The organism is Reichenbachiella sp. (assembly GCF_033344935.1).
GTDB lineage: Bacteria > Bacteroidota > Bacteroidia > Cytophagales > Cyclobacteriaceae > Reichenbachiella.
The window spans coordinates 2,979,189-3,742,500 of sequence record NZ_JAWPMM010000001.1 but is presented as its reverse complement, the minus strand read 5'-3'; the positions used below and the strand labels follow the sequence as shown (position 1 = coordinate 3,742,500).

General features: G+C 39.9%; 634 protein-coding genes, 5 tRNA genes, 2 rRNA genes, 1 other RNA gene, 1 pseudogene and 1 riboswitch (2 of these 644 only partly in view). Of the genes and pseudogenes, 385 read left to right on the top strand and 258 right to left on the bottom strand.

The features are described from left to right. Together R8N23_RS16070 and rrf are read left to right on the top strand one after the other, a co-directional pair. Positions 1-1,504 (top strand): 23S ribosomal RNA (locus R8N23_RS16070) (it extends 1,382 nt beyond the left edge of the window). Between the two features lie 160 nt (positions 1,505-1,664). Then, positions 1,665-1,776, top strand: a 5S ribosomal RNA gene (gene rrf / locus R8N23_RS16065). A gap of 425 nt (positions 1,777-2,201) precedes the next feature. Here the strand turns inward: rrf and R8N23_RS16060 are convergent. The 7 genes from R8N23_RS16060 to ffs all read right to left on the bottom strand — a co-directional run bounded on the left by R8N23_RS16060 (position 2,202) and on the right by ffs (position 7,304). Then, positions 2,202-3,194: a hypothetical protein gene (locus R8N23_RS16060; RefSeq protein ID WP_318172634.1), complete on the bottom strand. Its 993-nt coding sequence runs from the start codon at positions 3,192-3,194 to the stop codon at positions 2,202-2,204. Between the two features lie 208 nt (positions 3,195-3,402). Beyond that, positions 3,403-4,649 (bottom strand): IS3 family transposase gene (locus R8N23_RS16055; protein WP_318171684.1). Its coding sequence is split into 2 segments (ribosomal slippage): positions 3,403-4,286 and positions 4,286-4,649, totalling 1,248 coding nucleotides; the frame shifts between segments, so codons are not numbered across the junction. Between the two features lie 28 nt (positions 4,650-4,677). After that, positions 4,678-5,418, bottom strand: coding sequence for a rhomboid family intramembrane serine protease (locus tag R8N23_RS16050; RefSeq protein ID WP_318172633.1), 741 nt, complete (start codon positions 5,416-5,418; stop codon positions 4,678-4,680). A gap of 16 nt (positions 5,419-5,434) precedes the next feature. Then, positions 5,435-6,145 (bottom strand): cell division ATP-binding protein FtsE, encoded by a 711-nt coding sequence (locus R8N23_RS16045; RefSeq protein WP_318172632.1) that lies wholly within the window; start codon positions 6,143-6,145, stop codon positions 5,435-5,437. Between the two features lie 5 nt (positions 6,146-6,150). After that, positions 6,151-6,354: a fructose-6-phosphate aldolase gene (locus R8N23_RS16040; RefSeq protein WP_318172631.1), complete on the bottom strand. Its 204-nt coding sequence runs from the start codon at positions 6,352-6,354 to the stop codon at positions 6,151-6,153. A 26-nt stretch (positions 6,355-6,380) separates the two neighbouring features. Continuing rightward, positions 6,381-7,037 carry a fructose-6-phosphate aldolase gene (gene fsa / locus R8N23_RS16035; protein ID WP_318172630.1) on the bottom strand — a complete coding sequence of 219 codons (657 nt, stop codon included), beginning with the start codon at positions 7,035-7,037 and terminating at the stop codon, positions 6,381-6,383. Positions 7,038-7,204: 167 nt separating this feature from the next. Further along, positions 7,205-7,304, bottom strand: an RNA gene (gene ffs / locus R8N23_RS16030) — signal recognition particle sRNA small type. 121 nt (positions 7,305-7,425) lie between these two features. Here ffs and R8N23_RS16025 point away from each other — a divergent pair. Then, positions 7,426-8,259: a hypothetical protein gene (locus R8N23_RS16025; protein ID WP_318172629.1), complete on the top strand. Its 834-nt coding sequence runs from the start codon at positions 7,426-7,428 to the stop codon at positions 8,257-8,259. 8 nt (positions 8,260-8,267) lie between these two features. Here R8N23_RS16025 and R8N23_RS16020 read toward each other — a convergent pair whose 3' ends face one another. Genes R8N23_RS16020 through R8N23_RS16010 form a run of 3 tightly spaced genes read right to left on the bottom strand, consistent with a single transcriptional unit; the run spans position 8,268 to position 10,807 of the window. Next, entirely contained in the window at positions 8,268-8,732 is a 465-nt protein-coding gene (locus R8N23_RS16020) for a peroxiredoxin (protein WP_318172628.1), read from the bottom strand. A 49-nt stretch (positions 8,733-8,781) separates the two neighbouring features. Beyond that, positions 8,782-9,666 (bottom strand): nucleotidyltransferase family protein, encoded by an 885-nt coding sequence (locus R8N23_RS16015; RefSeq protein WP_318172627.1) that lies wholly within the window; start codon positions 9,664-9,666, stop codon positions 8,782-8,784. 46 nt (positions 9,667-9,712) lie between these two features. Next, positions 9,713-10,807 (bottom strand): amidohydrolase family protein, encoded by a 1,095-nt coding sequence (locus R8N23_RS16010; protein WP_318172626.1) that lies wholly within the window; start codon positions 10,805-10,807, stop codon positions 9,713-9,715. Between the two features lie 106 nt (positions 10,808-10,913). Between R8N23_RS16010 and R8N23_RS16005 the strand changes: the two genes are divergently transcribed. The 3 genes from R8N23_RS16005 to R8N23_RS15995 are packed head-to-tail and all read left to right on the top strand — an operon-like array spanning position 10,914 to position 12,216. Next, positions 10,914-11,264, top strand: a complete 351-nt coding sequence (locus R8N23_RS16005; protein ID WP_318172625.1) for a hypothetical protein — start codon at positions 10,914-10,916, stop codon at positions 11,262-11,264. Between the two features lie 18 nt (positions 11,265-11,282). Further along, on the top strand, positions 11,283-11,945 hold the full coding sequence (gene deoC / locus R8N23_RS16000) for a deoxyribose-phosphate aldolase (RefSeq protein WP_318172624.1): 663 nt from the start codon (positions 11,283-11,285) through the stop codon (positions 11,943-11,945). Next, complete coding sequence (locus tag R8N23_RS15995; protein ID WP_318172623.1) at positions 11,938-12,216, top strand: acylphosphatase; 279 nt, start codon at positions 11,938-11,940, stop codon at positions 12,214-12,216. The genes deoC and R8N23_RS15995 overlap by 8 nt, the downstream gene beginning before the upstream one ends. A 4-nt stretch (positions 12,217-12,220) precedes the next feature. On the opposite strand, the gene R8N23_RS15990 is transcribed toward R8N23_RS15995, so the two are convergent. Beyond that, positions 12,221-12,772 (bottom strand): hypothetical protein, encoded by a 552-nt coding sequence (locus tag R8N23_RS15990; protein ID WP_318172622.1) that lies wholly within the window; start codon positions 12,770-12,772, stop codon positions 12,221-12,223. Positions 12,773-13,026: 254 nt separating this feature from the next. Between R8N23_RS15990 and R8N23_RS15985 the strand changes: the two genes are divergently transcribed. Together R8N23_RS15985 and R8N23_RS15980 are read left to right on the top strand one after the other, a co-directional pair. After that, entirely contained in the window at positions 13,027-16,251 is a 3,225-nt protein-coding gene (locus tag R8N23_RS15985) for a TonB-dependent receptor (RefSeq protein ID WP_318172621.1), read from the top strand. 128 nt (positions 16,252-16,379) lie between these two features. After that, entirely contained in the window at positions 16,380-17,969 is a 1,590-nt protein-coding gene (locus R8N23_RS15980; RefSeq protein WP_318172620.1) for an amidase, read from the top strand. Positions 17,970-17,971: 2 nt separating this feature from the next. On the opposite strand, the gene R8N23_RS15975 is transcribed toward R8N23_RS15980, so the two are convergent. Then, positions 17,972-18,544 carry a DUF1572 family protein gene (locus R8N23_RS15975; protein ID WP_318172619.1) on the bottom strand — a complete coding sequence of 191 codons (573 nt, stop codon included), beginning with the start codon at positions 18,542-18,544 and terminating at the stop codon, positions 17,972-17,974. A gap of 295 nt (positions 18,545-18,839) precedes the next feature. Between R8N23_RS15975 and R8N23_RS15970 the strand changes: the two genes are divergently transcribed. The 3 genes from R8N23_RS15970 (at position 18,840) to R8N23_RS15960 (ending at position 20,383) form a co-directional block, all read left to right on the top strand. After that, positions 18,840-19,451: a hypothetical protein gene (locus R8N23_RS15970; RefSeq protein WP_318172618.1), complete on the top strand. Its 612-nt coding sequence runs from the start codon at positions 18,840-18,842 to the stop codon at positions 19,449-19,451. A 19-nt stretch (positions 19,452-19,470) separates the two neighbouring features. After that, on the top strand, positions 19,471-19,833 hold the full coding sequence (locus R8N23_RS15965; protein WP_318172617.1) for a response regulator: 363 nt from the start codon (positions 19,471-19,473) through the stop codon (positions 19,831-19,833). Positions 19,834-20,017: 184 nt separating this feature from the next. After that, positions 20,018-20,383, top strand: a complete 366-nt coding sequence (locus R8N23_RS15960) for a hypothetical protein (RefSeq protein ID WP_318172616.1) — start codon at positions 20,018-20,020, stop codon at positions 20,381-20,383. 1 nt (position 20,384) lies between these two features. Here R8N23_RS15960 and R8N23_RS15955 read toward each other — a convergent pair whose 3' ends face one another. From R8N23_RS15955 to R8N23_RS15930, 6 genes are all read right to left on the bottom strand, one after another. Continuing rightward, entirely contained in the window at positions 20,385-21,095 is a 711-nt protein-coding gene (locus R8N23_RS15955) for a hypothetical protein (protein ID WP_318172615.1), read from the bottom strand. A 71-nt stretch (positions 21,096-21,166) separates the two neighbouring features. Beyond that, entirely contained in the window at positions 21,167-22,846 is a 1,680-nt protein-coding gene (locus R8N23_RS15950; protein WP_318172614.1) for a glutamine--tRNA ligase/YqeY domain fusion protein, read from the bottom strand. A 101-nt stretch (positions 22,847-22,947) separates the two neighbouring features. Continuing rightward, positions 22,948-23,607, bottom strand: coding sequence for a ribulose-phosphate 3-epimerase (gene rpe / locus R8N23_RS15945; protein WP_318172613.1), 660 nt, complete (start codon positions 23,605-23,607; stop codon positions 22,948-22,950). A 114-nt stretch (positions 23,608-23,721) separates the two neighbouring features. After that, on the bottom strand, positions 23,722-24,960 hold the full coding sequence (locus tag R8N23_RS15940; RefSeq protein WP_318172612.1) for a hypothetical protein: 1,239 nt from the start codon (positions 24,958-24,960) through the stop codon (positions 23,722-23,724). A gap of 133 nt (positions 24,961-25,093) precedes the next feature. After that, positions 25,094-27,496, bottom strand: coding sequence for an ABC transporter permease (locus R8N23_RS15935; RefSeq protein ID WP_318172611.1), 2,403 nt, complete (start codon positions 27,494-27,496; stop codon positions 25,094-25,096). Between the two features lie 124 nt (positions 27,497-27,620). Next, positions 27,621-28,334, bottom strand: coding sequence for a DNA alkylation repair protein (locus tag R8N23_RS15930; RefSeq protein ID WP_318172610.1), 714 nt, complete (start codon positions 28,332-28,334; stop codon positions 27,621-27,623). Positions 28,335-28,394: 60 nt separating this feature from the next. Between R8N23_RS15930 and R8N23_RS15925 the strand changes: the two genes are divergently transcribed. The 6 genes from R8N23_RS15925 (at position 28,395) to R8N23_RS15900 (ending at position 36,512) form a co-directional block, all read left to right on the top strand. Further along, positions 28,395-28,880, top strand: a complete 486-nt coding sequence (locus R8N23_RS15925) for a YchJ family protein (RefSeq protein ID WP_318172609.1) — start codon at positions 28,395-28,397, stop codon at positions 28,878-28,880. Between the two features lie 78 nt (positions 28,881-28,958). Continuing rightward, positions 28,959-31,280, top strand: a complete 2,322-nt coding sequence (locus R8N23_RS15920; protein ID WP_318172608.1) for a DNA topoisomerase 3 — start codon at positions 28,959-28,961, stop codon at positions 31,278-31,280. 555 nt (positions 31,281-31,835) lie between these two features. After that, positions 31,836-32,717, top strand: a complete 882-nt coding sequence (locus R8N23_RS15915) for a UDP-2,3-diacylglucosamine diphosphatase (RefSeq protein WP_318172607.1) — start codon at positions 31,836-31,838, stop codon at positions 32,715-32,717. A gap of 12 nt (positions 32,718-32,729) precedes the next feature. Then, positions 32,730-33,782, top strand: coding sequence for a glycosyltransferase family protein (locus R8N23_RS15910; protein ID WP_318172606.1), 1,053 nt, complete (start codon positions 32,730-32,732; stop codon positions 33,780-33,782). A 3-nt stretch (positions 33,783-33,785) separates the two neighbouring features. Beyond that, positions 33,786-35,147, top strand: coding sequence for a GH1 family beta-glucosidase (locus R8N23_RS15905; RefSeq protein WP_318172605.1), 1,362 nt, complete (start codon positions 33,786-33,788; stop codon positions 35,145-35,147). 249 nt (positions 35,148-35,396) lie between these two features. After that, a complete protein-coding gene (locus R8N23_RS15900) occupies positions 35,397-36,512 on the top strand; it encodes a PAS domain S-box protein (RefSeq protein ID WP_318172604.1) in 1,116 nt (371 codons plus the stop codon). Between the two features lie 57 nt (positions 36,513-36,569). Here the strand turns inward: R8N23_RS15900 and R8N23_RS15895 are convergent, their stop codons facing one another. From R8N23_RS15895 to R8N23_RS15885, 3 genes are read right to left on the bottom strand one after another with little or no spacing between them, the layout of a single operon-like run. After that, the gene (locus R8N23_RS15895) at positions 36,570-37,100 is read right to left on the bottom strand and encodes a hypothetical protein (RefSeq protein ID WP_318172603.1); all 531 of its coding nucleotides are present in this window, start codon (positions 37,098-37,100) and stop codon (positions 36,570-36,572) included. Between the two features lie 17 nt (positions 37,101-37,117). Beyond that, on the bottom strand, positions 37,118-37,405 hold the full coding sequence (locus tag R8N23_RS15890; RefSeq protein ID WP_318172602.1) for a transcriptional regulator: 288 nt from the start codon (positions 37,403-37,405) through the stop codon (positions 37,118-37,120). Further along, on the bottom strand, positions 37,402-37,971 hold the full coding sequence (locus tag R8N23_RS15885) for a hypothetical protein (protein ID WP_318172601.1): 570 nt from the start codon (positions 37,969-37,971) through the stop codon (positions 37,402-37,404). Before R8N23_RS15885 ends, R8N23_RS15890 begins: the two co-directional genes overlap by 4 nt. A 115-nt stretch (positions 37,972-38,086) precedes the next feature. Here R8N23_RS15885 and R8N23_RS15880 point away from each other — a divergent pair, with 115 nt between their 5' ends. Further along, the gene (locus R8N23_RS15880) at positions 38,087-38,746 is read left to right on the top strand and encodes a hypothetical protein (RefSeq protein ID WP_318172600.1); all 660 of its coding nucleotides are present in this window, start codon (positions 38,087-38,089) and stop codon (positions 38,744-38,746) included. Here R8N23_RS15880 and R8N23_RS15875 read toward each other — a convergent pair whose 3' ends face one another. Then, on the bottom strand, positions 38,747-40,531 hold the full coding sequence (locus R8N23_RS15875; RefSeq protein WP_318172599.1) for an acyl-CoA dehydrogenase: 1,785 nt from the start codon (positions 40,529-40,531) through the stop codon (positions 38,747-38,749). 165 nt (positions 40,532-40,696) lie between these two features. Between R8N23_RS15875 and R8N23_RS15870 the strand changes: the two genes are divergently transcribed. Together R8N23_RS15870 and R8N23_RS15865 are read left to right on the top strand one after the other, a co-directional pair. Beyond that, entirely contained in the window at positions 40,697-41,812 is a 1,116-nt protein-coding gene (locus R8N23_RS15870; protein ID WP_318172598.1) for a DUF2914 domain-containing protein, read from the top strand. Between the two features lie 472 nt (positions 41,813-42,284). Continuing rightward, entirely contained in the window at positions 42,285-42,752 is a 468-nt protein-coding gene (locus R8N23_RS15865) for a hypothetical protein (protein ID WP_318172597.1), read from the top strand. 80 nt (positions 42,753-42,832) lie between these two features. Here R8N23_RS15865 and R8N23_RS15860 read toward each other — a convergent pair whose 3' ends face one another. The 4 genes from R8N23_RS15860 to R8N23_RS15845 form a co-directional block, all read right to left on the bottom strand. Next, positions 42,833-43,795, bottom strand: coding sequence for a mechanosensitive ion channel family protein (locus R8N23_RS15860; RefSeq protein ID WP_318172596.1), 963 nt, complete (start codon positions 43,793-43,795; stop codon positions 42,833-42,835). Continuing rightward, positions 43,795-46,692, bottom strand: coding sequence for a hypothetical protein (locus R8N23_RS15855; RefSeq protein ID WP_318172595.1), 2,898 nt, complete (start codon positions 46,690-46,692; stop codon positions 43,795-43,797). Before R8N23_RS15855 ends, R8N23_RS15860 begins: the two co-directional genes overlap by 1 nt. Positions 46,693-46,840: 148 nt before the next feature. Further along, positions 46,841-46,990, bottom strand: a complete 150-nt coding sequence (locus R8N23_RS15850) for a hypothetical protein (RefSeq protein ID WP_318172594.1) — start codon at positions 46,988-46,990, stop codon at positions 46,841-46,843. Between the two features lie 78 nt (positions 46,991-47,068). Next, a complete protein-coding gene (locus R8N23_RS15845; RefSeq protein ID WP_318172593.1) occupies positions 47,069-47,911 on the bottom strand; it encodes a BamA/TamA family outer membrane protein in 843 nt (280 codons plus the stop codon). A gap of 488 nt (positions 47,912-48,399) precedes the next feature. On the opposite strand from R8N23_RS15845, the gene R8N23_RS15840 reads away from it, so the two are divergent. Further along, positions 48,400-48,960 carry a HEAT repeat domain-containing protein gene (locus R8N23_RS15840; protein ID WP_318172592.1) on the top strand — a complete coding sequence of 187 codons (561 nt, stop codon included), beginning with the start codon at positions 48,400-48,402 and terminating at the stop codon, positions 48,958-48,960. A 90-nt stretch (positions 48,961-49,050) separates the two neighbouring features. Here the strand turns inward: R8N23_RS15840 and R8N23_RS15835 are convergent, their stop codons facing one another. The 8 genes from R8N23_RS15835 to R8N23_RS15800 form a co-directional block, all read right to left on the bottom strand. After that, on the bottom strand, positions 49,051-49,833 hold the full coding sequence (locus R8N23_RS15835; RefSeq protein WP_318172591.1) for an ABC transporter permease subunit: 783 nt from the start codon (positions 49,831-49,833) through the stop codon (positions 49,051-49,053). Further along, positions 49,830-50,525, bottom strand: coding sequence for an ABC transporter ATP-binding protein (locus R8N23_RS15830; RefSeq protein ID WP_318172590.1), 696 nt, complete (start codon positions 50,523-50,525; stop codon positions 49,830-49,832). The genes R8N23_RS15835 and R8N23_RS15830 overlap by 4 nt, the downstream gene beginning before the upstream one ends. Beyond that, positions 50,522-51,751, bottom strand: a complete 1,230-nt coding sequence (locus R8N23_RS15825; RefSeq protein WP_318172589.1) for a nitrous oxide reductase family maturation protein NosD — start codon at positions 51,749-51,751, stop codon at positions 50,522-50,524. Before R8N23_RS15825 ends, R8N23_RS15830 begins: the two co-directional genes overlap by 4 nt. 12 nt (positions 51,752-51,763) lie before the next feature. Continuing rightward, positions 51,764-52,198, bottom strand: a complete 435-nt coding sequence (locus tag R8N23_RS15820; RefSeq protein WP_318172588.1) for a nitrous oxide reductase accessory protein NosL — start codon at positions 52,196-52,198, stop codon at positions 51,764-51,766. Between the two features lie 9 nt (positions 52,199-52,207). Beyond that, positions 52,208-52,807, bottom strand: a complete 600-nt coding sequence (locus R8N23_RS15815) for a hypothetical protein (protein ID WP_318172587.1) — start codon at positions 52,805-52,807, stop codon at positions 52,208-52,210. 83 nt (positions 52,808-52,890) lie between these two features. Continuing rightward, complete coding sequence (gene nosZ, locus R8N23_RS15810) at positions 52,891-54,849, bottom strand: Sec-dependent nitrous-oxide reductase (protein ID WP_318172586.1); 1,959 nt, start codon at positions 54,847-54,849, stop codon at positions 52,891-52,893. Positions 54,850-54,872: 23 nt separating this feature from the next. Continuing rightward, positions 54,873-55,445 carry a fasciclin domain-containing protein gene (locus R8N23_RS15805; RefSeq protein WP_318172585.1) on the bottom strand — a complete coding sequence of 191 codons (573 nt, stop codon included), beginning with the start codon at positions 55,443-55,445 and terminating at the stop codon, positions 54,873-54,875. A gap of 27 nt (positions 55,446-55,472) precedes the next feature. Further along, on the bottom strand, positions 55,473-55,946 hold the full coding sequence (locus R8N23_RS15800) for a cytochrome c (protein WP_318172584.1): 474 nt from the start codon (positions 55,944-55,946) through the stop codon (positions 55,473-55,475). Between the two features lie 310 nt (positions 55,947-56,256). Here R8N23_RS15800 and R8N23_RS15795 point away from each other — a divergent pair, with 310 nt between their 5' ends. The 6 genes from R8N23_RS15795 to R8N23_RS15770 all read left to right on the top strand — a co-directional run bounded on the left by R8N23_RS15795 (position 56,257) and on the right by R8N23_RS15770 (position 64,141). Next, complete coding sequence (locus R8N23_RS15795; protein WP_318172583.1) at positions 56,257-57,357, top strand: NAD(P) transhydrogenase subunit alpha; 1,101 nt, start codon at positions 56,257-56,259, stop codon at positions 57,355-57,357. Positions 57,358-57,381: 24 nt separating this feature from the next. Beyond that, positions 57,382-57,687: an NAD(P) transhydrogenase subunit alpha gene (locus R8N23_RS15790; protein ID WP_318172582.1), complete on the top strand. Its 306-nt coding sequence runs from the start codon at positions 57,382-57,384 to the stop codon at positions 57,685-57,687. 1 nt (position 57,688) lies between these two features. Further along, positions 57,689-59,062, top strand: coding sequence for an NAD(P)(+) transhydrogenase (Re/Si-specific) subunit beta (locus R8N23_RS15785; RefSeq protein ID WP_318172581.1), 1,374 nt, complete (start codon positions 57,689-57,691; stop codon positions 59,060-59,062). Between the two features lie 86 nt (positions 59,063-59,148). Then, positions 59,149-60,138: an SMP-30/gluconolactonase/LRE family protein gene (locus tag R8N23_RS15780; RefSeq protein WP_318172580.1), complete on the top strand. Its 990-nt coding sequence runs from the start codon at positions 59,149-59,151 to the stop codon at positions 60,136-60,138. A 76-nt stretch (positions 60,139-60,214) separates the two neighbouring features. Then, positions 60,215-63,070 carry a pitrilysin family protein gene (locus R8N23_RS15775; RefSeq protein ID WP_318172579.1) on the top strand — a complete coding sequence of 952 codons (2,856 nt, stop codon included), beginning with the start codon at positions 60,215-60,217 and terminating at the stop codon, positions 63,068-63,070. A 105-nt stretch (positions 63,071-63,175) separates the two neighbouring features. Continuing rightward, a complete protein-coding gene (locus R8N23_RS15770; RefSeq protein WP_318172578.1) occupies positions 63,176-64,141 on the top strand; it encodes a YafY family protein in 966 nt (321 codons plus the stop codon). A gap of 50 nt (positions 64,142-64,191) precedes the next feature. Here R8N23_RS15770 and R8N23_RS15765 read toward each other — a convergent pair whose 3' ends face one another. Next, a complete protein-coding gene (locus R8N23_RS15765) occupies positions 64,192-65,778 on the bottom strand; it encodes an Ig-like domain-containing protein (protein WP_318172577.1) in 1,587 nt (528 codons plus the stop codon). Positions 65,779-65,864: 86 nt separating this feature from the next. Next, the gene (locus tag R8N23_RS15760; RefSeq protein WP_318172576.1) at positions 65,865-66,341 is read right to left on the bottom strand and encodes a DUF1987 domain-containing protein; all 477 of its coding nucleotides are present in this window, start codon (positions 66,339-66,341) and stop codon (positions 65,865-65,867) included. A gap of 182 nt (positions 66,342-66,523) precedes the next feature. Here R8N23_RS15760 and R8N23_RS15755 point away from each other — a divergent pair, with 182 nt between their 5' ends. Beyond that, positions 66,524-67,120, top strand: coding sequence for a GNAT family N-acetyltransferase (locus R8N23_RS15755; protein ID WP_318172575.1), 597 nt, complete (start codon positions 66,524-66,526; stop codon positions 67,118-67,120). A 2-nt stretch (positions 67,121-67,122) separates the two neighbouring features. Beyond that, on the top strand, positions 67,123-67,896 hold the full coding sequence (locus R8N23_RS15750; RefSeq protein WP_318172574.1) for an AraC family transcriptional regulator: 774 nt from the start codon (positions 67,123-67,125) through the stop codon (positions 67,894-67,896). Position 67,897: 1 nt separating this feature from the next. On the opposite strand, the gene R8N23_RS15745 is transcribed toward R8N23_RS15750, so the two are convergent. Continuing rightward, positions 67,898-68,410, bottom strand: coding sequence for a hypothetical protein (locus R8N23_RS15745; protein WP_318172573.1), 513 nt, complete (start codon positions 68,408-68,410; stop codon positions 67,898-67,900). A gap of 74 nt (positions 68,411-68,484) precedes the next feature. Further along, complete coding sequence (locus tag R8N23_RS15740; protein WP_318172572.1) at positions 68,485-68,901, bottom strand: hypothetical protein; 417 nt, start codon at positions 68,899-68,901, stop codon at positions 68,485-68,487. Between the two features lie 85 nt (positions 68,902-68,986). Here R8N23_RS15740 and R8N23_RS15735 point away from each other — a divergent pair, with 85 nt between their 5' ends. From R8N23_RS15735 to R8N23_RS15725, 3 genes are read left to right on the top strand one after another with little or no spacing between them, the layout of a single operon-like run. Continuing rightward, the gene (locus R8N23_RS15735) at positions 68,987-69,775 is read left to right on the top strand and encodes an SDR family oxidoreductase (RefSeq protein ID WP_318172571.1); all 789 of its coding nucleotides are present in this window, start codon (positions 68,987-68,989) and stop codon (positions 69,773-69,775) included. A gap of 27 nt (positions 69,776-69,802) precedes the next feature. After that, positions 69,803-71,245 (top strand): aldehyde dehydrogenase, encoded by a 1,443-nt coding sequence (locus tag R8N23_RS15730; RefSeq protein WP_318172570.1) that lies wholly within the window; start codon positions 69,803-69,805, stop codon positions 71,243-71,245. A 5-nt stretch (positions 71,246-71,250) separates the two neighbouring features. Next, positions 71,251-72,087 (top strand): FkbM family methyltransferase, encoded by an 837-nt coding sequence (locus R8N23_RS15725; protein WP_318172569.1) that lies wholly within the window; start codon positions 71,251-71,253, stop codon positions 72,085-72,087. Here the strand turns inward: R8N23_RS15725 and R8N23_RS15720 are convergent. Beyond that, the gene (locus tag R8N23_RS15720; protein ID WP_318172568.1) at positions 72,084-73,295 is read right to left on the bottom strand and encodes an MFS transporter; all 1,212 of its coding nucleotides are present in this window, start codon (positions 73,293-73,295) and stop codon (positions 72,084-72,086) included. The two genes, R8N23_RS15725 and R8N23_RS15720, sit on opposite strands and share 4 nt — an antisense overlap. Positions 73,296-73,519: 224 nt before the next feature. On the opposite strand from R8N23_RS15720, the gene R8N23_RS15715 reads away from it, so the two are divergent. The 3 genes from R8N23_RS15715 (at position 73,520) to R8N23_RS15705 (ending at position 79,362) form a co-directional block, all read left to right on the top strand. Continuing rightward, positions 73,520-74,650 carry an efflux RND transporter periplasmic adaptor subunit gene (locus R8N23_RS15715; RefSeq protein ID WP_318172567.1) on the top strand — a complete coding sequence of 377 codons (1,131 nt, stop codon included), beginning with the start codon at positions 73,520-73,522 and terminating at the stop codon, positions 74,648-74,650. Positions 74,651-74,653: 3 nt separating this feature from the next. After that, positions 74,654-77,869: an efflux RND transporter permease subunit gene (locus R8N23_RS15710; RefSeq protein ID WP_318172566.1), complete on the top strand. Its 3,216-nt coding sequence runs from the start codon at positions 74,654-74,656 to the stop codon at positions 77,867-77,869. Between the two features lie 143 nt (positions 77,870-78,012). Further along, positions 78,013-79,362: a TolC family protein gene (locus R8N23_RS15705; protein ID WP_318172565.1), complete on the top strand. Its 1,350-nt coding sequence runs from the start codon at positions 78,013-78,015 to the stop codon at positions 79,360-79,362. Here the strand turns inward: R8N23_RS15705 and R8N23_RS15700 are convergent. Both R8N23_RS15700 and R8N23_RS15695 read right to left on the bottom strand, forming a co-directional pair. After that, a complete protein-coding gene (locus R8N23_RS15700) occupies positions 79,359-79,787 on the bottom strand; it encodes a DUF3995 domain-containing protein (RefSeq protein ID WP_318172564.1) in 429 nt (142 codons plus the stop codon). The genes R8N23_RS15705 and R8N23_RS15700 overlap by 4 nt on opposite strands. 2 nt (positions 79,788-79,789) lie before the next feature. Next, complete coding sequence (locus R8N23_RS15695) at positions 79,790-81,112, bottom strand: D-alanyl-D-alanine carboxypeptidase (RefSeq protein ID WP_318172563.1); 1,323 nt, start codon at positions 81,110-81,112, stop codon at positions 79,790-79,792. A gap of 102 nt (positions 81,113-81,214) precedes the next feature. On the opposite strand from R8N23_RS15695, the gene R8N23_RS15690 reads away from it, so the two are divergent. Further along, a complete protein-coding gene (locus R8N23_RS15690) occupies positions 81,215-82,183 on the top strand; it encodes a zinc dependent phospholipase C family protein (RefSeq protein WP_318172562.1) in 969 nt (322 codons plus the stop codon). A gap of 42 nt (positions 82,184-82,225) precedes the next feature. Here R8N23_RS15690 and R8N23_RS15685 read toward each other — a convergent pair whose 3' ends face one another. The 5 genes from R8N23_RS15685 to R8N23_RS15665 form a co-directional block, all read right to left on the bottom strand. Further along, a complete protein-coding gene (locus tag R8N23_RS15685; RefSeq protein ID WP_318172561.1) occupies positions 82,226-83,929 on the bottom strand; it encodes a hypothetical protein in 1,704 nt (567 codons plus the stop codon). Between the two features lie 154 nt (positions 83,930-84,083). After that, positions 84,084-84,956, bottom strand: coding sequence for an alpha/beta fold hydrolase (locus R8N23_RS15680; protein ID WP_318172560.1), 873 nt, complete (start codon positions 84,954-84,956; stop codon positions 84,084-84,086). 52 nt (positions 84,957-85,008) lie between these two features. Beyond that, entirely contained in the window at positions 85,009-85,605 is a 597-nt protein-coding gene (locus R8N23_RS15675; protein WP_318172559.1) for a TetR/AcrR family transcriptional regulator, read from the bottom strand. Positions 85,606-85,659: 54 nt separating this feature from the next. Beyond that, complete coding sequence (locus R8N23_RS15670; RefSeq protein ID WP_318172558.1) at positions 85,660-88,602, bottom strand: DUF2723 domain-containing protein; 2,943 nt, start codon at positions 88,600-88,602, stop codon at positions 85,660-85,662. A 20-nt stretch (positions 88,603-88,622) separates the two neighbouring features. After that, the gene (locus R8N23_RS15665) at positions 88,623-89,138 is read right to left on the bottom strand and encodes a DinB family protein (protein ID WP_318172557.1); all 516 of its coding nucleotides are present in this window, start codon (positions 89,136-89,138) and stop codon (positions 88,623-88,625) included. Positions 89,139-89,372: 234 nt separating this feature from the next. Here R8N23_RS15665 and R8N23_RS15660 point away from each other — a divergent pair, with 234 nt between their 5' ends. The 6 genes from R8N23_RS15660 (at position 89,373) to R8N23_RS15635 (ending at position 94,934) form a co-directional block, all read left to right on the top strand. Further along, a complete protein-coding gene (locus tag R8N23_RS15660; protein WP_318172556.1) occupies positions 89,373-90,230 on the top strand; it encodes an AraC family transcriptional regulator in 858 nt (285 codons plus the stop codon). 88 nt (positions 90,231-90,318) lie between these two features. Continuing rightward, positions 90,319-90,708, top strand: coding sequence for a DUF5367 family protein (locus tag R8N23_RS15655; protein WP_318172555.1), 390 nt, complete (start codon positions 90,319-90,321; stop codon positions 90,706-90,708). Continuing rightward, on the top strand, positions 90,705-91,028 hold the full coding sequence (locus R8N23_RS15650) for a hypothetical protein (protein WP_318172554.1): 324 nt from the start codon (positions 90,705-90,707) through the stop codon (positions 91,026-91,028). The genes R8N23_RS15655 and R8N23_RS15650 overlap by 4 nt, the downstream gene beginning before the upstream one ends. Positions 91,029-91,031: 3 nt before the next feature. Next, the gene (locus R8N23_RS15645) at positions 91,032-91,532 is read left to right on the top strand and encodes a DUF1772 domain-containing protein (protein WP_318172553.1); all 501 of its coding nucleotides are present in this window, start codon (positions 91,032-91,034) and stop codon (positions 91,530-91,532) included. Between the two features lie 21 nt (positions 91,533-91,553). Next, positions 91,554-92,393: an NAD(P)H-binding protein gene (locus R8N23_RS15640; protein WP_318172552.1), complete on the top strand. Its 840-nt coding sequence runs from the start codon at positions 91,554-91,556 to the stop codon at positions 92,391-92,393. Between the two features lie 1,389 nt (positions 92,394-93,782). Beyond that, positions 93,783-94,934: a hypothetical protein gene (locus R8N23_RS15635; protein ID WP_318172551.1), complete on the top strand. Its 1,152-nt coding sequence runs from the start codon at positions 93,783-93,785 to the stop codon at positions 94,932-94,934. A gap of 183 nt (positions 94,935-95,117) precedes the next feature. Here R8N23_RS15635 and R8N23_RS15630 read toward each other — a convergent pair whose 3' ends face one another. From R8N23_RS15630 to R8N23_RS15605, 6 genes are all read right to left on the bottom strand, one after another. Next, the gene (locus tag R8N23_RS15630) at positions 95,118-95,321 is read right to left on the bottom strand and encodes a hypothetical protein (RefSeq protein WP_318172550.1); all 204 of its coding nucleotides are present in this window, start codon (positions 95,319-95,321) and stop codon (positions 95,118-95,120) included. A gap of 149 nt (positions 95,322-95,470) precedes the next feature. Next, entirely contained in the window at positions 95,471-96,790 is a 1,320-nt protein-coding gene (locus tag R8N23_RS15625) for an MFS transporter (RefSeq protein ID WP_318172549.1), read from the bottom strand. A gap of 3 nt (positions 96,791-96,793) precedes the next feature. Continuing rightward, positions 96,794-98,152, bottom strand: coding sequence for an alpha-amylase family glycosyl hydrolase (locus tag R8N23_RS15620; RefSeq protein WP_318172548.1), 1,359 nt, complete (start codon positions 98,150-98,152; stop codon positions 96,794-96,796). After that, complete coding sequence (locus tag R8N23_RS15615) at positions 98,152-100,155, bottom strand: glycoside hydrolase family 97 protein (RefSeq protein WP_318172547.1); 2,004 nt, start codon at positions 100,153-100,155, stop codon at positions 98,152-98,154. The genes R8N23_RS15620 and R8N23_RS15615 overlap by 1 nt, the downstream gene beginning before the upstream one ends. 16 nt (positions 100,156-100,171) lie before the next feature. After that, positions 100,172-102,589 carry a glycoside hydrolase family 31 protein gene (locus tag R8N23_RS15610; protein ID WP_318172546.1) on the bottom strand — a complete coding sequence of 806 codons (2,418 nt, stop codon included), beginning with the start codon at positions 102,587-102,589 and terminating at the stop codon, positions 100,172-100,174. 200 nt (positions 102,590-102,789) lie between these two features. Continuing rightward, positions 102,790-103,812, bottom strand: coding sequence for a LacI family DNA-binding transcriptional regulator (locus tag R8N23_RS15605; protein ID WP_318172545.1), 1,023 nt, complete (start codon positions 103,810-103,812; stop codon positions 102,790-102,792). A gap of 629 nt (positions 103,813-104,441) precedes the next feature. Here R8N23_RS15605 and R8N23_RS15600 point away from each other — a divergent pair. The 5 genes from R8N23_RS15600 to R8N23_RS15580 all read left to right on the top strand — a co-directional run bounded on the left by R8N23_RS15600 (position 104,442) and on the right by R8N23_RS15580 (position 114,682). Then, positions 104,442-107,450 (top strand): TonB-dependent receptor, encoded by a 3,009-nt coding sequence (locus R8N23_RS15600; RefSeq protein WP_318172544.1) that lies wholly within the window; start codon positions 104,442-104,444, stop codon positions 107,448-107,450. An 11-nt stretch (positions 107,451-107,461) separates the two neighbouring features. Further along, positions 107,462-109,063, top strand: coding sequence for a RagB/SusD family nutrient uptake outer membrane protein (locus R8N23_RS15595; protein WP_318172543.1), 1,602 nt, complete (start codon positions 107,462-107,464; stop codon positions 109,061-109,063). A gap of 67 nt (positions 109,064-109,130) precedes the next feature. Beyond that, positions 109,131-110,180 (top strand): SusE domain-containing protein, encoded by a 1,050-nt coding sequence (locus tag R8N23_RS15590; RefSeq protein ID WP_318172542.1) that lies wholly within the window; start codon positions 109,131-109,133, stop codon positions 110,178-110,180. A 101-nt stretch (positions 110,181-110,281) separates the two neighbouring features. Further along, positions 110,282-113,044, top strand: coding sequence for an alpha-amylase family glycosyl hydrolase (locus R8N23_RS15585; protein WP_318172541.1), 2,763 nt, complete (start codon positions 110,282-110,284; stop codon positions 113,042-113,044). A 24-nt stretch (positions 113,045-113,068) separates the two neighbouring features. Then, positions 113,069-114,682, top strand: a complete 1,614-nt coding sequence (locus tag R8N23_RS15580) for an alpha-amylase family glycosyl hydrolase (protein ID WP_318172540.1) — start codon at positions 113,069-113,071, stop codon at positions 114,680-114,682. 47 nt (positions 114,683-114,729) lie between these two features. On the opposite strand, the gene R8N23_RS15575 is transcribed toward R8N23_RS15580, so the two are convergent. After that, complete coding sequence (locus R8N23_RS15575; protein ID WP_318172539.1) at positions 114,730-116,466, bottom strand: ATP-binding protein; 1,737 nt, start codon at positions 116,464-116,466, stop codon at positions 114,730-114,732. Between the two features lie 234 nt (positions 116,467-116,700). Between R8N23_RS15575 and R8N23_RS15570 the strand changes: the two genes are divergently transcribed. Further along, positions 116,701-117,378 (top strand): SiaB family protein kinase, encoded by a 678-nt coding sequence (locus R8N23_RS15570; RefSeq protein ID WP_318172538.1) that lies wholly within the window; start codon positions 116,701-116,703, stop codon positions 117,376-117,378. Positions 117,379-117,429: 51 nt separating this feature from the next. Here the strand turns inward: R8N23_RS15570 and R8N23_RS15565 are convergent, their stop codons facing one another. Together R8N23_RS15565 and R8N23_RS15560 are read right to left on the bottom strand one after the other, a co-directional pair. Then, a complete protein-coding gene (locus R8N23_RS15565; RefSeq protein ID WP_318172537.1) occupies positions 117,430-117,855 on the bottom strand; it encodes an OsmC family protein in 426 nt (141 codons plus the stop codon). 53 nt (positions 117,856-117,908) lie between these two features. Continuing rightward, on the bottom strand, positions 117,909-118,790 hold the full coding sequence (locus tag R8N23_RS15560) for a MerR family transcriptional regulator (protein ID WP_318172536.1): 882 nt from the start codon (positions 118,788-118,790) through the stop codon (positions 117,909-117,911). 165 nt (positions 118,791-118,955) lie between these two features. Here R8N23_RS15560 and R8N23_RS15555 point away from each other — a divergent pair, with 165 nt between their 5' ends. From R8N23_RS15555 to R8N23_RS15535, 5 genes are all read left to right on the top strand, one after another. Then, positions 118,956-120,734, top strand: coding sequence for a fasciclin domain-containing protein (locus R8N23_RS15555; protein ID WP_318172535.1), 1,779 nt, complete (start codon positions 118,956-118,958; stop codon positions 120,732-120,734). A gap of 77 nt (positions 120,735-120,811) precedes the next feature. Further along, a complete protein-coding gene (locus R8N23_RS15550; RefSeq protein ID WP_318172534.1) occupies positions 120,812-120,970 on the top strand; it encodes a Lacal_2735 family protein in 159 nt (52 codons plus the stop codon). A 192-nt stretch (positions 120,971-121,162) separates the two neighbouring features. Beyond that, positions 121,163-121,651, top strand: a complete 489-nt coding sequence (locus R8N23_RS15545) for an SRPBCC family protein (protein ID WP_318172533.1) — start codon at positions 121,163-121,165, stop codon at positions 121,649-121,651. 18 nt (positions 121,652-121,669) lie between these two features. After that, positions 121,670-123,085 carry an SDR family oxidoreductase gene (locus R8N23_RS15540; protein WP_318172532.1) on the top strand — a complete coding sequence of 472 codons (1,416 nt, stop codon included), beginning with the start codon at positions 121,670-121,672 and terminating at the stop codon, positions 123,083-123,085. A gap of 1 nt (position 123,086) precedes the next feature. Then, positions 123,087-124,361, top strand: coding sequence for a deoxyribodipyrimidine photo-lyase (locus R8N23_RS15535; RefSeq protein ID WP_318172531.1), 1,275 nt, complete (start codon positions 123,087-123,089; stop codon positions 124,359-124,361). Here the strand turns inward: R8N23_RS15535 and R8N23_RS15530 are convergent. Continuing rightward, positions 124,358-125,842 (bottom strand): NAD(P)/FAD-dependent oxidoreductase, encoded by a 1,485-nt coding sequence (locus R8N23_RS15530; protein WP_318172530.1) that lies wholly within the window; start codon positions 125,840-125,842, stop codon positions 124,358-124,360. The genes R8N23_RS15535 and R8N23_RS15530 overlap by 4 nt on opposite strands. Before the next feature lie 213 nt (positions 125,843-126,055). Between R8N23_RS15530 and R8N23_RS15525 the strand changes: the two genes are divergently transcribed. The 11 genes from R8N23_RS15525 to R8N23_RS15475 all read left to right on the top strand — a co-directional run bounded on the left by R8N23_RS15525 (position 126,056) and on the right by R8N23_RS15475 (position 142,347). Further along, a complete protein-coding gene (locus tag R8N23_RS15525) occupies positions 126,056-126,556 on the top strand; it encodes a paraquat-inducible protein A (protein WP_318172529.1) in 501 nt (166 codons plus the stop codon). Between the two features lie 79 nt (positions 126,557-126,635). Then, positions 126,636-127,322, top strand: coding sequence for a hypothetical protein (locus R8N23_RS15520; protein ID WP_318172528.1), 687 nt, complete (start codon positions 126,636-126,638; stop codon positions 127,320-127,322). Between the two features lie 122 nt (positions 127,323-127,444). Next, positions 127,445-128,482 carry a sensor histidine kinase gene (locus R8N23_RS15515; protein ID WP_318172527.1) on the top strand — a complete coding sequence of 346 codons (1,038 nt, stop codon included), beginning with the start codon at positions 127,445-127,447 and terminating at the stop codon, positions 128,480-128,482. Beyond that, positions 128,469-129,191 (top strand): response regulator transcription factor, encoded by a 723-nt coding sequence (locus R8N23_RS15510; RefSeq protein ID WP_318172526.1) that lies wholly within the window; start codon positions 128,469-128,471, stop codon positions 129,189-129,191. Before R8N23_RS15515 ends, R8N23_RS15510 begins: the two co-directional genes overlap by 14 nt. Positions 129,192-129,226: 35 nt before the next feature. Beyond that, a complete protein-coding gene (locus R8N23_RS15505; protein ID WP_318172525.1) occupies positions 129,227-130,294 on the top strand; it encodes a DUF4421 family protein in 1,068 nt (355 codons plus the stop codon). A 71-nt stretch (positions 130,295-130,365) separates the two neighbouring features. Next, positions 130,366-130,794 (top strand): IPExxxVDY family protein, encoded by a 429-nt coding sequence (locus tag R8N23_RS15500; RefSeq protein WP_318172524.1) that lies wholly within the window; start codon positions 130,366-130,368, stop codon positions 130,792-130,794. A gap of 16 nt (positions 130,795-130,810) precedes the next feature. Beyond that, on the top strand, positions 130,811-132,232 hold the full coding sequence (gene pyk / locus R8N23_RS15495) for a pyruvate kinase (RefSeq protein ID WP_318172523.1): 1,422 nt from the start codon (positions 130,811-130,813) through the stop codon (positions 132,230-132,232). Between the two features lie 83 nt (positions 132,233-132,315). Next, entirely contained in the window at positions 132,316-134,145 is a 1,830-nt protein-coding gene (locus R8N23_RS15490; protein ID WP_318172522.1) for a hypothetical protein, read from the top strand. Further along, the gene (gene hemL / locus R8N23_RS15485) at positions 134,129-135,424 is read left to right on the top strand and encodes a glutamate-1-semialdehyde 2,1-aminomutase (RefSeq protein ID WP_318172521.1); all 1,296 of its coding nucleotides are present in this window, start codon (positions 134,129-134,131) and stop codon (positions 135,422-135,424) included. The genes R8N23_RS15490 and hemL overlap by 17 nt, the downstream gene beginning before the upstream one ends. Further along, positions 135,425-137,950, top strand: a complete 2,526-nt coding sequence (priA, locus tag R8N23_RS15480; protein WP_318172520.1) for a primosomal protein N' — start codon at positions 135,425-135,427, stop codon at positions 137,948-137,950. A 191-nt stretch (positions 137,951-138,141) separates the two neighbouring features. Next, positions 138,142-142,347, top strand: coding sequence for a CHAT domain-containing tetratricopeptide repeat protein (locus R8N23_RS15475; RefSeq protein WP_318172519.1), 4,206 nt, complete (start codon positions 138,142-138,144; stop codon positions 142,345-142,347). Between the two features lie 55 nt (positions 142,348-142,402). Here R8N23_RS15475 and R8N23_RS15470 read toward each other — a convergent pair whose 3' ends face one another. Both R8N23_RS15470 and katG read right to left on the bottom strand, forming a co-directional pair. Next, positions 142,403-142,939, bottom strand: coding sequence for a hypothetical protein (locus R8N23_RS15470; protein ID WP_318172518.1), 537 nt, complete (start codon positions 142,937-142,939; stop codon positions 142,403-142,405). 75 nt (positions 142,940-143,014) lie between these two features. Next, entirely contained in the window at positions 143,015-145,210 is a 2,196-nt protein-coding gene (gene katG / locus R8N23_RS15465; RefSeq protein WP_318172517.1) for a catalase/peroxidase HPI, read from the bottom strand. A gap of 103 nt (positions 145,211-145,313) precedes the next feature. On the opposite strand from katG, the gene R8N23_RS15460 reads away from it, so the two are divergent. Next, positions 145,314-146,243, top strand: a complete 930-nt coding sequence (locus R8N23_RS15460; protein WP_318172516.1) for a LysR substrate-binding domain-containing protein — start codon at positions 145,314-145,316, stop codon at positions 146,241-146,243. A 43-nt stretch (positions 146,244-146,286) separates the two neighbouring features. Continuing rightward, positions 146,287-146,610 (top strand): hypothetical protein, encoded by a 324-nt coding sequence (locus R8N23_RS15455; protein WP_318172515.1) that lies wholly within the window; start codon positions 146,287-146,289, stop codon positions 146,608-146,610. Between the two features lie 65 nt (positions 146,611-146,675). Here the strand turns inward: R8N23_RS15455 and R8N23_RS15450 are convergent, their stop codons facing one another. The 13 genes from R8N23_RS15450 to queD form a co-directional block, all read right to left on the bottom strand. Next, entirely contained in the window at positions 146,676-147,620 is a 945-nt protein-coding gene (locus R8N23_RS15450) for a type IV pili methyl-accepting chemotaxis transducer N-terminal domain-containing protein (RefSeq protein WP_318172514.1), read from the bottom strand. A 1-nt stretch (position 147,621) separates the two neighbouring features. Next, positions 147,622-148,452, bottom strand: a complete 831-nt coding sequence (locus R8N23_RS15445) for an ABC transporter ATP-binding protein (RefSeq protein ID WP_318172513.1) — start codon at positions 148,450-148,452, stop codon at positions 147,622-147,624. A gap of 11 nt (positions 148,453-148,463) precedes the next feature. Beyond that, entirely contained in the window at positions 148,464-149,348 is an 885-nt protein-coding gene (locus R8N23_RS15440) for an ABC transporter ATP-binding protein (protein ID WP_318172512.1), read from the bottom strand. 11 nt (positions 149,349-149,359) lie between these two features. Then, a complete protein-coding gene (locus R8N23_RS15435) occupies positions 149,360-150,460 on the bottom strand; it encodes an ABC transporter permease (RefSeq protein WP_318172511.1) in 1,101 nt (366 codons plus the stop codon). A 152-nt stretch (positions 150,461-150,612) separates the two neighbouring features. After that, the gene (locus tag R8N23_RS15430) at positions 150,613-152,019 is read right to left on the bottom strand and encodes a CmpA/NrtA family ABC transporter substrate-binding protein (RefSeq protein WP_318172510.1); all 1,407 of its coding nucleotides are present in this window, start codon (positions 152,017-152,019) and stop codon (positions 150,613-150,615) included. Positions 152,020-152,051: 32 nt separating this feature from the next. After that, positions 152,052-153,332 (bottom strand): alginate export family protein, encoded by a 1,281-nt coding sequence (locus R8N23_RS15425; RefSeq protein WP_318172509.1) that lies wholly within the window; start codon positions 153,330-153,332, stop codon positions 152,052-152,054. A 492-nt stretch (positions 153,333-153,824) separates the two neighbouring features. Beyond that, positions 153,825-155,102, bottom strand: coding sequence for an alginate export family protein (locus R8N23_RS15420; RefSeq protein ID WP_318172508.1), 1,278 nt, complete (start codon positions 155,100-155,102; stop codon positions 153,825-153,827). Positions 155,103-155,385: 283 nt separating this feature from the next. Beyond that, positions 155,386-155,787 carry an MFS transporter gene (locus tag R8N23_RS15415; protein ID WP_318172507.1) on the bottom strand — a complete coding sequence of 134 codons (402 nt, stop codon included), beginning with the start codon at positions 155,785-155,787 and terminating at the stop codon, positions 155,386-155,388. A 6-nt stretch (positions 155,788-155,793) separates the two neighbouring features. After that, the gene (locus R8N23_RS15410) at positions 155,794-156,879 is read right to left on the bottom strand and encodes an MFS transporter (RefSeq protein WP_318172506.1); all 1,086 of its coding nucleotides are present in this window, start codon (positions 156,877-156,879) and stop codon (positions 155,794-155,796) included. 102 nt (positions 156,880-156,981) lie between these two features. After that, positions 156,982-157,689, bottom strand: coding sequence for a Crp/Fnr family transcriptional regulator (locus R8N23_RS15405; protein ID WP_318172505.1), 708 nt, complete (start codon positions 157,687-157,689; stop codon positions 156,982-156,984). Positions 157,690-157,807: 118 nt separating this feature from the next. Beyond that, positions 157,808-158,035: a ferredoxin gene (locus R8N23_RS15400; protein WP_318172504.1), complete on the bottom strand. Its 228-nt coding sequence runs from the start codon at positions 158,033-158,035 to the stop codon at positions 157,808-157,810. 1 nt (position 158,036) lies between these two features. Continuing rightward, positions 158,037-159,278 (bottom strand): peptidase U32 family protein, encoded by a 1,242-nt coding sequence (locus R8N23_RS15395; RefSeq protein ID WP_318172503.1) that lies wholly within the window; start codon positions 159,276-159,278, stop codon positions 158,037-158,039. A gap of 7 nt (positions 159,279-159,285) precedes the next feature. Beyond that, the gene (queD, locus tag R8N23_RS15390) at positions 159,286-159,642 is read right to left on the bottom strand and encodes a 6-carboxytetrahydropterin synthase QueD (RefSeq protein WP_318172502.1); all 357 of its coding nucleotides are present in this window, start codon (positions 159,640-159,642) and stop codon (positions 159,286-159,288) included. A gap of 227 nt (positions 159,643-159,869) precedes the next feature. On the opposite strand from queD, the gene R8N23_RS15385 reads away from it, so the two are divergent. Together R8N23_RS15385 and R8N23_RS15380 are read left to right on the top strand one after the other, a co-directional pair. Next, positions 159,870-160,346 (top strand): hypothetical protein, encoded by a 477-nt coding sequence (locus R8N23_RS15385; RefSeq protein WP_318172501.1) that lies wholly within the window; start codon positions 159,870-159,872, stop codon positions 160,344-160,346. Between the two features lie 66 nt (positions 160,347-160,412). Next, on the top strand, positions 160,413-161,132 hold the full coding sequence (locus R8N23_RS15380; RefSeq protein ID WP_318172500.1) for a porin family protein: 720 nt from the start codon (positions 160,413-160,415) through the stop codon (positions 161,130-161,132). On the opposite strand, the gene R8N23_RS15375 is transcribed toward R8N23_RS15380, so the two are convergent. Next, positions 161,110-162,015, bottom strand: a complete 906-nt coding sequence (locus R8N23_RS15375; RefSeq protein ID WP_318172499.1) for a LysR family transcriptional regulator — start codon at positions 162,013-162,015, stop codon at positions 161,110-161,112. The two genes, R8N23_RS15380 and R8N23_RS15375, sit on opposite strands and share 23 nt — an antisense overlap. 113 nt (positions 162,016-162,128) lie before the next feature. Between R8N23_RS15375 and R8N23_RS15370 the strand changes: the two genes are divergently transcribed. Next, the gene (locus R8N23_RS15370) at positions 162,129-162,878 is read left to right on the top strand and encodes an SDR family oxidoreductase (protein WP_318172498.1); all 750 of its coding nucleotides are present in this window, start codon (positions 162,129-162,131) and stop codon (positions 162,876-162,878) included. A gap of 60 nt (positions 162,879-162,938) precedes the next feature. Here R8N23_RS15370 and R8N23_RS15365 read toward each other — a convergent pair whose 3' ends face one another. The 3 genes from R8N23_RS15365 to R8N23_RS15355 all read right to left on the bottom strand — a co-directional run bounded on the left by R8N23_RS15365 (position 162,939) and on the right by R8N23_RS15355 (position 167,467). Further along, the gene (locus R8N23_RS15365) at positions 162,939-164,189 is read right to left on the bottom strand and encodes a hypothetical protein (RefSeq protein ID WP_318172497.1); all 1,251 of its coding nucleotides are present in this window, start codon (positions 164,187-164,189) and stop codon (positions 162,939-162,941) included. A gap of 172 nt (positions 164,190-164,361) precedes the next feature. Next, positions 164,362-164,658, bottom strand: a complete 297-nt coding sequence (locus R8N23_RS15360) for a DUF1801 domain-containing protein (protein WP_318172496.1) — start codon at positions 164,656-164,658, stop codon at positions 164,362-164,364. A 49-nt stretch (positions 164,659-164,707) separates the two neighbouring features. Beyond that, entirely contained in the window at positions 164,708-167,467 is a 2,760-nt protein-coding gene (locus R8N23_RS15355) for a PAS domain S-box protein (RefSeq protein ID WP_318172495.1), read from the bottom strand. A 166-nt stretch (positions 167,468-167,633) separates the two neighbouring features. On the opposite strand from R8N23_RS15355, the gene R8N23_RS15350 reads away from it, so the two are divergent. Further along, positions 167,634-168,524 carry a DMT family transporter gene (locus tag R8N23_RS15350; protein WP_318172494.1) on the top strand — a complete coding sequence of 297 codons (891 nt, stop codon included), beginning with the start codon at positions 167,634-167,636 and terminating at the stop codon, positions 168,522-168,524. A gap of 192 nt (positions 168,525-168,716) precedes the next feature. Then, the gene (locus R8N23_RS15345; RefSeq protein ID WP_318172493.1) at positions 168,717-169,895 is read left to right on the top strand and encodes an ATP-binding protein; all 1,179 of its coding nucleotides are present in this window, start codon (positions 168,717-168,719) and stop codon (positions 169,893-169,895) included. Here R8N23_RS15345 and R8N23_RS15340 read toward each other — a convergent pair. Both R8N23_RS15340 and R8N23_RS15335 read right to left on the bottom strand, forming a co-directional pair. Then, positions 169,888-170,664 (bottom strand): hypothetical protein, encoded by a 777-nt coding sequence (locus R8N23_RS15340; RefSeq protein ID WP_318172492.1) that lies wholly within the window; start codon positions 170,662-170,664, stop codon positions 169,888-169,890. The two genes, R8N23_RS15345 and R8N23_RS15340, sit on opposite strands and share 8 nt — an antisense overlap. 67 nt (positions 170,665-170,731) lie before the next feature. Continuing rightward, positions 170,732-172,219 carry an oligosaccharide flippase family protein gene (locus R8N23_RS15335; protein WP_318172491.1) on the bottom strand — a complete coding sequence of 496 codons (1,488 nt, stop codon included), beginning with the start codon at positions 172,217-172,219 and terminating at the stop codon, positions 170,732-170,734. A 108-nt stretch (positions 172,220-172,327) separates the two neighbouring features. Between R8N23_RS15335 and polX the strand changes: the two genes are divergently transcribed. From polX to R8N23_RS15310, 5 genes are all read left to right on the top strand, one after another. Then, positions 172,328-174,022, top strand: coding sequence for a DNA polymerase/3'-5' exonuclease PolX (gene polX / locus R8N23_RS15330; RefSeq protein WP_318172490.1), 1,695 nt, complete (start codon positions 172,328-172,330; stop codon positions 174,020-174,022). 60 nt (positions 174,023-174,082) lie between these two features. After that, a complete protein-coding gene (locus R8N23_RS15325; protein WP_318172489.1) occupies positions 174,083-174,589 on the top strand; it encodes a SixA phosphatase family protein in 507 nt (168 codons plus the stop codon). A 108-nt stretch (positions 174,590-174,697) separates the two neighbouring features. After that, positions 174,698-175,693, top strand: a complete 996-nt coding sequence (gene mgrA, locus R8N23_RS15320) for an L-glyceraldehyde 3-phosphate reductase (RefSeq protein WP_318172488.1) — start codon at positions 174,698-174,700, stop codon at positions 175,691-175,693. A gap of 94 nt (positions 175,694-175,787) precedes the next feature. Further along, a complete protein-coding gene (locus R8N23_RS15315; RefSeq protein WP_318172487.1) occupies positions 175,788-176,618 on the top strand; it encodes an alpha/beta hydrolase in 831 nt (276 codons plus the stop codon). Position 176,619: 1 nt separating this feature from the next. After that, a complete protein-coding gene (locus R8N23_RS15310) occupies positions 176,620-177,516 on the top strand; it encodes a 3-hydroxyacyl-CoA dehydrogenase (protein ID WP_318172486.1) in 897 nt (298 codons plus the stop codon). Positions 177,517-177,595: 79 nt separating this feature from the next. Here R8N23_RS15310 and R8N23_RS15305 read toward each other — a convergent pair whose 3' ends face one another. Both R8N23_RS15305 and R8N23_RS15300 read right to left on the bottom strand, forming a co-directional pair. Next, positions 177,596-178,249, bottom strand: a complete 654-nt coding sequence (locus R8N23_RS15305; RefSeq protein ID WP_318172485.1) for a hypothetical protein — start codon at positions 178,247-178,249, stop codon at positions 177,596-177,598. An 85-nt stretch (positions 178,250-178,334) separates the two neighbouring features. Next, the gene (locus tag R8N23_RS15300; protein WP_318172484.1) at positions 178,335-179,216 is read right to left on the bottom strand and encodes a TPM domain-containing protein; all 882 of its coding nucleotides are present in this window, start codon (positions 179,214-179,216) and stop codon (positions 178,335-178,337) included. 210 nt (positions 179,217-179,426) lie between these two features. Between R8N23_RS15300 and R8N23_RS15295 the strand changes: the two genes are divergently transcribed. From R8N23_RS15295 to R8N23_RS15280, 4 genes are all read left to right on the top strand, one after another. Then, on the top strand, positions 179,427-180,020 hold the full coding sequence (locus tag R8N23_RS15295) for a LemA family protein (protein ID WP_318172483.1): 594 nt from the start codon (positions 179,427-179,429) through the stop codon (positions 180,018-180,020). 189 nt (positions 180,021-180,209) lie between these two features. Continuing rightward, entirely contained in the window at positions 180,210-180,506 is a 297-nt protein-coding gene (trxA, locus tag R8N23_RS15290; RefSeq protein ID WP_318172482.1) for a thioredoxin, read from the top strand. Further along, positions 180,503-180,994 (top strand): rhodanese-like domain-containing protein, encoded by a 492-nt coding sequence (locus R8N23_RS15285; RefSeq protein ID WP_318172481.1) that lies wholly within the window; start codon positions 180,503-180,505, stop codon positions 180,992-180,994. Before trxA ends, R8N23_RS15285 begins: the two co-directional genes overlap by 4 nt. 134 nt (positions 180,995-181,128) lie before the next feature. Then, positions 181,129-181,200, top strand: a tRNA-Arg gene (locus R8N23_RS15280). A gap of 103 nt (positions 181,201-181,303) precedes the next feature. On the opposite strand, the gene R8N23_RS15275 is transcribed toward R8N23_RS15280, so the two are convergent. Next, a complete protein-coding gene (locus R8N23_RS15275; RefSeq protein ID WP_318172480.1) occupies positions 181,304-182,161 on the bottom strand; it encodes an AraC family transcriptional regulator in 858 nt (285 codons plus the stop codon). Positions 182,162-182,420: 259 nt separating this feature from the next. Between R8N23_RS15275 and R8N23_RS15270 the strand changes: the two genes are divergently transcribed. From R8N23_RS15270 to manA, 7 genes are all read left to right on the top strand, one after another. Then, entirely contained in the window at positions 182,421-185,516 is a 3,096-nt protein-coding gene (locus R8N23_RS15270; RefSeq protein WP_318172479.1) for a TonB-dependent receptor, read from the top strand. Positions 185,517-185,528: 12 nt separating this feature from the next. Next, positions 185,529-187,031 carry a RagB/SusD family nutrient uptake outer membrane protein gene (locus R8N23_RS15265; RefSeq protein WP_318172478.1) on the top strand — a complete coding sequence of 501 codons (1,503 nt, stop codon included), beginning with the start codon at positions 185,529-185,531 and terminating at the stop codon, positions 187,029-187,031. 90 nt (positions 187,032-187,121) lie between these two features. Continuing rightward, a complete protein-coding gene (locus R8N23_RS15260; RefSeq protein ID WP_318172477.1) occupies positions 187,122-188,132 on the top strand; it encodes a hypothetical protein in 1,011 nt (336 codons plus the stop codon). Positions 188,133-188,203: 71 nt separating this feature from the next. Further along, complete coding sequence (locus R8N23_RS15255; RefSeq protein ID WP_318172476.1) at positions 188,204-189,451, top strand: MFS transporter; 1,248 nt, start codon at positions 188,204-188,206, stop codon at positions 189,449-189,451. After that, entirely contained in the window at positions 189,448-192,021 is a 2,574-nt protein-coding gene (locus tag R8N23_RS15250; RefSeq protein ID WP_318172475.1) for a T9SS type A sorting domain-containing protein, read from the top strand. Before R8N23_RS15255 ends, R8N23_RS15250 begins: the two co-directional genes overlap by 4 nt. Positions 192,022-192,262: 241 nt before the next feature. Beyond that, positions 192,263-193,465 (top strand): hypothetical protein, encoded by a 1,203-nt coding sequence (locus R8N23_RS15245; RefSeq protein ID WP_318172474.1) that lies wholly within the window; start codon positions 192,263-192,265, stop codon positions 193,463-193,465. Between the two features lie 95 nt (positions 193,466-193,560). Then, on the top strand, positions 193,561-194,757 hold the full coding sequence (gene manA / locus R8N23_RS15240) for a mannose-6-phosphate isomerase, class I (RefSeq protein WP_318172473.1): 1,197 nt from the start codon (positions 193,561-193,563) through the stop codon (positions 194,755-194,757). Positions 194,758-194,907: 150 nt separating this feature from the next. On the opposite strand, the gene R8N23_RS15235 is transcribed toward manA, so the two are convergent. The 4 genes from R8N23_RS15235 to R8N23_RS15220 all read right to left on the bottom strand — a co-directional run bounded on the left by R8N23_RS15235 (position 194,908) and on the right by R8N23_RS15220 (position 202,055). Then, positions 194,908-198,135 (bottom strand): M43 family zinc metalloprotease, encoded by a 3,228-nt coding sequence (locus R8N23_RS15235; protein ID WP_318172472.1) that lies wholly within the window; start codon positions 198,133-198,135, stop codon positions 194,908-194,910. Positions 198,136-198,326: 191 nt separating this feature from the next. After that, positions 198,327-199,586, bottom strand: a complete 1,260-nt coding sequence (locus tag R8N23_RS15230) for a sodium:proton antiporter (RefSeq protein ID WP_318172471.1) — start codon at positions 199,584-199,586, stop codon at positions 198,327-198,329. 121 nt (positions 199,587-199,707) lie between these two features. Then, positions 199,708-200,337, bottom strand: coding sequence for a response regulator transcription factor (locus R8N23_RS15225; RefSeq protein WP_318172470.1), 630 nt, complete (start codon positions 200,335-200,337; stop codon positions 199,708-199,710). Beyond that, positions 200,334-202,055: an ATP-binding protein gene (locus R8N23_RS15220; RefSeq protein ID WP_318172469.1), complete on the bottom strand. Its 1,722-nt coding sequence runs from the start codon at positions 202,053-202,055 to the stop codon at positions 200,334-200,336. The genes R8N23_RS15225 and R8N23_RS15220 overlap by 4 nt, the downstream gene beginning before the upstream one ends. A gap of 127 nt (positions 202,056-202,182) precedes the next feature. Between R8N23_RS15220 and R8N23_RS15215 the strand changes: the two genes are divergently transcribed. Continuing rightward, positions 202,183-202,710, top strand: coding sequence for a PH domain-containing protein (locus R8N23_RS15215; protein WP_318172468.1), 528 nt, complete (start codon positions 202,183-202,185; stop codon positions 202,708-202,710). Positions 202,711-202,791: 81 nt separating this feature from the next. On the opposite strand, the gene R8N23_RS15210 is transcribed toward R8N23_RS15215, so the two are convergent. After that, positions 202,792-204,957, bottom strand: coding sequence for a transglycosylase domain-containing protein (locus R8N23_RS15210; RefSeq protein WP_318172467.1), 2,166 nt, complete (start codon positions 204,955-204,957; stop codon positions 202,792-202,794). Positions 204,958-205,142: 185 nt separating this feature from the next. Between R8N23_RS15210 and R8N23_RS15205 the strand changes: the two genes are divergently transcribed. Continuing rightward, complete coding sequence (locus tag R8N23_RS15205; RefSeq protein WP_318172466.1) at positions 205,143-206,024, top strand: arsenite methyltransferase; 882 nt, start codon at positions 205,143-205,145, stop codon at positions 206,022-206,024. Between the two features lie 314 nt (positions 206,025-206,338). Here the strand turns inward: R8N23_RS15205 and R8N23_RS15200 are convergent, their stop codons facing one another. Beyond that, the gene (locus R8N23_RS15200) at positions 206,339-208,627 is read right to left on the bottom strand and encodes an FdhF/YdeP family oxidoreductase (RefSeq protein WP_318172465.1); all 2,289 of its coding nucleotides are present in this window, start codon (positions 208,625-208,627) and stop codon (positions 206,339-206,341) included. A 193-nt stretch (positions 208,628-208,820) separates the two neighbouring features. On the opposite strand from R8N23_RS15200, the gene R8N23_RS15195 reads away from it, so the two are divergent. The 10 genes from R8N23_RS15195 to R8N23_RS15150 all read left to right on the top strand — a co-directional run bounded on the left by R8N23_RS15195 (position 208,821) and on the right by R8N23_RS15150 (position 214,467). Further along, the gene (locus tag R8N23_RS15195) at positions 208,821-209,477 is read left to right on the top strand and encodes a LysE family translocator (protein WP_318172464.1); all 657 of its coding nucleotides are present in this window, start codon (positions 208,821-208,823) and stop codon (positions 209,475-209,477) included. 75 nt (positions 209,478-209,552) lie between these two features. Continuing rightward, positions 209,553-210,209 (top strand): hypothetical protein, encoded by a 657-nt coding sequence (locus tag R8N23_RS15190; protein ID WP_318172463.1) that lies wholly within the window; start codon positions 209,553-209,555, stop codon positions 210,207-210,209. After that, positions 210,206-211,051, top strand: coding sequence for a DUF5050 domain-containing protein (locus R8N23_RS15185; protein WP_318172462.1), 846 nt, complete (start codon positions 210,206-210,208; stop codon positions 211,049-211,051). The genes R8N23_RS15190 and R8N23_RS15185 overlap by 4 nt, the downstream gene beginning before the upstream one ends. A gap of 101 nt (positions 211,052-211,152) precedes the next feature. Continuing rightward, complete coding sequence (locus R8N23_RS15180) at positions 211,153-211,386, top strand: thioredoxin family protein (protein WP_318172461.1); 234 nt, start codon at positions 211,153-211,155, stop codon at positions 211,384-211,386. 46 nt (positions 211,387-211,432) lie between these two features. Beyond that, the gene (locus R8N23_RS15175) at positions 211,433-212,161 is read left to right on the top strand and encodes a hypothetical protein (RefSeq protein WP_318172460.1); all 729 of its coding nucleotides are present in this window, start codon (positions 211,433-211,435) and stop codon (positions 212,159-212,161) included. Next, positions 212,161-212,424: a DUF2024 family protein gene (locus tag R8N23_RS15170; protein ID WP_318172459.1), complete on the top strand. Its 264-nt coding sequence runs from the start codon at positions 212,161-212,163 to the stop codon at positions 212,422-212,424. Before R8N23_RS15175 ends, R8N23_RS15170 begins: the two co-directional genes overlap by 1 nt. A gap of 235 nt (positions 212,425-212,659) precedes the next feature. Then, positions 212,660-213,268 carry a helix-turn-helix domain-containing protein gene (locus R8N23_RS15165; RefSeq protein ID WP_318172458.1) on the top strand — a complete coding sequence of 203 codons (609 nt, stop codon included), beginning with the start codon at positions 212,660-212,662 and terminating at the stop codon, positions 213,266-213,268. Positions 213,269-213,271: 3 nt separating this feature from the next. Continuing rightward, positions 213,272-213,838 (top strand): pentapeptide repeat-containing protein, encoded by a 567-nt coding sequence (locus tag R8N23_RS15160; RefSeq protein WP_318172457.1) that lies wholly within the window; start codon positions 213,272-213,274, stop codon positions 213,836-213,838. 57 nt (positions 213,839-213,895) lie between these two features. Then, on the top strand, positions 213,896-214,177 hold the full coding sequence (locus R8N23_RS15155; protein WP_318172456.1) for a type II toxin-antitoxin system RelE/ParE family toxin: 282 nt from the start codon (positions 213,896-213,898) through the stop codon (positions 214,175-214,177). Further along, entirely contained in the window at positions 214,177-214,467 is a 291-nt protein-coding gene (locus R8N23_RS15150; RefSeq protein ID WP_318172455.1) for a HigA family addiction module antitoxin, read from the top strand. Before R8N23_RS15155 ends, R8N23_RS15150 begins: the two co-directional genes overlap by 1 nt. A gap of 86 nt (positions 214,468-214,553) precedes the next feature. Here R8N23_RS15150 and R8N23_RS15145 read toward each other — a convergent pair whose 3' ends face one another. The 3 genes from R8N23_RS15145 to R8N23_RS15135 form a co-directional block, all read right to left on the bottom strand. Then, complete coding sequence (locus R8N23_RS15145; protein WP_318172454.1) at positions 214,554-215,207, bottom strand: DUF4159 domain-containing protein; 654 nt, start codon at positions 215,205-215,207, stop codon at positions 214,554-214,556. Between the two features lie 11 nt (positions 215,208-215,218). Continuing rightward, positions 215,219-216,121, bottom strand: coding sequence for a DUF6089 family protein (locus R8N23_RS15140; RefSeq protein WP_318172453.1), 903 nt, complete (start codon positions 216,119-216,121; stop codon positions 215,219-215,221). 86 nt (positions 216,122-216,207) lie between these two features. Further along, positions 216,208-216,825, bottom strand: a complete 618-nt coding sequence (locus tag R8N23_RS15135; protein ID WP_318172452.1) for a class I SAM-dependent methyltransferase — start codon at positions 216,823-216,825, stop codon at positions 216,208-216,210. 128 nt (positions 216,826-216,953) lie between these two features. Between R8N23_RS15135 and R8N23_RS15130 the strand changes: the two genes are divergently transcribed. After that, a complete protein-coding gene (locus tag R8N23_RS15130) occupies positions 216,954-219,575 on the top strand; it encodes a hypothetical protein (RefSeq protein ID WP_318172451.1) in 2,622 nt (873 codons plus the stop codon). On the opposite strand, the gene R8N23_RS15125 is transcribed toward R8N23_RS15130, so the two are convergent. Continuing rightward, on the bottom strand, positions 219,572-220,915 hold the full coding sequence (locus tag R8N23_RS15125) for a serine hydrolase (protein WP_318172450.1): 1,344 nt from the start codon (positions 220,913-220,915) through the stop codon (positions 219,572-219,574). The two genes, R8N23_RS15130 and R8N23_RS15125, sit on opposite strands and share 4 nt — an antisense overlap. 154 nt (positions 220,916-221,069) lie before the next feature. Here R8N23_RS15125 and R8N23_RS15120 point away from each other — a divergent pair, with 154 nt between their 5' ends. Both R8N23_RS15120 and R8N23_RS15115 read left to right on the top strand, forming a co-directional pair. Continuing rightward, positions 221,070-221,699 carry a sulfotransferase domain-containing protein gene (locus R8N23_RS15120; protein WP_318172449.1) on the top strand — a complete coding sequence of 210 codons (630 nt, stop codon included), beginning with the start codon at positions 221,070-221,072 and terminating at the stop codon, positions 221,697-221,699. 85 nt (positions 221,700-221,784) lie between these two features. Then, on the top strand, positions 221,785-222,669 hold the full coding sequence (locus tag R8N23_RS15115; protein ID WP_318172448.1) for an MBL fold metallo-hydrolase: 885 nt from the start codon (positions 221,785-221,787) through the stop codon (positions 222,667-222,669). On the opposite strand, the gene R8N23_RS15110 is transcribed toward R8N23_RS15115, so the two are convergent. Continuing rightward, positions 222,670-222,906: a hypothetical protein gene (locus tag R8N23_RS15110; protein ID WP_318172447.1), complete on the bottom strand. Its 237-nt coding sequence runs from the start codon at positions 222,904-222,906 to the stop codon at positions 222,670-222,672. 93 nt (positions 222,907-222,999) lie between these two features. On the opposite strand from R8N23_RS15110, the gene R8N23_RS15105 reads away from it, so the two are divergent. After that, positions 223,000-223,593 (top strand): HAD-IA family hydrolase, encoded by a 594-nt coding sequence (locus tag R8N23_RS15105; protein WP_318172446.1) that lies wholly within the window; start codon positions 223,000-223,002, stop codon positions 223,591-223,593. Positions 223,594-223,600: 7 nt separating this feature from the next. On the opposite strand, the gene R8N23_RS15100 is transcribed toward R8N23_RS15105, so the two are convergent. After that, positions 223,601-223,846, bottom strand: coding sequence for a hypothetical protein (locus R8N23_RS15100; protein WP_318172445.1), 246 nt, complete (start codon positions 223,844-223,846; stop codon positions 223,601-223,603). A gap of 260 nt (positions 223,847-224,106) precedes the next feature. On the opposite strand from R8N23_RS15100, the gene R8N23_RS15095 reads away from it, so the two are divergent. From R8N23_RS15095 to R8N23_RS15085, 3 genes are all read left to right on the top strand, one after another. After that, positions 224,107-225,753, top strand: coding sequence for a dipeptidyl-peptidase 3 family protein (locus R8N23_RS15095; protein ID WP_318172444.1), 1,647 nt, complete (start codon positions 224,107-224,109; stop codon positions 225,751-225,753). 85 nt (positions 225,754-225,838) lie between these two features. Next, entirely contained in the window at positions 225,839-226,720 is an 882-nt protein-coding gene (locus R8N23_RS15090; RefSeq protein ID WP_318172443.1) for an alpha/beta hydrolase, read from the top strand. A gap of 134 nt (positions 226,721-226,854) precedes the next feature. After that, a complete protein-coding gene (locus tag R8N23_RS15085; RefSeq protein WP_318172442.1) occupies positions 226,855-227,943 on the top strand; it encodes an acyl-CoA desaturase in 1,089 nt (362 codons plus the stop codon). Here the strand turns inward: R8N23_RS15085 and R8N23_RS15080 are convergent. After that, positions 227,940-229,211 carry an MFS transporter gene (locus R8N23_RS15080; protein ID WP_318172441.1) on the bottom strand — a complete coding sequence of 424 codons (1,272 nt, stop codon included), beginning with the start codon at positions 229,209-229,211 and terminating at the stop codon, positions 227,940-227,942. The two genes, R8N23_RS15085 and R8N23_RS15080, sit on opposite strands and share 4 nt — an antisense overlap. Before the next feature lie 99 nt (positions 229,212-229,310). Here R8N23_RS15080 and R8N23_RS15075 point away from each other — a divergent pair, with 99 nt between their 5' ends. Beyond that, positions 229,311-231,770, top strand: coding sequence for a methyl-accepting chemotaxis protein (locus R8N23_RS15075; protein WP_318172440.1), 2,460 nt, complete (start codon positions 229,311-229,313; stop codon positions 231,768-231,770). Between the two features lie 76 nt (positions 231,771-231,846). Here R8N23_RS15075 and R8N23_RS15070 read toward each other — a convergent pair whose 3' ends face one another. From R8N23_RS15070 to R8N23_RS15060, 3 genes are all read right to left on the bottom strand, one after another. After that, positions 231,847-232,239 carry a hypothetical protein gene (locus R8N23_RS15070; protein WP_318172439.1) on the bottom strand — a complete coding sequence of 131 codons (393 nt, stop codon included), beginning with the start codon at positions 232,237-232,239 and terminating at the stop codon, positions 231,847-231,849. Between the two features lie 33 nt (positions 232,240-232,272). Further along, on the bottom strand, positions 232,273-233,766 hold the full coding sequence (locus R8N23_RS15065; RefSeq protein ID WP_318172438.1) for an XRE family transcriptional regulator: 1,494 nt from the start codon (positions 233,764-233,766) through the stop codon (positions 232,273-232,275). Between the two features lie 74 nt (positions 233,767-233,840). Beyond that, on the bottom strand, positions 233,841-234,554 hold the full coding sequence (locus R8N23_RS15060) for a hypothetical protein (RefSeq protein WP_318172437.1): 714 nt from the start codon (positions 234,552-234,554) through the stop codon (positions 233,841-233,843). A 92-nt stretch (positions 234,555-234,646) separates the two neighbouring features. Here R8N23_RS15060 and R8N23_RS15055 point away from each other — a divergent pair, with 92 nt between their 5' ends. From R8N23_RS15055 to R8N23_RS15035, 5 genes are all read left to right on the top strand, one after another. Continuing rightward, entirely contained in the window at positions 234,647-235,303 is a 657-nt protein-coding gene (locus tag R8N23_RS15055; protein ID WP_318172436.1) for a CoA pyrophosphatase, read from the top strand. After that, positions 235,300-236,550, top strand: a complete 1,251-nt coding sequence (locus R8N23_RS15050; RefSeq protein WP_318172435.1) for a DUF819 domain-containing protein — start codon at positions 235,300-235,302, stop codon at positions 236,548-236,550. Before R8N23_RS15055 ends, R8N23_RS15050 begins: the two co-directional genes overlap by 4 nt. Positions 236,551-236,623: 73 nt before the next feature. Next, positions 236,624-237,397 (top strand): SprB repeat-containing protein, encoded by a 774-nt coding sequence (locus R8N23_RS15045; protein WP_318172434.1) that lies wholly within the window; start codon positions 236,624-236,626, stop codon positions 237,395-237,397. Positions 237,398-237,400: 3 nt separating this feature from the next. Further along, the gene (locus R8N23_RS15040; RefSeq protein WP_318172433.1) at positions 237,401-237,940 is read left to right on the top strand and encodes a YceI family protein; all 540 of its coding nucleotides are present in this window, start codon (positions 237,401-237,403) and stop codon (positions 237,938-237,940) included. Positions 237,941-238,007: 67 nt separating this feature from the next. Then, positions 238,008-238,817 carry a DUF5777 family beta-barrel protein gene (locus tag R8N23_RS15035; protein WP_318172432.1) on the top strand — a complete coding sequence of 270 codons (810 nt, stop codon included), beginning with the start codon at positions 238,008-238,010 and terminating at the stop codon, positions 238,815-238,817. On the opposite strand, the gene R8N23_RS15030 is transcribed toward R8N23_RS15035, so the two are convergent. Beyond that, positions 238,807-239,307: a GNAT family N-acetyltransferase gene (locus R8N23_RS15030; protein WP_318172431.1), complete on the bottom strand. Its 501-nt coding sequence runs from the start codon at positions 239,305-239,307 to the stop codon at positions 238,807-238,809. The genes R8N23_RS15035 and R8N23_RS15030 overlap by 11 nt on opposite strands. A gap of 96 nt (positions 239,308-239,403) precedes the next feature. On the opposite strand from R8N23_RS15030, the gene R8N23_RS15025 reads away from it, so the two are divergent. After that, positions 239,404-240,426 carry an alcohol dehydrogenase catalytic domain-containing protein gene (locus R8N23_RS15025; RefSeq protein WP_318172430.1) on the top strand — a complete coding sequence of 341 codons (1,023 nt, stop codon included), beginning with the start codon at positions 239,404-239,406 and terminating at the stop codon, positions 240,424-240,426. After that, complete coding sequence (locus tag R8N23_RS15020) at positions 240,423-241,184, top strand: type III pantothenate kinase (RefSeq protein WP_318172429.1); 762 nt, start codon at positions 240,423-240,425, stop codon at positions 241,182-241,184. Before R8N23_RS15025 ends, R8N23_RS15020 begins: the two co-directional genes overlap by 4 nt. Here the strand turns inward: R8N23_RS15020 and R8N23_RS15015 are convergent. Continuing rightward, positions 241,176-242,234 carry an AMP-binding protein gene (locus tag R8N23_RS15015; protein WP_318172428.1) on the bottom strand — a complete coding sequence of 353 codons (1,059 nt, stop codon included), beginning with the start codon at positions 242,232-242,234 and terminating at the stop codon, positions 241,176-241,178. The two genes, R8N23_RS15020 and R8N23_RS15015, sit on opposite strands and share 9 nt — an antisense overlap. Positions 242,235-242,383: 149 nt before the next feature. Here R8N23_RS15015 and R8N23_RS15010 point away from each other — a divergent pair, with 149 nt between their 5' ends. The 4 genes from R8N23_RS15010 to R8N23_RS14995 all read left to right on the top strand — a co-directional run bounded on the left by R8N23_RS15010 (position 242,384) and on the right by R8N23_RS14995 (position 247,023). Further along, positions 242,384-242,932 (top strand): RNA polymerase sigma-70 factor, encoded by a 549-nt coding sequence (locus tag R8N23_RS15010; RefSeq protein ID WP_318172427.1) that lies wholly within the window; start codon positions 242,384-242,386, stop codon positions 242,930-242,932. Between the two features lie 16 nt (positions 242,933-242,948). Further along, positions 242,949-244,382: a carboxypeptidase-like regulatory domain-containing protein gene (locus R8N23_RS15005; protein ID WP_318172426.1), complete on the top strand. Its 1,434-nt coding sequence runs from the start codon at positions 242,949-242,951 to the stop codon at positions 244,380-244,382. Between the two features lie 75 nt (positions 244,383-244,457). Then, complete coding sequence (locus R8N23_RS15000; protein WP_318172425.1) at positions 244,458-245,444, top strand: FecR family protein; 987 nt, start codon at positions 244,458-244,460, stop codon at positions 245,442-245,444. A gap of 76 nt (positions 245,445-245,520) precedes the next feature. Next, positions 245,521-247,023: a NupC/NupG family nucleoside CNT transporter gene (locus tag R8N23_RS14995; RefSeq protein WP_318172424.1), complete on the top strand. Its 1,503-nt coding sequence runs from the start codon at positions 245,521-245,523 to the stop codon at positions 247,021-247,023. 65 nt (positions 247,024-247,088) lie between these two features. Here the strand turns inward: R8N23_RS14995 and pckA are convergent, their stop codons facing one another. Continuing rightward, positions 247,089-248,708: a phosphoenolpyruvate carboxykinase (ATP) gene (gene pckA / locus R8N23_RS14990; protein WP_318172423.1), complete on the bottom strand. Its 1,620-nt coding sequence runs from the start codon at positions 248,706-248,708 to the stop codon at positions 247,089-247,091. Between the two features lie 419 nt (positions 248,709-249,127). Between pckA and R8N23_RS14985 the strand changes: the two genes are divergently transcribed. From R8N23_RS14985 to R8N23_RS14950, 8 genes are all read left to right on the top strand, one after another. After that, the gene (locus R8N23_RS14985; RefSeq protein WP_318172422.1) at positions 249,128-252,382 is read left to right on the top strand and encodes a HEAT repeat domain-containing protein; all 3,255 of its coding nucleotides are present in this window, start codon (positions 249,128-249,130) and stop codon (positions 252,380-252,382) included. Between the two features lie 25 nt (positions 252,383-252,407). Further along, complete coding sequence (locus R8N23_RS14980; protein ID WP_318172421.1) at positions 252,408-253,904, top strand: hypothetical protein; 1,497 nt, start codon at positions 252,408-252,410, stop codon at positions 253,902-253,904. Continuing rightward, the gene (locus R8N23_RS14975; RefSeq protein WP_318172420.1) at positions 253,904-257,086 is read left to right on the top strand and encodes a High-affnity carbon uptake protein Hat/HatR; all 3,183 of its coding nucleotides are present in this window, start codon (positions 253,904-253,906) and stop codon (positions 257,084-257,086) included. The genes R8N23_RS14980 and R8N23_RS14975 overlap by 1 nt, the downstream gene beginning before the upstream one ends. A gap of 5 nt (positions 257,087-257,091) precedes the next feature. Then, complete coding sequence (locus R8N23_RS14970; protein ID WP_318172419.1) at positions 257,092-258,225, top strand: porin family protein; 1,134 nt, start codon at positions 257,092-257,094, stop codon at positions 258,223-258,225. Positions 258,226-258,280: 55 nt separating this feature from the next. Next, positions 258,281-259,546, top strand: coding sequence for a hypothetical protein (locus tag R8N23_RS14965; RefSeq protein WP_318172418.1), 1,266 nt, complete (start codon positions 258,281-258,283; stop codon positions 259,544-259,546). 234 nt (positions 259,547-259,780) lie between these two features. Then, complete coding sequence (locus R8N23_RS14960; protein ID WP_318172417.1) at positions 259,781-285,496, top strand: LamG-like jellyroll fold domain-containing protein; 25,716 nt, start codon at positions 259,781-259,783, stop codon at positions 285,494-285,496. A gap of 104 nt (positions 285,497-285,600) precedes the next feature. Next, positions 285,601-286,035, top strand: a complete 435-nt coding sequence (locus R8N23_RS14955; protein ID WP_318169924.1) for a helix-turn-helix domain-containing protein — start codon at positions 285,601-285,603, stop codon at positions 286,033-286,035. Between the two features lie 23 nt (positions 286,036-286,058). Then, complete coding sequence (locus R8N23_RS14950) at positions 286,059-286,901, top strand: IS3 family transposase (RefSeq protein WP_318169925.1); 843 nt, start codon at positions 286,059-286,061, stop codon at positions 286,899-286,901. Positions 286,902-286,958: 57 nt separating this feature from the next. Here the strand turns inward: R8N23_RS14950 and R8N23_RS14945 are convergent, their stop codons facing one another. Both R8N23_RS14945 and R8N23_RS14940 read right to left on the bottom strand, forming a co-directional pair. Further along, a complete protein-coding gene (locus R8N23_RS14945) occupies positions 286,959-287,660 on the bottom strand; it encodes a LytTR family DNA-binding domain-containing protein (RefSeq protein ID WP_318172416.1) in 702 nt (233 codons plus the stop codon). 35 nt (positions 287,661-287,695) lie between these two features. Then, complete coding sequence (locus tag R8N23_RS14940; protein WP_318172415.1) at positions 287,696-288,283, bottom strand: riboflavin synthase; 588 nt, start codon at positions 288,281-288,283, stop codon at positions 287,696-287,698. A gap of 131 nt (positions 288,284-288,414) precedes the next feature. Between R8N23_RS14940 and R8N23_RS14935 the strand changes: the two genes are divergently transcribed. The 3 genes from R8N23_RS14935 to R8N23_RS14925 are packed head-to-tail and all read left to right on the top strand — an operon-like array spanning position 288,415 to position 290,085. Continuing rightward, positions 288,415-289,038 (top strand): protein-L-isoaspartate(D-aspartate) O-methyltransferase, encoded by a 624-nt coding sequence (locus R8N23_RS14935; protein WP_318172414.1) that lies wholly within the window; start codon positions 288,415-288,417, stop codon positions 289,036-289,038. Positions 289,039-289,043: 5 nt separating this feature from the next. Beyond that, positions 289,044-289,568 (top strand): acyl-CoA thioesterase, encoded by a 525-nt coding sequence (locus R8N23_RS14930; protein ID WP_318172413.1) that lies wholly within the window; start codon positions 289,044-289,046, stop codon positions 289,566-289,568. Next, positions 289,561-290,085: a hypothetical protein gene (locus tag R8N23_RS14925; protein ID WP_318172412.1), complete on the top strand. Its 525-nt coding sequence runs from the start codon at positions 289,561-289,563 to the stop codon at positions 290,083-290,085. Before R8N23_RS14930 ends, R8N23_RS14925 begins: the two co-directional genes overlap by 8 nt. Before the next feature lie 3 nt (positions 290,086-290,088). Here R8N23_RS14925 and R8N23_RS14920 read toward each other — a convergent pair whose 3' ends face one another. From R8N23_RS14920 to alaS, 3 genes are read right to left on the bottom strand one after another with little or no spacing between them, the layout of a single operon-like run. Beyond that, positions 290,089-291,189 (bottom strand): TlpA disulfide reductase family protein, encoded by a 1,101-nt coding sequence (locus tag R8N23_RS14920; RefSeq protein WP_318172411.1) that lies wholly within the window; start codon positions 291,187-291,189, stop codon positions 290,089-290,091. A gap of 56 nt (positions 291,190-291,245) precedes the next feature. Next, on the bottom strand, positions 291,246-292,697 hold the full coding sequence (gatB, locus tag R8N23_RS14915) for an Asp-tRNA(Asn)/Glu-tRNA(Gln) amidotransferase subunit GatB (RefSeq protein ID WP_318172410.1): 1,452 nt from the start codon (positions 292,695-292,697) through the stop codon (positions 291,246-291,248). Positions 292,698-292,704: 7 nt separating this feature from the next. Continuing rightward, on the bottom strand, positions 292,705-295,341 hold the full coding sequence (gene alaS, locus R8N23_RS14910; RefSeq protein ID WP_318172409.1) for an alanine--tRNA ligase: 2,637 nt from the start codon (positions 295,339-295,341) through the stop codon (positions 292,705-292,707). A 160-nt stretch (positions 295,342-295,501) separates the two neighbouring features. Here alaS and R8N23_RS14905 point away from each other — a divergent pair, with 160 nt between their 5' ends. The 4 genes from R8N23_RS14905 to dprA all read left to right on the top strand — a co-directional run bounded on the left by R8N23_RS14905 (position 295,502) and on the right by dprA (position 299,297). Beyond that, positions 295,502-296,485 (top strand): M23 family metallopeptidase, encoded by a 984-nt coding sequence (locus R8N23_RS14905; RefSeq protein WP_318172408.1) that lies wholly within the window; start codon positions 295,502-295,504, stop codon positions 296,483-296,485. A 128-nt stretch (positions 296,486-296,613) separates the two neighbouring features. After that, complete coding sequence (locus R8N23_RS14900) at positions 296,614-297,801, top strand: CapA family protein (protein WP_318172407.1); 1,188 nt, start codon at positions 296,614-296,616, stop codon at positions 297,799-297,801. Between the two features lie 4 nt (positions 297,802-297,805). Then, positions 297,806-298,150 carry a MerR family transcriptional regulator gene (locus R8N23_RS14895; RefSeq protein WP_318172406.1) on the top strand — a complete coding sequence of 115 codons (345 nt, stop codon included), beginning with the start codon at positions 297,806-297,808 and terminating at the stop codon, positions 298,148-298,150. Between the two features lie 40 nt (positions 298,151-298,190). Then, the gene (gene dprA / locus R8N23_RS14890; protein ID WP_318172405.1) at positions 298,191-299,297 is read left to right on the top strand and encodes a DNA-processing protein DprA; all 1,107 of its coding nucleotides are present in this window, start codon (positions 298,191-298,193) and stop codon (positions 299,295-299,297) included. 13 nt (positions 299,298-299,310) lie between these two features. Here the strand turns inward: dprA and R8N23_RS14885 are convergent, their stop codons facing one another. Beyond that, positions 299,311-300,162 carry a hydroxymethylglutaryl-CoA lyase gene (locus R8N23_RS14885; protein ID WP_318172404.1) on the bottom strand — a complete coding sequence of 284 codons (852 nt, stop codon included), beginning with the start codon at positions 300,160-300,162 and terminating at the stop codon, positions 299,311-299,313. A gap of 230 nt (positions 300,163-300,392) precedes the next feature. Here R8N23_RS14885 and rpsA point away from each other — a divergent pair, with 230 nt between their 5' ends. From rpsA to R8N23_RS14780, 21 genes are all read left to right on the top strand, one after another. Then, positions 300,393-302,414 (top strand): 30S ribosomal protein S1, encoded by a 2,022-nt coding sequence (rpsA, locus tag R8N23_RS14880; RefSeq protein WP_318172403.1) that lies wholly within the window; start codon positions 300,393-300,395, stop codon positions 302,412-302,414. A 146-nt stretch (positions 302,415-302,560) separates the two neighbouring features. Further along, a tRNA-Cys gene (locus R8N23_RS14875) sits at positions 302,561-302,631 on the top strand. A gap of 415 nt (positions 302,632-303,046) precedes the next feature. After that, positions 303,047-303,619 carry a DUF4255 domain-containing protein gene (locus R8N23_RS14870; protein ID WP_318172402.1) on the top strand — a complete coding sequence of 191 codons (573 nt, stop codon included), beginning with the start codon at positions 303,047-303,049 and terminating at the stop codon, positions 303,617-303,619. Beyond that, positions 303,616-304,431, top strand: coding sequence for a hypothetical protein (locus tag R8N23_RS14865; RefSeq protein ID WP_318172401.1), 816 nt, complete (start codon positions 303,616-303,618; stop codon positions 304,429-304,431). The genes R8N23_RS14870 and R8N23_RS14865 overlap by 4 nt, the downstream gene beginning before the upstream one ends. 24 nt (positions 304,432-304,455) lie before the next feature. Then, positions 304,456-306,036: a phage tail sheath family protein gene (locus tag R8N23_RS14860; protein ID WP_318172400.1), complete on the top strand. Its 1,581-nt coding sequence runs from the start codon at positions 304,456-304,458 to the stop codon at positions 306,034-306,036. 44 nt (positions 306,037-306,080) lie between these two features. Then, positions 306,081-306,545: a phage tail protein gene (locus tag R8N23_RS14855; protein ID WP_318172399.1), complete on the top strand. Its 465-nt coding sequence runs from the start codon at positions 306,081-306,083 to the stop codon at positions 306,543-306,545. Beyond that, complete coding sequence (locus R8N23_RS14850) at positions 306,545-307,003, top strand: phage tail protein (RefSeq protein ID WP_318172398.1); 459 nt, start codon at positions 306,545-306,547, stop codon at positions 307,001-307,003. The genes R8N23_RS14855 and R8N23_RS14850 overlap by 1 nt, the downstream gene beginning before the upstream one ends. 18 nt (positions 307,004-307,021) lie before the next feature. Beyond that, complete coding sequence (locus R8N23_RS14845; protein ID WP_318172397.1) at positions 307,022-307,189, top strand: DUF5908 family protein; 168 nt, start codon at positions 307,022-307,024, stop codon at positions 307,187-307,189. Beyond that, positions 307,189-307,848: a LysM peptidoglycan-binding domain-containing protein gene (locus R8N23_RS14840; RefSeq protein WP_318172396.1), complete on the top strand. Its 660-nt coding sequence runs from the start codon at positions 307,189-307,191 to the stop codon at positions 307,846-307,848. The genes R8N23_RS14845 and R8N23_RS14840 overlap by 1 nt, the downstream gene beginning before the upstream one ends. 1 nt (position 307,849) lies before the next feature. After that, positions 307,850-309,640 carry a type VI secretion system tip protein VgrG gene (vgrG, locus tag R8N23_RS14835; RefSeq protein WP_318172395.1) on the top strand — a complete coding sequence of 597 codons (1,791 nt, stop codon included), beginning with the start codon at positions 307,850-307,852 and terminating at the stop codon, positions 309,638-309,640. A gap of 12 nt (positions 309,641-309,652) precedes the next feature. Then, complete coding sequence (locus R8N23_RS14830; protein WP_318172394.1) at positions 309,653-309,952, top strand: PAAR domain-containing protein; 300 nt, start codon at positions 309,653-309,655, stop codon at positions 309,950-309,952. Positions 309,953-309,954: 2 nt separating this feature from the next. Then, on the top strand, positions 309,955-310,374 hold the full coding sequence (locus R8N23_RS14825; protein ID WP_318172393.1) for a GPW/gp25 family protein: 420 nt from the start codon (positions 309,955-309,957) through the stop codon (positions 310,372-310,374). Further along, positions 310,374-314,120: a hypothetical protein gene (locus R8N23_RS14820; protein WP_318172392.1), complete on the top strand. Its 3,747-nt coding sequence runs from the start codon at positions 310,374-310,376 to the stop codon at positions 314,118-314,120. Before R8N23_RS14825 ends, R8N23_RS14820 begins: the two co-directional genes overlap by 1 nt. Next, entirely contained in the window at positions 314,117-316,732 is a 2,616-nt protein-coding gene (locus R8N23_RS14815) for a hypothetical protein (protein ID WP_318172391.1), read from the top strand. Before R8N23_RS14820 ends, R8N23_RS14815 begins: the two co-directional genes overlap by 4 nt. Continuing rightward, positions 316,729-319,977, top strand: coding sequence for a contractile injection system tape measure protein (locus R8N23_RS14810; protein ID WP_318172390.1), 3,249 nt, complete (start codon positions 316,729-316,731; stop codon positions 319,975-319,977). Before R8N23_RS14815 ends, R8N23_RS14810 begins: the two co-directional genes overlap by 4 nt. Next, a complete protein-coding gene (locus R8N23_RS14805) occupies positions 319,974-321,305 on the top strand; it encodes an ATP-binding protein (RefSeq protein ID WP_318172389.1) in 1,332 nt (443 codons plus the stop codon). The genes R8N23_RS14810 and R8N23_RS14805 overlap by 4 nt, the downstream gene beginning before the upstream one ends. Before the next feature lie 100 nt (positions 321,306-321,405). Continuing rightward, positions 321,406-324,135: a hypothetical protein gene (locus tag R8N23_RS14800; RefSeq protein ID WP_318172388.1), complete on the top strand. Its 2,730-nt coding sequence runs from the start codon at positions 321,406-321,408 to the stop codon at positions 324,133-324,135. A gap of 36 nt (positions 324,136-324,171) precedes the next feature. Next, positions 324,172-325,011 (top strand): hypothetical protein, encoded by an 840-nt coding sequence (locus R8N23_RS14795; protein WP_318172387.1) that lies wholly within the window; start codon positions 324,172-324,174, stop codon positions 325,009-325,011. A 60-nt stretch (positions 325,012-325,071) separates the two neighbouring features. Continuing rightward, complete coding sequence (locus R8N23_RS14790; RefSeq protein ID WP_318172386.1) at positions 325,072-326,016, top strand: hypothetical protein; 945 nt, start codon at positions 325,072-325,074, stop codon at positions 326,014-326,016. 30 nt (positions 326,017-326,046) lie between these two features. Further along, the gene (locus R8N23_RS14785; protein WP_318172385.1) at positions 326,047-327,441 is read left to right on the top strand and encodes a hypothetical protein; all 1,395 of its coding nucleotides are present in this window, start codon (positions 326,047-326,049) and stop codon (positions 327,439-327,441) included. A gap of 91 nt (positions 327,442-327,532) precedes the next feature. Further along, on the top strand, positions 327,533-329,569 hold the full coding sequence (locus tag R8N23_RS14780; protein WP_318172384.1) for an aldo/keto reductase: 2,037 nt from the start codon (positions 327,533-327,535) through the stop codon (positions 329,567-329,569). A gap of 51 nt (positions 329,570-329,620) precedes the next feature. Here R8N23_RS14780 and R8N23_RS14775 read toward each other — a convergent pair whose 3' ends face one another. Beyond that, entirely contained in the window at positions 329,621-330,346 is a 726-nt protein-coding gene (locus tag R8N23_RS14775; RefSeq protein WP_318172383.1) for a hypothetical protein, read from the bottom strand. Then, the gene (locus R8N23_RS14770; protein ID WP_318172382.1) at positions 330,343-330,930 is read right to left on the bottom strand and encodes a sigma-70 family RNA polymerase sigma factor; all 588 of its coding nucleotides are present in this window, start codon (positions 330,928-330,930) and stop codon (positions 330,343-330,345) included. Before R8N23_RS14770 ends, R8N23_RS14775 begins: the two co-directional genes overlap by 4 nt. A 327-nt stretch (positions 330,931-331,257) precedes the next feature. Between R8N23_RS14770 and R8N23_RS14765 the strand changes: the two genes are divergently transcribed. The 15 genes from R8N23_RS14765 (at position 331,258) to R8N23_RS14695 (ending at position 352,320) form a co-directional block, all read left to right on the top strand. Beyond that, positions 331,258-333,033: a CHAT domain-containing protein gene (locus R8N23_RS14765; RefSeq protein WP_318172381.1), complete on the top strand. Its 1,776-nt coding sequence runs from the start codon at positions 331,258-331,260 to the stop codon at positions 333,031-333,033. 215 nt (positions 333,034-333,248) lie between these two features. Continuing rightward, the gene (locus R8N23_RS14760; RefSeq protein ID WP_318172380.1) at positions 333,249-335,087 is read left to right on the top strand and encodes a DUF885 domain-containing protein; all 1,839 of its coding nucleotides are present in this window, start codon (positions 333,249-333,251) and stop codon (positions 335,085-335,087) included. A gap of 268 nt (positions 335,088-335,355) precedes the next feature. Continuing rightward, positions 335,356-336,099: a 3-oxoacyl-ACP reductase FabG gene (fabG, locus tag R8N23_RS14755; protein WP_318172379.1), complete on the top strand. Its 744-nt coding sequence runs from the start codon at positions 335,356-335,358 to the stop codon at positions 336,097-336,099. A gap of 10 nt (positions 336,100-336,109) precedes the next feature. Further along, on the top strand, positions 336,110-337,096 hold the full coding sequence (locus tag R8N23_RS14750; protein WP_318172378.1) for a ketoacyl-ACP synthase III: 987 nt from the start codon (positions 336,110-336,112) through the stop codon (positions 337,094-337,096). A 22-nt stretch (positions 337,097-337,118) separates the two neighbouring features. Further along, positions 337,119-338,636, top strand: coding sequence for a sodium:solute symporter family transporter (locus tag R8N23_RS14745; protein ID WP_318172377.1), 1,518 nt, complete (start codon positions 337,119-337,121; stop codon positions 338,634-338,636). Further along, on the top strand, positions 338,629-340,101 hold the full coding sequence (locus R8N23_RS14740; protein WP_318172376.1) for a class I adenylate-forming enzyme family protein: 1,473 nt from the start codon (positions 338,629-338,631) through the stop codon (positions 340,099-340,101). The genes R8N23_RS14745 and R8N23_RS14740 overlap by 8 nt, the downstream gene beginning before the upstream one ends. Before the next feature lie 3 nt (positions 340,102-340,104). Beyond that, a complete protein-coding gene (locus tag R8N23_RS14735) occupies positions 340,105-341,055 on the top strand; it encodes an alpha/beta hydrolase (protein ID WP_318172375.1) in 951 nt (316 codons plus the stop codon). A 9-nt stretch (positions 341,056-341,064) separates the two neighbouring features. Then, on the top strand, positions 341,065-342,495 hold the full coding sequence (locus tag R8N23_RS14730) for a hypothetical protein (RefSeq protein ID WP_318172374.1): 1,431 nt from the start codon (positions 341,065-341,067) through the stop codon (positions 342,493-342,495). 292 nt (positions 342,496-342,787) lie between these two features. After that, the gene (locus R8N23_RS14725) at positions 342,788-345,220 is read left to right on the top strand and encodes a TonB-dependent receptor (protein WP_318172373.1); all 2,433 of its coding nucleotides are present in this window, start codon (positions 342,788-342,790) and stop codon (positions 345,218-345,220) included. Positions 345,221-345,344: 124 nt separating this feature from the next. Next, positions 345,345-345,950: a hypothetical protein gene (locus R8N23_RS14720; RefSeq protein ID WP_318172372.1), complete on the top strand. Its 606-nt coding sequence runs from the start codon at positions 345,345-345,347 to the stop codon at positions 345,948-345,950. Then, the gene (locus tag R8N23_RS14715) at positions 345,947-347,038 is read left to right on the top strand and encodes a serine hydrolase (RefSeq protein ID WP_318172371.1); all 1,092 of its coding nucleotides are present in this window, start codon (positions 345,947-345,949) and stop codon (positions 347,036-347,038) included. The genes R8N23_RS14720 and R8N23_RS14715 overlap by 4 nt, the downstream gene beginning before the upstream one ends. 63 nt (positions 347,039-347,101) lie before the next feature. After that, complete coding sequence (locus R8N23_RS14710) at positions 347,102-347,683, top strand: RNA polymerase sigma-70 factor (protein ID WP_318172370.1); 582 nt, start codon at positions 347,102-347,104, stop codon at positions 347,681-347,683. Positions 347,684-347,747: 64 nt separating this feature from the next. Then, positions 347,748-348,692, top strand: coding sequence for a FecR family protein (locus R8N23_RS14705; protein ID WP_318172369.1), 945 nt, complete (start codon positions 347,748-347,750; stop codon positions 348,690-348,692). Positions 348,693-348,790: 98 nt separating this feature from the next. Beyond that, positions 348,791-351,475, top strand: coding sequence for a TonB-dependent receptor (locus R8N23_RS14700; protein WP_318172368.1), 2,685 nt, complete (start codon positions 348,791-348,793; stop codon positions 351,473-351,475). Further along, positions 351,472-352,320, top strand: a complete 849-nt coding sequence (locus tag R8N23_RS14695) for a DUF4249 domain-containing protein (protein WP_318172367.1) — start codon at positions 351,472-351,474, stop codon at positions 352,318-352,320. Before R8N23_RS14700 ends, R8N23_RS14695 begins: the two co-directional genes overlap by 4 nt. A gap of 1 nt (position 352,321) precedes the next feature. Here the strand turns inward: R8N23_RS14695 and R8N23_RS14690 are convergent, their stop codons facing one another. Beyond that, positions 352,322-352,762, bottom strand: a complete 441-nt coding sequence (locus R8N23_RS14690; RefSeq protein ID WP_318172366.1) for a hypothetical protein — start codon at positions 352,760-352,762, stop codon at positions 352,322-352,324. A 157-nt stretch (positions 352,763-352,919) separates the two neighbouring features. Between R8N23_RS14690 and R8N23_RS14685 the strand changes: the two genes are divergently transcribed. From R8N23_RS14685 to trmB, 6 genes are all read left to right on the top strand, one after another. After that, positions 352,920-354,245 carry an SPOR domain-containing protein gene (locus tag R8N23_RS14685; protein WP_318172365.1) on the top strand — a complete coding sequence of 442 codons (1,326 nt, stop codon included), beginning with the start codon at positions 352,920-352,922 and terminating at the stop codon, positions 354,243-354,245. A gap of 95 nt (positions 354,246-354,340) precedes the next feature. Then, entirely contained in the window at positions 354,341-355,012 is a 672-nt protein-coding gene (locus R8N23_RS14680; RefSeq protein ID WP_318173579.1) for a MotA/TolQ/ExbB proton channel family protein, read from the top strand. After that, a complete protein-coding gene (locus tag R8N23_RS14675; RefSeq protein WP_318172364.1) occupies positions 355,012-355,401 on the top strand; it encodes a biopolymer transporter ExbD in 390 nt (129 codons plus the stop codon). Before R8N23_RS14680 ends, R8N23_RS14675 begins: the two co-directional genes overlap by 1 nt. A 2-nt stretch (positions 355,402-355,403) precedes the next feature. After that, on the top strand, positions 355,404-356,243 hold the full coding sequence (locus R8N23_RS14670) for a hypothetical protein (protein WP_318172363.1): 840 nt from the start codon (positions 355,404-355,406) through the stop codon (positions 356,241-356,243). Position 356,244: 1 nt separating this feature from the next. After that, a complete protein-coding gene (locus tag R8N23_RS14665) occupies positions 356,245-357,474 on the top strand; it encodes a folylpolyglutamate synthase/dihydrofolate synthase family protein (protein WP_318172362.1) in 1,230 nt (409 codons plus the stop codon). Beyond that, on the top strand, positions 357,475-358,137 hold the full coding sequence (trmB, locus tag R8N23_RS14660) for a tRNA (guanosine(46)-N7)-methyltransferase TrmB (protein ID WP_318172361.1): 663 nt from the start codon (positions 357,475-357,477) through the stop codon (positions 358,135-358,137). On the opposite strand, the gene R8N23_RS14655 is transcribed toward trmB, so the two are convergent. From R8N23_RS14655 to trpS, 5 genes are all read right to left on the bottom strand, one after another. Beyond that, positions 358,138-359,043 (bottom strand): hypothetical protein, encoded by a 906-nt coding sequence (locus R8N23_RS14655; RefSeq protein WP_318172360.1) that lies wholly within the window; start codon positions 359,041-359,043, stop codon positions 358,138-358,140. Further along, a complete protein-coding gene (locus R8N23_RS14650; RefSeq protein WP_318172359.1) occupies positions 359,040-359,612 on the bottom strand; it encodes a sigma-70 family RNA polymerase sigma factor in 573 nt (190 codons plus the stop codon). The genes R8N23_RS14655 and R8N23_RS14650 overlap by 4 nt, the downstream gene beginning before the upstream one ends. A 139-nt stretch (positions 359,613-359,751) precedes the next feature. Beyond that, complete coding sequence (locus R8N23_RS14645) at positions 359,752-360,726, bottom strand: calcium/sodium antiporter (protein WP_318172358.1); 975 nt, start codon at positions 360,724-360,726, stop codon at positions 359,752-359,754. A 244-nt stretch (positions 360,727-360,970) separates the two neighbouring features. Further along, entirely contained in the window at positions 360,971-362,698 is a 1,728-nt protein-coding gene (locus tag R8N23_RS14640; RefSeq protein WP_318172357.1) for a phospho-sugar mutase, read from the bottom strand. A 6-nt stretch (positions 362,699-362,704) separates the two neighbouring features. Beyond that, positions 362,705-363,673, bottom strand: coding sequence for a tryptophan--tRNA ligase (gene trpS, locus R8N23_RS14635; protein ID WP_318172356.1), 969 nt, complete (start codon positions 363,671-363,673; stop codon positions 362,705-362,707). Between the two features lie 90 nt (positions 363,674-363,763). Between trpS and R8N23_RS14630 the strand changes: the two genes are divergently transcribed. Next, the gene (locus tag R8N23_RS14630) at positions 363,764-364,858 is read left to right on the top strand and encodes a DUF1573 domain-containing protein (RefSeq protein WP_318172355.1); all 1,095 of its coding nucleotides are present in this window, start codon (positions 363,764-363,766) and stop codon (positions 364,856-364,858) included. A 55-nt stretch (positions 364,859-364,913) separates the two neighbouring features. Beyond that, positions 364,914-365,504, top strand: coding sequence for a tetratricopeptide repeat protein (locus tag R8N23_RS14625; RefSeq protein ID WP_318172354.1), 591 nt, complete (start codon positions 364,914-364,916; stop codon positions 365,502-365,504). A 10-nt stretch (positions 365,505-365,514) separates the two neighbouring features. On the opposite strand, the gene R8N23_RS14620 is transcribed toward R8N23_RS14625, so the two are convergent. The 4 genes from R8N23_RS14620 to R8N23_RS14605 form a co-directional block, all read right to left on the bottom strand. Next, entirely contained in the window at positions 365,515-366,600 is a 1,086-nt protein-coding gene (locus R8N23_RS14620) for a DNA/RNA non-specific endonuclease (RefSeq protein WP_318172353.1), read from the bottom strand. A 4-nt stretch (positions 366,601-366,604) separates the two neighbouring features. After that, the gene (locus R8N23_RS14615) at positions 366,605-367,495 is read right to left on the bottom strand and encodes a 3-hydroxybutyryl-CoA dehydrogenase (RefSeq protein WP_318172352.1); all 891 of its coding nucleotides are present in this window, start codon (positions 367,493-367,495) and stop codon (positions 366,605-366,607) included. Between the two features lie 166 nt (positions 367,496-367,661). After that, positions 367,662-368,726, bottom strand: coding sequence for a class II fructose-bisphosphate aldolase (gene fbaA / locus R8N23_RS14610; RefSeq protein ID WP_318172351.1), 1,065 nt, complete (start codon positions 368,724-368,726; stop codon positions 367,662-367,664). A gap of 222 nt (positions 368,727-368,948) precedes the next feature. Beyond that, entirely contained in the window at positions 368,949-371,495 is a 2,547-nt protein-coding gene (locus R8N23_RS14605) for a M14 family metallopeptidase (protein ID WP_318172350.1), read from the bottom strand. 147 nt (positions 371,496-371,642) lie between these two features. Between R8N23_RS14605 and R8N23_RS14600 the strand changes: the two genes are divergently transcribed. The 4 genes from R8N23_RS14600 (at position 371,643) to R8N23_RS14585 (ending at position 378,329) form a co-directional block, all read left to right on the top strand. Then, the gene (locus R8N23_RS14600) at positions 371,643-372,536 is read left to right on the top strand and encodes a hypothetical protein (RefSeq protein WP_318172349.1); all 894 of its coding nucleotides are present in this window, start codon (positions 371,643-371,645) and stop codon (positions 372,534-372,536) included. A 163-nt stretch (positions 372,537-372,699) separates the two neighbouring features. Then, a complete protein-coding gene (locus R8N23_RS14595) occupies positions 372,700-375,180 on the top strand; it encodes a PIG-L family deacetylase (protein ID WP_318172348.1) in 2,481 nt (826 codons plus the stop codon). A 135-nt stretch (positions 375,181-375,315) separates the two neighbouring features. Beyond that, a complete protein-coding gene (locus R8N23_RS14590) occupies positions 375,316-377,001 on the top strand; it encodes a sodium:solute symporter (RefSeq protein WP_318172347.1) in 1,686 nt (561 codons plus the stop codon). Between the two features lie 82 nt (positions 377,002-377,083). After that, positions 377,084-378,329, top strand: a protein-coding gene (locus tag R8N23_RS14585; RefSeq protein ID WP_318172346.1) for an IS3 family transposase whose coding sequence is annotated in 2 segments (ribosomal slippage) — positions 377,084-377,448 and positions 377,447-378,329 — 1,248 coding nt in all. Because the reading frame shifts where the segments join, the coding sequence is not laid out codon by codon here. Between the two features lie 237 nt (positions 378,330-378,566). Here the strand turns inward: R8N23_RS14585 and R8N23_RS14580 are convergent. Next, a tRNA-Met gene (locus R8N23_RS14580) sits at positions 378,567-378,639 on the bottom strand. A gap of 123 nt (positions 378,640-378,762) precedes the next feature. Between R8N23_RS14580 and era the strand changes: the two genes are divergently transcribed. From era to R8N23_RS14565, 3 genes are all read left to right on the top strand, one after another. Beyond that, positions 378,763-379,650, top strand: a complete 888-nt coding sequence (gene era, locus R8N23_RS14575; protein WP_318172345.1) for a GTPase Era — start codon at positions 378,763-378,765, stop codon at positions 379,648-379,650. 57 nt (positions 379,651-379,707) lie between these two features. Beyond that, positions 379,708-380,466, top strand: coding sequence for a lysophospholipid acyltransferase family protein (locus R8N23_RS14570; protein ID WP_318172344.1), 759 nt, complete (start codon positions 379,708-379,710; stop codon positions 380,464-380,466). A gap of 85 nt (positions 380,467-380,551) precedes the next feature. After that, complete coding sequence (locus tag R8N23_RS14565) at positions 380,552-381,562, top strand: GntG family PLP-dependent aldolase (RefSeq protein ID WP_318172343.1); 1,011 nt, start codon at positions 380,552-380,554, stop codon at positions 381,560-381,562. Here R8N23_RS14565 and R8N23_RS14560 read toward each other — a convergent pair. After that, positions 381,559-381,999, bottom strand: a complete 441-nt coding sequence (locus R8N23_RS14560) for an SRPBCC family protein (protein ID WP_318172342.1) — start codon at positions 381,997-381,999, stop codon at positions 381,559-381,561. The two genes, R8N23_RS14565 and R8N23_RS14560, sit on opposite strands and share 4 nt — an antisense overlap. A 109-nt stretch (positions 382,000-382,108) precedes the next feature. Beyond that, complete coding sequence (leuS, locus tag R8N23_RS14555) at positions 382,109-384,892, bottom strand: leucine--tRNA ligase (RefSeq protein WP_318172341.1); 2,784 nt, start codon at positions 384,890-384,892, stop codon at positions 382,109-382,111. A gap of 236 nt (positions 384,893-385,128) precedes the next feature. Between leuS and R8N23_RS14550 the strand changes: the two genes are divergently transcribed. Next, positions 385,129-386,622, top strand: a complete 1,494-nt coding sequence (locus R8N23_RS14550; protein WP_318172340.1) for a HAMP domain-containing sensor histidine kinase — start codon at positions 385,129-385,131, stop codon at positions 386,620-386,622. 96 nt (positions 386,623-386,718) lie between these two features. On the opposite strand, the gene R8N23_RS14545 is transcribed toward R8N23_RS14550, so the two are convergent. Further along, a tRNA-Met gene (locus R8N23_RS14545) sits at positions 386,719-386,792 on the bottom strand. Positions 386,793-386,914: 122 nt separating this feature from the next. On the opposite strand from R8N23_RS14545, the gene R8N23_RS14540 reads away from it, so the two are divergent. After that, positions 386,915-387,298: an START-like domain-containing protein gene (locus R8N23_RS14540; RefSeq protein ID WP_318172339.1), complete on the top strand. Its 384-nt coding sequence runs from the start codon at positions 386,915-386,917 to the stop codon at positions 387,296-387,298. Here R8N23_RS14540 and R8N23_RS14535 read toward each other — a convergent pair. Next, complete coding sequence (locus R8N23_RS14535) at positions 387,295-387,462, bottom strand: B-box zinc finger protein (RefSeq protein WP_412071650.1); 168 nt, start codon at positions 387,460-387,462, stop codon at positions 387,295-387,297. The two genes, R8N23_RS14540 and R8N23_RS14535, sit on opposite strands and share 4 nt — an antisense overlap. 190 nt (positions 387,463-387,652) lie before the next feature. Between R8N23_RS14535 and R8N23_RS14530 the strand changes: the two genes are divergently transcribed. Continuing rightward, complete coding sequence (locus R8N23_RS14530) at positions 387,653-388,177, top strand: thioredoxin family protein (RefSeq protein WP_318172337.1); 525 nt, start codon at positions 387,653-387,655, stop codon at positions 388,175-388,177. Here R8N23_RS14530 and R8N23_RS14525 read toward each other — a convergent pair whose 3' ends face one another. Both R8N23_RS14525 and R8N23_RS14520 read right to left on the bottom strand, forming a co-directional pair. Then, positions 388,178-388,984: a 3'-5' exonuclease gene (locus R8N23_RS14525; RefSeq protein ID WP_318172336.1), complete on the bottom strand. Its 807-nt coding sequence runs from the start codon at positions 388,982-388,984 to the stop codon at positions 388,178-388,180. 37 nt (positions 388,985-389,021) lie between these two features. Continuing rightward, a complete protein-coding gene (locus R8N23_RS14520) occupies positions 389,022-390,380 on the bottom strand; it encodes a UDP-N-acetylmuramate--L-alanine ligase (protein WP_318172335.1) in 1,359 nt (452 codons plus the stop codon). Positions 390,381-390,628: 248 nt separating this feature from the next. Here R8N23_RS14520 and dnaB point away from each other — a divergent pair, with 248 nt between their 5' ends. Both dnaB and R8N23_RS14510 read left to right on the top strand, forming a co-directional pair. Further along, positions 390,629-392,206, top strand: coding sequence for a replicative DNA helicase (gene dnaB / locus R8N23_RS14515; RefSeq protein ID WP_318172334.1), 1,578 nt, complete (start codon positions 390,629-390,631; stop codon positions 392,204-392,206). Positions 392,207-392,229: 23 nt separating this feature from the next. Beyond that, positions 392,230-393,228: a quinone oxidoreductase family protein gene (locus tag R8N23_RS14510; protein ID WP_318172333.1), complete on the top strand. Its 999-nt coding sequence runs from the start codon at positions 392,230-392,232 to the stop codon at positions 393,226-393,228. On the opposite strand, the gene R8N23_RS14505 is transcribed toward R8N23_RS14510, so the two are convergent. Next, positions 393,225-394,361, bottom strand: coding sequence for an OmpA family protein (locus R8N23_RS14505; RefSeq protein WP_318172332.1), 1,137 nt, complete (start codon positions 394,359-394,361; stop codon positions 393,225-393,227). The two genes, R8N23_RS14510 and R8N23_RS14505, sit on opposite strands and share 4 nt — an antisense overlap. Before the next feature lie 104 nt (positions 394,362-394,465). Continuing rightward, a complete protein-coding gene (locus tag R8N23_RS14500; RefSeq protein ID WP_318172331.1) occupies positions 394,466-396,217 on the bottom strand; it encodes a hypothetical protein in 1,752 nt (583 codons plus the stop codon). Between the two features lie 152 nt (positions 396,218-396,369). Here R8N23_RS14500 and R8N23_RS14495 point away from each other — a divergent pair, with 152 nt between their 5' ends. From R8N23_RS14495 to guaA, 3 genes are all read left to right on the top strand, one after another. Continuing rightward, positions 396,370-397,107, top strand: a complete 738-nt coding sequence (locus tag R8N23_RS14495) for a hypothetical protein (protein WP_318172330.1) — start codon at positions 396,370-396,372, stop codon at positions 397,105-397,107. Then, positions 397,094-397,774 carry a DUF6048 family protein gene (locus tag R8N23_RS14490; RefSeq protein ID WP_318172329.1) on the top strand — a complete coding sequence of 227 codons (681 nt, stop codon included), beginning with the start codon at positions 397,094-397,096 and terminating at the stop codon, positions 397,772-397,774. The genes R8N23_RS14495 and R8N23_RS14490 overlap by 14 nt, the downstream gene beginning before the upstream one ends. 97 nt (positions 397,775-397,871) lie before the next feature. Continuing rightward, entirely contained in the window at positions 397,872-399,401 is a 1,530-nt protein-coding gene (gene guaA, locus R8N23_RS14485; RefSeq protein ID WP_318172328.1) for a glutamine-hydrolyzing GMP synthase, read from the top strand. A 3-nt stretch (positions 399,402-399,404) separates the two neighbouring features. Here the strand turns inward: guaA and R8N23_RS14480 are convergent, their stop codons facing one another. Both R8N23_RS14480 and ggt read right to left on the bottom strand, forming a co-directional pair. Next, positions 399,405-399,773 carry an Hpt domain-containing protein gene (locus R8N23_RS14480; RefSeq protein WP_318172327.1) on the bottom strand — a complete coding sequence of 123 codons (369 nt, stop codon included), beginning with the start codon at positions 399,771-399,773 and terminating at the stop codon, positions 399,405-399,407. A 260-nt stretch (positions 399,774-400,033) separates the two neighbouring features. Then, on the bottom strand, positions 400,034-401,728 hold the full coding sequence (gene ggt, locus R8N23_RS14475) for a gamma-glutamyltransferase (RefSeq protein WP_318172326.1): 1,695 nt from the start codon (positions 401,726-401,728) through the stop codon (positions 400,034-400,036). 121 nt (positions 401,729-401,849) lie between these two features. On the opposite strand from ggt, the gene R8N23_RS14470 reads away from it, so the two are divergent. The 4 genes from R8N23_RS14470 (at position 401,850) to R8N23_RS14455 (ending at position 406,234) form a co-directional block, all read left to right on the top strand. Further along, the gene (locus tag R8N23_RS14470) at positions 401,850-402,332 is read left to right on the top strand and encodes a dCMP deaminase family protein (RefSeq protein WP_318172325.1); all 483 of its coding nucleotides are present in this window, start codon (positions 401,850-401,852) and stop codon (positions 402,330-402,332) included. 348 nt (positions 402,333-402,680) lie between these two features. After that, positions 402,681-404,021: an NAD(P)/FAD-dependent oxidoreductase gene (locus R8N23_RS14465; protein ID WP_318172324.1), complete on the top strand. Its 1,341-nt coding sequence runs from the start codon at positions 402,681-402,683 to the stop codon at positions 404,019-404,021. Then, the gene (locus R8N23_RS14460) at positions 404,018-405,817 is read left to right on the top strand and encodes a 4Fe-4S binding protein (RefSeq protein WP_318172323.1); all 1,800 of its coding nucleotides are present in this window, start codon (positions 404,018-404,020) and stop codon (positions 405,815-405,817) included. The genes R8N23_RS14465 and R8N23_RS14460 overlap by 4 nt, the downstream gene beginning before the upstream one ends. Positions 405,818-405,856: 39 nt before the next feature. Further along, entirely contained in the window at positions 405,857-406,234 is a 378-nt protein-coding gene (locus R8N23_RS14455; RefSeq protein ID WP_318172322.1) for a hypothetical protein, read from the top strand. Positions 406,235-406,834: 600 nt separating this feature from the next. On the opposite strand, the gene R8N23_RS14450 is transcribed toward R8N23_RS14455, so the two are convergent. Continuing rightward, entirely contained in the window at positions 406,835-407,164 is a 330-nt protein-coding gene (locus R8N23_RS14450) for an iron-sulfur cluster assembly accessory protein (RefSeq protein WP_318172321.1), read from the bottom strand. Between the two features lie 146 nt (positions 407,165-407,310). Here R8N23_RS14450 and mce point away from each other — a divergent pair, with 146 nt between their 5' ends. The 4 genes from mce (at position 407,311) to R8N23_RS14430 (ending at position 410,791) form a co-directional block, all read left to right on the top strand. Further along, positions 407,311-407,712: a methylmalonyl-CoA epimerase gene (mce, locus tag R8N23_RS14445; RefSeq protein WP_318172320.1), complete on the top strand. Its 402-nt coding sequence runs from the start codon at positions 407,311-407,313 to the stop codon at positions 407,710-407,712. Then, positions 407,712-408,746 carry a thiamine-phosphate kinase gene (gene thiL / locus R8N23_RS14440; protein WP_318172319.1) on the top strand — a complete coding sequence of 345 codons (1,035 nt, stop codon included), beginning with the start codon at positions 407,712-407,714 and terminating at the stop codon, positions 408,744-408,746. The genes mce and thiL overlap by 1 nt, the downstream gene beginning before the upstream one ends. Before the next feature lie 87 nt (positions 408,747-408,833). Further along, complete coding sequence (locus R8N23_RS14435) at positions 408,834-409,262, top strand: hypothetical protein (RefSeq protein WP_318172318.1); 429 nt, start codon at positions 408,834-408,836, stop codon at positions 409,260-409,262. An 80-nt stretch (positions 409,263-409,342) separates the two neighbouring features. After that, positions 409,343-410,791 (top strand): S1C family serine protease, encoded by a 1,449-nt coding sequence (locus R8N23_RS14430; RefSeq protein ID WP_318172317.1) that lies wholly within the window; start codon positions 409,343-409,345, stop codon positions 410,789-410,791. A 34-nt stretch (positions 410,792-410,825) separates the two neighbouring features. Here the strand turns inward: R8N23_RS14430 and dnaA are convergent, their stop codons facing one another. Further along, complete coding sequence (gene dnaA, locus R8N23_RS14425; protein ID WP_318172316.1) at positions 410,826-412,241, bottom strand: chromosomal replication initiator protein DnaA; 1,416 nt, start codon at positions 412,239-412,241, stop codon at positions 410,826-410,828. Positions 412,242-412,538: 297 nt separating this feature from the next. Here dnaA and R8N23_RS14420 point away from each other — a divergent pair, with 297 nt between their 5' ends. Both R8N23_RS14420 and scpA read left to right on the top strand, forming a co-directional pair. Next, positions 412,539-414,239: a methylmalonyl-CoA mutase family protein gene (locus R8N23_RS14420; RefSeq protein WP_318172315.1), complete on the top strand. Its 1,701-nt coding sequence runs from the start codon at positions 412,539-412,541 to the stop codon at positions 414,237-414,239. Continuing rightward, a complete protein-coding gene (gene scpA / locus R8N23_RS14415; protein WP_318172314.1) occupies positions 414,236-416,377 on the top strand; it encodes a methylmalonyl-CoA mutase in 2,142 nt (713 codons plus the stop codon). Before R8N23_RS14420 ends, scpA begins: the two co-directional genes overlap by 4 nt. Here scpA and R8N23_RS14410 read toward each other — a convergent pair whose 3' ends face one another. Both R8N23_RS14410 and R8N23_RS14405 read right to left on the bottom strand, forming a co-directional pair. Continuing rightward, complete coding sequence (locus tag R8N23_RS14410; RefSeq protein ID WP_318172313.1) at positions 416,378-417,361, bottom strand: pyruvate dehydrogenase complex E1 component subunit beta; 984 nt, start codon at positions 417,359-417,361, stop codon at positions 416,378-416,380. A 201-nt stretch (positions 417,362-417,562) separates the two neighbouring features. Further along, complete coding sequence (locus R8N23_RS14405; protein ID WP_318172312.1) at positions 417,563-419,341, bottom strand: OmpA family protein; 1,779 nt, start codon at positions 419,339-419,341, stop codon at positions 417,563-417,565. Positions 419,342-419,481: 140 nt separating this feature from the next. Here R8N23_RS14405 and R8N23_RS14400 point away from each other — a divergent pair, with 140 nt between their 5' ends. The 9 genes from R8N23_RS14400 (at position 419,482) to R8N23_RS14360 (ending at position 425,089) form a co-directional block, all read left to right on the top strand. After that, positions 419,482-419,697: a PspC domain-containing protein gene (locus tag R8N23_RS14400; protein WP_318172311.1), complete on the top strand. Its 216-nt coding sequence runs from the start codon at positions 419,482-419,484 to the stop codon at positions 419,695-419,697. A gap of 109 nt (positions 419,698-419,806) precedes the next feature. Next, complete coding sequence (locus tag R8N23_RS14395) at positions 419,807-420,754, top strand: acetyl-CoA carboxylase carboxyltransferase subunit alpha (protein WP_318172310.1); 948 nt, start codon at positions 419,807-419,809, stop codon at positions 420,752-420,754. Positions 420,755-420,763: 9 nt separating this feature from the next. Then, a complete protein-coding gene (locus R8N23_RS14390; protein WP_318172309.1) occupies positions 420,764-421,318 on the top strand; it encodes a 1-acyl-sn-glycerol-3-phosphate acyltransferase in 555 nt (184 codons plus the stop codon). Positions 421,319-421,344: 26 nt separating this feature from the next. Further along, complete coding sequence (locus R8N23_RS14385; protein WP_318172308.1) at positions 421,345-421,563, top strand: hypothetical protein; 219 nt, start codon at positions 421,345-421,347, stop codon at positions 421,561-421,563. Position 421,564: 1 nt separating this feature from the next. Next, on the top strand, positions 421,565-421,786 hold the full coding sequence (gene yidD / locus R8N23_RS14380) for a membrane protein insertion efficiency factor YidD (protein WP_348439364.1): 222 nt from the start codon (positions 421,565-421,567) through the stop codon (positions 421,784-421,786). 82 nt (positions 421,787-421,868) lie between these two features. Next, positions 421,869-422,810, top strand: a complete 942-nt coding sequence (locus R8N23_RS14375) for a fatty acid desaturase (protein WP_318172306.1) — start codon at positions 421,869-421,871, stop codon at positions 422,808-422,810. Between the two features lie 65 nt (positions 422,811-422,875). Further along, positions 422,876-423,787 (top strand): methionyl-tRNA formyltransferase, encoded by a 912-nt coding sequence (gene fmt, locus R8N23_RS14370; protein WP_318172305.1) that lies wholly within the window; start codon positions 422,876-422,878, stop codon positions 423,785-423,787. Between the two features lies 1 nt (position 423,788). Then, entirely contained in the window at positions 423,789-424,295 is a 507-nt protein-coding gene (locus tag R8N23_RS14365; RefSeq protein ID WP_318172304.1) for a dihydrofolate reductase, read from the top strand. Further along, positions 424,292-425,089 (top strand): SDR family NAD(P)-dependent oxidoreductase, encoded by a 798-nt coding sequence (locus R8N23_RS14360; protein ID WP_318172303.1) that lies wholly within the window; start codon positions 424,292-424,294, stop codon positions 425,087-425,089. Before R8N23_RS14365 ends, R8N23_RS14360 begins: the two co-directional genes overlap by 4 nt. On the opposite strand, the gene R8N23_RS14355 is transcribed toward R8N23_RS14360, so the two are convergent. The 3 genes from R8N23_RS14355 to R8N23_RS14345 all read right to left on the bottom strand — a co-directional run bounded on the left by R8N23_RS14355 (position 425,086) and on the right by R8N23_RS14345 (position 429,914). Further along, positions 425,086-425,847 (bottom strand): YdcF family protein, encoded by a 762-nt coding sequence (locus R8N23_RS14355; RefSeq protein WP_318172302.1) that lies wholly within the window; start codon positions 425,845-425,847, stop codon positions 425,086-425,088. The genes R8N23_RS14360 and R8N23_RS14355 overlap by 4 nt on opposite strands. Positions 425,848-425,855: 8 nt before the next feature. After that, positions 425,856-428,891 carry an ATP-binding cassette domain-containing protein gene (locus tag R8N23_RS14350; protein ID WP_318172301.1) on the bottom strand — a complete coding sequence of 1,012 codons (3,036 nt, stop codon included), beginning with the start codon at positions 428,889-428,891 and terminating at the stop codon, positions 425,856-425,858. A 117-nt stretch (positions 428,892-429,008) separates the two neighbouring features. Beyond that, a complete protein-coding gene (locus R8N23_RS14345; protein WP_318172300.1) occupies positions 429,009-429,914 on the bottom strand; it encodes a hypothetical protein in 906 nt (301 codons plus the stop codon). Between the two features lie 152 nt (positions 429,915-430,066). On the opposite strand from R8N23_RS14345, the gene R8N23_RS14340 reads away from it, so the two are divergent. The 6 genes from R8N23_RS14340 (at position 430,067) to R8N23_RS14315 (ending at position 435,484) form a co-directional block, all read left to right on the top strand. Continuing rightward, entirely contained in the window at positions 430,067-430,705 is a 639-nt protein-coding gene (locus R8N23_RS14340; protein ID WP_318172299.1) for a toxin-antitoxin system YwqK family antitoxin, read from the top strand. Positions 430,706-430,806: 101 nt separating this feature from the next. Continuing rightward, positions 430,807-431,289, top strand: coding sequence for a hypothetical protein (locus R8N23_RS14335; protein WP_318172298.1), 483 nt, complete (start codon positions 430,807-430,809; stop codon positions 431,287-431,289). 38 nt (positions 431,290-431,327) lie between these two features. Continuing rightward, positions 431,328-431,789 carry a hypothetical protein gene (locus R8N23_RS14330; protein ID WP_318172297.1) on the top strand — a complete coding sequence of 154 codons (462 nt, stop codon included), beginning with the start codon at positions 431,328-431,330 and terminating at the stop codon, positions 431,787-431,789. 64 nt (positions 431,790-431,853) lie between these two features. Continuing rightward, the gene (locus R8N23_RS14325; RefSeq protein WP_318172296.1) at positions 431,854-432,336 is read left to right on the top strand and encodes a hypothetical protein; all 483 of its coding nucleotides are present in this window, start codon (positions 431,854-431,856) and stop codon (positions 432,334-432,336) included. 316 nt (positions 432,337-432,652) lie between these two features. Further along, positions 432,653-432,829, top strand: a complete 177-nt coding sequence (locus R8N23_RS14320) for a PLDc N-terminal domain-containing protein (RefSeq protein WP_318172295.1) — start codon at positions 432,653-432,655, stop codon at positions 432,827-432,829. 285 nt (positions 432,830-433,114) lie between these two features. Next, positions 433,115-435,484 (top strand): YDG domain-containing protein, encoded by a 2,370-nt coding sequence (locus R8N23_RS14315; RefSeq protein ID WP_318172294.1) that lies wholly within the window; start codon positions 433,115-433,117, stop codon positions 435,482-435,484. Positions 435,485-435,582: 98 nt separating this feature from the next. Here the strand turns inward: R8N23_RS14315 and dnaE are convergent, their stop codons facing one another. The 7 genes from dnaE to R8N23_RS14280 all read right to left on the bottom strand — a co-directional run bounded on the left by dnaE (position 435,583) and on the right by R8N23_RS14280 (position 445,573). Beyond that, a complete protein-coding gene (dnaE, locus tag R8N23_RS14310; protein WP_318172293.1) occupies positions 435,583-439,797 on the bottom strand; it encodes a DNA polymerase III subunit alpha in 4,215 nt (1,404 codons plus the stop codon). 240 nt (positions 439,798-440,037) lie between these two features. After that, the gene (locus R8N23_RS14305; RefSeq protein WP_318172292.1) at positions 440,038-441,030 is read right to left on the bottom strand and encodes a glycosyltransferase family 2 protein; all 993 of its coding nucleotides are present in this window, start codon (positions 441,028-441,030) and stop codon (positions 440,038-440,040) included. Positions 441,031-441,107: 77 nt separating this feature from the next. Further along, on the bottom strand, positions 441,108-441,395 hold the full coding sequence (locus tag R8N23_RS14300; protein ID WP_318172291.1) for a hypothetical protein: 288 nt from the start codon (positions 441,393-441,395) through the stop codon (positions 441,108-441,110). 392 nt (positions 441,396-441,787) lie between these two features. Next, positions 441,788-442,090: a hypothetical protein gene (locus tag R8N23_RS14295; protein ID WP_318172290.1), complete on the bottom strand. Its 303-nt coding sequence runs from the start codon at positions 442,088-442,090 to the stop codon at positions 441,788-441,790. A gap of 81 nt (positions 442,091-442,171) precedes the next feature. Beyond that, positions 442,172-442,924, bottom strand: coding sequence for a succinate dehydrogenase/fumarate reductase iron-sulfur subunit (locus R8N23_RS14290; protein ID WP_318172289.1), 753 nt, complete (start codon positions 442,922-442,924; stop codon positions 442,172-442,174). An 8-nt stretch (positions 442,925-442,932) separates the two neighbouring features. After that, positions 442,933-444,855 carry a fumarate reductase/succinate dehydrogenase flavoprotein subunit gene (locus R8N23_RS14285; RefSeq protein WP_318172288.1) on the bottom strand — a complete coding sequence of 641 codons (1,923 nt, stop codon included), beginning with the start codon at positions 444,853-444,855 and terminating at the stop codon, positions 442,933-442,935. A gap of 31 nt (positions 444,856-444,886) precedes the next feature. Continuing rightward, entirely contained in the window at positions 444,887-445,573 is a 687-nt protein-coding gene (locus tag R8N23_RS14280) for a succinate dehydrogenase cytochrome b subunit (protein ID WP_318172287.1), read from the bottom strand. 317 nt (positions 445,574-445,890) lie between these two features. Here R8N23_RS14280 and R8N23_RS14275 point away from each other — a divergent pair, with 317 nt between their 5' ends. The 3 genes from R8N23_RS14275 to fabD all read left to right on the top strand — a co-directional run bounded on the left by R8N23_RS14275 (position 445,891) and on the right by fabD (position 450,181). After that, positions 445,891-448,806 (top strand): gliding motility-associated C-terminal domain-containing protein, encoded by a 2,916-nt coding sequence (locus R8N23_RS14275; RefSeq protein WP_318172286.1) that lies wholly within the window; start codon positions 445,891-445,893, stop codon positions 448,804-448,806. Beyond that, positions 448,785-449,198, top strand: a complete 414-nt coding sequence (locus R8N23_RS14270; protein WP_318172285.1) for a thiol-disulfide oxidoreductase DCC family protein — start codon at positions 448,785-448,787, stop codon at positions 449,196-449,198. The genes R8N23_RS14275 and R8N23_RS14270 overlap by 22 nt, the downstream gene beginning before the upstream one ends. Positions 449,199-449,308: 110 nt before the next feature. Beyond that, complete coding sequence (gene fabD / locus R8N23_RS14265) at positions 449,309-450,181, top strand: ACP S-malonyltransferase (protein ID WP_318172284.1); 873 nt, start codon at positions 449,309-449,311, stop codon at positions 450,179-450,181. On the opposite strand, the gene R8N23_RS14260 is transcribed toward fabD, so the two are convergent. From R8N23_RS14260 to R8N23_RS14240, 5 genes are all read right to left on the bottom strand, one after another. Continuing rightward, a complete protein-coding gene (locus tag R8N23_RS14260) occupies positions 450,178-450,969 on the bottom strand; it encodes a M48 family metallopeptidase (protein WP_318172283.1) in 792 nt (263 codons plus the stop codon). The genes fabD and R8N23_RS14260 overlap by 4 nt on opposite strands. After that, positions 450,966-451,457, bottom strand: a complete 492-nt coding sequence (locus R8N23_RS14255; RefSeq protein ID WP_318172282.1) for a DUF4870 domain-containing protein — start codon at positions 451,455-451,457, stop codon at positions 450,966-450,968. Before R8N23_RS14255 ends, R8N23_RS14260 begins: the two co-directional genes overlap by 4 nt. A gap of 74 nt (positions 451,458-451,531) precedes the next feature. Further along, complete coding sequence (locus R8N23_RS14250) at positions 451,532-452,113, bottom strand: DUF4389 domain-containing protein (protein ID WP_318172281.1); 582 nt, start codon at positions 452,111-452,113, stop codon at positions 451,532-451,534. A gap of 74 nt (positions 452,114-452,187) precedes the next feature. Further along, the gene (locus tag R8N23_RS14245; RefSeq protein WP_318172280.1) at positions 452,188-452,610 is read right to left on the bottom strand and encodes a RidA family protein; all 423 of its coding nucleotides are present in this window, start codon (positions 452,608-452,610) and stop codon (positions 452,188-452,190) included. Positions 452,611-452,623: 13 nt separating this feature from the next. Next, positions 452,624-453,913 carry an aminopeptidase P family protein gene (locus R8N23_RS14240; protein WP_318172279.1) on the bottom strand — a complete coding sequence of 430 codons (1,290 nt, stop codon included), beginning with the start codon at positions 453,911-453,913 and terminating at the stop codon, positions 452,624-452,626. Between the two features lie 151 nt (positions 453,914-454,064). Between R8N23_RS14240 and R8N23_RS14235 the strand changes: the two genes are divergently transcribed. From R8N23_RS14235 to R8N23_RS14195, 9 genes are all read left to right on the top strand, one after another. After that, positions 454,065-454,451, top strand: coding sequence for an SRPBCC domain-containing protein (locus R8N23_RS14235; protein ID WP_318172278.1), 387 nt, complete (start codon positions 454,065-454,067; stop codon positions 454,449-454,451). Between the two features lie 17 nt (positions 454,452-454,468). After that, positions 454,469-454,813, top strand: a complete 345-nt coding sequence (locus R8N23_RS14230; protein WP_318172277.1) for a YciI family protein — start codon at positions 454,469-454,471, stop codon at positions 454,811-454,813. Positions 454,814-454,940: 127 nt separating this feature from the next. Continuing rightward, complete coding sequence (locus R8N23_RS14225) at positions 454,941-455,384, top strand: hypothetical protein (protein ID WP_318172276.1); 444 nt, start codon at positions 454,941-454,943, stop codon at positions 455,382-455,384. Between the two features lie 36 nt (positions 455,385-455,420). Continuing rightward, complete coding sequence (locus R8N23_RS14220; protein WP_318172275.1) at positions 455,421-456,689, top strand: RNA polymerase sigma factor; 1,269 nt, start codon at positions 455,421-455,423, stop codon at positions 456,687-456,689. 71 nt (positions 456,690-456,760) lie between these two features. Further along, a complete protein-coding gene (locus tag R8N23_RS14215; RefSeq protein WP_318172274.1) occupies positions 456,761-458,002 on the top strand; it encodes a pitrilysin family protein in 1,242 nt (413 codons plus the stop codon). 58 nt (positions 458,003-458,060) lie between these two features. Continuing rightward, on the top strand, positions 458,061-458,468 hold the full coding sequence (locus R8N23_RS14210; protein ID WP_318172273.1) for an EVE domain-containing protein: 408 nt from the start codon (positions 458,061-458,063) through the stop codon (positions 458,466-458,468). Positions 458,469-458,526: 58 nt separating this feature from the next. Further along, a complete protein-coding gene (locus R8N23_RS14205) occupies positions 458,527-460,095 on the top strand; it encodes a hypothetical protein (protein WP_318172272.1) in 1,569 nt (522 codons plus the stop codon). 71 nt (positions 460,096-460,166) lie between these two features. Continuing rightward, the gene (pyrR, locus tag R8N23_RS14200; protein WP_318172271.1) at positions 460,167-460,715 is read left to right on the top strand and encodes a bifunctional pyr operon transcriptional regulator/uracil phosphoribosyltransferase PyrR; all 549 of its coding nucleotides are present in this window, start codon (positions 460,167-460,169) and stop codon (positions 460,713-460,715) included. Next, the gene (locus R8N23_RS14195) at positions 460,712-461,638 is read left to right on the top strand and encodes an aspartate carbamoyltransferase catalytic subunit (RefSeq protein WP_318172270.1); all 927 of its coding nucleotides are present in this window, start codon (positions 460,712-460,714) and stop codon (positions 461,636-461,638) included. The genes pyrR and R8N23_RS14195 overlap by 4 nt, the downstream gene beginning before the upstream one ends. Positions 461,639-461,708: 70 nt before the next feature. Here R8N23_RS14195 and R8N23_RS14190 read toward each other — a convergent pair whose 3' ends face one another. Further along, the gene (locus tag R8N23_RS14190; protein ID WP_318172269.1) at positions 461,709-462,632 is read right to left on the bottom strand and encodes a hypothetical protein; all 924 of its coding nucleotides are present in this window, start codon (positions 462,630-462,632) and stop codon (positions 461,709-461,711) included. A 28-nt stretch (positions 462,633-462,660) separates the two neighbouring features. Beyond that, on the bottom strand, positions 462,661-463,905 hold the full coding sequence (locus R8N23_RS14185) for a CHASE2 domain-containing protein (RefSeq protein WP_318172268.1): 1,245 nt from the start codon (positions 463,903-463,905) through the stop codon (positions 462,661-462,663). A gap of 249 nt (positions 463,906-464,154) precedes the next feature. Here R8N23_RS14185 and meaB point away from each other — a divergent pair, with 249 nt between their 5' ends. Then, on the top strand, positions 464,155-465,144 hold the full coding sequence (gene meaB, locus R8N23_RS14180; protein WP_318172267.1) for a methylmalonyl Co-A mutase-associated GTPase MeaB: 990 nt from the start codon (positions 464,155-464,157) through the stop codon (positions 465,142-465,144). Here the strand turns inward: meaB and R8N23_RS14175 are convergent. From R8N23_RS14175 to R8N23_RS14145, 7 genes are all read right to left on the bottom strand, one after another. Further along, positions 465,125-465,847, bottom strand: coding sequence for a diphthine--ammonia ligase (locus R8N23_RS14175; RefSeq protein ID WP_318172266.1), 723 nt, complete (start codon positions 465,845-465,847; stop codon positions 465,125-465,127). The genes meaB and R8N23_RS14175 overlap by 20 nt on opposite strands. Further along, positions 465,844-466,404 (bottom strand): alpha-ribazole phosphatase, encoded by a 561-nt coding sequence (gene cobC, locus R8N23_RS14170; RefSeq protein WP_318172265.1) that lies wholly within the window; start codon positions 466,402-466,404, stop codon positions 465,844-465,846. The genes R8N23_RS14175 and cobC overlap by 4 nt, the downstream gene beginning before the upstream one ends. After that, positions 466,389-467,162: an adenosylcobinamide-GDP ribazoletransferase gene (locus R8N23_RS14165; protein ID WP_318172264.1), complete on the bottom strand. Its 774-nt coding sequence runs from the start codon at positions 467,160-467,162 to the stop codon at positions 466,389-466,391. Before R8N23_RS14165 ends, cobC begins: the two co-directional genes overlap by 16 nt. A gap of 3 nt (positions 467,163-467,165) precedes the next feature. Continuing rightward, a complete protein-coding gene (gene cobT / locus R8N23_RS14160) occupies positions 467,166-468,203 on the bottom strand; it encodes a nicotinate-nucleotide--dimethylbenzimidazole phosphoribosyltransferase (protein ID WP_318172263.1) in 1,038 nt (345 codons plus the stop codon). Continuing rightward, entirely contained in the window at positions 468,203-468,706 is a 504-nt protein-coding gene (locus R8N23_RS14155; protein ID WP_318172262.1) for a bifunctional adenosylcobinamide kinase/adenosylcobinamide-phosphate guanylyltransferase, read from the bottom strand. Before R8N23_RS14155 ends, cobT begins: the two co-directional genes overlap by 1 nt. After that, positions 468,703-469,353: a diphthine--ammonia ligase gene (locus tag R8N23_RS14150; protein WP_318172261.1), complete on the bottom strand. Its 651-nt coding sequence runs from the start codon at positions 469,351-469,353 to the stop codon at positions 468,703-468,705. Before R8N23_RS14150 ends, R8N23_RS14155 begins: the two co-directional genes overlap by 4 nt. A 66-nt stretch (positions 469,354-469,419) precedes the next feature. Then, entirely contained in the window at positions 469,420-471,330 is a 1,911-nt protein-coding gene (locus tag R8N23_RS14145) for a TonB-dependent receptor plug domain-containing protein (protein WP_318172260.1), read from the bottom strand. A 103-nt stretch (positions 471,331-471,433) separates the two neighbouring features. Further along, a riboswitch (cobalamin riboswitch) is annotated at positions 471,434-471,665 on the bottom strand. A 291-nt stretch (positions 471,666-471,956) separates the two neighbouring features. On the opposite strand from R8N23_RS14145, the gene R8N23_RS14140 reads away from it, so the two are divergent. The 10 genes from R8N23_RS14140 (at position 471,957) to R8N23_RS14095 (ending at position 479,185) form a co-directional block, all read left to right on the top strand. Then, positions 471,957-472,421, top strand: a complete 465-nt coding sequence (locus R8N23_RS14140) for a hypothetical protein (RefSeq protein WP_318172259.1) — start codon at positions 471,957-471,959, stop codon at positions 472,419-472,421. 45 nt (positions 472,422-472,466) lie between these two features. Next, positions 472,467-473,600: an ABC transporter substrate-binding protein gene (locus tag R8N23_RS14135; protein WP_318172258.1), complete on the top strand. Its 1,134-nt coding sequence runs from the start codon at positions 472,467-472,469 to the stop codon at positions 473,598-473,600. A 44-nt stretch (positions 473,601-473,644) separates the two neighbouring features. Next, entirely contained in the window at positions 473,645-474,661 is a 1,017-nt protein-coding gene (locus R8N23_RS14130; protein WP_318172257.1) for an iron ABC transporter permease, read from the top strand. Next, positions 474,661-475,629, top strand: a complete 969-nt coding sequence (locus R8N23_RS14125) for an ABC transporter ATP-binding protein (RefSeq protein WP_318172256.1) — start codon at positions 474,661-474,663, stop codon at positions 475,627-475,629. The genes R8N23_RS14130 and R8N23_RS14125 overlap by 1 nt, the downstream gene beginning before the upstream one ends. Further along, positions 475,626-475,970 carry a DUF6984 family protein gene (locus tag R8N23_RS14120; RefSeq protein ID WP_318172255.1) on the top strand — a complete coding sequence of 115 codons (345 nt, stop codon included), beginning with the start codon at positions 475,626-475,628 and terminating at the stop codon, positions 475,968-475,970. Before R8N23_RS14125 ends, R8N23_RS14120 begins: the two co-directional genes overlap by 4 nt. Before the next feature lie 87 nt (positions 475,971-476,057). Further along, the gene (locus R8N23_RS14115; RefSeq protein ID WP_318172254.1) at positions 476,058-476,732 is read left to right on the top strand and encodes an ABC transporter ATP-binding protein; all 675 of its coding nucleotides are present in this window, start codon (positions 476,058-476,060) and stop codon (positions 476,730-476,732) included. A 133-nt stretch (positions 476,733-476,865) separates the two neighbouring features. Beyond that, entirely contained in the window at positions 476,866-477,783 is a 918-nt protein-coding gene (locus tag R8N23_RS14110) for a hypothetical protein (RefSeq protein ID WP_318172253.1), read from the top strand. A 2-nt stretch (positions 477,784-477,785) separates the two neighbouring features. After that, entirely contained in the window at positions 477,786-478,202 is a 417-nt protein-coding gene (locus R8N23_RS14105; protein ID WP_318172252.1) for a response regulator transcription factor, read from the top strand. A 76-nt stretch (positions 478,203-478,278) separates the two neighbouring features. Further along, positions 478,279-478,791, top strand: a complete 513-nt coding sequence (locus tag R8N23_RS14100) for a DUF4199 domain-containing protein (protein WP_318172251.1) — start codon at positions 478,279-478,281, stop codon at positions 478,789-478,791. A 22-nt stretch (positions 478,792-478,813) separates the two neighbouring features. Beyond that, positions 478,814-479,185, top strand: coding sequence for a VOC family protein (locus R8N23_RS14095; protein ID WP_318172250.1), 372 nt, complete (start codon positions 478,814-478,816; stop codon positions 479,183-479,185). A 59-nt stretch (positions 479,186-479,244) separates the two neighbouring features. Here R8N23_RS14095 and R8N23_RS14090 read toward each other — a convergent pair whose 3' ends face one another. Together R8N23_RS14090 and R8N23_RS14085 are read right to left on the bottom strand one after the other, a co-directional pair. Further along, complete coding sequence (locus R8N23_RS14090; protein WP_318172249.1) at positions 479,245-479,658, bottom strand: DUF1573 domain-containing protein; 414 nt, start codon at positions 479,656-479,658, stop codon at positions 479,245-479,247. A gap of 36 nt (positions 479,659-479,694) precedes the next feature. Further along, complete coding sequence (locus tag R8N23_RS14085) at positions 479,695-481,092, bottom strand: ATP-dependent DNA helicase (RefSeq protein WP_318172248.1); 1,398 nt, start codon at positions 481,090-481,092, stop codon at positions 479,695-479,697. 42 nt (positions 481,093-481,134) lie between these two features. Here R8N23_RS14085 and R8N23_RS14080 point away from each other — a divergent pair, with 42 nt between their 5' ends. The 4 genes from R8N23_RS14080 (at position 481,135) to coaD (ending at position 483,653) form a co-directional block, all read left to right on the top strand. Beyond that, on the top strand, positions 481,135-481,626 hold the full coding sequence (locus tag R8N23_RS14080; protein WP_318172247.1) for an NUDIX hydrolase: 492 nt from the start codon (positions 481,135-481,137) through the stop codon (positions 481,624-481,626). Positions 481,627-481,694: 68 nt separating this feature from the next. Beyond that, on the top strand, positions 481,695-482,285 hold the full coding sequence (locus R8N23_RS14075; protein WP_318172246.1) for a hypothetical protein: 591 nt from the start codon (positions 481,695-481,697) through the stop codon (positions 482,283-482,285). Between the two features lie 8 nt (positions 482,286-482,293). Further along, positions 482,294-483,184 carry a DUF3822 family protein gene (locus tag R8N23_RS14070; protein WP_318172245.1) on the top strand — a complete coding sequence of 297 codons (891 nt, stop codon included), beginning with the start codon at positions 482,294-482,296 and terminating at the stop codon, positions 483,182-483,184. Positions 483,185-483,194: 10 nt separating this feature from the next. Continuing rightward, on the top strand, positions 483,195-483,653 hold the full coding sequence (gene coaD / locus R8N23_RS14065; protein ID WP_318172244.1) for a pantetheine-phosphate adenylyltransferase: 459 nt from the start codon (positions 483,195-483,197) through the stop codon (positions 483,651-483,653). Here coaD and R8N23_RS14060 read toward each other — a convergent pair. Then, entirely contained in the window at positions 483,650-484,330 is a 681-nt protein-coding gene (locus R8N23_RS14060; protein WP_318172243.1) for an NUDIX hydrolase, read from the bottom strand. The two genes, coaD and R8N23_RS14060, sit on opposite strands and share 4 nt — an antisense overlap. Before the next feature lie 132 nt (positions 484,331-484,462). Here R8N23_RS14060 and pyrE point away from each other — a divergent pair, with 132 nt between their 5' ends. Next, positions 484,463-485,113 (top strand): orotate phosphoribosyltransferase, encoded by a 651-nt coding sequence (gene pyrE, locus R8N23_RS14055; protein WP_318172242.1) that lies wholly within the window; start codon positions 484,463-484,465, stop codon positions 485,111-485,113. Between the two features lie 78 nt (positions 485,114-485,191). On the opposite strand, the gene R8N23_RS14050 is transcribed toward pyrE, so the two are convergent. From R8N23_RS14050 to R8N23_RS14040, 3 genes are read right to left on the bottom strand one after another with little or no spacing between them, the layout of a single operon-like run. Further along, complete coding sequence (locus tag R8N23_RS14050; protein WP_318173578.1) at positions 485,192-485,953, bottom strand: TIGR02757 family protein; 762 nt, start codon at positions 485,951-485,953, stop codon at positions 485,192-485,194. Continuing rightward, the gene (locus R8N23_RS14045) at positions 485,943-487,004 is read right to left on the bottom strand and encodes a LysM peptidoglycan-binding domain-containing protein (protein WP_318172241.1); all 1,062 of its coding nucleotides are present in this window, start codon (positions 487,002-487,004) and stop codon (positions 485,943-485,945) included. Before R8N23_RS14045 ends, R8N23_RS14050 begins: the two co-directional genes overlap by 11 nt. Further along, positions 486,994-487,800, bottom strand: coding sequence for a hypothetical protein (locus R8N23_RS14040; RefSeq protein WP_318172240.1), 807 nt, complete (start codon positions 487,798-487,800; stop codon positions 486,994-486,996). The genes R8N23_RS14045 and R8N23_RS14040 overlap by 11 nt, the downstream gene beginning before the upstream one ends. Positions 487,801-487,840: 40 nt before the next feature. On the opposite strand from R8N23_RS14040, the gene R8N23_RS14035 reads away from it, so the two are divergent. From R8N23_RS14035 to R8N23_RS13990, 10 genes are all read left to right on the top strand, one after another. Continuing rightward, on the top strand, positions 487,841-489,190 hold the full coding sequence (locus tag R8N23_RS14035) for an NfeD family protein (RefSeq protein WP_318172239.1): 1,350 nt from the start codon (positions 487,841-487,843) through the stop codon (positions 489,188-489,190). A 2-nt stretch (positions 489,191-489,192) separates the two neighbouring features. Then, positions 489,193-489,375, top strand: a complete 183-nt coding sequence (locus R8N23_RS14030; protein ID WP_318172238.1) for a hypothetical protein — start codon at positions 489,193-489,195, stop codon at positions 489,373-489,375. After that, the gene (locus R8N23_RS14025) at positions 489,376-490,413 is read left to right on the top strand and encodes a DUF3667 domain-containing protein (protein WP_318172237.1); all 1,038 of its coding nucleotides are present in this window, start codon (positions 489,376-489,378) and stop codon (positions 490,411-490,413) included. A 71-nt stretch (positions 490,414-490,484) separates the two neighbouring features. Further along, complete coding sequence (locus tag R8N23_RS14020; protein ID WP_318172236.1) at positions 490,485-491,159, top strand: HAD family phosphatase; 675 nt, start codon at positions 490,485-490,487, stop codon at positions 491,157-491,159. 94 nt (positions 491,160-491,253) lie between these two features. After that, entirely contained in the window at positions 491,254-492,906 is a 1,653-nt protein-coding gene (gene pgi, locus R8N23_RS14015) for a glucose-6-phosphate isomerase (protein WP_318172235.1), read from the top strand. Between the two features lie 54 nt (positions 492,907-492,960). Further along, a complete protein-coding gene (locus R8N23_RS14010) occupies positions 492,961-493,326 on the top strand; it encodes a methylglyoxal synthase (RefSeq protein WP_318172234.1) in 366 nt (121 codons plus the stop codon). 119 nt (positions 493,327-493,445) lie between these two features. Continuing rightward, a complete protein-coding gene (locus tag R8N23_RS14005; protein WP_318172233.1) occupies positions 493,446-494,108 on the top strand; it encodes a TIGR02594 family protein in 663 nt (220 codons plus the stop codon). A 25-nt stretch (positions 494,109-494,133) separates the two neighbouring features. Next, positions 494,134-495,387 carry a hypothetical protein gene (locus tag R8N23_RS14000; protein ID WP_318172232.1) on the top strand — a complete coding sequence of 418 codons (1,254 nt, stop codon included), beginning with the start codon at positions 494,134-494,136 and terminating at the stop codon, positions 495,385-495,387. Between the two features lie 20 nt (positions 495,388-495,407). Further along, entirely contained in the window at positions 495,408-495,755 is a 348-nt protein-coding gene (locus R8N23_RS13995) for a hypothetical protein (protein WP_318172231.1), read from the top strand. A 10-nt stretch (positions 495,756-495,765) separates the two neighbouring features. Continuing rightward, positions 495,766-496,992 carry a hypothetical protein gene (locus R8N23_RS13990; protein ID WP_318172230.1) on the top strand — a complete coding sequence of 409 codons (1,227 nt, stop codon included), beginning with the start codon at positions 495,766-495,768 and terminating at the stop codon, positions 496,990-496,992. Positions 496,993-497,003: 11 nt separating this feature from the next. Here the strand turns inward: R8N23_RS13990 and R8N23_RS13985 are convergent, their stop codons facing one another. Beyond that, positions 497,004-497,681: a YggS family pyridoxal phosphate-dependent enzyme gene (locus R8N23_RS13985; RefSeq protein WP_318172229.1), complete on the bottom strand. Its 678-nt coding sequence runs from the start codon at positions 497,679-497,681 to the stop codon at positions 497,004-497,006. Between the two features lie 118 nt (positions 497,682-497,799). Here R8N23_RS13985 and R8N23_RS13980 point away from each other — a divergent pair, with 118 nt between their 5' ends. From R8N23_RS13980 to R8N23_RS13950, 7 genes are all read left to right on the top strand, one after another. After that, positions 497,800-499,356 (top strand): GH3 auxin-responsive promoter family protein, encoded by a 1,557-nt coding sequence (locus R8N23_RS13980; RefSeq protein ID WP_318172228.1) that lies wholly within the window; start codon positions 497,800-497,802, stop codon positions 499,354-499,356. A 134-nt stretch (positions 499,357-499,490) separates the two neighbouring features. Next, the gene (locus R8N23_RS13975) at positions 499,491-501,248 is read left to right on the top strand and encodes a DUF1800 domain-containing protein (RefSeq protein WP_318172227.1); all 1,758 of its coding nucleotides are present in this window, start codon (positions 499,491-499,493) and stop codon (positions 501,246-501,248) included. 10 nt (positions 501,249-501,258) lie between these two features. Further along, a complete protein-coding gene (locus R8N23_RS13970; RefSeq protein WP_318172226.1) occupies positions 501,259-502,980 on the top strand; it encodes a DUF1501 domain-containing protein in 1,722 nt (573 codons plus the stop codon). 4 nt (positions 502,981-502,984) lie between these two features. Then, positions 502,985-503,854 carry an outer membrane beta-barrel protein gene (locus R8N23_RS13965; protein ID WP_318172225.1) on the top strand — a complete coding sequence of 290 codons (870 nt, stop codon included), beginning with the start codon at positions 502,985-502,987 and terminating at the stop codon, positions 503,852-503,854. A gap of 6 nt (positions 503,855-503,860) precedes the next feature. After that, positions 503,861-505,063 (top strand): hypothetical protein, encoded by a 1,203-nt coding sequence (locus tag R8N23_RS13960; RefSeq protein ID WP_318172224.1) that lies wholly within the window; start codon positions 503,861-503,863, stop codon positions 505,061-505,063. 38 nt (positions 505,064-505,101) lie between these two features. Next, positions 505,102-505,716, top strand: coding sequence for a LysE family translocator (locus R8N23_RS13955; protein ID WP_318172223.1), 615 nt, complete (start codon positions 505,102-505,104; stop codon positions 505,714-505,716). A gap of 87 nt (positions 505,717-505,803) precedes the next feature. Further along, a complete protein-coding gene (locus tag R8N23_RS13950; protein WP_318172222.1) occupies positions 505,804-506,361 on the top strand; it encodes a NirD/YgiW/YdeI family stress tolerance protein in 558 nt (185 codons plus the stop codon). A gap of 48 nt (positions 506,362-506,409) precedes the next feature. Here R8N23_RS13950 and uvrB read toward each other — a convergent pair whose 3' ends face one another. Beyond that, positions 506,410-508,434 carry an excinuclease ABC subunit UvrB gene (uvrB, locus tag R8N23_RS13945; protein WP_318172221.1) on the bottom strand — a complete coding sequence of 675 codons (2,025 nt, stop codon included), beginning with the start codon at positions 508,432-508,434 and terminating at the stop codon, positions 506,410-506,412. Between the two features lie 136 nt (positions 508,435-508,570). On the opposite strand from uvrB, the gene R8N23_RS13940 reads away from it, so the two are divergent. After that, entirely contained in the window at positions 508,571-509,524 is a 954-nt protein-coding gene (locus R8N23_RS13940) for a carbon-nitrogen hydrolase family protein (protein WP_318172220.1), read from the top strand. On the opposite strand, the gene R8N23_RS13935 is transcribed toward R8N23_RS13940, so the two are convergent. The 5 genes from R8N23_RS13935 to R8N23_RS13915 all read right to left on the bottom strand — a co-directional run bounded on the left by R8N23_RS13935 (position 509,525) and on the right by R8N23_RS13915 (position 514,724). Next, positions 509,525-510,679 carry an MFS transporter gene (locus R8N23_RS13935; RefSeq protein WP_318172219.1) on the bottom strand — a complete coding sequence of 385 codons (1,155 nt, stop codon included), beginning with the start codon at positions 510,677-510,679 and terminating at the stop codon, positions 509,525-509,527. Positions 510,680-510,731: 52 nt separating this feature from the next. Then, positions 510,732-511,472 carry a shikimate dehydrogenase gene (aroE, locus tag R8N23_RS13930; protein ID WP_318172218.1) on the bottom strand — a complete coding sequence of 247 codons (741 nt, stop codon included), beginning with the start codon at positions 511,470-511,472 and terminating at the stop codon, positions 510,732-510,734. Continuing rightward, positions 511,469-512,422 (bottom strand): DUF368 domain-containing protein, encoded by a 954-nt coding sequence (locus R8N23_RS13925; protein WP_318172217.1) that lies wholly within the window; start codon positions 512,420-512,422, stop codon positions 511,469-511,471. The genes aroE and R8N23_RS13925 overlap by 4 nt, the downstream gene beginning before the upstream one ends. 17 nt (positions 512,423-512,439) lie before the next feature. After that, on the bottom strand, positions 512,440-513,213 hold the full coding sequence (locus tag R8N23_RS13920) for a phosphosulfolactate synthase (RefSeq protein WP_318172216.1): 774 nt from the start codon (positions 513,211-513,213) through the stop codon (positions 512,440-512,442). A gap of 116 nt (positions 513,214-513,329) precedes the next feature. Continuing rightward, entirely contained in the window at positions 513,330-514,724 is a 1,395-nt protein-coding gene (locus tag R8N23_RS13915; protein ID WP_318172215.1) for a tetratricopeptide repeat protein, read from the bottom strand. A 341-nt stretch (positions 514,725-515,065) separates the two neighbouring features. Between R8N23_RS13915 and R8N23_RS13910 the strand changes: the two genes are divergently transcribed. Beyond that, positions 515,066-516,193, top strand: a complete 1,128-nt coding sequence (locus R8N23_RS13910; RefSeq protein ID WP_318172214.1) for a helix-turn-helix domain-containing protein — start codon at positions 515,066-515,068, stop codon at positions 516,191-516,193. A 68-nt stretch (positions 516,194-516,261) separates the two neighbouring features. Then, on the top strand, positions 516,262-518,607 hold the full coding sequence (locus R8N23_RS13905) for an ABC transporter permease (protein WP_318172213.1): 2,346 nt from the start codon (positions 516,262-516,264) through the stop codon (positions 518,605-518,607). Between the two features lie 61 nt (positions 518,608-518,668). On the opposite strand, the gene R8N23_RS13900 is transcribed toward R8N23_RS13905, so the two are convergent. The 9 genes from R8N23_RS13900 to miaB form a co-directional block, all read right to left on the bottom strand. Beyond that, a complete protein-coding gene (locus tag R8N23_RS13900) occupies positions 518,669-519,064 on the bottom strand; it encodes a DUF3127 domain-containing protein (RefSeq protein WP_318172212.1) in 396 nt (131 codons plus the stop codon). Positions 519,065-519,193: 129 nt separating this feature from the next. After that, on the bottom strand, positions 519,194-520,528 hold the full coding sequence (locus tag R8N23_RS13895) for a hypothetical protein (protein ID WP_318172211.1): 1,335 nt from the start codon (positions 520,526-520,528) through the stop codon (positions 519,194-519,196). A 97-nt stretch (positions 520,529-520,625) separates the two neighbouring features. Next, the gene (gene groL / locus R8N23_RS13890) at positions 520,626-522,257 is read right to left on the bottom strand and encodes a chaperonin GroEL (RefSeq protein ID WP_318172210.1); all 1,632 of its coding nucleotides are present in this window, start codon (positions 522,255-522,257) and stop codon (positions 520,626-520,628) included. 42 nt (positions 522,258-522,299) lie between these two features. Then, on the bottom strand, positions 522,300-522,578 hold the full coding sequence (gene groES / locus R8N23_RS13885; protein WP_318172209.1) for a co-chaperone GroES: 279 nt from the start codon (positions 522,576-522,578) through the stop codon (positions 522,300-522,302). Between the two features lie 228 nt (positions 522,579-522,806). Continuing rightward, positions 522,807-523,184 carry a preprotein translocase subunit SecG gene (gene secG / locus R8N23_RS13880; RefSeq protein ID WP_318172208.1) on the bottom strand — a complete coding sequence of 126 codons (378 nt, stop codon included), beginning with the start codon at positions 523,182-523,184 and terminating at the stop codon, positions 522,807-522,809. Further along, positions 523,185-525,260 carry a hypothetical protein gene (locus tag R8N23_RS13875; protein WP_318172207.1) on the bottom strand — a complete coding sequence of 692 codons (2,076 nt, stop codon included), beginning with the start codon at positions 525,258-525,260 and terminating at the stop codon, positions 523,185-523,187. Positions 525,261-525,302: 42 nt separating this feature from the next. After that, entirely contained in the window at positions 525,303-525,830 is a 528-nt protein-coding gene (locus R8N23_RS13870; protein ID WP_318172206.1) for an LptE family protein, read from the bottom strand. Continuing rightward, positions 525,814-527,091: a sigma-54 dependent transcriptional regulator gene (locus R8N23_RS13865; protein ID WP_318172205.1), complete on the bottom strand. Its 1,278-nt coding sequence runs from the start codon at positions 527,089-527,091 to the stop codon at positions 525,814-525,816. Before R8N23_RS13865 ends, R8N23_RS13870 begins: the two co-directional genes overlap by 17 nt. A 12-nt stretch (positions 527,092-527,103) precedes the next feature. After that, positions 527,104-528,561, bottom strand: a complete 1,458-nt coding sequence (gene miaB / locus R8N23_RS13860; RefSeq protein WP_318172204.1) for a tRNA (N6-isopentenyl adenosine(37)-C2)-methylthiotransferase MiaB — start codon at positions 528,559-528,561, stop codon at positions 527,104-527,106. A 180-nt stretch (positions 528,562-528,741) separates the two neighbouring features. Here miaB and R8N23_RS13855 point away from each other — a divergent pair, with 180 nt between their 5' ends. Both R8N23_RS13855 and R8N23_RS13850 read left to right on the top strand, forming a co-directional pair. Next, positions 528,742-529,227 carry a hypothetical protein gene (locus tag R8N23_RS13855; protein WP_318172203.1) on the top strand — a complete coding sequence of 162 codons (486 nt, stop codon included), beginning with the start codon at positions 528,742-528,744 and terminating at the stop codon, positions 529,225-529,227. Positions 529,228-529,345: 118 nt separating this feature from the next. Next, positions 529,346-531,781, top strand: coding sequence for an ABC transporter permease (locus R8N23_RS13850; protein ID WP_318172202.1), 2,436 nt, complete (start codon positions 529,346-529,348; stop codon positions 531,779-531,781). A 50-nt stretch (positions 531,782-531,831) separates the two neighbouring features. Here R8N23_RS13850 and R8N23_RS13845 read toward each other — a convergent pair whose 3' ends face one another. From R8N23_RS13845 to R8N23_RS13835, 3 genes are read right to left on the bottom strand one after another with little or no spacing between them, the layout of a single operon-like run. After that, positions 531,832-532,785, bottom strand: a complete 954-nt coding sequence (locus R8N23_RS13845; protein ID WP_318172201.1) for a succinylglutamate desuccinylase/aspartoacylase family protein — start codon at positions 532,783-532,785, stop codon at positions 531,832-531,834. Positions 532,786-532,788: 3 nt separating this feature from the next. Continuing rightward, positions 532,789-533,688 (bottom strand): 30S ribosomal protein S6--L-glutamate ligase, encoded by a 900-nt coding sequence (gene rimK, locus R8N23_RS13840; protein WP_318172200.1) that lies wholly within the window; start codon positions 533,686-533,688, stop codon positions 532,789-532,791. After that, entirely contained in the window at positions 533,685-534,122 is a 438-nt protein-coding gene (locus R8N23_RS13835) for an ATP-dependent zinc protease (RefSeq protein ID WP_318172199.1), read from the bottom strand. The genes rimK and R8N23_RS13835 overlap by 4 nt, the downstream gene beginning before the upstream one ends. 137 nt (positions 534,123-534,259) lie before the next feature. Between R8N23_RS13835 and R8N23_RS13830 the strand changes: the two genes are divergently transcribed. From R8N23_RS13830 to R8N23_RS13805, 6 genes are all read left to right on the top strand, one after another. Beyond that, positions 534,260-534,727, top strand: coding sequence for a GNAT family N-acetyltransferase (locus tag R8N23_RS13830; protein ID WP_318172198.1), 468 nt, complete (start codon positions 534,260-534,262; stop codon positions 534,725-534,727). Between the two features lie 2 nt (positions 534,728-534,729). After that, positions 534,730-535,944: a cation:proton antiporter gene (locus R8N23_RS13825; RefSeq protein ID WP_318172197.1), complete on the top strand. Its 1,215-nt coding sequence runs from the start codon at positions 534,730-534,732 to the stop codon at positions 535,942-535,944. A 31-nt stretch (positions 535,945-535,975) separates the two neighbouring features. Beyond that, a complete protein-coding gene (locus R8N23_RS13820) occupies positions 535,976-537,028 on the top strand; it encodes a formylglycine-generating enzyme family protein (RefSeq protein WP_318172196.1) in 1,053 nt (350 codons plus the stop codon). A gap of 200 nt (positions 537,029-537,228) precedes the next feature. After that, positions 537,229-538,776, top strand: a complete 1,548-nt coding sequence (locus tag R8N23_RS13815) for an arylsulfatase (RefSeq protein ID WP_318172195.1) — start codon at positions 537,229-537,231, stop codon at positions 538,774-538,776. Between the two features lie 63 nt (positions 538,777-538,839). After that, the gene (locus R8N23_RS13810; RefSeq protein WP_318172194.1) at positions 538,840-539,838 is read left to right on the top strand and encodes an HAD family hydrolase; all 999 of its coding nucleotides are present in this window, start codon (positions 538,840-538,842) and stop codon (positions 539,836-539,838) included. A gap of 156 nt (positions 539,839-539,994) precedes the next feature. Beyond that, positions 539,995-540,540, top strand: a complete 546-nt coding sequence (locus R8N23_RS13805; RefSeq protein WP_318172193.1) for a DUF4136 domain-containing protein — start codon at positions 539,995-539,997, stop codon at positions 540,538-540,540. Positions 540,541-540,575: 35 nt separating this feature from the next. Here R8N23_RS13805 and R8N23_RS13800 read toward each other — a convergent pair whose 3' ends face one another. Both R8N23_RS13800 and R8N23_RS13795 read right to left on the bottom strand, forming a co-directional pair. Beyond that, the gene (locus R8N23_RS13800) at positions 540,576-541,418 is read right to left on the bottom strand and encodes an IS3 family transposase (protein ID WP_318169925.1); all 843 of its coding nucleotides are present in this window, start codon (positions 541,416-541,418) and stop codon (positions 540,576-540,578) included. A 23-nt stretch (positions 541,419-541,441) separates the two neighbouring features. Further along, a complete protein-coding gene (locus tag R8N23_RS13795) occupies positions 541,442-541,876 on the bottom strand; it encodes a helix-turn-helix domain-containing protein (RefSeq protein WP_318169924.1) in 435 nt (144 codons plus the stop codon). Positions 541,877-542,028: 152 nt separating this feature from the next. Here R8N23_RS13795 and R8N23_RS13790 point away from each other — a divergent pair, with 152 nt between their 5' ends. The 3 genes from R8N23_RS13790 to R8N23_RS13780 all read left to right on the top strand — a co-directional run bounded on the left by R8N23_RS13790 (position 542,029) and on the right by R8N23_RS13780 (position 545,869). After that, a complete protein-coding gene (locus R8N23_RS13790) occupies positions 542,029-542,637 on the top strand; it encodes a fumarylacetoacetate hydrolase family protein (protein ID WP_318172192.1) in 609 nt (202 codons plus the stop codon). Further along, positions 542,624-544,504, top strand: a complete 1,881-nt coding sequence (locus R8N23_RS13785) for a M23 family metallopeptidase (protein WP_318172191.1) — start codon at positions 542,624-542,626, stop codon at positions 544,502-544,504. Before R8N23_RS13790 ends, R8N23_RS13785 begins: the two co-directional genes overlap by 14 nt. Positions 544,505-544,699: 195 nt before the next feature. After that, positions 544,700-545,869, top strand: coding sequence for an aspartyl protease family protein (locus R8N23_RS13780; RefSeq protein WP_318172190.1), 1,170 nt, complete (start codon positions 544,700-544,702; stop codon positions 545,867-545,869). Positions 545,870-545,877: 8 nt separating this feature from the next. Here the strand turns inward: R8N23_RS13780 and R8N23_RS13775 are convergent, their stop codons facing one another. The 3 genes from R8N23_RS13775 to R8N23_RS13765 form a co-directional block, all read right to left on the bottom strand. Further along, complete coding sequence (locus R8N23_RS13775; protein ID WP_318172189.1) at positions 545,878-547,062, bottom strand: aspartate aminotransferase family protein; 1,185 nt, start codon at positions 547,060-547,062, stop codon at positions 545,878-545,880. Between the two features lie 64 nt (positions 547,063-547,126). Then, positions 547,127-548,086, bottom strand: coding sequence for a transketolase family protein (locus R8N23_RS13770; RefSeq protein ID WP_318172188.1), 960 nt, complete (start codon positions 548,084-548,086; stop codon positions 547,127-547,129). Between the two features lie 13 nt (positions 548,087-548,099). After that, entirely contained in the window at positions 548,100-548,951 is an 852-nt protein-coding gene (locus R8N23_RS13765) for a transketolase (protein ID WP_318172187.1), read from the bottom strand. A gap of 198 nt (positions 548,952-549,149) precedes the next feature. On the opposite strand from R8N23_RS13765, the gene R8N23_RS13760 reads away from it, so the two are divergent. The 8 genes from R8N23_RS13760 to R8N23_RS13725 all read left to right on the top strand — a co-directional run bounded on the left by R8N23_RS13760 (position 549,150) and on the right by R8N23_RS13725 (position 562,304). Then, on the top strand, positions 549,150-551,192 hold the full coding sequence (locus R8N23_RS13760) for a carboxy terminal-processing peptidase (RefSeq protein ID WP_318172186.1): 2,043 nt from the start codon (positions 549,150-549,152) through the stop codon (positions 551,190-551,192). Positions 551,193-551,197: 5 nt separating this feature from the next. Then, positions 551,198-552,004 carry an alpha/beta hydrolase gene (locus R8N23_RS13755; RefSeq protein ID WP_318172185.1) on the top strand — a complete coding sequence of 269 codons (807 nt, stop codon included), beginning with the start codon at positions 551,198-551,200 and terminating at the stop codon, positions 552,002-552,004. Between the two features lie 31 nt (positions 552,005-552,035). After that, entirely contained in the window at positions 552,036-552,485 is a 450-nt protein-coding gene (locus tag R8N23_RS13750; RefSeq protein WP_318172184.1) for a hypothetical protein, read from the top strand. 110 nt (positions 552,486-552,595) lie between these two features. Next, positions 552,596-553,618: a DNA polymerase III subunit delta gene (holA, locus tag R8N23_RS13745; RefSeq protein WP_318172183.1), complete on the top strand. Its 1,023-nt coding sequence runs from the start codon at positions 552,596-552,598 to the stop codon at positions 553,616-553,618. A gap of 81 nt (positions 553,619-553,699) precedes the next feature. Next, positions 553,700-556,666, top strand: coding sequence for a tetratricopeptide repeat protein (locus R8N23_RS13740; protein WP_318172182.1), 2,967 nt, complete (start codon positions 553,700-553,702; stop codon positions 556,664-556,666). Further along, positions 556,659-558,329 carry a TonB-dependent receptor gene (locus tag R8N23_RS13735; RefSeq protein ID WP_318172181.1) on the top strand — a complete coding sequence of 557 codons (1,671 nt, stop codon included), beginning with the start codon at positions 556,659-556,661 and terminating at the stop codon, positions 558,327-558,329. Before R8N23_RS13740 ends, R8N23_RS13735 begins: the two co-directional genes overlap by 8 nt. 83 nt (positions 558,330-558,412) lie before the next feature. After that, complete coding sequence (locus R8N23_RS13730) at positions 558,413-558,952, top strand: hypothetical protein (RefSeq protein ID WP_318172180.1); 540 nt, start codon at positions 558,413-558,415, stop codon at positions 558,950-558,952. 217 nt (positions 558,953-559,169) lie between these two features. Continuing rightward, positions 559,170-562,304, top strand: a complete 3,135-nt coding sequence (locus tag R8N23_RS13725; RefSeq protein ID WP_318172179.1) for a CHAT domain-containing tetratricopeptide repeat protein — start codon at positions 559,170-559,172, stop codon at positions 562,302-562,304. On the opposite strand, the gene R8N23_RS13720 is transcribed toward R8N23_RS13725, so the two are convergent. Both R8N23_RS13720 and R8N23_RS13715 read right to left on the bottom strand, forming a co-directional pair. Beyond that, positions 562,297-563,052 (bottom strand): hypothetical protein, encoded by a 756-nt coding sequence (locus R8N23_RS13720; RefSeq protein WP_318172178.1) that lies wholly within the window; start codon positions 563,050-563,052, stop codon positions 562,297-562,299. The genes R8N23_RS13725 and R8N23_RS13720 overlap by 8 nt on opposite strands. Beyond that, a complete protein-coding gene (locus tag R8N23_RS13715; RefSeq protein ID WP_318172177.1) occupies positions 563,052-563,621 on the bottom strand; it encodes a sigma-70 family RNA polymerase sigma factor in 570 nt (189 codons plus the stop codon). Before R8N23_RS13715 ends, R8N23_RS13720 begins: the two co-directional genes overlap by 1 nt. Positions 563,622-563,839: 218 nt before the next feature. On the opposite strand from R8N23_RS13715, the gene R8N23_RS13710 reads away from it, so the two are divergent. The 8 genes and pseudogenes from R8N23_RS13710 (at position 563,840) to R8N23_RS13675 (ending at position 579,682) form a co-directional block, all read left to right on the top strand. Then, entirely contained in the window at positions 563,840-566,956 is a 3,117-nt protein-coding gene (locus R8N23_RS13710) for a hypothetical protein (protein WP_318172176.1), read from the top strand. A 15-nt stretch (positions 566,957-566,971) separates the two neighbouring features. After that, complete coding sequence (locus R8N23_RS13705) at positions 566,972-569,635, top strand: DUF6443 domain-containing protein (RefSeq protein WP_318172175.1); 2,664 nt, start codon at positions 566,972-566,974, stop codon at positions 569,633-569,635. Between the two features lie 70 nt (positions 569,636-569,705). Further along, positions 569,706-575,597 carry an RHS repeat-associated core domain-containing protein gene (locus R8N23_RS13700; protein WP_318172174.1) on the top strand — a complete coding sequence of 1,964 codons (5,892 nt, stop codon included), beginning with the start codon at positions 569,706-569,708 and terminating at the stop codon, positions 575,595-575,597. 39 nt (positions 575,598-575,636) lie between these two features. Continuing rightward, entirely contained in the window at positions 575,637-576,074 is a 438-nt protein-coding gene (locus tag R8N23_RS13695) for a hypothetical protein (RefSeq protein WP_318172173.1), read from the top strand. A gap of 196 nt (positions 576,075-576,270) precedes the next feature. Beyond that, on the top strand, positions 576,271-577,395 hold the full coding sequence (locus tag R8N23_RS13690) for an RHS repeat-associated core domain-containing protein (RefSeq protein WP_318172172.1): 1,125 nt from the start codon (positions 576,271-576,273) through the stop codon (positions 577,393-577,395). Beyond that, a complete protein-coding gene (locus tag R8N23_RS13685) occupies positions 577,395-578,012 on the top strand; it encodes a hypothetical protein (RefSeq protein ID WP_318172171.1) in 618 nt (205 codons plus the stop codon). The genes R8N23_RS13690 and R8N23_RS13685 overlap by 1 nt, the downstream gene beginning before the upstream one ends. A gap of 43 nt (positions 578,013-578,055) precedes the next feature. Beyond that, positions 578,056-579,093: pseudogene (locus R8N23_RS13680) on the top strand (RHS repeat-associated core domain-containing protein); the annotation flags it as partial. 25 nt (positions 579,094-579,118) lie between these two features. Continuing rightward, positions 579,119-579,682 (top strand): hypothetical protein, encoded by a 564-nt coding sequence (locus tag R8N23_RS13675; RefSeq protein ID WP_318172170.1) that lies wholly within the window; start codon positions 579,119-579,121, stop codon positions 579,680-579,682. Between the two features lie 513 nt (positions 579,683-580,195). Here R8N23_RS13675 and R8N23_RS13670 read toward each other — a convergent pair. Continuing rightward, entirely contained in the window at positions 580,196-580,375 is a 180-nt protein-coding gene (locus tag R8N23_RS13670; protein ID WP_318172169.1) for an SH3 domain-containing protein, read from the bottom strand. A gap of 92 nt (positions 580,376-580,467) precedes the next feature. Here R8N23_RS13670 and R8N23_RS13665 point away from each other — a divergent pair, with 92 nt between their 5' ends. The 4 genes from R8N23_RS13665 to R8N23_RS13650 all read left to right on the top strand — a co-directional run bounded on the left by R8N23_RS13665 (position 580,468) and on the right by R8N23_RS13650 (position 582,711). Further along, on the top strand, positions 580,468-580,614 hold the full coding sequence (locus tag R8N23_RS13665; protein ID WP_318172168.1) for a hypothetical protein: 147 nt from the start codon (positions 580,468-580,470) through the stop codon (positions 580,612-580,614). A gap of 141 nt (positions 580,615-580,755) precedes the next feature. Next, on the top strand, positions 580,756-580,980 hold the full coding sequence (locus tag R8N23_RS13660; protein WP_318172167.1) for a type II toxin-antitoxin system HicB family antitoxin: 225 nt from the start codon (positions 580,756-580,758) through the stop codon (positions 580,978-580,980). A 30-nt stretch (positions 580,981-581,010) separates the two neighbouring features. Continuing rightward, the gene (locus R8N23_RS13655; protein WP_318172166.1) at positions 581,011-581,208 is read left to right on the top strand and encodes a type II toxin-antitoxin system HicA family toxin; all 198 of its coding nucleotides are present in this window, start codon (positions 581,011-581,013) and stop codon (positions 581,206-581,208) included. Between the two features lie 186 nt (positions 581,209-581,394). Continuing rightward, positions 581,395-582,711, top strand: coding sequence for a hypothetical protein (locus R8N23_RS13650; RefSeq protein ID WP_318172165.1), 1,317 nt, complete (start codon positions 581,395-581,397; stop codon positions 582,709-582,711). Between the two features lie 2 nt (positions 582,712-582,713). Here R8N23_RS13650 and R8N23_RS13645 read toward each other — a convergent pair whose 3' ends face one another. The 7 genes from R8N23_RS13645 to R8N23_RS13615 all read right to left on the bottom strand — a co-directional run bounded on the left by R8N23_RS13645 (position 582,714) and on the right by R8N23_RS13615 (position 589,377). Further along, entirely contained in the window at positions 582,714-584,450 is a 1,737-nt protein-coding gene (locus tag R8N23_RS13645) for an ABC transporter ATP-binding protein (RefSeq protein WP_318172164.1), read from the bottom strand. 85 nt (positions 584,451-584,535) lie between these two features. Further along, positions 584,536-585,132 (bottom strand): outer membrane beta-barrel protein, encoded by a 597-nt coding sequence (locus R8N23_RS13640; RefSeq protein WP_318172163.1) that lies wholly within the window; start codon positions 585,130-585,132, stop codon positions 584,536-584,538. Positions 585,133-585,146: 14 nt separating this feature from the next. Then, the gene (locus R8N23_RS13635; RefSeq protein ID WP_318172162.1) at positions 585,147-585,767 is read right to left on the bottom strand and encodes a DUF4136 domain-containing protein; all 621 of its coding nucleotides are present in this window, start codon (positions 585,765-585,767) and stop codon (positions 585,147-585,149) included. Positions 585,768-585,991: 224 nt separating this feature from the next. Next, on the bottom strand, positions 585,992-586,867 hold the full coding sequence (locus tag R8N23_RS13630) for a hypothetical protein (RefSeq protein WP_318172161.1): 876 nt from the start codon (positions 586,865-586,867) through the stop codon (positions 585,992-585,994). A gap of 36 nt (positions 586,868-586,903) precedes the next feature. Then, positions 586,904-587,812 carry a DMT family transporter gene (locus tag R8N23_RS13625; protein WP_318172160.1) on the bottom strand — a complete coding sequence of 303 codons (909 nt, stop codon included), beginning with the start codon at positions 587,810-587,812 and terminating at the stop codon, positions 586,904-586,906. 27 nt (positions 587,813-587,839) lie between these two features. After that, complete coding sequence (locus tag R8N23_RS13620) at positions 587,840-588,790, bottom strand: bifunctional helix-turn-helix transcriptional regulator/GNAT family N-acetyltransferase (RefSeq protein ID WP_318172159.1); 951 nt, start codon at positions 588,788-588,790, stop codon at positions 587,840-587,842. Between the two features lie 74 nt (positions 588,791-588,864). Next, positions 588,865-589,377: a GNAT family N-acetyltransferase gene (locus R8N23_RS13615; protein WP_318172158.1), complete on the bottom strand. Its 513-nt coding sequence runs from the start codon at positions 589,375-589,377 to the stop codon at positions 588,865-588,867. A gap of 45 nt (positions 589,378-589,422) precedes the next feature. Between R8N23_RS13615 and R8N23_RS13610 the strand changes: the two genes are divergently transcribed. Next, a complete protein-coding gene (locus tag R8N23_RS13610; protein ID WP_318172157.1) occupies positions 589,423-589,803 on the top strand; it encodes a rhodanese-like domain-containing protein in 381 nt (126 codons plus the stop codon). A gap of 5 nt (positions 589,804-589,808) precedes the next feature. On the opposite strand, the gene R8N23_RS13605 is transcribed toward R8N23_RS13610, so the two are convergent. Further along, on the bottom strand, positions 589,809-590,984 hold the full coding sequence (locus tag R8N23_RS13605) for a DUF1343 domain-containing protein (RefSeq protein WP_318172156.1): 1,176 nt from the start codon (positions 590,982-590,984) through the stop codon (positions 589,809-589,811). 67 nt (positions 590,985-591,051) lie between these two features. On the opposite strand from R8N23_RS13605, the gene R8N23_RS13600 reads away from it, so the two are divergent. The 7 genes from R8N23_RS13600 (at position 591,052) to R8N23_RS13570 (ending at position 600,808) form a co-directional block, all read left to right on the top strand. Next, the gene (locus R8N23_RS13600; protein ID WP_318172155.1) at positions 591,052-592,269 is read left to right on the top strand and encodes an ABC transporter permease; all 1,218 of its coding nucleotides are present in this window, start codon (positions 591,052-591,054) and stop codon (positions 592,267-592,269) included. A 101-nt stretch (positions 592,270-592,370) separates the two neighbouring features. Beyond that, the gene (locus tag R8N23_RS13595; protein WP_318172154.1) at positions 592,371-592,892 is read left to right on the top strand and encodes a flavodoxin family protein; all 522 of its coding nucleotides are present in this window, start codon (positions 592,371-592,373) and stop codon (positions 592,890-592,892) included. 80 nt (positions 592,893-592,972) lie between these two features. Further along, positions 592,973-595,507, top strand: coding sequence for a hypothetical protein (locus R8N23_RS13590; RefSeq protein ID WP_318172153.1), 2,535 nt, complete (start codon positions 592,973-592,975; stop codon positions 595,505-595,507). Between the two features lie 10 nt (positions 595,508-595,517). Continuing rightward, positions 595,518-598,325: a CHAT domain-containing tetratricopeptide repeat protein gene (locus R8N23_RS13585; protein ID WP_318172152.1), complete on the top strand. Its 2,808-nt coding sequence runs from the start codon at positions 595,518-595,520 to the stop codon at positions 598,323-598,325. Positions 598,326-598,397: 72 nt separating this feature from the next. Then, positions 598,398-599,312: a glutaminase gene (locus tag R8N23_RS13580; protein WP_318172151.1), complete on the top strand. Its 915-nt coding sequence runs from the start codon at positions 598,398-598,400 to the stop codon at positions 599,310-599,312. Positions 599,313-599,959: 647 nt separating this feature from the next. Beyond that, on the top strand, positions 599,960-600,157 hold the full coding sequence (locus R8N23_RS13575) for a hypothetical protein (protein WP_318172150.1): 198 nt from the start codon (positions 599,960-599,962) through the stop codon (positions 600,155-600,157). A gap of 45 nt (positions 600,158-600,202) precedes the next feature. Then, on the top strand, positions 600,203-600,808 hold the full coding sequence (locus tag R8N23_RS13570) for a hypothetical protein (RefSeq protein WP_318172149.1): 606 nt from the start codon (positions 600,203-600,205) through the stop codon (positions 600,806-600,808). 13 nt (positions 600,809-600,821) lie between these two features. On the opposite strand, the gene R8N23_RS13565 is transcribed toward R8N23_RS13570, so the two are convergent. The 6 genes from R8N23_RS13565 to R8N23_RS13540 all read right to left on the bottom strand — a co-directional run bounded on the left by R8N23_RS13565 (position 600,822) and on the right by R8N23_RS13540 (position 605,980). After that, positions 600,822-602,009 carry an aminopeptidase C gene (locus tag R8N23_RS13565; protein ID WP_412071649.1) on the bottom strand — a complete coding sequence of 396 codons (1,188 nt, stop codon included), beginning with the start codon at positions 602,007-602,009 and terminating at the stop codon, positions 600,822-600,824. Between the two features lie 36 nt (positions 602,010-602,045). Next, entirely contained in the window at positions 602,046-602,711 is a 666-nt protein-coding gene (locus tag R8N23_RS13560) for a uracil-DNA glycosylase family protein (protein WP_318172147.1), read from the bottom strand. Between the two features lie 38 nt (positions 602,712-602,749). Next, complete coding sequence (locus tag R8N23_RS13555; protein WP_318172146.1) at positions 602,750-603,349, bottom strand: bifunctional nuclease family protein; 600 nt, start codon at positions 603,347-603,349, stop codon at positions 602,750-602,752. Positions 603,350-603,356: 7 nt separating this feature from the next. Then, positions 603,357-604,313, bottom strand: coding sequence for an electron transfer flavoprotein subunit alpha/FixB family protein (locus R8N23_RS13550; RefSeq protein WP_318172145.1), 957 nt, complete (start codon positions 604,311-604,313; stop codon positions 603,357-603,359). Positions 604,314-604,338: 25 nt separating this feature from the next. Next, complete coding sequence (locus tag R8N23_RS13545; RefSeq protein ID WP_318172144.1) at positions 604,339-605,076, bottom strand: electron transfer flavoprotein subunit beta/FixA family protein; 738 nt, start codon at positions 605,074-605,076, stop codon at positions 604,339-604,341. Between the two features lie 358 nt (positions 605,077-605,434). After that, positions 605,435-605,980 carry a DUF3347 domain-containing protein gene (locus tag R8N23_RS13540; RefSeq protein ID WP_318172143.1) on the bottom strand — a complete coding sequence of 182 codons (546 nt, stop codon included), beginning with the start codon at positions 605,978-605,980 and terminating at the stop codon, positions 605,435-605,437. 186 nt (positions 605,981-606,166) lie between these two features. Here R8N23_RS13540 and R8N23_RS13535 point away from each other — a divergent pair, with 186 nt between their 5' ends. Beyond that, positions 606,167-606,502: a hypothetical protein gene (locus R8N23_RS13535; protein ID WP_318172142.1), complete on the top strand. Its 336-nt coding sequence runs from the start codon at positions 606,167-606,169 to the stop codon at positions 606,500-606,502. Positions 606,503-606,611: 109 nt separating this feature from the next. On the opposite strand, the gene R8N23_RS13530 is transcribed toward R8N23_RS13535, so the two are convergent. The 3 genes from R8N23_RS13530 to R8N23_RS13520 are packed head-to-tail and all read right to left on the bottom strand — an operon-like array spanning position 606,612 to position 608,347. Beyond that, complete coding sequence (locus R8N23_RS13530) at positions 606,612-607,103, bottom strand: glycine zipper domain-containing protein (protein WP_318172141.1); 492 nt, start codon at positions 607,101-607,103, stop codon at positions 606,612-606,614. A 4-nt stretch (positions 607,104-607,107) separates the two neighbouring features. Then, entirely contained in the window at positions 607,108-607,608 is a 501-nt protein-coding gene (locus R8N23_RS13525; protein ID WP_318172140.1) for a hypothetical protein, read from the bottom strand. 55 nt (positions 607,609-607,663) lie between these two features. Further along, positions 607,664-608,347 (bottom strand): hypothetical protein, encoded by a 684-nt coding sequence (locus R8N23_RS13520; protein WP_318172139.1) that lies wholly within the window; start codon positions 608,345-608,347, stop codon positions 607,664-607,666. 140 nt (positions 608,348-608,487) lie between these two features. Between R8N23_RS13520 and R8N23_RS13515 the strand changes: the two genes are divergently transcribed. The 5 genes from R8N23_RS13515 to R8N23_RS13495 are packed head-to-tail and all read left to right on the top strand — an operon-like array spanning position 608,488 to position 615,915. Further along, the gene (locus R8N23_RS13515; protein ID WP_318172138.1) at positions 608,488-609,639 is read left to right on the top strand and encodes an efflux RND transporter periplasmic adaptor subunit; all 1,152 of its coding nucleotides are present in this window, start codon (positions 608,488-608,490) and stop codon (positions 609,637-609,639) included. Between the two features lie 9 nt (positions 609,640-609,648). Next, complete coding sequence (locus R8N23_RS13510) at positions 609,649-612,801, top strand: efflux RND transporter permease subunit (protein ID WP_318172137.1); 3,153 nt, start codon at positions 609,649-609,651, stop codon at positions 612,799-612,801. 11 nt (positions 612,802-612,812) lie between these two features. Beyond that, positions 612,813-614,210 (top strand): efflux transporter outer membrane subunit, encoded by a 1,398-nt coding sequence (locus R8N23_RS13505; protein WP_318172136.1) that lies wholly within the window; start codon positions 612,813-612,815, stop codon positions 614,208-614,210. After that, entirely contained in the window at positions 614,211-614,870 is a 660-nt protein-coding gene (locus R8N23_RS13500; RefSeq protein ID WP_318172135.1) for a potassium channel family protein, read from the top strand. A 19-nt stretch (positions 614,871-614,889) separates the two neighbouring features. After that, the gene (locus R8N23_RS13495) at positions 614,890-615,915 is read left to right on the top strand and encodes a S1C family serine protease (protein WP_318172134.1); all 1,026 of its coding nucleotides are present in this window, start codon (positions 614,890-614,892) and stop codon (positions 615,913-615,915) included. Here the strand turns inward: R8N23_RS13495 and R8N23_RS13490 are convergent. From R8N23_RS13490 to R8N23_RS13460, 7 genes are all read right to left on the bottom strand, one after another. Beyond that, on the bottom strand, positions 615,912-616,640 hold the full coding sequence (locus R8N23_RS13490; protein WP_318172133.1) for a DUF3307 domain-containing protein: 729 nt from the start codon (positions 616,638-616,640) through the stop codon (positions 615,912-615,914). The genes R8N23_RS13495 and R8N23_RS13490 overlap by 4 nt on opposite strands. Then, entirely contained in the window at positions 616,637-617,239 is a 603-nt protein-coding gene (locus R8N23_RS13485; RefSeq protein WP_318172132.1) for a transcriptional regulator, read from the bottom strand. The genes R8N23_RS13490 and R8N23_RS13485 overlap by 4 nt, the downstream gene beginning before the upstream one ends. A gap of 134 nt (positions 617,240-617,373) precedes the next feature. Next, positions 617,374-619,515, bottom strand: a complete 2,142-nt coding sequence (gene recQ / locus R8N23_RS13480) for a DNA helicase RecQ (RefSeq protein ID WP_318172131.1) — start codon at positions 619,513-619,515, stop codon at positions 617,374-617,376. Between the two features lie 65 nt (positions 619,516-619,580). Then, positions 619,581-619,654: transfer RNA gene (locus R8N23_RS13475), tRNA-Thr, on the bottom strand. Positions 619,655-619,865: 211 nt separating this feature from the next. Next, the gene (locus R8N23_RS13470) at positions 619,866-621,980 is read right to left on the bottom strand and encodes a DUF349 domain-containing protein (protein ID WP_318172130.1); all 2,115 of its coding nucleotides are present in this window, start codon (positions 621,978-621,980) and stop codon (positions 619,866-619,868) included. A 45-nt stretch (positions 621,981-622,025) separates the two neighbouring features. Continuing rightward, the gene (locus R8N23_RS13465; RefSeq protein WP_318172129.1) at positions 622,026-622,604 is read right to left on the bottom strand and encodes a YqgE/AlgH family protein; all 579 of its coding nucleotides are present in this window, start codon (positions 622,602-622,604) and stop codon (positions 622,026-622,028) included. A gap of 11 nt (positions 622,605-622,615) precedes the next feature. Continuing rightward, a complete protein-coding gene (locus R8N23_RS13460) occupies positions 622,616-623,200 on the bottom strand; it encodes a tRNA-(ms[2]io[6]A)-hydroxylase (RefSeq protein WP_318172128.1) in 585 nt (194 codons plus the stop codon). 130 nt (positions 623,201-623,330) lie between these two features. Here R8N23_RS13460 and pdxH point away from each other — a divergent pair, with 130 nt between their 5' ends. The 3 genes from pdxH (at position 623,331) to R8N23_RS13445 (ending at position 625,728) form a co-directional block, all read left to right on the top strand. Next, positions 623,331-623,978 (top strand): pyridoxamine 5'-phosphate oxidase, encoded by a 648-nt coding sequence (gene pdxH, locus R8N23_RS13455; RefSeq protein WP_318172127.1) that lies wholly within the window; start codon positions 623,331-623,333, stop codon positions 623,976-623,978. Positions 623,979-623,981: 3 nt separating this feature from the next. Next, the gene (locus R8N23_RS13450) at positions 623,982-625,223 is read left to right on the top strand and encodes a glycosyltransferase (RefSeq protein ID WP_318172126.1); all 1,242 of its coding nucleotides are present in this window, start codon (positions 623,982-623,984) and stop codon (positions 625,221-625,223) included. Between the two features lie 106 nt (positions 625,224-625,329). Next, entirely contained in the window at positions 625,330-625,728 is a 399-nt protein-coding gene (locus R8N23_RS13445) for a hypothetical protein (RefSeq protein ID WP_318172125.1), read from the top strand. Positions 625,729-625,750: 22 nt separating this feature from the next. Here R8N23_RS13445 and R8N23_RS13440 read toward each other — a convergent pair whose 3' ends face one another. The 3 genes from R8N23_RS13440 to R8N23_RS13430 form a co-directional block, all read right to left on the bottom strand. Next, positions 625,751-626,296: a hypothetical protein gene (locus R8N23_RS13440; protein WP_318172124.1), complete on the bottom strand. Its 546-nt coding sequence runs from the start codon at positions 626,294-626,296 to the stop codon at positions 625,751-625,753. 237 nt (positions 626,297-626,533) lie between these two features. Next, positions 626,534-628,219 carry an ATP-dependent helicase gene (locus R8N23_RS13435; protein WP_318172123.1) on the bottom strand — a complete coding sequence of 562 codons (1,686 nt, stop codon included), beginning with the start codon at positions 628,217-628,219 and terminating at the stop codon, positions 626,534-626,536. Further along, positions 628,219-629,991 carry an ATP-dependent nuclease gene (locus R8N23_RS13430; RefSeq protein WP_318172122.1) on the bottom strand — a complete coding sequence of 591 codons (1,773 nt, stop codon included), beginning with the start codon at positions 629,989-629,991 and terminating at the stop codon, positions 628,219-628,221. The genes R8N23_RS13435 and R8N23_RS13430 overlap by 1 nt, the downstream gene beginning before the upstream one ends. Positions 629,992-630,354: 363 nt before the next feature. Between R8N23_RS13430 and R8N23_RS13425 the strand changes: the two genes are divergently transcribed. Beyond that, positions 630,355-631,356, top strand: a complete 1,002-nt coding sequence (locus R8N23_RS13425) for a DHH family phosphoesterase (protein ID WP_318172121.1) — start codon at positions 630,355-630,357, stop codon at positions 631,354-631,356. Positions 631,357-631,632: 276 nt separating this feature from the next. Here the strand turns inward: R8N23_RS13425 and R8N23_RS13420 are convergent, their stop codons facing one another. Together R8N23_RS13420 and R8N23_RS13415 are read right to left on the bottom strand one after the other, a co-directional pair. Next, positions 631,633-632,091 carry an RNA methyltransferase gene (locus tag R8N23_RS13420; RefSeq protein ID WP_318172120.1) on the bottom strand — a complete coding sequence of 153 codons (459 nt, stop codon included), beginning with the start codon at positions 632,089-632,091 and terminating at the stop codon, positions 631,633-631,635. A gap of 47 nt (positions 632,092-632,138) precedes the next feature. After that, positions 632,139-632,552, bottom strand: a complete 414-nt coding sequence (locus R8N23_RS13415; protein WP_318172119.1) for a GNAT family N-acetyltransferase — start codon at positions 632,550-632,552, stop codon at positions 632,139-632,141. A 202-nt stretch (positions 632,553-632,754) separates the two neighbouring features. Here R8N23_RS13415 and R8N23_RS13410 point away from each other — a divergent pair, with 202 nt between their 5' ends. Next, on the top strand, positions 632,755-633,561 hold the full coding sequence (locus R8N23_RS13410; protein WP_318172118.1) for a DUF2490 domain-containing protein: 807 nt from the start codon (positions 632,755-632,757) through the stop codon (positions 633,559-633,561). A gap of 4 nt (positions 633,562-633,565) precedes the next feature. Here the strand turns inward: R8N23_RS13410 and R8N23_RS13405 are convergent, their stop codons facing one another. Then, a complete protein-coding gene (locus R8N23_RS13405) occupies positions 633,566-634,153 on the bottom strand; it encodes a hypothetical protein (RefSeq protein ID WP_318172117.1) in 588 nt (195 codons plus the stop codon). Between the two features lie 390 nt (positions 634,154-634,543). Between R8N23_RS13405 and R8N23_RS13400 the strand changes: the two genes are divergently transcribed. From R8N23_RS13400 to R8N23_RS13355, 10 genes are all read left to right on the top strand, one after another. Beyond that, the gene (locus R8N23_RS13400; RefSeq protein ID WP_318172116.1) at positions 634,544-635,374 is read left to right on the top strand and encodes a prephenate dehydratase; all 831 of its coding nucleotides are present in this window, start codon (positions 634,544-634,546) and stop codon (positions 635,372-635,374) included. Further along, on the top strand, positions 635,371-636,528 hold the full coding sequence (locus R8N23_RS13395; RefSeq protein ID WP_318172115.1) for a pyridoxal phosphate-dependent aminotransferase: 1,158 nt from the start codon (positions 635,371-635,373) through the stop codon (positions 636,526-636,528). The genes R8N23_RS13400 and R8N23_RS13395 overlap by 4 nt, the downstream gene beginning before the upstream one ends. Next, complete coding sequence (locus tag R8N23_RS13390; protein WP_318172114.1) at positions 636,525-637,415, top strand: prephenate dehydrogenase; 891 nt, start codon at positions 636,525-636,527, stop codon at positions 637,413-637,415. The genes R8N23_RS13395 and R8N23_RS13390 overlap by 4 nt, the downstream gene beginning before the upstream one ends. A 13-nt stretch (positions 637,416-637,428) precedes the next feature. Beyond that, positions 637,429-638,541, top strand: a complete 1,113-nt coding sequence (locus R8N23_RS13385; protein WP_318172113.1) for a chorismate mutase — start codon at positions 637,429-637,431, stop codon at positions 638,539-638,541. A 161-nt stretch (positions 638,542-638,702) separates the two neighbouring features. Further along, on the top strand, positions 638,703-639,080 hold the full coding sequence (locus R8N23_RS13380) for a hypothetical protein (RefSeq protein ID WP_318172112.1): 378 nt from the start codon (positions 638,703-638,705) through the stop codon (positions 639,078-639,080). Positions 639,081-639,214: 134 nt separating this feature from the next. Next, a complete protein-coding gene (locus tag R8N23_RS13375) occupies positions 639,215-639,961 on the top strand; it encodes an acyl-[acyl-carrier-protein] thioesterase (RefSeq protein ID WP_318172111.1) in 747 nt (248 codons plus the stop codon). A 214-nt stretch (positions 639,962-640,175) separates the two neighbouring features. Beyond that, positions 640,176-641,099, top strand: coding sequence for an ATP-binding cassette domain-containing protein (locus R8N23_RS13370; protein ID WP_318172110.1), 924 nt, complete (start codon positions 640,176-640,178; stop codon positions 641,097-641,099). Positions 641,100-641,110: 11 nt separating this feature from the next. Continuing rightward, positions 641,111-641,836 carry an ABC transporter permease gene (locus R8N23_RS13365; protein ID WP_318172109.1) on the top strand — a complete coding sequence of 242 codons (726 nt, stop codon included), beginning with the start codon at positions 641,111-641,113 and terminating at the stop codon, positions 641,834-641,836. 44 nt (positions 641,837-641,880) lie between these two features. Beyond that, positions 641,881-643,392 (top strand): GldG family protein, encoded by a 1,512-nt coding sequence (locus tag R8N23_RS13360; protein ID WP_318172108.1) that lies wholly within the window; start codon positions 641,881-641,883, stop codon positions 643,390-643,392. Between the two features lie 11 nt (positions 643,393-643,403). Beyond that, the gene (locus R8N23_RS13355) at positions 643,404-644,312 is read left to right on the top strand and encodes a DUF4340 domain-containing protein (protein ID WP_318172107.1); all 909 of its coding nucleotides are present in this window, start codon (positions 643,404-643,406) and stop codon (positions 644,310-644,312) included. Positions 644,313-644,677: 365 nt separating this feature from the next. On the opposite strand, the gene R8N23_RS13350 is transcribed toward R8N23_RS13355, so the two are convergent. Beyond that, positions 644,678-645,145, bottom strand: a complete 468-nt coding sequence (locus tag R8N23_RS13350) for a CBS domain-containing protein (protein WP_318172106.1) — start codon at positions 645,143-645,145, stop codon at positions 644,678-644,680. A 201-nt stretch (positions 645,146-645,346) separates the two neighbouring features. Continuing rightward, positions 645,347-647,752 carry an ABC transporter permease gene (locus R8N23_RS13345; protein WP_318172105.1) on the bottom strand — a complete coding sequence of 802 codons (2,406 nt, stop codon included), beginning with the start codon at positions 647,750-647,752 and terminating at the stop codon, positions 645,347-645,349. A gap of 109 nt (positions 647,753-647,861) precedes the next feature. On the opposite strand from R8N23_RS13345, the gene R8N23_RS13340 reads away from it, so the two are divergent. Then, positions 647,862-648,308: a nuclear transport factor 2 family protein gene (locus R8N23_RS13340; protein WP_318172104.1), complete on the top strand. Its 447-nt coding sequence runs from the start codon at positions 647,862-647,864 to the stop codon at positions 648,306-648,308. A 148-nt stretch (positions 648,309-648,456) separates the two neighbouring features. Here the strand turns inward: R8N23_RS13340 and R8N23_RS13335 are convergent, their stop codons facing one another. Beyond that, positions 648,457-650,112, bottom strand: coding sequence for a M1 family metallopeptidase (locus tag R8N23_RS13335; protein WP_412071647.1), 1,656 nt, complete (start codon positions 650,110-650,112; stop codon positions 648,457-648,459). Between the two features lie 218 nt (positions 650,113-650,330). Between R8N23_RS13335 and R8N23_RS13330 the strand changes: the two genes are divergently transcribed. Next, complete coding sequence (locus R8N23_RS13330) at positions 650,331-651,125, top strand: alpha/beta hydrolase (RefSeq protein ID WP_318172103.1); 795 nt, start codon at positions 650,331-650,333, stop codon at positions 651,123-651,125. A gap of 135 nt (positions 651,126-651,260) precedes the next feature. Here R8N23_RS13330 and R8N23_RS13325 read toward each other — a convergent pair whose 3' ends face one another. Then, on the bottom strand, positions 651,261-651,845 hold the full coding sequence (locus R8N23_RS13325; RefSeq protein WP_318172102.1) for a hypothetical protein: 585 nt from the start codon (positions 651,843-651,845) through the stop codon (positions 651,261-651,263). A gap of 112 nt (positions 651,846-651,957) precedes the next feature. On the opposite strand from R8N23_RS13325, the gene R8N23_RS13320 reads away from it, so the two are divergent. Beyond that, positions 651,958-652,149 (top strand): cold shock domain-containing protein, encoded by a 192-nt coding sequence (locus tag R8N23_RS13320; protein ID WP_318172101.1) that lies wholly within the window; start codon positions 651,958-651,960, stop codon positions 652,147-652,149. 66 nt (positions 652,150-652,215) lie between these two features. Here the strand turns inward: R8N23_RS13320 and R8N23_RS13315 are convergent, their stop codons facing one another. Continuing rightward, positions 652,216-652,644, bottom strand: a complete 429-nt coding sequence (locus tag R8N23_RS13315) for a hypothetical protein (RefSeq protein WP_318172100.1) — start codon at positions 652,642-652,644, stop codon at positions 652,216-652,218. A 706-nt stretch (positions 652,645-653,350) separates the two neighbouring features. On the opposite strand from R8N23_RS13315, the gene R8N23_RS13310 reads away from it, so the two are divergent. The 5 genes from R8N23_RS13310 (at position 653,351) to R8N23_RS13290 (ending at position 660,986) form a co-directional block, all read left to right on the top strand. Then, positions 653,351-654,490: a saccharopine dehydrogenase family protein gene (locus tag R8N23_RS13310; protein ID WP_318172099.1), complete on the top strand. Its 1,140-nt coding sequence runs from the start codon at positions 653,351-653,353 to the stop codon at positions 654,488-654,490. A 234-nt stretch (positions 654,491-654,724) separates the two neighbouring features. Beyond that, the gene (locus tag R8N23_RS13305) at positions 654,725-656,458 is read left to right on the top strand and encodes a DEAD/DEAH box helicase (protein WP_318172098.1); all 1,734 of its coding nucleotides are present in this window, start codon (positions 654,725-654,727) and stop codon (positions 656,456-656,458) included. 208 nt (positions 656,459-656,666) lie between these two features. Further along, the gene (locus tag R8N23_RS13300; protein ID WP_318172097.1) at positions 656,667-658,475 is read left to right on the top strand and encodes a tetratricopeptide repeat protein; all 1,809 of its coding nucleotides are present in this window, start codon (positions 656,667-656,669) and stop codon (positions 658,473-658,475) included. A gap of 44 nt (positions 658,476-658,519) precedes the next feature. After that, positions 658,520-658,693, top strand: coding sequence for a hypothetical protein (locus tag R8N23_RS13295; protein WP_318172096.1), 174 nt, complete (start codon positions 658,520-658,522; stop codon positions 658,691-658,693). Positions 658,694-658,736: 43 nt separating this feature from the next. Then, entirely contained in the window at positions 658,737-660,986 is a 2,250-nt protein-coding gene (locus tag R8N23_RS13290) for a tetratricopeptide repeat protein (protein WP_318172095.1), read from the top strand. A gap of 1 nt (position 660,987) precedes the next feature. On the opposite strand, the gene R8N23_RS13285 is transcribed toward R8N23_RS13290, so the two are convergent. Beyond that, positions 660,988-661,821, bottom strand: a complete 834-nt coding sequence (locus R8N23_RS13285; RefSeq protein ID WP_318172094.1) for a hypothetical protein — start codon at positions 661,819-661,821, stop codon at positions 660,988-660,990. Positions 661,822-661,880: 59 nt separating this feature from the next. Further along, positions 661,881-662,738, bottom strand: a complete 858-nt coding sequence (locus R8N23_RS13280; protein ID WP_318172093.1) for a hypothetical protein — start codon at positions 662,736-662,738, stop codon at positions 661,881-661,883. A 258-nt stretch (positions 662,739-662,996) separates the two neighbouring features. Between R8N23_RS13280 and R8N23_RS13275 the strand changes: the two genes are divergently transcribed. Beyond that, positions 662,997-663,716 (top strand): hypothetical protein, encoded by a 720-nt coding sequence (locus R8N23_RS13275; RefSeq protein ID WP_318172092.1) that lies wholly within the window; start codon positions 662,997-662,999, stop codon positions 663,714-663,716. Between the two features lie 28 nt (positions 663,717-663,744). Here R8N23_RS13275 and R8N23_RS13270 read toward each other — a convergent pair whose 3' ends face one another. From R8N23_RS13270 to R8N23_RS13255, 4 genes are all read right to left on the bottom strand, one after another. After that, positions 663,745-664,767 carry a DUF481 domain-containing protein gene (locus tag R8N23_RS13270; RefSeq protein ID WP_318172091.1) on the bottom strand — a complete coding sequence of 341 codons (1,023 nt, stop codon included), beginning with the start codon at positions 664,765-664,767 and terminating at the stop codon, positions 663,745-663,747. A 58-nt stretch (positions 664,768-664,825) separates the two neighbouring features. After that, entirely contained in the window at positions 664,826-666,823 is a 1,998-nt protein-coding gene (locus R8N23_RS13265; protein ID WP_318172090.1) for an OmpA family protein, read from the bottom strand. Between the two features lie 226 nt (positions 666,824-667,049). After that, positions 667,050-669,299 carry a DUF5916 domain-containing protein gene (locus R8N23_RS13260; protein WP_318172089.1) on the bottom strand — a complete coding sequence of 750 codons (2,250 nt, stop codon included), beginning with the start codon at positions 669,297-669,299 and terminating at the stop codon, positions 667,050-667,052. 115 nt (positions 669,300-669,414) lie between these two features. Beyond that, entirely contained in the window at positions 669,415-671,010 is a 1,596-nt protein-coding gene (locus R8N23_RS13255) for an ABC-F family ATP-binding cassette domain-containing protein (RefSeq protein ID WP_318172088.1), read from the bottom strand. Positions 671,011-671,107: 97 nt separating this feature from the next. Between R8N23_RS13255 and R8N23_RS13250 the strand changes: the two genes are divergently transcribed. Further along, positions 671,108-672,325 (top strand): NAD(P)/FAD-dependent oxidoreductase, encoded by a 1,218-nt coding sequence (locus tag R8N23_RS13250; RefSeq protein ID WP_318172087.1) that lies wholly within the window; start codon positions 671,108-671,110, stop codon positions 672,323-672,325. Here R8N23_RS13250 and R8N23_RS13245 read toward each other — a convergent pair. Then, positions 672,314-673,009, bottom strand: a complete 696-nt coding sequence (locus tag R8N23_RS13245) for a pseudouridine synthase (RefSeq protein ID WP_318172086.1) — start codon at positions 673,007-673,009, stop codon at positions 672,314-672,316. The genes R8N23_RS13250 and R8N23_RS13245 overlap by 12 nt on opposite strands. A gap of 194 nt (positions 673,010-673,203) precedes the next feature. Between R8N23_RS13245 and R8N23_RS13240 the strand changes: the two genes are divergently transcribed. Further along, positions 673,204-673,893 (top strand): head GIN domain-containing protein, encoded by a 690-nt coding sequence (locus R8N23_RS13240; protein WP_318172085.1) that lies wholly within the window; start codon positions 673,204-673,206, stop codon positions 673,891-673,893. 121 nt (positions 673,894-674,014) lie between these two features. Then, positions 674,015-676,267, top strand: coding sequence for a beta-glucosidase BglX (gene bglX, locus R8N23_RS13235; RefSeq protein ID WP_318172084.1), 2,253 nt, complete (start codon positions 674,015-674,017; stop codon positions 676,265-676,267). Between the two features lie 17 nt (positions 676,268-676,284). On the opposite strand, the gene R8N23_RS13230 is transcribed toward bglX, so the two are convergent. Next, positions 676,285-676,644: a LytR/AlgR family response regulator transcription factor gene (locus R8N23_RS13230; RefSeq protein WP_318172083.1), complete on the bottom strand. Its 360-nt coding sequence runs from the start codon at positions 676,642-676,644 to the stop codon at positions 676,285-676,287. A gap of 244 nt (positions 676,645-676,888) precedes the next feature. Between R8N23_RS13230 and R8N23_RS13225 the strand changes: the two genes are divergently transcribed. Continuing rightward, a complete protein-coding gene (locus R8N23_RS13225) occupies positions 676,889-679,654 on the top strand; it encodes a phosphoenolpyruvate carboxylase (protein WP_318172082.1) in 2,766 nt (921 codons plus the stop codon). 161 nt (positions 679,655-679,815) lie between these two features. Here the strand turns inward: R8N23_RS13225 and R8N23_RS13220 are convergent, their stop codons facing one another. Then, entirely contained in the window at positions 679,816-679,974 is a 159-nt protein-coding gene (locus R8N23_RS13220; protein ID WP_318172081.1) for a hypothetical protein, read from the bottom strand. 301 nt (positions 679,975-680,275) lie between these two features. Here R8N23_RS13220 and R8N23_RS13215 point away from each other — a divergent pair, with 301 nt between their 5' ends. The 4 genes from R8N23_RS13215 (at position 680,276) to R8N23_RS13200 (ending at position 685,339) form a co-directional block, all read left to right on the top strand. Continuing rightward, positions 680,276-680,737, top strand: a complete 462-nt coding sequence (locus R8N23_RS13215) for a MarR family winged helix-turn-helix transcriptional regulator (protein WP_318172080.1) — start codon at positions 680,276-680,278, stop codon at positions 680,735-680,737. A gap of 133 nt (positions 680,738-680,870) precedes the next feature. Next, entirely contained in the window at positions 680,871-683,267 is a 2,397-nt protein-coding gene (locus tag R8N23_RS13210; protein WP_318172079.1) for an efflux RND transporter permease subunit, read from the top strand. 57 nt (positions 683,268-683,324) lie between these two features. Next, positions 683,325-684,110, top strand: a complete 786-nt coding sequence (locus R8N23_RS13205; protein WP_318172078.1) for an outer membrane lipoprotein-sorting protein — start codon at positions 683,325-683,327, stop codon at positions 684,108-684,110. A gap of 2 nt (positions 684,111-684,112) precedes the next feature. Beyond that, entirely contained in the window at positions 684,113-685,339 is a 1,227-nt protein-coding gene (locus tag R8N23_RS13200) for a hypothetical protein (RefSeq protein ID WP_318172077.1), read from the top strand. Positions 685,340-685,387: 48 nt separating this feature from the next. On the opposite strand, the gene R8N23_RS13195 is transcribed toward R8N23_RS13200, so the two are convergent. From R8N23_RS13195 to R8N23_RS13185, 3 genes are all read right to left on the bottom strand, one after another. Continuing rightward, the gene (locus R8N23_RS13195; protein ID WP_318172076.1) at positions 685,388-687,772 is read right to left on the bottom strand and encodes an ABC transporter permease; all 2,385 of its coding nucleotides are present in this window, start codon (positions 687,770-687,772) and stop codon (positions 685,388-685,390) included. 228 nt (positions 687,773-688,000) lie between these two features. Next, complete coding sequence (locus tag R8N23_RS13190) at positions 688,001-688,705, bottom strand: hypothetical protein (RefSeq protein ID WP_318172075.1); 705 nt, start codon at positions 688,703-688,705, stop codon at positions 688,001-688,003. Between the two features lie 38 nt (positions 688,706-688,743). Beyond that, on the bottom strand, positions 688,744-690,153 hold the full coding sequence (locus tag R8N23_RS13185) for a CCA tRNA nucleotidyltransferase (protein WP_318172074.1): 1,410 nt from the start codon (positions 690,151-690,153) through the stop codon (positions 688,744-688,746). 115 nt (positions 690,154-690,268) lie between these two features. Here R8N23_RS13185 and pafA point away from each other — a divergent pair, with 115 nt between their 5' ends. Next, the gene (pafA, locus tag R8N23_RS13180; protein ID WP_318172073.1) at positions 690,269-691,903 is read left to right on the top strand and encodes an alkaline phosphatase PafA; all 1,635 of its coding nucleotides are present in this window, start codon (positions 690,269-690,271) and stop codon (positions 691,901-691,903) included. Here pafA and R8N23_RS13175 read toward each other — a convergent pair. Genes R8N23_RS13175 through R8N23_RS13150 form a run of 6 tightly spaced genes read right to left on the bottom strand, consistent with a single transcriptional unit; the run spans position 691,876 to position 696,314 of the window. Beyond that, on the bottom strand, positions 691,876-692,583 hold the full coding sequence (locus R8N23_RS13175) for a lycopene cyclase domain-containing protein (RefSeq protein WP_318172072.1): 708 nt from the start codon (positions 692,581-692,583) through the stop codon (positions 691,876-691,878). The two genes, pafA and R8N23_RS13175, sit on opposite strands and share 28 nt — an antisense overlap. A 7-nt stretch (positions 692,584-692,590) precedes the next feature. Then, positions 692,591-693,049 carry a sterol desaturase family protein gene (locus tag R8N23_RS13170; protein WP_318172071.1) on the bottom strand — a complete coding sequence of 153 codons (459 nt, stop codon included), beginning with the start codon at positions 693,047-693,049 and terminating at the stop codon, positions 692,591-692,593. Beyond that, positions 693,039-693,560 carry an isopentenyl-diphosphate Delta-isomerase gene (gene idi, locus R8N23_RS13165; RefSeq protein ID WP_318172070.1) on the bottom strand — a complete coding sequence of 174 codons (522 nt, stop codon included), beginning with the start codon at positions 693,558-693,560 and terminating at the stop codon, positions 693,039-693,041. Before idi ends, R8N23_RS13170 begins: the two co-directional genes overlap by 11 nt. A 3-nt stretch (positions 693,561-693,563) precedes the next feature. Beyond that, a complete protein-coding gene (locus R8N23_RS13160; RefSeq protein WP_318172069.1) occupies positions 693,564-693,992 on the bottom strand; it encodes a hypothetical protein in 429 nt (142 codons plus the stop codon). Between the two features lie 20 nt (positions 693,993-694,012). Beyond that, positions 694,013-694,849: a phytoene/squalene synthase family protein gene (locus R8N23_RS13155; protein WP_318172068.1), complete on the bottom strand. Its 837-nt coding sequence runs from the start codon at positions 694,847-694,849 to the stop codon at positions 694,013-694,015. Further along, positions 694,833-696,314, bottom strand: a complete 1,482-nt coding sequence (locus R8N23_RS13150; RefSeq protein WP_318172067.1) for a phytoene desaturase family protein — start codon at positions 696,312-696,314, stop codon at positions 694,833-694,835. The genes R8N23_RS13155 and R8N23_RS13150 overlap by 17 nt, the downstream gene beginning before the upstream one ends. A 177-nt stretch (positions 696,315-696,491) precedes the next feature. Here R8N23_RS13150 and R8N23_RS13145 point away from each other — a divergent pair, with 177 nt between their 5' ends. Both R8N23_RS13145 and R8N23_RS13140 read left to right on the top strand, forming a co-directional pair. Further along, on the top strand, positions 696,492-698,915 hold the full coding sequence (locus R8N23_RS13145) for a penicillin acylase family protein (RefSeq protein ID WP_318172066.1): 2,424 nt from the start codon (positions 696,492-696,494) through the stop codon (positions 698,913-698,915). Next, positions 698,915-699,286 carry a hypothetical protein gene (locus R8N23_RS13140; RefSeq protein ID WP_318172065.1) on the top strand — a complete coding sequence of 124 codons (372 nt, stop codon included), beginning with the start codon at positions 698,915-698,917 and terminating at the stop codon, positions 699,284-699,286. Before R8N23_RS13145 ends, R8N23_RS13140 begins: the two co-directional genes overlap by 1 nt. A gap of 2 nt (positions 699,287-699,288) precedes the next feature. Here R8N23_RS13140 and R8N23_RS13135 read toward each other — a convergent pair whose 3' ends face one another. Beyond that, positions 699,289-699,816 carry a hypothetical protein gene (locus tag R8N23_RS13135; RefSeq protein WP_318172064.1) on the bottom strand — a complete coding sequence of 176 codons (528 nt, stop codon included), beginning with the start codon at positions 699,814-699,816 and terminating at the stop codon, positions 699,289-699,291. A gap of 394 nt (positions 699,817-700,210) precedes the next feature. Here R8N23_RS13135 and R8N23_RS13130 point away from each other — a divergent pair, with 394 nt between their 5' ends. The 11 genes from R8N23_RS13130 (at position 700,211) to moeB (ending at position 711,353) form a co-directional block, all read left to right on the top strand. Beyond that, a complete protein-coding gene (locus tag R8N23_RS13130) occupies positions 700,211-702,913 on the top strand; it encodes an ATP-binding protein (RefSeq protein WP_318172063.1) in 2,703 nt (900 codons plus the stop codon). Between the two features lies 1 nt (position 702,914). Beyond that, on the top strand, positions 702,915-704,051 hold the full coding sequence (locus tag R8N23_RS13125) for a response regulator (protein ID WP_318172062.1): 1,137 nt from the start codon (positions 702,915-702,917) through the stop codon (positions 704,049-704,051). 147 nt (positions 704,052-704,198) lie between these two features. Next, positions 704,199-704,993 carry a hypothetical protein gene (locus R8N23_RS13120; protein ID WP_318172061.1) on the top strand — a complete coding sequence of 265 codons (795 nt, stop codon included), beginning with the start codon at positions 704,199-704,201 and terminating at the stop codon, positions 704,991-704,993. 46 nt (positions 704,994-705,039) lie between these two features. Next, the gene (locus tag R8N23_RS13115) at positions 705,040-705,720 is read left to right on the top strand and encodes a hypothetical protein (protein ID WP_318172060.1); all 681 of its coding nucleotides are present in this window, start codon (positions 705,040-705,042) and stop codon (positions 705,718-705,720) included. Between the two features lie 9 nt (positions 705,721-705,729). Then, entirely contained in the window at positions 705,730-706,605 is an 876-nt protein-coding gene (locus R8N23_RS13110) for a hypothetical protein (protein ID WP_318172059.1), read from the top strand. A 2-nt stretch (positions 706,606-706,607) separates the two neighbouring features. After that, positions 706,608-706,991: a peptide-methionine (R)-S-oxide reductase MsrB gene (gene msrB / locus R8N23_RS13105; protein WP_318172058.1), complete on the top strand. Its 384-nt coding sequence runs from the start codon at positions 706,608-706,610 to the stop codon at positions 706,989-706,991. Between the two features lie 58 nt (positions 706,992-707,049). After that, a complete protein-coding gene (lhgO, locus tag R8N23_RS13100) occupies positions 707,050-708,243 on the top strand; it encodes an L-2-hydroxyglutarate oxidase (RefSeq protein WP_318172057.1) in 1,194 nt (397 codons plus the stop codon). A gap of 317 nt (positions 708,244-708,560) precedes the next feature. Then, positions 708,561-709,490 carry a cysteine synthase family protein gene (locus R8N23_RS13095; RefSeq protein ID WP_318172056.1) on the top strand — a complete coding sequence of 310 codons (930 nt, stop codon included), beginning with the start codon at positions 708,561-708,563 and terminating at the stop codon, positions 709,488-709,490. Between the two features lies 1 nt (position 709,491). After that, the gene (locus R8N23_RS13090) at positions 709,492-709,917 is read left to right on the top strand and encodes a M67 family metallopeptidase (RefSeq protein ID WP_318172055.1); all 426 of its coding nucleotides are present in this window, start codon (positions 709,492-709,494) and stop codon (positions 709,915-709,917) included. A 7-nt stretch (positions 709,918-709,924) separates the two neighbouring features. After that, the gene (locus R8N23_RS13085; protein ID WP_318172054.1) at positions 709,925-710,203 is read left to right on the top strand and encodes a MoaD/ThiS family protein; all 279 of its coding nucleotides are present in this window, start codon (positions 709,925-709,927) and stop codon (positions 710,201-710,203) included. A gap of 10 nt (positions 710,204-710,213) precedes the next feature. Then, positions 710,214-711,353 (top strand): molybdopterin-synthase adenylyltransferase MoeB, encoded by a 1,140-nt coding sequence (gene moeB, locus R8N23_RS13080; RefSeq protein WP_318172053.1) that lies wholly within the window; start codon positions 710,214-710,216, stop codon positions 711,351-711,353. Positions 711,354-711,395: 42 nt separating this feature from the next. Here the strand turns inward: moeB and hrpB are convergent, their stop codons facing one another. Then, positions 711,396-713,894 (bottom strand): ATP-dependent helicase HrpB, encoded by a 2,499-nt coding sequence (gene hrpB / locus R8N23_RS13075; RefSeq protein WP_318172052.1) that lies wholly within the window; start codon positions 713,892-713,894, stop codon positions 711,396-711,398. 261 nt (positions 713,895-714,155) lie between these two features. Here hrpB and R8N23_RS13070 point away from each other — a divergent pair, with 261 nt between their 5' ends. From R8N23_RS13070 to R8N23_RS13050, 5 genes are all read left to right on the top strand, one after another. Next, positions 714,156-715,589 carry a histidine kinase gene (locus R8N23_RS13070; protein ID WP_318172051.1) on the top strand — a complete coding sequence of 478 codons (1,434 nt, stop codon included), beginning with the start codon at positions 714,156-714,158 and terminating at the stop codon, positions 715,587-715,589. Positions 715,590-715,591: 2 nt separating this feature from the next. After that, positions 715,592-716,242 carry a response regulator transcription factor gene (locus R8N23_RS13065; protein ID WP_318172050.1) on the top strand — a complete coding sequence of 217 codons (651 nt, stop codon included), beginning with the start codon at positions 715,592-715,594 and terminating at the stop codon, positions 716,240-716,242. 164 nt (positions 716,243-716,406) lie between these two features. Then, positions 716,407-716,859, top strand: a complete 453-nt coding sequence (locus R8N23_RS13060) for a DUF1987 domain-containing protein (protein ID WP_318172049.1) — start codon at positions 716,407-716,409, stop codon at positions 716,857-716,859. 187 nt (positions 716,860-717,046) lie between these two features. Next, on the top strand, positions 717,047-717,208 hold the full coding sequence (locus R8N23_RS13055; RefSeq protein WP_318172048.1) for a hypothetical protein: 162 nt from the start codon (positions 717,047-717,049) through the stop codon (positions 717,206-717,208). A 71-nt stretch (positions 717,209-717,279) separates the two neighbouring features. Beyond that, on the top strand, positions 717,280-718,590 hold the full coding sequence (locus R8N23_RS13050) for a tetratricopeptide repeat protein (RefSeq protein WP_318172047.1): 1,311 nt from the start codon (positions 717,280-717,282) through the stop codon (positions 718,588-718,590). A 9-nt stretch (positions 718,591-718,599) separates the two neighbouring features. Here R8N23_RS13050 and R8N23_RS13045 read toward each other — a convergent pair whose 3' ends face one another. Then, the gene (locus R8N23_RS13045; RefSeq protein WP_318172046.1) at positions 718,600-718,986 is read right to left on the bottom strand and encodes a hypothetical protein; all 387 of its coding nucleotides are present in this window, start codon (positions 718,984-718,986) and stop codon (positions 718,600-718,602) included. 209 nt (positions 718,987-719,195) lie between these two features. On the opposite strand from R8N23_RS13045, the gene R8N23_RS13040 reads away from it, so the two are divergent. Beyond that, positions 719,196-719,429 carry a hypothetical protein gene (locus tag R8N23_RS13040; RefSeq protein ID WP_318172045.1) on the top strand — a complete coding sequence of 78 codons (234 nt, stop codon included), beginning with the start codon at positions 719,196-719,198 and terminating at the stop codon, positions 719,427-719,429. Between the two features lie 50 nt (positions 719,430-719,479). Here R8N23_RS13040 and R8N23_RS13035 read toward each other — a convergent pair whose 3' ends face one another. Together R8N23_RS13035 and R8N23_RS13030 are read right to left on the bottom strand one after the other, a co-directional pair. After that, positions 719,480-721,552 (bottom strand): helix-hairpin-helix domain-containing protein, encoded by a 2,073-nt coding sequence (locus R8N23_RS13035; protein ID WP_318172044.1) that lies wholly within the window; start codon positions 721,550-721,552, stop codon positions 719,480-719,482. Continuing rightward, positions 721,549-722,394, bottom strand: coding sequence for a hypothetical protein (locus tag R8N23_RS13030; RefSeq protein WP_318172043.1), 846 nt, complete (start codon positions 722,392-722,394; stop codon positions 721,549-721,551). The genes R8N23_RS13035 and R8N23_RS13030 overlap by 4 nt, the downstream gene beginning before the upstream one ends. A 47-nt stretch (positions 722,395-722,441) precedes the next feature. Between R8N23_RS13030 and R8N23_RS13025 the strand changes: the two genes are divergently transcribed. The 17 genes from R8N23_RS13025 to R8N23_RS12945 all read left to right on the top strand — a co-directional run bounded on the left by R8N23_RS13025 (position 722,442) and on the right by R8N23_RS12945 (position 742,681). Continuing rightward, a complete protein-coding gene (locus R8N23_RS13025) occupies positions 722,442-722,642 on the top strand; it encodes a hypothetical protein (RefSeq protein ID WP_318172042.1) in 201 nt (66 codons plus the stop codon). An 88-nt stretch (positions 722,643-722,730) separates the two neighbouring features. After that, a complete protein-coding gene (locus tag R8N23_RS13020; protein WP_318172041.1) occupies positions 722,731-723,723 on the top strand; it encodes an SMP-30/gluconolactonase/LRE family protein in 993 nt (330 codons plus the stop codon). A gap of 142 nt (positions 723,724-723,865) precedes the next feature. Next, the gene (locus R8N23_RS13015; protein WP_318172040.1) at positions 723,866-724,660 is read left to right on the top strand and encodes a thymidylate synthase; all 795 of its coding nucleotides are present in this window, start codon (positions 723,866-723,868) and stop codon (positions 724,658-724,660) included. Between the two features lie 167 nt (positions 724,661-724,827). Beyond that, positions 724,828-725,502: an L-serine ammonia-lyase, iron-sulfur-dependent subunit beta gene (gene sdaAB, locus R8N23_RS13010; protein WP_318172039.1), complete on the top strand. Its 675-nt coding sequence runs from the start codon at positions 724,828-724,830 to the stop codon at positions 725,500-725,502. A 7-nt stretch (positions 725,503-725,509) separates the two neighbouring features. Beyond that, the gene (locus R8N23_RS13005; protein ID WP_318172038.1) at positions 725,510-726,958 is read left to right on the top strand and encodes a TolC family protein; all 1,449 of its coding nucleotides are present in this window, start codon (positions 725,510-725,512) and stop codon (positions 726,956-726,958) included. Positions 726,959-726,962: 4 nt separating this feature from the next. Next, positions 726,963-728,300, top strand: a complete 1,338-nt coding sequence (locus tag R8N23_RS13000) for an efflux RND transporter periplasmic adaptor subunit (protein WP_318172037.1) — start codon at positions 726,963-726,965, stop codon at positions 728,298-728,300. Positions 728,301-729,152: 852 nt separating this feature from the next. Next, the gene (locus tag R8N23_RS12995) at positions 729,153-730,808 is read left to right on the top strand and encodes a tetratricopeptide repeat protein (protein WP_318172036.1); all 1,656 of its coding nucleotides are present in this window, start codon (positions 729,153-729,155) and stop codon (positions 730,806-730,808) included. Between the two features lie 330 nt (positions 730,809-731,138). Beyond that, a complete protein-coding gene (locus tag R8N23_RS12990) occupies positions 731,139-731,573 on the top strand; it encodes a globin domain-containing protein (protein WP_318172035.1) in 435 nt (144 codons plus the stop codon). Positions 731,574-731,612: 39 nt separating this feature from the next. Then, positions 731,613-732,059, top strand: coding sequence for a hypothetical protein (locus R8N23_RS12985; RefSeq protein WP_318172034.1), 447 nt, complete (start codon positions 731,613-731,615; stop codon positions 732,057-732,059). Next, a complete protein-coding gene (locus R8N23_RS12980) occupies positions 732,056-732,436 on the top strand; it encodes a hypothetical protein (RefSeq protein WP_318172033.1) in 381 nt (126 codons plus the stop codon). The genes R8N23_RS12985 and R8N23_RS12980 overlap by 4 nt, the downstream gene beginning before the upstream one ends. 53 nt (positions 732,437-732,489) lie before the next feature. Further along, on the top strand, positions 732,490-732,720 hold the full coding sequence (locus R8N23_RS12975; protein WP_318172032.1) for a hypothetical protein: 231 nt from the start codon (positions 732,490-732,492) through the stop codon (positions 732,718-732,720). A 55-nt stretch (positions 732,721-732,775) separates the two neighbouring features. Further along, a complete protein-coding gene (locus R8N23_RS12970) occupies positions 732,776-733,198 on the top strand; it encodes a hypothetical protein (RefSeq protein ID WP_318172031.1) in 423 nt (140 codons plus the stop codon). Positions 733,199-733,212: 14 nt separating this feature from the next. Further along, positions 733,213-735,000 carry an ATP-binding protein gene (locus R8N23_RS12965; protein ID WP_318172030.1) on the top strand — a complete coding sequence of 596 codons (1,788 nt, stop codon included), beginning with the start codon at positions 733,213-733,215 and terminating at the stop codon, positions 734,998-735,000. A 102-nt stretch (positions 735,001-735,102) separates the two neighbouring features. Continuing rightward, entirely contained in the window at positions 735,103-738,222 is a 3,120-nt protein-coding gene (locus R8N23_RS12960) for a UvrD-helicase domain-containing protein (protein WP_318173576.1), read from the top strand. A gap of 11 nt (positions 738,223-738,233) precedes the next feature. Continuing rightward, positions 738,234-739,208, top strand: coding sequence for an NADPH:quinone oxidoreductase family protein (locus R8N23_RS12955; RefSeq protein ID WP_318172029.1), 975 nt, complete (start codon positions 738,234-738,236; stop codon positions 739,206-739,208). 414 nt (positions 739,209-739,622) lie between these two features. Beyond that, positions 739,623-741,221 (top strand): hypothetical protein, encoded by a 1,599-nt coding sequence (locus R8N23_RS12950; protein WP_318172028.1) that lies wholly within the window; start codon positions 739,623-739,625, stop codon positions 741,219-741,221. Between the two features lie 23 nt (positions 741,222-741,244). Continuing rightward, entirely contained in the window at positions 741,245-742,681 is a 1,437-nt protein-coding gene (locus tag R8N23_RS12945) for a DUF5723 family protein (protein ID WP_318172027.1), read from the top strand. On the opposite strand, the gene R8N23_RS12940 is transcribed toward R8N23_RS12945, so the two are convergent. From R8N23_RS12940 to hisS, 5 genes are read right to left on the bottom strand one after another with little or no spacing between them, the layout of a single operon-like run. After that, on the bottom strand, positions 742,678-743,691 hold the full coding sequence (locus tag R8N23_RS12940) for a DNA repair exonuclease (RefSeq protein WP_318172026.1): 1,014 nt from the start codon (positions 743,689-743,691) through the stop codon (positions 742,678-742,680). The genes R8N23_RS12945 and R8N23_RS12940 overlap by 4 nt on opposite strands. A 2-nt stretch (positions 743,692-743,693) precedes the next feature. Then, complete coding sequence (locus R8N23_RS12935) at positions 743,694-744,710, bottom strand: glycosyltransferase family 2 protein (protein ID WP_318172025.1); 1,017 nt, start codon at positions 744,708-744,710, stop codon at positions 743,694-743,696. After that, entirely contained in the window at positions 744,703-745,041 is a 339-nt protein-coding gene (locus R8N23_RS12930; RefSeq protein ID WP_318172024.1) for a YbaB/EbfC family nucleoid-associated protein, read from the bottom strand. Before R8N23_RS12930 ends, R8N23_RS12935 begins: the two co-directional genes overlap by 8 nt. A 4-nt stretch (positions 745,042-745,045) precedes the next feature. Next, positions 745,046-746,971, bottom strand: a complete 1,926-nt coding sequence (locus tag R8N23_RS12925; protein ID WP_318172023.1) for a gliding motility-associated C-terminal domain-containing protein — start codon at positions 746,969-746,971, stop codon at positions 745,046-745,048. 45 nt (positions 746,972-747,016) lie between these two features. Further along, positions 747,017-748,387: a histidine--tRNA ligase gene (hisS, locus tag R8N23_RS12920; RefSeq protein WP_318172022.1), complete on the bottom strand. Its 1,371-nt coding sequence runs from the start codon at positions 748,385-748,387 to the stop codon at positions 747,017-747,019. Between the two features lie 134 nt (positions 748,388-748,521). Here hisS and R8N23_RS12915 point away from each other — a divergent pair, with 134 nt between their 5' ends. After that, a complete protein-coding gene (locus tag R8N23_RS12915) occupies positions 748,522-749,709 on the top strand; it encodes a C40 family peptidase (protein WP_318172021.1) in 1,188 nt (395 codons plus the stop codon). On the opposite strand, the gene R8N23_RS12910 is transcribed toward R8N23_RS12915, so the two are convergent. The 4 genes from R8N23_RS12910 to R8N23_RS12895 are packed head-to-tail and all read right to left on the bottom strand — an operon-like array spanning position 749,696 to position 753,529. After that, complete coding sequence (locus tag R8N23_RS12910) at positions 749,696-750,232, bottom strand: DUF4136 domain-containing protein (protein WP_318172020.1); 537 nt, start codon at positions 750,230-750,232, stop codon at positions 749,696-749,698. The genes R8N23_RS12915 and R8N23_RS12910 overlap by 14 nt on opposite strands. 40 nt (positions 750,233-750,272) lie before the next feature. After that, positions 750,273-751,943 carry a 2-succinyl-5-enolpyruvyl-6-hydroxy-3-cyclohexene-1-carboxylic-acid synthase gene (menD, locus tag R8N23_RS12905; RefSeq protein WP_318172019.1) on the bottom strand — a complete coding sequence of 557 codons (1,671 nt, stop codon included), beginning with the start codon at positions 751,941-751,943 and terminating at the stop codon, positions 750,273-750,275. A gap of 3 nt (positions 751,944-751,946) precedes the next feature. Beyond that, complete coding sequence (locus R8N23_RS12900) at positions 751,947-753,164, bottom strand: chorismate-binding protein (protein ID WP_318172018.1); 1,218 nt, start codon at positions 753,162-753,164, stop codon at positions 751,947-751,949. Further along, positions 753,164-753,529 (bottom strand): hotdog fold thioesterase, encoded by a 366-nt coding sequence (locus R8N23_RS12895; protein WP_318172017.1) that lies wholly within the window; start codon positions 753,527-753,529, stop codon positions 753,164-753,166. The genes R8N23_RS12900 and R8N23_RS12895 overlap by 1 nt, the downstream gene beginning before the upstream one ends. Before the next feature lie 110 nt (positions 753,530-753,639). Between R8N23_RS12895 and R8N23_RS12890 the strand changes: the two genes are divergently transcribed. Next, the gene (locus R8N23_RS12890; RefSeq protein ID WP_318172016.1) at positions 753,640-754,257 is read left to right on the top strand and encodes a histidine phosphatase family protein; all 618 of its coding nucleotides are present in this window, start codon (positions 753,640-753,642) and stop codon (positions 754,255-754,257) included. Between the two features lie 340 nt (positions 754,258-754,597). Continuing rightward, positions 754,598-756,910, top strand: a complete 2,313-nt coding sequence (locus R8N23_RS12885; RefSeq protein WP_318172015.1) for an ATP-binding protein — start codon at positions 754,598-754,600, stop codon at positions 756,908-756,910. Here the strand turns inward: R8N23_RS12885 and R8N23_RS12880 are convergent. Further along, positions 756,907-759,111, bottom strand: a complete 2,205-nt coding sequence (locus R8N23_RS12880) for a B12-binding domain-containing radical SAM protein (RefSeq protein WP_318172014.1) — start codon at positions 759,109-759,111, stop codon at positions 756,907-756,909. The genes R8N23_RS12885 and R8N23_RS12880 overlap by 4 nt on opposite strands. A 106-nt stretch (positions 759,112-759,217) precedes the next feature. Continuing rightward, the gene (locus tag R8N23_RS12875; protein WP_318172013.1) at positions 759,218-759,667 is read right to left on the bottom strand and encodes a hypothetical protein; all 450 of its coding nucleotides are present in this window, start codon (positions 759,665-759,667) and stop codon (positions 759,218-759,220) included. 321 nt (positions 759,668-759,988) lie between these two features. On the opposite strand from R8N23_RS12875, the gene R8N23_RS12870 reads away from it, so the two are divergent. The 3 genes from R8N23_RS12870 to R8N23_RS12860 all read left to right on the top strand — a co-directional run. Continuing rightward, positions 759,989-760,969: an SDR family oxidoreductase gene (locus R8N23_RS12870; RefSeq protein WP_318172012.1), complete on the top strand. Its 981-nt coding sequence runs from the start codon at positions 759,989-759,991 to the stop codon at positions 760,967-760,969. Positions 760,970-761,006: 37 nt separating this feature from the next. Then, on the top strand, positions 761,007-761,903 hold the full coding sequence (locus tag R8N23_RS12865) for an RNA-binding domain-containing protein (RefSeq protein WP_318172011.1): 897 nt from the start codon (positions 761,007-761,009) through the stop codon (positions 761,901-761,903). Positions 761,904-762,004: 101 nt separating this feature from the next. Then, a protein-coding gene (locus R8N23_RS12860; RefSeq protein WP_318172010.1) for a M2 family metallopeptidase crosses the window boundary here: on the top strand, positions 762,005-763,312 show its 5' portion. 489 nt of this gene lie beyond the right edge of the window; the window shows 1,308 of its 1,797 coding nt (coding positions 1-1,308); the start codon lies at positions 762,005-762,007; its stop codon lies beyond the right edge, outside the window.

Below are 763,312 nucleotides of genomic sequence, written 5' to 3'. Positions count from 1 at the left end.
GCGAACCCGAAAGGGGTAGTCGATGGACAATGGGTTAATATTCCCATACTACCATACTCAGTGATGGGGTGACGGAGTAGTGAAAGCGCTGCGTGCTGACGGAATAGCACGTTGAAGGGTGTAGGTATTGGACCGGTAGGTAAATCCGCCGGACTAGCTGAACCTGATAGTACAACAATCCTTCGGGAGCGTTGATATGCGCCTAATCAGACTTCCAAGAAAAACCTCTAAACTTATGAATATGGTACCTGTACCGTAAACCGACACAGGTAGTCAAGGAGAGAATCCTGAGGTGCTCGAGTGATTCATGGCTAAGGAACTAGGCAAAATGGCCCTGTAACTTCGGGAGAAGGGGCGCCAGCTTCGGCTGGCCGCAGTGAAAAGGCCCAGGCGACTGTTTAACAAAAACACATGGCTTTGCGAAATCGAAAGATGATGTATAAGGCCTGACACCTGCCCGGTGCCGGAAGGTTAAGGGGGGGCGTTATCGACTTTTAGTTGAGAAGCGCTGAACTGAAGCCCCGGTAAACGGCGGCCGTAACTATAACGGTCCTAAGGTAGCGAAATTCCTTGTCGGGTAAGTTCCGACCTGCACGAATGGTGCAACGATCTGGGCACTGTCTCAGCCATGAGCTCGGTGAAATTGTAGTCGCGGTGAAGATGCCGCGTACCCGCAACGGGACGGAAAGACCCCATGAACCTTTACTATAGCTTCACATTGGTATTGGGTAAATGATGTGTAGGATAGCTGGGAGGCTTTGAAGCTGCGTCGCTAGGCGTGGTGGAGCCGTTGGTGAAATACCAGCCTTTATTTATCTGATGCCTAATCCGGCTTTGTCGGAGACATTGTGTGGTGGGTAGTTTGACTGGGGTGGTCGCCTCCAAAAGAGTAACGGAGGCTTTCAAAGGTACCCTCAGCACGTTTGGTAACCGTGCGTAGAGCGCAATAGCATAAGGGTGCTTGACTGTGAGGCCAACAAGCCGATCAGGTAGGAAACTAGGATATAGTGATCCGGTGGTTCCGTATGGAAGGGCCATCGCTCAAAGGATAAAAGGTACTCTGGGGATAACAGGCTGATCTCCCCCAAGAGCTCATATCGACGGGGAGGTTTGGCACCTCGATGTCGGCTCGTCACATCCTGGGGCTGGAGAAGGTCCCAAGGGTTGGGCTGTTCGCCCATTAAAGTGGCACGCGAGCTGGGTTCAGAACGTCGTGAGACAGTTCGGTCCCTATCTGTTGTGGGCGTAAGAAATTTGAGAGGCTCTGACTTTAGTACGAGAGGACCGAGTTGGACGAACCTCTGGTCTACCGGTTGTGGTGCCAACTGCACCGCCGGGTAGCTACGTTCGGTGAGGATAAGCGCTGAAAGCATCTAAGTGCGAAACCCTCCTCAAGATGAGATTTCTTTTAAAGGTCGTTAAAGACGATGACGTTGATAGGCTACAGGTGTAAAGGCAGTAATGTCAAAGCTGAGTAGTACTAATTACCTGTAAACTTTCTATAACAGTGCTTTGCACGTTCTTTCTTTCACAATATTCATGTCAAAAACAGTACTAAGTACCAGGTATTTAGTACAAAGTAATAATCAAATGAGATTACTACTTAAAGAAATTAAATGATGTCTTGGTACTATATACTTAGTACTAGACACTCATCAAGACTTTATGGTGATTATTGCGAGTGTGTCCACCTCTTCCCATTCCGAACAGAGCAGTTAAGCCACTCAGCGCCGATGGTACTACGGTAATACGCGGGAGAGTAGGTCGTCGCCAGATTTTATCAAATAGGGATGTTGTTTTTACAGCATCCCTTTTTTTATGTCCAAAAAATGAAATGCTACTACGGTAATACGGGTGAGAGTAGCCGGCGGGGAACGAGCTGTCTATCGATACAACGCTCCGGGATTGTCAAATATCCTGTATTTCTTTGGTTCGGGTTTTTATACCTTATTTCATTCTAATTGGATCTATTTAAAGCCCATTGATTCTTCCTTATAGATTGGTATTATAACACTAGTACCGGACTACAGCGCTGTCAAAGGCTATGGTCTCATTGAAAGATATGGCTGGAGTTTGAAATCAACTCGAAATAGTTGAATGCAACAATGTCCTTGTAGCAAAGTGCTCATTCAAATTTCTTATAGCAGCAATCACATGTATACCGAAAGGCGTCTGCTTTAGTAATAAGGGGAAGTCAATTATTAAAACATTACCCGAACAATTGCACTTCTTTCTACTATTTCAAAACCGTGAATCTTGGCTGGTTGCCAACTTGGACCATTGATAAGTAGATGTTCTGCGTGTTTGTCTAATGTCGGGTGTATGCTTTTGGTAACAACTATCTCATGAATACTTCCATTTTTCCTTACTCTAAACTTTAATTCGACATAATCATCAAAGTCATCGGATTTCATTTGATTGTTGGCTTCAAAGTATGCCACTAATTTTTCATAGCCACCAGTTGGGTATGGCCAGATAGTATGTTCCTCATAGCGATATACATTGCCTAAAGAGTCATATGAAATGCCATAATCCAAAAAGCCTTTCTTATGATATTCTATGAAATAAGGGTCTCCATTTTCATAATACCCTTCATATACTCCATGGTTCAATCCTCCTTCAATTGTTCTTTTAACCGCAATGGCTCCATTTGGGTGATAATCTATATCAATGCCTTTACCATCTTTGACCAATTGTTGCCCTAAAGAATCATATATATTTTCAATATAAGAGAAATTATTAATGTATCTAATTTCTGAGCTCAGCATATTATTGGAATAATAGTATTCCCATTTGCCTATGCGTTGGTCATTTTCATAGCACCCAGCAGAAGAGACGGTACCGTCTTCGTTGTAGTATATGAATATTCCTTGTTTGAGATCTCTATGATAAGTGCCCCTCATTTGAGGTGTATCGTCAGCATAGTAATCAATAATTTTTCCGTGCCAGTTGCCGAGACTATCTTTAGTGCCTATTCTATAATATTCGGCCTTGTATACATATGGGGTAGTGTCCCAGTTTTTATCATAATATTCTCTTTCTTGCTTCAATCCTTGGTTATTGATGTTAACGGAATTTTCATTGGATTTGTAATTAAAATCCAAAGCATAATGGGGTCTTGCCGATTGCGCTAATTGATCTCGGATGAATAGAATGCTGTCTTCATACAAGAAGGAATCATTCTCTAATAGCATTAGAAAATAAAAAATCTGTTTTTTCCTAAGTCTGAAAAAGTCCAGGATGATGGCAGTGTCAAGTTGAAGTGCTTTGGGTAAGTTTTTAATAGTTGCAAATTGTATGGCGATAGAGTCTGGTAAATCTTTTATTACTTTGATTTTAGCTGCGTGCTCATCATTATCTAAGTGACCCGTCCTAAAATAGGTTGACGGTTTTTAAAAAGATTTAAGTAAAACCTGTGGATTGATATTCACAGGTTTTTTCATGTATAAAGTTAGGTGTTTTATAGTTGAGACTTAGATGAGGTCTTTGATTGTTGTAGGTATCTATTGACTCTTTGATCAGTATTTTCAATTCTTGGCCAGTATTGCATTTATGAATGAGGAACTCCCCCTTTAGGATACCATTAACTCTTTCTGCTAGTGCATTTTGATAGCAGTCATACCCATCGGTCATAGATGGGGTGATTTGATGATTACTAAGCTCAGACTGATAAAGAGTGGAGCAATATTGTAATCCTCTATCGGAATGATGAATAAGCGTTTGGGTTGTTTTTCTGTTTTTGACAGCAACTTTCAGTGCTTTGACCACGTGTTCAGCACTCATGTCATCACTGAGGTGATAGCCCATAATCTTTCTACTATATGCATCTGTGACCAAAGAGAGGTAATGGGTTCGCTCCCTACTTTTGATGTAAGTAATATCACTGACAAAAACTTCTTCAGGGCGAATAGCTTTCCGATCCTTCAATAGGTTGGGGTATTTTCTCAACCAATGCTTACTGTTGGTAGTTTTTGTATAATTCTTCTTTGGCTTGATGAGCAGGTGTTCGGCTCTTAAATAGTTGAACAAAGCATCTCTACCCACTTTTATGTTTTGCCGGTCAAATTCACCTTTCAATGAATGGTACAGCTTCCGCGTGCCCAGTCGGGGCATTTGCATCCTTACCTTTTGGACAAGGGGTTTGATCCTGGAGAGTTCTTCTGCTCTTTGCTTAGATCTCTGTATTGATTGATAAACCGCCTGTCTACTAATCCCAAACAGTCGACAGCTACGTGAGAGACTCACGTGCTTTTCTTCTCGGATGCGCCAGATTGTTTGGGTAATCCCTTTTTTCTGATTGAAGTTCCGTGTTCTTTGTCTGAGATGTCAATCATCATATTAAGAATCTCATTCTTCAATCGCTCATCAGATAATTCACGTTCTAATCGCTTGATCTTCTGTGCTGGTGTCTCTTTTGATTTAGGTGAGGCCATAAAGTGTTGCTTCGGGTGACTCCAGTCTAATTTACCATATCTGCGTAACCAAACCAAAACTGTACTCCTTCCTTGTATACCATAAGTTTTTTGGGCTTGCTTGTAGGTCATTTCGCCTTTTTCCACTTCAGATACAACCGCCAGTTTAAAGCCCATGTTGTAGTCGCGCTGGGTGCGCTTTTTCCCTCCTAAAGAACTGCGCTTCTCGTCTTTCATAAATAAGTCGTTTTTGTGTCAACTTATTTCAGGACGAGACAAAGTAATAAGAATTTAAAGCTGATCTAATGTGGTCGTCTTTTTGAATTGTGTAATTGTAGGCACTATAATACTGAGGTTGTGTGTTGGGTATAAAAAAATACAAACCAATTGGTAGTACCCAAAGTAAGAGGCTTGTTGTTGATTTTTGGAAAACCTGTAGTAAAATGAAAGAGCAGGCTCCTGCTAAAGTGCCTCCTAAGTGGGCATACACATCTATATTAAGGTGACGAATGAAAATGGTATTTATAAAGGCAAAAATGATAAAGTTTATCAGGAGTGATTTTCTTTGAGTATTGCTTTCGTTCCACTCTTTGAGAAATAGAAATGCATACGAGCCAAAGATGGCTCCACTAGCGCCAACACTTATCGTAAAAAGATTGAATTGACAACTCGCTATGGATGCCGTAATTCCATAAAAAAAATAGAGGTGTAAGAATTGAATAACACCTACCTTTTCTTCAACTGTTTTCCCTACAAAGTAGAGATTATAGAGGTTGATAATTAGATGGATAAAACCTCCATGTAAGAATACTGAAGAGATTAATCTATAGGGTTGATTGGTTAAAGAATATGGAGCAAAATTGGCACCTTCGGATAACAGACTTCTTACATTAAATGAATGATCTTGAAAACCAAAGGAGATCACATTTAAAATAATAATTAGGTAGGTGCCAATGTGATTTTTGAAGTTTGCAAGAAATTGGTAGGGTAAAGTTGATAGGTGCATAAAGTCGGGTTAGTTTTTAATAATGCCCGCTCAACTCAAACTCTTCTTTTTCAGAGTCTAAGAGCTTGCCTCCTTCGCATTTGAGTGTGCGGTGAGGGTATTCAGTGATAAAGGTGTGATTGTGGGTAGCCATCAGTACAGCTGTGCCACTTCTATTGATTTCTAAGAATAGATTGAAAATGCCATCAGATACTTCAGGGTCGAGGTTTCCAGTAGGTTCGTCAGCAATAAGGATGGCAGGTTCATTGATGAGCGCTCTAGCGATAACCACGCGCTGTTGTTCACCCCCAGATAATTGGTGAGGTTGTTTGTCTGCAGCTGCGCCCAACCCTACACGCATGAGTACTTCTGCTAATCTGGTTTTGATTTTTGACTTATCCTTCCAGCCTGTAGCCTTCATGACGAATATAAGGTTCTCTGTTACCGTTCGATCTGGAAATAGCTGAAAGTCCTGAAAAATGATGCCTATTTTTCTTCTTAGAAAAGGCACGTCTTTAGACTTTATGTTTTTGATGTTAAATCCAGCGACATCAGCGGTTCCCTCTCTTAGATCTAGGTCAGCATATAAAGTTTTGAGTAGAGAGGATTTTCCACTCCCAGTTCGTCCTACCAAAAAGACAAATTCACCCTTTTCAATTTTGAAACTAATAGAACTGAGCACGGCCTGATTTTCTTGATAGATCGTTGCGTCGTTGACTTCTACCACAGGGTTCGAACTAAATTCCATTGTGTCTATATGTTTAAAGGTTGAATTTTCCCGAAAGGAAGTTGCTCTATAATTGCTTTGAGTGCTTCCTCTTTGCCCTCCAGACCATATTTGTCTAGTTTTTTTAACGGGCGATCCGCTCGAAAATAGGCAATTAAAACGAAATCATCATCCCGTAGTTGGATGTAGTCCGGTATTTTGGCCTTTCCTTTTACCTTAATGATGTGCATGAACTACGAGATGATAAAATCAGAAATTAGTTTCCTTTTTGGTGATCAGCTAAGAACTGAGCTAACCCACTATCTGTTAATGGGTGCTTGAGTAGACCCGTGATTACCTTTAACGGACAAGTGGCTACGTCTGCACCAATTTCTGCGCAATGGATCAAATGCATATTGTGTCTTACAGAAGCAGCTAACACCTCTGTATCTAATTCTGGGTAGTTGCCATAAATGTGAACGATCTGCTCGATCAGTTGTAAACCGTCTGTTGAGACATCATCCAAACGGCCAATAAAAGGAGATACGTAAGACGCACCTGCTTTGGCTGCTAATAGGGCTTGTCCAGCATTGAAGATTAGCGTACAGTTAGTACGAATCCCTTCGCTGCTCAATGTCTTAATTGTTTTGATGCCGTCTTTGATCATTGGCACTTTCACCACGATTTTATCATCGATTTTGGCGAGTTCATGCGCTTCCTTCATCATATTATCATAGTCAGTGGCAATAACTTCTGCACTTACATTGTTGTCTACGATATCACAGATTTTTTTGTAATGTGCTAAAATGTTTGCCTGACCCGTGATGCCTTCTTTAGCCATCAATGAGGGGTTTGTAGTCACGCCGTCCAAAACGCCTAAGTCATAAGCTTCTTGAATTTCGTCCAAGTTGGCCGTGTCGATGAAAAATTTCATATTTTCTTTTTTTTAGTGTGAATGAAATTGCTAGTCCGACAAAATTATAAAGAAAAGAATCAAGGAATTAATGATTCATTGATTTAATAAAATAAGGAGCTTGTTGCGTAGCTTCGACACGTTGGAATTGATAAAAAACAGATGACTGAAGAAGAAAAGAGGGAAATAAAAATGGCAAACCCATATCGCACCGCTACGACTATTTACCCTTGCTGCCTTCCGGCCCTGGGGGAGTTCAATAGGAGCTGGTCGTATTGATTTGCCACTGCAAAATTAGAACGATTTTTTCCTAAAGCCAGACATCCTTCAATTATTTTTCAAAGAATTGGAAACCTATTATTTTCAAGGCTGTCTTTTGCTTAATTATATATGGAATTTTAATCAAATAATGAAAAAGACTCAAATATTACTCGGACTTCTGCTGCTTTCTGTTTCGACTTTTGGTCAGACCATTATTTCTCAAAAATCGGATACGATCAATGAGAAGCCAAAGCTTCAGTATTTTGGAGATGACAAAGAGGAAGTGAAAACTCCGATAGTTGAGGATAACCCTAACGAGGAATTACCTATAAGAGTAGACACAGTAACAACTCAGCCTGTGGTCATTAAATACTATCAAGCCACTGAGCCCTATCAAAGAGAAGAAGAACCTAAGAAAAACAAAAATCAAATCAAAACCCTTACTGGTAAGATGCATCACAGTGGTGGTTATGGTGCAGTGAGTTTTAAGACTTCAAATTTTAAAGATAAAACACTTGTGATGGCTGGAATTCGAGGTGCCTGGATAGTCAATAGAACTCTGGCTATTGGGATTGATGGCTACGGAATTATTCCAACTACTAAGTATCAAAATATTGACCCAGATGACGCTACAAATGAAGTTCGTTTACAAGGGGGGTATGGAGGCTTGATGCTTGAGCCAATTTTCTTTTCGAATGAAGTCGTACATATCACATTTCCGGTATCAGCCGGAGCGGGTTGGCTTGGGTATGAAGATCCCGATAATGAAGACTTCTGGGACAATAGAGATAACCTGGTAGATGAAGATGTCTTTTGGTATATCGAGCCAGGAGCTAACCTTGAAATAAATATTGCTCACAACTTCAGACTGGACTTAGGAGTCTCTAAAAGATTTACTCAAGATCTACAACTGGTGAATACCTTGTCAGATGAGTTTGACGAGATTAATTATTACTTAACGCTTAAAATTGGTGGATTTTAAGGTCTGATTTATTTTAGTTGAGTCTCTATGTTGAGTACAGATAGGGTTTCATCTACATGTCGTCGACCATTAAGCTGAGATTTGATGGTATGCATGAGCTTGCCATCTTTGTCAAAAACAAAAGTTATTCGGTCCTGAAGAAGGCCGAATAATTTTCTTCCTACACCAAAGAGCTTTTCGGCTTCTCCATTCACATCACTGAGTAATCTATATTCCAGATGAAATCGAGTGGCGAATTTCTTGTGGGAGGATACGCTGTCTTTACTTATTCCAAATACTTTAACACCGGCACTTTTCAATTCCCCGTAATGAGCTTCGAATTCACAAGCTTCAATGTTACACACCGGAGTGTTGTCTTTAGGGTAAAAAAATACTACTACAGGTTGACCCACATAATCCCTTAGCTTTAACCAGGCGCCATCTTGATCTGCAAGCGTTACCTCTGGTAAATCGTCTCCAATATTTAGTCCCATTGTCAAATGTATTTTAAAGCTAAAATCTAATGAATTTTATTCAATTATATTACCAAAGTGGGCTAGGATATTTTCCGTCAGCAACGTAGCCTTGAATGGTTTCAGCAGCATATTTTGCATCTTCCTTGTAAGTAACTCCAAACCATTTGGCACCTGAGTGAAGCACTGATACTTCGATCATTCCTTTTTTTATCATTTGGTCAATCACTGTTGGGATTTGATATTCATCCTTAGTGAGGTCGCTAGCGGAATTTAGAAAGTCTTTAAACTGAAACTTCAACTCTTCAAAAAGATTGTTTTGAAATCCCCAAAAATTCATTGATGCCAATCCTTCTGTAATCTCAACTCCTCCTTCTGAGATGATTTTATCTCCATCAGCTTGGATTTCATGCGTTTCCTTTATGGAAGCAAGGAAACCATTTTTGTCGCTAATAGATATGCCTCTGGAAACTGTGCCATTGGCTGATAATGTATTTTTTAGATCGTAGCCTACCATGCTGTAATTGTTTGGAGCTGTGTGAGACTGAAGGTAGGTCGCCATTGTTTGGAAGGCGTCTTTTCCGTAGTAATCGTCCGCATTAATCATAGCAAAGCTCCCATCAATTAAATCACAGGCGCTCATTATAGCATGAGCAGTGCCCCAAGGTTTAAGTCTTTGCTTCTGAATCTCAGGATGGATCATTTCTGTATATAAATCCTGATAGGCGTAAGAAATTTTATCTTTGGCTCCTGTCATTTTATTGACAAGGTCGAAAGTATCTTGTTCCACATCTTTATTGATCACAAGGACTACCTTTTCGAATCCATTGTTCAATGCATCGTAGATACTATATTCCATAATAGTTTCTCCGTGAGGGCCCATTGGGGCTACTTGTTTGGCTCCGCCAAATCGACTGCCACGGCCGGCAGCAAGAATGAGTAAAGTGGGTTTCATTTATAAAATTAGTGTATTGGATTAGCTAATAGGTGGCAAGTTAATATTACTCTGGAAATAGAGAAGCATCTATATTAGGAATAACCTTCAATGCATTTTTATAGTAGAGCTTTTTCAATACCTCATCGCTCAAATCCAAGCCATACATTTTCCAAAAGGCATGGTATTTTTTATAGTATGGGAAATACTCGTCGGCAGTTTCAAGTACACGGAAGTAAGTGTAGTATTGCTCTTTGTTGTATGAATCTTTGCCAAACATAACTTTGTCTTGGTATTTGGTTAAAAAAGCTTTTGCCGCCCTGGGTTGTCTACCAAGTTCTGCAATTACTGCTCCGATCTCTGAATACATATTAGGATATTTGTCCATCAACTCACCGAACGTTTTTAGGTCATTGGCGTACCAGCCCAAGTGAGCATTAATGAATTTGGTATTTGGATGCTTTTCGAAAACATGATGTTGTTCTGATATGATTTGTTCCCACGGGGCGGGATCATTTGCGTTGCGCTTTCTATTAGGTCTTACTTTAAGTTCTAGCCAGCGTTCGTTGTTTTCGTCATGCTCGTCCCAAAAAGGTTTAGGATCGGCGGAATGAATCAATACCGGAATTCCTAATTCGCCACATTTTGCCCAAATCGGATCTAGCCTTATATCATCCACGGTAATGCGATTGCCATTTTTATCCGTATGTCTAAGTCCAAGACTTTTATAAATTTTCAATCCATTGGCTCCAGCTTTTACATCAGATTCAAGCTGCTTCACTGTGTTTTCTGACCAATTAGGTTCATCTATGTTATCAAATGATATGTTGGTAAATATGATGAAACGATTCGGGGCGTTTTCCTTTACATTTTTCATTACTCCATTAAAGTGTTCATCGCTTCCCCTTCCTCGACCACTAAGGTTAACCATTACAGCCATATTGAGGTCATCCATATCCTGAACCAGTGGGGAGAGATCCTGATTGTTCATTCCAAATTGATGATTGTGTACATCAACGAAAGGGTATTTGGCTTTGGTAATTTGGTGCTCAGGAACTACCAGGGTAGAAGGAGGATCGTATGTCTCAAAATCCATCGTTTGGGCAATAGTATATAGACACGGCAAGTAAAGAAGAGTAAAGAGTAGTACAGATAATCTCATAAGAATTGTTATTTGAAGTATACTGGATTTGTAAACCAAAAAACGGATACAGAGTTGCGCAATAATAGAGTTAATTTTCGTTATTTTGTAAACTTACAAAGTGTCTATGCGATTTCTTATTTTATCCTTTTTAGGAATATTCTTCATACTCATTTCAAATGAATCAATAGCTCAGTCTTCGAGAGAGTCTGAGGTTAAGGAGGCTGCTGCGTCTTCTTCACAGATATTTTCCACTAAAAAGAAGGCTTCAAAAAAATCTTATAATCAACAGTATGATCAGAGTATTAAGGATTATGAAAAGTTGATGAAGGCGAACAAGAAAAAGTACCGTAAGATGGCCAAGGGTATGGAGAAACCTCAGTATTCAGACCCTACCTATTTTGGTCATAAAAAGAAGCCAAAGAAACGTCCAAAGGGTAAACGAAAGTTTTGTGACGAATGTGGAATCGTCCACTAGCTTCATTATATTTCCTTTGTGATTGCGTCCCCCAATACTTACATAGAGCATACAAATCTTAAGGTAGATCTTATTGATCGTGATATTGATCAATTGATTGCAGAGGCGAAATTGTATGATTTCAAAGGCTTGTGTATACCTCCTTTTTGGGTAAAGAAGGCCAGTCGGGAATTAGCTCAGAGCAATGTGCAATTGGTTACGGTTGTGGGTTTTCCCTTTGGCTACCAGCGTACAGAAACCAAAATCAAAGAAATCGAACTTGCCATTCAGGATGGTGTAGATGAGTTGGATTTAGTGATGAATATTTCAGCCTTTAAGTCAGGAATGAATTGGCCGAAGATTGAAATGGCTAAAGCAGCACAGCTTGCTCATGAAAACAATAAACTGTTGAAGGTAATTGTTGAGACAGCATTGCTATCAGTAGAGGAATTGGTTATCGTTTGTAAAACTGTATCAGATGCTGGGGTGGATTTTATTAAGACATCAACTGGCTATGCGTCACGAGGAGCAAGTATTCAGGATATAGAAATCATGAAGGAAAATATTTCTCCCAATGTAGGAATCAAGGCTTCTGGAGGAATCCAGTCATTGGAGCAATTGAAGCGACTAATAGAAGCTGGTGCAGAACGCATTGGTACTTCGTCAGGTGTTGCTATAATGAAAGAATATAGGGATGAGTAGTTTGATTGGACGATCAATATTGGTATCAGGCAAAGTACAGGGAGTTTTTTACCGAGCTTCTACATTGGAAGAGGCAAATAAATTGGGATTGAAAGGGTGGGTTAAAAACCTCCCAGCAGGAGAAGTATTTATAGAAGTTTTTGGGGAATCTGAAGCAGTAGAGAAGTTAATTGCTTGGTGTAAGCATGGCCCGCCAATGTCTAAGGTTAGTAATGTCAGTATCAAGGAAATCGCGTTTCGAGAAGAGCGAATTTTTGAAATTACCTATTAGCTTGTTAGGAAGCCTTTTTGAGTGACCTTTCTTTCAGTACCACTCTTTTTACTCCATTTCTTTTCAAGATCTTAATTTCAAAGTAATCATTGATAAGACCTTTTACGGCATTTCTTACGAACGTAAGGTTTTTCTTATTCTCATTAAAGACGGTCAAATGTAGGATTCCTTTGATCACACTTGGGTTTTCTGTCAAGTCATTGACCCATCTTTCAAAAGTCTCACCCCACTCTTCTTCGTACTTTTCTTCATGAGACTTTCCGTCCCAGATGATTTCGAGTTGGTTGTCACCGTATTTGTATCGATAAGCGACGCAAAGGTTTTCATAAATCCCTTCGAGCTCATTAGTATTATCATATTGATAATCTAATATCTGTTGAAAAGTATCATCGATAAGTCCTAATGGGTTGAAGTGAATACTGTATTTGTGAATCGTCATTTCAACCAAACGACGAGCGAGATCAGAGAAAATTCGATCTTGAGCAGTTTTAAGAAGTACGTTTTTGTCCTTTTCAAAACTCTGTAGAAATGTTACCTGGTTGATTTCGTGATTCAAAGTATGCGCTTTATTAACAAGTTATACACAAAAGTAGATAGGAAACGCCGTAATTGAAAGGTAATGATTTGATAATAAAATAAGATTTATTCAGGTGTTCAGGATTCGCTAAACTTGCAAAGTAAAAATGATGTAATGTGTTTTGTGTTTAAATTAATGAGGCATAAAGTCACATTGCTTAACTAAATAAACTATTTTTAATTGAGTAACTCAATACTCAAGAAACCCATTATTAACTAATTCTATTCTCAATTATGAAGCAGAAAAACTTTCTTTCTCGCGTACTTCTGGCTTTTAGCTTATTGCTAAGTAGCCAACTACTATTAGCTCAGGGGGTAACCACCTCTGGTATGAACGGTAAAGTGGTAGATGACAAAGGAGCCGAACTTCCTGGAGCTACCGTGATAGCTATTCATGCGCCAACTGGCTCAAAATATGGAGCAGTAACAGATGCCACTGGTTTCTACAGAATCCCAAATATGAAAGCAGGAGGGCCTTATAACCTTACTGTATCTTTCATAGGATTTGAAAACTATACTCAAGAAGGTGTCTATTTGACTCTTGGACAGACCTATAAAATGGATGCTTCTCTTTCTTCTGGGGCGACCGAACTTCAAGAAGTGGTGGTGACTGCCACTGAGGGTGAGGTTTTTGATGGAAACAGAACTGGTGCAGAGACCACTGTTTCTACTAGGGAGCTGATGTCTATGCCAAATGCATCAAGATCTTTGAACGATTTTACGAGACTGACTCCACAAGCTTCATTCACTGGTAATGGAGGGATATCTATAGCTGGTACCAACAACAGATACAACTCTATATTTATAGATGGTGCCATGAGCAATGATGTTTTTGGTTTGGCCGGCAACGGACAAAACGGAGGACAATTGAATGGATTGTCTCTTATTAGTATTGACGCGATGGAGCAGATTCAAGTAGCAGTTTCTCCATACGATGTTACTCAAAGTGGATTTACTGGAGGTAGTATTAGTGCGGTAACAAGAAGTGGAACCAATGAATTCGAAGGGTCTGCCTATTATTTTATTCGTAATCAGAGTCTCGCAGGTAAGACTCCTGGGTTTTTGGAAGTAGACGGTGAAGACAGAGAAAAGTTAGATGATTTTACAGCAAAGACATATGGTGCAAGATTGGGAGGCCCAATTATTAAGGACAAGCTTTTCTTTTTTGTAAATGCTGAGATTCAAAGGGATGAAACACCACAACCATTCAATTTTTCAAACTATACAGGAAGCGCAACTCAAGCCGACATAGATGCACTTGTTAGTCAATTGAATGCATACGGTTACGATCCGGGTAGTTATGAAAATGTTGTTCAGAAACTTGAGGCTGAGAAGTTTTTGGTGAAACTGGATTGGAATATTAATGAAAAGCATAAGTTGACTGTTAGACACAGTTATAACAATGGAGAGAGTTTCTCTCCGAGCAATTCAAATTCTTCTAGGATTAGATTTGCCAACAGTGGTGTATTTTTTCCTTCAAAAACCAATTCTTCTGCTTTGGAACTGAACAGTAACTTTGGTGACAAATCAAATAAGTTAGTGATTGGCAGAACAAGTGTAAAAGATAATAGAGACCCACTGGGCGATAGATTCCCTTATGTCGATATTAGCACTGGCGATGTAGAGGCAGGTAGTGAGCAGTTTTCTACTGCCAACTTGTTAGAACAGGAAATTTGGACACTTACTGATAATTTTAATATTTACAAAGGCAAGCATACCCTTACTATTGGAACACACAACGAATTCTATGACATCAATAACGTCTTTATCAGACAGAATTTTGGAGCTTATAGATTCGATGACATAGCTGGGTTTTTAGCGAATAGTCCTACGCAATTTGACAGAAGTTATTCTTTGGTGGATAATGTTACAGGAGACGGGACATCAGCCGCGGCAGCCTTCAAGGCCATGCAAGTTGGATTTTATGTTCAAGATGAGATCCAGGTAAATGATCAACTTCGTGTGACTGGAGGTATTAGAGTTGATATTCCATTTTTCCTTGATGATCCTGCAGAAACAGTTGATTGGGCGACTACTAAGGCAGCCATTGAAAGCTTTGGCAATGACTTGAGAGGAGCTGAATCAGGAAAAGCACCGGGAGCTCAGCTTTTGGTTGCCCCAAGGATTGGATTTAACTATGATGTAAAAGGAGATCAAACTACTCAAGTAAGAGGTGGAATTGGTGTTTTCACCAGTAGAATCCCATTCGTATGGCCAGGAGGCATGTACAACAACAATGGAGTTTCGGTTGGTGGAACCAGACAGTTTGCTGGATTGACTTTTGAGCCAGATCCTGACAATCAGCCAACGCTTGGTGATTTTGGCGGGACTGATGCCACACCTCAAGGTCAGTTGGATTTATTTGCAGATGATTTCAAATACCCACAAGTATTTAGAACAAGTCTTGCCGTTGACCAGAAATTGCCGTGGGGTATGATTGGAACCGTTGAAGTAATTTATACGAAAACGATCAACAATATTTTCTATCAAAATGTTAACCTTAAGCCTTCGGTTGAAAGCTTTGGAGGCGCAGATAAACGTCCTATCTTCGATCGAGGAGATGAAATTGATGATAGATATACAAGAATCATAGTGGGTTCAAATACAAGCGAAGGCTATACGGCTAACTTCACTGTTTCCTTAACCAAACCATGGGAAAATGGATTGACTGCAGGTCTATCATACAACTATGGTACTGCGCAAGCCATCTTTGAAGGAACGTCTTCTCAAAACTCATCACAATGGAGAGGGGTTTATTCAGTAGAAGGAAGAAACAATGCGAGTATTGGACGATCTGATTTCGATGCAGGCCACAGAATCAACTTGAACGTATCTTATAGAAAAGAATATGCAGGATTCATGGCTTCTACTGTTTCATTATTCTATAATGGACAGTCAGGCAGTGCGTTCTCTTACACTTATGATAGTGATATTTCAAACGAAGATTCAAGAGAAAGAGCTTTGATTTTTGTTCCTGCCAATGAGAATCAAATCGCATTGGTTGACAACGGTAGCATGACAGCAGCTGAGCAGTGGACTGCCTTGGATGCTTACATTGCCAATGATGACTACTTGAAAAATAGAAGAGGTAGATATGCTGAAAAAAATGAAGCAAGAACTCCGTTTGAGAGCATTGTGGATTTGAAATTTATGCAAGATTTCTACCTAGAAATGGCTAACGGGAAGAGAAACACACTTCAAGTTACATTTGATATTTTCAACTTTGGCAATTTGATTAACAAGGATTGGGGTAAAAGATATAACGCTCCTAACGGAGATGGCACATCTTTACAATTGCTTAACTATGAAGGAAATATTACTCAGGGTGGTGAAACCATTCCAACCTTCACATTTGATGGAGCATCTGAAAAAGAAGATATGCTAACTAAAGATGATTCTGGTCTTGTAAGCTCAAGATGGCAAATGCAGCTTGGCGTGAGATACATCTTTGGAAACTAAGATATAATAAGTTTACAAAAACCTTCCTGGGCAATCAGGAAGGTTTTTTTGTGCCCGTTTATAAAGTTTCATTTTCTTAATTGATGTTTTCGGATTAATATAGCTGTTGAGCTTAAACATTCAACCCTATGAAATTACGTTTACATCCCATTTACTTATTATTTGTCCTGTTAGTTTGGAGCGCCTGCCAGCCTCAGCCTCAACAAACCAAAGGTTTTGAACTTGAAGAAAAGACGGTGGCCGAGCTTCAAGCCATGATGGAGAATGGTACGCATACCGCGGTGTCAATCTGTCAACTTTACATAGATCGAATAAATGCGATTGATCAAGGAGAGAATGGCCTTCACGCGGTGATCGAATTGAATCCTGATGCGCTGATGATTGCCGCGGAACTAGATAAAGAAAGAGCTGAAGGAAAGATAAGAGGCCCACTTCATGGAATTCCTATCATGATAAAAGATAATATCAATACCGGCGATAATATGGAAACTACAGCCGGATCGCTGGCACTAGTGGATAGTGAGATAGAGAAGGATGCATTTATTGTATCTAAGTTGAGAGCATCTGGAGCTATACTTTTAGGAAAAACAAATCTCAGCGAGTGGGCCAACTTTCGATCCGAAAGATCATCTAGCGGTTGGAGCGGCCGGGGAAGACAAACTCGTAATCCCTATGCCATGGATAGGAGCCCGTGTGGGTCTAGTTCAGGATCTGGTGTTGCGGTTTCGGCCAATTTATGTGCCATTACCATTGGTACCGAAACCAATGGTTCTATCGTATGCCCGTCATCGTTAAATGGTGTGGTAGGTATCAAACCTACTGTGGGCCTATGGAGTAGGTCAGGAATTATACCTATTTCAAAAACTCAGGATACTGCCGGGCCAATGGGTAGAACCTTAACCGATGCTACAATTCTATTAGGTGCTTTGGTAGGTTCGGACTCGGATGATGAGATGACGAATGATAGTGCCGCAGTAACCTATCAAGACTACACGCAATTTTTGGATATCAATGGGCTCGAGGGAAAACGAATTGGAATTTTTAGAGGGCCAATGGGACTTCATGAAGGGGTGGACGCTATCATGGAGCAGTCATTTGCTGCTATGAAGGAAGCTGGAGCCATTCTGGTGGATTCTGTTGAGCTGGGAGAGATGCACTACTTGGGGAATGCCGAGTACGAACTTCTGCTTTATGAGTTTAAAGATGGCCTCAATGCTTATTTGGCTGGGCTGAGAGAAGATTTTCCTTTTAAGACTATTGAGGATTTGATAGCATACAATAATGAAAACAAGGAACTGGAGATGCCTTACTTCCAACAAGAGATATTTGAACTAGCACAAACGAAAGGAGAGTTAACCGACGAAGCCTATCAAGAAGCTCTGGCGCTTTGCCAGAAAATATCTAGAACTGATGGAATTGATCTTGCCATAGAAAAACACAATCTGGATGCCATAGTCGCCCCCACGGGAGACCCTGCTTGGGTGATAGACCAGATTAATGGAGATAATTATAGAATATCAAGTTCGTCTATGCCTGCTATGGCGGGGTATCCGAATATTACCGTTCCAGCCGGGAATGTTCAAGGTTTGCCTATTGGCATTTCATTTTTTTCTACAGCTTACACAGAAGCAGAGTTACTATCGATTGCTTATGGATTTGAACAGAAAACCAAAGCTAGAATTGTCCCGAAATTATTACCAACATTGGAGTTGCCTTAAGTCTACTCCTCTTTTTTTGGCAAAAAATCTTTAGTGAAATGGGCTCTTTCTTTTTCTTTAGAGAACATCTCCTTATTGTAGGAAACTGACTGACCTCTAGGAATCGAAAGAGATTGCCATTGGTCATTCTGAATCATTTTCCCAATAAACACAATTTGCCCCACATGATAAGAGTAGTGGGAGAGTTGTCTGTTGATGGCTTCTACAACCGTATGCCCTTGATTTCTAATGTAAACTATTTTTTCAAGATCTTCGGAATGCAGGCTGTCGATAGTATCCAGCAAGCAGTTCCACCCTTTATCCCATGTATCTTTGATTTGTGCCTGAGTCAAGTATTCGGATTCGAATTCCGAATCTCGTACTCTCCAGTCTTTTTCTCCATCAGAGTTTAAAAAATCGGTCCATCTAGACAGCATATTAGCAGAGAGGTGCTTGACTACTTGTGTAATGCTGTTGCTTTCCTGGTTGTATTGCCAATTGAGCTTTTCTTCAGGAAGTTGCGCTATGGTCTTCCAGCCAAGTTCTCGATTATACAGCAATTGTTTTTTTATACTTGATAGGTAATTGTCCCTCATGATTGTTGAATAGCGTTTGTTTCTTGGTTAACTAAGAGAAAAAGAAAAGGTTTAGGAAAAAGCATTAAAAGATTTGATATTGAAAATTAAGTAAAATCACCAATTGTAGGGCCTATTTTGATTGGGTAAATTTGGCGTTCGATTTGGATGATATGAGCATTATTTAGGTAGGTATCTTTTGATGTGTGCTACAGACCTCTTATTTTTAATAGTGCAACCATGACGACAGCTAATTGGCTAGGCGGATACCAAACAACTTTAATGCAAAACCAGAGCAACCAAAATGAGTAATCAAATGATTGAAAAATTTACAGATCAGGAAATGGCTGTGGCTGTCGAAATGATCAACAGAGGACTTGATCGAGCAGCAGTTTCACTAAAAATGATCCTTAATAGTCAAATTGAGGTGACCAATGTGGACTTTGATATCACGGTACTTGACAACGAGCCTCAATACTCAACTAAGAAGGATGATCGAATTCATATTCTAAGAACTGAGTTGGCTGGTGAACTCAGAGGTATTTGTCATTTGATCTTTACCAGTGAAGAGGTTGATAAAATCCATAAGAAATGTTTACCTGAAAGTGTAATCAATAGCGACAATGAAGATGCACAGATTATGCGGTTGGAGTTGCTAAAGGAAATAGATAATATCATGGCTGCTTCTGTAATTACTGAATTTGCAAACAGTTTAGATGTGGGGATTTACGGAAATGTACCATCTTTGCACATCATGGAGGCAGGAGAAGTAAATAAATACATCCATGCCGAATCGGTGACCTTGAGTCCATTGATTCAATTTAGCTCTGTTTTTCACACGGATGACATTGATATTAAATCGGATTTCATTTGGTTGTTGGAAGAGGAGTTTATTCAAAAAATAAAGAACTTAGCGTTAAGTAAATAATTATAAAAATACCACGATAATGGGCAAAAAAGTATTAGTCGTAGATGATTCAGCTTATATGCGTACCTTGATTAAGGATACGCTGACAGAAGCAGGCTATGAAATAATAGGTGAAGCACCAAATGGTGAAACAGCGATAGATCTTGCACTGGAACTGAACCCTGATTTGATTACTTTGGATAATATATTACCAGATATGATCGGAACAGATATTTTGAAAGTGTTCAAAAGTCAAAACCTGGAGGCTAAGGTCGTAATGGTCAGTGCAGTGGGACAGCAATCTGTAATCAATGAGGGAATTGAACTTGGGGCTGCAGATTACATTGTAAAGCCGTTTACTGGTGAAGATCTGATTGATGTAGTCAATCGAGTAGTGAGCTGACACCTTTGAAAAGAATGCAAAAGCCATCTCGGTAGTTAACGGGATGGCTTTTTTTATGCACATTATCAAATGTGTTATGCATGCATAAGAAAATCTCTTAAAGTTGTTTTTCAGTTTTTTTACGGTTGATTTTCCTTGTGAAAACGACGTTAATTGCATTCTGTTAGGAAGAGATATGTGGAGCATGGAGAATGAAATTTTAATTGGGAGTAATAGCGACTTAATTGTGCGCAGGTTGGAGCGGGAACTTGCCGATTTGCGAAGGGATTTACAAGTCAGAGTGGTGGATGATTTATCGTCCATTCATTCGTTAATGGATCGTCAATTGGTGATTATTGATTTGTCGGTGTATACGCCGGGTATCATTGATCGTATTGAACAGTTTAAGGCTAGGTTTCCAAAGATTGAATTAGTGGCAGTTACCTATACCAATGATGAATTCATAGACCAAATGCTGATCAGGCGAGGTGTTGATCAAGTTTCAAGCAGAGAGGAACTTCCCTCGATAGTATCGCGTCACTTAAAGCCTGATTTACAAACTACCGGATAGGTTAGAGAGACCAGAAGTAGTTCGCAAACTTTTTAAGGTCTTCTTCATTTTTGAATTTGAGTTTTTCAGTTTTGATATACGTTTTAAGGGCGCTCTGTTGATCAAACTTCAGTAATGTTTTGGACTTGAAGTTTTCTAATACAAAAAGCTCTTGATCTTTACTTATCAGAATTTCTTCTTTTGAAGAGAACTCTGGTTCTTCTTCCTGAGGCGCATAAACATCGGTAGAGGAGACACTCGAATTTGGCATTGCTTCCCTTTGTTCAAAGGATTCGTACTTAAGCAAATAACTATCTGAGCTCTTCAATAAGACAGAGTAGAAACCTCGTCTACCGTAACTTCTTCCAAGTTCTTGAACATTAATGAGTTCAAGCGTTTCAGAATTCTGAAATTGAATCCTTCGAACTACATTTGGCGCACCAACGACCACATGATTATCCATTCGGATTAGGAGCACTATCTCATTGAAATCATATTTAATGAGGACGTTTTCAATTGTATCATTGTTGCTAAGGATGAGGTTGGCATAAGTAAAGTCAGTAGGGATGCATTGATCAGTTCGCTGAGCGGCTTCCTCTAGAGATATTTTTTTTTCATCCGATTGATTCCCAGCTCCATAGCTCAATATTTTGATCCAATCTTGTGAAGGACTTTCCTGGCCAAATGCGGAAAGATTCAGGTAGATAAAAAAGAGAAAGTAGTATGTTTTCATAGGCCTTCTATTGAATTGTTCATAGATAATTTAACTAAAAACAATTCAATAGAAGAATTACACTACGGCTGTTACTTATTCTGCTTCGCCCAGTTGTCTCGTAAGGTTACTGTTCTGTTGATTCTAGGCTTATTTGAAGATGAGTCTTTATCTATTATGAAGTAGCCCAATCTTTCAAACTGAAACTGCGTACTCGGAGCCATATCACCAACAGACGGCTCTACTTTTGCATTTGACTTAATAGTAAGCGAATTTGGATTCAAATGATTTTTAAAATCATCGTCAATATCATTCAAATTCTCAGTAGCAAACAAACGATCATACAATCTCACTTCAGCTTCGATAGCATGTCCAGCTGATACCCAACCTAGGGTGCCTTTTACCTTTTTACCGGTGGTGTCATGACCACTTTTTGTCTCAGGATCGTATTCTGCATGTACTTCTATTACTTCTCCAGCACCATTTTTCTTAAAGCCAGTACATTTAATGATGTAAGCATATTTTAAACGAACTTCTCGGTCCGGCCCCAATCTGAAAAACTTCTTAGGCGGCTCTTCCATGAAATCGTCTTTCTCAATGTACAATTCTCTACCAAAAGGTATCTCTCTCTTTCCTGCAGATTCATCTTCAGGATTGTTGACTGCAGGCAACATTTCAGTTTCGCCTTCTGGATAGTTGGTAATGATCAACTTGATTGGATCCAATACACCCAATACCCGATTGGCTTTTTTATTTAAGTCTTCACGCACACTATGCTCCAGCAATGCTACGTCACTCACACCATCTCTTTTCGCTACGCCAATTTTCGATGCAAAGTTACGGATCGAAGCGGCGGTATATCCTCTTCTACGAATGGCAGCCAGTGTAGGCATACGGGGATCATCCCAACCTTCCACATGACCATTCTCTACGAGTTCTTTGAGTTTTCTTTTGCTTACTACCGTATAGCTCAAGTTTAGTCTCGCAAACTCTGTTTGTTTAGATGGATAGAGGTCTAGTTCTTTGATAAACCAATCGTAAAGCGGTCTGTGAGAAGCAAACTCTAGAGTACAAAGCGAATGTGTAATCTTTTCAAATGCATCGGACTGTCCATGAGCAAAGTCATAGGTAGGATAGATACACCATTTGTCTCCTGTGCGATGATGAACGGCTTTTTTCACTCGATAGATCACAGGATCTCTCATTTGCATGATCGGAGAGGTCATATCAATCTTGGCCCGTAGTACTCGTTTACCTTCTTCTATTTCTCCATTTTTCATGGCTTCGAATAGCGCCAAGTTTTCGTCGACAGGTCGATCTCTATATTCACTAAGGATGCCTGGTTTGTTCGGTGTCCCTCTTTCTTCGCTTATTTTTTCTGCTGAGTTATCATCGATATAGGCCTTTCCATCTTTGATCAATTGGATGGCATAGTCATACAATTGATCAAAGTAGTCTGATGCATAAAACTCATTGTCCCAATTGAATCCAAGCCATTTGATATCCTCCTTGATCGAATTAATGTATTCGATATCCTCTTTTTCAGGATTGGTATCATCAAATCTCAAATTGCATTGACCATTATATTTCTGAGCGAGTCCAAAATTCAAGCAAATAGATTTGGCATGGCCAATATGCAAGTATCCATTTGGATGAGGAGGGAATCTTGTTAATACTCTCCCGTCGTGTTTTCCTTCTGCCAAATCCTTCTCTATCATCTGTTCGATGAAATTCAAAACTGGACGTTCTATATTTTCTTTCTCGCTACTCATACTTATAAAAATTGAACTGCAATTTTAGTGAATTATTAAATGGGAGGAATTGCGTTTTGTCAGAATAAATTATCCTTTATCACCAATTCCCAAAGGGGACACTAAACTTGCTTCATTTGTTGGATAGTGGCTATAGGATCTTTGGTGTTGAAAATGCCCGAGCCTGATACGACTACCTCAGTGCCGGCATCTATCACAGTTTTTAAATTGTCCAGTTTTACCCCGCCATCGATTTCGATGAAGATATGCTCAAGGTTTCTTTCTTTCAAAATGGATTTGAGTTTGGCAATCTTATCAATGCAAGAAGGAATCAACTTTTGTCCACCGAAACCAGGATTTACAGACATGATCAGAACAAAGTCGACTTCGGGTAGGATTTCGTCGATGCTGCTCAATGGCGTATGAGGATTCAATACTACACCTGCTTTTTTGCCCAATTCTTTAATCAATTGGATGGTTCGGTGAAGATGTGGACAGGTTTCTACGTGCACGCTTATCCAGTCTGCACCAGCTTTCGCGAAATCCGGAATGTATTGATCTGGATTCTCTATCATGAGATGCACATCGATCGGTAGCTTAGTACATTTTCTAATGTCTTTGAGTACCAATGGGCCTATGGTAAGATTGGGTACAAAATGACCGTCCATTACATCATAATGAATCACTTCCGCTCCACCTTTTTCCACCATTTCAATATCGGCACCGAGGCGTGAAAAATCTGCTGAAAGTAGGGAAGGGGCAATTTTGACTGAATTGGGCATGAGGCTTATATTTTTTGTGGCAAATATAAGATGCTCAAATATGAGATGCTTTCCTAGGCAGATTTATTTGTATTTCCCCTCAGTTTTTCTTCAGCATTTGCAGTCAATTCAATTTCAAAAGTTGTCATCAAATTGCCAACTAGCTTCGGTATTGGTCAAAGTGAGGTAGTCTATCTCTCCTTGACCATCAAATTGGTAACTAATACCTACTAAATATCCAGGTTCTTTTTTGAATGGGACCGATAGCAGTTGATGACCAATTGAGATGGTTAACACCTCGTTATGACTGGATATGTTAATCTGCTGCCATTCGGATAATGAAACGCCAAGAGCGGATAGGTCGTTTTCTTTTCCAGATACGAAATTATCCATGGCCATCAGGCTTATTTCACCGACACAACCTGGTATGACCAAAGGAACTAAAAACGCACCTTCAGAAAAATGAAGAACCACCTTGGCATATTTACAAGCTGAAGATTGATTTTCGTTGGCATACTGGATACGAGTTTCAAAATCAAAGTTATTGCCTGAAATGTTTTTTTGAGCCGTGTAATAATGAAAACTGACCGGTTTGTTCGCCTTATCACGTTTTACAGCACCACTCGGTGATAGGGCCAACTTTTCAGTTCTGGCTAAATCGTTTGAATTGAGATAGATCGGTACGGGCTGGGTATTGATTGTGCCTATCCAGCCTTCAGTTTGAATATATACGTCGGATTCCTTGAGTACCACTTCGTCAGCAACAAACTTGGACCTGAAATATCCGGGGTAGTAATAAACGGAAGTTGCGGTGGCCTGATTTCGATCGACTTCAATTCGCCTTCTCTGATCCCAGTTTTGTTGAATGACCAATTGATCAGCTTCAATTTTACTAGCATCAAATGAAAAAACAACTGTATTGGGTAATCCTTTAGAGGTATAAGAAGCTTCAAAGTTCAAATTGGCCGATAATTCTGAAGGGTCGTCAAGATTGTTGGTAATTATAAACCAACTACTGAAGCTTAGCAGAATAATCATTGCTATAATTGAAACTGGCTTTTTGGATTTCTGAAAAGACCACTGAGATTTCTTTGTGGATCGATTTGTTTCTTGCGCTCTTTTGAAAGCAGACCAGCTAGAATAGTCCAAAAATTTAGCCAAAGTATCCAGCGTACTGATGCTAGGTTGATTGTCATACTTTACCTTGCCCCATACGCGTTTGAGTGTGGTATGACTGAGGTTGACGCCGGTTTTATTAAAAATAATCTGACTTAGCTCTTCGAACTCCTGATTTTGCCATTGGTCATGTGGCCCCCAGTTCAGCTTTTCTTCTATTTGTGATTTGCAATTGTTGAGTGTTGATTGAAGGTCCAAGGTTATTGATTTGGTTACATGCCTAACTTAAACTTGAAAAGCGGGTTTTGGGTTTTCTGAATTGTTTGAGCGGTAAAAAGCACCCCGACTCCTCGGGGCGCTTCACTCATTATACCAAACTATGCTATTTTCTTTATTCGTATTTCAATACGGTCGATGGGTTGGCTGAGGCTGCTTTGTAGGACTGCAGACTGATGGTGATGAGAGCAATACCTAAGGTGCAAACTCCCGCTAAGACAAAAATCAATGGATTCATCGAGATGCGAAAAGCAAAATTGTCCAGCCAGCTATCAATAGACAGGTAGGCCAATGGACATGCGATCACAAAGGCTATCGTAATTAGTTTGGTGAAGTCTTTGGAAAGCAGTAAAACCACTTGCGGAACCGTACTGCCCAAAACCTTCCGTACAGCAATTTCTTTCTTGCGTTGTTCGGCGGTAAATGAAGCTAAGGCAAACAAGCCAAGACAAGCTACTACAATGGCCAATCCAGAGAAGAGACTGGCGACTTTGCTCAACTTGTCTTCATCCTTGTAAAGGGTGTTCAATTCGTCTTCCAAGAAGAAATAGTCGAATGGCCAGCCAGGAGCAAACTCGTTCCATTTGCCCTCTACGAAAGCGAGCGTTTCTTTTATATTCTTTGTATTCATTTTGACCGCTACGTACTTCACCAGAAAGTTGAAGTTTCTCGGGTCATTCCGAGGTTGTATGACCAATGGTTCTATATTTCGGTGCTTCGATGCAAAATTGAAATCTTCTACTACCCCAATTACCTTTCCCTGTCGGTTGTTGTATTCACAGCTTTTTCCGATCGCTTCGTCTTCACGCCAATTCATTCTGCGACACATCGCTTGGTTGATCACCACTGCTGCGGTATCATCGGATAGAATATTCTTTTTAAACGCCCTGCCTTGCACAACATTCAGCCCGAATGTCTCAAAGAAATCGTGCATAGGCCAAAAAACTGAGAACAAGGTGGATCGCTCCATGCCTTCAAATCTGAAGTTGTCTCCTTGATGCCTGGCTCCAAGCGCATCTACTACGCCTGTTACATTTTGGATGTCTGTATGTCTGGTAATTTCTTTTTTAAAGGCTTCGTATCGTTGTACCATCGGAGTACGTTGAGCAGAGATATATAGAATTTGTTCTTTATCAAACCCAGTATCACTCTGCCTCAAAAAATCTAGCTGATTTACTGCCACTGAAGTACCAATGATCATGATAATCGATATACTAAATTGTATGATCACTAAGGTCTGACGTAGTCGGCTGCTGCTGCCTTTTTGCGTGCCTTTGAGTCCTTTGGTAATGGAAAATGAACTTAGTATGAATGCCGGATAGATACCTGCACCAATGCCTATAAACATTACCACCCCCAGCAAGCCAAGCAAAATTTTTGGTTGTAGCAGCATGACAAACCCAATTGACTTTTCTGTGAAGGCATTGAAAGAGGGAAGGATCAGCCAGAATAATATCAAGGATACCAATACAGCAATTCCCGTAATTACGATTGACTCGAGTAAGAACTGTGAAATCAGATATCTTTTTTTACTTCCTAAGGTTTTTCGAATGCCTACTTCCTTGGATCGCTTGGCTGATTTTGCAGTCGAAAGATTCATATAATTGAAGCATGCAATAAATAGAATCAAGACCCCGATGATAGAAAATACATATACATTGTTTTCGCTGCTGTTGGGTTGGATTTCAAATTCGAGGTCGGAGGTCAAATGAATATCAGTGAGTGCCTGAAGTTTCAACACCACGTCACCTTGCATAAAATCAGGAAAGAACTTGACAATAAAATCTGGGAAAAGGGATTCCAAGTTACTGGCTGTAGCTCCCTCTTTTAGCACCAGATAGGTCCAGCAGGGGTTCCAGTACCAGGTACGTGGTAGTCTTCCGCCAAATCCCTGACGTACTGAGCCCATGGACCCAATAAAGTCAAATTGGAAATGTGTATTGTGTGGTGTATCGGCCAAAATACCTTTCACGATGAGATCTCTTTCATTTTGAAAGCGAAGAATTTTCCCAATAGGATCTTCATTGCCAAAGTATTTCTTGGCCATCGTTTCCGTAATTAGTAAATCGTTGGGGCCATCCAGTGCTGTGTTTTTGTCTCCTTTGATCAATTCAAAATCGAATACATCAAAAAATGTAGAGTCGGCAAAGAACATCCGCCTTTCGTTGAAAGCCTTATTGGTTTTTTTGTTTTCGACCATTAATGTAGGCGATTGATAGTCGAAAAGTCGAACTTGAGTTTCTACAATCGATGGATATTCTGTCGCTAGAGTGGGTCCAACAGGAAAAGGAAGACTGGATGACCTTTCACCACCACTTTCGTCTTCCATAAATTCATTGATACGATAAATGCGATCAGCTTTACTATGCATGCGATCATAACTCAGTTCATCACTGATGTAAATCATAATCAATAAACTGCAGGTAATTCCCAGAGCCAGTCCTAAAATATTTATGGAACTGTAAAATTTGTCTCTAAGTAGGCTGCGGATGGCAACCAAAAGGTAGTTCTTTAGCATGAGTAGTAATCTTGAGTTTGGTTATAAAGTGAACGAATCAAGAATAAAACTTATGTCTGTTTTACACGAATGGTTGATTGTGAGGGTCGAAAAACAGAAATTAAACCCACAAATACACGGACGGTTATTTAGGTCGGTAAATGGAGCGTGGATAATCCTGAATATTCACTTTTGGTGATTCTAATTCTTTGATGGCGTCTTTAGCGATCCATTGTGCGGATTTAGAATCTAGCGTAAGAATTTCATGGGCAGTAGTCAAAGCCAATTTATTCAAATCTTTATTTCTTTTACCAATAGTCCTAAGCGCCCAGTTCACTGCCTTTTTTACAAAATTTCGTTCGTCTGTTGCCTGGCTTTTGATTATTGGAAGAAATGCTTCGAAGTCTGTGTTAGGTGCATTCTTATGACCAAAGTGATGACCTACCATGAGTACGAAGCCAGCACGTTTTTGAAATTCATTTTTGTGATTAACGTATTCAAAAATTTTGTCGTAAGCATACTGACTTTGCCCCATAAAACTCATGCAATAGGTGTCGCATATTTCCCAAGTATTAAAGCTGGCAATCCATTGTTCAATTAGTTCAGGGGTGATGGACTTAGGGTTGAAAAAAAAAGGGATTAATACCTTGGCTTCATATACATCAGACTCAAAAAGCTCAAAAGCCAGTTCATCACTTTTCTTAACCTGTTTAGCTAAGGCCTTTAGGTCTTTAATGTAAATGCCTAGACTATTCGATGTAGTAATTCCGAATTTTTTCTCTTTGGAAATGACCTTTTCTGGGTCAGCCATTTTTTTCAATTCCGATAGTACATCTTCAGCTGTGATGAGTTTTTTCATTTATTTAAGATACCAAACCTATAAGGTTTCTAAAACCATATCGGTTTAATTTTGCCAAATATGAAACAAGTACCATGCCCTTGCGGATCAGGAAAACCACTCGAAGACTGCTGCATTCCAATCATAAAAAATCAATCAGCTCATACGGCTTTGGCATTGATGAAATCCAGATATACAGCGTACAGTATTGGAGAGGCTCAATACCTCTATGATTCTACGCATCAAAAGCATCGCTCGGAATACAAGATTGAGGGAATCGAACAATGGTCTAAAGAAAACACCTGGACGAAACTGGAAATCATCAGTGAGGAACACGGCAGTGTTTCTGATACTATTGGTGTAGTTGAGTTTAAGGCTTATTTCACTGATGCAAAAGGTAAAAATCACGTCCATCACGAGCGTTCGAATTTTCAAAAAGAAGAGGGTAAATGGTTTTACCTTGATGGAAAAATCAATCCTAAAGAAGTGGACCTTATGAAGAAAGTTCATCGCAACGACCCCTGTCCTTGTGGTAGTGGAAAGAAATATAAAAAGTGTTGCGGATAGACTGGTTCTTAATCTCAATCTGACTTAATTTGAAATTCAATTAGAAAATTTCATTAGCATAACAGCTTAAACCCATCCATGAAAGTCTGTATCGCCGAGAAGCCCAGTGTTGCCAAGGAAATCGCTCAGGTGATAGGCGCCAAGGATCGAAAAGATGGCTACTTCGAAGGCAATGGCTACCAAGTCACCTGGACTTTCGGACACTTCTGCACACTCTATCCCCCAGAAGATTATAAACCACATTGGAAGCGTTGGGATTTGAATACCCTGCCCATGCTGCCCGAAAGATTCGAAACCAAGGTCATGGACGATGGTGGGGTGAAGAAACAGTTCAAGGTGATCAAGGGGCTGCTCGACAAAGCCGATGTAGTGATCAACTGTGGGGATGCCGGGCAAGAAGGGGAGCTCATCCAGCGCTGGGTGATCAAGCAGGCAAAGTACAAAGGCGAAGTACAAAGACTCTGGATTTCTTCACTGACCACAGAGGCAATCAAAACAGGTTTCGATCAGCTCAAACCTGCCGAGGAATTTGACAATCTGTATTACGCGGGTAGTTCAAGAGCCATCGGTGATTGGCTGTTAGGGATGAATGCAACTCGCTTGTACACACTGAAGTATGGCGGATTCAAACAGGTACTGTCCATCGGTCGCGTACAAACTCCGACCTTGGCTATGCTGGTTAATCGCCATTATGAAATTGAGAATTTCAAACCTACACCTTATTGGGAATTACAAACCCTTTATAGAGATTCGAAATTCAGTTCCCCGGAAGGCAAGTTTCAGCAAAAAGAGGAAGGAGAAAAACTGTTGGTTCAGATCTCCGGAAAAGACCTAGTGATCACAGACATTGAAAAGAAAGAAGGCAAGGAATACGCCCCAAAACTTTTTGATTTGACCGCACTGCAGGTGTATTGCAATAATAAGTTCGGGTTCACGGCTGAGGCAACTTTGAAACTGGTACAGACGCTTTATGAGATGAAGGTGGTGACTTATCCACGGGTGGATACCACTTTTCTGCCGAACGACATGTACCCGAAAATTCCTGGCATATTGAAGGGGTTGACACAGTATGCGTCATTTACCGTGTCGATCCTTGGCGGAAAAATCAGGAAGTCGACCAAAGTATTCAATGACAAAAAAGTTACTGATCACCACGCCATTATCCCTACTGGAGAAGAAAAGCCACTTAATGCTGATCAGCGAAAGGTTTATGATATTATAGTAAGAAGATTTCTGGCTGTTTTTTATCCGGATTGTCAGGTGGCCAAAACACAAGTAAGTGCGGAAGTAGAGGAGGTGAAGTTCGTGGCCAAGGGGAAAGAAATCCTAGAAGAAGGCTGGCGAGTATTATTCCCAAAAGAAAAGAAGAAAAAGGACGACGACGATTCAGACGAAGAAAACAAAGAAGACGACGACAACATTCTGCCATCGTTCGAAAAAGGCGAGCGCGGCCCGCACGAACCGTCATTTATAGAGAAGACTACTAAACCACCTAAGTTTTATACCGAAGCGTCGCTGCTACGGGCGATGGAAACGGCCGGCAAACAAGTAGAAGACGATGAACTTAGGGATCTGATGAAAGCCAACGGCATTGGCCGTCCGTCTACTCGTGCCAATATCATCGAAACACTTTTCAAAAGAAAATATACCCAACGACGAAAAAAACAAGTGATACCCACACCCATGGGTATTCAATTGATAGATACCATTCAAAATGAATTGCTCAAGTCCGCCGAACTCACTGGGCAATGGGAGAAGCAGCTCAAAGAGATAGAAGACGGCGCATTCAGTGCGCGTGACTTTATTATCAATATGAAAAAGATGGTAGACGAGCTGGTGTATGAAGTACGCATGGAAACGGGTAAACCCAGACTCGAACCCGTGTCGTTGAGCAAGTCTAAAAAACCAGCAGCCAAGAACAAGGCCGGGCTGGTAGGTATGCCTTGCCCGAAGTGCAACAAAGGTAATATCCTGAAAGGGCAATCGGCCTACGGCTGTAGTGGCTGGAAGGAAGGCTGTGACTTGCGACTGCCTCTAGTCTACATGGAGAAGAAGCTCACCGAAAAACAAGTCCAACGGCTCTTGGAGAAAAAGGCAACCACTAAGATCAAAGGATTCGTTTTGGATGGACAGAAAGTAGAAGGTGTTTTGAAATTGACTGATACTTTCGGTATTGAATTCGAAAACAAATCACCCAAGCCTAAGAAGGCGGAAGCTGATATGCCGCCCTGTCCTAAGTGTGGCAAAGGCACGATCATCCGTGGCCAGACTGCCTATGGCTGCGATCAGTGGAAAGCTGGCTGCGACTTCCGATTTGCTTTCGAAGACATCAAAGCCAGAGCCAATGGACGGCCTTTGTCTAAGGAGTTGGTTTTGGAGATCATCCGCGGAAACCTATAAGGTTTTGAAAACCTTATAGGTTTGTTAATAATTGACGTGGCAATCCCCATCGGCCTTCTACTGCCTACAACCTCACGAATACAATAAATTCACGAGATTGCCACGTTGTGCATTCGATTACCATCGAATCGCCCGCCTCGCAATGACGTCAATTAAATTTCGATCGCTCTTGCCGCCTTATACTGCATTTTATTACACTAGTCCAATAAAATGATGAGATTGCTTCGCTTCGCTCGCAATGACGTTTCAAAGAATGTTGTCTTAACACAAACCCTGTACCTCATAAAATTACCATAATAAAACCCTTCAATACTTAATAAAAGGATAGTCCTCTGACAATCAGGAGTTAATAGTCGTAGGCTTTTTTTGTAAAAAGCAGATGATGATTACGACACAACTAAAACCGGGCCTGTCCTTGTCTAGTCCTAAGTTGTCTTTCAATTGGAAAAGACCAAAGACAAGAGTTTTTAACGCGATGCAGCATTTCGTAGAAGTGCTGACCCTAAACCTCCTTTTAAACTTAATTAGGCCATTGCACTCTCCATTCAAAACCAAATGAAGAGCAGCAAGCCTCGAAAAAGGAAAGTAGATATTCTGGTCTTATCGGATATCCACTTAGGCACCTATGGCTGTCGCGCCAAGGAGCTTCTCAACTACCTGCGCAGCGTCTCCCCCAAGCAGGTCATTCTCAACGGAGACATTATTGATATTTGGCAGTTTAGCAAACGCTATTGGCCCAAGAGCCACATGAAGGTGGTGAGCCACCTATTCAAATGGATGTCGAAAGGAGTGAAAATGCACTACATCACGGGCAATCACGACGAAATGCTTCGAAAGTTCGAAGGGTTCAAAGTCGGATCTTTTCGATTGCAAAACAAGCTGGTGCTAGAGCTAGAAGGCGAGAAGGTATGGGTTTTTCATGGTGATGTGTTCGACGTGACCATGCAGCACTCCCGCTGGCTAACTAAGCTTGGCGCGATAGGCTATGATACTTTGATTTTGATCAATCAGGTGGTCAATGCCATCAGCGAATTTTTTGGAAAAGGAAGAATCTCATTATCCAAAAAAGTAAAAAACAGTGTGAAAGGCGCTGTAAAGTTCATCAACAAGTTTGAAGAAACGGCCACGACTATAGCTGCCGAAAACGGCTACAAATATGTGATGTGTGGGCACATTCATCATCCCGAAATCAAGGACTACGAAACAGAGCACGGCCATGTGACTTATTTGAATTCCGGCGATTGGATCGAGAATCTTTCCTCACTCGAATACAAAAAAGGCGAGTGGTCGATCTATAAATACTCTGATGAAGAATTTGTTTGCCAGACCGATGGGTCAGAAGAGCTACATGAAGTGGACTATCATTCAGATTTTTCACCGAAAGAGCTGTACAGTAAGATGCTTCAAGAAATGCTGATCGTAGCACCAAAAAACTAAACGATTCAGAAAATGAAAATACTATATGCGATACAAGGCACTGGCAATGGCCACTTGAGCCGTGCTAAAGACGTGATACCAGCGCTCATGAAACGGGCGCATGTCGATATCTTGATCAGTGGCGTACAGGCCGATATCGATTTGCCTTTTCCGGTGAAGTATGCCTACAAGGGCATGAGTTTCATCTTTGGCAAAGGCGGAGGCGTAGATATGTTGGCGACTTACAAGGCCAATCGTATAAGACGCGTTTGGAATGAAATCAAAAGTTGTCCGGTCAAAGACTACGATCTGGTGATCAACGATTTCGAACCGATCTCTGCTTGGGCCTGTAGGCTGAAAGGTGTGAAATGTATTGGCGTAAGCCACCAAAGTGCGCTACGCTCAAAAAAGGTCCCTGTACCGAAGCATAGTGACCCGATGGGGTGGGCGGTGCTCAAATTTTACGCACCCTGCGATAGCTACTATAGTTTTCATTTTAGAAAATACGACGACAATATTTTCACGCCGATCATCCGCACCGAAATCCGAGAACAGGAGATGTCTGACGAAGGGCACTATACGGTTTATCTGCCAGCCTATGGCGACAAGAAATTGATCAAAGTGTTGTCTGAGGTAAAACGTGCAGAGTGGCAAGTATTCTCCAAACACACCAAAGAGGCTTACGAAGTTGGCAACGTAAAAATAGAACCCATCCATGCCGAGCGATTTAGCAAAAGCATGGCCTCTGCTACAGGGGTGCTATGTGGAGCAGGTTTTGAAACTCCTGCAGAGGCGTTGTACTTGAATAAAAAATTGTTGGTGATACCAATGAAGCGCCAATACGAGCAGCACTTCAATGCCGAAGGGTTGAAAGACTTGGGCGTGCCGGTGATCAAAAAGCTCAATAAGAAAAATGTAAAGAACATTCGGAAGTGGGTGAAATCTGATCAGCATGTGCCGGTTCACTTTCCGGATGAAACGCAATTTATCGTGGACAAAGTATTGGAAGAGCACATCCAATCGCAACTGGCCCCTGTGATCACAAAACCTGGCCTTTTCTCTTTTTTGAAATTGAAATTATCTTAACGAGTGGGATATTCTAAGTTTGATTTTGGTGAAGACTTTCATTGGGGAGTCTCCACTGCCGCGTACCAAATCGAAGGAGCGCACAATTTACACGGCAAGGGCATGTCTATCTGGGACAAGTTCGTGCAAAACAGTTCTAAAATAAAAGATGGCAGTCATGCCAATGTAGGCTGCAATTTCTATGAGCATTTCGAAAATGACCTGGATTTGATTCAGGAAATGCAAATCCCCAATTATCGATTTTCAATCTCCTGGTCGCGCGTTTTGCCCAATGGCATAGGCGAAGTAAATCAAGCAGGAATTGATTTTTACAATCGACTTATCGATGCTTGTTTGGAGCGGAATATAATCCCTTGGGTCACGCTTTATCATTGGGATTTACCGCAAGTACTAGAAGACCAGGGCGGCTGGACGAATCGTGAGATTTTGAATTGGTTTGAAGAATTTGCTACACTTTGTGCGAGGAGTTTTGGAGACCGAGTCACCCATTGGATGGTGCTCAATGAGCCTATGGTTTTTACCGGAGCAGGCTACTTCTTGGGCTATCATGCGCCCGGGAGAAAGGGGATGAGTAATTTCCTGTCGGCCATGCACCATGCTACGCTTTGTCAAAGTTTGGGCGCACGTATTCTTAGAAATGAACTAGAGGATGCGAAAATAGGTACCACCTTTTCGTGCTCACACATCGACCCGCTGACCGGCGACGAAAAAGATGTGGCGGCAGCGAATCGCTTCGATGCGCTGCTCAATCGCCTGTTTATTGAACCTGCACTTGGGTTGGGGTATCCGCTGGATGACCTACCGATTGCCAAGCGAGTAGAGAAGTACATGCTGCCACATGACGAAAGTTTGATGCATTTCGATTTTGATTTTATAGGTGTGCAGAATTACACCCGTGAGGTGGTAAAGGCCAATTGGATGATCCCATATATGAAAGGTCAGATCGTGAATGCAGACGAGCGAAAAGTACCGTTGACCACGATGAATTGGGAAGTATATCCCCAGTCGATCTACCAAGTGCTAAAGAAATTTGATGCCTATGAGGGCGTGAAGGAATTGGTGATTACAGAAAATGGTGTGGCGTTTCCTGAAAAAGTAATAGAGGGTAGAATCAAAGACCTGGATCGAATCCAATTTGTGCAGTCCTATCTTAACCAAGTACTCAAAGCGCAACGAGAAGGCGTGAATGTAACGGGTTACTTCATCTGGACACTGCTCGACAACTTCGAGTGGGCGGAAGGCTTCACCCAACGCTTTGGCCTCATTCATACTGATTTCGAAACTCAGGAGCGAATTATAAAGGACTCGGGTCGCTGGTACAAGCGATTTCTGCAATCGGCGAAGGTTAGGAATTTGGTTGTTTAAAAATCAAGTTGATTATCTAAAGATTAGTCGAGATACTCAGATCTATGGATTGTAGCTAACCGTTGTATTTATTGTAGCGAGTCATCTTAGCAATTAACGTTATTTACGGAGTAGGAGACCATTTTTTTGTGACTTTCAATCTGTTGATGATTCATTACTTATTGAGAAAAATGCTTTTCATGGGGTGACAATTTCTGAACCTCTTTGATTATATTAGAGTTGAATACCTAACCTTTTGAGCATTGCAGTGTGGAACTTCAACTAGATCAATATCAAAGTCTTTTAGGATTGTCTCGATCAGAGAATTTAATAAATGGTTCGTTTGAATTATTTATTGATCAGGCTATTCATGTATTATCAAATGAGCTAAAGGTTTCGAGGGCTAGTTTTTGGTCTTATGATGCTGAGAATGAGTTGATTTTTAACGAATTGTTGTTTGATCGAAATGCTAACAATCAAACGTCTGGGGAAATTTTATTGAGGAAAGACTTTCCAAATTATTTTGAGGCATTCAAGAATGAATTGGCCATCCTGGCTGAGGATGCCGCAGAGGATCCACGAACAAGAGAGTTTAAGGAAAATTATCTAGATGCATTTGACATAAAATCTATGTTGGATGTGCAAGTGTCTATTCAAGGCAAACTGTTTGGTATTATATGTTTGGAGCAGATAGCTGAAAAAAGAGAATGGAAAAAAAGCGAGGAATTATATGTTTCCTCTGTCGCTTCGTACATCGCCCAAGCCTATATAATTAAGCTAAAGAACAAAGAAGAACAAAGAAGAAAACAAAGTGAAATCAACTATCAGCAGTTGTTTTTGGATAGCCCGATTCCAATGTGGGTCTATGATATGGATTCATATTATTTTTTGGATGTGAACACCGCAGCCATTAGCAACTATGGGTATTCAAAGGAGGAGTTTTTAAAATTAACGATTTTTGATATTCGCCCTGAAGAAGAGGTTCAAAGGCTTGAACATTTTTTTAAAACAAATAAGCGAAAAAAATGGAGTAGTAGAGAATGGAAACATCAACTCAAAAATGGCGAAATAATAGATGTTGAAATATCGTCTGACTGGACAACTTATCGAGGCAAAGATGCTCGGATTGTTATTGCATTAAACATTACAAATGAAAAGAGACTAATTCAGGATAATGAAATCAGCTTAAACAAATTTAAGGACTTTGCCTTTTATACATCTCATAACCTCAGAGGGCCAGTTTCAAGACTTCTTGGATTAAATAAATTACTGAAATTCGAAAGAGAAAAAAATGAATCGAGTGATTCAACCTTAGATCATATTCAGAATACCATTGTTGAAATTGATGAAATGATTATAGAGTTAAATAAAATGCTTGAAAAGTAGCACCCTTCAAGCATTTTATGCTGTGAAGCATCTCTGAATTATGAGATCATCTATTATTTACCCCACCTTCTTCAAACTCATCTCAAAAAACTGTTGCCAGTTTTCGCCGTCCATGGATCGCTCGCCTATTTCAGTCCAGGTGCCATCCTTGATGGTCAATGAGTAGCGAATGGTGGAGGGGCCGGCTTCGATCCACCAGACCATATTGTTCGCATCTTTGATCTCAAACTTGGCCTGTGTACTCATGCCTTTCGATATGAAAGAATTCATTTGGTATTGCTTGGTGAAAGGGTTGAAAGAGATCACACCTAAGGCGTTATGTACTACCTGTTCGGTACCATCTTCGAGTGTAATTACACCTTTTCCTTCGGCCACCACTACAGTTTTATCTAGTTTGTATTGAATTTTTTCAGTGACCTTGGAAGCCTCTTTGCCTGTAGGTGTGATCAAATATCCGGTGCCTTCCCAGTTTCCAACCATGAGGTCGAGTGCTGCTAGTTTTTGTTTGGCCTGTTGCGAAAAATCAGGTTGAGCAATTGTCAACATTGGCATTAAGCCAAGAATGGTTATTATGATTTTAGTTTTCATGATTATGGTGTTTATGGTTATTCTATATAATTCTTTAATGCCTGTACATAATTCTCAAAAGCGGAAATCCCGTCCTTGGTAATCTTGCAGGTGGTTAATGGCTTTTTGCCTTTGAAGCTTTTGGTTACTTCGATATATCCTGCCGTAGATAGCTTGTCGATCTGCACGCTGAGATTTCCAGCTGTGGCGCCAGTTTTTTCTTTGATAAAAGTAAAATCTGCCGACTCCAAACTGATAAGTAAACTCATCACCGCCAGTCGGAGTTGGGAATGTAACAGTGGATCGAGTGGACTGAATCCTTTCATTTTTCAGCTGATTTCAATAGATAACCAGGAATCAGATAACCCAATAAAATGCCAATGGCACCCACCAGGTATTGATCTGTCATGGGTAGATTGAAACAAACAATAGCAGATGCCCAAAGGGCAATGGCACCAAATACCAAAGGCCTGAATTTGAGCATGCGACCAGATAGATAAGTTCCAACTCCGGCCAACATCAGTATCACGGCCGAATGATTGTAGTTGATTTTAGACATAAAAAACAGAGATAAAATCAGACAAACGCCGAGCGCTGCCCATACCTCGCCATATAATCTGGCTAAGTGTGTGGTTGTTTGGGCTTCCTTCTTTTGTTTTGAACTATACCATGCCGCTGCGATACCCGCAGGAATGGTTAAAGCCCAGAAGATAAACGGATACTCGAATGAAGTGTATTTGTCTAGTATGAAATGTCCAAGGTTGGCGATCATGACCACCCATCCCCACAACAAGAAATAAAAGCTGCCGCTTTGTTCATAGTTGTTTTTGGCCTCTGTAATCATCTCATTGATGATCTTTAAGCTTTCTGTATGTGATAGTTCTTCTTTCATGACGTAATTATAAAGTAGTTTATATTATAAACAAAATAACGCAGAGAAATTGAAAAGGTTGTGATTGGTGTTAATAACATCGATTGCTTAGTTTAGAGATTAGTAATCATCAACTATGAGAAACTTCAGTATATTCTTGCTTCTTGCAATCTTGAGTTGTCAACCCCTTCAAAAAGAAGACCTCATAGGCCTATGGGAATTAGAGTCTGCGCTTCGAGACAAAATAATGGTAGCTGGCGAGGCCACTTACTTGCAGATAGATCCCCATGGTAGCTATGCCGTCTCCAGAACCACCGGCGACATGAGCGGTGTGTATCAACTCGGAGAGAGCAAAATCCACTTTCAAGGTACAGATGCCAAAGGGTGGTTTAATTCGGATTGGAAAGCCAAACGAGTCAAGGATCATTTGCTTTTAGCTGGTAGAGACGAAATCAACAGAAGGATCGAGTTGAAGTTTGTTCTCGTAGATCAAATCCCAACTTTTGATGAATTTGAAAAGCGTGTGATTGGTAAGTGGGAAATGTTTTTGATGATGAAAGAAGGAGTACCAGAAAAAATGCCCGAAACTTTCATGACTATCGACGAAGCTGGAAACTACATCATTTCAGATGAAAAAGGCATTATGGATCAGGGAAAGTCGGCAATCAACACGCGTCATCACAAAGTGATTTTCGAAAGAGATGATACACTTTGGGATGTCTGGTTTTGGGGTAGGGAACTTCGTCTACAAAACAAAGAGATGGATGTCCAATATCATTTAAAAAGAGTAGGATGATCAAAACATTTCCTCATTCATCTTTATAGTCACTTCTGAGTCATCACAGATCGTCTTATGCAGGCCTTTGCAGCGTGACATTTCGTACTTGTAGAAATAATCCAGCGTGTGGAGTTTGCTTGCTTTAAAGTTGGCGTCATTTTGCTTTAAAGCTGCCAGTCCCATCTTCAGCCATTGCCAGCCGATTACCACCGTACTGAATAAATCCATAAAAATCGTAGCGTCGGCCAGATATCTCTCATGGTTGCCTTTCATGGCAAATGGAACCAAATGACCTAAGGTAGTTTGAATGAGTTGGGCGTTTGCTCCGAGCGTCGTGGCATAGCTTTTCAATTCTTCTTTGCTTATAGCCAATTTAATGGTCTCTTCTATTTCATTAGCTAAAAGCTTTAAGGCTGCACCATCATGCATCGTTACTTTTCGTCCCATTAGATCGAGGGATTGTATGCCTGTAGTGCCTTCATAAATCGATATAATTCGAATGTCCCTGAGGTATTGCTGTGAGATGAAATCCATCATGTAGCCATAGCCACCAAGGACTTGTAGTCCTATATCCACGGCATCCTTGCCAGCTTCAGAAGGGTAGGTCTTGGCAACAGGGTTAAGAATTTCTGTCAACAGGTGGTATTTCTTTTTTTCCTCACCTTCGGAAATGACATGCTGATCCAGGTAATAAGAACATTGCAAAATCAAACTCAAACAGCCTTCTACGATAGCCTTTTGATGCAATAACATGCGTTTCACATCCGGATGATTAATGATAAGGGTTTGCTCCACGGAAGGATCTTTCTTGCCAGTGCTTTGTAGCTTACGTCCCTGTGGGCGTTCCTTGGCATACTGCAAAGAAGCATAGTAGGCCGCCGAAGCAATACCAGTGCCCATGCGCCCTGTGGCTACTCTGGCCTCATTCATCAATTGAAACATATAGCTGAGCCCTTGATTGGCTTCGCCGATGAGATACCCGACACTTTCACCACTATCCCCAAAGGCCAAATGATTGGTGCAGTATCCGCGTTGACCAAGCTTCACGAATTCGCCGACTACATCCACATGGTTGTAATCATCCGTAGATCCATCGTCATTCACATGATATTGTGGAACTACAAACAAAGAAATGCCTTTGGTGCCTGCTGGAGCGCCGTCAATTCGAGCCAACACCAGATGAATGAAATTATCAGAAAACTGATGATCACTCGCGGAAATGAATATTTTTTGACCTTTGATGGAATAGGAGCCATCGTCCAATGGCTTAGCCGAAGAAGTAATGTCTGACAAAGAGCTGCCTGCTTGGGGTTCGGTGAGGCACATTGTGCCGCCCCATTCCATAGTGAGCATCTTGGGGACATACTTTTGTTTCAATTTTTCAGATCCGAAAGTCAGAATGACGTTGGCCGCGCCGGCGGTAAGGCCTAGATATCCTGTGACGTGATTATTTGCAGCTTCCATAATGAAATACAAAGCATTGACGACGAGCATCGGCATTTGCAAGCCATTGTCTTCCTCATTCATGGCCGCACTGACCAATCCCATTTCTCCCGCTTTTTTCAGAATAGGGCCAAATTGCTCATGAACCGTCACCTTTCCATCTTTGAACACGCAAGGCTTCTCATCCATCTCCTGAATGTATGGGAAGAGCGCCGTATCACTAAAGTCTTTCACTGCATCGAGCAATAAATCAATAGAGGCCTTGTCATAAGCAGCAAATCGGTCAGCTTGTAGCAATTCATCCAAGTGATGAACTTCTGACAAAAGGAAAGAGAGCGTTTGGGGATCGTAGTATTTCATTTTTGAAAAAGTTAATGTCTTAAATTAATGGGGATTGACTACAATTCCTTTGGAATGGTTGGATTTTTGTTAGTCGAATAGACTTTGATATACTTGTGTTTGCGGCTATTAATTGATCGGTATCGCCAACAGTATTCACTTATATTTACGCCTCTTCACAACTGAATGAATAAAGTAGTAACCAGAATTCGAAATAGTACTTCCGGACAATATCTCATCAGGAACAAAAAGTATGCGCCTATTGTTTTCTTTATAGGCGGTTTTGTTTTCGATTCATTAACCTTAGGTCGCATCGATCGAGCGTATGACTTGACTATGCTGTGCCTGCATATGTCATCCCTTTCATTTATGATTTATGCTTTCAATCTGGCAGAAGATGGCAGATGGAAGAACACCTTTCTAGAGCGATTTGAAGAATACTTCCCCTTGGCTATTCAGTTTTTCTTTGGCGCTTTATCGAGTGCCTATGTGATCTATTTTTCACGAAGTGTGTCGCTGTCCAAGACGGTTTCTTTTTTCAGCATTATAGTCATTCTATTCATTACCAATGAATTTCTGAAAAGGAAATTGTCCAATAAATATCTGCAGTTTAGCGTCTACAGCTTTATCAGCTTCACCTTTTTTACTTTTATGATTCCTGTATTTATCAAGCAGATGAATACAGTGGTGTTTGTGGTTTCTGGTCTGATCAGCATGGCGTGTACTTTGGCGCTTGTTCGAAAAGTCTATCTACGAAGTGCTAGTACCAGAAGGCAGGTGCACTTGGGTAAACTGCTGAGTTTGGTTGTGGGCATTTATTCGCTCATTTATGTTTTCTATTTTTTCAAGTTAATTCCACCCGTTCCTTTGGCACTTAAGAGTGGATTAGTAGGTCATCAGGTGAAATATGAAGACGGTAAGTATTCAGTGCTTTACGAAAAAGACGAATGGCATGTCTTCTGGCGGGCACACCGTCTGAAATTACTTTGGCGACCGAACGAGAAGGTTTACGTCTTCACTTCCATTTTTGCCCCGACTAATTTGGAGAAAGAGGTCTATCATCGGTGGAAATGGTACAATGTCAGCTTAGAAGAATGGGAAGTAGTAGAGGACATTGGCATCAATGTACGAGGAGGACGCACGGACGGCTATCGCGGTTATACCTACAAACATTGGGTCAAGCCGGGACGATGGGAAGTGGAGGTTATCACGGAAGAGGGCTTGGTTCTTGGTATGGTAGACTTCGAAATAGTGAAGACCCGAGAAGGCGCAACAAGGAATACGGCTGTTAAGGTTTTTTAGTCTCATAGAGTCCTTGCCCCAATTATTGCGTTATTCTCCCTTTAAATTGATTAAACCTGTAAGGTTTTTAAAACCTTGCAGGTTTCGTTTCAGAAGTATTCGCTGCTGATATTGCTGTAACTGTATGTGGCGGCTGCTGAACTTAGCCAAATAGATCGTACAACTGGTGGGAGAAAGGAAGTGCCAAAAGTTTCTAAGATTGCCGCGTTGTCCATTTGATTGGCATCAAATAGCATGCCTCGCCATGACGTTAAATAAGATTGATTATTTACTTTTAACATCCGAGGCCTATTTCACCACGTCATGGCGAGGAGTTTTGCAGTATCTTCCTATTATAAAGAATTAGTCCAACGACGTGGCCATCTCCTTCGGATTCTACTGTCTCTATCTTTGATCTCATTCCAAAACTTCCTATCCTTGAGGAGCAGCCCTTCTGAGAATTAAGAATAGTACAAATGTTAGCATACAATTCATGCATAAAGCTAGAATTCTAATACTTCTGATAATTTTAAGTTCTTGTAATACACAGAATAAGACTTCACAACAGAAAACACCTAAGAAAGAGCAAACTAACATTTCTAATAATGCATTTAGATTTGAGCCGAACGATGAATTTCAAATTGTAAGGTTTGAGCATTCGAATGAATATGAACTTACTGATTCCGCATGTAATGAATGGAAACTTTCGGAGTCTGATATCGAACAAATATTGAAACTTCTTATTCCAATCAACGGAAGTCAATGGCACTACGAATTTGGTCAATATCCATGCTACGTGAACGGAATACTTAACCAGAACGAGAACAACTTTAAATTCAGCATTAACTCTGGTTCATGGTTGACCATATCTTCGGACACAACAATATTTTACGGCGATATTGATGGTAAACTAACCAATCTATTTTTAGATGACAGATGGACTGAAGAAGACTATCAATAACAATTGCTAACAATCGCGAGCAATGTACCAAACTGCTTATCTGCTGCCCCCGCTCGATCGCATTTGCAATGCGTTCATATCTACCCCTTCAAAACCCCTTCTTCCAACAACTTCTTGATCACGATCTCGGTCATTTCACTTTTGAATTTGAACTCATCGCGGATGTCTAAGACGTAGGCTTTGATCTTCATTTTGATGATCGACTGTCTTTCCTTGTATTCATTGGAGAAGACCACCACGATGGGTTTGTTGAGGAAGATGTATTTGGATACCTGAGCCGCTTGTGTGGCCAGTGCACGCACATGCACGGTGTCCGCATCTATGGGCAAGTATATTTCTGCCACCACCTGACAGTTGGCTTCTCCGGCATTGGCATTGGAGACGGAGCTGTTCATGATTTCGCCATTGGGTATCGTGACTAGGTTGTCATCAGGCGTGACGATACGCGTCGAGCGCAGACCGATTTCTACCACTTCGCCATAAGTATCACCTACTTGTATTTTATCTCCCGAGTTGAATGGTCTATCGAAAAGGATCACAATTCCGCCAAATATGTTTTTGAGTATGTCCTGAGAGGCAAAGCCCACCGCTACACCGATAGAAGCAGAGAATGCCAATACAGTAGCCGCCGGTGGTTGATAGATACCTACCACAATCAGAAAGATGACCATTACCCAGCCCATAATCTTCACCACCGGAATGATACTCTTGATCGTAATTCGATACTTGGTGCTTCGCTCCGCAAAGATTTCTAAAATGCGTGAGGTAAACTTGATCACAAAGTAGCCCACGAGGATAAAGATCAAGCTCCAAAATAAATTAGGAAGGGAGATCAATTCAGAAACTTGCGGAGGCGTCTTGAGGTCCACTTTTTTCTTTTCGGCCGTTTGCGGTGCGTACTGCGCCGAGTCCAAGGAATGCACTGAATCTACCTTGGCCACCACGATCGAATCGATCAGTGCCAGGTCCAGACTGTCTGTTGCTTGACCAAAAGTGGTAAAGCTTGTAATCAGCCAAAGGAATATGAAAACTAACTTTTTCATTAGTGAATTAAATTTCTTGATTTAAGTAAGCTGATCGTATTTCTATAGACCACAGGGTTGACCATGTAACTTTCCTTGGTTTTTACCAATATACCATCTTCCAGTAGGGCCAATAAGGTCAGTTCACAATTCTTTACCGTTACATTGAGTATCTGAGACAGCTGATCGATGGTCAATCCGTCATGCAAGACCAGGGCATGCAGCGCATAGATCTTGTCCATAGCCAGCACGGTCAGGAAGTTTAGGTTTGGTCGTTTGAACGTACCTACTGTGATGGTGCTATCGTCCACTTCTTTGGTAGACAGCAGCCAGTAGATCAGCGCCAGACTGATATTGCTTTGGGCAAAGCTGTTGAGCTCGGAGAAAAATTTCTTCTTCAGCCATTCCTGCTGCTCGGTTTCCTTCAGCTTGAGAAACTTCTTATCGCTTGCTGAACTCGCATCTACCTCAAATTGGATTTTGAAACCACTGATTCGATTGCGCTTCCAGATGATATTGATGATCTGCTCGCTAGACAATGTTTTCAATTCAATGATATAACTGAAGTACTCATTGATGTTGATGGTTTTCTGTAGATAGGACCAGGTATAAACCGTAGTAGTCGTTACCCAAAAGACATTTTTATAAGTCTTGTTCACCAATTGGAATAGCAGTTGAAGGGCTTCGAAACCATGCACTTTTCGCTGAAACAAGTTTTGAATGTCTTCCAATATGATCACCCGCTTCGGAGAATTGTTAAGGAAACTGATGACATCATCCAGGCTTTCGAACGTGTCTTCCTTGAGCGCGGCTCGCATCATTTGGATAAAATGATCTTCGTTGCAGCCATTGTCCGTCATCTTCATTCTGGTGATGGTGAACGGAAAACTGCCTTGATGTAAGCTATACGTCAAGAAGGAAGTCAGCCCACTCCACTTTTCGCCTAAAACTACAGTAGCTGCATAGTGGCCTTTTTGCCAACTATCGAAAGCTTTTTTTAAAGTGGTCAACTCATCCTTTCGTCCTTCGAAAAGCTCCAAATCCTCCAGCGGTTCGATTTGATACAGTCGCTTATAGATCAAAGGCAACTTGTCAATGGCCTGTTGTGATTCCAACAAGAAATCAGAGACTTGCTTAGAGATCTCCGGTTTTTTTGCCGTGAGCACAAAGTTTTCACTCAGCGCGCTGAGTTGATGACGAGCGTCGTTGTACACGCTGAGCAAAGTGAGCGTGATACGCTTCTTACGCGTAGTCATTTTTTCTTCCAGCCTTTGACGAACCTCTTTGGCCTGCTGGGTGGCTTTGGCCTTAGTGATACGCAGGCGAAGCTCCCTGACATTCTCATTGAATGTCAATTCCATGAGGCCATCACAAAAGGTGTTTATAGCGGTCTCCAACTCATTGCCGTTGATCACCATGGCTTCGGTGAGCTGACTGCGCTCTTCGATCAATCGGGTGGTAGCGCGTTTCAAACCTTCTTCAGCAATAGAAATAGCTTCTTGCGGATCACGCTGCTGGTCCATGGAGGCTATACCTGACGACAAACTAAAAGTGATGATGTGATCCAAATCTTTCACATTCTCCACCATTTTCTCCAATGAAGAAAAAGAGGATTGTTTGATGAGCTCCACTTGCTTTTTGAATGCTGGCAAAGTTTCAAAGGCAATCAATTCATACGGAGAGATCACATTCAACTCTGCGGATTTTATGGGTCCATCGTAGCTGCCGCTTTTCACGATCACACGTTCATCTGATAGCTCGGCTACCTGATCGGCAATGTTTACCTCCAGTTTATTAATCAGATTGATAATCGTCTGATTGGATAGCTTGTCGCACAGGCGAGGCACGACCTCTTTATCTAGTTTCTTTACGGCTAGATAGTTGAGCCGCTTGAGTTCTTTGGCGATAGACTCATGCTCCTTATTCAAAGAGCCCATGCATTCATCAATGAATGCATTGATTTCATCCATCTCTGGACCAATGTATTCGTCTATTTTCTTGAACTGAGTGGATTGAAACTCCAATAAACTGGCGAGCGTTTTGTGCTTGAGCAAATTGATGTTAAGATCCATGCGCCATTCTTCGAATAGGGCGTAGTTGGTATTGCGCCATTCAAGGTCATTAAGACTCCACTGACTCTTGGCGGATTCTATTTTTTTGATCGTAATCTCATTACTCAAGCGAGCTTCGGGTAATTCAAAGGTGCCCGCTTTTTCGTATTCCAATTCAAAGTTCCTGGCATTGGGTCCGGTGATCTCTTTGATTTTGGCTTTTACCGATTGAACTAATTCGCTTTTAAAATTGAGTATTTCATCCGCTGAGTATTTGGGACTCTCTTGATCTCCATGACTGAGCTTTTCCTCCCATGTCTTGAGCTCAATATACTGTTGGACTAGAGAGAGGTAAAGTAATTCCGATACCGACTGAAGGTCATTCAATACCTGAGCGAAAAAGTGCTTTTTAGCTAGGTTTCTCAGTGGAATTTCATGTTTCCAATAGGGCTTCTGTTTTTTCTCTTTTCTGAAAATATTGGCGATCGTATTGGGCAAACAAGTAAGTTGATAACCAAACCTTTTTCCAACTTTGAAAGCTTTGATCCAAGCCTGATCGGTGTCCACAGCAAAAAACCGGTCATGACTTTGTTCTATCGTTTGGTAGATCGATACTTCTTCCAAAATCTCTTGCAGCTCATGCAAGAAGGATTCATGAAGCACCGCCAGGTCATTCGATTCGGGTTTAGGCCACAGGGATTCAATTCGACCCAGTAGTTCAGACTTGAACGTGGCCAATTGTGCATCGGAAGATCGTTTTTTTGCTGGTAGGGCATAGTAGGTATTCACTTGCTCTACGATCAGTAGCATGTGATCAATTTCCTGATCCAGGAGTTCTGTAATCTTAGCCTGAAAGTGTTTTTTCAAGCATTTATCAATTTTACTAACTATATCCTCTGTGATAGAAGTCATTACTTTTGAATTATAAGTAAAGATTAGTCAATAAAAGTGATTTTACCCCTAATTAACGGGCGGCATTTTGAAAATATTCTTGAATATATAGGTTAGTAAAAGGCTAGAAGGTTTCGCCAATCTGAAAGCTAACGCTCCAATCGTCTACGCCCACACCTGCATCAAGACCCACATTCATGTGATTTTGAGGGAATACATTGATTCGGAAGCCACCGCCTACAGTAGGAAGCAACTTACCATTATCGGCAGTCATATTTTTGTTGTGCACCATGGCCATGCCTGCAAACCCTACCAGGCCAAATCGCTCTGTGGGATTCCACCGATACTCACCTTACAGGGCATAGAGTTGTTCGCCCCGATACTCACCCTGCGAATAGCCTCTCAAATCTTTTCCACCTAAAATAAACTGCTGATTGAAATCCAATTCGCCAATGCCGATACCCAGAAATAACCTGGCTGCAAAAATATCCTTGTTTTGTCGGGCACTGAAATACTGATTATGGTCGATGGTGATTTTATTCGAAGACACTTCGTTGCCGAAAAAATCTGGATAGAAGTTGTAATTGAAGTTAGTGAGATAGCCACCTCTAGGGTAGTATACATCACCTCGCTTGTCGTATGACCAGATCAGTTTCCCTCCATGTAGGGACGTAAATTCGGTAGGGGAGTTATCAACATCATAGGAGGTAGCAAAGTGAGTATAAACATAGCCCAAACCTACATACATAGAGGGCGCCACTTTTCGCTGTACATCTATGCTCAAGTAGTCGAGTCCCGTACTATAATCGATAATTTCCGGGGCTCCGGGCAGATCCGGGTAAAATTGAAAATTTACGTTACCAGTGACAGCCGCAGCAGTGATTCTGTAGGTATCTTCTTTTAAGTAGAATTTTCCGAAAACTCCACCCATCCAGGTTTCATTGGACGTGCGCATGATGATGCCTCCGGTCAATGATTGAGGGGAAATCGTGTCTTTTTTATTGATCGTGTACATCGCCATAGGAATCAAGCCATACGAAAATCCCAGACTTCGATCATAGTTGACATAAGGAATGGGTAGGAAACTGAAGTTTTTAGTGCTGTCCGATCGTGGAGCAGCAGCACCCATAAATTGGCTGAAACTTAAGTGGTAAGAAACGAGCAGGACTGCAAGGAGGGAGATGTACTTCTTCAAATCTTTTAGTTAATCATGTTTTGATTAGATAAATATATACTGATCTGCTGAACCTGCTGAAGATTCATGTATGGTTTTATTCGATTGTAGGATTGATTTCTTTAAAGAGAGTAATGGTGAGGATTCGAGATTGCTGTTTTTTGCTTTAAATTTTGTTTTGGGTAGATGGCTTGAGATTGCCGCGTCGTCTGATTTGCCTACCATCAAATCATTCTCCTCGCAATGACGTTTTTAAGTTCGGGACGAGAATTCTACAGCTGAAGCCAGCTAAAACCCGTCATTGCGAGCCTGCCGGTCGGCAGACAGGCGGAGCGCGGCAATCCCTTTCGGTCTTCCACTGCCGCTTGTCTTTGATCTTACCCCAAAAAACCTTAATCTTGAGTAGCAGCCCTTCTGAGAATTACTAATTATTCAATTTTATAGATTATGATGCAGTGCGGATATCTTGCATTGCTTTTATGTAAATGTTATGATCAACTAATTTATAAATGAAAAGCAACGCTGATTATTTGAAGTCTCAATTGCTTTCAGCTGATTGGGAAGATCAGAAGTCCATTACCAATCAACTTTTTGAAGATGGCGAGAACAGTTATCTTTTGGAACTCCTTCAACATGAAGACAGTTCAATAAGAAATTCGGTGGCACTTACATTCAAAGAACACAAATATCAGGACGCACTTGATCCCTTATTTAAAGCAGTCCAAACAGAGGCATTTAGAAACTCCAGAGGAACTTTGATTTTTGCACTTCAATCATTGAATTGTAGCAACAAACTAAAGGAATTATTCAACATTCTCTTTTCAGCTACTCACAATTGGGAAGTGCAGAACGGTGTTCTGTCAATACTAGATGAACAGGAATTTGAATTTACTACCGAAGAACTACGTTCAATAGAGTCTACATGGATGGAGGTCAGAGGTGATTGGAATCGTAACAACGGGATTCAAGAAGAGAAGCACACAAACTTTCAAATTGATGAGAAAATTATAACAGAAGTTTTAAATGGGTTCTTGTCTCACTTGAATACAGAAGACAAAAAAAGATCATAAGATTACCTATATCACCCATGGTGATTGCTGCTAGAGTTTGGTGCGATGGTTTCCTTCAGCCTTCCACTGCCGCTCGTCTTTGATCTTATCTCAAAAATCCTTCTTATCCGCCAATCTCAACAGATTCAAAGCAGGCACCAATGTCCAAATAAACAAGGCCAAAAAGGAAAGGACAGCACCCAGGCCAGAACCAAAGAACTTTTGAAAAATGGCTCCGGTATACCCGAGTAAAGCGGCGATATCCAGCTTAAGCAAAATCAAAATTCTGGATAAGTCTATAGGGTTGGCAATGCTGGCGATAAGTGCAAACTGATCTAATGGGTAATCCTTGAATACCATCAGGAGAATCATGAATATCCCATCGTACATCACCGCCAAAAAGAGCCACAGCAAAATGGCATAACTGAAACCCTTGATTCGGTTTTCATTCGCCAAAGCAATATTGATAGCCAGTCCTACAAATATGAATGTGAGGAAAGTACCCGTGATGATCAGTAGTGCAAAATTCCAAAACTCAGAAGACTGACTCACTCCATAGATCAAAAAAGGAATACCCAAACCCAGAATCAAACTCAGTGATAAGGAAGTAGCAATGCCCAAATACTGTCCTAGAAATATCGTGCGACGTCTGATCGGCTGCGCCAAAAGCAGCTCAGTGAATTCTCGCGCACTATAATGATACATGATACCGAATATGGTACCGATCATAGGGGAGAGCACGACGATGATATTCATCAGCGTGATCACTGCTTTGGAAATGCTGCTATTCAAAAACAAAAGCACAAATCCCAGTAATAAATAAAAGGCGAAATAGACATAGCTCCAGCGACTTCTGGCCAGATCATAAAAGCTATATTTTAGAATCTTAATCATTGTAGTATTTGTGCTATGGCGTGTTCTAAATCTGTTTGTTTGGTCTCGGTTTTCAGCTGATCGAGTGTGCCTTTGAAGTAGATCTTTCCGTCGAGGAGGAAAACGACTTCATCCGACAATTCTTCCACCAGATTCATAATGTGGGTAGTGATGAGAAAGGTTTTGCCTTTGGCCTTTTCTTCCATGATCAACTCTTTTAGCTGAATCAAGGCCACCGGATCCAATCCAGCCGTGGGTTCATCCAAAATGTAGAGTTGGCAATCAAACATGAAAGTCAAAACGATGTTCACTTTTTGTCTGGTTCCACCAGATAGCTTGCCCAGTTTTTTGTTCATAAATGGCATCAAACCAAATCGATTAATCAATGGTTGTTCGTTTGCTTCTTGCTCACGAATAGACTTGATCATTTCGATGACTTCGCTCACGGTAAGGTTGTCGGGAAATCGGGCGATCTGTGGCAAGTAGCCTATCTGATCTCTATAATCCCATGCCCTGAGTGTAGACTGACCATTGAGTTTGATGTCTCCATCTTGTGGAAGCACCATACCCAGAATGCTTTTCAGTAAGGTGGTCTTCCCAGAACCATTGGGTCCAAGCACGGCAAAGATGCCGGGCTGGTCTATCTGTAGACTGACCCCATCCAAGACCTGGAGCTGGTCGAATCTTTTCTTTATGTTTTCTATATGTATCATAGCAATTGCTGCATGGCAGGCGTTGGGTCCAACAAATTATCTGGCGTGAATACCGGAGAGACTTTTTCTGAAAAGTTGATAATATCTACAAACAGGCTTCTGAGTAGCACAATAGATTCCGGACATTGACCGATGATGTACGAAAATAGCTTCACAGGGCGGTAAGGCACATCCCCAATACCATCGCGATCAAGATCGTAGCCAGTGTAGCTGCTCCAGTAGTTGTGTGTGAATTCATTGTCATTCATCTTGCTGTTGTAGGCAATATCTAGTGCATTGTTGATGAAGTTGTTGTCGAAGAATCGATTGGTGTAGCAGCCCCCGGAGACTTTGATGCCCCAGCCATTGTTGAGGAATTGATTTTTTTGATAATTGATTCGGCCTGTGCCTTCCAGGAATATGGCGATGGTGTTTTCGTCGAATATATTCCCCTCGACTTCCGCATCATAAATCTCTTTGAGCAGTAAGCCATAAGAAGCCGTTCCCCAGTTTTTGGCAAACGTATTTTTCTTCATGATGATAAACTTGGAAAACATGACGGCGACTCCGGCGCCATTGTGATGGAAATTGTTGCTCGTGTATTCGTCGTTGTTTGAAAACATGAAGTGTAGTCCATAGCGTACATTGTGGTGGCTGTTATTGTTTTTCACCAGGCTATTGGTTACAAATTCGAAGTAGATACCATCTCGTAAGCCGTAGGTGTTATTATCACTGATTACCACTTCTGAACAGTGCCATAAGTGAATGCCATTGCCGGAGTCTGTTTCTGTTTTTGTTTCTCCGGAAATGATATTGTTGCTAATGATGCCGTAGTGTGATTTTTCAATCAAAAAACCAAAATAGGGTTCAATGACTCTGTTGTTCTTTAAGACAAAGTAGTTCACTTTGTGTGCATAGATAGCTGCATAATCTTTGGTGAAGCTTCTGCCTGCGTTGATAAAAGTCAGTCCTACTACATTCACACTATCGGATTGTAGATTCAGGATATGGCGTTGTGTTTGCCCATCCAAAACGGCGTCCTTTTCTCCCAGTAGTGTGAGCGGTTTGTCGATAATGATTTCGATCGCCGCATAGGTGCCCGCTTGGACCTTGATAGTGTCATGAGGTGCAGCTTGCGCTACCGCTTGCTTCAGGTCATTGATTGGGCAGGTTTTGCATACAGTCAATTGACCAGCTTTAGCCATAGCGGTCGAAAGAAAAAGCCAAAGAAAAAGATATCTGAACATGATGTGGTCAGATTAATTGATAGAAAATTTCAGTTCGCTCCAGGCTAGTTTTTGGTCGGTAGGATTGCTGGCCAATTCATCTCTGTTTTCCTTTTTAGAGAAGGCAGACAGATGAGCCCCCATAGGGCTGGGAATGGCCTTGCTGATGAGATAGTGCGCACTTTGTGCCTCTATCAATTGCTTCGGCGTAGTGTAGTCCGTGACGAGTAGGATTTGCAGTTCTTCAGGCTGCCATTGATCCAGGCTTCTCACCATACATTCGATGGCATCGAAGGAGTAGGTGCGTCCTTTTTTAGTCATGACCTGTGCGGCGTGTTGCTGATCCACAATCGTCATTTTGCAGGAATGGCAACTGGTTTTGCCATAGTCAATAGCTGCTGGTTCGCGATCGCAACTGGTTAGAATGAAAAGTAAAAAAAGTGTATAAAGTGTTGGTCTGATCATCATTGATAACTGTTAAGTTTCGACAGATTTTTCTTCTTCTTTTTTTGCTACAAAGAAGGCGGCTAAGGTGATAAACATGCCTCCAAAGAGGCAATAGGCTCCGCTCATGGGCAGAGAAATGGCATTGAAATTCAGAATCATTTTAGAACCAATTAATGGCGGTTGGTACGCCATCGGCTCTCCTTTTTCATCCAAAAATTTAATGGCCGCGTTTTCTTTCAAGTTATGGCCATAGTCATATTCCCATCGGTAGAAATCATACATACCAGCCGTACCCAACAAACTCATCACAATGAACCAGGTCAAATACAATTTCTTATTGCCAACAAAGCCAAATAGAATCCCGAGTACTGCCATGCCAATGATGACAGGAGGGAAGATGTCGAATTCGGCCATTTCTGTAGGAATATCTTTCATACCCACATAATGGTTCATCAAGTTGATGTTTTTGATGTCGTTAGGATTGTGATCTACGATCTTGTTGATCCAGATATCCATGCCTATGGCTTCCGGATATTGAGGGGCTTCCAGGGTGATGTTCCAGAGCGGTAGGACGAAGAGGAGGAGGATCATCGCAGAACCTACGACCATCATTATTTTAGATAATTTCATTTTTTTTGTTGTTTGTGATTGGATAGGTGTGGTAAAGTAGGGGGACGAACCTTAGCAAAACGCCCCCCTCAAACCAACACTTTTTATTCTCCGTCGAGTGTCCAGCTTAGTTCTATGTTAGAACTAGCAGAAGAAACTCTCACATATCCTTGCATTTCCTGGTGAAGCGCAGAACAGAAGTCTGTACAGTAGAATGGCCATACACCTTGTCCTTTTGGTTCCCATACAAATGTTTCCGTTTGCCCGGGCATGATCAGTAGTTCAGAAGTATTTGCTCCAATCATACTGATACCGTGAGGCACATCATAGTCTTGCTCCAAATTGGTGACGTGGAAATATACTCTGTCCCCTTCTTTGATTCCTTCGATGTTGTCAGGTGCAAAGTGGCTTCGAATCATCGTCATGTAAATGTGCACGTCTTTGCCATCTCTAACCACTTTGGCATCTTTTTCAGATTTGGTCACATAAGGGTGCTCGTTTTCTTCCAAAGGATAAATCTTCTTAGAATTTGGCTTGATCAAATCTGCTGGGATACCAGCTGCATAGTGAGGCTCACCTAGCGTAGGGAAGTCAAGCAGCAATTCCATTTTTTCGCCAGAGATGTCATACAATTGGGCAGACTGAGTCACTTCAGGGCCAGTAGGTAAGTACCTGTCTTTAGTGATTTTGTTCATGGCAATCAGATATTTGCCGAAAGGTGCCTGAGAGTTACCCCCTGGGATCATCAAGTGACCCACAGAGTAGTACGTAGGCTTTCTGTCGATGACTTCCCAAGTGCCCAGTTTCCATTTTACCACCTCAGAAGAGATGAAGAAAGTGGTATAAGCGTTGCCTTTGGCGTCAAATTCTGTGTGCAGTGGACCTAAGCCCGGCTGTACAACCACTCCAGCCAATACGTCTTCGAAGTTCAGGATTGGAATACCATAAGCTTCTCCATCGAATTTTTCGTTTTCGATCGCGTCAATCATTTTGGTGAATGAGTGAACCGTTACGTTAGCAGATAGTTTGCCACTACCTACAATGTATTCACCTGTAGGGTCAACATCACATCCGTGAGGAGATTTTGGCATTGGCATGAAATACACTAAACCAGGGCACTTAGCAGGATCAAGTATTTTCACTTCTTTTTCCCAGGTAGTCGTAGCCATGTGTGTTTTTTCATCATACACATTGTGTGCATAGTTGGTCTCCATAGTAGTGAAGTTGCCTTGAGCGATATACTCTTCCGCTTTTTTCCAGTTGATAGCCGCTACAAAATCCTTGTCGTTTTGTGAAGCGTTTACTTCCATCAAAGTGTTGGCCTCTTCAGTATTGTAAGTAGTAAAGAAGAACCAGCCATGAGACTTGCCTCTACCTGGGTGCGCTTTGTCATAATCGAATCCAGGCATCATGATCTGGAATTCGATGTTCATTTCACCTGATTCCTGATCTACTTTCAAGAAAGACATCGCGCCTTTGAAATTGCCTTTGTAATCTGCAATAGGCATGTCTCTTTGAGGAACTGGTACAGCGAATCTGGTACCGGCCACCACATATTCCGTATTGTCAGTGACATAAGATGAACTGTGATTACCTGCAGAGTTTGGAATCTCAATGGTCTCCACTGTTTCGAACGTAGTCAAATCGATACGCGCGATTCTTGGCGTATTGTTTTCATTGATAAATACCCATCGACCGTCTAGTTTTCCATTAGTTTGAGAAATGTCCGGATGGTGGGCATCACCCCAAGGAATGAATCCATAAGAAGTGTTTAGCAAAGCTTTAGTTTCTTCATTGAAACCGTAAGCTTTCTCTGCATCCACAGAAAATACAGGGATGTTTTTGAATACTCTACCAGAAGGCATACCGATGACAGACAATTGGCCATTGAATCCTCCAGATATGAACCCGTAGAATTCGTCGTGCTCTCCTGGTGCTACGAATGAGCGTGAGGCTAAATCGCCGCTCAAAGCACCGCTATTTTCATTGCCTCCTGGCTGGCAGCCTACTGCAAAAAGTAAGGCTAGACTGGCCAAAATGCTTGTTATGTTTTTGATACTCATTTTATGATCGTTTAATTGATGATTTATAATATGATTTTGTCTACTACATTGATGACTCCGTTGGTAGTCTGGATGGTGGCTAGCACTTTAGCGCCAGCAACAAAGACATCGTCGCCTTCCACCGTTACTTCCAGGTATTGTCCGGTAGCCGTGTAGATCTTGCGCCCTTTACGAGCCTCTTTTTTTAGCGCTTCTAAATCGTATGACCCCGGTGCTGCATGTCCAGTAAGAATATTGGCCAATTTGGCTTTGTTCTCCGGCTTCAGTAGGTCATCTACCGTGCCCTCAGGCAATGCTCCAAAAGCGTCGTTAGTAGGAGCAAACACCGTCAATGGGCCGGCATTGACCAATACGTGTTCTATTTCGGCAGCCTGTACAGCGGCAACCAGCGTGGTATGAGCTTCTGAGCCAATAGCCACTTGTAAGATGTTCGCCTCAGATACATTGTCTTCTACAGAAGCCTGTCCTTTAGGGTGGGAAACTGCTGCTTCTGGTTCCGAGACTGGTGCTGTATATCGCTCTACGTTCTTATTGCATCCGATGACAGCAAAGACCATCAGCGCAAGGAGTAGTTTGGTGAATGGATGAGTTTTCATAGTTTAACTTTTAGTTGAAAAATCGTTTTATAGTGTTCTGAAATATTCCAGAACCGCTCTTGCTTCATCTTCGGTTAGATTTTGGTTAGCCATTGGAGAGCCGTTGAATTCAATGAGTAATTGCTTGGCCAATGGGTCTTTCTGTACCATTTCATCTGGGTTCAAAATCATATTCATCACCCAAGCTGGATTTCTTCTTGTCAGAATGTCTTTTGGAGATGGGCCAATGAATTTCTTATTCACTTTGTGACAAGCCGTGCATTTAGCTTCAAAAATGGTTTTGCCTTCTTCAGCTTTGGTCTGATCAATATCCGCAGGAAGCTCGAAAGAGGAAATAGGTCCTATGCCGTTATACTTTTGGTATTCTTTTTCTAGCTCTGCTAATGATTTTGGTGCCTTTTTGGCGTACTTCTCTTTGACACTTTCGCTGCTACTTTTTTCGCCACCGCAGGCTCCTAATAATATGAGAAGGCAGATCAGTGGATATGTTAACTTTTTCATAGATACTCGAATTGTTTTGCGAGTAAAAGTATTGTCGTATCGCAGTTCAAACTATGACAACGGTCAGGTTTGGATAAGAGAGATGTCATCGGAAACAGGCGTTTTGCCTTCTGTTTTTTTTGGAAATAGAGAATAGCTGAATTTTGATAGACGGTCATGATTTTATCACATTGACAATAAAACACCAGTATTATTGAATAATATACCAGAGATATTCCCTATTACTTAGTAGGTTTGCAACAGCTAGTGCCAAGAATGCAACTAACCCAAAATTGAGTTTAATAGTAGGAGAATTAAAATCAAGCATGATATGGTAATTGGTGTAGTAAAATGCCCAGAAGAAAATCTGGTCGCCCTGGTACCGCAGGTGGCTACTAAACTGATCAAAGACGAATATCAAGTCGTCGTAGAATCAGGAGCGGGAAAATCATCCGGCTATAGTGATGAATTGTATGAATCTGCTGGTGCGGTCATATCCTCGAGAAAAGAGGTGCTATCCAAAGCAGACGTGATACTCACAGGTACTAGCATTCCCAAATCAGATTTAGATCAAATTAAAACCGACGCAATTTTAGTTGGGAAATTCAACGGTAGAGTCGAATCCGAATTAATTACTAATCTCAAAACATCTAAAACACAAGCATTTAGCTTGGATTTATTACCTAGGTCGACTATTGCACAATCCATGGATGTGCTTTCCTCTTTAGCTTCGTTGTCAGGATACAAAGCAGTAGTGACGGCAGCGGATGAGTTTGCCGGTTATTTCCCTATGATGACTACTTCAGCGGGTACTATTCCGCCGGCCAGAGTATTGGTGTTAGGCGCAGGAGTGGCTGGGTTGCAAGCCATTGCTACAGCTAGGAGACTGGGTGCTATTGTGGAGGCTTTCGACGTGCGTACCGCAGTGCGAGAAGAAGTACAAAGTTTGGGTGCCAAATTCATAGAAGTAGAAGGTGCGCAGGAAGACAGCGCCGCTGGAGGTTATGCTGTAGAGCAGTCTGCGGAATACATTGCCAAACAAAAGGAATTGATTCATGACACAGCTGTAAAGGCTGACATTGTTATCACCACCGCAAACATCCCTGGTAGAAAAGCGCCAGTATTGATAGAGAATCGTACGGTCAATGCCATGAAGCAAGGTAGTGTCATTGTAGATATGGCTTCGGCAAGTGGAGGAAACTGTGAATTGTCGAAAGACGATCAGACCGTGGACATCGATGGTGTGAAAATCATTGGCGACGCGAAATTGTACAATCAAATGGGCAAACAAGCCAGTTTGCTGTACAGCAACAATATTTACAATTTCTTGAAATACATTCTAAAAGAAGGCAAAGATAAATTGCCGTACGACAGCGAAATCGTAAGTCAATCACTCCTTAAGGTAGAGGAGGAATCTGCAGTTACCGCCTAATTATTACCATTAAATTCAGAAAAAATGTTAGAGATATTAGATTATCTGAAGGATCATGTGCTCATGATCAACCTATTAATTATTACGATTTATTTAGGGTTTGAAGTCATTTCTAAAGTACCAACCGTATTGCATACTCCATTGATGTCAGGATCGAATGCGATTAGCGGTATTGTAATTATTGGTGCTATTATTTTGGTGAGGCAGGCAGATGCAACGGACTATCTGACACTAGGATTAGGAGCGTTGGGAGTGGTACTTGGTACTATCAATGTGGTAGGTGGTCATGCCGTGACCAACCGTATGTTGGAAATGTTTAAGAAGAAATAAGATGCAGTACATAGAATTATTATACATCGTCTCAACTGTATTGTTGATTATTGGATTAAGAAAATTAAGTAGCCCATCGACGGCTAGAAATGGCAACGTGATTGCAGCATTAGGTATGGGGTCTGCCATTTTTGTGGCCATCTTTAGCCCGATGGCTAATGACCAAGGAAATTTGCTTTATATCTTCGGAGCTATTGCCATAGGGTCCATCATAGGTCTGGTTTATTCCAAAAAAGTAGAAATGACAGGTATCCCGGAATTGGTATCCGTTTTTAATGGCTTCGGCGGTGCTTGTGCAGTGAGTATCTCTATTCTGGAGGCCTACAAGTTTGATGCTGCTTCATCCTATGGATTGATGGCTACTACTTACATGGCCTTGTTTATTGGTGGGGTTGCCTTTACTGGCAGTTTGATCGCTTATGGGAAACTCGCTGGAAAAGTGAAAGACTGGAGAAGTGGAATTTCTTCCTATTTCAATTTGGCATGGTTGGCGTTGTGCCTGGGATTGATCGTCTTTCAAGTAGCTAACCCTACCGCATATGCATACCTTCCTTTAGTGATATTGGTGGTTTCATTGATCTATGGTTTGACGTTCGTTTGGCCGATCGGTGGGGCTGATATGCCAGTAGTTATTTCCCTATTGAATGCCTTGACGGGTATCGCAGCCGCTTTGGCCGGCATGGTCTATGGCAATATGGTGATGCTATTGGGTGGCGTATTGGTAGGTTCTTCGGGTGCAATTCTTACGGTACTGATGTGTCAGGCTATGAACCGATCGTTGATTAATGTAGTCGTAGGAGGTTTCGGTGCGTCAGCCTCAGCAGCAGCAACCGACCAGGGCGATATCAAAGAAACCACAGCCAACGACACGGCGATCATGATGCGCTATGCACAAAATGTAATGGTGATACCAGGCTATGGAATGGCTGTCGCTCAAGCACAAAAGGCTTGTAAAGAATTGGATAAAAGTTTGACCTCTAGAGGGGTAAATGTGAATTACGCCATTCACCCTGTAGCAGGTCGTATGCCGGGCCATATGAATGTGCTCTTGGCTGAAGCTGACGTACCATACAACAAGTTAATCGACCTTGACGATGCCAACAGCATGTTGACAGACACGGATGTTTGTTTGGTTGTAGGCGCTAATGACGTGGTGAACCCATCGGCATTGGATGATCCAGGAAGCCCAATCTATGGTATGCCAGTGTTGGAGATTTTGAATTCTAAAAATGTAGTAGTACTGAAAAGAGGAATGAGCAAAGGCTACTCTGGGATAGAAAATCCATTGTTTTTCCACGATAAAACCAAAATGCTTTTCGGCGATGCCAAAGACACCATTGAGACTTTGAATAACGAAGTGAAAGTGATGGATTAATTCTAGGATAGCAAAGGGTCAAAAGATGAAAGATGGCTCGTGAAGACACGAGCCATAGCAGTTGCAACTTTTCCAAAATTTTAACTTTGGAAAAGTTCGCTGAGGATGAAAAATCAACCATCCAGCGAAAAAGAATCCCATCTATTCTTTCATCCTTTATTTTTATGGAAATATTTAATCATATGCGAATTGTATTTTCATTTGTCTTTTTTGCCTTGCTATTTCAAAGCTGCACTAAAAAACCAGTTTTATATAGTGCTTCCGATTTTGCATTCGTTGGTGACTTCACTCTAGGCCTTGAGGGTCCCGCTGTGGATGCAGATGGTAATCTCTTCTTTGTCAATCCTGAAAGAAATGGCACTATTGGCAAGGTAGGTCCAAATGGGGATTTTGAAATCTATATTGATAGTTTGCCTAATGGCAGTGTAGCGAATGGCATTCGCTTTGATCAAAGTGGAATTATGTTTTTAGCTGATTATGTTAATCATAATATACTCACCATCGATCCCATGCATAAAGAGGTTGTCATCTATGCGCACGACAGCACCATGAATCAGCCCAATGACATCGCCATTGCGAGCAATGGAACCTTATACGCTAGTGATCCGAATTGGGCGGAAAGCACAGGTAACCTTTGGCGGGTGGATCAGGGCGGAGATTTTGTTTTGCTAGAATCAAATATGGGTACCACCAACGGAGTAGAGGTTGCACCTGGAGATAGCTTGCTCTATGTAAATGAAAGCGTCCAACGGAAAGTTTGGGTATACGATCTGTCGTCAGAAGGTGAAGTTTCTAACAAGCGTATGCTAATTGAATTTCCAGACTATGGATTGGATGGCATGCGTTGTGATGTAGAAGGTAATCTTTACATTGCGAGGTATGGCAAGGGGACTATTGCAGTAGTTTCGCCGGGTGGGCAATTACTATATGAAGTTGAACTGAAAGGCCAAAAGCCAACGAACATTGCTTTTGGTGGGCCTGAAGGAAAGACTTGTTTTGTAACCTGTCAAGACCGAGAATATATTGAATCTTTTGAGGTGTCTTCTGTCGGAAGATCCTATTCTATTCTCAAATAAGTAAAATCCAGAGATTGAGTTAGATATTTTTCTTAGTTTAGAGATTGAATCATTTTAATCCTAAATAATGAAACTTATGCTAACCAAAATTCTCAGCTTCTTTTTAGCAGTAGTTGTGCTGTTTACGTCCTGTCAACCAACAAAGGAAAACACGGACACTGGATTCTCAATAGAATCCGAAAAATACCAATTGGCTAATGGCTTGGATGTTATCCTGCATCAGGATAAGTCTGACCCAGTGGTCTCGGTAGGAATATTATACCATGTAGGATCCAATCGCGAAAAACCGGGCCGTACAGGTTTTGCTCACCTTTTCGAACACATGCTTTTTCAGGAATCTGAAAATGTGCCCCAGGATCAATTTTTCAAAATCGTTCAAAACGTAGGAGGTACACTCAATGGGTTTACCTGGAAAGATGGTACCATGTATTTTGAAATTGTACCAAAAAATGCACTGGAGACCATGCTTTGGTTAGAGTCAGATAGACTTGGCTTTTTGTTAAACACAGTTACCGAAAGCGCATTCGCCAATCAGCAAGAGGTGGTGCAAAATGAGAAAAGACAGCGTGTAGACAACAGACCCTATGGGCATACCAATTATGTGATTGACAAAAACATGTACCCAGAAGGCCATCCTTACAACTGGCAAGTGATAGGAGAGTTGGTGGATTTGCAAAATGCCACGGTAGAAGATGTCAAAGAATTTTACAACCAGTTTTATGGGCCAAATAACGCCACATTGGTTATTGCCGGTGATTTCGAAAATGAAGAGATAAAACCATTGGTAGAAAAATACTTTGGTCCGATAGGGAAAAGAGGAGAAGTGATAGAAATGAAACCTCAACGAGTAAAATTGGATGAGTCTAAAAGATTCTATCATGAAGATAACTTTGCTACTGCCCCTCAGTTGAATATGGTTTGGCCTACAGTAGAGGAATATAGCAAAGACGCGTATGCCTTGGATTTTCTTGCGGAAATCTTGTCGGATGGTAAGAAAGCACCACTTTATAAGGTGCTGGTTAAAGAAAAGAATCTAACATCAAATGTGGCTGCCTGGAATAGGTCTCAGGAGTTGGCTGGCGCACTGAGAATATCTATTAACGCCAATCAAGGTGTTCCATTAGATTCGATTGAGTCTGGCATTTATGAAGCTTTCGCACGTTTTGAAGTAGATGGAGTAACTGACAATGATATTGCGCAGGTAAAAGCTAAGATCGAAACGGATTTTTACAACGGTATTGCTAGCGTGTTCAATAAAACTTTCCAAATAGCCTACTACAATACTTTCGCAGGAAGCCCTGATTTTATAGAAAAGGATATCGCCAACATTCAGGCGGTGACCAAAGAAGATGTCTTGAGGGTATATAATACCTATATTAAGGACAAGCCATTTATTCTTACCAGTTTCGTGCCTAAAGGAATGATGGATTTGAGCGCTTCAAATTGTGAAAAGGCAACTGTGGTAGAGGAGGAGATCAAAGAAATGGTGGCCGATAATTCGGACACTGAAGAAACAGCAGAAGAAATAATAAAATCAGAAACAACTTTCGATCGAACTGTCGCTCCAGAGATGGGGCCAATGCCAGAACTTACCATACCAGCTCAGTGGAATACCACACTGCAAAATGGTCTGGCTGTTTATGGAATTGAGCAAAGAGAGCTTCCATTGGTTCAAGCCAGTTTGGTTATCAAGGGAGGACACCTTATGGATGACATGAACAAAATTGGTGTAGCCAATTTGATGACTGATATCATGAAAGAGGGGACTGCCAATAAAACGCCTCAAGAGTTGGAAGAGGCAATCGCTTTGTTGGGGGCAGATATCGGTATGTTTACTTCGGAGGATGCCATCACTTTTACGGTCAATTCTTTGGCCAGGAATTTCCCTGCTGCGATGTCACTTTTGGAGGAAATACTATTAGAGCCGCGCTGGGATGAGGAGGAATTTGATTTGATCAAAACAAGAACCGTAAATATTATTAAAAGAAGAAATGGTGACCCAGGTGCTGTATCCGGAAAAGTATACAAAAAGCTGCTATACGGCACAGATAATATTCGAGGGTACTCTACTATGGGGACTGCAGAGGATGTAGAAAACATTAGTATTGAAGACCTCAAGGATTTTTATGTTAATAATTTCTCTCCATCTATATCAACCTTCCATGTAGTGGGAGATATTTCTCAAGCGGAAGTTGCCGAGGTACTTGGTGGGATTGAATCAAGGTGGAAGGCAAAGGAGGTCCAAATACCTTCGTATGAAGCTCCGTCAAATCCTGAAAAGCCCTCTTTGTATTTTGTTGATTTTCCTGATGCAAAGCAGTCTGTGATTAATATTGGATACTTATCCATGCCAAGAACGGATCCAGATTATTATGCTGCCACAGTGATGAACTACAAGTTAGGTGGTTCGTTCAGTGGTAATGTGAACTTGATCTTAAGAGAAGAGAAAGGTTATACTTATGGAGCCAGAACAGGATTTTCAGGAGATGCAGACTCTGGCGAGTTCACGGCTAGCTCAAGTGTAAGGACTAATACCACATTCGAGTCAGTGAAGATCTTTAAAGAAGAAATGGAAAAGTACCGAGAAGGGATAAGTGAAGAAGATCTTGAGTTTACTAAAAATGCCTTGATCAAATCTAACGCTAGAAGGTTTGAAACCCTTGGTGCCTTGCGAGGAATGATTGAAACCAGAAGTAAATATGGTTTTGGGCCGAACTACATTAAAGATGAAGAAAATATAGTTAGGAACATGACCCTAGAAGAGCACAAAGCTTTGGCTCAAAAGTATATCACCCCTGATCAAATGGTTTACCTCGTTTCTGGAGATGCCAAAACTCAATTGGAACAATTTCAGAATACTGGTTTTGAAAATGTGATTCTCTTGGATAAAGAAGGAAATGAAGTAGAAGAGTCCATTACTCTAGTGAAATAGCGAGTAAAAAAAGATTAATGTAGAGGCCGATAGAACAAGGGTTTTGTCGGCCTCTTTTTTTTATTTTTTGAAACTAAAAATGGCTTAAGTAAGTACATTTAGGTTATGAACAGAATCGATCGTCTCACCGCCATTATGCTCAAATTGCAGAGCAAACGACATGTAACGATAGATGATATCTCAGATCATTTTGACATTAGTGAAAGGACGGTATTTCGTGATATCAAAGCACTGGGCGAAGCAGGAGTGCCCATCGGATTCGAAAAGGATAAAGGATACTTTATCGTGGAGGGGTATTACATTCCTCCTGTTATGTTTACCAAAGAGGAAGCAGGGGCTATTCTTTTGGCGGGCAAATTGTTGGAAAGGCAAGGTGATAGGTCTCTGGTAGATCAGTTCGAACAAGCGCTTACCAAAGTCAGGGCTGTACTCAAGAATACTCAAAAGGATTATGTCCAGGAGTTGGAAAAGTATATTGAGGTCGTATCTCCAACCATTCCGGTAGAACAGGCTTTCCCAGATCTCTTCTTGAATGATATTAAGAATGCATTGATCAATCATCAGGTTTTGTCTTTTGAATATTATGCCAATTACAGCGACACTTATTCGTCCAGGGAGGTGGAGCCACTTGGCATTTGCCATTATGCCAATCACTGGCACTTGATCGCTTACTGTAGAATGAGGAATGGAGTTCGCGACTTCAGAACGGATAGAATCAGTAAGCTACATGTGCTGGATCAGCATTTTGACCCTTCGCTTAGAGACGATTTTAAGGATCATATTTTTGTGAGACAAATGCCACAGGATGTAAGTGAGGTGAAGGTGCTTTTTGATAAAAAAGTGGCGCGTATCATCGGAGATCAGCGCTACTATTATGGTTTTATCGATGAGAACAAAACGGTCGAAGGAATAGAAATGACCTTTATGGTAGGCGAGTGTGAGTATTTTGCTCGGTGGCTACTGATGTTTACCGATTCTGCCCGAATTCTTAACTCAGAAAAGATGGAACAACAGATGCAGGAGTTGATCGCTCAATTAGAAAAACACTATCAGGCCCAATTGATGCCATAAAAAAAGACCAGATGTAAATCTGGTCTTTTTTGTTTTTTTAAAGTGACTTCTTAGTCACATAGATCGTTACAAACTGCATTTATAACGATGCTATCTATTTTTCCTGAGTCTGAATTATAGGCATATATTGTTCTGCTTCCTTCACAACCAGAAGCAGTTACGACACCGGTTTCTTGATCTACTGTTGTTTGACTACATGCCAAAGCTACATTGGTAATCCGGGCAGCCCTAGGGTCAAAATTATACCAACTGATTGCAGGGTTGGTTGTGTTTTCTGGAAGTACAGTTGCAGATAGTGAATAGGTCTCACCTAATCCTACATCAATCGCATTGTCTCCTTGATCTATAGTGACACTTGTCGCTACCACATTTTCTACATCAAACTGAGCAGAGGTAGTACCTTCCACGCCTTCAATTTGAGCAACAATAGCCAGATTGCTACATGGGTTTGAGTAATTTTTAACAGCTGTAATTAAGCCATTTTCATCAACTGTAGCATAATCTGAATAATCTGGTGCAACTGCAATCTGTGTCCTCACTTCCACACACTCTCCACTATCTTGAGTCTCAAGTGACCAAGAAACATTTGGATTTTGATCATTAGCATTTTTAGGGACGACTGTAAAAACCATTTGCTCTGTTTCACCTGCTGTAATTGTGAAATAGCTGGCTTGCTCTAATTGAAGGCCGGTTACTTCTATGTAATCAATATCCAATCGAACTTTAGCTTGTTTTCCTCCTTCAGTGGCTGTTGCAACCAACTCCAAACCACAGTCGGTACATTCGTTTTTGCCTGTCACAACTCCAGTTTCAGTATCTACAGTAGCATAGTAATCTGCCGTTACTTCTCCGCTAGTTCTAGCCAGTACTGGTGTATATTCCAAAGACCAGGTGACTGTTTTAATCGTAGCATTAGCTGGTTCGATAGACAAAACAGGAGTGAAACCATCATTTCCTTCGGCTATTGCGTAGGTGGCTTCATCTGCTAGGACAATTTCAAGGCTGGTAATATCTACATTAGTAATCGAAAGGGTAGCGCTAGCAGCAAAACCGCCATCTTTTGATGTAGCAGTTACTACTACGTCACCTGCCGCTATGGCAGTTACCAAACCGGCATCACTAACAGTGGCGATATCCGTTGGAACGTCTTCTTTTGTTTTAGATTCTGAAGGGAAGGCAACAGTCCAAGTTACTCCCTGCTCAGTAGCATCAGCTGGAGCTATAGTGGCTGCAAGTTGTAGGGTTTCTCCAACCTTGAGATCCTCTGTTTCCTTGTCTAATGTAATACCAGTGACCGCAACGACTTTTGCGATTACTTCTACATTTACTGTAGCTGTTAAATCGGTGTTGGTTTCAGTTGCAGTTAAGGTTGTGGTTCCAACAGCTTCTGCTGTCAGTGTAGTACCATCCACACTTACTACATTGGCATCACCCGAAGAAAATACGATATTGGCTTGATCGGCATCTCCACCAGAGATGTTTAATTCTTCTGATACGTCGTAAGAAACGCCTTCTATTGCGATAATGGTATCGCCATTGAAACTGATACCAGTGATATCTACTTTTTCGTCTTCTGTACAGCCGACGAAGAGGCTGGAAATCATCAGTGAACCGATGATGAATTTTAATTTGCTCATGAGAATTTATTTATGTTTTGCGTGGCAATTTATGTATTGTTTTTTATCTCTTTAGAACTTTTGAATAATATTTAAATTCAACAATATTAATCATGGAGATTATTTAGTAAGCTTGGCGTAATCGCCTGAAGTTCAACAAAATTGAACGGTATTTTGGAGATGGATTGATAATCCTCCCCGGCCTCTAGCATGTCTTCATCGTCTTCATCATGATACCAGGATATGGTTACCGTCAGTCCATAGGATTGCAACTGTCTAAGAACCTTCATCAGATCAAATAAGCATTTGGCCGTACTACTATTGAAGTAAGCGAGACTGATATGAACGGCCAGTTTGTTTTTACCTGTGAGTATATAATTTTTCAGACCATGAAAGATTAGGTTATAGAATTTTACAGTGTCTTCAGGACTTGATTTGCCTTTAATCAGGCAAACCTCCTGCGTTGGGTCAATGAGGACGTAGGGAGTGATTTTTGAAGGGTATATTTTAAGTTTAGCATGTTGAGAGATTTGTTTTTTGAAGAGCAAAGTCGTCACATGAGGACTTTTCTTTTTCCTTTCCATAGCTGAATGAGTAAGTTAATTTCAACCCAAATAACGATGAAAACTGAGTGGCGGTAAAACGATCTGTGTTACGAAATAATGAACATCTTATGAAGATAAAGTGACTGATTCTGCAACAATTTGGTGGAGGTATGGTAATGAACAGAATAATTTCATTGATTTGCCTTCTTAAGAGTTGAACAATGAAAAACAATGTAACCCAAATAGAAACCCCTCACTTGATACTTAGAATCTTTCAGCCGCAGGATGCTGAATTGTTAAAATCAAGATTAGATGACAACCTGAAAATTATGATGCCTTGGATTCCATGGGCAAAGAATGAACCTGAGACTGTGGAAGAGAAGCGAGACCGAATCCGCAGCTGGATCGGAGATTTTTACTCCAATCGTGAATACAGCTATGGGGTGTTTGAGAAAGCAACAGGCGATTTTGTGGGGAGTAGCAATCTTTTTGGCCGTAGAGGCAAAGGCACAACTGAAATTGGATATTGGATAGATCATCTTAAGGCGGGGAAGGGATACGCCACTGAAGTGAGCTATGCGCTTACCAAGTTGTCATTTGAGCAAATGAATATAGAGAAGGTATTGCTCTACATTGACACACGAAATAAAGCCAGTCAACGAATTCCTGAAAAACTCAACTTTACCCATGAATACACCTACAGGGAGCTGCCCAAAGATGAGCATGGCGAAAGATTAAAATTTCAAGTTTGGGTGATGTTTGTTGAAGAATTCAAAAAAGTGGATAAATTCGAGGCTGTCGAATTTAAACTGAATTGATTTTGGAACTGATTGAAGAAGAAAATCTCTTATACAAAGCGGGCGATACAGGTATATTTTTAGGAAAAGTGGAGGAAAATGCCTTCCATCAGCACTATGCACTTCAGTTGACGATTGGTATTGATGAGCCATTTGAAATCGAGACTGAAGATGGAACTGTACAATCCAAGTCACTCGTTATACATCCTCAAGTATCTCATAGGTTAGACAGCAAAGGTCAAACGGTTTTAATTATCTTATTGAATCCGGCAAGTACCTTGGGCCACTTTCTAGCTAAGCACATGACTTCGGAGCCCATAGCAGAGTTTGAAGAAGAATGGATTGGCTATTTGCGAATGTTCGTTCAGGATTTGTTCAAAAAAGAAATTAATGAAAAAACCTTTTTGAGTGCCTGCATCAATTCCATGGCTGAATTCAATAGTAGATGCCTTGCGGCGAAACATCAGATTGATAAGAGAGTCTTGGCTTCTTTGCAGTACTTAGATAGACATACCAGAGAAGTGATTTCTCTTAAAGAGATTTCGGAAGAAATGTGTCTATCGGAAAGTCGATTTCAGCATTTGTTTAAGGAGCAAACGGGAGTTTCCTTTAGCAGAATGCAATTGTGGAAAAGACTTTTGGCTTCATTTGATCAAATAAAATCCACCAAAACGCTGACTGAACTGGCGCATCAATCTGGGTTTTCTGACAGTTCCCATTACAGCAAAACTTTCAAGGAGTCTTTTGGTTTTCCACCTTCTGAGGTGTTGGCCAACACTCATCTGGTGATGGATTGATTTACTTCAAATATTTCTTTGGAAGCGGATTGTTTTCTGTTTCTGCCGCCCAGTACATATTCACGATCCACCATCGCTCTCCATCATTCATCAGCTGAATGCTATTGATACCTCTGGCAAAAGGTTTCCCATCAGGTGTCCATTTCGATTCGTAAGTGCTCCATGCATGGGTGATGAGTCCATAGGTCTCGGAAGTTCTTGCAATTTCAGTTTCAAAAAAACCATTATCAATTAACCATTGATCACCTTGCTCTATAAATTGATCCAAAGTCAAATAGCACGGAACGCGCTTGTGCTCTGTAGCAGGACGAGTAGGAATAAGTCTCGCATCTGGAGTCAAGAGAAATTTTAATCGATCCCAATCTCTTCTTTCACCTTTGGGTCCCGATATAGTCTCATATAAGGCTTTGATGATGGCGTCTTCGCTCACTACATCGCTCTCATATTTCTCCTGAGCCAGAGACAAGGAACTCCAGAAAATGACAATTAAAAAAAGAAAGTGCTGCTTACTCATTTGGCAAAAGTAAAACACTGAGCCTTAAAAATTAAAAAGTTGTAATGATTGGTAGTTTAAAGGTATAACCGGTTCTAATTCTCAGCTTTATTTATCAAACCAACTAAAAAAATGAGCGTGTGAAGTCCTGTGCCTGCCAGAGAAAGGAAAACACCTATTCTTGTTATTGATCGATCAATATGTCCCAGATTGGCTTCCTGATAAAACCCATACAAGAAAATTGCCGGAGATATTAATAGCAAAACAGAGCCGACATATTGTACTGTCTTTTTCCAAGGTTCTATGGCAAATTGAAGTTGGACACCGATAGAAAGATTGAGTAAGCCACTGAATAAGAAATAGATGTGTCCAGCCCGGTAAATCATGCGTTGTGTATCAGATAGATTTCCAATTTCATTGGTTTTCATATACCAGCCCGTTTGTAGGAAAACCACAAAAGTGAGGAGTCCCACTATGGCATGAATAATTGATATTTTGATCGGTGCTCTCATCTAATTCTTGAGGACAAAAATATATTTTATTCTCAAGCCAAAAACCATAATGGCTATATTTACTGTTTTTAAATGACCCCTTAAAATGAATCTAAATTTAGAAGGAAAGTCGGCTATCGTTTGTGGTAGTACGCAAGGAATTGGAAAGGCTATTGCTGAAGAATTAGCCCTAATGGGTGCTAGCGTGACCCTGATTGCTCGAAACAAGTCTAAACTCCAAGAAGTAAAAGAAGGATTACCGATAGAACATAAGCAAGTCCATCAATACATTCAAGCAGATTTTAGTGATCCCATCGGGCTCAAAAGTAAAATTGCTGAGTATCTAAAAGAGAACTCTTCTCCAGAAATTTTGGTGAATAACACAGGAGGGCCTGCTGGTGGACAAATTATAGATGAGCCCTATGCTAAATTTATGGATACCATGACGGCTCATCTGGAATGTAATCATTTGCTCGTTCAAGCTCTAGTGCCTGGAATGAAAGAGAAGGGATATGGAAGAATTATCAATATTATTTCTACTTCTGTGTATGTACCCATACCTGGTCTTGGCGTATCCAATACAGTACGAGGAGCTGTAGCGAGTTGGGCTAAAACACTTTCATTGGAGTTGGGGCAGTTTGGAATTACGGTCAATAATGTATTGCCGGGCTTTACTGATACCGTACGACTAGAAGGAATTGTTCAGGCCAAAGTTAAAAAGACTGGAAAAACAGAGGAGGAAGTGATCGCAGCTATGAAGATGGAAACACCTGCTCGAAGATTTGGTCAAGCTGAAGAAACAGCTGCTGCTGCGGCATTTTTAGCTTCGCCTTCTGCAGGCTACATCAATGGTGTGAGTGTACCAGTGGATGGCGGCAGAACCGGCTGTATCTAAATCATAGCATTAACCCAAACACAACCCATGCAAAAAATTGAGAATTATATCAATGGAGAATTAGTAGCTCCGGTTTCCCAATCTTACATTGACAATATCAATCCATCCAAAGGGCAGGTATATTCCTTAATTCCAGATAGCGATACAGAAGATGTCGAACTAGCTGTTAAAGCAGCAAAGGCAGCCTTTCCTTCCTGGTCTACTTGCGGAATCGAAACTCGAGCAAATCTATTAAATAAGATTGCAGATTTGATAGATCAAAACCTTGATGCTTTGGCTAAAGCAGAGTCCATTGATAATGGTAAGCCTTTGAGTTTAGCAAAAAGTGTAGATATACCTCGTGCCTCGTCCAATTTCAGGTTCTATGCCAGTGGCATTCAGCATTTTGCTGCCGAGTCTCATTTTATGGAAGGCACGGCTATCAACTACACCAAACGATCTGCAGTAGGTGTGGCAGGCTGTATTTCTCCATGGAATCTGCCTTTGTATTTATTTAGTTGGAAGATTGCTCCCGCCTTGGCGGCTGGCAACACGGTGGTAGCCAAACCGACTGAAGTGACACCCATGACGGCATATTTACTCTCGAAGCTTTGCATGCAGGCTGGTTTGCCGAAAGGAGTTTTGAATATCGTACATGGTTATGGCCATAAGGCCGGTCAAGCCATAGTGGAACATAAGGATGTGCCTTTGATCTCATTTACAGGAGGAACAGAAACCGGGAAAAAACTGGCCACCACCGCAGCGCCAATGTTCAAAAAATTGTCTCTTGAATTGGGTGGTAAAAACCCCAATATCATTTTTGCTGATTGTGATTTTGATGACATGTTGAAAACAACAATTCGTTCATCATTCGCTAATCAAGGTCAAATTTGTTTGTGTGGATCGCGAATTTTTGTTGAAAGACCTATTTATGAAAAGTTCAAAAATGCCTTTGTAGAAAAGGTACAAAAAATGAAGGTGGGAGACCCCCTGAGCGATCAGACACGAATGGGAGCTGTGGTTTCAGAAGACCACATGAACAAAGTATTAGGGTATATTAAATTGGCTGAAGAAGAAGGTGGGAAGGTTTTGGCAGGCGGCGAGCGGGTGATTTTGGATGGAGATTGTGCTGGCGGATATTTTATAGCTCCCACTATCATCGAAGGATTAAGCCATGATTGCCGAACGAATCAGGAAGAAATTTTCGGCCCCGTAGTTACTATAATGCCTTTCGATTCCGAAGAAGAGGTTTTGATGATGGCAAATTCAACTCCCTACGGTTTGGCAGCTACCGTTTGGACTCAGAATTTGAAACGGGCCCATCGAGTATCACATCAGATCAAGAGTGGTATCATTTGGGTCAACTGTTGGTTGTTGAGGGATTTGCGAACTCCTTTCGGTGGTATGAAGCAATCAGGTGTGGGAAGAGAAGGAGGCTTCGAAGCCCTTCGGTTTTTCACTGAGCCACAAAATGTATGTATAAAATTATGAATGGAATGAGAGCCTTCCTCCGAAGGGCCTTCCATCACCAGCTATATGGCAATGGCTATTCAAGAGCCAGGTTTAGCCTTTTGGGTATTTTTATTCAAGAATGCAAGGTGATTTTCACGCAGTTTTTTTCGTGGAGGTTTCCAATATTTAGTCTTTATAGACTCGTTGTCATTTTTATATCCTCGATTGTAAGATTGCTGCTAGGTCGAAGTTTGAAATATAGTTTTGGATTTAGTGGTGAAGATAGAATATTGGAAGGTATTTATAAACCTGTCATCGATCGACCAGGTTATTATGTAGATGTGGGATGTAATCATCCAGTCTTTTTGTCTAATACATATGGCCTTTATCGAAAAGGTTGGCGAGGCCTTTGTATAGATGCTAATGAAGATCTTATTAAAAAGCATAGGAAATACCGGCCAAAAGATCTCGCCATTTGTGCCTTGGTATCCAATGAGGAAAAGGAACGAGAATTTTACAAAGTATCAAATGATGGTTTGTCTACAACAGAAAAAGGGAATCTAGCTGAACAAGAAATTCAGCGATTGGGTTATCAAACCGAAACCCATCATTCCAAAACATTGACCTCAATTTTGCGTGATGCTGGTGCTCCTGAACATATTGACATTCTTTCAATAGATGTGGAAGAACATGACTTTCAAGTACTTCAGTCATTAGATTTTAATGCCTTTAAACCAAAGGTAATTGTGATTGAAGATGAGACATTCGATGTTTATGATGCGAGAGATCATCGGATTGTGGATTTTCTGATTGCCAGAGGGTATGATCTGGAAGGCTATGTACTTAAAAATCTGTACTTCAGTCTTAAGAAGTCTATTTAGCTGTTGGACTTTTGAACAGCCAATCCCTCCTCAGGAATGTATTTCTGAATCAAAAATGCCATAAGGAATGAAGCCAAGGAGGCCAAAGTTGCATTGCCAATAAATCCTATATCTGTATAGATAAATCCAGCTACGGCAGAACCAAGCGCCATACCCAATTGGCCAATGGAAATGGTCATGCTCATCATACGTCCACGTTGATTGTCTTGTATGACTTCGGAGGCTAAGGCCTGAAAAGGTACCATTCGAGCCACAATCAAGAGCATAATGACAAAGAAAACTACGAAGTACATTTCGTAATTCATATTAAGAAAAAACACACAAAGTGGCATGATAATTACAAGAAGCAGATTGGCGAAAATAATGATTTGTTTTCTCCCTGTTTTATCCGAAATCATACCTGAAATAGGACCGGTAAAAACTGTGGCCAACCCACCAATCAAAAACAAAGTAGCAATATCGTAACTGTTCGCACGAAACGAATTTTCTAACCAAGTAGGAAAATATACAATGAAAGAAGAAATGCTCAGAAACATCAATAGATATCCCATAGCAATAGTTTTTACTGATGGGGTATGCAGAATTTCCCAATATTTTTTGATGGAGTGTTTGAGGTTTAATGGACAATTAGAGCTATCTACTTTTGGCTGTGGAACTTTGAATAGGATCAAAAAGAAAGCAAAAACCATCACAAATCCGAAAAACTGAAAGGGTGCAAAAAATCCAATCTCTCCGGCCAAAATGGTGCCTGCAGGAATGCCAAGAATCTGTCCTGCTGCACTGCCCGTGGCTACAACCCCATTGGCCCAGCCACGCTTCTCACATGGAAAATAATCTCCGATATACGCCACACATGAACCGGTGAGAATCCCTCCAGCGAAACCAGATAATATTCTAAAGCCTAACATGGACCAATAATCAAAAGCAAATTGATGGAGAAGCAGTGATATGGCCATAGCGCCTGCACCAATCAATAAAATCTTTCGGCGACCCACGCGGTCTGAGATAGGCCCAGTAATAAGTGCTACAATGCCTAATGTGATGGCGTAGGCCGTAATCAATGTTCCTCTTAGTGATTCGGAAATGTCCAATTGCTCCCCTATCTGCGAAAGAATAGGAGACATGATGAAGAATTGGCTGCTGGCCGCAAACATCAATAACCACAGCGAGAACAGAATGATTCGAGCGTTGAGTTGACCTTTATTCATAAGTTGAGTAATTGTGAATGGCTAACGGAACGTTCTTAGGTATGTTTGTTTTTTGTGACGAATTGCACTTATCAAGGGTTAGACGGTTGTATTACTCGGTATATTAAAAAATATTCCATAGTGATTTTAAAAAGGATATTCGCCATTCATAAAATACTAGTGCCATTCTGAAACAATTAACTCATTTTTGCGATAGAAGATTGACTATTACTTATCTATCACCAATGAGAAAACTTGTATCTTTTGCAGTTGTTATACTAACTGTTGTTGCTGTGTATTTTGGCTATCAGGCGCTTTCAAGTCAGAAAGAAGAACCACCTCAAAGACCAAAACCAATCGCGAAAAATTATGTATCTGCTAAACCCTTTCAACCTGAGACGGTAGAAACGGTCATTGAGGCCTTTGGAAGAGTAGGGTCTGCAAAACAGCTCAGCGTGATAGCTGAAGTAGGAGGGAAATTACTTCGAGGAAGCTCAGTACTGAAAAAAGGCTCAAGGTTTAAAAAAGGACAATTGCTTTGTCGGATTGATAACGTTGAAGAAAGCTTAACGCTACAAGCGAGGAAAAGTAGTTTCTTGCATACGCTGGCTTCGATTCTTCCAGATATCCGAATAGACTTTCCTAATAGTTTTAGCGTCTGGCAATCTTATTTTGATGGTATCAAACTGGATGAAAAATTACCGGCGCTTCCAGAGCCTAAGTCCTCTAAAGAAAAGACATTCTTAGCTGCAAAAAATATTCTCAGCGAATATTATGCAATAAAAAGCGAAGAGGAAAACTTGAAGAAGTTTCATATTTATGCCCCGTTCAATGGTAGTATTGTTTCAATCAATTATCAAATAGGTTCTGTAGTTAGCCCCGGAGCAAATATTGGGACTATCATTAGCACAGATGAATTGGAGCTAGAAGTACCCGTTGAGCAGCGAGATATTGAGTTTGTGCAATTGGGTAAAACGGTGACGATTGTTGATGAATCTGATTTCGAGCAAAACTGGATAGGTAAGATTACAAGAATCGCAGATTTTATCGACCCCAACTCTCAAAGTGTGAGTGTCTTTATCAACATCCAGAAGAGATCTAAATATGAGGCATTGGACGGCTTGTTTTTGAAGGCCAGGATTCCTGGAAAGTCAGTGAAAAATTCCGCTGAAGTACCAAGGCGAATCCTTAAGAATAAGGACGAAATTTTTGTAGTTCAGGATAGTGTGCTAGTAACTAGAAAAGTACGTGTGCACAAGATCTCCGAAAACAATGCCATTATTAGTGGATTGCAGCCAGGAGAAATGATGGTAACTGATCGCCCATCGAATGCTTCTGAAAACATGAAAGTAGAAATCATAAAACCTAAATCGTAAGTCATGAGAAAGGTTATAGAATTTTTTGTCAAATACCCCATTTGGGCCAATGCCATTATTATGGTAGGTGTATTTGGTGGGTTAGGAACTTACTATTTTAATCTAAAGAAATCGTTCTTTCCGGAGCGTGAGGCACGTTATGTAAGTGTAAATGTGTCCTATCCTGGGGCTTCTCCTGTGGAAATGGAGGAAGGAGTGACCATTAAAATCGAAGAGTCTCTCAAGGGCTTGGAAGGAATAGAAGAAGTAACTTCAACTTCATCAGAAAACTTTGTCAACATCAGCATTCGATCCAGAGATGGTTATGATTTGGATGAATTGACTACGGAAGTGAAAAATGCAGTCGATCGAATCAATGCCTTTCCGGTGTCGGCAGAGAAGCCTGTAGTGGCCAAACAAAAATCTACCAGTATGGCCGCATACATGGGGATACGAGGTACAGTTTCATTATTAGAACTAAAAAAAGCGGCAGAGCAAGTCGAAGATGATTTTCTGAAGTCAGGTTTCATTTCGCAAGTCAGGGTTTCGGGTTATTCCGATTTGGAGATTTCTATTGAAGTAAGAGAACAAGACCTAAGACGGTACAATCTGACATTTGCTGAAGTGGCCAGTGCCATTCGGATGAACAACCGTGATGTGTCGGGTGGTTCTATCAAAACCGTAGATGAGGAGATTCGTATCCGTGCCAATTCGAAAGAATTTGATCCAAGTATTCTAGATGAAATTATTGTCAGAGCAAACCCTGATGGGACTAAGCTCCATTTAGGGAAGATTGCTGATGTGAAATTGCAATTCGCAGATGTGCCTAACAAGTATTATTCTAATGGCAAACGTGCCATCAATATTGCTGTACAAAAATTACCCGAGGAGGATATAGAAAAGATATCTAAGTTTTTGGATGAGTACGTTAAAGAATTTAACTCACAGCAGGAGAACATCGAGTTATCCATGGGCTTTGACTTCAACTCGATGCTAGAGGATCGGTTGGAGTTGTTGATTAGAAATTTCGGTACGGGGCTGATACTTGTGTTACTGACACTCGGCTTTTTCTTGTCTTTGAGGCTTTCCTTTTGGGTGGCCATGGGAATTCCAATTTCATTCTGTGCCATGTTTATCATAGGAGATATGGCGGGCATTACGATCAACATGTTGACCCTTACAGGGATGCTCTTAGTAGTCGGTATTTTGGTTGATGACGGTATTGTAATTGCAGAAAATATTTATACTCATTTCGAAAGAGGTAAGAAGCCACACGAAGCAGCGATCGATGGGACTATGGAAATGCTGCCGTCAGTATTCACTTCCGTGATGACAACCATTGTTGCTTTTATGCCATTGATCTTTTTGGATAACAATGGCTTTACCAAGGAAATGGCCATTGTGGTGATTGCCTGTCTGGCATTCTCATTAGTGGAGGCGTTTTTTGTGTTGCCTGCTCACTTGTCTCATAAGTGGGTACTGGAAGGTAGGAAAACTGATGGATGGTATCATAGGTTCAGAGAAGGTATGGAGAAAATGATTGACCATGTACGGTTCAATATGTATTCACCGTTTATCGGTAGATTATTGAAACATCGTTGGATCTCCTTTATGGCTCCGTTTGTATTTATTGTCATGGTGCTAGGCATGTTTGCTGGAGGTCTTATCAAGTTCACACCTTTTAGCCGTCCACCAATCGATGATATCAACGTGGATTTGGTATTGAAGCCAGGGACTAGAGAGACCGTGACCGAAGAGTACCTTTGGAGTTTTGAGCGATCGATTTGGAAAGTGCATCAGCGCATGTTGGATGAAGGGAGAATCAAAGACACGATCATGACAGATGTGGATGTCCAATTGGGTTCTACATCAGACAGGCAAAATACAGGTTCTCATACGGGAGCCGTAAGGATTGATTTTGATCATCTCGATGAAAACAATATCTCTGGATACGAAGTTGCTTCTAAAGTTCGTGAAGAAATAGGCCTTGTACCGGAAGCTGAAAAATTCAGCGTAGGGGCAGCCAACTACTGGGGCAAACCTGTCGCAGTCTCTTTGAAGAGTAAGAATATTCCTGATTTGGAAAAAGCCAAAGAAGAGGTGAAAGATGCCTTACTCAAAATGTCTGATTTGATAGATGTAGGAGACGACGCCTCAGCCGGACAGCGCGAGTTGGAGCTGAAGCTGAAGCCACTGGCCTATCATTTGGGCTTGACACAAAATGATATTACCCAGCAAATTCGCCAAGGGTTCTTTGGTGAAGAGGTGCAGCGACTTCAAGTGAATACTGATGAGATTCGAGTGTGGGTGAGATATCCTAAAGAGGACAGATTGAGTATTACTCAGCTGGAATCAATGAAGGTGAAGAAAAACGGAGCCGAGTATCCATTGTCAGAATTGGCAGACTATGAGATTGGCCGTGGCATTACGAGTATCAATCACTTCAATGGCAAAAGGGCCGTACAGGTCTATGCTGAATTGGCTAACTCTAAAACTACTTTACCTCCGATCTTGGATAAGATCACCAATGAGATTATGCCTCCAATCATGAACAAATATGCCGGATTGGAATATAGCTTCGAAGGGCAATCGAGAGGATCACAACGACAAACAGACTCCTTTATGGAGATTCTGGTGCCCGTTATTTTATTCATGCTGCTTTTTATCACATTGAACTTTAGGTCATTTTACCAAACTTCCTTGATTTTGGTGTTGTTGCCACTCGGGTGGGCTTGTGCAGCCTTTGGGCATTTCTTCCACGATGCAGTAGTTTCCTTTGTGAGCTTCTACGGTATGCTGGCTTTGTCAGGAGTAATTGTGAATGACGCGGTAGTGATGTTAGATCAATACAACAGAAACCTGAAAGAGGGAATGAATGTGATGGATGCTATTAACAAGGCAGGTACTGCCAGGTTTAGGGCCATCTTATTGACTTCTATGACGACTGTCGCAGGGCTTTTTCCATTGATATTGGAGAAAAGTTTTCAGGCCCAGTTCATTATACCTATGGCCATTTCATTGGCTTATGGAGTGTTGTTTGGTACGCTTTTTATCCTGTTTTTCTTCCCAGTCATGATCTTATGTTTCAATGATATCAAGGTATACACGACTTGGTTTTTTAGAGGGATATGGCTGAGCTTAAGAGCGGTGTTCTGGGGTGACCATCAGGAAATATTGAAGCCGACGAAGGAAGAGGTGGAACCGGCGATCATCGAAGGAAAAAAATTGGCGGAGTATTAGAGGTCTCGGAAAAGCAAATCCCCCTTGTCCCCCTTTGAAAAGGGGGAGGAGAAGCTGCTTCGAGGACTAATTTGTTGGGAAGGGGGATTGAATAACACGAATCAATAATTCGAATATTTAATTTTCCGAAAGAATAAAAATAAATGAATAATCAAACTAGGAAAGCCACTTTGGTTTTGGCCCTTTTGGGTTTTTTTATAGGAAATGCAGTACAGGCTCAGGATGAATTGTCGCTGTCTCAAGCTATTGAGCAAGGGTTGGCTAACAACTTTTCCATTCAAATAGAAGAAAATAAAAAGGAGCAAGCGGCCAATCTCAACACCTGGGGGCAGGCTGGGATGTTTCCAAATATTTCATTGAACGCAAGTCCATCAATTTCTTACCAGGACCTTGAAACTGACAACCCTTTTAGGTTTGGGGGTTCAAATACCTCAACAGATGTTTCTCCAACTTTACAGGCCAGTTGGGTGCTGTTTGATGGAATGAATGTAAGGATGACGAAAGGGAAGTTGGCATTATTGGAAGAACAATCAAGCGGTAATGCTCAAATTATTATAGAAAATACGGTGCAGGCTATTATTCTGGCCTATTATACGGTATTGTTGGAAGAAAGAAGAACGGAGGTTTTTGCCAATACACTCAATTTATCCAGAGATAGATATGACTATGTTAAATTGAAAGGAGACTTAGGTAGCGCAGTTACGTTTGACATTCTTCGAGATAAAAATGCTTATTTGACAGATTCGTCAAATTACCTGACTCAGCTATTGAACCATAAAAATGCGGTAAGAAATTTGAATCTGCTTTTGGCACAGCCAGTAGACAAAACTTATCAGTTTACAGACAGTCTCAGCGCTCAGGAAACGAGTTTTAGTTTGGACGAATTGGCAGCAGCCATGAAGTCTTCGAATAGTAACTTGAGAAATCAGTATGTAAATCTTGAAATCTTGCAGAAAGAGATTGGTATTTCGCGCTCAGCCATGTACCCACGTTTAACATTTAATGTATCTGGCAGCAATGGTTGGAATCATGTGGAGTTAGGTACTCCGATCGGACCCCCTACGGATCAAATATCAGGTATAAATACAACTACTTTGTCTTTAGCTGCCAACCTCACACTTTCATTCACGCTCTACAATGGCGGAAAGATCAAGAATCAAATCAAAAATGCTCGCATCCAGGAGCAAATTGGTCAGTTGCAGATCAAAGACTTAGAACTGACTTTGGACAATTCTTTGATTAGTTCTTATGATCGATATAATCTCCGTCAGAATCTGAATAGTATCGCTTCGGTAAACCTCGAAACGGCTGATCTGAATCTCAGCATGGGAGAAGAACGCTATCGTAATGGTAGTATCAACTCCTTTAACTACAGAGACCTTCAAATCACTTATTTGCAAACGGCTTTGGTGTACTATCAGTCCATTTATAATTTGATTGAATCAAAGACTGAACTGCTACGATTAAGTGGTGGAATTTTGAGTGAAAACTAATCTTTTGGTCTAACGACCAGAAAACCCAAGAGTGCAATCAGAAGACACAGAGGAGAGTAGAAGAAGAAGTCTGCCTGCGCAAAGGCTGTTTGCATGGGTGGTTTAAAGATACCCACATACTTAAAGTCACCAACTGCTCTTAGCAGGAAGATGCCAGGTATGACCCACCCAATAATTCGGTTGAGTTTGTCTGGTAGTGTCTTATTAATCCATTGCGTTTGAAGCAAATAATATATGCCAAAAGCCATTAGGCCAAACCCTACAATTGCTGAATCTAGAGGTGTAGGTTTTAATAGAAGGTCACCTTCGGGCGTAGTAGGTAAGGCCGCCGTAAATCCCCAATGACTCCCTAAGGCCCAAGAGAAGTGGAGTCCTGCTAAAGCAGAAAATATTAGAAGGAGGATAATAGGGTTTTGGGATTTCATGTTTAGTATTTTTCGTAAATCAGTCGCATTACTTTTTCCATTTCGAGTTTCACCGGACGAGAACTAGAAGCGTAGTTGTTGTTCATGAAACTGAAAAACAGGTCCTTTCCTGATTTGGTCCGAATGATGCCGGTAAGATTATGGTTGTTGCTGAGCGTTCCAGTTTTGCCAAATACATAGGGTAACTCTCCTTCTTTTGGTTTGTACCAATTTTTCAATGTCCCGTCGACACCACCTACAGAAAGCACCTGTTTCATTTGATCTATGCTGATTTCAGTGGAGATATAATTCAGAACGCCTATCATGCTTTTGGGTGTGACCAGGTTGTAGCGTGATAGACCACTTCCATCTTTCCAGATCGGTGGTTTTGGGTAAATTTTAAGATTCTCTTCCTGCGTAAACAGCCTGATTGGATCGGCTTGTAGCGGCATGCGCATTTCAGTTGCACATAGATAAAGGATTTGTTCCGCTGCAAGGTTATCACTGCGTTTGAGCATAAATGCAAATAACTCCATAGAAGATCGGCTATAAGCCAGTTTTGAGTTTTCAAACTCAAAATCCTCTACCCAGTGGACTGGTCTGTTGATTGTGTCTTCTAGTAACGTGAGTGTAAGCGCATCCGATGTTTTAAAAGGTACGCTGTTTTTATAGGCACTTCTGGCGGTATCAGGTGCAAAACTAAAGATGCTGGTGTTTTGAAGTCGATAAGGACTGAGCTTCTCAGAATCTATTTCCCTGATTTCCGCAAAGTCTGCAAAGAACCTTGGTTCTACCGAAAAACTATCGTCTACTGAATCATAGACATAGCGAATCGTGTTTCCGTAAATTGGAAATGCAGTTCTTTCGGGTTGAAAATAATATTCATAATCTTCCCATGACCAGCCTGGTGCAAATGGCTCGTCTTTGAATTTTGGCTTGACATAGTGCAAACTATAACTGCTGTCCATCAATAGGTCATAAATGGGCTGATCCTCAAAATCCGGGTGCAGAAACGTTGGGTCGCCTGTTCCGGTAAAAAATAGAGAATCTCCTTTTAGGAGGTATCTAAGCCCTGGTAGAGAATCTCTCATCAAGGTAAGCCCAGCATAGAAAGTCAATAATTTGGTATTGGAGGCCGGGGTGAAATATTTGTCTTCGTTCCAGGTATAGAGGAAAGAACTATCCGCAGGATTGTAAAGCGCAAAGCCGGTCAAGTGACTATCAAACAACGGGGAGTTTGAAAGACTCTTGTTCATCATCTTTCTATTAGACACACTTTTGATAGTAGTACAGGCTGTGAAAATGGAAGAAACGGCCAGGAAAAAGAGAAACTGTTTGAGGGTCATAGATGTACTTGCAATAGAACTGAAAATTAATAGCTCAGGAAATAATTATACTATTAAAGTCTTTTTATTTTAGTTGAATCTAAACGTAATCATACCTGATTTTTGAAAAAGTACTTTCTTATTTTTCTGATTTTAACGACAAGCCTTGCCCTGTCTTCTTATCGTTGGGGATTTTATGCGCATAGAAGAATCAACCGTTTGGCTGTATTTACTATTCCACCGGAGCTCATAGGCTTTTATAAAAAGCACATTGTGTATTTGACTGAAAATGCCATCAATCCTGATCAGCGCCGATATGCCGTAGAAGGAGAGGCACCGAGGCACTATATCGATTTGGATATTTATGGTGATAGTGCGTTGCAAGTGGTGCCTCACAACTGGTTCGATGCGGTAGAAAAGTATACCGAAGACACCCTGCAGGCGTATGGTATTGTACCCTGGCATATTGTTCTGATGAAGTATCAACTGACGAAGGCCTTTGAAGAACGGGATCTCGACAGAATTCTAAGGTATTCGGCAGACATTGGTCATTATATCGGTGATTCGAATGTGCCCTTACATACCACAGAAAATTACAATGGCCAACTGACTGGGCAATATGGTATTCATGGCTTTTGGGAATCCAGACTTCCTGAGTTGTATGCGGATGATTATGATTTTTTCGTAGGCAAGGCCGAATATGTCGAAAACGTACAGGAGCGAGCTTGGGAGGCCGTGACAGCGGCCCACCTGGCGATGGACTCCGTGCTTCGTTTTGAGAAGGAGCTATCGAAGAAATTTCCAGAGAGCAAAAAGTACTCTTACGAAGAAAGAGGTAACTCAACCATAAGGGTCTATTCACAGAAGTATGCTCATGCGTACGATCAAATGCTCGATGGCATGGTGGAGCGTAGAATGAGAGCCAGTATTAAAATGGTAGGAGATATTTGGTTTACCTGCTGGGTGGATGCTGGTCAACCGGATGTAAATGCCTTGATGTTGTTGGAGACTGGAGAAAAGGAGAAGAAAAAAATGGAAGAAGAAAAGAAGAAATGGGAGAAAAGAACGGTCAAAAGCCGGGACCATAATTGACACGGAAGGTTCAAATCGTGTTAAACCTTCTGTGCAATCTTATCATTTTTTCTTCGACATCGTTACAATATCAACCAGACCTCTGATCAAATTTCTTGACTCTTCCACGTTGTTGGCATGAATGGTGAATTCATCTTCATAGTTTTGAATTTCACCGTCTTTGTAGAATTTGATAATCTTCTCCTTAAAATTTGTTTCTACTACCACTGAGATGGATCTGCCAGAAATATCGAAATCAATGTTTCGTTCATTCAAGTCAGCAAAATTCACCTCGTAAATATGCTCTGAACTTCCTTTTTCATCGATCTCGATTTTGGTAAACTTAAACTTTTTTAGATCTCCTTCCTCAACCAAAGATAGAGACTGACTATAAGTGTCATCTCCTTCACGTACTTCTTTTACTGCACCGGTCAGCCAATCTATTTTAGCTTTTAGACTCGTGCTAGGCACAGCTGGGCGGTAGCTTTTTCTACACAACTCGATGGATTTTTTTATGGCATACTGAAGTTGCCTCGCATTTTCAGCATCTTCGCAATAAAGCTTAAAGGATTCATCGTATGGATCTACTTCTCCATTTTCAATCACCTTCATCAACTTCTGCTTTTTGTTGGTGATGAGTTCAATGTACATTTTAGATCCACTGATGTCGTAATCTATGACTTTGTCATTGATGTCTATCCAGTTGAAATTGTGCTGTTTTTTTTCAGACTTGCTTTCTGAAATTTCTGTAATTACATATTCGGCCAAACAATCCGCGTTGAAAGTTTGCTCAAAAGTGTTGTCTCCATAGGTGAGTACTTTAGTCCCTGAGCTCACAGCAGCCAAGGCCTCTTCTTTATTGTTGAATTTTGGAAAACTGGCTTCTACTTGTTTTTCAGCTTCGGGGATGATAAGAGTCAGCACGGTTTGAAGATCTCGGGCTTCTTCTACATTATTTGTTTTGATCACGATGTCATCAATAAACGGTTTCGATTCGCCATCTTCAGCATACTTGATCAGCTTGTGTTTTCTTTTGGTTTCAAATTCTAATCCAAATTCTGACCCGCTGATATCGAAACGAACCGTGTTGATGTTGATGTCAGCCAAGTTGAACGAATAGTCTGCTTGTTTAGAAGACCTTCCTGTTTCTACAATACTCAGGTTAACCTTTCCAGCATATTGTGGGTCTGGTTGCAAAGACTGCGCATAGGTTTCATCTGAGTAAGTCGCATCCTTTACATTATTGGCCAGCCAGTCCAGCATTTCATTGTAATTGTTTAGACTCAATTTATTGAGCATGATCTTTTCCGCAATAGGAATCGCCTTCTCAATGATTTCTCGAATTTTTCTGGCATTGTTAATATCAGAAGCTACTATCTGCAATTCCTCAGTATAGGACTTCACCTCCTGATCTTGAAAGGTTTTAATCAAATCTTGACTGTTCTTAATTTTTATGTTCACAACAATCAAATCTCGTTCTGTACTTTCTCGAACTGTATAAGGATCAATATCTGCGATATTCAACTCATAAGCATATGAATTAGCTGTGCCCTTTGTACTTGTTTTGGTATAACTGTATTTGATTACACTAGTATGTTCAAAAAGTAGCTCAGGCTCATATTTGTATTTACTGGTCTCTACAGTCCCTATGGCTTGTTCCAACTGGCTAAACAATTGATTGAATTCTTGCTGCTGGGCAAATGAGGTATTCGTAACAAATAATAGTGAAAAAAATAAGTAGATGATTGATTTCTTGGCTGAAAACATAGTTCGTGAGATTATTTTAACCACAAGATATTAACTAGCCATTGGGATGCAAAATGGATTTTAAGTTTTGCATTAAAGCATTTGGAAAATACTCAGAAATAAGTAGATCCCTCTGAGACAATTTCTTACTAGGCTCAGAGGGAATAAGATGGACTTAAAAGGCTACGGCATATAGACTTTTTTCTTCAGTTTCCGAGGAGGAAAATTGTTTCATCACGCTTTCAATTACTTCTTCATTCCAGAGCATTTTATAGTGTCCGGTATTTTCGAGCAACTCCAATTCAGAATTAGGCCATTGATTGTAGATGGAAATAGAGTTGGCTTTGGGTATGACCTTGTCTTGCGAGTCATGTATGAGAAGCAGGCGATTGTACCTGATTTTCTTATGGAGCAAATCTGTTCGTATGCCTTCCAGTGGTTCGTGAAGAATATTCTCAGCTCGCTGACACAATTGCTTCAAGGCTTTTTGATTCAGGCCAATGAAGTTGGCGTAGTCTTCGAAAATCTGTGTAATCTTATTTGGGCTGGTCAAAAATATCAATTGATCCACCTGGTGAGTAGTTTTGGATAGGGCATAGGCTGTTACTGCCGACCCAAAGGAATGAGAAACAATGGAGAAGGGCTGCTTCGGATTGAGGTGGTTAATGACTTCAAGGAGCACCTCTTTACACATTTTAATATTGGCTTTTTTGAGCTTGGAAAAGCCATGGGCCGGTAAATTAAAGAGAATCACATGATGTCCGGCTTCAGCCAGCTTTAAGCCTATGGCCGACATGCTAGCCGCGTTGGACTCCCAGCCATGAACGAGTAGTACTAGTTTGCCGGCCGGGTTACCCAGTTCATAGCAGTGGATGTCTTCCAGATAATGCTTGATTTTAAACAGTTTAGCCACTTTGAAAAAGGACATTTCTTTCTTCCGAATTTTCTTATTCAAAGGTCTTTGAAACAATTCGAAAGCGTGATTGCCGGCTAAAGTCGGTGCGACAGCAGAGGCAATCTTAAAATAGGTTTGGATAAGTTTTATCATGGTTTTCTGTTTTTAAAATATACCAATTGGTATATTATAGTTTAAAATTTTTTTATACTCTCATTTCGTTATCAATCATGTATTCGACATGCTTCATGATTTCGGTTAGATGATCATAGTTGTCAAGCATATTAGAAACAAAAATGCCACCCTGGATTTGTGCATATATTTTATTCGCGTACTTCATAGAATCAATGGTTGATTTTACCGTTCCTTCTTCCTTAGCCAAATCAATAATATCAGCTAACTGACGAATAAGTTTATTGATTACTGAGACGACTCTTTTGTGTAAAGTATTGTTATGATGGATGGAGTCTACACCCACATTTTGCATGGGACAACCCCCGTGTAATCGCTGTGAAGTATAGTAGACTTTGAAAAAGTCTATGATCTCTAGTAGTCTGGTAATTCCATCTGAGTTAGGATTCATATGGTCACCAATCCGGCCAACTCCAATTCTTATATTATAGTTGAACGCTTCTAGGGCGAGTTCTTCTTTGTCTTTGAAATTACCATAAATGGCGCCTTTCGTTAATCCTGTAATCTTGGTAATGTCGGCCATGCTCGTACCGGTATAGCCGTGTTTATTGAAGTAAGGGCTGATCTTCTCCAGGATAAATTGCTTTGTTTTTTCGGCTTTCGTCAACATAACAAGGCAATATTAAACAATTTATTTTAAAATATACCGATCGGTATAAAAAAATTATCCTTCCAATTGATTGGCATAATTCTCAAACAGCTTTGCAAATTCACTGCTCCGATCAGTATATCCTTGTCTATGATACATCATGGCCAACTCTCTCAAGGTGTACAAACTCCTTCTGGTATCCAATGAGTCCAGGTCTTGGATCCTCACAGCAAAATCTAGTTTATCTTGAGATTGGCCAGCTAACGTGTCTGCAATATGATTGGCTGTAGGTAAGTCTCCCAAAGCCAAAAGTATGTTCGTCGTTTCCAAATGACTGAGGTCGTAGGGTGCCAATCGTTCAGGGAAAACCGATAACGCATAATTGATTGTCGACCTGGCCTTTTCTACTTGGCCCGTATCCAACAAGGCTTGAGCCAATTCATTGTATTGAAGTCGCTGATTCATCAACATGCCTCTGTAGTAATCATTGTAATAAGGCGACTTTTCTTTGTAATCTCTCCACAGTCCATGAGTGACCATTCGGTCATACATTTTCTCTTCATCTACCAATAGACTGTCATCGTTAGGGTTAACGACAGGAAGCAACTGATAAGCTGTGCCTTCCTGAACGATATTTTTTTGAAGGTCGAAATTCACACTATTCAATGAAGTGAAGTTGAAATAGATGGGTCGTTTCCAGGCATTCGAATCGATCAAGTCGAGAATCAACAAGTCCTTTTTCTCTAGCGCTTTGCCCTTGAGTTTGACTTCCAGCCTATCCGTCATGAGATGATGCAATTTTTCGGGCACCTTATTCCGAATTTCCGCAAGATTGGTGTTGATATAAAAACTGTCCGATGGGGTTGTATTCAAATCACCAAAACCGGTGCTGGCTTGCAGCGCTTTGCTTTCCTTTTCAATTAAGCCTAAGTATTGTTTGGCACTAATAGCACCTTTTATTCTTGGATTTTTCACCAAAGGCAAATAGTCATTTAATCCGCCAGACTTGTAATTTTCCTTGGTCAGCGTGAGTGGTAGGGCTTCTGATTCATTCACCTTTCTGTATAGCTGATCGACATACCAGCCCGCATTGGCGTAGCTCATCACAATGACGCGCACATCCGTTCTGAAACCTTCCACTTCCTGGACATACCAGAGTGGATAGGTGTCGTTGTCGCCTCCGGTAAATAGAATCGCATTTTCGTCGCAAGATGCCAACATAGCCTTGGCCTGATCGATGCTTAAGTAGCGATTACTTCTGTCGTGATCGTCATAGTTTTCAAATAGTAAAATACCCGGTATCAAAACAGACAAGAGGGTAGCGGCCACCATCGACTGCCGGATAGACAATCTAGGAATCGATTTGAAAGCCTGAAATAAACTAATCACACCTAGTCCAATCCAAATGCAGAAGGCGTAGTAGGAGCCTACATAAATATAATCTCGTTCTCTAGGCTCTACAGGTGGAGCATTGATATAAACCACGATGGCCAATCCGGTCATTATAAACAGCATGCCGGTGATATAGAGTTGTTTTTTGTCTGATTTGAAAAGAAGGAACAATCCAGCTATTCCTAACAGCAGGGGCAACATATAGTAATTGTTGCGGGCTTTGTCGTTGGTGATGTAATCTGGTAATGTTTCGAATGAATCGGCAAGTCCAAGCCACGAAGCGCCTTCTATATCATTGGCTCTTCCAGCAAAATTCCATAGCAGATAGCGCATATACATGTGACCGATCTGATGGGAAAACATAAATCCGATATTATCTGCAAAGGAAGGTTTTTCTCCTTTTTTCAATCCTGTTTTCTGACGGTAAGCCGGGGCATGTTGTGGCATCATATTGCTATGCATACGGGGCAATATCATCAGGTCTTCATCCTGATAGATATATTCCATTTTGTGATCTTTGACCTCGTAGCGATTTGCTCCGACTTCGTAATACGCCTTGCCTTGTTTCTGGTCGATCGGGTGGGCATCGAAGTGCTTACCATAGAGTAACGGTCGCGTACCGTATTGTTCCATGTTGAGGTAGTAGATCAGTCCCAGCAGGTTGTTAGGATTGTTTTGGTTGATGGGAGGGTTGTCGCCTGCGCGTACGAGTACGAGTGTGTAGGAGGAGTAACCGATCAGGACAAATCCTAAGGCCAAAATGAAGATATTGGCATTCGCCCAAATTCTCTTTTGGGTGTAGTTAATGGCATAAACCCACGCGCCAATAATCAGAGCCAGAAGGGTTAAGGCACCAGAACCAAATGGCAACCCAAAGCTGTTGACAAATAGAATTTCCATACTCTTGGCCAGATTAGCGCCTGAGACCAAGCCGTATAAAATGCCCACTAGTATGAAGCAAGAAAGACTAAGGGCAGCCATCCCGCCCCAAAAGGAATGTTTCTGATACTTTTTGAAATAGTATACCAAACCCAGTGCGGGAATGGCCAAGAGGTTGAGTAAGTGCACGCCTACCGATAATCCCATCAAGTAGGCAATCAATAGCAACCATCGATTTTGATCCACAGGGTCTTCTTGTCTTTCCCATTTGAGGATAGCCCAAAAGACAATGGCAGTCAAAAAGATGGAAAAGGCATACACTTCCGTTTCGGTGGCTGAGGTCCAGAAAGAATCAGAAAAGGCAAAAGATGAGGCACCGACTACACCACTGGTTATCAACAACCAAGGAGAAAGTTCGCCAGAAATTTTCTTCAATAACTTATCTGCAATCATCACGATGCTCCAATACAAAAACATCACCGCCAAACCACTCGTGATGGCACTTAGTGCATTTACCGCAAAGGCTACAGACTGTACGTCACCCAAGGCCATCATACTCCATATTCTACCAATCAATAAAAACAAAGGAGCGCCTGGCGGGTGGGGAATTTCCAGCTTATAGCTGGCGGCAATGAACTCTCCGCTGTCCCAATAGGAGGCCGTGGATTCTAAAGTGAAAAGGTACAAAGCGGTGCTGCCCAAAAACAGTAGCCAGCCGATGAGATTATTGGTTTTGGTGAAGTTCATTGTCGATTGGTTTAGGAGTTTTATTTAGCGTTTAGCATTTCCTGGATGGTAGCCAGGTGATGGTCGTCGTGCTCCGCGACGAAATAAGCCAGGTCCACGAGCTTCATCGGTTTGTTGAGCCTTGGGTGTTTGGACTCATTTTGAAGCTGATCAGCTGTGCACGCTCTGAGTTCTTCTATCATTCTCTCTCGTTGTGCTGCAAAGTCTGCAATAAGCTCTTTTACTTTTTTTTCATCGTGTGCCGCTTCCTCAGTTTTTCGATTAGACAAGTCTGCCGCTTTCAGGTCTGGTTCACCTGCTTTGATCTGTTTGATACGTTCTAGCCAAAGTGGTTCCAAATCACCCAAATGACCGATTTGCTTTTTAATAGACCATTTATTGTTTGCAGTGGACTGCAGGTAGGCGCTGCCGCTGTTGTGGAGCTTGTGCTCAATGCGGAGGCCGGTGCCTTCTAGTCTTTCGATGATGTCTAATAGGAGTGAGGAGTCTGCGATGGTTTCGAATTTTCTATCAAACCATTTTGTTCGTGTGATCATAAGTTCTTGGTTATACTCCTTTCCTAATCGTAAGAATGTGGGTTTTGGTTTCAAGAGTTGGCACTAAACCTTATGAAAGTCGTCATCATCTGGTTGGTCAAGGTGATTCTTTTGAAACTTAGAGCAACTTGTGGTCAAGAACTTTTTGTCTTCTTGTTGTTATCAATATTTACCAGAGCCAAATTTTTTTAATTTTCTATTTACCTTAGAATACCTAATTTCTGAAAATTCAACATGACTCGCGACATCATAGATATCAATGACTTTACCATTCTAGTAGAGACTGGCCATTCGGAGGTGCCTACCACCGATTCTTGTCTCTTCGATGAATCGGTTATTGCCGTTGCTTTTTATGGTTCAGGGAATGTGGACCTAACGGTGAAATATGGAGACACTTCGAAGGAGTTTGGCCACACCAAAGGACTGGCGCTTTCTTTTTATGCGGATGAAAAGGTTGAGTTTGTTCATACGGTATCAGCCGACAAGCCGCTCGAATGCCTGGTGATAGCTACTTCCATCGCCAGCATAGACAAACTACCTAATCTGGAGGGTGAGCTTTTTGGAGAAATGCTCAATCAGTTGGTACATCCGAATGACCATTATGTGGAAGGTCCCAGTTTCTTTATGACTCCTGAGATGCAGTCGATCGTTGACCAGATTTTTCATACACGCTACGAAGGGAAAGCTAAAATGATGTTTTTCAGGAGTCAGATTCATACGTTGCTGGCTCATTTCTTTGGGCAGCTGTCGTTGATGTCTGAGGAATCAATTCCTACAGAAGAAAGAGAAAAATTGGAGCAGGCCAGAGACATCTTGATCAATAATCTGGAGCACCCACCCAGCTTATCAGAGTTGTCCAAAGAGATAGGTCTCAATACATTCAAACTCAAAAAGAACTTCAAAGAGCTCTTCGGAGTGCCCGTTTTTAAGTACTTGCAAAATGAGCGACTCACTACAGCCAATGAACTGATCCGATCTAAGCAAATGACCATTCAGGAGGCTGCCTGGCATGTCGGCTATGACAGCCTCAGTTCTTTTTCCAATGCCTTTTCAAAGAAATTCGGCTTTCGTCCAAGTGAAATAAAGGGATAATCCCTTTCGAACAAATCGTACTCCTTTTCAAACAAATCAAACGATAGTATAACCAACAGCTTTGTTTTATCAATAAAAAGACAAAGCAATGAAAACTATCAAAGCAATCATTATCGCAGTTTTAATTTGGATGGTAGGAGTGAGCTTTTTTACGCTCTCTTATTACCTGCCGGTACTTGAAGATCTGGAACTTCAGGCAAATCTCACATTGGCCATCATCTTGATTCCTACCGTCTGGATAGGGACACATGTGTACTACAAATGGAGTGGCCCTATGCATGGACTAAAAGCAGGAGTCATCATTGTAATGACCTTGATTATGATGGATGCGCTCTTCACTGTACCATATTTTATCATGCCTTATGGTGGGAGTTATCAGGAGTTTTTTGGTGCCGCTTCTTTCTGGCTCATTGCCATGGAATGCCAGCTAGTTATCTATCTCTACTGGAGTTCAAAAATCAAAAACAAACAATCATGAAAGAGATCTTGGCACTAATCACCCTGACGGGATTCTTGTTTTTTGAAGAGCCTTTTCCAATGATCCATGTGACAGCTTCAAAAAATTCTGAAGAATTGAAAACAGAGGCTTTCAAAATTTTGGAAAATAAATGCAATGTCTGTCACAGAAAACAAAACCCATTTATGGTCTTCTCATTGAAGAACATGGAAAAGCGAGCGGAAAAAATATACAAACAGGTTTTTGAAAAAAGGCGAATGCCAAAAGGAGACGAAATCAAACTGACAACGGAGGAATACAGCCACCTCAACAATTGGCTACAAACTCAATTAAATAACTAAACGATGGAATTCACATTCAAAAACATGACCTTATTTGTTGGGGTACTGCTGACAGGACTTTCAGCTGGATTCTTTTATGCCTGGTCAGTTTCCGTAATACTTGGAACCAAAAAAGTGCTGGATCCAACCTATCTGGAAACTATGCAGCACATCAATAGAGAAATTCTGAACCCTTCATTCTTCCTGATCTTTTTTGGGAGTATGATCGTGTTGGCCATCGGTACGCTGACACAACAAGGCAGCGGTGCTACTTTCTGGCTGATGCTAAGCGCCACTATAGTTTACGTCATGGGCACTTTTGCCGTGACAGGCCTGGGCAACGTGCCGCTCAATAATGAATTGGAAGCATTGAATCTTTCTGAGATGGGTACTTCCAAACTCACAGAATTCAGACAGTATTATGAGGTCAAATGGAATCAATTTCATTTGATAAGAACCATCTTTTCTGTGGTGGCTTTTCTTATCTCATTGTTGGCTGTTTTCATGTCAAGCAAAAACATTTAATCATTATAAAATCAATAAATCATGAAAAACATACTAGTAATAGGTGGGACTGGTAAGACCGGTCGAAAAGTCGTAGAACGACTAGAGAATTTGGGACAAAACGTACGCGTGGGTTCTCGAAATGCAGACCCAGCCTTTGATTGGGAAAACGCAGAAACCTGGAGCTCAGCGCTAAAAGGAATGGATCAGGTGTACATTACCTTTCAACCAGACTTAGCTGTGCCAGGAGCCTTAGAGGCGATCGAAGTATTGACTAAAAAGGCGGCTCAGGCAGGAGTGAAAAAACTGGTACTCCTTTCCGGAAAAGGCGAACATGAAGCTGAACTTTGTGAACAAGTGGTGATACACTCCGGTTTAGACTACATCATTGTTCGGGCGAGCTGGTTTATGCAAAACTTTAGCGAAAGTTTCTTTTTAGATCCGATCTTAGCTGGTCACGTGGCGCTGCCCAAGCCAGAGGCTAAAGTACCATATATAAGTACAGACGACATCGCTGATGTGGTAGTGGAGGTACTTCTAAATGAGCAGCACCATGGACAAATCTACGAACTGACGGGTCCAAGGGTATTGACTTTTGAGGAGGTGATTAAGGAAATCGCGCAAGCCACAGGAAGAGACATCATGTTCACCCCAGTGGAATTGGAAGACTATGTCAAGTTTTTAGAAGAGGTAGGTGTGCCAGAGGACTATGTCTGGCTGATCAATTATCTGTTTTCTCATGTGCTGGATGCCAAAGGCAATGACGTGGTGAGCGGAGACGTGCAAAAAGTTTTGGGTAGATCACCTAAGGACTTTTCTGAATACGTCCAGGAAACTCAGCAAACTGGTGTATGGAATCCTAAATTAACCAAGGCGGTATAAGACTGATCATTTTCCTTCTTTTGTCATTTCGAATAAGCCGACCGTAGGAAGGTGATAGGAGAAATCTTAATAGACTTTTATTTGGAACATGTTGATTCCCACTAAACTGAAATTAAGATTTCTCTCTTTCGTTCGAAATGACAAAAGAGGATGATCCTACTCAACAAAACTGATATCTTCTACACTCGTTTTTTCTCGTCATTGCGAGCGGAGCGCGGCAATCCCCTCTGGACTTCTTCTGTCAACTGACTGTCGCCAATTTCTCTATGAAGTGATGGAAAATGGTACAATGTCTATCCTTCGAGAGTCTCAGGATGACAGAGAAATGGTACAATGTCTATCCTTCGAGGGCCTCAGGATGACAGGGGATTGTGAATGTTAAAAAAATAGGATGGTCACCCTGAGCAAGGTCGAAGGGCGACAGTGCAAGATCGAACCTTCTCAAAAAAGATTTTTCTAATTAAATGACTGCTCTCAATTTCACTTATGAAGTGATGGGGATTAGTACAATGTCTATTCTTCGAGAACCTCAGAATGACAGGGAAATGGTGCAATGTCTATCCTTCGAGGGCCTCAGGATGACAGGGGATTGTGAATGTTAAAAAAATAAGATTGTCACCCTGAGCAAGGTCGAAGGGCGACAGTGCAGGATCTAACCTTCTTGTAGTAGATTTCTCTAATTAAATGACTACTCTCAATTTCCTTATGAAGTGATGGGGATTAGTACAATGTCTATTCTTCGAGAACCTCAGAATGACAAGGAAATGGTGCCAAGTCTATCCTTCGAGGGCCTCAGGATGACAAGGAAAGGTGTAATGTGAAAAAATAAGATTGTCACCCTGAGCAAGGTCGAAGGGCGACAGTGCAGGATCAAACCTTCTCAAAGAATACTTCTCTAGTCAAATGACTACATGCAATTTCCTTGTGAAATAACAAGGGATTGTTTGATCTCACTCCAAAAATCCCTAAACTTGAAAGGCAGCTCTTTTTAGAAAAATCAAAAATTTATATTGGTAGTATTGTTACAGTGCGGATAAAGTGCACTTTACACAAATGTTAGGTATCATAGTCGGAACGTGAAACGTGGGATTCAAGCAAATTCGAAATAAAATCCGCAAATACTCTTTTCAATCTCTCTCGATTGAACTGATAAATATTCTTAAATCCTTAGAAAAAGAAAAGACCATTTCTGCCTTTTGGTATCCATTAATCCTCCTTAAATGGACTTTTCAGTTTGCAGGAGAAAACTACCCTTCAAAAACGGCAACCAGAAATGATGTTGTCAAGATTTTGAATTCAATGGAATCGCTGGAATCTGAACACAAACTTTTTAATCTAAAAAAACATAAAAATGCACAACTAATTTCCATAATCATATCCAATCAACAAATGTATTATCAAGAAACGGTATGGTGGTACAGTTTTGCTAGACAATTAGTATTATATACTGATTCGGAAGTCAAACATAAATATGACATCAACAGATCATTTAAAAAACTGACAGGTATCGACATTGAACTATTTCTTCAATTAATGTTTGCTACATGGATGTATGTTGAACAGAACAAATTGATGAATTATGAATATTCTGGTTTCTTGGAGGAAGGGTACTATGAAATCATAGTGGCTCTAGCAGGTGAAAAAAATGCTCAAAAATTCATTGCCTTATTAAGTATAACAGAGCAAAATGCTAAACAGGCAATCGAAAATGAGTCAAAAATCAGGGATTATGATCTTCAAGTATTTGAGGTTTCAGTTTTTACAAAAAAGCCCATTATACACTTGTTTGGACATTCATTCATTCCACATAAAAGCATTCTCAACCAAACAGTAAATCACTTCATATATGATTTCATGAAGCAAAATGATCCTTCGTTCACGGAAGAGTTAGGAAGAAGAATGGAGAAGTATATGGAATTAGGACTTAAGGACGTCAATATAAAATATGAAACGGAAACTGACCTCAAAAAAAAATATGGTAGAGCTGAAAACGTTATTGATTTCATTCTCCAAGATGAAATTCTCGTGGAAGCTAAAGCCATTGAATTGAAACAGTATACTAACATTAACCCCGTTTCCCAACTATTATCTAATGAACTCAAATCGTCAATCGTTAAGGGATATGCAAAGCAATTACTTACAATGGCAAATAAGCTTACTAACAAAGAGTATTTCGGTTTGATAATTACCTACAAAAGAATCTATCTCGGAGGCCCTGAAGACGTATGGAATTTATTTCTTAAGGAAGCAGTCACCGAAATTGCATTGGAAATGGATCTTGACATAAGTAGATTGCCATATCAAAATTTATTCATCTTAGATATTGACACGTGGGATAAACTTTTACAAGCTTCAAAAAATAGAGGAGCCAAAATTTCCAACATTCTTAAAAAGGCTCGAAAAAACAACGAATCTGCAGAAACGAAGAAGTTTTATTTTGACCTTCATCTTGAAGAGTATCATGTGAACAACTATTCATTAAAACATCTGACCAAAGCATATGATAAGTTTAAGAGCTTTGAACAAAGTAACGATACCTAACATCGTCTGATATCCCATTGCGGTTCAGTGGTAGCATCTAGCTCTTCAGCTATCTGGCAGCACCGGAAAAATCTCCGATTTTTCACATTGGATAAAAAAGGTATGATGAAAAATTGGAGATTTTTCCTACTTTGAATCCGACACTTTAAATTACACCAACGCCACGATGATATAGACAGGCGTTTACCCAACCAACTCCTCCCATTTAGGAATATCCTGATTTTCTTTTTCTTCCATTTTTATGACCTGTTCAGTTGGAACCTTGTCGTAGTTGCTGGGGTGCATAAAGATGCTAGACTGTGTGGTGTCCACTTTTCCTCCCTGGATGATCAAATAGCCGAGTATGGTCAGGCCTAGCACAGATAAGATTAGAGCAAAAACTTTCATGGTATTTTGGTTTGGTGTCGAGCGTATTACATCAAATGTTTTGCCAGTCACTATTCTGAGACAAGTTGACAGGCCATAAAACAAAAAGTCCCTTCGAGAGGGACTTTTTTACTATTCACTAAAATCTATCAGTTTCCTGATGAGTTTCTTTAACTATCTTTGACTTTTAGGTTGAGCAAACCGGCGATGATAAAGGCCACACCACTAGTGACTAAAGCAAATACGGGATTGCCGCCATAAAGATACTTAACGAGTGGGCCGCCAATCAGCGCATTGATGATCTGAGGGATCACAATAAAGAAATTGAAGATACCCATATAAACGCCCATCTTGTGTGCCGGGATAGATCCTACGAGCATCGCATATGGCATAGCTAGAATACTGGCCCAGGCGAAACCAATCAATACCATAGGTCCGATGAGCAGGGTAGGGTCGGATATAAAATAGATGCTGATCAAGCCAGTACCGCCTAATACTAGAGACAGGGTATGTGTTACTTTTCTCCCTATTTTATTGGCAATAGCCGGAAGGAAAAAGGCATAAATGGCAGAGATACCATTGTACACACCAAACAAGATGCCGACCCAGTCGCCCGCATCCTGATATATTTTCGATGAAGTGTCAGCGAGTGGTAATCCATACACATGATGAGCAATCGCCGGCGTAGCATACACCCACATCCCAAACAGCCCAAACCAGGAAAAGAACTGCACCCAGCTCAATTGTCGCATGGTGAAGGGCATGTTTTTGAAATCAGTGAAAATATGGAGTAGGCTTTCTTCTTTAAGAGCGTCTTGTGGAGCATCGTTGAAAGACGCCAATTCTTCAGGTGTATACTCTTTGGTAGTAAGGATGGTGACTATTATACTACCGACTAAAATCCCTGCACCAATCACAAAAGATAAGATCAGATTCAACGGTACTTCTCCCACTACCGTTTCGTTGGAGACACCAAACCAGTTGGTGAGCGTATAAGGCATCCAGGACCCGACTACAGCACCAATACCAATAAGGACGGTTTGAATACTAAATCCTAGTGTACGTTGATCGGCTGGCATCATGTCTGCCACCAAAGCGCGAAAGGGTTCCATGGCAATGTTGAATGCTGCATCCATTACCATGAGCATGCCTGCACCGATCCACAAAGCCGGAAAAATAGAGGTGAGTGCTCCTGCATTGGGCATGGCGATCAGCCCTATAGCTGAAATCAGAGCGCCAGTGAGGAAGAAGGGCTTTCTTCTACCCATTCGGGTCCATGTTTTATCGCTATAGTGACCTACAATAGGTTGCACAATCAATCCCATTAGCGGTGCTACTATCCAAAACCAAGAGAGTTCTTCGACATCTGCGCCGAATATTTGGAGAATTCTACTGGCATTGGCACTTTGCAGGGCAAAGCCCATTTGAATACCCAAGAATCCAAAACTTAGATTCCATACTTCCCAAAAGCTTAGGCGTCTCTTTTCCATCAATTAGTTCTTCTCAAAAATTAAATACTGCCAAGGCTCCATTTCGATTGGTTGGTCTTTGGCCAAGGTATACGACACTTTGGTAAAAGTATCTGAATACGTGCCAGAAGCGGTTTCATCTGTCAGGTTAAAAGTTTGCTTTTCACCGGACATATTAATCAAGCCAATCACCTGATTGCCGTTTTTCTCTCTGCTGAAAGCATAAATCCATTCGTCGTTGTTGATACGCTGAGGTGTGCCTCCGTAACCGCCATTCCAGAGGGCTTCATTGTCTTTTTTCAATTGCACCAGCTGCTGATAGAAGGGAGTCAAGTTTTTAGGGTCCTCCCAGTTGATGGTGTCCTTTTCGAAAAAGAGTAGCCGTTTGTCCAGCCCTACTTCCTGCCCGCTATAGATCATAGGAAAACCATAGGCCGTGAAGATAAAAGTAGCAAAAGCCTGATGTCCGTCGCCGTATCTTTCGAAGACTGTTCCTGCCCATGAGTTTTCGTCGTGGTTGGTTGTAATCGTCATACGAAATGGGTTCTTACCATACAATGCCAAATCTTTATTGATGAATTGGTCAATGTCATGCGCGGTCTTTTCGCCTTTGGCGACATGCTCTGTTAAGTGCAACAGCTCCCAAGAGTAAGACGCATGAAAGTTGCTATGCAGTCTAGGCTCATCCCATTCGGCCAACCAAAACAAATCCTTTAGCGGGTCTAAGGCAGCTCTGGCTTCTTCCCAGAAATATAGCGGAATCTCATGAGCCGCATGATCGCATCGGAAGCCATCGATATCCGTTTTGGTAATCCAAAACTTCATTTCTTCGATCATGCTTTGGCGCGTGCTTTCATTGGTGTGATCGAGTAGGGCGATGTCTTCCCAATCCGCCTCATAGGTGATGTTGCCTAAGCTGTCTTTGGCGTAATACTCAGGATTGGATTGGATCCAAGGATGATCCCAGGCTGTGTGATTCGGTACCCAATCCAGGATGATCGTCATGTCCATTTCATGCACTTTTTTGACGAGGGCTTTGAAGTCTTCCAGTGTGCCAAACTCAGGGTTGACTTCTGAGTAATCCGAAATAGAATAGTAACTTCCTAATGATCCTTTTCTCTTTTCCTTTCCTATGGGCTGCACCGGCATGATCCAAAGCATCTCTACACCCAATTCTTTCAATCTTGGAAGATGCTCTGCAAAAGCATTGATGGTGCCTTCTGGCGTATACTGACGAATATTGACTTCATATACAGTCATGTCAGCTGCACGCTCTGGGAACGTAACGACTGGTTCTACTGCTTTTTGTTCCGTTGGCTCACAGGCAAACAGGAAGCTTAAAGAAGCCAAAAGGATGATGGCGATAACTTGAATCTTTGTCATTAGTTCTTAGGGTATAGGCTGAGGGCTGCACCACCACCGGCAGCCAATTTCATATCTAATATAGTGGCTTTCGTTACTTCCATTTCATTGATTTGATAAGAAGTTGGGTTGTCTACATAATGACAACCTTCTCCATCCGCATAAATGGTTGCATTGTAGGTTACACCTTCCTTCAAGAAATCCAGCGACAATTTAAATGCTCTTGGGTTCTCATCGGTAATCGTTCCTACAAACCAGTTGTCTGTTTCACGTTCTTGACGAGCGATCGTCACAAAATCACCAATTTTCCCATCAATGACTTGAGTAGTTTCCCAATCTGTGGGTACTGCTTTGATGTACTCAAAAGCAGGATGACCTTCGTAGTTTTCTGGAAGGTCATTGGCCATCATCATCGGTGCATAGATGATGGTGTATAATGCCAGTTCTTTTCCAATAGTCGTTTTTACCTGATCGGGACTGGTTTTGATTCTGATGTCAAACACACCCGGTGTGTAATCGAATGGACCTGATAATGATCTTGTAAATGGAATAGTAACCACATGATCCGTTGGGCTGCCACCCATGGCATTGTATTCTTGCCCTTTGGCGCCTTCTCGAGAGACCATATTGGGCCAGGTTCTTCTTTTGCCAGTGTCTTTGATCGGTTCGTGGGCGACGATCATGGTTTTGTGTTTAGCACCCATTTCTATTACCCGCTGAAAGTGCTGTACGAAATACTGACCATGATGGTAAATGCCATTCGGCAAAGTGTCTCCATTTTCTACATAACCCGTTTTTACTGCCTTCATGCCATGATCCTCTAGGAACTGATAAGCGTCTTCTAGCTGCTCATCGTAGTTTTCGGTATCTGCACCAGTCTCGTGATGACCGATGATGTAAACGCCTTTGTCTGCGGCATACTTACTTAGGAATTCGATGTCGTAGTCCGGATACGGTTTAGAAAATTCGAACTTGGTGCCGCCACCCATCCAGTTGCCGTCCCAGCCGTAGTTCCAGCCTTCGACTAGTACACCTGAGAAGCCATTGGCTGCTGCAAAGTCGATGTATTTCTTTACGTTTTCGGTATTGGCGGCATGCTTTGGGCCTTGGTGCCAGGTGCCGAGGTTGATGAACATTTCCCACCAAACGCCGATGTATTTGCCTGGTTTGATCCAGGAAGTGTCTTCGATTTTGCTTGGCTCATTCAAGTTCAAAATCATGTAGTTAGTAATCAAATCACCTGGCGTTTCACCTACTTGAATGGTTCTCCATGGCGTAGAGAATGGAGCCTTCAAATAAGCTTTAATTGGATTGGTTTTGCTGTAAGGAACCAAATCGCACTTCAGTTTGGTACCACCTACATTTTTCACCACCATACTTGGGTAGTCGTACAATGCCGCTTCATGCATATGAAAGAACAGACCGTTTTTCCCTTCGATAGTTAGGGGAGTGTGTACCATTTCGAATTCTGAAACTGGCGCTTTTTTGTACAAGTACTCGTACCTATTGCCTGCGTAGGCTGGAATCGACCAGGCGTCGTGATCGTCAGATAAGTTGAATTCAGTCAACTCGTCCATGATTTCAAACTCCTTCAGCTTTTCCTGCTCAGGAAATTCATATCTGAAGCCTATACCATCGTCGAATAAACGGAAGATGATATTCAGTTTGATTTGATTCGCGTTGACCAATTCAACTTTCAATTCGTTGTAGTTGTTTCTGATCAATCGTTGTTCACCCCAGGGTTGTTCCCAGGTTTCGTCAAAGCTCGAAGTTTGAACATTGACGAGTTCAAATCCATTTTTCAGGCTGATGTTATCTCCGAGTTCAAAGCCTAGTCTGGAACTGTCTACGATGATTTTCTCTCCGTAATTAGCCCAGTATCCGGGTGTGCCATCAGCCTCAAGGTAAAACTGCATGGAGAGTTTGTCCTCTGGCGAAGAAAGGGCAGTTTTGTTTTTCTCAGATTGATCCACACCGCAACCGATGAGGTTTAGTGCGAGAGCAAATAGTAGTATTTTTTTCATAAGCATGCTGAAATCCTTATTTCCAATTGATTGAAAATTCGTTGTTTTTAAGTTTGAATGTGGTATAGGGTAGGTGCTTAATTTTATAATCTTGATGAAGATCTGTAGCAATCGGATCAAAATTAGATAACGGCGAAATGAAGTGGTAATCTTCACGATCGATAGCTAATGAAGTTAGCTCTTCATTCTCAAAGCCATGGAAGTATAATTTCACCTCATTAAACACGCTATCAAAGCTCCCTTGCACAGAGCCAAAAGTCAAGCGGTTTGTCTGCGGGTGGTAAACAATGCTTCTTTTGTAATATTCACCGCTTTCAAAAGCAAAGGAATCGCCATCATCTTCATAGTAGAGAAAACTATTGTTCTCTGCTCCTTTATAAAGATGGATTTCCAGTTGCTCGTTAGGTCTTTCTTGGTTGCTATAGACCTGCGACTGAACTGGAATAATGGCAGAGGCTTTAGCGAATACCGGCAGCTTTTCCATCGGACATTCAACTAATGTTTCTTTGTTACCGCTGTATTTTTCGTCTGTGAATAGATCATACCATTCACCATTAGGGAAGTAAATTTTTTCTATTTCTTTCTCACTTGATACAGGAGCTACAAGAATAGACTCTCCAAAAAGGAATTCATTTTCGTAAGCCGTCTTGTAAATATTGTCATCGAAAGTATAATCGATGGCCAGCGAACGATTAACAGGCGTACCTGTCTCACTAGCCTCATAAAATGCAGCATACACATAAGGCATCAACCGATAACGAAGACTGATATAGTTTCTTGAGATTTCTTCTGTATGTTCCCCATGCGTCCAAGGCTCACTTGATTTGGTATTTACATTCGAATGTCCTCTAAAGAATGGCGTAAAGGCCGCCATTGAAATCCATCTGGCAAAGAGGTTTTCTGATGCATTTCCGATAAATCCGCCGGCATCAAACCCTGCGAATGGAACACCAGAAAGTCCCATGCTATTAAGCATGCGCATACCTAAAAGCATATGCTCATCAGAGGCGACGTTATCGCCAGTCCAAACGGCAGCATATTTTTGAATGCCTGCAAAACCTGCCCGGGTGAGATTGAATGGTCTTTTGCCTGCCAAGTTTTCTTTGGCGCCTTCCCAGGTGCTTTTGGCCATCATAAGGCCATAAATATTTCGGGCATTTCGTGTGGTTCCTTTTTCCCCGTCAAAGTCGAACTCTATGAGTTCTGGTAAGGATTGTCCCCAAGTGGCGATCTCATTCATATCATTCCAGAAGCCTTCTATTCCTATGTCGCTGTATGATTGGAGTTGTTTTGTCCACCAGTCTCTGGTTTCAGGTTTCGTGAAGTCAGGGAAATGACACCATCCCGGCCACACTTCGCCTTCATAGTTGGTACCATCGGGGTACTTAATGAATACGTCTTTTTCCAGACCGTCTTCATAAGAAGAATAACCTTTTTCCACTTTAATACCTGGATCACACATCACCACCACTTTAAAACCTAGATCTTTTAATTTGTTGATCATGGTTTCGGGGCAGGGAAATCTTTCCTTGTCCCAAGTGAATATTTTGTATTTCTCCATGTAATGGATGTCCAATACAATCACATCCGCAGGAATTTCTTTGTCTCTGAAATTTTGAGCCGTGTTGAGCACTTCGGCTTCAGGATAATAACTGTATCTGCACTGCTGGTAGCCCAGAGACCATTTAGGAGGAAGGCTCATTTTACCCGTCAAACGGCTGTAAGCTCCTATAATTTCATTTACTGAATCATAGTGCATGAAAAAGTAATCCATATCTCCTGCATCCGCAGAGAAACTAGAGAAACGATTGTTCGACGCACCGAAGTTGAAGTGTGTCTTGTAAGAGTTGTTGAGGTAGATGCCATAGGCCATGTTGCTGTGGATGCCCATATAGAATGGGATAGAACAGTATAATGGGTCGGTATTAGCTCCATACCCAAAGTGATCTGTATTCCAGTTTTGAAAGCCGTGGCCCTTTTTATTGAGCGGACCGGTCTTTTCGCCTAGTCCAATAAATTTTTCGTCAGGTTGTAATTTTTTGTAGGTAGTGACTTGTTCGCCTATCCAGGAAGTGCCGAAGGAGGCGTCATCTTCATTTATGATCTCACCTTTCTCATTTCTGAAAACCAGACGAAAGGGTGCTTTCATGATAGAAACCTCCACCTTGCCAGTAGATATGACAATGCTATCTTCCTTTTCCAGATAATCGATAGACTTCTGGCTGAGATTTTTATCTAGTGCGTAATGGAAATTATCAAACTTCTCCTTTTTAGAAATCCTTACTCGGATCATTCCTTCTTCATATACTTCGAGGCATATGTTTTCGGAATCAGTACGGCCATAGAAGCCGAAGGCGTCCAGCTGATAAGATAATAATGACCCTCGAACGAGTGTGCCGTTGGTCCTTATATTTTTTCTCTCTTCAACAATCATAAACAATTATATCTTGTATAAGTGCTCGAAAGATGTTTTCCGAAGAGGACACGAAATGTTTCAAAAAGCTTTTAAAGCTAGACCCGTTTCCGAATCAAATACAAATAATTTCTTTAGTCTAAGTGACGAAAAGAAGCGTTTAGGAGTGAATATGAGGGTTTTTGCTTAGTTTCAATCGTTTGCGGAGAAAAGCAAAATAATTAAGGACGTTTGGAAGACTTTCGGATAATGAGGTCCGTTTTTAGCACTTGACGGATGGGTTGTTCTCTTAATTCTTTGTCTTGAAGTTCGGCAATTAGTCGCTTGGCCGCCGCTCTCCCCATGTCCACACCAGGTTGTGAGACCGTAGTCAGTTGAGGCTCTATGAGTGAGGAAAATTGCCAATTGCTAAAGCCGACAATAGCAATGTCTTTTGGTATTTCTAATCCTGCTTCTTTGATGGCTTTCATCGCCCCGTAAGCTGCAGTATCGTTGGTGCAGAATACAGCATCGGGCGGTTGAGGTAAATCCAAAAGTCTCTGCATGGCGTGAAAGCCTTCATCCAACGTGCCGCGGAAACAGGGTAGAATATAGTCAGGGTCCACTTTCATGTTGTTTTTCTTCAAGGTATCCTGATAGCCTTTTTTACGCTCTGCTCCGATGGTTAGATTGTCTGGTCCAGCCAAATGGGCGATACGCTTACTTTTTTGATTGATCAAATGTTGGGTAGCCATCGCGGCTCCATCATAGTCATCCACCACAATCTTACTAACATTCAGTTCATCGGTTTCACGGTCAAACAGTACGACAGGTATCTTTTTGGCTACTTCCTGAAAGTGTTCGAAGTTTTGAGTTTCCTTAGAAAAGGAGACGATCAATCCATCAATTCGTTGATTGAGTAAAGCTTTGGTGTCTTTTACTTCACGTTCAAAGGATTCACTCGTTTGACAAAACATCACGGTGTAGCCAGCTTTGTAAGCTACCTCTTCAATACCCGAAATCACCGTTGAAAAGAAGAAATGCACAATTTCCGGTATGATAACCCCGATCGTATTTGTTTTTTGGCTTCGCAGGTTTTGAGCCACTACATTAGGCTCGTAGTTCAATTGCTTGGCGAGGTCATTGACTTCCTTTTTCGTTTCTGGGCTAATGTCTGGGTGGTCATTTAAGGCACGAGAAACTGTAGAGGGGGAAACCCCCAACGCTTTGGCTAAGTCCTTGATTGTTACTTGACTACTTTTCATTCTCTAATGCTTTATTTTTGTAGCTGACCTATCTAAACTGCTGGTTTCGTAAATCTGCCACACCTGGACCATACTCGAAACGTATAAAGTATGAACTGAAGTTTTACACTTCGGTGTTAAACCTAATGTATAATCTTTCAATTCCCAATGGCGTGTCTATACATTTAGACGTTACAGAGCGGAAAAGTAAAACATAAACCTTCAACCTACAAGAAATTGAGTTTAGTTGATTATTGCAATAGTACAATTTAAAAGTGAATTGGAAGCCATTGGCTCTTGAGCGACCCTGAACTAGGAGAGATCTGGGTTATGAAAAAAAGAGTGAAAAAAAAATGGCTTCCGAAATCGTTTGCGGAATCGTTTGCATGCGAAATGGCATGAAAAAAACTGTGAATATGAGTTGTATTCTATGTTTTTAGGTTTATTATTGAATATGCAAGAACGAAGAAAAGTAGTTGAATTCCTTATAATACTAGGCAGTCAGCAGCGTATGAATCGCTTTTGCAAGAAGTTAACATTAATTAATTATTAGCGCTTGAATTAGATGTTTTTTTCGAAGAGGACGAGATGTTCAGAAAGCAAATCTTAGAAAAGTACAATTAACAAAACTCGTAATTAATTAAAACACTATGAAGAACTATTACCAGTTAGTTTTCAGTTTGCTGTTTGGAATGGGGATCTTACTTTCTCTTCCTACTTCCAGTGTCTACGCACAGGGAAGTCTAGTATCTGGAACAATCAAAGATGCAGAGTCCGGCGAGCCCATCCCCGGAGTAAATGTAGTTGCAAAGGGTACCTCGAATGGTGCTGTTACTGATATTGATGGGAATTACAGCGTAAATGTAGATTCCAACACAATTCTTGTGATCTCTTATGTGGGATTTGAAACACAAGAAATCGCTGTTGGTACTCGTTCAACAATCGACATTGACCTCGGGTATGATGTGTCTCAGTTGGGTGAAGTTGTGGTTATCGGCTACGGTGAAGTTGATAGAGGAGATGTGACTGGTTCAGTAGTTGCTATTGACTCTGATGACTTTAATAAGGGTGCTATCTCAACTCCTCAGGAGCTACTCATGGGTAAGGTGGCCGGTGTGGTCGTTACCGCCCCAACAGGTCAGCCTGGAGGCAATTCTACCATTAGAATTAGAGGTGGATCTTCCCTGAGAGCAAGTAATGATCCTTTAATCGTTGTTGATGGAGTTCCTTTGACAAATAAATCAATTGATGGTTTTGCCAATCCTTTGGCCACTGTAAATCCTAATGACATTGAAACTTTTACGGTCTTAAAGGATGCTTCGGCAACTGCTATTTATGGTTCAAGAGCCTCAAACGGAGTAATCTTAATTACTACCAAAAGAGGTAGCTCAGGACAGGATTTGCAAGTGAGCTATAATGGAAACCTCTCATTAGGCGTGCCTATTGAGTATACAGACGTGTACTCTGGAGAGGAGTTCAGACAGGTAGTAGCTAATCATACGGTGGACCCTTCGATTACCACTCCGCTCTTAGGTAATGGCAACACAGATTGGCAAAATGAAGTCTATAGAAATGCTATATCTACTGATCATAATGTAAGTTTGACAGGTTCATTGAATTCCATGCCCTATAGAGCTTCGGTAGGATATACCAACCAGAATGGTATGCTGAAGGAATCTAACATGGAAAGAACAACTCTTTCTATTGGTGCAAGTCCAAGTTTACTCGATGGTGATTTGACCTTTGATATCAATTTGAAGGGAATGTTGACAGACAACAACTTTTCAAATGACGGTGCTATTGGTGCATCTACCAGTTTCGATCCTTCTCAATCTATTTATGATGAGAACTCTCCCTACGGTGGATACTTTACCTGGGTAAACGAGGTAGATGGTACGCCAAACTTCATTGCTACTGACAATCCGGTTGCTATGATCAATCAAAAAGACAATACGTCTCAAGTGGCTAGAAGTATAGGAAATGTGAGCACAACTTATAGAATGCCATTCTTACCTGAATTAAAAGCTGTGGTTAATGCCGGTTATGATTACTACAAGAGTGAAGGCACCGATAATACGGATTCTACTGCGGCTTTTTCATACAGAGAACCACAAAACAATGTGAAATCCTATGAAGTTATTGGTAAAAACGAGCTTCTGGATGCCTATTTGAACTATTCAAAAGACCTTAGTTCAATAGACAGCAAACTTGATGTAACCGCAGGCTACTCTTGGCAGCATTTTTATGAAGAAAAAGAAAACGCCAATAGACCTTGGGAAGCCAATGATTCAGGAGAATATATTGGCTCTGACACTACAGTAGATAAAACTGAGAGTTACCTTGTTTCCTTCTTTGGTCGTGTAAATTATACTTTCAAAGGAAAATATTTGGTGACAGGTACATTGAGAAGAGATGGTTCATCGAGATTCTCAGATGACAATCGGTGGGGCTTATTTCCATCTGTGGCTGTTGCCTGGCAGATGGGTGAAGAGTCATTTCTTCAAAGTGTGGATGCATTGGACGAGTTGAAAATCAGAGCAGGTTACGGAATCACTGGACAGCAAGATATCACAGATAATGATTATCCAGCGATTGCAAGTTACAATGGGAGTACGGCTAACTCACAATATGGATTTGGTGGTCAGTTGTATCAATTGTGGAAGCCTTTAGCTTATGACCCGAATATCAAATGGGAAGAGACCACTACCATAAACGCTGGTTTGGACTTTAGTTTCTTAGGAAATAGAATCTCAGGTTCATTCGATTACTACCAAAGAACTACAGACGATTTATTGAATGAGATACCGGTACCGGTAGGAACAAACTTTGCCAACAGAGTAGTAACTAACGTTGGATCTTTGGAAAATCAAGGTTATGAAATTTCCTTAAATGGTTATCCAATTTCAAATGGTAATATGAGCTGGCAAATTGGAGTGAATTTCTCGAAAAATACGAACAAGATTACCAAACTAACAGCATTCTCTGATCCAGACTACATAGGTTATGAAGTAGGTGAGATTGATGGAGGAAGTAACAACAGAGTTCAAATCAATAGTGTAGGATATCCTACCAACTCTTTCTATCTATTCCAACAAGTGTATGACAACGAGGGCATGCCTATCGAGGGTCTTTATGTAGATCGTTCGGGACAAGGAGGACAAGTAGACGGTAATGACTTGAATAGATACCATTTAGGTAATCCGGCTCCCGACTTTTTGATCGGTATTTCTTCAAGGTTTGCTTATAAAAACTTTGACTTCTCTTTTGCTGGTAGACTAAGTGTAGGCAATGATGTTTACAACAACATTGCTTCGAGCAAGGGGTTATATGCTAATCTATACAACCAGTCAGGTTACTTGTCTAACATCTCAACATTTGTGGAAGAGTCTCAATTCTTCAATGCACAATATAAGAGTGATTTCTATCTGGAAGATGGATCATTTTTCAGAATGGACAACATCAGTGCGGGTTATAACTTCCCTAAAGTATTTTCTGACAAGATCACAGCCCGTGTAAGCTTTACGGTCCAAAATGCATTCCTGATCACTAATTATTCAGGCCTGGATCCTGAGATCAATGATGCATTAGCACCAGGTATAGATAAGAATGTTTATCCACGACCTAGAACATATGTACTGGGAGTTAATTTCAACTTTTAAGCTAGTAGACCATGAAAAAAATTAAATATATATATATAGTACTGGCAGCGATTATTTTTACGTCGTGTGTCAACGACTTGGAGGTAACACCGATAGACCCTGATTCTAACAATGCAACTACAGTCTTTTCTACCGAAGAAGGTACGAAAGGTGCTTTGGCAAAAATTTATGCCTCTTTTGCATACAATGGCCAGGGCGCTGGTGAGCAGGAGATCCAAGGAATCCGTGAAGACTTTAGTAATTTCCTGAGACAATACTTCGTGCTTCAGGAATGTACCACCGAAGAATCTATTGTGGCATGGGATGATCAGACGATCAAAAACTTTCACTGGCACACTTGGCAAGCTAATGATGTTTTTAATGAAGCTGTTTATTCTAGACTCTTCTTCTCTGTAGCTTTAGCCAATGAGTTTTTAAGAAACGTAGACAACTCTCCAGTATCCGAAGAGGATAAGGCGTTGTTTGTAGCGGAGGCTAGATTCCTAAGAGCATTTGCTTACTACATTGCAGTTGATTTTTACGGAAATATTCCAATCATTGATGAAGAGGCTTCTTTAAGTGATTTGCCGGTACAGGCCACCAGAGCTGAGGTTTTCAGTTTTGTAGAAACAGAGTTGACAGAGATTGAGTCTGCTTTGGCAGCACCTCAGGCAAATGAGTACGGTAGAGTGGATAGAGTGGCGGCCTGGATGTTGTTAGGCAAATTGTACCTTAATGCCGAAGTTTTTGTTGGTGAGGACAGATACTCAGATGCCTTAAACTACACTAATCAGGTTATTTCTTCCAGTTATAGTCTGGATCCAGTCTACGAAAATGTTTTCAGAGCAGATAATAACACGAGTCCGGAGATCATATTTCCATTAGTATATAATGGAATTCATAGCCAGTCTCATGGAACTACTTTTTTGGTACATGCCTCGAGTGGAGGTGGATTAGATGTAGCCAACGTACGTGGTGTAGGTGGATCAGGATGGGGTGGCTTTAGAGCGGTCAAAGAGCTTCCTGAAAAGTTTGGATTAGCTGCTGGAGATTTTACCTTGGCAGCGCCTTTGGCGGACATCCCAGATAGCAGAGCCTTGTTTTACTTCAATTCTAATGATGCATGGGAGTGGAATGTAGAAAATGTAGGCACTTTTACTGAAGGTATTGGTGTGTATAAATTCAGCAATCTAAACTCTGACGGTTCTCAGCCAGAGTATTATAATCCTGATTTTGTAAGCACTGACTTCCCTATGTTTAGATTGGCAGATGCTTATTTAATGTATGCGGAAATATTCCTCAGAGGAGGAGGCGGAGATGCCAATACTGCAACAGGTTATATCAATGACTTAAGAGAAAGAGCTTATGGCGATGTTTCTGGAAATATTTCCAACGCTGATCTTACGCTGGATTTCTTACTTGACGAGCGAGCCAGAGAACTTTACTGGGAAGCACAACGAAGAACGGATTTGATTCGATTTGGGAAATACTCGAGCGGTAGCTATGTATGGGAATGGAAAGGGAATTCTCAGGCAGGTGCAGGTTTTGATGACTATAGAGCACTTTTCCCTATACCGGCAGCTCAATTGACTGCCAATCCAAACTTGGAGCAAAACAACGGTTATTCTAATTAAGAAAATGATCTTGAGAGTCTGATACAAGGGCTCTCAAGTGAACCTTTTTGAATCAAAAAATATTGCAATGAAAAAATTAACATACATATATATCCTCGCTCTGGCTGTGCTATTTGGTGCATGTGAAGATGAGGTTGAAAAAGTTGCCATCAGCAGCAACCCTGAAGGTCCTACACTTAGTGGGCCTGGGGATGGCGGAATGGAGTTTGAAAAAGATGAAGCAGCGGAGTCTATCGAATATACCTGGACAGAAGCTGATTACGGATTTGATGCATCGGTTACTTATTTTGTGCAAATTGCCATGGATGACTCATTTGCAGGTGCGGCTAATATCGTATCATCACAAGAGCTGAATGGATCCGCAGTGGTGGGTGATATCAACGGTATATTGCTTTCATGGGGACTGCCTATCGATGAGCAAGCTACGATTAAGGCCAGAGTTTTTTCTACTGTGAATACTAATGTAGACACCATCTTTTCTACTGTCTCTGACTATACGGTTACTCCTTATGAAACTTTGATTGATTATCCAATGATTTATGTACCTGGAGCCTATCAGGGATGGTCGCCGGGAGATGAAAACGGAAGATTATATTCTTATGGGTTTAATAGTGTGTATGAAGGTATTTTGAGAATAGTTGATGGTGCTAATCCGTCATCTTCCTTCAAAGTAACTCCAGAAGCTAATTGGGACAACGCATGGGGAGGAGTGTTAACTGCCGACGGCTCTAAATTCACTGGTTCACTCGATCCTTCAGGAGGAGATTATTCGATTGATGCTGGGACTTATATGGTTACGGTAGATGTAAGTGCTTTAACGATAGAACTAGAAAAAACGGATGATTGGGGGATTATTGGAGATGCAACTCCAAATGGTTGGTCGGACCCAGATACGGATATGATGTACAACGGTCAGAGACAAGTTTGGGAAATCACCACAGCCCTTACTGATGGCTTCCTTAAATTTAGAGCTAATGATGGCTGGGATTTGAATTATGGTGACGACGAGCCTGACGGAACAATAGATGGCGGAGGTTCTGATATTGCCGTTACGGCAGGTAACTACACCATCAGACTAGATTTGAACAACGAAAAATACGAATTGATTGCCAATTAATTCGATCTAAAATTACCGACAGAGGACTGACCCTCTGTCGGTTTATGCCTTTCTTTTTGCATCCGAGATGCGCTTTTCTCAACCATTCAATGGAAAACCATATGAACAAAATCTTACTTTGTCTAATTTTTATATCTACCCTAAGTTTTGGGCAGGTTACTACCGATCCTGTTTTTCCAATCGCTGATCAAGAGGTCACTATTACTGTGGATGTGTCCAGCACTGGCTTGGCAGGTTATAGTGATGATTTATGGATTTGGACTTGGGTGGATAAGACCTCGGGCGACATAGATGCCCCCACCAATGTAAATCCAGCCACAGCAGCCCAAAGTGCTGCGTTAATGACCCGATCGGATAGTGACGGTGATATTTATACTATTACGTTCACACCCACTACATTTTTTGGAGTAGCGGATGATGAAATTGAAAAAATTGGGCTTCTTTTAAAAGGAGCAGACTGGAGTGATGGACAAACGCCAGATTATGATTTTGATGTATTGTCCGATCAATTTGCTGTTAGCTTTACTAGTCCATCTTTGTTTCCTATTCTAGTGGATGCCTCGACGGCTATTGAGGTAGCTGTAGTCGCTTCTGAATCGGCTACTTTGACACTGAAAGTAAATGATGTCCAAGTTACTTCTGCAAGCAATACTACCACATTAGACCATACGCTGACAGCCGAGACAGAGGGTATACACGAAGTAACTATTGAAGCCAACAATGGATCAGAAGTAGTGGAAAAAAGCTTTACTTATACGGTCCGATCGGCCACTGTAGAAGCGGCCAGACCTGCCGGTGTCATTGATGGTATTAATTATCACACAGATAAAACCAAAGTAACGCTGAGCCTGTTGGCACCATTGAAAACCTCTGTCTATGTGGTTGGGGATTTTACTGATTGGAAAATCGACCCTGATTATCAAATGGCCAAAGATGGCGAACATTTTTGGTTAGAGGTGACTGGTTTGACCAGTGGTCAAGAGTATGCTTTCCAATATTTGGTGGACGAAGCCATTTGGATTGCAGATCCTCATGCCGACAAAATATTAGACCCAGATGATCAATGGATTTCTGAATCGACCTACCCTGGGCTTATGGACTATCCCGAAGGGGCGTTGCATTCTAAATGGTACGAGAATAGAGCGGCTGTTTTGCAAACCAATCAAACTACCTATACTTGGGAAAATACGAATTTTAAGAAGCCGGAGAAAGAAGATTTGATGGTTTATGAATTGCTGGTAAGGGACTTTTTAGGTGAGGATCATATGAATTACCAGGCGATGATAGATACACTAGATTACATTAAAGACCTGGGAGTAAATACCATAGAGCTAATGCCTATTATGGAATTTGGTGGAAATGATAGTTGGGGTTATAACCCAACGTTCATGTTTGCAGCAGACAAAGCTTATGGTACAAAAAACGATTTAAAAGAGTTTGTGGATAAAGCACATGGAAAGGGCATGGCAGTAATACTGGATATGGTTATGAATCAAAATGATATCCCATCTCCCTATGCCCAAATGTATTTTGATTTTGATGAATTCAAGCCCACGGCGGAAAACCCGTGGTTCAACCAGGAACCTAAACATCCTTTTAACGTGTTTTCAGATATCAACCATGAAAGCATCTATACCCAAAACTGGTTGGATTCTGTCAATCATTATTGGTTGAATGAATTCAAATTTGATGGTTATCGATTTGATTTATCCAAAGGGTTTACGCAAGTAGATTCGGATGATGATGTGAGTGCATGGGGTAAAAAGGATGATTCGAGAATTGCCCTCTTGAAACGCATGGCTGATGAAATTTGGTCTCATACTCCAGATGCTTATGTGATTCTTGAACACTTTGCTGATAATGATGAGGAAAAGGAATTATCAGATTATGGTATGATGCTTTGGGGTAATATTTATCATGATTACAATCAGGCTGCTATGGGATTCGGAGGGTCTATTGAATTGGCCTATTATGAGGATCGAGGTTGGACCAATAATTACTTAATTTCTTACATGGAGAGCCATGATGAGGAAAGACAAATGTATCAACTGCAGAATTTTGGAAAAACGAGCGGCAGTTATAGCATCAAAGATTTTAATACGGCCATAGATCGTTTGAAACAATCGGCTGCTTTCTTTTTTACTGTGCCCGGACCGAAGATGATCTGGCAATGGGGAGAATATGCTTATGATATTCCCATTGACGAAAATGGACGAACCGGACGAAAACCCGAGAAATGGGAGTACTTAGAAAATGCCAAAAGAAGAGAGTTGTATTTGACCTACAAGGAACTGATGAAATTAAGAAACGAATACGATGTGTTTACCAAAGGTGATTTTACGTGGTCGCCTGATGGTGTTCAGAAGTCTATCCATATTTCTAATTCGGATACCAGCGTCACAGTGATTGGAAACTTTGATGTGAGTTCGGGTTCAATAAATCCTGAGTTTCAACATACAGGCACCTGGTATGATTTTATCTCTGGAGAGGAAATTGAGGTGACCAACACTAGCAATACGATTAAACTTAGTCCGGGTGAATTTCACATCTATACCGATAAGAAGCTTCACACGCCTGCGGCGGGAATTGTTACGTCGATTGATTCAAGGCAGCTGAATGAGCAGTTGATGTTTTATCCAAATCCAGCAAATGATGTCTTGAACATTGATCTGGCTGGTTTGAGAGTTGAAGCCAAGGAGTATGAGTGGGTGATTTCAAATATCTTGGGGCAAGCAGTACAAAGTGGTAGGCTGGTGCCTACTCAGACAACCACGCTCAATGTATCGACTTTGACCAAAGGGCTATATACTTTTAGGTTGAAAAATGGTAATCAATCCATTTCAAGGAAATTCATCAAAAACTAAACCTCAAGAACGAACTCATAAAGAATGAAACTACAACAACTTTCTATTGTAATTTTAGGTTTGATTATGGCTGCTTCCTGTACATCGGATCAATCCATAAAAGAAGAACCTGCCTCGTTGACCAACTGGAATAAAAAGGTGTTTTACGAAATTTTCGTACAGTCCTTTGCTGACTCCAACGGAGATGGAATCGGGGATATTCCAGGAATGACCTCAAAGCTGGACTATCTGAGTGATCTTGGAGTAGATGCCATCTGGTTGATGCCTATGTCTCCATCACCGAGTTATCACAAGTATGATGTGGTTGACTATAGAGCGATACATCCAGATTATGGTACGATGGAAGATTTCAAAACTTTCATCAATGAGGCGCATAAACGAAACATCAAAGTGGTGATGGATTTTGTTATTAACCACAGTGGTTATGATCATCCATGGTTTCAGGATGCGATGACCGGTAAGCATGCGAAATACAGAGATTACTATGTATGGGCAGACAAGGACTCCATAGCCGAGCAAATTGCTAAAAAAGAAACCTCGTTCGATTCAGATAACATTCGCCAGTGGCATCCTGTTGAGGAGGACAATCCAGTGGGAGAACATTATTATGGATTCTTTTATGGCGGCATGCCGGATCTCAATTATGATAACCCTTTAGTCAGAGAGGAAATGTATGATGCTGGCAAATTCTGGTTGGAACAAATAGGAGTGGATGGGTTTCGATTGGATGCTGCCAAGCATATTTATCCGGACGACAGAGCTACAGATAGTCATGCTTTTTGGAAGGAGTTTAAAACTAAAATGGAGGAGGTTAATCCTGATGTATACTTGATAGGTGAGGTATGGGCCGATGCCGCCACCGCTTCACCATATGCAGCGGGATTTACCTCATTATTCAATTTTGATCGCGCCTTTAGTATTCTGGAGTCAATAAATAAGGAAAGAGTAGTGGCTGCAAATATCGCAGGTCATGGCTATGAAATAGACTCTAATGCGAACCTGACGGAGGTGATCAACACTTCTTTACCTTGGTTCAAAAAGTATAACTCTGATTTCGTCGAAGCAAGTTTTTTGAGTAATCATGACCAAAATAGAGTAGCTTCAGTATTAGGAGATGACGCGTCTAAAATTAAACTTTCGGCTTCGTTGCTATTCACTTTGCCGGGTACACCATATATATACTATGGTGAGGAAATTGGCATGCTGGGTATGAAGCCAGATGAGAACATTAGGGAGCCAATGCTTTGGGATGAGCTGTCCAATGATGAAATGAGAACTTCCTGGATGGAAGCCACTTATACTACCGATGAATCTGTCCGTTCAGTGGCATTTCAACAAAAAGAAAAGAAGTCTATTTTAAATCATTACAAAGGATTAATTAACCTTAAAAAACAAGATGTTTTCTCTTTGGGTGATATTCAGAACCTTGCTTTTGAAGGGACATCCATTATTGCATTCACTCGGAGATATGGAGATGAATCTGTCGCTGTAGTGCATAATCTCGCTGATCAGTCACAAACACTTAATGCAGAACTACTCAAAGGCTACAATACCTTGGTATGGCAAGAAGGAAAGGTAGAGCGCACGGAGTCGGCAATTGAATTGCAGGCTAGAGGTAGTGTGATATATAAAAAATAATAAAAACAGTTTTGGGTTACAGGGAATGTCGGGGGGCATTCCCTTTTTTATACTGCCTTCAATGAAACAGTGAATGTAGTCCCCTCATTAGGTGCTGATTCCCAGGTCAATTTACCTCCTAATAGTTCGGTGTATTTGGCCACAATAGAAAGTCCAAGGCCAGTCGATCGTTCTCCTGCTGTAGGTTTAGCACTTAATCGTTGGAATTTTTTGAACATCAATTGTTGATCTTCTTCTGTCATTCCAGGCCCTCCGTCTGTAAAATTGATCAAGTGGTGATCTCCCTTTTTTATTACTCTAATCCAAATAGCTTCTCCAAGAGGAGAGAACTTGATAGCATTGGATAGGAGGTTTTCAAATACATGAAATAGATATTGCTCCAGTCCCATCACGTTGTGCTCTCCTTCAGAATCAAAGGCCAAAGTAATTTTTTTGTCGAGGGCTTGTTTTTCATAATTGGCTATTACTTTATCAATGACATTGGTCAAATTAATAATGCGAAAATCTTCTGTGGATTTTGATTCTATTCGCTCTACATCCAGAATTCTAGTCACCATTTTGTTAAGCCTCCTCGATTCGGCAGCAATGTGCTTGATGGACCCTACTTGACTTTCTGATAAATTGTCATCCATCGCCAATAAGCCTGCTAGTGCAGTAATATTATTGATTGGAGCCCTCAGGTCGTGTGAAAGAATATTAATAAAGTTGTTTTTTTCTTCATCCAATTCCAGGAGTTCATTGTTTCGCTTGCTCAACAATTCATTTTGATTTTCAATCATCTCCCGATGGGCAGTCAATATTTTGTTGGCCTTAGATTTTATTTTGCTTCTATTGTACAAGGCGAAGGCAATTAAGAATACAATAACAACGCAGGCGATTAGCATATTAGTAATGTATTCCTGCTGTTGAACCTGTTTCGACCGTTCCAAAAGTTCTCGGTCGACAAGCTCTTTTTCCTTGAGAAGCAAGACCATTTCTTCATCCTCACCTTGCGAAATACTCTCAATCAGATCATATACATCACTTCCTAAATATTTTTGAATACCCTTATTTCTCAATATTTCGTATTCAGCACTTCCCAGATATTCATTGATGGGTGTTTCCCAATCACTACCTTTTTTGAAAATAATGCTGAAGCCAATGCCTTTAACCGGTAGGATAGGTTGTCGTTTGATAGCTAAATTTTGGTTGAGCGCTATAAGGTAATTTGGTAGGTCCATATAGCCAAACCTCCCTGACTGTTCCAATATTCCAGTTAGAATGTCATTACTCGATTCTTTGTATATAATATTAAAATCAATCGCATGTTCTTTCCTAATGTTCTTAAGGTATTGATCATAGGTGGTTTCCGATACGGAGACTGCTGTATATTCACCAAATTGTTCTTGAAACTCAGCTAAAGAACTGACCGTAGGAATGGATTTATCTGAGACCAGCACCTGGATGTCTGGAAAATATGGGTCCGAAAAGCCAACCGACTGTTCACGAACTGTTGTTCTGGAGATAATATCTAATCCAAACTCGCCTTCTTTGGGATTGTCTTTGATCAGTCCAAAAACATATTTGAAGCTTTCTTTAGATTGCCAGTCCAAATCGATGCGTATGCCGTATTTATTCCATAAAAAGTACTTGAATCCAACCATCATTTCGTATTCAAGACCTCGTAATGAGCCGTCTGATTCTTCGATTAGAAAGGGTTCTGTACTACGATAGTATATAGTTATTGATCCTTCTTTTTTCTTTTGAATCTCTGACCAACTTATTCCAGACCCTACCGTGTCCAAAAGGCAGGAAAAGTATAAAATTGTAAAGAAAATGCTTCTAATTACCCTCACGAGTCAAAGATAGCTAATCTCCTCAGAGCAAAAATCTTTGCTTGACTTTTATTAAACTCCTAATGAGAATCATAAAAATCAGAGGCTATTCTTTGCAAAATCCAAATAATTGGAGTTTAACATATTATTTTTGTAGATTTAAAGCCGAGTATATACAATGCCGTAGTATTAGTTTTCAGCTATATGGATAAAGAATCAAATGAAATGCTAGGCGCCTTCGATGAATGGAAGGATGAAAAAATTACTCAAAAGAATATGACTGAAGACGTAAAGAAAAAAAGCGAATCTGTGACAGATAATCCTAGTGCTAACAGCTTCGATTTGTATAATAAGATATATAATGAGAACGTGTTGCTCATGTACAAGGGGGCTATTACGTTTGACCTGGTTACCTCAGTAATTGAAACGCTAGATAGAAAGGTGAACATGACCGAGTCCGATAAAAAAGTACAAAAGCTTTTTTATAGTGCGGCGGTTGAATGTGTGCATAATCTTTATCACCATATGGATGAAGTGAAAGGCCATTTCAAGGAAATCTCCGAACATGATGCCAAATCAGGGTTGATCACAGTAATTGCGAAGGAAAAATATTACAATATCATCACTGGCAATTTTATTCCAACCAAACATACTTATGATTTGAAGGATAAGATTGAAGAAGTGAACAATACGGATAAAAACGGCCTTAGAGCACTCTATAAGGAAACACTTAGTAATGGGGAGTTTTCTGAAAAAGGTACGGCTGGATTGGGATTAATTCAATTAGCCAGAAAAACTGGAGAACGTTTGAATTATAAATTCGACAAGGTAAACAGTGAGTATTCTTATTTCACCTTTCAGATCAAAATCAACAGAGTATAATTCCTTCTTAAATATAAGAAACATGAAATCCTACTTCTGGTAGGATTTTTTTTATTCCTTCAATTTAGATTCAACAATAGCCTCTGCTTCTAGTGTCTTGTGTACTGGACAGGCATTTGCAATTTGCAGCATTCGCTGTTTTTGTTTTTCATCAAGATTACCTTCCAGACTTATGATGCGTTCAAAAACATCTACTTTTTGAGATTGATTTTCACAGTCTTCACAAACCTCTTTATAATCCTTAGCGTGCTTTACCTCAACTCTAATTCGAGTAACATCCCATTCTTTTCGATTGGCATATAAACGAAGGGTAATTGACGTGCAACTTGCTAACGCACCACATAATAGGTCATAGGGCGTGGGTCCCTTGTTTAATCCTCCAATTTCAACGGGTTCATCTACTAGTCCCATGTGGCCATCTGTACTGACTTGGGTGGTAAGTTCATCTTTAGTAATTGCAACAGCAAAAGTGCTCATGGTCTGATTGTTTGATTCATTTATAGAACAACATAGCTAAGTATAAGTTCATGCTATTTCTTGTATTCTGATAGAAATTGGCGAAAGTCTTCTGGTGATTGTAGAAAGTGTGTTTTGTTCTGATGTTGGGATTTTTTGATGATGTCGCCGTGACCCGAATAAAGCATTTTGGTATTGATATTCTTTAAAAAATCATCCATAGCTTGTGCAAATTTGGATTTTCGGGGAGATACGAACATGGTAAACAGGAGATCAGGCGACGTTTGTTTAGATATGATCTCAATATTTTCATAAGGGACATTTGAACCTAAATAATAGGTTTTCCATCCCAATTCCTTGGCGATGTAATTGGCCAATAATAAACCAATCTCATGGTCTTCACCTTCAAATAAATAAAGTAATAGACTCGGGGCTTCAGACCTTGCTAAAGGTAAATTTTCGGTTGCAGAGATCAACTTCTGTCTGATGAGGTTAGAAATGAAATGCTCTTGGGCAGGCATAGTTTTATTAATCCCCCATAGCACACCTACATGTTGAAGAAAGGGATAAATGAGCTGAATGAAAGTATTGACCAACCCATTTTTATTGATGTGTGTGTTGAATAGCTTGTTGAATCCAGCTTCATCCAGGTCAATCATCGACACGGTCAGAGATTTAATATCGTCTTGATAGTTTTCCTGCTGGCCTAGGAGAATGCTACTTATAAGATCATGGATTTTGTTGTCGTCCATGGCTGCGACTTTGGATATCTTATAATTATGCTTGAGTAGAATACCCACATTGATCAATTTTTTCAATTGTTTATCGGAGTAGTATCTAATATTAGTCTCGGTTCTATGAGGTTTAATGAAGTTGTATCGTCGCTCCCATACTCTAAGAGAATGTGCAGAAATACCTGTTAATGATTCAACTTGTGCTACGGTATAAGTAATCATGTCTAGATTTTATGTACGTAAAGATGAACAAAAAATATTTGTTACCCCTTACTAATACTCATTAGAGGCACTTTTGTTTAAAATGTCTAAAAAAATATTAAATAAATTAAACAAAAATGTAACGGTCTCGTAATATTGTCTAAGAAAAACAAAAATATGTTAGACATGAAAAATACATTCTTATTATCCTTCTTATTATTATTTTCAGTTTCGTTAGTCATGGTAAGCTGTGATGACGATGACAACAACATGGATGGAGACGATTCATCAAATGATATCGTCGCTGTACTACAGGCTAATGATTTCAATATTTTAGCTGCTGCAGCAACGCAGGCTGGATTGATTGAAACTTTGCAAGGTGATGGTCCTTTCACTGTTTTTGCACCAACGGATGCCGCATTTGCACAATTGCTGATTGATCTAGGTGTAGATGGTTTAGGAGATATCTCAAACTTAGACTTGGTCGAAGTTTTGACTTATCACGTGGTCGCTGCAGAGGTTTATTCCGCGGATGTAGCTGATGGAGACGTAACTACTGTGAATGGAGCCGATATTACATTAGCTACTTCAGATGGCATTACAGTCAATGGCGTTTCTGTAGTTTCTCCTTTTGATTTAGCTGCTTCTAATGGCGTTGTACATGCTATCGATGAAGTATTAGTACCTGAGGGCTTCGAATTATCTCCAACCAAAGATATTGTAGCAACTGCAGTAGCTAGCGGTTATAGTTCATTAGCCGCTGCTTTAACTCGAGCTGATTTAATAAGTGCATTACAGGCTGACGGACCATTCACAGTTTTTGCTCCGACAGATGCTGCATTTGCAACGTTATTGACTACAATTGGCCAGGAGAGCATTGATGATGTCCCTGTAGACGTCCTTGTAGAGATTCTGAAGTATCATGTAGTAAGTGGAGAAGTACCTTCTTCAGCGGTTACAGCTGGTAATGTAGCTACACTTCAAGGTGACGAAATTACATTGGCAACTGAGGGTGGAATTACGGTGAATGGAGCGAAGGTTGTTAGCCCATTTGATGTAGAAACGACTAATGGCATTATTCATACTATCGATGCCGTACTTGTGCCTGAGGATGTATTGGCATTCGTAGGAACTGTTCTCGAACCAGCTTATTTCAACAAGAACTTTACCACTCTAATAACTGCTGCAGTAAAAGCAGACTTAGTTACTACCATTTTAGATGCAGAAGCACTAACAATTTTTGCTCCTACAAATGAGGCATTTACAGCATCGGGTATCGATTTGGATGCTGCAACCTCAGCAGCAGTAGCAGATATATTAAAATATCATGTGGTAGGATCTAAGGTATTAAGTTCCGGAATTCCAGCGAACGCTGAAACCTTGCAAGGTGATGACATCTACTTTTCTTTAGTTGATGCAGGAAATTTCATCAATGGGTCAGCCGAGATCACCACAGTGGATGTGGAATCTGGTACTGGTGTGGTGCATATCATTGACGAAGTATTGGAGCCAGCAGCTGGAACAATAGTGGATGTAACCTCAGCACTTGCCGACGATGGATCATTTACTTCTCTATTAGCTGCCCTAACAAGGACGGCAGGAGAAGGATCTCCACAAGATTTAGTTGCTGTTTTGAATGGCGCAGGTCCTTACACAGTTTTTGCACCTACGGACGCTGCTTTTACCGAATTGTTGGACAGCAATGAGTCATGGACTACTTTGAATGACATTCCGATTGCTACATTGGTAGATGTTTTGAAATACCATGTTGTATCGGGTAGAGTGTATGATGTAGACTTGGCTGGAGCACTAACTGCCAACAAAGTAGCCTCTGTAGAAGGAACGGATTTAACATTCGATTTAACAGAATTAACCATTAACACGAGTGCCAACATTACGGGTACAAATGTTCATGCTACGAATGGTGTAATACATGTGATTGACGAAGTGTTGTTGATCCCATAAAAGAAACGTAATTGGTTATTGTAGAGTGAAGATCGAGGACGAGACGCGTCCTCGATCATTTTTAAATTTTTAGAAATATGTTCAGAAGTTATTTTCAAAGGTCAGCAAAAAGAAAACTGGAAAAGAAATACGCAAAACTGCTAAATGAGGCTCACCGATTGTCAACAATCAATCGAGCATTGAGCGACCAGAAGATGGCAGAAGCTGATCATGTACTTCAACAATTAAATACTTAATCCTACAACTATGGTGTCATTTTTTAGAAAAAAATCTAAGTCTGCAAAGGAGAAATTGGAAGAAAGGTACGACAGAATAATGTCTGAAGTTCACGAATTCACTACCCAAAAAGGGCAATTTATAGACCGGAGATTAGAGCAAAAGCTAATGGAGGCTCAGCGCTTGTTTCAACAAATATCACAGCTCTAGACATGGCTTTTTATCAATACTTCAAAGCACAGGTGATCGATGCAAGTAAGGCGGAGCTTTGGGATTTTATATCCTCTCCAAGGAATCTCAAGTTGATTACTCCGGATCATATGGGGTTTGATATCACCTCTTCGCATGCGGAAGAAAAGATGTACGAGGGCATGATTATTTCATATGAGGTCAGTCCTTTGCTGGGGTTGAAAACAGAATGGGTAACTGAAATCACACATATAAGAGATCAGGAATTTTTTGTGGATGAGCAGCGAATCGGGCCGTATGTCATGTGGCATCATCAGCATATTTTGGATGTAATAGATGGGGTGGTGGTAATGAAAGATATTATTTCCTATCAGCCGCCATTTGGCTTTTTAGGAGCTATAGCAAATAGTCTATTTATAAAGAAAAAACTGGATGAAATATTCGATTACAGAGAAAAGGCTGTTGACGACTATTTTGGTAAAGTCGATAGTACACAAATGACAATCGTGTAATTATTGATATCTTGAAGAATGAAGATATTACTTACAGGAGCTACTGGATATATTGGAAAAAGACTGCTTTTAGAATTGGTCAGAAATGACCATCATGTAGTATGCTGTGTGAGGGATAAGAACCGTTTCAATCCTCCGAATGCGGTACGAAAAAATCTTGAAGTTATTGAAATTGACTTCCTAAACCCATCTAATACAATTCGTCTTCCTGACAATATAGATGCGGCTTATTATCTCATGCATTCTATGGCTTCTTCTTCAGATTATGAAGAGTTGGAGTATAGAGTGGCTAATAATTTCAAATCAATTATTGAAAACAAAGGAATCAAGCAGGTCATTTATCTAAGTGGGATTGTTAATGAAACTGCTTTATCGAAGCACCTCTCTTCCAGGAAAGCGGTAGAAGCAGTACTTTCAGAAGGAAAATATCATTTGACCACCCTGAGAGCAGGGATTATTATTGGATCAGGAAGCGCTTCTTTTGAAATCATCCGTGACTTGGTCGAGAAGCTTCCTGTGATGATCACTCCTAAATGGTTAAATACCAAAAGTCAGCCTATCGGTATCAAAGATGTCATTGATATCTTGTCTAAGAGTTTAGGCGAACAAAAACTTTATGATCGAAATTTGGACATAGGTGGTCCGGATGTGCTGAGTTATAAGCAAATGCTCTTGCAATACGCAGAGGTGCGTGGATTGAAACGATATATTTATACCGTACCAGTAATGACTCCACGCTTATCCTCTTATTGGCTGTACTTTGTTACTTCTACGTCGTATAAATTGGCTACTGCGTTGGTCAGTAGTATGAAAGTGGAAGTAATTTGCCGAGATACCCAAATCAATGAGATTCTTAATGTCCAACCAAGCTCATATCAAGAATGTCTCAGAAAAACCTTCATGAAAATTGAAGATCATGAAATAGTTTCCAGCTGGAAAGATGCTTTAGGTAGCGGAGTTCTGACGCAACATTTATCTGATTTTATGAAAGTACCATCATTTGGTTGTTTTGTGGATCAAAGGACTTCATTGATATCTGATCAAAAGGTTACGGTGGATCGAATTTGGCAAATAGGTGGAGATAGAGGTTGGTATCATGCTACATGGCTCTGGCAATTACGAGGATTTATGGACAAAATATTTGGAGGTGTGGGACTTCGCAGAGGAAGGTCGCACCCGGATCAGTTAGCCACAGGGGATGCGGTAGATTTTTGGAGAGTCCTTCTCGCAGACAAAACCAAAGGAAGGTTGCTTTTGTTTGCAGAAATGAAATTGCCAGGAGAGGCTTGGCTGGAATTTAAAATTGTCGGCAAAGAATTGATACAAACAGCTACATTTCGGCCAAAGGGTATCTGGGGCCGATTGTATTGGTACATGGTATATCCCTTTCACGGGGTCGTTTTTAGTGGAATGTTGAAGGAACTTTCGAAATAGTATGGAACTAGTCGCACTATGGCTAAGAAGAGATTTGAGATTGGAGGATAATACTGCCCTTTATCATGCCATGCAATCAGGAAAAAAGGTATTGCCAGTATTTATCTTTGATCAACAAATTTTGTCTGAATTGCCAAACAATGATGCACGAGTGTCATTCATTTATGATTCGTTGGCAGATATTCATATTCAATTGAAAAAAGCTGGGAGCTCTTTATGTGTTCGGATAGGCACCCCACGGGAGGTGTGGGAAGAGTTGATGAAGGAGTATTCAATTAAAAGCATTTATGTCAATGAAGACTACGAACCATACGCAATCCAAAGAGATGAGTCGATCAAGCAACTAGCGATTTCGCATGGAGTAGAATTTCACTCTTTTATAGATCAGGTGGTTTTTCATCCAAATGAAGTGCTCAAACCTTCTGATGGAAAACCTTATACCATTTATACACCATACAAAAATAAGTGGCTGGAAAAGTACCAATCCCATCCATGTAAAATCTTACCAAAAATTGATAAAAGCGGATTTCATCCTTTGGATATTGAATTTCCTAGTTTGGAATCACTCGGTTTCACGCGAAGTACGATCAAGGTAAGACCATACGATTTGTCTCAGCTAGATGACTATGAAAGCAGCAGAGATATTCCCGCGAAGGATGCTACCAGTTATTTGAGTGTGCATTTGAGATTTGGTACAGTTAGTATCAGGCAAGTTATACATCAACTCAAGTCTGAGGATAAGGTGTTTTTAAGTGAGTTGGTTTGGCGGGAGTTTTTTATGCAGATCTTATATCACTTTCCGGATGTCGTAGGCCAAAACTTCAAATCCAAGTATGACGGTATTGAATGGAGAAATGATGAAAATGATTTTGAGAAATGGAAGAACGGAGAGACAGGTTATCCAATGGTTGATGCTGGCATGCGTCAACTGAATGAAACAGGCTATATGCACAATAGAGTGCGAATGGTGGTAGCTAGTTTTCTATGCAAACATTTGCTGATTGATTGGAGATGGGGAGAAGCATATTTTGCTGAGAAGCTATTAGATTATGAACTTTCATCAAATAACGGCAATTGGCAGTGGTCAGCCGGAACTGGATGTGATGCTGCTCCATATTTTAGAGTCTTCAATCCTTCAGAACAACTCAGAAAATTTGACCCTAAAATGGAATACACAAAAAAATGGGTGACAGAATTCTTGCCACCCATTGTAGATCATTCATTCGCAAGAAAAAGAGCTTTGGAAGTTTACAAAGCGGGGATCAACTCAAATTAAGCGAACGCTACATTTTTTAATTCACCATTTTCAAAACTGGTACATCTCATAGCATCTCTAAGCACGCCTGGCTTCAGCATAGACTTGTTGAGAAGCATACGTACACATTCCTGAATACCTTCGATGATCGAAGGGTGAGGGTGTATGAGTTCGGCCAGCTCTTCGATTCCTTTGTTCATAGAAATCAATAGGGCAACAGCTTCAATCGAACTGGATGCATGCTCTCCAACTACCCGCATACCAAGGACTCTCATTTCTTCATCATTGGACACAATAACCTTGATAAAACCTTCGGTATTTCGCATCGCAATAGCTCTGGAAATACAGCTGTAGTCCAAACTCACTACTTTATGAGGAATGTTTTGTTCGCGTGCCCTGATCTCGTTTAGTCCTACACCGGCAACTTCTGGTGCTAAGAACATGATCGTTGAAATATTTTCATAAATCAGATCTTTTTCAGGCTTGCCAAATATCTTTTCAATAGAATATCGACCTTCAAGTTCACCCACATTCACCAACGCAATATCAGCGGTGATATCACCAACAGCATAAATGTTTGGTACAGATGTTTGAGTCAGGTCATCAATAATACCTCTGCTATCCATATTGATTTTCACAGAAGCGGAGAGTAGATTTTCATAGTTAGGGATACGACCGACAGATACTAAGGCTTTCTCTACATGGAAAATTTCTTTTGATCCATTTTCATATTCTAAAGTGTAAACGACCATGCCATTTTCCACTCTCATATCCATCAGTTTGGAATTTCTATGAATCAGTACTTCCTTGCTTTCGAGGTTTTGCTCGATGATTTTTACAATGTCCTCATCCTCGAAAGGAAGAATACGATCGCCCTTATCGATCATGTGCACTTTGGTTTGTCCGAAGTTGGAGAAAATCGTAGCAAACTCACACCCGATAACTCCTGCTCCAACAATCACCATGCTTTTAGGAAATTCTTTCAGGTTTTCAATACCATCACTAGTCAGTATAATATTTTCATCAATTGGAATGTTGTCCAATTTTCTTGGTCGACTTCCAGTAGCTAAAATGATATTGTCAGCTTCAATTTCAAACTCACCATCTTCCGTGCGAACTACGACCACGTTTTCCCCGACCACTTTGGCTATGCCTTGGCGGAAATGGAACAAGTCTGCTCCAGCATTGAGATTGATATTGTGCATGTGGTGCTCCAACAGCTCGCGTCTTTTGCTTACTGCTTTATTGACCTCTTCTTTTAATATTTGAAAGTTGTGCTTCGGTGTAGGAACATTAGTGGCTTTACAGTGTGACCTAAGTGCAAAAGCTTCTCGGGACAATTCCCACCAGGTTTTACTAGAAAGTGCACCATTGTGAATCCCTGCACCACCAATCTTATTCTTCTCTATGAGTAATACTTTCTTTTTGAAATCTACCGCTCTCATCGCTGCAGCATACCCTGCTGGTCCACCGCCTATTACGCATACGTCGTACTTATCCATGTTGAATATCAAGTTTTAAATTAGGGTAGCTGATTGAGTCCTATATAAAATTTAAGAATAAAAATTAATATTAGTAATAAATTGACACTTATATCTGATAAATATGGTTCTATTTTAATTCGGGTAGGCAATTGTCATAATATGCTTATACTTGTATATCCTGAACTATTTGCAGCCTAACCTTCATGTCAAAAATTACAAAATAAACTCCCGATGCTTAAGAGAAATATTGCAGCATTAATACTCACTATAGTGTCTTTGTGCCTACTGTATCCCGGGCTTACTAAGCCTATTCTTCAGGTTGTTATCTCAGCTGAATTACCGATTATTGGAAAAACTACATTTTATGAACAGACGCAGAGTATTTTAGAAACGGTAGATACGCTTTACAACACAAATAACAAGTTTGTAGCTATTCTGATCTTCCTGTTTAGTGTAATTATTCCTTTCACCAAAGGGGTGATCATTTTAGCTGTTCTTTTGGTTAAAAATTTCGCTTTTAAGTCCAAATTATACCGATTTGTATTCATTATAGGAAAATGGTCGATGGCTGACGTATTTGTGGTAGGTGTATTCATGGCCTATTTGTCTACCCAATCTAATAGTTCTATTGAGGCTAATCTACTCGAAGGATTCAACTATTTTGCTTTTTACTGCATCCTGTCACTTCTTGGGATTCAGATGACTACTATAGACAAACCAAAGACCAACTGACCCAATGCTTCAAAAGCTTAAAATACTTTGGATCACCCTTCTTGCTATTTTCTTAACCTGTTTCTTATTGTTTGAATATATGGATGAGAGCTTACCTGAAGGTAAATTGGGTGATGAAGCCGATACGCTGGCTCAAAAAATGCTTACTTCTATCAATGACAAGGCCTGGCAAAATACAGGTGCTGTGAGTTGGGGCTATGATGATCGAACCTATATCTGGGATCGCAAGAGGCATCTGACGGAAGTTATTTATGAAGGGCATCAAGTGTTGTTGGATTTAAACAATCGATTGGGAGTTATTGTCGGAGTAAATAATGAATTAACCGAAGAAGAAAAGATTGAAATTTGTCATTGGGCCTGGAGATATTGGTGTAATGATTCTTTCTGGCTAAATCCAATTAGCAAAGTTTTTGACCCTGGAACAGAGCGTAGAGTGGTTGACTGGCATGGGCAGAAAGCGTTGTTAGTTACTTACACATCCGGAGGGTCAACGCCAGGAGATTCTTATTTGTGGATTCTTGACCAAAACGGAAGGCCGACAAGCTGGAAACTTTGGGTGTCAATTATACCTATTGGAGGCATGAGATTTAGCTGGGACAAATGGGTGGAATTGGAAACAGGAGTAATGATTTCTACTTATCATTTTAATATGGTAAAAACAATCCCATTGCATAACCCAGTCGGAAAGACTGAGTTGATGGAAATGGTTGGGAGAGATATATTCGGACCGATTTTGAATGCTTCTACAGAACTAGTTTCCTTTTAATCAATTATTGTTTTTCGTCTTCGACATTCGTTAGATAGACGTTGCTAGACTGCTGTCTGTAGGAGTGCGTACTTCGTGGTCTGTGCTATTGTCGTGAATTCTTCATCTTTGTACCTCTATATATGCAAGAATTTAAGAAAGAGTGGGTTTGGCATGTTTTGTTTTGGTTAGGCTATTTGCTAATCAAAATTTTCATCGTAGAGTTTTTTAGAGAAGATTTTGGGGTCGTACTTCTTGTAGAGCTGATCAGCTTGCCACTCAAAATGTTTCTGGTGTATGCCTTGATCTTTTACTTGATTCCGAGATTTTTACTCAAAAAGCGCTATTTAGAATTTACCGCTTGGTTGGTGATTCTGGTAGTCTTTGCTGCCTTTGCCCGCAGAGTGACGGATATTTATATTACCTACCCAATTAGTATGCTCTATTTTGATAAAGCTGATTTTTGGGATTTAAGTACGGCGTTTAGGAATTTGGTGTTTGTCTATCCAGTGGTAGGTTTAGGTACGGCTATTTATCTGATGTCACATTGGATCAAAGATTACCAAATGAGAACTCAGCTACAGCAAGAAAAACTTCAGACCGAGCTTAAATATCTAAAAGCACAGGTCCATCCTCATTTTTTATTCAACACCATCAATAACATCTATTCTTTATCATTAGATCAGTCCCCTAAGACCTCGCAAGCTTTATTAGAATTGTCGGATCTGTTGAGCTACATGCTCTATGAATGTAATGTGGATAGGATTTCTTTGAAGAAGGAAATTGAACTAATTGAAAACTATATCAACCTGGAAAAACTACGGTATAGTGAGCGCTTAGATCTTCAGTTTCAAGTAGAAGGCAATTTGCACGAAGTAACGGTTGCTCCATTAATTCTTCTTCCATTTGTAGACAATTGCTTTAAACATGGCGCTGGGGATAGTATTGAGGCGTGTTTTGTTCATTTCCATTTAAAAGTGGAAAATCAAAAAATACATTTGAATTTGAGCAACAACATAGCTGAAAAAACGGCAAATGCAGGTGGTAAATCTGGGATCGGTTTGTCGAATGTACGAAAAAGGCTAGAAAGAGAATACCCTGAGCAATACCAACTAAACATAATTCAAACAAGTGAAATCTATAAGGTAGAACTAATTATTGATCTCGATGAAAAAGCTTAGTTGTATCATAGTAGATGACGAGCCACTGGCCGCTAATGTATTGGAGAAATATGTTCAAAGACTTGATCATTTGAATCTGGTTGGCAAAGCAGAAAATGCTATTCAAGCTTTCAATCTGATAAATTCAGAACGTATTGATCTGATGTTTCTTGATATAAAAATGCCTCAAATTACAGGTATTGATTTTATAAAATCTCTCAACAATCCACCGGCTGTGATTTTTACAACGGCCTATCGAGATTTTGCACTAGAAGGGTTTGAAATGGATGCCGTTGATTATTTGCTCAAGCCGATTTCATTTGAAAGGTTTATGAAAGCAGTTGGGAAGGTGAGCGTCTCTTATGTAAGCGATCCAAAATTGATGAATGAAGTGGGTAGCCAAACAATAACAAGAGATTACATTTTTGTTCGTGAAGATAAGCGAATGAAGAAGGTGCTGTTGGCTGATATTCTATTTGTAGAAAGTATTAAGGATTATGTTAAAATTATTACCAGAAAAGATACTGTTCTGACCTACCTTAAAATGAATTACTTAGAGGGCAATTTGCCAGTCAATCAATTTGTTCGAATTCACAAATCATTTATTGTGCGCATTGAGGCGATACAAGGTTACACCTCATCCGAAGCGGAGGTAGGAGATGTTACTATTCCAATAGGGAGGCATTATAAGCAGAAAGTTCTTGAAGTTTTGAATGATTTGATTCTTTGATTGTTCAAGCTTGATTTTTTTGAATATTTTCGATTATGAAATATTTGATGCTGTCAGGCTTTCTGATTTTAGGGCACATACTTTTTGCGCAGAATAATTCAACCAAGGAATTTGAGCATAAACAGGACACCAATTATATAGCGTCATATACATCTAAATTAGATCTTACTACGCGCTTCTATAATTCAGTGAAGTTTTCGAGATATGTGCTTAGAGATTCCAGATACGAGGAGCGTTTGAGGTATGCTTCGAATGAAAATCTTATTATCGGGGTAGGAGTCAGCTATCGAAGAGCAACTTTCAATCTAGGGCTGAATTTTCCGTTTGTGAATAGTTGGGATGAAAAGGATAAAGGGAAAACCAAATATTTAGATGCGCAGATACATTATTATTTGGATAAATACGTCTTTGATGCATGGTTGAGTACCTATAGGGGGTATCACTTGACTAACCCCCATGAAACAACCACGCAGGATTTGTCCGACAGCTCTTTTCCGATTCGACCAGAGATGAGAAATACAAATTTTAGTTTTAATCTGGTTCGCATACTCAACAGTGGAAAGTTCTCGTTTAGAGCAGCATTTGCCCAGGATGAATGGCAGAAAAAAAGTGCCGGCTCATTTTTGATAGGCATGGAATACAATATGATGTTTTCTAAAGGAGATAGTTCATTTATTCCTTCAAACACTAAAGAGTCTGATTATTTTGATAACTATCAAATAAAAAAAAGTACAATAGTGAACTTAGCAATTAGTGGAGGGTATGGGCATACATTCGTCATGGCACGGCATTTCTATTTTTCGATTGTAGCTACTATGGCCTTGGGAGGGTCTTTTACTGTTTTGGAGTCTGATGATGCTACTCAGAATGATGTGGATGGATTGACCTTCAATATCAATTACTCCACAAAAGTGGGATTGGGCTACAATAGCAAGACTTTTCAAATTGGATTAGCAACTGTACAGACCTTTATGACGAATCATACACCCTTGGATCATTCACTGATTACACAAAATCCTGGAAATGTACGAATAAACTTAATCAAACGATTTGTACTGAATAAGCCAATTAGGCTGCCTATTCTTAATAAAATACTGGATTAGTACTAATAGTTGCAACGAAAGTTTGAATTCATTGAAAATGTTGTCAATTTTGACCTTCAATGAGCCGGTCAGTGAAGAAGCTAAAACTAAAAGCAGATTATAGCTATGATTTTCATCTGATAGGTATCATTTCTCAATCCAAAGACTATACAGTTTCGTGGGCTATTAACAAAGCACTAGGCATTGGATTGAGTAAAGAGTCAGATCTTGAAGTGGATTTGAAAAATGCTGAAAAATTGATTGTTTCAAACTTTGTTTTTGAAAATGATTTTCGACGTTTTACCCTTCTGGCTAACAAGGTGGTGACTGAGACTGCAATGACCCAAAAACTATTTGTTCCGTCTCTGGGAACTTTTGATTTTTTACTGAAGATAGAAGAGTTTGAAGAAACCTCCGATTTGGAAATGCTCTTCTCAGCGTTAAGACGATCCGAAAAGATCGACTCTATCGTGAAATTGGATGTGAATAAAATCAAGGAAAAAGAGAGTTTTTTATTCTAAACAAACACACATATTGATGCAATCGAAACGGGCGAAAATCATTGCCACACTGGGTCCGGCAAGTGAGAAAAAGGAAGTTATCATACAATTGATTGAGGCTGGAGCAGACGTCTTTCGACTCAATTTTTCCCATGGTACGCATGATGATCATTTACAAAGGATCAACATGATCAATGAAATTAATGAAGAGTTAGGAACCAATATCTGTACGCTTCAGGATCTCCAAGGCCCGAAAATTAGAATCGGTCAAATGGAGAATGGTGAAGCGGAGATCATACCTGGTCAGCAGCTAATTATCAGCACAGAGGATGTGATGGGTACCAGCGACAAAGTGAGTACTACTTACAAGCCTTTGGCTACAGATGTCGTACCTGGCGACTTGATTCTGGTAGATGACGGAAAGTTGCAATTAAAAGTGACTTCTTCAGATGGAAAGGACGTAACGACTGAGGTCGTTCATGGTGGTATGCTTAAATCCAGAAAAGGCATCAATCTTCCAAACACAGCTATTTCCGCTCCTTCATTGACAGAAAAGGATAGAGAAGATTTAGAATTTGGCCTCGAGCACGATGTGCAGTGGGTAGCACTTTCTTTCGTAAGAAATGCCAAAGACATTCATGAGCTTAGAGAAATAATCAACAGCAAAGGCAAGCAGACTAAGATTGTTGCTAAAATTGAAAAGCCTGAGGCTGTGGCAGATATCGATGAAATCATCGACGCAACAGACGCTATCATGGTGGCACGTGGTGACCTTGGAGTGGAAGTATTAATGGAGGATGTGCCGATGATTCAAAAACGAATTGTGGCCAAATGTAACAAACTCGGAAAGCCTGTAATCATCGCTACTCAGATGTTAGAGAGTATGATTGATAATCCACGTCCTACGAGAGCGGAAGCCAATGATGTAGCCAATTCAATTTTGGATGGTGCTGATACGGTTATGCTTTCAGCTGAATCTGCGTCAGGAAGTTTTCCTGTTGAGTCCGTAGAAGCGATGTCTAGATGTATATTGTCTATTGAAGATCGCGCTAGCGTAGTCTTCAATAAATTCTGGGAAGACAATCAGAGCGAAACAGCTAAAAATGATATGCTTGTAAAATCAGCATGTCAATTAAGTAAGTCTGTAGGAGCCAAGGCGATTATTGGCATGACAAAGTCTGGTTATACCGCTTTTAGTTTGGCGAAAAACAGACCAGAAGCGGATATCTACATATTCACCAGCGACAAGCATTTACTTAAAACGGTCAATTTGATCTGGGGAGTAAAGGGCTTTTTCTATGATAAACAGAAGCCAATCGACGAAACTTTCGATGAAGTATTAGAGATATTGAAAGGTAAAGGTTTGGTTGAGAGTGGAGATGTGTATATAAACACTGCTTCGATGCCATTGCACTGGCAAGAAAGAACCAATATGATGAAACTCGATGTGGTAAAATAATTACCACATTCATAGATTCAGATAGGCAAATTTTATAGTTTTAAGCCCTCATTTATTGATTTCTATTATCAAATAAAACCGGCTTGTTACGACTATTAAAATTTGCCCTATTTTGTCCAATGTTTGTGTTGCTTGCCACGCAGGTTCAAGCACAAGACGAGCAATCAGATTTCTTAAAAGCGAAGCAATATTTCTCTGAGGAGAATTACACGTTTGCTATGGATTATTTTCGGCGATTGGCTGGAAATAATCAGACGCATGCTTTTAAGGACTACGCCGCCTACTATTATGGGTTGTCCGCTTATCGCAATGGAGATACCACCAATGCTAAGGCCATGTGGTTGCAAATGGATGAGCGAAATGGTAACTGGAAACAAATCAAAGAAGTACGCCATTTCTTAGCAGAGATATATTTTGCTGAAGAAAACTACCAACAGGGTGTATATTTTGCGAAAAAAGCTGGCTTAGATGAATCCAAAGCTTTGATGAAGCAAAAGCTTAATCAAGTGGATAGCTTGGCGATATTAGAAGTATTGAATGAGCAATTTCCAGGTGATGAAATCATTGCAAAAATCACAGCAGACAAAATCAATGATCAGCAGATGTCTGATCGTGACTTTCAATTACTCAATAGGTTGGTCAATCAATTCGACTTAGATAAGACCACGTATGGTCTGCCTGAAATTGGAGAAAGTGAATTAAAAGAATCTTACAATATCGCCATTCTGCTCCCATTTATGTTCGAAGATTTGAGTTACACCGCTCGGACTGAAAGAAACAAATTTGTGATGGAATTGTACGCCGGCATGTTGATGGCTGTAGACTCGCTCAACTTGGATGGAAAATATTTGAATGTTTTTCCGTATGATACCAAACGAAATGCGGACATTACAGAAGCTATATTCAATCAACCAGAGATGAAGTCTATGGATTTGATTGTTGGTCCTTTGTTCCCTGGGCCTTCGACAGTAGCTAATAACTTCAGTTTCGAAAATCAGATAAATATGATCAATCCACTGATCTCTAATTCTGATGCGATACAAAACAACCCTTTTGCATTCCTTTTTAAAGCAGATACAGAGACTCAGGCATTAGCCGCTGCGCAACTAGCCATCGATAGCGTGAAGAATAAGTATGCAATGATCTTTTATGAAAATAATGAAAGAGACTCTCTAAGTGCATATACTTATAGTCAACGTATTCAGGAAGCAGGATTTGAGGTGTTGATCAACGCTGCAGTAGTGGATACAACGGTACGTCGGGCTTATGAGCTACTTACTGAAAAATATGAAGTGGGCTATTCAGAAGATCAAGTAGATTCAGTAATGGCGATGATTTTACCGGGAGATGACAGATACATTAAAGAAAGAAAATCGAGCATTACCAAAGACAGTATTGAGTACTACGAAGAGTTTTTCACATTAGCACCAGATAGTATTGGTCATATTTATGTAGCTTCTTCAGAGGCACTTTTCGCTTCTAATTTCATTAGTGCGCTATCGATTCGTGCCGATAGTACGAAACTGATCGGCAGAGGCAATTGGAAGGAATTTCCAACCCTAACCCTAGAGGAGATGGAAAGGTTGGGTATCTATTTTGTTGATCCCGAGTATGTTGATTTGAATAATCAAGTCTTCAGGAATTTCCGTAAGTCCTACTTGAGAAATTATAAAACCGAACCATCTTTCAATGCAATCATCGGCTATGAAATGATGTACTATGTGGGCAATATGCTGAAAGAATTTGGGCACTATTTTCAGAAAGGAAACCCAGAAGTGGGATTTGTAAAGGGACAATTGCTTCAAGGAACAGAATTCAATTTCAGAAATAGCAACCAATACGTGCCAATCACAATTTTATCAGATTCGAAACAAAAAGTAGTTAATCCAAAGAGTAATGGACAAAACCAATAGCCTCAGAAGTTTTAAGCAAGCGCAAAGCCATATTCCAGGTGGGGTAAATTCTCCTGTCCGGGCATTTAAGGCAGTGGGAGGAGAGCCTATTTTCATGAAGTCAGCCAAAGGAGCTTACATGCATGATGTGGATGGAAACAAATACATCGATTTGATTAACTCATGGGGGCCTATGATTCTTGGTCATGGTAAACAGCAGATCGAACGTGCGGTGATTGAAGCCGTGAAGAAGTCACTTTCTTTCGGAACACCTACCACTTCAGAGATCGAAATGGCCGATCTGATCGCTAACATGATGCCAAGTATTGAAAAGGTAAGAATGGTGAACTCCGGCACGGAAGCTACCATGTCCGCCATACGTTTGGCCAGAGGGTTTACCAAAAGAGATAAGATTATAAAATTTGAAGGATGCTATCATGGACATGGTGATTCCTTTTTAATTGCAGCTGGAAGCGGGGCCGCTACGATGGGCGAACCTGATAGTCCAGGAGTGACGAAGGGCACAGCCCAAGATACGATCACTGTACCTTTCAACGATTTGGAAAAGGTGCAAGAAGTAGTGATGGAGAATCCCAATCAGATTGCAGCGATAATCCTAGAGCCTATTGGTGGTAATATGGGATGTGTTCCTCCTGTTACGGGTTATTTAGAAGGACTAAGGTCACTTTGTGACGAAAATGATATTGTACTCATATTTGATGAGGTGATGACCGGTTTTAGAATATCAAAAGCTGGTGCTCAACAACATTATGGTGTCAAACCAGATTTGACTACGCTGGGTAAAATAATAGGCGGAGGCATGCCTGTAGGCGCCTATGGTGGTAGAGCGGATATTATGAATATGGTTTCACCAAGCGGGCCGGTGTATCAAGCGGGTACATTGTCTGGAAATCCGGTGGCCATGGCTGCTGGACTGGCGATGTTGAAGTACTTGAATGAAAATACTGAGGTATATACTCGGTTGGAAACCATGACCGAGTACATTGTACAAGGGATCAAGTTGAACGTGTTGAAACTTGGGTTAAAATATACGGTCAATTCTGTGGGGTCTATGTTTAGCTTGTTTTTTACAGATGAGAAGGTAATTGATTTTGAAGGCGCTAAAAAATCAGACCTTAATATGTTTGGGAAATATTTCAATGCTATGCTGGAAAAAGGCATTTATCTGGCACCCTCTCAGTTTGAAACTTTGTTTGTTTCATCAGCTATAGACGAGATTGAGGCAGATTTGATAATACAGGCGAATTATGATTCTTTGAAGGAGATTCACAAACGGTAATTGTCTCAGCTAGAACTAAATAGTGATATAGACGAAAATTTCGAGGAGCGGATCACCTATTTCGCAGATGTGATTCTGCCTATTCCATTACCAGGGACTTATACCTATCGTATTCCCAAAAACCTTGAAGAGCACATTGAGCGAGGTAGCCGGGTGGTTGTTCAATTTGGTAAAAAGAAGATACTGACTGGTGTAGTCAAAGAAGTGCATCAGACGGTTCCCAAGGTATATGAGGCTAAATACGTCTTGGACAGTTTGGACCATGCACCAGTTGTCAATTCTTATCAACTTGATTTTTTTGCATGGTTGGCACAATACTACATGTGTACCGTAGGTGAGGTGCTCAATGCAGCCATGCCGAGTGGGTTGAAACTTACGAGTGAATCTTTAATTCAGCTAAATCCTGAGTCAGATGTTTTTCGATCTGAAGTTGAATATTCAGAAAAGGAACTGACTATATTGAGCGCCCTCAAAAACAGTGATCGATTGAGTTTTGATCAGGTGTCAGATGTGTTGGGGGTGAAAATGATCCACCCAGTGCTCAAGTCCTTATTGCAAAAAGAGAGTATTCTTTTGTTCGAGCAAGTCAAAGATAAGTTCAAGCCTAAGACAGTCAAAACTATCCGTTTGAGCGATCAGTTTTTGGAAGATGAGACGGCCATGCAACTCTTGTTTGAGCAGCTGGAAAAGAAACAAAAACAACAAGCGATTCTTCTCAAGTATTTGAGCTTGACTCGAATGGATGAAGGAGAGTCAGAAGACAAAGAAATATTAAAATCGAGCTTGTTGACTGGAGACCTTTCTGCTTCTTCATTAAAGACTTTAGTCAAAAATGAGATTTTCGTTGAAACAGAAAAAGTTATTTCCAGGCTCGACGAAATCGAAGGAATACTTCAGGAAAATCATGTGCTTTCAACTGGGCAAGAGGAGGCAAGGTTAGCAACGCTTCAGGCCTTCGAAAAAAATAAACCTGTTCTTTTGCACGGAGTGACAGGTAGTGGAAAGACTGAAATTTATATCAATCTTATTCAAGAAGCTTTAGAAAATGGTGGACAGGTGCTCTATCTGCTTCCTGAAATCGCTTTGACAACACAGATTGTTTCCAGACTGCATAAAGTATTTGGTAGTGCTTTGGGTGTTTATCATTCGAAATATTCCGACAATGAAAGAGTAGAGATTTGGAATGGAGTAAACAATGGTAAGATCAATTTGGTAGCTGGTGTAAGGTCTTCAGTTTTCCTCCCATTTGATAATCTCAGTTTGATCATAGTGGATGAAGAGCATGAATCTTCCTTCAAACAGTATGAGCCTGCTCCGCGTTATCATGCACGAGATGCTGCGATTTGGTTGGCTCATTTGCATCAGGCAAATGTTTTGATGGGAACGGCCACACCATCTATAGATAGTTATCAAAATGCCTTGGATGGTAAATACCAATTGGTCGAGTTAGGTCAACGGTTTGGTGAAGGAAAATTGCCAGAATTTGAACTAGCTAATATTCTTACTTCTCGAAAAAGTAAACGAATGAAGGGCGATTTTACTCCGGAGCTATTGGAGGGAATCAAGTCTGCGTTGGAGAAAAAAGAGCAGGTCATTATATTTCAAAACCGACGAGGTTACTCTCCATATTTAATCTGCAATGATTGCAATCATGTACCTAAATGTCAGAGCTGCGATGTGAGTTTAACCTATCACATGCACAACAATGTACTCATCTGTCACTATTGTGGTCATAAAGAATCTGTGCCAGCAATCTGTGATGCTTGTGGGTCAACAGCTATTAAGACCGTAGGATTCGGTACTGAAAAGTTGGAAGAAGATTTGAAATTATTATTTCCTGAGGCACATATCCAACGAATGGATCAGGATACTACGAGAAGTAAGTATAGCTATCAACATATTATTGATAGATTCGAACGAGGGGAAACAGATATACTGGTTGGAACTCAGATGTTGAGCAAAGGGTTGGATTTTGATAAGGTTTCTTTGGTTGGTGTTTTTGATTATGATCGAATTGTGCATTTTCCAGACTTCAGGTCGCACGAGCGAGCCTTCCAACTCATCACCCAAGTCAGTGGAAGAGCAGGAAGAAAGGACGACAAAGGGAAGGTAATTCTACAGACAGGTGAACCAGATGAACCATTACTGTATAAGATAAGAACAGGCGATTATAAATCTTTTTTTCAAGCAGAGATTCTCGAAAGGCAGAACTTCAAGTATCCTCCGTTTTATAGATTAATCAAGGTAATCCTCAAACACAAAGAGAAAAACATACTCCAAGACGCTTCAAAGAAATATGCAAGTCGCTTAATTGGGGAATTAGGTAGACAGCGGGTGCTTGGACCTCAGCAACCGGTGATTTCCAGAATTCGGAACTTGTATATTGAGGAGATATATATCAAAATTGAAAAGAAAAAAATTAGTATCAATAAGGTAAAAGAGTTGGTTTATAAGCTAGGTTTGGAAGTAAAGCAGCACAATGAATTCAAGACACTAAGACTATATTTTGATGTGGATCCGGTATGATCTTATTGCTGATTTCGTGTGATTTAGCTTATCTTATTGGTAATTCATCGAATATGATTGAATTAAGAATGAATTCAACATTTTATGAGAGAAGGGTTGAATAAAAATTATTTAATTTTATACAAAGACCAGAAAGAAAGGTGGTCGAGTTTATTCTTTGATCTAAAGAAAACTAATCGAACATGAAACAAATGAAGCATTTATCTCTATTTCTCATCCTCTTATCTTTTTCTTCTGCTTTTGGGCAGACCAAATACGATAAGAAGCTTGAAAAGGCAGCTGACCTATATGAAATAGGTAACTACTCGGGCGCCAGGAACGAGATTGAAAAAATAAAGAAACAATCAACCAAAAAAATTGGAGGTGTAAATGAGTTCCTTCCTATTGCGAGAATCAAAGAGGCAAAATATGATGTTGCTCTAGGTATTATAGGGGGTGTTCATCAGTCTGTGGCTGAAGGTTTAGAAATGAGCGTTGTAGTTAATGGGGAGGATTCTGAGGTCCACGCATTACTTTTGAAAGAATCTACCGAAGTAATGATCCTATATGGCGATTATCTAAAAGCCAAAGAGTATTTGGATGCTGCTCGTCCCATACTCGAAGAAGCAGGAATGGATGAAAATCTAGCAGCAGCCGTAGATGTTTTGGAAGCTCAGATTAAGGTAGGTAGAGGCTACTACACAGAGGCAATCCAACTGGTAAATGGTAAGATGGATTTCTACCGAGGAAGGGCTATGCTGGATGATGGTGCGAAGAAAAGTGTAGAGCGTGAGCGTAAAAGAGAATTTGCAAGAATGATGATGTTTAAAGGGAATGCCTATCGTAAGATGGGAGATTACCTTAGTGCAGATTCAGCTTTTGTGTATACCACAGAATGGGTGAAAGATAATCTCGGAAAAGCTGATATCCTATACAGTGAAGCACAGTATCTCAATACACTACTTCTGGAAGAAAATGGATTGGAAATAGATGCAGTAGTTGATTTATACGAAAAAGCCTACATACATACGATTAGAAAATACCTACCTCAGCACTATGTGACTATACAAATTCGAGAGCGATTAATAAAAAGTTACATTAAAAATGGTAACAAAGCGAAACTCAACAATCACATCACGGAGTTTAAAAAAGTTATTAAGCAGAATTATGACAAGAATAGTCTCAATAGTGTGATGCTAGAAACTATTGATTACGATGTACTGCTTGGAGGAAAAGATGTTGGGTTGGAAAATGAAGTGGCCGAAATTCTAGGCGCTGAATCTGTCATACCTAAATTTCACCAAAAGCGAATTGAAATGTTGGAGTTTGCCAATAGCGTAGCAGTGATAAACGGAAGGCACGATAATTCTTATCAATATTTGTCTGAAATTTTAAATATAAAGGAAAAGCTCTATGGGGAAGAATCTCCTGAGTACAATTTGTCTAAGGTGAGACTAGCCAATTACTATGTAGACTTTACGGAAAAATTTGATGAGGCTTTAGAAATATATAATACCAGTTGGGATCAAATCGTGAAGAAGGAAATTCACGAAGGTCATTTGGACTATGTGGATATTTTGGATCATCAAGCCGTATTTTATGAAGAGAATGATCAGTATGATAAAGCATCTGAAATTCTGGACGTAGCACTCGAAGCCTCTAGAAGAAAATATGACAACGAAGATGTAGAATATGCTATCGAGCTAGACAAAATAGCCAATCTCCAATTTAAAATTGGACTCTATAGCGAAGCGGAGAAGAATATTGAGGAAGCACTGAGGATATTAGAAAAAGCCGACAAAGAACTCGCAGGTGGATACTATGCTCAATCGTTGATTACTCAAGCGACTTTGTTTGCCATTAAAGGGGAGTATGATGAGGCTGAAGATAATATCAACAAGTCAGAGAGACTTCAAAAAGCTGGTATTCGAACGGTAGAAACTTCAGGGATTGAAATCGAAGATGAACTAGCAGAGGTATATGTCGATATTGGTAGATATCGAGAGGCGGAAAAATTGATCGAAGGAGACTTAAAGAAAAAAGAAAAAAGATTCGGACCTACGAGTCGTCATCTCAATGATCCTCTCATTTTGAAGGCTAGATTAAAAATGATTCTTGGGGATTATACATTAGCCGAACAAGTTGCTAATAGAGCCTTTAATATTACCAACAGTATATTCGGTGAAGAGTCTTCCAAGATCACTCCAAGTTTAGTTACACTGGCAAAAATCAATACTACGATTGGTGATTATGATGCTGCAGAAACGCTGCTAGAACAAGTGATCGAAATCCGAGAAGCGCAATTCGGAAGAGATCATATTGATGTGGCTCGGGCGGTGTCTGATTTGGCTTTGGTTCGCTTTTATAATAATGCGCCAACGATTGAGGTTGAAGATCTATTCTTGAGGGCAGAAAAGATTATTGGAAAGAAATTGGGCGGTTCTAATCCCCATTATGCTGAAGTGCTAAAAAACTTGGCTATAGTATATGTAGCGGAGCGAAGGTTTGATGAAGCATTCGTTTATTTGGAAGACGCAGCTAACATTTGGGACAGACGAATAGGCCGTAGAAATAATATCAATGCAGCTACGATTAATATTCTTCGAGGAGACATTTACTATAATCAAAAACAGTACGATGAAGCTGAAGGATATTATGGTAAAGCAAAGAGTCTCTATGAGAGCTTTTTCAGTAAATCTCACCCAGAATATGTAAAGGTGCTTTCTAAAATGAGTAAGACCTATTTCATGCAAGGGGACATCAAACGCTCTCAAGAATCTATTGAGGAAGTGTTGGAAAATTATGCGGTATTCATCAAAGATTACTTTCCTTCTTTGTCTGAAAGAGAAAAAGCTAAGTTTTGGAATACCATTAAGCAGGACTATGAGTTTTACAATACCATTGTTATCAACTACAGTGGGAAGGATGGCGAGCTGGTTGGAACGTTGTACAATAATGCACTGCTTACAAAAGCTTTGTTGTTGAGCTCATCGATTAAAATCAGACAACGAATTCTGTCCTCTGGTGACGAAGCATTGATATCTACCTATCGTGAATGGGAGGCTAAAAAGGAAACGCTAACACAAGTATTATCCATGAGTGCTGATCAGCTGGCACAAGCGGGGATAGATGGTAATGTTCTACAAGTGGAGGTAGAGGACCTTGAGAAGCAACTCAGTCAGCAATCAGAGGATTTTAGTTCTGGTTTTGACTCTAAGGTAGTGACTTGGCAAGATGTGCAAAGATCGCTGAATCCAAATGAAGTAGCCTTGGAAATGGTTAGGTTCCGTGTTTTCGATCATGGGTTCTCTAAGGATTCTGTGATGTATGCGGTGATGTATGTGAAAAATGAAAAGAAAAGCACTCCTGGGTTAATTCTATTAAAGAATGGAAAGGATATGGAATCTAAATACTTGAAACTCTATAGAAATAGTATCAAGTTTAGAATTGAAGATCAGAAATCCTACGATAATTTCTGGAGACCTATACAGGATGTAATTGGCAACCCGAATAGAATATACGTCTCTGCGGATGGGGTGTATAATCAGCTGAATTTGGAAGCCATTAAGTTGGAGGATGGTAGTTACGTCCTTGATCGGTCAAATATTATTTTGGTGAGTAATACAAAAGATTTGTACTATGATAAAATTACAACCAATGTGATACAAGAGGCAAACACTGCTGAAATGTTCGGAAATCCTACGTACTATGTTTCATCCAAACCGGGAAGTTGGACCGGACGTGCGACTACCCGAGGAGGTAATCCTGACGTGATTGGACAATTGCCTGGTACCGAAAAGGAAGTAACAGAACTTAAAGATTTACTTAGACGAGATGGATGGGTAACTACAGATCATAAAGAAAAGCAAGCCACGGAGCAAGCCATAAAAGCAATGGATAATCCTAAGATTTTCCATATCGCTACGCATGGGTTTTTTCAGCCGGATGCTGATTTAAGTTCTGAGGATATTGCAATGAATGAAAACCTTGCTGCGCAAAATCCATTGCTAAAGACAGGATTGTTGATGAGTGGGGCAGGAGATATTCTTAATGAAACGACCTCCAACTTCAATTTAGATGATGGTATCCTGACCGCTTATGAGGCTATGAACTTAAACCTGGATAAAACAGATTTAGTAGTGCTCTCCGCATGTGAAACTGGATTAGGGGAGATTCAGGCTGGTGAAGGAGTGTATGGTTTACAGCGAGCTTTCTTGGTAGCTGGAGCGCGTACCATTATCATGAGTTTGTTTAAAGTCTCCGATGAAGCCACGCAAAAACTAATGGTTAAGTTTTACTCGAAATGGCTAGCTACTGGAGACAAGAGAGCTTCTTTTATTGAAGCCAAGCAAGAAATTCGAGACGAATATAAAGACCCAATTTTCTGGGGCCCTTTCATTATGATTGGGTTAGACTAATTTATAAAGAGCGGCCATCAGATAGACCTGATGGCCGCTCTTTTTTTAAAGCTATTTAGTTAATATGCGATTCACTATGAATAATATGCATAGCTAATGCGAAAGTGTCTTCTGTTAATACGGGGGTAATTTGACTTTTGGAGCCAAGTAAAGGTTCTCTGTTGATACTCGGATGTTTGAGCAAATGTTGATCACATCCAATTACAACCAAGGCCACTGGATTTTGCTGATCATTATTGAAAGTCTGAAAGAAAGACTTTTGATATAAATGGTAGAAATGCCAGTTAGAAGCGAGTTTGTTGATGGACTGAAAGTATCTGGTAAACGAGTTTTCTCGCCCTATATAAGTTTGAAGGTTATGATTGAGAATTGTGGGTAATTCTGTTTTAGCATAAAACGCCCATAGTTTTAATATGGTATCATGTTTTGGTTTTTCAGCGCTATAGAATAAATCTGACCTAAACTTAGTTGAAACAATCATGACTCGACCTGATGTGATCGTTCTCATCAGAGATTTGAAGTCTGACGTCTGACTTTCCTCCAAATACAACTTTCTGGCACTAGGACCAGTGATAGTGATCAGATGTATCATGTTGTTGGGTTATGACTAAAGATAAGTAAGCGTGCTATGAAAGTAGCATGCTTACTTAATCTATAATTTTAAGGACTATTTCAAGTCGAACCGATCCAGATTCATAACCTTATCCCAAGCGGCAACGAAATCAGTCAAGAATTTGTCTTGAGCATCAGCGCATCCATAGACTTCAGCCAAAGCTCTCAGTTCTGTATTTGAACCAAAAATTAGATCTACTCGAGAACCTGTCCACAATACTTCTCCAGTCTTTCGGTTACGCCCTTCAAATACTTCTTGTGTATCAGAAGTGGCTTTCCACGTCGTACTTAAGTCTAGCAGATTGACGAAAAAGTCATTGGTCAATTTACCAGGCTGTTTAGTGAAAACACCGTGCTGAGATTGATCGAAGTTCGTTTGCAAAACACGCATGCCACCAATCAATACTGTCATCTCTGGTGCTGTAAGTGTAAGAAGTTGCGCTTTGTCTACTAACATCTCCTCCGCCGATACTGCGTATCCGTCTTTCTTATAGTTTCTGAATCCATCTGCTTTTGGTTCTAATGCAGCAAAAGAATCCACATCAGTTTGTTCCTCTGAAGCGTCTGCTCTTCCTGGAGTAAAGGGTACGGAAATATTTTGCCCAGCATCTTTGGCTGCCTGTTCAATACCCGCACAACCCCCCAGAACAATAAGGTCCGCAAGTGAAACCGCTTTACCAAAATCATTTTGGATGCTTGTTAACTTTTCTATTACACCAGCTAACTGAGAAGGGTTATTCACTTTCCAATCTTTTTGCGGTGCCAATCGAATACGAGCACCATTAGCGCCACCCCTCATGTCTGATCCGCGAAAAGTAGAGGCTGACGCCCATGCAGTAGAGACCAATTGTGAAACAGATAGTCCAGATGAAAGAATTTTTCCTTTTAGTTCCTCAACATCTTTGTTGCTGATCAATGGTTGTGATGCTGATGGAATTGGGTCTTGCCAGATGAGTTCTTCTGATGGTACTTCTGAACCCAGATAGCGAGCAATAGGTCCCATGTCTCTATGAGTTAATTTAAACCATGCACGTGCAAAGGCATCTGCAAACAGCTCCGGGTTCTCATGAAATCTCCTGGAAATGGGTTCATAAGTAGGGTCCATTTTAAGCGCCATATCGGCCGTAGTCATCATCAGTGCCTGAGTCTTCGAAGCGTCTCCAGCGGCAGGAGCCATTTTAGCATTCGATGCTGCTGTAGGTGTCCATTGATGTGCGCCAGCGGGACTTTTGGTGAGCTCCCAGTCATAGCCGAACAATACATCAAAGTATTCATTGTTCCACTCGGTAGGAGATGGGGTCCAGGCACCTTCTATGCCGCTAGTGATGGTGTCATCACCATGTCCGCTGCCAAAGGTGTTTTTCCATCCCATGCTTTGCTCTTCGATGCTCGCTCCAGCGGGTTCTCTTCCGACATACTTATCGGGATCAGCGGCGCCATGGGCTTTGCCAAAGGTATGGCCGCCCGCTACTAACGCAACTGTTTCTTCGTCATTCATAGCCATTCGGCCAAAAGTCTCCCGTATGTCGAGGGCTGATTTCAATGGGTCAGGGTTTCCGTTTGGACCTTCTGGGTTAACATAAATGAGTCCCATTTGAACGGCGCCCAAAGGATTTTCTAGTTGATCACGATCTCCATGATATCTTTTATCTCCCAACCATTCAGTTTCTGCACCCCAATAAATGTCTTCTTCTGGTTGCCAAACATCTTCACGTCCACCTGCAAAGCCAAAGGTCTTAAAGCCCATAGACTCCAAAGCGCAATTGCCTGCTAGGATCATCAAATCTGCCCAAGAAATTTGCTTGCCATATTTTTGTTTGATTGGCCATAACAACAAACGAGCCTTGTCCAAATTGCCATTATCTGGCCAGCTGTTCAAAGGTGCAAATCGCTGGGTGCCAGTACCTGCACCACCTCGACCGTCAGAGATTCTATAGGTTCCAGCACTATGCCATGCCATACGAATGAACAGCGGTCCATAATGCCCGTAGTCCGCCGGCCACCAATCTTGAGAATCAGTCATTAAATCATATAAGTCTTTTTTTATTGCGCTTAGGTCTAGTTTTTTAAATTCCTCCGCATAATTGAAATCGTCTCCCATAGGGTCAGAGAGATTAGCATGTTGCCTTAGAATATTCAATTTCAACATGTTGGGCCACCAGTCTAGATTGGATGTGCCACCACCTGCGGTTTGATTGAGTTGCCCTCCGTGAAAGGGACATTTGCCTGCGCCGTTACTATTGTTTTCCATTTTTATAGATGTTTTATTTTCGAATTCAATGTTCTATAAATCTGGTCATTTAAAAGTTATTATTCAAATCAATAATTGTTATACTTGTATAATATAAATTTATATGACTTTACAGCAATTTGAATATATCGTTGCCCTGGATGAATATAGGCACTATGTGAGTGCTGCGGAGCATTGTTATGTTTCTCAACCTAATTTGACTATGCAAGTCAAAAAACTGGAGGAGGAAATTGGTGTCAGGATTTTTGATAGGGATAAGAAACCACTTCAACCAACTAAAATAGGAAAGGAGATCATTCTCAGAGCAAGACAGATCCTTCGAGAAACTAAACAGCTTAAAGAATTTGTTACCCATGAAAAAGAATCACTCGAAGGTGAATTCACAGTAGGAATTATCCCCACGTTGGCTCCATATTTATTGCCACAATTTTTACCATCGTTTATCGAAGAGAATCCTAAGGTTCACTTGAAGATAAGGGAACTTCAAACCAGTCAGATAATTTCACAGCTCGAAAATGGGATTATCGATATTGGCATATTGGTGACTCCACTTGACGAATCTTCGATAAGGGAGATACCGGTATTTTACGAACCGTTTTTGCTTTATTTACCAGAAAAGCACCGTTTCCTTGAAGAGAAACTTATGCTAGCTGATGATCTGGATCCCAGTGAAGTATTGGTTTTGGATGAAGGGCATTGTTTTAGAGAACAAGCTTTGTCTATATGTCGAGACGCTAAACATGGTTCATCTATTGGATTTGAATATCAAAGTGGTTCCATTGAAGCATTGAAGAGTCTAGTGCAGAAGGGAGTGGGCTATACGCTGGTACCAGAGCTTTCAGTGAGTGAAGGAAAGGATGGACTTCATGTTCGGAGGTTTACGGCTCCAGAACCGGTGAGAGAGGTGAGTATCGTAGTACACAATAGTTATATCAAAGATTCGGTTATCAACCGACTCAAGTCTTCAATTCAACAAAGCGTACCTAAACAATTATTGAAAAAGCAGTCGATTGTGGGTTTTGATTGGAAATGAATCGTAGGTTGATATTTTGAACTGTTTGTTTTAACTTAATTGAATGTCCAAGGATAAAAAGACACTGTACGAACAGCTTATTGCTACCAATCCAAATATCGAGCTGAAGGGAAAAAGTATGCTTTTTACCTCAGCAAATGGCCATATGTTTTCGCAATTGAATAAAGCTGGTGAGATCGGAATCCGATTATCAAAAGAAGATGGGGAAGAGTTTATTGAAAAGTATCAATCTGCATTATTCAAGTCTTATGGTGCCGTGATGAAAGGTTATGTCGTGGTTCCGGACAACATGCTAGATAATATGGATCAGGCAGCGAAATACCTTCAGAGGAGTTATGAGTTTGTTCTTTCACTTCCACCTAAATAAAGAAATAAAGTGAGGCTATTGATCTGGCGATCTCACCCCACTTTCACTAACCACTGCTGGTTAATTCAGACAGTTTTCTTCATGCGCTTTAGTTCTTTTTCGAGCATAGCAATTTTGTTTTCATAAGTAGTGTTCAGTTCGCTGATTTCTGTGTAGTTGATGATCTCTTCGCTGAGTTTCTTTTCGTATTCATTTTTAGTTTGCTTGATTCGCTTGCGCAAGTTGTTGTTTACCGTAGACAGTGCGTCAATCTTTTCGTTAGCTTCAGCAATGATGTTGTCCGCCAGTTCTTTTTCCTGATGGGTTTGTCCCAATGCAGAAATGCTTTGCTGTACATAATCATTGAACTCTGAAATCACATGGTCCTTTCGCTTCGACGTTTTTACCATTGGTCGGAAAATAAAAAATGCTTCAAGCAGTATCAGCAGCAAAGTGCCAGCTAGTAGATAGTATTCCGAAGTGGATAGCTTTTCTACCTTTTCGGAGGCTATTCTGTCGTACTCAAAGGTGATGTCATTCATGAGCTTTAGAAAATCCTTCTCATGATCGGAGATCGCCTGAATGGCTTCTTCCATTTGAGGAGGAATAGCATCCGCTTCTAACTGATCATAGTTGAATTGATCCAACTCAATAACCGCCTCGGTGATAGACTGAAAATACGGTTGAATCTGGGTAAACAACCGCGCAAGAAACACTGACTCATTCATTTTGCTTACATCCAGACGTTCGTTTCCATACTTAAGTGCTTGATGAGAGTCTGTCCATAGTCTGGCGGCATCGGTCAATTCCGATTTAGTCCGGTTAAACTCCTCCTTACTTTTACTCAATGGCAGTTTTAACGCAGACTTTGTGATCTTTTGGCTGAGCATCCGCTGTCTACCTGAGATGTTGATAATTCGGGAATCCGTTCGGCTATCGGAAATGGTGCGTTGGATGAGAATTTGACTGGCCACAATGGCCAGGGTCAAAACACCTAAAAACATGAGGTACTGAATCGTTAATTTTTTCATATCAATGGTTTAAAAAATTCATTAAATAGCTTCTGTATTCGTAATAATCCGGATGCTCAAGTACATGCACGCGATCTCTCGGTCGCTCAAATGGGATAGTCAGTTCATCTCCGATTTTAGCAAACGGACCACTGGTCATCATGATCACTCGGTCGGCCAAGAAGATGGATTCATCTACGTCATGAGTCACCATCAAGGCGGTAATTTTTTCTTTCTGCCACACTTCGAGCAATACGTCTTGTAGTTCGCCCCGAGTTAATGAGTCCAACATACCAAAAGGCTCATCTAGTAGTAGTACTTTAGGTTTCAGTGCAAAGGCTCTAGCGATGCCTACACGCTGCTGCATGCCTTGGCTTAGTTCGCTGGCCCGTTTGTTCATGTCCTTACCCAAGCCAACTTTGCTTAGATAGTATTTACAGATATCTAGTTTTTGCGACTTGCTGGCATGAGGAAATACTTGTTTCACTCCAATCAAAACATTTTGCAAAGCCGTGAGCCAAGGAAATAAACTGGGGGACTGAAACACCACGGCACGATCTGGCCCGGCACCTCTCACCACCTCATCATCTACCAGAACTTTGCCTGCGCTGATGTCATTGAGGCCTGCAATCATTGATAGGAGGGTGGATTTTCCACATCCAGAATGACCAATGATGGAGATGAATTCGCCTTGTTTCACATGAAGTTCTAGTTCGGATAGTACAGTGTAGTCACCATTCGGCGTATGGTAAATTTTCGTTAAGTCTTTGCAAACCAATCGGTCTGGTCGTGAGTCAAGCATGGGTACTCCCAAGCTCGATTTGATGATTTCTTTTTTTTCTAATACTTCCATATCTATAGGTTCTAAAAGAATTTAGTTTTTTCTTTCTCTGTTTTCTTTCTCCACTGTATGCGACCAGGCATGACTGGTTGTAAATCTGGGAGTTCATAAGACTCGTCGCTTGAAGAGCTTCGTGAAGCACCTACTTCAATCAAGTATTCGAACACTTCGTTTCGGAGCTTTTTGTATTCAGGATCTTTGTTGATCTCAGTGATCACGCGTGGTCTCGGGAAGTCCACCTTGAATTCTGGTCCTAAGGTCGCCTTTGGTCCAGGTTTGAGCGGAATGATGCGATCCGCCATGATGATGCACTCATCCACGTCGTTGGTAATCAGTAAGCAAGTCTTCTTGTCTTTGCTCCAGATGTTAACGATTTCTTCCTGCAAACTGCCTCTCGTTAGTGCATCGAGTGCTGAGAGCGGCTCGTCCATGAGTAGCATTTCGGGATTCATAGCTAGTGCTCTGGCCACAGAAACCCGTTGGCGCATGCCACCAGACAGTTCTGCAGGCTTTTTGTCTATGGCATGGCTCAGATGCACCATGTCTACATACGTTTCCGCCTTTTCGTCTTTTTCCTTGCTTGAGGCGTTGGGATAAGCTTGATCTATTGCCAGCTTTACATTACCACGAACGCTAAGCCAGGGGAGGAGGGAATAGTTTTGGAATACTACGCCTCGATCAGGACCAGGGCCTGCAATGTGCTTGCCGTTTAGAAGAACTTCTCCAGCGTCAGGGAAGTGCAGGCCATTGATCAAGTTGATCAGGGTGGTTTTTCCGCTACCAGTAAAGCCTACAATGGCTACAAATTCTCCCTCTTCTACATGAAGATTGATATCGTCCAGTACTTCTACTTTTTCTTTGCCAGTCCCGTAGGACTTGCTCACATGATTCAGTTCTAAAAATGCCATAGTGATTGGGTTTAAGCGATTTCGGCTTTATTGAAAGACATGAACTTCTGAATGGTAAGCATGATACGATCCAAGGCAAAACCGATGATGCCGATGACGAACATGGCCACGATGATTTTGGCGTTGGAGTCGTTAGCTCCATTCTGAAATTCCTCCCATACGAAAGAGCCAAGTCCCGGGCTTTGCGCCAACAATTCAATGGCAATAAGTACCATCCATGCTACTGATAGTGTGATTCTAAGTCCCGTAAAAATCAGTGGAATTGAAGCGGGTAGAATAACCTTGAAAATATTTTTCCCAACCGAGAGTCTTAATACTTTCGATACATTAATGAAGTCTTTGTCGACAGACGAAACACCCATACTCGTATTGACTAATGTGGCCCACATGGCGCATAGCCCTACACTGATGAAGGAGATCATAAACGACTTGTCCATGTCTGGGTCAGTGATCAAGGTTTTGATGATCATAAAGACTAGTAGTAACCAAACCACGGGAGAAACAGGCTTAAAAATTTGAATCAACCAGTTGAATGACGTTCTCAAAGTTTGGCTTAAGCCAATAATGATTCCGATGGGAATGGCTACTATCGCCGCCAAAAGAAAGCCAGCAAAGACAGTCTTTAGGCTGGTTAGTATTTGGTCAACAAATGAAGGACGTCCTGTGTATGTGATTGGGTCGAGGCCCTTTTCAGCTCGCTTGGCATTGGTCTTGGCCGTTTTCTCTGCAAACTCATCCTTCTTTGAGGCAATGATCTTGTGATCCGCCAGCAGAGAGCGATACGCTCCCCAGACCTGTGCAGGGGATGGTAGAGTATTTGGTTGACAACTTACGTCACCCGACTCGATACAGGCTTCCATATCAGCGGCGGCTTCTTCCCCTTGGTCTTTTAGTGCCTTTTCAATTTTTCTATCAGCTTCTTTGTTGTAGAGGTGTGTGGCACCAGATTGCCAGATGGCTAAAAACAAAAGAATCGAAAACACCGGGAACAAGGCTTGCTTGACAAAGTTGGTGGCATTCTTTTGCGTTTCTTCTCCATAACATAGTCTGACTAATGGCTCGAGAAATCCGAGACCGATAAAGCGAATGACCTTGATGATTTTATCTTTCATGATTGTATTCTTTATTGGATTAGTGAAAAGTGATTTTAAAAACAGGGCTGTCAGGCTGAGGTCCTCGAAGCCTCGCTGCCAGAAGCTGACAGACATTTCGAGAACCTCAGTGTGACAGGTTTATAAGAATTCAGTTTTTAAAATCATTTGATTTAAGGAAGAATTTTCTCGTCCTTGTTGCCTATTTCAAAGCTGTTGATATACCCGATTGGATCTTTGCCGTCGTAGGTAATACCATCGATGAATTCAGCTGTAGCTGGTTTGAAACCATCAGTTTCAGGAATCTCATCTGCCGATAGGTAGCCTTCTTCTGCTAATAATCCAGCAGCCTTGCTCCAGATGTCAGGTCTGTAAATGTCTTTGATTGTAGACTCGTACCATTCGGCTGGTTTTTCTTCAGGAATCTGTCCCCATCTTCTCATCTGAGTCAAGAACCAGATACCGTCTGAGTAGAATGGATATGTAGCGTGGTATCTAAAGAATACGTTGAAATCAGGCATAGAACGCTTGTCTCCTTTTTCGAACTCGAAAGTTCCTGTCATGGAGTTGGCGATTACTACTGAATCTGCACCCACATATTCCGGCATAGATAAGATGCCTACAGCCTTTGGTCTGTTACCTGGCGTGTCGAGCCACTTACCTGCTCTGATCAACGCTTTGGTTACTGCTACTGCCGTATTTGGGTACTTTTCAGTAAACTCTTTGGTCATTACAAACACCTTCTCAGGATTGTTTTTCCATACGTCGTAGTTGGTAGTGACAGGCACACCTATACCTTTAAATACTGCTTGCTGGTTCCATGGTTCGCCTACACAGTAACCATAAATAGTACCTGCTTCCAATGTTGCTGGCATTTGTGGTGGAGGTGTTACGGATAACAATACTTCGGCATCTACTTGCCCTTGGATATTGTCTGAAGTGTAGAAGCCAGGATTAATCCCTGCGGCTGCTAACCAATATCTGATTTCATAATTGTGCGTAGAGACTGGAAATACCATACCCATTTTGAATGCTTTACCATTGTTTTTGTAATCAGTGATTACAGGCTTTAAGGCATCAGCTTTGATCGGGTGTACCGGCTTGCCTTCAGCATCTATGGGTATATTCTCTTTCATTTTAGACCAAACATCATTGGATACGGTGATACCATTTCCATTCAAATCCATGGAAAAAGGAGTAACTAAATTGGCTTGTCTACCGAATCCAGCACCAGCTGCGATCGGCTGGCCAGCGAGCATGTGCGAGCCGTCTAATTGACCATCGATTACTCGGTCGAGTACATTCTTCCAGTTGGATTGAGCTTCGATGGTGACGTAGAGCCCTTCGTCTTCGAAAAAACCCAATTCTTTGGCTATAGCCAATGGAGCCATGTCGGTCAATTTGATGAAGCCAAAAGTCAGCTGTGGCTTTTCTATTTCCAATTGTATGGTCTTACTTGGTGCCTCTATGGCCACTTCGGTTTCGGTGGATTTTGAGGTACCGCTGCTACAAGCAGCCATTCCAGCTAAGAGGACCGAGAAAGCAACTATTCGGGTGATGAGTGTGGTTAATTTATTCATGTTTTTAGATTTTCTGATTTAGAATGGATGATTTACAAGAATTTTGGTTTGATGATCAACTGTGCCCAAGCCCAGTTGTTGAGCGATTTAGAATTGGTAGTGTTTTTGATGATGTCCATGCTGTCCGAAGCGAACATTTGCGAGTAGCCCACTTTAAAGGTTCCTATTTTTCCTACAGGAGTCACATACACCAAGTCAAGCTCTGTACCCAAAGAAGCGCTGGCTTCAGTTGTGCCGTCTGCTTCATAGATGGTGCTTGCTGTTAGGAATTGATGAATATGTCCCAGGATGGCTCCTTTACCAATTTTGAATTTTGTTTTTAGGTAAATGTCTTGCAATCCTGAGTTGCTATTGCCGTTGCCAACATAGAAGTAATCCATGAAACCATAAAAGGCATGATTGGTTCCGAATAATGGTGCAAATGTGGTGTTTTTGGTAGATTCTGAATCCTGACCGGATAATCTATCATATCCTATAATCACTGGCGTAGCGCTTGTTTTTAACGTAGCTGAAACAGAGAACATATAGGCACTCAAATCGCTCAGGGCTACTTTTCCACCCTGGTAGAAAAACTCAGCATTCAGTTTAACTCCGCCTACTTTTTTCATACCCATCAATCCGTAGGTTTGTCTATTGGCTACAGAATCTTCTAACCCGTACTGTCTGGCATCGTTCACTAAATAGGCTGATACACTTCCGCTTTCATACTTTTTGTTTAGGTAAGCAAATTGCATGTGCTTGTAGTTGCCGGTGGCATGATATGGGCCATTTCCTGTAAAAGGAGGATAGTAGGTGCCTGTTAATCTCACAGGTTCGCCTGCTGTGGCTGGATTCTGGTTGTAAGCCAAGCCAGCATGTATTTTCAATCCAAGTGAATCTTCGTACATGAATAGTGCCGCATCATGTCTTAGACCTTGCATCGCCCATTCCAATCCACCAAACATTCTTTGATTGTCATAGGAGATGATTTGACGGCCAAATTTCACAGAGAATTTATCAGACATATAGTATCTGGCCCATGCTTCGGAGATACCAAATGAACCACCGTAAGTTTTGTCTACGATTCCATCCGCTCCCCACATTCTAATGTCTTGTAGTGCGATGTTTACTTCATATTCATCGGCCTTGTAATTGGCGTATAGTCGCGTTCTCTGTTCTGTGAAGAAGGCCGGATCCTGACCATCGGTAATTGGTTTTTTAAATCCATTTCTAAATTCAGATCTGGCATTAACTTCCGCACTCAAAGAAAATTGAGCTTGTGCTGAGGTGATGGTTAGGATAATGGCGAACAAAGCCGGTATTAGTTTTTTCATGACTCTTTAGTTTAGTACTTAAATTATTGTTTTGGCTGGGTTAACAATGTTTGCGTACTATTACGTAATTGTATGGCAAACCTAGTTGGGCCTTGCGAGTGATGAAATGGTATATGACAGCCTTGGAATCTTTTTTATTCGGCTTTTATTTCTGCGAAAACGCAGATAAGTTGAAGGTTGGTTTTAGTATCTACGTAGTTTGATTGAGTCAATTAAGTAGTCATATTGGTGTTTTAAGGTGATTTTCTAATTAAAACTGAGTAATTGAAAACCCCCGAATGTGTTGAAGGAGCAAACTGGTTGGTTCTTAAATTACTTAGATGGTGAGATGAGAATACTGAATTTCTAAGGCAATATATGATTGAAAGGAATAGAGATTGCTGTTTGATATTTTGATATAGAAAAGCATAAAAAAATCCGCTCCTAAAGTGTTTATGATTAAGAGCGGATTGGATGTAAAAATGTGAGACTCGTCATGAAGCCGATGAAGTCTTACAAGAACGTAGGCTTGAAAATCAATTGTACCCAAGCCCAATTATTAAGTGATTTTGAATTCGGTGTGTTTTTGATCAGATCCATGGAGTCAGTGTCAAACATTTGAGAATAGCCCAATTTAAATGTGCCAGCACTACCTAGCTTTCTTACATATACCAAATCAAGTTCTGTTCCTAGTGAGGCACTAGCTTCAGTTACTCCGTCGGCTTCATAAATCGTGCTGGCTCCTAAAAAGTAGTGTACATGTCCAGATAATGCGCCTTTCCCTATTTTAAATTTAGTTTTAAGATAGATGTCCTGTAGGCCTACGTCACTGTGACCATTACCTACATAAAAATAATCCATGTATCCATAGAGTGCGTGATTAGTGCCAAACAGTGGAGAAAAAGCTGTGACTTTGCTGCTGTTAGGATCTTGTCCAGATAAATGATCATAACCAATGGTGAGAGGCGTGGCTGCAGTTTTAAAAGTAGTAGAAAGAGAAAACATATAAGAACTAAGATCGCTGAGCGCGTATTTTCCTCCCTGATAGAATACCTCTCCATTTAACTTTGTGTTGCCCAGTTTTTTCATTCCCATCAAACCATAGGTTTGCCGATTGGCTACCGAGTCTTCCAATCCGTACTGTCGTCCATCGTTAACTAAATAAGCTGATAAGCTTCCTTCATCATATTGCTTGTTTAGGTAGGCGAATTCCATATGTTTGTAGTTGCCGGTAGCGTGATAAGCCCCATTGCCAGTAAATGGTGGATAGTAGGTGCCTGTAAGCCTCACAGGTTCAGCACCCGTTTCAGGGTTTTGATTGTAGGCAAGTCCCACGTGTATTTTTAGTTTGGAAGAGTCTTCGTACATGAAAAGCGCCGCATCATGTCTCAAACCTTGCATGGCCCATTCTAATCCACCGAACATTCTTTGATTGTCATAGGAGATCATTTGGCGACCAAATTTTACTGATACTTTGTTAGACATATAGTATCGTGCCCAAGCTTGGGAGACACCAAAGGACCCACTATAATCTTTGTCCACGATACCATCCTCTCCCCACATCCGAACATCCTGCAATTCTACTTGCATTTCATATTCATCAGTTTTGTAACCGGCATTTAGTCTGGTACGCTGTTCTGTGAAAAATGCAGGGTCTTGACCTTCGCTTATTGGTTTTTTGAAACCATTTCTAAATTCTGATCTGGCGTTGACCTCGCCCGATAAGGAAAACTGAGCATGGGAGGAAATGGAGATGCAAAGGATGCAAATGGTAGTGAGTAGATGTTTCATGATAAAGTTTGTTTGGTTTTTGTTTGGCTTTGAATCTCAATTACAGATATCGGAATGAAGCAAACCTAGTAGAGAGTTTTGGAGTAGAATATGATTTCCGACAGCTCAAAAATTAATATTGATCAGATTTTACTTATTCCTTTATGAAAATTAAGGAATCTTGAAAAGTAAAATAAGTCTTCCATGATATAGTTTGATCTAGATGGTAGATAGCTCAGGTACGGTATAACTTGTACTAATAGGTTGGATCTAGGTACAACTTGTGCCTCATTCTAATTGAAGATTAATTCTGTACTACTTCGAAGTTTTCTTTTAGGCTTGGAGAGGCTTCGTCGCTCATCTTTTGCACAACGCTGTGCATCCAGCCTAGACAAACTACAGATAGCCCGAGCATGAGCAGCCAGCAGCTTGACCAAAGACCTGTTTCTGTCAATAGATAGCCAAAAATAATGGGGCATACAAAACCGCCTAATCCACCAAGTACTCCAACCATACCGCCAACAACTCCCACTTGGTCTGGGAAATAGTCCGGAATATGTTTGTATACAGCTGCTTTGCCTATTCCCCAAACAGAACCCAAGAGAATGGCAAGAATAGAAAATATCCATGCGTTGGCCTGAAAGTAAATATGAGTAACGCCTTCTGCTAATAATTGCTTTTTAGTGACCTGGTTACCAACAGACACCACAGGCTATTGCCAGGTTTCTTTGATGGGCCAAAAATGGAATTCATCTTCGGTGTTTTCTAGTTTGAAAGTTTTGGCAACAATGGGGTAGGGTTGATCATTGATGGTAATGAAATCTGAGCTAATGGCTGTGATGGTGCCGCTCTGAGGAGCAGAGAAACCCTTGCCGGCTGAATAGATGTCCATACGAGGAAGAAGCAATGCCATTGAGATAATCATACTTCCTCCTAATACTCTATACATGACCGCTCTGGCTCCGAACTTATCCGAGAGCCAGCCGCCAAAAGCTCTAATAACTCCTGAAGGAATACTGAAGCAAGAAGCCAAAAGGCCAGCAGTAGCTAAATCAAAACCATACACGTTGGTATAATATGGAACCAGCCATCCGGCAAATGCAACAAAGCAGCCGAAAACCAGGAAATAATAAAGCCCAAATCTCCATACCCTGATACTTTTAAGAGGATTCAGTAGGACAGGAATCGAGCGTACTTCTCCTGAAGGTTTTTTGTTTGTGGTGGAAAGGAAGAAGATGATAGCCATTACTACCAAACAGCCGGCATAAATCAACGGCATTTGTCTCCAGCCTACCGGGTTTGTTTTTCCATCGGTTAGAAAGTCTAGAATTTTTGGCCCAAGAAGGGTTGTGATGGCTGCTCCTGCATTTCCGGCTCCGAATATACCTAAAGCAGTTCCTTGTTTTTCTTTTGGAAACCAGACAGAACTAAATGCAATACCAATTGCAAAGCTAGTGCCGGCCAAGCCAAACCCTAAGCTACATAGGGCATAAGTCCAGAAACTGTTGGAATAGGAGAGTAAACACATCGGAATGGCGCAAACTAGTAGCAAGCCAGTGAATACAGGTTTGCCACCATATTTATCTGTTAAAATGCCCGCAGGCAACCTGAAAATTGCACCTGTCAATACTGGAATTCCCATCAGCCAGCCCATTTCAACTGCAGTCCAATTGAATAGTTGGTTATCCACCAAAAAGGTAACCAGGATAGCATTGAGCATCCAGGCACCGAAGCAGATGGTAAACGCAAGTGTGTTAATAAATAATGTTTTGTTGGCTTGTCCTGATTGAAACTCCATTGCAATAAATTATTACGTAGTAATACGTACAAATTAAGTGCGAAAAAACTTCACGTAGTATGGTAAAAGACAAATGTAAACCTGCGATAACGCAGGTTTTAATTAACTATCTAGGAAGAAATTATGCTCAGAGATCTCTTTTTTGAGTAAGTCGAGGTCTACAATTCCAATCTTCTTACCCGATGCACGTAATAGGTTCTCTTTTTTCAATGCGGATATGACGCGAATGACTTGCTCATCTGTAGTGCCAGCAAAATCTGCTATTTCCTTTCTTGAAAGCTGAATGTTTAAATAATCGTTGCTCTGTCCGAATTTGCGGTGGATATAAAGAATGGCATCGATAACTTTTTCTCGTACCGTCATTTGAGCAAATTTTTTCACTTTTGTCTCACTTCTGTTCAGCTCATCGGCATAAAACAGCATGAAATCGTAAGTGAGATTTGGCGCATGTTTTAGCATGTCTTGCATCAATTCATTAGGAAAATTGCAAAGAACCGTATCCTCCAAGGCTACAGCATTGATTTGATATGATTCACCTATACCGAATCCACGATGTCCAATGATCTCTCCGTCCTTGGCAAATCGAACAATTTGTTCTCTACCTTGAAAGCCTGTTTTGGCCACTTTTGCCTTGCCCTTGTTGATGAAGTAAAGCCCGTGAACTGGTGCACCCTCCAAAATGAACTGCTGTCCTTTTTTGCATTGAATGGTGTGTTTTTTACTTAGATACTGTTCAACATCCTTGTCATGACTATTTTTCTTAATAATACATTCAAGGTTTTGACATGTGATACAATTTGCTCCTTCCATAACTTTTAAATACGTATAACTACGTACAAATATACGTAAACTACGTAAAATAAAAAGTCCATGACAGAAGTTCATCTGCGAAATGGCAATTTTAAGTTTTAAGAATGGAGGCGAAGAGTTACTTACCGTCGATCTTAATGATGTTGACCGGGCAGCTTATTGCTGCTCTTTTGTTTTCTTCCAACTCTACTTCATGAATATCTACGTGATAGATGCCTTTTTTCGTTTTACCACCCACTAATGTACATTTCCCATCTTTCTTGGAAATACGCCATCGATCCGGCGCAATTTCTACGCAGGCATTGCACCCAATGCATCGATCACGATAGTGGGTGATTTTGTGCATATTAGGCAGGTACTACTTTGTATAGTTTGTCAGAAGGGCGAATGGTCTCATCAATCTTGATAGAGAAGCTGTCGCCTTTTTTCACTTTATCTACAGTGGAATCGGCAACTCTCATTTCTTCGACAGTCGCTTTTACGATACCTGTAGTAGGCCCCGTGATCATGATTTCATCACCTTTTTCCAGTGCGTGAGTTTCCATGAGGAATTCGCCTACGCCTAGTTTGTTGAAGTATTTTACGCCTTTGCCTAAGAATATTTTCTTAGTGGTGGCTTTCGAGCCATGTACTTCGCTCCATTCACCCATTTTTCGGCCTAGGTAATAGCCATCCCAGAATCCACGGTTGTAGACTCTTTCTAGTTCGGTTTTCCAATGCTCGAATTTATCAGCGGTGTAAGTGCCTTCATTGATAGCATCGCCGGCATCTCTATAGCACTTGGTGGTGGTATATACATAGTCAGCCGCTCTTCCTCGTCCTTCAATTTTGAATACGGAAACTCCAGCCTCTACTACTTTATCCATAAAATCAATGGTGCAGAGGTCTGCGGCACTCATGATATATTCGTTGTCAATTTTGAGTTCGTTGCCTTGCTCGTCTTTGACTGTGTATTCTCTTCTGCAGTTTTGTACGCAGGCGCCTCTATTAGCTGAAGCCATATCAGAGTGCAAACTCAAGTAGCATTTGCCAGAAACGGCCATACATAACGCACCATGAGCGAATACTTCGATTCGGACTAATTCACCAGCAGGGCCGGTGATATTTCTTTTCTTGATTTCTCTGGTGATATCAGCTACTTGCATCAAGCTGAGTTCACGTGCCATAACCATGACATCGGCATACATGGCGTAGAATTCTACTGTTTCGATGTTGCTGATATTGGCTTGGGTAGAGATGTGGACAGGGAAACCAATTTTCTTCGCGTAGTTCATGACCGAGTGGTCAGCCGCGATAATAGCTGAAATGCCACTTTCTTTAGCTGCATCCACGATCGAACGCATGAGGTTCATGTCATGATCGTACATCACGGTGTTGAGCGTGATGTAGGACTTCATGTTGTTTTCGGTACAGATTTCAGCGATTTTCCTTAGATCCTCAAGCGTGAAGTTGTTGGACGATCTGGCGCGCATGTTGAGCTGCTCTACGCCGAAGTAGATGGAATTAGCTCCTCCTTTGATGGCTGCATGAAGGCTTTCGTATGAGCCTGCCGGTGCCATGATTTCGATATCGTGTGTTTTTGCTTCCATTGTCGTCTTATTTTCCTTCGTAGATGGCTCCAGATGTAGGGGTTTCGTTTAGTTCTAGCTTACTCAAAAGAGGCAGTTTAGGTTGTATTTGTTCCCAAATCCATACCACTATTCTTTCTGCCGTAGGGTTCTCCAGGCCTTCTATGTCATTGAGCAGTTGGTGGTCGATGCTTTCGATCACTGGTTTTACTACGTCTTTCAATTCCTTAAAGTCCATCACCCATTGTAGCTCGGTATCCAAGTCGCCTTCTAAATACACCGTCAAATTATAGGTATGACCATGCATGTTTTTGCACTTATGTCCTTCCGGTACGTTCGGGAGAAAATGTGCTGAATCAAATGCGAACTTTTTATAAATAACCATCTTACCTGCTGTTTAATCCGCGAAGTTAGCTGATTTTCTATCAACCCTGAAAATCATGAGTTAAAATCCTACATGGTTTGACTGACTGTCTTCTATGAAATTCCCATTTGGGGAATTTGTTTCCCATTTTAGGGTTGTGAATAGAGCTCAAAGCGCTTTGGATCGCTTACGGTGCTGATTTTCAGTTTGGAATGGAATTGGCAACCAATTGTGCAAACACTTACATCATGGAACATTCAATAATCAATAAATTAGATGTGCTTGCCCCAAATTATTCGGCAAAGCAGCTCAATCGTTCGAAGAGGATCATAGCGAAGGTGAATTTGCTCAAAAGGAAACTCTTGCAAGGCTATGAGTTGAGCATATTTCAAAAAAGAGGCAATGGTATCAATACCTTAATTCAAAAAACCGGAAGACTCAATGATTTGTCTGGGGTATTTGTAATCTCATCTTCCACTGGTGAACCATTAATTTTGGGGTCTTCTAAAAAGGTGCTGGCCGAAATTCAAAAATTAACAAGAGGCAGAAGAATTAAAGACAAAGAGGCATTGGAAAAAGTAGCCTTGCATTATGGATTCGCCAATTATAAAATGGCGAAAGAGTTATTGTTGGCTATGACAGTGAATTGGCTTGAAGTGACAGATAAAACTTTTAGATTAATGCTGAAAAGAGCTATGATGTCAAATGTTAAAATTGTTTTATAAATAATAGGGAATAATTGAGATAATTGATTTTGGTCTATTTTTATTTGAGTAAATTAATCTACGCTCATGAAAAAATCTGCCTTACTATTTTTATTCCTTGCATGCTTTTCTTGGCATGCTCACTCACAAGTACTTATTTCATTGCTATTAGGCGACAAGCTAAATTCAGAAAAACTTGAATTCGGCTTGATAGGCGGATATGCTACATCTAACCAATCTGGCTTGGATGAAAGCAGTTATTATGGCTCATTACATTTGGGATTTTATTTTGATTTTATTTTAAGTGAAAAATGGGTTTTTAACCCATCGGTTAATGTTATTTCTGCGTCTGGAATGGAGTTTACTAACCAAGACCCTGCAGTGACCGGAATTACGGGTTTGGATGGTGTATTGATAGGGGCAGATGCACGGTTGAAGGTAGAATATTTTCAGGTTCCATTGTTGATGAAGTATAACGTTACACCAAAAATACATTTGATGCTTGGCCCACAATTGGCATTGAGGCACAAGGCTTCTACCTATTACTACTATGATTTGAATGGAAATGATATCGTTTATCGGGAAGATGAAAGGGATAATTATAAACGATTGGATGCGGGATTCACCAGCGGTGTTGGATACAAATTGAAACCCGGCGGCATGAATCTTGGCGTACGATATTATCAGGGATTTGTTGATGTACGAAAGAACAATCCTGGTGGCGCCAATAGAAACCGCAGTTGGTATATTTACTGTACGATTCCTATTGGGAAAGGAAAAGCAGCTAGTAAGGAGCAGGCAGATTGATTTTTCTCAAAATCTGTAGCAATTTTTCGGTTTCGCTACTTTTGGATTTTTTCTTATTAGCAATCAAGTACAAATCTCGATAGTGAACCTTCTTTAGTTCGCAAGTTTGTAAAGTGCCTTCGCTTACAAAGTGCTGCGCTACATTGTCGAAGGCAATAGAGAGCCCAGCCCCCCTTGTTTGTTGGTACAGCGCTTCAAATTCGTTTGGAATTACATAGTTAGGAACTATAGCTGGCCTTTTCTTATCAAACACATTCAACCAGTATATTTTGATAAAGCTAGAATTGTGGTCGTGTGCATACCAATTGTGTTGAGCCAACCAGTCTTGAGCCATTTGATGGCTTTTTTTGTAGTGTTTTTCTAATTCATTGAAGTCAACATCTGGTGTTCCTACCAGTATTATATTCTGATCGATCAAGTGGTAACAGTAAGTATCGTAGGTGTTTTGTTTTTCAGGAACTATGGCATAGAGCAAATTGCCTTCTTCCACTTCTCTAATGAGTTCTTGCTTCGTGCCAAAAGTCAGATGTACGTATTCTCCTAAACTTAAAATATTTTGACAAAAAGTGGTTTTGTAAAGGTGAGGCGATACACCGATGGTCAATATGTTTTTGAGGTTAGAATCCGGTTTAATGATTTTGTGCTCCACACCCTCCAAGGCTTCAATAGAACCCGAAATCATGGTATTGAGCATCTGACCCACGTCGGTTTCGATTACACCTTTAGACTTTCGTTCGAAGAGTTTTTTGCCCATGCGAGATTCTAATGCTGATATCTGCTGACTCACGGTGGGCTGACTCACCATCAGCATGTCTGCAGCCTTGCTTAATGACTTGGTTTTATATACCGCTCGAAAAGTTCTGAGCCATTCTAGATTTATCATGGTATAAATATTTTAATATCACTGATGCAATTTTACGATAAAAATTTATATCCGGTTTTTAATCATCTCCGTTTTCTAGCCTACAACTTTTAAAAAACTAAAACAATAATCAAATGTCAGAAGTAAAAATTAATCCAGAAGGAAAAGTAGCATTAGTGAGTGGTGGAAACAGAGGGATAGGTAAGGCTATCGTGGTAGAATTACTCGAAAGAGGAGCCAAAAAAGTTTATGCTGGTGCGCGAAACCCTGAGACACTTGTCGTGCTAAAAGAAAAGTACGGTGATCGATTGGTGCCTTTGAAACTGGATGTGACGGATGAAGCGACTATAGCTGAAGCTGCAAAAGTGGCGAGTGATGTGGAGATTTTAATTAACAATGCCGGCGTGTTGAAATTCGATAGTATCCTAGGGAAAGATGCGGCTGTCAATCTATCGGATCAGCTAGCAGTGAACGTACACGGCGTGATCAACTTGACCAATGCCTTTGTGGAAGTGTTGAAACAAAAAGATGCGGCAGCGATAGCCGTGGTGTCTTCGTTGGCTGGATTGGCGAATATGCCAGTGATCGGCACTTACTCTGTGACTAAAGCAGCCGTGCATAGTGTAACACAAGGCTATAGAGCGGAATTAGCAGAGCGCAACGTTTTGGTAGCGGGTGTTTATCCGGGTGCAATAGATACAGATATGACCAAGGATATGGAAATGGGTAAGGATACACCAGAGAACGTCGCTAAGGCAGTAGTGGATGGATTAGCAGCGGGCCAGGAAGATATCTACCCTGATGTGATGTCAGAGCAACTAGGAGTAGGCTATGGCTCTAGTCCAAAAACTATTGAAAGAGAATTCGCCAAATTTATTGGCTAAGAAACGAGTAGTTTGAGTTGGTTTTGAAACCCTGACAGAATCCGTCAGGGTTTTTTTTGTTTATTCTACAGGCCTTCGGGCAATCACCACTTCTTCTTTAAACCAACAATCAACAATCAGGGATTGTCCCAGCTCATAGCTGTTGAAATGAATCTCTTCCATGGTGGGGAACTGCGCTTCTGCGAGTGCCATGTTTTTTTCATCATTTGCCATTTTGAATTTTTCATAAGCAGCGATAAATACTGCTCTTCTGGCTACGATGTCTTTGTCACCCACACATTCGCTGAAGCTGGACATGTACAAGTTGCCAATCAGCTTATAGGCTTCTTTGTTGTTGTTTTTTGCGATGGCCTGTTTGGCATATTTGTAGGCATCCTGTTTCTTTTCTTTTAGCGTCATGGTTTTAGCCAATTCCATATATACATCTCCTTCTTGATCGAGCGATGTGGCTTGCTGCAACGCAATGCCAAGGTATCGCTGTGCATCGCTCAACCTTCGGTCGATAGTAGCTTTTTTAGCGGCATACATAGCGAGTTTATATTCCGGATCGTTGTCTAAGACTACAGCCAAAGCTTCCTGGGCCTTGTCATTTACTTCGCAATCCATTCTGAAAATCATATTGAGATAGCGCTTTGCTTGCTGAGGTTCGCTTATTGACTGTCCATAGACCTCTTCCACTTTCTCGCAATTGAGATCAACGGACTCCAATAGCATCTGGTCGATTTTTTCCATGTAGCCTTTAGCATCTCCTTCGAGTCTCATCTGTTCTGCTATTCGGTCGTAATTGGTCAGTACTAATGCTTCGTCAAAAGGTTGTTTATATTTTTTTGCCCGGCGCATGACATCAAAATAGGCCAGCATATTGGATTGAGATACTACTTCAATATTTTCATCAAATCTGACTTGAAAAAGAGAGGCGAGACTGTCGTATTTAGTCGGTTGACTGATCCAATAGCGATAGATGCTAGACAAGAACTGATTTTGAACCTGGTCATTATTTCCATAGATGGATAGACGTAATTGATAAAGGTCAAGGGCTTTTTGTTGATATTGTTTGTCGAGTTCATTGTCCTCGGTTTCCTTCATCAAGTATTCATATACTTTCACGCCTTTGATGTAGTACTTTTCTCCTTCATTGGGGCTGTTTTTAATGATGTATTCCAGATTGGTTTGTGCCTTTTTCCAGTCTTTCAGATAGTAGTAGTCCTGAAACATCAGTTTACAATCTTCCAGTGAAGGTTGATGCGTTTGCCCAGAGGTATTGAATGAAATAATGATGGCTACGGCGAGGGTTGAAATCCACTTTGTCATTTGAGTTTTATTTTGGTTTTGTTGTAACAGTTGCAATAACTGTGCTAAAGCTACCAATCAGCTATTAGGATAGTGTTAAGCCTGTTTTATTAAATTGGGAGTGTTCGTTTATGATACAAATTGATGGGGAATGGCGTTCAAAGTTGAACTTGGTATGTGATAGTCGTTTAGCTTATTGTTTTTTCAAATAGAGCTTTTTTGCTTCTCCCAACACTTCGTGGATTGAAGTTATGTCAAGATCGGACAATGGATTCACCGGTAAGGTTTTCATCCTTTTTCTATCCCCTTGAATCAAAGCTGGATGATTGATTTGATTTCCTTCCACAATGAGAAGATAGGGATCTCCTGATTTTTTATCTGTCCAGATATAACAGAAGGGTTTGTCTTGGAAGAGATAGCAAGGCATGCCATATTTCTTGGTTTCATTGATATCAGAGTCAAACTGAAGAACCAAATCTCTGAGTGCCAACAAACAACTTTTTATAGGCTCGGGTTTATCTAAGTAGAAGGAAGAAAGATCAGGATGCATTTACTAACTCTGGAAAAAATAGTTTGAAAGTGGTGCCGCTATTTAGTTGGCTTTGAACCTCGATTTGTCCACCCATGGCTTCTAATTGTCTTTTGGTCATAAACAAGCCCAGACCTTGTCCATCGGAGGTGTCGTGCAGTCTGGTTCCCAATTTAAACATCTTCTCTCTGTACTTGTCCAGGTCAATCCCCAAGCCGCGATCCTTGATGAAAACAGAAGTTCCGGTTTCTTCCTGGTTGGCGTAGATTTCTAGCAACTTGGATTGATCTGTGATACCGTACTTCAAAGCATTGGTGATCAAATTATGGAAAATACTGTCGAGATAGGCAGGAAAAGCTTTGATCATATGTGATTCTTCAATGTCAATTTTTAGATCAACTTCTTTCTTTTTGATGATCTGATTGGTCAACTTCAATACTCTTTGGATGGCTTCAGACAAGCTGCAATCTATTTTTTTTAATTCACTGGTTTGATTTTCGAAATTGATTAGTTCATTGATGTTGGTGATGGAATTATCCAGTTTTTCCGTGGTCACCTTCAACATATCTAAATAGCCCTCGCTTTCTGGAATTACTCGAATCATTTCAGAAAGTCCTAACAAATTGGCTACAGAAGCACGGATGTTATGCGAAGTAATGTATGAAAATTCTTTAAGTCGTTGATTTTGCTCTTTTGTGGTGTGTAATAATTTTTGCAGTTCTTTTTCTTTTTCGGACCTCATCTGAATATTGACCAGCATATCAGAATAAAGCTTCAAAATGGCTATTTCCTTTTGAGAATACATTTTTTTACTTGCCACTGAATCGAAGCCCACAAAACCTATACAGTTGTTTCGGTGCATCAAAGGAACGGTTAGTAAGCTTTTTATTTCCTGTTCTATTAGGATTTTCTTAGAGCCACTTTCTTCCATAAGTTGAGTGTCCGGGATGTAAATGAAATCACCAAGAAAGTGAGGGTCAACCATTTCAGCCACCTCATTCATTGGAAGATTTTGCGAATCACTCATGACGCTACGAATATCTTTTGCACACCACTCGAAGGTGTTGCTAATGGTTCGGTTGATGTAATCAAACTCGAACAGATAGGAGCGGTCTGCTTTAACGAATTCACCAATTTCCTTGAGTGAGTTTTGAATAGCTTCATCTACATCTGCGAGTGGTGTATTGATATATTTGGAAGATATTCTCATCAAGAGGTTTTGTAATTCGTTTTGAGCTTCAAGCCGCTTCTTTGTTTCTATTTGCTCAGTAATATCTCGAATGCTTGCCTGGACAAATACCTCATCATCGGTATCTATTCTAGATAGTGTGACAGATGCATAAAATGTTTCACCAGTATATTTTTTGTATTGCCATTCGAAAGAATTAGAACCTTTTTCGACGGCTGTTCGCATCACTTCTTCAGATTTCTCCAATGATGGTTTTCCATCTGGCTGAAACTCTGGCCAAATTACATCAGGAGGTGTGTTTTTGCATGCATCAAGGTTTTCGGCATGAAATAGTTTTACAACCGCTTCATTGCCAGTAACGAATTCACCGCTGGCTTTGAAGATGATAATGGCATCTTTTGAATACTCAAATAAGGCTTGATACCTCATTTGGTTATCACGAATTTCTTTCTCTGCTTTTTTGAGATCACTGATGTCTCTGATAAAGGCTACGATACAGTCCAAGTCACCCCATTTCATAAATGAATAGATGGCCTGTCCTAAAAAAGTGGATTTATCTTTTCGTATGAACTCTATTTCTATGGTTTTACTTTCTTGATCATGTTTACAACTTTTGACTGCATTAAGTACCAGGTCATGATCTTTTTCGTTGTGTACCAGATTCGGAGGGAGGCCTATTATCTCCTCCTGTGAGTAGCCGGTCATTTTTTGGATGGCTGGGTTGGCATATAGAAATGAACCTTCATAATAGCCCGCCACCAAAATACCCTCGCTCACACCCTCAAAGATGTTTTGGAACTTGGTTTCGTTTAGAATTCTTTCTTTTTCTGTCTTTTTTACCTCGGTAATGTCTCTTACTGTGGCCTGTAGAAACTGACGTTCACTGAAGTCGACTCGTGTCAATTGAACAGTGGCCGGAAAATCTTCTCCATTCATTCTCCGATGGGTCCATTCGAAAAAATGAGAACCTTTTTCCATCGCCGTATGAATCATTCGTTTGGCCTTTTCTGAGGAGCGTTCACCATCGGGTTGATACTCTGGTGACACATGCCAAGGGCCCAATGACGTCCATTCTTTCATATCCTTTACTTTGAACATGTCTAGAATAGTGTTGTTTCCTGTAGTAAATTTCCAGGAAGGAGGCTCAGAAGTCATGATCGCATCTTTGGACGTGACAAATAACCTCTTGTACATTTCATTGGCTCGTATACGTTCTTCTTCGTGTTTCTTTTTTTCAGTAATGTCTACTACAAGCGCAGAGAAACCATAGATCTTGTTATTAGTTTCGAGAGGCGCATACATGATGTCAAAGTGTCTCATGTTTCCTTTTGTTCCAAACGGACGCATGACTGTAAATCGCTCGCCTTGAAGGGCTCTGTCGAAGTGCTCCCTTGCTAATGATTTGGAGCGCTCGCTTTCAAAAAAATCAAGGATATCATCTCCTATTTTGGCTTCTCTACCATACATCTGCTTGAGCAGTAGAAATCCACTTTTGTTAAATGATAGAATACGGTAGGAGGTATCGAGTGAAAAGACGACCAAACTGTCGTAGCTATCAAGTATTTGCTCCTGAAGATTCATTTTTTAGCTGGTATGTGGGTTAGGTTGTTTAAATATAATCGATCATAGAGTCTGGGACAAGCCGAAATTCTTTCATTCTCAAAACTATTATCATTACTCATCACCACAATTAGGAATATTCATCTAGGACATTTGTTTAGCTTGCGCTAATTAGAGAACATTGGTTATGAATAAAAATCTTTGGCTGTTTATAATTCCTGCGTTGATCTGGGGGTCAACCTGGTTTACTATAAAGTTCCAGTTGGGTGTGGTGGATCCCTTGGTTTCGGTGGTTTACCGATACTTACTGGCCGGAGTAGTGATGATTACGTTTTGTTTAGCTACTCGAAGAAAGATGAAATTCTCCATTCGGGAACATGGCTTTATTGCTTTACAAGGTTTTTTGCTATTTGGAGTAAACTATTGGTTGGTTTATGAGGCTGAAGTCTATCTCGCCAGTGGGTTGATTGCTGTGGCCTATTCTACTTTAGTATTTTTAAATTCAGGGTTTGGAGCCATTTTTTTAAAGTGCCCCATCAACAAAAGTATTTTGATGGCAGCCTTGTTTGGGTTGTCAGGTACCATATTGATTTTTAGTAATGAATTTCTGGGTTTAACATTTTCTCAGGAAACTATTGTCGGCACCATCATTACGGTTTTATCAGTGATTATTGCTTCTTTAGGTAATATCACATCGGCGAGAAACTCTGCCAGCAACATTCCAGTTATTCAAGCGAATGCCTATGGTATGTTATACGGAGGTATTTGGATGGGACTCTTGGCTTTGATTCTAGAGCGCCCGTTTAGTTTTGATTCATCAGCTACTTACATCGTTTCATTGCTTTACCTGACAGTTTTTGGTTCAATTATCGCATTTGGCACCTATCTCACGCTGATCAGTAGAGTAGGAGCTGATAAAGCTGCTTATGCTTTGGTCATAATCCCGGTGATAGCTATCGGTATTTCATTAATTTTTGAAAACTATCAAATGACTTGGTATGCTGCCATCGGGGTGGTACTGATAATGATAGGAAATGTTTTAGCGATTCGAAAAAAAGAACAGCCTAAAAATGTCTAGTGAAAAGTGTGCATAGGCTTTGTATTTGCCGAATTATGCATTAACTTATTTAAGAAGTGGTAATTCATATTTAGCCCTTACCACATATTTATTTCATTTCTCCAGCTATAAGATTGACAGCAGTTATTTATTCTAGATAGAATAGTTCTTTTCAAGTGAGCCTGCCTGACCAGATTGAGAAAAATTAATTTTATGGGAAACTATGAGATTTTCGATGGTATGATCGAAGGTGTGCAAGTCATCGATCATGAATGGCGATATATCTATGCCAATGAAGCTGTAGCACGTCATGCCAAATTATCCAAAAATGATTTGATTGGATTTACCATGATGGAAAAATTTCCAGGTATTGAGAAAACTCCCATGTTCAAACTTTTGGAGCAGTGTATGCAAAAAAAGCAGGCAAATGAGTGGGTGAACGAATTTGATTTTCCAGATAGCAGTAAAGGATATTTTGAGTTGAAGATAAGGCCTGTAGATGATGGATTGTTGGTTCTGTCTTTTGATATCTCAGCTCAAAAACAAGCTGAAGATATCATTAGAAAATCAAACGAAGAATTGGAAGAATTGGTGAAAATAAGAACCAGAGAATTGTTGGATCAGAAAATATTGATTGAGGCTCAAACTGAATATTTAAAGGATCTGAACAATGCGAAAGATAAGTTTTTCAACATCATTGCTCATGATTTGAGAAGCCCGCTTCATTCGTTGAAAGGGCTGTCCTCTATTATGGTAGAAGGGATTAAGCATATGAGTGAGGAAGATGTCAAAAAACTGAGTCAAGGTTTGCAGACTACTGTGGACAATACAATTAATTTAACTGACAATTTGATAGAATGGGCGAGAATTCAAGTTCAGGAATTTGAAACAAGAAAGGAAAAATTGAATCTTGGTCAAATATTAAGCAACATTTGGGAGCTGTACAGAGATCAGGCAGACAAGAAAAATATCGAGCTGAAATACAGTGTTGGAAAAGGTGCTTATGCATTTGGAGATAAAAATCAGGTGACTTTTATCATTAGAAATTTGGTCAATAACGCCATTAAATTCACTCCAAAAGGAGGTGTTGTCACCATGTTGGCCTCCTCAAAAAAGGGAAATGTAGATGTGCAGGTCATTGATAACGGTATTGGGTTGACTCAAAGTGAAATTGAAGTTTTATTCACAAAAATGGAAAAGGAAAGTACGCCTGGTACAGCTGGTGAAAAAGGTACAGGCATGGGTTTGAAACTATGTTTTGAATTCGCTAAACTCAATGGCGGCAATATTGAAATAAAAAGTGAACCTAATCGATCAACTGAATTCAAATTGACATTGTCTGAATATCAGGCTCGTGAAAAAGTAAAAAAAAGAAGTAAGTTGGCTATTTGATCTCAATCCCATCACAGGTACCTACGAAAGGTACACCAGTGAGTTCAAAAGCATAAGTTATCAAGCCTACATATACTTCATCCTCAAAAATTGGAGCTGTTCCAGGCAAGTCCCCTGTGCCATTATAGAGCGTCCAATCATCTTCTCCAGAAGTTGAATTTGGCGTTTGCCAATAAACGGTTATCGTGTGGTCTTCATTACCAACAATACGTATATCTGCTCGACCATCAGGTACCGTGTTGGCGCCGATGTCGTTGACACTCGAACTTCCGTTGCTCGTATTTTTCCCTTCTATGGTAAAGGCCGTTGGCCCGCGGTGACCAACTACCACATGACTAGAGCTTGGTGTCTCGAGATTCAGCACGTGCACTTGTACTCCACAAAAATTGTAAGGAGAGTTGACAGATGTAGGTGCTGTTTGTGAATCTTCTTGCGTGCCAATGCCAATATTCCTGGCTATAAATTCAAAAGGGAAGGACAGTTTCTTTGCATCCAGTCGACCTTGGTCCTCGTGATAGTGTAGCGTGATGTTGTTTGTATTCGAGGTGAGGTTGGCATGGTATCGCCCATTTTTTCTCGATACGTCGGGTAAGGCTGATGCGTTGTTGGTGACATAGTCGATGAGCGCTCCATCTCCAGAGAAATCATCGGACAACTGACTGAGTTCTTTTGTGTTTTCATCGCCGGTATTGGAATCTGGTTCATCACTATCACATGCTTCTACAAACAAAAGAAAGCTCAGAATTAAAAGTAGGTTTAAATTTTTCATACTATTGAAACGGAGAAGTCTTGATTTGATTGGAATTAATCTAGTGCTTTCGATGAGTATGAAAGTATTATCGTTGTGAAAACTTTTTCGTCAGATGAATCAATCCATTATTTATTTCATCTGATACTTTAAAGAAATATACGGCTCCACAATAAAGCAGCCCGATGAGAAAGGAGCGCAGGATTAAATCAATTATCGCATTATCAAATTTAGGAAGGGCAAACCCTATGGCTAATACCGCTAGTCCGATGAGTAGTAAAGTGCCATTCTTCCAGGTGAATGGAATAAAGCCAAACTTTATTTGGATGAAAATCATCTTGATAATTCCAAAAATTAAAAGGGCAAGCATGGAGGCAAAAGCAGCTCCTGATATACCAAACATTGGAATTAGTACAAGATTGAGGCAAACCATAAGAATCGCCAAAATGGCTATGGTTATTACATTGAACTTGTAATATTTAGACATAGCAATAATGGGACTACTATTAGCAAAGGCCATTTCCATTACTTTGGATAGACCAATGAAATAGACCACATACTTTCCTGTTGCGAACTCTTGTCCGTTAGACATCAGCGCAAAAACGTTGTCCAAATTACAAACTAGTCCTATGAAGAATAACCCACCTACTACCATCTGATTGATAGAAGTTTGCTTGTAGATTTTCTCTATAGCTGGTAGATCTTGATTTTCTAATGAATCGGAAATAAGAGGGGTGGTTATCTGTACAATGACACGTCTGGAAAGCTCAATCATTACAGCAAAATAAAACACAGTGGAGTAAACTCCATTGGCCTGCAGGCCTAGTGCAGAAGAAATCATGATTTGGTCAATGTTCAAAACAATATTGGCACTGCCAGAACCTATCATAACAAACAAAGAATACAATGCAATGCGTTTAACCAATGGCTTGTCGATCCAATCGAGCTTCAAGCTGAATTTGAGTTCCCCCAAATAATGGGTATATGACAAAAGCATAATAAGCATCAAACTGTACATCAGAATTAAACCGTAGACCAACTCAGGAAAGGATATAAATTGAATGAAGTAAAGCGAAACCCCAATAGAAAACATGAGCCTTAAGGCCACTTCTTTGATAATGTTTTGAATAATTGTTTTTAAGAATAGTCTGCTATAGACTTCAAATAAGGCATGAAGAGAAAGGATTAGAACCAACACGATTACTACCAAAAAATATTCTGACAATAAAGCAGAGTTCGTACTAAAATAGGCCTTGATGTAATCCTCGAATAGATAAATAATTCCGCAAGAAATACTAAAGCCAAGTAGGACAACAATCACACAAAACGTAATGAGTTGAGTTAACCCATCAGGCTTTTTTTTTAGCTCTGGGGCAAACTTCTGCAGGGTGCTTGCAATGCCGAGTTGTGAGAAAGAGGTGATCAAGAAAGCGGTAGAAGGAATGACCCTCAATAATCCAATCTGTTCGGTAGATAAGAATATGGGAAAAAGAATAATGGTATTAACAAAACCAATAGCAGCACCCAAATAGGTGAAAAAGGCAGAAATACTACTTTGTTTGATGACTACTCCCAATCGATTTTTGAGCTTTGATTCGTCGCAATGATAACTTATAAACCTTAATTGGCATTTAATTCTATTGCAATTTGTAAGTTTATATTTCAATTTTAAAATACGACTATCGTGACGAACGCCGAAATTAAATCCAAGCTCAAACTCGCCTCACAACTGATGGAACTCCATGGAGACAATCCATTCAAAATCCGCGGCTATCAAACGGCAGCAGATACGATCAGCGCGTTGGATACTGAGATGAGTACGATGCAGATAGACGAAATTCCGAAAATTGAAGGCATCGGCAAGGGAATGGCAGCAAATATTACTCAGCTTCTGGAAAGAGGTTCATTTGAAAGTATGGATCAGCTCTTACAAGATACACCAGAGGGCGTTGTTGAGATGTTCAAAATTTCTGGCTTCGGCCCAAAGAAAATTGCCGTGCTCTGGAAAGATGGTGGCGCTGAAAATCTAGATGATCTACTACTCCTTTGCCAACAAGGGAAAGTGTCTAAGCTCAAAGGGTTTGCAGACAAAACTCAAGATACCTTGATGCAGGCGGTGCAGTTTACACTCGACTGCAGAGGCTTCGAGCGATATGCCAATGTAGAGCCATTCATGATCAACATTTTGGCTGCCTTTGAGAAGCAACCTGGAATTACACTATTTTCCGAAACTGGCGATCTGCGTCGTAGGATGGAGGTCATCGGTTGTTTAGAATTTCTAGTGGCTTCCGATGATTTCGAAGCGACCAGAAAGGTGATTAGTAGCGTGGAAGGGTTTGACGAAAACGAGAAACTCTCTGGTCCACTGACCTGGAGTGGAACTTTCGATGAATGTGTAATACCTGTCAAAATCCGATTTTGCGCAACAGCGCAGTTCTACAATACCTTAGTAGAAACCACCGCTAACCCCAAGCATCTGCATGCGCCAATCGATGGCGATAAAAATTTGAAGCAGGTAGTACAAGAAAAACAATTTGAATCCGAAGAAGCGATTTACAAAGCAGCAGGACTATCGCTCGTAGTGCCGGAAATGAGAGAAGGCGAGTTTGAGATCGACCTGGCCAAACAAAACAAGCTACCTGAGCTGGTAGAAATGAATGACCTCAAAGGTATCCTACACAATCACTCCACCTACAGTGACGGTAGACATACTTTGCGTCAAATGGCTGAGCACTGTCGTGATTTGGGCTATGAATATCTGGGGATTTCTGATCATAGCCAGACCGCCGTATATGCAAGCGGATTACACGATTTTAGAGTAAAAGAGCAGCAAGAAGAAATTAAGAAACTGAATGAAGAACTGGCACCATTCAAAATATTTTCAGGAATTGAATCTGATATTTTAAATGACGGTTCATTAGACTATCCTAACGACATACTGACTAGCTTTGATTTTATTGTAGCGTCAGTTCATTCAGGGTTGAACATGGATGTTACTAAGGCAACCAATAGGTTGTTGACAGCTATCCATAATCCATATACCACCATTTTAGGACATATGACCGGGAGGCTAATTCTTGAAAGAGAAGGATATCCAGTGGATCATAAAGCGGTGATCGATGCCTGCGCTGAACAGGGTGTGGTGATAGAGATCAATGCTAGTCCCTACCGCCTGGATATCGATTGGCGCTGGGTTCACTATGCACTAGAAAAAGGCGTCATGCTAAGCATCAACCCAGATGCACACAAAATGGAAGGCTACAAGGATATGTACTATGGTCTATTGGCTGGTCGCAAAGGTGGCTTAACCAAAGAGATGTGCCTCAATGCCATGAATTTGGAAGAGATATCGAAGTATTTTGAGGGGAGGAAAAAATAATTCATTTTCATAGGTGAGGGTTTAAACCCTGACCTATAAAGAACCCGAATCATCATAAACATGAAAACGCTCTACCTCGTACGTCATGCCAAGTCCAGCTGGAAAGATCCTAGCTTAAGCGATCGTGAGCGTCCACTGAACAAGAGGGGGAAGAGAGACGCACCGAGAATGGCACAATATGTGGTCGACAAAATTTCAAGCCCTGATGTTTTTGTCAGCAGCCCGTCTCGTCGAACACAAGATACAGCTGTTAATTTCTTACATGCTTTTGACAAATTGAAGGCAGATTTACAGTTGGAGGAGAATTTGTTTCATGGAGATGAGCGGGATATAGAAGAGGTGATTCAAAACCTAGATAACGTTCATGACTCAGCGATGTTTTTTATTCACAATCCCGGCATCACAGATTATGCCAATGAATTAACAGGAGAGAATATTTTTAATATACCAACATGTGGGGTCATAGGTATTCAATTGGTTACTGAAGATTGGAAGCAAGTTCATCAATGTCAGAAGAAAAAGCTTTTTTATTATTATCCGAAAGGCCTAGATTTACCCACCCATTAGCGCATAGCGCTACCACTCCCAAAACTACATATGATGCCAGATTGAATGCCTTAAAAAAGGAGTAATCTGACTTTGAACAGGTTTTATTTTAAATACAAAGAAGAATTTATGGCTTATCAAGCAGCAGCAGATCGGTACGACACGATGAAATACCGTAGATGCGGAAAATCAGGACTTTTATTACCAGCTATATCTTTAGGGTTATGGCACAATTTTGGTCATGTAGACGAATATGAGAATGGACGAAAAATGGTGCAATATGCTTTCGATCGAGGGATTACCCATTTCGACCTCGCCAATAACTATGGCCCACCCCCCGGCTCTGCTGAAGAGAATTTCGGGAAAATGTTGAAGCAGGATTTGATGCCTTATCGGGATGAGATGATCATTTCTACCAAGGCTGGCTACCACATGTGGGAAGGACCGTATGGCGAATGGGGGAGTAGGAAGTATATTCTATCTAGCTTGGATCAGTCTTTGAAAAGAATGGGATTAGAATATGTAGATATTTTCTACCATCACAGACCAGACCCTAATACGCCTATCGAAGAATCCGCTTTGGCACTAGATCATGCAGTGAAGCAAGGCAAGGCCTTGTATGTAGGCGTATCAAATTATCAGCCGGAGCAGACTGCAGAGATTGCTAAAATATTTAAGGAGTTGAGAACACCATTCATCATTCACCAGCCACGATATTCGATGTTTGACAGGTGGGTAGAAGATGGACTTTTGGATACGTTGGAAAGCAATGGAATCGGAAGTATAGTTTTCTCACCTTTGGCGCAAGGACTCCTCACGGATAGGTATTTAGATGGTATTCCTAAGAACTCACGTGCGGCCAAAGCGTCGTCACCATTTCTTGCGGCAGATCAGATTACCGAAGAGAAATTGAATCAGATTAGAGCTTTGCAAAAAATAGCAGATGCTAGAAATCAAAAAATATCGCAATTGGCCATTGCCTGGTTACTTAGAAATGAGGTAGTGACCTCCGTGCTGATAGGGGCGAGTAGTGTCGAGCAACTCAAACAAAATCTGATGAGCATAGATAACATTGGGTTTACTAGCCAGGAGCTGGAAGAAATAGAACAAATATTAAAAGCTTAAATATCAAGGGGTTGATTCTTTCAACCTCTTTTTTGTTTTAAAGCTTGGATGGTCTATTATTATGTTGATCTTTCTTAACATTTAACCTCCAAGTATGAATTTCTGTTGTACAACTTTATTGTTTCTGCTGCTATCAGTTGCATCCGTACAATGCCAGAACTCAATTCCCCCTTATGGAAACAATCCTGAAGCAGGGAAGTATGCCGAGGTGAATGGGATCAAAATTTACTACGAAATATATGGTGAAGGAGAACCCTTGTTACTGATTCATGGGAATGGAGGCTCTATCAAGTCTAGTACTCCCAAAATCGAATATTACAAGCGCAAATATCAGGTCATCGTCATGGATAGCAGAGCCCATGGAAAGACGCAGGATATTGGTGATAGCCTCACCTATGAGCAAATGACAGCAGATATCAATGCCGTGTTAGATCGGCTAAGTATAGATTCTTGTTATATCTGGGGTCAGAGCGATGGAGGGATCATTGGGCTGAAATTGGCGATTGACTACCCTGATAAGGTGAAGAAATTAGCGGTCTTTGGAGCGAATTTGCGGCCAGAACCTGGTGTAGTCTATGACGAAATCGAAGATTGGCTGAATCAGTCCATTGCAAACGCTACGGACGAGTACAAATTGAGATTGCTTTTGTTGATGAAATATCAACCGCAAATTCCCATTTCGGATTTGAGTAAGATAAAAGCGCCAGTTTTGGTGATGACTGGTGATCGAGACGTGATCCGATTAGAGCATTCCATCGAGGTTTTTTCCAATATCAAAAAGTCAAATCTGTTTGTAATGCCGGGTGCCACCCATTTCGGTTCTTACGAAAAACCTGAGTTGTTTTTTCAGGTATTGGATGACTTTTTCACCAAGCCAGTGTCAACTATTTCTACTTACGACATAATCAAAGATTTAAAATATTAAAATGAATATCAAAAAAGTAATGATCGCCGGAGGGGGGACTTTGGGTTCACAAATCGCATGGCAAACGGCCTTCAAAGGATTTGATGTGGTAGTGTATGATGCCTACGAAAGCGGTCTAGCGGCTAGTCAGAAATTTCACGAGCAGTTTGCAGGTATCTTTCAAAAATCGTTAGGAGCGACCAGCGAGGAGGTAGCGGCTGCAAAGGCACGACTAACTTATACGACGAGTTTGCCTGAAGCCTCAGATTCCGCTGATTTCATTAGCGAATCCGTACCTGAAAACGCGAAAATCAAAAGGGAGTTTTATCAAGAACTTTCGAAAGTCGTATCGGCGGATACTATTATTACGTCCAATTCTTCTACGCTATTGCCTAGTGATTTTGTGAGTGCAGTCGATAAGCCCAAAAGGTTTCTTGCCTTGCATTTTGCCAATATGATTTGGACTTTCAACGTAGCCGAAGTGATGACGCATGCAACCACAGATCCGAAAGTGAAGGAGGAAACGATTGCTTTCGCCAAGGCTATAGGAATGGTACCCATCGTGCTCAACAAAGAACAGAACGGCTATGTGCTCAATTCAATTTTAGGCCCCATGCTAACTGCGGCGCTTGATTTGGTTGAAAAAGGAGTCGTTGATTTCCAAGAGGTAGATCGCACCTGGATGATTTCTGGCAACCCTCGTGGCCCCTTTATGATAATGGATATGATCGGTCTGGAAACCATGTACAACGTGATGATGCACTGGGGCGAGGTCCAAAACGATAAGCAGAAACTAGCGAACGCTGAATATCTGAAAACCAATTACCTCAATAAGGGAAAACTAGGAATAAAAACCAAAGGAGGGTTTTACGATTATCCCAATCCCGCTTTTAAAGATCCCGAGTTTTTGAAAGGATAACTGACTTGTCCATCGTATGTCATTTCGATCAAATCCGATGAAAGGAGGATGTAGAGAGAAATCTTATCGTCATTGAAGATTATTCCTCAATCCGCATATCATCAGACAATTCATTGTCTGGTTTCACCACATTCACAAAATCATTAGCGAGAAGCAATTCCTCACATTTCTTAATCGCACTAGCAATGCCCTTTGCAGGGTGATTGGCTTTGATGCCTTGGATCACAAGTCCTAACACCTCATTCCAGTCTTCTTGTTGGATTTTGGCATTGATGCCGGAGTCTCCTAATACTTGTACTTGATGTTCTAATTCACTGATGTAAATGAGAATACCTATTCTGTCTGAGGTATTGAAGATTTCTTCTTGCAAGAAAATGTCTCTGGCTTTGGTTAAAACTCGGTGCGAAACGATAGCATCCGGAGTGAAAGAAACCCTGAGAGAATGAAGAAAATAGGGGATGGCAAACCCAAGCGCAGAAGTGCCGATACCGATAAGACAGGTAAACATGATGCCGATCGAAGCAGGTAGCAGCCACAAATAGGATAGTGTCGCTACGAGTGCTAAGAACAAAACGCCAAACAAACCACCAAGCTTCCAGCAGGCCATCAAGTAGCTATCGCTTTCACGCGCAAAATAAACCACCATTTCACCAGCTGTTTTTTGTTCTAGCTCTTGTACGGCCTCTTTGACCAGTTTTTTATCCGCTTCTGAAAATTCAAATTTCTTTCTCATATCTCTAATGGCTCAAAGCCAATTATTCATTAATCAATATCAATTCTTCACTCTTCCGACTCCTGACTCCTGTCTCCCGACTTCATCACCAACCTCCAGAAGCGCCACCGCCACCGAAGCCGCCACCTCCGCCGGAGAAACCGCCAAATCCGCCGCCACCCGAAGAAAAGCCACCTCCAGAGCCTCCATAGTATCCGCCACCGTAATAACCTCCGCCTCCTCGGCCACCAGTAGAATTACTGAAAAGCACAAACAAGGAAACGATAAATGAGAATATTCCCATGACCACATTGGCCATGATCCAGGCGAGAAGAATTGCGATCACCAAAGCCACAACGAATTTCATGGAAGACTTTTTGATTAGTGCTTTTATTACACTAAGTAAGATCAACCCAAACACAATCAACCCTATCGAGAAGTTCTTGGCTGAACCATGAGGTCTGTAATCCTTTTTGGTAACAGCTGGTAAGTCTTCCCCATTGATCAAATCCATAATGGCATCTACGCCTTTGTTGATCCCCGAAGCAAACTGACTATGTCTAAATTCTGGTGTGATGATATTTTCAATTATACGTTTGGCGTAGATGTCTGGAATGGCGCCTTCAAGTCCATAGCCCACATCAATTCTGATTTTTCGATCCCCCATAGCGACGATCATTAGAACCCCATCATCTACACCTCCACGGCCGATCTTCCATTTTTCGGCCACACGAATACTGAATTGCTCGATCTCTTCGGGCTTAGTAGAAGATAGGATGAGCACAGCAATCTGGCTGCCCTTAGTTTCTTCAAATCGAGCCAGTTTGTCTTCCAGATAGTCCAGGTCATTACTAGAAATGGTCTGTGTCAGGTCCGTTATCCGCTGTTTGAGTTCGGGTATAGCCACATAATCTTGTGCAACTGTAATATTGCTCAAGAAAATGAAACAAATAAGGACAAAAAGAGTTGGAGTATTCTTGATTTTCATTCCAGCTAAAATAGACAGTGTCTACTACAAATCTGTCTTTTTTTATAAAATGAATTATCGCTGATGAGATTTTTAGAATTTCTTGCGAAGTAGATATGGTCATTATCAGACGAGCAATAAATACTGAAAAGATCGCAGCGAGAAACATTTTTAATTATGAGTGATTTGTCGAAGACACTGCATAAATTTGAATTTTAACCAAGTAAGAAGATGAGTAAAAAGACATTAATAATATTAGGCGTACTAGCCGTAGTAGTAATTTGGATGTATAGTTCCGTGACCGGAAAATACAACAACATGGTAACCATGGATGAAGCTGTAACGGCGCAATGGGCCAATGTAGAAACCCAGTACCAGCGAAGAGCAGATTTGATTCCGAATCTAGTCAGTACGGTAAAAGGGTATGCTGCTCACGAAAAGGAAACTTTGGAAGCGGTAGTACAAGCCAGAGCCAAAGCGACCAGCACGACTATCGATGCTGGAAACTTGAATGCTGCTTCTCTACAGCAATTTCAAGAGGCGCAAAGTGGCTTGTCTTCTGCGCTATCGAGATTGTTAGTAACCGTAGAGAAATACCCTGATTTAAAAGCGAATCAGAACTTCTTGGAGCTTCAAGCGCAATTGGAAGGTACAGAAAATAGAATCGCTGTAGAGCGTAGAAGATTCAACGAAGCGGTACAAGGATACAATACCTACGTACGTAAATTCCCTAATACGATGTTTGCCGGTATGTTTGGCTTCGAAAAGAAAACTGGCTTTGCTGCGCAAGAAGGAAGCGAGAATGCACCTAAGGTGGAGTTTTAGAATCATTGATTAAAGAGGCTATCTTAAAAGCTCCATAATCTGTCAGGCTGAGGTACTCGAAGCCTTGCTAGACGTAGGCAGACATTTCGAGAGCCTCAATGTGACGGCTCTAAGAGGTTTTAGCTTTTAAGACAGCCTAGATAGTTATAAAAACGGAACTCCATTCCCTTTGAATTTGTTAAGGACATCATGGCAACATTCTCAGATATTATCAATTCAGACCAGCCAGTGTTGGTCGATTTCTATGCCGACTGGTGTGGGCCTTGTCAGCAAATGGCACCTGTGCTTTCAGAACTCAAAAGCGAGGTAAAGGGCAAAGCTCAGGTGATCAAAGTAGATGTTGACAAAAACCAAAAAGCTTCTCAGGTTTATCAGATTCGCTCTATTCCTACCATGATCTTGTTTAAGAAAGGTCAGATTTTGTGGAGGCACTCAGGTACTTCTACCAAGGCACAACTCAAATCGGTCATCGAATCGCATCTATGATACGTTTACTGATTGCCATATTATTGATTCCATCATTTGGCTATGCCCAAGACGATATGAAAAAGAAAGCCTTTTATACACTCATCAATTCACTGATCAGCCACTCTGTACCTGAAGTAAAAGCCGATGAAGTCGAAAGCACAGATGTGGTTTGGCTCGATGCACGTGAGCAGAACGAATACGATGTGAGCAGGATAAAAGGGGCACAGTTTGTGGGATACGACAATTTCAAAATCAAATCAGTGAACGACATAGATAAGGATGCTGAAATCATTGTCTATTGCTCTATCGGTTACCGAAGCGAAAAAGTAGCAGAGAAGCTAGAAAAGGCCGGCTACACCAATGTCAAAAATCTATACGGTGGTATATTCGATTGGTACAATTCAGGCCAATCAGTAGTGGACAGCCTAGGTAACCCAACCAAAAAAGTACATGGCTATGGCCGTACGTGGGGTGTATGGCTCAATGATGCCGAGACGGTGTACTAACTCTGCCCATACTTCCATTTCAAAAAAATCAATACATTTGTTCTTCTGGCCTCGTAGTTCAATGGATAGAATAGGCTACGCACCCCGGGCGTTTCCTAAACTGAAATTAAGTTGAAGCTGTAGGTAAGAATAATGGCCCCTTAGTTCAATGGATAGAATAGAAGTTTCCTAAACTTTAGATCCAGGTTCGATTCCTGGAGGGGCTACATATTAAGTTTAAATGGAGTTTCCTAAACTTTTGATCCAGCCGGGTGGCCTGGAGCCACGGTGCGCCGCGCGATCGATCCCTGGAGGGGCTACTATTAGTATCTAGGCCATTTTTACACTAAACTTCTGTCGGTAGGCTCTTGGGGTTAATAGTTTTGATTTTTTAAACAACCGATTAAAATTCGAAGCATTATTAAATCCAGACTTAGAATGAATGATAGCAATGGGTGTATCAGATTCAATCAGTAGTTGGCTGGCTTTCTTTATTCTAATGTCCAGTAAGTATTCAGTAAAAGATCGATAAGTATACCGTTTGAAATAATGGCTAAAGGCTGAAGCAGACATATTTACCACATCAGCAACTTCTTCCATAGTTATCTTCCTATCAAAGTGCTGTCCGATATAATGACAAACTTTTTCAATTCGATTGTCGACCGAATTTTCAAAATCAGAGAAGTAGGGTAAACTGGAGAGTGCCAAGCGATAGTCCGATTTGGACATCGTATGTAGTAATTCTAAAAATGCAATAAACCCTCGAAATCCTTGTAAATCGATCAGTTCTAATATTTGGCGCTTGATGGAATCAAAATTTTTCTTTTTAAAGACAACTCCTTTTCTTGAATCGTTGAGTAGTTTCGAAATGGATTGCATGCCTTCTTTATTGAGGAGGTTAAATTCGAACAAATCATTAGAAAACTGGATAGTAATTACTCGTACCCCTTTTTCTTTTTCGCTACGCCAGGCATGAAGCAGATTCGGCCCTACTAATGCGATGTCATTATTTCTGAAATCTTCTTTTGAATCTCCAATAATTCGAGTCCCTTCAGTATGTAACACTACATTAATTTCATATTCTGGGTGAAAATGAATAGGGTAGTCAAACTTAGCATCAAAATGATTCTGAATGGTGAAACAAGAATTGTCACCTATCGGAGGAAGTTCTCTTTTGAGTCTTTTCATGTATCTTAATAATCCTTTCCTAACCTTATAACAATACCAAAATTTCTTAACCTACTTTAAATATTTACAACGACAAATGGCAGTCGTTTCATATTAGTATTATTATTTGACGTAAAAGTATCAATTGAATACTTGTGTGCCAAGTAGATTTGCTATGTATTCGATTAAGTACAAAACAAAAAATAGTAGGAAGGCCGGTAATCCTACAGCGTCTATCTGTGTGAATAGAGAGGACGTTTCAAAATTTAAAGCATGATTTATGAAACAAATATTACGTTTTATTACAATACCAAGTATGGCGATTCTACTGCTAATGGGCAATATATCATTTGCACAAGATGGAGAGAGTCGGGAAATTTCGGGCCAAGTGCAGGCTGAAGATGGCACCTCAATGGTGGGGGTTCATGTGCAAGTGGAAGATACTGATCTGGGAACGATCACAGATATAGACGGCAAATTTAGATTGTCTGTACCGGCTACAGCACGTGCTATTTCTTTTTCGATGATAGGGTTCAAACCACAGTCATTAAATATCACCTCAGCGAACGTGTTTGATGTTGTTTTGATAGAAGACGCTGATGTACTGTCGGAGGTGATAGTGGTAGGATATGGCACACAGCGCAAGAATGATTTTACAGGCTCGGTTTCATCTTTGTCCAACAAGAGTTTTGAGAACCAGCCATTGGTTCGTGCGGATAATATCTTAAGCGGACGGGCAGCAGGGGTACAAGTTGCGGCCAACTCTGGCGCGCCAGGGGGTAATACAAAAATCCGAATCAGAGGTGCCAATTCTATAAACGGCAACAATCAGCCACTCATCGTAATAGATGGAGTGATTAGCGCAGATCTACAAATGGTCAATCCAAGCGATATCGAATCCATGGAAGTACTCAAGGATGCGTCAGCTACCGCTATCTATGGATCTAGAGGTGCCAATGGCGTGGTGCTGATCACTACCAAAGGAGGCGTGTCGGATCGAACGATCGTACGATTCAATACCTTTTATTCCATCTCAACTTTACCTAAGGAAATAGACTACCTAGCGGCTGGTGAATTCGCAGAATTATATAATGAATACGACAGAGATATTTACTATGACCCTGCTTTCCCATATCAAGCGCCATTTACGGATCAAGAAGTAGCGAACTTCTATGCAAATGGAGGAACGGATTGGCAAGACGAGATATTTAGAACTGCTCACGCTCAAAACTATGAAGTAGCGGTGCAGGGGGGGAATGACAAGGTGAAGTACTATTTGTCTTCTTCCTATCTCGATCAAGAGGGAATTTTAATAAATACAGGGTTTAAAAGATTCAATCTCAGGTCGAAAATTGACATCGAACTTTCTGATAAATGGGATTTGAACCTGAGTGTAGCAGGAAGTAGACAAGAAGGACGAAATAACAATGATGTAGGGTCACAGTATGGTGCCATTGGGCGAATGCCCCAATGGGTAGCGACGGAGCCGGTATGGGATGCTAACGAGGAGTTTTATAATAATTCACCGAGTTACGGTGCCGTTACGGGCAACCCTGTAGGCCTACAGATGACACAGAATTCAGATGTAGTTACAGACAATTACATTCCGTCTGGAGCACTTACCTATCAGGTCATTCCAGATTTAAGTATCAAGTTTGCTGGAGCCTTAGATCTTCGAACTACTGCTCACAGTTATTTCAACGATAATTATTTACTTCAAGGCCCAAGTGGAATTACCACAGCCGGAGTAAACCATTTTAGAAAAACACGTGGTCAGTATAGCGTAGTGGCCAACTACAACAAGGAACTAGGTGCACATGCTTTTGAATTAACAGGTATTTATGAAGGGACTACTTTCAAGGACGAAGGAGCCTATGCAGAAGCCAGTGACTTGAACTCACCTACTTTGGGCTATTACAATTTGGCATTGAGTGGTACGCAAAGAGCTTCTTCTTACTACTATGATGAATACTTGAGCTCCGTGGCCTTTAGGCTGAACTACATCTTAGCTGGGAAGTATATGCTCACCGCGACTGTGCGAAGAGATGGCTCGTCCAAATTTGTAGGGGACAATCAATACAGTGTTTTCCCTTCTGCCGCTTTAGCGTGGCATCTGGGAGACGAAGAATTCATCAAGGACTTAAATCTTTTTAGCACGGTTAAATTAAGAGCGAGCTATGGCCTTACGGGAAACCAGGGGGTAGGCTCCTACGCAACCTTGCCCTATTTTGTGCAGAACCCCACGGTCGACTATTCGCCAGGCGGGCCTACGGCTGAGAGCGTTACAGGACTTGGAATAGGTGCTCCTGGCAATACCGCATTGAAATGGGAAACCACAAAACAACTTGATTTAGGAGTCGAGGTTGGTTTTTTGACCGATCGAGTTCGCTTTGAGTTCGATTACTATGCCAAGAACACAAACGACCTTTTGCTCAATTATCAACTGCCATTCTATGCAGGCAATGGGACGATTGTTTCCAATATTGGTGAAGTGGAAAACAAAGGTGTGGAGCTCATGATTAGCGGAACACCCATAGACAGATCATGGCTGAAGTGGGACATGTCCTTCAACTTTTCGGTAAACAAAAACGAAGTGATAGACCTGGGTGAAGAAACAGAGATTTTTCCTACTACCCGATACGCAGATGCAGATGCACCGCTCAATATTATTAAAGAAGGAGAGTCTCTAGGTACATTTTATGGCTACAAGTATGAAGGCGTGTGGACATCTGCCGAAAGAGACCAGGCGGCATTGTATGGCAATGTGCCAGGAGATGCCAAGTACCATGACCTCAACGGTGATTTTATCATAGACACAGAGGACTTACAAATCATCGGAGAAGCTCAACCGAATTTTATTTATGGCTTTAGCAATACTTTCAAAATCAAAAATTTCGACTTGAGTATTTTGATGCAGGGAGTGTCTGGTGGACAGGTGTACAATGGTATGTATCAAAAGTCTGTAGGCCTGTTTGGACAAAGTCAGGCATTTACCAGCCCGGATCATTATCAGCGATGGACGACGACTAATGAAGAAACCAATGTGCCAGCCTTCAGTACCTCATCTCAGTTGTTTTCCAACAGCAGCAGATGGATTCAGGATGGGAGTTATCTGAGAGTGAAAAACATCACACTTGCTTACAATGTACCTACGGCGAATTTAGGCTCAATACTTTCGAGCATACAACGACTGCAGATATACGCTAGCGCAGACAATTTGTGGACATGGTCGGATTATACTGGTTATGATCCAGAGGCTTCATCGGCGGGTAACACCGTGGGTGGAGGTTCCAATACCGATGTGGATCAAAACATAGATACGGGTGCTTACCCTAATCCGAGAACATTTATTGCAGGTTTAAAAATCGCATTTTAAAACTTAGGACACATGAAAAATTACATACAAATATTCGCTTATTATATTCTATTTATTGGCCTATGTTTCGTTGCAGGATCTTGTACAGAATTGGATGAAAATCCATATGGCAAATTGAATGATCCAGAAGTGGCATTTAAAGATATCTCAAACCTCAATGCTACGGCAATAGCCATGTACGCGGCTATCCGAGGAGATGGTAGCTGGGCCGAGGGCTTTGCTACTACTCAGCACATGACTACCATGTTTGGTGCCGATGATTTGACTACTATCGCAGGCGGAAACAAAGAGCCGTTCAGAGAGTTTGATTCTTTTAGCAAATCGCCTAGCAACATCTGGATGTCCAATCTCTACAAGGGTTGCTACCGTGCGATTCTCAATGCCAATGCCGTAATTGGTTATGCTACCTACACGCAGGCTGAGCAATCAGACATCGACAACTTGGTGGGGCAGGCTTATTTTGTTCGTGCACTCAGTTATTTCTATCTCGTGCGCAGTTGGGGGAGGATTCCCATGTACACCACACCAGATGCTCCGGTAGATCTAGGATTATCAGAAATTGCAGATGTATATGATCAAATGATTTTGGATCTGCAAGAGGCCGAAACGCTGCTGCCAGATACTCAGGCTGAGGTAGGAAGACCAAAAAAAGGAGCGGCGAAGGCGCTACTGGCTAAGGTGTATTTGACTAAGGCGGGTTGGCCTTTGAAGGATCAGGCGTCGTATGCGTTGGCTGCCAGCAAGGCGAAAGAGGTGATAGATCAAAAAGGAACTTGGGGCTACGATCTGTTGCCAAGCTTTGATATGATCTGGCAACGTGAGAATGATAACAGCGAGGAATCTATATTTTCTATCCAGTACGACAGAAATACAGGTGATGGTGCACATGCCAATCACCTGATTGGTACGGCTTCGATGCCAAAGGAAGAAAATGGTTGGGAAGATTTTTGCAGCGAGCTTACTTTCTATAGTGAATTCCCTGCTGGACCAAGAAAAGATGCTACTTTCCACACGGTCTTTCAGACCTCAGATGGAGGCAGTGTAAACTTTGAGGATAGTGATGCCCGTCATCCATACTATGCAAAATTTAGAGATGGAGCAGTTGATGAGTCAGAGCCTTGGGTTAATACTTTTCACACCGCAGCAGCCTATGCGTTGATTCGATATGCAGATGTCCTTTTGATCTTTGCGGAGGCTAGGGCACAGTCGAGCGGAGTAGATGCCTTGGCGTATGATGCCATCAATCAAGTAAGGAATAGAGCTGGATTATCTGATTTGGCCACGGGATTATCGCAAGAAGATTTTGTGAATGCCGTAATTGATGAAAGAGGCTGGGAACTGGCAGGCGAAGGTCAGCGCTGGTATGACTTATTGAGAACCGAGAAAGTACAGGAGGTTATTGATAAGCGAGATCCTGCCGAGGCAGTGAAAATCATTGGGCCCATATCGGAAGATAATTTTTATGCGCCAATCCCTGAAGCAGAAGTATTAAAGAACCCAAATCTAGCAGAATAAAATAATAATTCATCCCGACCAATTGAGCGCCTATTTTAATAGGTGCACAGGAAGAGTAGTATCTATTTAAAAGTAAAATTGAAAGAGAATATGTCAGTAATGATAGAGAAATACAGTAAGAATCCCATCATTATCCCAGGTGGAGAGAAGTTTAGAAAAGTAGTTACGTTTAACCCTGGGGCTGTTTATGACAATGGAAAGTTCTTGCTTTATGATAGAGCGGCGGCTACTTTGAGCCCTTTCCGAACAGCCATTGGTTTATTCGAGAGTATCGATGGGAAGAACTTTACTCCTGTGGGTGACCAGCCGGTTTTCACCTCTGAAATGCTGGGATATCCTGAAGGAAGTGTGCAAGACGCACGTGTGGTCAAGATCGATGATACTTTCTACATGAATTACGCTTTTCAGCCGTATGGATTTGATTGTTTTCCTACTGGTGAGGGGGTTCCTTTTTACGACACTTCTAAGTACAAGGATTGGGAGAAATGTGAGTACCCGATGATTACTAGGTCGGGACTAGCCACTTCTAAAGATGGTTTGAATTGGGAGCATTTATGTTTTACTTCCGCAGAAAATATTGACGATAGAGATCATGCTTTGTTTCCCGAAAAAATTGATGGAAAATTCTGTTTGCTTAGAAGACCCATGGATTTTGTAGGAGAAAAATATGGCACCTCTCAGCCAGGTATGTGGATTACATTTTCGGATGATCTGCTAGAATGGAGTGAGCCTAAACTACTAGCTACGGCCAAGGAGGCTTGGGAAGGTGGGAAAATCGGTGCAGCTTGTAATCCGATAAAAACGAGCAGAGGTTGGTTGGTACTATATCACGGTGTGGATGAGAATATTATCTATCGTGTGGGCGGGATGATTTTAGATTTGGATGATCCTACTAAAGTGATTGCCAGAAGTACCAATCACATTATGGAGCCAACGGAGTATTATGAGAAATGCGGTTTGGTGATACCCAATGTGGTATTTCCTACTAGCATAGTCGAAAAGGATGGAATCGGATATATCTACTATGGCTGCTGCGATACGAGTATTGGGCTGGCCACGGTGAAAATTGACGATTTGGTGGATCACCTATTCGACAATTAAAATTATGATGATCAGACTGGCTAGTTAGGCATAGCTGGCCAGTCTTTAGCAAAGCAAAAACTAGAAAAAATATGATTAAGAAGATACAAGGGGAAATCCGATTTTTTAATGAAATGCCCAGAGATATGCGCATTTTGTTGATGACCAATATGATATATGCGCTTGTACTTCCAGTCATAGAAATCTTCGTGAGTGCCTATATTATGAGGAGCCTTGACAGCTCCAGTGCAGTGATTTTGTATCAGCTCACAGTCTTTACCGGTATTCCAATCACCTTCGTACTCAATGGTTTCTTGCTACGCAAGTTCAGCGTAAAAGGACTTTACAGTTTGGGTATGATATTGAGTGGGATATCCATTTCGGTCATGATGTTTCTGAAGGATATTACTTATCTGGAAGTGGGAGTGTCTGGTTTGCTCATGGGTATTTCGTATGGTTTTTTCTGGTCCAACAGAGACTTCCTGGCCATCGAAACTACCCAAGACGACAACAGAAATTACTACTATGGATTGGAGACATTTTTCTATACCATTACTGGAATAGCCGTGCCGGCGGTCATAGGTTTTCTATTTGTATTAACCTCAAATCACAACTTTTTTGATGGCGACCCCACAGCAGTTTATCGGGTCATCACTATTGCTGTGTTTTTACTTACCGTATTCTCCAGTATAGTTATTCACCGGGGTAATTTTAAAAATCCCAAGGTGGATCGGATTATCTATTTTAAATTCAATCAACTTTGGAGGAAGCTCATCGTACTTTCCTCACTCAAGGGATTGACGCAAGGGTATCTGGTCACCGTACCTGCCATATTGATTTTGAGGCTCGTCGGAGATGAAGGTACCTTATCATCTGTTCAAAGTATCAGTGGTATTATCACGGCTATTGTGCTCTACATTTTGGGTAGAGTAAGTAAACCACAACATCGTATTTACATTTTTTCTTTAGGCTATGTCATCTTTTTTGCAGGAGCTCTGACGCACGGCCTATTGTTTTCATCGTTTGGAGTTATTGTCTTTATCATGTGCAAGGTGCTTTATCAGCCCCTGCATGATATCGCGTATTTCCCCATCCAGATGAAAGTGATCAACTACCTAAGTGATCTGACTAAAAGGAGTGAATTTTCCTATATAGTCAATCATGAGTTCGGTCTTTACTTGGGAAGATTCCTAGGCCTTTCCCTGTTTATCGGTCTCGATTATTACATATCCGAATCATTTGCGATTCGATATTCGCTAGTGGTGATCGGCATCATACAGATGCTATCTATTCCATTGGCCAGAAAAATTATTCAAGAATCTAAACATGAAAAAGCATGAAAAAAGCACTACACATAAGTCTATTTTTATTTTCGCTCGTTTTCAATTGCCTTTCGGTTCAGGCTAGTGAACCAGTGGTGGAAAATAACAATAAGGTCTATATGCATTATATGGGCTGGTTTGGAAAAACCAGTACAGGCAATCATTGGGCAGATGGAACGACGAGAGAGCCTCTCATAGGCTATTACGATTCACAGTCTTGGGCAACACACGTATATCAAATTTTGCTGTCTTCAGCGTGTGGTGTAGATGGATTGGTTGTCAATGTCAGAACAGAATATGACGAAACCAGTTTAAAAGCGGTTTTGCCTTCTCTTAAAAGGATTACCGATATTGACAATACGTTCGATTATAAGGTAGCCGTAAGTTACGATGATCAAGATATGACCCAAGAAGCGGTTGAAACTGAGCTAACGACCCTCAAAAATGATATCATCGGCTCCACCGATAATTATTTGTATAAAGATGGTGAGCCAGTAATTTTCATCTGGGATTATGCAGGATTTCTTACCTCTGATAATTACCGAACGGCGGTTTCAAATGTTTTTACTGAAGATGCGCCAATTCTTCTGAGAAATGAAATTGATTTTGACGCTACGGTGGGTTCAATAAATTCTTATTACCCTTGGGTTCAAGGCTATGCCGAGGACGGCTCCAATTGGGGTGAAGGATATCTGAATTGGTATTACAATACCATCGCTGATAAAATTGCAGCGGATGAGGTGGACTTTTCTACTGGTGGCGTGTGGCCAGGATTTGATGATCGTGACGTTAGCTGGGGACAGAACAGATGGATCGATCGAAATGATGGCGCTACCTATGAGAGTATTTGGGACATTGTACATGCCAAATCGGTAGATTGGGTAATTCTCGAAACATGGAATGACTGGAATGAAGGGACTGAGCTAGAGCCGAGCGTGGAGCACGGGTTTACCTATGTGAACAAAACGGCAACCAACATCGCTGAATTCAAAGGCATAACATCGACATTGGATGAAGATCTGTTGTCTGCATCTACCAAGGTATATGAAGCTGCTGCCCTTATAGAATCAGAAGATCGTGATTATGACTTGTATTATCCGGTATTAGAGGATGCTATTCAGTATTTTATAGATGATAATGGAGCAGCCGCAGTGGTTGAGCTAGATAAAATCATTGACGATGCACTTGCTCCTGAACCCGTAGAACCAGTGGATAATGACGAAACCAAGCGAGTTTATATGCACTACTTGGGTTGGTTTAGCGAAGGCAAAGATGGAAATCATTGGAAGGATGGTACAGCGCAAGAGCCAATTATCGGACAGTACAATTCCCAGAGTTGGTCTACTCATTTGTACCACATTCTTCTATCATCCGCTGTAGGTGTCGATGGAATGGTGGTTAATGTAAGAACCGAATACGATGAAGAATCTTTGAAAAAAGTATTACCATCTCTACAGCGAATTGTTGATGTCAAGTCTGATTTTGATTACACCATAGCCGTTAGCTATGACGATCAAGACATGACAAAGGCTTCCGTAGAAGAAGAGCTGACCACACTCAAAAATGATATCATTGGAAAAACAGACCATTATATGTACAAGAATGATGAACCTGTCATTTTTATATGGAACTATGATGGTTTTCTAACCTCTGACGATTATAGAGATGCTGTGTCGAGTGTTTTTACTGAGGATGCTCCAATACTACTAAGAAATGAAATTGATTTTGATGCTAGTAAAGAGGCTGTTGAATCGTATTATCCTTGGGTTCAGGGTTTTGATGCTGAGGGTACCATTTGGGGAGAGGATTATCTGGACTGGTATTACCGTACGCTGAAAGTACGTGAGGATATTGTGTTTGCTACGGGTGCCGTTTGGCCTGGATTTGATGATAGAAAGGCCAGTTGGGGTCAAGACCGTTGGATAGATAGAAAGGGCGGAGAGACCTATCAGAAAACCTGGGATTTAGTTCATGATTTTAGCGACGATGTACCGCTCAATTGGATCATTCTGGAAACATGGAATGATTGGAATGAGGGAACAGAAATAGAGCCAAGTAAAGAACATGGGTTTACCTATATGACCAAGACGGCAGAGAATATTGCAACTTTCAAGGACACGGAAATTGTGGTTAATGAAGATCTGTTTTCCGCTTCTACTAAAATTTATCAAGCGGCACAGCTTATTGAAACAGAGGCAAGAGATTATGAGGTGTATTATCCGAAGTTGGAAGAAGCCATTGTCAAATTTGTAGAAAAAGATGCGGCAGGATCCATTGAATTGTCTAATGAGATTATTAATCAAGGAACTGTACTAAGTAGTGAAGAGCTACTGACAGATTTAGATTTTGTGGTATATCCAAATCCATCTACTAGCTTGACCACTTTGTCAATCACGCTGAATCAAGCAGACGATATTTCGATCAAGGTAATTAATACTGGAGGAGAGATAGTAAACAAGATAGTTAGTGGAAAACTAAATGCAGGTGTGCATGAATATAAGTGGGACGCCAAAGGTCAGACCGGACTTTATATTATTCAAATAGAGACCAGTGCTGGTGTGTCCCATAGAAAGGTTATGATTAAATAAAAAGGACCAACTACTTAGGTTTGATTTAGGACTTCTGTTTTTATTTTACTGTTTGATCGGTAGCGTGATAGTTTTGGGATTTAATAAGTTACGCAAGTAAATTTTAAGCAAGAAGAGGAAGTGCTATGCCAGTTCACAACAACACTGATACGACCAAAAGGGTGTTACACTCTGAAGGTTTAGGGATAGGACTATCATATTTAAATTTAGATCAGCCTAAGTAGTTTTAATTCTTCAAAGAATGAGTAGAAATAGCTGGATAATATTGTTGATTGGATCATTGATGACGGGTTGTTGCCAATTCGATGAAACAAAAAAAGAAGAAGCCCCTGACGTTTTAATTCATTATATGAGTTGGTACGGGGATGAAAAAGCGGGTGAGGATTCATTGAGACATTGGCGCTTTGGACATGCTAATACACCCAAGATTGGGGCGTACGACTCTCGCAAAAGATCCACCATTTATTATCATCTGTTATTGGCTTGGAGTGCAGGTATCAACGGTATCGTGGTCAACGTCAAGGATGAATTTGATCGTATTGGACTCGAGCGTGTGGTGGAAGCTATTCGAGAACTGGACAGCCTTAGTATGGATGGATTTAATTTCAAATTTGCTGTGAGTTTCGATGATCAGGGTTTTGACTTAGAAGCTCCTTTGGATACTACTTTATTGAAGCTATCTCAGTTCAAAACCAAATATGTAGATGACAACAAACATTATTTAATCTATGATCAAAAACCTATTTTTTATTCCTTTGATTACCCTAATAAATTCATTACGGCCAAGGGATTAAAGGAGTCAATGGACTCGATATTTGGAAAAGGTCAGTCTCTGCTGATCTGGAATACCTTCGGAGAAGGTGAAAATACTCAAGACTATGTAGATGCATTCTATCCTTGGGTGCAGCCTGGCGGCGAATGGCTCGCTGATGGTTCCAACTGGGGCAAGCCGTATTTGAATTACTTCTATGATCAGATCAATAAATTTGAAAATAAAGCCTATTCATTTAGTGGAGGAGGTGTATGGCCAGGGTTTGATGATAGAAAAAATACTTCATGGGGAGGCAATAGGCTCATATCTCGCAGCGGTGGAGCTACCTATGATTCTACATGGATGTATATCCATAGTTATCAGGGAGAGATACCCATGAAGTATGTTATGATTGAAACCTGGAATGACTGGAACGAAGGAACAGAAATTGAGCCCAGTGTAGAAAACGGATTTAAAAATTTAATCCAAACGGAGTCTCATATTGCAGCAATAAATTCCAGGGAAACGAAGATCGATGTCTTTAAATTTGACGTGGCCGAATCCATACACCAAGTGCTAAAAAAGATAGAAAACGATGCCGAGGTAGATGAAACAATGGTGCACCAGGCGATCAAATATTTTCTGAATCAAGAATACGAGCAAGCAAATGAATTAGTTAATAGTGCCCTTTGATTGTCTTAGTCTGGTTGTTAGTTGGAACTAATAATCCTTGCTAAATTGCAAGCCAAAACAACAGGCACCCGCTCATTCAAGATTAGAATAAACACATGTCGAAAGTACACGCAATAAAAGGGAAAATTCAAAACTATGCTTGGGGAGGCAGTTCATATATTCCCCAATTATTGAGCATCACAGCAGAAGAAAAACCATATGCCGAATATTGGCTAGGTGCCCATGTCAATGCACCAGCAATTTTGGACAGTAAAAATTCTCCTCTGAATGAGTTTATTGAGGGAGACCCGAAAAGTATCTTAGGCCCAGTAATAGAATCGAAATTCGGAAGGTTACCATTTCTATTTAAGGTCTTGGATGTGAATGACATGCTTTCTATCCAAGTGCACCCGACGAAGGCAGAGGCGGAAAAAGGTTTTGCCAGGGAAAACGAATTGGGTATACCGATCAGTGCACCGCATAGAAACTACAAAGACGACAACCACAAGCCTGAAATCATGGTGGCCTTGAGCGAATTTTGGTTGTTGCATGGTTTCTTGCCTGAAGCAAAATTGAAAGAGACCTTATCCAATATGCCGGAGTTGTCACATTTGATTTCAGTATTTGAATCAGACGGATACAAGGGGCTGTACCAAACGGTAATGGAAGAGTCAGATGATACCACAGAAAAGGTGCTTCGTCCTTTGATTGAAAGAGTACTACCTAAATATGAAGCAGGGGATTTAGTCAAGTCTTCAGCGGACTACTGGGCAGCCAAAGCCTATAAAACTTTTTGTCAGGATGGGAAATTGGATAAGGGAATCTATTCGATCTACTTTTTCAATATAGTTAAAGTCAATCCAGGTGAAGCTGTTTTTCAGGATGCTGGCATACCGCATGCTTATATGGAAGGGCAAAATATGGAGCTAATGGCCAACTCGGACAATGTGCTGCGCGGAGGTTTGACTCCAAAGCATGTAGATGTACCTGAGTTGCTCAAGCACGTGGCTTTTGAAGAGACTCATCCAAATATCATGCAGGGTGAGTTGCAAGAGGATGGCTTAGAACGAATTTATAAGAGTCCGGCACCTGACTTTGAGCTGAGTAAGATAGAATTGAAGTCTGGAAACATTTATAAAAGCGATGCTTCTACCGCACAGATCTTGATCGTGTTAGACGGAGAAGTCACGATGTTCGAAGGTGAGAAAGAACTACGTCGTGAAAAAGGAGAGAGTGTATTTATAGAAGCTGGTGCGGAATATCAGATAAAGGCAGCAAGTGCAGCCATTTTGTATAAGGCTACAGCACCATAAAGGAAAAAGAGACTGTCTCAAAAGCTAATATCTACGTCATCACGAGTGGAACGAAGTGATCTTATTCTTCGGATACGGATCGTATCATAAGATTGCTTCACTGCGTTCGCAATGACGAACTACTTTTGAGACAGCCTCTTTTTAAATTTGTTACTCTGACTTGACTACGCGAAAGGCTTGACGTAGTTGATCAGTTCTGATTTGGAGAACATAGAATCCACCTTCTAGGTTTGCTCCAAGTCTCAATTGTCGATCACTCGAAGAAATATTCTGTTGAAACTTGATGGCTCCAGTTAGATCGAAAAGTGTGACTTCCACTTCTTCGGCCTTAAAGTCCGTCAAATCCAGTTGAATAAAATCCTTGAAAGGGTTAGGGTATATTTTTGCGCTACCATAAACACCTTCTTGGTTAATTGGCCCTGCTGCACCTCCTGTGACTTGGATGGTGTAATCTTCCACTTCACTAAAGTAACCTTCTCCACAAGGGTTTATTGTACCTCCATACAAGGCCCTCACGCGTAGTCGGGTCGAACCATTCGTTGCGCCAGTCGGTACATTGAAATTTGCCGAATAGCTTCCACCAGTTCCGGATCCTGAAAGCACTTCTTCGTTAGCGTCATCAAAGTCGCCGTCCTGATTCCAGTCAATCCAGGCTTTAGCCCCAGTACCGTTCCAGGTGGTGTGCGGGGTGACCGTGATAGAAGCTGAATTTCCGCCAGAGAGCGTCGTGCTTTGTGAGGTATAATCTGAATAGCCACCAGATACGTAAGTGGTACTATTATCAATAGAGCCTATTTGCACTCTTTTGATGTATTGACCACTTGGTGCTCCATTAGTCACTTCACAATAATCTGCAGGTGGATTGGTTGAGCCATCACTGATGTTGACTGTATAGTCCTCGACTTCCGCATCTCCTTGATCACCACAATAAGTAGGTGCGGTGCTGTATTTCATGGATACTCGCATGCGTGTATTTCCGATGGTAGCCGAACCAGGAGGAGTTAATGATCCATTCACAGTTGAGTTTGAGGCAGAACCCGCATCAAAGGCTAACTCGCCAGCATCTTCAAAATCGCCATCTTGATTATAATCAATCCATATTCTGAAGTATTCGTTGTACGCTGAACCAGCAAAACCAGGTGTTAGAGAAATGGAATGACTCTGTCCTTTGGTTAGAGCAACTGTTTGATCTGTAAAATCCGAATAGGTTTGAGCTCCTGATGCGTTCGAAAAATTGTCCACCGAAACATTGGCTATCCACTCATAGGAAACCCTGTTGCCAGCGGATGCACAGTAATCTGGATTATTTGATCCATTGACAGTGATATAATTTGACTGAGTGATTACATCGTTTCCGCTGGCGTTGGATACTTCTAGAGTTACTTCATAGACACCTGCAGTAGGGTAGGTCACTTCAGGGGTTTGATCTGTGCTGGTTGCAGGAGTTCCTCCTTCAAATGTCCAATTCCAGCTGGTGGGAGAGTGGGTAGATTCATCGGAAAAGGTAATGGACTCTCCTTCATTTATTGTTGTGGCTGAAGCAGAGAAGGCAGCTACTGGCGGATTACCCGAATTTCCAGTAGTTTGACCGGCCGTGATCGATCCCGATGGATCTTCATTATAGGCATAGTCATGAATGGTGAATGAATTTCCATTAGCGGAAACAGTAACTCTAAACCAGCCATGAATGTTTAACCCTTGATTGTTGGTTACCTGGAAACCTATGTATCCTGAGGAACCATCCCATACGGTATATTCGCTAGAACGTAAATCATGTTCATCCGGATAGGCGCCACCTGCTACCCAATTGGATGAGGCATTGATCAGGTCTCCAAAATTCAATTTTGTTAAATTTCTAGAAGTTCCTTCACAAATCATAGGTTTGGTGTAGGTCTCTAATCGCAGTTTGCCGTTGTCGTACCATACACCAAAATCATGTCCACCAGTATTTAGAGTGAAATGCGTCCAGGTAGAGGAGGCACTGGCTGACACGTTTGCCATATCCTCATATACAATTTGATAGGGATTAATGAACTGAATGCCCATGGTCAATGTAGGGCTGAACAAACTGCCTGCTCCACCAGTTATGGCTGGATCCAGAAAGGTAACAGAAAGATCGCTTAAACTGTTGGCTTCACTATGATTGTTAGCTGCACCTGATAGAGTAAAAGTAGCTGAAGTACTGTTATTAACGTTAATCGAAATATTCAGTCCGGAAGGTAGATTGGCCGTTGTGTAATGTACGCCCTCGGTCAAGGAACCAGTTGTAGCAAAAGAAGCTCCGTTTTCTGCTGTGATATTGGCTTGGCCGTTTACGGTTCCGTCATTGGTTGATTCTTCCTGAAAAGAAGTGGAAGATAAGAGCAAATGAGCACCTATGCCGCCTACTCCTGTAGCTGAAAGGTTAGATGGTTGCCATAGGGGTTGTCGGGAAGTATGACCGAGAGCGGCCTCCATGCGAGCTACCTGACCTTGGGTAAACATTCTGTAGCATTCAGAATAATCCATGAAGTTCTCACCATTGGCTGGACCAGCACCGCTACAGGTTTCTATCGTGTAGTTACAGGTGCCAGCGTTAGAAGTAGTGGATGGTGTATCGCTCACATTATCTCCTGGAGAAGCACAACCATTGTCAAAGGTATGCGCAAGATTAAGGTAGTGCCCGAACTCATGAGTTAACACTCTTCTGAAGTTTTCGCTTGTGTTAGAACCCAAATATCGGCCATTGTAGACCACACGAGCCAGATTATTATCTGTCATCCATTGATCTGGATACCAGGCTACACCAGAATTATTTGTTGAACCGTCATCGTACAAGTCCAACATGATATAGATATTCATGTACTTGTTGTTGTCCCACGCATATTGCTGAATTTGGCTGTCATAGCCGCCTCCATTACCAAATCCCGATCTGACAGGATTCCAGGTAATACCTGTAGTTGCATTCCCATTAGGATCAATTTTGGCCAAAACAAAATCAATATCCAAAGTCGCTTTTCTGCCGCTGAAGTAAGCAGAAACGTCACCATAATCGTGGTTTAAACCATTGAAGTCTTCATTGGTCTTTTGAAGTGCATCTTCGATGATGGCCTGTGTCACCGAAGATCCGAGAAAATCAGTACCAAAAACATGAAAAACTACTGGTATGGTATACGAAGTAGCAGCTGTCCGTTGGTTCGATTGCTGTTGACTGAAAAATTTGGTCAGTTGATTGAATTCTTGAGCTTTTTGTTGAGCATCTGGCCTGGCTCGATAGAGCTCTTCCATTGCCTTAGATGTACCACAGCCTATACCTTCGGGTTGCTGTGCCATCAAAGCGTGCTGGTTGAAAATGAATGACCCTATCAGGATCATTATACTAGATAAAATACCTCTCATAGATTTGTTGGTTAATGATAAAAAGATTTACAAACCGTAAATTCTATGCTATGGAAGGTAGTATCAAGTAATAAATTGATGACTGCTAATAGGATTTTAGCAGAATGGTATAAAATTCCGTATCAATATTAAATATTGAGGTAAAATTTTGATTTTCAATCAAAAAACGATGGATTGTTTTGTGATTGGAATTATTTGGTTTGAAACTGTTGAGATTGATAGGACCTCACGACATGTCCAAGGGTGAACCCTTGGTAGATGACAGAGCAGACAACTACAACATAAGTCATCGTTACAATAATCTCCTGACCCGGGAACCCAGATAAGGCTAAGGAAACTGCAACGGGCAGTCCGCCTCGAAGTGCCCCCCAGGAAAGTACCGAAACTGTTCCCTTATCAAAGGCATGACTAGAGGATAAGAGCTTGATAGGCAGAAATACACTTATCCAGCGAGCAAACAGTACAATATTCAGCGCGAAAAAGCCTGCAGCAAAGTAGTCCAGTCTTAATGGAATGACTAACATTTCAAACCCGATGAGTACAAAAAGCATAGCTGCCAGAGATTCTTCCATTAGCTGCCAAAATTTGAATACATAATAGCCAACGGCACTTTCTCCATCCGAGCTTTTTTCTGAGTTTCTAATCACCAAGCCAGACATCACCGCTACTAACATAGAAGATACATTGAAATAATTGGCAGTATAAGAACCTACCATTACCAATGCCATAGTGATAAGCACTTCAACTTGTGCTTCATCATTGTCTATATACTTCAAGGCCTGATAACCCAACCATCCAAAAAACAATCCTACAATCAATCCGCCACCTAAGTCTCTAAGCATTACCCAGATCGAACTACCAATACTCAAACTGCCTGAGACTTCTTGCTCTCTAAACAAGCTCACAAAGAAAAGTGCCAAAACGATGGCAATACCTCCATTAAGCAGCGCTTCTCCAGAAATTTTGTTTTCTAATTCAACTGATAATTTATGCCTATGGATAATCTTAGTAATGGCGACAGGGTCTGTCGAAGAAATCAATGCACCAAAGACTAAACTTCCTAGATAACTCAATTCAATATTCATAAAATCGAGTAAGTAATAGATCAGAGTACCAATCACAAAAGTCGAAATGAGTACACCCAAAAAGGCCAATACAATCACGGGAATCAATTGATCTCCCAATTTGCCGAAATCAATGTTTAGGGCACCAGCAAACAGCATCACACTGAGGACAAACCTGACCAGCACATCTTCCATGTCATAAGCCTTGACCTGCTCCGCGAGATGAAATTCCGGAAAAACCATTCCAAAAATCAAAACAATGAAAGACAGCAATAAAGCCAGAATACTTAACCCAATAGAAGAGGGGAGCTTTAGATAAAAGGTATTTACAAAAATGAATAACCCTGAAAAAAAGATCAGTACAGCAATAATGTCGAATATGTGCATGCGTCAAAGTTTAGATGGAACTAGTCAAGTTATGCCTAATTTCAATGCTAATTTAGGTTTTTAACTGAAATGTAAAGCTCTGCAAATCTTTGTATTCTTTGCTCAGTATAAATACGGAGAGTCAAATGAGCTTTAAGTGAGCTGCTTTTTTGATTAATTCAGCTGTGTTTTGTACGCTGAGTTTTTTCATCATGTTCACTCGATGGGTATCTACAGTTCTGGCACTCACAAAAAGCTGGTCGGCAATTTCCTTGGTGGTACGCCCTTCAGAAACCAGTTCGAGTACTTCCATTTCACGGTCGGATAGTTTTTTGTGCGACTCGCCTTCGAGTGCCATGTTGCCGATCATGAGTTCTGAAATCTCGCTATTGAAGTACTTTTTGCCTAGCGCCACAGCTTCTATAGCTGCAATGAGTTCGTTCTCATCTGCATTCTTGATCAAGTAGCCAAATGCGCCATTTCGAACGGCTTTTACTACATATTGCCCTTCAGCATGCATCGTGAGTACAATGAATTTTGATTTAGGATATTTATCTCTTGCCGTTTTTATAGCGTCTAAGCCGTTGGTTTCAGGCATGGAGATGTCCATGAGCACCACGTGCGGTGCATTTTTATCCATCAATTCAAAAAGCTCACTGGCAGAGGCAGCTTCCCCAATGATATCTAATGATTCATTTTTGGAGAGTAAGGCAATGATGCCCTCTCGAAACAACTGATGGTCGTCAGCTACAATGATTTTGATCTTGCTCATTCGATTGGAATTTCAATTTCTAAGGTGGTACCGGTAGGTTGAGTTTCTATATCTAAAGTTCCGTTGACTAACTTAATTCTTTCTTTCATATTACGAAGCCCGTTGCCGTTCGTGTTTTTCTTTGGATCAAATCCTACACCGTTGTCGGATACAAAGAAACTCACTCGATTGTCAAAAGCTGTAATCGACAGTTTTATTTCTTTGGCCTTAGAGTGTTTGATGGCGTTGTTGATCGATTCTTGGGCTACCCTGTACAGCGTGATTTGAATCGAGTCGTCTATTTTGGCTTCACTGGGCATGTCATTTTTATATCGAATTTTGATATCCGAGCTGTTATTGATTTGATCCACCAGGTTGCCAATGGCTTCACCAGCCCCAAAGTCGGCTAGTACACTCGGCATGAGGTTGTTGGACATCCGACGTACTTCTTTGATCGTTTCGTCTATATGATTGAGTATGCTTTTTTTTGTAGGGGCGGAGAGCTCAGCCGATTGGATACTCATTTTCATGGTAGTGAGCATCGGGCCTAATCCGTCATGCATTTCTTTCGATAACCTCGAGCGCTCGCCTTCTTCTCCGTTCAATATGGATCTTTGGTTTTCGAGAAGCAGGCGTTGCTCGTTTTTATGATACTCTTGGAGCTTTTCTTTCATTTGCATGAGTGCCTGCCCCAATTTGTCATCCTCACTCAGCAACTGATAGGAGGCATCAAAATTTCCAGCGCCAATCTTACCCGCAAAGACGATGGTTTCGTTGAGAGCATTGACGAGCTTGTTCAAAGCGTCGAACATATGTCCAATCTCATCATCTCTGCTTTGTGGAGATTTGATAGGGTCTAAGATTCCCTTAGACATGTCTATCAGTTTCTGCTCCATTTCCACAATAGGACTAACCATTTTTTTCGAAAGATAATACGAACCTATGAGCACGGCGAAGATGATCACCAGAATCATAATCATCAAATTGTTTTTCAGTTCCTCTAATGGAAATAAGGCTTCCTGACGATTGATCTCTGTGAGAATGACCCACTTCAGTCCATTGAGCTCTATTTTTTCATAACTACTAAATACCTGAGTGCCACGGTAATCGTAGATCAGATCTTCTCCTGGCTCGTTGTTCAGCGCCCTAAGGACACCGTCAGACTTTACAGTAATGTTTTTGGGGCTATCTCTTAAAAATCGCGATTTGGTTCGAAGCTTAAAATCGCTGCCAACGATATAGGATTCACCTGTTTGTCCTAGTCCTGTACGTTCGAGCAGAATGCCTTGAATCTCCGGCTCTTCAGCCAAGGCGATCAAAAAACCGCCTTGAATTTGGGTGATAAGTCCAATGGTGATTTCATGAGAGGGGTTATGCTGCGTCAGATCAAACAGAGTAATTCGGCCACCGACTTCATCGAGCATGGTTTTTATCGGATAGCCAAGTAGTGAATCCGGTACGGTGGCGTAGATGCCTTCATGGAAGAAAAGTGGGGAAGGTTCGGTACTGTCTGGATTTCTGGAGCGCAGACTGAAAGCCTCATACCGCTCGTTAAGTTCTTTTCTTATTTTTACGATTTTCAATTGCTTGACTGAGGAGAGCTGCAAGAGCACTCTTTCTTTTAGGGCAGAGTCGAACTGAACGTAAAACAAATAGGAGATAAATGCTGAGACCATGAGCAGCAACCCAATCATCGTCAGGGCGAGTTTATTACCAATATTGAGTCGATTGAACAGCATAGTACAATGATAGGCGTTCTTTGGGATCAAAGAAAACAGGAGAATTAAATTTATGCAAGAAGACGAAGTGGATGGTCTATTACCTATTGTTTTATAACTTTCCTGCGACTCAAAAACTAAAATCAACATGACAAAACCTACAGCACCCCTTCAAGTAGCAGAATTCAGCCCCAAGATTAAACTTTATACGTTACTCACAGTGTCTTTTTTTATGACCTTATCCGTGTTTGGTATTGTCCTGTTGCCGATATGGTTTTTGGGTTTGGGCCAATACATCAGTCGGAGATATTACGAGAGTTTGAGTTGTTCCCTTACTGCCCATCATTTGCAATTTAAAAAGGGAGTAATGTTCAAAGTGGAGAAGACCATCCCATTAGAAAACATTCAGGATCTGACATTCATAGAAAACCCAATATTGAAGCTGCTTCAACTAAAAATTCTAAAGATCGAAACCGCCAGTCAAGGCAATCCCATGAAAAGCGATATGCAGCTGGTAGGTATCATTGACGCCAGCGACTTCAAAGACGCCGTCCTCGCCCAGCGGGAAAAATTATCTAGCAGAACCGCCACTGATGGTAATACACATGATACGAATGAGGTAGTGAGTTTGCTTAGGGATATTAAAGAAATCTTAACCGATATTAGGAATAAGTAATGTGTACTTTGAGATCGGTTATTCCTATTTTTGAGAAATAACACACATAATGTGTGATATACAATTGTTCATACACACCCGTCACTTTTTCTTCTTCTTAAAAATATCCCAAAACCGCTTTTTCTTCTTTTGTGGTTGTTCTTCTTCGGCTTCTTCTGAGTCTTCATCTTCCAGACCGGTGTCTTTGTTTTTCTTGAGCTTCTTTCTAAAGGTCTTTTGTAGGAAGTTGTCTTCTTGGTAGAGTTCACAATTTAAGTCATTGGCAAAAGGAAAAGCGTTTTGCATTTGCTGAGCCAGTGCGGGATCAGTTTTTACTTTTTGGTAAAACTTCGACCAAATCGGCAAAGCCATGTTGGCACCCTGACCATCTTTAATAGAGCTGAAGTGCAAACCCGGATTGTCAGCGCCCACCCAGACCACACCCAACCAATCGGGAGTATAGCCCACAAACCAGCCATCAGCATGGTTTTGCGTGGTGCCGGTTTTCGAAGCTATCGGCCCTTGAATGCCGTACCAGCTTCGCAGTCGGCGAGCGGTACCTTTATTGGTTACAGATTGCATCATATTGGTGATTTGTCGCGCTACCTGTTCGGATACCACTTGTTCGGATGCTTCGAGTTCGTTGGTAAAGATCACCTGCCCATCGGCATCTTCTATTCGGGTGATGATGATTTGCTCGTGTTGCCAGCCTGCATTGGCGAATGGCATATACAGTTTACTGATCTCCTGTACGGACATATTGGCTACTCCTAAGGCGATAGAAGGTACCTCTGGCAAATCACTCGTTGCGCCCAGCTTTTCAGCAAATTCGATGACATCTTCGATGCCGGATTCCATCAGCAGTTGCACACTGATGGTATTAATCGAATGGGTCAAGCCCCCTAGCAGAGAATAACTGCCGCTATAATCACCATCAGCATTTTGTGGCGTCCAGCCGTCATACTGCGTGTATTCAATTTGTCGATTAGGAATGAAGTCACAGGGGGCATAACCATCTTCTATCGCTTTGGCATAAACTATGGGTTTGAAAACGGAACCTACCTGTCTTTCGGACAGGATGTGATCGTATTGGGAGGTTTTGAAATCTCTTCCGCCCACCCAGGCGAGTACGTGTCCCGTATGTGGATTGCTCACTAGAAAGCCAGATTGTAAGGTAGCGTCAATGTCTTTAGGCCATTTGCCTTGTTGCTTGAGGTCGGAGTCAAAAGTTTTCTGAAGCTGGTCCAGATGAGCGATCACAGCCTCCTGGGCATATTGCTGCATCCGGGAATCTATGGTGGTGTAAATTTTCAACCCATCGGTATCGATGTTATAGCTTTCACCCTCTTCATTTGGATTTTCGTCCAACCATTTTTGAATTCGTTGTTTGAGGTGCTGGGTAAGGTGTTGTGCGGAGAAGGTTTCGCTGATGCTTCGGTTGTAGTTGAGTTCTAAGGGCAGCGCTTTGAGGTCATTGGCCTGGTCTATGGTTAAATACCCGGCCTTTTCCATTTGACCCAGCACTACATTTCTTCTGATCTTGGAACGATCGGGGTTGAGTCTGGGATTGTAGGAGTGAGGAGCCTTCAGCATGCCAATGAGTACTGCGGCTTGTTCTGTCTTAATTTCTGCAGGAGAGGTAGAGAAGAAACGCTCACAAGCCGTTTTGATGCCGTAAGTGTCTTCCCCAAAGGAAACTGTGTTGAGATAGAGTTCGAGGATTTCATCTTTGGTATAAACTTCGTTGAGTTTATTGGCAATGGCTGCTTCTCTTGCTTTCACAGCGGGCATCGTCAGCCATCCGTGGTCTTCACGCCCAAAAACATTCTTCACTAATTGTTGGCTAATGGTACTGCCACCACCGGCATTTTGTCCAAGGATGATAGACTTTACCAACACCCTCAGCATACCTAGATGATCAACCCCTCGGTGTTCATAGAACCGAGAGTCTTCCGTGGCTACTAAGGCGTGAGCCAGGTCTGGTGAAATATCTGCGAGTTTAACCTCCGATCTGTTTTCAAGAAAGTACCGGCCTATGAGTTCACCATCCTGACTATAAACTTCAGAGGCTTGTGAGTTGATCAGGTTTTCAAGATCTTCATTGCTTGGCATGGGGCCAAATACGCCCGCATGAATGGCACTGAAGAATAGAATAAACAGTACCAATCCAAAGACCAAGAGTCTCAAAGACCAATTGATCAGTAAACTTAAACCACTGGCTTGATCTTGTTTTTTACGATTAGGTTTCTTTCTCTTTTTGCTAGTCATACACTGGTAAATCGATTGCAATATTCCTCAAATATTTGATCAAATGGTAGCCTCTTGAAAATATCTTATGGGTCAGCGGATAGCAACGTTAGAAATTATGATAGTTGTCATGTTCGGATAGAAATTTTAAGGTTTCTTAATCTTTTTATTTGCTCTATCGTATTTTTACAATAAATATAAACGACATGAGCACATCAGAAGAATTAAAACAAATCGTAAAGGACAAATATGCCAAGATAGCCACGCAAGAAACGGCTGTTAATGCATCGTCTTGTTGTGGGGCTACAGTATCATCTGGGGAAGTGTATAATATCATGACGGATGATTATAGTGCAGTGGATGGCTATGAAGCTGATGCTGACCTGGCATTGGGATGTGGATTGCCTACCGCTTTTGCTAATATCCAGAAGGGCGATGTAGTGATTGATTTGGGTTCTGGAGCTGGTAATGATTGTTTCATCGCCAGACATGAAACAGGAGAGACGGGTAAAGTAATTGGAATTGACTTTACAGAGCCGATGATCGAAAAGGCCAGAATTAATTCAGATAAACTGGGATACAACAATGTCGAGTTCCGCTATGGCGACATAGAAAAGATGCCTGTAGCTGATGATACTGCCGATGTGATCGTGAGCAACTGCGTACTTAACTTAGTTCCCAATAAAAAGAATGTCATCGCCGAAATTTTCCGAGTGCTCAAGCCAGGAGGACATTTTAGTATCTCTGATATTGTATTGGTAGGAGAGTTGCCAGAAGCCCTCCAACACGATGCGGAAATGTATGCCGGCTGTGTGTCTGGTGCTATTCAGAAGGAGGAATATCTTGGGTTTATAGAAGATCAGGGTTTTTCTAACATCACCATTCAAAAGGAGAAAACCATTGACATTCCAGATGATATCTTATCTAAATATTTGGACGAAGAAGGATTGGCTCAATTTAAAAGTGGGTCTACTGGAATCTTTAGTGTAACGGTTTATGCAGAGAAACCAGGAGCCAAGAAGGACAAACCAAGAGTGAAACTTTCAGAGTTGCAGAATAGCTGTGAATCAGGCAGTGGTTGTTGTTGATACTTCAGCGGTTTGTTGGAGACAACTCCAACAAAGGCGAAGATATTATAGAATTTGGGGTATTAAATCGGCCTAGAATCAATTCCGTTAAGAAATTCAGATGTAAGAAAATCGAATTTAAATCCACTGTTTGATCCCGAAAGCGTAGCTTATCGGGAGAGTTTGGATTTAAGTGTAGTAACTAGCTGAATTTTAGGAATTTATTCACAGCCTTGTCTTTTTTTGTTTCGTTTTTTGGGACAAGCCAAAAAATGAAAAGGCGAAATGGCTTTCAAGTATTTAGTAACTTGTTGACCAGCAAGTACTCTTTTGAATCAACTACTCACAGACACCTCAATAAACTTCGAAGCCGGCGTATTACTTTCTCTTGCCACATGATCGATTGGGACGAGCACATTCGTTTCAGGAAAGTAGGCGCCTAAACAACCCTTGGCGATATCATAAGGGATCACTTTAAAGTTTCTTGCTTCTCGAGTTTCCTTTCCGTAATGACCAGTCAAGTGAACCACTTGTTCTTTTTCAAATCCATGCTTTTGCATGTCTTTCGGATTCATGAGTAGAATTCTTCGTTCATTGTGAATGCCACGATAGCGGTCGTGCATGCCATATATGGTAGTGTTGAACTGGTCGTGTGATCGAATGGTCATTAGGACAAAATGGTTAGGATCAATCGTGTTGTTTGGTAATGGATTGACGGTGAATACTGCCTTTTGAGAATCAGTATTGAATTCACCATTTCGAGCCCCATTGGGTAAATAAAATCCTCCTTTGACTCTCACTTTTTTATTGTAGTCTTCAAACCCTGGAATGACAGCCTCAATATGATCTCTGATGTGATCATAGTCTGAAATCATATGATCCCAGTCCGTTTGGGATTTGGGAAGTGTAGCTTTTGCTAATTCCGCCACAATCGCAGGTTCACTTTTCAGGTCGGCAGAAGCTGGCTCAAAGCTGCCTTCACTTTTTTGAACGACACCCATGGAGTTCTCCGTGGTGACAAACTGAAGTTTGCCATTTTGGTAGTCCGATTCTGATCGAGAAAGGCAAGGAAGTATGATGGCTTCTTCTCCGGTAACGATGTGGGATCGGTTCAGCTTGGTCGAAATTTGTACGGTTAGATCACATTTTTTTACGGCTTCTCCTGTGAATACGCTATCAGGTGTAGCTGAAATAAAATTACCACCCATACCGATAAAGACTTTCACTTGTCCATCATTCATGGCTCGAATGGTTTCTACCGTATCGTAACCATGAGCTCTTGGGCTCGTGATTTGGAATTGTTTATCAAGTTTAGCCAGGAATGGTTCCTTTGGCTTTTCCCAAATTCCCATCGTACGATCGCCTTGTACATTGCTATGGCCTCGTACTGGGCAGGTGCCGGCCCCCGGTTTTCCAATGCTTCCTTTGAGCAAAAGGATGTTGACGATCTCCTGTACATTTTCTACACCGTTTTCGTGTTGGGTGAGGCCCATGGCCCAGCAGAAAATGATTTTCTTCTTGGCTATCAGGAGATCTGCAAACTTGCGTACTTCTTCATCGGTTAGACCGCTTTCAATCACGCAGGTACCAAAATCAGAGGCATGCAAATGATCTATCAGTGCTTGATAGTTGTCGCATTTTTTTTCTATGAACTTATGATCGAAAACAGTTCCAGGTCGATCTTCTTCTGCTTTGAGCATAAGAAGTAGGGCCGCTTTCAGGAGTGCCACATCTCCATTGATTTTTACTTGTAGATACAAGTCTTCGAGCTTTGTTCCACCTTTCAGGATCTTCAGCGGATTTTGAGGGTCAACAAATACGTTGGTGCCCGCTTCATGTATGGGGTTTACAGAAACTATTGTTCCACCATTTTGTTTGCATTTTTCCAATGCGGCCAACATCCTAGGGTGATTGGTGCCGGGATTTTGCCCGATGACCACCACCAATTCCGATTGATGAATGTCTTCAAGTGTTACCGAGCCTTTGCCTATCCCCAATGTTTTTGTCAAACCTGTACCACTTGATTCATGACACATGTTAGAGCAGTCAGGTAGATTATTGGTGCCGTAAGCTCTAGCAAACAGTTGATACATAAAAGCGGCTTCATTACTGGTCCTGCCAGATGTATAAAATGCTGCTTGGTTTGGATTGTCTAGTGATTGTAGCTTGCTGCCTATTTTTCCGAATGCCTCTTTCCAGGATATTGGAGCATAGTGGGAGCTGTCCTTGGCAAGATAGAATGGTTCCGTGATTCGTCCGGATTTGCCAATATGGTAATCATCCCAATGGCTGATTTCTTCTACACTATGGTTTCTAAAAAAGCTTGCATCCACACGTTTTTTGGTGGCTTCTTCAGCAATGGCTTTGGCGCCGTTTTCGCAATATTCGCCAAGTGCAGAACGCTCTTTGTCGGGATCGGGCCAGGCACACCCCGGACAATCGAATCCACCATGCTGATTCATCTTATTGAGCACTTTCAACCCATCTATCAGTCCAATCTCCTCGCTGATGTGTTTCATGGCTGAGGCGACTGCTGGAAGTCCGACTGTACTTTCCGGCGCTTGCTGATATTTGAGTTTAGAAAATTCTTCTGGTGGAACAATCGCAACCTTTCTTGTATTCATAAGTTTGAAGTTAAATGAAAGTGAATGGAAAATCAACCAATCTCGGAGCAAGCCCTGGAGTTACTATGAAACAAGAAATTGTTTTAACAGGCAAGGCGCTGGGTATTAAACCTTCCCTTTGTGAGTAAAATGTGAAGCCTTGGTTTCATATTGAAAATCCTCTTTTATATTTAACCAAACAAACCAATTGAACATGATCTTACCAAGTCCTGAAAACATCCTTTTATTTATTGCTGCTGCTACTATTCTTATAGTGGTACCTGGTCCTGCATTGCTTTATATTATGACGAAAAGTATAGAACAAGGATATAAAGCTGGTTTGGCTTCGGTACTTGGTGTTGGAGTTGGGGCGATGGTTCATGTGATTGCCGCAGCCGTTGGGATTTCCGCATTATTGGTAGCTTCAGCTACTGCATTTTCTATATTGAAATATGGAGGGGCGGCGTATCTCATCTATTTGGGGGTCAAGAAGCTTACTGAAAAAAACACTGCCATCACATCTGTCAGCGGTGAAAGAAAATCATTTAGTAGAATTTTTTATGAAGGAATTGTGGTAAATACTTTAAGTCCGAAGTCGGCCATTTTCTTCTTTGCCTTTTTACCTCAGTTTATCAATGCAGACAAGGGAGGAACTACCTCTCAAATTTTGTTTTTGGGCCTGGTATTTTTGGTTATCGCCTTTGTGAGTGACATGTGTTATGTCTTGTTGTCTGGTAAACTGGCTAAGCATATTAGAACAAGTGACAAGTTTGCCGGCATCCAAAAATACCTGAGTGGATCGATTTATATCGTATTGGGTCTTCTGACTTTTATGGTGAATAAGCCGACAAGTATTGGAGGTTCAAAGTAAAAGCGCTTTATCCCTAATCTCACTGGTCGTCACTTTATGATGAACATTATGCCAATGGGATAGTAAACTAGTGGTATGAAAACAATAATCAATACGCTGCTGATATTCCTGATAGGAGGAAATGTCATGGCACAATCCGAACTGATCACAACCAAATCGGAAGGTGGTAAAAAAGTCCAATTCATTCTGCATTTACCCAAATCATATGATGGATCAAAAATTTATCCAGTAGCCATAGGCCCATCCGAACTGGAGAGTATGGAAGGCTCTTATTATTGGAAAGATTTCAAGGCCAACGATTCATGGATTTTGATAGATGCGACTATATACCTTGGCTCAGGACAGAAGGAGGCCTTATTGACTATTAGGAATTATCTAAAGAAGAACTATAGTATCGAAGGTGGTAAATTTCATGCCGTTTGTTTCAGTGCCAATAGTTCACCAGTCTTTAAATTGGTGATGGCAGCACCCGAATTGTTTCATAGTGTAACAGGGATGCCCGCTAGCGTTTCTGCATCGGACGAAAATTTCAAGAAACTGGAGGATGTCAAAGTGCAATTGCTGGTCGGGGCTGATGATGGTTATTGGGTACGTAGTAGTAAATCACTGCAGTCCAAGTTTGAAAAGCTTGGTCTTGATTCTAACCTTGAGGTTTTTCCTGGAGTGGGGCATTTTTTATTGAATGTAAGAGGTCAACCGCTAATGGATAGATTAGATCGTTTGAGACCATGAAAAAGTTACTGATCCTATTAATCGTTTCGTCGCATGCTGTTTGTGCTCAGCGTTATGAAGTGCTGTTTACCAAACAAGTGAACAATAATGACAATATCTATTCGATCAACCAGGAGGGAAGTCTGAAGCAAATTACGAATCACCCCAGGAAAGATAGTAGTCCCATGATGTCTCCTGATGGTACGATGATGGTCTTTACATCCGAACGCAAGGGCTGGTGGAAGATTTGGCGAATGAATTTGGAGTCAGGCGAGTTCAAGCAACTAACGGATGCAGGCAGCGCAGAGTATAGTCCTTCTTGGTCTCCAGATGGTGACCATATAGTTTTCGTGTCAAGTAGAAATGGAGGATCAGAGATTTTTACTATGACTAAAGATGGTAATAATATCAAGCAGCTATCGACAGGAGGAAACAACACTATGCCGAGTTGGGCATCTGATGATCGGATATATTACTCCAGTCAAATAAATGGCGTCTATCAAATCATAAGCATCAAACCAGACGGATCTGGATGGAACCAATTGACGACCGGAAAGGGAGATAAACTTATGCCTCAGCTTTCAGCGGATAAAAGCGTTATGCTCTACTATGGAAATCTTCATGGCAATATGGAAATATATACAATGGAATTGACATCCGGTAAAACGAGAAGACTGACCAATGACCCGCTGATGGATATTAGGCCTAAATGGTCTCCAGATGGTTCATTGATTGTATTTGAACGAGGAAACAAACGGAACGATCAACAAGTCTACTTGATGAATGCAGACGGCTCAGACCAAAGAGCGCTGACCAAATCAGGCTACAATTATGCGCCTTCATTTGTTGTAATAGCGGATTAAGTAAGTTTTTTTTAAAAATCATTCATTTTAATTTGTTTATAGTAAGGAATCCTTACTATAATTGCATTGACAATATCGTCAAACACAAAACATGAATAATTATGAACAAATCAGTTTTTTATCACGCAGGTTGTCCGGTATGTGTAAGTGCCGAGCAGGAAATTTTAGGTTTAATTGATGCTAATGCAGTAGAGGTTGTTCATCTCGGTGAAGACAAAGGAAAAGTGAGTACTGCGGAAGAAGCAGGTGTAAAGTCAGTGCCGGCATTAGTTACTCCATCTGGTAACGTTCTGCATATCAATTTTGGTGCTTCACTAGATGATTTGAAGGCTTAATATTTTTTTAATTCTTAAAGTTAGGAATCCTTATTAAAATTATGTTATGAAATATGTAATTATGTTCACATTGATGTTTTTATCGATTACGGTAGGGGCATGCGAAGATTCTCAGGATATAAATCCTGAAGATCAAAATCTATTGATTAAGTCTGTTCAAGTCACGAATTTGGAAAGGTTTGGAATCAATGTTTGGGAGATAGAAGTAGAGGGAGCAGCTGGTGTTTCTGTTCCTACAGCGGCCGGTCAGTTGGATGGAGCTCCTGTGTTAGGTTATGTCTTTCCTACAAACCTAAAGCCTACTGATGTGGGTTTTTCGTCCACAGAAGGAATTGTGGCCATGGCGCTTACCGCTCATCCCGATTTTGATGACACCCCGTTGTGGGATGAAAACAATGATCAGGTGTATGACAATGATGGGGTAGAATGGCACGCCCATTGGGTGGTTCTTGTAGAGGATGAAAGAGTGGACGGTGGGCTCGCTGTAAAGCAGTTTGATGCTTCTGATCCTGAGGTTTTGCTTCCTCCAACTAATCCCGGTATGCCCATGTACATGGATTCGCCAGGTTTTCAGGTGGTCACGGATGGAGCATTTATCCGAGTCATTGTTCCGATGTATCGAATGAATAACCAATCGTCGTTTAGCTATGATGGCGTGACGGCTTATATGCAAGTGAATACTTCATTGAGTGACAAACCGATGCTCGGTGTGTATGAAGTGTACAGTATAGCTAGTGGAGATTTGTCTCTTCCCTATCAGGTAAGCAAAGAGTAATGGATATAGCTGTTTGGGATACCTATGTCAATAGAACCGACGGTTTACTGATGCATTTTGATATTCTGGTTTCAACTGAATTGCAGGATAGTGATCAAATCCTTGAATACGCCAATCAGTTTTTGGCAAGCAAGGAGTTGGATGTAGAAAACGTGGAGATAAGGAAGTGCCAGTTCTGCCACATTGAAAGGGCGACTGATGAGACCGTTCGGGCTATTGAGGAAAAAGGCTTCGATATCATCGAATTTGAAAATTGTGACTAAACCCAAAATTGTCATTGGAAAATCTATTCCGAGCAAAACTCACTTCAAATCAAACACTTTGTTTTGTTACCCTCAATCATCATAGCTCTGCTATGCTTCATTCGTGTAACTTCTTGATTTATTGTGATTTATACTCTCATAACAAAGTTCCAATGATAAATTTGTGTTGAAGCTTGACTTACTAATTAGGAATACTAACTTTGTCTGGCGGGCATTATGCTCGCTGGACAATTTTATGAAAAATAGTGCATTTGATACGGAGTCGCAGCAGCATAACCTAACGAGTAAAGTGGTCGTAGGGCTGGAGCGCATTTCAGAAGTTTTCAAAACGCTTTTATGGGATCAATCCAAAGCCACCGGATTAAGCCCAATTCAAATTCAAATTTTGGTATTTGTTGCCTATCACAAACCAGAGTTGTGCAAGGTGAGTTATTTGGCTCAGGAGTTTAATGTGACCAAACCCACCGTCAGCGATGCGGTTAGAGTTCTGTTACTCAAAGGGCTCATCGAAAAGAAAGATGCTGGGGGAGATAGTAGAAGCTATATTATTGGACTTACAACTGCAGGGAAACAAATATTGGAAGGTATCGAGCAATTTGCAGCTCCTGTAGGAAAAGAACTAGAGAAGTTAGACGCTACCCAATTGGCTAATATTTACCATTCCTTATCGAATTTGATCTTTCAGCTCAATCAGTCAGGAATACTCAGTGTACAGCGTACGTGTTTTTCATGTCAATTTTATGAGAAAAAGGCTGATCAGGATTATTGTCATTTCCTCAACCAATCACTCAGTAGCGAGGAGATTAGAATTGATTGTCCAGAATATGAATCCAAAAATTCCTAAAGTATGGAGTCTTTTTACGACCAGACTTTTGAAAACTTAGATTATTCTCAAGACGGATTTTCCAATGGAGAATATGAAAGTTGTAATTTCAAAAACTGCCTATTTACCGAGGTTAATTTGTCTCACCGAGTGTTTATGGATTGTGATTTTGAGGACTGCGATTTCTCAGGAGTGAAGTTGGGTGATACGGCATTTAAGGACGTTCGGTTTGTAGGGTGCAAACTACAAGGTGTAGATTTTTCTTCTTGTAATCCATTTTTATTAGAGATGAACTTTGAGAAGTGTTTGATGAATTTAGCTTCTTTTTATCAACTCAAATTGAAAGGAGTCACATTCAATAATTGCAGCTTAGAAGAGGCTGATTTTGTCGAGGCCGACTTGAGCGAATCAAAATTTTTGGAATGCAACTTGGCTAAAGCTCAATTCGATCAAACCAATCTTGAAAAGGCTGATTTACGTACCGCACTTCATTTTTCTATCAATCCCCACAGCAATAAAGTCTCTAAAGCAATATTCTCTAGAGAAGGGCTCATTGGTTTATTAGATCAGTTTGATATTCGAGTTGATTGATTTAATATCTTATCGAGATACTATCGTAATAAGATAGTAATTATTATATTTGTCAATATGATTGAAAGTTTCGGTTGTAAGCATACTGAAAAAGTTTGGAATGGTGTAAGGACGAAAAAGTGGAGTATTGAAATTGCCAATAAAGCCTTACGAAAATTAATAATGATAAGTGCCGCTGGTGATATTCAAGATATGAAAATTCCACCTTCCAATCGCTTACATAAGTTAAAAGGAAACCTCAGTGAATATTGGGCAATTAGTATCAATGATCAATGGAGGTTTATTTTTAAATGGGTTAATTCAAATGCCCAGGATGTTCAAATAATAGATTATCACTAATGTTGAAAACTAACATACACCCGGGAGAAATATTGGAAGAGGAATTCTTGAAGCCTATGGGCATTTCCGCTTATAAACTAGCCAAGGAAATTGGTGTTCAGCAGACTCGAATTAGTCAGATTGTTAAAGGAAAGCGGTCAATAACTGCTGATACAGCTATTCGCTTTTCAAAATTTTTTGGTACCACAGAAGAGTTTTGGATGAATTTGCAACGAGAACATGACCTAAGATATGCTCATGCGGAAAAGGAAAGTGAATTTAAAAAGATTGAAAGGTTTGACTTTGTATAATCGAAGAATGATGGAAAAAAGGGGGTAGCCAAGGGTAAGTATATGTTTTGAAAGCTTCTTATTTGCTTCTGTGAAAAAAACCTTGATTAAAAATTCATAAAAGCATAAGACAAGATATTAGCACCCATTTTTAGAGCTTCTTGTCGTTTGCTTTCGGGATCATTGTAGATAGACTGATCTTCCCAGCCATTACCTAAATCAGATTCATAGGAATAAAAGCAGATCAAACGACCTTCGTAGATAAGCCCCAGTCCTTGAGAAGGGTTGCCGTCGTGCTCATGGATTTTTGGCAAACCATTTTTGAATTTGAATTTCTGGTCGTAAATGGGATGATTGAAAGGCAACTCTACAAATTCCAGCTCAGGAAAAACTTTTTTCATTTCCAGTCGAATGAATTGGTCCATCCCATAGTTGTCATCAATGTGTAGAAAACCACCAGCGATCATATACTTACGTAAGTTTTCTGCTTGTCGCGAATTGAATACCACATTGCCATGACCGGTCAAATAAATGTATGGATATAGAAAAATATCCGGGCTACCCACCTCCACGACCTCATCTACTTTGTCCAGATCCATGCGGAGGTGCCTATTGCAAAAAGAAGCCAGATTTGGGAGCGCTGTTTTGTTGGCATACCAATCTCCGCCTCCGTCGTATTTGAGTTTGGCCAGTTTTATCTTGTCTTGACCCAAAGAGTCAAAGGAAACTAGTAAGCTAAAATATAGTATGTACTTGATCATTTGCAGCGTTCCTATTTCTTATCGTAAGCAGAAGGTTTTCCTAAAATTTTCTCTTTTCTTTGACGTCCATTTTTTCCTCTAAATAGGTCTTGTGGCAGATATAACTCTAGGTTTACATTGATCAAAAAATAGCCATCATTTTTTCCGTTACCTCGTTGAGCTCCGGGTACCATAGCGTCGTACGCTTCTTTGTTTATTTCGGGCACTTCATTTTTTCTATTGCTCAATGAAGCTTCAATACTACCATCTTCAAATGGACCTGCATAGTAGCCATAGACATCATCCAAATGGCCTGAGAATGTAAAACGATAGCCTAAGTCAAGAGATAAATTTAGAAATTCGTTCAACGCAGCCTTCACACCTAAGTTGACTGGAATGATCCAGGCTGATTTGCCATAGGATTCAGTTTCGGTACCAATCTCTCTCAAGTCATAGGTAGTAGTTACATCATTGATGTCCGTCAAATCCGCTTTCGGGTTGTAATAGGTTTTTCCGAAACCTGCTGCGATATAGGGTTCGTAAGTTCGTCTCTTGTGGTATTTGCCTCTATACTTTAGGAAATAATAAACCCCTTCCACTTGCCATTCATAATTGGTCGAGTGAAAAGATAAGTTTCTTTGTCTGTTGAAAGAGCTGTCCGCAGCATTTTCATCTGTTCCTTCTAGCTTGTATCGAGAGAATTGTACTCTAGCACCAATACGAGTTAATAACCTCGCTTCAATTCCAAAATTCATGTGTGAAAGTCCTTCAGAGAATGGACTTCCATTAGTTACATCTCCCATATACCCTGTCCACCCTGTGCCTGCATAAATCGAAAAGTAACGATCGTGCAATTGCCAGCCCAAAAAGCTTTGTGCTTGACTGACCCATGTGATCAGTGAAAAGAGTGAAAGTAGAATTGTTTTTTTAATCATGTATACCTGTGCAACGAGGTAAATTTAATGGAATCAACGAAAAGATAACGGACGGACGGAAGCAATATGCTACAATTGTCAATTTTCTATTGATCATTTTTTTTCAACACAAGCGTAGTCATACATCTTTGATTTTCTACAACCACCGTTTTTACGGGTTCAATTTTAGTGAAGTTATAATCTGCGCTAATTTTTGAAATGATGGTCTCGTTTATTAAAAATCTTTGGCTGCCATCGGGTAAATAAAATCGACCGTTCGCCAGACTTTCATGCCCATGAAGTCCTATGTCTGAGGCCATTCGAATAAAAAGGGTTCCATTAGCCTCAAGAATCCTATCTAATTCATTAAACATCTGCCAAAAATGTTCTTCCGATTGAGCGAAATGCAGTACAGCAGAGCAAATGATATAATCAAATTGACGATCTGTATAAGGGAGTTGATCTAACTGCTCAACTTGAAAGCGATCCTTAGCATAATGGGAATAGTTCGAACCAATGATAAATTGTAGCATCCGAATTGCATCAGGATTTTGGTCTACACCATAAACATCAAATCCATTGTTTAGGAAATAAATGAGGTTTCTTCCTTCACCACAACCAGCATCTAAAATTTTAGCGTCAGACTTGATTTTACCCTTTAGGACCTGATCCAATAGATATAAATCAATATTTCCTAAATATTTGTTGAGTTGTTCAGTAGTCATTAGATGATTGGATCGTTATGGTATTAATAGCGAATTTATGGTATAAAGTCTAATTTAGAATTGAGATCAAATCGATCACCGAATATTAGTGCAATGGTGTCAATGACTCTATGTATTTTAGCGACAATATGAAAAAAGGATTTGTTTTCCTCTTGGTATTATGTGGCCTTTCATTGTTTTCTGAGAATATTTTTGCTGAGAAAACTAAGCAAGCGCTACGCGCCTATGATAAGGGTGATTTTGAAAAGGTGGAAGATATTCTCCTGAAGTCTATGGAGGATGATAGCCTGAATCCGGCTACGGAGTATATGTGGGCACTACTTTATTCCAATGAGAACTACCCGAAGTATCATTTAGATACGGCACATTTTTATATTGAATATGCCTGTCAGCATATTAAGCTTCAAAATGAAGATCACCTTGATGAATTGGAAGATGCTGATCTATTCGAATATGATCTGAAAAATAAAAAAATAGCTATTGACAGTATGGCTTTTGTGGTGGCGTCTAACAAAGGCGATATTGAAGCCTACGAGCATTTTATAGAAATTTACAATGATGCCGCTGATGTCGATCAGGCCGTGGCTATTCGAAACCAGTTGGTATTTGCTGAGGTTGAAGCTACACACAACTGGAGAGCCTATGCCGACTTTTTGAAGGAATATCCAAATGCGGCTCAAGCTGAAAAAGCCCAAATCCAGTATGATAAGCTTGTATTTGAAGATAAAACGAGCTCTGGGAAAATTGAAGATCTTGAGCAATTTCTCCTTGATGAACCCCAAACACCTTACCGCCATTCCATAGAACGCAAAATTTTTGAAGACTATGTTGGTGAGCTGAATCCTGGTCGAATAATTGATTTTCTCAGAAAATATGATAATCCAGTTCTTTCGCAACGTGCGCAAAGTATGCTTTACTATTTAGATGAGACAAGCTTTTCGGCTCTGATTAAGGAACTAGTAATTAAGCCGAGTTTTGTAGATTCTGTCCATCAGCTTAAACGGCTTAATCGCAAACCAATTTCGTTGGCCCATCGGAACGGAAGTTTCGAATTTCTCGATTTAAATGGTGAAGAATTCTTAGCTAATTCTTTTTCCAAAGTGAATGAAAAATACCGCTGCGGAAATATCCTTGATGAATTGCTGTTGGTAGAAAGAGCGGGTGAGAGACAGTTGATCAACCGTAATGGAGAGGTAGTTTTTGACGGGTTTGATGGCCGAGTAGAAGATCTTGGTAGTGGCTTATTGGCTGTCGAAGAGGATAGGAAAGTGGGACTGATTCACAAGTCAGGGTTTAGATTGTTGAATGCAGAATATGATGGCCTTGAGCTTTTGGGGAATAGTTTGTTAGTTTTTGAGGTAGAGGGAAAGCATGGTGTGATGTCTGTGACCGGAAAAAAATATATTCAAGCTACATACGATGATATTTACATCAAGGGTCCGTTTTGGGTGTTCCAGAAGGGGGAACAATTCGGTGTCTCTAATCTTCTTGAAATCAAGAGTTTTGAGGGAGTGAATTTTAATTTGAATCTACCTTTTGAAGAAGTTGAATGGATTAATGAAAAGTATATCATAGGGTTTCTGGAGGATAGCGAGGTATTGCTGAATGATCAGTTGAAAATTATCACACCAGATTCAACTAAGAGAATTAATACAAAACATGAAACGTGGGTAATTGAATTATCAGATGGCTATACCACTTTCGACCCGAGACTTGGAGAACTTTCAGCCAATACTTATCAGGGTGTCATGCAAAATGATGAATGGTTAGGTTTAACAAGAAATGAGAAATGGTTTGTGTACAATAAAAACATCTACGATGAACCCATTATTGGAGTTGATTCATTGAAACTATTAGGAGAGGATATAGCTATTGTATTTAGGGGAAAGGATGGATTGGCAATTTTTCCAAACAAGGAGGTAGTAGAGATCACTGAGGGGCAGTATCTCAAATCTATTGGACCAAAAGTAAAAACTGACACACATTTTTTGGTAGTCAAGGAGCGCGATGAAAATATCTTATATAAGAATGGATTGGAGCAATTTAGATTGACTTGCGACGAACTTGGATATATTTCTGATAGCGCCTTTTATGTAAAGAAGTACAACAAGTATGGGGCTGTTGGCTTAGATGGTCGTTTGATCATGCGCATTAGGTATGATGCAATTAGTGAGGCTAACAATGCGGTGGCTCCAGTTTTGTATAATGGAAAATTTGGCGCGTATAACTTTAGAGATCGCGTATTACTAAGAATGGATTACCAGGAGAAAATCAAACCCTACAATGAGAATATGTTCATTGTTAATGAAAATGGTCAATATGGCCTGCTTGATAACTTGAACGTAATTAGAGTCGAGCCTGAATTCGAGCAAATAAAATATTGGTCAGATAGTAGTTTTTTAGGACTGAAGGAGGGGAGTTGGAATATTGTCAGTATGACCGACGGCTCTAAAACATTGTCTGAGATAAGATACTTTGAGTTTATCAAGGATACTCCAGAAGAAAAAATTCTCCTTATCCGAAAGGAAGAGGGATATGGGGTTTTTCATAGTGCAAAAGGCATGATTATACCGACCGTTTTCCACGATGTGATCAATTTAGGGAATGACGAAACGCAGTTGTATTTCACAGAAACAGCAGTATCTGAGGCAGATATTTATGTAGTAGTATATTACGATACCAACGGTACAAAGCTATTCTCAGAGGCCTATCGTGAAGAAGTCTACGATTCGCTGATTTGTGAAGACTAATAGTCTTTTTCTACCGCACTTATTATTTTCCCGTACCAATCATTAAAATCAAAATCTCCTCGCTTATAGGTTACGCCAAGTCGGACAATCACCAGATCCAGAGAAGGGATGATCATGATGCGCTGACTATGGAAGCCATTCATACTATAAGCATCAAGAGGGACATTAGAAAAACGGCCTCCGCTGTTGATCCAGAAATGCCCACCATAAAGTTGGTCAGATCCATTTGCTGGTTCTTGAATGAATGAAACCCATTCTGGAGATATTATTTCTTCGCCTTCCCAAACTCCATTTTGAAGATAGAGTTGGCCAATCTTGGCCCAATCTCGAGCTGTTGCCCATGCATAAGAAGAACCAACAAAATCCCCGGTGGCGTCTGTCTCTATCCTCATGCTATACATGCCCAATCGACCGAAAAGGCTATCGTATGGAAACTTGAGATAATTCTCTTGAGAGCCAAAATAATTCTTCATTTGACTGGATAGGATATTACTTGTTCCCGACGAATAATTCCAAACTGTTCCTGGTTTTGATTCTGCAGGTACGCTCTTAGCATATTGACCTATAGCGTCGCTATTGAACAACATGGTAACTGCATCACTGAGGTCGGTATAATCTTCCTTCCATCTTAGTCCGCTATTCATCTGCAGCAGATGTTTCCACGTGATTTCTGATCTGCTATCGTTTTGCCATTCTGGAATGTTTGTTTTGTCATTGATGTCTAAATCACCATTATCCGATAGAATGCCGAACAGGGTTGAGGTCAAACTTTTAGTCATTGACCAGCCTAATAGCGGGGTATCTTGATTCACTTCGGTAGCATATTGTTCACCAATGAGTTGACCTTTGTGTAGAATTACAACGGCTCGTGTGTTTTTTGTCGGGGAATTAGGGTCATTTTCGATAAAGGCATCATTGATGGCCTTTGCCAATGATGAGGTAGTAGAGACTGTTCTTTTTTCGAACCAATGTATTAAGCTGTCGTGTTTTTGTTCGTGAAGAGTGAAATCACTGCTGAAGGCTTCATTAGCTTTTAGATCGGTAAGTAGCGCACAACCTAATCCTTCTCTATATACAGCCGTCTTCGGATGAAGCCCGAATACAGAAGCTGTGGCAGTCTTTTTGTTTTTATCAATTTTAAATGTGATCAACTGAAGCGGTTTGAAATTCAATTCCTTGTTGATGATTGTTTCCTCATCCATCTCACCGATAAATGTGCAGGAACAAACTATTTTGGCCGCGTATCCGGACATGATCACCAATTTTGGGTAATAGGTGAGAACTGCAGCAATAAACCCGCAGCAAGCGGTAGCAACTATAATCCATTTAAGTATTTTCATTTTACCTCTTTACTAAGACTTGAATTGATCTTGGTCATTAACTACTAACTTAGCATGTGTTCCCTACAATATGAAAGGCACACCGAATAATCGGTAAAAAATTAACATTGATAGAGTTTTGTTCTTAAGTAGAATTTATTGGAAAACACAACTGGTGCTTAAAAGAAAGTGGTTGCTGAGAAAGTGGCCTTTTAATCGAACCAATGATTTCCAGCGTTTTATAATTCTATGTGACCCACGCACGGGTTCAACGTGGCTACATACTTTATTGAATTCCAATCCACAGATACTATCTTATGGCGAAGTGCTTAGTGAAAAAGATAACATTTCTGCACTAGAACCAACAATTTGGCGTAGCCATCACTCATCTATTCAGGCCATTGGTTGTAAAATTTTCTACGAACAGTTATGTGAGAGTCGATTCCTTTATGTGTTTGATGAGTTAGTTTCCAACAAGAAGATTAAGGTAATTGACCTTAGCCGTGAAGATATTCGGGCAACTTTTCACTCTTTAAAAACTGCCGAAAAAACAGGCGATTGGAGTGGTGGGAAAATGAATAAGGAAATTGAAGTGCCCTTCGAGGAAAAAGAATTTGACTTGCATGTCTACAAATCAAATGAAAACAGAAGCAAAGTGCTGAAAGCCCTCAATCAGCATGACCTACTTTCACTGAGCTATGAGGAATTGGTGAAAGATCAAACACTTCAGTTGAACAAGCTTCAGAGATTTCTTGGATTGACTCCCGTTTCATTGTTTTCATTGCTCCAAAAACAGTCAAAGTAGCGACATATTCAATGGGCATAGAGCATTAAAGAGGGTATATATATCGAAATTATTATCTTACGCCGATTCACTTTTGACCTAACAAATGATGTGTAAACCTACCTATGCTATTCTTTTATTCACTTTATTATCATTCGCATGTTCAAAGGATAATGACTCAGTATCAATACCTGATCCTGTAGAGGATTGGTATGTCGTTTCATCGATTGACAATCGAACCTGGGCTTTACAGGAGCCTAAAAGCTCTCAAGGCAATGTAAGTTATCTGATTACTGGATCAGAGCGCGCGATCATGTTTGATACAGGGACGGGTGAAAATAAAGGACAGGATGGTAGTCGAATGATGTATAAAGTGAAGGAACTTACTGATCTTCCAGTGACACTTTTGCTTTCGCATTTTCATTTTGATCACAATCAGAATGTCAATGAATTTGATCAGATTGCCTTACCAAAATTATCTTTCCTTTTCGAGGGTGTGAACGAAGACGATGTTTATGAATTCAGTAGTTCAGAGCTGTTTGTTGGTTCAAGGCCTACTTCGATCTCTGTAAGTGAATGGTTACCATTAAACTCCGATATTGATTTAGGAGACAGACACATTCAATTGGTTAACCTGCCAGGTCATACGGATGAGTCTGTAGTAATTATAGACCACGAAAAGAAATCAGTTTTTACAGGGGACTTCTTATATAGCGGTGCTTTGTTTGCTTTCGATGCTGGGGATTTAAGAACCTATTTAAGAAGTATGGAAAAGTTTCTTACAATTATTGATGAGAGCTATACATTATATGGAGCTCATGGCTCACCCAAAGTGTCTTATCAATATTTACTCAATTCAATGAGCTTATTGGAATGTATTATCGAAGATGATTGTTATACAGAATCTATTACTACTGTATTCGGGAAAAATGCAACGTTTTATTCTTCTGAGAGCGATGAGACCTACTTTTACTTGGTTCATTCGGATTGATTAGGAATCCATCCACTTGTCGCACCTACAGTCATTCCAATCATCCATAAATGCCTTGTATTCTTTTAGGAATTTTTCGATTGAATCTATTCCGATCACTATGGTCTTACCTTCATGAAGTTCTGGTTCTATCAGCGATTGATCTGTCGTAATTTTATGTGAAGCGCACCACTCTTCAAGAAGAGACTTCCATTCTAATTCTTCTGCGTATTTGGTAGTTATTCGAAGATCGATCATGTTTTTTTAGAAAATTACAAATTAACAATAGGCTAACAATTTGAAATTGTATGTTGTTCCCTTTCCCATTAGGTTTGCGACAAAATTAAACCAATGCAAACTATTACCATTCCAATTCCTTCGGGAGTCAAGGGCTTGATTTTCGACCTAGACGGAACCATTCTGGATTCTATGCCCCTGCATCATGAAGGTTATAATCATGCCTTAGCCCCCTATGGAATTGATTATCCAAAAGATGTCTTTGAAAGTCGAGGGGGAATCCCTACAAAGGACACCATGAGAATGATTGAGAAGGATTACCAAATCAAAGACTTTGATATTGAACAGGCGCTTGAAATGAAGCGGTTATTTGTAGAAAGCAATCTTGATAAAATTCAGTTGATATCTCCTGTGTTTGAAATTATCAAAGACTACCAAAACAAACTTCCAATGGCAGTAGGTACGGGAAGCAATAGAAAAGTTGTAGACGAACTTTTTGAGCGGTTCAATCTTTCAAAATATATCACCCATGTTGTTACGGCTACAGAAGTTGTCCAATACAAACCACATCCAGAGACATTTCTGAAATGCGCAGAGTTGATCAATGTAGATCCAGTAGACTGTGTAGTATTTGAAGACGGGAAACCAGGCATCCAAGCAGCGAAAACCGCAGGAATGAAGGTTATAGATGTGACTAAATACCTTTAACTAATAATTAAGAGGAGGTTTTCTTGCCTTTATTTTTGCCATCTACCCATTTACCATCTTTTACCTGGCCTAGGTAGTTTACAATTTTACTTTTCTCATATTGCTTAGTAGCGAATTCGATTTCGGCCATGCTATTTCTGCGCAGCTTGATAGCTGAGCTAGACCCTTTTGTTCTTAATTCAATGTAGTATCCTTCTTTCAATGCTACCGGTTTAGTTGCCGGTCTTCCTTTTTGCTTTTGCTCCATCGCCATACTTAATATTTCTAGTTTACATCTCTAATCAACGTGAATTGTTGATTATAAGTTTCTAAATGGAATATAACCCGATTTTTCTAAATATCTGGGTTTTGTCCAATTCATTTCGTTTTGTTTAGCAAAAAACGTACCTAAATGGCATTTTTACTGAAAGTAAACGATATAATTCTTGGATTAGTTCAAATCAGACTTAGTTGGCTTTTTAATTTACTCTCTGCATTTGTTATCTTCACCATCCACAAAAAAACATGATCCAAATGAAAAAAATTAGTGTCTGTCTGGCTTTGGGAGCCACACTTTTCTCTTGTATGCCTAAAGAAACACCAGAAGAAACCCCGTCAATCGATATGTCAGCACGGGTGAATGAGTACTCAGAATATACGTTGACAGCTGATTTAAGCCATTTATCTGACAATCAGCGTCAAATGATTCCCATTCTAATAGAAGTGTCTAAAATAATGGATGACCTTTTTTGGAAGGAAGCCTATGGAGATAAGAATGCCTTGCTTAGCAGTCTGCCAGATGAGGCAACTAAACAATTCGCAACGATAAATTATGGCCCTTGGGATCGACTTAGAGCTGATGAATCATTTGTGAAAGGGGTTGGTGAAAAACCGGCGGGAGCGCAGTATTACCCTGTCGATATGACAAAAGAGGAGTTTGAAGCTTTCGATGATCCGAACAAAACCAGTCTTTATACTTTGATTCGAAGGAATGAGGCTGGTGAATTATATGCCGTTCCATTCAATGAGGCTTTCGCGAAGGAAGTAAAACAAGCCGCGCATTTGCTTAGACAAGCAGCAGAGTTAGCTGAGGATAGCGGTTTTAAAGCCTACTTAAATTTAAGAGCTGACGCCTTATTGTCAGATGATTATCTCGCTAGTGATTTAGCTTGGATGGATATGAAGTCCAATATGATTGATTTTGTAGTGGGGCCTATAGAGAATTACGAGGACAAATTGTACAACTACAAAGCTGCACATGAGGCTTATGTATTGATTAAAGACATGGAATGGAGCGAGCGTTTGGCAAAATTTGTCTCCTTCTTACCAGAATTGCAGGAGAACCTTCCGGTATCAAATGAATATAAAAAGGAGTCTCCGGGAACAGATTCTGATCTGAATGCCTATGATGTGATTTACTATGCAGGTGATTGTAACTCAGGTGGAAAGACTATCGCTATTAACCTTCCAAATGATGAAAGAGTTCAGCTAGAAAAAGGGACACGTAGACTTCAATTGAAGAATGCGATGCGGGCCAAGTTTGATAAGATCATGGTGCCTATCAATAACTTGCTGATTGACGAGTCGCAAAGAAAGCATGTGACATTCGATGCTTTTTTTGCCAATACCATGTTTCATGAAGTGGCACATGGACTGGGTATAAAGAATACCATTGATGGGAGTGGTTCGGTAAGACAAGCACTTAAAGAGCATGGTTCTGCATTGGAAGAGGGCAAAGCTGACATCCTTGGTCTCTATATGGTCACACAATTGCAGCAAAAAGGAGAAATCGAAGGGGAGCTGATGGACTACTACACTACTTTTCTTGCTGGAATATTCAGATCGGTTAGGTTTGGAGCAAGCAGTGCGCACGGTAAAGCCAATATGATTCGATTTAACTATTTCAAGGAACTAAATGCATTTAGTTACAATCCTGAGAAGGGAACCTATAAAGTGAATTTTGATGAGTTTCAAGCAGCTATGAATTCTTTGTCTGGTGTGATTTTGAAATTACAAGGAGACGGAGATTATGCTGGTGTCGATGCCTTATTTAAAGAAAAAGGAATTGTCGGACCCGAATTGCAAAAAGACTTAGATCGAGTAGGAGAGGCGGGCATTCCTAGAGATATAGTTTTCAAACAAGGCGTTGAGGTGCTTGGTCTTCAAGCAGACAACAGCTAAGCAACCCTATTGCCGGAAATGACATTGAGAATATTAGTTCGACCCGTTTAACCAGCGGGTCTTTTTTTGATCTAAACTTTTAACAATGAAACTTGTTTTACACTTATTATTTGCCATGCTGTGCCTTTACTCATGCCAGTCGGATAAGGCAGGCTCAGACTCAATTTTCAGTCAAGTACTCAAAACAGAACAATCAGAAATTAGCTACAACATTTCTGGTGAAGGGGAAATAACACTGTTATTTGTGCATGGATGGAATATCAACAAGTCCTACTGGGACGCACAGCAAAACGAATTTAGCAAAGATTATAAAATTGTAGCTATGGACTTACCAGGCTTTGGTAGTTCTAAGAACCTTTTAGGCCAATTTTCCATTGACTCTTTTGCTAAGGACATCAATGCTTTGATTAATCACCTTAAATCAAAAAAAGTGATGTTGATTGGACATTCGATGGGTGGTCGCATCATTTTGGAGGCTGCTCAGGACAATGATAAGGTTATTGCTTTGATTGGGGTGGATAATTACAAAGAAGTTCAGCAAAAGCTGAATGACGAATTGAAAGCAGAAGCCGATGGTTTTGTAGAATGGCTGAAAGCTGATTTTGCCAATAATTCATCCGTTTATGTAGATCAGTACCTGATTTATGAGGGGGCGGATAGTTTGGTTAGAAAGAGGATTGTGGACGACTACAGAGCAGCCAATCCAGAAACTTCTATCCCAGCCATTCAGACTTATTTGGATTATCCCTATTCTGAACAAGAACGATTGACAAATTTGAATATCCCGCTCTTTCTTATATCCAGTGATATGTCACCGGTTGATACGGTTGGCCTCCAAAATACTGGCCTGGAGTATAGTGTTTTTGAAATGAGCCAAACCGGACACTTTCCGATGGTTGAACAGCCTGATGTGTTTAATCAAATGTTAGCACAAATACTTAAAGAGATAAATAAAAAAAATGATTGAATTCAAATAAGAGGTTAATCCTTCGAAACCTCATTTTTTAAGCATTATCCAGATAACTCCTCGATATTCTCATAATGTTAGCCCTTGGTAAGTCTAGTTCCCGTATCTTCCGAGTTGGTAGCATTAAGAAGAATATGAGGAAAGCAGTTGTGAGGTTTGATAGGTCCATAGAAGTGGATTTTGTGAGTGAATTGAAGGAGCGAGTCAATCAGTATTTTTTGGATAAAAAAATCTCAAAATTTGCCGATACCAATATGCAGTTAAAAACTGCTTTCATGCTTGGGTTGTATTTTATTCCTTTCATGATACTCGTTTCCGGTATGATCCAATCATTTTGGATGATGCTGTTGCTATGGAGTGTTATGGGTTTAGGTATGTGTGGGATTGGATTGTCCATCATGCACGACGCCAATCATGGAGCCTATTCTAAGAAGAAGTCTGTAAATAGTTGGTTAGGGTATTTGCTCAATGTGATTGGCTCTTATCATATTACCTGGAAAATTCAGCACAATGTGTTGCACCATTCGTCCACGAATGTGCACGAATATGACGAAGATTTGAATAACCAGATTTTAAGGTTTTCACCGAATCAACCAAGAAGAAATATCAATAAATACCAAGCCTATTATGCTCCGTTTTTGTATGGATTACTTTCTTTATATAAGACTTTCAGCAAGGATTTTGAGCAAATATCAAGATTCAATAAAAACAATCTACTTTCAGGTCAAGGGGTGACGTTAAATGGAGCGGTGCTTCAAATTACGTTGAATAAGATCATTTATTTGGGGGCTACTTTGGCTTTACCCATGTTGATCTTGAGTATGCCCTGGTGGCAAGTATTGATTGGCTTTCTTATCATGCACTTTATTTGCGGGATTATCCTTGCCTTGATTTTTCAGTCAGCTCATGTATTAGACAAAACATTGTTTTATCAAGCTGATGAAAATGGAAGTATAGATAATTGCTGGGCTATTCATCAAATGAATACGACCGCCAACTTTGCTAAGAAAGGGAGACTTTTTTCCTGGTTGATTGGGGGATTGAATTATCAGATTGAGCATCATCTGTTTCCTAATATTTGCCATGTACATTATGAAAGTATCTCAGATATTGTGCGTGGTACGGCTCAAGATTTTGATATTCAATACAATGAATTCCCTACTTTCTTCGATGCAATTAAAAGTCATTTTAGAATGCTACACATACTGGGAAAAGCGGTTTAATAGGATTTGACTTTTCTGAATTGATGCGTAGCTAAAAGGCCAATAAAAGCAAAACCAGCCAAGGCCAAAAACACCATTTGATGACCCAGTGCACCTGGATATTCATCAAGTAAATAACCCATCAAAGGACCCATGAAAATGTCTGGGGTAAACCCTATTACAGATATGAAGCCGATAGCGGTGCCAGAGATTGCTAGTGGAATGTGAGCCTCTTGAACTAAGGAAAAATATAACCCTCGAACAGCATATACCCCCAAGCATGTAGTTGTAATGGACAAAAGATAGAAAAATGTAGGTTGATTGGGTAGTAATCCAGAACCTATCACCACTCCACTAACTATCATGATACCAAATCCCCAGGAAATTACTTTAGATGATTGACCTATTCGATCTGCCAGAAAACCTGCGGCAATAGCGGTAATCATGCGCATCCAAAGTGCCATAGCTCCCACTTGAGCGGAGGCAACATCAGAGAATCCCAACACATCACTGGCCAGCAAGGAAAAATCATCAGTCACTTTGTAGCCCGTGTAGGCACAAATAATAATAACCGCTTGATACCAAATTATTGACTTACGCATTACCAATTTGAACTCATGCCAAGTGATGCGCTTTGTCGTTTGGTTAGAATTGGAAGAGGAGTTTTTCAGGAAAATGGCAATTAGAATTCCTACTAAAATCACCCAACCAGAAAAGAAAAACACGACTTGTCGAAAGGCAAATTGTTGCTCAGCTAAAGTTGGCAAATCATCAGCAGGAAGATAAAAGGCTAAAATACTCACAGCTATAGAGCCAACGAATGCCGCTATGAGTCCTCTTCCTCCTTCCAGTAGCCCAAATGCTCTGGCTTGAAAATCTTGCCCGCCTAGAATTCTTGTGGTTTTCAAGAGCGCCGCCCAAAAGAGTAAAATGGTGGTTAATCCCCAAAAGGCGTAGAGCCAGGATAGCCCCGAATAAGAGGTGGTAAAATTCAGTGCTATGCCACCCAGACCAGTAGTTGTGAGTGCCGTGACCAACAGTGTCTTAGAAGGAAAACGATCTGCCAGTAGACCGCCAAAAAAGTAAGAAATCATCGCAATCACTCCGTAAATGGAGAATAATGTACCCAATTCCAGATTAGTGATTTCAAAAACGGCTAAAAAGGTGGGGCGGAATACACGAGCCAAAACGAAGGGTAAAAAGAAAATGGATTCGCCGGCTAAAATCAACAATAGCAGCTGAAAAATTCTCTTCGAAGGATTAGACTTATAAGTAAGAAGGTCTCGCATGAATTAGATCAAAAATAGTCATATTCTAGCCTTAGCCTTTTACAATCAAAACTTAATATTCCATTAACCTCATGATAGCATAGCCAATTTATTTTAGCCGTGGAATTATTAACATCATCTGAGGAGAAGGCTATGAATTTATTTAGAGGCTTGTCGGGAAAATTTCTCATTCCCTATGCACTGACATTGATTTTTGGTATATGGACTTATTTTACTTTCCAGAACATTCGAGAGCTTCATGAGACCAAAGAGTCTTTGCAAACCATCCAACTCCGTGTATTGGAAATTAGGAAGCATGAAAAGGATTTTCTAGCTAGAGACTATAAAAACGAGTCATTCATTACCAAAGGAAAAAGTAAATACCTTTCAGCGCTTAATGAACGAGTCTCTCAACTAATTGAACAAACGGACAGCCTAAGGTTAAGTCACCGAATTGAGTCGGTAAAAATAGATAGCATGCAAATGCTGTTGGGAAATTATGCTTCAGCATTCAATACTTTGGCAGAAATGATCAGAGAAAAAGGATTTAAAGATCATGGTTTGGAGGGACAGCTAAGGCAGGCCATTCATGAGGTGGAGGATGCAGAATTTGTCTATGATAAATATTATATGCTGATGCTTCGTCGGCACGAAAAGGATTTTTTCTTAAGAAAAGACATGAAATACCTGGGTAAGTTCGAACAAGGGATTATTGATTTCAAAAACCATTTGGCTCAATTGAACGGTAGTCAGTCAAAGAAACAGGAGATTTTAGTAAAGCTAGGCCAATACCAAACAGGATTCAAAAAAGTAGTTGACATCCAACAAAAGATAGGGTTAGACGAAACGGACGGATTGCATGGGAAATTGCGTGAGGCTATCCATCAGTTTACTCCATATATGGATGATATCGTGGCTTCCAACAATAAACACATTACCGCTGAGATAGCTAAAAGTTCCTGGGCACTGGTGCTATTGTTTGGTATGATTTTACTCACTGGTGGGATTGTGCTGACTTATCACATCAATAAAATCACGCGAAATATCAATCTGATTAAATTCAATGCGTTGACCTTGGCCAAAGGTGGTTTTCCCAAGGCTCACAAAGTGAACTCACGTGATGAATTGGGGCAGGCGCACGAAGCGCTCAATGTGTTGACCAAAGGTCTGAAGGACAAATCTCAGTTTGCAGAGTCCATTGGTGAAGGTAATTTTAATGCAGAATTGGAGCTGCTAGGGTCTGACGATATTCTGGGTAAAAGTCTGGTGCACATGCGCCAGAACCTTTCTACCGTAGTCTATCAAATCAATCACGTGGTAGCTTCTGCCGGCGAGAGGGGCGACCTCGAAAGCAGAATAGACTTGTCTAATATGATTGGATTTTGGCTTGACTTGAGTCAATCCATCAATGCACTGCTAGAGGCATTTGCCACTCCCATCAAAACGATGGATAAAATAGTGAATGCCATGTCGAAGGGCGATTTGACAGTGAGATACAGTGAAGACAGCAATGGACAGATAAAAACATTGTCAGACAACCTCAATACTGCACTAGATAATCTGAATGAAGTGCTTAGTAAAATATCACAGAATGCCGAAGTGGTCAACGACTCTACCTCAGAAATGAACTTGAGCAGCGATGAGATGAATCGGAGTATGAATGAAATAGCCACAGCTACAGATCAAATGAGTCAGGGTGCACAGAACCAAGTGGTAAAAGTAGACCAATCGTCGATTTTAGTCGATAGCATTTTGCGCTCGATCGACGATATGGGACATCGATCTGAGCGAATTTATCATTCGGCAAAGCATGGTGTCAATAGTAGTACTCAAGGTGTAGAGATGGTCAAGAATGTAGAGAAAAACATGCTCAACATCATCCTACTTACGAGTAAAACTTCTGAAACAGTGAAGACACTAAAAGATCGATCCAAGGAAATTTCCGGCGTGCTAAGACTGATCAACGAAATTGCTACGCAGACAAATCTGCTGGCACTCAATGCCAGCATAGAAGCCGCTCAAGCAGGAGACGCTGGAAGAGGCTTTGCTGTGGTGGCCGAAGAAATTAGAAAACTGGCAGATAGTTCTCGCAGTTCTGTAAGAGAGATAGAAAAGCTCATAAAAGACGTGCAAGATGGTACCAGTGCAGCGGCGCAAGCCATTGAAGATATGAATGCTAGTGTAGCTGACGGAGAAAAAACGTCACTAAAAGCCAGAGAAGTCTTTGAGCAAATGGAAGAGTCGTCCCATGATACTTTGAAACTTTCAGAAGAAATCTTGAAGGCTACCAAAAACCGAAAAATTGAAGTAAAAGAGATCGCTAAGATCACGGAAAGTATCGTGGTGATCGCCGAACAAAGCGCGGCCGGTACTGAAGAAATGGCAGTTTCAGCAACTGAGCTTCGGTCTGGAATGAAAGTCTTTCGCGCTAAGTCGGGTGAGCTTTCTGCAGTGGCTAGTGCACTTCATGATGAGGTGAGTAGATTCACCCTTCAGTCAAAAGACCATTTCATAGACCCTGCCCATGAAAATAAAAATGCATCGAAGGTTCAAGATGTGGTGATGTTTGTAGATCTGTAATTCAAAACTGATTCGAAGTTCTTGAATAGGAAATAACAAACTATTAACTCGACTAGCTCAAGTGGTGGGTTACGTTTTATACTCCCATCATCAACAATGTCCCAATAATTATTAGTACAACCCATCCAGGGTGTTTGCCTTTGGTACCCACTAAAACCAGAGCGGAAGACATAAACATGGTATACATAGCCGACAGAATAATGAAATTCGTAAATGAGGAGCTTGAATCGCTTGGGTTTATGGAAATCTTGATAAGTATAGCCCCAATACACCAACCGAAAACTGAGGCCAAATGCCAAGTGGCCCATAAAATTCGCAGATGTCGTTCTTTCAGGTCTTGATTCACCTGACTCGGAATAAATGTCCCCTTCTCTCTTTTGTTTTTGAAAATCAAAAACTCACCAAGAAATGAGTGTATCAAACCTAACAGGAAACAAAGGATGGCAGCGGTTAGCAAATAATAATTCATGACTTGATATAGTTGACTTACTTTTTCAAAGTACTACTTTGGGTTAAAGCTTTCCAAAATCTCCTTTCTTTCCTCTTCTTTTTTTAGTCTTTCATAAACATAAGGAGGGGAAGCACGGACTTTGCAGTTCTGTGCCATGCAGCGTTCGCAGGTGTCGTTCACGAGCTGGGTCTTAATGGCTTTGTCCCCTAGAAACTTAATGGTGTTACGCACCTTTTCATCAAGTTTGATGCCGAGTGCCAAGCTGTTGTTCATCCCCTTGGTAGGCGTGAAGGGTTTGGCTAGCGACAATAGCAAAAACTCCTCGCCTGTATCTATATATCGAGCGATTTGTGCGCCGCCGATGATCTCTCCAGGTTTAGTCTTGTGAATTTCTTCCAACTCGTCCAGCATGGTGATAAATTTCCACCTTCTACAGAAGTGCTCTTGCAACGTCGTGCCCCTTGGTTGGTTGGTTCTGGAGAGGTGCATCTCTTTGCCTAGGTGATAGTGATCTGTGCCAGGCCTATGGTTGAATTTAAAAAAGAATAATTCATGAAAGCCAAAATATTCCGGTAGTAGATTGGTCATGCGCTGAAGAACCATCTCTGGCGTCGTATTATAGTGGCGCATGGTGTCAATCAGAATGTTTTGATTCCATTGCTCATTAGAGAAAAAGTCTTGAAGATCCTGAAGGAAATTTTTTCTATTGATCAAAACCGCTGAGGCAAAATAAGACGCTTTGAAATCATTGAGTACCTGATCAAAATTGTCAATCTTCACCCAGGGAGTGGCCGTGTTTCGCTGCTTGAATTTCAGGAAGTTGAAACCCACTTCTTTGGCCAGATAAAATGCTCTCTGCCGCTGACTCAATTCACTATTGAGTACCAATTTTTTTCTTCGCTTCTCTTGAATCATTAGACTTCGTAAGTCACTCAAAGAGGCGTGTTCAGTAAAGTCGTTGCTGACGAGTTTGTAGTTGTACTTTTCGGTCAGGTAATCTTCAAACTCCGATTCAGGGATATACTTACCCGCCAATAGTCTTACTTCTTCGGAAAATTGTTCTGCAGCTTCTTCAATCTCCGGGAAGAAGTTTTCATGAATCTCCTGATAGCTACGCAATACGGAGAAATAGAACGTCTCTACTCTCACATCATAATTACGACTCACTTCCAGCAAGGTGCCGATAAAGGCGTTGAGTTTTGAAGGAGCATTGGACAACAAGTCCAGCAGCCGGGACAGTTCTAATCCAAACAAGTCAAGCGGCAATTCCGAAAGAATGCCAGAATGTAACAGTCGAGATACTGGTGCCAATTTTTTATTGAGCACTTCTGACTTTAGTTCAGTAGGTTTTACTTTGAGAGCCTCAGCCAGAGCAATGAGTTTTTCTGACTTTGGATATTTTTTACCTTTTTCAATCTCATTCAAATAGGAAACGGAAATTCCCGAAAGGTCTGATAATTGCTGAAGCGACAATTCATGATTTTGTCTCAACTGCTTCAGTTTGATTCCAAAGATGAGTTTGACGTATTCTTTGTTTAATGCCATAATGAATCATCAAAATAAGCAGAAAATTCAGTCTCTGCCATTTCAAAAAAGGATTTTAAAATAAAATGGGGGAATCACCGTAGTTCCCCTTCTTTGGCGAAGAGCTTCATTAGGCTCACCATATGTGCAAATAGCACGGCTGGAACTACAAAGCCGGGCAACCAAATAAATGGAAAGTGGAATACCGCAACATTAGGCTGATCAAACGCGAACATCTGAAAAGGGGTAGGAGCAGCCAGGATGGCATGGCCAACAATATTGATTAGTAAGCCAAGTGTGATGAAATTCCAAAGGATGGCTCCAATTCGATTTTTACTCCTTAGTCCCACCATAAAAATAGCCACGAAGGGCGCAGAAATACCAGAGAGAATATCATAGTTGACGCCCTCGAAAGTAAGCAAGTAAGGCACCAGTTGACTGCCTGCCAACCACCAGAGCACAATCTCAATAGGTACACGTATGATGTGCAAGTAGGTGAGTGTCGTAATTGGAATTTGCATCAAGAATGTTCTGGATCCCTTGAGAGATAGCAGGATAATAATTGCAATAACTGGCGGAGGCAAAACGAAAAAGAGCCTTGGAGGCATCGCATCGAAATCCAGAAAAAAATCATAAAGTGCCAGAAGGGCTATCAAAAAAAGCCAGACCATGATAAAGGTCGAGGCGACTACCGCATGGTTGCTGGATTTGTTCTTTTGGGCTAGTTTGATACCGTAATAAAGGAACCCAAAGGTGGCAGCGACTGTAGCTAGAAAAACGCCACTGACATAGGAAGGAAGTTCACTCATAAGGTTTTTAATGATGTAGAACTAAGTTAATAATTATCTTGATATGTTTGTCAGTCCGCAATTATTTTTTGAATTGGATAAATACCTAAAAGTTGATTGATAGTAGTAACTGGCAGACATTTAAAACAGCACTAAAAACCGCGCTGAAAGCCGAACCTTTGGGGATCGAAGCACAGAAAGAGATGGCTCCACTACCAGATGTCTCACAACGGTTCGATAGAGATAGCGCCAAGAAGGCACGCCAGAGTGCTGTCATGATCTTGCTCTATCAAAAAAATGACAAGGTTCAATTTCCCCTTATTGTAAGGCCACAATATCCTGGTGTCCATAGTGGGCAGGTAGCCTTGCCAGGAGGTAAGTACGAAGAAGACGATAAGGATTTGATTTATACTGCTTTGCGTGAAACTCAGGAAGAAATTGGTGTAAGCATGGACGATGTCGAAGTGATAGGTCAGTTGTCAGAATTGTTCGTTCCTCCGAGTAATTTCAATATCCTACCTGTGGTAGGCGTGCTTTCGAAAATTCCTCGATTTGTCCTGGAAGAGAAAGAAGTAGAAGAGCTAGTAATAGCGGATGTCAATGTCTTGAACGACGAAACCAAAAGAAAACAAAAGCAAATGACCTTCTACAGTGGAATCAATGTAGAGGTACCTTATTTTGATATTGAGGATAAGGTCGTATGGGGAGCCACAGCGATGATCCTCAGTGAATTTGCAACCATAATTAACAACATAAACAGTATAAAATGAACGAATCTACAGCTATGATTACCAACGATGCGGTGGTCTTTGGACTCCTAATGATTTTATTGGGAATTGTATTCAAAACTAACGCTTCATCTCATCCTTTTTGGAAGAAGTTTTATGGAATTTTCCCATCTGTACTGGTGTGTTATTTTCTGCCCTCAGTATTCAATTCCATGGGTATTATAGATGGCAATAATTCTAAACTGTATTTTGTGGCATCCAGATATATGTTACCTGCAGCTTTAGTATTGCTAACCCTTAGTACCAATTTCAAGGAGATAAAAAAACTGGGCTCAAAAGCTATCATCATGTTCCTTACTGGGACCGTTGGTATTGTGATAGGAGGTCCAATTGCATTATTGGTGATGGGCTGGATTGCTCCGGATGTGATAGGTGCAAGCGCAGAAGATGTTTGGCGTGGCATGACGACCGTAGCTGGAAGTTGGATTGGTGGTAGTGCTAATCAGGCTGCCATGAAGGAAGTATTTGAGGTCGGTGATGTCATCTTCTCTAAAATGGTAACGGTAGATATTTTAGTCGCGAATGTATGGATGGCTGTTATCCTGATCGGTGCTGGGAAGTCAAAAATGGTTGATAAAATATTTAAAGCCGATTCGTCAGCTATCGATGATGTAAAGCATAGAATAGAAGCTTACAGTGCAAGTATTGCGAAGATGCCTACGTTAACAGACTTTATGACCATTTTGGCGATCGGTTCGGGTGCCACAGGAATTGCTCATTTGCTGAGCGATATCATTGCACCATTCTTAGCTACTAACTATCCTGAACTGGCCACATATAGTCTGACTAGTGGATTCTTTTGGATCGTTGTAATTGCAACCGCAATAGGACTCAGCCTTTCTTTTACCAAATATAGGAATTTGGAAGGGGTAGGATCTACTCGTGTAGGCAGCGCGTTTATCTATGTGATTATTGCTACTATTGGGATGCACATGGATGTGATGGCAATTTTTGAATCTCCAGGATTGTTTTTGGTTGGGATCATCTGGATGTTGGTTCATGTGATTTTACTTCTAGGCGTAGCTAAGTTGATCAGAGCACCATTCTTCTTCGTAGCTGTAGGAAGTCAGGCGAATGTAGGTGGAGCTGCCTCAGCACCAGTGGTGGCAGCCGCTTTTCATCCGTCGTTAGCTCCAGTGGGTGTCTTGTTGGCTGTATTAGGTTATACCTTGGGCACCTATGCAGCTTATATTTGTGGCCTTTTGATGCAGGCAGCTTCTGTAAATTAAATTTTGTTGAAATCTGAAAAGAAACTTTACTTCGTAGATACGTGTATGTACATGTATTGACTGTTATATGCTTATGAGAATTGGAATTTTTACATTGATAGTAATTGTATGCTTTGCTTGTTCTGACAATCAAGAGGTTGATTGCAATCTTTCTGATTTGGAATTGACTGTTTCAGGTAATGAAAATGCAGATTGTAACGAAGGAGCCAGCATAACTCTGGAAGCTATTGGAGGAGAAGGACCTTATTTATTTCGATTTGATGGTTCTCCATTTCAGGATTTAACAGAGTTTAATGGCGTATCGCTAGGCGGTCCATTTTTGGCTGAGGTAAAAGATGCCAATGGTTGTGAAGCCACTTTAGAAGTCATTGTCTCAGGTGATGAAAATACGGTTTCATTTAGTGCATCTACAGCTGTGGCAGGATGTGGTTCAGCAAACGGGTCTATAGGCGTTACTGCTTCGGGAGGTGATGGAAGTTATCAGTATCGGTTAGAAAATGGTGCGTTTGGATCTATTACTTCGTTTTCTGGGCTAGAATCGGGCACCTATCAAGTAAGCGTGAAGGATGGGACGGGTTGTATCAATGTGAAAGGCATCAAAGTCTTGTCTGGTATTAGTTATGAAAATAGTGTGGAGTCAATCATTATCGGTAGCTGTGCTACCACAGATTGTCACGTGAGCGGCACAGGTAGAGTGAATTTGACAGTATTCGATAATGTTCAAAAAAATGCTGAGTCAATCAAAACTAGGGTGCTCAATGGTAGCATGCCGAAAGATGATGTGTTGACAGATGCAGAAATCGAAGCTATTGTTTGTTGGGTGGATGATGGCGCTCTAAACAATTAAGTTATGAAAAAGCCAATCGTATTATTTGTATTTCTTCTTTGTGGGTTTTCAACTATTGCTCAGAAGTATATAAGTGATCAAAGTCGCGTACATTTCTATTCCAGCGCACCTGTAGAAGATATTGAAGCCGTTAATAATCAAGCCAAAAGTGCCATCGATTTGTCCAACGGTGGATTTGCCTTTTCTGTACCGAGTAATCAGTTCCAGTTCAAAAAATCATTGATGCAAGAGCATTTCAATGAAAGCTATATGGAGTCAGAGAAATATCCAAAAACCACCTTTACTGGCAAGGTGAAAAATTGGGTGCTGTTTGAGGGAGAACGAGAGGTAATGGCTTCAGGTGATTTGACTATTCATGGCGTAACAAAGTATGTGGAGGTTCCAGCCAAACTAAATATTCAAAATGATCAATTGATCGTGGATAGCGTGTTTCCAGTGGCGCTGGCCGAATATAAAATCAAAATTCCTAAGGCACTGTTTTACAATATCGCAGATACCGTAGAAGTCACTGTTCATTTTGAATACAAACCATTAACCAAATAAACTTATGAGACGCTTAACATTATTTTTTCTTTTTTGCTCATTTTCTGTGTTTGCACAAGATGATCTCATGTCATTATTAGCTGAGGAAGAAAAGGATCAAGAAGTAGAGGCTACCTTCAAAAGTACAAGGTTGATTAGCGGACAAACCACGGAGATGCGATCGGCCGGGATATTGGATTTTGTAATTTCTCACCGATTCGGCACAGTCAATCAAGGCATTGAGCAGTTTTATGGACTAGACGATGCCTACATTCGTTTGGGTTTAGATTACGGGGTTACCGATCGGTTAAATGTGGGTATTGGCCGTTCGTCATTTCAGAAAGTTGTAGATGGTTCGATAAAGTATAAAATATTGATTCAACAGACTGGTAAGAAGTCTGTTCCAGTTTCCTTAGTGGCTTTCACAAGTTTGGCCATTAAGACTGGCGACGGCGCGTTCAGTGACCCGACTATAGATCACCCATTTAGCGATCGTTTGTATTCTACCTTCCAACTGTTGGTTTCTCGGAAGATGAATACCAATCTGTCTCTTCAATTTATGCCCACTTTCATTCATCGGAATTTAGTACCATCTGGAGAGTACCCCAATGATGTAATTGCATTAGGCGTTGGCGGCCGATACAAGATCAGCAAACGAGTAGCTATCAATGCAGAATGGTTCCCTCAAGTAACAGAGAAAGGACCGGAGGTGACTAATGCCTTATCATTTGGTGTAGATATTGAAACCGGTGGACACGTTTTCCAAATACACCTGACCAACTCAAGATCCATGATCGAACAGGGCTTCATATCAGAAACCACTGGTAGCTGGTCTGATGGTGATATTCATATTGGTTTTAATATTTCTAGAGTTTTTGATTTAACACCTAATAAGTAGGGTTATCTATTTGATAGAAAACAATAGGGCTATCATCTATTTTTTTGGTTTCTTTTTTTGACATGTTGAGACTTTCACAAACTTTTATCGATGCAATATTGGCCTCGTCCATTGAAGCGATGAGATAGTTGAATTTCAATTTTTCAAAAGTGTGCTTAATGACCGATTGACTGGCTTCTTTTGCATAGCCATTTCTTGTGTGTTTGGGGTCTATCACATACAGCAACTGAGGTTGAGGTTCATCGAAAAAATTCCAAAGTCCAGCGTAGCCAATTTGATTTTTTGCACTATCAATTTTCCACAGACCCCACTGGTTTTCATTGAAAAGACGTATGGATTCGTTGATAATATCATTGGCCAAAGACTCGGAAATCACCTCATCATTCCATAAATATTTACGGACTTGTGGATTAATATTTAGCTCGTGAAACCAAAGACTGTCTGTAGAAGAAATTGGCGTCAAGTTCAATCTGTTTGTTGTCAATTTCATAGACATTAAGTTAGTGAAAATAGAAATATTGAGCATGTGGGATTCTTTAATAAGATTTTCCCAATCTTTGGCATTGCTTAATAAAAGAAACAAGACATGGAAAGACAAGCCTATCGGATCGACAAAGTTGGTTCTACTTCAAATCTAAAATTAGTCACAGAGTCACTCGAAGAGCCGAAATCCAACGAAGTGCAAGTGGAGGTGCATGCCATAGGTCTCAACTTCGCGGATGTCTTTGCCATTCATGGCCTATATAGCGCTACCCCAAAAGGGAGTTTTGTTCCTGGGTTAGAATTTTCAGGGAAAATCACAAAAGTTGGACCTGAAGTGGCGGGGTTCAAAGAAGGCGATCGAATCATGGGTGTGACGCGATTTGGGGGGTATGCCAGCCATCTTAATATTGATGATCGCCATATTGTACCATTAGCTGATGATTGGACCTATGAAGAGGGCGCGGCGTATCTGGTGCAAGGTATGACGGCGTATTATGCTTTGGTGTTTTTAGGAGGACTTCAAAAAAAACATACCGTACTCATTCATAGTGGTGCTGGAGGCGTGGGCATTATGTCCAACCGGATTGCGAAATGTTATGAGGCTTATACTATTGGAACCATTGGTAGTGATAACAAAATGAATGTGCTGGAAGCTGAAGGTTTTGATGGAAAAATTGTCCGAAGCAAAAACTTTGAAAAAGATCTAGAGCGAGCCCTTGATGGACGAGAATTAAATCTCATTGTAGAAACCATAGGCGGAGAGATTTTCAAAGCAGGATATAACCTATTAGCCCCGCAAGGTAGAATGGTGGTGGTTGGGGCCTCTCAGTTTGCTTCTCCTGGTTCCAAACCTAATTATCTTAAGCTCCTTTGGAAATTCCTTACAAGGCCTAAGATTGATCCTCAGCAAATGATTCAGGAGAACCGATCCGTGATGGGATTCAATCTGATCTGGCTGTATGAAAAAGTAGATGTTATGGATGACCTATTAAAGGATATGGCTAAACTTGATTTGGGAAAGCCTATGGTAGGTCAAACTTTTGAGTTTGATCAAATGCACGATGCCATTAAGCTTTTTCAAAGTGGAAAATCAACCGGAAAAGTAGTAGTGAAAACGAACGCATGACGATTGCTATAGACATAGGGAATACGGATGTGGTAGTTGGTTTTTATAATCAGGAGTGGAAACATATCTTTCGAGTGCCGTCCAATCTGGAAATGGAAACTGCCGAATATGAAAAGCGCTTGAGAGATTTTCTTTTAGAAGAAAATGTTCCTGTACCTACTGTTCGGCAAGTGGTTTTGAGTAGCGTTGTACCTGACCTTACACCAGTGATTTTAGAAGTGTTTGATCAGTTTTATGAAGGAGAAATTAAGGTAGTTGATGGTGAACTGCTTCAGCAGCTTTCCTTAGGAAATATTGACCCCTATGAGTTGGGTTCTGATTTGGCGGCTAATGCAGTAGGAGCTTTTGATCGTTTTCAACAAAGTGCCATCGTGGTAGATTTTGGAACGGCTTTGACTTTTACCAGTGTGAATGATCAAGGGGAAATATTAGGAGTAGCCATAGCTCCTGGTGTTCGTACGGCTATGAAATCATTGTCTTCGAATACCGCACGTTTACCGGAAATTCCATTGGAAATTCCGTCCAAAACATTGGGCAATAATACAGTGGAAGCCCTTCAAGCAGGAATCATGCATGGGTATGTGGGAATGATTCGTCATATGGTCGAACAGATAAAGGTAGAAATGGGGGAGACTCCTAAAGTCATTGCAACCGGTGGGCTGTCCTTTATTTTTGAACCACTTCATGACCTCTTTGATGAAATGGATGTCAATTTAACTTTAGAAGGTCTGAGGATGATCTTGAATAAGCTAAAGTAGACCTAAGGCTTTTTTTCGAGTTTCTTCTCGTTTGACCTTTCCGGAATCGGTTCTTTCGAATGCATCTATTTCTATACATTGTCTGGGGATGTGGTATTTTGAAAAATCCATTGCGATGGCTTTTTCAATTTCATTCAATTGGTCATTTGATAATCGCTGCCTTTCGGTGATAATTATACATTCACTTCCTAATTGTAAATCAGATTTCCAGCTTATAATGAAATCAGAATTGATAAGGGTTTCAATAGATTTCTCCAATTGCTCTGGATGAATTTTAATGCCTCCGGAATTGATTACATGATCTCGTCTACCCAGCCATCGGAATTTGTCCGAATCATGTAACTCTACTATATCGTTGGTTTGTATGATATGACCCTGAGTGACTTGCCCAGTTATATATAGACAACCTTCCTCATCTTGTCCAATCTGTATGCCTGGCAATACTTTGAATAATGCTTCTGAATAATTTCCCTTAACAGGCATCAGCGCAATATGGCTGACGGTTTCTGTCATGCCATATGTGACGAAAATATTCGTGTTTATCTCGGTTAGACGATTAAAAGCGGATTGAGTTAAAGGAGCCCCGCCAATGAGTATATTTTTGATTTCACCCAATTGGTCAATCGTCCCATCTTCAATCATTTTATATATCTGAATAGGAACAAAAGAGGCAAAATCAATGGGTTCTTCAACTGATTGCAATGGGTTGGAGCTAGGTCTTTTTAATAACAAATCCATATCGTTAATAAGGCATCGAGCGGCCATCATCATAGAGGCAACAAAATTTGGATCTAGGCAAATCAGAGCCTTGTGGTCTTTTTCTAGACCTAAAAAACTTGTTGTTCCGTGAACACTCGCGATAATTTGGTCTTTGCTTATAGTTATTGTTTTCGGGATACCGGTGGAACCCGAAGTTTGAAATTCAAAACTCGAGTTTCCATGAATCCAGGATTTGATGAAATGTATCAGCTTACTTGCTTCTGGATAACCTTTTTGTAAGTCGTTGAGCGACTCCAGCGGGTAGTTGGTCTCTTCGAAAACTATTTCCATCAATTGAGAGTATTAGTAGTAATTTTGTTATCGTCAAATATCAAAAAAAAACCATTACCAATCTTGATAATTTTATATGCGTCAAGAATGTATTATGTTTGAAATTGCAACATAAGCTCAAAGCTTATCCAGTTTGGGAAAATTAGATAATGTTAGATAATCAGGTCAATTTACTCGTAAAGAGGATAATTAATAAAGAAAAGGCGGCCTTCGAAATTGTTTTTAATGAATACTATAAAGCACTGTGCAATTACGCTTTTAGGTTCTTGGACGAGTACGAAGAGGCGGAAGAGATCGTACAGGATGTATTTGTGAAGTTTTGGGAAAAATGTGACACAATAGCGGAGGACTCATCGCTTAAGTCGTATTTGTATCGATCAGTACATAATACCTGCCTTAATCATCTAAAGCATTTAAAGGTTAGAGATTCATACCGTCAGCACATCATAGATCAGATGGAGCATACCGAAGAGGTGAAATATGAGGCTGATGAAGAAACTAATGTCCAAGCGGAAATCCACAAAGCCATAGATGAACTGCCACCACAGTGCCAAAAAATATTTAAACTCAGTAGATTTGAGGGATTAAAGTATCAGGAAATTGCTGATCACATGGGATTGTCTATCAAAACTATTGAAGTGCAGATGGGTAAAGCCTTACGTGTTCTTCGAGAAAACCTGAAAGAATTTAGACGATAGTTACCCCAAAAAATACATGACCAAACGCCTGGCATATTTGTTGAGCTTTGTACTGCCTTTGGTGGTTGGTCTTATTGTTACTTCAAATAGCTGTTTGGCACAGAAGAGATCGGTGATGGGCAAAAAGCTCCAAATCTCTCTCAGAGAAGTAACGATAGACAGTGCCCTCAATTATATCAGTTACAAAACCAATGTTTTCTTCTCGTATAGTTCGGATATTGTTGACGAACGTCAGCGATTTACTTTGTCGTACGAAGAATCAAGTTTGGAAAATGTATTGAATCAATTGCTCATCGGAACCGGTGTAGAGTATACCACAATCAACGGTCAGGTCATTTTATTTAAAGCAAGCAGTTCAACCACCACCCAATATTTCTTTGAAAAAATCAACATAAGAGGTAATGTAAGGGATGTGGATACCGGAGAACCAATTCCTGGAGTTAATGTATATGTAGCTGGGACATTGAAAGGAAGTTCAACCGATGTTAATGGTAATTTTGTTATCAAGGGATTTACTCCTGGAAAATATGAAATTGTGTTTTCTCATATCGTTTATACCTTGGCCCATACCATGGTGACTGTAGAGGGTGATCAACAGTTTATCCATATTCCCATCAAGTTAGAACCAAAGACCACACAACTAAAAAATATTGAGATTATTGCTAACAGCGATGCACAAAAAAACTGGGATCGTGGTTTCAAGATTTTCAAAGAAGAGTTTTTAGGAAATACTCAAAATGCATCTAAATGTACTATAGTTAATCCTGATGTATTGGATATAGATTATAATAGAGATACAGGTGAATTGAAAGCTACTGCTGAACAACCATTAATTATTGAGAATTTAGCCCTTGGGTATCGAATCAATTATATTCTTGAACTTTTCGAACATACACCAACCGTAACAAGGTTGCTTGGAATTTCAAATTTTGAGGAGCTCCCTGTAAATAGTAATCTAGAACGTAAACGAATTATTCGAAACCGACAGAAGAGTTATGGAGGGTCTATGACTCATTTTCTAAGAGCACTGACCAATGGTCGTTTGAAAAAGGAAGGGTTCATGATTGATGAAGTGGATCAACTTCCGTCAAGTATTAATAATTCTTATTTTGAGCTGCCAGCCAAATTGCATGCTGACCGAGAACAATTTGCATTCGACAATACACTAAAATTCACTAAATATCTGTTAGTCATCTATACCAAAGAATATGAAAGCGCAGCTTATGTTTTTGACCAATTGCAAATGAACAATAATAATGCTTCAGTTCAGAACGGAAGCATTACTTCAGCTGGGCGAAATGTCGGCCAGATGTCATTTATTAAATTAAATTTACCCGTGGTCACAATCAACTCAAAGGGCTTTTTTAATGAACCATTGGCCGTTACGACGTATGGATACTGGTCTTGGGAGCGTGTGGCAGAATATATGCCTTTTGAATATACGCCATGATGTATAAATTTGTCATTGTTTGCTATAGGGGTACTTGTTTTTGTGCTTGTTAAGTAAGCGATATAAACCGTAAATATGGAAGAGCAGTTAGTAAAATATTTTTCAGGAAACCTCTCAAGAGATGAGGCTAGAAAAATTGAAGAGTGGAGAAGTGAGAGTGATAAGAATGCTTCTGAGTTTCTAGAGTATCATTTGGCGTGGAAGTTCAGTAATGAGCAAGAAGTAAATAAGTCTGCGGCATTGAATGCTGTGATGAATAGAATTGAAGCAATCGAAGGGGCAAATGAAGAGCTACAGGGTCATGGTTTTAAGACCTATCTGAAATATGCGGCCATTGCAGTATTGGGTATTGGATTGATGTTCTTTGGAAAAGACAAAATTTTAGATTCAGGAAATCAAATTGCTATTGAAGCTTCTGAGAATCTTGAAATTATCACTTTGCCTGATGGGTCTGTAGTGACATTGAGTCAAAATTCAGTTTTGACTTATAATGAAAAATTTGATGGTGAAACAAGAAACGTAGATCTTCAAGGAAAGGCCTTTTTTGATATACGAAGAGATGAGACTAAGCCATTTATAGTTAATACGGACAAATCTAAAATTGAAGTTTTGGGCACATCATTTTTGGTTAATACGCTTGCTATGAACTCGAGCACCGAGGTGATTGTGAAAACTGGAAAAGTAGCTGTAAGCAAAAAGAAGAGTAAAGTTGCAAATACAGTGCAACTAGTGGCAGGAGAAGTAGGTCGATTGGTTGAAGATGCTGTCGGTTTTGAAAAATCAACTATTGAGGATTATAATTACCTTGCATGGAAGACCAAGTTGGTGGAGTTCGAAGATCAGGACCTACAAAGCGTTTTGGGGACTTTAGAAGAAGTATATGGAGTGAAAATTTCAGTCTCGAATGAAAAAATTCATAACTGTAAGGTTTCTGCAAAGTTTGATAATCAACCGGTTGAATCGGTACTTGAAATCTTGAGTCGAACATTTAATCTTGAATTAACCAAATCAGGTACAAGCCAATTTTCACTTTCAGGTGAGGGTTGTATTGTTGTTCAATAGAATATTGGATCAAAAGCTTTAGAAATTATTATATTGCAATTCCAGTCAATCCGGCTGGAATTTTTTTGTGCGTACAATGAAGAAAATATTTGCAGTATTGAGTCTAATTGTTGCCCTTTCGGGTAACGTATCGGCTCAAAATAATTATCAAGCTGATTCAATAAGTCAAATTAGTGAGACGGTAGCTGATGAGGCGATACAAGAAGTTGAGCCAACTATTATTGAAGCTGAAACTTCAAGTAGTGACAAGGCAAATATATTGTCATTGGATGGGGGTCAGGAGGAGCCCTCTAGTATATGGACCATATTAAGAGGTCTTTTGGGAATGGCAGTGTTAATTTTTATTGCCTGGGTTTTTAGTACAGATCGAAAAGCAATTTCATGGAAAGTAGTAGGCGCAGGTCTGATTATTCAATTGGGTTTGGCTCTATCCATTTTGCATATTCCGCTAGTACGAGGCTTGTTTGAAATTGTAGGGCGAGTTTTTACCAAAATCCTAGATTTCACCAAAATTGGGAGTGAGTTCTTGTTTCGAGGATTTATGGATATCGAGTCCTATGGATTTGTTTTTGCTTTACAAATTCTGCCTACCGTTATCTTTTTCTCTGCTATTACGAGTGTATTGTTTTACCTGGGAATTATTCAACGGGTAGTTTATGCTTTAGCTTGGTTGATGACCAAAGCAATGAAATTAAGTGGGGCAGAGAGTTTAAGTGTGGCTGGGAATATTTTTCTTGGTCAAACGGAGGCACCCTTAATGATTAAAGCCTATCTAGATCGTATGAATAAATCTGAAATGCTGTTGGTGATGACTGGTGGCATGGCCACAGTTGCAGGTGGAGTGTTAGCTGCTTATATAGGGTTTCTTGGTGGTGATGATCCGGTTCAGCGCTTGCTTTTTGCCAAGCATCTATTGGCTGCATCAATTATGGCAGCACCCGGTGCTGTAGTTATTTCAAAGGTCTTGATTCCTCAAACAGAGAATATCAATGAGAATGTGGAAGTCAGCCATGTCAACGTGGGAAGTAATTTATTAGACGCCATGTCCAATGGAACCACAGAAGGGCTTAAACTAGCATTGAATATTGGGGCTATGTTGTTAGTGTTCTTTGCTTTTCTCGCTATGGTTAATTTTGGTTTGGGTGAAGTAGGTTCTTGGTTTGGGTTAAATGAATGGATAGCTAATGCCACTGGAGGAAATTACTCTGCTTTGAGTTTTGAATTTTTGTTTGGATACCTATTTGCTCCAATTATGTGGTTAATTGGCGTAGCCTCAGAAGATATTACACTTGTAGGACGTTTATTAGGAGAGAAGTTGATAGCAAGTGAATTTGTCGGTTATGAAAGTTTGGCTCGATTAAAAGGCGAAGGAGCTTTTGCTAGTAGTAAGTCAATCATTATGTCAACTTATATGCTCTGTGGATTCGCTAATTTTGCCTCTATAGGCATTCAAATAGGTGGAATCGGAGGATTGGCGCCATCTAAACGAGTTTTACTGTCTGAGCTAGGGTTAAGAGCTTTGTTAGGCGGTACATTGGCATCATTGCTCTCAGCTACCATCGTGGGGATGCTGCTTTGATAGAGCAAATAAAAAGCCCTTCCATTTCTGAAAGGGCTTTGGTGAATTAAATCTTAAATTCCGAATCAATCATATTTTGGATTTGGCACTGGCTCGCCTCCCATTATTTCATCGTTGGCAAAGTCGCTGTACTTTTTAAAGTTCTCAACGAATTGTCTTGCTAAGTCATTAGCTTTCTTATAGTAGCCTTGATCGTTCTTCCAGGTCTCTCTTGGGCTTAATACTTCAGATGGGACATCTGGACAAGTCAAAGGAATTTGAACCCCGAAAATAGAGTGAGTTCTGAATCCCACGTTGTCTAGTGTGCCATTCAACGCAGCAGTGATCATAGCTCTTGTGTATTTAAGTTTCATTCTTGAACCAACACCGTAAGGCCCACCAGTCCAGCCTGTGTTAATTAACCAAACATTCACGTCGTATTTCTCCATTTTCTCACCAAGCATTTCTGCATACTTAGTAGGGTGCAAAGGAAGAAATGGAGCTCCAAAACATGCACTAAAAGCTGTTTGAGGCTCAGTGATTCCTGCTTCAGTGCCTGCTACCTTAGCGGTATAGCCTGATATGAAGTGGTACATGGCTTGTCCTTTAGTCATTTTAGAGACTGGAGGAATCACGCCAAAAGCATCACAAGTTAAAAAGAAAATGTTCTTAGGAATACCGCCAATTGATGGTACTACTGCATTTGATATGTGGTTAATCGGGTATGCAGTTCTCGTGTTTTCGGTAACCGAAACGTTGGCATAGTCAACGGTACTTGTATTTTCGTGAAATCTAGTGTTTTCAACGATAGCACCAAACTTAATCGCATCATAGATCTCTGGTTCTTTTTCTCTCGTGAGATCAATCACCTTAGCATAACAACCGCCTTCAAAGTTGAAAACATTGTCTTCAGTCCATCCATGCTCATCATCTCCAATCAAACCTCTGTTTGGATCGGCAGATAGGGTAGTTTTACCTGTTCCAGACAACCCAAAGAAGATGGCAGTGTCATGATGTTTTTTGCCAATATTGGCGGAGCAATGCATGGATAGTACGCCTCTTTCCTCAGGAAGAATGTAGTTGAGTACAGAGAAAATGCCCTTCTTCATCTCGCCAGCATAAGCCGTGCCGCCGATAAGAATGATTCTTTTGGTAAGATTAATTACCGCAAAGTTACTCTGTCGTGTACCGTCAACTTCAGGGTCAGCTTCGAATTCTGGGGCACAAATAATGGTGAAGTTAGGGTCGAACTCTTTGAGCTTATATTGCTCGGGTCTCAGGAACATGTTATTGCAAAACAAGTTCTGCCAAGCCAGTGTGTTAATGACTCTTAAATTCAGCCTATAGGTTTTATCCGCTCCAGCATACGCATCTCTGACATAGAGTTTTTTATCCTCTAAGAAGGAGATCATTTTTTGATGCAGTTTATCAAATTGATCCTCGGAAAAAGGGATGTTTACATTTCCCCACCATACGGTATCTTTCGTTTTGGCATCTTCTACGATAAATCGATCTTTTGGAGAGCGGCCGGTAAATTTACCAGTGTCGCACATAAGGGCTCCTGTATCTGTGATTCGTCCTTCGTTGTTCTTGATGGCCTCCTCAACTAGTTCGGCAGGAGTGAGATTCCAGTGTATGCTTTCGGCTTTTTTAATGCCAGAAGTTTCGATACCATTTGTAGTTGGTATCAATCCATATTGCTGCATGTTTAATCAGTTTTGGGTTAACTATCTAAGCGCGAAATTAAGCTATTTATGACTGCCAAAAAATGATTTATAAAAGATATTTATCCGAAGTATAATCCAAATTTAAAATAGGATAATAAGAGGGAAAAATTGAACGTATCATAGGGTAAGTAAAAATACCTATTGAATAGGAGATTTCTTTTACTCGATACACCTATTTCTCCTTGCATAGTACGGTTTATTTTATTTATGTTTGGTTTTTAATTCGGTAGCTCAGGATCAAGGTTGGGTTTTTACAGAGGTGAAAAGGGCATCTTGTTGAAACTTTAAAAAGTTATATTTGACACCAGCGATTTCTTGGAAAAATCTAATTTTACTTGGAATAGGCTGGAATTCAAATTATATTAAAAAATTATATAAACTTAAATAAACTCGGAACTTTGCTACAATCATTTCTAGCGTTTCTTGGCGGTGAACCCGGAGAAGAAAAACCAATGCTTCTCCTGCTTGGTCAGGGATTCTTCATGGGTGTTTTTATTGCCAGCTTAACAGTTGGAGCGGAAGCTTTGTTTGTTTCTACTGTAGGAGAGCACTACTTGGCAGAAGCTTTCTTTCTTTCGGGAGCATTGGGAATCATTAGTGCGGGATTGTACGTGCAATTCCAGAAGAAAATTAACTTTTCCACTCTTTTACTTTCAATTTACTTTTTAGTCTTCCTGTTTATAGCGAGTATCAGATTTGCTTTTTGGTATACAGATTATAGAACTGACCATTTAGGGTTTCACTATTTGCCATTTATACTTTTCGTAATGATGGGACCTCTAATCTCTATTACTGTATTGTCTTTTTGGGGTGTTTTTGGTAGAATTTGGGATCTGAAGCAAGCCAAAAGAATTATTGGAGGTATTGATACAGGACAATTGGTAGCGACTATGATCGCTTTCTTCTCCATTCCAATTTTGTCTGCCTTGGGTTTGATCAATGAGACCCATGATCTGCTTTTGATGTCAACGATAGCTGCTTTTGGAATTTTGGTTTTTGCTATTTGGATAGTTAAAGATTTTAATTTGGATTCTGCCACCAAAGTGAGGCCTACTGATGCCAAAGTAAGAAAAGTCACTTATTTAGACTTGATCAAAGATAAATACCTAAGAATGCTTTGTGTGTTTATGGTATTCTCAATGGCCTCAGCAGTTTTTGCAAACTTCGTCTATTTATCAGCCACGGAGATTATGTACCCTGATGAAACAGAGCTAAGGACATTTTTATCATTTACGAATGGTATTGTTATGCTTCTTAGTTTCATCATTCAGAGTTTTATCAATGATATTATCATTGGCAGGTATGGTCTACGTGTTTCTTTAATGGTGATGCCATTGATCCTTGCACTCTTTACATTAGGAGCAATCTTTTCTGGGCATTTGTTTGTGTATGATATCAAGACAGACGACTTTCTATTCTTCTTTATCTTTTTGGTAGTAGGAAAAGTGTTTACTTCTTCGTTAAAAGATGCTTTGGAAAACCCCGCATTTAAATTGTTCTTCCTACCCTTCGATGTGAAAATTAGATTTGATATTCAATCTAGAGTTGAAGGTGTTGTGAATGAAATTGCTGTCCTCTCAGCTGGTGCACTGCAAATCGCATTGGGTACTTTGACTTTCTTTAAGTTGATCCATTATGCCTACTTCATTATGGTGTTAGCTGGTCTGATTATTTTCTATGCGGGCAAGCTATATGTAGAGTATAAGAAGGAATTGAAAAAGACCTTGGAGGATCAAAAATCGAAACTGCAAGGGTCTGGAACAAGAAATGATCACAATACGGTAAATGTTTTAAAGAATGAATTACGTAAGAGAAATCCCGAGAGGATTTTAAATGCGCTAAAGCTTCTTGAACGTATGGAGCCAATTATGCTGGACTACTCATTGTTGGATTTCATTCGGTCTGAGCATAAGCACATTAGAATTTACGCCTATCAGAGATTGAATGAACTTAAGAGTTTTAATACACTTGAGATTTTAGCAAGAGAGATTAGAAAGGAAGAGGACGAAGATGTCAAACGAATAGGGATTGAGACCATCAAAGCCTTGAAGGAAATGGTGGATTACGAGCTTACTGAAGTGGGAATAAAAAAACTAGTAAGATCTACTGACATTCAGGACAGAATTTATGCAGCTCGGTCATTGGCCAAATTAGAAGATGACAAGTTTGTTCCGTTCCTAGTTGAGCTTTTGCGAGACATCAACCCTGCAGTAAGAAAGGCCGCCATGGTCAGTGCAGGCAAGTTAAAACGACCGGAGTTTTGGTCGATTTTGATAGAAAACCTTCATTTACCCGCATACAGTAATGTAGCTGATTCTGCATTGATTTCTTCTGGAGAAACCATGTTTCATGCCATAGATTCTGCTTTTTACAAAACAGGTCAGGAACTCGATGCCATGATCCGAATTATGCAGATTTTTGGTAAGGTGGGAGGAAAGCAAGCAATCGAAATGCTTTGGAAGAAAATTGACTTTCCAGATAAAAATATTATTTCTGAATTATTACTTTCATTGAGTTTTATTGGCTTTGAAGCCAAAGATTTCCATGCTGCCAGAATAAAACTAGCGATTGATAGTACCATTAGTGATTTGACCTGGAACATTAAGGCTTTGTTGGAAATCCCCAGAGACGATGCCTTTGATAAGTTCATCGTCCAGGCTTTTGAAGAAGAAAACAAAAAGAACTACGAGCACTTGTTTATGCTACTTGCCATGATTTACGATGCGCAAAGTATTAAGCTTGTAAGAGACAATATTGAGGTGGGTACGACAGATAGTGTTTCTTTTGGAATTGAAATGCTAGGGATATTCGTAGATGAAATTCTCCGTCCTAAGCTGACGGCTGTTTTGGACGATGATGATCCAAAAGATAAATTGGTAAAGCTTCATGATTTCTATCCTCCAGAGAGTTTTGAAGATTATTCCGATTTGCTTCTTCAGATTGTAAACAGGGACTATAATAATATCAACAAGTGGACGAAATGTCTGGCGATGTACAAATTGACCTTAATGAGAGGACAGCGTGTAACAGACGACCTAATTGCCAATTTGTTTAATCCTGATGATACGATGGTTCAGACAGCAGCCGCTGTTATTTACAAGTTGGATCAGGATCAATACCAATATCACACCAAACGCTTGAAGGGCTCTGTAAAGAAAAAACTAGATAAGGCGATTGTGCCTCCTGTTTTTAAGTCTAATGAGGAGAAATTCCATCAAAAACTATTAATTATAGAGCGGGCCATTTTGCTTAAGCAAATACCGTCTTTCATGGATATCCCAGGAGTAATCCTTTTGGATTTGGCCAAAAGATTTGAGGAAATAATGGTTGAGCCTAACACCACCATAATGGAGATGGGGGATTCAGGTGATGCTCCCGTTTATATTGTAATTAAAGGGAAATTGAAGGCCACTTACGAAAATGGTGATGTTAAGGATTTAGAGAAAAAGGATATTATAGGACATAAACTAATCCTTGCATCGGATGCTAGCCCATATTCCTTGGTATCAGACACAGAGAGTTTACTGCTCACAATAGAGAAAGGTGAGTTGTACGATGCTGTATCAAGAAATATAGAAATGGTGGATGGAATTTTAACCATCGTTAATGAAGCAGAAATTGCAGAAGAAGTAGAAGAATCAATATTCCATTAAAACCAGCTAACAAAATATTGAGCCAATGAATATCGAACAAGAAATATTGCTTGCCTATCATACCGCTGATGATCAACCTATAGGAGGTGGATCTAGTAAAGGTTGGGTGACTAATTTTTATAAGTTTCTTACTACGCTCTTAGAGCAGGTTTCGGGAAAACAACCGAATATAAAAATGGTGTCGGAGAATGATAGTCATGTAGATTTATATTCTTCAAGTGGCGTACTAGTGTCGATTCTGTCGAAAGACTTTCTAAACAATCCAACCTTGATTAATGGAGTGAATCTTTTCGCAAGTACGGCTAAAGAAAGTAATACACTTTCAATGGTAGGCCTATCTAGACTATTCAAAGTGATCAAGTTTCCGATTGATGTGGATGAGTTTTTACCTGAATATTCAGATATTCTATCGTATGATTTCTTTCATATTGATCCTTTGACCGGGGAACCTCAAGAGTTTAAAAGATTCTTTGGAAATGAAGCTGAAAGAAGCTACTGGATGAAAATGGTGGATATGTCTTATGACATTTACCAAATTCAGACTAAGCTCGAAGAACTCGGCACAAAAAAGAAGGAAGAAAAAGAAGTAGGAAAAGATAAGACCATTTATTTAGCTAATTCTGGTGTGGATATGATTATTCAAAGAGACACTGTCAAGAGAGAGCTAATAAGACATGGGTATAGGGTATTGCCAGATCAATCTTTACCCAAAGATGTGCATGCTTTGGAGCCGTTGATCAAGCAGGATTTGGATAGATGTTGTCTTTCAATTCACCTTATAGGAGAAGATTATGGCTATAAGCCAGCAGGTTCTGAGCTCTCTGTTGTGGATATTCAAAATCAAATTGCATCCAAGCATACTCATGACATTCACGATTACAATGTAAAGCATGGGGGAGGAGAGAAATTTAGTCGTTTAATCTGGCTTTCACCAGATTTGAAAAATGTTAGTGAACGACAGAAGATATTCATTGAGGACCTTAAGAGTGATGCGGCATCACTAGATGAAGCAGAAGTTTTACAAATTCCATTGCAAGAGTTAAAGTCTATTATCAGAGAAGAACTTGTAACTGGAGGTCGCTTCAAAGCAAAAGAAATTGAGGTAGATGAACAGTTGCCAGAGGATGGGAATTTGATCTATTTAATCTGTGATCAATTAGACAGTGACGCAGTGAAGCCTGTTATGGACTGTTTGAAAGAGAAAGGTTTTAGTGTGGTCACCTCAATGTTTGAAGGTGACCTCATGGATTTAAGATATTTGCATCAGGAAAACTTAAGACGTTGTGATGCATCTTTGATCTACTTTGGCAAGTCTTCGCCAGAATGGATAAGAACAAAAATGCAGGATTTATTAAAAGCTCCTGGCTTTGGAAGAACCAAGCCGATGAAAGCCACTGCAATTTTTACGGAAGATAACAGTAAGGTGAATAATTTGGTAAATAACTCAGGTACCCTGGTTTTGGGAGATGGGACGTTTGAACCAAAAAAAATAGAACCCTTTTTAGCTAAACTACAAGACTAATGAGCGAAAAAGAATTAGAAATCGGACAAGAACAACAAGCTGATATTACGCAGTTTGTTGACCCATTTCCAGGCCTAAGGCCTTTTGGAATAGAGGAGAGTCATTTATTCTTTGGCCGTGAAGGACAAAGCGATGAGGTACTGATGAAGCTCTCTGAGAATAAATTTGTTGGTATTCTTGGAGCGTCTGGTAGTGGCAAGTCTTCTTTAATGTATTGTGGTTTGATTCCTACACTTTATGGAGGATTCATGACGCAAGCAGGGTCTAACTGGCGAATTGTGGTTACCCGCCCTGGTGGTGGTCCCATCGACAATTTGGCGGAGGCTCTATTAAAGAAAGATCAGGTGTATAATGATCTTGATGATGAGGAACAACTGATTAGAAAGACTATTACCTCGACGGTACTTCGAAGTAGTTCTCTGGGTTTAATAGAAGCGGTAAAACAGCTAAAATCATCTGATCAAGAAAATGTCTTGGTTCTTGTCGATCAGTTTGAAGAGCTTTTTAGATATAAAAAATTAGAGACCTTGTCTTCAGATTTGGATGAATCTTCGGCATTTGTAAATCTGCTGTTAGAAGCAGTTCATCAATACGATGCACCGATCTATGTGGCGCTGACTATGCGTTCTGATTTTATTGGTGATTGTGCGGCTTTCCCAGATCTTACCCAAATGATCAACGACAGTCACTATTTGATCCCTCAAATGACAAGAGATCAAAAGCGATTGGCTATTGAAGGTCCTGTGGCTGTTGGAGGAGGTAAAATAGCCCCTCGTTTGACTCAGCAGTTACTTAATGACGTAGGAGACAATCCGGATCAGCTACCAATTTTGCAACATGCCTTAATGCGTACTTGGCAATTCTGGAAAGAATATAAGAAAGAAGGCGAACCAATGGACCTAAAGCATTACAATGCAATAGGTACGTTGAGGGAAGCACTTTCTCAGCATGCGAATGAAGCTTTTGATTCGCTGTCTAAACGTGAGCAGCAAATATGCGAATCTATGTTTAAGGCATTGACCGAAAGAGGTACGGAGACGTCCGGAATTAGACGTCCGACGAAACTGTCTACTATTGCCGCCATTTCTGGTGTGAATGAAGAAGAAGTAACTCGTGTAGTAGATAAGTTCCGTGAACCTGGTAGGACGCTATTAATGCCCCCACATGGGATTAGATTGGATTCGGATACTGTAATTGATATTTCTCATGAATCATTGATGAGGATCTGGACGAGATTAAAATCTTGGTTGGATGAGGAATCAAGATCTGCTGAGATGTATTTGAAATTGGCGGAATCTGCTGAGCGTTTTCAGTTAGGTAGAGCTGGTCTGTGGAAGATGCCTGATCTACAATTGGCACTCAACTGGCAAGAAGAAAACAAGCCGACCTTAGTTTGGGGACAGCGTTATGATCCAGCCTTTGAGCGAACAATGGTTTTCTTGGAAACCAGTAAAAAGGCGTACGAAACTGAACAGCGAAATAAGGAGCTCTTACAAAAAAGAGCGCTACAGCGATCAAGGATTGTTGCCATGGTGCTAGGTTTTGCTATGTTGGTGTGTATTTTCTTTGTAGTGTTTGCAAACATCAAGGCGGAGGAAGCAACTAAGCAGACTTTGTTGGCAGAATTAAACTTGAAGAAGGCTGAGGAAAACGAGGCGAAAGCTCTAGAACAGGAAAAGAAAGCTACAGAGGCAGCAGCTAGAGCGCTTATTGAGCAAAGAAGAGCTGAGGAAGAAAAAGAAAAAGCAGATATTGCTCGACAGCAAGCGGAACTTGAAAAGCAAAAAGCAGAAGAGCAAAGAAAGCTAGCAGTTCAAGCTCAGGCCAGAGCAGTCGAACAACAAAAATTAGCTGAGGCAAATGCCGAAGAGGCTAAAAAGCAAACTAAACTTGCTGAGGATAACGCCAATCGTGCTGAGCTAGCTAGGCTACAGGCGCAAGCGCTTCGTTATCAGGCAATTGCCAACTCTATGGCGATTAAATCCAAAGGTATTGATGATGATGTGGAGCAAAAAGCATTGATTGCAAGACAAGCTTGGAAATTTGATAAGGAACATGGGGTGAAGGATTATAATGCTGATATTTACTCTGGTGTATATTATGCTTATAAGGAGCTATTGTTTACTGATTCCACAGACATATTCAACCATTATAAAGGGCATGTGGCTGGTAATGCTGTACGTTCCGTAAGGTTTGCTAATGATGGAGATCATTTGTTCTCAGCAGGAAGTGATGGGAAGCTCTTGTTTTGGGATATGACCAATGACAAAAAGACGAGCAAGGTTCTTATAGATAATAATGCAGTTAATCGAGTAGTAGATTTGGATCCAAATGAACGCTGGCTGGCCGTAGGTAGCGAGGATGATCAGATTTTACTCTACGATTTGAAAAATAAAGGAGGGGAGCCAAAAGCCTTATCAGGTCATTCAGGGACAGTATTTGATTTGGTGTTTTTAGCAAATGAAAAAGGATTTATCTCTTCTTCTGGTGACAAAGTTATTCGGATGAATAACTTCAAGACCAATACTGAAATAGCGAGAGTCGCTTCAAGAGTTAAAGCATTGGCTTTGAGCCCTGATGGCAGATACCTAGCTGGTGGTAGTGAGTCTGGAAGCGTTTATCTCTGGGATCTTGAAAATGAAAACGAAGAAAAATCACTTTATATCAAGGATGGAGCTCCAGTACATGCTATTTCCTTCAATAAGAAAGGAGATATCATAGCCATTGGAGATGAGGAAGGTGATGTGATTCTTTGGGATATGAAAGAAGGAAAGCAAATTAGAAGGTTAACTGGACATTCAGCTAAAATTACTGATCTAGAATTTAGTGAAGATAATTCGTTGTTGGCTTCAACTAGTTTTGATGGTACAGCACGAGTATGGGTGATGGAGTACCTTAATGATCTACCTTTGATCTTGGATGATCATGGGACAGGTAGAGGAAGCAAGAAATGGGTGTGGTCTGCTGCATTCTCTCCTGATGGAAAAACTTTGATGACCGGTGCTGGTGATGGTATCATTAGATATTGGCCAACGCGTCCTGATGAAATGGCAGAGAAGATTTGCGGCGATCCGAAAGTTGCTCACAATCTAAGCGATAATTCATGGAGGGCTTATGTAGGAGCAGGCATTGACTATGAAGAAACCTGTGAAGGCAAACCTAAACGAGAGGATAATCAATGATCAAGATGAGATTAACATCGGCAGTTTTCTTTTTTGGAATTTTACTTTTTTGGAGTAATCAAGGGCTTCTGGCTCAACAGCGCGAACTGAATTGTACTCAGAAGCTAAATCAGGCGGAGGATATGTTTGATGCAGGTAGTCTGAGTGGAATACCTGAACTACTAAACGGAAAAAAAGTTAAATGCTTTAACAAAGGAGGTTTTTCGAAAGAAGAAAAAATTAGAGCGTACAGACTATTGGCTTTGGTTCACCTTTTCAATGATAATGGTCCGGAGGCAGAGGATGCAGTTATTAATTTATTGACTGCTGATCCTGAACATCCGCTTAGTCCGGATGACCCCATTGAATTAAAGTATTTGTTTGATAAATATCGTTCGGAACCGATTTTTAGAATAGGGGCAAAGGTTGGTGTGAATCAGACCTTCATTCGTTCGATTGGGGAGTTTGGCTCTTATTCAAATCTTGATGAAGTCACCAAAGAGTTTAAGGCCGGACTTGGATTTCAAGCAGAACTTACATTTGAATATACAATAATTGATAATCTAGAAGTTTTGGGAGGGTTAGGTTGGTCTCAAACAAAGTACGATGTTGGGTACAACAGCATAACCTCATTGACTGATCTTTATCCTGAGTCTACAAATTTTGTGGTGTCACTCACAGAAACGCAAAGTCAATTCAAGGTGCCGGTTATGGTAAGATATGGCTATCCAATAGGCAATCTTATTCCATATGTTACACTTGGTCTTTCTATAGATTACCTTTTTGATAGTTCTATTTCAGGTAGTAGAGCAGGTACAGCTACCAGACAACTGACTAGTCTTTCCTTGTTGGATAATCAAATGCGTAAAGAATGGAATTGGGCATACTTTGCGGGTGCTGGTGTTAAACTTAAGGCCAAAACGAATTTTCTGCTATTTGAAATAAGGTACAATATGGCAGGAGCAAATACGGTTAGAACTAAATATAGATATAACAATGAAAGGCTTCTATTTGACATGGCTCATGTTGATGATGATAAGATAGTCAATAATTTGAGCGCTTCATTTGGTTATATTATGTCTATTTATAAACCTAAGAAGTACTCTAATAAAAAGTTAGAAAAGAAATTTAGTAAGAAGAAAAACAAAACTGATGAATAGAAGATTCCATTTACCTCTTCTTTGTTTTTTATGCATTATATGGCTCTTTGGCTGTATGAGCGAAGACCCTAATAGTCTAGATCAGTCAGAGATTTTCATTAAATACTACGGCTCAGAGTCTGAGGAAAAGGCAATAGACCTGCTGGACTTGGGTGATGGTTTTTTGATATTAGGCTCGCGTTCAGATGTAGATAATTCTGATTATTATTTAGTGAGAACCGATACTGCCGGCAATAGATTGTGGGAAGGGGTTATCAACAATGATGACACTACTAATACTGTGGATATTCCTTCCAAAATGTATTATGATGATATAAACAATAGACTTTATATTATAGGAACCTCTACATACGATAGAGAAGATGATGATTTGGATCAGATTCCAGTGGATCACCTTTTTCTTGTTGATTTGAGTCTTAGTTCCACAGGTTTTACAATAGAAAACTCGCTTGTATATAGATATTTTGACGAAAGAGCTTCATCCAATCCGAGCTATGTGCCTGAATTCAAGGAAACAAGTGGTGCAGATGTGTTGCTTTCTGGAGATGATTTGATTGTATTGGGTTCTGTGGTGTCAGGCTCAAATGATCCATCGGCGCTGGATAATAGTATTTTATTGATGAAAATCACAAAAGATTTGGCGACCACCGATTGGGAAAGAATAAAGGGCTTTTCTGAAGATGATTATGGAAAAACTTTATTAGAGGCTGATGGTAGATATTTCTATATGGCTTCGATTACCTCAACAGGGGGCATAGGTTTAGGCTTGGTTGACGTAATGGTAGAGGAATTTGATATCACTAGTGGTAATGAAGACAATAAAGTTGAATATGGGACTAATAATGATGATGAGGCTGTAAACATGATTTATACTAATCCTGGTATTGCCATAGTAGGTACTACTGGGGCGGGAAGTAGCCAATACGCGTTTTTAATCAAAACCACAAGGAGCCTAGGGACGGCTGACATTAAACAACTTACCTACCCAAGATCTACATCAGAAAATTGGAATACGGTAGGTGCTGATGTAGCTCAAACATCAAGCGGTGGCTTTTTTGTTGTGGGTAGTGTAAAGTCATTTAGTGACGCGGCAGCGGATCCTCGAGAGGATGAAATTCTCCTGTTACCAACCAATGGAATTGGTGAGGTATACGAAGAGGAAGTGCAGGAATATGGAAGCGTTCAAAATGATGCTGGAAATGCAATTATTCGTCGAGCCGATGGTACATTAGTGATAGCCGCCACCGTACATTTTGGAGGTAGCGCTACGATGATGTCTCTGATGAAAACGAACCGCAACGGAGAATTTCTCAAGAACTAAAATATAACTATTCTAATAATCTGTTTTATTATTTGAGTGGGACTAGGTAATTATTTATATTAAAAATTGAATTAGGGTATAATGGGTCGGAATTATTTCATTAATGCTATTGCAAATTGGGAAAGTGCAATTAAAGAAAAGTGTTATTTGAATAGTTCAAACCGTTGTAGTATTAATTACACCCGTAATTTACTGATTGGAAATTGGACTTTTGTAATGTTAACACCACAAGCTATGTTTAAGAATTTACCTTCACGTGGACTGCGTACGCTCTTCTTATGTCTTATTGTTTTTGTCTTCGGGTCGGGTAAACTGGCGGCTCAGAATCAATCTGTAGATTTAAGCAGTGCCAATAACAGTATTGATATAAGTTATAATATACCTACTGCTGCATTTACAATTGAAACTTGGGTTTATTATAATGATCTCAGTTCGGATCAAGGTCATGGGATATTTGCCCAGACCAGCTCGAATCAGCCTGCACCTTTAGATTTATACGCACTTACTACAGGTGGAACAGGACCTATTTCTGTGCTCATGGGAAATGGAGGCGTTGCAGCCAATGGAAACTCTTCAATAAATGTAGTGGCAAATACCTGGTATCACGTAGCATTGTCTTACGATGGTACGGTGGCTACTTTGTATATTGACGGTGTATCAAGGTTGACTGTTAATGTTACTCCTGCGAGTTTAAGCAATGTTGGATCTGTACAATTAGGAAATAGAGGAGACAACGGCACGGATGCGAATGCCTTATACGATGACTTTAGAATTTGGAATGTAGCAAGATCACAGTCTCAAATTGTAAATAAGAAGGATAGTGAGCTATTTGGAACAGAGGAGGGGTTGGAAGTATACCTTCCAATGAATGGTAATTTAAATGATTTAGCGGGAGGTGATCACAATGGTGCTGATAATGGTTCCGACGGATTTTCATTTACTGCTCCTAGTTTAACGTCTGCTCAAAACAATGCTCTTAATTTCAATGGAACCTCAGACCATGTGCTCATTCCTGACTTTGGTGGCACGCAGCAGATGACGATTGAGATGTGGGTTAACGCCACAGACATTACCAGCACAACGCATTCTGATTTAATAAGACAGAATGTTACAAGTGGAGATTATGATTATTTCATTGCCTTCCAAAGCAATGCAAGTGCGCTAAGATTTTATTTGAAAAACACTGCAGGAACTAGTACAACGATAACCTTTTCTGAATTTGATCCCTCAATTTTTGTTGGACAGTGGAATCACATTGCTGCCGTATATGATGGAACCTTGAGTTCGAATAACGTACTCCTTTATGTGAATGGTGTGCTGCAAGCTACGGGTACCTTGGCTGGAAATCTCAATGTTAGAAATAGTGCGCTAGGAAATAATATCCTGAGTGGTGTGACTTCTAATGCAGGTAGCAGCGTATCAGAACATTTTAACGGTCAGATGGATGAGGTTATGATTTGGAGCGAAGCTCGAAGTCAAAGCGAAATTCAGAATGACGCTACATTGGGAGTGGTTTCTCCTGGCTCCGAAGCTGGACTACTGGCGTATTATAAATTCGACCAAGGAACCGCAGAAGGTGATAATACGGGTATTACGACCTTGAATGATGAAAAAGGTACTTATAATGGCACGTTCGGTGCTGGATTTCCTGTAGCCTCAGGAGCTATATCAAACTTTGTAGCTTCACCCAATCCTCAAGTGTTTTCTCCTGGGATAAGTATTGATCTAGTAGCTGATGAAGGAATTTATGACATAGGTGATTATGAAGTATCTAGCAGTAGTGGACTTGTGCCCTTTGTAATTTCTAATCATGGCGGAGAGAATCTAACCATCACTGGGGATATTCAAATCAGTGGAGACGCTGAGATAAGTTTAACCAACGGAACAATAACAACCATACCTCCAGGCGGAACCCATACGTTTAACCTAGAGTACACGCCGACAGCTGCAGTACCCAATTCGGCAATCATTACAATAAACAATGATGCAAACGGTACTTACCAATTTCAGGTGCAGGGTGGCGGATATATTTCTACCCCTACGACTCTCGTAACTGGAGATATTGCTTTTGCGCTTTATAATAGTTCAGGAGATGATGAATTTGGCTTTTTACTCAATACAGATGTTGACCCAGGGACAGAAATCCATTTCATGGATCATGGATGGGATAATACTGGAGGAAATATCAGAGGAGATAGCGAGGGGACAATCACGTTTACTTTCACCGAAGCGATATCTGCTGGAGAGATAGTAGTGATCAATCCTTCAAGCATGACTGCTCAGAAGCAATCGGGTGGAACTACAGGAATGGTGAGTTCATCTATCGACGCAGGATTTAACCTCGCAGGAGGAGGGGATCAGATATTGGCTTTTCAAGGGACGGTTGATGGTTCCAATGCAGTGACCGTTACAACATTTTTAGCAGGAATACATGCAGATGATGATGGTTTAGATCCTACTACTGGTTGGACGCTTGATGCGACCAATACCAATGAATCAGAGCTACCAACAGGCCTAACGAATGGATATGATGCGGTCTCATTATTTGAAATGACAACTGCTCAAGGCAATGCCTTTTATAGCGGATCCACATTTGGGTCTATCAACAATGTTGCCCTTGCCATGAATGATTATAACAACTGGCAATCTAGGAATTCAACGCCTTATACTACTGCAGATTTAACTGCTACTGGAGGCAATACAGCCGATCCAACTAGTGCGAGTTTTATAGGTTATACAGGTACAGGAGTCACTAAAGCCTTTGATCCTAAATTTTTCCCATTTACTGATGTCGATGGGGCCGATGTGTTACAAGAATTGGTACTTGAGGATGTGTCTGGAGTGTCTATGGCATCTCCTGCATTTCTATATTTTGATGACAACCTGAATGGTACGTATGACGGTGGCGTAGAGTCTCTTTCAGGCGGTGAGAGAATCTCTCGAGCTGATTTGACTCAGGAAAAGCTGAAAATACAGATACAAGGAGTAGCAAGTGAGACAGCTAGTTTTCAATATGAAGTTAGCGATGGAGAACGCGATAGCAATGGTGATTACCAGTTTACAGGAATTATTATTGACAATGCATTAGACTTCGATGGTGACGACTATGTCGAAATACAGGATCATACGGATTTTGAGCTATCAGGTCCATTTACCATAGAGTTTATGTATAAAACAACTCAAACTGGAAATAGAATAATATTTGAAAAGGGAACTGGCAATAATCAGTATTCTGTGCAGCAGTTTAGCGGTGATAAGATTGGAATTAATATTGGAGGAATTCTCCAAACTCAGGGTACTTATAATGATGGGGCTTGGCACCATATAGCCATTGTTTACAGAAGTTCGGGAGATGGTACCATTTATGTAGATGGGGTAGATGATACCGATCCAAGCATTGGAGTGACTACACCGTCATATAGTTCAGCCAATATCCATATGGGAAGCCGAGGAGGTACGACTGGTTTTATTGGTCAACTCGATGAGCTACGTGTTTGGAATCTGGAGAGATCTATTGGAGACATTCAAGCCAATATGCTTACTAGCCTAAGCAGCGGAACAGGCTTAGTGGCAGCTTATGATTTTAATTCAGGAAATCCAGGTGGCGATAACTTTTCGGGCAATACAGAAGATTACCTGGAAGATGTCACTGGCAACAACCATGATGGAGATTTGGACCCTGAAATGGATGGAAACGCTTCTGGCTTCTTGTTGACAGGTGCAACTTCCAACTGGGTGGATGCTAATCTGCCTACTTGTTTGCCTGCTGGTGTATTCACAAATAGTTTGGGTGACAATAATTGGAACGATCCAGATAACTGGTGTGGGGATGTGCCCAACCCGGCAGGAATTACTGCTGATATTGACATTACGAACAATGCTAACTTAACTCAAACTGGAAATTTGGTATTTGATGGAAACAATGTGATTGTACAAGGCGGTATTGTTCTGAATCTGGATCTCACGGGGCAACTACAATTGACAAATAATGCCACTTTTACGAACAACGGAAGCGTCTACTTTGCCAATGGAACTATTCTTAATGATGCGACAGGGATAAACTTTATTAACAATGGTTTGTTGGGTGGTTCATTTGAAACAACCACAAGTTTTACCAATGGCGCATCGGGTACCCTGTCTCCGGGCTTCTCCCCAGCATGTATGGTTTTTGGTGCTGGATACAATGATGGTGGTGGAACGTTAAATATTGAAATAGCAGGAGTTACTACTCCATGTACGGACTACGATCAAGTTCAAGTAACTGGTACGGCTACTCTAAGTGGAACTTTGAATCTATCTTATTTTGGTGGATACACACCTTCAGACGGTCATTCTGTAAGCATACTTACTGCTACAAATATTTCAGGGGCATTTTCTACTACCACTCTACCTGCCAACTGGACTATTTCATATACCACCACAGATGTGATTGTTACATATAATGCCGAAGGTAGTGCGCTTGCTTTTGATGGCACAGACGATTATTTCACAGCCTCTGAAGGAGGAATTGATCTTTCCACTTCGACGATAGAGATGTGGGTTCGTCAGGATGTGGCTGCTCAAGAATGGTTATACTGGCGAGGAAATACTGGAGTGAATAATGGAACAGAATTGATAATTGAAGCCGATGGAACTTTGACCTATGGAGAAAGTGATGGAACTTATGAAAGTGTATCCTCTACATTATCAGTACCTGCTGCTACATGGACTCATGTAGCCGTAGTCAAAGAAAATAATGATGTGATATTCTTTGTTAATGGAGAATCAGAAACAATGACTACCACATTTACTGGTACGCCTCCTTCTGGTGAATTCACCATTGGAGCACGTAATCGAATGTCAGGTGTGACTGACTTCTTCACGGGCCAAATCGACGAAGTAAGAATCTGGAATGACAAACAAGCGGATGCTAACATTCGAACAAGAGCTACTCAAAGGATCTCTAGTCCATTATCAGAAACTAATCTGATTGCTTATTATGATCTGGATCATGCGGGTGTAAATAGCACGATTACCGATGCTGCAAGTGGAGCCGGTCAGGACAATGCGAATGACGCGACTTTATTTGGTAAGGCGAATGATACCGAGTTGTCCAATGGTTGGGTAGCCTCCGCGTATATTGATAATCCACAACCGGTGATGAAGATTACCGAAGTAATCATTGATGAAGATATTCCTTCAGGGGCTAGTAGTCCTGGGAGTGCCACAGATGGAAGAAACTTTGGAAACGTTGGTCAGCCAAGTGATACAAAAACTAAAGTATTTGAGGTTAGAAATGATGGAGTAGGATCATTGAACATTAGTCAACCTACTTTGACTACTGGAACTAATTATTCAGTGATTAATGCAGCCGTCACGTCATTTTTGCCAACGGAATCAACCACCTTCTCTGTAGTGTTTGCACCTACAGCGGTGGCTACTTACAATGAAACAGTAAATATTACCAACGATTATAATACAACCTATACATTCGAGATTACAGGAGAGGGCGTAGACAACAACGCACTTAATTTCGGTGGTACTGATGATTATGTAAGCATCGGAAGTTTAGGAACCTTCCCAGCTCAGGGTACTATTGAATTGTGGGTCAATGCATCCGATTTAACAACAAACAAAGGAATATTCGATACTGATATTTCTGGTAACGGACTAAGACTAGAAGTTGAAACAGGATTGCCAGGTTTGCAAATAGTAGCTGACGATGATGCTGCGCAGATAGAACAATTGTTTAGCAGCGCGATGTCTACCAGCACTTGGTATCATATTGCTATTACTTGGGATACTGGAACATCCAATTTGGTAGGTTATGTGAATGGTGTTGAATCTTTTAATGTTTCAAATGTGGTGTCATGGCCGGCCAACTTAAATGATTTGGTAATAGGCACAGCGCTAGACGGGTTATCTGGACCAACTCCCGGACGTTTTTGGAATGGATCGATGGATGAATTGCGTATTTGGAATGTGCAGCGAGATCAGACGCAAATTTCTTCTAATATGACCAATTTCGGGGTTGACAACGAAACTGGTTTGTTAGCTTCTTATGATTTCAATGTGGGGACAGCTGGTGGTAATAATACAGGGTTAGCGGAACCAACTTTGACTGACATCACGACCAATACTTTTGATGGTACGTTGACAACATTTGCGAAAAATGGTGCCACCTCGAATTATATTACGTCTACAGTAAATGCTTCTGCTGTTCCCGAAATTACAGTAGAGTCTGCTGGAGCCGTAGACATAGTCGACGATGCACTTCCATCATTGGCGAATGATACAGATTATGGGTATGTTGGTTTGGTAGGTGAGACGAGAACTTTTACAATTAGAAATGATGGTTTGGCCGATCTTTCTATATCAACTATCACTTCAAATTCTGGAGATTGGGTGGTTACCAATGTATCTGAAACTTTGCCCAATGAGCTCACATCTGGTAATTCGATGACTTTTGATGTGGTGATGTCCCCAAGTGGGCTGGGTATGGCAAATGCTGCAGATATAATTATTGTTAATAATGACCCTGATGTAGCCGAACAAAGCTTTAAAGTTGAAGTGACTGTTGATGTAGTAGAACAGGCGTTGGACTTTGATGGTACGGATGATTATGTGTTGGTACAGGATCATGTTGATTTGGAACCTACTAATTATACTTTGGAAGTATGGTATAAGCCTTCTTCTCAGCCATCTAACAATTCGGGTCATACGCTCCTTTCTAAAGGTGACCAAGCTACAAATGGATATGGCTTGACCTATTTTAATGATGCTGGAACTTTCAAATTATACCATATTCAGTTCATAGGATCAGATGCACTAAGTTTAAATGAGTTTGAGGTCAGTTTGGATGTTGGCGAATGGTATCATATAGCTGCAACTTACGACGGTACTAACATGCGTTTATACATAGAGGGTCTAGAAGTAAGCGCATTACCATCTGCGGGACCTTTGGATTATGTTGGAACCAGTGAAACTCTGAAGATTGGAGCTTATTATTCTGGTGGATTGACAGAATTTGCAGAGGGCCAATTTGATGAGGTTCGTATATGGAACTATGCCAGAAGCCAATCGCAGATTCAAAACAATGCAGGAGTCACACTACACAACGATGCAGGACTAGTCGCTTCGTATGATTTTAACGAAGGTCAAGCAGGGGCAATCAATACACCCGACTTTGAAATTCTTACTGATATTACGGGTAACGGCCATGATGGAAACTTAGATCCGGAAAACTCTGGATTAGGAGATGACGGTGTCACTGGCTTCGACTTCGGAACTTCCAACGTAAACCTTTCCAACTGGATTGATCCAGCAGATGATTTCATCATAGCTGCACAGCCAGATGTAAATATTTTCGCGTTTGAGAATACAGACATTGTGGATGGCGATGCAACACCATTGGATACCGATGGTACTGCCTTCGGAACAGTGAGTGCTACTCGACCAATTACTCAAACTTTCACAGTTGAAAATGAAGGAGTGACTCCATTTAATTTGACAGGAGTGGGTTCAAATAATGGCGATTTTACCATTAGTGGAACTACCGCTGCGACAGTGGGTAACAGCGTCACTTTTGACGTTACCTACCAATACCCAGGTGCACTTCCTTCGGCTGTTGGCACACAAAGTGCAACTATAACAGCAACACATACCGCTGCAGCTGAAACTCCTTATGATTTTGCGGTCTCTGCGGATTTAGTCAATGATTATGCCCTTGATTTTGATGGAGTAGATGATGAGGTTACAATTGGAAATATTGGAAATCTCTCGGAAGGTACGATTGAATTGTGGGTGAAGATTGAAAATGTTGGGGTTAGTCAAGGGATTTTTGAATTCGATTTTGGTCTGGCGGGTAATGCTGTAAGATTCGAAATAGACCCTAATGGATCAGTATATGCGTACAACAATGGTGGTGGATTTGGTTTAGGTGGATACTTTTATGATCATGTATCTGAGGGTGCCCCAGTCCCTGTTCAAGAATGGCATCATATAGCCTTTGTCTGGAACCAAGATGGAGCAAATCCGGATCAAGTTATAGGTTACTTTAATGGTGTTGAAGCGTTTAATGGAACACTTGCTGATGGCTATGTTTCGTCCTTATCTGATGCCCGTATAGGCAGATCTTTCTATAATAATTTGGATGGACAAATGGATGAGGTTCGAATTTGGAGTACTCAACGAACTGTAGGTGAGATCAATGCAAGCATGAATACCGCCTTGCTTGGAACCGAGTCTGGATTGGTAGCTTATTACACATTCGATAATACCACAGTGGCCGCTTTGGGCAACAACTCGGCTATAGGGACTAGGAATGATGTAGATGATAAAACTGGAAATTTTGATGCAACGGCTTCTGGATTTGATATGGGAGCTACACCTTTGTCTTACAATTTTAGAAATAGCTCGAACTGGGTGTACTCAGGAGCGATTGCTGCTGACATTTTTGTGCAGGACGACTTACTGGTTGATCTGTATCATGGTAGTACACATGAGTTTGGAAATCAAGGTATTACAGACCCTACACCATTATCAAGAACTTATACCATTACCAATCATGGAAATGGAACGCTAACCTTAGGTGCTAGTGCCATATCTTTGTCCATCGGGTCTGATTTTTCGATTTCCGCACAAAATGGCTTAACAAGCTTGACCGCTGGTCAAAGTACGACGTTCACCATTGATTTTGCGCCATCTACAACAGGAGCAAAAGCTGACAACATTAACATCACAAGCGACGACCCTGATGAGCCTACCATTAGCATTGCTGTGAATGGAATAGGGGTGCAAGGCCCAGCGGGTGTAGCTGATGGAATTGTTACTTGGTTAAGAAATGATGAGGCTGCTGCTTCAACATGGCCAGATTTTAGTGGTAATGCACAGAACTTTACAGGGGGAGCCAACAATCCTTCTCTTTCGACAACAGCGATAGGCTACCAGAGAGGTTATGCTTTCAATGGTACGACACAGTACACAGCTTCAGACAATACCGGTCTGATAGGAGGTGGAGCTTATACAAAAATTGCTGTTGTGACAGCTTACAATACCAGCACGGCCGGTAGTGTCATTAGCTCAAACACGCCGAGTGATCATGAATTGATGATTAAGGCAACCACAGGATATCCGGCACTTATTCATGCTACATCTGATCAGATTGTATCTGCGACGGATCATACGGATATACCAATTATCCTGACCGGTCAATATGATGGAGGTACGACTTCTGGTCTATTTGTTAGTGGTGTATCCCAAGGAACGAATATCGGTACCGGCGCTTACACGGATGAGGGTACCACACTCATTGGTGCAAGAAACAACACGCCTGATCTGATTGGTTTTGTGACGGAGGTGGTCATGTATGATCGCGTGCTTTCTGCTGGAGAACGCCAGCAAGTAGAATCATACCTATCTATGAAATATGGTTTGCCATATAATGCAGCACTCCTGCTATCCGATGGGTCAGATGCATGGCCGATTGAGGGTACCTATGACAACGGTGTGATTACTTTGGTGCAGGATGACGACACCGGACTAAACGTTAAGCAAACGTACAATACGGTAGAAGGTCCTCAGTTTATAATCGGTCATACAGAAATTGCAGCTGACAATGCTTCTAATGGAGGCGGTGTAGGCAATATGAATGTGGTGGCTTTGGGGCACAATGGGTCTGACATGACTTATGCCAATAGAACGAGCAGCATGATGCCAATTGGTATCACAGAGCGTATGGCCAGAACCTATTTGGTAAACGAACCCAACGGGGATGTCACGGATATAGATCTACGAATCGATGTATCTGCTTCCAATGGCTGGCCAGGAACTAGCAATGCTGGTGACTATGTATTGTTGATTGATGATGAAGGTTCAGACTGGAGCAACGCAACTATTGTATCTGCCACAAGTTATGGCGCTGGACTGGTAACTTTCGAAGGAGTTGATCTGGACAATGGTCAATTTATCTCTATTGGACATGGGGTAGATAGAGCCTTGGATTTTGCCGGTGATAATGATTATGTCAATATCGGAACTATTGATATTGCATCAGGTTCTGGGGACTATACGAAAGAAGCATGGATTTATTGGGATGGAGGAAATGGAAATATTATTTCATCTCAGGGGGCAAGTGCTGCACCATTCTATATCAACGCTACAGGTTCATTGCTCACAGCAGGACATGGAGGAAATATTGCACTTATTAGTGCTCCAATAACAGCTAGTACTTGGCATCATGTTGCTGTAACTTTTGACAATCCAGCGGATGAAATGTACTTGTATATCGATGGGGAAGAAGTTGCGCATGTGACTTCAGTAACTGAAACTTATGCTAATGAGCCAGTAGCAATTGGAGACTATGGGCCAGCGGGGGCGACTCCATTTGATGGACGCATTGATGAAGTTAGAATCTGGAATGTGGCAAGAACAGCGACTCAGATCAGAACAACGGCGTTGACGCCAACTACCGCGGCCAATTTTGGAGCTGAAGGAACATTATTAGCAGGGTATGATTTTAGTGTCGGATCGCTAGGTCAAGACAATTCTGCTATTGCAGCTCCGCAGTTAATAGATGCCAAAGGAACTTACCATGGAACACTGAACGGTTTTGCTGAAACTGGCACTGCTTCGAATTGGGTCCTTTCAGATTATACCGGACCTAATACACCGGCCACCACACCAAGTATTCGCATTTACGATGCTGATGGAGATTTGATATCGGATAATGCAACCGACTCTCCAGCGTCGGCTAATAATACTGACTTTGGAACTGTAACCACTGCTGGGGCAATTACATCAGATTATACTTACACTATTCAAAATGTTGGATTTATTCAGGCAAATATCACTAGTGATGCTTCAATTGGGTTAGGAGATTACACAAGAGATGCAGACATTACTGGAGCACTAGCGGTAGGTACTTCTGATGATGTGGTCATAACTTTTGACCCAAGTGTCAGCGGCACAAGAAGTACATCTATATCATTCACCACTGATGGTATAGCAGATGGTACCTATAATTTTAATGTGACAGGTATTGGTTCGGCTTCTAGTTCAGACATTATTGCCAATGGTAGCTTTACCCCAGCTACAGGGTTGGATTATAACGGTCAAATGGCTGCTAATATAGATCGAGAGGGCGCTGGAACTGATGGTGTCGAAGTAGCACAGTTTATACTACGAGATGGTGGAGGGAGCGACGATGGAGATGGCTTAGCTACCTTATTGGATGGACTCACTGTCCAATTTACAAATGAGGCTACGATACAAAAAGTAGCCTTATATAAAGACTTGGCAGGTACACCAATTGAAGTGGCGGAAGTAGCCATAGCAGGTACTGATGCGGTCTTCTCTGGATTGGCAGCCTTACCTGGCGCGCAACAGATTATTACAGGATCTGCAGGAAACCAAACCACTATATTTAGTGTGGTTGTAACCTTTGCAAACACCACGGGTGTAGTAGATAACACAACTGATATTGATGTGACAATATTAGGGGCAAGTACAGCTGCAGGAGCAGGTGGTTCTGGTATGAATACTGGAGCAGCGGATGCAAGTGAGACAGCTAATAATACGTTGGATGTGACTGCAGATAGACTGGTGTTTACAAATGGTCCTGGGGCGGATGTTCCAACTAATGTTGCTTTTAGTGTGACAGTACAGGCTCATGATGCGAATGGAAATCTCGATACAAATAACACAGCTGACGTTACTTTGTCTGAAGCCCACCCTGGCACACTTGGAGGTACGGTGAACCAGCTACTATCAGCGGGAACAAGAGATTTCAATGATCTTACCTATGACCAGACTCAAGCTTTAGATTTAACAGCTGCGGATGCACCGGATAATTTAACTGATGCAACATATTCCGTGGATCAAGCTGGGACGATATCGGTGGTAGCGCCGGATAACTTAACAATTCTTGGTAGTGGTCCACTTTTAGAAAGTACGGTAGTATCAGTACCTGGAATTCAGATTGATGAGACTACAGGTACGGCGTTAAAGATTTTTGATATATCAATAAATGATGGAGCAGGAGGTGACTCATTCAATACGGTGATCACCGATCTTGTTTTCAGAGAAGGAGCAGGTGTTCCAGCCGGATTAGAAGATCTCAACCTTATTTTGGCTGGAGCTGGATTGACTGATGGAACGAATACCATTACATCTTCTACTTTGAACGGTTCGACTATTACCATAAATGCTGCTGACATAACTTTCGCAGATATCCCGTCAGCCTTGGGTACTGTGACAGAAAACAGTAATAAGACCTATGAGTTATTTGTATGGTACAGAACCGATTTGTCTGCCAATGGGTATTCAGTAGATGAAGAAGCTCTTGAATTTGAAGTAGATGAAAACGACTTTACGTTCGCTGCAGGAAGTAGTACCATAGCGGCTGCTACAAACAATAGTGGAAATATAGATATCGATGTTCAGGCAAGTAAAGTGGTTATTACAGACTTTGCAGGTGGAGATGCGACGGATCCTGATCCAGTAACCAATAATATTTTGGTATCTATCGATACGGATTTTGCTATGACGGTGGAGGCCAGAGATGCTTCTGATAATATTGATTTGGGCTACGATGGTGCTACAAGTGCGACATTGACGATGCCGGTAAATTCGGGTAATTTTATTACAAGTAATGGAGGTGCTGATCCATTAACTAAAGCTTTTTCTGATGGAGTGGTATCATGGGCAAGCTTACAAGTTGATGCTGTTGGTGCCTATGAGCTTTTGGTTACAGAATCTCCAGGGAGCTACACACAACAAACAGTAAGTTGGAATGCAATAGACGCTGAAGGACATGTCGATATGGATCCTGGGTTTACCGCACCGTATGATATTGATTACGTACAATATGATGCCACAGACTTAGATAATACAGGAGATGATGAATTGTTAGTAGGGTCCTACCTACTTGTAGATGATGGTGGTGATGGAGGAAAAATGCGATTGGCAGATATTGAATTTACGATCACCAATTTTGAAAATTTAGACCGACTAGCTCTTTATACCTCTGCAGGAGAGGAATTATGGGAAATTGCTGCAGCAAATGTAAATAGTGCGACTTTCTCGACAGTAGGAGGACGTAAAATAGAAACTTCAACAGATGGCGCATCCGAACCGTTCTACTTGTATGCTACCTTTGATCAAACTGCTGGAGTGGTTGATGATAATGAGCGTGTTATTATTGAAGTGACCAGCGTTACACGAGGTGGTGGCGGTAGCCATTCAGCATTTATTGCGGCCAATGGAGGAGGAGCAATTACCTCTTCTGTGTTGAATGATATGCAGATTGAGGTGAAAGCTACCACTTTGACTCGAAATAGTGGTACACTTGACAACGGAGCTACAATAGAAAGAGATCCTGGTTTTAGCCTAGATGTTACGGCCTTGGATGCCAATGGAAATGTAGATGTAGATATTGCAGGCGCGGTAGAAATGACCTTCCCTGCTGGTGAGGCTTTGAGCGGAATTCCATCTGATTTTACAGCAGGTACACTAACAATTACAAATGGAGTAATTGATAACGTATTTGTTTCAGGAACGGTATCATTGAATAACATTCCTAATGATACGGACGAGGATGGTGTGCCGGACTTGATTGATCATGATTTGGTTGGTGGATTGGATACTGATGGTGATGATATCCCGGATCGCTATGATATAAGTCAAACGGCTGGAGTTGATTCAGATGGTGATGACATTATAGATTTTTACGATCCTGATATCACACAATTGGACTTTACTACTGTTACCATTCAAGATACTACAGACCCTATTGTAAACGATCCTACGGTAGATTTGAGTCCTGGACATACTGAAGGAGCAGCTGTCGCAGTAACGGAGTTGGAAATCACTTTCTCTGAGAATGTTAGAGCTGTTGGAGGAAACCTGATTATGAGGGATTTCAACACACTGGATGTAGTGGAAACAATCAGTGTGACTAACCTTTCAAGAACGACTATAGCTGGAAATGTGGTTACATTCACACTTTCGACAATCTTGGAAAAGGGCACCACATACTTTGTTACTGTACCTGCAGGTTCCTTCGAAGATTATGGAAGTAATTCATGGGAAGGACTTATTGGAGCGGGCTCTTGGTCTTTCACTACTGCTGATGCTACCAATCCTACGATGGCTTTTTCATCGGTGGATGCACCAAACAATACAGACGTCAGTAGAAGTGCGAATATTATCTTAACTTTTGATGAACCTGTAAATTCAAACGGAGGTACGATTACTTTAGTAGGAGACATTTCATATAATCAGTCATATGATGTTGGGGTGGATGGTGAAATCACTGGAATGGGATCTAATGAGATCACGATTAATCCTAGTGTCAATTTTACTTCTGGAGAAGTAATAACTGTCTCAATTCCAGATGGTAGTTTCATTGCCGCAGACGATTCTGCTCCAACTGTAGAATCTGGTGCAGATGGTGTGCCAGATGCCACAGAAACTATTGTATTTACAGCTATCGTTACGGCTGATAATACGGCTCCACAGATTGCAGCACAGGTATATGAGAATTTTGATGGACTAGCGACGAACGTGTCAACTGATTTGGCCGGCTGGACTGGTCTCAATGATGTGCCTGCAGGTCCTGGGAACTCGGTAGGTGGAACGGGCAATGCTTCGGGCATTCCTGATGTGGCGGGTTCTTATATCCAGTTGCCAACATTAACCACTGCCAATAGTTTCTCTTTCCTTTATAAGACGAATGGAGTTGGTACGGCAGTCTTGAATGTTGTTGATCAATCAGGGGGACCTGTTACATTGGATGTAGTTAATGCAACAAACGATTCTGAATTTTTGGAATTCTACTATGAATTTGGTTCTCCTTATACGGGAGACATAAGGTTAGAAATTGACGAACCTTTATCCGATGTAGGTATTATCATTGATGAACTGGGCGTAGATAGAGGATTCGATCCTTATGATGGTGATGATGATGTGGCATTAGCCACGGGTTCTTTAACGGTTACCTTCGACGAAGATATTAAGCCAGGAACTGGAGTTATAAGGTTGTTTGCCAAAACAGACCCGGATATAGCAGTTCTACAGTATGGGTCAAATAGTGGTTTACTATCTTATAATAGTAACGAACTGACGATCGATATTTCTTCGTTAGGAAATTTACCAGGTAGTGTTACTTTTTATGTAGGTATTTCTGATGGCGCAATAGAAGATTTGGCTGGTAATCCATTCGGTGGTATTGATAATAAATATACTTGGAATTTTACTACTTCTAGTGAGGTGATTCCGCCTAAGATCAGCACTTTATCTCCGGAGGACAATGGTACGGGTGTTTCGACAACAGATCCATTTATTATTAAGTTTGACGAGCCGGTGGTTGCAAGTACATCAGGAACGGTTACACTCTATTTTTCTTCTTCAGGAGATGCACTTGAACAATGGGATGTAACCACTGATATATTGAATACGGATGCACCAGGTTCTCTTTCATTGGAGGGTAATGAGCTAAGAATTTACCCTACTAATGAGTTATCAGGTTTAACAGGATATAATATTCGAATTACTGCCAATGCATTTGAGGATTATTCTGGTAACGCATTTGCTGGAATTCCAACTGCCAATGGGTGGAACTTCACTACTGGTAACTTTGATGCTACCAGTCCGGTGATAGACCCAGGGTTGGCTGATTTTGAACCTTCAAATGGTACAACTACGATGTCATTGAGCCCAGATATTAGTTTTACCATGTCTGAGCCAGTAAATGGCGTGTCTGGACAATTTTTTCAGATTCACAATATCACAGATGGAACGGATCAGTTTATCGATACTCAGGATTTTACTGTTGCTTATGTGGGCAACAAAGTAGAAATAAATAATGTGACTCTTGAGTACAATAAAGATTACTACATTCTGATACCGGCAGGGTCTATTGAGGACAACTCTGGTAACCCTACAACAGTAGATATTGGATCTACAGGCAATGGGTCTGATTGGACGTTTACTACATTGATTGACGTTGAGAAGCCAGTTGTAACTGAATTATTGGCTGATGTAGACGATGTAATAACTACACAAACAGGAAGAACTTTTGTAATGAAGTTCAACGAAGATGTGCAATGGGGTACTGGAAATGTAAACCTGTATTATAAGGATGCCGATGGTATGGCTGTTTCATCTTTGGATGTGACTTCGGATGTAAATGCTGTCAATCAGGTACCAGAAGACTTTAATGTTGGCGGCCCGGTTTATGCTACAGGTACTTGGACATTCAACAATGCTGCGAGCACTGGCACGGCAGTCTCTATTGGGGCTGCAAGTGGAGATTATTTGGTATCTCCATATATTGAAAACTTGACTAATGTAAGCTTTGACTATAGCTCGGCATTGGGTGGAACAGATGCCGGCTTCGAAGTATACTATTCTGAGGATGGTACAACACTTACTACTCTTTTAGGAGCACCTATTTTGTATAACAGTGCCACGCCTACTAATTTTAATATGTCTACTGGAGGGTCATCTGTAGATGGATATATTATTATTCGCAGCGATGGGTTGGGTACCGCAAATGTGTTGGTTGATGATTTTGTTTATACCTCTACTTCTCAATTGAGTTTTGAGTTTGACCTGCCATCTGGTGGAACAGATTATTACATTACAGTAGACCCTACGGCTATTACGGATGTTACCACAACAGTTGATAATGCATTTGTAGGATATTCAAGTACACCTGAGGCCAACCGTTGGAAATTCGAAACAAGCGACGATGGAAAAGCACCAGTGTTAATGGCATACTTACCAGCAGATGATGCGGTTACTCCAATAGCACCAATCGATGCGACTACTGCTCAAATCGTTCTTACTTTTGATGAATTGGTAACAGCTCAAGCTGAGCCTATCAATGCTTACTACTTGGCTGATGATAAGTTGGCATTTAGCATTATGGCAAATGCAGTGACTCCTGTTGTGATTGCTGGAGAAACGACATTCACGTATGATATTGAATCCATTATTGGACAACAATTGTCTGGAAGTACAGAGTATTATTTTGTGCTGGAAGGAGATGAATTTCTCGATAATGATTCTGGGCCAACATTTGCAAATGTTGCATTTGGTAATTCAACTGATTGGAATATTATTACTAATAATGATGGAACTGCACCAGCCATTGATTCCTTTACACCAGGCGATGATCAGTTTAGCATCAATGCTAGTACTTCATCAATTGTCATAAACTATGCGGAAAGGGTGGTTCCGGGAGCTGGAAACTTGAGGTTGTTCTTAGCATCAAATGACTATGAGATAGCTACACTTCCTGCTACTTCGGCTATAATCGATAATAATGCGGCAGGGGATCTTTCAATTGCTCAAAGAGGTTCTCAGGTGACCTTTGCGGTTGAATTATCTGGAAGTACGAATTATTATGTAACCATGGATACGGATGCCTTCCGGGACGCCACCACCAATCAAAGTGTGGCCATTATAAATAATGGTGCCTGGAACTTCAGAACAGCAGGGGAATCTGACGATCCTGTGGCTGCATTCCTTCCTAATGATAATGTGGTAAGAGCTATTCCATACACAGGGTTGCAAGGAAGGTTCGGTGTAGGAGAAACGGTTACTGGTTCAGGCGAGACAGCCGATATTGTTTTCAATGATGAGGTCAACGACATTCTATATGTGGAAAATGAATCTGCAGGAACTGTTGGAGATATTGCGGCTATTTCAAGTCCATCAGCTACCGCTACCTCGGGCACTTTGAGTGTACCGGAAATCACGATAAGTGATAATTTGATTTTGAAATTTAACGAGCCTGTTTTTACACAATCAGGTAAATTCATTACCATTAGTGGAGGTATTAATCCTGATATTGTGATATCGGCGGTAGACATTGCACAAGTAAGTGGAAGTGGTACGGATATTATAACTATTAATCCTACCAACCCATTAGAAACGTCTACTACTTACACAGTCACAGTAGATGCAGGTGCCTTTACGGATATTGCAGGTCCGACAAATGGGAATGCGTTAATCAATACTTGGACGTTTACTACCAATGACGGAATCGCTATTGATGACAACAGCACAATGGCATTTGCTGCGCCTTATGATGTACCAGTAATGACATCTTGTACATTTGGTGATTATATTGACCAGCAGCAAGACATCATGATTGGAGAGTTGGTGACCGATGCATTTGCGGATGCAAATGGTACTTATACCTTAGAATTATCTATTAGCGCAGGTTTTGAATTTGAGCCAGGGCAAGGTGATGTGACTTTGAGTACTGTTGGTGACTTAACTCTTGACGGAACTCAATCCAATAGGATTAATGTGACTTCTTCAACTATTACTATCACTTATGATAACGATGGAAATGGAGTTGCAACTGATGTGTTGACTATCACTGGTCTAAGAATAAGAACAACTGGTGGAAGTACAGGAACAATCACTAGATCTGGAGGAGACGCCACGATATACGGGTTTGATGTAAGTCACGGTATTCCGGTAACTACAATTGGAGTAGAATCAGTGGGATCACCTACAGCAAATGCTGCTTATACCAATACTGCTTTTTGCCAGGACTTGGATCCAGATGACCCTGATGGTATCGCCATGAATGGAGACGAGTTTAATATGATTGTAAACACTACGCTTCCAAACACAAGATGGTATAGAGAGCTGGGAACTACCGGTACTGCCGACTTTGGTTCAGGGTCAGTAGTAGACGATACCACTACACCTACTTTTGCACAGTTGTTCCTGGGAGGAGAAAATGGAACAGCAGATACTTATAATGTATATGTTACTGAAGTTAACGCGAATGGTTGTGAAAGTCCGGCATTGGAAAGAACAGTCTTGATTCATGAGTTGCCAGATGCGGCTACAGCAGTAGGAGATGACCTGACTGATATTTGTAGTTATGAAGAGATAGAAATTGGGGATGCAGATAATGACCAATTAGTGGGATATACTTTTGCCTGGACCGGCGATGGCCTTGGAGCTCAGTCCGCGGAAGCCAATCCAGTGTTTGATGCACCAGTGAATACTGCTGGAAACCCATACGCCAATACAGATGTACACGCTTATAGTTTGGTGTTGACTGAGGATGCAACAGGCTGCGTGAGTGATCCTGGAATTCCAGCATCGATTGATGTCACCATTAATCCACGTGTACAGACACTTGTGCAGTCGGTGAATGGATTGTCTTTCTCAAATACGTTGACCACGGCACAGCCTATTCAGGGAGATCGAACCACTTACAACAATGGTGATGCCAACTTGGGAGGTTATTCTGGTTTCTTTGTTGGTATTCCTGGTTTAGCCAACATAAACACAGCCAGCTCATCGCAGCATACAGCCGACTTTACACCGTCTGATGCAGGAGCGGGGCTTCACGTAATTGATTATGTTCTAAGGGACAACACCACCATGTGTGCCGATACTGCAAGTATTACCATATCTGTGGCTACTAATGTAACCGAACCATTCGCAGGATCACCAGAGGCAGATATATGTGGAGCAGATAGTCCAATAGCATTAACTGTAAATGGAACCAATTTGGATGGAAATACCTTCGTGAGATTTATTCATTCTAGTAGTACAGATGACGGGTCTTCTGTAACTGGTGGTGTTATTACGGGTGATTTCGCCGATTTGACTGCGGATGCATGGACTTTTGATCCAGTAACGGCCTTCGGTTTGGCAGACAATGGAGTAGATGTTATTGATGTTGGAGACACCAAGCTAATACGGGTTGATCGTATGGTAAATGATGGGATGACGGATTTTATAGATGGTTCATATACCTTCACTGTACACCCTCAGCCAATCATTGATATAACTACCGTTGGTGTAACAAACTTAAGTGACAATTTCTGTTCTTCTAATATGGATGTGACTATTTCAGGAACAGTGACGAACGATGCAGGATCTCCAGCATTAACAATTACAACCTACGAGATCAGACAGGTGACACCTGTAGCTACGGCATTCGAATCAATTGCAGCAACACATATAGATTTCGAAGAATTATTGAATCACACTGGAATTTATGGTGGTATTTCAGCAACGACTGCAGGAGAAGGACTGTATGAAATACGAGTTACTTCTGATGCTGGAGATGATGCCTACGGAAATCCTCCGGGATGTACCAATACGGCAACAGCTCAGTTTAATCTTTTTGCCAAACCAAATACTCCAACAATTGCATTGGTTGGAGGTGTTGATCCAGGAGCTCAAGAGACTTTTGAATTCTGTGAAGATGCCATTCCTTTTGACTTTAATCTTGATTTGCAAGGGGGTACAATTGCAGCTAGCGAAAGGTTTGAGTGGGATGATGACAATATGTTTGGTTCTCCGATTTCTTTGGCTGGTATTGGGTCTACAGCTGAGTTGGCTGATGTTGGAATCAATGCAACACCAGGAGCAAATGATTTTGTTACCACGACACGATACGTAAGAAGAATTGGTTTTGAAAGTTCACCGTTTGCAGGTTGCGTGAGTGATCCATTGACCATAACGACAACAGTTTATCAGACGCAAGAAACTCCTGAGTTAGTGACTTATACATCGAATCAAGACGCTAGTCCGAGTCCACAGGCACAAAGTGATGGGTCTATACTCCTGGAATATTGTGTTGGAGATCCACTTACAGTGCTACAGGCAGATGTAAGTAGTTTCTCTGGTGATAATGCAATGGCAACTCATAGATATTTCAACTGGTATTATGACAATACTGGTGATGGTGTTCCCGAGACCTATATCAATAATACGGATGAATTCTTAGATGTTGTTGAGATGGATGGTGTATTTGCCGCTATTTCAAATGATGGTACCACTGCATTTACACCAGGTACTTATACTTTTGGTTTCACACAAACTGATTTTGACACTGGCGCAGGTTCTGGCAGCTTTATGCACAATGGTTGTGAGACAGGAATGCGAACTATTGATATTGAGATCAAAACAACTCCAAGCGATATCGTTTTGGCAGACGGGTTTACTACAGAGTACTTTACTTGTGAAGGCTCAGCTATTGCCAATATCACCACAGCGAACCAGGCAGGAATTATTTATACCTGGTATGGAGACGATGGAGATGGAGTTGATGAAATTGGTGGAGCAGACGGAGCTGCAATCAAAGAAGGGACATTCATTGATGATAGTGAATTAACAAGTTCTGGTATAAATGGATATGATAATAGTATGCCTGGTACCAGCTACTTCTGGATTACCCGTAAAACTGACAGAAATGGTTCTACTGGTTTTGATGGTTGTGAGAGTGCCCCTGTATTGCTAGCCGCCACCGTCAATGAGAACTATAATGACATGGCAGATCTCCCTAATTTTGATCCAGACGGGCCGGGTGCATTACCTGCTGAAGGAGCAGGGGCTGATGTTGTTTTGTATTTCTGTAATGATGAGTTAAGTGCCACAGATGTTTTCAGCGCTTCAAGTACATATGATCAAAGTATAGATTTTAGTTCTTTAGCTGAAATGACGGTCTATGATGCAACCAAGAAATTCAATTGGTATACGTCGGATGCTGGCAGAAGCAAAAATGCGTTGTTATCAAATGCTTCTGGTGATGATGCTGGTGTGGCTGGTTCGGTAATAACAGCACAAGAGCTTTTCTTAGTTGGAAAGCCAAACGACGACCAGAACTATTTCTTGCTAACTCAGACCACGGATATTTTAGACAATGGATCTGTAAATGCAGGGTGTGAAGGCGATGGAATTTTGATTGAAGTAAATACCTATAATATTCCAGCGGCTCCTATAGAGAACAAAGATGATGCGGCTGGAACATTGACTGATTTCTACTATTGTGAAAATGATCCGGTGGCAACACTTGAAGTAGAGGGAGAAGATGAGAACCCTGGAAATGCTGTTACTTTCTACTGGTATCAGACTGAAGCGGATGCTTTGTTAGGGGTGAATCGCATTCCAACTACAAATGACGCTTCTGGTAAGACTATATTAGCTTCGGAACTTACACCTGATGAAACTGATTTTGATGGTATGGCGGTGACCAATTTAGGTGGTTCACCTGCTGCAGGGGATTATAGCTTCTGGTTTACTCAAACCACCGATATTGGTGCTTTTACAGGATGTGAAAGTTTACCTACAGAGGTGACTGTACATATTTTGGAAACACCGCTTGCTCCTACGGTTAGTGCTGTTCCTCCAGTGTGTGATGTAGACGATGAGCCAATTGTTTCAATTACAAATGCAAATCCGGGTGATCTATTAAGATGGTATGAGGTTTCAGGAGAAGACCCTCTGGTAGATACTGAAATACACGAAAGTACTTTCAGTCTTCCGTTTTTAGACACGGAAGGCGATTTGGCTGGCATAATGGCTCCGACATGGACCAAGACTTTCTACTTGTATAGAGTGGAAAATAGCAATATCGATGGATTGGGCTTTGCTGGATGTGCTAACCCAATTGAAGTGCCGGTTGATGTTACAGTTTATCCTAAACCTGCGTCACCATCAACCAGCGGCATTAATGCTAATAACAAGGACATTTTTGCTTATTGCAAGGAAGATGATATTAGTGGTGAAGTATTGGATATTGATATGTTTGAGGTGAGTGACAATGATGTGACACAATTCAAGTGGTATTCAACTAACCCAGATGGCTTATCGTTAACACCATTTTTGCAATCTGCGAATACTGTAGCCCCGGCTTTATTTTCAAACTCATTCACTTTTACGCAGATAGCAAACAATTCTGACGTGAATATATTGACCGCAGACTCGACGAGAGTGTTTGTTACTCAAGTAACCAACGGACTTTGTGAAAGTGACTCATATCCTGTGGATATAATTGTAAATGAATTACCTATGGTAGATATCGTTGATTTTGGTACGGTAAGTGATTTTACCACTGCATACTGTAATGACAATGGGGTAGTTACCTTGCAGGGTAAAGGAGAAGGAGTCGATTACACCGGTCCAAATGATCTGTGGACAATTGATACTGGTGGTTTAACGGAACCTTCTAATCTTGGTTTATTTGATCCAAACGCAGCAGCTACGGCCGCAGGCCAAGGACCATTTGGTACATCTACTAATCATCAAATTACTTATGCTTATACTAAGGATTATACCGCAGTTGAGACGTACGCACCTATATCATGTACTAGTGAGATAACTAAAACTATTACCGTTCATGGAATTCCTGATATTGATATTGAGAATAATACGCTGGTTGATATTTATGGCAACAATCTAACCGATGATGGTGCCATTGAAATATGTGAAAGTGAGGGTAGTTTCACTATCAATGGTGTTGAGAATCAAGGTAAAGGTGGATCAGGAACATATACCATCACAGGAGGTATCAATACATCGGGAGGTTCTATTGATGAACAAATAGGTACTGGTGGGTCTACAGTTATTTTTCCATCTGAGCTAGGGGATGCCATAGAGGTGTCTGATAATACATTGTTAGAGCATGATTTCGGTATCCGATTTGACTTTACTACAACAACAGGAAGCTGTTCTAATTCAATTACCAAAACGGTTACACTAAATGTATTACCTGAGGTGCAGTTTGAGGTTGATGGAGGGTGTATTGATCCAGATGTTAACTTTAATGCGGAATTGAGATTCCCTGCGACTTCTCCATATGCTCTTAGTAATGACGCTGTAGCCACAGGTAATAATTTAGTGCTTACCTGGAAATATTATTATGCTAATTCAGCCGGATTACCTAACCTCTCTGACCCATACGGATCTACGACGGATTTGGGTATTAATGTAGACGAAACGTTCGATTTACAAGGAGAGGAAACAGGAACTTTTGCTGCTATATTGACTGCTACTACAGAATTAGGATGTCAGTCTGTTGTCGATGTATTATATACACAGAAGCCAGTGAATATATTGATTGATCCAAGTATTTCCTTTAAGTGGAATGGAGTAACTGCAGGAGAACAGACAGAGTTCATTTACCGAGAGACTTTACTCAACCTTGCTCAGGTATCGCAATATGCGGTTTCATATGAAGGAGGAGCTTTGGGTACCTATGAACCACTTACTCCTGTTGTCCAAAGTGGACTAGAAGTAGATGGGGTATCGGTGTATGACCCATTTTATCATACGTTCACTGACCCTGGTAAGTATGATGTGGCCTTGGTATTAGAATCAACTAACACTTGTTATGATACCCTACTTCATAATGTCAACATCATACCATTAATTGATGTAGCATCACTACCAAATGCTAGGTTTGAAGAAACTTTTGATGTGGGTACCTTCGATCCTGATGTAGATGGTTGGTACGTAGAAAGGTTGAAAGATGATGCTTTATCAATTGTAGAATTTGAAGAAGTAGGTACTCTTACCGTAAGAGAGCATAGTTGGAAATATGGTGCTCTTGATTTGGAAGGATTAGGATTGACAGATGGAGAATCTCCGGGCGATCTAGCTTCGGCATTGACTGGTGCTTGGTCTACCACTTTAGATAATAATCACTATCTATCTAATGAAGACTCTTGGTTATATACACCTGCATTCGATATTAGTGGATTGGACAAACCAATGGTACAATTCAATATGATTTATGACTTTGCAGTAAATCAAGATGGAGTAGTATTACAATATTCTATTGACCAAGGATCTACTTGGGCTCCATTAGGTTCATATAGTACAGATACTGATGTTTCTACAGGACTTGAATGGTATAACTTTGATAATGTTCAGGCGGATCCAGGACAACAATCTTCAACCTACAATGCATTGACAGCGATGGGTTGGTCTGGTGAGGTTTCTAAACCAAAGTGGGTAAGTGCGAGGCATCGTCTAGACGCAATACCAGAGGCAGACAGAGGCCATGTGAGATTTAGGTTCGCAATAGCAGGAACGGAGCAGGCAAAAGATGGTTATTTTGGATTTGCGTTAGATGATTTCACTATTCAGGAAAGAAGCAAGAATGTAATGATAGAGCAATTTGTAAGTGCTTCAGATGATGATGGAGCAGCCGAGGTGAATGATCCTACGGTGGCATTGAAGGCTGCAATTGATGGTATTATACCATCTGCTTCAGTGACTAGTAGAGATGAGGTAATTCTAGCTTACCATTCTGATTTTGGATTTAATGATCCATTTAATTTGGTAAACCCAGCTGGGCCAAGTGCTAGATCTATATACTACAATGTTGATAAAGTGACGTCGATTTTGGATGGTCAATTGGGAGGGAATAGTTCATCTGCTAAATCTGGAGACTTAACTTGGAGCGAAAATGATCTGAATTTGAATTCGCTCAAGGACCCAGGGTTTGAAATCATTGTAACTCCGGACCCTACAGCGGGCTCTCACGAAGTGAAAGGGTCTGTAGAATTCGTGGCTAATCAGAACTATGCCATAGGCACTGAGCTTCGAGCATATGTAGTGATTCTAGAGGATACTGTAAATCAAGCTGTTGGTGGAATTAGCGGTTTTGGTCATGTGATGAGAAAGCTATTGCCATCAGGATCTGGAAAATATGTGAAGTTGACGAATGAGTTGAACGCAGGGGAGTCTCTACCATTTGGAGAGGATACAGAGATGAATGTATCATGGAGTATGGCCAATATCGCTGATGATGCGAATTTGTCAGCAATTGTGTTCATTCAGAATAGTAAAACGAAGGAAATCTATCAATCTTTGAAGGTCCAAAAAACAACTGGAATAGTTGCTTCAAAAGCTGGAGGTACCATTACGGATGTCGCTGATTTAATTGAAGCTAAAGATTTCAATATGTATCCAAACCCTACCGATCATGAGGTGTTTATCATATTCGATCAGGTGATTCAGGAGGATATGCATTGGGCCATTTTTGATCAGACGGGACGAGTATTCGATCAAGGCGAAATTCACTCTGGCAAAGAAGGCTTCAGTCTTCAAACAGACAGATTCCCGAGTGGACTGTACTATATGTCGATCAAAGGAGAGAAGAAGGAGTTCGACTTCAAGAAACTGATGATTACTCACTGATAAATAATAAACCAAAAAAGAGCCCTGCTTGATAATTCAAGCAGGGCTCTTTTTTTATAAAAAATTGTCCCGTCCTGAAATAGCGTTACACAAAAAACGACGTTATGAACGAACTCACAGAGAACAAGTATGTTAAAAGAACACAGAAGGACTACAGCTACGCTTTTAAATTGTCAGTTGTGTCAGAAGTTGAAAGCGGAGAGTTAGGCATAAAAGCCGCCGCTCGCAAGTATGGTATTCAGTCACACTCTACAGTTACCAATTGGCTTCGAAAATTTGGTAACTTTGATTGGGTCAATAAATCAACACTTCGGATGCCAAAATCTAAAGACCAAAAACTATACGAACTTGAGCAGAAAGTACGGCTGTTGGAAAAGCAAAAAAAAGAGCTTGAACAGCAGGTTGAAAACGCAGATAAGAAAGCCATTTTCTTTGATATGATGATCGACATAGCCGAAGAAGAATTCAAACTCCCCATCAGAAAAAAGTCTTTACCCCAACAGTTGATCGATTCAAGGTTGAACAAAAAGAAGGGGTAACCCAGATCTGTAGACTGTTGGGGATGAATAGGCAAATCTATTACCGCTCTATCAGAAGAAGTAAACAAAAGCAAGAAATAGCCACCAAGGTAGTAGTTATGGTTGAAAAGGTGCGTATGAAAATGCCTCGTATAGGTACCAGAAAGTTGTATCATTTACTTTATGATGAACTTCAGCCGCTGGGAGTTGGAAGAGACAGGCTATTTGCTATTATGAAAGCAAATCATCTTCAGATCGTACCTAAGAGACAATATCATATCACTACTGACTCTCATCATCGATTTAGAAAACATAAAAACCTTATTGATGGGCTTTCCATACAAAGGCCTGAGCAAGTATGGGTATCGGATATCACCTACATTGGAACACGGAAAAATCCGATGTATTTATCGTTGGTCACAGACGCTTATTCAAAGCGGATCATGGGCTTTGATGTATCGAAAAGTCTGGATGCTTCAGGTGCAATATCAGCCCTTAATATGGCTATTGCCAATCGTATATATCCTGAGCGAAAGTTGATCCATCACTCAGACAGAGGATTGCAGTATTGTTGCGATGCCTATCAACAGGTGTTTAACAATCATAATATAAGGTGCAGCATGACCGAAAGCTATGACCCATATCAAAATGCCATAGCCGAAAGGGTGAATGGGATATTGAAACATGAATTTATCTTAGGGATCACCACATCAGATGTAGCACTAATGGACAAACTCATTGAGCAGAGTATTTATATCTACAACCATGATCGACCTCATTGGAGCTGTTGGATGAATACCCCGGCATTTATGCATCAGCAAGACAAGGTCAAGATTAGAAACTATAGAAACAAAAATAGCACCGAGCTAAAACCCGATGCTATCTAATATTTTATCCTAAAATCTGTAACGATTATTTAGGACTAGTCAAATGAAAGATATAATTTAAAGCATATTCAATCTTTCGAAAACCTTTTCACGGTAGGAAACTCCAACAGGAATATACTTTTCGTTGATCACCACATTCATATCTTCGAAGTACTCAATTTTATCATAATTGATAATGTATGATCGATGAACTCTTCCAAAAGTACTAGCTGGAAGTTTCTTTTCAATTCCTTTCATCGTGTGGTGAACAATATGTTTGCCTTTGATTGTATTGAATATGACATAATCTGCCATAGCCTCAATAAACAAAATATTGTCTAAGATGATTTTGTAAATTCTTGAATCTGATTTGACGTATAGTTCATGAAAACTCTCCGCTTTTTTGCGAAGGTTTTCAAGTGTTACATTCGCCTTGACCGCAGCTTTTAGAAAACGCCCGTAGCTAAATGGCTTCACTAAATAATCAGTGACATTCTTTTCAAAAGCTCTTACAGCGTATTTTTCTGCAGATGTAATCATGATCACCTGATAGTCCGCAGTCAATGATTCCATCAATTCGATACCCGACATTTCAGGCATCTCAATATCAAGAAATATAATGTCTACGTCAGGATTGTCTTTTTGAAGAAGGATGTTTGAAGCTTCAATTCCGTTGGACATTTCATGTGTCATTTCAAGGAAATCGGTCTTCTCTACATATTTTCGGATCATCAGCCTAGCTAGCTCATCATCATCCACCACCATGCAATTCAGCGCCATAGTCTAAGTAAGATTAATTTGTTTGATCTGTTAATTTACTTTTTATTTAAAAGTTTAGAAACATATTTCCCAATAATATCAAATTCGAGGTTGATGACGTCACCTGGCTGAAGTGTTTTAAAACTGGTATGTTCCATGGTATAAGGTATAATAGTCACCGAAAACTTGCCATCCTGAGAATTGAAGCAAGTTAAGCTAATGCCGTTGATGCAGATGGAACCTTTTTCAACGGTTACATTACCGAGATCGCTGTCATATTCAAAATCGAATAACCAACTTCCATCTCTTTCCTCTTTTTTTGTGCATTTTCCAATTTGATCCACGTGCCCTTGAACAATGTGTCCATCAAAACGCCCATTGGCGACCATGCATCGTTCTAAATTAACGATGTCACCAACTTCTAATTCTCCCAAATTAGTTTTGAGTAGCGTTTCCTCAACAGCTGTCACTTTGTGCCAATCATCTTTTAACGCTGTGACTGTCAGGCAAACTCCATTATGAGCAACACTTTGATCAATTTTGAGTTCATGACTGATGTTGCTTTTGATTGTAAAATCAACATTTGTTCCTGACTTTTCAATGGATTGAATAACTCCAACAGTTTCAATTATTCCTGTAAACATGTGATATAACGTCGTATTAGAATTTAATGTAAGATTAGCTAAAATATACGGCTCATGGAATGATCAATAATTAATTTATCTCCTATTTTTGATCGCTCATGGAATTGAAGGATAGCTATAAACATAAAGGGATGAGAAAGTCTCTCGTGCGGAAACTACGAGAGAAAGGAATAACCAATGAGCGAGTGCTTGATGCCATTGGTAAAATTCCAAGGCATTGGTTTTTCGATGAGATATTTGTTGAGCATGCTTATCAGGACAAAGCTTTCCCTATAGCTGAAGGACAGACGATTTCACAACCTTATACTGTAGCGTTTCAAACAGATTTACTAGAAGTTTCCCCTGGGAAAAAGGTACTTGAAATTGGAACTGGATCTGGTTATCAAGCTTGCGTACTTGTTGAGAATGGAGTTGACCTTGTGACTATAGAATACAAGGAGAAGCTATCCAGGCTCGCGCAGAAGATGCTTAAATTTATGGGATACTCACCCAGGTTTATAATTGGTGATGGTTCACTAGGATATGATAAATTTGCACCTTACGACGGAATAATTGTGACAGCTGGTGCACCAACGGTACCACAAGCTTTAGTTGATCAGTTGAAACCTGGCGGGCATTTGGTAATTCCAGTAGGAAATAGAAGTACACAAAAGATGTTACGTCTGACAAAACAATTGGACGGAAGAATCACAAAAGAAGAATACAGCAATTTTAGCTTTGTGCCTTTGTTGGGGGATGACGGCTGGAAAAAATAGAACTTATGAGTAGAAAGAAACAAAAGACACCTTCTGAGTCGATTGCCATAATGACTGAATTGGTATTGCCTAACGACACCAATACCTTGAATAATCTAATGGGAGGGAGACTGTTGCATTGGATGGATATCGCGGCGGCGATTGCAGCACAGAAGCATTCTAATCGAATTGTGGTAACGGCATCCGTAGATAATGTGTCTTTTTCTGCCCCGATCAGATTAGGCAATGTAATCACTTTGACAGCCAAAGTAACCCGCTCTTTCAACTCATCCATGGAAGTTTTTATTGATGTGTCAGCAGAAGATATTCCAGGCGGGAAGAAAGTTAGTAGCAATCAGGCTTTTTATACGTTTGTGGCTGTAGATCAAGGGGGAAGCCCAATAGACGTGCCAGAAGTGGTGCCGGAAACGGACGAAGAAACAGAAATGTTTGATGGAGCTTTAAGGCGTCGTCAGTTGCGTTTGGTTTTGGCTAAGAAAATGAAGCCGGAAGAGGCTACTGAACTCAAATCAATATTTATCAATGGGTAATTCAAATGAGTTTTTGAAGTTTTTGATCAATGAGGATATCTATTTGATTGATCAAAAAGAAGAGAGTAGTGCGATTGTTGAAGAAGTTACTGTGGTAGAAGATTCTGCTACAGTAGAAGAGGTTGCACCAGCAGTGGTGAGTGAACCTGAGGAGAAATTGGTCGTAATTGAAAAGCCAACAAATCAGATTCTCGTGATATTTGATAACCCAACGGCTAAAGAATTGCCGGCAGGCGATTTAGATTATCTTGGAAAAATTCTTGGCGCAATAGGTCAGTCTACTGATGAAGTCGACTTTCAAAATGTAGCAGCTACCACACCCAAAGCTGTGGGGTATGACTATGTAATTGCATTTACTCCTAATCATCAGCTTCCGGTGGCTGCGAGTACTCAGCAATACGTATCGACTAAACTCGGAGACGGTCAATTGATTGTAGCAGATGCCTTGAATAATATCTCAGTATCTACTGACCTTCGTAAAAAGCTTTGGGGTGTGCTTCAGCAGGTTTTTAAATAAACCCTATCCAAAAATTTCCTTCAATTTCGCTTCTAACTCAGGCCCTCTTAGGTTTTTAGCCACGATAGTTCCATCAGGGCCAATCAAATATGTCGCTGGAATTGAATTGATCTGATAGATCTGTGCCGCTTCCGATTCGAAGTATTTCAAGTCAGAAACTTGTGTCCATGTCAATTGATCTTCTGCAATGGCTTTTACCCAAGCTTGCTTAGTGCGATCCAAAGAAACCCCAAATACTTCAAAACCTTTGTCATGGTATGCATCGTACATTTTTACCACATTAGGATTCTCCATTCTGCAAGGTCTACACCAGGCCGCCCAAAAATCGATCATGACATACTTGCCTTTGAAGGAACTCAATGATATAATATCTCCATTAGGATTGGGTAAGGACAATTCTGGAGCAGGAGAGCCAATGGCTAGTTTTCTATAGGCTTCTACTTTCTCCACTAGCTCTTTCGTGTAGCTAGAATTAGGCAATTCATTTTGGTATTTCTGAGCCAGACTGTCAAGAAAAGCGAATTCATTTTCTTCATCAATGAATGAAGTGGAAAGAATGCCTGCGATCGAGCCATTCATTTGCATGATAGCCGTTTTTATTTTATTGTCATTAGCAGCTTTCATTTGCATAAAGCGACTCCTAATATCCTCGAGCAATGCCATGTCACCACTATTTCTGGCATTCATAAATTCTCCATTGAGTGCCTGTGATTGTTTTTCGAAGTCTTGTTTCAATGTAGTAAGCCCGTAGATATAGTCCATATCTTTTGAGCCTGTTACTTTATATCGGCCTCTTGGGTCATTTTCATCTTTCACTAACTGAATATCAGTTTGGTCGAGAATCATATTGGTGACATGTCGATTGTAAAAATTGAGTCTGTAAAAACCAGGTTCTGACACTTTAATGGTTCTGTTGTATGCGCCGCTTGGATCCAATTGAAATGAATCGACTACCGTCAACTCATTGTTCATGATCAATTCTATTTTGACTAACTGATCTTTGACAGGGTTTTCATATGTTCCTGATATGGATACTCCATCCTTCTTTGTGCAAGCAGTAGCTAAAACTGTAAGGGCTAATACAAAGCCTAAATTTTTTCTCATCATCATATTTTTACCGTTCTCAACAATTGGTGTCAACGAAATAATTCTCTTGTTGTTTATTTTTCTAATAGCTCAGCTATTAATTTGTTGGCCACTTTTGGATTGGCTTTACCGCCAGTCTTTTTCATAACTTCTCCCATAAACATTCCCAACAATCCCTTCTTGCCACTTTTATAGGCTTTCGCCTTGTCTGGCATACTGGCAATTACCGCTTCAATAGTTTTAACTAGCTCGTCCTGGTCATCGCTTTGCAGCAATTCCATTTGTTTAGCCATCTCCAAAGCAGATTTGTCTGGAGATTGAATTAAAGCTGGCAACAGACGAGTAGAAGCCATCGAGAAACTCACTTTGTCAGTCGCTACTAATTCAATGATCTCAGCAAGTAAAGTGGGTTTTACTACAAAATCCTGTATTTCTATATTCGAATCATTCAAGGCACTTTTGATTGGTCCGATCATCCAATTTGCAATACGTTTGTAGTGTTTGGTCAGCTTTGTTGTTTCATAGAAGTAGTCTGACAGTTCTTTCTGATCCGCTATGATTTCAGCGTCGTAAGCGCTCAATTCATAATTGTCCTGCAAGTCAGCCAATACTTCGTGTGGAAGTTTGGGCAAGGTGGCCTTTACTTGAGCTACCCATGATTCATTTACATGAATAGGAAGCAGATCAGGGCAGGGGAAGTAACGGTAGTCATTGGCTTCTTCTTTCGTACGTTGACCGGTGGTTGCTCCCGTGTCATCGTTGAATCCTCGCGTTTCTTGTAGTACTGTTTTTCCAGCATCCAATAGCGCAGACTGTCTTTCGATTTCGTGATTGATCGCCCGTTGCACGTTTCGAATGGAATTCATGTTTTTGATTTCCACTCTCTTACCGAGTTGATCAGAACCTTTGGGTTTTAAAGAGATATTAGCATCGCAACGCAACGAGCCTTGCTCCATATTGCCATCGCCTACATTGATGTAGCGAACGATCTTTCTGATCTCTGTGAGGAGATTCCCGGCTTCCTCTGCAGAACTGATCTCAGGTTCAGTCACCATTTCAATCAAAGGCGTACCAGCTCGATTATAGTCTAAAAGAGAACCTTCGTGTTCAGCATCATGAGAGGACTTACCAGCGTCTTCTTCGATGTGGATTCTATTGAAATTGACTCGTTTGATGCTATCACCACTTTTTACATCGATATACCCACCTCTGCAAATTGGGTGTTGGTCTTGCGTGGTTTGATAACCTTTCGGTAAATCTGGATAGAAATAATTCTTTCGGTCGAATGTGGTATATGAAGCAATGTCACAATTGATGGCCAATCCCATTTTGATCGCATGACTAATCACGGATTTGTTCGGCTTTGGTAAAGTACCTGGGTGCGCCAAAGTAATCGGACTTACATTGCTATTAGGACTATCGCCAAAACTGTTCTTGTCAGCAGCAAATAGCTTGCTTTCCGTATTCAATTGTACATGAATCTCCAGTCCTACAACCAGATCGTATTTTTCTAATATGTCTTTCAAAACCTAATTAATGATTCGTTTTTTCGTCTATGATTGCTTTGGCTTTAGTTACCACATTAGACAATCCACTGATGTCCTTGCCTCCAGCAGTTGCATAAAATGGCTGACCCCCACCGCCGCCTTTGATTTCTTTTGCTAGTTCCTTGATTAGGTTTCCAGCATGGAGATCTAGTGATTTCACCAAATCTTCAGAAATCATAATTGAAATTTGTGGTTTACCAGCGATATCCGCTGCCACTATCATTATCAGGTTATCTACTTCGTTTTTGAGCTCGAAGGACAGCTTTTTCAATCCCTCGGCATCAGGTAACTGTGCTTCTGAGATCAATACATTGTATCCATTGACAGATTGAATGGCCTTTTGCAAAATGCCTTTCTGTGCTCCTGCTTTTTCAGCATTGATCGTCTCTATGGTTTTGGTCAGCTCTTGCTTTTCTTTCACCAAAGCTTCAATCGCTTTCAATGTGTCTTTTGGATTATTTAGTAGCTCATTAACTTGAGCAACCAACTCATTTTGTTTGTTGTAATATTCTTCTGCTTTGTCCGCCGTAATGGCTTCTATTCTTCGTACGCCTGCAGCTACCGAGCCTTCTGATACGATTTTGAGCATACCAATAGTACCAGTCGCTGGCACATGTGTACCGCCACACAATTCTACAGAGTAGTCTTTGTCGAATGTAATGACTCGTACGAAATCACCATATTTTTCACCAAACAGTGCCATGGCGCCCATTTCTTGGGCTTCTCCGATAGGTACATTTCTTTTTTCGTCAAGCGAAATGTTTTCTCTGATTTTTTGATTGACGATTTGCTCTACTTTGGCAATCTCTTCATCAGTCATCTTAGAGAAGTGAGAAAAGTCAAATCGCAGTACTTTTTCATTCACCAAAGAGCCTTTTTGCTGTACATGTGTACCTAGCACCTGTCTCAGTGCTGCGTGGAGTAGGTGAGTGGCACTGTGATTGTTTTCCGTAAGCTTTCTTTTCTTACTATTCACTACAGCCTCAAATTCGGCCTCCAGATTTTCTGGCAATTCTGTAGAAAAGTGAACGATGAGGTTGTTCTCTTTTTTTGTATTGATGATGCTGATTTTTTTGTCTCCATCAGCAATATATCCGGTGTCGCCTATTTGTCCGCCACTCTCAGCATAGAAAGGTGTCTGGTCTAAAACTATTTTGAATAGTTTCTTTCCTTTTTCTTCAACAGCCTGATATTTTACAATCTTAGATTTTGAAGTCAAAGATTCATATCCTAAAAACTGAACCTCTTCAATAGGTTTCAATTCTATCCAATCACCAGCCGAAGTCTCAGCCGCTTTCTTAGATCGGTTTTTTTGAACCTCCATTTCTTTTTTGAAACCTTTTTCATCTACACTCAATTCATTTTCACGAGCGATGAGTGATGTCAGGTCAAATGGAAATCCGTAGGTGTCGTAAAGCTCAAATACTACCTTGCCATCAATGACCTTACTGTCTTTTTTCGCTTCATTAATGATAACGTCGAGTTTAGATAAGCCCTTGTCCAGTGTTCGTAAGAAAGAAGACTCTTCTTCCATGATTACTTTACCAATAAAGTCTTTCTGCGCGATAAGCTCGGGGAACACTCCATCAAATTGCTCTGCCAAAAGCGGAACTAGTGTGTGCAAGAAAGGCTCCTTGAAATTCAGGAAAGTATAACCATAACGTACAGCTCTTCTCAAAATCCTTCTTATCACATAGCCTGCTTTGTTATTGGATGGCAATTGTCCATCTGCTATGGCAAATGATATGGCACGCACATGATCAGATATTACACGTAGAGCGATGTCTGTTTTCTCATCATGACCATATTTCACTTGCGCTTTATCAGCTATGAAATTGATTAGAGGAGTGAAAACGTCCGTATCATAATTAGACTTCTTGTCTTGAATGGCCATAGCCAATCTTTCGAAGCCCATGCCAGTATCCACATGCTGAGCGGGAAGAGGTTTCAATGATCCATCAGCGAGCCTGTTGAATTGCATGAAAACCAAATTCCAGATTTCCACCACTTGTGGGTGATCCATGTTTACCAAATCTTTCCCTGGAATTTTTGCTACTTCTTCATCTGACCTAAGGTCGATATGAATTTCGGAGCAAGGGCCACATGGTCCTGTATCTCCCATTTCCCAAAAGTTGTCTTTTTTAGAACCGTTAATGATTCGGTCTTCTGGAATAATCGCTTTCCAGTAGTCGAAAGCTTCTTGATCCAACTCCAGTCCATCGGTTTTATCTCCACCAAAAACAGAAGCGTACATTCTATCTTCTGGAAGTTTAAACTCTTTAGTGAGCAACTCCCAAGCCCATTCGATAGCTTCTTTTTTGAAATAGTCTCCAAATGACCAGTTACCAAGCATTTCAAACATGGTATGGTGGTAGGTATCCATGCCTACTTCTTCGAGATCGTTATGCTTACCCGAAACTCTAAGGCATTTTTGCGTGTCTGCTATTCGATTAGAGGAAGGCTCAGAGTTACCTAGGAAGAAATCTTTGAATTGGTTCATCCCAGCATTAGTAAACATCAATGTAGGGTCGTTTTGTATCACCATAGGGGCTGAAGCCACTATTTCGTGCTGCTTTTTTTCAAAGAACTCTAAAAACCGTTTTCTTATTTCTTTCGATTCCATCTAATCTATTGATATTCAATTACTTAAAATTGAATTTATTTGTTATTTAAAAAAATGTATTAAATTGCGAGCAGAATTGTAATGCTAACAAGCCGTAAAAATAGAAATATTAGCGACCACCCGAAAAACGAAGCACAAAGTTAGGATATTCTGATTTAATATGGCTAGAATAAAATACTATTACGATACCGAATCTTGTAAGTACGAACGCGTAAAAGTTTCTACTTGGGACATTGTTCTCAATTCATTAGGATTTCTTTCATTTTCATTGATTTTGGCAGTAGGCATTTTCTACACCTATAATCTCTATTTTCAATCTCCTGTAGAGGCTAGATTAGAAAAGGAGAATGAAGAATTGAAGTACTATTATGAGTTGTTGCAGAGCGAATTGGCTGAAGCATCAGATATGTTGTCGTCACTTCAGGAACGAGATGATAATGTGTACAGAGTGATTTTTGAAGCAGAGCCGATTCCTGCATCTATCAGAGATGCTGGAGTAGGAGGGGTAAATCGCTATAGAGAGATCACGAGCAAGAATTTGGAAAAGGAAGATTTGGTTATTGAGCTGCACCAAACTTTAGATAAACTGAAGAAGCAGATGTATATTCAAACGAAATCTTATGATGAACTATTGGATATGGCAGCCAATAAGGACAATTTCTTCGCAGCTATTCCAGCTATTCAACCAGTATCCAATGATGAGCTGAAGAGGTTGTCTTCTGGGTATGGTATGAGAATACATCCAATTTTAAAGGTTAGAAAATTGCACCCTGGAATAGATTTTTCTGCCCCAAAGGGAACACCCATATATGCAACTGGAGATGGAGTTGTACAGCGAGTTAATGTAAGTTTGGGAGGATATGGCCGACAGGTTGAAATTGATCATGGGTATGGCTATGTGACTAAGTATGCACATATGGAAATGTTTAATGTGAAAAAAGGACAAAAGGTAAAAAGGGGCGAGTGCATTGGATATGTTGGAAACTCTGGACGATCAACCGCTCCTCATTTGCACTACGAAGTAAGAAAGGATGGTAAAATCATTAACCCGGTTCATTATTTCCACCAAGATTTGAATCCAACGGAATATGAAGAGATACTAAGGTTAGCTTCAATTGAAAATCAAGCTTTAGGTGATTTTTAATTCATTCAAAAAAATAAATTAAAACCTCGACTGTTCAGTCTAGGTTTTTTTATACCTGTGGGTCTAATGTGGAAAACTTCTGACCTCTTCATGGCGACTAAGTCCCGGGTCAATTCTAATTTTGGAAAATGCTTAGAAATCTATTCTATGTATTTTCTATCACCCTGCTGATGATGGCTTGTAAGTCGCAAAAAGTGGTTTCGACTTTACCTGTTGAGGTAGAGACTGTGGCCATTGATTCAACTTTACTTGAGCCGAAATATTGGATAACAGCCGAATTGGATACTTTATACTCTTTGGATGAAGAAGTAGAAATAGCATTGACCCGTGTGATTAAAGATACCCTGACTTTGATAGGAGTAGGTGATATTATGATGGGGACAAATTTTCCATCTGAAAGATATTTGCCAGGGAATGATGGAAAGGATCTTTGGCTAGAGGTATCTGATACTTTGCGTCAAGCAGATGTCACTTTTGGAAACCTCGAAGGAGTCATTTTGAACGAAGGCGGAGATCAAAAAAAATGCAGAAACCCAAAAGTGTGTTATTTATTTCGTTCACCTGAATCCTATCTAAATAATCTTGTAGTGGCAGGGTTTGATGTGGTAAGTTTGGCTAACAATCACGCTGGCGATTTCGGCCAACCTGGGCGAGACAATACGATGAGATCTTTAGATTCTTTAGGGATTAATTATGCCGGATTGTTAACTGCACCTACCACGACTTTTATGGTAGATGGCATGCGGTATGGGATGGTGGCGTTTTCTCCTAATATTGGAACCGTGAGTATTCACAATCAGGAAAAAGCTATAGCGTTAGTTGAGCAGTTGGACTCACTGGTGGATGTTGTGATCGTGTCTTTTCATGCCGGAGCCGAGGGGTCAAAACATGAACATGTAACCAGAAAAACAGAAATGTTTTATGGTGAAAACAGAGGCAATGTATACGAGTTTGCTCATTTAATGATTGATCATGGAGCAGATGTGATCTTTGGGCATGGACCTCATGTGTCTAGAGCGATTGAAGTATATAATGAGCGATTTATAACCTACAGTATGGGTAATTTTTGTACCTATGGAAGGTTTAATTTAAGAGGTGTGAATGGCATTGCACCTATAGTGAAAGTAGAAACTAATTCGGAAGGTAAATTTCTAAGAGGTCAGTTGATTCCAATCGTCCAGCTAGGGGCGGGTGGACCAAAAATTGACTCTAAAAAACGAGCCATTTCGAAGATCAGGGAGTTGACTAAAAAAGATTTTCCCGAAAGTAATTTATTGATTGACGATTCAGGTTTTATTACCTATCTTAACCGCTAGAACTGTGCCGTACAAAGAAAAGGAAATAACGAAAAGATATTACACCATTGGCGAAGTAGCCGATGATTTAGGTGTAGCTACTTCACTCATTCGCTTTTGGGAAACAGAGTTTGATATCATTAATCCTAAGAAGAACCGTAAGGGGAACAGGCAGTTCACTCCGGAGGATATCAAAAAAATAAAGATGATTTATCATCTGGTAAAAGAGAAAGGTTATACCCTCCATGGGGCAAGAGATTTTATTAAAAATGATGCCAATGCAGCTATGGAGAAGATTGATATGATTCAATCACTTAAAAATATTCGTGGATTTCTTTCAGAATTACGCGACAGCATTCAGAGAAGTTAATTAGCTAAATTTTTGTTGAATTATTAATTTTTTTCATTCTATGAATGAAAACGAAAACAGCTATGTGCTGGCGCTGAAACTCACGCCTGGCATTGGCGATGTTTTGGCTAAACAGTTGATCAGTTATTGTGGGTCTGCCTCTGCTATTTTCTCAGAAAAGAAAGGAGCCTTGCTTAAGATTCCCAACATTGGTGAAAAGACAATCAAAGCACTCACTTCAGGGAGTTTCATTAAGCAGGCAGAAGCAATTATTCAAGATTGCGAAAAGCAAAAGATTGAAATTGTCCCATATTTTCATGCAGATTTTCCAGAGAGACTCAAGTCAGTGAATGATGCGCCCCTATTGATTTATACTAAAGGAAAGTCGAGTTTTTCGGAATCAAAAATGATTGGGATTGTGGGGACGCGAAATGCTACTAATTATGGTAAACAAATCACAGAAAAAATAGTCGAAGAATTAGTGCCTCACAATGCTGTTGTAGTGAGTGGCCTCGCCTATGGTATTGATATAGCTGCACATCGAGGTGCACTTAAGAATGATTTACCAACGGTAGCGGTGTTGGCCGGTGGGTTGGATAAAATCTATCCATCAGTCCACAAGAAGAGTGCCCTGGAAATGCTAGAAGATGGAGGTGGATGGATTAGTGAATATCCACCAGGAACTAAGCCAGACCCTCATAATTTCCCTTTAAGAAATCGAATCATTGCTGGAATGACGGAGGCGCTTATTGTAGTAGAGGCGGCAAACAAGGGTGGAGCTTTGATTACAGCTAATATTGCTTACTCGTACAACCGAGAAGTTTTTGCAGTTCCAGGGGACCTTGAAAGTAAATACTCAGAAGGGTGCAATGCGCTCATTCGTGCTCAGAAGGCCAATATATTCACAGGCATAAAAGATTTGGAGTATCTGTTAGGCTGGGAAAAAGGCGAGTCTAAACCTGTAAAACCTGTTGTAGATTTAAGTGCTTATGGAGAGTCAGAGCGTAAAATTATATCAGTGCTTGAGGAGTTTAAAACCGGCCTGCACCTGGATGAACTGAGCTGGAAGACTCAAATCAATGTGCATGAAGCAGTGAGTCATTTGTTGACGTTGGAATTTGCTGGGTTGGTTAAATCCTTGCCGGGCAAGAGGTATATGAGGGTCTGATTATTAATTGAGACTATCTGCCTAAGAATACCTCAGGAGCCATGTTCAACACATGTTCAAATACTTTTTTATCATATTTGATATCAATGTTGTGTTGTTCGAAATAAGCGAGCATGGTTTCGGTGGCAATATTCCCAACGAGCTTGTCTTCAGCCATTGGGCAACCACCAAATCCGTTGATGGCTCCATCAAATCTTCGACACCCAGCTTTGTATGCGGCGTCAATTTTCTCAACTGCCGTATCTAGGTCAGAATGTAAATGCACCCCAAATTCGATGCCTTCAAATTCGTTCGTTATGCTCTTGAATAAAGTTGTAATGTTTTCTGGATTAGAAACACCGATCGTATCAGCAAGAGAAATAATTCTAACATCCATTGCTTTCAGTTTGGATATAAACTCTGAGACATAAGGCATTTCATAAGGATCCCCATAAGGATTACCAAATCCCATAGAAAGATAGGTGACCAATGTTTTGTTGTGATCGTGACAAAGGTCCTGTATGATGTTGATTTGTTCGAATGCTTCGGCTATGCTCTTGTTGGTGTTGCGCTGCTGAAAAGTCTCTGATAGCGAAAGAGGAAAGCCTAAGTAGTCTATTTGTTCATGTTCACAAGCATCATGTGCGCCACGGGTATTGGCGATGATAGCCAGTAGTTTTGATTGGGTATGGTCTAAATCCAGATGGGCCAGCACTTCAGCTGTGTCCTTTAGTTGAGGAATGGCCTTTGGAGAAACGAAGCTTCCAAAATCTATGGTGTCGAATCCCACCTTGAGCAATTCGTTGATGTACTTGACTTTGAGTTCTGTAGGTACAAATTCATGCAATCCTTGCATGGCGTCTCGGGGGCATTCAATTATTTTCATAAGTGGATTTTTCAGCAAATTAATACCAAAAGATGATTCAAGAAAACAACCACTTTAATAAGAAGTGATATTCGTCCTGATTTTAAGTATTAATTGTGCATTAAAATATATAAATACCTATCTTTGCGCTCCATTCGAGTGAATGGGTCTCGATGAGTCGAGAAAAACACAAACAAAATGGCGCATTTTCCGAGTCCGGAATGACGCTGTAAATCAGGACTCACATTATAATGGAAAATAAAGAAGAATTAGAAAATCAGTCAACTGAAGCAGCTAAAGAAGCTGTAGTAGAAGAAACTGCTGCTGCGCCTACTGAAGAGGTAAAAGAAGAAGCACCTAAGGCTGAGAAGAAAGCAACAAAAGCTCCTAAGACTGAAGTGGCTGTTGTAGAAGACGAAGAAGAATTTGACTGGGACAATGTTCAGCCAAAAGGATTCGGAGACGGATACAACAAAAAGCAAAGAGAAGATCTTGAAGCACTTTACGGAGATAGCTTAAATACTATCGAAGAAAAGCAGGTAGTAGAAGGTACTGTTGTGAGTATGACTTCAAGAGACGTGATCTTAAACATTGGATTCAAATCTGATGGGTTGGTATCAGCGTCAGAATTCAGAGATACACCGGACCTTAAGCCTGGTGATACTGTAGAAGTTTACATCGAAGAGCAAGAAGACAACAATGGTCAGTTGGTTCTTTCTAGAAAGAAAGCGAAGATCGTTGGTGCATGGGAAAAAATCCAAAAGTCTGCCGACGAGGATTTGGTCATCGACGGTATGGTGAAGAGAAGAACCAAAGGTGGTTTGATCGTGGATATCTATGGAATCGAGGCGTTCTTGCCAGGTTCTCAGATCGACGTGAAGCCTATCAGAGACTTCGATATCTTCGTAGATAAGAAAATGGAAGTGAAAGTTGTGAAAATCAACTACACTAACGATAACGTGGTTGTTTCTCACAAAATCTTGATTGAGAAAGATCTCGAAAAACAAAAAGCTCAAATCCTTGAGAACCTTGAAAAAGGTCAGGTACTTGAAGGTGTGATCAAAAACATGACCAATTTCGGTGTATTCATCGATCTTGGAGGTGTAGATGGTCTACTTCACATTACTGATATCTCTTGGGGTAGAGTAAATCACCCAGAAGAAGTATTGAATCTGGATGAGAAAGTAAATGTTGTTGTTCTTGATTTCGACGACGACAAGAAGAGAATTTCTTTGGGTATGAAGCAGTTGTCAGAGCACCCATGGGATTCACTAGACAAAACTGTTGAAATCGGATCTAAAGTGAAAGGTAAGATTGTGAATGTAGCGGATTACGGTGCGTTCTTGGAAATCCAGCCTGGCGTTGAAGGTTTGATTCACGTTTCTGAAATGTCATGGTCTCAGCACTTGAGAAACCCTCAAGATTTCATCAACATTGGTGATGAGCTAGAAGCTGTAGTATTGACGATCGATAGAGACGAAAGAAAAATGTCTCTAGGTATCAAGCAATTGACTGAAGATCCTTGGACTAAGCAGGACGTATTGACTAAATACGCTGTAGGTACAGATCACAAAGGAATCGTGAGAAACTTGACAAACTTCGGATTGTTCATCGAGCTTGAAGAAGGTATCGACGGTTTGGTTCACGTATCTGATTTGTCTTGGACTAAGAAAGTGAAACACCCTTCTGAATTCATCAATGTAAACGAAGAGCTAGAAGTAAGAGTACTTGAGCTTGACGTAGACAACAGAAGATTGGCACTAGGTCACAAGCAATTGGAAGAAAACCCTTGGGATACTTTCGAAACAGTATTCGCAAGAGGAACTTCTCACAAGTGTACAGTGACTAACATCATCGACAAAGGTTCAATTCTTGAATTGCCTTACGGTCTAGAAGGATTCGCTTCTACTAAGAACATGAAGAAGGAAGACGGTTCTAAGCCAGCAATTGGTGATAGCCTAGACTTCGTAGTAGTTGACTTCTCTAAGGATGACAAGAAGATCACTTTGTCTCACGTAGCAACTTACTCTGACGAGGTAGTGGAGAAAGCTCCAGCACCTAAGAAGAAAGCTGCAGCTAAGAGCAAAGGAGTAGACAAAGTAAACGCTGATTCTGAGAAATCTACTATGGGAGATATCGCGGCACTTTCTGCATTGAAAGAGCAAATGGAAGCTAGCGCTACTAAGCCTGCTGCTAAGAAAGCTGCCCCTAAGAAGGCTGCTGCTAAGAAAGAAGAAGATAAAGGTGAAGCTGCTGAAGGAGCTGAATCTTAATCAGAAATATATTTAATAGAAAGGTACACTTCGGTGTACCTTTTTTTTGTGCCTTGCGTTAAGAAAAAAGCGATTTTTTAGCGAATAGAAATAGCAAATTGTTTGCAGGGGATTTAATTAATTCTAATTTTGTGTCTCCAAAAAATGGTCCTGTGGCCGAGTGGCTAGGCAGAGCTCTGCAAAAGCTCGTACAGCGGTTCGAATCCGCTCGGGACCTCACTTAAAGACTACTCATTGAGTAGTCTTTTTTTGTTTAAACGTTTTTGATTCGAATCTTAGAGAAGGAGCTGTTTGAATCTTTAAATCACGAGGAACTATACGCGTGTCAGTGCGTATGAGTAATCGGCTCGGGACCTCAAATTTTAAAATCTAATTAACTGTTAGCTAATTAATTAGATTTTTTATACACCTATAAATTCTCTGCTATTAAATGATTAGGTCTTACCATGGATCTATACTATTGGAAAGTGGACAACTTGTATTAACGGTAACAGGGTAAAGCGTACTCGGGCATTAACATTAGGCAGGTAAGATATTTAGTTAGGTATTAAGGGTCGAAATATTTTTTTTAAATAGAGGGTAACCTTTTTGGCAAGAAGGTATTAATGGTGTGAAAAACAAACCTAAGCACCTTGATCAAAGAAGCCCTAACCTATATCGCTGACGATTTGGATACTTTCTTGAAAAGAAAGTATGTCACTTCTGAAAGAAGTGTAAAGTTGGGAAGTATTCTTAACCAGGATGGAAGTGTACCTGAAGAAAACAGAAATAAAATAATCATTTCTGTTATCAACCTTGAGCATGAGTCAACCATACCAAATGCTATTCACGGCAAACAATTTAAAAACCATTTTGATCAAGTAAATCCGCCTCTTTGTTTCAACGTCAATGTGATGGTGGCGGCACTTTTCAATAATTACGAGGAGTCACTCAAATTCATTTCTGGAGCATTATACTATTTTCAGGCTAAGAGCCATTTTGATGGCCAAAATTCTCCAGGGTTGGATCCTGAAATTTTTCAGTTGAGTGCTGAAGTTATGAAACTCAACTCAACAGAGTCCTTCAATTTATGGTCTTCCATGGGGACCAAGTACATACCGTCAGTCCCTTTCAAAATCAGAATGATCACCTTTCAAGGCGATCAGACTGAGCGGAATATCCCCAATGTTACAGCGGTTAAAGAACATGTTCAAGCAGACGTATGAAGGCATCAAAGTACATATTGTTGGCAGACGTAAAAATTTTACATACTTACTATTCAAATGGAATCTTTAGAGATTTGAAAGTTATCCCTGAACAACGTTCTGAAGCTTTTATTTGGAATCGAGGTTTGATCTTTAGAACGACGGAAACAGGTTTTTCCATTTACCATCTAGACGATTTTGATGCTGATTATTTACGAGAGCTGATCGCTTTTTTCGGGCAGTTTTATCTTCGTTTTCAGCTGTATAGTACCAATGAGCAATTTACGTTTTTCACTAACACCCCGTTGGATGAACTAGTTACATTCAGTTTTAGCAACAAAAAAAGTCTAGAGCAGGAGGCGACTAATCTTCTGGTACCTGATCATCAGATCAACTTATTTGAAGCAGAGTCCATCGGGCATGTGGATCTTTATCTTGATGAATTTTTGAGCGAGGAGAAGATCACTCCTAAGATTTATACCATACGATTTGAAGCAAGAAACACACAATGGAATTACTATGTAGTTTCTCCTGATGAGAGAAGCTCTTATGAGATCAATGATCCCGAGGGTAGTTTGTTGGATGGCCCTCAATCAGCTCAAATGCCCAATGGACAGAAGGCATTCCGCTTTAGTTCTGGGGATCAGCTTTATCCTATTCAGGAACGATACGAAAAAACATTTTCACTGAAAAAGAAAGATCATAGAGAAGATGACGAAGAAGTGCTCATAGAAAAGCTACCTACGGCGTCGCCCAGCTCTATTACGAATATTGAAAAATTGAATCAAGCTGAGTCAAAAGTGGCTCAGTCGACAATGTATATCTATTTATAAAACAAGAAACTTAAATATAAAATTATGTCATTATCACCATTGGCTACACAGACCCCCGGCGTTTATATTGATGAAGTAAATGCTTTTCCAAATTCAGTTGTAGAAGTTGCCACCGCGGTTCCTGCATTTATAGGCTATACACCGAACGCCGCTTATGAGGGAAAGTCTTATTTAAATAAGCCAGTTAAAATTACTTCGATGAACGAATTTCAGGCTTTTTTCATGGTTCCAAACCCTCCGGCACCAGCACCCGCTGCGAAACAGTATTTTCCTGAATACTACATTACTAAGCAGAAGAAAATGCCTGAGAAAGGACATGCCTATCATATCAACGGAGACATCTACACTGTGGAACCAGACCCTGGAACGATCTACTATCTGTATAACAGTATCCGTTTATTTTTTGAAAACGGTGGAGGTTCTGCCTATATCGTATCAGTGGGTCCCTATGGGACACCTACGAAATCACCAGTTACACCGGGCGATCAGATTGTAAATCCTAATGTTAAATTATCTGACCTCATGGGCGGCGTGGAGTTGCTTAAGAAAATTGAGGAGGTTACGATGTATGTTGTGCCTGAGGCTACTCTTCTTACTCCCGATGATAATAGCACATTGATGGAAGCGATGTTGTTGCAGAATGGAGATATGGGAACAGCCATGTCTTTACTGGATATCATTGGTGGTAATAATCCTGATCCGATTCTATACACACAGGACATTCAAAATTTCCGTAACTCTACTGGCATGAACTCGCTCAAGTATGGTGCTGCATATTACCCATTCTTGAATACGACCATTACTGAAATAGGTGAGATTGACTATGGTAATATAAATGGAGGGGATGTAAGCGCTTTGGCTGATATTGTGAACCCACCCGCTGCACCAAATGCTTCCGCTGAACAGATATTGGGTAATATCAAGAGTCCTCCAGCAGGAATGACTTCTAGTCAACTTAATCAAGCTCTGATGAACTCTAGTAAGCAATACAAACAAATAATGGGGATTATTCAAGAGCAAATCAACACGCTGCCACCAAGTGGCGCAATGGCAGGAGTATATACTCAGGTTGATAATACCAAAGGTGTTTGGAATGCTCCAGCCAATGTGACTCCCGTTGGAGCGGTCGGACTAACATTAAATATTAATGACTCTATGCAAGCTGGTCTTAATGTAGATGCGGTAAGCGGAAAATCAATCAATGCGATCCGTTTCTTTAATGGATTAGGCATTCTGGTATGGGGCGCTCGTACCCTTGATGGCAATAGTGATGATTGGAGGTACATTAATGTTCGCCGTACCGTAACCATGATTGAGCAATCTGTTAAGCTGGCTAGTCATCCATTCGTCTTTGCTCCAAATGATGCGAATACCTGGCAGACAGTCAAGAGTATGATAGAAAATTTTCTTGAAAATATCTGGAAGGAAGGGGCACTTCAGGGTTCAACACCCACTGACGCTTTTAATGTAGCAGTTGGTTTGGGTACAACAATGACTGCTCAGGATATTTTGGAAGGTACGATGAAAATAGCGGTCAAAATCGCTGTCACTCATCCGGCAGAATTCATTGTTATTGAAGTGGAACAAGAGATGGCTAAATCATAGGTCATTAGTAAGTAAAATATCTAAAAACATAAAACTATAAAATTATGGCTGGTAAAGACGGTAGTACCGAAAACAACATTTGGCCAATGCCCAAATTCAGGTTTTCCGTTGATTGGGGAACCATTAAACAAAACATTGCATTTCAGGAAGTTTCTGGATTAGAAGCTGAAACCCAGGTGATTGAGTACCGGGCAAGCAATAGCACCTTGTTTAGTACGATAAAAATGCCGGGCATTGCCAAATACGGCAATGTGACTATGAAACGTGGGATTTTTGTAAAAGACAATTCATTTTGGAGTTGGTATAGCCAAATCAAAATGAATACAATAAAAAGACAGACGGTGACCATCAAGTTGCTGGATGAGAATGGTAAACCTACCATGACCTGGACCTTGAAAAATGCCTGGCCAACGAAAATCACCGGTACAGATTTAAAGTCTGACGGAAACGAAGTGGCTGTAGACACAATTGAGATCGCACACGAGGGACTAAAAATTTCTAACGGATAATGGGTAAATCGAGCACATATTACCCGCCTCCATCTTTTTACTTCCGGTTATCCTTTAGTGGGATATCTGGTCAGGCTGATGCCGGATTTCAAGAGGCTTCTGGCATCAGCACACAGATTGAAACTGAGGAGGTCGTCTGTGGCGGAGAGAACCGATTCAAGTACAAACTGCCTAAAACTATAAAGTCGGAGAACCTGATATTAAAGAGAGGTTTGGTCACAACCAGCTCTCAATTGGCTGCCTGGTGTAAGGATACTTTGACTTCAGATTTGGGAACCGTCATTCAGACCAAGTCTATAATGCTCTCATTGCTCGGAGCCGAAGGAAAGCCTTTGATGAGCTGGAGTTTTGTGAATGCTTATCCGGTTAAATGGAGCGTGTCTGATTTTAAATCGCAGGAAAACTCTCTTTCGATCGAGACTCTGGAATTTGCTTATTCCTACTTCAAGAAGGTATAAATCTAAAAAAAGAATGTGATGCCAGTAGAAATTAAAGAACTCATTATTAGAACTAATATAGTATCAGATACTGGTGCCGCCAGACAAGGTGAGTCGGCTCAGATTTCACCAAAAGTTCGAACAGAGATCATAGATGCATGTGTGGAGAAGTTGATGAAAATCATAGAAAAAAATAGAGAGCGCTAATGTCTGGGAAACTACAACCACTTACTATAGAGGGCTACAAGGATGAGAACTTCAGTAGCCAGGTCGGGTCATATACGGCTATGCTGAATCCTGAATCCTATTCACATAGCCTTAATGTGCAGTATAGCGAAGAGCAAGGAGCGGGTACGCCGGATGCCTCTATAAAGTACGAAAAGAGTACACCATCATCTGTTAATTTTGATTTGGTATTTGATGCTACAGGGGTTGTAGACAAGAACCGAACAGACTTGACCTCTGAAATCACAAAGTTCAAGAAGGTGGCCTATGACTACAATGGGTCCATTCATAGTCCTAATTTTCTCAAACTGATCTGGGGTAAAGCCATGCTTTTTAAGTGTCGCCTTACCACTATGAAGATCAACTATACGCTGTTTAAGCCGGATGGTTCTCCCTTACGCGCAAAAGTCAGTGTGACGTTTAAGGAATTTCAGAATCCATCTGAAGCGATGGAGGATAATTCTCCTGATATGACTCATGTGAAAACGGTGATAGCAGGCGAGCAATTACCAGCTCTTACTTATGATGTTTATCAGGATGAATCTCAGATGTTGATGGTGGCCGAGCACAATAAGCTTGATACACTGATGCATATCAAACCAGGGACTAAACTGTACTTTCCACCACTAGTCGTTCATTGATATGTTAGCTTCACCAGTCATAAAAAAATCGGATTTAGTTACCTATCAGATATTGGCAGATGGCAGCCCCATTAAGGACACCTACAATGTTAAGTCGATTGTGGTTCAAAAAAAGGTTAATAGGATCAGCGGTTGTGAAATACATATTGTAGATGGCAACGCGGCAACCGAAGATTTTCCTATTAGCGATTCATCTACTTTCTTACCTGGAGTCAAAATAGAGATAAAACTGGGCTATGACGGTACCAATCAATCAGTATTCAAAGGCGTAGTACTTCGTCAAAATTTGAAAGTAAAAAAAATGGGCGGCCCTATTTTGGAGGTGATTTGTAAGGACGAGTCTATAAAAATGACCAGTGGAAGAAAAAACGCCTATTTCAAGCAGCAAAAGGACAGTGATATTATTAGTTCAGTTATTGGAAATTATGGAGCCTTGCAGGCTGATATAAGCGCGACTTCCAATCAGCATCCTGAAGTGGTTCAATATTACTCTACAGATTGGGACTTTATCCTATCACGCGCAGAGACTAACGGCATGGTAGTGATGACAGATGCTGGAAAAGTTTCAGTCAAAAACCCTGATGATGAGACGGATGCTGTTGTGACTGTTACCTATGGTCAAGATTTATTGGAATTTGATGCCACCCTTGATGCGCAGTATCAATTCAAAAGCATAAAGAGCAATGCTTGGGATCTAAAAAATCAGAAGATTGTGAATGGTCAATCCACCATTTCGGATTACGGACAGGGCAATGTCTCCAATAGTAGCCTTTCTAGTGTGATGGGTGTTTCCGATTTTGGACTACAATCTACTGTCCCTTTAGAAGAAGGGGATTTGAATGCTTGGGCCAAGGCACAAGCCACAAAGTCTAAATATTCTAAAATAAGAGGAACGCTGAGCTTTCAAGGCAACGGAGACACTATACCCGGTAAATTGATAGATATCAAAGGAGTGGGTGCCCGATTCACTGGTAAAGCGATTGTTTCAGCTGTGGAACACCGATTTGCAAATGGCAATTGGATTACCGAAGCAGAAATTGGTATGACCCCCGAATGGTTTTCTGACCGCGTGGCAATGCAGGCTTCTTTGGCATCCGGCCTTTTGCCAGGCATTCAAGGCTTACAGAATGGGACTGTGAAGCAAATTGATCAGGACCCTGATGGTCAGTTCCGAGTGCTGGTTGACGTACCTATTATCAAGGAAGGAGGAGATGGTATTTGGGCCAGACTGTCCAATTTTTATGCAACCAATGAAGCAGGGTCGTTTTTCTATCCTGAGGTAGGAGACGAGGTTATTTTAGGTTTTCTTAATGAGGATCCTAGGTTTCCAATCATTCTTGGTTCTTTATACAACAGCAATAGCAAGGTAGCGCCTTATACTCCCGATGAGCAAAACAGTAAAAAGGCTATTGTAACAAAAAACAAACTGAAGCTTGAATTCGATGATGAAAACAAGATCATCACTATTACTACACCAGGTGAGAATAAAATGATTTGGAGTGATCAGGATCAAAACATTATGATTCAGGATCAGAATGAAAACTCGATTGAGTTATCCTCTTCCGGAATCACCATCAAAAGTGCTTCCAATATGAATTTGCAGGCAGCAGAAGCTATTTCAATAAAAGCAGGAACCAGTGTGACTGTAGAAGCGGGAGAATCGATTTCACTGCAAGCCTCATCGATTACAGCTCAGGCCGAAATGGAAGCGCAGATAGAGGGAGGTATGACAACGACGGTTTCAGGAGGAGAGGAAGTTTCGATCAATGGAGCAATGGTTATGATTAACTAAAAAGATAAAGATATGCCACCAGCAGCCAGACTAACTGATATGCACGAATGCCCAATGGAAGATCCAAGTTTACCACCAATACCCCATGTGGGTGGCCCCATTGTTGGGCCAGGTGCACCTACTGTGATTATAGAAGGAATGCCGGCATCTGTAGTAGGTGATATGCTAGTGTGCGTAGGGCCTCCTGATGCTGTGGTCATGGGAAGTGCTACCGTGATGATCGAAGGGCGTCCGGCAGCCAGAATGGGAGATGAAACAGCGCACGGAGGAACAATAATAATGGGAGCACCAACGGTAGAAATAGGAGGATAAAAATGATAATACAAGAGAACGAATTTATTGGAATTGGCTGGGGCTCACCACCAGTATTTGTAAAGGGGAGCAATGAGGTGCTCATGACAAAAAATGTGCAGAACATCAACGAAAACCTCAAGTTGCTATTTTCTACCAGACAGGGAGAGAGAGCGCTCAATCATGCATATGGTACTGAACTTAATAAACTCGTCTTTTGCTCGCAGAACTCTCTTCTGGAAAGTGAGATAAAAGAATCATTAAAAAGAAATGTAAGGCTTTATGAGCCAAGGATAACTGTTGACGATATATCAATTGACACCAGAGATCAGGTAGATGGCTTCATTGCTGTCAAGTTGACCTATACAATCCGAAAGGTGAACTCTCGTCATAATTTCGTCTTCCCATTTTATATCAATGAAGGAACCAATCTGGAGCCATAATGAGTGGAATAAACGATAGCGTCATAAGGTCGGCAGTTGGAACCTCACAATCTCAGAGAGAAAACCTGCTTTTAAACCCTGATACGGTGCAGCTAGATGAGCGCACCATGCCAGAGATGTTGTCGTATATGGAGAAAGTATCAAGGCAATTTTGGTACTATGATGAAAATGACGAAAAAAAGGGAGATTGGTCAGATTTTTTCAAGACCGATATGATTTCTCTTTTAGCTATTATCAGCGATTGGAGATTTGAGGAGGACTATAGAGACATTTTATCATTGGTCTCAGGTATCAGAAATAATTCAGCAAATGGTCTTACCAATGATGAAGTGGATGCTAATGCAGCAATGTATTGGAAGATATTCTCGACGATCTTTCAGGCTGTTGTTCGCGTCAATGAATTCTACAAGGTCTTTACCCAATATTATATAGATCATCAGTTTCAGGTGTATTTGAAACAGATCATTTGGCAAAAATTCAGCTTTTCGCTTAAGGACGTTTACAGTTGCTACTATTATGTCCTTAATAAGGGTTTCATTACGGATAAAGAAAAAATTGATAATCAATTCAAGAAGCTCAGTAAACTTGATGTTATCTGGAATTTTGATCCATTTCCAGACACTACTAAGCGGTCAAAGTCTGCATTCAAATCATTGAGCGAATTTTTGGAGGCAGTCAATCAGAGTGCTAGATCAGCCTATCACCTCATACAAGCTATTGTTAATGAATCTCGGAAGCAGTTTTACATAAATTTTGATAGTGGAGAAACAGCTCCTCACATTTCCTTGATGTGTGGCTTTTTAAAAGCTTATCAAAATCAGCAAAGAGCTCTGAATGGTCTCACGGAAAGGCATCTTGATTTTTATTATCAAGATATTCTCGATTTCAAAATGGCTGGAGCCAAACCAGACAGTGCTTACTTATTGCTCAAATTGGATGAAAAGCATCAACCCGTCAAGGTACAGAAGGGAAGTACATTAAGTGGAGGTGCCGACGGTGACGGACAAGCTATCGTCTTCGGAACAAATGAGGAATTAATAGTTACGGGATCTGAAATATCCCAATATCTCACATGTAGTTGGGGCAATAATCAAGCTCTGGGTGGGGGACAGATCAAGGCATTTCAGAAACCTATGCTGGATCAAGTGACCAATTCATACAACTCCTTTAGCATGTATGGGGATGCAGCAACAAACACCCAAAAATTACCCTTAGGATTTGCGATCTCCTCACCTGATTTGACTCTGGCAGGAGGTCATAGAGATGTTCACGTTGCCATATCTCTTCTCAAGATTTCTGATGAGCATAGTAAGCTCTTGGGAAAGGATATTAGCCCATTGTTGAAATTGCAGATAACAGGTAAAAAAGGTTGGTTGACGCTCGAGCCAGGAAAGTCTTTTATCAAGACCTCTTCCAATAGTATCTCCTTGAACTTTTGCCTTTCTTTAAAAGACACGGATCCCTCAATAGTAGCCTATAATGCCAAGGTTCATGGTTCGGGGTTTTCGTCGTCATGGCCTATTATGAAAGTGGTTTTATTGAATAAATCTCTTTCTGATATTTTGAGCAAAAGTAGCTTGAGCGGTTTCATAATTAATTCATTTGTAACCGAACTGCCTGCTACTTCTCTTCACACGGTATCAGGTTCATCGTCACCAAACACCTTGGTGATGCCGTTTGGTAAGTCTCCAACTGTTTCAAACAAGTTATACATTGGTTCCTATGAACCGTTTGTCAAAAAAACATCTCAGCTGGTGCTTAACCTTGGATGGGTGAATTTGCCATGCGATGCTGATTTTATCAATTACTATGATCAGTATAACAGCTATTTAAGCAAGTATGATCCTAAAAAGAATACAGAGGTTCCTAGCCCATATTTTCAAAAATCAAACTTTAAATCTCAGCTTTATTATTTAAACAATGGCGTATGGAAAAGCAATGGAGAAGGTCTATTGTTCAAAGATGACAAGGATGGTTTAAAGCCTATCCCATCTAATCCTTGCAAGAATAGTAACCCAAATTTGCCAAATCAGCCAGATGCGACACTCACATATTCTTCATACTGCCTGGCTACATCGATAACTCCAGATTATACGCTTGACCCTAACGTACTTTATACAGGTCACAATGAAAGTGGATTTGTTGCTATTGAATTGACAAAACCATCCTTGTCCTTTGGAAATTCTATTTATCCTCAGGTAGTATCCATGGTTACCTTAAACAATACAACTCTGGCTGCGGAGATGGCAAAAAAGTCTAAAAAGCCAGGTTGTTTTACGCGAACGGCTCAGCGAGCTAAGAATGCTCTTTACAAAGTCTTTTCTTCAAAAGTAACGGATACCTCAAGTCAAGTTGTCCTTACCTTTCAGCCACCTCCAGGTAAGCCATTTGTTCCTAAAGTAAAGGACATCACCTTGTCTTATAAGTCTGCGTGTGATGTTGATTTACTTGCACCCAAAGAGAATCAATTTTACCATATTCATCCGTATGGCAATCAAATGGTTCAATTATCTGAAGGTACAGCAAATAAAGGTGCCCCGCTTATTCCTAATTATTCAAGTCCAGGATTTGCCTTTCTCGGCTTTAAGAACTTAACAAGAAGTAGTATTCTCACACTTTTTCTGGCTGTTGAAAATCGTTTAGGTTCGGATATATCAAGCTCTTTTCCCGAACTAAAAGTAGATCTACTTACGGATAACAACTGGTCTGCATGCAAGGTACTTAGTGATGGAACCTTCGGACTGAACAAGATGGGTATTTTGAAAATTGAAATATTGGATGAACCGTCGAACACGAGCTCTATCATGCCGGGTAAATTATATTGGCTAAGAGTTGATGGAAGTCAAAATGAGGTGGAAAATTGCAGATTGACCATGGTAGGAACCAACGCCGTGATGGCGGCTAGAGTAATTGGGGCTAACAATACAAAAAATGATCTGAACGATTTGTCAGCAGGCAAAATAACCAAGTTTACTCAGCCGGAGCAGGGTATTTCAAAGGTCACCCAGCCTTTTGACTCTTTTGGGAGTGTTAACCCTGAGACTAAAAGTATTTTCAGGCAAAGAGTAGCCAATCGCATAGCCTATAAGCAACGTTTGGTTTCAATCCAAGATTATGAAAATGCAATTCTCCAAAGGTTTAATGAGTTGTATGAGGTGAAGGCAGCTTCTAAGATCTGGGGTGGAGGAAAGTCAAATGAGGTGAAGATATCCGTAATCCCGTGGACAGAAAAAAGTGATGGTGTTAGAATGTTTCAGCCTATATGTAGTGCCAATCTGCTGGAAGAAATTAATGCCTTCTGCCTACCAATTGTTCCACCGAATATCTCGTTAGACGTATGTCATGCTCAATTTGAACATCTTTATTTCGGAATAAACCCTGTGTTCAAATCCGAAGAAGATACAAATCAGCTTCGTGATAAGCTCGGCTCTGAGTTGATGAGATTTCTATCCCCTTGGGTTAAGGAAAACACTTTGTCGTATAAATCACGATGTCTATATACAAATGATATCATTCAATTTTTAAGCAGTCGTAGTTATTTGCTCTCGTTTAGCCAATTGACCATTTATCTCGAAAATGAAATGCTTTATGGAGAGAGCAAAAAAAACAAGCTAACAAAAAATGTAGCTATCCAAGCCAAAGACATGTCAAATGTTGTTGTCCCATCAGGTATCACCTTTTTGGCCAAGGGGTCTTCAAATCCAGATAAATTCATTCCAAGCGCAAAAAAAAATAAAGTGGCATGATGGAGGTGAAAGAAAATATCGATCAAATACCAGCTCAGTCAGATGTCCAATCAGGTGATTCTACTGACTTCAAAAAGTTACTGAATGACGGGATTGAAACGATACAAGATATGTCTGGTCAAAAGTGGACAAATTATAATCCCTCCGACCCAGGTATGACTATATTAGAGCACCTATGCTTTGCATTGCTAGACCTTGGTTATCGTGGTCAATTCAGCATGCAGGACCTGCTAACAGCTAAGAATCATACTCTTCCATTAAAAAATGGATTGTTGCCCGCTGAGGATATTCTTTTTACTAATCCTGTCACCTCGAATGATATAAGAAAATTGCTAATTGATAGAACTGAAGGGATCAAGAATGCCTGGGTTACCATAAACAATTTTGGAAAGAGTGCAAAGGCCTTCAAAGTGACAGTGGAGCTTGATGATTACGCCAAAGCGACTTGGATAGATAGTGAATCTAATGGTACGGGAAAGACAATCAATGGTATGCCAGATAACTTACCAAAGTCATTGTCAAAAGAGATAAGACTGATTATGGCAGGTATATCAGGACTACTGTATCAGCATCGGAATCTTGGCGACTATTATCAAAGCCCAAAATTGTTGCGTCCAGCGCTCATAACCTTAAGAGGTTCTTTTCATTTTAAATCAACTGTCAATGTTGAGCAAAGTATCGCTGAGCTCTATTATGTATTAAATAATTATTTGTCTTCCTATATCAAGTTTCATACCTACCAAGAGTTGGCCAAGACAGATCTATTGGTGGGTGAAATTATGAGTGGTCCGAAACTGGCAAACGGTTTTGTTTTGGATGACAATCTTCAGGAAAGGAGATTAGTGCTAGATCCCAACCAAATGCGTTCGGATTTACTTTCAACAAACAGGTTTAATTCCATTTTTGATTTTTCGATTCACCTGAGAAATACTACTAAAATTGGTGACGAGGGACATATCAGAATAGATCAAAAAACCTCTCCGTTTTTTGACTTTTCTAGGGTTTCGACAGAAATAAAGTACCCAGAACGGCTTAAGTTTTATTATGGTAATAAGCAAGTCAGGTCCATTGACCAGGCAAAAGTTGATAACTATTATAAAAGTCTAACGGATAGAAACCCTGTAAGCAACTATAACTTCAAAAATTCTCTGGCCCCGAAGTTACCTCAAGGAAACTATCGAAATATTGAACAGTACCATTCCATACAAAATATGTTTCCTGAATTATATGGATTAAAGACAAATGATAGTTTCGATGGGGTGCCAGAAAGAAAAAGAGGCCAAATAAAGCAGCTCAAAGCGTACTTGATGATGTTTGAACAGGTGATTGCTGATCATCTGTCGCAGTTGTCCCATTTGTCTGATCTATATTCTTTTGATTCAGGAATCAAAGCAGGAAACATGCTTTGCCAGACCTATTATCCAAATCGACTATACGATGTGCCAGGAGCTCAGTTTATAATAAAGGCCTATGATGTATTCCGAAGAGAAAACGCCTATTTAGATGACCATCCGCACAAGACCTGGAAGAATTTTCAGAAAGACGAATTCAATCAATACGCAGTCGAACTAGCTGGTTATGGTACTACCACAGAAAATAATATCAAAAGGAAGTCAACTATGCTTGGACATTTATACGCCAGATATGGCGGTAAGTATGATCTAGAAGGTTTACTTGATCTGAATTCCAAATATGGAGATTATGATTTGGCCAAAGTTGAGAATATTAGTCGTTTGCTAAAGAAGTTCCCGACCTATAGTGGTAACCTTGGGAGATCTTATTTTAAGAAAGAGAGGCCAATAGACAAAACCAGTACTAGTCATAAATCAACCACCCATTTGTTCAGCGGGATGGAACGCAAATTAGACTTAGACTTCAACCTGAACGGATACATTGAAGGCTTTCTAGGAGAAATTTCGAATCCGAAATCTAAGAGTACAAAACATTCCTTTCATAAGAATTTAAGTACAATTAATTGTCTTGGAGAAGATGTTTTTCAATTTCAATGTAACCCAGAGGAGTACCATAAAACATTAAAATGCCACTTGGATGTTACCCAAAAATTTATAGAACAAACCAAAGGCTTCATCTTAATTGACCATGCTTTGCTTGTGGATTCCCTTAAGCAGGGTGAGTGGAATGTAGCCATAAAATATGGCGGAAGTACAAAGCTCACCGGCAAGAAATTTAATTTATCAAATGCAGTCGAAATGGCGGCTGTCTTATCCGATAAGCACAAGAGCATGTATTTTGATGTCATGCATAAGACTAAGTCTAATGAGCACCATAGCTTGAATGACATCTTGTCAAGCCCTCAGGTTTCGATAATGATTCCGGGATGGATTCCAAAATTCAAGGAAATAAAGCCATTGCTACTCAAAGAACTTTACAGGCAGGGACCCATTCACCTTTCTTATCAAGTGTACCGCTTGGGCGCACGTTCTATGAATCATATTTTGAATTTGAGAGCGGCGTGGTTATGTGGTATATCTGATTTGCAGCGCGGAAATAGAATGAGCCCTAAGTCAAAGGAGGCAGGTTCTAAACTATTGGCTTTAATTAAAAAGCCAACCTCATTGAATTCTTCAACCATAGGAAGTAATAAAAAATGAATGGAGGAACACATACTATAAAGAGCAAAATATTTGAAGTCTCCTTCAATTTGGAAGACGAGAGTCTCGACTTTCAAAAGAGAATGTCGGATGTCATTCGGACCGAATTGTCTACCATAACAGACCAATGCTTGGCACTATACGACAGTCCTGTGCTTCAGTATATTAACAGGATTGAACTTGATCTGGGAGATATTCCATACGACAATTTCGAAAAGATACTGCCTGGGGTATTTCTGGAGAAATTCAGTAGGGTGCTCAATACCAAATTGGTGCATGAGGGTCCAGACCGCATCGAACAGGACTTCGGCGAATCAAGTCTGATTAGTATGATGAGACACTTTCTTATTAAGGGATACATGCCATGGAATTTTAATCAAGAAAGGTGGCATTCATTCAATGATATGTTTAGGAAAGCCTTTGCTTCCTCAAGAAAACCGCTCATAAAAGATTTGAACGTACTCCTCAAGTCTACTCAGGTTAGAACCAGGCTTATTTTACAACTAGATAATCGGTCTATTGCTGATCTGGTGCGAGAGGTGGAACCATCTCAGTCCGAGTTGATTCTAAACTACCACACTAGATGGTGCGATGTTGAGAAAAAGGAAACCCTATTTGGTAGGAGTCTTGAGGATGCATCTAAACGCTTTTGGGAGTTTATTTTCAATTATCTGTATGAAGAAAGAGGTTCCTACTTCAACACTCGATCATTTTTGATGAGTACTTTAAGGCAATTAGCTGGGACCTATAATCTTGCGTTGAGTCATATCCTTTTGATGCTAAAAAACGCCCAAAAACACTATGCCAATCATGCTAAGCAGGCAGAGTTGAACCAACTACTTGGTGAGATTATTTCTTCCTGGGATTTGGACAAAGAGCAAATAACAAAGAAGGTAGAAGTTAAGGAGGATGTTTTGTCTTTGGAGGAGCTTTCGGCTTATCTCCATTCTGATCATGTCACTGGTAGGAATAAGGAGGATTATAAAAGATTCGAAAAATCTTTATCCCATTTTTTGACTCAAAGAAGAAGTGGTCTGATTGCGTTGATAAAGTCGAATGCTACAGAATATCGATGGACGAAAAAATTTATTGAATTGATGGGGCAGGGTATGACGAAGGAGGTCGTTCAGCTCCTCGAACCTACCAATTATCAAGCTGTGATTGCGTACCATTCTGCCATTGTTAAAGAACAGCAATCTAACGGAGTGGTTCCAGAGTCCTCACAAAATTTCCCTAATGTTTTATGGACTTTTATCATGAGCATATTGGCGGATAATCATGGTAGCAGTTTCAACCATAAGGTATTCGTGAAGAATTTGATCCATAAGACTGCCAATCATTACAACCTATCATATGTTTCACTGATTACGCTTCTGAAAGAGGGATTGACTTCAGTCAAAGATCTTTCAACCACTCATCATGTATTTAATATAATAGACCAGCTATTTGATGAAGAAATAATGACGACCCAAGAAGTTATTACTGATTTTTCATACGAGGGCATAGATTGGGAATGGATAGAAGAGAGTGTTACCACTGGAGAAGTTCATTCTATTTTTAGGAAAGAAGGAATTTATAGTGTCCGGGATTTGCTCAAAGGCTTTGTTGAAGAAAGTCCACAGGAATTTCATCGTTTTCTATCAATACATATTAATAAGTCAACTTTTGTCAAGGGATTGGTGAAAGTCTCCGACAATTCAATATTTGAGAAAATTGTTGCTTCTTCTGGTCGATCAAATCGACAAGATTGGCGAAAGATGTATAGTAAGATCTCGCAGCTTCCTTTTTATCATTTAGTCAATTTTGGATCCCTTCAAGAAGGGTTAGTTGAACTTATGATTAGGTGCGTATTGTCAGGTTCAGATTCATCGTTATTCGAAAGGCAAGTTATTGATGTTTCGAGAAAATCGGGTGTGGCTTTCGATCAGGTACTCAAGGCCTTGCTTTGGCTCAATACTCACGCTAATGATGAAAGTTTATCGTTATGGGTCAATCAACTAGCCATCAAATTCAATGTTCAGGAAATAGAAACAGAATCATTCGATGTAAGTCAGAATACCGAAGATAAGTCCGTTGATCATGAAGAAATAACCCAAGTAGTTATTTCGGGAATTAAAGGCATTGTCAACAGAGCAGAGTTGTCAAAATACGGTTTTAGAAGTGTGGATGATTTGCTCATTCATTTGCTAAAAAAACCAGGACAATTAAAGAGGGGTCTGTCCAACCACGATTGGAGTACCAATTCTTTCATAGGTATCGGAAGGGAAATATCCCTTTCTACGTTCTATAAGCTCTTATCAGTATTAGACAAGCAGTTTGGTCGAAAAGTGACTCAACTACTTAGGACATTGGAGATCAATCTCAATCTGGGTCAGCAGTCTACCAACAGATTTCTAGCTTCTGCACGCCAAGTTGCTCTAGTAAGTCTGGTCAAAAACAATGATGCCAAACCTGCTTTTGTCGAAGAATTTGCTCAGTTAGTATTAGGAACCGCTCCTGCAGTTTACCTACAAGTAATACCGGTTCTATCTAAGAAACTTTCTGCCCTGAGTCTACCTGCAGAAGGAAATTTGAATAAGGCAATAGAGTCTATTGAGTCTAACCTGACCAGTTTGACTGATCAAAATGTTTCGCTAGATCTTGATACGATCAAGAAGATGATTTCCGAGGACTTTTTTGAAAAAACACCAAGCAAAGAGTCTACGGTCATTCCTTATTTTGATGAAAGCGCTGATGTTCTCTATGATGAAATTTATTTGGAGAATGCTGGATTGGCTTTGTTAAACCCATACTTGCCTACGCTTTTTGAAAGGTGCCTTCTGACTGAAGATGGGAAATTTATTTCGAGAGATCATCAAGAACAGGCTGTATTGCTATTGCAGCATCTTATGCTGGATGATCCGCTCCTCGACGAACACCAGTTGCCACTTAATAAAGTACTGTGCGGTCTTCCTGTTGATGCTCCAATTAGAGCAGAAATTGACGTGAATAAAAATCAACGCGAGATGCTTGATGGATTGATAAATGCTGTCATTGACTATTGGTCAATTATTGGCAGTAGTTCAATAGAAGGATTCAGAGGCTCTTGGCTTTGGAGAAAAGGCAAGTTAGAACATAGAGAAGATTCATGGGAGTTGAGAGTGGAGCAAAACTCTTACGACATGTTGATGGATCATTTACCATTTAGCATAACACCTATTAAATATTCTTGGATGGATAAACCTATAAATGTCAGCTGGCGATGAGTGGAATTAGGCAAAATATCGAGGCTATTGAACAGGAAATTTTGTGGTTTTCTTCCTTACTACAAAATCGATTTCAATCGTATTTTGAAAACACGGAGTTTCAAAATCCAGCGCCACCTGATTTAAGCTCCGATGATTCAACATATGCGAGCCTAATTAAGAAGCATAATTTCGGAAAGGATGAGAGAGCAATTCTAATACTGGCATTGATACCTCATATCAGACCACAACTATTGGATCTTTTCTTTTCAAAGAACGAATTGTTGGATCGTGGATATACAGAGTTTGGTGGGTACTTAGGTAAATTTCATGGCGGTTTTTTACCCACTGGTGAGACAGTCATGTTTATTCTTTCTGGAAATGATTTAGAGAGTAGGTTAAAGGCGAAATCTTATTTCGATAAAAATCACCCATTTTCTATAGAGAATATTTTATTCCTTAACCAGGAAGAAGAGTTTGAGCCTCAAATGAGCGCGCCACTATTGATTTCTCAGAAGTATCTATCACTCACTATGACCTGTGAAAATTCTGAACCAAGCTATTCAGTGTTTCCGGCTAAGAAAATAGAGACAAGTCTGGAGTGGGAAGATTTAATTATTGAAAAGGAGGTCAAAAAAGATATTGATCAAATCCTAAGCTGGATAGAGCATGGATCATTCATGATGAATGAATTGGGCCTTTCTAAGAAGGTGAAACCGGGTTATAGAAGCTTATTTTATGGTCCTCCTGGGACGGGAAAAACTCTCACTGCGTGTCTATTAGCCAAGACTACGGGCAAGGATGTGTACCGTGTAGATCTGTCCATTATAGTTTCTAAGTATATAGGTGAAACAGAAAAGAACCTTGCACGAATTTTCGATTATGCAGAGAGACATGAATGGATTTTATTTTTCGATGAGGCAGATGCCCTATTTGGGAAGCGAAGTTCAGGAAGTAGTGCAAATGATCGTTTTGCCAATCAAGAAATATCTTACCTGCTTCAGAGGATAGAGGACTTTCCTGGTGTAATTATTCTGGCTTCAAACCTCAAATCGAACATTGATGAGGCCTTCTCAAGGAGGTTTCAGTCCATGATCTACTTCGGGGTACCGAACCAAAAAAATAGACATCGGATATGGAGCAAAATTTTTGATGGGCCATTAAAGCCTGAAGTCAATCTGGATCTTTCAAAGTTGGCCGCAGACTATGAAATCTCCGGAGGTTCTGCAATTAATGTCTATCGCTACAGCGCCTTGAGAGCTTTGCAGAGAAAATCAGAATTTATCCTGAAAGAAGATGTCATCCAGGGTGTTCAAAAGGAATTTCAAAAAGAAGGTAGGACAATCTAAAAGATATTATATGCTATTCGACAAACAAAAATATGATACTAGTTAGTTGCAAGTTGATAGACCTGCATCAATACTTAATTAAAATTTTAAACATCAAATCATGAATAAGTACACAAAAGAACTACACGATTCCATCAAAAATTCTGATGAAGAATTCGTTAAGGAAAAGTACCAGTATGATCATGCCAAAAGTGCGGCTAAGCTGTCGTTATATCATGCGCATGGTGCTACGGAAAAAAATAAGAATAACCACCGAAACTATAAAACAGAACAAAAAGAGGCGCTCAAGTTGAACGATAAGGTGGTGAAGAGTACAAATAGTGCTAACAATGTCCTTAAAGCTGCGAAACAATCGCTTGTTGATTCTGGTAAAGCAACTAGCAACGTTTCAACGGCTGCTACTAATATGCAAATTTCAGCAAATGCCATCACTAAATTAGCTAGTGATGTGGCAGGCATAAATGCGGTAGTGAATGCTGCTGATCATGGCCGTTTTAAAGATAGCCTTCAGACAGCGCTTGGTAAAATAAGTGAGGCAGCTAAAAAGGCTGAAGAAGTTAGTTTGGTTTCACTACAAGCTACGATCGAAGCAGCTCAATCGACGGCCAGTACAGTGGTTAATGATGCGGAGGCAACATTGGCAGCCATAAAAGGTCTTCATTCTTCCACAGCTGGACGTTATAGCGGTCTGTCTGAAAAAACAGTTGCGTCAAATGAAGCTCTCACAGAGTCAAGACAAGTGGAGACGGCAGCGGCCGGAACTTTTGATATTGCTAAGAAGCAAGATAAAGCCATAAAGACTACTCGCCGACTGATCAATCAGGTTTCCAACAATGATTTGTTGCTTCAGGAAAAAGTGGATGAGGACTATGACGAAAGGGATGAAAACCTTCTTGACGATTGGCCACTGATAGGACCTGGTAAGTCTTACACTATACAGTTCAATAAGTTCAAGAACGAAGACAAACTGAAGGCCTATAGAATGGTTATGGTAAAAAAAGATGCTGCCAACGCATTTGATATCAATCTGGCCAGAGAGATGGAAGTGGGTACCTATCATGAAATCACACCAGATGGAGCTGATATCTATAGACGAAGGTTTTATTTACTTGGTACCGATCAAGCCAGAATTCCAATTTTACCTGACTTTTCGGAACAAAAGACCAGCAATACTAAAGCATCGGGACCTTTTTGCGATGAGCAAAACGTAAGAGGAATTGCTGTCGACTATAAGGGAAGGCCGATAGAACAGGGAGAGTATTACGTAGCTTTCATATTTGCTATATATCGTGATACAACAGAAAACAGAGTCAATGGTCTGGACTATTATTTGTCTCTGCCATCGAGAGAATTGATACTTCAAAAGAGACCTTATCGAGTGAAGAAGTATGACGATGAATTGAAGGTCTACACGCCATTCTTTGATTCGAGAAATTTTGAAGTTTCCTTCAAAGTTGATTATGAAAAATATAATCCAGACAAGGAAGAGTTTCGCATTTTGATGGTGGAAGCTGATAACGTTAAGGCCAATAGAATCAATAGGCATATTGACCATCTGGCAGCTCAAATGGATAAGGCTGAGTATGAATACAATACAGCCAACAACAAGCTAAATGAAATGCTCTCAGAACTTCAGGCTACCAAGGCAAAATTTGATCATTTGGCGCAGCGGGTGACGAGTCTGGAGACAGCTTTAGAAACTGAGAAGGACCCAACTGTAAAAAAGAGACTGAAAAAGCAAATTAAAGAATACCAGGGTGAGCGTGATGACACTTTGGAGTATCAGGAGCAATTGACGACTGAGATTTATACTCCGAAAACTGGCCAGGAAGCTATTACGGATGAGAAGAAAATAACTTATCAGAAGCTCCAGCAGCAAGAATTGGAAGCAAGCAAGGATAAGAAAAGCGACTTTATTTTTGATTCTGATCTAATGGGAGTAATTCAGAAGGGTAATTATTATACTGCGACTCCTTTTAAGTGGGACCATATTTCGGCCGATATTCAAAAAAGAGAAGCGGTCGAAAGACTATCATTGGCGAAGTTGAAACTGGATGATTTCTTAAGGAGATTCTTTAATGCTGAAACCAGTGTAAATCAAGAGCAAGCTCAATTCGAGAAAGCTGAGGCCAAGTTAGCGGATAAGGTAGTTGAATTTAATCGAATAGAGAAAGCACTTCAAGATGCTGAGCTTCAAGTCCTTAAGGATAAGGAAAAGAAGAAGACTAAGGAGAGTGAAAAAGAGAACGATGAGATCGACCTCGAAGCAATGATTATTCTCTTAAGAGAGGCAAATCTTGAGGTAGAAGAAGCTCAGGACGAGGTTTATCTCGCTCAAATTGCACTGGATTTAGCTAAAAAGGAAGCCAAAAAAATCAAAGACGATGTGAGCACTTTGACGGCTTATTCCAAAGCAATATTTAACAAAAACAGATCTGAGTTGATTTTTCACTTTGCTGAGCAATACGGTTCCGAAAAAATTGACACGGAGGATCAGCCCCAGGATATTTTGTTCTTTACAGAGCTACTTGAGGATGCAACAGATAATTATGGTGAACCGCTTCAGTTCAATGAGCTATATCTGTCAAAAGTAGCACTCCAAATTTTAGCAGATAGTAGTGACTTCTTGAGTGAAAAGGAACGCATAGATCAGATTTATCAGAAGCTTCACCCTGAATTTATTAGAAAGCACTATGCGAAATCTTCAATTCAGTATCAGGCAGTGGTCTACACTGCCATCAAGTCATCAGACCCTGAGGATAAGAATAAGTACAAGGATGTGCATTCTAAGTATGCTGATCCAAACGCACTTTACGGTGTAGTTGAATAATTGTCAATTTTAATCAATTCTAAAAAAAAGAAAATTATGAAAACAACAGGTATGACTGAGCTCAAACCATTGAGCAGTTTTAAAAAGGCGTTTGACGATGTGACAGCACAGAAAACCGAGCGAATCGGTAAGCTGAAACGCATGGTTGAGGATGCCAAAAAAGTATTGGCGGATGCGGAGGCGACCTATCAGTCCTTTGAATCAAAAAACGAATTGTTTCAGAATTTGCTAGGCGAAGCTGGCAACCGGCTGACTGAAATGACCGCTCAAGATAATCTGGCAGTGGATGCTAGTCAAAAGGTAAAGTCTTTGAATAACACTGCACAGGTCGCTATTTCTACTGCGAACGATACATATGCAGATACAAAGAAGATGCTAAAATCAGTGCAACAAGTGGTACAAATGACGCTGGCGGCCGCAATTGATATTAGTGCCTTAGCAGAGACCATAATGAGCGCAAAATCCTCTAACCCTTTGATCTCTTCACAACTAGTGGAAGAAGCTTCTAATGCAGCAAATGATGCTAGTAAGGCAGTGTCGCTCATAGTGAATACACTGACCTCTTCATTTAATGCATTATCAACAGCCAATCAAGCCAGCAATACGGCCGAGATTGTTCAGATAGAGCTGAACTACCTAATTGATGAAATGGTATCTCAAACTGGAATAGGGGATGATATAAATATCAACGCGATTGATGCCGTGGTGAAGGAGTATTATCAAGGAGCGAGAGATGTGGAGAAGAGAGCTCAACAAAGCGCGGATGATGCAGAACAACAAATGCTTAAAGCTAAGAATGACTTAACTCGAGCAAATGCAAATCTGCTGAACACCGAGGCTGCCCTCCATGCCGCAGAAGCTGCTGTAGGAAGCTAATTTTAAATCATTATATAAGGTCTTTCCTTTTTTTAGGAAGGACCTTAATAAACTTTCGGTATGAAAAATTTAGCACATCTGTATAGAGCACTTTTTCGAAAAACTAATGGTTTTGTGTTAAACTGGCCATTGGGTAACCATATGAAGATCGGTGATTTTTTTGCCATACGTCCACGTAGCATTGATGTGGTTGGCAACATTTATGAGCGATACTTTGAACTAGATATAAAGGATACTTTTGCTGATGACATCTATCGCTTCTCTTCACCAGTACTAGAACCATTTGTTGAAAAAAATGATTCGCTATGGGAAGTTTTCTACCCGCCTAAGGATCATTGGCAGCTATTAAGCAATTGTTATAGCGATTACAAGAGCAACAAAATGCTTGAAGCTCATAAGCGGAAAATTATTGCTCCGGATGTTAATCAGTTTGCTACTCAGATGAGAGGAAAAGGGAGTTTTTTCTTTGATGCCAATAATGTTCATCATTATAGGATGCCACATTTCAAGGAAATACATAAAGAGGTGATACGCAGATTAACCACAGAATTTTTTAACTATCATAAAATCTTCCTGGTAACTGACGTGGCGTTAGTCAAGGATTTCTCTATGGGAATATCAAGGGAAGATAGTGCTTCTTTGATCGTTTCCATGGACGATTTTTTTGATGGTACTATTTTGGACTTACTTTCCTCGGATGTTCCCTATACGGTGGAACGTGTCGAGGGTGTAGAGCACCTAAGACTTCAAAAACCCGGAGGAGCTATTGCATTTAAGGCAAAAAAATTAGACCTATCACTAAAGGCACGTGAGGTTTTGATTCGGGAAATCTATAATTCCGCAGATAAAAACATTCAGAAATATGCCACCGAACTAATGAATAATGAACTCTTTCATTTATTTCCAAAAATAGAGATCAACCCCGGCAATGCTAACGATTTTTTTGAGTGGAGCGATCTCACACTTGAAGACGTCGAGTACTTTTTGGAGGTTGACGAGATGTAATTAATAAATAAAAATCAAACCATAAATTAAATGTACCAAGCTAACCGAAAACTAACCTATTTGACATCAATCATACTGTTTACAGCTATATTGATCAGTTGTAAAACAACGGCGCCGACTGAGAGTCTAGATCTTGTCGGAACTCCTATGCTTATGACTAGTCCAAGTGCTACAAGTACTAGCTGGGTAATTAACGACTATCAGGTCAGCGTCAATCAAGATCCTTTCTTCGCCAAAGGCGTGAGTTACTCTCCGGTTCCATGGGGTAGTTGTTCCGCTTTTAATCCCTATGGCGATTTCACGATCAATACCTGGCGTTCTATTTGGAAGAGAGATTTGGGTCTAATGAGAGTGAATGGAGTAAACCTGCTAAAAACTTACAATACACTTGATTCAATACAGCTAGTAGAGGCAGGCAATCCATCTACCTGGGATCACAATCATGAGGAGTTTCTTAAGGCTTGTTGGAACAATGGAACCAATCCAATTTATGTGTTGATGGGCTATGCCCCTCCAAAAAACGATGCCGCAATTTTTCTTTCAGCCAATTGGAATGATGCAGGGAATGTGGCTAAGCGTGCTCTGGTAAAAACTGGCTTAATTGATTTAGCTAAATCTTGGGGTCAGTATCCTGCCGTGATGGGTTTTGTGATGGCCAATGAAATTAATTCTAGCGACGCTATTAACAACTCTAAGTTTTTCACCTATTGGAATGATGTTGCGGATACACTCAACAAAATTGCTCCAGGAAAATTAGTCACTCTGGCTAATGTAGATGATGGTATGAATACAGTTAATTCAGGTAATCAATACATGACAGCTTCAAACTTTTTCTGGAGCTACAATTCCTATAGAGGCAACTGGACTAACTCCAATGGTTTTGATGTATTGTTCTCCGCCTATGAAACGGCAACCAGCGGAAGTAAAAAGCCTTTGATGCTTACGGAGTGGGGAGCTCCTGCTTCTACTCATAATGCTTCAGGGAATATTGTAGATATGGATAGCACCCAAATGGCTAATTTGGTAACCTATGTTAAGGGGCACTATAAAAACATGAGAGACAATTGTTCGGATTCTTCGGGTTCCTGTATTGGGGGTGCTTTTTTCGAATGGTCTGATGAATTATGGAAGGCTGATCCAGTAGGGTTGGAGTGCAATCAGGCAGGAGCAGCACCTTCATGCCATACGGGCATTTGGGATCCAGGACCAAATGATTCTATCCAGTCTGTATTTCCTGGTCAGTATTGGGATGAAGAAGGTTTTGGTCTATTCGCCATACAGCCGGTTGACACAGCTACGAGAGTACCGGTTAATTCAGGTGGATGTCTAGGACCTTGGGATCCTGGCACAAATAGTCCATATAAGCCAGATGATTTGTCTGTCAGGCCACATGCTAGTGCCTTGTTTAGCCTATTTCAACAATAAGGTTCACTGGGGAGAAAGCTGTCAGTGTGAATATCATGAGATGAGTTGATTCACGGACTGGTGCGATTTTTTATGCAATGAATAAAATTTATTGAACAGCAAGAATAAACATATAAACAATCGTAGTAGTTCTAATCGATCTGTGGCACAAGATGTAGCGCAGCGCAAGCCTAATAATACAGGTTTGCCTGGTAATCTTAAAATGGGTATCGAAAGGCTATCCGGTTATTCTATGGATGACGTCAAGGTCCATTACAACTCACCCAAACCTGCCCAGCTCAATGCTCACGCCTATGCTCAAGGCAATAATATTCATATGGCCTCTGGGCAGGAAAAACATCTTCCTCATGAAGCCTGGCATGTGGTTCAGCAAAAGCAGGGAAGGGTGAAACCTACGGTTCAACTCAAATCAAGAGTTAATATTAATGACGACCCTGTTATGGAAAAAGAGGCCGATGAAATGGGGGCAAAAGCCTGGCATGCTTCAAATATGGCAATATCCAGTAGGGATAATTTGACTCCCTATCAATACAAACGAAGATCGGGAGATGATACTGTCCAACTTCAGCAAATAGAGAAGGCCGTCACCGGAATTACTCATTTGGTTAGGTTAGTCAATGGATCCTTGTATAGTAAAGACTTTCAAGCTAACGAAGTGGCTACCGTGGGAAGAGGGGACAAGGTAGTTATAGACACGGATACAAGATATCGTTCAAGAAGAGGTCCAAATCAAGAAGCGCACGCCAGTACAGATGAGCATGGACCGCAGCACTACCTCTGGTATAAAGTACTTTCCTGTAATCGGAAACCCTGTGGTCATAACATTTACATACGAGAGGATACAATGACTCATCCGCAACAATCTTCAGCGATGAAGCATCCTCTGCAAGGTACTGTACATGGTACGGATAAAGCATCAAAAAATGAAATCAGGGATGCTTATCTGGAAGGACAGAGGGATTTTGACTGCGCATATAGCTATCACGATGGTCAGACCTATCATTTATTCAGGTCATTTCCGATCAACAAAGGAGCCGTTAGAATAATTTATAAATTCAAATGGGGCGAATTATCCGGTGCTGAAAAAGAAATTGAAAGACTATTTCGAACACCTGGTGTTATCATTCATACTATCATGTTACACGAATTGCCACAGAATGGTTTAAAGAAGTCGCTCAAACAACTGTCCTTTCTTGGGAAAATGTATCATTGTCACATAGGTCTCAGCAACGTCGATATTACGTCTCTGAATCTTGAAACTGATTTGCCAAATATTGAGAAGCAGCTTCGACATTTTGGCGTGCATCTTTCAGTAGTGGAAAACAGGATGAACCCTGTTGTGCCAGATGTCGCAGTGAGAAAATACTGTCTGCAGCATGGCATTAAATACATTGCCTATGGCTTGTCAGGTCCTTCACAAGGTGGTGGAACCTGCGGTCTGGTGCCAAGTGCCAGTACAGGTGACTATGTATATTTAAAAGATCCGGAGATTGAGCACCTTAGTAAAGAATTAGGTATTTCACCAGATCAGTTTAGATATGTGGTACATAGATGGGCTAGAAGAAGTCATGTAAGCGTTATAGCGCGAAGTAGCGACCAGACTCGTCGGGCAGCAAATAGACGGGATATTCATACGGCAATTGAACCGACGCGTGCTATGGATTATTTTGCACCAACTGACAGTCCAATATACAAGCCTTTTGAGACTTATTTGCTTAGGCAAGGTATTGGCAAGGCAGAGATAAATCAGTTGCCCACATATATTGAAGCTAAGTGGCTTGATACCTACTATAAGCATGTTGTGGTGGGTCTGGGCGAAGATCCCCTTCTTGAGTTGTTAAAGCAATTCGGCAAACTAAAAAGTGCCCAAGGTCGTAATCATTGGAAGGATGTAACTGAAATGAGAGAATGGGTGACCAAGGTACTGACCCCAGGACTTCCAAAACAAGCTACAGCGATCCACTTGTTTGAACTGGCTCCTACTATTCTTAATTCTGATTTATTTAGCATAATTGAATCTGCTCAAGTCTTAGGAAAGATCCCGAAGGGTGAAGAGGTTACACTGCAGAGAGGTCAGGATTATACTACTTATGTTTCAGATGGTGAAGGGAATTTCACTCAGGCCTGATCTATTTCACGGCTTGTCAGCTATACAAAAAAATATGAGCGTTTCTTGGAACTACCTCAAGTCATCAGCCATTGCTTTTACCTGTGGGTCAGTGATCTGTCTATAGTGATATTGTACATGTTCATCATTAGTAGTAAGGCTGTCTGATTGATACAAAATCATAAGATACAGGTGGCTCTGGTCTTTGAAAATGTTGTCTTGATTTTCGGATTGTTCTATAAGGATTGATTCAGCATTTTTAAAGTTTTGCAAGGCCATATGGCTTACGCCACATAGAAATTGAGCAGTGTAATTGAGAGAATCTTTCTTTATTACAGACTCAAAAGCTTCTATGGCTTCAGCATATCGTCTTTCGTCATATCGAATAAGTCCTATCATTAAATCCTCATCCAATACAGTAACATCACCCCTTAGTAATCCAGGAGCTTTATAGGGGACAAAATTCTTCTCGAAAAAATCATCCGGAGATAGGTCAAAGTGAGTTTTCCAGACAAAGGTGCTTATTAATAATACCAGTAGGGCGGCAGCCCAGCCTAAAGGCCAGCTTTTTCTATTAGGCTTTTGAAAGTACTCTGATTCGGCTTTCTCTACTAAATCCTTGAAAATGGAATAATCACTATGTTGACTCAGTGCTTCTCTAAGCTCAATTTCTAAAGTCAGTTCTCTTTGCATTAGCTCGTTCGATTCTAGTTCTTGCTCGAATTTCCTTAATGCAATACCATCGAGTTGGTTTTTCAGGTACCGCTCATACAACTCGTGTCGATCTTTTTTGTTCATAGACTTACTAGTAGTTGATATTCAGGGTCACATTCGATAGCCTTGACCAGACTTTCTTTACAATTGAACTTTCTTTTTTTTGTATATGATACGCTCGCGAAACCAAAGTGCTCAGTGATGCTTTTCATGTCAATCCCATTTAAAAACATTTTGAGAAGTTCCTGGCACTTAATACTGATTTCGCTAAACTTCCTGAGATAAAACTTATACCTCTCCATTTTGAGCACCGCATCCTCGATCTCTTCTTGAGCGATATGCATAAAATCTTCTTCTAGTGTTACGGTATTTTTTTTTCTATCCCTTAACCTTTTTTTCCAAATGTTATTACTAACAGCATTTAGATAAGTTTGAAATTTGCAGGTGAGTTCAAAGTCTGCATTCGATACGTTTTGAAAGATAGCCATAATCGCATCTTGAAATACGTCTTTGGCATCGTCTTCGGATCCGGAATTTTTTAGGATATGATTTCTGACGTGTGGAAAGTATTCATTATAGATATGGTTGAGCGTCTTTTTCTGTCCTTCTCGTAAACCGTCAATTATGTTGTTATCAGAGTTTTTTCTTCTAAATTCAATACTTATCATTAGAATATTTCAAAAAATGTTAGGTTGATTTTTTAGTAAAGTGATATTAATGGTTTCCGCTTTAATTACAAACATTAATTGTTTAAATTAAGAAAAAGGTAATCCAATAAACCAAGCCTAACCACCATGTATTTACCACCTAATCGTGGGGTAGAATCCTTTACCCTAAGCGCAATACCTATCACTTTTTTTTGTAAGAAAGTCATGCCTCTTATGATCGTTATGCTGGTCATATATTCAAAGGGATATTCAGTCAATTTTGAAAATTCGGATATTGAATTGATCCATGTTTTACGGAATTGGGAGAGGGATAAAACCTTAGAGAAGGTGATACACTTTCACGATAGTTCTGCTTTGCCTTCGACCATATTTTCAGAATTTCTTTTAGGTATTCAAAATAGGATTGAGAATTTACGAATGAATAATGTCAATCAGGTCAGTTTGGTGTCTAATGCTGAACTAATATCTTTAGAGGAAAAAGTGCAAAGAGACCTATTTATTTTGTATGAATACCCTTCTTTGTGTGATGAAAGATTTGAATATATAGTTGGCTATAGAATGCTATGCTTAAGGTTAAATTATCTAAAGCTAAAACTAAAGATCTTATTGGATCCTAATAAGGAGCAAATCGCTTCAGTAGCTGAGATCAATGATCAAATTAAGGCAACCCTATACTATTTAAATGGTGCGTTTTCATCTGGGCTAATTAACTCTTATCGAAAAAACCACATTTCGAGTACATATCAGTTGCTAGAAGCTACTCTTGAGCATTTAAGTAATCAATCAGTCGATGAATCTAATACTGACTTGATTCAGAGGGCTTTTTTAATCAGCCGAGCTGGAGAGCTTCAAAATAATCAGAGCCTGTTGAGTTCAGGTTCAATGAGATCAATTATTGTTTCTGGTTTGCTTAAAAAAATAGAACCATTGGAAAAAAACTTGTATTCAGGCAATCTGAGTAACAAAAAGTGGAAAGAGTGTTTTTTGGTGAGAAACAACCTTCGATCTCAATATCTTAAAATTTTAAATACTTCTTTCAATAAGAAAAAGGCTCCATTATTCAGATCAAACCCCGCAGAATCACGAATGGTTTTTCTTGAAGGACAGGATTTTATATTTCAATTTTTTTGGCAGGGAGAGAAAAAAGTACTTACAAAACATCCCAAAGAAATACTGCTTAGAAAGCTTCTGGATACTAATGACAAAATTCAAGATGCGGAATCCGTTTACGTCGGATCTAAAAATAATTTTACTCAGTTGAAATCGAACTTAGAAGACTTGTATTCCACGTTCTTCGTTAATGCTGTAAAGCCTGGGAATAGGCTTGTCATAGACGCTGATGGTATACTAAATGATCTGCCTTTTGAGGCTCTTGTAAATAAGGGTAAATACCTTATCGATGAAATTGATGTGGTGTATTCGCGAATTGATATGGGACGTTTGGAAATAATAGAAACGGATCCAAAAGTATTTTCTCTACATGGGAACTATAAGAATGAGAAGCTTTTTTTGTCCGGAGCACAAAGAGAAGGGTTTCAGACAACTTTGAAAAAAATGGATAGGACTGAATCGTCGATTTGGCATATTGCTACCCATCAGGTTTTGGATAATCAGAAAGATCCAGTATTGCTATTGTCTGATTTAGATTCGATGAGGAGATTGGATTTTTTTGATTTTTACAAAGCTGGAGGACTTCCCACTCAGATGGTTCTTACCTCTTGTGAAAGTTTAGTTGGTTACCCTGTTAATGGTGAATTATCAAAGAGTTTTGGGGCAAGAGCAATTGAGGTGGGTGTGCAAAGTTTAATTGGGAGCCTATGGTCCATTGATGACTTGAGTACGATGAAAATTATAAACGAATATTTTAAAAATGTGAAGGACGGAAACCGTAGTTCTAGTGCCCTCAATAATGCGAAAAGAGATTTTTTGGCTGTTGGTGACAGTTTTAATAAACACCCTTTTTTTTGGTCTGCTCTTGTTCACTATGGGCATGATATAAGACTCAAAGCTCACCAGCCATATTTGATGGTTAATATTGGTATTGGTTTGATTTTGTTAGCACTAGGTTGCTTTTCCAAATATGAGATAACTTTAACTACTTAGCTAGGTTTATCACAAACAGTTGCGTGCACAGCTAAGTATATGATTGAACCGGTGAAGCGATTTGTGAAGGACGAATTTTGCTTATATGAATGAACAATACATGCTATAAGTGAATTTCGAGAAATTCACAATACTCTCTAGTATTAAGTTGTTTGAATACCCAACGGTTATAATTAATTTGGCTACTTATATTTTAAACATTTAATCACACCCAAATGAAAGTTTTCAAGTATCTAGTTCTAATATGTTCAGCCTTAGGATTCCTTTTTCTAACAGCCTGCCAAACCAATGAATCAACTTCGACAACCGAACCAGAACTAGTGTCGGTTGACAGTCTTTTCGATGCTTATCATCAGTTCAAACTAAGGATCAACCCAATAGAAGCTACCAATGCTGGATTAGAAGGATATAATGATAAGCTTGTGAATTATATCGATGCTGAAGTGCAGGCGGACATGGTAGCTAGCTACAGTGCCTTTTTACAAGCCATCTCGGATATAGATCCCAATACTTTATCCGAAGCAGATCAGATGAGTATTCAAGTCATGGAGTGGGATTGCAAATTAAAAAAGGAAGGATTGGAAAATACTATGGTATCTGTGGCCTCGCCGCTGTTTGATTTGCCTAATATCAATTACTTGCCGATCAATCAGATTTTTTCCTTTCATCTCTATTTTACTACGTTCGCGGATGTAGGAGGGGCTCAGCCTTTTGATACAGTCGAAGATTATGATAATTGGTACAAACGCGTAAAGGCTTTCATTCCATGGCTGCAAACTGCACAGGCCAATATGAGGGAAGGAATGGTGCAAGGCGTAGTGTTACCAAAAGCTATTATTAAAAAAGTGATCGGTCAGATGGATCAATTCACCAATCCTATCATCGAAGACCATGTATTCTATGCCGCAGTGAAGAATATGTCTGATAGTATCCCTATGGAGGATCGAGCAAGAATTGAATCTGATTTTCAGAGTTTATTGACGAACGAATTGATCCCTGCTTATCAATCACTTGATACTTTTTTGAATGAAGAATACTTTCAGGCAGGCACAGAGACGGCAGGTATCGGCGCATTGCCGAACGGACAGGAAACCTATCAGTATTTAGTGAAATATCATACCACTACTAATATGACGCCTGATGAGATCTTCGAATTGGGGAAAAGTGAAGTAGCCAGAATCCGTGCGGAAATGGAAATGGTGAAAGAAGAAATCGGATTCGAGGGAGACTTGAAAGCTTTCTTTGATCATGTGCGTACCAGCAAAGAACAAATGCCATTTACAGATCCACAGCAGGTGATCGACAACTTCAATGCTATTCATGAGCGCATGAAGCCTAATCTCAATAAGCTTTTTGATTTGACTCCTAAGTCACCATTTGAAGTGAGAAGAACACAAGCATTCAGAGAGGCTTCGGCTAGTGCGGAGTACAATGCAGGATCTAAAGATGGTTCTCGGCCGGGCATCTTTTATGTGCCTATTCCAGACGTGACCAAATACAACAAGTATTCCGATGAAGCTCTGTTTTTACATGAAGCTATACCGGGTCACCACTATCAGTTGTCGCTCCAGCAGGAGAATGAAAGTCTGCCAGGATTCCTGCACACCGAAGGTATGGGCGTGTATGTAGAAGGATGGGCCCTATACACGGAATCACTGGGTAAGGAACTTGGTTTGTACACCGATCCTTATCAGTACTTTGGTATGTTGAGCATGGAGATCCACCGTGCCATTCGTCTGGTAGTGGACGCTGGGATGCATGCCAAAGGCTGGAGCAGAGAGCAAGCCATTGAATACTCCATGGCTAATGAAGCAGCTTCTGAAGCTTCTATCATTTCAGAAATTGAAAGGTATATGGTTGGACCTGGACAAGCACTGTCATATAAAATAGGGCAGTTGAAAATCAGGGAGCTGAGAACCAGAGCAGAAAAAGCCTTGGGTGATCAATTCGATATCAAAGTATTTCATAATCAGGTCTTGGGATCTGGTAGTTTGCCGTTGGTGGTTTTGGAAGCCAAGATTGACCGATGGATTGCTAGTGTTGCTGCTGAGTAAAATGAGGTACAGATATAGTTAACCTATTTGTAGAGGTTTGATTTTGTAAAAGTCAAACCTCTATTTATTTGTGTTAAAGTACTTAAAATGAATTAGTTATAATTTTATGTTCTTTTAAATCATTCAATAGTCAAGCCTTGAATTGATCTTTTTTGTCCTAAAAGTCTAGGGTCTAAGTATATTTTTACGAAGCATGAATGAACAAGGAAATGTTTTCAACTTTTCTTGCTTCACAAAAAAACAGAGTAAAACTAGGCGAATAAGACATATGAATAAACTTAAAGATCGCGTGGCGATCGTCACGGGAGGATCCGCAGGAATAGGCAAGGCAGCAGTATTGAAGTTAGCAGATGAAGGTGCTAAAATTGCCATATGGGATATCAATGAAGAAGCCGGTAATCAACTGGCGCATGAATTATCAGATCGAAGCATCCAAGCCATTTTTCAAAAAGTCGATACGGCGGATCATCAAGCCACTATACAGGCCGCTGACGAAGTTATCCATCAGCTAGGAAGAATTGATATCTTGATCAATAATGCAGGGATCACGCGAGATGCCACGATCAAAAAGATGAGTATCGAGCAATGGGAGCAAGTCATTTCTGTCAATCTCACAGGCGTGTTCAATTGCATTAAGGCTGCCACGCCAAATATGATGGAGAATAATTTCGGTCGAATTATCAATACCTCTTCTGTTGTAGGTCTTTACGGAAATTTCGGACAAACAAACTATGCCGCTACCAAGTCAGGCGTGATAGGGATGACCAAGACATTGGCCAAAGAATTGGGCAAACATTCCATTACCGTCAATGCTGTAGCACCAGGTTTTATAGCGACGGATATGGTGAAGGCGATGCCTGAAAAAGTGATAGAAATGATGGTGTCCAAGACCCCACTTGGTCGACTAGGCGAACCGGATGATATTGCCAATGCCTATGCCTTTTTAGCTTCTGACGAGGCCTCATTTATCAGTGGCTCTGTATTGAGTGTAGACGGCGCTGTAACCCTATAACCTAACAAGTATGAACAGAGCACAAATAACAGGAATTGGTGCGCATGTACCTGCCAGAGAAATTCCAAACAGCTATTTCAACGAAACCCTTGGAGAAGATGTAGATGCTTGGCTAAGAGAAAATGTGAATATCACCAAGAGATATTGGTGCAACGAAAAGGAGTCAGTAGCAGACCTTTGTGAAGTAGCAGCTAAGAAAGCGTTGGCGGATGCTGGAATAGAACCAGATCAGATTGATCTTTTGGTGATTTCGACTGATACGCCGGAGTTCATTTCACCTTCAACTGCCTCAGTTATTCAAGATCGAATGGGTTTAAAAAATGCAGGAACTTTTGATTTGAATACAGCATGTGCTGGTTTTGTTACGGCCATGGATGTAGCTGCAAAGTACATCAGCGCAGATGATCGCTATAAGCATATTTTGGTAATTGGTGGATATGCGATGAGCAAGTATCTAAATCAAAAAGACAAGAAAACTGTCACCCTGTTTGCGGATGGGGCAGGTGCTGTGGTTATGTCTGCTCAGCAAGGGGATGCTGGATGGCTGACTAGCGATCTGCAAACCAAAGGAGAGTACAACGGATGGATGGGGATTTATGGCGGAGCCACTCATCAGCCAACTACAGCAGAAGTGCTGGCAAATCATGATCATCAATTGAAATTTGTGCATAGGTTCCCTAAAGAATTGAACCCGAAAATGTGGACTGAAATGGCACTAGATATTTGCAAGAGGTTGGGCAAGGAGCCAGACGATTTTGACCATTTCTTCATCACTCAATTGAATTTTAATTCTATTAATGAAACCATGGACAACCTGGGCGTATGCAGAGAAAAGGCACATATGGTGATGGATCAATATGGATACACAGGATCAGCTTGTATTCCAATGGCGTTGGAAGATGCCTATAAAAACAAGAAATTGAAAAAGGGTGATTTGCTGATGTTTATCGGCTCAGGTGGAGGCCTGGCATTTGCTGCGGCAGCTGTACAGTACTAATTTTAGGTTTAAAGATTAAGCAATGAATAACCTCGCTTCCCCTGAGCAGATAACTGCGACCTGGATAGTGATCATTATTTATATGGTCGCTATACTTTTGTTTGTTGTCCGCGGAGCGCTCAGGATTAAGAGCATGTCGGACTATGCTGTGGGCAACATCACTTTTTCGCCGACAGCCGTAGGCTTGGCTTTGGCTGCCTCCATGACCAGTGCCGCTACATTCATCATCAATCCTGGTTTTATTGCATTATATGGTTTGAGCGGTGTTTTGTCTTTTGGCATCGTTATGCCACTAGCCATTTTTGGCTCATTAATTTTCATGACCAAAGGGTTTAGAAAGTATGGTGCGAATGTGAAGGCGCTCACCATGGCCCAGTGGATGGGCAAGATGTACAACAGCAAGGCGTATGCCTTGTTTTTTGCTTTTGTTTCCTTGCTCTTGATCACGTTTATCGTTTTGATTTGTGTGGGACTCACGCAGGTGTTATCCAACTCTTTGAACGCCGATCCGGTAATGGTACTGGCTAGTGTCATCATTTTTGTTTTTGGATACATGATGTTTGGGGGAGCCAACTCCATGGTTTATACCAATTCTATTCAAGCAGTTTTAATGTTTGTGGTGGCCGTTATTCTCCTTTCTTCTGGTACATCATATTTCGAAAATGGGGTTTCTGGATTTATGAATCAATTGAAATCCATAGGGCCAAATTACGCGAGCTGGACAGATCCTGACAGTCTCTTCTTTAGAGACTTTTTTGAGATAATATTTTGCCAAACCGTGATTGGTATTGCGATAGTGTGTCAGCCTCATGTCATTACCAAATCGCTTCTGCTAAAAAATGAAAAGGATGTCAATCGCTATTTGCTTGTGGGGATATTGGTGTTGGTGGTATTCTTTCAGGTGGTTTTTGTAGGCCTGTTTGCTCGATTGTATTTTCCGGATCTCACAGTCAATGGTGCAGCAATTCCGATGGATAGTATTGTATCTACCTATGTAGTTAGTCGCTTTCCTGTATATGTAGGGATATTGGTGATTCTGGGATTGATATCGGCTGGATTGTCTACGTTAGAAGGTCTCATTCAGTCGCTGAGTTCTTCGCTTACAGGCGATCTTTTCAATCCACTATTTGGAAAACGTTTTTACAAAGCAGATCAACGAGATCGGCAAGAAATTTTAGTAAACAAGCTCATGGTTATTTTCTTGGCCGTTGTCAGTTTTGTATTGTCTTACCAGCAGTTGCTATCGCCTAATTTGAGTGTTGGCATATTTGCTCAAAACGGTGTTTACGCTTATTTTTCAGCAGCCTTTGTTCCTGTGCTTTTTGGTATGTTTATCAAGAATGTACGATTGCAGACTGTGTTTTCTGCGTCTATCACTGCGTTGGTGGTTCACTTTGCTGTGTATTATGGTCGCTTCTTGCCGTATATGAAAGAGTCTGTAAACAATCCGGGCATAGCCAGTACAATGGCCATTTTAACTTCTTTAGTGGTAGGTTTTGCGCTGCATTTTTTTACAAAGCAAAGAAATGAAAATGTATAGGAAAGATTGGATATCGAAGTGGGCTGTTTATTCGCCAGATAAGGTGGCTGTTACTGAATATGAAACCAATCAAAGTATTACCTATAAACGGCTCAATAGCCAGGCGAATTATTTATCGAGTAGGTTTTTAAATACAGGCTGTGAAGTAAATGACAGAATTCTAGTTATTGCCGAACATAGTATTGCATATGTGGCTTTGTTCTCTATGGCTCAAAAAACCGGCATTACGCTGGTACCGGTCAACTATAGACTGTCTGCCAGAGAAATAGAATATCTTATCGCAGATTCGAACCCTTCCTACCTGATTGCAGAAAAGAAATTCGACCAACTAATACCCAAATCGGCAGATACGAAACTCATCTGGATGGAGGAGCTGGTTCAAGAATTAGCATCAGCTGCAGAGACACCGTTCGAAGCTTTAGACATTGATGAAAATCACCCCTTGTTTATCTTGTATACCTCAGGTACCACTGGGTACCCCAAGGGAGCCATTTATTCTCATAAGATGCTCTTTTGGAATAGTGTAAATACCGCCCAGAGTCTAGAGCTCACATCATCAGACCATACGATATCATGTATGCCGGCTTTTCATACAGGTGGCTGGAATGTACTTTTGACGCCACTTTTACATCGTGGTGCTTCGGTAGGAATTATGAGAAAATTTGACCCTGATCTACTGCTGCAATTACTCGAAGAAGAGAAAAGTCAGTTATTCATGGGAGTGCCTACTATGCTCAAAATGATGGCCGAATCTGAGCAATTTGAAAAGGCTGATTTGAGCAATATGAGATACTTCATCGTGGGCGGTGAGGCATTGCCATTAAGCGTGATAAACACCTGGCACAGTAAAGGCGTGAAAATAAGACAAGGTTATGGATTGACGGAAGTAGGGCCAAACCTGACTTCATTACACCAGGATCATGCAGAACGAAAAATAGGCTCGATAGGGCTGCCTAATTTTTATACAGAAATCAGATTGAAATCAGCGGATGGAGAAGATGTGAAACCCGGCGAAATTGGCGAATTGTGTCTGTCGGGGCCCTTGGTTACGCCAGGATACTGGCGAAATGAGAAAGCCACGAAAGAAGCCATCCAAGACGGATGGTTTCGTACGGGCGACTTGGCAAAAATGGATAACGAAGGGTTCCTCTATATTGTAGACAGAATCAAGTGTATGTTTATCTCAGGAGGTGAAAATGTATATCCTGCAGAGGTGGAACGGGTGCTCAGACAAATGCCTGAAATAGACGAGGCAGCAGTTGTGGGTGTTGCAGATACACAATGGGGAGAAGTAGGAAAAGCTTATCTCACGGCCGCCAATGGAAGGTTGCCAGACAAGGATTTGATAACTACACATTGTGCTAAGCATATGGCCAAATTCAAAATACCTAAGCATATCGTATGGCTGGAGGAGATGCCAAAAAATGATAGCGGTAAAATCGATCGAAAAAAGCTGAAGGGATAAATCATGAGATTAAACATAGCATTACTTATATTGATGACAACAGCCATGACTGGAAGCAAAACATTCTCTCAAGCGCCAAATATAGTGAGTGATGTGATCACTGAATATCGCTATCCGGTAAATTATGTCAAGGTAGATCAAGACACTCAGGTAGCGTACGTGGATGAAGGAGAAGGCTCAAAAACACTGCTTTTCGTTCATGGATTGGCTACTTATCTACCGTCGTGGTACAAAAATATAGATGCATTAAAATCTAAATATAGATGTGTGGCGATTGATTTGCCAGGCTATGGCATGTCTTCAAAAGGTAATGCCTCTATTAGCATGAACGAATACGCAATGATTGTTCTGAAGATCATGGACCAGTTAGGGTTGAAGAATGTAGTGCTGGTGGGGCATAGTATGGGTGGGCAAGTTGCCGTGACTACTGTATTGAAAAGACTTGATCAGTTCGATCAATTGATCTTGCTGGCGCCAGCTGGATTTGAAACATTTTCGTCGGAGCAAGCGACTTGGCTGAAAACAGTTTTTACTGTAGCTTCAGTGGAGGATGCAACAGAAGCACAGATCCGAGCCAACTGGTCTTTAAACTTTTATAGCATGCCGTCAGATGTTGAATTTATGATACAAGACCGTTTGAAAATGATCGAAGCTGAAGACTTCAATGCTTATTGTCAGGCTGTAGTAGGAGGAATGCATGCGATGCTGGACGAACCCATTTTTGATCAATTGAAGAATATTAAACAAAGGACCTTAGTTGTGTATGGGGCTAATGATGGGTTGATTCCTAATAAATATTTGAATCCGGATTTGACAACACAGGCGGTAGGAGAAAGAGGAGCTGGTCAAATGTCGAATGTGACGCTGAAATTCATTCCTGATTGTGGTCATTTCATTTCATTTGATAAACCAGAAGAGACTAACGAAATACTACACGATTTTTTGTCTAAATAAATCATAACCTTGAAGGTAAAGCTTAAAAAATTCACCGCCTTTGCATCTGATGTATTGCCCCATGAGGCAGACTATCTAGTCAATGTTCAGCAGTTCGACGATGACCAAAAGCTGAGCATCCTGAAAAAGATCCAGGTCAATGCGCACAATCGTGGTAGCAAGGAGCCTTTCAATACTTTCATAGACAAGCGCAAGTACTCAGGAATGATGCGGTGGGTGCAAGAAAAACTGGATGCTATTGACGTAGATAAGTTTTTTGAATGGATCAATGAGATGGATCGCAAGGTGATTACCGATGCGATTACTCCGCAAGAAGAAAAGCTATTGCTGCGACGAATTAAAAACTACCAACACCCCATTCACAACTTTATGAAGTTCTTTGAAATGGTGCTTAATTATCGCCATTTCTTATTGATCAGATTGAGGTATGAGCCTTATGAGATGGTAAATGCTTTTATTTCAAAGTATCAATCGGTTTATGATGAGTCCAAGGTAATCAATCAAAAACTTCATTCGGCGACCGTTCATATTATTGATCAGTTTAACCATAAAATAGAAGATACTAGTGAATGGGAAGATTGGATGTTGGATTTGTTTGACAATGAGCAACTGGATGGGTTTAATAGATATATGGCCGTCATTCGGCTTACCTTTTTGTATTTCAATAGTAGAGAGTTTGACAAACTCAAAGAAGTGTATGATAAGCTAGACAAGCTCTTGGTGAAAGGCAAGTTTTATACCCGAAGGATATTATATAATTACTATGCCAATCGCTTGATGCTTCACTCCAAATTTGACGTGTTGCAGCAAGCTGAGGAATATGGATATTTGTCCATTCGCCAAAAAAACTCAGACCATGTGCAGTATTTGAGTAATTTCAGTTCTATACTCATTAGGCAAGGTAAAATAGAGGAGGCCTTGAACCTTTTGAAGGAATCGTTTTCAGAAATTAGAAACATTGACAATTTCTATCATAAAATTGGTTTCGTGTCTTTCTATATCAAGTGTCTAAACCTAAATAATCAACCAGAGAGGGGAGAACTTATTGCCGATTCATTTCTACGAATTCACAAAAATGATATCCTTACCCAACGTTGGTATTCTTTTTTTACAGGATATGTACAGGGGCTTGTCAGGCAGAAGAAGTACGAAAAGGTACTACAGATATTTAAACGGTATGAGCTGCTGAAGAAAGACCAACAAGATCAGAAGAAGGAAATATATCTACCTACTATAAAGTGGTACTATGAAATAGCCCAGCTGAAAACGGGTAAAATAAATGCAGAAACGATGTTGGATTCTATTGTGAGCTTGTCCAGAGAGCACTTCACAGATCCACACAAATCTTTTATCCTCAATCAGGTACTCACTGAGCTGGAAAATTACATTCCACGCACAGTCACTTTAGCCAGATCCGAACTTCACGGTCAGACGAAATAAGCATTATTTTTTGGATTTGTATGCAAGACAAGCAGGCTTTAGTTAGTCGGCTTTATTACCATTGTATTCGGTCCAAAAAACAACCAATTTTTGTAAAACAAAGTCGTACCTACAATATTGGAATACAACTTACTGTTAATCAATAAGATGCGTTTAAAACAAGGGAATTAAATAACGATAGTCAAGGATTTCCGATTTAGTCAACCACCCCAAACCGATAGAGGCATTCTCTAAGTTTAAAGAATTAGCTGAAAAAGTAGGCTAATGCTGATACAACTAAAAAAACAAAACGATGATTAGAACTTTTACGACAATGCTCGTGGGGCTGCTATTTGTTTGCTTTCAATCGGTAGGACAAAACTCAATCACTGGTCGAATTATGGACGGTGATACAGATGAACCTTTGATAGGAGCAAATATTAGACTTACGGAAACAAATCAGGGGACCATTACAGCGGCAGATGGTTCATTTACCTTAGATAATGTTGCAGACGGAACTTACAAGTTGCTTATATCTTATGTAGGTTTTAAGGACCAAAATATAAATGTCACAGTCAATGGTGGTAACCAAGACATCGGCACTATCAATCTTAAAGAGTCATTATTTCTTAGTGATCAGGTGGTAATCTCCGGAACCAGAATGGCAGAGAAGCTAACAGAGTCTCCTGCTACTATTGGTGTCATTACTTCTAAGCAGATTGATGAGTTGCCATCTTTTAATCCAGGTGAATTATTGGCTAGAGTAAAGGGCGTGGACTTTGTACGCTCAGGTGTGGTTGGTACAGGTGTGAATATTCGTGGTTTTAATAGCAATTTTAATTCTAAGAATTTGCAAGTAGCAGATGGTCGATTGGCTACCTTGATTGCTACCGGATTGCCGTTTGGACCCCTCAACACCCAAATCAAAGAAGATATAGAAAGAGTGGAAGTGATCCTCGGGCCCAACTCAGCGCTTTATGGACCCAATGCCCATAATGGTTTGGTGCATATCATTTCTAAAGACCCAAGAACTTCAGAAGGAACTACAGTAGCGGTTAATGCGGGAAACCAATCTATGTTTTCTGTAAGAGCCAGACATGCACAGGTAGTCAATGAAAAGTTTAGCTTTAAGCTAACTGCCGAGCATACACAGGGAGAAGAATTCTCTTTTGCTGATTCGGTTTATATAGATCGAGATGCAGATGGCATCAAAGAGGGTTATGAAGAGTTTGAACTAGATAATGATTTTGCTTTCAACAGAGTGGAAGGTGCTTTATACTTTAGTCCCAATGCCGAATCTGATATCATTCTCTCTTCTGGATATTCCAATAGTACCTATCTAGCCCCAACCAATGTGGGTAGAAATCAAATCAAGGATTGGAATATCTTTTTCACACATTTGAGATATACCTCCGAAAATTGGTTTGCTCAAGTTTACTATACTTCGAGTAAGACAGACAGTACTTATGCGATTGACGAAAGAACAAAGCAATACTATAGAGGTATTGATTCTGGAATGACACCTGAGGAAGCCGGAGGAGCTTTTTCTTATGGAAGTGGCGCTATTTTTCAGGATGATTCCAAACGTATCAATAGTGAAGTACAGTACCACAATACCTTTGGTGATGTAGAAATCGTGACAGGTATCCAATACCAACAAGATATGGCTGATAGTAATGACACTTATCTATTGGATGATTCTGATGATTTGAATGTGTATCAAATGGGGTGGTATGGTCAGGTACAATACAAATTTGCTGATACCTGGAAAGCAGTAGCAGCCTTTAGAGCTGATAATCATGAAATTTATGATTTCAACTTTGTTCCAAAATTTGGGTTGGTAAAGACTGTGGGTAATGGAGCTTGGAGATTGACCTACGGACAAGGAATCGCAGCACCGACCATTTTGAATATGTACGGAGACTTGTTTAGTGGATTGATCCTGGGGAATGCGCAAGGATTTACATTAACTGATGGCACCACAGTGGAGAAACAAAAAGTTGAAAAAATACAAACATTTGAGATAGGGTACAAAGGTCAAGTAGTGCCTAATCGATTGTTTGTAGATGCCAATGCATATTACAATATGTCTAAAGACTTCTTGAGTCCTGTGACAGTAGTGGGTGTTGCTACCGAGAGAGGCGATGTCCCTATGGATCAGGTACAATCCGGATATGGAATTTATGGAGGATTGGTAGCTACCTATATCAATTTTGGTAAAGTAAATACCTATGGAGCCGATTTTGGGCTTAGCTATTACTTTAATGATAACCTAAGCGCTGATTTGAATTATTCATATTTTAACTACTCTGTTGATGAAAATGATATGGAGAATGACTTTAATGGTGACGGTGAAGTAAATGACTTGGATATTCTGGTTAACTCACCCAAAAATAAAATGAGCCTTGGCCTGAATTATAGTTCGGACAAGTGGTTCGGTACCGTATTTATGAGATGGGTTCAAGCATACAACTACTATTCTAGTTATCAAATTGCTTCGGAGACCAAGCCAGGATGGACATATAGAGGTACGCCAATCGTAGAAGATGCCAGAAGTACTGACACATGGAATTATGGCCCGTTAGGTGGTTTTGTAAATGTTGATATTGGATTAGGTTATAATATCACCGACTATATGACGCTTTCAGGTCAGGTGACCAATCTTTTCGACTCAGAAATTAGAGAATTTACAGCGTCTCCATTTATAGGAAGGTTATATAGCGCAGAGTTAAAGTTCAAATTTTAGAAACGATAATATATTCTAGCATAAAAGGACTTGCCAATCGGTAAGTCCTTTTTTCTTATAAATTACTTTATCTTTCAATAAGCAATTGAGTCTGTTTAATTGTTGTTAGGTCATAAATTACAAAATGAAAATACACCTTCTATTTATTTTTTTTATTGTGCTTTTGGGCGTCAATACGAGTGTATTTGCACAATCAGATTCGTTAGCCATAGGGACGCAAAAGTCTTCCTTGTTACCCAAAGGATATATAGGTGGAGTTTATGAAAATGCCCCTGTAGCACCGGATCATACCAATAGTTTTGGTATTCAGGCTGCAGTGATCATGAAGAATCACATCGAAATAGGTTTTTACAACCTCATTTATAATGACAACAAGTATCAAGAGCGGCTAATCTTTCCTAATTCGTTTCAGATGAACTACAAACATGCGGGTTTTGTATTGGGTTATAGAACAAATTTAGAAAGAGACTATGAATTCAATTTTGAATCTAAGGTAGGGTTTGGAGAAGTGATTTGGTCTCATTCGGAAACAGGGGAAGCGTTTTTATCGGACAAATTCAGGGTGCTGCAGTTGCAAGTGAGTGTGGATTATATTCTTGCCAAGTTTCTGGCTGTAAATGCCTTTGCTGGATATCGGTGGATGAATCAATTAGAAATTACCGGATTAAGCAATGACGACTTCAATGGGCTTAGTTTTGGTTTGGTCATGAAAGTAGGGAAGTTCAGATGAAGAGATTTTTAATCATAATGATAGTTTTTGGGTGGGCAACTACAAGTTGCTTTTATGATGAATCTATTCCTTCTGACCAAAATGTATGGCCTGTGCTTCAGCCAAGAGAATTAGAAATGGATGAAGCCAGATTGCTGGAAATGGACTCAGTAATTGTGACTCAGCCCGGGCAAGGCATCGAATCGTTAGTAGTGGTAAAGTCTGGCAATCTGATTTATGAGAAATATTACTATGGAAATGACCGTAGTACTCAGTTTGAACTGGGAGGCGTAAGTAGTTTTGTTTCAAATTTGGCTTTAGGCCGGGCCATTGATATGGGATTGATTAGTTCGGTAAGTGATTCTATCTATAAGTATTTACCTGCTTTTGAAGAGGAGTTTGAAGATTTTCCTTTGAAAAAGAACATCACCTTCGCGCATTTGATGACTATGAAAAGTGGTCTGAGTTGGAATGAGTTGAGTGGAGTTTTTGATGGTCAGCTCAGCGATATAGATCGGATGATAGAAAGTGAAAACTGGGCAGAATATCTTATTACCAAACCTTTAGATGCGTTGCCGGGTAGCAGATACGCTTATAATAGCGCAATTCCTATTATAATCACTGAAGTGATAGAAAGCCAATATGGAGACGGTATACATAGCTTTTTGTTGAATGAAGTTTTCAATTCCATCAGTGTGGGAAGTTTTGATGTAGCCAGGGTTGGAGACAATGCAAATATGGCTTGGGGAGTATCATTGTCAACACTTGATCTAGCCAAACTAGGCTACCTGTATTTGGAAGAAGGTGATTGGTTTGGTAATCAAATTGTGAATCCCGAATACATGAAGTCTTCTGTCGATGTTCAGACGAATATTGATTATTTTAATGATTTTGGTTGGATGTGGTGGCGTTATGCTGATAATAATGGTTTTCTTCCTTTTCTTGAAGTAAATGATACTTTCTTTGCTGGAGGGATTGGTGAACAGCGATTATATGTGGTCCCTCATCTAGAGTTAGTGGTTGCGATTACAGGAAAAAACGAACGTGCGGATTTTGACCTGCCTTCGCCTTTGATTTTTAGAGATTATATCCTACGATCCATTCAATAGTTCCTTGTTTTTGCATGAATTTCTAATTCTTGTACATTTGCCGCAATTACCTAAACGATATAAGTGCATATTTCTGACGAAGACGAATTAATCCAGCGCCTATCCAATCACGATAGGGGTGCATTTGAGCAAATATTCAGGACTTATTACTCCGACCTATGTAAGTTTTGCATGAAGTATGTAAGAGACGAGCAAGTTGCGGAGGAGGTAGTACAAGAAGTTTTTATCAACATTTGGGAGAGAAGAGCGAGTCTGACTATCACCACATCTATAAAATCATATCTTTTCACAGCGATAAGAAATCGGTCATTTAATTACCTGAAACTTCAACTACCTAAAGAACAAAAGAAGGTAGATCTGGATGGTGTTGGTTTTATGGAGGAAGATAACCGTGAGCAAGAGATGATCATGGACGAATTAAGGGAGTATGTGCATAGTGCGATAGAGTCTCTTCCTAACAAGTGTAGAATCATTTTTAACCTTAGTAGGAATGCGGGGATGACCTACAAGGAAATAGCTGAAGAACTAGATATTTCTGTGAAAACTGTTGAGAATCAGATTGGTTTGGCCTTAAAAAAATTGAGAGAGAACCTTAATCCAATTTGGGATAAAATAATGTTGCTTCTTTTGGTGAATATTTTTTGAAATTTTATGGGGGATTGAAATGGTTTGCTTGACATACCATTGAACGACGACTAAAATGCAAGAATTGGAATTTAAAATACTGGCCTATTTAAAGGGTGAGCTCAATGCAAAAGAGCGACAGCAGGTGGAGCAATGGGTAGCTTTGTCTGATGCGAACCAAAGGGCCTTCGATGAGATTGAAAAGATCTATCTCTCATCAGAGATCAGCTTCACAAACTTTCAGCCCGATGTAGATCGCGCTTGGAAATCAGTAGCAAATGCTATTGGGGAATCAAAATCAGGAGGACAAAACATCCTTTATAAAGTAGCTGCAGTGATTACTTTGATTGTTGGGCTAGGATTCATTGTTTTTCAATATCAGAATCAATCCGAGCAATTGATCGCTAATACTACTGAAGGTGAAATAAAAAAGCTGGAACTGGCAGACGGTTCTATTATTTGGCTGAATGAAAATTCGACTTTCAGTTATTCGAAAAAAATGGATCAGGATAAAAGGGTGGTTAGACTAGACGGACAGGCCTACTTTGATGTAGCTAAAGATTCAGAAAGACCTTTCGTGATATTGGGTGAAAAAGCCACCGTAGAAGTATTGGGTACTTCGTTTGATTTGGTGTCCAAAGCGACGTATGCCAACGTGAATGTGACTAGTGGACGCGTGGCTTTTGGGTCTTCAAGTGATGAGAAAGTGAAAGTTATTCTTGAAAAGGGTAATCAGGCCACATTTACTGGAAACAAGCTGGCGAAAAATGACTCCTTCAACGACAATGCATCTTCTTGGATGACAAAAGATTTCATGTTTAAAAGCGCTCCGTTATCTCAAGTTGCAGAAACCCTAAGCGAACATTTCAATGTGAAAATTAAAGTGGATGAGGCAATTAAAAATTGTTTGATCACTTCTTCGTTCGAAGACAAAGAACTGGATGAAATTTTAAGCACCTTTGAGGCCATTGCCAATATCAAAAATGAGAGAAATGGCAAAACAATCAAATTGACCGGCCCAGGCTGCTAATTAAGATACTCGAAGTACAATGGACTAACCCGTAGCGATCATATCGTTACGGGTTTTTTTATGTGATCTATTCATCCCTTTGATTGCAATGTCTAAATTTGATCAAAATTGCATTTGTCTCGTTAGATAGTTTGGATCAAGTCATTGTTAGAAAATTCATCTGTGCCTTGCTTACCCTTCTGATTTGCATGTCAGAATTGTATGCGCAAGAAAGTATCCTAGACAGGAGGGTGATCCTCTATAAGAAAAAGTACAAAACCAAGGATATACTTGAGTCACTACTGCCGGAGCAAGGAGTCAAAGTGGCCTATCACGATAATATCATTCCGTTAAAAAAGGAAATTGAATTTGGAAAGACCAAGGAGACTGATGTAAAGGATATCTTGTCAAGAATATGCCACAATGAAAATTTAGATTATGCTTATTTGAATGGTCAATTGATGATTAGATATTATGATCGTCCGGAAAACGAGTACAAATACTCCATAAGTGGTTTGGTTGAAGACGCAGCGTCTGGTGAAGCACTTATCGGGGCCACAGTTTATATTAAGAACATAGAGACAGGCTTGGCTACAAACGGTTACGGTTTTTATGCTTTTACTCTGCCTAAAGGAAAGTATGATTTGATTGTTTCTTTTATTGGTTATCACCCAATCAGTCATGCTATTGAATTAAATAAAGATTTTCAATTCAATTTTCAGTTAATTGAAAATTCAGTTCAGCTCGATAATGTGGTAATAGAAGAGCAAGAGTTGTTTGATATTAAAGCTCAAAACGTTCTATTGAGCTCTAACAAACTGGATATGGAAATGGCTGGGCAGATTCCGTACATTGCAGAAGTAGATGTTTTTCAAAGTTCGATGTTATTGCCCGGTATCTCAAATGTAGGGGAGGGAGTTTCTGGGGTAAATGTAAGGGGAAGTGCTTCTGATGCCAACCTAATCATGCTTGACGAAGCTGTGATTTACAATTCCAATCACTTTTTTGGCTTGGTATCCGTTTTTAATCCGGATGCAGTAAAGGATGTCGAGATACTAAAGGGCGATTTACCAGCCAAATATGGTGGACGTACGTCTTCGGTTATGCACATCAGACAAAGAGAAGGTAACGAGAACGAATTTCACCTTTCTGGTGGATTGGGTCTAATTACAAGTCGAATCATGTTTGAGGGTCCGATTTTAGATGGTAATGCCAATTACCTACTGTCAGCTCGAAGTACTTTTTGGGATTTGATTTTAAGGAATACTAAAAGCCCGACATTAGCGAATAGTCGGGTGAGTTTTCAAGACATTAACACGAAGATTAAGTTTAATGTTAACAACAAAAACAAAATTTACTTTTCCGGATATTTTGGTGCTGATGCTAATCAATTTGGGATTGATGCTTTACAAAAATGGGGTAATAGAGTGTTGTCTGTAAGATGGAATAAAATTCATCGGGGCAAGCACTTTATGAATGTAACTTCATATTTCAGTCAATATGAGTATCGGGTAATCGAGGAAAGCGAGTCGGCAGATTTTGTGGGAACGTCGAGAGTTTCTGATTTGGCCGTGAAATTTGATATGACCTCTTATTATAACCCGAGAAATATATTTGAATATGGAGGTGATGTGGTTGCTCATATGATGAACCCCGGCGAGCGTGTTCCAGGGATCGGGTCATCGGAGAATTTTGTTAAGCTGAACAATGAATTAGGCTTGGAACCATCCGTTTACCTGACCAATGAAAGACATTTAGGTGATTTTTCACTTTCTATTGGCGCTCGTTATTCAGGGTTTTATAATACAGGGAAGTCAGATGTATATATCTATGAAGCTGGCCAAGAAAAGTTATTAGAAACTCGTGTGGACACGATTTCTGCTGGAGATAAAGAAGCAAGAACCTTTTATCATAATTTGCTACCAAGACTATCTTTGAAATATCAACTCAATCCGAACATGTCGTTAAAGGTGGGCCACTTTGCATCTGTTCAATATATGCACTTGCTATCTAATACCTTGTCACCAGCATCTTCAGACCTTTGGCAAATTAGTGGAAAATACCTCTTGCCGACGACCATGCACCAAACTACAATCGGACTTTACCAATATGTCAATCGGTTTGATATGGATATATCATTGGAGTTCTATTATCGGAAAATACAGGATGTGGTAGATTATAAAAATGGAGCTGATTTACTTTTTAACGAATCCATAGAAACTGAAATCCTAATCGGTAAGGAACGAGCCTTTGGAATGGAACTTTTCCTAAAAAAGAAATTTGGGAAATTAACGGGGTGGCTAGGGTATACTTTATCTAGATCAGAACGACAGGTCGACGGCGAGCTAAAAGCAGAGAGGATTAACAATGGGGAATTTTTCCCGACCAATTACGATAGAACGCATGATGTGGCCATCACAGGTATTTATCAGTTGACTCCTCATTTATCCTTGTCCTCAAGCTTTGTTTATTATACAGGGAAACCATTTTCTTTCCCAACTTCAAAATATGAAATTGATGGATTGCAGGTGCCTCATCATCCTAACCGAAATTTGGATCGCTTGTCAGAGTATCATCGTTTGGATATCGCGGCCACACTCAACTTGAAAAAAACAAGAAAGAATGGCAAAGAGCGTAGGGCAGAAAGCAGCTGGGTGTTTTCCATCTATAATGTTTATGCAAGAAGAAATGCTCAGACCTACTATTTTCGTGAAAGTGAAGAGCAACCCGGAGTGTCTGTAGTAGAAAAACTATCGGTATTAGGAACTATGATTCCTTCAGTAACATATAATTTTAGGTTTTGATCAGAGTCAAAAAACATATAATCCTATGTTTAGTTGGTTTGATCTATTCCTCATGTATTGACCCTATTGATTTGGATTTGGATACAGGGGAGTCTCACTTGGTTGTCTATGGTTGGATTACAAACGAGGTGATGCCTTATGAAATTAAACTCTCGGAGAGCAACGGTTATTCTGATCAATCAGGCTATCCTGCTGTGTTAGGAGCTGAAGTATATGTAACTGATCATGTGGGCAATAGATATGATTTTAACGAGATACCTGGTACAGGAAAGTATCAATCTGACCCTGTGAATTTTGTAGGATCACCGGGATCAATCTACCAACTGACGGTTTTGCACAATCAAGAAAGATATTCCTCGACTCCGGAGGAAATGCCTGCACTGAGTACAGCGGAAGATGCGTTTGTTAATTTTATAGCCGATCCTGCTGATTTTGAAATTGACCCCGAAGATGAAAATTTCTTCCTTTCAGCTTTTGTTGATGATGATTCAGCTACAGCTAATTACTATAGGTGGAAGGTTTATGTTAATGGTGAATTGCGTAATAGCCCTGAGGAGTTAGTATTGTTTGACGATCAATTTACCAATGGGAATAAATTTAAATTTGATGCTGGAAATGTACTCTTCACTCAATCCGATGAAGCTCATTTTCAGCATATGTCGCTGTCTAAAGGGGCATTTGATTATTATAACAATCTTAAAGAGCAAATTAGCAACTCCACTTTGAGCCCTAGAGTTTTACCTGGGATTGTCGAAGGAAACATGGCTAACCTCGATGATTCGGATGAACTTGTTCTCGGCTATTTTGGTGCTTCAGAGGTGTCGATCGTATATGTGGGTCAATGAGTCAGTCTAAGATTAATACCTCATTGACATAATCCAGTGCGCTAAACCTTACTCTGAGTTGGCGTGTGCTCGCTGGTTGATTTGGGCAGTCAATATGGTAACTGAAGAATTTTTGCCCTCTGGTATATAGCAAAGTTTTGCCTGGGTTTCCCAGATACTTGATCAATTCTGTTTCACTCATTCCAATAAACAGATCAAATTCGGCCTCCATATCATTTATGACATCATTTCTGTATCCTGTACATGTTTTTGACTCCGCTATCCAGAGGGGTGAATCAAACGACTCAAATGAGACCGTGTTTGGTCGGCAGGAAGAAGCGATAAAGAGCAATAGAATCCATCTAACCTGCAAGTCATTTTGAATGAGTGAAACCATTTTTCGCAAAGGCCAAAATGCTAGTCCATTGAGGTCGTTAGAATTTGAATTTGTTATGCTATTCATGTCAGATATATTGGATTAAAGTAATATTTTGAATGATTTATTGATAATTTTATAGGAAAATACAAAGGACACCATAAAGTTGTTATTTCAAAATAATTCTATACATTTAAGGTGTGATTTAATAAGTTTATATTAATAATAAGGTAATTGCTTAGATATGGCCGACGATAAACTCAACGAAGGTTCGGAAGAAGAAAACAAATCAAATCAGTCAGACGAGGATTTTGGTTTACCAGATTTGGAGTTTGATGAACTTCAAGAATTAGATTTCAACTTGGATGATTCAGCTGAAGAGGAAACCGAAAGTGAAGAAACAACACTTCCGGAGCCTGAGGGGATTGATATGAGTGTCCTTGATGATATTGACGTTCCAGAATCATCAGATGATTCTCCCGGTCTTCAACCAGGAGATTTGGATCCACCTGAAGGATCTGTGTTGGATGAGGGGATTGAGGAAGTCGAAGATGTTCTTGATAGTGCACAGTTGATTTCTGACCGTTTGGGTGATGATGAAGAAGACCCGTTGTCGCCAGATTTTAGCGCTGATATTAATTATGATGATCTCATGGGTGGAGATGACAGTGCTGATGCTCCTAAGGAAGAGGCTTCGTCTATCGAAGATATGGGCTTAGACTTGGTTGCGGATGATTCTGAAGACTCAGATGATTTATTGGCCAATATTGATAGCCCTGATCAGTTGGCTGCATTGGGCATCTTAGATGAAGAGGAATCATCTGAAAGTTCGGAATCTTCAGATACTGAAGAATCTTCTTATGATGATTTTGGGACGGAAAGTGCTGGCTCGTCACTTTTTGCTGCAGATTCTGCAGAAGAAGAGGGCTCTATTTTTGCTACGGACAGTATGTCTTTCGAGGATGAAAAGCCTGAGTTTGAAGAAGCTGATACACCATCACTTCCTCCAAATTACAAGCCTTACTCATATGAAGAATCATCTGGAGGATTTGCCAAAGTGATAATTATCGGGGTATTGATTATTTCAGTTATTGGGGGAGCTTTCTATTATTTCTCATTGGACGATGGTCCAAAGGAAGTTGCTAAGAAAGAAGTACCGAAAAAGAGAGTAAAGAAACCGGCGGCTAAAAAACCAGCACCGAAAGAAGAAGCTACGGCATCAACTGAAACCGCAGCTGAATCTAAACCAAAAGCAGCTGCTGAAAAGCCAGTGGTTTCTAAACCAAAGCCTCAAGCAGCTTCTGCTCAGCCAGGTGAGATCATAAGAGTGACAGAACGTAGTTCTAGGTCTTATGTGATTATAGGCAGTTTTATCGATGAAGACTTGGCATTGGACTACGCTTCTAAATTAAGTAGTGAAGGGAATGGTGTCAAAATCATTCATCCATATGGTAAGTCCAAGAGGTATAGAGTTTCAATCGCTGACTTCTCTAGTTATGGAGATGCGGCTAGCCAGTTAGGTGGCTTCAAAGGTCAGTATGGCGACGAAGTTTGGGCTTTACAGTACTAATCAGAAAAACGATATTGTAGTAGAGTCGTGTTAAAAATATAAAAAGGTCATTTTGGCCTTTTTTTTGTTTAAAGGGAATTATGCAAATACTAAATATGATTTTGGCCTCTCTACCGCAAGAGATGCCAGTAGAAGAAGTTATTGAACAGGTGTCAGTGTTAGATCTGTTGTTGAAGGGTGGCTATATGATGGTGCCAATCTTGCTATTGTCTTTGGTCGGAATCTATGTTTTTGTCGAACGATTGTTGACAATTAAGGATGCCGCCAAAACCCCAGAAGCATTTATGCCGAACATTAAGCAAATGGTTTTGGAAGGAAAAATAGCTGAAGCCCTTGAATTGTGCCGATCTACAGCTACACCAATTGCAAGAATGATAGAAAAAGGGATAGCTAGGATAGGAAGCCCATTGAAGAGTATAGAAGCATCTATTGAGAATGTGGGTAAAATCGAAATTTATAAACTCGAAAAGAACTTGAGCCTTTTGGCCACCATTTCTGGTGCAGCACCCATGATTGGTTTCTTAGGCACTGTTACTGGTATGATACAAGCATTCATATCTATTGCCCAAGAGGAAGGAGCTGTCAGTCCCAAGTTGCTTTCTAGCGGTATTTATGAGGCGATGGTGACAACTGCTGCGGGTTTATTTGTTGGGATTTTAACATACTTGGCTTACAATTATTTAGTTACTAGAGTAGGTAAGCTGATTCATGGCATGGAATATACCTCTATCGATTTTATAGATCTTTTACAAGAGCCTCAGAAATAATGAATTTAGGATCAAAACATAAAATTGAGACATCATTTTCTATGTCCTCTATGACAGATGTAATCTTTCTGTTATTGATATTTTTCATGCTGACATCATCATTTATCACGCCTTCAGGGTTGCCAGTGAATCTACCTACGAGCAAAAGTTCCAATATTGTGATGCAAAAGATCAGCGTAACGATTACACCTGATCTGAAGTATTTTGTGAATGATACAGAGGTGTCACTCAGTCGATTGGAACACACCTTGCAAACGGAATTGAAGGATAAAGAAGGTGTGGTGGTTTTACATTGTGATAAGTCAGTGCCAGTTGAACACTTAGTGAATGTGGCTAGCATTGCCACTAAACTCGAAGCAAAAATATCTTTGGCCACTAAACCAGATTGATTTTGGACAAGCGAGAAAAAAGAAATAGTACAATCAGTTTTTATGTGTCTATAGGGATACACGCTGTGCTATTGATGATCTTTTTTGTCATGTTGGCTTGGACGGAACCAGATCCTCCCATTCCGGAATATGGAATTGAATTCAATCTCGGAAACAGTATTGTGAGCGAAAATCAGAGTGAAGAGTCGGTCCAAGAGGAGGTATTGGATGAAGTGGAAGAAGTGTCTGAAGAAAGTACAGAAAATGCAGAAGCTAAAGATCAATCCCAACAGACTGCTGCAGAACAATCGGAAGGAGAGGAGGCTGAAATAGTAGAGGCTGAAGCTGAAGTCGTAGAGTCTGTGACTGAGGATGTCAACAGTCCAGATGTGGTAGAAGAAACTAAGGCTACAGAAGAGGTAAAAACAGCAGAGGTGAAAGAAGCTGATACTGGGAGTGATGCTCAGACTGTGGAGTCGACAGAAACAACAGAAGTAAAAGAAGAAGAGAAGAAAAAAATAGAAGATCCGATAATTGATGATCGAGCTATTTTTAAGAAAACAGATAATGGTTCTGGTACAGGTAATAAGGGTTCAAGTTTAGATTTAGCAGGTTGGGACTGGGATTTCACACCAAAACCAAATGATAACTCTTCAGAAAATGGGATAATTGTTTTTGAAATCATTATAGATGAAGAGGGGGAGATTATTGGAATTAAAACTCTGGAAAAAACAGTTTCTCCAGTTGTTGAAAAAGTATATAGGGATGCAGTAATGGAATTGACTTTCAGCAAAACTTCCGATAATAGGTCAGCCGCGACTACCTCCAAAGGAAAAATTACCTTTATTATCCAATCGAATTAAGATGATGAATTATCAAGAAGTCCTCGACTTCTTATATACTCAACTGCCCATGTATCAGCGTGTGGGTAAAGCAGCTTTTAAGAAGGACCTGACTAATACTTTGCGACTGTCCGAACGACTCGATAACCCACATAAAAAATTCAAGAGTATTCATGTGGCTGGCACTAATGGTAAGGGCTCGACTTCTCATATGATTGCCTCGGTTCTTCAGTCCGTTGGCTTCAAGGTTGGACTCTATACTTCTCCTCATTTGCGCTCATTTCGTGAAAGAATTCGGGTGAATGGCGAGGAAGTAAAGGAATCCTTTATTACAGACTTTGTAAATGGCAATAAGCAGTCAATAGAAGAAATATCACCTTCATTTTTTGAAATTACCGTGGTGATGGCTTTTGAGTATTTTGCTCAGGAGCAAGTGGATTTTGCGGTTGTTGAAACTGGATTGGGAGGACGATTAGACTCGACAAACATAGTTACTCCGGAGCTTTCAGTAATTACTTCCATCAGCCTGGATCATCAAGATATGCTAGGCAATACACTAAAAGAGATCGCACGAGAGAAAGCAGGTATAATAAAAGAAGGGATTCCAGCGGTTGTAGGCGCGTTGCCTTTTGAAGCTTTAGAGGAAATAAAAGCTACAGCCAGTGGAAAACATGCGCTACTTTCGGAACCTACAAAAGCAACGCAAGATTTGCTTTATGATTCTGATCTTTCTCCTGAAGTGCTTAGGCTCAACATAGGCACCGTAAAGAGAGCAATAGAACAGTTGCGCGAGCAAGGTGTTTCGGTAAGTGATCAAGCATTTGCTAATGGAATAAAGCATGTAGTAGCACAAACTGGTCTGAAAGGCAGATGGCAAACCTTACGATCAAGTCCAATGGTAATATGTGATGTCGGACACAATGAAGAGGCGGTGGTGTGGCTGATGAATGAAATAGCAAACATTGATTATGATAAACTACACATCGTATGGGGTGTAGTGTCCGATAAAACAGTTGAAAAGATATTTCCATTACTAATTAAGGATTGTGAGTATTACTTTTGCGCAGCTAAAGTTCCAAGGGCGATGCCTGTAGATCGTCTGTTAGAAGCAGGTGAAGGATATGGACTGTCTGGAATGAGCTATGATTCGGTGGATCAAGCCTATTCAGCGGCACTCGAACGGGCCGGGGCAAATGATTTAATTTTTATTGGAGGAAGCACCTTTGTGGTTGCTGAAATAAAGGATTTATAAGTGGGAAGAAAAAAGCTAGAGCGATTTCAAGATAATGCCGAGCGGTACAATGTAGTGCAAGATGGCAAACCAAATTTTGGACATTTAATAGGTAAATGGAAAGAAGAACATTTTAAGAATGATCAAAATTTGGTAGTTGAGTTAGGTTGTGGAAGAGGTGAGTACACAGTAGGCCTTGGAGAGAAACAACCTGAATGCAACTTTGTAGGAGTTGATATCAAGGGCTCAAGAATTTGGGTAGGAAGCTCTTATGCTATTAAGAATAATCTTGAAAATGTAGCTTTTTTAAGAACTCAAATCGAGTTGCTGGATAAGCACTTTGGGGAAAATGAGATTGATGAGATTTGGGTAACCTTTCCAGACCCTAGACCAAAAGACAAGGATGAAAAAAAGCGCCTAACGGCACCTAGGCATCTTGAGGTTTATAAAAAATTATTGAAGGATGAGGGATGGGTTAAGTTCAAAACGGACAATACTTTTTTGTTTGACTATACGCTAGAATTATTCAAAGAGGGTCAAGTGAAAGTTAAGAATCTGCTTCACACTCATGATCTGTACCATTCAGAATACATGGATGAGCATTTTGGAGTAAAGACCAAATACGAAGAACTATTCTATAATAAAGGAGAGAGTATCAAGTATATGAAGTTTCAATTTGCCTGATTAGCCTAATATTAAGGAGATACTAGGATAAGCTTGCTTCATGTTGTTCGTGAAGATCACCTCAGGGCCTAGTTTAACATGTTTGCTGATGTTTCTAAATAGAGACACTTTGATAGTCGTATCCTGATACAATTGCCCATCAGGATTCAATAAATAACCAGCTCTAGAAGTCCAGCCTTTGTTTGTCTTTTTATTAAGAGAGGTAAACTCTAAGTTTACAAATGTATGCGGATGAACGCTTCTGTCTCCTGATTCGTCGGTTTTAAAGTTGAGCTGAGAAGACATGCCGACTTTATAGATTTGTCTACGTTTAGATGAATAATTTTCTGCTATTTTAAAGTCAATACCAATTTCAGGGACTACTCCTTCTGTTTGAAAATTAACCTTTCCAAATACTGAAACAAACGGATTAGACAAACGAGAAACTTCCACAGACTCGTGTTGGTTCTTATCAATGATTAATACCGTCTTTGATTGCTGCTTATTGACTATAGGAGCAATCACTGGTTTCCTCAATTCTGTAGTTTGTTGAGTAGGCTTTGCAAGCTTTAATTCTGTAATGTGAACTGGAGGTTTTGGAAGGATTCTGATCGTGTGTTGCTTTGATTCAGGTGTGTTTAAAATAACCTGGTCTTCAATATTGAAATCAAGTGGATTCAAATCAAATACCTCAATGTTGGCGGCTACCAATAGGGAGAAAGAAGCAGCCATAGCTAGGCCCCAAGTCACCAACCCTTTATCCATTCTCCCAAGTCTTTCCGATAGTTTCTCCCAAGTCTTTGCCGGGTTGAAGTGTTTTACAGGGATCTCCTCTAACACGACTACAGATTTTTTGCTGATCTGATCAGTCTTAGATTCTTGGGAATCTAATGATTGGCCGTTTTTGTGATTTCCATTGACTTTCATAGCGCACCTATTTGTGTTAGAGATTTGGATAGAGAAGCTCTAGCTTTGCTCAATTGAGATTTTGATGTATTCTCACTAATATTGAGTTTTTCACCAATTTCCTTATGAGAGTAGCCTTCTATCACATACATGTTGAATACAGTTCGGTATCCGTTGGGCAGTCGCTGAATGATATTCACTATGGTCTCTTCCATTAATTGAGACTCAACAGTTACGTTGCCTGAAGAAAGGTCATGGACTTTTTCGATTTCGACTTGGTCCATTTTTCGTTTTCTGAGTAGCATCAGCGACTCATTAACCATGATTCTTTTTACCCAGCCTTCAAGACTTCCTTTTCCGCGATATTCAAACGTGTCAATTTTAGAAAAAACTTTCATAAATCCGTCTATCATCGCGTCTTCAGCTTCCATCTCATCATTCAAATATCTCAGGCAAGTACGCATCATTTTATTAGCGTATTTGTCATACAACGCCTTTTGAGCCAATTCATCGTTGGCTTTACACAAGTCTGTCAATTGACTATCGTCCAAAATTTGATCCTGATTTGAGATGTACCCTTTGTTATTCAATGCGTGTTAGTATGTAAAGGTTGCTTTTGCAGTAATGCGTATGCAAAGTATGCTTTAAACAAACATCGGGCCGTTAATGGATCGTTAAAAGGTGTTAAGATCTGTTAACTGTAAGAAGAAAAAAAGAAGAGTTGTCTTATTAAAGACGATTCATGTACAAGAATACACAGTAGGCTACAAAGCCGACCAGGTAAAGAGCGCCTTCTGCTCGATCCAATTTATACTTTTGGAGAGTAAACATGAATATGAACAGCATAAACGTTCCGATCATTACGATGTATAGATCGAGGTTTAGATCAATGTCAAAGGCTATTGGAGCATTTAGAGTAGCTGTAGCTCCCAATACCAACAATAAATTGAATATGTTCGAACCAACTATGTTTCCTACAGCCAAATCTGACTTCTTATGAAAAGCAGCAACGGCAGTAGTTGCCAATTCTGGTAGAGAGGTACCAGCCGCTAAGATGGTTAAGCCAATTACTTTCTGGCTAATCTGGAAATACTCGGCTATGATGATAGCGTTGTCAACAATCACTTGACCACCAATGGCTAATCCCGCAATACCGAATACGATCATGAGTGTGGTTTTGAGACTTCCGTACATTTCGATCTCATCCATATCCCCACCAAGGTCGCCAGTACGTCGCATGTTTTGAAAAACATAGGCGAGAAAAGCAACAAACATGCCCAGTAGAATCATCCCATCAACAAAGCTCAAGGCGTTGTCTTCCGCGCCAAAAATGAGTTGGTCATTAACCAATACAAATAATACTACGGTTGCTAATAATGAATAAGGGACTTCTTTCCAAAGTGCATTTTTCTGAACAGTTAACGGGTAAATGACAGCGGCTATACCGAGTATCAAGAACATGTTAAATATGTTGGACCCGATGATATTGCCAAAAACGATGTCGTCATTTTCACCTGAAGCTCCTGATATGATATTTACTACTAACTCCGGTGCAGAAGTACCCATGGCCACCACTGTAAGACCGATGGCAATATCCGAAACATTATATCTTTTGGCAAGAGAGGAAGCTCCATTCACTAAAAAATCGGCTCCCTTGATAAGCATAACGAAACCGACAATGATGAGCAAAAAGGGCACTACCATATTTGAATTAATTTATGTTCAGGTGGTAAAATAATTAGAAATGAAATATAAATATATTCAGAATATTTTAATCAATTTTTCGATGAATAAACCAAGTACAATTGACATTCTTATTTATAACCGTATTTCAAGCCTAAAACTCACTATTTGTCTGCAATATATTCAAAACATTTTTTTTCATGAATAATAGCTGGCAGTAAAATGAGTTTTTATCATAAATATCAGAAAATGAGCTGGTTGATTACTATAAATCAAGTTCCGCTTTAATTTTTGAAATTTTGTCTTGAAGCCCTCTTTTTTCGTCTTCAAAACTTTGGTCAGAGTCAGAATCTGATCTAACGCTCATATAGAACTTTATTTTTGGTTCTGTACCTGACGGTCGCATCGAAATTTTAGACCCATCTTGGGTTATAAATTGCAGCACATTGGACGATGGAAAGTTTATACTGTCTACCTGACCGGTAAGTAAATTTTTAGCTGTTGAGTTTTGATAATCGATCAGCCATTCAATTTCTGATCCGGCTAAAGAAGTAGGTGTGTTATTTCTGAATTGATGCATCATACGCTCAATTTCTTCAGCTCCAGATTTCCCTTTTTTTGTTAAAGAGACCAGATCTTCTTGATACATACCAAACTGAGAGTAAACTTCTTCCAATAAATCACCTAAGGACTTTCCGTTGTCTTTAGCCCAGGCAGCCATTTCTGCGATCATAGCGCAAGAGGCAATTGCATCTTTGTCTCGAACAAAATCACCAATTAGATAACCATAACTTTCTTCGCCACCGCCAATGAAGGTCTTCTTACCTTCTAATTCTTTGATAAGACCAGCAATGTGTTTGAATCCAGTTAAAGTGTCGAAACATTCTATTCCAAAGTGAGTAGCAATGTCTTTAATGAGCTCAGTGGTTACTACAGTTTTTACCACATATTGGTTGCCATCTAATTTACCGTTCTCTTTCCATTTTAAACACAAGTAATAGATGAGCAAAGCACCTGTTTGATTTCCGTTTAATAGTTCAAAGTCACCAGTTTCAGTTCTGATCGCAATGCCCACACGGTCGGCATCAGGATCTGTGGCCAGTACCAATTCAGCACTTATTTGTTTAGCCTTTTCTAGTGCCAGAGTAAGCGCCTCTTTTTCTTCAGGGTTAGGGTATACTACTGTTGGGAAATTGCCGTCTGGTGTAGCCTGCTCTTCAATGATCGTCACATTAGTAAAACCAAATTGCTCAAGGGCACTTGGCACTAGCGTGATACCTGTGCCGTGAATAGGTGAGAAGACAATAGATAGATCTGATTGATTTTTTATGGCGTCTGGCGAAAGACTCAATTTTGACATTTCTGCCAAATAACGATCATCTATGTCTTTGCCGATTGATTGAATAAGGTCAGTGTTTGCTTCAAATTTGATTTGATCAAAACTTGTAATTTTTCTGACTTCCTCTATGATTTTAGTATCATGTGGCGCAATGATTTGCGCGCCATCTTCCCAATATACTTTATATCCATTGTATTCTTTTGGGTTGTGAGAGGCAGTGACCACGATTCCACTTTTACAGCCTAGTTCTCTTATCGCAAAAGAAAGTTCCGGAGTAGGTCTGAGTTCATCAAATAGATAAACTTTAATTCCATTGGCAGAGAGAATGTCAGCTACGATTTGCGCGAAAAAGTCGCTATTATTTCTGCTGTCATGAGCGATAGCTACTGAGGCTTCTTCATTTGGAAATTGTAGGTTGATGTAGTTGGCTAATCCTTGAGTTGCACTTCCTACGGTGTATTTATTCATTCGGTTGGAGCCCAGACCCATAATACCACGAAGGCCTCCTGTACCGAATTCTAGATCTTTATAAAAGGAATCAACCAATTCTGTTTCATTGCCACTAGTAACTAGTTCTTTAAGGGCAGTTTTATCGGCTTCATCAATGTTACTATTTAGCCAAGTGTCAATAGATTTTTTGATATTTTCTTCCATGATATTTTAGAATCCAATGGTGGTTTTTACTCTTGACATTACCTCTCTGGCAATGTTTCTTGCTTTTTCTTCTCCTTCTTGTAAATGCTGTTCGATGGCTTGTTCATTATTCATAAAATGATCAAACTGCTTTCTTTCTTCTGAGAACTTGTCCAGCATCAATTCAAATAATGCTGTTTTAGCATGACCATAACCGTAGTTGCCTCCCTCGTAATTCTTTCTCATCTCTGTCTTTTGGTCCTCAGAAGCTATCGTTTTGAAAATGTTGTATACGTTACAGGTATCTGGTTTTTTTGGCTCTTCCATGGGTGTGCTATCGGTGAGGATAGACATGACATTCTTTTTGAGTTTTTTCTCAGGTAAAAAAACATCAATGATATTGCCATAGGACTTACTCATTTTTTGGCCATCGGTGCCGGGAATAGTCATCACCTCATCGTCGATCTTAGCTTCTGGAATTATGAAGACCTCTCCAAATTGATGATTGAATGCTTTAGCAATGTCGCGAGTCATTTCGATATGTTGCCTTTGATCCTTTCCTACAGGCACGATTTCGGCATCGTACATGATAATGTCCGCGGCCATGAGCACAGGGTAGTCGAATAGGCCTGCATTTACATCTGCCAAGCGTCCAGCTTTATCTTTGAATGAATGAGCATTGGCTAGCATAGGGTAGGGAGTCACACAGTTGAGAAACCAAGTCAATTCACAGACCTCTGGAATTTTTGATTGTCTATAGAAAATGGATTTGGATGTATCTAGACCACACGCAAGCCAGGCTGCTGCTATGGATTTAACATTTTCTTTTCTTACTTCTGGATCCTTTATAGTAGTAAAAGAGTGTAGATCCGCTATAAATAGAAGTGACTCTTGGTTTTCATTTTCCGTCAGTCGGATGGCTGGCATGATTGCGCCAAGCAAATTACCCAAGTGTGGCCTTCCCGAACTCTGAATTCCTGTTAATACTCTTGCCATAGTTAATTTTTGCGCAAATTAATAAAATTATTTCCCTTTGTTACGTTAAGACATTATTGTTTATTTGCATTGAATAATTCATAAGAAATCATGTCAAAAATTAGTAAACTAGCTATTTTCCTTGCATTTTTTTCATTGCCAATTCTGGTTTTCGCACAGGAAAAAGGCAAGCTCGAATTCATAACAAACGACCATGATTTTGGCGAGATCAAAGAAGATGGAGGACCTGCTATATATGAATTTGAATTCGAAAACACAGGGACAGCCCCACTAGTTATTAGTCACGTTCGTGCATCATGTGGGTGTACCACGCCAGGCTGGTCTAAAGAACCTGTATTGCCAGGAGAAAGAGGGTTTGTGAAAGCTCAGTATAACCCGAGAAATAGACCTGGGAATTTCAGGAAGTCATTAACCATTACTACTAATGGAGACCCAGCAGTTACCCATGCTTATATCAAGGGAAAGGTTCTTCCTAAAGTAAAGTCTTTAGAAGAACAAATGACTTTGAAAATAGGGAATACTCGCTTTATGAGCCGATCGGTGAATATAGGCAAAGTAACAACTGAGAAGAAAGTCGTAAAATCTTTTGATATATATAATGATAGTCCTGATACTCTGTCCATTCTAGAAAAATATGATGCTCCAGCTTTCATCAAACTAACTTTTGAGCCACAAATACTCGCTCCAAAACAAGTAGGTAAAGTGAATATTGAATACGATCCTATTCATGAAGATAACCTAGGTTACAATAATCATGGCATTACGATTTATACCAACGAAGAAAGTGCCGAAACGAAAAAAATTAATGTGTTAGCAACTGTCTCCGAGTATTTTGCTCCAATGTCAGATGAAGAAATGGAAAAAGCACCAAAGCTAGCCATTACTGATAGATTGCAGGATTTGGGGAAAGTAAATGAAGGTAGTAAGACTGTTGCAGAATTTGTTTTAACTAATCATGGCCTTAGTGTTCTTAATATAAGAAAGGTGAAGTCGAATTGTGCTTGCTTCGTAGCCGAGTTGCCAAAGGAAAATATCAAGCCTGGCAAATCGATTACTCTAAAAGGAACTTTTGATGCTGCAAACCGGAAGGGCAATCAGAATAAATCCATAACCATTTATTCAAATGATCCGATTGACCCTGTGCAGGTGGTTTCTATAAAAGCTTCAATTGTCGCTCCAAATTGATAATTATCTATCCATTATTTAAGTATTCGTTATAAGTTTGCGCAAAATTGGAGTAATGAGACATTTGATGATCTGGGTGCTGGCATTAGCACTCTTAGCGTGTGAAAACGAAGAAAGAACCAAGGGAGATACCCTTTACAGTGATGGAAAATACGCTGAGGCGATAAAGGCGTATGACGAATATTTGAAGTTGCATCCTTCTCATGTAAAGTCTCTTTATAACCGCGGAAGGTCATTTGAAGAGCTTGGTAAGTTTCAAAAAGCTTATAATGATTTCGAAGCCGTATTAGAAATTGACAAAAAGAATACCTCAGCGATGTTGAGCTTGAGTAAATTCTATTACCGAGACCATAAATTCGAAAAAGCGAAATATTATGGTCAAATGGCAGTGAAGGAAAATGTGAATTTACCGCAGGCACATTTCTGGCTGGGAAGGTCACAACATCAGCTCGGAGCATTTTCTGAAGCACTCACGGCCTACAATAATGCCATTAACTTGGATAGAGAATTGGGCGAAGCTTATTTATATCGCGGTGCTATTAAAATGCAGGGCAATCGAAAAAAAGGAGCTTGCGCAGATTTCAAGTCAGCTAAAGATCTGGGAGTAAAAGAGGCTGAGGCTGCTCAGAAGAAGTATTGTAAATAATTCTTATTCACTATTTCCATAGCGAATAATTGTAAGTCTGTTCAATTTCAGTTTCTAATGGATCTGGTATTGAAGGGAAAAAGTCCAGTCCGGTTGCGTTTTCGACTTCATCGATGCTCATAGCATAGACGCTAAGGTCTTTAGACGACTTTTCGTTGTCCAGAATAAAACCAATGCCTTTAACCTCTTTTCCATTCAGCTCAAGGATTACCTTATAATATTGGTCTGGAACCACGACTTTGTTTTTGCCTATTTTCTCACCCTTACCATGATATATAGGGCCTGTAACTACATAGACTTCATGATTGCTCCTTGCCCAGTCTCTTACTCTTTCTTCCAATTTTTTCCAAATTCCACGATTAAATCCAGGTTGTTGTGGACTCATATTACTCATGTAGAAGGATTCGCTCATGCCATTTTTAGTCCAGGCAAAGTCAGCAGCCGGAGCGAGGTGACCTCTGTCGTACCCGGAACCTTTGTAATCTGCTAGAGAGGCGGATTTTGTTTTTACATCAGGGTCTTCTCTAAAATTATCCGTTCGTTTGAATTTTGAATTATCAAGATTGACCTTTTTCAAGGTGTATGCTACCCAGTCTGCTTGTTCTGTTTTTTCATTGTATCTGAGTGTGTAGTGCTCGTGCTCAACAATTGCATCATCTTGGGTGTATGTCGGCCAGGTAAAATCAAAACTTGCGGAATAATAGTAATTATCATCCTTTGTATAGACAGGGAGATTTTCGTTGGTCTCGATAGTTTCAACAGCACCGTTTTGAGCGTTGATTTTGTTTTCTTCGAATTTCTCTCTTTTTGGCTCTGTAGATGTTTTGTTTTGGCTATCTGTTTTTTGTGAATTGGAGTTTGATTTTTGAGAACGGTCGTCTGCCTGAGGCTTATCTTCCTTTTTAGTTAACTGCTCAGTCTTGGATTTGGTGCTTGAAATAATTTTATCAAGCTCATTATTCCAATCAGGATCTTGTTTGACCCAGTACAGTGCCACTAAAGCCAGAATAGCAACAATAACAAAGATGGCTGAACTATTGACGCCCGTACCTTTGCTATTGCTGCTTTTAGATTTTCCTTTTCGCGCTTTCGCCATTTACTTATTTCTGAAATTGTTTGGAAACTACCAGCTCTTTAGACCCAGCTTCATATTTGTAAAAACCTTCTCCTGATTTAGCACCAAGTACGCCAGCTTCTACCATATTTACCAATAGTGGGCAAGGAGCATATTTTGGATTGCCAAAACCGTCGTGCAATACTCTCATGATGGATAAGCAAACATCCAAGCCAATAAAATCTGCAAGCTGCAACGGACCCATTGGGTGCGCCATGCCAAGTTTCATTACGGTGTCTATTTCTTCTACACCAGCTACTCCTTCATAAAGGGTATAGATGGCTTCGTTGATCATAGGCATCAATATTCTATTTGCCACAAAGCCTGGATAATCATTTACTTCTACAGGAACCTTTGAAAGCTTTTTCGACAGCTCCATGATGGTATCTGTAGTCTCATCACTCGTACTGTACCCACGAATTACTTCAACCAGTTTCATTACCGGCACTGGATTCATAAAGTGCATGCCGATCACTTTATCTTTTCTGTTGGTTGCAGAGCCAATTTTGGTAATAGATATGGAGGAGGTGTTGGATGCTAAAATACAAGACGGCTTGGTGTGCTCGTCTATTTGCTTGAAAATATCAAGCTTGAGGGCCATGTTTTCAGTTGCGGCTTCTACCACTAAGTCTGCTTCTTTCACGCCATCGGCCAATTTCGTAAATGTGGTGATGTTGCCAAGAGTAGCTGTCTTATCTGCTTCGGTAATTTTTTCTTTTTTAATCAGTCGATCCAGGTTTTTGCTGATAGTTGCAATGGCACGATCCAGTGCATCTTGTGAGATGTCTATGAGGTTGACTGTATATCCTGTTTGGGCAAATACATGTGCAATTCCGTTGCCCATAGTGCCTGATCCGATTACTGATATGTTCTTCACTTGGTATTTTATTTGGGTTTGTAATGTCGTTTTTAAAGTGTCACAAAAATGTCATTAATTGTGCAGGGTTCAAAATGATTCTATTCAAGAAATTTGAATTTTAGAAACAAAAAAAGAACCGCCAAAATGACGGTTCTTTTTAATTCTTATGCGAAACTTTTTTGAGTTACGCGTTTCTATTGATGTTATTTAAATCTTCGAATGCATCTTTCAATCTTGCCACAAATGACTTCTCAGCTTCTCTAGTCCAAACACGTGGATCGTAGAACTTCTTGTTAGGGCTGTCGTCACCTTCTGGGTTACCGATTTGTCCTTGCAAGTAGCCTTCGTTCTTTTGGTAGTAGTTTTTCACGCCATCCCAATATGCCCATTGTAAGTCTGTGTCAATGTTCATTTTGATAGCTCCATAAGAAATTGCTTCTCTGATTTCTTCTCTAGTAGATCCTGATCCACCGTGGAATACAAAGTTTACTGGGTTGTGACCTGTGCCAAACTTCTCTTGAATATGATCTTGAGAGTTTTTCAAAATTTTCGGAGTCAACTTCACATTTCCTGGCTTGTATACACCGTGTACATTACCAAATGCAGCAGCAATCGTGAATTTATCACTCACTTTTCCTAGTTCTTCGTATGCGTAAGCTACTTCTTCTGGTTGAGTATATAGTCTAGACTCATCTACATCCGAGTTATCTACGCCATCTTCCTCACCACCTGTGATTCCTAGCTCGATCTCCAATGTCATGCCCATTTTAGACATGCGTTCCAAGTACTTTTTACAAGTCTCGATGTTTTCTTCGATTGGCTCTTCAGACAAATCGATCATGTGAGAAGAGAAAAGAGATTTTCCAGTTCTAGCAAAAAATTCTTCACCAGCGTCCAACATACCGTCGATCCAAGGCAACAATTTCTTAGCACAGTGGTCTGTGTTCAAGATTACAGGCACGCCGTAAGCTTCTGCCATCATATGTACGTGGTGTGCACCCGATACAGCACCAGCGATAGCTGCTTTTTGCCCGTCGTTAGACAATCCTTTTCCTGCATTGAAGGCCGCGCCTCCATTTGAGAACTGCACCATTACTGGCGAATTCAATTCTTTGGCAGTTTCCAATACTGCATTGATAGAGCTAGACCCGATGACGTTAGCTGCTGGTAGAGCGAACTGATTCTCATTCGCGTAGTTCAATAATTCGGTTACTTCGTCTCCAGTGAGAACCCCTGATTTGAATTTCATTTCTTAGTGTGTTTTTAGTGATCTGAAGCCGTGGTAATTCGCGAAACTTCCGATTAAAATAAATGTGATTATTAAGGCTGGCAAAGATATGTATTTGTATCAAATTATCATTGAATTGATAAAAGACAATACTCATTTGCAACTGATCATTGAAATTATTAGGAGTTTTCTAATTAATCAGCGAATTGTTGATAAAAACGCAATTGAAAAAGCATTCTGTTGTTACCGAGCCGATCCAGCTTCTATGATTCCTCCAAAAAACAGAGCGTTTAAAAATAACCTTTGTGTTCCATACCAATAGGCTCTGAAATTTGGGTTGTCGTTGAAAGATATGATCATACCTTTACCATAAGCCGAAAGTCCTATAGCTGGACCATCCGGAATCAACTTCAGGTTTTCTTCTGAGATGTAACCCGCCATCAAGGGATTGGAAGTGTAATGTGCTGGCTGCGCATAGGGGGTCTTGGCTAATTCCATAAACTGAGTGCCTTTTTTGAAAATGGGTAAACGGTTGTCAGAAAAACCGAAACCCAAGGGGTGTGTCAAGTCATTGGATGTTTCGAATATAGCTCCTCCGATTCTTTGTGCACCTTGCGATCGGGATCTAGTGTTGTAGGCTAGGTATTTTTGTGTTGAATCTTTGGCTATTTTTTTGTATTTGATTTTGGATAAGCCAGCTTCGGATATCCATTTGCTAGCAGTTCTGATAGTTATAATATTTCCTCCATTTTGAACCCAGGATTTTATTTTGGCTTGAGCCACATTGCCATAGCTTCCGCTTACCATAACAATCGTATTATAGTGAGTCAAACTCATGTCATTCAATTGATCAATGCTAACCATAGGTAGAGCCATGCCCATGCGTTGATCTAGCATATGCCAAACTTCCCCAGCTTCATAAGGATTGACCTCGTCACCAATGAGCAAAACAGCTTTCGGGGTATTGAGCACTTTGAACTTTGGGCTCCCGAGTTGAAAGCCACCGGTATTTCCAGATTCAATAGATGTAATCGTAATTTGATGTTTTATACTAAGCGTTTGTAAAGCGCTGCGAATTTTACCCTCTTCCATATTTTGATTTTGCAATGGAATCAAAATGCTGCCTCTTTCAAATGATTGGCCTTGAGCATCGGCCCATGGTTCAGTAGCTACCTTAGTTCGAAGTCCTGTTTTTTGGATGTCATACAATAGGGCCGGTGATTGGCTGTCTTGCCAGTGAAAGGCATAGGCGTACTTTGAAGGTTCTAATGTTGAGTTAAATGAAGGTAATTCATCAATTTCAATTTTATCCCCTAGCATATCAGGAGAGAAACTCTTTCCTTTTATTTCTTTATAATTCAAATCGAAGGCTAGGGGTAAAGTCCAAGCGGATACATCATAAAATAGGCTGTCTTGAAATTGGGTACGTGTTTCAAACATGCCTTGTATCATCCGATATTGATTTTGTTTCATTGGAATGATGTACGATTCATTTGCTTTGAATTCATTGATTTGTTTTTTGAGTTTATATACATCCACCTGATGGGCGTTTAGGATGTTAAGGAAGGCTTTGATTTTACTATTGTCGTTAGGAGCAGAGAACACGTATCCTTTGATTTCTTCTTTACTTGCCAACGACGGAATTTCTGTATAGAATTTTCGTTGGTGATCAAGCAATTCACTCTTAAGTGCATAAGAAGCTCTCAGCGTAGATAGTGAAGTAGTGAAATGATTTTTGATTGCGAAAGGGAAGGTCAATAAGCCATTCTCACTTTGTTGGGCATGGCTTCGAGCACTGGCCTGCTCGAAGAGAATGCCTATAGCGCCATTCACATCCGGATAGCTAGATCCTTTGCCTATATAAAAATCATCGAACGATTCTTCTGAATAATAAAGTGAGCCAATTTCATCTAAAGCTTCGGCGTGATAGTTGGCAATCTTTCTAGTGAGCTCGTAGGTCTTATTTGGGGTCAAAGGATTGTTCCTGCTTGGAATACCGGGTTGAAAAAAGTAGGTGCCATTGGTGCCCATTTCGTGATGATCGGTCAACACATTAGGCTTCCAATGGTGATATTGTTTGATCCTCCCGTATGATTCTGGGTGTTGGACAGGTAGCCAATCTCTATTGAGGTCGAACCAGTAGTGATTGGTTCTGGATCCGGGCCAGTTTTCATTTTGTTCCGTATTATTCGGATCTGTGACTTGGTTTTTGCTTTTTTTACTATTTACCCAAGAAGCGAAACGATTCAGCCCATCAGGGTTGTAGCTTGGATCAAGTAGGATTACTGTATTTCTTAGCCAATCTTCTATTTCATCACCTTGTGCTGCCGCTAAATAATAAGCGACTAGTAATGCTGCATTACTCCCGCTGGATTCATTTCCATGTATGCTGTAGCCTAGATAAGCTACCAAAGGCATAGAGGAAAGGTCAAGGTTTTGGGATTGATTATAATCAGAAATTTTCAAGTGCTCTTTTCTGATTTTTTCTAAGTTATTGATATTGTCCGGAGAGGAGATTTTAAGTGTGAGCAATGGACGGTTTTCATGACTTCTGGCATATTCTTCAATTTCTACACGTTCAGAAGATTCAGCCAGAGCATACATATACTGGACCAGTTTGTCATGGCTTACATGCCATTCTCCTACTTCATGACCTAGGATAGATTTAGGAGTAGGGACGGATGAATTGTAGTTGATGTCTTGAGGAAGGTAATAGTTCAGGGATACCTGCGCCTCACTATTCGTAAGGATCAAGATGAATGAAACCAGAGTTAAAATCCTTTTTTTCATATCTGCTTATTTGTATCAAACATAAGCTTTTTAATGCGATCTGTCATTTTTTTGAAAAAAATCTAAGCCTGCATTAAACCTTTGTGTCAAGTGGTAGTCAAAGAGCCAAACAAATTTGAAAAAGACAACCATTAAATATTTAAAACCATGAAAAGATTAATTGGAATTTTTATCTCGACTGCTGCTTTGACTTTTTATTCTTGTTCTGATGATGTAGAAACTATAAGTGACAGTGGATCTACTGATATCGCGATTGAGGATGCAAGTTTAGAAACCACATCCAGCGAATTGATGGAGGAGATTGATGAAGCAGCTGATTTTGCCACTAACTCATTTGAAGCCTCGGGAGCTAAAACTCTTGGCGGATTTGGTTATGGAGGTAAACGATTTGGGGATTGCGTTGTTGTGACGCAAGATGAAGCCACTAATACCAAAATCATTGATTTTGGAGAGGAGGGCTGCGAAGGTCGTGATGGCAGAATTCGAACAGGCAAAATCATTATTACCCATGAGGGAGAAAGAGACGTGCCCGGCTTCAAACGCACGATTACCTTAGAGGACTACACCGTAGATACAATAGGCGTAGAAGGAACTCGAGTCTTGACCTATGTGTCTGGTACAGATACCGAAAAAGAATATAATGCAACGCTGACTGGAGGTAAACTTTCTTTTCCTGATGGTACGGTAGCTACTAGGGAATCGACCAGAACTAGAATTGCAACTTTCGAAGAAGGGGAGAAAATACAAGTAGAGCGTTTTGGTTCAGCTGAGGGTATAAATAGAGAAGGTCTGACTTATGAGAATACAGTAGATGAAACCACTCCGATATTGACCTTGAGTGTTTGTAGGGAAGAAGGAACTTATGCACCAGTCTCAGGTATTCTTTCAATCAACGTCGAAGGAGAGAGTGAAAAAATCATAGACTATGGTGATGGAACGTGTGATAATTTGGTAACTATTACGCAGGATGGGATTTCCACAGAAGTAGAAATTGATCCTAAGCAAAGACGAAAAAGAAGGTTCAGAAGAAGAAATAGTTGAGGGTAATAAGTTTAGGTTAAAGTAGGATAGAGGTCTGCCCCATGGGTAGGCCTCTTGTGTTTTTAATTGTTCATAACTCAAAACAGATATTACCGTTTAGCACTTATTGTTTTTTTATTAATGACTGGCCAACTATCATTGTTGGAAATTTTATAATTCTAATATGCGAACCATTCGACTGTTCTTAATTCTATTATCATTTACCCTTTCTTTTTCTATTCAAGCCCAGCAGCCCAAGAAACCTAATGCTGCAGAGATTCAGCTGATGTTACAAAAGCTGAACGTGCTTGGTTCTGTACTTTATGTAGCCGCTCATCCAGATGATGAGAATACCAGGGTAATCGCCTATATGGCGAATGAAAAGAAATTTAATACAGCCTATCTATCAGCTACCCGTGGCGATGGGGGACAAAATTTGATTGGCTCTGAGATTAGAGAACTACTGGGATTAATAAGAACACAGGAGTTGTTGGCAGCCAGAAGGATCGATGGCGGACAGCAGTATTTCAGTAGAGCCAACGATTTTGGCTATTCAAAGAATCCAGAAGAGACCTTTGAAATTTGGGATAAGGATCAAGTGTTAGAGGATTTTGTTCGCGTGTATAGAAAACATCGACCTGACATTATTATTACCAGATTTCCTGGCACAGGTCTAGGTGGTCATGGACATCATACCGCTTCTGCTATTCTGGCCAAAGAAGCTTTTGAATTAGCCGCAGACAAAAAGCAGTACCCAGCATCTGCTGAAAAATATGGTGTATGGCAGCCTAAACGTTTATTATTCAATACACATCCATTTTTCTATCGACGGGCCGGCATTGAAATGGACACTGCTTCTTTGATGACTTTGGATTTAGGAGCCTACAATCCATTATTAGGGAAATCTTACCCTGAAATTGCTTCATTGAGTAGAAGTATGCACAAAAGCCAAGGTTTTGGCTCTACCGGGTCCAGAGGAACGCAAATTGAATATTTTGATCATACAGCGGGTGACCGATCCTCTGATATGTTTGATGGTATAGATACGAGTTGGAAAAGAGTGAAGGGAGGAGATAAAGTCGGGTATCATGTGGATAATGCACTTATGCATTTCGACCCAACGAATCCATCGATTATAATTCCTGATTTGGTTCAGGCCTACAAGGAATTAGAAAAAGTAAAGGATGCCTATTGGAAAACAATTAAACAGCAGGAAATCAAGGGTTTGATCAAAGCGTGTACAGGTTTATATATGGAGGTAAAAGCTGATCAATTTGCATATACACCAGGTGATTCTATGATGCTAAGCGTTGAATCTATTAATCGATCAGCAATCGATATGAAATTGGTTTCTATCAAGCTAGGAGATGTACAAAGCTTCGATGTGAATCAACAACTAATTAATAATCAACCATTCAATATGGATAGGAAATACTTATTGGACGAGGATGCAGTGTATTCAGATCCTTATTGGTTGAGAGAAGAAGGTAGCTTGGGGATGTACAAAGTAGCCGATCAAAATTTGATAGGCACACCTGAAAATGCGCCAGCATTGTCTTGGATTGCTACTGTCGAAATCGAAGGTGCGCTATTGGAATATGAGCTTCCTGTGATATACAAAGAGAATTCTCCTGTAGATGGTGAATCGTATCGACCCTTAGAAGTAACTCCGCCTGTGTTTCTAAATATTTCTGAAAAGGTATATGTATTTGGCAATGGAGCATCCAAAAAAGTGGATGTGCAAGTATTAGCTGGAAAATCGGGATTAAAAGGTCAAGTATCTCTTGACATTCCTTCAGGCTGGAAAGTAACACCAGAAAATTATGCATTTGAGCTTAGCGATAAGGGAGCGGAAGCCACTTTCACCTTTGAATTATTTCCACCGTCTAGTGCAAGTAGCGGTGAAATAAGCGCATTAGCTAATATTGGAGGTAAGGCGTATAACAAAAGCTTGGTTCGTATCGAATATGATCACATCCCAGTTCAAGCTTTGTTTCCAATATCTAAAGCAAAAGTTGTCAAGGTAGAATTGGAAAAACGTGGAACGAATGTAGGTTACATCGTGGGTTCTGGAGATGAGATTCCTGCGAGCTTGGAGCAGATCGGCTATCAGGTAACAGAATTATCAAACGGAGATATTACCGCAGATAAAATGAAAAATTATGATGCAGTGATCCTCGGTATTAGGGCCTACAATACAAATGATCGATTAAAGTTTTATCAGGAAGAATTGATGGAGTATGTGAAGAATGGAGGGACTATGATCGTTCAATACAACACTTCTCATGCTTTAGTTACTAAAGATTTGGGACCCTATCCATTACAACTGTCTCGTGATAGGGTGACCGTAGAAGGCGCGGAAGTTAGAATTCTTAAGCCAGCGCATCAAGTTTTAAACTTCCCTAATAAAATCACTAATGCAGACTTTGAAGGATGGGTGCAGGAAAGAGGTCTTTACTTTCCTAATGAATGGGATGAACAGTATGAAGCTATTTTGTCCTCCAATGATCCGGGCGAAGACCCAAAAGATGGAGGACTGCTAGTTGCCAAGTATGGAAAAGGTTATTATATCTATTCTGGCTATTCTTGGTTTAGAGAACTCCCTGCTGGTGTTCCAGGTGCTTATCGCATCTTCACGAATATGATATCAATAGGAAAAGAATAATCATCTAAACAGTACTCCATTGGATTCATCAGACAAACCTCCATTTTTTAATAACTGGAAAACCATGTACTTGTTTGTATTTGGCAATTTGGTAGTAGTCATTTTATTGTTGTACTGGTTTAGCATTTCCTTCAGATGAGCACATTAGACTTAGTAGTACTTTTTGGGACATTAGGCCTCATTGTTGGCTATGGTGTTTATAAAACACTAGGAACCAAAGATATAGATGGATACCTGCGCGGAGGCAGCAGTATGAAGTGGGGAACTATAGGGTTGTCCGTTATGGCTACTCAAGCCAGTGCCATTACCTTTATTTCTACTCCAGGTCAAGGCTATGAAAGTGGTATGGCCTTCGTGCAAAACTACTTTGGGCTACCTATCGCTCTGATCATAGTGGCGTTTGTATTCATTCCGATTTATTATAAGCTAAAGGTCTATACTGCTTATGAATATTTGGAAAGTCGGTTTGATAAAAAGACACGTTTGCTAGGCGCATTTTTATTTTTAGTTCAACGAGGCTTGGCAGCTGGAATTACCATTTATGCTCCGGCTATCATTTTGTCAACCATTTTGGGTTGGAGCCTTTCCTGGACGATTCTATTGGTGGGTGTTCTGGTAATTATTTACACAGTAAGCGGAGGTACTAAGGCGGTGAGTCTGACTCAAAAACATCAAATGACAGTCATATTGATTGGTATGGCTATAGCCTTTGGCTACATTGTACATTACCTGTCTGACTTTGTCACGTTTCCAGAAGCACTTCATATTGCCGGGAGTCTGGATAAGCTGAACGCGGTAGATTTTTCTTTGGATTTTGAAAAGCGCTATACCGTTTGGTCCGGAATTCTTGGAGGCTTGTTCCTTGCTTTGTCTTATTTCGGAACTGATCAGTCTCAAGTGCAGCGATATTTAGGAGGAAAGAATACCATTGAAAGCAGAATGGGCTTGATGTTCAATGCAGTGATGAAAGTGCCTATGCAGTTTTTCATTCTGCTGACTGGGGCGCTCCTCTATGTATTCTATATCTTCTATCAGCCACCAGTTCACTTTAATCAGCAAAGTTTGAATAAAGTTGAGCAGCAGGTAGGAAGCGAGAACATTGACTTAATTACAGAAGATCACGACTATTGGATAGGTAAAAGGAAGGCTTCGGCGATGGTTTATAAAGACGCCTTGTTGTCTGGCTCAAAAGAAGAGCAAAAAGAAGCTCAAGAGCTACTCCAATTCACAGCGGAACAGGTGAATAGTTCAAGGGCTGAAATGAAAAACCTTATTGCGTCTACAGATGTTACCATCAAGTTGAAAGACTCTGATTATGTCTTTCTAACGTTCATTCTCAATTATTTACCACAAGGAATTATTGGGTTATTAATAGCAGTAATATTTTCTGCAGCGATGTCGTCTACCTCTGGGGAGTTAAATGCATTGGCGTCGACCTCTGTGATTGATTTTTATAAGAATCTGATCAATCAAAATGGAACGGAAAAGCAATATATGCTTGTTTCTAAACTTCTAACTGCGGCGTGGGGTGTTCTGGCGATTTGCTTTGCTTTTATGGCGCATCAATCAGAGAATTTGATTGAGATGGTCAATATTCTGGGATCTCTTTTCTATGGTAATATTCTAGGGATTTTCCTCGTGGCATTTTTCTTTAAGTATGTACAAGGTACGGCTGTGTTTTGGGGCGCTATTCTTTCGCAGAGTCTTGTAATTGCATTATATAATTTCACAGAGATCGGTTACCTCTGGTTCAATGTGATAGGATGCGTAGGAGTGATAGTGATTGGGTTGTTGATTCAGTTGGTAAAACCTAAGGCATAAAAAAGCCCTTTCAGAAAACGAAAAGGCTTTTATCGTCAGTATGTCTCGTCCTGAAATAAGTTGACACAAAAACGACTTATTTATGAAAGACGAGAAGCGCAGTTCTTTAGGAGGGAAAAAGCGCACCCAGCGCGACTACAACATGGGCTTTAAACTGGCGGTTGTATCTGAAGTGGAAAAAGGCGAAATGACCTACAAGCAAGCCCAAAAAACTTATGGTATACAAGGAAGGAGTACAGTTTTGGTTTGGTTACGCAGATATGGTAAATTAGACTGGAGTCACCCGAAGCAACACTTTATGGCCTCACCTAAATCAAAAGAGACACCAGCACAGAAGATCAAGCGATTAGAACGTGAATTATCTGATGAGCGATTGAAGAATGAGATTCTTAATATGATGATTGACATCTCAGACAAAGAACACGGAACTTCAATCAGAAAAAGGGATTACCCAAACAATCTGGCGCATCCGAGAAGAAAAGCACGTGAGTCTCTCACGTAGCTGTCGACTGTTTGGGATTAGTAGACAGGCGGTTTATCAATCAATACAGAGATCTAAGCAAAGAGCAGAAGAACTCTCCAGGATCAAACCCCTTGTCCAAAAGGTAAGGATGCAAATGCCCCGACTGGGCACGCGGAAGCTGTACCATTCATTGAAAGGTGAATTTGACCGGCAAAACATAAAAGTGGGTAGAGATGCTTTGTTCAACTATTTAAGAGCCGAACACCTGCTCATCAAGCCAAAGAAGAATTATACAAAAACTACCAACAGTAAGCATTGGTTGAGAAAATACCCCAACCTATTGAAGGATCGGAAAGCTATTCGCCCTGAAGAAGTTTTTGTCAGTGATATTACTTACATCAAAAGTAGGGAGCGAACCCATTACCTCTCTTTGGTCACAGATGCATATAGTAGAAAGATTATGGGCTATCACCTCAGTGATGACATGAGTGCTGAACACGTGGTCAAAGCACTGAAAGTTGCTGTCAAAAACAGAAAAACAACCCAAACGCTTATTCATCATTCCGATAGAGGATTACAATATTGCTCCACTCTTTATCAGTCTGAGCTTAGTAATCATCAAATCACCCCATCTATGACCGATGGGTATGACTGCTATCAAAATGCACTAGCAGAAAGAGTTAATGGTATCCTAAAGGGGGAGTTCCTCATTCATAAATGCAATACTGGCCAAGAATTGAAAATACTGATCAAAGAGTCAATAGATACCTACAACAATCAAAGACCTCATCTAAGTCTCAACTATAAAACACCTAACTTTATACATGAAAAAACCTGTGAATATCAATCCACAGGTTTTACTTAAATCTTTTTAAAAACCGTCAACCTATTTTAGGACGGGTCAGTTCTTTTCAGAATCGGATTACATAGAAAAGGCAGAAGGATAACATTCTCATATTATTAGCCTTTGTGTAGTAGCGGGAGCTGACCCGCGATGGAATTGCCGCGATGGAATTGTCGAACCAGCGACCTAGATTCTCCTATGGCTTTTCAAAACGAGACATAAAAAAAGGCCAACATTTTCATGTTAGCCTTTGCGTAGTAGCGGGGACAGGACTCGAACCTGTGACCTTCGGGTTATGAGCCCGACGAGCTACCAACTGCTCCACCCCGCGATGTATTTTATTGCACTTTTTGAGACGAATGAGTCATAAAATCCTTCGTTTTTCCCTCAATTGCGATGCAAAAGTAGACGGCCATTGATTAAAAAACAAGTACCTTTGAACTTTATTTTTAATATGAGTGAAACTAATTTCAAATCGGGCTTTGTAAGCATTGTAGGTAAGCCGAATGTCGGAAAATCTACCTTGATGAATGCCCTCGTCGGGGACAATCTTTCCATTATTACATCCAAAGCGCAGACCACTCGTCATCGCATTATGGGGATACTGACTGGTGACAATTTTCAAGTGGTATATTCTGATACGCCTGGCTTGTTGAAGCCTCAATATACATTGCAAGAATCCATGATGAAATTTGTTAGTGCTTCTTTGGAGGACGCTGATTTGGTGCTCTATGTGGTCGAACTCATGGAGAAGCATGAAGATGAAGAAACACTGGAAAGAATTATAGCGAGTGGGACCCCGGTAATTTTCGTGATTAATAAAACGGATCTAAACAAAGGATCACGATTGACAGATAAAATTGACTATTGGAGTTTGCTTTACCCAGATGTGGAGATCATGACGGTGTCTGCACTGACAAAAGAAAATGTAGACGTTTTGTTTGCCAAGATACTGGATCACATGCCCGAACATCCAGCTTACTTCCCAGGTGATACACTTACAGATAAGCCAGAAAAGTTTTTTGCCTCAGAGATTATTCGAGAACAAATTTTCAAGAATTACAAACAGGAGGTTCCTTATAGTACAGAGGTAGAAATAGAATCTTTCAAAGAAGACGAAGAGATTATCAGACTTCGTGCGGAGATTTTTGTAGAACGAAAATCTCAAAAAGGTATTATCATTGGAAAAGGGGGAGAGGCCATTAAAAAAGTTGGGACTGAAGCTCGTTTGCAATTAGAAAAATTCTTTGGGAAGAAAGTGTTTTTAGAAACTTTTGTGAAGGTGGCGACTGATTGGAGAAAGAAGGATAGTTTGCTCAAGAAATTCGGCTATAAAGGATAAAAATTTTTCACATCATTATGCAAATCAAATAGGTTTGCCAGCCATTGATTTTATCGAATGAACTCAAATAACCAATCACCAAATACTTTTAATTTATTCTTGTTGCGGATCTATTTGATCTATGCTGGATTCATGTTCACCATTACCTTTTTATTGGGTACTCCGGTGGTTCTATTAGCCTTGATCCTGAAATATGATAAGTTGGCTTTGGTTGTTAATCACTATTGGGCCTATGTTTTTTTCTTTTTGGTAGGCATAAGGTTGGAAGTAACAAAGCAAGGTATTGTTGAAAAAAAATCAACCTATATTTTTTGTGCTAATCATTTCTCTTTTCTAGATATCGCTATAATGCCTGTGATGCCTGTGCCATTTAAGTTTGTGGGAAAGGTATCCATTGCCAAAGTCCCACTAATGGGCGCAATTTTTAAAAGGTTTCACATCACAGTGGATAGGGCCAAATTAAGAGATAGATATGCGACTTATAAGAAGGGTATAGAGGCGCTAAAATCCAATTGCTCATTGACTATCTTTCCTGAAGGGGGTATTAGAAGTGGCAATCCTCCACAGATGGAGTCTTTCAAAGAAGGCCCTTTTAGAATGGCCATAGAAACGGGAGTGTCTTTAGTGCCTGTGACGCTTGCAGATAATTGGCATATTTTTCCAGATGATGGTCAATTTTTCTTTCGTCGTAAGAAGTGTAGAATAGTGATCCATGAGCCCATTGACCCAAGTAAATACACTATGGAAACACTCAAAGAATTTCAGGAAGACGTTAAGAAAATCATTCAACAAGAGTTGAACAGATTGAATTCTTGATTCTTCTAGGAAAGCAAGCTGAGATTGTTATATTTAATCTCTTGTTGAAGCCTTTCTAATTTTAACTACTGAATAATTTCATACCATGACGATTGATCTAAGAAGCGACACCGTAACCAAACCATCTGATGAAATGCTTGAGGCCATGATGGCTGCAGAGGTAGGAGATGATGTCTTTGGAGAGGATCCGACTATCATGATATTGGAAAACAAAATTGCTAAATACTTCGGTAAGGAAGCGGCTTTGTTTTGTCCGTCTGGGACCATGACCAACCAAATTGCTATCAGAATAAATACCCAACCTCAAGACGAAATCATTTGCGATAGAACCGCTCATATTTATAATTACGAAGGTGGGGGTGCGGCTTACAATTCGATGGTATCCATGAAGTTATTGCATGGAGATTTAGGGCGCTTCACAGCCAATGACGTCAAAGAGAATATTAATCCTGATGATATTCACTATGCCCGTACATCCATGGTAGCTCTAGAGAATACCGTAAACAAAGGAGGTGGAAGTGTTTTCCCATTGGACGTGATTAAAGACATTACTAAAGTCGCCATAGAAAACAAACTAAAAATGCATTTAGATGGCGCTCGTATTTTTAATGCATTGGTGAAGACAGGAGAGAACCCTGTCGATCATGGTAAATGTTTTCATACGATGTCAGTATGTTTTTCTAAAGGCTTGGGTGCCCCTGTTGGTTCAGCCTTATTAGGGTCAAAAGAAGCGATAGCTCGAGCTAGAAGAGTGAGAAAGGTATTCGGAGGAGGTATGCGCCAAGCAGGTTATTTAGCTGCCGCATGCATCTATGCGTTGGAGAATAATGTCCAACGTTTGAAGGATGACCACAGAAGAGCCAATCAATTGGCCAATATGTTTGAAGATAAAATGTACGTAGAAAACATTGTCTCAGCAGGCACCAATATTGTGATCGTTTCTATTGCCAAAGACAAATCAGTGAGTGAACTACTCAATGCTTGGAAGAAAAAGGGGTTACTAGCTGTGCCTTTTGGGCCAAATGATATTAGACTGGTTACACATCTCAACTTTACCGATGATATGCTTCAAAAAGTAACTCAAGTATTGGCTTAAGCGAACTCAGCTTCGGCAAATGACTTGAATTGATTCATAAACTTGAGGGTTTGTTTAGGAAAGGCGCCTTTCATGAAAATTCCCATGAGTTTCATAAAGCCAGAAAATTGGAATTCGTTTTCAGATACCCATCGAGTTTGCTTTTCACTGATTTCTTCAAATCTATTGGATATGATATTGAAAACTCCTTTGGTTTCATAGGTACCTGCCATTTCACTGGGTAAGTCATTTTTAGTGACTGTTTCTATCATCTCTATCTCGCGTTTGCCCATTTTATAATGCAGCTTCGATTTAGCTCCTGGTTGGCCGGGATCTCCGCTGATTGGATCAAAACTGACCAGGTCTGGTTGCCATTTGTGCATGTTGTCTGGGTTGTCGAATAGCTGAATGACTTTTGGTCTTGGAAGATCGATAATGATATCAACAGTGTATTTCATAATTAAGCGCGTTTATCTGTTCAAGATAATCATTCAGTGTCTCAAAAAAAAAGGCTTCTAACTGGATTTATACCAATTAGAAGCCTTCTTGAGATAGTATACGTAATGATTATACTACCACGTTGATAATTCGTTTAGGGACGATGATCACCTTTTTTGGAGGTTTGCCTTCTGTCCATTTCACCACTGCCTCATTGGCCAATACTTCAGCTTCAATTTCCTCTTTTGGTTTGTCTATGGCAAAAGCGATTTTAGCTCTTACTTTTCCATTGATGGAAATAGGATATTCGTGCGTGCTTTCCGTCAAGAAACTCTCATCAAATGCAGGGAATTGCGCCAGACTTACCCCTCCAGTGTGGCCTAGTTGCTCCCATAGCTCTTCGGCCAGGTGAGGCGCAAAAGGAGAGAGCGCAATAGTCAGTTTCTCCAATATCTCTCTCTTGTTACATTTCAATGCTGTCAATTCATTCACAGCAATCATAAGCGTACTCACCGAAGTATTCAAAGACAAGTTGTTGATGTCTTCTTCCACTTTTTTGATTGTGCGATGTATGATTTTTTGCTCTTCTGCAGAAGGTTTGTCATCTGATACCGAGAAATTCTCTTCGTCCTGATGAAACAATCGCCAGAATTTTCTCAGGAACTTATATACACCGTCAATGCCATGCGTATTCCAAGGTTTGAATTGTTCCAATGGTCCTAAAAACATTTCATACATACGAAGCGTGTCTGCGCCGTATTTCTCAATGATATCATCAGGATTTACCACGTTGTATTTGGACTTCGACATCTTTTCTACTTCGTAGCCGCAGATGTATTTTCCATCTTCTAAAATGAATTCTGCATCCTTCAAATCAGGTCGCCAAGCCTTGAAAGCTTCTGTGTCTAGAATATCATTGTCTACTAAACTCACATCAACATGCATGGGTGAAGTTTCATGCTGTTCTTTAAGGTTTAGAGATACAAATTGGTTCGTTCCCTTAATTCTATACACAAAGTTAGAACGCCCTTGAATCATACCTTGATTCACTAGTTTCTTGAATGGCTCTTCTTCCTTGGCAAATCCTCTATCGCAAAGGAATTTGTTCCAAAATCTAGAATAGAGCAGGTGGCCTGTCGCGTGCTCTGTGCCACCGATGTATAAGTCTACATCTTTCCAGTAGTTCTGTGCTTCTGAAGATACAAACGCCCCTTCATTATTCGCATCCATGTATCGGTACCAGTACCAGCTCGATCCTGCCCATCCAGGCATGGTGCTGAGCTCCAACGGATAAGATTCAGTTGAGCCTTTAGGCGTATAAGTAAACCCTTCCGCTCTAGCTAGTGGAGGATCGCCGTCAGCAGTGGGGAGGTATTTGTCTATTTCTGGTAATACAATAGGTAAGTCCTCTTGTGCCACTGGGTAAGGAATGCCGTCTTTGAAATAAATCGGCACTGGTTCGCCCCAATATCTCTGACGAGCAAAAATGGCGTCTCTAATACGGTAATTGATTTTACCACTGCCGATGCCATTTTCTTCCAAGAAAGCAATGGCTCTATCAGTACCTTCTTGAAACGAAAGTCCTTTCAGGATGCCTTCGTTTATAATCTTGCCTTCTTTGGTAGCGTCTGCTTCTTTACTCACGTCCATGCCGTCATAAACGGGAAGAATAGGCAAATCAAAATGTGTAGCAAAATCAAAATCTCTTTGGTCTCCACCAGGTACAGCCATCACAGCTCCAGTACCATAACCTGCCAAAACATAATCTGCGATCCAGATTGGAATTCGCTCTTGGTTAAAAGGGTTGATGGCATAAGCTCCAGTGAAAGCTCCTGAAACAGTCTTCACGTTAGTCATACGATCACGCTCGGACTTGTTTTTGGCTACTTCTACATAGGCTTCCACTTCTTTGCGCTGGTCATCTGTAGTGATTTTATTGATTAGCTCTAATTCTGGAGCAAGAACTAAAAACGTCACACCGCAAACCGTATCAATACGGGTTGTAAAGACTGTGATTTTGTCTTCATGTCCTTCAATGGCGTAGTCCATTTCAGCTCCCTTGGATTTGCCAATCCAATTACGCTGCATTTCTTTGAGTGGCTCTGGCCAATTGACGGTGTCTAGTCCCTCAAGCAATCTTTCTGCATAAGCGGTGATTCTCATGCTCCATTGCTTCATGTTTTTTCTGACTACAGGGAAACCACCCCTTTCTGAAAAACCATCTTTCACTTCGTCGTTCGAGAGCACTGTTCCCATTTCAGGACACCAGTTTACTGTGGTTTCAGATAAGTAGGTCAATCTATATTGAAGTAGAATTTCTTGCCGCTGACTTTCTGAATAGCCGTTCCAACCTTCGGCAGTAAATGAAGTAACATCTTCATCACAAGCCGCATTCACCTTTGAGTTGCCTTCCTTGGCAAACACAGCTACCAATTCACTTATGTCCTTGGCTTTATTCGCCTCATAGTCATACCAACTATTGAATAGCTGGATAAAGATCCATTGCGTCCACTTATAGTAGTTAGGATAGCAAGTTTGCACCTCTTTGCTCCAGTCAAAAGAGAACCCAATGTTTTTCAGCTGTTCCTTATATCTGGCAATGTTTTCTTCTGTCGTAACTGCTGGATGCTGCCCGGTTTGGATGGCGTATTGTTCGGCAGGCAAGCCGAAAGCATCAAACCCCATAGGATGCAATACATTATATCCTTTCGTTCTTTTGAATCGACAAACAATGTCCGAGGCGATGTATCCTAAAGGGTGGCCTACATGCAACCCAGCTCCAGATGGATAAGGAAACATGTCCAAGGCATAAAATTTAGGTTTGTCCTGATTGACTTCAGCTTTAAAAGACTGTTGGTCTTGCCAGTATTGTTGCCATTTTTTTTCGATCGATTGGAAGTCGTATGATGCCATCAGTTTCTTGGTACTATTTAAATTTAGGAGCGCAAAATTAATAGGATTATTGAATTATGAGGCTTAATCAAAAGGGGATGTCGAAACGTAAGGCTATATTCTTTAGGACTGCCTAGACCGATTCATATACTATGAAATGTATATGAGGTATACAAAGCGTCTACAAGGACAAAAAAGCAATCCTGACTTGGGCTAAATTTGGATTGGTCGACTAGATTAAGAGTAAATAATAAAAGATGACGAAGGATTTAGATACTTTGGTCGAACTGTCGCTCGCAGATGACAAATTTCCTACTGCGGTCTATCACAACGGACGATTGCTGCAGGTAGAAACTAAAGATGAATGGCACATTACAGGCAATGACTTGAAAGCCCGTTTCTACCTTGTTAATAAATGCATAGTGCTATCCAAGGTACAAGGTGCTCTTACATCTGCAACTGCCTTGGCCGTGGGACAAACTATCAAGGAAATCGTGGAATATGCAGAGTTGAAGAAAATTATTGCGATTTCAGATTTGTCTGGAGTATTGAGCTTGGGAATAGGCACCCCATCCGAACTGTATGCCTTGGTGAGTTCTGACCTGAGCAAGTTAAGAGAGCATGAGTATATCATACCTTCTCCCAAAATGAAAATTATTGCCAGCTTGCACCGAACTATTCTTAAGTCGTTCAAGCGTACAAGCACAATGGTTGAGACCTTTGCGCAAGCGGTAGACATGGCTTTGGATTATAAGTATGGCAAATCAAGCAAACTTGATGAGGCGTCAGCCAAGTTGGATAATCTTCATTTTAAAAGAATATCACAACTCAAAGAAGCGATTAGTCGCATATCCTGGGATCAGGATTACCAACCAATAAACTTTGCCATTCCTAAAGAAGATCCTTTTTTTGAACTCTTTGAAGCCTTTAGCAAACTACAAGTCGAGATTGGAAATTTGGTCTCTGAAATTGGCGGGATGAACAAAAATCTAGAAAATTTGGTTGCTGATAGAACCAAAGAGTTGGAAATTCAAACGAGCAAACTCAGCAAGATTAATTTACAATTGGATCGATTTATCTATAGCGCCTCACATGAACTAAGAACGCCAATTGGGAATATGATGGCTCTTGTACAATTGCTTAGAGATGATGCAAATGTGGAGTCCAAAACGAATTATCTGAATCTATTGGATGATGCCATTCAAATGCAGGACGGAACTTTGTCCCAAATCATCAGATATCGAGAGGATAAAAAAACGTTGTTAAAACGGGATGAAATAGATCTCCAAACTTTTTTTGAGGAGATTCTCGATGAGCTGGGTATAAAAAACGAGGTTGATTTTTCTTATGATATTAAGGTGGTTCAAAAAAATCAATTTTTCACCGACAAGATTAGACTTACACGCATCGTCACAGAACTTGTAAAAAATGCCATTCAATTCAGTAATTTCAAAAAGATAGAACTTGAAGCCTTAGTCTATGGAACTCAGGCTGTGCTAACCGTACGGGATTTTGGCATGGGAATTAAACCAGAGCAGGTACCTCTTATCTTTAATTTGTTTTATCGTGCGTCGGAGCGTAGTTCCGGTGTCGGTTTGGGTCTCTTCATTGTTAATGAGATGCTGGCAACTTTGCACGGAACAATAGAGGTAGATTCCGAAGTGGACTGGGGTACAACAATAATACTTAAGCTACCTTGTTTGATGGCGCAGACTTTCCCTGGAGATTCTTTTGGTGGAAATTGGTGCTAATGATTTAGCTAAATTTCCAACCTAAGCTCTGAGAATATTTCAGATAATAAAGAAAAAGGCAGTTGCCTAATATTAGGAACTGCCTTCTGAATCTAGTAGCGAAGACGGGAGTTGAACCCGTGACCTCAGGGTTATGAATCCTGCGCTCTAACCAACTGAGCTACCTCGCCTTGTGATTTTTCGAGGTGCAAATCTAGCCATTGTTTATATAATCGCAAGTCTTTATAAAAACTTTTGATACATTCGTAGAAAATTCATACATTGGGTAAATAGCAAATCGATAATAAAGGATATGAGCAAGTTCAAATTTGTAGGGGAATATGAAATTAGAGCGTCAAAAAAAATGCTATATCCTTACCTATCTACCGCAAGTGGCCTCGCCCAGTGGTTTGCGGATGACGTTAATATTAACGAGGACAAAATATTCACGGTGATTTGGGATGGTGAAGAGAATCAAGCGAAGATGGTTTCTCATCGAACAAACTCGCAAGTGAAATTTGAGTTTGTCTCAGATGACGACGATCCTAATTACGTTGAATTCAAAATTGATATGAATGAAATGACCCAGTCAGTTTTTATCAGGGTTACCGATTATTCAGAAATGGATGATGAACAGGAACTTGAAGAGCTTTGGGAAAGCTTGATGCACAATCTTAAAGAAATAGTGGGAGGCTAATTAATTTGGTGTTCTAACCGAACAACAATCCCATCGCATACCGCACACTTACCAGCAAACAAGCCCGGTTTTCCATGTTCTTCTTGGCATTTGACGCACCAATACCTACCGCATGATCGGCAGTGCAAGGTGGCTCTTTTTTCACATTTATTGCAATTGTGCATATTCCTTCTTCTTTATCTAAATATAATAAATATTAGAAACTAGACATTTATTGTTTGCCTAGAAAAAGTCCGTTGGCATAAATTTTCGTAATAAAATGAACCTAAAATGGTTATTAGTAGTATTAGAGTATGAGTGCATTTCAAAAAAATGTACCTTTGGATTGTAATTAATAAGTAAAATCTTGAGAAGATGAATAGGACCTCTATTTTAAGTATTTGTGTTTTAGTGATGAGTGTGTTGATTGCTGGCCAGTCTGTAGCGCAGGATGTGAAGAATGGTTTTCGCTCATCAGAGAATGATGGATGGATGGTAAATGTAGAAGAGGCTTATCAATTATCAGAGAAAACGAACAAACCGATCTTGGCCAATTTCACTGGAAGTGATTGGTGTGGGTGGTGTAAAAGATTGAAAGCTGAGGTTTTTAATAAACCTGAGTTTAAAGCATGGGCAGCGGAGAATGTAGTTTTATTAGAATTGGATTATCCAAGAAGAACTGCTTTACCTGAAGCACAGAAAAAACAGAATGCAGAATTGCAGCAGGCCTTTAGAGTGACAGGATTTCCTACGATTTGGATGTTTGATTTGGATAAGCCAGATGGTAAAAGGTTTCAAATTCAAGCCTATGGTAAAACAGGTTATGCTGCTGGTGGCCCGAATAATTACATCGCAAACCTTGATAAGATGCTAGAGCTCAAAGAGAAAAATGTAAACTAATTATCTAGCGTTAAACCCTCTAAGTTTTATTTGTGTTAACTTTCTTTTGGTATCTAAAGGAAAGTCTCCTTTCATCATCCAGTCGTAATAGCCTGGTTCGGCTTTCAAGATGTCTTCCACAGGTTTGTGTCTGTGTTTCCCAAAGTTAAATACTTCAACACCTTCATCATTAGTTACAAATCTGCCGGCTAGATCTACCATATTAGCAGCAGTGACTTCATGCAAGTTTTTCATGTCATTGGCAATAGTACCAATCACTTTACCCATTGGGTTTACTACTTCTTGTCCATCGTATCTTTCTACTTGAGCTTTGATTACAGCAGCTGTTGCCAAAGTATCTGCTTCGGCACTATGGGCATCATCCAATGATTTGCCACAGTAGAATTGATATGCAGCGGTTAATGTTCTTTTTTCCATCATATGGAAAATTTTCTGGGCATCAACGAATTTTCTATTAGAAATATCAAAATCCACTTCTACTCTTGCAAATTCTTCGACCAAAAGGGGAATATCAAATTTCAGACAATTGAATCCTCCCAAGTCGCAACCATTGAGGAACTCAGCTAGACTTTTGGCAATAGATTTAAAAGTAGGAGCGTCCTTAACATCCTTGTCATAGATGCCATGAATCATACTGGTTTCAACCGGTATTGGAATGGTTGGATTGATTTTCATCGTTTTGATGATTTCCTCACCATCAGGCATGATTTTTACCACAGAGATCTCAACAATGCGATCAGTAGATATATTAGTTCCGGTAGTTTCCAGATCGAAAACCGCCAGTGGATTTTTTAATTTTAATTGCATTGATGTTGTTTCTAATGATTAACCAGAGGTCTGATTATTAAACGATTTTTTCTGCAAACGCAGCTATGTCCATTCCGCCGAAAGTGCCAGAACTCATGAATAATAGGTCATGATCTTTCCAGGCTTTAGCTTCAAGATGAGACTGAAGTTTATTGGTGTCTGTAAATACAATGAGATCCTTTCTCCCAAATGCATCTTTTATTTCAGCCTCTGTAAAAGGAGTATAGTTCTTTTCTTCAACTACTTTTTGATCGAAAAAGACGATGGCTTCATCGGGAGACTTGTAAGTGCCTTTGTAGTTGGATAAGAAATCTTTATTTAAACTACTAAAGGTGTGCAGTTCATAACAAGCCACTAATTTTCTTTTTGGGTGCAGCTCTTTTAGTGCCGCAGAGGTAGCAGCTAATTTAGAGGGTGCATGCGCAAAGTCGGTATAAACTGATGTGTCACTATTTTCAGCCAAGAGGTTATTTCGTTTAAATGCGCCTTCAAAAGATGCTACTGCCTCGTGAAATTGCTCATCTGTAATTCCAATTCTTTTCAGAATTGTTTTAGCTCCTTCAATGTTTTGCATGTTGTGCTTGCCAAAAAGCTTGAGAGGCGTATCTCCATTAATGACAAAAGCACCATTTTTTACTTTGTATTTGGGCGTTTCGTATGGTTCCTGACGAACGTCTGCTCTTTCTGCTGATCCAATTTTTTTGGCTTGTTTATCATCGGTGCAGTAAACTAGAGTTCCAGCTTTCGGTGTACGATCTGCCAGTTTTTCAAATTGTTCGAGATAGTTTTTTTCTGTCGGATAAACATTAATATGATCCCACGCCGTGCCGCTGATCAGTGCGATATGATGATCATATTTTAGAAATTTTGGTTCTGGATCGAGAGGTGAAGTAAAGTATTCATCGCCTTCAATGATTATGACGGGTGCATTCGAAAGTTTTATCGTCTCGTCGATTCCATTAACCTTAGCACCAATTACATAATCGAAGTCACGCTTCCAATAGTTAAGTACGTGTATAATTGTACCTGTAATGGTGGTTTTACCATGGCTGCCGGCAATTACAATTCTTTGCTTATTGTTAGATTGGGCTCTGATGAATTCTGGATAGGACCAGATTTTAATTCCTAATTCTTGAGCTTTTAGTAATTCAGGATTATCTGCTTTCGCATGCATACCTACAATTACAGCATCTATTGAGTCATCAATTCTATTGGCATCCCAGCCCATTTGATTGGGTAGGAGATCATGGGATTTTAATAAACTTGCCGCAGGATCATAAATCTTATCGTCAGAACCAGATACAGTCATTCCTTTTTTCTTTAAGGCAATGGCTAAACTGCTCATTACTGCACCTCCAATGGCGATAATGTATATTTTCTGATTTTGCTGACTCATGCGGGATTCGAATTTTTTCAAAAATAAGACAATTAGTAAGGTGTGCAAATTAAACCCAAGCTTAAAATTTGAACAACAATATTCTGATAAGTAAACGTTTAATAATGTAATGACTCTTATACATTCATTTCATTGTGGAAATGTTGTCTATAAGCCATGTAAATTTTAGAAAGAATACACCGCCCATTTTCATAAGTTTGTTTTCGAATTTGAAATAGATGTAATTCTAGGTTTCTCTTTATAAAATTATGGCCAATATAGATTCTCCAGATCAAGGAAATATCAAAAACAGAACAGGTAACAGGAAGAACCCTTCCAAAACCGCATTAGTACCATTAGGTAAAATGCAGCCACAGGCCGTTGATATAGAAGAGACTGTTCTGGGCGCATTGATGCTGGAAAAGGATGCATTGACCACGGTCATTGATATTCTGAAGCCACAGAGCTTTTACGACGATCGTCATGCTAAAATCTACGAAGCTATAGTTCAGCTTTTCAACAAGTCTGAACCTGTAGATATCATGACCGTAACGGCTCAACTGAGAAAGAATGGAACCTTAGAAATCGCTGGCGGCGCTTACCATATAGCCAATCTGACTACCAGAGTAAACTCAGCAGCCAATATTGAATATCATGCTCGTATTATTACTGAGCAGGCTATTAAAAGAGATTTGATTCGAATTTCTGCCAAGATTCAGGAAGATGCTTTTGAAGATACTGAGGATGTTTTTGAACTACTTGACAGGACGGAGCAAGCACTATTCGAAATTTCAGAATCGAATATCAAAAAGAACTATGCCGGCATGCAGCAATTGATGCATGAGGCGATCATGGAGATTGAAGCTCGAAAGGAGCACAAAGATGGTCTGACAGGGGTGCCAAGTGGATTCACAGAGTTAGATCGAGTGACTGCCGGTTGGCAGGCATCGGATTTGGTTATTATCGCAGCACGTCCTGCGATGGGAAAGACCGCCTTTGTGGTCTCGGCCATGAGAAATGCTGCAGTAGAATTTGGTGAAGCTGTTGCTATCTTTTCTCTAGAGATGTCCTCTATTCAGTTAGTAAACAGATTGATATCTGCTGAAGCGGAATTGGAAAGTGATAAGATTAAAAAGGGAAATCTGGCAGACCACGAGTGGGAACAGCTAGTTCATAAAACGGCTCGATTAACCGAAGCACCAATATTTATCGATGATACTCCTGGTTTGAGTATTCTTGAATTGAGAGCTAAATGTAGGAGACTAAAAGCGCAACACGATATCAAAATGATCATCATTGATTATTTGCAGCTCATGTCTGGTGATTCTTCAAAATCTGGCGGTGGAGCTGGTAACAGGGAACAAGAGATTGCTTCGATATCTAGGGCACTAAAAGGAATTGCCAAAGAATTGAATGTACCGGTGATTGCACTGTCTCAGTTGAGTAGAGCGGTGGAAACCAGAGGTGGAGACAAACGACCTCAACTTTCAGATTTGAGGGAGTCCGGATCTATCGAGCAGGATGCAGATATGGTTATGTTTCTTTATCGTCCAGAATACTATGATATTACAGAAGACGAAGACGGTTTGCCTACGGCAGGTACCGGTGAGGTGATTATTGCTAAGCACAGAAACGGTTCTTTGGAAAATGTGAAACTTAAGTTTATCGGTAGATTTACCAAGTTTGCTGATTTGGATGGATCGATTATGGGTGGAGACTATAGTGGAGGAGGATTTCCATCTGCTGGTATCCCGGCAGAATTTGATAGCTCACCAAACACTATGACATTTCCGTCTAAAGCCAATGAAGGCGAAGGTGCTGGTTCTTCAGGAGAAGCACCTTTCTAATTTAACTTAGAACCCAGAACAACATGAAAGCCCTATTACTAGTTGACGAAAGTCAAGATAAAATTGCTATTCGAGATATTGATAAACCGACTCCTAAGGAAGGAGAAGTGCTTATTCAAATAAAAGCTGCAGCTCTAAATCATCGAGACCAATGGTGTAGAATTGGGATGTATCCTGGTTTAAAATATAATACCGTATTAGGCTCTGATGGCGCGGGTATCGTCACAGAAATAGGAGAGGGTGTAGATCCAATTTGGCTCAACAAGGAAGTCATCATCAATCCGAATATCAATTGGGGAGACAATGAGGCTGCGCAATCGATAGATTACCATATCCTAGGCATGCCAACGAACGGTACGTTTGCAGAATATGTAGTTGTAAATGCCGATCGTTTGTGTAATAAACCTTCTCATTTAGATTTCTCAGAAGCTGCAGCCTTGCCATTAGGGGGGGTGACGGCCTATCGAGCTACTTTCACAAAAGGTCAAATTTGTAAAGGTCAAAAAGTTTTGGTTACAGGAATAGGCGGAGGAGTGGCTCAGTTTGCATTTCAATTTGCCTTAGCCGCGGGAGCAGAAGTATTTGTGACTTCAGGAAGTCAAGAAAAGTTAGATCAATTGATAGCACGGGGAGCTGCTGGAGGGTTTATATACAAAGAAGAGGATTGGGCGAAGAATGCTTTGAAATCCACTGGAGGTTTTGATGTCATCATTGATAGTGCAGGTGGTAGTAGTATGAATGACTATTTGAGATTGGTTAAACCGGGAGGGAAGCTGGTACACTACGGTTCTACTACTGGCGCGCCGAAGAATTTAGATATGTTTCGATTATTTTGGAGTCAGGCGAGCATTCATGGTAGTACTATGGGCTCTGATAAAGAATTTAACGAAATGGTCGATTTCGTCTCTGCAAACAACATAAAACCTATTCTTTCATCCACTAGAGACTTCGATCAAATTGTTTCGGCCTTTGACGAAATGCATGCAGGGGATCAGATGGGGAAGCTGGTCGTTAGCTTTTAGTTTTCAAGAATCACAAACTCCACACGTCTGTTAAGCGCTTGATTTTGTGGGGTGTCATTGGGTACGATGGGTTGACTACTGCCATATCCCTTGAATTCTAATCTAAACTCATTCAGGCCTTTGGCGACTAAGTAATCTACTACGGCCTTGGCTCGAGCTTCAGACAGTTTTTGATTGTATTCCCTGGAACCTACATTGTCGGTATGTCCTTCGATTTCGATTTTAACCCTTGGATACTTTTCTAAATAGGCTAACAGCTTGTTGAGCTCCAAATAGGATGTCCTGAGTAATTGAGCCTTGTCGAATTCGAAATAGATGTTTTGTAAAGTAAACTTTTTACCGACTTCCGCTGGTCCAAAGTATTCATCTTCTGGTTCTACTTTCGCAATTTCTGGGTCAGGATAAATTGACTCATTAGGGTCTACAGGACGAACAAGCACATCATCAATCAAATAGTAGGAAATTTGAGGCTGTAGATGCTTAGGAGTTCTTTTGTCTCTGATATGAGAAAATTGGCGCTTGGTTTTCTTCGTTTTTAAGGCTGAATCAGGAGCGAAGGTTCCGATCGTAAGGGCCAGTTCATCTCCCTTGGCTGTGAATGTTCCTGATATTTTAATCCAGTTTTCATTATCGTCTAACATCCGATCTTTGGGATTTGATACTTGAGGCTTGTAGTGGTTGAAATTCATGATTTGCCAATCGAAACTCGGCATATCTCTAGTGAAGTACATGCCAAAATCATTGATAGCAAATTCACAGTTGTCTGCAAGGTTTACCCACATTTCTGCATAATATTGATTACCTGCTACAAGCGGTTTGGTGAGTTGTACCATGGCATATTCACGGTGATTTTCCGGAACACGCCAGCCACGCCCACTTTTGGAAGTTAAATAAGAAATGACTCCGATATAAGCCTCTCCACTATGCGCTTCTTGTTCGCCAAACACACTTTTTGGAACACCCATGATATTTTTGGTATTGCAAGAATGAAAGAAATCAGGAGAGGGGTCAGCGGTTCCAAATGGAAACCATGATTTGGTGAACTTGAGTTGATTCATGGTAAATGGACAGTCCCAGTTCTCCTCGAAACTTGGGTTGAGTACCATGTTTTGAGCCTGTCCAGCTGTTAGCATAATTAGCCAACATACCCCCACCAAAAATCCATTTTTGACCATAATGCAATATACACGCTCAAAAGGATTTCTAAAGTTTGAGCGTGCATAATTCCATGCAATATTTAAGACTTTTTCTTTACCCCGCAGATAGGTAGTTCTGGAATATTGGTGAGTCGCGCAGATAGTGTTTTGACATCTAGGTCATTAAATACAGGGATTGATGTATTCAGAATCCTTGATGAAGATAATTCAAAATCCGCATGCTGCCAGGCTTCTGAGAGCTCTTCTGATACCTTTTGGGCCTCATTTGTTCTGTCTTGTGCTTCCAGACTCATCTGCAATCCTTTGAGTGCCCAGCCATTTTTAGGGTATATGGCTAAATCTTCCAAATAGGTTTTTTCAGCCAGTTCATAAGCGTTATTTTCTAAATAGATAGCTCCCAAAATATGTCTCACCGAGAAAAACCAATCTGGAGGCTCATTGTAGTTTAGTTGATCTTCAACAGCCACAGCTTCAATAAGCTTGGATATGGCTAATTCAACATTGCCTTGATTATTCTCTAATTCAGCTTCCAAAATGAGCGTAGCAATACGTACCAAATGATCGACCGTATTCAATTCCCATATGGAGATTTGCTGAAGCTCCTCTTTGTCATTGATTTTTTGTAGCGACACCAATTCATTCTGAGCCTGTTCGATTTGGTTGGTACCAAGAAAGGCCATTCCACGAGCATAATGCCAAATGGCTTCTGGATAAAGTAGATCTGGTTTGGGCAGCTCTAGGACTTTATCCCACTGACCGAATTTGACTAGTATGTAATAAGGAATGATGTAATAATGCTGCAACGTAGCCCATTCTGACTGATACATGAGTTGGGCATCCGCATTTTGAGCCACTTTAAAAGCCGACTGGATAGCGAGATTGCCTCTGCCTTCTAAGGTAGCTGTAGCTGCTAGAAAGTGATAGTTGTGCGGGTAGTAGGATAACGGGTATACGCCCTGAGCTTTACAATTGGTAATATATAGACTGTCTGCAACTACTGATAATTCGCCAGCTATACTTCCTTTATGATAGTCTCCGGTTCTGATATAAATATGAGCTGGCATATGAACTAAATGGCCAGCTGCCGGTACTAGATCAATTAAAGTATTAGCTGCTTCAATGGCTCGACCTGGATTTCTGGAAGCTTCTGTAGCGTGGATGTAATAATGATTAGCTCCTGGGTGTTTAGGGTTAGCAACAAGCGTATTTTCTAAAATATTCAATATTTCTCTGGTCCATGGTTGAGGGTCACCTGTTTCAGTGTCCCAATAATCCCAGGGATGTAAATCCATAAGGGCTTCTGCACATAAAGTAGCCACATCATTATTTTCTTTGAAATTGATATGCGCTGTTCGCATGGCATCGGCAAAGGACTCGTAACATGTAGCAAGGGTTTGTTTTTCGCCTTTAGGATATCTGAGGTCTATTGCTTCTATCATTTGCTGTTCTAGCGGAGTTACCTTGTCTAGATATTGTTTTGCCTGAGCGATGTATCCATTCGCTTCTACAACCAAGGAGGAATCCATGGCTGCATTGATATTCGGTCCAAGTACGTAGGCCATTCCCCAATAACACATGGCGCATTCTTCGTCTAGTCTAGCAGCCTCTTTAAAGGAACGCATGGCTTCGGTATGATTGAGTCCATAGGTCAAGGTCAATCCTTGATCGAAGAATTTCTGGCTCCATTCGTTGGAAGTGGTGATTGCAAAGTGGTTGTCACCAAGTTGGTCAAATAGCGGAGCTTGAAGATTGGGAGCTTTTTTTAATTGACTGCAGGCAAAAAGAGTCAGGGTAAGAATTATACTTAGTTTAAGCGGTTTTAGTCTAAACATGATTTTTCGGTTTGTTTTTAGCAAATTTATCAACAGTGCTAATTGGATTGAAGAGAGTTAGGTGTACAAGAGGTGAACATTGGTTGGTATGTTGATAATAAGAACTGAAATTTAATGCATTTAAAATATCTGTGATCGTTTAGATTTGCGTAATGGCAAACAAGAATTTTTCTAAGTATGGCAAGGCGTTGAGAATCTTGATTCTCTATATGGGAGTCTTTGCTGCTATTTGGGCTTGCGAAGAAGATATTGATCCTACGGTCAATGATCCTTCAGTGAGTATATTTTTTTTGAATAAGGATAGCCTTGATGCCGTGAATCTTATTACCGATTCCTTGACTATTGAGTTGGAAGTCTATGATTCTATAATTTTAGCTCTTGAAGATAGTGCAGACTTGCTGGTAGATAGTTTGATTACTCTCACCGATTCTATTGCCAATGGTGGCGATTTGAAGCAGGACAGTACCATCGTCGCAGAAAATATCTTAAAGCTAAATGCTAGTCTCAATATCATAGAAGATGAAGATTCTGTTGTGAATGCTTCATATAAAGGTTGGCTATCAACAGCAACTACAATCAATTCTGGCTCTGTGAAAATTATCACGATTGAAAACAATAAAAATGGGCAAAGTATCTCCTATGAAGATAGTAGCACGATATGGAAATTGCCTTTGGACATGCAAGCTGATGATATTGATGTAGATATTACCATAGCCGATAGTGTTTATAATTTGGTGGTTAGTTACAGTAGAACAACCGCTGCTGATGAAAAAAATAAAGTAGTTATAGGAACATCAGATTTCAATATTATAAGCACTGATTTTAAGAACCCATATTTGTCATGCAATGGCTGCGAAGCCTCAAAAACAACTATCTATGTCGAATTTTAGATACTTATTGTTTTTAATGGTATTTGTCTCTTTTCAAAGCATGGGGCAGGATTCACTACAAGTTGCAGAAGATGTGGATGAAGAATTGTCGATACCATTTTTATCCTCAATTGCCGTATCCGTAGATTATGGGAAATTGGCTGCTCAGTTCTTGAATACAGAATCAAAGTATGAATTTGGAGGCCAGGTTGAGTTCAAAGACCGTTTGGTATTGATAGGAGAGTATGGTTTCTCTACTTTGACTCCCCATGGGGCCTATCAAAACACAGATTACACATCTGAAGGAAATTATTTTAGAGTTGGTCTCGGGTATAAAATTGATTTTACAGCTAAGAACAACCTGTACTTTTCTGCTCGATATGCAAAATCTAGTTTTAAGGATAAGGGTGCACTGGATATTGCTAGTGCCTCTGGCTTGTATGATGATTTGTTTGAGCCATTCGTTCGAGACGGCCTATCTGCCCAATGGTTTGAGGTCGTGATGAGCTCCGAGGCAAAGCTATGGAAGGGACTTTATGCCGGATTTCATTTGCGATTGCGTATTATGGATAAGTATGATGAACAAGAGCCTCTCGATGTCTACACCATTCCGGGGTACGGACGAACTTTTGATAAATCTATTCCTGCGGTCAATCTCTATCTTAAATATGCGCTACAGCGTTTTTGAGGAAGGCTGAAATGCCATTTTTCAAAAGCCTGAAATAATTCCTAAACTTAATTCATCAGACCTCTTGCAGGTCAGAAAGGCTGTGTTAATTTTGCGCATGGCAGAAAAGATTATCATCCTCGATTTCGGTTCTCAATACACACAATTGATCGCACGTCGCGTCAGAGAGCTGAATGTTTATTGTGAAATTCACCCCTTTAGTAAGATACCCGAACTAGACGATTCAGTTAAGGGTCTCATTCTTTCTGGAAGTCCTTGCTCTGTAAGACAAGAAGATCATCCAGACATCAATTTAGGCGCTTTGATTGGCGAAGTACCCATTCTTGGTGTTTGTTATGGAGCCCAGCTCGTAGCGCATAAATCGGGTGGAGAAATTACTCCATCGAAGATTAGAGAATATGGTAGAGCGAATCTTTCAAAAGTAGATACTACCAACGAATTGCTAAAAGAAGTCAATATTGACTCACAGGTATGGATGTCTCATAGCGACACCATCAAAAGCATTCCTGATCATTTTGAAATAATTGCTAGCACGCCGCAAGTGGAGGTGGCAGCTTTCCATAGTACGACTCATCCAGTTTGGTGTATTCAGTTTCACCCAGAGGTAACTCATTCTACTCAAGGAAAAATTATCTTGAGAAACTTTGTCGTTCACATCTGTAAGTGTAGCCAGGATTGGACTCCGGATATTTTTGTTGATGCAACAGTTTCGGATCTCAGGGATCAATTGGGAGACGATCAAGTAGTCCTTGGATTATCGGGTGGGGTGGACTCCTCGGTGGCTGCGATGCTCATCCATCATGCCATCGGAAAAAACTTGCATTGCATCTTTGTTGATAATGGCTTGCTTCGTAAAAATGAGTTTAGCGATGTGCTAAAATCATACGAAGGAATGGGACTCAATGTAAAGGGTGTAGACGCTTCGAAGGAGTTCTACAAAGCACTCGAAGGATTAACAGATCCAGAGGATAAGCGCAAGGCTATCGGTCGAGTATTTATCGAAGTATTTGATGCTGAAGCAAAGAAAATTAAGAACGTAAAATGGTTAGGTCAAGGTACTATTTATCCAGACGTCATTGAGTCTGTTTCTGTCAATGGACCATCCGTTACTATCAAGTCTCATCACAACGTTGGAGGCCTACCAGCGAAGATGAATTTGAAGGTGGTCGAGCCGCTGAATACGCTCTTCAAAGATGAAGTAAGAAGAGTCGGAAGGTCACTTGATATTGATGAGAAAATATTGGGTCGTCACCCATTCCCGGGACCAGGTTTGGGTATTAGAATTCTAGGAGATATCACCGCTGAGAAAGTTCAAATTCTGCAGGAAGTTGATCACATTTTTATCAATGGACTGAAGGACAAAGGACTCTATGATGACGTGTGGCAGGCGGGTGCTATGCTGCTTCCCATTCAGTCAGTAGGAGTGATGGGAGACGAACGAACTTACGAACGTGTGGTGGCACTTCGAGCGGTTTCAAGTGTGGACGGAATGACTGCCGATTGGTGCCATTTACCATACGATTTTTTAGCTGACATTTCGAACCAAATTATCAACAAAGTGAAGGGTGTAAATCGAGTGGTTTACGACATCAGTTCGAAGCCGCCAGCTACCATCGAATGGGAATAAAATTTAGAATTGATCTGACTGAATCAGGTCGTTTAATTCTTTCAAAATGATATCGCAGAGTTCTCGTAGCTCTGCGATTTGTTTTGGTATCAACTCCATATTTCTAGGTGCCTTAGCATTGCCTTCCAGCTCACGAATATGGGCGGATAAGTTGTCTATGTTCAATAACAAAAGAGAGGGTTTGAGTTTGTGCATGAGCCTACCTACTTGATCCCAATTTTCTGCTTTTCCTTCACGCTCAATATCACTCAGCATATCTGGCGTATTCTTAACGATAGTCATGATCATCTCATAAATAAATTCTCTGTCATGATCGCTGATCTCGTATAGGTAGGAAAGATCTAAAGGGAGTTGGATTTTGTCTGAGGCCATAATATTCTAAGCATAAATTCAAAGTTACAAATTAAATAGAATTCCCGATTTGATAGCAAAAAACCAAAGAAATGAAGAACCAAAAATCAAAGTATTTATCTGATAGATAAAATCTATTGGAACTGCTTAATATTTTATAAATCAAATATTTAAGGTCATTAACTTAAATTTTTGATTTTATCATTTTATACTTCTTGATTTTCGGTAATCAAAATGAGTGGGTGGATTATTTTGACCTGAATGATAACAAGATATGAGCGCTAGAATCCCGCAGCAGCACTTTCATTGCGAGTAATATCTGGTGCTCCTTCTATCGTTCCATCTTCGTAAACATAGATGCATTCAAGTTTGCCAAGTGATTCTCTGAGTTGAATACTATGTCCCATTTGTTGCAAGGAATCCAGTACAGTTTGGTCGAATTTTCCTTCCTCAAAATACACTTTGTCAGGTAGCCATTGACTGTGAAATTTTGGAGCATCTACTGCCTCTTGCATAGTCATATTGTGATCTATCATATTGAGTATCGTTTGGTAAACAGAGGTGATTATTGTAGAGCCCCCGGGTGTGCCCAAAATCATTTCAATGCGATCATTATTTTCGACGATCGTTGGGGTCATGGAACTAAGCATTCTCTTCTCTGGCTCTATGGAATTTACAGTGGTACTGATCAACCCAAATTGGTTGGGAACTCCAGATTTCATACTGAAATCATTCATCTCATTATTAAGGAAAAAACCGGCTCCTTCGATGACAACTTTGGATCCGAAATAACTATTCAAAGTTGTGGTAATAGCTACTGCATTTCCTTCCGAATCGAGGATAGAAAAGTGAGTGGTTTCCATGCTCTCAATTACTTCTACTTGTCCCTCTTTTATGTGCTCGGATGGAGTGGCTTTTGTAAGATCAATGTCAGAAAATTTCTCCTTGTTATAATCCGAACTAAGCAATTTGTCTAGTGGAATTTCTACATAGTCTGGGTCTCCCAAATAGGTAGCTCGATCTGCATATCCTCGTCGCTCAATCTCTATCATTTGGTGGATGGTAGCTGTCGAGTTGTGTCCCGATTTTTTGAAGTCGAATTGTTCGGATCCTTGTAACATTTGAAGGAGAGTTACACCGCCAGCCGAAGGTGGAGCCATGGTAATAATTTTCCTATTTTTGTAGGTGCCCACAAGCGGCTGTCTCCATTTCGATTTGTATTTTTTGAGGTCTTCCAGCGTAATTAACCCATTGCCTTTTTTACTTTCTTTTGATAGCGCTTCTGCTACCCAACCTGAGTAGAACCCTTCACTTCCCTGGGTCTGAATTGTACTCAAGGTTTTGGCTAAATCAGCATTGATTAGCGTATCGCCTTTTTGCCAATTATTGACTTTGGTGTAGACAGTTTCTCTTTGATTTACTTCGAGAAATTTGTTCTTAAACCGGTTGAGTTCTTGGGCTAATGTTTCATTAATTGCATGTCCATTTTTTGCTAGATCTATGGCAGGTTGAATCAAAGTTGACCAAGGAAGTTGGCCATATTTTGAATGTAAATTATATAGACCATCTACTGATCCGGGTACGCCAACTGCGAGATGACCAGTCAAACTTTTTCCTTGAATAACTTCTCCATTTTCGTCGAGATACATATTGGTACTTGCAGCCAAAGGAGCTTTTTCTCTGAAGTCAAGGGAACCAGTGTCTCCATTGGAAAAACGAAAAACGGCAAACCCGCCACCTCCAATATTTCCTGCTTGAGGATAAACTACCGCAAGCACAAAATGGGTTACGACTGCGGCATCAAAAGCATTACCTCCAGACTGAAGGATTTCTTTTCCAGCTTCCGAGGCTAAGGTATGGGCAGACACCACCATGCCATTTTGACTCAGTAGTCCCTGCTTTCTTTGTTCCGTTTGAGGAGTGGTACAGTGGGTGGTTAGAAGGGTAGTGGCTAAAAGGAGAATGCGAAAGTTCATTTTAGTTTTTTGGTTTAATGTGGTGCAATTATAAGTAATTGACGTTTGAGCTCAATTAACACTTAAAATACTGTTTGAGAAATGTGGTATTGGGTAAATTGCTTTCATAAGATGAAGAGATATGAAGAGACCTGATTTTGATGATATTTATATGGAACTGGCTGTAAACCTGGCCAAACGTTCACATTGTATCAAAAGGCATGTAGGAGCTGTATTGGTTAAAGAAACAAGGATTATATCCATAGGGTATAATGGACCTCCTGCTCATACACATAATTGTGACGAGGAATTCCCAGAAAAAGGCTGTGACAGAGACTCTAAAGGAAGCTGTACGTTGGCCATTCATGCCGAACAAAATGCCATTCTGTATGCCGTTAAAAACAATGCATCTGTAGAGGGGTCAAAATTGTATGTGACTCTTTCTCCCTGTTTATCTTGTGCAAGGATCATTTTCTCTATGGGTATTTCTGAGGTGGTTTATTTAAAATCTTATGCAGAATACAAAGGGTTGACCTCAGATGAAGGAATAGATTTCCTTGAGAAGTTTGGCGTGAGTTGTAAAAAGTACGAAGGGGAGATTGCGAATTTGACCGCTCTGATTTAGAAAAGTAAAGGCTTATAAAAAAGGAAGGGGCTGCCTTTTGACGTGCAACCCCTAAACCAACCTAACCTAAACTTACCTCAACAACCTTAAATGTTGTAATTGAATGCTACCCTTAATATACGATAATCGTGCCAGAAAGATGTAGCAATTCGAAATATTTTTCTTTCTTTCGAAATTGTGATACAAAGATAATAAGCTGTACCAACACACAAAACTATTCTTAGAAAAAATGTGAAAATTACGGGTATTCACTATTTAATAGGGGAATTACCTATATGAATGGAACTTTCTTTCTGATAGTTGTATTTTAGATTTGAATTAAGTAGTGCTGAACATCATTAAGGCTATATGCAAGAGGACACACATATTGTTATTATAGGGAATGGCATCGCTGGTATAACCGCGGCACGGCATATTAGAAAACGAGCTGATTGCCGAATAACGGTGATTTCAGGAGAGACTGACTATTTCTTTTCAAGAACTGCGCTCATGTATGTTTATATGGGTCACATGAAGTTTGAGCATACACAACCCTACGAAAACTGGTTTTGGAAGAAAAATAAGATTGAACTGATCAATGGTTGGGTGACAGGCGTTGACTTTGATTCAAAATCTTTAAGCATTGGAGAGAATCAAGAATTGTACTATGATAAACTAATCTTGGCTACTGGGTCGACACCAAATAAATTCGGTTGGCCAGGGCAGGATGCAAACGGAGTGAGTGGTTTGTACAGCAAACAAGATTTAGACTACATAGCAGAGCAAACAAAAACAACTAAACAGGCGGTCATAGTTGGAGGAGGGCTGATAGGTGTTGAATTAGCTGAAATGTTTCATTCCAGAGGCGTAGAAGTAACTTTTTTGGTGAGAGAGAAGAATTTTTGGGATATCGTCTTGCCCGAAGAGGAAGCTAAAATGATCAATCAGGAAATCATTGAGCATCACATTGACCTACGCTTGGAAACTGAGCTCAAGGAGATTGAAACGGATAGTCAAAATCAAGTGACTGCTGTTATTACCAATAGTGGAGAAAGGATAGATTGTCAATTTGTAGGGCTCACCGTTGGTGTTTCGCCTAATGTCAGTTGGCTGAAAGAGTCTGGTTTAGAGATAAACCGGGGCATCATGGTCAATGAATATTTGGAAACAAACATCCCTGATGTGTATGCAATTGGTGATTGTGCCGAACATCAAAAACCACTAACCGGTCGGCGACCTGTCGAGCAGGTGTGGTATACTGGCCGCATGATGGGAGAGACGCTGGCTCGAACAATCACAGAAGAGAAGACTGCTTATAAACCGGGAGTATGGTTCAACTCAGCCAAGTTCTTCAATATTGAATATCAAACGTACGGTCAGGTAAAACCTCAATTAGAAGCTGGCGAAGAGCAATTCGTTTGGCAGTCTGCAGATCATAAGAAATTGTTGCGAGTGGTGTTCGATGAGAAATCTATGGCGGTTTTGGGTGTCAACGTATTTGGAATTAGAATGCGACATGAGGTTTGGGATGACTGGATAGTCAATCAAAAGAAGATCAATTTTGTGATGGAGCATCTCGATCAAGCCAATTTCGACCCTGAGTTTTACAAAACCCATGAATATGATATCCGGGATCAATTCAATCAAGAATTTGATTTTATGACCATCAAAAACACAAAACCTTCCTTATTTAAAAGGCTATTCGCATGAATTATAAATTGATACAAAATATTGGACTCATTGTATTCTTAATAGGGTTTGGGTTGTTTTTGGGCGCTTTTGTAAGTGAAAACTATAAACTGACGGAGCAAATCGTAGATGAGCAGATCAGTGATTCGGCTAAATCAGAATTGTTCAAATCATTTGGACAAAATGAAATCGGAGTAATACATTCAAATGCTTTTAGTTTCAATTCGGCAGTGGATGAGGTGTTCAATGAGGTTAATACCAATCAATTGAAGCGATTTGGAATCAGTGACCAAAGAATTGATCAAATCGTTAAATCCAACTCGGATGGTGCTTTTACTATGGATAAGGCTCTACAAGCCTTCAGAACTAAGGACGCTGTCACCGGGTTTCAATGGGAGGCGTTTCAGTCTTTTGGCGGATGGTTAGACGGTCGGACTTTCAGCAGTGAAGAGGAATTGCGCAATTCACTTCAAGTGGTACAGGAAAACATTTCAAAATATGGTGTCATCAATCAAAAAGGCTTCAACGCATATGAAATTAAAGACCTCAAGTATGCCCTAACGAAAGCTTCGTCAGTAGGGTGGATCTCGCAAAACAAGGGGTTGTCTTTTTCTCTGATCTATTCATTGATGATTCTGGGTGCCTTGCTTTACATTCTGCCCAACAAGAAAATACTTGGACCTCCTGGTATTAAGAATGATGGTACCTTTCATAGCCAAGCTAAAAACATAGGTTGGATTGGTATACTGCTCGGCACCTTCTTGATCCTTTTTTATATCGTTTTGTATTTCTACCCAGAATACATGACCAGTTGGATATTAATGGTAGACCCGGTGAGTCAGTGGCTCAAAGGATCGGATGCTGGACGATTTTTTCTTTATGGTTTTATTTATACGCTCGCCATTATAGTGATGGGTGTGCGTATGATGATCAAGTACCGACATAGCAAGTACCAGCTTTGGCGTACTACTTCGGTGATGTTTTTTCAATTGGCTTTTGCTTTTCTGATTCCAGAAATATTGATTCGCCTCAATCAACCGTATTTCGATTTCAAAAACATCTGGCCGCTGGATTATGATTTTTTCTTTGATAATGAGTTGAATACACTCATCAATCATGGCGGCATTGGTTTGTTTATGTTGGGGTGGGGCATTGGCTTGACGTTGATCGGCGTGCCTGTGATGGTGTATTTCTTTGGTAAGCGCTGGTATTGCTCCTGGGTGTGTGGTTGTGGTGGATTGGCTGAGACTGCCGGAGACCCTTTCCGTCAGTTGTCAGACAAATCTTTAAACGCTTGGAAGTTTGAACGTGTTTCTATTCATGCTGTGCTGGTTTTTGCTATTATCATGACGATTGGTGTTTTGTACACCTATTGGACGGGAGAGAGTGAAATAATTGGGGTGAGCTCATACAAACTCCGTTCTATTTATGGAGGATGGATAGGCGCTGGTTTTGCCGGCGTGGTAGGTACTGGTTTTTATCCTTTGATGGGGAATCGGGTTTGGTGCAGATTTGGGTGCCCATTGGCGGCCTACCTTGGACTGGTGCAGCGATTCAAGTCCAGATTTCGAATTACTACCAACGGTGGACAATGTATCTCTTGTGGCAATTGCTCCACGTATTGTGAAATGGGCATCGACGTGCGCTGGTATGCCCAACGCGGAGAAAATATCATCCGTTCCTCTTGTGTGGGGTGTGGAGTTTGCTCAGCCGTTTGTCCTCGAGGTGTCTTAAACTTAGAAAATCGAGCCGACGACAATCGCTTTGAATCTGTCGGGTTGATTGGGAATGATAGCTTTCCGGAGATAAAAAAATGAAGGAGCTATGAAATTATTTGTGTTTTAAACCACTCATGCATGAAAGGTTTATATTTTAAATTGATTGTTTTGATTGCTGTTTTAGAAAGTTGTGGCTTGAATTCACACAGAGAGAAAAAGTGTGAATTTACGGAAGAAATTATTGGTAGAAAATTTGATGTTGTATTGTCAGATGTTTACGTTGATTCTATCAATCATTTGCATAGAATTGTTGAGTATAATGAAGGGGAGGAAATTATTAGGAGTGATTTATTCTTAATAGAGCGTTCAGGCATGTTTTTCGAATTGAATGTTGGAGATCGAATTATGAAAAAACAAGGTACCTTAAATATTATGGTTGTGAGTAATGGCGAACAAAAACAGTATAGATTAGATTATGGTTGCAATGATCTAGTGAAAACAGCAGAAATGGAGTGAGTTCGGTTTTGCTCGATCGTATTTCTTCACCAGCTCTTTTAAGTCTTAGCGAAGGATGTTGTAATCAAGTCTGGAGACTTGATTTTATACCCCCACTACTCGTAGGTTAAGCGAAGCGATCCTAGGGCTTGTCTTGGGAAAGGGCGTCCGTCCGATTGAAATATTAAAAGAAGAATTCCATTTTGATCTTGACCGGGCGGACGCTCTATTTGATTTTGGGTCCTAGCGGATGCTACGACCTGGGGTGGACTCTCTAAGGCTTGAAACAGACTCTTTGCTAACTGAAAGTCATCCCGTAGAGCAACGAAGGGATCTCCTCATTTGAGGATGAGGGCTGAAAGTTATTTGGTGGTGGCTGCAATAAACTGAGAAGATTTCTTCAGTCATCCGACTATCGTCGAATTCCTTACGAAATGACTATCAAAAAAATATGCGTGATTTTCCGCTCGGTCGCATATATGTTATATAACTGAAACCTTGTTTAGCATTTCAAATGCCCGATAAGAAAAATCGCAATACAGTTGCGATCTAGCGAAAGTAGGGACAAAAAAATAGCCGAGGAGACCATCCACGGCTATCAAATATTTTAGTTGAAGAAGTTTAAACTGCGAAGCTCTCGCCACAACCACAGGTTCTAGTGGCGTTCGGGTTTACGAATTGAAAACCTTTGCCATTGAGGCCATCGGAGAAGTCCAGGGTAGTGTCTAGCAGATAGAAAAGGCTTTTCTTATCCACGATCACTTTCACACCATTGGCGCCTTCGAACACGTCGTCTTTTTCTGTGATTTGATCATCGAACGATAGATCATACATCAAGCCCGAGCATCCACCGCCTTTCACAGAGACCCTAAGGTTGTGCTGGTCGGTATGGCCTTCAGCCTTCTTTAATTCTACAATTCTGTTTTGCGCTTTTTCTGATACGGTCAACATATTTTCTTTATATCTAATGGTATTTTGAATACCTGATTGAATGTCTAACTTTTAAAAGTAGAAAACCCTTCGTCGTGCAGAAAAGTTTCACTTTTTTTGCAAATCTAACGATTTATTTAGAATCGTTTTGAATAATTAATCCCCAAATGAAACTAGAACACATTGGTATCGCGGTGAAGAACCTGAAGGATTCGGATCAGCTTTTTGAACAAATTTTTGGTCAGCCAAGCTATAAAGTGGAGACGGTAGCTTCAGAAAATGTTTCCACTTCATTTTTTAAAGTGGGCGAGTCCAAGGTTGAATTGTTGGAAGCCACTGATGAAGATAGCGCTATCGCCAAGTTTATTGCTAAAAAGGGTGAAGGTATCCATCATTTGGCCTTTGAGGTAGAGGACATTTATGCCGAAATGAAGCGATTAGAAGGCGAAGGTTTTCAGTTGATCAATAAAGAACCAAAAAAAGGAGCGGACAACAAATTGGTATGTTTTCTCCACCCAAAATCTAGTAATGGGGTATTAGTAGAACTGTGTCAGGAAATAAAAGAATAATGTCGGAGCAACCAAAGAGAACGGAAATAGGAAAAATAGGAGAGTTTGGATTGATAGATCAAATCAGTTCGAAATTCACGAATAAGAACAGTTCTACCCTCAAAGGCATCGGCGACGATGCGGCGGTGTTTGGGTCTGGTGATTTGTTACAATTGATATCTACAGACATGTTGCTGGAAGGTGTGCATTTCGATTTGTCCTACATGCCACTTCAGCATTTGGGATATAAAGCGGTGGCGGTCAACATATCGGATATTGCTGCTATGAATGGGCTACCGAAGCAGATTACGGTGAGTTTGGGATTGAGTAATCGATTTTCTGTAGAAGCCATTGAAGAATTGTACAAGGGGATTCAGTTCGCTTGCGAGGACTTCTCAGTGGATTTGGTTGGTGGAGATACCACATCATCTCCATCAGGATTAGTGATCTCTGTATCGGTAATTGGGGAAGTATCCAAAGACAAGGTAGTCTATAGAAAAAATGCCGAAGAAAATGACATTATCTGCGTGACTGGTGATTTAGGTGGTGCATACTTAGGGCTACAGGTATTGGAAAGAGAAAAAGCGGTTTTTAAAGAAAACCCTGAAATGCAGCCCGATTTGGAAAAGTACGACTACATCGTGAAGCGACAATTGAAGCCTTCTGCTAGAATGGATGTGATTCATGAGTTAGGGGATCTTGGTTTGGTGCCTACATCTATGATTGATATTTCAGATGGTTTGGCTTCTGAGCTGTTTCATATTGCCAAAAACTCTGAAGTAGGGATCACGATTTATGAGGATAAATTGCCAATTTCTAAAATGACATACGACACGGCTGTGGAATTTAACATGGACCCTATGACATGTGCGCTGAATGGTGGGGAAGATTACGAACTACTTTTCACTATCGGGCAAACTGATTTTGAAAAAATCAAAAATCATCCAGATATCGCGACCATTGGATATGTAGATAAGAAAGCCAATGGTCTAAAGATGGTGACCAAGAATAATAACACGGTCTCACTACAAGCGCAGGGTTGGAAGCATTTTTAGCCTAAAAAATGTCAATTGAATATTATATTTTTATTTCAAAATGATTTTAACTTTGTTAACACGCTATAGTTTTTGATCATAAGAAAAATGAATGCTTCAATTGAAATACCTAAAGACTCAAAGGTTTATCTAAACAAACCTTATGTTCAGGTCTTTTGGAGCCCGATCAACAAAATCCTCACTAGTCGTTGGACGGGATTTTGCACCTATGATGAAATCAAAGCAGTAGCTCAGCGCATCATTGATGCGGTCACTTTTGAAGGCGCAAGAAAAGTGCTTTACGATGCCCGGGAGATCGAGGTACTAGACGAGAACTCACAGAGATACATCGCTGGAGATTTTACCAAGGAGATGATCAAAGTGGGTATTGAGTATTCTGCAACAGTTTCTCCTTTGGATGTGTTCGCCAAATTCTCAGTGGATGATATTCAGAACACTATCAAAATACCGGAGGCTTCGCACAACAAATTCTTTCAGAGCGTGGATGAAGCATTCGACTGGTTGAAGAGCAAATAGCTTAACAATCTTTAACACCCTCCTTTTAACTTCTTTGTCATTACTTCGTATTTTTCAATTGAAAAAACGATTGAATGAACATGTCTAATTATATAAAAACAGGATTAGTTGCTTTTTTATCTGCCGGAATTGGTGTCTGGTTTACTTTGGAGTACGCGGAATTCACTGGACTTAGGCATCAAGGAGAAAACCGAATAGAAAGCTCACAAAGCTCGCAGGAAAGGTCTGATTTTGTTTCGAACAGTTCTGTGGCTAATTCCAATATACTCCCGGTCGAAGATTTTGTAGATGCCTCAGAGCAATCCACAAACAGCGTGGTGTTCATTAAGAATCTTAGCGTCATCAATTATCGGACTGGCCACTGGATGGACTGGTTTTTTGAGCCCAGGACTTCACAGCGCATTAGTACGGGTTCGGGCGTGATCTTCTCGGAGGACGGATATATCGTTACCAATAATCATGTGATTGAGGACGCAGATGAGATCGAAGTGGTTCATAAGAAAAGAAGTTACAAGGGACATATTGTAGGTACAGATCCTTCGACAGACCTGGCGGTAATAAAGATTGATGTTGAAAACTTTCCTGCAATCGCTGTGGGTAATTCTAGTGAGGTAAAAGTTGGGGAATGGGTACTAGCCGTGGGTAATCCTTTCAATTTAACTTCAACAGTGACAGCTGGAATTGTTTCTGCTAAAGGACGAAATATCCATATCCTCAAGGATAAGTTTCCAATAGAGTCGTTCATTCAGACAGATGCGGCCATTAACCCAGGGAATAGTGGAGGCGCTTTGGTCAATAGGAATGGACAGCTGATAGGTATCAATACAGCGATCTTATCAATGACTGGCTCTTATGCTGGTTACGGGTTTGCTGTGCCTGTAGATATAGTGAAAAAGGTGTTTAATGATATTGTACAATATGGTGAAGTGCAAAAGGCATTCTTCGGTGCAGAGTTTGAAGATATTGACAATGAAGTAGCTAAGGAGTTGAATATTAACAATCTGAACGGAGTGATTATCACTCATGTGCAAAAGGGTTGGGCAGCTGATAAGGCTGATTTGGAAAAAGGAGATATTGTCGTAGCAGTCAATGGCGAACCGCTCAATGATAAAGCCCAATTGGAGGAAATGATCGGTTATAAGTATCCGGGCGATTTGATTCAGTTGACTTTAAAAAGAGGGAATAAGAATGTTCAGAAAACATTGGAGTTCACCAATCGAGAGGGGACGACAGAAGTGCTGAAAAGAAGTATTTATAAGTCGCAGTCCATGCAAGCTTCTTTCGAGACCATATCGAAAGCGGAAAGAAACTTATTGGGAGTAAAATCAGGTATTAGAGTGGTTGAGGTGGGTAACGGGTTTTTTAGAAAACTGGATATCCCAGAAGGATTTATTATCACAGAAATCAATCACAGTCATATAGAGTCTCCTCAGGAATTAGAAAATATCTTGAACAAAATCAGAGGCAAAGTGATTGTCTCAGGAATTACGACTTCCGGGAGAAAGGTGTACTTCCCGTATCTATTCTAAGAAGTTGGAGTGAGGAGAATAAAAAAATGAAAGCCTATATGGCTTTCATTTTAAATTTCTTTTTTAGCTCAGAGAAGGATGACCTAAACCTGGCATCGGTATCGAGCATGTCATTGACGGACTGTAGCGCATGAATTACTGTACTGTGATCTCGTCCCCCAAAGTGACTTCCGATACTCTTCAATGAGTGATTCGTGTAGTCTTTTGAGAAGTACATGGCCAATTGTCTCGCAATTACAATTTCCTTTTTACGAGTCTTAGCTTTAAGATCATCAGACGAAACATTGAAGTATTCAGAAACTGTTTTCTGGATATAGTCGATCCCAACTTCTGACTCTATGTTTTTAACGATTGACTTCAAAGTCTGCTTTGCTAGTTCTAGATCAATATCAGTTTTATTCAATGAAGAATGCGCCACTAATGAAATGAGTACTCCTTCTAGCTCTCTGATGTTTGTATCTACACTATACGCCAAATATTCCAATACTTTATCATCGATGATCAAACCATCATCTTGAAGCTTTTTCTGAATAATGGCTAGTCGAGTTTCAAAATCAGGGTTTTGCAAATCAGCTGTCAGTCCCCATTTGAATCTTGAGACTAATCTTTCTTGCAATCCTTGCAGCTCGGTAGGAGGTCTGTCACTCGACATCACGATTTGCTTACCGTTTTGGTGCAAGTGATTAAAGATGTGGAAGAAAATCTCCTGCGTCTTTACTTTGTCCTTGAAGAATTGTACATCATCAATAATCAACGTATCAACGTTGAGATAGTAATTGGTAAAATCCTGAAGGTTGTTATTTTTTAGTGCCTCAATAAATTGATTGGCAAATTTTTCAGAGGCTACATACAGAACAAAATTTTCCGGAGACTCCTCTTTTATTCTGTTTCCAATGGCCTGCACCAAATGGGTTTTTCCAAGCCCTACACCTCCATAAATCATTAATGGATTGAAAGAAGTGACGCCAGGCTTAGTTGCAACAGCAAAACCAGCTGATCTTGCCAAACGGTTACAATCCCCTTCGATATAGGTATCAAATGTATTTTCTGGATTCAGATTGGATTTCTGATAGCATCCATCTACCGCTTGAAGGGCGAAAGGGCTCGCGAAACGTTGATTTTGATCCCCCTTGATTTGTCCAAATTTCGAAATTCCGTTTTTTTGGGCCAAATTGACCGTGTATGGCTGATTTGAGGAGTTCCCCTTATCTACAATTACAGAATATTCTAATTTCCCTTCTTCACCGATTTCAGCTTGAATTGCTGCTTTAAGTACTTGTACGTAATTGTCTTCAAGCCATTCATAAAAGAATTGTGAAGGCACTTGGATAGTAAGTACGGGGTGAGTGAATTTTATGGGAATAATCGGCTCAAACCATGTTTTAAAGCTTTGTTCGGGTATTTTCGACCCAATAAACTCTAAGCACTTATCCCATATTTTTACATGCATTCGTTTAAAATTGTTGGTGGTTAAAAACTGATTATTTTCAACATCTCTCTCTAAAGCGGACATCAAATTTGAACAAAAAATAATTAACAAAAAAATGAAAAGTGTATTGACTTTTTGGAAAATTGTTCTATTATCAATAGCCGCTTCTTTTTTTTGAATGTTCTTTGAAAAGTGCAATTTTAAAGATTTGCTGTTTTCTGCCTCTGAATGGCTTGGTTGCGGGATTTTTAATAATTAATTCTCAATTTTTCCTTCTTCGTTGCTAACGCTTTAAATTGCGATTACTACCCAAAAATTATGATAAAAGAATACAATTTTGACGAGTTTGATAAAGCTTCCAAAAAGGAGTGGACCAACAAGCTCATTCAAGATCTAGGTACTGATACCGCACAACGCATATCTGAATGGAAATGCGAAAGAGAATTATCTCTTTCAGCCTATTACAATGAGGAGGACCTGAAGGATACACTTCGTATACCTTTAAAGAAGACTTTAGATTGGAAATACCTTCAGCCGACCGGATTCAATACAACGAATGATGAGGCGCTTAACGCTTTAATGAATGGCGCCGACGGCCTGATTTTGGAGAATTCTCAATTGAATCATTTGGAGAAGTTCCTCAATAAAGTGTCGCCAGAATATTGCACGTTGGCTTTAAGGGCTTCAAGTTTCGATGATTATCAAAAATTTCTAAACTGGTGGAAGAATAGACACCCTAAGGATGGCGCTGGCGAAGTGTTAGTTTTTCATCTTTCAAGAAGTATTGAATCAACAATTGAACAAGATCATACCTCTCTTATGGAGGATTTACTCTCTGCTAGTGTCAGTGGACATCGTGTCATCAACATTGACTGTGGACTTGTGCAGAGGAGTGGAGGAGGAGTAACTTCCGAGTTGTCCTATATGATTTCTCAGTCCATTTTCATTATCAATCATTTGATAGATAAAGGACATTCGCTAGATAAAATAATTAATAGTCTTTTTGTAAGTACTGACATCGGTTCAAGCTACTTATTAGAATTGAGTAAGATTAGAGTCATGAGGTGGTTGCTGGCGCAAGTGTTAAAGCAATATGGAGTCACTGAAGCAAATATTCTGATTCATGCTTCGACTTCTCCTTTTACAAAATCTGCTTTAGATGCTAATACGAACTTTTTAAGATGTACTTCAGAATCCATGTCTGCCATTTTGGGAGGCGCAGATTATTTAACCATTGATCCTCATCATAGTTTGTCTTCGGCGGATAGAATTGCTCGCAATATTTCCAATTTGCTAAAAGATGAGTCTTACCTATCAAAAACCATGGATCCAGCTACTGGATCCTACTATATGGAAGACTTGTCGAAGAAGTTGGCTCAAGAGGCTTGGGGCATGTTTCAAGAAATGGAGAGCAAGGGTGGCTATTTAGTCGCTGTGAAAGAGAAAGTGTTTCAATCGGAAATCACCAAAGACCTGAATTTTCAAAAAGAAAGAATTGCTTCTGGTCGTCGAAAGGTTGTCGGGGTGAATGACTTTGGTAACCCTGATGAAAAAATCAAAAGTGATCAATTGTCAGATACTCATAAGTCATTATCTGCTGATTTTGAGAGAGTAAGAAAAGAAGTAGAGAAGTTTGTAGAGACAAACGGTGAGGAGAATCGTCCTTCAGTATATTTAGCAGCGGCAGGAGTCAATGCCAAGATGATAAATGCACGCTATACATTCGTTACGAATTTTTTTAATTGGGCAGGGTTTAGGATATCAAAAATAGAGAGTCACGAAATCCCAAAAGAATTTAGCGTCATGGTCTGCTGTGGTGCAGATGAGAATTATAATAAGGAGAGCATTCAGGAGATCGCAGGTATTGATCATGCAAAGATTGTTTTGGCAGCTGGACAATGCAATGATGACTCTTCATCTCGAATTTCTGGTTGGGTTAATGTTAAGTCCAATAGGCTTCAAACTGTACAAGATTTATTGAATAAATTAGGTGTCACTCAAAATTCTTCTTGGTCATGATAAAACCAGATTTTTCAAAGCTTAGTTTTGACCAATTAGATTGGGATACTGAAACAAAATCAGAAGGAACTGGAGAATTCATCACTCCTGAAGATATTCCTGTAAAAGAAAAGTATACCTCTGAAGACATCAAGGATAATGAACATATAGGTTTTTCCGCTGGTTTGCCTCCTTTCTTGAGGGGACCCTATTCAGCTATGTACGCCTCGAGACCTTGGACAATCAGGCAATATGCTGGTTTCTCAACTGCTGAGGAATCCAATGCTTTTTATCGAAGAAACTTGGCATCGGGACAAAAGGGGCTTTCAATTGCCTTTGATTTGGCTACTCATCGAGGTTATGATTCCGATCATGAGCGTGTAACAGGAGATGTAGGAAAGGCTGGCGTAGCTGTCGATTCCATTTTTGATATGGAAATTTTGTTTGATCAAATCCCTTTGGATCAAATGTCTGTGTCTATGACCATGAATGGGGCTGTTTTGCCTATCATGGCCTTTTATATCGTGGCAGCCGAAGAGCAGGGTGTAGACAAGTCCCAGTTGAGTGGTACCATCCAAAATGATATCCTCAAGGAGTTTATGGTGAGGAATACATTTGTATACCCTCCAAAACCATCTATGCGCATCATTTCTGATATTTTCAAGTATACATCAGAACATATGCCCAAGTTTAACTCGATTAGTATTAGTGGTTATCATATGCAAGAAGCAGGTGCTACTGCGGATTTGGAGTTGGCGTTTACCTTGGCTGACGGTTTGGAGTATTTGAGAACTGGAGTTAATGCTGGCATCGATGTCGATGTATTAGCGCCAAGGTTGTCTTTCTTCTGGGCTATTGGGATGAACCATTTTATGGAAATTGCCAAGATGCGTGCAGCTCGAATTTTGTGGGCTAAAATTGTAAAGACTTTCAACCCTAAGAATCCAAAATCTATGGCTTTGCGCACGCATAGCCAAACCTCCGGTTGGAGTTTGACTGCACAGGATCCCTACAACAACATAGCTCGAACGTGTATAGAAGCAATGGCTGCAGCCTTTGGTCATACTCAATCACTGCACACGAATGCCTTAGATGAAGCTATAGCACTCCCAACCGATTTTTCAGCAAGGATTGCTAGAAACACACAAATCTATCTTCAGGAAGAAACTGATATCACTAAGGTGGTTGATCCTTGGGCAGGATCTTATTACGTGGAATATTTGACCGATCAATTGGCGAGAAAAGCTTGGGATACCATCAATGAAATTGAAGAGATGGGAGGGATGGCCAAGGCAATTGAAACTGGAATGCCTAAGTTGAAAATTGAAGAAGCGGCCGCAAGGAAGCAAGCAAGAATTGATACCAATCAGGAAATCATTGTTGGTGTAAATAAATATCTTACAGACGAAGAAACAGATATTGAATTGTTGGAAGTGGACAATGAAGCAGTAAGATTATCTCAGATTCAACGATTAAATAAACTTAAAAAGGAACGAGACCAGTCAGCTGTAGATCAAGCATTGGCCGACCTCACAAAAAGCGCTGAAACCGGAGAGGGAAATTTATTAGATCTTTCGGTAAAGGCTGCTAGAGTGAGAGCTAGTTTAGGAGAGATTTCCTATGCTATGGAAAAAGCCTTTGGAAGACATGTGCCGAAGACTTCTGCAGTTTCTGGAGTATTTGCAAAAGAAGTGAAAGACAATCAAGAAATAAAAAAGGTTTTAGAGTTGGTGGATCGGTTCGAAGAATTAGACGGTCGACGACCTAGGATAATGGTTGCAAAAATGGGGCAGGATGGTCACGATCGCGGGGCCAAAGTGATCGCCACCAGTTTTGCTGATTTAGGCTTTGATGTGGACATTGGGCCACTTTTTCAAACGCCGGAAGAAGTAGCTAAGCAAGCCACAGAAAATGATGTACACATCATTGGCGCTTCTAGCTTGGCTGCAGGGCACAAAACACTTGTACCGGCACTAATAGCTGAATTAAAACGACTCGGAAGAGAAGATATTATGGTAATCGCAGGAGGTGTGATACCTCCTAAAGATTACGATTTCTTGTATAAAGCAGGAGTATCCGGTGTATTTGGACCTGGTACGAAAATATCCGACGCAGCTACCGATATCCTTGAAAAGTTAATCAAAGAAGTGCAGCAATAATTATTGCTGCACGTACATGATTTCTTTCACTGCCTTCACGGTTCTTTCTACATTAGGAAGAATCTCTTCTATTAAAGTCGGAGCGTAAGGTAGTGGAACATCTCTGTTCGTGATCCTGTGAATAGGAGCGTCTAAATGATCAAATGCTCTCTTTTGCACAATGTGACTAATTTCAGAAGAGAGTGATGCCAATGGCCAAGCCTCTTCAACAATAACTAATCTGTTCGTTTTCTTCACAGATTCAATAATGGTGTCATAGTCAATAGGTCTCACAGTTTTCAAGTCAATAACTTCAGCACTGATTCCTTCCTGAGTAAGTGCCTCTGCTGATGCATGAGCAACCTTCATGAATTTACCAAATGAAACAATAGTGACATCTGTACCTTGTTTTACAACTTCAGCTACACCTATTGGAGTTAAGTATTCACCTTCAGGTACTTGACCTTTGTCCCCATACATCAATTCCGACTCCATGAAGATCACAGGATCGTTGTCTCTGATCGAAGACTTCAATAGTCCCTTAGCGTCTGCTGGGTTGGAAGGTATAACTACTTTCAATCCAGGACAGTTCGCATACCAGTTTTCAAAGTTCTGAGAGTGCTGAGAACTAAGCATGCCAGCATTTCCAGTAGGCCCTCTAAATACGATTGGAACATTGAATTGACCACCTGACATAGACATCATCTTGGCAGCGCCATTGATTACCTGGTCGATAGCAACCAAAGAGAAGTTGAATGTCATAAACTCAACGATAGGGCGAAGTCCATTCATTGCAGATCCTACACCTATACCGGCAAATCCAAGTTCTGCAATAGGAGTGTCAATCACTCTCTTAGCTCCAAACTCGTCAAGCATGCCTTGACTTACTTTATACGCACCGTTGTACTCTGCAACTTCTTCTCCCATGAGATATACGGATTCGTCTCTTCGCATTTCTTCACTCATGGCCTCTCTAAGGGCTTCTCTGAATTGTAATTCTTTCATCGGAAATTAATTTAACGTTTTATAGCTTGGGTGCGTCGTTCTTGATCTAACCTGAAAATCTATGAAGAATTTCAAGACCGCTAAATTATTACAACGGGCTCAATAACGCAATCAAACAGCGATAAATAGGGTGGGGTTAAAACAAAAAAAAGTCTCACTTCAATTAAGAAGTGAGACTTTCCATTCAAATGATTCGAAATCTTATTGCAATGCTTCGGCTACTTGAGAAGCATAGTTTGTGAATTCAAGGTCGTTCAACGCCTTTTCTTTCAATTCAGGATCTTTTTCGATTGCTGTTTTCAAGCTTGCAAGCATGTCAGCATCGTTTCTCAATCTTGCAGAAGCAATTGCAGAAGCATAGTAAGCTTTTGCGAATTCAGCATCTTGCTCAGAAGCGTTACCGAAACCTGTCACAGCATTTTCAAAGTCTTTGTTTAATAAAAGAGCTAAACCTCTGTTGAATGCTACGCTAGTAGATTCGTTAGCTGTTTTCAATGATTCGAAAGCAGCATCGTACTCGCCTCTCTTGATTTCCAAAGAACCTTTAACAGCGTTCATGCCTGCAGCATGATCAGCAGAAGGACCTTTTTCCAATCCAGCAACTACTGCATCGTAAGCCTGAGCTTTATCTCCTTGTAGCGCGTAAGCAGTCGCCATGTTAGCTAGTACTTCAGCAGCATTGTTTTTGTTAGCAGCAATTTCCAATTGAGTGATTGCCATTTCAACTTTAGAAGTTCTTTCGTCACCCTCAGCAGCAATTGCCATTTCTAGGTAAACAGCTCCTAAGTTGTTATGTGATTGCCAGCTACCATCTTTCTTAGTAGATGCCTTGAAAATTGCTTCTCTTTCAGTCAAAGAAGGAGTCAAAGTAGCAGCGAACATTAATTCTGCACTTGAAAGTGTATCTGCGCTAGCAGTACCTTCAGCGATTTGCTTAGCTAATACAGCAATTTCAGCGTTTGTTTTCTTTTCTTTAACCGTAAGAACTTCAGTTTTAGCAGCTCTCAAACCTGGGTAGATGTCTTTGAAGATTGCTTTGTAAGAATCTAACTTCTGCAAAGCTTTTTCTTTGTCTTCGAATACTCCAGTACCGTTTACAACTTTCAAGATTTCAGATTTCTGGGCATCAGAAACACCTTCGTAAGCGCTCAAAGCATCTTTGAAAGCAGTCCAATCTTCAACAACAGGCTTAAGGATGAAATTGATAGAGTCAGCCATGTCCTTGTAGTCATATCTTCTCATTTGCTTTCTGTAGTAGCTTTCGATTGACTTAGCTCTTGCTTCAGACAATCCAGAGTTGATAGTCTCAGTACCTTCAGGAGAGTGAGTACCTGTGATTGTCACAGTTTTGGTTACGTTTTTGTCTGCAATAAATGCAGCAAATTCTTTTCCTTTTTCGCTTCTAGTCTCAGAGCTCTTTAACAAAGAGCTACCTTGATCGAAAAAGAAGTCAACTTTTGTTGGTACTAATTCTTCTTGATCGTTGTAACCATGGAAAGCATAAGCGCTATAGAATTCATCTTCTACTAATTGAGAAGTAGTAATGATTCCTTTAGCCACTTCAACTCTTGCAGCTTCTTTAGTTTTAGCGTTTTTATCCACAGCAACTCCTTGTACTTCTAAAGATCCTTGGCTAGCAGCTGGGTCGTAAAGAAAGCTATAAGTATCGCTTTGTCTTGAAGTAGTTGTTTTGCTGTCAGGGAAATCCGCTGCATCAAATACCATTTTACCTACTTCAACTTCGCTCTCTCCAGACTTGTAGTAAGTGGTTAGATTATATACATAATTTTGTGGGAGCATTTTTGCTGGTAGTACCACGGACATGTCAAACTTTACTGAGTCGCCATGCAATTCAAGTGGACTAGGTACTACATCTACTTGCTGGGTGGCAGCAAGCTTTACCATGTTGTTCAGAGCACTACAGCCTGATAACATTGTTAAGCCTACGAAAAAGGCTATTACAATATTCGATTTTCTCATTTGAATAATTGTTTTATTAAAATTGATATAACTTTTTGTACTTATTTTCGGAATAATTGCAATAATACGGAAAAAATAAATATATCCTAAACTAATAGAAGACAAATAAATTCGACGTTTTGCGTTAATTTTGCAGCGTTATGAAAGGAATACAGGATTTTTTTGAGAAATATGCTTTCGGGGTTTGTACGAGACTAGGAGAGAAGCTTAGCATTCCTTCTTCTAGTATACGGTTGTTCTTTATATATACCTCGTTTCTAGCCTTTGGATCGCCGGTGCTCGTGTATTTGATGTTGGCATTTGTAATGAATTTCAGAAAACATATCAGAAGAAGGCACTCACTCTGGTATCACTAAAAATAGTTCACTACGAATGTTTTAAATTCTGTAGAGATAAACTGTTTCTACCTGACCTTCAATTAGGAATTTATTTTTAGGTTTGCACTTCAAATTTCATCATTAATCTATGCTATTAGAATTTGAAAAGCCCATAGCTGAGCTTGAAGAAAAGCTTGCCGACATGAAAATGCTCGCATCTAACAACGATGTGGATGTAAATGAAGCGGTAAAGACTTTGGAAAAGAAAATCAAAAAACTGAAGAAAGATACCTTTGATAATTTGACTCGCTGGCAGCGAGTTCAGTTGTCGAGACATCCAGAGCGACCTTATACACTCGACTATATATATGAAATAACAGACGAGTTCATAGAGATTCATGGAGATAGAACCGTTAAGGATGATAAAGCCATGGTTGGTGGATTTGCATCCATGGACGGTCAGACTGTGATGATTATAGGCCAGCAGAAAGGAAGAAATACCAAGCAGCGCCAAATGCGAAACTTTGGTATGGCTAATCCAGAGGGTTATAGAAAGGCCTTGCGTTTGATGAAAATGGCTGAAAAGTTCAACAAACCAATTGTTTGTTTGATTGATACACCAGGTGCATTCCCAGGTTTGGAAGCCGAGGAAAGAGGACAAGGCGAAGCCATTGCCAGGAATCTCAAAGAGATGTTCATGCTCAAAGTACCTGTGATCTGTGTGATTATAGGTGAAGGTGCTTCCGGAGGAGCATTAGGAATTGGCATAGGAGATAGAGTGCTGATGATGGAGAATGCTTGGTACTCAGTGATCTCTCCTGAAAACTGCTCTACGATTCTATGGAGAAGTTGGGATTATAAAGAGCAGGCAGCAGAAGCGTTAAAACCTACCGCTAAAGATATGCTAGCCAATGGCATGGTAGATGGTGTGATTAAGGAGCCTGTAGGTGGTGCACACGTTGATACTACAGAAGCAGCCAAAGAACTCAAAAAAGTACTTATATCGAGCTTGAAAGAGTTGGATAAGATATCCCCAGAAGAGAGAATTAGTCAAAGAATTGACAAATTTGGCAAAATGGGTGTGGTAGCCTCGTAATTGTAGTTGATGCTGAAGCTACTAGCCAAACTCATATTTCTCAAAATTCTAGGATGGAAAATCAAAGGTGATATCCCTACGAATATTAAAAAGTGTGTAATTGCGATTGCACCACATACTAGTAATTGGGATTTTTTTATTGGTGTTGTAGTTCGTCCTATTAAAAATTTACGTTCATCTTTTTTAGTGAAAAAAGAACTTTACAAGTTTCCACCATTGGGTTGGTTGCTAACAGGTATGGGTGGAATTCCCGTGGACAGAGGAAGAAGGGCCAACAGTCTGATTGACCAGGTGGTTAAAATTTTCAATGAGCGTGAAGTGATGAGATTGGCTATTACTCCTGAAGGCACTCGATCTAAAGTAAAGGATTGGAAAACTGGATTTCACCGGATTGCAATTGCTGCCAATGTACCAATTGTTCCATGTAGTTTTAACTTTAAGAAAAGAGAGGTAGAATTTATGGAGCCTTTTTATCCTTCTGGAAATATGGAGGAAGAAGTGGAAATGATTCGAAGCAAGTTTGTTGGGATTCCTGGCAAACATCCGGAACTTGGCGTGGACTAAATCAGTATAATACCAAAATTATTGGTATGATCTTAATTATAGTTTTATTGGTTATAGCTGCTGCACTGCAGATTGGCATTTTTGTTTACTCTAGGAATTTAAAAAAGAAATGGAAGAGTGATGATGTGCTCGCCAAGTACAATATCAAGTCAAGAAGTGATCTGTTTGCGACGTTAAATCGTCAGGATATTCCAGATGAGGATATGAACAAGCTCAATGATATCTATAGCCGGCAAGAGGAATAAAATGAAGACGATCTTAAAAAAGCTTTTTTTGATTCCTATTTGGATTTACCAATACAGTATTTCTCCATTGTTCCCATCATCTTGTAGGTTTTCTCCAACTTGTTCGCAGTATACCAAAGAGGCTATCGAAAAGCATGGAGTAGGAAAGGGGATGATTCTTGGAATAAAAAGAATTGCCAAATGCCACCCGTGGGGTTCAAGTGGCTATGATCCGGTCCCATGATGATAATCATGAATATTAGCGGATCAATATTTTTATGAAGTAAAAACAACCTTATCTTTGCAGTTCAATAAACCAAAGCACATTGGAAAAGAAAAAAGGATTTTATTGGTCGGATGAAAGAGAGCCTCACTTCAAAAGAAGAAAGGAAATTCTCGCTAAGCACCCAGAGGTCAAAGAACTTTATGGAATCGACAAAGGATTGAAATTTAAAATTCTTGGGTTGGTCCTTTTTCAATTGATATCAGCTCCTTTTATAGCTGAATTAGCTTGGTATTGGTATTTACCTATTGCCTACATATTTGGAGCTTCTGTAAGTCATACCATTTTTCTTGCTATTCATGAATTGAGTCATGACTTGGCATTTAAAAAGAAGGTGCTGAACAACTGGTTGGCATTATTTGCTAATATTCCAATTGTGGTACCTTATGCTATATCATTTAAGACTTACCATCTAAAGCATCATTGGGAGCAAGGAGACGAACATAATGATACCGATTTGCCAACACAGGGAGAAGCAAAAGTTTTCAGGGGATTTCTTGGTAAGATACTTTGGGCGACTAATCAGATTCTCTTTTATGCGTTTAGGCCTATGTTCGTGCACCCTATAAAACTTGAAAAATGGCATATCTATAATATTATTTTTCAACTTGCCGCAATTGGTGTGTATTGGTATTTTGTAGGTACAGGTGCCATTATTTACTTACTGCTATCTATATTTTTGGCTGGTAGTTTACATCCTTTGGCCGCTCACTTTATTGCAGAGCATTATGTGTTTAAAGAAGGACAGGAGACCTACAGTTATTACGGTTGGTTAAATGTGTTTGCACTCAACGTAGGTTATCACAATGAACACCATGACTTTCCGAATATTCCGGGGACCCGATTGCCGAAATTGAAAGAGACGGCACCAAGTTTTTACGACAATCTTTTTGTGCACAAATCCTGGGTCAACGTAATTGTTCAATTCATTACCAATCCAAAAATTGGATTGAGCAGCCGAATAAAGAGAAACAATAGTATTTAGTCGTTCAGACAATAGAATCTCTCCATTAATCCAAGTAATTTCGAGCTACAATTAATCGAGATTATATGCGGATAGTTTTTATGGGTACACCGGAATTTGCGGTACCCAGTCTTCAGGTTTTACATGAAAATGGCTACGACATCGTTGGGGTGATCACTGCTCCAGATAGACCAAAAGGTCGAGGTAAAAAACTTCAGGGTACACCTGTCAAAGAGTATGCTGAAAGTGTAGGAATTCAAGTGCTACAGCCTACGAACCTTAAGTCTGAAGAATTTCTATCTGAATTACGTGACTTGAAAGCTGACCTACAAATAGTAGTGGCCTTTAGAATGCTACCCGAAGTAGTTTGGAATATGCCAAAGGGAGGGACTTTTAATTTGCACGGATCCTTACTGCCTCAATATCGAGGCGCAGCTCCAATCAATTGGGCAATTATAAATGGAGAAACTGAAACAGGAGTAACTACATTTTTTCTCAAGCATGAAATTGATACAGGGAGTGTGATACTCCAAGATAAAGAGCCTATAAGCCCAGAAGATACTGTTGGTGATGTCTACGAAAGATTGATGCACAAAGGCAGCAAATTGGTGCTTAAAACGGTACAAACTATAGAGGCTGGTGGAGTCAAGTTGACACCACAAGTAGAAACTGATAATCTGAAATCTGCTCCAAAGATTCACAAAGAGACTTGTGAGATTAATTGGGAAGCAGAGAGTGAAACCATAAGGAACTTTGTGAGAGGTTTATCTCCGTACCCTGCTGCTTGGACCACGCTTGGTAAGAAAAAATTCAAGGTATACAAGGTCCAGTCTAATGACAGAGGTGGAAATAAGTCTGTTGGAGAATTTGAAACGGATAATAAAACTTATGTTTCTGTAAAAACGGCTGATGGGTGGTTGGATTTGGTTGACCTTCAAATGGAAGGAAAAAAGCGTATGCCAATTGAAGATTTGTTAAGAGGATTTAAATTTGATTGAAATGAAGATATCGTTGATAGCGGCCATGTCAAAGAATCGGGTGATTGGAATCAACAATGACCTGCCATGGCATTTACCAGACGACATGAAATACTTTATGGAAACGACCAAAGGTCATGTGGTAATCATGGGACGAAAGAACTTTGATTCATTACCTCCAAAGTTTAAACCATTGCCCAATCGAACGAATGTTGTACTTACCAGACAGGAAGGGTTTGAAGTAGCTGATTGTGAAGTGTATCATGATATAAAAGATGCGTATGCTTTTGCTGAGAAGCAAGAAGAGCAAGAACTGTTTGTAATTGGAGGTGGGCAAATTTATCAAATGGCTATGGAGCAGGCTGACATGATCTACCTTACTGAAATTCATGCTCATATCGAAAATGGTGAAGTGTTTTTTCCCGAGATGACAGGTGAATGGAAGGAAGTGTCCAGAGAACATCATTCGGCTGATGAACGCCATAAATATTCATTTGATTTTGTGAAATACGAAAAGATAAAAAATTGAAATACTTCGAAAATAGGAACATATGGATCACCGGTGCCTCTAGCGGAATAGGTGAAGGATTGGTGCAACACTTGAGTAAAGTGAAATGTAACATCGTTATTTCTGCTCGTCGTGTGGAAGAATTGGAGCGTGTGAAATCAGAAAATCAGCAGGCAGCTACCATTGAGATTTTACCTTTAGACTTGGCAGATGGGCCTTCTTTGGAAGGTAAAGCGAAAGAAGCTGAAGTGTTTTTCGGTGGCGTCGATATCCTCTTCAATAATGGAGGTATTAGCCAAAGAGACAAGGTGATTAATACCTCGATGGAAGTACAACGCCAAATCATGGAAGTCAATTATTTCGGCACTATAGCTTTATCAAAATATGTGCTTCCTGGAATGGTGGAACGAGGGTTTGGTCATCACGTAGCGGTAACCAGCGCGGTTGGTATATTGTACTCTCCATTGCGTGCGGGGTATTCTGCTTCCAAACATGCGGTCCATGGTTTTTTTGATTGTTTGCGAGCTGAACACTTCGAAGATGGTATTAAAGTTACTTTGATACTTCCGGGCTATGTAAACACCAAAATATCTTACAATGCCTTGATGGGAGATGGCTCAAAGCAAAATACGCTGGATAAAGCTCAAGCCAACGGACTTTCAGTAGATCAGTTGGTGGTGAAAATGCTGAAAAGTATCTCTGCTCAAAAAGAAGAGAGTTATATAGGAGGATTGAAGGAAGTGTTTGGTATTTATGTGAAACGACTTTTCCCAACTCTTTTTTCTAAGATTGTTCGAAAAGTAGCGGTGACTTAAATATATCCAGCCACTTTATAGGCCGCCAGTCCAATCCATTCTTTGAAGAGAATGGTCCAGATTTTCAATCCGTATAATGAAGGAATAAGAACGTCATCAGGTGTGTAATACAGTTGGCGACCATAGTAATCGGTAGGAAAGGGAACTACTTCTATTTCTACTTTTTCGAAACACTTTTTTGCCCTGAGCATATGAAAGGCTGAGGTGATTAGAATGGAACTTTCAGTAGAGCTTGCCATCAATTCTTTTGAAAAAAGTGCGTTTTCTCTAGTGTTTCTGGCCTTGTCTTCTACAAGGATGTCTGTTTGTGGTATGCCACTGCTTAATAGAAAATCTCTTAATGCATAAGCCTCTTTTCTTCCTTCGAAGGTTATAGTTCCACTACCTCCAGTGATTAGAATTTTTTTAATCCTTCCTTGTTTGTAGAGATCCAAGGCATGAACAATACGATCAGCTCCTTTATTGAATTGTATACGATCGAATGGAGGCCTGTTAGGATTGGTGATACCTGAGAGTACAATGCCATAGGTGTAAGAGCCTTCTATTTCATCAAAAAGGACTGCATCTGGTTCCCATGCATTTATCGCTATGGTCGCAATAAATGGATTGGTGAAAAACAAAAAAAGAGCAAAGGCCAGCCACCTTAGTCTCTTTTCATATTTGTCTTTTTTTATCAGTAGTGAAGCAATTACCAGCCAAGCTATAAGACTGGTCGGCATGATGAGCCAATAGATGATCTTGGATAGAACGAAGAACATCAGTAATGCTATTTACCGAAACTATTAACTACTCTCCTAAACCAGTCAAAATAAAGGGATATTACCAATAGGATGGACATCAACCAGATGACGATCACATTAAAGTATAAAGTATCGTAATAGTTGCCCATGAAATGCTTCTGAGGAGCATAAAAGTGAGACCTTATATCTAAAGCGTGATGAGGAACCGGTACGTTGTAAATCGGATAAATTTTTTGAATCAGCTCTTTTTTTGTTTCTAATAAGCGATTTTCTGCTGTACTGTTCTTTAAGAAAAACACAATGGCTTCATTTTCATTGTCCTTTCGGAGCTGAGCAAAAGCCTCCAGTTTCTCATCAGAATCTGTCATTGTTTTGGTAAGCTTATCTCGATCTTCTGTGGCTTTTTTAAGACGATTGTTGTAAATCTTCCTCATGATTTTGATGAATTTTTCAGTTTCATCAAATGTGGTTTTGTCAAATTTGCCAGGGGTAAGATTTTCCCATGCCTTGAATTTATCCCTTGGTATACCTCCGAGGTCCATTTCCTTTCCAAGTTCTTTTTGAATGAGTTTTAGTTTTTCAATTGCCTTTTGCTTTTTCTCACTATCTGTCGACCCAAAATTGGAATGTACATAGTCCAGATTAGCTTCTATGGCCGAATAGTAATACACACTCTTAAACTCAGAGTTAGCAATTGTTTGATCATATTCGAAGAAGTTTCGTTCGAAATCATTGTCTTTGAATTGCGTGACCGCTAGTGCTTCGTATCCCCATTTGGAAGCCATGAGCTCCCCGATGATAGGTACTTTTTTAGAATTGCTGAGCCAAGGGTGAAGCTTGTCGAAATTCACTACGACACCACTCAAAATAAGCTGTGGTATAATTAGAAGAGGGATTAATATGTATATAGTAACAGCAGAATTAAATGCTGATGAGATATTGAGTCCCATGATATTGGCAAAGCAGGATACGCTAAACATAACGAGCCAGAAGGAGAGGGTCATGCCATTGATCCCCAATACAAAATCTCCAATCAAAACAAACATTAATGTTTGCAAAGCAGACAAGCCAAATAGGATAGCCATTTTGGAAACTAGATAACTGAAGCGACTAAGGTTCAAAAAGGATTCTCTTTTCAATATTTTTCTATCCTTGAAAATCTCTTCGGCACTAACCGTGAGACCCATAAAAAGAGCTACAATAATGGCCATAAAGAAGAAGGCCGGAATATTCGGATTTTCTCTAAAAATATATTCATTGGAGCCTTCTGGAGTGTATCTAATGATGAATGCCAGAATCACGGCCAGCAATGGAGCCTCGAGTAAGTTAATCGCCAAATACTGTTTGTTACTAAGCTTGGAGGCAATATCTCGATTAGCAAAAATCAATAATTGCTTTATTCTATTAGGTATTTTGAGTGTTTTCTCTGGTTGATCTTCAGACTCATCTGCCGGTTTGATGGTCACTCTTTCGGTGAAGTAACCGTTCCAGTCTTGTGGTGATATTTTTCTTTGATCTGTAAGTTTACCGTACTCATCGACTACCTTGGTTTCGATGATATTGAAGATTTGTTCGGAATTTACATTTCCACATTCAATACACGACCCTGCGTCTTTATCAATGAGGTCAACAATATTTTTAAAATAGATAACCGCTTCCACAGGATTGCCATAGTAGATCTGATAACCACCGACATCAAGAATGACGAGCTTGTCAAACATTTTGAAGATCTCTGAGGAAGGTTGGTGAATCACCACAAACACCATCTTGCCCTTCAAAGAAAGCTCTTTCAAGAGGTCCATAATATTCTCAGAGTCTCTGGAAGATAAACCAGAAGTTGGTTCATCAACAAACAGCACAGAAGGCTCACGGAGCAACTCCAGCCCAATATTTACTCTTTTTCTTTGACCGCCACTAATGGTTTTTTGAAGCGGTGAGCCCACTTTTAAATTTCTTGTTTCACTTAATCCAAGTGCGGATAGCGTTTTGTCCACAAGTTCGTGCAACTCATCATTACTCATATCAGCAAAGCAAAGCTTAGCTGCATAATAAAGGTTTTCTGAAACGGTGAGCTCCTCAATCAAAAGGTCATCCTGAGGTACATATCCTATAACACCTTCAACTTTGCTCTTATCTTTATTGATGTCGATTCCGTTGATTCTAACGGTGCCCTGTGATGGCGTTTCATTGCCATTCAATACATTGAGTAGAGTGGATTTGCCTGCTCCACTGCCACCCATTAAACCGACAAGTTTGCCTGAACTCTCCGCAATGGTGATATCTCGTAACCCTTGGTGTCCATTTGGAAAGGTGAATCCGATGTTTTCCGCAACAAATGAAATTTTGGAATCAGATCCTTCTTCACGAAACGTTGAAACCACATCGCTATAATAGATAGGGTCAATCTTAGAGCTTCGAATTGTGCTACCAGAAGAGAATACAATGATTTTATTTTTTCTTACATGGACTCCATTTAGTGTAAGCGCTGAATCACCCATGTATTTCATGAAATACATTTCTAGCGCTGGAAGTCTAAAGAATGCAATGTATCCCGAAAGGAAAGCTCTTTTCAAGTGCTTGGCTTCTGTATTTGATCCTGCACTTTGGCTATCGTCAACGATCAGAATATTATCTGCACTGAGTTGCGAGCGCTCCTTTGTAATCACAAATGCTTTGATGTGATCTACGGCTTTGGTGGAGAAGTTGAATGATTCTCCAATTAAGTGTAAAAGCTCCAGTTCTCGATCTGAAATTTCGCCGTCTGCCATGATCACTTCAAGTACTTTGAGGATCACCACAATCTTTTGCTGCTGTGTGAGCTCTTGATTAACCTGCTTAGCAAGAATGGTAATCTCTTTCTGCTCTCCGAAGGAAACCGAACGATCTCCAGACATATGGCTGGTTAGTTGATCGAACAGTTGCATGTATTTGTGACTTTCGTCCTTACTGAGGTTTTCGAGTAAAAAGTCCTCAATAGCACTTCTTTCATCTTCGGTTACATCATCTTCTTTTGCAACAATAGCGAGTAGGTGGATGATGGCTTTTAACAGTTGCTCACTCATAGTTTAGATTGAGATTTACGGATGGAATTGATCTTTAAATATAGGTCAAATTGGGGCAGAAATAAAAAAAGCATTGAACAATACATTCAATGCTTTTTAGACCGAAAGAATAATAGATTATTTCACCATTTCGTTTCTAATTCTTTTTACTTCTGAGATGATATCAACCAACATGTCTCTGTTCAACATGAAGTTAGGATCGCCTTCAGCAATTTTCTTGTCGATTTCAGCTAGGTCTTCTTGATAAAGTACTCTAAGAATGTCGAATTCAGCCACTACATTAGCAATAGTATCATCGCTCTTTAAGTCTTTAAGTAATCTAACGACATCATTAAGAGGCTCTTTTTGGTCAATAATGATTTTCACCAATGGCTCTAAAATCAAGTTTCTGCTGGCTTCAGGAAGCAGATCTTCAGGATAAGTATCAATTACCATCACAGATAGGTACAAACCTTCGATGTAGCTTCCAGAAAGTACCAAAGCAATAGTCTGAAGTCTATCAGTTGCTTCTAGTTTCTCTTCAGCAACGTCCATGGCATAATTAATCAAATTAGCCAAAGAATCTCTGTTACCCAAATTTCTTTCAAACCTCTCCATCAACTCCAATTCAAATGCAGAAGCAATACCAATTTGATCCGCCAATTTCTGACAAGTCTCCATGTATTTCAGTGCATCCTGAACCTGATCGTAAGCAGAAAGATATCCAATATCCGTAGCGTATGCGCCAAGGTTCATGGCGGCTTTATCAGTAGAATTCTCGTATTTGGTTACATTGTTCAGGTCGTTGATCAATTCTGCATTGAAATCAGATCCTGTAGCTTGAAGCAAGTAGGGAACTTCTGATGGAGGTGGCATATCGTGTACCACTTTGTCAATTTCTTCGATAAGCTGGTTTTCTGCTTCTTCAAAAGCTTCAGCCTCTATTTCAGCGGCAACTTTTTTGGAATTTCCTCCGCAAGAACAAATGAAAACAGTCAACGCAATAGCAAAGCAAAGGTTGATGGTTTGTTTATAGTTGATCATAGTTTGTGTTTTATGAATTTCTCAATGCCAATTTTAATATATTTTTGAATGGATATAAAGCACTGTTTGAAATAATTTGAACCGTTGCGTCTGATTAGATGCAATTTTGACTAATAATTGATAATATTCAGAAAACACCCGTATACATACTTATGGATTTCAAAAAATACCTTTTCATTCTAGTTTGTATTTCTGCCATTTACTCTTATCAGAGTTGGGCTCAGGAGAGCGTTCAAACATTTCATCAAGATGGAACTTTAAAAACCGAAGGGATTATTAAGGAAAATATAAAATCAGGTCAATGGACTTATTATTTTCCGACAGGAGAAGTTAACGCGGTAGAAAATTATGTAGAGGGAGAGCTGGAAGGAGTGTCGACTACTTTCTTTGAAAATGGTAAAATGAAGAGCAAAGAAAACTGGCGAGCAGGCCTTCTTGCAGATAGTGCTTTTTATTACTACGAATCTGGCAAACTCAAGAGAAAAGGGATTTACGAAATAGGTTTGCATGCTGGAGAGTGGGTTTCTTACCATGAGAATGGAAAGTTAAAAAGTAAAGGATCTTATCTTATGGGGTTGCCTGATGGTTTATGGGAGATCTACACTGATGAAGGCCTTTTGTTTCAAAAAGGAAACTACAAAGAAGGCAAAGAAGAGGGGTATTGGGAGTTTTTTGATGGAGATGGTAGAATTAATTTTTCGGGTAACTACAAAAAGGGAAAAGAAGTAGGCGAGTGGTTTGAATATTCGAAAAAGGGAAAGAAGAAGCTATATTTTGACTACGGTAAATAGCCTAATTTTTAGATGATTAGTTGGTGGATTGATGAAGAACTTAGGGGAGTTGAGGTTTTTTGTTGACATAGTAATAATTAAACAAACCAAAACCTTAAATCATGCACCAACAAACCAAACTTATCCTACTTTTTATGTTTCTGTGGCTAGTGCAGAAAGCTCAGGGGCAAAATGATGACAAGCGTGCTGAAAGCACCATTCTTAAGCTGGATCTCGGTCGTGATTCTTATAAACGTTCTCAGATAAGATACATTGAGCGCAAAGGATTTAACGCAGATAGTTATCAATGGAATGATACTATGATTGATAATAATTTGAGGAGTGCTCTTCAGAGTCGCTCAAACTCAAATGCCTTCATCGGAGTGGGTTCTTTTTTTGTTTTATTTGGAATGCATCAATTATTTGTTAGTGCACTTGTGGAAGATGACGAAGGTAGTGCCAAGGCAAAAAGAACGGGTACCTCATTGTTTATGCTTTCGTGTGTTTCTTATTCGACTTCTATCATTTTAAAGTCTAAATCTAAGAAGAAGATTCGTCAGGCTGAAAAATTAAGGTTGGAGGGTGTTAAACTAAAGAGTCATTGATCTTGAAAAAATAAATGACTAACTATAAATCCTCAAAAATGCATCAACAAACCAAACTTATCCTACTCCTCATATTCTTGTGGTTAACCCAAAATGCTCAGGCACAAAAAGATAAACGTGCAGAAAACACTATTCTCAAGCTTGATGGAGAAGAAAATCCATACTCTGAATCTAAAAATAGATACCTTATTAATCATGGATTTGATGTAGAAAGCTATGATTGGAATGACCCTCAGATTAACCTGTACCTTAAAAAATCTTTGAACAATCGCACAGCATCTAATGTGACCTTGGGTTCTGGAGTGGGATTAGTTATTCTAAACTTGACCGTTAATGCTCTAGGTCGAATTGCTCATACAGCTAATAATAACTCTGAGGGCAACTATCAACCACATACCACCTTGTACTGGATAGGTGGGGCAGCTATTTGTTCTTCGGTAGCATTTCGTCTAGTTTCTTCTAAGCAAATTGAAAGAGCGAACAAATTAAAACAGCGATAGGAATTATGGAAGACTTATGTCTTCATATTGGAAATAAATGAAAAGTTGATCAGATAAAACTCTCATGAAACAACAAACCAAACTCATCTTGCTATTCATGTTCCTATGGTTAGTACAAAAAGCAAATGGGCAAACTCAATCTAGTCGGGCGGATAAATCCATTATTGTATTAAACAAGTCTCAATTAAGATATGTTGAAAGACATGGCTTTTCTACACTCGGTTATGATTGGAATGATGAAGAAGTGAATTTAATGTTGAATGGGGCTTTTTCTAATAGGAGCTCATCATCTGGAATTGCTGCTTTAGGCGCAGCTTCGGGGGTAGCTGGATTGTTTTTGCATGTTTTTTCTGGAATGGCTGATACCGAAGAAAGAAAAGATAAAGTCGTAAGGACAGCGAATAGTTTTTTGTTTGTATCTGCCGGATTTTTTACCATTTCGATTGCTCTTTCGTCCTCTGGAGCAAAAAAGGTTAGGAAAGCAGAAAAAATAAGAGCCCAACTAGATAACAAAAAACCAATTCTATTGCCCAGTGATGTGGATTAATAACAACGCAACAGACTTATTTCGAATAAATAAGAATTAAATGCTAAGACTCCTTTGCAATACCAAATGAAAGTTACTTTTCTATTCATGTTCATGTGGTTAGTACAATATATTCAAGCTATTCTTTGTCCCAATTTGGATAATGTATCTCTTTTCACCACTACAGATTCCTTATTATATAGCAAAGCGAAAAAGCTGTGGCACTAGTAGACTTTTGAGTGCGAGAGAAAACCACTTTCTATCTACAATTAGTGACTGTAAGAAAGAAAACTGGTAAATTAAAAGTCAATCATTCTCAACAAAACATTAAACTATTATGGATACGAATTCTATTCTCTACCTAGTAGCCTTGATAAGTGCTATTTGGGTAATTTTTGAAGTGCTGACTAAGCAAAAAAGCATGAGTGGTGGAAGTAAGGCCTTATGGATCATCTGTGCTCTGTTTTTCAGTATTATTACAGCGATTGTTTACTATTTCACAAAGAAAAAATAATGTGATTTGCCTGGCTAAGTCTCGTCAGGCAATTACTTTGTATTGAATTTCATATTTTCCTCTTCGTCTACGATGTAAGTATTGAAGGAATTCCTTTAATCAAAGTTTGTTAGTGTTTTGAAGTCATTTGAGTAAAGTATTAGAATGTTACATTCTATATGCATCCGCCGACTAATGTTTAAAGAAAAGAAATAATTCAACTTTTAATAATAAAATTGCGCCAAGAGTTTTAATGTTGATCAAATATATCTAGCCAAGACCATTTCTAATAAACTAAGGACGTTTATGAAAAGACTGAATAGTATCTTATATGTGGTAACCCACGCCCTTTTAATTACTCCTAATGTTTTAGCGCAACCTGTTTTTGAGTCTTTTAATTCTATTGTCGTAAAGGAAGGGTTGCCATTAAACACTATTACATTTGATGTAGATGCAACTGATGGCTTTGGTAATAATACAGACGCAAATCTTAGCTACAGTCTTGATGGGTCTGATGCTGAAGGTTTTACTATTGATGAAACCACAGGAGAGATAAAGGTTACCGTCTTTTCTGATTGGAAGAATCCAACGGATGCCAATTCTGACAATATTTACGAATTTTCAGTGATCGCTGACAATGGTACATCCACTTCCAAACAAGAGCTGAAAATAATAGTATTTCCAGATAATGCTATCAATGAAGCGATGAATGCTCGACAACTTGGTCTTGACATTGATGGAGAGGCAGTCGATGACCGTTCTGGGTGGTCTGTTAGCTTGAATGCCAAGGGTGATATTGTAGCAATTGGAGCCACTAGAAATGGAAACAACGGAAAGTGGTCAGGTCATGTTAGAGTTTATTCGTTTAACAATGGAGTTTGGAATCAACTGGGTAATGATATTGATGGAGAATCAATAAATGATCATTCTGGTTGGTCCGTAAGTTTGAGTGCTGATGGCCTTACCCTTGCAATTGGAGGATTGTATAATTATGGGAGTAGTGGTAATTCGGGGCACACCAGAATCTTTACATTTAATGAAAATGATTGGGCTCAAATGGGGGAAGATATTGATGGAGAAAATAATGGAGATATCTCTGGAGAATCAGTTAGTTTAAGTGCTGACGGTAGAACTGTTGCGATTGGTGCCTATCAGAATAGCGATAATGGAGCTAGTTCAGGTCATGCCAGAGTTTATTCTTATGTTGATGATAGTTGGACTCAAATAGGAGTCGATATAGATGGAGAATCTGCTGAGGATTTTTCAGGTCACTCAGTTGATTTAAGTGCTGATGGAAGAACTGTTGCGATTGGAGCTACTGGAAACGACGGAAATGGAAGTAATTCTGGTCATGTGAGAATTTATTCTTATGATGGAAGCAATTGGATTCAAGTGGGGTCGGATATTGATGGTGAAGCTGCTGAAGACTACTCAGGCGTATCCGTTTGTTTGAGTGCCGATGGTTCTTTGGTTGCAATTGGAGCATCAGGAAACGATGGGAAAGGTAAAAGCTCAGGTCATGTTAGAATCTATTCTTTAGAAGAAGGGACTTGGGTGCAGCTTGGCAATGATATTGATGGTGATGCCGAGTACGACTATTCAGGAGAAGTCAGTTTAAGCGCTAATGGACTAGCAGTAGCGATAGGGGCTAATGGTAATTATGGAAGTGCGATCAGTTCTGGTCATGCAAGAATTTATACTTATGATGGAATAGACTGGATTCAAGTAGGAAGTGATTTGGATGGTGAAGCGATGAGTGATTTTTCAGGAAGTTCTATCAGTTTAAGTTCTGATGGAAAAACGATTGCTATTGGTGCACCATACAATGATGGAAATGGCGAAGATTCAGGCCATACAAGAGTATTTAGGTTAAAGCAAGTTCCTGAAATTACCTTTGAGGACATTGATGCAATCTATGGAACAGCAAAATTCGATTTGGTATCAACCTCAAATTTTTCGCAACCAATGGTTTATTCAATTGAGGGAGTAAACGCTACAGGTACTACGTTGAAAGGTGATTATAGTGAGATAGTTGTACCGGGGACCGTCGGGACCGTTATCATTAGAGCAAGTCAATTGGGGGATGAAAATTTTTGGCCAGCTTCAAAAGATGCAATACTGACCGTGTCACCGAAAGAACTTACCATAACTGGTTTGAAGGGTGAAGATAAGAGCTACGATGGTACGAAGGAAGCCCTTGTTTCAGGTGTTCCCGTTTTGTCAGGTGTAATTTCTGGTGATCAGGTTATTCTTGATGGAATACCTGTGTTCACTTTCGCTACTACAGAACCAGGAGATAATATTGATATTACTACGACTGGTTATAAATTATCTGGTGAAGACGCAAACAACTATACGCTAACTCAACCTACTTTGTCAGCAAAAATAAACACAGTTCTTTCAGATCATGAGGTGACTAATGAGGTGCATAGTACGTACCCAAACCCAATGAGGTCTATTGCTCAACTTGTCTATACGGTTAAAATGACTAGTAAAATAAATGTCTTTTTGTTTGACATGAATGGATCATTGGTGGAAGTAATAGAATCCGACTATAAGACCCCTGGGAAATATAACATCAAATATGATGTTTCTAGACTTAAAGCTGGGGTTTATATATGCAGGATGCATATTGGAAAGAAAGAGACTACTTCAAAATGGGTTGTCCTTGATTAAACTTTGGAGCCACGTTGGTGATTAATATAGAAGGATTAAAATATTCTTGCGAAATGACATACAGAATTAGCTAGACTACTCTGCTAGGGATAATCTCGTCAGGCAATTACTTTGTATTGAATTTCATCCATGGCCTCTAGCCTGTCTAACAGACCATTATCAGGCTCAATTTTCACTTTTCTTGAAAGTAAATTGACTTGCATGTTTTCCTCTTCATCTACGATATCAAGTTTGAGTAAACTGCTACCAGCATATTCTGTGGTTAATTTTTTTATTTCATGAATAAGTCCTTCGTTCACATCTTGAAGTTTTATTCTGAGATTTAATCCTTTGGTTTTTTCTTCTCTGATTTCGGTTAGCAAATGCATGGATTTAACTTTGAGCTCCAGTTCCTCGCCTTTCCATCGGTTTTGTACCGCACATTGAAAGTAAAGAAACCACCCAGTTTCGAAATACTCTTTGAATTTGACATAGTCATCAGAAAACAAAAAGAAAGTAAAAGAGTCGGTGAAATCCTCAAGTGTAATCGTACCAAATGGCTTTCCATTTTTCGTTACCCGATGTCCTACCGCTGAGACTTGACCGGCAATTTTTATAGATCCTTTTTTTTGTAATTCAGTTAAATCGCCATTTAGTTCTTTGACCGTCGTGTTGGTGAATTGATCTATTTCGAATTTGAATTGATCCAACGGGTGGCCAGATATGTATAAACCAACAACTTCTTTTTCGATTCTCAATTTCTCTAACTCTGAGAATGGTTCTACAGCTGAAACTGTAGGAGTAGGAATGGAAACGCCAGATTCTCCACCGAACAATGAAGCTTGCGCACTGGCTTCTTCTTGTTCCATCTTATTGGCATACTTAATCGCTTTTTCAATCAAGCTAGGCTCACCATCATCAGTGATCAAATATTGTCTTCTGTGATATACTTCAAAGCAATCGAATCCACCAGATTGGGCCAAGGCTTCTAATGTTTTCTTATTCACAGATCTCAAATTGATTCGTGTTACGAAATCGAAGAAATCTTTAAACTTCCCATTTTCCTCTCTTTCTTCAATGATCGAAATGGCAGCCGCTTCACCCGCGCCTTTGATCGCGCCCATACCAAATCGAATTTTTCCTTCATCATTGACATTAAAGAAAACACCCGATTCGTTTACATCAGGTCCTAATACAGGAATTTTTCTTACCCGACACTCTTCCATGAAGAAACTGACTTTCTCAATGTTGTTTTGGTTGTGTGTAAGCACTGCGGCCATGTATTCGGCAGGGTAGTGGGCCTTTAGATAGGCGGTATGATAGGCAACTACCGAGTAACACGTAGAGTGAGATTTGTTAAAGGCATAGGCGGCAAAGGCTTCCCAGTCTTTCCATACTTTCTGCACTTTGGCTTCGTCGTGTCCGCGTTCCAGACAGCCTTCGACGAATTTTGGTTTGAGCTGGTCTAGGATGGCCTGGATTTTCTTACCCATGGCCTTTCGAAGCATATCCGCTTCACCTTTGGTGAAACCGGCCAATTTCTGAGAAAGACGCATGACTTGCTCTTGATAGACGGTAATACCATAAGTTTCGGCCAGATATTCTTCCATCCCTTCGAGATCATATTCGATCTCTTCGGTTCCCATCTTTCGGGCAATAAAGTTAGGGATGTACTCCATCGGACCCGGACGATACAAGGCGTTCATCGCAATCAAATCTTCAAAACGATCGGGCTTTAGCGAACGTAAGTGCTTCTGCATACCCGGCGACTCAAACTGGAACGTTCCGTTGGTTTCACCTCGCTGATAGAGCTCGTAGGTTTTTTTATCGTCAAGCGGAATGTCATCAGGTATAATTTCTACACCATGCCGTTTTTTCACATTGGCGCAAGCCGTCTTGATAATTGATAATGTTTTAAGACCCAAGAAATCCATTTTCAGCATGCCAGCACTTTCCACCACACTGTTGTCGAATTGAGTTACCAAAAGATCAGAATCCTTGGCTACACCTACAGGAACATGTTGAGTAATATCACTTGGCGTGATGATTACCCCACAGGCGTGAATACCAGTATTTCTAACCGACCCTTCTAGTACCCTGGCTTGCTGAATAACTTCGGATTTAAGTCCATGACCGGACTCCATTTCTTGAAGTTCTTTCACTTCTTTAAATGCTTTGGTCAAACTGATGCCTGGTCGTTCTGGTATCAATTTGGCAATAGAATCCGTGTCGGGGAGGGGCAATTCCATCACTCTGCCAGAGTCACGAATAGACGACTTGGCGGCCATCGTGCCATAGGTAATGATCTGTGCTACCTGGGTTTGTCCGTATTTGTCAATCACGTATTGGATGACCTTGTCACGACCTTCGTCATCAAAGTCGATATCAATATCGGGTAGTGATACACGATCAGGATTCAAGAAACGCTCAAAAAGCAGATCGTAGGCAATAGGGTCTACATTAGTAATACCAATACAATAGGCGACAGCTGAACCAGCAGCTGAACCCCGACCTGGGCCTACAGAGACTCCCATTTCTCTGGACTTCGTAGTGAAATCCTGAACAATGAGGAAGTAACCGGGATAGCCTGAGTTTTCGATCGTTTTGAGTTCGAAGTCTAGCCGTTCGGTGATCTCATCTGTAATTTCACCATAGCGCCGTTTGGCTCCTTCATAGGTCAAGTGACGCAAGTAATTGTTTTCACCTCTTTTACCACCATCCTCGTCGTCTTTCGAGTCTTTGAACTCTTCCGGAATGTCAAAGGCTGGCAAGAGAACATCTCTGGAAAGACGATATTCTTCAACAGAGTCAATCAGTATTTTGATATTTTCAATGGCTTCAGGGATGTCAGCAAAAAGTGCTTTCATTTCTTCCTGAGTCTTGAAATAATACTGATCATTAGGTAGTGCATCTCGATAGGCACGACCACGACCTACTTCATCGTTGATGCTTTTACCATCTTTTATACACAAGAGTACGTCATGTGCCTTAGACTCCTCTTTGTCTAAATAATGCACATGATTCGATGCAATCATTTTGATGCCGTGCTTTTTGGCGAATCCTTGAAGAATTTCATTCAAGTGATTTTCTTCGTCTAATCCATGACGATTAAGTTCGATGTATAAGTCGTCTCCAAATTGTTCTTTCCACCAAAGTAAAGCAGTTTCGGCTTGTTCCTCACCTTGGTTTAGCGCAAGCGAAGGCACTTCACACATCAAGCCTCCTGTAAGGCAAATAAGATCTTCCTTATACTGTGTGATTAGATCCTTGTCAATTCTTGGGTAAAAGCCATACAGCCCTTCCATATGACCGAGTGAAGAGAGTTTTGCTAGATTATGATATCCTTTTTTGTTTTTTGCCATGAGTACAATCCGTGTCATACGATCTGGATTGTCTTTGGTGAACTTGAGGGTTTTCCTTTCTTCAGAAATGAAAAATTCTTGTCCTAGAATCGGCTTGATTCCTTCTTTGATGGCACCCTCTACAAAGTGATAGCCGCCATACATATTACCCAAATCTGTTAAGCCTACCGCTGGCATGCCCAGCTCTTTGGCTTTGGCTATGAGCGGCTTGATTTTAGGGGTGGCTTGAAGAACCGAAAACTGCGAGTGCACGTGCAAGTGGCAAAAGGGCGCATCGATGTCTTTGGCTGCTTCGGTATCGATGTCAATACCTTTGTTGCTATCCTGCACGGCAAAATTGGCCGCTGCCAAATCCGGTGCCTCGTACTTGATGTTTTCTTTGGCGGTATCATCTAAGGGTGCAATGACCCCTTCTGTAAGTAGACCAAAAAAACATTTGGCTGTGGCGTCTACATCATACGCTGCATCGTGGGCATCGTCGAACCCCACGCCGAAAAGTTTGGTGTGTAGCTCGGTTAGGGTTGGCCATTTGAATTTGCCCCCTCTGCCAGGAATGGCTACAAATTCTGTGGATTCATCTTTAGTGTCGATGGAGTCGACGGAAGACAAGTCATTGTTTCGCTCCTTTCTGAGATACTCAGCCCCAACGATGTTCAAGTCGAACTCTACGTTGTGTCCGATTACCGCTTTGACTTTCGTTAAATCCTCTGAAAAGATACTGAGTACTTCGTTTAGGTCATGTCCTTCTTCTTCGGCTCTTTTGGTAGAAATACCATGGATTTTCTGCGCGTTAAAGGGAATGGTATAACCTTCTGGTTTGATGATGTAGTTTTTGTCACTTATCAACGAACCGTCATTGGCGTGTACTTGCCAGGCGAGCTGTACCAGTCTTGGCCAGTTGTCTAAGTCCTCTAGAGGCGCATTATAATTTTTAGGTAAACCAGTGGTCTCGGTATCGAATATTAGGTACATGTGGAGCTATTTTTCTATTTCCGTCATCACGAGCGGAGCGAAGTGATCTTATTCTCAATTGGTACTTTTAATTTTGAGATTGCTTCGCGCGGCTCGCAATGACGAGCAAAAATAATGTTGCAAATCGGACTTTAAAGCTAGAAATTTTGAGCGGATAAACGGAGTGGAATAGTGGGAAGTTTTCCACATGTTACAGTAAAAACTCTTCCAAAGTTCAACTCTTTGGAAGAGTTCTAGCCATCATCCAGCAATAATGTAATTTTCACTCTCTTGATAACCCTTAGATTCAAGAAATGACCTCACTTCATTACGTTTATTTCGATTAGTTATATAGCTAATGATGAAGGGCTGAGTTTCAATTTGAATGTCTTCAAAATGTACACATGAGAAACCATTCAGTTGTTTGCCTTTCTTGATATCAATATACCCCAAGATCTCAATGCCATGATTGAGCAATAGCTGACTTCGTTTTAACCCTAACTTACCTGCACCCCAAATCCATACTTTAGTTTGGTTGATGTTCTTTAAGTGTTTTGTGAGGTACTCTGTTTTGATTCGAAAGAAGGCATCGCTTTGGTAACGTGGATCTGTTCTGGTAAGTCTACTTGAACTGTCATGCCAGTCGAGCAAGGGTAAGGGGAGCTTTTCTACTTTAAATCCTTTGTCGATGACTCGAAGAAACCACTCGTAGTCTTCTGGAAATCCGCCTTCTTTTAAATAGCCAACCTCGTTCAGTAGCGATCGCCGAAACATAAGTGTAGGATTGACCACAGGAAACTCTACAAATCGGTTTTGGTATATGTCATTCCAAGAAGTCAGGTTGTTGCTCCATTTCACAAAATGAGTAAAATCATTTAGTTCGTGATTGTTCGTCTTGTAATTGACTTGGGTAGCAGAGATTGCAATATCAGGATTAGATTTGAGGTGGTTGAGTTGCTTTTCGAGTCTTTCTGGATGGGCAACATCGTCGGCATCCATTCGAGCAATGAATTCACCCTTAGCCGCTCTCATGCCTGTGTTGGCTGCAAATACAACGCCTTGTTGGGTTTCAGAAAGTAGCTTTATTCTTAAGTCTTTAGATGCAAATTTTATAGCAATGTCCTTGCTTTGATCGGTGGAATTATTGTCAATCAAAAGCAGCTCAAAATTTTGATTGGTTTGATCAAGTAAACTGATAATAGCTTGACCAAAGGTCTTAGCTACGTTGTGATATGGTATGATTATAGAAATCAAAACAAAAAATACCCATTAGATATGAGGAAATATTATCGCTCACACCCAATGGGTATTTCTAAAGTTAGACTATGTGATTAAATACTGCCCACGCAATCAAGAGCAATTTCAATTGCTCTACCTAAATCATCCAAAGTTAAATTATTATATTCTTCATATGTCCACTCATCTGATATCTTGTCAGTAAGGCACTCACATTGCTCTTGAGTTCCTTCTTCCTCGCTAACACATTCTTCAGTTAAAGCTTCCAATTGGGCATCTGTCCAGCCATCTTTACCTTCATCGTCGTCGTCACAAGAAGTGGCAACGAATAGCACTGGAAGGACAAATACTATTGCTAAAAGGGTATTTTTCAATTTGTTCATGATTGATAGTTTTGATTAATAAAAAGGTAATATATAAAAAACGTCATTGCATTCACAATGACGTTCTTGAAATCGTTTTATGTAATCTTATAGGTTACCCGAAGATGCCTTTGCCACCAAATACTCTCTATTGAGTCTTGCAATTTGGGTCACGCTTTACACTCTTCTTTATTCGTACAGCTCCCAAAAGCATCTTCTTCCATCTGAAGGATTGTTGTTGAAAACCAAGAGTTGGAAGTTAGTGAAATTTTGATTCAACCTTCTTGAGATGACCCTTTTTTGAGTTAAAGAGAAATTATAAAATGGTAGAATTATAGGTGTAAACAAGGTGTTAAATAAAAAAAAGTTCATCTGATTATGATGAACTTTTTAAATTTTCTAAAAATAATCTCTTATTCAAAATTAAAAATTGGTATATCACAATCAACTGCAAATTGTAAAAGTTTAAGGGCGTCAGTATCAGAAAAATCTTCGCTCTCGAATTTACTCTTACTAAACTCACTTGTCACCTTATCATATAAACAATCACATTGTTCTTCAGTGCCTTGTTCTTCGGAAACACACTCAGCTTTAATTGCTTCAATTTCAGCATCGCTCCAGCCGTTATCATCATCATCGTCATCACAAGAAGTAGCAACAAATAACATTGGCAATACGAAAACGATTGCGAGCAAATAATTTTTCGCTTTATTCATAATTTTAATGTTTAGTTAATTGAAAAAAAAACGCCATGGTACAATTACTACCATGACGTAATATTTTGAATAAATGGCTTATTAAACGTTATCCGAGGAAGCCTTAGCTGACAGATACTCTCTATTGAGTCTGGCAATGTGCGTCACACTAATTTCCTTAGGGCAAACCGCTTCACAAGCTTGTGTATTGGTACAGTTTCCGAAGCCTTCTTCTTCCATCTGCGCCACCATATTTTCTACTCTGGTCTGACGCTCTACTTGTCCCTGTGGTAATAGTGCCAATTGTGAAACCTTAGCCGCTGTGAAAAGCATCGCAGAAGCATTTTTACAAGCTGCCACACAAGCACCACATCCGATACACTGAGCGGCATCCATGGCCTCATCAGCGATTACTTTCGGAATAGGAATTTCGTTAGCGTCTGGTACTCCACCAGTGTTCACGTTTACATATCCACCCGCCTGGATGATTCTGTCGAATGAACTTCTGTCTACGACCAAATCCTTCTGTACTGGGAAAGCAGCCGCTCTCCAAGGCTCTATCACGATGATGTCACCATCTTTGAATGATCTCATATGTAGCTGACAGGTAGTCACAGCATCCTTAGGGCCGTGAGGTTTACCATTGATGTACAAAGAGCACATACCACAAATACCTTCTCTACAGTCATGATCGAAGTGTACAGGGTCTTTGCCTTCTCTCGAAAGATCTTCATTCAACACGTCAAGCATTTCAAGAAATGACATGTCTGGCGATACGTCCGAAACATTGTATGATTCGAAAGCACCTTTATCATTAGCGTTTTTCTGTCTCCAGATTTTTAATTTCAGATTCATATCAATTCTTATTTATAGCTTCTTTGAGTCAATTTCACGTTTTCGAATTCTAAAGGCTCTTTGTTGAGTTTTTCCTCTTTGCCTTCTCCTTGGTATTCCCAAGCAGCCACATAAGAGAATTCATCATCAATTCTCAATGCCTCACCCTCTGGGGTTTGAGATTCCTCACGGAAGTGACCTCCACAAGATTCTTTTCTGTTTTGAGCATCATCGATCATCAATTCACCCAGTTCAATGAAATCAGCCACTCTATTGGCTTTTTCCAAAGACATGTTCATTTCTTCGTTGTCACCCAAAACTTTTACATTCTTCCAGAATTCTTCTTTCAAGGCTTTGATTTTGCCTTTGGCAGTCTTCAAACCTTCTTCGTTTCTAGCCATGCCGCAGTATTCCCACATGATGTGGCCGAGCTCCTTATGGAAGTCATCTACAGTTTTGTTACCGTTGATGCTCAATAGTTTTTGGATTCGCTCTTTTACTGCAGTTTCTGCTTTTTGGAATTCTTCATGATCTGTAGGGATCTTCTCATATGGCATGTCAGCCAAATAATCACCAATAGTATATGGCAATACGAAGTATCCATCCGCCAATCCTTGCATCAAGGCCGAAGCTCCTAATCTGTTGGCGCCGTGATCTGAGAAGTTGGCTTCTCCTGCAGCGTACAATCCTGGTACAGTAGTCATCAAGTTGTAATCAACCCAAAGACCGCCCATGGTATAGTGCACCGCAGGGTAGATCATCATTGGCATCTCGTAAGGATCGTCCCCCGTGATCTGCTTGTACATATCAAACAAGTTTCCATACTTGCCTTTGATCGTTTCATATCCATCGCGCTTGATCGCATCTGAGAAGTCAAGGAATACGGCTAGGCCTGTGTTGCCTACACCGCGACCTTCGTCACACATTTGCTTGGCATTTCGAGAAGCCACATCTCTAGGTACCAGGTTACCAAAAGCAGGATATTTTCTCTCCAAGTAATAATCTCTATCTTCTTCAGCAATCTTGGCTGCATCAGCAGCTTTCAATCCTTTCACTGCAGTTTTTGGTACCCAGATTCTACCATCATTTCTCAATGATTCAGACATCAAAGTCAATTTAGACTGGTGATCGCCTGAAACTGGAATACAAGTAGGGTGAATCTGCGTGTAGCAAGGGTTGCCGAAGAAAGCACCTTTCTTGTGCGCTCTCCAAGCGGCCGTTACGTTCGATCCCATGGCATTGGTAGATAGGAAGAATACGTTGCCGTATCCGCCTGTAGCTAATACCACTGCGTGCGCACTGTGTGATTCGATCTTTCCAGTTATCAAGTTTCTAGTGACGATACCACGTGCCTGACCGTTTACGATCACCACATCTAGCATTTCAGTTCTGGCGTATAGTTGCACCTTACCAGAAGCCACTTGTCTACTCAAAGCACTGTAAGCACCTAGCAGCAATTGTTGACCTGTTTGGCCACGTGCGTAGAAAGTACGAGATACCTGTGCTCCACCAAATGATCTGTTATCTAGTAGCCCACCGTAGTCCCGTGCGAAAGGCACACCTTGTGCCACACATTGGTCGATGATATTTACAGATACTTCTGCCAGTCTGTGGATGTTGGCTTCACGACCTCTGTAATCTCCACCTTTAATGGTGTCGTAGAATAGTCTGAAGACCGAGTCTCCATCGTTTTGATAATTTTTTGCAGCATTGATACCGCCCTGAGCGGCAATACTGTGTGCCCTTCTCGGGCTGTCTTGAAAGCAGAATGATTTTACATTGTAGCCCAGCTCCCCGAATGAAGCGGCGGCAGATGCTCCAGCCAATCCGGTTCCTACTACGATGATATCATACTTTCTCTTGTTGGCTGGGTTGACCAGTTTGCTTTTGAATTTATGTTTCGTCCACTTCTCAGCTAACGGTCCTTCAGGTATTTTGGAATCTAAAGCCATTATATATTAGGTCTTAATTTTTCTAAATTGATTAAAATTTAATTCCGAGTAACATGCAAATTGGAATACTGGCAAAACCTAGCGGAATTAGGATAGAATACACTAAACCAAGTTTAGAAATAAATGGGGTGTATTTTTTATGATTAAGTCCCATGGACTGAAATGCACTTGAAAAACCATGTGATAAATGAAGCGCTAGGAATATCATGCATATGACATAAAAACCAGCATAAATAGGATCAGAGAACAAAGCCTGAACAATCTGAAAAACATCTTTGTATTCTACACCATCATAAGTGGCGAATGGAATAGCTCCAAATTTGAATTCATACCAAAAACCTTTCAAATGTGCAATAAGAAAAATTAAAGTAATAATTCCTAGAAGCGCCATATTCTTAGAGGCCCAGCTGCTTTTTGAATCCTTAATAGCTACTTTGTATCGAATGTTTCTGGCTGCCTTGTTTTTCATTGTTAAAATGATACCGTCTATGACATGTACCAATATGAAAAAGAAATTGCCATAAGAGACTACTTTAATTAATGGGTTGTTGGCCATGTTAGTCGCATAGAGATTAAATGCCTTACCTCCATCATTAAAAAGTAGCTGAAGATTTCCAGCCAAGTGAATGACTAAAAACAAAATTAGGAATAGTCCAGTCAATGCCATCAACAGTTTTTTGCCGACGCTGCCTGAAAGTGTTTGTGTGAACCAACTCATACTACGATTGTTGAAAATTTAGATGCTAAATGATGCCCCAAATATATAGTTGAGGGGCGTAGCAACCAATGATATGCGATATTGAGTTTTGGTATTTAGACTAATTATAAATTAGAGTTTAAATAATTGAAGAATTGAAAATTTTGAAGGTAAATTATTTTGAGATTGCTACATGATTTATCTGAACAATGACGTTAATCTTATATATTTAATGCCAAAGAATCTTTCGTTTCATTTTTATCTGGAACAAAAAGCATAGGGAATGAGTAGAAAGAATTGTTTCAACATTGAATGTGAATATCAAACCTTAGTTTTTAATGACATATCAAACGGGACTTAGATTATTAGGCATACTATTCTTGTCGTTGTTATTCTGCATTGAGGAGGCGTTAGCTACTCATATTAGGGCAGGTGAAATCGTAGCTGTCAGAACATCAAATTCAAGTCTAACTTATAGGTTTACCGTAGTTGGTTATACGGATACCGGTTCTTCTGTTGTTTTTGGGGGTGGCGAAATTGACTTTGGAGATGGGACTGTATTGAACTTATCCGAAAATGCAGAAAATAGTGGAACTACACCGTTGGAAGATGAAGTGGCTTACAATTTTTTCGAAATTACGCACACATTTTCTGCTCCAGGTAAATATACTGTTAGATATAATGAACGAAACAGAAACGCAGGTATTCAGAACATGTCTAATTCTGTTGATACCCCTTTTTACATTGAAACAACCATTCTAATAGACCCATTTGTTGGCCTTAATAATACACCGGTATTTTTAGTGCCACCAATAGATAAAGGGGCAGTTGGTGCGGCATTTCTTCATAACCCAGGGGCATTTGATAGCGATGGGGATAGTTTATCCTACAGAATTACCGAACCAAAACAAGCACTGGATAGAGTTGTAAATAACTACCTATCACCTGCTGATCCTGAGTTTTACTCTGACTACCTGAATGGAAATGAAGACCAAAACGATATTCCAACCTTTGAGATTGATGCGATTTCAGGAAATGTTTTATGGGATGCACCTGGTGCTCCCGGAGAATATAATATTGCTTTCATTGTAGACGAATGGCGAAAGATAGAAGGTGAGTGGTTCTTGTTGGGCTCTTTGGTCAGGGATATGCAAGTGATAATAGAAGACACGGACAATGAAAGACCAGAAATTTTGCCCCCACCAGATGTTTGTGTAGAAGCGGGAAATACTGTGAATGAAACGATAACTGCTACTGACCCCGATGGTCATCAAGTCAAAATAGAGGCATTTGGAGGACCGTTCGAATTGGCGGATAATAGTGCGGTGCTTGTTCCAGATGATACTTACCAAAACTCTCCGGCTAGTGTAGCTTTCAGTTGGGAGACTTCTTGTGAATTGGTGAGAAGAAGACCCTATGAAGTACAATTAAAAGCTACTGATAATCCTGAACTGGGACCAAAGCTTGTTGATTTTAAGACCTGGAATATAACTGTGGTGGCTCCGGCTCCTACAGGTTTGTCAGCTTCATCTGAACCTCAACGGTCGGTTGAGTTAACCTGGGATTCGTACGCTGGCTGTTTGGGAGCAAGCCGTATTCAAATATGGAGAAGGGTTGACTCTTATGAGTTTGTAGCTGAAGATTGTAATGTAGGGTTGCCAGAGTCGGCGGGTTATCAGCTGATTGATACAGTAGGAGTAAATGTTACCACCTATCTCGATGATAATGATGGAGCTAAGTTAGCTCCAGGAGCGAATTATTGTTACCGTATAGTCGCGATATTCCCAGAGCCTGCCGGAGGGGAAAGCTATGCCTCGACTGAAGTTTGTGTCGAAATGGGTTTAACTGCTCCAATCATTTTGGAAGTGGATGTGGAGGAAACAGATGAAACTACTGGGCAAATTTTTGTAAGGTGGCAGTTGCCAATTGACCTTGATTTAGATGATTATGAATATGAAATAGTACGATTGCCAGGCCAGGGAGGAACTAACAATCCACAAATATTGCAATCGAAAATTCAATATAACGGAACGGATTTCTTGTCATACACAGACACAGGAATAGATACAAAAAGCAATTCCTTTCATTATGTGATTAACATGATGTTGATTGATCAAACTGATACCACGGACGCATCCGCACCAGCATCTTCAGTTTGGCTCGAAACGAGCTCGACGACCGAGGCTATTATTCTCAATTGGGAATCGCTTACACCGTGGTCCAATATTGTACAACCGGAAGCAGGAGATCCTGCAGAAAAATATTATCATACGATTTATAGATATGAAGGCGATGGTTTTGTTGCAGCAGATGACTTGCAGCCGTCAGATTTTGACTCCTTAACCAGTGTAGATGCTTCAATAACTGGATTATATTTTGAAGATGTTTATGATGCGGATGATAATCCACTAAATTCTGATCTTGAATATTACTATTATGTTGAGACCAGGGGAAGCTATGGCAATGCTGCCATTGAGGATCCTATAGTAAATAAGGCGCAGATAAATTCAGCTCAGTTGGATGATGGAATTCCTCCTAATTGTACGCCAGTATTGACTTTTGACGAGACTTTTGATTGTACTACTTTTCTAGCTAGTCAGCCCTGTTCATTTTCTAATTTCACTAGAGACTTGAGCTGGACCTATGATTTTGGCGATTGTGATCCAGATGTGAAGGCTTATCGAATTTATTTTTCTATTGACGGTTCGGAGGAGGGCTTCGGTGAGAAAGGAACAGATTATGTAGCTGAGGTGCAGGGCACGTCATTCACTCATGAAGGTTTGGGGTCTTACAAAGGCTGCTATAGAATTACTGCTGTGGATAAGGCAGGGAATGAGGGAGAATGGGATGTGGAGCAGACCTTATGTGCGGATAATTGCCCTAATTATGTATTGCCTAATGCCTTTTCTCCGGATAAAGATTCGCAATCTACCAACGAAACATTTACACCCTACACGGATTTGAATAACAACATCGAGAATTTTGATTATTCGTTGTGTCCTCGATTCGTAAGAAGAGTTGAATTTAAAGTTTTTGATCGATCAGGAGGGGTGCTCTTTGACTTCAATTCGGCTAGATCTGGCGGCGAAGGGCAAAGTGTGAATAGTATCTTGATCAACTGGGATGGAACCACAGATGGCGGCAAAGAGCTTCCTGCTGGGGTATACTATTACGGTGCCGATGTTACTTTTGATGTGCTGAATGAAGAGGAGAGCAAGCAAACAATCAAGGGATGGGTACAAATCGTAAAATAGATTATTTGATACTCTATGATGGTGTTTGTAGGTTTTGTAATCGTTCGATCAATTTTATTCTTTCTCATGAGCGAAATGCCAAATTAACCTTCACGCCTTTACAGTCGGAGCTTGGACAGTCTATATTAAAGGATTATAATTTACCACTTGATTATACGGATAGTCTCCTGTTTATGTCAAAAGGACAAATGTCTTCTCATGCACAAGCGGCTTTTAAAATTGCTCAATTTCTAAAAGCGCCATGGCGATGGTTGTCATTTTTGAGTGTGTTGCCGATCTCTTTTACAAACTTTTTTTACAAGCTCATTGCTAAGCACCGTTACAAACTTATGGGCCAGGCTGATGCCTGCATACTTCCAACTCCAGCTACCAGAGATCGGTTTTTAGAATGATTTCTTTTGGTTTAAGTTTGCGAAAATTTTAATCAAAGACGATTTGAAAGTACAGCGATTGCATTTTGTGATCAGTTTGTAAATTCTACTAACTACTAAATAAATACCTGATGAAAGCATATGTATTCCCAGGACAGGGAGCTCAGTTTACAGGCATGGGCAAAGATCTATATGAGAATTCTAGCAAGGCCAAGACACTTTTTGATAGTGCCAATCAAATTTTAGGATTTGATATTACTAAAATCATGTTTGAAGGTACAGCTGATGAGTTGAAAGAGACAAAAGTGACTCAACCTGCAGTTTTTATTCATTCTGTGGTGTCTGCTTTAATCAATGATGATTTTAAGCCAGATATGGTAGCGGGACATTCTTTGGGTGAATTTTCGGCGCTTGTAGCTAATCGTACTTTGACTTTCGAAGACGGGCTGAAGTTGGTTTCGCAGCGTGCTCAGGCCATGCAAAAAGCTTGTGAGTTGAACCCATCTACTATGGCAGCCATCCTAGGGTTGGAAGATGAGAAAGTAGAAGAAATTTGTGCTGGAATTGATGATGTAGTGGTGGCAGCCAATTACAACTGCCCAGGTCAATTGGTTATTTCGGGTTCTAATGCTGGAATCGAATTGGCTTGTGAAAAAATGAAAGAAGCTGGAGCAAAAAGAGCGTTGCCACTTCCAGTAGGAGGAGCTTTTCATTCGCCATTGATGGAGCCTGCCAGAGAACAATTGGCAGCTGCTATTGAGGCGACTACTTTCTCTGAACCTATTTGTCCAGTCTATCAGAATGTAGACGCAAAGGCTCATTCGAGTGTAGAAGAAATCAAAGCTAATTTGATTGCGCAGCTTACGGCACCTGTTCGATGGACACAGTCTGTACAGCAGATGGTGGCTGAAGGCGCAACTGAATTTGTAGAATGCGGACCAGGTAAAGTGTTACAAGGTTTGGTTAAAAAAATTCATAGAGAAGCTGAGGTGAGCGGAATCTAATTGAGATAACTTTTTACTATTTCCCAATCTAAGGGAATAGCAATCTCTTTAAAGTCATCGGGCAATGTATAGTCCGATGACTTTTTTATTCTATCGCTGCTCATGGGGTGAGTACTTATAAATTCCAACTTTTCCTGAAGTACGGATTGATCCTTAGCCTTCATTTTTAGGAAAAACTGGGCTAATCTTCTGGGGTTGATTTGGCTTTCATAAGCCAAAGAAAGAGCAAAGTCGTCAGCTTCTTCTTCATTGAGTCTGTCGAATGAAGTCGATAGCGTCAGTTTGCTTATTTCTGAAATTAATACGGGATCTCCTCCGGTCATGATGCTAAACAAAGCTTCTATACCAATAGTCTTAATAAGTTTATCAACAACATGTTTGTTTTCTGCATGACCAATTTCATGTGCCAGGATAAGGGCTAGTTCTTCAGCCGAAGACACTTCTTTGATGAGTCCACTAAAGATGTAAATATTGCCATCCAGCGTAGTGAAAGCATTGGTTTCAGACTCGTCAATGATATGGAATTTGTATTCATATTGTGCTGAATCCAGATTGGACAATAACCTGTCCGTAATAATTTGAATAGAAGAATCTAATGCTTGATTTTGGATAATCTTAAAATCAGACATTAAATGTTTGTTCATAAAGTCGGATAACTCAGCTTCCTTTTCGAGTGAGATGGTAAATGGGTTTTCAATTTCATCATAATTGTAATATGAAAAACCAGCCCAAACGGCGCCAAAGATGATGATAAGTATCCCTAGCTCTTTAAGTGCACCCCATTTCATAGTTTAGGTGGAAGGTTTACATTTTCAGAACCGTTATCCGTTTCATCTCTAATTTGATACACTTGGTGGTAACATATTTTACCAAAAAATAGGAAGTAGTACATTTTTCCATTTCTGGCTTTTACAGCCCCTACAATGCTAAAGGCGAAATAAGCCAAATTCAAAATGACTAACATGACGAGATAGCCGTAGTACATATCCGATACTTCCAGGTTGTCGAAAAGAAAAATCTGCAAGGTCCAATACATCGCACCTGCATTGATCAGCGTAGTAGGAATCTGACTCCAAAGGGACTGCAGACTATGAAACTTCACGAACCTTGTATTCTTTTTCTGAACAAAATAGTAAATCACTGACGCGATCAAATTGATGATGGGCAAAGGTAAACCAGCACCAATAGCAGCAAACATCATAAGGTAGGCACCCATGGCGTCTTCCTTTTCCTTTTTGCTGAGTTCGTCAGGTTGTTCGAGATCGTAGTATTCCATAGTGATTCAAGTGGTTGGAAAAATGAGAGTCAAAAGATTATATCTTGGGACTCTCATCGTGATATGGTTGAATATTATTTGCCTGAGAAAGGAGGGTAGTCATCCGTCATATATCCCATGTAGAGCTGTACTCTTAGCCCCCACCGCATGGTGCCTACGATAAACTCGTGCCAAGATTCAGGAAACTTACCAGTGAACAACACGACCCACCAGCCTAGCATCCAAAGAAACATAGTAGCAATGCCTCTAAACAAAAGCAGAAAGCCATGTGGAATAATCACGTAGATGGCTCCAAAGAGTAACTTCAATAGCTGAGTAGCTCTACTGAGATTTTCCGGGTAAGGAACATCAAGGCTGAATGCAGGATCTTCACTTTCCAATCCAAAAGCAGGGTATCCGTCTGCCAAATTGTAAATTCGAAGATTTACTCTGGTAGACCATTTCATTAGCTTCACTTGATATTCGAAAAAGTTTTCCGGATAGCTGCCAGTGAACATGATGATGAGCCAGGAGATAAACGAGAGAATAGAACCCCAAAGTCCTAAGAACATTAATAAAAAGGCATGGGGAAGTACAATGTAGAAGTATCCAAAAAAGGACCTTAAGAGCAATTCGCCCCTGGAGTAGGTCTCCTGATGTTTAACAGTAAATGTCATAATAGTTTAATTGTTTGGTTGTAAAAGGAATTCCGAATATACATCGAAATTTCATTTGAGACAATAGATAACGGTTAGTCTATGGTAGCTACACATTTCAATTCAATCGCAATTGGTGTAGGTAAACAGTTGATTTCAACCGTTGTCCGGCAAGGCTGATTGTCTTTAAAATAGTCAGCATAGATTTCATTATAGGTTTTAAAATCGTCTTTCATGTTGGTGAGAAAAACAGTCACATCGACGAGCTTATCCCAAGACGAACCAGATGCTTCAAGAATCAATCTGATATTTTTAAAAACCGAATGGCATTGCGCGGCGATATCATAAGATTCAATTTCTCCTTTTTCATTGAGTTCAACACCAGGAATAATTTTGGTTCCTTTTTCTCTTGGCCCTACTCCAGAGAGAAATAGTAGGTTGCCTACTTTTCTCGCATGAGGGTAAAGACCAACAGGTTCGGGTGCTTCGTTGGAGTTTTTTATGGATTCGTTGTTCATTTTGTGGTCATCTTTAAGCGTTCATCAAACTTTCAATTTCTTCGGCGTGAATCGGAATGTTCTTCATCAGATTGATGTGTCCATCTTTTGTGATTACTACATTGTCTTCTAATCTGATTCCAATTTTCTCTTCGGGAATGTAAATCCCAGGCTCAACAGTGAAAACCATACCGGGTTCAAATTTCTTATAAATACTCGCTACATCATGAACGTTTAAGCCTAGATGATGCGAAGTGCCGTGCATGAAATATTTTTTATAAGCCGGCCAATCAGGGTCCTGTTTTTCAATGTCAGATTTACTGATAAGTCCCAAGGTCAAAAGCTCTCTTTCCATGATTTCACCAACCGCTTGATGGTATTCAGGAATGGCATTTCCTGATTTCAGTAACTCGGTAGCCTCATTTTTTACTCTAAGTACAGCATCGTAGACTTGTCGTTGCCTCTTGCTGAACTTTCCGTTTACTGGAATTACTCGTGTCATATCCGCATTATAGTTGCCATACTCAGCACCTACGTCAAATAAGATGATATCTCCGTCTTTACATTGCTGGTTGTTCTCTACATAGTGGAGTACGCATGAATTTCCTCCCGAAGCAATAATTGGGTCATAAGCAAATCTGGTGGCTCGATTCCGTAAAAATTCATAAGAAAACTCCGCTTCTAATTCGTATTCCCATACCCCTGGCTTTGTGAATTCTAAGATTCTTCTAAATCCGATTTCAGTGATGTCGCAGGCGTGTTGAATCATTTCTATTTCTCTTTTTTCCTTCACGCATCTGAGATCATAAATAATTGGTGCAATACGTTGATACTCATGCAAGGGATAATTTTCCTGACACCATTTAACAAATCGACCTGTTCTCGTTTCTACTTGATTACCATTCCGAATATGTTCATTGGAATCTAAGTAAATATGTTCTGATTCCGCCAATATGGTGTTCAATACCGATTCAAATTCGTTCAACCATTTTACGGTCTTTATTCCAGAAGCGTTTGTGGCTTCATCTTTGGTGTATTTATGCCCCTCCCAAACGGCTATTTCTTCATTTGTTTCCCTGAGAAATAGTACTTCACGAAATCTCTCATCTGGAAAATCAGGGGCTAATAGTAGTATAGATTCTTCCTGATCGATCCCAGATAAGTAAAATATGTTAGCGTCTTGTTTGAAGGGCATAGTGCCATCCGCTGAGGTAGGCATTATATCACTTGAATTGAAAATGGCAACGGAGTTGGATTTGAGTCTAGCGTTGAACTTCTTACGGTTAGTGATAAAAAGGTCTTGCCCTATGGGTAAATATTTCATGGAGATATTGTTTATTAATGAAATAGAACAGGCTATTTGCTTTCGTAAATCTAGTGCTTCTTTTTAATGATCTCTGACATGAAAAATAATTTTTCAAATTTCTGTCCTGATGCTTGACTTTCGTTCGTCATCTTATCAAAACAGCAAGGATATGAAGCGATTTAAAAAACAATACATGGTTAATGTGAGTGAGAAAATGTTTTATAAGGCTTTGACGAATCAATCCATGGTTAGCCAATGGTCGGGCGCACCAGCAGTGATGAGTGACGAAGTCGAAGCGACTTTTTCCTTGTGGAGTGGAAGCATAGTAGGAGTGAACTTAAAAGTGGCGGCAAATACTTTGGAGCAGCAATGGAAGGAAAAAAATTGGACAGGTTACTCGAAAGTGTCATTTGAATGGAAGACAGGGCCTGCTGGTCTTGAGGTCACATTGATTCACACAGATATTCCAGAAAGGTCTTTTCAAAATATTAAACGAGGATGGGATGAACATTATATGAATCCCTTGATTACCTGGTTAGAATCGAATAATTTATAAACTAAAACATAAAACACATGAAAGATTATCTATTCATCTTTAGAAACGACGAGTCAGGCTCAGATCAGACGCCAGAAGAAATGCAAGCACATATGGCTAAATGGGGAGTTTGGATGCAAGGATTGGCTGCAGATAATAAATTGGTTGCTGGCGAACCTCTTCAGAAAGAAGGGAAGGTAGTTCGTAACGCGGGAGCATTGATTACTGATGGTGCCTATGCAGAAGGAAAAGAAATGGTGGGTGGTTATTTGATTGTCAAATCAGATACACTTGATGGTGCTGTTGAAATTTCAAAAGGATGTCCTATATATGAAGATGGAGGGTCTGTAGAGGTTAGAGAAATCATGAAAATGGATATGTAACTCAGTTTAGAGTTGATATGGAAAAGGGTTGAGTGTGCTTAACCCTTTTTTTTGCTCTAATTTTACTATTGTTTGTTGTGATAAAAAGTGGTAACTTTAGTAGAGTCTTGAGAAGAATCAACTAGTTGTGAAACACCTTTTAATCCACATATCGGTCATATTTATTTTTTTATTTGCTGGATGTCAGCAAGAGGATTTGTATTCGCCAGAGGTGGAGGCCAAAGAGAATACAGCAGATTATCTAGTTAACAACAATTCTGATTACGACATCAGTGTTTCATACATTACATCTTCCAAGTTAGGTTTCAAAGCGTCAAATGACCTCATTGTTATACCAAAAGGATCTACCCGGAAGGTATTTGAAGTTGAGTTTGTAACCGAATTCCCATACCCATCAACGGCGCTCTATTCACTTAGTTTTTACCATTCTGATCATGCTGCTATTGATATAATTGCCGCAAACGAACCAGTTTTTGATGATGCTTGGGAGATTATAGACCAAGCACTTGATAGTGAAGGATTTGGTCATACGACTTATCAATTATCTTTTGCAGATGTTAAAAAAGACTAGTTTGCGAGCCTCTTTAGTACATCAATTAAATCCAACTTGTCAGAATCAATAGAAAACTCCTCTACAGAGCAAATTGTAGATCATTTATTTAGAAATGAATATGGCAAGATCGTATCGCTGCTCGTAAGCAAGTATGGTCCTAGCCATTTGACGTTGGCTGAAGATGTGGTACAAGAGGCTATGTATAAAGCTATGCAAACCTGGCCGTATAAAGAGGTGCCCGCAAACCCAGCTGGGTGGATTTATCGAGTGGCTAACAATCAAATGATTGATCAACTGAGACGCTTGTCCAGGCAAGATTATACTGAAGACAGTCCTTTTGATTTGCAGGAGGCTTCATTTGTATCTGATATCAATCCGGATGATGTGCTAAAAGATGAATTGCTCAAAATGCTCTTTGCGTGCTGCCATCCGCAGCTCAATATGGAGTATCAAATTATTTTGGCTTTGAAGGTACTTTGTGGATTGGGGGTGAAGGAAATAGCAGCCTGTTTGCTAAAGTCTGAAGCTGCAGTGGCTAAGTCATATACCCGGTCTAGGCAAAAACTTATAGAGGTCAATGCCTCATTTGAATTACCCCCTGCCAACGAGCTGAAAGATAGACTCTCAGTAGTCTTAAAAGTAATTTATTTATTGTTTAACGAAGGGTATAAGCCCAGCTCTGGAGAGAAGATTTTGAATGTTGACTTATGTATAGAAGCGCTTCGACTTAATAAGCTACTATTAGATGCTGAAATAGGGAATCTGCCTGAGACCAATGCCCTTGAGGCGTTAATGTATTTTCATTTGGCCAGATCTGAATCTAGGATGAGCGAGGGAGGATTTATTATTTCTTTAGAAGATCAAGATCGATCCAAATGGGATCAGGAAATGATTCAGACTGGTCATTATTTTTTAAATAAAGCGGTCCAGCAACCGGTATATTCAGAATATCACATTCAAGCAGTAATCTCTTCGATACATTGCGCAGCTAAGACTTTTGAAGAAACCAACTGGAAAGAAATTCTCGGATTATATGATGCCATGGTCCTTCGTTTTCCCTCAGCAGTAGCACAACTTAATCGATTGGTGCCTTTGGCTCAAGTAGAGGGCTGGGAAGTTGCTATGGAGGAGTTGAAAAAAATTGAAGAGACAGGATTTTTAAGTAACTATTATTTGCTCTACTTGGTTAAAGGGCATCTATATGAGGCGGCAAACAAGAAAAAGGAAGCGTTAAAAGCTTATAAAGAAGGAGTAGACCTTTTAGATAACGAATTGGAGAAAAGTTACATTGCAATGAAGATTCAAAAGCTTTCCGGTAATTAAACAGACATTTCCAGTCAACCAATATTTCAGGCCATCAAAATGTATAACTTTGTGGCTTCGAAAGAAGTTATATGATGGATTATGAGTTGTGGGAATTACCCAATGGGATTAGGGTGGTTCATAGACAAGTTTCAAATACGAAAATCGCCCACTGTGCATTGATGCTGGATATCGGCAGTAGAGACGAGGGCACACTGCAGCAAGGGATTGCTCACTTTTGGGAGCATATGGCTTTCAAAGGTACTCAGCGACGAAAAGCTTTTCATATCATCAACCGATTGGAGTCTCTTGGTGGAGAACTTAATGCCTACACTACAAAAGAAAAAATCTGTTTTTATGCCGCAGTGCTAGACAATCACTTAGACAAAGCAGTAGACTTACTTACAGACATCACCTTTAATTCTATTTTCCCAGATGTTCAAATCAATAAAGAGCGGCAGGTGATTCTGGAGGAGATGTCTATGTATGCGGATAGTCCTGAGGATGCTATCCAAGACCAATTGGACACGCTTGTCTTTAATGGTCATCAGCTTGGAAACAATATATTAGGAACGCAGGAAAGTGTTAAATCCTTCCATCAAACAGATTTTCTGGATTTTGTAAGTGAAAATCTGGATACAGAGCGCATGGTTTTCTCTTCAGTAGGCAATTATTCGTTAAAAAAACTAAAGAGAATTGTAGAAAAAAACCTACTTCAAATCGACCGCATTTCTAGTCAAAGAGAGCGAGTGCTGGTCAATGGATACAAACCGCTTGAGGCCATTGAAAAAAGAGATATTTCCCAAGCTCACGTAGGTATAGGGTGTAGGGCCTTTGATATCTATTCGGATCAGAAAATTCCTTTTTTTGTTCTTAATAATATTTTAGGTGGTAATGCCATGAATTCAAGGCTTAATCTAAGTCTTCGCGAAAATCATGGAATGGTTTACAACATTGAATCTAATTTTCAGGCTTTTACAGATACAGGGTTATTTTCTATATTTTATGCTACAGAACCAGCCAATTTGGACCGTTCCTTACAGCTCGTGCAGAAAGAGATTAAAAAGCTCATGGAAAAGGAGCTAGGTTCTAAGCAGCTTCAAACAGCCAAAAATCAGATTAAAGGACAATTGGCTATGTCTGAAGAAAACAATCAAAACTTTATGCTTATGATGGCAAAGAGCATTTTGGATCATGGCAAAATAGAAGGACTTGAAGCGGTTTTTGATAAGGTGGATCGCGTGACGAGAACTCAGCTTCGTAGACTAGCTAATGAGTGTCTCGATTTTGATCAAATGAGTATTCTTAAGTATTTGCCAAGCATACCTGCTTAGACCATTTGCATTAGTCTCATAAATATTTAAATTTCAATTAACAATTGATCTTATATCTATGAACTATTGGTTAATCAAGTCCGAACCTAATACTTACGCTTGGGATGATTTTGTGAAATTAGGAAGAGACCACTGGGATGGCGTACGTAATTATGCAGCTCGAAAGCACATGATGAGTATGAAGAAGGATGACTTAGCCTTGTTTTATCACAGTGTAAACGATAAATGTGTAGTAGGCGTAGCAAAAGTCGTTCGTGAGCATTATCCAGACCCCACCACAGATGATGATAGATGGGTAGTAGTTGACCTCGTGCCTGAATTTAAATTGGAAGTAGCGGTTACATTAGAACAAATCAAAAATGACAACCGTTTATCTGATATGGTGTTGGTGAATAACTCTAGACTTTCTGTACAACCGGTGAAAAAAGAGGAGTTTGATATTGTTTTATCCTTAGGGCAGAAATGAATCAATAAATAATAAGGGTATTGTCTTCTAGAATCCTTTTTTAAGTAAGAGATTAGAAATGAAAAAAATCACGTGCATATTATTTTTCCTGGTATTGGGTATTCAGCTGGTAACGCTTGGTCAGAAGAAACAAAAAAACGCGGAACAGGATACGGTCGAACAGGAATCTTTTATTGTCCAACCGAAGCGAATTGAATTCGAAGTTGGTACCAAGGATGAAGATTTTATCATTATTTCCGCAAAGGAGAATGGCTTACTCGTGGTCAAACAAACAAGAAACCGGACTCAGACTGGTTTTGTTTGGGAGTTATATCGAGTAGATAGTTTATTGAATGTGGTTTGGGACAAGGCTTTATCTATAGATTATGGTGCTGTTTTCTTAGGGTATGATTATAGTGATGAAGGCTTTTTTCTTCTCTTTGGAAAATCTCAATATAAGCTGGATGACTTAATTGTATATCAGGCAGACTTGGCCGGTGAGCAAATTCTTTCTTACAACCTTTCTCTTTCGTTGCCTTTAGAATTGAGTCATTTTGAAGTGGTTTCGAATACATTGATTTTTGGTGGTTATTCGAATATGAAACCCGTTATTTCCGTGATAGACCTGGATGATCCTCGACCGATAGTCATGCCTGGAATATATAATAACAATAGCTCTATCATTGATGTAAGGACAGACAAGAAGACAAATAACTTTACAGTTGTGATGAGCGAAAGTGGTCAAAACAAAAAAGTTACCGTCTCTCTCAAAACCTTTACAGAAAAGGGGGAAATGGTTCATAAGGAAACAATCGACACCGAGTATGAGAAAAGTCTGTTGGATGGGGTTTCTACTAGCTTTGACAATGGTACGCAGTATGTGGCGGGAACTTACTCCAAAAGGAAATCGGAATTTTCACGAGGATTGTATTTGGCAAAATTGAATTTAGGTAAACAAGAGTTTATCAAGTATCACGACTATGCAGAACTGGATAACTTCTTCTCGTACATGAGGGCAAAGCGAGAAGAAAGAGTCAAAGAGAAAATTGAACGAAAAAAAGTAAAGGGTCAAAAGGTGAAATTCAACTATAGATTACTGATCAACGATATTGTTGAAAGAGAAAACGAATACATTCTCATTGGTGAAGCCTATTATCCTAAATATTCTAATTATGGAAGTAGTAATTTTTATGCATCCAATAGTTTTCCTGGGAATGATGGGTTTTCAAACCCCAACTTTATAGGGTATAAATATACTCATGCTGTAGTTGTTGGATTTAGCAAGAAAGGGGAGTTGCTCTGGGACAATAGTTTTGAAATCAATGATTTATTGAGTTATTCACTGAAGCCAAATGTGCAAATAAGTGTGGAAGATAATCGCATCGTCCTTTTGTATGTTTACGAAAATGTAATTCGCTCGAAAATTATTCAAAACGATGAAATACTGGAGGGGAAGAGCTTTGACCCTATAGAATTACATTTCAAGTCAGACGAGATCAGAAACAATGATAAAGAAATGGAAGGGCTAGAAAAGTGGTTTGATGGAAACTTCTATACCTTTGGTATTCAGCATATCAAAAACTTAAAAGATAAGGATGTGAAGCTGAATCGACGTGTTTTCTATATCAACAAAGTTCAATATCAATAATCTGAAATCTTCTACTGAAAATACTTTTATATGTAAAGGGCTAGTTTCTATATTTGCGTAATCAAAGACACATGCAAAAGAGACTTCTTCTTAATAGCCATCACCTGAGTATTACCATCTCCCGTCTTTGTTATCAATTAATCGAAAATCACAACAAGTTTGAAAATACCGTGTTGCTGGGTCTACAGCCAAAGGGTATTTATGTAGCCGAGCGGATAAAGGCCAAACTGGAAGAGGTGATAAAGAAGACTATTCCTCTGGGGTATCTGGATATTACCTTTCATCGTGATGATTTTAGGAGGAGAGACGAGCTACTAGCCCCCAACGAGACTAAAGTTCCATTCATCATAGAAGACAAAAATGTAGTCTTGATCGATGATGTGTTATATACAGGGAGGTCTGTTAAATCCGCTATGGATGCTATGGGTGCTTTTGGCCGACCTGCGAAAGTAGAGTTTCTAACATTAATAGATAGAGTATATAGTCGAGACATACCAGTCGAGGCAAACTATATTGGCAAACAAGTGAATACTGTGTTGTCACAAAAAGTCCTCGTCGAACTTACCGAACAAGGCAAAAAAGAAGATAAAATTTGGTTGATAGATAATTCAGAGAAATGAGTCAGTTGAGCAGCAAACATTTATTGGGTATCAAAGATTTAACATCTGATGATATTCAGTTGATTTTTGAGACTGCTGATAATTTTAAAGATGTCATCAATAGGCCCATCAAAAAGGTGCCTTCTCTCAGAGATATTACCATTGCCAACGTTTTCTTTGAAAATTCAACCAGGACAAAGCTTTCTTTCGAATTAGCTGAGAAAAGACTCTCAGCAGACGTGATTAACTTTTCTTCTTCGGGAAGTTCTGTGAAGAAGGGCGAGACCTTGTTGGATACGGTGAACAATATCCTGGCTATGAAGGTAGATATGATAGTTATGAGGCACTCATCGCCAGGTGCACCACATTTTCTGTCAAAACATATTGACGCCAATATTGTAAATGCTGGGGATGGGACACACGAGCATCCCACTCAAGCGTTACTGGATACATTCTCTATGCGAGAAAAGCTTGGTGACTTGGCAGGCAAGAAAATTGCTATCATTGGGGACATCATTCATTCTCGTGTTGCCTTGTCAAATGTGTTTGCTTTGCAAAAACTAGGAGCAGAGGTGATGATTTGCGGACCGGCCACCCTTGTGCCTAAGTACATCACTTCATTAGGAGTGAAAGTGGTTACGGATGTGTTTGAAGCCCTGCAATGGTGCGATGTTGCCAATATCCTAAGAATCCAACTAGAAAGGCAGCACATCAAATATTTTCCATCTTTGCGAGAGTATTCTCTTTATTTTGGGGTAAACAAGCAACTACTAGATCGATTGGATAAAGAGATTGTGATTATGCATCCAGGACCAATCAATAGGGGAGTGGAGATCACTAGTGATGTGGCAGATTCCCAACATTCTATTATTTTGAATCAGGTTGAAAATGGTGTAGCGGTTCGAATGGCGGTTATGTACTTACTTGCCGGAGCTAACAGATAATTGAATTTTATAGGCATTAAAAAAGGCCATGCCTTTGGGGCATGACCTTCATTTTCTAATAATCTATTTCTTACTTCAAGCCATTCTTAATTAAGAAATCGTCGTAGAGCGTTTTGAAGTCTTCTACGTCTGGAGATGCAATCAATGCTTTTTCGTATTGAGTCATTGCATCTAAGATCAAGTTGTTTTCTTCATAGAAAGAAGCGAATATCAAGTTGTTCAATGGGCTATCACCTGATAAATCAGATTTCAAAGCCTCGAGATTTTCGTTGATAGAAGATGCATCATCTGAAGACATTCTTTTGATGCCATAGTCACCTGACTTCAACTCATCATTATCCTTCACTTTTACATTCAAAATAACGAGTCTTTCATTGGCCAACTGATCATCTTCGAAGTTGATGCTCATGCTCGTGTCTGTAGTTTCAGCACTATAGATTTCTTCATCAAAAATGTTTTTGATGCTAACAACATAAGATGCATCTGATACTTCTTCCGCACCGTCCCATCGAATGATAGCCTCCGGATTTAGGATGTCAACAGAGCTTGGTAGCATCACTTTAAGTGCAGCGCTGCTTGTAGCACGCTCCACGGCTCCTGTAGCCTTCATGTTACGTCTGTAATTAGAGCTAGCTCCATCATCGTCACTCATTTTGTTCATCACAAATTGAGCATATTTGTTCGCAACAGAAGATTGATTTTTAGCAAGTTTAGTTTCTAAGTCTGTAATTTTAGTTACACCTGGATTCCTAACTTCGATAGTTCTTCCCGACTTATGCATTAATCCAATGTAAGCGCCAGATGCAGCAATTAGTTCGTCACCTGACATTAGCGTTGCTCCGGTCTTCAGAGGAATTGTTTCGCCTGATTGAGCTTTTTTTACCTGATTGGCTCCTTTACTGGCCAATACTCTAAAAACAAAACTTTGTCCGTAGCTGGTATTGACTAGAAAGAATATCAGAAGAGTTGATGTTATGAATAATTTAGTTCTCATGATATATATAGATTTATAGATTACAAATTTACAATTTCTTTAATTGTCGAAGTTCCCTTCGACCTTCTTTTGTGAAAAGATTGACAAATACACCAAAGAATACTTCCAATGCATCTCCTACAATTAATACGGCAATGATAGAAAATGTAACATCCACCTTTAAGTTAAAATAATTAAATATGACGAGGTTTAACGTAAATAACGTCGCGGCCTCTATTAATTGTATAAGTTTTGTCAACCCATCGTACCACATGGGCACTACTTTATAGATTACTGTGAATAGTACGATATTTAAATACAGCAATATCAATGCCATAATATAGGCGAAATTATCACCCAGTGCATCGATATAGTCTTCTGCCATAATCATAGAGAAAGCATTTGCATGAACCACTCCACCAAACATATCCGCATGAGTCTTGCCTACATAGTTTTTGTTTAGCGGGGTGAAATACTTGTCATCCATGGCTTTTCTGTCTCCCAGTTCGCTACCTAAATAGCAAAAAATTACAGCCTTGTCTTTGATTAATTCTGGTGCAAACTCCATGTCAAGCACTTGGTACCAATCTAAAGCAAAGTAGCTTATCGGATAGGCAGTGTCACCATAATCAAAAATATTACCTCTATAATTGATGTCTTCAACGTCGTTTTCTCTCGCTAAAAACCTTTCGACTTTGTCTGGATCCATATATTGAGCCATCTTGACAGAGAACGCAAGTTCGGGTTCATCATTTACATACTCTCGAACTGCAAATTGTCGGCACATTTTCAAGTCATCTTGATCAGCAGCGCCAGTAATGAAGTTGACAAAGGCTGTTTCGCCGTAGTCAAAGTAAGGAGGGTAGGATACTTCCAAAGTATCAAAATCTCCGTCATCATCGATATCTACTAGTTTACTGTACATCACTAAGTTCTCCACTCGGGAAAAAGCATCTGACAACTTTAAATCACCTAATGTATCCTCTTTCGGATTTCTAAATATCATATCCATGCCAATGACTCTTGGTTCTGCAGCATTAATGATATTTACCATATCAGCTATTCCGCCTCTAGGTAAGTCTCCAATATTTACAATGACCAGATTTTCTTCTGCGATAGGATCTTCCCTCAATTGAGAAAATACGATATCAGTACTTTCCATATCTTCAAATACTGCGCCGATTGGGTCGAAAATATCAAATACTTTAAACGCAGTTACCTGAGTGACAAGAAAAGCCAAGGCAAGAATGAAAAATAAAGCGTATAAGGTTTCTTTCCAGAATTTATTAAACATGTCAGTTTATTAAGATTAGTAAATGTTCGAGTCATATATAGATCGGAACATTTGTTAACCTTTTTCTCTTTTCAAAATTAAAGCTAACTCTATCTTAGTTTAATTCAATTATTAATCGACCAAATGCTCCAAAATATCTATAAACATAGGAAATCCAACCATAAGAAGTATTCTGAATCTTAATTTTTTGATTATTATCAAACTCGTGTCATTTCGTTGTTATCTTTAATTTTTCACTTCATATCCCTAATGAAAAGATTTAAACTTGATTATTATTTAAAAGGCCTCAAAGCACATGATCATGTGATTTTGGCAAGGGCTATCACTTTAGTGGAAAGTAAAAGGAAAGAAGATCAGCTTGTAGCTGATGAATTACTAGATAGGATTGTAAAAATTGATCATCGCTCTATCCGAATAGGAATTACTGGAACACCAGGGGTTGGGAAGTCTAGCTTTATAGAAGGGTTCGGTTCATATCTTATTGATCAAGGTAAAAAGGTGGCTGTACTTGCCGTAGATCCAAGCAGCCAGAAAACTGGTGGGAGTATATTGGGTGATAAAACGCGCATGGAGTTTTTAAGTCGAAATCCAAAGGCCTATATCAGACCGTCGGCTTCGGGAAATGCGCTGGGTGGTGTTAATAACCGGACCAGAGAAGCTGTGATGCTTTGTGAGGCGGCTGGTTTTGATGTAATCATTGTAGAAACAGTGGGGGTAGGGCAATCGGAAACGCTAGTCAATAATATGGTGGATTTCTTTCTTCTGATGATTCAGCCTGGCTCTGGTGATGATTTGCAAGGTATAAAAAAAGGTATCATGGAAATGGCTCATGGTATTGTAATAAATAAAGCCGACGGAGATCAAGCTAAGCTTGCTAAGCAATCCAAGAAGGATTTATTGAGTGCCTTGCATTTGTTTGCGGCAAGCGAAACTGGGTGGTCTACTCAGGTAGAACTATGCTCTGCATTAGAGAAAATAGGTTTTGACGAAGTTTGGCAGATGATTCAAGCTTTTGAACTGGAAATGACTTCCAATGGATCATTTGATCAAAATCGGTCCAATCAAAATATGTCTTGGTTTGAGGAACGGGTACAATTAGGTATTCTATTAGAGCTATCTGAGAAAGCCGGACTCAAAACCATTCAAAATGAGTTGAAACTTAAAATCCAGCAGAATAAAGTATCCGTATCAAAAGCAACAGCTCAAATGCTTGATGCAATCAAACAGCAACTGGCTTAGTCAAAGTCAAATCAGCAAATTCAAAAGCAGTTTTCACCTCTTCTCCTGATGCAAGCTTATGCTCATAAGTGTGCGTTTTAATTTCATTGACATCAATGGAGATTGGTTTTTTGAAAATCGGCCCATCAAATGCATAAGAGTGAAATTCGCCATTTTCTCCACACGGATCTACTTCAGGGCTGAAGCTCTCTAGCATTTCTTTGGAATAAACCTTTCCGCAAATACTTTCGGGGAAAAGAGACTGCTTAGATGCACAAATTAGTGTTTGAAAACTTTGATCAAAGAAGTAATTAGCGAGATCACTAGTTTTCTTTTTCCAAAGCGGATAAACACCGGTAAGTCCATTGTTACTGAGCATCTGATCTCGGTAAGCCTTTAGGTCTTCAAGAAAAATATCACCAAAGCCGATATGGTTGATTCCTTTCGCTTTAAGATTTGAGTAATATTCATTTAGTGCTTTTTCGTAGTTGGCATTTGTGGAATCCGGCGCAATCGATATAAAATGAATGGGCAATCCTATGGAATCCGCCTGTGCACGTATAAGGTCTTGGCTCACACCATGCATGGATACTCTTTCTGTTTCACTAGATATGGCCGTATGCAATTCAACAATTTCATACTGAGAGTCATTCACGAGATGATGTAGCATCATGCTCGAATCTTTGCCGCCACTCCAGCTTATGGCCAATGGAATCTTTGTCATTTTTTGTTGATATAATCCACGGAAAACATTCCTTCAATCAAACTGATTTTTGTAATACTTCCATAGTCAATTTTAAGTGTAAAAGTGTCTTTTAGAGATAGGTTGAGTACATGCGACAATATGGCTCTAATCGGCCCTGCATGAGTGATAATACCTGTCACTCGTCTATTTTGAGATATGATGCCTTTGAAAATTTCTACTACTCTTGCTTTAAGTTGCTTATAAGACTCACCGTTTGGTGGAGATATGTCTACATAGTTTTCCATCCACTCATTCAGGGCTGGTTGCGGGACGTCCTTCCATTTTTTCATTTCCCACTTACCAAAATTCAATTCCATTAATCGAGGTTCGGTTTGAACATCGGACTCAAATGAATTCGCCAGTTTGGCACATCTTATTAAGGGACTTGAAAAGATATAATCCAAAGGTTTTTCTACCAAATGATGAACAGATTTCGCTTCGTCTTCAAAGCTGGATGTGAGATCGATGTCGCTTTGACCATAGCAAATGCCTTTGGCGATTTTCGGTGTGGTATGCCTGATTAGATAAATTTCCATAGTAGTAAAACCAATAAGTAAAAGGCGACTTCGGAAATTTGCTGAACAGCACCCAAACAATCACCTGTGTATCCACCTATCCATTTTTTGAAATAGCTGGATAGATACAATTTAACCAAAATAAGCACAGGAATGGCTGTGAGGAAATATAGATTATGAAAATAGGCTAATGGAAGGAGCCCTATAAAAATGGCGACAATGAAAGTGCCAAATTTCATTTGTTTGGCCACTGGTTTGGCTTTGGAGTCTTCATTGTCGCGCGCATATTCGTCTGTGAATATCATGAAAACAGCATTGGCTCTACTGATCGAATGGCCTGCCACAATTACTACAACCGCAATCAATGCATCTGTTTCTCCGGCAATTTCCCACAAAAGAAGAAATTTAAATAGCAGCATCATGATCATTCCTAACGCACCATACGCGCCAATGGCGGAATCCTTCATAATGGTCAGAATTTTCTCCTTGGTCCATCCACCACCAAATCCATCGCAGACATCTGCAAATCCATCTTCGTGAAATGCGCCAGTCAAAAGGATACTTGCTATCATGGAAAGCAATACCGCAATACTAACAGGAAGAACTTGCGAAACGCTCAAAAATATAACTCCAGCAAACCCTCCAACCACCCAGCCAATCAATGGAAAATACTTGGTGGCTTTGTTCAACATATCGGCTGAATGGTCTATCCATCTGGGGCAGGGGATGCGGGTATAAAACATGACCGCCGTAAGAAATATGGACCATTCTTTTTTCATTATTTAATCTTTATTCGATACACCAGCACTTTCAAAACTGGCCATTTTATTCATGAAATCTACAGAAGATTGAATCAAGGGCATTGCCAGTGCACATCCTGTGCCTTCTCCCAGTCTCAAATGCATTTGTAAAATAGGTTCGACATTCAAGTGATCAAGCATTTGTTTATGGCCAGATTCATCCGATTGGTGACAAAAAATGGCGTAATCGATGATGTTTGGGTTAAGCGATTCTGCACATAAAAAAGCTGATGTGGCAATAAAGCCATCTACCATTACAATCATTTGATTAGCAGCAGCTTGCAGCATAGCGCCAGTCATCATGGCGATTTCGAATCCACCGACGGCTTGAAGAAGCTCCGGGACGGTTGAAACGGAAGAATGCTTTTGCTGTACGCTTTGCAGTATTTCAATTTTTTTTTGATACCCAGCATCATCAATTCCTGTTCCTCGGCCTACACATTCTTCAATAGGGAGATTGCAAATGTGACTCATGATCAGGCTGGCAGCAGAAGTGTTGCCGATGCCCATTTCGCCGAAGCCAATGATATTTGTGCCGTGAGCGTAGATTTCGTTGACAATATCAGCTCCTTTTTGGATGGCCAGTAGAAATTGATCTTCTGTCATTGCCGATTCCTGCAACGCATTTTTTGTGCCCATTCCAATTTTTGCATTGATCAGATTGGGGTTTTTACCAAAATCGAAATTCACTCCTGAATCAACGATTTTTAGGTCAATACGGTGCTGTTGGCTGAATATATTAATGGCTGCACCACTCGCCAAAAAATTAAGTACCATTTGGTGAGTCACTTCTTGTGGGTAGGCACTCACACCTTCCTTTGCCAATCCATGATCTCCGGCAAATACTACAATCGAGGGCTTTTTTAGTTCTGGTGATAAGGTTTGTTGGATTTCACAAACTTGCTTGGTTATGCGCTCCAATTGTCCCAAAGCACCGATAGGTTTGGTTTTGAAATTAATCTTATGATCAATTTCGGAAGTTAGTTTTTTATCAGGTTTAGGGATATTAAATTCAATCATTATTTAAGTTTTAGGGGTAATCCGGAGACCATGAAATATGCTTCGTCAGCTGCTTTCGCGATATGCTGGTTGATCCATCCTTGTACTTCCACAAAGTCTCGACCCACTTGCGTATCAGCGTGTGTTCCCATACCAATTTCGTTGGATATAAAAATCAAATGACCTTCATAGGTTTTAAGCTTGTCAAATTCAGCTTTTGCCAATTGCAATGATTCGTCGCGATTGCCTTTGGTCTTCGAAAAATAATTGGACAGCCAAAGAGTAACGCAGTCGATCACCACCACACGATTCTTTGGAAGTACTTCGCTCAAATTGAATCGTTCTTCAATATTAGTCCAGCGTTCGTCTCTTTCAGCCTGATGTCTTTTGATGCGCTCCTCAAAGTTGCCATCATAGGCTTTGGCAGTCGCCAAGTAAATGGGATTGTCGGAAAGTCCCAATGCCATCTTTTGTGCATAGGAGGATTTGCCCGATCGTTCGCCGCCTGAGATGTAGGTAATCATGGGGCTAATTTAGTTTCTATGAAACAATAATTATCTGTTTTCACCTTTTCGCCTTTCTCTATTTGAATAGGGTTTTCAAAAAGTGGGCAATCCACGACCAAAGTATGGAATTCTCCATTCTCGCCACATGCATCTACACCTGCGGCTTCCAATTTGGGTATCAAATCATGTGTAATTTCTTCACCCAGAAAGTCGAGCCCTAGCGCATGATTACAAGACACTATGATTGCCTTAATGCCGGCATCGATCATCGCTTCGACTAATTCACGCCGATCTCCTTGCCACAGAGGGAGATAGGCTTCCAGTCCTGCTGCAGCCGATATTTTTTCTTCCCATTCACGGTGTTTTTGGATGTCGATATCGCCATACACCATGCCTTCGATTTCATGATTGGTCTTTAATTCTTTCAGGTTTTTGATGAAATTCTCTTCGTAAGTAGACCATGAGGCAGAAGCTAATTGGATAGGAACTTGCAATGCTTTGGCTTGTGCGCGAAGCACTTCTTGAGTCAATCCGTGAGACTTAGAATATTCCTGCTTTTCATCCATCACATTCATGACGACTTTGAGCTGGTCACCTTGCTCAATTTGTTTCATTAGCGCAAAGCAGCTGTCTTTGCCACCACTCCAGGAACATCCAATATTCATTTTATATAGATTAATTCAATGGCTGTTGGGCTAGCAAAAGCAATGCCCAACAGCCATTCTATTTATTTAGAATGTATAATTCAAACCTATGGTCATGGTTCTGCCTCGAGTGGTATAGCCATAAATACCTACGAAATCAGTATCAAAGGCATTGTTGATGCCGCCATAGATTGATAGGTTTTTGTTAACCAATTTGTAATTAGCAAAAAGATCAACAAGACCGAAGGAATCCAATTCAGTTTCTACAGAGGAGAATGTTGCCGAATCCCAATACGCCACCGTTCTATCACTAGTCAAATTATATTTTACTGAAATGTCGACACTTTCAACTGGAGACACAACCAAGCCAATACCAAACTTATATGCAGGAATTCGATAGAAATTGGTCTTTTCGTCAGTTGTTATATAACTATAGTTAGTATTCAAGCTAATAAGTTTTGAAATTGTCCAATTGGCATCAAGTTCAAGTCCTTTAACAACTTGTTCATCAGTTCCATTATCGTAAAAACTTACCCAATTTCCATCATTGTCAAGAGCGCCACTGAATATTATTGGATCAGTTTCGTCTCTTCTGAAGTAAACAGTATTCAATGTCAATTTATCTCCTAGGTAAAAAGAGATACCGCCTTCATAGTTAGTAGATCGCTCCGGAGACAAATCTTCATTCCCATAAAATGAATACAGTTGATAAAGACTAGGCGTGACGTAAGATGTAGAAACAGAAGCTAGAAATTTGACCGAGAGATCTCCAATCACAGGTAATAGAAAAGAAGGATTTAAATTATAAATGAACTCATTGTCATACACGCTATGAGTATTCAACCTTACACCAGCATGGACATTTAATCCTGAGCTATGATCGAAAAACACAGAGGCAAATGGATCAATAATATTGAAATCATTGTAATCTGCATTAGGATCTGCTAGCACTTCTTTGGCCGAAAGTTTTTGTGCATTCACACCAATGAGCGTTTTGAAATTGTCATTCCACTGATGCTGGTGTGAAAGTTCGGTTTGTAAGTTCTTGGATTTGAATTTTGAAGGATAAGTACTTTCAAATTCTCTTGCTCCTGTATTTAGTAATACATTCAATTTGATCTCACCATCTCCGTAATTGTAGCTTGGAGTAAATCCGATTCTAAATTGTTCACCATTGTTTTGATTGTCTGCATCTAAATAGGCGCCTCCGTCATAATCTGCAGAGAACTCATCAAATGCTGCATTAACAGCTATATTTAATTGCTCTGTGGCTTGAAGGCCCAACTTAACATTAACATTTTTCTGAGTCATGCCGTCGTCTTCGAAATCGGTTGAAGAATTTTCATCTGAAGCTGCGGAGAAGCCTTCTGACTCCATGAGACTACCACTGACCATGTAACTTAGCTTGTCTTGCTTGCCATTTACATTGGCCGAAACTTGATGTGTTTCGAACGAACCGTAGCTGTAATCCACCTGGCCATGAACACCTTCCTGAGTTGCTTCTTTTAGCTTGATGCTTATAACTGCCGCGGAAGCACCAGTACCGTACAAAGTACTTAAGCCTCCTTTGAGTACTTCGATAGATTCGATCTGACTCACAGGTAAAAAACGAAGGTCAAAAGAAGCATCAATACCAGAAGGGTCATTTAAAGGTACACCGTCGATTAATATCAATGTGTTTTTGTTTCGCCCACCGCGAACATAATAGCTGATGTTCGTGCCTGGTGCACCGAAGTTTCCATCCATTTGAATGCCTGGGACCTCATTGAGTAAATCAGAGACTGTTTTGCCTGCATTTTGTTCGAGATCCTTGGCTGTCAGTTTGTAAATACTTTTGCCTGATTTCTTAACGGGCAATTCGAATTTGGTTCCAGTGACCACAAATTCATCCATGGTGTAAGTGGAAAGGTCCTCTTGCTCTTGGGCAAAAGACAGACCTGTATGAAGTAATAGCCCAATGGCTAAAATGTGTTTGAGATTAATTTTTAAAATTCTCATAGTAATTTTTATAAGGTTAAAAAACTATGAGCCTCTGTTTGAAAAAGGGAATAGTAGCACTAGGAGTACCGCAGTTCACTTCACTTTTCTCCCGAAAGCTCAGATAAATAATGAAACTACTGGCAGGTCTCCTGGCTCTTCGAAATTTTCTAATCGGCCTTCCCATGCCGATACATTGGCACAGTGGCTGTGGAAGATCAAAAATGACATAGTTGAAATGTCTTCGAATTACAGTTGCGGGAACAGCTTCGGAATTTGTGCCATGCACTTCACCGAATTCCCTTTTAATTTCTCAGGATTCATTTCCTTCGAAAACCAATAATTGCCGCAAAGCTAGAGAAATAATCGAGGATGGAAAACATTATTGAATAATTGACAAGTGTCTGCGTTATGAGCTATTTGTTTGGAATAAGCGGTTGTTAGTCAGGTATAGCGTGTATGAAAGAGGCTATTCTCGTAATTTTATTGGGAGAATGATATAAGTATGAAGAAACTATTTCGTAATAATTTTGTCATTTGTGCAACTAAATGAACATAAGGATCATCTTATACTTGTGAAACCGTACGGAATGTTTCACGTCTAAATAGAGATATAATCAAAAACCAAAGATCAAAACTCAACAATCATGGGACTATTAGGGCTGTTTAAAAAAGAAAAGAAAGGGAAGAAAGCTACACAGTGTAGCGTGTGCAAGTCACATATGGAAAGAAACGAGGGTTATGCGCTTACGACTTCACAGGTCATTACAAGTAAGGCCTATTGGGATCATAAGATGGTGGAGCCAGAGACTATGTCATATACCACCCAACATTTCAAAGATAAAGATGCAAATGCTACAAAAATGAGAGGTATTATTTTTGAAAAGACGGCAGAAAAAGATCAGACTTGGATGACTTGCGATTCATGTATCAAACATTTCGATGTAGATCATGATGAGACCAAATCGCTTGCAGGAGAGTGGTGGAATGCGGAAAATGGTCATAAAATACCAAATACAGGAAAAGCCATTGATCATTTGCCAGGAGAGGCCTATGAATCCATTAAGGAATATGCAACCATGGAGGCTGGTGCCTCTCTGATCAGATTGTAAGCTTAGAATATTACTTTTCTAAAAGGATAGGTGTTTATTTGCGCGATGAATAAACACCTATCCTTTTTTTTATGTCTTACTTTTTGCATTTCCTGTACTTCAAAACAAGAAAACGGCGACGCTTCTGATCAATCTATAGATTCAGACATTCAATATGCAGAAAGATTTGATGTCAAATATCAGGATGGGATCAAATTGATTACAATAGATAAACCTTGGCAGGGAAGTAAAGAACCACTGCAATATCTATTGTACACAGATTCTATTCCCTCAAAATACCTCAATGACATTACTTTAATTAAAATCAAAACTCCAGTTCAAACCATCGTTTCAAACCTTACGACTCAGCTGGCTTTGATGGATGAATTGGGTGTGACAGATAAACTCACCGGATTTGCACAAACACAATTTATATACTCATCAGAAATATTAAAAAGAGTAGAGCAAGGGAGGGTAAAGGAAGTAGGTCCTGACGGTAGTTTGGACATTGAAAGTATTTTGGATTTGAATCCTGACATTATTCTGGCGTTTAGTTCTGGTACAGAAAATCGGCAACTGGAAAAGCTGAAGGAGCTGGGGATGAATGTTGTGATGAATGCGGGATATATGGAGACTTCACTGTTGGGCCGTTTTGAGTGGATCAAGTTTTTAGGACATCTTACAGGGAAAGAAGAAAAGGCGAAAGAAGTATTTGATCAAAAAGTGATGATTTACGATTCTTTAAAACAACTGGTACTTGGGAGAGAGCAGCCGACAGTAATCACAGGCACACTCTATGGTGGTACATGGTTTATGCCTGCAGGAGAAAACTACGGAGCCAATATCATTAGCGCAGCGGGAGGTGATTATCTGTGGGAAGAAGATCAAAGTTCTGGGTGGTTGAGTATGGATTTTGAGTCTGTATTTGAAAAGGGCTACAATGCGGATTATTGGATTGGTGTGGCTAGTTACAAGTCTCTTGAGCAGTTGCGGCAAGCAGATGAGCGCTATGCTGAATTTGAAGCATTCAAAAATGGTAATGTATACTCTTACATGGCTCGAGTGAATGAAGAAGGGGCGAATGATTATTTTGAATCAGGCAATGTAAATCCGGAAAAGCTACTTGCCGACCATATCAAAATCATGCATCCAGAGCTATTGCCAGATTATGAACTCTATTATTATATGAAATTGGAATAGGCTAATTATTTCTTCTAAATTCGTTAAAAACACTCCACGCCAGATTGAATAGACCCTTAATCATACTGATCATTGTCTTTGTCATTACATTTCTATTGGATGTCATGTTCGGCTCAGTGCTCATTCCACTCAAAGGGCTGTGGAATATCTTTATCGGCGAACCGGTGGCTCATCCCGCTTGGGAGCGAATAGTAATTAATTACAGATTGCCAAGAGCCGTTACCGGTGTATTGGCTGGAAGTGGACTGGGGCTTAGCGGTTTGTATATGCAGACTTTTTTCAGAAATCCATTGGCAGGTCCTTATGTGCTAGGCATCAGTGCAGGTGCTAGCTTGGGTGTGGCTTTGGTGGTATTTGGAGAGTCGCTCTGGCTGCTATTTGGTATTCAGTTTATGTCTGGTTTTTCCATGGCTATTGGGGCTATTATTGGGTCGTTTCTGGTATTTGCGGTGGTGCTCTTTTTCTCAACTAAAGTGCGGGATAATACTTCACTATTGATCATTGGCTTAATGTTTAGTAGCGCCACCAGTGCGATAGTAAGTATCCTTCAGTTTTTCAGCAATCCAGAAGATGTGCAGTCCTATTTGATTTGGACTTTTGGGGATCTGGGCAGTGTGACTTTGGGTGAATTGCAAGTGCTATTCCCTCTAATCGTGATCGGGTGGTTGGGCTCAGTATTTTTAATTAAGCCATTGAATATCTTCCTATTAGGAAATCAATATGCTAAAAATGCAGGACTTAACATGACCTTGGCTAAATACGGTGTCATTAGCGTGACGGCATTACTTTCTGGTACTATTACTGCCTATTGTGGCCCCATTGCCTTTATCGGATTGGCGACACCACATATTGCCAGAATGATTTTAGATACTAGCGACCACCGATTGTTGATCCCGTTTGTGGGATTTCTTGGTGCAATTATATTGATGCTCTGTGATGTGATATCCAGAATGCCGGGATTGTCTCATTCGCTTCCGCTAAATGCAATCACTTCGATTCTAGGTGGGCCATTAGTGATCTGGTTGATTGTGAAACGAGGAAATATTTCTAACAGCTTCTAATGAGTTCATTGAAAATCATAGGGCTAAACGTGGGATACGCAGCTAAAGAGATTGCTAAGGATATCAATTTGACTCTAGGTGGAGGACAACTCGTATGTCTACTTGGACAAAATGGAGTAGGAAAGTCTACGCTTTTAAGGACACTTTCCAATTTACAAAAACCATTAGCTGGAAAAATAGAAGTGGATGATCAAGAAATAAACAGCTTGGATCGAAGAGAATTGGCGACAAAGCTTGGCATTATCACCACCGAAAAAATTGGCATGTCCAATATGACCGTTCGAGAATTAGTAGCTCTTGGCAGATACCCCTATACCAATTGGATCGGGCAAGAATCTGCAGAGGATACACGCATAATAGAAGAGGCGATCTCAAGGTGTAGGATCAATTATATCGAAAACTCCAAGCTGTCTGCGATCAGTGACGGACAATTTCAAAAAGCCATGGTGGCCAGAGTATTGGCTCAAGACACAGATATTATTTTGATGGATGAGCCTACGGCGCATTTGGATGTAGTCAACCGAGTGGAGATGTTTCAATTGTTGCAATCAATTAAAAATGAAACCGGAAAGTCTATTCTGATTTCCACACATGAGCTGGACTTATCGATGCAGTTTGCCGATGAATTGTGGCTGATGAATTTCAATGCACCCATTATCACAGGTACGCCAGAGGATCTTGGTCTATCTGGGGAAATCGAAAAGGTGTTTTTTCATGAAGAGTTTCATTTGGATAGTCGTACGGGGCAAATTAAGTTAAAGCAGGAAGTTAAACAGTATTTTCAATTAATTGGAGAAGATAAGCCGATTCATTGGGTGCAAAAGGCTTTGGAGAGAAAAGGGTACGGAGTCAGTGTAAATGGTATTACAATAGGAGTAGCCATTGTCAACAATGAGTTGCAATGGCAAATGGAAGTGAAAGCGGGTAAGAACATAAGAAGTTTGTTAGAATATATAGAGCAGAGATGAGTCAGATTAGAAAAATAAGAGAAGAAGAAATTACACTGGCCAAACATCTATTGACTTTGGCTGAAAAAGATCCAGAAGCATATATTTTTCCTGTTGAGGTAGATGACTATGAAGGAGGTGTGATGGGAAGTATCAACTTCACGCTTGGTGATTCTGGTGACTATGCTGGTGATATCGTTCAGGTAGAATACACTGACGAAGACGGCGTGAGAGTAGTAATCACCTTGACGCAAAACAGTAGAGGTGAAATTTTGGATATGGATTTTTGGAAAGAAAATTTTTCTAAACTATTGAAATACCCAACTCCGGATAAAGTATCTATCAATACAAGAGGTATTTAGTTTGTAAAACCGAAGTGGTTCACTTTCGTTTGTGAGTATAATTTCTATATTTGAGAAAGAGTCAAAACAACTTCAAAATAAAAACTAATGATCAAACTCAAAGACATTGACAAGTACGTCGATTCTAAGTTTCAACGGTTATTTATCCTAAAGGGGATAGATCTGGAAGTGAAACAAGGCGAATTTGTAAGCATCATGGGACCTTCTGGTTCTGGAAAATCAACACTCCTCAATATCATTGGGATGCTGGATAAACCTTCAGCGGGTGAGTATTACTTCCTCGACGAACCTGTTCACAAATTTAGCGAACGAAAAACGTCTAAACTTCACAAAGAATATATAGGATTCGTGTTTCAGGCTTATCACTTGATTGACGAATTGAATGTATATGAGAATATAGAGACGCCCTTGCTTTATCGAGGGGTGAAAGGCAAAGAAAGAGCTAGTATGGTAGCAGAAATGCTCGATAGATTTCAAATGGTAGCCAAGCGTGATTTGTTCCCAGAGCAACTGTCCGGTGGCCAGCAGCAGCTCGTGGGAGTAGCTAGAGCTTTGATTGGAGGTCCGAAACTCTTGTTGGCCGATGAACCTACTGGAAACCTTCATTCAGAGCAAGGGGAAGAAATCATGAAACTATTCAAGAAACTAAATGAAGAGGAGGGTATGACCATCATACAAGTTACTCACTCTGAAAAATGTGCAGAATATGGTTCTCGCATCATCAGGCTTGAAGACGGTGCTGTTGTGAGTGACGGTAAATAAGCCTTCGTTCTATAGATATTTTCAAACCGAAGTCATTGGCTTCGGTTTTTTCATGCCCAATTGGTTCCGCTATTTATCCTTGCCTATATTTGAGCTTTTAGTGAATAGAAAAATTAATAATTATTCCACGGCTATGGATAACCATTGTAAAAGCAATCTAATCGGACTAATCATTTTCTTGTTGGTAGTACCAAAGATAGTTTTTGGGCAAACTCGAGAAGAAGATCAGGAGAAATTCAACGAGTCCATACAGTGGTTAGAATCTAATCTGGCTTATGTCTATCAAAACCCATCGACAGGGAAGTGGTGGCACAATAATTTTCTATACAACGCTGAAAAACAATCCATAAACGTAAAAAATTCCAGTTCGGACACCCCTAATCGTGTAGATAAAGGTCTCTATTTCGACCGAATTGTGAACCTAAGAGATTTGGATTTGGCTTCGATAAGAATAGAAGAGGTGAAGTCAAATAAAGGAAGGGTGGTCAAAGGTAAAGTGGTGCATATTGATGCGATTGGTAAAACCCAACGTATACAAAAGCTATATAACGGTGCTCCATCGTTTAAGGAATTTTTCTTGCAATTTCCATTTCCGAAATCAGATGAAGATTTCAGTGAAAGAGCCGAAGACTGCAAGAGACATTTTGAAACTGTGATCAGGTTGGCTTCAGAAGTCTACCCTGCCGAAGATTCACTGAAAAACACTAACTATATTTTTGATCTGATTCCGGGTACCTTCAAAGGATCTGATAATTCTACTTGTGAAATAGTAGACATCTTTCCTCATTCCATGGAGTTGAGATTCAAAAGAGATGGGAAACTTTACAAAAAGAGTGTAATCAGCTATGACGAGCATAATCATCATTTCATATATTGGATGGTTAATGCTGCTGGAAGCAGTCATTTCGAACTGAACCTTCATTACGAAACTGAAATCTTTTTAGAGGCTAATTCTAAAGATTATAGGTTTAATTTCCCCAACAGCAACCATTTCTCTATTCTGGATAGAGGAACAACTATTAATTATCACAGGACTGGATTTAACGAATAGGTTTGAAAAAATCAGCAGTATTCATCGGGTTGAGCGTTGGGCTATTGCTCACACTTCTGAATGCACTGGACTATTTCCATCTCGTCAGGGTACTGTCATTCGAGTTTTATGCCGCAGGCGTAGGATTGCTCTTTATGGCCTTAGGAATTTGGGCCGGAATTAAATTGAGTGGATCGAAAGAGGAACTAGCTGCTCCTCAGGTGTCCATTGAAAATGGGAAGAAAATTAATCTTAGCGATCGAGAACTCGATGTACTGGTGGAATTGAATAATGGTTTGTCTAATCAGGAGATTGCCGACAAGCTATTTGTTTCTCTGAATACTGTAAAAACGCATATCAGTAACCTGTACTTAAAACTTCATGCGAAGCGAAGAACTCAAGCTTTGGCCAAGGCGAAAGAATTGAGAATCGTCGAATAAGTTAGATTTCATACTTTTGGGTGAGCCCATTTCTCCGGTCTTCTCTTACATTTGGTGTATCATCAACTATTGAAAAATGAAAAACATTGCAATCAAATATGGTTTGATAGGGTCTGTAGTTATGATGTTCGGTGTCATGCTGCCTTTTTGGATTTATGGAGAAGATATGGAATTGGGAGCAGGAGAGGTATATGGCTACGCCTCCATGATCCTGTCTTTAACGGCCATTTATTTTGGGATAAAACAATACAAAACCGAATTGAATGGAGACCTGTCTTTTAAACAGGCTTTCATCTTCGGTACTTTTGTAAATTTTGTTGCCGCTCTCGCCTTTGGCATCTTTTCTTATGTGTTATATGCCTGGCTCATGCCCGATTTCCTTCAGACTTATTTAGATCATTCCATTACCATGGTGAAAACCAATAGTGCTTTGACCCCAGAGGAAATGGAAGCGGAGCTTGCTTACATCAATGAGGGGAAGGACTTATGGCTTAGTCCAGCTTTTGGTGGGTTACTCATGTTCGGGACGGTGTTTCCGATAGGGTTGGTCATGACGCTGATTTCTTCTTTTGCTTTAAAAACTAGATAGATCGAACTTAAATTAATTCATTATGAAACTCGGAGCATTTTCAGTCAGTCTTAGTGTGAAAGACCTGACCGTTTCAAAATCATTTTATGAAAACCTGGGCTTTGCTGTATTTGCGGGAAGTCCAGATCAGAATTACCTAATCATGAAAAATGATCAAACATTGATCGGCTTGTTTCAGGGAATGTTTGAAGGCAATTTACTTACCTTCAATCCTGGGTGGGATCAAGCAGCTAATACTTTAGATTCCTTTGATGATGTCAGAGCTATTCAAAAGAAAATGAAAGAGGAGAAGGTTCAGCTGATTCAAGAGGCCGATGAATCTACTACAGGGCCTGCGAGTATGATGATGGCTGATCCGGATGGGAACATGATATTGATTGATCAACACGTTTAAGAAAAAAGGCCCTGAAGTTTGCTTCAGAGCCTTTTTTAAAATGTTTTCCTATTCCTATCTTAAGAATCCGTCTTTGGTAAAATATTGGTAACAATTTTCACCCGCTCAGGATTGTTGGTAGCATTACTCATGATAGTAATCACCTTGTTTTGATGTCCAATTTTCCCAGCGCTATTAAAACTTACTTCTATTTTACTAGAAGTACCAGGAAGAACAGGTTCACGTGGCCAGCTAGAAGCAGTACATCCGCAGGTGGTGAGTACATTCGAAATTACAATGGGTGCATCGCCAGTGTTGGTGAATTCGAAGGTGTATTCCACTTTCTCGCCTTGCTCGATGTCTCCAAAGTCATGAGACATCTCAGAAAACTTGATAAATGGCCCTGGAGGGGTCGGTGCTAAAAGTTCTGCATCCTGTGCGCTGGCTGAGAAGGCCAGACATAAAATAACCGCTACGCTCAATATATATTTCATTGCTAGTTTTTTAGTTGTTTGATACTTAACGTAATTCTAAAAGAATTTGGTGTCAAAATTAACCAGAAAAAGTTCATTTTTTGCTCTTGTAATGGCCGTATAGGTCCATCGGATAAAGTCATTGTCAATTTCTGCCTCTCCTAAATATCCTTGATCCACAAAAACAGCATCCCATTGTCCACCCTGACTTTTGTGGCAGGTCAGTGCATAGGCATACTTTACCTGCAGGGCATTCAGATATTTATCTTCTTTCATGGCCTCCTTTTGTTGTTTTTTAGGAAGGTCCATGTAGTCGATCAATACACTTTTATAAAGTGCTTGATTTTGTTCTTGCGTCAGCGCCGGCGTATAACTATGCAACCCATCCAGGATGATTTTAGCTTCGAAGGGTTCGGCATCTGGGTAATCGGTCAATCTAATTTCAACATCTGCAAACCTCAAGCCATGCAGCTCTTCGGTTCTTTTTATTTTCAAAATCTCCATAAAATCCCCATTGGCCAAAAAGCCAGAAGGCACCTGATCCGTGGCGAAATTGTAGTTGTTTCGAGAGATCATGAGTAAGTCGCCGGCATCCAATTCATCTTCTTTATAGAAAAGTGTGTTTCGGATGTAGTGGTTATACATCACTGCATTTTTATTCGATCTGCAGATAATCAGTGTATTCTCCAAACCATATTTGTCATGGGCATACCTCAGACCATCTTCCAGTCGTTCTCCGGTCATTCGGTAGATGTCTTTGTGAGACTTTGTATCGAAGTGGACCAGCTTTTCTTTTTGAAAAAGATTATTTCTCAAGCTGGTGGCATTGAGTAAAATCCCGCTATTCTCAGCTTGGCGTGTAATTTCTGTCAAAACACTTTCTGTAGTATCTAGTTGGTAGACATCTGATAAATGATCCCTATCAAGCGCCATGCTTTTTTCTTGATGTACAGGAGGGAGCTGAGCTGTATCACCCACAAGTAATAGTTTATTGCCATCTTTTTCGAAGACGTATTGTATCAGGTCGTTGAGTAGGCTTTTGTTTTTGTAATCTGCCTCGGAGCTAATCATAGAGGCTTCATCTACAATGAAAATAGTATTGGACTGGTAGTTTTTAGTTTGACTAAATACAGGTCCGGTAGCCTCTTGGTTAGATTTAGCTTTGTATATCCTTTTGTGAATAGTGAATGCCGTGCGTTTGGCGTACTGACTGATCACTTTTGCAGCTCTACCTGTTGGAGCAAGCAATACAAACTTATAGTTGAAGAGTGGAAGGACTTTTACCAATGTGGCCACTATGGAAGTTTTACCTGTACCTGCGTAGCCTTTGAGGATCATGGTGGGCTTGGCTGTCTTAGCTGCGACAAACTGGTCGATGGCTAAGAAAGCTTTGGCTTGGCTTACGGTAGGCTCATGCTCGAATTTGTTTCTTAATATTTCGGAAGGAAGTGGCAAGTGATATTGATTAATTTAGCGCAAGTATAGCCAGCTCAATCTATGAGATCAGAAGAAATCAAAACTATTTTTGGAAATCAAATAAGGACTAGGGTAATGGGTCTCCTCATTCAAGACAGTAAGGTTTTGCTACTTAACCATTCTGGATTAAATAAAGAGAATGAGTTATGGCTGCCACCAGGAGGAGGGGTGGTGTTTGGAGAGCAAGTCAGTGAAGCCCTAATTAGAGAATTTCAGGAAGAGGTAAATATTTCTGTGAAAGTTTGTGACTTTTTGGGTGCAAGTGAATTTATAAGTGGAGAACTGCATGCCATAGAACTATTCTTTGTGGTGGAGCAAATCGGTGGTAAATTACAATTGGGTTCTGACCCAGAGTTGGGTGAAAAATCTATTTTGAAAGAAGCTCGATGGATGAACGTTTTAGAGATAAATGGGCTGTCTAAAAACTGTATTCATCTGCTGTTTCAGAACTTAGAATCCATTGACGATCTATTTAAGAAAAAGGGATTTTTTAATATTGGAAATAATCCTTAAAATAGCATTTGCTTAAGGCAGAATTACTCTAAAAAATATTTATACTTGCAAAAAATCGAAATTCAAGCATGGAGAAGACAAAGATAATATCAATAAGCTTTTTAGTCCTTTCGCTTTTGTTGGCGGGCTTTTTAGGAAATAGCATTTACACATCTATCGATGAGGCTGACAGAATCGAAAGAATGGAAGGACAGATCATTAAAAAATTGATGATGATCAGAGAAGCACAGATTGGATACCAAGCGGTAAATGGACAGTATACGAGTGATTGGGATAAGTTGAAGAATTTCATCGATTCAGGACAATTCTATTTAACTTCTAGAATTGAAACTATCCATCAATTGTCTTATGGCGCTGATAGTGTGGTTGTAGAAATTGATACGTTAGGTACTGTAGCTGTAAGAGATTCATTGTTTTCTCCAGCGAAATATCCAAAATTTGACTTAGCGACATTGGACATTGTACCCGGTACCACGGACAAGAAATTTGCGATGTGGGCAGATAAAATCGAGAAGAGCAATGTTCGAGTGGATGTAGTTGAGGTTTGGAATACAGCACCAGTAGATCCTAAAAGAAAAGAAGATAATGAAGCTAGAACCAAAAAGCCTCTAAGATTTGGGTCTAGAACAAGTATTACTACAGCAGGAAACTGGGAATAACATAAGATTTGGAAGCTATACATAGCGCAACATACAAGCTAGTAAAAAGAATCAAAGACAGTAAATTTGATGTAGACGAACTACATCATTACTGTCTTTCGATGCAAATAGGGATTCGTGATTTTCAAATGAGTATCACGGATACACGCACGGATACTTGTCTGTTATTGGAGGATTATATTCTTCAAGACGTAAAGACAATCAATGCGAGATTGCAAGTACTGGCTAAACTATTTGAAAATCATCACTTGCTTATGGCAGGTTTTTGGAGTTCTATCAAACTATCTCTCAAGAGTCATAAATTTTCATTGATTCCGGCTACACACTTTGTGGAAGACTCGGTTCGTGATTATTTGATGCTGAATTGCACAATCAACGATTCGGTAGAAAGTGAATATACTTATAAGCACACTTCTTCTAATGTGGTGAATGCTTTTGCAGCTGATAAGCGACTAGTGAGCTGGATCAATTCGCTGTATCCTAACAAGGAGATTGAGGTAATTCACCAAGGAAGTGCGCTAATCGAAGGGATCCTTAAATACAACACCGAGGCGGAATCTAAAATCGTCTATTGTATCCTTGATAGGGGTATCATGCATGTATTTGTTTCTGAGAATCATAAACTACATTACTACAATCAGTTTTCTATTAAGGAAGCCAAAGATTATGTGAAGTATGTGATGTTGGTATTTAAGGAGTTCAACCTAAACCAACGTACTCAGAAAGTGATGCTGTGGGGTAATATCTCTAAAGGCTCGGATCACTACAAGTTGTTTTCGAAGTACATTGGAAACATTTCCTTTGGAAAGCGTCCAGCAAATCTCAAATTCAATTATCATTTCGACGAGCTGGCTGATCATCAGTATTTTGATTTGCTGAGTGTGTATCTCTGCGACTAAAACCATAACCATGTCGGATAAAAAAATTGCTCTTTTTCCGGGTTCTTTTGACCCATTTACCAAAGGGCATCAGGATATTGTCCGTCGAGCGCTTAAGTTATTCGATGAAGTGGTCGTAGCTATTGGTTACAATAGTGCCAAGTCGAGATATTTCGAAGTAGAGTACATGGTAGATAGAGTGAAGTCTGCTTTTAAGTCAGATGAAAATGTGTCTGTGATGGTTTATAATGAGCTGACAGCGGATTTAGCAAAAAAGACAGACGCCTCTTTTCTTATTCGGGGATTGAGAAATACAACAGATTTTGAATACGAAAACAGTATTTCTCAGGTGAATAGATACCTAAATGCTGATTTGGAGACAGTCTTTCTAATTACTTCTCCTGAATACGCACACATCAGTTCGACGATTATAAGGGAGGTGCACAAATACGATGGAGACATCAGCCCATTCATTCCCTACGAGCTTTAATTAGCTACTTTCTTTAAAAGTTTCCTATATTTTTCTACGACTTGCTCGATAGTTTTGAATGAATGGAGCATGGCTACATCCACTTCGCTTTCCGTCATCCAAACTGTCTTTTGAATGTTTTCTTCTTTTTGCGGCTTCATTTCGCTATCATCCAGACAGATCATTCTGTACCAAGTCGTCTTCTTTAATACATATTTTTTATTGCGAATGTAGGTGTGCCAGGTAGAACAGATTTTTTCCTCCCGTTGTACTTTTACTCCGGTTTCTTCTTCGACTTCTCTTACAGCGCCTTCAGATCTTTTTTCTCCTTTTTCTAGTTTTCCTTTTGGAATATCCCAAAGATCGTTTCTGAGGATCATTAGTGTTTTTCCATCTTTTTCCACCACGCCTCCGGCAGCTTCTACTATATCAAATTTTGACTTGAGGTACTGCTGCGCCTTTACTTTGTTTTTGACTCTGATTTCGATTTGTTTGATTTTGCTGTACTTCTTATCCGTCATGATGTGAAGCAATCGATTGATAGCTTCATGAGACTTTTCATTGATGAGCACTTTGCCCTTGAGTCTGATAGCCTGGATGTCATCTACCTCGCTATCAAGTATCACATCAAATTTCTTGCTGGACTCATTTTCTCGATCGCGAATCCTAACTGGTATATCGTTAATGTATATCTTCATTTCTATAAAAGTACTTGGCGAACATGGATAAAAATTCGTGAGATTCACAATTTCAGTGATTAATTTTTCTTCAATTTTTAGAATTCATTCTTTCAGAGAAATCTTGATTTAAAATATTATTAATTTCGCCACATGACGAACAATGAATCAAATCTTCCGCTTAGCGCGCAAATCGCAACAGAGTTATTAGAGATCAAAGCGATCAAACTTCAACCAAAAGACCCTTTCACTTGGGCGTCTGGATGGAAATCGCCGATCTATTGTGATAACAGGATGACGTTATCTTATCCTGAGCTGCGTACAGTTATAAAAAATGCGTTCGTCAAAGAAATCAAAGCCAGATATCCTAAAACGGAAGTGATCGCTGGTGTAGCAACAGCTGGTATCCCACAAGGTGCATTGATCGCCGAGGAAATGGGTTTGCCATTTATCTACGTTAGAGACAAAGCCAAGTCTCACGGTAGAACCAATCAGATCGAAGGGCAGGTGCAAGAAGGTAAAAATGTATTTGTAGTAGAGGATTTGATTTCGACTGGAGGGAGCTCCATCAAGGCCATAGAGGCACTGAGAGAGGCTGGTATGAAAGTGCTAGGTCTAGGGGCAATCTTCACCTATGGCTTCCCACATGCCGATAGAAACTTGATGCAAGCGAACGTATCGCACTTTACCTTATCTGATTACCATTCTTTATTGGATATCGCTGTGTCTTCTAATCTGATCAAAAGTGATGAGCTAGATTCTTTGAATTCTTGGAGAATGGAGCCAGAGAATTGGAGGGGGTAATCTTCGTTTAAAGTAGAAAGTTTAAAGTGACAAGTTCATTGCTCTTCTTTCAACTTTTTTCTTTCCAACTTTCAACTCTTAAAACTTCTCCATCACACCTATACCAAATAGGGCAAAATCGTATTTCACTGGATCTTGAGGGTCTAATTCTCTTAGATTATCGCTTAATTCCACAGCGGCTCGCCAATCGGTTTGTTTACGTTGTAAGAGATCTAATCGCTTAGCCACACGTTCTACGTGCACATCTAATGGGCAAATCAATTGGCTTGGTTTAATGGCATCCCAGATACCGAAATCAACCCCTTTATTGTCTTGTCTTACCATCCATCTCAAATACATATTGAGTCGTTTGCAAGCAGACTTTCGAACTGGAGTAGCCACATGTTTTCTTGTTCTGTCAGGTGCATCTGGGTGCTCAAATAGGCCATTGTGGAAATTAGTGAGGTAAACTTCCATATCACCCTTCATGCCATTTGTGAATGCTGTTTCTAATGAGTTATGTTTTTGAAAGTGTGACTTTAAAAAATCAATGAAGAAAAGCGTATCGGTGGGGTTGAAGGTTCTATGTTTGAAGTTTAAGAACTGTTTGAGGTCATTTTCGCTATGATTCAGAATGAAATCATGCGGAGCATGATCCATCATTTTCATCAATTCATTGCACTTGTTAATAATCGTTTTTCTTTGGCCCCAAGCTAAAGTGGCTGCAAATAATCCGGAGATTTCGATATCCTGTTTCTTAGAAAATTGGTGAGGAATAGAAATGGGATCGTCTGGAATGAATGAAGGTTGATTGTACAATTCCACCTTCTCATCCAAGAAGCTTTTCAGGTCATTCTGCATCTGGTGCGTAACTGACAATAATCGGTGTTTTGAGATCGATGGCGCCCATAGCTTTGTAGGCGGCCGACGACAGTCTCAAAAGCAATTTTTGATTCAAAGCACTTTCAGGCAATTTGCCTACCACTTTTGCCTCTATCATTTGATTGGTCATTTGATTTTTTACCTGAATAGTAGAGCCTAATGGTGCAGATCGGTGGAGTGCGAGATATTTTTGTGTATAGTCCGTGTCTTCGATTCTCATGGCAAAACCTTCTTCTACAGTTTGCTGTTTACCTTCAACTTCGCTTGTCTTGCTTTTAAATTGGCTATTGTCTGTTTTTACATAAAGCGTGTCCAAAGCAGGTTTTTCTGGTTTTACATAAATGGTGTCTACTTCCTTTTTGACAATTGGCGCCACCGGTGATTCAAGCTCGGGTTTGGCTACAGAATCACCAGATACTATAAGCCTTTGGCCAATAGACAAAGTATAGTCTGGAAGGTTATTCCATTTTTGGATGTCTTCAATTTCCACCTGATACATTCTTGAAATTCCGAAAAGCGTTTCCGAAGGTTGTACCACATGGTATTTTTTATTGTCGTTAGAAGAAGGTTTAGTGATTGTTTTTGATTGAGGCCTTGTGAAAAGTGTGTCTCCAATATTCAAGGATGCATTTTCTAATTTATTGATAGCAATAAGTGAGTCGACAGTCAATTCATATTTCCTTGAAATAGCAAACAAGGTTTCTCCCGCCTGTACAACATGATAATTTTCGGATTCACTGGCTTCAACCTCGGGTTCTTGCTTTTTTCTTTTTTTGACCAAAGGCACCTGAATCGTATCATACATTTTCAATCCATTTTCTTTAAGTGAAGGATTGTATTCATATAAATCTTCCAGTGTAACGCCATATCTCTTAGTAATGGAGTACAGCGTTTCCTTAGGCTCTGCTCTGTGGATGATGTATTTTTTGCCCTTTATTTTTTCCACACGGAGACTATCCATGGGTGCATATGAATATCCAAATTGAGTCAAACTCATGAAAAGGAAGAAAACGAGCAGTTTATAATTCATATAGATTAAGGGTCTTTTTATGAGTAACAAATATGGCCTTATTTTGATAGACGAAAAATGTGTCTTTGCCAATTCCGTTGAGCTTTTCATCTAAAACAATCTGCTCTAAAATCGTGCCTTCTTTATCTAGCAGAGTGAGACTATTTGATAATTTCTCTTCTTTATTTTCATAATAGGAAATTAATACAGCGTGTTCGGTTTTTAGGTATTCAATTTGTCTACAAGGAGTAATGCCATGTTTCGCAAAATATTGTACGAACCATTGGAAATACTCGGACTCTTCGAGATAAGCAGTTGCATATTGTATGTTTTGAAAGAGGTCCTTTTCTGTTTTTGGTTTTTCTCTCATTTGAGAGCCAGACTTTACATCAATGTAAATTCCCTTGTTGGCAAAATGAGGATGCGGTACTTTAATCCAATTTGGGCCAGATTGAATGATTCTTGTGTTTTGGAGTGTAAAGGTAGGCTCTCCTCCAGTCCAATTGAAAGTATAGATATTGGTCAGGTCCGGATTGTTTTGGTCAGAATATTGAATGAAAAGGAGACGACTTTTATCATATGATTTCGTCACCAATCCGGTGTATTCATCATCGAACGAAATGGCCTGAATAATTTCTAGTGGCTCAAAGGACAAAAGAAGAAAAGTTTGTGATTTGGTATTCAAATCATGAGTTTCAATCAATAGCAAATTTTCATCTGATCCGGGAATGATTGATTGGATGGGAAAATCAAAAGTGACTTGGTTATGCTTATTTTCAGCGGTCAAAATTCCGTATTCGTTTAATGGAAGTGACAAATAATAAATATCTTTCGGGCAAATCTAAATTTAATCCTTGATGTACAAACGTCTCCCACTCATATTGTTTCTTTTCTTAGGATTTAGCACAAATCTTTTGGCCCAGGATAGCACACGAGTTAAGCCTTTGGTTTTCTTGATGAAACTGGATGCTGATATTGATCCACGCACCAATCGTTATACGGAATTGGCCCTTGAAGAAGCTGTAAAACAAGAAGCCGATTATGTCATTATAGAAATGGATACCTATGGCGGAGCACTCAATGATGCCGATGATATCAGAACAAGAGTACTGGAGTTTGAAAAGCCTATTTATGTGTATATCAACAAAGACGCTGCATCCGCAGGGGCTTTGATTTCGATTGCTTGTGATAGCATTTACATGGCCAAAGGCGCAAGTATAGGCGCAGCTACAGTAGTGACACAGGACGGAGCAGCAGCTCCTGACAAATACCAATCTTACATGCGTTCGATCATGCGTTCTACTGCAGAAGCTAACGGGCGAGATCCGAAAATAGCCGAAGCAATGGTAGATCAGGATGTAGAGGTAGATAGCATATCTACTGAAGGTAAAGTGATTACCTTTTCGACATCTGAGGCCATCAAACACGGATTCTGTGAAGCGCAAGTCAGTGGCATAGACGAAATTATGAGTCGATCTGGTGTGGAACATTATGATACATTTGAATATGAACTGACCGCGTCAGACAAAATCATAGATATTTTCATTAATCCATTTGTGAGTGGAATTTTGATACTCATCATCTTGGGAGGGATCTATTTTGAATTACAAACCCCTGGTGTAGGCTTTCCAATATTGGCTTCTGTGATTGCTTTGATTTTGTACTTCACGCCGTACTACCTCAATGGATTAGCTGAGAACTGGGAAATCATCATATTCTTCTTAGGTGTTGTGTTACTGGCGCTGGAAATCTTTGTTATTCCTGGATTTGGTGTGGCAGGTGTATCTGGTATCACCATGATGGTTACTTCTTTGATTCTGGTTATGCTCAACAACGATTACTTCGACTTTTCATTTGTGCCTACTGGCCATTTGACCACCGCTATTCTAGTCACATTCTTAGGGCTTATTGGGTCTTTCATTATTATGTTTATTGGTGGTGTCCGATTGACAGAATCCGGAGCATTCAAAAGAATAGCACTGGAAACTACTTTAGACAAAGCATCAGGGTATACATCCAATTTCAAGAAAGACTCGTTGATGGGTAAATCAGGTGTGGCCTATACTATTTTACGTCCAAGCGGAAAAGTAGAAATCGAAGGAGAAATCTATGATGCTTATACCAGAGGGAGTTATATCGAGCAAGGAGCGAAAATAGAAGTAATTGGTGAGGAGGGTACTTCTTTGAAAGTAAAAGAATTAGCGTAAGCATGTCGAGAGAAAAATTATTGAAAATCATCTATTGGGTTCTATTCATAGGAGCTATTGTGTTTTTATACTTTAGCCTTCGAACTCAGTTTTATCAATTAGAATATTCACTTGTAGCTCTGGCATTCTGGGGTGGAGCCTTCTTGTTAAATCGATTCGTAAAAAAAGAAGATCCGTCTGAGTAAATGCGAGCACTGCGAAAGACCAAAAACTGTCTAAACTGTGGTACTCCACTAGATCAGGTGTACAATTACTGTCCGATCTGTGGTCAGCAGAACGATGATAAGAATGTTTCTTTTAAGGAATTGGGTAGGGATTTATTTGAGAATTTTTTCTCATTCGATTCCAGATTAGCACATACTTTTTTTCCATTCTTTTTCAAACCTGGAGAGCTCACTAGAAAGTATAATGAAGGGAAACGCTTTACTTATGCCAATCCAATCCGTCTATACATCATAGTCAGTTTCTTTTACTTCTTTATTCTCAATATCATGATGGGGGATCTGACTCGTGAGCTTAGTCAGGCCTTAGATACGCCTGAGGCGGATTCAGTGAAAGCCGCTATTCAGAATGAAGTTCAATTCAATTTGGATTCTATGAAGAATGCCCCACCGATCATGGTTAAAATGGACAGTGATTCTATATCTGAAGGTGACGAAAACTCCTGGCCGTTGAAAAATTGGCAATGGGAATTACTCTACGACAAACTCAATGATAATAGTATAAGTGAGCAGGCCCTTTATGACTCTCTAAAGATTGAAGATAGAAGTGCTCTTACCAAACTGACTATAAAGCAGGTCATACGCATATATAAGCGTGATAAAGAAACATTGGTTTCCGAGATAGTACAGAATCTGTCTGTCATGATGTTCATTCTGATTCCAGTATTTGCCTTACTACTCAAGCTGATGTATATCAGAAGAAAAACACTCTACGTCAATCACCTGATTCATACGATCCACCTACATACGTTTGCTTTTTTTGTCTATGGTGTGGCTATGGGACTGATTCATTGGGCGGTGGAATCTGATAACGTTCATAGTTGGATTATGTTTACAACTTTGTTTGTTGTATTCATTTATTCCTTTTTGTCTTTCAAAAGGGTTTATAACCAGAGTTGGAAAAAGACAGCATTGAAATACTGGATTACCTCGTGGTTATATTTCTATATCCTGGTATTTGCCATCATTATTGAGCTATTGGTTTCGCTTTTGATTTTTTGAATTTCATATAATGACAGCACTACTTTCAATTGTACAATTCTTCTCTAGATTTGCCGACTAATCCTGAAGTAATGCTAGAAGCAGTAATATTTGATATGGATGGGGTAATCATGGACAGTGAACCCATTCATCATGAAACCGAGTTTGATATCCTTAAGCGTTTTGGCGTCACAGAATATCCGTTTTCGGAGCATGCGCAATATGTAGGTATGCGCACCTGGGATCTCTGGACCGGCCACATTGCCAAATACGGTTTGAACGCTTCGGCAGAGGAGTTGACCATAGAAGGAGACGAGGCCTATATCGCCGCGCTAAAAGAGAAAGACTTTGGTCCAATAGAAGGTTTGATTGAGCTATTGGATCGAATTAAAGCCAATGGCACCAAAATGATTGTAGCTTCTTCGGCTTCGAGGGAGAATATTAAACTGGTTTTGGATAAATTTGCCATTACCCGTTACTTCGAAGGCTATGTGAGTAGCCAAGATGTAGAAAAGACAAAACCCAATCCTGATATTTTTTTATTGGCTGCCAAAACATTGGGTGTAAGCCCCAATAATTGTGTGGTTATAGAAGATGCTAAACATGGCGTGCAGGCGGCAATTTCTGCTAGTATGAAATGTATTGGTTATCGAAATTTGAATTCTGGAAATCAGAATTTGAGTAAAGCACACTTTATCGTGGAATCTCATCATGACATAGACCTGAAAATGCTTGATGAATTGATTATTGATACACTAAAACACTAATTTACATGGAGTCCATGTGACCAATTATCACAGTCTGTTTTTTGTAGACTTTGTGGTGAGAGGAACGTGGTACTCCGAATAGACTTTAACTAATATGTTTCCAAAAGTAAATCCCGCAGAAACCAATGCGTGGGAATCCCTAGAAAACCATTACGAAGACATTTCGAAAGATCCAATCATCGACATGTTCGAGAAGGATCCAGAGCGATTCAATAAATTTTCCATCGAATGGAAGGACTTTTTATTGGATTATTCTAAAAATATCTTTTCAGACAAAACCAAGTCACTTCTTGTTCAGTTGGCTAACGAATGCCAACTAAAGGAGGCGATCGAGGCGATGTTTACCGGGGAGAAAATCAACGAGACGGAAGATCGTGCGGTATTACATACTGCCCTTAGAAGTAATAGCCAAGAATCTCTGGAAGTTAATGGCGTGAATGTGCGTCCTTTGATCCAAAAGGAACTCGATAAAATGAAGGCCTTTACCGAAAAGCTTCATGCTGGAGCATTAAAAGGGTTTGATGGCAAAGTCATTAAAAACATTGTGAATATCGGGATTGGAGGGTCTGATCTTGGCCCGTATATGGTCACTGAGGCTTTGAAACCTTACCAAAAAGAAAACATCAATTCTTATTTTGTTTCCAACGTAGATGGCTCTCACCTGCATCAGGTGCTACAGAAGGTAGATGCGTCTGAAACGCTTTTTATCGTTGCATCTAAGACGTTCACTACGCAAGAAACCATGACCAATGCCAATTCTGCTAAGGATTGGTTTTTGAAGGAAGCCAAAGACGAAAGCGCCATAGCTAAGCATTTCATTGCGCTCTCAACTAACCAGAAGGCAGTAGAAGCATTCGGTATAGATTCAGCCAATATGTTTGAGTTTTGGGACTGGGTAGGCGGTCGCTATTCGCTGTGGTCATCGATCGGTATGTCTATCGCTTGTGCCATCGGGTACGACAATTTCAAAGCATTGCTCGATGGGGCAGAAGCCATGGATATTCACTTCCGTGAAACCAAATTCGAAGACAATCTGCCGGTGATTCTTGCCATGCTCGGCGTTTGGTATAATAATTTCTTCGGTGCTGAGTCACATGCGATTCTGCCTTACGACCAATACCTTCATCGATTTGCCAGCTACTTACAGCAAGGTGATATGGAGAGTAACGGTAAGTTTATTGATAGGAATGGAGAACCGATTTCGATCCAAACAGGACAAATCATTTGGGGTGAACCAGGAACTAATGGGCAGCACGCTTTCTATCAGCTGATTCATCAAGGCACGAAGCTAATACCGTCAGACTTTATTGCCGCAGCACAAAGTCAAAATCCAATGAGCGATCATCATGAGAAGCTTTTGGCCAACTTCTTTGCACAAACTGAGGCTTTGATGAAAGGCAAGATGGAAGAAACGGTAATAGACGAATTGTTGAAGACAGGGATGGAAGAAGAGGACATTGATTTCTTGTTGCCATTCAAGATATTCGAAGGCAATCAGCCGACTAATTCTATTCTGATCAAGAAAATTACGCCTTTCAATCTGGGTGCTTTGATCGCCATGTATGAGCATAAGATTTTCGTGCAAGGTGTGATTTGGAATGTATTCAGCTTTGATCAGTGGGGTGTGGAACTTGGAAAGCAATTGGCTGGACAAATTTTACCAGAACTGCAAGGCGACGAAAAAGTAACTTCTCACGATGGATCAACCAACAGCTTGATCAATCAGTGGAAGGAGTGGAGAAAATAAAATCATTAACACTCCTAAAGTTTATAACTTTAGGAGTGTTATAACCAGATAGATATGAAACTAGCAGTAATTGCCCACGATGGCAAAAAAGCCGAGATGGTTGGCTTCTTACTTCAGAATAAAGATCGAATTGAGAAAGCTGATATTGTTGCCACAGGTACTACAGGTTCGCATGCCGAAAAGGCGGGTTTGAAGGTCCGTAAGTTGCTGTCTGGACCCATGGGTGGGGATGCGCAGATAGCTACTATGGTAGCCGAAGGCAATATGGATTTGATTTTTTTCTTTAGAGATCCTCAAGGCAAGCATCCACACGAGCCAGACATTCAAATGCTGATGAGATTGTGCGATGTACACAATATCCCGTTTGCAACCAATCCGGCTGGAGCGCAGTTGCTGCTGGATGGATGGCCTGCTGAGTAGCTTTTAAGTATGCTGATCCGTCAATGCTTGTATGGCTTCAGAGCAAATACATGATTTAAGGTATTGACTCTTTTGGGCATTTGCTCTAAATTGGTAAAACGAACCAAGACTAACCTACCATGAGCAAACTTCTTCAAGTGGCTTTTAAGGAATTGGGTCAAGCCGAAATTCCTGGAAGTGAGCACAATCCACGAATTGTTGCCTACGCCGAACAATCTAATTTTCCTGGGGTTAAAGACGATGAAACACCTTGGTGTAGCATATTCGTCAATTTTTGTTGTGATGAATTGAATTATGAGCGAAGTGGTAAAGCAAATGCCCGAAGTTGGTTACAAGTAGGGGAAGAACCAACTGCTGCAAAACCCGGTGATATCGTAATATTTTGGAGAGAAAGTATCCATTCTTGGAAGGGACATGTAGGTTTTTATTTGGGGCATTCTGCAGACAAAAAGAAAGTTTTTTGTATCGGAGGTAATCAGGGCGACTCAGTGTCAATAGCAGGCTATGATGCTGGAAAAGTGCTTGGTTTTCGTAGGGTGGGAGCAGAGGTTTTGTTGGATATCCCTGAGCCTGTTTTACAAAAAGGTGACAAGGGTCTGGATGTAATTGGCCTACAAAAAATACTGAATAAACTGGGATACAATTGTGGCGATGCAGATGGAGACTTTGGAAATAAAACGCTCAAAGCGCTGAAATTGCTGCAGGCCAATAATCAACTGACTGTAGATGGGGTATATGGCAATCAATCTAGATCCCTCATTGAAACCTTATTACAATCCTGATTTTTTCACCTAAACCTAAACTATTATGACTGGAAGTGTTGCTTTGGATGTAGCCATTGGATTGGTGTTCATCTACTTATTGTATAGCTTATTGGCATCGCTGGTAGCTGAAATTTTTGCCACTGCCATTACGCTACGAGCCAGAAACCTGAAAGAAGCTGTCAACCGAATGATCAATGATGAATCTTCGGGTGAGTTGTCCAAATTTCCTCGTCTAATGGAACTGATTAATTTCTTCCCGAAAGATTTTAAGGGAAGCCTGATCGAGCGATTTTATAACCATCAGGAAATTAAATATTTGGGTAGAAAAGGTAATCTAGGCCCATCGGCCATTCAGGCGGCCAACTTTGCCAAGGTAATTATGGATAATGTGAAAGCCCAGGCCTCAGTTTCGGGTGCTGGAGTTTCAGAAGTAGATAAAATAAAGTCGGGATTACAGCGCCGGGCCTTAAAAAAGACGGATCCAAATCATGTACCAGACACGGATCGGATCTTGGGTGAGTCCACAGCCGCATATATATTGAGTGTGCTGGAGGACTGTGAGGTCACCACTGATAAGATGACAGAACAGCTACTTGCATTTAAAACTGCGCTCGAAAACTGGTTTGATCGCACTATGGAGCAAACTACAGAGTGGTATCGACAGCGCATGCAGAAGATTCTATTTGTAATTGGATTTTTTATTGCCTGGGGTTTTAATGTGAATACATTTTCTATTGTGAAAAAACTTTCTGTAGATACAACTGCCAGGTCCGAAATGGTCGGTCTGGCCAGCGCCTATCTGGAAAACAACAGCTATGATAAATATGCTATCCTGTTGCCCGATACGGCACAGGTCAACAAAGACTCCACTGCACTCAAACTCAATGAAAACGATTCTGTGTTAGTAGCAAGGTACAATGCACGTCTGGATTCGGTGATGATTCTGAAGAGCGAATTAATGGACGACATGGAAGCGGCTAATTCCATCTTGGGAATGGGCGTTTTTCTTCCCGATTCATTGCCTATCGATACCCTGGGTCGCGCCCATTACCCCGCTCATGTGGTCGCTGACGCAGCTGACTGGGCAATTGGAAGTTATTGTACTGGACAAAAATATTTACAGATAGACACGATCACTGAATGGAAGTATATCATTGGGTTGCTGCTTAATTGGCCTCGCTTTTTTGGCTTTGTGGTCACCGCTTTGGCCTTATCGCTGGGAGCTCCTTTTTGGTTCAATTTGCTACACAGGCTCATGAATTTAAGAAAGGGTTCAACCGACTCTCCTTCTAAATAAAACTTATAAACTAAATTCAAATGGCGAAATCAGTATACGATGTTTACTTACTTGATAAAAATGATGATCAAGTAAAACTAACGGTTTTCATAGGACAGAATCAACAATGTACTTCTCATGTGAAAATTGACAACGAGGAGCATATTTTGGACGAATCTTTTCAGTTGAACCTAGGTACAAATCAGGAATTGATTGGTAAAGAACTGCGAATTACTTCTTCTTTAACCGATATACAAACCGACTTTGATATGGTGAGTCAGCAAGTAATCCTCAAGGGAGGAGAGGAGAAAAAATCCTGGGCATTGGAACAGGATTCAGAAGATGGGCAATCTTATACTTTCACAACAGTAATAGGATTTTACGACTAAACTAAGAGTTATGAAATATTTATTCAGTCTTATGATTTTGCTTTCTTTTCACTGCGCAATGTCACAGGACAATAGTGAAGAAAAAGAAGAGTTGGATTTAGAAATGCTTCAAGCGCCTTCTTCTCCAGCAGCCAATTTACTTGGGATATCTGATTCGGATATTCAAAAACCCTCAGATAGAAATGAATTAGTTGGTTTAATAAGACAATCGTCTGATAATTTCTCTTCATTGCCAACCAGTTTTGCATTCGATTATTCACCTTTCAAAAAGGGTTTGTATGATTTTATGAATTACGACCCAGAGAAGAAACAAGGTAATAGCAAGGTTAATTTGAAATCAAATCTCCGACAAAGTTTCGTGCTTTCTGTGGCCACTCAAAGTTTAGACTCAGCCAAAGATGAAGTTCTAGTTTCGTCTCAACAGTTTGGGATTGGTATAAAGTTCTCTTTGGCACGTGGTACTCTTGATAAAAGTTTTCAAGAAAAGATCATGAAAATGCAGTCCATCAAACGGCGAGTGCTGCCCGAAATGGTACGCCTGAAAGAGGAAAGAATAAGAATGAAAAATGACTCTTTGAAGTTATTGATCGATGCTGAAATGAAAAAGTCACCTCCTCAACGGGATATGAGCAAAGTACAAGAATGGAATATGCAGCGTTCAAAAATAGATAGTACTGAGACTTTGGTTGTAGATAAAATGTTTGAAAAGCAATTTGATGAGATTAAAACCCTAACAGAAAAATTATCTTATGACCGATTCGGTTTTAAATGGGATGTGGCTGCTGGTTTAGTATTAGATTTTCCGAACAGCAGTTTCGATGATGGAAATTTGACCAAAGCCGGAATATGGACGGTGTTTGGTCATGAAGGACAAAAATCCGGAATGTCATTCTTGGGATTGATACGTTATATGTATAACCCGGATAAAATCTATGCTGATGAGAATAACACCAATGTTCTAGAAAGTAATGTTTCGACTTTGGATTTGGGAGGTAGATTTATCTTAGGTAATAAGAATAAACTCTCGGGCAGTTTAGAAGCTATTTATAGAAGTGCATCTGTGTCAGAAATTGAAAGCTCTTGGAGGTTTACGCTGAATACGTCTTATGATGTGAGTAAGAATCAGAAACTAACCTTCATTTTCGGTCGGGACTTTGACGGGACGATTACCAAAAATGGAAACGTAATTGCTGCCTTATCCTATGTTCGAGGATTTGGGTCGAAGCTTCAACTTTAATAGTACTAATCTCAATTAGGATAGTTTCTAGCTCCGAAAATGGTGCTCCCAATTCTGACCATAGTACTGCCTTCCTCAACGGCTATTTGATAATCACCACTCATACCCATAGAAATCTCGCTGAGGTTTAAATGAGCATGAGTGTATTTAGATTTTAGAGTTTCGAAAAAGGATTTCAAGCCAGCAAACTCTCTCCTCACTTGAGTTTGATCTGAAGTATTAGTAGCCATGCCCATCAACCCTATGATATTTACGTGCTCAAATTCATCCAATTGATTAGAGCCTAGAAACTCTTCGATTTCGTTTTCACTGAACCCGAACTTGGTGCTTTCCTCAGCAATGTGTACTTGTAAAAGGCAAGAAATTACCCGATCGTTTTTGCCACCCTCCTTATTGATTTCTTTTAATAATTTGATGGTATCTACCCCATGAATCAAGTGCACAAATGGAGCGATATATTTTACCTTGTTTCGCTGAAGGTGACCAATCATATGCCATTCAATGTCTTTGGGGAGAGTTTCTGATTTGTCTACCAGCTCTTGTACCTTATTTTCTCCAAAAGCTCTATGTCCGTTTTCATAGGCCTCTACGATCAGCTCGTTGGGTTTGGTTTTGCTTACCGCAATGAGTTTGGCTGGCGAGCCTTCTAGTTCTTTATTGATGGATTTGATTTGATCTGCAACAGCCATATGTATTACTTGATTTCTTAATCGTGAATTAACAAAATAACAATTAACTTAGAATAGTTCAGTGTATTATTTCTGCTAATTTGATGAATCAATTTTTTCAATCAGTTGTTCAATTCACATGGCTATTTTAGGGACATTGCTCAAACGTGGTATTCGGTTAAGAGAAAGCTTGGAACAAGATTACACTGCTCCTTTTGACCTGCAGAAGGCAGAATTACGAAAACTGCTGATTGCTGCAAAGGATACCTATTTTGGTAGATACTATTATTTTAAAACCATCCTCAACGGTTTTAAAGATCAAGATCAGAACCTATTCTATAATTATTATAAGAGCAACGTACCCATTCATGATTACAATTCCATCAATGACGAATGGTGGTCCAAATCAAGAGAAGGGATCAAAGGAGTGAGCTGGCCGGGTAAAGTCAAATATTATGCACTAAGCTCGGGTACCTCAGGAGCTCCATCCAAATACATTCCAGTTACAAAGGAGGCGTTAAAGTCGATGCAGAGGACGGGTGTCCGTCAGTTGCTGGCCTTATCAAAGCTTGAGATTGATTCAAAATACTATGAAACAGATATTTTGATGGTAGGGGGCAGTACGGATCTCAAATTCAATGGGACCTATTTTGAGGGTGATCTTAGCGGTATCACTACCGGACAAATTCCGATATGGCTTCAGGGGTTTGCCAAGCCAGGAAAAAAAATTGCTAAGGCGGCCAGCTGGGAAGCAAAGTTGGAAGAAATAGTTCAGCGAGCCAATGACTGGAACGTGGGTGTGATAGTAGGCGTGCCGGCGTGGATTCAATTGTTGATGGAGAGGATAATTGAACATTATCATGTAAAGACTATTCATGATATATGGCCAAATTTGAAAATATTCGTTCATGGTGGTGTTTCATTCAAGCCATATAAAAGAGGTTTTGAGAGGCTCCTAGGCGAGCCTATTCATTACATGGAAACTTATTTGGCTTCAGAGGGATTCATTGCTTTTCAGGATAAACCCAATCACCCTTCGATGAAATTGGTATTGAATAATGGCATATTTTATGAGTTCATCCCATTTACTAATCAAAACTTTGATAGAAATGGACAGTTAGTAGCTGATCCTGAGGTTTTCCATATTGAAGATGTGAAAGAAGGCCAGGAGTATGCTTTGTTACTCAGCACCAACGCAGGAGCATGGCGATACTTAATTGGTGATGTAATTGAGTTTACCAATAAGAAAGAATCAGAGATCATTATTAAGGGTAGGACGAAACATTTCTTGAGTTTGTGTGGAGAGCACTTGTCGCTTGACAATATGAATGAAGCACTGGAGTTGACAGCTAGTCAGCTAGATATGACGGTCAAGGAATTTACTGTTTGTGGGGAGCCGTTGGGTTCGCTCTTTGCTCATCGCTGGTATATTGGAACGGATGATCCGGTGAACAAAGGCAGATTCAGGAAACTGCTGGATGAGAATTTGAAGCAGCTTAATGACGATTATCGAGTGGAAAGATCTGCTGCACTTAAAGAGTTGTTTGTTGATTTCCTCCCTTCTTCGATATTTTATTCCTGGATGCGGAGCCAAGGCAAGGCAGGAGGGCAGCATAAATTCCCTAGAGTATTGAATGAAGAGCGACAGAAAAGCTGGAATCAATTCATTGCAAATAAGACTAGTGTTACGATCTGATTGACCTTTTTAAGATTTAAATAAAATATCTACAAATAGTTATATTATTTCTTAGTATAGTTCGTTTTGAATCATATTTAAGATAATATTGTATTAGGCATTCTGCCGATATTGGAAACTATAAATCACCTGCTATGCCACTAACCGCTTTGGCTGGAACGCTAGGAAGAAAGCGAGCCGCACATTTGCTCAGAAGAGCTACTTTCGGAGCGACTAAAGCACAAATTGACCAAGTGGCGGCTTTGACCGCCAGTGAAGCGATGGACTTGCTGTTCATTACAGATGGTCTACCAGACCCTGAACTCCCGATCGACCCAGCAACAGGTGAGGAGTGGATTACAACACCAAGAACAGAGGCAAATTCTACTGACAGAGGGTTGAATGCCTATTTAAAGTCCTGGCACTTTGGACACTTACTTGCCATAGGCGTGGCTGATAATCAGGCGCTGTCCTATGCTACAAGAGAGAAAGTAACTTTTTTGCTGCATACAATATTTACGACTTTAGAATCCAAAGTAGCGAACAGCACATCAATCTACTACCAGAATGCCCTTTTTAGAAAGTTTAGTTTTGATGACAATGGTGACCCAGATTTCAACTTTAAGACGCTTTCCAAAAAGGTATGCGTCGAGAATGCTATGCTGCGATTCCTGGATGGTGATACAAATGTATTAGGTAGTCCAAATGAAAACTTCGGACGAGAGTTTCTGGAATTGTTTTCTATCGGTAGAGGACTAGAAGGTACTTTGTCTCCACTTCCTGCACCTGGAGATTATTTCAATTATACAGAGCAAGATGTGCAAGCTGCCGCCTTGGTATTTTCCGGGTTCAATATTGATGATACCTATAGCAATATAGATGAAGACACAGAGTTGCCTCGAGGTATTGTTCGTGGAGGGACTATTGCTTCATCTCACGACAATAGTATTAAGCAGTTCAGTTATCGATTCAATGATGCTACTATAACTCCCAACCCTGATTTGTTGCAAGGTGGCTCTCCAACTGAGGAAAGTGCCTTGGATGAAATTGATCAACTGGTGGAGATGATTTATGGCGTATCTGATGAGGCTGCACGAAACATTTGCCGAAAGATTTATCGGTTTTATGTTTACTACGACATAGATCAAACCCTGGATGATGACATCATCGACAACCTAACGCAGACTTTTATCAATGGCGGTTATAAGTTGCAGCCTGTGCTGATGGACTTGTTTCAAAGCGAGCATTTCTACGAAGATGGTGCAGGTACTGCTAATGATCACTTCGGGTCTATCATTAAATCGCCATTGGACCTCACTTTGGGTACATTGAAAATGTTGGAAGTAACTATTCCTGATTACACGACTGATCTGGAGAACTACTACACCTTTATGGGAAGTATCCAGCAGGCCATGAATAGCCAGGGAATGGTGTATTATGAACCACCGGAGGTCGCTGGTTATCCTGCTTACCATCAGTTTCCAATCTTCAATAGAAGTTGGATTTCTACAAATTATCTGGCAGAACGTTACCAATTCGCTCAGCAATTGGTGAACAATATGGATGCTGACGAACCGGGAGGTGTTGGAGTAGATGTGGTTCAATTTGTAAAAGATAATTTTTCGGCCGTGGCGGCTGATGCCAATGACTTGATTATTGAGCTGTGTAGATACTTCCTTCCAATGAATGATAATCTAACCTTTGATGCAGCGGGAGATGATTCATCTGAAATCACCGCAGAGCGCTTGAACTATTTCCTAATGGCATTTTTATATTCTCCACAGATAGATGCTGACCCTGAAGGATCGTGGAATTTTAGATGGACCAATTTAGAAGATGGAGAGGTGGTAGAAACACAGCTGAAGAATCTTTTCAATGCCATCTTGCAGTCGCCTGAATACCAACTCTCTTAACCCCAGCGTAATGAAAAGAAGAAAATTTCTAAAGAAAATACCTTTGGCCGCTGGTCTACCTTTTGCCATCAGTGGTGTGCCAATCAATCTCATAGCAAAAAATAGCTATTATCAGCAGATGGCTGCCAGCAGTACTAATGATCGGGTGATTGTCATCCTCCAACTTTCAGGAGGCAATGATGGGGTGAATACAGTTATACCGGTAGATCAATATGATCAATACTATAACCGAAGAGCAAATATTGCCATTCCAGCAAAAAGTGGAGCGAGAAGATACATCCCATTAGATAGTACGCTAGCACTAGAAGATCAAATTGGTCTACATCCTGATATGCAAGGAGTGAAAGATCTCTATGACCGAGGGCGAATGGCTATCGTCCAAGGCGTGTCCTATAAGAATAACAATGGATCTCACTTCCGTGGTAGAGACATTTGGAATATGGGTGGAGGAGTAGATGATTTTTATTCTTCTGGTTGGGTTGGGCGTTACCTGCAAAGTCAATATGCTCCACAGGTTTACCCGGATGATTTTCCTAATGAAAATATGCCAGACCCTTTGGCGATAGAATTGGGTAGTGATGTCTCGTTGGTTTTTCACCAACAAGGGAATATACCATCTTCGATTTCTTTAGGAGGGAATCCGCAAGGGTTTGCTGATTTGATTGAGAATTTGGATGGGTTTGTAGACCAGGGAACTGACCCTAGGGGCCGTCCTCCAGAGTACCTATTGAACTCTCCCTATTGGAAGGAAATGAATTGGATTTTGGGGCTGGAAGATAAGTCGGAGGATTATGCAGCGCGACTGTTGGAAATCTACAACAATGCTTCGGCTACTTCGGTGACATACCCAGAAGTATATCCATATAATGCGCCTGATGGCGCCAAAACCAATAGATTAACACCACAGTTGCAGTTGGTGGCGAGGCTGTTAGATGGCGGAGGGCCAGGCCTCGGGGCCAAAACGAAAGTATTTCTTGTAAAGGTTGGTGGCTTTGATACACATGCGGATCAAGTAGAATCATATGATCCTACAATGGGAAACCATGCATCGTTACTTTATCATATTTCATCCGCCATGAAGGCCTTTCAAGATGATTTACGAGCCAGAGGTATTGAAGATCGTGTGTTGACGGTGACCATGTCTGAGTTTGGAAGAAGAATTGGGTCAAATGGTAGTTATGGAACCGACCATGGCACCGGCGGACCAATGTTTATTTTTGGCAAGGGGGCTAATGCAGGTGTTTACGGGACGAACCCTGACATGACAGAGAATAATGTGGGTATGCAATACGATTATCGCCAGATCTATGCGAGCATATTAGAAGATTGGATGCAAGTAGATAAAAGTGTGATTACAAACGATATCTTCTTCAATAACTATATAGATGGGACCAATGATGATGGTCAGGCTGTGGAGAAAGTTGAGGTATCCAAATCGGTAATTGACGGTGTGGAGGATTTTATTACTCACCGTTTCCACTTAAAAGAGTGTTATCCAAACCCTGCTCAGGGCGAAACGAAAATCGGATTCTATCTCAATTCTCCTGCACAAGTCAGCCTTCGACTCTATGATCAAAAGGGAAAACTCGTTAAGCAAATTATGCAAGAGCAAAAAACTATTGGAGAACATGAAGTGACGCTGGATGTATCCCAGCTCAAGCCGGGAACCTATATCTATCGAATAGATGCTGGATTACTAAAAGACTCAAAAAAACTCATTGTTAAGAACTAAACTTATGAATCGCTCATTTCGATTGCTATTACTTTTTTGTTTGCTCATTACCTTTGATGGTATGGCACAACGAAAGGGTCAACCTAAAAAACCACCAAACCCACTCAAGCAGTTTTTGCAAACTCAGTTTTGGATTGGTTTAAAGGGAGGCCCTAATTTAACCAAAGCCAATCCGTCACAGCTTTATTCTACATTTGAAGGCGTCGACTTTCTAGATGCTGAATTAGATAAAGACTACGATAATTTTAAGGCCTTGGGCTCTCAGGTAGGCTTGGAGTTCGTGTTTTATCACCGTGGTTTCTCTTTAGCCTTCTTTCCCAATTATGCGAGGTTCAATTTTACCTATCATAATTCATATACTTATGAGTCTGCGAGTAATCCGGATGACATGGTAATTCTGAATTATGATCAGAAAAATCATTTGGAGTATATCGATTTGCCCTTGATGTTTAAATATGATATTCTTCAAGAAAAAGTAAGGCCTTTTGTCCAGATTGGAGCTTATTATAGTCGGTTACTCAATGCCAATAAGGAGGTGACTATTGAAAATAATGATGTGGCAGCTGGTGCGGTTCAGCCTTATCAGCCACCAGCGATCATTGTGGGAGCGAAGGATGTATTCATTGGTTCTTCTTTGGGGATCATGGCGGGTGTAGGTGTGCATTACGACCCAGGAAACATTAGACTTTCCTTAGATATCAACTACCGATATGGGTTAAATAATATTGCTAGCGCATCCAATAGGTATTCTGAGAATCGCTTGGCAGCATCGGGAGACGCCATGGATGATCTTACCATTGATAACATTACGATGAATGTGGGAGTCTTTTTTCCTATGCGATTTATTAGCAAAAGTTTTAATTCTGATTTTTAGTCTCTTATGAAAATACAATTAACAAATCTAATTTATGGAATAGCTGTTGTTTTGGCTGTTTCATCTTGTGATATAGGAGATAATAAGGAGGTTAATCCTGCGGATTCCTTTTTAAGAATCTATGATAGTCACCAATTTGACCATGCCATCAGTCCAGTCGATGTTACTCAGACCGTCGACGATGGTTATTTGCTTTTGGGAAATTATAGAAGAGACGATACGGATTTTTTAGGGACTTATATAGCTAGTACAGACGAAGAAGGCCAGTTTATCAGAAATACCTATATGCGAGATAATAATGTCCATCCAGTAGGTGAATTTTTGACCTTAGGTGGCCTGCACTATTTTGTGAGCATGGATGCGGTGAGTCTTCAAGCCTATTTGAATCAAGTGGATGACTCCGCTCGAGTATTGAGCACCATTGGAATCGGGGTTACTTATCCTATGTATGCTCAAAATGATGGAGAAGACCAATTTGTGCTTTTGAGTTATAATTCAGTCGATAGAACTACAGACTTGACTGTTGTCAATATGGATGGTTCTATCGCACAGCAAAGTGCCTTTGGAATAGGAGCCGGACAAGAAGTGGAAGAACCGATTATAGATCATTTTACAAGAACGGGTAGAGAGTTGCCTTTCTTTGCAGGCAAAACGGCAAATGGAACCTACTATGCTAATGGGTTTTATAATTATACGTTATCGTTGCTTTTTACAGACTTGAGTAGCAATTCTCCATCTGGAGTGGTCCAAGGACAGCAAGACGAAGGGGGAATCAGCGGCTTGCTTCCTTTGAATGGAGATGTTTTCGCACTATCGAGATTTAATTATGGAGATCAGTTTGCGTCTGGTCAGACTACACTCAATACTTCAGGAACCACTTCAGCTAGCGACATTGACAGCAATGCGATGCTCGAGTGGGAGGTAGATCAAAAGGTGAAAATGACCACGGTTTCTTTAAATGAGTCTGATTATGTGATAATAGCTACTACAACTAAAAATCAGCAGATTGCACTTCATTTTTATGACAATACGGGAGCTTATGTAGGGGTTGATTACCTTGGTTTTTCCAGTCCTTATCAGTTAGGAGCGATTCAAGTAACTGCCGACAATGGATTGGCTATTTTAGGTTCTATTCAAGTGGCAGGTAAATTCCAAAGAATGTGTTTGTTTAAAAAATCAGAAGGGGAGTTGGTTGATCTAGTTCAATAGTTAGTGTTAAATTGAGGGTTAATTAAACGTATTAAGCTTTGATTGCATACCTGATTGGCCTGTCTGCAGGCCTGGTCCCGGCACTGTCTACCGGACCTGTATTTCTTACACTCGTTCAAAATTCGATTGATCATGGTTTTAAAAAAGCCGTGTATTTTATCATTGGCGTAGCGCTGACAGATACTTCCATTATCTTATTGACTTGGCTGGGGCTAAGTCAGCTGTCAGAAGGGAGTGAACCACCAGCAGAATTGTCAATAGGTGGGGGAGCACTCCTCATACTGTTTGGATTGGTATTCATTTTCAAAAAGCCACAAGACCAGCAACCTGCTACGTCATCATCGGGTCATCTGCAGAAGTTTGGATTATTTACTCAAGCCATTATGCTCAATGCCATCAACCCGATCATTTGGGGATTCTGGGCAGCGATATCAAACTATGCCATTACTGAATTTAACAACACAGCCAGTGAGTTGTTGTTTTTTGCTGGAGTTTTGAATATGGTTTGGGTTACAGACTTTTTGAAAGCGTATTATGCTCAAAAGCTGAATAAATACTTGAATGAGAAATTTAAAAAGTATCTCCGAATCGGAATAGGTTCAATTCTAGTTATTCTGGGACTAAAATTGATCATTGAGTTCTACTTGCTGTAACTAATCACAGGATTGGTTTCGTGGTAGATATCTTTTGAATATATTTAGGATAAACTATCTAAAAACGAAATAATAAAGTTATCAATCATGAGAAAATCAATCTTTTTTGCTCTTCTATTTGCATTGCCACTACTTTCTTTTGCGCAATACACTGGGCCTAATTCTAAAAAAATCCATTACACTGTTGAAGAAGTGAAAGCTAATGGTCCACAATATGACAAGGAAGATCACTTGGTTACCTTGCATGGATATATCATTGAAGCACTGGCTGAAAGAAACATGTATGTTTTTCGCGATAGAACAGGGAAAATAGATGTTGAAATTGATATAGACGGTTTGCCTCACACGCCATTTGATGATCAGGATTTAGTTGTGATTATAGGGCATGTGAAATCAAAGAAAGAGGTAACTAAGATTTTGGTAAAGAAAACTTTAGTACTTCATGTGGACTTGGAAGAACTAAGAAAGCAGAATCAGCAACTTAAGATGAAAGCGGATGGTAAAACAGCCGCTGAGCCAGAAAAACAAGAAAAGCCGGCTAAACCAGCAAAGGGGCCAAAGCCAATGGGAGGTAAGTCTGAGAAAAAAGACAAAGATATGTCCGAAGAAGAAATGGATGATTCTGAAGAAATGGAAGAAAAGTAAAAGGAGATTACATAATAAGTTAAAAAGGGTCAGCTTGCTGATCCTTTTTTATTTCTCGGCCTTTAATTTTTCCAATGCAAGCATCTCGTCTCTCAGCCGAGCCGCTTCCATGAAATCCAAATCTTTGGCGGCCTTTTCCATAGACTTCTTCGTTTTCTCTATCATTTTTTCAATGCCTTCTTTGTCCATATAAGCTACGACTGGATCGGCCGCAATATTCACTTCTTCACTTTCAATGTATGGTTTTGGTGTCGCTTGCTTCTTAGAATCGGCTACTGAAGTTTGTCCCATAATGGCTTCTTTAGATTTTTTTACCGTGGTTGGAGTGATACCATGCTTAGTGTTATATTCGATTTGTATGGCACGCCTTCTATTCGTTTCATCTATGGCTAGTTGCATGGAACCAGTGACCTTGTCTGCATACATGATTACCATGCCTTTTTCGTTTCTAGCCGCGCGACCAATGGTTTGAACCAAGGATCTTTCATTCCTCAAGAACCCTTCTTTGTCGGCGTCAATAATGGCTACTAAAGATACCTCTGGTAAGTCAAGACCCTCTCTCAGCAGATTCACACCAACCAATACATCGAATACGCCTAGTCGCAATTCTCTAAGTATTTCCACCCGATCCAAGGTGTCCACTTCGGAATGTATGTATCTGGTTTTTACGCCAGCATTTATCAAGTACTTAGATAGTTCTTCTGCCATGCGTTTGGTCAGAGTGGTAATCAAAACTCTTTCTTCCAACCCCACCCTTTCATCGATTTCATCCATCAGGTCGTCTATTTGATTCACACTTGGACGTACTTCGATAATTGGGTCTAGTAGGCCAGTTGGACGTATGACTTGTTCTACCACCACACCTTCTGACTTTCTAAGTTCGTAATCACCAGGAGTGGCACTTACATAGACGCTTTGTCCTACCATCCCTTCAAATTCATCAAAAGTCAAAGGACGGTTGTCCATAGCCGAAGGAAGTCTGAATCCATGATCCACCAAGTTTACTTTTCGGGCACGATCTCCGCCCCACATAGCTCTTACCTGAGGTAAGGTGACATGACTCTCATCTATAATCATTAAGAAATCATCTGGAAAATAGTCAAGCAGACAGAAGGGTCGTGCTCCTTTTTCTCTTCGGTCAAAGTAGCGAGAGTAGTTTTCAACTCCAGAGCAATAGCCCAATTCACGCATCATTTCAATATCAAATTCAGTACGTTCTTTTAGTCTTTTGGCTTCAAGGAATCGACGTTCTTCTTCGAAGTATTGTACTTGTTTGACCATATCATCTTGAATCTGATTGATTGCCTGATGCAATAGATCTTTTCCTGTTACAAAAAGATTGGCAGGGAAGATGGTAACTATTTTTTCGTCAGAAAGCTTTTTGCCTGTGTGAGGTTCTATTCGCTGAATAGTTTCTATTTCATCCCCCCAGAAAATGATACGATAGGCAAAGTCTCCATAGGCGATGAAAATATCTACTGTATCGCCTTTCACCCTGAAATTCCCTCTTTTAAAATCAGCTTCTGTTCGGCTGTATAAGATATCTACAAATTTGAAAAGCAATTGGTTTCTCGATATCTGTTGACCCACCTCTAAAGTCACGATGTTTTTACCAAATTCATCCGGATTGCCGATACCATAGATGCAAGATACGGAAGCCACTACGATCACATCTCGTCTTCCAGTCAGCAAGGACGAAGTAGCCGCCAGGCGTAATTTTTCAATCTCTTCATTGATGCTTAGATCTTTCTCAATATACAAACCTGTAGTAGGAAGAAAAGCCTCCGGCTGATAGTAATCGTAGTAACTGATAAAGTATTCTACAGCATTTTCAGGAAAAAACTGCTTCAATTCACCATACAGCTGAGCGGCTAGAGTTTTATTGTGGCACAAGACTAAAGCAGGCCTATTGGTTTCAGCTATTACATTAGCCATGGTAAATGTTTTGCCTGATCCAGTGACCCCAAGTAAGACTTGAGAAGGTTCTCCATTATTGAGTCCTTTGGTTAATTCTGCAATGGCTTGGGGTTGATCTCCGGTGGGAACGTATTCTGAAGTGAGTTTGAAATCCATAAGCGTAAATATCGACTAGTCTATACGGATGAACAAATCAAAGGTGACGCATTGGAAGATTACTTATGGTGAAATTAAATTTTTCTTTCGAAAGCTGATTTGACTATAATTGTTCGGCAATAAACGACTCCCATTCATGACACCATCTCATTTACTGAAAGTAGCCATAGCTCAAATGTCCCCTGTTTGGCTCGACAAGAAAGGAACATTAGAAAAAATTTATGATTCGATAGAAACTGCAGGAAAACAATCTTGTGAGTTGGTAGTTTTTGGCGAAGCACTTCTGCCGGGATATCCTTTTTGGATAGAACTCACAGATGGTGCGAAATTTAATTCTCAGATGCAAAAGGAGCTTCACGCCCACTACATACGTCAAGCAGTAGAAATTGAAAAAGGTGACTTAGACGTAATCTGTGGATTGGCCAAGAAGCATCGGCTGGCCATATACTTGGGTACGATTGAAAGAGCTATGAATAGAGGAGGACATAGTGTTTATTGTTCTTTGGTATATATTAATCAAGAAGGAAGCGTACGGTCTGTGCACAGAAAGCTACAGCCCACCTATGAGGAAAGGCTTTCCTGGGCACCAGGCGATGGACATGGATTGCAGGTGCATCCGCTGAAGGAATTTACAGTCGGTGGGTTGAACTGTTGGGAGAACTGGATGCCGCTTTCCAGAACTGCTTTGTATGGGCAAGGAGAGAACTTGCATATTGCCGTATGGCCGGGTAACGAGAAGAATACCTTTGATATCACCAAATTTATGGCCAAGGAAGGACGCTCATTTGTGATTTCTGCTTCAGGGTTGATGAAGAAATCTGATATTCCCGAAGACACGCCTCATTACGATCAAATCATTAGGTCAGCACCTGAAATAATGGCGAATGGGGCTTCTTGTATTGCAGGGCCTGATGGTGAATGGGTGGTGCCTCCAGTTTTGAATGAAGAAAAATTGATTGTTGCAAATTTAGATTTTAATAGAGTATTAGAAGAACGACAAAATTTTGATGTCTCGGGACATTATTCACGGCCTGATGTGACTCAGTTGACTGTGAACCGAGAAAGGCAGAGCATCTTGAAGAAAGATTGATTATTTGCTTCTAATTATGGCGATTAAGGGAATGACGAGCAAGGGAATAGTAGTGAGCAACATACTTTCCCAGCCTAGGGCATGAACCACAAAGCCTGCTGATAACGCCGCAGTAGCTTGTGTTCCGAAAATCATAAACTCATTCAAGGCTTGTACTTTGAACCTTTCGTTGTCATTATAGGCCTGAGGTAGGAGCGTAGTCCCTCCAATAAAGAGGAAATTCCAGCCGATACCTAATAGAACCAGAGATCCCCAATAATGCCCCACATGGTGCCCGGAGTAAGCAATGCCTATACAAACCACAAAGGCTGAAATGCCAGTCAACATCATAGCCTTAATGCCAATCTTTTTGATGATCCATGCAGTAATCAGACTAGGTAAAAACATGGCTACAATGTGACTTTGAATGACCCATTTAGTGTCTTCCAATGAGTGACCATCCATAACATGCATGCTGACTGGAGTAGCTGTCATGATAAAACTCATCACGGCATAGCCCATCATGGCACAGAGAACCGCTGTCCAGAAAACCGGTTGTTTGATAATTTCACCTAGTGGTCTTCCGGGAATTGAATTCTCTTCGTTTATAGGTTTTACATTCTGAAAAAATGAAATGATGACAAACCCTAGAACAAATAAAACGGCCAAAAGAATAAATGATCCGGTGAAAGGTTGCTCTAGTAAGTCTTTTCCATTGACGGCTATTTCAGGTCCAATGAAAGCCGCCGCAATGCCTCCCAATAATACCGTCGAAGCTGCATTTGGAATTCGCTCTCGCTGCACACTTTCCATGGCTGCAAATCGAAACTGATTCAAAGAGGCAACTGAAATACCGATTAAAGCCAAGCTTAGGCAGAACAAATAAAATGACTGCACATGGATGCTGTAGGCCGCCAATAAAGAAATGAAAATTGAAAAGGTGATGATGGTAAGGAATGCCTTTTTTCTTCCCCATTTTCTCATAAGCAGAGCTACCGGCACGGTAGCCAGTGCTGTGCCTATAATGATAGCTGCCACAGGCAAGGTGGCCAGGTTCGGAGATGGTGCAAGCGTAGTGCCGACTAGACCACCAACAAATACAACCAATGAGCTGGCAGACATCATGAGGGCTAAACCGAGTGTTAGAACCCACACATTTTTAGGAAGTGAAAGCATGTGAAAATGTTAAGTCAAGATAGGAGATACGTGAACCTGGAAAGAAAGATGGTTAATCGTTCCAAATTTTCCAAGAAGCTTCCGCTTGACCGATCAGCATTTTATGACCATTCTTGATTTTTGCTCCTCTGTTTAAACCTTCTTGTAAAAAGGCTGTGACCTCAGGGTTGTAGACCAAATCAAACAACAGATGCCGATCTGTTATTTGATCGTAGGGAAGAAAAGGTTTGGTTTCTATATCAGGGTAAGTACCTAATGGTGTAGTATTGATGATCAAATGATGAGTATGTACCCAATTCTTTCCATTCAAATCTTCGTAACTGATATTGCTTTCTGAAGCTTTTCGTGAAACAGATTGAAAAGGTATGTTCAAATCTGTAAGTGCCCTTTTAATTGCCTCAGACGCCCCGCCAGTGCCTAATACCAAGGCTTTTTTCCCTGAAAGGTCCCAGCCTTCTTGAAGTGAATCAATGAATCCCAGGTAGTCCGTATTGTAACCTTTGAGTTTTCCTTCTTTTGATATTTTGATCGTATTTACTGCACCAATTTCCTCTGCTTTTGGATCAAGCTCATCTAGATAAGCCATGACTTCCTTTTTGTAAGGAATGGTAACATTCAATCCTGCTAGTGAATCAGAATAGTAATCAATAAGATTCTGAATTTCTGAAATCTCAGCCAATTCAAATAGCTCATAGTGACTATTGGCTATTTCTTCATTTTCAAACTTCTCACTGAAGTATTTTTTAGAAAATGAGTGTTTAAGGGTTTTCCCAATGAGTCCAAACTGTCTCATGGTTGACTTTTTTCTTTGGCTTTTTTGATGGCAAAAGCAATCTTTTCCATGATGACTACCATCATAAAACCCAATGCCATATATAGTATGGCTTGTATGATTAATGGAGACTGGCCGGTCTCAGCCATATAATCTGTAGGTAACAAGTTTCTTTCGAAGATTGGGACTTGTTCGCCATGTGAGTTGAATCGGAATAATTCAGCTTTTTTCCAAGGCCAAATCTTATTCAACGAACCGATCATGAAACCAGCTAATAAGGCGATGGCATAGTTGTGGAATTTTTTCAGAAACCATGCAATCAATCTGGAAAAAGTAAAGAGCCCAATAATACAGCCACTACCAAAGACAGCAATTACCGCCGTGTCAAGGTTTTTTAAAGCCGACATGATGAAGGCGTATTTTCCCAGTATAAGTAGAATAAAGCTCCCTGAGATACCCGGCAAAATCATGGCGCAGATAGCTATAGCTCCACTAATAAATACGAACCATAATTCGTTGGGAGTAGTGGATGGAGTTACTACTGTGATTACATAAGCAATTAAAACCCCACTGATGCACGATAGTGCGGTCACCAAATTCCATTTTGTTATTTCCTTGGCAACAGAAATAGAGGAGATGATAATTAGTCCGAAGAAAAACGACCAAATCTGAATAGGGTGTTTGTCCAGCAAGAAAGTGATGATTTTTGCTAATGAAACTGCACTTAACAGAATGCCAGAAACCAAAGGCAGAAGGAATGAACCATTGATTTTACTCCAAAACTCTTTCAGCTTAAATGAAAACAGTAATCTGAAGGCTTCAGCATCAAAAGAGTTGATAGAGTTCAGCAACTCTTCGTAGATGCCGGTAATGAATGCGATGGTTCCTCCAGAAACTCCGGGTACTACATCTGCACTACCCATACCAATTCCTTTCAGGAATAGTAGAAAATAATCTCTAAACGAACGCATAAGGTGGTTTTGGTTCTTTAAAGTTTGACGTCACCATTAAGGAAATAATCAAAAGTATCTCCTCTAAGTCCGAGTCTAAGTGTTTCCAATGGAATTACTTCGTTTGGCGCAATATTGCCCAAGTTAACGTTTGATCCTAATAGCTTAATGAAGTAAACCTGTTGTGATTTTTGAGGTGCTTCCCAAATTACTTTTTCCATTGGGATTTTGGTCAAAATTTCCTGAACCAACCCGGATCTAACTTCTCCGTCAGATCTGAACAGTCCTACATTTCCACCTTCACGAGCTTCACCAATTACTTTCCAGGCACCAGCGTCCAACTCTTTTTGCATCAGTTCAATCCACTGATAAGGAGGGATGATTTCTGCAGCATCTTTTGAGCCTACTTCCGAAAGGACAGTGACTTCTTTGGCCAGCGTGCTGATGTATTCACATTTTTTAGTGTGATCCAGAGTGATCGATCCATCAGATACTTCTGCATGTTTGATATCATACTTTTCAAGAACCCTTCGGTAATCATCGAACTGATCTCTAATGATAAATGCTTCAAACAGTGTTCCTCCTAAATAGACCGGTATGCCTTCAGACTTGTAGAAGTCTAATTTTTTTTGAAGGTTATTGGTGACATACGACGTAGCCCATCCTAATTTTATTATGTCGATAGAATCCCCGCAGGTTTCTAACATATCTTCTGCCTGTCGGACGCTTAAACCTTTGTCCATCACCATGGTGAATCCTTTTTCACGTGGTTTGACCGTTCTCTCAGGTATATTATTAAGGGTATAATTCATTCTAAGTATTCAATACGAAAATCTAGCTGGTCGATTTTTTCAACCTGCAAATAAATTGATAATAGCCCTATTTGCAAAGGCTTTTCGTGAATGATTTGGGGTAAGTGATTAATGTCCTATTTGTACTGCTGGATGATCTTGTACAACGCCTTTTGTGTTTCGAGTTTTGGGAAGTGATCGTAAAGAACGGTATGTCCATCATAGTCCAAAAACAAACCTTTCTCCAGATAGGTGAAGGCTAACTTGTATTGACCTTTTTCAATCAAATAGATAACTGCCTGATAGAATAGCGCAGCTTCGTCTGGAAGTTCTTCTAGCCCGTCATGGATAATGTTCATGGCTTGTTCATGGTCTCCTTGTTCGTGATAGATCAAGGACCATTTTTTCCAGACTTCCACATTTCCGGGATCTAGTTGACTTACTTCATCGTAAGCATCAATACTGGAAACTACATTGCCTACTTTGTATTCGGCTTCTGCAAGTGCCATCCAATAGTCCGCATTTTCTACACTAAGCTTAAGGGCTTTATTGAAGAAATGCACAGCCTCGTACCACTTGTTTTGGTGTCCCAGACAAATGCCTGTGCAATACCAGGCTTCATCATAGAACTGATCCAGTTTTGTTGATTTTCTGTAGTATCTAATAGCCAGATCATATTGTTCCATTTGTTCATAGACAGAACCAATGCTGAAATAAATTTCGGGCGTAGGGCCCTCTAATTCTAAGGTAGTTTTAAAAGCATTGAGTCCTTGCTCATATTTCTTAAGCATCATGAGCGAATTTCCCATGTTGAAATAAGCAGAACTGTACTTTTCATCAATAGCCAAACAATACTCATAGGCATTGATGGACTCTTCGTATTTTTCGAGCTTGTTGTAAACAATACCCAAATTGAACCAAGCGTATTCGGAATAGGGGTCTTTGTCTATGAACTCTTTGTAATATGAAATGCTGGTTTCTAGCTCACCCGTTACATCTAAACAGTAGGCGAGTTCGTAAAGAGCATTTTCATTATTCAAATTTTCTTCGAGAGACTGCTTAAAATAGGTAATAGCTTCTTTGTAGTCTCCACGGTTCTGATAGGCCAGCCCAATGCTATAGAAGATTTCATCTTTATCCTCTGATTGCTCCAGTGCTCGGTCAAAACTGGCGAGCGCATCATTGATGTCGCCATTTAGGATTTGAATGTTTCCTTTGATGAGGAATATGTCTGAATCACCGGGGTGAAGATTTCCAGCTTTTTCTAAAATATCTATGGCTATGCCATATTCTTGAAGGTTAGAATAGACTTGAGCCTTAAGTACCATGAACTCTACTGCATAGGGATATTGCTCTATGGCAAGATTTGCCGCTTTAAGTGCTTTTCTATGTTTGTTGTTGTCCAGGTAGGTTTGGATGATCGATTCGTATTCATCCGAGGTGAAATAAAAGGCCTCTTTATTCTCGCGAAACGATTCGTACTTTTTTATAAGTTCTTTCTCCTCGTTTCGTTTTTTAAAATTCTCCTCCATTATCCAATAGCATTTGGTTGCAAAGATACTGAATGCTTCATCTGCAGCATCATTATCATTTATGAAATATACTCATTATGATTTAACAAAAGTGCGGTCATGTTTGATTTTTGTTGGTCTCAATGAGGAAGGCGATTATTCTATTTCTTTATTTTATGAATGTATTGTTTTGATAATCAGTTAGATAAATTCTCCGTATTGAATTTTTAATTAAGTTATTGTTTTTTTCATTATTCAAAATGATCAAAGCAAAGAATTGGAGCAAACCATTTTACTTTGGGAAAGTATGATCTAGGTTTGAATAAACCAATTACTCTTACCTAAAGTGATTTTAAAAACAGATGAGTGCAATTAATTTTGTTGGAATTGGACTAGCGTTGTTTCTTGCTTTTCTACTTATTCAAAAAAATGATAAAGGAACTTTTGATTTTATTTTATTAGCCTGGCTAGTTCTTAACGCTGTATTGCTTTTCTTTTATCACTTAAACTTTGAAAGGAATACAGATCAATTCGTGCCGATTTTGATCGCCATGAGTCTTATCCCTTATTTGATTTCCCCACTTCTCTTTATCTACGTATCGTCTTTGGTTCAAGGTGAAAAGTTCTCCTGGTATGCACAACTCATTCATTTTATCCCATTCACTATTATGGTCCTTTCTATGTGGTGGTTTTATTGGGTACCGAGTGAAAAACATCTGATCTGGGTTTCCAATGGATATATCAATATGGAAGGGCAACTTCCTTTTCATATTAGAAATTGGTCTTTGATCATGGCTTTTTCGGCTTGTATGTATCCGATATTATGTTTGGTTAAAATTCTTCGCCATCAAACAGATATTTTAAATGAGTTTTCTAATCTTCAGGAAAAAACACTCAATTGGATGAAGTACTGGATAGTAATTGAATTCATAGGTTTTTGGGTGTCTTTTTTAATCATCATTGCCGGGGATATGGATGTGGTCAATATCCTGACTTCTTTTAAAATTATATCAGCATTGATAATCATTAATGTATTCGTGATAGGATATTTCGGTGTAAGGCAGTCGAACATTTTTCTCGATTCCCTATCGATGAATAACATCAAAAGAGATGAGAAGTATAAATATTCGAACCTTACTCATCTGGAGACAGAAGTGTTAATCAATCAGCTTAATGAGAAAATGAAAACGGAAAAGCTGTATCGAAACCCTACTTTGAGTGCAGTACAATTGGCTGATATGATGAATATTTCAAAACATCAATTATCACAGCTTATTAATCAAAAAGCCTCTGTCAATTTTTATGAATATATCAATCATTACAGGGTTGAAGAGTTTAAAAACAGAGTGAAGATTGGTGATGCTGATAAACTATCGCTGCTGGGTCTTGCGTTGAATTGTGGTTTTAATTCAAAATCAACGTTCAATTATCTTTTCAAAAAATATGAAGGAGTAACTCCATCTCAATACAGAAAACAAGTGGCTCAATAAGTCCAACTCCATCGAATCGGACGAAATGTAATATTGTGACTCACATATTTGAACTAAAACTCAAAAATATGTGGAAAAATTATTTACTCACTTCAGTCCGAGCTTTGAAGAAGGAAAAGTTCTATGTGCTGATCAATTTGTTAAGTATGGCTATGGCATTTGCTCTTTGCACGATAGCTTTCTTTAATTACATGTACAACAGTACTTATAATCAAAGTTTCGAAGATTATGAGTCGATATATAAGATTAACGCGGAGCAGCAATCAGCATGTTCATCTAAGGCTCTTGGTGTCAGTCCTGTGGCATTGATGGAGAGTGTGTTGAATGAAATCCCTGGGTTAGAGATAGGTCGATACCATAGAAGCGTTGTAAGCCTAAAATCGAAAGATGTACTATTTCAGGAATCTGCCGGATTTATAGATCCAGCTTTTCTGGATATCATTTCTTTTAATCATGGGCCTATGATTCTTAGAAGAAATGAAGTTATTCTGACTAAAGAAGCTGCCCAAAGATTGTATGGAAAGGATGACGCGAAAGGTGAACTACTCTCCGTATTATTTTCTAATGGGGAAGAACGTTCTTTTCAGGTGGGATATGTTATCCAGAAACCGAGTGAAAATACAAGTTTTAAATTTTCTGTGCTGCTTCCCATCGATCATTACTTGGATGTAGAAGGGATCGATTACAATGATTGGAGTTCATGGGTCAGTGGGACATTCCTGAAAACGAAAAATGAAAACCTGAAGGTCATAGAAGATGCTCTGCAGCGGTTCATTCCAATACAGAATACGCAAAATCCAGAGTTGCAAATAGCAAGTTATCGATTGGACCCTATTGTTGAATGGGCTCATTTTGAGAAGGATTTACAGGGTAGAGCTTTTGGAGGGGTATTGCACCCGGCCTCTGTTATTGGAACAATTAGTTCTGCCTTAGCGATATTGCTTTTGGCCTGTTTTAATTTCTTCAACACCACCATAGCTACTTCTGGGAAAAGATTGAAGGAGATAAGTATGCGTAAGGTGATAGGAGGACGAAAATTGGATATTGTCATTCAGTTTTTGACAGAAAGTGGGTTGCAAGTGGTTGCTGCTTTTTTAATTTCATTGTTGATTGGAAAGCTACTCATAGGTCCTTACAATGCCATGTTTAATTTTGAGTTGGTCGAGTTTCAGCCAGCTTATTTGCAGCCATATCTTTTTTTCTCAATTGGTATTTGTTTGCTGACGATTTTACTTTCTAGTACTTATCCGGCCTTTTATATCAGTAGGTTTGGTTCATTAGATATTTTGAAAAACAAAGCCAGATTGAAAGGGAATAGTCTGTTGACAAAAAGTATGCTTGTAATACAGTTTTCTGTTTGTGTCTACAATTTATTCGCTCTGGGTGTATTTGTTGAAAACGCTTACTACCAGGAATCCCTGGATCGGGGATATGATGTCAGAAAATTCATCAATATTCCATTGCAACCACAACAATTTGATTTGTTTAAAAATAAAGTATCTCAAACTTCAGGGTTTGATGTGATGACAGGAACTCAACAATTGGTTGGTTTTTCTAATCAGGAAATTGGCATAGAGCATGAAGGAGTGGAGTATGCTATTGGGAAGTTAAATGTAGGGCCAACATACTTGAGTACTTTAGGTGTGGAGTTTGTTGAAGGAAATGATTTCATGGATCATTCTTCCAATGAACAAACAGTTGTCGTCAACCAAATGTTTAATACACATTTGGGTGCAGATATGATGAATCAATGGATAACCGTGTTTGATAAGAAATACAGAGTCCAAGGGGTTACTCAAAATTTCAATTTGCAAAATGTGATGTTGACCAACAAAATAAAACCAACCATCTTCTTTTTTAAGCCTGATTCGTTGAGTGAATATCTGGTTGTAAAATCTGAAGAATCAAAAATTATTGAAGATCAAGAGAGATTAGAAAATATCTGGTACGAGATGTATCCTGATCAGCTTTATGGTGGATTTTATCAAGAAGAGGTTTTTGATAGTGAAAATAAAACGAACCAAATTATGATAAGAATCAATGTATTTATTGCAATTGTCTCCATTCTTATCTCCATTCTGGGGCTTTACGCTTTGATATCGTTAACCATTCAACGTCGAATAAAGGAAATAGGAATCAGAAAAACTATTGGAGCTTCATTTGGCCATGTCATAGGCTTACTGCTAAAGGAAGTAGGGTGGATGATGATGATATCAATAATTCTTGGATTGATTATGGGTGCTTATTTCATTACCATGCTGTTGAATATTATTTATGCCTACCACATTGAAATCGACTTTTTGAATTACCTCTTTTCGATTGCGGTGATCCTGTTGGTAGCTGTTATTTCAATTGGTTATAAAGTGGTTGTGACTGCCAGGATGAATCCTGTGAGCCAGCTTAGAGCTGAGTAACAATAAAAAAGGCTCTTTGATCTGAATCAAAGAGCCTTTTTTATTAAAAGACGCTTAGCTATTAGAATGGTAAGTCATCCGCTTCGCCGCTGTTGTCTGAATTTAACCATTCTGGCTCAGTCAGGTTGGCACCTGCTTCATCTGTTTGGCCTTGAGCCGGAGCTGCGCTTACGTCATTGGCTGCACTAATTCTCCAAGCCTGAAGTGAGTTGAAATATACTACCTCTCCTTTAGGGTTAGTCCATTTTCTGCCTTTAAGATTAAATGCAATGTTCATTTCCTGCCCAATGTTGAAACCGTCTAGTTGCTCACATTTATCTTGGATTAATTCGAATTTGATAAACTCTGGGTATTGAGGATTTTCAGAATACTCAACGACAAATTCTCTCTTCTTGAAACCACTGGCTCCAAAAGATGCAGTTTCATATTTTTCTAGCAGTTTAGCTTTAATTTCCATGGTGTATATTTTCTTCTAAATGAATGGGGCACAAAGATGTGAATTCAAAAGGGAAACTTCAATGATGTTTATGAAATTTTGAAAGCAAAAAGTAATATGTTGAAGAATTGCAATATTTAACGACTAGCTCTACTCTGAAAGGTTAGGGCAAGTGTTTTCATATGGAAAGTTGTGACCGACGTAATCGTGCCATTCCTCTGGTGTCATGTTTCTATTGATGTATTGGCAAAGCCGATCAGCCATCCATTCGAAATCAAGGTTGAATATTCTAATGGTCTTATCTTTCGAGCCGGTGAGGATTTTAGTACCAGATTGGTCGAAGCAGGCGGTCATCACCCAGTCGTTGTGATCATCGAGTACAATGGGAAATTTTTTAGAATCGAAGATATCCCAAACTCTTACCGTCGCATCTCTACTGGCTGTCAAGATTCTCTGATTGTCAGGGCTGAAATCGATGGCAGTAATCGCTGATTGATGCCCAGATATAATTCGAACGATTCTTTTTTCTTCCAAATGCCAAATGATGGCGTCACCTTTTTCTCTGCCAATAGCTAATAGTTTGTGATCCGGGCTGACGGCCAAGACATTGACCGCAAACGTTTCTGGAATGTCTAGATAGGCTTCTTCAAATCGTTCATTCCATACTTGTACTACCCCTTTGATGGTGCCAGCATAGATTTCACTTTTTTCTACATCCACGGCTAGTGCTCTGATTTCGTAATCCGTTTTTCCTTGGACAGAGTCCAACTCATAGCCCTTGATTTTTATTTTTCCCTGTTTGTTGACCGTGAGGTAGTTGAGTTGATCAGGAAGGAAAATGGCGGCTTGAACGTTTTCTGAATCTCGACTTACTTGGGAAACTGATAGCTCGCTCTTTTTAGAGTTATTGGATTGGGTATTAACAATTAAAACCCCATTTTCTTTTGTTGCTGCCAGCAACCATTTGCCATCTGAACTCAGGTCCAACGACCGGTAAAGAACGCGATCTTTAAATAACACGGTAGGTTCTTTTTTGATATCCGATTCGTCCCATTTTAAGATTTTGCCATCGGAAGAAGCGGAGTAGAAGATGTTGGGCTCAGTACTGTATACAATCGAAGTGACCATTTCATCGTGTTCGAGAATGTGGTTGTAGAAAGTGTTTTCAATACTATCATACTCATAATACTTATTGGCATCGTAAAGCGCTGAATAGACGTTGAGGTGTGAGATGAATTTGCTAGCGGTATTTCTAATCCAAAAGTTGTAGGCCTGTCTGGCGGTGAGTGATTTTCTGTCAGCGAAATACCGTGGCGTCAGAATTGATCGCTGAGACATAGACTGAATGAGTTCAGTGGTTTCCAATGAAATGACCAATGCACTGAGTGAGTCTAATTGGTTTTGTAGTTTTTGCTCTACTTCAGTTTGAGCTAATACTGAATAGGTGAGAAGTAAATTTAGCAGGAGGGCGGTAGCATATTTCATATTTAAAGATATGAATTTTATAACATGAAAAAAGCCATTCCGAATAATCGGAATGGCTTCATATATGATAAATAGTCTTTCGACTATGGCTTCATGATTACATCATGCCTGGCATTCCGCCACCCATTGGAGGCATTGCGGGAGCACCTTCTGGCTCAGGCTGATCTACTACGGCCGCATCACTAGTCAAAAGCAATGAAGCAATGGAAGCAGCATTTTCAAGCGCTAGTCTAGTTACCTTAGTAGGATCGATGATACCCGCTTTGAACATTGACTCGTAAGTGTCATTTGCAGCGTTGTATCCGAAGTCAGCTTTGCCGTCTTTCACAGCATTTACTACTACAGATCCCTCACCTCCAGCGTTAGCCACGATAGTTCTCAATGGAGCTTCGATAGCCATTCTTACGATGTTTACACCAGTGTTTTGATCTTCGTTTTCTAAAGTCAAACCATCCAAAGAAGAGATAGCTCTGATTAATGCAACACCACCACCAGCGACGATACCTTCTTGTACAGCCGCTCTAGTCGCGTGCAATGCATCGTCCACTCTGTCTTTCTTCTCTTTCATTTCTACTTCAGTAGCAGCACCGATATAAAGGATCGCTACACCGCCAGACAACTTAGCTAATCTCTCTTGTAGCTTTTCTTTGTCATAGTCAGAAGTAGTATTTTCTACTTGTTGCTTGATCTGGTTAACTCTAGCCTCGATATCTTCTTTCTTACCAGCACCATTTACAATGATGGTATTGTCTTTGTCGATGTTTACTTTCTCAGCAGTACCCAAGTACTCCAAAGTAGCATTTTCTAGTTTGTATCCTCTTTCTTCAGAGATTACAGTACCGCCAGTCAAGATAGCGATGTCTTCCAACATAGCTTTTCTTCTGTCGCCAAAGCCAGGAGCTTTTACAGCAGCGATTTTCAGAGAACCTCTAATTTTGTTTACTACCAAAGTAGCCAATGCTTCACCGTCTACATCTTCAGAGATGATCACTAGTGGCTTGCCAGTCTGAGCAGTAGCTTCCAATACTGGAAGTAATTCCTTCATCGTAGAGATCTTCTTGTCGTAGATCAAGATGTAAGGATTCTCCATTTCAGCTTCCATTTTCTCTGTGTTAGTCACAAAGTATGGAGAAAGGTAACCTCTATCAAACTGCATACCTTCTACAGTTTTCACTTCAGTCTCCGTTCCTTTAGCTTCTTCTACAGTGATCACACCGTCTTTGCCCACTTTGTCCATCGCATCAGCAATCATTTTACCGATTTCAGCGTCGTTGTTGGCAGATACGGTAGCTACTTGAGCTACTTCACTGTTGTCTTTGATTTCTTTGGATTGCTTCTTCAAATCAGCTACAACTGTAGCAACTGCTTTGTCGATACCTCTTTTGAGGTCCATTGGGTTAGCTCCGGCAGCTACGTTTTTGAATCCGTTGCCAAACAAAGCTTGGGTCAATACAGTAGCAGTAGTAGTACCGTCACCTGCATCGTCAGCAGTTTTAGAAGCTACTTCTTTCACCAACTGAGCACCCATGTTTTCTAAGGCATCGCTCAACTCGATTTCTTTTGCTACAGAAACACCATCTTTGGTTACGGTAGGAGCACCGAATTTTTTGTCCAGGATTACGTTTCTACCTTTTGGTCCTAAGGTTACTTTTACTGCGTCAGCAAGCATGTCAACACCTCTTTTGAGGCCGTCTCTTGCGTCTGAATTAAAAAATATGTCTTTAGCCATCTTAAATGATCTTTTAAATTCTAATTGAAAAGGTTATTGTAATTATAGTGTTCCGAATACGTCAGAATTGCGCATGATAAGGTACTCAGTACCATCCAAAGACAACTCAGTGCCAGAATATTTGCCGTAAAGCACTTTGTCTCCAACTTTTACAGTTACAGGTTTGTCGGTTGTACCTTCTCCAACAGCTACGACTATGCCTTCTTGTGGTTTTTCTTTGGCAGTGTCAGGAATGATAATACCGGAAGCTGTTTTTTCTTCTGCAGCAGCAGGTTCAACCAAAATTCGATCTTCGTTTGGTTTAAAGCTTACTTTTGACATGTTCTTATAAATTTTATTTGATTCTATAAATAAAGAAATTTCTACTAGGCTAATAGCATTTCTTATGCCAAGTCAAAGAGTTGTCAAAAAGTCGGTCAAACTTGCAGGAAAAGTGACAGGAGAGAGGAGTTGATGATTTTTTTATGACAGGATTACGCTTCTTTTAGTCATAAAAAAAGTCCTGAACGAATCGTCCAGGACTTCAATATTTTAAAAGTAACTCGAGATTTACTCTTCGTTATCTGATTCTTCTACTTCTAGTGCTTCATCAAGAAGTTCTGCATCACCTTCCTCAGCATTTAAGTCTAAGTTTGGTGCGATTGTTTTTTCTTGTGCGCTTTCAATGTTTGGACTAGCAAACTCTTCACCAGCTCTAGACTCGGTGATTAAAAATTTTGTAGAAAGTGTCAATGAAATCAAGGCTATAGCCAATCCCCAAGTTAGTTTCTCTAATAAGTCACCAGTCTTTTTTACACCCATCAACTGAGAAGTGCCTGATCCACCAAACTGGCTAGTCAATCCACCACCTTTTGAGTTTTGAGCTAAAACAACCAATACGAGCACTACAGCTACAAAAACTATCAATACAACAATCGTAGTAAACATCTATTTCTTATTTAATTTTTCGATTTGAGACGCAAAGTAAGCCTTTTTTTGAGGATTTTTCAAAATTAATTTTTGATAGATATCAATGGCCTTTTCTACCTTACCTTGGCTTACTAAAATAGAAGCTAAATTTTCTGTGACGAGGTGGTCAGGAAAAGCATCATATCTTGCTGCGAGATCTTCTACAGGTCCTTCATCTTGCTGTTTGTCTTTGGAGACTTGAATAGAAGGGTTTAACTCAATAAAGGAATCAATAATGTTTGATTGATCAATTACTCCTTTTTTGGCCTTCGATTTGGATTGGCTTACTTCTTTAGGTTTTTTTTTTTCTGACGAAGGTTCGTCGTCTTTTTTGGTTGATTTCTTAGGACTAGATTTCTTTTTGGTTTTAGCTCCTAGTGTTGCCGACATCCTGAACTTAGGAGCTGCTTTTTTGGATGTTTCTTTTTTAGCAGATTCCTTTTTTGGTTTAGCCTCGGTTTTTGAGCTGGAGGTCTTTTTAGCTGCCGTCTTAGTGGTAGTCTTTTTTGCAGCAGGTTTTTTGTCGGCTTCCTTCTTTTTAGTTGTAGGCTCCTTTTTTGCTGAGACCGATTTTTTGCTGGCGGTTGATGTTTTTTTACTAGTAGTTTCTTCTTTTGCTTTTTTTGTTGTTTTTGAAGCTGTGCTTTTAGTCGTAGCCTTTTTCTCTGATTTTGGAGTAGTCGTCTTCTTGGTGCTCGTTTTTTCTACAGCTGTCTTGGACTCTTCTGCGGCAGGTTTTGCTTTGGTTGCAGGCTTTTTGGAGATAGCCTTTGCTCCAGTTTTCTTTACTTTTTCCTTTGTGAATTTGGTGCCTCTTTTCAGTACGCCTAGTCTGAATTTCTTGCCGGTCTTAGAACTTCCAGGAGTTAATTTAAGCTCTTGAATTTCTTTGTCAATTTGATGGAGTTCTTCTTCTGTCTCCTCTGTGGACTTATCAGATGTGGTATCAATACTAATTGCAAGCTCTATTTCTTCTTCAACTACAGTTTGAGGTTCTTCTTCTGATTTGGTCTCAACCTCCTCAAGTTCAGCTGTGATAGACTGCTCTTCTACTGTAGCTTCAATTTGCTCTTTTACCTCAGGCTCAGGAATTGATTCTTGAATTTCTTCTTCGATATCAATGCTTTCGTTAACAACTTCAGTGATCTCGGATTCCTTGATAGGAGGAGCAGAGTCAATCGACTGTTCAATTTCCTCAACAGTTTCTTCTTTTTCTTGGGTTGTTGAACTTTCATCATCAGACGATTCGGCGTCCACTATAGCTGTAAGTTCATCTGATGAGATGGTAGGAGGAGAGGTTTTCGGCTTTTCTTCTGATTTTGGCTCTTCTTTAACTTCCTCTGCTTCTGGGAGCGTATCTTCTTGTTTTTTACTCTTTTCAGTAATTTCTGATAGTGCTTTAGAGATAGTCTCTTCTTCAGCTTCTATTTCTTCGGCTACCTGATTCTTGAGCTTTTCTACTTCGTCGACTTTTGTTTTGTCTTCGACCGGCTTTGATTCTTCAATAGAAGGTGAATCTACAGTTGCTTGAGGTTCTTCCGCAGGAGCTTCTTGTATAGGCGTCTCAGTTGGGGTAGTAGTATGAGGGTCTTCTATTACTATTTCTTCTGGATGCTTTTTGTCATAATCTAGATAGTGTTCTCTACTAGCTTTCCATTTCTCTAGATTTTCATAGATTTCTTTTACAAGTGCACTTTGCTCTTCGTCAGTGTTGTGAGTAGGCGCTTTTCTAGGTGAAGTTTTTGATTGGTCAATTTTGGGTTGAGGGCTAGCCGTTGCACTCGTGGCTACAGCTTTTTTAGTCTGGGTAATTTCGAATTTTATTTTGCCCAGTATGTATTGTTTGAAAATATTTCTGTTGGTAGCATAAATAGCTGCAGTAGCCATTTCTTTCTGAGAAGACTGTTTTTTGAGTCTCCTGCTGGCGTTGGCCAACATGCTATGTCCGTTTTGGAAATAAGGGTTTGCTTTGACTAGGGTCTCCAGTTCTACAAAATCTGCCTCTGATATCTTTTCAGGGGCTTTCATCAACTCTAGAAATGTTTGCTTATTCAAGGATGGCTCTCAGTTATGCGTAAGCGTTAAAGATAACAAAATTTACCAATTGGCAACAGAAGAGTTGAAAATATCAAGAATGATTTGATCGAAGATCTCATTCACATATTCCTCCTCATTTGCCGAAAGGTCTTCTCTGTTTTGATCAAAGTCTTTAAAGAACGAAAAGGTCTGATCAAAATCAAACTGATCGTCTTCCAGGTTGGTATAGGTGGCTGATACGTAGATAGTGATTCTGGTCAAACTTGTCAGGTCAACCTGACTTGGGTCCTCGGAGGCAGATACCGCCACTGGCGTAAGTGTATAGTTGTCTATGCTACCTTCCAATTGCAAATCACCTTCTCCATCAACCAAAGTAAGGCTGGTGTTTCTTAAATAATAGTCTTTGATTTTTTCCGTGAATAGGGGACTCATATTGGAAGGTCCCAAAGGAGAATTATTGTAGAAAGTTTGAATCGAAATAGTTTTTACATTTGGAGAAATAGAAGCTCCAGTAAATGAATAAACACCACAGGAGGTATTCATTAAAACGAACGAGGAAAATATTAAAAGACTAGTCTTCCAATTCATAATGCTTTATTTTTCTATACAATGTTCGTTCAGAAATACCTAAATCTTGCGCTGCGTACTTTCTTTTGTTTCTGTTTTTTCTTAATGCTCTAATTATCAGCTCTTTTTCTTTTTTCTCAATCGAAAGAGAATCGTCCTGTTCAGTTTCATGAGCGATATCTTCCACCTTGTCAGTGTCAAAATCCTGATAATCATCTTGATTTAAAATCACTGGTGAATTGATTGGGTCTTCACTAAAATCAGCAAACTGTTCGTCTTTCAATTCCATATTGCTAAACAACTTGCCATGTTCTTTCATGATTTCAGCACGATCTGAGCTATCGCCTGCATTTTGAAGAACAAGTTTTTTGAGCTCGTTCATATCCTGTTTCATGTCGAAAAGAATTTTGTATAGGATGTCCCTTTCAGTAAAGCCATCACTTGAGCTATTACCTTGAGCCTTTCGATCGAGTAGTGCTGGTAGGTTGCTGGTGTTTTGTGGTAGGTACTTTTTTAGCGTGTCTTCATCCAGCGTTCTATTCATTTCCAACACTGAAATCTGCTCTGCTAGATTTTTTAGTTGACGAATGTTGCCTGGGAAGCGAAATCTCATCAAGGCTTCCTTTGCACTATCCGTTAACTTGATTGGGTCTACGTGATACTGCTCGCCAAAATCATAAGCGAATTTTCTAAAAAGTAATTCCACATCCGATCCTCTTTCGCGAAGTGCAGGCACATAGATGGGAACCGTATTTAATCTGTAGTACAGATCCTCCCTGAACTTGTTGTTTTCTACAGCGGTGATCAGATTGACGTTTGTGGCAGCCAATACACGAACGTTGGTCTTTTGTGTTTTGGAAGAACCTACTTTGATAAATTCTCCATTTTCTAGTACTCGAAGTAGACGGGCCTGGGTACTCATGGGCATCTCTCCAATTTCATCTAAGAAAATGGTACCTCCATCCGTTACTTCAAAATAACCTTTACGTGCTTCATGCGCACCTGTAAATGACCCCTTTTCATGGCCAAACAATTCTGAGTCTATGGTACCTTCAGGAATGGCTCCACAGTTGATCGCGATGAATTGACCGTGCTTTCTTTTGCTCAGTGAATGAATGATTTTTGAAAAAGATTCTTTACCACTTCCACTTTCTCCGGTGATCAACACACTCATGTCTGTAGGTGCCACTTGAGCCGCTACATTGATGGCTTGATTGAGCAATTGCGAATTGCCAATAATACCAAATCGTTGTTTGATGGTTTGAATTTCTGATTCTTTCACTAGGGACTAGGTTTAGTTTTCAACTACAGAAGCTAATAATGTACCGGTGGTCACATCATTCACTTTTACATTTACATATTCTCCTTTTTTGTGATTGCCGGCATCGAATACTGCCACACGATTACAGGTAGTTCTGCCTTGTAGTTGCTTGTCAGATCTTTTAGAAAATCCTTCGATTAATACTTTGTATGTTCTTCCTATTGTTCTTTTGTTTCTTTCAATAGAAAGCTCTCTTTGAAGATTGATTACTTCAGTTAATCTTCTTTTTTTGATGTCCATTGGGATATCATCCTCGTATTTTTTCTCTGCAAGGGTACCCGGACGTTCTGAGTAGAAGAACATATAAGAGTAATCGTATTTCACATATTCCATTAAAGACAAGGTGTCTTTGTGCTCCTCTTCAGTTTCCCCACAAAATCCTGAGATCATGTCGCTAGAAATCGCACAATCTTCACCAAGAATTTCTTTGATGCGATCGATTTTACTGATATACCAATCCCTATCATAGGTACGGTTCATTCTTTCCAGAATTCTAGAGTTTCCACTTTGGGCTGGGAAGTGGATGTATTTGCAAAGGTTGTCGTACTTCTTCATCGTATAAAGCACGTCATCGGTGATGTCCTTAGGGTGAGAGGTAGCGAATCGAACTCTTAACTCAGGGCTTACTTTAGCCACCATTTCCATAAGATTGGCAAAGTTCACAATCTCAGCGCTATCAATTTTTTCAAGACGAGCCTTGTTGTTTTGCTCTGCAGACCATTTGTAAGAATCTACATTTTGTCCTAGTAGTGTAACTTCTCTATATCCTTTGTCAAATAGATCTTGTGCTTCTTTCACTACTGAGAATGGGTCTCTACTTCTTTCACGACCACGTGTAAAAGGTACTACGCAAAAAGAACACATATTGTCACATCCTCTCATAATTGAGATAAAGGCTGTAACTCCATTTGAATTCAAACGGACAGGGGTGATGTCATCGTAAGTTTCTTCTCTTGAAAGGAAAGTGTTGACTGCTTTTTGTCCTGTACTTACTTCGTCGAGCATGTTAGGTAATTCTCTGTAGGCGTCTGGGCCTACAACCAAATCGACAATTTTCTCTTCTTCGAGAAGTTTGGACTTTAGCCTTTCAGCCATACAGCCAAGTACGCCTATCACCAATTCAGGATTTTTCTTTTTGTATTGGTTGATTTCGCTTAAGCGATTCCTTACAGTTGTTTCGGCTTTCTCTCGGATTGAGCAAGTATTCAGAAATGTAACATCGGCATCTTCAATAGAAGATGTGGTCACATAACCTTCCTTCTTTAAGATAGAAGATACAATTTCACTATCCGAGAAGTTCATTTGACAGCCATAACTTTCTATGTAAAGTTTCTTCTGACCTACGTTATTTTCATCTTTTGTAATATTTACAACCTCACAGCTTTCTTGTGTGTTGTCAATAATATCAATGTCGCCAATAATCTCTTTCACCTGTAATTAATTTTTGAGAACGCAAAGATAGAATAAATGCGACAAAATGTCAGTCCTTCTTGATGCCTTAATAGAAATTCTTTCGTGGCAACAATATGCTTCGGTTATTCATCAAATCAATGCATAGTCCAACCAATTTGTTGGAACAAGTGTCTTTGAAAAGAACAATAAATGAACGCTATGAAATTATATCCAATTATTGCCCTTTGTCTGATACTGATTTTAAGTGCTTGTCAAGAAGACACAGCAGACAATGATCCTATTCAAAACCTATCAACGGAAGAATTAAATATAGATCAACAAAGCTTTGATCAATCTTGGACACAGCTCCAAACAGACAATCCTGTCTCCGATCCGTTTGACTTGAATGGCCTTAGAAATGACAGTACCATGCTGATTATAGATGTGGCTTATGGAGGTGGATGCGAGGAGCATGCTTTTGAACTGATTTGGCCTGAGGTGATTACTATGATATACCCTCCTAGATATACAGTGATTCTAAATCATGATGCCAATGACGATGCTTGCGAGGCATATTTATCGACCACCTTGTATTTTGAATTAGGTCAATATGATCTGGGGCTAACGCCTGAAATAATGGAAGTTGTTGATTTAACTATAATCAATGGAAGTAATGGAGAAGAAATGTTGAAGTTGAATAATTAACATGAGAGATGTAACCACAAAGCTGATCGCGTAGTCTTATGAAAATAATATACCGGATGCAACCCTTTTTTTAAGATTTGCATCTTCGGTGTATTATAAACTCAAAAACTCTAAGGTCATGCTCAAAAACTTTATCAACATTGCTTTTAGGAATTTATTGAAACATAAGTTTTATTCTATTCTTAACATCCTAGGTTTATCTATTGGTTTATCCTGCTTCATGGTGATTTCACTATTTGTGATAGATGAACTTTCTTATGACAAATTCCATGAAGATTCGGAGAACATCTATCGTATAGATTTTGCGGCTAAACTCAATGGGTCTGATCACATATCTGCTAAAGTAGGTGCGCCTGCTGCTCAAGCTTTATTGAATGATTATCCTATAGTAACGGACGCTGTACGATTGTCTGCTACAGGCAACTGGTTTATCAAGGAGAAAGGTTTTGAGAAAACCTTCAAGGAAGAGCATGTGCTCATGGCAGATTCAAATTTCTTTTCCTTTTTTACGGTACCCATGATTCATGGCAATCCTAAAACGGCTTTGGTAAGACCAAATACACTTGTGATGGATGAGACCACTGCAAGAAAAATGTTTGGCAATGAAAATCCCTTAGGGAAGACACTAGTGTTAGACAATACTACGGATTATGAGGTAACTGGTGTGTATGAAGATTTACCAAAAAACTCTCATTTCCGTCAGAATATCATTTTGTCGATAGCTAGCTTTCCAAATAGAGCCAATAGTAACAACTGGGTAAATACCAGTTTTAACACGTATATCAAATTTCAAGAAGGGATTGATTCAAAACAATTGGAAGAGAATTTTCCTGAATTGATTGAAAAATATATAGGGCCATTAATTCAGCGTTTTTTTGGTCAGTCCTTGGCAGAATTCAAAGAGGCGGGTAATAACGTGGGGTTTTCACTTTTTCCCTTGGAAATGATTCACCTTTATTCTGACAAGGATGGAGACCTGGCTCCAAATAGCGCTATCAGTTATATCTACATATTTTCTGCAGTGGCTGTTTTTATATTGTTGCTTGCTTGTATCAATTTTATGAATCTCGCAACAGCAAGATCGGCCAGTAGGGCTAAGGAAGTGGGCGTGAGAAAGGTGATGGGAGCACTCAAAAATCAGTTGATTTATCAATTCATTTCAGAGGCTATGGTCATCAGCTTTTTCTCCTTCTTGTTTGCCTACCTGCTTACTATGGTTTTCTTGCCCTCATTCAATGAGTTGGCTTCTAAAGAACTCACTATTGCCCAATTGTTCAGTGGCTCATATGTCTTGTTGATGTTCGGCATTATGCTGGTGGTGGGAATGTTTGCAGGAAGTTATCCTGCTTTTTATCTATCTAGATTTCAGCCCGCAGAAGTATTAAAAGGGAAAGTGAAATTGGGAATGAAGAGTGGTGCACTTAGAAGCCTTTTGGTGGTTTTTCAATTCAGTATTTCGATCGTGCTCATGATTGGTACAGCGGTAGTTTTTGATCAACTCTCCTTTATCCAAAATAAGAAACTGGGTTTTAATAAAGATCAGATTCTGATGGTGGAAGATGCCTGGATATTGGATAAAAAAGTAGAGACTTTTAAGACGGAAGTCAAGCGAAATATTAATGTGGAAAATGCCACTGTCGCTAGTTTTACTCCAGTAGGAGGGAATGATAATAGTGATCTTTATTTTAAAACTCCTTCAGGGGAGGCGGATCAAAGTTTAGTAACCAATAGAGCTAGAGTCGATCATGATTATCTAGAGACCATGGGTATAGAAATGGCCGAAGGAAGGTTTTTCTCAAAAGAATTTTTGTCGGACAGTAATGCAGTGGTGATCAACAAAGCCGCTGTTAAAATGTTCGGTTATGAAAATCCCGTTGGAGATAAAATTTACACCTATGAGGGCAGTCAGGATGAACCAGAGGTTGTAGGACTTAAAATAATAGGAGTGATGGAGGACTTTCATTACAAATCACTACGTGATAACATCACACCGTTGATTTTCTCCTTAGGTAGAAGTACAGGATTTGCTTTGTTTAAAGTCAATACTGAGAACATTCAGCAGACCATAGCTGACATAGAGCGTACATGGTCTGATATCGCACCTGGACAGCCTTTTACCTATAGTTTCATGGATCAGAAGTTTGATAGTATGTATGAAGCAGAACAAAAAATTGGAAAGATATTTTCTGTTTTTGCTATTCTGGGTATTTTGATCGCTTGCTTAGGGTTATTCGGGTTGGCGTCATTTATTGCCGAACAGAAAACCAAAGAAATTGGTATCAGAAAAGCACTGGGAGCATCGATATCAGGGATTGTTTTTATGCTGTCAAAAAACTTTATCAAGTTAGTTGCAGTAGCTTTTGCCTTGGCAGTTCCAGCGGCCTATTTCGCCATGGGCTACTGGCTGGAAGACTTTGCTTATCGAACAGATATTAAACCCATGACATTTATAGGAATAGGGATATTGGCTTTTGCGATCGCCTGGTTGACTATGGGTTTCCAATCATGGAAAGCTGCCAGACTCAATCCAGTCAAATCCCTACGAGAAGAATAAGCATTGATTTCAAGTTGAGTTTTAAGCCGCGCCGGAGGGTGCGGCTTTTCTTATTCTTCAAATCCAATATGAATCAATGCATCTCCGCGGTTGACTACAGGTTTGTTGTTGATAGCTATAGCATATCCTGAAGTCGGCGCTTTCATTTTGTGTTCAAATTCTCCGTAGGGGCCAGTAATTAATCCTACTACGGTTCCTTTTTCTATAAATTCTCCCGTTCTACAAAATGAGTGATAAATACCTGCTGACTTAGCCCGAAGCCAAGAAGATTTCTTTATATGATACAGACCGCCTTTCGAAACGGGCGCCTCTTCTCTCATATTCAAATGCTTCATGACTCTGAGCAGCCCATTGACGCCTACATCAATCGCATGCTTTCTAAGCCTCAAAGATTCACCTCCTTCATAAACAAGAATTGATTTTCCCGCCTTTGCTGCTTCTTTTCGAAACGATTTTTCCCGAAAGGGGGAGTGAATCATGAACTTGGGAGAAAATGCCCTCGCCAATTCTAGATTTTTCGGATCATCTAATTGCGCTCTGACTTGAGGATAATTATTGATACGTGCGCCACCTGTATGGAAGTCTATACCATAGTCGATTAAAGGCAAAATGTCTTGAGTAAGTCGATAAGCCAATTGACTGGCCAAAGAACCGTTTCGCGTACCTGGGAAACTTCTGTTGATATCTTTTCCTCCATCAGACGTTTGTCTGGAGAAATTTATAAACCCGTAGACATTGAGTATAGGAATGCAAATCATGGTGCCGATAAGCGGGCGATGATAATTGTTGGCTATGATTCTCCGAACGATTTCAATGCCATTGATCTCATCGCCATGCATACCACCTGTAATGAGTAGGGTGGGGCCTGGTTTTGTTGATCGACTGACGATGATAGGAATGTCAATCGGTGTTCGACTGGGAAGCTTGGCGATTTGAGCATCTATTTGCTTTTCTTCGCCTGGGGCAATGGTTATGCCCGCAATTTTAATGTCCTGCGGTTCCATTATTTAAGCATCTACCTTTTTCCTTTTCTTTTGACTGCTGGTCTCGATGTATTCTACAATTTTCCCCGCAATATCCACTCCTGTAGCATTTTCAATACCTTCCAAACCAGGAGAGGAGTTGACTTCTAGAATTAAAGGTCCCCTTTTGGATTGCAGCATGTCTACACCTGCTATTTTAAGTCCCATAGCTTCTGCGGCTTTCAGAGCAGCAGCTTTTTCTGCACGCTTCAATTTGATAATATTGGCGCTTCCACCTCTATGAAGATTGGATCTAAACTCGCCTTCTTTACCTTGACGTTTCATGGCACCTACCACTTCACCATTCACTACAAAAGCTCTAATGTCTGCGCCACCAGACTCTTCGATGAATTCCTGTAGGATCACTCTTGCTTTTAGTCCTTCAAATGCTTCGACTACGGATGTGGCTGCCTTTTTTGATTCTGCCAAAACAACTCCCAGGCCTTGTGTGCCTTCCAATAGCTTGATGACTACTGGTGCATTGCCTACCAATTCAAGCGTATTATTTTCTTCTTTTGAGAAATTGGTAAAAGCAGTCTTTGGCATGCCAATGCCTGATCTGGATAGGATTTGAAGACTTCTGAGTTTATCTCTGGACCTGGTGATGGCCAATGAGCTAACAGCAGAGAATACTTTCATCATTTCGAATTGTCGAACCACAGCAGTACCGTAGAAGGTGACTGAGGCTCCAATTCTTGGAATTACAGCATCTATATCTTTGAGTTTTGCCCCTTCATAATACAAAGAAGGTCCCTCATCATCGATTATAATATCACATTTCAGGTGGTCAATAACTAGCCCTTGGTGCCCTCGTTGTTCTATCGCTTCCAGTAGTCTTCTGGTAGAGTATAATTTTGGGTTTCTGGATAATACAGCTATTTTCATTTTAATGTGTTTTTTAGTTTGAATGATAAATCCTTTTCCTGAACGTCGACTACAAAATGTCCTGCTAAAAGCTTTCTTCCCAGCAATATGGGAAACTTCATATCTGTTCGGTCGGTTAATGAAAAGGAAGTTTTAAAGCGCTTACCGAAAAGCACTACGGTCGTCTTTATAATATAACGCTCTTCCACATGACCTGACGAGCTTTTGATCTTTTTCTTGAAAAAATCTGCACTGTGGAAAGAGTTTTCCTCTCCGTTGCCAGCCAATGGAATACTAAAAATGATACTGTCTACGCCTTCAAAGTCTTTATGTTCAATTTTAGAACAATGGATCGACGAACGGTTAGCACCGGTATCTATTTTGGCCTCAATATTTTCTAATCCGAATTCGGGAAGATCAATTTTATCTATTCTCCCTATTTTGATTTTCTCCATAGTCAAAAGTCAAATAATTAATCAACTTTTTAATCAAATAAGAGACACAAGTTAGTTTGGAGAAATGATATCCAACCTATCCTTGAGATTTTATTTTAGTTAAGCCAAAAGAAGTAATTTGCACATAAAAGCAATAATTGAAAGCCTTGAAGATCCAAGTCTTAAAACATCATGATATAGATACGGCACTAGTGCTTTGGCAGCTGTTTCAAAGATCCTATAAGGTAGAGGCGGATTTAGTGGGAGTGTCAGATTTCCCTCCACTTCAAAGGAGCTCAGAAGCTATACAAAAGAGCGATACGTTGTTTTATGGTATTTGGGAAAAAGAAAGGCTGGCTGCTGCAATTGAAGTATCATTCAAAAATGAACTCTTGGATGTATGCAGTTTGGTGATTGATCCAGATTTTTTTCGGCAAGGTTTAGCTCGTCAATTGTTGGATTTTGTAGAAGACGAATTCAATCCTCAAAGTTGTGAAGTAGAAACAGCCTCCGCTAATATGCCTGCTATTAAATTATATCAGAAGCAGGGGTATGTCCTGATTGATCAGTGGATGACTTCTTTCCATATTGAAAAAGTAAAACTAGTAAAAACAAAAAACAGCTAAATATGACCACAGCTATAATTATCACATTTTGTTCCTTGCTGCTGATTGCCTATTTATTCAACCTGACTTCAGCTCGAACGAAAATTCCAACAGTGATTTTGTTGTTGATTCTTGGCTGGGCAATAAAAAGGGGTGTGGAATACTTTGAGGTGAATGTACCTAATCTATCAGCTATTTTACCTGTTTTAGCTACTGCAGGACTGATATTAATAGTGTTGGAGGGATCATTGGAATTACGATTAAATAAATCTAAAATCTCTTTGATTAAACAATCCATGTTAGGTGCACTTGTGCCGATGGTAGGCTTGTCTTTGATACTGGCCTATGTTTTTTCATTGGTTGGGGAATACTCCTTTCTTCAATGTTTGACCAATGCAGTTCCCTTATGTATCATTAGTAGTGCGATAGCAGTTCCCAGTGTTTCCAATCTCTCTGAATTCGATCGTGAATTTGTCATTTACGAAAGTAGCTTGTCAGATATTTTGGGTGTATTGTTTTTCAATTTTGTGATCATGTATGAGAGCATTGGAGTCTCTTCATTTGGTCACTTTAGTATTCAGTTGGTTGCTATTGTCATCGTGTCCTTTATTGCTACACTTGGGTTGGCCTTGCTTATTCGAAAAATTGATCATCATGTCAAGTTTATACCTATCATATTGTTGGTGATTTTGATTTACACGATTCTCAAAGTTTATCATCTACCGGCATTGATATTTATTCTAATATTTGGACTATTCATTGGGAATGTCGACCAACTCAGATGGTTTGCTTGGATAGATAGGTTTAAGTTAGAAGTGTTGAAATCTGAAAGTGAAAAATTCAAAGACTTGACTATTGAGTTGGCATTTTTAGTGAGAGCCTTATTCTTTATTCTATTTGGCTTTTTATTAGAAACGGCAGATATTCTCAATATTCAAACATTGTCTTGGTCGATTGGAATAGTGGTCTTGTTCTTTATGGTTCGAAGCTTACAGCTCAAATTATCGGGCTTGTCATTCAAGCCTTTGTTGTTTGTTGCGCCTCGTGGGCTAATTACCATTTTACTCTTTTTGAGCATATTGCCCGAACAGCAAATCCCATTTGTTAATAATTCTCTTATTATCCAGATTATTCTTCTTACTGCCATTGTGATGGCTGTTGGAATAATGATCACTGACACGGATGAAGAAAGTGAAATGGAAACAATTGAAGAAATACCATCTGGAGAAAATAACTGAGCTAAATTTAAAACCTAGAACTAAAATTAGAATGAAGCATATACTATTCGCGCTAATAGCGATCGGAACTTTTGCCTGTTCCACTAATGAATCAAAACAAATTAATACACCAGCTAAAAATCAGGTTGAATCCAATGTTCCTGAAGGGATGGTCTTTGTCCCAGGTGGTACCTTCGTGATGGGAAATGAAGGAGAAGAGGCCAATGCTATAGAAGGACCAGAGTTTACAGTGGAACTCTCAGGGTTTTACATGGATATCACCGAAGTGACTAATGCTCAATTTCAAAAGTTTGTAGATGCTACTGGTTATCAAACGATAGCTGAACGACCCATTGATTGGGAGGAACTAAAAAAGCAATTGCCTGAAGGTGTGGAAAAACCTGCCGATTCTCTGTTGAAACCGGGATCATTGGTTTTCGCACCTATCCCTAACGTGTCTAATCTATATGATATATCTCAATGGTGGGCTTGGCAAACAGGTTCTGATTGGAGGCATCCATACGGGCCTGAAAGTAATATTGAAGGAAAAGAAAATCACCCAGTGGTGCATATCGCTCATGAAGATGCAGAAGCATATGCTACCTGGGCAGGCAAAAGATTGCCAACGGAGGCAGAGTGGGAATATGCCAGTCGTGGTGGCTCACATCAGTCCTTTGCATGGGGAGAGGAATTGACTCCGGAAGGTCAATATTTAGCTAATTTTTTTCAGGGCACTTTCCCAGGAGGTAATACGATTCAAGATGGGTTTGAAAAAACCGCACCAGTAAAAAGTTATCCGCCGAATGCTTATGGTTTGTATGATATGATTGGGAACGTTTGGGAGTGGACAAGTGATTGGTTTCGACCAGACAGTCATCTGCAAGCGAAAAGTCAAACCATTACCATTTGCCGCAACCCAAAAGGCCCCGAATCAAGCTTTGACCCCCAAGAGCCTCAAGTTCCTAAGCGTGTGATCAAAGGAGGATCTTTTTTATGTAGCGATCAGTATTGTAGCAATTACAGACCAAGTGCTCGAATGGCTACGGCGATTGATTCAGGGCAAGAACATTTAGGATTTCGATGTGTTCAAGATGTTGTCAATTAATGCTTCTTATGATGGTAAGTGTTAATTGAATATTAATTCCTTTGAAAGGAACCGACATTCCTCATTTTAATTTTTAAGTTGATAAAGTTTTCTGTAACTTTTTTCATCAATGATATACAGAGTCTAAAATGCTTTGGGTCTATAAGACTTCAATTTGAGTTGTATGACTCGATAAAATCAAATTATCTAAACTTACAATCATGAAAATAAGAATCTTAAGGAATGCGCTGTTTTTCGCAGCGATGATTCCTGTAATTGCATTAGCACAAAAAAACAAGAAACCTAATATCCTTGTGATATGGGGCGATGATATTGGGCAATCTAATGTCAGTGCCTATTCTATGGGAATCACAGGGTACCGCACACCAAATATTGATAGGATTGCAAAAGAAGGAATGATTTTTACTGATTACTACGCAGAACAGAGTTGTACGGCTGGTCGGTCTTCTTTTATCCTTGGACAAAGTGTCTTCAGAACAGGGTTGAGTAAAGTTGGAATGCCTGGAGCGAAGGAAGGAATTTCCGAAAAAGATCCGACGATTGCGGAATTACTCAAGCCAGCTGGTTATGTCACTGGACAATTTGGTAAGAATCACCTGGGAGACCGAGACGAACATTTACCAACCAATCACGGATTTGATGAGTTTTATGGTAATCTCTATCACTTGAATGCGGAAGAAGAGCCAGAACTACCTGACTATCCAGATCCTGAAGAGTATCCTAATTTTAGAAAGAATTTTGGTCCTAGAGGAGTAATCCATTCGACGGCCGACGGGAAAGTAGAAGATACGGGACCTTTGACAAAAAAGAGAATGGAGACCATCGACGATGAATCGTCTGAAGCGGCACTAAAATTTATTAGAGATGCAGTAAAAGCTAAGAAGCCATTCTTCGTTTGGTGGAACGGTACAAGAATGCACTTTAGAACGCACGTGAAGCCAGAACTGAGAGGTATCTCAGGTCAGAATGAATACGGTGACGGAATGGTTGAGCACGACATGCATGTGGGCAAATTCTTGGCACTTTTGGATGAGTTGAAGATTACTGATAATACCATCGTGATGTATTCTACAGACAACGGGCCACATAAAAACACTTGGCCGGATGCGGGAATCAACCCATTTAGAGGAGAGAAAAATACCAACTGGGAAGGCGGTTGGAGAGTACCGGCTATGGTAAGATGGCCTGGTACTGTAAAACCCGGTACTGTTTGTAATGAGATCATGTCCGGTATGGACTGGATGCCTACTTTCTTAGATGCAGCAGGCCAAGGAGATGTTCCTGAAAAATTGTTGAATGGCTATTCAGCTAATGGCAGAGACTTTAAAGTGCATTTGGATGGATATAGCTTTATGCCATATTTCAAAGGTGAAGTAGACAAAGGGCCAAGAAAAGAATTGTTTTATTTTTCAGACGACGGTGATTTAACTGCATTGAGATATGACGATTGGAAATTGATTTTTATGGAACAACGCTCTCCGGGAACTTTGCAAGTTTGGGCAGAGCCATTTATTCCATTAAGGTTGCCCATGATTTATAATTTAAGGAGAGATCCATATGAGTTTGCTACTATTACTTCCAATACGTATTACGATTGGCTGCTGGATCACGCATTCCTTCTGGTGCCTGCACAAAAAATAGTAGGGGATTTTTTAATGACCTTCAAAGAGTATCCTCCAAGAATGAAAGCAGCAAGCTTCAGCTTGGATAAAGTGATGGAAAAGCTTAGTACCCCATCAAATAATTAGTCTAAATTATTAATTTTTTTAAAGCCGAATAGTCTCTATTCGGCTTTGTTTTATTTTTTAATTATGAAAAATCTTCTTGTTGTTTTTTTGGGATTGTACCTGTTAAGCTGCTCTGCTAAGAGTGATCAAATGGTGGAAGTAAAACAAGATCCTCTTCCATCCTGGAACGAAGGGGTTAATAAATCTGCCATTCTCAATTTTGTAAAAAGCGCTACAGATTCATCGAGCGAGTCTTTTGTTGAAATTAAAAATAGAATTGCAGTCTTCGACAACGATGGCACCTTATGGTCCGAGCAACCCATGTACTTCCAATTGGCTTTTGCTTTGGATCAAATTAAGAAATTAGCTCCTGAACACCCTGAGTGGAATGAAACAGAACCGTTCAAATCAGTTTTGGCAGGGGATATGGCATCTGTTATGAAGCAAGGTGAGGGAGCAATTATTAAAATAGTGTTGGCTACACATGGTGACGTGACCGCCGACGACTTCGAAACTGGAGTGAAGGAGTGGATGGCTGTAGCACGACACCCAAGGTTTGATAGGCCATATACTGACCTCGTTTTTCAGCCGATGCTTGAAGTATTAGAATATCTCAGGGCCAATGATTTCAAAACATTCATCGTATCAGGTGGAGGCATAGGCTTTATGAGGCCAGTCACCAATGAACTCTATGGAATTCCTGCTGAGCAGGTTATGGGTAGTATGATGAAAGTAGAATATGACAAAGAGAACAAGATCATCAATCGCTACCCAGAATTATCATTTATCGATGATAAAGCTGGGAAGCCTGTTGGCATCTATAATTTTATTGGTAAAAAACCGATCGCAGCTTTTGGTAATTCGGACGGCGACTTACAAATGCTAGAATGGACTTCTACCAACCCAAATTCATTTATGATGTACGTGCATCATACCGATGAGGAAAGAGAGTGGGCCTATGATAGTCTTTCTCATATTGGAAAATTGAAAGAAGGCCTTACCGTAGCAAATGAATTAGGTTGGACTGTAGCAGATATGAAAAAAGATTGGAAAGTAGTTTACCCTTTTGAATTGAAAGATTAAATAAATACAATTCCTATATTTTTGGCATTGGAGTTGCCAATGGTTTTTGAGTTAGGCTTTTTTTGTAATTCAGGTTAGGATAACTAGATTTAGAATTGTTATTTCAACTGATTCGTAATCACAAAATCAATCTATTACTATTAAAAAAATAAAATTATGAAATCAATTAGTTTGTTGTTAGCCGCAATGGCTATCTCTGTGGTGTCATTTTCTCAAGTCAAGAGTGATTATAACAACGATGCTGACTTTTCAAAATACAAGACGTACACGTTTGCCGGATGGCAAGAGGATAGTGAAAAGCAAATCAATCAATTGGACAAAGATCGGATTCAAAAAGCGATTCGCGCAGAATTTGATAAGCGAGGTATGGAATTCGTAGAATCTGATGGAGATGCGATTATCACGCTTTTTATTGTTTTCGACCAAAAGACGAGTACTACTGCTTATACCAACTACAATGGAGGTATGGGATATGGCGGCCGATGGGGCTGGGGATACGGTGGAATGGGAAGTTCAACTACCACCTATTCTGAAAGCGATTACATTGAAGGGACCCTAGTGATTGATATGTATGATAGCGAGACCAAGGATTTGCAATGGCAAGGAATCATAACATCGACCGTAAAAGACAATCCAAAGAAAAGGGAAAAAACTATTCCTAAGAAAATAGCCAAACTGATGAAGCAGTATCCCAGTGACTAGTCCTAAATAATCGTTACAGATTTTAGGATAAAATATTAGATAGCATCGGGTTTTAGCTCGGTGCTATTTTTGTTTCTATAGTTTCTAATCTTGACCTTGTCTTGCTGATGCATAAATGCCGGGGTATTCATCCAACAGCTCCAATGAGGTCGATCATGGTTGTAGATATAAATACTCTGCTCAATGAGTTTGTCCATTAGTGCTACATCTGATGTGGTGATCCCTAAGATAAATTCATGTTTCAATATCCCATTCACCCTTTCGGCTATGGCATTTTGATATGGGTCATAGCTTTCGGTCATGCTGCACCTTATATTATGATTGTTAAACACCTGTTGATAGGCATCGCAACAATACTGCAATCCTCTGTCTGAGTGATGGATCAACTTTCGCTCAGGATATATACGATTGGCAATAGCCATATTAAGGGCTGATATTGCACCTGAAGCATCCAGACTTTTCGATACATCAAAGCCCATGATCCGCTTTGAATAAGCGTCTGTGACCAACGATAAATACATCGGATTTTTCCGTGTTCCAATGTAGGTGATATCCGATACCCATACTTGCTCAGGCCTTTGTATGGAAAGCCCATCAATAAGGTTTTTATGTTTTCTAAATCGATGATGAGAGTCAGTAGTGATATGATATTGTCTCTTAGGTACGATCTGAAGATGATTTGCTTTCATAATAGCAAATAGCCTGTCTCTTCCAACTCCCAGCGGCTGAAGTTCATCATAAAGTAAATGATACAACTTTCTGGTACCTATACGAGGCATTTTCATACGCACCTTTTCAACCATAACTACTACCTTGGTGGCTATTTCTTGCTTTTGTTTACTTCTTCTGATAGAGCGGTAATAGATTTGCCTATTCATCCCCAACAGTCTACAGATCTGGGTTACCCCTTCTTTTTGTTCAACCTTGAATCGATCAACTGTTGGGGTAAAGACTTTTTTCTGATGGGGAGTTTGAATTCTTCTTCGGCTATGTCGATCATCATATCAAAGAAAATGGCTTTCTTATCTGCGTTTTCAACCTGCTGTTCAAGCTCTTTTTTTTGCTTTTCCAACAGCCGTACTTTCTGCTCAAGTTCGTATAGTTTTTGGTCTTTAGATTTTGGCATCCGAAGTGTTGATTTATTGACCCAATCAAAGTTACCAAATTTTCGAAGCCAATTGGTAACTGTAGAGTGTGACTGAATACCATACTTGCGAGCGGCGGCTTTTATGCCTAACTCTCCGCTTTCAACTTCTGACACAACTGACAATTTAAAAGCGTAGCTGTAGTCCTTCTGTGTTCTTTTAACATACTTGTTCTCTGTGAGTTCGTTCATAACGTCGTTTTTTGTGTAACGCTATTTCAGGACGGGACACAGAAATAATTAAAAAAAATCCCCAAGATATTGGGGATTTTTTTTATCTCCTATTAGATTATGCTTCGCATTAATCTATCTTCACAATTTAATATCAGATTGAATTAGTAGAAATGAAGATACTGGCCATAGGAAGAAATTACGCCAAGCATATAGAAGAGCTAAACAACGAAAGGCCAGACGAGCCGGTGGTGTTTAGCAAACCCGAAACAGCTATTCTCAAAAACAATGCGGCTTTCTACCATCCTGATTTTTCGAATGACATCCATCACGAAGTCGAGATCCTGGTGAAAATTTGTAAGGTTGGAAAAAATATTGATGAAAGATTCGCGCATAAATATTATGAAGAAATCGGAATAGGAGTAGACTTCACAGCCAGGGATCTTCAATCCAAGGCTAAAGCCAAAGGCCTACCATGGGACCTGGCTAAAGGTTTTAATGGATCTGCACCTATATCCAACTTTGTACCTAAATCTAAGTATGACTTGTCTAATCTCAATTTTAGTCTCAAAAAAGACGGAGAGGATGTGCAAGTAGGAAATACTTCGATGATGCTATTCAGTATCGATTATATTATAGCCTATGTGTCTAAGTTCTTTATGTTGAAAAAAGGAGACATCATTTTTACGGGCACGCCTGAAGGAGTAGGGTCAGTAAAGATCGGGCAGCGACTAGAAGCATTTATTGAAGGTGAAAAAATGATGGATTTTGAGATTAAATAAACTTCTCTTCGCTCTTGTGTTCTTTGGTGCAGAAGCAATCGCACAAGTAGCTCCACAGCGGGGTGATTTTATGTTTCCGGTCCGACCAAAACAAGAAAACTATCTGGCGGGCACCATGGCAGAACTCCGGTCTTCTCATTTTCATTCAGGTTTGGACATCAAAACCAGCGGGATCACAGGATTACCAATCTATGCCGCAGCAGATGGATACATTCAAAGAATAAGAGTGGCACTGGGTGGTTATGGTAATGCGCTTTATCTGGTTCATCCAGAAAATGGAACTGTAACTGTTTATGCTCATCTTAAGTCATTCAATGAAGACATTGCAGACTATGTAAGGAAGCAGCAGTACGCAGAAGAATCTTTTGCAGTAGATCTCTATCCTGAAAAAAATCAATTCCTATTTAAGAAAGGAGATGTCATTGCACTCTCGGGCAATTCAGGATCTTCTTCTGGGCCGCATTTACACTTTGAAGTTCGGAATTTGAGACATCGTGCCCTGGATCCGCTTGAATATGGGTTTGAAGAAATTGTAGATAAAACACCGCCGGTTTTGGCCTCAGTGGCTTTTGTTACCATGGATGAGCATGCAAGAGTGAATGGTATGTGGGGGAGAATTGAGTTTGATGTCATCACCGATGAAAATGGTAATGCAAGCATAGAAGAAGGTATTTCTCTTTTTGGCAATATTGGAATTGAAATTTATGCCTATGACAAATTCGACGGTGCTAGAAATCGAAATGGTATTCGGTACCAAACCATGCTTTTTGACGGAAAGCCAGCCTTTACTCAACGCATAGATCAACTCAGTTTTAGTACCCAAAGAAATATCCTGGTACACACCAACTACAAAAGATCCAGGGAAGGCGGAAGAAGGTTTAACAAGCTCTATAAAGACACTGGTAACAAATTATCGTTCTATGCTACGAATGATCAATCGGGTCTGCTGAGAATATTTGATCCCATGGAACATCAAATTGACATCAGATTGGAAGACGCTTATGGGAATATCAATCAGGTCAATTTAAAGATCAATGACAATGGGTTTGAACGGAGTCGGGACTGGAAACACACCTATGCGTTAGACAATGAAGGATTTGATTTGTTTAAACACTGGCTCGAGATAGAAAGTGTAGAAGGTTATTGTGATGCAAATTTTTATGTAAATGGAGAGAAACAAACGGTGGGCATGGCCTACTATACCAATACTAGCCATCATTTTTTATGGGATCTTCGGAAGGGATTACCAGATTCAGCCCAGTTGTGTGGTAAAACCTACGATTTTAATTTAGTTGAAAGTATACCGTCAGAACAGAAAATGAAATGGGAAGGAGAGGATATCAAGATATCATTCCCAAAATATTCGCTGTTTGATACCACCTATTTGCGCTACGAAAAAACCGAAAGGAGCGGGTTTGAAGTTTTCGATCTAAATAATAGGACCACACCATTAAGGCAATTTGCGACTGTTTATTTGAAGCCTGAAGGCGTATATGATTTAATAAAGTCGGGTGTATATTCCATAACTAGTAAAAATCAACTAGGCTTTGTAGGTGGAGAATGGGAAGGAGATGAATTAGTTTTCAAAACTCGTGATTTGGTACCCTTCACCATTGCTACTGACTCTATTCCACCCAAGATAATAAAGAAGCCTTCACGGGCAGGACGGGTGAAATTCAAAATAGAGGATGAAATGTCTGGCATACACTCAGTGAGAGCGACGCTTGATGGTGCCTGGTTGTTGATGAATTATGATGCCAAGTCTGGTTATATCTGGTCCGATGAAACCGTAGAAATTACTGGCCAATTTTCTCTGGCTGTGAAGGACAATGCAAGCAATATTTCTCGCTTCGAAGCGACCTTTTGATTTTTTTGGCATAATCTCTGATTAGTAAGCTCAAATTATGCCTAATTAAAAGGTGGCGTGTTTTGATATTCCGCTATTTGAGATTAATTTCATGCACTTATGACAAATCAGGGATTCGGTGCTGCATTTTTAATCATCAACCTGAATAAGGCACAAGGTAATTTTGATTTGATCACTTCTAAAAACTATTAAATAATGAAAAGAAAAATAGGAATAGCAATAGCAGCAGTACTTTATGCTGGTGTAGCATTGGCTCAAAAGCCAGTAGCAAGTTTTCCTTTTGAACAATATGGCTCTCATTCGTTCATTAAGGTTAAGGTCAATAATTCAGAGGAATTGGATTTTATTTTTGATACCGGAGACGGTTTGACTGTTCTCAACATTGATAGAGCTAAAGAGTTAGGAATGACCTCAGGCTCGAATGCGACTACTACAAGTGCCGAAGGTACCATTAGTGGTAAATTGGTTAAGCATAATGAGTTAACTGTTGGAGGAGCACCGGTACATAATATTAAGGTGTATGAGACTTCTTTGAATCACCTAGAAATCAGTATTGGAAGAAACATAGATGGAATCATTGGATATGACATTCTGAACAATTATGTAGTGTCTATGAACTTTGATGATATGATGATTGAACTCTATGATCCTAATAAGTACAAGTACAAGGGCAAAGGAAAAATGATGAGTATTAATTTGACCTCATTCATCCCGCATATTGCCGGACAAGTGACCTTAGCTAATGGCGAAAAATTGGCCGGGGAGTTCTTTGTTGATACAGGAGCGAAGGCTACTGTAGATTTCAACACGCCATTCGTAGAAACCAATGAATTGGCCTCAAAAATTGGAGATAGCTATATCTATTTAGTAGCAGGTCTGGGTGATACAGAATATGAGCACCATAGAGGAAGAGTTAAATCTTTTGCATTCGAAGGGTTCTCTTTTGATAATATGCCAGTAGGATTGAGTCATGCTAAGCATGGAATCCAAAACCATAAAAAAGTATCAGGCATTATAGGTAGTGGTGTATTGAGTAGATTCAATATTGTATATCACTACAAAGACAAAAAGATGTACTGGGAGCAAGCTAAATCTTATGGAGATGCTTTCCCTGTAAATGCTTCAGGTATCGAGTTGCAATTGAGCAAGGATAAGTCAGAGGTGTTGGTGCATAAAGTATTTGATAACAGCCCGGCTTATGAGGCAGGCGTAGAGGTTGAGTCCGTAATTGAATCAGTTGATGGCGAAAGCGCTACTGAATTAGGTCTGGCTAAGTTGAGAGAAATATTCGCTCAAGATGGAGAGAATGTGATTGTAACTATCAACGGAGAAGAGATTGAATTGGAGCTAAAGTCTATGCTGTAATTAGATAATTAGCCCACATCATCAATGGCTTGCAAAATTTTATTGCAAGCCATTTTTATTTCTTCTAATGTGATGGTGAGAGGGGGAGCGATCCTCATTGAGTTATCGCAAAATAAAAACCAATCAGAGAGTATGCCTTCATCAAGTAATTGGTGAATCACTTGATCCAGATATTCGAAAGATTCAAACTCAACAGCCATCATCAACCCTTTGCTTCTTACTTCTTTGATCTTTGAATGCTTGAGTAACGAAAGGAATAATTCAGCTTTTTCTGCTACAGATGCTATGAATTTTTCTTCTTGTAGAACCTTTATGGTTGCTAGAGAGGCCGCCGCACTCACAGGATGGCCGCCAAAGGTGGTGATGTGACCTAAGATGGGATCATGAGTTAAAACATTCATGATTTCTTTTGATGAGATAAATGCCCCAATTGGCATGCCGCCACCCATTCCTTTGGCACAAAGTAAAATGTCGGGAGTAACACCGTAATGTTCAAAAGCCCAAAACTTACCTGTACGTCCAAATCCGCATTGTATCTCATCCATGATTAGAAGGGTACCAGTCTCGTTACACTTTTCTCTTAGTGCTACAAAATAGGCACTATCCGCACATCTTACTCCTGCTTCGCCTTGAACGGTTTCTATAATGACCGCAGCCGTATCTGTGTCAATCACATCCAGGTCTTCGGATATTCCGAATCGAATCTGATGTATGTCTGGTAGTAATGGTCTAAATGGGGATTTCAACTTTTCATCTCCGGCTATTGACAAAGCACCGGACGTCGATCCGTGGTAGGCATTGTCAAATGATATTATTTTTTTTCTACCCGTATGTCTTTTGGCGAGTTTCAGGGCGCCTTCTGTGGCTTCACTGCCCGAGTTGACCAGAAACACATTATTCAGATGATTAGGTAGAGTTTCGGTAATCGCATGGGCGAGTTGAACCTGTGGAGCTGTTACAAACTCTCCATAGACCATCACATGCAAGTGCTTATCAACTTGCGTTTTTATGGCTTCAATCACTTTGGGGTGTCGATGACCGATAGAACTTACTCCGATACCAGAAATAAGGTCTAGATAGGCTTTGTTATCCTTGTCATACATGTATACACCTTCTGCTCTTTCGATTTCAAGAGAAAGTGGAAACTCAGAAGTTTGACCCAGGTGTTTGAAGAAGAGTTGTCTGTTGTTCATAAATAAAAAAGCTGCCTAAATTTAATATAATTCAGGCAGCTCAGTGATATTGTTGTTACTAGTCTTAAGCGTTCTTTCTGGCGATCGCTTTTTTAGCTGAGTCCACAATGCTTTCAACGCTCAAGCCATATTTGGCTAAAAGCTCTACTGGCTTTCCACTTTCGCCAAACGAATCATTTACACCCACAATTTCTAAAGGCTTAGGTGTGTTTCTAGCTAGGAGGGAAGCGATGCTTTCTCCAAGTCCACCAGCAATCTGATGCTCTTCAGCAGATACAGCACAACCCGTTTTAGCTACAGATTTCAATACTGCCTCATCATCCAAAGGTTTGATTGTGTGAATATTGATGATTTCTGCAGAAATGCCTTGTTCAGCCAATACAGCTTCAGCTTCGATAGCCAACCATAACATGTGGCCTGTAGCGAAAATTGACACATCTGAACCTTCAATGAAGTTGATGGCCTTGCCAATTTCAAACTTCTGATTAGGATCTGTGAAGATCGGCCATGCTGGACGACCGAATCTCAAGTAGGCAGGGCCTACATGATCTACTAAGGCCAAAGTAGCCGCCTTCGTTTGGTTGTAATCACATGGATTGATTACTGTCATATGAGGCAGCATCTTCATCATTCCGATGTCTTCAAGCACTTGGTGTGTAGCACCATCTTCTCCAAGTGTTAAGCCTGCATGAGAAGCACATATTTTCACATTCTTTTCAGAATAGGCGATCGACTGTCTGATTTGATCATAAACTCTACTGGTAGAGAAGTTGGCAAATGTACCGGTGAAAGGAATCTTGCCACCAATGGTCATACCTGCAGCAATACCCATCATGTTGGCTTCTGCGATACCTACTTGAACAAATCTGTCAGGAAATTCCTTGATGAAATCTCCCATTTTCAATGAGCCAATTAAATCCGCGCAAAGGGCAACCACGTTGGGATTCTTTTGTCCCGCTTCTAATAAGCCAGCACCAAATCCTGATCTTGTGTCTTTTTTTTCTGTGTATGTATATTTAGTCATCGTCAGTCAAGATTTAGTAATCACCTAAAGTTTCTTCCAATTGAGCCAAAGCCTTTTGCAAGTCTTCGTCGTTCGGTGCTATACCGTGCCATTTGTGTGTGCCTTCCATGAAGTCCACACCAGCACCCATTTCTGTTTTCATCAGAATCAAGATTGGCTTTTCTTTCTTAGAAAGTGATTTGGCCAATTTTAGGTTAGAAACAATGTCTTCCATTTCATTTCCATTGGCTTCGATCACTGTCCAACCAAAGGCTTCCCACTTGGCTTTTAAGTCGCCCATGTCATTGACTTCCGAAGTAGGTCCGTCGATTTGCTGACCATTGAAATCTACGGCTGCAATAAGGTTATCCACTTTGTTACTAGCAGCAAACATAGCCGCTTCCCAGATTTGGCCTTCTTGCAACTCACCGTCACCCATTAAAGTGAAAACCGTTGATTTGTCGCCATTGATCTTTTTAGTCAAGGCAGCTCCTATAGAAACTGATAATCCTTGTCCAAGAGAGCCGGATGCAATTCTGATTCCTGGAAGTCCCTCTTCAGTGGCAGGGTGCCCTTGCAAACGTGTATCCAATTTTCTAAAAGTCGCTAGTTCTTTTACATCAAAGTATCCGCTACGTGCCAATACGCTGTAAAATACAGGCGATATGTGACCATTCGACAAGAAGAATAAATCTTCATTTTTGGCATCAGGATTGAAACCTTTGTCGTGATTCATGATGTGAAAATACAAGGCTACCAAATAGTCGGTACAGCCTAAAGAACCGCCCGGGTGACCGGACTGTGCGCCATGGACCATACGTACGATGTCACGTCGGACTTGGCTTGCGATTGATTTTAATTTTTCTATGTCTGGATACTTATCCATGGGAAAGAGATTTTTGACGCGAAGATATAATAGAAAGCAGTGAGATGCCAGATGAAATGAAAAGATATCCTAAGATTCTTGCCCACATGGTTTGCCGCCTAAATAAAATGAAGACAAAATACACCCCAATGCCTCAAATTATCGTTGATATATTCCATATTTACCAATAGGATTTGGGAAAGAAAAATTGAATCTAATATGAATTTGAAGGAATTGAAGAAGTTATTTATTGTAGGGTTGTTGGGATTGGTTGCCTTTTCGTCTCAGGCATTTGTACTCAAGGATTCAGTTACGGTATTAGAGCCAGCCGAAAAACACGCCATGGAAATTGGGCTCACTATGGATATTTTGAATAGGTATCACTACCTCAAAATTGACATGAATGATTCCCTGTCCGGAGTGGTATTTGACAATTTTTTATCTTCTTTAGATGATAACAGAACTTACTTTTCAAAAGCAGATGTTGATTACTTCTCTAAATATAAATATCAACTAGATGATGACTTAGAGGCGCGTAATGTGGACGTGGCTTTTCAAATATTCAGAATCTTCAGAGAACGAGCCAATTCAAGAATTGACTATATCCAAACTTTAATAGACGGTGGGTTTGATTTTAGTAAGGACGAATCCATTGACCTTTCGGATGAAGAATTGCCTTGGGCTTCGAATGAAGCCGAAATCAACGAACGTTGGAGGAAAATTATAAAAAGCCAGGCTTTAAGTCTGAAACTCTCCGGTAAGGATGAAGAAGGTATAAAAGAGACACTCACAAAAAGATATCAACGCTATCGTAAAGGCATCAACCAGTACAATTCTGATGATGTTTTTCAATTTTTCATGAATGCGGTAGCCGAAACCTACGATCCGCATACCAATTATTTTTCACCGATCTCTTCTGAGAATTTTAATATCAACATGAACCTTTCCTTGGAGGGAATAGGCGCTCGATTGACCCAGAGTATGGACTACACGGTAATCAATGAAGTAATTGCGGGTGGGCCAGCATATAAAAGCAAGCAATTGCATAAGGATGATAAGATCATTGGTGTAGCTCAGGGAGAAGAAGAGTATGTAGATGTGATTGGCTGGCGATTACAAGATGTGGTGCAATTGATTCGGGGACCAAAAGGAAGTAAAGTAAGGTTGCAGTATTTGAAGCATGGTGAAGAGACTGTGGTGAAAGAGGTAAGTATCATCAGAGAAAAAATTAATCTGGAAGATGAATCTGCCAAGGCAGAAATGATTCCTATTTCTAAAGGAAACAAAGTGTATAATCTTGGGGTGATTACTATTCCAAGTTTTTACATGAATTTTGAGGAGGCCAGGAACGGCGATCCAAATTACCGAAGTGTTTCAAGGGACGTTGAAAACCTGATCAAAGATTTGCAATCAAAAAATGTTGATGGGATTATGATTGATCTCCGATATAATGGAGGGGGAGCGTTGCCCGAAGCCATTAATTTAACTGGATTGTTTATTGATCAAGGGCCTGTGGTTCAGGTAAAGCACAGCAATGGCAAGATTGATGTTCAAAGAAATAGTAATGCAGGAGTTTTTTACGACGGGCCATTGGCAGTTTTGGTGAATAGATTCTCCGCTTCTGCTTCTGAAATATTTAGCGCAGCTATTCAAGATTATCACAGAGGAATTATTATTGGTGAAACTACCTTTGGTAAGGGTACAGTTCAGCAAATGGCTGGCTTCAATCGTTATTATCCCAATTACCCGGAAAGCATGGGTAACTTGAAATTTACCCTGTCAAAATATTATAGAGTATCAGGAAGTAGTACCCAGAATATCGGCGTGTCTCCAGATATCGAATTTCCGTCGGCCTTTGATGCAGAAGAATTTGGTGAAAGCTCGAGACCCAATGCATTGAAGTGGGATCAAATCATTTCATCCTATTATCAGCCAACGAACACCATTTCTGATGATATAATTGAAAATTTAAGATCCCTTTACAAGGAAGATTTGAAAGTAGATGTGGATTTAAAGAATCTCCAAAAGGATATTGCTAAAATGAAGGCCAATCAGGAAAGAAATGAATTGTCCTTAAACCTCGAGGCAAGGAAAGCTGAACAAGATAAAAATGAAGAAGAAAGTGATCTCCAAAAGAAACTTTCGGAATCAGCAGGTAAAATCTATCAGGAGTACAGCACGTCAGAGGAAGATCAGAAAAAGCTCAGAGAGGATCCTTATTTGAAAGAGGGGCTTAGATTATTAGCTGAGTTGGTCAAATAGACAAGATGAATTACACGTCTCTAGGGATTGGACTAGCGATAGTATTTTCGTTGTTCTTGTTGTACAACTTATTTTTTGTGCTCTTTTACGAGAACGTCCTTTTTCAAGGGGATGAGTTGAACGAAGATCATGCATTTGATTTCAAATTCCCCTATGAGGAAGTGTCGATAGATACGGAAGACAATGCGCGATTGCATGGCCTACTTCTAAAAAGTGATTCTTCAAAAGGGCTTATTCTATACTTTCATGGTAATAGAGGAAATCTGGAGCGGTGGGGTCAAATAGCCAATGATATCCGAAATGGATACAATTATGATGTGTTGGTTATGGATTACCGTGGATACGGAAAGAGTAGAGGCAATCGTAACGAGCAGGCCCTATATCAAGATGCTACCGTTGTGTATGATTATGCTATTCAACAATTAGGGTATGATCAAATTGTTATTCACGGGAGATCTCTGGGGACCGCCATTGCCACTTATTTAGCGGCTGACCGAAAGGCTGCGCATTTGATTCTTGAGACGCCAATGACTAATATAAGAGCAGTGATTCCAGTGCTTGATTTCTTGTTATTTAAAAAAGCATGGTTGCGGTATGAATTCAATTCCTTATCCAGAATTGATGCAATTTCTTGTCCAATCACCATACTTCATGGCACAGATGATCGCATCGTTCCTTATGATTTGGGGTATCAATTGTACCTGGGTATTGACCAGCCCAATAAAAAAATAATTACAATAAATCAGGGTAAGCACAATAATTTGGATACTTTTGAAATATATCAGCAAGCTATGGAACGAATTTTGAAATAACGCCGAGGTGTTCCATTGGCTCTTGCTTAGTATGAATAGACGAATAGTAGCATTTCTTTTTTTCTTGACCATTAGTTTTTCGCTTTGTGCGCAAGACGTTACGATTTACAATAGTCCTCACAATCTGGACAATACCATTTCCAAGCTTTACTTCAGTATAGATAAAAATGGGTTTTCCTATATCAACACAGAAGAATATAAAGCCAGTCCAAGAGGTTCCAATGGACTGTTCAAGGGTCGAATCCAAGTGATTAGTTTTGAAACTGATGAGGTGACGCAGTTAGCTTCTTGTGAGCCAACAGTCATGCTTGAAGTGCCATTCAAAATTTTGGTTTGGCAGGATGGCGACGATACTTTTATTGCTTTTACAAATGCCATGAATTTGAAGCATAGGTACATGATTCGTGGCTGTGATGAGATCATTCATGAAATCAACAAATCTCTCATTCGAGTAGTTAACGACGCTATTCGTACCAATTAATTTTTTTGACCAATTCTATTCATTGTTCTGCAAAACAGAATGTTTAATTACTGCACTTTCTGTGATTAATTTCATTTATTTGCCAAGTCAGAATTTAATCAAAAATAAGCGTGGCCGTTACCTATCAGGACATCCTAAGTAATCTTAAGAATAATCAATACGCTCCTGTATATTTTTTACAGGGAGAGGAGTCTTTTTTTATCGATGAGGTGATCAAATACATTGAGAAGCATGCCATGGATGAAAGTCTCCGCAGCTTTAATCAGGTGGTGGTCTATGGTAAGGATGCCAATATTCCAGATATTCTGAATCATGCTAAAGGATTTCCTATGATGGCAGAGCGCAAGGTTGTCATCATTAAGGAAGCGCAAGAAATTGCCGGGTTCAACAAAGAAGAGAATGAAAAAATGCTTCTGAACTATTTGGAAAACCCCCAACCATCTACTGTGCTAGTGTTTGGCTATAAGTACAAAACACTTGACAAACGAAAAAAAATAGGTAAGAGTATAGATCAAAAGGCTGTACTCATGACGGCTACAAAGTTCTATGATAACCAGATTCCAACCTGGGTAGAATCCTTTGTGAAATCTAGAAATCGTCAAATTGACCAGAAGGCCTTGCAGTTGATTGTGGAGAATATTGGGAATAATCTCACACGAATCGCTAATGAGATTGATAAGCTACTGATCAACATAGGTGACGAGCCGAAGATTACTGCAGAGCATGTCTATAAAAATATAGGGATTAGTAAAGAATATAATGTCTTTGAACTTCAGAAAGCATTGTCCTTTAGAAATGTAATGAAGGCCAATGAGATTATTCATTACTTCAAATCCGACCCGAAGTCCAATCCTATCATTCCTATTATAGCGAATTTGTTTTCTTTTTTTAATAAACTATTGCTGTTGCATCACTCCAAAGACAAGTCAGAGAAACATTTGGCATCTTTATTGGGAGTTCATCCATTTTTCGTGAAAGAATATATTATGGCCGCAAAAAATTACCCTTTGGCAAAGGTAGTGGCCAATGTCAGGCATTTGAAAGTGGCAGACATGAAATCAAAGGGGATCGATTACCCTAGTCAGCCAGAAGGTGAAATATTGAAGGAATTGATTTTTAATCTGATCCATTAATTTCACTGTTTGAATTTAATAGTATCGACTATTGGACGTTATAGCTTAATCTATCTGTTAAAAGAATTAAAATATTCTACATTGAATTTACTGAATCCCAAACAACTTTCGTTCAGTCTGCTGCTTATCTCCCTGGTTTTACTTGGTCTGAGCGGTTATGCTCAGCCTATTTTGGATTTGCAACAACGATTCAATCATGCGAAAGATTTGTATCAAAGAGAAGCGTACAAGGCCGCAAGAGTTGAATTTAGCAAAACATTAATTGAACCTTATTTAGCGGAATCGAGCTACTTTTTAGCATCCAGTGCCATTAGGGCTGATCATGCGGATGGAGAGCAACTTATGAATGACTTTGTGAGTCAATTTCCGTTTCATGTTTATGCTCAAAACGCATTCTTGGATATTGCTGACTTCTATTATGGAAAAGGAGCGTATGAAGATGCACTGGCTAACTTCAATAAATTTGATGGCCATCTAAGTGCGGATATTTTATTCAAAAAGGGATACTGCGAATTCTATCTAAATAAGTATGACCAGGCATTGGCCACTTTCAAAAAACTGGAAGGGAGCTACTCGCCAGCTCAAAATGATGCCGCTTACTTTCAGGGTTATATTTATCACAGTCGTGGGGACGTCAAAACATCCTATAAGTTTTTGAAAGAAGCATTTGAATCTCAGCAGTATAGAAAACCAGCGATGGAATTGTACGCCAGTACACTTTATCAAAACGGTCAGTATCAGGAATTGATTCGATTGGTAGAGTCCGAACTCACCCCGGTTGACAATGGTGTAGTGCTGAATTTTTTAGCAGATTCTCAGTATGCTCTGGAGAAGTATCGCTCGGCTGCTGGAAGTTATAACGACTTGTTTAATTCTTATGCTAAGCATAGAAATGAAAGAAACTATTTCCGTGCCGGTTACAGTAGTTTCAAAATTGAAAATAAAGATGATGCCATCCAATACCTGAAAAGATCGGCAGTGGCTGACGATAGTGTAGGGGCTTATGCTTCTTACTATTTGGGCGTCATTTATACGGAGCAGAAAAATTGGCATTTTGCCATCAGTTCATTTGAGAATACTGCGAAGTATCCTACCGTCATTCGAGAAGATGCTTTGCTTCACCAAGCCCGAGGTTTGATGCAGCTGCCTAACTATCAAGAGGCTATTGAAGTGTTGAATATTTACTCGGCTTCTTATCCTGCTGGAAGATTCAAATCAGCAGTAAAGGAAATGCTGGGGGTGTGTTATGCTCAAACCAATGACTATGATCTGGCCATACAACATATTGAAGAGTTGGACCGATTGACTCCGGAATTAAAACAGACCTATCAAAGGGTATCCTTTTTGAAAGGTGTGAATTTATTTAACGACAAGAAATTTGAATTAGCGGCAGAAGTATTTCAAAAATCTCTTATTTATAATGAAGATGCTGGCCTGACCCAACAGACCTACTACTGGATGGGAGAAGCATTGACTTTGTTGGATCAGCAAGATGAGGCGCTGTTTTATTATAAGTCGGTGAGCCAGCAGCCAAGCGTAGAAGTCTATTTGAAATCCATTTACGGTAAGGCCTACTCGCACTTCAACCTTAAGGACTATGCCAGTTCTGTTGCTGCATTTAGAAAATTTGAATCTCAGTATACCACTGCAGTCAATAGAAAATATTTGACGGATGCCTTACTCAGGATGGGTGATTGTTATTTTGTTTTAAAGGAATACCAGCGTGGTATAGAGTACTATACAAAGGCTGAAAAGGAAGGAAATAGAAACAAAGACCATATATACTTTCAGATTGGTTTGTTGAACAGGTATTTGGATAAGGAGGTAATGGCTAAGCGGTATTTCAGCAAGCTGATTAAAGAGCTTCCTAACTCTCCCAAAGCAGATCATGCTTATTTTCAAATGGCCCAAATGGATTTTGAAGCTGGAAAGAGCAAAGAAGCGGTGGAGTCTTATCGTTTGTTTATGATGAAATACCCATCTAGCGATTTTATACCTTTTGCTTTATTGAATCAAGCGGTAGCCTTTGATAATGAAGGACAAGTGGAATCCAGTATTTCGAACTACAAAGAAATTTTGGATAGATTCCCGAGACATCAGACGGCCAACAGTGCTTTGTTGGGCTTGCAGGATAAAAGCACTGCAGGACAATTTGATTCATTCGATGAATATCTGAAAAAATATAAACAAGCGAACCCGAATAGCGAGGCACTAGAGAATATTGAATTCGAGTCGGCCAGAGCCAATTATTATAGCCAGCAATATGAAATGGCCATAAAGGGACTAGAGGACTTCGTGAAGGTTTATCCCAATAGCTCACTCATTACAGAATCTCAATACCTGATCGGTGACTCATACTACAGGCAAGAACATTACGAAAAGGCACGGGATAACTTCAAGAAAATTGAAAGTTTGGTGGATTTCTCTAAATATCCAAGGGTATTGTATCGTTTGGCCACTATAGAGAGCCTTTTGGGGAATTTAGATACCGGAAATGCTTATTTCTACAAATTGGCTGGTGCCTCTAGATCCTCACGAAATATAATCAAAGTAGATGCTGGTTTGATGGAAAATCACTTTGCTGCCTCGCAATATGATTCAGCTATTCATTTTGGCAATGAGTTGCTGAATAACCCTAAAGCTGGTGTATTGGTGAGCGCTCAGGCCAATTTGATCATTGGAAAGTCTCAATATGAGAAGGATGATTTGGAAGCCGCACTTCAGAATTTTTTACCGCTAGTTAGTAATTCGCCAGATGAGAGAGGAGCGGAGGCTTATTACTACATCAGCAAGATTTATTATGATCAAGCCAAATATGACCGAGCTTTGGAGAGTTTGTTTATTCTGACTGATAATTTCAAAACTTATGAAATTTGGCTAGGCAAGGCCTATCTACTAATGGCTGATATATACATTGAAACAAATGAATTGTTTCAGGCGAAAGCAACGCTTAATTCGTTGATTGAGCATTCTACTTTACAAGAAGTAACTGCCGTGGCTAAGGCCAAATTAAAACAGATTGAAGATTCCATTGATTCAAATGAATAAGGTAAGAAGTATGAAAATGGTAGTCAAAAATATTGTACTGGTTGGTTTCATTTTGGTGTTAAGTCAACTGGCAAAAGCCCAATCAGCCGATGAGCCAGATGGAGAAGTCCAAGATGCCGAAATCCTTATTGAGAAGGAAAGAAAAATCGAACTCAGCAAAGAAGTCAAATTGTATGAGTTTATCAAATGGAAACCCGAACGCATCACTCCAGTTTCTGATCCGAGTTATTTTAAATGGTATGTTTATGACGTAGCCAATGAGCCTATGCAGTTTGAGCCGGCAAAAGCTACTGTGGATCAAAAGGGAAATAGCTATCAGCATTATGGAAAAGTAGGTTTTGGCAACTACGCATCGCCTCTGGTAGATGTAAGTCTAAACTCACTAGATGATCCCAACCGAATAATAGGTCTGAATGTAAAACACGAGTCCTTTGCAAAGGGAGAAGTGGACGATGAAAACAGCGCGTCTGCTGCTTCGGAGGTAAACCTTTATGGGGTACTGATTGGAGAGCAGGTGAAATTGGAGTCTGCGATAAATTATCGGTTAGAAAACAACTACTACTATGGCTACCCAACCGGAACGTTCGTAGACCAGGCGGATATTAAACACAACGGAAACTTTCTGAATCTTGGTCTCTCAGGAAGAGATATGGAATCTGAAGATAGCTGGGCTTACCAGGCAGCACTAAACTTCAAACACTATTCGGACAACTTTGAAGCCAGGGAAAATACACTAGCGTTTGATCTTACAGGCAGCTACGAAGAAAACATCTATCTCGATGCAGAGGTTAAATTATCTGGATACAAAGACAATGGTATAGATGAATCCAGGGCTTACTTCAGATTGAACCCCTATTACCGGTTCATGTTGAATGAATTGACGTTGGATGTCGGTTTATCGTTTAGTGTGCAGAATGATGATTTGCCAGATCTGAGTTCCAGCAAAATTTTCCCTTTTGCAAAAGCCAGTTATGCCTTGAGTCCTGATTATAGCGTTTTTGCCCAGTTGGATGGAGGGTACACTTTTAATTCTTTGTATGCCTTTGCTACGGACGTTGGGATACTCAATCAGTCGGTAGGAATAGCCAACTCAGAACGTTTATTTGATTTATCTGGAGGGATTTCTGGAAAGCCAGCTGATCGCTTGAGCGTGAGTGCTGAAGTTGGATTTCAATCGATTAGATATTTGCCTATACTGGTGAATAATGTAACGGATCAATCCAGGATGGATATTACCTATGATGTGGAAGAATCGAAAGTTTTTACTTTCAAAGGAGTTGTCCAATATGAAATCAATGATCAGCATCAGGTGTCTGCTGGATTAAACCTATTTGGATATTCTTCAGACGGTTATGATCAGATCTATCACAGGCCTACTTCTGAGCTATTGATATCCGGAGATCATCAAATTATTCCTAAATTAAACGCCAAATGGAACTTCACTCTGATCAATGGGATTGTGGGGCAAGATTTGTCATTGACAGATGTGGATGTACCCTTAGATGCTATACCCAAACTTGATCTAGGGTTGCACTATCAAATCAAGGAGCAATGGGGAATATTTTTATCTGGAGAAAACCTGATCAATAAAAATTATTCCAGATATCTACATTATCCACAGCGAGGCATTCAGATCAAAGTGGGTGCAACATTCAGACTCTGATTTTTCGCAGCTTCTTAACTGCGTTTACTTGACTTTTTCTTCTTTTTTTCACTATATTGGCTATTCAGCATCATGGGAAAGTTATGAAAAAAGGTCTATTCACATTAGTGAACTGCTTTATTGGGTTCGCTATGTTTGCGCAGGACATCACCGATAACGGTAAAAACCTTCAGAGTTTGTGTCCAACTGAAAGTTGTATCTACATCACATTTACCTCTACTATCTATTTTCCATTCGAAGAGGATAAGCAGTGGGAAATTAGAAACATGGAAATCGCTACGAAGAAGAATGGCAATTTTCTAGCCACCGGCGACTTGTATGTCCATGGAGAAGATACAGCTGCGGCGTTAAAGCTTGAGTTGGTGTTTATTTCTGAAGACGATAAAGAGCTATTCAGATATCCGATTCCAGAGTTTGAATTCTATAATGAACCGGCAGGAGCAGAACCATTTCTGGCAGCTGGCAAAATGGATGAATCATTGGCTGCACAGGTGAGTTATGTAGATGTCGACATCGACGGTAGCAGACTGATGCCTTACTACGAAGTCAACTCAGATTGTTACCACGCCTGCAAAGAGCATAAGCTAAAAGAAGCTATGAAAGCCTTCAAGAAGGCGAAGTAATTACCCTTATTGACATTAGCAATCGGTTGTTTTTGATAAAGGTTCTGGATTAATAGTGTAATATTTTTCTGAGTCTGATTTTTAATCTAAGTAAAACAGACCTGAACTTCAGGAATTTAATTCCCTGAAATAATTGGTTTAATACTGATTTGAGTTTGAGTTTTTATACATATTTGAGCTGAAAGTTAACCCATGTTATAGATTACACTACCAGCCAATGAAGTTCATCCCTAGTTTTACATTTCTTCACTTTTTAGTTCTTGGACTTTTTTTATTTAATGGAAAATGCTTGGCACAGGGAAAACTAAGTAGTCAAGATACATTAGTAGCTAATTCTTTGTTCATAAAGGGTGATTCTGTATTACTCTCTGGAGATTATAAGCGTAGCAATGAATTGTTTATTCAAGCCGCTGACGGTTATGGTAAATCAAATCAATGGAAACGAGTTGCTATATGTTATAATAATATAGCTGATAGTTTTTGCAAGCTTAGGCAACTAGATCAGAGTAAAATATTTTCAAATAGAGTTGTTAATGAAGTTACACAAAAGTATGGACAGCATCATCTCGAAAAAGCTAAGGCTTATGCCAATCTTGGGTTTATTTATGCACTAAAAGGAGATGCAGGTTTGGCACTCCAGTATTATGAAAATTCCGAAGATATAATACAAAATTCACCTACTAACAATCATCCATTTCTGGTTAAGATTTATTCAGGTTATGCTCATGTATATTATATAAAAGGAAATTTGGATAAAAGTCTTGAAATGTTGCTGCTGGCCCTTGAGACAGGAAATCAAGTTTTAGAAAAAAATAGTTCTAAACTTGCATTTTTATATAATAACATCGGAGGTTTATATGGTGTTCGTGGAGATCAGAAAAAATCTCTAGAATTTCTTCAAATGGGGCTTGATATTAATATTAAAAGATATGGTTCGAATCACCCGAAATTGATGAATACCTACGATAATTTGAGTCAATCTTATAGAAAAATGGGCCAGTTCAAAAGGTCTTTAGAATATTCGAACAAGGCTTGTAATATTGCAGAAGAATACCTTCCCGAGAATCATGAAAAAATTGCCGATTTGTATTTATTTATCGGAAGCCAACTTATAGAAGTGGGACTAGTTGATTCGGCAAAGACGCTTACTTTTAAGGGAATTAAGATACTCGAAAGCAAAGAACAGATGTCAGTTTCCCTGATGCGCGCATATGCCTATGCTGCATTGTTATATGATGAGACTGAAGAGTTTGATAAGTCGTATGAATATGGGGCTAAAGCATTGAAAATACATAACGAACTAAATTTAGAAAACACCAATAACGGCGATATTTACAATTTGATGAGTAGAGTATATCTTGAGCTAGAGGATTTTGAAAAATCAATTGTATACTCGAAAAAAGCCATTAAATCGTTAAGAAATAGTTATGGGAGTCGGAGTAAGGTACTTACTCACGCTTATATCAATTTAGCTGATGCTTATGCTTATTTACAAACGTTCGATAGTGCTAAGGTGGCGATAGATAGTGCAAAGGTCTCAAACTCTTTGTTGTACAATGATGCTGGGTATTCAAACTATCAATTTAATGATATAGGGAATGAAATTAGTATTTATTTGCTTAAGTCTATTATTGAAGTAAAAGGGTATTTGGTTGATTTCAATTTAGAACATTTGGAAATAGCTGAAGCGATTAATACTAAAGGGGACTCCATTATCTCTCATTTCATAAAAAATTCAACACGGCATCTTGATGATAAATTGACGGTATCTAGAAAAATCAAACCATTTTATACAACGGCAATTACCACCTGTTTCAAAAAATACAAGGAAACTGGCAAGGTTGAAAATTTGGCAAGAGCATTTTACTATTCTGAGAAGGCAAAAAATAACCTCTTGAGAGGATCCGTTCAATTAGGACAAATAGAAAAATTTTTCAACATACCTGACAGTATTTTGGAGAAGGAGGAAGGATTACGTGTAGATATGGCTTATTTCGAGTCAGAACTCAACAAAGATTCAAATAATAAGACCGGCATTGACTCCGTTCATAGTGAATTAGAAAAAAAAATGTTTCAGTCAACAAATGCATTCTATGATTTGCAGGAGCACATCAAGTCTAATTACAAGGACTATTTCAATTTTAGTAGAAATGCCGAATTAAAGGGCTTAAGTGATATTAAGAACGCCTTGGGCGATGACCGATCATTGGTCGAGTATTTTGTTGGAGATTCGACTATCTACATTTTTTCTTTAGATAAGTACAATTTGTCAATTAAGGCTCAACCTAAACCGGATAGTTTGAGTTTTTTGGTAAAGGGTTTTAGGGACGCCATTGTTTCATCAGACTTCAATATATATCGCGACAATGGATGCAAATTATATGACCTTCTGATTGCACCAGTATCGGATAAAATGACTGGAGACCGGCTTGTAGTTGTTCCTGATGGCCCCTTATGGGATGTTAATTTTGACCTCTTACTGTCTCAAGATAGTGGTATAAAAGATTATAGATATCTTGATTATTTAATGAAAGACTTCGCTATCAGCTATTCATATTCTGCCGACCTTCTAATTGAAGAAAAAAATAGTCAAAGGTCCAAAGGAGGTGAGGTGCTGGCTTTTTCCTTTGGTAAGGAAAAAGAACCAGGGAATGTGATGAATTTTCAAAAGTATAGGAACAATTTAGAACCACTGCCAGGTAGTGTCAATGAAATATTTCAGGTGTCAAAATTGACTGATGGACGCTATTATTATGGAGATTATGCCAGTGAAGAGGCCTTCAAGAAAAATGCACAAAAATATTCTGTTATTCATTTGGCCGTTCATGGTCTAGTAGATGAGAAATTTCCAATGAATTCAGGGCTGCAATTTATGCCAGATTCCGACTCTATAGAGGATGGCTTTTTGCATGCTTATGAGTTATATAATTTATCTATTGATGCGGATATGGCTGTTTTGAGTGCGTGCAACACAGCGGCTGGTAAATTGATGGAAGGGGAAGGTCTGATGAGCCTGGGGCGAGCTTTTTCATACGCAGGATGCAAAAGTCTTGTGATTACTCAATGGCAACTTGCTGATGAGAGTAGTTCGTTACTAATGGATAATTTTTACAAAGAACTTACTAAAGGGATAACTAAGGATAAAGCCTTACAAAGGGCTAAATTACAATATCTTGAACAAGCTGACGTATCAATGACAAACCCGATGTATTGGGGAGCTTTTATCGTTGTTGGTGATGTAAGTTCAATCAAGCTTGCAAAGCTCAACGACCAAAACTATCTGTTATTGATTTGTGCAGTCAGTGTTATTTTGTTAATACTTGTTGCTAAGAGGAAATATCTATTTACTTAGTTTTTTGATGATTTTCTATCTTGTTCAAGAGTTCTTGGGCCTCTTTAAAGTATAGTTGTTTCTGGTCAATTATGCCTGTTAAAACTTTCTTACAGTCGTCTGTTTTTGCACTTTTTAAATAACTCAAAGCCAGGTACCATTTAGCATTGGCTCGTATATCTGCTTGCGGTGACTGCTCCGCAAGCTTGAAGAATTTAATGGCCTCATCCATATCATCTTGAGCAAGAAAGCAGTTGCCAATATATATAGCAAGATTATGATCTGATTCTCTTGAAAATTGCTCTAGTAAAAAAGGAAGAGCCCCTTGGTATTGCCCTCTTTCATAGGCTTGAATAGCCTTTGATAATTTATCCTTTTGGTTTAAATCTCGAAAGATAGGTCGTGCAGGGTATTCATCATAATACTCCATGAAGAGTGTTTGATGGATGTTACCAGAATCCCTATCTAAAACAAAAATGGAGCAGAGGATGAGTGAAATTACCGCTGCTAAAAGACTAAATTTTCTAAGTTTTGTCTTTTCTTCAATTCCTTTTTTTGAATCTTCAAATATTTCAAGAAGTTCTTTTTTTACTCTCTTTTCCTGTTCTGATTTAATATCACTAATAGCTAATTCAGCATATTTTATTTGTCTTTCAAATTCGTCTGATTGTTCTATTCTTTTTTCTAATTGAGTTCTTTCCTCATGAGACAATGAATTATCTAAGTATTTTTCGATTAGCTCAATATCCTGATCTGAATACGTAGTCATTATCCGTCTGTTTTAACACTTTCTTGTAAACGATTAACTTCCTCGAGGAGTTTTTTGAAACATCGAGACTTTGTAGTTTTAGCTACATTCCCGTCAGCAAAATTCATTATCTCAGCAATGTCACTCATTGATTTGTTATGAACATAAAAAAGTTTGATAATTTCTTGACATCGTTTACCGAGCCTATTCAAGGCCTCCATACCGATTTTAAGCTTTTCTTCTTTTTCAAACGAATCATTATGCTTATCATAAAGTTCATTAATTATATCTTCTGATTGACTACTTCGAGTTTTTTCTTGGTGATACTTTGCTAACCACATACGATAGCAGGTAGAAAAAAGATATGCCTTTATATTGGTTAGATATTCAATTTGCCCACTGATTATTTTTTCTCTGAAATTTAAAATCGAATCCATAAGTAAATCTTCAGCGTCGGCTTCAGAGCATCCTGTCTTTTTTATCAATGAACCTATACAATAGGACGCATAATTGTCAAAGATCTCTTTGAGGCAAGTATTTTTTCCTAATGATAATTCTGTTTTTAATTGGCTTAAGTTGCTGGTTTTCAATCTGATTGTTTTTTGCTGGTTGGAGGTCAGAATAATTTTTTCTAAAAAGTGAGAGATACCATGTTTACCTTTTTAACATTTTCTTATACCCTTCAAAAATATCTCTATTTCAATCAAAGATGCAAATGGAATAATGGGTTAGTTGGCTGTATCTGATAGTTGAGAAATAAAGACAATAACCCTAAGGAAGTATATCCATGTCAAAACAACTGAAACATATGAATTTAAATTTTTCACAACTGATGTTGACCTGTCTGCTAACAGTACAATTAAACACAGTTGCCAACCTTACGCATGCTCAGGAAGCACCCAAACAAGTAACCAACTATGAAGGTTTTGTTAGTCCATCTATTAACTCCTCAAACTCAGCGTCAACATCAGTTGGGAATAATGGAGCGGTTCGTTTGGGTATCCCATTGAATGCGTTTAGTACTGATTTTTACACGGTTCCAGTTTCACTGAGCTACTACTCTGGAGGAACCCTTGTTGCTCAGGAATCTTCTCATGTAGGGCACAATTGGTCTTTACAGGCCGGTGGAATGATCAGTAGAGAGATACGAGATCAAGCAGATGACATTAACTCACCTGTTGGAGTGAAGGAAAGTTTAGATATGAACGATCCTGTTGACAAGAGCTATGTGCAGATCGTAGCTGAGGATGATACCAGAGACAGTGAACCTGATCTGTTTTCATATCAATTTGGCGGGGCTCAAGGCACTTTTGTGTTGGATTCCACTGGCACATTTGTACCGTTGGAGTACCGAAATTGGGAAATTTCTGTTTCAAGCGATATGATGGTATTTACCATCAAAACTGATGACGGTATGGAATACAAGTTTGGAACAGTGGACGGAGAAAAAAACGAGCAGGTTGAGTCATCGGTAACTACTTCATGGTATCTGGTTAATGTGATACATCCTACCGGGCAGCAAATTGATTTTACTTATGAAAAGTATACAGTTTATAGTACTCAGAAAGGTTTCCAATACAAATTATCTTCCTTGAATAGCGCCCAACCATGCGGCACAGGCTTTAGTGAGTCAAGCCAGGAAATTCAGGGAGACACGGTAGAATATCAGACTCCTTTTGTTTCAACAATATCTAGTTCTGGATGGGGATCTTGTTCCTTTGATTATGATACTTCCGAAGAGGGAGTAAGACTATCCTCGGTATCTCGGTTTGATTCGAATCAAGACCTGATCAATCAAGTTGTACTGGATTACTCGTCTGTAAACGGTCGTCATTTCCTCGAAAAGGTTACTCATAAGGGCTCAGATGGAATAGAGGTTTCGAATTATGCGATGACCTACTATAACCCTTCAGGGCTACCTGCTTTTGGCTCCTTTGCTCAAGATCATTGGGGATATTATAACGGTGCCACAACGAACGATGACAATAATCAATTTGTCCCTAAAAACAATGTGCTGCTGGATGTACCCACTACACTACATTTTGGTTTGGACGGGGCAAATCGAGAACCCAATGCTCAATATGCTAAAGTGGGAATGTTGGAGTCTATTAAACATCCTTCTGGTAAGACGGTTTATTATGAATATGAAGGTCATGTAGTTGAAGACGTTATTAAATCTGCAGGAACCCCAACCATACTCTTCAGAGGTCTTACTGCTCCATCGGGAGCAGGAAGTAAAGACTATCAGTTTTTATCCTATTACGATCAGACGATTACCCTAAATATTGAAGTACAAGGAACTCCCGGAGTTGGTTCTTCAGGAACATTAAAGGTTAGAGATGAATTGTCTGAGAGCTATCTGCCTGGGCTGTCTAACTATAACATTGAAGCAAGTGGAGAGATTTCTTTTAGTGCAGCTCAAGGGGTATACTACAAACTGGAACTAGTAGCCAATAGCACCAATAATGTTGAAGTAACTTTTAGTCAGAAAGAGCCTACCATTGTTGAATCCACTGGATCTGTGACGATTGGTGGTGTAAGATTGAAAGTGGTTACGGCCTTGGATGGTTCATCCGGACGAGAATCATCCACCAGATATTATTACGGACCAAAAGAGTCTTATACTGTCAGTTCTGGCGTCACTTATGAAAAGTATCCTTATAGATCCTATTACAGCAATACCACACTTACTCAGGAAGGAGAAGAGTGCGAGTACCTTATTCTTAGTTCTCATTCTAGAAACTTGCTGCATAAAAGTGGCAATGAGGGAGTACAGTATGAGTACGTCACTGTTAGTCAAGGTGGTGATAATTTCGAAAATGGTGGGTATCAGATGCAATACAACATTGGTACTCAGAGTGCACCGGAAGTTATTTCAGGTAATCCTATCCAGGATAGCCCATGGTCTAATGATAATTGGAATAGAGGGCTTCTAAAATCCAGAGAAACCTTTAAAAAAGAAGAGGGAAGTTGGAAGGTTCTAAAACGTGATACGACTCAATATGATTTAAAGGCTGAGCATAGCAAGGTCATTCCGGCGTATGTGATCCGAAAGAGATTTGAGTCACAAGATGACCCTGAATACCAACGTTATGATGTTAGTGGATACAACTACCACGTATTCAAGCCGAAAGCACATCAGGTAGTTACCCAAATGTTTGACGAGAATGCCGAAAACCCTGTAGAAAGCACTACTCATTATTATTATGATAACTCAGAACATCCCTATCTCACCAGAATTGAGACCCTGGATTCTGAAGGCAAAACAAAAAAAACAACAACTAGGTATCCGCAGGATTTTGCTTCGCCCGGCAGCTTAATCTCTACCATGATAAGTGATAGATTTTTGAATACTCCAATTGAAATTATCACAGAGGAAGAAGGGGAGGTAGTAAATGCACGAGCGGTGGCTTATGAATATGATGCTGATTACAATTATTTCTCTGCTAAAGAGATCTTACAATATGAAGTTGGATCATCTTTTTCAGAATCTAACAACGGAGAGTCATTCCATTCCTCCTATCAGTGGCAAAGACGGACGCTGAAGCGAGACGATCAAGGTCATATACTAAGTGAAATATCTCGTGCAGGAGTGCCTACGACTTATATACGCGGTTATGGAGGCAAGTATGTGGTAGCAGCCATTGTGAATGCCACCTATGATCAGGTTATGAATGCCCTTGGGCTCAATGCTAATCTTCGTTTATCGGGTGAGCTTTCGGCTGAGCAAAATACGACACTTAGAAGTCAATTGTCTGACGCAAGAGTGAGTAGTTATACCTATGAAGAAGGCGTTGGAATTACCTCGAGTCAGGACCCTAATGGTAGAATGAGTTATCATACATATGATCCCGCCGGAAGACCCAAACACACCAAGGACCATGATGGTCATGTTCGGGCAACCCAATCCTATTATATCAAATAAGCAATTCCAATAAAGATGAAATACTTAATATCCTTCCTTTTATTAGTTTTTTGTTTAGTTTCTGCTGAACGGCTTTTAGCACAAGGCCCACCACCTCCACCTGAGGACCCCCCAGCTGTTGGTGGAGGCGGTGGAGGAGGCGGTGGTACAACGCTACCACCTGATCCTGATACGGAGGTCTCTCAGACTCACGAATGTGGTTATACAGTATTGAAGGCTACGAGTACACCGCCAGTTGGATACGCCTGGTATTGGCAGACTAGCCAAGATGGTATAAGTACGGATTATTCAGCTAGTAATCATTCGCCCTATAATGCTACAAGTACCTCGGCCACTTATTATATCCGCACTTACTATGCACCTAGTCAAACCTGGAGTGATGAATATGAATCGCTTCGAGTTCAAGTGAATTCAGGTTTTAAAGTAGATCCAAGCGAACCTACGGTGTCTGTAGAATATCACTGTGGTTCAACTACGCTCGTTGGGCAAAACCGTCCTTCTGGAGTAACCTGGTATTGGCAGAGTACGGAAACAAGCTACGAAATGAACAATTCTAACAATGCCATTTCCAAAACCTCAGGTGATAAAGCTTATATTAAAGCAAGGCATAATACTTCGGGCTGTTGGTCTGACACCAAAATCGTATACTATTCAGTTCATCAGATTCCAGAGCACCCACCGGCACCTACTGAAACAAACAATGGAGGAAATACGCTGCTGACAATGCCTGCGCCGTCTGATCCAAATACCTATTTCTATTGGCAGACGACAGAAAATGGAACCAGCCAGGCTAACAACGATTTAGAATATACAGTTTATTCGGGAGATAGAGTATGGCTAAGAGCCTATAATCGAATAAGTGAATGCTGGTCTGGTACCAGGGTGGTTGATTATTCTATTCTCTATAACCCCGCACCACCGACCTATACTATGGATGTAGAATGTGGAGTAACTACATATAAGATGGATTTGGAGGAACTGAATTCAAGGGGGAATGAAGAATGGTATTGGCAGACGACTGTGGATGGTATGGGTCAGGAGGACGATAGTCCTGAAAAAGTGGTTACTCAGGTGGAAGGTAAACCAGATCTATACTTGCGGGCAAAAGTAAAATATCATAATATATGGTCGCATACTACAGTTATTCCCAGGTATGTTAAGAAGAATCCGTTTAAACCGGCTCCTATTCATCAAGAGAACGTATGCTATGGTAAAGATGTTGAACTAAGGGTTAATGGTGCATCAGACGGTGGAACAATTGAATGGTACGCCTATCCCTCGGGTGGAGGGGTTATAGGAACGGGACCGACATATCTAATTGAAAATATAAAAAGCAATAAAACTTATTATGCCGGAGTATTGAAAGATGATTGTAGATCTGTAACCAGGACGGCTGTGAAAGCCACAATTGTAGAATACCCCGAACGTGAATTGGCTATCGACGAATTTCCAATGAACGAGGGGATACCGTGTAGTTATATATACGCCAGAAATATCGAAGGAGCCCAAACTTACCCATACTATTCATTGGGTAAGACCGGACAGAAAGCTGATGCAGAGGCGTTTGACTTACTTACCATTAGTTCATCGGGTACTTACTATTTTGCTATGGGAGATGGCGGTGCTGCTTCCAGCACGTGTCTTTCAAAGCCCGTTTCTAGGGAATTTGATATGGGAGCCCCTCCTGATATGAAGACAGTAGTAGGAGGAGGGCGTATCCTAGATCACCCTTATTCATATAACAAGATTCATGTGATCAATGCATCAGAAGACACCTATTATCAGATTTCTGATGGTAGCGGCCAGATAGATGTATTTAAAGGAAATACCAGAAGCGCTTCTATTGACCTGGAAAATGGAAATTATTCCGTTCAGGCTTCTTATTACCTGAGTATTTCACCGGAAGAATGTTTAACAGATTTAGGAGCGGTGGAAATAACGGAAGGACATTTGACGCTTTCAATAAGATCTTACAATGCGGTGGAGACTTATTTGACCCCTACAGAGGAAGCGGATATCTCTTCCAGTTTGGATTCAGATGTTATCAGATCAACAACCTATAGAGATGATTATGGGCGTCCTATCCAATCAATTGTGGAGAATGCTGCGCCTGATGGACGAGATATTGTTCAGTCTCAGAGCTATGATGATTTTGGACGTACCCCAAAGATTCGTATGCCTTATGCCGCAGCGTACAACGGAACATTTCACACAGGAGCTTCTGCATGGAATGATCAGGTTGAATTTTATGCTACGGAGTCAGATGTAGCCCATGACGCTCGACCCTATACAGAATTGACCTACGATGATTCACCCATGAATAGAGTGAAGACTGTGACTGGTCCGGGAGAAGACTGGAAGAACAATGATCGCAAGGTAAGAAAAGAGCAATTGAATAACACGCTTTCAGATGAGGTGATACACTGGGAGGTGATAGATGGTCAAATTGCGGTTGTCGGCAGTTATGCACCCGGCTTACTTATTAAACAAGTCACATACACCGAAGATAACCAGACGAAGATTGTGTTTATCAACAAGTCCGGTCAGGCGATACTGAAAAGAGAGCAGGCACCTTCCATAGATGGCGGATGGGCGGATACTTATTCAATCTACGACGAATACGGAAACGTCGTAGCTGTGATTCCTCCGAAAGCCTTAGAAAATTTAAATCAGCAATAGAAATAGCAATAAGATCATGAGATTACGACCAAATAACACAATTTTTTTCGGCCTTGTATTTCTTTTTGCTATGGCCTGTTTTAGCAGTTTTGCCCAGGGACCAGCACCTGATCCAGACCCAGGAGGTGGTAGTGGAGGAGGAAGCGGAGGCGGAGGTGGTACTAGTGGCACACCTGCCAGACCTAATACATCGTTTACCACAACTTATAATTGTGGGTCGACAAAAGTAAAAAGGAATTCTAACGCACCTGCTGGTACAGTATGGTATTGGCAAAGTTCATCAAGTGGCACCAGCAAAAGTTATCAGAGCAATACGTACACATTTTCTAGTTCTAGGAATGTTTACCTTCGTTCCTACAACCCTTATAATGGAGCATGGGGGAGTGCATTAAGTGCAGGATATAAATCGGTAAACCCTAATAACCTGAATGCTGGCAATACCAGCGGGGCTAAAACCATTTGTTATGGCGCCTCAGCAGGTACTTTGGGTAACTCATCGAGTGCAAGCGGAGGATTATCTTCCTATAGCTACCAATGGCAAGTATCGAGTAATAATTCCAGTTGGTCCAACATTTCAGGAGCAACGGGCACGTCGTATTCACCAGGTAATCTGACGGCTACCAGGTATTACCGCCGTCGAGTAACCTCCTGTGGATACACCAAGTATGCAGCCAGCGAAAAAATCACAGTAAGAGGTAATCTATCAGCAGGAAGCATTGGCAATGCACAAACGGTGTGTTACAATGGTAATCCAAGCGCCCTTTCGAACACAGCTTCGGCTTCAGGAGGAGCTACGCGTACCTATCAATGGCAAAAATCAACATCGAGCTCATCCAGTGGTTTTTCTAATATCAGTGGAGCGACTGGGAGTACCTATGACCCGCCAGCACTCACTCAGAGTACCTGGTACCGACGAAGAGTGACCTCTAGTTCAGGCTGTGGAACTAAGTATACCAATGTGATAAAAGTAACCGTAAGGTCTAATCTCAGTGCAGGAAGTATTGGCAATGCTCAAACCCTGTGCTATAACAACGATGCGAGTACATTGACGAATACCGCCTCTGCTTCAGGGGGTGCCACTCGAACCTACCAGTGGCAACAATCCACTACTAGTTCTTCTAGTGGGTTCTCCAATATCAGTGGAGCTACCAGCAGTACGTATAACCCTCCTGCTTTAACGCAAACCACGTGGTATAGAAGAAGGGTAACCTCTAGTTCTGGCTGCGGAACCAAATATACCAATGTCATTCAGTTGACAGTGTATGGCAATTTAAATGCAGGGAGTATAGATCAAGCACAGACCCTTTGTTATGGCAATGACCCAGTGGCCTTCAGTAATACATCGTCTGCAACTGGAGGCACAGGTCTGAGTTATGTATGGCAAAAGTCTACTACGAGCGCATCTAGTGGGTATTCCAATATCGCAGGTGCAACTAATAGCACTTATGATCCACCGGCTCTTTTTCAGTCCACCTGGTATAGAAGAGGTGTAACCTCTGGATCGGGATGTGGTACGAAGTACACTGCGGCTATAAAAGTCACCATTCATGATGAACTGCTGTCGGGTAGTATCGGCAATGGTCAAACCATCTGTTATAACACAGACGCTGCTGCTTTGTCCAACGAAGTGTCAGCCTCTGGAGGGGATAGCAGAGCATACCAGTGGCAGCTGTCTGCGACTGGTGCGTCTAGTGGTTTTTCTGATATTGTTGGGGCGACAGCCTCGACATACGACCCTGCAGCCTTGACTCAGACTACCTGGTTTAGAAGAAATGTGATTTCCTGTGGGTCCACTTTAAGTAGCAATGTGATTGCCGTGAATGTCTATGAACCGATGACATCTGGTACAATTGCCGGCCCTTCGAGCTTATGCTACATTGAGACCGGCGAAATTACGGCTACCAGCCCAACCGGAGCCGATGGTAACTATGGCTATCAGTGGCAAACCTCCACTGATCAATCCAATTGGTCGGACATAGCGGGTGCTACTTCGAATGCTTTGGCGCTGGCCGATTCGTCCCAATCGGCGTACTACCGAAGACAAGCCAGCACGAGCTGCAATAGTTTGCTTTCAAATGAAATATTTGTAGAAGTAAAGTCCGCTATAGATCCAGGATCTATCGGGTCTGATTTGGTGATTTGTGAAGAATATGTAGCAGACCCTATCGTGGGATCGGATCTTTCATCCTATGGCGCCACTTATCAATGGCAGGAGTCTGCAGATGGAAATGTTTGGACGGACATTTCTTCGGCTACCAGTCAGAATTATGTGCCCCAAGCACACAACAGTTATTACCGGAGGGCAGTAACCATAGAGGGTTGTACCGTTTTTAGCGATACCAAACAAATTGAGGCTATTGCTTGTGTGGCAGTAGCCGGAGATGATCAGGTGACTACATCGGATGATCAGCCCATGGCACTATCCGGAAGTCCGGCTGGAGGAAGCTGGTCAGGTGTTGGGGTTGTCGAGGATACTTTTGATCCGAGGGTTGCGGGAGAAGGTCTACACGAACTCACCTATGCCTACACTACCGCTCCGGGGGGTACTACCGAAGACAAACTTTTGGTAAATGTTTCATTTGCTTCGATTGCCCCTGAAGAATTGGCCAAGCATATTTTTCAATACAAATATGATCAACGCCATCGTTTGATCGCTAAGCTAGTGCCGGGATCCGGCTGGGAGTACATCGTCTACGATGCACGCGACCGGGTCGTACTGACCCAGACCCCTAACCAGCGTATGGAAGATAAATGGTCCTTTGTAAAGTATGATCAATTCAACCGACCAGTGATCACTGGAGAGAAGGTCATTACAGGAGATGTAGAAAGTATCCGTGCAGCAGTAGCCAGTAGTGACGGGGTTGAATCTTTTGATACTAATGGATTGGTTCAGTATACCAATACAGCCTATCCCGTAGGTATCACCATCGATGAGATCTTGTCCGTCACTTACTACGACGATTATGACTTCACGAGTGAAGAATTCCAATTGCCATTGAATGTATTTGATAATACCGAAAACAAACTCATTCCAGCCCAAAGTACGTTTGGAGTGAAAGGGCTGACTACCGGATCAATGGCTAAAATCTCAGGGACTACCGATCAGTTTGTGCGTACAGTCAATTTCTACGACAATGACTATCGTGTGGTGCAGACCGTAACTCAAAATCATAAAGGTGGTACCGATCGTATGACCGCCCAGTATCACTGGCGTGGCCTGCTCATGAAAACCTATGTAGCACACCAAAGTCCCGATGCGCAAATCGGGAATTTGAACATTACACAGGAATACACTTACGACCGTATGGGCAGACACCTGACCACGACGCACCGAATAGGAAGCGGCCAGGTAAAAGTACTAGTCAGCAACAGCTACAATGCGCTGGGACAGCTAAAAAACAAAATACTGGCCGATGGGTTTGATGAAGTAGATTATGCGTATAACATTCGAGGGCAAATTACCAAAATGAACGACCCGAATGATGAAGAGGAGCATCTCTTTGAGATGGCCTTCAAATATCAGGATGCTACTCATGCTAAGTTCGATGGCACCATAGGTGAAATAGAATGGAAAAACCCATTCGAAACCCAGACCAATGGCTTCGACTACCAGTATGATGAGATGAACAGGATCAGTGAAGCGACCGGATTGGGCGAAGCGACTAATTATGACCTGTCCGCCATCAGCTATGATCTCAATGGAAACATCAAGTCATTGAAACGTAAAGGCACCCACGCGGATACAACGAATCAAATGATTGATGATTTGGTATATGCCTACAATGAAAATACCAATCATCTAATGGGTGTGACGGACGCTTCAGATAAATCAACAGGTTTTAATGATGGAAATAAAGAAGGAGACGACTATGCCTATGATGCCAACGGCAACCTGACGATGGACAAAAACAAAGGCATCACAGCACTGACCTACAATCACCTAAACCAACCTGTCACTGTCAGCCTGAGCCACGTCGAAGGCGATAGTACCCGAACGCAGTATACTGAAAACATCTATGCAGGCGCACAAAAAATTGCACAAGTACATTATATCGATGGAGTGGAAACCAGACGCACCGACTACATCGGCGGGTTTGTGTACGAAAACGACACCTTGCAGTTTATGGCTCATGATCAAGGGCGTGTAGTCTGTCACCCTGAGGCTCTCGAAGGGTCAGACCGGTGGGAGTACCAATACCACCTGACCGATCACTTGGGCAACATCCGTGTGACTTTCAAAACGGAGATAGACGAGGATACCTACTTGGCGACCATGGAAGATCAGGACACTACAGCCATCAAAGCCTACTTCGAGAAGTATGAGGAGGTGACACGTATTAAGTCTACACTGTTTGATCACACCACAGACAGCACGGGCTATGCGATACATCTCGATGGAAGTGCTGACAGAAGAATTGGGCTAGCCAAGTCACTGATGGTGATGCCGGGGGATACCGTAGACATGGAGGTCTTTGCCAAGTACTACCACAATGACAGCTCAGCGAGCTGGACAGCTCTGCTCAATACAGTGGCGGCCAATATCGCAGGAGGAGCATCAGACGTGGTCTATGAAGCAGCCAACAATGCCTCGGGACTTCCTTTTGCAGACTTCTTCAGTGGCAACAGAAGCCCAGAAGGTGCGCCCAAGGCGTATCTGAATTATTTGGTCTTTGATAGCAACTATAAGGTAGATTCCACCAGATGTGGATTCCAACAGATCAGTACTGCAGCCGAAGAAAAAGGTAATAATGGAGATCATGAAAAACTCAGCCATCAGTTGACCTTCGATCAGCCGGGATATGTCTATATTTATCTTTCTAATGAAGAAGACACTCCGATGGACGTATTTTTCGATGATTTTAAGGTCACACAGAAGCATAGCCCTGTCGTACAGAAAGACGATTACTATCCTTTCGGCCTCTCGTTTAACTCCTACACCAGAGCAGCGATCACGGATCAAAACTTTAAGTTCAATGCAGGTAGTGAGCTAGAATCTATGACTGATTGGTACAGTACGCCATTCAGGAAGTATGATCCGAGTTTAGGTAGGTTCCATGGGGTGGATGCGCTGGCGAGTATGTATCCGAGTCTAACGCCTAGTCAATTCGGATTGAACAATCCGATAATGGGTAATGACCCGACAGGCTTGAAAACCGATCCTGTAGCTGATGCAAGAAGCGGAAATGGATGTGGTACGTGCTATATGCCAGAACTTAACAATGGTTATGGTTTTGGAGGATGGGCAGATGGAATTATTGCTTCTGCACGTGCTTGGATGAGACTTGAGCATGCTAAAAATGTAGCTAAAGATTCTGATTCAGGTCCTGATATAACCACTATTGACTCTGAGGGAAATAGTTCTTCATATGAAGACTTAGATGAATTGGCTGCTGATGGAGGTGGAAATGTTTTGCAATGGAACGAACATGGAGGTAAAGAAATTTCACGTGAGGAATGGCTGGCTTTAGGAGGTGACGAATCGCAATCAGCTGATAAGTATTACTCTGGGGCATGGGAGGTTCAAACAAATAAAGGAGTAGATAATAGTTGGGATGCAACTATGCAATATTTAACCGGAGATGGATCTCCTCAGGAGATAGGACCAAAGACTAGTCGGTCTCTTATGAATTCATCTAGGTTTAGAAACTTCCATAATGACATAGTTTTAGGTAGAGAGAGTACTTCTGGTCAATTCAATGTTAATATGACTGATAGAGTATTTCATATTGGAAGAACTAATGTAAAATATTCGTCTAATCCAGATAATAATTCTATTACCTACAAGCTCTTTGTAAACGATGGATTTTGGGATCCAGATTTTATTGATGAACGATACTTAGGAGGACCAGTGAATACACCAGATGGTATGGGACCTAATTTAGAAAGGTTTGGAGGAACTCCTTATCCATATGTTCCGAGAACCATAACGATTCCTGCAACTATAATTTATGCACCTTTTTAATCTATAAATGTGATGTACTTTAAGACTATAATTATTTTAATGATATTATTAGTTGTAGGTTTTGTGCTGTGGTGGAAGACTGTGCCTTCTATTACTGAAAACTTGATTGCTTATAATGAAACACTCGATTTACCTCCTAATTTGCAAATTGGGTATTGGGATGCAGATGTAAGCTTTCCTCCTATTGGAGTAGTTGTTGAAGGTAAAAATGGAGGGAAAGTGGTTGGGAAAAAGAGTCAGTTTTTGATTAACGATGATTCCATTGAAGTTAAGAGAGTAATTAGGTTTGGTTTTGACAGTGTAAGAATAGTTACCGAAGTTGAAGCTACTGATAACGGGATTTATTATGTTGAATGTATGACTAATGAAGATCCTAGGACCAGATTAAGATTGAAAGTAACTGTTTGGAATGATTCAAGTGTCATAGAACCTGAAAGTTTACAATGGGTTGATGCCAACGAAGTACCTCGTTATTAGTAGTCATGTATCCAATTATCACCTATTGATAAAAAGCATGATTTGAGTAGCGCAGAGACTGCTTTTTAAAATAGAACTTTGATAAAATGGCTGACCTTCGGGTTGGTCATTTTTGTTTTGTGGGGTGTTGGGTCACAGGACAGGAGAGACTGAAAGATAGAATTTTAGAAATCTTATAATGTAACACAGTGGTTTATTGAAGGGGCTGATTGTATATCAGGGATTTCTGGATTATTTGGTGTTTGATAGCAACTATAAAGTGGACTCTACCAGGACTGGATTTCAACAAATCAGCACTGTGGCAGAAGAAAGAGGTGAGAATGGCGATCATGAAAAACTGAGTCATCAGTTGACCTTCGATCAGCCCGGATATGTCTATATTTATCTTTCTAATGAAGAAGACACTCCGATGGACGTATTTTTCGATGATTTTAAGGTGACCCAGACGCATAGTCCGGTAGTGCAGAAAGACGACTATTACCCTTTCGGCCTCTCGTTTAACTCCTACACCAGAGCAGCGATCACTGATCAAAACTTTAAGTTTAATGCAGGTAGTGAACTGGAATCTATGACCGATTGGTACAGTACACCATTCAGAAAGTATGATCCGAGCCTGGGCAGATTCCATGGGGTGGATGCTTTGGCATTTTTGTATCCGAGTCTAACACCTAGTCAATTCGGATTGAACAATCCGATAATGGGTAATGACCCGACAGGCTTGAAAACCGATCCTGTAGATGAGGCTAGAAGTGGAAGTGGATGTGGTAGTTGTTTTATGCCTGAGCTTAATTACGGTTATGGCTTTGGTGGCTGGGCTGACCAAGTTATGGCTGATGTGGAGAGATTTTTTGCAGCTGATGAAGATGAAGAGGGTGATGAGAACAACGAAGAAACTGAATACGATCAAGAAGGAGGATATGTATTTGAAGGAGAAGGTGGTGCTGACCCTACTCAAACAACATCCAAAGAAGCATCTGCAATTGATGCAGAAGGATTGTTCGAACTTATCGGTGGAGGAGGTATGGGTAAATTTGAATCAGGGTTATTGGCCATTGCTGAATCATTAAGCAAAGTCGCTGATTTGATTGGCGTAGATTTGTCTGATGATAAATCAGGAAGTGAAAGACCAAATGATTATTCATCTTATGAAGAAAACATAGAAATGAAAATAGTAGATAAGGATAGTACAGTCTTGCCGGGAACAACAAGTGGTGGATTAGGAGAGGTTTGGAGAGTAAGGACACACTACCAGAATGGGTTTGGGCATAAAAAAACTACCAGAGAATACATTGAACATACAAATCGAAATTTGACGAAATAATGATAAGTACATATTTTAAGCATGTTGGATTTTTATTAATTCTTTTTGCCATCGCATGTTCAAAAAAGGATTCAATTACTACTGTCTTCAGTGAAGAGGGAAATAAAATATCAGAGGGATTATTAATTAACAATAAGAAAGAAGGTTTTTGGATTGAATTTGCTCCAAATGGAGATACCTTGAGTAAGGCTTTTTATAAGAAAGATACTTTAAATGGAATTTTTTACTATTATGAAGATAATGCTATAGATGAGTCAAGAACTTATAGAAATGGAATTGAGAATGGGAAAAGAGTTTTGTATTATCCCGATGGGCAGATTCTGGCTGAAGGAAATTTTTTCAATGGCTCACAGCAAGGAAAGTGGATTTCGTATTATGAAAATCAGAAAATTAAGGCGGTGAGTACATATGAAAATGGACGTCCAATTGATCAGTCAGTTAATTATTATATAAATGGTAAGGTAGAAACTTTTGTAGAATATAGAGACAGTATTATTTTTGTTAAATACTTTGATTCGCTTGAAAACGTGGCTTGGCATTTCAATCTAAAGGATGGGGTAATAGTGGATACTATTGAGTTTAACCAAGAAATTGTGGACCTTATTTATAAACCCTAGCTAGCACCCTGTAGTGTAAAAGGATGATTGCTACCCATTCGGCCTCTCGTTTAACTCCTACACCAGAGCAGCGATCACGGATCAAAACTTCAAGTTTAATGCAGGTAGTGAGCTGGAATCTATGACTGATTGGTACAGTACACCTTTTAGGAAGTATGACCCGAGTTTAGGTAGGTTCCATGGGGTGGATCTTTTAGCTAGTAAGTATGCAAGCTTAACGCCTAGTCATTTTGCTATGAATAATCCTATCATGGCTAATGATCCGACAGGGTTAGATATTATTCCCTTGCCTGGGGATGCTACTAGCAAAGGATCGACTCCTTACTATACTCAACATAACAATGGGTACAGTTTTTCTGGTTGGGCTGATGGAATAATAGCGTATGCCCATGCCCATCACGAAGCGGAGATGGAAAAGAAAGAAAAGAGGAAAGAAAATAAGATGGCATGGGACAATCTAATGAGCAATGCAATTGGAGTATTAAACGATCCTAACACTAGCGAAGTCACAAATTTTGCTGTCTTGGATGGAGAAGCACTCAATTTGAGTGAATTGGGTGAATTTACCATGCTTGATAATGTTGATATAACTCCGCAGCAAAGTAGAGGACAAATTGCACTTGAAATGGCCGTACAAATATTGAATAGGACTGCGGATTATATGGCGGAGAGAGATTTTGTAAGAAAAAATATTGGTAGGGCAAATGCGGATTTCAATCGTGAATATACTCACAATATGATTACAGGTGAGATAACTGGTTGGAAGTATGATACGGGGATTTCAATTAAGAAGCTGAGAGGCGGGAAGTATATAGATTCAGGATATAATGGAGCGAAAATTCAATTCATTGTAAATAATCCGAATAACTATTTGCACGGTTTTGATACTTTTAGACAGCACCCTGGTGATGGTAGTGATCTTGAAATGGCAGGATATGCTATTGCATTTTCGACTCTTCAAAATAATTCATTCACTTTGACATTTTCAGAGAAACTTATGAGAGATGAATTTATTGATGAACATTATACTCAGCGAATGAGTCAAAGATATAAGGCTTTTGAAGATGAATATCTTAAGTAGAAACTGAAATATTAAATGTGAATTTATGAAAAGTATTTTTTTGGTAAAAAGATTAGTTTTTGTTTTAGTCAGTTTTTCTCTGATGTTGTTTGGGTGTGCTAAAAAATCTGAAAAGAATGATTTTAAGCGTGAAATAATTCAGGAGTATTTGATTGCTCATTATGAAACATGGGAAGAGGTTAATTCTATGTATAAGGTGCCAAACCTGAAGTTTAAACTGGGTGATGTTGTTAAACTAAACTCAAGATTGAATTTTTCTCCGTTGGACAAAATTGATGAAAAAGGGAATATTAATTTAGATGACATATTAGTTCTGGAATTTGGAGCTGAGATTAAAATCCTTAGAGAAGAAGAGAACTATTATAATGTTGAAATATTAGATTCTGGAATACAAGGGAGTTGTTTAAAAGTAGATATAAATAATGCGCAGTATGGATTGGCAAATAGGGTGGGGTGTGAAGAGAGATTGAGAGTATTTGAAGAAAAATTTGATCTACGAACTAAGTTGATTTTCAAGAAATACAATTTGGACGGAAACCAAATAAAGGAAATGATTAATTCAGAACCCGCTGGTCGTAGCGTCCGCTAAGACCAGAGAAGGATAGGAAATAGATTAGAAATCCCACACTCTGTAAAAAGGGGGTGGGATTTTTTTATGTCTCCCATGGTTTAGCCGCCCCAATTTCAAGCAAGTAATCCGAGAGGTTTTTGTTTTTGAAAAAGAACCAACTGGTCGTAGCGTCCGCTAAGACCATAATAGTGGATAGGATATAATTATAATGACTGACCTTCGCGGGTTGGTCATTTTTGTTTTGTGGGGTGTTTGGTTACACTGTAGTAGAGATTGAAATGAAGGAGTTTGATATTGTGAGGTTGGGTTTTAGTGTAGGGTCTAATGTGAATTAGGTATTCTTTTCATTTTTGGTATTTCTGTCTCTTTTCAGAGTGTATAAGAAAGTAGAATCCTAAATCAATACTTATCCATATTCCATAGAGGAATATGTACAAACACGCTATACACTACCTAATACACGATTATTCAATGGTTGATCAAATGGTGGTACACTATAGGTGAGAGAATAGAGATGAAAATATAGAATTTCTAAGGAATTATATATTTGGAACTAACGTATTCGATGTTCCAGTTGTATCTGATTTGATACCAATTTTCGTTTGATGTTGAATCCATCAGGTAAACAGTATCTCCTTTTATTAGTTTTTCTATCTTTCTGTATTCAGTGCCAGGCCCTGTTCGCATATTTACTGCTGATACAGTTTTCATTTCTTTTACTTTCGTTGGATCAAATAGTTTGAAAGTACACCCAACCGATCGCCTAACTGATCAACCTGATCTATTCGGGCCATCCAGAAAGTATGAAAAACGACCTGTATGAAGTCATCTACCTGCTCCACTACGTAAACCAGACCTACATCAATAGGGAAGAACTGGAGCGTGCAGTTTTTACCCTCTATGAACTAGCAGAGCCGTTGCAGGAGATTCATGAGCAACTGAATAAGTAGAAGGAAAGAGGCTTTTGATGCTATGTATGAAAAAGGAAGTATTTTGAGTTTGTGTGATTTGAATAAAATACTTCTTATTTAGTGAAACATAACATTTGCGGAATTGTTATATATGTACGTAACTTTGAGAAAATAGGAATTATGAAACATCAGTTTACAGCACAAATAGAAAAAGATAGGGAGACAGGTCTTTACACAGGTTTTATTCCTAATCTACCAGGAGCTCATACTCAAGGGGAAACTTTGGATGAATTGTATCTGAATCTTCGAGATGTGGCGGAATTGTGTTTGGAAGAATGCACAGAAGAGGAGCTGAATCAATTACCTGAGTTTATTGGCTTTCAGCAAGTTTCGGTAGGTGCATGAGTAAATTACCATTAGTTTCCTCTAAGGTTTTTGAGAAGTTTGTTACATCTAGGCTTTGAGATCAAACGTCAGAAAGGAAGTCATGTATTTTACCGTCACCCAGATGGTAGATATACAACATTACCTCATCATAAAAATAGAGATATAGGTCGTTCTTTGACCAGAGAGATCTTGCGTCAAATCAATATTACTCCAGAAGAATTTATTGAGCTTATGAAGAAAGTTTAAGGCCGAGAGTTCAGTGGCTGGTCTCGCTCGTTCGCATTTCCAAATGCGACAGAGAGAGGCAATTGAGACCGAGAGAATCGGAAAATATGAAAGAAGAAAAATAACGGAATAAAATATGTTTACCTTTTGCGTTTTTATGGATTATAAGTGTAGACTATTCTATTTTAGCTGCTTAACTCAGTACAAGTGAAAATCAATTCTTACCTACTTTGCTTATTTCTATTAGGAGGTGCTTTTTCTGCTAGCGCCCAGACCTTCGATATCAAACTATTCGAAAATACGCATGGCAATACGATAGGCGAAGTAGAAAAGAACAAAGCAGAACTAGACCAAATCACCAAAGACAACAAAGCCTTTGTAAAAGCACAGCGCAAGGCATATAAGGAGAAAAGAGACAGTCTGGATGCTTTGAGAAACCAGAACTGGAAAGACAGTACCAATAGAGAAAGGCGCCTGCAGAAGCAGCATTTCATCTTCACCAATGAGTGGTATAGCATGGAAGAAATAGCCGCTTGGGACTCCACAGAAATGAAATCAAAAGAAGAACTGCTGCTCTACTCTAAAGACCGTCTGGAAGGCAACTACTACTACGACAAGTACAATGGCTTGAACAAGCAGATCATGGGCTATCACAGCGAACTGAAAGACTATCGCGATAGCTTGAAAGCCCATGAAGAAGATAAGGAGAAGCGGGAGTACCTGATGATATTGAAAAAGCAGGAGTTGTCTGACAAGTATGGGAAGGATCTGGAAGAGAGAGCCGCCCAAGAGGCGATGGAGCAAGGTCAGATCAATTTTCCTTCTAACAATCCAGAGCTGCAAAAGATATTGGGGTACAAAGAAATGGTAGATGAAGTACTCAATGTCAACCAGTCCAAGGTGAAGGGGGTGAATTACTTTGAAGGCAAGGAAGAAGTATTGGCTAAGGCCATGGAGCAAAGCGCGAAGCTCAAAGAAAAGTATTCCAAAGTGGTCAATTCCAATGATCTGTCAACGGCAACCAAACGATCTTCTTTGGAGGGAGATACCTTTTGGGAGCGACTGGTCTTTGGCGGTACATTTCAGATTCATATTGATCAACAGACCTCTATCGATTTGAATCCAGAACTCGCCTATCGCATCAACAAAAAGTGGGATGTAGGCATCGGAGGCAACTACAGATTAAACGGAGAAATAGATGACCTGCTAGGCCAGGCGCGGGAAACGCAAATTTATGGCTATCGCGTATTTACAGAGTATTTCCTTTTCAAGGGCTTTCATGCCCACCTGGAGTTTGAGTCCCTAGCTGCCAGGTCCACGGCTCCTACAGCACCATCAGATACCAACAAAGTAGAATGGAACAATAGTCTATTGTTGGGGATAGAACGTCGATTCAACCTCGGTGCTAATGCTCAGGCCCAGATTTCCTTGCTCTATAATTTCATGCACGCGGATAATCTGCTATACAATAGCCCCTGGAATGTAAGGTTTGGATTCAATTTCAAGAAAGGGAAGAAGGACTAACCCTATATCCTCGCCTGATAAGTATACAAGTCGTAGTACCTGCCTTCCTTGGCGATGAGCTCATCATGCGTGCCTGATTCTGCGATCTGTCCCTGCTCGATGACCAGGATTTGGTCTGCTTGTTTGATTGTGCTCAGTCTGTGAGCAATCACAAACGTAGTTCTGCCTTTCATCAATGTTTTCAAACTTTCCTGAATGAAGGATTCGCTTTCGGTGTCTAAGTTGGACGTAGCTTCATCCAGAATGAGAATTCGTGGGTCAGCCAATACGGCTCTGGCAATAGCGATTCGCTGTCTCTGTCCGCCGGATAGCTTTACCCCACGCTCGCCAATGACGGTGTCCAATCCATCTTCAAATCGATCGGTAAATTCTTGAACATGCGCTGCTTTCACCGCTTGTTGGAGCTGGTCTTCTGTGGCATCTGGCCTTGGGAAAAGTATGTTCTCTCGAATGGTACCTTCAAACAAAAAGTCGTCCTGAAGAACTACGCCCAGTTGATTTCGATAACTGCTGAGAGTCATTGTAGAAAGGTCAACATCATCAACCAAAATACGACCGGATTGCGGACTGATGAATGATGCCACTAAGCCAGCAATGGTGGACTTACCTGAACCGGAAGTACCCACTAAAGCAGTAACAGATCCCGGCTGAGCGTCGAAAGAAACCGCTTTGATTACATTCTTTTCTTCTTCATAAGCAAAACTTACCTGATCAAATTTTACCGCACCTTCGATGCGCGCCATGTTGTGGATGCGTGATGGATTCTCATCTTCTGTTGGCATGGACATGATTTCTTCCGTACGATCAAGACCAGCAAAGGCTTCAGTGATCTGACTGCCTATATTACTCATCTGTACAATAGGAGCGATCATAAAGCCAAGGTAGAGGGTAAAGGACAGGAATTCACCGAAGGTTAGTTCATCATTGATGATCATGTATCCACCGATGCCCATGATGCCTGCAGTAGCCAGCCCAAGCAAGAAGGTGGCAGAACTGGTAACCAAGGCGGTAGAGGTCAGGCTTTTCTTTACATTTTCATAGAGTTTGAGCGCGCCAGACTCAAAAGTCTTGATTTCTTGTTCTTCAGCATTAAAACCTTTAATCACACGGATACCATTTAACGTTTCAGTCAAGCGACCGGTAACTTCCGCATTGATCTTGCCTCTGGTTCTAAAGATCGGTCTGATGTAACCAAATGCTTTCAAAGAAATGACACCAAAGATGGCAACAGGCACCAGTACATACAGGGTCATCATAGGGCTAATCCTGATGAGCAAGACCAGGGAGAGGATGGCGGCTAATGATCCGCCAAATAGCTGGACTAAACCTGTGCCTACCAGATTTCTTACCCCTTCCACATCACTCATAATTCGGGATACCAGCGCTCCACTTTTGTTGTCATCAAAAAAGTTGATGGGAAGCTGGATGATTTGTTTTTGGACTTTGACTCTCAGCTGGGCGATCAGATGCTGAGCTTCTACACTAAGCAGACGAGTAAGCGCAAAACTCGTAGAGGCTTGAATCACGATCGCTCCAACAACCACAATAAGTAGAGTTTTAAGCATGTCAAAATCTTTATTGACTATCACATTATCAATGAGATACTGACTGGCACCTGGTAGTACCAAACCGGAAAGTCTGCTGATGATGATTAATGCAAGTCCAACAAGTAATAGATTTTTTCTTGGAAGTACAATGGTTTTAAAGACGTGGCCGAAGGAGGCTTTTTGCTTACTCATATGAAGGGGTCAAAAAAAATATTCTAATCTATTACGGCAATTTGCCAAAATAGATTAGAATATCTGAGTAAGTCTTCGAAAAGAATTAGTTGAGGAATATAAATCCTAAGAAGATCGAGAACGTTTGAACGTTCATGTCTAGCTTATTGGTTTTAAAGGATACATCATATCGTCCACCGATGTTCAGTCCAGCTCCTGCTACTCCTACTGGAATAAAAGCGCCGATCTCTGGTGCTAGTGCGAAATGAGTCGATGTTTCCGATACCGCCCAGAGTCCAATTTCAGTTCTGGTGTTAATAAAATTCACACCTGCATTTGTACCAATATAAGGGCGCATACCACCATCTTCTCCTAAGTAGAAGTGGATATTCGCCATGAGCGGGTACATATTCATATATCTGAATTGTGTGCCAGATACATCTATATTCCCATCAATGTTTTGAGTACCTCTCCAAGTGGTGTTGTAGACTTGCCATCCACCTTCTCCACCTACAGATAGATAGTCATAAATAAACGCACGACCACCGATTCGAAATCCTCTATAACTTTCGTCTTCTATGAAATCACTCATGTCGCCCATTGGAAAGCCAACGTTCCAATCGATTTTAAAGACTGACATCTGAGCAGATGCAGTTGAATGAACTAATCCAATAACTAGGGCTATTAATATATACTTTTTCATCTGTATCTACTTTTTTATTTTCTAAGATAATAAGCTGATTGATCAAACGCCTGATCAACATATCCATTCAGAAGCGTCTCATTTATTGAGCCTCTCAATAATCCGTTTACTCCACCATTCCAAACAGTCAATGCAGTACCGCTCACTAAACCAGTTTGAGCTGGGTCTACCATGTGCATCAAAATAGTTCCAGAAGAGTAAGATACCACGTAAGAAGGAGGGTAGTATGGAGGATATCCTCCCCACCAGCAAGTAGGGCAACCCCAACCCCAGCAGCCATAGTAGCATCCGCCACCACCTACAATGTAGTTGTCTGTAAAGATTATTTCTGGATGAATTACCAAATCAGGCATGACAGTTTCCGGATCTGTTTCTTCCACATATCCTAAGGCATTCATGTTTGCTTTGATCTGAGCGATAAGACTGGCATCATACTCACCATTATAATCATCATAGTCTTCGTCCCAAATCACTTCATCAGCGACCGCATAAGTTTGGTATCCTGAAAATGTAACATCTTCATTTCTGTAAGTGATGACAATGTCCAGGTCAGTAACAGGAATTTCTTCGCTTGGGTAACAGCTATTTAGCGCTAGAACTGCTATTACCAATATTATGTAGTTGGATAACTTCATTTATTTTATTTTAAAAGAGTGATAATTTTAATAGAGTACCCAAATTACTTTGATCCTCGTATGTATAGGTCAAATTTAGCCAATATTATAATTTAATGTTTATCCTAATATTAATTCATTTTATAGAATTAATAAGCAACCTTATTGAAGGATGAATTTGAGACTAATCTAAAGGGAATACTCGTATACGCTCCCTGGAAAAAGGTTTTCTGGCTTTGATTGTATTACTCTTCATCGATAACTACAGCCATCCATTTCAAGTCAGGGCTGATCGCTAACCTAGATGCGGTTGATAGATCAAATGATTCCATATCGGCCATCAACTTCCAACCATTGTCTACTTTGGGGTCGAATTTGTAAATCTTTTTTTGATCGCTTAGAAAGGCGGTTCCGTCAGATGCCCATACCATATCTTCAGCCCCTTTGATACATTCAGTGAGATAAGTGACTTTGTCTGTAAGAGGATCGTAGCTGTTTACATACCAGATGTCATCCGATTCTTTGTGAATAAAACTGATCGTTTTCTCCCCAGGTATTTTACTCAAAGATCTTCCTGGGTTCATCATAATGATTTTAAATTCAGAATTTTTAGTGTTCCATTCTTGTAAAGAAGGAGGAGAGCCTAATACAAAAGAGAAGACGGTCTTTTTGTCAAACCAACAGTAGTATCCGATTTTTTGTTCCGAAGGTATGGCTTTCGGTTCTCCACCTTTCAGTGGATATTTTACAAGCGTTTGACTCCCGTTTCGATCCAAAAGGATACATGAAATGTACTTGCCATCAGGAGTAAGTTTTGGGGAAAACTCGCTGCTTGGCGTATTGGTCATTCTTGTTTTTTCTTTTGACTCCAAATTGAGTCTTACAATATCTGTTTGGTTATCGTAAGTAGCGGCATACACCAATTCATTGTCATTAATAAAAGAGGGCTGGTTGTCATACCCTGGGTTGTTGGTGATATTCGCAGGATTGGCCATTTTGAAGTTGCCATTCTCTTTGGTTAATTCAAAAAGAAAAATTTCGGTTGAGGACTGAGCATACCCCACCGAAAATTTGGCCAAAAGCACAATTGTGGTTAGTACGGTTGTAATAATTCTACTCATAGATTAAAAGTACAAATATTATTTTGTTTTCAATTGTTATTTAGACTTAACTGCCAAAATTGCACCAGCAATTACTGCTAACGCACTAATGAATCCTTGTGGTGATAGCACATCCGGGGAGATCCAACTGACTTCAACGTAGGCCAATATGGTCATTACAAAAATCGTAATGAGCGGATTGAGCGTTATAATAATTCCTACTTTGTTGGCGTCAGCATGTTTGAAAGCCTCCCCCAAGAAGCTATATGCCAAAAACGTATTCAGACCTAAAAACAACATCAGAGCCCACATCCCTATACTCATCTGAAAAATACTTTGGTAATCGACCATTGGCGCCAAAGCAAAAGCGGAAAAAATGAAAAGGATGAAATTAACCGCCCTTACTGGATAGGTGTGAACTAGAATTTTTTGACATACGGCATACACTACCCAGCATATGGCTGCGAGCAAAACATAGAATGATCCTATGTTGTAAACAGATTGGCCACTCAAGGCTGTGCCACCTAGCTTATTCAGATAGAAAAAGTAGAATCCAATGGCAGCAATACCAATTCCTGTCAATTGCCTTTTAGACACTTTCTCCTTAAAGAAGACGATTCCAATAATTCCAAGAGTCAGCGGTGCAGATTGTATGATGATCTGTGCATTGCTAGGGCCGGTGAGTTCGATGCCAGTAATATAACCAATATAGTTAAGGGATAGGCCCGCGGCAGCTACCATCGCCAACCAGGGAAAGTGCTTGAGGGATCGGAGCTCTCCATTGTTTTTGGCTCTGATAAAAATGAGAAGTAAAACCGTGGCAATAGAAAACCTAAACCAGGAAACGGTAATCGGATCGATTTCTGTCACTGCTACTTTTAGAGCAATGGCAAGGAATCCCCAGAGGATAGCTGTGAGGCTAGCGTAAATGAGGCCTTTTTGTTGATTGTTGGATGTATTTGTCATGCGTTCAATTGGGAGGGCAAGATACCACTATATCATGATTTCCATTTCAATATCACATCTTTCGTACACGGATTTATCACCAAAATGCTGACCGGATTTGAAGCCGAGGGATTTGTATAAATTAATTGCTGGTACCAGTTTTTTATTAGATTCAAGAATTACCTTAGTTCCACCGAGTGTTTTAGCTTTTTCTAATACTGACAGGCCTAACTTTTTTCCAATTTGTAAACCTTGGCATTTTTCAGTGACCGCCATTTTGGCTAGCTCATAAACATCATGGCTGATTTTGATCAAGGCACAAGTTCCTACGATTTCGTCTTTGTATTTAGCCAACTTGATCGCACCTCCTGGCTTGATTATATATTGATCTGGATTTTCCAGGGTCTTTCTGTCTTCGCTTTCCAGCTTAAAGTATTTTTCAATCCACTCAGTATTGAGTCTGAGGAAGTCAGAGGCGTATTCGGGTTTGTAATCGATAATTTCGATTTGACTCATCAGACGAGCTTTACGATGCTTTTGTACTCTTTCGAACATCGGGATTTGTTCAAAATCGTCTTCACATTGTTCCAGAGCACAGAGGATGTTGTGGGTGTGCTGACCAATCATTTCATTCATGGCGTTCGAGATATCGGACCAAATAGATTGGATGCCTGGAAGCAAGTCCAAACCCTTTTTTGATAATTTTAGATTCCGTTTGCGAGCATCTTTAGTACTGGCCTCACTTTCTATAAGTCCATTTTTTTCTAATTCTTTGACTAACTGACTGACAGAAGGATGTTTGAATCCAATAGCATCCGAGATGTCGGTTACAGTTGTTTTCTCGGCTTGTGATATGGCATAATATACAGGAAACCATTTGGGTTCAAAATCTATTTTGTTAGCGGCATAAATCTTTTTGCCATCCTTCATGATTTCATCACTGAGTCTTTTGAGTCTACTTCCTAGGGCTAGTTCTCCGAGTTGTTTTACTGTATCCATTTTATAAAGTATTTATAAACGTAGTTAACTACGTAAATAAAATTTAAAATGTTTCAATCGAAGACTTATTACACTTATTGTAGATTGATTTCGAAGTAATCTACTTCTGTATCATAATGGTGCGCTTTTGATATGTATTGAAAGCCAGATTTTATCAATACATTTTTGGATGCTTCATTTTCCAAATCGGTAACAGCTACTAGTTGTTCAATGCCGAGTTCTTTATGGGCATATTCAATCACAGCCTTTGTAATTTCAGTAGCAAAACCTTGTCCCCAATAAAGTTTGTCAAAACGATAGCCCACTTCAATTTTATCTGTATCATCCAACAGCTTAAGACCGCCCCAACCGATAAAGGCATCGTTCTCTTTGAGGTAGGCGGGCATGAGTCCAAAGCCATCTCTTTTGTACTCTGCCAATCTTTTGGCTATCCAGTCTTTTGATTCTGCTTGTGATCTTGGTTTACCTCCTGTAATATATCTCATGATTTCTGGGTCGGAATCAAGTTTTCTGATATTAGAAAAAGCCAAATGATCTGGAGTACAGAGATAGGTTCTCTCAGTGGTAATTAGTGGATAGATGGTCATAAAATGAAATTAGTATATTAGCAAGTAAACATAATAAGTCTGAAAATGAGAAACACAATTATTCTAGTACTGTTACTTTCAATGACCATTTCTTGTCAAGCCCAGGTGCCCAATCAATTATCTCCAGTAGCGTTTAAGAGCCAAATTGAAAAGGAGGATGATGCTTTTAAGATTTTAGATTTAAGAACGGATAAAGAAGTCTCGGAAGGTATGGTTCCAGGTGCCGAACAATTGGATTTTTTGGCAGATGATTTTGATTCGAAACTCAGTGAACTCAACAAATCAACCACCTACTACATTTACTGTAGATCTGGAGGAAGAAGTGGAAGAGCATTGACTCAGATGACTGAGTTGGGATTCGAAAAAGTCTATGAAATGCAAGGCGGTATGAATGCTTGGAAGTCCGCTGGCTTAGAAACAGAGTAGAAAAATTATTTATAAATCAAATATTTTTTCCTGTTAAGCTTGAATTGATCAAGGTCATCTTGCCAGCTAGCTCGGATATCTTCCTCTGTCCAGCCATCTTCTATTTGTTTGCGCAATTCTCTGGTGCCTGCCAAATTGGTAAAGAAAGCATTGAAGTAGTCTGTTTTATTTTTTGATTTTTGGTAAAAATCTATGAGATAAAAAAGATCAATTTGATTTGGTGGTGTGACTGACCTAAGATCGTAGCCATAACAAACTTTGTTTTTATGCGGAGGATACTTTGAAGCGCCCGGAATGCTGATCGGCGTAAACTGAAAATCTCCAAAATCAGAATCGGGATATCCGACAGCCTGAAAAGGAAACTCCGTTCCCCTCGCCATGCTCACATGAGTTCCTTCGAACAAGCAAAGAGAAGGGTACAGGGCAATGGATTGCGTATTAGGAAGATTGGGAGATGGAGATACAGGCAGTGCATAGCTGCTATCTCTGGCCCAATTTTTTAGCTTAACCACATTAAGGTCAAGCATTTCGGATTGATTGACCCAGCCTTCACCTTTGACCATCAAAGCCAATTCGCCAGAGGTCATGCCATAAACGATAGGAATGGGGTGTACGCCAACAAAAGACGCTCGTGCGGTGTCCAGTACCGGGCCGTCAATATAATGAGCATTGGGGTTTGGGCGATCAAGCAACATAAAGCTGATCCCATATTCAGCGCAAGCTTCCATCATATAATGCATGGAACTGATGTAGGTGTAAAAACGTGCCCCAACATCCTGTATATCATAAATCACTATATCGATACCTTCCAACTGCTCCACGGATGGTTTTTTATTCTTTCCATACAGTGATATTAATGGGAGTCCGGTCTTTATATCTACTCCATCATCTACTTGTTCGCCGTTAGCCAAATCTCCTCGAAAACCGTGTTCTGGTGCGAATATTTTAACTACTTGTACACCTGAAGAAAGGAGGGTGTCTAGTAAATGAGTATTTCCGACGAGCGAGGTATGGTTGATGAGTAGTGCTACAGATTTACCCTTGAGTGTGGGTAGATATTGATCCATTTGTTCAGCTCCAGTAGTAATAAAAAGTGGCTCTGAGTCTTGTGCCTGACAACTGCAGATGATCAGACAGGCGCAGAGTGGAAGAACACGACTAAAGTATTTGATTAGGAACAACGGAATTGATTTGATTTAATTATTTTACACACTTTTTTAGAGTACTTAACGAAAGTAGTTGTAAAAATTGAATTTTCCTTATTTCATATCCAAACGCATTACATCAGAGGCCAATTCGTCCTTTTCATCTATCATATCTAAGCTAGCCATTATTAGTATTAGTGTGGGGTTGGCCGCAATGATCTTGGCATTTTTTATCCTTGGCGGTTTTCAGCAGACGATCAAACAGAAAATTTACAATTTCAAGGGGCATCTGGAGATTACGAAGTATAACATGGGCAATGCGCTGGATGAAAAATCCATCAGTTTTGGCTCAGACTTTTATGTGCAGAAAGATGAGTTTGAGTTTATAGATCATGTTCAGGCATTTGCTTATAAACCAGGTTTGATCAAAACTCAGGATGAAGTCGAGGGAGTGGTTTACAAAGGAGTGGATGATCAGTTTGATACGACACGTTTCGCGGTTAATATGCAAAGTGGTCGCTTTATACATCATAAAGCCGATGGGTATTCGGATGAGGTGATTTTAAGTAAGCATATTGCTAATAAGCTCAGCATGGAATTAGGTGATAAGTTCATGATTCATTTTGTTCAGAACCCACCGCGCTTCAGGAGATTGCAATTGGTAGGTATATATGAAACCGGCCTGGAAGAATTTGACAAAAGCGTGATTATCGGAGACCTTGGAATGATCCAAAGACTAAATGAATGGAACAAAGACCAAGTAGGAGGCTTTGAGGTTTTTGTCAAAGACAAATCCAAGATTGACGACGCCGAAAACATTTTGTTTAATGCCATCGATGCTGATTTATATGTGGATAAAGTAAGCGATAAATACAACCAAATCTTTGATTGGTTGGGTTTGTTAAATCAAAATGTGACTGTTTTCCTTGGTTTGATTTTGATTGTTGCCTGTTTCAATATGATTTCCATATTACTTATTCTTATTCTAGAACGAACTTATATGATTGGCGTACTTCAAGCGCTTGGTGCAAGTAAAAGACAAGTCAAACGCATCTTTCTTTTCAAAGGCATGTTGCTTGTTACCAAGGGACTTGTATACGGTAACCTAATAGCCTTGATCATCGCGCTGATTCAAGATCAATTTCAATTGGTGCCTTTGGATGCTGCCAATTATTATATGTACTATGTCCCTATTTCCTGGGATTATGAGTCGCTGATCGGGCTCAATGTATTGACTTTTCTAGTGGTCTCTCTGGCTTTAGGCATACCTATGACTGTAGTGTCTAGAATAAAACCGATCGCCGCCATTCGATTCAATTAATTTCGATCAACAGACTCGATGGATTCATCAATTCTTCCGATGGTTATCTTCATAATCAACATTTGATTTCTCGTTTCTTCGGGAAATAAAACTCAAATAAGATGAATTCAAATAATACTCGAATCCTTTCCTTAATCGGTAGTTCGCATAAGAATGGAAACACCACATTAGTGACCAAAGCATTTGCCGATATATCAGGAAGCTCCATAGCAGATCTTGGACAAAAGGATATTTCCTATTACGACTATGATCATAAAAACAGAAATGATGATTTTCTGCCCTTGATCAATGATTTTATTGATAATTATGACACATTGGTGATCGTAACGCCTATCTATTGGTATACCATGAGTGCAGAGGTGAAAACTTTTCTTGATCGCATTTCAGATCTATTGACTATCGAAAAAGAGACAGGTCGTCAATTGAGAGGGAAGTCCATGGCTCTGATCAGTCAAACCGAAGGAGACTTTTTCCACAAATGGTTTGCAGAGCCCATCAAGTTAACTGCGGAGTATCTCGGAATGGATTTTAAGGGACACGTACATGTGTCTATTGAGGATGGAAGCATTGGTGATGACTATATTAATAAGCTTAGGCAGCTGTCTACAGCAATCACCGAATGATAGAACTATCCCAAATTATTGCAGATTAGTTAGGTACATTATCTATCTTCCAAGATCAATAATTTCTAACTAAAGTTCCCATGATGCACTCATCAAAAATGCTTTTAGGCATACTGTCTTTGTTTCTGACCATTCAGACAGTAGCACAAACTAATACAAGTACCGAAAGCAATTACAAAGTAAAACAGAATAAATCTGGATACTATAAGACGGTTTATGACAACGGCTATGTCACGCTGCGTGATGGAACTGTTCTTGATGGGCAGATCTCTCTTTTGGGATCGTCTTATGAGAAGGTTTCTGGCGTACGAATTAAAACTAATTCAGGAGATAAATATTACTTCATGGTTAAAAGCTTGAAAGAATATGGACTTTCTAATTCGAGTATAAATGATACACCAACACTGTTTAGTTGGGGAGCTGTTGAAAAATCACCATTTACCGCATATAAAAATGTTCGAACTGGCTCTACCAGTTTTGGATATGTTAAAACCAGGTCTGGAAATGAAATAGAAGGGAGGTTGAGATTGAAGGAGGTGAATGGCAAAGTGGTGAGCATGGAGATCCGAGATTCAAAAAAGGAGACGTTTAAATTTGAGTCAGATGAAGTGTCCAACTATGGTGTTAGAGTATATAAGGATCCGAAATTTGAGAATAGCTGGTCGTTAATATCATGGGAATCAAATTCGTACTACAGCTCATTTGCAAATGTGAAATCAGTACCCATGCCTGGATATGTGATTACGAACAATGGGCAAAAACACGAAGGGTCTATTCAGTTGATCAAAAAGGCAACCATGATAACTGGAGTAAACATTTCAAAACCGAACGTAAAGAAACCTGTAAAGCTTAAATATGGTGACATTAAGTCTTATGGAGCGAACCTAACAGTTCAAAGCTATCATGATGTTTTGGCCAACGTAAGGCCGCTCGAACAATATCTTCCTATGAGAAAATTTCATCAGGGTACAGTTTTGTTAACTGATGAGTCCGAATTAAAGGGATGGGTAGCTTTTGCTACAAATAGTGATTTGGGTGATGTATTGTTTGCAGAGAGTGACAATGGTAGCGTACAAGGCTTTTCATCTGAGGATGTGGAGGAAGTGACACAAGAAATAGGACAAGAAGAGATAGACACCTATGATCAGTATGTTTATGATTCTTGGCATGTCAATGATTATCTGATTCAATATCCCCCTCAGTATATCTACAAATTCAAAAACCCAGATATGCAGAACATATTCGAAACAGAATTCCAGCCTGGATATGTGGTATTGAAATCTGGAGAAACTAAGGTGGGTTCTTTTTCCATTGTAAGTCAAGGGACGATTGTGAAATACCTAATTAAAATAGGAGACAATAAGCCGGAGAAATATCCAGCGAAGGAAGTAGCACGATATGGGCTTATTCAACACGAACCTAAAACGGCATTTCCACAAAGGCTATTTAATGAACCGAAACCTGGATTCGTAGTTTTGATGGGATCTGGCGAGAGAGTAGTAGGGGAGTTGACAATAAGGATAGAAGAGGCCAATTCAAGAAACGGATTCCAAGATGGCGTCATGCTCAAAACTTTTATTGTAAAAGTAGATGGGGATAAAAGAAAATTTGAAGAGTCTAGCATTGACGTTTATGGACTGACTGATGTTGCAGTTAGCGATTTAACTAACGATGGAGTAATTGTGTTCGACGATAAGAAACAGAACTTTCACCCCGGTTCATTCAACGAACATGGAGTTTCCAAAAACGGTTGGATAGCTTGGGCAAAACCTGTGAAAAAAGGTGATTACGATGCCTTCTTTTTTGCAGAGGATATAAATAGCACAGCCAATGTATTTTATGTGAGTAATGGAGCGTCAGATGTTGTTCAGAATATTGAAGAAGAATTTGCGGCCTATGACCCCGCAGATGATAGCTTCTTGATGACCAAGACGATCGAAACAGACGTGGTGAGCAATGGTTATATAATTACTGCTGATGGACATCGCATTGACGGAGAAGTACAAATTTCCTTTCCGCCAAAATTATGGTTTGCCACAGACGTGATTATTACTGATGTTACAGGTACAGTAAGCGAATATACAAGTGATGGCGCGCTTAGTCAGGTTTTTGTTACTGTGGATGGTCAGCAAAAGGAATTCATAGCTTTTGATAATGCTTATGTAGAGGTTTTACAACGCGAAGGAGATTGGGTACATTTTAGAAATCCACATCCTACTACACCTACTTTGGGTAGTGATCTATTGAATTATTTCTCTGGAGCGGCCATGACAGCCGGGCAGGACTATGTTGATCAGAAAGTGGCTGAAGGTAGGGTGAAGGCGGCACTCGAGGGGAATGACGAAGCTGTTCGAGCCGCAGATAATTTCCTTAAAAGAGAAAGAACTGATTTTATGTCCTATGATCAATTCGCCATTTATGCCAAGGAACATATTATTATGGATACTGAGCAGGGAAGACATTCTATGTACATTCCAGGAGCCAATTATCAGCAAGTGGAAGCAGAATTGATGGGATCGATAGATTATCTAAAAATGGACACCGAAGAACAAAAAGGGCTGCGTAAAATGAATAATCCAGCAGAGACTTTGAAATATTTGGATACTACTTTCTGATTAAAACGAAATGGTAAAAAGACTATACCAAGGAGCAATAATTTGTTGCTCCTTTTTTATTGTATCTCCTTTAGTTGCACAGCAACGGCTAAAAATTGATGACATCAAATTTGTGATCAGTATAGGTGATCAGGTACGGATGGCCTATGACAATGTGTCGAGATCTTCATCAAGAGAAATCTCTCAATCCAATGCGGATGGTTCAATTTCCTATCAGCTGAATATGGGAGATTTCCATATGTATAAAGGAAATTACAGCACCGCCATTAGCTATTATCATAAAGTGCTGGATAGGCTCGCTCCAGAAGTAAAAACGGATAAAGATCCACGAACCATCGATGTTTTCTCTATTTCTGAAAATCGTGATTTTCGATTTACTCGGACGGAGCGTATCTTAAAGAAGATCTCCCGTAGTTCTGAGTTGTCGAAGGAGCAATGGGTGTATTTTGCAAGAGCAGTTAATGCATTAGCCATTTATTATCATGGAATTGGCAACTATAAAGTAGCAGAGAAGCTCTATTTAAGAGCATTAGAAGTAAGAAAGGAATATATTGGAAATACCAGCGAGCATTACGTTAGCTGTCTGCACAATCTGGCCATACTCAGAAAGGATCAAGGAAGGTACAATGCAGCTGAAGATATGCTGAAATATGTGTCTCGCTATTATCTGCATAAAAAATCAAAGAACAGTACTGAATATAGCATCGTAGCCAACAATCATGCGATGCTACTCAACGAAATGGGACGTAGCAAGCAATCGGTTCAGTTGCTGGAAAGTCAGGAATCCATTTTGGATCAAATTGAATTTCCTGGTGGGTCTTTCGATCCATCCAGAGTGCGGGCCAATTATGCACTTTTATTGCTGGAAGAAGGGCGCACATACGAAGCGGAGGTTTTTTTGAAGGCATCATTAAAAAAATATGAGCAGACGGGTAAAGAAAAGGATCCTGACTATGTGCAGATTTCGCTTTACTTGGGTGAAGTCTATTTGAGTCTTGGAAAGACGAGCGAATTGGAGGAGTTGGTTCAGCATGCACTTAATGGGCTAGAGAAGAATTATGGTGCAAACTCTTTGCCCTATGCCAATGCTTTGGAGTTACAAGCAGACTATTTGAGGCAATCATCCAATTACCATCAAGCTTATTCTCAGTACGAAAAGGTGGCGGCGATAAGGAAGGCCAATTTGGGTGTATTGCACAAGGGATATCTCTCCGTTATTCAGAAGCAAGGAGCCTGCGCCTGGCGATTGGGACAAAATGTACCGGCTTTCAACAAATACAAAGAAGCAACGGATGGTTATCTGCAGGTGATTGATAAATTCTTTTTCAATATGAGCGAGAAGGAAAAAACTCGATTTTGGAATACTATCAAACCATCGCTGGAAGAAATGTATGTTTTCGTCGCATCGGATGGATTCGAATTAGAAGGAGCAATAGCCTACGCCTATGAAGTGAGGTTAAGAACAAAGGGCCTTTTGTTGCATAACTCAAACAAAGTACTCGAAGAAATCAATAACATTCAAGATACCGAAGTCAAGAAACAATATAATGACTGGCTTTCACTTAAGCACGATCTATCCAATTATTACAGTATGAGCCAGGCTACCATCGAGGAGATGCAAATCGATGTTTCATTGTTGGAAACAGAGGCCAATGAAATAGAAAAGGCAATCAATCTCGCAGTTTCAGGGAAGATCAATGAACAGTCCGAAAAAATCACCTTTGAGATGGTCGCAGCCAGTCTTGGTGAGGAAGAGGCCGCCATTGAAATTATCAGATTGAGTGATCAGGGCAAGAATGAAAATGCTCAATACGGCGCATGGATTGTGCGAGATGGTCACTTGGAATTTGAAATAATTGGAGCAGCCAACTTGCTAGAAACTAGAATGATTAAGTATTATAAAAATGCAGTAAGATTGAAATGGAAGGATAGTCTATCCTATGATAAATTCTGGAAACCACTAGCTGCCGAAACAGCAGGTACTACTCGAGTTTATGTTTCTCTCGATGGTGTGTATAATCTATTGAATCTAAATTCACTGATGACTAACGGGCAGTACTTATTGGACAGGCGTCAGATTGAGATTATACCGAACAGCGCGGTTTTAGTTTCTAATAAGAATAGTGGTTCTTCTATCAATAAAGGTGTACTAATGGGCAATCCGGTGTTTGGCTCTGCTGAGATTGCCCCATTGCCTGGTACCGCTGCGGAAATTAAAACGATTGATGAATTGCTCAATGAGAATAATATCAATACCCGCTTTTATGAACAAGCTCGGGCTACCGAAAAATCTTTAAAACAAGTTTCCAACCCTTCCATTTTGCATATCGCTACACATGGATTTTTTATGGGAGACAAAGTGTCGAACGAAGGAAATATTGCCAGCCGTACTTTGCGATCAGCGAATCCTTTGATGAGGTCAGGGCTGCTGCTTGCGGGAGCTGGTCAGCAAGATGAGCCTAGTGTTGAAAACCCTTCAGACGGAGTGTTTACGGCTTACGACGCCATGAACATGAATCTTAGCGATACAGAACTAGTCGTGTTGAGCGCTTGTGAAACGGGTACCGGTGAAGTGGTAAATGGTGAAGGGGTCTATGGTTTGTCTAGGGCATTTAGTGTAGCGGGAGCTAAACATTTGGTAATGAGTTTGTGGAAAGTGGACGACCAGGCTACGATGAAACTGATGAGTACTTTTTATAAAAACTGGTTGGCCGGAGAAGAGATAAAAACCGCATTTAATCAGGCTCAAAAGGCAGTGAAAGAAGAGTATGAAGATCCGTACTATTGGGCCGCATTTGTCATGGTGAACAATGAATGATTAATGCTAAATTTCTTTTAAAAAAAGAAGACCGGAATTTCGTGGTATCAATTTATCCTGTCAATTTTGAATATGGATTATCAGAAAATACTCAACGAAATTGTCATTGAAGTTAATGCACTTGAAAATAGTGGTGAAGTGGCCAACTACATACCTGAATTAGCTAAGGTAAACGCAGACAAATTTGGCATTCACCTGACGACAATGAATAATGAACACTACGCTACTGGTGATTCTGAAGAGAAATTTTCTATTCAAAGTATATCCAAAGTATTTAGTCTGGCTATGGCCTTTTCGCTTCTTGGTGAAAAACTCTGGAAACGAGTGGGAGTGGAGCCGTCTGGAAATCCTTTCAATTCTATTGTTCAGCTTGAATATGAAAACGGTATTCCCAGGAACCCTTTTGTGAATGCAGGCGCTCTTGTGGTTGTTGATGTGCTGCTGTCTGAATTGAAAGATCCTGAAGGGGAGCTATTTGCTTTTGTGCAGTCACTTACCGGTTCTAGTAATATCACTTATAACAAGATAGTAGCTCAGTCTGAAAAGGAAACTGGGTACCTCAATGCGGCATTTGTAAATATGATGAAAGCCAAAGGCAATATCGTAAATGATACAGATGAGATTTTAGATTTCTACTATAAGCAATGCTCCATTGAGATGAACTGTCGTGAGCTCGCTGCTGCCTTTCTACATTTTGGTGAAAATGGTTTGTCTTACGAACATGCTGGATTTAGCTTGACGAAAAGTCAAGTGAAAAGATTGAATGCCTTAATGCTGTCTTGTGGTTTTTACGACGAGTCTGGTCAGTTTGCTTTCAAGGTTGGATTGGCAGGTAAGAGTGGAGTAGGGGGCGGAATTGCTGCAGTATATCCAGAAGAATTTGCAGTGGCGGTTTGGAGCCCTAAACTAAATAAGAAGGGCAATTCTGTTCGTGGCTTTCATAGTCTGGAATTATTGACGACAAAAACAGAGTCGTCAATATTCTGACTATCTTCTTCTATAGCTAATAAAAAAGACCTTGCGGTCTTTAAATTTCTTTTATCAAACGAATATCAAGTACAAGGCTAATGGAATCGCTTTCATTAAAAGTGTACCGATGATAATTGATTTTCTGACGAGATTCATAACAGTTTGTTTAAGTATCTAGTACAAATATGTGTTAATACTTGAACAATTGTAATTCGTAGATTTACCTAAATAATGGATTAGGTAAAATTCCTAATTAGTACTTTTCTAATAAAACATTGTAATTATGAGTAATAGATTGTATAATACTAATAATCGGTATTTAAATAACTACTCAGTTTATTGTAGAATATAATGAGTGTAATTGTACTATTGAGTGATTAGGTATAATATCAATAAGTAATTGTATTATATTGATAATAAGCATTTCTCTAATAAAATATAGAGTCTTAACTTCAAATTTCTTCTTATTTAGACCTGTGATTTTACCAGTTCGTTATTAGTAATTGGTTGATGGTTCTGGCGTCATATGTATATGAACAGGAGACCCGTTTCTATAGCTGATCAATACTCAAAAGATGAAATTACTACTGTCAATATTTCTCACACTCAGCCTCAACGGTTTCTCCCAATCTATTAATTGCCCCTGTCAGTATACGGGAAATCAGATGCTAGCAAAGCTAATTGGTACATGGAAAGTTGAGGCAAAAGATAGAACTTCTCCAGGTAATTATGAGAATAATGTTGGGGTATCGGTGATCTCCACTGGTTTAAAGGGATGTTCGATCAAAGAATCTTATCAAGGAATTTTTAGAGAAAAATTGTACGCAGTGGAAACAAGTTTCTATATGAAAGATTCTATGTAGCTTCAGCGTGTGTATTATGATTCCGAGCACTCCAATATAATGGTGATGGAGGGTGTGATCAAAGAGGGTGGATTTGAATTATATTGGGTTGGAGACCTAGCCAAAAAGAAAATGCAAGTGAGGTTCAATCTTGAGTTTAAGACCCCAGATGTTTTTGAATGGACTACTCACCTTTCTACCGACTATGGGGAAAGCTGGCAAATGACCCATTATTGGGAGTATACTAGAGTTGCTTCTTTTGTTCCTGTCAACGCGGAACATGTCGAACTGAATGAAATCATAAGTAATTATCACCAGGGTTTAATAGAGAATAAACCCGAACTCGTTCTGTCTGCACTTGGCGATCAATTTATCATGTGGAATGGAAACTATTCTTCAGACCCTATCAACTGGCAAGCGCATATGGCTTTGTCTGGTGATGATTTGAAGGAATGGCCAGGTTGGATGGTAGAGCAAGCGGGACCTTATTCGAATGAGTTTGATATCCTATCGGTTAATGTCAGAGCCAATGCCGCCTTGGTTATTACCCGTGATACCGGGCAAAACAAGTTTAGAAAGTGGAAGAGGGAACAAACCACCTGGCTCTTAGGTAAAAAGGATGATGAGTGGAAAATACTGGGGTATTATCTTCAGAAGATAAGTAACCCCTAGTATTTCGATAGACTTACTTAAGCCCTAATTTCTTAGCAATGTCCTTGGGAATCGCATCCTTATGAACAGTGATGCTAATTGTCTTCAATCTCATGTACGACTCACTCATATGGATAAACCCGTTATTTCCGATTCTGTCTGAGTTGTTGCCCCAACTGTTTTTTACTTTGTAGTATTTATTGTCATTCTGATCTTTAACCAGACCCATAATATGCATCAAGTGGTCATCTGTTGTAGTAAAATTTTCAAACTCATCTTGACGGTATTGCTGGCTCACAGATAGTTCTGGATATAGCCCTTCCAATGCGGTCTTGTTGTTTTGTTCATCTTCTGGAATAATGGCTAAACCATATTTAGCTGAGAAAGTAGGCTCACTTACATCACAATCAAACTCTACAGAGTAACCATTCGCTAACGAGTTGTCCAATATTTTGATAAAGTCATCTAGTGGCAGGTTATAAAAACTGCCATTGCTGAAGTTATCAGGTATGTTCAATATGAATGATGAATAGAAATCAGCGTGACTAAATGAAGTAATAGAAACATAGTCATCTGGATTAATTTTGGTCATTTCCAAAAAGGACTGTGGGGTATAGGTTTTCCCCTCATAGGTAAATGTTTTTGGTGCTTTTCCTAGATAAACGTCTAATACGGCACTTACTGCTGGTCTCCATTTTTTGCTGAGCTTTTTGCCGGGGTTGTCTGCATAGGTTTTTACCATGGATTCTAAAACAGCTACCATTTCTGCATGGTTGTGATAGTTGTTTCCTTCATCCAACCCGCTGTAAGCCTCATTGGGTACGAGACCATTGGCTTTGATTGAATTCAATACATCATGCGCCAGCCCACCTTCACTGAAGTTGGCTAGGCCTTGTCTCATGACGTAGTTTTCTGCCTTGTCCATGTAAGTCTGTCGAACCGTGTACATTTCTGACAAATCGATAGTCTTACCTGTCTTTCTGATAATTTCAGATTCTATAAACGAAGAAGCTGAAAAGCTCCAACAGGTACCGGTTCTTCCTTGACTGATAATAGGAGTGGCTTCCAGGTCGATAACAGTCGTGAATTCGTATGGGTCTTGCGCCTGCAACGACAGCGTTGCAAATAGGACAACCAGAATAGCTAACTTTCTCATGTTTGATTGAATTAATAAATGCTTGATGATTTCAAATCCGAAGATATAAAATCTTAGAAAGATCAAATTCAAAATGGTAATGAGTTTGATAAGCGGCAAATATCAGCTTAGTTTTTGCAAATATTCGTCAATAAACTCTTGTTTTCGTTTGAGTTGATACTGCATGACCCATCGGGGGTGGGGCACAGGTACAATGTCTTCGAAAAACTGATGCTTGTCGTTGAGTTGTTTGAGCAACCTTAGGTTTTGACCTTGACCTATACTATAGGCGACCGTAGAGTCGATATTAAAATTTAGCTGATCTTTAATCCATCTGACAATATCCTTTTCGAATATCTTTTGCCAATCCTTTAGATCATAATAGTTGAGGTTTTTGCCATCCATGACGTAGCCTAATGGAGACATTCCTGTAATGTAGAATTTGTCATAAAATGCCTTTGGACCTCCATAGTTATCTATCATTTCGTAGATAAATCTGGAGCTGAGTTCTGCTCTTTTGTTGAATGGGTTTGGAATCTCGCAGACTTCCTCAAGGAGCAATGGATCTGTAAATGGTACTCCGGTAATACCACCTCCAAAACGACCAGGATTGATACCGAAGAGCATTCTTCTGGCGTTGTTGTCTGAATAGTATTTCTTATAAAATTTGGTAGTCGCTTCCCAGCCATCCTGCGATTGGTAGGGATTCATGGTCTCAACTTTCTTGGGGAGTTTAGCTGGTGGTGCTAAAGATTGATAGAATTCAAGTATACGATCTGATACTAGCATGTAGTCCCAACTTTTTACTTTTCTACTTTAAACTAGTGTCAGTTCCTGCGATTCAATTCGTCGCGAAGCTGAGCGGCTTTCTCATAGTCTTCTTCTGCCAGTGCTTTATCAAGCAAACGATTCAGTTCTTCTACCGAATGTTTTTTTATGCCTTTGCTTTTTTTAGATTCTTCCTTTGGCTCGTCTTCAGGTGACGACAAAGTATCCAGCTCTTCTTCGAATTCATCAGTGACAACAATCCCCGCTTCTTCCATCACTGCTGGATTGGTATAGATTTCTGCATCGAAACGTATACCAATGGCAATGGCATCAGAGGGCCTGGCATCGATTTCTACTTTTTTTCCATTGTTGTCTACGCAAACGATCTTGGCAAAGAAAACGCCTTCCTTTAAATCAGAAATGATGATTTCTTTAACGTCAATTTCGAAATGGCCGGCAAATGATTTGAATAAATCATGGGTCATGGGCCGGTTAGGCGTAATCTTCTCAATCTCTATGGCAATGGCTTGCGCCTCAAACATGCCAATGATAATCGGTAGTCTTCGACCACCTTCCGATTCGCCTAACACCAGCGCAAATGAGCCCGATTGTGCATGGCTGGAGGATAATCCTATAATGTCTAGTTTTATTTTCTCCAACTGTCTGTTAATTGTTTAGTGCCTTGATAGCTTCTGTTAATTTTGGAACTACTTCAAATGCATCACCTACGATTCCGTAGTCTGCTGCCTTGAAGAATGGTGCCTCTGGATCTTTGTTGATCACCACGATAAACTTCGAAGAGTTTACACCGGCTAAATGTTGAATTGCTCCAGATATACCGACAGCGATATATAGGGTAGGAGCCACTTTGATACCTGTTTGTCCTACGTGCTCATGGTGAGGTCTCCAGTCCATATCGGAAACTGGTTTACTACATCCAGTCGCAGCACCTAACGCCTTAGCTAAATCTTCAATCATTCCCCAGTTTTCAGGGCCTTTCAATCCTCTACCACCTGAAACTACCAAGTCAGCTTCAGGAAGTAAAATTTCACCAGTAGCTTTTTCTTGAGAAGTTACCGTTACTTTAAAATCTGCATCATCTGCACTGACGCTAAATGCCTCTACTGCCGCGTCTGCACCATCTTCTTTGATGATTGCCGCATTCTTCTTAATGCCTATTATTCTTTTACCTTCTGTCAAATCAACGTTAGCGAATGCCTTACCTGTATAGATGCTTCTCTTTACCGTGAATCCGTTTGATGTATCAGGTAATTCGGTAACATTGGTAGCTAATGAAGCACCGATTTTGATGGCTAATCTGGCAGATACTGGATCACCAAGTGATGATTTCGCTAAAACTACTGTTTCGGCTCCAGTGCTTTCTACGGCTGCAGCTAAAGCTGAAGCATAAGCCTGAATATTTCCTTGTTTGTATTTTTCGTCTGCTACATGCAGTACTTTGGTAGCGCCGGCTTTTCCAGCTGCCGATAGTGCGTCGTTGCTTGCTTCGCCGAATGCAATGGCAGTGACATCACCGCCGATACCTGCGGCATAGCTTATGGCTTCCAATGACGATTTTTTGATTTCGCCTTCTGATATTTCTATGAATACTAATATGCTCATTTCTATAATTTTTTGGGCTTGTTAATTAGAGTACTTTGGCTTCGTTTTTCAACAAATCAACCAGTTCAGATACGTTGTCCGCATCGATCATTTTTACTGCTCCTTTGGCAGGAGGCATTTCGTAAGTACTCAACTGAGTTCTAACCGTGTCGTCAGCAGGTTCTACTACATTCAATGGTTTCGTTCTTGCTGTCATGATTCCTCTCATGTTAGGAATTTTCCACTCAGCGATAGGCTCCTGACATCCAAGCACCAATGGCAAATCAGCTTCCAAATATTCTTTTCCGCCTTCGATCTCTCTAGTCATCTTAGCTTTGCTACCTTCGATATCTAAGGTCATAACAGGAGATAGGGAAGGCATGCCGAGTAATTCGCCCACCATACTGTGTACTACGCCACTGTTGAAGTCGATCGATTCTCTACCCATTAGTATTAAATCATATCCACCTTCCTTAGCTGCATTCGCAATTTGATTAGCTACAAAAAACGAATCTTTAGGAAAAGCATTTACGCGAATCGCGTCATCAGCGCCGATGGCTAATGCCTTTCTCAAAGTAGGTTCAGTTTCGGCTTCTCCTACATTCAATACGGTGATACTTCCTCCAGATTGCTCCTTGAGTTCCACGGCTCTAGCCAAAGCGTAATCGTCGTATGGTCCAATGATATACTGAACACCTGTCTGATCAAACTTGGTATTGCCATCAGTGAAGGCAATTTTGGAAGTCGTGTCTGGAACATGCGTAATACAAACAAGAATCTTCATGTGCTTATCTATTAATTAATGTTGCTATTTAATCTATTAAATTTTGAACCCAATTGCGAATTATTAGCTGACTAAAATCCGAGGTTCAATAAGCCACGAATATAGCAAAAACAGGTTCAAGATCACGGTAGACCCTAAATATTAATTTAGGAATTGAAAAGGAGGGTAAAATTGAATGTAGATAGAATGGATTTGCCAAGAGTAACGGTATGAATTGTCATCCGTCATTGCGAACCCCGCGGGGCGCGAAGTCTGAGGCAATCTAGGTCTAAGATTCGTTTTCGAACGCTAAGATCGCTTCGTTCCTCGCGATGACGTTGCTCAATGGCAATTGAGACAGTGAGTTGATTTGCTCGCCTTACTTAATCGTCTTCTTTACCATGCCGCACTTCAGCATCTTATCCCCGAAATATGGGTTCTTGATTTCTTTGGTGGTACTAAACCAGGAAGCGCCCTCATTGTCTAAAGCCATAGGACAGAAACACTTATTGATTTCACCAGATTCAATAGCACCTTCGAATACGCTTTCCATAGAGTTGTTTAACTCAGAAAATACTGCTCGGGCCTTTTCTACATCTCCTGCATTCATGATGCCATCTGCAATACTGGCCTGTTGCCAGGTGCTTTCATCCGCTTTCAAAGCTTCACTTAGATCTTTAGCAAAAGCTTTTGCTGTTTCGTAGTCTGTAGCTACTAAAGCGTCTCGGAGTTTTTCGTAAGCACTGTAGATGGTTTGTATGCCTTTGCTTTTGAATTTAACGGTTGGTGTTTCCGTAGTTTCTTCTATGTCTGCAGCTACTTCCTCAATTTCTGTAGGTTCAGATGCTGCTTCTGTATTTGATTTTGGATTGCTGTTACAAGCTGTAATAAACAGGCCTGCTATGATTAGACTTAAGTATCTCATTTTGTTGATTTAGTTATGGTCTTATTGTGAGGATAAAATTAGAGTATAACCAGCCAATTTTATAATAAGAAATAAATAATTTGCGACAACCCAGCACGGACGACAACGGCGTAGCTAAATCAGAGTTTCACGGCGGGTGCTATCCTTAATTCTCAGAGTCCCTTTTAGGTGACTCTGAGAGAAAATATGAGTTTCTTTGAGTCGTTTCGTAGTGAGAAGAAGAATTTACTTTGTCCATCAGAGTTACTCGTAGAGAACTCTGATGACTATTTAAGAAATTATATGTTTGGACTATTCAAGAAGAAGAAAAAAGAAAAAAAGGCTCCACAACTATTGGATATCAATGGAGAACCGTTGAATGAAGGGGATAGGGTGGAAGTACTTCGCTATGAGTTGGGTGAATGCACATTGACGCTTGAGGGAGTGCATTACTATTACGAATCAGCGTCCGGCGAAAAAGTGAGTTACGCCAAAATGATTGACGCCAGTACGGAGCAACAGAAGGTGAGGAGAATTAGTTAGATGAAAGGAACTAATCGTAAAGCAGAATGGATTTAATCTAATTTGCTTTACTGTATGTATAAAAGAAAAGGCTGTCCATGGACAGCCTTTTCTTTTAGTTATGAATGTTCTATTGAACGGTATAGCCTTTAGCTGTCATACAGGCAGTGAAGGCTTTTTTGAAGTTATTCATCATTTCCTCTTCGGTGGCTTTGGCTGCTGCTTGATTTTGCTCGGCTTCTTTGTACTCACCATATTTGCGAGCCCTACGTCCTCGAAGACCGCCTACCACAGCTCCAATGGCTGCGCCTTTTCCAGTATCTCCTGCTATGGCACCAATTGCAGCTCCTGCTGCTGCGCCTCCTGCTGCGCCAACCACGGCAGAACCATCAGGTCCGGTTTCTACTTTTTCGGCCTCTACTTTAGGAGGGTTCAACGGATTGACTCCGGTCTCCTTCATAGCCCATTTGTAGCACGCGTATTCGTCATTGTTTTGTGTAGCTTCATCTTGATCCTTCGCAGGGAAAACAAAAAGCCCCAAGCCCTTCGCTAAGTTTTGATCCGATTGCGCGAATGCATTCAATCCAAACAATATTAATAGTAAGGTTAATAAATTCTTCATCTGGTTATTGATTTAAATCGTTGAGGTCTATGAATACATAATCGAGTTGCTCCAAGGCGTCTGCTTCATTGTAAAAGGTGAAGCTATTCACGATTTTTCCACCTTCAATTTTATAAGAAGTGTTGGTCAAAAGGTTTATGGATTTTCCATTTTTATAATTGATATCTAACAAGGCAAAATTAGAAACCCATTCTCCCGGATAATCTCCGCCTGCAACAGATATAGGAAAAACCCTGGACTTGGTATACTTGATAGACTCATACAATTCACTGCTATTGATCTTCCAGGCTTCAAGTGCGAGTTTCTTGGTGGTAGTATCAGAAACAGATGGGCCAATACCGACATAATTTTCAGCAAGTAGAGATTCCATTGTATCGTAATCTTTATTCTCTACCGCCTGGATATAGGATTCGATTAGTTTTACATTTTGCTCTTGTACTGCTTTGGAGGAGTCACACCCAATCAGCCATGCTGTAGCTAGTACAAGGATTGAAATTTTCTTCATGATTTCTTGAAATTTGGTTGTTTTAGTTAGTCAAGGTATTAGTCAATATTACAGATTAATTCCCTCTCTCCAAAATCACCTGGTCCTCAAATAAGGCATTGACGATCACGTGTGCATAGTTGTCTATTTCTATAGCTACATCGGATTTCTTTTCCAGATCATATTTGAAATGTGAGATCCAGACCAATCCGTTGCCGTCGAATTCATTATAATCCATCAAATAGTAAAAATTGGCCTCTAAAATGGAGTATTTATGATGACTATGATCCACATCTGACTGCAAGTGATCATATCTCGCTTCAAAATATTGACCAAACTTGTAGATTCCTTCTGCGTGCCTGGCTAATTCTTCATCAGTGATATCATCGTCATCTGTAGAGATGTTTTCAATAGACGAAGCAGTCAGTACGCCATCAAAACCCTGAGCAAATAATTCTTTCTTAATATCTGACCGATTGACCTCATCGCCTTCTGGCTCATGTTCGAAAAGGGTATACCCAGCCACTGCTGGCACACCTTTGCTTTTGAAATACTTCACGGCATCTTTCTCAAATTCCTTTTTTGTTTTGATGTCTTTGGACATACCAAAAACAGCTACTTTTCTAAAGTTTCGAGGTTCGTACACCGCGTTTTCCCAGGCAGCATCTAATACTAATGGGTGCGATGGTGCACATGAATCTAAAAGGAGTGCTGATAAAAATAGAAATAATGAGAATACTGGTATTTGCTTAAGTTTCATATTGATTTGAGAAAAGGTTAACAAAAGAATATGAAAATTTGATATTAAAAAGAATTATTAACCATTAGTTTTTATTTTCGAAGACAGATGGAAATCATACATCATTAAAAATTTAATTTGAAATATCCTAAACTCACCAAATGAAACTTCGCCAGACGCTGATGGTTTTGATCCTGCCTGTGATCATGTATAGCTGCAAAGAAAAGCAAGCCGCCGTCATTCCACCTCAAAAACTACCGGTTGTAAAAGTTTCCAAACAAGATGTGCCTGTTTTTAAGCAGTTTGTCGGGCAGGTTTATGGTTTAAAGGATATTCCTATCCGTGCAAGGGTTGAAGGCTTTTTGGAGGGTATCTATTTTACAGAAGGGGTTCGTGTAGAAAAAGGGAAACTACTTTACTCTATAGATCCAGAACCTTTTAAAGCGGAGGTGTCGGCCATGCAAGCAAAATTGGCTGAAGCTCAAACGATGCTTGCCAATGCAGAAAACGAATTGGAGCGATACAAGCCATTAGCTGAAATAAATGCGGTGAGTAAAAGTGATTTGGATTATGCCCAGTCAAAAAGAGATGCTGCTGTGGCTTCTGTCAACGCTGCGAAGGGCAACCTGAGAATGAGTCAAATCAATCTGGGGTACTGCAGAATATCTTCTCCAATTACAGGGTTTATTGGTAAAACGAATGCCAGGGAGGGTGAATTTGTAGGAAGAGACCCGAATCCGGTTATTCTTAATACTGTGTCAAGAATTGATACAATACGAGTACAATTTTTCTTAACTGAAAGTGAATACCTCACCGTTGCGAGATATGTGCACAAGAACCAGGAGGAATTAAACCCTAGAGGAGGGAAGGGACGAAAAGACGCGCTGACTTTAATATTATCCGATGGAATAGAGCACCCATTTAAAGGTACCGTAGACTTTATCAATAGAGAAGTAGATGCTACGACAGGTGCTATATTAGTGCAGGGCTCTTTTCCAAACCCAAACTTAATCGTTCGCCCAGGGCAGTTTGGTAGAGTCCGTGTCAAAATGGATGATAAAAAGGATGCCATTATTATCCCTCAAAGATGTGTGATTGAATTACAAGGGCAGTATTCCGTATTTATAGTGGAAAGCGATGGAACGGTTCAGGCCAGATCAGTAAAAGTGAGCGAACGTATAGATGACCTTTGGTTGATTAGCGAAGGTTTGAAAGAAGGAGAGATGGTTGTTCTGGAAGGTGTTCAGAAAGTACAATCCGGTGTTAAGATTGTTCCGGAAGTGACCGAATTCAAAAGTGTTAGCTTAAAATAATCGTCCGATATGTCAGATCAGAAAGGAAATTTCTTCGTGCATCGGCCGATTGTGGCCATGGTTATTGCGATTATTATTGTGATTGTAGGGGCGGTATCAGTCATTGATTTACCGATTGAGCAATATCCCAACCTTACGCCACCAATTGTTCAGGTAAGGGCCAATTATACAGGTGCAAATGCCATTAATGTTGAGGAGTCGGTAGCTACACCGCTGGAGCAGCAAATCAATGGAGTAGACAATATGATTTATATGAAGTCGACCAATGCGAATGATGGGTCGATGGTTATTGATATATCATTTGATGTTGGTACTGATCCAGATATGAATACCGTATTGGCTCAAAATCGGGTATCAGCTGCTACGGCTAAACTTCCAGAAGCTGTTAAGAAATTGGGTGTTACTACCGAAAAATCACTGCCTAATATTTTGATGTTGGTGGCTTTGACTTCTGATGGCAGATACGATCAGGATTTTTTAGGAAACTATGCGTTGATCAATATCAAGGATAGACTATCTCGGATCAAAGGTATTGGTCGAGTGAATGTATTAGGTGCTTCGGATTACTCTATGAGAATATGGATCAAGCCAGATCGTTTGTCTCACTTGGGACTTACTGTGCCGGAAATATTGACTGCCATTAACGAACAAAACATCATCGTACCAGGTGGTAAATTTGGTGCAGAACCAGCGCCGCCAGGGACTGAGTTTACTTATACTGTGCGTTTGCCAGAACGATTCAATTCACCTAAGGAATTTGAAGAGATAGTTGTGAGAACTAAAGAGGATGGGTCTCAGGTAAAACTTGGAGACATCGCAGAGGTTAGTCTTGGAGTAGAAACGTATAATTCTTTTACTCGTTTGAATGGTGAAACTTGCTCTATTGTAGCACTTTATCAAGCGCCAGGTTCTAATGCGGTTGAATTAGCCAAAGATGTAATTTCGGACATGGAAGAGCTTAAAAGTGCATTTCCAGAAGGCATGCAGTATGATGTTTCATTGGATTCTACAGCACCGATTACAGCAGGTATACGAGATATCATCGTCACATTGATTGTTGCTTTGATCTTGGTAGTATTGGTGGTATTCATTTTTATCCAAGATTGGAGGGCTACTTTGATACCAACTATGGCTATACCAGTTTCATTGATCGGAGCTTTCATGTTTTTTCCTGCATTAGGTTTTACCATCAATGTGCTTTCGTTGTTAGGTTTGGTATTGGCGATTGGTATTGTGGTGGATGATGCGATTGTTGTGGTTGAAGCCGTACAGGTGAATATTGAAAAAGGCATGAGTACCAAAGAGGCCACGCTGGATGCGATGCGTAAAGTGACTGCTCCAGTTATTGCTACGACTCTAGTTTTGATCGCGGTATTTATTCCTGTCGCGGGTATGGCCGGAATTACGGGATTGCTCTATCAACAGTTCGCTATCACGATTGTTGTATCTGTGATGGTTTCTTCGGTCAATGCATTGACGCTAAGTCCGGCACTATGTTCTATCCTGCTTAAGAAGCCAGAGAAATACGGCGGGCCTTTAGGTTGGTTCTTTGGAAAGTTTAATCAAGGCATGGATAAAAGCACGGATGCTTACATGAGTTTTACCAATGTAGTGACTCGAAAGATTAAAAGAGGAGTGATTTTCATTGTCATCATGACTGTGGGTGCTGGTATTTTTGGAAAGATGGTTCCAGGAGGTTTTATACCTGAAGAGGATATGGGCTATTTCTTTGTAAACATGCAGCTGCCAAACGCTGCATCCCTGCAGAGGTCTGACGTGATAGCCAAAAAAATTGAAGAAATCATGGCTACTGTACCTGAGGTGCAATATGTGACAACTGCCACTGGTTTTAGTCTATTGTCAGGTGCCATGTCTTCAAATAATGGTTTCATGTTCGTTACGCTCACCGATTGGGCAGAACGAGATCGCACGGCCAAAGAGATTGTGGATGACGTGAACAAAAAACTCTACTTTGCTATTAAGGGTGCTCAGGCATTTGCTTTCGGCCCACCGGCTATACCTGGGCTAGGAAATGGATCTGGATTTAGTATTATGATACAGGATAAATTGGGGAACTCGCCAGCTTATTTGTCTCAAAATACGATGAAGTTTATCCAGGCGGCCAATGAGGCTCCTGAGATTGGACGTGCATTTACAACCTTCCAAGCTACAGTACCCCAGCGCTATATGAATGTGGATAAAGAGAAGGCGCTAAAAATGGGAGTGAAACTCAACGATCTTTATACTACGGTTGGAGCATTTATGGGTGGTGCTTATGTCAATGATTTTACAAGATTTGGACGTCTCTACAAGACCTACATTCAAGCGGAACCAGAGTACCGAGTAGATGAGACTCAGATAAGTAACTTCTTTATTAAAAACAATCGAGGCGATATGGTGCCGCTCGCCACGTTGGTCGATATAGAAGCGATATCTGGTCCGGACTATACTAATAGGTTTAATCTTTTTAGATCTGTGGAAGTAACCGGTAGTCCAGCGCCTGGTTTTACTTCTGCACAGGCCATGGAAGCTTTAGAAAGAGTCGCAGGTGAAGTGCTACCTGCAGATATGAGCTTTTCTTGGAATGCCATGTCTTTTCAGGAAAAAAAGGCCTCAGGTTCTTTGGGTGTAATCTTAACATTCTCACTGGTTTTTGTGTTTTTGATTCTGTCTGCTCAGTATGAAAGTTGGTCCTTACCACTCAGTATTCTTTTAGGAACACCATTTGCCATTTTTGGGGCTTTGTTTGCGCTCTGGGTATCCAGGCAATTCAGTCCAACCTTTGAGAATAACATTTTCGCACAAGTATCATTTGTGATGTTGATAGGTATGGCTGCTAAAAATGCGATCCTTATCGTAGAATTTGCTAATGAGGAATTTCAAAAGGGACTTTCTCTTTTTGACTCGGCCATTGCTGCAGCCAAGTCACGGTTCAGGCCAATTTTAATGACAGCCTTTTCATTTATATTAGGAGTATTTCCCTTGGTTGTTGCCAGTGGATCAGGAGCAGAGGCTAGAAAAGTAATGGGTATGGCGCTACTGGGAGGGATGGCATTGGCTACATTCCTTGGCGTATTTTTATATCCAATGCTCTTCGTGTTTATAGGCAAACTTTTTAATTACGAAAAAAACCGAAGCATCGAGCCTTCAACAGATCAATAAGTATGAAGAAGATGGTAAAAAATATCGCGATTTGGTTTTTAACAGGTCTGTTTTTGTATTCGTGCAAAATGGGACCGGCATTTAAGAGCCCAGAAATGGAGACTCCTGATGCATATCAATACGCAGAAAATAAAACAGATTCCCTTGGAGATATCAAGTGGTGGGAGTTATTTAATGATCCGGTTTTAGATTCCTTGATTATTGTAGCCCTTGATAGTAATAGAAATGTAAGTATTGCAGCCAACGACTTAAAACAAGCACAGTTGCTTTATAAAATTCAAAAAGTAGAAATGCTACCTCAGCTCAATGCACAAGGCAATATTACTTACGGCAACTATGCAGGATTTTTAGGCACTGAAGCCAATGGCAACTATGCTGGACTTGGAGCAGTGAGTTGGGAGTTGGATTTTTGGGGAAAACTCAGAAGATTAAATGAGGCCGCAATGGCGGAGTATTTAGCTTCTGAGGCAGGTTATCAAAACCTTAGGTTGGCAATAGCTAGTGAGGTGGCCTTTTTATATTTTGAACTAAGAAGATACGAGGCCAGCATTGAAATATCTGAACGAACGGTGGCGCTACGTGATAGTTCTGTTAACTTGATTCAGGCAAGATATGATAAGGGCATCGTTGCTGAAATAGATCTAAACCAAGCTCAAATCCAACAAGCCATTGCTGCATCCGCTGTTCCTTTGTATGTTCGGGCTGCGGTACAAACCGAGAATGCCTTAAGTGTATTATTAGGAGGATTTCCGACATCAATTGAAGAGAGTTTGCCATTGGATAGCTTGACCGTAGCGGTAGATATTCCAATTGGACTTCCTTCGGAGATTTTGCTTAGTAGACCAGATGTTGCTCTCGCTACGCAGCTTATCGTAGCGCAGAATGCAAGAATAGGTGTTGCACAGGCTGCTCGATTTCCTTCCATTTCATTAACAGGTGTGCTAGGGGTTAGTAACGAATTGAATGATTTCAATTCTGGTGGTTTAGCTTGGAATGCTGGAGCCAGTTTGGTTGGGCCCATTTTCAATTGGGGTAAAAATAAGAGGAAAGTAGAAATAGAGCGAGTCAGAACCGAGTCTGCTTACCTGAATTATGAGGCTGTGGTTTTCAACGCTTTCCGGGAAGTAGAGGACGCACTGATAGCTATTGAAACCTATGATCAGGAAATTGAAGCCAGACAAAATCATGTGCGTGCTGCTACCAATGCACAGTACTTGAGCTCTGAAAGGTATGACAAGGGGATTACAAGTTACTTGGAGTATCTGGAGTCTCAGCGACAAGCTTTTGAAGCTGAGTTAGCGCTTACTGCCGTCCGTAGCGAATTGTTGGCATCTTACATTCAGCTATATAAAGCCTTAGGTGGTGGATGGTTAAGAGCAGAAGAATATGGAAACCAACCGACCGAATAAATGCTTTTTGTAAAAGAGGACATAAGAGAGTCATTGATCACTAGTTACAAGTATCAAATACTTTTTTTCATCATGTTGGTGAATATTTTGTTGCCAGGTTTTTTCCCCCAAGAGATGAGGTATGCATTTGTATCTCCTGCTTTGAATATATTGATGTTGGGATCTTGTTTTTTGGTGATCCAGAAACATAGAAAAACAGCGCTTTATATATTGATGTTGGGTATACTGGGAGTTGTGTTTAATTGGTTTGAAGGATACGCTGGCTTGATTGGTTTGGTGATCTTTTCATTTTTTATTGGCATTGTAGCCTTCGAATTGTTTTCGGATTTGGTGGCTAAAAAAAATATTGGAGTTAGTGAGATTTTTGGAGCTTTTGACGGCTATATGCTTATTGGTTACATCGGCGCACTATTGTCATTGGCTATTCACTTTATAGAACCTGCAGCTTATTCAAATATTGCTGAGGGACGAGAAGGATCTCAGGATTTACTCTATTTTAGTTATATCACCATGCTGACTATCGGCTATGGAGACATAGCACCTCTATTATCTGCATCGAAAGGTTTATCGATCGTTTTAGGGCTTGTAGGACAGTTTTATCTAGTGGTTGTAGTAGCCACATTTGTTGGAAAATTTTTAAGAGACTCAAACACAAAATAGTAATTTATCTAATCTCGAAATGAAGAAAATTTTATCATTATTCGCTTTTTCTGTTTTAATCGTATTTCAATCCGAGGCTCAGACACTCAGTGATTTGTATGAAACACTTTCTAAATCTGTAGTTAAAATCATTATTGAAGAAAAGGATTTTAATGTGAGAGAAGGTCAAATAGTAACCAATGAGGGTATCGGGTCAGGTGTATTGATCGATGCTAATGGTTTAATACTTACGGCTTCACATGTGGTACAAACAGCAGAAAACATAAGAGTGCAATTCAATGATGGCGAAACTATACCCGCCAAAGTGGTTAGCTCAGCTCCATTTGCAGATGTAGCAGCTATTCAGTTGTCCTGGGCGCCGAAGAATAAGGTGGTAGCCAAACTAGGTGATTCTGATCAAGTGAGAGTAGGAGACGAGATATTCATGGTGGGTTCACCTTATGGATTAGACTTCAGTCTTTCAGTGGGCTATATTAGTGGCAGGCATATAAAAAAGCGTTTTGCTCATGGCGCTCATGTGATTGAGTTCTTTCAAACGGATGCATCAATTAATCATGGAAATTCTGGAGGGCCGATGTTCAATATGAATGGTGAAGTAGTAGGACTTGCCAGTTATATTTTATCAGAATCCGGTGGATTTCAAGGGTTAGGTTTTGCAGCGACATCTAATGTGTGCAAAAAATTATTATTGGAAGAAGCAACGCCTTGGACTGGAATGGAAGCAGTGTTAGTTGGAGGAGAATTAGGCAGTGCACTCAATATCCCTCAAAACATTGGGCTGTTGGTGCAGAAGGTTACACTTTTTTCCCCAATTGGTGCATTAGGTATAGAAGGTGGTACCATTCCTATGGAATACAATGGTGAGACTATTCTGATCGGTGGGGATATTATTCTGGCTGTAAATGGAACGCCGTTAACTACAGAAGCAGGAATCGAGAAAATTGCTGATGAATTTTCTAAGCTTAAAAAAGGTGATTCATTTACGCTTATCGTTTGGCGCGATGGTAAAAAACACAAATTGAAAGGAACTGTAGGAGGAATTTAACGATCAATTATTCCCGAAAAGTATACGTAAGCCAGGCCGCAAAGAATGGCAAATCCAAAGCTCAGCAATGTGCCAATCAATATGTATTCAGTAAGTTTTCTGTCCTTTGCTTTTGATAGGTCACCAAATCTAAAAACTGATTTAGCTGCCAATAAGAATCCTATGGATTGCCACTGACCAAGTGCAATAAAACCAAAGATAAAGAGGCGCTCGAGCATGCCAATGTATTTACCAGCATGCTCCAGCGAGGCGCTATTGATATCTTCTTCCAATTCCCATTTGGTTATGATTACTTTCATAAAAATTGATGAAACCACAGTGGTCGTGAGTAGGGCTATCACAAATAGAATTATTTGATTACTCATTAAAAATGAGCCAGCCTGAATAAGAGAGTAGGGCTCGTATAAATTGACCACCCAAGCAAGTACAAAAAGATGGGCAAGCTGATCTAAGAAAAATAACCATCGTTTGTTCGACGAGTTTTGAAAGTTGATTTTCATTAAATCAATGATAAAATGAGAGGCTATGATGATCGCCAAACCTTTCCAGAAGGAGAAATCAAATTGTAGCAGTAGAAGTATCGCTAGTGTATGAGTGAGCAAATGAACATACAAGTATTTTGATTTGTGTTTTTTTTCTTCTTTGTCTTTGATCCAATGAGTCGGTTGAATCAGAAAGTCTCCAATGAGGTGAGCTAAAAGTAATTTGAGGGTTAAGGCAATCATAGGTTGGTTATTAATTCACGATATCTTTTTTCCAGTTTCATTATATCCTCAAACCCAGCACGAATGAGACTTTGACTAATCGTCCCTTGACTTTTTCCTAGATGTTTGGCCAGTTGAAGTTGTTTCCAGTCTGGATGCTCAATGGAGGCCTGAATGTAATGTGCAGCATTTACTGGCCAGTTGTTCATGGTGAGCAAGGCAAGGTCTATGGCCAGTTCCATTTGTTCATTGATGCTTGAGGAGGGAGTGATCAGAGCAAGCGTCTTTTTGTTGTTCAATCGATTGAATGCTTCTCCTGAATGTACGAAGGCTTCGCCATTAGATTCGGTAATTTTGGGTGAGTTATGGTCTTTTTCGCCTACACCTATGCCAAGTCGGATATCTAAAGAGGCTATTTGTTTGATACTAGACTTTAGGTGAATAGCGGCGAGTAGGGCAGCTGTAGGTTCTACTTCTAGCTGAAAACTGTCCCCGCGGTAGATCTCCCAAGTTTTTGGTGTAGTGCCATATTTTATGAGTGTACCCTTTAGTATGGGTAGCCATATTTGGCTGTCTACCTTTCTTGAATTGATGATATCTCCAGTGAGGATACTTGTCATATTTCAGTAAATATCGGCTATTTTACCAATAATTACAAATATTGGCATTTTAGCCAATAAAATACAATATTGATGCATAAGCCAATATTGTATTCCGTTTCAGAAGTTGAACTCTAACCAACAGTGATTATCACTTAGATTTTAGGTTTTTTATACAGAGCCAAGCCCAATCTGAGTTTGTCATAAGACACCTGCTGATCGAGAAAATCGAATATCGGTTTTAACTTTTCTATTTCACCGGTTTCTTTAATCGCTTTGAAAATTAAAGCCAGCTCTTGTTCGGTCACGTATTGGCGAAGGTCAATGTCTTTCCCCTGCTCATAAATAGTAGCCAAATGAGAATGAATGGTTACGATGTTTAAATTCCTTTTGGTGGCGATCTCTTCCGGCGTTAGCCCTTCTTTGATCAATTCATAAGTAACTAAATGAGTGGCGCCTTTGATTTTTTCACCTTCTAATGATTTTTCTTTGATGAATGTGATGATCTCATCTATAAACTCTCTTCCATATTGAGCGGCTTTGCGTTCGCCAATTCCTGAGATATTTAATAACTCATCATCTGTGGTAGGTTTGTGAGTAGACAATTCCTGTAAAGTAGAATCACTAAATACCACATAGGCAGGTACGCCCTGAGATTCTGCGATTTGTTTCCTTAGAGCCCTGAGTCGTTCGAATAGTGCATTGGTTTGCTGTACTTTTTTGGTAGGTTGAGCAGGAGTGAGTCGTTGCTTCCGTTGCTCGTGCGTCTCTGGTTTGCTGATTTTTACTTCAATTTTGCTATAGAGCGCTTTTTTTCCTAAATCTGTAATTCTTAATACATTGTGTTGGTCAAAGGCAATTTCTAGCAGTCCCAGGTTGAGAAACTGACCAATGTAATGTTGCCATTCTACATAGCTATGTTCTTTACCTATACCGTAGGTTTTGATGTTCTGATAGCCGAGCTGGAACAAGTCATTTCTACCCGAACCACGTAAAATATCGATAAGCATCCGAGTTCCAACTTTCTGTTGGGTACGAGCCACAGCCGATAGTGCCATTTGTGCCAGCTTGAGTCCGTCGATAAACTCCGGCGGGTTTCTACAGATGTCGCAGTTGCCACAGTCCTTTTCTAATTGCTCACCGAAATAGCTAAGTAGTAGTTTGCGTCTGCAGGAAGTCGCTTCCGCAAATTGTTGCATACGCTGCAGTTTGGCTTCCAACAGTTGTTTTTGTTCGCCTTCTTCTATAAACTGTTTCAACTGCATCACATCACTATAGCTATAAAAAAGTAAAGTTTTGGAATCTACGCCGTCTCGACCTGCACGACCAATCTCTTGGTAATAGCTCTCCAGGTTTTTGGGTAAGTTGTGATGGATGACCCAGCGTACATTGGACTTATCTATTCCCATCCCAAAGGCAATCGTAGCGCAGACTACTTTCAGGTCGTCTCGTATGAATCTCTCTTGTACCTTGTCTTTTACTTGTGGGTCCATGCCTGCATGATAGAAATCTGCATCTATTCCTTGCTTTTGCAATTTCAGAGCCAGTGATTCTGTGCTTTTTCTAGACAGACAGTAGATGATCCCGGATTCCTCTGGTTGATTTTTGATCCAATCGATAATGGCATCGACTCGTTTTTGTGCTGGCCTTACCGCCAGGCTGAGGTTGGGGCGATCGAATGAGGATAGAAAGGTCTGTGCATGCGATATATTCAGTTGATTCAAAATATCGTTTCTCGTGGCTTTATCGGCAGTAGCAGTAAGTGCCATAATTGGAACTTCTGGAAACTGCTCTTTTAGGAATTTGAGTTTGGTATACTCAGGCCTAAAGTCATGTCCCCATTGAGAAATACAGTGCGCTTCATCTACAGCTATCAGGTTAAGTGTGCTAGACTTCATGATATTAAAAAAGTCTCTCGTCATGAGTTTTTCAGGGGAGACGTAGAGGAGTTTGATCTTGCCTGCCATAAACTCTTCCTCTACTTGTCGTTGAGCTGCTGCACTGATTGAGCTGTTTAGAAAGGCAGCAGAAACACCGTTTTGTCTCAGCGCTTCTACCTGGTCTTTCATCAGAGAAATCAAAGGGGAGATAACCAAACAAGCACCATCTCGAATTAAAGCAGGGATTTGGTAACAAATCGATTTTCCACCACCGGTGGGCATAATAACTAAAGCGTCTTTATTTTCTAATGCTTCAGTTATCGCTTGCTCTTGGCGTAGCCGAAATTCATCGTATCCAAAGGTGTTTTTTAAAACTTTACGAGCTTTGGATAAAAGGAGGGAGGACGGGTTGGTCATATCAAAGTTCTTCGTTCTTAAACATAAAAAAAGCAGCAACTTTTTCAAGTGCTGCTTTCTATAAGAGCCCCCAGTCGGATTCGAACCAACGACCTACTGATTACAAGTCAGTTGCTCTGGCCAACTGAGCTATGGAGGCAAAATTTTTTGCGGCCTTCTCTTCTTTTGAGGAGATTCCAAGTTAGTTGCTCTGGTCGAATCGTCGAACCGCAACTAAGCGATGGAAGGCAATAAAATCTTAATTCTTGTTAGCCCTTTTGGCTAATTGCGAGTGCAAAAGTAAAGCAGAATTTTTCTTCTGCAAGTTTCTCAATAATTTAATTTTAAAGTTTTTTTTAAGCCGCTGATTATCAATGTTCCGCGTAAGTAATCAACTTTAATTCTTCTTTCAGTTCTTCTAATTCAGCTTCTGCTTTTTTGATTTTTTCTTCAAAATCTTTCAGCATTTCATTAGCCGTTTTGGAGGAAGCAAAGAAGCTCAGATTGTTCTTCCAGGTAGAAACATCTTTCTCCAGGGTTTGTATCTTTCTTTTGATCGAATGCTCCTTACGCTGCAGCTTATGATCTCCATGCGGTCCGGATTTAATTTTGTTGATTCGTACCAGAGATTTCAATTCTGCCAATTCTTCTTCATCAAAATCTTTAGCTTGTGCTATGACTTTGTTGAGCGCTTCCTGATAGCGATTTTGAATTGCTTTGATGGTTTTCTTTGGCACAAAGCCAATAGCGTTGAAGGCATCTTGCAATTCGTAAACTTGTTCCGGATGAAGATCTTCCGCTCCGGCTAATGCCTCCAAAGACGCACAGATATCTTCTTTCTTCTTCAAGTTGTCATCGTAAGACGACTCCATTTCTTTGTTATGGCCTCTTTTCTTATTGAAAAACTCATCACAAGCAGCCTTAAACTTCTTGTAGATCTTTTCTCTCTCTTTGCCTGGCACTGGCCCAATTTCTTTCCATTCTTTTTGCAAAGACTTATAAGCATTAGCTGTTTCGTTCCAGTCTTCACTGGTTTGTAGCTCAATCGCTTTGTCTACCAACTCTTGTTTCTTCTTCAGATTGTCTTCGCGCTGTGAATCCAATGTTTTGAAGAAGGCAGACTTATTATGGAAGAAAGATTTGAAATCTCCCCAGAATTTTTTGTTTACCGATTTCGCCTGATCTTTTGGCATGGCACCCACAGCTTCCCATTCTTTCTGAATGGCTAGGAGTTCTTTTGTTTTTGAATTCCATTCGCCAATGCTATCAGAGGTGAAATTCGAATATGCTGCAATCTTCTCTGCGATTTTGACTTTCTTCTCATAATTCTCACCCAATTCTTCTTTGAGGTGAGATACATAGTCTTTACGCTTAGCATAGACTAGATCAGAAGCTGCTTTGAACCTTTGCCAGGTTTCTTCCTGAACTTCTTTAGGGATAGGCCCAATATGCTTGTATTCTTCGTGCAGCTCATTTAATCTTTTGATGGCTTCGTTTAAGTTTTCGAGCGCATCGAGAGATTCTGCTTGCTTACAAAGCTCGAGTTTAGCTTCAAGGTTTTTCTTTCTGTCGAGCTCTTTGAGTTCGAAATAGATGCTTCTGTGGTCATAATAACGATCCATCAACGCATTGTAATTGGCCCAAAGGGTGCGATTGTGCTGGTGGTGGACTGGACCGATGGCTTTCCATTCCTCCTGCATTTTTTTCAAGGCGTTGATGCTGGAAGTATTTTCATCATCATCAACGAAAGCTCTTAGTCTTTCAAGTAATGCATTTTTGAGCTCAAGATTTCGCTCTTTTTGCTTTTCTTGCTCTTTAGCGTTTTTGGATTTTTTCTCACGGAGGATTTTGAAATAGGCTTCAAACTTTATGGAGAACTCATCGAGCTTGTATTGGAAATCATCTTTTGAACCACCGTCTGCTTCAAATTTCTTTAAGGCTTCAGCTCTTTCCGCTTGGAATATCTCATCGTAAGCCTTCTTGATGTCGCTGATTTTTTTGCCTTTCTTATATCCATCATCCTGACTAGACAAGTCAGCTAAGGCAGTGGTTAATTGTTCTTTGGAGAAAGTGGAGTAATCTACTTCTTCTTCAACTTCTTCCTCTTCTTTGGTGTCAGAAGCAGGAGGGTTTGGTGCGACAGGTTCTGCTGGAGCATCAGCCGCTTTTTTTTCTTCAGTTGGAACGGTGGGTTCTTCTTTTGATTCTGCTTGAGGGGATTCTGCTACCTCTTCTTTTTCTTCAGGAGCGGTTTCCGCTTCTTCAGTCGTTTGCTCGGCTACAGGAGTTTCCTCTTGAGAAGTGGTCTCTTCTGTAGTTGAGGCTTCTGCAATTACTTCTGCTTGTGGTACTTCGGTTTCACTAGAATCGGAGGTGGAATCAATCTTAGTTTCATTCTCATTTGTTAATTCAGGGTTTTCCTGAACAGCCCCCGGATTCGTCGATTTTTCATCTGTTGATCCAGTCATTTCATTCTCGTTAGTCATAATACTTTTTCTCTACACCATGCAATTTATGCAATTTTTGTGGCATTAGTTCATATTGGGATCAGCTGGATAGTTCGCAAACATTTTAAACTTACCACCTAAACTTTCCAATACATCTTTCCACAATAGGCGTTCGTCTATATCAAATACACGTTGTGCGGAGATACCCTTACATACAATCCAAGACTTTGCCTCCAATTCCTCTTCCAACTGACCAGCAGCCCAACCTGAATATCCTAGAAAGAAACGGAAGTCACGGGGATTGATTTGCTTCAGGTCGATCATAGACAGTAGCTTGTCGTAATCACCCCCCCAATAGATGCCACCACCTACCGCCTTGCCTTCTGGCATGAGGTCTGGCGCTCGGTGAATAAAATGTAAAGTGTCTTGCTGTACAGGACCTCCAATAAACAGTTTTTCCTGAAAGTCAGAAACCTGATCAATTACTTCTTCGAAAGTGGCGTTGGATGCTTTATTCAAAACATACCCGAATGTTCCATTTTCATCGTGTTCGCAAATGAGAACAACAGTTCTCTCGAAATTGGGATCCGGGAGATAAGGCTCAGAAATCAATACATCTCCCTTTTCGGGATTGAATTTTTGTTTTGAATGAAAGTAATCCATAGGCTATATGCTTAGTGTAATCTTGGAGATAAAGGCATAGCTTCCATGATTTTGCCTTCTATCTCATTCATTTCTTTTAATCGTTTGTATACGTCGTCTTCATCAAAGTAGATCAATGCCATTTTTACGAATACTTCTCCGTGTTTGGCTTCTGAGGCCCAGAGGTCTTGATAAAACTCTTTGAGTTTTCCCTGAGGTAAATTTTCATAAACCAGACGGAAACGTTCGGCACCTCTGTTTTCCACAATAGAGGCTAAAAGCAAGCGATCCATAAAACGCTCTTCTCTTCCGCTTCTACAGCTCTTAATGAGTTGTTTGACGTATTGGTCTTCTTGGATTTCATGGTTCAGTTTGATGCCTCGTTCTTGCATGATCTCATAGACCGAACGAAAGTGTTCTAATTCCTCCACAGCGGTGTCGATGAGTTCGGGAAGGATTTCAAGTCGATCAGGAAATTTAGCTACAAAGCTCATGGCCATCGAAGAAGCTTTGCGCTCGCAGTCGGCATGATCTTGTAAAAAAGAATCGAAATCATTCATCACCGTTTCAACCCATTCGGGCGAACTGTCGTAGCATAGGGGAACTCGTAACTGCATATTTTTAAGATAGTGAATTAAGTTTAAACTCTAAAGTTTCAAGTTTAACATCTTAAGTCTAAAATATATCATCAAAGTCTAACATTTGGTGATATTTGTAGCACATACCATAGAATACTAATAATAAGAGATGGCGAAAGAATTTTTACCCGGGATGAGAAAGGATTATGGCAAGGACTCTTTGACTAAAGAAAGCGTGCACCAGGACCCTATGATGCAATTTGAAGCGTGGTTTAAAGACGCCATGAAGTCTGATGGCGATGAGGCCAACGTGCTGACACTTTCTACGCTTGGGGAAGATCAAATTCCAGAAGGCCGTATCGTGTTGTTGAAGTTCTATGCCGAGGACGGTTTTACTTTCTATACCAACTACACCAGCAACAAGGCCAAGCAGCTGGAAAAACATCCGTACGCCTCGATGACTTTTCATTGGAAATCGCAGGAACGTCAGGTTAGGATCAAGGGTAGTATTTCCAAAGTGCCAGCTGAAATCTCAGATGCTTATTTCAATGAGCGACCTTATGGTAGTAGAATAGGAGCATGGGCTTCGCCACAAAGTCAGGAAATACCCAACCGTGATTTTCTGGAAGATCGAGTGGAAGAGATTCAAGATAAATTTGAAAATCAGAATGAAATACCACGTCCAGAGTTTTGGGGAGGGTATTTATTGACTCCAGTCAAAATCGAATTTTGGCAGGGAAGGCCTAGCAGATTGCACGATCGGATAGTCTATGATCTGATGGACGGACAATGGGTAACCAAAAGACTGGCGCCTTAAGTTTTGAGCAATATTTACTTAGAGCGTTATGCTTATCCGCAGACCTATATAGCACTCGAAGACTACGGAAAGCCGGATTTAATTGTAGTCTTGCCATGCCACAATGAACCGGATTTGCTTACCTCATTAGAGGCGATAGAAGCATGCGAAACACCTGAGGGGGAAGTTTCTGTGATTGTGGTGATCAATGCTTCTGCACAAGCGGATGAAGAAATCAAAAAACGCAACGAACATACACTTGGTGCTTGCCAGAAGTGGTTTGCAGTATCTAACAGAAAATACCAATATCATTTCATTTTAGAAAACGAATTACCCAAGAAACATGCCGGTGTAGGGCTTGCCCGAAAGATTGGAATGGATGAGGCTGTTCGGATGTTTGAATCCCAAGAGAAGGGCGGTGTGATTCTCTGCTTCGATGCAGATAGTACTTGTGAGCCAAATCTACTAATAGAAGTAGAAAAGGTATTTGAGGAGAACCCTAAAGTGCCTGGCTGCTCGATTCATTTCGAACATCCGCTGGAAGGTGAGCAAGCTCCAGAAGTGTATGAGGGCATTCTCAACTACGAACTGCACCTGCGATACTACGTGGATGGGTTGAAATATGCTGGGTTTCCTTATGCCTTTCAGACGATCGGGTCGAGTATGGCTGCTCGCTCTTCGGCCTATCAAAAGCAGGGAGGGATGAATCGCCGAAAAGCGGGCGAGGACTTTTATTTTCTACACAAAATCATTCCTTTGGGGAATTTCAAAGAACTCAACACGACCAAAATTATACCGTCGCCCAGACGGTCGGATCGAGTGCCCTTTGGTACCGGTCGAGCGATTGGTAGTTGGTTGGATGAAGGCAAGTCCGAATTGCTCAGTTATAATCCGCAGGTTTTTGAAGACCTGAAAGTTTTCTTTTCTGCCGTAGATGGACTGTATCAGTTGACGGACCTGGAAAAGCAATGGCAGAATTTTTCCGAATCCATTAGGCAGTTTGTCCCTTTTGAAGAGTTCAAATCTCATATCCAGGAATTTAATAGCCAAGCCAATTCTATGGTGACTTTTCAAAAGCGATTCTACCAGTGGTTTGATGGATTCAAAGCACTGAAATTTGTACACTTCGCACGGGATGAGTTTTATCCTAATGTGCCAGTGGCTGATGGAGTGGATTGGTTGTTTGGAACTTTAGGGAAGGATTCCAAGACTTGGGATTTGAAAATAAAGTTGGATGAGTTGAGAAGTGTGGATAGGAGGGTGTAGTCGTAAATTGACGAATAGAAAGTGCTGCGACTGATCTATAATGATGTCTTTTATGTTACCGTAAAGTATCTTTATATAATAAAACAGCCGAATTCAATATAGCATTATGAAACCAGAAGATATCAACAGGGCTTGGACCCATCGGCAGATTCTTGAATTGAACTTTAATAATCGACTCAATTTTTTCTTGTTGTTTCAGTCTATTCTCTTGGCTGCTACTGTCAATGGAATTGGCCAGGGCAACGACCATATTATTTTATATGCCATTTGCATTTTTGGCGGAGTCGTTACCATCATCTGGTGGTTGATCCAATCTAAAGAATATCATATGCTCCATTCAGTGAAAAATTACCTCCGTGACCACGATGAAAACTACCGGGAGCGTAGAAAGCTGTACGTCAATTATTTGTCGAAATTTTCGGTTAACCAACTGCTCAGTAAAGTGATACCGCCCATGCTGACTGTGATGTGGATTCTGCTGATCTTGTACCTCCTTTGGGTTTGACGGAAGGAAAGAGCGGCTTGCCTCACTCCTTGATTTCAACCAAAGGATCTGGATCAATGAGCTCAGGAATATCATCAGGCATAGGCGCATAACTCCCTTCTATAGATCCTATACATTCTTCTCCGGTGATTTTGTCAATGAAGTAATGTCCAAAGGCGACTTCATTGTCGATTTGGATTTTGTACATCGCTGTATCCTCTACTATACTATTGTTGAAGCCCAATCGTGGCATACCGAATGAGTTAACAACAAAATCAATTTTCTTTTGTTCGTCCTTTGTTGGGATGTAAAAGCGCTTCATTCCCCAAGTATCAAAGGGTAATATGCGCTGGTGGGTGAGATCCAATTCAAAATCAAAACTCAAATCTTCATCTTTTCTGTCTAGGGGAGTAAATCGGATGATACGCCTAAATAAGACCACTACCTTTTCGGTGTTGGCCCATGCCGTGATTTCGTAATCCTTGACATCGAAAGTGAAATCAGGGTACTTGCTAGCAAGCATTTTATATGCATGCTCGATTAACTCGTCTTTTGGGAGTTCTTTAAGGTTTGGTGTCGAGTGATCCATGATTTGAGCCCATACTAGGGTATGGTTCGTGAAGATAATGAGAAGTAGAAGAGATTTTTTCAAAGGGTGGGATGATGTGAGATGGTGAATGATAACGGTCTCGGCTATGCGTAGTGCGGGATTTCAAAGCACTTCACTTTCCTCTTACCATAAAGTTTGTTTAATGTAATTGCTTTAATATTAGCATTTTCACCCGCATTACGTATAGCCAATGTTGGCGGTATGTGCTTTCTTCAATCAATTTAATTTATTTTCCCACGCAGTTTTGTTTTCTTGGTTAGGTACTGCAATCACCAAAATTTTTCTTGGTCTTGTCATTCCTACATAGGCTATTCTCAATTCTTCACTATCTGCAATGGAAATATTGTCTCTCAAAATTGTTTTGTAAGCCTTACCAACACCTCTGGTTTTTAAAATCAAGAGTGTTGCATCAAAGGTTTCTCCCTTCACACTATGAACAGTCCCAAGACGATAATTTCTATCAAAAATTTTTTCTTTCTCATACAAGAATACTTGGTTGAAACTATAATCTTTTCCTGCATTTTTAATGCTTAATTGAAAGTTTATATTGTTTTTTGTTAATGCCTCATTAGCAGCTGTTATCCACTGTCCAAGTGCGATGTCCGTTTTGGGTAGCAAATTGATAAATTGGTAAACCAATGATTTGAACTTGACAAATCCGAGTTTGTCAATCATACTAGCAACATTCTCCTCTGAACAAAAGGAAAGATTATTTACTTGCTTTAAGATTGCTTTTTCAATTGCTTTAAATCCACTTTTAAAATCACCATTGTCGTAAAGAAATTTCCCTTTTGCAAAGTCTTTAGTGTAATTGTCCTGTGTTACCCAAGGACTTCCATTAAATGGAATTTCAGGTATTCCTGTAATATCGTTTACAAGATTTTTACTTCTATAAATTACGGCAATGGATTCTTCTGTTGGTATAATACCATTCTGTTCACATTCAGCAACGAAATCTGTAACAATTTGCGGCAGATTATTGTCATATAAAATTACTCCCGGTTGATGAGCAAAATCTTTGACATCACTTACTGCTGTTGAAATTTCAGCAAGAGAGGATATATTATAAGTATAATTGCAGATATGTTGTGAGCTTCTGCGACTTTCATTTAGAACTACTGAATTTATCCAACTATTGTACTTTTCATTTAGCAAATCAGGACGTGCATCATTCCATTCAAAAATTGCTTGGTCGGGGTCGCCAACAAGCATTACTTCATTTAATCCATTTTCAATAAGCAAATCAATAATACGCATTTGGATAGCCGACGTGTCTTGTGCTTCGTCAACGATTAAATACGGAAACCTTAACGCAACTGCTTTTGCAATGCTCGGATAGGTTTCAAGAATTTTCATTGCAAAGTAGTTGGCATCAGATTGAGTGGCATAACCTGCCTTATTCCATTTCTTCTTTGACGGAATTATATATCTGTTTTGTTCCCAATTTCTAGGCATTTTATCTTTAACCACAGCATAAATACTACCGTCAATATTGTAACTTAAATTATCAAAGAAACTGTCATTAAAATATTTTCCTGTCCAAATACCGTGAGGTTCGCCAACTAAAATTGGTCTGTTCTTGCATTTTAGTATCAAGTGACCGTAAGGGAGAAAAATATATTTATTAATAAAACTATCTATTGTTCCTAAAAAATGAGGAAATGAAATTCTGTCACCAAGTTTGAATTCATCAGAATATTTTTTTTCTATTTCCTGCCAAGCAACATTTGTAAATGAAACTGCTGCAATTCCCGCATAATCATTTTTCCAATCTAAAATTAATCTTGCAAGTCTTGCACTTACACAATATGTTTTACCACTACCGGGGCAAGCTCGAACAACGAATTTGCCAGATTTGCCAAAGACAATTTCCTTTTGTTTTTCTGATAGCGACTCAAACATTACTCTCCTTTAACTGCAAATTTTATAGCGTTTTCTATGTAGCTTGGTACTTTGAACGCATCCCTTGCTACTTCATCTGTTGACAGTTTAACGGCTAATCTGTGAGCTAATTCGGACTTTGCCTTGTTCGAAATAACTTTCTCTAAAAAATTAGCTGCGTGAGTTTTGATGTTAGCATCAGCAACAATTCTTCCAGCTGCAACAGGGTGCATTTCTTTAAATAGTTCCAGCAGAATGTCTTTATTACCTGTAATGAAAAGTTCAAATTCAAAAGTCCTTTCAGCAAGGAAAACCTTTAGGTTATTCTTTTCAAGTTCTTTCGCTGATTTTGCTCTTGAAGTAATTTCGTCTGTTTCTTCCGCTGTATCATCGTCTGTTATTAAAGAGCATTTTGTCTTTAAATTCTTGCTATCATCATCGTTATTGAAAAGGTTGGCGAAATGAGAAAATGCAACACCGTTTAAGTTCACTAATTCAACTCCTGCCTTGTCAATGTCATATTCTTCTCTTTCTCCGACAATGCGACTAAAAATAGGTAGGAGCAATGCTTCTGAAATACCTTCAACCAAAATTGCTCCATTAGAGAAAAATATCTGTGATTTTGTTACGTCCAAGAATTTATGCAAATACTTATGATTGACCTCTGTAAGTCCTGATTTTTGCAATGAGAGTGCGTTTACTTTGTTTTCTTGGTTTTGAAGAACTATTACCGACTTTAAACTTGCTTTTGCCGTTATCGTTGGCGAATGAGATGAAATGAAAATTTGAAAGCCGTGTTCGGTATCAAGTTTATTTAGGTAATTGAAGAATAAATTTTGTAATTGTGGGTGAAGATGTGATTCTGGTTCTTCTATGAGCAATGCTGCATACGTTTCCTTTTGTTTCTGTTTTCTTTGCTTTAAATCACCTAAAACTGTTGCTGTATAAATTAGATTGTTGTAGCCAAGACCATTTTGGTAAAGCTCAAAATATTTTTGTTTTGTTGGGTCGCCTTCTAATAGTTCGTCAGAGTATAATGGCATTTGAATTTTCAAATTATCTACCAATCTATTGAAGTCAAACGGCAAAAATGAAATATCAACTTGGTGTTGCTTGTTTGAAAAACTTGTTTCTTTTAAATGCTCATTGATTTTTTCTTTTCCTTTATCTACATGTCCTACCCATTCTGCATCGCTGTCAACGGCAGAGCGAACTTTTTTTGCTAATTCACTTTTCTTTTCTTGGTCTTTTTCAATGTCTGGGTCAATTTGAATATTTGTGTATAGTTGCCCTAAGCGATTTCCCCTGATTGGTCGTAAAAATTGTTCAGCATCTCTTAAAGCGTCTAAGTGAACATGATATATTAAATACAATACTTCGGGTGCAATTGCTTGTCCTTCATTTGTTCCGCCCCATACTTTGTACTTAACTCTTTCGTTATCGTCAAGGTAAAATTTAAAATGAAGTTGTAAGTCTTGCGTTCCGTCCTCTTGAACGCTTAGAAGGTCGTTGAACCAAGCTACTTCTTCGGGAACATCAATATGAAAATGTAAATGAAATTCAATGCTGTCTGCATTTTCTGATATAGCGTTTTTGTCAAGATGAAAGTCCGATTTTGTGATGTAAATGTCTCGTCTTTGATTTCCGTAACTCAAACAAATACGAAGTGCATCAATTATTGCTGATTTACCTGCATTGTTCTCACCAATAAGAACATTTAGTCCTTTGTTGAATGTCAGAGAAACGTTGTTTATTCCTCTAAAATTCTTGATTATAAACTTCTCTAAATACATCTATTGTTCTTTTTGGGATTACGTCACTTTTGCATTACCGCCAACGTCCGAATAATACACATGCGTATTATTTACTATATGTATTTGATCGTTTGATTTTGCATAAAATCATAGTTCAAATCAAATAGAGGATGGTTAAGCATTTTTTTAAACGTTTATGAAATTTCTCAGAAGTGCTGCGGTTAGGCCAGCCATTTGGCTGGCAAGGCCTTGCTGCTAGACAGGCCTATAACAAGATTACCTAAATAAAAGGAAGATCGCAAGAGGCAACTGGCCTGGGATGCTAATATTAGTACAGGGATCGTAAAAGTTTGATCCCCGCTTTTGTACCTTCGCGCTCTTCTAAAGTTAGTATCGGACATCATGAATATATACGAACAGATCGTCGCTGAAATTCGCTCAGCCAAACATATAGTGATCACTTCTCACAAGTCACCCGATGGCGATTCGATTGGGAGCTCGCTGGGCTTGTTGCGATTTATCGAGAAGCTGGGATATTCGGCTGTGGTTTGTCATCCAGATGCTGCGCCAGATTTTCTGGAGTGGGTAGGCTTGGAGCCGATATTACTTATGACTGATCAGCCAGCTGAAGTGACAGCTGCCTTCGAAAAAGCGGATTTAATTTTCTGTTTGGACTACAATGGCACGGATCGTATTGGACCCGACATGCAGGCGTTGTTGGAAGCGGCTACTTGTAAGAAAGTGATGATCGATCATCATCTGAATCCACAAGACTTTGCCACGCTGATGGTGTCTGAGACGTCGTCTTCGTCTACTGCGCAGCTTATTGTTGAGTTGATCGTACAGTCGGGGCATGAGACTTTGTTGGATGCTCATATAGGCACGCCTTTGTATCTGGGTATTCTCACAGATACTGGTAGTTTTCGATTCCCGGCCGTAGAGCCCAGGACCCATGAGTTGATCGCCAAACTGTTGGCGGCTGGCGTGGAGCATCATCTCATTCACGAAGTACTCAATGACAACAATACTGCCGATCGTCTGCGCCTGCAGGGCTACGCGATGGCGGAGAAGTTGGAGATCCTGGAAGATTACAAGTTGGCAATCATTCCGTTGACCAAGGAGGAGTTGGTCAAGTACAACTACAAAAAAGGTGATACCGATAATCTGGCTAATCTGGCGTTGTCAATCAAAGGCATGAAGGCCGCAGTGATGATGGCCGAACGCGACGGTATCGTAAAAATGTCTTTCCGATCCAAAGGAGAGGAGAATCCAGTCAATACGTTAGCGGCGGATCATTTCGATGGTGGCGGGCATGCCAATGCTGCGGGAGGAATGAGCAAGGAGTCTGTTGCAGAAGCTCTAGCACACCTGAAGGAGGTAATTCCAGACTACTTTTCGAAGTAGGCGGAGAGTCAAATGTTTTCGTGTCTGAAGTCATCTCGTAGCTTTGCGGAGAGATCTTCTTAGCAGATTGCAGCAAAGTTAATTAGCTGCTAAGAGCTAAGAAGATTCCTTTGGTCGTTCCTTCCTACGGAATGACTTGAGGAGTGGTAGTTTTTGAATGGAACTTCTCGCAATCCCATTTTTTGACTTTACACCTTTATTGGAATTATCTCTACTGCCAGCTACCGGTAGCAGCTAACTTGTTTGGCCAAAAGGCCAGCGAAAGTTGTAAATCAATTAGCTGTTACTCTTCAAATTCCGATCATACATCACAATGCTGCCGGCCACGGCTACATTAATGCTGAGTGTAGTATTGAATTTGATTAAATGATGTGATTTTTCTAGTGCTTTTTTAGGTAAGCCATGATCCTCAGCGCCGAGAAGATAGACGCAATTTTTAGGGTGTTCGAAAGTTTCAAGGGGAACGGCACGATCATCGAGTTCTATACCCACGAGCATGGCGCCTTTGGGCAGTTGTTCATAAAACTCATCAAAATCTTTGTAATGAAAGTAGGGCATGGCACCAGTGGCTTTGTGTGTATCACTGGCTTGTTTGGCGTATCGCTTACCAATGGTGAAGATATAGCTGGCGCCCATGTTTTGTGCCGATCGCCACAACACACCTAGATTCTCAGGTGTCTTGCCGTTTTGAATACCTATCCCGAAATAACCTTGTTTTAAATTATCAACGATCATGATAAGAGCAAAAGTAATGAGGATTTCAAATGAAAACGATTCGTGATTTAATCAAAAGTTTTCTCCATGATCACATAGTCAATACCTCCTTTGTTGAAAGTATTGTCCGTCAGTTTCATGCCGAATTTGGCATAATATGAAGACTTATCCATTCTAGCATTACACCATATTCTTTTGAATTGTTGTTGCTCTGCTAGGCGAAATACATGCTTCAATAATAGCGAGCCATAGCCCTGGCCTTGATGTTCGTTGAGGGTAGCAAATTTCCGAAACTGAGCCTGCTGGTTTTCTATAAACAAAGAGGTCACAGATATTAATTGGCCATTGATAAAAAGACCAAAGTGCTGGCCTTGATCGTCGTTGGGCAGCTCGACATAATCGATGGGGCGATCTGGCCACATGACTTCATGACGAATGGGTAAAGTTTTATCTGGGGTTATCTCGGTGATTTTTGGTTGCATAGGTTGGTGTAGGATTGATCTATTTTAAGTTTCCAGCAAGAATACTAAAACCATGTGATGAAGTCTACGAAAATCAGAAGAGTCATTTCTGAACGAATGATAATTATGGTGCCTAATTGCATGAATACTTTTTATTCTATCAAAATATTACCTTAATTACTTGAAATAATTCAACTGTCATTCCAATACTCTCAACTAGCTCATGGGTAATTTTCGTGTAATTATCTGGCTTGCACTGTTTTGTGTGGGCACTGCCTCTCAATTATCAGCACAATCGCTGAGCTATCAACCACCTCCCGAAAAAGTAAAAATCAAAAGTACCGGCGTCTGGTTCGGCCTTTACACCAAATACCATTTTAATGATAAGTGGGCTTACTATGGCGAATATCACATCCGTCGAAGAAACGGGTTCAAAGATATGGCGCAGCTTTATTTGAGGTTTGGGGTTACTTACACCCTGGCCAAGTATGCAGATCTGACGGTTGGAATCGTCAATCCTTACTATTGGGCCCCAGATCAGGATGATCCAGACCTTGACAACGTGGTGCCTCAGTTCCGAACCTGGGAACAGTTGGTTTTTGCGACACCTTTTGATCACATTAAATTGTATCATCAGCTAAGGTTCGAACAGCGATATAAGCGAGGTTATGAAAAAGGCTCCGATTTCAAATTGACGCATCGATTCAGATATAAAATCACTTTATATGTACCGCTGAATAAACCAGCATTTGAAAATCACACCTTGTTCTTAAGTTTTTATGAAGAGATATTTATCCAAGCGGGTGAGAGTATCGTCTACAATCATTTGGAGGACAGTAGAACCTATCTAGGTATGGGTTATAATCTTAGCGAGAAGCTACAAGTGCAGGCAGGTTATATGTACTCTTTTCGTCATTTTGGTGCTCCCCATGTTTATGAGAATAGGAGCATTTTTCGTTTGAGCTTATATCATCATTTGGACTTCCATCTCGACAACCATCGAGAGAAACGGGATATCCCGATACATTAATCGCTTATTCTACTTTCTTCTCCAACTCTCCTCGGAGGTATAAGTTGTACTCGTCGCAGGTAAGTTTTCCGGATAGTCCAGAGTAAGGGCAAGTTTGATAAACAGCGCCAAACTTGCCAGGGGTAATCAAGACGCCGGTTCCATTACAGAGCGGACAATGCATATAATCTGAAGGACAATCAAAATAGCCTTGTGTGGTCAATTGTTTTTGCGTTCTTCCAATCTCAGCTTCTCGTTGATTCTTAAATGCCTCATTCGCTAACTCCAAATATTCTCGGACCTCATCATTGAATTGGCCGGTAGTCCCTTTGAGTTCTACATACTTATTCAACCAGTTGATGGCTTGTTTGTATTTGCCTAGATGATAAGAGTTTCTGCCAAAATAGTAAGCCAGATTACTTGGTAGTTTGGTCATTTTACTCAAGGCGTCCCTAAAAAACTGATCTGCCGCTTCGTAGTACCCGGCCTCCATAGCCTCCACACCACGGTCCATACTAGTCAGTGCTTCGCGCTTGATGATGCCTTGCGCAAAAGATGCTTGTCCCAGGCAGGTGAAAAGAATGATTACGAAGAGTGTCTTAATTGAGGACATATATTTTTTTAATGTAAAAGGAAAATTGAACGCTGCGATCAAACTACTTATCTTAATGCAATGACATTAAACAAAGTTGCAAATTAGAGTAACTAATCAGTTTTTGATAGAATAATTGCAAAATATGATAGTGTTTTCTTGAATTATTGAAAATGTGCTATTTTTTTCTTGCAGATGTTTTGATATTAAAAATTTGATGAGCACATTTGAATCGTTAAATAACAAGATGAACAACACAAGAACATTTTTCTGGAACTATTATTACTTTTATTTCTATGCGATAGCAAAGGGGTTGAAAGAATAGTTCTTTAGTGTTTTTGAAGAAATATAGCAAAGCCCCGAAATTATTCGGGGCTTTTTTTTTACCAAAAATTTGAATTTTAGAATCTAATGGAAATAGGCATACAAGGAGTAGAGGGATCATTTCACAACGAAGCGGCAAGTTCGTACTTCGTGGATAAGGAAATTTCGATCCAGCCATTTCATGACTTTCGGTCATTGGCTAAATCTATTCAGGCCAAAAAGATGGACTATGGTGTGATGGCCATAGAGAACACCATCGCAGGCACCATACTTCCCAATTATGCCTTGATCAACGAATACGATTTGAAGATCACTGGAGAGATATATACGCGAATCGAAATGAACCTCATCGCCCACAAAGGTAAAAAAGCTTCAGATCTGGATCAGGTGTTTTCGCATCCTATGGCATTGCTGCAGTGCGCTGATTTTCTAGCGAACTATCCTCAGATCAAATTATCAGAATACGATGATACGGCTGATAGTGTTAGAATGATTCGGGACAAGAAGTTGGTGAATGCAGGAGCTATTGCCAGTAAATCAGCCGCGTCGATCTTTGATATGGATATCTTAGATAGCAATATCGAAACCAACAAAAAGAACTACACGAGGTTTTTGATCATGAAAAGCCGAATGAATGGACATGACCAAGTGCCTCAAAAAGCTTCTCTCAGAGTGATCACAAAACATGATCCGGGAGCTTTGGCTGATGTACTATTGATCTTCAAACTCAATGGCATCAACATGACCAAAATTCAATCTATGCCTATATTAGGTAAGCCCTACCAATATGCATTTAATATAGATGTGGTTTGGGAAGATTATGACAATTACAAAGACGCACTGCATGCGTTGAGCACAAAGGCTGAACTCGTGAAGGTGCATGGAGAATATAAAAAAGGAAATATACCAGCGGTATGATAGAAGTAGCTAACAGAATTGCGGAAGTAAAAGAATATTACTTCTCCAAGAAACTCGACGAGATCAGGGAGATGAACAGTCGAGGGTGTGATGTGCTCAATTTAGGTATTGGAAGTCCTGATTTGCCACCTGCTAAACAGGTAACGGACAAATTGGTGGACAGTGCCAGCCAAGCGAATACGCATGCCTATCAGTCTTATCGATCTATCCCTGAGTTGAGAGAGGCGATTGGCAATTTCTACAGAAGACACTACAATGTTAATCTGAACAGTACCACCGAGATCTTGCCGTTGCTAGGTTCTAAAGAAGGGGTGATGTACATCTCTATGGCGTTTTTGAATCCAGGAGATACGGTTTTGATTCCTAACCCTGGTTACCCAGCCTATAAAACAGCTGCGGATATGATGGGGGCGAATGTTGTGAACTTTGATTTGAAAGAGGACAACAACTGGTTTCCTGATTTAGAGAAATTGGACCCAGAGGTATTGGCTTCCGCCAAAATGATGTGGGTCAACTACCCAAACATGCCGACAGGACAAAAAGCTTCTAGCGTGTTGTTTGAGCAATTGGCAGCATTTGCTCAGGAGCACAATATTCTGGTGGTGAATGATAACCCATATAGCTTCATTCTTAATGAAACGCCGATGAGTCTGTTGTCTGCGCCTGCCGCGAAAGAAAACTGTCTGGAACTGAATTCCATGAGTAAAGCATTTAATATGGCAGGCTGGAGAGTAGGTATGGTTTGCGGACGCGAAGAGTATGTGAATGCCATATTAAGAGTAAAATCAAATGTGGACTCAGGCATGTTCAAACCGGTACAAGAGGCTTCTGTTGAGGCGTTGAATTTACCTGATTCGTGGTTTGAAGATATCAATATCGAATATGCTCAGAGAAGAAAATTGGCCGAACGGATTTTGGACATTTTAGGATGCACCTATGATAGTAAGCAATCGGGTATGTTTATGTGGGCGAAAGTCCCGGCAGGAAGAAAGAGCGAAGAGTTTATCGAAGAGATACTGCAAGAGCGATTTGTCTTTATCACTCCAGGAACCATATTCGGGTCGAACGGTGAAGGGTACATCAGAATCTCGCTTTGTTCGAATAAAAAAATGTTTAACACAGCCATAGAAAGGCTTGAAATGGTGAAAGCATGATCGTATCAATAATTGGTCTTGGATTGATTGGTGGGTCTGTAGCACTGAAGCTCAAGAAAAGTGGGTTTGCCCGTCAGGTGATTGGTGTGGATGTGAACGATGAGCATGCAGAAAAGGCGATCCAACTAGGTTTGGTAGATGATACTTTGGTTTTGCCAAAAGCATTAGCCATTTCAGATTTGGTGATTTTGGCTATTCCTGTGGATTCGATAAGAAAGTTATTACCAAGTGTGTTGGACCGAATAGAAGAGGGGACTACAGTCATCGACTTAGGTTCTACCAAGGCGGGTATTTGCGGTGCAGTATTAGGCCACCCCAATAGGAAGAACTTTGTAGCGGCTCACCCCATTGCAGGTACGGAGAATTCTGGGCCAGAGGCAGCATTCGATTCTTTGTTTGATGGTAAAACTGGAATCTTATGTGATCGAGAAGAGAGTCAGGAGTCTTCGTTTCTTTTAGCGAAAGCTTGTCTGGAAGCGCTAGACATGCACGTGGTAGAGATGGATAGTAAGTCACATGATTTACATATTGCTTACGTCTCACATTTGTCTCACATCAGTTCGTTTGTCTTAGGACAAACAGTATTGGAGATTGAAAAAGATGAAGCTACCATTTTCAATATGGCGGGGAGTGGATTTGAATCTACCGTTCGTTTGGCGAAAAGTTCTCCGAAAATGTGGGGGCCTATTTTCAAACAAAATCAAAAACACATATCCGACTCCCTAGGAGCTTATATAGAAAATTTGCAAGCATTTAAAAATATGATCGACGAAGGGCAAGAAGAAGCCATGATGGATTGTATGGAGAATGCCAATGAGATCCGTCGAGTATTGGATGGAATCAATGATAAATCAAAAGAAAGAGAAAAACTGAATCAAATTATTTAGAGTATACATAGACATGGACGTAAAATTAACTTTATCCCCACTGGAAAACTGGATCGAAGGACTCGACCAACCACTAGTGATATCTGGACCCTGTAGTGCAGAGAGCGAAGAGCAGGTATTGGAAACTGCCAGACAACTGAAAGAACATACCAACATCAAAGTGTTGAGAGCGGGTATTTGGAAGCCAAGAACCAGACCGGGCGCTTTCGAAGGGATCGGTGTCGTAGGTTTGAAGTGGTTGAAGAAAGCCAAAGAAGAAACCGGATTATTAACAGCTGTGGAAGTAGCTACTGCAGAGCACGTGGAATTGGCTTTGAAATTCGGTGTGGACATCCTATGGGTGGGTGCTAGAACAACGGTGAATCCTTTCGCAGTACAAGAAGTGGCTGATGCATTGAGAGGTTACGACGTACCTGTATTAGTTAAGAATCCAATCAACCCTGATTTACAATTGTGGATTGGTGCTTTGGAAAGAATCAACCAGGCGGGTATCACTAAGTTGGGTGGTATTCACAGAGGTTTCTCTCCAATGAGTGGTTCGCAGTACAGAAATGATCCGTCTTGGGAGATTCCGATCGAATTGAAAAGAATTGTGCCTGAGCTCCCAATGGTATGTGACCCAAGTCATATTGCAGGAAACAGAACGTTAATCGAGCCTATTTCTCAAAAAGCATTTGATATGCAGATGAACGGAATCATGATCGAATCGCATATCGATCCTGACAATGCATTGAGCGATGCCAAGCAGCAGATTACTCCAAAAACATTGGCTGGCATTTTGGACCGATTGATTATCAGAGAACCAGAAACTGAGAATGTTGATTTCGAGTTAAGATTGAAAGAGTTACGTTCTAAAATTGATAAGATTGACAGCGAATTGCTAGAAGTGATGGGAGCCAGAATGCAGGTGGCTGAAGAGATTGCGCTTCATAAGAAGGAGCATAACATTACGATCCTTCAGGTCAATAGATATGAAGAGATTATGAACGATCGAATCAAGAAAGGTAAGAGTGTATTGCTGAAAGAGGAGTTTGTGAAACATTTGTATGAATTGATCCATGACAATTCGATCAAACGTCAGACAGAAATAATGAATTCAGAAAAAGCAACAGGCGAAGCAGTCTAAGAATTTTCTAACTCAAATTCGAGCCGAATCACCGTTGTGTGATTCGGCTTTTTTTGTAAGTATTGAAATCAATCTTGAAATAATTCAAATATCCTACACCTCCCCTTTGAATTAAAAATCTATTACCATAGATTTGCACCTCGAAAATTAATAGCAGAACAATGGCTGTAACAAGATTAAAAAGAAAAGGAAGAAGAAATAAAGTGGTCGCTAAGACTAAAGTGGCTACAATCCAGAGATTAGGCGCTACTCCAGTGATCAAGCAAGTAGATATTGAGCAAATGAAAGAGGAGTTCAAATCTGCTGCTAAAGCACCTAAGAAAGCCGCTGCTAAAAAAGAAGAGGCACCGAAAGATGCTGTAGTAGAAGCTCCAGTAGAAAAAGCTGCTCCTAAGAAAAAGGCTGCGGCAGCCGAGGCTGCTCCTAAAAAGGAAGCTGAAGCTAAGGAAGAAAAAAAGCCTGCAGCTAAGAAAACTGCAGCTAAGAAGCCAGCTGCTAAGAAAGCTGCCCCTAAGAAGGAAGACAAAGAAGAAAAATAATAAGCATCAAGCTTACACTCAAAGAACCATTCTGATAGCTATCGGAATGGTTTTTTTATGCCCAATTTTGAATGAGTAGTGAATTGTTATCGTTCGAATAATTAATTTTCTACCTTATTATTCTAATCTGCCTAATGAACGACTCTATCTATTTTCACAACATACAGGTTTCGTCAAAAGACTGCACCAAGCATAAAACCATTAAGTTGCCCAACCTGTTGGATCATATGCAAGAAGCAGCCTGGTCCAATGCCACCAAGTTGGGATTCTCTACCATTGACCTGATGGAAAATAACATCACCTGGGTGATGAATCGTATGTGTTTAGAAATTTTACGCTTACCTGAGCATAAAGAGGAGATAAAGGTAGAAACGTGGCCGGCCGCTATGGATAAGTATTTTACAAAGCGGGATTTTAGAGTTTGGAGCAATGATGGCGAATTGCTTGTAGAAGCTACTTCCAACTGGCTGGTGATGGATATTAGGGAACGAAAGCTTATCGCTATACCAGACTATATAAAAGAGGCCAATTTCATAGTGGATCGAAATAACATTTCACCCATTTCGGAGAAAGTAAAATACATTCCAAATAATACGGAACGATCGAGAGATATTCAAGTGTCCTGGTTTGATATAGATATCAATGATCACGTAAATAATATCAAATATTATCAGTGGGTCTTGGACAGTCTGGGAGGTGAATATTTGGATAGCCATAACCTAAAAAAGATTGATATCACCTTCAAGCATGAAGGGAAATATGGCGACACTTTTATCTCCAATTCTTTTCAAAGTGAAGAGTCAAATGTCTGGATGCACTCGCTAGATCATGCCGAAACTGGTGTGTCTCATATCGTCGCAAAAAGTTGGTTTGCAGAATAGTGGAGGTACGACTCGCTCTAAAATTCAGCTTTGATTTAAGTTTCAGACTACATTTGATTGGTAGGAGTCTTTGGCAACAAGTCGTGCCTCCACTCCCGACCAAGCTTAACAAAATTTAACACCAACCATATTTCCAACTCTTGAAAAAATTGTTTCCCATTTCTATACTTGCGGACTCAGTATAAAAAATTATTAAACTCAATCTGTTTAGTACATGTCGATAGTAATTGAAAATCTGACTAAGAAGTACGGAGAACAAAAAGCGGTCAACAATATCTCGTTTGAAATCAAAACGGGAGAGGTGGTTGGTTTTCTTGGGCCAAATGGTGCAGGAAAGAGTACGACCATGAAAATGATCACCTGCTACATGTCTCCAAGTTCTGGCGATGTAAGATTGGACAACCTGTCTATTCTTGATCAACCAGAAGAAGTGAAGAAGAAAATTGGCTACCTGCCAGAAAATAATCCACTCTATACAGAAATGCCTATCGTAGAATATCTACGGTTTGCAGCTGAAATTCAAGGGGTCGAGAAAGCTAAAATCTCTTCGCGCATAGCTGAAATGATTGATATGTGTGGTTTGGGATTGGAAAAGCACAAGAAGATCAACGAACTGTCTAAAGGCTACCGACAAAGGGTGGGATTGGCCCAAGCCATGATTCATGATCCTGAAGTACTAATTCTAGATGAGCCTACCACAGGACTTGATCCTAATCAGATCATAGAGATTCGAAAGCTCATTAAAAAGCTTGGTAAAGAAAAAACGGTGATTTTGAGTTCGCACATTCTCTCAGAGGTGGAGGCTACGTGTGATCGAATCTTGATCATCAATAGAGGTAGAATTGTAGCGGATGGTTCTTCAGAAACTTTGAGAAAACAATCTCAAGGGCAAGAACTTCTAAACGTAAGTATTGAAGCAGCAGACGAAGTAGTGAAGAAGGAGTTGTTGGCATTGGCAACTGTTGAGACGGTCACAGCTGTGGATGGCAAATCAGGGTTATTTACTGTGCAAAGTAAGCCTGAACAAGAATCTCGTAAGGCGATTTTCGATTTGTGTGTCAGCAAGAAATGGTATCTCACAGAATTGAGAGGAATAGAAACTCAACTCGAGGATGTATTTAGAGATTTAACGAACTAAAAACATAAGAAATGAACAAAATTTGGATTATCACTAGAAGAGAACTAGCCTCATTTTTTGATTCGTTGATTGCCTATGTAATCATCATCATGTTTTTGGGGTTCACAGGATTTTTCACCTGGTTGGCCGGCAATAATATATTCCTTATGGGACAGGCCGATTTGCAGGTATTCTTTCAAATAGGATTCTGGACATTATTCTTTTTCATTCCAGCGTTGACAATGAAAATGCTGGCCGAAGAAACTAGGTCAGGAACGATTGAATTGCTCAGTACAAAGGCCATTTCTGATTGGGAGATAGTAACAGGCAAGTTCATGGCTTGTTTGCTGCTTGTATTGATTGCGCTCACTTGTACCATTCCTTATTATGCAACTGTGAGTCAGTTGGGATCGGTGGATCACGGAGCAGTAATAGGTGGCTATATGGGGTTATTGTTATTGTCTGCCGGTTACATCAGTATCGGACTGTTTGCGAGCTCTATTACCAACAATCAGATCGTAGCCTTTTTGATTGCCTTATTGATAGGGATATTCTTTCAGCTACTATTTGACATTATGGGCTTCACATTTAGAGGAGCTGTAGGTAATGTATTGAACTACCTGAGTATGAGAACACATTTCGATTCCTTGTCAAGAGGAGTGATAGATAGTCGTGATCTGATTTATTTCTTTTCAGTGATAGGTGTGGGGCTGACGTTTGCACAAGCGATGTTGTCCAGAAGAAACTGGCAATCATAAAACCTAAAGAAAGGAATTACCAATAAGATTAAAGAATAAGAAACATGAAGAAAAATACTGTAATAATCAGATTGATGGTGTTTGCACTCATTTTGGTAGTGGTAAACATGATTTCTTCTAAACTGTATTTCCGACTGGATTTTACAGAAGATCAAAGATATACCTTGAGTAAAGCGACCGATGATATCCTTACCAATTTGGACGATGTCATTACGGTGAAAGCTTATTTTTCGGAGGATTTGCCTACTCAGCTAATCAGCAATCGTCAGGATTTTGAGGATTTGCTTTTGGAGTACGAAAATAGAAGTGAAGGAAACATCGTCTATGAATTTATTAGTCCCAATGAAGATGAAACATTGGAAGCTGAAGCCCAGCAAAGCGGTATCCAACCGATCATTATCAATGTATCAGAGAAAGATCAGGTACAGCAGTTGAAAGCTTATATGGGTGCCGTATTGATGATGGGTGACAAGAAGGAAATCATTCCTGTGGTGCAGCCCGGTGTCGATATGGAATATGGTTTGACGACTTCCATCAAGAAGCTATCTGTAACTGATAAGCCAAAAGTTGCCTTGCTCCAAGGGCATGGAGAACCTTCTCTCCAGGAAGTAGCTCAGTTAGCACAGCAGCTTTCTGTGCTTTATGAAGTGGAGACGATTGATTTGTCTGAAAAGACTGAAGTTCCTTCCTATGTAAGAACTTTGGCAATCATTAATCCTAGTGATACCATTTCTTCAGTTGAGTTTTCGAGAATCGACGATTTTATGAGCAAGGGTGGGGCAGTCTTTGTCGCTTACTCTAATATGAACGGCGATTTGCAGCAAGGCTATCTGAGCAAAGGAGATGATATTGGTTTAGAAGGCTGGTTAAGAAATAAGAATGTGAATTTAGGTAGCCAGTTTGTTGTAGATGCGCAGAGTGGATCTGTGAGTGTACAGCAAAATAACGGCGTGTTTACTTACCGATCTCAACTGAAATTTCCTTACTTCCCGATGATTAGCGACTTTCCTGAGCACCCAACTACCAATGGATTGGAAACATTGATGCTACCCTTTGTGAGTGCGATCAATTATACAGGAAATGATACTACAGTCAATTACAGTCCGTTAATGCTAACCTCGGAAATGTCTGGGTTGGCACCGACGCCATCTGGTTTGGATATCCAAAAAAGATGGAATGAAAATGATTTCAGAGAGGGAACTCAAACGTTAGCTGTCGCATTGGAAGGTTCGCTGGTGGGAAACCAGGATTCTAAACTGGTGGTGATAGCCAACGGACAATTCATCATCAATGGCAATCCGCCTCAGCAGATCAGTGAGGATAATGTTAACTTCGCTTCGAATGCCATCGACTGGTTGTCTGATGATACCGGCTTGATCGATTTGCGAACCAAAGGCATAACGAACAGACCTTTAGAAACAGTAGAAGATGGAGCGCGTGAAATGCTAAAGTATGGAAATGTGATTGTGCCGATTCTTCTGGTTTTCATTTATGCTTTTATCAGAAGGCAACAGTACATGAGCAAGAAACAACAATGGATGGAAGGCAATTTTTAATCAGCTAAACAATGAAAAAACTATCTAACGGAAAATTATTAGGATTGCTTCTGGCGTTGTGCGTAATCTACTTTGTGGTGGACTTTACAGGTAGCAAAAGTAAAAGCAAATCTCTAAGAACAGAGCTTGTTGATATTGATACGGCTAAAGTTAGCCAGATCACAGTGGAGGCTCCAGGAAATAAAAAGGTGCAATTGGATAAGGTAAAAGGCGAGTGGGAACTCACCTTAGACAACGGTAAAAAAGTCGTGGCCAGTCCAAGTGCAGTAGACAACGCGCTTTACGCCTTGTTGAGTATTAAACCGTCCAGAATGGCCACAAAATCTGAAGCCAAATGGAAGGATTATCAAGTAGATTCAGCGGGTACCAGAGTTCGAGTGTATGAAGGAAGTAACAATACTCTAGACTTAGTTATTGGCCGCTTTGGAATGGAAGGACAACGAGCGTATCATACCTTTGTCAGACTGTTTGAAGATAAGGAAGTATATGTCGCAAAAGACTTTATGGGCTTCTCCGTTTCTTCGGATGCATCAGCCTATCGAGATCAGGTGTTGGCCAGAATTAAGAAAGATTCCGTTGCGGCAATTACATTCAACTATCCAGCAGATTCATCCTTTAGACTGGAGCGAATTGGAGGAGCTTGGCAAGCTAATGGTAGTGCGACTGATTCGACGGCTGTTGCAAAATACCTGGGAGGACTGGGCTACGTGAATGGTAAGGAATTTATGGACGATGAAAAAGAGCTAACCGTACCAGTAATGTCTGCTACTGTAGATATGAATAATGGTCAGACTATTTTATTCGATGCCTATCAGAAGGAAGGAGACTGGGTTTTCCATTCGTCTGACAATGAATTAGGATACTTCAAAGACGAGACTATTTTAGATAAGGTCTTTGTTGGCCTATCTGAATTAAGATAATTCTTAGGAATAAAAATATCTCTATTGGAAAAAAAGAGAATGTTTTCTTGAGCATATAACAGACGCATCTCATTTTTGAGCAGATGAGACTAATAATGAGGTTTTAAATCGACATTGAATAAATTTTGATAAAAAATTCAGGCCTTGAGAATCATTATTGAAATCCACTGTTTGAGCGTAGCGAGTTTGGATTTCATTTTGATAACAGACTGAATTTTAGAAATTTATTCATAGTCTTGGGTTTTTTGCTTCGTTTTTGGGCTAAGCCAAAAATGAAGGACTCTATAGTCTGAAGCAACGCTAATCCGGTAAATAGGTGGCTCTTAAATAGTCTTACTCAAGAACTGATTAAAGCGAGAGTTGGTCTAGTGCCAGTTCTCGCTTTTTATATTTTTAACGGCCCTCATAATGTCCTTTTGACTAATCTGTCCAACTAATTTTCCTGTTTCATCCAATACCGGAAAGCGTCTGATCTTCTTTTCAAGAAACATATTGGCAGCTTCGAAAATGTTTGTGCCGGGAAGAATGGTGATTACATTTTTAGCCATATGCTCACTTACTTTGCCGTCCATGATCGGATGGTTGTGGTATTTGCCTTTCACTACTTCTTTAAGGCAATCTCCTTCGGATATTACTCCGCAAAGTTCTTTTTGATCATTGACTACAGGGGCTCCTGATATCCGGTGTTTGAGTAACTCATCTACCACTTCCATCATACACTGATCCGGGTGAAACGTGATGAGTTTGGTAGACATGTAATCGCTTACTGATACTGGCTGTGCCTCTACGGAAGTGTCCTTCTCTATTTGTGCGCCTTTATAATTTTTTACCATGCTAGTTGGAGTTTTGGTGGAGTAATAAGTTAGTCAATTTCACGATGAATCGCAATAGTGAAAATTTGGAGTTGGTCAATAAAAAAGCGAAGCCACCTGATCATTAGGGAGATTTGTAAATGATCAAATGAACTTCGCCATCACCAAGATTCTAGCTGCCTGTCCGTCTGACAAGCAGCATTTCATTATTAACTAAACATTCTATTCGTCCCTCAATACCTCTGACGGATTGGATACAATCACTTTATAGAAATTGCTCAAAACGGTAATCGATGAGATTACAATAGCAAGCACGCCTGCCAATACATAGGGCAATACGCCAATATTGATTCTGTAAGCGAAATCATCTAACCATCCCTCAACAAAGTAATAGCTAAGAGGAATAGCAGAAGCAAAAGCTATTACAATTAGGATAAACTGCTCTTTGTAACCCACATAGAAAAGTTTTAAGAAGTTGGCCCCTAATACTTTTCTGATACCTATTTCCTTCATTTTTTGCTGAGCTAAGAATGAAGCCAGAGCAAACAAGCCAAGGCAAGCGATGATCACAGTCAGAACTGCAAAAGTCCCTAGTATTGACCCCATATTGTTTTCCTCTTGATAGAGTTTGCGCAATTCCTCATGTAGCATTTTGTAAGTGAATGGAACGTTGTTGACATTCTTTTTCCAGACGTCTTCTAAGTGAGCAAGCGTGGCTTGGTCGGTATTGTTGAGTCGAATGGCGATATGTCTAGTGAAGAAATTGCCATTGTTGTTTTGTCTGTTTCTTCTGACATCAAGTGCAAATGGCCCAATGGGAGAGTGTAAGGATTTATAATTGAAATCCTCAACCACGCCTACAATTTTTTCGTTCCCGTTTCTTGTAACCATCCGCTTGCCGATGGCATCCTGAGGGTTGCTGTATCCCAAAGTTTTTACCATCGATTTGTTTACGATCATAGATAGAGAATCTTCTCGTGCATATTTCACAGAATAGTCTCTACCTGCAATAATTTCCATACCTAAAGACGAAACAAATTCTTCATCCACGATTAGTGCAGGATAGTAGTTCCATTCTCCAGCGGTCATTCCTTCATGATTGAATTCATGATTGTTATTGTTTACCGCTAGGATATCACTCATCACGGTTACATTTTCAACTGCCGCATTGCTCATGAGTTGGGTTCTAAAAGCATCATAGGTTTGCCCTATTCTAGTGTTGGCTACATCCAACACCATGATCTTATCCGCATCGAAACCATAATCCTTATTGTTCATCATAGCCAATTGGTTGTAAGTCACGTAGGTGAATATGATCAATACAATGGCAATGGTAAACTGCGCGATTACAAGCACTTTCCTTAGTACCTTACCACTGCCTTGAGATATCATTTTTCCTTTGAACACAACCAGTGGGTCAAAAGATGAAATAAAGAATGCTGGGTAGACGCCAGATAAAAAGCCTATTAAAAACACTATACCAGTCATAATAGACAACATTTTCAAATTGAATAGTTCTCCAAGGCCTATTTCTAATGTAGGTTCTAAATAGGATATAGAAGCAAACGAAATGATGAGGGCAAAAAAGTAGGCAATGAATGCAATAATGATCGATTCGGCCAAAAACTGAATGATCAACTGACTTTTAGTAGCACCAGTCACTTTTCTTACGCCAATCTCTTTTCCTCGCAAGAGGGAATAGGAGGTGGATAAATTCACAAAGTTTACCATGGCTATGATCAAAAGAAAGACTGCACATGAGGCAAAAATGTAAACGTATTTAATATCGCTATTAGGCGCCATTTCAAACTCAAGATGAGATTTGAGATGCACATCTTCGATGGGAATTAAATAATGAGAAGTGCCATCTTTTGCTCTCTCGTCGTAAAACTTATCGATAAATTCAGGCAGTTTGGCTTCAAATTGCTTAGGATCTACATTCTCTCTGAGCGTGATGTAAGTCCATGCCGGATTCCAAACCCAGTTTCGCTGTAAGAACTGAAAACCATCGACCGTAGCAAAGGAATGAAGCATGCTCGTTTTAATGTGAGAGACAGAATTTTGTCTATAGACTCCAGTGATCTCAAATTGATTTTGAAAACCTACTCGGGTAATTTTTTTGCCCATGGGGTCTTCATCACCCCAGTACTTTTGGGCCAAAGATTCTGAAATCACGGTAGTGTTTGGGGCGGTAAGGGCAGTTTCTTTATTTCCCTGAATCAATTCGAAATCCATCATGTCAAAAACCGAAGAGTCCGTGAAGTACACGTACTTTTCATTGTACAATTCTTGATTTTCTAACTGTATGGTGACGATTGGATTTTGGAAATCGAAAAACCGAACCATGTATTCAATGTCGTCAGGAAACTCTTTCAACATATACTTTCCTGTATTGGGCGGGCAGCTTGATGAATTCTCAGTGAAGTTATCGCTTTTGATAACTTCAGCTACTCGATACATCCGATCCGAGTTAGGATGCCCAGTATCGTAGCTGAGTTCCTTTTTGATATACAGGGTAATGAAAATAAAGGCGGAAAGGCTTATGGCTAATCCAAGGATATTGATCGATGAAATCAGCTTGTTTTTGGCTAGGCTTCTGAGTGTTACTTTTATATAGTCTGTGAGCATAATGAGTTGAGTTTTTGATTAACAGCTATTACGGAGATGCGGTTGCGCTGTTATTAGTTTTACATGAATGGTGATTTTTGCATACCCAAAAACCATTTATCTTAGTCTAATGAACAAATCACCATTAGACCAATGGCATCAAATGCTGGATGCCATGGATATTACCCAATTAGATCAAGTGATAGATAAGCAATGCGTGTTTCATTCACCTATTGTTTTTAAACCTCAGGAAGGGAAGCGACTGACTATTATGTATTTGTCCGCAGCATTCCAGATGTTTAAGGAAGCTGACTATTTTAAATACATAAAAGAGATTGTCCAGGGTCAGCAGGCCATGCTTGAGTTCAATGCCGAAACTGATGGTATTCTGATCGATGGCGTGGATATCATCACCTGGAATGATGATGGCCTGATTACTGAATTCAAAGTAATGGTTAGACCCCTTAAAGGCATTGACTTGATAAAAGAGAAGATGCTAGCTCAGCTAAGTAATATGTCCACCTTTGACAAACTCAAGCTCAAAGGAGGAGTGCTTTTGGATAAGTTGAAGTCGTAGAATGGAGATTATTAAAATTTGATTGTCATTTCGACTTCAGGAGAAATCTTAATGCCAACTGATGGGCATACTGAGATTTCTCACTATTGTTCGAAATGACAAATAAAAAAGTGTGCGATGCTTGTTTGCGCTCACAGTAAAAATGGGATTAAGACCCCATCACATTCAAAACAGTCACATAGAAGTTTCGGTCAACTTCAATAGTGGTATCCTCGTCGGCATCCATAAACTGCCAATTGGTTTTAGTCTCTAACCATTGTTCTTTTCCGTTCATATATACTTTGAGCGGCAGGTCAAAACCTTCCACAACCCCGGACCAGCGGTAAGCCATTTTGCCATCTCGGATCACATATTCAAAAACTGGCAAACTGCTATTTCTCAAATACTGATCAAAAACGTATTGGAAGTTTCGGCCAGCTTGTTCGCTGATATATTCTTCGATTTGCTGTGTAGTGACAGTTTGGTGATAAAAGGTCTCATTCAAACCTCTTAAAATGCCACGCCATTTATCGTCATCATTAATGGCTTGCCTTATAGTATGCAATACATTGGCTCCTTTAGAATAGACATTGCCATGTTCTTCCGAGTTTACATCATAATCCCCAATCATTGGAATTACATTTTTTATACCTGCTCTTTGACCTCTGACGTATTCTGCACCAGCTTCTTTGCCAAAGAAGTATTCGGTATATAGCCCCTCTGAGTAGCACGTAAAACCTTCATGTACCCACATGTCGGCCATGTCTTTGTAAGTGATGTTGTTGGCAAACCATTCATGCCCGGTCTCATGGGTGATGATGTAATCCCATTTGAGTCCCCAGCCTGTGCCTGACAGATCTGTGCCTTTGTAGCCATATTGGTAGTCGTTACCATAGGTAACAGAACTTTGATGTTCCATGCCCAAATAAGGCGCTTCCACAAGTTTGAAGCCATCTTCGTAAAATGGATAAGGTCCAAACCAATGTTCAAATGCTTCCAGAGTTTTTGGAGCCAGTTTGAAATGCTTTTTAGCTTTTTTAAGGTTCTCTCGAAGTACGTAATAGTCCATGTCTAACTGCCCGTTTTCTCCTTCATAGACTTCACCAAAGTGAACATAGTCTCCAATGTTGATATTCACTCCATAGTTATTGATTGGATTGTTGACGAACCAATGAAAGGTTTTAGTACCGTCTTTGTTGTCATCTACGCCACGAAGTCTGCCATTCGATACATCCATCAGGTGGTCAGGCACTGTGATGCTCATCAGCATGCTATCCACTTCATCGTACATGTGATCCTTGCATGGCCACCAAACGCTGGCGCCTAGTCCCTGACAGGAGGAGCCTACGAAGTCATTGCCGTTGGAATCTTTTGTCCAAGAAATACCACCATCCCAGGGCGCACGAACCGCCTCTATGGGTTTGCCGCCATACGAGAGCATCAAACTATTCACGCTTCCAATTTCTTGTTTGTCCTTGAGCACGATGAAGTGGGCTGGCCCTTCATTAGTGAACTCCAATTTCTGACCATTTTGAGTAGCCTCATTAAGTGTAAGAGGGGCTTGAAGATCGATTTGAATGACTTGATTTTCAGTTAGTACTTTATAATCTACTCGGTTGGTGCCTTGGATGGTTTTGGCAGCCGGGTCTACACTGATAGCTAAATGATAATAAGTCAAATCCCACCAAGCACGTTCGGGTGTGATGGAACCCCTCAAACTATCCAGTCTTGTATATTTGTTGTCCGGTGATACATCTACTTTCGAAGATTGAAGAATCATGAAAGAAGATAATGTGGTAAAAAGGATAATGGCTACTCGTTTCATTCTGGGATCGTTATTTGAAATCAAAAATAGAAAGAAATCAGCCAGTACCGAATGTAAGATTCTGGAATGATTTTATCATACAGATTACCCATTTGGGTGGAACTATACATTGATAATTGGTATTAATGGAAATGAATTGCTCAATCATAAATTTTGATAACTTTGGTTAAAATAAAATCAATCATAAACCTGACTTAGGTCGCAAAGCAGCTAACAAAATGCCATCAATCAAGATTAACGGTGCAGAGATATATTATGAAATACACGGCATAGGTCCGGAGACTATAGTTTTTAGTCATGGTTTACTAATGAGCGGGAAGATGTTCAAAGCGCAAGTCGATTATTTCAAAGCTCGATACAAATGTGTGATTTATGATCATAGAGGACAGGGCAGAAGTGAGGTGACCGAAGAAGGTTATGATATGGAGAGCTTAACTTCGGATGCCATTGGATTGATCAATGAGCTGAAACTTGGACCATGTCACATGGTAGGACTTTCTATGGGAGGTTTTGTCACGATGCGATTGGCGGCACGACATAGAGAATTGTTGAAGTCCATCATGCTTGTTGAGACCTCTGCTGATGTAGAGCCTAATAAGTTTAAGTATAATCTGCTGAATACGATTGTAAAGCTATTTGGTGTCAAGGCCGTCATCAACAAAGTAATGCCCATCATGTTTGGTCAGACTTTCCTTAATGACCCTAATCGTCAGGATGAAGTGGAATATTGGAGAGGGGAAATTTTGAGTAATCAAAAGACCATCACAAAATCGGTTACTGGTGTCATTCAAAGAGACAGTGTGAGTAAAGAGTTAGGGAAGGTATCAGTGCCTACACTAGTCATTGCAGGTGATGAGGATGTAGCCACCACTTTAGAAAAGGCTCGAAATATTAAATTGAAAATCCCACAAGCACACTTAGCCGTCATCAAACGTGCCGGTCATTCATCGACCATCGAAGAGCCTCGACAAGTGATCGAGGCCATGGAGGTGTTTTTGAATGGGGTGCATTAATACCTTTCGCGGGCTTGTCCCGCGAACTGTCTGAGGATACAGCAGTTGTATGTAAGACAGATGCTGCAACAGGTGCGGCAAGGTTAATAATCCCCTCAGAGTTACTCAATAGAGAACTCTGAGGAAATAAGAGTTCTATTTCCCCGGAGGCGTTATCATAATATGAGCCGCATGCGTACCAGGAAACATCAGCCACGGCCCACCTGGCACCATCGGCTTCAGTGGTAGTCCGCTGGTTTCTTGAGTCGCCCAAGGCATGTAAACCACATATCTCAAGTTCGCATTTTCTACCAGTTTGGTTTTTGGGTTGTAAAAGGCTTCTTTGCCGTATAGCACATGAAGAGTCGCAGGTTTTTCGGGCATTTTCAAAGTACCTGCTTTGGCTTCCGCTTCTCTGATGTCCGATACTTCTTGTCTGGACTTGCCTTCGGCTTTCAATGCTCTGCCTCTAGCCATAAAGTCCGATAAACTGGAATGATAGCAGGCGGCATTGAACCCATCTTTATTTGGATTATCAGCCAGACAGACCAATTGATTGCTGCCTTTTCGCAGTTCGATGAGTTGGCCTTCTGCATTGTAGCCTAATACAGTAGCATCGGCTCGTTGTTCTTCAGGGCCGGCCTGAATAGCTGCCGCAATTTGATCTTCCGGAGAGGGTGTTTGTGCAAATGTACAAGCCGAAACAAATACGAATAGAGAGAGTAAGGATAATGTTTTCATGACGGGAATCGCTGTTTAATTAGTGGAAATGTAGATAAAAATAATTTATCATTCTTTTGTATTATCATATAACCTACATACTTTACAGTATAATTTATTCTAATATAGTACAATGAAACAAGGTAAAGTAAAATTCTTCAACGAGTCCAAAGGATATGGGTTTATCGTTGATGATGAAGATTCAAAAGAGTATTTCGTTCACATTTCTGGTCTTATCGACCAAGTGAAAGAAGGAGATGCGGTGACGTTTGATTTAAAAGAAGGTAAAAAAGGCTTGAACGCGGTAGACGTAAAACAAGCTTAAATTATATCTCATTTTTATTAAAGGTATTGATCCCGTTCTGGTTGCAGAGCGGGATTTTTTTGTCCTCTAATTCTCAAATTTAAAGGCTGACATTTTCTCTCCAAGCTTTATATATGCATCTACAGGTGTGTCCAAGAATGCTTTCTGCTTAAAATCAAAAAAATCTAACAACTGGTTATGTTTCAGAATTGCAAATGATGCCTTTTGCTGTTCTGATAGTTGGGATAATAGAATTGTTAAGAAATCTTCTTTTTTTGTTCCTCCTTTTTTATCGATATAATTTAAAATTACTACGACAAGATCAATGTATTCGATAATAGAATTTTTGAAAAAGGAGTTTTGAAGCATCAAACCCTGAATTTCACTATTTGAAAGTTGAGGTGCGTCACTGAAGGCTTTGAATACTGCGCCGTTGAATCTTGAAAATACGTCATTTCCTATTGTAGTTTGACTATTGAATGAAACTCTGATTTTATTGAAATTACTATTTAACAACTCAATATATTTAAAGATTCTATCTTCAATTTCCTTTTCTGATTTTTCGAGTTGAGAGTTGTAATAGATTAGTAAGACCATTATGAAACTAAGAAAGGAAAAAATGGAGGAGATAATACCTCCCAGGAATGAGCCGAAATTGGCCCAATCCGATGTTTGAGGGGAGACCCCACCTGAAAAATTCGTCAGGTAAGCAACGAAAGGAATTACAATGCATGCGCTGGACAAATAAATTGCTGTTTTGAATGTCATGACAGTAGTTATTTGTTCTCAGAAGTGCTGCCACAAACCAACTGCTGACTGATTTGCCATACAAGGATATTAAAAGGAGAGGAGAATGGCAATTATACCTCGTCATACCCCGATTTATTCGGGGTATCTGTTTAAGGTTACCACTAAGGCTATTCGAACGGATTCCCCGAATCATCTTGCTTGCGGCAATCTGATCGTGGAATGACGGTGGTTAAATGAATTATCCTTAGTTTAGCCATACTGAAAATTAAATGAGAATACACATCTCCATACCTTCTTCCAATCAAATGCCCTGGGTGCTTATACCGGGGTTGTAGCTTTTTTCTAGGCGTCACTTCGAAGGAAGCATGACTGAGAAGTCCCCAGCGGGCTGCCTCAGGAGAGGGATATCTCCCTTTCGGTCGATATGACGCAAAAGGCCAATCATTTTATTTCAATACAAAAAACATCAAACATGAATAACATCATCGTATTAGGCGGTGGCATGGTGGGAAGCGCCATGGCTATCGACTTAGCAAAAAACCATAAAGTCACCGTTGCTGATTTCAACCAAACAGCGCTAGATAAACTGAAAACTAAAGCCCCCAAGATCGAAGTCACCCAGCTAGACGTCACCAAAGAAACTGAATTGAAGGCTTTGATTTCTTCCTTCGACCTGGTGGTGTGTGCGGTACCGGGTTTTCTCGGTTATCAAACCCTTCAATGGATTATAGAAGCCAAGAAAGATGTGGTAGATATTTCCTTCTTTCCAGAAGATGCTTTACAGCTCAAGGAATTGGCGAAGGCCATGGAAGTCACGGCCATCGTAGATTGTGGCGTGGCACCTGGTATGAGCAATCTGGTCTTAGGCTACCACAACGAGACCATGCAAATCGAGAACTTCGAGTGCTTAGTAGGTGGCTTGCCAAAGGTGAAAAAGTGGCCATTTGCTTATAAAGCGCCTTTTTCGCCGATCGATGTGATTGAAGAATATACACGACCGGCGAGATATGTAGAGAATAGCCATATCCTGACAAAGCCAGCATTGTCCGATGTAGCACAGAAAGAATTTGAGGGAGTAGGTACCCTGGAGTCTTTCAACTCGGATGGGCTTCGTTCACTCTTGTTTACGATGGGTCATATCCCAAATATGATAGAGAAGACCTTACGCTATCCTGGTCATGTAGAATATATTCAAGTATTGAAGTCCAGTGGATTTTTCAGCGAGCAACCCATTGATGTGAAGGGCACAGCGGTAAGTCCTTTGGACTTTACCTGCAAAGTATTGTTTGACGAATGGAAACTGGGAGAGACCGAAGAGGAAATCACAGTCATGCGAATCACGGTTTCAGGAAAAAATGAGTCTGGCGATCAGGAAACGATTATCTACCATTTGCATGATGCTTATGATCCTGAGACTCAGACCTCATCGATGGCTCGAACTACGGGGTATACAGCTACAGCAGCTGTTAATCTTGTGTTAGATAACAAATTCTCTGAAAAAGGGGTATTTCCACCAGAGTTAGTGAGCAACCATGAAGGATGTTTTGACTTCATTTTACACTACTTGAGCGAACGAGGAGTGGTTTATCGTAAGGAGACGATTTTGGGGTAAACCTCATTAATTAGAGAATTTTAAGGCATTTGATTCAACTACTCCCTCAGAGTTACTCGTTAGAGAACTCTGAGAAATTCGTGCAAGTAGCTGGATGTGGAGGCTTGTTGGTGGACAACACCAACAAGGGCAATAATTCTGGGATAATTTTCCTCAAAGAGAGAATCTTATGGGCAATTGATAGCGCAGGGCTATTAATTGCCTACCTTTGCAGCTTATCATAAGATTTTCAGATTGAATACTTTTTCAGAACTCGGGCTCGAACCACGTTTGGTTGATGCGCTCACCGATTTAGGCATTGTTAAACCCACACAGATTCAGCAAGAGGCCATTCCAATATTACTTGACTCTATGCAAGATTTTATTGGCTTGGCGCAAACAGGTACGGGAAAGACCGCTGCCTTTGGATTGCCACTGCTTCAGGCAGTAAACGAAGATTCTAATACTTGTCAGGCCGTAGTGCTGGCACCTACACGTGAATTGGCTCAACAGATCGCCGAGCAATTAAAGAACTTTTCTAAAAACAAGCCTAAACTAAAGGTAGAGGTTGTTTTTGGTGGTGCAGCGATCACCAATCAAATCAAAGCGCTCAAAGCTAAACCGCAAGTGGTAGTAGCTACTCCGGGCCGATTGGTGGATTTAATCAATCGAAAGGTGATCAGTATGAAAGCCCTAGACTATGTCGTGCTCGATGAAGCGGATGAGATGCTCAACATGGGTTTCAAAGAAGAGCTGAATAAGATCTTAGCGGATACACCAGCTGGTAAGACTACCTGGTTGTTTTCTGCTACCATGCCATCGGCGATCAAAAGTATTGTGAATACCTACATGAATGATCCGAAGGAAGTTTCGGTGAAAAGTGGGGTAGAAGTCAATAAAAATATCTCTCACCAATACCTGGTGGTGAAAGTAAGCGACAAGCTTGAGGCCATCAAAAGAGTGTTGGATGTGAATCCAAACTTTTATGGTGTGATGTTTTGTCGAACTAAAATCGATACACAGAACTTGGCTGATGATATCAGTAGAGCCGGCTATCGCGCTGAGGCCCTTCATGGGGATTTGACTCAGAAGCAGCGTGATTCTGTCATGAGAAAGTTTAAGGATGGTACCTTGTCGATGTTGGTAGCTACTGATGTAGCTGCCAGAGGAATTGATGTGAATGATGTGACTCATGTGATTCACCATAGACTTCCAGACGAGTTGGAATTCTACACACACAGAAGTGGTAGAACAGCAAGAGCAGGTAAAAAAGGGATTTCAATTGCCCTAGTGAGCAAAGGGGAAGTCAGAAGAATCGGAGAGATCGAAAGACGTTTGAAGATTAAATTCGAAAAGGAATTGATCCCAACCGCTGACGAAGTGATGTCTTCTAGAATGGATAATTCTTTGAAGTTGATTGCTGACTATGAAATAAAAAAGGAATTGCCAGCGGATCTTAAACAACAGGCGCAGGAGATGTTTGCTTCTTTGTCCAAAGAGGAGCTAGTTGATAAATTGTTGGCGCTGGAGTTATCTAAAGTAAGCATTTCGAATAGTGGTGATCTGAATCAAGCAGAAGGCAGTCGTGCCAAGGAAGCCCGAGATAGAGATCGAGGCGATGGCAAGCATGCTAGATTGTTTATCAACTTAGGCAAGATCGATGACATCTCTAATGCAGAACTATTACATATGATTTGTGATATATCTGGAGCCAAGAAAGGACAAATCGGAAAAATCGAACTGCAGCAAAAAAGAGCTTATTTTGAAGTGGATAAGGACATTGCCAAAGATGTCATGGGTAAGTTCAAAGGCTACGAATTCGAGGGTCGTGAACTTCGCGTAAACCAGGATGATGAACCTCCAAGATCAGGAAGATCCAATCAAAGAGGATATCAGGATAGAAAACGCCGTAGTTCATCTGGTAGGCCTTCTGGGTCAGGCAGATCAGGAGGCCGACAAGGCCGATCTGGAGGAGGAAGGAGACGATAATCCCGTCAATTGGCTCGAAAAATAGTTATCTTGTTGCGCACAACGGTTTAATGTTGTTGTGAATTGAACAATAAGGGTATTGACTTGAAATATTTTAATATTTATTTCAATATCCCTTTGATAGGATGGGTTTTAACATGTATATTTAAAGTCCGCCTGTATTATTTTATTAAAACTTGTTGAAGACTGTCTTCCAAATTTTAAAATAATGCAACCCAAGATCCAAAAAGAGCCATCCCTCGACCATGAGGCTCAAATAAAAAGCGTGGATTCCACGCTCAAGTATGCTATGGATTCTCGCGTAAGCAACGTGAAGAATTCGATAGATTTAACCCTACAAGCGCAAGTAAAAAGTGAAGCCTTAGGCTATGAACTAGGATTAGCCAGATGCTCCTGTCAATTGGGTTTATTCTATATGATCATGGGAGATCATCTGGCAGGATTAGAACATTCTGAAGAGGCTTTGACGGCCTACAGAAAGCTGAATGATAAGCAAGGTATGGCCGATGCGCTCTACAACATCGGAAGCATTGAATACAAATCCACACAATATCATAAGGGGCTAGAGCATTTGTATGAATGCCTGCGTCTGCAAAAGGAAACGGAAGATTTTATAGGTCAGTCTAAGACACTAAAAGCCATTGGTTTTATCTATGAAGCTTTTGGTGAGTTGGATAAGGCATTGGAGACTTATGTCAAATGTCGCGAATTGAGTCATCTCAATAATGACAAAAACGGAGAGTCCAACGCATGTAATCCACTTTCTGGTTTATATCTCAAAAAAGGCGACTACAAAAATGCGTTGGAGTCAATCAATACTAGCATAAGTCTGAAGAAGGAAACTGGAGATAGACGAGGACTAGCTTTTTCCTGGTATGGCAAGGGTAAGATTCATTTGCATCTCAATGAATATAAAGAGGCAGAAGAGTTTTTTCAGACCAGTCTAAAAGTACACAGTGAGGTGGGTGAAAAAATGGGTTGTGGTATGGCGCTGACCAAACTTGGGCAAGTGAGTCTGGCAACTAATCATTATGATGAAGCCAAAAAGTACTTTCATGATGCGATAGAAGTGGGAGAGCAAATTGATAATAAGCAAATTATGTATAAGGCTTATTTTGAATTGTTCAATATCGCTATGAATGAAAACGATCAGGCTGAAGCTTTGGCTTATCATATCAAATACCATGATTATAAAGAACAGGTGATCAACTCTGAAACAAAGAGTAAAATAAAAAGCCTGGAGTCGATGTGGAAGATGGAATCCCTTGAATCTGAGGCCAGAATTCAGAGAGAGAATAACCTGGTAGTAGAAAAGAAAAACGAAGAGCTTGATAAGTTTTCTTCACGGGTGTCTCATGATTTACGAGGCCCCATTTCTTCTTTGATGGGCCTCTACGATGTGGTCAAATCCGAAATTCACGATGAACAGGCACTGAAATATTTTGATTTGTATCATCATAGAATAACGCGAATCAATCAAACTATCATTGATTTACTAGAGCTTTCAAAAGTGAGAGATTGGCAACTATCAAAGACCATTATTGACTTCGATGAGATCGTTTCAGATTGTATCGAATCTTTCAATTATTTACCGGGATTTGGCAAAATTGAATTTTCAATAGACATTGAAAAAAATATGAAGATTCAATCAGATCGTAGTTTGATGAATACCATTATTCAGAATTTGATTGAAAATAGTATAAAATACTCCAGGCAGGATATAGATGATCCATTTGTAAATATTAAGGTCATGCAAACGGCAGAGGATTATATGTGTATCGTTGTTGAAGACAATGGCATTGGCATTGACCCAAGGTATCAGGAGAAGGTGTTTGATATGTTCTATAGAGCTAATGACGATGTGCAGGGATCTGGCTTAGGAATGTTCATCCTAAAATCGGCTGTAGAGAAACTGGAAGGAGAAGTTAGTTTGGTCAGTGAGCTAAATAAAGGGACGAAATTCGTTATATTACTACCTATCATTGAAAATATGAAAAAGGAATATTTGGGTATCTAATAGCATACTAAAGATTTAAGCGTTTGGGATAAAAAGTAATTATCATGAGTAAAAAAGTAGAAAAAATAGATAATCCGCTTGAAGGTCTGGATGACAACGAAATCACCAATGTAGACCCAACCAAAATTGGGGGGTTGGATAAAAATGTGGCTGAAGAGTTTGATGAAGGAGCATTGGAATGGACAAAGAGCAGAGGGAAAAAGAAGGAAAAGAAATAAACCTTTTTCATCCACCTGTGTGCGGAATCAAATGTGAAAGTTAATGACTAAGAAGAAAAGGCCAATTAACATTGTTTTCATTCTTTTGATGTGTTGCGGCTTTGCCGTGTGTGGACAAGCATCAATGGATAGTTTGATTGGTGTTTTACAAAAAACCAATAGTCGTACAGATAAAATATTGCTCTATCTCAATCTGTCGGCAGAAGCTACAGAAGCTGAGCAATCACTGGCATATGCCAAATCTGCACTAGAGCTACTTGATAAAGATGATGAAACACTATTGAGAGGTAGGGTTTACCAAAGTTTGGGTAGAGCTTATGTTAATCATCAGATATCAGATTCTGCTATTTCATATATACATCAGTCAACAACGCTATTTGAAGGGATTGATGAAACCAGATTGAAAGCTAAATCCATCAACTATCTGGCTTTTTACATGGAGCAAACTCATCAATTTGACTCCGCAAAAAAATGTTATAACCTAGCCATCCAACTATCTGATTCTATCAATGACCGCTCGAGTTCAGCTTTATACAATTTGTATTTAGGGAACTTATTGAATATAAATGGAGACAATGTGGCAGCATTAAGACATCTGCAGTCTGCACATGACTATTACAATCAACCCGAAAGAGCAGATAGCGCTTGGATATCCTATAACAGTTTGGCCATAGTGTATGATGAAATGGGATTATACCCAGAGGCATTGGCGTATTACCTGAAGGCCTATGAAATTATCGATAAGAAGAATGATAAGGAAGCTAAACTCATTTTGGCCAATAACCTAGGAACTATTTATCATGAATTAGGGAAAGCGGATCAATCCAAGGAATACTTTGCTCAGGGTATGGAAATGGCAAGGGCTACCAATTTAAAAATGGATGAGGCCATGATCATGAACAACTTATCAATTGTCCATATGGAGGAAGGTGACACGCTTAGTGCTGCCCAATTGGTGAGGCAGGCGCATGCTATTCAATTGAATGAGGAGGCAAATTGCGATTTGGCCTATTCTTATGAAGGACTAGGGGAAATAATGGTCTGGCAGAAAAAATATGACTCAGCACAGTATTATTATGATCAGGCCATGCAGTGGGCAAATACCTGTGAAATGACTGGGTGCCAAACCAGCATCTATAGAAATATGGGCCTTCTATCGTTAAAACAAAGAAACTATAGAAAGGGAATTGAGTTATTGCAAAAGTCACTACGGCTAAGTGAAAAATCAAACTACCTGTCTGAGATGAAAGAAACAACGAAGGAGCTCTATAATCACTATCGATCCATCAATGATTATAAAAATGCACTAAAATATCAGGAGCTGTACAGTAACCTCAAGGATTCGCTGTTCAATGCGCAGTCAACTGAAAAAATTGCCAGGATGACTGCTGAATATGATTTTCGAAGAGAAATGGAATCTCTGGAATACAATAAAATGGCTGAAGAGATGCGATTGAATGAAGAGCTTCGCGAGGAACAGTCTTTTCAAAATAGCATTTTAGTGGTATTAGTGCTTACTACACTTCTTGCGGTTAGTTTGGGTAGGTCGTACTACTTGCTTCAGAACCATAATAAAAAGCTAACGGCTCTCAATGAAGAGAAAAATACATTAATGGGAGTGGTTGCTCACGACCTAAGAAGCCCACTAAACAATATCAAAGGTTTGATTTCACTGGTGAAAATGGAGAAGGCTAGTTTGACACCCGAACAAAGCCATTACTTCCATTTGGTAGATGATACGATGGAGCGTATGCGAGATATGATCGATCGGGTATTGGATGTCAGCGTTGTAGAGGACATGAAGGTAAATCTTAACCTAAAGAAGGTTGACTTAGGTCAGACCATGAATTTTGTCGCAGGCAATTTTGAACTCTTGGCTAGCAAGAAGTCGATTACCATTCATAGTAAATTGGATACAGAAAAGCATTTCATTTTTGCAGACTATAATTATTTATTGCAAGTCATCGAAAACCTACTGTCTAATGCGTTAAAGTTTTCAGAATCTGGAAAAAACATTTTTCTGAATGTCTTTCAAGAAGAGGGTAGTGAAACCATGATTATTCGAGATGAAGGTCCTGGAATTAGTGAAGAGGATCAAACTAAATTGTTCACTAAGTTTCAGAAACTAAGCGCCAAACCGACTGATAACGAACAGTCCACTGGGTTGGGGCTGTCTATAGTTAAGAAGTTTGTTGATGCCATGGAAGCAGAAATAAGCTGTGAAAGCCAAGTAGGCAAAGGGACCAGCTTCATCGTAAGATTCAAATCTGCCGTAGAGGAGGCAGTGGTTTAATTTATTCCTTAAGAAGTTTAATTTGAAACTCTAAGGCTTCCATTTTAGCATCTAGGGCTGTCGCTTCTTCATTGCCATTAAAATTGTCGTAGACGAATTTTCTAGCTTTTTTTACATCAACTAATGCTTGATCAAAGTCGTGAAGTTTGGAATAGTTTATTAAACCGCTATAGTAATAATTGTACACATGATTGTAGTCAGCAGATATCGGGGGATTTTGCTGATATAGCTTCTCCGATTGTATGAAATAGTTGATAGCCTCTTCGATGTTTCCTTGCTTGTATTGCAATAGACCCAGTAAATCATCGATTTCATAAGACTCTCCGATAAGGTTTTTAAGAATAAGTAGTTCGTCTATTACCAACACAACTAAACTGTCGGTTTTTGGATCATTCGAACCTCGATCTATTCTTAATGAATCTGCAATAGTTTTTCCAAACTGGAAAGTAACATTCAAAAGGTCGCCTTTAGTATCCGCAATAAGATCAGAACACTTACCGTCGTCAAATCGAATGGCTTGGTCAAGATCTTCAAATGCATTGACCAGGATGTTAGGGTTGTCGGAGATGAACTTTGAATTGTTGTTGCTTAGCATTACGCTAAAATATTCAGCTACTGTTTTAGCTCTGTAGTTGTAGGCACGTGGCACATCTTTGCCTTTCATCAGGTACTTGTTATCCAGCGCTTGTGTGAAACTCAATAAAGCAGTTTCATAGTCTTTCTTTTCATACGCAGCCATACCATTTTCATAGAATTGATCTTGAGCACATGCATATTGAATTGAAAAAAAATCAATAATTAAAAAAAGAAAGCAGAGTTTATGAAGAATTTTCATCCTTGAATGTACGGTTTGACTTAAGTGTATGTTGTTTTGGAATTGAGTGAACCCTTATGTTAGTTATTGGAGTCGTTGATTCGGGTCATATATGAACGAAAACGATTCTCAATCTTATTCAATCTAAGAATTTCGTTCATTTCATTGTCGTTGAGACTATTAATTAGAACGGAAGTGTAGGAGCTACCTTGTTTACAGACGTTCTGGGTTTCTTTTTTATTATTCTCAACACTAAAATAATAGTTGGCACTAATGATAAAGTTTTTCAGATGTAAAGTACTTCTAGGTTGCTCCGTCAGTTTAGAGAATTGCTCACGACCTTTTTTGAATTCAGACATGGCATTTACATCCTCCCCAATAAAGAAGTGAGCCAAACCAAGTATATCGTGAAGTTCCCAGTTATCAACTGCGATACCTTCTAATTCACCGAATTGCTGAATGGCAAACCTGGCTAAAAAATCAGTTGTCTCGTTTGCTTGATTTTCGTCGTAGGTCATCAAAGAATCTCCAATTACTTTCAACGCACGTGAGGAAATTTCAACAAGTGTTTGCTTGGAATCATCTACCATGGATTTGGTGTTGCTGTCTTGAAACTTTACTGCGCGTACCATTTCTTGAATGGTCTGTTGAATTTGACCTTGTTTGGCTATGATGTTATTGAACTGAATGTTTTGTAGATCTTTTTCAAGATAAGCTGTTCTAATAACTGCTAAATAAGCATAAGCCTGAGAAAGCTCTTTCCCAGAAATTTCGAATTTTTCATCCTCAACTACCTTAGTGAAACGCACCATGGCTTCATGGTAGCGATTGCTCTGCATGGCTTCGAGGCCTTTTTTATAGTTTTCAGTTTGTGCACATACCATAAAGGATTGTAGCACAAGAACGATAGTAAGTAAAGTAAAGGTGGCTTTTTTCATAGCTTTGTATTTTTTCGTCAGCGACTTAGTGTCGCCTTCTAGTCAATTACAAGCGCAAAACTCCCCATAATAATAACGGATAGCAATGAATACTGAGATAAAAGGCTGAAAATTACGGATTTACACGGATTGGGAATAAGAGAAATTCCTATGTTTTGAGATTAAATAGTCAAAAGTTGAGTGATTTTTTTATCTGAAGAAAAACGAAGAAGGTTTTGATGTATATATCTTTGCTCCTCGATCATATGACTCTGACCAATGAAATTTAAAGCCCAATACCTTTTTATACTGACATTCATTTTTTCGACCCAGCTAGCAAATGCACAAACTGGAGACACCTATGTAACTACTGGCGGGGAATGGATATTTTCCTTTGGTGGAACGGACAACGATGGTGCTATACGATTTAGTCCTGTGTTTAACTTTCAGATGAATGTGAATAAAGATCTTAACGAAAATTTTGGGATTTACTCCGGGGTAGCGATGCGAAATGTTGGTTTTATTTGGGACGACCCTGACAGTGCCCAGATTAGAAAGAAGTTTAGGACATACAATATTGGAATTCCTGTGGGTTTGAAGCTAGGAGATACCAATGGCATGATGTTGTTTGGTGGTTATGAATTGGAGATTCCATTCAACTATAAAGAAAAGACTTTTGTCAATGAGAAGAAGGAGGATAAATTCAGCGTTTATTTTAGCAGTAGGGTGCCATCACTATATCATGCCTTGTTTGCGGGAGTGCAATTTTATTCTGGCATAAGTTTGAAGTTTAAATACTACCTGACCAATTTTCATAATAAGTCATATAGGGAGGTGGTGAATGGAGTAGAGGTGATGCCTTATCAGAATTTGGATAGCAACGTATTTTACTTCTCTCTTAATTTTAGCCTATTCCGAAATACAGAATTTCATTACAAGAAGATAGATCGTGATGTTTCAAGGGTATCCTATTTGGATTGTCCAGGAAGTAAAAAGTGAGATGCTGATTAAAAATATTATTGGCGAGCTAGAATTTCCAGCCTACACTGCTTTTAATTACATAATCTGAAGGCGATCCTGTGGTCTCGTCATTGGAATCGTAGTTGTATGTAACATTTGCACCAATATAAAAATCAAGAGGGAGGTCATATTTGATGTCAAATGTGACATTTACTCTTTGTCTGTTTCTGTTAGCTAAAATGGTAAAGTACTGAACTTTAGTACTCAGTGTAAAGTCCTTTATTCCGAAAGCTTTATATTCAATTTCCGCAAAAGTTTCCATGCTTTCTCCAGAAGCGTCGTCTTCATGAGAATATTTTTCAGCGTTGAGCGCTAGTCCTGTCGCAGTGACTAAATACATTTTATTGTTTCTAATGATATCCCTTCCGATACCCGTCTGGACAGTAGTTCTAATGTCAAGATTCTGCTCATCACTTTTCAGGAAATCCGCCGCACCAAGGACATACCATTTTCGAGCAAAGAACACTTTTAGGCTTGCGCCATAATTGTCCCGTTCTGTTACAATTGTATCCTGTACAACATTGGATAGCGCATTGACATATAAATCTGACTGTAGGTTGGTGTCTAAGTAAGATATGCCCCCAGAAACATTTAGTTGTTTAGTATCACTGGCTTTGGTAATCGAAAGGCCGGCATCTATATTGGCAGATATTCGATCCAAGAACGCATCTTCAAGTGATTTCAGATAGACTATTTCTACAGTCTTGGCGAACATTTTCGAACCTTCCTGTGGGTATAATATCAAATAATCACTGTTGTTCGGGTCTGGAGAAATGGTTCCAGTAAATCTGTAGTTATGCGATAGCATAATAATGAAACTGGTATTTGTTTTAAGAGACTTTGCATCGTCCCAATCCACACTGAAATCATCTTCACTATATTCTGTCTCAATCTTCAACACTCCATTTTCAAGTTCTTTAATTTCTCCAATCAAAATCTGATTGTTGTGCATGTACACGGTATCCTGATTCTGACTAAAAGAAACAAATGAAGAAAGGATAAAAAGGACAAAAAGAGTGCTTCTTTTCATTAAGGATATCTATTAAGATGCAAAGGTATAAACCAAGCAAATTAGAACAAATGAAATATCACTTATAAAAGGAAAGCGTTTGATTGAGCACTCTCAATTCTATTCGGCGATTCAGACTCCTACCTTCTTCTTCATCGTCATTCGAAGCTAAAGGTTGAGACTCTCCGTAACCCACAGTAACCAGTCTGTTGGATGAAATTCCTTTTGATATAAGGAAGGCCTTTACACTTTCTGCCCGAGCCTTTGATACCTGTAAGTTGACTTCATGCGAGCCGATGTTGCAGGTGTGACCTCCGATTTCTACGACCAAATTGGGATTTTCTGTCATGACTTGATGAATTTTCTTCAGTGTAGGAATCGATTCCTGTTGAAAGGTTGTCGCGTGCAGGTCAAAATAAATATTGTTAAGAATTACTTTTTCACCTGATCGAAATTTGCTCCCGATCATCTCTAGCTTTTCATATTGTGGTTTTGAATTATTCTCCCCTTGATAGAGAGTGGCAAAGTTCGTTTCTTCATTAAAATGGTCTGGCACTTCCACATAAAAATTTTGTTCAAAAGATTTGTGGTGTTCATCGTGCTGGGTGTACACCTCGGTGGTATATAGGATCTGATTTCTGAGATAAACCTCTGCTCGAAATTTTTCTTTTTCAAAAACTTCTATTTCAAAGGTTCCAAAGTTATTGGTCTTTGCCGTGAAGGATTCATCCAAATATTTTTTCGGATGGAATACCACTTTTGCATCAGGAATAGGCTGAAGAGTGAGCTGGTTATAGACTGTTCCTGAAGCAAGTACTTTTCCCTGTTTGTGGAAATAATAAATGTCATAGCCTCCCTGGCCGTGTAATCGGTTTGAGCTTAGAAAACCTGAAATATTATCCGCGTTCAATTGGAAGTTGATTTCATCATCTATTGAATTGATGGGATACCCCAAATTGACTGGCGTACTCCAAAGGCCCGTTAGTGGATCTACTTCTGATTTGAAGATATCATATCCGCCAATCGACTCAGGTCTATCAGAGCTGAAGTAAAACGTCTTTCCGTCCTGCGACAAAAACGGATGGTCTTCATTGAAGTCAGAGTTGATGTCGCCCAATATGGGAAGGGGAGATGACCAGCTGTTGTTGGCAGGGTCGAACGTAGACTGAAAAATATCGAGATTCCCATCCTCATTGTTTGAGGCAAAATAGATGACGGTTTCATCATCATTGATAAAAAAATGTGATTCCACTAGATGATCGCGTAGCTCAGAATTGAACTCTTGTAAATTGCTCCAGCCCGATGATAGCGGCTCCGAAAAATAGAGGTCTCCTCCATTGTCTTCTTTATAAAGAAATAGCTTACCATCATTATTGACTACCTCTATTTTTGTATTGTTTTCATCTAAAGTACCTAGATTTCTCAGTACCCTAGGTGTGCTAAATTGGTTGTTTGATTTAAGGCTATAGAATAACTGAAACTGATCTACCTTCATGGCTGCTGGTCTTGACGAAACAAGAAGTAATTCATCGTGCCCAGAGTAAAAAGCTGGAGATACATCATCGTATTCGGAATTAAGCGGAGTAGCGAGAGGTTCCACTTCGAAATCGTTGACATTGGAGTAAAATGCTAGCGCTCTTTGAGTGCTTTTTAACAATTGTTCAGACTCTTTCTTTATTTCATTGGTCTTGTAGATGTCCATATCCAAGAATGCCTGAAAGTGCCTTTCGGCTAACTCAAATTCATACCTTCCATAGTGTATTCTCCCTAGCCAATAATTGTAGAATTTGTCGGTGATGCCTTCGTTTTCTTCATATTCTTTTAGTGGGGTCATGTCACTACCGCGGCCAGTGGATAGATGGTAAGCGACGAAGGAGTGGTATTGAATGTAATGGTTCTTTGGATAGTCCTCCATCAGTTGAGTATACAACTCCAAAGCTTTTCCAAAATTTTCTTTGAAGAAGTAGTAATCGGCCTTTTCAATTAATTGCTTTTTGCTCAACTTCTCCTCATTGACCTGAGCCTGAGAAATTGAGGGTAAGCAAAGCACCAATACCAATACTAAATACCTTTTCATGTTGATTTACTCAATGAATGAGTAAACAAACCTAAGAACAAAAAGAATGAAATGTTGGATGAAATGCCGTTGTTCAGCGTATTTAGGGGGATGCTATATACGATTTAGGGGATTTTCTTAGCGCATCTATATGCGATTCTATTAGAGATTTAGGAAAAATGGAAATAGATCTGTTTATCTGTCTGATTATTAGCAATTAAGGGGAGTTTGATTAAATCTCTTTCGATTAGAGGTTTAGCCAGTAAGTGAGCTTAATTACCAGTGCTCGATTCTTTTCTTGCAGATTGAATTCTTGATTGGTATCCATAGTGGCATAATTGTCGGTATAGACTATAAACAAATCCGATACTGGTTTAAATCGCCATTGCAGCCTGGTATTGATATTGAAGTTTTCTGCTTGGGTGTTGTATTGCAAGAAGGATGTGAAGAATAGTTTCTTGGTCATCGTCAAATCGATTCTTGATCCGATTAATAATAGGTCGGCATTGTTGTAAGGATCAGGCATGATTAGTTTATTGTAATTAACATTGATGTTGAATGCCGCGATGGGTTGAATCCTATAGCTCAATTCTCCCCCTAATCGATACCTGTTTCCGTTGAAATACTGACCGGCTTGTCCAACGACACTGTATGAAAATACTTTCCTTTCATCAGAATCGAATCTTGCCCAGACATAGTAGTAGTCGTAATGGCTGTCAGCTGGTAGTGGTTGGCCATCAGTATTCGTAGGGTCGAATGAATTGAACAAATAAGTAAATCTTTTACCTAATGAAATACTGAATTCAGAGGTGTTTTGAAATTGCAGGTATTCATTAATTGACATGACCTGATCAGATTTGACTGTTTGCCCAGAAGATTCTGTGTCACCCCATAAAGTCTCTAAATAGAGTTGGGTTTGATGAAAATTGACTATTCCATTTTTTGGGTAAAAATTGCGTGCGAGAATGTTTTCAATTCTGAATAGACCATTTCGCGGCACAAATCCAACTTCTGCATTGAAATTGTCACCAACGATGGTGTGAGCCCATTCTACTTCCCATTTCCGACCTTTATAGGCTATCCAAAGCGCATGAGCATATTCTTCGGAGTCCAGGGTGTCGCTATCCCAAGATTGTTGATACATGGTCTTACCAACCCATTTATTGTCTGCTGTGGCTAGGTTGTAATCAAATCCAAGAACACGATTGAAATGACTTGGGTCAAAATTTGGATTGTCATTGAGATCGTCAAAGCTCTGTTTGTTCACGAAGATGGCACCAACATTAGATCGTGCAAAAACTTTTCGTTGAATGGCAGCCACGGAGTAGTTGTATCCCGGAAGGTTGATGTCTTCTAGGGCTTCGGTTTGCATGTTCATCAAGCCAAGTCTCCAATTATTATCGAGCTTGCCACTAAGCCTGGCGCCATAAAGAATTTTGTTTGGGATCACTCTTGAATTATTGGGGTCTGAAACGGTGTCTCGTACGATACCTATGCGTCTTGAAAAGAAAGATTTTGCATAATAGGGGTGGCCGAAGTTTGAAAATAAATCTGCATTCTCTAGAAAAAATTGTCTTCTTTCAGGGAAGAATAATTCGAATCGATCCAGATTTGTGACCTGCTGATCCACGTCTACTTGAGAGAAATCAGGGTTGACTGTCAAGTCTAGATTGAGTCCTGAGCTTATGGCAATTTTAGCATCTCCACCGATATTCATTTTGGACTCGGGCCCTGATTGATTGTCGTTGACATAATCTCTACTGGTTTCACCGGCCACATAGGGGATGAGGGAAATATTAGACCCCGGTTTCTTCAGTGGCTGATCCCATTGCAATATGCCAGTAAAAGCTAACGAAGTAATGCTGAAATTTCTTGGTATTTTGTTCCAGGTAGATTGTTCACCAAACTCACTGTCCTGCCTGAAAAAGTTGATGTTCCACTGATCTTTACCTTCTTTAAATCGAAGAGACTTGAATGGAATCGCCCCCTCAGCTATCCAGTACCCAGGGTATTGCTTAGCTTCTGCATACCACTTGTTGTCCCATGACCAGGAGGTACCTCCAAATCCACCGGCCATCATTCCTTCGCGTTGAGCACCATAGGAATTAACGCCAAACTGAAAAGCATTGGTATTATCTTGAAAGGTGTCAAATATAAAAGATATTGCATCTATTTGGCTGCCATCGAAATCTCTTCGTAAGGAAGGAACTACATATTCACGATCCTCTGACTTGTTATACATTTTAGCCGAAAAATATAAGAACTGATCATCGTATGTCATTCGAATTTCAGTTTGTGATTCGGCCTCTGAGCTGTCGTTGGGGAAATATTGGAAGAAATTATGAGCTACATCGACCTGTTCCCAAATGGCTTCATCCAATACGCCGTCAATTTTTATAGGAATATTTGTTTTTTTGATTTGGTATACTAAATCCTGCCCATAACATGGCAGCATAGACATACTTATCAGAAACGTGTATAGTAATGTTTTGCTCAAGATTCGTTGTTTAATCAATAAGTCGGCAAAGAAAACTCTTCTTCTTTGCTTCAACTTATTACATTGTGCTAAACGGTTGATCTGAGTGTTGAGTCAACTAATTTGATGATAAATATTAATCAGTTGCTTGAATGCTACTCATGTATTCATCGAATGTACTCAACTTATCAACGTATCCATCAGGCTTCAATTCGATGATTCTGTCAGCTACTGTTTGAACGAATTCGTGGTCATGCGAGGTAAATAGAACAGTGCCAGGAAAGTCCTTTAAAGCATTGTTAAAAGCTTGAATAGATTCCAGATCTAAATGGTTAGTTGGCTCATCTAGTATCAAAACGTTGCCACCCGCAAGCATCATCTTAGAGAGCATACAACGTACTTTTTCTCCTCCTGAGAGAACGCTGCACATTTTGAATGTCTCTTCACCAGAAAACAACATTTTACCTAAAAAACCTCTGATATAGACTTCGTCTTTTTCCCCATCAGAGTATTGTCTTAACCAGTCGATAAGATTCAAATTCTCTTTAAAGTACTCTGCATTTTCATTTGGAAGAAATGCCTTGGTGATGGTTTGTCCAAATTTGTATTCACCGCTATCAGCTTTCATCTCCTCATTCAAGATTTTGAATAGGGCAGTAGTGGCCAATCCATCTTTAGCTAGAAATGCGATTTTATCTCCTTTGTTTACGAAGAAATCAAGGTTGCTAAATAATGGCTTCCCATCCAGTGACTTGGACAATCCCTTTACTTCCAATATTTGATCGCCGGCTTCTCTGTTTTGGTTGAAGATAATGGCTGGGTATCTACGAGAAGAAGGCTTAATTTCTTCTATGTTGATTTTGTCAAGCAACTTTTTTCTTGAAGTGGCTTGCTTTGATTTGGCAGCATTGGCACTAAATCGAGCAATAAATTCTTGTAATTCTTTTTTCTTCTCTTCAGCCTTTTTGTTGGCTGAGGTTCTTTGAGTAAGTGCCAATTGACTTGACTGATACCAGAAGCTATAATTCCCAGTAAATACGTTGATGGCGCTGAAGTCAATATCTGCTGTATGCGTACATACAGTATCCAAGAAGTGTCTGTCGTGAGATACCACAATCACTGTATTCTTAAATTCAAGCAAGAAATCTTCAAGCCATGAAATGGTATTGATATCCAGGTCGTTGGTAGGTTCATCGAGAATCAATACATCGGGATTACCAAATAGCGCTTGGGCTAAAAGTACTCTCACTTTTTGATTACCATTGAGGTCTTTCATCAAACGGTAGTGATCATCTTCTACAATCCCTAATCCACTCAACAAAGCCGCTGCATCGGGTTCTGCATTCCAGCCGTCCATTTCTGCGAATTTCTCTTCAAGTTCCGAGGTTCTGATTCCATCTGCTTCGGAAAAATCAGCCTTGGCATACAAGGCATCTTTTTCTTGCATGATTTCCCAAAGGGTTCCATGACCTTGCATTACAGTATGGATGGCCGTTTCTTCATCGAAGGCGTGGTGATTCTGAGACAATACCGCTAGTCTTTTCCCTGGATCTAAAACTACCTGACCAGAATTCGGAGAAATTTCTCCTGAAAGTATTTTCAAAAAAGTAGATTTTCCAGCTCCGTTGGCGCCAATAACGCCATAGCAATTGCCTTGAGTGAATTTGATGTTTACCTCGTCGAATAAAACTCGCTTGCCGTATTGTAAAGAAATGTTATTTACTGAAATCATATCTACTGTAATTTTGAAGGCGCAAAGTTACCTCTTTTAATGGGCAAAAGAAAAATTAGTTCTAATATTGGCTTTATTCCAAAATAGACACTCCCATATGAAAGTAGCGGTAATTGGAGGAGGAGCTGCAGGTTTTTTTGCAGCCATTTCATGTAAAGCACATCATCCTGACGCAAGCGTAACTATTATTGAAAAATCAACCAAGACACTGGCAAAAGTAAAAGTTTCTGGTGGTGGAAGGTGCAATGTGACCAATGCTTGCGAGCAACAAGCCGACTTTTTGCGCCATTACCCTAGAGGGCAAAAACAATTAAAGAAGACTTTCAATTACTTTAATAGACAAGATACTATTAACTGGTTTGAAGGGAAAGGAGTTCAGTTGAAGGCTGAAGCAGATGGGAGGATGTTTCCAATCACTGACGACTCTCAAACAATCATTGACTGCTTGCGCAAGGAGGTGGAAATATTAGGGATATCAATACTGATGAAAAGCAGCATAAGCGAATTGATGCCTCAATCTCATGGAGGCTTTAAGCTTAGTTTTGATTCTACAAGGGAAGAGCATTTTGACTTTGTGATCATTGCTACTGGAGGTAGCCCAAAATCCACTGGTTATGATTGGTTGCGTCAATTGGGACACAAGATTGTAGAACCTGTGCCATCACTGTTTACTTTTAATATTCCTGAAGAAAAGAAGCTCAAAGCTCTAATGGGTCTAGCAGTTCCTAATGTGGTTGTGAAAATTCAAGGAACTAAAATGGTTCAAGAAGGACCCGTGTTGGTAACACATTGGGGATTAAGTGGACCAGCAGTGTTGAAGTTGTCGGCTTGGGGTGCACGCCAACTTTTTGACATGAATTACAACTTTAAGGCTCAGGTCAATTGGACAAGTGGAATGAATGAAGAGGAACTCAGAAAGCAAGTATTAAGTGTATCGGAGAGAGAATCAAAAAAGAAAATACTCAATGCAAAACCAATTGATATTCCTAACCGGCTTTGGGATTATTTGTTAGAAAGGGTTGACCTGGATAAAGGTACAATTTGGGCAGAAGTGAAAAAGAAAGACAAAAACCGATTGATAAACATTCTATTGAACGACGAGTATACAGTAGAAGGAAAAACCACGTTCAAAGAAGAATTTGTGACGTGTGGTGGGGTGGACTTGTCAGAAGTTGATTTCAATACGATGCAAAGCAGAAAGCTACCAGGCTTGTTCTTTGCCGGAGAAGTATTGGATATTGATGGAATCACTGGCGGTTTCAATTTCCAAGCAGCCTGGTCCACTGGGTTTGTAGCCGGTAAATTAGGTCAGTAGGCTTTTGTCAAAACCCAAGGTATCAATCATTCTAAGAAATTCTGCGTGAGGATTGGCCTGGATGTCAATCTTTTGGTTGGTTATTGGATGAACAAAACTCAATGCTCGTGCATGCAAAAGCATGGTTCCCATATTCCATTTTTCTAGAAACAGTTTGTTCTGTTTGTTGCAGCCATGAGGTCGATCACCAATAATAGGATGGAAAATATGTGCAAAATGCTTTCTAAGTTGATGCATGCGTCCTGTTTTTGGTTTGGCTTCTACCCAGGAGTATCTGGAAGTAGGATGTTTTCCAAAGGGCATATCTATTTCAGCCCTATTAATTGTGGAGTAGGCGGTTTGCGCTTCCTGTACTTTTCCTTTGTCATTGGTAAGTGCGTAATCAATCATGCCTTCAGGTTCTGAATATCCTCTAAGAATGGCCCAATAGGTCTTATGTATCTCTTCTTTTTCAAATACTTCGCGAATGGCAGATAAGGCTGGTTTAGTTAGCGCAAAGAGTAGTACACCACTGGTTTTTCGGTCTAATCTGTGGGCAGGATGCACATGCTGATCAATTTGGTTGCGTAGTTGTTGAACAGCAAACTCATCTGTGTTGGTGGCAATTTTAGATCGATGCACCAATAGTCCATGTGGTTTGTTGATTGCCACAAAATGCTCGTCTTGAAAGAGTATCTCTAGCATGCTACTTTTCTGATGAGTGACTTTTTGATATCATACAAGTCACAAATTTAGATGTCAATCAATATTTTTAGCTATAAATGGAAAACTGATTGTTAAATCAAAAAAAGATTAACTGCATTTAATAGTAATTGATGCAACCCTTAATATTTGATTGGGTCTTTGGTTTAAAATTTTAAAACTCAAAGTACACAACTATGAAAAAAATGATCATGCTCGCAATCTTGCTCTCGGTAGCTACTCTGGGAGTTGCACAAGAAAAAGAAACTAGAAAATTGGATGATTTCAGTTCGATTGAAGTAGGAGAGGCGATTGAACTCATCATTACTCAAGGCGATAAAAATGAAGCCGTTATTGAAGTAGATGATATAGATCTGGATGATGTGATTACCGAAGTCAGAGGTTCAGAGTTGAATATTGAACGCAAGAATTCGAATCGAAATAATTCTAACAATAGAGGAGAAGTTGTTGTTCGATTGACTTATAAGGAAATTGATGAAATCTCCGTAAACTCGGCAGCATCAGTTTTCTCTAAATCAATTATTAAAGCCAAAGAATTTGAACTTAATGCCAGTAGCGCCGGGCAAATGGAATTGGAATTGGAAGTTGAAGAATTGCAAGTAGAGGTGAGCAGTGCAGGTAATGTCGAAGTTGCTGGTACCTGTAGCTCTCTCGATTTAGAAGTGAGTTCAGCAGGAAGATACGAAGGGTATGATTTAGTCTGTACTACAATCAAAGCTGAGGCAAGCTCAGGAGGCTCAGGTGAAGTGTTTGTGAAAAATAGATTGGATGCAGATGCAGGTTCGGGAGGAGCAATATATTACAAAGGGGACCCTGATAAGGTATTGGCAGATAGCAATCTGGGAGGTAGAATTCAAAAAAGATAAATACAGTTTTTCGCTAAATAAAAGAAAGGGGGTAGTTCTAAAGAATTACCCCCTTTTTATGTTATAAATCTCATGGTAGGTTAGCAGTTAATTGTTGGAATTTTGATGAAAATTGAAAACTATGAGGAGAATCATTCCACTATTCATTATTACGGTTTCTTTGTTTGGCTGTGAATCAAGTCAGCAAGTGTCTCAAGATCCACTAGAGCAAAAAATAGATTCGATCATGTCGAAAATGTCACTAACTGAAAAGATAGGGCAAACCGCACAACGAGGTACCTCAAGCCGAATAAAAGGTGCTTTATCTGAAGAGCTGAAAACGGCAGTCAGAGAAGGGAGAGTTGGGTCATTGATCAATGTGATGAATAAAGATTTCGTAGATGAACTTCAAAGAATAGCCGTGGAAGAAAGTCCAAATGGCATTCCGCTCATTTTCGCGAGAGATGTGATTCACGGATTTAAAACCATTTTCCCTATTCCATTGGGGCAGGCGGCTACCTGGAATCCGGAATTGGTAGAAGCGGGTGCGAGAGTGGCGGCTGTAGAGGCAAGTACTTATGGCGTACGATGGACTTTTGCTCCGATGTTGGATATCTCTCGAGATCCTCGATGGGGGAGAATTGCTGAGTCCCCTGGAGAAGACCCTTTTTTGGCTTCTGAATTATCAGCTGCCTATGTCAAAGGGTTTCAGGGAGATGATTTGACTGACCCTTCAAGCATGGTGGCATGCGCCAAACACTTTGTAGGATATGGTGCAGCAGAAGGAGGAAGGGATTACAATACCGCCATTATTCATGAGCCTTTACTTCGTAATGTGTATTTGCCCCCATTCAAAAAAGCAATAGACGCTGGAGTTCAAACCTTCATGTCTGGGTTCAATGAATTGAATGGCGTGCCGGTTTCTGGAAATCAATTTTTATTGGATCAGGTTTTAAGGAAGGAATGGACATTTGATGGGTTTGTTGTGAGTGACTGGAATTCGGTAACAGAAATGATTGCTCATGGTTATTGTGCTGACGAAAAGGATGCAGCATACAAAGCAGCACGTGCTGGCGTAGATATGGAAATGACCAGCCAATCTTATGATAATCACCTTCATGAACTCATTGATGAAGGCAAACTGGATGTGAATCAATTAGATCGAATGGTGCGAGCCATTTTGAGAGTGAAATTTAGAATGGGATTGTTCGAACAGCCTTATCGAATAGATAATGAAGAAGTAGTTTTATCCGAAGACCATCTGAAAAAAGCTAAAGATGCGGCATTGCAGAGTATAGTGATGCTGAAAAACGAGGAGGACATTTTACCTTTAAAGACTTCGCAAAAAGTAGCTGTGATTGGCCCTTTAGCGAACGCGCCCTTAGATCAGCTAGGTACATGGATATTTGATGGGGATCAGGATGATTCCGTGACACCTTTGACATCCTTGAAAGAAAAATTGACCGCTAATAGAGTGAAGGTTGCCGCAGGATTGGACTATAGTAGAGATCGCTCGACTGCTCAATTTTCAAGTGCCGTAAACGCTGCCAAACAAAGTGATATCGTTTTGTTTTTTGCAGGGGAAGAAGCCATTCTTTCAGGAGAGGCTCACAGTCGCGCACACATCAATTTGCCAGGTGCTCAAGAGGAGTTGATCAAGGAAATAAGGAAAAAGACAAAAAAGCCAATTGTTCTGATCATTCAAGCAGGTAGACCAATCGTATTAGAAAATATTCTGGATGATGTAGATGCCGTTTTGATGGCATGGCACCCCGGAACGATGGGAGGGCCTGCCATTGTAGATGTATTGCTGGGTGATTATAATCCTTCAGGAAGGCTTCCGGTAACCTGGCCAAAGTCGGTAGGCCAGGTGCCTATCTACTATAACTATAAAAACACTGGTCGACCGGCTCGTGAAGAATCTTTTGTTGGGATTGATGATATTCCTATCGGAGCTTGGCAGAGTTCTTTAGGTAACAACTCACACTATTTAGACGACGGGTTTAGACCGCAATATCCATTCGGCTACGGTTTGTCTTATACCAGTTTTGAGTATGACAACCTCAAGGTTTCTGAGGATAGCTTGAACTCAAATGGTGAATTGAAAGTGAGCTTTGAATTGACCAACACAGGTGTCTTACCTGGTGTAGAAACAGTGCAACTTTATATTCGTGATCATGTCGGAACTATCACTAGGCCAGTGAAGGAGTTGAAAAAGTTTCAAAGGGTTGTATTGAATCCAAAAGAAACCAAAACATTAGAGCTGACGCTCAGTTCGTCAGATTTGAAATTTTACAATACTGAAAATGAGTTTGTTCTTGAGTCAGGGCAGTTCTCAGTATTTGTTGGAGCGAATGCTCAAAATACTATGAAAAAGGATTTTTGGGTTAGATGATGATGAGGAGTGATGGATTATGCTTCCATCACTTCTTTTACAATTTCTTCTAGTTGTTCTGGTCCTTCGAATGGCTTTCTAACGTATTTTTTTACGTCGATTTTGAGCTCATCAGTCTCATATTCAAGATGAGAAGAAACGATGACAATTTTTGGTTTCTCTTCTAATGTTGAAATTGTTTCGTAACCATCAAGGTACGGCATTTCGATATCCAAAAATAATACTTGCGGTTTCAGTTTGGATACGCCTACGGCTCCATCTATTGCACTACTGAAGGTGCCCACCAAGTCTATACAATCTACTTTTTCAGCCAATTTTTTGAAAATTTCGAGATAAACCAAGTCATCATCAATTGCAACGCATCTATATTTTTCCATGAATAGTAGTGGTGGTGTAGTGTTAATTAAAAATGCAGTTCAATCTTAACCAATTTATTTAAGTAATCGAAATTTACTTTCACAAATTAGTTCTTCATCTAGAATATTTTCAATGCAATCTTGATATGTTTATTGTTTAACAATTCTAAATTATTTTATGAGTCCTTGCAATATTTCTCTAAATTGCAGTAACATTTAACAACAATAAGCCCAATTTTATAAAATATTCATAATTTAATTGGGGATGAATTCAATATTAGCAGAGGTAAAGGAAAGACTTGGAAAACCATACGAGGATTTTGAGTTTTTACTAGAGTGTTTGAAAGAGGTTTTAATAGATAATGGTGAAGAAGCCATTGCTAATGAAATTCCATTTATTAACAAGTATCCTTTTGAAAAGGGTGCTCAGATGTCTGACAAGCACATACAAATGTACTCGCTTGTTTTTCAGCTGGTGAACATGGCTGAGGTCAATGGTGCAGTACAGCATCGCCGTGCGGTGGAAAATGAAAAGGATTTCACCTCGGTAAGTGGATTGTTTGCTAACAACATCAAAAATTTATTGGATGAAGGAGTAACCGAAGAGGTTATTCTGGACAAAATGCCTCAAATGCAAATTGAGCCTGTGCTCACTGCGCACCCTACTGAGGCCAAACGAGCGACTGTTCTCGATCATCATAGAGATTTGTATTTGTTACTCGTCAGTTTAGAAAACAAAATGTTTTCTAAAAAAGAACTGATGAATATTCGTCATAATATCAAGTTGACCCTTTATAGGCTATGGAAGACCGGTGAGATCTACATGGAGAAACCTGATCTTAGTTCTGAGCTTAGAAATATCATCCATTATTTAGTAAATGTATTCCCTGAAGTGATTCCAGTATTGGATAGGCGATTGATTCAGGCTTGGAAGGCGTGTGGACTTTCAAAACAAAATTTACTAGATCATCACAGTTTCCCGAAAATTAGTTTTGGCAACTGGGTGGGCGGTGATCGTGACGGTCATCCATTGGTAACAGATTCGGTGACAGCAGAGACTTTAGAAACGCTGCGATTGAATGCATTTGTGGTAATCAGAAGAAAGTTAATTGCCCTTGTGAAACAATTAAGCTTTGCTTGTGAGTTGAATGAATGCGATCCTAAACTCAATTCACGAATTGAAGAGATGGTGGCTGAATTGGGAGAAATTGGGCAAGAGGCATTAGAACGAAACAAAGGAGAAGCATTCCGACAGTTTTCTAATTTGATTTTAGCTAAACTGCCAGTAGATACGCAGCGTGGCCATGCTACCCAACTTTCAGAGCATGCAGGTAGCTATAGATTTGCATACCAGATGCTTGAAGATCTTGATTTACTCAAAAAGAGCTTGTTGAGTTATGGAGCTAAGTCAATTGCCTACGACGACGTAAATATCACGATTCGAAACGTACAAACTTTTGGCTTTCATTTGGCCAAACTAGATATACGTCAAAATAGTGCATTCCATGATAAAGCTATTGAGCAATTGCTCGAAGCCGCACAGTTCGAAGAAACGAATTTCTCAGAATGGAGTGAAGAAAAAAGACTGGACTTTCTAAATAATGAATTAAAGTCAAATAGACCATTCACTCATCAGAGTGCTGAATTGGGAGAAAATGCACAAGCTGTATTGTCTTGCTATCGAGTAGTCGAGGCACACGTTTCTAAGTATGGAGGAGAAGGTATTGGATCATTCATTGTCAGTATGACACGTTCACTTTCTGATTTGTTGGCGGTTTATCTACTGGCAAGAGAAGCTGGCTTGACCAAGCAAATCGAAGAAGGCCTAGTTTGCGAAATCCCTGTGGTTCCATTGCTAGAAACGATAGAAGATTTAGAAAATGGTCCGGTGATCTTGGAAGGCTTCTTAAATCACGGTTTTACCAAAAGAAGTTTGGAGCATTTCAGAAAGGTTAGAAACTATAGAAACCTGCGCCAGCAAGTAATGGTGGGTTATAGCGATAGTAATAAAGATGGAGGAATCATCGCCAGCCAGTGGAACCTATATAAGGCTCAATTTAAATTGAGCGAGATAGGAGAAAATAATGGTGTTAAAATCACCTTCTTTCATGGCAAAGGAGGCTCAATCAGTAGAGGTTCTGGTCCTACACATTACTTCATAAAAGCGCTGCCATATCAAGCCATTCAGGGCAATGTGAGATTGACAGAGCAAGGAGAAACTATTGCTCAGAAGTACGAAAATAAAGTCAACGCTGAATATAACCTTGAGCTTTTGGTAGCCAACTCATTGTCCAAAACAATAATGGATGAAAAGAGTGAAAGAAAATACCATCCATTGGCGGAAGTATTGGATCATTTAGCGAAACAAAGTAAAGCGCATTATGAGGCGCTTACTCATCATGATGGGTTTATTCAGTTCTTTAGACAAGCGACACCTATTGATGCCATAGAAACTAGTAAGATAGGATCGAGGCCAGCAAAGCGTACTGGGGCAAATTCTTTAGATGATCTTAGAGCGATTCCCTGGGTGTTCTCTTGGAGCCAGTCCAGGTTTCATATGACTAGCTGGTATGGAGTAGGTACTTCGTTGAATAACCTAAAGAATTCAAATCCTGAAGATTACAAAAAATTCAAAGAGGCTACTAAGAAGGATTCATTTATAAGATATGTCCTTACTAACGTCGATACAAGTTTGGCGGCAACAGACGAAAGTGTCATTGAGGCCTATGCGGAGTTGGTGGAAGATGATAAAGTGAAAAAGGAGTTTTCAGAAATGTTTCTTTCTGAATTACAATTGACTCGTGAGTTGTTATTGGATCTATTGGGCGAGGAAATTCAGGTAAGAAGAGTAAATCATTATTTCTCAAATCATTTAAGATCCCCGTTGATGGCTCATTTGCATGACAAGCAAATTGATTTACTCAAGCAATGGAGAAAGGATAAAGCAAATGGTAAGGATGTAAGTGCTATGCAGAGAGAATTGATGTTGACAATCAATGCAATTGCCAGTGCCATGAGGAATACTGGCTAATTTAAAGGCATAAAAAAACACATTCATTGAAATGTGTCTTCTCTCTAAAGCTGATTAGGTGGAGCAGGGGAAGTCTATTCTAAGTTGAATTAACTCAAAATAGACCATTTGAAGCAAATAATAATTAAAGGGATCTTAGGATCCCTTTTTTAATGTCTTTGTTAGGAAAAATTGTTGATGTAGGTCTTGCACTGATCTTCGCCACCAATGAACATGATGCTGTGACCCTTTAAAACAACCCACGATTTTTCGTTTTTGTTGAATTTTAACTTGAGTGATTGGCTGGTGTCTTTAGTTCGAGAGAATAGTGCCTGTAACATGGGTAATTGGTTTAAATAATGATAACTGTGAATTATTATAATTCAAATATAAATATTCATATTAAATAAACAAAAGAAAATGTAGAAAAAGTACAATTCAAGACATAAAATAGCTGAATATTGCTTTTAGACATCGTGAAAGTACAATTGTATCAATATTTTGAGTTGAATTATTAGTCCAAATTTGTTGTGGTTAGAGTAGGTTGACAATACATGATGTAGAGTAGTTGATTTTCGTGACGGGGGAATTCAATTATCTTTGTAAATTATATGTTCAATTCAAAAGAGTACTGAGAGCGCTATGAAGGAAGGATTATTAGATGACAAGATTTGTAAGTTTACACAATGCTTGGAAGTCCTATTGATGAAAATGCAAGAGGCTGATAATACCTGTATAGAACTATCCAAGGATATCAGTAAGCGTGATTTTTCAGTTTTGACCTTTGTAGGAAAAAATCATGATGTTATCATGCGTGATATTGCCGGTTACTTAGGAATCCCTGTGAGCACAACCACCGGAGTGATTGATAAGTTGGTGGAAAAAGGGTATCTAAAGCGCTATCATTCAAAAGAAGACAGGCGTACGATAAAGATTGGTTTAAGTAAGTTTGGTCAAGACTCTTTTAACCTGCTACAAAGTACTTTACACCACATGGGCGGAGCGATGTTGGGTGGTCTATCTGAAAAGGAGCAAGGAGAATTGATTCATTTGCTAGAGCGTATTTCAGAGAATTTGGTCAACTACGTACCCACTGCAAAATAATATTTCCACGGAGAGATAATACGAAATTCGTAATATATTGAAACCATAGTATTTGGTTGTCGTAATAGTCACCCAACCAGGGCGATCTATACGATAGGTTTAGAGCGTCCGCTCATTCAATAACCAGATACTAATGACAAAAGCAATCAATGAGTTCCAGGAAAAGGGACAAAAGAAAGTGATCAGCTTCGCTAAATGGGTAATTAAGTGGAGGTGGTTAGTACTAGTAGGGAGTTTGACGCTCACTGCTATAATTGGAAGTGGAGGCCGAAACGTAGGCTTCAATAGTGATTATCATGTGTTCTTTAGTGATGATAATCCTCAGATGTTGGCGTTTGATGCGCTACAGAATAAGTACACTAAAGATGACAATGTTTTCATAGTCATAGAGCCCAAGGATGGGAAGATTTTTACAAAGGAAACATTAGCTGCCGTAGAAAAACTAACTGCAGATTCGTGGCAAACTCCATATTCAACAAGGGTAGATGCCATTACCAATTTCCAACATACCAAGGCAGTAGCCGATGATTTGTATGTCGATGATTTGATTCAGAATTCCGTCGAATATGCACCGGATGAAATCGAATCAGTCAAACAAATCGCCATAGATGAGATCTTGTTAAAGGATCGATTAATCAATGAGGACGCTAATCTCACGGCTGTGAATATTACCGTTCAGCTGCCGGGTAAGAATATGGAAGAGGGCTCAGAGATCATTGCTCATGTGCGTGATTTGACAGCTAAATTCGAGCAGGAAAACCCTAATCTGAAAACATATCTTTCGGGAATGATCATGCTTTCTGGGGCTTTTCAAGAATCAGCTTATGGAGACATGCAGTCGTTGGTGCCGTTGATGTTTTTGATAGTGATCATCACAATATTCATCACTACTCGAACCCTTTCAGGAACATTTGCCACCTTGTTGGTCATCATCATGTCTATTATGACGGGGATGGGTTTTGCCGGTTGGTTCGGCATCATGCTTACGCCTCCTTCTTCGGCGGCGACTACTATTATCATGACTTTAGCAGTAGCGGATAGTATCCATTTACTCATCACTTTTATGCAGGGTATGCGCAAAGGGCTGAGCAAACATGATGCATTAGTAGAAAGTATCAGAGTCAACTTTTTACCTGTGATGATCACCAGTCTCACTACCGTGATAGGGTTTTTATCAATGAATTTTAGCGATTCGCCTCCTTTTCATGATTTAGGAAATATTACTTCCGTCGGAATGTTGGGAGCATTTACCTATTCGATTTTCACTTTGCCTGCCTTGATGGCCATTCTACCCGTTAGAGTAAAAGTGAAGAAGACAGATGAATCTGATATCCAGATCAATTCATTCTTTGGTCGATTGGCTGAGTTTGTAATTAGAAATGACAAGAAAGTGCTTTGGGGTTCTGTGGCGGCTTCTTTATTGATTACGCTTTTGATTACCAAAAATGAATTCAACGAAGAGTTTATCAAGTACTTTGATCAAGAAGTACAGTTCAGACAGGATACAGATTTTATATCTGAAAACCTGACGGGTATTTATACTTTGGAGTTTTCGCTGGGCTCAGGCGAAGAAGGAGGTATCAATGATCCTACCTACTTGAAAAAGTTAGAAGAGTTTGAATACTGGCTAGAAGCCAAGCCCGAAGTAGTACATGTAAGTGCTTTTTCAGAAATCGCTCGTCGCATAAATAAAAGTATGCACGGAGATAGTTTGAGCTACTATAGGGTGCCGGATAGTAGGGAAGAGGCTGCACAATTTTTATTATTGTATGAAATGTCTCTACCGTTTGGTTTGGATTTGAACAATCAAATCAATGTAGACAAATCGGAAACCAGGCTAATCGCTACGACCACAAACTTGTCATCGAAGGAATTTATTGCCTTGGGGCAGGAAGCCCAGAATTGGTTGAGAGCTAATGCACCTAGTGAAATGTATTCGGATGCTACCAGTACGGCTACTATGTTCTCGCATTTGACGAAAAGACAAGTGGATAGTATGATGAATGGAAGTATTGCGGCCTTGATTTTGATATCCGTGATCTTAATGTTCGTGCTAAGAAGTTTCAGACATGGGTTGATCAGTCTGATTCCGAATCTACTACCAGTTGCAGTTGGTTTCGGTGTGTGGGGTGTGACGAACGGCATCATCAACGTTGGTATTTCTATTGTGTTTGGCATGACGCTAGGAATAATAGTAGATGATTCAGTTCATTTTCTATCCAAGTATTTGCGTGCACGCAGAGAGTTGAATAAGTCTAAAGAAGAGGCGGTTCGATTTGCCTTTGACACAGTAGGTAAGGCATTAGTGGTGACTACCATAGTTCTGGTAGCTGGATTTGCGATTCTCGCGCAGTCTAGCTTTGGGATGAATAGTGGGATGGCTAAGGTGACTGTACTGATTATCACATTCGCTTTAGCACTGGATTTCTTACTGCTACCGGCACTTCTGCTCAATATTGGCAAAAGCACAAAAACTAAAACAGGTGGCCAAACTACATCTGTGAATTCAGGACAACTAAGTCCGGCTTAATTATATCAGTTTTAATAATGGGTCGGGCTTCGGTCCGACCCAACTAATCACATAACTATGAAAAAGACAATAAAAACAATAGCCTTGCTTTTGATCGGAGGATCTATGGCCTGGGCACAAACTCCAGAACAAAAGGGACTAAAAATAGCTCAAGATGCTTCAAAGTACGATGAAGGTTTTGGGAGTTCGGAAGTTAATCTGACGATGACGCTCAAGAATAAGCATGGGCAGGAAAGTACAAGGTTTCTATCTAACCAGACGCTTGAATTAATCGAAGACGGAGATAAGTCTTTGATCGTGTTTAATAGCCCTCGTGATGTGAAAGGTACCGCTACTTTGACTTATACACACAAGGAAGGGTCGGACGACCAATGGTTGTATTTGCCATCTATAAAAAGAGTAAAAAGGATTTCTTCTGATAACAAATCAGGGCCCTTTATGGGTAGTGAGTTTGCTTACGAAGATTTGTCTTCACAGGAAGTGGAAAAATATACCTACAAATACATTAAGGAAGACAACATCAATGGTGAAGCAGCTTATGTAATCGAAAGAGATCCCGTAGATCCAAAATCTGGCTATACACGCCAGTTGGTATGGATAAATAAAGAGAACTACAGACAAGAAAAAGTTGAGTTTTACGACCGAAAGGATGAGTTGCTGAAAACGCTTACATACTCAGATTACAAAGTGTATTTGGGCAAACATTGGAGAGCAGGGGAGTTCTTAATGGTTAACCATCAAACCGGTAAAGAAACGACATTAAAGTTCGAAGACTATCAGTTTAATGTAGCACTGGCCGAAGCCGATTTTTCTCAAAATAGCCTAATAAGAGCTGGTAGATAGCCATGAAAAATACGAGTAGTTTAGATTGGTTTTTTACTATACAGCGAGCGACTTTGCTCGCTGTATTCCTTTTTCTGTCTTTGGTAGCGAAAGCCCAATCAGAAGATGTCTACACAGAGTTTTCGGGCAATGTAAGTTTTGAGTACAGGTACTTTTTGAATGAAGGATTATATCCTGGGCAAAAGGACCACTTTCCTGCCATGAGCATTCAGCCGGAATACTATATAGAGTGGCAAGGCGGTAAGTATATCTTGAATTTTACAGGTTTTGGTCGAGTGGATTTTACGGACTCCGAACGAAATCATTTAGACATTCGGGAGCTGTATTTTCAAACTGTGAATAACAATTGGGAATTCAGTTTCGGACTTAAGAAAATTTATTGGGGGGTGACAGAAGCAGCACATTTGGTGGATATTATCAATCAGACGGACAATTTGGAGACCTTTGATGGTGAACAAAAGTTGGGGCAACTCATGGCTCATTATTCCTATATCACCAACTTTGGAACCTTTGATCTTTTTGCTATGTCGCTGTTTCGAAAAAGAAGCTTCCCTGGTGTAGACGGCAGATTAAGAACACCAGATCCTATACAAACTAATGAGCTGACTTTCGAAAGTGATATGGGGAGGTCAAGACCAGAGGGTGCCATTCGCTGGTCACATTATTTTGGTCCAGTCGATATTGGTGTCTCCCATTTTTACGGTACGGGCAGAGAACCGATTGTAAGCATCCAAAACGATGGAACGCTTTTAGGGATTTATCCTGTGATTCATCAAACAGGTTTAGACCTTCAAGCGACCACAGGGCCCATACTTTGGAAATTCGAATCCATCATTAGGAAAAGTGACATTCAGGATATGAAAGCTTTGGACGTAGGAATAGAATACACATTTGGGAATATAGGAGGGAGCGGTGTTGATTTAGGGCTCTTGGGAGAATATTTATATGACGATCGTGGAGATATCGCTTTGGGCAGTTTGCAGAGTGATGTGTTCTTGGGTGGTAGATTGGCTTTCAACGATGTGCAAAGCACAGAATTCTTATTTGGAACTATACTGGATGTCAATCGAAGTACTCGTCTTATTAGTTTAGAAGGTAATCGTCGATTTGGTGATGCATTCAAAGCCAGTGTCGAGATGAGATTGTTTCAGAATGTGAGTGATGAGGAGTTTATTTATTTGTTCAGAGAAGATGATTTCCTAAAGTTTGAATTGGGCTGGTATTTTTAGAAAGTCAATCATCGGATTGCTCTTTGAGCAATCCGATGATTGAGAATTCTATTCATATTTTAAGCTATCGGCTGGGTTTGATGTAGCTGCTCGTAGAGCAAAGTATCCAGTAGACAGAATTGTTATTGCCATAGTCACAAGTAACACCCCGACAAAAATTAGATAATTGATTTCTACGCTATATTCAAAATTTTGCAACCAGTTTTGCCCAAAGTACCAAGCCACAGCAAAGGCCGGTATGGCCCCAATGTATACTAAGATCAAAAAGTCTTTGATCAGTAGCTGAATCAACCCACCAACATTAGCACCTAACACCTTGCGTATGCTTATTTCTTTAGTTCTTTGTTCGGCAGTGAAAGATGCCAATCCTAATAGACCCATACAAGAAATAACAATCGTCATTAATGAAAAACCAAGGAATAAACTGCCTCTAAGCTGATCGGTTTCATATTGCTCCTGAAAGTCTTTGTCCAAATAGGTATAGTCAAGCGGTAGATTTGGAAATACCTCAGCCCAGCTTTGTTTAATGGAAGAAACTGCTTCCTTTGGATTTCTCTCAATTTTCACCAACGCATTATTGTTGTTTAGTCTTGGGAAGAACATGATAGGTTCTATTGGATTGTACAAAGACTGTTGATGGAAGTCTTTCACAACACCAAGCACTTTGAAATAAGTAGTGGTATCTGGGCCACCCATCATCTGAAAGCGTTTGCCAATGGGATTTGACCATTTGAATCTGGTGGCCATTGCTTCATTAATGATCACTGCGGTGGCTGTGTCCGAAGGAAATTCTCTAGAGAAATTTCTTCCTTCAGTAAAATCAATATTAAGGGTAGGGAAGTAGTCATAATCTACTCCATACATGTTTACTCCTTTTTCCTCAAATCCGCCTTCTTCCATTTCTACTCTCATCAAATTTTTACTAAACCCTTGACCCGGCCTCGAATTAGAAGTTGCAGCACTTTTGATATTGGGATCTTGCATTATTTTATTTTTGAGTACGTCCCACTTGGCTCGTTGTTCACCATTAGTAAATGTGAATGTCACCACCTGATCTTTATCAAATCCAAGATTCTTATTGCTCACAAACTGCATTTGATCATAAATGATTCCAGTACCAATAAGCATGAAGATGGAAATCGAAAATTGAATGACAACTAGTGTTTTTCTAAGGAAGGCATTGCCAGAGCGCTTGCTTTTTCCTCCCTTGAGTACTTCAGCTGGAAGAAATGCTGATAAATAAAAGGCAGGATAGCTCCCGCCAAATATGCCAGCAATCAATAGAATGAGTAGCATGACACCGATCAATGTAGGCTGCGCCAGCATGGATAATTGAAGATTGATTCCTAGAGCATTGTTGATGATAGGAATACTAATGATTACCAATATAAGGCTTAAGGCAAATGAACAAATGGTAATCAGAACTGATTCGGTGAGAAACTGTCCAATGAGCAACTGACGACCTGCACCCATCACCTTTCGAATGCCTACTTCTGTGGCTCGCTTTACTGATCTAGCCGTAGCCAAATTCATATAGTTAATGCAAGCTATAAAAACCATAAATACACAGACTGCAGAGAATATATAGATATAAGTAATGTCTCCGAGAGGTTCTGGTTCGCCTTGAAAATCTGAGTAGAGGTGTATGTCTTTGATGTTAATCAATTCATAAACTATGGTGATGTTGAACTGAGCAAAAATAGGAGCCACGTGCTCCTGAATTACTTCATCAAGTTTTATCTCAAAAGCTTCTGCATCTGCAGTAGGGCTCAGTAGGATGTAGGTGAAAATGTTGAATCCACCCCAATTATTATTGGCCATGTTAGGGCGGTTATCCACTGAGATTAAAACATCAGCAATTAGGTGAGAATTTTTTGGCATGTCTTTGTACACACCCGTGACTTGAAACAAATCTCCACCATCAACTCTCAAAGATTGACCAATAGGGTTTTCTCCTTTAAATATTTTATCCGCTACCGTTTTGTTCAAAACAATGGATTTGGGTGCGCCCAAAGCTGTTTGGGGATCTCCTAGAATAAAATTGAAAGTAAAAACATCGAATAGCGTAGAATCTACATTGTATACCTTTTCTTCGAAATAGCTAATGTCGCCTATGGTTAGTTCTGTCCTTCCATTATCGGCAAACCTCACATATTGCTCTACCTCCGCAAATTCGGAAACCAATTTTTGACCCAACGGATTTTGTGTTACAGCCCAGCGGAAAGCATCATCAGTTTCTTTTATGTCTGAGCTGACCCGATAGATTCGATCTGCTTTTTCGTGATATTGATCAAAACTAAGCTCGTTGTGCAGATATAGAATGATAATAAGGCTGGAAGAAATTCCAATAGTAAGTCCAATAATATTTAGAGCTGTATATCCTTTTTGTCTCCCTAAGTACCTGAGTGCGGTTTTTAAATAGTTCTTTAACATTGGTTGAGTTTTGTAATACGTTCAGGGGACTGCCAATTAGAATGCCAGAAAGTGTAAGCTTCAGATCGCCAATGAGTTACAGTGAATGGTTTTTTGTTTGAAAAACAAAACGTCCATTATTGCTACACCAGGGTGTACGTTTATGATCACCACTTTTTTAAAGATTCGGTTTTAAACAAAAAGAGCCAATCCATCATTGGATTGACTCTTACATTTTTTAGTCCTGAGTTACTTTCCAGCTTTGCTCAAATTGACTTGAGCCAGTTCAAATCCTGGTGCTACTTTCAATGCTTCAAGGAAGAGTTCTTTTGCCTTTGGTATGTCATTTTTTCCTTGAGCAATCAAGCCTTGCAAATTGAGAACCGCCGCTCGCATAGATACTTCCTGCTGTGATTTATCTAGTTTGGAAAATCGCATTTTTAATTCATCAATATCAGTTCTTTTTAGAAGGATATCTACTGAAGTGCTAGACTCTGTATACCTCTTTAATTCGTATTGCATGAATGCAATTTGATAGAGGGTGCGGCTATCATTATTTTTCAGAAAGAGCTTTTCATAATTCTCTAATGCTTGATCCTTGGCACCGAGTTGATTGAACGCAATCGCCCCTAGCTCAAGAGCTACCTGATTATCAGGGTTGATTTTTAGATTTTCTCTAGTTACTAATGCTACAGATGGCATCTGGTTCATTTCATAATACATATAAGCCAAGGAATCCAGCACTGCAGATTGATTATTGCTAAAAAAGAGCAAATTGTAAAGCGCCATTCTTGCTACTGATGGATCATTAAACTGCATAGCCAATTGGTAAATGGCAGCGTTTTTCTGAACATCGACATCGATAAAATTGAGTGAATCAACAGATTGGGCGGTAGTGTTGTTGCTTTGAAGAATTCCTCCCCATACAACCAAAATAAATAGTATTTTCTTCATAATTCTTTTTTGAGAGTGTGCAAGCTACTGGCTTAAGGTCAATTTTCCAATCCTCTGGCTTTTGCGATTTCTTGCATTAGGCTTTCTGCTTGTTCTTTGTTGTTGTCTATTTTTCCTTCGAGTATAGCCTCCCTGATTTCATTTTTTATTTCTCCAACGATTCTTGAAGGCTGTAAATTATAACGCTTCATGATCTCTTCTCCTGAGATTGGTGGTTGGAAGTTGCGAAGCTTATCTCTTTCTTCAAGCTCCACGAGTTTTTGTTTCACCTTTTTAAAATTGGTCAGATATCGTTTTACTTTATTCGGATTTTTGGTTGTGATATCTGCGTTGCACAGCGTCATAAGATCATCAACGTCATCTCCTGCTTCAAACAATAGTCGTCTAATCGCGGAATCGGTAATTTCGTCTCTTACGAGTGCTATGGGCCTCAAATGGAGCTTAACCAACTTTTGGACATACTTCATTTTGTCGTTCATTGGTAACTTCATGCGCTTGAAAATGGTAGGCACCATGCGTGCGCCTTTGTCCTCGTGACCATGAAATGTCCAGCCAGCCTTTTTGTGAAATCTTTTGGTTGGTGGTTTGGCTATGTCGTGCAATATGGCAGCCCAACGTAAATACAAATAATTGGTATTTTCTGAGATATTGTCCAAGACTTGCAACGTATGATAGAAGTTGTCTTTATGAGATTTGCCCTCTCTTGTTTCCACTCCATGTAGGGCTATCATTTCTGGAAAAATGTAGTGAAGTAGCCCACTTTGAAATAATAATTTGAATCCATAACTCGGAGTAGGAGATAAGATGATTTTATTGAGCTCATCTATGATTCGCTCTTTTGAGACTATTTTAATCCGATCCGCTTGATTGATGATCGAATCAAAGGTATTGGCTTCAATATCAAAATTGAGTTGGCTAGCGAAACGTATTGCACGCATCATTCTCAAAGGGTCATCAGAAAAAGTAATAGAAGGATCGAGTGGCGTACGGATAATTTTCTTTTTCAAATCATTCACTCCGTCAAATGGATCAACTAATTCACCATACCCATCATCACTGAGTTTGATGGCTAATGCATTGATGGTAAAATCTCGTCGGTTTTGGTCATCTTCGAGTGTGCCATCTTCTACAATTGGTTTCCTTGAATCTCTTTGATAAGATTCCTTTCTGGCCCCTACAAATTCAAGCTCATGGGCTTTATACTTCACCATGGCCGTGCCAAAATTTTTGAAGACGGAAAGATTTTTGCAGTTCAATTCCTGAGCTACTTTTTTAGCTAGACTAATTCCACTGCCTACAGAAACAAAATCTATATCTTTGGATGGTCTATTGAGAATGATGTCACGTACGAACCCACCAATTACGTAGGCATCAAGGTTGATTTTAGTGGCGCACTTGGCTACAGCGGAGAAGACTTCTTCGGGTAAGAGGTGTGATTTTAAATTCAATGAGTAAAGCTTTGCTTCAAAATTAATTTTAATTTCTTAATAATGAGATAATACGATTTGTCATTGTTGAATTAATTTCGAGTCAGCAAAAATTAAGCGCATTTAAACTTACATAATGAGGAACTTCATTCTTTTAATCCTGCTAACCCTGCCTTTGTTTTCTGTTTCTTCTCAAAGTACTGATAAACCCAAATTGGTGGTTGGTATTGTGGTGGATCAAATGAGGTACGAGTTTCTTCATCGCTTTGATGAACACTATACGGATGGAGGCTTTAAGCGACTGACCTCGAAAGGTTTCTCATTCAGAAATGCACATTTCAATTATATCCCAACAAAGACTGGACCTGGGCATGCTTCGGTATATACAGGCACTACACCAAGAGTACATGGTGTAATAGCCAATGACTGGTATGAAAAGGTACAGAATAAAATGATTTACTGTGTTGAGGATTTGGATGCAAGTGGAGTAGGTGGTTCAGGTAAGATTGGGCAAAGGTCTCCGCGTAATTTATTGAGTAGTACCATTACAGATGAATTGAAAATTCATTATCAAAATAGATCAAAAGTAATTGGTCTTTCATTGAAAGACAGAGGTTCAATCCTTCCAGCAGGACATAATCCTGATGGTGCTTATTGGTTTGACGAGGCATCTGGAAATTTCATGACTAGCTCATTTTATACTAATGTTCTTCCAGATTGGGTAGGGAAATTTAATTCCAGAAAATTATCTACTCAATACACCAATGGAAAATGGGAAACATTGATGGATATAAACACTTATGTCGAATCAGCCCGTGACAATCGAGATTATGAGAATGCCTTTTTTATGGATTTGGAGCCCACATTCCCATATAAATTGAATTCAATAAGAAAGACTTTTGGAGTTCATAATACACTAGTTTATTCACCTTATGGAAACACCATTTTGGTTGACTTTGCTGAACTAGCAATTGAAAAAGAACAACTGGGAAAGGATGAAATCACAGACTTTTTGGCTATTAGTTTTTCTTCTACAGACAAGATTGGGCATGAGTTTGGTCCATATTCTAAAGAGATTCAAGACACATATGTACGGCTAGATCGAGATTTAGATCGGTTATTTAATTATTTGGATGAGCAAGTAGGTGAAGGTGAATGGACTGTTTTTTTGACCGCTGACCATGCAATTGCTGAACTGCCTAAATACCTAAATGAGCAAAAGCAGTCTGTAAATTATTTTGACAATAAGCAAAATCAACCATTACTTAAAAAGTCAGTAGACGAGAAATTTTCGGCAACTGGAATCATCGAAAACATTAGCAACCGTCAGGTGTTTTTGAATCATGATTTATTAAGAGATCAGAATATTGATCAGGTTGAAGTAAAAAAGTACATCGTTGATTTATTATTAGAAATGGAAGGCGTAAGTTCTGCCTATGATACTCGAGAAATTGAAAGATACCACGATACCAATCTAGATGTAGGTATGCTTTCAGCTGGTATCAATAGCAAAGCTAGTGGTGATGTGGCCTACACCTTGCTGCCAGGGTGGTTGAGCGATTACAATTTGTACCACAAAGGCACGAATCACGGTACGGGATACTCTTATGATACGCATGTGCCCATGTTATTTTATGGCTGGGGCATCAAAAAGGGAAGTACAGTCAATTATCACCCAATTACTGACATCGCACCCACGATCAGTACTTTGTTGAATATCAAGTTTCCTTCAGGTTGTACAGGTCAGCCAGCAGCTGAGCTTTTTGATTGATTTCTCATATAGAAAAATTCCATTAATTGAACATTCCATAAGATGAGGAGCATGCCATAGAATATGTCTTCGAATGGAATGGTACCTAACCTAAATCCCATATTGTGCTGATCGTTGTACCAAACTACTTCGTTGGGTATGAATGAGCCAGTCAGGATTCCATTAGTAATGGCAAATGGAATCAGCAGGACTAGGTAGCTGAAATAGAAATGGGTGAGATTTTTTTTCGAAATCCATTCCAAATAGATGAGTGTGGCTAATAGTAAGACAAATGTGCTTGTAGTATAAAATTTCCCAAAGTTGAAAGCCAATAAAACACCCAGACCAATAATGAGTCCTAGGCTAATCCATCGGCCAGTTTGATTAGGAAATGGTTGAATTTGTAGTATGTCGAAGCAGTGATAAGTAAAGACGCATGCATAGGGTATGCAAATGAAAAATAGAATCTCCTCTAAAGGAAGGTTTAGGATATAAATACCAGTTAAATACTCTGGATTAAAGCCCCATATGCCAATGGAGGTAAAATAAACGTCCCAGATTAAAAATATCATTGCGACCAATGCCATAGATGGAAAAAAAGAAGACCACTTTTTATCGAATCTTAGTTTTGGATGGAAACTAAAAAGAAAGGGGATAAGGACGGTGAAAACATCTATTAGAAGGTAAGTATAGGATTTCATCTACAGCTTACTTCTTCTGTTCATTAAAATATTTCTTTGGTACCACTAGCATACCAAAGCATTCACCATCTTCTTTAGTTAGGTGTTTGTGATGGACCTTATGGGCTTTTCTGATAGCCTTGAAATACTTGATGTTTGTATTTCTCAGCCATTTAAATCTCTGATGAATGAAAATGTCATGAACCGAAAAGTATAAAAAACCATACAAGGTAATTCCCAACCCAATCCATAGTCTGATATCTTCGAGTGGGTTGTTTTTCCCTAAATAGATTAGTGAAATTCCCGGAATAGCAAAAAGTAGAAAAAAGAAATCATTGTCTTCAAAAAAGCCCTTTGAAGTTTTGTCGTGATGATCTTTATGTAAGAACCAAAGGAAGCCATGCATCACATATTTATGTGTAAACCAGGCAACAAACTCCATAAAACAGGCAGTAAGTATTAAGATGACAATATTTTTAATCCACATTTTTCGCGTATTTGTCTATAACTTCATTCACGATTTCTTTAAACCAAACCGTATAATTTCCTGAATGCTGCTCAATGTCTTCAACTAAATCTGAAGTAGCTATGTATTTATATTCCATGGCTTCATCGGGATTAAGCTCAGGATTGGTGTCAGAGGTCCCAACAAAAACATGATCCAATTCATGTTCTATTAGTCCATTTTCGAAATCAGCCTTGTATAAAAAAGAGAATAGAAAAGTAAGGTTTGCTTCCATATTCAATTCTTCTTTTAATCTTCGGTGGGCAGCGTCCAAAGTGTCTTCATGAGGTCTAGGGTGACTGCAGCAGGCATTGGTCCATAGTCCTCCTGAATGGTATTTGTTGAGTGCCCGCCTTTGCAACAGCATTTCGCCCTTCGAATTGAATATAAAAACTGAAAAAGCTCGGTGTAACTGACCATTTTTATGAGCCGCCAATTTTTCGGAAGTTCCTACAACTTTATCAGTTTCGTCGACCAACACTACCTCTTCCATGTGTTATTTATTTTCGCTGTTTAAGTAATTGTAAATTAATTGATATGTCGATGAATCAGAGATTGAATTCAGCTTTATCGACATAAATTCTTGATCATTTTCTAGTTGATCATTATATCCTAGGAAGCTAGGTACTCGATCCTGAATGGAATGACGCAGATATCTGAGTTCGATATTTTCATTGTTCGTTTCAATTAAACTATCCAGAGTTTTCTTCCCAGTATTAAACTCAGAAAGTTTTCTATATGGGTTCAGTGCATTTTTTGCTTCTAGAAAGTGAATCATCGTGCAGTATCCCAAATGAGTAGGGTGCTTCAATTTAGTTTGTGAACAAGTTGATTTAAATGATTCGATTTTACTTTTGTCCACAGCTGCTTGTAAATACTGATTTCTTAATGAATCTGTGCCATCAGGAATAATGAAATTGAACATGAGTAGAAAAGTGAACGTTGTCAAATCAAATTGAGTTTATACCTAATTATTGAATCGAACATCAGACCAAATTTAAAATAATTTGGAATTCTAATGCGTTCCTGCATTACTTTGCTGGGACTTAATTTTGCTATTTTATTGAACAACGTGCGATAATAGATGTAAGCAAGATAAACACCTAGTTTGGCGCATTTTGGCAGGTTTTTAATCCCAACTAGTGCGTCATCAAAATCTGCTGCGATATCTTTCTCAATTTTGGCTTTATCCTCGCTGGAAAATCTAGTCAAGTCAATTTCAGGGAAATAACTTCTTCCCAAACCTTCGTAATCATCTTTCAAATCTCGTAAAAAGTTCACCTTTTGAAACGCTGAACCTAGTTTCATGGCAGACGCTTTTAAGTTTTGATATTGCTCATTATTGTTATCGGTAAATACACGCAGACACATGAGACCAACGACCTCAGCGGAGCCCAATACATAGTTGTCAAATGATTCAGGGTCATGAACTTCTTGAATCAAATCCATCTCCATACTTTTTAGAAATGTATCAATCAATTCCCATTCAATTTGATACTTGTTGACCGTCAACTGAAATGCATGAAGGACAGGATTTATACTGATGCTATTTTTGATTGCCAATTGAGTTTCGCTTCTGATTTGATCGAGCATTCCTTTTTGATCATAGCCATGAAAAGAATCAACAATCTCATCTGCTAGCCTTACAAAACCATATATGGCGTAAATGTCTTTATGGATTTTTGAATCAAGAAAGTATATACCCAGCGAAAAACTGGTACTGTACCTTCTTGTGATCAACTTGTTGGAAGCAATGGCTACCTCGTCATAAATACTTTTCATAACTGTCGTTGTTGAAATACGATAATAATTGAGCAGCAGCTACTTGACCTGATATGATTGCTGGTGGCACACCAGGACCAGGAACAGTAAGTTGACCACAATAGAATAGATTTTTTATTTTCTTGTTGCTCATTTTTGGACGCATAAAGGCTGTCTGCATTAATGTATTGGCAAGTCCGTAAGCATTGCCTTTGAAAGAATTGTAATCTTTTTTGAAGTCATTGATACAGTAGGACTTTTTTACCTTGATTCGGTTTGTTATGGATTCACCTGTCAATTCTTCCAATCTCTTCATCAACTTACCATAGTATTCCTCCCTGAGTTCTTCATTATCTTCTAATCCAGGGGCAAGTGGCATCAAGACAAATAAATTCTCATCTGATTCAGGAGCTACACTAGGGTCCGTTTTGGAAGGACAGCAGACATAGAACAGGGGCTTATTGGGCCATTGGGGATCGTTGTAAATTTCTTCTGCATGTTGGTCGAAGGACTCATCGAAAAACAAATTATGGTGAATGAGGTTATTCACCTTTCCATTTACTCCAAGATAAAAAATTAGTGCAGAAGGGGATAGGGTCTTTTTGTCCCAATATTTAGTATCATAATTTTTACTTCCATTTTGTAAGATGTGCTCTTCAAAATGATGATAGTCTCCTGATGAAATTAAGCCCTGAACAGGTTTTCCTTTGATTGAGTTGATAAGTCCCTTTGAATGATCCACTTGGTCAATAGTCTCATCGAAATGAAAATTGACACCTAATTCAGTACACAAACCATGCATGGCTTCGGATAATTTGCTAAAACCGCCCATAGGATAAAAGGTTCCTTGAGAGAAGCAGCTATAGTTCATTAGACTATATAGTGATGGTGTGGATTTGGCTGTGCCACCCAGAAAAAGAATAGGAAATTCCATCAAGGCTAATAAACGAGGATCTTTGAAATACTTTCTTATATAGGTATGAAAGGAATTGGTTACTCCCAATTGTAGCATTTTTAGAAGAAGCGGAAGTGAGAAGTATTCGAATATTGATTCCGAGGGTTTATAAACCAGTTCATTTACACCTACATCATATTTGATCTTTGAGTCAGCAAGTACTTCAGCAAGTTTTTCTCCTGCTCCAGTTTCTATCGACTCAAACAGCTCTTTTTGCTTGGAAAGATTTGCTGGTATGTCAATCGTATCGTCTTTACCAAAGAAGACTCGAAAACCAGGGTCGAGATGCTTTAATTCAAAGTAGTCGCTGGTAGAATGACCGAATCTTTTGAAAAATCTTTCCATGACATCTGGCATCCAATACCAACTTGGTCCCATGTCAAAGGCAAATCCATCTTGAGTGAATTGCCTGCATCTTCCGCCTGCTGAAGTTTGATTGTCGAATACATCAACTGAGATATTCTGGTGGGCTAAACTGGCTGCGGCAGCTAGTCCGCTTATTCCACTGCCTATGACTGAAGCTTTCTTCATTCTGTAAATCTAATTATGTTCAATAATAATAAAAAAAACTTAGACAAAAAGATTTCTACTATGACTAAAAACTGAATCAGTTTTCTTTGTATCCTCAATAGTTAATTTGTTGCTTGCTTCTCTAATGTGTTATATATTAGTGCCTTTTTCAATCCAGCTTTTTGGTAATTCGATTGTATGAAATTAATCAGATTCATTTTTGCGTTAGGTCTAACACTGATCTTTTTCTTTTATCTCAATTTTAAGCAAGACAAAATTCCTCCTTTAGGCAGCTTTCTTAGTCCATTTACAGGCTTTTGGCAAAATGGAGAATCAGAGGGGTTAAGTATTCCATCTGTATTAGAGGCAGAACAACTGAAGGCGCCAGTGAGCATTAAGTTTGACGACTACTATATTCCACACATCTTCGCTCAAAATGACTATGACCTTTACTTTGCGCAGGGTTATGTGACGGCCTTCCATCGATTATGGCAAATGGAATTTCAAGTGTTGGCAGCAGCTGGTCGAACGGCTGAAATAGTTGGAGAGAGTCAATTAAAGTTTGACAGAATTCAGAGGAGGAAGGGGCTGACTTATGGTGCAAAAAAGTCCTTGGAAGTAGCTCAAAAAGACCCTGAAATCATGAACATGATTCAAGGCTATACGGATGGTATTAACTATTTGATCGATCAATTGGATTATGAGGATTACCCAATTGAATATAAGTTATTGGATTATGCTCCTGAGCAATGGTCGAATTTGAAAGTTATGTTGTTATTGAAGAACATGGCAGATATGTTGTCGAGAGGAGAAAATGACTTAGAAAATACTAATGCCTTGCAGGTCTTTGGGTTGGAAGATTTTAATAAATTATTCCCAGAATCTTATGCTGAAATAGATCCGGTAATTCCAGCTGGTACGGAATGGGGTTTTGATTCTGCTCCTATTGAAGAGCCAGAGGTGTCATTTCCTCAGGTTTTTACTACAGAAACTATTGAGAAACCTGACCCAAGGAATGGTTCAAACAATTTTGTAGTATCTGCCGAGCGTACGGCTAATGGTAAAGTGCTTCTGGCGAATGAACCCGATTTGAGTTTAAACCTTCCATCCATTTGGTATGTAGTTCAGTTGAATGCCCCAGGCATTAACACCATGGGGGCCTCATTACCAGGAGCACCAAATGTGATCATAGGATTTAATGACTCTATTGCATGGGGGCTCACAAATGCCAAACGAGATGTAGTGGATTGGTATAACATCAAGTTCAGAAATGAAAAAAGAGAAGAATATCAATATGATGATAAGTGGCTAAAAACCGAAAAGGTGGTAGAGCGCTTTAAAGTAAGAGAAAGTGATGATTTCTATGATACCCTGGTATATACTCATTACGGGCCAGTAGCCTATGATCGTAATTTTCTTGGAGATAGCAATAAAATAAACTTGGCCATGAAGTGGACGGCTCATGACGGCTCGAGAGAATTGAAGACTTTATATGAAGTGAACAGAGCTAGGAATTATGATGAATTCTTAGAAGCCTTTAAGTATTACACAGGGCCACCACAGAATTTTGCTTTTGCCAGTACGACGGGGGATATAGCACTTACGATTCAGGGCAAATTTCCTGCGAAATGGTCAGGGCAAGGTAAATTCCTGTTAGACGGAAGAGATTCCAAGCAAGAGTGGTCATCGATTATTCCTTATGAACACAATGCCACTGTTAAAAATCCAGAAAGAGGTTTTGTAAGTTCAGCTAATCAACATCCTGTGGATTCAACGTATCCATATTATGCTTATGATTATAATTATGAGTTTTATAGGAACAGAAGAATTAATGAGCGTTTGGCGCTTTTAAATAGAGTGACCGTTAAAGAGATGATCCGTTTGCAGAATGACAATTACAATTATAGAGCGTCTGAAAGTTTACCATTAATGTTGAATTATTTAGATACTACGAATATGACGGGGGAGAAGGAGAAGATATTTCACCTGCTCAAACAATGGGATTATTTTGCCGAGCCTGAATGGATTGCCCCAACGGTTTACCAAGTTTGGTGGGACGAGTTATATGAATTGGTTTGGGATGAATTTGAGAATCAAAAAGTAGAACTAAGTAAACCTCATGTGTACAACACTATTTATCTGATGGTTAATGATTCGTCAAGTAAGTTTTTTGACATCCAGTCCACTCCAGATAAAGAAACATTGGGAGATTTGGTTAATGTATCATTCTCAACAGCTCTGGAGAAACTTGAGCAATGGAAAGATGCTAACGATAGCGAGTATGTTTGGTACCTATATAAAAACACTAGAATAAAGCATCTTTTGGGGTTAGAGCCGTTCTCCTTTGATCAAGTGAAAATTGGGGGATATAATAATATTGTGAACGCCGCGAGTGGCCGTCATGGTCCGAGTTGGCGAATGGTGGTGGAGTTGGATCCACAAGGACCTAAGGCGTGGGGGATATATCCTGGAAGTCAAAGTGGAAACCCAGGGAATCCAACCTACGGTCATATGATAGAAGACTGGGCTTCAAAAAATTACGCACCCCTCTTATTTTTAAACTCCTTGTCTCAAGAATCTGAGCAAGTGATTTTCACACAAAACCTTCAACCAGAGAACTGATGATTTTTATTTTTAGACTTATATTGATTTCAACACTAACCTATCTACTGGGATTGATTGCCCCATGGTGGCTTGCCATTATTGCAGCAGCATTAGTTGCATTCTTTATGCCTGGCAATAATTTTAATGCGTTTCTAAGTGGTTTTATGGGAGTAGGCCTAGTGTGGATGGTCATGGCCTGGAAAGTTGATGTAGAAACTAATTCGATTATGTCGAATAAAATGGTTCAAATCTTTCCAGTGGATGACGTTAGCATGCTCATAATCATCACAGCCATTATTGGTGGAATGGCAGGTGCCTTAGGCGCATTCACCGGTAACAGCTTCCGTCAAATTTTTGTTAAAAAGAAAGAAAAGAGTTTTTATAGTTAGAATTAATCAAGGCCTTTGAGGTGATGAACATGTTCATCAATGAGGTCGATTCGTTGTGTAATTACCTCTATATATTTGCCTGCTTCTTTTTCTAGAGCAGCAGTTTCCTTCTCATATTTGCTACCACCTTTTTTTCCGTAGTTTTTTTCAACATCATTGAATTGATTACATTCTTTGTGCAGGAAATCTAAGAAATTTTTGGTTGTATATTTTTCCTCGACATGTTCTATGTCACTCAGAGTTGCTTTTGCCTCAGCATCGCTATTCTCATCGAACTTTGCTTTTACGGTTTGGTATAGAACGGTGTCATAGTGATGAATCTTGTTAAGAAGTCTAACCATTTCTATTCGGTAACTTCGATTTGTACAATATTCCGCTAGTCCATCATACTTACCCATATTAGCGGCTTCTTTATCCCACTTTGCCGTGAGGTCATCAATAATCGAGGTTATGTTTTCTGATTCATTTTGAGCCTGAGAGGCAAAGTTTACTCCAATGAAGATTAGAGCAAGAATTAATAAGCGTTTCATAGTGTTTAGTTAATAATGTGTAATAAACATAATGCGAATTAATCAGTAAATCAAAAAAACTATTTGCGACCTATGTAGCAGGTAAGGAAACCGAATAAGAAATTTTATATATACCAGATTATAATTGATATTAGAATAGTGCAAGTTATTATTTCTAAGTAAATATTGGAGATATTATTGATTTCAAAATCTACGGTTTATTCATAGAAGGATTTGTTGAATTGGTCGAATATTGGTTATATATTGTCCATAATCTTTTTGAAATGTCAGTAAAAAGATCATACTTGTATAGTCAATCTAAGTTGAGCTAATATTGGAAAATTGATATTCAGGTAAGTTTTTTTATGTTCTCCAAGGTTGACTCTTGAAATAGAGTAACGAAGCAAATTGAGTTATGAGATTTACGGTGGTCATTTTTGCGATACTAATCATGTGTTGCCAACATACTGTAGTTGCACAGCAGGCAAGTTATAATGAGGCCGTTTCCCTTCTTGAAAAAACAAATTACAATAAGAAAAGAGGAAATTTAGAAGGAGCAATAGGTCATGCCCTATTAGGACTTGATCAGGCAGAGTCTTTGGGTAATCAAGAATTGATTATTCAATTTAGAGAAGTTATAGGGGAAATTTACCTTTCCAAAAAAGATTACAAAAATGCTGTTTCTTCCTTTCTGGCTATAATTCTTACAGCCGAACGTCAGGATGATCAAGCCAATCTAGGAAAAGGAAATTTGGCGCTTGCTAATACTTATTCAAGTATGGGTGCCTATGAAAAGGCAAGTGACTACTATCAAAGAGCAATCTCAAATTTTGAAAATCTAGGCAAGAAAAGGGAAAAAGCAAGCGCTATACAAGCACTTGGTTATAACTATAGTAATTCTAATCAGTTTGATAAGTCCATCGCCACCTTTGAAACACTTCATAAACTAGCTATTTCTGAAAGCTTGTACTCATATATTAGTTCAGCGCAAAAGCAACTTTTTCTAGATAATATAAAAATTAATAATGCAGAGCAATCTACCAAGTATGGATTGTCCTATTATGAAAGAATAAAAGATAAAGGGAACAATGCTAACCTTTCGAATACAACTAGAAATTTGGCCTTGCAATTTATCAAAACTGGCGACAACAAAAATGCTTTGAAGTTTGCCAATATATCAGTGAGCATTGATGGCCAAAATACCATGTCGTTAGAGACTTTGGGGAAGGCTTACGCATCCAACGAAAATTACAATAAAGCAATTGAAAGTTTTGAAATGGCCCTGGCTTCGAATGAAAAGAAAAGAAATCCAGAAGGAATGGCTCGTAACTATAATCAGATGGCGGAATTGGCTATTGATCGAGGGGATTTGAGAGTTGCGGCGAACAATTTGAACAAGGCTGAAGAAATTGGTATAGAAAGAAATACCAGGGTTACGTTGCTCGATACTTATAGAATGTTAGCCCTGATCAACCAAGAGAAAGGAAATGATGATCAGGAGGCAAAATATCGTTCTATGTACGAGGCGGTAAGGTTGCAAATTGGTGATCCAGATAAGAATTATTCAAAATTATCCAGAGCGAAGGAAAATTTAGCCGAGAGTTATGAGCAAGAAGCAAGAGCTCGAATCTCTACTAGTGAAAATAGAAAACTAGCCCAAGAAAGAGAAAAATTGCAGGCCCAGCAAAAACTTAAAGATATTGAGCTCATAGAGCAACAAGCCAAGCTGCAAGCTCAGGAATTACAGGCAAAGCGCTTGGAAGCCGAGAGAGCTAAACAGGAATTGCTCCTGACCGAAAAGACTGTTGAGGCAAGCACTCGTGAAGCTGAATTAGAGAGACTTCAATTGGATGCGGAATTACAAAAACTAAGTGAAGAGGAGAGAGAAAAGAGGCTCGAGCTAATTGAGAAAGAACGGGAAATATTAAGACAGCAAACCGAGCTTCAAGCACAAAAAATTGAGAGTGATCGTCAAGCAAGAATGTTGTATTTTATGGCTATTGGGGCCACCGTTGTCATTCTCGCTATTTTAGGCGTAGCTTTTTTCCGAACGTATAATAATAGTAAGACTATTAGAGAGCAAAATCAGAATTTAGCAGAACAACAAAAGACGATTCTAAATAGGAACATTCAGCTGAAAAAGAGTTCAGAGGCTATGTTAGCAATGAACAATAAGCTTAAAAAGGCGCACGTTAATTTGAAGGTTTTATTGAAGAAGGAACAGGCAATTAAGGAGCAGTTAGAAAAAACAAACCTGGACTTGAAAAATACTCAGGTTCACCTTGTACAAGCTGAAAAGATGTCTTCGCTAGGTCTTTTGACAGCTGGTATAGCGCATGAGATAAATAATCCAATCAACTTTGTATCTAGTGGAGTGCAATCACTTACCAAGAACTTTGGCGAGATAGAGAGCTTTATTGAAAATTACCAGAAAGTATTGGGCTTGGATTCGTTTGAAGAAATAAAAAAATACGCTGCTGTTCTAGAGGAGGATGAGGACGTTCTGGCTGAGTTAAGTGATTCAAGTAAGGAGCTCTTGGATGATGTCCGCTATGGTATCGTAAGGATCACGGAAATTGTCAATGGACTTAGAAGTTTCTCAAGACATGATGAAGCAGAAGTCAAAGAAACAGATATCAATGAGAGTTTTGATTCCGCACTTTTGATATTGAAAAACAAGTACAAAAACAAGACTGAGATTGTAAAGGAAATGGATGAGACGCTCAAGCCAATTCAGTGTTTTCCAGGTCAATTAAATCAAGTTTTTGTTAACTTAATTAATAACGCAATTGATGCCATTGACGAAGCTGGAGAAATCAAGATAAAAACAGTTAATTTGAATGATGATTCCATTGAAATTAGAATTTCGGATAATGGAACAGGGATGCCAGATGATGTTAAGGACAAGATCTTTGATCCATTCTTTACTACCAAAGAGATTGGTAAGGGTACTGGGTTAGGTTTGTCAATTTCTCATGGTATAATTGAAAAACACAGAGGAACTATTAGAGTAGAGAGTAAAATGGGTGTGGGAACCACTTTTATCATTAATCTACCTAAGAAGTTAGAAATTGATGATAAGATTTTAGAAGAAGAAGAAAACTTGAAATTAGGTTAATATGGAATTAGTATTACAACGTCCACAACGTAAGGAAAGCGTTAAAAAGTACAGTATTTTGTATGTGGACGATGAGCCGGTAAATCTTAGAATTTTTCAGCATGCATTTAAAAGAGACTACAATGTGTTTACAGCACTGAATGGTTTTGATGCCTTAGAGATATTGAATGATAAAAAAGTTGATCTAATCATTACTGATCAGCAAATGCCACGTATGTCCGGTGTGGACTTATTGGCGAAAATAGTTCCAAAACACCCAAGCATCGTTCGAATGATAATGACTGGTTTTAGTGATATTGGTGCGATTATAAGGGCAGTAAATGAATTCGGATTAGATAAATACTTGGTTAAACCATGGGATAGAGATCAGTTAAAAGTTGAATTTGATAAGGCGCTTGAGAAGAAACACTTAGAAGATAAATCGAAGTCTGGGAAAGACGGAGTGGATGCAGCCGATTTAGCCTTTTCATTCCTTCCTGATGAAGGTCGATTAAAGGAGATATTTAAGGATGGGTTTGCGATTTATGACAAGAATAAATCTAATAAACATGGCTATTGGTTCGGTAACGTGGGAGATAAGTCGATTGCTGCGTTTTATAATGGAGCTAACTCTAAAATGAATGCGATCGCTTTGAATTCATATATAAATATGAGCTTAACTGAGATCGTTTATAAGGATGGAACATTGAAAGGAACCGACATCATTAAAAATCTGGCGTCAAAAATTAAATCTCGTTTTGGTGCTTATGGAGATATAGGCTCATTTGATATTGCTGTAGTTATTGTCGATAACAAGTCAAATAAAGTTACTTATTCTGGCGCTAACCAAGATATCTATTGTTCTCAAGACGGTGGCGAGCTTAAGTCTGTAAAGGGATCTAGTGAGGCCATTGATCTCAATGATTTTGATGGCAGTATAGAACAAAAAACCTTTGATAAAGTATCTACTATTTACATGGTTTCTAAGGAAATGGTAAATCAAATAGTTCCATCTGACGATCCTAAGGTTGAAGGTAAGAACTTTTTGCAAATGCTAAAAAGTTACTCAAAGGAGCCATTGAAAAATCAAGCCACTCAAATTGACGAAATACTTAGTGGAGACAACACTAAATGTATGCTGGCGCTGAAAATTGTTTAGCCAAACACTTTGTTCAAACTTACATTCAGGTAAATTCGTTATTCCTTTGTTCTTAAGAGGAATGATTTGTTAATTTTCGAATGTGCTTTATTCAAGTTTAGTATAAGGCTATCTGAAGTTGAAAAAGTGGTGCAAACAATTTGATAGATGGGCTCAAGAACTATATGTTTTTTTATTGGATGTTGCTTTTCCTATTTTGGTGTGTTGGGTCAGCACAGATATGCCGAGGTTGGAGAGTCGATGGAAGAGTATATCAAAGATAATCACCTGGAACAGGTTGAGGAGATTGTCCATAAACTAGCTTATTCAAAACAATTTCTTAATCAGTTTTTAGAGAAGGAAAGGCATATTCATGAAGAGGCGAAGGATCTGAAGAGAAGTGACGTCAAGATTGGAGATGATGTGGATATTTATGTAAAGCATTTTACAGAGCACCAAAACTTCACTATGATTTTGGTGCCAATTAGCATCTACAGCTTGGCGGTTTACGATACGATCTTGTTTTCAGTACTAGAGGTGAGTGATATCTGGCTCGAAAGAGAATTCCCTTACGATGATTTTAAAAATGACTCAATCAAGTCAAGTCTACTTTCAATTAAAAATCATGCACTCTTAGCCGAGCATATTTATGATCAGGCATTAGATGAATCAAATACCAGCATGGGAGAAGTTCAACTGGAATTGGATGAAACATTCATTTCAACGAACACCATTCATGAAAGTGTTGGAAAAATGACTAGAAGAGAAAAAGAAGACTTTAAGAGTCATTGGGGGCTGCTCAAAAAAGCTTTTACCCATAATGTTGATCTTAATGTAGAAATGAATGTCTACGTATTTGGGTTTGATGACCTAGAAGTAAAATGTAAAAACGTGAGGGGTGTTTCTAATTTTAGGGTGACACCCGGTAATATATTTCAACGTCACCATTTTCAAGAAGAATAGTCTCCCAGTCAAGGAACTTTTTGTTAGTTGATTTGTTTTGATTTCTATGAAGAAGATTTCTAAAGTCATATTTTTCCTACTTGCTGTTACCGGATGTATTGGTACGGACGTAATAGATGATCTTGTCCCTGAAAAAATTGAAATTACAAACCCCGTAATGAGCCTCAAAGTTGGAGAGTCTTATGAGCTGATGTACCGATACCTTAATAATGTTGGTATGCCAGAAGATACTGATGTACGCTGGGAAAGCAGTGATGCCACAATTTTGGAGGTAGATGAAAATGGTGGTCTTATGGCTCTGGAAATGGGCCAGTCAGAAATTTCAGTAATCCTCATTGCTAATGATCAAGTAATGGATAAAATCACTGTAGAGGCAGCTGACGAAACTATTCTCTTGACCTCTGGAGATAAATCGGGCACAATTGCTACCACAAGTAGTTATGAACTAAGCGGGGATTTTGTTGTAAACAATACTGAAGGCGGAGTTGAAATATTGATAGCTGATAACTATGTCGCTTCTGAGGCATTACCCGGTTTGTATGTTTATCTTTCAAATAACCCCAGTACAGTTAGTGGAGCTCTAGAAATCGGAGAAGTAACTATATTCTCAGGTGCCCATAGCTACACTGTTGCTGAGGAAAATCTAACCGTCGATACCTATGCCTATCTCTTATACTTTTGCAAGCCATTCAATGTCAAAGTAGGGCATGGCGAAATTCTAGACTAATCTAAACTTATGAAATTATTAAAGTTCACACTTGTCTTATCTTCAATGCTAATTCTTTCCAATGATTTATTAGCCGGAGGTGGATGGGTTCATGCCAAGGGAAGTGGGTATTTCAAAATTGGTCAATGGTGGGTAGTGGCAGATAAGCACTATACGGATACTGGAGAGACAGATCCTAACGTAACCATGGGAACATTTAATACCAGCTTTTATGGAGAATATGGAATTACAGACCGCCTAAATGGACAAATCTATTTTCCATTCTTCAGTCGTTCGTATCACAACGAAGTGGTTTCTGGAACCACCGGAGAAGTGAATATTCCTGGAAGGGCGATTAACTCAATTGGTGATACTGATATAGGATTAAAGTATGGATTGGTAGTTAATAAACCTTTTGTTCTCAGTGCTCACCTATGGTTAGGGCTACCACTAGGAAAGAGTGAATATGACCCTAATGACCAAAATACGGTTCCATTACTTACAGGTGATGGTGAATTCAACCAAATTGTCGGACTGACTGCGAGTACCTCGAAAACAGTTGGTAGTGTGAATGCATTTGTTAGCCTGGGTGCGGAGTTCAATAATAGAACAAACGGATTCTCTGATGAAACCAGAGTGAATTTTGAATTAGGAGCTGTGATTAAAGAGAAGTTGATTTTAGTATACAAGCTGCGCTGGTTGAACTCATTGCAAAATGGTGATTCAACAGTAGAAAATGGTGCGAGTATATTTTCGAACAATGCTGAGTATGTAGGATACACCTATGAGGTGGCTTATAACATTACTAAAAATTTCGGTGCAACTTTTAACTATGGGGCAGTTTATTCAGCTAAGTTGATATTTGCCAATCCTTCTTATGATGTAGGTGTATATTTTAATTTATAAAAATGGATAAGTCAGAAGATGAGTGGAAAGAAAGTCTTTCAGAAGAAGAGTATTACGTTCTAAGACAGAAAGGAACCGAAAGACCCTTTACAGGAAAATACAATGATCATAAGGAAGAAGGAAAGTACTTGTGTGCCGGATGCCAACAAGAACTCTTCGTTTCAGATGCCAAGTTTGATTCTGGATGTGGTTGGCCAAGTTTTGATCAATCCATTGATAAGACGGCTGTGAAGGAGTCGTTTGACAAATCACATGGCATGATGCGCACTGAGATTACTTGTTCAAACTGTGGCGGCCATTTAGGTCATGTATTCAATGATGGACCAACCGAAACTGGTCAAAGGTATTGTATCAATTCCGTGGCTTTGAAATTCACCAAAAAGTAAAACCTATTAAGAATTTCGTCTTTCATTAATTATTTTCGCCACTCATTCGCGAGCATTTATGAAAGACGTCATAGTAATAGGAGGAGGGATTGTAGGATTGGCTACTGCCTGGCAGGTCAAACAACAATCACCTAATCTTTCCATAACCATATTAGAGAAGGAGTCCGGTCCTGCCCATCACCAAACGGGCAACAATAGTGGCGTTATACATTCTGGCCTCTATTATAAACCTGGAAGTCTTAAAGCAACCAATTGCATCAAAGGATATGATTTGATGTTAGATTTCTGTCGAACAGAAGGGGTTGATTTCGATCTGTGTGGGAAAGTCGTAGTGGCTACTGACAATCATGAAATACCATATTTGGAGACCTTGTTTGAAAGAGGAGAGCAAAATGGTCTAAAGAATATGCTTTGGCTCACTCCTGAAGAAATCAAAGAGCATGAACCTTACGTCACTGGCGTCAAAGGAATTTATGTGCCACAAACAGGAATCATTGATTACAAAGAGGTATGTAAAAAACTAGAGAGTAAATTGCTCGAAGCAGGTGTTGCTATCTTCTACAACGAAAAGGTCATCAAGGTCGACCATCAGGGTTCATCGAGTGAGGTGGTTACAAATAACAATGAATACCAAGCGAAGTTGATTGTGAACTGCGCTGGGCTCTATTCGGATAAAGTAGCTAAAATGACGCCACTAAAGCCGGATCTCAAGATTGTACCTTTTCGCGGCGAATACTATCAGCTTAAAGAATCAAGTAAACATTTAGTTAAGAATCTTATATATCCAGTTCCTGATCCAAACTTTCCTTTTTTGGGCGTACACTTCACTCGTATGATGAATGGAGGGGTAGAAGCAGGACCCAACGCCGTATTGGCTTTTGCTCGTGAAGGATATACTAAATTGGATATCAATGTTGCTGAATTGCTAGAAACTTTGGCTTGGCCAGGTTTTCAAAAAGTCGCTATGAAATATTGGAAAACTGGCTTTGGAGAGATGTACCGTTCATTTTCTAAAGCAGCTTTTACAAAAGCCTTGCAGAAACTTATTCCTGACATCAGAGAATCTGATTTGGAAACTGGAGGTGCTGGTGTACGCGCTCAGGCCTGTGATCGCTCTGGTGGTTTGTTGGATGATTTTCATATTTTAGAAAATGACCATTTTGTGAATGTTTGTAATGCGCCTTCACCTGCGGCAACATCCTCATTAGCTATTGGCGATGAAATTGCCAGTCGAGTCATTAAAAGATTTTGAAATTGTTAATAACTGAGAGGTTTGTTTACCAAAACGTTAAATAATTAGCGGTTGCATAATTTTTTTAATTAAAAATTATGAATTCATAAACTTATCAAAGAAACTTGCGTTGAAGAATTCAAAATTCAGACATTGAAAACAAAAAGTACCATAAACACAATTCAAAACGCGATGATGGCATGTTGTTGCTGTTGTGCACCTAATTGGTGTTTATGGGAAAGTTTATAATTTATAGAAATATCATACGATAAAAATATAAAAAGGGCCTTTCTCAAATTGAGTAAGGCCTTTTTCGTTTTAAAACCTCAATATTTACAATGGTAATCAGTCAAGAATCAGAAATTGTTGAAAGTGTTTTAGCCCTTGGTAATCACATAGGAAACACTCCCTTGTATGAGCTTCAGCACATCTCGCCTAAAAAATCCGTGCGCATTTTAGCCAAATTGGAATGGATGCAGTTCGGTGGTAGTGTGAAAGCAAGACCTGCTTACAATATCATAAAGCAGGCGGTACTCAACGGAGACTTAGGTCAAGGAAAAATACTTTTAGATGCATCAAGTGGTAACACAGCAATAGCATATGCAACTATCGGTGCCAGGCTTGGTATTCCAGTAACTATTTGTTTGCCAGAGAATGCTTCTTGGGAACGAAAAATGCTTTTGAAAGGACTGGGAGTATCGATTGTTTATACTTCTAAATTTGGCTCAACTGACGAAGCACAGGAGAAAGCACTTGAGCTTTACCAAAACGAACCAGATAAATATTTCCTGGCTGATCAATATGGAAACGAAAACAACTGGAAGGCGCACTATGATACCACAAGTGAGGAGATCATTTCAAAAGTAAATGGAAGCCTGACACACTTTGTGACAGGCTTAGGTACTACAGGTTCTTTTACGGGAATAAGTAAAAGACTGAAAGAGGTCAATGAAGGCATTACCACGATTGCTTTGCAGCCAGATGGCGCTTTGCACGGGCTAGAAGGATGGAAAGATATGGAGACGGCCAAGGTGCCTGGAATCTATGATCCATCGTTGGCAGATCGCTTCATGAATGTGGATACTTTCGACGCTTACGAAACTTTAAAATTGGCTGCGAAGAAAGAAGGGTTGATGATCAGCCCGTCAGCAGCAGCAAACCTAAAAGGTGCGTTGCAATTGGCAGAAGAAATAGATGAGGGAGTTATTGTAACCCTTTTCCCTGATAATGCAGAAAAGTATAGTGAAGTGATTAAGTCTTTGTTTTAAAATGAAGAAACAAATTCAAGTATCAGAAGAAATTCTAAAAGAAATGCATCGTCATGCGTTGTCTGATTTCCCTAATGAATGTGTAGGTTTTTTCTACGGCAAATCAGAAGGAGATATTAAAACTGTGACGGAGTATGGACCGTTAGAAAACAGCAAGGAAGGGGATCAACGAAGACGATTTGAGGTGAATCCGTTGGACTACATGAAAGCGGAGCAATATGCTTTAGCGAATCAGTTGGAACTTTTGGGAATTTATCACTCACATCCATTGCATCCAGCGATTCCTTCCGAGCATGACTTGAAGCAAGCGGTACCTTTCTTTTCGTACATCATTGCTTCGGTCAATGAAACAAAAGTTGAAAAGACAACCTCTTGGCAACTGAATGAAGAAAATCAATTTGAAGAAGAATTATTAAAGAGCAATTAATAGCATCATGGCAAATATTATTATACCAACACCCTTAAGAAAATTTACAAATAATCAGGCTTCAGTAGAGTCAAACGGATCTACTGTTCAGCAGTCTGTTGAAGATTTGGCTAAGCAGTTTCCTGATTTGAACAAACACATTTTTGATGGGGAAGGCAAGATCCGTCAATTCATCAGAATCTATGTAGGAGACGAAGATATCAATGCTTTGGAAAACGAAAATACCAAGGTAGACAGCAGTTCGGTAATTAGCATTATTCCTGCTATAGCAGGAGGAATCCAATAAATCCATAACCATGGCAGAAGTGAATTTTTCAAAAGAAGAACTCGAACGGTATAGCCGTCATTTGATTATACCGGAGTTCAATATAGAAGGGCAGAGGCGTCTCAAAGAGGCCAAAGTTCTGGTAGTGGGTACTGGAGGATTGGGAAGTCCCTTGCTCCTTTATCTAACAGCTGCAGGAGTTGGTAATATTGGTATCCTGGATTTTGATGTGGTGGACGATAGCAACTTGCAACGGCAGGTCTTGTTTACTGTTGATGATGTAGGCAAACCCAAGTCAGAGGCAGCGAAAGCTCGTTTAGAGAAGCTAAATCCGCATGTCAATTTCACTGTGCACAACACCATGCTTACTTCTGAGAATGCCTTAGATATTGTTAAGGATTACGATGTGGTGGCAGATGGTACGGATAATTTCCCAACAAGATATTTAGTGAACGATGCTTGTGTGATCTTGGATAAAGTGAATGTGTATGCTTCAATCTTCAGGTTCGAAGGTCAAGTATCTGTGTTCAATTATAAAAAAGCAGATGGTGAGTATGGTCCGCATTATAGAGACCTATTCCCAACTCCACCACCACCAGGATTAGTACCTAGTTGTGCAGAAGGTGGTGTGATAGGTGTGTTACCAGGCATTATCGGATCGTTGCAAGCGAATGAAGTACTGAAGGTAGTGAGCGGTGTTGGCGACCCATTGGCCGGTCGATTGTTTTTGTTTGATGCACTCTCGTTTGAGACACGTGTAATGAAAATTCATAAGAATAAGAACACGCCTGCAGTAACGGAATTGATTGACTATGAAATTTTCTGTGGAATAGGAGACAAAGAAGAAGAGAAAGTAGTCAAAGAAATCACGGTAGAAGAATTGAGTCAATGGAAGGCAACTAAGAAGGATTTTCAGCTCATAGATGTCCGTGAAGGCTATGAATATGACATTGCCAACCTAGAAGGCAAATTGATTCCTTTGGGTGAGATTTCAGACCACGTGAATGAAATCCGTTCTGATGTGGATGTGGTGGTTCATTGTCGTAGTGGCAAGCGAAGTGCTGATGCCATTGTTGAACTCGAGAAATTAGGGTTCAAAAACCTATACAATCTCAAAGGGGGTATTTTGGCTTGGGCCGAAGAATTGGATCCGGAGATGGCCAAGTACTAAGAAATTTTTAGTAAATATTAAACAAGGAAAACCCTGACATAGTCAGGGTTTTTTCTTTTTAGAATGATCGACACCGCTGATGGCTTTTGCTTCCAACGGATTCTCAGGCCAGGCATGTTTTGGATATCGTCTCTTCAATTCTTTACGTACCTCGAAATAGGCATCTGACCAAAAGCTCTTCAAGTCAGATGTGACTTGCACAGGTTTAAACCCAGGAGACAATAAGTGAATCAATAACGGAATAGAGCCGTTGTTCACTTTTGGTGTTTCCAAAAGTCCGAAGAGTTCTTGCAATCTGACGGCCAAAACAGGTGGGGCGCCATCAAGGAAATATTGAATTTTGATATTCGATCCACTAGGCACTTCAATTCTTTCAGGGGCCAATTGATCCAATTGACTTTGTTGGTCCATAGGTAGATGATAATGGAGTACTTCTTTAAGGTTGATTTTCTTTAAGTCTTCAGGCCTTTTGATTTTATTCAAATAGGGTTTTAGCCATTCTTCATTTGTTGAAAGTAAGTACGCTTGGCTAACATCTGGCCAATGACCTTGTGGATTCCAACGTCTAAGGCTAAGTATTCTGTTTTGCCACTGAATCACATCATCATCCCAGTTGAGCAAGTGCTGACCTTCAGACTTCACTGCATCACATATGGCTTGTTCTAAATGTTCAGTATCAGGATCCGGTAGGGGTACAGATTGAAGAACAATACTACCAATTCTCAATTCTTTATTCGCAATCAAGCCACCATCCTTAGTATCCCACTTAATGACTTCCAAGCTTTTGACCATTGGAGCCAAATCCTTAGGGTTCAGCGGGGATGCCATGAATATTTTCCCCATGCCTTCTCTGGCGTCCATGTGTGCAATGGCCAGCCAGGATTCGTGTGCGAGATCATCCCGATGTCCTGCCATGGCAATTTTGCCATTGGACAACTTGAATTGAGCATTGTTTCCAGGTCTGGCAAAGGCGATTCGCTCAGGGTAGGCTTGTGCCAATAGAAGGCCAGTTTCATAGGGATCGACTGGAGAATTATCCACTTCTTGCAGGTCAAACATTCTACGATAGGATTCGGCAATTTTTTCAATTCTACTGAACTTTCTACTCAGCCTATTTTCCGATCGAAGACGACGCAGCACGATAATTCTTTCGTTGATATCAATGCCTGCTTCAGGTCCCATGGGATCTCTTTCTTCAATGAGAGCAGCAATATCGGTAGCTAGACTTAAAAGCTCTTGTTCTTCGGCCTCGATTAGCATATGAGCTATTCTGGGATGACAGGGGAGTGCATGCATCCTTTCACCATGGGGAGTGATTCGACCATTGGTGAGCGCATGTAGTTCATGCAATGAAGCTAATGCGCGCTGCATGGTGCCTGATGGAGGTGGCGTGAGCCAAGTCAGTTGATTTGGATCCAAAATACCCCACTTGGCTAAGTCTAGAGCCAAAGACGAAAGATCCACTTCTAATATTTCAGGGGAGGCATGTAGTTCCAGTCGGTCTTGAGTTGCTTTGGACCACATTCGATAACAAGCTCCAGCACTCAAACGTCCGGCTCGGCCGGCACGCTGATCAGCTGAGTCTTTAGATATTTGAATGGTATGTAAACGAGAGAGACCTGATTTTGGGTCAAACTTTGATGTTCGTCCGAATCCCGTGTCTACTACGATTTTGATTCCTTCTATGGTTAAACTGGTTTCAGCGATTGAAGTAGCTAGGACTACTTTTCGCTTGCCATTTCTGTTTGGCATAATGGCTGCCATCTGCTTACCATGCGGCAGTTGGCCGTAGAGTGGGTGAATAGCAAAACCTTTGAGTCTACCTCTTAGTATTTCTTCACATTTTCTAATTTCTCCTTGACCAGGAAAGAAGGCTAACACGTCACCCTCATTCTCTTTGACAGCCTGAGTGATAACTCTAGCAGTTAATTCAGGAAGTAACGTCATGTCTGTGTCGCCAGTATATTTTACATCAACAGGATATTGTCGCCCTTCACTTTTTACCACTGGACATTGTAGCATACTGCTTAGTTGTGGCATGTCTAGTGTCGCAGACATGATGAGTATTTTTAAATCAGGTCTCAGTACCTGTTGAGCTTCCCGACACAATGCCAATGCAACATCGGCATGAATACTACGCTCATGAAATTCATCAAATATAACCACGCCTACTCCCTCTAAAGAGTTGTCGCTATGAATCATGCGAGTGAGAATGCCTTCTGTGAGTACTTCTATTTGCGTTTGATCAGAGACTTTGTTTTCGAATCGTATGCGATATCCGACGGTTTGTCCAATTTTCTCACCCAGCAATTCGGCCATTCGAGTAGCAACAGTTCTTGCCGCTAATCGCCTGGGTTCAAGCATCATTATTTTTTGCCCATTCAACAAAGGTTGGTCAAGAAAAGTTAGCGGTAGCAAAGTGCTCTTTCCTGCACCAGGTGGCGCATTTACTATTTGAGTATTATGTGTTGAGAAATTATTGCGAATCTCCTCTACAGATTCAACAATGGGTAAGTCTATGTTTTTAAAATCGAATGACAAGGCGAATATTTTCTTGGTCAGCTGCGAAATTAGAGTAATAAAGAGAGAGAATGGAAAGAATTTTTAAAACTTGAACCAAAGTTTCTGTGAATAAATTCCACAGATCACTTAATAAGTATTTTGGTTTTTGCTAATTTCTGCTTCAAATTAAAAATCAGCCTTTTGAGACCAGATGACCAGCTTGCAGCCTTTTACTACTTCCTTTTTCATTAGTTTTTCGACTTTTTTCGCAGTATGATTCTTTCTTTCAATTAAAGAAAAGTGAGCGGTAGCATAGATCTTATATACGACAAGACTTTGAAGGTCATCAGTGATTTACTTCATGTGAAAAATGCTGCGATCCTAAGTGTTGGAGAATCAGAACTAACAATAGAGCGTCTTTTGTCTAAGGGAAAAGTTTCCAATGAAGGTCAGTCGATATATAATGAGAAATTATACGGTGAAGTATCATCTATTACGGAACCTACGCTTAAACCCTCCAATGTCTTCCGAGATACAAGGTTGATTAATATTGTTCCTGGCACTGATTACTATGTATTTCCATGTTTGGATAGCCATTCAAAGGTGATTGCATTGATTATACTGCCTGTACTAAAATTGGAGGATTTTAGTATAGAAAACTATTCTTTGGTTCATGTGGTCGGCCAACGATTGTCGGTTGAACTCGAGAAAAGTAGAGTGATTAAAGAGCGAGAAAGTTTAAGTGAATTCAATGCATCTGTACTAGAATCATTGGATGAAGTTACGTGGGATTATTCGGTAGCTAAGAAAAGAATTTTATGGTTTGGTGCGGTTTATAAAGTATTTGGCTATCAGAAAGAAGAAATGGGGAATAGTCCAAATTTTTTTCTGGATAGAATTCACCCATCGGACAGGGTAAGTTTGGAGGATAGACTGATGATGAATAAACAACCGAATGAAAAGTTTACCATTGATTTTCAGTTTAAGAATACCAATGAAGATTATTATTGGTTGAGAATTGAAGGTGTACTTCATGCGACTGCTGATGGAATAGCGGAGAGAGTTATTGGTGTAGTAAAAAATGTGCATAAGGAGAAAATGGCAGAGCTTTTAAGAATCAGAGCTATGATTAAAGCTAAAGACAGTGAACGAAAAAGAATTGCTTCTGAAATACATGATAGTTTAGGGCAAACACTTTCAGTAGCACGTCTGGAGCTTGATACACTTTTGGAGTTAAATAAGGGCGCCGATTTTGAGGACAGAGTCAAGAGTGTTTCTGATTTGGTGGCTGGGGCTATTCAGGAGAGTAGGACTATTTCTCATGATCTCATGCCACCTGCGCTCGTCGATTACGGTTTGATTCCTGCTCTCGAAACAATGATCAGTCAGGTGGACCGGTCATCAGATGTGAAATTCATTTTTTTTCACAATGATATTGATGAACGTTTTGAAGAGGAATTCGAAACTAATATTTATAGAATTTGTCAGGAAGGCGTAAACAATATTCTAAAGCATGCTCAAGCCAAAACAGCTACTATACAGGTTATTAGACATCCTGATTATGTTTACATTAGTATAGAAGATGATGGTGTTGGTTTTAAAAAAATCAGTGATATTAAAGGAGGGGCTGGTTTAGGGCTAAAAAATATGGCCAACCGGGTGGCATACCTAGGTGGCAAAATTGACTTCGAGTCAAACAAAGGATCAATCATAACCATAGAAATTTCAATCTAACAATGAGTACTAAAATTTTATTAGTGGATGATCATAAGATCATGAGAGATGGTATCAAAGCCATAATTACAGAATCATCCGATTATCATGTAGTTTCAGAAGCATCAGACGGGGTGGAAGCTCTCAACTATTTATCAGAGCATTCAGTGGATATTGTTGTGATAGATATCAATATGCCAAATCTCGATGGAGTTGCCTGTACCAAGGCCATTAAAGAAAAAAATATTGACACCAAGGTGTTGGCCATGAGTATGTATGTCGACGAACAGCACATCGTAAATATGCTGCAGGCAGGTGCCAATGGATATATCTCTAAAGATGCAGGAAGAAAGGTGTTATTGGAAGCCCTGGATGCCATAAACAATGGGGAGGCGTATCACGGTAAAGAAATTACAAAAGTGATTATGTCTGAATTCTCTAAGACAAAAGAAGAAAAAATGAAGGAAAACCCTATCGACTTCTTAACCGCAAGAGAATTGGATGTTCTAAAATTAATTGTAGAAGAAAAATCTAATTATGAAATAGCTGATGAACTTCACATCAGCATTCGTACAGTGGATGCCCATCGTAGAAACCTACTACAAAAGACAGGAGTTAAAAATGCAGTTGGTCTAACCAAATTTGCCTTAAAACATGGAATAGAGCGCATGTAGACGGTAAATTTATAAATCTAAGTGATTTGCCTATAAGAAATTTGGGTATCAGTACCTATTGTCCTCGAACGCTTTCATCCATACTTTTGATCCTGTAATGAACGATTAAAGTTTGTTACTGAGATTGAATAATCATTAAACACGAAAAATTAATGGGTCTAGCTATGGAGGGTATAATCACAATTCCGAGAAGTGAAAATTTGAATACTACGGTAGATCAAAGAAGGTTTAGGAATTATGTGATTAAAGCTACTTCTGAGACACCTTTTGTTGCGCTCGAGATGGCCAACCGTACATTGCTTATCAAAGGGACATCGCACCCTGAGGACCCAAGAGAATTTTATGATAAAGTTGACAAACTGCTTGCCTTCTATTTGGCGGATGGAAGAAAGTCATTGACTGTCAATCTTAGTTTAGAATATTTCAATACCAGTTCTGCACGTTATCTGTATCTTCTTATGACTCAACTAAAGGAGTATCAGGAGGATGGGATGGATATAAATGTGAATTGGTATTATAAAATTGATGACGAGGATATGCTGTTGTCTGGTAAGAATTTCAGCAGCTACACCCAATTAGAATTGAAATTGGTACCGACCTCGCCTTCAAGATATTAAATGAAATTTTGATTTTAAGCCGAAACCAAGAGGAAATATTGAAAGAAAAAAACTGAAGGTAAACCGACCTAACCTAATTTCTAACCTACCTACACAGGTTTTTTCAACCACTATTTCAATAATTTCCGACTGGTTTCGACCTAAATGCAGCATTGAAAATTAATCAGTTATACCAAACATTACAGTTATGAAAAAATTAGGTTCATTATTTCTAGTAGTTATTTTCGCAGGTACTTTATTATCCTCTTGTGCTGACGCTCAGGCAGACGAAATCTATGATAATGTGGTTCCGGAGAAGACAAATCAAGGTGAAACCTCATCTGGCCACAATACTTCTGGGCCTGGGTGATAAATAAAATGTTTCAAAAATAAAATTGCTTCCTCTAAATCAATCTAACCCTACCTATCTTTGATATCAAAATGAAGATATTAAAACTACTCTTCTTGGTATTTGTACTTTTTTCTTGTGCCGATGAACTGACTATTGAGGCTACAAATGAGTACGAAAAAGCAATGTCTCTTTATAAGGATGGTGATTATAAAAAGGCTCTGACGTCATTAGAATTTGTTTTCAAAAATATTGACGGTGATGAGTCTGAATTGACTGTTAAATCGTTATACCTCCGTGGGTTTATTTATTATTTAAAGGATGATAATAAGCTAGCTTATAAGGATTACCTTTTGGCAATTGAAATAGCCAATGAATTGGGGGATTTATTAAGAGTTTCGAGGTTACATAATGAAATTGGACAGATCTTTTATGAAAGTGAATTGTATGATCAAGCACTAATTCATTTTCAGACAGCCCTTAGTTTAGGAGATTATGCAACCATTCAAGATCGAGGTCATTACAATTATGGTGTAGGGAAAACCTTGAAAATGCTAGATAGGGAGGAAGAAGGAGTTGACTTCTTGTTGAAATCTGTAGATATATATAGAGACCTAAAAGATTTTGGAGGTCTAGTGAATAGTTATTATGGAATAGCTGTTGCACAAAGAAGAGTTGGTAATTTTGATCAGGCCATTGAAATGTATAAAAAGGTTGAAGAAATATTACCTTTCACTCATGATCCCAATTTTCATTCATGGCAACTCTATAATAATTTGGGGAATGTTTATTTGAAGAAAGGTGACTTTCATACGGCAGAAGAGTTTCTTGAAAAATCGTTAGCATATAAGTCAAGTGCCAATCAACTCTGGATAACCTATAATAATTTGGGTAAAGTATACAATGAAAAAGGGGAGTATGAAAAAGCCTGGAATTGTTTTAAGCATAGCTTGGTTTATAATAGTGAAAAGGGTGAGATGAATGAATTGGCCATCACTAATCAGGCACTAAAGAAGACATTTGAAAAACTTAATCAACCAGATAGTCTCTTACATTATACCATGTTAATTAATGACATGGCCTTACCGTTGATTCAAAATCAATCTTGGCTAAAGAAAGAGGATGAGAAAATTGCCTTGCTCACAAAGTATCAGGATCATGAAAGAGAAAAAGCAGAAAAAGAGCAATACGCTAAAACTTCTTGGTTAATGGCATTTATTATGACTTTTATTTTTATGTCAGGCGTATTATCAGTCAGGCTTTGGAAGATTTACCATTACAAATCTGCGGAGAAAGGACTGGCACTGATAAAAAATTCGAATGAAATGGTCTACCTTCTCGATATGTTTAGGAAGGAAAAAGAAGAAATGAAAAAATCTATGGATCAAAAGATTCGAAATTGATCCATTTCCCTAAGCATTTTTATACTCATCAATAAGTTTGTTCTTCACTTTAATTAGTTCATTGAGTCCTTCTATGTGCTCTTTGAGTAGCTGAATTTCAATATCCTTTCCTGCGATGACATTATAGATTCCGTCCTGAGATTCTACATTTTCGATTGCCTTTCCTATTTCGTGGTAATCATCGATTAGCATTTCTCCTTTTCCTGTAACTAGCCAAATGGGATTGAGCTGCGGATATTGCTTACAAATTTCCTCTAGCACATCAGTGCTTACCGATCCATCTTCAGACACGGCGAGTTGCAGTGCGTCTTTTCCCAGACCTAAGCTGCTTTTGAGTTGGTCAGAACTGATTGACTCTTTCTGAATGAATTTTAGGATTCGATGGATAATTTTCATTTTCTCATAGGCTGTAGTTGGAGGAGTGAAATTACCAAAAAATGGGCGATACTTTAAGTTTATGTCTATTAAAAGGTTGGTTCTTTTAAGAGTTTTTAGCTCCACTAGCGACTAATAGGTATTTTACCAATTTTGATAAATAGGTTTTTCTGACATAGTTTGAAGTATATATTGATCTTAACTTGCCAATATAATTAAAGACAAAAGTTATGAAAATTGAAAATCCAAATGTCTCATTGAAAGTGATCGAGGATGCTTTGATGAATGAAAATGCAAGAAAGGAAGCTACAAGAAATGTATTACAGTGGTTTAATCAGATTGATGCAGAGGAAGAGCTGATTCCAATAGATAAGCCTGCCGAATTGCTAGCACTGATGATTGATGCCAAGGGCGAATACTTGAATAAAAATGAATTATCAGTAGTAAGGGAAATGTGCGGTTGATATGATAGGAAATGGAAAATATTAAATCCTCATTGTGAATCGATGAGGATTTAAATTTTATACCTGATTTGAAATTTTACATCACTTCTAGTTTGCCCTTCAATTTCATTCAATCCTGACCCTATACTTGTCAAGTTTCGGTAGTCATACCTTCCATACCTAGCCCAAATCGTCATTTTTCTGGTAGGCTTATATTGTAGCATTACATAGCTCCGAGTTCCTTGGTTAGCATACGCGGGAATGGAAAATACATACAGTAGATCCTTTTCAAAAACATATTGTCGATTCTCGTAATCCTCAGTGTCAAATAAGGCAAATCTGGTACTTACCGTGAACTTGCTAATTTTGACATTGAAATCCTGAATAACGGCTAAGCCTTTTGTTTGGCTACCGGACAGATCATATGTACTGAATTGTACTCTCGATTTCAGCGTAAACATCTCATTGGCGGTAAAATCTAAATTGCCAGCATAATTTCGTTTTACTCCATTTTCAAGCAAGTGTAAATTTCCTCCTTCTGTAGAAACCGAAACTTCTTTGGCTTGTTCTCTGAGTTGCGCATAAAGTTTAATTTTTCTTGTAGGTTTATACTCAGCTCGAATTAAATATTCATATCCTTGAGAAGGTGAGTTAACTCCAAATCGAAGCCAGGGGAATTTGAATCTATCATAATAGGCGGAAAAGGAGGTTTGTTTACTTGGTGTTACTTTAATACCCCAGTATAAGCCTTCTTCATTGATATTCCTTGATCCCTCACCGAATGAGTTGCCATAGAAGGAATGGTAATTTTTAGCATAATTCCTGTACAAAAAGCTCATAGAAACAATGGGAGAGAGACTACCCATAAAGCCTCCTACTATAGCCATGCCGCCCGACTTGGAACGCGCCACTTCTGAAAAAAGCAGAAAGTTATGCCAGTTGTAGTTCGCGAATAGACTTGCATTATAGTTTTTATCTCCTTTGAACTCAAATTGATTGTAGTTGTTGGGAGTCTTTTGAATGGGAATAGAAAAGCTGTTGTGCAAAAAGGTAGCCCCGAATTGTAAATTGCTGTTTTTCAGATCATTGTAAGTAAGATTGATCCCAGCCGACTCTTCCTGAATACCTTTTCGTGAAGATAACTCGCTGTATGTTCTATGCATGCCAATGTCCTGAATGCCTGTAATGTATTCTTGGTAGTCTCCTCCAAAATCTTCAGATCTAATAATACCGTCTTGCTTTAATCGAGAATAGAAAGGAGTAACTTCTAGGTTTTTAAACGTATAGGTAAAGGCAGCTCCTCTCATGAAGTTAGTTTCAAGCGCTGAAGTATAAGGTCTTAGTCCTGAATTTCCTCTTTTTACAGTTGTGATGGTCTCCGCACCTTTTCCTGGGTTAAATCCTGAGCCAAGGACTAAGCCTTGCCCGAATTGCATTTGATAGTCACCTATGGCAATGCTCTTAAAGGCCCCTTTGTCGTACAAGAATAGGTGATAGGAATAATAGTCAAAACCGTATTGCTTGGTATCCTGATCTAGAATCACTTGTTCACCTGGGTCTTTTTCAAATGTAAGACCTACACTAAAGTCTTTGGAATGACTGGATCGGAATCGGCCATAGATTTTATAGGGAGAGCCTAAGTATCTGGATGAATCGGATCGTAAATAACCGGCCTGGTCTTCTAAAACTCTTTCCGTTCTAAGAATAAGGTAGTTGTTTTTTTCAGATGCAATTCGTTTAAACAGATGCCCGCGAGTAGAGTGATCTCCTGGAGATCGGACTTCTACAAAAGGTAAGAGATTGTTGATTGTAGTTCTATCGAACCCGTCTATGACTTGTAGCTCATATATGGATAATAGTGGCCCATTAACATTTAGGTAATCAATCAGATTGTTAATCTGGTTGATATTGAGCTGAAAAAGACTGTTGAGCTCATTTTTGGTAGTTTCATTCAGATTGATTGGATTTGAATACAATTGATACAGAGTCTCATACAGATCATCATAGTTGATGTCTTCATCTGGTACTTGAAACAAATCCTCAATAAACTCCTGAATATCAATATCATTCCTGTTGTACTGTTGTGCCAACACGTCAGGTACCGAAGTACAAAACAATAATGCTATGGTGATAAGCTTTTTCAATCACTGAAAATATAGCCAATTGATATCTCATGAATACCCCCCAAATCAGGATTGTTGTTATAGCTGTAATCAGCCTTCAGCTTTCCAGGATAAAAGCCTAATCCAAAACTGCTTTCAAATGGCTTAGTGTTAAATCCGGTTCTTAAACTAAGGTTATCGAGTATCTTATATTCCAAACCCAACTTCAATACTGCCTCTTGATCTATTTCTTTCTCTACTTCTGTATTGATCATAAGGTCTTGACTTGGCCTATAGCTCAGTCCAGTTTTCATAATGGTTGGTATTCTTTCATCGCTAATGGTTGAGAGTTTCGCTTGATTTAGATTGGAAACATGAGCCCCGAAAAAAAGCTGTTCTGTGAGTTGAGCTCTTCCTCCAAAATCAATCATCGCCGTTTTTCTGCTACCGGCTCCTTCAATATTTAGCTGGTAATAGCTCACATTGAGGCCAAGACTAACTATGCCGAATTGATTACTAAACCCGAGATTCAGGCGCTGTTCGTTGTACAAATCATCCCCAAACCGAAACATACCCAGGCCTGCTGTGCCGCCTAATACGGGGTAGGTACCACCTAGTGCCAAGCTGGTAAACTCTGAAATTCCATATTTGTTCTTAAAAGAAGTGAATATGGATTTTTCTTGAAAATGGGCAAGTCCACCAATGTTATTGAATAAAGCCCATTCATCTCCAAGTGTGATAGAAGAACCACCAATTGCGGCAGACCTGGCACCCATCGTATAGTTGCCATTTTGAGCTTCAACCCATGTATGAGAAGAGAGGCAAATAAGTCCAGCCAGAAAGTATTTTTTCATCAGTTGCAAACTAATAATTCTTGTTTTCAATTCATGGCATTTAACAAAATTGTAATATTGCCCACTGAAATTTACCAATGAGTATTGCATTAGATAATATCCGAACCAACAAAAAATATGTTCTCACCAATTATGGTGAAAAGTATGAATTTACGGTTGTAGAAATTAAGCCCAATGATGAGTTTGTATTGAAGGATTTAAACACATTGGAGTTTTACATGATGTCAGAATTAATAGGTCGAGGAAGAGGGAAAGACTTCAGTATTTGGGAGAAGTAAACTTTGACCCTGTTATTTGTGACAAATGCCCATCTTTGAAACAGCGAAGAATTGCCAATTTCGCTATAGAAAATTAAAATCAAGACGAATGAAAGTATTAAATGCCCTTGGCATTTTTAGTTTAGGTTGTGCATTAATTGCATGTCAGGTGAAAAGCGAATCAGTAGAGACCATAGCATCAACTAGTCCTGTTCAGGAATGGGATGCTACCTTGTATGTGGAAATGCAAAATGAGTTGGGCGAAGGTGCTATTTACAATCAAGAGACGAAGGAGTTTTGGCATATAGATATTGAAGGAAAGCAGTTCTTTACTACGGACATCAAAACCAAAGAGCAAAAAACTTTTGACGTGGGACAAAGGATAGGTACGATTGTGCCGAATGATCTGGGGCAAGCGATTGTTGCGTTGCAAAGCGGTTTATATACCTATGATTTTGAATCCAAGACTCAGAATTTAATAACTAATCCCTTAGATTCCATTGATAATATTCGCTTCAATGATGGGAAATGCGACCCTGCGGGCAGATTGTGGGTTGGGTCAATGGGGCTAGATCAAAAATCCTTTCGGGCATCTTTATATAGTTTGGAGAAAGGAGTGGCTAATCAACAGTTGGATAGTATCACTATTTCTAATGGAATAGTATGGTCGAAAGATCAAAAAACCATGTATTATATCGATACACCGGATGAAAACGTAAAAGCGTTTGATTATGATGTGGCTTCTGGAAAAATCTCCAATGGTCGGGTGGTAGTAGAGATTGGAGGAATTGGCTACCCTGATGGTATGGCCATCGATGCTGAAGACAAACTTTGGATTGCACTTTGGAATGGAAATATGGTAAGTAGATGGGATCCCAACACAGGAGAGTTGATTGGTAAAATAAACGTTCCAGCACACAACATAACCTCAGTCGCTTTTGTAGGTGAACAATTGGATTCTTTGATTATTACTTCGGCTCGAGTAGATATGAGCGATGAGGAGTTAGAAAAGTATCCTTTGGCTGGAAGCCTTTTTGTAGCTGTACCAGGAGTAAAAGGCGTAAAAAGTAATTTTTACAAAACTCAGGACAACGCTCAGTAAAAATATAATTGTATGCTAAGTGAAAGGCCTGCTCTTCGAGTGGGCCTTTTTTGTGTAGAAGTACTGGAGTAAATTCGTGCAATTCGAGTCGATCAATTACCTTTATCGCTTCAAGTTTTATCCATTAATTTCATAGCTACTCATGAAGCAATATCACGAACTCATGCAAAGGATTCTGGACGAAGGTGTTCAGAAAGGAGACCGAACAGGTACAGGAACTAAAAGTGTCTTTGGTCATCAAATGCGATTTGATTTGTCAGAAGGGTTTCCTGTAGTTACCACAAAAAAGCTACACCTGAGATCAATTATTCATGAACTCTTATGGTTTCTGAAAGGAGACAGCAACATCAAATATTTGAAGGACAATGGAGTGTCAATTTGGGACGAATGGGCAGATGAAAATGGGGAATTAGGACCGGTTTACGGTGTGCAGTGGAGAAGTTGGCCTACACAGAGCGGCGAGACTATAGATCAAATTAGTCAGTTGATACATGATATTAAAAACAATCCTAACTCCAGAAGACTAATTGTAAACGCCTGGAACGTAGCCGAAGTTCAAAATATGGCTTTGCCTCCTTGTCATGCATTCTTTCAGTTTTATGTAGCCGAAGGTAAGTTGAGTTGTCAATTGTATCAAAGGAGTGCTGACGTGTTTTTAGGTGTACCATTTAATATCGCTTCATATGCCTTGCTGACGATGATGGTTGCTCAAGTTTGTGACTTAGAACTGGGTGATTTTGTTCATACGTTGGGAGATGCTCATCTATACTCCAACCACATGGAACAAACAGAGTTGCAATTGAGTCGGGAATGCAGGCCATTACCTCAGATGAAAATTAATCCAGAAGTAAAAGATATTTTCGGATTCAAATACGAGGATTTCACCTTGGAAAATTATGATCCGCATCCACATATCAAAGGCGCTGTGGCAGTTTAACTGCTGTTATATAAGCTTTTTCAATTATTCAGCACATTAATTTTAACTTGCTGTAATAAATTTTTTATTCAGACAACTAATCACCTGATGTAACGATTATCACATGGACTCGGTCTAATGAGTGTTTGTAATAAAATCTTGTGTCAGATGATGCAACCCAAAATCTAGTGGAAAAAAGTAGTGTATTCGATATGATAGGTCCTGTGATGATAGGGCCCTCTAGTTCTCACACGGCAGGAGTCGTCAGAATTGCCAGAGTTGGTGTCAGATTACTTGGTGGTATTCCAGAGGAAGCTGAGGTGATTTTCTACAACTCATTTGCTCGTACCTATGAGGGACACGGTAGTGACAGAGCCATTATTGCTGGTTTATTGGATTTTAAAACCGATGACAAACGAATTAAAACTTCATTTGATGAAGCTAAGAAGGTCGGTTTTAAATACAGTTTTAAATCCATTGGAAATGCTTCTACCAGACACCCAAATACCATAGAGCTAAAACTAAAGAAGGGTGATAAAAAAGTCACCATGGTAGGCGAAAGTAGAGGCGGTGGTGTAGTGAAAATAGTAGAGGTCAATGGTTTTGAAGCTGGCTTTACAGCCAATTTGCATACAATTATCATTGAAGCAGATGATCGACCAGGGAGTATTACTTTCATTACGAGTGTAATCGCTCATGATGATTGCAATATTGCTACTATGACGGTATCTCGAAAAGGCAAAAATGACCTGGCCTGTCAAATTCTAGAGATGGACTCTGGTATCAACGATATTACCTTAGAGTATTTGAGAAATTTAAAGTGGATTAAAAATGTCATATACATACCTGACATTGATAAGTAAAGTATAAATGAAAAACCTAACAAGCTTGATATGGAGCGGCTTGCTTTGCCTTTTTATAGGGAACGTAAGCGCCCAAGATTACCAATATTCTTTAGACGAATGCATAAAAATCGCCTATGAAAAGAATCTCACTATTCAGCGTAGTCAATTGGATTTGAAAGTGAGTGAGGTGACAAAGAATCAGTCAAAACTCGAACGTCTACCAGACTTCAATATGGGTGCGAATTATGGCATCAACTGGGGGCGTACCATCGATCCTACAACTAATAATTTCGTGACAGAACAGCTGAACTCTTCAAATATAAATGGTCGAAGTAATCTGACAGTGTTCAACGGAATGCAGATCCATAACAGCATCAAACAAGCCAACATTAATTACGCCGCTACAGAAGCAGAATTGGCCAAAGCAAAGAATGATGTGGGTCTTAATGTCGCTACTTTATACCTTAATGTGATTTTTAATCAGGAACTTTTAGCCAATGCAGAATACCAATTGAATAGTACTAATCAGCAATTGGAAAGAACCAAAAAATTGGTGGATGCAGGAGCATTGCCTGTTACAAATCTATTGGATTTACAGGCACAGTCAGCAAGCAATGAAGTAAGTGTTATCAATGCGGAGAATAGCTATAATTTGGCCATTTTGAACTTAAAGCAGGCATTATTGATTCCGGCAGGAGATAGATTTGAAATAGAGATTCCAGCGTTGGAGTTGACCCTAGATGAAACAGCCCTAATGACTCCAGGTGAGATTTATCAAACGGCGGAAGCGGTTATGCCAGAGATCCAAAGTGCACAGCTAAGGATAGAAGAAGCTGATTTGAATTATAAAATTTCGAAGGGTGCTTACTCTCCAACATTGACTGTTTCTGCAGGTTTCAATACTAACTATTCTAGCTTTGCTGATAGAGAACGTAATATTTTCGATGGTACTGTGCCTTCAACTGTTCCCATTGGCTACGTGCCTTCTACAGGTGAAACAGTATTATCCGATGTGAATGTACCTAATGTAGTAGAAACTCAGCCTGATTTCCCACTAGGAGAACAGTTTCAAGAAAACATCAGTAAGAACATTGCTTTCAATTTGAGTATTCCGGTTTTTAATAAATTCAGGACTCGTGCTGATGTTCAGCGATCAATGCTTGGTAAGTATAGGGCTGAGGTGACTTCTCAAGAAGTACGCAATCAACTTCGACAAAATATTGAATCGGCTTACAATGATATGATGGCTGCGTCCAAAACACATACGGCTAATCAAAAACAAGTTGAAGCACTAGAAGAGGCTTTTCGGGTGACCGAAAACCAGTTCAACCTTGGGGCAGTGAATTTTGTAGACTATCAAGTAGCTACTAATAATTTGTATATGGCAAAGTCCGATCTAGTCAGGTCGAAATTCGATTTTATTTTCAAACAAAAAGTGCTGGACTTCTATCTAGGCAAACCAATTACTTTCTAAACTCATGGCTAAGAAAAAAAATAACAATAAGTTGATCTATGGTTTGATCGGCGGAGCAGTAGTGTTGATAGTTTTCCTAATGATAGGAAAAAAGAAGGGTTGGATAGGCGAACGAGAAAGAACCGAAGTAGTTTTTGGAGAAGTCAAAAAAGTGGATATTACGGAGAAGGTCAGTGCTTCTGGCATGATTCAACCCATTGTTGAAGTTAAGATAAGTCCTGAGGTCTCAGCAGAAATTATCGAGCTAAATGTAGAAGAGGGAGATTCGGTAAAAGTCGGTGACGTGCTTATTCGTTTGAAACCAGATAATCTAAAATCTGCCTTAGATCGTGCACGGGCATCACTCAATCAGCAAAGAGCCAATTTAGCAGACGCCGAAGCAAGGTTGGCTTCAGCTAAGGCTTCATTCAAGCGATCTGAATTGGAGTACAACCGGCAGAAGCAATTGCATGAATCAAAAGCAATTTCTAATGCGGATATGGAATTGGCTGAAGCTAATTTTAAGATTGCAGAGCAAGATTTGAAATCTGCAGAAAAGAATGTGGAAGCCTCCAAATATGTTGTTCAGAGTGCTCTGGCAACGGTGAAGGAAGCCAATGAAAACTTGATGTTTACTACTATCACCGCTCCAATGGGTGGAATTGTTTCCAAACTGGATGTAGAGAAAGGAGAGCGCGTGGTGGGGACCTCTCAGATGGCTGGTACGGAGATGATGCGTATCGCTGATTTGGGTAATATGGAAGTACGAGTAGATGTTAATGAAAATGACATTGTGAGAGTTGCTCAAGGCAATGAAGTGGATATTGATGTGGATGCCTATTCTTATTTGGATAAAAAGTTCAAGGGTAGAGTTACAGCTATTGCCAACACGGCCAATGCAAAAGCTTCGGCGGATGCGGTAACGGAGTTCGAAGTGAAAATCATAATATTAAACAGCTCTTATGCTGATTTGGTATCCAATAATAAAGTGCCTTTTCGTCCTGGAATGACAGCTAGTGTAGATATTATAACTAACACCAAACGTGACATTCTTTCCGTTCCTCTTGGAGCAGTAACCACTCGAATTCCCAAAAATGAGAAAGATGGAGAGGAAGAGTCTAAGAAAAGAAATCGTGACGAGGAATTAAAAGAAGTGGTTTTTGTAAATGTGGATGGCAAGGCTGAATTGAGAGTGGTGAAGACAGGAATTAGTGATTTTGATAATATCGAAATTGTAGAAGGTGTTTCTGAGGCTGATCAGGTAATTGTAGGACCTTATTTGGCGGTTTCTAAGAAACTAGAAGAGGGGGATTTGGTAAAGGCTCAGGAAAAGAAAGAGGATGAAAAAAAAGATCGCAGATAAAAGGACCAAACTTTCGAAAATGATTTTGAAAGGCGAAGAATAACTCATCGGTAGATATTGAAAATATTAAAGTTGTACACTTCGTCATGAAGGAAGGTGAGATCATTCGATTCGAATGACTCATTATTTAGTTATTGTTCGAATTATTGGTTCCATTGGTTCTCAGTCTATCGAGCATGATTTCAAAATTGTATCGTTAAATAAAAAACAACGTCTACAAAGAGTCTACAAGTACTTGATTGAGTCAATATCCTACATGAATTTAGTCAGCAATTCCTTTTTTTGAGGCTACAAAGAAAATATCACGCAGCATGAATGATTCTCTTCAAAATTCAAGGGATACTATTAGAATACAATTAAATAAATACTGCTATAGGATGGAACCATTCCATAGAAGAATTCCCTTGTCGTAGTGATATAAATATCTTATTTTTAGTAAGCCCATCTAACCATACATCATTGCCTATTCAGAGTAATTGAGACCAGCCTAATCTGTCTTTTTTTGCTATGAGTTAAGGTTTTATATAGGTTGACTTCTGTCTGTTTTTACTTGCGGGCATTTAGATGGTAATATGCTTTTTTCCAAATGACTATATCGTTGTTTGAATTGGATATGCAATCTATCGTTCATCCGTTTTATTTCTTAATTCATAAAAAATAATAATGCAGCAAAACTTAAATCATTTCAGAATTAGTACTTTCTTTTTTTTCTTAAGTTTATATCAATCCAATGCACAAGTTGCGTTAAGTCAAGCCAAGTCCACACAGCAAATTGACTCTCTAATTCTTGCCGCTTCGAGGCTTATTCAAGACAACAACAACGACAGTGTACTAGTCTTAACCAAGTATGCCTTGGAGAGGAGTATTGAGCTAGATTATGATTTTGGGCAGGCCCGATCGCTCGTAGTACAGTCCAGCTATTATTTAAACAAAGCACAGTTGGATTCATGTGAAATCCTTTTTTCTAAGGCCGAAGAGATCTATCAAAAGAACAATCTATTTGGCGATACCATTCAGTCCAAATATCATTATTTGTTTTTAACCAAGGGAGCATGGAGTATCTATAAAAGAAATTTTGACGAAGCCGAACGACTTTTGCAAAGAGGAATGAAGATGTTTGATCAAGAAGGGGATACGATGAGGTATCGTCATTGTCTAAACTCCTTAGGCCGTATTAATGGGATGAAAGGTAATTTTTCTGAGGCTTTGGACTATTTTCTAAAAGCTTATGACCTTAGTGAAAGCAAAGAGTCACTAAATGCGTCAGTTGTATTAGGAAATATTGCACTATGCTATAAACATATGGGGCATGTGGAAAAGGCTGCTCAATATTTTCGTGACGGGCTTAAGCTAGATCTAAAAAATGGATGGCGTAGTCAAATGAATAAGTATAATGGGCTGGCAACCATATATAAACAACTGAACAATCTAGATAGTGCTATCTATTTTGACAAAAAGGCCTTTGAAGCAGCACAGAAATTTGGTAACTATAGTACGGCCGTTATTTCTTTAGGAAACCTTGCCCAGTATTATGTACTAAAACGAGAGCTTGATCTTGCCAATTCAATGATGACAGAAGCTTTACAACTGGCTGATAGTGTAGGGATTAATAGTGTAGAAGAACAATTTGACATTATTAAAGCGGAAGTGTTTTTTGAAAAGCAGGAATATGACAGTACATTATTCTATTCTAGAAGAGCGTTATCATCAACTGCTCAATATTCACATAGGCAATTTTCATCGATTATTACACATTTAATGTCTAAAACCTTCGAACAACTCGGAGTGTTGGATTCATCATTATATTATCTAAAATCGCATCACGCATATGAAGATTCTTTGTTTAATAAGGAGAGTCAGAGAAAGATAACTGAGCTATATACAAAAATGGAGACATTAGAAAAAGATAAAGAAATCAAGTTGCTCCAAAAAGATAAAGAGTTGGAATCGCTTAAAAAACAACGCTTAAGTATGGTTGTGGCCTGGGTAGTAATTGTAAGTATTCTGCTAATCATAATGTTAATTTATCGTCATAAGAATCGATTGAAAAGTGAAGAGGTGAAGCAGATGAAACTAAAAAATGATCTGGAACTTGGTCAAGCAGATCTTTATAAACAGACACTCAATATGATCCATATGAATAATTTGATGGATAACCTTGAAAAACAAGTCAAGGATATCATGATAAAGAATAGAGATCCGGAATACCGCAAAATTCTTCAGACCATTAGGATGAATAAATCTTTAAAGAAGGATTGGGAGAATTTTAATAATTACTTTTCTAATTCCCATTCAAAGTTTTACGAAAAATTATCAGACCTCAATGATAAATTATCGAACCATGAAAAAAGAGTTTGTGCTCTAATCAAATTGAACCTAAGCAATAGAGAAATTGCTACAATTTTGAATATTGAAAATAGAAGCGCAGTAATGATCAAGTATAGAATCAAGAAAAAGATAGGATTACAAGAACATATTGATCTTAACAAATATGTTCAAGAGCTCTAGTTTCTGAAATTCTTGTAAGCATACTTTTGACTACAAAGGCTCGCCTTTTTTTAGAGGTTGATTGGTAGCCTTCTCCGTAATACCGACAGGTTCCAAGAATGGAGAGGCCATATATTGATCGCGGGCAATCATTGGATGTTATATTTTCTCTATCAATTCAAAAGTGCCTTTATTTTGTTTTTGGGATGTTTTGTTCCTCTTCTATATACTATTTGTAACCATCATATCCAGTCTGTATACTCCTATGAATACCATTTGTATACTGGGTGAATAAGTGATCAATAGTGGAGCAGATATAGATTTACCCAAAACTTATTAAACAAAAGAAATATGAATGAAAGAGAGTTGATGCTTGTGAAATCATGTTGGCAAACCGTAGCACCGAATGCAATTCCTTTGGCGATGAAATTTTACGATGATTTGTTTGAGGCAAAACCTGAGTATAGAAAACTATTTAGTGGTGACATGAATAAGCAAGCCGAAAAGCTGATGATGACACTGGGTTTTTTGATGGCTAATGTGGACAGGGTAGATAAAATCAAAGATGCCATACATAAACTGGGTGCATTACATGTGAAGTTTAAGGTTTTGCCAGAGTATTACCCACCTGTTCAAAAAGCCCTCGTTGGTGCCATTGCACAGTTTATGGATGATGAATGGAGTTATGAGCACGAAGCAGCTTGGAATAAACTCATTTCCGCTGTTGGAGATATGATGATTGAAGGATCGGCAAAGAAAAAGTTTTCTTGGAAATTCTGGAAATAAACCAAGAGTTGCTTTGGTTTCAAAGAAAAGATTTGAAAAATGAAAGACCTCAATATTAGAGAGCGAAAAAATATTAAAGAAACATGGAAAGTGCTTGCTCCCAATATTCATGAATTTGCTTTTTCATTTTATTCTAATCTGCATTCTTTAGATTCTTCTCTTGTGCCGTCATTCGAAAACGAATTTGAAATTATCAAACAGGGAGATAAGGCCCTATACGTATTGGGTTTTGTGGTCGCCTCTCTCGATAATTTGATTGTGGCCAGAGAAGGGATTAAAAAAGCTTTGGAGAGTATTTTTAATGATCATCAATATATCCAGAAGAGTGATGATCAAAAAGTGATGAAAGCTTGTCTACAGGCTATGAAGTCTACTTTGAGAGGTTTGTGGACAAAAGAAATTGCTATATCATGGTACAGACTTTTGACGCTTATTTTGGCTGTAACGATGGAATCAAAAATAGAATTTGAATCCCAGATAATATGAATAATAATTTTCCAAAGAATAGAAAGCCTAATGCTTTAAAGATTAAAAATTGGTGTATCGAAACCTTTTCTTCGGCCAGTTGGCTTATAATCATTTCAAGGTGCTACCCTGAATTGCTAGAGTGCGACAGAAAAGTGTCCATTGTCAATATTCATGATCGAACAGTGTTTGACGAAGATCATATTGGTGTTTTGAACAGGTGTATTATGGAACTGTATGATTGCGTAATTCCAGAAGCTATAAGTTCTTACAGCAGCGATTTTGAAGGCAAAAAGGGATTTAAGATAGAATGGCTAGATAGGGTGACGGGCAGGATGAAAATATCTTACACATTGAAACGACCACTTAATTGGTTCACTGATTTATTTAATGAATAATAAGAATATTACTGTTGCTTTTTTGTACCAACCAAACCTAAAATTAATAAAGATTGAAGATTATCAAATTAAAAAAATGGTCTCAGAAGAATTTATCCCCATTGGCTTGGCTAAGAGTAATACTTGCCATATATCCTGAGATAGAGAATTTTAGTCTAGAGGAATTAGAAAACCCCAACGCTGAGTCGCAGTTCTCTAAACAGGAGCTGAAACTTGTACATGATACAATTAAAAAAATGTATGGAGTCGGTATTCTTGAATCTACGCAAAGGTTGTCCTACTGAGATTAATGGTTATACCATTATTTAATTTGAAGATCTGTTTAAAACAAAAAATGCTATGGTAAGAAATGAAAACAGTTTTTGTGAACTTCAAAGTATAAATGAATATGAATTTGAAAGCCGAATTAGAAAGGTAAGTGGTAATACTTTGATTTGGTCAGAGACGGAGCAAACTTTTGAGAAAAAGATACCAGGACTCTATAAAAAATTCGATGAACTGGTTTCTGAATTTGACAATGTTGATATCATTTTTGATATCAAACAAATTTCAGAAATTAGGCTTAACCCTATACAAAGAATACTATGTCGAAGGTTCTTTGATATAAACCAAAATAAGTTGCGGCATGCATATATAGTAACAAAGAATCAGACTTTTTTAAGGTTAACTACAAAGCTTCTCATGAGAAATTACTTTGAGTTAATCACATTTCACAGCAGTAAAGAAGAAGTATTAGATATTATCAACCTGGCCAGAATATAAAATTTTCAGGCAATATGAGAAATGATTTTCAAAATTTGGTGCTAGACGAACTCCTGCATATTGCAAACGGAGAAAGCCGAGTTACTGAACAAATGATTGAAGCAGAGAAAGACGATAGGTACAAAGAGGTGCTTGTCGCGTTACTTGAGCTCAGTGAGGACATTAAATTTAAGAAGAAAGAATCCGAATTAATCATAGAAGAACTTAACAAGCAAAAGCGCAAAGCGGAAATGGCAACGAAAGCAAAAGCAGAGTTTCTTTCTATGATAAGTCATGAAATCAGGACTCCGTTAAATGCTATCATAGGAATAGGTCATATTTTGACGCATGAGTCACCTAGATCAGATCAAATGACTTACATCCAAAATCTTAGATGGTCAGGAGATAATTTGCTTGCAATAATAAACGACGTCTTAGACTTTAATAAAATTGAAGCTGGTAAAGTCAATTTTGAATCCACGCCATTCAATATTCGCAATTCTATCAGTGGAGTACTTGAATCCATGAGAATGAAGGCCAACGAGCAAAATTGCAAGTTGATCAAATCTATTGAAGATAATTTGCCAGATTTTTTGGTCGGTGACCCTACCAGATTTATTCAAATTCTGAATAATCTGGTTAGTAATGCTGTCAAATTCACAATGAATGGGACCGTGAGATTAGACGCTCAATATAGGTCAATTGATGAGACTATGATCGAGTTGGAAGTCAATGTTTCTGATAGTGGGATAGGAATATCGGAGGACAAATTAAAGCAAATATTTGAACACTTCAGTCAAGCAGATTCAAAAATAAATAGGAAATTTGGTGGCACTGGGCTAGGATTAACCATAACTAAGCAACTCATAGAACTGCAAGGAGGTCAAATAAGTGTCAATAGTGAATTGGGTATTGGTTCCAGTTTTAAAATTGTACTTCCCTTTAAATTACCAAATGAATTAGAGATTAGAGAAAGGCAAGGTACATCTACAAACTACCTAGATTTAAGTCTTAAAGGAGCTAGAGTGTTAATAGTGGAGGATATTGCCGTTAATCGACTAGTAGTGGAAAAATTTCTTACTGAATGGGAGGTAATTACTGACTTCGCAGAGAATGGAATGGAGGCAATTGACAGAGTAATCTCGGGAAAATTTGATTTGGTACTCATGGACCTTCAAATGCCAGTAATGGATGGATTTATTGCTACTTCTGAAATCAGAAAACTCCCTAGAAACAAATACAGACACCTGCCAATTGTTGCTTTGACTGCAGCCTCTATAAGTGAAGTATCATCGGAAGTATATGATGCAGGAATGAATGATATTGTTTCAAAACCAATTAACCCTGCTGAATTATACAAGACAATTGCCAAATACGTAAAACCAGCATCTGAAAATGGCTCAAAACAAAAAATAATAAATCAGGCAAGTGATCTAATTTTTGAACACCAAAATTCAGATTTGAAGTTCACATATATTAAAAATTTAGCTAAAGGAGATCAGTATTTCTTTAAAAAAGTACTCAAGCTTTCTATTAAAGCTTTTGAAGAATTTATATCGGAATATTCTTCGGGTCTTTTAACAGATGATTTTGAAAAGTTGAGTAATACGCGGCATAAAATTTATTCTAGCATCAACAATTTTGAAATAAAAGAGCTTATGCATTTGATGAAAGAAAGTAAACAATCCTTTGTGAAAAACAATAAAAATTATCACTCAGATGAATATAAAATTGAGCACTTGAAGAACGTCGAGAAAACCACCAATAAGATAATAAAGAAATTACAATTAGAGATATTAAGAAACGACTTGATTGAAGCTTAACTTAAGCTGATTAAGTAGAAGAGGCGAAGAAATTAATCGTCACCTTTTTTGTTTAGAAGCCACTAATGCTCTTTCTTAGAAGAGCATTAATCTACTGTTACTATCAAAAACTTCAGCATCTATCGAGCTTCTGCCGGATCAGGTAAAACTTACATTCTGACCTACAACTACATCCGTCTGGCGTTGAAATATCCTGATTATTTCAAGACGGTACTTGCCGTTACATTTACCAATAAGGCGACAGAAGAGATGAAGTCACGAATCTTGGAAACATTGGAGCAACTCTCCAAGGGGGAGCATACGATGTCTTCAGATTTACAGAAGGAATTGAATATTACAGAGGGACAGCTTGCTGAAAGGGCTGATGCCTTACTTCGAAGCATTCTTCATAATTATTCCTTTTTTGCAGTTACTACCATTGATGCTTTCTTTCAGAAAATTGTCAGGTCTTTCGCTCGAGAGATAGGTATTCAGACTGGTTTTAAGATTGAGTTGGATCAATCTAAAGTTATTTCAGAAGTCATAGATAAAATGCTTTTGGAAATGGTTGATGATCCGCAACTGATTCGCTGGCTGACAGATTTTGCCATCTATCAAATCAATCAAGGTAAATCTTGGGATACAAGGAGTGATATCAAGAGTCTGTCAAATGAGCTCTTCAATGAGTTTTTAGTGCAAAACAAGCACGAAGTGTTTGCTCAATTGAGTCAAGAGAATTTTATCGGAGGTTTTATAAAAAGCCTAAATAATAAAAGCAAAGAGTTAGTATCAGGCCTAAAGGAAATAGGTCAGAAAATTAAATTGAATCTGGAAGGACATGGGTTGACTCGAGATGATTTCACCTACAAGGCAGCAGGAGTGGGCGGTTATTTGGATAAGGTGGTTAATGGAGAATTTGCTGAACCGGGTAAGCGTGTCTACGACGCATTGGAGCAGGGCAAATGGTATAGCAAGGGTTCTGATACTGGAGTTGCCGTAGATAATGCTATTGCTGATGGCTTGGCAGATCTGTTATCCACGGCAATTGATTATTATTTTAAGCATAACAAGGAATACCAATCGCTTGAACAAGTCATTAAGTATATCTATACTTTCGGTTTGTTATCTAGAATTTCCGAAGAGATCAACAACTACCGGAAAGACAACGACTTATTGCTTATTTCCGATTTCCCAGTTTTTCTTAATGAAATCATCAATGATAGTGATGCACCCTACATCTATGAGAAAGTAGGCACGAGATACAAACATTATTTGATTGATGAATTCCAGGATACGAGTGGTTTGCAATGGAACAATTTCAAACCACTCATTCAGGATACCCTGAGTGCTGGCAATTTCTCTATGGTGGTAGGTGATATCAAACAATCTATTTACCGCTGGCGTGGGGGCAATTGGAAGATCCTTCTGGATCAGATAAGAAAAGATATAGGTGAAAGCCAAATAAAAGATGAAGGGTTGAGCACGAACCGTCGTAGTAAGCAGAATATTGTGGAATTCAACAATGACTTGTTCAATCAAGCACCAGAAATGCTAGAGAGTCATTTAGGGGCAAATCACGCGGAAGCGATACAGGCTAATTTGAACATGAAGGCAGCTTATCACAGCAGTGCTCAACAATTGTTCGATGAATCTGGAGAAGGTTTAATTAATCTACAATTCTATGAGAAGAATAATGAAATAGAAGATGCTGATGAATTTGTAATTGAGGAATTGGTAAAGCAAATAAAGCGACTGCAGGACGCGAATTATCAATTGAATGACATAGCTATTCTGGTTAGAACCAATCCTCAGGGACGAAAAATTACAGAAGGATTGATGGAATATCATTTGAAGGTAGGGAATGATGGATACAAGTATGATGTCATTTCTAATGAATCTCTATTCATTAAAAACAACCCGGCCGTCCACCTTGTTTTGCAGAGTTTGACCTGGATTGCAAATACAGAACAGCCACTAGCCATATCACAACTAAAATATGCTTGTCAACAATATGCAGAAAGGATAGGTGATCATATAAATGTGGAGGAGTTGATTGTTAGAGCTGACGAACTTACAAGAATGAATTTGTCTCAGATGGTGGAAACACTAATCGGCCATTTTAACCTTTTTAGCAAGCCCCAGGACCATGCTTATATTCTTTGTTTTCAAGATCTTGTAATAGATTACCTGAAGTATGAACGAGACAGTCTCAATGACTTTCTTGTGTGGTGGGCTGATCATGATACCCGATCTATACAGGTGTCAGAGGATCAGGAAGCCATGCGTTTGATGACCGTTCATAAGTCCAAAGGCCTTCAGTTCAAGGTGGTAATCGTACCCTATTGTCAATGGAAACTTGATCACTCAGGCACCAACGAACAGTTGCTTTGGTGTGAAACCAACGGTTCACCAGTTTTAGAACAGATTCCCTTTGTACCCGTCAGGTATAAGAGCGATCTGTCGAATACGGTATTTGCACAAGACTATTTTTTAGAAAAGTCCGATATCTATTTAGATAATCTGAACCTGCTTTATGTAGCCCTTACAAGGGCAGAGGAGGCGCTTTTTATTCTTTCTCAAGTCAATGCCAATTCAAGAGGAATTAGCCATGTTGGAGATATCTTATTCAATTATGCTAAGGAAAAAGCATTAATTCAGGAAGGTTTGGAGTCTATAGAAATTGGGAGACTTCCAGCTTATAGTAGTTATGTAGAAGAACTATTGAATCGAGAGTCATTATTGCCCGTTAGCTTTTCGGTTCCAGTAGACAGGGTCAAGTTGAGGCATAAAGCTCGAATTCTTGAAGAATCTGTTATTGAATCCATCAATTATGGCCAGGTTATTCATTGGATATTCTCCTTGATTCAATCTAAAAAGGATTTCACGATGGCCTTAGATAAAGCTCAAATCAAATTTGGGTTATCCAATGAGGAAATGGTGGACATAAAAATTAAGCTGAGAGAAATATGGGAGATCCCACAGATATCAGGCTGGTTCGAGTCTAGTTGGCAAGTGAAGAACGAATCGTCCATATTACTGACTGATGGTAAATTGAAAAGACCTGACCGGGTAATTGTAAGAAGTAATAAGGCCATTGTTATCGATTATAAAACAGGTGCCAGGTCTGAAAGTCATCTTCGTCAGGTAAGTGAGTATAAAAGCATACTTGGACAAATGGGGTATGACCAGGTTGATGGTTATTTGATTTATTTGTCAGAGCCGGGTGTACTGGCCGTTAATTAAAAAATATAGATATGAAAGCAGTGTTGTGCGAGTCTTATGGGCCACCAGAGAATTTGGTCGTTAAAGAAGTCGAGTCTTTAATTCCAGGAATAGGAGAAGTAGTGATAGAGGTGAAGGCGAGTGGGTTAAACTTTCCAGACACCCTCATCATTGAAGGTAAATATCAGTTTCAGCCAGAAATGCCATTTTCTCCAGGCGGAGAAGTAGCAGGTATAGTAAAAACTGTAGGTGAAGGTGTTAGCCACTTAAAGGTCGGAGACAGAGTAATGGCGGGTACAGGTTGGGGCGGATTTGCGGAAGAGGTAATTGGGAAGGCCAGTAACGTATTTCCTTTGCCTGATGGTATTAGTTTCGAACAGGCAGCATCAACTATGATGACTTTTGGTACTTCTTACCACGCATTGGTCAATCGCGCTAAGTTGAAGGCTGGGGAAACTTTACTTGTGTTGGGTGCTGCTGGCGGAGTAGGTACCGCAGCCATTCAGATTGGTAAAGCATTAGGAGCTAAAGTAATAGCTGCTGCTAGTTCAGATGAAAAACTAAACTACTGTAAATCCATTGGGGCTGACATGACTATCAATTACAGCCAAGAGGATTTAAAAACACAAGCAAAGGCGCTAACGAATGGCAATGGTGTAGATGTGATTTATGATCCTGTGGGAGATCGCTTCACAGAACCAGCTTTGAGAGCCATCGCTTGGAAAGGTAGGTATTTGGTCGTGGGTTTTGCAGCTGGAGAAATCCCAAAGATTCCTCTCAATTTGCCATTACTTAAGGGGTGTTCTATAGTTGGCGTGTTTTGGGGAGGCTTCTTTAGAAACGAACCTCATGTGAATGCTGAGAATTTCCAAACCATCGTTAAGTGGTTGGTCGAGGGAAAGGTTCAAGCGCAGATTCATAAAAAATACAATTTGGAACAAGTCGCAGAAGCAATGACTGAATTAACAAGTAAAAAAGTAAAAGGGAAAATTATTTTTGTTACTTGATCGTGTGAGAAAAATATAAAAAGTAAAGAGCCACTCATTGAGTGGCTCTTTTTTCTTTTTCTACTTTTTGAAACTGATGTTCCAAAGCTCATTTTCATCACTTCCTCAAGTAGAACGGAATTTGAAAAATGGATTAAGATCTTAGTTAGGTTCTAATTCTTCTAACTAAAATACAGAATTAGATAAGCAATGACAAAAAGTCTAAATAAAAAACATACAAAACAAACATGGAAATATCCTAAATATTCAGTTTTGGAAGGATGTATTCTCTTTGATTAATACAAGTGTAATGATTCATTTATAGGATATAAGGGCTTATTCATCGAAAAAATTCAATTACCAGATATTTAAAAATAATTAATATAAGTTCTTAAATAGACGTAGGGTAATATTGCGTTTGACCTTTTTAATACTATGAGAAAGAATCTTATTTGGGTACTAACCTTGCCCTGCCTTTTGGCTACTTCCTGTAATATTGAGGACCTCGGGAAGATAAAACCAGGTACTGTATCCCCGCATATTGCTATCAACTTAGGCTATTCAGAATATACAGTTCAGGAACTGTTGGAGGACTTGGAAGATGAGTCCGTTGAAATCACGACTAATGCAGACCAAACTATCGCGCTATACTTTAGTGAATCGACGGTGTATGATGGCAATGATGATTTAATAGCAATTAATTCCGTAAGTAATGAAGAGGAATTCGCTCCTGCTGAAAACGTTCCAGCGACTCCTATCGGATATGAAATTGAGATTGACGAAGTCTTCACTTTTTCATTTCCAGCCAATAATGGGGAGGAAATAGATTCTTTAATTTATAGTGCTGGAACACTCGATTTTGAGATGCTCTCAACTTTTAAAGGTGATATAGACTATACCTGGACGATTGAAGGAACGAAGCTCGTTACTACCAATGTAGATCTTACGAACTCAGAAGAGTTGGTATATACAGGTGCTGATGTCACAGATAGCTACTCAAGGCCTTTAGAAGGTCTTAAATCAAAATTTTATAAAAATGCATTTAACGAAAATGAATTTCAAGTGCATGTTGTAGGGACTATTACCTTCGAAGCTGGTACTGAAATTTTACCAGAGCAGCGAATGACATTTGATTTGGCTTTTAATAACCCCGGCTTCACACATATTTATGGGAAGTTTGGAAGTGATCCTATTGATTTACAAAATCAGTCAATAGATATGACTGCTTTTAATGATTTTTCCGGTGACGGACTAAAACTTGAAGACCCTCGAGTTTATCTGATAACAACTAATTCTTACGGTATGGATATCGAGTTATCTTTTGATGAACTCAAAGCTATAGATGCTGATGGGAATCAAGTTCTTCTGCAGGAAATCACTCCCCCTGGAATAGATGGCTTTGTTTCTTCACCTGAGATAGAAGGAGAGGTGAAAATTGATACGATTGAATTAAACAATCAAAATAGCAACATTGATGATTTGTTGAATTCGACGCCAGTCTTGATGGAATTTGAGATATCAGGAATTCCCAATCCAGCTTCCAGTAGTAGGTTAAATAACTTTTTATTAGAGGATAGTCGAGTAGAGATCGAAAGTTTAATTGCTATTCCAATGCAATTTCAGATGGACGGTTTTTCTGTAGATTTTGATTTTGAATTAAACGATTTGGATATTGAAAGTGCAGAAAGCATCATTTTCAATATTATCGCAACAAACGAGATTCCCTTTTCAGGCGCAATTGACTTGAGCTTTATAGACGATCAAGGAAACTTGCTATTCAGTCTTCCAAACGCGGCAAATATCGAATCACCAATCGTTGGTAGTGATGGGAAAACAACCGCGCCACATGTATCAAATTCTGGAATAGACTTGTCATCGGAAGGTATAGATGCCTTGATTAATGCTCATAAAATTTTAGCTACGGCTAACATTTCAACTTTCGAGCATGAGAAGAATCGTTATGTGACCCTCTACTCAGATTATAAACTAAACATCGAATTGTCACTTGCAGGTGAGGTAACTATTCAGCTATGATCAAGAATTTCAAAACTGTCATAATGAGTCTGATTGTTGGACTCATGGGACTAAAAACAATGGTACAAGCGCAAAGTGACTTGTCATTTTATCACTTGGGAGAATTGACGCCTCAGAATAATATTTTTAATCCAGTGTTTTTCCCTGATGCGGATTTTTATGTTTCACTTCCTGTTATTTCAGGCATAAGTACGAATGTCAATAATAGCTTTACCTACAATGATATGTTTGTTGCCATTGCCGGAACGGATTCCGTACAATTTGATCCGGATAACTTTCTGTCAAATGTGAGCGACGGAGATAGGCTGTCTTTTGATGGATCTATTTCTCTTTTACAAGTAGGTTTTCATATTGGAAAGATGGGGGCTGTTCAAATTTTTGCCAATGAAAGAGTAAAGACCAGATTGTATTATCCTAAAACACTAATGCAATATTTGTTGGCTGGAAATGGAGATTACTTAGGGGAAGAGGTGTCTGAAGGCAATCTTCGTGGACAAGGTTCTTACTACAGAGAATATGGCGCAGGCTATTCACATGAGCTCTCTATTATGGGAAGTAAGAGGCTTCGAGTAGGTTTAAAATTCAAATATTTACAAGGTTTTGTCCAGGCCGGAGTAGATGAAAATGCATCAGTGAATATTCTAACCGAACAAGACACTTATTCTGTACGAGTGTCTACAAATCAATCCGTCCTAAGAACCGCAGGGTTTAATTCCATGGAAAATGCAGATTATCTAATGTCCAATGGAAACAATGGGTATGGATTTGATATCGGAGCTGATTTGCAAATAAATCCGAAGTTGAATGTTTCACTTGCGGTCAATGATATTGGAAGTATCAATTGGACAGAGGATGTAAAAAACTATGAACTCATTGAATCGGAAGCAACTTTCGGGGGAATGGATTTAAGAGATTTGGATAATGCAGGAGATGTTCTCAAGGATACTTTAAATCAGCTATTCGACTATCAAGTAATTGAGGACGGGGAGTTCAAAACAAAACTAAATACAAGAGTATTTGTTTCGGGGTCTTACAAGGTAATTCCAAAAGGGACTGTAACGGCCACTGTTATGACTAGAAATGATTTAGGAGATATTAGCTTGACTTATGGGGTAGGTTATACCCATTATGTCGGGAAAATGTTGACTGTTTCTGCTACAGTATCTAGAAAACCAAAACAAGGAATAGCATTCGGTGGTGGTTTTGGTGCGAGATTGGGAATTATCCAACTATACACTTCGGTGGATAATACCATTGGATTTACTGACATTAGAAATATGCAAAACTTGAATGTTCGTTTCGGTGTTAACTTTTTATTCGGGCATCGTTCTGTCAAAAAGGAGAAAAAACAAGAAGCCGTAGATTCTGGCGTGACAACGAAGGAAAAAAACAAAAAGGAAAAGATTGGGCCATTTCCAGATGAGTATGAATTACATCACTTACATGATATAGATAATTAATTTTGTTCTTTTCGATGTAAAGTAGAGAAGCCTGAAATCGTTACGTTCATTGAGTTAGAAAAGAATCCTATTGTTTTTAATTTAGACAATTCAATTAATATTTCTCTTTGATCGGACCTGACTTGCAATATGGCATCAGGTTCTAAACCATTCATTTTTTCTGCTAGAAACTTCTTGATCTGGTTAGTTTTTAACGATTCGTTTCTTAGGTCGATCTGATGCATGACTCTTGTTTGAATCGGATGAAATTCGTGCTGATGTGCTTTTTTGGAAATATTAAAGGTATGATAACCTTTCACCTCGTGCATTTCATCAAACATGGTTCTTTCGGTCGAACCACTAAACAGAATCGGAATGTTTTTTCCATTGGAACCAGGTGCTACAAGAGTTTGGTGTTTGTGAATATGTCCTGAAAGGATCAAATCAAAGTTGCCAGGAAGGTCATTTATATTTAAAGTGTCTTTTCTGTTTCGGAATTCAAAGAAATTATAGCCAGCTTTTACCCCATCTATTGCATGATGCAAACAAAGGATATTGAAATTAGTTACATCGAGATTGCTTTCTAATTGCTGGCGTATTTTTGAAAACTGACTTCTGATATCTCCTTTGAAGTACGGAAAACCAGATATAGAAATCTGAGGGAATGAATAAGTACGAGCGGTGTCAAATACATGAATATTTGGATGATTTAAAAAAAGAGAGGTGGGAAGAGCGGATCTCTCGTGATTGCCAGGTACTATGAAAAGATGAATTCCTGTGTTAGCCAGTCGTAAAAACTCAGCATAAGTCTGGTCTATTAAAAATGAGGGTACCGAGTCTTTTTCAAAAACATCGCCACAATGAACAACATAATCGACTTGTAGTTCCAGCGCTTTATCTATCACCAGCTTAAAGTTGTTAAAGAAGTCAAAACCTCTTCTTCTAGCTTTGCTTGGTTTATTATTAGAGGGATGGTCAAACCCAATGTGGGTGTCAGAAAAGAGTAAAATGCTGATGTTTTCAGCTGCCACGTTTATTGTTTTTGTTGAAGATCCACGTAAGTTGTTCGACCTTTGATAAAGTATTGATACGGCAAAAGAAACGGTGAGTTTCTGATAGCTTTTCTCCTAAGGGCTCGGACCTGTTTTCTTTTAGTGAAGTTCTTAGGAAGAAGAAGCAAGAAGTCGAAATGCGCTCGAAGAACAGCCCAGCCATGCCCCCAAGATTGTCCCAAGCCAAGCTTTAATGCCGCTGCCATATCTAGCATGCATTTAAATGGAAATTTCCAAATCAGGTTTAACGCATTTTCATTTTTGAATAATAGGGAAAGATTATTTCGAAAATTGAGATAGGTTTTTCTTGGGTTCAGCTTGTTGAGTGTACCACCACCTACATGATAAACTTTGCTTTCAGGGATACAGAAAAGCGATTTACCCATGAGTCGAAGGCGCCAGCATAAGTCTATTTCTTCCATGTGTGCAAAGAAGTCAATGTCAAAACCACCGGCTTTCTTGAAATCAGTAGTCCTTACAAACATACAGGCCCCAGTAGCCCAATCCAATTGTTCAATTGTATCGTGCTGGCCTTGATCTTCTTCTAACGTATCAAAGACCCTTCCTCGACAATAGGGGAATCCCATAAAATCCAAAAAACCGCCTGCTGCTCCGGCATATTCGAATTTTAATTTATCATTGAAGTCAAGAATTTTAGGCTGGCAGGCACCCACTTCTGGATGGCTATCCATGTAGTCTATTACAGGCTTTACCCAATTAGGAGTGACTTCAATATCAGAATTGAGTAGGACACAATATTCATGATCGAGTTCATCTAATGCAGCATTATATCCACCAGTGAACCCGAGGTTTTTCTCAAACTGAATGATTCTAAGATCTGGATAGTTGGACTTTAGAAAGGCGATTGAATCATCAGTAGACGCGTTGTCCGCAACAATAACTTCGGCGTCAGTGCTGTGTTGTGTTACTGACGGCAAAAATTGCTCAAGGTAATGAGCACCATTATAATTTAATATGACAACGGCTGTTTTAGCCATTAAACATATTGCCTAAATCGAATCCTGGAATATTGGGCAAGATGCCTTCGGTTTGCTTTTGCATATGCTCTTTGGCAAGTACGTCGGCTTCATCCATCGCTTTGTTGATTGCAGCGACAATTAGATCTTGTACAATATCCTTGTCTGCGGTATTGACTAACGAATCATCAATTTCTACTTTAATGACTCTTTTTTGGCCATTGACCGTCGCTTTGACTAGGCCAGCGCCAGATTCTCCTTCTACTTCTATTAGGGATAGGGCAGCCTGAGCTTCTTTCATTTTCTCCTGAACCTCTTTCACCTTGCCCATCATTTTCATCATATCAAACATATCGCTATCCTTTTCTCATGAGTAACATAGACCCAGACTGATCGTATTTTCTGCCTTCGGCATCTTCATAATATATTTTGTAAATGTAGGTGCCTTCAGGGGCCTCATTGTCATTTATTTTCCCATCCCAGCCATTGAAATTGTCGGTAGTTGAGAAAATCAAAACACCCCATCGACTATATACTTCCATTTCAAAATTAAATACTTTAGGCCCTTTGGCAACGAATCTATCGTTTAAGCCATCGTCATCTGGTGTAAACACATTGGGCAAGAACATAGTCGTACTCAGTTCTGTCAATACAATATTGGAATAGGTGAACAGGGGAGTAGCATCTAGAGATTCTGCTCGTACTCGAATCAATTTATTCTCCGAGTCATTTGGTGAAAAGGTAATTGCCTTTTCTCGTCCGCTGAGTACATCAAACTCTTCAATGATAGATCCGTTCTCGTCAATTCTCTCAATAGTATAGTTACGAATGCCATTTGCCCAAGTCTCATATTTACTCCAATTGAACTTCACCTCTTTTCCTCTTACATCACCTTGTTCTATAATCATAGGAACGGTCTCAGGAGAAGGAGTCGCAAGATTTCCACAATCATCATCATATCGGATTCTATAGGCATGCTTGCCTATAAAGTTGGCTTCGGTGTCAACGTATGTAGTGTCATCTGAGGCATCGTAATACTTCCAGGCTCGATCTCTTATGTTACGTTCTATAATATATCGCCTGAATGGAATTTCCCCAGTATCGGGTGGCCCCCAACTCAGCTCCACATCATTGTCAATATTCACTGTAGAAGCTGGATTTCCGACGGCTGGTAATTCGGCGGATTTACTCGCGATTACAGCTGTGTCTACAGAAACCGATGATCCAGTTTGAAAAATGGGCTGAACATTGTAAACATATTCCTTATTGCAGATGACTTCACTATCGTCATAAGTAACTATAGAGGAGTTGGTGATATTAGTAAGTAAATCCCCATCTCGAATGATATTGTAAGAGAGTGCTTCTACGGTATCCGTTTGCCAGGTAATCGTATTGGCGCTTTCAGTACCAGCTACATCAAAATAGACCGAACAAATAATCTCAGAGAGTAAATTCACCTCATTACAAGCGTCATATGTGTTGATACGATAGCAATGAAATTCGCTCATGGTATTCAGATTTGCATCTACTTCAGTTGCACCTGTGACGATTGACGCCAATTCAAAATTTTCAGTGCCATTGGTGGAGCGTTCCAGGTTGTATATAATATCATCGCCAAGCGTGAAACCTAATTGAATTTCTCCATTGACAGCTTCATCAGTGGTTTCTACTGAAGTAAGTACTGGACTGATAATGGAATTGATACTATTGAAGGCTTTGTTGTCTGTGCCACAACTTGAATTATTACCGCCATTGAATCGTCCAGAAACATCTATTCTGTAATTCCCTTGTGTTCCATAATTATAGGCTGTAGTGAAGGAAAGAGGCCCAATTTCTTCATTGTCAGTACCTGTGAATTCAACGAAGTAGCTGTCATAATAGTCATCTTCTACTTCTACCCGAACATTGTGCGAGGCGCAGTTATGAATAGTGAATTCGGGCAACTGAGCTTCTAAGACTTCTACACGAATAGAATCTTTCTTTTCTCCTCCAGTATCTGCGTCTCCATTGGAAACAAGCATAGTGACATAATATTCTCCCGGAGTGGTGTAGGTGTAATTACCAGTGACATCTCCTGCAATATTAATATCAAAGCCTTCATACCAGAATTGAGCATCCGTCCACGCAGGCACATTGGCATTGACCGATACATTTATCGTCATTCCTGTGCAGCCTTTTATGTAATCAATATCAAACCTTCCCAGCAAACTGGTGTGCTGAGCATTGACCATTAGAGAGCCAAGGCACAATAAAATTAGAAGGCTATATTGATAATGTTTCAAGAGTGGTTTACCAGATCTGTTTGACAGTAAATTCAAGTGATCAATCTAGTGACTATTCTTGATTTTAGAAATAAGATCATCGATTTTGTAAGCGGCTTGCTCACCTTCGACCATATTTTTCAAGGTATAGTTTCCAGATGCTATTTCATCTTCACCTATCATCACAACGAATGGAATGTTGAGATTATTAGCATATGTCATCTGTTTCTTCATTTTTGCTGTGTCAGGGTACATTTCAGCCCGAATTCCCTCATTACGCAAACGCTGAAGTAGAGCTATACCTTGAGCGGTCATTTCTTCACCAAAGTTCACAATCATCACCTGAACTTGAGTCGCTGTAGATTCTGGGTATAAGTTCAGTTCCTCGAGTACATCATATATTCGATCCACTCCAAATGAAATACCTACTCCGGATACATCTTTAAGTCCAAATACGCCAGTAAGGTTGTCATATCTACCTCCACCTGTGATGCTTCCAATTTTTACTCCGTTGGCTTTTACTTCGAAAATGGTACCGGTATAATAGGAGAGTCCACGTGCCAGTGTAAGATCGAGTTCGAGGTGATTTTTTTCCAACTGATAAGATTGCAAGTAGGTCATAATCTCTTCGGTTTCACTCACGCCTTTCAGGCCAGTTTCGCTTGAGCTGAAGTAGTCTTTTAAGAAAACCAGTTTTTCCTCTAAACTTCCTTCAAATTCGAATATTGGCTTCAGCAAGTTGATGTTTTCTTCTGTAAAACCCTTTTGGATCAATTCTTCATTGACTTTATCAAGCCCTATTTTATCCAACTTGTCAATGGCCACACAGAAGTCGGCTTCTTTGCCTTCAGCACCAATGGCTTCTGTAATACCGACAAGTATTTTTCTATTGTTGAGTTTTATGGTGAAGTCTGGAAGTTTCAAGCCAGTGAATACTTCGTTGATCATGGCTATGATTTCCGCCTCGCACAGTAGGGAGTCAGTGCCTACCACATCAGCATCACACTGATAGAACTCTCTGTATCTGCCCTTTTGTGGTCGGTCGGCACGCCATACGGGCTGTATTTGATATCTTTTAAATGGAAATGAAATTTCATTTCTGTGCATTACAACATATCTAGCAAAAGGAACGGTGAGGTCGTATCGAAGTCCTTTTTCCGATATTTTAGGCAACATGGTTTTGCTGCCAGCTGAGAAATCTTCTGCTTGTGTTTTTGAAAGAAAATCTCCAGAATTCAATACTTTAAAAAGTAATTGATCACCTTCGTCTCCATACTTACCAGTCAATACGGATAAATTTTCCATGGTTGGAGTCTCCAGTTGAGCAAAGCCATAACGCTCATATACTCCTCGTATGGTATTGAAAATATAGTTTCTTTTGGCCATCTGTAGTGGGCCGAAATCTCGTGTTCCTCTTGGTATAGAAGGCTTCTGCATTTGATTTTCTTTGTTCGCAGCAAAACTAAGAATCGACTCTCTTCAAAGCAATTCGATTCCTCTATTTATTATTTTCACCTAATGGGCAATAGATAAATTTTGTAGATTAGTGTCTCATTAAATTCTGTACAATAATGATAAAACGCATACTCATTTTCATTTCAGCATTATGGTTTGGAGTTGCTTGTGAGCAAGGAGATAGTAGCCCTGATTTAGAAAGAGCCATTGCTATAAGAGATAGTTTGAAGACGCAATATGTACTTGATAGTAGAGTGGCCTTGTTTAACATTGATGTGAGTAGTGACGGCGGTCTGTTGAAAGTGTCTGGAGATACAGATCAAACGTATGTGTTAGCCACTTTTATGAATAAATTATTGGCTGAGGGTATTCGAATAAAAGATGATGTTAAACTTCTTCCTGATTCTTCGACTTTAAAATATAGGTATGCATTGGTCAACAATTCCGTTGCAAACCTCAGAACCAAACCAAAGCACTCGGCTGAATTGGCGACACAAGCAATTCTCGGTACAGTATTGAAAGTGCTGAAGATTACAGAAGAGTGGTATTTAGTTCAAACACCTGATGATTACATTGCTTGGGTGGATCACGGTGGAGTAGTTTTGAAAACTAGATTTCAAATTGAAAACTGGCAAAAAGCAAAGAAAGTAATCGTTACGAAAACAAATGGTCAAGTTTTTAAGAATGAGAAGTTGACTGCTGTAGTTTCTGATGTGGTTCTTGGTAATGTACTAGAATGGGTGGCCACAGATAATGAAGTGACTCGCGTAGAATTTCCGGATGGCAGAAGGGGTTATATCGCTACAGCAGATATAAGTGACTTCCAAGCGTGGTTGGACAGCATGAAACCTTCAGAATTGCTGGTTGAATACTATTCCAGATCTCTTATGGGCGCACCTTACCTCTGGGGAGGGACTTCGGTCAAAGGAATGGACTGTAGTGGTTTTACTAAGACGGTTTATTTCATGAATGGACTGATTATTCCTAGAGATGCTTCGCAGCAAATAAATGCCGGTGTCGTAGTAGATGAAAATAATTCTTTCGAAGGTTTGAAAAAGGGAGACCTACTTTTCTTTGGTAAACCGGCTACTGATTCTACAAGGCAGAAGACTACCCATGTTGGTATTTGGTTAGGGAATAATGAGTTTATTCACGCATCCAAACAAGTAAGGATTAGTTCTATTGATCCAAATCGTCCAAATTATGATGAGTTTAATAAAAATAGGTATTTGGGTAGTAGAAGATATTTGAGAAACCTAGAAGGTAATATTGAAGAAGTAAAGTCTGCTTTTACTGTTCGGTAGGCACTTGGTCGTTAGACCCCGCTTGGTAAGGGTAAGTTTCAAATATTCGGTTGATTGATTGGAGTAGAGTTAGCTTGGCCTCGCCTCGCATATTGTATTTGAGATCTAAACTAGCCTGCCAAACGAGTTTTTTCTCTTTGCGGTCCCGAAGTTCAATAAGTACAATTCCCTCAGTAAATTTCTTGGTTGTAGGAGGGATGTAGTAGTTGTATCCATAAGGATCGTAGTTTTGATTGCGTGTTTCTGTTGCAGTAGTCGAAACTATTTCATATCTGGCAATAAGATCTGGGCGATCGGCAGGCTCATAGCCTTTGGCTCTCATGTTTTGTTTTATGCCATTTTCAATTTCATTATAAAAGGCCATGCCATCAGCGGCATAGGACTTGTCATCGCTTTTGTAGTTAATAAGTCTGTAGGTATGGTATTTACTGTAATCCAGTTCACTATTCAGAAACTTGATCACCTTAGGAGGAGCACAGGATTGGATAAGAATGAAAATGATAAACCAGAGTGTTAATCTCATGTTTGTAGATTTTGTGGGATCAGGCTTTTGGCTAATACGTTTAGGATAAACTCCTGAATAGTTCTTTATATACGTTCTTGCTCACTTCTGCATCAGTGAATACTTCTAGTATTTTGCGTTTTCCTGTTTTCACGAAAGGGATGAGGTTTTGTTCCAATTCCTTTAATGAAGTGCATGGATAATATTCGAACCCAAATTCTTTGGCTACATGGCTGGCATCCTTTTGTTGATGAGTTTCAAAAAACTCTTCGAGCTCAGGTTGGCCAGATGGACCTTCAATCATTCTGAATATACCTCCACCATGATTGTTGAACACCACAATACTTAGATTTTCAGGAACGTGATTGTGCCAAAAACCATTTCTGTCATAAAGAAATGCCATATCTCCAGTGAGTAGAAACGTAGGTCTTTGGGAGACTATGGCTGTTCCTACAGCTGTGCTATTAGAACCATCAATCCCGCTGGTTCCTCTATTGCAATAGACCTCAATATCCTTGTCATTGCTCAAGCCAATTACGTTGGCGTATCTCACGGCCATGCTGTTGGCCAGATGTAAGTCCGAGCCTGAGGGAAGCGCATGAAGGACTTTTTTGTAACAATCAAAGTCAGAGATATCATCAGACCCGAAATGTTCTATATGCTTTTTGGTTTTGGAATCAATATTTGACCATTCGCCTTGGAAAGTTCTTTGGCTGTCGCTGGCGACAAATATTTGTTCAAGTTCTTTCAAGAAATCAATTTCAGACACAGCGAAATGCTTGGCTAATGAGAGATAGGTGTCTGGTGCCTTAGTTTCCTGACGAACATGCCAATGGGCTTTAGGTCTCAAATCACGAAGAAAGAGCTTTAAGTTTTTGCTAATTACGGACATGCCAATAGTGATCAATAAATCTGGTTGCAGGTTTGTGTCCTTTGAACCTTTCAGAAATACATCCTGACTACTGATGACATCTTCCACTTGATGGGCATTGGATATAACATCCGCCACAATTGGGATTTTACTTTCAATTGAAAGGGAAGTGAGGAGTTTGATCGTTGATGGATCTTTCGTTGATTGCCCAACGATTATTAGTACTCGAGAGAAATTAGAAAGATCTTTTAGTTCTGACTTCCAGTTATTTAAAGGAGCGTTGTCTGAAATAAAAACCGGTAGACTTTTCGAAAAATTATGACCTTGTTCGGTTGTAGGATAAAAAGGTTCTCTGAAAGGAATATTGATGTGAACGGGTCCCATTTCAGCTTCCAAACAGCAATTGATTGCTTGGTTGATTGTTTCGTGGCCGAGTGCTGTACCTTCTTCAGTTTCTTCTAATGAAGGAAAAACCAAGGATTTTTTGACGTGATTGCCAAAGAGTTGCTCTTGATAGATCGTTTGACCGTCTCGTTGTCCGATCCATTCAGGAGGGCGATCGGCAGAAAGAATGAGCAAAGGCACTTGATTGAAATAGGCTTCCGCCACCGCTGGAGCATAGTTCAAAGCTGCCGATCCAGAGGTGCAAATGAGCACTGTCGGTAATTTTGTTTTAAGACTTATGCCTAGCGCAATGAAGGCGGCCGATCGTTCATCAGGTACGCTATAGCATTCAATTTCAGGATGCCTAGAAAAGGCAATGGTTAAAGCAGCATTTCTTGAACCTGGGGAAATTACGGCATGTTTGACACCTTTCAAATGACAAATTTGTACTAAATCAAATACAGATTGAAGGTTCATGCGTTAGGCTTGAATGACATTGAGCAAGGTTTGAAATTTAATTTCAGTTTCAGTCCATTCTTTTTCTGGATCACTATCTTCCGTTACACCTGCTCCGGCAAACAAAATAAGGTCGTTCTTATAAACCTGGGCACACCTGAGATTCACATATAATGCTGTTTTCCCATCATAGTTCACGGGGCCCAGGTAACCACTATAATAGGCACGGTCATAGGCCTCATTTTCTTGAAGAAACTTGGCAGCTGGAATCATTGGCATGCCACAAACTGCAGAAGTGGGATGTAACAAATCGAGCATAACACTACCCAATTGAGGGAAGTTAACCTCCTTCATGTTTACTTTAAAAGTAGTCTTGAGATGTATGAGGTTTCCTGCCTTGACCGTTTTTGGACCGTATTCATCAAACTCACGCAGTCTAATTTTTTTAAAACAATTGATTATATATCGACTGACGAGTGCTTGCTCCTCAATTTCTTTTTGTGTCCAGCTCACTTGTGCAAGTTCAAAGCCTGGTCTTATTTCTTGTGTGCCTGCTAAGGATATAGTTTCAAAATTCTGTTCTTCATCTACCGAAATAAGAAGCTCAGGAGTTGCTCCCAACCATAACCCTTGATTTGGTAAATAGACTAGTGACACGAATGCATTTTCATAGGCTTCACATAGTTTGGCCAGTTCTTTTACCGGATGGAAACTTTTCTCAGTTCTGAATTTTTCTCTTCTGGAGGGAACGATTTTTTGATAGTAACCTTCGTTGATAGACTCTTTACATTTTTGTACCAATTGGAGAAAAGAATCCTTTGATGTTTTGAATGGAGCTGGAGCCTCCAGAAAATCACGATAGTCAAAAGATTGGTCTTCATGAATTTGAGAGAGTTGCTGAACGAATTTTTCAAATTTTCCCTCTTTGTCTTTAAACCCTGGACTTAAAAGAATTTCATTGAGGTCACTGTCAAGTAGTACGTCCGACTTTATAAACTGTGTATCATGATTTTCAGAAGATTCAAAAGGACTTACAAGAAAGCCTGTTGGGGAATTTTCTATTTCCTCTGGAACATCGTTGTCCTGATCGAGTTGAAGCGTGGATTGAATAATAGATTCACGTGGGTTGCGCCATATGGCAAAAGGCAAATCCATTTTTATGCCTGCACTGAAAAAACTTTCTAGTTTTTCGTAAAATGCAGTGGTAGGTGTGGTTTGAGTAGATTGTTTGCTTGCTTCCATTACTTTTTATCAATCACGGCCATAGTTATTCTACTTACACATACGAGTTGATGGTCCTCATTGGTGATTTTTATTTCCCAAACCTGAGTTTTTTTTCCAACGTGAAGTGGACGAGCAGTACCCTCTACGAATCCACTTTTTACTGATTTAATATGGTTAGCGTTGATATCGAGTCCTACGCAGTACTTGTCATTTGGGTCAACAGTCATTGTTGCGGCTATGCTTCCTAGCGTCTCTGCTAAAACCACTGAAGCCCCTCCATGCAGCATTCGAAAGGGTTGTACCGTTCGGCTATCTACCGGCATGGTGGCTTTTACGTAATCCTCTCCAATTTCAGTGAATTCTATACCAATGTGATCTGTCATTGTGTTTTTTGAGAAGGCATTGATACCTTCGAGGGTAAACGTGGGGAGGAACATTCTTTCTTTCAATTAGTGGGTTATATTCGCCTGATACAAACAAAAAGACAATTCACTTGAAAACCAAAAATATATACATCATCCGACATGGTCAGACTGATTTCAATCTTGAAAATAAGGTACAAGGACGGGGGATAGATTCATCTATTAATGCCACGGGTCGTAAGCAAGCTGAAGATTTTTTTGAATATTATAAAGAGGTACCTTTTGATAAAGTTTATGTTTCGGGATTGAAACGTACGAAGGAGTCCGTACAGCAATTTATCGATCTGGGAATTCCTTACGAATCTCATGACGGATTGGATGAAATCAGTTGGGGCAAACATGAAGGACAACCTTATGATCCAGTCATGCATCAAATTTATCTAGACACTATTGCAGGTTGGGCTGAAGGTAAATTAGATCTGGCGGTGGGGGAAGGTGAGTCTCCCTTAGAAGTGGTTGAAAGACAAAAAACTGCCATGGATTGTATTATGGCCAATAAATCCGAAGAAAATGTATTGATCGCTACTCATGGACGTGCCATGCGTATGTTGGTGTGTTGGCTGCTAAACTATCCGCTTGAGAAAATGGATTCATTTCAACATTCGAACCTTTGTTTGTACCAATTGCAATATGGTGAAGGACAATACCGAGTGATCGAGCACGGAAGTACAAAACATTTGGGTAGCTAGCTCAAATATTTTCACAAACAGATTGCTCTTGATCTCAAGAATGATTAACTTAAATATCCGAAGCCGTCCTTGAACGGTTGGCACGGTTAGCCGGCGAGATTTAATCCATCTTTAAAAATGCTTGCTTAGCCCAAAACCCGGTGAAGCCGGGTTTTGGTTTATTTGACCACCCCCTGTATTCCATCAATTGTATTGATCTAAACCCATTCGAAATTTTTGATATTATAGATTTAGGAGAGCGTTATTAAGTTTAAGCTCCTTTTCAACATTTTACCCAAATTTTACAATCATAAAAAAACCAAACTCAAAGCAACAAACTGTAGATGGATATAACGAGCAATTGACCTATAGATCCGCCTTGGATGCTATGTCAGATGCTATTTATTTGACCAATGACAAAGGTTTAGTGACTTATGCCAATAGGGCCATGCTTGACCTTTTCGAAATAGAAGAATCTATTTTGCTTAAAAATAAACTGGCTAATATCGATTCTGAATATAAAGATTTTGAATTGCTTGGATTGGAGGATCAGAAAGTATTGGCCTCCAAACAACCACAAGAGAATTTTTATGATTTTAGAAGTAAGTCATCTTACAAAATTGATCAAGCAAGAACTTCAAAATCTCCCATTTTTGATGATAAAGGGAATGTAATTGGTATAAGTGCTCATATTACTCCCATCGGTGAGAATTATATAAGTAGCAATCTGTTGGCTCGAGGTGTAAAACATTACCAAAACATACAACAGCTGACACTCTCCATTTCCAAATTAAATAGCGAGCAAGCTATCTTATGGGAACTTGCCCAAGAATGTGCCAGGTTGCTATCTCTGAGCGATTGTGTGATTTATATCTATAATGAAAATGATCAACAATTGGCTCAAAAAGCCGCTTATGGGGCTAAAGGAAAAGGAAGAGTCGTTTTGTCACCTATTAGCCTGAAAGTAGGTGAGGGTATCGTAGGTAAATGTGCTCAACTGAAGAAAACAATTTTGGTAGACGACCTCACAAAAGACAAGGATTATGTAGAGGATGCCTATGTTGCCTTGAGTGAAATTAGCGTACCTATCCTGTTTCAAGACAAAGTGATTGGAGTGATTGATAGTGAGTCTCCTGAATTTGGCTTTTACAATATCAAACACAAGGATTTTCTAGAGGCAATCGCTGCTATTGCTGCGTTGAAAATTTCTGAGTTAAGAAATCTAAAGGACGTAAGTGAAAAGGAACAATACCTAAAACAAATTCTTGAAAGTCCGAAAGATCTAATGGCCTACTCCATAGATAATGAGTTTTGCTATAGGTCATTCAATAAAAATCATGCAAGAATTATCAAAGATGATTTTAACGTGGACATTGAAATCGGGATGAACGTGCTTGATTTTGTAGACGATGAAGCCGAGAGGGAAGAATATCGAATGAGTTTTGAAATGGCATTGAAAGGCTCTGATTTTGCTGTTTTGGAAAAATATAGAAACAAGAAAGATGGCTCAATCAGCTATCTGGATAAGTTCTATTCTCCGTTGTATTCCATTGATGGTGAGATAATAGGTGTAACAGCATTTATTCGTGATATCACCGATGAAAAAATGGTTTCATTGAAGTTGGAAGAGCGGGAAAGGCTAATTCAGACCATCAATGAAAACATTAAAGATGGCATCTTTAGGTACAGTGTGAGTCGAGGTTTTTTGTATTCGAATAGTGCTTTGCTCGATTTGTTTGGTGTTGAACCACCTGGAGAGAAAGTGGTGGACCTGCAAAATTTTCATGTGTTCAAGCACATGCACCTCAAGATTTATAATGAAATTCTGCAAAATGGTTCCGTGGAAAATAAGGAGGTACACTTTAAGAAAACAGACGGAACTACATTTTGGGGTCTTTTAGATTGCACTTTGACTGTAGATGGGGAAGAGCAATTGATAGACGGGGTTATTACGAATATTACCATTCTTAAAGAGATGAGTCAAAATCTCATCAAGACGAATTCTGAGATGGATCAGCTGGTGTATAGAACTTCACATGATCTTCGCGCACCAATTGCCTCGTTGTTAGGTTTGGAAAGTTTATTGGATGTCAGAGTAAAAGACGAAGAACAACGCGAACTTTTGGGCATCATGAAGGGCCAACTCAAGCAATTGGATAGCATCATTCTGGACATCATTACCTACAGGAAGGTAGCCAAATTAGGACTCACAAAAGATGTGATTTCAATAGAAGAAATGATCAATAATATTCTGAAAGGCATGCAATTCATGGAAAATTATGATCATGTAGAAAAGACTATTAAGATAGATGCTACTTCTGAATTCGTCAATGATAAACACAACCTGCAAGTCATTTTCAATAACCTACTTTCTAACGCCATCAAATATTCCAAAAAGGAAGAAAATGGTTTTATAAATATAGTAGTCGATATCGATGAAGAGAAATTAGTGATAGTGATAGAAGACAATGGAATTGGTATCGAAAAAGGCTACCTGAGTAGAGTCTTCAATATGTTCTACCGTGCGACCAACTATGCGACCGGGACAGGTTTGGGTTTATTTATTGTAAAAGAAGCAGTGACCAAACTGGAAGGAAATATAAAGGTGGACTCAAAGGAAGGAGAGGGAAGTACCTTTGTGGTTTCAATACCTAACCTTATTCAAGTCGATTAAACAATCAACAATCCCGTTTTTCGTAAGGTCTGCCAGCCTTGAGATTTTGTCAGCTTATCAAAACTTTCTGAATTGTTGGATTCGTAAGCCTCGCGAAATTTGCCTAGTGTGATTGAAACTTCATTGTTGAGTGTTAGGCTTGGAAAAAGTTTGTTCAATACTTCACCTTGTGATTTACTAAAAATGGCTGTTTCAGAAGCTTGATTGGTGTGAATTAGAAACTTACACTTTTCTGATGTTTTTCCTTTTTGCTTTTTGGTGTAAAATGAAGCTGCCGGAATTGGGAGAGTCCAAAGTAGTTTGTTGTTGTCGCTGGCTTGAGTGCCTGGATTATTCTGAATGGCCATTTCAATCTGATAAGGAGAAATGGTGGTTTCCGGAATTTCAAAATCAAACCATTCTTGTAGTGGAAAATCAAAACATGCACCATGCATGTAGTTGAACAATGATTTTCTTAGGCCTTCACTAAAAATCGCATGATCCGTACCCTGCGTATCCTCATGCGGGATATCGTTGTGTGCAAAACTTCCAGTTTCCGCTAAAAGTGATTTTGCACCAAAAGCCTCGGGGTTCATGCCAACTGGACTATGGGCAGTCATAGCAAACTGATGCCAAAAACCGGACTGGATAACGCCCAGTTCAAACAACTGGCGAACCATTTCAAGAGAATCTACGGTTTCTTGTTCTGTTTGAGTAGGAAATCCATACATCAAATAAGCATGTACCATAATGCCACTTGCCGTGAAGTTATCAGTTACTTGTGCCACTTGCGCTACAGTTACACCTTTTTGAATTTGTTCAAGTAATCGATCTGAGGCCACCTCAAGACCCCCTGATACAGCAATACAACCTGAAGCTTTTAATAGCCGACATAAATCTGGCGTAAATCTCTTTTCAAACCTGATGTTAGTCCACCAGGTGACCTTCATTTTTCTTCGTAGGATTTCAATAGCAACTTCTCTCATGAGTGCGGGAGGAGCCGCCTCATCTACAAAGTGAAAACCGGTTTCACCGGTCTGATTGATCTGGTCTTCCATTCTGTCACAGATGATCGATGCGCTGATGGGCTCATAGTTTTTTATGTAGTCGAGTGAAATATCGCAAAACGTGCATTTTTTCCAGTAGCATCCATGTGCCATGGTCAATTTGTTCCATCGACCGTCGCTCCACAAGCGGTGCATAGGGTTTGTAATTTCGATTACCGAAAGGTACTTGTCAAGTTCTAACCCTTCGTAACTGGGTGTACCCGTTTGGCTAAATGGTACATCGGGAAGCTTAGCTCCATTGAGGTATTCTATTTTTCCATTTTGTTCAGTAAGTGTTCTTTTTAGATGTTCAAGGGAAATCTTACCTTCTAGATGCTCTAATAGCAATTGCGCAGGTCTTTCGCCATCATCCAAAGTAATGAAATCAATAAATTCAAAAAGACGGACGTCTTTCAAATTTCTCAGTTCAGTATTTGGGTAGCCTCCACCCATAGCCACTTTGGTGTCTGGGTAATGCTCTTTTATGAACTGCCCGCAACGCAGTGCTCCATATAGATTTCCAGGAAAGGGTACGGATAGACAGACTAAGGTAGGTTTGTGTTGCTCTAGTTTTTGTTTCAAACAATCAAATAGTATGTCATCTGTAAATGAGGGTTCTTGATTGAGTGATTCGTAGAGTGGGTCAAACGATTCTGCTGAAAGACTCAAACGCTCCGCATATCGACTAAATCCAAAAAAAGGATCAATGGTATTTTTAATCAAATCAGCTAGGTCCTCCAAATACAAAGTAGCCAGATGCCTGGCCTTATCCTGAATGCCCAGATTGCCAAAAGCCCAATCCAAATCATCTAATTGCCTGAACCTTGAAGCTTCGGGCAGATAGTCTCTTTCAGCAATGGAGTAGGCAAGTGTTGGGTTTTTGTTTTGCAGAAAAGATATTACAGGTTCGATGGTAGCCAAATATTCTTCCATTAAAGAGACTATTCTCTGCTCATTAGATTCAAGCGCTATTTCAACATTAGCAATGGTTTGAAACAATCGAGATAGACCGTCTTTTGTAAACAGAGACAGAATAACTTCAATTCCCAAATCAACTTGTACTGATGTAGCATTAATCGTATTTAGATAGCCTTTGAGATACGCAGTTGCGGGGTAAGGGGTGTTGAGTTGGGTGAAAGGGGGAGTAACAAGTAGTGTATGAATTTTGGATGCCATCTTGGACGTAAAGTTCGCTATTGTCTTTGAAATACCAGCATCATAAAACAAAAAGAGGGCAACTCAATGAGTGACCCTCTTTATTACCTGTTTAATATCTTAATTCTTATTTCATGCTGAAAGCTGGTTCGCAATTGATTTTCGCAATGCTTACTGCCTCAGGTGTTTCCACCATAATTTCTAAATTGTTTTTTACCACTACAATTTTGTCAAATTTTTCATTGACGTACGGAGAGTGAAGATCAACATAGTGATATTCTGCGTCAGATTTTTTAGGAACTTTAAAATCATGAATTTCTACTACGCCTACCTGTCGATCATTTTTGTCTACTAGATACAAAGTCAGATCTACTTTGAATAAGTCAAACTCTGTATTGTTTTTCAATCGATAGGTAACTTCAAAATTGTCCCAGCCGTATTTTTCTACACGATTAATCTTTTTGACATCTATACTGACACCCTGATTGATTTTGTGCTGGGTATAGGAATTAATTTCCTGGGCGGTCGCTGTAGCTCCTAGAGCACCAACCAATAGCACGGTTAATAGTTTTTTCATCTGCTTAACATTTTTTATTTCAAAGGCCGACCCACCGATCGACACAAACTGTTGGTCTCCGATGAGACCTATTCATAACACATTTTTAAAACTCAATAATGATACCATTATTATGTCGTGAGCAAGATATTTTATAAACAACGATTGGGAGGGTTACCCTCATTTGTTTTGATAATTATTGAATATGAAGTTGATTCTTTTGCTAAGTGAATGATTTATTGGCTATATATCAATATTTTTCGATCAATGCCGCAATTATTCTTATGATTAGTATGTCTTTTAATTCGGTCTATCTGATAATATTCCTTTTAATTTGCGACTATGGATTTTGTGAGTGGTAAGAAAATATTGGTGACTGGTGGTGCCGGTTTTATTGGTTCCAACCTTTGTGAAAAACTCTTGGACTTAGATAATCAGGTGGTTTGTCTCGATAATTTTTCTACTGGAAAAAGGGAGAATATAGAGCCATTTATCAAAGATGCTGGATTTACTCTGATCGAAGGGGATATCAGGGATTTGGCTGTTTGCCATGCGGCAGTTATGGATGTAGATTTTGTTTTGCATCAAGCGGCGCTGGGTTCAGTACCTAGGTCTATCAATGACCCTATTATTACTAACGAAGTCAATGTCTCTGGTTTTTTGAATATGTTGGTAGCTGCGAAAGAGTCAAAAGTTCAACGCTTCATATATGCGGCCAGCTCTTCTACTTATGGAGATTCGGAGAAGCTGCCCAAAGTTGAACCAAACATTGGGAAGCCTTTGTCACCTTATGCCATAACTAAGTATGTCAATGAGCTTTATGCGGAAATTTTTCACAAAACCTATGGATTGAATTCAATTGGTTTACGATACTTCAACGTTTTCGGAAAAAAACAAGATCCGGATGGTGCATATGCAGCTGTAATACCAAAGTTCATTAAAACTCTCATGAAGCATGAATCGCCGATAATCAACGGAGATGGCGCATATTCTAGAGACTTCACATACATTGACAACGTGATTCAAATGAATCTTTTGGCGCTAGGCACGACTAATGAAGCGGCATTGAATCAAGTCTACAACACGGCATATGGGGAACGAAACACCCTCAATGACTTGACCAATTGGTTACAGAAATATCTTAGTGAGTATGACCCTGCTATCAATAATATTGAAATTATTCATGGGCCCGAAAGACAAGGAGATATTCCCCATTCATTAGCCAGCGTTGATAAGGCGAAAAATCTTTTGGGCTATGATCCCAAATTTAATTTTCAGTCGGGATTAAGAGAAACTGTCAAATGGTACTTTGAGAGCCATTAAAAGGAAGCATTTTGATAAATTATAACCACATGAAATTATGCCTGTAGATTCATTAATTATTAATGACTTTATAAAAAAAAATCAACTGTTTCCAACCCTTGAGGATAATGAACTAAATGAATTCATTGAGATCATGTCTGTGGAAGAATACAAAAAAGGTGAGGTCATTTTTACTATGAATGATATACCTAAATATATGTTTATCATTATGAATGGTCTGGTGAAACTCACGATCAATGGGAGTGAATTTAAATCTTTGATGCCAGGAGAAATATTTGGTGAAATTGGTATTATCAATCAAGCTATTCGCTCTGGTGAAACTCAAGCTGCCAAGGACTCTATTATCATTAGAATTGAAGGAGAGAAACTATTCAATTCTGAGTTTCTTAACTCATCTATAGCATTGAAAGTAGTGCGTCAGTTGAGTGCAAATATTTCAAGCTATTTGATCACTCGCGAGCAGGCTACCACCCAAGAAATCATAAGACGTGGCGAAGGTGATTTCATTGAATTCAAATCTACTCTAAGAATAAATTTAAGGACAGGACAGAAAGATACTGCAATTGAAAAGGCTAGTTTGAAAACTATTGCGGCTTTTCTGAATTCCAAGGGAGGAACATTATTGATAGGTGTTGAAGATGATGGTAACGTGCTTGGTACAGAAACAGACCGTTTTCCAAATTCAGATAAGTTGCTTCTTCATTTAACGAACTTGATAAAAGATAAATTAGGCAGTATCCACTTGAAGTTTGTTGATATGCATCTTGTAAATATTGATGAGAAAAGTGTTTTAAGAGTAGATTGTCATTCAACAGCTTCACCCGCCTATTTAAACTTTGATGGCAAGGAAGAGTTTTTTATTCGGACAGGACCTTCTACTACAAGTATGAGACTTAGTAAAATTTATGCATACATTTCAGATCGTTTTTATTGATAGACAGTCGAATGTCCAAAGGGCGCCATTTCTTTTAGGGGATTGCTGATTTTCTAAATGTCATTATAGTAATTTAGCTTTTCATGTACCCAAAAATAAATATGAAAAAACTAGCTTTCTTTTTACTGGTAGCCACAGTTGGCTGCAGTAATAAAACCGAAAACAGTGTCTCAGAAGTAGACCGATTTCTTACTTCCTATACAGATCAATTTTTAAAACTGTATGCTGAATATAGTGAAGCAGAATGGGAGGCCAATACCAAAATTGTAGATGGAGATACCTTGGCTGCTTACAATGTATCTCAAGCGGGAGGAGCTTATGCTACCTTCACTGGGAGTGCTGAAAATATTGAAAAGGCAACCAAATTTCTACAGAATAAAGAATCACTAACAGACCTTCAAGTCAAACAGTTGGAGGCTATACTCTATGCGGCGGCATCTAATCCTGGAACAGTTTCTGACCTGGTGGAAGAAAAGATTAAGGCGGATGCCGCTCAGAATGCAGCACTGTTTGGGTTTGACTTCCAAATCGATGGAAAATCTGTAACTACCAACGAACTTGATGAAATATTGAAGTCTAGCAATGATCTAGAAGAACGATTAGCCGCATGGCAAACCAGTAAGGAAGTAGGTGTGGGGCTAAAGGATGGGCTTTCCAATTTGGTGAGATTGAGAAATCAAACGGTGCAAGCGCTGAATTACCAAGACTATTTTACTTATCAGGTGTCAGACTATGGAATGAGCAGAGAAGAGATGCTCATGTTGTGCGAAAAATTGATTCAGGATATTTGGCCATTATATAGAGAGTTACATACCTATGCTCGATATGAGTTGGCGTCTAAGTATGGACAAGAAGTTCCTGAAATGCTGCCTGCACATTGGCTGCCAAATCGATGGGGACAGAGCTGGTCTTCGATGGTCGAAGTAGAAGGGATTGACTTGGATGCCATTTTGGAAGAAAAAGGATCAGAATGGCTCGTCAAACAAGCTGAGCAATTTTATGTGAGTATGGGATTTGAGCCATTACCTCAAAGCTTTTATGATAAGTCAAGTTTGTATCCGCTTCCTGAAGGTGCTGATTATAAAAAGAACAATCATGCCTCTGCCTGGCACATGGATTTGCAAAATGATGTAAGAAGTTTAATGAGTGTGACTCCAAATTCAAGATGGTATGAAACTACTCACCATGAATTGGGGCATATTTACTACTACATGGAATACACGAATCCGAATGTGCCACCTTTACTCAGAGGCGGAGCTAATAGAGCTTTTCATGAAGGTGTAGGTTCGCAAATGGGACTTGCAGCTATGCAAAAGCCATTCTTAGAAGGACTTGGTTTGATTGAAGAAGGAGTGGACACTGATGAAATGCAAACTTTGCTTAAGGAAGCATTGGACATGGTAGTGGTG

Bases quoted from the DNA above. Each gene is read 5' to 3' on its own strand.
- R8N23_RS16060 (WP_318172634.1), bottom strand. From the start codon at position 3,194: ATGCTATTAGAGAATGATTCCTTCTTGTATGAAGACAGCATTCTATTC.
- R8N23_RS16050 (WP_318172633.1), bottom strand. From the start codon at position 5,418: ATGCACCTATCAACTTTACCCTACCAATTTCTTGCAAACTTCAAAAAT.
- R8N23_RS16045 (WP_318172632.1), bottom strand. From the start codon at position 6,145: ATGGAATTTAGTTCGAACCCTGTGGTAGAAGTCAACGACGCAACGATC.
- R8N23_RS16040 (WP_318172631.1), bottom strand. From the start codon at position 6,354: ATGCACATCATTAAGGTAAAAGGAAAGGCCAAAATACCGGACTACATC.
- fsa (WP_318172630.1), bottom strand. From the start codon at position 7,037: ATGAAATTTTTCATCGACACGGCCAACTTGGACGAAATTCAAGAAGCT.
- R8N23_RS16025 (WP_318172629.1), top strand. From the start codon at position 7,426: ATGAAAAAGACTCAAATATTACTCGGACTTCTGCTGCTTTCTGTTTCG.
- R8N23_RS16020 (WP_318172628.1), bottom strand. From the start codon at position 8,732: ATGGGACTAAATATTGGAGACGATTTACCAGAGGTAACGCTTGCAGAT.
- R8N23_RS16015 (WP_318172627.1), bottom strand. From the start codon at position 9,666: ATGAAACCCACTTTACTCATTCTTGCTGCCGGCCGTGGCAGTCGATTT.
- R8N23_RS16010 (WP_318172626.1), bottom strand. From the start codon at position 10,807: ATGAGATTATCTGTACTACTCTTTACTCTTCTTTACTTGCCGTGTCTA.
- R8N23_RS16005 (WP_318172625.1), top strand. From the start codon at position 10,914: ATGCGATTTCTTATTTTATCCTTTTTAGGAATATTCTTCATACTCATT.
- R8N23_RS15995 (WP_318172623.1), top strand. From the start codon at position 11,938: ATGAGTAGTTTGATTGGACGATCAATATTGGTATCAGGCAAAGTACAG.
- R8N23_RS15985 (WP_318172621.1), top strand. From the start codon at position 13,027: ATGAAGCAGAAAAACTTTCTTTCTCGCGTACTTCTGGCTTTTAGCTTA.
- R8N23_RS15980 (WP_318172620.1), top strand. From the start codon at position 16,380: ATGAAATTACGTTTACATCCCATTTACTTATTATTTGTCCTGTTAGTT.
- R8N23_RS15975 (WP_318172619.1), bottom strand. From the start codon at position 18,544: ATGAGGGACAATTACCTATCAAGTATAAAAAAACAATTGCTGTATAAT.
- R8N23_RS15970 (WP_318172618.1), top strand. From the start codon at position 18,840: ATGATTGAAAAATTTACAGATCAGGAAATGGCTGTGGCTGTCGAAATG.
- R8N23_RS15965 (WP_318172617.1), top strand. From the start codon at position 19,471: ATGGGCAAAAAAGTATTAGTCGTAGATGATTCAGCTTATATGCGTACC.
- R8N23_RS15960 (WP_318172616.1), top strand. From the start codon at position 20,018: ATGGAGAATGAAATTTTAATTGGGAGTAATAGCGACTTAATTGTGCGC.
- R8N23_RS15955 (WP_318172615.1), bottom strand. From the start codon at position 21,095: ATGAAAACATACTACTTTCTCTTTTTTATCTACCTGAATCTTTCCGCA.
- R8N23_RS15950 (WP_318172614.1), bottom strand. From the start codon at position 22,846: ATGAGTAGCGAGAAAGAAAATATAGAACGTCCAGTTTTGAATTTCATC.
- rpe (WP_318172613.1), bottom strand. From the start codon at position 23,607: ATGCCCAATTCAGTCAAAATTGCCCCTTCCCTACTTTCAGCAGATTTT.
- R8N23_RS15935 (WP_318172611.1), bottom strand. From the start codon at position 27,496: ATGCTAAAGAACTACCTTTTGGTTGCCATCCGCAGCCTACTTAGAGAC.
- R8N23_RS15930 (WP_318172610.1), bottom strand. From the start codon at position 28,334: ATGAAAAAACTCATCACAGCTGAAGATGTACTATCGGAATTGAAAAAA.
- R8N23_RS15925 (WP_318172609.1), top strand. From the start codon at position 28,395: ATGAAACAAGTACCATGCCCTTGCGGATCAGGAAAACCACTCGAAGAC.
- R8N23_RS15920 (WP_318172608.1), top strand. From the start codon at position 28,959: ATGAAAGTCTGTATCGCCGAGAAGCCCAGTGTTGCCAAGGAAATCGCT.
- R8N23_RS15915 (WP_318172607.1), top strand. From the start codon at position 31,836: ATGAAGAGCAGCAAGCCTCGAAAAAGGAAAGTAGATATTCTGGTCTTA.
- R8N23_RS15910 (WP_318172606.1), top strand. From the start codon at position 32,730: ATGAAAATACTATATGCGATACAAGGCACTGGCAATGGCCACTTGAGC.
- R8N23_RS15895 (WP_318172603.1), bottom strand. From the start codon at position 37,100: ATGAAAACTAAAATCATAATAACCATTCTTGGCTTAATGCCAATGTTG.
- R8N23_RS15890 (WP_318172602.1), bottom strand. From the start codon at position 37,405: ATGAAAGGATTCAGTCCACTCGATCCACTGTTACATTCCCAACTCCGA.
- R8N23_RS15885 (WP_318172601.1), bottom strand. From the start codon at position 37,971: ATGAAAGAAGAACTATCACATACAGAAAGCTTAAAGATCATCAATGAG.
- R8N23_RS15880 (WP_318172600.1), top strand. From the start codon at position 38,087: ATGAGAAACTTCAGTATATTCTTGCTTCTTGCAATCTTGAGTTGTCAA.
- R8N23_RS15875 (WP_318172599.1), bottom strand. From the start codon at position 40,531: ATGAAATACTACGATCCCCAAACGCTCTCTTTCCTTTTGTCAGAAGTT.
- R8N23_RS15870 (WP_318172598.1), top strand. From the start codon at position 40,697: ATGAATAAAGTAGTAACCAGAATTCGAAATAGTACTTCCGGACAATAT.
- R8N23_RS15865 (WP_318172597.1), top strand. From the start codon at position 42,285: ATGCATAAAGCTAGAATTCTAATACTTCTGATAATTTTAAGTTCTTGT.
- R8N23_RS15860 (WP_318172596.1), bottom strand. From the start codon at position 43,795: ATGAAAAAGTTAGTTTTCATATTCCTTTGGCTGATTACAAGCTTTACC.
- R8N23_RS15850 (WP_318172594.1), bottom strand. From the start codon at position 46,990: ATGACTGCCGATAATGGTAAGTTGCTTCCTACTGTAGGCGGTGGCTTC.
- R8N23_RS15840 (WP_318172592.1), top strand. From the start codon at position 48,400: ATGAAAAGCAACGCTGATTATTTGAAGTCTCAATTGCTTTCAGCTGAT.
- R8N23_RS15835 (WP_318172591.1), bottom strand. From the start codon at position 49,833: ATGATTAAGATTCTAAAATATAGCTTTTATGATCTGGCCAGAAGTCGC.
- R8N23_RS15830 (WP_318172590.1), bottom strand. From the start codon at position 50,525: ATGATACATATAGAAAACATAAAGAAAAGATTCGACCAGCTCCAGGTC.
- R8N23_RS15825 (WP_318172589.1), bottom strand. From the start codon at position 51,751: ATGTTCAGATATCTTTTTCTTTGGCTTTTTCTTTCGACCGCTATGGCT.
- R8N23_RS15820 (WP_318172588.1), bottom strand. From the start codon at position 52,198: ATGATGATCAGACCAACACTTTATACACTTTTTTTACTTTTCATTCTA.
- R8N23_RS15815 (WP_318172587.1), bottom strand. From the start codon at position 52,807: ATGAAATTATCTAAAATAATGATGGTCGTAGGTTCTGCGATGATCCTC.
- nosZ (WP_318172586.1), bottom strand. From the start codon at position 54,849: ATGAGTATCAAAAACATAACAAGCATTTTGGCCAGTCTAGCCTTACTT.
- R8N23_RS15805 (WP_318172585.1), bottom strand. From the start codon at position 55,445: ATGAAAACTCATCCATTCACCAAACTACTCCTTGCGCTGATGGTCTTT.
- R8N23_RS15800 (WP_318172584.1), bottom strand. From the start codon at position 55,946: ATGAAAAAGTTAACATATCCACTGATCTGCCTTCTCATATTATTAGGA.
- R8N23_RS15795 (WP_318172583.1), top strand. From the start codon at position 56,257: ATGGTAATTGGTGTAGTAAAATGCCCAGAAGAAAATCTGGTCGCCCTG.
- R8N23_RS15790 (WP_318172582.1), top strand. From the start codon at position 57,382: ATGTTAGAGATATTAGATTATCTGAAGGATCATGTGCTCATGATCAAC.
- R8N23_RS15785 (WP_318172581.1), top strand. From the start codon at position 57,689: ATGCAGTACATAGAATTATTATACATCGTCTCAACTGTATTGTTGATT.
- R8N23_RS15775 (WP_318172579.1), top strand. From the start codon at position 60,215: ATGCTAACCAAAATTCTCAGCTTCTTTTTAGCAGTAGTTGTGCTGTTT.
- R8N23_RS15770 (WP_318172578.1), top strand. From the start codon at position 63,176: ATGAACAGAATCGATCGTCTCACCGCCATTATGCTCAAATTGCAGAGC.
- R8N23_RS15765 (WP_318172577.1), bottom strand. From the start codon at position 65,778: ATGAGCAAATTAAAATTCATCATCGGTTCACTGATGATTTCCAGCCTC.
- R8N23_RS15760 (WP_318172576.1), bottom strand. From the start codon at position 66,341: ATGGAAAGGAAAAAGAAAAGTCCTCATGTGACGACTTTGCTCTTCAAA.
- R8N23_RS15755 (WP_318172575.1), top strand. From the start codon at position 66,524: ATGAAAAACAATGTAACCCAAATAGAAACCCCTCACTTGATACTTAGA.
- R8N23_RS15745 (WP_318172573.1), bottom strand. From the start codon at position 68,410: ATGAGTAAGCAGCACTTTCTTTTTTTAATTGTCATTTTCTGGAGTTCC.
- R8N23_RS15740 (WP_318172572.1), bottom strand. From the start codon at position 68,901: ATGAGAGCACCGATCAAAATATCAATTATTCATGCCATAGTGGGACTC.
- R8N23_RS15735 (WP_318172571.1), top strand. From the start codon at position 68,987: ATGAATCTAAATTTAGAAGGAAAGTCGGCTATCGTTTGTGGTAGTACG.
- R8N23_RS15730 (WP_318172570.1), top strand. From the start codon at position 69,803: ATGCAAAAAATTGAGAATTATATCAATGGAGAATTAGTAGCTCCGGTT.
- R8N23_RS15725 (WP_318172569.1), top strand. From the start codon at position 71,251: ATGAGAGCCTTCCTCCGAAGGGCCTTCCATCACCAGCTATATGGCAAT.
- R8N23_RS15720 (WP_318172568.1), bottom strand. From the start codon at position 73,295: ATGAATAAAGGTCAACTCAACGCTCGAATCATTCTGTTCTCGCTGTGG.
- R8N23_RS15715 (WP_318172567.1), top strand. From the start codon at position 73,520: ATGAGAAAACTTGTATCTTTTGCAGTTGTTATACTAACTGTTGTTGCT.
- R8N23_RS15710 (WP_318172566.1), top strand. From the start codon at position 74,654: ATGAGAAAGGTTATAGAATTTTTTGTCAAATACCCCATTTGGGCCAAT.
- R8N23_RS15705 (WP_318172565.1), top strand. From the start codon at position 78,013: ATGAATAATCAAACTAGGAAAGCCACTTTGGTTTTGGCCCTTTTGGGT.
- R8N23_RS15700 (WP_318172564.1), bottom strand. From the start codon at position 79,787: ATGAAATCCCAAAACCCTATTATCCTCCTTCTAATATTTTCTGCTTTA.
- R8N23_RS15695 (WP_318172563.1), bottom strand. From the start codon at position 81,112: ATGACCCTCAAACAGTTTCTCTTTTTCCTGGCCGTTTCTTCCATTTTC.
- R8N23_RS15685 (WP_318172561.1), bottom strand. From the start codon at position 83,929: ATGTTTTCAGCCAAGAAATCAATCATCTACTTATTTTTTTCACTATTA.
- R8N23_RS15680 (WP_318172560.1), bottom strand. From the start codon at position 84,956: ATGATAAAACTTATCCAAACCTATTTTAAGATTGCCTCTGCTGTCGCA.
- R8N23_RS15675 (WP_318172559.1), bottom strand. From the start codon at position 85,605: ATGTTGACGAAAGCCGAAAAAACAAAGCAATTTATCCTGGAGAAGATC.
- R8N23_RS15670 (WP_318172558.1), bottom strand. From the start codon at position 88,602: ATGAACTTCACCAAAACCAATAATCTCATCGGCTGGCTACTGTTTTTG.
- R8N23_RS15665 (WP_318172557.1), bottom strand. From the start codon at position 89,138: ATGATCACACGAACAAAATGGTTTGATAGAAAATTCGAAACCATCGCA.
- R8N23_RS15660 (WP_318172556.1), top strand. From the start codon at position 89,373: ATGACTCGCGACATCATAGATATCAATGACTTTACCATTCTAGTAGAG.
- R8N23_RS15655 (WP_318172555.1), top strand. From the start codon at position 90,319: ATGAAAACTATCAAAGCAATCATTATCGCAGTTTTAATTTGGATGGTA.
- R8N23_RS15650 (WP_318172554.1), top strand. From the start codon at position 90,705: ATGAAAGAGATCTTGGCACTAATCACCCTGACGGGATTCTTGTTTTTT.
- R8N23_RS15645 (WP_318172553.1), top strand. From the start codon at position 91,032: ATGGAATTCACATTCAAAAACATGACCTTATTTGTTGGGGTACTGCTG.
- R8N23_RS15640 (WP_318172552.1), top strand. From the start codon at position 91,554: ATGAAAAACATACTAGTAATAGGTGGGACTGGTAAGACCGGTCGAAAA.
- R8N23_RS15635 (WP_318172551.1), top strand. From the start codon at position 93,783: ATGTATTATCAAGAAACGGTATGGTGGTACAGTTTTGCTAGACAATTA.
- R8N23_RS15630 (WP_318172550.1), bottom strand. From the start codon at position 95,321: ATGAAAGTTTTTGCTCTAATCTTATCTGTGCTAGGCCTGACCATACTC.
- R8N23_RS15625 (WP_318172549.1), bottom strand. From the start codon at position 96,790: ATGGAAAAGAGACGCCTAAGCTTTTGGGAAGTATGGAATCTAAGTTTT.
- R8N23_RS15620 (WP_318172548.1), bottom strand. From the start codon at position 98,152: ATGACAAAGATTCAAGTTATCGCCATCATCCTTTTGGCTTCTTTAAGC.
- R8N23_RS15615 (WP_318172547.1), bottom strand. From the start codon at position 100,155: ATGAAAAAAATACTACTATTTGCTCTCGCACTAAACCTCATCGGTTGC.
- R8N23_RS15610 (WP_318172546.1), bottom strand. From the start codon at position 102,589: ATGATTGTTGAAGAGAGAAAAAATATAAGGACCAACGGCACACTCGTT.
- R8N23_RS15605 (WP_318172545.1), bottom strand. From the start codon at position 103,812: ATGAAAAGTAGTCAAGTAACAATCAAGGACTTAGCCAAAGCGTTGGGG.
- R8N23_RS15600 (WP_318172544.1), top strand. From the start codon at position 104,442: ATGAAGAACTATTACCAGTTAGTTTTCAGTTTGCTGTTTGGAATGGGG.
- R8N23_RS15595 (WP_318172543.1), top strand. From the start codon at position 107,462: ATGAAAAAAATTAAATATATATATATAGTACTGGCAGCGATTATTTTT.
- R8N23_RS15590 (WP_318172542.1), top strand. From the start codon at position 109,131: ATGAAAAAATTAACATACATATATATCCTCGCTCTGGCTGTGCTATTT.
- R8N23_RS15585 (WP_318172541.1), top strand. From the start codon at position 110,282: ATGAACAAAATCTTACTTTGTCTAATTTTTATATCTACCCTAAGTTTT.
- R8N23_RS15580 (WP_318172540.1), top strand. From the start codon at position 113,069: ATGAAACTACAACAACTTTCTATTGTAATTTTAGGTTTGATTATGGCT.
- R8N23_RS15570 (WP_318172538.1), top strand. From the start codon at position 116,701: ATGGATAAAGAATCAAATGAAATGCTAGGCGCCTTCGATGAATGGAAG.
- R8N23_RS15565 (WP_318172537.1), bottom strand. From the start codon at position 117,855: ATGAGCACTTTTGCTGTTGCAATTACTAAAGATGAACTTACCACCCAA.
- R8N23_RS15560 (WP_318172536.1), bottom strand. From the start codon at position 118,790: ATGATTACTTATACCGTAGCACAAGTTGAATCATTAACAGGTATTTCT.
- R8N23_RS15555 (WP_318172535.1), top strand. From the start codon at position 118,956: ATGAAAAATACATTCTTATTATCCTTCTTATTATTATTTTCAGTTTCG.
- R8N23_RS15550 (WP_318172534.1), top strand. From the start codon at position 120,812: ATGTTCAGAAGTTATTTTCAAAGGTCAGCAAAAAGAAAACTGGAAAAG.
- R8N23_RS15545 (WP_318172533.1), top strand. From the start codon at position 121,163: ATGGCTTTTTATCAATACTTCAAAGCACAGGTGATCGATGCAAGTAAG.
- R8N23_RS15540 (WP_318172532.1), top strand. From the start codon at position 121,670: ATGAAGATATTACTTACAGGAGCTACTGGATATATTGGAAAAAGACTG.
- R8N23_RS15535 (WP_318172531.1), top strand. From the start codon at position 123,087: ATGGAACTAGTCGCACTATGGCTAAGAAGAGATTTGAGATTGGAGGAT.
- R8N23_RS15530 (WP_318172530.1), bottom strand. From the start codon at position 125,842: ATGGATAAGTACGACGTATGCGTAATAGGCGGTGGACCAGCAGGGTAT.
- R8N23_RS15525 (WP_318172529.1), top strand. From the start codon at position 126,056: ATGCTTAAGAGAAATATTGCAGCATTAATACTCACTATAGTGTCTTTG.
- R8N23_RS15520 (WP_318172528.1), top strand. From the start codon at position 126,636: ATGGATGAGAGCTTACCTGAAGGTAAATTGGGTGATGAAGCCGATACG.
- R8N23_RS15515 (WP_318172527.1), top strand. From the start codon at position 127,445: ATGCAAGAATTTAAGAAAGAGTGGGTTTGGCATGTTTTGTTTTGGTTA.
- R8N23_RS15510 (WP_318172526.1), top strand. From the start codon at position 128,469: ATGAAAAAGCTTAGTTGTATCATAGTAGATGACGAGCCACTGGCCGCT.
- R8N23_RS15505 (WP_318172525.1), top strand. From the start codon at position 129,227: ATGAAATATTTGATGCTGTCAGGCTTTCTGATTTTAGGGCACATACTT.
- pyk (WP_318172523.1), top strand. From the start codon at position 130,811: ATGCAATCGAAACGGGCGAAAATCATTGCCACACTGGGTCCGGCAAGT.
- hemL (WP_318172521.1), top strand. From the start codon at position 134,129: ATGGACAAAACCAATAGCCTCAGAAGTTTTAAGCAAGCGCAAAGCCAT.
- R8N23_RS15475 (WP_318172519.1), top strand. From the start codon at position 138,142: ATGAAGCATTTATCTCTATTTCTCATCCTCTTATCTTTTTCTTCTGCT.
- R8N23_RS15470 (WP_318172518.1), bottom strand. From the start codon at position 142,939: ATGATACATCTGATCACTATCACTGGTCCTAGTGCCAGAAAGTTGTAT.
- katG (WP_318172517.1), bottom strand. From the start codon at position 145,210: ATGGAAAACAATAGTAACGGCGCAGGCAAATGTCCCTTTCACGGAGGG.
- R8N23_RS15460 (WP_318172516.1), top strand. From the start codon at position 145,314: ATGACTTTACAGCAATTTGAATATATCGTTGCCCTGGATGAATATAGG.
- R8N23_RS15455 (WP_318172515.1), top strand. From the start codon at position 146,287: ATGTCCAAGGATAAAAAGACACTGTACGAACAGCTTATTGCTACCAAT.
- R8N23_RS15450 (WP_318172514.1), bottom strand. From the start codon at position 147,620: ATGAAAAAATTAACGATTCAGTACCTCATGTTTTTAGGTGTTTTGACC.
- R8N23_RS15445 (WP_318172513.1), bottom strand. From the start codon at position 148,452: ATGGAAGTATTAGAAAAAAAAGAAATCATCAAATCGAGCTTGGGAGTA.
- R8N23_RS15440 (WP_318172512.1), bottom strand. From the start codon at position 149,348: ATGGCATTTTTAGAACTGAATCATGTGAGCAAGTCCTACGGGACTGGC.
- R8N23_RS15435 (WP_318172511.1), bottom strand. From the start codon at position 150,460: ATGAAAGATAAAATCATCAAGGTCATTCGCTTTATCGGTCTCGGATTT.
- R8N23_RS15430 (WP_318172510.1), bottom strand. From the start codon at position 152,019: ATGAATAAATTAACCACACTCATCACCCGAATAGTTGCTTTCTCGGTC.
- R8N23_RS15425 (WP_318172509.1), bottom strand. From the start codon at position 153,332: ATGAAAAAACTAATACCGGCTTTGTTCGCCATTATCCTAACCATCACC.
- R8N23_RS15420 (WP_318172508.1), bottom strand. From the start codon at position 155,102: ATGAAACATCTACTCACTACCATTTGCATCCTTTGCATCTCCATTTCC.
- R8N23_RS15410 (WP_318172506.1), bottom strand. From the start codon at position 156,879: ATGGAGTTTCAATCAGGACAAGCCAACAAAACATTATTTATTAACACA.
- R8N23_RS15405 (WP_318172505.1), bottom strand. From the start codon at position 157,689: ATGGAAGGAGCAAATTGTATCACATGTCAAAACCTTGAATGTATTATT.
- R8N23_RS15400 (WP_318172504.1), bottom strand. From the start codon at position 158,035: ATGCACAAAATCACCCACTATCGTGATCGATGCATTGGGTGCAATGCC.
- R8N23_RS15395 (WP_318172503.1), bottom strand. From the start codon at position 159,278: ATGGAAGCAAAAACACACGATATCGAAATCATGGCACCGGCAGGCTCA.
- queD (WP_318172502.1), bottom strand. From the start codon at position 159,642: ATGGTTATTTATAAAAAGTTCGCATTTGATTCAGCACATTTTCTCCCG.
- R8N23_RS15385 (WP_318172501.1), top strand. From the start codon at position 159,870: ATGGAACATTCAATAATCAATAAATTAGATGTGCTTGCCCCAAATTAT.
- R8N23_RS15380 (WP_318172500.1), top strand. From the start codon at position 160,413: ATGAAAAAATCTGCCTTACTATTTTTATTCCTTGCATGCTTTTCTTGG.
- R8N23_RS15375 (WP_318172499.1), bottom strand. From the start codon at position 162,015: ATGATAAATCTAGAATGGCTCAGAACTTTTCGAGCGGTATATAAAACC.
- R8N23_RS15370 (WP_318172498.1), top strand. From the start codon at position 162,129: ATGTCAGAAGTAAAAATTAATCCAGAAGGAAAAGTAGCATTAGTGAGT.
- R8N23_RS15365 (WP_318172497.1), bottom strand. From the start codon at position 164,189: ATGACAAAGTGGATTTCAACCCTCGCCGTAGCCATCATTATTTCATTC.
- R8N23_RS15355 (WP_318172495.1), bottom strand. From the start codon at position 167,467: ATGAATCTTCAGGAGCAAATACTTGATAGCTACGACAGTTTGGTCGTC.
- R8N23_RS15350 (WP_318172494.1), top strand. From the start codon at position 167,634: ATGAATAAAAATCTTTGGCTGTTTATAATTCCTGCGTTGATCTGGGGG.
- R8N23_RS15345 (WP_318172493.1), top strand. From the start codon at position 168,717: ATGGGAAACTATGAGATTTTCGATGGTATGATCGAAGGTGTGCAAGTC.
- R8N23_RS15340 (WP_318172492.1), bottom strand. From the start codon at position 170,664: ATGAAAAATTTAAACCTACTTTTAATTCTGAGCTTTCTTTTGTTTGTA.
- R8N23_RS15325 (WP_318172489.1), top strand. From the start codon at position 174,083: ATGAAAACGCTCTACCTCGTACGTCATGCCAAGTCCAGCTGGAAAGAT.
- mgrA (WP_318172488.1), top strand. From the start codon at position 174,698: ATGGCTTATCAAGCAGCAGCAGATCGGTACGACACGATGAAATACCGT.
- R8N23_RS15315 (WP_318172487.1), top strand. From the start codon at position 175,788: ATGAATTTCTGTTGTACAACTTTATTGTTTCTGCTGCTATCAGTTGCA.
- R8N23_RS15310 (WP_318172486.1), top strand. From the start codon at position 176,620: ATGAATATCAAAAAAGTAATGATCGCCGGAGGGGGGACTTTGGGTTCA.
- R8N23_RS15305 (WP_318172485.1), bottom strand. From the start codon at position 178,249: ATGAGAAAGAAATTTGAATTTTCAGAAGCGGATAAAAAACTGGTCAAA.
- R8N23_RS15300 (WP_318172484.1), bottom strand. From the start codon at position 179,216: ATGAAAATCAAGAATACTCCAACTCTTTTTGTCCTTATTTGTTTCATT.
- R8N23_RS15295 (WP_318172483.1), top strand. From the start codon at position 179,427: ATGAGTAAAAAGACATTAATAATATTAGGCGTACTAGCCGTAGTAGTA.
- trxA (WP_318172482.1), top strand. From the start codon at position 180,210: ATGGCAACATTCTCAGATATTATCAATTCAGACCAGCCAGTGTTGGTC.
- R8N23_RS15285 (WP_318172481.1), top strand. From the start codon at position 180,503: ATGATACGTTTACTGATTGCCATATTATTGATTCCATCATTTGGCTAT.
- R8N23_RS15275 (WP_318172480.1), bottom strand. From the start codon at position 182,161: ATGAAAAGACTCAAAAGAGAACTTCCTCCGATAGGTGACAATTCTTGT.
- R8N23_RS15270 (WP_318172479.1), top strand. From the start codon at position 182,421: ATGAAACAAATATTACGTTTTATTACAATACCAAGTATGGCGATTCTA.
- R8N23_RS15265 (WP_318172478.1), top strand. From the start codon at position 185,529: ATGAAAAATTACATACAAATATTCGCTTATTATATTCTATTTATTGGC.
- R8N23_RS15260 (WP_318172477.1), top strand. From the start codon at position 187,122: ATGTCAGTAATGATAGAGAAATACAGTAAGAATCCCATCATTATCCCA.
- R8N23_RS15255 (WP_318172476.1), top strand. From the start codon at position 188,204: ATGATTAAGAAGATACAAGGGGAAATCCGATTTTTTAATGAAATGCCC.
- R8N23_RS15250 (WP_318172475.1), top strand. From the start codon at position 189,448: ATGAAAAAAGCACTACACATAAGTCTATTTTTATTTTCGCTCGTTTTC.
- R8N23_RS15245 (WP_318172474.1), top strand. From the start codon at position 192,263: ATGAGTAGAAATAGCTGGATAATATTGTTGATTGGATCATTGATGACG.
- manA (WP_318172473.1), top strand. From the start codon at position 193,561: ATGTCGAAAGTACACGCAATAAAAGGGAAAATTCAAAACTATGCTTGG.
- R8N23_RS15235 (WP_318172472.1), bottom strand. From the start codon at position 198,135: ATGAGAGGTATTTTATCTAGTATAATGATCCTGATAGGGTCATTCATT.
- R8N23_RS15230 (WP_318172471.1), bottom strand. From the start codon at position 199,586: ATGCACATATTCGACATTATTGCTGTACTGATCTTTTTTTCAGGGTTA.
- R8N23_RS15225 (WP_318172470.1), bottom strand. From the start codon at position 200,337: ATGAGCAAGATCAAAATCATTGTAGCTGACGACCATCAGTTGTTTCGA.
- R8N23_RS15220 (WP_318172469.1), bottom strand. From the start codon at position 202,055: ATGCTGTTCAATCGACTCAATATTGGTAATAAACTCGCCCTGACGATG.
- R8N23_RS15215 (WP_318172468.1), top strand. From the start codon at position 202,183: ATGACAAAACCTACAGCACCCCTTCAAGTAGCAGAATTCAGCCCCAAG.
- R8N23_RS15210 (WP_318172467.1), bottom strand. From the start codon at position 204,957: ATGACTAGCAAAAAGAGAAAGAAACCTAATCGTAAAAAACAAGATCAA.
- R8N23_RS15205 (WP_318172466.1), top strand. From the start codon at position 205,143: ATGAGCACATCAGAAGAATTAAAACAAATCGTAAAGGACAAATATGCC.
- R8N23_RS15200 (WP_318172465.1), bottom strand. From the start codon at position 208,627: ATGAATACAAGAAAGGTTGCGATTGTTCCACCAGAAGAATTTTCTAAA.
- R8N23_RS15195 (WP_318172464.1), top strand. From the start codon at position 208,821: ATGATCTTACCAAGTCCTGAAAACATCCTTTTATTTATTGCTGCTGCT.
- R8N23_RS15190 (WP_318172463.1), top strand. From the start codon at position 209,553: ATGAAAACAATAATCAATACGCTGCTGATATTCCTGATAGGAGGAAAT.
- R8N23_RS15185 (WP_318172462.1), top strand. From the start codon at position 210,206: ATGAAAAAGTTACTGATCCTATTAATCGTTTCGTCGCATGCTGTTTGT.
- R8N23_RS15180 (WP_318172461.1), top strand. From the start codon at position 211,153: ATGAACAAATCAGTTTTTTATCACGCAGGTTGTCCGGTATGTGTAAGT.
- R8N23_RS15175 (WP_318172460.1), top strand. From the start codon at position 211,433: ATGAAATATGTAATTATGTTCACATTGATGTTTTTATCGATTACGGTA.
- R8N23_RS15170 (WP_318172459.1), top strand. From the start codon at position 212,161: ATGGATATAGCTGTTTGGGATACCTATGTCAATAGAACCGACGGTTTA.
- R8N23_RS15165 (WP_318172458.1), top strand. From the start codon at position 212,660: ATGAAAAATAGTGCATTTGATACGGAGTCGCAGCAGCATAACCTAACG.
- R8N23_RS15160 (WP_318172457.1), top strand. From the start codon at position 213,272: ATGGAGTCTTTTTACGACCAGACTTTTGAAAACTTAGATTATTCTCAA.
- R8N23_RS15155 (WP_318172456.1), top strand. From the start codon at position 213,896: ATGATTGAAAGTTTCGGTTGTAAGCATACTGAAAAAGTTTGGAATGGT.
- R8N23_RS15150 (WP_318172455.1), top strand. From the start codon at position 214,177: ATGTTGAAAACTAACATACACCCGGGAGAAATATTGGAAGAGGAATTC.
- R8N23_RS15145 (WP_318172454.1), bottom strand. From the start codon at position 215,207: ATGATCAAGTACATACTATATTTTAGCTTACTAGTTTCCTTTGACTCT.
- R8N23_RS15140 (WP_318172453.1), bottom strand. From the start codon at position 216,121: ATGATTAAAAAAACAATTCTACTTTCACTCTTTTCACTGATCACATGG.
- R8N23_RS15135 (WP_318172452.1), bottom strand. From the start codon at position 216,825: ATGACTACTGAACAACTCAACAAATATTTAGGAAATATTGATTTATAT.
- R8N23_RS15130 (WP_318172451.1), top strand. From the start codon at position 216,954: ATGAAAAAAGGATTTGTTTTCCTCTTGGTATTATGTGGCCTTTCATTG.
- R8N23_RS15125 (WP_318172450.1), bottom strand. From the start codon at position 220,915: ATGAAAATACTTAAATGGATTATAGTTGCTACCGCTTGCTGCGGGTTT.
- R8N23_RS15115 (WP_318172448.1), top strand. From the start codon at position 221,785: ATGATGTGTAAACCTACCTATGCTATTCTTTTATTCACTTTATTATCA.
- R8N23_RS15110 (WP_318172447.1), bottom strand. From the start codon at position 222,906: ATGATCGATCTTCGAATAACTACCAAATACGCAGAAGAATTAGAATGG.
- R8N23_RS15105 (WP_318172446.1), top strand. From the start codon at position 223,000: ATGCAAACTATTACCATTCCAATTCCTTCGGGAGTCAAGGGCTTGATT.
- R8N23_RS15100 (WP_318172445.1), bottom strand. From the start codon at position 223,846: ATGGCGATGGAGCAAAAGCAAAAAGGAAGACCGGCAACTAAACCGGTA.
- R8N23_RS15095 (WP_318172444.1), top strand. From the start codon at position 224,107: ATGAAAAAAATTAGTGTCTGTCTGGCTTTGGGAGCCACACTTTTCTCT.
- R8N23_RS15090 (WP_318172443.1), top strand. From the start codon at position 225,839: ATGAAACTTGTTTTACACTTATTATTTGCCATGCTGTGCCTTTACTCA.
- R8N23_RS15085 (WP_318172442.1), top strand. From the start codon at position 226,855: ATGAGGAAAGCAGTTGTGAGGTTTGATAGGTCCATAGAAGTGGATTTT.
- R8N23_RS15080 (WP_318172441.1), bottom strand. From the start codon at position 229,211: ATGCGAGACCTTCTTACTTATAAGTCTAATCCTTCGAAGAGAATTTTT.
- R8N23_RS15070 (WP_318172439.1), bottom strand. From the start codon at position 232,239: ATGAATTATTATTTGCTAACCGCTGCCATCCTTTGTTTCCTGTTAGGT.
- R8N23_RS15065 (WP_318172438.1), bottom strand. From the start codon at position 233,766: ATGGCATTAAACAAAGAATACGTCAAACTCATCTTTGGAATCAAACTG.
- R8N23_RS15060 (WP_318172437.1), bottom strand. From the start codon at position 234,554: ATGAGTGAACTTCCTTCCTATGTCAGTGGCGTTTTTCTAGCTACAGTC.
- R8N23_RS15050 (WP_318172435.1), top strand. From the start codon at position 235,300: ATGAACGAATCTACAGCTATGATTACCAACGATGCGGTGGTCTTTGGA.
- R8N23_RS15045 (WP_318172434.1), top strand. From the start codon at position 236,624: ATGAGAATTGGAATTTTTACATTGATAGTAATTGTATGCTTTGCTTGT.
- R8N23_RS15040 (WP_318172433.1), top strand. From the start codon at position 237,401: ATGAAAAAGCCAATCGTATTATTTGTATTTCTTCTTTGTGGGTTTTCA.
- R8N23_RS15035 (WP_318172432.1), top strand. From the start codon at position 238,008: ATGTCATTATTAGCTGAGGAAGAAAAGGATCAAGAAGTAGAGGCTACC.
- R8N23_RS15030 (WP_318172431.1), bottom strand. From the start codon at position 239,307: ATGAAATTGACAACAAACAGATTGAACTTGACGCCAATTTCTTCTACA.
- R8N23_RS15025 (WP_318172430.1), top strand. From the start codon at position 239,404: ATGGAAAGACAAGCCTATCGGATCGACAAAGTTGGTTCTACTTCAAAT.
- R8N23_RS15020 (WP_318172429.1), top strand. From the start codon at position 240,423: ATGACGATTGCTATAGACATAGGGAATACGGATGTGGTAGTTGGTTTT.
- R8N23_RS15015 (WP_318172428.1), bottom strand. From the start codon at position 242,234: ATGGAAATAGTTTTCGAAGAGACCAACTACCCGCTGGAGTCGCTCAAC.
- R8N23_RS15010 (WP_318172427.1), top strand. From the start codon at position 242,384: ATGTTAGATAATCAGGTCAATTTACTCGTAAAGAGGATAATTAATAAA.
- R8N23_RS15005 (WP_318172426.1), top strand. From the start codon at position 242,949: ATGACCAAACGCCTGGCATATTTGTTGAGCTTTGTACTGCCTTTGGTG.
- R8N23_RS15000 (WP_318172425.1), top strand. From the start codon at position 244,458: ATGGAAGAGCAGTTAGTAAAATATTTTTCAGGAAACCTCTCAAGAGAT.
- R8N23_RS14995 (WP_318172424.1), top strand. From the start codon at position 245,521: ATGAAGAAAATATTTGCAGTATTGAGTCTAATTGTTGCCCTTTCGGGT.
- pckA (WP_318172423.1), bottom strand. From the start codon at position 248,708: ATGCAGCAATATGGATTGATACCAACTACAAATGGTATCGAAACTTCT.
- R8N23_RS14980 (WP_318172421.1), top strand. From the start codon at position 252,408: ATGAATATCGAACAAGAAATATTGCTTGCCTATCATACCGCTGATGAT.
- R8N23_RS14975 (WP_318172420.1), top strand. From the start codon at position 253,904: ATGAGCGAAAAAGAATTAGAAATCGGACAAGAACAACAAGCTGATATT.
- R8N23_RS14970 (WP_318172419.1), top strand. From the start codon at position 257,092: ATGAGATTAACATCGGCAGTTTTCTTTTTTGGAATTTTACTTTTTTGG.
- R8N23_RS14965 (WP_318172418.1), top strand. From the start codon at position 258,281: ATGAGCGAAGACCCTAATAGTCTAGATCAGTCAGAGATTTTCATTAAA.
- R8N23_RS14960 (WP_318172417.1), top strand. From the start codon at position 259,781: ATGTTTAAGAATTTACCTTCACGTGGACTGCGTACGCTCTTCTTATGT.
- R8N23_RS14955 (WP_318169924.1), top strand. From the start codon at position 285,601: ATGAACGAACTCACAGAGAACAAGTATGTTAAAAGAACACAGAAGGAC.
- R8N23_RS14950 (WP_318169925.1), top strand. From the start codon at position 286,059: ATGAATAGGCAAATCTATTACCGCTCTATCAGAAGAAGTAAACAAAAG.
- R8N23_RS14945 (WP_318172416.1), bottom strand. From the start codon at position 287,660: ATGGCGCTGAATTGCATGGTGGTGGATGATGATGAGCTAGCTAGGCTG.
- R8N23_RS14940 (WP_318172415.1), bottom strand. From the start codon at position 288,283: ATGTTTACAGGAATAATTGAAACTGTTGGAGTTATTCAATCCATTGAA.
- R8N23_RS14935 (WP_318172414.1), top strand. From the start codon at position 288,415: ATGAGAAAGTCTCTCGTGCGGAAACTACGAGAGAAAGGAATAACCAAT.
- R8N23_RS14930 (WP_318172413.1), top strand. From the start codon at position 289,044: ATGAGTAGAAAGAAACAAAAGACACCTTCTGAGTCGATTGCCATAATG.
- R8N23_RS14925 (WP_318172412.1), top strand. From the start codon at position 289,561: ATGGGTAATTCAAATGAGTTTTTGAAGTTTTTGATCAATGAGGATATC.
- R8N23_RS14920 (WP_318172411.1), bottom strand. From the start codon at position 291,189: ATGAGAAAAAATTTAGGCTTTGTATTAGCCCTTACAGTTTTAGCTACT.
- alaS (WP_318172409.1), bottom strand. From the start codon at position 295,341: ATGGAATCGAAAGAAATAAGAAAACGGTTTTTAGAGTTCTTTGAAAAA.
- R8N23_RS14905 (WP_318172408.1), top strand. From the start codon at position 295,502: ATGGCTAGAATAAAATACTATTACGATACCGAATCTTGTAAGTACGAA.
- R8N23_RS14900 (WP_318172407.1), top strand. From the start codon at position 296,614: ATGCTTAGAAATCTATTCTATGTATTTTCTATCACCCTGCTGATGATG.
- dprA (WP_318172405.1), top strand. From the start codon at position 298,191: ATGAATGAAAACGAAAACAGCTATGTGCTGGCGCTGAAACTCACGCCT.
- R8N23_RS14885 (WP_318172404.1), bottom strand. From the start codon at position 300,162: ATGAAAATAATTGAATGCCCCCGAGACGCCATGCAAGGATTGCATGAA.
- rpsA (WP_318172403.1), top strand. From the start codon at position 300,393: ATGGAAAATAAAGAAGAATTAGAAAATCAGTCAACTGAAGCAGCTAAA.
- R8N23_RS14865 (WP_318172401.1), top strand. From the start codon at position 303,616: ATGAAGGCATCAAAGTACATATTGTTGGCAGACGTAAAAATTTTACAT.
- R8N23_RS14860 (WP_318172400.1), top strand. From the start codon at position 304,456: ATGTCATTATCACCATTGGCTACACAGACCCCCGGCGTTTATATTGAT.
- R8N23_RS14855 (WP_318172399.1), top strand. From the start codon at position 306,081: ATGGCTGGTAAAGACGGTAGTACCGAAAACAACATTTGGCCAATGCCC.
- R8N23_RS14850 (WP_318172398.1), top strand. From the start codon at position 306,545: ATGGGTAAATCGAGCACATATTACCCGCCTCCATCTTTTTACTTCCGG.
- R8N23_RS14845 (WP_318172397.1), top strand. From the start codon at position 307,022: ATGCCAGTAGAAATTAAAGAACTCATTATTAGAACTAATATAGTATCA.
- R8N23_RS14840 (WP_318172396.1), top strand. From the start codon at position 307,189: ATGTCTGGGAAACTACAACCACTTACTATAGAGGGCTACAAGGATGAG.
- vgrG (WP_318172395.1), top strand. From the start codon at position 307,850: ATGTTAGCTTCACCAGTCATAAAAAAATCGGATTTAGTTACCTATCAG.
- R8N23_RS14830 (WP_318172394.1), top strand. From the start codon at position 309,653: ATGCCACCAGCAGCCAGACTAACTGATATGCACGAATGCCCAATGGAA.
- R8N23_RS14825 (WP_318172393.1), top strand. From the start codon at position 309,955: ATGATAATACAAGAGAACGAATTTATTGGAATTGGCTGGGGCTCACCA.
- R8N23_RS14820 (WP_318172392.1), top strand. From the start codon at position 310,374: ATGAGTGGAATAAACGATAGCGTCATAAGGTCGGCAGTTGGAACCTCA.
- R8N23_RS14815 (WP_318172391.1), top strand. From the start codon at position 314,117: ATGATGGAGGTGAAAGAAAATATCGATCAAATACCAGCTCAGTCAGAT.
- R8N23_RS14810 (WP_318172390.1), top strand. From the start codon at position 316,729: ATGAATGGAGGAACACATACTATAAAGAGCAAAATATTTGAAGTCTCC.
- R8N23_RS14805 (WP_318172389.1), top strand. From the start codon at position 319,974: ATGAGTGGAATTAGGCAAAATATCGAGGCTATTGAACAGGAAATTTTG.
- R8N23_RS14800 (WP_318172388.1), top strand. From the start codon at position 321,406: ATGAATAAGTACACAAAAGAACTACACGATTCCATCAAAAATTCTGAT.
- R8N23_RS14795 (WP_318172387.1), top strand. From the start codon at position 324,172: ATGAAAACAACAGGTATGACTGAGCTCAAACCATTGAGCAGTTTTAAA.
- R8N23_RS14790 (WP_318172386.1), top strand. From the start codon at position 325,072: ATGAAAAATTTAGCACATCTGTATAGAGCACTTTTTCGAAAAACTAAT.
- R8N23_RS14785 (WP_318172385.1), top strand. From the start codon at position 326,047: ATGTACCAAGCTAACCGAAAACTAACCTATTTGACATCAATCATACTG.
- R8N23_RS14775 (WP_318172383.1), bottom strand. From the start codon at position 330,346: ATGAACAAAAAAGATCGACACGAGTTGTATGAGCGGTACCTGAAAAAC.
- R8N23_RS14770 (WP_318172382.1), bottom strand. From the start codon at position 330,930: ATGATAAGTATTGAATTTAGAAGAAAAAACTCTGATAACAACATAATT.
- R8N23_RS14760 (WP_318172380.1), top strand. From the start codon at position 333,249: ATGAAAGTTTTCAAGTATCTAGTTCTAATATGTTCAGCCTTAGGATTC.
- fabG (WP_318172379.1), top strand. From the start codon at position 335,356: ATGAATAAACTTAAAGATCGCGTGGCGATCGTCACGGGAGGATCCGCA.
- R8N23_RS14750 (WP_318172378.1), top strand. From the start codon at position 336,110: ATGAACAGAGCACAAATAACAGGAATTGGTGCGCATGTACCTGCCAGA.
- R8N23_RS14745 (WP_318172377.1), top strand. From the start codon at position 337,119: ATGAATAACCTCGCTTCCCCTGAGCAGATAACTGCGACCTGGATAGTG.
- R8N23_RS14740 (WP_318172376.1), top strand. From the start codon at position 338,629: ATGTATAGGAAAGATTGGATATCGAAGTGGGCTGTTTATTCGCCAGAT.
- R8N23_RS14735 (WP_318172375.1), top strand. From the start codon at position 340,105: ATGAGATTAAACATAGCATTACTTATATTGATGACAACAGCCATGACT.
- R8N23_RS14725 (WP_318172373.1), top strand. From the start codon at position 342,788: ATGATTAGAACTTTTACGACAATGCTCGTGGGGCTGCTATTTGTTTGC.
- R8N23_RS14720 (WP_318172372.1), top strand. From the start codon at position 345,345: ATGAAAATACACCTTCTATTTATTTTTTTTATTGTGCTTTTGGGCGTC.
- R8N23_RS14715 (WP_318172371.1), top strand. From the start codon at position 345,947: ATGAAGAGATTTTTAATCATAATGATAGTTTTTGGGTGGGCAACTACA.
- R8N23_RS14690 (WP_318172366.1), bottom strand. From the start codon at position 352,762: ATGAATAGCATAACAAATTCAAATTCTAACGACCTCAATGGACTAGCA.
- R8N23_RS14685 (WP_318172365.1), top strand. From the start codon at position 352,920: ATGGCCGACGATAAACTCAACGAAGGTTCGGAAGAAGAAAACAAATCA.
- R8N23_RS14680 (WP_318173579.1), top strand. From the start codon at position 354,341: ATGATTTTGGCCTCTCTACCGCAAGAGATGCCAGTAGAAGAAGTTATT.
- R8N23_RS14675 (WP_318172364.1), top strand. From the start codon at position 355,012: ATGAATTTAGGATCAAAACATAAAATTGAGACATCATTTTCTATGTCC.
- R8N23_RS14665 (WP_318172362.1), top strand. From the start codon at position 356,245: ATGATGAATTATCAAGAAGTCCTCGACTTCTTATATACTCAACTGCCC.
- R8N23_RS14655 (WP_318172360.1), bottom strand. From the start codon at position 359,043: ATGAAAGTCAATGGAAATCACAAAAACGGCCAATCATTAGATTCCCAA.
- R8N23_RS14645 (WP_318172358.1), bottom strand. From the start codon at position 360,726: ATGGTAGTGCCCTTTTTGCTCATCATTGTCGGTTTCGTTATGCTTATC.
- R8N23_RS14640 (WP_318172357.1), bottom strand. From the start codon at position 362,698: ATGGAAGAAAATATCAAAAAATCTATTGACACTTGGCTAAATAGTAAC.
- trpS (WP_318172356.1), bottom strand. From the start codon at position 363,673: ATGGCAAGAGTATTAACAGGAATTCAGAGTTCGGGAAGGCCACACTTG.
- R8N23_RS14630 (WP_318172355.1), top strand. From the start codon at position 363,764: ATGTCAAAAATTAGTAAACTAGCTATTTTCCTTGCATTTTTTTCATTG.
- R8N23_RS14625 (WP_318172354.1), top strand. From the start codon at position 364,914: ATGAGACATTTGATGATCTGGGTGCTGGCATTAGCACTCTTAGCGTGT.
- R8N23_RS14620 (WP_318172353.1), bottom strand. From the start codon at position 366,600: ATGGCGAAAGCGCGAAAAGGAAAATCTAAAAGCAGCAATAGCAAAGGT.
- fbaA (WP_318172351.1), bottom strand. From the start codon at position 368,726: ATGAAATTCAAATCAGGGGTTCTCACTGGAGACGAAGTAACCGAATTA.
- R8N23_RS14605 (WP_318172350.1), bottom strand. From the start codon at position 371,495: ATGAAAAAAAGGATTTTAACTCTGGTTTCATTCATCTTGATCCTTACG.
- R8N23_RS14600 (WP_318172349.1), top strand. From the start codon at position 371,643: ATGAAAAGATTAATTGGAATTTTTATCTCGACTGCTGCTTTGACTTTT.
- R8N23_RS14595 (WP_318172348.1), top strand. From the start codon at position 372,700: ATGCGAACCATTCGACTGTTCTTAATTCTATTATCATTTACCCTTTCT.
- R8N23_RS14590 (WP_318172347.1), top strand. From the start codon at position 375,316: ATGAGCACATTAGACTTAGTAGTACTTTTTGGGACATTAGGCCTCATT.
- era (WP_318172345.1), top strand. From the start codon at position 378,763: ATGAGTGAAACTAATTTCAAATCGGGCTTTGTAAGCATTGTAGGTAAG.
- R8N23_RS14570 (WP_318172344.1), top strand. From the start codon at position 379,708: ATGAACTCAAATAACCAATCACCAAATACTTTTAATTTATTCTTGTTG.
- R8N23_RS14565 (WP_318172343.1), top strand. From the start codon at position 380,552: ATGACGATTGATCTAAGAAGCGACACCGTAACCAAACCATCTGATGAA.
- R8N23_RS14560 (WP_318172342.1), bottom strand. From the start codon at position 381,999: ATGAAATACACTGTTGATATCATTATCGATCTTCCAAGACCAAAAGTC.
- leuS (WP_318172341.1), bottom strand. From the start codon at position 384,892: ATGGCATCATACGACTTCCAATCGATCGAAAAAAAATGGCAACAATAC.
- R8N23_RS14550 (WP_318172340.1), top strand. From the start codon at position 385,129: ATGACGAAGGATTTAGATACTTTGGTCGAACTGTCGCTCGCAGATGAC.
- R8N23_RS14540 (WP_318172339.1), top strand. From the start codon at position 386,915: ATGAGCAAGTTCAAATTTGTAGGGGAATATGAAATTAGAGCGTCAAAA.
- R8N23_RS14535 (WP_412071650.1), bottom strand. From the start codon at position 387,462: ATGCACAATTGCAATAAATGTGAAAAAAGAGCCACCTTGCACTGCCGA.
- R8N23_RS14530 (WP_318172337.1), top strand. From the start codon at position 387,653: ATGAATAGGACCTCTATTTTAAGTATTTGTGTTTTAGTGATGAGTGTG.
- R8N23_RS14525 (WP_318172336.1), bottom strand. From the start codon at position 388,984: ATGCAATTAAAATTAAAAAATCCACTGGCGGTTTTCGATCTGGAAACT.
- R8N23_RS14520 (WP_318172335.1), bottom strand. From the start codon at position 390,380: ATGAGTCAGCAAAATCAGAAAATATACATTATCGCCATTGGAGGTGCA.
- dnaB (WP_318172334.1), top strand. From the start codon at position 390,629: ATGGCCAATATAGATTCTCCAGATCAAGGAAATATCAAAAACAGAACA.
- R8N23_RS14510 (WP_318172333.1), top strand. From the start codon at position 392,230: ATGAAAGCCCTATTACTAGTTGACGAAAGTCAAGATAAAATTGCTATT.
- R8N23_RS14505 (WP_318172332.1), bottom strand. From the start codon at position 394,361: ATGCTAACAGCTGGACAGGCTCAAAACATGGTACTCAACCCAAGTTTC.
- R8N23_RS14500 (WP_318172331.1), bottom strand. From the start codon at position 396,217: ATGTTTAGACTAAAACCGCTTAAACTAAGTATAATTCTTACCCTGACT.
- R8N23_RS14495 (WP_318172330.1), top strand. From the start codon at position 396,370: ATGGCAAACAAGAATTTTTCTAAGTATGGCAAGGCGTTGAGAATCTTG.
- R8N23_RS14490 (WP_318172329.1), top strand. From the start codon at position 397,094: ATGTCGAATTTTAGATACTTATTGTTTTTAATGGTATTTGTCTCTTTT.
- guaA (WP_318172328.1), top strand. From the start codon at position 397,872: ATGGCAGAAAAGATTATCATCCTCGATTTCGGTTCTCAATACACACAA.
- R8N23_RS14480 (WP_318172327.1), bottom strand. From the start codon at position 399,773: ATGGCCTCAGACAAAATCCAACTCCCTTTAGATCTTTCCTACCTATAC.
- ggt (WP_318172326.1), bottom strand. From the start codon at position 401,728: ATGAACTTTCGCATTCTCCTTTTAGCCACTACCCTTCTAACCACCCAC.
- R8N23_RS14470 (WP_318172325.1), top strand. From the start codon at position 401,850: ATGAAGAGACCTGATTTTGATGATATTTATATGGAACTGGCTGTAAAC.
- R8N23_RS14465 (WP_318172324.1), top strand. From the start codon at position 402,681: ATGCAAGAGGACACACATATTGTTATTATAGGGAATGGCATCGCTGGT.
- R8N23_RS14460 (WP_318172323.1), top strand. From the start codon at position 404,018: ATGAATTATAAATTGATACAAAATATTGGACTCATTGTATTCTTAATA.
- R8N23_RS14455 (WP_318172322.1), top strand. From the start codon at position 405,857: ATGAAAGGTTTATATTTTAAATTGATTGTTTTGATTGCTGTTTTAGAA.
- R8N23_RS14450 (WP_318172321.1), bottom strand. From the start codon at position 407,164: ATGTTGACCGTATCAGAAAAAGCGCAAAACAGAATTGTAGAATTAAAG.
- mce (WP_318172320.1), top strand. From the start codon at position 407,311: ATGAAACTAGAACACATTGGTATCGCGGTGAAGAACCTGAAGGATTCG.
- thiL (WP_318172319.1), top strand. From the start codon at position 407,712: ATGTCGGAGCAACCAAAGAGAACGGAAATAGGAAAAATAGGAGAGTTT.
- R8N23_RS14435 (WP_318172318.1), top strand. From the start codon at position 408,834: ATGAATGCTTCAATTGAAATACCTAAAGACTCAAAGGTTTATCTAAAC.
- R8N23_RS14430 (WP_318172317.1), top strand. From the start codon at position 409,343: ATGTCTAATTATATAAAAACAGGATTAGTTGCTTTTTTATCTGCCGGA.
- dnaA (WP_318172316.1), bottom strand. From the start codon at position 412,241: ATGCATGTAAAAATATGGGATAAGTGCTTAGAGTTTATTGGGTCGAAA.
- R8N23_RS14420 (WP_318172315.1), top strand. From the start codon at position 412,539: ATGATAAAAGAATACAATTTTGACGAGTTTGATAAAGCTTCCAAAAAG.
- scpA (WP_318172314.1), top strand. From the start codon at position 414,236: ATGATAAAACCAGATTTTTCAAAGCTTAGTTTTGACCAATTAGATTGG.
- R8N23_RS14410 (WP_318172313.1), bottom strand. From the start codon at position 417,361: ATGAAAGAATTACAATTCAGAGAAGCCCTTAGAGAGGCCATGAGTGAA.
- R8N23_RS14405 (WP_318172312.1), bottom strand. From the start codon at position 419,341: ATGAGAAAATCGAATATTGTAATAGCCTTTTTCGTAGGCTTAACAATG.
- R8N23_RS14400 (WP_318172311.1), top strand. From the start codon at position 419,482: ATGAAAGGAATACAGGATTTTTTTGAGAAATATGCTTTCGGGGTTTGT.
- R8N23_RS14395 (WP_318172310.1), top strand. From the start codon at position 419,807: ATGCTATTAGAATTTGAAAAGCCCATAGCTGAGCTTGAAGAAAAGCTT.
- R8N23_RS14390 (WP_318172309.1), top strand. From the start codon at position 420,764: ATGCTGAAGCTACTAGCCAAACTCATATTTCTCAAAATTCTAGGATGG.
- R8N23_RS14385 (WP_318172308.1), top strand. From the start codon at position 421,345: ATGATCTTAATTATAGTTTTATTGGTTATAGCTGCTGCACTGCAGATT.
- yidD (WP_348439364.1), top strand. From the start codon at position 421,565: ATGAAGACGATCTTAAAAAAGCTTTTTTTGATTCCTATTTGGATTTAC.
- fmt (WP_318172305.1), top strand. From the start codon at position 422,876: ATGCGGATAGTTTTTATGGGTACACCGGAATTTGCGGTACCCAGTCTT.
- R8N23_RS14365 (WP_318172304.1), top strand. From the start codon at position 423,789: ATGAAGATATCGTTGATAGCGGCCATGTCAAAGAATCGGGTGATTGGA.
- R8N23_RS14355 (WP_318172302.1), bottom strand. From the start codon at position 425,847: ATGTTCTTCGTTCTATCCAAGATCATCTATTGGCTCATCATGCCGACC.
- R8N23_RS14350 (WP_318172301.1), bottom strand. From the start codon at position 428,891: ATGAGTGAGCAACTGTTAAAAGCCATCATCCACCTACTCGCTATTGTT.
- R8N23_RS14345 (WP_318172300.1), bottom strand. From the start codon at position 429,914: ATGATCAACTATAAACAAACCATCAACCTTTGCTTTGCTATTGCGTTG.
- R8N23_RS14340 (WP_318172299.1), top strand. From the start codon at position 430,067: ATGGATTTCAAAAAATACCTTTTCATTCTAGTTTGTATTTCTGCCATT.
- R8N23_RS14335 (WP_318172298.1), top strand. From the start codon at position 430,807: ATGCACCAACAAACCAAACTTATCCTACTTTTTATGTTTCTGTGGCTA.
- R8N23_RS14330 (WP_318172297.1), top strand. From the start codon at position 431,328: ATGCATCAACAAACCAAACTTATCCTACTCCTCATATTCTTGTGGTTA.
- R8N23_RS14325 (WP_318172296.1), top strand. From the start codon at position 431,854: ATGAAACAACAAACCAAACTCATCTTGCTATTCATGTTCCTATGGTTA.
- R8N23_RS14320 (WP_318172295.1), top strand. From the start codon at position 432,653: ATGGATACGAATTCTATTCTCTACCTAGTAGCCTTGATAAGTGCTATT.
- R8N23_RS14315 (WP_318172294.1), top strand. From the start codon at position 433,115: ATGAAAAGACTGAATAGTATCTTATATGTGGTAACCCACGCCCTTTTA.
- dnaE (WP_318172293.1), bottom strand. From the start codon at position 439,797: ATGTACCTAATATTCGATACCGAGACCACTGGTTTACCTAAAAATTAT.
- R8N23_RS14300 (WP_318172291.1), bottom strand. From the start codon at position 441,395: ATGAACAAATTGAAAAATACCCTTTTAGCAATAGTATTTGTCCTTCCA.
- R8N23_RS14295 (WP_318172290.1), bottom strand. From the start codon at position 442,090: ATGAATAAAGCGAAAAATTATTTGCTCGCAATCGTTTTCGTATTGCCA.
- R8N23_RS14290 (WP_318172289.1), bottom strand. From the start codon at position 442,924: ATGAATCTGAAATTAAAAATCTGGAGACAGAAAAACGCTAATGATAAA.
- R8N23_RS14285 (WP_318172288.1), bottom strand. From the start codon at position 444,855: ATGGCTTTAGATTCCAAAATACCTGAAGGACCGTTAGCTGAGAAGTGG.
- R8N23_RS14280 (WP_318172287.1), bottom strand. From the start codon at position 445,573: ATGAGTTGGTTCACACAAACACTTTCAGGCAGCGTCGGCAAAAAACTG.
- R8N23_RS14275 (WP_318172286.1), top strand. From the start codon at position 445,891: ATGACATATCAAACGGGACTTAGATTATTAGGCATACTATTCTTGTCG.
- R8N23_RS14270 (WP_318172285.1), top strand. From the start codon at position 448,785: ATGGGTACAAATCGTAAAATAGATTATTTGATACTCTATGATGGTGTT.
- fabD (WP_318172284.1), top strand. From the start codon at position 449,309: ATGAAAGCATATGTATTCCCAGGACAGGGAGCTCAGTTTACAGGCATG.
- R8N23_RS14260 (WP_318172283.1), bottom strand. From the start codon at position 450,969: ATGAAATGGGGTGCACTTAAAGAGCTAGGGATACTTATCATCATCTTT.
- R8N23_RS14255 (WP_318172282.1), bottom strand. From the start codon at position 451,457: ATGGAATACTACGATCTCGAACAACCTGACGAACTCAGCAAAAAGGAA.
- R8N23_RS14250 (WP_318172281.1), bottom strand. From the start codon at position 452,113: ATGACATTTACTGTTAAACATCAGGAGACCTACTCCAGGGGCGAATTG.
- R8N23_RS14245 (WP_318172280.1), bottom strand. From the start codon at position 452,610: ATGAACAACGAATCCATAAAAAACTCCAACGAAGCACCCGAACCTGTT.
- R8N23_RS14240 (WP_318172279.1), bottom strand. From the start codon at position 453,913: ATGAAATATTTACCCATAGGGCAAGACCTTTTTATCACTAACCGTAAG.
- R8N23_RS14235 (WP_318172278.1), top strand. From the start codon at position 454,065: ATGAAGCGATTTAAAAAACAATACATGGTTAATGTGAGTGAGAAAATG.
- R8N23_RS14230 (WP_318172277.1), top strand. From the start codon at position 454,469: ATGAAAGATTATCTATTCATCTTTAGAAACGACGAGTCAGGCTCAGAT.
- R8N23_RS14215 (WP_318172274.1), top strand. From the start codon at position 456,761: ATGATGGATTATGAGTTGTGGGAATTACCCAATGGGATTAGGGTGGTT.
- R8N23_RS14210 (WP_318172273.1), top strand. From the start codon at position 458,061: ATGAACTATTGGTTAATCAAGTCCGAACCTAATACTTACGCTTGGGAT.
- R8N23_RS14205 (WP_318172272.1), top strand. From the start codon at position 458,527: ATGAAAAAAATCACGTGCATATTATTTTTCCTGGTATTGGGTATTCAG.
- pyrR (WP_318172271.1), top strand. From the start codon at position 460,167: ATGCAAAAGAGACTTCTTCTTAATAGCCATCACCTGAGTATTACCATC.
- R8N23_RS14195 (WP_318172270.1), top strand. From the start codon at position 460,712: ATGAGTCAGTTGAGCAGCAAACATTTATTGGGTATCAAAGATTTAACA.
- R8N23_RS14190 (WP_318172269.1), bottom strand. From the start codon at position 462,632: ATGAGAACTAAATTATTCATAACATCAACTCTTCTGATATTCTTTCTA.
- R8N23_RS14185 (WP_318172268.1), bottom strand. From the start codon at position 463,905: ATGTTTAATAAATTCTGGAAAGAAACCTTATACGCTTTATTTTTCATT.
- meaB (WP_318172267.1), top strand. From the start codon at position 464,155: ATGAAAAGATTTAAACTTGATTATTATTTAAAAGGCCTCAAAGCACAT.
- R8N23_RS14175 (WP_318172266.1), bottom strand. From the start codon at position 465,847: ATGACAAAGATTCCATTGGCCATAAGCTGGAGTGGCGGCAAAGATTCG.
- cobC (WP_318172265.1), bottom strand. From the start codon at position 466,404: ATGGAAATTTATCTAATCAGGCATACCACACCGAAAATCGCCAAAGGC.
- R8N23_RS14165 (WP_318172264.1), bottom strand. From the start codon at position 467,162: ATGAAAAAAGAATGGTCCATATTTCTTACGGCGGTCATGTTTTATACC.
- cobT (WP_318172263.1), bottom strand. From the start codon at position 468,203: ATGATTGAATTTAATATCCCTAAACCTGATAAAAAACTAACTTCCGAA.
- R8N23_RS14155 (WP_318172262.1), bottom strand. From the start codon at position 468,706: ATGATTACCTACATCTCAGGCGGCGAACGATCGGGCAAATCCTCCTAT.
- R8N23_RS14150 (WP_318172261.1), bottom strand. From the start codon at position 469,353: ATGAATATTGGATGTTCCTGGAGTGGTGGCAAAGACAGCTGCTTTGCG.
- R8N23_RS14145 (WP_318172260.1), bottom strand. From the start codon at position 471,330: ATGAGAATTTTAAAAATTAATCTCAAACACATTTTAGCCATTGGGCTA.
- R8N23_RS14140 (WP_318172259.1), top strand. From the start codon at position 471,957: ATGGGACTATTAGGGCTGTTTAAAAAAGAAAAGAAAGGGAAGAAAGCT.
- R8N23_RS14135 (WP_318172258.1), top strand. From the start codon at position 472,467: ATGAATAAACACCTATCCTTTTTTTTATGTCTTACTTTTTGCATTTCC.
- R8N23_RS14125 (WP_318172256.1), top strand. From the start codon at position 474,661: ATGAGTTCATTGAAAATCATAGGGCTAAACGTGGGATACGCAGCTAAA.
- R8N23_RS14120 (WP_318172255.1), top strand. From the start codon at position 475,626: ATGAGTCAGATTAGAAAAATAAGAGAAGAAGAAATTACACTGGCCAAA.
- R8N23_RS14115 (WP_318172254.1), top strand. From the start codon at position 476,058: ATGATCAAACTCAAAGACATTGACAAGTACGTCGATTCTAAGTTTCAA.
- R8N23_RS14110 (WP_318172253.1), top strand. From the start codon at position 476,866: ATGGATAACCATTGTAAAAGCAATCTAATCGGACTAATCATTTTCTTG.
- R8N23_RS14100 (WP_318172251.1), top strand. From the start codon at position 478,279: ATGAAAAACATTGCAATCAAATATGGTTTGATAGGGTCTGTAGTTATG.
- R8N23_RS14095 (WP_318172250.1), top strand. From the start codon at position 478,814: ATGAAACTCGGAGCATTTTCAGTCAGTCTTAGTGTGAAAGACCTGACC.
- R8N23_RS14090 (WP_318172249.1), bottom strand. From the start codon at position 479,658: ATGAAATATATATTGAGCGTAGCGGTTATTTTATGTCTGGCCTTCTCA.
- R8N23_RS14080 (WP_318172247.1), top strand. From the start codon at position 481,135: ATGAGATCAGAAGAAATCAAAACTATTTTTGGAAATCAAATAAGGACT.
- R8N23_RS14075 (WP_318172246.1), top strand. From the start codon at position 481,695: ATGGAGAAGACAAAGATAATATCAATAAGCTTTTTAGTCCTTTCGCTT.
- coaD (WP_318172244.1), top strand. From the start codon at position 483,195: ATGTCGGATAAAAAAATTGCTCTTTTTCCGGGTTCTTTTGACCCATTT.
- R8N23_RS14060 (WP_318172243.1), bottom strand. From the start codon at position 484,330: ATGAAGATATACATTAACGATATACCAGTTAGGATTCGCGATCGAGAA.
- pyrE (WP_318172242.1), top strand. From the start codon at position 484,463: ATGACGAACAATGAATCAAATCTTCCGCTTAGCGCGCAAATCGCAACA.
- R8N23_RS14050 (WP_318173578.1), bottom strand. From the start codon at position 485,953: ATGCAGAATGACCTGAAAAGCTTCTTGGATGAGAAGGTGGAATTGTAC.
- R8N23_RS14045 (WP_318172241.1), bottom strand. From the start codon at position 487,004: ATGAATTATAAACTGCTCGTTTTCTTCCTTTTCATGAGTTTGACTCAA.
- R8N23_RS14035 (WP_318172239.1), top strand. From the start codon at position 487,841: ATGTACAAACGTCTCCCACTCATATTGTTTCTTTTCTTAGGATTTAGC.
- R8N23_RS14030 (WP_318172238.1), top strand. From the start codon at position 489,193: ATGTCGAGAGAAAAATTATTGAAAATCATCTATTGGGTTCTATTCATA.
- R8N23_RS14025 (WP_318172237.1), top strand. From the start codon at position 489,376: ATGCGAGCACTGCGAAAGACCAAAAACTGTCTAAACTGTGGTACTCCA.
- R8N23_RS14020 (WP_318172236.1), top strand. From the start codon at position 490,485: ATGCTAGAAGCAGTAATATTTGATATGGATGGGGTAATCATGGACAGT.
- pgi (WP_318172235.1), top strand. From the start codon at position 491,254: ATGTTTCCAAAAGTAAATCCCGCAGAAACCAATGCGTGGGAATCCCTA.
- R8N23_RS14010 (WP_318172234.1), top strand. From the start codon at position 492,961: ATGAAACTAGCAGTAATTGCCCACGATGGCAAAAAAGCCGAGATGGTT.
- R8N23_RS14005 (WP_318172233.1), top strand. From the start codon at position 493,446: ATGAGCAAACTTCTTCAAGTGGCTTTTAAGGAATTGGGTCAAGCCGAA.
- R8N23_RS14000 (WP_318172232.1), top strand. From the start codon at position 494,134: ATGACTGGAAGTGTTGCTTTGGATGTAGCCATTGGATTGGTGTTCATC.
- R8N23_RS13995 (WP_318172231.1), top strand. From the start codon at position 495,408: ATGGCGAAATCAGTATACGATGTTTACTTACTTGATAAAAATGATGAT.
- R8N23_RS13990 (WP_318172230.1), top strand. From the start codon at position 495,766: ATGAAATATTTATTCAGTCTTATGATTTTGCTTTCTTTTCACTGCGCA.
- R8N23_RS13985 (WP_318172229.1), bottom strand. From the start codon at position 497,681: ATGGCTGTTGCAGATCAAATCAAATCCATCAATAAAGAACTAGAAGGC.
- R8N23_RS13980 (WP_318172228.1), top strand. From the start codon at position 497,800: ATGGCTATTTTAGGGACATTGCTCAAACGTGGTATTCGGTTAAGAGAA.
- R8N23_RS13975 (WP_318172227.1), top strand. From the start codon at position 499,491: ATGCCACTAACCGCTTTGGCTGGAACGCTAGGAAGAAAGCGAGCCGCA.
- R8N23_RS13970 (WP_318172226.1), top strand. From the start codon at position 501,259: ATGAAAAGAAGAAAATTTCTAAAGAAAATACCTTTGGCCGCTGGTCTA.
- R8N23_RS13965 (WP_318172225.1), top strand. From the start codon at position 502,985: ATGAATCGCTCATTTCGATTGCTATTACTTTTTTGTTTGCTCATTACC.
- R8N23_RS13960 (WP_318172224.1), top strand. From the start codon at position 503,861: ATGAAAATACAATTAACAAATCTAATTTATGGAATAGCTGTTGTTTTG.
- R8N23_RS13950 (WP_318172222.1), top strand. From the start codon at position 505,804: ATGAGAAAATCAATCTTTTTTGCTCTTCTATTTGCATTGCCACTACTT.
- uvrB (WP_318172221.1), bottom strand. From the start codon at position 508,434: ATGGATTTCAAACTCACTTCAGAATACGTTCCCACCGGAGATCAACCC.
- R8N23_RS13940 (WP_318172220.1), top strand. From the start codon at position 508,571: ATGACACCATCTCATTTACTGAAAGTAGCCATAGCTCAAATGTCCCCT.
- R8N23_RS13935 (WP_318172219.1), bottom strand. From the start codon at position 510,679: ATGCTTTCACTTCCTAAAAATGTGTGGGTTCTAACACTCGGTTTAGCC.
- aroE (WP_318172218.1), bottom strand. From the start codon at position 511,472: ATGAGACAGTTTGGACTCATTGGGAAAACCCTTAAACACTCATTTTCT.
- R8N23_RS13925 (WP_318172217.1), bottom strand. From the start codon at position 512,422: ATGCGTTCGTTTAGAGATTATTTTCTACTATTCCTGAAAGGAATTGGT.
- R8N23_RS13920 (WP_318172216.1), bottom strand. From the start codon at position 513,213: ATGAATTATACCCTTAATAATATACCTGAGAGAACGGTCAAACCACGT.
- R8N23_RS13915 (WP_318172215.1), bottom strand. From the start codon at position 514,724: ATGGAGGAGAATTTTAAAAAACGAAACGAGGAGAAAGAACTTATAAAA.
- R8N23_RS13910 (WP_318172214.1), top strand. From the start codon at position 515,066: ATGAGTGCAATTAATTTTGTTGGAATTGGACTAGCGTTGTTTCTTGCT.
- R8N23_RS13905 (WP_318172213.1), top strand. From the start codon at position 516,262: ATGTGGAAAAATTATTTACTCACTTCAGTCCGAGCTTTGAAGAAGGAA.
- R8N23_RS13900 (WP_318172212.1), bottom strand. From the start codon at position 519,064: ATGGAAATTAAAGCTAAACTGCTAGAAAAATATGAAACTGCATCTTTT.
- R8N23_RS13895 (WP_318172211.1), bottom strand. From the start codon at position 520,528: ATGAAATATGCTACCGCCCTCCTGCTAAATTTACTTCTCACCTATTCA.
- groL (WP_318172210.1), bottom strand. From the start codon at position 522,257: ATGGCTAAAGACATATTTTTTAATTCAGACGCAAGAGACGGCCTCAAA.
- groES (WP_318172209.1), bottom strand. From the start codon at position 522,578: ATGTCAAAAGTAAGCTTTAAACCAAACGAAGATCGAATTTTGGTTGAA.
- secG (WP_318172208.1), bottom strand. From the start codon at position 523,184: ATGTTTACTACGATTGTTGTATTGATAGTTTTTGTAGCTGTAGTGCTC.
- R8N23_RS13870 (WP_318172206.1), bottom strand. From the start codon at position 525,830: ATGAATTGGAAGACTAGTCTTTTAATATTTTCCTCGTTCGTTTTAATG.
- R8N23_RS13855 (WP_318172203.1), top strand. From the start codon at position 528,742: ATGAAATTATATCCAATTATTGCCCTTTGTCTGATACTGATTTTAAGT.
- R8N23_RS13850 (WP_318172202.1), top strand. From the start codon at position 529,346: ATGCTCAAAAACTTTATCAACATTGCTTTTAGGAATTTATTGAAACAT.
- R8N23_RS13845 (WP_318172201.1), bottom strand. From the start codon at position 532,785: ATGGAACCGCAGGACATTAAAATTGCGGGCATAACCATTGCCCCAGGC.
- rimK (WP_318172200.1), bottom strand. From the start codon at position 533,688: ATGAAAATAGCTGTATTATCCAGAAACCCAAAATTATACTCTACCAGA.
- R8N23_RS13835 (WP_318172199.1), bottom strand. From the start codon at position 534,122: ATGGAGAAAATCAAAATAGGGAGAATAGATAAAATTGATCTTCCCGAA.
- R8N23_RS13825 (WP_318172197.1), top strand. From the start codon at position 534,730: ATGACCACAGCTATAATTATCACATTTTGTTCCTTGCTGCTGATTGCC.
- R8N23_RS13820 (WP_318172196.1), top strand. From the start codon at position 535,976: ATGAAGCATATACTATTCGCGCTAATAGCGATCGGAACTTTTGCCTGT.
- R8N23_RS13815 (WP_318172195.1), top strand. From the start codon at position 537,229: ATGAAAATAAGAATCTTAAGGAATGCGCTGTTTTTCGCAGCGATGATT.
- R8N23_RS13810 (WP_318172194.1), top strand. From the start codon at position 538,840: ATGAAAAATCTTCTTGTTGTTTTTTTGGGATTGTACCTGTTAAGCTGC.
- R8N23_RS13805 (WP_318172193.1), top strand. From the start codon at position 539,995: ATGAAATCAATTAGTTTGTTGTTAGCCGCAATGGCTATCTCTGTGGTG.
- R8N23_RS13800 (WP_318169925.1), bottom strand. From the start codon at position 541,418: ATGAATAGGCAAATCTATTACCGCTCTATCAGAAGAAGTAAACAAAAG.
- R8N23_RS13795 (WP_318169924.1), bottom strand. From the start codon at position 541,876: ATGAACGAACTCACAGAGAACAAGTATGTTAAAAGAACACAGAAGGAC.
- R8N23_RS13790 (WP_318172192.1), top strand. From the start codon at position 542,029: ATGAAGATACTGGCCATAGGAAGAAATTACGCCAAGCATATAGAAGAG.
- R8N23_RS13780 (WP_318172190.1), top strand. From the start codon at position 544,700: ATGAAAAGAAAAATAGGAATAGCAATAGCAGCAGTACTTTATGCTGGT.
- R8N23_RS13775 (WP_318172189.1), bottom strand. From the start codon at position 547,062: ATGAACAACAGACAACTCTTCTTCAAACACCTGGGTCAAACTTCTGAG.
- R8N23_RS13770 (WP_318172188.1), bottom strand. From the start codon at position 548,086: ATGACTAAATATACATACACAGAAAAAAAAGACACAAGATCAGGATTT.
- R8N23_RS13765 (WP_318172187.1), bottom strand. From the start codon at position 548,951: ATGGATAAGTATCCAGACATAGAAAAATTAAAATCAATCGCAAGCCAA.
- R8N23_RS13760 (WP_318172186.1), top strand. From the start codon at position 549,150: ATGAATTTGAAGGAATTGAAGAAGTTATTTATTGTAGGGTTGTTGGGA.
- R8N23_RS13755 (WP_318172185.1), top strand. From the start codon at position 551,198: ATGAATTACACGTCTCTAGGGATTGGACTAGCGATAGTATTTTCGTTG.
- R8N23_RS13750 (WP_318172184.1), top strand. From the start codon at position 552,036: ATGAATAGACGAATAGTAGCATTTCTTTTTTTCTTGACCATTAGTTTT.
- R8N23_RS13735 (WP_318172181.1), top strand. From the start codon at position 556,659: ATGAATAAGGTAAGAAGTATGAAAATGGTAGTCAAAAATATTGTACTG.
- R8N23_RS13730 (WP_318172180.1), top strand. From the start codon at position 558,413: ATGAAAAAAGGTCTATTCACATTAGTGAACTGCTTTATTGGGTTCGCT.
- R8N23_RS13725 (WP_318172179.1), top strand. From the start codon at position 559,170: ATGAAGTTCATCCCTAGTTTTACATTTCTTCACTTTTTAGTTCTTGGA.
- R8N23_RS13720 (WP_318172178.1), bottom strand. From the start codon at position 563,052: ATGACTACGTATTCAGATCAGGATATTGAGCTAATCGAAAAATACTTA.
- R8N23_RS13710 (WP_318172176.1), top strand. From the start codon at position 563,840: ATGAATTTAAATTTTTCACAACTGATGTTGACCTGTCTGCTAACAGTA.
- R8N23_RS13705 (WP_318172175.1), top strand. From the start codon at position 566,972: ATGAAATACTTAATATCCTTCCTTTTATTAGTTTTTTGTTTAGTTTCT.
- R8N23_RS13700 (WP_318172174.1), top strand. From the start codon at position 569,706: ATGGCCTGTTTTAGCAGTTTTGCCCAGGGACCAGCACCTGATCCAGAC.
- R8N23_RS13695 (WP_318172173.1), top strand. From the start codon at position 575,637: ATGATATTATTAGTTGTAGGTTTTGTGCTGTGGTGGAAGACTGTGCCT.
- R8N23_RS13685 (WP_318172171.1), top strand. From the start codon at position 577,395: ATGATAAGTACATATTTTAAGCATGTTGGATTTTTATTAATTCTTTTT.
- R8N23_RS13675 (WP_318172170.1), top strand. From the start codon at position 579,119: ATGAAAAGTATTTTTTTGGTAAAAAGATTAGTTTTTGTTTTAGTCAGT.
- R8N23_RS13670 (WP_318172169.1), bottom strand. From the start codon at position 580,375: ATGAAAACTGTATCAGCAGTAAATATGCGAACAGGGCCTGGCACTGAA.
- R8N23_RS13665 (WP_318172168.1), top strand. From the start codon at position 580,468: ATGAAAAACGACCTGTATGAAGTCATCTACCTGCTCCACTACGTAAAC.
- R8N23_RS13660 (WP_318172167.1), top strand. From the start codon at position 580,756: ATGAAACATCAGTTTACAGCACAAATAGAAAAAGATAGGGAGACAGGT.
- R8N23_RS13645 (WP_318172164.1), bottom strand. From the start codon at position 584,450: ATGAGTAAGCAAAAAGCCTCCTTCGGCCACGTCTTTAAAACCATTGTA.
- R8N23_RS13640 (WP_318172163.1), bottom strand. From the start codon at position 585,132: ATGAAAAAGTATATATTAATAGCCCTAGTTATTGGATTAGTTCATTCA.
- R8N23_RS13635 (WP_318172162.1), bottom strand. From the start codon at position 585,767: ATGAAGTTATCCAACTACATAATATTGGTAATAGCAGTTCTAGCGCTA.
- R8N23_RS13630 (WP_318172161.1), bottom strand. From the start codon at position 586,867: ATGAGTAGAATTATTACAACCGTACTAACCACAATTGTGCTTTTGGCC.
- R8N23_RS13625 (WP_318172160.1), bottom strand. From the start codon at position 587,812: ATGACAAATACATCCAACAATCAACAAAAAGGCCTCATTTACGCTAGC.
- R8N23_RS13620 (WP_318172159.1), bottom strand. From the start codon at position 588,790: ATGGATACAGTAAAACAACTCGGAGAACTAGCCCTAGGAAGTAGACTC.
- R8N23_RS13615 (WP_318172158.1), bottom strand. From the start codon at position 589,377: ATGACCATCTATCCACTAATTACCACTGAGAGAACCTATCTCTGTACT.
- R8N23_RS13610 (WP_318172157.1), top strand. From the start codon at position 589,423: ATGAGAAACACAATTATTCTAGTACTGTTACTTTCAATGACCATTTCT.
- R8N23_RS13595 (WP_318172154.1), top strand. From the start codon at position 592,371: ATGAATTCAAATAATACTCGAATCCTTTCCTTAATCGGTAGTTCGCAT.
- R8N23_RS13590 (WP_318172153.1), top strand. From the start codon at position 592,973: ATGATGCACTCATCAAAAATGCTTTTAGGCATACTGTCTTTGTTTCTG.
- R8N23_RS13585 (WP_318172152.1), top strand. From the start codon at position 595,518: ATGGTAAAAAGACTATACCAAGGAGCAATAATTTGTTGCTCCTTTTTT.
- R8N23_RS13580 (WP_318172151.1), top strand. From the start codon at position 598,398: ATGGATTATCAGAAAATACTCAACGAAATTGTCATTGAAGTTAATGCA.
- R8N23_RS13575 (WP_318172150.1), top strand. From the start codon at position 599,960: ATGCTAGCAAAGCTAATTGGTACATGGAAAGTTGAGGCAAAAGATAGA.
- R8N23_RS13570 (WP_318172149.1), top strand. From the start codon at position 600,203: ATGGAGGGTGTGATCAAAGAGGGTGGATTTGAATTATATTGGGTTGGA.
- R8N23_RS13560 (WP_318172147.1), bottom strand. From the start codon at position 602,711: ATGCTAGTATCAGATCGTATACTTGAATTCTATCAATCTTTAGCACCA.
- R8N23_RS13550 (WP_318172145.1), bottom strand. From the start codon at position 604,313: ATGAGCATATTAGTATTCATAGAAATATCAGAAGGCGAAATCAAAAAA.
- R8N23_RS13545 (WP_318172144.1), bottom strand. From the start codon at position 605,076: ATGAAGATTCTTGTTTGTATTACGCATGTTCCAGACACGACTTCCAAA.
- R8N23_RS13540 (WP_318172143.1), bottom strand. From the start codon at position 605,980: ATGAGATACTTAAGTCTAATCATAGCAGGCCTGTTTATTACAGCTTGT.
- R8N23_RS13535 (WP_318172142.1), top strand. From the start codon at position 606,167: ATGAGTTTCTTTGAGTCGTTTCGTAGTGAGAAGAAGAATTTACTTTGT.
- R8N23_RS13530 (WP_318172141.1), bottom strand. From the start codon at position 607,103: ATGAAGAATTTATTAACCTTACTATTAATATTGTTTGGATTGAATGCA.
- R8N23_RS13525 (WP_318172140.1), bottom strand. From the start codon at position 607,608: ATGAAGAAAATTTCAATCCTTGTACTAGCTACAGCATGGCTGATTGGG.
- R8N23_RS13520 (WP_318172139.1), bottom strand. From the start codon at position 608,347: ATGAAACTTAAGCAAATACCAGTATTCTCATTATTTCTATTTTTATCA.
- R8N23_RS13515 (WP_318172138.1), top strand. From the start codon at position 608,488: ATGAAACTTCGCCAGACGCTGATGGTTTTGATCCTGCCTGTGATCATG.
- R8N23_RS13510 (WP_318172137.1), top strand. From the start codon at position 609,649: ATGTCAGATCAGAAAGGAAATTTCTTCGTGCATCGGCCGATTGTGGCC.
- R8N23_RS13505 (WP_318172136.1), top strand. From the start codon at position 612,813: ATGGTAAAAAATATCGCGATTTGGTTTTTAACAGGTCTGTTTTTGTAT.
- R8N23_RS13500 (WP_318172135.1), top strand. From the start codon at position 614,211: ATGCTTTTTGTAAAAGAGGACATAAGAGAGTCATTGATCACTAGTTAC.
- R8N23_RS13495 (WP_318172134.1), top strand. From the start codon at position 614,890: ATGAAGAAAATTTTATCATTATTCGCTTTTTCTGTTTTAATCGTATTT.
- R8N23_RS13490 (WP_318172133.1), bottom strand. From the start codon at position 616,640: ATGATTGCCTTAACCCTCAAATTACTTTTAGCTCACCTCATTGGAGAC.
- R8N23_RS13485 (WP_318172132.1), bottom strand. From the start codon at position 617,239: ATGACAAGTATCCTCACTGGAGATATCATCAATTCAAGAAAGGTAGAC.
- recQ (WP_318172131.1), bottom strand. From the start codon at position 619,515: ATGACCAACCCGTCCTCCCTCCTTTTATCCAAAGCTCGTAAAGTTTTA.
- R8N23_RS13470 (WP_318172130.1), bottom strand. From the start codon at position 621,980: ATGACTAACGAGAATGAAATGACTGGATCAACAGATGAAAAATCGACG.
- R8N23_RS13465 (WP_318172129.1), bottom strand. From the start codon at position 622,604: ATGGATTACTTTCATTCAAAACAAAAATTCAATCCCGAAAAGGGAGAT.
- R8N23_RS13460 (WP_318172128.1), bottom strand. From the start codon at position 623,200: ATGCAGTTACGAGTTCCCCTATGCTACGACAGTTCGCCCGAATGGGTT.
- pdxH (WP_318172127.1), top strand. From the start codon at position 623,331: ATGGCGAAAGAATTTTTACCCGGGATGAGAAAGGATTATGGCAAGGAC.
- R8N23_RS13445 (WP_318172125.1), top strand. From the start codon at position 625,330: ATGAAACCAGAAGATATCAACAGGGCTTGGACCCATCGGCAGATTCTT.
- R8N23_RS13440 (WP_318172124.1), bottom strand. From the start codon at position 626,296: ATGGATCACTCGACACCAAACCTTAAAGAACTCCCAAAAGACGAGTTA.
- R8N23_RS13435 (WP_318172123.1), bottom strand. From the start codon at position 628,219: ATGTTTGAGTCGCTATCAGAAAAACAAAAGGAAATTGTCTTTGGCAAA.
- R8N23_RS13430 (WP_318172122.1), bottom strand. From the start codon at position 629,991: ATGTATTTAGAGAAGTTTATAATCAAGAATTTTAGAGGAATAAACAAC.
- R8N23_RS13425 (WP_318172121.1), top strand. From the start codon at position 630,355: ATGAATATATACGAACAGATCGTCGCTGAAATTCGCTCAGCCAAACAT.
- R8N23_RS13420 (WP_318172120.1), bottom strand. From the start codon at position 632,091: ATGATCGTTGATAATTTAAAACAAGGTTATTTCGGGATAGGTATTCAA.
- R8N23_RS13415 (WP_318172119.1), bottom strand. From the start codon at position 632,552: ATGCAACCAAAAATCACCGAGATAACCCCAGATAAAACTTTACCCATT.
- R8N23_RS13410 (WP_318172118.1), top strand. From the start codon at position 632,755: ATGGGTAATTTTCGTGTAATTATCTGGCTTGCACTGTTTTGTGTGGGC.
- R8N23_RS13405 (WP_318172117.1), bottom strand. From the start codon at position 634,153: ATGTCCTCAATTAAGACACTCTTCGTAATCATTCTTTTCACCTGCCTG.
- R8N23_RS13400 (WP_318172116.1), top strand. From the start codon at position 634,544: ATGGAAATAGGCATACAAGGAGTAGAGGGATCATTTCACAACGAAGCG.
- R8N23_RS13395 (WP_318172115.1), top strand. From the start codon at position 635,371: ATGATAGAAGTAGCTAACAGAATTGCGGAAGTAAAAGAATATTACTTC.
- R8N23_RS13390 (WP_318172114.1), top strand. From the start codon at position 636,525: ATGATCGTATCAATAATTGGTCTTGGATTGATTGGTGGGTCTGTAGCA.
- R8N23_RS13385 (WP_318172113.1), top strand. From the start codon at position 637,429: ATGGACGTAAAATTAACTTTATCCCCACTGGAAAACTGGATCGAAGGA.
- R8N23_RS13380 (WP_318172112.1), top strand. From the start codon at position 638,703: ATGGCTGTAACAAGATTAAAAAGAAAAGGAAGAAGAAATAAAGTGGTC.
- R8N23_RS13375 (WP_318172111.1), top strand. From the start codon at position 639,215: ATGAACGACTCTATCTATTTTCACAACATACAGGTTTCGTCAAAAGAC.
- R8N23_RS13370 (WP_318172110.1), top strand. From the start codon at position 640,176: ATGTCGATAGTAATTGAAAATCTGACTAAGAAGTACGGAGAACAAAAA.
- R8N23_RS13365 (WP_318172109.1), top strand. From the start codon at position 641,111: ATGAACAAAATTTGGATTATCACTAGAAGAGAACTAGCCTCATTTTTT.
- R8N23_RS13360 (WP_318172108.1), top strand. From the start codon at position 641,881: ATGAAGAAAAATACTGTAATAATCAGATTGATGGTGTTTGCACTCATT.
- R8N23_RS13355 (WP_318172107.1), top strand. From the start codon at position 643,404: ATGAAAAAACTATCTAACGGAAAATTATTAGGATTGCTTCTGGCGTTG.
- R8N23_RS13350 (WP_318172106.1), bottom strand. From the start codon at position 645,145: ATGGTAAAAAATTATAAAGGCGCACAAATAGAGAAGGACACTTCCGTA.
- R8N23_RS13345 (WP_318172105.1), bottom strand. From the start codon at position 647,752: ATGCTCACAGACTATATAAAAGTAACACTCAGAAGCCTAGCCAAAAAC.
- R8N23_RS13340 (WP_318172104.1), top strand. From the start codon at position 647,862: ATGAACAAATCACCATTAGACCAATGGCATCAAATGCTGGATGCCATG.
- R8N23_RS13335 (WP_412071647.1), bottom strand. From the start codon at position 650,112: ATGAAACGAGTAGCCATTATCCTTTTTACCACATTATCTTCTTTCATG.
- R8N23_RS13330 (WP_318172103.1), top strand. From the start codon at position 650,331: ATGCCATCAATCAAGATTAACGGTGCAGAGATATATTATGAAATACAC.
- R8N23_RS13325 (WP_318172102.1), bottom strand. From the start codon at position 651,845: ATGAAAACATTATCCTTACTCTCTCTATTCGTATTTGTTTCGGCTTGT.
- R8N23_RS13320 (WP_318172101.1), top strand. From the start codon at position 651,958: ATGAAACAAGGTAAAGTAAAATTCTTCAACGAGTCCAAAGGATATGGG.
- R8N23_RS13310 (WP_318172099.1), top strand. From the start codon at position 653,351: ATGAATAACATCATCGTATTAGGCGGTGGCATGGTGGGAAGCGCCATG.
- R8N23_RS13300 (WP_318172097.1), top strand. From the start codon at position 656,667: ATGCAACCCAAGATCCAAAAAGAGCCATCCCTCGACCATGAGGCTCAA.
- R8N23_RS13295 (WP_318172096.1), top strand. From the start codon at position 658,520: ATGAGTAAAAAAGTAGAAAAAATAGATAATCCGCTTGAAGGTCTGGAT.
- R8N23_RS13290 (WP_318172095.1), top strand. From the start codon at position 658,737: ATGACTAAGAAGAAAAGGCCAATTAACATTGTTTTCATTCTTTTGATG.
- R8N23_RS13285 (WP_318172094.1), bottom strand. From the start codon at position 661,821: ATGAAAATTCTTCATAAACTCTGCTTTCTTTTTTTAATTATTGATTTT.
- R8N23_RS13280 (WP_318172093.1), bottom strand. From the start codon at position 662,738: ATGAAAAAAGCCACCTTTACTTTACTTACTATCGTTCTTGTGCTACAA.
- R8N23_RS13275 (WP_318172092.1), top strand. From the start codon at position 662,997: ATGAAATTTAAAGCCCAATACCTTTTTATACTGACATTCATTTTTTCG.
- R8N23_RS13270 (WP_318172091.1), bottom strand. From the start codon at position 664,767: ATGAAAAGAAGCACTCTTTTTGTCCTTTTTATCCTTTCTTCATTTGTT.
- R8N23_RS13265 (WP_318172090.1), bottom strand. From the start codon at position 666,823: ATGAAAAGGTATTTAGTATTGGTATTGGTGCTTTGCTTACCCTCAATT.
- R8N23_RS13255 (WP_318172088.1), bottom strand. From the start codon at position 671,010: ATGATTTCAGTAAATAACATTTCTTTACAATACGGCAAGCGAGTTTTA.
- R8N23_RS13250 (WP_318172087.1), top strand. From the start codon at position 671,108: ATGAAAGTAGCGGTAATTGGAGGAGGAGCTGCAGGTTTTTTTGCAGCC.
- R8N23_RS13245 (WP_318172086.1), bottom strand. From the start codon at position 673,009: ATGCTAGAGATACTCTTTCAAGACGAGCATTTTGTGGCAATCAACAAA.
- R8N23_RS13240 (WP_318172085.1), top strand. From the start codon at position 673,204: ATGAAAAAAATGATCATGCTCGCAATCTTGCTCTCGGTAGCTACTCTG.
- bglX (WP_318172084.1), top strand. From the start codon at position 674,015: ATGAGGAGAATCATTCCACTATTCATTATTACGGTTTCTTTGTTTGGC.
- R8N23_RS13230 (WP_318172083.1), bottom strand. From the start codon at position 676,644: ATGGAAAAATATAGATGCGTTGCAATTGATGATGACTTGGTTTATCTC.
- R8N23_RS13225 (WP_318172082.1), top strand. From the start codon at position 676,889: ATGAATTCAATATTAGCAGAGGTAAAGGAAAGACTTGGAAAACCATAC.
- R8N23_RS13220 (WP_318172081.1), bottom strand. From the start codon at position 679,974: ATGTTACAGGCACTATTCTCTCGAACTAAAGACACCAGCCAATCACTC.
- R8N23_RS13215 (WP_318172080.1), top strand. From the start codon at position 680,276: ATGAAGGAAGGATTATTAGATGACAAGATTTGTAAGTTTACACAATGC.
- R8N23_RS13210 (WP_318172079.1), top strand. From the start codon at position 680,871: ATGACAAAAGCAATCAATGAGTTCCAGGAAAAGGGACAAAAGAAAGTG.
- R8N23_RS13205 (WP_318172078.1), top strand. From the start codon at position 683,325: ATGAAAAAGACAATAAAAACAATAGCCTTGCTTTTGATCGGAGGATCT.
- R8N23_RS13200 (WP_318172077.1), top strand. From the start codon at position 684,113: ATGAAAAATACGAGTAGTTTAGATTGGTTTTTTACTATACAGCGAGCG.
- R8N23_RS13195 (WP_318172076.1), bottom strand. From the start codon at position 687,772: ATGTTAAAGAACTATTTAAAAACCGCACTCAGGTACTTAGGGAGACAA.
- R8N23_RS13190 (WP_318172075.1), bottom strand. From the start codon at position 688,705: ATGAAGAAAATACTATTTATTTTGGTTGTATGGGGAGGAATTCTTCAA.
- pafA (WP_318172073.1), top strand. From the start codon at position 690,269: ATGAGGAACTTCATTCTTTTAATCCTGCTAACCCTGCCTTTGTTTTCT.
- R8N23_RS13175 (WP_318172072.1), bottom strand. From the start codon at position 692,583: ATGAAATCCTATACTTACCTTCTAATAGATGTTTTCACCGTCCTTATC.
- R8N23_RS13170 (WP_318172071.1), bottom strand. From the start codon at position 693,049: ATGTGGATTAAAAATATTGTCATCTTAATACTTACTGCCTGTTTTATG.
- idi (WP_318172070.1), bottom strand. From the start codon at position 693,560: ATGGAAGAGGTAGTGTTGGTCGACGAAACTGATAAAGTTGTAGGAACT.
- R8N23_RS13160 (WP_318172069.1), bottom strand. From the start codon at position 693,992: ATGTTCAATTTCATTATTCCTGATGGCACAGATTCATTAAGAAATCAG.
- R8N23_RS13155 (WP_318172068.1), bottom strand. From the start codon at position 694,849: ATGAAAAGTATTTATGACGAGGTAGCCATTGCTTCCAACAAGTTGATC.
- R8N23_RS13150 (WP_318172067.1), bottom strand. From the start codon at position 696,314: ATGAAGAAAGCTTCAGTCATAGGCAGTGGAATAAGCGGACTAGCTGCC.
- R8N23_RS13145 (WP_318172066.1), top strand. From the start codon at position 696,492: ATGAAATTAATCAGATTCATTTTTGCGTTAGGTCTAACACTGATCTTT.
- R8N23_RS13140 (WP_318172065.1), top strand. From the start codon at position 698,915: ATGATTTTTATTTTTAGACTTATATTGATTTCAACACTAACCTATCTA.
- R8N23_RS13135 (WP_318172064.1), bottom strand. From the start codon at position 699,816: ATGAAACGCTTATTAATTCTTGCTCTAATCTTCATTGGAGTAAACTTT.
- R8N23_RS13130 (WP_318172063.1), top strand. From the start codon at position 700,211: ATGAGATTTACGGTGGTCATTTTTGCGATACTAATCATGTGTTGCCAA.
- R8N23_RS13125 (WP_318172062.1), top strand. From the start codon at position 702,915: ATGGAATTAGTATTACAACGTCCACAACGTAAGGAAAGCGTTAAAAAG.
- R8N23_RS13120 (WP_318172061.1), top strand. From the start codon at position 704,199: ATGGGCTCAAGAACTATATGTTTTTTTATTGGATGTTGCTTTTCCTAT.
- R8N23_RS13115 (WP_318172060.1), top strand. From the start codon at position 705,040: ATGAAGAAGATTTCTAAAGTCATATTTTTCCTACTTGCTGTTACCGGA.
- R8N23_RS13110 (WP_318172059.1), top strand. From the start codon at position 705,730: ATGAAATTATTAAAGTTCACACTTGTCTTATCTTCAATGCTAATTCTT.
- msrB (WP_318172058.1), top strand. From the start codon at position 706,608: ATGGATAAGTCAGAAGATGAGTGGAAAGAAAGTCTTTCAGAAGAAGAG.
- lhgO (WP_318172057.1), top strand. From the start codon at position 707,050: ATGAAAGACGTCATAGTAATAGGAGGAGGGATTGTAGGATTGGCTACT.
- R8N23_RS13095 (WP_318172056.1), top strand. From the start codon at position 708,561: ATGGTAATCAGTCAAGAATCAGAAATTGTTGAAAGTGTTTTAGCCCTT.
- R8N23_RS13090 (WP_318172055.1), top strand. From the start codon at position 709,492: ATGAAGAAACAAATTCAAGTATCAGAAGAAATTCTAAAAGAAATGCAT.
- R8N23_RS13085 (WP_318172054.1), top strand. From the start codon at position 709,925: ATGGCAAATATTATTATACCAACACCCTTAAGAAAATTTACAAATAAT.
- moeB (WP_318172053.1), top strand. From the start codon at position 710,214: ATGGCAGAAGTGAATTTTTCAAAAGAAGAACTCGAACGGTATAGCCGT.
- R8N23_RS13065 (WP_318172050.1), top strand. From the start codon at position 715,592: ATGAGTACTAAAATTTTATTAGTGGATGATCATAAGATCATGAGAGAT.
- R8N23_RS13060 (WP_318172049.1), top strand. From the start codon at position 716,407: ATGGAGGGTATAATCACAATTCCGAGAAGTGAAAATTTGAATACTACG.
- R8N23_RS13055 (WP_318172048.1), top strand. From the start codon at position 717,047: ATGAAAAAATTAGGTTCATTATTTCTAGTAGTTATTTTCGCAGGTACT.
- R8N23_RS13050 (WP_318172047.1), top strand. From the start codon at position 717,280: ATGAAGATATTAAAACTACTCTTCTTGGTATTTGTACTTTTTTCTTGT.
- R8N23_RS13045 (WP_318172046.1), bottom strand. From the start codon at position 718,986: ATGAAAATTATCCATCGAATCCTAAAATTCATTCAGAAAGAGTCAATC.
- R8N23_RS13040 (WP_318172045.1), top strand. From the start codon at position 719,196: ATGAAAATTGAAAATCCAAATGTCTCATTGAAAGTGATCGAGGATGCT.
- R8N23_RS13025 (WP_318172042.1), top strand. From the start codon at position 722,442: ATGAGTATTGCATTAGATAATATCCGAACCAACAAAAAATATGTTCTC.
- R8N23_RS13020 (WP_318172041.1), top strand. From the start codon at position 722,731: ATGAAAGTATTAAATGCCCTTGGCATTTTTAGTTTAGGTTGTGCATTA.
- R8N23_RS13015 (WP_318172040.1), top strand. From the start codon at position 723,866: ATGAAGCAATATCACGAACTCATGCAAAGGATTCTGGACGAAGGTGTT.
- R8N23_RS13005 (WP_318172038.1), top strand. From the start codon at position 725,510: ATGAAAAACCTAACAAGCTTGATATGGAGCGGCTTGCTTTGCCTTTTT.
- R8N23_RS13000 (WP_318172037.1), top strand. From the start codon at position 726,963: ATGGCTAAGAAAAAAAATAACAATAAGTTGATCTATGGTTTGATCGGC.
- R8N23_RS12990 (WP_318172035.1), top strand. From the start codon at position 731,139: ATGAATGAAAGAGAGTTGATGCTTGTGAAATCATGTTGGCAAACCGTA.
- R8N23_RS12985 (WP_318172034.1), top strand. From the start codon at position 731,613: ATGAAAGACCTCAATATTAGAGAGCGAAAAAATATTAAAGAAACATGG.
- R8N23_RS12980 (WP_318172033.1), top strand. From the start codon at position 732,056: ATGAATAATAATTTTCCAAAGAATAGAAAGCCTAATGCTTTAAAGATT.
- R8N23_RS12970 (WP_318172031.1), top strand. From the start codon at position 732,776: ATGGTAAGAAATGAAAACAGTTTTTGTGAACTTCAAAGTATAAATGAA.
- R8N23_RS12965 (WP_318172030.1), top strand. From the start codon at position 733,213: ATGAGAAATGATTTTCAAAATTTGGTGCTAGACGAACTCCTGCATATT.
- R8N23_RS12955 (WP_318172029.1), top strand. From the start codon at position 738,234: ATGAAAGCAGTGTTGTGCGAGTCTTATGGGCCACCAGAGAATTTGGTC.
- R8N23_RS12950 (WP_318172028.1), top strand. From the start codon at position 739,623: ATGAGAAAGAATCTTATTTGGGTACTAACCTTGCCCTGCCTTTTGGCT.
- R8N23_RS12945 (WP_318172027.1), top strand. From the start codon at position 741,245: ATGAGTCTGATTGTTGGACTCATGGGACTAAAAACAATGGTACAAGCG.
- R8N23_RS12935 (WP_318172025.1), bottom strand. From the start codon at position 744,710: ATGGCTAAAACAGCCGTTGTCATATTAAATTATAATGGTGCTCATTAC.
- R8N23_RS12930 (WP_318172024.1), bottom strand. From the start codon at position 745,041: ATGTTTGATATGATGAAAATGATGGGCAAGGTGAAAGAGGTTCAGGAG.
- hisS (WP_318172022.1), bottom strand. From the start codon at position 748,387: ATGCAGAAGCCTTCTATACCAAGAGGAACACGAGATTTCGGCCCACTA.
- R8N23_RS12915 (WP_318172021.1), top strand. From the start codon at position 748,522: ATGATAAAACGCATACTCATTTTCATTTCAGCATTATGGTTTGGAGTT.
- R8N23_RS12910 (WP_318172020.1), bottom strand. From the start codon at position 750,232: ATGAGATTAACACTCTGGTTTATCATTTTCATTCTTATCCAATCCTGT.
- menD (WP_318172019.1), bottom strand. From the start codon at position 751,943: ATGAACCTTCAATCTGTATTTGATTTAGTACAAATTTGTCATTTGAAA.
- R8N23_RS12900 (WP_318172018.1), bottom strand. From the start codon at position 753,164: ATGGAAGCAAGCAAACAATCTACTCAAACCACACCTACCACTGCATTT.
- R8N23_RS12895 (WP_318172017.1), bottom strand. From the start codon at position 753,529: ATGACAGATCACATTGGTATAGAATTCACTGAAATTGGAGAGGATTAC.
- R8N23_RS12880 (WP_318172014.1), bottom strand. From the start codon at position 759,111: ATGGCATCCAAAATTCATACACTACTTGTTACTCCCCCTTTCACCCAA.
- R8N23_RS12875 (WP_318172013.1), bottom strand. From the start codon at position 759,667: ATGAAAAAACTATTAACCGTGCTATTGGTTGGTGCTCTAGGAGCTACA.
- R8N23_RS12870 (WP_318172012.1), top strand. From the start codon at position 759,989: ATGGATTTTGTGAGTGGTAAGAAAATATTGGTGACTGGTGGTGCCGGT.
- R8N23_RS12865 (WP_318172011.1), top strand. From the start codon at position 761,007: ATGCCTGTAGATTCATTAATTATTAATGACTTTATAAAAAAAAATCAA.